This is a genomic window from Polaribacter sp. Q13 (assembly GCF_016858305.2).
Lineage (GTDB): Bacteria > Bacteroidota > Bacteroidia > Flavobacteriales > Flavobacteriaceae > Polaribacter.
Genome location: NZ_CP074436.1, coordinates 20,001 through 942,746, shown reverse-complemented (window position 1 = coordinate 942,746; position 922,746 = coordinate 20,001). Strand labels below are relative to the sequence as shown.

The following is a 922,746-nucleotide window of genomic DNA, read 5'->3' as shown; positions in this document are numbered from 1 at the left end:
TGTTTGGAAAAGTAGAGAAGTGTAATCTCTTTTGCAGTTAGAAGCGTTTAATCACTAATACTTCTGTTGTATATTGATATAATCATGATGTAAGTTCAAAAACTGAAATTCATCGTTATTTTTATCTTTGATAATATTTAATTATGATGGCCTTTATATTCTAAGAAAGTGAGACCTTTTTCAAAAAAGTAATTAAGTGACAAATGTCAGTAAGTCTATTTTAGAATTTATATAGTTTTGCTGCTTGTAAAGTGTTTGAATATTAATTACATCAAACAATTATTAAAACCAATTATGAAAGTAATAAGACTTCTTTTTATTTTAACTTTATTATCCAATTTTAGCTACGGACAAAGCAACAAACTAAAATTAAATCTCGATGAAACAGGTAAAACATACATAAAAGCATCTCTTAGAATGCAATTATGGGCAAGGTATTTTGACACGAATCCAGGTACTACTATTAATAATGAAATTGCAAATAATGTGTTTGATGTTTCTTTAAGAAGAGTTAGAATGGGGATTTCAGCACAGTTAACGCCTAAATTATATGTGTATTCTTTATTTGGAGGAAATAACTTAAATAGTAAAACAGAAAAAGATTTTCAGTTTGGTGTGTTAGATTTATATGCTGAATATGAGTTTGCTAAAGAATTTGCTTTAGGTTTTGGAGAATCTGGATGGGAAGGTTTAAACCGTTGGAATGTTAGAAGTAGTGTAACTTTAATGTCTTTAGATGCTCCTTTATTTTCGTTGCTTACAGTTAATAAAAACGATGACGTGGCTCGTAGTTTAGGTATTTGGGCAAAAGGTCAAGTACATAAATTCGACTATATTTTATCTTTTAAAAACCCTGTTCAGTTTGGCGTTTCAGCCACAGAAGGGAAAGTGGATTATGCTTTAAACAAACCGAGAAAAAGAATTTCTGGTTATGTAAAGTATGAGTTTCTAGATAATGAAAGCAATAAATCTGCCTACAGCGGAGGAGCAGGAACCTATATAGGAACAAAGAATATTTTAAACTTAGGAGCAGGTTTTATGAACCAACCTAAAATGACTTCACAACTCGTAAATGGGGTAGAAAAATATTACGATTTTAAAAATTGGGCAGTAGATGTTTTTTATGACGCTCCTTTAAATAAAGAAAAAGGAACGGCTATTACAACCTATTTAGGGTATAATCATAACGATTTTGGTCCAAATTACATTCGAAATGTGGGTGCTAATGATATTACTTCTGGCGGGACTTCTTTTAATGGAAGTGGTAATGATTTTCCGATGATGGGAACTGGAAATACCACCTTTTTTCAATTAGGGTACGCACTTGCTAAAGGTAAAAAAAGTTATCAATTACAACCAAATATTGCTGTTCAATATTCAGATTTTGATGCTTTAGATGATGCAATGATTGTGTATGACTTAGGTATTAATTGTTTCTTTAGAGGCCACGATAACAAACTAACTTTAAGTTACCAAAATAGACCTGTTTATCAAAATATTAATAATCAATTAAAAGTTGATGAACGCAAAGGAATGGCTGTGTTGCAATACCAAATTATAATCAATTAAACGAAATTGAATATTTAGATATTAATAGTTGGCTTTCATCAAAAAAACGATATAATTACAATGGAAAATAAAATTTTTAATTTGAAACAATTTGTTATTATCACTTTAATAACAAGTATTTGGATAAATATTGCGGAAGTAGCAAGAGCCATGTTTGTTGCATTTCCATTGATGGAAGAATTCTTTGCAGGCAGAATACCAATTGGTGCCATGGAAATAAGTAATGCCTTAATTTGGGGAATATGGGACACCTTGTTGTCTGCAACTTTAGTATTTATATTTTGGCTTTGTTCAGTTGCATTTGGAAATAACTTAAAATCAATTATTATTTCAGGTACTACCACTGCTTTAGCGACGATTGGTGTTTTCTGGATTGCTAGTGTAAATACAGGTTTGGGAGAGTGGAGTACGGCTGGTATTTTATTCCCTATCGCTTGGTTTGAAATGATTATTGGAGCTTGGATAGCGTCAAAACTTTATTCAAAAAACAAATAAAGAATATCTATTTGCTTTATAGAAAGAGAAAAACGAAAAGCTAACACCATGTAAAAATAATTGCTTAATTAATGCTTAATCAAAAGTAGTTGTGTTTCATTATAAACGTAGATTTTCTTGAAATAGGTTTTAAGCTTAAACTAAACTCTCTAAAGCATAAAACAATCTATTAACTGCGTTTTCCTGAGATCCAAAAATAGAACGAAATAATTCTCCTTTTTTAGAAATTAACAACCATTGTGGAGTTCCTTCTGCTTTAAACTCATCATAAACTTTATGGTTTTTATCAATATAAATAGGAAACGGATTTTCACCACTTGTAAAAACACTTTTAATATTTTCTTTTGTTCCTTCTCTGTTTATAAAATCGGCATGAATGCCTGCAACCTGAATGGTTGGGTATTTCTGTTGAAACTCATATGCCAAAGGAATCGCACGACCCGTGCAGCCTAAACAATCGTTGTTATAAAATATCAGTAGTAAAACCTTGTTTTTATATTTGGACATTAAATCTACAGGATTTCCTTCTAAATCTAAAACAGGTATGGATTGTATGGTGGTATTCATTCTAAAATTCTTGTTTTTATTCAGTTTACAAATTTAATAATTGGTCGTTTATATTAACAAAACATTACGTAAAAAAACAGACTGATTTCTGTAATTTTGTAACCCTCAAAACGACTTTATATTTCAAATATAATTATTGATTTTAAATACTTATGAAAACTCAAAATACCGCATATTCCATTTTAGATCTTGCTTTAGTTTCTAAAGGAAATACTTTAAAAGATACTTTTAACAATGTACGAGAACTGGCACAAAATGCCGAAACATTTGGATACACGCGTTATTGGTTGGCAGAACATCATAATTCTACAAATATCGGTAGTATTGCTACAAGTATTTTAATTGGTTATGCCGCAGAAGGTACAAAAACCATTCGTGTTGGTTCTGGTGGTGTTATGTTGCCCAATCATTCGCCTTTAATTGTGGCCGAACAATTTGGTACGTTAGGTGCTTTGTATCCGAATAGAATAGATTTAGGTTTGGGGAGAGCTCCAGGAACCGATAGAGAAACAGCTCAAGCCATTCGATCTGATTTTATGGAAGCTGCGCAACATTTCCCGAGAGAGATAGAAAAAATTCAGACTTATTTTTCTAAAGAAAACAAAGATGCCAATGTTCGTGCTACGGTTGCAGAAGGAGTAGAAGTACCTCTTTATGTTTTGGGTTCTAGTACAGACAGTGCACATTTAGCAGCTAAAAAAGGATTGCCTTATGCATTTGCAAGTCATTTTGCTACGACGCATTTATGGAATGCTTTAGCTATTTATAGAGACGAATTTCAACCTTCGGATGTTTTAGAAAAACCGTATATCATTGCTGGTGTAAATATTATTATTGCAGAAACAGATGAAGAAGCGGCCAATTTATCTACTTCTTTAATTAGAATGATACTTGGTTTATTTACCGGAAAACGAGATTTTGTACAACCACCAACTCCAATGACGGATTATTACAAAGAGATTCTAGAAAATCCGCAAGTACATCAAATGCTGAAGTATTCTTTTATAGGAAGTAAAGCTACTGTAAAAGCACAAGTAAAGGATTTTTTAGCACAAACGCAAGCGGATGAATTGATTGCCGTAACCAATATTTATGGTATTAAAGACAGAATCCGTTCTTATGAATTGTTTGCAGAAATTATGAAAGAGTTGAATTCTTAATTGATCAGAAATTAATTAAAATAATGATAAAACTCAGAGTGTCTGTTCGAGCGCAGTCGAGAACTATTTAATTGTTAACATAGGTTTCGACTCCACTCAACCAGACATTTTGATTAAAGTCTATAGAATCGTTATTTGAATTTCATGACATTTTATAGTTGATTATATCTATCAACGATTGCCTTCGTAATAAATAGCTTATAAGCCATTTAAAAAGTATATTTACGTGTATTTTAGATTTAAAAAAATATTTCAATGCTTATAAATTACAGTGAACAACTTTCTAAACTAAATGTAAACATTCCTATAAATTTAGTATTATCTGGAGGTGGTATTAAATGTGCTGCACATTTAGCTTTGATAGAGAAAATAGAAGAGTTAGGCTTGCAAATAAATGCAATTTCCGGGAGTAGTGGAGGCGCTTTGGTAGCTTCATTATATGCTTCTGGTATTTCTACTCAAGAAATTTTAGAAATCTTTAAAAGAACGAGTCTTTTTAAATTCTCCTTCTTTAGCATGACAAAAGCAGGAATTTTTGATACTTTTTTATTCAAATCGATTATAGAAAATAAAATAAAAGATAAATTCAGAGATTTAGAAATTCCAATTTACATTACTGCCTCTAACATGCAAAGTGGCAAACCTCGTTATTTTAGCAAAGGGAAGTTATTAAAACCTGTATTGGCTTCTTGCGCGATTCCTGGTATTTTTACGCCTATTATCATCAATAAAACCTTGTATTCCGATGGCGGAATTTTAGATAATTTTCCGATTAAACCTTTTCTAAAATCAGGATTGCCAATTATAGGAAGTTATGTAGCTGAACCTGCTCCAAAAACGCATTTACAATTAAATTCTACTTTTAAAGTAATTACACATGCTACATACTTAAAATCGCATGCCGCAGAAAGCCATAAGTTTGCAACTACTAAAATGACCGTTAGTTTTCCGTTGTCTGAGTATTCAGGTTTGGATAATAAAGATTCTGAAAAAATATTTGATATTGGGAAGGGGTATTTGGATGGGGTATAGGTAATTCTGGGTAAATGTTAAAAATTTAGATTTAATTAAAACGATAATATAGCTAACCATAATTTATATAGTTATCATTTTTTTTGTATATTTTTACATCAAAATACATTAACATAAATGGCAGCAGCTGAACAAATAAAAAGTTTGATTAGATCATTCAGTGAAGGAGATGATTCTCGCTTCTATGCTACTGCTATGCAAATAGCTGCAGCAGAAGCCCGTAAGGGACGTCAAGAACTAGCCGAAGAGTTGAAGAAATTAATTCAAGATTCTAAAAAATCAAAAATTAATGAAAGAACTTTAAAAAGATTGCCTGTCAATGCAGCACAAAAAGAACTTAATGATTTATTAGAGTTTTCAAGACCTGATGATAAATTGAAAGACATGGTCTTATCTACTAATCTAAAAAAATCTCTTCAAAGAATTTTAGATGAACAAAGACAAATAGAAAAATTAAGACAGCATAATTTATTTCCTAGAAAAAAAATATTATTAACGGGCCCTCCTGGTTGTGGAAAAACAATGACAGCTAGAGTAATTTCTAATGAATTAGGTATTCCACTATTTGTAATAAGGTTAGATGGTTTAATCAGTAGATATATGGGAGAATCAATAGCTAAATTACGTTTGGTTTTTGATACAATGAAAGAATTTAGAGCTGTTTATTTATTTGATGAATTTGATAGTATTGGTACAACGAGAAGTCAAGGAAATGAAGTTGGAGAAATAAAAAGAGTTCTTAATAGTTTTTTACTTCAAATAGAAAAAGATGATTCAAATAGTTTAATAATTGCAGCTACAAATATACCTGAGAATTTAGATGAAGCATTATTTAGAAGATTCGATGATATTATAAATTATCCTATACCTACAGAAGAACAAATATTTAAATATTACAAAAGAGAACTTTTAAAAAGTGAATTAATAGCTGATAATGCTTTAATAGAACTTTCTAAAAAATCTATAGGATTAAATTTTTCTGATTTAGAAAAAATTTGTCAAGATTTTTTTAAAAACATTATTGTCTATGGTAAGGAAACGTCCAATTTAGAATTTATAACTGAAACTATTAATTCAAGAAAAAGACCTTTCTAACAAAATATGTCTGACTTAAATCACATTTTTCTTAATGGAAATAATTCTTCATTACCATATAGTACTTATGGTGGTGGAAGTTTTCTTTTTAAAGATGATAGAGATAGAAGTAGACACGGTTTAAAACTAAAAAATTCTTTCAACTCTGCAGTAACTGATTTTACAGGTGGAAATGAAGAATATGAATTTGTTTATATCGAATTTGAATCTGCATTAAATTTTGAACTAGCTTTCGATAGTTTTGAAGATGCAAAAGGAAACTATAGACTTGCCTCTTGCAAAGCGAAATTCTTTACAGATGCTGATGGTAATGAGCAAATAGTATATAAAATTGCGGTTTATTTAAATAAGAAAGCTGTTTCTAATTTTTTGAATAAAGTTGAAAAATACTTAACAGAGGAAACTATAACAGAAAAGCCCAAAAACCAAAATTTAATAGCTAATATAGAAAATATTAGAGCAGCAACTCTAGAAAGTTTTTGGCAAGAACCTGAAATAGATTTCCCAAGCTCAGATGTAAGTGTATGGTGGGAAGTTTGGTTTAGTGGATTTAATAAAGAAGTTGTAGAAGAAACTTTAAATACATTATCCACGGATACTATTTTAACAAATAACAGATTACTTGTTTTTCCGGAAAATATAGTAGGCTTAATTAAAGCTACTCCTGAAGAACTAGGAGAAAGTTTACTTTATGTAGATAATTTAGCAGAAATCAGAAAACCAATTGAAACTGCAGACTTCTTCACAAATCTTGATAAAGATTGGGATGGTGATTTTGTAAGTGATTTACGTAGTAGAATTAATAACCAAATAGAACAAAATAACGTCTCAGTTTGTCTTTTAGATTCAGGTGTTAATAGAATTAATCCATTATTAGTAGATTTAATTCCAGAAAGAAATTTAGACTCAGTAAATCCAAATTGGACAAATTCCGATTCTTATAGGCAAGGACACGGGACTCCTATGGCTGGTCTTATTATATATGGAGATTTGAACGATCCATTAACTTCTAATTCGCAAATAAATGTTTCCAATAATATAGAAAGTATTAAAATTATTGATTGTTTAGCGAACGATCCGGAATTATATGGGCAAATAACTCTTGAAGCTATAGCTATTGCAGAAATTATGAATCCAGATAATAAAAGAGTTGTTTGCCTAGCTATTACAGCTCCAGATCATCAATATTTAGGGAGACCTTCTTCTTGGTCTGCTGCTATTGATCAAAAGTTGTTTGGTTCTATAGATAATAGGAATGATGAAACTTTGGTTTTAATATCAGGAGGAAATTTACCTTTGAATGATAGATTAATATATCCATTATCTAATGATGATTTTTCGGTACAAGATCCTGCACAATCTTTTAATGCTATCACAGTAGGATCTTTTACTAATAAAGATAGATTAGACACACAGCAATTTCCAAGTGCGGAATTATTAGCTAAAAAAGGTCAAATGTCTCCATGTAATTCTACTTCAATAAATTGGAATAAAAAATGGCCTAAAAAGCCCGATGTTGTATTTGAAGGAGGTAATGATGGGATTTTCAATTCAGGGATTTTAGATCACGATTCTTTAAAACTTTTATCGACAGGAACAGTTGGAATAGGAAGTTCTGTATTAACTACTTTTTCAGATACAAGCGCATCAGTAGCATTAGCATCAAAATTTGCCTCTAAATTATATCAAAAATATCCAAGTTATTTACCTGAAACAATTCGTGCTTTAATTATTCATTCTGCTTCATGGAATGATATAATGTTAAATAATAAAAAAATAGAAAGTTTGTCCTCAGAAGAAAAATCTAAACTTTTAGCGAGAGTGGGTTATGGAATACCAAACTTAAACAAAGCTAAATATAGTGCTGAAAATTCTTTAAACATTATTGCAGAAAGAACATTGCAACCTTTTAAATATGATAAAAATATAGTTAAAACAAATATTTTTCATTTGTTTGATTTACCATGGCCAACGGATATTTTGTCTGATTTAGCTGAATTAGAAGTGAAATTAATAGTTACCTTATCATATTTTATTGAACCAAACCCTGGAAATAAAAGATATGCTAACGATCAATCATATAAATCACATGGATTAAGGTTCAAAATGATTGATAAGAATGAAAGTCAGAAAGCTTTTAAATCTCGTGTTAGTAAGTCTATAAAAGAAGAACAGGGTGATTATGTAGCTGAAGGTCGAGAGGATTGGATATTGGGAAGTCAAGTTAGAGATAAAGGTAGTATACATAAGGATCTCTGGATTGGTTCAGCTGCAGATTTAGCATTGAGAAATAATATTGCGGTTTATCCAGTCGGAGGATGGTGGAAAAACAGAAAAAAACTCAAACGTTATGATTCATCGGTTAGATATAGTTTAATTATTTCTATCGAAACCAATGAAGCTGAAATTGATATATATAACGATGTTTTAAATCAAATTTTAGTATCAATACCTATTGATAATTAAACAAGAAATTTTACGTAAATATGTCACTAAACTAAAAATTCTATCTTAAAATACTTTCTTCCATAAAGTCAAATGTTATTCATCATCAATTTCATTACGTCTTAAAAAGACCCTTCAGGTTTTAAAAACCTGAAGGGTTTCTAGTATTTCATAGTAAGAGAGTAGCTCTCATTATTGTAAATAGGTGCTCTTTATTCAACAAACCACCAAAACTCCCATCCATAAAAATACCGCTTTCATATAGTAAAAACCCGCAAACGTATATTACAATTTCATATACTAGTATAAAGTTTCATTTTTGATGTGTTGAATTAAAACACTCAAAAAAATGAAACTATATATCATCATTCTTGGTTTACTATTTGCGCAGCTTTCTTTTGCACAAGAAGTAACTACAAGTTCCGCATCTAAAGTTTGGTCTTTGCAAGACTGTATCGATTATGCTTTAGAAAATAACATTACGGTTAAAAATGCGGTACTGACTAAAAACATTGCCGAAATAGATTATAACAAAGCAAAATCGTCTCGATTACCAAATTTATTTGGAAGTGCATCTCAAAATTTTTCTAGCGGAAATACGATAGATCCTATTACAAGTGATTTTGTAACAGACCAAATACACAGTACAAACGTAGGGATTAATAGTTCTATGACTTTGTTTCAAGGAAATCAAATAACCAATCAAATAGCACAAAGTAAAATTTTATTCAACCAAAGTGTATTTGAAGAAGAAGTAGCACAAAACAACATCGTTTTAAATATTTTAGAAACGTATTTGCAAACATTGTATAGCAAAGAAAGTATTGTTATTGCAGAAAACAACTTGGCAGCTTCAGAAACAGAAGTTATAAGAGCAAAGTCTCGTTTAGATGCAGGAAACATTGCATTAAGCGATTATACGGAAGCTCAAAGTCAGGCGGCAACCAACAAATACAATGTTATTGCTGCTAAAAACAACTATCAACAATACATTATTGCTTTAAAACAATTATTAGAGTTATCTCCAATCGAAGATATAGAAATTGAAACCATCGATGAAAATATGGATTTAGTAAATCTAGAATTGAACAAGGCTGATGTGTATGAAAAAGCATTGGGAATTTTACCAGAAATACAATCGAGCAACTTAAATATAGAAGCAAATAAAAAACAATTAGACATTGCAAAAGGAGGTTTTTTACCAACATTGGCTTTGTCAGGTAGTTTAGGTTCTGGATATACAAGTATTAATGATAATACGTTTTCAGATCAGGTAGATTTGAATTTCAATCAGAAATTAGGTTTGTCTTTAACCATTCCAATTTTTAATAGAAATCAAACAAAATCGGCGGTACAAACGGCAAGCATCAACATAGAAAAAGCAGAAATACAAAAGTTATCTACAGAAAAAGAAGTGTATAGAAAAGTAGAAACGGCGTATCAAAATGCATTGTCTGCACAAGAGCAAGTAATTGCAGCCGAAGCTTCTAAAACAGCGTCGGAACAATCTTATAAATTGGCACAAAAAAAATACGAATTAGGTGCTTTAAGTACTACGGATTTAGTGATCAGTCAAAATAGGTACACCAACGCACAACAAAACTATTTACAATCTAAATACTTAAATATTTTATACCATCAATTATTACAATTCTATCAAGGAAACGATATCAAACTTTAATATAAATCACCATGAAAAAAAATAAAAACATCATCATTATAAGCATTGTAGTCGTTGTATTGGCTATTGTAGGATACTCTTTTATGAAAGGCGACGATGCCATTATAATAGAAGCAAAAACGGTAGTCGCAAAAAAAGCAGATGTTACCACAATGGTTACCGCAACCGGAACGATAGAACCAATTACGCAAGTAGAAGTAGGGACACAAGTTTCTGGAGTTGTAGAAAAAATATACGTAGATTATAACAGTGTAGTTACAGAAGGACAGCTAATTGCTGAGTTAGATAAAACGAATTTAAATGCTTCTAAAATACAAGCACAAGCAAGTTATGACAATGCGGTAAGTCAGAGAAATTACATGAAAACGATTTACGACAGACAAAAATCGTTGTACGACAATCAAGTAATTAGTAGAGCTGATTTTGATGAAGCAACTTTTAATTATGAAACTGCAAAAGGAACCGTAACACAACGTTATTCAGATTTACAATCTGCCAGAACAAATTTAGGATACGCCAATATTTATTCGCCAATAAACGGAGTAGTTTTATCTAGAGCTATTGATGAAGGTCAGACTGTTGCAGCAAGTTTAAGTACACCAACATTGTTTACCATTGCACAAGATTTAAAAGAAATGCAAGTAGAAGCAGATGTTGATGAAGCAGATATAGGACAAGTAATAGAAGGGCAAAGAGTAGAATTTACAGTAGATGCGTATATCGGTGAAACTTTTGAGGGAGAAGTAACTCAAGTGCGTTTAGATCCAACAGTAACCTCGAATGTAGTTACATATACCGTGGTTATTAAAGCACATAATCCAGATTTAAAATTAAAACCAGGTTTAACAGCAACCATTTCTATTTTTACTTTAGAATTACAAGATGTGTTAACAGCAGAAGCTAAAGCAATTAATTTTAAGCCAGAAAGAGGAACCCTTGCAACTTATAATCTTCAACATCAAATAGAAGAAACAAACAATGGCCAAAGATCTAGAGAAGAAACGGCTCTTTGGGTGTTAGAAGCAAACGGAACTATTACACCAAAAACAGTAACTCTTGGTGCTAGTGATGGAGTAAATGTGCAAATTTTAAGTGGGATAAATAAAGGAGATAAATTGGTGTACAGTTTACAAGGTGTTTCTAAAACAGAAGCAGGAGGTACAGCAGAGAAAAGCGAAAGTCCTTTTATGCCACAACGTCCAGGAGGAAACAGAAAAAAATAAGAAACCATGAGTAAAGAAATCATTAAAATACAAGATTTAAAACGTGAGTTTACCATGGGAACCGAAACGGTTCATGCATTAAGAGGTATTTCTTTCGATATTAAAGAAGGCGAATTTGTTACCATTATGGGGTCTAGTGGATCTGGTAAAAGTACCATGCTAAATATCTTAGGATGTTTAGATCAGCCAACATCTGGTGTGTATGAAATTGATGGCGTATCTGTAAAAGATTTAAGCAGAAATGAACTGGCAACCATCAGAAATGAAAAAATAGGATTCATTTTTCAATCATATAATTTATTAGCAAGAACCTCTGCTATAGAAAACGTAGAATTACCTTTATTATACAACAGCAAGGTATCTACGGAAGAAAGAAGAGAACGTGCTATAAAAGCGTTAGAAATGGTTGGTTTGGGTGAGCGATTGCATCACACGCCATCGCAACTTTCAGGAGGACAACAACAGCGTGTTGCTATTGCCAGATCTTTGGTAAACAATCCTGTAATGATATTGGCAGATGAGGCTACCGGAAATTTAGACACAAGAACTTCTTACGAAATTATGTCTTTATTTCAAGAGTTGAATAAAAAGGGAATCACCATTACGTTTGTAACGCACGAACCAGATATTGCTACTTTTAGTAGTAGAACGGTTGTTTTAAAAGACGGGCATGTTATTAAAGATTATAAAAATGATAACATACAATCTGCAGCAAATGAATTAGCAAAATTACCTAAACAAGACGATTAATTATGAGACTATTAAATTTATTTAAAATTGCTACAAAAGCTATCATTCTTAATAAAACGAGAACTTTATTAACCATGTTAGGTATTATTATTGGAGTAGCTTCGGTAATTGCAATGCTAGCCATTGGTGAAGGATCTAAAGAAAGTATTCGTACTACTATTTCTGCAATGGGTTCTAATATGATTACCATTCAGCCTGGTGCAGACAGTAGAGGTCCGGCAAGAGGTAGTGGAGGAGATGTACAAACGTTAACACTTGCAAATTATGAAACTATTAAAGCACAGTCGGACTTAATTAGCTACATCACACCTGTAGTTAATGGTAACGGACAAATTATTAATGGCTCTAACAACTGGCCTTCTTCAATTTATGGTGTAAACCCAGAATATTTAGACATTAAAGTGGTTGGTTTACAAAGTGGAAGTATGTTTACAGATGCTGAGGTTAAATCGGCTTCTAAAGTGGCAGTAATTGGACAAACGGTGGTTGATAATGTGTTTCCTGATGGACAAGAACCGGTAGGGCAAATGATTCGTTTTAATAATATTCCGTTTAAAGTAATTGGTGTATTAGAAGAAAAAGGAGAAAATACTTTTGGTCAAGATCAAGATGATGTTGTAATAGCTCCTTATACGACAGTACAAAAACGTATTCTAGCAATAGATCACTTAAACCAGATTATAGCATCGGCAATTAGTGAAGATGATGCACCAGATGCCGTAGAACAGATAAGTAATATATTACGTACCGAACATAAATTGTTAGATGATGAGGAAGATGATTTTAGCGTACGTTCTATGGAAGAATTGATTTCTACCTTTAGTTCTACAACAGAAATGTTAACCATTCTGTTAGTTGCAGTTGCTAGTATTTCTTTATTAATTGGGGGTATTGGTATTATGAACATCATGTATGTTTCTGTAAAAGAAAGAACTAAAGAAATTGGTTTGCGTATGGCAGTAGGCGCAAAAGGAGCAGATATTTTAATGCAATTTTTAATTGAAGCTATTTTAATTAGTATTACCGGTGGGGTACTCGGTGTATTACTAGGATTAGGAGCCTCCGTATTTATTGAGCAATTTCTAGGCTGGCCAACAAGTGTTGCTTTGTATTCTATTGTGATTTCTTTTGCAGTGTGTGCTGTAACAGGTATTTTCTTCGGATGGTATCCTGCGAGAAAAGCATCAGCATTAGATCCAATTACTGCATTACGTTACGAGTAAAAAATAATACAATGAAAATAATACATAATAGAAATACTGTTCTGACTTTTACAGTTTGTGCCCTCGTATTTATGAGTTGTAAAAACACGGAAACGTCAAAGAAAGAACAAAATAAGAATTACAATTACACACAAATAGCAACAGGACAAGTAAAAGCTTATGGCGAAGATGGTGAAATTTTAAGTGATTTAGCACCAGGTGATGCTCTTTACGGTCAAGATGCCAACTATTTAAAAGGTGAAGAAATGTCTTTCCAAAAAAGTGAAGACGGAACAATTTTAGATTTAAACACTGGATTGACATGGCAAGAAATTCCAACAACAGAAGGTTTTGATTGGCAAGGAGCAAAGGATTATGTAGAAGATTTAGAATTAGGTGGTTATGATGATTGGAGAATGCCTACACTTAAAGAATTATATTCTATTAGTGATTTTAGTACTGGTTGGCCTTATTTAGATACCAATTATTTTTCATTAGTTAATAATGAGCGTGTAGATAAAAGCGAACAATATTGGGCAATAGAAAAATATGTTGGGCATACCGAAGAAGGTGGTTATACCGCTGCTTTTGGCGTAAACCATGCAACTGGACATATAAAAGCATATCCTGGAGAAACTCCTGAAGGTAGAGGTGATCACAAAGGTCCGCCACCAATGGGAAAACGAGATGCTAATAACCAAGGTTCTAGTGATCAAAAAGCGCCGCCATCTAGAGATGGAGAACAAGATGGAAAAAATACAGCAGGACACAGACCTCCACCTCCAGGAAATGGAGAGAGACCAACTGGCAACCCAATGCTAAAGCATGTCCGTGCAGTGCGTGGTAGTATTTATGGAATTAATGATTTTGCAGATAATGGTAATCAAACAATTACAGATAATGCAACTGGTTTAATGTGGGCTAAAAATGATAGTAAAAAAGGTTTGGATTGGAAATTTTCTTTAAAATATGCTGAAGAATCAGAATTAGCAGGACACTCAGATTGGAGATTGCCAAATGTAAAGGAATTACAAGGTATTGTAGATTATTCTTATGCACCTGGGGCAAAAGATACTTCATTAGATAGACCAGCAATAGATCCAATATTTAATATTTCAGAAATAAAGAATGAGAATGGCGATAAAGATTATCCCTATTTTTGGACAAGCACTTCGGCAAGATTTCAAAAAGGAAAACCTTATTACTATGCATGGTACGTAGCTTTTGGTAAAGCTGTGAATGCAGAAGGTTTAGATTTTCACGGAGCAGGTTCTGTGAGATTTGATACCAAACATGAAAACGGACCTGCAGGAGAAGGTGGTGAACGTTATTATAACTATGTACGTTTGGTGAGAAATGTAGATTAAAAAATAAGAAGTAAAAAAGTAACTAATAGTAAATGTGAATTTTACAATGAGAAAACCTAGTTTTAAAGACTAGGTTTTTTCTATTTGTGAAATTTTTGTTAAATGTTTTGTTTTTGATTTTAAAACGATTCCATTTATAAAAGTAAGGGGTGTTATATATTGAATTAGCCTTATATTCATTTTTTGCTAAAACGAAATCAAATTATAAAATATATTCAGATGAAATCCTTTATTCAACATACATTTTCCATGCTGTTTCTTTTATTTTCTAGTAGTGCTATTTTGTCACAAGACAAAAACATTCAAATTACTGGACAATTAATTGAAGAAGCTACTTCACAAGCAATTCCGTATGCAACGGTAGTGCTTCATGATAAAACAACTAAGAAAATTATAGCAGGTACAACCTCTGATGATTCAGGGAAATTTAGTATTTCTACCTCCAATTCCAATTTTTATTTAGAAGTAAGTTTTATGGGGTTTGAAACAAAAAATATTCAAACTTTTAATATCAGTAATAATAAGGCTGATTTAGGAAAAATTATACTCGTTCCAGACAATCAAAAATTAGATGAGGTTGTAATTACAGGAGAAGTTTCTAAAACCGTTTTTAAATTAGATAAACGTGTTTTTAATGTTGGTGCTGATATTAGTAGTACCGGTGCAAGTGCTTTAGAAGTACTAAATAATGTGCCTTCTGTAAATGTAAATATTGAAGGTGAAATTAGCCTTAGAGGAAGTTCTGGAGTACAAATATTAATCAACGGAAAACCTTCTGTTTTAGCTGATGAATCTAGCAATGCATTGGGTACAATTACTGCTGATATGATTGAGAGTATCGAGATCATTACAAACCCTTCGGCTAAATATGAAGCTTCTGGAACTGCCGGAATTTTAAACATCATTCTTAAAAAAGAAGAAAAAAGAGGTTGGAATGGTTCTGTTTCGGTAAACACCGGAATTCCAGATAATCATAGTGTTGGTTTAAGTTTGAATAGAAGAACGGAAAGTTTTAATTTATTTGCGCAATTAGGAGCTGGTTACAGGTCTTTACCAAAAGATTCTGAAGCTATTAATAGAGACTTAGTTAATGATGAGGTTATTTTTAGTAACGGAACAGAATACAGAGACGAAACGTTTTACAACCTTACTTTAGGTACCGATTATCATATTAACGACTTAAATGTGCTTACCTTATCTGCCAATGTAGCCTATGAAATTGAGGAACAACCTTCTGAAACAATTTTCAGCTCTTTTGATGCTAATGATGCTCTAATTTCTAGTTGGTTAAGAAATGAGGTTACAGATGCTACAAACCCTAAATACAAGTATGAATTGAATTATAAGAAGCAGTTTGAAAATAATGAAGATCATACTTTATTGTTTAGTGCTTTGGGTAGTTTTTTCGGGAAAGACCAATCTTCTCAATTTACAAATACTACTATTTCTGGTGATGATAATGATAGCGACCAAAAAACAGCCACCAATTTTCAACAAGCAGATTATACTTTTAAAGCCGATTATACAAACCCAATTTCTGATAGTTATACCATAGAAACGGGTGCACAATATGTAATTGGATATACACATTTAGATTTAGGTGTTTGTAAAAAAATATTTAAAGGAAAAGCCATTGTAAATTTAGGAGTTAGAGATTTGTTTGTATCTAGAATTTCGGAACAATTGGTATCACAAGAAACTTTTGAAACTTATAGTTTTGCACAACGTGGTCGCTTTATTACTTTAGGTATTAGCTATGGATTTGGTAAAGGTGAAGCGATGACGTATTCTGGAGGAAGAAGAAGGTAAGGCTATGCTTTAGTATTATTTTTAGGAGTCGAGAAGCATACCCAATAAGCATTAAATTTAAAGAAATCATACAAGTTCTCGACTCCGCTCGAACACCCAGTTAAACAAACGGTATATAAGAAAAGTTCCAAAAACGGTCTTCGATCGGAGTCGAGAAGCAAAGTCAATACGTATTCAGATTTAAAGAAACAACACAAGTTCTCGACTGCGCTCGAACACCCTGTTAAATAAACTGTATTCAAGAAGAGTAACCAAACGGTCTTCGAGCGGAGTCGAGAAGCAAAGTCAATATGTATTCAGATTCAAAGAAATCATACAAGTTCTCGACTCCGCTCGAACACCCTGTTAAATAAACTGTATTCAAGAAGAGTAACCAAACGGTCTTCGAGCAGAGTCGAGAAGCAAAGTCAATATGTATTCAGATTCAAAGAAATCATACAAGTTCTCGACTCCGCTCGAACACCCTGTTAAATAAACTGTATTTAATAAGAGTAACAAAATGGTCTTCGATCGGAGTCGAGAAGCAAAGTCAATACGTATTCAGATTTATAGAAACAACACAAGTTCTCGACTGCGCTCGAACACCCTGTTAAATAAATGGTATTAAAGAAAAGTAACAAAATGGTCTTCGAGCGGAGTCGAGAAGCATACCCAATAAACATTAAATTCAAAGAAATCATACAAGTTCTCGACTCCGCTCGAACACCCTGTTAAATAAACTGTTTTCAAGAAGAGTAACCAAACGGTCTTCGAGCGGAGTCGAGAAGCAAAGTCAATATGTATTCAGATTCAAAGAAATAGTACCAATTCTCGACTGCGCTCGAACACTCTGTTAAATAAACTGTATTTAAGGAGAGTAACCAAACGGTCTTCGATCGGAGTCGAGAAGGAAAGTCAATACGTATTCAGATTTAAAGAAACAACACAAGTTCTCGACGTTGCTCGAACACCCTGTTAAATAAACGGTATTTAAGAAGAGTAACCAAACGGTCTTCCAGCAGAGTCGAGAAACAAAATCAAAATGTATTCAGATTTAAAGAAACAACACAAGTTCTCGACTGCGCTCGAACACCCTGTTAAATAAATGGTATTCAAGAAGAGTAACCAAACGGTCTTCGAGCGGAGTCGAGAAGCATAACCAATAAGCATTAAATTTAAAGAAATAATACAAGTTCTCGACTCCGCTCGAACTCCCTGATAAATAAACGGTATTTAAGAAGAATAACCAAACGGTCTTCGAGCGGTGTCGAGAAGCATACCCAATAAGTATTAATTTTAAAGAATAATACAAGTTCTCGACTGCGCTCGAACACCCTGTTAAATAAACGGTATTCAAGAAAAGTAACAAAATGGTCTTCGAGCGGAGTCGAGAAGCATAACCCAAAAGCATTCAATTTTAAAGTAATAATACAAGTTCTCGATTCCGCTTGAACTGACAATCGTAAATTAAATGTTTTTGGTTATAGAACTCTACATCTGTTTTTTAGGTTCAAAAATAAATTGAACAATTAAAATGGATATTGATATGAATAATCCTAAAACAGAAACCCCTTTCCAACCGTAATGTTCCCAAGCAAAAGCTCCTAAAAATGTACCGATTGCACCACCAATAAAAAAGCCGACCATATAAACTGTATTCACACGATTTCTAGCTTCTGGATTCTTTGAAAAAATAGTAACTTGATTGGTAATATGTAATACTTGCATTCCTAAATCTACTATAATTACTCCCAACGCTAAACCGATTAGTGAATATCCAGAAAAAAGGAAAATTAACCAGGAAACCATTAATAATATCGAAGAGAAGATAATAAGCCGTTTTTGTTTATATCTATGACTTATTTTGCCTACAACGGTAGCTCCAAGTGCTCCTACAATACCAAAGATGCCAAAGGCTCCGGCAATATCACTTTCGTAATTAAAATGGTCTTCCATTAGAAAAACAAAGGTGGTCCAAAAAACACTTAAGCCCGCAAAACCAAGTCCACCGCGTAAAGCAGCCAATCGTAACGAAGGTTCTGTTTTAAAATAATGTCCTATAGATTTTAACAGACTTCCATAACTTCCTTTGTAATTTGGTTTTATTTTTGGCAATTTATATTGAAGTAAAATAAAGAGCAACACCATGAGTACTGTTGCGGCAGAAAACATAAATCGCCATCCATACCATTTTCCGATAACACCACTTATAACACGACTTCCTAGAATACCAATTAACAATCCGCTCATTACAATACCAATGGCACGTCCTCTGCCTTTATCGTCTGATAATTGCGCAACCATAGGGACAAATAATTGTGGTAATGCTGATGAAAAACCAATAAAAAAACTACTTATAATAAGAAGAGATAAAGAGGTTGATATTGATGCAGCAATAAGTGACAGTATCATTAAAGCAAAATCGAACTGTAATATTTTTTTATTAGAAACTTTATCACCCAAAGGAATGATAAACAATAAGCCAAAAGCATATCCGAGTTGTGTAGCTAACGGAACTTTGCTAATCGCAGATTCGCTAACACCAAACTCTAAAGTCATTTGGTGTAAAAGAGGTTGGTTGTAATAGAGGTTTGCTACAACAAGTCCAGCAGCTATACTCATTAAGTATAATACTGAATTTGATAAATTTTTACTCATATTTTAAAACTTAAGAACACCTTTAAAGAAAGGATCAAAGGTATTAAACTCTAAAAATTATAAGTAATTAAAAGCCTAATTAATTTATCTAATTTTAATGCTCTTTATTTCTAAATTGAGTAGCTGTAACACCTAAGTTTCGTTTAAAAAACTGATTAAAATTAGCAACTTCATTAAAACCTAAAGCATAGGTAACTTCTGCTATCGATTTATCCATTTGGTGTAGTATTTTACTATTATCATCTATTAGGTAGCGTCGATAAAATGGTCTGATTCATATAGTCAATTCCCTAAAACATATATTCCTTATAGAAAAGAATGTAAATAGTTTTATCTTTGAAATGTTCATCTTAAAAATTTATATTACATACTATATTTGATCTTTAAGTTGGTATAATTAGTTTTAGAATAAGATTCAAATTAAAACAAAATGCACAAAAATAAAAAAATAACACTCTTTTCTCATGTACTTGTATGGTTGGTACTTTTTAGTATGCCTTACTTGTTATCTTATGGTCAGGAGCAAGATTTGAATAGAATAATAGCACATTTTTGGGTTCCCATAACGTTCTATGCAATTATATTTTATGTCAATTATTTTATACTCATTGACAAATACTTATTTTCTAATAAAACAGTTCAGTTTGTACTTATAAATGTATTAATTATTGCGTTGAGTATTACATTTAAAGAAACCATAGAAGATTTTTTATTTGGCGAATCTTTAAAAAGATCAGCTAAAATGGAGGGAGTAGGGCCACCTATTAAAATGTTTATTTATATACAAATGCTATCATATATGGCACCTTTGTTATTTTCAATAGCCATAAAAACCACCAAAAGATGGGTACAAACAGAAGCAGCACGTAAAGAAGCGGCTAATTTTAAATTAAAATCAGAATTGCAACATTTGCATTATCAGTTGCAGCCACATTTCTTTTTTAACTCGTTAAATAATATTTATGCCTTGGTAGATATTTCTCCGGATCAAGCAAAAACCTCGATACACAGTTTAAGTAAATTGATGAGGTATATGTTATACGAAACCAATGTAGAATTGATATCTTTATCTAAAGAAATTGATTTTATGAAAAAGTATATCGATTTAATGAAATTACGTGTTTCCGATAAAACCATTGTAAATTATCATTTTCCGTCTGAAGAAACAGGAATTAAAGTTGCCCCTTTATTATTTATTTCGTTAATTGAAAATGCTTTTAAGCATGGTGTTTCGGCAAGTAAACCAAGTACCATTGAAATTAGTATAAGTACACAAGAAAAAACAGTCTTATTTACGATCGAAAATGATGATTTTCCTAAAAAATCGGATGATAAAAGTGGTTCTGGAATTGGACTTGTAAATATTGAAAAACGATTGGCATTATTATATCCGAATAAAAATAGTTTTAAAACGTTTGTAAAAGACAATCGTTTTGTAGCACAATTAGAAATTGAAACCAACTAAAATATGAGCAATATAAAAATTACCTGTGTTATTGTAGATGATGAGCCGATGGCGCTTAATTTGGTTGAAAGTTATGTAGAAAAAACACCTTTTTTAGTTTTAAAAAAGAAATGTAGCAGTGCTATTGAGGCGATGGAATTTGTGAAAAATGAGCCCGTAGATTTACTTTTTTTAGACATACAAATGCCCGATTTAACAGGTATTGAGTTTTCTAGAATGTTGCCTAAAGAAACGCGTGTTATTTTTACCACTGCGTTTGATCAATATGCGTTAGAAGGTTTTAAAGTAGAAGCGTTAGATTACCTTTTAAAACCTTTTGATTATGCAGAATTTTTAGCTGCTGCAAACAAAGCAAATACGTGGTTTGAGTTGGTGAAAGGAAAAAAACAGCCTATAGTTTCTGAGGAAAAAGAGTTTCTTTTTGTAAAATCGGAATACAAACAATTACGTATTAAATTGGCGGATGTCTTGTATTTTGAAGGATTAAAGGATTACATTAAAATTTGGTTAAAAGACAATCCGAAGGCTATTTTAACACTAATGAGCTTAAAAACTTTGGAAGCAGAATTGCCTGAAACTCAGTTTATGCGTGTGCATCGATCTTTTATTGTATCCTTAAAAAATATTGATGTTATAGAACGCAGTCAGATTGTAATTAATAAACAACGGATTACAGTTTCAGAAAATTATAAGCCTAAATTCTTGGACTTTGTCAATAATAATTCCTTGAATAATTAAGTAAATTTTGGTTCATCTATTAATACCTATTATTAAAAGACAAATTGATAGCATTGGTCTATTTCTTTTTATCAATGTATTAAATAAAATTACTTTTGATGTAACATAAAATCATAATTACAAATCATGAAAAAAATCGCATTAACATTAGTATTAACAGCTTCAATGTTTAGCTGTAGTAGTATTCAAAATATGGGGTCTAGCTCTAGTATTAAACAAGCAGCAACATTATTAGGTTCTTTAAGTTCTAACTCTACAGTACAACAAGTTACTAGTCTTTTCTCTTTATTAGATACTAATAAAGATGAAGCTATTAGCAGTACAGAAGCTATTGGTTCTGTAGCAGAAAACTTTAATGTATTAGATACAGATAGTAATTCTAGTTTAAACCTTACTGAGTTAACAGGTTTATTAGCGTTATTGAAATAATATAGTTTTGAATTTGTTAAAAGAAGGCATGCTTTAAAAGTATGCCTTCTTTTTTGTTTTTATTGCTGAGAGATAGTCAAGGTTTTATTCATTGAAGCTTACTTAGAAATGACAAACATTTCTTTTAGGAGTAAACTTCTTACCCTTTAGGGAGATTATTGATTACATACTGTGTTTATAATCTGAGAATTACTTTTAAAACAATAAAAGAAATATAATTCCATCTATAAAATTATCCAATTCATAGATACAAATACTTAGTTTGTCTATTCATCAAAAAAGATATTAAACCTATGTTATATCTAGGAGTCTTAGAAGTATAAAAAAGGAAGTTTAATTTAAAAACATTAAAATTATGAAAACATTTATAAAATCATTCGTTTTACCATCTTTGTTTATCGTTGCTTTTGCAACACAAGTTTCTGCACAATCTCGTAGAACAACTACGACAACAACTACGACAAAAACTAAAAAGGCACCTGTTAAAAAAACCACTAAAGCAACAACTAGGAGAGTAGCAAGCACAAAGGTTACTTATAAAAAACCTTCTAAAAAAGTAGTTTCCGTAAGAAATGTACCCAACAGAACTGTGGTTAAGTATAATAATCAAAATTACTATTATGCTAACAATAAATACTATACGCAGTCTAGAGGTAGATATATTGTGATTGCTCCAAAAATAGGATTTAGAATAAATATTTTGCCTACTAATTATAGAAGAGTTCGTCATAATAATTACAATTATTATAATGTTAATGGAACCTTTTATATTCAAACCAATAATCAATACGAAGTGGTAGAGCCAGAAGTGGGTACTATTGTTTACGAGTTACCAAATGATTATGAAAAAGTAGTAATAGACGGACAAACGTATTATGAATATGCAAATATTCTATATGAAAAAGTACAAGTAGATGGTACAAGAGCTTATGAAGTAGTGGGTATTATTGATGTACAATAAAAGATATTGGTTGATTGATAAAGGAGGGGTATTGAAAAATGACTCTCCTTTTTTTATGTAATACTATTTTTTTTTATTGATAAAACTAGAATTACTCGGTAATTCAAAAATTTCTAAATTAAAATAGGGAACGGCAGCGATAACATGGTCAAAGATATCAGACATAATGTATTCGTAATTTTTCCAACGTTTGTCGCTACTAAAAGCATAAATTTCTAAAGGGATTCCTTGAGTACCAGGTGCTAATTGACGTACCATAATCATCATTTCTTTATTGGTACCAGAATGATTTTCTATATAGGTTTCTATATACTTTCTAAAAACACCTATATTGGTAAGGTTTCTGCCATTTAAAGGTAATTCTTTATTGATATTATTTTTCTGGTTATAGCCATTAATTTCTGCCTGACGAGTTTCTAAATAAGTGGTAATTGCTTGAATTTTTTTAAGATCATTTACTTCCTTATCAGATAAATAATGAATGCTATTTAAGTTGATGTTTAAAGATCTTTTGATACGTCTACCACCAGAATCTGTCATTCCTCTCCAGTTTTTAAAAGAATCAGAAATTAGGGCATAGGTAGGAATTGTAGTAATGGTATTATCAAAATTTTGAACTTTTACAGTAGATAGATTAATTTCAACGACGTCACCATCTGCACCATATTTTTCAAAAGTAATCCAATCTCCAATTCTTACCATATCATTTATAGAGACTTGTATACTAGCTACAAAACCTAAAATGGTGTCTTTAAAAACCAAAATAATAACGGCAGAAGCAGCTCCAATAGTGGTAATGAATTTGATAAATTCTATACCTGTAATAATGGCAAAAGCAGATAGAATTCCGAATGTCCAAGCAAAAATCATAAATACCTGAGTATAACTATCTATAGGTTTATCTTTTAAGCGAGGTACCGTTTTTAAGTAATCTTTAAGAGCATTTAAGAGGCTTCTTACAATCCAAAGAATTAAAACAATGGTAAAAACCTCTAAACTTTTCTGAATTATATTTTCTATATATTGGAAATCTACAAATACAAAAGGCGTACATTCTAAAGCAAAAATTAATGGAATAATATGAGCAATATTACGAGGGACTTTATTTTTGACTAATAAATCATCAAAATTAGTTTTACTTTTAAGTGCAAATTGTGTAAATAATTGAACAATAATTTTTCTAACGATAAAATCAATGATAAACGCAATAATTAGCACTGCTAAAAGTAAGATAGCCATATTTATATAGGCAGCCAATGTTGCAGAAATCCCTGTCTTTACTAAATAATCATATAATAAATGTTCCGTATTCATAAATGTACAAGTTTTAATGAAGATTAAGATTCCGTTTTCTTTAGAATAGGCTTTTTATCAAACCTAAAAAGTATGACGCTGCTCGTCTATAGAAGATGCGCTTAGTAATTTATTAAATAGTTTTATACTATCAAAATTGCGAGTAATTTCATCCGATACCGCAATTCCCGAAATACCAGTTTCTAAAATAGCAGTCACATCGTCTGTGGTAATTAAACCTGCACCAATAATTGGGGTTTCGGTTTTTAAGGCTTCTACAATTACAGTAAAACCATTTAAACCTAAAACGGTAAGTGAATTGTCTTTGGTTTCTGAGCTTCTAAACGGACTTAAAGTGATATAATCTACTTTTTTGCTAATTAGGGTTTTACAATCTTGCAATGTATTTGCCGTAGCACCAACAATTTGCCAAGTAAATAAATGCTCTAGCGCTGTTGTTGCACAGAAATCTATGTTTTCTAAATGAACACCGTCTGCTTTTACTTCTTTTGCTATTTTATAATGATTGTTTAAAATTAACCTCGTTTGAAAATGAGACGTAATTTCTCTCGCTTCTAAAGCAAATTTTAAATATTTTTTTTCTGAAATACCATTCAAACGTAATTGTACTAATTCCGCTCCAGCTGAACACGCTTTTTGTATATTTTCTAGATGCTCTTTTGGTGAACTTCCTTGTGAGATGTAATGTAGTTTAGGAATCATAATGTATTCGTTTTTCGGTGAGAATTATGGCAGTAAAAAAGTAAATTATTTAATAGATACTATTTTTGCATATTGCATAAAATAAGACTCAAATCGTTTTAAAATTGGGTGCATTTTATCAGAATAAATTACATATTGGCATTTATGAATACTTTGTGTAATAGCCATTAATGCTGCATACGCAGTTTTTTCTACCAAAAATTCAGCATCATCAATATTAAATATCTTTAATTGCGTGGTATTTACACCTTCTAATAAAAGTAATTTATTCATGGTTTTAGGCGTTGCAATAAGAACATCTACACCTTCAAATATTTCTGATTTTAACAGTTCAATGTGGTTTCTTTCATCACAAGCATAAACCCGTAATGCATCATATTTACTATGTTTTATAAATTCGTCATGTAATGCTACAGCTTTTTCAGAGTTTTCTACTAAAACCAATGCTCTTGGTGCACTACCAACTTCTTGGCATTTTAATTTGTGTAAAGTAGTAAGCACAAGTGTGGTTGTTTTTCCACTATCTTTTGGAGCAGTGCAATAAATATTGGCACCACTTTTAATAACAGGTATACTTTTGCTCTGAAAAGGAGTAGGCGCTGTTATTTCTAGAGATTCTAAAATCTCTTTTATATCTACATGTAATTTTTTAAATGGCATATCTAGAAAAAGGTAATTGTTGATTGTAAAAATGAAGGCAAAGATACAATTAATATTCACGTACCTATTTTTTTTGCTTGGTGCATTTTTTTTGGAAATTTATCATAAAGTTTATATTGTATAAATTAAAATTAATGCTTTATGTTTATGATTAAATAACATTGTATGACAATTTCTTTTAATTTGATAATCTCATAATTTTAAAATATTTTTTTTATACAATTTTCTTGGTACTATTTAATACTGCAATATGTACATCACAAATTACTGACTGTAAGTTGTTCTTGCTTTCTAAAGTAACTTTATTATTTAAAACGTCGTTTTTTTTACTATAAATGAGAGCACCTAGTATATTTATAATTTCACTGTAAACGTTGATTCATTTAATTGTAAGTGTAATTTATCATCAAAAGGAATAGTTCCATAGAAATTTTAGTACCTGCATAAAACCATGTTAAAAATGGTGAAAAAAGAAGTGTATTTATTTAAAATGACTAAAAGTTTTATTAAAATTAAACATACTTTTGATTTTTAAATTAACAAGATTTATAAGTGACATCAGAAATTAAAAAATACAGTTTTAAAGAAGGTTTATCTTATGAGTTTGAGCGTGTAAACTTAGCTGAATTATATACCAAAAATTTTGAAAGTTTAACGGTACCACATAGAGCAGATTTCTATCAGATTATATGGTTTAAAAAAGGACAACCAAAACATATGATAGATTTTAACCATCTAGACATTAAACCAAACACCATTTTATTTGTAGATAAAAATAGTGTTCAATGTTTTGATCCTTTAGTACCTATTGAAGGAGAGGTCTTGCTTTTTACTGATAATTTTTTCTGCAAAACAGAAGAAGATACTCAGTTTTTAAGAAGTAATATGCTTTTTAATGATTTACATACTATTTCTACCATTCAAGTTCAAGATTTGAAAACTATTTTTCACAGCTTTTTTCAACTTATAAAAAAAGAAGAAGACACAACTTTAGATTACTTTCATGCTGATATTCTTAGAAACTACCTTAAAAACATATTGTTATTGTCTGAAAGAGCAAGACAGAATCAAAATAATATAACAATTGATAAGGGAACAGATTTGGAATGTGTTATTAGGTTTAGAGACTTATTAGATGTTCAATTTCAATATCAGAAATCTGTAAGTAAATATGCGCTTCAATTAAATGTTACTCAAAAACGTTTAAGTAGGGCTACTTTAAAAATAATGGCAATTACACCAAAGCAAATGATAGACGCTAGAATATTATTAGAAGCTAAACGATTACTTGTGCATAACTCTGCTAGTGTAAAAGAAATAGGATATACACTTGGTTTTGATGAACCTACAAATTTTGTAAAGTTTTTTAAAAAACACCAAACCATTACACCAAAAGAGTTTAGAATTAAGTTTTAAAAATGGCGTAAAATTACCATCTAAAGTTGCTTTTGTATCATATTTTATTAAAGCACTTACCGCAAATTTGCTTCATAGTTTAACAATTATAAATGAAACAAATTAAAAAAAATGAAACTATTAATTGATGTATTAGGATGGTCTGGTTCTGTATTTTTAATTCTAGCTTACGGACTAACAATTGTAGAGAATAATAAACACGTTAACTACTCTAAGTATTTAAATCTTTTTGGAGCGCTTTTAATAGCCATTAATTGTTATTACTACAATGCCATACCGTCTTTTGTTTCTAATTTAATTTGGAGTATTATGGCTACTTTTACTTTATATAGAGTTAAGAGAAAAGAGCGCCATTTAGCGAATGTTAAAGTAGTAGAGCATATATTCTTTTATCAACGTTTTCGAGAACTTATGATGAAGATAAAATCAAAGAATTATTAAGTGTTGCTAAGTATTTAATAGCCACAATACCAGTACTTAATTATTTAAATGCTGAGATTAATTTTTTATTAATCTCAGCATTTCTTGTATTAAAAAAAAAGATAAAATTACTTAGGTAGTATCAAAGTTATTTTATCTTTTTGCATACTCAAATTATCATGATAAATGGATAACTTATTAACCTTTGCAATCACTGTATTTACTGGCTTTTTCGCCATTACCAACCCAATTTCTAACATGACAGTTTTTGTGTCTTTAACACGAGGATTGGATAAAAAAACAAAAAGGGATATTAATAAACGAAGTAATATCATTGCTTTTGTTATTGTAACTGTTTTTGTGCTTTTAGGAAAGTATATTTTTGAATTGTTTAATATTAGTATTCCTGCATTTAAAATTACAGGAGGTATTTTAATATTTTACATTGGATTTGAAATGCTACAATCAAAAAAATCTGATGTAAAAAACATAAAAAATGTAGATATTGATGAAGATATTGCGGTGTCTCCATTAGCAATTCCTATTTTGGCTGGCCCAGGAACCATTGTAACTGCTATGAATTTTGTGGCGAATGTACAAACCATACACATTATTTTAGTAATTGCTATATTTGGTTCTATGAGTTTAATTACTTTTTATACTTTTAGATTGAGTGATTTAATAGTAAAAGTAGTGGGGAATAACGTAATTTCTGTTATTGGTAAAATAATGGGACTAATTATTGCCATTATTGGTACAGGTATGGTAATTACAGGTATTAAAATTACTTTTCATTTAATGTCTTAAGATTTTTAGTGAAATTTAAGGGCGAAAAAAAAGTAGTTATTGTTAAAATTTAGACTATCTTTTTACAAACACCAACATTTATCTTTATAACCGAGTAGCATGAAAAAAATATTAATTCTGTTTTCGCATCCAAAGTACGAAAAATCAAGAGCAAATTCTATACTGGTAGATCAAATTAAAGATAAAGAAGGAGTTACCTTTATTGATTTGTATGAACGTTACCCAGATTTTCATATAGATGTACCTAAAGAGAAGGAGTTGCTAAAAGAACATGATGTTATTATTTGGCATCATCCTTTTTATTGGTTTAGTTGTCCGCCTTTAATGAAACAGTGGATTGATATGGTTTTAGAATTTGGTTGGGCGTATGGGCCAAATGCAGATGCTTTACAAGATAAAATTTGCTTAAATGTAATAACTACAGGTGGTTCTAAAGAAATATATTGTTCTAAAGGTACCAATGGGTTTACTGTAAATCAGTTTTTAAGACCTTTTGAGCAAACTGCAAACTCTTGTGGCATGAGTTATTTACCGCCATTTGCGGTTATGGGAACTCATCATTTAAGTAAAGAAGCTTTAGCAGATTACGCCAATCAATACAGTAAATTAATAGAATTGTTACAGCAAGATTTTACTATAGAAAACTGTGCTGAACGTTTTTTTCTAAATGATATTCCAGAACTAAAAACCTCTTAAAAAATGACCGGAAGTTTACTTTTTCAAGCGATTATATTTTTAGCTGGAGCTATTATTTGTGTTTCCATAGCCAAACGATTAGGACTCAGTTCTGTAATAGGTTATTTATTATCCGGAGTTTTAATTGGTCCTTATGTTTTAGGTTTTATTGGTAACGAAGGGGAAGATATTTTACACTTTGCAGAATTTGGAGTAGTTATGATGTTGTTTTTAATTGGGTTAGAAATTGAACCAAAAAATTTCTGGAACATGCGAAAAACAATTATTGGTATGGGAGGCATACAAGTAGGAGGTACCATGTTGTTCTCTTATTTTTTGTTTACGCTTTTAGGGTTAGAATGGAAAGTAGCTTTGGTAATTTCTATGGCAGTTGCCTTGTCATCTACGGCAATTGCAATGCAAACCATAAAAGAAAAAGGCTTGATGAAAACCACATTTGGTACGTCTTCTTTTTCTATCTTATTGTTTCAGGATATCATTGTAATTTTCATGTTAGGTTTTATTCCGTTATTGGCAAATACAGATGGCAGCACTTCTACAGAAAACCATGGTAATACTAATAGTTTATTAGAGCAACTTCCTTTGGGTTTTCAAACCTTGGCTATTCTTTTATCTGTAATTTTAATTATTGTGGCGGGTAAATTTTTAATTGTACCCATGTTACGTAAAGTAGCAAAAACAGAGGTTAGAGAATTGTTAATTGCTGCGGCTTTTTTAATTGTTTTCGGAATTTCATTTTTAATGGAATTTGTAGGTATAAGTCCTGCTTTAGGTGCCTTTTTAGGTGGTGTTGTTTTATCTAATAGTGAATTTAAGCACGAACTAGAAAGTACTTTAGAACCTTTTAAAAACTTGCTTTTAGGATTGTTTTTTATGGCTGTTGGTGCTTCTATTAACTTTATTGTCATCGCAAATAATCCTTTAAAAATAGGAGGATTATTAATAGCCATTATTCTTATAAAAGCACTTGTTTTATTTATTACAGGACAAATTTTTAAGTTAAAATTAGATCAAAAATTACTACTAACCTTTAGTTTGGCACAAATAGGAGAATTTGCTTTTGTACTGTTATCATTTGCCTCTGGTCTTCATATTTTAGAACAAGATCAAATGGACATGATGTTGGTAATAACCGCATTAAGTATGTCTATTACGCCAATTATAAGTATTATTAATGAACGTTTTATACTACCAAAAATAGGCACGAAAGAATCTATAAAACGTCCGATGGATCATATTGCCAAATCTCAAAAAATTATATTGGTAGGTTTTGGGCACTTCGGGAGTACTATTGGGCGCTTTTTACGTTCTCACGGAGTAGAAGCAACTATTTTAGACCATGATTCTAATCGAGTAGATTTTCTTAGAAAAATGGGTTTTGAGGTGTACTATGGAGATGCCACTCGTTTAGATTTGTTAGAATCTGCAGGTATTGCAGAAGCTAAAATAGTTATTTGTGCAACTAATAAAATATCGGTTTCTAAAGCTATTGGTAAAATAATTAAAGATAAATATCCACATGTGGAATTTATGATTCGTACAAAAAATAGATATGATGCTTACGAATTATTGAATCTTGGTAATGAACATGTGTATAGAGAATCGTTAGAGACTTCATTAACTTTAGCTAAAGATGTTTTGAGTAAAATGGGGTATAGAAAATACACCTTAAGTAAACAAGTTAAAAATTTTATTAAATATGACGAAGACAGCTTAAGGCGTTTATCATCCGAAGCAAAAGATGAAGAAAATTATATTTTTAAAGCAAGAATAGAGTTAGCGCAACAAGAAAAATTCTTAAATGAAGATTTAAAGAGAGGTATTGTAGAGTATGATAAACATTGGGACAGTGAATTTATTAGAAAATCGTTAAAGAAAGTTCAAAAAAAATAATCTAGTATGCGAAATGACATTCCTAATCTTGATTTTAATTCTAAAAAACCAGACAATAGCGGAATTGATATCTTAACTATTGAAAGTCTTTTTGTACGGAAACATGAGATTGCTCACCACCCAGAAAAAGCACATCAGGTTACCTTTAACATGATTGTTTTTTATACTGGTGGAGAAAGCAGACAGTTGGTAGATTTTGTATGGCATAACGTAAAAAAGAATACAGTAATCCATTTATCTAAAGGACAAATAACTGCTTTTCAATTTACCGAAGGGCTAAAAGGGTATATTATATTGTTTACCGAAGCGTATTTAAAAAAACAGATTCATTCATTGCCAAAAAATGAGTTAATCCGTTTGTTTAATGCACATTTATTCTCACCAGTTATTCAAGTTCCAGAAGACGATAATGTAATTACATATCTGCAATTATTTTATGAAGAATATTCAGATATAGAAGAAGGTTACAATCAAGAAAACACGTATAATTCTTTATATTCTATCATTTTTTCAAAATTAGAACGTTTAAAACAATACCAAACATTTCATCTAAAACGGTCAGATAAATTAACCCATTTTTTAGATTTTAAATCACTTTTAGAAATTCATTTTAATACAAATAGAAATGCAGATTTTTATGCAGAAAAACTTCACATTACGTATAAACATCTAAACACCATTTGTAAAGATACCGTTGCAGTTACTGCAAAACAATTTATAGATGCCTTTGTGATTTTAGAAGCAAAACGGCTCCTCATAAATTCGGATATTAAAAGTACAGAACTATCCTATTCTTTAGGATTTGAAGAACCTACTAATTTTATTAAATATTTTAAAAAACATACAGGATTAACCCCAAATAGCTTCAAAAAAACCTATTTATAGATATGTAGGTTCGATATTTACCGTTTTTAAAACCTTTTTCACCTATAGTTAACTGCAGTACTACTGTAATTTTGTCGTCATAAATAACAACAATTATGAAACAAACAATTACAGCAATAGCATTAGTAATGACAATGGTGTCATGTAAATCAGAAAAAGAATTAAATACAATAACAGAAATGGAATTATCAACTAAAGAAAAAACGGTAGCGGTTTTAAAAAGTATAGAAACCGGAGATGAAAAAGGAGTAAGCTATATTAATCCAACTAATTACGTACAACACAATTTGGCTGTGGCAGATGGTTTAGCTGGTTTTGGAGCATTATTAGCACAAGCACCTGAAGGTGGATTTAAAGTGAATACGGTAAGAGCTTTTGAAGATGGAGATTATGGCTTTGCACAAACGGAATACGATTTCTTTGGACCGAAAATTGGTTTTGATGTTTTTAGATATGAAAACGGACAAATTGTAGAACATTGGGATAATTTAGTGGCAATAACTCCTGCAAATCCAAGTGGACACACACAAACGGATGGAGCAACTACGGTAACAGATTTAGATAAAACGGAAGCGAATAAAACTTTAGTATCTAATTTTGTAAATGATATTTTGGTAAACGGTAAAATGGACAAATTATCTGGTTATTTTTATGGAGATAACTACATACAACACAACCCAAATATTGGTGATGGATTGTCTGGTTTAGGACAGGCAGTAGAAGCAATGGCAAAACAAGGTATAACTATGGTGTATACAACTACGCATAAAGTGCTAGGACAAGGTAATTTTGTTTTAACAATTAGTGAGGGAACATTTGCAGGTGTACCAACTTCTTTTTACGATTTATTTAGAGTTGAAAACAATAAAATAGCAGAACATTGGGATGTTTTAGAAACAATTGCGGCAGAGGCAGACAGACAAAATACCAACGGAAAATTTAATTTCCCTCAATAATTAATTTAATTTTTAGATATTATTTAAAAATAGGCTGCCTTAAAAAGGTGGCCTATTTTGTGTATTATAAAAACATTTAACCAATTTTACTATGGTACTAATTTTTAAAACTAAACGTATAAAAAAAGAAAAAGAGAACCTTAATAAGATATCAAGATAGATAACTTTAACTTTTATTTTAAAACTATAAATTAAGTTTAGCATTATTTTTGATTAATCATTAAAAAAAAGGTACAATGAGAAAATTAATATTAATGATGCTTATCTGTCTTGGTGGTGTAACCTATAATTATGGTCAAGAAGTACCTTTAAAAAAGGTGGATTCAAAGCATTTCAAAAATCTATATAGAGTAAATGATAATTTATATAGATCGGAGCAACCTAGCAAAAAGGGATTTATAGAAATTGAGTTGATAGGAGTAAAGACCATTTTAAATTTACGAAGACTTAGAAATAACACCAAAAAGGCAAAGGACTTCAATTTTAATTTGGTGCATTATCCCATTAAAACAAAAGTATTAAATGAAGAAGATATTTTTAATGCGCTGCGTGTTATTAAAAATTCTGTGCAGCCCGTTTTAGTGCATTGTTGGCATGGATCTGATAGAACAGGTACCATTATTGCGGCTTACAGAATGGTGCTAGATAATTGGTCTAAAGAGGAAGCTATAAATGAATTTCAGAAAGATAATTTAGGATATCATTACAAAATGTATCCCAATTTATTGGTGCTATTGAATAACTTAGATATTCAAAAAATGAAGAATAGATTGTAAGGTTTATTTATCATTCTTAATAAAGGAATCGTTTAGAAGTGTAGATTTATCACAAAAAAAATACCCAATAATTATAACATAAAGTGATATTTATTAGGTATTAAAAGATAAATCTTTTTTAATTATTTTTTACTTGAACCACTAAACTTGTAAGTAATACCAAAGTTTACTCCAAAAGAAGAATAAGGTACTTTTTGAGATAATTCAGTAGAATGAGATGAGTCTCCTGCATCAATGGCTGCTGCTTGTGCTGCTGCTTCTGTATGTGATAATTCATCTACATAAGTTGTATTACTAAAAACATTAGTAGCCATAGTCTCAAGACTTGGTGATGGTAAGTTGTCTAAAGATTTATATCCAGGTATTTTAATAGTACCATTGGATGAAACAATGTCTGTATTAAATTCAGCTAACTCAGAATCTTTTCTTTTTAAACTAATTCCGTAATATTCTGCCTCAACAAAAAGAGAAAAGTTTTCATCAAGATCAAATTTATATCCTAATGCACCTACAAAACCTAAGGGAAAATGCCCATGAAAGTCTTCTATATAATTTGTCTGAGAGTATGAACCGCTATCTAAATCTAAACCTGCAATTTGTGAATTAAAAAAGGCGACTTGAGGGTCTGACAAATAAGCTCTACTAGAAACAACGGCTTCTGTTTTACCACCAACTTTTAATAAAGCACCAATACGTCCGTAAAAGTTTTCTGTAAATTTATACACCATAGAAGTAGATGCACCAAATGCACGTGCTCTTGCAATGGCATTTACTTCTGCAACACCAGGTACAGATGTTTTATTAATTGTTTGGTCTGCTCCGTTTAAATATCCTAAAGCTAATTCTAGTCCAAATTTTTCATTTAAAAAGTAAGTACCTCTTAATTGAAAATTTAAACCTTCTCCGTAACTTCCGTAATTATTTTCTGTACTTGTTGTAGTTGTGGTAGTTCCTGTAAGCATTCCGGCACTACCCATTGCATAACCGGTACTTGCAGAAATTTGAAATTGTGCATAAGACACCGTACTAATTAAAATGGCTGCTACTACTGTAATTAATTGTTTCATAATTTAAAATTTTTGAATTATTTATTTATAAAATGATAGAAATTATAGGGATTATAATATCTCAAATAAAAGTATTTATTTTTTTAATATATAGAGATAATTATGAATACCATAAATTAAAATCGCCGTCAAATATACTTTTTTTTTAATAAGATTGATTGGCGTTATTAAAGGTAAATATTTTGATCTTAATTAGATAGTAAATCAAGAAAAATATTATAAAACATTACTCTTTAATTACTAGGTATATAGCTTTTAAATTAGGGTGCTTATTTGTGCTTTTAAGACTTAAACACGTTAAAAATCCCTTTAAATTGATAACACGATGAAAATATTTTTAGTTTACAAAAAGAGCTGATATTGTTTGTTTTTTACTTCAAAACTAATTTACCTAATTTAGTATTACCAGATAACCAAGCCGTATTTCTATCTACAAACTGAATGGCATAATAGGCGTCTTTACTTACTTCTGTCCAAGTTACACCTCCGTTATTAGAAAAAGAAACACCTGTTTTACCTACAGCAAAAATTTCTAAGCCGTTGGTGTTTGGTACATATTGTACGCAGCTTTTGTAATTAGGTTCTTGTCCGTTGGCTACTAGCGTCCAAGTACGTCCACCATCTTTGGTAATGGCTTTATTTGCTTTGTTTTCTAAAGGATTTGAGTAATCACCACCCATTATAATTCCGTTATTTTTATCAGTAAAATCAATAGAATAAATGCCTTGTGGTCCATTTCCTTGAATGATTGGAGTTTCAAAAATTTGCCAAGAATTTCCAAAATCATCAGACTTTAAAATACGTGCTTTTTTTCCTCCAGAAGCAATCCAAACCGTGCTTCCAATAGTTTTAATATTGGTGTTACTTGCAGCAAAAAAAGCTTCGCCTTCTTTAAATTCTGGTAAATTAGCACACGGAATTTTACGCCAACTATCTCCACCATCCGAAGTTAATAGAATAGAAGCACAATTTTCTGTTGGATCTCCTACTGCAATTCCGTGCAGGTTGTCATCAAAAAATTGCAAAGCATCATAAAAAACTTTCTCATGATTTTCGGTATATTTTAAGGTAGCTTTTCTATCTGATATCTGGTATAATAGGGCAGGATTTGCAATACTTAAAGCAAACACGGCTTTACCATTAGAAGCAATACTTCTAAAGTTCGGCCGTATAGAATCTTGATATTGAATTTTTAAGACCATACTTTCCAATGCGGGCTCTTTACTATCAGAAAAGAAACCAATATCTCCATTAGAGCCTGCGTAAATAACTTCATTCTTATTGATAACCTGAATTGCACGGATGCTAACACTGTCTATTTTAAACTCTTTAAAGGTAATAGCATTGATTTCTCTAGGTTGATAATTGTCTTTGCAAGAGACAAAAATTAGGAAACCAAAAATAAATATGATTATTCTCTTCATTTTTGATACTTTTATAGGACTAAAATAGCTGTTTTTTTTAAAACTATAAACTTATTTAATTTAGTTGCATATAATGTATTGCATGATTAATTTTATAAACAAAAAAAAACTATTTTAGATTTCCACGTTTTTGGGAATAACAGTTTTAAGGACATCCACTAAAAAATAGTGGGATTTTTTTTAAATAAACAAATCATTTTTAGATAATGAAAAAAGCATTGGTAATTTCTGGAGGAGGAAGTAAAGGAGCATTTGCAGGAGGAGTTGCACAATATTTAATGAAGAAAGAAAACAAAGATTACGATTTGTATATAGGAACGTCTACAGGAAGTTTAATGGTTTCTCACCTAGCTTTAGGTAAATTAGATGAGCTAAAAGAGTTATATACCAACGTAAACCAAAAAACTATTTTTAGTAATAATCCTTTTAAAATTAAAAAAGTAGCCGGAGAAAAAGTAGTTAGTATTCGACATTTAAATACGATATGGAACTTTTTAAACGGAAGAAAAACTTTTGGGGAAAGTAAAAACTTACGGACTTTAATAAAAAACAAGATTACCAAAGAAATATACGATGAAATTAGAGAAAACAACAAAGAGGTTGTGGTTACGGTTTCTAATTTAACAGCCAATCAAATTGAATATAAGTCTATAAATGATTGTACTTATGATGATTTTTGTGATTGGATTTGGGGTTCTTGTAATTATGTGCCTTTTATGAGTTTGTTAGAAAAAAATAATTGTCAGTATGCAGATGGTGGTTTTGGTTCTTTAGTTCCCATTAGAGAAGCCATATTAAGAGGAGCAACAGAAATTGATGCCATTATTTTAGAAACAGAAGTTACTCAGTTTAATAAATTGCCTGCTACAAACCCGTTTTCTTTATTGTTTGATGTATTCGATTTTATGCTAGCACACGTAGAAAGACACAATATTACCATTGGTAAATTGGCAGCTACAAATAAAAATATTAAACTAAATTTATATTATACACCTACGGTTTTAACTACAAATTCTTTAGTTTTTGATGAAAAATTAATGCGAAAATGGTGGAAATCTGGTTATAAATACGCAAAGTCTAAAAGAGAAGAGTTAATGAGCGAATTTAGACCCGATGTTTTAACCGATCAAGAAATAGAAGAAGGTATAGAAGATTTAGACAACTTAAATTTCTAAGCAGTATTAGCTAGAGCGTTTCGCTCAAAAATTCAACAAGTAATACATAACAAGCACGTTACAAAATGCTTATATGAGCCTTTTGTAATCAATAATATTTGTATTAAGTAGAAAATGTTAACGGTATTGGTACGAGCAAGACGCTCGCGCTAGCGGAGATGATTTATTTGTAAATAAATTAATATGATGGCAATGGTTAATAATCCGCTATCTACATATACCATCATTATAATTTCATTTTTATTTTTTAAAATCTACATACATGTTATTACTTGCAGGAGTTGCTAATTTAGAATTGTAAATCTCAGAATATTCTTCAACATTCGTTTTAAAATCACCTTTAGATCCGGTAGTAATATAAGTTATAGTTCTTGCTAATAAAGGTTCTGTTGGGTCTCCTAATTCACCTAAATTGTTATAATCTTCTTCCAATTGAATTCCTGGTAATGTTACTCCGGGAGTAAAGCCATTAATTTCATCTTGATCGTCTTTATTAGATATTTTTAATACAATAGGTTGCATTGCATACGTATGATTTGTGTTTAAATCAGCACCTGTTCTAGAATAATCTTCAGAGTCATATAAAGTAATAGACCCAACTTGTTTTCCTACTGTTGTTGTACCTACAAGTTTAACATCTATATACGGTCTTAAAGCATTTATAACCAATTCTGATGCAGAAGCTGTGCTTCCAGAAACTATAAAATAAACACTAGTAAGATTTAGACTATTTATAGGCTCTTGTAAAATAACACTTCCATTTTCATTGGTATTATTAATTTCATTTGTAAAATAATTAATCAAATTATCAGGAGTAAAGACTTTCATTGCTTTTTCATTCCATACTTGTTTAGAAAAAATGTTATCAGTAGGTTGTGTGCTTATCATACTACCTAAATAGGTTGCTGTTCTAACAGAGCCACCACCGTTGTAACGTAAATCTATAATTAATTCATCTACAAGTTCTGTTTTAAAATTATTGAATGCTGCATTTAATTCGCCATCAAAAGAACTAGAAAATTGATTATATAATAGGTAACCAATTTTTTTACCTCCTTCATTAATTACTTTAGAAATTGCAACCGGGTTTTCTGTAACGATTTCTTTAGTTAAAGAAATAGTTGTTCCGTTTGTGTTAGGGTTTCCTGCATTATAATCTGCTAAACCAATCTCTAAATTAGAGTTAGTACCAAAAAGTAAATTTTGATAGTTTGTGTCTGTTAATTGAGTTCCGTTTATGGTATTAAAAATCATGCCTCTTTGTACGCCTTTTATTTCGGCATTAGTAGTCGGAATTACATATCTTACGTAGCCATAAACATTTGTGGTACTGCTATTATAGCGTTTTAAGCCAAACTCCATTCCTGTACTTAGGTTTATTCCTTGAAAAGAGTTTTCTAAAGCAACATAATCATCAACAATCCAAGAAAAACGATCGTACCCCTTTTCATTTGTTGGATAACCATTAGCTTCTGTATATAATAAATTATCAAATAAATTTTCAGGTGATGAAAAACCTTCTAAATAACTGTTTATTTGATTCTGATTACTAAAACGTACATCTGCCAAATCTGGCACATCATTTTGCCATAAATAATAAGCGTTTAAACCTCTCCAAACAAAGTTTTCTACTTCTAGGTTTTCGGGTATACCATCTTCACTTTTAGTACAATTAAAAAAGAGTACAGAAATTATAAAAAAGACAATTACTTTAGGGAATAATTTAAACTTCATGAATTTAATATTTATAGAATATAACGCAAGATAAAAAGAAATAGTATTATTTTTAAAATATGTTGTAACAAAATATATTGTGTATCGTCTTAATTATGTAGACCCAATAATAACAAGTAAAAATTATTATGAGTTTACAAGAACAATCAACCAAAACCAAATGAACCAGTCAGACTTTTTAAAAGTTGTTTTACCCTTTAAAGACAAAGTCTTCCGTTTAGCAAAAAGACTTTTAGTTTCTACAGAAGAAGCTGAAGATGCTACGCAAGAATTGATTTTTAAATTATGGAAAAGCAAAGAAAAGATTGCTGATTATAAAAATGTTGAAGCGTTTGCAATGACCATGACTAAAAATTATTGTTATGATCGTTTAAAAAGTAAACAAGCAAGTAATTTAACTTTAATACACAGTAATTATAAAGAAAAAGATACGTCTTTAGATAAGCAAGTAGAACATCGAGACAGTGTAAACCAAGTACACCAATTGATAGAAGCATTGCCAGAGCAACAAAAAATTATTATTCAATTAAGAGATATTGAACAATATGATTTTGATGAAATCTGTAAAATGGTAGATATGAAACCAACAGCAGTAAGAGTGGCATTATCTAGAGCAAGAAAAACAATAAGAGAACAATTAATTAAAAAACACAACTATGGAGTTAGCTAACATAGAAAAATTAGTAGAAAAATACGAAAACGCAGAAACGTCTTTGCAAGAAGAAACAACCTTAAGAAACTATTTTACAGGAGGGTCTGTTGCACCACATTTGCAAGAATACGAATACATGTTTAACTATTTTGCTACTAGCAAAGATGAAACGTACACCAAAACCATTAAGTTAGAACCTAAGAAATCTAAAAAGAGAAACTTAAAATGGTTGTCTGTAGCTGCATCAATAGTCTTATTATTTAGTGTATTTATTGGTAAAAATGAATACGATAGATATCAAGCAAAAAAACAATTCGATCAAATAAGTAAAGGGTTAATGCTTTTATCTGAAAACCTTAAAAAAGGAGAGCAAGCGGTAGCAACTTTGTATACTTATGAAGATACCGTAAAAAAAATATTAAAATAAAAACCAAGTAACAATAGTAAAACCAAGTAAACACAGAAATTATGAAAAAAATAGCAATATTAATAGCGTTAGTAGTTGCACCAATGGTAACAAGCGCACAGTCTTTTTTTGACACTTTAGAAGATATGAATGGAGTAGATATGGTAGTGGTTACCAAAGATGCTTTTGAGTTAATCTCTAAATTTAAAAATGTACAAGTAGATGATAATGAAGGTATGAAGGTATTTCAGATGATTCAAGACTTAAAGGAATTTAAAATGTTTTCTACGAAAGATACTGGCATTGCAAACAAAATGGAAGCGATGACAAATGCTGCAATTAAAAAACAAAACTTAACTCAATTAATGCGAATTAAAGACGATAATTCTCGTGTAAAAATTTATGTAAAATCTACAAAAAATAAAGATTTTGTGAGTGAAGTATTAATGTTTATTAAAGGTATTGATAAACAAACGAAAGGAAATGCAGAAGCTGTAGTTGTTTCTTTAACAGGAAACATAGATATTAATAAAATGTCTGAATTAGCAGATACTTTTTCTAAAAATTAAATCATTAAAATAATGTCTGTTTGAGCGCAGTCGGAAACTTTATCTGTTCTATAAAACGATAGCAATAATTTTCAACTGGGCTCAAAAAGGCACTTTTATCAACAAAAACTTAAAATAAATCATGAAAAACACAACCAAAATACTTTCTCTTTTATTACTTGTCTTGATGATTACTTCATGTAAAAATGAAAAATCATTACAAGGATATTTAGTAGAAAGCCAAGAAAAATCGGGTTTCATAACTGTAGATATTCCTACAAGTTTTTTACAATTAAAGTCTGAAGATGTTTCCGAAGAAGTAAAAGAAACCTTAAAAAGTATTCGAAAAGTTAACGTAGTAGCTTTACCAATTAAAGGAAATGAAGCTGCGTATGAAGTTGAGAAAATTAAATTAAAAAGTATTTTTAAAGATAATGAAGATTATAAATCTTTAATGTCTCTAAAAGCGCAAGGAATGAATGTAAGCATTTATTATACTGGTGATACTGAATCTATAGATGAAGTAATTGCTTTTGGTTACGGTAATGAAATTGGAGTAGGAGTTGCCCGTTTATTAGGCGATAACATGAATCCTGCTAAAATTATAGAAATGATGAATAGCGTAAAATTTGATGGAGACAATGTGAATCTAGATCATTTTAGTGCCATTTTTAAAGGGAAATAGAACTTAATTTTTTTATCTGTAAAAGCTGTAATTTCATTAGAAGTTACAGCTTTTTTGTTATTATATTTGTTAAAAAATATGAATTTAAAGATTAGTTTATTAATATGTCTCTTTTTTCTTATTATTTCTTGTGAATCTAATGAAAGTGTTGAGGAAAAAGTAATTCCAGATGCAAAAATTATTTCACATACTATTTTAGAGAATAATGAAAATTTTATAAAAACTCAAGTTGATTTAGAATTTTCAGACTCAAAAAATAAATTTTTAGAAGAACATGGTGTTTTTTGGTATAAAAAATCAACTCCTAAAAGAAAAATTAACTTTGGGGTTTTAGAAGCATCTCATTTTACAGCAGCTATTTCACAAGGTTTATTAAAAGATTCTATTTATAAAACCTATCCATTTATTAAGTTTCAAGACAAATATATTTATGGAGATACTATCACTTTCAAAAGTTTATTTACTTCTATTATAACAGTAAATGAAATTTTACCTAAAAATGGGTTTATAAATGATACAATTCAAATTATTGGTAAAAACTTTTGTGTAGAAGATTTTAGGAATAGTGTTTACCTTGGTCAATTTTCTCAATTAGATATTATTTCTGAATCAGATACTTTAATTAAAGGTACTATTCCTGCTTATTTAAAAGAATCAACACTTCCTTTAACTCTTAAAACCTGTAACACAACCACGCAAATAAAAGATGAATTTACGATAGATGAACCTATTTTAGATTCTTTAAGTTCTGGAGAAAAATATATAGGAGATGAATTAACCATTTATGGGAAAAACATTCATTCCTCAATCTCTGAAGTTTGGATAGACAATATAAAAGTAGAAGTTTTAAATAGTAATTCCATAGATAGTTTTTCAGTTAAAATCCCTAAAAATTTATCTATAGGTAAAGTAAATTTTAAATTAAAGGTAATTGATAAAGTAATTGAAAAGGAAAAATATTTCCAAACAACAACTCCATTTATAGAGAGCTTATTGCCACAAACAGTTGGTTTTCTAGACACTTTAACCATCAAAGGGAATTATTTTAAACAGAAGAACTCTCAATTAAAAGTATATGTAGGAAATAGTTTGCAAAGTATAGTAAGTCATAAAAAAAACGAAGTTAAAATTTTTATTGACCGATATTTTAACGAAACAGAGCCAAAAGTAAAATTAGAATTTAATGACTTTACGATTGAAGAACCTGTTCAAATAAAACCTCCAGCTATCAAAGGTTTCAATAAAGAGATTTATCATTTAAACGAAACTAATTTTGTGATAAAAACAGAAAGTTTTTTAGATGATGATATAGAAATAGGAGGAAGAGCAAAAACATTTGGAGTTAAAAGTGAAGTTGATGTGTCAGGTAATTTAGGTTTATCTCTAAATAGTTGGTTAGACATTGATTTTTATAGTTGGGGATATAATCTAACAACACCTGGTAGTTTAGAGATTAAAATTAAAACACAGTTTGGAGAAGATTCTAAATTGGTTAAAATTCATAAACCAGAAATAACTTCGGTAAATAAAGAAGAGTTTTTATATAATGATCATATTATTTTAACAGGAAATAATTTTGCATATAGAAGTTTTACAAAAGTTTATATAGATAATGAAGAAGTGCCTTTTCAATCAAATTCAACTTATACGCTAAATAATAGTAAAATAGAATTTCCTTTAAATATAAATACAACTGCAGGAAAGCATAAACTTTACGTAATTACTGCTGGGCAAAAATCTAATGAAATAGAATATAATATTAAAAAAACAGAAGTTTTTTCTTTAAATAAAAATATGGGTACCAGAAAAGACCTTTATGAAATTCAAGGGAAAAATCTTAAAAAACTAGAAATAACTGCAGATAATTTTTATGTTTTTCAAATAAGTGAGGAAGATGAAAAAGTTACGTTTAGATTACCTTATTTTAATAAATTAAAACCAAGTTTTAAAATTACAGCTTCAAGTGGTGACCAAAAATTTGATTTAGGTACTTTTAATGGTATCGAACCTTATGATATTTTTGAAGATGCTTTTGAGAATGATGTTCGTTATTATAAAAAACACATTACTTTTTCTGATGAAGAAAATTGGTATTATTGTAATAATGATGGTGTTTTTAAGTTTTCGTTAATAAAACATAAATGGGAAGTTTTCGATACAAATTCGCCTCCTTTTAATACCCCTCTTTTTGGAGAAAGCACATTTGTTTCTTTGGAAAATGGAATCGCAAAATATGCAATTGGAAGCCAGTTACATACTTACAACACAAATACTAAAGAATGGAATCTAATAAATCTAAAAAACATAAGTATAAAAACAGGTATTGTAGTTGGTGATTTTATTTATGCAAAACAATATGATAAAATAAATTTTATAAAATATAATTTAAAAAATCAAACATTTGAAGATTTAAATAAACCATCAGATTTAAATATATCTTTTGAGAATATTACTTTTGGAGACAATAAAATATTTATAAATCCAGTGCAAGGAAGTGGATATTATTTTGATATTACGAATGATACTTGGAATAATATAGGAAGACCAAGGAATTTTTCAGGAACTTACAATAATGTTGCTCTAAAATATTTTAAAGGAAATTTATATTTTAGTGGTGGTTATACAGATGGGGGAATAGAACATAGATTGTATGAGTATAATTTAATCTCAAATTCTTGGACAGAGAAAACACCAATGCTGCAAAAACTATTGAGTCATTCTATGTTTATAAAAAATGGTAAAATCTACTTTAGTCTTGGCATGAATGAAAATTATAGTATAAATTCTAATATTCAAGTTTATGATTTTATTAATGACCCGAACTAGTTTAACGGGTAATTAACGTTATATGGTATCGTATTTGCTAATTTTGTTTTAATAATAACACTATTTATGATAATTAAAAAAGTTTCATTTCTCCTTTTAATATTGATGAGTTCAATAAGTTTTTCTCAAACTTATAAAACCTATAAACCAGAAAGAGATAAAATTCACAGTTTGGTGCACACAAAATTAAAAGTAGATTTTAATTTTAGCGAAAAACAATTAAACGGGGAAGCCTGGGTAACCGCAAAACCTCATTTTTATGCAACAAACAAAATTACGTTAGATGCTAAAGCAATGATTATTCATCAAGTTTCATTGAATAATCAGAACTTAGACTATAATTATGATGATGTTAGTCTTATTATTGATTTACCAAAAGAGTATACCAAAGACGAAGAATTTACACTTTACATTAAATATACTGCACGTCCAGAAAAAGTACAACAGAAAGGAAGTGCGGCAATTACAGATGCCAAAGGGTTGTATTTTATAAACGCAGATGGTACGGATAAAAACAAACCTACACAAATATGGACGCAAGGTGAAACAGAAGCAAGCAGCTGTTGGTTTCCAACGATTGATAGTCCGAATCAAAAAACCACAGAAGAAATTTATATTACCGTTCCAGATAAATTTGTCACACTATCTAACGGAAAATTAGAGAGTTCTACCAAAAACGGTCTTAATAGAACCGATTACTGGAAAATGGATCAAAAACATGCGCCTTATTTATTCTTTATGGGAGTGGGAGAGTATGAAGTTATAAAAGACTCATACAAAAATATTCCTGTAAACTATTATGTAGAAAAAGAATACGCTCCATATGCCAAAGCTATTTTTGGATTGACACCAGAAATGATTGGTTTCTTTTCTGATAAATTAGGGGTAGAATATCCTTGGAATAAATATAGTCAGATTGTTGGTAGAGATTATGTTTCTGGTGCTATGGAGAATACAACGGCAGTAATTCATGGAGAACAAGCCTATCAAACTCCAGGACAGTTAATTGATGAAAATGTACAAGAAAATACCATTGCACATGAGCTTTTTCATCATTGGTTTGGAGATTTAGTAACTTCAGAAAGTTGGTCTAACTTAACTTTAAATGAATCTTTTGCAAATTATAGCGAGTATTTATGGAGAGAACATAAGTACGGGAAATTAGATGCAGATGTGCATTTGTTTGAGGACCGTCAGGCTTATTTAAATGGTCAAAATACCGACAAACATTTGGTACGTTATAATTATGTAGATAAAGAAGATATGTTCGATTTAGTCACCTACAATAAAGGTGGTTCCATTTTGCACATGTTGCGTAATTATTTAGGTGATGAGGCTTTTTTCTTAGGTTTAAAAACCTATTTAAATGAAAATAAATACAAAGCTGCAGAAGTACATCAATTGAGATTGGTTTTTGAAAGAATTACTGGTAAAGACTTAAACTGGTTCTTTAATCAATGGTATTTTGGAGCTGGACACCCAAAAATTGATGTTACTTATGATTATAACACCATTCAGAAAAAAGTAACCGTTAATCTTTTGCAATTAAATGTAAATGAATTTAAATTTCCTTTGGCTATCGATGTTTTCGAAGACGGTAAAAAAACAAGACATAATGTGTTTGTGAATGGAAATGATGCTTCTTTTACGTTTCCTTACACAAAACAACCTACATTAATTCAAATAAATGCAGATGGTGTTTTGTTATGTGAAATCACAGAAAATAAGGTGTTAAGTGATTATGTTTTTCAATTAAAAAATGCTGAAAATTATCAACATAGAAGAGAAGCTTTATTAGAAGTAGCTAAGAAACAAGAAGAAAAAGATGCTTTTAATGCAGTTGTAAATGCAATGAACGACCCTTCTTATAAAATTAGAATTTTGGCCTTACAAAAAGTAGATTTAATTAATAAGTTTTCTAAAAAAGATGCCATTTCAAAAATAATGGAAATTGCCAATAATGATAAAAAAACATTGGTACAGGCTGCAGCAATTGAAACGTTAGGGAAATTAACAGATCCAGAATTGAAATCGATATTTGTAAAAGGATTAGAAAGTAAATCATATTCTGTAATAGGAAAATCTTTGGTAGCGATGTATTATATAGACAAACCTACTGCAATTGCAAAATCTAAAGAATTACCAGACGAAATTAAAAAAATATTAGCAACGCCTTTAACACGCATTTATATAGAAGAAAATGACGAAAAGGAATTGCCTTTTATAGCAAAAAGTGTCGTTTCTGGTATGTTTTTGTCTGGTGATGATGCTACAAAAAGTTTGTATCAAAAAGCCTTTAAACAAATCTCAGAAAGCAATAATTCTGAAGCTATTCAGAATTTAGTAGATGATATGGTGGTAAAAGGAAACCAATACAAATCTTTTAATTTTGATAAAGTGGTTATTAACTTAATGAGAACCATGATAAATGATCAAAAAACCAAAAACACTTCAAACAAAATTAGAAATACTGAAATTATTAAGGAAGCAATGGCTAAGTTACTGTAGTATAAAATATTCATATTTTTTATAAGCCCAAATGGATATCCAAAACATAAAAAATAATTTAGTAGCACCAATTGCCAATCTGAATAATAAATGATGAAAATTATTGGTTAAATTAGACTGTAATAAACAAAATAAAATGATGGAAATTATAAAAGCAAACGCAACGCATTGCGATGTTATTATAGCTACAGGAAAACAAGCCTTTCTAGAATCTCATGGGCATAGTGCTTCTAAAGAAGATATTGAACTTTATATTGATAAAGCATATCAGAAAGAAACTATTCTTACAGAGTTAAAAAACAGTAAAGTACATTATTATCTTATTTATATTGATACCATTATTGCAGGTTTTTCTAAAGTTGAATTAGATACTACCAACAAAAATATAGCCGATACAAACATTACAAAGCTAGACAGAATATACCTTTTAGAAAGTTTTCATGGTAAGCAGCTAGGTGCACAATTATTTCATTTTAATTTAGAATTATCTAAAAAAAATAATCAGAATGGTATTTGGTTGGCAGTTTGGACAGAGAATCAAAAGGCAGTAAAGTTTTATCATAAAATGGGCTTTAAAATTGCTGGAGTATTTGATTTTAAAATATCAGACACACATACCAACCCTAATCATATTATGTATTTAAAATACTAAAAACTCAATATAAAATTCGCTAGGGAATTAGTACATTTTTACTTTATAAGGCATAACAAAAACTATATTTTTAATATTTAATTTTTTTCTAAAAAGAACTAAGAAGCCCAAAATACGGTTAAAAAAGTTGGCGATATTTTACAAGTTTGACGCTTTAGGTAGCGTAAAATAAAATGTGGTACCTCTATCAACTTCACTTTCAACCCAAATTTCTCCTTTATAAAATTGAATTACTTTTTTAACGATAGAAAGCCCAATTCCAGATTTACTTTCACTACCGTCTATACTTTGAAACAATTCAAATATTTTTTTAAAATATTTTTCATCAATACCTTTTCCGTTGTCTTTAATGTAAAATTCCCAAAACAGATGAGTTTCCTTTACACCAATCTCTATTTTACCAGTTTTGGTAACGATGCTTTTTATAGCGTTTTGTAGCAAATTTTGAAAGACTTGAAGAATTCTATGCTTATTACCTCTTATCATTGGCAGATTTGCAGCTACTTTAATTTCAACAGAATCTGGTATAATTATTAATTTTATAATATCATTTACCAAATCATAGGTATTAATTTCGTATTCAGGCATATCTACATTATCAATGCTAGAATATTTTAAAATACCAGTAATTAAAGATTCCATTTTTTCTAGATTTTCTAGAATTAATTGAGAATAGGTTTTACTTTCTTCTGAAAGTTTATTTTCTGAATCCTCTTCAATCCAATTAAGTAAAGTATAAATGCTACGTAAAGGTGTTTTTAAATCATGAGAAACAATGTGAGCATAATTGTTTAAATCTGTGTTTTTCTGTTCTAAATTCACCAAAAGTTCTTCTCTTGCTTTATTGGCATTTAAAATATCTTTCGATTGTTTTTCAATGTGTGCTACTAAATTTATAGATTCATTTATTTCCGAAATATTTTCTACAGAGTCAATATTTAAAACCTTTGCAATATAATTAAGACTGTTAATAATTTTTTTAAGGTTTTTAGTTTCTTTTTGTGCGTCTTTACGTTCTGTAATATCACTAACAGCACCAATTACATTTATAATTTCGTTTTCTTTATTAACTAATAAAGAAACATATAAGTCTCCCCAAATAACCGTTTTGTCTTTTCGTATATATCGTTTTTCTATATTATAAGCATCAATTTCTCTATTAATTAATTTATTAAATTTATCCAAATCATTTTCTAAATCATCTGGATGTGTGAAATCTGAAAAGGTCATTTTAGTAAGGTCTTTTTCAGAGTATCCTAAAACATCCATTAATTTTTTATTTGTAAATACGGGTTTCCCTTTCAAATCTAATAATGTAATTCCTATACCTGCATTGTTAAATATGGAATAAAATTTTCTTTCGGTAAGTTTTAATTCATCTAGTTTAATGCGTAAGGTTTCTTGTAGCTTATTTTTTAGATTTTCTAGCTGGTTGTTTTTGTGTTGTAATTTTTTATATTGAAGTTGTAATTTGTAGTTGTAATATTGATTTCCTATTAAAAGAAATAGAATTAAAAGAACAATAATAATAAAGGAAATCCATTTATAGGCAACGTAAATAAACTTGTCTTTTTTAATCTTTTCGATGTCTATTTTATGAATAAGAATAAGGGCTTTATTGTCTTTGTAAGAATTGTTTTTTATACTATTATCATCTATTGTTAATTTTTTATAGACATAAATAAAATTCTTATTGGTGTAACTACCAGTAGCATGTTGCTGTATCTCATTCCATAGTTTTTTCTCTGTTTTATATAATGTAAAACTATCAGAATTTGACGTAATATGAGCAAAGTTGCTGCGTTTATTTTTAGAGATTAAACTAAATCCTTCTTCAGTTCTAAGCTCAAAATCTGCATATTCTCCCTTGTTCTGTGTAGCCAATTTATGAAACAAATTATCCATAAAATAGTTAATTACTATTAAGCCATTCCACTTTCCATTGGGTGTATATACTTTTTTTGCAACTCTAAGCACCGGGTTGTATGGAGTTTCAATTTTCCCATATTCCATATTCAAATCAATATTAGAAAAATAAATATCACCTTTTTGTACTTTTACAGCATTCTTAAAATAATAACGATTGCTTTTATTTTGAAGTTTATCATATTCTTTCACTTTAGCCGCATTAATGCTATCAAAATCTACACGAATCGTTTCAAGACCTAAAGTATCAATAAATCGAACCTGATCGTAAGTAGTTTGTAGGTTTGATAAATGAAGAAAAAACTCCTTAAGTTTTTCTTTTTTAGGTTGATTATCTCCTGCAAAATCTTTACTGAATTCCCAATGAATAAGATCAATATCCGTTGCCAAAGACCTGTACATATCATTAATTATAATCCCTTTAGAATTTAAATCATTAACTGCTCCATTTTTAATAATTTCTAGTTGATTTTCCGTAATTATTCTATAATAATTATGAATAATTAAATAACTAATTAAAGACAAAGGAATTAAAAAAAGGAATAGTTTTTTAATATTTATAAATTTCATTATTAGTTATTTAAGAAAAATAAAACAGTGTTGTTTTATAAAGTAATAATTTATTTTAACACAGTGAAATTCTAAATTATTTAGATTTTAAATGTATAGTAAAAGTCTTAAATAGTAAAGTATTTATTAAGGTTTGTTTTTAAGTGCTCTATAATTATTTAGAGAATTTATGATAGTAGAAATCAAAGAGATGTTGTAGATTTCCGTTTCTAAAAAAATACAATGCTTTATTTTATTACAATTATTATACTACTCATTATTTTGTATATGAGCTTAAAACCTAAGAAAAAGGAAAAAATAATTCCTTTAGAAAAAGTGGTAATTCCAACGCTTTGGCATCAAATATTAGCAGATAATGTACTTTTCTATAAGAAACTTACCCATAAAGAACAACAATTGTTTTGTGCTAAGATGGTCTATTTCTTAGACGTAACAAATATAGAAGCCATTCATTTTAAACTAGAAGAGTTAGATAAGTTGTTAATTGCAGCCAGTGCGGTAATTCCTGTTTTTAGATTTCCAACATGGCATTATGCGAATTTAAATACGGTATTAATTTATCCAGATTATTTTGATGAAGACCTGCAATTTAGCAGTAAAACCGAAGGCAGAAATATAGGTGGTTTGGTAGGTACGGGACGTTTCGAAAATCAAATGATTTTATCTAGAAAGGCATTACATCTGGGTTTTCAAAATAAAACAGACAAAGGCAATACAGCTATTCATGAATTTATTCATTTATTAGACAAAGCAGATGGGGTTATAGATGGCATTCCGGCTGCTTTGTTAGATAAACAATTTACAATTCCTTATTTACAGATAATTCATAAAGAAATGGAAGCTATTAATAATGACAAATCAGATATTCGAAATTATGGTGGCACCTCAGAAATTGAATTTTTAGCCGTTGCAGGAGAATATTTTTTTGAAAGACCTAAGTTGTTTAAAAGAAAGCATCCAGAATTGTATACAATGCTAGAAGCTTGTTTTGTGAAATGAGATAATGGTTTAAAAGGTAGATTAAGTATACCTTTTAACTATAAAAATAAACTTCTTTTCGGCTCTTACTAAAGTCAAAAAGAAGTTTATTTTGTGTTATTTTTTCATTACAAATTGATTTGTAATATTCTCGATATCCTTTTGGGTTAACTTTTTGGCAGATTTCTTTATTTTTTTGATAAAGACCGCTACTTCTTCGGCACTTCCTGGAGCTCCTAAATTTTGATTATTAGCATCATTAGAGTCTGTAATTACTTTTAAATTAGCATCTAAAATTAACCAAAAAGGTAAGCCAGCTTTATCTCCATCATACTTTTTTAATAAATCTAGAGAACCTGGGTTTTCTAAATTTTTGTTTTTTGCAGATTCTTTAACAACAATAGGTACAATTACATAATTGTCATCAAAAAACTTTTTAGTATTTTTAGATTGCATGTCTTTGGTCATTTTATGGCACCAACTACACCAAGAGGCTTCAAATTTTATAAAAATAGATTTCCCTTCTTTTTTTGCTATCTCTTGCGCGTTTTCTAATAAATTTTTTGTGCTTTCTTGTGCGGAAACTTGTTGATTAAAAGCGAATAAAGCAGTTATAAAAAGTGCTAGAAATTTAGTTTTCATAGATGTTTTTTTAATGTTTAAAATGTTTTTTTGTACTGTATCAATAGTTTACTAAGATAGCTTTTTTAAAGCTTCTATAATTTCATCAGGCTCAGAACGTGTTCTATAATCAATATTTACATAATTCCATGTAACTATGCCTTTGCGGTTCAATATAAAAGTGGCAGGAATTGGCAATACACTAGCATTACCATTATTTATTTTATCTAAATCAAGATTGCGATCTACGCGCATGTGTTCTGCCATAAATTCTGGTACTTCCCAAGCAACACCATATTTAGAGGCTATTTTTGCATTTTGATCAGACATAACTATAAAATCCATTTCACTAATCTCACTTTTCGTTAAGGAACCATCAGGCACTTGCGGACTTATAGCAACTAAGTTAGCTCCTAAGTCTTTAATTTTGTTTAATTTAGCTTGTAAAGCTCTCAGTTGTAAGTTACAATACGGACACCAATCTCCTCGGTAAAATGTAATTACAAGCGGACCTTCTTCTAATAAAGAATCTAAAGAAATTAATTTTCCTTCTGCATTTGGCAACTCAAAACTAGGTGCTTTTTCTCCAACTTTTAGCGCATTTTTTCCTTCTTCAAAAGCTTTTGCTTTAGTTATTATAGCATCAACACCTTTCATGAAATTAGGATTATTTTTTCTTCCTGCTGCAATTTTAGCATCTGTTTGTGCTCTTAAATTCTTCATTATTTTATTTTTATATTACCAAAAACATCACTAATAATTGAATTTAAAAAGAGTGAATTTATAGATTCATTCTTTTTAGATATTTAAAATGAAATATTTATCATCTTAATACTTTTATAAGTAAGCTGTTTTCGCAAAGCTAAAGAAAAGATAGTTACCATTGTGTTGATTTATGCGTTATGTAAAGCTTTTTTTAAAAGAAATTCAAATGAAAATATGTCACTTTATTCTAAAGTAATTATGACAATTATTCATAATTATGACAAAATATCATCGAATATTTTAGATAAAAGCAATTAATTTATTTTGGTATTTTTTTTGTTTAAAAAACCATGAAGTCTAAAAGATTTCATAATTGAAATAATGTTTAATTTAAAATTTTATAATTATGAGCAATTTAGTAAGTGTTCCTAAAAATGGAAGTTTAGAGAACAGTAATTCAAATCAAAACGTTCTAACTTTGTCAAATTGGTTAGATGACATCTTTAACAGAGAACTGCCATCAGTATTCTCTTCCAATTTTAATACTGGTATTACTTTACCCAAAGTAAACATAAAAGAAACTGCTGATTCTTTTATAGTAGAAATGGCGGTTCCAGGGTTAAAAAAATCAGATTTTCATATAGACCTAGATAATCAAGTATTATCTATCTCTACAGAAACAAAAAAAGAAAGTGAACACAAGGAAGATAATTATACCCGTAGAGAGTTTGGTTATTCTTCTTTTAAAAGAACCTTTAATTTACCAGAAACGGTTAATGATGAAAAGATTAATGCAAATTATGACAATGGTATTCTAAATATTCTTTTACCTAAAAAAGAAGAAGCCAAACAAAAGCCTGTAAGAAACATACAGATTTTATAATTGTATCACTTAATTTTAGAATCAAATATTAAGAGGGATGCTGATTTTTTTCAGCATCCTCTTAATAATCAATTTATTTCTTTAAAATTATATTATGATATCAGCAGAATTTATATCTGGAGATTGAATAAAAGTTTTAGACTGCCCTTAAATTAATTATAAATTAAACTTTAAAGTGATGAAAAAATATATTTTATTATTTATGCTTGGCTTGTTAAGTGTTGGTTGCAAAGGACAAGAAAATGAAACTAAAAAAGTTGAAAAAGGAGGAAACAAAACAAATGTAATTGAAGAACCAAAAGGCACATGGAAAGTTGATAAGGAATTTGATGAAAATGGAAATTTAACCAAATATGACAGTATTTATTCTTGGTCGTCCAATAAAAAGTTAGAGAATCTCTCATTGTCCGATAGAGATAGTTTGATAGAATCCTTTAAATCACGATTTTTTTCAAATTTTTCAGGATTTGAAAACCAGGGGTTTGATAATGTGTTTTCTAAAGATTCACTTTTTAGCAAACATTTTTTTAATGATCATTTTTTTGAAAGTGAATTTGGTAATGATTTTATGAATATTGATACATTAAGACAACAAATGATTGTTAGACAAAAGAAATTTTTAGAAAAATATCAATCAGAATTTATTAAACCTAAAGACGAGAACTAAATAGGTTTCGTCTTTTTTATTAGTATCCACAGCTATAAAAGAATAAAATCATTTCTAAAAAGCAAATACAATTTTAACTATAGTTCATAAATGAGATAGTATCTTTGCACTTTATTTTATTTATGTCTATAAACACTCTTTTAATAACACCACCTTTTACTCAGTTAAATACGGCGTATCCTGCAACTGCGTATATTAAAGGATTTTTAGATTCTAAAAAAGTACCCACAACGCAATTAGATTTAAGTATCGAGTTGTTTACGGCAGTGTTTACCAAAGAATTTATAGACGCTATTTTTAAACAAGCAGAAATGCTCGGCAATAAAGAGTTGCCTTTAGTTTGGAAACAAAGAGAGGATTACATAAATAAAGTAGATTCTGTAATGGATTATTTGCGTGTACAAGAAGTTACGGCGGCGTATCAAATTGTGCATAAAGATTATTTACCTCACGGGCACCGACGTATAAAATTAAACAAAGATTTAAGTACAGAGTTCGGGAAATTAGGAATCTTAGACAAAGCAAAACATATTGCAACGCTGTTTGTAGAAGAATTGGGCGATTTTATCAACACCAATGTAGACGAGTTTTTCTCGTTTACACGCTATGCCGAACAAATTGGTAGAGCCGCTTCTAGTTTTGATGAGATAGATGACTGTTTACAGTTCGAAACTACGCTGATAGAAGATGAAATGTTGTATTTGTTGGATGAGAAATTACAACAAAATAACTACGATTTAATCTGTTTTACCATTCCTTTTCCAGGGAATTTATTTTCCGCTTTGCGATGTGCTCAGTTTATAAAACAAAATTATCCTGAAATTAAAATAGGAATGGGTGGTGGTTATTGCAACACCGAATTAAGGCGTTTATCTGATCCTAGAATTTTTGATTTTGTAGATTTTATTACGTTGGATGATGGCGAAGGTCCGTTGTTAAGAATCACCGAATTTTTAGATGGAAAAATAGGTGAGGAGTCTTTAGAAAGAACTTATATCTGTAAAAATGATACAGTAATATTTGCTGATAAAAAACCAAATACTATTTTTCATCATAAGAATTTACCGGCGCCAAGTTATATCGGTTTGCCAACCGCAAAGTATTTATCTTTTTTAGATGTTATGAATCCGATGCACAGAATGTGGTCTGATGGTAAGTGGAATAAACTCACCATTTCTCATGGTTGTTATTGGAAAAAATGTACTTTTTGTGATGTAAACCTAGATTATATCAGCAATTATCAAAATACAACGGCAGATGATTTGGTGGATAAAATTGAGAAAATAATTTCGGAAACCGGAATTACAGGTTTTCATTTTGTAGACGAAGCTGCACCACCTAAAATGCTAAGAGCATTGGCGAATAAGTTGATAGAACGCAAAGTGTACATTACTTGGTGGACCAACATCAGGTTCGAAAAAACTTTTAATGCCGAATTATGCGCGTTGCTTTCTAAATCTGGCTGTATTGCCGTAACCGGTGGATTAGAAGTTGCTTCAGACAGGTTATTGGCAAAAATGAAAAAAGGAGTTGATATTGGGCAAGTAGCTAGAGTTACTAAAGCTTTTGCTGATGAAAATATTATGGTGCACGCCTATTTAATGTTTGGGTTCCCTACAGAAACGGCACAAGAAACCATTGATTCTTTAGAAGTTGTACGTCAGTTATTTTACAACAATTGCATTCAATCTGCATTTTGGCATCAGTTTGCATGTACAAGCCACAGTCCGGTTGGTAAAAACCCAGATGAATTTGAAATCAATATTATTGGGCCCGAATTTAAAGGTTTTGCAGAGAACGATTTGTATCACGAAGATCCAACAGGAGCAGAGCATCACTTATATAGTGAAGGTTTAAATATTGCTTTAAATAATTACTTAAATCACAAGGGATTTGAAATTCCGATACACGACTATTTCGATTTTAAAGTTCCGAAAATTACCCTAAAAAATAATTTGATTGCAGAATGTTTAAAGGAATAGAAGCTGTTATTTTATAAACATCATTGCGAGTTTTCTAATACATCTTTTTAATTTGTCATTGCGAAGTTTTACTTTTTTGTAAACTGTGGCAATCTCGTATGTAATAAATAGATTACTTCGTGCCTCGCAATGACAAGTTTATTTTTATTTTGCGTACGCTCCAGAGGAATACGTTAACTCATAACTATGTGTGTAAACTTCAAAGACAATACCGAAAGGATCTTCTACATAACACATTTTAAAAGGTTTGTCTTTTGGGTAATATTCTCTAATTGGCATTCTTTGTTTACCGCCGTAAGCCACAATTTTATCTACCAATTCTTCAGTATTTGGATCTTGAATACAAAAATGAAAAAGCCCTGTATTAAAAGGACTAAATTCTGGTGCTTCTTTTATGCCTTGTGGAAAAGAAAATAATTCTACCCCAATTCCGTCTGAAGTAGACAAATGCGCAATTTCAAATTCGGTCCAATCTTCACCAAAAACATCAATACACATCATGCCAATGGCAGTTTTTTTTTCTTTTTTAACCGTAGATGGCTCCATAATAATATACCAACCCATTACTTCCGAATAAAATTTTACTGCCTCTTTAATATTAGGAACCGTAAGACCAATATGTGAAAATGACTTAGGATACTCTTGTTTTGTATTCATAATAATTAATTTAAGTTGCAAAATTAATTTATATTTGCCTTATAAGCAATAACTTACCTAAAAGTAGTATAGTTACCAAAACGAGTAAAATAATGATTATCAATATAATAAATATATCATTTTGATAGAAAAAAATACATGTCCGTTAAATTATACCATGAATTTAATAGGTACAAAATGGAAGCCTTTAGTTTTATTTCATTTATTAGAAGGTGGTTTACGTTCTGGAGTACTGCAAAAACATATTGCAGGTATTTCTAACAAAATGTTTACACAGACTGTTAGAGAATTAGAAAAAGACGGACTTATTTCTAGAAAAGTATATCCTGTTGTTCCTCCAAAGGTGGAATATAAATTAACAAAAAGAGGCCAGTCTTTAGAAGTGATTTTAAGAAGTTTAGACGAATGGGGGTTGGAAGATACTTTGAATCAATAAAATCGATCTATTTTTAAATGCTGGTAATTTTTATTGGTTTTATTGCCGAATTAAATTCAGTAATAAAACCAATAAAATTAATTTATGCCAATTTGTTTTAAACAAACAATAGAATAATAGTTAGTACAATTCCACCAGCTGCAAAATACATTCCTTTTTTAAAAACAGGCATTTTGGGTGTGTACATCCAAAAAGCAGAAAAAACAAAGAACAATAAAGCGACTCCAAAAAAGATATTTAGAAAGTAAAGCGGACTATTGGTATTTGCTTTGTGTAATTTTTCCATTTTATCTAGCACAAATGGTAATTGCATTTTTTTAATATTGGCAAGACCTGTAGTTTGGTTGTAATTTCCGTTTCTTAGGTATAATACAGCTCCTTCTTGCTTTATTACTTTTGCTCCTTTTTTAAAGATAGGAGCTAGGTCTCTAGCAGTTAAGTTTGGCGCTAATTTTTTCTCAGTAATTACTTCTGTTTTTAAGAAATCTGTATCTCTAAAAATCATAATAATTCCGCTTAACGCATACACAAACATGATTCCTGCTAAAAAATAACCTAAATATCTGTGAATAATTCTAACTTGTAATGAAACTGTATTTTTTCTTTTTGACATGACGATATAAGATTTTAAAGTCTATTATGTAGACATAAAATTACAATAAAGGTTTAACTTAAAAGCTTCTTTTTATTAAAAATATAGTACTTTTTTATCAAACTTTTGGTATCGTTTTTTATGTTAAAGATATTCCGTTCTAACTTCCTTTTATTTAATTAGATTTCATGTGTACATCCATTTGTGGAAAAGGAATATTAATGTTATGTTCAATGAATTTACGTCTCATAACTCTACGGATATCACTTTTCATTCTGTCGGAACCAAAGATAGTACTGCTATAAAATAACACTTGAAAATTTAAAGAAGAATCTCCAAAACTCACCAATCTAGCTTCTATGGTTTTTTTAGCATCTACCTCTAAATGTTCTCTGGCACTTTCTTCTAGAATTTTAATTACAAATTCTACATCACTTTCATAAGACACCCCAATATCTATTCTAAAACGGTTTAAATGTGTTTGATGGCTCCAGTTAATCACTTTATTTGTGGTGATTAAAGAGTTAGGAATTATAATAGAAATATCATCTGTATTCAATCCTTTAGAGGTACGTAAACCAATCTCTTGTATTTTTACAATATCTCCATCTATTTCTAAAACATCAGAAATTCTAATCGATCTTTCCGAAAGTAAAATAATCCCAGAAATAATATCATTAAAAGTTTGTTGCAAACCAAGACCAACTCCTACCAATAATGCTGCAGAACCAGCAATTAATATAGTAACTTTAATGCCCAGCGTTTCTAAGATTAATCCGAAAGCGATCACCCAAATTACATATTTTATAATTTGAAATAAAGAATAGGTATTTCTTTCGTTAAATTCTTCTACGTTTTTATGTCTAAACATAGATTTCTTTAATAACCATAAAACCATTTTTGTGAAAAGTATTATTAAAAGCACCATACATAAAGTACTTACTTTTAAGCTATATTCTTCAAGACTAAGAAGTTCAAAGTCTAAAATTTTCTTTACTAATTCCATCTAGTTTTTATTATTAATTTTCCTGTTTGTTATCTTTTTCTTTATTTTTTATAAAACATATTTGTCAAAAATATCATTTATGGTAGTTGCCGGATTTTCGCACAAACCCGGATGCGTTTTAGAACTCTGTATTATAGTGCTTCTGCAAGCTGCCAACCATCTAAATCGATCTGATATTTCAAATGCTCCTATTTTACCACCAGCAGATTTTCCGTCGCAAATTAATTTCCATGCATTTAAATAGTTATTAAGAGTTTCTAGTTCTAATTCTGGCGCCATTGCTTTTAGCTTGTCTGCATTGATATGATATTTGATATCTAAAAACTTTTTACGTTTAGAGAATAAAATTACACCTACATTAAAGAATTCTTCACGTTCTACTTTTGGCACCAATCTAATAATAGCGTATTCAAAGGTAACTTTATCTTGCATTTTCGGCTTCTTTAACTAATTCGTCAATCATAGAAAGTTTTGCATTTAAAAATTGAGTATATGCAGCTCTTATTTCGTTTGGATTTAAAACATCTCCTTCATTCAATAACCAGTCTTCCGGAATGTTCGCAATAATTTCTTTGATTACATCTGCATTGATTCGTTCTTTTATTTCTGAGGAAGCTTCTTGTAAATGAGTCGCTTTAGGCAAAAGTACATGGTCTTTTATTAAAGGGAAAGTTCTTGTTAAGTGATTTTCCCAAGTTTCCCAATTATGATGAAAATAGAAACTAGCTCCATTATCAATAATCCAAAGTTCATTATTCCAGTTTAGTAGATTGGTGTTTTTAGCAGTTCTATCAATATTACTAATCAAACTATCTAAAATAACCACTTTAGAAGCTGTGATTGCATCTACCTTAGAAACCAAAGGGTCGTAGGTAATGGCGCTAGATAAAAAATGGAGTCCTAAATTTAAACCGACGCTAAATTTTAATAAATCCTGAATTTCCTCATCGGGTTCGGTTTTGCTAAAAGAGTCGTCTAGATTCATAAAAACCAACTCGGGTACATGTAAGCCAATTGCTCTTGCGAGTTCTCCTCCAATAAATTCTGAGATCAATGCTTTTTTACCTTGACCTGCACCTCTAAACTTAAGCACATATAAAAAACCATCATCTGCTTTTACGATTGCAGGTAAAGAACCACCTTCTCGTAAGGGCTGTAAATATTGAACAACATTTACAGTTCTAATATCAATTGTATTCATAAATACTAAATTATACTATTTAAGATGTTATTTAATGTTTTTCTGTTAATTTAATTTATCACTTAAATTTTCGACAAATTACAGGGATGTCCGTTCGAGCGCAGTCGAGAACTTTATTTGCATATTAAAATCTACAGATATTTTTTTGTTTCTAATTTCTAATTATTTCTGATATTCTTCAAAAGTTCCATCAGAATAAAAAACGACAATACGTTGTATTTTTTTTCCGACTGCTTCAGAAGAAGAAGTGTCATTAAGTAAAGTTGGAGTACCGGCAGAAGTTGATCTTGTTTCAGTTTTAGTTTCTACATTTTTAGGAAAACTACCTTTTCCATTTAACAACCAATACATGTCTACGTCATTAAATTCTGTTGTTACTTTTAGAATAAAATCTAAACTAGGTTTGTTTCTTCCAGAGAGTATATGAGAAATACTAGAACGTTGTACACCTATTTTATCTGCAAACATAGAGGCAGATAATTGATGAAATTCCATCACCTTTTTTAATCGAGTAGTAAATTCAGATATGTTTACCATTGTAAAAGTATTGCTTTATACAAATGTATACAATCTAAGAGTAGTAACAAAGTATAACATTGTAAATAATTACAAGACAGAATATATGGTTAAACTAAAACTTTAAGTGAGTTATGTAATTAACTTAAATTAAGTAAATTAAAAATAAAGCATAAAGAACTCTTATAAGGTTTAAGTGAGCTGTGACAACCATTCACTAGTTTACAGGTTACAATTTACAACAGTAACATTTGTAACCCAAACCACACTTTACAATTGTAACATTTTGTTGATTTACAATTGTAACTTGTAAATTAGTAACAATTGTAAATAAGAGTATAGGAGAAAATTATTCAAATAAAACACCTTTAAAAAAGAGTGATTTATTAAATTAAAAATCACTTTTTTAATATTAAGATGATTAATTATAAATGATCGTTAGGTTTCAAAAATTCTTTATTTTTGAAAAAAAATACATCATCGAATATGAATACTTTACCAATCAATTTTTTAGAAAATATTTACGCCCAGCAAAAAGAAAGTACTCTGCATGGAAAATGGATTACCTATAAAGACATTGAGAATCTATTTTCTAAATATGTTTCTAAGTTTGAAGTTTCTCAAATTGGTTCTTCCGAAGAAAACAGACCTATTCATCAATTAAAAATTGGAAATGGTGCCAAGAAAATATTATTATGGTCTCAAATGCACGGAAATGAAAGTACAGGTACAAGAGCATTATTCGACCTTTTTAATTGTATTTTAAATTCGTCAGAAAGTATTTTTACTAAAATATTAGAAGAATGTACCTTGGTTTTTATACCAATGTTAAATCCTGATGGCGCACAAGCTTATACAAGAGTGAATGCAAACGAAGTAGATTTAAATAGAGATGCTGTTAATAGAAAAGCAAAAGAAAGTAAGCTTTTACGCAGTGTTTTAGAGCAATTCAATCCTCAGTTTTGCTTCAATTTACATGACCAAAGAACTATTTTTAGTGTAGAAGGTACTAAAAACCCAGCAACGATTTCTTTTTTAGCACCATCCGAAGAAATTACGAGAGGTCTTACAGAAGGTAGAATAGCAACAATGGATGTTATAGTAAGTATGAATACGATGCTGCAAAACGTGATTCCTAATTTTGTTGGTAGATATACAGATGAGTTTTACCCAACAGCAACGGGAGATAACTTTCAGAAGCTAGGACATAATACTATTTTAATAGAATCAGGACATTATCCTGATGATTATGACAGGGAGGAAACAAGAAAATATACATTCTTTTCTATATTACAAGGATTGCATCACATTGCTAATTCTGCAACCTTTATAGCGTATGAAGATTATTTTAATATTCCGAATAACGATAAAATTTTCTATGATATCATTCATCGATATGCAGACTCTAAAAATGATATTGCTTATCAATATGTAGATAAAATTATAGACGGGAAATTTGTTTCAAAATTAAACAAAGTAGATGAAAATAGTTTAAAATTCAAGATTGGGCACTCCGAAATCGTTTTCGAAGATAAAATTGTTTAAGTATTTGTCAGTTTTGTGCTAGTTAAATTAAATTAAATTCATAAATTTGCATAGTAATTTGAATAATACGTAAAAAATGAAAAAATTTATATTAGACGAAATTGATCATCAAATATTAGATGTGTTAATTGAAAACGCAAGAACCCCTTTTACAGATATTGCTAAACAGTTATTAGTGTCTGCAGGTACAATTCACGTACGTGTTAAAAAAATGGAAGACGAAGGTATTATTCAAGGGTCTACACTTACCTTAAATTATGAAAAAATGGGCTATTCTTTTATAGCACATGTAGGTATATATCTAGAAAAAACATCTATGACTCAGAATGTTATTGAAGATTTAAGAAAGATACCCAATGTAACAGTAGCGTATGTTACTGCTGGCAAATACAATATTTTCTGTAAAGTTAGAGCTAAAGGTACTAATGATGCAAAGGATATTATTTATAGAATAGACGATGTTCCTGGAGTAAATAGAACAGAAACAATGATTGCTTTAGAAGAAAGCATCAATGATAAAAAGAGAATGATGCACGAAATTTTTCAACAATTGTAAGCTTCTTTTTTTTATACTATATAAAATCCTTATCAATAATATGATAAGGATTTTTTTATGGATTCTGTATTTTTATCAATAACATTATTGATGTCATAATATTTTAGAGGTTTATATAAAAAGTGAATTGGAGAAAAGTTCAAGAGATAATAATTTTGCTGGAATTTAAAACTTTTAGGGTACGTGGTCATAGAAGAATGGAGTGATGGCTATTTAGACTTTTAAGAGATGTATCTTGCGTTTTCACAAGGCTACAAGGACTTTATTTATTTCCGCAATAAACAATCCGAATCTGCCACTTTTATTTATTTGGTATTCTAACACAAATTATTAGTAGACCTTAAAATTTTAACATTTCTATATTTGTTGAATTATTAAAAAATACTATTTTTAGAACTTAAACGACTACTAATGAACAATAAACAAATCACCTTAAAAAATCGTCCAAAAGGAACTCCAGATAAAAACACTTGGCAATTCGAGGAAAACCCAGTTCCTGAGCTAGAAGAAGGAGAAATTTTAATACAGCAACATTACATTTCTTTAGATCCTGCAATGCGTGGTTGGATGAATGATACCAAATCTTATATTCCGCCTGTTGCTATAGATAGTGTTATGCGGGCAGGTTCTATTGGTAAGGTAATTAAAAACAAAAACAATCCTAATTTTCAAATAGGCGACTGTGTTTCTGGTTGGGGTGGCGTGCAGCAATATATTGTTTCAGATGGAAAAGGTTGCTTTAAAGTAGATGAAAAAGTGGCTCCAATGCCAACTTTTCTCGGTACTTTGGGTATGCCTGGAATGACTGCTTATTTCGGAATTTTAGAAGTAGCAAAGATAAAAGAAGGAGATATTGTATTGGTTTCAGGCGCTGCAGGTGCTGTTGGTAGTATTGTTGGTCAGATTGCAAAAATTAAGGGGTGCAGAGTCATTGGTATTGCAGGTGGAAAAGAAAAATGCGATTATATTATAGATGAGTTGGGTTTTGATGCTGCTATAGATTATAAAACAGAAAATATTTACACCGCATTAAAGCAGAAATGCCCTAGAGGAGTGGATGTTTATTTTGACAATGTTGGTGGTAAAATTTTAGACGCAGCTTTAAGTAAGTTACGCATGAACGCAACTGTGGTGCTTTGCGGAGCAATTTCACAGTACAACAACAAAGCAAAAGTTACTGGCCCAAGTAATTACCTATCTTTATTGGTTACGCGTTCTACAATGAAAGGAATGGTTGTTATGGATTATGCTAAAGATTTTGGTAAAGCAGCAAGTCAGATGGCAATTTGGATGCAAGAAGGTAAGCTAAAGTCGCGAGAAGATATTTACGAAGGCATTGAGAATTTTCAAGAAACGTATAATAGATTATTTACGGGAGAGAAAAACGGAAAATTATTGTTAAAGGTTATAGAGTAGTGGAGTTAGAGCACTTTTTTCAATGTCCACATTGTTGGGAAGAAATCTCAATGATTTTAGACAGCAGTGTGCATCAACAAACGTATATAGAAGATTGCGAAGTCTGTTGCAATCCCATAGAAATTACGCCAATTTTTGAGGATGGTGAACTTGTTAGTTTTAACGCGCAGTCAATAGATCAATAATATTTTATCTTTTTTGAAGCCATTTCCTGCTTTCCGCACTCGCTTTTTTTATTCAGAAAAAGAATAAAAAAGAGCTCAAACAATTGCTGCAATCAGGGCTAAGATTGTTTGCAAACTTTTTGTAATAATTAATAAAAGAACAGCCTACAAAAATGAAGCATAGGTTCCTATCTGTGTAAGAATGACAAAATCAAAGATTCTCTAAAAGAATATTAAAAAAAAAACATTGACTCTCTGTATTTTTACTTTGTGAATCTCTGCGAAACAATTTATCTACTCATGTGGGTTTTTCCAAGAAAAAGCTTTAAATAAGGCTATCCAATCTTCGGGAAAAGAAGCTTTTAAGATTAACTCTTCTTCTGTAAAAGGATGTTTAAATTCTAATTTTCCAGCATGTAAAAACATGTTTTTCCAACCAAAATTTTCTTCAAACATTACATCATGGTTTTTATCACCATATTTTGTGTCACCAATTAAAGGGTGACTTATTTTGTTAGAATGCACACGTAATTGATGCATTCTTCCAGTTTTTGGAGATAGTTCTACCAAACTATAACGAGAAGAATCGTATGGTTTTACAGGGATGTCTAGTGTAACTTGTTCTAACGTTTTTAAGTGTGTTAAGGCTTCTTTATGTACGTTTGCATCTCTACCTTTTACAGGAGAATCAATAACTTTTGTTTCCGGAGAAAAACCACGGACAACTCCATAGTAGGTTTTCTGAATTTCGTTAGCCGTAAACAAATCTTGAAACTTAGAAACATACTTCGTTTCCTTAGCTAGTAAAATAATGCCAGATGTTTTTCTGTCTAAGCGATGAATCGGGTAAAATTTTCCACCTATTTGTTCGTCTAGCAGTTGTAAAAGAGACTGCTCATCAGCAACATTTCTAGAATGATGCGCGTGATGTACGAGTACGTTATTGGGCTTTGCAACACAAATAATATACTCATCTTGGTAAATTACAGGGATTTCCATAAAAAAAAATTATAATAATTTTTGAAGTTGATACTCTAATTCAGAAACAGATATCTTTTCTTTAATAATACGACCGTTTCCATCTATTAAAACCATATAAGGAATTGATTTAATACCATACATAGAAGAAATTCGGCCATAATCATCAAAAATATGATGCCAGCTTAACATATTGTCTTGTTCAATACCAGATTTCCAAGTTTCCCTGTTTTTATCTTCAGAAACCGTAAGAATTGTAAAACCTTTGTTTTTGTACTTGTTATAGATTTCTCTAACTCTAGGCGTTACCATTCTACAAGGTCCGCACCAACTTGCCCAAAAATCTATTAACACTATTTTATTGCCTTTTATAATGGATTCTAAGGAAATTAACTCTCTGTTTAAGCCATCACCAGAAAACATAATAGCTGGTTTTCTGTATACTTTTTTAGCAGCTACTATTTTATTTTTTTCAGCCAATTCAGCATCAAAAATTTGTTGTTGCCTGGTAATTTCTTTATCTAAAAGAGTTTTTAAAATGGTTGATTTTGCAACTTCAGTATTACTTACAATGCTTTTAAGCTCTTCTAAATCAAAGTTTTGAGGTGTTAAAAAGAGCGTAGATGATAGAAGGTTATTTGCGTTGGCAATAATATAATCAGAATTTAAGATTTTAAGTTCAGAATTTATTTCTTCAATAGATTTTCGAAAATCTTTAGAGGTTATTTTTTTAACCATAAAAGAGTCTAATAAAGCTAATTTTTTGAAGCTTAGCTCTTTTTTTAAGGAATTAAATTTCTGTTGTTTCGTGTTTAATAAACCTCCTATAATGGTAATGTCGTTTTTGTCTACAAAAACGGAATACTTACTATTCTCTATAATTATTGGGTGTTTTTTAGTTTGATTTTGTACTTGTATTTTATAGTCTTTTGCAGAATCTACAAAACCGTTAAAGGTAAAAGAGTTCTTGTTAATTTTAGAAGAATCTATTTTTACATTTAGATCGTTAAGTAAATAAACGAGAGAAGAATTTGTGGTAGATAAAGTCCCATTTACGGAAAAACCACTTTTAATTACTTCTTTTTTAACATCGGTCTTACAAGAAGTAAGTGTAATGAAAACTAAACTTAAAAAAATAACTAGTTTACGCATAAAACATATTTATAAATTGATGTAACACCTAATAACCTCGCAAAATACTATTATTTGCTCAATTTATATATTGAAAAGAATTATTTTTAAGTGTTTCTTTTTAATTGTAGTTATTCATCCCGCGAAAGCGGAATCTATTCGTATTAGTTTTTTCTAAATTTTAGAAGTGTAATTAAAAGTAAAGAAATAGCACCGCAAACAAAAAAACCAATGAATAGAGGTAAAGCAGTAGTGGTAATGTAGCTGCCAATATAAGTGGCAATTGGCACTGCCATAATTGTAGAAACAAAACCATTTATTGCGGCTCCAACTCCAGCAATATGACCAATTGGTTCCATAGCTAATGCTCTGGTGTTACCAAATAGAAAACCAATTGAAAAAAATTGCAATCCAAAAAAGAGCAATAAAATATAAATACTAGGATTTGAATCTCCCCAGAAAAAGACAATATATAGTAGTGAAACTATTGTAAACATGGCTGTGAAAAAGAAAACTAATTTAAACATTCCTATTTTTACAACTAGTTTTCCGTTTAAAAAAGTAGCCAAACCAATACTTATAGCCAAACCAGCAAAAATAAAAGGAAATTCTTCTTCTAAATTATATTGTTCTACAAAAATATGTTGACTAGCGCTTAGATACACCATAAAAGAACCCGTTATAAAACCAGAAAATATGGTAAAAATTACCGCGTATTTATACTTTATAAATTCTTTAAGACCATCTACAAAAAGTGCTAACCTAAATTTCTTTCTTTTTTCTATTTTTAAAGTTTCTGGTTGTCGTTTCCAAACCCAAAGCATAATAAAAACTCCTACAACTAACTGACTATAAAAAATAGATTTCCAACCGTAAGCATCTAGTAGTAACTTACCTAAAGCAGGTGCTATAACAGGTATTAATAGAAAAATAACGGTGATAAAAGACATCACTCTTGCCATATAGTTACCGTTAAAACGGTCCCTAACCATGGCGATGCTTATAGTTCTAGGTGCAGACAAACCAACTCCTTGTAAAAGTCGACCTACAATCATAGTATCTAAATCTGTAGCAAAAAGACAAATAAAACTAGCGAATACAAAAACTGTAAAACCGATATAAATAACAGGTTTTCTACCAAAACTATCAGATAATGGCCCGGAAACAAGTTGCCCAAAACCAATACCTAAAAAAATCATGGTAATAAATAGCTGATTGTTTTTTGGATCTGCAATATGAATGGTCTTGCTAATATCTGCAACAGCCGGCAACAAAGCGTCTATTGCAAAAGCAACTAACGACATTAATGAAGCCATTACAATAATAAATTCCGATTCTGATTTTTGTCTGATTTTCACGTATAGAAAATGTCTTTATTTAATTTTTTTAAGCTTGTATTTATTAAAGCAATGTAAAAAAAGAAGTTGTCTAAGAAGTAATATTACTTGTCATGCTGAACTTGTTTCAGCATCTTTACTTACTGAAGTTTCATCTTCCAAAGAATCTGAAATAAATTCAGATTGACAAAAAAACACTTTTTAGACAACCTATATTGTAATTGAATAAATTTTCTATTTATTCTCTCCCAATTTCATTTATTGTAGAATTATTTCCAATTCCTTTTGGGTTTTCACCCCATTTATTTGCACCAGAAACACTATCTGTACACAATATTACCAATAACCAAATAGAGCCAATTAAAGGTATTAGTGCAATTAAAAAGAACCAACCACTTTTTCCTGTATCATGTAATCTTCTTACAAGAACAGCTAAACTTGGTACTAAAACGGCCAAAGTATAAATATAACTTAATCCCCCTAATAAAGGCGACTCTAAAGCGATACCAATTCCAGCAAACACAAAAGTTATTACAATAGAAATTATTGCATTAAATAGTGTAAACATCCAAAATTCTTCTCTTCTTGCTCTACCGTTAAAATCTGCGTAATGTTCTTTTACTACTTTTAAATACCAATTCATATAATTTATTTTTGTTTTTTATTAAAGCTGCAAATGTAAGTTATTATTTAAAAAAGACCTCTCGATTTTAACTCTAAATACTTGTTTATTGTATCTCCCGTTAAGTTTTTTGGCTTTGTTAAAACAGATTGTATACCATACTTTTTAAGTTCTTTTACAATGTTTTTCTTTTCGTACATAAATTTTTCAGCAATAATACTGTCATAGACGTCTAAAACATCTTCTGATTTTGAGGTTGTTAATGCTTCTAAATCAGTGTTTTCAAAAAAGATAACTAGCACCAAATGGTTTTTTGCCAACGCTCTTAAATAAGGGAGTTGTCTCTTTAAACCATCCATAGTTTCGAAATTTGTATAAAGAATTAACAAGCTTCTTTGTGTAATTTTTCTTTTAACAACGGCATATAACGTACTAAAATCCGATTCTGAGAAATCTGTTTTTATGTTGTGTAAAGCTTCTGAAATTAAACTCATTTGAGAGTTCCTTTTCTCTGCAACTACCCAATCTTCCAACTTTGTTGAAAAAGACAACATACCTGCTTTGTCTTGCTTTCTTAAAATAACATTGCTAATGGCCAACGTAGAATTAATAGCATAATCTAACAGACTTAAATTATTGAAATGCATCTGCATAGCACGACCTTTATCAATAATAGAATATACAGGTTGCGATTTTTCTTCTACATACTGATTGATCATTAACTGATTTCTCTTTGCAGTGGCTTTCCAGTTTAAAGACCGAATATCATCACCCGAAACATATTCTTTAATCTGCTCAAACTCTAAAGAATGACCGATTCTACGTACTTTCTTTGTCCCATAAGAAACCGCATCATTGTTAAAAGCTCTAAAATCGAATTCACGCAACTTTAAAAACGAAGGATAACATTTGAGCTCTTTTTCTTCTCCTAAAACGTGTTTTTTAGTTGCTAATTGCAAAGGTGAACTTGCGTATACATTAATATTTCCAAATAAATAAACACCTCGTTCAGTTGGAGTTAAATCGTAGTGAATTGTTTTTTCTTCTTTTTTTGATAAAATAATATTGAAGATAAAATCTCTTTTTTGAAACTGAAACGGAATTTCTTCTATGATAGAAAGATGTGTTCTAAATCCGTAAAAACTCTGCAATTGCATCGATATTTTATTTTCATCGCCATTCGATAAGCGTTCTGGTAAATACCTGTTTACTGTAATTGCGTTCTTGGTGTTGTATAAAATAAAAATATCTACCAATACCAGTACCACTAAAATAAAAAGCAACATTTTAGCTACTACAAAAAAGAGAGGAATGAAAAATCCAACCACAAAAAGGGCGGCAATTCCACCTAAAAGGTAGAAAAATCGGTTGTTTAAGAATAAAGTGTTGTAAAAATGTTTCAATGTTGTTTGCTATTAGCTTGTTGGCTTTTAGCTTTTAGCGAAACGCTAAAGGCTAAAGGCATATTTTTACCTTGGAATTTCCACTGCTTCAATAATTTGCTCTATAATTTGTTTACTTGTTAAACCTTCCATTTCTCTTTCTGGCGTTACAATGACTCTGTGTTGTAATACAGGGATGGTAGCTCTCTTAATGTCTTCTGGTGTTACGAAATCTCTTCCTTCAATGGCTGCAAATGCTTTAGAAGCACCTAAAATAGCAATACTTGCTCTTGGCGACGCTCCTAAATATAAAAAGGAGTTAGAGCGTGTATTCACCACAATATTGGCAATGTACTTTAGTAAATTCTCTTCAATTTTAATCTGATTGACTAAATTTCTAAACTCAACTATTTTTGCTCCAGTAATAACGGTTTCTATTTTACTCGCTTTTGTGGTGTTTTCTAACGCTTGTTCCTTTAAAAGAATTTGTAATTCCTCATCAGCATTCGGGTAATCGACGTTAATTTTGAATAAAAAACGGTCTAATTGCGCTTCTGGTAAACGATAGGTTCCTTCTTGTTCTATAGGGTTTTGCGTTGCTAAAACCACAAAAGGCTCTTGTAGTTTAAAGGTTTGACCGTCTATAGTAATTTGTTTTTCTTCCATCACTTCAAACAAAGCAGCTTGTGTTTTGGCAGGTGCTCTGTTTATTTCATCGATTAGAATCATGCTAGAGAAAATAGGGCCTTTTTTAAACTCAAATTCAGATGTTTTCACATTAAAAACAGAAGTTCCTAAAATATCCGAAGGCATTAAATCTGGTGTAAACTGAATTCTACTAAAACCAACATCAATGGTTCTTGCTAACAATTTTGCGGTAATGGTTTTGGCAACTCCAGGTACACCTTCAATTAAAACATGACCGTCTGCAAGCAGTGCAACAATCAATAAATCCATCATGTCTTTTTGACCGACAATTACTTTTTTTAATTGTTGTTTTATCTTAAAAACACTCTCTTGTAATTCAGATAAATCGATTCTATTTTCAAAAGAGATGTTCTCTTGTGGTTCTTCGTTATTTGGTATTTCCATATCTTAGTTATTTAAGAAATTTTCTATCATTTTATGCAATACAACTAATTCTTCTTCAAGACATTCTGTCTTTTTATTTAAAGTAATAATTGAATTCACTAAATACTTTGTTCTTTGCAAATCATTTCCAGATTTAGCGGCTAGTTTTTCAATAAAATCAGTATTTAAATTACTAGTATCTAAAAGGTATTTAGACCTTACTTTCTCTAAAAAGTAAGCTATTTTTTTATCAACTAAATTCTTATGATCTTGTTCTTTTAAATACAAATTGGCAATGGTTTGTGTAAATTCTACTGTCGAGTTTTTTAAAGGTTCTATAATAGGAATTGCACGTTGTTTTCTTCTTGCATTAAAAAGCATAAACAGTAATAACCCCATTAAGGAAACAAATAAAAACCACGTTAATGTAGGGTGTTCTAAAAAGAATTTAAACACATTAGAGTTGTCTTCTTTTTTATCTGCATGTTTGCTAGATTTTATATGTGTATCCCAAATAACGTCTGCATTTGGCAAATATGAAAATACATTTGCCATATATTCTTCGTTATTATTTAACAAGTAATAATTAGTGAATGCAATTGGTTGAATGTGTAAATAGAAAGCGCCTTTTCCGTGATGGATTTTAATAAAGTTAGGTACTTTTTCTCCATCAACCTCAAAAGTTCCTAAAACACTGGTTGTATTTTCATCGTATTGTAAAAAGTAGTTTCTTCTAATATTTCTATCAAAAGAAAAAGAAGTTTTAGAAAAATTGTTGTTATTTAACTCAAAAGTTCCTTTTAACTTCTTTAAATCCTTTACAGAAAATACTTTATCATCTAAATTATTGGTGGTGAATTTTAAAGAAGATTTTAAAGTGTCTTTAAAACTATTGAAAGCTAAAAAGACATTATTTCCTTTAGATACAAAGTCTAAAAGCGCTGTAGTACCGTTATTTGTATATTTATATCCACTGTGCTTTATACAAACGTAATTGTGTTTTTTTAAGCTGTCAAAATCTGCATTGAATTCTAAATAATCATAAATATTTTCTTTGAGTAAGGTAACTTCTTGGTCTTTAAAAAGGTTTTCTACCTCATGATATGCTATATAATTGCCAAACGGACTTTTCTCTTTCTCTTTAAAGTTTTCGTTCCAGTCTGTTTTATTACAGCTTATGAATGCTAACAAGAGCAGGAGCGGAGCGTATTTTTTTATATGCTGAAGTACCATTATTTTAAAGTCTTTTTAAAAGATTGATACTTGTTTTCTGCCAATTTAAAATTGGTTTCGTCTATAGGGAAATCTCCATACCAAACATAAGAATATACATATGACAAGTACGAAAAATCAGTTCTTGTAGTGGTATCTTCAATTTCAAAAAGGTATTCTGAGTTTGTTTTATCTTTATGATAATCAATGAGTTTCTTGCTCGATAATATTTTTAAAACCGACAAATAATAATAGCGAATTGCCAATCTGTATTCTTTAGAATGAATCGCTTTTTGCAGCAAGCCTTCGATATCTGTTTCATGAATATCTTCGTCTTCATAAATTAACTTTTCGGCAACTTTCTTTTTAGATTTTTTAAAGTTCCAAAAATTAGAATCTGCGCCTAAAACGGTTTTCAGAATAATAAAAATGATAATAGCCCCTAAAATAAAAGGGAATATATTACTGATAAAATATATGATTGCACCAATAATAGCGGCACTTGCGGGAGAAGTATGTTTTTTTTCTTCTTCCTCTTTAATATCCTCTTCTGTATATTGAAACTCTTTATCGTTATACTTTTCTTTTAAATCTTCTGTAAATGCTCTTTTTTCAGCATATTCTATAGATTTATTATAATGAATAGTCTCTTTTTCTAAAGAAACAAGACTGTCATTTTTTACCTGAGAGAACCCCACAGTTATATAAAAAAACAATAAAAAGATTAGGCTTTTTCTCATTAACGTAAATTGTATTTATTGGCTACTTTAAAAGGAAAAACCAAATAATAATAACTTATAGAAATAAGGCTAAAGCCAATAATAGCAAAACATAGAATAGTAGGCATTATATTAGAATATCGTGTAATATACCCTTCTAAAAATGCTGCGGCTAAGGTAAACGGAATGGTGCTTATAAAAATATAAAACGCCGCTTTTACCCCAATTTTAAAAGATTCGAAACGTTTGTAAGCGCCCGGAAACAAGATGCTTGCGCCAATAATATAACCAGCAGCAGCTTCTATAATCATTCCGAAAATTTCGTAAGTTCCATGAATCCAGATTCCTTTTAAACTATCAAACAAACTATTATTCTGATAAAAGAAAGCCTGAAAAACCGCCACCATAATGGCATTATAAACTACATAAAACCCAGTGCCAATTCCTAAAAACAGGCCAGATAAAAACATATTTAAACCTACACGTTGGTTGTTATCGTATATACCAATAAAAGTTCCCCAATTGCTTCCGCCTTTATAGATGGCCATGGCATCGCCACTTTCTATGTTTTCTAAGGTTTTTTCTACATAACTATCACCCAAAATTTGTCGTGCAAAAGAAGCATCATTCAATGTAGATAATAATCCGATGAAAAAACAGGCAAAAAAGACGATAAACGATAAGTAAATGAGTTTTCTGTATTGGTAGGCGAGTAGTGGTACTTTATCAAAAAAGAAATATAAAAACACATTTCTATTACGCCTTTTTGAGTGGTATACCTTATCAAAGCTAGATTTTGCCAACTTATTTAAATACTCTGTAACCTTACTTTTTGGGTAATACGTTTGTGCATATACCAAATCATTCATGATCTGAATATGCAGGTTAGCTATGTCATCCGGACTTTTTTTCTCTTTATTTGAAAAACCTAGTTCAAATTCGAGCCATTTTTCTTTATTTTGCTTTATAAAAGCGACCTCTCTCATTCAGAGCGAATTTAACCATTGCATGAAAAGACTCCAAATAAAAACAGCACAAAATGTCAACATCAATTTTACCCTTGCAAATGTGGGGCAAAGGCTCTTTGCGTTTGGTATAGATAACATTTTAAAATTTGCTTATATCTATTTTGCTATTAAAATGTTAGACTTTAAAATGTTTGAAACCGCGGTAGAAGGAGATTCTTGGTCTTTACGTGCCATCGATATTATGATTTTTTTACCCGTTACTTTTTATTCTTTGTATACAGAGATTTTGTTAGGCGGACAAACAGTGGGTAAAAAACTATTGCATTTAAAAGTAATCAATATTGAGGGTTTTAAACCCTCTACAACCGATTTTGTAATCCGATGGTTTTTAAGAGTCGTAGATTTTAACCTTTTTACCTTATTATTTGTTTATGTGGCGTCTTTAGGGTTAGATGGTGAAGTTGTTTTATTAATGCTGCTATTTTTCTTCGGAAAAATGATTGGTTTCTTTTTGATATTATTCACCAAAAACCAACAACGTTTTGGAGATATCATAGCCAATACTGTTGTTATTTACCTAAAGGATAATGTAAAGTTTTCTGAAACTATTTTAGAAGACATTTCAAATACGTACATACCAACGTATCCGAATGTGATAAAATTATCTGACAATGATGCCCGTATTATTAAAAGTACGTTTCAAAATGCACTTAAATTTAACGATTACAAAACACTCATTAAACTACGATCTAAGGTACTAGAAGTTACGGGTATTAAATCTGTACATAAAAGTGATAAAGAGTTTATAGATATTGTTTTAAAGGATTATAATTTCTATACGCAGAATATGTAAATGATAGTTAAACCTAACAAAAATCATGTTTTGACTGCTGCTAATTTTTTAATTTTATCGAATTCTTTAAAAGATTTCACTTTTAAGAATTTAGATCCTTATTCTTGCTGATGCTGTAAAGTATTTGTGATAAGAATTATTTAATTTTAAAAATAATACTGTATGCAAACAAAAATATCACACTTAAGTGATTTAAAATTTAACTTAGAAACCTGGAGGAGAGAATTGCGTTTTCATTTTAATGAAATGGATACGTTTGAAGAACAATTGGAAGAAATTGCTGCAAGAAAGTATAACAAAAATGCTGCTATACAAATAGAGCAATTTCAAAATCGAATTCTGTTAGAGAAAGATGCCATAGCCAAATTAAAGCATCGTTGTAAGAATAAAATGGCTATTTTAAATAAATTGAATTTCTGTGAGGATGTTGATGCAAGGTATAGAAGTGAACATAGACCTTTAATGAAGGATATGCGCACGTATATTAAAATGCATTATGAATTGAAAGAGGAAATGATGGCGTTTTTCTTAAATTGGTTGGAATAGCGTTTTAGTCTTTTATTTTATAAAGTAGGATGTTCTTTTTTCTTTACAAAAAACCTATTTAACATAATATAAATTATAGTACAAATGTATTGTTTAGTTAATAAGAGTGGTTTATCCATTTGATAGCTATAATGTAGTATTATGTAAAATATCCCAGAAGCATTCGTTTTCATTAGAATAATTAGAACTTGGGTCATTAAACGATTAAGCGGTTTGCTTCGCAGCGTTTAAAAAACATTTGTATCTATAATTAGCCGTTATGTAAAATAGCCGCTACCAAGCGCTCGATTGTTTTATAAAATCAAATTGCTCTGGCAATTTATTTTACACACAATTATCCAACGCTTGCCAACGCCAAAATAAAAGCTAACCTTTTTGCTCTTTTTAAAAACCGCGTATTCTATAAAATGTACGTTATAAAAAATTTCACGCGATTCTCGTGGATTGCCACAACAGCATAAATTTTAAGAAAAATAAAATTCTATGCACTTGTTATATTTAATCTTTCAATTAATCTTTTTTTTCTTCTTTCATTATCTTTTGTCTTGAAACAAAACTATAATTAAGGAATGTATTTTAAAAATTGATACTGAATCAATTCTTTAAAATAATATATGATTTTGGAAACAATTAACGGCTCATTCGCTATATTTTAGACTATTTAACTAACATTTAGTAAAGTGTTGTATCCAAATACAATCATCCACTGGATAATTGCATTCGTATAGCCTAAAATATTTACGCTCACTTCACCTTATTGTTTTACCAAAATTTTATGAGGCCAAGGTCATTATTAGAATTCTCCTTTTTAGATAAAATTCAGAATAAATAAGCAAAATAAAACTTTACTTACTAACCCAACGTTCTGTCTTATATAGCTTAGAGGCTATAAATGCACCAATCAAGAGACCAATCCAAGCAAATAGTATAGCCAAAAAGCCTGTAGACCATTCTCCTAAACCTGTATTAACAGTTGCTATCCAAAATATGCCAATAGTTGCCCAAGCTGTTACAGTTGCACTTATAAAAATAGCCTTAGTAGTGTTGCCAAAAGCTTTAGCACAAAGCCAAAAAATGAAAACCAATATAATAGTTAACAGCGTATCCCATAAGGTCCAGACAACCATATTTTCAAGTTCCATTTGCCCTATAACCATTTTACCCTCAAAAAAGGATTGCATTCTAGGGAATACTAATAAAACAGCACGTAAAACTTCTGAAATATTTATCCAAATACTGGTTATTAGTGTGATTATAGCAAACTGTTTAAAATTAAAATCGGTTTTCATTTTTATCTTTTTATTTATTTAATGTTTTTTTATACCAATCTACAATACCTTCTCCAATTTCGTGTGGATGTGATTCTTGTAGATAATGCTTTCCTTCACCTAAATCTACTGCAGTAACATTTTTCCAAGTTTCAGCTATATGCTCACCTAATTTTCGATTAATTATTAGTCCTGGTTCTGCATAAAAGAGCAACTTAGGAACGTCTGAATTTTTATGATATTCATTATATGAATTAACAATGTCAGTGCTGAATTTTGGAACACCATCAAACGAAATTTGACCTGGCCACATAAACAGTGGTTTACGACTCTTTTCTTCCATATAAGGAGCTCGGTAATGGTCCATTTCTTCTTTAGTTAATTCTCTGCCTGCCATCATAGGTAGCATAGCTTCAATAAAGAAGTTGTTTTTAACAATCATTTCATGTCCTTCTACAGGGTCACGGAATTTTTTGAATAGTGCTTCGGTCTCTTTAGTCGTATTTTTCCAATAAGAAACTTGAACCATAGCTTCAAAAAACACTATTCCTTTTACATTTCCTCTATGCTGATTGGCATAATTGAAACCTAAACCAGAACCCCAATCTTGTATTACTAGAATGACGTTTTTTAGCCCTAACTTTTCAACAAATGCATCTAAATAAGCAATGTGATCTTTTAATGTGTAGTCTATATCTGGCTTGTCAGATTTGCCCATTCCAATAAGATCTGGAACAACTACACGACCTAACGGACTTACATGCGGAATGATGTTTCGCCATAAATAACTTGATGTAGGATTACCGTGTATGAGTAAAAAAGTCTCTTTTGAATTTTTATCTCCTTCATCTACATAATGCATTTTAGAATCTAATACTTCTTGAAATTTAGACTCAAAAGGAAACGCTGCTGATATTTGTTTTTTGTTTGTCATATTTTTTTACTTTTTAAATTTTTAATTTGAACTTTTGCGGTTTAAAACTCTTCCTGCTTTTCTAACTTGCTTCAGTTTTTCTCGTTTTGCTTTATCCCATTTTTCTGTACCTGCACTATATCCATAAGCACAAATTTTAGTTGCATTTTTAAATAGAAATGCTTCCTGCTCTTTTGGGTAAATATGTCCTATTTCTCTAAGTGTCCAACCTACTCCTTTCTCTACATAATAAGCTTTGTCAGAAATTAAAGGTGCTACCAAATCTATAAGTACTTGAAAAGGTAAATAGTGTTTTCTATGTGCGCTATAATAAAGTAAACCTACTATGCTTTGTCTTCTATGCCATGGGTTTTTAGATGTATTCCATTTTTTATACGTTGGCATAATTAGTTCTGCATCATATTCAACCAATTGAGCGTATATTTTTGAAATACTATCACTTGTTTCCCAACGATTAATTTTGTCTTGCCATAATTTAATCGTTGACCAAGAGGTAAGTATATCTTCTTTATTTTTAATATGCTCCTCCAAGAAATACAAACAAAACATTTCTGTTCTGTAATCTTGAGTGTTTTTCCAGATAAAATCCCATATATCTAGTTGTTCACCAAAAGTTAAAAGGCTAAAACTAAAGCCCGCATTAAAAGCTTTCCTTTGTAAAGGAACTGTATCACCTGCTTTAGAAGTGATTATTTCTATTTCTTGAAGATAGTTTTTCATTTCTATTCTAAAAATCTTGTACTGTTGGACGAATTATTGGTTCATTAATTTAAAGATTCACGAATAGATTCTTTTCCGCTAAATAACTCAACTGTTTTGCCTTTTGTAGAGTTATTTTCTAGACAATACGAAATTACATGAGCTACATCTTCTCTTGGAATGACTAGCTCTTTAAAATTTTCAGATCTTGTAGTTCTAATTAAACCCGTTCCTTTTTCATTGATTAAACTACCAGGTTGTAAAATCGTATACGCTAAACCACTTTCTAATAAATAATAATCGGCAAAATACTTCGCTACTAAATATGGTTTTAAGTCAGATACAAACTCGTTAGGATCACCAGCACCCAGACCACTTACCATAATAAAATGCTGTATATTATTTTTTAAAGAATAATCAACAGCTTTTTTTGCTGCCCATAAATCTATTAAAAGTGTTTTATCGTAACCTGTATTACCGCCAGAACCAGCACTAAATACAACTTTGTCACAATCTTTAAAAGCGTGTTCAAAATCATTTTCAAGGTCTCCAACTACAATTTCTGCTCCTAGTTTTTCAAGTGCTTGCCCCTTCTGTTCATTACGAACCAAGGCAACTACAGGATTTTCTTCTTTGAGCAATTTTTCAACAAGCATTTTTCCTATTTGCCCACTTGCTCCTATAACTAAGGTTTTTTTCATAATAGATTTTATATCATTAAAATTCCTGTACCGTAGGACGAATTACTAATTCATTAATATCGACATCATCTGGTTGCTCAATAGCATAAGCCACTGCTTTAGCAATAGAAATTGCAGGAATAGCATCTTTATATACTTGTTGAACAAACTGAGAAGTAGCCTCGTCTGAGCTTCCTAATTGCAATTCAGAATCTATAAGACCTGGTGTAAGTATGGTGGTTCTAATGTCCTTACCTACTTCTTTTCGTAAGCCTTCACTAATAGCTCTTACGGCAAATTTAGTCCCACTATATACGGCTCCACCTGGGCTCACATTTAATCCGGCTACGGAAGCAAGATTTATAAAATGACCTGATTTTTGTTTCTGAAATTCTGGTAATGCAGCTGCAATTCCGTATAATACTCCTTTGATATTTACGTCAATCATGCTGTCCCATTCGTCAACTTTAAGTGCTGCTAATGGTGCTAATGGCATAATGCCGGCATTATTTATCATTACATCAATTTTACCAAAACTATCAATTGCCTTTTTAACCAATGCTTTTACATCATTAGCTTTGGTAACATCTGTTTTTAGTACTTCAATTGCTCCTCCGCTTTTTCTAATTTCATCTGCTATTACTTCTAATTTATTTAGTCTACGAGCACCTATAACTATTTTGGCTCCTTTTTCTGCTAAATAACGTGCTGTAGCTTCTCCTAATCCACTACTTCCTCCTGTAATTACTACTACTTTACCTTCTATATTATTTTTCATTGTATGCTAATTTTTGAATTAATTTATTTTTCCTACTATTAATTTTGAAAATGGTATTCCAGAAATTTTTACACTACCAACGATATAAACAATTGCCAAAACTAAGTCCATAAATGAGATGGCCACCATCTCTGGAGCGACACCCTCAAAATTTGCGGAAGCATATTGCACCAACGAAAACCCTATAAGTCGAACTAAACCATTCCAAACAATAATAGACGCTCTATTTTGAATATCATTTGAAGCCCAAACAAGTGCTGCTCCAGCAAAAAGGATAAAAGAACCTGTTACAGCCCCCGTAATAAAAGTGTCAGCTGTGGTATTTGACAGCGCCTGATAGAACATTCCAAGACCAATTGGAAAATTAAGAATACCTGTAATAAGGACTAATTTTTTAAACATACTGCTTGATTTTTTAATTTTATTTTATTACTTTTTTGCTAATTCATTAACCTGTTCATTTTCTAAAAGTTTGTTGTCGGTTCCAAAAAGAACGCTATTAATCATAGCCAGACCAACGTTAACACTTGTGGTGTTATTTTTCTTTTTTTCTAAAAGTCCAAAAAACGGACGAGCGATAAAATAGAATGCATTTACCCAAGCAGTTTTGGATTTTACCCCTTTCAAAGGAAGAATTACTTGAAGTCGAAACATATAAGCATCTTTAAAGCCCATATTCAAAATCATATTCTCGGTTTTTCCTTTCACTCGAGCCCACATCAGTTTTCCTTTTTCGGTACTATCGGTGCCTTCACCAGAAACATAATTGAATACCATTTGTGGATTACTAGCATAAAGCGTTTTAGCCAATGCTTCCGTTATTCCATATGTAAAACGATGATATTCTTCCTCTTTCATCCCTACAGAAGAAATGCCCATGCAATGAAAACAAGCATCATACCCTTTTAATTCTTCCTTAATTGAATTAAAATCGAAGAAATCTTTATGGATAACTTCTTTCAATTTAGGATGCTGCATTTGCAAAGAGTTTCGGTTTATCACCAATACTTCTTCTATACTTGGAGATTCTAGGCACTCGATTAAAACGCCTTGACCTACCATACCAGTAGATCCTGTTATAATTACTTTCATTATTCTGATTTTTTTCTTTTTTGAATATCTAAAGACGCTTCAGCCCAAACAACAAATTGGTCAGAGTCTTCCAAAATTTCGATAGGAACTTCATAAAAAGAAGCTACTGTACTTTTATTTTTAAAAAGGGTTAAAGTTTCTGAACCTGCATTTAAATATTGCTCCTTATTCGTTTCGTCAACTTTAAAGAAAATAGTTTCTTTTGCTATAATACCAAACATTAAACCATCTGCATAAAGACCGACACAACCGAACATTCTTTTTGTGATGATCGTTTTCCAATTTGATAATTGGTCAAGAATAAAGTCTAAATAATCAGTAGAAGCAGCCATTTAATCTATTCTATATTTTTTAGAATTCTTCTCAATGAAAACACAAAACTCTCAGGACTGTCTTCTTGTGTAAAGTGACCAGCTTCTGGTAACAATTGTACTGGTGCTTTAGGGAAAATAGAACGCCATTTATCTTGAATGTCTTGTGAAGCAACTGTATCATCTTTTAAACCAAAAATAAATTCAACAGGTTTATCTTGTAGCGTATTCAGCTTGCCTTCTAAATCTATTAACCAATCTGCTGCTAATGTAATTTGCTGCGGGAATATTGCTGTTCCTTTTCTAGATTCTTTGGTTGGGAACGGCATTTCATAAGCATCTGTAATTGCTTTAGTACTACTCGATTTTTTATTAATAGAGCTTTGCATTAATGTGGTTGCAAAATAATTGTTATCGATAACCTTTGCTTCCATTTCTGGTGTTCTCATATACATAGAGAAACCTTCTAATTTTCCTTCTGCTTTCCAAGCCCAAGTATTACTGATAACTACTCCTAAAACTTTATCTGGGTTGCTTGTAGCTACGGATAGCCCTGTAGGTCCACCCCAATCTTGAACAACAATAATAAACTTCTCTAACTTTAAATGCTCAAAAAGAAGTGCGCTAATCCATTCTACATGCTCTTGTGGTGTAAAACCATAGTTTTCTGGTGTTTCAGAAAAACCAAATCCAGGTAAATCGTACGCTATTACTCTTGCTTCACCTGAAAGCTCTTTAATAATATTTCTATTTAAAAAAGACCAATCTGGGTTACCGTGAGTTAAAACAATTGGAATTCCTTCTCCTTCATCTATATAATGCATAGAAACGCCATCTTTTTCAAACCAATTACTTTTAAAAGGATACTCGCCCTTATCCACTATAAATGGTCTTTCTTTCTTGTTGGTAATATCCTTATTATATACTTCCTTTTCTTGTGCTTGCATATTGTTTCCCATTAATAATACAATTGTTAACGTGAGTAGTACTGTTTTTCCTAAGTTGTTCTTTGTTTTCATGTGTTCTATTATTTATTTCTAATCAATCGATTAGTTTTAAGGTAAAAAAAATGTTATAAATTTTTAAATGTAATTTCTATATAATCTTCTATGACAGCATTGTCTTTTACTTTTGTTGCTAAGCCTAAACCACCAATAGCCAAATCAAGGTAATTTACTTGTCTTTTTATAGTGTCGTTATCTTTTGTAGTATTGAATTCAAGATTCTTCTTAAATAAAGCCTTTAACTGTTCTGCGTAATTTGAAATAAGAGCACCAACTTCTTTATCTACCTCAAGACCAAATTCAGACATTGTATTGATCATTAAACAGCCTCTTTTGTACTCATTTTGGTTTGAAAATTCTGCAAATGCATAAAAGAAGTTCTTAATACTCTCAATACCATTAGAATTCTCTTCAAAGGTTTTTAATAATTGCTGTAGCTTAGTTCTGTACAATTTTAAACTTTCTAAAAACAGATTTTGTTTATTACCAAAACTAGCATTTATAGAAAATTGATTGATACCCATTTCTTTGGATAACATTCGTAAAGAAGTACTTTTATAGCCATTCTGCCAGAATACGCCCATAGCACTTTCTATTACTTCTGCTTCATTATATTGTTTTACTCTAGGCATAAACTAAATTATTGCACAAAACTAATCAATTGATTAGTAATAAAAAAATAAATAGAATATTTTTTGAGAATAATAATAAAAGACTATAATAAGATACTGAAACTTGTTTTAATTTTAACAATAATTAGTATTTTAAAAAGAAATTAGTGATTTAGTATAATTGCCATTGCTCACACATTACGCTTCCCTCCTACGTCGTCGCATAAAAAGTGTTCCATTAGCATTGTATAAGAAACTTTTAGAATAAATTTTTTTAAGAAACTGTAGAAACAACTTTCGCTTTTAACCTAAGCTCAAGTTACATAACGCAGAACATTATAGTACAAATTATGACATATTCATTTTTACTGTTGTTTAGCCATTTGTAAGTTATAATTGAATATTATGTTAAATATCCCAAGAACATTCTATTTGGGGCATTAAAATTTTAAATATGAGATTCTCGTAGATTTAAAATCCTGCTAACAATTTGTATTATAATTCTCTATTATGTTAAATATCCCAGAAAGCTCTGAACATACAATAAACATTCGTTTGGGGGTGTTTTAACATTCGGCAACAAGTGTTAATTATAATTCCGTAGAATCTCTTATTTAGTATTATTCAACAACATTTTTTAAATACGTTATTCTAACAGACATTTGAACTATAACAATTTGTAGCTATAATTAGCCGTTATGTAAAATTGAGGCTGGCCAAAAATACTCGATTGTTTTTTAAAACTTAAAGCTGAAAAAAGCTTTTATTTTTAAACACAATTTTCCAACGCTTACCGCCGCACAAAAGCTAATTTTTAGAAATCTTCAAAATTTGGTTGTTCAATAAAGTTCCCGTTGTAATTTTTTTCCAATAACATTTTCGTCAGCTTTCCACAAGAGCATAAATTTTAAAAAAATAAAATTCTTTGCACTTATTCTATTAGGAACTATTATTAATATTCTTTTGATTAGTACTTCTAATTATTATGTTAAATGGATAATAAACATTGTTACGATTAATCTTTCTTTATTTTTTTCCTAGATGAAAAAAGAAACAAAAAAATCAAGACTTAGAAATAATTTTGGAAACAATTACGGTTCGTTTCTCTATATTTTAGAATAGAATCTTACTATTAATTTCACTTTGAAAATGTTTTAGCTTTCTGATTGTCAATTGCATTTATTGTTAACACCCTAAAGTATTACGTTCCACTCTCCTATTGTTTGACCAAAATTATATTTAGGTCGAAACATTTATATTAAAATTAAAAATCACTTGACCTCATTGCACACACTATTACCTATTACTATTTAATTGATTCTTCTTTAATTCACTGGGTAAATAATTAAATTTCTTTTTAAAAGCGACAGTAAAATGTTGAGGATTTTTATAACCGACAGCAACAGCAACATCAGAGATATCAATGTTATTTTTAAGTAACATTGTTTTTGCTTTCTCCATTCTAAGATTCGTTAAATAAGTAAAAACAGGACTTTTAAAAACTAACTTGAAATCTCTTTTTAATTTATGTTCATTAATGCCAGTCAATATAGATAAGTCATTTATTTTAAATGATTTGTGAATGTTTTTATTAAGAATTTTCTCGGATTTTATAATTTGATTATACTCAAAATCACTTAGTTTATGTTCAGATTTTTTATTGATTTCAGTATCCATTTCAGAAAACAAATAACTAAATATTTCTTTTATTTTTGATTCTAGATATACTTGTTTAATATCTTTTTGATAAGAACAAGAAACAACATTGCTAATTATAAGTAATAAATCGGAAGGTATAACTTTGCTTTTAGAAAACATTTTATAAGGAACTTTATTTTCTAATGAGTTTCTTAAGGATGACTCATTATTTTCGAAATATCGTTTAAACGTTTTTTTTAGATATTTTTCGGTTACAAGAATACTTACTTCTTTTCTTATTCTTGATTTTAATGTAATTGTTCCATTAGCTTTAGGTAAATAAAAAAAATTATAATTACCATCTTCTATAGTAATAGGAATACCACTTTCATCATTAGGTACATATTTTAAATCGCCTTCTATTTCAAAATGAAGTTTTAAGTATGGAAAATTATGAGAGACATCCATAATTACTGGTGGATTTATTATATCATCATATTTTATAAATATTATAATCCCATTTAACCTAATTTCTTTATTATTTGACTTCGAGAAACTAGTATTAAAAGACTCTTTAATTTCATTAATAGAACTGTTATCTAACTCTTTATAACGTTCTTTAATTACGGTTTTTTCTTTATGATTTTTAAATTTAAAAGTAGAGATCATTAATCATATATTTTTTGGCTTTAAATTTTACGTAAATGCGTCTTTAATAATTCTATTTGCGTAAATATCGGGTTCAAATATACAATATTTTTGCCATTCTTTAGAATCAGTCTAAATAATTAACAGATGTTTACAAAATATTGTTTTATAGTTTTCTTCTTTTTTTTAAGTAGTATATGTTTTGGTCAAAATGCTATTCATGGATATATAAAAGATGAAACAGGAGCATATTTAACAGATGTAAATGTGTACTTAGAAGGGACTATAAATGGTGTATCTAGTAATGAAAAAGGTTATTTTGAAATAACTAAAATTTTACCAGGTAATTATAACTTAATAATATCAAGCTTAGGATATAAAAAGCAAACGGTTACTATTTTACTTAAAAAAAATAAAGAAATCTCTCTTATAATAACATTATATAAAGAAAATTTAGAAGAAGTTATTATTAAAGCAAAATCTTTTCTACAACAAAAAAAAGAAAAACCAATTAAGGTAGAAATAATTGATGTAAACAAAATTTCTGAACGTGCAACTCCCCTAACTACAATTATCAATCAAACATCTGGAGTAAAAGTTAGACAAAATTCTGGTGTAGGAAGTCCTGTATTAGTTAATATTAACGGTTTACAAGGTGATGCTATTCGCTTTTTTAAAAATGGAATACCTTCAGATTATTTAGGAAGAGCTTTTCAAATTGGAATCATTCCGAGTGATTTAATTTCTGATATTGAAATTTTTAAAGGTGTATTACCTATAGAATTAGGTGCAGATGCTTTAGGTGGAGCTATTAATATTGTTACAAAAAAACCAGACCATAATTTTTTAACTACTTCCTATGAAGTTGGTTCTTTTAATACACATTTATTTAATGTAAATGCAAATTATATAATTCCCAAAACAAAATTCCATATCGGTTTAAAAAGTTATGTTATTATTTCTGATAATAATTACAAATTTACAGCTCCTGTTTTAAATTCAGAAACTCAAAACTTTACAAATCAAAGCGTTAAAAGGTTTCATGATGGTATTAGTACTTCTTTTATTCAAAGTAATTTTGGTGTACACAATACAAAATTCGCCGACTTTTTAAATGTTGAAATAGCTTATTTTAATTTTAATAAAGAGATTCAAACAGGAAATAGTATAAACGTATCTATTGGTGAAGCTACATTTAAAGAATCAAATACAATAGCAAGTTTAACCTATGAAAAAAACATTACAGAGAATCTTGAACTTAATTTTTTTACCGCTTTTAGTAAAAAAAACAATCAAAGAAAAGACGTTTCTAATAACAAGTATAATTGGCTTGGAGAAGTTATTACTTCAGATAATTTTTCTGGAGGAGAAACCGATGATAGAAAAACTGATAGTGATGTAAATCAAGATAATTTTGTAAGTAGATTGTATGGATTATATAAAATTAATAATAAATTAAATATAAAGTTCAGTTCTACATTCAACAGCAAAAATCAAGTAGGTACAGATCCGTATCAAGAAACCAATATTAGCTCAGGAATTCAACCGATAACAATGCCTTCTTACTATAAAAAATTAGCTTCAGGAATAGGTATAAGCTCTAAGTTTCTAAATAATAAAATTACTAACGAATTTACGTTTAAACATTTTTATTTAGATACCGAATCGGCTAATCTTTTTGGAGATATAGTTACTGTACAAAAAATAAATAACTCTTTTGGTTGGGGAAATTCCGTAAAATATAAATTTAATAATGATGCTTTTGTTAGAGTTTCTTTTGAAAATACAGTTAGAATACCAGAAGCAGAAGAATATTTTGGCGATAATCTTTTTAATTTAAGTAATCCAGACTTAATCCCTGAAAAAAGTAAAAATCTAAATATTGGATTTTACACCAATTTAAATTCAGCAAAAAATATTTTTATTGATGTTAATACTTTTTATAGAGATACTGAAAATTTTATAAGAAAACTACCTATTGGTTTTGTATTCACTCAAAATGAAAATACCGATACACAAATAACAAAAGGAATTGAAATGTCTTTAAAATCACAATTTAAAAACAATTTTAATACCTCATTGTCTATCACTTATCAAGACATGCGTAGAGTTGATACAAATGGATCTGCTCTTGAAGATTCTAGAACACCAAACACACCTTATTTATTTACAAACTTAAATGTTTTAAAAAGTTATAAAACAATTTTCAAATCACCATTATCACTTGATATATATGCTAATTACAATTTTACAGAACAGTATTTATTAACTGCTACATCAAAAGAATTAGAACCAGTATTGTTTGAAAGAGACATCCGTTTTACCGATTTAATTATACCAGAACAACATCAAGTTGATGTTGGCTTTACAATTAAACATCAAAAATTACCAATTAGCATAAATACAGAAATCACAAATAGTATCAACTCTAAATTATATGATGAATTTAGAGTACAAAAACCATTAAGATCTTTTAGATTAAAAATAACCTATAAATTATAATTAATAAACATAAAATGATGAATAAATTAAAACACATAGTAATTGCTTTAGCAATAGGATTAATAACCTCTTGTAGTAGCGACGATGATAGTAACACAGCAACTGATAATGCAACTTATGCCATGTTTATTGTTACAGATAGTTCAACAGGAAGCGGACTTTTAGTTCCTTTTAATGAATTACCTACTGGAGAAATTGATGTAGCAACAATAACAAATGGGACACAATTAACGGCAATAACAACACCTGGTATTAGTTATGATGGAGCTATTTATAATTCAACAAATTCGGCAGGAGATCCAGGAATTCAAAAATTTTCGTTATCAGATGACAACACTTTTTTTGCTGATGGATTTATCACTACAAACGGTAATTTTGCAAAAGGTAACATGTTTGAAATAACATCTAGTACAAAAGGATATTATTCTAATAGTGATGTAAGCCAAACAGCATTGCAAATTTTCAATCCAGAAACAATGGAACGCACTGGAGAAATTGATTGTGCTACTGAAATTGATGCTATTAAAAGTGAATTAACAGATGTTGCAACAACTAGCTTTGGAGGATTTTTAGTAGAAAGAGATGGCAAAATTTATACTCAAGTTTTCTTTTCTGATGAAAGTGGTTATGATGTTGTAGACAAAACGTATGTAGCTATTATTGATACCACAACCGATACCTTAGATAAAATTATTGTTTGGGATGATTTTATAGTATTAGGTTATGGTTTTAAAAACACCAACTATATTAATTTTGATGAAAATAATAATCTATACTTAGGAGGTCTTTTTGGTAATTTTACAGATGCTGAAGGGCCTAATTTTAGAGTTTTAAGAATTAAAGATGGCGAAACAGATTTTGATACTTCATGGGATATTAATGCGTTAAGAGATTTTAGCAATGGTGAAAATTTTGGTATTGGAGGAGCTGTTGTTAATGATAAAATGTATATAAAAATGTTTGGAAGCGCTATTAGTAGTTCTTTTGAAGGCGTAGCAAATTTAGATTATTATTCATACGAAATAGATTTAACTACAAAAGAAGCTACTAAAATAAGTGATATTCCTGTTGGATATTGGAAAAGTGTTTCTGGACCATCTTTAATTGATGACAAACCTTATCTTATTGTTGAAAATGACGATGTAGAAAATGCATATTTTTATTCTTATGACACAGCTACTAAAACATCAACAAAAGAAATAACTATAATAGGTGGAAGTCCTACACAGTTTTTAAAACTATAATTCTATATAAACACCAAGTAGGTTTTAACGAATCTTCTTGGTGTTTTATTTTAAAAAGTATTTTCAACAAAATGATTCAAAAAAAAATATTCAGGAAGTTACATTTATGGCTGGGATTATCCTCAGGAATAATAATATGTTTATTATGCTTGTCGGGTTCACTTTTTGTGTTTGCAGAAGAAATTATGCATTCCTATAATTCAGAATTTTTAAATGTAAAAGTTGAAGACAAAAGGCTTGATGTAGATACTTTAGTATCTAATTTTAAAGCTGTACATCCTGATGAACATTATTTTTGGATAAATACTTACAATGAGCCTACTCGATCTTTTGATGTAATTAGTGGTGTTTTAGAAAAAGGAGCCTCCTCTCCTATTTTAAAGATCACGTTTATAAATCCATATACAGGACAAATTATTGGAGAAGATATGCGTTCTATAAATGTGTTTTTCTTTTTAGCTCATTTTCATTCGCAATTACTTTTAGGTACTACAGGTTTATGGATTATTAGAGTTGCTTCTATTATTTTTCTAATTGAAATTATATTAGGGCTTATTCTTTGGTGGCCAAAAAATAAAAATCAGGCTAAATCGGCATTTAAACCAAAATATCCCGCATCAAAAAAAAGAATGAATTACGATTTTCATAGAATTTATGGTTTTTATGCTTGTTGGATTCTATTAATTAGCGTAACAACTGGATTAGTTATGTCTTTTGATTTTATTAAGAAACCAGTGTTAACAGTTTTTGGTGGCTACCCAGAATTAGTTAATGAAACACCTCCTTCAACAGATTTTAAAGAAGAGCAAGATTTTAAAAGTCTTCAATATATGTACAACAAATTTGAAGAGACTTCACCCAAAGGATATAAATTAACTTTAATGGCTTTAGAAACAGATTCTATAACATCACAAGCTATTCTTTTAGATACAGATGATCGTTTTCTACATCTTTATGGCGATAATCAAATTATAGATAGATATACAGGTGAACAACTTACAAAACCTGTTATGGCTAAATTTGAAAAAAATCAAGATATTTTAGATTCGAGTTTAGATATACATATGGGAAGTGTTGGTGGTTTACCAACTCAAATTTTAGCTTTTATAATTGGTCTTTTTGGTACGAGTATGCCTATAACAGGATTTTATATATGGTGGAATAGAGGAAAAAGAAAATCCTAATTTATTAAAACATAAATAATTGAATTTTAAGAACCATTCCATACACATTACTACTTCACTCCTATCGTCGTTTCGGGTAAAGCGTATTCCATTACATTTTTTAAGAAGCTTTTAGAAAGAAAAAAATGAAGTAACTGTTTGTATATATAAATCGCTTTTTACCAAAGCAAAGTGTACATAACGCAATACATTATAGAACATTTATATAGTCATTTCTGTATAGCCGTTTTTACGGCTATTTACACATAATATCAGATATAACACCTTTAGGTTTATATCGGCAGATATTATGTTAAAAGAAATTACGGTTTATGAATTACTAATCTTTCTGAAATTATAAACATTCGCTTTGATGAATTTTATAATTCTCCAACACGTGTTTATTTAAATACCGTAGAATCTCGTATTTGGTATTATGTACGAATATTTTTTAAATACGCGATTCTCTGGAACCGTATTATTAGTCAGAAACCACAATGTCAGTTCGAGTGATTTCGATTTTTCATCGAAATTGTATCGAGAACCTATTTTTATACAATGTTACTTATAAATAGAAACTCCGCAGTAATTGTGTCAATATAAATATTGCTGTATTTTTTTTAAGAAAAAAACATGCTACTATTTATCAGTTTTTATAATTTATTTTTAAGTCTAGTATTAATTTTATTATGTTAAATACAAAAAAATAAAAAATCGACTACTCGTTTAGTTAACCAACCATACCATCAATAAAAATATTGATGTATTTCTTCATCTTTACAATGATTCTTTCACCAATTTCACGCGCTTTTAAAATACTTGGTCTATTATCCAAACATTTAAAAATGTCTTGTCTAATGGGTTCTTGTCCGTTATAAATATAACTTTCAATTAAAGAATTGAATTGTTGTTGGTCTAAATTTTCTTCTTCACAAATTTTAGATAAAGCCAATACTTTTTCTTGATGCCAATATTTTTCAAATTCATCTTTAATTTTATCTACATCATCAATATGTGGTAAATTTTCCTCTATAAATTTTTCTATGAGTTCTTTTTTACTCCTTAATTTAACATCACCACCTAATAAATCGATGATTGCTTTTTTCTGTTTTGCTGCTTCTGTTTTATCTTTTACTTTTATTTTAGAAAGTAACTGTAAAATATAAACGATATTTATTTCGTCTCTATGAATTAATTCTAACTCAAAATCTACATCATTTAAAATTGATGTTTTATGCGTCCTTCTTTGTTCATCTACAAAATCTTTAATATCTAAATATTCGCTTTTATAGTTTTCAAATGTTTGCTCATCAATTCCTAAATTTTCCCAGTCGAAATCTACATAAGATTCTAACACGTTTTTTGCTCTTAAAACACGTCTAAACGCTTGTACAAATTGAAATTGTTGCTCCTCTCCTACTAAATCATCTACACTTTGGTGCGTTGGTGTAATTTCTAGTAATGCTTTTAAATTTTCGTCAAATTTCTTTGCAATATCTTCGTAATTAGGTGTAAAAATTGTTTCTATAGGGTTTTTATTAGAAAACAATGTAATTGCTTCATCTGTAGCCTTTTTTAAGTTTCTAAAGCATACAATATTACCTTGCGATTTCTTTTCTCCTAATATTCTATTAGTTCTTGAAAAGGCTTGTATTAAACCGTGTTGTTGTAAATTCTTGTCTACATACAAGGTATTTACTTTTTTAGCATCAAAACCAGTAAGCATCATATTTACAACAATAACAATGTCTAAACGGTCTTTAGCATCATTAAAATTTTTCTTTTCTCGTTCTTTTAATCGTTTGCTAATGTCTTTAAAATAGTTTTCGAATTGTACACCATCTTTTGTAGAAAAACTAGTGTTGTACATTTGGTTATAATCTACAATGTATTCGTCTAATTTATCTCTAGAATGGCTAGATTTATAACTTAATTCACTTTCTGCAGCAACATCAAATTCATTATCGGGTAAATTATCTTGTGCATCTTCATTAGCTTCATTTGCTCCATAAGAAAAAATAGTTGCTATTCTTAAATTATGTTCACCAGCTTGTTTTTTAGCCTTAAAAATATCGTAATATTTAATTAAACTTTTAATATTACTTACTGCAAACAATGCAGAAAAATGTTTGTTATCTGTTTTTGTACTGTGGTATCTAATAATATAATCAGCAATTTTTTCTAAGCGTTTTTCATCTTTAAAAACTTCTGTTTTATCAATATCTTCTACATCAATATCTAGTAATGTGTTGCTTTTCTTTTTATAACGACCAATATATTCTATTCCAAATTTTAAAACATTACCATCTCCAATGGCATCCGTGATTACATATTTGTGCAAACATTTTCCAAATAAGTCTTTGGTGGTTCTTTTTCCTAAATCGTTTTTAGAGGCATTGTCTGCAAAAATGGGTGTTCCTGTAAAACCAAATAATTGTGAATTTGTAAAATAATCGGTAATAAGTTTGTGCGTTTCTCCAAACTGACTTCTATGGCATTCATCAAAAATAATGACTACTCGCTTATTTTTTAACGTTTCTAATTTCTTCTTATACTGTTCTTTAGAAATAGCATTGTTTAACTTCTGAATAGTTGTTAATACTAATTTAGAATCGCTTGCGAGTTGTTTTACTAAGCTATTGGTGTTTTTGGTAACATCTACACTATCTTTTTTAAAAGAGTTAAATTCTTTCATGGTTTGATAGTCTAAATCTTTTCTGTCTACTACAAAAAGCACTTTGTCTACTGTAGGCAAATCCATAATAATCTGACTTGCTTTAAAAGAGGTTAATGTTTTACCAGAACCCGTTGTATGCCATATATATGCGTTATCTGTATTGTTTTCTACTTGTATAACTAGTTTTTCTACTGCATAAAATTGATACGGTCTTAACACCATTAAAATTTTATGTGTTTGGTTTCTTACAATGTACTTTGCAATCATTAACCCTAAATGCTTTGTATTTAAAAAAGCAGTTGTAAAAGGGGTTAAATCTTTAATATTCTTATTATCTACATCAGACCAGAAAAAGGTTTGTTTTACAGATTGCAACTCATTATTTGCCAGGTATTTTGTGTTTACACCATTACTAATTATAAATAATTGTACATACTGAAATAAGCCATGATTAGACCAAAAAGAGTGTTTTTGATACCTATTAATTTGATTAAAAGCTTCTTTAATTTCTAAACCACGCCTTTTTAATTCTATTTGTATTAATGGCAAACCATTAACCAACAATGTAACATCGTATCTGTTTTTATATGTGCCTTCTTGGGTAATTTGATTGGTTACTTGATACAGATTTTTAGAAGTATCTTCATTATTAAAGAAACGAATATAAGTGGCTTCTCCTCTATCGTTTTCAAATTGAAAACGACCTCTTAAAGTCTTTGCTTTTTCAAAAACATTTCCTTTTTCTAAATGGTTTAAAACCTTGTCAAACTCTTTATCTGAAAACGTACAATTATTAAACGTTTCTAATTGTGTTTTAAGATTAGATACCAAAGCATCTCCGTTTAAAACAGAAACATTTGTATAGCCTAAACCAACTAATTGTTTAATTAGTTGATTTTCTAATTGTGCTTCAGATATTTTTTTCATTTTCTTTTTTTTTACAACACTCCATAATATATTTTACTCTAAAATATACTGTATGATATAAAATTTGCTTTACAATTAAATAATATCGTATATTTGCACCGAGTTCATCTTTCCAGTTGGAAGAAGGAAATCGAAAAACGCAAGCCTTGATGCTCTGCGTTTTTTGCATTAATATAAGTCTGGTAAACGCCTTCTTTTATATTTTTTTGCAATTTTTTCTTTATCTCTACCTCTTAAATGATATGCTGAAAGTAAATAATAAGCGTCTACTTTTCTTAAAGGTTCTAACACAATTACATAATATTCTGTTGCATCATATATATAGGTTCTAATACCATCTTTATCTTTAGCACTAAAAACAAGCATGCCTTCTTTTTGCTTTTCTTCTAAATGATGTTTTAACCAATGCAAACGTTTAGAACGATGAATATCATACTCTCTTTTTCTTGTTTTTTTATCTGTAACTACTGTAGTTAAATGTGCATATAAAATATCTAAATTTAATTGTCCTTCTTTTGGTGTTGGTTGTATTTGTTTTGCTCTAAATTTAAAACTTGTATTATCTGCTACGTCTCTTTTAAAAACAGCTTTTAAAGAGATTTCTCTTTCTCTAATTGATAAACCAGCAATATCTAAAAGGCTATTGTATTTTTTTATTTGATTTAATGGCATCTGCTTATCTTAATTCTATAAAAAATAGGTTTAACTTAGATTCTGCCCAATTAGAAGAAGCTTTTAAATGTTGTTCTGAATGTGTTTTAATACGTTCTATAATCTGATTTTTAGCAGTTACTTTTTTATCTGTATTATTTAAATTATAAGAAATAGCTCCCATAATAAAATCTGCCAATTGCATTAAAATACTTTCATGAGAACGTATGTTTTGTACATTTCTAAATACACCATATTTTGTATTTAAAATTTCTTTTAGCTTTTCTACTTTATAGGCGCTTAAATCGTCTTTTATGTCTAAATAAACATTGTAATTATACAAGCTATTTTTATTATGATTCAGTAAAGAATAATACATTTTATAATAAAAAGTATCAAAATCTTGCCCATGTGCTTGGTTATTTACCTTTTCTTTATCAACTACTATGGCTCTAAACCGGATATCAGTATCAAAAAAATAATCTACCAATTCTTTATAAAACTGTAATTTAGAATTAGATACTTTAGACCATTTAATTTCTGCATTAAATTTATGTTTGTCTTTTAAGTTTTTTATTCTTTCTGTATGTCTTTTTACTTGGTTGTATGCAGAACTAACAGAACCTAATACCATAAATTGTTTATGATCATTTTCTAAATGACAACTCTCATCACAATAAATATTAAAAGTTTTATTCATATTTTTAATTTTTTAGATTCCTCAATCGCTTAAAAAAAGCTCATTTCGGAATGACACCTTAAACAAACATCTGTTGCAACAACCCTTTTTTAAACGTTTGTGTTTTTGCTATTTGTGTTTGTACGTTTTCTATTTTTGTATCAATAGTACTTAAATAAGCGGCTATTTTTTGTTGTTCTTCTAGGGATGGAAAAAGTTTCTTAAAGTGAATAAAATCAAGATAATGTACTCTCTTTTTCTCTTCTAAAGTACCTGTTGCCATTTTATTATAATATTGAATCATATTATAGCTAGTTAAATAATATTCTAAAAAATCTTTATTACATTCATCATTACAGTAAAAAATATCATAATATTTAGAAACAGCAACATTATCTACACCTTTAAACCTTGCTAAAGCACCAAATCTTAGATTCATTGGATTTAAGGCAAAATCATTTGGATGCATTAATTTATAAGCATTCTCTTTTCCTTTAACCAAAAAACTTCTTTCGTATCTTTTTGATTTTGGTACAACACCATGCTCAATTGTTAAACTGTAAAGTGGAGCTTCTAAAGTTGCAGTAATTTTTCGGTCTTTAATAAAATCTCCAATTTCATGAATTTCCCAATCTGAAAACTCACTACCATCATCAGCTTTAAAACGCAATTGCTGACTGAAAATTTGTTGCATTACCCCATTTTTGTACAGATCTAAAAGTGTTTTCTTTTGGGTTAATTGTTGGATTTTATCATCTACAGCAGTTAAAAATGGGGTTATTTTTTTTTGTTCATGGAGATTTGGGTATTTAAATTTAACACTCGAAATATATTCCCATTCAGCTCTTGGCATTTTAGAACCAGAAGTAATATTAACTTCTAAATTATATTTATGAGTTTGTATTAATTGATATAAATACTCATTATTGATTTTAATTCCTTCTAAAACCCAAATTTCAGAAGAACAAACGCCATCAAAAGGAGCTTTTAAATATTTTTTTAAATATGGTCTAAGTTTACCAAATAAAATTTCTCCTTTTTTAAATCTATTTTTAATACTTTTTTGTTCTTTTGAATTAAAGTATTTTAATAAAGTTCCTGTTTCTTGACTTAAACATTCTAATTCAATACAAGGTAAGTTTAAAGTTTCTTTTACTGGGTTGTATTTTGACTTTGGTCTTCTTACTAATTCTCCAAATTCATCATTCTCCCAATCATCAACAAACTCTTTAAAACGTAGTTTAGGTACACGCACGTCATTGCGAGGCTTTTTTGCCGTGGCAATCTCTTGGTTATTTATATGTTGGTTACTCATTTAGTTTCGATAGTTTAATTGACAGATTGCCGCGCTCCACTGCGTTACGCTCGCAATGACGATTGGATTGAATACATTTCGTTCGCAATGACGTTAGAACGGAGTTTCAATATTTAACTCTTTGCAGAAATCCGCTATTGTTGCATCTGTTTTGGCAATGTCTATTTCTAAACTTTTTAAGTCCGTAGAAACACTTAAAAGGTCTATTGCTTCTTCTTCTTCAAACGTATCTACATAACGTGGTATGTTTAAATTATAGTCGTTTTCTTTAACTTCGTCTAAAGTAGCAACATAACTGTATTTGTCTTTGGTTTCTCTGCTTCTATAGGTGTCTATAATTTCTTGTAAATGTGCATCAGTAAGTACATTTTGCGTTTTTACTTTTTCAAAATGATTGCTGGCATCAATAAATAAGATATTTTGTTCGATGAGCGGAGTCGAAGCGCGGTTCTTTTTTAAAACCAAAATACACGTTGGAATATTTGTTCCAAAAAAAATGTTAGACGGCAAACCAATAACGGCATCTAATTGGTTTTTATCTTCAATTAAATACTTTCTAATATGTCCTTCTGCGGCACCTCTAAACAAAACACCATGCGGTAAAACGCACGCCATGGTTCCGTTTTCATCTAATTGATGAATCATGTGTTGTACAAAGGCAAAATCTGCTTTACTTTTAGGCGCCATTTTTCCGTAAGGAGAAAAACGGTCATCACTAATAATACTATCTGGATTCCAATTGGCAGAAAATGGCGGATTGGCTACAATTGCTTCAAAACGTTCATCTATATGCTTTGGGCTTGGGTTTACAAGTGTATCATCATTATAAATATCAAACTTTTTATAATGTACATCATGCATAATCATATTCATTCTGCACAAGTTATACGTAGTTGGGTTGCTTTCTTGTCCGTAAAAACTACCTACTTCTTTAACTTCTTTGGCAACTCTTAATAATAAAGAACCAGAGCCACACGTTGGGTCGTATACAGATTTTAAACGCTCCTTATCTGTAGTAACAATTTTTGCTAATATTTTAGATACTTGTTGTGGTGTGTAAAACTCGCCTGCCTTTTTTCCTGCTCCAGAGGCAAACTGACCAATTAAATATTCATAGGCATCACCTAACAAATCGTTTTCATTGTTTTCTAAATCGAAATCAATCCCTTCTAAATGCGTTAATACTTTTACAATGAGTTCGTTTTTGGCTTCTTCGGTTTTACCTAATTTACTACTTGTTAAATCTAAATCTTCAAACAGATTGCCAAAATCGTCCTCAGATTCACTCCCCATGGTACTCTGCTCTATATTGGTGAGTACTTTTTGTAAATCTTCTAAAATAAATTTATGTACACCGCCCGAGTTTCCTCTTTTGGCTAATTCGCTAAATAGTTCGGTTGGTTTTAAATAATAACCTAAAGCATCTAGTGCATCTAATTTTATTTCTTGTAATAAGATTTCTTCTGCTTCGTGCCCTATAACTTCATGATATTCTAAACCGTCTGGTTTTAAAATAACATTGGCGTGTAAAGACATTTTTTTACTTAAATACTTGTAAAATATAAAGCCTAGTATATAATCTCTAAAATCATCTGCATCCATATTACCTCTTAAATCGTTGGCAATGTTCCATAATACTTGATGCAATTGTTGTTGGTCTTCTGACATTTATGTGTGTAGTTTTCTATGAAATAAGATTCATAAATAGGTGCAATTCTTTTTTGTTTAAAATTACATTTTTTGATGGAATTGGCAAATGAATTTAAAAGAGATTTTGGGATGGAAAACAAAAGAGATACGCTTCTTCAATTTTAATTAAAGTAAGAAATTGAATTTACGAATATTATAAATAAAATGGCATGAGTAAAGCAAAGTAACCCCGCAATAAAAATGCGGGACAGGCGACACGCAGAATAGTATGAAACATATTATTTCATAATATGACATGGCGCCTGTTCCGTTGAAGAACGGGATAAAATTGCTATAAGTTATAACAATATTAATCTAAAGACAAATTAAACTCATAATCCATTCGCTGACTCAAAACACGGATTATTAAAATACCTTCTGTTGTGATTAGATAGAATATAGTATGTGATTTATACCTAAATCTTTTTAATCGAAAAGAATTCCTCTAGGCTCTGCCTCGAGGTTTCCGTTGAAACTGTCATTCCCGTGAAGGCGGGAATCTAAAATACAGATTTTTTGGTTTTTGATTCTACAATCAAAATGAAACCAGCGAAATACCTCTATGGCTCTGCCTCGAGGATAGTTGGTTTCAAAAAAAATATTTATTTCTCTAATATATTCTGATGCATCTCGCCCCAAATCATTATTTATAGAAAGCACTTTAAAAGTTTCGTGCATTGATAAGAAATAATTTTGTGCTTGTGAAAGACCAAACTTTGATATGCCGAATTCATACATTACAGTCAAATCGAATTCCGCTTTGATAGAAAGTTTATAGTCTGCCATCTTGTTTCATTCTGGCTTCAACTTCTTTCATAATTTCAGGTAACGATTTAGTACTAACACCGCTGTCTAAACCTTGTTGAAGTTTAATTTTTAATGAAATAAAATCACTGTTTTGAGCTTGATCTTGTCGCACTAAATTTCTTAAATACTCGCTGTCGTTGGTAAATTCTCCAGCTTCAATTTGAGCTTTTATCCAGTGGTCTTGTTGTTCTGTAAAAGTAACTGTCTTTCTAATTGTTGCCATAACCTTAATTTAAATAATCATACTATTGGTGCAATATAGTGATTTATGCTTTATGATGTAAAATATCACAGAAGATTCTGAACATTCTATAAACATGAGTTTTAGTATTCGACAACACGTGTTTATTTAAATATCGAAGAATATCGTATTTGGTATTAAGTGCGAATATTTTTTAAATACGCGATTTTCAGAAACCGTGTTGTTAGTCAGAAACCACATTGTCAGTTCGAGTGATTTCGATTTTTCATCGAAATTGTATCGAGAACCTTTTTTTATGCAATGTTAACTTATGGATAAAAATTCTCCAGTCATTCTATCAATATAAATTTTGCTGTATTTTTTTCAAGAATAAAACATTCTGCTATTTCTCTGCTTTTTATAATTCAGATTCATAGTTAAAAACTTCCTTTTAAAATAAATAGCCGTAAAAACGGCTATTTACACATCATTGTAGTTATAAGACGTCCTTAGCTTTAATAGATGCCTTCATCAAAAAACAACATCATATCTATAATTTGTGTTGAAGGCAATCTATTTTTATCAATAGTATCAATAACTACTGAATGTGTTTTGGTTACTGTTCTTTTATATTTTTAATTCTTCAAAGACTTTTCTAAAATTTTCAGCACTTTGAGCTCCAACCACTATAATTTTATTATTAATAATAAAAGTTGGGACACTAGAGATATTATTATCGGCACAGAATATTTTATTGGCTTCTAATATTTTTTTATACTTATTATTAGCAAAAACCTGATCGACTTCTGCTTCTGAAATACCTACTGATAATGCCATTTTCTTTATTTCGGGAACCAAACTTATGTTTATGTCTTTAAAAAAGAACGCTTCGTACATGAGTGTATTAAAGGCATCAGATTTGTTAACCTCTTTAGCATACTCTGCAACTTGTAATGCTTTGTTTGAATTAGGCATAGCCGTTATATCTGCAAATTCATAGCCGAATTGACGTCCAAATTCTTGTAGCTGAACATTTTTCTGTTTAGCATTTGGGAAATAATCTTTTGAAGGAATACCGTTTTCCGGTATGTCTGAATGAATTTCATAACCTCTAAAGTTAATTTCAATATCATATTCTTTTTTCAGGCCATCAATAGTTCCTTTTGCAATGTAGCAATATGGGCATTGAAAATCGGAAAACATTGTAATTTCGTATTTCATTTTATCTCGTTTTTTTAGTATTATTTATATAGAATTTTTATTTTCTTTAAGCTCTTTTAATATTCGTCTCAACGCAAATACAAAACTTTCAGGATTTTCTTCCTGTGTAAAATGATCTGCATTTGGTAATAATTGTACGTTTGCATTTGGATAATAAGAACGCCATTTAGCAATAGATTCTGGGTTTCCTAAAGTTCTATTTTTCTCGCCAAATATCAACTCAACAGGTTTATTTGCTAAAAGATGTAATTTTTCTTCTATTTCCAGAAACCAAGATTCTGAAAGTGTAATATGTTGTGGAAAAATCAATGTTCCTTTTCTTGATTCTGGTGTTGGTAATGCCATTTCGTAGGCATCAATAATCGCTTGGTTATTTCCAGACTTTTTATTCATACTCTTTAAAAGCAATGTTCTAACAAAATAATTTTCTTCATAAATAAGCCTTTTCGCTTCTTCCGTTTTAAAGAAATTAGAAAATTTTTCTGATTCAGCATTCGCTTTCCATGCCCAAGTATTAGAAATAACGGTTCCTAAAATACAATTTGGGTTATTTGTAGCAAGATGCAATGCCGTTGGTCCGCCCCAATCTTGCACAACCAAAATAAACTTTTCAAGTTTTAAATGATCAAGTACCAAAGATTTCACCCATTTCGCATGTTCTTGTGGCGTATAATCAAAATCTTTAGGCGTATCTGAAAATCCAAAACCTGGTAAATCATACGCTATTAACCTTGCTTCTCCAGATAACTCTTTTATAATATTTCTGTATATAAATGACTATTCTGGGTTTCCGTGTGCTAATACAATAGGTATGCCTTCTCCTTCATCAATATAATGCATAGAAGTACCGTCTTTCTCATACCAATTACTTTTAAAAGGATACTCTTCTTTATCTACTAAAAAAGGTCTTTGTTTTTTATTGGTAATCTCTTTATTAAAAATTAGTGGGTTTTTTATCATCATTATTTAAATTTTGAAGGTTTGTTTTCTTCTTCCAAGTTTTTTTCCATAAGCAAAGCTATTAATGGAAATTGTAACCAGAATGAAAAATAAAAGAACGTTAAAATCCAATATTTAGGAATAAACTTTAAGCCTTCTCCTCCTATTATTCCAATAAAAATTGCATCATAAGTAAATAGAGGAACTGTTAAATAAAAAGCCAACCAAAGTGAGTTTTTAAAATACTCTTTATTTGGAAACATTTTTTTTAGCAAAAAAGGAGTTAAGGGTACGTAAAGTACTGAAACTAAAATTACAATAAGTACTCTTGCTTCGTAACTCCAACTTTGGTAATAATCTGGCAATCCAACTAACACAAAAAATCCCCATGTTAAAAAACTCATTATCAAAAGATATAAATGATTTTTAATTGATAATTTACTCATGATACATTTTTTAAATTGATTATTTCTTTTTCACTATTTTATAAGCTCCAATTTTATTGTGAAATAAAGAAGGTATATATAAAACTTCTGCCTTAGCATCAATCCCTATGTCTGCATTACTACCCGCAAAATCACAAATTAATTCTTTTTTATAATTGGTTACATAAAATATTTTTCCGTGCATTGGGTCACTCGCTATAATTCCGTTTTTAAATTTAACAACACCATCTAAAGCACCCATTTTTTCAGCGGGTTTTATAACTTCAACAGATTTATCAACTAAATTAATTTTAAATAAAGAGCCGTATTGTGCTGGTGTTAAATTTGGCGACATTTCAGCACCTATACTTCCTACAATTAAATGATTACCATCTATTAAAACACCATTAGGTACCGGAAATTGATCTGAATGTAACCAAAGTGCTATTTTGTCATCTTTCAATTTAAAGATACGTCCTGTTGCTATATCAGACACATAACCAACACCATCTTTACCAATTGTAATATCATTTAATGTTTTAGCTTCAGAAGGAATTGTTTTCACCATTTTTCCAGTTTTCAGATCTATAACATGAACTTGAGATTGATCTACAACATAAATATTTCCATTGTAAAAAGCCATTCCTGTTGGAATATTGATTCCGGTTGCCCACTTTTCTGTATCTAGTTTTCCATCTTTAGTATATCTACTGATAAAACCTTCTTTTTGATACGTATTGATGACAGAAACATAAATAAAATCATGATTCGGAATAGACAACATAGATTCAGGCATAACTACATTTTCTACTTCCCATAGTTTTTCTAAAGTATAGCTTTCATTCAAAGTGTTTTCATCATATTCTGTTGCCATTGCAATACCTGCTTCTAATTTACCATCAACAGCTTCATTTAACAATGCCATGGTTTCTTTTACATAAGCTTGCCCCCCATGATTCTCTAGAACTTCAGGCGAATTTTTCCAATTCTCATATGCATAAAATGCATTCTTTTGTCCAACAACTTTATAGAAATCAAAAAATACATTTCCTGCTTCTTTTCGAGAATTTGCAGCATGTTTTTCAAATTGTGCTATAATACGATCACTATAGCCCTCTTTTACTTTAAAAGAAATAAAGATTGCTTGCTCGTTACCTGTAGAAATTAAAGGTTTTGAATCTATATGAGCCGGTTTTGTATCTTTAAATCGTAAAATATCTGGTGCAACTTGCAACGCATTTTTAAATAAAGGCGCTAATTCTTTACTATGCGGCAAACCTTTATGTAATTCGTATACTTCTTCATTTTTCCATTTAGAAAACACATAAAATACAGTTGGATTATTATCGTCTCCGTATAGTTTCATTTCTAAATTCCCTTCTTCCTTTAAAGAGTTATTTAAACTGTTAACTTGTGCTTTTCTAAACTCTTGTACGTATGCTGGTTTTACGGTAAATTTTACCATTTGTGTAATGGTTTCATCTTTTTTAGTACAGCTGAAAACGACCACTAAACTAATTAATGCAATAACTATATTTTTCATTTTTAAAACTTTTATAATGTATAAACTTAATTATACGAATGTTATAATATCTTCTTCTGGTAAACGAGATTTAGGAACTTTTGCATTAAAATCATCATCAGCCTTATACCCTAAAGAAACCACTGCTAATGGCATGTATCCTTTTTCTCTTAATCCGAATTCTTTATCTAATGCTTTAACATCTACACCTTCCATTGGCACAGCATCAATACCTAAAGCAGCAACGCCAAGTAGCAATACACCCATATTTAAATACACCTGTTTGTCTAGCCAATGTGGTAAGTCTTTAAGGTCGTATCTATGAAGATCTGCAAATAGTTTTCTACCTGCTTTTACTCCTATTTTAAATTCTTCTTTGGCATAGCGTCCATCCTTGTCTTCTTGATTTAATACCTTAGTCATGTAGTCTGCATCTGCATCTAATCTTGCGGAAAACACAATTACATGAGAAGCATCCATTACTTTAGGTGTATTAAAATGATAAAAACCTTCGGTTCCTTTTGCAATACGTTCTTTTCCTTCTTTTGTATGTGCTATTGTAAAGTGCCAAGGTTGCAGGTTGGTGCTCGATGGGCTGAAACGTAATAGGGTTTTTACTTTTTCGAAATCTTCTTCTGAGATTGTTTTTGAAGGGTCAAACTTTTTTACTGAATAGCGGTTTTTTAATGCGTTTATGATGTCCATTTTATTTTTTATTATAATTTAACAATTACTTTTCCTACAGTTCTTCCACTTTCTAAGTGTTTATGTGCTTTATTAAGATCTTCAAAAGAAAAAGTTTCGGATACATGAGATGTAAGCGTACCATCTTCTAACATTTTACTTAAAGTATGCATGTCTTTAGCACTAGATTGTACCAATAGATTGGTAACATTAACATTTCGTTCTTTGGCTAAGGTTGTAATTTCATCTGAACTAGATTGTACCAATAGATTGGTAACATTAACATTTCGTTCTTTGGCTAAGGTTGTAATTTCATCTGAAAAATCTGGTGTTGGTAACGACATGATGGTACCTCCTGATTTAACTAAACCTATAGATTTTAATAGAATATCTCCGTTAAACATATCAAAAACAAAATCTAAATCTGACACAACTTCTTCAATTTTTTGTGTGGTATAATCTATATGTTCATCTGCTCCAAATCCCATTACTAATTCTTTGTTTTTAGCGGAAGATGTTGTAATCACATAAGCGCCCATAGCTTTAGCAATTTGAATAGCAAAATGACCAACACCACCAGAACCAGCATGAATTAAAATACGATCGTCCTTTTTTATTCTTGTTTCTAAAACTTGTAAAGCTGTTAAAGCAGCTAAAGTTGCTGCAGCAGCATCTTCAAAAGAAATATTTTTAGGCATTTTTGCTAAATGATCTTCTGGAGAAGCAACAAATTCTGCATAAGCAGCTCCGTTTCCTGGGAAATTAACCATGCCAAAAACGTTATCTCCTACTTTAAAATTTGTTACTTTATTACCAATTTGCGATACTGTACCAGAAATATCCCATCCTAAAATAGCAGGACGTTGTTCTCCATACATCATATTCAATCCTGGTTCTGCACTTCTTATTTTAAAATCTACAGGATTAATGCTAATTGCTTTTGTTTCAACTAATACTTCGTTTTCCTTTAAAACAGGTTTTTCAACGGTCGTTAAAATCAAGTTTTCTACGCCTCCTGCTTGTGCTATTGTTATTGCTTTCATAAGTTTCTATTTTTAATGGCACAAAATTAAGTCTATTGTTAAAACTAAGCAATAACGGACAAAAAGGTTAGTACTAAAATTACTGTATTTTTATTATTAAAACCTGAATATCAGTAAGTTAAATTTAAAAATAAATACTAAATAAAGTTATGTTACTGTAAAAAGTAAAGTTTTAATATATTTGCTGCATAATTGAAGAAAAATGGAAAATAATAGCGAAAAATCATTGTACAAATTAAATGGGGAATTAGATAGAGAAGTATTATTCTTAAGAAAACCCCAAATTAAATTGAATGACAAAATTTTTTCCTGTCCTACAAGTACGGCAATGGAATTAATAGGAGGAAAATGGAAAAGTGTCATATTATTTCATCTCATTTCTAGTAAAAAACGATATAACGAATTACGAAAAGAAATTCCGTTGCTTAATGAACGTACATTAAGTATGCAGTTAAAACAATTAGAAGCCGATGGTATAATTTCTAGAAAGGCATTTTATACAAAACCTCCTTTAAAAGTAGAATATGCGCTTACAAAATTTGGAAAAGGTTTAATACCTATTCTTAAAATGATTACTGATTGGGGAATTACTGTTGCTCAAGAGAAGGGAGAATTTATTGAATCATAGCATGGGTTTATAACAATTTTGAAGTTAAAATGAGATTCCTCAATCGCCTAAAAAGGCCATTACTCGTATTATTTGTTTGTGCTTTTCGTGTAAACGCACAAGGATATTTTTCTGAAAATAATTTTCTTGAATTATAAAATAATATTCCACTTTCGTGGCCAAACCGCAAGCCCTTTATATACTTACCGTTTTGCATTATTTATATTCCAATAAAAATTAAATCAGAAATTAGTATACAAGAATCGGAAATTGATATACCTCTACTCCTGCTCTCCTTTATAATTTTGCATCATTAATAATCATTAAAAAATTAAAGTGATGAACAAAACAATTTTTATTACAGGAGCAAGTAGCGGAATAGGAAAAGCAACAGCAATTCATTTTCAGCAAAAAGGGTGGAATGTAGTGGCAACAATGCGGAATACAGAAAGCGGAAAAGATTTAGCAGATTTACAAAATGTTTTGGTGACGCGATTAGATGTTACGGACAGTAGTTCTATTAAATCCGCTGTAATGGCAGCTGTTAAAAAGTTTCAAACTATAGACGTTTTACTAAATAATGCAGGTTATGGTATGTTAGGGACTCTAGAAGCAACTCCTATTGCAACCATTCGTGAACAATACAATGTAAACGTTATTGGACTGCTTGAAACGACGCAAACAGTTTTACCTATTATGCGTAAACAAAAATCAGGAACTATTGTAAACATATCATCAATGGGTGGTCGTGTTGCATTACCTCTAGGTAGCGTTTATGGAGCGACAAAATATGCCGTAGAAGGCATTTCTGAAGCGTTACAGTACGAACTTGAACCATTGGGTATTAATGTAAAAATTATTGAACCAGGTGTTATTACATCAAACTTTAGTAAATCTGCAGCTTTTAATGACGAGAACATTAGCGACTATAAAGTTGTTGTAGATAAAATAATGAAAACCTATAAAGGCGAAGAAACAAATGATACTTTCCCTGGAAGCGCACCAAACACGGTTGCTGAAGTAATAGACATAGCGATCCATGATACTACAAATCAACTTAGATTTCCTGCAGGTAATGATGCAGAACAAATGTTAGAAGCAAGAGCAAAACTATCTGATGGTGAGATGATAACTATGTTGAAAGAAAACTTTGGAATTTAATTAAAGGCAATCAAAAATGGAAAACATTATTATATCTGGTGCTACAAATGGCATAGGAAAAGCACTTGTTGAAGCGTTAATAAAAAAAGGCGACTATAAAATTGGAATCATAGGAAGGAATAAAGAGAAGTTAACTGCCTTAACAAAGCTACCTAACGCTACTGCTAATCAGATACACATTTATCAAGCGGACTTATCATCTTTAGCGCAAACTAAAAAGATAGCAAAAGAGATTATTACTGATTTTGACCAAATAGATTACTTGATCAATAATGCAGGTGCTTATTATTACGATAAAGAAATAACCTCTGAAGGTTTTGAGAAGACATTAGCCACTAATTATTTATCTACTTACCTTCTTAACAAATATCTGAGTCCAATAGTAATAAGTACGGCTGCAGAAAAAGGAGATGCGCAAATAATTAACACAGGGTCTAGTGGTCATAAAAGAGCTATTAATTGGGACGATTTTAATTTTGATAAAAAAGGTTTTGAGGGTCCTTTTGTTTACGAACATTCCAAACATTTAATGATTTCTCATACGTTTGATTTAGCAAAACAATTACAGAATACAAATGTGAGAGTCAATACAATTCATCCAGGTTTTGTAACATCTGGATTAATAAAAGGAAAAAAAATGCCTTTCCCAATGAACGTGTTGACAAAAATTCTTCCGATATTTATGGGTATTACTCCGGAAAAAGCAAAAGATGTTTATCTATGGTTGCTATTTGACGAAGAAGCTAAAAAACTTAATTCGGAATACGTTAGTAATAAAAAAGTCGGAAAAGTTTGGAAACCTATTATGGATGAGCAAGCACAAAAACGACTACGATTAGAAACCGAAAAAATGATAGCAAATTATATCTAATAACAAATGAAACCAGACTTTATAACTATTGATACCATTAGTGAAGTGAATGCTATTTTTAATGTAGACTCACCAAATCACCCATTAGTATCTGTAATACATTTAAACGATCCTAAAATTAAGAAGCGTTTTAATAATGAAAACTTTATAATCAACTTATACTCTATTGCTGTAAAAGATATTGATTTGAAAGGGTTTAGCTATGGCAGAAACAAGTTTGATTTTGAAAGTGGTACAATGATGTTTATTGAGCCTGGTCAAGTTATTTCTCCTGGAGATGAAGAAATGAGTGAAAATAATCAGGGTTGGATGTTATTTTTCCATCCTGATTTAATTCGCCATTCTTCGCTTTCATCTAAAATGAAGTCATACGAATTCTTTTCATACAACCTTCATGAAGCTCTACATCTTTCTGAAAAAGAACGCAACGAAATAAAAATATTGGTTGATAAAATTGAATCCGAATATTCTCAAAATATAGATAGACACAGTCAAAATGTAATTGTTTCTACTATAGAATTGATTTTAAGTTATGCTACGCGTTATTATGACCGTCAGTTTTTTACACGTTCTGTTTTTAATACAGATAAAGTGAGTGAGTTTGAAAAACTACTAACCTCGTATTGCAATTCTGAACAGTTGAAAGCAGATGGAGTACCTTCTGTTCAATATTTAGCTGAAGCTTTAAATATGTCACCAAAATATTTAACGGAATTACTAAAAAAGGAAACTGGCAGAAGTGCACAAAGCCATATACATGAGGTTATAATATCAAAAGCTAAAAACACACTTTTAAATTCAAACAAGAGCGTTAGCGAAATAGCTTATGATTTAGGTTTTGAATATCCTCAGTATTTTAGCACTCTTTTTAAAAAGAAAACACAATTAAATCCGAGTGATTTCCGGTCTTTAAACTAAATTGATTCATACAATTACAATAGGCATCTCATAAAAAGAAGCTACAATACTATTATTTAAAAAAAGGGATTAATGGTTCTGAACTTGCTGCTACATAGTTGTTTTATTTGTGCTATCTACTTTAAAACAGATGAGTTTTTTTCGCTTTATAATACAAGAAATGCTGAGAATAATAAATATTAATCTCAGCATTAAAAATTAAACGAATAAAAATTCTATTGAAAATCAGAAGCTTTAAACGGGTATTTTCTTGGTGTTTTTTGAATGGTAATCCAATGTGCAACAGTAAACGATTTTACACCCCATTGACCATTAAAACGACCTAAACCAGAATTTTTAACACCACCGAATGGTGCATAAGCACTATCATTTACAGGTTGATCATTAATATGTGTCATACCAGCTTCAATACCTTGTGCAAACGCCATTCCTTTTGCTTCGTCTTGTGTAAATACAGAACTAGACAAACCAAAATCTGTAGCATTGGCTAAACGCAATGCGTCTTCCATATCTTTAGCACGTGTAATAGAAACTGCTGGTCCAAAAATCTCGTGTTTGAATAACGGACAGTTTTCATCTGTATCTACAAAAACGTGTGGAGGCATATGTAAGCCATCTGCTTCACCTCCTAAAGCCATTTTATAACCCTGTGCTTTAGATTCGTCTATTAAGTTTTTAACGGTGTCAAATTGTGCTTGATCTATGATTGGTCCTACAAATGTGTCAGGATCATTCATATCTAAACGTTTTAAGGTTTTTACTTTGGCGATAAACTTCTCTGTGAATTCGTCATAGACTTTATCTTCTACGATTATTCTGTTTATAGCCATACAAATCTGACCTTGATTCATAAATTTACCCCAAGCAGCAGCCTCAACAGCTTGATCAATATCTGCATCTTCCAATACTACAAACGGACTGTTACCACCCAATTCTAATTCGATATTTTTAATGATATCAGCACTCAACGCATTTATTCCTACTTGACGACCAACGGGAGTTGAACCTGTAAAAGAAATTAATTTTGAAATTGGATGCTTTGTAATTGCTGTCCCAATAGTGCTTCCGCCACCAGGTAACACACTTAATAACCCTTTTGGGAAACCTGCTTCTTCTAAAAACGAAGCAAAAATTAATCCTCCAGTAACTATAGAAGTTGATGCTGGTTTTAAAACCACTGCATTACCTACTGCTAAGGCAGGTCCTAAAGTACGCGCAGTTAATTGTCCAGGGAAATTCCAAGGTGAAATTAAACCAATTACGCCTAATGGTTTTCTAACTGCAATGGATTCTTTTCCTTCAATATCTCTCGGTAAAATTTTACCTTCAACTAATAATGGTAAATGCACAGCACTTTCAAAAACACTAGCTACTAATTCGGCTTCAAAATAACCTTTAGCTAAGGTTGCACCGACTTCTTTTCGTGCCCATTCTGCAAACTCTTGCTTACGATTTCTAACAACCGTAGCTAGTTTCTGCATCATTCTGCTCTTTTCTGGAGGTAATACTGCAGCCCATTTTTTTTGTGCAATTGCAGCTGTTTCAAAAGCTTCATTTACATCATCTTCCGTAGCACCGTTTAAAGAGAATAACTCCTCTTGATTCCAAGGATTTATATCTTTTATTACTGGTCCTTTTCCATCTTTCCATCCGCCACCAACAAATATTTTTTTGGTGTAATTAGGTAATTCTTCTTGTGTTTTCATTTTTGGTATGTTTTCTTAATTAATTTTTTCTATTTTTCAATCTGATTCACAAAAAATTCTTGCTGCGAAGATGCTATAATAGCCTCTTTCATTAATTTATCTGTAACCTGTGTATACGATTGTTTTCTGTGGGTAACACCAGCTTCATCATTTTTCCAACGTTGTTGCAATGCAAAAGAATTTTCTTTTCCTTTAATGCTGTAAAAATCAAAACGGATGTTGCCTTCTTCTTGTCTGGTAAGTTCTGTGTGCTTTATTAATTGTTTCACAAACTCTTCTTTATAGCCTTCTTTAATTTCAAAAATGAAAAACAATAGCACTTCATTATTGTCCACTTTAATTTGACTAAAATCATTAGTTGGCAACGGTTTTTCGTTATTTAAAAACAATGTTTTAGGCGCTTCAATTAAAGCCGATTTTACGCGATCTGCAATTCCTCTTTTGTCTACTGCTTCCGTATGAGATTCTAAAGTCTTTTCTCCTTCATTTATTCCGAAGACCAAAAAAATTTCTGGATTGTTTTTATCTTGAAACAACTTCATCTCTAAAGTTCCAGCCTCTTTACGCACCACCTCTTGATTCTCTAGCATTTCCTTTTTAAACAAATCAATCTTGTCCGATTTTATTTTAAAAGTTGATAAAATGGTAATTTCTGGGTCTTTCTTTTTATCATAAACCACAGACATCCCTGTTCCTTTATTTAAAATTAAACGCATTTTAGTATCTGTAACATCAATCTGAATACAGTCTGAACCTAAATCCATCGTTCCTAGAGTACTTGTTCTACAGAAATATTCACCTTCCCAATTCCAAGTCCCTTTCAATTCTTGTCCACCAAAATTCCCTTTAATAATTCCATCGCTAGTCGCAATAGAAGTTCCGCCTTCATCACCATAATAATTGTCGGCTCCTTTTTCTATATAACCTTCTTTAGTAGTAATTCTATCCCAAGAAACGGGCTGGTAGGCAATCAATTTATTATCGAAAATATAAGGTGCATAAATGATTTTACCATCCGTATTAATGTCTGCAATTCCTTTGGAAGACGCATCAATTAAATAGCTTTTATCACCATCAAACGTAAATAATTGTCCTGTTGGGTTACTGCTGGCAAGTAAAACACCGTTAAAAGATGTAACACCATCAAACACTCCTTTTTTATTTGAAGAAGTAATTAACGTTACCTTTTTAGAAGTGATATCAATGTTATATAATGAACCAAAATCTTCAGGTTTCCATTCTTTTCGTATTAATCCTTCTCCATTTTCTAATCCGTAATTAGCAACAACCAACGTGTTGTTTTCTACAAAAACACCATTCGGAAACGGAATTTTATCCGACTGTAACCACACCACTAATTTGTCATTCTCGATGGTGTAAATTTTACCGCCAGGAACATCAGAAATAAAAACTTGTCCTGTTTTCTGGTTTATTGCTAAATCATTTAGTGAACCAGCTTCGTTGTCTGTGTAACTTTTTATGATACTTCCGTTATCTAGATTTATAAGATGCACTTGCTTTTGGTCGGCAACATACAAGGTGTTTTTATAAATATCAGAACCTGTAGGAGCTGTTAATCCGGTAGTCCAATTAAGGTTGTCAATTACTCCATCTTTAGAAACGCGACTTATAAAACCAGGTGCTGCACCATTGGTGTTAGAAACATACAACCATTTATGATTTGGTGAGGCATACACAGATTCCGGCATTTTAAACCCGTCTAATTCCCATTTTATAGCTACAGAAAAATCGTTAGTAATTAGCTCCTCACTTTCTTTATCTGTTGAATCTTTTGGCACTTCTTGGTCCTTACATCCTGCTAATACAATGACTAGCAGTACTACTATTGTGTAAATTGAATTTTTCATATCTCGTTTACTTGATGTAAATATTCTGGAATAGGACGTTCTAATGTTTCTGATAACACTTTACCTGTTTCCATAGAAAGTGAATCTGTTGTAGAAAATTTCTGTGCAAATTCTTGCGTTTTCCATTCCTCAATAACCACTAACTGATTTGGATTTTCTAAAACCGTATATGCATTGAAAGAAACACAATCATCTTGTGCTCGCACATTCGGAATTTGCTTCTCGTATTGTGCGATCAGTTTTATGTTTTCATCAGCTTTAATATCAAACAAAGCAATAACACGTAGTTCTGCTGAATTTGCAGTACTTCTAAACTCTTCAACTCCTTTTTCTTCGGAAACTTCACCAATCAAAACATAAGCTTTAGGTGGATTTACAAGTGCTTCATTTGCTAATTCTGCTAGTTTTAGTTCGTAGGGTTGAGAACGATGAAATGCCACAGCCTCTTCTCCTGTAAACAATTCATATCCAAAAAACATATTAGGGTTTTGCTTATCTTCAAACAAGCGAATTCCCAAACATCCTGGTTCTGTAGCACTTCCCTTTTTTACAGTCATTAAAGCCTCTTTAAATTGAGAACGGAATGCTGGTTTTACTTCAAATTGACCTATAACTTTTATCATCTTACTTGATTTTAAATTATTGATTAATTCTAAAGAGTAACAATCACTTTACCTACTGTTCTTCCTTTTTCTACTTCTCTATGTGCGTCTGCCATATCTTCAAAAGCAAACGTTTTATAGATGTTTGGTTTAATAGCACCACTTTCTAACATTCCTTTTAAGGTGTTCATATCTTTAGCGCTAGAATGCACTAAAATATTAGAAACCGTTTTGTTTTCTTTCTCTGCTATAGCTTTAGCTTCCTCGGGCATATCCATACCAAAAGTGGTAATTACTGTTCCTCCATCTTTTAAAACCTTAGTGGAGTTCACTAATACTTGACCACCTTGAGTATCTAATACAAAGTCGATATCAGATAAGATTTCTTCAAATTTTTGTGTGTGATAATCTATAGCTTCATCTGCACCAATAGACAGTATGAAATCTTTGTTTTTAGCTGATGCAGTTGCAATAACATACGCACCAAAACTCTTTGCTATTTGAATTGCAAAATGACCAACACCACCAGAACCTGCTTGTATTAAAACTTTATCGCCTTTATTTATTTTTCCTTCTAAAATTTGTAATGCCGTTAAAGCAGCCAAAGTGGTCGCAGCAGCTTCTTCAAAAGAAACGTTGCTTGGCATAAGTGCTAAATGAGCTTCTGGAGCTGCAACAAATTCTGCGTATGCTTTACCTGCTCCAGGAAAGTTTACCATCCCAAAAACAGTATCACCTACTTTAAAATCGGTAACGGCTGTACCAGCCTCAGTTACTGTTCCTGCAATATCCCATCCTAAAATAACTGGACGATTTTTACCGTACATTGAATCCAACATTTTGTCAGCGTACTTTGGCTTTACATCTGCAGGGTTTAATGAAATTGCTTTAACAGCAACTAACACTTCGTTTTCTTTTATGCTTGGCTTTTCTACTTCTGCTAAATGAAGGTTTTCTGGTCCTCCTGCTTTTTCTAATACTATTGCTTTCATAATGTGTGTTTTTAAAAAAATTATATTTGATGAATTTGATTAAAATAAAGGATTATCGTTCGCAGATTTATCTCCTTTATTGAAGGTGTTAAACGCATCCCAATGTTCAGAAATTTTACCGTCTGTAATTCTAAAAACATCCATTGTAGAGGTTCTATCACCTTCTTTATTTGTAATTACTTGTACAAAAACTAGGTCTTTTTCTGCAACAATAAGATTGAAGTTGAGTTTAAATTTAGGAGCATCTTTTAACCAAATAGGTAACATTTCTTTAAGCGCTTCTCTACCATCTGCAACATTAGGGTTGTGCTGAATGTAAACTGGACCAACATATTTATCTATGTTTTGATAATTCTGGTTTCCGAAGAGGTCTTGATAAAAATCTGTTACTACTTTTTTGTTTGCCTCTAAAGTCGCTTGCTCCTGATTTTGAACTTCTATTTTAGATTCCAAATTTGTAATGTTTTCATTTAATTTTTTTAATTCCCCAGAATTATCAGAACAAGATGCTAATAAGATAGCACCAATTAAGACTACTGTTAGTTGTACTTTTTTCATAATTTTAATTTTAGTTATTTGTTAATTTTAATGACACTACAAATCTATAAATGTCTTGTAGTTTAGTAATGGTAAATAATGTACCTTTAATGGTGTATTGTGTCCGTAATTTATTTAATATCAATATTTTATGATTTAATTAACAAGCCGAATATTATTTTTTATCGTAAACCACAGTCATCCCTTTACCTTGTTTTAAGGTCAATCGCATCTGTGCAGCATTTACTTCGATTACAATTTCGTCATAACCCAAATCCAAATCGCCAATTTTACTTGTACGCGTAAAGAAAGTATCTTTCCAATCCCAAGTTCCCGTTAGTGTTTTTCCGCCAAAGACTCCAAATATTTGTCCGTCGTGAGAAGCTACAGATGTACCTTCTTTATCACCGTAAAAATTATCGGCAGCTAATTTTAAATACTCCTCTTTTGTTTTAATTCGATGCCAGTTATCATCAATAGTCTCGCTAGAAACCAAATTATTCGGAACTGAAAAAGCTTCAATTTTATTACTAAAGAGAATTGGAGCGTATAGTGTATTGCCTAGAATACTTATATCTGCTAAACCTTTTGGAAAAGTTCCAATTAACTTTTTGGCATTATCGTTAATAAAAAACAAATCGCTAACCGTACCACCTGTAACTAAAAATCCATCTTTAACTGCTGCTAAACCATCTAAAGCACCTAATTGATACGCACTTTTAATCATCGCAGCTGTTTTGTCTTTTAGGTTGACTTTATATAAACTACCATACTTATCTGGAGTTAACTCTAATGATAATTCTGCACCAAAATCAGCAATAATTAAATTATCATCTTGGATGAAAATTCCGTTTGGATGTTTAATTTCTGGTGTTTGAAACCAAACTACTAGTTTGTTATTTTCTAAAGTGAAAATTTTTCCGCCCGCAATATCAGAGATAAAAACCTGTCCAGTTTTAGAAACTACAACATCATTTAATGAAACCACATCTGTTGATGTAAAGCTATTTATCAGCTTACCTTTTTTTACATCAATTATATGAAGTTCCTTACCATCACCTACAAACAAATTGTCTTGGTATAAAGCTATACCAGCAGGGTTGTTTAACCCTGTAACCCATTTATAATTATCTACTTTACCATCCTTTGTAATTCGGCTTATATATCCTTTTTCATTCTGATTTACGTTAGAAACATACAACCAATCTTCAGTTGGAGAAGCTACTATAGACTCTGGCATAGCAAAACCCTCTAATTCCCAGTTTTTAATTAATTCATTAGAAGAATTAACTTTTGTAGTCGCCAAATAATTGGTTTCATCTAAAACTTCTTTCAAAGCAAAGATTCCATTGTTTGCAGCCGGAAAACCAGTATAGAGACTCAACAAAATCATCGTTTCAGAAATCTCATTTGGAGTTACACCAAGGTTAAGTGCAGCCTTCATATGCGACTTTAATTGCGATTTTGCATTGGCTTGTGTAGTAAGACTAGCTATTATTAGTAATTCTTTTGTCTTAAAATCTAAACCCGGTCTGCTATAAATTTCTCCAAAACCATAACGAATAATATAATCTGCCATATCTGGAGACACGCTTTTAAAAGCGGCTTCCAAACCTTTTGAAGCGCCATCGCCATTTACCTCGTTTACAATTTTTACACCTGTTTTATAGTTGTCTTCTTTTGTGTTTTGCGCAATAGTTGTAAAAGAAAAAAACAATGCTAAAACTAATATTATGTGCTTTTTCATAATATTATTATTTTCCGTTTTGTTTAGCTGTAGCCTTTGGTGCTGCACCTTGTTTTAAATCTTTATTCCTGAATTTTTCAGTTTCTGGAAGTTGTAAATTCACTTGATTTACTTCTTGAATTTCAATAGAAAGCTTATCAAATTTGATATCCTCTAAATGTCCGCCCAATTTTATATCGTCTGATAAAAAGTGAAAATGCATTCCTGGAATAACGATGTTTCCTAGATAATCTGGTGTAAATAAACCTACCAAAGTCCCCTTAATGTTGTCTCTAGTATACATTACACGTGTATCTAAATATTCAAATAAAGACACATCTTCATTCTCTACTTTATGGGCAGAAGCCATTTTTAAGTGCTTAAATTCACCTTTAATTCTATACGCGTAAAAACTATTTTTAGAGGTTGAATATTTTTGAAGCTCTCTAGTTAAATCTTCATAAGACTCAATATTTTCAACAGTTACGGTTTGTTTCGGTTGAAAGTTTATCATCGTCATATTTGGTGATTCTAAATCGTCTGGTGCTTCTGCGATTCCGCCTTCGGCATCAATCGTATAGACCACTCCGTCTACAGCAACCAGCTCTCCAGCCAAATGATTTACGGTTCCAATACCAATATTACCTTGCTGTACCATTTGTTGTGGCGTAATATTACCTTCATAAATACTATTTAATAAGGCAACCGTTGGTGCATATTGGTGAATGGTATTTTCGGTATGAGGCGCCAAACCGTGTTTGTCCGTATCCTGAGAATGTGAATGTCCGTGCGCTTCTTCCGAAGTTGACATTGCTTCTTTTTTAGTCTCATTTCCGCAGCTTGCTAAAAGCGCCAACGAAAATAGTAGTATTAGTTTTTTCATAATAGTAGTTTTTAGTTGAAGGTTAATGAGTATTAAATTTCTTTAACGAAATTCATATATTGCTTTAAATCACCAATTACAGCTTCTTCCATAAGTTTACCTGTTTTTTCTGCGTACGGTTGGTGAAAGTGAATGTCCCACACATCAGATTCTTTTCTCCAATGTTCATATACAGCCAATGTGTCTTCTTGGTCGTCTACTGTGTATAGATCAAAAAGAATGTTTCCTTTTTCCTCTTTTCTGGTATGTGTAATGTGGTCTTCAAACTGATTTAAAAGTTGTGCTTTATAACCATCTTTCAATTTAAAAATGAAGAAAATAATAAATACTTCGTCTTCTGGGTTTGTAGATTTAGTTCTTTCTGGTAACGGGTTGGTATCACCTAAGAAATAAAAATCTGGCGCACTTGCTAATGCTGTTTGCCCTACTTCCATTAACTTTTTTGTGTGTGGCTCATTATCGTGAGAAGTTATTGCTGCTTTATCTGCCCAACGTTCGTAAACAAAAAATACATTGGCATCTGATTTAGATACAAATACTTTAATTTCTTTATTGCCAGCTTCTTTTTGCGTTGCTGCTTGTGCTTCTTTTAAGGTTGCTGCAAAACTAGTTGCGTGTTCTGGTTTTGCTGTAAATTTTACTATGGTGCTTTTCATAATATGATTTTTTATAGTGTTCTCGTTTATTTTATAATTTGGTAATTATGGTTTCTTCTGAAAATCTAGATTTTGGAAGTTTAGCATTGAAATCGGTGTCTTTTCTATAACCTAAAGACACAACTGCTAAAGCCGTATATCCTTTTTCGCGTAAGCCGAATTCTTCATCTAAAGCTTTTACATCTACACCTTCCATTGGGCAAGCGTCTATGCCTAAAGCTGCAGCACCTAATAAAAGAGACCCCATATTTAAGTAGACTTGTTTTTCCATCCAATGTGGTAAATCTTTAAGGTCGTATTTATGAATATCTGCAAACAACATACGTCCACCGTGCATTTGGTCTTTAAATTCTTGTGCAGCAAAACGACCATCTTTATCTTCTTGCTCTAAAATACTAGTCATATAAACATCATCTGCATTTGTACGAGCAGCAATAACAATTACGTGAGAGGCATCTAAAACCTTAGGTGTATTAAAATGAAAAAATCCTTGTGTTCCTTTTGCAATACGAGCTTTCCCTTCTGCAGTATCTGCAATTAAAAAATGCCAAGGTTGTAAGTTTACACTAGATGGACTTAAACGTAATAAATCTTTTACTTGTTTAAAATCTGCATCTGAGATCTTTTTAGTAGCATCAAATTCTTTTACGGAATAGCGGTTGTTTAAAATTTCAGTTAAATTCATTTTTGTTATATTTATATGTTGATTCGTTATACTATCATTTTTATAGTGACAAAGGTATATATAGTGTAAGTATTGTGCAATAACGGTCGTAAAGTATAGTATGAAATAAATTATTAACTAACTGATTTAAAGTTTTTTAAAAATAAAAAAATAACTATAAAAAATATAGTTGCATACTAAATTAAAGCTAATTAGATTGCACTCTATGTAAGCAACAAAAGAATAACGTATTTGTATGTTACTTTATAAATTTATATAGAAATGGACAAAAAATAACTGTTTGAAAAAAAACAAAAATTAAGGTTAACGATAAAATATCCTTTTGTCCAACAAGTGCCGCTATGGAATTGATTGGCGGAAAATGGAAAAATGTGATACTTACCCATTTAATAGGTGTCAAAAAACGGTATAACTAATTACGAAAAGAAATACCTGGTATTACAGAGCGCACATTAAGTTTGCAACTAAAGCAATTAGAAGCAGATGGTATAATTTCTAGAAAGGCGTTTTATACAAAACCTCCTTTAAAAGTAGAATATGCGCTTACAAAATTTGGAAAAGGTTTAATACCTATTCTTAAAATGATTACTGATTGGGGAATTACTGTTGCTCAAGAGAAGGGAGAATTTATTGAATCATAGCATGTGTTTATAACAATTTTGAAGTTAAAATGAGATTCCTCATTCGGCTAAAAAGGCTCATTTCGGAATGATAAACTATATAACCTCGTAAGCTTTTGCACTTGCCAGCTTTTAATATGTACAAAATAACTATTTATAATTTTGTATTGTTAAGTTTACCATGAACTTGTATATATCACAAAGGTTTTAAAAACAAAAATGAATAGTTTTATAAATTGAATACTTTTAAAATTATAACCTAGAATTGGTGAAAAAGAGTTTAAGTTTATGGAATCTGAATTAAGAAGCAGTTTAATTCATTTTAGCGTTGAAAAAAATAAATTGTGGGGAGAGCAGGATTCGAACCTGCGAAGACGTAGTCAACGGAGTTACAGTCCGTCCTCGTTGGCCGCTTGAGTATCTCCCCTTTATTTATTATTTCAATGAATAAGCTAAATACCTCTAATAATATGTTGTTCTATTGAGTCTAAAAAAGGACTCGAAATCTCCAACTTACTGATTATAAATTAGCTACTATACATCAGCTTTAGTGATAAAAAACCACTTATTTTTCTAAAGGTCTGCGAATATACAAAGTTTTAATAAATGTCCTAAAAATATTTTATTTTTTTTCAATTATATTTTTCAATAGTATATTAAGTCGTCATAGAGTTTAGATATAAAGGCCTTTGTCTATAGTGCTTTCCGGCTATTGTGCGCTGCTAATTATGTGAAATTACGAGATTGTTAATCAGTGTAATACGTGTTTTTCTCTCGTTATTTTGTGGTTTGAACCAATCTTTTAGTTTGTAATATGTGGCTGCAATTGTAAAATCGACTTTTTATTTAAAGATACTTTTCCACATTAAGAGAATATAAATTACAGCTACTAAAAGAAAGGAATCTATAAAGTAGGCTCTCGTGTGCTTTCTCTTCTTATTCTAAAGAATTTAAAACCACTTGTAAGTTTTAATGATATAATAGCTTAATTTAAAATTTTGAAAAAAAATCTGTTTTATTGAAGGCTTCCGTTTTAGTCTTCCTCTATTTTTTTTGTTTTTAATCGGTTGTTTCTAAGGACTTTTACAAAAAAGCCAAACATTATGATTATGAAAAACGAAAACGGTAACGAAGTAATAATTAACAAACGTTGCACCGCTTCTAAAACATTTACACTGGCTTTAATATTACCTAAAAGAATTAAAGCAATGGTTGCCAGTAAAATAAAAACAGACCAGATTACACGATGGGTTTTACTTGGGTTTTTAGAGCCATTATCTGTAAACATACTTAATACAAAAACGGCTGAATCTACAGATGTAATTAGAAAACTGATTAATAGAAAAATAGAAGTAATATTTAAAAATGTAGCGAATGGATACTGCTCAAAAAATACAAAAATGGATGAAAATACATTTCCAAATTGGTTGTTGTACACTCCTCAAGTTTCTATGAAATGAAATGCAGAAGATCCAAAAAAAGCAAACCAAAAGAAGGTTCCTAAACTCGGAATAATTAAAACACCCAAAAGTAGTTGCCTTATGGTTCTACCTTTAGAAATACGTGCTATAAAAATACCGGTAAAAGGTGCCCAAGCCAACCAAAATGCCCAATAATAGAAAGTCCAATCTGTTAAAAAATCTAAACCAGGATTGTAATTACCAATGGCCAAACTCATCGGTATAAAATCGATGATATATTGATACAAAGCAGTAAAAAAAGAACTTAATATACGTTTTACATCACTCGTAAAAAAGACAAATAACAAAATGATTAAAGTGACAATAATGTTTAAATTCGAGAATATTTTGATTCCTTTATTCACACCTTTCCAAGCAGAATAACACGCAATTGTTGAGATAAATACGCATAATAGAATGGTTGATGTAATACCGAAATCAGCATCAAAAACATGACTTAGCCCACCGTTAATCTGCGTTGTTCCTAAACCAATAGCGGCAATTAAACCAAAAATAGTGGTGATAATGGTAATGATATCTACGCCACCTTTTATTGGTTTACTTTTAATTCGATCTTCTATGGTAGCACTAATTCTTACTTTCTTTTTATTTACATGAAGCGCATACCCAACAATAACAGCAAATAATCCGTAAAATGCCCAAGCGGTAATTCCCCATTGATAAAATGTAAATTCTAATGCAACAATTTCATTGGGCAAACTAGAAGTAAAAGGCGGATTTTGTTGCATAAAAACAGGCTCTTGTACTGCTCTTAATAAAATTCCAGATCCCATTCCGGCACTATACAACATGGCAATCCAAGACCAAAGTGAGTATTCTGGCTCTGCGTTTGGTTTGCCCAATTTTATCCTTCCATATTTAGAAAATGAAATCAATAAAAGCGCCACAACACAGCCAAAACCTAGATATAAATAAAAGTATCCAAAATAATTCCGAACCCATAAAGAAGTATTTTCAATTACGTTATAACTTTCTTCGGTGGCAAAAAATACGACTAAAGTGCATAAAAAAATGATACCTACCGAAATAGATAAAATAACGTGTTTTTGAATGTATTTTAGCATTAAATCTTGATTTTAAGCAAAAATAAGGATTCGTTTTTAAATACGAATCCTTACTTAAAAAATGCAATTACTGTTTAAGTGTTGTTCTGTTTAGCCAGAATCTTTAATGTTTCAAGCCCGAGACTTCATTTGTTCCTGTTATTAAGATGCTTTTATTCTTCACAGATTAAGCACTTTGAATACTTTAGAACAACTATATTTGGTTACAAAATAAGTATCATGAGTTTTTATCAGCAAATAGCACCGTATTATCATCATATTTTTAAAATTAATGAAGCACAAATTAATTTTATCACCTCTAAAATACCTGAAAATAATGCTAAAATACTAGATGTTGGTTGTGGTATTGGAACGCTTTCTTTTGAGTTGATAAAATACTATAAAAGTGTACTTGGTGTTGATATGGATGCAGAAATGATACAAACAGCGCTTAAGAATAAGAAAAGTAATTCTGATACAATTCAATTTGAGCAACTAAGTATGCTTGAATTAGATACTTCAATTGATAAAAATTCTATCAATGGTATTATTTGCTTTGGAAATACCTTAGTTCATTTGAATTCAATAATTGAAATAAATGATTTTTTGGAACAAGCAAAAACAGCACTCACTTTTGACGGAAAATTATTACTACAAATAGTGAATTATGATAGAATTATTGCCAAAAATATTAAGGAATTACCACGAATAGAAAATGATGAAATCATTTTTGAACGTTCTTATAGGTATCGAAAACCTCAAAATAAAATTGATTTTAATACACGATTGACAGTAAAAACTACCCAACAAATAATAGAAAATAGTATTGAATTATTACCATTATTAAAAAAAGACATGGCTCTTTTATTAGAGAAGGCTGGTTTTAAACATTCTAATTTCTATGGTAATTTTAATAAAGATCCACATTCCGTTGAGAGTCCTGCTTTAGTTGTAGAAGCTTGGTAATAGTCAATAAAAAACATTTTATTTCACCAATCTTGATTTTCTATAATTTGATCATTCAATAAAAAAGTTTAACCAATTTTTAGTATGATTAAAGGTATATTTAATTGTTTGGTTTTTTTAGTTACGCGTTCTGCAGGATCTGTCCATATCTACACGGGGCGTATTTTCAAAAAAACCATTATAGCTAAAAGGTTAGCGATAATGGTTTCGTTTATTAATTTTGGAATGATAATAACAAATAAACATCAAAATGATTGATTAAATTCATTTGGTATAATTAAAAAAAATTACTCGTAATATTCACAAACAGCTTTAATATTTTTTATAATATTAATTTTATAAAGTAACAATCACTTTACCTACTGTTCTTCCTTTTTCAACTTCTCTGTGTGCGTCTGCCATAGCCTCAAATGCAAAAGTTTTATAGATATTTGGTTTAATAGCTCCGCTTTCTAACATCCCTTTTAAGGTGTACATATCTTCGGCACTAGAATGCACTAAAATGTTAGCAATTGTTTTGTTTTCCTTTTCAGCTAAAGCTTTCACTTCTTCAGATACATCTGGTGCAACAGTTGTAATTACGGTTCCTCCATTTTTTAGAACCTTTACTGAATTTTCTAAAACTTTACCTCCTTGTGTGTCTAAAACAAAGTCGATATCTGATAAAACTTCTTCAAATTTTTGTGAGTGATAATCAATAGCTTCATCTGCACCAATAGACAATACAAAATCTTTGTTTTTTGCGGAAGCAGTAGTAATTACATACGCTCCGAAGCTTTTAGCAATTTGAATAGCAAAATGACCAACACCACCAGAACCAGCTTGAATTAAAACCTTATCACCTTTATTAATTTTTCCTGATAAAATTTGTAGGGCAGTTAATGCCGCTAACGTAGTTGCTGCAGCATCTACAAAAGAAATAGTATTAGGCCATGATAGCTAAATGTGCTTCTGGCGCAGCAACAAACTCAGCATACGTATTACCAACACCGGGAAAATTTACCATCCCAAATACTTTGTCTCCTATTTTTAGATTAGTAACTTCTGATCCTATTTCCGTAACGGTACCTGCCAAATCCCAACCTAAAATTATTGGTCGTTCTTTACCGTACATCATACTCAACATCTCGTCTGCGTACTTTGGTTTTACGTCTGCTGGGTTTAACGAAATTGCTTTAACAGCAACTAATACTTCGTTCTCTTTTATACTCGGTTTTTTAACTTCTGCTAAATGAAGGTTTTCTGGTCCTCCTGCTTTTTCTAATAATATTGCTTTCATTTTGGTATGTTTTTTATTGATTATTTATTTGGAAATAACATTTTCGCACTTCCTAATAAGTAATTTCTCCATCCAAAATTTGGATAGGCTTTATCCATTTTCTGAATGAATTCTTCGCTGTTTTTAGATGTAGCTAGTAGTATTTTCATTTCTTTAAGATAGTTGATTTTAATCGTTACGTCTCCAGAAGTTTCAGGTGCACTGTGTGAAGAAAAATAGGTGGTATATCCTTTTTCTTGAAAAGCGGAAAGCTCGTTAATTACCGTATCTATAAATTCAGTATTGAAAATCATGGTATGATTATCATGACCAACCATATGTAAGTGAACTGCCTTTATTTCTGGTATTTCTACATCAAACCCAAAACCAGTAGGTGTAATAATAAAAGGAATTCCTGAAATATTTTGAGCTCCTGCCTTTAATAAATCAGTTGGTACAATAGTTGTTTCATCAAGGTCTTCACCTGAAACTTCTGCTAATTTTGAGAGCGATTCATTACCAGAATTCGTCATATAATCTAAAGATTCTTGATTAGAATATATATGGTTAAATTTTAGTTTATCCGTATCAAAAAAGTGCTTTCCTATTAAATGATAAGAAACCATCACATCAATATTTGTGTAACCTAAACCAACAATATAATTTACAAGTTCCTTGTAATTATCTTTCATTGGTGGTGTTTCAATCAATACTCCTTTTCCGTTTTTTTCAATAAAAAAAGCGTGTGTATTAAAAAAACCTTTGGTTTCGTAAACGTGAACTTTAGTTTGACCGTAATCAAAAATTTGCATCATACCCTTATCTAATTGTACTGCTTTTGTGTTTTCATTAAAAGTTCTCATACTAGGTTCTTGAGCAGAAATTTCCTGAATACCAACTGCAACGATAATTCCGTAAACTAGTGCTGTAATTATATTTTTCATTTTAAAAAATTTTTAAATTTCAGTTACAAAATTCATATACTGTTTTAAATCTCCAACAACAGCTTCTTCCATTAATTTACCTGTTTTTTCTGCGTAAGGTTGGTGAAAGTGAATGTCCCAAACATCAGATTCTTTTCTCCAATGCTCATAAACAGCCAATGTATCTTCTTGGTCGTCTACTGTATATAAGTCAAAAAGAATGTTTCCTTCTTCCTCTTTTCTGGTATGTGTAATGTGATCTTCAAACTGATTTAAAAGTTGTGCTCTAAATTCTGTTTTCAACTTAAAAATGAAGAAAATGATAAATACTTCATCTTCTGCGTTTGCAGATTTAGAATGGTCTGGTAACGGGTTTGTATCCCCTAATAAATAAAAATCTGGAGCACCTGCTAATGCAGTTTGCCCTGCTTTCATTAACTTCTTTGTGTGCGGCTCGTTATCGTGAGATGTTATTGCTGCTTTGTCTACCCAACGTTCGTAAACAAAAAATACATTGGCATCTGATTTAGATACAAATACTTTAATTTCTTTATTTCCAGCTTCTTTTTGCGTTGCTGCTTGTGCTTCTTTTAAGGTTGCTGCAAAACTAGTTGCGTGTTCTGGTTTTGCTGTAAATTTTACTATGGTGCTTTTCATAATATGCTTTTTTATAGTGTTCTCGTTTATTTTATAATTTGGTAATTATGGTTTCTTCTGAAAATCTAGATTTTGGAAGCTTCGCATTGAAATCGGTGTCTTTTCTATAACCTAAAGATACAACTGCTAAAGCCGTATATCCTTTTTCACGTAAGCCGAATTCTTCATCTAAAGCTTTAACATCTACACCTTCCATTGGGCAAGCGTCTATACCTAAAGCAGCAACTCCTAATAAAAGAGACCCCATATTTAAATAGACTTGTTTTTCCATCCAATGTGGTAAATCTTTAAGGTCGTATTTATGAATATCTGCAAACAACATACGTCCACCGTGCATTTGGTCTTTAAATTCTTGTGCAGCAAAACGACCGTCTTTATCTTCTTGCTCTAAAATGCTAGTCATATAAACATCATCTGCATTTGTACGAGCAGCAATAACAATTACGTGAGAGGCATCTAAAACCTTAGGTGTATTAAAATGAAAAAATCCTTGTGTTCCTTTTGCAATACGAGCTTTCCCTTCTGCAGTATCTGCAATTAAAAAATGCCAAGGTTGTAAGTTTACACTAGATGGACTTAAACGTAATAAATCTTTTACTTGTTTAAAATCTGCATCTGAGATCTTTTTAGTAGCATCAAATTCTTTTACGGAATAGCGGTTGTTTAAAATTTCAGTTAAATTCATTTTTGTTATATTTATATGTTGATTCGTTATACTATCATTTTTATAGTGACAAAAATATGTATAGTATTATTGTCTTGCAATAACGGTCAAGAAGTATAGTATAAAATAATTTTATAGTTAATTATAAATCAATATTTTAAGTATTATTTTTTTTACTATACAAAATATAGTTGCATACTAAATTAAAGTCCATTAAATTTGCAAAAGAATCTATTAAAAAGAGCGTACATATTCGTATGCTGCTTTCATAAATATATATCATTATGGACAGAAAAGAACTGTTTGAAAAAAAGCCAAAGATTAAGATCAACGATAAAATATCGTTTTGCCCAACCAGTGCAGCAATGGAACTTATAGGCGGAAAATGGAAAAGTGTAATTCTTACTCATTTAATTGGTGATAAAAAACGCTATAACGAATTGCGAAAGGAAATTCCGGGAATTACTGAGCGTACTTTAAGTTTACAATTGAAGCAATTAGAAGCGGATGGCATCGTAAGTAGAAAAGTGTTCACTAAAAAACCACCTTTAAAAGTAGAATACAAGCTTACCGAATTTGGTGAAACCCTTACCCCTATCTTAAACCTAATTGTAGAATGGGGTTTACACGCAGCAGAAACAAAAGGTGAGTTTATTTTTGAAGAATAAATGGTTGCAACCTAATTATTGATATAGCAAGTGTTATAAAATCCGTTTACTTGCTCAATTTCAAAATTCTAATGGCTCCTTGAACTACCAAAATAAAAACAATTGTACCAATAATTAAATCGGGTTTACTAGAGTGCAAACAGTTAACGAGAACTCCAGCTATTATAACGCCCAAATTAATAATCACATCATTGGAGGTGAAAATCATACTCTCTTTCATATGGGCTTCTTCTTTACTTTTTGATTTTTGCAAAATATAAAGACAAATTCCGTTTGCGATAAGGGCAAAAATAGAAACAATAATCATAGTCGAAAAATTGGGTAGGTTCTCGTCTCCAAAAAACCTTCTTAAAACTTCTACAAAACCAATAACAGCAAGTGTAATTTGAAAATATCCTGCAAGTTTTGCAATCCGTTTTTTCTTAATTACAGTTCCGCCAACCGCAAACAAACTAATTCCGTAAACAAAACTGTCGGCAAGCATATCTAAACTATCCGCTACAAGTCCCATTGATTTTGAGAAAATTCCTGTTGTCATTTCGATAATAAAAAAGACGAAATTGATAATCAATACAGACCAAAGTCGCTTTTTCTGATTTGCATTTTCTTTAAATTCCGTTTGATTGGTTTGTTCAGTTGCTATTTTTTTTCCTCCTAAATTCAGTTCGCTAATAGACTTTTCGATTTGGTCCATTTCTCCGTTATGAAAAACGGTTAATTTTCGATTTGGAATATCAAAGTCTAAATTTGCAATGCTTGCAATTCCGTCTAATTTCATACGGATTAGATTTTCCTCTGAAGGACAATCCATTTTGGTTATTTCAAATATTGTTTTATTCATTCTGTTTATGACTTAATTAGATGATAACTTTTCTGCTATTTTTAAAGCAGAAATAACCGCACCTTCCATATATCCTCCAAATTCTGTAGCTGTTTCTGTTCCTGAAAACAATAATTTTCCATTCATATAACTATCTTGTAATGATGAATGTCCATTGTTTTGATGTGGTCTTTGTATCATTTGATTTTCACATAATACAAATTCCTTTCTTACTTCTTGAAGATAAGATACAGCTCCTCCATTTAAAAAGCCTGTAAAGCCAAATTTGTTTTGTTCAAAATTCGTATGATCGTACATTTCTGTAACAATTCCTGAGTGGCTATACAACATTCCAGAAAACCCTTTATTTCTCCAAAAAGGTTCTTCATGTTCTAACACAAATTTTATAGCACCTGCCATCCAAGTTTGAACACTTGGCAATAGTTCAGAAATAGAATCAGGTAATTCTGGTGAAAACTTCATTTTTAAACCTACTAATTGTGGTGGTAAACAGAGTATAACTTTATCTGCATAAAGTTTTTCTCCATTGGAAGTTAGAACTATTAGATCACTATTAAATTCAGTAATACCAACAACTTTTGTATTCAGACGTATATTTTTAGAAGGTAATTTTTGAGCTAATGTATTGATAAGTTTTTGTGTTCCGCTTTTTAAACGATAGGAAGGGTTTTCAGATTCGGGAACAAAAAACTGTTGCGGTGGTTTAAATGATTTGGTTTGAAATAACGAAGTCCCTTTTGAATACTGTGGGTATTTTTCTAAGCCCAATTCATCTATAAGCGACAATAAATTCTGGTGCATATCCGAAAACCAAGTTGCTCCCAACTCTAAAGGTGTTTCTAATGCTCCTTTTATGGTTTGAATTCTTCCATCTACTCTTGAAGATGCTTCTAAAATTTTTGATTCTATTCCTCTTTTTTATAATAAATAAGCTAACGTTAATCCGCTTAACCCACCTCCTATAATTATAATTTTTTCTTTCATTAATACATTTTAAGCAAAAAAAGCTATCGTAAAAATACAATAGCTTTTATAATTAACGTTAAATTATTGTTGGCTGCTAGAAAATACCAACCTATTTACACAGGCTAGTATACACGTATTTGCAATTCCTAAATATACAATTGGCCAGCTAAAACCAAACCAATAAAGTATCGGTATCCAAAAGGTAAATATGCTCCATATAGAAGACATACAAATTGGACATTGTATAATTGGTTTTCGTAAGTATTTATTGACTTTGTAATGTGTGTATTCTTTATGAAACTGCACGCCAGAATTAGTTAGCGTTATAATAATTTTTGGGTCTATCCGTTTTATGCGCTCGTTTAACAGGTTTATAAAGGCTACAAAATCGCTGTCGTTTCTAGTTAATAAAATTTCATTATCTGAACTATTAATGTCGAACTCGGGAATTTGTACTCGTAATTTTTCAATAAGTGCTTTAAAATAATCCCCTTCAAAAACTACAATTTCTTGTCGTGATTTCATTACCATTTTTTTGAATGGAAATAATATCATTTCGCTGTCGTTGTTTGTATTAACCACAACGTGTTTTTATATGGTTGTTTTGTGTTTTAAACAACTAATTTAGTAAATAATAACTAAATAAAAAGTCCTCACAAACTTTCGAAAGTTTGTGAGGACTTAGCAATAAATTATATACGGCTTAAGTTTGTAATTCATTATAGATTCATAAGTCCAAATGCGTTTTTCAGTATCAACATTTATTTTATATATAGTTGTCTCAAATACCCATTCTAAAATCAGCAATACTACTTTGTAACAAAGAAGATTCTTCAAATATCACACTGGTTCCTTTACCAATAGGAGATTGAGCGCCGAATCCTGCCCACAATTCAGCCGGATAATCGTTTTTAAAGAGTCTAACAAGCTGCCATTTTTTGTTATCTAGTGAATAATAAAAACCAATTGTCTTTACGTCCGAAGAAATTTTCATATAAGCACTTGTAGTATCAATCACATCGTGATTATTATCGTCCGACGTTTCGATGGTTCTAACAGTTACAATACGAGCTTTTTTTCGTTCATCTAACTCAAAAGCAAATTTAAACCATAATTTAGGATTTAAATATATATACATAGTACCTGCATCATAGGTGTCTATAAATGTTGGAGTAACTTTAGAGGTGAATGTAAAAGGTTTCGTATTGTCTATTTTTGTTAGTAAAACTGGAGCTGAATTGTTAGACAGTTTTCCATCTGGATCATTAAAATTATCACATTTAGCATTACTTTTAAGTGTTAATTTATCTCCTTCAATAGAGGTTGTCGCTTTTGCATTGTTAATCGATTTGGTAAACTCAATTCCCGATACTTTTATATTACACTCTTCCCCTTTAGAAATTTCAGGGGTATTTTTATTACTTGTTGTTGGTTTGCTATTACAACTACTCAGTATTGCAATTACAAATAGCATGTTCATCCATATTTTTTTCATCATTTATTATTTATTTATCATTAATTATAAGGGGTACTATTGTTGATAGTGGTTTTTAATAAGCATCAACAAAAAGCACTTGACCAGTAATAAACCCATCAACCGAACGTTCAAAAGCTTTACCAACTAATCTACCAGGAACTGGTTCAAAACCAGGCATCATTTCACCATAAACATCCCAAGCCTCTTCTAAAACAGTTGGGTTTATTGAGTTTACTCGGATTCCTCTTGGCATTTCAAAAGCAACACATTTAACAAATGTATCAATAGCTCCACTAGTAGTAGCATCAGCAATTGCAAAAGGTATAGGCTTCGTATTTAAAATTCCTGTTATTAAAGTAAATGACCCCTTATCTGCAATATATTCTTGACCAATACGTACAATGTTTATTTGTCCCATCATTTTACTTAAAATGGTACTCATCCATTGTTCTTCGGTCATTTCAGTAAAATTTGCATATTCACAAACACCAACAGTGTTTACAACAGCATCAAAATGACCAACATCTTCGTATAATTTCCTTAATGATGCTTCGCTTGTAATATCTACTTGAAAGTCATAGCTATCAGCAGAACGTCCAGCAGTTATGATTTTGTGTTTTCCTAGCCCCGTAAGAGCAGCTTGTCCCATTTTTCCGTTTGCTCCAATTAAAATTATTGTTTTCATATAATATCTGTTTTTAAATTATATGCAAATTTATGAAGCACTAAAGGTTTATGAAGAGGACATTTGTCTAATACGTAATATTAGCCCTTATTCGACTTAGGTGACGTTGTGTAACGCCTAGGTAAGAAGCTATATAGTGTAGTGGAATCTCTTTGATATATGTAGGTTGCGTTGTAATTAAATCTAAATAGCGTTGTTGAGACTTATCTTTTTGATGATTAAATATCCATTTTTCTAATTCAACATATTCCTTTTCGGCAATAATTTTCAAAAAATGCAACCAATTACTATTTGATTTGGCTAAATTTTCTAAAGTTGCTTTTGGTATTGAAATTATTTCAGCATCTGTCAGAGCTTGAATGTTTTCTTCAGATTTTTTTTGTGAAATAAATGAAGAATAAGCCATTAATAATTTATTAGGAAAAGTGAAACAATATGTGATTTCATCGTCATTATTTGAAAAATAATAAGAACGAAAAATTCCACTTTTAACAAAAGCTATAGAGTCGCAAATTTCATTATTATTAATATATAAATCGCCTTTTTTTAATAAAATAGTTTGAGATAAATTCAAGAAATCATTAATCTCTATGTCGGTAAATAAATTAAATGATTTTAAATATTCTTTCATTTCTTTCTTTGATGTTTGGTATGCTCAAATTACCGCCAACTCGTTTATATGTATCACTACTATGATACTTTATTTATTATGCTAATGTAAGATAAAACAATGAAAATTATTACGTATATCAGAGCAAAACAAACATATGTTAAAAAATATTCTTGGTATCTCAAAATCCCTAGCCCAGATAGAAGTGGAGCTCTTTTTAATCTTGCCTTTTTTGGCAAGGTTAAAAAAGCGGGAACGGATAGCTGGAAATAGCTCCAAAAAAAAACTAATATCATCAAATTTCACCTAACAAAAAAAGAGCTTTTGGACCATGTAATCACATTGGTCGCAAAAGCTCCTTTTTAAAATTAAATCTTGTATTATTTAGGCAAGCATAGTCATTTTATTCACTGTAAATTCCGCAATAGCATCTTTGGCCCCAGTTTGGAACGCTACGTAATGAGGCGTTGCAGCGTGTAAAGTAAGTGCCTCTGCATCTTTCCAGTTCTCATACATTGTAAATGTATTGGAGTCGTCATTGTCTTGAAGGCAGTTGTAGTTGATACAACCCGCTTCTTTAACACTACTGGCAACTAGTTTTAGTAATTCGGTTTTAACCAATTCTCTATTTTCTTCTTTGGCTACAATTTTAGCCACAACCGTTATTTTACTCATGATTTGTTTGTTTTTATGCTAACAAAATTATAGCATTTAGATGGCTTTACTGCCTAATTTAACGTTCTCTTCTCAGTTAAATTTGGATTGAAAAGCCAACCAATTTGCTGAAATATGATCTCTATTTTTTAGTTTTCTTTAAATAGTCTGGTAACTCTTTAGACAACCAATCTTGACGTACAGGAACGTGTACATCTAAATCTACCGTTTCTTCTAAAGCCCAAAATTCGTGTGGTACATTTTCAGGGAAAACAATTACTTCTCCTGCTCCAACTTCTACAAATGTTTCTTTACCATCAATAATAGTCTTGATTTTTACTTTACCAGACATGATGTAGGTGATCTGTTCGTTTGGGTGTTTGTGCCAAGGAATATGTGCGTCTTTCTCTAAATTGAAAATAGTCATTTGTCCTTTTTCACCATGAAACCACTTCCTTTTGATTCCTTTTCCGATAGTTTCCGATGCCATATCATCAAAATTGAAATGTTGCACTTTTGATGTTGCTACAGAATCTATAGTATTTACTTGCGCATTTGCAGTATTGTTCGCAAATAATGCGGTTACAGCTACTGCTGCTATAATTGATTTGAAATTCATTTTATGTTTTTATATAAATCGTCAGTTTGAGTGAAATTCTTTTTCAGAATTTTGTATCGAGAACCATTCTTATTGATGTGCTTCTCGATACAAATTTCTTATATCTTCAATCAAAATATATTTTGATTTTCAATAACTCAAAATTCACTCGAAGTGACGTACGCTTATGATGATTTTTTAATAATCTAGATTGTCAGTTCGAGTGAAATTCTTTTTAGAATTTTGTATCGAGAACTTTCTAAACTATGAGTCTTCTCGATACTAATTTTTTCGTGCCTCAAAATTCACTCGAAGTGACGAAACGTTATTATTTGTTTTATTCAGTCTAAAATCCCTCTAAAACTATTTTACCTTTTGCTTTACCTGTTTCTAAAAAAGCGTGTGCTTTACGCAAATTTTCAGCATTTATAGTTCCGAAGTTTTCACCTAAAGTGGTTCTAATTGTTCCGTTGTCTATTAATTGAGAAACGTTGTTTAAAATGTTGTGTTGCTCAATCATATCTTCTGTTTGAAACATAGCACGCGTAAACATTAACTCGATGTGCGTGGATACTGCTTTCCCTTTAAAAGGCATCACATTCATTACTTTTGGATCATCAATAAAACCGAATTTCCCTTGTGGTTTAATCAGTTTTACAATTTCATCTACATGTTGTTCAGTAGCATTTAAACTCACCACATATTCTGGCGCAGGAAGGCTATATTTTTCAAACTCTTCGCTCAATTTATTTCTGTGGTTGATAACCGTATCTGCACCCAATTCTTTTAACCAATCGGTAGTTTCTTCGCGAGAAGCAGTAGCAATAATGTTAAGTTTTGTTAGCTTTTTAGCTAATTGTACTAAAATAGACCCCACACCACCAGCAGCACCAATAACCAAAATAGATTTATTGGCATCGTCCTTAGAAACCTCTAACCTATCAAACAACATTTCGTAAGCAGTAAGAGATGTTAATGGTAAGGCAGCAGCTTCAGCATACGATAAACTTGTTGGTTTTTTACCGACAATACGTTCATCTACCACTTGAAATTGTGCATAACTACCCTGACGCGTAAAATCGCCAGCATACCAAACTTCATCACCAACATTAAAAAGAGTAACATCTTCACCAACTTCCTTTACAATTCCGGTAGCATCCCAACCAATAATTTTCCAATCGTCACCTTGTACAGGCATATTTGCACGTACTTTGTAATCTGCAGGATTTACTGAAATGGCTTTAATTTCAACCAAAACATCTCTTCCTGTTGCTTTTGGAGTCTCTATCTCTATGTCTTGTAAAGAATTTACATTGTCTATTGGTAAATTCTCTTTATATCCTATTGCTTTCATCTGAATTAAAATTATATTACAGTGATAATTTCGCCTTCTACTAATCTAGATTTTGGAGTTTTGTCAGTAGAATTAAAATCAGATTCGGCTCTATATCCTAAAGAAACAGCTACTAAAGATGTAAATCCTTTTGCTCTTAATCCAAATTCTTCATCTAAAGCTTTTACATTAATCCCTTCCATTGGTGTTGCATCGATTCCTAAACTAGCAACTCCTAATAAAAAGTTACCAATGTTAAGGTATACCTGCTTTTCCATCCAATGTTGATAATCCTTTAAATCAAATTTATGAATATCAGCAAAAGCGTTCATTCCCCCGGACATTCCATTCTTTATGTCTTCATTAGGAAACCTTCCGTCTTTATCCTGTACTTCTAAAAGGTGTTTAAAAAAAGTATCATCTGCACCTTCACTAGTTTTTGAACAAAACAATACTACCGCTGATGCGTTCGTTATTTTTGGTTCATTAAAATGAAAAAAGCCTTGTGTTCCTTTTGTCATACGTGCTTTACCTTCTGTAGTTTCAGCAACGATAAAATGCCAAGGTTGCAGGTTTATACTTGAAGGACTCATTCTTAATAAGTTTTTAACCTGTGCCATATCTTCTTCAGATATTTTTTTGGTCGTATCAAATTCTTTAGTAGTATATCTCCAGTTTAATGTTTCTTGTAAATTCATTTTTATATGTTTTTTATTTAACTATCATTTTTATAGTGACAAAAGTAAGTATAGTATTAAAACCTCACAATAACGGTCATAAATGATAGTACAAAAATAAATAGAAAACTAACCTGAATTGATGTATAAAAAAAGGGAATATTGGTATAATTAAAGGTGAATTAGAGGCTAATTCTTAAATTTTTCATAAAAATGACAATAAACACTCTTTTAAAACAATAAAGCGTACCTTATATTTAAGTTAAACCTTGATTAATACCATTTCTGGTTTTATCCAACCCATCTAAAGGTTAGATTTATTCGTGGTCTAATTTTTTTTGTAGTCTTAGGAATTTTATGCTTCCAATTGTCTTGAGTAGCACCTTGCATTAGCAACAAACTACCGTGTTTTAAAGGAATATCTAACCGATTTAAATCTATACGAGTTGCGTGCTTCAATTGAAAAGGTCTCGTTTCTCCAAAAGTAACGGAGCCGATAACCGTGTTTTTACGTTGATTTGCTTCATAATCCTGATGCCAATCTACGCTATCTTTTCCATCTCTATAATAATTAAGTAAACAGCGAGTAAATTTAATGTCTACCTCCTGCTCTATGCGATTTTTGATAAACAATAAATCGGCATTCCAAGGTTGCATTTTACTGTCGTTTTCTGCATAGGAAGCATTTTCGCTTGTGGCTCCATACCAAGCGGTTAATCTTGGTAAATCTACTTGTTTACCGTAAATAGTCATTTGGTCTTGCTCCCAATTGGTGTTTTTTAAAAGACTATTATACAATCTATCGCTTTCTTCTATTGAAAAGAAATTCTCAAATAAAGTAACAGCAGCACCAGGTAAATTAAATTCCGTTTTATGGACCTCGTTAGTCGAAAACAAATCTATTTGATTGAATGATTCCATAATTACTCTATTCTTTATTATTAACTTTTAGTCGGTTTTTTCTAAGATCTTTTACAAAAAAGCCAAACATAATGATGATAAAAAATGAAAATGGCAACGACGTAATAATTAACAAGCGTTGCACAGCTTCTAAAACATTTACATTTGCCTTAATATTACCTAAAAGAATTAAAGCAATAGTCGCTAATAAGATAAAAACAGACCAGATGACACGATGCGTTTTATTTGGATTTTTGGACCCTTTATCCGTAAACATACTTAGCACAAACACAGCAGAATCGACAGAAGTTATTAAAAAACTGATTAATAAAAATATAGAGGTTATATTTAAAAATGTTGCGAACGGATAGTGTTCAAAAAAAACAAAAATAGATGAGAATACATTCCCGAATTGGTTATCGTAAGTGCCCCAAGCTTCAATTAAATGAAAAGCTGAAGATCCAAAAACCGAAAACCAAAAGAAGGTTCCTAAACTTGGAATAATTAAAACGCCTAACAACAACTGTCTTATGGTTCTTCCTTTAGAAATACGCGCAATAAATATACCTGTAAAAGGTGCCCAAGCCAACCAAAATGCCCAATAATAGAAGGTCCAACCTGTTAAAAACTCTAATCCTGGATTATAGTCTCCAATTGCCAAACTCATTGGTATAAAGTCGATAATGTATTGATACAAAGCAGTAAAAAAAGAAACCACAATGCTTTGCATATCGCTGGTAAAAAAAACGAATAACAATATCACCAAAGTGACAATAATGTTTAGTTTAGAAAATATTTTAATCCCTTTATTAACGCCTTGCCAAGCAGAATAACACGCTATTGTAGAAATAAAAACACACAAAATTATAGTTGTTATTAGTCCAAAATCTGCACTAAAAACGTGATTTAATCCACCATTAATTTGAGTCGTACCCAAACCAATAGCCGCAATTAAACCAAAAACAGTAGTGATAATGGTAATAATATCTACACTAGCTCTTATCGGTTTGCTTTTAATACGATCTTCTATGGTAGCACTAATTCTAACTTTCTTTTTGTTGACGTGTAATGCATAACCAACAATAACTGCAAATAATCCGTAAAATGCCCAAGCAGTAATTCCCCATTGATAAAACGTGAATTCTAATGCTACAATTTCATTGGATAATCCAGATGCAAAAGGCGGATTTTGTTGCATAAAAACAGGCTCTTGTACTGCTCTAAGTAGAATTCCAGAGCCCATGCCTGCGCTATACAACATCGCAATCCAAGACCAAAGTGAGTATTCTGGTTTAGAAGATGCTTTCCCTAATTTTATGTTTCCATATTTAGAAAATGCAACCAATAACAATGCTACAACACAACCAAAACCTAAGTACAAATAGAAGTAACCAAAATAATTACGAACCCATAATGAGGCACTTTCAATAGCATTATAACTCGCTTCCGTTGCAAAAAACACAACTAAAGTGCATAGAAAAATAATACCTACCGAAATAGATAAAATGGAATGTTTTTGAATGTATTTGAGCATTTATAGTGATTTGTTTAAAACAAAAATAAGGATTAGAATATAAATTCTAACCCTTACTTTTTTTCTCTGTAGATATTTTAAATTTAGAAACTTATTTACTAGCAGTTTCTAAAAGTTCTAAATCTTCTGAATCTAAATTTAGTTTTGGTGCATCAAACAACGTTTGTAGTTGATGCTCACTTGTAGCACTAACAATTGGAGCCGCAATATTTGGTTTTGTTAGTAACCAAGCCAAAGATACCGTTGCAGGTTTACTATTGTGTTTTTCAGATATAGTGTCTAAAGCTTTAATTATACCTAAACCTTTTGCATTTAAATATTGTCTTACACCTTCACCTCGTACACTTTTCTTTAAATCATCTTCAGAACGGTATTTACCCGTTAAAAAACCACTTGCTAAAGAATAATAAGTCATTACACTTAAACCATATTCCTCAACAATATTAGCATATTGAGTTTCATAATTTTCGCGCTCAACTAAATTATAATGCGGTTGTAAAGCAATATATTTAGGTAAATTATTTTCTTCTGAAACTTTAAAAGACTCTAACAAGCGTTCTGGTGATAAATTAGAAGCAGCAATATGCCTAACTTTACCTGCTTTTATAACTTCGTCATAAGCAGATAACGTTTCTTCTACAGGTGTTAAATGATCATCAAAATGTGTATAATATAAATCTATATAATCTGTTTTAAGACGTTTTAAAGATTCATCAACCGATTTTAAAATGTGTTTTCTACTAATATCATTCGGATGTTCCTTTGTTTCAGATCCTACTTTAGTAGCAATAACCATTTGGTCTCTGTTACCACGAGCTTTCATCCATTTACCAATAATTGCTTCAGATTGTCCTCCAACTCCATTTACCCACCAACTATAAGTATCGGCAGTATCTATAAAATTGAATCCAGCTCCTACAAAAGTATCTAGAATTTTAAAAGATTGTTTTTCATCTAATGTCCAACCAAAAACATTTCCACCAAAATTAATACGAGATACTTCTAAATCTGTATTTCCTATTTTTATTTTTTTCATATTTAAAATATTATAACTTTAATCAATCCAAATAGATTTTGTGTTTACAAATTCTCTAATTCCGTAGCCAGAAAGCTCTCTACCGTAACCACTATTTTTTATTCCTCCAAAAGGTAATCTTGGGTCGGATGCCACTAATTTATTTACAAAACTACTTCCAGCTTCTAATTGTAAAGCCACTTTTTCTCCTCTTTCAGGATTACTCGTAATCACTCCTGAACCTAATCCGAATTGAGAATTATTAGCTAATGCTATTGCCTCTTGTTCATCTTTTGCTTTAATTACAGAAGCAACAGGTCCGAATAATTCGTTGTCAAAACCTTCCATTCCTGGTTTTAAATCTGCTAAAATAGTAGCAGGATAATAAGCACCTATTCTATCTGGAATAACACCTCCCAAAACTAATTTACCTCCTTGAGCTATTGTTTTTTGAACCTGCTCGTGCAATTCATCTCTAAGATCTTTTCTTGCCATTGGTCCGTAATAAGAAGTTTCGTCTGTAGGTTCTCCCATTTTTGCAGCTTTCATTTTCTTTATATAAGACGCTAAGAATTCATCATAAATAGCTTCCAACACCACAAAACGTTTTGCGGCAATACAAGTTTGACCGTTATTTTGTAAACGCCCTAAAGTAGCTAAATCTGTAGCTTTATCAATATCAGCATCATCTAAAATAACATAAGCATCACTTCCGCCTAACTCCATAACGCTTTTCTTTAAATTCTGACCAGCAATGGAAGCTACAGAACGACCAGCAGGATCGCTTCCTGTTAGTGTAACAGCCACAATATGTTTATCTTCTATAACATCTTTTACATATTTAGCGCTTAGGTTTAAATTTGTAAAAGCACCTTCTGGGAAACCTGCTTTTCTAAAAGCATCTTCAATTGCGAATGCACAACCCTGAACATTAGAAGCGTGCTTTAAAACCCCCGTATTTCCAGCCATTAAAGCTGGTGCAGCAAAACGAATGACTTGATAAAATGGGAAGTTCCATGGCATAACAGCCAAAACAACCCCAATTGGTTGAAACGTAACGTAACTTTTTGATGCTTCCGTTTTAACGGTTTCATTGGCTAATAAATCTTTGGTATTATCAGCATAGTAACGACAAATCCAAGCACATTTTTCAATTTCCTTTCTAGACTGACCAATGGTTTTACCCATTTCTCTCGTAGCTAATTGCGCGTACTCCTCTTTACTTTTATCTAAAACATCTGCTAATTTGTGCATTAATTTAGCACGGTTAACCATTGGTTCTTTTTTCCAAATTTGGAAAGCATTATTAGCAGTTGCAATTTTATCTTTTGCTGTTTCTACTGATATTCTATTGTACTCAGCAACTTTTTCATCTGTTGCAGGATTTATAATTATTGTAGTATCCATAATTTTATTTTTTAGTGTTTTCTGAATATTCTTTTAACAGAACATTTAATATTTTATGATTTAAAGAGTAATCTACAGGAAGTTCTATAACTTGAATTCCTTTAGCATTTAATGCTGTTTGTAATATGTTTTTAAAATCGTCTACAGAGGTTGGTCTATATCCTTTTGCGCCATAACTTTCGGCATATTTTACAAAATCTGGATTCCCATAATCTAGACCATATTTTGTAAATCCGTCGCCTTCTTGTTTCCATTCTATCATTCCATAAGCGTCATCTCTAAGGATAATAACTACCAAATCTAATTGTAAACGCGTTGCAGTTTCGAGTTCTTGCGAATTCATCATAAAACCACCATCACCATTTACAGAGATTACTTTTTTATTTGGAAACAATTCTTTTACCATTATTGCTGACGATAAACCAGCTCCCATAGTTGCCAAAGCATTGTCTAACAATAAACTATTTTGTTGATAAGCAGGATAATTTCTTGCAAACCATATTTTATAAACGCCATTATCCAACGTAACAACTCCATCTTTTGGTAAAATATCTCGTGTTATTTTAACCATACGTTGTGGTAAAATAGGAAAACGATCATCGTTCTCATATTTAGCTAAATGAGACGATACATTTTCTTTAATACTCATAAAGCAATCTGTATCCCAACTATTTGCATTCGATTTTAATTGCTCTGTAAAAGATTCAATGCTATACGCTATATCGCCAATAACGTTTAAATGCGGAAAGTAAACTTCATCAATTTCAGCAGGAAAAAAGTTAACATGAATTACTTTTCGTTTATCCGAAGGATGCATAAAAAATGGTGGTTTTTCTATGGTGTCATGCCCTACGTTTATAATTAAATCTGCTTTATTAATAGCTTCATGTAAAAAATCGTTCGCTGATAAAGCGGCAGTACCAAGGTATAGCAGGTTTTCTTCATTAATAATTCCTTTTCCCATTTGCGTATTAAAAAAAGGAATACCAATAGTATCAACAAATTTGGTTAATGCTACACTTGCTCGTTTTCTATTTGCTCCTGCTCCTATTAAAATTAAAGGTTGTTTGGCTTCTTTAATTAAAGAAACTGCCTGATTAACTACCTCTGAATTCACATTCGGGATTTTAGAATCTACAACATCAAAAATAGTAGGATTGTCTACTTCTTCTTTGGCAATATCTTCTGGTAATTCTATATGTACCGCACCTGGTCTTTCTTCTTGCGCAAGCCTAAAAGCTTCGCGAACCATAGAGGGAATATGTGCGCCATGGGTTACTTGTTTTGTAAACTTGGTTAATGGTCGCATCATTTCTACAACATCAATAATTTGAAACTTCCCTTGCTTACTTGTTTTAATTGGTTTTTGACCCGTAATAACAACCATAGGCATTGCACCCAATTGTGCATATGCAGTTGGCGTCACTAAATTTGTAGCGCCAGGACCTAATGTAGATAAACAAACACCTGGTTTACCTGTAAGTCGTCCATAAGTTGCAGCCATAAAACCAGCTCCTTGCTCGTGCCTTGTTAAAACAAATTTTATTTTTTTTGATTGTCTTAAAGATTCTAAAAAATCTAAATTTTCTTCACCCGGAAGTCCAAAAATGTACTCTACACCTTCATTTTCTAATGCTTTAATAAATAAGTCTGTTGTTTTCATTTTGTGGATTTATGTTTGGTTTTACAATCCCTTTTAAAGTCTTTAATTCACTTTTAAACCTATTGCACTTTTTCGTCGTTCTAAGAATGTTCAAAAATAATAATACAGTTACACTTTTTTAAGGTACGAAAAATGGATAATTATGTACTTTTAAAGGTTTGAAAGACAAAATTAAAGCTTAGCAAGTCTTTTTTACCTAAATTCGCCTTAAAGTTTTATTAAAACAGACCAAAATGCAAGTATTAGAAGCCTATAAACCATTTGAAATACAAGAAATAGAATTAACAGATTGGAAACAACGCCCTGTTAAAAACAACTTTTTTGAATTGGTTTTAATAAAAAATGGCGAAGGAACGCAGTGTATAAATTACAATGATTATGCCTACGAAAAGAACAGTATGTTTTTATTACCTCCTTTAAAATGTCATTCTTTTACTATTGAAAAACCTACCAAATTTGTGTTTTTAAAGTTTACAGATTCGTTTTTTAAAAATGGTAATAGAATAAATATTGATAGAAATGAATGGTTTAAAGAAGCGTCTTATATACTATCTAACTACAACCAATTACCGGGAGATATTATAAAAAATGATATTGATAGAAATCATTTAGAAAGCTTAATTAATATGATATTACAAGAATCTAGAAGTTATGGAAATGACTCAATCAATCTTGTAACTAGTCTTATGACAAGTGTTTTGGAAATCTTAATACGTAATATTAAGAAAAGTAATTATTTTGAATTTCCTAAAAACACATCCGACGACAGAATAACAAAAATGCTAATCTATATTAATGAAAATATTGATAAAACCGAATTACTTAAGGTTGAAAATTTAGCGGCTGTTTTTATGATGTCTGCAACTTATGTAAGCGAGTTTTTTAAAAAACAAGTCAATATGCCATTACGCGAATACATTATTAAGGCAAAATTGAAATTAGTTGAAATTCGACTTTTAAATTCTGATTTTACACTTACACAAATTGCAGACGAATTAGGTTTTACAGACGTAAGTCATTTATCTAAAACTTTTAAACGTTATGCAGGAACTTCTTTACGTGAGTTTAAAAATAACGGTGAGTATATGTTATTAAAACGTGCGAGTTGTTCTTCTAATATTCGTGCTTAATAGTTTGTAAACTACAAATTCCATTTTATCAGCTAACAAAATGTAATTTATAAAGTAATTTATTATTTTTTCCTTTTAGTTATTAAGTACAAGCAATAATACCTTAAAGAAAAACTAGCTTATTTCTTTTGTAACAACAAGGTTTTAATTTCATTTAATGCGGTTTCCATTTCTTGTTGTTTTATTTTTAATGCTTTATTTTCAGATTTTAATAGCTCAATTTCTGTAGATTGTTCTTGTATTGCTTTAACCATTGGCGCCACATTTGCTCCCACTGCAGTATTTTCATTTGCAGTCTTATTAGAATAAAGTGCATTAGTACCAATAGCAGTATTGTAATCACCACTAGTATTAAAAGTTAAAGATTCAGACCCACTAGCTGTGTTGTGAGTTCCTGTTGTGTTATCTAACAGTGCATAATAACCATTAGCAGTATTATTAGCTCCTGTTGTGTTTTTGGTAAGCTACTGTATACCTATTGCTGTATTATTTCCTCCTGTAGTATTGTGATTTAAGGTTAACGAACCAACTCCTGTATTACCTGAGCCAGAAGTATTATTAACTAAAGCACTAGAACCAATTGCTGTGTTAGAACCTGCAGTATTTGCAATAAGTGTATTAAAACCTACTGCTGTATCACTTGTTCCATCTAGATTATCCCTTAAAGCGTTTTGTCCTATAGCTATATTTTCTCTTCCGGTTACATTAGAAGACATAGCGTTTACACCAATAGTAACATTATCCGTACCTGTTGCACTAAGTGGTAAGCTATTAACACCAAATGAAGTATTATTAGAATTTAGCACACCTGCCTGTATATTGTTTTGTTTAAAAACCAAATCTTGGTTATCTGTTGTACCAATAAAATTCACGGTATCATCTGTTCCTGTATTACCTAAAATGCTCCAAGCATTATCAACTGTTTTTGACGTTGATAATTTTGACCATTCTGTTCCATTCCAATAATAGTAACCTGCGTTACGTCTGCCACAGTAGCGGTGTTAAAAATTAGCAAACTTGTTAATGGAGATGTAATTGTAGTAATATCTAATGTTGATGTTAAGTTGATTCTTGGTACTAATACTCCTTTATCAATACTTGTAACATCCAAAATAGCCGAAGGATCTAGTGTTGTTGTGTTAATTCCTACTTGAGAAAAAGAATTTAGGGTACAAAAAAATAATATAAAAGATAAGTGTTTCATAAATTTTATTTAAAACCATGCAAGATAAAAATAATCGAAATATTTGCACCCTTTTTATGATGTAAATGATTACCAGCTAACACCTGCTCCACCACCACCAGAACTACCTCCACCAAAGCTTGATGACGAACTTGAAGAAGAAGATCCTGAATATGATGATGATGATGATGATGATGACGATGATGAAGTGCTTCTCACTTTTTTAGCAAGAATTATTTTCTTTTCATCTTGATAATTACAATTTCTACATTCATAATAATCAATTCTTTCTCCTTCAGAGGCATAAGTGGCGGACTTTGTTAATTTCGATGATTTTTTTCCGAAGGTTTTATAACCACATTTTACACAATCACTGTATTTTCGGCTATTAACCCCTTCATATTCTAAAATTAAAATATCACTTTCGTCATCAGTTACCCAAACATCGTAGCGTATTGATTTGAGATTTTCTTCTAAAATTTGAGCAGCTTCCAAAAATTTATTTTCTCTCCATTCATCTTTAAGCGTTAACAGCTTACCATTTACTTTACTATATCGAGGAGCTGTTCGATATTCTTGCAGACGTTTTTTTACCTTTTTTGAAATAAAAAATAAAGGAAATGGTAACAAAACGATAAGACATCCTAATTTTAATTCGTCCAATCGATTATACTTGTCGTAAAAATCGTCTTTAGATATTTGAGTTTGATATAATACACCTTCATACCAAAACAGCATGAACACGCAAATAATAGTATACACCAATAATAAATAATGATACCATTTGTAACTATGGTCTTGTTGATGAACAATACTACTGCCATAAACCTCTTGAATAACTGCCGGATTATCTAAAATATCTTGTATTCTAACCACAGCATTAATAATGCCTTTACCATAATTTCCTTTTTTAAAATTAGGTACAATTTCGTTTACACCAATGCGATAACAAAGAGCATCCGTTAAAATTGGTTCTAAACCATAACCAACTTCAAACTCTGTTCTACGTTGGTCCATTACTGTTAAAATTAGCAATCCGTTGTCTGCATCTGCTTTACCAATACCCCATAATTTAAAAAGATCTACTGCAAATTGTTTAGTAATTTCTTGGCCTATACCTGGAAGCATCACCACTGCAACTTCTACAGACGATTTTTGTTCTAAATCAAATAACAATTTATTTATTCGGTTTTCGGAAGAAGCATCTATCAAATCATTTGGATCGGATACATACCCAATAATTCCTTGACCTCTTGGACTAGGAACTTCTTTAATAGAATAATTTTGCTGATTGCTATTATAAACTGGTGCTTTAAAAATTGGGTAAATAGTTTCAGGCTCTTCAACAGTTTCTTGGAATGAAAGATCTATAGATGAAGCGTCTTCAACTTGTATTACATGAACTGTAGTTTCTAAAATATTTTGACTTACACTCCTTATTGATGTGGAAAAACAGCCTAAAAAAAGACTAAATAGTAATATTTTTTTAATCATTTTAAAAATGATTTTAGTCTATTTAAAAAACTCAATTTCATACTCATTATAATTTATTTTACTTGGGTAAACATACTAAAGATTCTTAATTTTCTTTCCTCAAAACCTCCAATGGTGGACTTCTTAAAACTGATTTTAAATTACTCAAACCAATCAATACTACTAAAAATGTAATTCCTGGTAGAAAAACTAAAAACGGAATTGCAGATGGTATAAAAGGTTCTTTAAATATAAAAGTAGCTAATAATTGACTTCCTATTAAAGACAATAAAATACCCGTTAAACTTCCTAAAACACCTAAATAGACATATTCTAAAGCGGTTATTTGTAGAATTTGTTTGCTTTTTGCTCCTAAAGTTCTTAACAATACACTTTCTTTAATTCGTTGATATTTGCTATTTCTAACCGAACCTATCAAAACAATAATACCCGTTAAAATGCTAAAAAATGCCATAAAATTAATAATCCAAGATATTTTACCTAAAATATCTTCTACTAGCGTAAAAACCTGACGTAAATCTAAAATAGTAACATTCGGAAATTCTTTTACCAATGTTCTTTGTAATTCCGCAGAACCTTCTTTATTTGGGACATGTGTGGTCATTACGTTAAATTGAGGTGCGTTTTCTAGAACTCCCGTTGGAAATAAAATCATAAAATTGACTTTCATGCTACTCCAATCTACTTTTCTGATGCTTCCAATTACTGTTTCCATCAACACACCTTGAATATTAAAAGTTACAGCATCTCCAACTTTTAAGTTGGCATCTTTGGCAAGATTATCTGCAATAGAAATTAGAACAGGTGTTCCATTCGTTGTTTTTCCTGTCCACTCCCCTTCTACAATCTCTTCTGTTTCTGCCAGTGCTTCTCTGTATGTAACTCTAAATTCTCTATTTAAAATCCATTTTTTCATGGAAACTGTTGTGTCTTTACGAATCTCATTTACTGTTTTACCATGAATGCTTTGCATACGCATGGTAATAATTGGTATGTTATCAATTACTTCTAATCCTTTACTTTTAAAAGTTTCTAATATTGCTGTTTCTTGCTGATTTTGAACGTCCATTAAAATGATATTGGCATCACTTTTTTTGCTCTCAATAGACGTTTTTACTAGTAAAATATCTTTGGTGAAATACAACGTGCTTATTAAGAAAGTTCCCAATCCAATAGCTAAAACCAGCACCATTGTCTGGTTATTAGGTCTAAACAAATTCAATAAACTTTGACGCTTTGTATATCCCCAAGAACTTGGGAAGAATTTTTTAATCAATTTGATGAAAAGATTAGCAACACCAGCCATAATTGCAAATGTGATAAAAATTCCTGCGGTAAAAATCAATCCGTTTACAGCATCTTTTAGCATCCAAAAAGAGAATAAAAAGATAAATGTTATAATTGCCAATACCACTGCAATTTGTGCTTTTTTAGGCTTTTGTAAATTATCTTCAGAACCTCTTAAAACTTCTAATGGAGATACATACCAAGTACCTAATAAGGGTAATAATGCAAATAAAACAGACATTAAAACGCCTAAGGTAACTCCCAATATTATGGGTTGTAAAGAAATAGTAATGGCTACATCAAAGGGTAAAAAATCTTGTAAAATATACGGAAAAGCATATTGTAAACCAATGCCAATAGCAGCTCCAATAATACCTCCAATCAATCCAATAGCAATAATTTGTATCAAATAAATTAAAAATGTTTGTTTTCTAGAAGCGCCTAAACATTTTAAAACTGCTACATTTTTTAGTTTTTCTTTGATATAAATATGTACAGAACTAGCAATACCAATACAGCCCAATAAAAGTGCTATAAAAGCTACTAAATTTAAAAACCGACTCACATTATCATACCGTTTTCCTAAGCGTTGGCTAGTACTTTTATGGGTGTCTAAATCTGCATTTTCTTTTTTAAGAATTGGATCTATTTTGTTCTCTAAAATGGACAAATCTATTGTTGGATCTTCAAAAAAGTACTGATACTCTTTTCTACTTCCTAATTGTAATAATTCAGTTTTTTCTAAAAAACGAAACGGAATTAAAACGGTTGGTGCTATAGAAGAAGAAATTGCTGTACTACCAGGAATCGCTTTTAAAGCACCAATAATAGGCAAAGTTATTTTTCCTAGTTTTATAGAATCTCCTGGATTTATATTATATTGCAACAGTAGCGTTGCATCTACCAAAGCGCCTCCTAATTCTTGATATTTTGTACCAGCATCTGTAGGTTCGGTTGATAAATCTCCGTAAAACGGAAAATCACCTTCCATAGCCCGAACTTTTACTAATTTTGTACCCTCATTCTTAGGAAAAGCAGCCATAGAAACAAAGTTGACTTCAGACGCTTTTGCTCCTAAAGAATCTATTATGGCTTGTACTTTTTTAGAAGGTTTTTGTTTGCTATCTATAATAAAATCGGCGCCCATTAAGGCTTTCGACTGTTGTTTTATATTTTGTTTTAAATTATCACTAAACAATTGAATGGAAACCACTGCCGCAATACCCAATATAATAGACGCCATAAAAAGCATTAACCTAGAAAGACTTGCTTTTCCGTCTCTCCAAGCCATTTTTAATAGCCATTGAAAATTGATTTTAGGATGCATATTGCTCATTAAATTCTGTTCGTTTTTTCGTTAGAAATAATCTTACCTCCTTTTAATCGTAGAATTTGCTGTGTTCTATTGGCTAAATCTAAATCGTGTGTAATAATGACTAAAGTGGTGCCTGCTTCTTTGTTTAATTCAAACAATAATTGAATGACCTTTTCTCCAGTTTCTTCATCTAAATTCCCTGTTGGTTCATCTGCAAATAAAATAGAAGGTCTGTTAGAAAAAGCACGTGCCAATGCTACTCGTTGCTGTTCTCCTCCAGATAATTGCGATGGATAATGGTGTAAGCGATCTGCCAAACCTACTTTCTCTAATAATGCCGTTCCAAATTTTGCTGCATTTTTTTCGCCTTGTAATTCCAAAGGAACAATCACATTTTCTAAAGCAGTTAAAGTGGGTAATAATTGAAAATTCTGAAAGATAAATCCTACTTCTTTGTTACGTAATGCTGCACGTTCATCTTCATTTAAATCTTGTAAAGGGGTTCCGCACAATTCAATAGCACCAGCAGTCGGATAGTCTAAACCGGCACACAAACCTAATAAAGTTGTTTTTCCACTTCCAGAAGGACCTACAATAGAAAAAACACTTCCTTTTTCTACTTCAAAAGAGATATTACTAATTACTGTTAATTTTTTAGAACCACTCGTATAAGTTTTCTCTAAATCATTAATCTTTAATATATTTGACATTACTTTTATTTAATTTTTTACTAAAAAATTCTGATGTTGAAAAATACTCAATTGCTTAAACATAATAACAATATTACTCAAAAGGTTTTCTTAAAATTTTGTTGTATCTCTTTACTGATATTTTTTATTTCTTGTAAACAGGATATTTCTAAAAAGGCAACAAATACAGAAACAACCACTTCTAAAACTGAGGTTACTAAAACTAACAAAGAGGAAGTAAAAACAATTGTATTCTTTGGAGATAGTTTAACAGCTGGTTTTGGCTTAGAGGATGTTAACGATGCTTTTCCTGGAATTATTCAACATAAAATAGACTCTTTACATCTGGGTTATAACATTGTAAATTCTGGAGTAAGCGGAGAAACTACATCGGGCGGTAAAAATAGAATTGATTGGGTACTGAATCAAAAACCAACCATTTTTATTTTAGAATTGGGTGCAAATGATGGTTTAAGAGGTGTACCGTTAAAGCAGTCTAAAGAAAATCTACAAGATATTATAGATGCCGTTAAAACAAAATATCCGGATACCATTATTGTGTTAGTAGGAATGCAAATTCCACCGAATATGGGACAAGATTACACTACCGAGTTTAAAAATATGTTTCCTGATTTGGCAAAAAAGAACGATTTGCATTTAGTTCCTTTTTTATTAGAAAATGTAGGTGGAATTTCAGCTTTAAATCAAAAAGATGGTATTCACCCAACAAAAGAAGGACATCAAATATTGGCTAAAAATGTGTTGACCGTTTTAGCACCAATACTTAAATAAAGTGAACCTGAAAAAGATCACTTTAAAACCTCTATATATTTTATGAAGAATTTTCTTTTAATTATAATCGCTTTACACCTATTTATTTCTTGTTCGCATCCATCTGAAATACGTAAAAATTTTAATTGTAAACCTTACAGTTTTAAAAATTTAGAAGAAGTAAAAGACGTTAAAAACTTGTTTTCCATTGAAATACCAAAAATATGGAAAACAAATTTATATTATGATGATTTACAATCTTCTATTTATACTGCAGATACTATAAAACAATTAACAGAATCTTTGCTTTTAGATGTTACATTTATCAATAAAAGTATTAATTTTGATACGTCTTTTAAACTGGAACAAGAGCAAGAAAATTTATCGAAGCGTCTTATCAAAATAAAATCTGAAGAGACTACTTTTCTAGAAAAACCTTCTTACTATACTGTTTCAAAAGGAAAAAAAGGAAAATTTGAATACCAAGTTTGCCATTTATTTATCAAAATAAACGAACAGAATTTTATACTTGCAAAAGCAGAAGTTTACGGAGGTTCTTTAGTAAATAACAGATTATGCAAGGCGTTTACACTTATCGAAAAAATTAAATACATTCAATAAAATGATTGAAAAACAACACATTATAGACCGATTTATAAAATATGTAACTATAGATACAGAATCAGACCCTAACAATCCTGCTTTTCCTAGTACAGAAAAACAATGGGATTTAGCCAATGTATTAGTAGAAGAACTAAAACAAATTGGTATGAAAGAGGTAGATTTAGATGCCAATTGTTACATTATGGCAACGTTGCCAAGTAATCTAGATTATGAAGTACCAACCATTGGTTTTGTTGCACATATTGATACAAGTCCAGATTTTTCTGGTAAAAATGTAAAACCTCAAATTGTAGAAAATTATCAAGGAAACAATATTATTTTAAATGCTGAAGAAAACATAGTGTTATCTCCAGATTATTTTGATGATTTATTACAATATAAAGGTCAGACAATTATAACAACTGATGGTACTACCCTTTTAGGTGCAGATGATAAAGCTGGTGTTACAGAAATTGTAACTGCTATGGAATATCTAATTCAGCATCCAGAAATTAAACATGGTAAAATTAGAATTTGCTTTACTCCTGATGAAGAAGTTGGTAAAGGAGCTCACATGTTTGATGTTGATAAATTTGGGGCAGAATGGGCATATACTATGGATGGAAGTCAGATTGGAGAATTAGAATATGAGAATTTTAATGCAGCAGGTGCAATAGTAACCATTACTGGTAAAATTGTACATCCAGGATACGCTAAGGGTAAAATGATAAATTCTATGCTAATTGCTAATGAATATATTACAGCACTTCCAACTAATGAGGTTCCTCAAAGAACAGAAGGTTATGAAGGTTTTTTCCATTTACATGATATCAATGGAAATGTAGAAAAAACTGTTTTAGAATATATTGTAAGAGATCACGATTTAGACTTATTTGAAAAGAGAAAAAGTTTAATGCAAAAAATTGCATTAGATTTTAACACAAAATACAATCAAGATTTAATTGAAGTAACTCTTAAAGATCAATACTTTAATATGAAAGAAAAAATTACTCCGGTAATGCATATTGTAGATATTGCAGAAGAAGTAATGAAAGATTTGAAAATCACGCCTTTAATTAAAGCTATTCGTGGAGGAACAGACGGTAGTCAACTATCTTACAAAGGATTGCCTTGTCCGAATATTTTTGCTGGTGGTCATAATTTTCATGGAAGATATGAGTATGTACCTGTAGAATCTATGATAAAAGCTACTGAGGTGGTTGTAGGAATAGCAGAAAAAGTTTCTGTAAAGTTTGCCTAAAAAAAAAAGGAGTCTTCAGTATCCTGAAGACTCCATATCATAGCATGATACTATTATTGTAAAATATTTCTTAATAATAAAGCCCCTAATCTCTATTAGAAATTATAAATTACAAGCAAATGTAATCTTTTTTATATTATCAACCAAAATAATTAAAATAATTCAGGATTTTTCCCTTTTACTCCTTTAAAAAAGGAGTGAAACACTTTAAAATCAGCCTCTTTACTATCTGTTGTATAATAAGGTTCAGAAATTTTTATCTTCTTATTTTTAAAGTCTAAAGTAGCCATAACAATAGGAACGGCTGCTCCTTTTGCTATATAATAGAATCCTGTTTTCCATTTATCTACTTTTTTTCTAGTTCCTTCTGGAGATATCCCTAATCTAAACTCTTCTTTACTATTAAATACATCAATAACGGCATCCACCATATTTGTACTTTTGGTTCTGTCTACAGGTGTGCCTCCTAAAACTTTAAAGAAAAAACCAAACGGGCCTTTAAAAAGTGATGCTTTCCCAATAAAATGAACCATCGTTCCAGAAGACATTCTAGATAAAATTGCTATTGGAAAATCTAACCAACTAGTATGTGGCGCAGCAATGACAACGTATTTTTTAGGCGATTTAGGAAAATCGTTTTCTAGTTTCCACCCTAAAATGGTAAATAATATAAACCTTGCTATTGTTTTCATAAATATATAGTCGCTATTTTAAAAAATGCTTTCAATGTATTTTATTATTGTCATTTAAAACGATAAATTTATGAACTTAAATTGATATGATGAACGAATTGACAATATACTTCTTAATTGCACTTATTTTTAGCCTTATAGGTTTTTTTATAGGTAAGATTTTAACCAAATTAAATTCAGAAAAAGAGAAAAGTGACGCCCAAAAAGAAAAATCGACTTTAGAGTTTGAAGTTTCTAAACTAAATGAGACTCTTAGAAATACAGAAATTACTATTGATGATTTACAAGGTGAATTAAGATACATTCAAAAAGAAAAAGAAAACTTAATTTCTGATAAAACACGTTTAGAGACAGAGTTTAAAAACGTTATAGAAAAGCTAGAAAACAACAAAATTGAAGTTGAAAAACTACAAGAAAAATTTACCAATAATTTTGAAGTATTGGCGAATAAAATATTAGAAGAAAAATCGAACAAATTCACCCAACAGAATCAAGAAAACTTAAAAATAATTTTAAACCCACTGCAAGAAAAAATAAAAGTTTTTGAAGACAAAGTAGATAAAACTCACAAAGAAAGTATCGATTATCATGCCGCTTTACGTCAGCAAATTTTAGGTTTAAAAGAGCTTAATCAACAAATGAGTAAAGAAACTATTAACTTAACAAAAGCCTTAAAAGGCGATAATAAAACACAAGGAAATTGGGGGGAACTAGTATTAGAAAGAGTTTTAGAAAAGTCTGGATTAGAGAAAGATAGAGAGTATTACGTGCAGCAAAGCTTTACCAATGAAGATGGTAAAAGAATACTACCAGATGTGGTGATTCATTTGCCAGATAATAAGAAAATGATTGTCGATTCTAAAGTTTCTTTAACGGCTTATGAGCAATTTGTAAATGAAGAAAATGAAACTTTAAAAGCTCAGTTTTTAAAAGAACATATAGCATCACTTCATAGACATGTAAATCAATTATCAGAAAAAAAATATGAAGATATTTATAAAATTGAATCTCCAGATTTTGTACTTCTTTTTATTCCTATAGAACCTGCTTTTGCCGTGGCCATTAATGCAGATAATCACTTATACAATAAAGCATTTGAAAAAAATATTGTTATTGTAACTCCTACTACTCTTTTGGCTACTTTAAGAACCATAGATTCTATGTGGAATAATGAAAAACAACAAAGAAATGCCTTAGAAATTGCAAGACAAGCAGGTGCTTTATATGATAAGTTTAATGGTTTATTAGGTGATTTAATAGGAATAGGAAAACGAATAGACGATAGTAAAAATGAATATTCAAATGCGATGAACAAGCTTTTTGAAGGAAGAGGAAACTTAATTACTTCAGTAGAAAAATTAAAAAAAATGGGTGCAAAAGCTAAAAAATCAATTCCAGAGAATATTATTAAACGCGCTAATGAGCTAGATGAATAGCAAATGCGTTATAATTTAACTGAATGTAGTTAAACTGAAATTATCTGTTTTTTTAATTTTGATGTAATTATTAATCTTAAAAACTAAAAAATATGTCAGTTATAAAGCATGAAAGAGATTTACATCCTTTAAAAGGAACCGTAAAAACAGATGAAAAAGATTCAGAAAGCAATAAAGATAGTATCGTTGCTAAGATTGATAAGAAAAAAGAGAACGATAAATTAAAAAACCAAATACAGAGTGCGACTGATAATGTAGATGAAATTGCTGGAAAAATTAAAAGTTCAGAAAAAAAATAACTTTTATCTAATGAGTCAAAATTTTTATAGATAGCATTCATAAGCAATTATAAATCTTTCTAAATTTACACTATTATTAACCAGTACTATTGAAGTACATAAATGAAATGAATATGAACTCGGATACAGCAAAAGGAAATTGGAAACAAATAAAAGGAGAATTTAAAGAAAAATTTGGTCGTATTACCAATGATGAGAGTACGGAAGCAGAAGGATCTTTTGATAAACTAATTGGAGAAATTCAAGAAAAATATGGCGAAACTCGTGAGGCCATCGAAAAAGAAGTAAAAAGTTGGTAAACAACTTTCGTTATATATTTAAAACTGGCACTGTCTCATAAAGTGTGTAAGTTTTAAAATCTCAGGTTAATTAATTAACTGAGATTTTTTTATTAATTTTAAATTTTACATACTTATGAAACCAGAAGACATTTTAAACGAAGATTTTTTAAAGCAATTTAAAAGCGGATCAGAACTTACTAATTTTTTAGAACAGCTTCATAAACGAGGCATAGAAAAGATCCTTGAGGGAGAATTAGATGCTCACCTAGATTATGATCGACATCAAAAAAGTAAATCAACTAATCTTCGAAATGGGTATACCAAAAAGAAACTAAAAACAACTTTAGGGGAGACAGAAATAAACGTTCCAAGAGACCGTGAAAGTTCTTTTAACCCAATGATTGTTAAAAAAAGAGAAAGTACTACAGAAGGTATAGAAAACATTATAATTTCCCTTTATGCAAAAGGGATGAGCAATAGTGATATAGAAGAACAAATACGAGAACTTTACGATTTTAACATCTCCACAAGTACTATATCAAGAATTACCGATAGTATCACCAATGATATTATAGCTTGGAAGAATAGACCTTTAGAAGCAACATATCTTATCGTTTGGATGGATGGAATCGTTTTTAAAGTTAGAGAAAACTCTAAAGTCATCAACAAAACCATTTACATTGCTGTAGGTTTGAGAACCGATGGTAAAAAAGAAGTACTTGGTTTATGGTTAGGGAAGAATGAATCTTCTGCTTTTTGGATGAGTGTTTTAACAGATATTAGAGCTAGAGGAACACAAGATATCTTAATCACAGCAACCGACAATTTAAACGGATTTACAGATACAATTAAAACTGTTTTCCCTAATTCTGTTACTCAAATATGTGTAGTGCATCAGATTAGAAACTCTTGTCGTTACGTTGTTTGGAAAGACAAAAAAGAGTTTACCAGAGACATGAAACAAATCTATACTGCACCTACAAAAGAAGCTGCAAAGGCATCCTTAAAAGATTTTAAAGATAAATGGGATTCTAAATATTCTTATGCGATTAAAAGTTGGGAAAATAACTGGGATGAACTTACCGTTTTCTTTGATTTCCCTATAGAAATAAGAACTATAATTTATACCACAAATCTTATAGAAAATCTCAACGGGAAAATTAGAAAATATACTAAAAACAAACTCTCGTTCCCAACCGATGAAGCTGTCATGAAATCTGTTTTTTTAGCACTGAGAGAAAGTACTAAAAAGTGGACAATGCCAATTAGAAATTGGGGAATTATACTTAATCAATTTTTAGCTATATTTGAAAACAGGATTAAACTATAAATAATTTAACCCTGAGTTTTTCAACTTACACAGATTTTAGGATAGTGTCTTAAAACTAAAAAAGCATCAAGAATTAACTTGATGCTTTTTTAGTCTCATATTTATTCACAAGAGTGAATATTTAAAACCACTGTGTGGTTACATTACAAATAATCTTCTTGCACTCATCATGTGAGCAACACGTGCACCAATTTTATGTAAAGCATCTTCATTTGCAGCATTTATAATAGCTTCATCAATAAAGTTAACAACAGCTTTCATATCATCTTCTTCTAAACCACGCGTAGTAATTGCAGCAGTTCCAATACGGATTCCTGAAGTTATAAACGGGCTTTTATCATCAAAAGGAACCATGTTTTTGTTTACCGTAATATCTGCTTTTCCTAATGCAATTTCTGCATCTTTACCAGAAATATTTTTATTACGTAAATCTATTAGCATACAGTGGTTATCTGTTCCGCCAGAGATAATATCATATCCTTTAGCAACAAATTCTTTTGCCATTTCTGCAGCATTTGCTTTTACTTGTAATTGGTATTCTAAAAACTCATCTGTTAAAGCCTCTCCAAAAGCTACCGCTTTAGCAGCAATAACATGCTCTAAAGGTCCACCTTGGTTTCCAGGGAAAACAGAAGAATTAATTAAAGTAGACATCTTTTTAAGATTTCCATTTTTTAAAGTTTCTCCAAAAGGATTGTCAAAATCTTTACCAATCATAATCATTCCACCTCTTGGTCCACGTAACGTTTTATGCGTTGTAGTAGTAACAATATGACAATGAGGAATTGGATCATTTAAAATTCCTTTAGCAATTAAACCCGCAGGGTGAGAAATATCTGCCATTAAAACAGCACCTACACTGTCTGCAACTTCTCTAAATTTCTTAAAATCGATATCTCTAGAATACGCAGAAGCACCAGCAATAATTAATTTAGGTTTATGTTCTTTAGCTTGTGCCGCTAAATGATTGTAATCTATAATTCCTGTTTCTTTTACAACTCCGTAAAAAACAGGATTGTATAATTTACCAGAAAAATTTACAGGAGAACCGTGTGTTAAATGTCCACCATGAGATAAATCGAAACCTAAAACAGTGTCTCCTGGTTTTAAACAAGCAGCATAAACAGCTGTATTTGCCTGAGAACCAGAGTGTGGTTGTACGTTTACATATTCTGCACCAAATAATTCTTTAGCTCTGTCTATAGCAATTTGCTCAATAACATCTACTACTTCACAACCTCCATAATATCTTTTACCAGGATATCCTTCAGCGTATTTATTGGTTAAAATAGAACCTTGAGCTCTCATAACATCATCACTTACAAAGTTTTCTGAAGCGATTAATTCTAATCCATTTAACTGTCTTTCTTTTTCTTCCTGAATAAGGTCAAAAATTTGGTTGTCTAATTGCATTGTTGTTGTTGTTTTAAAAGAAGCACCAAAAATAATAAAATCATATTTGTAAAAAACATGTTTTAACTATAATTTATCATTTTTTGCTATAATTATCTTATTAAGAAAAAAGTACTGTTAAAAATGTGTTTTTCATTGTTTTTTTATTCTTAAATGAAAAAAAAATATGTAGGTTTGGTGAAAAATAAATCTCATTATAATGATCATATCAGCAAATAATCCAAATAGAAAATCCTGGTTAAAGGTAGATAAAAATTCAGACTTTCCCATTCAGAACATCCCTTTTGGTGTTTTTATCACTAGAGATGATATTATAACGATTGGTAGTAGAATAGGTGATTTTGCGATAGATTTAGGGGCTTTTCATCAATTGGGTTACTTTAAAGGAATTCCGTTAACGGATGATATTTTTCTTCAAGATAACTTAAATGATTTTATTGCAGATGGTCGTAAAACATGGCGATTGGTTAGAAATAGAATTTCTGAAGTTTTTGATGTTACCAATGGTATTTTAAGAGATAATGCCAACCATAAAGATAAAATTATTTTTAGAATGGACGAAGTAGAAATGTTATTACCAGTTGCTGTTGGTGATTTTACAGATTTTTCTACAAGCAAAATGCATGCTACAAATATAGCTTCGTTATCGGATAATACAGACAATACTTTATCTGCAAATTGGACTCAAATGCCAGTTGGTTATCATTCTAGAAGTTCTTCTATCGTTCCTTCTGGAACAAAAATAAGAAGGCCATATGGACAAACAAAACCAGATGAAGGAAGTACTATTCCTAATTTTGGACCAACGGAATTATTAGATTTCGAATTAGAAATGGCATTTATAACTACGGATGCAAATGTTTTAGGTGATCGTATTCCTATTAAAGAAACCGAAGAGTATATTTTTGGTTTGGTACAATTAAACGATTGGTCTGCAAAAGATATTCAAGCATGGGAAAAAGTACCTTTTGGGCCATTTTTAGGAAAAAACTTTGCTTCAACAATTTCTCCTTGGATTGTAACTTTAGATGCATTAGAACCTTTTAGAGTAGAAAACACTAATAATACAGAAAAACCTTTAGCTTATTTAGAACAAAAAGAAAAAGGAAGTTACGATATTCATTTACAGGTGGGAATTAAACCAGAAAATGGTGAAGAAACGATTATTTCTAACTCTAATTTTAAGTATACCTATTGGACAATGGCACAACAATTAGCGCATCATACCGTTAATGGATGTCCGGTAGAATCTGGAGATTTAATGGGATCTGGTGCTATTTCTGGCCCAACAAAAGATAGTTATGGTTCTATGTTAGAATTAACTTGGAAAGGAGAAAATCCTATTACATTAAAAGATGGTACAGAACGTAAATTTATTAATGATAACGATACGGTAATTATGCGAGCTCATTGTAAAAATAATAAAGTTCGTATTGGTTTTGGAGAATGTGTTGGTAAAATATTACCTGCTAAATAATAAAGCATATTCAATTATTGATGTAAAAACAGTAATTAAATAATTTTATATAGAATATTGAAACCTCACATTTTGTGAGGTTTTTTTGTTTGGTTAAGGTAATTTTATATCAATGAAAGAATAATAACTGTTACTAAAAATTATTTTGTAACACTAAATTTGAATGTAAACTTAAAAGATACATTTCATGAACAAACTATGCTCCTTTTTTATAATATCTCTATTTTTAATTTCTTGTGAAAAGACGGAAGCTATTGAAGAAGTTCAAAAAGAAAATCCTATAGAAATTCCGGTAGAAGAAACACCAACTACAGTTATTAATACAGGTGATGTAACGGATATTTCTGTATATAACTCTAAACCTTATTTTCAGGATAATGCGGGTTATACAGGAAGTGATTTCATCAATTTACCGTCAGATCGTAATATAACTTTTGTTCATATTGACGGTAAAAGTGATACAGAAGAATTAGAAAAAATAATTGATGAATTAACGAGTAAAGGCGGAGGAAATATTACTATTAAAACGGGTAAATATGCTTTTAGAGATGTCTTATTAAAATCGAATGTGCATATTACTATAGAAAGCGGAACAGAAATTCGTTTGGAAAAACAAAACGAAGGTAAAAATGCTAAAAATGGTTGGAGATATTTCTTTTCTTTAAGCGGTAAAGAAGTTGGCAAACCTTTAGAAAATGTTACGATTATAGGTTTAGGATCTCCTACTACTCGTCCGAAATTAATTGTAGAAAAGTTTTATGAAACTTGGGGAAACACTTTTTGCAGAGCAATTTCTTTGGGCTACGTAAAAAATGCATTGATAGAAAATTTTTCTATCGTAGATGATTATACCTTAGGTGCTGCCATTGCTTTTAACCCAGTAGATATAAATGAGGATGGAGAAACGGCTCAAATAGCAGAAAATGTTACTATTGCAAATGTCTCTTTAACAAAAGGTTCTATAGGTTACGGATTGGTACAAACCAATGTTGGTAAGAATATATTACTAAAGAATTTATCGAGTCAAGGAGGAATGACTTGCAGAATAGAAGCACATACGGGTAGACAATATGATTTAGGTTTAGATAATATTGTTATTAAAAATGTAGCAAGTATTCACGGAAAAGCAGCTGTTTTATTGCAACCTCATTCAGTTCTTAACGGAAGGATTTTAGTGGATATGGCTAAATCTGAAGGAAGTAGCTGGACGCTCTTTATAAAAGAAGGTTTTGTAGGTAGTGATTCTAAAAGAAGAGCAAAAGGTAGCTTTGCTTCTACTTCAAAATTCACCAATATTAGTATGGTTTCTACGGATGATACTGCCACCCTATCTTATAAAAATTATTCTTTTATTCCTTCTAATTTAAAACCACTATATAAAGAACCTAATTTTGTATATATCCCCGAAGATTCTAATCATAAAATTGATAATGGAACTCCAGGAAAAGAGAGCCCGATTGTGGGGCCTTCTGTTGCAGTAATATACATTGATGCCAGTTATTCTTTACTTTTACCTGAAGAAAAAGATTTAATAATCTCTGGACAAACAGAAAATAGACTAAAAATTTTTAAGCGATAAATTATGCATATATAGCAACTATAAAGGAAGGATAGATGTTAAAAACACTTTTACAATTTCTGATATAAATCAGTAATAAAAAGACAGTTCATTAGTAACTTTGATTTTAATTTAAAAAAAATGAAAGCTAGTCTTTTAAAAAAATATATTAGTTTTATCTTACTCATTTTAATTTTAATAGCGTGCCAATCACCAGCACCTATATCTGGTAAAATTGAAGGTATTCTAAAAAAAGATCTAAAGATATATCTTATTCAACCTGAGAATTTAAAAGAAGTAGCGGCATCTTATTTCGGAAAAGTCATAGATTCTGCTGTTGTAAATTCTGATGGTAGTTTTAAATTTTACCATTTTCCAAAAAGTAAAGAGCCTATTTTGTTAGAATTAGCCTTACAACTACCCGATAAATATCCTACTTATTTACAAACTGAAAATACGGCTAAATCTAATTATATGCCAATTCTATGGCAATCTGGAAACACGATTAGAATTACCGCAAAAATAGATGAATTTCAAAAAAGTTTTTCCATTGAAAATCCTTCTAAAATTAATAAGACTTTCTTAGAATTAAGAGATATCAACCAGAAAGCCTACCAAACCTATTTAAAAGATAAAAATTGGGATGTGCACAAAGGAGATCAGTTATTACAAAAAGAACATGCTATTTTACAATATCAGCAAGAATTAATAAACTTTGCAGATAGCACGGAACTTCTTATGCCTGCACTCTTAGCTTTACGATGGGTAAGTCCAGTCTATAATTACGAACGTGTTCCGGAGTTTTTAGTAAATCAATGTAATAAGTGGAAAGAAAAAGCACCAAATCACCCTTGGGTAAAACAACTATGCGAGCAAAGCGAGTCTTCTAAATTACCTGTTTTATTGGGAGATAAATTTCCAAACATAAAATTGCCAATGATAACGAAAGACACTCTTAATATAGAGAAAGTTTTAGGAAATAAACTTACTATTATAGATTTATGGGCTTCGTGGTGCGCTCCTTGCAGAAAAGAAAATCGAGAATTTTTACTTCCTATTTATAAGGAATATCATAAACAAGGTTTGCAAATTATTGCTTATGGTTTAGAGTCTGATGAAGCTACATGGAAAGCTGCTATAAACCGTGATGGGGCAAATATTTGGTTGCATACATCTGAATTGCAAGGTGACAATGCGCTATTTTTAAAACAAATAAGAATTAGCACTATACCCGCAAACTTTATTTTAAACAATAAAGGCATCGTGATTGCCAAAAACATTCATGGTAATGCCATAAAAGATTGGGTTAAAAATTATATGAAAAATAATTAAGAAAAAAAGTAAGTACTAATGAATCTTATTAAATATCCGCTTTAGGCTATTCAATAATTTTTTTCAAAAAGATAAAAACATTTCGTTCTAAAATATCTACAGAACCATCAGCAAAAAAGACATTTTTTATATCTTTTAAAAGATTTTCTTTATCTTCAGTTGTGTACTTATTATCAGCTAAATAACTTTTAATTTTTTCCATAGCCTGATAATCATTATCGTGCACAATTTCTGTATGAATTCTATTAAATATAGCTTCATTTACTTTCGATAAAATATAGCTACTTTCAGATTCCGTTTCTATATAATTGCTCTGTGCGGCATACAATAATACGTAGGTCTGAAACTCTTCTTTTGTCCAATTGATGTTCATAATCTATTTTTTTAAATTTCTATTGGTAAATTTTCTGTACTTCCCCATTCTGTCCATGAGCCATCATAAACAGCGTAATTTTTAAACCCTGATATTTCTGCACCTAAAGCCAATACAGCAGCTGTTATACCTGTTCCACAAGAAAAAATAAAAGCTTTATCTTCTGGATTTATTTGATTAAAGATTACTTTTAATGCTGCTTCAGATTTGAATGTTCCATTTTCTATGATCTCACTAAAAGGCAAACTTACCGAATTAGGAATATGTCCTCCTTTTGCGTCGCTTCTTGGTTCTGGTTCCGTACAATTAAAACGACCTTTAGAACGTGCATCGGTAATTAACAAAGTTTCATTTTTAATTGCATTCAAAATATCCTCTGTAAATTTAATTTTTTCTGGTTGATAATTCACCTTAAAATCACCTTTTAAACGTGTGTTCTTTTTCTGTTTTTCAACAAGATAATTATTTTCATTCCATTTTGGAAAACCTCCATCTAATACGGCAACATTTGCAAAACCCATTAATTGAAACATCCACCAAACTCTAGGTGATGAATAAATACCTAAATCGTCATAACAAACAATAATACTCTCATTATTTACACCCAACTTTTGTGCTCTTTCTTCAAATAATTTGGAGTCAAGCATTGTATTCGGAAATGGTGAAGTTACCTCAGAAAAAGTATATTTAATATCAAAAAACAAAGCGCCTTTAATCTGATATTTTTCATCAGAATTAGAGGTACTAGATTTTTCTGTTACTTTTGGGATGGTACAATCAAAAATAATTAGATTTTTATGATCTAAATTAGCTTGTAACCAATCTACAGAAACTATGGGTTTTGTTATTTTTAATGACATCATTTAAAAGACTTCTAAAAGTTCAGTCTAACAATTTGTTTGGTTAAAATAAAATAATAAAACTACTTTACGTCTTCATAATTATCATCCCATTCCTTTGGTTTAGGATCATGTAATTTACCTAAAGATTTTGCTACTAATACAGAAACCGTAGCATCACCTGTAACATTTACAACAGTTCTACACATATCTAAGGGTCTGTCTACAGCAAAAATTAGTGCTAATCCAATAGGTAATAATTCAGCAGGAAAACCAATAGATTCTAATACAATAACCAACATTACCATACCTGCACTTGGTACTGCTGCAGAACCAATGGAGGCTAATAAAGCAGTAGCTACAATTACCACCTGATTTGAAAAAGTGAGTCCTTCTGGCCAAATAACTTGCATAATAAATACGGCAGCAATGGCTTGATACAAACTTGTGCCATCCATATTTATAGTGGCACCAACAGGTAAAACAAAACCAGCTACTTCAGAATCTACCCCTAAATGCTCTTCTACTCTTTCCATGGTAACGGGTAAAGTTGCTGCACTAGAACTCGTTGAAAAAGCTAATATTTGCGCAGGACTTATTTGTTTTAAAAACCAAATTGGTGATTTTTTTGTGTAAACACTTATCAAAATTAAGTAGAACCCAATCATTAATAATAAACCAGCAACCACACAAAGAGCATATACTAAAAGTTTTAAAAGTATTTCTGTATCATCAAAAGCAATCATAACATTTGTTAATAACGCAAATACAGCATACGGTGCAAAAAGCATAATTAAATCTACCATTTTCATAACCACTTCATTTAATGAATCAAAGAAATCCATTAAAGGTTTCGCTTTTTTCTCAGGAATTAATAACAAAGAGATACCCACAAATATTGCAAAAAAGATAATTTGAAGCATACTTGCATTTCCTAATGAAGTAAAAATATTACTCGGAAAAATATCTACTAAAGATTGTAATGGCCCCGCATCATGTTGTGCTGTCGCTTTTGTTAATTTGTCTACAAGATCTGTAGAAGTCTCATATTTAATCTTAATTTTTTCTATGGTATCAGCAGACATTCCTGCTCCAGGTTTTACCACATTTACAATACCTAAACCAATAATAATAGCAACTAAGGTGGTTAACATATAAATAACCATGGTTCTAAAACCCATCTTTTTAATCTTAGAAATGTCTTTTAAATCAGAAATTCCTTTAATTAAAGAAGCCAAAATTAATGGTACCGCAATTAATTTTAATAAATTGATAAAAATGGTACCAAAAGGTTTTATCCAATCAGTTACAAAACCTTTACCTCCATCCACAGAATTCATTATAAAACCAAAGAGGATTCCAAGAACCATACCTATTAAAATTTTCCAGTGTAATGCTAGTTTTTTCATTAAATAGTTTAAAAATTAAGATTTTGAAAGATAAATAAAATATTAAAAAAATGCGTGACTTTATTCGTATATTGTGTCATAAAATTAGAAAACATTCATATTAATTATTAAAAACATAAAGATGGCAGGTATTTTAGACTTATTAAATAGTGATTTAGGAAAACAAATTATTTCTGGTGTTTCTGGTTCTACAGGAAATGACGCTAGCAAAACAGGTAGTGTATTAACAATGGCTTTGCCAGTTTTAATGAAAGCTATGGAAAGAAATGCTGCTACTCCAGAAGGAGCTGCAGGCTTAATGGGGGCTTTATCAGGCAAACATGATGGTAGTATTTTAGACAATTTGGGTGGTTTATTTAACGGTGGTGTAGATGAAAGCGTAAAACAAGATGGTGCCGGAATTTTAAGTCATGTTTTAGGAAGTAAACAACAAGGTGTAGAGCAAGTTATTGGTCAAAAAGCTGGTTTAGACGCAGGCTCTGTTGCTAATATTTTAAAAGTAGCGGCTCCATTATTAATGGGTGTTTTAGGTAAACAATCTAAACAAAATAACGTATCAGATTCTTCTGGATTAGGTAGTTTATTAGGCGGAATGTTAGGTGGTAATGATACTGCTAATGAGCAAAATTTCTTAGAAAAAATATTAGATGCAGACGGTGATGGAAGTGTTGTAGATGATGTTGCTGGAATGTTTTTAGGAGGTGACAATAAAAGTTCTGGAGGAATTGGAAGTTTATTGGGTGGTCTTTTTGGAAAATAAGATCCTTCTAAATATTTAACATAAAAAAAGGTTATCTAAAAAGAGTAAAATCTTGTTAAACTGAAATAAATTCAGATTGACAAAAAACTTCTTTTTTAGATAACCTCTTTTACATTTTATAAAATCTTGCTTTTATAACAAGACTTATATATTTCTTCATAAACAGGTAAAATATTTTCTAGTGAAAATCTTTTAGTATGTTCTCTGGCATTATTTTTAAAAGTTTCTAACGTTTTATCATCTTTTAATATAGAAATGGCATTTTTTGCCATATCTTTTACATCTCCTAACTCACTTAAATACCCAGTTACTCCATGTATATTTACTTCGGGTAAACCTCCTGTGTTTGTAGAAATTACAGGTGTTTTTGCCGCCATTGCTTCCAATGCAGCTAAACCAAAACTCTCTGTTTGAGAGGGTAATAAGAAAATATCTGAGTAACATAAGATTTTAGTAACTTCAGAACTGTTTCCTAAAAACATAACATCATCAGAAATTTTTAATTTATTTACTAAATTTTCCGCATTTACTCTTTCTGGCCCTTCACCAACTAATAATAATTTAGACGGAATTTCTTTATGCACTTCATAAAAAACCTTGATAACATCTTCTACTCTTTTTACAGGTCTAAAATTACTAATATGCGTTAAAATACGTTCATGAGGTTTCGCTATCGCAATTCTATTGCATTTTTGTTGATGTGATTTATCATACTTTTCTACATCAATAAAATTATAAATTACTTTAATGTCTTTTTTAATATTAAAAAGCCTGTTTGATGTTTTCTTTAAATCGTTAGAAACTGCAGTAACAACATCAGAATTATTAATACTAAATTCTACGGCTGTTTTATAAGTTGGATGACTACCCACTAAAGTAATATCTGTACCATGCAATGTGGTAACCACTTTTACAGGAATCCCTTTTTCTTTTAACATTTGTTTAGCCATGTATGCAGCATAGGCATGCGGAATTGCATAATGCACATGCAGTACTTCTAGCTCAAATTTTTCTACAACTTCTACCATTTTACTAGACAAAGCCAACTCATAAGGTTGGTATTGAAATAAAGGGTATTCTTCTAAAAGGACTTGATGAAAATGTAAATTATGCGAAATAAAATCTAATCGAACCGGCTGGTTATACGTAATAAAATGCACCTCATGACCTTTATCTGCCAAAGCCATTCCTAATTCTGTAGCTACTACTCCACTTCCTCCAAATGTTGGATAACAAACAATTCCTATTTTCATTATTTATTCAAATATTTTATGATTCATAAAATTAAAAGATCGATTTAACATCAACTTGTTAGTTGTAAAGATAAAGGTATTCTTACAGTCAAAATCTAAATAAAAGCATAAAAAAAAGCTTTTCAATAAAATTGAAAAGCCTTTTTAAATATTTTAAAAATTGAAGTTAACAATTCAAGTTTCTAGTAATCTCCTAAAGTAGCTGGGTTTTGAGCCAAAGCATTTTCTAACTGCTCATCACTTGGTGCTTTACCATGCCATGCATGTGTGTGCATCATAAAATCTACTCCATTCCCCATTTCTGTATGCAATAAAATACAAACTGGTTTTCCTTTTCCTGTTAACGCTTTCGCTTCCGCTAAACCTGCTAAAATAGCCTCAATATCATTTCCTTTTTCAACATCTAAAACATCCCAACCAAAAGCTTCAAATTTTGCTCTGATGCTTCCCATTGGTAAAACTTCGTCTGTAGAACCGTCAATTTGTTTACCGTTTAAATCGATTGTTGCAATAATGTTATCCACTTTTTTTGCTGATGCATACATAATTGCTTCCCAGTTCTGCCCTTCTTGCAATTCACCATCACCATGTAGAGTATACACTATTTTATCGTCTCCGTTTAATTTTTTAGCTTGTGCAGCACCTAAACCATTAGACATTCCTTGACCTAAAGAACCAGAAGCAATTCTTACCCCAGGCAAACCTTCATGCGTAGTAGGGTGTCCTTGTAAACGAGAGTTTAACAATCTAAAAGTAGCTAATTCTTCTACAGGGAAAAATCCACTATGTGCCAAAACACTATAAAAAACTGGAGAAATATGTCCGTTTGATAGGAAAAATAAATCTTCATTCTTTCCGTCCATTGTAAAATCTGTAGAATAATCCATTACTTCTTGATAAAGACAAGTAATAAATTCTGCACATCCTAAAGATCCTCCTGGGTGACCAGAATTTACTTTATGAACCATACGTAATATATCTCTACGAACTTGTTGCGTAAAATCTTGTAATTGTTGTGTTGTTGGCATTTTTTTATTTTAATTTGGACAAAAGTAATTTTTTTAATAGCAACTTACAAGATTATTTATAAGCAAAAATCAGCTTTATGAACAATTAAAATAAAATTTCTACAAAAAGTGAATTCTAAATACCAAAAATTTATGTTTTTTGCTTCTTTTTCTTTGCCGCAGGAAACAATACATTATTCAAAATTAAACGATAACCTGGTGATGTTGGATGCAAATCTAATTCGGTTTTAGGATCGCCGACTCTGTGGGTATAATCTTCAGGATCATGACCTCCATAAAAAGTAAACATTCCTTTTCCTTTGGTTCCATGAATATAACGTGCTTCTCTATTTACTTTGTTTTCACCTAAAACCAACACATTTGTTTTTATTGTATTTCTGTCGAATGAAGTTGTTTGCCCCATAAACCCTTTTACTAAAGTCGTATGATTTTGGGTTAACATGGTAGGCACAGGATCCCATTTTGCTGAAAATTCACCTAAAGAAAAATAATCTGATGTTTTTGGAATTTTACGCTTACTCGTCATATCTATGGTAGAAAACTCATAAGTTGTTGGGTTTTTAATTAACTGATAATCTTTAAAAGCAAAAGTTTTATTGTAGTTTATTTTCGATTGATAATTTAATTCAGATGCATCTCCATCAAACATAGCCTCAGCAATATCTACACCTTCTGCGGATAATGCAATATCAAAACTATCCGTTGCAGAGCACATGGCAAACATAAAACCGCCACCAATTACGTAATCCCTTATCTTTTTTGCAACCGCTAATTTTTCTTCCGAAACCTTAGAGAAACCTAGTTCTTTTGCCTGTTTTTCTGCTCTAAACTTTCCTTCTACGTACCAAGGTGCTGTTCTAAATGCTCCATAAAACTTCCCATATTGTCCCGTAAAGTCTTCGTGATGTAAATGCAACCATTCATATAATAGTAGTTTGTCTGCCAATACTTCTTTGTCATAAATAACATCAAACGGAATTTCAGCATACGTTAAAACCATGGTTACAGCATCATCCCAAGGCATTTTATCTTTTGGAGAATACACCGCTATTTTTGGCGCTTTTTCTAAAGTTACCGCATCTTGATTAGAAGATGGTGATGAAATTTCTTGCAATATCAATTGCGCTTTTGCATCCGAAATTATTTGATAAGAAACTCCACGTATTTTACATTCATTTTCTACAATCTTATTATTTTCTATTAAAAAAGCACCTCCATCATAATTTAATAACCATTTCGATTTTAAACTGGCTTCTAAAGAAAAATAAACAATTCCGTAGGCTTTTAAGTGGTTTTTCTGATTATCATGACTCATAGGCACATAAATGAATGATGCCCAAATTGAGTTTGAGATTAAGAGAAATATTAAGATTGTTAGGGATGTTTTCAAAAAAACTATCTATTTGCGTTATTAATTTTTTCAGGGTTTTGCCTTGTATCAAAAACATCAGTAATTAATATGCCTTCTTTTATAGGTCTATAAATAATTTTAAAATTTCCACTAATGAGATATTTATGGTTTTGATTTAAAACTTTTAAGGCGTTTTCTTCGGTTCCAGAATTAGGAAAATTTACTAACTGTTTTGTTGTAGAAAAAATATCTTTTTTTATATTATCAGCAATTATTTTATTCGCTTTCTTTTTGTAATAATAATGAATCTCTTTCAATATTATTTTAGCAAAATCAGACCAAATTATTTCCATTCTACCAATTTTTACTTTCCTTTTCTAAGTCTTCTTGAGTAGAATAGTTTCCTTTATTATAATCTAAATTAGCTTCTTCTGCTCTCAAAATTAGTTCTTCTTCAGTAAATATTGATAATTTAGAACCTTTCAATTCTAAAACAGATTCTTCTATCTTCTCAAACAGATTTTCATCTTTTAGAGAAACTAAATATTCTATTAAACTTAATTTTCTTGCTTGAATATTCATAAATAATTATTTGCTTTTCAAAGTTACGAAAATAAAAAGTAAATTTAAATCTAAAAATAAATATAAATAAATGATGTCTACTTTGAGTTAAAAAGAAGGAATAGAGTATGTTTAGTTAAGATTTGTTTCGTTTCTAAAAACTAAAATACACAATTGCTTTAAAGTAATTGTGTATTTTTATAATATTATAAATTCTTTATGTTTTAAAAAGGAACATCATCACTTCCAAAAGCATCTTTCGGGTCCACTCCTCCTTGTCCTGCAAAAGGATCTTCAGGGAAATCTGCATTCATAGACGATTGGAATTCACTACTAAATCCTTCTTCTAAATCTGAGAATTTTGCTAAATGTCCCGTAAATTTTAAACGGATATTTTCCAATCCACCATTTCTGTGTTTTGCAACAATAAATTCTCCTTGTCCCTCACATGGTGAATGATCATCATCATCCCACTCTGTCATTCCGTAGTATTCTGGACGGAAAATAAACGATACAATATCGGCATCTTGCTCAATTGCTCCAGATTCACGTAAATCAGACAATAAAGGTCTTTTAGATCCTCCACGCGTTTCTACCGCACGAGATAACTGAGAAAGTGCAATTACTGGTACTTCTAATTCTTTTGCTAAAGCCTTTAAGTTTCTAGAAATCATAGAGATTTCTTGTTCACGATTTCCATTAGATTTTCCACCGGCAGTCATCAATTGTAAATAATCAATTACAATAATTCTAACTCCGTGTTGAGATACCAATCTTCGTGCTTTTGCACGTAAATCAAATACAGAAAGAGACGGTGTATCATCAATAAAAATAGGTGCATCAGATAATTTCTTAACTTTTACGTTTAACTGTTCCCATTCGTGTGGTTCTAAGTTTCCTTTTCTTAATTTTTCTGATGTTAAGCCTGTTTCCGAAGAAATCATACGCGTAATCAACTGAACAGAAGACATCTCTAACGAGAATACGGCAACACCATGACCAAAATCAATAGCCATGTTTTTTGCCATAGAAATTACAAATGCCGTTTTTCCCATACCAGGACGTGCAGCAATAATCACTAAATCGGATGGTTGCCATCCAGAAGTTAAGGCGTCTAATTTGGTAAAACCAGTTGCCAAACCAGACATTCCTTCTTGGTTTCCAATTTCTTGAATTTTAGCCAAAGCTTGCTTTACTAAAGAACCTGCATCTTCAGAACTCTTTTTTAAATTCCCTTGGGTAACTTCAAAAAGTTTTGCCTCTGCATCATCTAATAAATCGAAAACATCCGTACTTTCATCGTAGGCATTTTCTATAATTTCACTAGAAATGGAAATTAATCTACGTTGAATAAATTTTTGAAGAATAATTCTAGCATGAAACTCAATGTGGGCAGAAGAAGCCACCTTTTGAGTTAAACGAATTAAAAAGAAATCACCACCAACAAATTCTAGTTTTCCATTCTTTTTTAACAAGTTAGATACTGTTAAAAGGTCAATTGGTTCAGAGTTTTGAAACAATTCGTAAATAGTTGCGTATATATCTTGGTGTTTCTGATCGTAAAAAGCATCGGCACTTAAAATGTCTATAACATCGTCAATACCTTTTTTATCAATCATCATTGCGCCAAGTACAGCTTCTTCTAACTCTACTGCCTGCGGCGGAATTTTCCCTTTCTCAAGTTGTACTAATCTTGATTTATCTATCTTTTTACCCGTAACAGGAGTCGTTTTTTCCATGGCTACAAATGTACTTTTTTAGGTTGAAATTGGTCTGTTAAACTTTGCTTTAATTTGTGAACATTTATTGTAAACAAAATTGTTATTATCTTGTTAATAACCAGTCAACTTCCAAAATGAAATGTTATTTTTACCAACAAGTTGAAAGTTTCAAAACAAGAATACCCTCTTTTTTGAATATATATAAACGCTTATTTAAGCCAAAATAGTATCCTTGAAAATTAATAAAAAACATTTAATACTTACAATTCTACTTCCAATTCAAATAATATCAATTCAATTGGCTGCAGAAAATGCTGCATTTATAGAAAAATACTATTCTAACGGAATCTACCCTCCTATTTCATCATTTTTTAGGATTATTTTAGGCTGGATTCCATTTTCTGTTGGTGATGTATTATTGGCTTTCGGACTCTTTATTTTTATTCGTTTTATAGTTAGATTGATAAAAGCCAGATTTAAAAACTTTATTTCCAAGATTATTCACTTTACAGCTGTTTTATCTGTCATCTATTTTTGTTTTTATCTCTTTTGGGGATTGAATTATTACCGAGAACCTTTGGCTAAAAACTTAAATTATCAACAAAACAAATACAGCACAGAACAACTTCAAAAAGTAACAGCACATGTTATTGAAAAGCTAAATGAATATCAATTAGAAATCACCAAAAACGATACCTTAAAGGTAGAAAACCCCTATTCTCAAAAAGAAATGTACACAATGGCCGTTTCTGGTTATGAAAATTTATCTAAAGATTTTTCGCAATTAAAATATCAACATAAATCTGTAAAAAGTTCTTTAATGAGTTTGTTACAATCCTATAATGGAACTGCAGGATATTTAAACCCGTTAACGGGAGAAGCACAAGTAAACGACAGACTTCCAAAAACTAGTTACCCAACTACAACCTGTCATGAAATGGCGCATCAAATTGGTTTTGCAGCCGAAAATGAGGCGAATTTTGTCGGTTTTTTAGCGGCAAATTATAATGATGATCTTTATTTTAAATACGCTAGTTATAGAATGGCTTTTGGGTATTGCATTTCCGAATTAAGAAAACGAGATAATTCTTTATCACAAGAACTTTGGAAAAGCGTTCACAAAGGAGTTTCTAAAGATTTTAATGCGAGTTATGTTTTTTGGCAACAATATAAAAATCCGTTTGAACCACTAGTTAAAAAAGGATACAATGCCTATTTAAAAGCAAATAAACAAGACAAAGGTGTGCAGTCTTATAATTATGTGGTCGATTTATTTATCAGTTATTTTGATCGTAGTAATCAATTATAAAACTCTTAAAATTATGTTAAAATAACTTCTTTTAACATTTTACAAAATGGTTCTAATTATTTTAGAAACTTAATTCACTTTATACAACCTAACTTATATGAGAAAATTACTCTTATTTTTCTCCTTATTTGTAGCTTTTTCTATGCACTCGCAAGAATATTTCCCTACAAATACAGGTGTAAAATCAACATTTAACAAAACGGTCGCTTTTAAAAATGCTACTATTTATGTTACTCCTCAGAAAATTATAACAAAAGGAATTTTACTTATAAAAGAGGGTAAAGTTTTATCTGTAGGTAAATCTGTATCCATACCAAAAGGAACTGAAATTATCGATTTAGAAGGAAAAATAATCTATCCTTCATTTATAGATATGTATGCCAGTTTTGGAATTGAAAAGCCAAAAAAGAGTCCTTCTAGCAGAAGAAACGAAAAACCACAATATGATGCCACCAGAAAAGGTTTTTATTGGAACGATCATATTAGACCAGAAACCAAAGCTGAAAATTCTTTTAAATTCGATGACAAAAAAGCTACTGATTATTTAAAAGCTGGTTTTGGAGTTGTAAATACACATTTACAAGACGGAATTGTGCGAGGAAACGGAATGTTGGTTGCTTTAAACCCTAACTCCTCTGATGCGTATAGAATTTTAGAAAATTCGTCAGCTCAATATTTATCATTTAGTAAAAGTACTTTATCTAAACAAGCCTACCCTACTTCTAAAATGGGTGCTATGGCTTTATTGCGTCAAATGTATTTAGATGCAAAATGGTATGCAGATGGAAATGCTAAAAATAAAGACCAATCTTTAGAGGCTTTAAATGCAAATAAAAGTTTACTGCAAATTTTTGAAGCTGGCAGTTGGCTAGATCTTTTAAGAGCAGATAAAATTGGTGACGAGTTTAATATTCAATACACCATTTTAGGTGGCGGAGATGAATATGAAAGAATTGATGAAATTAAAAACACAAATGCTAGTTTAATAATTCCTATTAATTTTCAGGATGCCTATGATGTTAGCAATCCCTTAATTGCAAAACAAATTGCTCTGGGTGATTTGCGTAAATGGAATCAGCAACCAACAAACTTAAGTGTATTAGCTAAAAACGGAATTAATTTTGCACTAACTACACACAAATTAAAAAAGACAGACGACTTTCTAAAAAACTTACAGAAAGCTATTAAATATGGTTTAAACGAAGAAAAAGCATTAGAAGCTTTAACTACGATTCCTGCAAAATTATTAGGTAAAACAACTATTGGTAATTTAAATAAAGGAAGTTATGCTAACTTTATTATAACTTCTGGTGCTATTTTCGATAGCAAAACAACCATTTATGAAAACTGGGTTCAAGGTGATAAAAATGTTGTGAATGATATGGATATCAAAGATATTACAGGTGATTATACTATAAGCGTTAATGGCAAATATTATTCACTTATCATTACAGGTAAGGGAGCAAAACAAACAGGTGTTGTAAAAAAAGGAGATGAAAAATTAAAAGCTACCTTTTCTTTTAAAGACGGACGGATTCACCTAACAATTAACGATGAAGGTTACACAAGGTTGATTGGTCAAATTATTAATGCATCTAATGTAATGCAGGGAACTGCTTATGATGAGGCTGGGAATGAATCTGGTTGGTCGGCATCAAAAACATTTAAAAAAGAAGCTAAAAAGAAAGAGCCTAAGAAAAAGAAAGAGGATTTAACTATTTTACCCATTAGTTATCCGAATATAGGTTTTGGTAATTTTAGCTTACCAAAACAAGAAACGATCTTAATCAAAAATGCCACCGTTTGGACTTCTGAAAACGATGGGATTTTAGAAAATACAGATATTTTAATTAAAGAAGGAAAGATTGCTGAAATTGGTAAAAACTTAAAGTCTAGAGCCGCAAAAACAATTGATGGAACCGGTAAATACGTAACCGCAGGTATTATAGATGAACATTCACACATTGCTACATCTGCTGTAAACGAAGCTGGTCATAATTCTACTGCAGAAGTTTCTATAGAAGATGTTGTAAATCCTAATGACATTAATATTTATAGAAATTTAGCAGGTGGCGTTACCTCTATTCAGATTTTACATGGTTCTGCAAATCCAATTGGTGGGCGCTCTGCAATTATCAAACTAAAATGGGGAGAAAATGTTGAAGGACTAATTTATAAAAATTCTCCTAAATTTATAAAATTTGCGTTAGGAGAAAATGTAAAACAATCTAATTGGGGAGAAAGTAATACTATCCGATTTCCGCAAACTAGAATGGGAACAGAACAAGTTTTTATAGATTATTTTCAAAGAGCAAAAGAATATGATGCTTTAAAGAAAAGCGGAAAACCGTATCGAAAAGATATAGAAATGGAAACTTTAGCCGAAATTCTTAATAAAGAACGTTTTATTTCTTGTCATTCTTATGTGCAATCAGAAATTAATATGTTGATGAAAGTTGCAGAGAAATTCAATTTTAACATCAACACTTTCACACATATTTTAGAGGGTTATAAAGTTGCCGATAAAATGAAGGAACACGGTGTTGGTGCTTCTACTTTTTCTGATTGGTGGGCGTATAAATATGAAGTTTTAGATGCCATACCTTATAATGCGGCTATTATGCACAACCAAGGAATTACCGTTGCAATTAATTCTGATGACAGAGAAATGTCTAGAAGATTGAATCAAGAAGCTGCAAAAACAATTAAATATGGTGGAATGTCTGAATTAGAAGCTTGGAAAATGGTAACCATTAATCCTGCAAAATTATTGCATTTAGACAACAGAACAGGATCTATTAAAATAGGTAAAGATGGAGATGTGGTTGTTTGGAGTGCTAATCCTTTATCTATTTACGCGAAAGCGGAAAAAACAATTATAGACGGAGTAATTTATTTTGATATTGAAAAAGATGTAGAGAAAAGAAAATCTATAAAAGAAGAGAAAAGTAAATTATTAAAAATGATGCTTTCAGAAAAAATGAAAGGTGGAAAAACTGTGATACCTAAGAAAAAAAGCAATCAGAACTTTCATTGCGATACCCTATAATCATTTAAAAAATAGACAAAATGAAAAAACAATATATATTTAGTTTGATGTGTTTCTTATGCTGTTTAGGAAACATTACCGCACAACAAACACCTGCACCAAAGCAAACCACTGCTTTTTCTATTGAAGGAGCAACCGCACATTTAGGAAATGGAAAAGTAATTGAAAATTCACTAATCATGTTCGAAAATGGAAAAATTGCTTTTGTAGGTTCTGCAATGATGCGAATTGCAAGAATGGGTACCATTATAAATGCAACCGGAAAACATATTTATCCGGGGTTTATTGCCGCTAATTCCTCTTTAGGTTTGGTAGAAATAGATGCTGTAAGAGCTACAGATGATGAAGACGAAGTAGGTTCTATGCTACCACATATTAGAAGTTTAATTGCCTATAATGCAGAGAGTAAGGTAACAGAATCTATGAGGCCAAATGGTGTTTTTATGGGACAAATAACTCCTCGTGGTGGCACCATTTCAGGAACTTCATCTATTGTGCAATTTGATGCCTGGAACTGGGAAGACGCTGTTCTTAAAAAAGATGATGCCGTTCATATTAATTGGCCTTCTAGTTTAACTCGGGGTCGTTATTGGATGGGCGAAGATCCTGCTTTAAAGGAAGATGATAAATATGCAGAAAAAATTGCTAAGATTTCTACTTTCTTTTTAGATGCTAAAAATTATTTAAATAGTAACTCTTCTATAGAAAACCTTCCTTTTAGAGCTACAAAAGGACTATTTAACGGTAGTCAAAAGATTTTTATACATGTAAATGGTGAAAAAGAAATTACAGATGCCATTCAATCTTTTAAAAAATTAGGAATTAAAAACATGGTATTAGTGCATGCAAAAGGTGTAGAAAATGTAGCCAATTTATTGCTTCAAAACAAGATTCCGGTTGTTATAGAAAGAGCTCATAGAGTTCCAGATGCTGAAGATGATGATTACGACTTGCCGTATAGAAATGCTAAGATTTTAATTGATAAAGGTATTACAGTAGGTTTAGGTATGGAAGGACAAATGGAACGTATGAATACTAGAAATTTACCTTTTTATGCAGGAACCTATGCTGCTTATGGGATTGATAAGGAAGAAGCCTTAAAAATGATTACTTCTAATAATGCTAAAATATTAGGAATTGATGATTTAGTAGGTACCTTAGAAGTTGGTAAAGATGCTACACTATTTGTTTCTAAAGGTGATGCTTTAGATATGAGAGGTAACATTCTAACGGATGCTTTTATACAAGGAAGAAAAATTAGCTTAGAAACACATCAAACAAAACTTTGGAAACGTTACACTAATAAATACAAAACTAAATAACATTATAAAAAAGGTTGTCTAAAAAAGAAGAATTTTGTCAATCTGAATTTATTTCAGATTCTTATAAAGATAGATTTTCGGTAAGTTCAAATACTGAAACAAGAATGTGGCAAGATATAATTCTTTAAAGACAACCTTTTTTAATTCTTTTATAGTCTAAGGTAATCTTAGAATAGTTTTTTCTAAAGAATTGTAACAAAAAAAAGCCCATCAATTAATTGATGGGCTTTTATAAAACTTTAAGTATATTTCTTAGATAACTTTTACGTTAACTGCGTTTAAACCTTTGTTTCCTTCTTGTAAGTCGAATTCAACTTCGTCACCTTCTCTAATTTCATCAATTAAACCAGAAACGTGTACAAAATGATCTTTGCTTACTCCTTCTTCAGTAATAAAACCAAATCCTTTTGTTTCGTTGAAAAACTTTACTGTACCTTTACTCATAATAATGTTGTTAAATTTATAATACTAATTATATTGCAAAGATGGTTCCATTTTTCTGATATACAACCTTATAATTGAATTCTTTTTTATTTTTTATTTTATTTATCATTTTACTCAACAAAACCTATCTATAAAATACAGTCTTTAAAAGCAATACTTACACTATTATCTTCTCAAAATAAATTCCTAAGAAAGTATCTACCTTATCTTTTATAGTATTAATGGAATGTTTTTCTTTCCTGTAAATTGTTACATTTTCTTCTACTCTATTTCTACTGATACTTTCTTGAACTTCAACAATACGCACTCCGTTGATATTTTCTAACAAATTTTTTAATCCAACATCAAACGAAGTATCACTTAAATATATTTTTAAGGTTTGTTCTTTTGGTGAATTTCTAATTTCAGTTCTAAATGCTAACATAATTATAAGTTTTAAGTGGTTCATAAATAATGTTACAAGAAAGTAACTTTTCTAAGTTACTGATTTTGTTTCATATGAACAAAAAAAACGAACAAAATGAACTATAAAAAAAGGAATACTTATGATTTTAGACCATTAGTATTCCTTTTAAAATTTTATTCTTACCTTAAAATAAGGTACTTTAAAATGCTACCAATCTATTGGAAAATAATCTTTTAAGAATTTACCCGACCAATGTTTTCCTGTATTAATTCCGTCAATTAAAGGATCCATAACTCTTGCGGCACCATCTACAATATCTAATGGTGGCTGAAAATCGTGCGTTTCTACTTTATGCTTAGATAATTCTGCAGGATCTTCATCTGTAACCCAACCTGTATCAACTGCGTTCATATAAATACCTTTCTTGGCAAATGTAGATGCAGAAGTATGCGTTAACATATTTAAGGCCGCTTTTGCCATATTTGTATGCGGATGTCTGTCGACCTTTTTAAATCGATGGAACTTCCCTTCCATCGCAGTTACATTGATAATGTGTTTTTTACCCGTATTTTCTTTCATCATTAAATTAGACAAACGATTACACAATACAAACGGAGCCACAGCATTTACCAACTGTACTTCCACCATTTCTGTAGTTTCTATTTCTCCTAATTTTAAACGCCAACTGTTGGTTTTTCTTAAATCTACTTGTTGTAAATCTGCATCTAATTCGCCTTCCGGAAAAACTTCTGCCGTTTGTAATGAATTATCAAAACTATACGGAATTTGAGATAATTCAGCAGAGTTTCTTAAGCCTATTCCTGGTTCTGGTCCGTGCCAAGTAACTGGCAACACATTATTTTTATCGGTTTTAGCAGTAGATACACTTAAGCTAGACAATTCTTCTAAACAACCTTCATGATCCTGTAATAACCTTTGTGCTAACTTTGGTAATTGATCTATCGGTTTCTTTTCGTTTTCCATTAAATGGTGATAAAAACCAGACGGACGTCTTACAGTTTGCGCTGCATTATTAATTAAAATATCTAATCGATCGTATTTTTGTTCTATATAATTACAGAAAATCTCTACACTTGGTATGTGTCTTAAATCTAAGCCGTGAATATGCAAACGATGACTCCAATCTTTATAATCTTCTTCTTTAGCAAAACGAATCGCTGAATCTGCAGGAAAACGAGTTGTTGCCACAACGGTTGCTCCAGAACGTAAACACATTAAGGTAATGTGATATCCGATTTTTAATCGAGAACCTGTAATTACAGCTACTTGACCTTTTAAATCTGTTGTTTGAAAACGTTTTGCGTAATTTAAATCGCCACATTCTGTACACATCGTATCGTAAAAATGATGCAACTTGGTAAAAACCTTTTTACATACATAACAATTTCTAGGCGATTCTAATTCTGGCGTATCTTCATTTAATTCTGCTGCCCCTAATAATTTTGGCGCTACAAATAATGCAGCTTCTCTTGCAGAACGAATTCCAGTAGATTTTCTAGCGTGTTTATCGCTTTCAATCATTTTACGTTTTGCCGCTTTTTTAGCGTCTTTACGTCTGCGCTGAAATTCATCACGATTAGGACGAGACAATTCGCCAGCAACTTTAAAAAGTGCGACTCTTTGCTCCTCTGGCAATTCAAAAAGTTGATTCGTGTCTTCCAATAACTTTTGAAGGGTATTGATACACGAACTTACCTCTGTATTTAATTCTTTATTACTCATATTCTTACACTTCGTAAATACGTACTTTTTTCTTTTTTAAACGAGAGTTGTTTAGTTTCTCTATCAATTCTTCTGTTAATGTTGATGGAACTGCCACAAAAGCACAATCTTGTTTCAACTCTATTGCACCTAATTGATCTTTGCTTAATTTTCCTTGTTTTATAAACAAACCAGCAATATCTCCTTTAGAAATTTTATCTTTTCTACCTCCAGATATAAATAAAGTTTCCCAAAAAATAGGACTTCTTTCTGCTTGTTTAGAAATATCTTGTACATCAGCATTTTTAATGAAATCTGGTAAACGTTCGTCTTTCCATTTTAAAACAAATGCAGTTCCTTCTGCAGAAACTCTTGCTGTACGTCCATTTCTGTGTGTAAACTCTTCAACTGCTTGTGGTAATTCATAATGAATTATAAAACTCATTTCTGGTACATCGATACCTCTTGCAGCTAAATCTGTAGCTATTAACAATTGATTGGTTCCGTTTCTAAATTTAATTAAAGAACGTTCTCTATCCTTTTGTTCCATCCCTCCACTAAAACAGCCATGTTTTATATTCTTACTCTCTAAAAATGTACTTACATTATTTATAGAATCTTTTAAATTACAAAAAACGATACCTTGCTTATTTCCTAAATGATTTAGTAAATGTAATAAGGTATTTAGTTTATTTTTAGCCGGAGAAACTACTGTTCTTACTTGTAATTTAGATGTTACCGCTTTTAAATAATTAATTGTATTTGGTTTACTTAAACCTACAAAGTCAGGAATATCAACTCCTTGTGTTGCAGAAGTTAATATGCGTTTATTTAAAGATAATTGATTGATAATATTACGCATTTCATATTCAAAACCGACCTCTAAAGATTTATCAAATTCATCTAAAATTAGAGTTTTAATATACTCTTTAGAAAAACGATCGTTTGCAAAATGATCGGATATTCTACCTGGTGTTCCTATTAAAATTGCAGGAATATGTTTTAATTCTATCTTATCTTTAGACATCGGTCTACCACCATACACCGCATTTACTTTAAAACCAGAACCCATAGAACGAATTACCTGTTCTATTTGAATTGCTAATTCTCTAGAAGGGACTAAAATTAAAGCTTGTACTTCTTCTAAATTTGGATCTAAAAACTCTAATAAAGGTAAAGAAAAAGCCAATGTTTTTCCTGTTCCTGTTGGAGAAAGTAATATTACATTATCGTTTTTGTTAATGGTAGCAATCGCTTCTTTTTGCATCTGATTTAACTCAGAAATCTGCAATTTTGCTAATATATCTTGTTGACTTTTAATGTTATTTGCCATACTTATTTCTTTTTTTTAGTAAATCGTATCATTTACTTTTTTAATGATGTCTGGTTGAATAAAATTAAGACTAATACCAAATAAACATCAAAATGACTGATTAAATTCATTTCTTTTTCCTTACTAATTCAATATAAAATAGAATCGTAGCTAAGGCTATGATTAGATTTTCTATCTCTTATTAAGAAAAAATAATTTAAATTTATGATCAATCATTTTAAAATTCATTTGGTATAACTTAAATTTTTATAACTACCATTGACAGTTTATATAACTTACCTATTTACAAAAATCACCTAATAAATACATAGCTCACATAGTCTATGTTTTCTATGTTTATATTTGGTAAAATAGTAATGTTTATTTCTTTTTCTTCTTTTTAATTACCTCTGGTTTTGTCTTTGCACTAGCTGTCTGTGCTAAATAATTCGATAAAACTTTATCAACCAATTCTTCTTTGGTTAAATGATGAAAAATTGTTTTAATCTCTGCTTTTAAATCTTCTGAAATAGCACGATTTGGTTTTGTCTTAAATACTTTTTTAGCCCACAGAATGGTATTATTGTCTTCTATACTTTGTGCATCTGCTTTTTTATATTCTTTAAAAGTCAAACCTAAATCTTCTTCAAATTCAGGAATTTCTTCTAATTCTTCTGGTTGTATCACACTTAAAGAAAGTCCGGTTGCTCCTGCCCTAGCAGTACGTCCACTTCTATGCACATACGTATCATATCTGTCTGGTAAATGGTAATTTACTACGTAAGATATTTCTTTTACATCAATACCACGAGCAGCCAAATCTGTTGCTACCAAAATATCGATATTTCCTTCTCTAAATTGTCCCATTACGCGATCACGAATCCCTTGGGTTAAACTCCCGTGTAAAGCACCTGATGAAAATTTATTGATTGCTAAATTTTTGGCTAATTTATTAACGGCAGCTTTTGTTTTACAAAAAATAATTCCGCGTTCTCCTTCTTTAGTCGATAAAAAATGCATTAAAACATTCAATTTTTCGATGGGTTCTACCACTACATATTGATGATCGATTCCTTTATGTCCAACAGAATCCATATCCGTTTCTATATGTTCTACGTGTTTAGACATATAGTTTTGTATCAATTGCTTGATGGTTCCTGGCATCGTTGCGGTAAACAACAAAGTTCTTCTAACATTCGGAATTTCTTTTATGATAGTATCTACTTCTTCCTTTAAAGCGCTTACCATTTCATCCGCTTCATCTAAAACAAAATAGTTAATTTTTGTAATATCAATCGCTTCACGTTTCATTAAATCTACCAAACGTCCTGGAGTTGCAACTACAATACTAGGATTCTTTTTAATCGCTTCAATCTGTGGTTTTATTGGGATTCCACCGCAAATAGATATTATTTTTTCCTTTTGTTCTTCCGAAGAAAAAGAAAGTAAATTGTCATATATCTGATGACCTAATTCTCTTGTAGGTGCTAAAATTAAAACTTGAATATGTGTTTCGTCAGCCTTAATTTTTTGCAATAAAGGCAAACCAAAAGCAGCTGTTTTTCCTGTTCCTGTTTTTGCCAAAACCACCATATCTTTCTTTTTATGTAAGATAAAAGGAATGGTTTTTTCTTGAACCGCAGTAGGAACTGTAATTTCTAATTTTGCTAAACGTGCTTCTAATTCTTTATGAATTCCTAAAGATGAAAAGGTTTTTGACATTAAATATATTTTTTGCAAAGGTAGCAATATCGTTTTTGTTAATTAAAGAAATTATGGCTCGTGAATTTAAAATATTTTCATTGAAAATAAAATGATTAGAATAGTCCAAAATAAGCTTAAAATCGGCTTTTTGAATCCGTATATTTGTATTCTAAATTTATAGGAAAACCTTTTGAAACAAATAAAAGCATACTTAGAACAAATAGCCTCCATATCTCAAGAAGACTGGGACTTTTTTACGTCTAAATTGCAACCTCGTGTTATTAAAAAGAAAACTGTTTTCTTAAAATTAAATGAAACAGAGAATCACATTTCTTTTATAGAATCTGGTGTGGTGCGTTTATATATCCCGAAAGAAAATCCTGAGAAAGAAATTACCTTTGGTTTTAGCTTTAAAAATCAATTTATAAGTGCGTACGATTCTTTTTTAACCAGAAAACCTTCTGCTTATGAATTACAAGCGCTTACAGAAACCACTATTTTAAGTGTATCGTACACAGATTTACAAGAAATTTATAGAAAAACACAAATAGGTAATCTAATTGGAAGGTTAACGGCAGAACGTCTTTTTTTAATTAAATCGAGTAGAGAACAAAACCTTCTAAACCTAACTGCAGAAGAACGCTACCTTAAATTATTTAAAGATCGTCCAGAAATTTTAAAAGAAATTCCTTTAAAATATGTCAGTTCATACATTGGTGTAACAGCGCAAGCCTTAAGCCGAATTAGAAAACGAATTTAATAATATCAACACATTTTAATACACTTTTAAAATGTTCTTTTTATCAAAAAGGTTCATCTTGTTTTATTGATTTAGGTTCATTGTTTCACTTATAATTGCTCACTATCTTTGTGAAAAATATAAGTATGGCAGTAGTTATTTTTATTATAGTGCTTTGGTATGGAGGTTTGTTTTTTCAATCTTTCTTTTTACATCGTTATGCAGCACATCAAGTTTTTACCATGTCTAAAACCATGGAAAAAATCACCTTTATTTTAACTTGGGTTTTTCAAGGTTCTAGTTATTTAAGTGCGTATGGATACGGAATTATGCACAGAATGCATCATGCATATACAGATACAGAAAAAGATCCACACTCTCCTTCTTACGATGCAAATATGTTTGCAATGATGTGGAAAACAAAAACTATTTATCAAGATATTAACGAGCAACGCATTGCTATTGATGACCGTTTTACTAAAAACGTACCACAATGGAAATCTTTTGATTCTTTTGCTGGTTCTCGTTTTTCTCGTTTACTATGGATAACTTTTTACATTTTATTCTTTGTCTTTTTTGTAACTGCTTGGTGGCAATGGTTGTTATTACCAATCGCTTTTTTAATGGCACCAATTCATGGTGTAATTATCAACTGGTTCGGACATATTTACGGTTATGTAAACTTCAAAATGAAAAATACAAGTAAGAATCTTTTTCATTTCGATTTTTTAATGATGGGAGAAGGTTATCATAACAATCATCATAAACATGCTAGCAGCCCAAACTTTGGTGTAAAATGGCATGAAGTTGATATGACGTATCTAATTATAAAAGTTTTAAACTTTTTAGGACTTATTAAATTAAAAGCTATTAAGATTAAAAATTAATTGATTTGTAAAATATTATTTTACAGAAATTAAAAATATTTATCTTGTATTAAGATTAAAATTATTTTAGGTTTCTAGAATCCATTTAAATTAGAAAATACGATTTAAAAACACCCTTTCATTAGTGGTGTTTTTTTCATTATTAGTATCTTTGTTAGTAATAAAATCCCCAATATTAATTTAGTTTTCTATCTCTAAAATGAAAAATTACAAACCAAAAAAAAGATTACCTGCACAAGCCTACATAGACGGAGTTTTAAAAGGTGATAGAGTAATTCTATCTAGAGCAATTACTATTATTGAAAGTAATTTAGAAGGCGATAAAATATTAGCAAAAGAAATTGTGCAACAAATATTACCAAATTCGGGTAAATCTATTCGTATTGGTATTACAGGAGTTCCGGGTGTTGGTAAAAGTACTTTTATAGAAGTTTTCGGATTGCATTTGGTAAAGCTTGGTCATAAAGTTGCCATATTATCTATAGATCCAAGTAGTCAGCGTTCTAGAGGAAGTATTTTGGGTGATAAAACTAGAATGGAAGATTTAGCCCATTTAGAAGAAGCCTACATAAGACCTTCCGCCTCTGGCGATACTCTAGGTGGTGTTTCTAATAAAACGGGTGAAACTATGTTGCTTTGTGAAGCCGCTGGTTACGATGTTATTTTAATTGAAACCGTTGGTGTTGGTCAGTCTGAAACTGCTGTACACGGCATGACTGATTTCTTTTTACTTTTAATGCTTGCTGGTGCCGGTGATGAGTTGCAAGGAATTAAAAAAGGAATCATGGAAATGGCAGATATGGTGGTCATTAATAAAGCAGATGGCGATAATATAACCATGAGTAGAATAGCAAAACGTCAATATCAAAATGCCTTACATATTTTTCCTCTAGCCGATTCTGGTTGGAGTCCTGTGGTAAGTACCGCTTCTGCGATAAAAGGGACTGGAATAGACAATGTTTGGGATGAAGTTTTAAACTTTAAAAAGTTAGTTGATGAGAATGGGTATTTCATAAAAAACAGAAACCATCAACAAATAAAATGGATGTATAACAATATTAATGAAGAATTGAAACATTTATTTTATGGTTCTAAAAATATTAAAAGTGAACTCTCTACATTAGAAAAAGATATTGTTACTGCTAAAATTTCTCCGGTAAAAGCAGCGCAACAAATTATAGAAGAATTTAAAAACTCTTTTAAAAATAGCTAAAAATTCATGAACCTTTAAAAATTGTAAAATGATATTTGATAATTATTTTGACAGACAATTTGAACTAAGGTATTTTGAAATGAATAAATTAGGGTCGGCAACACCAACAATAATGCTGGCTTTGTTAGAAGAAACTGCTGCAGATCATACTCATTCTATAGGATATAATTTATTTGATCTTTTAGATAAAAATGTTGGTTGGATTTTAGTTTCCGGTAAATTACAAATGGATCGCTATCCTAGTTACAAAGAAAAAATCACCATTAGAACCTGGTTATCAAGCTACTCTTCTATTAAAGGCTATCGAGAAAATATTATTTTTGATGAACACCATAACATCATAGGTCGCGCTAAAGGTTTGTGGGTGTTTTTTGATATTGAAAAAAGAAGACCAATTCCTATTTTTAATGAAATTAAAGAAAAGTGGTCTTACTTTAATAAAGAAGCAATTTATACTGATATCAAGAAAAAAATTGAGCCCTTAGATTTTGCTGATTATACGAATCACTTTAGAGTGAATCGGTACGATACGGATATGAATAAACACGTAAATAATATCAGATATTTACAATGGGTTATTGAATCGATTCCGGAGGATATTACAGATAATTACTTTTTACATGAAATTGATGGTCGTTTTATTACTGAAGCCCAATATGGAGATACCGTTTTATCTTTAACAAAAGAACTGGAAACAAAGAATTCTTTTGCACATACTATAAAAATTGAAGGGAGTAATAGAGTTTGTGCCTCCGCCAAAACTATTTGGAAAGCGTATTAAATCTAATACATTTATAATTCTCGAAAACGCTCAGATTGACACAATTATTTTTTAGTTATTCTTTCTCTAATATCTGTCTTCCAAATTAGTTATTGTTGATTCTTGAATAGGAGTTTCAATACTAAAATAACGGCTAAATTTCTTTTGAATTTATCCAAACTGATAATTAAAATTAGCGAACCTATTTCGAATTATACATACTTAACTTAAAAAGTAACATAAACTTAACTTAGCTATGTTTTAATAATATAAAGCTCCCTTGGGAGATATCTAAACTAAACCTATAACAATACTAAAATAGTTGTATTAATAAATAGATAGTCTTTTTTCTTTATTGTATTTTAATCATTCCAATGCTTATTCACAATAGCCTGAATCTCTGGGTAATCCTTATCGGTTTCATTTAATTCAATTCTTTGCTCTTTTAATTCTTCCTTAAGTTTAGCAATAATTTCTTTGTACTTAGGATCATTGTAGCGGTTGTGCAATTCTTCAGGATCATTTTTAAGGTCATAAAACTCCCAAGTATGTGGAGTTTCTTTATCAACACCAACATAACTTTTTGCCCAATAGTGTTTCGAAAATTCAGATTCAGGCAAATAATGTTTTCCATAATAGAAAATAAGCTTATAATCATTAGATCTTACTCCAAAGTGAGCAGGAACATAGTGGTGAATAATATGCATCCAATATCTATAATAGGTTGTAGTTCTCCAATCTTCTTCCTCTTTTTCTTGAAGGGTATTAATGAAACTTTTCCCTTGCATGTAATCAGGTGTTTTCCCTCCTGCCAATTCAATCATAGTTGGCGCAAAATCTGTATTGTTTATTAAAAGGTCAGAAACACGTTTTGGTTTTATCATTTTTGGGTAGTGCATAATATATGGCATGCGCATAGATTCTTCATACATCCAACGTTTATCTTGTAAATCATGTTCCCCCAACATCATCCCTTGATCTCCAGTATAAATAATAACGGTATTTTCCCAAAGTCCTTCTGCTTTTAAGTAATCTACTAAACGGCCAATATTGTCGTCAACACCTTTTACACAACGCAAATACATTTTCATATAATTTTGATACGCCACATGAGCAGATTCTTGTCCTTGTAACGAGTCTTTATGAAATTCGTGATTGTAATTTCTGTACTTATTTCTATCGGAAATAGAGGCGCCAATATAACTTCGAAGCGAATCGTTAGCTCCTCGTGTTCCTTCAGAGCCCCAGTTTGGTTGATAATATAAACTAGAAGGTTCAGGGATTTCAGTATTTGCCAAAAAGTCTTCGTATCGAGGTGCATATTCAAAATACGCATGCGGTGCTTTAAAGTGATGCATTATAAAAAATGGCTTTGTTGTATCGCGATCTTTTAGATAATCGATTACCAAATCAGTAATAACGTCACTAGAGTGTCCTTCGCTTTTTACTTCATTGTTTGGCCATTCGCCTTTCCCTTTTTCCAAAAATGAAGGGTTAAAATACTTTCCTTGGCTTGGTAATACTTTGTAATAATCAAAATTTACAGGCTCCGTTTTTAAGTGCCATTTACCAAAAACAGCTGTACTATAACCTAATTTTTTTAGTTCAATAGGAAGATATTGTTTGTCTGTATCTAATTTGTCATCTAAGTCGAGAACACCATTTGTCTGTGGATATTGACCTGTAATTATTGAGGCTCTACTTGGTGTACAAATAGAATTATTACAAAATGCATTATCAAATCGAATACCTTGATTTGCTAAATTATCGATATTTGGTATTAAATCTAAACCTGAAAGCCTTCCGCCGTATGCCCCAATAGCATTGGTAGCATGATCATCAGACATGATGAAAATAATATTTGGTTGTTTTTTCTGAGCAAAAACACTAATGCTGAAACATAATATTACAATAACTTTTATAAACTTCATTTTACTTGTATTTTAATCGTTATTAAATTGTAATCGACAATCTAAAGTAGATTCATCAATATTTTTTTATTGAATTGCTATTTGAATTTTGTTACTTTCAATATCTTGTATAGAAGCTGTTATTGTTGCAGTTCCTCTTTTATTGGTAGATCTTATAATTGCTAGAGCTTTACCATTATGTGTAATTACTTTATTCGTGTTATGTGGGGCTACATTCATTTCAGAACCATTATCGACAGCAATTAAATCCGCATTTCCTGTTACATCAAATACTACTTCTGTGTTTAAGTCTTTAAGCTCCTTCCCTGCTTTATCAAAGAGTTTCACAACAATATGAGCAACATCATAGCTATCTGCATTAAGTGTTGTTTTATCACTTTCAAGTTCTATTCTAGTTAGTTTCCCTGTTGATGCCAAAATATATTCATCGGCAACTTTACCATTATTATATCCTATAACTTTTAATTCTCCTTTTTGATGAGGAACTAACCATTTTAGAATATTATCATTTTCTGAAACATCTGCTAAGGCTTGTTTGCCTAAACTTTTACCATTTAAGAAAAGTTCTGCCTCTTCACAATTGGTATACGTTTGAACAACAATCTTTTCTCCTGCATTATAATTCCAATGTTCATTCACCTTATACCATTCCCATAGTCTTAATTTTTTCCAGACAGGTGGTGCTGAATATTGCATATCAAATTTCCATCCATCTTTCTCTGTATATGAATACTCAGATTCACTTGCAGGCGTGGTAACCATATAGATTTTAGGATCTGTTTTCCATAAACACTCAAAAAAATGTCCACGCGGGTTTTTAAAACCTGCAAAATCAAACAACGAAATATTTAGCCCTTTCCTAGGCCATAGACCTGCTTCACCTATATAAGCAAACCCTGTCCAAACAAAAATTCCAGCGATAAAATCTCTATCATTCACCGCTTTCCATTCTGAATAGGCCACCCAATTTTCTGAACCTAGGATAGGTTTTTCAGGAAAAGCTTCATGTGCAGCATCATAATTATGAGGCCTGTAATTAAAGCCAATAACATCAACAGCATCGGCATAGCCACTAGCAAAAGAGATATTAGGCCTTACACTTCCGCAGGTTACAGGTCTGGTGGTGTCTTCTTCTTTTACCCATTTAGACAATAGGTTAGCAACAATAACCAGAGAATCAACTCCTCCAGTAATTCTTTCTAAAACTGGTTTTATTTTTTTTGTATCAAAAGTTGGTACATGCACATATTGTACTACATCCTTACCTTCTATTTCATCATACGTTTCTGAATAGGCTGGAAAAGTCCATTCAATTTCGTTTCCAATACTCCACATAATTACGGATGGATGATTAAAATCGCGACGTATTAAATCTTTCAAGTCTCTTTCTGCCCATTCTAAAAACACATCACTATAACCTTTTGAAATATCATGGCCTGCAACAATACCTCCTAAACAATTGATGTTTTTATCTTTAGCATTTTGCCATTCATCAAAAAACTCGTTCATTACTAACATTCCCATTTCATCACAAACCTCCATAAGTAAAGGCGAATGTGGGTTATGCGCCATTCGAATTGCATTAACTCCGATAGATTTTAATTTTGAAATTCTATATTCCCAAGAGGATTTTGTGGCAGCGGCTCCCACTGCACCTACATCATGGTGAATATTTGCACCTTTTATTTTTAGATGTTTTTCATTAATAAAAAAACCTTTATTGGAATCAAAACGAAATTTCCGGATACCAAAACGTTGTTCTACCTGATCTACAGCCTTACCATTGTGCTTTATGGAGATAACTGCCGAGTATAAATTTGGTGTTTCTGTACCCCAAAGTTTAGGGTTTTTGATTGTTAAGTCATGAATTACTATTTTTTTATCATTTAATTGACTTGCAGTTAGTGAAGTAACAATGTTTTTATTTTGGTCTAGTATTGAAATATCAATTTCTACATTATTTTCAGAACCTTTTATTTTTGTTTCTATATGTACTATAGCTTCTTCGGCACTTACTTTAGGAGTTGTGATTTTCACTCCCCAAAGCGGCACATGTACCTTTGCTGTTTTTACGAGCCTTACATCACGATAAATACCCGAACCTGTATACCAACGCGAATCGGCATAGGCTGAATGATTAACTTTAACAGCAACTATATTTTCTTCACCGTATTTGATGTATTTTGTTAAATCATAAGAAAAACTGCTATAGCCATTAGGTCTATATCCTAACTTTTGTCCATTAATCCAAACCTCTGAGTTGTTGTATACTCCATCGAATTCTATCCAAATAACTTTACCTTCATCTGATTTAGGTACATTGAATGCTTTTCTATACCAGCCAATACCGCCTTCTACAAATCCTGAACTAGCAGCCGTATTTTCTTTTTTGTAGCCAGCAAGAATACTCCAATCGTGAGGTAGTCTAATGCTTTCCCATGAATCATCATTGAAAGTAATCTGTTCTGCATTCCCCTGTTCTCCTTTAACAAATTTCCAATTAAAATTGAAGTCATCCGTAGAACGAAGTTGCTCTTGTTTTGCACATGAAGAGAAAACAAGTGCAACTAGTATGCATATACAAATATTGAGTTTCATTCGGCTTATTTCATAATTTTAAATACCCAAGCGTAATTTAAATCAACTCCTTTTGGTAATTTGATGGTCGTTCCTTCTGCAGATTGTTCAAATTCAATTTTAGCATCAGCTCCTAAAAGTTCAATAGACTTAATATCAATTTTAGCATCCGTTAAATACTTAATATGAATATCTTTTGTTGGTGTTTTTAATACTGCCGCATACAATGCATTATTATTAGTTGTAAAACGAATATCTTCTTGAGTAAATCCTTTGTTTTTACCTTCTGAAAGATGACCCGTAGCTGTTTTAGTTGGCCCTTCTCCATAAATATCATAATATTTAGACCCGTGAATAGCTTCTCCATTTATTTCTAACCAAGCACCAATATCTAACAATGTTTTCTTTTGATCATCTGGAATAACACCGTCTTTTCTTGGGCCTATATTCAATAATAAACAGCCGTTTTTACTAACAATATCTACTAAATCAGCAATTAAATCATTAGCAGATTTTGGAATCCAATTCGTTGCATAATACCATGAATTTTTACCAATAGAAGTATCGGTTTGCCAATATTCCTTTTTGATATCATCCATTTTGCTTCTTTCCAAATCAAGCATATGTGTTCCTGACTTATAAGACTCCATCTTATAATTTTTAGTTTGTAAGACTACTTGTTTATCTCTTTTTAAACCAGAATTATAGTAATAAGCAGCAAGTTTTTTATGATATGGTACAAATTCAGGTCTGTCTAAATAAAAGTCAAACCATAAAATATCAGGATCGTAATTGTCTATAATTTCTTTTGTTCTAGGCCACCATGTTTTTGCTAACCAATCATCACTTACAGAGTCTCCCATTTTATGTGCAGGTGCATATAAATCTGAATATTTAGGGTTAGAATTATCGAAATAAGGTTGTTGGTTGTAATAATTATAATTAAAAGCTAAATGCGAGCTTACCCCATAAATTACCCCTTGCTTTTTAAGTTCATCGGTAAGATCTTTAAGTACATCTCTTTTTGGTCCCATATCTGCGGCATTCCAAGGTGTAATGCTCGATTTATATAAAGCAAAACCATCATGATGTTCTGCCACCGGAATGACATATTTTGCACCTGATTTTTTGAATAAATCTACCCATGCTTTTGGATCAAAGTTTTCCATAGTCCACATTGGAATAAAATCTTTATAGCCAAAATCTTTTTGGTCTCCAAATTTCTCTTTGTGATATGCAACCGCAGGATGTGGTTTTCCATTATTGGCGATACCCGTTTGCGGATTTGCCACACCTTTATCTGAATACATCCAACGTGGATACCAATCTGTATATTTTTCTGCAACAGAATTAGGTCCCCAGTGAATAAAAATTCCGAATTTAGAGTCCTTCATCCATTGTGGGATTTTATATTGTTGTAAGCTTTCCCAGTTTTCTTCGTAAGTTATTTTTTGTTCTGAAGGTTGCTGTGTTTCAGTTTCTACTTCTTTTTTCTTTTGTTGGCAACCCATCAAAAGAACTACCGCTAATAGATATATTATTTTCTGCATTATTTAGTTTTTTAGTTCGATGAAATATTTTTCATATCCTGCCATTTCTCTTGAATAGCACTTTCAGTGTCTGTTTTTTGAAATTTAGCTACATATGCTTGCCATTCTTCTTCACGAGGTAACTTTTGCCATTTTGGTCCCACTTCATCTAAATCGAAATCGGGAATGGAATCCATAATTAACATCACCTGTTCTCCGTGTATATAAATTTCCATATCCTTAACGCCAACAGTTTTCATGTTAGCCGTTATTTCTGGCCATGCCATATTTATACCGTGTACGCTTTTATATTCTTCTATTAAATCTGGCTCCAATAATAGTGTCCAGACAAAACGTTTTTTTTCTCCTATATCATCCTTTAGCTGCCCTTCAACAGCACTGTAAATTGCTTTTTGGTCTAATTTATAAATACGTTCTAAAGCTTCGTTATGTATCGGAAGTATTGAATTGAAATCTTCAGAATTTATAAGTAACGTTAAAGTATCAACTATTTTTTCTGAATTGAATGATACATCAACATCAGCAACCATAAAATAGTTATTGTCTTTTTGATATACATTCAATTCTTTAATGCCTTCTGAACTTTTAAGTTGTTTAAAGATTTCAGGTTTAAATTCATCTGAAAGTATAGTACTATCAGATGTAAAAAAATAGGTAAATCGTTTAAATAGATTGACACTCATTTTAACTATGCTTTTATGTTTACTTTATAACCTTTCATTGCAAAAAACAATAGATACACATAACAAATTAACGGAACAATAAATGAATATTTAATTCCAACTGTATCTGAAATATATCCCATTAACGGCGGTACAATAGCTCCACCAACAATTCCTAATAAAAATACCTAAGAACCTGTTTTGGTATATTCCTTTAAATCTTTCATACTTAAACTGAAGATAATTGGATAAATAATTGAGGTAAAAAATCCAACAATAGATAAACACGCTAATGAGAAATAACCATTCGTAATAATTGCTATAGTGACCATTGCAAAAGCACTGATACTACAAAAAGCCAATACATGTTGTGGTTTGAATTTTTTCAAGATGTAAACACCTAATAATCTTCCTATAAGCACTAAAGCCATAAAAGCAGTGATATATTGTGCCGATTTTTGCTCGGTAAGTTCTGGAATATTAAACCACTTAGCATATCTAATAATGAAACTAACAATACCTACTTCTGCACCAACATAAAAGAATTCTGCACCAACCCCATAAAGTGTATGTTTAAATTTTAAGATATCAATTAATGGCTTTTTAGCACCTCCTTGTTCTTCTTCTATGGCTGGTAATTTTGTAAAAACTACGATTATGGCTATTATTATCAAAATAGCTCCCAGTATTAGATAAGGTGGTTTTACCAAATCGGCCTCTCCTGTTAAAAAGGTTTCTAATTGGCTAGGTGAAAAAGTATCTATGGTTTCTTGTGGTATATCTACTTCATGCAAAAACAACGTGGCTGCTAAAACAGGTGCAATAGTTGCACCTACAGAACCAATTGCGGCTGCCATACTTAAACGACTAGACGCGCCTTCCGGAGTTCCTAATTTAGTAATATATGGAGAAGCTGTAACTTCTAAAACAGCAAATCCTGCTGCCATAACAAATAGAGCTAATAAAAAAAATGGATACACACGTGTTTCTGCTGCTGGATAGAATAAAAAAGCTCCTAATGCAGCAATTAGCAATCCTGTAATAATTCCATTTCTGTATCCTTTTTTCTGAATGTACCAACCTGCTGGTAATGCAACAATAAAGTAAGCACCAAAAAAAGCAGATTGTACTAATGAAGATTCAAAGTCGGTTAGTTGACAAGCTCTTTTAAGATGTGGAATTAAAACATCGTTAATGTTTCTACTTAAATTCCAAAAAAACATTAAGGCCATTACAATAATTAGTGGCACTAAAAACTTTGAATTACTTCCTTTTGTTGATGACATTAAATAATTAGTTTAGTTGATTAAAATTCGATAATGGCTTTTATTAAATCTTTGTGGGTATATAATTTTTCAAATTCTGTTGGAATATCGTCAAAGTTTATACGATGTGTAATAAATGACGTAGCATCAATTTTACCAGCTTCAATTAATCTAATAATTCTTCCAAAATCTTCACCCATAGCGGCTCTACTCGCTTTAAGTGTTAATTCTTTTTTATGAAAAGATGGATCGTGAAAAACAACATCACCATAAAAAGTCCGATAAATACTATGGTCCCTCCTGCTGCTGCATATTTAAAGGTATTCATCATAGATTGTGGACTTCCCGTAGCATCTAAAATTATAGTTGGCAAATCGCCGTTTAATAGTGTTGCTAATTGTTCTTCAACATCACCTAACGCGTTAATGGTATCTTTTACTTTTGTGATTTCTTTACATTTTGCCAATTTAGCATCGTCAATATCCATAGCAATAACTCTTGCACCTTTTAACTGCGCAAATTGTATAGTACCTAAGCCAATTGGACCTGCTCCAATTACCAAAACAATATCGTTTTCTTTAATATCTGCTCTATCTACAGCATGACATCCAATAGCCAAAGGCTCAATCATTGCCAATTGATCGTCTGTTAAAGAATTTGTTGCATGTAAAAATTTAGTAGGATACACAAAATATTCTTGCATTCCGCCATCTACATGTACACCTAAAACTTGTAAATTTTATCCACAATTGGTTTTACCTCTACGCACGGCTTGTCCAATAATATCATTGTAATAAGGTTCTACAGAACATTTATCACCAACTGAAACATTGGTTACATCATTAGCGATGGCTACAACCTCAACAGCCAATTCGTGCCCTAAAATTTTAGGGTAACTAAAAAAGGGTTGTTTCCCTTTAAAGGCGTGTAAATCTGTACCACAAACACCTATTTTATTTACTTTTAAGAGTGCATTTCCTGGAGATAATGCATCGCTTGGTTTCTCTACATCTAAACGCTCCCAAATTCCGGGTTCCTTTAATCTAATTACTTTCATTGTTTATTTTGTTAAAATTGAAGCTGTAACTTCATTAAAAATTTCTTCGGATAATTTCCCTGCGTTCCAATCATCAATTGTAGCTTTAATTTGAGCAGGAGTTCTTGCCCCCATTACTACTCTATCTGCTTCTTCAATAGAGAACAAATAACGTTGAGATAAGGTCGCTAAAGACATATCGTATTTATCTGCAACTATTTTTACTCTAATTGCATTTGCTAAATCTAGTTCTGTAATCCATTCACCATCTACACCTTCTGTTTTGTATTTTTCAAAACGATTTCCTAATAAAGAAAAGTGTAAAGCAGAAGCGGCATAATAAGCAATTCCTTCTTTTTTGTAAGATTGAATTTCCCCATTAAAAGCTGATAAATTACAAGCATCCATATGTAAAAATCCAGAAACGACATCAAAGTTTTCTTTGATGATGTAAGGTTTAAAATCTTCGGAAGGATTTCCTCCAACGCCTATTGCCCCAACTAAACCTTCCGATTTAAAATTGTGTAAGGTATTTATAACCTCCTCTATTTTGTCTAAAGGAACTAACTGAGGTTCATGTAAAAACAACAAATCTATTTTATCTAAACCTAAAGTTTCTAAACTATTGCCCAGACTTCGTTTCATTCCATCAACACTGTAATCTAGTTTTGTTTCAAAAGCATCTTTTCCTTTTAAACGTCCAATTTTTGTGCTTACAAATGGTGTTTCTCCTTTCCATTCTCTTAAAGCCATTCCTAAATAATATTCAGCATTTGCATAAGAAGGCGCAGTATCTAAAGCAGAAATTCCGTTTTCGAAAGCATATAAAAGTGCATCTATAGAATCTCTTTGATCTACTTTTCCCCAAACACCACCCAATCCGGAAGTTCCATAAACTAATCTACTTTTATCATTAAAAGCAGGACTTTTAGAATGATCTCCTTTTATATATGTTGGTTTCATATTTTTATTTTTTCAGTTGCGTGAGATAAAATATCACACTATTAGGATTAGAAATTAATGGTTGCTCCTCCATCAACAGGTAAAATAACACCTGTGATATATTTTGCAGCTTTAGAACTTAAAAACACAGCTGAATTCCCAATATCTTCAGTGGTTCCAAAATGATCCATAGCAATACGATTTGTAATTTGCTGCTTGCGAGCTTCGTCTTTATTAATGGCGTTTAAAAACATATTAGAAGTAATCCAACCTGGAGCAATAGCATTTACACGAACATTATCTTTGGCATATTCTGTAGTCAAACTATTAACCAAACCTGTTAATGCTGTTTTTGAGACGCTATACGCAATTACACGATCTATACCAAATAATCCAGCCATAGAGCCAATCATTATGATAGAACCTTTTTTACGTTTTAGCATATATTTTGCGCACTCACGCGTTAATGAAAATACACTAATAAGGTTTGTTTGAATGATGCGTTCAAAATCTTCGTCAGAAGTCTCTTGTGCCCAAGCTTTATGATGAATTCCTGCGTTATTTACTAAAATATCAATAGCACCTTCTTCAGTTTCTATTGATTCAACTAAAGTTGGAATACTAGCTCTATCAGTAATATCATTGACTCTGTAAGATGCATTTTTACCTAAAGTTTTTACTGCTTCTTGCAAAACGGCTTCTCTACGTCCTGTAATGATCACTTTCCCTCCTGCTTCTATGATTGCTTTAGAGATTCCCAAACCAATTCCTGTGCCTCCACCAGTTACTAGTGCACGCTGTCCTTTTAAAGAAAAAACTTCTAAACTCATTAAAATTTGATTTCGGTTAATGTATCATCTATAAAATTAAAACCCCAACCTGGTAATTCGTGTGGTTTCGCAAAACCATCCTGAATAATCATCGGATTGTCTATTAACGGATCTACCCAGTCAAAAGATTCTGCACCAACTCCATTAGGAATTGTACACAATAAAGGTACATCGTAATCTTTGTAATAATGAGGTAAAACAGGAAGATTGAAACTACCAGCTAAAGCAGCACTTTCTCTCCATTTTTCTACTCCACCAATTCTTAAAATATCTGGTTGCCAAATATCTAAAGCATTTCTGGTTATTAATTCTTTAAGCGCTAACGTATCAAATTCACGCTCTCCCATGGCTAAAGAAATTCCTGCTTGGTTTTTCAATATTTCAAAAGCTTGAAAATTTTGATGATTTACAGGCTCTTCAAACCAGTTGATATTTAATTCTTTTGCCGCACGAGCTAATTTCATAGCAGATGGCAAATCCATACCTTGGTTAGCATCCATCATAATATCTACTTTGTCGCCAACTGCTTCACGCACTAAACGTAAACGCTCTACATCTGTACTTACTTTAGGAGAACCAACTTTTATTTTTACGGCTTTAAATCCGCGGTCAGCGTAACCCGTAACTTCTTCAATCAATTCGTCAATAGAGTAAGAAATCCAACCACCACTTCCGTAGATAGATACTTTTTCTTTACAAACTCCTAGAATTTGATGAATAGGTTGATTCAATGTTTTTCCCCAAGCATCCCACATGGCAATATTTACAGCAGCTTGTGCCCAACGATTGATACCTTGGTTACCAAAATACTCCCCTAAATTTTCTAATTTATTATAAACAATACCCATTTCATTGACCTTATGACCAATAATATGTGGTATTGCATCTTTTAATGCACCTGCAATGGCATTTGGCGAATATTGAAATGATAACAAATAGGATTCTCCTATTACTCCGTTTTCTAATTGAATTCTTAATACTATAAAGGAAATTTCAGTTAACGTATGCGTTGCATCTGAAATAGTTTTTTTTAAAGGTGTTGATGCTTTAAAAATTTTTACGTCTCTTATTTGTAAATCTTTCATTTTTGTGTTGCGAATTTATTACAGCAAATATCCTAAAAATGTTTGTTGATTTCATATAGCATACCTCACTAATCATGTACTATATTGATTAAATGAATATAAAAAATTAAAATTTAGTCAATAATTTGCATTTTATTGTATATTTAAGTTATGAAACCGTTATTAAAACAAGTTACCACTTCTCCAAATAATTCTTTTAAAATTAAGTTATTTGACGAACAGGAATTTAAGGCCGAATGGCATTTTCATCCACAATATGAATTAACATATATGATTCAAAGCACAGGAATTAGATATGTTGGTGATTCTATGCATCAATTTGAAAGAGGAGATTTAGTTTTGGTGGGAAAAAATTTACCACATTCTTGGAAAACTATCGATGCTAAAAATGAAAAAGTGAAGTGTGTGGTTATACAATGGGATGATTCATTATTTAGTAATTGGTTTGATAAACCAGAATTTACAAGCATCAAAAAAATGCTTTTAAAATCGAGTTATGGAATCTCTTTTGATAAAAAAACAGCACTTTCTCTTGAGAATTCATTTAGTTCCATTTATAATCAAAATCCTTTTAAACGTTTTATAACTTTTTTGAATATATTAAATGTCTTGGCTACAAGCGCCTCTATTGAACTGTTAGCTGGACCTAGTTTTGGTAAAGATCTTTCATTAAAAGAGAGTACTAGAGTAAATGTAATTAACAATTATATAAAAGATAACTATGAAAATGAACCTTCTTTAACCGATATATCAAATAAGTTGTCATTAAGTAAGGAAGCATTTTGTCGGTTTTTTAAAAAAACTTTCGACAAAACATATTCTAGCTATGTTAGTGAATATAGAATTGCTATTGCTAGTAAAATGTTTGTAGAAACTGATTTGTCGGTTTCTCAAATAGCATATGAATCTGGCTTTAATAATTTGTCTTTTTTTTACAGACAATTTAAAAAACATAAGCAATTGTCTCCAAAAATCTATCGACAACTATATCAAAGGATTTAATTGAAGTTTTAATTAAATAGAAATTCCCAATACTTTTCTTGTTAACCAAAAGAAGACAACGCATATCCTCTCAACGGTTTTTAATAAAAGCCATTCATAACAATGGAAATCCAGAGCTCATAAACATTAATAAAAGTGATTCTAATACAGCAGTAATAAAACTATGCAATTGGATAAGCCATTCAACTATAAAAATACGGCAATAGTATTCAAATCCTAAGATTGCATATTTCTTTAGAAAAGGTCTGCCAAAAATTTTATTTTAGAACTTCTAAGGCTACCAACTTACAACTCATATCATTTCTTTGCAATCCACTTACTTCAAACAAAGCGTTAAAATGTGTCGGTTCTCCTTTAAACTCTTTTTCAAAATCTTTGAGCCAATTTTTATCAGTAAAATTTCTCACTGTAGCAAGTACACCAATATCATTATTCGACACAAAATACAAAGCACTTTTCTCTGAACTTATAGAAGTGTAAGAAACCATAGCAAATTCCACATTATGATTATCGCTATATTGAGTTATAAAGACTTCTTCAATGCTATCCTTTTTAAATTTAAACCCATCTTTAAAAGTCGTAAATACCTTACTGTCTTTAAGAAATAACGATTTTGACAAATTCATGGTTTTGTATTGTCCTACAAATAGAATATTATGATTCTTAACATCTTCATATTTGAGTTTACTTTCCAATTCAAGTTGAAAGTCGTTATCATTAGAAATAAACCATTTACTAAGAGATTTAACCGCATAAGGTGCCATTTTTGACATTAGTGTATAATCTGTGGGGCCTAATTCTTTGTCCGGATGTTCTTTAGCATATTCAATTAAGTTATTATAATTATTGATTTCAGGATATGAAATCCCATAAAAGTTATCATCAGATAATTTTTCAAAAACTATAAACTGGTCAGAAATTACAAGGAGATTTTGAGCATTCTTTTCAAAGTAGTTTTCCCAAATAAAATTTGGTTTTGTAATAATAGCTCTCGTTACAAAAAAAGTAATAAATGCAATAAGAATAATTCCTAAAAGTAACTTTAGGTATTTAATAGGAATTGCAACAGTCGGTTCCTTACTAGCTTTTGACTTAGAATATTCATTTACCGACAAAAAACTTAAGTTGTATTGCCCTTTAATTATTTCGAATATTATGGATTCATTCTGGCCTTGGTCAATATAGTAATTTGCTAATTTCTTTCTTAGCTTATATATATATATATATATATATATATATATATATATATACGATCGTACCGTACTATTATTCTTGTTTTCTGAATAATCAATACCATAAAGGTCACTACCAATTGTTACCTCATTTAAATCTTCTTTTTTAAGTGCTTTTTCAACAAGGTAATTTAACAAGTTGGTATGAATGGTCGAATTCATAAATAGTTCGTGAGAACAAATACGTTTTAATCCCTCTTGAATAACTTTTTTTTCGTTTTCATTCATCATACAATACAAAAATACAATGATTTTCTAATAAAGTAAATTTTAATTATAAAATTATCACAGTACCTCGTAACACCTTGTATATAAACCAAATACGCTTTTTATTTTTACAGTAAAATCACCGTTGCAACCACTGTTTTGTAACAAAAAAAGTTATTATCTTTTATTATGAGGGAATAACATTAACTAAGTTTGTGTACAGAAGAATGAGTTTTAAAATTAATTATTATCAATAAATTGAGTGAAATAAAATAAGTATTAATGAAATCAAAAACAGTATTCATAATTGCTATTTGTATGCAATTAACTTTTATCAAAAGCTTTTCTCAAGGATGGGATTACAATAACAACCGTATTGCTGTAAGTGCCGACGGAAATAGCGCACCAGATTATGCGCACAAATGGGCAATTGGTGACCCTGACGATTGGGGGGCAAACGCTGCAATTCTTGCCATTCTAGCTAAATTAGAAATGCAAGATAAATTGGTTCATTATTCCTACAATAACTTTATTGAAGCACCTGCCGGTCCCGATGGTAAAAACCAGAATAAATTAAGTTGTGATGGTGGAATAATTCGTTGGCATTTTGATGCGGATAATTTTTACGATGTAACTACACAATTAGAAGAAGCTAAAAACAGCTTAGCAAAAGAAATGGTCAAATCAACGGCTAATGATCCATTATATTTCTTACATGCGGGACTTTCAGAATTTGTTTATCAAGCGGTAGAAAGAGCAATTGAGTTGGGAGGATTAGAAAACTTAAAATATGTTAAGTTGGTTTCACATAGCGGATTTAATGAAAATCACAAACGAAGAGATTGGCACCATACCTGGGGTGATATCCAAAAACTTTGTGGAAATCGAATTCAATATCATAAAATAAAAGATCAGAACGCTTGAGATCAACCTGAGGTGTTATGGTGTTCTGGTAAAGATTTTTCTCCTTGGTATTGGATGCGTGACCATAAAGATGAAAGCATTAACTGGTTATATACACGTGTACAGGCACATGACACAGGAAAAGCAGATATATCAGATTGTGGATTGCTATACTGGCTTATAACTGGTAATGAAAACGGCAGTCCAGAGAAGTTTGAAAATTTTATTGGTGATGGTATTCCCAATTCGGTTCAAGAAATTGCAATTGAAAAAACATTGGATGCAAACTCAATATTTACCTTAAATGCGATACAGGATTTTCCAATAATTACAATTCCAGGATTTTCTCCTTCATACAAAGATGAACACCGTAAAGCAATGGCAATTGATGCAGTTCATTATAAAGGGGTTTATGCGGCTAGTAAAGTTCAATTAACAGCACCAAAAGGGGTGTATGATATTACATTAACTTCTCTTTCCGAAATTGATGGAGAATCTAGTTATAGATTAAAAGTTAATAGTAAAATTATAGGTGAAACACAAAATACTAAAACCGAAATAGATTATAAAAAGCAAACATATACGTTCAAAAATATTAAACTTGAAGGAGTAAGTGATATTCAGGTTGAATTCAATTCACATTCTAACGGAAAAATTCCAGAAGATAATGCATTTGCGTTCTCTAGAGGAAGATGGACAGAACTTAAATTTCATTGTATTGAAAAAGCAATTGAAAAAAAGATAGAAGGTAACTTTATCTCTATTGAAGCAGAGCACTTTGACTTACACGGAGAATGGGCTTTTAGGAATGATGATAAGGCTAGCGGAGGAAGATATATTGAATATACTGGAGCCAATAGTTATCAAGACGTAGTGGATAAAAACACCTGTGAATCAAATTTCGAGGTTAAAGAACCAGGAACCTATACTGTGAAATGGTTTATGAGACAACCTTATTCTGCTGAAGGAGAGAAATCAAATAATGCATGGATTAATTTCCCTGACGCAATTCAAGTTGAAAATGAGCCAGTTAAAGGCTTTCAAAAGTTTAAGGGGCAAGGTAAAATTGATTTTGTAATGAATGGTCAATTAGATCTAGACCGTAATCAATCATGGATGACTGTTAAATTTGAAAAAGCAGGTTTTTACACTTTACAACTATCTGGTCGTTCAGAACTTCTTCAAATTGATAAGATTATTCTTTATAAAGACATGAGTTTTGAGGAAGCCAAAATAGAGTCAAATAATTAGAATTTAAATGCAAAGTAAAGTTTTATGAAACAATTAAAATTAATACAAAAATGAGAAACATCACAAGTTATTTAATATTGATATTCCTAATTATAGGGAATATCACCAATGCTCAAACTTGGAAAGACCCCAATGAAAGCATAAATGTCCGTGTTGACGATTTATTATCGAAAATGACATTGGAAGAAAAAATCAGCTATTGTGGTTCAGCGATACCTGCTATTGAACGATTGGGAATTCCTGAATATATGTGGTATGGAGAAGCTCTTCATGGATTAAAAGCATGGAACGCCACCCAATTCCCTCAGAATATAGCTATGGGTTCTACCTGGAATCCAGATTTGATGTTTGACGTGGCTACAGCTATTTCCAATGAAGCACGTGCTTTAAAAAATAGTGGGCAAAAAGAAGTAATGATGTTTTCGCCTACAGTGAATATGGCTAGAGACCCAAGATGGGGAAGAAATGAAGAATGCTATAGTGAAGATCCTTTTTTGATGTCGGAAATTGCACGTATGTATGTTCGTGGAATGCAGGGAAACGATCCAAACTACCTAAAAACAGTAACAACTGTTAAACATTTTGTAGCCAATAATGTTGACTTTCGAAGAGAATTCAGTCATTCACTTGTTCGTCAAAAAGATTTGTACGAATATTATTTTCCTGCCTACAATACCTGTATTGTAGACGAAGAAGCAGCTGGTATTATGACTGGGCTTAATGGGTTAAACGGAGTGCCATGTTCAGCAAACAATTGGTTGGTAAACGACGTATTACGCGATGAATGGGGATTTAAAGGATATGTAATTGCTGACTGGGCTGCTGTTGAGGGAGTAGAAAAACGACTTCGATTTGTGAATACTCAGGAAGAAGCAGCTGCTTTGGCTATTAAATCAGGAACAGATCAAGAGTGTTTTAGACATAAAACCAAATCGGCACCTTTTGTTCAAGCGCTTAAACCAGCTATTGAGCAAGGCTTATTAACCGAGAGTGAATTAGATGTTTCGGTAAACAGATTATTAAGACTTCGATTTATGACTGGTGATTTTGACGATCCTAAGCTCAACCCATATTCTAAAATACCTCAAAGCGTTCTTGAATCTGAAACGCATAAGAAATTGGCTCTTAAAGCTGCAGAACAGTCTATAGTGCTTTTAAAAAATGATGATGTACTACCTCTGAAGAAAAATATTGAGAAACTAGCTGTAATTGGTCCTTTTGCAAACCGATGTTGGTTGGGAATTTATTCAGGAAATCCAAAAAGTAAAATAACACCATTAGAAGGTATTCAAAAAAGTGCGAATGGTGAAGTTAAATTTGCAGAAGGTTGCTCCATTACAGGAGATATTACTGACGAAGAAAAAATAGCCGAAGCAGTTGCTTTAGCCAAGAAATCAGAAACTGTAATTCTAATAGTTGGTAACGATGAAAGTACGGCAACTGAAACTCTTGACCGTCTTTCACTAAATCTGCCAGGTAAACAGCACCAGCTTATTAAAGCGGTTCAAGCTGTAAATAAAAATGTCATTCTTGTTTTAGTACCTAGTGGTTCAACTTCTATTGGTTGGGAGCAAAAAAATATACCAGGAATAATTTGTGCATGGCCAAATGGTCAAGAGCAAGGAACAGCGTTAGCTAATATTTTATTTGGCGACATAAATCCCGGAGGTAAACTAAGTGCTAGCTGGGTAAAATCAGAAAATCAATTACCAAATTTTCACGATTACAACGTTTCAACTTGGAGAGATGATTATGGTCCAGAAGTTGCACGTACGTATATGTATTCAAATATTGATTATTTGTATCCATTCGGATATGGTTTAAGTTACACTCAATTTGAAATTCAGGATATTAAATTAGATAAAAATCGTTTGGAAGCAATGGGTGATGTACTTGTTACAGCTAAAGTTGCCAATATTGGAGATAGAGACGGTGATGAAATAGTGCAAGTATATGTGCGTGATAAAGAAGCTAGCCATATAGTTCCAAAGAAAGCATTAAAAGGCTTTAAACGTATTCATATTAAGTCAGGAGAGAGTAAAACGGTTACAATTAAGTTGCCTTATGAAGCATTTTCTCATTACGATACAAGCTTGAAAGCGTTTAAAGTGGAAGCGGGTGATTTCGAAATAATGATCGGACAGTCGAGCGAAAAAATTGTAGGTAGTAAAACCATTGAAGTTGCGGAAGGTGTAATTCCAAAAATCCGAGTGGGACAAAAGAGTGGTTATTTCAATGCTGAGGATGAAAATCGAACCAAAAAAATGGGATTACTTATATGAAAAAGGTGCTTTAGAAGATGTGAAAACAAATCAGCTTGAAGATGCTTCATCTAAATATATAAGTTATGAAATTTTATTTATTGATCCAGGTGTATATGTTAACACTTGGGATGCTGAATTGTCATTTAAATCTACATCGAAGAATGCTGTATTGGAGGCTTCAATGCAGGGTGTTAAAATAAGCACCTACAAAGTGGGTAATAAAAAAACACAGTCAATTAAAATCCCTATTCCGCCAGAATACGGAAAACCAGTTAAACTGAAGCTAAAAACGTTAAAAGGAAAAATAGAACATCAGTCGATAAAAATTATTCCTCCTGGAGGTAAAAAACCTTTTGTAATAACTAAGGTTGTTGAAAATTAGAAATTAAAACAAAACCGAGCCATTAGCTCGGTTTTGTTTTTTAGTAACTCAAATTGTTTCATCTTCCTTTTAAAAATATTCTGAAGAACAGCTAACTCTTTTTTGTTTTTCAAATCTGTTCTTGATGCGAAATATAATGTGTTTGAGCTTACAATAAAAAAGTAGGACAACTTTTCTAAGACCTATGCTACATATTTTAAGTTATTAAATTCTTGTTCCATTTCAATTGGAATTTTATAATCCAAAGAAGAATGTAATCGTTTTCTATTGTACCAAATTTCTATATATTCAAATTTGGATGATTTGGACTGTAAAACCCCAATACTTTTACAGTATTGGGATTTTCAATATGAATAAATAAACAGCTTATTTTCGAAAACTGTTATTTTACAATTTTCCCATTCAAATAAATACCTGTTTCCATCTCTGTTTTTTGCACAATCCCCTCCCCTGCAAAGCAACAACGTAGTGCTTGCGCTGCAAACTGATTTGCCAAATTTTCATCAGCATCACTTTTAACCAAGATTCGAGTTACTACATCAGTCATCTCTCCGGACATAGTTGGTGTCATAAAATTGTTTTCTCGGTAATTAAACTGATGCTCAACAGCAAAATCATCAATTTTAACGCCTTTTTTCTGGAAGTACATCATATTCGGAGTCAATTGACTCATTAAACAAAATGAGGTTCCTAACGTAAAATACTCTCTTGAAGTAGGTGCTGCATTTACACCTTTGTAACCGCGGCTATCATCAGCATATAGTTCCCATGTTTCGTAGTGTGCAGTTAACGATTTTGCTCTTAATCTATGTAAATATGGGCGCTCTGCATCGTGTGCAGATTCTGCAATACCAACTTCAGAAAAACGCATTTCTTTTGGAAAATTATTCATATCCATATCAAGATCTTCTGTTACTTTTATTGTTTGTAATTGTAACGCTGGAGTTGTATTTGTAATAGTACGACCATTATCTACAGAAACTGGCGAAGAAATTTGTCCTGGCTTAGCTGCTTTTCCGTCCCAATCATCGCCATTAATAATAAAAGCTGCGTCAATAGCTGTCTTGTTAGCCAATGATTCTCCAATAGACCAGGCTCTAATAGACATTTTCTTTAGCTCTTTAATTTTTTCTATTGGTTCGTCACTTTTTATAATAATATTGGTGACTACTTTGTCAGTATATCCCGACCATTTATCAGTCATAATATCACTCCATCTAAAAAAGAATTCTGTTTCTACTTTTACATCTTCTACGTCTAAGCCCATTATCTGTATACTTCTTTCAACTTGGGTTAATAAGTCTGAAGCTGCGCCAGCCGTAAAATATGTTAATGGATTTGGTGCACTCTGAGGATTACCACCTTCATCACTTGTCATTTGCCATGCGCTAAAATCTGCTTCACCTACAGTTGTTACTACACCCTTTTTTAAGAAGGGCTTTTCTTTATTCAAAACTCTTTTTGCCGAAGTCACAACCTTCTCGCTAATAGCACCATTTACAGGTGTTGCTTTTGTAGGATAAAATGTTGTAGGTTGGTTAAAATTATCTACTCTTTTTACTACTGAATAATTTTCTTGTGCATAATTTGTTCCAACACCAGTTAAAAGAACAGTTAACATTACAATTGATTTTACATTTTTACTTGTTTTCATTTTTATGTTTTTTAAATTAAAATATTTATTTTTTAACTTTTGAAATATGATACTACAAAGGTGCAATGAAAACAAACCAATGGAAAGGTTAATAAAAGAGACGCTATGGTAAATGTATAACCTCGCTTAAATTTCATTATAAAAAGTTAGGGAGTATATCTTTTTATGAATTGATAAAAAAGGCTATCTAAAATGAGGTTTTTAGATAGCCTTTTTATGATGTTTTTATAAATAAAGACAACTATATTTAAAGAAAAAAAGTATAAATTTCACAATTAAATTAACTCACACTTATCTTTTTAACTGTTAAATTTAAATGATAATACGAGATTATACCAACTATAATATTTGCAATAAATCCAGCCCAAAACACACCGTTAATTCCAAACATTTTTGCTCCTACCCAAGCTAATGGCGCATACAAAACGACCATTCTAATTAAAGAAAAAACCGCTGACGGATAGGGTTTATTAATGCCATTATAACTTGAAGTACTTAAGATAACCACACCCTGCAATCCATAACTTGCGCCAATTATATAAAAGTATTTTTCAGTAATTTCAATAACTTCTACATTATCTGTAAAAACGGAAGCAATACTACTTCCAAAAAGTAGTAAAAGACCAAAAACGACACCTCCCCAAATTAAAGAAAATATCATGGAGTAATTGAGAGATGTAAAAATTCTTTGAAATTTATGTTTACTTATGTTTTGACCAACAAAAATAATTAACACAGAACCAAGTGACATAATAACCATAAGCGCAAACATTTCAACTCTAGAAGCAACACCAAATGCTGCAACTGCTTCTTTGCCATAACTTGAAATAATTTTTGTTATAAAACCAATTGAAATTGGTGTAATAAGTAAACTTATAGAGGCTGGAATTGCCACATAAATTAATGCTTTCCAAGTAGCTTTAATATCCTTAAATTCACCTAAATGAAAGGTTAACAAATTTTCTCTTTTAATTAAAACAATAAGTATAAATATCAAACTTATACTTCTAGAAATTACGGTTGATAATGCTGCTCCTTCAATTCCCATTTCTGGAAATGGTCCGTAACCAAAAATAAGTAAAGGATCTAATATACCATTTACCACCCCTGAAGTAATCATTAACAACCCTGGTAAACGTGTATCTCCAGTAGCTCTCACAATATTATTACCAATCATAGGTATTGTAACAAACGGAACACCTAAAAACCAAATGGTCATATAATCAACAATGTAAGGCATAATTTCTGGTCCTGCCCCTAAAGCTTTAAATATGGGTTCAATGGTATTTAAACCAACAATTACGAAAAAAATAACAATAGTAATACCTAATAAAATTGCTCTACTGGCCATTACTTTTACTTTTTCTCGATTTGCTGTAATGATATTACGTGAAATTAATGAGCTTGTTCCAATTCCGACTCCCATAGAAAGCCCATTTAGAAACATTATTACTGGAAAAGCAAAACTTATTGCCGCTAATTGTTGCACTCCTAGAAGTCCTATAAAGTAAGTGTCTATTATTGTGAATATAACCATACCTAACATTCCAAGAGTCATTGGCCAAGTTAAATTGAACAATTGCTTACCAATATTACCCTCTGTTAAGTTCCTATTTATTTTTTTTGACATTCTTTATTCGTTTATTTTGTCTTTTTTTTATAAGGCTTATTTTGTACCAACTACTGGAGCCTTTTTAATCCATTCTCTATTTGTAATTTCAGTTAACATAAACTCGGATAATTGATTTACATCAACAGCCATCCCAATAAATTTAGTTTCATCGGCAACAAACTTACCTTCTACTTTTTCTTTAATCATAGGCGGGCGAATATTTGTCCAATCTAAATTGCTCTGCACAAGCAATTCTAGTTCTCTATCTTTAATGCAGATGAGTGATTTAGATTTCGACTTTATCATTACCCGCAAAAGTTTGCGTGTTAGTGGTAAATTTTCGTTTGGGATTTTTACTCCTGCTCCAGAAATACTTATAAAACGAGTCTGTTTATTATCTTGCATTTGTTTGATAATGTACTTCAAAGAGTTTATGTAATTTTCTTCATCGTCAGTTGTAAGTTTACCATTTATAGGTGGTCCAATAGTTGAAAGTATAACATCAGATCCTTCCAATGCATTTTGTAGTTTATTTGTATCGAAATAATTCCCTTCAATGACTTCAATTGCATGATCAAAATCTTTTAGTTTTTCTTTGTTGCGGACTAACACCTTCACCTTAATCCCATCATTAACCGCTTTTTTTAATAGGTTCTTTCCCAATATACCAGTTGCGCCTAAAATTGTTATTTGTTTCATTATTACTACATTTAAAATATTACACTGCAAAAGTGCAGTGAATACAAAATATAATAAAGGTTAATAAAAGAGAAGTAATGGTAAATATATAACCTAAGCTAAAGTTTTCCGGAATTCCACAGGTGTTAATTTAATATGTTTTTTAAAATATTTAAGGAAGTTGGTTGGTTCATCAAAACCTAAAATAAAGGCTATTTCTTTTACGGATAGTGATGTAGAAACTAACAATCTCTTCGCTTCCAGAATTACATAATTATCAATAAATGCCTTTGCTGTGGTATTTACAACACCTTTACAGACCTCATTTAAATGTTTATAGGAAATAGCTATATCTGAAGCATACACTTTGGCATCTCTTGTTTTAGAAAAGTTCTTTTCAACTAAAAGTCTAAAATTATTAAAGTAATCTAAATATTTATTATCTACTGAAATTGCTGCTAAACGGGTATTTTCTTCATTTAACTTAAGTAGGTAGACACTTAATATAGAAGCTATAATATTTGGCAATGAGGATGAATTACTTTTCAACTCATTTTGGAGTACTCTAAGTAAAATTTGATTTCGGTCTGGATTATTAATTTTCTCTTGTACTAAAAAATAATTATACAAATGGTTAATTTGAGCTATGGTTGACTGCGCCATATATTTATGCATAAAAGCTTCAGAAAAAACAACCAAATAACCTTTGTATACAGAAAATTCATCAAAAGCATGTGTCTGTCCTTTTGAAAGAACCATTACATCATCCTTTTTAAGAGAATGAACTTTAAAATCGACAATATGATTAACTTCACCATCGGTAATTATTAGAATGGCATAAAAATTTAATCGATGTGGCAAATAAGGACTATGATCTTTAGGTTTTAAATCATCCGTAATTAACTCTTCCAAATTAAAAAATTGAAATTCTTTAATTTGTAACACTTTGTTTTTCCAAAAGCTTATTTCCGGAATATTTTTCATGGAGATAGTTTATTCAATTGATGATTTATCAAATCATTATAAATTTAAGATAAAAAAACTAAATAAAAAGCCCGAACATTAAAAATGTTCGGGCTTTTAGATATTCATAATTTAAAACTTATTCTTGCTCTAAATATTTTTCCATTATTGTAATTGCAGATTCAGAAATTACAGTACCAGGACCAAAAATGGCTGCTACTTTTCTTTCTAATAAATAATCATAATCTTGAGCAGGTATTACTCCTCCTGCAAAAACCATAATATCTGGTCTTCCTAATTTTTCTAATTCACCAATTAATTGAGGAATTAAAGTTTTATGACCAGCCGCTAAACTAGAGGCACCTACAAAATGCACATCGTTTTCAACAGCTTGTTTTGCTACTTCTTCTGGAGTTTGAAATAAACCTCCCATATCTACATCAAAACCTAAATCTGCAAAACTAGAAGCCACAACTTTTGCGCCTCTATCATGCCCATCTTGACCCATTTTTGCAATCATAACTCTTGGTCTACGACCTTCTATTTCTGCAAATTTATCAGTCATTTTTTGCGCTTTTGCAAACGTACTATCGTTATTTACTTCTTTACCGTACACACCACTTATTAATTTAGTATCCGCTTTATGTCTTCCAAAATGAACCTCTAAAGCATCAGAAATTTCACCCAATGTAGCAAAATTTTCCGCAGCAATAACTGCCAATTCTAATAAATTCCCTTTTCCTGTTCCTGCACAATCTTCTAACGCTTTTAAATTAGCAGCAACCAAATCAGAATTACGTTCGGCTTTCATTTTATTTAAACGAGCAATTTGAGAATCTCTTACAACTGTATTGTCAACATCTAAGATTTCAATGTTTGTTTTTTCTTTCGTTTTAAATTTGTTTACTCCTACTAAAATATCCTGTCCAGAATCTAAACGTGCTTGTTTACGAGCAGAAGCTTCCTCAATACGTAATTTTGGAACTCCGGTTTCAATAGCCTTTGCCATACCACCGAGTTCTTCAACCTCTTCAATTAATTTCCAAGCTTTCTTCGCAATTTCTTGCGTTAAATACTCAACATAATAAGAACCTGCCCAAGGATCAACAGATTTTGTCATCTGTGTTTCATCTTGAATAAAAATTTGCGTGTTACGTGCAATTCTAGCAGAGAAATCAGTCGGTAAAGCTATTGCCTCATCTAATGCATTTGTATGCAAAGATTGCGTTCCTCCTAACGTTGCCGCCATTGCTTCTATGCAAGTACGAGATACGTTATTGAAAGGATCTTGCTCACTTAAACTCCATCCAGAAGTTTGACTGTGCGTACGCAAAGCCATCGATTTTGGATTTGTTGGATTGAATGATTTTATAATTTTTGCCCATAACATACGAGCTGCACGCATTTTAGCAATCTCCATAAAATGATTCATTCCTACTGCCCAGAAGAAAGATAAACGAGGCGCAAATTCATCAATTTTTAAACCAGATTTTAATCCGGTTCTAATGTATTCCATTCCATCGGCTAAAGTATACGCTAATTCAATATCTGCAGTTGCACCCGCTTCTTGCATGTGGTAACCAGAAATAGAAATTGAGTTAAACTTCGGCATATTCTTCGTGGTGTAATCAAAGATATCACCAATAATCTTCATAGAAGGTAACGGTGGATAAATGTATGTATTACGCACCATAAATTCTTTTAAAATATCATTCTGAATAGTTCCAGAAAGTTTATCTAAAGAAACACCCTGTTTTCTTGCGGCTGCAATATAAAAAGCCATAATTGGCAATACTGCACCATTCATTGTCATAGAAACAGACATTTTATCTAACGGAATTTGATCGAACAAAATCTCCATATCTAAAATAGAATCTATGGCAACACCTGCTTTACCAACATCTCCCGTTACACGAGGATGATCTGAATCGTAACCACGGTGTGTGGCTAAATCAAACGCAACTGAAAGTCCTTTTTGACCCGCAGCTAAATTTCTTCTGTAAAATGCGTTTGATTCTTCTGCTGTAGAAAAACCTGCATATTGACGAATCGTCCAAGGACGCATGGCATACATGGCACTATATGGACCTCTTAAAAAAGGAGGCACACCAGCAGCAAAGCCTAAATGTTCTGCCTCTGCAATATCTTCTTTTGTAAATTGTTTTTTTACTGGGATTCCTTCAGGAGTATTCCAAACATCTTGATTCTCTGAAGTTGCAACTGTTTGCTTAACAGCTGAATTTAATTTTATATCTGAAAAATCTGGTTTCATACTTCTTAAGATTTTAAGGTTTTTTGAACTTTTTTCTGAATTGCTGACAGTGAAACAAGAACATCTGTTCTCATATTAACAACACCATCTAAACCTAATTCAGTTAGTTCGTCCATATTTTTAGGTGCACCTGCTAATAGTAATACTTTATCAGTATTTATAGCTCTAAATGCTTTTATAAAGTCTATTGCTGTTTCATCATAATCTTGATCTGAACTACAAATAACAACTACATGTGCCCCTGATTTTGCACTTTCTTTAGCAGCAACTTCTGCATTTTCAAAACTTTCTTCTTGATGCACATCAAAACCACTAACACCAATAAAATCGTAAGCAAAAGCAGCTCTCGCTTTACGCATTGTTAAATTTCCATAACTAGCTAACTGTACAATTGGTCTTACATTAGTGCTTGCCACTAATTCTTCTGTAACTCTACGCATTGCCTCAATTTCTAAAGAAGCCCTTCTTGGAGTTAATACTTTAGGATTGTCTACAGCACTTTCAGATAGTAATTTCGCATCCACTTTTTCCATGAGGTTAGGGTATTTGTTAATACCTACCATTGGAGTTCTACGCTGGCTAATCAGTTTTAATTTTTTAAGACGAATTTCGGCAATTTGTTGTTGAATCGTTTCGTTTTCAAAATTAGCATAGAAACCACCATCAGCTTCAATAGCCTTAAATAACTCTAATGCTTTTTCTGCAATTTTAGAACTTACTTCTTCAATATAATAAGAACCATCCACCGGATTTGAAACTTTACCAAAGTAAGATTCTTCTTTTAAAATTGTGGTTATGTTTCCGGCTATTCTACTTGAAAAATCAGAAGCACTTTTAAATTCTTTATCGTAAGCATCAATTAAAACACCATCTACATTCCCTAATATTGCAGCCATTGCTTCTGTAGTACAGCGCAATAAATTAGTTTCTGCATCTGTAACAGATTTGCTCCAAATAGATGTTTTTGCAGTAATCGTATTCGAAAAATCTGCAAGTTGATATTTAGCAGCAACTTCCGCTAATAAATTATTGAATGCTCTAAATTTACCAATCTCCACAAAATACTCTAATCCAATTGCTAAATTGAAATTTAGATTGTTGAAAACATCTTGAACAGCAATTCCTTTTTCTTTTAATTTTTCTGTTAAGAAAACCAAAGAACTTAAAGTATATGCAATTTCTTGCACTTGATTTGCACCAGAGTCTAAATATTCTGTTCCAGAAATAGTGATTGCTTTAAAGTTAGGAAATTCTTCGGTTAATTTTACTAACTCTGCAGTAACGTCCACAAGGTCTTCGTTAAAAGCACCTGTTGTTACGTAACCAGAAATTAGGTTTGTATCAATATATCCTTTTAAGTTTTTACCTTTTGCAAAAGCAACTAAATCCTTTGTAAAAGGAATAACATTATTAAATAATTTAAACGAAACTGTAATTTTGTCTAAATCTATATCCTTTAAAAGTTCTTCTACAGGTACAGTTGTTATCATCTGAAAAAGGATACCATTAATACCTTCTTCAATAGCTTTTAAGGCTAAATCATTTCCAGATTTCCCACAACAAGCCGCTATACTTCTATAGTTTACTAAAGATTGTGAGTTTTCTCCTGTGTTTTTTAGCTGTGTAATTGAATTTTCAAGATTATAGCAAGGTTGAAAATTGATTCCTGTAAGATTTTTCCATACTAGTTTTCTATCAAAATCAGCCCCTTTTAAATCTACTGTAACTCTTTCCATCCACTGCTCGGTAGAAACCGAAGGGAATTCAGAAAAGAGTTTTTTATTTTTATCACTCATTATATATGAATTTATTTAATATAAGAATTTAAAGTTCTTAAAATTACAAAATTTAAGAACTCTAAACTCAAAAAATTATTTTATCATTAAACTACTTCCAAATCTTTCAAAAATAGCTTTATCTAATTCTTCTCTATGGTCTGGATGTGCAATATCTCTTAATGCTTGAGCACGTTGTTTTAAGTTTCTACCAAATAGTTCTGCAATACCAAACTCTGTTGCTACAAATCTAGCATGTGCACGAGTAGTTACTACACCTGCTCCCACTTTTAACGTTGGTGTTATTTTAGAAACACCTTTAGAAGTTGTAGAAGTAATTGCACAAATTGGTTTTCCGCCTTCTGATAATGCCGCTCCACGCATAAAGTCCATTTGACCACCAACACCAGAAAACATTCTTTGACCTATAGAATCTGCACAAATTTGACCAGTTAAATCTACTTCTATAGCAGAATTAATTGCTGTTACTTTTGGGTTTTGACGAATAACAGACGTGTCATTTACATAAGCAATATCATTCATTTCAATTTCTGGATTGTCATCCATAAAATCATATAAACGACGCGTACCCATTGCAAACCCTGAAACTATTTTATAAGGATTTGTTTTCTTTTTAGAACCATTTACAACCCCATTTTTTACTAAATCTACAATACCTTCAGAAAACATTTCTGTATGTATTCCTAAATTTTTATGGTTATGTAAAAATGTTAAAACTGCATTAGGAATACCTCCAATTCCCATTTGAAGTGTGGCTCCATCATCAATAATTGCAGCAATATTTTTACCAATCGCTTTTTCAATATCGTTGGGTTCAACAAATTTCATTTCGTATATTTCTTCTGAAATTTCAACACAAGCATCAAAATGTTTCAAATGTATCTGTGCATCACCAAAAGTACGAGGCATACGAGGATTAATTTGAGCAATTACTTTTTTTCCATGTTCTAAACCAGAAATAACAATATCAACAGAAACTCCTAATGAGCAAAAACCGTGTTTATCTGGAGGTGACACGTTTACAAGTACCACATCTAAATCCATATATCCCTCACGGAATAAACTTGGTATTTCACTTAAAAAAACAGGAATATAATCTACTGTATTTCCAACCATTTTTCTAACGTTCCCTCCAATAAAAAAAGCATTGGTATGAAAACTTTCTCTTAATTCTGGAGCAATATATCCACATGCTCCTTCTGTATGTAAATGTACAATTTCAACACTTCTTAATTCTGGAGCTCTAGCAACCATAGCATTTATTAATGCTTGTGGGGTTGCAGAACCTCCTTGTATTAAAACTCTATCTCCAGATTTTATTAGTTTAACAGCTTCTTGAGCTGACATTTTATTTGGTATTTTCATTTTATCAAAATTTAAAAATTGTTGTATTTGTTCATTTACATATTTATAAGAACCGTAATTTATCCTAAGAAACTTAAAATAATACCTGCAGCAATAGCAGACCCTATAACACCTGCAACATTAGGTGCCATGGCGTGCATTAACAAGTAGTTACTTGGATCAGATTTTAGACCTTCTGTATGCACAACACGTGCACTATCTGGAACAGCTGATACACCTGCGGCACCAATTAAAGGGTTTATTTTATTACCTTCTTTTAAGAATCTATTCATAAACTTCGCAAATAATAAACCTCCACAAGTTGCTATCACAAACGATATGGCTCCTAAACCAAATATTAATAAGGAATCTTTAGTGATAAAAATATCTGCCTGAGTTGAAGCCCCTACAGTAACCCCTAATAAAATAGTTACAATATCAATTAATTTAGTTCTTGCAGTATCTGCTAATCTTTCTGTTCTTCCAGATTCTTTTAACAAATTACCAAAAAATAACATTCCTAATAATGGTAATGCACTTGGAGATATAAACGTGGTTAAAATTAAAGCTACCACAGGAAAAATCATTTTTTCTTTTTGAGTTACCGCTCTTGGTGGTTTCATTTTAATTTTTCTATCCTCTTTAGAGATTAACATTCTCATTAAAGGAGGTTGAATTACAGGAACCAAAGCCATATAAGAATAGGCAGCAATAGCAATTGGACCAATTAGATTTTTCACTGTTGTACCATCTGCTAATACATTAACTCCATTTGCTAATTTTGATGAAAGAAAAATAGCTGTTGGTCCATCGGCTCCACCAATAATTCCTATTGCACCTGCTTCTGGAAGGTTAAAACCTAAATACAAAGCTCCCATAAAGGTAGCAAAAACACCAATTTGTGCGGCTGCACCTAATAGCATTAGCTTTGGGTTTGCAATTAAAGAAGAGAAATCCGTCATTGCTCCAATTCCTAAGAATATTAACGGCGGGTAAATACCTTTTACCACCCCGAAATATAGAAAGTTTAATACAGATCCTGTTTCGTAAATACCCGTTTGATTTCCGGCTACAAAAGGAATATTTCCTATAATAACTCCTGCACCTATGGGTATCAGCAGTAAGGGCTCATAATCAAATTTAATACCTAAGTAGATAAATATAATTCCGATGATTATCATTATTATATTTCCAGAAGTTGCATTTGCAAACCCTGTATAACCATAAAACTTTTTGATTCCTCTAAAAGCTCCATCAAAAACACCCTCATGTTGTGGTGCCGCATCTACTTGCGTTGTAGTAACAGTGGAACTATTTAAGGTATCGTTTGCACTTGAATTTGTGCTAAATCCTAATACTGGTCTAATAAAGATCAATAATGATAAAACACAAAATATTAAAATTACTTTTTTCATGTTTCGTGTTTTATTCTAGTTCTATCATTAATTCATCATGCAACACTTGTTGGCCAACGCTAATTTTTATAGCTGTAATGGTACCTGCTTTTTCACAGACAATACTATTTTCCATTTTCATAGCTTCTAAAACAAGCATTCTATCACCTACTTTAAGTGTATCACCCACTTTTACATCAATAGATAATACAACTCCCGGAATAGGAGCTACAATTCTTGTTTTAGCAGATTTTGGATTTACTTGTAAAGGTGCCGCTGGTTGTTTTGAGGCTGCACGAACCAACGTAGGAGTTTTTGTTTTTTTAATCTCCTGTTGCATTTTCACTTCGTATAAAGTACCATTAACTTCTAAGTTAATAATATTGTCTTCATGCGATTTTATATTAACGGTATAACCGTTTTCGTTTACTTTAAATTTATAGCTTTTCATTTGTTATAATCTATTTTGAATTCCGTAAATTTTAGAACTCCAAGGTGAATATGATTTTTTAACTTGTTTAATTGTTAAAATTGCGCTTTCATGGTCATGCTGTTCACTTGTGTACATGTGCACCGCTGCTCCTATCACCGCAGATATTTCTCCAGTAAAGTCTTTATCTCCTTTTACCTTAATTTCACTAACTTTTTTGTCCTTTCCTTTTGTAATTATTTTATATACATAAAGCATTACGGGTAAACCATAATTAAAAACCAACGCGAGCAAAACTAACGCACTAAAAACGATGAACAATCCAGTAAATAAGATAACGTATCCTTCACTTATAGTCTCTGTATTTAATAGTAAGTATGTCATTATAATGGAATGTTTGAGTGTTTTTTAGGAGGGTTTACATCTTTTTTATTTTGAAGCAATTCTAAAGCTCTAATAATTCTGAAACGAGTGTTTCTTGGCTCAATTACATCATCAATAAACCCGTATTTTGCGGCCATGTATGGATTTGCAAACTTTTCTGTGTATTCATCCTCTTTTTTCTGAATGTACTCTAGTTTTTCTTCGGCATCTTCAATTTTTCTAATATTAGATCCCTCTAAAACTTCTACAGCTCCCTTAGCTCCCATTACGGCAATTTCTGCAGTTGGCCATGCATAATTTACATCTCCTCGTAATTGTTTACAACTCATTACATCATGCGCACCACCATAAGATTTACGTAAAGTAATCGTTACTTTAGGCACAGTTGCTTCTCCGTAAGCGAATAATAATTTTGCTCCGTGTAAAATAATTCCTCCGTATTCTTGACCTGTTCCTGGTAAGAAACCTGGTACATCAACCAATGTTACAATTGCAATATTGAAAGCATCACAAAAACGAACAAAACGAGCCGCTTTTCTTGAAGCATCAATGTCTAAAACACCTGCATAAAATTTTGGTTGATTGGCTACAATACCAACAGGACGACCATTAAACCTAGCAAAACCTACACAAATATTTCTGGCATAATTTCGATGAACTTCTGTAAACTCTCCGTTATCTGCAAGTATTGAAATTACATCTACAATATCATAAGGTTGATTTGGGTTTTCTGGAATGATTTCATTTAAGGCATCTTCTAATCTATCAATAGGGTCATTACAAGCAAGTATTGGCGCTTCTTCTAAATTGTTTGAAGGTAAGTAACTTAATAATTTACGAACTAATAATAAGTTTTCCTCATCATTTGCTGCTAAGAAGTGAGATACACCAGATCTAGTTGAGTGAATTTTTGCTCCACCTAATTCTTCTGCCGTTACTACCTCACCTGTTACAGTCTGTACTACTTTTGGTCCGGTAACAAACATATAACTTGTTTCTTCCGTCATAATTGTAAAATCTGTTAATGCCGGAGAATACACAGCACCACCAGCACAAGGTCCTAAAATTGAAGAAATTTGAGGAATTACACCAGAAGCCATAATATTTCTTTGAAAAATCTCAGCATAACCCGCTAAAGATCTTACTCCTTCTTGTATACGTGCTCCACCAGAATCATTTAATCCAATTACGGGAACTCCAATTTTCATTGCCATATCCATCACCTTACATATCTTTAATGCATAAGTTTCAGATAACGAACCTCCAAATACGGTAAAATCTTGTGCGAACACATAAACAATTCTTCCGTCTATTGTACCATGACCTGTAACCACACCATCAGAAAGATAAATTTGTTTATCCAATCCAAAAGATTTTGTTCTATGGGTTACAAACATATCAAACTCTTCAAAACTATCTTCGTCTAAAAGAATATCGATACGCTCACGCGCTGTTAATTTACCTTTGGCGTGTTGAGAATCGATACGTTTCTCTCCTCCACCTAATTTTGCTTTTGCTCTTTTCTCTATGAGCTCATTAATTTTATCTTGGTTTGCCATTTTAATGTGTATATTTTAGCTGTAAATTATTCTTTAGAACAAAGTTCTGTAAGTACTCCTAATGTAGATTTTGGATGCAAGAAACCTATATTTAGTCCTTCAGCACCTTTCCTAGAAACTTTATCAACAAGTCTTACACCGCGTTCTTCTGCTGTTTTTAATGCCTCTGTAGCATTTGGTACTGCAAAAGCAATATGATGAATACCTTGTCCCTTTTTTTCAATAAACTTACCAATAGGTCCATCTGGAGAAGTACTTTCTAGTAGTTCTATTTTTGTACCACCTACCAAAAAAAAGGCTGTCTTCACTTTTTGATCGACAACCTCTTCAATAGAATAACACTTCAATCCTAAAACTTCTTCGTAATATTTTATTGATTCCTCTAAATTTTCTACAGCAATACCTAAATGCTCTATATGTGAAATATTCATAAATTCGATATTTAATTTGTACCAAATTTAGCATACATATCGTTTTTAATATATGATAGATGTCATGTTCATAGACTTTTACGAAATTCTAAACTTTTTTTTTAAATAAATACTTGTAAATTCAATGATTTTGTTAAATAATTTATCTGCAAGAATTACTAAGAATAATAATATCAATCCTATAATTTTTTTAAAAATTGAGAAAATAACATTAGTATTTTACTTAAATTATTTATAAGAGGTAGAAAATTATTATTAGGTGATTAAAATGAAGAAAGAGTTTGATATTTATACTTTATAATCTTATTACATTGAAAGTAATTCTGAATTATGTACTTACAATAGTGTACAATTTACATGCTATCATTAAAAGTTTTTAGTTTTAAAATAATGATTTTTAAAAAAACAACTGCAATTTATTTTAAATCTACTTTTTAGCTTTATTTAATAAAATTATCATTTTAATATTATTTATATGAAAGTATTATTATAATATCAATAAAATCCAATATTATATCTTAATTAACGAAGGTAATCTGTAGTTTTATTACTAAATTTATAAAAATTAAAAACTAAAGAAAACGAAATTTAAAATAAAATCATTATTTAAGAATGATGTTATTTTAAATCCTTTTTTTGTTATAAAATTTAAGTTATTTAGAATAATAAATACTTAAATTTGTCGGCGTTTTTTTTAGCTTTATTTAGATAGGTTAATCAGTAATTTGCACTCATAACATAAATGTATATATGGCATTAAAAATCGTAATTTCTCACAAGACAACTTATAAATATGATAGAAAAGTATCATTATCTCCTCATATTTTTAGGTTAAGACCTGCACCACACTCAAGAACTCCTATAGAATCTTATTCTATTAAAATTACGCCAGAAGAACAATTTTTTAATTGGCAACAAGATCCTTTTGGAAATTATGTAGCGCGTTTGGTTTTTCCTGAAAAAACGGATGAGATGTCTATTGATGTTGAAATTATAGCAGATCTTAAAACGATAAACCCTTTCGATTTCTTTATAGAAGAATATGCAGAAGAATATCCTTTTGTGTATACAGACACTGTAAAAAAAGAATTACAACCTTATTTAGAAATTACAGATAAAGGCAAGTTATTAGAAGAATTTATAAAAACCATAGATTATACGCCAAGAAAAACCATTTATTTTTTAATTGATATCAATCAGAAAATATATGAGTTTTTAAATTATAACATAAGAATGGATCCTGGTGTTCAAACTTGTGAAGAAACTTTGAATCAGAAAAACGGGTCTTGTAGAGATTATGCTTGGTTATTTGTACAAACATTGCGTCATTTAGGTTTTGGAGCTCGTTTTGTTTCTGGGTATTTAGTTCAATTAAAATCCGATGAAAAATCTTTAGACGGTCCTTCTGGTCCTGAAGAAGATTTTACAGATCTACATGCTTGGGCAGAAGTATATTTACCTGGTGCTGGGTGGATTGGTTTTGATGCCACTTCTGGTCTTTTAGCTAGTGAAGGTCATATTCCGTTAGCGTGTACACCTTCTTTTGAAAGTGCAGCACCCGTTTCTGGAATGACTGATAAATGTGAAACAGAATTCTTCTTTGAAAACAAAGTTACTAGAATTCTAGAATCGCCAAGAGTTACTAAACCGTACACAGAAGAACAATGGGACGCTGTTTACAAACTTGGGAATAAAGTAGAAAAACAACTCGAAAAAGGAGATGTTCGTTTAACAATGGGTGGAGAACCTACCTTTATTTCTATTGATGATTTAGAATCTCCGGAGTGGAATACTACGGCAGATGGACCAAATAAAAGAAAACTAGCAGGTGATTTAACCAAAGGTTTGTATGACAAATTTGGTAACGGAGCTGTTTTACATCATGCACAAGGAAAATGGTATCCTGGAGAACCTTTACCAAGATGGCAAATAGAAATTTGCTGGCGTAAAGATGGTAGACCTATTTGGTACAATAAAAAGTTTTTATCCAGCTATGCTGATAATCCTATTGTTCCAGAAAATTCTGATAAATTATTTTTAGAAACACTTTCTAAGTATTTACGTGTTTCTACAGAACATATTCTTCCTAGTTACGAAGACCCATTTTATCATTTATGGGAACAAGGTAATTTACCGATAGATATAGATCCTGCAAAGGATAAAGACGGTTCTTTAGCGCGTAAAAAATTACATGAAATTTATGAAAAAGGCGCATCAACACCTGTTGGTCATTTACTACCTTTAAATAAAACGGAAGACAAGTGGTTTAGTAGCGCTTGGACTTTTAGAAGACAACACATCTTTTTAACTCCAGGGAACTCCCCTATGGGATTAAGGTTGCCTTTAGATTCGTTAATGGAAAAACCAGAACATGAGATTTTTCCTATTCATGAACCAGACTTGTTTTCTAAAAAGAAACGCTTACCAAGTTTTAAAAATATTGTTAAGAAAAGATATCAAGAATTTTTATATTATGGATTAGAATTAAATCGACCTAATTATTTTGTTCGTACCGCACTTTGTGCAGAAATTAGAGACCAAAAATTATATTTATTTCTACCTCCTTTAGAAACGGCAGAAATGTTTTTAGATTTAATAGCCTCTATAGAACTTACGGCAAGAGAGTTAAATGTACCTGTTATAATGGAAGGTTACGAACCACCACATGATAACAGATTAGAATCTCTAAAAATAACACCAGACCCTGCAGTTATTGAAGTAAATGTGCATCCGGTTACCAATTGGAAAGACTTATGTAAAAACACTTTTACTTTCTATGATGAAGCTAAAAAAGCAAGATTAGGAACTGAGAAGTTTATGTTAGATGGAAAACACACCGGAACTGGTGGTGGAAACCATGTAACTTTAGGAGGTACAAGTCCGGCAGATAGTCCTTTATTACGTAAACCAAGTTTGTTACGTAGTTTATTAACTTTCTGGCAACATCACCCAGGTTTAACGTACTTGTTTTCTGGTTCTTTTGTAGGACCTACAAGTCAGGCGCCAAGAATAGATGAAGCCCGTTTAGATAATTTATACGAATTAGAAATTGCCTTTAATCAAATTCCGAAGGATGGTGAAGTACCTTTTTGGTTAACAGATAGATTGTTTAGACATTTATTAACCGATTTAACAGGAAATACACACAGAGCAGAATTTTGTATTGATAAATTGTATTCTCCAGATTCTTCTACAGGAAGATTAGGTATTTTAGAATTACGTGGTTTTGATATGCCTCCTCACCCAAAAATGAGTTTGGTACAAATGTTATTAGTAAGAACTTTAGTAGCTTGGTTCTGGAAAAAACCTTACGAGCACAATTTAGTTCGTTGGGGAACAGAATTACATGACAAGTTTTTAATAGAGCATTATGTTAGAGAAGATATTAAAGACATCGTAGATCAATTAAATAAAGCTGGTTACGATTTTAAAGAAGATTGGTTCGATCCATTTTTCGAGTTTAGATTCCCACTTCATGGGATGGTAGACATTAATAACATTCATTTAGAATTAAGAGCAGGTATTGAGCCTTGGAATGTTTTAGGTGAAGAAATGACTGGTGGAGGAACTGCTAGATATGTAGACTCTTCTTTAGAAAGATTACAAGTTAAAGTTTCTCATTTTAATGAAGACCGTTTTGTATTAAGTTGTAACGGTGTTAAAGTACAATTAAATAGTACTGGTGTACATGGAGAATATGTAGCAGGTGTGCGTTATAAAGCTTGGGATCCGTTTTCTGCTTTACACCCAACAATTCCCGTAGATACACCGTTGGTATTTGATATTGTAGATACTTGGAACAAGCGTTCTATTGGAGGTTGTACTTATTTTGTTGCGCATCCAGGAGGTAGATCTTATGATGAATATCCGGTAAATAGTTATGAAGCAGAATCGAGAAGAATTAACCGTTTCTGGGAATTTGGACATACACAAGGGGAAATAGATCCTATTGAAAGTATCAATCCTAATACAGAAACGCCAGATAGAAGTGTAGAACCAAACAGTAGCTCTAAACGATTTAAGTTTAAAGAGCTTCCTGTAAATTTTGAATTTCCTTATACTTTAGATTTAAGAAAAAAGTAAAGTAAGGAGTTTTTATATGTAGTGTGAATTATGATGATAGTTGAAAAAACAATTGAGAAGTCAATTTTAAATGATTATTTTTTAAATAAAAGTAAATATGATGAATTATTAATTTCTAAGATGGAAGACAAATCAGATTGGAAAGTTTTATTAGCCAATTTACAAAAAATTGGACCCAAAAAATTAGCTTCTAAACAAGCTGATATAGATTGGCTATTAGCAGAAAATGGCGTTACCTACAATGTATATAATGATCCTAAAGGATTAAATAGACCTTGGAATTTAAACGTTGTTCCCTTTATTATTCATCAAAATGAATGGAGTGAAGTTGAGAAAGGAATTCAACAAAGATCTGAAATTTTAAATCTTATTTTAAAAGATTTATATGGGAAACGCGAATTGCTTAAAAACGGTATTATACCGCCAGAAGTAATTTATGCACACCGAGGATTTTTACGTTCTTGTGATCAAATAGACTATAAAACTGCTAAACGACTGCATGTACATGCAGTTGATTTGGCTAGAGGAAAAGATGGTAGAATGTGGGTTGTAAATGACAGAACACAAGCGCCTTCTGGTATGGGATATGCTTTAGAAAATAGATTTTCTACAAGTAAAATTATCCCAGAAGTATTTGATAATATAAATGTAAGGCAACCCTCTACTTTTTTTAATGATTTTAATAAGTTATTATTAAATGTAACGCCCTCTAACAAAGAAAACCCAATGGTGGTTATCTTAACGCCAGGGCCTCATAATGAAACTTATTTTGAGCATTCTTTTTTATCTTCATTTTTAGGTCATCCTTTAGTAAAAGGAAATGATTTAGTGGTAAGACATGGAAAAGTTTGGTTAAAATCTTTAAAAGGTTTAAAACAAGTAGATGTTATTCTAAGACGTGTAGATGACAGTTTTATGGATCCTCTAGAATTAAGAGAAGATTCTTATTTAGGGGTTGCTGGTTTATTAGAAGTGGTACGTTTACAAAATGTTGCTATTGTAAACCCTATTGGAAGTGGTGTTTTAGAGAATCCTGCACTTATCCCATTTATGGAAAATATTTGTAAGTTTTTCTTGAATGAAAAATTAATTCTACCTCAAATAGCTTCTTGGTGGTGCGGTCAAGAAAAAGAAAGAAAACATGTTTTAGAAGATTTAGCTTCTTATGTGGTTAAAAGAATAGACAGATCTCATAGAGAACATATTTATTTCTGCGAATTTTTAAGTAAAGATGAACTCAAAGCGTTAAAAGAAGAGATTTTAGAAAACCCAAATAGATTTGTGGCACAAGAAAAAATATCTTTTTCTACAGCACCTAATTTTGTGGAAGACAAATTAGAACCTCGTAAAATTTTGTGTAGAACTTTTTCTATTGCAAAAGATAATGGTTACAGCGTAATGCCAGGTGGTTTGGTTAGAGTTGCAACTGAACGAGAAGAATTATTTGTTTCTAACCAACGAGGAGGAACTAGTAAAGATTTTTGGATTGTAAGTGATAAAAAACAAAATTACTTACAAAACTATTCCTGGAACAAAAGTTTTTCTAATCAGGCAGAAAGCATAAATGATGTACCAAGTAATACCGCCGAAAACCTATATTGGTCTGGTAGGTATTTAGGAAGGACTTTATTTACAGCTAGGTATTTACGTATGGTTCTAAACCAAATGACCCACGTACAATACCATGACGATAGAAAATCGGAGTCAGAAAGTTTAAAAATATTATTTCAATCAATCACAAATATAACTTCTACCTTTCCTGGTTTTACTGGAGAAAATGAAGAAGAAGCCCTAAAAAATCCAATAAAAGAAATTAAAGCACTTACTATAGATAATCAAAGAATTGGAGGGTTTGCTCAGTCTATGCAAAGTTTTAACAATTCTTATTATTCTTTAAGAAATCTGTGGTCTAAAGATATGTGGCGTGTTTTTGATGGTATTCAAAAACAATTAACAAAACTAAAAGAAGAAGAGAATTATTCGGTTACTACATTATCAAAATTCTTTGATAAAATTATAACCAGATTAATAGCTTTTATGGCATTATCAGAAGAAAGTATTTTAGTAAGACAAGGACTACTACTCTACTTTATTGGTTTGCAAATAGAACAAGCATCTATGACCATAGAAAAATTTAGGTCTTTAATTATTGTTAATTATAATGAGGACTTAGAATATGAAATTTTAGAATCTCTTTTAAACAGTCATGAAAGTTTAAATATTTACAGATATAGCTACAAGTCTTATTTAAGTATAGAAAACGTATTAAAATTATTACTTTTAGATAAAGAATATTCTAGGTCTTTAATGTATCAAATACAAAGAATTAAAAAAGATATTGATAGATTACCCAAAGGAGATACAAATTTAGAAATGACTAATTGTCAAAAAAATATTGACACTGTATTTAATAAGATTCAAAGCCTATCACTAGAAAAAATATTAGAGATAGATAAAGAGTCTAATATGCGTAAGAATTTAGATACTTTATTATCAGATTTAAGCGATTTATTACACTTAACTTCTTTGTCCGTTTCAGACACTTACTTTAACCATTCTCAGCAACAGAAACAGTTGGTAGATAGAAAAATTTCTAATTAATATGATTTTTGATCTTTGGCATAAAACAAAATATAGTTATGAAAATGGAGCTTCTTTTTGTCATAATTTAACCACTTTAAAACCTAAAACTTTTAAAGGACAAACGGTTTTAGAATATTCATTAGAAATAACACCTACACCTACAGATATTTCAGAAAGACTCGATTTCTTTGGAAACACAGTTACTCGTTTTTCTATTCAGCAAAATCATGATGAATTAATTGTAATTGCGCGTAGTAAAGTTTCTAGAGACTATAACTTGCAAATAGAGGGTGAAAATTTAATTGAAGGAAAAAAAGTTACTATTGAGGAAGCTTTAAAATTATTAAAAGGAATACAACCAGACATCATTGAAGCAAGACAATTTGTTTTAGGTTCTCCCTTAATTTTTGATATGAGTGCTGTAATTAAAGAATACGCTTTGGTTTCTTTTAAGCCAGAAAGATCTTTGTATGACGCTTCATATGAATTAATGGAACGTATTTTTACAGATTTCGATTTTGTTTCTGGTTTTACAAACATTGCAACACCTTTAAAAGAGGTAATGAAAGAGAAAAAAGGGGTTTGTCAAGATTTTGCTCAAATTGCTATTGCTTGTGTAAGATCTATGGGATTACCTGCAAGATATGTAAGTGGATACATAGAAACTTTAGCCCCAGAAGGAAAAGAAAAGTTGATTGGTACAGATGCTTCACATGCTTGGTTTTCTGTCTTTATACCAACTTTAGGGTGGGTAGATTTTGACCCTACCAACAATCAAATACCAAAAAACCAACATATTGTGGTTGCTCATGGTAGAGATTACTACGATGTTCCTCCTTTAAAAGGAGTTATTTACAGTACTGGTAAAAATACAATGGATGTTTCTGTAGATTTAAGACCAGCTAAAACAAATTTAACTCAATCTCAGTCTCAGTCTCAAACTCAATCTTAATCCTTTCAAAGTTATTTTAATATTCAATTGATGTAAAAAACTTTGTTTGCTCAGAAGAACATAATACCAAATAGAAAGACCTTAAAGAATTTAAATTCTTTAAGGTCTTTCTATTTGAATTAAATAATTATATCTAAATTTATTGTTTTTGCTTTTGTAATTTAGTTTTAGGTTTTTCCTTAACTACTTCCTCTATTGCTGCAATGCTATCTGAAATATCAAAATAATTATCTTCAAGTTTTTCTGCAATTAAAACTAATTTTTCTATTAAGTCTGCAATAAAGACTTCCATATCATCTTCAATGTCAGTAATTAATTTATACTCAAAATCAGATTTCATTTTTCCAATTAAAAATGCTGCAGAATCATTCTTGATTTCTCTATTTTTAGAAATTATACAAATGTATTTATAAATTTGAGTTAAACAATTTTTTATAGATCTTGGACATTCTTCATTTAAAATAATAAACTCTAAAGACGATTTTCTAGAAGGTGTTTTTTTATAAAAACGACGCATCATATCATAAGTAGATACACATTTCAAGAGCGTAGACCATTGGTAACTACCATCAGAATCATCACCATAAATTACTTTAGCCGCAGCTGCATCACTTAATTTAGAATTTATTATTCTAGACACCTGTATAGCTCTTTCTAAATTAACACCTAACATAATAATTGCGTAGACCTCGTCGTGCAAAAGTGTTCCTTTAATTTTACTCCTAACCTCTGCAGTAGATTGTGTAACCATGGTAGTAAACTCATACAAACCACTTTTTACAAATTTCTCTATTGGATAGTCTTTTAGATTATGATTAATTCTATTGATCCCTTCAAATAATTCTGTAGAAATTAAATCTCTAGAACTTCTTGCATTTTCATGTGCATTAATAAACGTGTTAATAATAGAATAAGGTTGTTCTAAATTTAGACCAACATTAAACAAAACACCTTCTTCTTCTAACGTAATATCTGCATCTATAATTTCATTTGCAGACATATACATGGCAGATCTTAATACAAACTGTCTAGATTGCGATAATTCATCTGGTGCGTCTAATGAAGAAAAATAATTGACACTTAAAAACCGTGCTAGGTGTTCTGAACGTTCAATATATCTTCCCATCCAAAAAAGGTTATTGGCTACTCTTGCTAACATATTTTTTTATTTTTTTAAAACCCAAGTGTCTTTTGATCCGCCACCTTGAGATGAATTTACAACTAAATTTCCTTTTTTAAGCGCTACCCTAGTCAACCCTCCTTTTAAGACAAAATCGGTATCTTTTCCTAACAAAGTAAAAGTTCTTAAATCTACATGTCTAGACTCAAATGATTCATTTTCATCTATATATGTTGGGTGTGTAGATAATGACATTATCGGTTGAGCAATATATTTTCTAGGTTCTGCCAAAATGGTTTTCTTAACAGTTTCTATTTCTTCTTTAGTTAGCTTACTACCAATAGAAATACCATAACCTCCAGATTCATCTACAGGTTTTACAACCAGTTTATCAATGTTTTCTAATACATACTTTAACTCCTCTTTTCTACTACAATGATACGTGTGTACGTTGTTTAAAATAGGCTCTTCATCTAAATAGTATTTAATAATTTCTGGCATATACGTATATACCGCCTTATCATCTGCCACACCTGTTCCGGGGGCATTTACTAAAGTTACATTTCCTTTTAGATACACAGAAAACAAACCAGGTACCCCAAGCATAGAATCCTTTTTAAACACTAATGGATCTATAAATAAATCATCTATTCTTCTGTAAATTACATCTACTTTTTCGGGTCCGTATATGGTTCTCATATACACAAAACCATTTTCTACAAATAAATCTCTTCCTTCTACTAAACCGACTCCCATTTGTTTTGCTAAGAAAGAATGCTCGTAATAGGCAGAGTTATATACACCCGGAGTTATAATAACGCAAACCGGAGCATCTACTCCTGGTGGCTTTACAGACTCCATAGTTTCTAATAATTTGGCGCCATAATCTACTACCGTATGTGCATTATATTGATTAAAAACACCAAACAACGAATGTTTTACAGCATTTCTATTACCAATAACATAACTTACACCAGAAGGGCATCTAATATTATCTTCTAAAACATAATAATCTCCATCAGAATGTTTAATTAAATCTGTACCAGAAATATGATTGTAAATTCCACCAGGTGGATCTAATCCTATCATTTGAGGTAAAAAGTTTACAGAAGATTCAATTAAATCTCTGGGAACTATACCTTGATTTATAATTTTTTGATCATGATAAACATCCCAAAGAAAAAGATTTAAAGCTTTACTTCGTTGCAATACTCCTTTTTCTATAGTAGTCCATTCTTTATTATTGATAATTCTTGGAAATAAATCAAAAGGAAAAATCTTTTCTTTCACCTCTTTTTCTCCATACACTTGAAATGTTATTCCAAGATTAAAAAACGAATCTTTAGCTTGTTTGTTTAAGCGATCGAATTCGGTTACAGAGTATGAACCAAATAAATTATATAAAGTTTTATAAACCTCCCTTATTTCATTATTACCCTTAAAGAGCTCATCATAAAATCTAGAATCTAATTCGTAAGTTGAAAATAGCGGCAATGTTGTAGTTTCCTTCAAATCTTATAATTTTTTTTAGTAAATATAAATTACTTTTATGAAAAAAGTAAACTTTTTTGAAATATGTTATGATTATTACAATAATAATTTTATTCCTTTTAATTAATTACAATAATCGCAAAAAAACATTATCATATTTTCAATTAAGTAATTGTTTAAATGTTTTTTTCCTGTTATTTTTTAATAAATATTAAAATCTGTATCCATATAATTTTAATAACGACATTCAATAGAACCGTTTATTTTTAGACTATTTACAGAAACACCTAGAAAAGGTATGGATATTTATCCTAAAAAAGTAATAAAAAGTGTATTTAAAAATGTAAACAAAAATTATGTCCAAACCAAAATAAAAATATAAAGCTGTTTATCAACCAAGTAACTCCTAAATAAACTAATAATTTTATTTTAAAAAAAATAGTAACTATTTACAATCTCCTATTTTTTGCTTTCTAGTATCTTCGCGCGCATTATGTGGATGTACTTAGGACTTTTAGCGGCGTTATTTTTAGGGTTACACAATTTATGTAAAAAACATGCCGTACAAGGCAATGAAGTATTTCCGGTATTACTAGGTACTATTTCGGCTGGGTTTTTATTGATACTTCCCTTCTACTTAGGTTCTCTGTGGAATCCTGAATACATGCAAAAAATAGGTTTCTACATTACAAGTATTTCTTGGAGTACCCATGGGTTCATTTTTATAAAATCGATGATTATGGCCGCTTCCTGGGTTTTAGCTTACCAAGCATTAAAGCATTTACCAATTACTATTGTTACTCCTATTAGATCTGCAGGACCATTTTTTACTTTTATAGGTGCTATTTTTATTTATCAAGAAAAACCAAACTTCTTACAATGGATTGGTTTCTTCCTTATTATTCTATCTGTCTTATTATATTCTAAAATAGGAAAAAAAGAGGGTATCAATTTTAAAAGGAATAAATGGATTTTCGCGATTATCGCAGCTACCTTTTTAGGTGCTTCTAGTGGTTTGTATGATAAATTTCTAATTCAGACTTTAACTTTAAACCCGCAAACATTACAATTTTGGTTTTGTTTTTACACCATTCTAATATTGTTAATCATTTTATCTATTACATGGTTTCCGTATGCTGATAAAAGAAAAGCTTTTAAATTTAGATGGTCTATACCTGCTGTCGGAATCTTATTACAAACAGCAGATTACTTTTATTTTAAGGCACTACAAGACCCTGATGCTTTAATTATGCTATTATCAGCCATAAAAAGAAGTCAGATTATAATTGCAGTGGTCGTTGGTGGATTGCTATTTAAGGAAAAAAATAAGCGTAAAAAGTTGGTTCCTTTATTTGGTATTCTATTGGGTGTATTTTTAATCTTATATTCTTAAACTAAAAAAAAAGCTTCGTAATAAATTACGAAACTTTTTCAATATATTAATGTATCATTAAATTTTACACAGTTTTTTGTTCCATAAAATCTAAAATATCGCTTTCTTTAATTTCCGGATTTGCTCCTTCACTACTGGCAACAATAGCACCTACAGCACTTGCAAAATCTAATGCATCTTGTGGAGCAACCTCTTTTAACAATTTATTTATTAAAGAAGCTAAAAAAGAATCTCCTGCACCCACAGTATCTATAACTTCTACTTTATAGCCATCATTATAAAAGAATACATCATTATAATACAGTATTGCTCCTGCTCCACCTTTTGTAACACAAATAGATTTTGTATTGGTAATCTCTGCTATAGTTTTAATGGTTTCTTCTAACGATTCATTTTTGTAACCCAAGGTCTCTGCTATTTCAAAAATTTCATCATCATTAAATTTAATAAAACTAGCTTCTTTCATTAAATAACTTAAACTTTCTATGTTATAATAAGGAGCTCTTAAATTCACATCAAAAATTTTATATTTTGCTATTTTTAAAAGTTCATATAATGTATTTCTTGAAACTTCATTTCTAGCCACTAAACTACCATATACAAAAGCATCTGAAACTTTCACTATTTTCTTTGCACCTTCTGTTAATTCTATTTGGTCCCAAGCCCTAGGAAACATAATATCATAAGATGCACAACCTTTGCCATCCAATACTACTTTTACTTTTCCTGTTTTTAGTTCTTCATCTATTTGTAATGCTATTTTATTCACATTATTTACCTCAATAAACTCTTTAATTTTTAGACCATTATCATCTGCTCCAACCCTAGAGATTATGTATACATTATTATCTAAAGATTGTAATCTTACAGCAACGTTTAAAGGAGCTCCTCCTATTTTTTTATGCGTTGGAAACACATCCCAAAGCACCTCGCCAAAACATGTTATATTTGCCATTTAAATTTCATTTAAAATAGTACTATTAATATCTTTCACAGACTTCTCTATCCCATTCTTAACAATATTTTGATACGCATCTGTATAAGCATCTAAAAATGTTTTAGAGTTTTTAAGTTGTCCAAATATTGATTCTATTTCTAAAAAAGCTGCTGGATTATTTCTAGCTAAAATTGCTTTTTCGGTTAACACTGTTTCCATAGCATCTTTAATTATTAATTGCGCTCCATTTTCATTTACACCAACACTATAAATAGCAAAAGCAGCAATGATAAAAGCAGCATGATTTACGGTTCTATTATTTTCTAATTGATTATAAACTGTAGGTAAAATAAAAATTGGAATTTTAGCAGAACTCTCAGAACAAATTCTTTCAATTTGATCCTTTATATAAATATTCCCAAATCTTTGGATTAATGAAAACTTATAATTTTTAAGGTTTACACCTTCTAAATGTCCTAAAGTTGGAGTTACTTCATTCCCCATATATATTCTTAAAAAAGAACTGATATTTGCATCATTTGCCGCTTCATCTATGGTAGAATAACCGTATAAAGCACCTAAAATACCTAATACAGAATGACCTGCATTAAGCAAACTTAATTTCATTTTTTCATACGGAACAACATCTTTTACAAACTGTGCTCCAACGGTTTCCCAAGCAGGTCTACCCGCTACAAAATTATCTTCTATCACCCATTGTTTAAAAGGTTCGCAAACTACTGGCCAACCATCATCAATCCCTGAAGTTTCTTTTAATTTTTCGATATCTAATGCAGATGTTGCAGGAGTAATTCTATCTACCATCGCATTCGGAAACGATACGTTTTCATCAATCCAAGAAACTAAATTTGGTGCTGCTACTTTTACATAACTCAACAACATTTTTTCTGCCATGTGTCCATTTCCTTGAATATTATCACAAGATTGAATGGTAATTCCTTTCAAACCTTTTTCTTTACGCATTTTTAATGCTTGTGTTAAATATCCAAAAATAGTTTTAGGAGCACTTGGAGTTTCTAAATCATGTTGAATTAAAGGGTTTTCAAAATTGAATTCACCCGTTGCTTCATTATAATTATAACCTCCTTCTGTTATGGTTAAACTGATGATTTTAACATCTGGACTCGCCATTTTTTCAATGACTTTTATAGGACTCTCTGGCGCAAATAAAACTTCTACCATAGAACCGATAATTTGTTTTGTTAACGAACCATCTAATTCTTTTATAACCAACGTATATAAACCGTTTTGCTCTTTTAATATGTTGTAAATTTTGGTATCAAAGTCTAACAATGCAACCCCACAAATACCCCAATCGGATTGTGAATTATTTTGTAATAATTGGTCTGTATAAAACGCTTCGTGAGATCTATGAAATCCTCCAATTCCAACATGTACAATACCTGTTTTAACCTTGCTTCTATCATAAGAAGGTGAAGTTATTTTAGTACTAATTTTAGCTAAATTCTGTTGATTTAATTTAATTATATTTTTCATGATTTTTTTTATTTATTTAAAGAATTACCTCTTTTAAGTGCCCAAATTGATGTTATAAAATAAATGATAGTACACACAAACGCATAGGTGTAAAAAAGTTCTCTATTTTGTATATATATATTTTCTGTTTCACTCCCAAATAAAACAATACAAGCTAATACTAGCGTAATAAGCAACGTAAGCATTGAAACTATTTTTAACACTTTTGTAAGAAGACTTGTGTCTTTTACCGCTACTACTTCTTTCTCTGCTTTTTGTTCTTGAAATTTTTTAATGTTGATATTTCTTACTCTTTCTTTTTCTTCTTCTTCTGGATATTTATTTTTTGCACCATAACGTCCTGCTAAAAAGGTGTAAATAAGAATTGTAAAAATCCAAGTTGGTATAAATAAATAATAGAAAGACATTATATTTAACGCATTTAATCCAAACCCGAACACTAAACCTAAAGCCCAAGAAGCAATAGCAGGAGTACTAAAAGTTAATTGACGATAATGAGACCAATAACGCGTATATCCAATTTTAGGAAAAATTTGATGCTCTGCAAAAACAATACTACCAACTGGTACAACTAATAAACCTGCATAGGTTAATAATGGAAGCATTTGAGAAAACACAAACGGAAAACAAGCTACTACCATGGTTACGACACCAACTATAATGGTTGTCTTTTTTCTTGAAGTTTTAGTAAAAATTGCTTGTGCTGCTAACCCTGCTCTGTAAAGATTGGCAACAGCGGTTGTCCAACCTGCTACAATTACAATTACAAAACCAGACCAACCTAACGCATAATAAGCAACATCTCCCGGATCTAATTCTACAATAGATTTACCAATAATAACAGCGGCTCCTGCCCCCATTATTCCTGCAGAAATCCAAGCTACAAAATGACCAAACATCATTCCTGTACTTGTTGTTAATCCGTAAGATTTCTTTTTAGCAAAACGAAATAAAGCCATATCAATAAGACCAAAGTGAGTAATTGAATTCGCTGCCCAAGCAAAACCGATAACTTCAAGTAATCCAATTCCTGGTTCTCCATCACTATTAACTCCTGTCCAAATAGATTGATCTCCTAAATTTATAAGTTCCGTCCATCCACTTGGCAATGTTCTACCTAAAACATCTAATGAAAGTGCTGGTAAAAGTATAAATGCACCACTAATAAACATCACAAATAACCAAGGCGCACAAATTGCAGAAAATTTAGATACTGCAGTAAAACCATATATAGCAATAGCAACCACTACAATACCAACAAGTAAAACAATTAAAACAAACCAAAGATTTGTTGGGTACCAATCTAGTTGCGCCGGAATATCAAAAGCAAACCGAACTGCAGTGGAAGAAACAGTAATCATCGCCGCAGAAATTACCGTAAAAATAACAACGTTTGCCCAATTATAGAGTTTTGTCATAGAATCTCCTGCTATTTTATTAAGATACGTGTATAAACTTAATCTAGTATCTACAGCAATTGGAGATGTAATTAACGTCCAACTTAAAACAGCCAATATATTACCAATTAATAAACCTAAAATAATATCTTTAGTAGTTGCTCCTAAAGCAACAAAAGTAGCACCAATTACAAACTCTGTGGCGGCCACATGCTCTGCAGCATAGAGACCTGCAAAATGTGTCCAATTATGGAGTTTGTTTTTGGCAATTGGTAACTGTTCTGCTTCTAAGTTTTCGAACTGCTGAAATTGGTTGGATGTTTCCATGTGATGTTTTTTAAAGTTAATTTTATTAATTTTTTATACAATGCATTGCATGGTAAGTTTTACTATTTGTAATTATGAAAATCTTAAAATAAAGTTATATCTAGTTGAAGTACTGTTTTTTCCTGTTCGGGATTCCACATTGCTGTTACTCCTATTGGTAAATTATAAGTTCCTAATTTTACGTTTTTATTATAGGTTGCACCTACATTAATAAGGTTACCTGCATTTTCTGTATAAAATGTTTTATCTGTAACAAAAGACCAAGCGCCACCAGCAAATAAAGATAAGCTAGCATCCTCTTTTTCCCAAACTTTACTACTTACCTCAAAATAATGAGTCCAAGAATTTTTTAAAGAACCATCCGTTTGCACCTCATAATCTCCTGCTCCACCGTTTATAATAGTTGCGAAATACAATAATGTACTAGGTGTAATATTGTAGCCAAAATTAACATCAACAAAATTATAACCTTGTGTTTTATCATAACTCCAATAATGCAAAACATCTCCTCTTTCTTCTACACCTGTATAATTATTATGCGAAACCGCTTCAATAAAAAATGTGTCTGAAAAACGATATTTCGTATATAATGAAAACTCCTGATAATGTGCAGCTACGTTTTTACCCGTATTTTTATTAATAACATCTGTAGAAGTTCCAAAACTGGTTCCGCCCCAAACACCTAAAGTAAATTTAGAATCTCTAGAATTAAATTCTAGACTAGTAGCGATCATTGGTCCAGGAGTAACAACAGAACCATGCCACAAATGCATATTTTTAAGATGTGCGCTTATTAAAAAAGCTTTATAATCATCTTTTTTTACATCCGTATCTTGAGCAGATACAATATGAGTCCCTAATAGCAAAAACACACAAACAGCTAATGTTATGCTTCTCACTTTTCTATGCTTAATTATGATATCATTTCTAGTTGATGCTAAATATCTTAATGATACATGTTTAATTGGTAGTGTCATTATTTCTAATTTAATGTGAAATCGTTTTCGCTTTTAAACGTCATAATGACGTTTACTATGCAAATGTAAATAAAATTATTTTACACTTCCTAATAAAAGTCAAAAAATATACTCTAATTTAGCTAAAAACTATGGTATATTGATTTAACTTACACCGAAATTAGAATTAATGGATTTAGAAATAGTATTTACAAATGACACTTAATTTATATTTTTATCAATTAATTTCACAAAACAAACTCTTTAACGTCAATAAAACGTTTATTGGTAAATCCGAAAAAATTAACTAAATTTACAACTTATAATATCTTATGAAAATTAAAAAAATTCCAAATTTATCGGTAGACTGCGTAATTTTTGGCTATGACACCAATACAAAATCATTAAATGTTTTATTAATTAAACGATATTTAAAAGCCAAATCTAGTAATGAAGTTTTGGTAGATGATTACGTATTAACGGGATATCATGTATATGAAAATGAAACTTTAGATGAATCTGCCTCTAGAGTTTTAAAAGAATTAACAGGGTTAACAAATCTATATAAAAAACAATTTAAAGCTTTTGGAGACCCTAATAGGCTGATGAATGAAAAAGATATTCTATGGATAAAAAATGAAGATTTCAATTTTAGAACCATTACAATTGCTTATTACTTTTTATTAAAAACGGAAGATATTGATGTTATCCATAACAAATATGAAGCAAAGTGGTTTCCATTTTCAGACTTACCTAGTTTAGGTTTTGATCACAAAAAAATTATACAAGAAGCTCATGAAGACTTAAAAACAAAATGTTTACATGAACCCATTATTTTTGAGCTTTTACCTGAAAAATTCACCATAAACGAGGTACAAGATGTATATCAATCCATTTTAGGGATAGAGATAGACAACAGAAATTTTAGAAGAAAAGTAATCAATAAGAAATATATTATTGCTTTGGACGAAAAGCAAGTTGGTATTTCTAAAAGACCAGCACAACTCTATATGTTTAGTAAAAACATTTATGATAAAATGATCAATAATAATTTTTTAATCAACATTTAATGAAGATAAATACTTTTATTTTTGATATGGATGGAGTTATCATAGACTCAGAACCTTTTTGGAGACAAGCACAAATAGAAATTTTAGCCAGTTATAATGTTACCGTTTCCATAGAAGACTGTATTAAAAACACCATGGGCAAAAGGATAGATGATGTTTCCTTAACCTGGTGTCAATTACACCAATTAACTGTAAATCCTAAATTATTAGAACAAGAAATTATTACCGCTGTAGTTCAATTAATTACTAAAAAAGGAAAAGCTAAAAATGGCTTATTCGAGTTGTTAGATTATTTAACAAAAAACAACTTTAATATTGCCTTAGCAACATCCTCTAGCAAACCTATTATTAACGCAGTTTTTAACAGACTGAATATAGCTCATTATTTTAATGTTGTTTGCAGTGCAGATACTGAAGAATACGGAAAACCACATCCAGCTATTTATCTGAAAGTAGCAAAATTACTGAAAGTGAATACGGAAAATTGCTTGATTTTAGAAGATAGCGTTACAGGTTTAATCGCTGCCAAAGCTGCTTCTATGAACACTATAGTAATACCCGAAGATAAAAATGACCCTAGGTTTACGATAGCAAATAACATCTTTTCATCTATGTTAGATGTTATTATTTACCTGAAGACTCTACAATAATTTGAGCTGATAATTATAAATATAAGAACATCTCGTTAAGTATAAAAACAACTCTAATAGAACATATTTAGAAACGTAAAAAAAGCTTCAATATTTTATATTGAAGCTTTTTTAGAATATTATAAAGTGTACACTTTAGTTCATACCTCCATCTACAGATAAAGTTTGACCTGTAATATAAGCACTCATATCAGAAGCTAAAAACACACATGCGTTTGCAATGTCTATTGGCTGCCCTCCTCTTTTTAAAGGAATTCCGTCTCTCCAACTTTGTACAGTTGCTTCATCTAATTTTTCTGTCATTTCTGTTTCTATAAAACCAGGAGCAACTACGTTACTTCTAATATTTCTAGAACCTAACTCTAAAGCCACCGATTTAGAAAAACCAACAATACCAGCTTTTGAAGCAGCATAATTAGTTTGACCAGCATTTCCTTTAATACCAACAACAGAACTCATATTTATAATAGATCCTTTTCGTTGTTTCATCATCGGACGAATAACCGCTTTGGTTAAATTAAAAACAGATTTTAAATTTACTTCTATAACTTTATCAAAATCGTCTTCAGAAATACGCATTAACAAATTATCTTTTGTTATACCTGCATTATTTACTAAAATATCTATAGCTCCAAATTCTTTTAAAACTTCTTTTGCCAATTCTTGAGCAGCATCAAAGTCTGCTGCGTTAGATTGGTATCCTTTTGCTGAAACTCCAAAAGCTTTTAACTCTTCTTCTAAAGCAATTGCTGCATCAACAGAAGAACTGTAAGTAAAAGCTACATTTGCACCTTGTTTAGCAAATTCAATAGCAATTCCACGACCAATACCTCTTGTAGCACCTGTAATAATTGCAGATTTATTTTCTAATAATTTCATATTATTTAGTTGTTTTTACAGGCGCAAAGATACTAAAAATAAAAAACTCGTAAAACAAATTTTGCTTTACGAGTTTTACTATTTAAAAGTAATAATTACTATTGCTTTACTTCCTTTTTGTCTACATAATTAAATAAATAATCAATATCTAATTCTTTTATTTTACCCAGTTTTTGTAAAGATTTTACATCTAAATCTTTCTTATTACCAATAACCATCACATTATAAGATTCTCCTTTAATATTTTTATTAAAGAATGTCTTTAAATCTTCCATGGTCATTCCTTTAATAGTATTGTACATTGCCTCTCTATTGTCATTATCAATTCCTAATTTTTTAAGTCTTTCATAAGACCAAAAAATATTAGATTTTGTAATTCTTTGCGCTGCTAATTTCTTTAAAGTAGCTTCTTTAGCTGCATTAAATTGTTTTTCGGCTTCAGGCATATCATTCATTAATTCCATCATTGCATCTACAGCCTGCTCTAATTTGTTAGCTTGCGTACCAACATAAGCCATTACATAATTAGGAGAATCTTTTTTAGAAGCTCCTTGATAAGAAGCAAAAGCAGAATATGCTAAAGATTTAGATTCTCTAATCTCCTGAAATACAATTGATGATAAACCACTTCCAAAATACGTATTAAACAACGTTGAAGCTGCCATATTTTCTGGTTTAAAAGGCTCTCCTTTTGCCAAAAACATTAGTTCCGTTTGTACCATATCATAATCTGTAAAGAATACATTGTCACCAGTTTCGGTTTCTTTATATACTTTTGCCACTGGATATTCTTTTAACTCTCCATATACTTTATGATTGATATTAAGTGATGCCACAGCAGTATCTACATCTTTACCATAATAAAAAATACGTTGCTTATAATTTTTCATATCCTTAATAAGCGCAACTAATTCTTCAGGATCAATAGCTTTTAATTCATCTATTTGCATGATGTCTCTTAAAGGAGAATCCTCACCATATTTACCGTAGTTCATCAAACCGTTCCAAAGAATATTTCCTTTTTGTGTTTTTCCGTCCTGACGCCCTTTGTAGATTTTTTCTACATATTTATCATATGCTTCTTTATCTGCTTTAGCGTTATCCCAAAGATGTTCTAACAACTTTAAACCTTCATCTAAATTTTCTTTTAATCCGCTTAAACCAACATACGTTTTATCGCTTGCAGTGCTAACATAATAAGATATTCCCAATTTATAGAACTCTTTTTTAAGTTCTTCATTGGTATATTTATCAGTTCCAATATATTCTAAATAACCAGCAGCTAAAGATAATTTTTTATCATTATCACTTCCCATATCAAAAATGATATTCATATCGAATAAATCATTTTTATCATTTAAAACATAAGAAACTTTAATTCCGTTTTCGGTCTTCGTTTCTTTAATTGCTGTCTTATAATCTACATATTTAGGCTGTAAAGGTTTCGATTCTATCTTATTGAAAGCTGTAATAAATTCAGAACTTTTATCTCTATTTAAATGTACAGGTGTAATTCCCGGATTTGCTACTTTTACAATATTCTTGTCCTCTCCTTTTCTTTTGTAAGTAACTACATAATTATCTTGATAAAAATTCTTAGCAAAAGCCACTAATTGCTCTTTTGATATTTTCTTTAAATCGTCTAAAAACTGAACTCTTTTAGACCAATCTTGTTGATAAATAAATGCATTTACATAGGTGTCCGCTAAAGCTGAATTGTCTTCATACTGTTTTGTTTGGCTTAATTTTAAGTCATTTACAACAGCTTCAATCATCCAATCTTCAAACTCGCCATTTTTTAATTTTTCTATTTGAGCTAATAACAATTCTTTAACTTCATCTAACGTTTGACCCGTTTTTGGTGATCCTGTAAAAGAATGATACCCATAATCATTTAAAAAAGTTGGCGAACAACTTGCTCTTTGCACCAATTGTTTCTGATTTAAATTTAAATCGATAATACCAGCATTACCGTTTGCCATAATCATATCACAAAGGGTTACCATTTTTTCTTCTTCTGTATTTATTCCTTCAGATCTAAAAGCGATAGAAATAGATTCAGACGTTGGACCAAAGACTTCATTTACAATTGGAGCTGTAATTTTTTCTTCTTTAGGCAAAGTTGGATGTGTTAATTCTTTTCTCTTGAATTTACCAAAAGCAGCATTTACTTTTTTAATGGTAGGTTCAAATTCAAAATCTCCCACTAAGATTACTGCCATGTTATTAGGCACATAATATTTGTTAAAATAATTATGGATATCTACCATAGAAGGATTTTTTAAATGATCTGCCTTACCAATAGTTGTTTGTTGTCCGTAAGGATGATTTGGAAATAAACCATCTAACATGGCAGCATAACGTTTTCTGAAATCATTATCCTGACCTCTATTAAACTCTTCAAAAACTGCTTCTAATTCCGTATGAAACAGACGTAAGACCAAAGTGCTAAAACGTTCTGCTTCTAAATCTACCCATTTATCTAATTCATTTGCAGGAATTTTATTTGTATATACCGTTTGCTCAAACCATGTATATGCATTTGTACCTGTAGCCCCTAAAGATGCCGTCATTTTATCATATTCATTGGCAATAGAATAATTAGACGCTTCTAAAGAAACTTTATCAATTTCTTTATACAATGCCAATTTTTTGTCTGCATCTTTTTCTGCTCTATGCTGTTCATATAAGTCAGAAATTTTATCTAAAAATACTTTTTCTTTTTCCCAATTTACAGTTCCTATTTTATGAGTTCCTTTAAACACCATGTGTTCTAAATAATGTGCCAAACCTGTAGATTCTTTTGGGTCGTAATTAGAACCAGCTCTTACGGCAATGTAAGTTTGAATTTTGGGTTCATCAGAATTCTGACTTAAATACACTTTTAACCCATTTTCTAAAGTATACAAGCGTAAACCTGTTGGGTCATTCTGTACTGTTTCATAAGATAACCCGTTGGAATCTTTTTGCGAAGTTACCTCATAATTCTTTTCTTTCTTTTTGCTAGTAGTACAACTTACTGCTGTAACTAACAAAAAGCTAATGCATAACAATTTTAGTTCTTTCATAAATATTAATTTTGGTTGAAATAAAAAACTCCGTTGAATTTACGAATTCAACGGAGTTTATGCTATTTTATTGTAAAACTTTAACAGTTTCTTAATGGAAATCGATTTAATTTAAGACTTTTGCAATCATTTCACCAATTTTAGCTGGAGAGCTCACTACGTGAATTCCGTTTTCTGCTAAAATTTTCATTTTTGCTTGTGCTGTATCATCAGCTCCACCAACAATTGCACCTGCGTGCCCCATTGTTCTTCCTGCTGGTGCAGTTTGACCTGCTATAAAACCAACAACCGGCTTTCTGTTTCCATCAGCTTTAATCCATTGTGCCGCTTCAGCTTCCAAATTCCCTCCAATTTCACCAATCATAACAATTGCTTCTGTTTCTGGATCATTCATTAACATCTCAACTGCTTCTTTTGTTGTAGTTCCAATAATTGGATCTCCACCAATACCAATAGCTGTAGTAATTCCGTAACCTTGTTTTACAACTTGGTCTGCTGCTTCATACGTTAAAGTTCCAGATTTAGAAACGATACCTACTCTACCCTTTTTAAAGATAAAACCTGGCATAATACCAACTTTAGCTTCATCTGGTGTAATTACACCCGGACAGTTAGGTCCAACCAATCGACAGTCTCTACTATCAATATAAGCTTTTACTTTTACCATGTCTGCAGTAGGAATTCCTTCTGTAATACAAATGATAACTTTTATTCCTGCGTCTGCAGATTCCATAATTGCATCCGCAGCAAAAGCTGGTGGTACAAAAATAATAGAAGTGTCTGCCCCAACCTTATCTACAGATTCTTTAACGGTATTAAAAACAGGTTTTCCTAAATGTACTTGACCTCCTTTTCCTGGAGTTACCCCTCCAACAACATTCGTTCCATAATCAATCATTTGACCAGCGTGAAAAGTACCTTCACTACCTGTAAAACCTTGAACAATAATTTTTGAATTTTTATTTACTAAAACACTCATTGGTTTGATTTTTTTTATATTGTTACACAAAAATAGTTTATTGATTGTTTCTAAAAAAGTATTCAAACAAATTATTATCAATAAAAAAGTAATAATTATATGTTTAGATAGCCTTTTTAAAGAATAAGATACTCTTAAAAGTTTTTAGAGAGTTTATCTAAAAATTTATGAGTTCTTTCTATCTTTTAAAAAACGTTTTATTTCTGCCATTTCTTTTAATTTTTCTCTTGATTCTGAAACTGGAGTACCAAAATAACTTTTTCCTCCTGCAACAGATTTAGTAACACCTGTTTGTCCCAGAATTATAGCTCCTTTACCTATAGTAATTCCGCTATTGGTACCAACCTGCCCCCAAATAGTAACTTCATCTTCTATAATTACACAACCAGCAATACCCGTTTGCGAAGCTATTAAACATTTTTTACCAATTTTGGTATCATGCCCAACATGAACTTGGTTGTCAATTTTGGTACCTTTTCCAATAGTTGTATCACCAGAAACGCCTTTATCAATAGTACAAGATGCTCCTAAATCTACATTATCTTCTAAAACTACTCTTCCTCCAGAAATTAATTTATCAAATCCTTCTGGTCTGTTTTTATAATAAAATGCATCCGCTCCTAAAACCGTATTCGCATGAATGGTAACATTATTACCTATTACTGAATTATCATAAATAGTTACATTTGGATGAATTACACAATTTTCACCAACAGTAACATTGTTTCCTATAAATACATTTGGTTGAATAATTGTATTCTCTCCAATAATAGCCGATTCAGAAATACTAACTTTAGCAGTTATAAATGGATTAAAATGCTTTGTTATTTTATTAAAATCACGAAAAGGATCCTCTGAAATTAATAAAGCTTTTCCTACTGGGCAATCTACTTTTTTGTTGATTAAAATAGTAGTTGCTGCAGAGTTTAATGCTTTGTCATAGTATTTAGGATGATCTACAAAAACAATATCTCCTTTTTCTACAACATGAATCTCATTGATTCCTAAAATCTCAAAATTTTCATCACCAATAAAATCTGTGTTTATCAGTTTTGCTATTTGCTGAAGCGTATGTGGTTTTTTGAATTTCATGTTTCAGTTTTCAGTAGCAGTAATCAGTCACAGTTTCAGTATTGAGTAAGCACTGCAAACTGCTACTGAATACTGCCCACTAATTCTTACTCTTTAATACGTTCTTGATATGTTCCTTTGGTAGTTTCTATCTTAATTTTATCTCCTTCATTAATAAACAAAGGGACGTTTACAGACGCTCCTGTTTCTACCGTAGCAGGTTTAGTTGCATTGGTAGCAGTATTTCCTTTAACTCCAGGCTCTGCGTGTGTTACTTCTAAAATTACACTTGCTGGTAAATCTACAGAAAGTGGCATGTTATCTTCAGAATTGATGATAATTGTTACAATTTCTCCTTCTTTCATTAATCCAGGATTATCTAAAGCCGCTTCTAACAAACGAATTTGAGTATAATCTGCTTCATTCATAAAGTGATAAAATTCACCATCATGATATAAAAACTGAAATTTATGAGTTTCTACACGTACATCGTCAATTTTTCTTCCTGCAGGAAAAGTATTATCTACTACTTTACCGTTGGTAACACTTTTTAATTTTGTTCTAACAAATGCAGGTCCTTTACCTGGTTTAACATGTAAAAATTCTATAATTTTGTATATATCGTTGTTATATTTAATACACAATCCGTTTCTAATATCTGATGTTGTTGCCATATTTTTGCTGTATGCTTTTGGTATTTGTTAAAAGCAATTATTGTTAGTTATACTTATAATTTTCTGTAATTACTCTCTAATTTTAATATAAAAAATTAGTTAGCTTTAGAGTATCCTTTCATAATTCCTCTATGCGAATCTTTTATAAATTGAATAATTTCATCGCGTTCTGGAGTTGCTTCCATTTCTGCTTCAATAATATCAATCGCTTGGGAATTATTATAATTTCTTTGAAATAAAATTCTATATATATTCTGAATTTCTCTTATTTTTTCAGTTGAAAAACCTCTTCTACGTAAACCTACTGAGTTAATACCTACATAAGCAAGTGGCTCTCTAGCGGCTTTAACAAATGGAGGAACATCTTTTCTTACCAAAGAACCTCCTGTAACAAATGCGTGGTTACCTATAGAAGCAAATTGATGTACTGCAACCATACCTGCCAAAACTACATTGTCTCCAATAGTTACATGACCAGCTAGGGTTGTGTTATTAGAAAAAATACAATTATCGCCAACAAAAGTATCATGTGCAACATGGCAATAGGCCATTATTAAACAATTGTTACCAATTTTGGTTTTCATTCTATCTGATGTACCTCTGTTTATAGTAACGCATTCTCTTATGGTAACATTATTCCCTATTTCTACTGTAGTTTCTTCATCGTTAAACTTTAAATCTTGAGGAATTGCAGAAATAACTGATCCCGGAAAAATCCTACAATTTTCACCAATTTTAGCACCTTCCATAATGGTTACGTTAGAACCAATCCAAGTTCCGGAACCTATGGTTACATTATTATGAATGGTTGTAAACGGTTCTATTACTACGTTTCTTGCTATTTTTGCTTGCGGATGTACATACGCTAATGGTTGATTCATAACTTATTTTTTTCTTGCAATTTGAGCCATTAATTCTGCTTCTGCTACTATCTTTCCGTTCGCATACGCATAGGCTTGCATATGGCAAATACCTCTTCTAATTGGTGTAATTAATTCACATTTAAAGGTAAGTGTATCTCCTGGCAACACCTTTTGTTTAAATTTAACATTATCCATCTTCATAAAATAAGTTAGATAATTTTCTGGGTCTGGAACTGTGTTTAAAACTAAAACACCACCACATTGTGCCATTGCTTCAATTTGTAACACTCCTGGCATTACTGGTGAACCTGGAAAATGACCAACGAAAAAGTTTTCGTTCATGGTTACATTTTTCATTCCTACCACATGTTTATCAGAAAGTTCTAGAATTCTATCTATCAATAAAAATGGTGGTCTATGAGGTAAAACGTCCATAATCTGATAAATATCCATTAATGGCGGTAAATTCAAATCGTATTGAGGAACATTATTTCTTTTTTCTTGCTTAATAATCTTTGCTAATTTCTTTGCAAACGTGGTATTCACTAAATGTCCTGGTTTATTTGCAATAACCTTTCCTTTAATTCTAATACCAACCAAAGCTAAATCTCCAATAACATCTAATAATTTATGTCTAGCAGCTTCATTAGCCCAATGTAAAGTAAGATTGTCTAAAATTCCGTTAGGTTTAACAGCAATATTATCTTTATTGAAAGCTTTTTTTAATTTCGCCATCGTTTCTGTAGATAATTGTTTATCTACATACACAATTGCATTATTTAAATCTCCACCTTTAATAAGATCGTGTTCTAAAAGCATTTCAATTTCATGCAAAAAACTAAACGTTCTTGCTGCAGCAATTTTTTCTTTAAAATCAGAAATCTTTTCTAAATTTGCATTTTGAGTCCCTAATATTTTAGTACCAAAATCTACCATAGCTGTAACCTGGTACTCATCTGAAGGCATTAAAATAATTTCGCTGCCTGTAACATCATCTTTAAAAGAAATAATTTCTTTTACTACATATTCTTCAATTTCTGCTTCTTGTTCTTGTATACCTGCTTTTTCTAAAGCTTCTACAAAATATTTAGAAGAACCATCCATAATTGGAGGTTCAGAAGAATCTAATTCAATTAAAAGGTTGTCTAAATCTAAACCAACTGCAGCAGCTAAAACGTGCTCTGAAGTCTGAATTTGAACACCATTTTTTTCTAAGTTTGTTCCTCTTTGTGTATTGATAACGTATTCTGCCTTTGCCTCTATAATTGGGGATCCTTCTAAATCTATTCTGCTAAAAGCAAAACCATGATTTATAGGAGCAGGTTTAATTGTCATGTTTACGGTATTACCTGTATGAATACCAACACCTGATAAACTTACTTCTTTTTGAATTGTTTTTTGCTTCTTACTCATTTATGTTTGGTTTTTGAGTCTTCAACTCTTTTTCTATATTGTTAATTTTCGATGCTATTTTAGGTAAATTTCTAAAATAAACCGAACTTTTATTAAAATCTTGTATTTTAAATGCAGGCGATCCGTTTACCATTTCATTATCTTTTAAGCTTTTAGAAATACCTGCTTGGGCTAAAATCTTTACATTATCACCAATAACTATATGGCCAACAAAACCTACTTGCCCACCAATCATACAATTTTTACCAATTTTTGTTGATCCTGCAATACCTGTTTGAGCAGCAATTACGGTGTTTTCTCCAATTTCTACGTTATGAGCAACCTGTATTTGGTTGTCTAATTTAACACCTTTATTTATAATGGTAGATCCCATTGTTGCTCTGTCTATTGTACAAGCAGAACCAATATCTACATTATCCTTTATAATAACATTACCAATTTGAGGTATTGCTGTATATACTCCATATTTATCTGGTGCAAAACCAAATCCATCTCCACCTATTATAGTTCCGGAATGAATTTTACAATTATTTCCTATTACCGTTTCAGAATAAATTTTCACTCCCGAAAAGATAACACAGTTATCTCCTATAATTGTATTGTCGCCAATGTAAGCGTTTGGATAAATTTTTACATTTTCTCCCAAAATTACGTTTTCTCCTATATATGAGAATGCACCAATATATTCATTAACACCTATTTTTGCCGAATCAGAAATAAAATGTGGTACTTCCCTACCCGTTTTATTATTTTTTACCTCATTATAAAACGCTAATATTTTAGAGAAAGCTTCATAGGCATTTTCTACTTTTATTAGTGTAGATTTTACTTCTTTTTCTGGAACAAAAGTACTGTTAACAATAACTACAGATGCATGTGTAGTATATAAAAAGGACTTATATTTTGGATTAGACAAAAAGGTTAACGAACCTTTTTCTCCTTCTTCTATCTTAGATAATTTAGAAACTTCTACATTAGAATTACCAACGATGTTACCTTCTAAAATATCTGCTATTTGTTGTGCTGTAAATTTCATTAGACGCAAAAATATAAAATTTATAGTGATTTGGCTAATCTCATTTTATTTTGGATAGCAAATAAAGTGTTTTATCACCGGATTTGTTAACGCTTGCAAATTTAATTGGTCAGATGCTTTTGCAATATCTGTTAGTTTTCCCTTTTTATTCAGAATAAAAATAGGTTTTTCTTGCTGATATGCTTGGTTTTTGATCTTTTTAGTGAAAACAAAATATTTTGCTTCGTTTTCTGAAAGTTCTAATTTATTAGAAACATTATTTATTTTTTTATTTAATTCTTCCGCTTCAAATTCTTTTTGCTGAATTTCTATACGCAACAATTTTCTATCAACAATCATATTAGATAATAAGGATAAAATTTTATCACTATGATTTGTCCATTCTTTTATGGCAGACATCACATCATAATCATCTAATTTAGAAAACATTTCTAAAGTTTCATCTGTAAAGTTTTCTTGAGATATTTTTTTATACAAGAAATAATGTAAAGAAGTACTTGCAAATAATGCGACTCCTTTTTCTGCTAATTCTTTGGCTCTTTTTAAAACATTTACCAGCATATTTTCTGCTACTAAACCTGTTTTATGCAAGTATACTTGCCAATACATTAATCTTCTAGCTATTAAAAAATTTTCTACAGAATAAATACCTTTTCCTTCAATAACTAGCTCATCATCTTGTACATTCATCATAGCAATTAACCGATCAGAAGAAATATTACCTTCTGTAACACCTGTATAAAAGCTATCGCGCTTTAAATAATCTAATCGATCTATATCTAATTGACTAGAAATAAGTTTACACAAAAATTTTCTATGATACTTGCCTTCAAATATTTCTATGGCTAAATCTAATTTTCCATCAAATTCTTTATTTAACTTTTTCATGAATTTTAAAGAAATTTCTTCATGCGAAATTCCATTTACAATGCTATGTTCTAAAGCATGTGAAAAAGCTCCATGACCAATATCGTGCAATAAAATTGCAACATAAAGTCCATTTTCTTCTTCCTTGGAAATTTCTATTTCCTTAAAACGCAAAACTCTTACCGCTTTTTGCATTAAATGCATACAACCTATTGCATGATGAAAACGAGTATGATTTGCTCCTGGATATACTAAATTAGAAAAACCCATTTGAGCTATTCTTCTTAATCGCTGAAAATAAGGATGTTCTATTAAATCAAAAATTAAAGTATTTGGTATTTGAATAAATCCGTAAATAGGATCATTCAGAATCTTTAATTTATTATGTTTTTTATTCTTCAAATGAGTGTTTTTTATCAACTTAAACAAAAGTACATAATATTATTAGATGCAATTAACTACTATTCTTTTTTGTATTATAAAATGAATTTACACTTAAAAAATAAACATAATTAATATATAAGATAGCATAGACCTTTCTATGCAAACAAAAGGGCTTTGTAAACTTTGCTATAAACTTTGATACATTTAAGAATTAGATTCTTTTTTTTGGCAATATTTTATCATTTTTAAAAACCAAAAAGTACAACTTTTAGTTACTTTTATCGTTAAATGTTAAAATTATAAACGAAAATATGAGCAGTATACAAATTTTATGGGTTGATGATGAAATAGAATTATTAAAACCTCACATTCTTTTTTTAGAACGTAAAAATTACGAAGTAACTACTTGTACAAATGGTGCAGATGCTATAGATTTAGTAGGAGAACAAAAATTCGATATCGTTTTTTTAGATGAAAATATGCCTGGTTTAACAGGCTTAGATACCCTTGCAGAAATTAAACAAAAACAAGCAAATTTGCCTGTGGTAATGATTACAAAGAGCGAAGAAGAATATATAATGGAAGAAGCAATTGGCTCTAAAATTGCAGATTATTTAATAAAACCCGTAAACCCAAATCAAATTTTATTAAGTTTAAAAAAGAACTTAGATCATTCTCGTTTAGTCTCAGAAAAAACAACATCTAGTTATCAACAAGAATTTAGAAAAATATCTATGGATTTAGCCATGGTAAATTCTTATGAAGAATGGATTGATCTTTACAAAAAACTAGTTCATTGGGAGCTAGAACTAGAAAACATTAGCGATCCAGGAATGTTAGGTATTTTAGAAAGCCAAAAACAAGAAGCCAATAGTCAGTTTTTTAAATTCATCAAAAAAAATTACGAAGACTATTTAACCGCACATGATAAACCTACTTTTTCTCATACCTTATTTAAAAACTATGTGGTGCCAGAATTAAGTAAAAAACAAGGCGTTTTATGGGTTATAATAGATAATTTACGTTATGATCAATACAGAATTTTAGAACCATTAATTAATAATTTTTATAAAAAAGACCAAGAGTATTCCTATTTCTCCATTTTACCAACCGCAACACAATATGCTAGAAACGCCATGTTTTCTGGTTTAATGCCTTCTGAAATGGAAAAACGTTATCCAAATTTTTGGAAAAATGATATTGATGAAGGCGGAATGAATTTATATGAAAATGACTTTTTAACCGCACAAATAAAACGTTTAGGCATAGATATTAAACACGAATATTATAAAATTACCAATCTTAAAAACGGTAAAGATTTAGCCGATAATTACAACGGTACAAAACAAAATGATTTAACCGCTGTGGTGTATAATTTTGTAGATATGTTGTCTCATTCTAAAACAGAAATGGAAGTAATTAAAGAATTAGCAGGAGACGATAAGGCATACAGAAGTTTAACTTTAAGTTGGTTTAAAAACTCACCTTTGTTCGAAATTATTCAAAAAGCGCAACAATTAGGTCAGAAATTAATAATTACCACAGACCACGGAACCATCAATTGTAAAAACCCAACCAAAGTTATTGGCGATAAAAATATTAGTGCCAATTTACGCTACAAAACAGGTAAAAGCCTAACCTATGAAGATAAAGACGTGTATGCCGTTAGAAATCCAAAAGACATATTTTTGCCAACAGTAGCCATGAATAGTTCATTTATTTTTGCAAAAGAAGATTTGTTTTTTGCGTACCCAAACAACTTTAATCACTTTGTAAAATACTATAAAAACACCTATCAACATGGAGGCGTTTCTTTAGAAGAAATGATTATTCCATGTGCTGTTTACAGTCCTAAATAAATTAGTTTACAGTATTTTAGTAAGCAATAATCCGTTACAATAAAAGTGTAAAAAAAGGATGTTTTCTATATTATAAATTAGTAGAAGCTATTTCCTGCTTTCACTACTCGCTTTTTTTGCAGAAAAAGCAAAAAAGAGCTCAAACAGACCGCTCAATCAGGGCTAAACTTGTTTGCTAGCAGCAATTAATTATAAAAAGTCCGACAAGGTTTAACTACTTGTCGGACTTTTTGTTTTCATCAAATTCAGCATTACAAATATATTATTAGGTTCTAAGCATCATTTACTTTATATTATTGAGCGTAAACTGTAACTGTTTACTAAATAGTTTTTATATTTTTGTAATTATGAACAAAAACTATTCTTTAGAAAATCTATCTGAAGTGGCAGCAGAACTTATTGCATCCGTAGAAAACAAAACACTATTGTTTTACGGACAAATGGGCGTTGGTAAAACCACACTTATAAAAGAAATATGTAAACAATTAGATGTTTTAGACAGCATCTCCTCTCCTACTTTTTCATTGGTAAATGAGTATCATACCTCTAAAAATGAAAAAGTTTTTCATTTCGATTTTTACAGAATTGAAGACGAAGAAGAGGCTTTAGATATGGGAATCGAAGAATATTTTGATAATAATGACTGGTGTTTGGTAGAATGGCCAGAAAATATAGAAAATTTGCTACCTTTAGATGCTGTTCAAATTCATTTATCTATTTTAAATGATGCACAAAGAAATATTCAACTAAAATAACTAAACTATGAGTTCATTTTCTCCTTTCAGTAAAGAAGAATTACTTCCGCAAGAAGAAATGTTAGAAATTAAAAGGCAAAAAGGAGAACTTTTTATTGGTTTACCAAAAGAAACCTATTTGGGCGAAAAACGTGTTTGTTTAACACCAGATGCCGTTTCTGCATTATGTGCTCACGGACATAGAGTTGTTATAGAAACAGGTGCAGGAGATCATGCAAATTATGCAGACAGAGAATATTCTGAAGCCGGTGCTAAAATTTCTTACGATGTAGAAGAAGCTTTTAAATGCAATATTGTTTTAAAAGTTGCGCCACCAACAGAAAGCGAAATTGAATATATGAATCCACAAACGATTCTAATTTCTTCTTTACAGTTAAAAACTCAAAATAAAAAATACTTTGAATGTTTAGCTAAAAAACGAATTACAGCCGTTGCTTTCGATTATATAAAAGACGACCATAATACGTACCCTATAGTAAAATCTTTAAGTGAAATAGCAGGTACTGCTTCTGTATTAATTGCCGCAGAATTAATGAGCGGAATTAACAAAGGAAACGGTTTGTTATTAGGTAATATTGGTGGTGTTCCGCCTTCTAGTGTTGTTATTTTTGGTGCAGGAACCGTAGGTGAATATGCTGCTAAAACAGCTATTGGTTTAGGTGCACGCGTTAAAGTTTTTGATAATTCTATTAGTAAGTTACGTAAATTACAAGATTCTATAAATGCTCCTATTTATACATCTACATTACAGCCAAAATCGGTTGCCAAGGCTTTAATGCGTGCAGATGTAGCAATTGGAGCCATTCGAGGTAAAAATAGATCACCAATTTGTGCCACAGAAGAAATGGTAGAAACCATGAAAGAAGGTGCTGTTATTATAGATGTTAGTATAGATAGAGGTGGTTGTTTCGAAACCTCAAATGTTACTACACATAAAACGCCTACTTTTATAAAACATGGTGTTGTACATTACTGCGTACCTAATATTCCTGCTCGTTATGCAAGAACAGCTTCTTTGTCTATTAGTAATATTTTTACACCTTATTTATTAAATATAGCCGAAGAAGGCGGTTTTGAAAATGCTGCACGTTATGATAAAAGTTTGCGAAACGGAATGTATTTCTATCATGGAATTCTTACAAATAAAACGGTTGCAGATTGGTTTGATTTACCTTTTAGAGATATTAATTTGTTGATTATTTAAAAGCTTTTCTAACAGCAATATTTTTGTCTTATAAATATTTTCTATATGAAACATTTCACATTTAAAACAAGTAACCTAAATAGATTTTTAAAATCTATCGTTTTTGTTGCTGCACTTATAATTACATCTTCTTTATTTTCTCAAACAGTAAGTGTAGATGATACCAAAACGGCAGAAGAACTGGCTAACCAACTTATAGATAATTCTTGTATCTCAAAATCTAGTTTTAATAGTTCTTCCAATCAATCTGTTGCTTCATTTACTAATAATGGTGGTAGTTTTCCAATATCTGAAGGGATAATTATAAGATCTGGTATTGCAAAACAGACTGAAGGTACATTTACTAACACAAATTTAAGTAGCGAGAATTCTACTAATGGAGATGCTAATTTACAAACTTATAGTAATAATGAAGGTGGAACAAAAGACATAACCGATGTTGGTTTTTTAGAGTTTAATTTCACCCCAGTAGGTAAAGAATTTAGTTTCAATTACATATTTGCTTCTAATGAATATAGCGAGTATCAATGTGAAAGCGGAGATATTTTCGCAATTATTCTAACCAATTTAGAAACAGGTGTTAGTGCAAACATTGCAACTATTACCGATAATGAAAGTGTTTCTGTAAAAAACATAAGAGATGGACTATTAAATGGTTTATGCTCTTCAAAAAATGCTAATTTATTTAGCACGTATTATGGAGATAATAGTGATAATTCTTCGATAAATATGCGAGGTTTTACCACAAAACTAAAAGCCTCTGCAACCGTAATTCCTAATACTAAATATCAAATAAAATTTGTAATTGGAGATTATGGTAACTCAGATCTTGATTCTGCAGTGTTTATAGAAACAGGAAGTTTTAATAATTCTTTAGATTTAATTGCTGATAAATCACTCTGCTCCGGAGAAAATGTAGTTATCGATTCTGGTTTTCCTATAACTGATGGATTTAAGTTTGAATGGAAAAAAAATAACGTGCTCCTTTCTGGCGAAAACGGAACAACACTAACAGTGAATAGTCCAGACACCTATTCACTAACAATTACATCTTTATCTGATGTTAGTTGCCAGCTAAATAGTAATATTGAAATTACAACAATTACAGCAACCAAACCAGTTGATATTAAACTTTGTGAAGAAGTTACTACTATTAATATTCCTTATAATGTACAAAGTCAAATCTTAAACGGGGCAAGCCTTTCTAATTATACTCTTAATTATTTTGAATCATTAAGCGCCGCTAATAATAATACCCCTTCTATTCCAAACCCAACAAATTACCCAGTAACAAATAGCACATTTACGCTTTGGGCAAGATTAGCAAGTAAAGATAATACCTGTTTCGATGTAGTTAGCTTTAATGTAGAAATCACTCCCAAACCAAAGGTAGATACATTACCAGATGCTTATGTTTGTAATGAATATGAATTACCAGTACTAACTAATGGAGAGTATTATACAGAAACTTTAGGAGGCGGAACAAAATTAGCAGCTGGAAATAATATTACAACTGAAAGCACAATATATATTTACAGCAAGGATACTACTTCAGAATGCCGCAATCAAACTAGTTTTGAAGTATTGTTTTCTGAAAATTATAATATAGAACGAGAATATTGTGGAGAATTTAAAGTTCCTGCTACTAAATTTGGTCAATTTTATACAGACGTAAATGGCCCAAATGGAACTGGAGAATTAATACCAACTGATACAATTTTAACAGAAGAAAACACAACTATTTATTTTTATTCTAAATTAAATGGAGTGACTTGTACTGAAAAGAAATTCGACTTAATTATTCATCCATTACCAGGTATAGATACAATAAAAGACATAATTACTTGTAATTCTTATACCTTAGATCCATTACCAAGCGGAGGTGCTTATTATACAGGATATAAAGGCTCTGGTTCTAGATATCTACCAGGTGACCTAATAACATCTTCAATTCGTCTATTTATTTATAATAAAAACGAAGTTACGGGTTGTGCGTCTGGTGGACTTTTACCTAATAGAGTATTTATTACAATTATAGATCCTAAAGAATTTGAAGATGTTACAGAATGCGGTAGCTATATCATACCCAATAAACCTATTGGAAAATATTATAAAACAAATGTATTTGACGAAGAAAATATAATACCAGCCGGAACAGAAATTACTGAATCAAAAAATATATATTATTATGCAGATGAAATAACTACCACTCCAAATTGTACTGGTTATGAAATTTCTGTCACTATTAATCCACTTCCACCAATAGATACTTTAGATAATATTGTAAGGTGTGAGGATGATTTACCTAAATTGCCTGCATTAAATATTGGAAAATATTATACCATGTCTGGTGGTTTAGGTGATGAGCTATTTGAAAACGACGTTATTAACAGCTCACAAACAATTTATATTTACAATACAAACGAATTTTGCGACGCAGAAACAAGCTTTGATGTAATAATTAAACCTATTCCAACAATACCAGATTTCCCTGATATTCAAGAATGTGGCCCTTTCGAGTTACCAGTGCTAAGTTTTAATGGAAGGTATTTTACAGAAACAGGTGGACCAAACGGAACTGGAACAGAATTATTTGCTGGAGATTTCACTGAAAATGAAGAACAAACTATATATGTTTATAAAGAAGACCCAGAAATAGCAACTTGTAGCAATGAAAAAAGTTTTAAAGTAAGTATATTAGGCAGTGCTGTAGATAAATTTGATGACGTAATAAAAGCTTGTGAATCTTATACTTTACCTTCATTAACAAAAGCAGGTAATTACTATAAAAATGAAGACAAAACAGAACCTCTAAATGCAGGAGATATAATTACTGAATCACAAACCATTTACATCATAAGTGATAACTCTAGATTTGAACCTTGCCAAAATATAAGTTCTTTTTATGTTCAGATATCAGAAGAACCTAATTTAGAAGATTTAGGAGTATTAACAAATATAGATCAATGTGGGTCTTTTTCACTTACTACCATAACAAACCCAGATATTATATTAGAATATTATAGAGATATAAATAGAACAGACCTTATAGATTCTTCTGATTATACTATTACAAACGAAACTACAGAAGACGTAACTTACACTATTTATGTTCGTGCATACCCTGCTGAGAACCCTGATTGTTATGCAGATGGCAGTTTTACAGTAACAATTTATAATGGATTAACTTTAGATATAAATGGAGGTACAATTTGTGTTGATGACGATGGAAATATCATCAAGGAATCGATATTAGAAACTGCTCTAGACCCAAATGTATACGATATAAAATGGTATTTAGAAGGCACCTTACTAAACTCGGTATCTACTGCCAACTGGAACATTACAGAAACAGGAACCTACACAGTTGAGGCTACAAAAATAAGCCCTATTAGCAATACTGATTGCGATTACAACCCAACAGAAGTGATTGTAGAAAAAGCGACGACTCCAGAATTTGAAGTTAACGTATTGTCTAGTAATTTTTCTGCCTTTTATGCTATAGAAATCAATACTATTATTGAACAAGGTATCGGTAATTATACATACTCTTTAGATAACGGAGAATATCAAACGGATAATACATTTAGTGATATTAGCCCAGGAACACATATAGTTACTGTAAAAAACGACCCAAGTTTTTGTAATGATGTTATAATTGAGTTTACTGCCTTAAATAATCCAAGTTATTTTAATCCTACAAAAGGAAATTGGAATATAACAGATTTACAAGCTGATGCTTCCGCGACAATAGATATTTTTGATCGATTTGGTATTCATATAAAAACGATAAAACCAAAAAATGGTTTAAGTGGCGGATGGAACGGTGAAAATAATAATGGTAAAAAAATGCCTAGTACAGATTATTGGTATGTACTAAAATATACAAACGAAGATGGAAATCCTGCTATTTTTAGATCGCACCTTTCTTTAATAAGAAAATAAGTTATTTTGCTTAAATCTGATTTAAAAACTTAAATTTGCATTTCAAAATTTTACAATGCTCATTAAAAGAATAGGTTATTATTTAGTAGGTTTATCGTTAGGTTGTGTTGCTGTATATTTTTTCTGGCAAAAGAAACAAGCTACATTTGATTATGGAATGGATGCAAGAACATTAAAATCTATCAGAATTAAAGAGCGTTTATTTTCTGATGATGCTAAAAATGCCATGCATAAATTTAATATTGATACTTTAAAAATAAATACCATTTTATATACTGGTGATGTTGATTTTGGAAAAAGCAAACCAAGACAAAAACCCTGTGCAGAATATTATATCACAGGTAAAAAAGACTTAGAAAAAGTAAGTTTATTGGTAAAACGTTGCGACTCTTCTGCTACCATTGAGCAGGTTATTGTGGAGTAAACTTATTTTTAATATCTATAAATTGATAATAAATATCTATATTTATTAAAAGATGTCATTTCTATTATAGTAGGAATGGCATCTTTTTTATTCAGTTTTTAATTTTTCTAAATAATATCTTTCAATTTTATCTACATTTTTAATGGTTTTTCGAACCCAATTAAAATACAAAACGTCCTTTTCTTCTTTAGATAATTGCCAATCAACAGAAGAATTTCTCAATTTTGTGGTTACGTCTTGTAAAATAATAGCTGCAGCAACAGAAATATTTAAACTTTCTGTAAAACCAACCATTGGTATTTTTAAAAATCCGTCTGCTTGTTCTTTTACATAGTCGGAAACGCCCTCTGCCTCCACTCCAAACACAAATGCAGATTTTTTAGTAACATCAAAATCTTGTAGTAAACAAGAATCATTATGTGGTGTTGTTGCTATAATTTGATAGCCTTGTTCACGCAAATGATCTAAACAAACTTTAGTATTGTCTCCGTCTTTTTTATATCGTTTAGAAGTAATCCATTTCTGAGAACCTTTTGCTACATGTCTAGATACTTTATTGGTGTATTTGTTTTCTATTGCATGTACGTCTTGTACTCCAAAAATATCTGCAGTTCTAACAACCGCACTTGCATTATGAGGTTGAAAAATATCTTCTAAAACTACCGTAAAATGACGCGTCCTATCTTCTAAAACCTTCTTAAAAAGATTTTTCCTTTTATCCGTTAAATAGGTTTCAAAATAATTTAATAGTTTTTCATCAATCATAAGTACAAACTTAGAATTATTATTTTTATCTTCATTGTAGATTTTATAAAAATACAAAAACCTACATTGTTATGAAGAATTTAGTTGTTTTAACTGGAGCAGGAATTTCTGCAGAAAGTGGCATACAAACATTTAGGGATGCCGATGGTTTATGGGAAGGTCATAATGTTATGGAAGTAGCATCTCCAGAAGGTTTTGCTGCAAATCCTAAATTGGTTTTAAACTTTTACAACGAGAGAAGAAAACAGTTGTTAAAGGTTGCGCCAAATAAAGGTCATTTAAATTTAGTTGAACTAGAAAAAGATTTTAATGTTGAAATTATTACTCAAAATGTAGATGATTTACACGAGCGTGCAGGCAGTAAAAACGTAACACATTTACATGGTGAACTTTTAAAAGTGAGAAGTTCTACTGACGAAAAGATTGTTTTAGACTGGAAAAAAGATTTAAACTTAGGTGATTTATGTCCTAAAAAAAGCCAATTAAGGCCTCATATTGTTTGGTTCGGAGAAATGGTACCGATGCTAGATATAGCCATAGAAATCACTAAAAAAGCAGATATTTTGGTAATTATTGGTACTTCTATGCAAGTATATCCGGCGGCGGGTTTAGTAGATTATGTAAAATCGAATACCCCAATTTATTTTATAGATCCAAAACCAGCAGTTTCTAAAGGTCGGTTTAATAATTTAACCATTATTAAGGAAATTGCTAGCGTAGGAACAGAAAAACTAATAGAATTATTGAAAGGTTAAGTTATCTCCTTTATTCTCTATCTCTACTTTTGTTCTTCCCTTGTCATTTTGAAATGAGCTTTTTTGCCTTTCGACTTCGCTCTAGATAAACTAATGAGAAATCTAATAATGCTTCTAGATTCCTCTTCGTACCTCATTCGGAATGACATTTTGAATCTCCAAGTAATACTTAGAATAAAACTAATTAGTCAAATTTAAATTTTTATAACTTGTTTATCCTTTATTTTCTAACTCCTGTCATTTTGAAATGAGCTTTTCAGCCTTTCGACTTCGCTCTAGATAAACTAATGAGAAATCTAATAACAGTGAAACCGCAAAACGGAGCATCTTTATGAGGTTTCTCCCAAAAGGTTAAAATAACAAACTGTGTAAAAACACTTATATTTACTACTTTATTGAGGTTTAAAGTAATTAAATAAACACTAAAATTTAGCAAACAAGGTTAGCCCTGATTGCAGCAATTGTTTGAGCTCTTTTTTATTCTTTTTCTGAATAAAAAAAGCGAGTGCGGAAAGCAGGAAATAGCTTCAAAAAAAATTAATCAATCATATTTTTTAAATAAAACTGCTCTACTTTTTCTCTTGCCCAAGGTGTTGTTCTTAAAAATTTTAAACTCGATTTATAGGTAGGATTGTTTTTAAAGGCATTTATATTTAAGGTATCACCTAATTCTTCCCAACCATATTCTTTAAACAATTGTTCTAACATGGTGGCTAATTTTATACCGTGTAACGGATTATTTGGTTGTTCTGTGCTCATTATTTCTCAAAAAAATTAGAATAAAATCAAATGTAATGCTATTATTTTTTTTAGTTCAAAAATAATAACAATTATTAGCAATTGTTTATTCCTGATTTTTCAATAATTTAGCTGAAATTATAAGAAATCTATACATGAAAAATATTGCGTTAAATAATATTCACGTTGCTTTAGGTGCTAAAATGGTTCCTTTTGCTGGTTACAACATGCCTGTACAATATGAAGGAGTTACGGCAGAACATTTAACAGTTAGAAATTCTGTTGGTGTTTTTGATGTGAGCCACATGGGTGAATTTTTGGTTGAAGGTGAAAATGCTTTGGCTTTAATACAAAAAGTTACTTCTAATGATGCTTCTAAACTAGCAATTGGTGATGCGCAATACAGCTGTTTCCCTAATGAAGAAAACGGAATTGTAGATGATTTAATTTGTTATAAAATTAAAGAAAACCAATATTTATTAGTTGTAAATGCTTCTAATATTGAAAAGGATTGGAATTGGATTTCTAAATATAATGAGGAATTTAATGCGGATTTAAAAAACTTATCTGAAGGTTATTCTTTGCTTGCCATTCAAGGACCTAAAGCTGTAGAAGCTATGCAATCTTTAACTTCTTTAGATTTAGCTGCTATTCCTTTTTATAAATTTAAAGTAGGCGATTTTGCAGGTATAGAGAATGTAATTATTTCTGCAACGGGATATACCGGTTCGGGCGGATTTGAAATTTACTGTAAAAATGAAGAAGCGGAACAAATTTGGAATAAAGTTTTTGAAGCTGGAGCAGATTTCGGAATTAAGCCAATTGGTTTAGCGGCAAGAGATACTTTGCGTTTAGAAATGGGGTATTGTTTGTATGGAAATGATATTGACGACACCACATCGCCTATTGAAGCAGGTTTAAGCTGGATTACTAAATTCACAAAAGACTTTGTAAACGCAGAAGCTTTAGCTAAAGAAAAAGAACACAAACCAGAAAGAAAATTGGTTGCTTTTGAATTTAATGAAAGAGGTATTCCTAGACATGGTTACGATATTGTAGACGGAAACGGAAACGTAATTGGAGTAGTTACATCTGGTACCATGAGTCCTTGTTTAAATAAAGGAATTGGAATGGGATATGTACCAAGAATTTTGTCGAAAGCAGGATCACAAATTCATATACAGGTTCGTAAAAAAGCGATACCTGCAACGATTGTAAAATTACCTTTTTACAAAGGATAAAAGCATTTTAGAATTCTACTATAAGAATATATGTCCGTTCGAGCGCAGTCCAGAACTTTATAGTCAATTTAAGTTCTAACTTCGCTAAAGCGGACAAATAGTTGTCTATATTTATTTTAAGACAACTATTTTTTATTTAATCATCTATTAAAATTTCATCAAAAAAATATGAATTGTTTATTAACTGGAGGAACCGGAATTGTTGGGAGTCATATTCTTTTTGAATGGCTGCATAAAGCCATTGTAGAAAAAACGGTAAATCATCTTTTTGTTATAATTAGAGCTAATGACAAAACAGCAGAACAACGTTTGTTGGCTGTTTTACAAGATGCCTCTCGCCCTGCGTTTTTAAATGATTTTACGCTTGAAGCTTGTCTAGAAAAAATCACTATAATTCCTCATGATTTAGGAACCATTAGTAAAGAAGTTTTAGAAAACTATAATTTTGATACGGTGATACATTGTGCTGGTTCTACAAACTTATCTAGCACAAGTGATTCTAAAAAGACAGTACATTCTCAAAATTACTTGGTAACTAAACAACTTTTAGAGCAGTTACCAGAGCGTGTAACCCGTTTTTTATACATCAGTACTGCCTATTCTTTTGGTATCCAGAATGAAAAAGTAAACGATGCAATTGAAAACTATACGGTGACCGATTTTAGAAATCCGTATGAACAATCTAAATATGAAAGCGAACGTTTTGTAAAGGAAATGTGTGCATCTAAAAATATAGCTTCTCAGATTTTAAGACCAAGTATTATTTGTGGTCGTTTAATTGATAAACCCTTTTATGAAACGCCTAAATATGATGTTTTCTATTCTTGGGCTATCTTTTTAGCAAAGTATGCCTCCAAATCTAAAGAAGCTTTTAGGATTTGGATTGACAAAAAAAGTGGTTTAAATATTGTACCTGTAGATTTTGTTTCGAAAGTTATTTTATATGCTTTTTTAAATCCGCAGATAAAAGAATTGAATATTGTAAACCCAACACAGATATTACATAAAGAATATGTAGGCGATGTTTTAGAGTCTTTTGAAGTAAATTCTTATGAATATGTTACAGAAAAACCTAAAAACTTAAATTCTTTTGAAACACTGTATTACAAAACCATAGGAGATATTTTTGAAAATTATATTTCTATTCCGGATTTACAATTTAAAACTGACCAAATTTTAAAACTTATTCAGCAGTTAAAATTAGAAAATACATTGGGAGTTCATGAAAATTTCATGAACTTAATTAATTATTCGGTAGAAAAGAAATTTAGAAAAAGTTACTAATTATAATCACAATAAAAGTTGGATTCATTAACACAGATAGTTTTAGGAGCTGCAGTTGGAGAAGCTGTTTTAGGAAGAAAAATTGGTAATAAAGCCATGTTATACGGTGCCATTGCTGGTACAATTCCTGATTTAGATATTTTTGCTAATTTTTTTGCTGATAAAGTAACCGCTTTAGAAATGCATAGAGGCTTTACACATTCTATCTTTTTCTCGGTGCTCTTTGCTCCTATTTTTGCTTTTATCGTCACGCGATATGAAAAATATAAAAATGTTAAAGATTGGTCTTGGCTATTCTTTTGGGCGTTTATAACGCACCCTATTTTAGACGCACAAACCACTTGGGGAACGCAACTTTTTTGGCCTTTAGATATTCGATTGGCTTTTAAAAATGTTTTTGTGGTAGATCCTTTATATACTGTACCTTTTTTAGTCTTTTTAGTTTTAGCAATGCGACAAAAAAAAGAGTCTAAGAAAAGAAGGTTTTACAACAATATAGGGCTTATTATCAGTAGTTCTTATTTAGTACTTACATTGGTTTTAAAAGGAGTTTCTTATCAAACATTTACCCAAGAATTGGCTGCACAGAACATTCAGTATAAAGAAATTGAAACAAAACCAACACCTTTAAACACCATTTTATGGACTGCCAATGTAGAAACAGAAAATGAGTATTTAATTGGACATTCTTCTTTTTTTGATAAAAACCCGATTGTTTTTTCTAGCTATCCAAAAAATCATGAGCTGTTAGGTGATTTGGTTCTTCAACCTAAAGTACAACGGATGATTACCATTTCTAAAGGTTGGTATACAATCAACAAAAAAGATGATATTCTATATTTTAATGATTTACGTTTCGGTGCTTTAAGTATGAAACCAAATGCAGAGAATTTTGTTTTTAAGTACAAAATTGAAATTGACGTAAACGGAATTCCGTTTTTCATAGAAGAACCTAAGGAAAAACGAGACGTTAAAAAGTTGTTATCAGAATTATGGGAAAGGATCAAAGTGAATTAAAACCACTCATTTTTTGTATCAATTTTAACCAGAATAGTAATTTACGATTAGTTACAATTACTATTATTTTGTGATTAAAATAGAAGTCGTATTATTGCTCATCTAGAAGTATTAAATTTAATGATCTACGATTTACTTAAAAAGAACTTACAGAAAAATATTCAAATTTCTAATTCGGATTTAGAAAGTATCTGCCATTTTTTTAAACCAAAGACAATTCAGAAAAAAGAGTTTTTATTAACTCAAGGTAGCGTTTGTAAGTTTGAAGGTTTTGTATTAGAAGGTTGTTTTAGAGTTTTTACAATTGATAAAAAAGGCAACGAAAACACCTTATACTTTGCAGCTAAAGATTGGTGGTTAATGGATATTGATAGCTTTCTAAATCAAAAACCATCAGATTTAAATATGCAAGCTTTAGAAGACAGTAAAGTCTTATTAATTAACATAGAAGATAAACTTTCGCTGTATGAATCCGTGCCCGTTGTAGAGAAATTATTTAGAATCATGTCTCAAAAAGCCATTGTTGCGTGGCAACGTCGTTTAATTAGAAACAACTCTCAAACGGCCAAAGAACGCTACTTACATTTTACAACCACGTATCCAAACATTGTTACCAAACTTACAGACAAACAAGTTGCTAGTTACTTAGGAATAACACATGAATTTTTAAGTAAAATAAAAAAGAATACATAATTTTATGGGAAGTTGAACTTGTTCAACTATTTTATCATTACAATTTATAATTTTTGTGAAACTAATTATAAATAGACTTATGAAGTTTTTAAAACCAGTAAAATTTTATCTTATTGCAATCGTATTTATTGTAATATCAAATTCAGTTCAAGCCCAAATAACAAATGACATTTCGCACGATGAAGCGTTTCAAACCCTATTAGCAGCAAAGAAAAGTGCCGAAGATTCTAATGTGTTAGTTAATATTGCTGTGGTTGATGCTGGCGCTAATCTAAAAGCATTTATACGAATGGATGAATCTTTTTTAGGGAGTATTGATGTAGCCATCAAAAAAGCAAAAACAGCTCGTTATTTTAACATCGATACAGGTAAATTAGGAGAATTAACGCAACCTGGAGGAATTATTTACAATATAGAACATTCTAACGGTGGCTTAATGACGTTTCCGGGTGGAGTTCCTATCAAAAATAAAGAGGGTAAAATTATTGGTGCCATTGGTGTTAGTGGAGGAACCATAGAACAAGACAGAGCTATTGCTATTGCAGGAGCAGCATCAATTATAGAATAATTTATCAATAACAAATAAAACTAAAATTATGAAAATCATAAAAAATTATATATTAATTACGCTTATATTTTTATCACAAATTGGTTTCGCTCAAGTTGCTGATGATTTAATGCTTTACAGAAAAGACTTCAAAAATATTTCTGGAAAAAACACGGTTTCTGTTACTAGTTATCAAAAAAATGGTACGCCCTATGTTTTTGCCGGAGGTGCCGGAAGTGTTGATGTATACAGTTTAGATAAAGAAGGAGTACTTACACCAATTAGCAACCACGAATTACACCTAAAAAAAGGACCTGCAAGGGGTATGGTTGCTGATAATATTAATGGTACTGACTTTTTATTTGTTGCAAACAAGCACGGAAATGTGATTGAGTCTTTTAAAATTCTAGACAATGGCTCATTAGAACGCGTTTCTTTAATTGAAGACACTGATAAAATGCACCTTGGTACTGCTATTACATTGCAAGTAATTCACATGAAAAAAGCATCTTACCTTTTTGTTGGTGGTTTAGAAGAAGATCCTGGTTTAAGTTCTTTTAAAATAGAAAATGACGGAAAACTTACCCATGTGCAATCTATGAAAGATGATGAAAAGATTCACACAGATGGAATTATTGGAATGTTTACACATGTTGTTAAAGGAAGAACCTTTTTATATACTGGCGGATTTCAAGATAATGGTGTAAGTAGTTTTAGAGTTTACGAAAGTGGAAAATTTAAAAATGTAAACAATATTAGTGATAATAATACCGATAGATATTTAACCGGTGCATACCCTGTTACTGGAGTTACTTTAGGTGAAAATAAATATGTGGTTGTAGGGCACAGACATCATAAATATTATGGATATGCACCAAAATTTATTAAAAAGAAAGATTTTATTTACCATGGCGATGGTGTTAGTGTTTTTAAAGTTGATAAAAAAGGAGCTTTAGTTCCGCATTTTGTTTTAAAAGATGATGAAACCACAAAACTACAAGGACAAACAAGAATTGAAGTTGTTTCAACAGACAATAACGAAGCAGTATTAGCTGTTGGTACAAGAGACGATGCTAGTATTCAGTTATTAAAATTAAACGAAGAAGGAATATTAAGTCCGATAAATTATTTAGAAACTGGTTTTACAATCTATTATGGCTTAAAATCTCATAATATAGGCGGTGATAATTTTCTAATTGCAGGTTCTAACCGATTCGATTTTAATAAGGTAGTATCTTATAAGATTTCTCCTAAAATTGATAGAAAAGGAAAGGTTTTAAGGCACATTGTAAATCTAAAATATAAAGCAGATGCTAGAGCGCAACAAATTGTTGAAGCAGAAAAAGCATTTCTAAATTTAAAAAATGAAATCCCAGAAATTGCAGCAATCGAATGGGGAATAAATGATAGTGAAGAAGGAGCTAGCAAAGGATTTACACATACTTTTACCATCACTTTTAAGAATGAACACGGAAGAGAAGTTTACTTATTTCATAAAGCACATTTAGATTTGGTTAGTAAGATTGGTCCCATAATAGCAGATGTTTTGGTAACAGATTATTGGACTTCAATTAAATAATACCTCAGAAAATAATGAACAATTTAAAGAATAAAAAAGCCATTATTACTGGTGGTGGAAGAGGATTAGGAAAAGCAACTGCGCTCGCATTTGCTAAAGAAGGTATTGATATTGCTATTACAGGTAGAAATGAAAAAGTATTAAAAGAAACGGTTGCCGAATTAGAAGCTTTTGGCGTTAAAGCAATCTATTCAGTCTTTGATGTAGGCAATTATGAGGAAGTGAAAAGTAGTATTAAAAATATTATAGACACCTTAGGCACTGTAGATATTTTAGTGAATAATGCAGGTATTGCTTCAATCGGTTCATTTAATGATATGGAAGTAAGTGAATGGACTCAAATTATACAAACCAACGTATTAGGAATGTACCATGTTACCAAAGAGGTTTTACCACATTTAATAGCTAAAAATGAAGGTGATATTTTTAATGTTTCGTCAACCGCAGGTTTAAACGGAAATCCGAATATTTCTGCTTATTCTGCTTCTAAATTTGCAGTTATTGGTATGTCGGAATCTTTAATGAAAGAAGTACGTAAAAACAATATTAGAGTGTGTACACTTACGCCAAGTACTATAGAATCTGAAATGACGATAGAATTAGGTATGGTGAACGAAAACTCTAAAGATAGCGTTTTACAACCAGAAGATTTTGCAGAATTAATTGTTGCTGGTTTAAAATTACCAAGAAGAGCAATGTTAAAAGGCGCTGCTTTATGGTCTACAAATCCATAAAAATAGTTTCATTAAAAATTACCTTAAAGACTTTAAAAACCTCAATCAAACTCGATTGGGGTTACTTTTTTAGGATTCATTTTAAACGTAATTATTTAAAGTTATCATCATATTTTTATCAAACTTAAAAACCTTTTTTTTCTTATTGATTTATTAATTCAAAAAAACTAATTTAGCTACCTTCAAATAATAATTATAAATACATATCTTTTATTCAGGTTTACGTTTTAAAGTATTTAAGACCAATCATTATATATCTTATGAAAAAACTACTAATAATTATTGTCATTATTTCTACTTCAATTGTAACCGGACAAACAAAAAGAGACTCCTTAAACGTACTTTATAAAAATTATTTCGAGCTTTTAAAAACCAAAGAAAAACTAGACACTATAGTTTTTAAAGTTAAAAACTTTGAAGAATTAATGAGGTCTAATAACCAAATCATACAAAAGTTTTCTGATGCAGAACTTTTTGGTCTTAAAAATCAATTAGAGCAACGAAGAAAAAAAATAATAAATACAACCGAGTTTGTTTTTGCATCAAACGCTAGTTTAAACGCTATTAAACAATTGGATGCAACGAGTGATTATCTAACTCAAATTTCTAGTTTAAATAATCCTGAAAATTCAGACTTAGGTTTTTCTTTGTCTATTGAAATCACAAAAATTATAGAGCAAGAAATCATAAAAGGGAACAGAAAAATTAATGGAGTTAAAAAAAAGAAATTTCTACTTTTTGTAAATAACATAATCAACTCTCCGTTAGCTGAAAAAATAACAAGTGCTATTCCTGTAGTTAGTTCTATAAAGTCTGTGGTAAATTTAGTCATGGCAAATGCACTTAATGGTAACGATGTTTCTATTGATGACGTTGTTGAATTAAAAAAATCTTTAAAAGTTTACTTAGAACATTATGAAGGTTTGGCAAGGTCGCAAACAGAATTTGAACAAAACCTTAATAATTTAGACATTAGAAAAGAAGGTTTGGTTTTACTTTTAACACAATATACTACAGAACGTTCTAACACATTAAATCCGAACGAAATTTCTGAAAAAGACAAGAAATTATCGTTAACAAACGTAATTAATAAATATTACACAAAGAGTATTGTGCAACAACGAGTAGATAAAATAATTAATGCTAAACCATTGGATTATAATAATCACTTAACAAATAAAAACTTGATATTTCCTAACTATGCATTAAATCAAGCTAAATTTATAAGAGATGAAATTGAATCTTTAAGTAAAGAATATATTTCCATCTTTACCACCTATCAATCCGCCTTAAAAAAAGTCTTAGAAAAAAGTAAAGAAATTGGAGATAAAAATAAAATTGATACTAAAATTTTTGAACTAGAAGCAAAGCTTTTAGCTGTTCAGGTTACGTTTGACGATAATTTAAATATTTACAATTTAAATAGTAAGTTTAAAACGCTTATGGAATATTAAATTCTTTTAATATTTTAGATAAAATCACCCAACCATACTTTGTCAATTTTTATTTGGCATAAAAAAACAATACAATAACAACGTAATTACAGCTGCATTATAGCGCAGTTATAATCCGCATATAATTCAATTATTACAAACAATTCCTATACAATGCAAACAACCAAACTAAGTTCTAAAAGTATATTACCACTCACCTGCTCTAGATCTGGTAGCTGTTGTTTTGGAAAAGCTGTTATGTTAAACCCTTGGGAATTGTTATCTTTTAGTAAAGAGAAAAAAATCAGTCCGAAAGAATTTAGAGATTTATATACAGATTTTGGTGGTATAAGATTAACTTTTAATGGTAAACCTGATAAAAAAGGACAATTAGCGTGTAGCCAATATGTAGATAATTTTGGGTGCAGTGTACACCAAGGTCGTCCTTTAGCTTGTAGATTATACCCTTTAGGAAGACAAATACAATTTGACAAAGCAGATTATATTTATGAAGGAAAACAATTTCCTTGTTTAACAGACTGTGCAGAAGTGTTAGATTTACCAAAAATGAGTGTTGGTGATTATTTAAAAGGTCAAGGAGCAGCTCCTTTTGAAAAGGCACAAGACGCTTATTTAACCGTGATGCAAAATATTGCAGACATTGCTTTTGAATTGTTATTAGAAAGTGGTTTATCCGCCTCTGGCGATACAAAAACATTGGCGGTATGGAGTGAAATGGGCAACGAACTTCCAGAACTCTTAGCTGAAAGAATAGGTGAAAATTGGATAGATTCTTTAATGATTCCCGAAATAACAGATCCTATAGAAAATCCTATTGAATTTGCTCAGAAACACAACGATTTATTACTACTAAAAGCCCAAGAATCTTTTGGGAATTTACAAACACTTGAGCAAGTACATAAAGCTTGTGTTTTAATTATGGGAGTGGCATTACATTTATCTAGAGGTTTAGGTGCAGACACAAAAGGCATTGCAGAACTTTGGATAGAAACTGCAAAAAAATATGGAGCCAAAGAATAAAAATTAAGTTCTCGAATAGTTATTTAATTTTCTTTCAAAAAAAATGTAAGGTTTCTATTTTTTAATCGATTACATCAAATTAGAATCAATTAATACTTATTTAAACCCATCACATGAAAAAAACAATTATTACAGTATTTGCAAGTTTATTGCTTGTTGTAAGCTGTAAAAAAGCGCCAGAAGTAAAAAAACAAATTGAAGAGAAACCCGTAGAGAAAACATTTGCTCAAAAAATAGAAATAGCTCATGAAAAGGACACTTTTTTAACAAAAGAAGCTGTTCAATTTGATGCTGTAATTGAATTTGGCGGAAATGAAATTTTTGATGCAACAGTTACTGTTTCAACCACTTCAGACATTGCTAAAATTACCTATAAAAATGGTGATGAAATTTATGTAAACAAAGAAAATATTTTTGTTTCACCTAGTTTAAAAGACAATCCTGGGGTTCGTTTTCATGCATATACTTGGAGCTACTTTTTCTTATACCCTTATAAACTTAGTGACCAAGGAACCAAATGGAATAACGATTTTAAAACAAAAGAAGCTACCCAAAATTTTGATACGGCAAAGTTAACTTTCGAAGCAAATATTGGTGATGCACCAGATGATTGGTATATTGTATATACTAATAAAAAGACACATCTTTTAGAGCATGTTGCATACATTGTTACTTCTGGTAAAACAAAAGCAGCTGCAGAAGCAGATCCTCACGCCATTAAATACGAAGATTATAAATTAATTGATGGTATTCCGTTTGCCTCAAATTGGGGGTATTATGAATGGACTTTAGATAATGGTTTATCTAAAAAAATTGGAAGTGCAAAAATAACCAACATTCACTTTGTGGAAGGTTTTAGAAAAGACTTTGCTATTCCAGAAAACTATATTAAGAAATAAATTTTCTTTTTTAATATAAAAAGCCTCACAATAATTTGTGAGGCTTTTTTTAATTTCTAAAGTTATTACTAGTAATAATATATTTTAGTCTTTCTTTTAAATCTTCTCCGGTGTCATACACCATTTGCTCATTGGAAGGAAAAGGTACTACTTTTAAGACCACTAAATCTAAATAAGATTTATCTAAAGCTCTTTTATCACCTTTATAATTGGCATAAATGTGTTCAAAAATAAACTCGCTTTCTATAGGATACGTTTCTATTACTTGACGAGAAATTAAATCTACATATTTTACTTGCCCAACAACTTTTGCAGTTTTTAATTGCGTAAATTGATATAAATAACAACGAATATTTACCATTTTATCAACCTCAACGTTATTACCTTCACTATCTAAAACATTCTTTCCCTTTTCGTCTAAAAGAAATTTTAAACCATCTTTAACTTGACTTTCTTTGATAATTTCTTTTTCCTTAACCTGTTCCGGAGAAACTGTTATATTTCTAAGATTTAACTCTAAACTAAAATCATAAGTTATTTGTCTGCTTTTTCTTCCATGATAAACAGTCCAAAAATCATTTAAACCATACGTATCAAAGTTTAATAAATCTTCTTCTAACTTCTTAGGAATGATCTTTTCGGTTTCATTTTTCATAGAAACAATCACAAAATCTAATCCGTTTTGATGTGCAATTTCCATTAAATTACGCACATCTTTGTAATTAGGATTTATTTTTTCTAAATATTCTAATTCAGAATAAGCAGTTCTATAATCTAATTTAGCATTGCTATTAAAAAGTACTTTTGCTTTTTCATATAAATGATCCGATAATTGATTTTTTGTTGCTATAATTTCATTATCATAATTAACAAATTTAAAATCAGCATCTCTACCTTCTTCCAAAATTGCTATAGGTAATAAGGGTTTTATGTTTTCTTGTCTATTTTTTAAATTCGCATAAAGTCCGAAAATTGTTTCTAGACTTTCTGGATTATTATCTTTCTTTAAAAAATTAATTTTTGCTAAATCTTTAGAATTTGCTTTTACAAAAGCTTGTTCTAACATAATAACATAAGGCTGATTTCCTTTTTTAGTCTTATTTTTCTTTAAGTTTTCTAAAGCTATATTTATAGCTCCATCATAATTTCCATTATTAATAGCTTCTTGTGTACTTTTAACACTACTGCAAGAAATAAAAATTAAGAACGATAAAATAAATAGTAATTGTTTTTGCATAATAAATAGTTTGTTTTCTATTTTTCAATAGTTATGCCAAAAATATCCTTTTTTATACTTTAATGCCTATTTTAAATCATGTACTTTCCTGTAAATGGATATTTTAAAAAATTAAACTTTTATGAATAGAAACAAAAAATAATTTACAAAAAATAGGTTATATGTGACATTTGTCACATATAACCTAAAAAACCCATCGTACATTTGCGATAGTCAATATGAAAAGAAATATAGAACCCATAGCGTACAAAGAAAACACTGAAGCATTAGCTAAATTTGCAAAAGCTTTGGCACACCCTACTCGAATTGCCATTTTAAAGCATTTAGAAAATCAATCTTGCTGTTTTACTGGCGATTTAGTAGAAGTATTTCCTTTGGCGCAATCAACTATTTCTCAACATTTAAAAGAGTTAAAAAATGCAGGCTTAATTCAAGGTGAATTAAAACCACCCAAAATTAAATATTGTATAAATCAAAAAAACTGGAACCTTGCAAAATCATTGTTTCAACAATTTTTTGATTGATATTTTTTCAATAATCATATCACCTATTGGCGATAAAAAAAAACATTATGAGTAAAGTAATTAAAGTTTTAGGAACTGGTTGTCCAAAGTGTAAATCTATGACAGCAGTTGTTCAAGAAGTAGTTTCAGAAAACAACATAGATGCAACTATTGAAAAGGTTGAGGATATTATGAAAATTATGGAGTTTAACGTTATGAGTACGCCTGCTTTGGTTATAGACAATGTAATTGCCATAAAAGGGAGAATTCCTTCTAAAGAGGAAGTATTGGAACTTTTAAAGTAATCAATTTTCATGTCATGAATTATCAAATTAAAGCCTCTTCACTTTCCAATGAAGATGCTGTTATTCATATAAAAGAATCTAATATTAATTTTGGCACAACTCGTAAAACTGCTGAAATTTCACCGAATCCGGCAGAACTATTCTTAGGTTCATTTGCTGCTTGCATGTTAAAAAATGTAGAACGTTTTTCGAGTATGATGAAATTCACCTACTCAAAAGCTACCCTTGAAGTAAATGCCTCTCGTCTTGAAAATCCACCAAAGATGGACAATATTATATACAATTTAACCATCTACAGCAACGATAAAAAACTTAATATAGGTTTATTAAAAAAGAACATAGAAAAATTTGGTACCATTTACAACACCATAAAATTATCTTGTAACATTTCTGGAACTATTAAAACAATCGAAAATGTTTGATTGGATTCAATATTTAGCAGATTGGTTTGTCTATGATGTTTTAAATTTAAACAAAGGACAACATTTAGCAGAAGCTTTAAATTTCTTTATTTACGACACCACTAAAATTTTAATTTTACTATTTGTTATTATCTTTTTAATGGGAATTGTAAATAGTTATTTTCCGATAGACAAAGTAAAAAATTACCTTTCTAGAAATAAATTATATGGTTTAGAATACCTAATGGCAAGTTTATTTGGAGTTGTAACTCCTTTTTGTTCTTGCTCATCAGTTCCTTTATTTATTGGTTTTGTAAAAGGCGGAATTCCGTTAGGAGTTACTTTTGCTTTTTTAATTACTTCTCCCCTAGTTAACGAAGTCGCCATCGGACTTTTCATTGGTTTATTTGGAGTTAAAATCACTTTAATTTATGTAATTAGTGGTATTTTATTAGGAACTATTTCTGGTATTATTCTTCAAAAATTAAAATTAGAAACTTATTTAACACCTTGGGTAAAAGAAGTTTTAGCCAATGCACAAAGAGAACAAGACGTTTTTATTGCAGAGAAACAAACCTTAAAACAACGATTACCAATCATTTGGGACGAAGTAATAAATATTCTAAAAGGTATTATTCCGTATGTACTTGTTGGTATCGCCATTGGCGGATTAATGCATGGTTATATTCCTGAAGGCTTTTTTGAACAGTACATGGCAAAAGACAATTTATTTGCAGTGCCCATTGCTACCATTTTAGCAGTACCCATGTATTCTAATGCCTCCGGAATATTACCAGTAGCGCAAGTTTTAGTGGCTAAAGGAATTCCGTTAGGAACTGCAATCGCTTTTATGATGGGCGTTGTGGGCTTGTCTTTACCAGAAGCAATGCTTTTAAAAAAAGTAATGACCTTAAAACTAATTGGAATATTTTTTGGAGTGGTAACACTCTGTATCATCATCTCGGGATATTTATTTAATATAATTTTATAAGAATTCTTATGGCACATTCACACAACCACGCACCTCCAACTTTAAACTCTAAAGATATTAACCGCTCTTTTCTAATAGGTATTGCTTTAAATGCTGCATACGTAGTCATAGAATTGTTTTATGGTTGGAAAATTGGTTCTACCGCTTTACTTTCTGATGCGGTACATAATATTGGTGATATTTCTGGATTGCTATTGGCTTTTCTAGCCTTTCGGTTACTTCGTTTTAAACCCAATTCCGTATTTACATACGGATTAAAAAAAGGTTCTGTATTGGCCTCTTTTATCAATTCTATATTATTAGCTTTTGCTATTGGAGCCATTGCTTGGGAAGGAGTTCGTCATATTCTAAATCCGCATAACATTAACGGAAATATAGTGATGATTGTGGCTGCCATAGGAATTGTCATTAATTTTTCATCAGCTCTTTTATTTCGTAATAAAAAGAAAGACGATTTAAATATTAAAGCAGCTTATTGGCATTTAATGGCAGATGCATTAGTTTCTTTAGGTGTGGTAATATCTGGATTAATTATAAAATATACTGGTTGGAATTTAGTAGATGGAATTGCCGCAATTCTTGTTGCTTTAGTTATTCTAGGTAGTACCTGGAGTCTTTTTAAAGATAGTATTATAGCTATGATGGATGGTGTTCCATCAGAAATAAACACCCATGAAATTACTTCACATATAAAAGAGGTAGCTGGTGTTGCAGGTGTGCATCATATTCATATCTGGAGCATGAGCACCAATGAAAATGCACTAACCTCTCATATTGTAGTAGAAGACTTAAATGATATTCCAAGAATTAAATCAGACATAAAAGAGGAATTAAAGGAACATAATATTACACATAGCACCTTAGAGTTTGAATTAATAGAAGAAAAGTGTTTAGAAAAAAATAAACTTTAAATCAATTTCACATGAAAAGAATCAAAATTTTTGCAGTATTAACCATCGTTTTAATACTAACCGCTTGCAGCGGAGAAAAAAAGAAGAATGAGCAATCTTTAGATCAAGCTATTTCTAAAATAGAAGTTATGGACTTCCACTCTACGCACCGTTGTATGACTTGTAATGCAATTGAAAAAAACACTAAATATACTTTAAATACCTATTTTTCAAGAGAATTAGAAGAAAATAAAATTACATTTCAAGTAATTAATGTTGACGAAAAAGAAAATGAAAAAGTTGCTGAAAAATTTGAAGCTGCTGGAACTGCATTAATTTTAAATGTGATAAAAAACGGAAAGGAAACAAAAATAGATTTAACTGATTTTGCTTTTATGAATGGAAACGACCAAGATGTCTTTTCTAAAGAATTAAAAGCTAAAATAGACACGGAATTAAAAATCCTATAAATGGATTTTTTACAATCTCTTTTAGAGCATTACAATTTCCCTATTTTATCAGCCTTCATACTCGGACTAATGACTGCCATTAGTCCGTGTCCTTTGGCTACCAACATAACGGCAACTGCATTTATCTCTAAAAACATTTCTAGTAAACGGAAAGTTTTTTTAAGTGGATTGTTATATTCTTTAGGTCGTAGTTTTAGCTATACTACCATTGGGTTGATATTGTACTTCGGTGCGAGTAAATTTCATATTGCTCGTTTTTTAAATCAGAATGGAGAAAAATTTTTAGGCCCTTTATTAATTATCATTGGTTTGATTATGCTAAATATTATCAAACTTAATTTTTTAGGAAAATCTAATTTTCAAGAAAAACTATCCGATAAATTTAAAGACAAAGGCTTATTAGGTTCCTTTTTAATTGGAGTCGTTTTTGCGTTAGCATTTTGTCCGTATAGTGGCGCTTTATTTTTCGGAATGTTAATTCCGATGACCATTGCATCTGCAGACGGCTTGTATTTACCTATAATTTTTGCATTAGGTACCGGATTACCTGTTATTCTTTTCACCTATTTATTAGCTTTTACAGCAGGAAAAGTGGGTGTGTTTTACAATAAAATAACTAAAATTGAAAAAGTAATGCGTACTGTTGCTGGTGTGGTTTTTATATTGACAGGCTTGTATTATGTTGCTATTTTTACAGGAATATTAAAATAACTTAATTTTTAATTTGCAATACATTAATGCGTTGTACTAGTGAATGCGCAACGGGTCCGAATTGGTTAAAAATAGCAACATCAACAGCGTCAAGACCATAACCTATAGTTACATACCCTCCTTTTTTACCAGTTTGGGTAGCATCAAAAGTATACCATCGTCCTCCTATATAAGCTTCAAACCAGGCGTGCATATCCATAGGCTCTAATTTATATAAATAACCAACCACCATACGAGCAGGAATGCTTAAACTTCTACATAAAGCTATGCCTAAATGTGCTAAATCTCTACAAACTCCAGATCGTTTTTGATACACTTCTGTAGCAGAAATAGGATAATCACTACTACCCGGAATATAACTGATATTATTTCGCAGCCATTCTTCTATAGCAAATACTTGTTTATAACCAACCGGTTTATTTGCAGTAATAGTATTTGCCAAATCATTAAAACGGTCAGACTCACAGTATCTACTTGGCAACAAATAACAAAGCACATCATTAGGTAGCTGATGTATTTCTACAAAAGGTGCATCAAAATTTACATCTACAAATTCAGAGGTTTTTACATCTGAACTCGTATAAATTGAAAACTTACCTATTGGAGCTACCAAACGCTGACATAAGTTACCAAAATCGTCCGTAAATTCAATAATATTTACATTAGGAGATATTTTAAATTCATCCCGCTCAATCCATTGTTCTGCACCACTACGTGGACGCAACCTTACAATAAAAGGGGTTGGTGTTTCTATATCAAAAACCAAATTACAACTAACATGTAACCACATAGATAAATCTTATTAATAACAATTGTTATTACCAAAATTGGCAACACTTAAATATAGTAGATTCCTTATAAAGAAGTGTTGCTTTATATGTTTTAATAACGTCATAATTATACGTAAACAACAATTATTAGTCCTATAATTAGTGAATTAAGCACTTTATAAAAAGAGATAACAATCTATTTCTTTTTAATCAATAAATTTTAGTCTTCTTATTGTTTATCAATAATTTATTTTCATAAAATGAATCAGATAAAAACATTTCTTAAAGTATTCTTTTAAAAATAGATATGTGATATCATAGAAAAATCCCAATAATTTCTCATTGGGATTTTTTTAAATTTTATAAAAATAATTCTAAAATTAGATTTAGAATTTATTACACATTAAATCTAAAGTGCATGATATCACCATCTTTAACAATGTACTCTTTACCTTCTACTTTCATTTTACCAGCTTCTTTTACTTTTGCTTCAGAACCATACGCTACAAAATCTTCATAAGCAATTGTTTCTGCTCTAATAAAACCTTTTTCAAAATCTGTATGAATAACTCCTGCAGCTTGTGGCGCAGTAGAACCAATAGGAATTGTCCAAGCTCTAACTTCTTTTACACCTGCTGTAAAATAGGTTTGTAAGTTTAATAATTTATATGCAGAACGCACCAATCTAGCAACACCAGCTTCTTCTAAGCCCATATCTGCTAAAAACATTTGTCTTTCTTCGTAATCGTCTAACTCTGTAATATCTGCTTCTGTACCTACTGCTAAAACAATAACTTCTGCATTTTCGTCCTTTACAGCTTCTTTTATTTTTTCTACATACTCATTTCCAGAAACAGCAGCACCTTCATCTACATTACAAACATATAATACTGGTTTTAAAGTAATAAATTGTAACGGCTGTACAAACTCCATTTCTTTTTCTGTAAACTCTAAAGTTCTTACAGAAAGTCCTTTTAATAAAGTTTCTTCAATTTTAAGTAAAACAACTAATTCTGCTTGCGCTTCTTTATTACCTGTCTTAGCAGTTCTTTTTACACGTTCTAAACGTTTTTCTACTGCTTCTAAATCTTTTAATTGCAATTCAATATCAATCGTTTCTTTATCTCTTACAGGATCTATAGAATTATCAACATGAATAATATTGTCGTTATCAAAACAACGTACTACATGTAAAATAGCGTCTGTTTCTCTAATATTTGCTAAAAACTGATTTCCTAAACCTTCACCTTTACTTGCTCCTTTTACCAAACCAGCAATATCTACAATCTCTACAGTAGCGGTTTGAACTCTTTCTGGAACAACTAATTCTTCTAATTTTTTTAAACGTGCATCTGGTACGTTTACAACTCCTAAATTTGGTTCAATAGTACAAAAAGGAAAGTTTGCACTTTGCGCTTTTGCGTTTGATAAACAGTTAAATAAAGTTGATTTTCCTACGTTTGGTAATCCTACAATTCCGGCTTTCATCTAAATAAATTTTGCTTCAAAAGAAAGTTTTTAACTTAAAATTAATAAACTCTCTTAAAGTTTTAAGAATGCAAATATAATACTTTGTTAAACTTAAAATGATTTTTATTTATAAATAAAGAATAACGGTACATTTATAAAAAAATCAACCATTTATGATAAAAAAACTACTTTATGCTACATTACTATTTTTGAATATTATAGTAATCAATTCACAAACAATTTCTGGTAAAGTCATCAACCAAAATAATTCAAATTCCATTGAAAAAGCAGCTCTTTTAACAGACCTAAAATCAGGAACAACTTCGGATGAAACGGGTACATACACCTTAAATTTAAGTAAAGTAAAAACACTTACTGTTTCTTGTTTAGGATATCAATCTAAAATCATTACAAAAAAGCAATTAATAAACAATCATTACATTATAAACTTACTAGAAGACGTAAACCAACTAGATGAATTTCAACTAAACCTTACCAAAGTTACTTTGGATAGTTTATTGATTAAAACAGCTACTAACATGAAAGAGAATTACCTTTCATCACCCGTAAAACAAGATGTTTATGCTATCGAGAATCAAAATTTAGACTTTAAAAAGCTAGAGTTCGAATTAAATGCTAGTTCACTTTTAAGTAGAAAAAAAAGAAAATTAGCAGAAAAAGAATTAATGCAATTTGCTGATAATCTTCAAGAAAAAAACCCTGCTTTTGGTACTGAATTTAAAGCAACTGTTCTAAATAAAAAATTCTATTCTGAAGAACGTAAAAAAGAGGTAGATTCTTATAAGGTAGAAGCTATTCAGGGTTTTAAAAAATTAGATATAGGTAATGGAGTAACCTTAGAAAATATTACTCAAAGACTACAAAATATAGTTTTAAAACAATTAAATTCTAAAAATACCTATAAAGTAAAATCTGGACTTTTTAAGCTGGAAGACTCTTTGTCTATGGCAGAAACAACTAGAGTTGCAGATTCAATAGCAAAAGACAATACTTTTAGTGATTACAATCAAAGTTATCCGCTTAGAAATTTAAAATATACAAGTGTATTTTTTAATGCTTCTACCGAAAAGAATTTTCTTGATCAGAAATATTACGAACATCAATTAGAAGAAAATGAAATATTAGGAACTAAAAAATATTATGTAGTTTCATTTACGCCAAACAAATCAAAATCTAAATATTCTGGTAAAATGTATATTGATCCAACTGATTTTTTTATCAAAAAAATAAAATATACCTATGCGGATGGAAAACGCGGACAACATTTAAATTTAAAGTTTTTATTAGGAATTAAATTCTCTGAAAACGAACATAATGTAACCATTTTTTATGAAAAAGATAAAGACGAAAAAATATACAGTTCTTACATAAAAGAATCTAAAACAAATTACGCCTACATAGATAGACCTATAAAATTTATAGAAAATGCTGATGAAAGAAACAAGGTGAAATTTAATATAAAAGTAGAAATAAATGTAAAGGAAGACAGGGAAACCTATGTAAATAATATTAGAAATTTTGATTCTGATAGTTTTAAAAAGAAAACCAAAGAAGAAATTAAAGAAGCCTATAAAAAAAGAACTCTTTTTATGACTTCAGAAGCTTATGACGCTTCTAATTGGAAAGATAAAACTTTAATTCATCAATACTTAGCACAGTATAACTAAACAAAAAAGCCCCAAATCTAATAATTTGGGGCTTTTATAATATTCTAAAATATTTTATTTAGTCGTTATGCAAAAATTGTTGTTTTGCTAACAACTCTTCTTCTGTTTCTACAACGTCGTCATCTGGCACACAACAATCTACAGGACATACTGCAGCACATTGTGGCTCATCATGAAAACCTTTACACTCTGTACACTTATCTGGAACGATGAAATAAATTTCATCTGAAACTGGTTCTTGATCTTCATCGGCATTTACAGACTTACCATTCGGTAAAACTGCATTTCCTTTTAAATCGGTTCCGTCAGAATATTTCCAATCGTCTGCTCCCTCGTAAATTGCAGTGTTAGGACATTCTGGTTCACATGCCCCACAATTTATACATTCATCTGTTATTATAATTGCCATAATTTTTGTTCTGTTTTTGTACCTTTGCAATTGCAAAAATAAAGCCAAAATAATAGACAACCAAAATAAATGGATAGTATTCAAAACAGAATTATTGCTTTCGCAAAATTAGGCGCCTTTTTAGGGCAGTTTTCTATCGATAAAATAAAAAAAATCGATAATATTGAACATAATGAAATCTTTTTTGATGGCTTTTTACATCAGATAAAATTAGCCCAAGAAAAGAATTCTTGGTTTACTAAAGACAACCTTTTGTTCTCTTTAAATAGCTTACATAAATCACTAACAGAAAATAACTTAAATAAGTTTACCGAAAGTTTTGATTTAAATAATAAATCATCTAAAAAAGTAGCGATTGTAATGGCAGGAAACATACCTTTGGTAGGTTTTCATGATTTTTTATCCGTATTAATATCTGGTCATTCGGTATTGGTAAAGCAATCTTCTAGTGATAAACACTTATTACCCTTTTTAGCAAAGTATTTAGAGTATGTAGAACCTACTTTTAAGGGAAAAATCACTTTTACGGAAGAAAAGTTGACAGATTTTGATGCTGTTATCGCTACCGGAAGCGATAATACGGCCCGTTATTTTGAATATTATTTCAAAAATAAGCCAAATATTATCAGAAAAAGTAGAAATTCGGTGGCGGTTATCACCGGAAAAGAAACGGAAGATGATTTTATAAAATTATCTGATGATATTTTTCAATATTTTGGATTAGGTTGTAGATCTGTTTCTAAATTGTATGTCCCAAAAGGCTATAATTTTGATACCTTTTTTAATGGAATGTATGCTAAAAAAGATATGATTGAAAACGCAAAATATGCTAATAATTACGATTATAACAAAGCGGTATACCTAATGAGCTTGTTTGATTTATTAGAAAACGGTTTTCTAATGATTAAAGAAGATGAAAGCTACGCCTCTCCTATTGCCACAATATTCTATGAATATTATGACAATGAAACAGATTTAAAAATAAAATTACATCAAGATAAAGAGAAGATACAATGTATTGTTGCCAAAAACTTTATAGAAAATGAAGTTGCTTTTGGGCAAACACAACATCCAGAGTTAACAGATTATGCAGATGGTGTAAATACCTTAGAATTTTTATCAAAAATATAATCCTCACAAAAGGATTTTAAAAACAAATTAACGTTGGCTTATTTGCTGACTTAAATTATTATAATAAAAGTAGTTAAACTTAATTTTATTCAAGTGAAAAAACATAATTTTAGTGCAGGTCCTTGTATTTTACCGCAAGAAGTGTTGCAAAAAGCATCAGAAGCAATCTTAAATTTTAATGATGATAATTTATCATTAATAGAAATTTCTCACAGAAGTAAGCCTTTTGTAGAAGTAATTGAAAAGGCACGTTCTTTAGCTTTAGAGTTGTTAGGATTAGAAAATAAAGGCTACCAAGCATTGTTTTTACAAGGTGGTGCTAGTTTAGAGTTTTTAATGGTTGCTTACAATTTATTAGATAAAAAAGCAGCTTATTTAAACACTGGTACTTGGGCAGATAAAGCTCAAAAGGAAGCAAAAGCTTTTGGAGAAGTTGTAGAAGTTGCATCTTCTAAAGACAAAGGTTACAACTATATTCCTAAAGGATATACCATTCCAGCAGATGCAGATTATTTTCACTGTACAAGTAACAATACAGTGGCAGGTACGCAGATGAAAGCTTTTCCGGAAACGAATGTTTCTTTGGTTTGTGATATGAGTTCAGATATTTTTTCTCGTCAGTTAGATTTTGAAAAATTTGATCTTATTTATGCAGGTGCTCAGAAAAATATGGGTCCAGCAGGTACAACTTTAGTTATTATTAAAGAAGATATTTTAGGTAAAGTAGAAAGACATATTCCTTCTATGTTAAACTATCAAATTCATATTGATAAAGATAGTATGTTTAATACACCTTCTGTATTTGCAATCTATGTTTCTATGTTAACTTTACAATGGTTAAAAGATTTAGGCGGAATTCCTTTTATTGAAGAAGTAAACAATAAAAAGGCGGCTCTTTTATATGCAGAAATAGACAGAAACCCTTTATTTAAAGGAATAGTAGCTAAAGAAGATAGAAGTACCATGAATGCTACTTTTACTTTAACAGATGATTCTTTAAAAGAAAAATTTGATACCTTATGTAAAGAAGCTGGTATTAGCGGTATAAATGGTCATAGAAGTGTTGGTGGCTATAGAGCTAGTATGTACAATGCATTGCCTTTATATAGCGTGCAAGTTTTGGTAGATGTAATGAAAAGCCTGAGCCCATCCTAACCTTCCCAAAGGGAAGGAACTCTCACTGTTGAGTAATAATTAAACAGTTAAACAAATACACGATTCAACAAGAAATTAGAATGAAAATATTAGCAAACGATGGAATTTCTAAAAGCGGAATAGCTGCTTTAGAAAAAGGAGGATTTGAAGTACTAGACATAAAAGTAGCACAAAATCAGTTAGAAAATTATATCAATGAAAACAATATTGATGCAATTTTAGTAAGAAGTGCAACACAAGTTAGACAAGAATTAATAGAAGCTTGCCCTAGTTTAAAATTAATTGGTCGTGGTGGTGTTGGCTTAGATAATATTGATGTAGAATATGCAGAAGACAACGGTTTACAAGTAATTAATACGCCAGAAGCTTCTTCTAGTTCTGTGGCAGAATTGGTTTTTGCACATCTTTTTGGTATGGCTCGTTTTTTACATTCTTCTAACCGAGAAATGCCTTTAGAAGGAGATTCTCGTTTTAAGGAATTGAAAAAAGCGTATTCTGAAGGAATTGAATTAAGAGGAAAAACCATTGGTATTATCGGTTTTGGACGTATCGGACAAGAAGTTGCTAAAATTGCTATCGGAATAGGAATGAACGTTTTAGCTACAGATGATGAAGTAACAAGCGCTCCGATAACTTTAGAGTTTTTTAACGGACAAAAAACTACTATTATTATTGATACAGTAGATAAAGAAGAACTTTTAAAAGAGTCAGACTTTATTACTTTACACACACCAGAACAAGAAGATTATATTATTTCTGCATCAGAAATTGAAAAAATGAAAGATGGTGTAGGTATTATAAACACAGCAAGAGGTGGCGTTTTACATGAAGTAGACTTAGTAAAGGCTATAGAAAGTGGTAAAGTACAATTTGCAGGTTTAGATGTTTTTGAAACAGAACCAACACCGGCAGTACAATTATTAATGAATCCAGAAATTTCTTTAACTCCACATATTGGTGCGGCCACTAAAGAAGCACAAGACAGAATTGGCGTAGAATTAGCAAATCAGATTATTGCTTTGTTAAAAAATTAGAATAAAGGTAAAAGATAATAGGTAAAAAAACCGTGATCTTTACTTTAATATAGAAACGCAAAGTTCGCAAAGTTTTATCGCTAAGAGCGCAAAGAAATAGTCTGTAAAATATTTTTCTTAAAACATTTGTAAAGAACTGTTTTAAAAAATTAAACTCTGTGTTTCTCTGTGAAACTTTGCGAATCTCTGTGTAATAACAAACTTAAACATGATTAAAGAAAACCTATTAAAAGTAAAACAAACCCTTCCAGAAAATGTAACCCTGGTTGCCGTTTCTAAAACCAAACCTATAGAAGACTTACAAGCAGCATATGATGCTGGTCAGCGTATTTTTGGAGAGAACAAAATTCAGGAAATGGTAGACAAATATGATGCTTTACCCAAAGACATTCAATGGCACATGATTGGTCATTTACAAAGTAATAAGGTAAAGTACATGGCTCCTTTTGTAAATTTAATTCATGGTGTTGATAAATTTTCTACTTTAAAGGAAATCAACAAGCAAGCAAAAAAACATGATAAAGTTATCAACTGTTTATTACAAGTAAAAATAGCCAAAGAAGAAACTAAATTTGGTTTTTCTTTTAATGAAATTGATACCATTTTAGCATCAGAAGCATTCGCTGAATTAAAGAATATAAAAATTACTGGTTTTATGGGAATGGCCACGTTTACAGACAATAAGCTACAGTTGAAAGAAGAATTCTCTTCACTAAAAACCTTCTTCGACGCACACAAATTGAAAACTACAACTGAAAACTGTACACTAGAAACTTTATCTATGGGAATGAGCGGAGATTATATGCTTGCTATAGAAAACGGAAGCAATATGGTAAGAGTTGGTAGCGCTATATTTGGTCAAAGAAATTATAATGCTTAATTTTATCCTTAAAGAAAAAGACTTTGTACGCAATTTTAGATATTGAAACCACCGGAGGAAAATTTAATGAAGAAGGCATCACAGAAATTGCTATTTATAAATTTGACGGACATACTACAGTAGACCAGTTTATTAGCCTCGTAAACCCAGAGAAACCAATTCAAGAATTTGTGGTAAAACTTACGGGTATTAATAATAAAATGCTCAGAAACGCTCCCAAATTCTATGAAGTTGCCAAAAGAATTATAGAAATTACTTCAGATTGTATTTTAGTAGCTCATAATACCACTTTCGATTATAGAATTTTAAGTACAGAATTTGATAGATTGGGATATGATTTTAATAGAAACACCTTATGTACGGTAGAATTAAGTCAGCAATTAATTTTAGGCCAACCCTCTTATAGCTTAGGCAAACTTACAAAGTCTTTAGGAATACCTATTACAGATAGACACAGAGCTTCTGGAGACGCTTTGGCAACAGTACAATTATTTAAATTATTGCTAGCAAAAGATACTAGTAAAACCATTATACAAAGTTCTATAAAATATTTTGATAGAAGAGATCAGAAACAAAAATTACGAAAATTAATAGAAGAAATTCCAACCATACAAGGTATTTTTTACATTCATGATAAAGAAGGGAAAGTTATCTTTATAGGAAAAGGGAAAAATATAAAAGCAGAAGTAAATAACCTTTTTTTAAAAGTAACAAGAAGAGCTGTTAAAATTCAAGAAAGAGCACAATCTATCTCTTTTGACAAAACAGGGAATGAACTTTTCACACGCCTAAAATATGCCATAGAATTAGAAGTTTTATCACCTAAATTTAACTTTAAAAAGAAACCAAAATTTATTACTCAAGACTTTAATAATGAAGACTTTATTATCATTGAAAAGGGAAGAGAAATAGAAGAAAATGCCATTATATTAATAGAAAACAATGAGGTTTTTGGTTTTGGATATACAAATTTAAGCAATCAAGAAACCAAGTTAGATATTTTAAAAACGGTTTTAACACCTATTGAAGATAAAATTCAAGCAAAAAATATTATTAAGAACTATATGAATAAAAATAAAGTTCAGAAAATTATTAGATTGTAATTCAAATACTTCTAAATCGTAAATTATAAAACAAGGCAACTATTTGTATTCTATTACTTTTTCTTAATCCAATCGTATTTGTAGAATCAATGTTTCTCTTTTTTAAGTATTTATAAAGCTTTATTTTTAAATATACTTCTTTAGATTCGCCACAGATACATTTTATGAATTTAGAGCTATTAATTATCAATTTCAACAAAAGGACGTAAAGGCCTGTGAAAAACTATACAGTAAAAGAAATTTATATAAAAATTGAAGAATAACTATAAAAATACTTCTTGGAAACATCGTCTTCATGAAATTATTTATGAAGCAGACACCAAAGCAGGTAAATTATTTGATGTTGTCTTATTAATTGCTATTCTAACGAGTATTCTTTTGGTAATGCTAGAAAGTGTAGAAAGCTTTGATGCCAAGTATCATGTCTATTTAAATATTTCTGAATGGATTATTACCATCCTTTTTTCTATTGAATATATCCTAAGAATTATTTCTATAAAAAGGCCTTTAAAATATATATTTAGCTTTTACGGTATTATAGATTTACTTTCTACCATACCCAAATATCTGTCCTTATTCTTTATAGGTTCTCATCATTTGGCAGCTTTAAGAGCTTTGCGTTTGTTAAGAATTTTTAGAATATTAAAACTTGCAAGATATATTGGCGCTTCTAATAAACTATTAATTGCCTTAAAAATGAGCAAAGCAAAAATTTCTGTTTTCTTATTTTTTGTTGTCATACTTTGTGTTATTTTAGGTACTGTAATGTATATGGTAGAAGGTGCAGAAAATGGATTTACAAGCATACCTAGAAGTGTCTATTGGGCAATTGTTACACTAACCACTGTTGGTTACGGAGACATTGCACCTCACACTCCTTTTGGTCAGTTTATTGCAAGCATTGTTATGATATTAGGTTATGGTATTATTGCCATTCCTACAGGAATTGTAAGTGCAGAAATGGCTAAAACTACAGATAATAACGTACAAACAAACACGCAAGTTTGCCCTAATTGTACAAAAGGAAACCATAAAGATGGCGCAGAATTTTGTTATAATTGTGGTAGTAAATTAAACTAAATGACTTCTAATAATTTTTTAATTACCATTGTTGGTCCAACTGCAATTGGTAAAACCGCTTTAAGCATTCAATTGGCAAATCATTTTAAGAGTGCTATTATTTCTTGTGATTCTAGACAGTTTTACAAAGAAATGACTATTGGAACCGCTGTGCCAGATGCAGATGAATTGGCAGCAGCAAAACACCATTTTATACAAAACAGAAGTATTTTTGAAGATTATAATGTGGGCTCTTTTGAAAGAGATACCCTTGCAAAATTAGACGATCTTTTTAAAGAAAACCCAATTCAGATTATGGTAGGTGGCTCTGGTTTGTATGTAGATGCTGTTTTAAAAGGATTGGATTATTTTCCGGAAGTAGACCCTAAAATAAGAGAAGATTTAACGCTAAAATTAGAAAAAGAAGGTGTAACAGTTTTGCAAGAACAGTTAAAAGAATTAGACCCAGAAACCTATAATGTTATTGAATTACAAAACCCTAAACGGGTGATGAGAGCCTTAGAGGTTTGTATTGGTTCTGGCATTCCCTACTCTACTTTTAAAAACAAACCCAAAGCTCCTAGAAATTTTACGTCTATAAAAATAGGATTAGATGCCGATAGAGAAATTATTTATAATCGTATAAATATGCGTGTAGATATTATGATGGAAAATGGCTTGTTAGAAGAAGCTAAAGCATTATACCAACATAAAAATTTAAACGCACTGCAAACCGTTGGTTATAGAGAATTGTTCTCTTATTTTGATGGCGATTTTACCAAAGAGTTTGCTATTTCCGAAATTAAGAAAAACACTAGAAGATTTGCAAAGCGACAAGGTACTTGGTTTAAAAGGGATGAAAACACCTTATGGTTTGATTATCAAACGGACATAAATACTATTATTGCCAAAGTTTCTGATAAAATTAACATTTCAAAACTGTAAAAACTTTTGTAATTCAATCGCTTTTATATCTTTGTTACACAAAAATAAAAATACATGAAATCAAAAATTATATTTATTGCTATTGCACTATTAAGCACCATTTCTATTGCACAATCTAAAGTAGGAACCGTGGATAGCGAATACATTATTAGTCTAATGCCAGAAACCAAAATTGTATCCGAAAGATCTCAAAATTACGGAGCAAAATTAGATTCTTCTTTTAGCATTAAAGTAAAAAGTTATCAAGCAAAAGTAGAAGCTTTTAAAAATAATGAAAAAACATTGGGTGAATTAGCAAAACAAGCAGATATTAAAGAATTGACTACCATGGAAGATGATATTAAAAAATATCAACAAAATGGAAACAAGCTAATGCAATTAAAGCAAAATGAGTTAATGCGACCATTGTACACAAAATTAAGTGAAGCTATTGCTACTGTGTCTAAAGCCAATGGATACACACAGGTTTTAACTATTACTGGTAACGAATTTGCTTACATAGATAATAAATTTGACATTACAGAATTGGTCTTAAAAAACTTAGGCGTTGCAATACCTGCAGCCAAAGAATAGACTTTACTTCTAAGAATATATTATAAGAAGCCTTACAGAAATGTGAGGCTTCTTTTTGTTTTAGACAGGTATTTTTAACGATTAAATAAACTATAATAGAAGTTACTTTATAGGATTTATTCTATAGATAGAAATGACAAATTTTGATGATGTTAATATATAAAAACATATAGTTGATAACATTGCGGGAAACCGTAAACTTTATTGGTTTTTTTATTGGAAATTTAAGGTTTGAAACACGAATGATAAAGTTAGATATTTAATTAAAACTACTCTTTAAAATAGGTCTAACATAGTTCTGACTATTTTTTATTGTATCCTATAAAAAATAATTGCTAAATAAAAATAAAATTGAATGACACATTTTGAACCAACAAATAATAAAATTTTCTTTGGAAACACAGATAAATTATCCGATTGGATAGAAGAAGATTTAGATAAAGGGATAATTATTGACAAAATTAAATTAATGCTCAAAAATTATCTTGAGCTAGATAATGTTAGTTTTCTTTTTGGTTCAGGTACTTCAATTCATTTAGGTGCAGTAGCTATTCGTAATTTCCCAATAGAAGTAGAAAATTATATTAAAGAAGAGTTTGATTTAATTGATGATACATATGAATGTCTACTTTCTGTTATTAAAGAACTACAAGCTGATTTTTTAAAAGAAGGAAAAGATAATCTAATTTCTGGAACTCAAACTTTTGAAGATAAAAGAAAATGGAAATTTAAAATAGAATCTGATATAGTACGTGATTTAGAATCTAATGAAATAGCTATTGAATATGAAAAGGTTTTGAATTATTTAATAGCTAAAGATTTTGTACTTTCTTTAGATAAAAGTCAGATTAGAACAGATAAAATTTCAGAACTAATTACCGCTATAAAAGAGGGGTTATTTTTAGTTTGTGATGTTGACAAAAGAAAAATACCCACATCTGAACTTAGAAAAATAATTAAAAGAGATAAGAAAAAGTCATTTAAAAATGCATTAAAAAATAAATACTACTATCATGAAATGTTTCTTAAGGCTTTATTGCAAAGACCATTAAATCTAAGACGAGCAAATATCTTTACTGCAAACTATGATTTAGCTTTTGAATATGCTTTTGATAAGCTTGGTGTTCATTATATCGATGGTTTTTCTGGATTTCATAAAAGATACTTTAAGCCAGAAACATTTGAATATGACATTTTTTATCCAGGATCTACTACTTCTGGAAAAATACAAAGAATAGAAAAAGTAGTAAAATATTATAAATTGCATGGATCATTATCTTGGGTTAATTCAGAATATAGAGATGCTAATAATCTTTATGGAATTGAAGAAAAACCTTTAGAATTAATAGATTCCCTAAAGAAAAAAGGGGAAATAATAATCTATCCTTCTGCTGTTAAAAAATCATATACTCTTGACTTGCCTTACTCAGAACTTTTTAGACAGTTTGCCTCAACTATAACTCAATCTCAATCGGTTTTACTTACAGTTGGCTACTCCTTTGGTGACGACCATTTCAATGATATTATTTATCAGGCTTTATCAAACCCAACCTTCACTCTTATTGTAGTAGATTTTCAAGGTACACAAAATGAATATATCAAAAAATTAAAAGATCTTAATGACCCAAGAATAATCATATTAGAAGGTGAATTTTTTGGAGACTTCTTAACTTTTTCAGATACATTAATGCCAAATTTCAATAATATTGACAATAACGAAAAAGTTGCAAATACATTAAATGAATTGTTGAGAACAAATACTTCTAAAGTTGAACCAACTAAAGACAAAGAATAATGAGTGAAAGAAGTATTGGAAAAGTAATTTCTGTTGATAGTTTTAGAGCTTATATTCGTCTTGATGATGATTTAAAAAGTCTTTATAAAAGTGGTTATGAAGATATCTTTGAAGTTGCTAGAATTAATTCTTATGTAATTATTCCAATTGGCTCTGATAAAATTGTAGCTATGGTTACAAGTGTTAAATCTATAGATGAAACTGAAATCGGAAAAAATAAGGAGGCTATATTCTTAACAAAATCCGCAAGATATTTGGTAGCAACAATGATTGGAACAATTGAAAATAGTGGAAAATATATTCAAGGAGTTTACAATTATCCTATTCTTGATAATCCTGTTTGGTATGTAACAAGTCAAGACCTAGATAATATTTTTGACCAAAAGAAAAAGGAAGACTCAAAAGAAATCAATTTTGATGATGACTATTACTTACCTATTGGTACTTCTCCTTCGTTTTCAGATTATAAAATAAAAATTAATCCTGATAAGTTTTTTGGTAAACATGCTGCAATATTGGGAAATACAGGTTCAGGAAAATCTTGCACGTTTGCTTCTATAATTCAAAGCATGTTTGATTTTAATTACAACGGAAAACAATTAAAAAATGCTCACATCATAATATTTGACACAAACGGAGAATATAAACAAGCTTTTCAAGGAACAAAACAAACCCCATATAAGAACCTGGAATTAGTTAATCCATTTCATATTGATAAAGATGGAATGAAAGTTCCTTTTTGGTTTATGAATTTTGCTGATTTTGATTACCTCTTTGAACCGACTTCAGGTACACAAGCTCCTGTTTTGAAACATGCGTTAGGGTTAGCAAAAAACCAAACGGTTTCAATTAGTCAAAAACTAATACCACAAGCCTATATATCAAAATTAGAAATAATTATTAACGAATGTGTTACCAATGATTTTAAAATAATTAATACGATTTATGAAGGTTTAGAAGATTTTGGTAAAGAGTTGGTTGAATTAGATATCGATTTTGATAAAACTAAAATATTGGATTCACTTAGAAATCTGATGAAAGAGAAACCAAAAATAACTAAAACAAAAAATGATTATCTAAAAGGTAATATTAGCGCTGCTGTTTTAACAGAAAGTGCAAAAATCTTAAAAACTGAACTCTCTTTATATTATTCTTCAGCTAGAAAGGTTGAAGTAACTAAAGAACGTAATATTGATTTACCTATTTATTTCAATTTTCATGATTTACTAGAAAGTTTTTTTGATGAAGCAATTAGTGAACAAGAAAATTCCGGCAATAGATTAAGAGAATTCGTTTCAACTCTTAGGTTGAGATTGCAATCATACTTAAGTGATGAAAGAATTTCAAAACCACTACTTTTAAATGAAACAGAAGAAATTACAAGTGCATTAGCAAAATTCATCTCATTTATTTTAGGTGATTTCTGTAAAGTATATAACACTGCAGACACAGATTTATTTACTGAATACTACAAATCTAACTTAGGAAAAACTGGTATAGAAAAGTTACAAGAAGCCAAATCTAGTCAGATAACTATAATTGATATGTCTTTATTACCTTTTGAGGTTTTAGAAACGATTACAGGTTTAATTGGAAGGCTTATTTTGGACTTTACTTCTCGTTTGCCTGAAAGTGATCGAGGTAAATTACCAATGGTTATTGCTCTTGAAGAAGCACAAAATTATATTCCTGAAAAAAATCGTGGTGAAAGAGAATCAATAGCTAAAAAAGTATTTGAACGAATTGCAAGAGAAGGTAGAAAATATGGTATTTCCTTACTTGTTTCTAGTCAACGACCTTCAGAATTATCAAAAACAGTATTATCACAATGTAACTCTTTTATTATTCACAGACTGCAAAATCCAGAAGACCAAAAATATGTTAGACAATTAGTTTCTGCTGCTAATGAGGATATTTTACAACAATTACCAATTTTACCGCAACAGCATGTTGTAATTATGGGGGACGCAGTTAGAACTCCTGTGCAGGCAAGAATGAATAATGCCAATCCAAGACCTAATAGTAATAACCCTAAATTCATCGAAAATTGGACTAATGATTTACCCAAAGAATTCCCAAATTATAAAGGTATAGCAGATGCTTGGGAAAAAGGAGAGAAATATAAAAAAGAATAATAAAAACCATGATAACATTCACCAAAATCCTTCCATAAAAAAGGAGAATTTTACAAGTTAAAAACCGAAATTTGTTATCAAGTTTCAACAGAAAAAAAACAATATAAAATGAGTGCAGTTATAGAAAATCCTTTGGTAAAATTAATTGGTGTTTGGAAAGGTGCAGAAGGTATAGATCTTGCTCCGAAACCAGACGAAGATGAAAATAACCCGTATTACGAGGTTTTAACCATAGAACCTGTAGATTTAGAAATTGAGAATGCAGAAGAACAAGAATTGGTTTCGGTTAGATACCATCAAATTGTGAGAGAAAAAGCAAATAACAAAGTATCTCACAGTGAAACTGGTTATTGGATTTGGGATAAAAACGAACATACCATTATGAATTCTTTTTCTATTACAAGAGGTGTTTCTGTGCTTGCAGGAGGAGAAGCTACGGAAGTAAACAACGAATTAAAATTAAGTGTTGCTGTCTTAGAAAATGATACCAAATGGGGAATTGTACAATCTCCTTTTATGCTAAAAAAAGCAAAAACTTTATCTTTTAAAAGAACATTTACCGTTATAGATAACAAATTAAGCTACACACAAGAAACGCTTTTAGACATTTATGGTAAAACGTTTTCGCATACAGACGTAAATACCTTATACCGAGTTTAATCACAGATCGATAGTCAAGAGTATAATTCACAGAGACTTGCCTAGAAATATAAAATATTTATTTCGGAAGCATACCTCCTATTATTAGATCGAGATTTTTTTAATCTGAATTTATTTTCAGATTCTTACTTTAGTCTCTTTTAGAAAGCCACTTTTAGCTTTTAGAAATATTTTATTTCTTCAACAACTCCGGAAACCTCTTTTTAAACTTATTCAATCTAGGCACAGAAACTGCTTTCACATACCCTTGATTTGGGTTTCTACGTTCAAAATCTTGGTGATACTCTTCGGCTTCATAAAACTTATTAAGTTTGGTAACTTCGGTTGCAATTTTACCTTGGTATACTTCTGCATTTAATTTTGCAATCATTTTTTCTATAATAGCCTTTTCTGCATCGGTTTTATAAAAAGCAATAGATCTGTATTGTGTGCCGTAATCTGGATATTGCCCATTTTCTGTTGTTGGATCTTGAGAACCAAAAAACACGGTTACTAGGGTTTCAAAAGAAACTATTTTTGGGTTGTAATACACAGCAACTGTTTCTGCATGCCCTGTTTTTCCGGTTCCAATACTTTTATAAGTTGGGTTTAAAGTATGTCCGCCAGCATACCCAGAAACCGCTTCTTCTACTCCACTTACACTTTCAAAAACAGCTTCTACACACCAAAAACAGCCACTTGCAAAATAAGCCACTTTGGTATTTTCATTGGCAACATAGGTTGCTTTTGTTTCCGATTGCGTTTGTTTTTTATCAGTAAAACCAAAACAAGAGATTAATAATAGAGAAAAACTTACAACGGTAATAGACTTTAAGATATTCATTTTACATTAAGTATTAGGGTTAAAAAGAAAATTGCACTAAAACAGTTGGTCTATTTTAAGTACAATTTTCCGAACTTTTAATTAAAAAAATTCCAAGGGGTTATATCTTTAGGATTTCCTTGGAAACATTCAATCCCATTTGAGGGGAATCAAAATTATTTTTAAATTACTTAAGTAGTCGATTTAAAGGTACAAAATTTACACGTTGTTTACAACTTTAGCTTTTTATTAAGAAAATATCTTGTAAAAAATACCTGATACCCCTATTTTTGTTCAATAATTAGTCACAAATTAAACCCGTCTTGTTAAGTGAAGCAAAAAATTTGCTGCTTTTAATAAAATTCTATGTAGATTTTAGAAACACTTAAAAAGACTTTAACTTTATACAACCTAATATACATGGAGCATTTTATAGTTTCTGCGCGTAAATATCGTCCACAAGTTTTTGCGGATGTTGTTGGGCAACAAGCCATTACAAACACGTTAGAAAAGGCTATAAAAAACAACCATTTAGCCCAAGCCTTGTTGTTTACAGGTCCTCGTGGAGTTGGTAAAACTTCTTGTGCTAGAATATTGGCTAAAAATATCAATCAACAAGATGCGGAAGTTTCTGCAGACGAAGATTTTGCTTTCAATATTTTTGAATTGGATGCTGCTTCTAACAATTCTGTAGATGATATTAGAAGTTTAACAGACCAAGTTCGTATTCCGCCACAAACCGGAAAATACAAAGTATATATTATAGATGAGGTACACATGTTATCTCAGGCAGCTTTTAATGCTTTTTTAAAGACGTTAGAAGAACCACCTGCACATGCTATTTTTATTTTAGCAACTACAGAAAAACATAAAATTATTCCGACGATTTTATCTCGTTGTCAAATTTTCGATTTCAAAAGAATTGGTGTTTTAGACGCTAAAAATTACCTAAAAGTAATTTGCGAAAAAGAAAATATTACCGCAGAAGATGATGCTTTGCATATTATCGCTCAAAAAGCGGATGGCGCAATGCGTGATGCTTTGTCTATTTTTGATAGAGTTGTTAGTTTTTCTGGAACCAATTTAACGCGTGAAGCGGTTACCGAAAACTTAAATGTATTAGATTACGAAACGTATTTTAATATGACAGATTTAATGCTAGCAAATAAAATACCGCAAGTATTAAATGCATTTAATGTAATCTTAGGGAAAGGTTTTGAAGGACATCATTTTATAAACGGATTGGCAAGTCATTTTAGAGATTTATTAGTTGCCAAAGACAAAGCTACTTTAGAGTTGTTAGAAGTGGGTGATGCAGCAAAAAAGAAATATTTAGAGCAAGCCACCAAAGCAAGTATTCCGTTTTTAATGCAATCTATAGAGAAAGCAAATCAGTGTGATTTGAATTATAGAGCCAGTAAAAATCAGCGACTGCTGGTAGAATTAACCATTATGCAAATTGCCTCTATCACTTTTGATGGAGAAAAAAAAAAGTCAGCTAACTACATAATTCCTGCTACTTTTTTCCAAGCACTTTCGCCGGCTGTAAAAGAAATTGCAAAACCGGTTGAAAAAAAACCTATTATTGTGCAACCCGTAAAAGTTGAAACGCCAAAACCTAGGATAAAACCTATTTTAAAATCTGTTGGTAGGCGTGCTTCTTCTTTATCTTTAAAAAGTATTCATGAGAAAAAGGTTGTAAAAAAAGCGGTTGAAGAAGAAAACTTTGACAATCACCCGAAAGACTTTTTTACCCAAGAAGCATTGCAAAATCTTTGGAAAGAGTATGTTGCCTTATTGATAAAAAAAGGAGAACGAAGCATGGCTTCTATTGTGGGTACAGACACTCCTCAATTAGGTGAAAACTATAAAATTTCTTTTTCTGTGCCTAATAAATTAATGGAAGATCAATTTAGAAAAGGAAGACCTAATTTATTAAACTTTTTAAGAGAAAGATTAAACAATTACGGAATTGATATTCTTGTGAATCTTAATGAAGCTGTAGAAAAAAAGTTTGCTTACACACCTCAAGAAAAGTATAAGAAAATGAGAGAAATAAACCCTCTTATAGATAAATTACGTCAAACTTTTGAGTTAGATATGTAACATTAGTGCAATAATAGCTACTTATAAATGTAATAATCTCTATAAACCATGAATTATTTTTTATGTATTGCTGTTATTTTTATTCTCTGGTTTATAGTTAGCAACTTCAATAAAAAAAAGCGTTTAAAAAAACGGAGCGCATTACTTTATAAAAATTGGGGAAATCTAAAAAAGGACGAATACTTTAACTTTTTTGTCATTGGAAAATATTTTGAGAACAATGCTCATAAAGAAAAAGCATATCATATTTTATCAGAAAAAAGTAAAATAGATTTTGATATTGATGACATTTTTAAGTTTGTAGACCGAACTTCTTCTAAAATTGGTCAGCAATATTTATATTTTAAATTAAGAACCATTGGTACTCTTAAAGACCTATTAAAATTTGATGAATTAACTACTTTGTTTCAAAAAGACAAAGATTTAAGTGTTTCTTGTCAGTTAGAATTGTCTAAATTAAACAATAATGATTCTTATTATTTAGAAGAATTGATCAATGACAAACCATTAGAAAAACCAAAATACTTATGGATTGTTAGAGGTTTAACAATTACTGCAATTTTATCAATTATACTTTTATTTTTCTATCCAATATTTAGTCTTTTATTGGTGCCTGTTTTTTCTGCAAACCTATTTTTTCATTATAAAAATAAGTACAACGTTGCCTATTATTTAAATGGTGTAACGCAATTATCTAGCGCATTAAAAGTGAGCAATAAATTGGCAAAAAACCCTAAAATAGTGGCTCATTTTAAAGACATTTCTTTTATTGAAAGCATAAAATCTATTCAACTAAAAACCGAATTTATTGCTTTTGAAAAGAATGTTACAGATGAATATTTATTCTTTTTTTGGTTTTTAGCAGAAATGATAAAAATACTATTTAATGTAGAGTATTTAGTGTTTTATAGTTTCTTAGACGCTATTAGTAAGGAAAGAAAAAGCATAGAAAGCTTATTTGTTTTTATCGGCGAAATTGATGCTGCTATTTCTACCGCTTCTTTAAAATCTGGAGGTTTAAAAATATGTACGCCTACTTTTAATAATGATAATGAATTAAAGGTTACCAACCTTAAACATCCTTTAATTGAAAATTGTATTCCCAATGATGTGTTTTTATCACAAAAAAGCATGCTTTTAACCGGGTCTAATATGTCTGGTAAAACTACTTTTATAAGAACTGTTGCCATTAATAGTATTTTAGCACAAACGCTTCATCTTTGTTTTGCAGATTCTTATACCGCTCCTTTTTACAAAATATATTCTTCTATTAGAATTACCGATGATTTGCTAGACAACACCAGTTATTATTTACAAGAAGTACTTACCGTTAAGGAATTAATTGATGCATCCAAAGACGAAAACCCTTGTTTATTTGTACTGGATGAAATTTTTAAAGGAACCAATACCATCGAAAGAATTTCTGGTGGAAAAGCTATTTTATCTTATTTAAATAAAAAGCAACATACCGTTTTAGTTTCTACACACGATATTGAATTAACAGATTTATTAGTAAAAGAAAATTACGATTTATATCACTTTAGTGAACAAATAGAGCATAATAACCTCTTTTTTGATCATCAACTAAAAGCAGGAAAATTAAAAACTCGGAATGCAATTAAAATTCTAGAGTTATATAAGTATCCTGCTGCTATTATTAAGAATGCGAAAGAAATTGAGTCTACTTATTTGGCTTAATAACTTCTACATTTTTACCTAAATAGATTAATGTACAATTGTCTTTTGCCAACTGTTCTTTTTCAAATTCTGACATTAGGTATAATTTATCATCTTTCTTTACAAATAAAAGCACCGATTTTAATTCATTAAACAATTTGGTTGTCATTGTATTGTAATCTGCTTCTGTTTCTATTTCAACTTCATAAATTTTAGGATTGTCTCTAAACGCTTCACTTAAATTTATATAATCGTCTTTAGGAGTAAAGAAACCTCGTTGTTCATCTATGCTTATATTTTTTCTTAAAATCTCTTCTGAAGTTGCTAGCCTATACGCCCCTTTTTCTCCAAAATTTTCAGAAAAACTGTCTACTGCAAACTTATTAACGGCTTCACTTCCGGTCATTGCTATTAAATAACCTACGTCATTTAATTCAATATTATCGGTTAAGTCTTGGTTATAAATATCTATTTCAAAAGCTTCTAAACCTGCTTTTAAAGATTTTTGAATAAAGTTTTTGTTAGAATCTATCAAAATAACTCTTTTTTCATTGTCGGTTAAATATTTAGCAATTAATCTAGCCGGACTCGAAGCACCTACTATTAAAATAGCATCAGAACTTTTTAGAAAAACACCTACCATTTTTGCAAATAATCTTGCCGTGGTTGCATTAAATAAAACGGTTCCTAAAACAATCATAAAAACCAAAGGCGTAATATACTCCGCTCCTTCTACTCCTTGTTTAATTAACTTGCTTCCAAATAATGAAGCAATACCTGCGGCAACAATTCCACGAGGCCCAACCCAACTTATAAATAGCTTTTCGTTGAATTTTAATTTAGATTTTCTGGTACTTGTAAAAACAGCTAAAGGTCTAATTACAAAAACTACAATAGCAAAAAGCGCTGCAGTTTTCCAAGTATATAACAAGAGTAAATCTTCTATATTTATATTGGCAGATAATAAAATAAATAAGATTGAAATTAATAAAATACTTAAAGATTCTTTAAAATAAAGGAGTTCTTTTAAATTGGCCAACTTTCCATTTCCTAAAACCATTCCCATTACTACCACTGCTAATAAACCAGATTCATGAGCAAACAATTCTGATAAAACGAAGACCAACAAAACGGCAGATAAAGAAACTACGTTTAGTAAATAATGAGGAATCATTTTTTTATTAATAGAAAAAGCTAATGCGTGTGCAAACGTAAACCCAAAAGTGGTTCCAAAAAGTAATATTTTACCAAACTCCATTAAGGCCGTTTTTGTAAAACCACTTCCACCATCTACACTAATAAACTCGAAAACCAATACGGCAACCAGCGCACCAATTGGATCTATTAAAATTCCTTCCCATTTTAAAACCGTAGAAATGTCTTTTTTTAGAGGTATGTTTCTTAAAATAGGAGTTATTACAGTAGGACCAGTAACGATGATTAAACCAGAAAATAGAAAAGAAAGTTCCCAACCTAAATTAAAAACATAATGCGCCACAATACCTGCTCCAAAAAAAGTAATTGCAGACCCCAACGTAATTAGTTTGGTAATAACAGGACCCACATTTTTTATTTCACTTCTTTTTAAAGTTAAACCACCTTCAAAAAGAATAATACTAATAGCTAAAGACACAAAGTAATACAAACTTTCTCCAGGGAAAAGTCCTTTTTCGCCGTTCCAAATTGGCTCTATCCATTTTGTACCGTCGCTACTTAAAAATTCAGCTGCAATTGGCCCTACTAGCAAACCAATTAAAATTAAAGGTAAAATTGCAGGAATTTTAAATTTCCATGCTACCCATTGTGATAATATTCCTAAAATAATTATACCTGCTAATTCTATCATTTATTAAAAATTCATTTAAATGTAAATTTAAGAATGTTTAGGCATGATAAAAATAAAAAATATAGTTTTTTTCTTTCTTTTAAAGTTTACTATATTGTGCCAAAAAGTTAACTTTTAAACCTATTTTTTGCAAAATATTCACAAAATCTTAATTGGTATTGCATTTTCTCCAAATTTAAAAGCAAATATATTTGAAGCCGTAAGACTGGCTAATCTATTTGATGCTGAATTAGTTGGCGTGCATGTTGGACCAAAATCTCGTCAAAAAAAAGTAGATCTAACCGCTCTTTTAGCAGCAGCCGATCCTTTAAAGAACTCGTTTAAAGCTATTTGGAAAGAAGGGAATCCTGTAGATGTAATTCTTGAAACTTGTGCTACAGAAAACATTAACTTACTTATTTTAGGAGCACTTCAAAAAGAAAATTTATTAAAATATTATGTAGGATCTATTGCCAGAAAAATTACTAGAAAGGCACCTTGTTCTGTTTTATTACTTATTAAACCTTCTTTAATTAGAGTTCCCTGCAAACATATTGTAGTAAATGGGCTAAAAGATGAAAGAACAGAAGAAACTATTAAAACCGCTTTTGTAGTTGCCAAGCGACTAAAATGTACTAAAATTACCATTGTAGAAGAAGTTAGTCAGAATGAATTACACGTAAAAGTGAGTGATGATAAAACTTTAAGAAAAGCAACGATAACTAAAGAACGATTAAAAACAAGAGAAGAACAACGCGTAAAAACCATTTTAAAAGATATAAATTGTACTGATATCAACATAAAAACTCAGAGTATTTTTGGAAAAAGAGGCTATTCCATTGGGCATTACGCTAAAGTAAAAAGAGCCGATTTGTTAATTATGAATGCACCCAATAAAGTTGGGTTTTTCGATAGAATATTCCCTCATGATCTTGAGTATATTTTATCTCAATTACCAACCGATGTTTTAATTGTTAAATAGATGCCGAAAAAAAATACTTTTAAAACGTTTATAAATGATGTACCTCAAAACCTTTTTTCTGGTTTTGTAGTTTCCTTAATTGCACTTCCATTAGGTTTAGGTTTAGCTTTAGCTTCTGGAGCGCCACCTATTTCTGGTGTTATTGCTGCCGTAATAGGTGGTATTGTTGTATCTATAATTGGAGGATCTAACGTAACCATTACAGGACCTGGAAATGGTTTAGTGGTTGTTATTTTGGGTGCAATTACCACTTTGGGTGAAGGAGACATGCACCAAGGTTTTTTATATACATTAGCCGCCGTAGTTCTCTCTGGAGTTATTATGATTATTCTTGGTTTTCTAAGAATGGGATCTTTAGGAGATTTCTTTCCTGCCTCTGCCATACAGGGTATGTTGGCTGCTATTGGTATCGGAATATTTGCAAAGCAAATTCATGTAATGTTTGGTAATTTAGACGCCAAAGGAAGCATTGTACAACTCTTATATCAAATTCCGGAAGGCCTCTTAAATTTAATAAAAACAGATAATTCTAGCATGTTTTATGCAGGAATGGTAGGAATAGGAAGTTTATTGATTATGATATTTTATGGAAAAATAAGAAATCGATATTTAAAATTGATTCCTGCACCTATGTGGATTGTAGTATTAAGTGTAGGTATGTATTATTATTATGATTTGGTTTCTGCGTCTGATTATCCCATTCATAAAAGCCTATTAATTGCATTGCCTAATGACATTTTATCAAATTTTGCTTTTCCCGATTTTGGTAAAATTTATCATGCCAACTTTATAAGTGCTGTAATAGCAATTACATTAATTGCAAGTATAGAAAGTTTACTAAGTATTAAAGCTGTTGATAAATTAGATCCTTTAAAAAGACGTTCTAATGTAAATAAAGACATTCGTGCTTTAGGATTAGCCACCGTTATTAGCGGTTTTTTAGGCGGATTAAATGTAGTAACGGTAATAGCAAGAAGTTCTGTAAACGTTAATAATAAAGGAACCAATAGATCTGCAAACTTTTTTCATGCGGCTTTTTTGGTTGCTTTTATTTTGTTATTTGCCACAGAATTGCGTAAAATTCCATTACCAGCTTTGGCTGCTATTTTAGTCTATACAGGATATAAATTAGCATCACCAGAAAACATTAAGAAAGTATTTAGTATCGGTTCCGAGCAATTAATTATTTTTCTAGTTACCTTATTTACAACTATTTTAACCAGTTTAATTACAGGTATTATTGTAGGTATTTTAATTACATTTATCATTCATGTTGTTATAAATAAAAATATCTTATTATTTATAAAAAACGTTTTAAAACCAAATATTTTAATGTTTGAAGAAGAGGATAAATACTATGTAAGTGTTAAGAATTTTTCTAGTTTTTTAAACTATACAAAGCTAAAAACCAAGTTAGACCAAATACCAGAAACCGAAGAAGCTATTATAGATTTTTCTTTATGTGAGTTTGTAGATCATTCTGTAATGGAAAACATGAGTAATTATGCTGCGTCTTTTCATAGAAAAGGTGGGCATTTTGAGGTAATAGGTTTAGACGATTCTAAATCTGGAAGTGAACATCCATTTGCATTACGTAAATCTTTACCTACAAAAGCACTTCCTAAAAAACGTGTTTTAACTAAAAGACAAAAATCGATTCAGAATATTAGTGAAGAAATGCATTGGAAATATTATGCAAATTCTGCCCTAGAAATGGAAGAACTACCCACTTTTGGTTATTTTAAGACTCGTAATATAGATAAAGTCTCTAACGTACTTTCTAATGAAGATTGTACTATTTTTGACGTCCATTTTACCGAAGGAGCTATGTTTGCAAAGCAAATGATAAAAGCAACTATGTTACATATTCATCCATTACATCCGGTTCCTCATTTTACACTAGATAAAGAAGGTATTTTTGAATATCTCTTAGAATTTGCAGGTTACAAAGATATTGATGTAAAAAATCATCCAGATTTTAGCAAACGTTTTTATTTAGCAGGAAAAAATGAAGAAAAAATTAGAGCATTTTTTACAGATGAATTAATTTTGTTTTTTGAAAGCAATAAACAATATCATATTTCTGCTACCAAAAACGGAATTTTAATATTTGGAAACGAACGTTTGGCAAGTGTTAAAGAAATTAAAGCTTTGGCTTATTTTGGTATGGGATTACAAAAAACAATATAAATAATTATGTTAGGATTACAATTCGAAACCGAAACTTCTTGGGCAGAAATTGCTAAAGATAATTTACAACAAATACTTACAGATCATGCCTTTTTAGAGCAAAAAGCGGCTTCTAACGCTGTATCTATTATCATTAATTATTCTGAAGAAACAGAGTTGGTAAAAGAAATGAGCAATATTGCTATTGAAGAAATGCAGCACTTTAAAATGGTGCATTTGTTAATGGTAAAACGCGGAATGGTTTTAGGGCGTGAGCAAAAGAATGATTATGCGATCCGATTACAAAAATTCTTTAAAAAGACAGGAGACAGAACAGATGCTTTAATTCAGCGTTTGTTAGTTGCTGCCTTAATTGAAGCTAGAAGTTGCGAGCGTTTTAAAGTATTTTCTGAAAACATGGAAGATGAAGAATTGTCTAAATTTTACAATAATTTAATGATTTCTGAAGCAGGACATTATACTACTTTTTTACAATTTGCACGTCAGTACCAAGACAAAGAGATTGTTAATGAAAAATGGAATGCCTTATTAGCTTTTGAAGCCGAATTGATGAAAGAACGTGGTAATACGGCCAAAATACACGGATAAACTCTAAAAATGGATATAGATAATATTTCTAAAATTGAACACTTTTCTACTTTTGTAGATTTAAGTTTAAAAGAATTTTGTGAGCAATTAAGTTCGGTTTTATCATTACCTCAAATGACATTTATTACTGAGGATGAAAGAGCATCTGCAGAACTAAGTTTTAACGGAATTGATTACAATGTTAGTAGGCCATTTAAGATAGGCACCTTAAATGAATGGGATGACAGCGTACCAAAAGACCATAATTTTGGTTTAGTTTTAAGTATTGATAAAACGAATACTGATTTTAACTATACTAAATTAGAAGAAATAGGCAATCTACTTTCTACCAATTTTAATACAGATCTTTTACATTATAGAACCTGGTTTTCTACTGGTTTTAGCACAGAAAAGGTTCACATATTTACACCGAATAAAAAATAACGAATGTTCTCTAAAGAAGAAGCAGCGCTTTTACGAAAAGATTTTTGGACTAGTTTTGGGAAATCTTTTCCTAGAAAATGGTTATTGTACAATACTAAAATTAAGGGTTTCTCTTTTAAATTTGTTGCCGAAAGAAAACAAGCAATGGTTTGTATAGATATTGAAAACCCAGATGAGTTGGTAAATTTACTCTATTACGACCAAATGTTGTCTTTAAAAACATTGCTAGAAACTGAGTTACCTGAAGTAATTTTTAATGATGCATATGAACTAGAAAGTGGTAAAATAATTCATAGAATCTATGTTCCTTTCGAAGGTAAATTTAGTGTGTATAATAAAAATTCTTGGAGAGATTGTTTTGAATTTTACATGGAAACCATGCCTAAATTTGAACTCTTCTTTTACGAATATGAAGACATTATAAAGAACATATAATCTTCTCATATTATAAAAATTTAAATAAAACAGGAGCTTCTTTTTTGGTAATTAAAAAGTTATTTAGATGGTTTTAATTGTACTTAAAAATGAAATTAACATTTTATAACACCACAACTAACCAAAAAAAATAGATTAAACTAAAGGTTTATATAAAATACACAACTAATTGAATTATAAGTAAATAAAACTAAAAATACTTATCTAAAAATAAACTATCAATTTTTCTTATAGTCTATATTTTTATGCGTTAAGGATTGCAACGACATCCTTTTTGTTTTTCGCAAAAAGATATAGTGGAAAGCCTGCCCTTTTTAGGGAACGCCCAACTTACTTACACTTATATTACAAAAAAAAAATCGCCCTAAAAAAAGACGATTTTAACACACTACTTTCTTCTTTTTCTATTTTATAAAAGTGATACTAAACGGGTAATTAATTGGTTCGTTATTACTTGCTTTTATGGCGTTTATAATTGGGAAAATTAAATAGAAAATTCCGATTACAATGAACCCTAAAATTCCTAATCCAAAAAGAAAAATTAAAGGGATACAAATTAAAATATAGATAAACATAGAAATTCTAAAATTTAGAATTGCTTTTCCGTGTGCGTCCATTCCAAAAATTTCATCCTTTTTTGTCAACCATAAAATTAACGGAACGACAAAGCCGCCTATGACGGTTACAAAATCTAATAATTGACTTAAATGTGTTAGAACTAATAATTGTTTGTCTTCTTTCATTTTTATAATTAAAGTTTTAGTTGGTATTCATTAGACGATAATTAACCAATTATGTTACCGCTTTTTAATTATTAATTTTTTGTTAAATAAGTATTTGAGTTAAGATATACTCCATTTGAGCAAAGACTAATTGAGCATTGCTTGTAGTTTTGTATGGAACTTAAAAACATATAAAATTATGAATTACTTAAATATTGACAAAGACCGAGTATTACCAGTTGTAACAGAATTAAATGTGCTTTTGGCAGATTACCAAGTGTATTATCAGAAATTAAGAAATTTTCATTGGAATGTTTTAGGTAAAAACTTTTTCGAATTACACAATCAGTTTGAAGACATGTATAATGATACCAAAATTAAAATTGATGATATTGCAGAAAGAATAGTAACCTTAAAATACCACCCAATTAGTAAATTATCTGATTATATAGAGGTTTCTAACATTAAAGAATCGAGTCCGTTATTAACAGACGTAGAAATGGTAGACATTTTAAAAAACGACCAGGATATTATTTTAAATCAGCTTTCTAGAGTTATAGAAAAAGCAAATATAGCTGAAGACGAAGGTACTGTAGATTTAATAGGAGCTTATATTAGAGAGTTAGAAAAATCTTCTTGGATGTTAAATGCATGGTCTAAAAACACTAGCGATGTGTTAGATAGTAGTTTTGTGAAATAGTGATTATTTTTAATAAACAGATAAAATAATCAATATTAAACTTTAAAACAAAACATGGATAAAATAACAAACAAACTAGAAATCTGGAAAGACATTTTTATAAAAAACATACCCAATATAGCCATTGCTTTGGTGGTAATATTTATAGCTTATTTTGCATCGAGAGCTATCAATACTTTTATTACTAAGAATTTAGGTAAAAAAATTAAACAAGAATCGGTAAGAAACTTAGTTTCTAGAGTTGCCTCTGCCTTTATATTCTTAACCGGTTTATATTTGGCAATGACAATTTTAAAGTTTGATGATACTTTAAAGGCTATTATTTCTGCAGCTGGTGTATCTGGTATTGTAATTGGTTTGGCCTTGCAAGGTACTTTGTCTAACACCATTTCTGGAGTTGTTTTATCTTTTAGAGAAAATCTAAATATTGGTAATTGGATAGAAACTAACGGTTTTTCTGGCCAAGTAATAGATATTAATTTAAATTACTTTGTAATTAGAGAGGCTGATAATAATATGGTGGTCATACCCAATAAAACCATTTTAGAAAACCCTTTTAAAAATTATTCTTTAACTACTAAAATGAGAATATCTATTACATGTGGTGTAGAATATGGTGCCGATTTAGAAAAGGTAGAATCTTTAACAAAAGAGGTTATTTCTACTAATTTTAATCAAAATGAATTAAATAAAAATGTGGAGTTCTATTATACCGAGTTTGGAGACAGTTCTATTAATTTTTTATGCAGATTTTGGGTAGATTCTAAAAATGCACTAGAAAAATTAAAAGCTAAGAGTGATGCTATTATAAAAATTAAACAAGCGTTTGATAAAGAAAACATTAGTATACCATTCCCTATGAGAACTTTGGAGATTTTACCAAACCAAAGCTTAGATATTCATAAAGTTGCGGACAAAGAAGTTTCTTAAGAACTTTTAGTATACCCCCTTCCCTATTGCTTAAAAAGCTGAATACAATTTGTGTTCAGCTTTTATTTTTCTGTAAAAATCTTTACGTATTTTTGCAACATGATTAATAACGATACTATTATTGCTTTGGCAACTCCTGCTGGTGTTGGCGCTATTTCTGTAATTAGACTTTCTGGTGAAAATGCTATAACTATAGTTGATGCTTTTTTTAAATCGATTAAAAAAGGAAAAACTTTAAAAAATCAGAAAACGCACACCATTCATTTAGGGCATATTGTACAAAATGATATCCTTATTGATGAAGTTTTAGTATCTATTTTTAAGAATCCGAATTCGTATACTGGAGAAAATGTAGTTGAAATTTCTTGTCATGGTTCTAGCTTTATTCAGCAAGAAATTATTCAGTTATTTTTACAAAATGGTTGCAGAATGGCTGATAATGGTGAGTTTACCATGCGTGCTTTTTTAAATGGCAAGATGGATTTAAGTCAAGCCGAAGCTGTTGCCGATGTTATTGCTTCTAATTCGGCTGCAAGTCACCAAATGGCGATTCAGCAAATGCGTGGTGGAATTACCAATGAATTGAAAGATTTACGTGTGCAATTACTAGATTTTGCTGCTTTAATTGAGTTAGAACTCGATTTTTCTGGTGAAGACGTAGAGTTTGCAGACAGAACGAAGTTTAAAGAACTGGTTGCAAAAATTACTTTTGTTCTAAAGCGTTTAATTGATAGCTTTTCTTTTGGAAATGCGATGAAAAACGGAATTCCGGTTGCTATTATCGGAGAACCAAATGTGGGGAAATCTACTTTATTAAACACACTTTTAAACGAAGAAAAAGCCATTGTTTCTGATATTGCTGGTACAACTCGTGATGCTATTGAAGACGAAATGATTATTGATGGTGTTGCTTTCCGTTTTATTGATACTGCCGGAATTAGAGAAACGGAAGACATTGTAGAGAGTATCGGGATTAAAAAAGCGTACGAAAAAGCAGAGAATGCTCAGTTGATCATTTTCTTAATCGATTCTAATAAGTACTCCTACTCTAGTGACGAATTTTTAGATGAAATAGAAACTATAAAAACTCGCTTCCCTAACAAGCGCTTATTAGTGATTGCCAACAAAGTTGATACCTTATCTTGTTCTGATTCGTCTATTTTACAATCTGAAATCGAGAATTTAATTCTACTTTCTGCTAAAAACAAAACCGGAATTGAAGAACTCAAAAACGAATTGACTTCTTTGGTTAATATTGGTGCTTTGAGTAACAACGAAACGATTGTAACCAATTCGCGTCATTTTGAAGCGCTAAACAACGCTTTAATCGCTATTTCTTCTGTACAAGAAGGTATTGACCTAGAAATTGGAACTGATTTGTTTTCTATCGATATTAGAGAGTGTTTGCGTCATTTAGGTAATATTACTGGTGAGTATGATGTTGATAAGGATATCCTTGGGCATATTTTTGGGAATTTTTGTATTGGGAAATAGATTTGTTTGCTTTTAGTTTCTTTTGGTAGTATTTTGTTTGAGTTTTGGATAAAATATTCGATTTTTTTTATCAAGAATTGCATTAGATAAGAGATTTTTTTTGCGGCAGATTGGTTCTTATATTGAAACTTTAGCATTAAAAAAGGGATCTGTACATTTCTTATCTTTTCTAAGCCGTATTTACTATAATACCCAAATTTTAATTTATAAAGGCGCTCGTTTTTCTGTAGAATTAAATTTTGCGCACATTTTTTTTAGATTGCGCATCTTTTTACTCCTAGAACTTTGCGCGCATTATTTTTAAAACAAACACCTATGCGCGCATTATTTTTAATTTGCGCATGTTTTTTAATTATCTTTGATTATAATTTAAATAACTTTATAGTATGGAAATAATAATACCATTAAATGAAACTTCATTTTTTCAAGGAAGAAACACACCTGAAAGAGGAAAAATAGTGGGTTATGGTGCTATAATAGAAAGTTTAAAATTACCAATACCCTTTCCAAATACACTATCGCTAATAACCCAAAAAAGTAAAAAGTATAATAATACCTATTGGAAAGTATTTCCGACCTCATATCAACCAGAAGAGACATTGTACAAACAACTGGTATTTGCTATTAAATATGAAGGTATTAATTTACTATTATTTAAAGCGTTATTTAAAGTAATTACAAAAGATCAAATAAAAGAAATTCTACATATAGAACCATCTGGTCAATATAGTCGAAAGATTTGGTTTATATACGAATGGCTTCAACAAAAAAAAATTGATGTAGCAATAGATTTAAAAAAACGTAAATACATTCAACTACTTGACTCTAATATCCAATACACAATAAAAGGAGAAGAATCTGCAAGGCATAAAATTATTAACAACCTACCAGGAACTGTAGATTTTTGTCCATTAATTTTTAAAACTCAAAAGTTAGAAAACTATATTAATGCTAATTTATCTAGCCGAAAAAACACAATTCTAAATAGCATACATAAAGACATATTGCAACGCGCTTCTTCTTTTTTATTATTAAAAGACTCTAAAGCATCTTTTACCATAGAGGGTGAAAATCCTGGTAATAATAGAGCTATGCGATGGGGTAAAGCAATTGGTCAAGCAGGTGGTAAATCATTAAGTATTACCGAACTTGAACGCTTACAACAAATAGTTATAGAAAACAGTAGATTTATAGAAATGGGTCTAAGGAAAGAAGGTGGTTTTGTGGGAGAACATGATAGAAGTTCAGGAGAACCTATTCCGAATCATATTTCTGCAAAAGAACAAGATATTCCCAAGTTATTAAAAGGAGTAATGGATACAAATATCCTATTACAAGACGATAGTTACGATGCCGTTTTAGCAGCTGCAACCATATCATTTGGTTTTGTATTCATACACCCTTTTATAGATGGCAATGGTCGTTTACATCGCTATATAATGCATCATATTTTAGCTAAAAAGAAATTTACGCAGCAAGGAGTTATTTTTCCTGTTTCTGCTTCAATTTTAGAACATATTAATGATTACAAAATCGTTTTAGAATCATATTCACATACATTATTAGATTACATAACATGGAAAGAAACGGAAAATCATAACATTAAAGTTACAAATAATACCATTGATTTTTATCGTTATTTTGACGCTACAAAACAAGCAGAATTTTTATACGATTGTGTAGAAGACACCTTAGTAAGAATTATACCAGAAGAAGTTAGTTATCTTCAAAAGTATGATGAATTTAAAAAATACCTAGATAATCATTTTGAAATGCCTGATAAAACAGTTGCAATACTTGTTCGATTTTTAGAACAGAATAAAGGTATTCTATCAAAACGTGCACTGAAAAAAGAGTTTTCAGTATTAGAAGAGATTGAAATTAAAGATATACAAACAAATTACAATACTATTTTTTTATAAAACGGAACAACTCTAGATAAAAAAGTCATCTTCTTTTACTTGACTAAATCAATCAAAAGAAGACAAAATACTACACCACTACTCCGCCCCACACACCTTAAACCCTTTAAATAAAGAGATTATTACATATTGTATTAGGTAAATAGATTTGTTTTCCTTTAGCTTCCTTTGTTCGACTTTAGAATGAGAAAGTCGAACAAAGAAAGCTAAAGGAGTTTTTAAAATACTATTTAAATAACTTTGGAGCTAAATCTCTTAAATTTTTACGCCAAACCATCCAAGTATGTCCGCCTGACATTTCACTATATGTAAAATTAATTTTAGCCTTTTTAAATAGTTTTAAGGTTTCATTTCCATTCTCAAAAGCAATATCTTCTGAACCTCCTTGTGTAAAATGTAACATCTTAACAGATTTATTAAAATTAGGAGCTATTAAATTTAATTGCTTTAATCTATTTTCTGAATTATCTACAATTCCTCTTTTTTCTTTCCAAGAATCACTTAACCACCAACCAGAACTTAAAACACCTACATAACCAAATTTATTAGGATGAAAGGTAACAGCTTCAAGTGTTTCTAAACCGCCCATAGAAAGGCCCATAATAGCTCTATCATTCTGTTTGGTTTTTACTTTATATGTTTTCTCTATAAAAGGAATAATATCATTCATTAAATCTTTTGCAAAAAGCGGAACTCTATCTAAAATTTCTGCTGTTTCTATAGTTCCATTTGGCATAACAACCAACATTGGTTTAATTTTACCTTCAGAAAAAAGATTGTCTAAAATATCGCCAACAGCACCAATATTAGACCAAGAGGTTTCTGAACCACCACCGCCATGAATTAAATATAAAACAGGCAACTTCTTTTTTGATTTTTCATAACCTGGAGGAGACCAAACTCTTAATCTTCTGTTTTTTTGAAGTGTTTTTGAATAATAATTTTGAATTGTAATTGCTCCATGAGAAATCGTATTTCTTTTGTAAAAGAAATCTTTATCCGAAGCTATTTTTATAACAGGAATATTATCAGTTATAGACACCGCTTTACTGTCCTGTACTTCTACTCCATCAACAATAAACTTATAACTATAAACTCCTGGTTTTGCATCATTCCAAAATCCTTCCCAAACTCCATTATTATCTTTTTTAAAGGCTACATAATCCCATTTATCATCAGAATATAATTTAACCGTAGTTGCATTTGGAGCGTAAATTCTAAATACTACTTTATTATTTGGTAATATTTCAACTGATTTTAAATCTTTATTCGGATTGTAATCCTTAACCTTATATCCTTTTATAGAAAGCATTTTTAAAGCATATCGTTTTCCTAGCTCTCTAACTCCTGCAGAATTAAAATGAGTATGATCTTTTCTTGGTTTACATCCTTTTGATGAAACTACATGCGCTGTAGAGATAACGTTTGGTAATGTATTTATAATTGGATTCATACTTGCACAAACTCCATTTTGTTCTTTATCTACCAGTTCCGACGCTATTAAAGGAACTTTATTTGCATCTAAAGACAGGTCTGCTAACATATTATAATACACTTTTTTTACATATTCTGGCCAATTTTTATCATCTTGATTTGATTCTCCTTGATGTAAAATAATCCCTTTTATAACACCATCTTTCTGAGCTTTTTTAGCTAATTTAATAAAATGCTCATATGGATTTCCTCCATAATCTTCAATCTTCTTTTGAAACCAATCTTCAGGATAGGTCTTTGTATACTTTTTATAATTTTCTTTATCAAACAATCTAATATCACTACCTCCAACAGCTACATTTATAATACCAACCTTTACCTTTTTAGGTAAATATTTAATCATCGTTTTTCCAAAATAATCTGCAGGAGAAAGGCCTGTATAACATTGTGTTAATGGCGGTGTTGCCACTCTCCATTCATTTTTTGTAAATCCTAAATTAGAGCAGTCTAAAGATTGTAATACTTTAAAACGTTCATCACCAATTTTATCTTGAGCTTCAATTTCTGCTGAACCTTCCATATTAGATTGACCAAAGGCCAAATAAATATGAAAATTAGGGTCTTGTGAAAATAAATTCATACTTAAAAAAAGAAGTGTTAATACTACGAGTCTATTTGTTTTCATCTTAATTAATATTTTATGGTTGTAAGTAATAAAAAGCTATTTGCTGGTAATTCTATATTTAAAAAATCTTTACAGATTATATTTGTTGCAACCGGAACAGGAAAATTATTTTTATCAGTTTTTCTATCTTGAGCTGTATAAACATACTTGCGTAGTGTTTTCGAAGTTGAAAGATCTAATGTTATTTTATTAGGAATGTCTGAATTATTTATAAGTGCAACGGTAATATCATCTTTATAAGTAGCCGCAGTTAAACGGATTCCTGCTATTTTTGTTTCATCCGTTTTTATTATTGAGCTTCCTGTAGGAAAATAACGACATAATAAAGACCAAGAATAAAACCAAGGCCTTATATTTTCGTCTTCTGGATTGTTACAAATTTCGGTTCCTAAACTATTCCACATTCCCCATCTTTTCAATTCATTTTTATTCCCAATATCATCTAAAGTATGCATTGCATCATCCAAAGCCCAAGCTGCTGCACCAGAATAACCAGCATTCATAATTTGTATTGCAGCATCTGCCATATAAATGCCATAACTATAATCATACACCATCATCTGACTATCTTTACTTGCAAACGGATCGTTTTTTGCTCTTTCTTGATTTGTAGCATTGCTTTTCCCCAACCCTATTTCTCCAAAAATAATTTGCTTGTTTAACGCTTTAGGGATTTTAGCTGCTTTCTCATTAAAAACCTGAAATTCGCCACTTTTAACCATTGATGGTTTTGCATAGTCATGCACCTCATAAATACCTATCTCTTCAGTTAATTGTTTTGCAGATTGCTCTATCCAGCCAATACCCGAATAAGTAGAATTAGGATTATTATAACGATGTACAGCATCTGGTCCGGCAACAGTAATAAATGTATCTAATCCTTTTTCTTTTATCGCTTTAGAAAGTAATACAACACCTTCTTTCCATTCATTAAAATCTCCTTTTGTGGATGCCCAATCTCCATTTGGTTCATTTATTAAATTGTAATATTTAATACATGTGTATCCTTTTTCTATTATTAAATAATCTAAATATTCAACAATACAGTTAATCCATTTTGGATCATTTGCTCCTGTAAACTTATCCGAAAACCCCTCCTTTTTGTCATGAACCTTGTATGGAGTTCCCCATTCTCCAAAAAGGACAGAAATATTATTCTGCTGTGCATAATCTAGTATTTTTTCTACTGCCTTAACTTCTGGATTATCAAAACTTAAAATAGGATTGTCCTCTTTATCAAAGCCAACTAAATACCGCCAATTAGCCTGGTCCATTACTCTAAACAGTTTAGGTTTCATAAAGTCTAATCTTTTAAAATTCATGTCCCATTTTTCTGCAGTCATTAGATTACCCCATTCTGCATTTTCTGAATCGGCATGAGGATATGCAGACCATTGTACTCCATTACCAATAAAATTGGAAGAAATTATTTGATCTGAATATATTTTAACGATGTTTTCTGGTGTTGTATTACAACCAAAAAAACTTATTAAAACAAGTAATACACAAAACTTTACCCTGTTATTCATTATCTATTCATTAATTTTTTAGTTAATTCTTCTAATTTCATTCCTTTTGTTTCTGGCATCATAAAAAATACAAACAATAGTTGAAGAACCCCATAATGCTACAATGTTTATCTGCTCCAGAAATTACTACGGTATCAAAACCAAATAAAAAACCAGCAATTGCAGCTGTAATAAACCATGTTAATACCTTATTCAGAGGTTTTATTATGAAAATATTTTTATAGATAAACCTCTAATAGGGTTGCTTGTTCAGAATTTAATTTTACGGCCTTAATTGAAGCCGGTAACAAAACAGTTTCACCTTTATTTACCATCATTAATTCATTATTACACTCAAGAGTAAAAGAACCTTCTACACACATATAAATTACAAATGAATCTAATTTTTCATAGTTTTTTTCTAATTGATTTGTTAATTGAATAATATCTGTTTTAAAATATGGAGAATGGACCAATTCTGACGACTGGTTTTCTTTTAATTGATAAGTTGTTTTGTAATTATTGTACAAATTATAATCAATAGCATCTAAAGCTAACTCAGTGTGTAATTCTCTTTGATTTCCTGCTGCATCAGTTCTTTCATAATCATAAATTCTGTAGGTTACGTCTGATGTTTGCTGAATTTCGGCCAACACAATACCTGCGCCAATTGCATGAACTCTACCTGTAGGAATGTAAAAAGTATCTCCTTTTTCTGTTTTTTCTGAATTTAAAATATCTAAAACCTTTCCATTATTCAGAGCCTTAACATACTTTTCTTCGTCTACCTTTTGATTAAAACCAACTATTAATTCGGCATCTTTATCAACATCCATAACATACCACATTTCGTTTTTTCCAAACGAATTATGACGCTCTTTAGCCAACTCGTTATTAGGATGAACCTGAATTGATAATGGCGTTTTTGCATCAATAAATTTTATTAAAACAGGAAAGTTATCACCAAACCTTTCATAGACCTTATACCCTAAAAATTCTTCCTTAAAATTGATTATTAAATCTTTTAATGTTTGTCCTTTTAAAAGTCCATTTGATACCACAGAAACATCTCCTTCTACATCAGAAATCTCCCAACTTTCACCAATATTTAGTTTATCTGATTTCTTTTTAAATATGTTTATTAATTTTTCTCCTCCCCAAATTCTTTCTTTTAAAATGGGCTCAAATTTAATTGGATATGCTTTCATATTATTCTTTTAATAAGTATCAAAAAGTGATGTGATTTTTAATTCTTTTGTAAACTGTTCTATGTTGATTTCTGTTTCAGAATCAAACTTTATGTAGTATCTTTTATTCGGTAAAACATCAAAATAATTATTAGAAAAATGACCTTTTACACTACTTTTTAAGTTGATGTTTTTTACTAACGTGTTTGTAGAAATTTCTATTTCCACTCCATTTTTATTACTCCCTAAAACCGAATACTTTATTGTAGGTTTCGATAATTCTAATTGATTTGGTTTTTCTAAATAGAAGATGGTTTCATCAAAAACAACATCATTTTCAGCAACCAATTCTGCAACTAAAAAAGTGTTATTACTATTATTATTTAGGTTGGTAAAACCAGTTTTATTTACATCAAAATAAATAGCACTTGTATTTGATTTTATAGTAATGTTTTTTTCAACTTGATCTAAAATTTCACCTTTAAAATTGAATAATTTTATTCTTAATACAGCGTTCTTATCTTTTAATTTATCTGAAACAATATGTACTTCAAGTTTTTTATCATTCTTAAAAAACATTGTTTTTATGGGTTTATACAGGTCTTTTACATGGTAATGTGCTGCTTTCCAATTCCCATAATAATCTATTGTAGACCAAGAAGCAACTGGCCAACAATCGTTAATTTGCCAATATAAACTCCCCATACAATAAGGCATATTTCTTCTATGAGCCTCAATAGCAATTTGCATCGCTTTGCTTTGTAATAACTGACTTACGTACAAAAATGATTTAAAATCTTTCGGTTTTTTATACCAAGATTCCATATACATTTCTATGTTCTTGTTACCTATATTTGAACGTTGATGAGATTGCATTACCTCAGAATAAATACTCCAATCTTGTTCTTCTGTATATTTTTCTACCGATTGAAAATCTGGAAAAGATTGAAAACCATATTCCGACATAAAACGGGGAATTGCTTCGTTATACGTTAAAATAGATTCCTGATTTCCCCAAACTCTCCAATAATGATAATCTCCAGAAGTTAACGTTGCATCTTCTCCTTTTGCAGATGTTGGTGAAGAAGCCCAATAAAAAGTATCACTATCTAATTCAGCAACTACTTCTGGTAAGATTTTGTGAAATACATCTTGATATCCTTTCCAAATAACATCTACAGTTTCTTGTCCTTGACTATTCTTTATTTGATCTATCCAACCCCAATTTTTCCATGCCACAAAATTTTCATTATTACCACACCACAGTGCAATACTTGTATGACTTCTTAACCTTTTAACATTGTATTTTGCTTCTTTTTTTACGTTTTCTAAAAAAGATGTATCTCCAGGATACATTGCACAAGCAAACATAAAGTCTTGCCAAACTAAGATTCCGTTTTTATCACATAAGTCATAAAAAATATCATTCTCATAAATACCTCCACCCCAAACACGAATCATATTATAATTGGCATCAACCATATTTTTTATAACTTTTTCGTAATCCTTTGTGGTAACTCTGTCTAAAAAAACATCTTGAGGAATATAATTAGCACCTTTCATAAAAACGGCATGTCCATTTAATTTAAAGTAAAAACTTTCTCCAACACTGTCTTTTTGTTGAATTACTTTTAATGTTTTTAATCCTATTTTATGAGAATTAGAAGCTAATAATTTAGTTCCTTCTTTTAGTTGAACATCTATTTTATAAAGTTTTTGATTCCCTAAACCATTCGTCCACCAAAATTCTGGGTTATTAATTTTTATAGGAATTTCAATTTTATTGACTCCTTTTTTAAGTTCAATTTCCTTTTCTAAATATTGCTTTTCATCGATCTTAATATAAATTTGAGTAGTTATAGCTCTTGTAGTCTCAATTTCTATTTTAGTATTTAACTGTGCACTTTCTTTAGATAAATTTTGTTGTAGCACATACACATCATTTATAGTTGCGGTGTTCCATGCATTTAATTGAATCTCTTGCCAAATACCAGAAGTAACCAATCTTGGTCCCCAATCCCAACCAAAATGATAGCCTGCTTTTCTACTAAAAACCGCTACTTGTTTTTTACCTAATCCTCCATTTTCTGATTGGTCATTTACAGCATTCGGCAATTGATAGCCTAATGCTTCTCTTTTTAGTAAACCTATTTTTATTGGTGAATCAAAAATAATATTCAAACTATTTTTGCCAATTTTTAAATATTTTTTGGCATTCACTTTATAACCAACAAACATATTATCGGTCTTTAAAATAAGTGAATCGTTTAAATAAATATTTGCATAAGTATCTAATCCTTTAAAATTGAATGCTATTTTTTCTTTATCAAAAAGAGTTTCATCAACAGTAAAAACAGTTTTATATTCCCAATCTTTTTTGTCAATCCATTGTAGATCATGCTCATTTAATCGATAAAATGGATCTTCTATAATTTTATTCGCAATTAAGTTTGTGTGAATAGAACTTGGTATACTCGCTTTTAACCAAAGTGTGTCTTTTACTGCTTTAAATTGCCAGTTAGTTTTTATTTCTTTTGAAATAAAATTAGGAGAATTATCACAAGATGTAAAAAAACACGTTGCTATTATCAGTATTAAATACCTATAACTTTTATAAAACATCATTCTATTTTAATTAATAAATATTACTTCACTTCAAATATAATTACCTCTATTAAAATATTATAACTACATAATGTTGAAAACTTATTGTTTTATGAAATTTTAATAATTTCTAAAAAAAAAAAAACACGTAGCTAAAAAAATGAGCTAACCTCTTAAATAAAAAATTCAAAAATAAGGTTAGCTCAGTGTTAAAATTATTTCGATAATACTATTGATACATATACAATACCAAAAAACAGAAACCTATCAATATTAAAGACCAAACTCTAAAGTTTTTATAAAAAGGAACGCCAATAAGTTCCTTAGATTCTTCTTGGTAAATCTTTTTGGTCCAAATTAATTCATCTATTTGAGAAGGATCATCTGGTTTGGTAAATAAACTTACTACAATGATAATTACGGCACTAAACATAAAATAAAATGGTACTTTAAGTAAAAAATGAATATCTCCTAAAAGTTCATAATCGAATGCTACTTTAGCTACAATTGTGGTAATAGCTGCTAAAGCACCTCCCATTAATCCCCAAAAAGCACCATGTCTATTAATACGTCTCCAAAAGACTCCTAAAAAGAATACTGCTACAACTGGAGGTGCAATATAGGTTAGCATTTCTTGATAATATTTTAATAAAGAATCAAATTTAGATACAAAAGGCACCCATAATACTGCTAAAATTAAAACAACTACAGATACAATTTTACCAACATATACTTGTTCTTTTTGAGATGGTTCTTTTTTAAATTTCGTGTAAAAATCCATTGTAAATAATGTTGCTACAGAATTTAATAATGCACTTAAAGTAGACGTTAATGCGGCTACCATTGCAGCTAACATAAGACCTAATAATCCTGTTGGCATCAATTCTATAACCAATTTAGGATACACCATATCGTTTTTAGGTAAATCTGGAAATAAGTGCTTACCTATAACCGCGGGAAATATAATAATGAAGATTAATGACACTGTTAAAAAACCAACTAAAAGAATCCCTTTTCTACCATGATCTATCGATTTTGCCGTAAGTACACGCTGCACCAATACTTGATTATTTCCCCAGAAATAAAATCCTAATATGGGAATACCGACTATCATACCCAACCAAGGTACGGACGAATCATCCATAGGACGGATTAATTTCATCATAGAATCTCCTTCTAAAAGTAGGTTCTTTAAATAATCTAATCCACCATTATTCATGGCTAAAAATGTTAAAATAAAAGTTCCTACCAATAATAATATCCCTTGAATTAAATCGACTTTTATGGCCGCAGATAAACCACCTGGAATTGTATAAGCTGCAACAACGACAGCAAATATAACGGATAACTCCATGATAGACATCTCTGGAAAAACCAACTTCATTAACAAGGAAGCTGCATACAAAGCACCTGCAGCATCTAAAAACGTTGACCCCATTAAGGTTATAAATGAAAAATAATACCGAGAACGTTTATCAAATCTTTTTTCTAAAAACTCAGGAATCGTAAAAATTCCAGATTTTATATAAAATGGTAAGAAAAACATTGCAAAAAACACCATAACCAATACCGAAATTAAATCGTAGTTAAAAACGGCAATTCCTGTAGAATAAGCATCACCACTTTTACCAATTAAAGTTGTGCTAGAAATACTTGCAGCGAATAAAGAAAAACCAATAACTGGCCACGTCATATTTCGACCTGCAAGAAAATAATCGCTTGTAGAATCACTTCCTTTTTTAGAAGATTTAAGTCCAAACCATACAATAAATATAAAGTACACAACTAGTACTGTTATATCTATAATTCCTAAATTATATTCCATAATATATTTTGATAATTTCTTTTTAAAAGGGTTATTTAATTAAAATTGTACTTAGAAACACCACACTATTGCCTTTAACCTCAACAATAATATCTTCTTGTAAATCTAAATTTATGCTCTTTGTAATTATTGGAAAACCATCAGAATTAACAGGTCTATTGTGTTCTGAATATTCATACAAATAAAGTATTTTATCTTTTGAAAACATTTCTGAAGACAAACTAATTATTTTTGAGTTTTTAGACTGATTTACAATTGCAGCACTAAATGTATTTTTATATGTTGATGCAACTGCACGAATACTATCATTTACAACGGAATAAGCTGGCTTGTAAATTTTAGATTCTGGCGGAAACAAATTGCAAAGTAATGTCCAAGAATACGACCAGGGACGTGGTTTTTTATCCACCTCCAAATCCCCAAATTCTTCGGTTAAAATATTCCACATCCCCCATTTTTTTAATTGATTTTTTTCACCTAAATCACCTACGGTATGCATAGCATCATCTAAATCCCAAGCAATAGCACCACCAACACCTGCCAACATACTTTGAATTGCTGCATCTGCCATATCTACTCCGTAAAAATAGTCATATACAAACATAGAAGAGTCATCTGGCCCTGCAAACGGATCTGCTTTTCCTCGACGTGTATTTTCTTCTTTTAAATCGCCACTATATTTCATTCCTAATTCCCCTAAAATCAAAGGTTTATTCGTTTTATTTATTTCTGAAGTAAAGGGTTCTAAATACGGAATAAAATTTCCAGTTCTAATTAAATCTTGATCTGCATAAATATGAAAATCATATAAACCTGTAATAGTATCAAGCTCGTTTACGGTAGAATATACCCAATCGTGTGCTTTTTTCGGATGTTTTGGATGATCCCATTGTGTTACAGCATCTGGCCCGGAAAGTGATACATATTTATCTAAACCAGCTGTTTTTAAAGCTTTGTCTAACTGAATATATCCAGCTTTCCATTGCTCCCAATCGCCATCGGTTGATGCCCAATATCCGTTTGGTTCATTTACCAAATTATAATATTGAATACAGGTATAGCCTTTTTCGATTATTAAATGTTCTAAATATTTAACAATCATATTCGTCCAACGTGGATCGTCTGCTCTTTCTATTTCTGGAATAGATTCATCTAAATTCCATAAACCTGGTGCTCCCCATTCTCCAAAAAGAACCTTAATCTTTCTTTTTTGACAATAATCTAAAAGCTTATAAAGACTTTTTATTTCTTGTGTATTAAAATCTAAAATAGGTTCCCCTTTTTTATCTAGACCTTTGTAATAACGCCATGTAGAAACATCCATGACTCTAATAATATGTGGTTTTACAAAATCTATACGTTTATAAAGTTCATTCCACTTTTCATCAGTCATTAAAAAACCCCATTCTGCGTCTTTAGAATCAGCATGTGGATAAGCTGACCATTGCACACCATGACCTATAAAAGGTGTATTTACAGTGTTTTTTTTATTAAATGTTACTGTAATATCTGCAGTTTTAGGTTTTATTTTAGAAGAACACCCACTTAATAAAAAAGTGGATGTTATCAATAATAAAAATACAATCACTTTTTTAATCATTAGATGCTTTTAATGCTTGTAATAATTCATTTACACTACATGTTGCTAAACCAATATATTTATCAGCTGCACCATAATACACGTGTAATGTATCCTCTATAATTACATTACCTGTTGGAAAAACACATCCTTTGTAATATCCTTCTATTTCATAGTCATGTTCTGGTTCCATAATCCAGTTTTTTAAACGCCCAATTACTTTTGTTGGATCATCTAAATCTAATAAAGCTGCTCCTGCTCTATAATACCCTAAACCTCCATTTTCTACTCCGTGATAAATTACTAACCAACCCTCTTTTGTTTTTAAAGGCGGAGTACTACCGCCTACTTTTTCTTCCCAAGTGCCGTTTATACCAGAAATTAAAAGAGTACTTTCTTCTTCCCAAACCATTAAATCATCTGTAAAACGAATCCAAATTGCTGGTTTTTCCGTACCATATTTTTTGCCAATCCATTCTTTTGGTCTGTGCAGCATGGCAAATTTTCCATTGATTTTCTCTGGAAAAAGAATAACATCTCTATCATCTAAATTAGCTGTTGTAATACGACCTAATCGTTTAAAAGTTTTCAAATCTTTTGAGATAGCTAAACCAGAATTTGCTACATTATTTTTATAAACCAACGGTGTATCTTCTCCTGATTCTGGTAATAAAATTACATCATGTGCAAATTTCCAATATTGTCCTGGAGGAAATGGTCTATACGCATAAGTAACGTAAAATTCATCTCCAAACTTTGCTATCCTAGGATCTTCTACACCTCCCATATCTGGACCATCTATACTTGGTGAAAATACAGGTTTATCCGAAACTCTTGTAAAATTAACACCATCTGTACTCTCTGCTAATCCGAATCTAATAAAATGTTCTTTATCATCTCCGGCCGCCCTATATAACATAGAAAATTTTCCGTTTTCATACCAAACTCCAGGGTTACAAACTACTATGTTTTCCCAGTAATTATCTGGATTTGGACTAAAAATAGGATTTTTTTCGTGCTTTTTTAGACGTAATAATCCTGTTTTATTTTTTTCAATAATATTCATTCTATTCTTCTCTAATTTTAAACTAATATTTTAAATAGGTATAAAAAACACCTCTCCTTTTATATTTATAACAAAAAAACAACTACCAATACTTATAAGTATTGTATTTAAATTTATTAAATCATATTTGTAAAAATGGTAACTGACTGACCAGGAATATCCATTTTGTAAGTTCCATCTAACGCTACTAAAACATTATTTTCATTTGGAACAGGAAATCCTTTTGTATCTGTTTCACCTACAAAACCTCCATCAAACTTAGAAGTATATTGATATTTAGAAACATTATCAAAAACAAAATTTTTATCCGCAAAAAGAGATAGGTTAGTATAACTTACATAGTTTGAATTTACAATAGCAACTGTATATTGATCTCCTTTTCTTGCTGCAATTGCCTTTAGCCCTTTTTTGTTTGGAAGCTCTATTTCTATAATATCAGATCCTTGAGGAAAGTATCTACAAAGCAGTGATACAGGATAGAAAAATGGTCTTATTTCTTCGTCTGAACTGCTATCGAAAGCCTCTTCACCCAAAATATTCCAAAATCCCCATCTCTTCAATTTGTTAGAATCTACACCACTTTTTGAACCTGTCTCATTATACATTGCATCATCCATATCCCAAATTAGAGCACCAGAAAACCCTGCCATCATAGTCTGTACAATAGCATCGCTCACATCAACCCCATAAAAGCCATCGTACACAAACATATTACTATCTTTAGAAGCATATGGATCTGCCGCTATTCTTCTTTCATTTTCTTTCTGCAACTCTATATCACTGTCATAATATTTTAGCCCGATTTCTCCAACTACTATTTGTTTACCTGCAGGAATTGCATTTTTATAAGCTTTAAGAACACTTAAATAATTATTACCATTTACAAAACTTTTTGTTGCGTAAGAATGAATATCATACAGTGCCATTTGATTGCCAAAATCACTTTCTGCTTTTGCTACCCAATCGGTATCATTTGCATCACCAAAAACAGCTAAATCTGGACCTGCTAACTTAACTAACTGATCTACTCCTGCTGTTTCCATTCTTGTAAGGAATTCTGAAGTAACGGTTTTCCATAGGTTATAATCTCCTTTAGTTGTAGACCAATCTCCATTAGGTTCATTAATCATATTGTAATATTTAATACAGGTATATCCTTTCTCTTTAATTAAATAATCTAGATAATCTACGGTATAATCCATCCATTTATAATCAATTTGATTTTTATCGCCATTTAAGAAAACATGTCCCCACTCACCAAACATTACTGTTATTTGGTTATCTGTACAATATTGCATCATTCTATGAAATGCTTTATTAGCTTTTGCTGGGTTATATATATTTCCATCGTCTAGATAATTCCATCCTGCACTAATCATAATTCTGATGAATGGAGGATGCATAAAATCTATTCGTTCTTTAAGCTTAGCCCAATCTGCATCCGTAAAATCATCTTTGCCTGTCCAACTTTCTATTATATCGAAACCACCCCATTGTGCTCCATTACCAATAAAATTGGTTGAAACTGTTGTTTCATTTTTTATAATTAAATCTCCTGATGGTTTTGGTAATTCAGTATTATTTTCTGAACACGCTACAAAACCCGAAGAAATAAAGATTAATAAAAAATTTATTATAAATTTATTCATAGTTATTTATATTTTATTTACTGTTATACAATAGTGGCTTTAACTAACACATCATTGAATTAAAAATTTAAAAAGAACATAAATTTACAAGAGAAAATACATTAAGACCTCTTGTATATCTAACATTCCTTTTCTTATTTATTATTGTTTTGTTAGTGTGTACCACAAATCTGTAGCGGCTACAAATTTATTAGTATTATCTCCATAATAATCATCCCAATTAGTTCTGCCTAGTTCTTTTACTCCTGGGTCTAACGATAATTTTAGAATGGTTTCATCAATTTTATCGAATGTTTTAGTAGTGTAAGATTTTTTATTTACAACAAAAGTAACAGAGTTGTCTTTGTTTAAAATCCACTCTCCAGATCCTATAGGCAATTGGTTAAACCTAACAGCCCAATCTTCACTTGTTCTTGCATAAATATAAGAAGCAGCTAAACCATCTTCTCCCATAGTACGCTCATAATCTCCATATACCAGTCCTTCATCATTTGCTCCTTTCACTGCACCAATAGTTATAATATCATCAAGACCTGAAGAAGACTCTGTTAATAAGTCTGATAGTTCAGATTCTCCTGCATTTCCCCATCCATTACCATCATCCCACTTTATAGAATAACTAGATATTGCCCAACTCCCTTCTAATTCATTAATAAAAGGTTCTATAAAAATAGTCCACTCTAAAGTTTCTCCTTTTTTTGAAGTTACCATCACTGTTGATTTATTCTCAGGATTATCAAAGTTTAATTTATCTCCACGAGTAACATTTGCTTGAGCGTCATAAGATAAAACCATATCTGTAATATCTACTGCTGCTAAATCTAGATTGCTTGCATTAATTGTAATATTGATGGTCGCCTGGTTTCCAGATCGTTCTATACGTGCTAAACCAATCTGTTGTTTTAAACCAAAATCTATAATATTACGTTCACTATTCCAGTTTCCTTCATTAACCTCTTCCATCAAATCTTTTTCACATGAAGAAAAGACAGATACTAAGGTTATTAAGAAGATGCTATATATTATTTTTTTCATCTTTATATCTTTTAAGTATTAATAATTACTTTGCATTTGGATTTAAATCTAATTCTCTTAATGGAATAGGATAAAATGCAGCTTCATCTTCTGTTAAACCAGAGCTTTGAGCTTCTGAGATATTAGAAAGCACAGTTGCTGTTCTTCTTAGATCAAATAAATGATGGCCTTCAAATGCTAACTCCCACTTTCTTTCTTGTAATACTGTTTTTCTAAAATCAGTAATACTCATTCCTGTAGTAACAGGATCTATACCTGCACGAGAACGAATTTTATTTAACCACATTTCTCCATCTGCAGTTGGCCCTACAGCTTCTGCATATGTTAATGCGATATCAGAAAAACGAATCATTAAAGGTCTGGTACTAGTTCGGTTTCCATTAAATTTAGGGTCTAAATATTTAGTACTAAAAGGCGCAATAATATTTCCGTCGGCAACACTTCCAATGCTATTACCATCTACATCAAATATTTCATTACCGATTAAATCTGTTTCACGCTTATCTGTACTTCCAAAAGAATCTCTAAATGCCGTTTCTATATGATACACTTCCCAACCATTTTGAGTTGGTTCCATTACTCCTTTTGCATTTTTCACATAATACGAAGCCCCTGGTCCCCAAGGCATCCACATTAACATAAAAGAACCAAATTCTTCTGTATTATCGCCCGTTCTATCCATACTGATAAGCCAAATATGCTCTGGACCATCTGCTTTTTCTACATCATAAATATTTCCAATTGAAGTATCTAAACTAAATTCTGCTTGCTCATTTAATACTTTTGCCGACCATTTTGCTGATTGAGTATACATTTCATTTGCATCTACAACCATATCACGATATCCGGCTGCGTTGTTATCTTTACCAGATGCTATATTTAAATATACTTTAGCTAAAATAGCCCAACTTGCTACTTTATCGAAATGCCCAACTTTTCTATCCATAGAAAGAAAAGACTCTGCTGTATTTAAATCTTCTAGAATAAAATTGTAAACCTCATCTAAATCTTTAGCCAACGCAGGTGTAGTTTGAGCCTCTGTACTTACCAATTGCTTTTGCATTGGCACTTTACCAAAAACACGTACCAAGCTAAAGTAACTCCAAGCTCTAATAGTATATGCTTCTCCTAAAATTCGTTCTTTATCGGCTTGATTAAAGTCTTGATCTACGACGTTTTCAATAACCCCATTAGCTCTATTGATAGCGATGTAACAATATTGAAAGAAATCGGACAATGTACCATTACTTTTAGTAGATTTCCATTGATCTAATTCTTGAACACCATTTCCTTCTCCTGCCTTTACAGACATAATTTCTGTTGACAAATCACCAATATCAATCATACCTCTATTATACCCAAGGTAATTAAATGCTCTATAAGCATATAGAAGTGCAGCATCTGCATCTTCTACAGTTTTATAAAAATTATCATCAGAATAAAAACCATATGGTTCTTCCGTTAAATCGCAAGAGTAAAAACCCAATACTATAATACTTACTATATATATAAATCTTTTTTTCATGATTTTCTAGATTAAAAAGTTAAATTTAAACCAAGGGTAACACTTTTTGTACGTGGATAACCACCCCAATACACTCCATCTAAACCCACTTCTGGATCGTACCCATTAAAGTCTTTTGAAGTAAATGTGTACAAATTGGTTGCATTTATATAAAGTCGTGCTTTAGATAGAAATGATATTTTATCAGAATCTAAAGTGTAACCAACTGTTAGGTTTTGTAATCTTACAAAAGACCCATCCTCTACAAACCAATCACTTAACAATAAGTTTCTAACTGATCTTAATTTTGGAAAACTATTGTTTGGGTTATCTTGTGTCCATCTTAAGGGCATAATATTAGCCTGATCTAGTTTTCCTGGATAAAAAATATCGTTTCCAAAAACTCCGTTAAAGAACATAGATAAATCGAAACCTTTATAATTAAAATTAAGACCTAAGCTTGCATTAAAATCTGGATTTGGATCTCCTATAATCGTTCTATCCCCCTCATCTATAACTCCATCATTATTAATGTCTACATATTTAAACTCACCAGGTAGTGCCATATTCCCAGTAAGCCCAGATGTAAGCCCTTCTTCTAAATTTTGAATAATACCATCGGTTTTATAACCATAGAATACATTTAAAGGTTTACCTACTCCATAAATATTAGAAGTTGCCATTCCAAAAGTATCAAAACCAGAACCTTGAAATTCGTAATCCATTCCGGTGTTAGGATCTTTTAATAACCCCATAGAAACTCCATCTCCCAAACTTGTAACTTCATTTCGATTAATAGAAAGCATTAAGTTGGTAGACATCGTAAAGTCATCCTTATTAATAATGTCTCCACTAATAGAAACTTCTATTCCTTTATTAAGAATTTCGCCATCATTTACCCAAATTCTACTATAACTAGATGATAGCGGTAAGAATTTTTGACGTAATAAATCTGTTGTTTTCTTTCTATAAAAATCTACTGTGGTCTTAAGTCTGTTGTTTAAGAAAGCCATATCTAACCCAAAGTTTAACTGCGCTGTAGATTCCCACTTTAAATCTTTATTAGGGATACCAGACCAGTAATTATAACGATAATCTGGACCATATTGCCCACTTATATATCCTGGACCAATAGTTGTTTTAAACTGACCATCATCATAATAATTTTCTATACCGTATCTACTTAAAGTTTGATAAGGAGCAATACCTTGATTACCAGAAATACCATAACTTAAACGTGCTTTTAGTTCATTAAAAACATCTAAATCACTTATAAATTTTTCTTTATGAGCTTTCCAGCTTATAGCTCCTGAAGGAAAATATGCCCATTTATTATTTTCCCCAAATTTAGAAGAACCATCTGCACGCATAGTTCCTGTAAATAAATACTTATTATTATAGGTATAATTTATACGTCCGTAGTAAGAAAGTAACTTCGTTTCTGATTTACCATTAGATATTTCATTGGCTTCTGGATCTCCAGCACTCATATTTTCATTACCTAATGTTTCATTTATAAAACCTTTAGCTTTAAGTTCTGATGAACGACTTACAGTTGTTTGGTATGACTGACCTACCATTACATTTAATTTATGTAAATCTTTAAAAGTATTGTTATAGGTTACAAAAGTTTCTGATAAAATATCTTCACTTTCCCAATTAGTAATGTAAGCCACACCATCATAATAATTACCTTCTAAAGTATATGCACTTGGTAAATACCTATCGCCTATTGTAGAACCAAATTTATAGTTAAGCTGCGTTTTAACACTTAAATGTTCGTTTAATGTAAAATCAAATAAATAAGATGAAATGATATCTAATCCTTTAGATGTATTTAAAACATTTTCTGTATAAGCTAACGGATGATCAAAATCTTGAGATGAAGTTCTAAAATAATCACCATTATCATCATATACTGGCCAAAGTGGATTTCTATAATATGCTAGTCCGCTATTACTATCTCTTTTATTTTTTGAAATAATATTAGAGGTATTAATTTTAAGCCAATCACTAAATTTATGAGATACACCTAAATTAATAATTTGTTTTTGATAATCATCTTCAATATAAACCCCTTGTTCCTTCAAAAAATTACCACTTATATTAAACGACGTAGTATCATTTGCCCCTCTAACTGAAACAGTTGTATTTGTAGATGTCGGAGCATCCCTAAAAACAACATCTCCCCAATCTGTATTGTGTGGCCAAGCACCGCTTGCGATTTCTGATAATGATGGATAATATACACCGGCAATAGTTCTCCCCGTATAGTTAGGAACCATACCGTCATTTATACTACGTTCATTACTTAACTCTGCCATTAACAAAGGATCTTTCCAGTTAATTAAGTTTGAAGTAAAACTCTTTACTGAAGTTTGATGGTTAATTTCTACTGATGCTTTACCAGACTTAGCTCTCTTGGTAGTAATCATTATTACACCATTAGCTCCTCTAGAACCATAAATAGCAGATGCAGAAGCATCTTTTAAAACCTCTACAGAAGCAATATCAGCTGGGTTAATTTGCTTTATATCTCCGGCTCCACCAATAGGAAATCCATCAACAACAACAAGTGGATCATTACTTCCACTAAAAGAACTTCCTCCTCTAATACGTATAGTAGCACCAGCTCCAGGTTCTTGAGAAGCTGTTACCACTTGTAACCCGGCAACTCTACCTTGTAACAACCCATCAACAGAATTTGCAGGGATTGATTCTAACGCCTTCATTTTTACACTTGATACAGAACCTGTTAAATCACTTTTTTTAACAGAACCATAACCAACAACTACAATTTCATCTAAAGCTGCTATGTTTTCTTTTAAAATAATGTTAAATGTTCTTTTAACTCCTATTTTAGTTACAACATTATCATAACCTATATAAGTTATCTCTATATGAGATTCTTCATTTTTAACAGTAATTTTAAATTTACCATCAAAATCTGTAGTAGTCCCATTACTTGTTCCAATTTCAACTACAGATGCACCAGGTAATGTCATACCACTTCCATCTGTAATAACACCATCAATACTAATTTGAGCGCTTATGTTTGTAAAACATAAAACCGTCAAAATAGCAGAGAAAAGCCATATTCGATTTTTTTTATTCATTGAGTTTAATTTTTATAAATTTAATTATGGTTCAAAATTATACAAGATTTATGATTTAAAATGACCAAATTATGTTTAATACTATGCGTTTTTTGAATTATAAATCAATTATTCATTAAATAAGACTATTTTTATTATCAATAAATTAAATAACTGCCGAATAATTTATTATTCTTAAATTTGTAGATATTTATTATAAAAAAAATATTTTTATAAATGAAATCAATTAAAGAAATAACACCTATAAAAACTGATGATCCTTTTGTTATTTTAAGACATGAGAATGCATTATTTGATTATCCTCTTCATTTTCATAATGAATATGAAATCAATTTAATTACCAATTTTAAAGGAAAAAGAACAGTTGGTGATTCCGTTGAAGAAATAGAAGGAGTTGATTTAGTTTTATTAGGACCTGAACTAAAACATTTTTGGAAATCTTGTAAAACTATTAGTAATGCAAGTGTAATAACCATTCAATTTCAAGAACATTTCTTGCATTCAAAAATAATGAGTTATTCTGTATCTAAAGATATAAAGAAGCTTTTAGAATTATCTAAGTTAGGTCTTTCGTTCTCTAACCCAACAAAAGATCAAATTAGTAATTTGTTATTTTCTTTAGAAAACAATAACACCTTTAAATCCTTTCTAACTTTTTTAGAAATGCTACACACATTATCAATTTCTAAAGACATTAAATTATTAAGTAGTCCACCAAGTGCTAATTACAATCAAAAAAGAGAAAGTAGAAGAATCTCTTTAGTAATGGACCATATACAAAATCATTATCAAGAAGAAATTAAGTTAACCAAAATAGCAGAAATAGTTAGTATGTCTGAGTCTGCTTTTAGTCATTATTTTAAAAAAAGAACTGGTCAGAGTTTTACACAATACCTTCAAGAATATAGGTTAGGTGTTGTTACTAAATTACTAACAGAAACTAATATGTCTATTAATGAAATCTGTTATTTAGCTGGATTTAACTCACTTTCTAATTTTAATAGAGTTTTTAAAAGAAAACATAAAATATCTCCGAAAGAGTTTAAATCTAATTATCATAAGCAAATTCAATAAAAATAATTGAGTTTAAAATTCAAATTAGATGTATTATTTAATCATAAATAAACGCAAGAGAGACTAATAATTATTTAATTAATTCAACATTCTGAAGAAAAACTAACAACCTCAAAATCATCCAAATCATCCAAATCACAAAGGGTTCTCTTATTACAAAATAAAAATAATACAATTCTAAATAGCATACGCGCTTTATTATTATTATTATTATTAAAAGACTCTAAAGCATCTTTTACCATAGAGGGTGAAAATCCTGGTAATAATAGAGCTATGCGATGGGGTAAAGCAATTGGTCAAGCAGGTGGTAAATCATTAAGTATTACCGAACTTGAACGCTTACAGCAAATAGTTATAGAAAACAGTAGATTTATAGAAATGGGTCTAAGGAAAGAAGGTCGTTTTGTGGGAGCACATGATAGAAGTTCAGGAGAACCTATTCCGGATCATATTTCTGCAAAAGAACAAGATATTCCTAAGTTATTAAATGGAGTAATAGAAACAAACACACTATTACAAGACGATAGTTATGATGCCGTTTTAGCCGCCGCAACCATATCATTTGGTTTTGTATTCATACACCCTTTTATAGACGGTAATGGTCGTTTACACCGCTATATAATACATCACATTTTAGCGAAAAAGAAATTTACACAGCAAGGAGTTATTTTCCCTGTTTCTGCTTCAATTCTAGAACATATTAATGATTACAAAGATGTTTTAGAATCTTATTCACATCCATTATTAGATTAAATAACATGGAAAGAAACGGAAAATCATAACATTAAAGTTACAAATAATACCATTGATTTTTATCGTTATTTTGACGCTACAAAACTAGCAGAATTTTTATACGATTGTGTAGAAGACACTTTAGTAAGAATTATACCTGAAGATGTTAGTTATCGGCAAAAGTATGATGAATTTAAAAAATACTTAGATAATCATTTTGAAATGCCTGATAAAACAGTTGCAATACTTGTTCGATTTTTAGAACAGAATGAAGGTATTCTATCAAAACGTGCACTGAAAAAAGAGTTTTCAGTATTAGAAGAGATTGAAATTAAAGATATACAAACAAATTACAATACTATTTTTTCAACTTACACCTATTTTAGGATAGTATCGTTAATTTGTTAACCTGAGATTTTAAAACTTATTTAAGTTAGAATAATACTGTCTATCTCTAATTTAAAACCTTCTGCTCTTTTATTTCCAATTAAAAAAGCTATTTCTTCAAGACTTTCTTTAGCATAATTTGGCTTTTGTAATTTATTACCTCTAAATGTAGGATACATATCTGATAATAATATTTCAATATCCTCCCATTCATTAGACGTTTCAAAATAAGTAATATAAACATGATCATCAGTTACCTTACTTCTTATTCTAAATTGATATTGTTTTCCGTCTCCTTTAACTCTGATAATAACTTTAGAATATTCTTTAGGTACAATTTTAGCAAAACGATACCTCAACAAAGAAAAACCTCCGTTATTTTCTAAGGATACATTTCCTTCAAAAACACAATTTCCTTTTTCATTAAAATAGAAACTACCTAAGGACTTCCCTCCCATAACAGCATCATTAATAATTTTCCAATTATCTGGACTGTTCTTTTCTAAATTAAAAACAACTAACGATTCCATATCTTTTGTTTTAAAGCTTTAATAAATATACTTCTCCGTTTTTTATATGATTTTCTTTCTTTTCATCAGGCATTTTATCAAACATTCTAACCAACATTCCTAATCTTGGATTCGACAAAAAGAAATCACGATGTGTATCCATAAATCGCCAAAAAAGACCATCCCAAGTGGCTTGCCAATCTCCCTTTTTATAGTTGCTCATTTTCATTAGATAATTACTACCACTAATATAAGGTTTCGTAGCCATTAAACCACCATCTGCAAACTGACTCATTCCATAAATATTAGTTACCATAACCCAATCGTAAGCATCTATAAATAATTCCATAAACCACTTATATACTTCATCTGGATCAAATTCACACAACATCATAAAATTACCTAAAACCATTAAACGTTCTATATGATTACAATATCCTGTTTTTAATACTTTTTTTATCGTCTGATCAATTGGTGCAATACCTGTCGTTCCGTCATAAAACGATTTTGGAATCTTCTTCGTGAATTTCCAAAAATTAGTAGTGCGTTCTTCACTTCCTCTCAATTCGTAAATACCTCTTATAAACTCTCGCCAACCAATAATTTGTCTTACAAATCCTTCTGTAGAATTAATAGGAACGTTATTTTCTTCAGCATACACCAAACAAGTATCAATTATATATTTAGGCGTTATTAAACCAACATTAAGCATTGGAGTTAACACACTATGGTTTAATATTGAATTTTCAGAAACGATAGCATCTTCATACATTCCAAATTCCATAAAACGTTGTTCAAAAAATTGAATTAACCAGTCTTTACTCGTTTTAAAACTTGTTGGATATAAAGCATAATCCGTCAAACTTCCTAAATTCTTTGAAAAATTAATATTAACATATTCTTGCGCCTCTTTAAAATATCCATCAACATCAGGAAACTGAATTGATGGAGGTGTTTTTTTTGAAGGGTATTTTTTTCTATTCTCAGCATCAAAAGTCCACTTTCCTCCTGTTGGTTTCCCATCAGGTTCTAAAAGAATATTTCTTTTTTTACGTTGCTCCGTATAAAAAGTGGTTTGATGATATTTCTTTTTATCCTTTCTAAAGAAAACTTGTAATTCTTCTTTCGAATTTAAAAACAAAGGCGAGTTATAAACTGTAGTGCTAATATTTTGTTCTAAACATCCTTTTTCTATTCTTTTCTGAAGCCAATTATCCGTAGGATCTATATAATTAATATGTTCAATTCCTTTTTGCTTCAAAGCAGGAATCAATGCTCTAATATCGGAAATTTCTGTTATTGCCTCAATATAATGAACATCAACATTTTTTTCTTTCTGAAGAAAATCAGCATACCGTTTCATAGTAGCTCTATGGAAAGCTATTTTCTGTTTATGAAAAGAATACTGCCTAAAAAACAAATATTCTTCTACTAAATAGACAGGGGAATCTATTTGAAAAATTGGTGATTCTTCAAATAATTGATGTGGAAATATTAAGTTGATTGTTTTCATTTATTTCTTCTACAGCGTTCGCTGCAATATTTTACCGTTTCCCAATTCTTATCCCATTTTTTGCGCCACGTAAATGGTCGCTTACAAACCACACATATTTTTTCGGGTAGATGCTCTTTCTTCATTCTTAAAACTCAGGCACTTCATCTATTCGTACATACGGATGCTTCGCTACCTTTTTTAAGGAATAATAACTATTTAAACCAGAAATACCGATGCTTTCCGTAGCTTCTAAATCAATATCACCATCCACGATAGCATCATCTGGAAAAATAAGCTGTTCTATTTCTCCTATAACTAACTTCGTTCCGTTATGTTTTATATCAATAGCTTCTACAAAACACATCCCTATTTTAAAATTACTTTCTTTTACAAAAGGCGCCTTAAAATCTTTAATATATTCTTCGGTAAGATTACAGCGCTTAAATTCTGAAATATCTGCATCAAACTTTCCTGAGGTATAATGGGCGTTCTTTATAAAACCTTGATGAATATGATTAATCGTATATACTTCGTTTTCTTGGATATTAGCATACGTATGCCCTACTTCTGCTGTTTGTGGTCTTGTAACAAAACCTAACAATGCTGGGCTACTACCTAAATGAACTATAGAACTAATAATAGCTAAATTACTTTGCCCTTTATTATTTATGGTACCTATAAGGTTTGCTGGTTTTATGCCGGTTACCGAATTAATAATTTTTAATTTAGTTACACGGTCAAATCCTTCTATATCTTCTTTATTGTAAATCATCATTTTCTATTTACGTGCATATTTAAAATTCTATTCTTTTCTTTTTGCACAGCAGGATGCTTTTTATGTCCCCAAATTTTATCTCTTGCTAATCTGGCACTTTCTTGTAAATCTACAATTGGCAACGGGTAATCTTCACCAATAACAACTTCGCAAAAAGTTTGCTCCATACTGGTCATTTTCCAAGGTTCGTGAATATATGCTATTGGAACATTTGCTAATTCTGGAATCCATTTTTTTATAAAAACACCTTCTGGATCGTGTTCTTCAGAATTTTTTACAGGATTATATAAACGTACTGTATTAATACCTGTAGTACCAGCTTGCATTTGAAACTGCGGATAATGAATACCTGGGTCGTAATCTAAAAACTGTCGTGCCAAATGGTACACTCCATCTCGCCAATCTTGATCTAAATTCAATGTTAAAAATGAAACGACCATTGCTCTCATTCTAAAATTAATCCAACCTGTTTGTTCAACGGCACGCATACAAGCATCAATTAATGGAAAACCAGTCGTACCTGTTTTCCACGCTTTAATAAATGTTTCATTTTTTTGATGTACTAATAACTCATACCCTTGGTTAATACAAGCCGTTTCATACCTGCATTCTACCTCAAATTTTTGAATAAAATGACAATGCCAATGTAAACGTGTTAACATTGCAGAAAATGCTTTATCGTTTTTTGTTCCATTAGGATGTGTACCTACAAACTGAAAAGCTTGCTTTATTGTAATGTTTCCCCAAGCTAAATATGGTGACAATCTGCTACATCCTACTCTACTTTCTGTAGGTTTTGAAATATGATTTTGGTAATTTTTGCCTCTTTCTGCTGCAAATGATTTTAAATAACGCCAAGCATTTTGCTCTCCTGCGGGTTGAAATTGTTTTGGATATTCTTTCCATGTTGTTTCCAATGTTTCAGGTAACAAAAAAGGATGTTTCAGCGTTGCTTCTTTAGAGATTGAATAGGTATTTTGAATTACAGTAGCATGCATGGTTATATGCCATTGCTTATTCCAATTATCTCTATTTTTAATACCTCGTAAAATACCGTCACGTTGAAACTCTTGCCAAACTATTTTATTTTTCTTGAAAAATGAATTCATTATTTTATCTCGTTGCCAAGTAATTTGAATTCCACTTTCTTGATAGCTAAAAACATTTTGTACATTAAATTCTTCATTCAAATAATGATACACCTCCAGCGCTTCTACATAAAATACACTTACGTTTCTGTTAAAAGGTTTTAGACTATTATTTAAGGATTGAATAGAATTATAGATAAACTTTAAATGTCTTGGACTGGTATCTGGGTATTCAATAATTGAAGGTTCAAACACATAAATTATTTTGTACGGAATACCAGATTGCTCAGCTTTATGCAAAGCTTCGTGATCTTGTGAACGAATATCTCGTTTTAACCAAACAATATTTATAAGTTGTTTTTTCAATAGATATTTAAGTAAATTAACTCGATATAAAACACGAGTTTTTTAGATATTATTTTTAGCCTTAAAAAATATAGGAATTAAAGACTTTGCTATCAACTTCTTATTAACGTTTACTTATTCTATTCCCCGAAATTGCTTTTTGACGAGAACATTTAAAACGTGTAATATCTGGATTGCGTTTTTTTAAGTGTTTTTGACTAACACCACTATGCACTCGTTTACGCCAACGCTTAAAACTAGATTCTTTTAAATTGCCTCGCATTACCAATATCACTTGCTTTTCTGGTAATCCAAATTGAAATTCAATCGCTTCAAAAGGAGTTCTATCTTCCCAAGCCATTTCTATAATACGGTCTAACTCCCTTTCTGTAAATTGTTTTGTATCTAATTTCATATTATACCTTTTGCCAAATTTGATCGGCATTTAAATAAAAACTTCCTAAAGAATTAAAACGACATTCTTCGGGGGCTATAATTGATAAAAAAGTTTTTTCGTTATCTCTTTTGTACAAATGATATATTTCTCCAAGAATAGGTTCAAAAATAAATTCTGCATCAAAAATCATTTTATTATACTCATACTCCTTCATCATATTTTCATATTCAGCTTTTAGTTCTAAATACTTCGATTTCATTTTATGATTCACCTTATTAATGCTTCTGTTTTTCCAAGCTATACTATCAGAAGTTGTTATTACCGGAGCACTAACAGAAGTTGCGTATGGCTTTAGCGAAGCATCATATTTTTGCGTTTCTGTATTAAAAACTACATTATCTGGTTTTTTATCTTCTTTCATCATTCTTAAAGAAATCTAAACATTTAATTTTTCAAGTTGCTTCATGATTTCTTCTGCTTCAACTATTTTACCATCGCTCTTTTTTCTATCTACAGTAGATAACGAATGCGCTTCTTTTAACAATTTCTCATATTTATTCTGTAATTTTTCCTTTGCTGATTTCTTTTTAAATATTCCGAACATCTTTATTTTTTTGTAAAGATACAAAATGTTTAACATATTCTATATTTAGTTAAACAAAACTATTTCTAAAGTAATTTAGATATATAAAAACCGATGCTTTTATATTCGTTTTATCACAGTAATTAGTAAAGTGATTATCTAATAAAGTTTAAAGTTCATATAATCTCACAGTTTTTCAATCAAAGTATTTAATTGATAATTCCGAAACCATATAAAGTTAAATATTTTAATTAAACCAGTCTTAATAAGTCACCTATCTAAAAAGAAATTTATTAATTTTATAGAGTTTCTAAAAAAAATAGCGAGGTGCAGCTTAGTCGATGTCGGGAGCGGAATAGGTTTTGAAGATTCTTAATAAAATATAAGAAACTACCAAGAGTAAGATTAGAATAACTAGAGTCAACTTAATAAATATTTGTACATTTATTCACTTAACTATAGCTAAAAGAATAGAAATGTGTACTACTTTAATAAAACAGCCACAACCCCAATAGAATACGTAAATATCACCTATTGTACTGATAATTAAAATACTAATTATCAGTTCGTTATTTTTAAATCATATTATTAAGCAAAAAATGAAATGTCCTTGTAATCCTTCAAAATTATATGCTGATTGTTGTCAGAAAGCCCACATTAATATTAAAAGTGTAACTACTCCAGAAGAATTAATGCGTTCTAGGTATAGTGCATTTGTGATGGCTAATATTGACTATTTACTAAAAAGTCATCATAGTAAAAAAAGACCATCAAATTCTGAAAAAAAAGAAATATTAGCTTGGACAAAATCTGTAGAATGGGTAAAATTAGATGTTTTAAAATCCACAGAAAACACGGTCGAGTTTAAAGCTTTTTTTTACGAAAATGGATCTTTAAATGTAATACATGAAAATTCCTTTTTTGTTAAAGAAAATAATTATTGGGTCTATAAAAGTGCTTTATAGATTTTATAACATATACACTTTATGAGACAGTGCTGTTTTTTAGCATCTAAATTTTCTAAACTCAGTAATAAATAAAACACCTAATCAACCTATAATTTCTGCATACATCATAAAATAAAGAAGTTACAAGTTCCTCTCATTAACTAAAAAGAATTTATTAATTAATTTCACCTCCTACCCTTAATTTACTTGGCACGTTATCGGGAATGGTTTTATCAAAACTATCATCATTTAATGTATTTAAAAATGAAATAATAAGACTAAAATCTTTCATTTTAATTGATAAACCTTGGGCTAAACTATCTATATTATCTTGTGCCACATTAGAGTTTCTAGATTTATTGAGTCTTAAATCTTCATAAAATTCTAATACTTTTTCTAAGGTTGGCAAAGTACCGTTATGCATATAAGGTTTTGTAAATCTTAAATTTCTAAGTGTTGGTGTTCTAAAACCAAATTGTTTTTCAAAACCATCATCTATAAAAGTAATTTTATCATTTTCTGGCACACTTAAAACATGTGTTTTAAAATCAGAAAACATAGGACCGCTATGACAATTTATACAGCCTACTTTTTTAAATAATTTAAAACCTTCTTTTTCTGATAATGACATAATAGTGTCATTACCTCGCATATATTTATCGAAACGAGAATTATTAGTAATCAATGTTCTTTCATAAGCAGCAATGGCTTTTCCTATATTTTCAATAGTAATTGAATGTTCTACATTAAAAACATTTTTAAATAAAGTTTTATATTCTGGAATTCCATTTAATCTCTCTACAACTTCTACTAAAATTTCTGTTTCCGAAAATTGTAATCCTCTCATTTCTTCCATCGTTTTTATGGGTTCTATGGCTTGTTCTTCTAAACTATTGGCACGCATATCCCAAAACATAGGCGCTTTTTCTGGGTTATAATTGTTTAAAGAATCTATTCCGTTAAATGCGGTGTTTAAAATAGTATGTGCATTTCGCTTTACAAAAGGAATTTTATTAGGAGTATTAAAAGTACGTGTAGCTCCAAAACCAGCTCCATTTACACCAATAGAAACATCTCTAAATTCTGCAAAACCACTTGAAGGATGATGACAAGTAGCACAAGCTACATCTTTATTTCCAGACAATACTGGATCAAAAAAAAGCAATCGACCTAAAATTACTTTTTGATCAGTAGTTTTGTTATTATTGGGTGATTTAACTTTTAATGGTAATGCATTTACGCGTCTATCTATTTTTGTGTATTTTGCTGTTTTATTCGTATTCGAGGTACAACTTGCTAATAAAAACACTAAAACTGGTAAAATATATACGTCTTTTTTTAAAGTTGAAAAACTTGCTCTAAAGCAATCCATTTTTCGCCATCTTTTGCCCATGGTAGTTCTTGTTGATATTCCCAAATTAGGTTTTCTCATTCTTTTACTTTTGGATTATTAACATCCATTTCTACTTTCTTAACTAGAATAAACCTATATAGATTTGAAAATTATAGTATGAAATACTTTTCAAAGATAATCTGTCTTTAAAAATGAGTTTTGAAAAGGAATCTCATTATTATAAAATTTCTCGTAACACGTTCCCGCATATTTTTTAAAAGACAATATACTCATAAAAATTTACAGAAACGAAAGTGTTGCAAAAAAATTATAATAACCAAAAATACCAGATTGAAACACTAAGGTTTTATCAAAAAAAAAGCGTTGTAAAATAATTTACAACGCTTTTTAATAAAATAAATTATGATGTTAAAACCCTGTTCCAGGAGCTTCTGGAGAAGCTGCTTGTGCTTTCTGTGGATTTAAAATTAGATAAGTTCCTAAAGCCGTAAGAGCAGCATACTTTCCGTAATTTCCAATCTTTTTAAGAGCGTCTTTACGAGAAATCTCTTCTTGTGTATTAGTTATATTTTTTTTCATTGTATCGCTTTTATAAGTTGGTTATTCTAAAATAATTTTCTTGTTTAATTTACCTGCAGCAGACTCAATTTTAACTACATATACTCCTTTTGCTAATTTTGGTAAATTAATATTTTGCACTCCATTAGTAGTAAATGAATTTCTTAACACTTGCTTACCAAGAATATTATACAAACTAATTGTTGCATTCCCTTGTTGTAAACCAACAATTTTTAAAGTAGACGCATTCGATTTATAAACACTAATATTATCAACATTAAAATTAGCCGTACTTAAAGCTTGTTGTTCTGTTGTATGTAAATAAAACCTTCCAACTCCATCTATAGCTTCCGTTAAAGTAACTTTATAAGAAGCGTCTTCTTCATCTAAAATAGTAAATGTATTTGCCTCTCTATCTTCTAAAATTACGTTAATACCATCAGGTAAGTTTAAAGCTTCTGCCGTAAAAGTAATTTCTTTGCCAGCCTCTGCATTTACACCTACAGGAACAACCATAGATTCATAATCTGAATTTGGTATAGCTTGTATTTGATATTTTTTACCATTATTGTTCGTTAATAAGTTTGTATACACAGCAAAAGGCTGAGCAATACCACCAAATAATTTGGCATCCTTACCATTATCAAATTCTGTAGTAGCATCTGAGGAGTAATTTACTTTTGCATATCTTGTTAAATCTCCATCAGAAATATTTAATTGTATTTCAGTATTTGCTGATTTCTGAAAAGTATCTGTAGTTTGTGCACTTAGCATAGAAGTATTAACTGTAAAAGTACTTGCAGCTGCAGTTGCTTCCACGAAGAATCCCTGACCAGGAGCAATTTGATAAGCCCCAGTTTTTGGCTCATACATTTTCGAAGTTGCATTCCATATCCAAATTGTAGATTCTGTTAATAAATCATTTCCTCCATCATCATTTGCCATCATTAAATCTGATAAAGAAACATAAGAAGAAAAAGGATTTCCAAGTAAATTATAACCATTTGTTCCATCAACAGTTAATGCTATATCTGTAATATTAGTAGTTCTTATACCTCCAATAAATTGAACAACTTGCGTACCATCAGTTTTCATAATATACCCTTTACCTTCAGTAAAATCTGTATCTGCAACGCCATCTACGACATAAGTAAAACTACCTTCGGCAGTGGTTTGGTTATAAGTACCAATACCTCTTCTAGTTGCAACTGTTGTACTTGAAGCAATATTAAAAGCTGATATCCAAGCATCATTATATTGTTCTCCAGAAACCGGAGAAGATACCAAATGCCAACCTTCTAAATCTCCAGCTGCTCCAGGTAACTCTATAGGTCTAAAATAAGCCCAATTACCAGTAGAAGTTCCAGAAACCTTTAAAGAAGAACCTCCCCATAAACTTGATTGCTCTGCTACGGTTAAATCTCCCGTTATATCTAATGATTTATTATTACGAACTAGTACTTTTTTGAGGGATAAGTTACCTGTATATGTCATATTGTGCTTAACGTCTATATCGTCGCCTATTTGTTTAGGTGCATTGGCAGGAGACCAATTTGCTCCAGTACCCCAATCTCCATCTGCTACTGTTTCATAAGTTGCAGGTTCCATAGTGAATTCATCAAAATAATAAGTAGATCCATCTCCATTAGTTCCATTATCTACACGTACTCTAATAATTGAATTCCAACCATTAGGGTTACTTAAGGTAGCGCTTGCATTATTTCCTGTAAAATCAAAAGTAACCTGAGTCCAAGTTGCTGCGGGTAATGCATAACTTTTTGCTAATCGTACGTTCGATACATTAATCGCAGTTTCTAAATCTAAATTAATAGTTTTTGCAGTAGCCGAGTAAACCATAAATTTTAAATGTCTAAAATTATTAAGATTAAAACCTGTAGTTGCTGTTGAATTATTATAAGACAATTGCATGGCATTTCCTGCACCTGAGCCAGAAGTTTTTTACAAATTGCACAACATTTGCCGTGGTATTAATGCCTGACTGATTTGGGTTGGCAACTTTAGTTGATACTGGTGCGTTTGGATCTCCTGTCCAAGAAACAGTGGGTATAGCATCTTCTAAATCACCACCATTGTCTTCCATATCAGCCAAACTAGTTTGTGCCGTTAGAGACACCCCCATTAGGAATATCCCTGAAAAAAGTAATTTTTTAAACATTTTGTTTTTTGTTTTTTGTTAATTAATAATTGATTTACAGTTGTACTTGTTAATTAACACATTAGCATTGTTTATTAACATGTACAATGCTCCAAAATTAAAGAAACACTTAACATATTAGTTACACATATGGGCTACAGACTAAAACATATGTCTTATTTACAAAAAGCAACAAAAAACGCAAAATACTAAAAATCAATAAATTATATATTTATATAAAAAAAAACAAAGAAGAGTTTGTGATAATTTAACATACATAAAGGTTAATTTAGCATCTTTTTAAAAATAACAGGGAGTTTAATGCCATCTACTTAAAACATCTCTTTTATTATCAATACAAAAAACTTTATCACATTAAACTTGAGGTGAATGTTTGTTTATAATAATCTGGAGACTCAAACAAATTTTTATACTTCTCTAATATTGAACAAACTCAACTGGAAAAAAGTAAATTACATCATCCTGTTCAAAATCACGAATCACGAAAAGAAGAATCGTCATAAAAAAACGACAGCCAACCAATAGTTAAGTTTAATATATTTCTGAATAAAACTCGTCGTAAAAAAAAAGCAGTTGTTTAGAGTATAATTCTAAACAACTGCTTTTATTGACAATAAATATATTATTTATTATAATTGAAAGACCTTTTCAAGTTCAATCCATTTTTCGCCATCTTTTGCCCATGGTAACTCTTGTTGATAATCCCACATTAAGTTTTCCCATTCTTGTACTTTAGGATTATTAGCATCCATTTCTGCCTTTTTAACAGGATCAAAAGTTTCATCAACTTCCATGATCATAAACATTCTGTTACCTGTTAAATAGATTTGCATATCTACAATACCAGCATCTTTAATACTTTTTGTAATTTCTGGCCATGCATTTCCTGCTGCATGATATGCCTTATATTCAGCAATTAATTTAGAATCGTCTTTTAAATCGCAAGAATAACAATATCTTTTTACACTCATTTTTTTTTAATTAAGCTTGTTTATTATACTTTGAATATACCAATCTTCCATAAACGCCAATAACAACAAAACAAACAAGTGTTATTAAAAATGAAAAACGCATTTCAGTTAGTCCTAAGTAGGAAACATCTTCATATCCAGAACCACCTAAATCTAGTAATCTTCCTTGAAGAGGTGTTAATAAAGCCCCACCTACAATTGCCATTACTAAAAAGGCCGCTCCAAATTTAGTATCTTGACCTTGGCCTTCTAAAGCAATCCCATAAATAGTAGGGAACATGATAGACATAAATACAGAAGTTGCAATTAGAGAATAAATACCGGATGTTCCTGGTAAGATAATTGCACCAACAGTAGTAACCGAAGCTCCAATAGCAAAATACATTAATAATTTACCAGAATCAATATCTTTCATTAATGCAGTACCAATCATTCTTCCTAATAAAAAGACTATATAACCAGCTAATCCAAACCAAACGGCAGATTTACTGTCTATTCCTAAAGTTTCTGCATATTGGTATACATAAGTCCAACACATAATTTGTGCTCCAACATAAAAAACTTGAGCAATTACACCAAAAGAAAATTTAGGTTGTTTCCATAATCTTTTAACAGAATCAAAGAAGTTAACAGTAACTTCTTGGTCTTTGTTTTCTGGCATCTTTAATATAGAAATCATAATAAAAAAAGCCAAAACAACAAATCCTAAAATTACATAAGGGTTACGTATTACTTCTAAATCAGAAGTTTTAATAACTGTTTTAGCAGATTCTGATAATGTATCAAAAATAGGAGTTCCGTCTGCAGTAGTATCATCAGATTTTAATGCATTTAAAACAAAATTCTGAGCAATAAGTAATCCTCCAATAGATCCCATTGGATTAAACATTTGAGCAAAATTTAAACGTCTTGTAGCTGTTTCCTCTGCTCCCATTGATAAAATATATGGGTTTGAAGTAGTTTCTAAAAAAGCCAATCCAAAAGTTAAAATATAATATGAAGCTAAAAAGAATGCATAACTTTCATATTGCGCAGCAGGAAAAAATAATAGAGCACCTATAGAGTATAGTGCTAAACCTACCAAAATACCTTTTTTATATGAAAATCTATTGACAAATAAAGCAGCAGGAATAGCCATACAACCATATCCACCATAAAAAGCAAGTTGCACATAAGAAGCTTCAACATTAGAAAGCTCTAATACTTTTTGAAAAGCTCTAACCATTGGGTTTGTTATATCATTTGCAAATCCCCATAAAGCGAAAAGCGAAGTAATCAAAATAAATGGTACTATAACCGACTTGGCTACTACAGGTATATTTTTGTTATCCATAATAATGTAATAAAGTGTTTAGTTGTTAATTTATAGGTGCAAATTAAAAAAGACAATACAAACTCTAGGTCCATATTGTCTTATATTGTATAACAAATGTTCTATTCTGATAATAAAGATCGATCTAAGTTTACATAACCTCCATCAACAGCTATAAACTGACCTGTTGTATGTGATGATTTTTCTGAGATTGTAAACAAACATTGATCTGCAATTTCTGCGGGAGTTGTCATTCTATTTTCTAATGGAATTTTCTTTACAATAGATTTTAGTTTTTCTTCTCCGTTTTCTAAAGTTTTAATCCAAGCCTCATAAGCAGGCGTCCAACTTTCTGCTATAATAATTGCATTAGAACGAATTCTATATTTGATTAAATCTACAGCCCATTCTCTTGTTAAACCTAAAACTCCTCCTTTAGAAGCAGCATAACCAGAAGTTCCTCCCTGACCTGTTAATCCTACTTTAGAACCAATGTTTAAAATATTTCCTTTGGATGTTTTTAAAAATGGCAAAGCATGTTTTACTACTAAAAAGTAACTCACCATGTTCAATTTTAAAGACCACATAAAATCTTCGTAAGAAGCGTCTAAACCAACACCATCATTAACACCAACATTATTAATTACAGCATCAATTTTACCATATTTTTCTGTAATTGTTTTAATAGCGCTTTCTATCTGATCTGGGTTTGTTACATCCGTTTTACAAAAAATAGCATCAATTCCTTTTGCTTGTAATTCTTCTGCATATCCAAAACCTCTATCATTTCTATCTATAATGGCTGGTATTGCTCCTTCTGCAGCTAAATGTTGTAAAATTGTTTCCCCAATACTTCCTTTAATTCCTGCTGCTCCCGTGATAACAACAACTTTTCCTTTTAATCCTAAATCCATTTTGTGTTATTTTATGTTGTAAAAATCAATAGCATTTTCTCCCATAATAGCTTTTTGTTCAGCTTCAGAAAATTTGCTTATATAATTTGTTACTATATTTTTTACTTCTGTGTAATTACCTGCCACCAAACAAACTGGCCAATCAGAACCAAACATGGTTCTATTAGTACCAAACGCATTAAAAACCACCTCTAAATAAGGGTTTAATTGTGCCTCTGTCCATGTGTTGTAATCTGCTTCTGTAATCATTCCTGATACTTTGCAAAGCACATTTTTATACGTTGCTATTTCTTTCATTTGTAAAGCCCATCCGTCAAAAAAACCATCTTTTATATATGGTTTTGCAATATGATCTATCACAAATTTCTGATTTGGAAAACGTTGTACAAATTCTAAAACAGCGCCTAATTGATGAGGAAACACCAAAATATCGTACGTAAAATTGTATTTTTCTAAGGCTGTAATTCCTCTTAAAAAGTTTGGACGTAATAAAAAATTATGATCCGCTTCTCCTTGAACAACATGCCTAAAACCTTTTACAATAGTGTTTTTACTGTATTTTTCTAGAACTTCTTCTATGTTTTCTGCACGTAAATCTACCCAACCAACAATTCCTTTTATAAAGCTGTTTTCTGCCGCTAAGTCGATTAAAAAATTGGTTTCTTCTAAAGTTTGGTCTGCCTGAACAGCAACACAACCATCAATACCGTTTTCTTTGTATACTTTAGATAAATCTGAAGGTAAAAAATCTCTACGAATAACAGACATTTCATCGTCTATCCAACTGTGTTTTACAGCTTCATATTTCCAAAAATGTTGATGTGAATCTATTGTCATACTGCTTAAAACTATTTTACAAAAGCATCTAATGTTGCTTTCATTCCGTTTTTAATAATACCTTCTAAGTTCTTTGTCAAAATTGCTTCTAAACCGTCATACTGAGTTAAATCTGTTCCCCAGAAATCTGTATTTGCTAAAGTTGCTTTTACAATTGATGCAGGATTTCCTGTTGCCCATTGTGTTGCAAAGAAATCTAAAGCAGATTGATCATCTTTTACTTCGTACGTTTCTGTACCTCTTTCCCCTTTATAAAAAGCAATTAATGCCGCTAAAGAGAATAATAAATGTTCTGGATTTTTATTTTTTCTTTTGATGTATTCTAAAACTGAAGGCAATACTCTTGTCTTATATTTAGAAGTTGAGTTTAAAGAAATACTCATTAAAGCATGCTCTAAATAAGGGTTTCTAAAACGGTCTAAAACATCATTAGAAAATTGATCTAATTCTTCTTTTGATAAATCTAGTGTCGGACAAATTTCTTCAAAGATGGCGTCCTTTAAAAATTTACCTACAACTTCATCTTCTAAAGATTCGCGTACTTTATCTATTCCGTATAAATATCCAACAGGCACTAAACTTGTATGCGCTCCGTTTAAGATTCTTACTTTACGTGTTCTGTATGGTTCTTGATTGTCTGTAAAAACAACATTTAATCCGCACATTTCTGCTGGAATTTCTTCTTTTACAGCTGCTGGTGCTTCAATTACCCACAAGTGGAATTGCTCTCCTTCTACAACCAAATTATCTTTGTACCCTAATTCCGCCGTAATTGCATCCATTTTATCTCTTGGATATCCTGGTACAATTCTATCAACTAATGTATTACAGAAAATATTATCTTCATTTATCCACTCAACAAACTCAGCGCCTAAAGCCCAATCATCTGCATATTGTAAAATTATTTTTTTTAGGTTTGCTCCGTTGTCATTAATCAATTCACAAGGAATTAAAATCAATCCTTTGTCTGATGCACCTCCAAAAGTTTGGAATCTCTTGTATAATAAGGCTGTTAATTTCCCTGGAAAACTACTTTGTGGAGCATCGTCTAATTTATCATCTGCATTATACGCAATACCAGCTTCTGTGGTATTTGAAATCATGAATCTTAAATCAGGATTTTCTGCAACCGCTAAATAATCTGAAGGGTTTTCATACGGATTGATTCCTCTTTGAATACAATCGATAATTTGATGTTCACTAATTGCTTTTCCGTTTTTAATTCCGTTTAAATATAACGTGTACAATCCATCTTGATCGTTTAACATTTTAATTAAACCTTGATTAATTGGCTGAATCGCAACAACACCAGCATCAAAATTAGCTTGTTTATTCATTTCATGAATCATCCAATTTGCAAAGGCTCTTAAAAAATTACCTTCTCCAAATTGTATTATTCGTTCTGTATAAGTATTTGCTTTTACGGTACTTCTGCTTAAATTGTTCATTTGGTAATTGTGATTTTGCTAAGTAACCAACAAGGTTCTTGTGCTGAATTTATTTCAGTATATAACCTTGTTGGTCTAAATTTTTGTTTTTTTATGTTTTTTGCCAATGGCTAAAGGCCAATAGCAAAAAGCCATTTTATAATGAAACGCCTCTTTTCCAAGGAATAAAATCGTTATTTCCGTGTAAAACTGCTTTCGATGGTGTAATTCCACTTGCCACTCTAATAATATGATCTAGAATTTTTTCACCCATAGACTCAATAGAGTCTTCTCCGGTAATTACAGTTCCTGCGTTAATATCAATAATATCATTCATACGTTCGTATAAATTGGTATTACTAGACATTTTTAAAACCGGTGCAACTGGGTTTCCGGTTGGAGTTCCCAATCCTGTGGTAAAAACAACCACATTACAACCAGAACCAACTAAACCAGTAGTAGATTCTACGTCGTTTCCTGGTGTACATAATAAGTTTAAACCAGGTTTTGTAACTTGTTCTGTATAATCTAATACTTCTACAACTGGCGAGGTCCCTCCTTTTTTAGCGGCTCCTGCAGATTTCATTGCATCGGTAATTAAACCATCTTTAATGTTTCCTGGTGATGGATTATTTTCAAAACCAGATCCAACAGCGACAGCAGATGCTGAATACGCTCTCATTAAATCATAGAATTTTTTAGAATCCTTTTCCGTATTACATCTTGTAATCATTTCTTGCTCAACTCCATTCAATTCCGGGAATTCTGATAACACAGGACTTCCGCCCAATGCAACCAATAAATCAGAAGCATATCCTAAAGCAGGATTTGCAGAGATTCCTGAAAATCCGTCTGAACCACCACATTCTAAACCTAAAACAAGTTTGCTTAATGGAGCTGGTTTACGGACTAATTTATTCGCATCAACCAAACCTAAAAAAGTATGTTTAACCGCTTCTTCTATTAAATGTCTTTCACTAGCACTTTGTTGTTGTTCTAGATAATGAACAGGTTTTGTATTGTTTGGTGCAATTGCATCAATAGCATCTTGTAACATGCTAATTTGTGCATTTTGGCAACCCAAACTAAAAATAGTAGCACCTGCAACATTAGGGTTGGTAATATAACCGGCTAATAATTTGCATAAAGTTTCAGAATCTTGACGAATTCCGCCACAACCACCATCGTGTTTTAAAAACTTAATTCCATCTACATTCGGAAACAATCTATTTTTAGACAATTCTTCTTTTGTAGTAATGATAGGTGTATTAAAAATTTCGTCATTAGAAGCTCCTGCTTTATATTGTTTGATTAAAGCATCTGTATCTACAGCAAAATCCTTCTTGGTTTCATACCCTAATTTCTCAGTAAGCGCACCTTCTAGTACATCAACATTTCTGTTTTCACAAAAAGTTAAAGGAATTACCAACCAATAATTAGCTGTTCCTACTTTTCCGTCTTCTCTATGAAATCCGTTAAAAGTTCTGTCCTTAAAGTTTGATGCATCTGGAGCAGTCCAAGTAAATTTTTCTTTTGCATCATTATATTCTGCTGATGCATGCTTTACATTCTCTATGGTAATGGCGCAGCCTTCTAAAATAGGTTTCATTGCTTTACCAATTAACACACCATACATATAAATTTCATCGTCAACATTAAAATCGTTTAATGCATATTTATGTTTCTGTTTGATGTTTTCTTTTAAAACAACTTTTTTTCCAGCAACATCTGTTACCATTCCTTTTTCTAAAGGAGTTATGGCAACTATAATATTATCCTTAGGATCTATTTGTACGTAATTCTTAGACATTTATTTTTCTGAATTAAAACTTACTGTTGCTTTTATAACTCCTGTTTTTGGATCTAACCAACTATCAAAATTCTGAATCATTTCTGTAAAAGGAACAGAATGCGTAATAAATGAATCCGTAGGAAATTGATCTAACACATTAATAACATGTTCAAAATCTTCTGTAGTTGCATTTCTACTGCACATTAAAGTCATTTCTTTTGCATGTATCTTTGGATGCGTATACGTTAATTCTCCTTTAGACAATCCTACCAAAACAAAACGTCCACCGTGAGACATATAATTCGGACATGCTTCTATAGCGTATTTATTTCCTGAAGCATCAAAAACTGCAGTACATAAATCTCCGTTTGTAATTTTAGAAATTTCTTCAACAGCATTTTCTCCTGCTTTTACAATATAATCTACACCAATTTTTTCTTTAGCATATTGCAAACGTTCTTCATTCATGTCTATAGCAATTACTTTTGCACCTGCTATTTGAGCTAATTTCATAATTCCAATTCCAATTGGTCCTGCTCCTACTACGGCAACAATTTCTCCTTTTTGAATGGCTGCTCTTCTAACTGCATGTGCACCAATTGCCAAAGGTTCTACAATAGCCATTTCATTATCTGAAAGGTGATTAGCTTTTATTAAAATATTAGCAGGAACCGTAATTTGCTCTTGCATTCCTCCATCTCCATGAACACCTAATACAGAAATATTGGTACAACAATTAGTTTTACCATTTCTACACGCAATACAAGTTCCACAACTTATATAAGGCATTACAACTACTTTGTCTCCAGCTTTAATTCCGCTTTCATTTTCGCCTATTTCTAAAACCACAGACGCCAATTCGTGTCCTAAAATTCTTGGATATGTAAAAAATGCTTGGTTACCTGCATATGCATGTAAATCCGTACCACAAATTCCTACTTTGTTAATCTGTAATAATGCTTCTCCTTCTTTTCTTATTGGAGCTTCTTTTTCTTTTAAAAGGAATTCTCCTGGCTTTTCACAAACGATGTATTTCATATCTATCAATAATTTTATTGTTCAATCGATTGAACAGTTCGTTAAAAAAAAAGTTTTATAACTTTCTTTCCTTTCATATCGATATATTTTTAATTAAAAACTATATTTGTTCAATCGATTGAACAAACTTATACATTTTTTTTGGATAAAAAAAAGAAAATAACATTAAAAGATATAGCTGAGGCATTAAATTTAACGCCATCCGGGGTTTCCAAAGCGCTAAATAATCATCCTAGAATTAGCGACGCCACTAAAAAAGCGGTAAAAGAAAAAGCGAGAGAACTAAACTACCAACCTAATTTATTAGCTAGTGCCTTACGAAAAGGCCGGAGTAATTTAATTGGAGTAATTATTCCAAGAGCTAAAAGTAACTTCTTCTCTTCTGTTGTAGAAAAACTAGAAGATGTTTTAAATAAAGAAGGGTACAATATAATAATGACCCAATCTAACGAATCTTTTGAAAAAGAATGCCGAAATATTGATGCTTTAATCGATACGCAAGTTTGCGGCATAATAGCTTCTATGGCTAGTGATACTGTAGATTTAACCTATTATAACAAAATAATTTCTACAGGAATCCCTTTAGTGATGTTTGATAGAAGTGATGAAAGATTAGAAGCCGATTATATTGGTATTGATGATTATCAAAGTAGTTTTAAAGTGATTGATCACCTTTATAAACAAGGTTGCCGCCGTATTGCACATATAGGTGGATACAAACACACGCGGATTTATAACCAACGATTAGAGGGGTATTTAGACGCCTTAAAAAAATACAATCTACCCATAGAAAATAATTTAATAATTGAAAGTACTTTAAAAATTGAAGATGGACGACAAGCTATGACTCAATTTCTAAAATTAGATAAAAAACCAGACGCAGTATATGCGGCAGGTGATTTTGCTGCTCTAGGAGCATTACAAGTATTAAAAGAAAATAACATCGCTATTCCACAAGATATTGCCTTAGTTGGCTTTAGTAATGAATTGTTTACATCTTTAGTTACGCCAACAATTTCTAGTATAGAACAACACAGTAATACAATTGGACAACTTGCAGCTGAAATTTTATTAGACAAATTAAAAAATCCTAATAAAACAACAGAACCATCTAAAACGGTATTGGATATTGACTTGATTATTAGAGAAACTTCAAAAAAATAAAACTACAGACATTACTAATTTACAAGAACAACTTATTTTCTCTCAATAATTTAGAATAAAAAAAGAGTACACCTTAAAAAGGTGTACTCTTACAAAACAAATCAAATCAAATTTACTAATTATCTTTATAAACTAAGTTCTAAAACAAATGCATAGTCACAAGGTTTTTTCTTAGGCATTACTACCTCTAAACCATTGTTATTTTGCGACCATTTTATCTTAGCATCTGTACCTAACATTTTTACAGATTTCACTTTATCATCATTCGTAATAGATTTTATAAGTACTTTTCCATTCTTGGGCCAAGCCATTAAAATTGCATAGACCTTTCCATCCTTTTGAGTAAAACGAATATCTTGACCAGTAAAAGCCTTGTTTTTCCCTTCTGAATGATGTCCTTTTTTAACTTCTGTAGGTCCTTCTCCAAAAGTTCTCCAATATTTGGTATCGTATATAGCGTCACCATTCATATCTAACCAAGCACCCATTTCTAATAAAATATCTTTTTGGTCATCCGGAATTGTTCCATCTGATTTTGGACCAACATTTAGAAGTAAATTTCCATTTTTAGAAACTATATCAATTAAATCATCTATCAAAGAATTTGTTGTTTTTGACTTCCAATTCGTTACATAAGACCAAGAATTTGTACCAATAGAAGTATCTGTTTGCCAAGGCAATTTTCTTATTCCTGGTAATTTACCTCTTTCTAAATCGTAAATTACAGTACCAGCAGGAAAAGCTTCTTCGTAAAAGTTTTTATCTTGTAAAACTACTTCTTTACCCCATTCTATTCCTTTATTATAGTAGTATGCCGCTAATTTTGGACGGTATTCTCTAAAATCTGGAGTATCTAACATAAAATCGAACCAAAGAATATCTGGTTGATAATTATCTATTAAATCTTTCGTTCTTTTCCACCACATTTCTTTAAATTCTGCAGAAACCGGTTCTCTTAAATTTTTTCCTTTTGGAGAGTATAAATCTGCATACGCAGGATCTGTAGTATCAAATTTATCTTTTTTATTATAGAAAGACCAGTTAAAAGCATAATGAGAAGAAGCTCCCATAATCATTCCTTTAGCACGACCTGCTTTCATTAATTCTCCTAAAACATCTCGTTTTGGTCCCATATTAACAGAGTTCCAACGAGTGGTATTCGATTTATACATAGCAAAACCATCATGATGATCTGCCACAGGAACCACATATTTAGCACCCGCTTTTTTAAATAAATCTATCCATTCTTCAGCATTAAATTTTTCAGCTTTAAACATTGGAATAAAGTCTTTATATCCAAATTTTTTCTGATCTCCAAAGTTCTTTTGATGATGTAAAAACTCTTTTGAAGGGCCATCTTTCTGATGTTTTAACTGCGCTGTAAACTGAGCTGAATCCATATACATATTTCTAGGATACCATTCAGAACCAAAAGCAGGAACAGAATAAGCTCCCCAATGAATAAAAATACCAAACTTTTTATTATTAAACCACGCTGGGTCTTTATAATGTTTTTTTATGGATTCCCAATTTGGCTCGAAAACTTTTACGCTTTCTTGTTTTTTTTCAACTACTTTTTTCTCTTCCTTCTTACAAGAAACAAGAGCCAAAATAGATAGTAAAATTAAAGTTGATACTCTTTTTTTCATCTGACTTTTTGTTGGTTAAAAATAATTTTTAATTCTAATACAAATTAGGTGTATTTTTAATTAATTCCTTTGTCCGTATGTTTTAATTTGTATAACAAATAGTTAAATGTTTATTTTTTTTGGTTATGTTAAAATAAATCTTACTTCTTAACATAAAACAAGCCTAATAGTTATACTACTATTAGACTTGTTTTAATATCATAAATATTTATTCTAAATTATTTTTTCCTTAAGGCTTCTATTTCTTATAAGCTATTCCTTTTTATTTTAGGAACATCCTTATAATTAACAACATTCTTAAAATGCTAATCATACTCTTTTACGCCAAAGTATAAAAAATAAAACTTTAAGAAACCTAAGCGACTGCCCTCCATAAAACACGAATAATCATTAATGATTTGTCACTATGTTTATCTATTATTTTTAATGATTTTAATCATTCCAATGTGCATCAATCACTTTTTGAATGTGTGGAAATTTCTCTCCATCTTCTTCATTCAACTCTTTACGTTTTGCAATTAATTGCTCTTTTAAATTGGCAATAATTTCTTTGTTAGCAGGATCTGAATACGTATTATTCATCTCTTTAGGATCTTTTGTTAAATCATAAAATTCCCAAGCAGCTGGCGTATGCATCGTAAAACGATTTCCCCAACTTTTTTTATTCCATACGGCTCCTGGCTTGTCTGTATCTACCCAATATCTTCCATAGAAAAATATTAATTTGTATTGTTTTGTTCTAATACCAAAATGAGCAGGATTTGCATGTGCATGTGCCATGTGCATCCAATATCTGTAGTACGTAGATTGTTGCCAACCTTCTGGTTCTTGCCCTGTTTCTAAAATATGTTTAAAACTATGACCTTGCATTTTTTCTGGTGGAGTACCGCCTGCCATTTCAATTAAAGTAGGTGCAAAATCTGTGTTGTTGATAATTGCATCTGTTCTCATACCTGCTTTTATTTTCTCTGGATATCTAACAAAAAACGGCATTCTAAAAGACTCTTCATACATCCATCTTTTATCAATATAATCATGTTCCCCCAACATAAAACCCTGGTCTCCAGTATACACTATAATTGTATTATCATACAAACCTTCTTCTTTTAAGTATTTTATTAAACGAGCAACATTATCATCCACTCCTTTTACACATCTTAAATATCTTTTTATGTATTCTTGATACGTAGCACTTGTATAAGCATCTCCTGTTAGCTTATCAGCTTGATGAATATCAAAATCTGGGTTGTTATGTTTAGTATATTGTTTACTCCAAATTCTCATCCCCATATTTCTAATTGTATTTCTTTTAGAAACAGAAGAACCAATTACATGAATTAAAGAATCGTTTTTACCTCTTGTAGCAATAGAACCATTATTACCATTATCATACAGACTTGCTGGTTCAGGAATAAAAGTATCTGCTAAATAATCTTTATACCTAGGTGCATATTCAAAATCATCATGAGGTGCTTTGTATTGATGAAACAAAATAAATGGTTTGGTTTTATCTCTTTTGTTTTTTAACCAGTCTAAACTAATATTTGTAACAATATCAGAACTGTAACCTTTATATTGTTTACCTTCATACGCAGGATCCTTTTCTTCAGCAAAATGCATTCCTGTTTCGGTTAAATATGGATCGAAATAAGAACCTTGTTGACCGTGTTTTGTAAACACATTGTAATAATCAAAATTTGGTTCATCTTTTAAATGATATTTACCAATCATTGCTGTTTGGTACCCTAACTTTTTCATCTCTATTGGTAAATATTGATGGTCTTTAGGCAATGCTCCCTCCAAGTCTAAAACTCCATTTGCTTGACTGTGTTGTCCAGATAAAATGGCTGCTCTACTAGGTGTACAAATAGAATTGTTTACAAAACAGTTGTCGAAAATAATACCTTCATTCGCTATTTTATCTAAAGTTGGTGTAGGGTTTAATTTTGATAAGCGACTATTATAAATACCAAAAGCTTGCGATGTATGATCATCTGCCATGATATAAATAATATTCGGTCTTTGTTTTTCCGCTTCCGGTTGTTGACTTTTTACATTTTTACATGAAAAAAAACTTAAAACCAAAACGGCATAGGTTATTTTATTAAAGGACATATTATGATTTATTTATTTATTTCAAATTCTTTTTTAACTTTTATTCACGAAACTTAAAACCGCTATTAAAAGCATTAACAAAGTAATCGTTTTTAAAACGAATACAACCAAACATATGATTTAATCTGTAAAACAAATGTTCTAATATTTACTACCTAGTGCATAAACATTACGCTGTTTAAGATTCGTTATATAAAAAAATATCATTTTCAAACTCCAATAAAGATTGAATTTTAAAAATGATATTTAAATAGATGGTTCTAAAATGATATTATGCTGTTAATCTTTCTTATTTTTTTTAGAAGATTTTTTATTTTTATTCTTTCCAGATTTTGCTGCTTTCTTAGCTAATTTTTGAGCTGCTTTTCTAGCTATATCCTTAGCTATTTTCTTTTTATGAGCTTCAGAAAGTGGTCCATTTTGTGCTTCATCAAACTTGTTAAATCTTGGTAAAATTTCATTTAAATAATCGCGTTCTTTCACTAATTCTTTGTCAGCTTTTTCCCAGTCATTAATTTCAGGAAAACTGATTAAATCTGATGGATATTCTCTTACATCATACCATTTATCCATACCATCTTTTAAAACATTTGTTCCTCTTATTAATTGCATATTGTCTTTGTAACCATACACCCAGTCTCTATGCGTTTTCTTTTCTGTTGTTAAAAAAGGCATCATACTTACTCCATTAATTTCATAATCTTCCGGAATTTTAACACCGGCTATTTCTGCAATTGTTGGTAATATATCCGATAAATTCATTAAAACATCTTGTTCTCCTTTTTTGGTAAAATCAAATCCAGGACCGTACACCATAAATGGAACGTGTGTTCCTTTTTGAGAATCTGGACTGTTTTTACCGTATTTACTAGAGCCATTATCTGCACAAAAGATTATTAAAGTATTGTCATCAATATTTAACTCTTTTAACTTTTCTAAATACAAAGACATTTGATAATCTAAATAGTTTACATGTGAATGAATTCCACTTGCTGATAACGAATTATGCGTATCGTAGACTCCTTTTTCTCCTGTAATATTAGGCTCTTCTCTTGTGTATTTTCCGTCTTTATAGGTGATTTTTGGAGTTTCTATCCATTTATATTCATGTTGCTTTGGATTTAAATAATTCATAGAAGCATGACCTAAATGCGTAGTGTGATACACAAAAAAGGGTTTATCCTCTTTTACTTTCCTTTCCATAAAGTCGAAAATAAAATCTAACTCAACATCTGGTCCATAAGTATTTACTCCGTATTCTTTTTTAGATTCTTTGGTATTTGGCCACCATTCAAATTGTTGTTTAGAAGAAGGGTGATTCATTAACATTACACCTGGTTTCCAGTACCAACTAGAAGATGGATAATATGAAAAGTCTAATGGTTTTCCTGTATCTAGATTTATCAATTCCTTTTTACCATTTTCTTTCTTCTGTTCTAGCCTAAAGTTTGAATATGGATTTTCTCCAATTTCTGTAATTGCCGCTTCGCCTGGAGTAAACACCCCTTCATCAAAACCAAAATTTTGTAAATTTTTGTTTCTCATTTGAGTTTTACCAGACCACATGGTAGCATACCCTCCTTTTTTAGCAATTATACCAATAGTTAACGGAGAACTTGCAAATAAAGGATAGGCTCCTAAGTTTCCATCTTCATCTGTATATTGGCCTATTGTACTATTTCCCCACCATTTGTGTAAATGCGGATATCTACCCGTCATTAACATGGCTCTACTCGGAGAACAAACCACAGAAGCCCAAGCTGTTTTTACGTACATTCCTTCTTTTGCTAATTTATCTAAAACTGGCGTTTTTGCTCTTATTTTAGGGTCTTTAGAATCTTTATTTCCCTTTACAGAACTCCACGTGTCAGACTTATAAATAGGAAACTCTCGTGCGCTAATATCATCTGCTAATACTAATATAATATTAGGCTTCTTCGTTTTCTGAGCTAATACTGATAAAGTAGCTAGAAAAAATAATAAGGTTATTTTCTTCATGATTTTAATTTTATCTTCGGAAACGTTTCCGAGGGGTTTAAACTTAAAAAAATCTGCAATATTAATTACAGATTCTTTTTGATGATTTTATATATTTATTCGTTTAAATGTTTCTTTTTTCCTTTATTTTTTTTGCCTTTGTTCTTCGCTTTATTTTTTGCTTTTAACGCTTTTTTCTGTGCTATTTTTTGTGCTTCCTGTTTTTCAACTTGTAGCTTTTGCTTCTCTGTTAACGGTCCGTGTCTAGCAGTTTTAAATGTGTTGAATTGTGGTAATACTTTTTCTAATACTGCTTTTTCATTCTTTAAATCCTTAGAAACAGCACTCCAATCTTTAATCACAGGATAGAAAATTAAATCTGATGGTGTACTACTTACATCATACCATTTATCAAATCCGTCCTTTAACACGTTTTTACTTCTAATAATTTGTTGTCCGTCTTTGTAACCATAAATCCATTCTCTATGTTCTTTTTTATTGGTTGTTAAAAAAGGTAGCAAACTAACGCCATTAATTTCATAATCTTCAGGAATCGTAACACCTCCAATTTCAGCAATTGTTGGCAATACATCTGCTAAGTTAACCAACACATCTTGTTCTCCTTTTTTGGTTAAATTTAAACCCGGAGCATATACTATAAATGGAACATGTGTTCCTTTTTGAGACTCGGCACTATTTTTACCATAACCACTTGTTCCGTTATCAGCACAAAAAATAACAATGGTATTTTTATCAATTTTCAAGTCTTTTAACTTCTGTAAATACAAAGACATTTGATAATCTAAGTAATTGATATGATTGTGAATTCCCGGTTCTGTTACCGTATTATGTGTATTGTAAACACCTTTATCTCCGGTAACATTTGGTTGAGTCCTTACGTATTTACCGTTTTTCCATTCAATTTTTGGAGTTCCAGGCCATTTAGTTTTTGTTTCTGGGTGATAAAAATCAAATCCATCGTGACCTAAATGCGTGGTATGGTACACAAAAAACGGCTTCTTTTCTTTGGTTTTACGTTCCATAAAATCAAAAATAAACTCTAATTCTACATCTGGACCATACGTGTTTAAACCGTATTCTTTTTTAGATTCTTTAGTGTTTGGCCACCATTCAAATTCTTTTTTAGATGTTGGATTGTTCATTAACATTACGTGAGGTTTCCAATACCAACCAGATTGTGCATAGGTTGTAGATTCTTCTCCTGTATCATTATTGATTATTTGTTTCTTCCCATCTATTTTTTTCAATTCAATTTTAAAATCTGTGTAAGGATTTTCTCCTTCCATACTAGATTCTCCTGGAGTAAATACTCCTTCATCAAATCCATATTTGTCTAAATTAGGATTACGCATTTGCGTTTTCCCTGCCCAAATAGAAGTATAACCTCCTTTTTTGGCAATTACACCAATATTTAAGGGAGAACTTTCGTAAAAAGGATAAGTTCCTACTTTTCCGTTTTCATCACTATATTTTCCTGTGGTTTTATTCCCCCACCATTTGTGCAAATGTGCATAACGACCTGTCATCATCATTGCTCTACTTGGAGAACAAACGACAGCGGCCCAAGCAGTTTTTATGTATAAACCTTCTTCTGCAATTCTATCTAAAACAGGTGTGTTTGCTCTGTATTTTACATCTTGCGTGTCTCCTCCAGTCGGTGGACTCCATGTATCTGATTTGTAAATAGGCATTTCTCTTGCACTAATATCGTCAGCCAAAATAACAATAATGTTTGGCTTTTGTTTCTGTTGTGCAGCTGCTAATAAAGTAGCCGCAAAAAACAAACTTGTTACAATATTTTTCATTTCTAATGTTTTAAATTCTTTTTATTTTTATCACCAGAAATAGCCTTGTCTATAAAAGCTTGTCTTATTGCTTCTTGTTTATCACAGTTCTGTAAATGTGCATCTTCCCATAAAGGAGCAATATTGTCTTTAGACCAGATTTCATATTTAGCTTTTAATCTGTTTACGACATCCGGAAATTGACTTGCCAAATTATTATTTTCTAATTCGTCTTTTTCCATATCAAACAGAAAAATATCTTTTTTATAATACGAATAAATTAATTTATAATTTTTATCTCTAACAGCATATCCTTCGCCACCAGCATAACGCCAATACAAAGTTCTTTCTTTTAAAGACTTGTTCTTTTTTGTTAAAATTGGTAGTAAATCTACTCCGTCTAATTCTTTAGTTGCTGGTTTTTCAATTCCTGCTGCGGCTAAAATTGTAGGAAAAATATCCAAGGCAATAATTGGTTTGTCATACACTCTATTCCCTTTTATTTTTTTAGGCCAAGAGATTACAAACGGTTCACGAATTCCACCTTCAAACATCATTCCTTTATGTCCACGATAAGGAGCACTACTTGCTCCGTTAGAATGTCCTCCATTATCACTGTAGAAAAATATTAACGTATTTTCATACTCTCCAGTTTCCTTTAGTTTAGCAATAACCTTACCAATACCAACATCCATACCTGCAACCATAGCAGCATAAGCCGCTCTATCACCAAACTCTATATGTTTTACCATATCAGTATATTCCTTTGTGGCTTGAATAGGTCCATGAGGCGCATTATATGCTAAATACATAAAAAATGGTTTTTCGCTTTTCGAATATCCATCGATATATTTTACGGCTTCATTAGAAAAATCATCTGTTAGATATGTTAATTGATCTTCTGGAACCAATTTTCCATCTCTCATTACTCCAAGTTCTCTATTCTTTGGATTTGTTTTTCCCCAGTAATTAAAACCACCACCGCTAAAACCAAACCAATCGTCAAACCCTCTATTATTTGGTAAAAACTTCTTAGCATTTCCTAAATGCCATTTTCCGATAGCACAAGTTTCATAATTGTTTTTTTGAAGCAATTCTGAAATCATCAACTCATTAACAGGCAAACCAATTACGGTATCTTCTCCTTGTTTAGTGTTTTCAGGATTGTTTTCGTGTCCAAATCTTTGTTGATATCTTCCCGACATTAAACCCGCTCTACTCGGACTACAATATGGGTGTGACGAATAACCTTGACTAAAAATAACTCCCTCGTTAGCCAATTTATCTAAGTTTTTAGTTGGAATGTCTTTTCCTCCGTTAAAACCAACATCTCCCCAACCTTGATCATCAGAAAGTATGATTAAAATATTAGGTCGTTTGTCTTTTTGAGCAAAAACTGCGCTCGTGAAAATTGTAAAAAATAGTATTGATGTTATCGCTTTAAATTTCATATCTAATTATTTTTTTGGAATTATTTTATTTGGAATATCAATTCTTTTATCATCAGCTCCTTTAGCAAAATTGCTTATATTAAAGTCATTTCCTTTTGTCCAATCGCATTCTACTCTACCATCACCCAAAACAATATTCCCTAATTTTTTACGAAACCAATCTGCCAATGCAACATACTCTTTATCGTTGGCAACATTATTTCTTTCTTTGCTATCCACTCGTAAATCATACAAAGCCATTTGCACTTCTTCTCTAGGCGCATCTATTCCCCATTTGATATTTACATTTGGCGGATATTTTTTACTCGCTTTACCTCTATGAGGTCTGGTTTGCATAGAAAAAGTAAAATCTTTTGTTTTGATATAGGCTCTTGGCCCAACAACATGATTTATTTCACCAATAATATAATCTCGTTTTAATTTTTTATCACTTAAAACAGCTCCCATATCATAACCATCTAAAAAGTCGAATTTCTTTTCTGATAAATCTGCTCCACCTGCAGCAAGTATTGTAGGCATGATGTCTACATATTCTGTAAAACCATCATATACTTTGCCTGCCGGAAATGTTTTTTTATCAGAAGCAACCACAATTGCAGTTGTATGTGTTGATAAATCCCAAGGAGAAAACTTTCCTTCTACACCTTGTTCTCCTAATTGCCATCCATGGTCTCCGCAGACATAGACAATTACATATTCTTGTTTATGTTTTTTACTATATGCTTTAAATTCTTCAACCGCTTTTCCAATTAAATCATCGCCATAAGCACAAAACGCATAATAATCTCTAATGGCTTGTTGCTTTTCTTCGTATTTTAAACCGTCAATTTTGGTTTTCTTATAGTAGTCTTGTAATTGCTTCGGAAGTTTTTTTAGTTCCTTTTTATCGAATTCAGGAATTTCATACACCTTATCCTTAAAACGATCTCTAAATTCTTTTGGAGGCATTACTGGCGTATGCGGAAAATGGAAACTTAAATTTGCAAAAACTGGTTTACTAGAATCAACTCCTTGAAAATTTCTACCATTTAAAATTTTATAGCCTTTATTTTCATTCTTTAAATAACTCACAAACTCCGTTAGTATGTTTCCGTCTAATGTTTTTCCTGCTGGCATAGAATTTACCCCACCAATAATCAAATCTTCTGTACTTCTAGTATACGCATATAAAATATCTAACTCTTTTTCTACTTCTGCTTTTACTTTTTTCTCTGCATCGGAAATGGTTTCATACCTCGAAAAAGATTTATGCGTACCATCAGGATAATAAAAATTAACTCTAGAATCTACTTTTTGTCCTTTTCCGTTAACTTTTCCCCAAACAGAAGTATTATCCCAATCTGTATTTCCTGTACGTCTTAAATCTTGTCCGTAATCTACATATTGTTGATAATAGCCCATTTCTTCTTTAGGCTTTTTAGACTTGTATCCTTTTAATCGAACACCTGTTTTACCAAACAAAACTGTTTGATATCCTTGATCTACCATCGCATCTGGTAATAATTGAGAAAAGAAATCTGGATTGTTATGAAAATATTCAAAACCATAAACTCCCGATCTAAAAGAATATTTCCCCATAATTATTCCCGCTCTTGAAGGTGCACAACCAGGAGATTGACAATGCATATTTGGATAAACAACTCCTTCTTTAGCCAACTTATCTAAACTTGGCGATTCTACATACCCAAGTGGGCTTTCTTTTGTACCAGTCGTTATTTCATTAAAATAGGCATTCGAATCTTTTCTTTGATCATCTGTCATAATCCAAAGAATATTTGGTTTATTTTTTTGAGCATTTAAATTAAACACAAAAAGGAACAATACTAAAGCTTGTACTAATTTTTTCATAAATTTAATGTTTTTATTTATCATTAATTAGACAATGTAATTTAATAAAAGGTTTAAGCAGACAACGAAGAAACAACCACATAAATGATCCGAAAAGGATAACAAATGAACTTTATTAGTTAAAAATCACTCTTTCCCAGTCTTTTAGTATTTCTTCATTAGTAGCATCTTTAGGCAAACCCTTTTTCTTTAAACCTTTCACCAAAAAGGCATTCGTTAAAGGAATCGCACTATTTTAGTATTTAAAACCCTCATATTGTTACGATTAAAATGACTTTTTTCTAGTTAAAGAACTTAATTACCTCCCTTCTGGATTTTTACCAATGCTTCCCATTCCTTGTTTAAAATAAACTTCTGGATTGTGCCAAACACCTGTTTTCTTTAACAATGGTTCGTGGTAATCTAAACTTAAATCGCAATCAAAACGTGCCATAATTGAATATCCTTTTTTATTCTTGCCACGCTTTATAAACTTCTTTCAATTGATAATAAGCTTTCTTTTTATTTCGTCGCTCATCAACAATACCCCATTCTCTAAAACCTGATTCTGGAGTTCCTTTATAATTACTTCTATAATCGTTATAACTCCAAATTGACAATCCTGTTACGTAAGGTAAATCTTTAAGTCCTTTTATATATCCCACAAGTTCATCACTTAATTTAGCTTCTGGAGCAGGCCCAATTTGACCTTTTCCAATTTCTGAAATAAAAATTGGTTTCCCTGGAAATTTCTCATGTGTAGTTTGTGCATGCTCAACAGCATCACCATAACTATTTATGGATATAAAATCTATCTTATCAAATGGTTCGTTTTCAAGAGTACCTCCTCTGTATGCACTTAAAGATGCATATGTTTTTAATCTTGAAGTATCTAATTCGTCAATATAATCTAACATTGAATTGACATAACCATATTGTCCTTCTGATAAAACCTTTTCTTTCCAAGATGAATTTGTGTCGTGTAATTCGTTACCAACACTCCACCCTACAATACTTGGGTGATTATAATCTCTTTCAATCATTTCTTTTAACCATTGTTTTGTTTGTGGGTTATTAGGATAAGATTGTGGATCATTATCTCCCCAAACAGGAATTTCTTCAACCAATAAAAATCCAATACTATCACAAAACTTCAAGATGTTTTTTGAAAGCGGTGCATGCATCAATCTTGAAAAATTACAACCTAAAGATTTTATATCCAACAAATCACTTTTAACCAAATGGTCTGGCTCTGTATTTCCATAATCCGGATGGTCGTGTACTCTATTTACACCATTCATTCTAACCGCTATATTATTTAAATAAAATTGCTCACCACGAACTTCAAATTTGCGAACGCCAAATTTATCCTGAGCCAAATCAACCTCATTTCCAAATATCTTTAGAGCGCTATTTAATTGATACAAGTTAGGAGAATTAAAACCCCAAAGTTTTACTTTAGAAAGTTCCTTTTGAAATTTAACTTCGGAAATAGTTGTCGAATTTTCCTTAACACTAATTGCTAAAGAATCAGCATATATACCATCAATACTAGCATATATCTTTGTTAAAATATCCTTTTTACTACTATTTTCTAATTTATACTTAATGGTAAAATCTACTTTTTTTGTTTCAAAGTTTGGCACAGAAGTTATATGTTGATAAACAATTCTTACCTCTTCATTTGCATATAAAGTTACATCTCTACTAATTCCTCCCCAAGCCCACCAAGCACCTCGTTTATAGGTATTGTCTGCCATTACAACAATAGAATTGGATTTATTAAAATCTATTTTATCTGTAATATTAAAATCAAACGGAGTATAACCGCCAACATGCACTCCTAACAAATTGCCGTTTAACCAAACTTTAGCTGTTTCATAAACTGCATTAAATTTTAAGCGTATTTGCTTTCCGTTCCAATTTTTAGGTATTTCAAATTGCTTTTGGTAATATCCTTTACCTACATATTCTGAATAACGCTTACGAGTATCCCAATTCCCAGGAACCTTAATCGTATCCAACTGAATACTCTGTTCTTTAAACACATCACTTTCATTCACCTCGTTTGAAGCTAAGAACTGCCATGTTCCATTCAATGAAATCTTAGTTTCAGTATTTTTTTCTTGTGAATTTTGACAAGATGAAAGGATAAAAAATAGGATTAAAAGATAATAAAGCGTTTTCATATTATTTACGTTCTTCTTTTGTTACTTTTATAGGAATTTGTACGTTAAATGAGTGTAGAACTCCATTTTCATCTTTTATATCAGACGCACACACCAATGCTATAGGTTTACCGTTTTCAATATAAATCTGAGGTCGTTCTAGATGATCTACTTTTTGAACTGTTCCATCTTCCCATTTTATTTGTAATGTTGAAACCAGTGCGTTTTTAGACAAAGTCCAATCAAAACCATCTACTGATTCAAACAATACTAAAGCCTGACCAGCATCTGTAAATGCACCATGCATATCTTTTAAAATTGCTCTAAATTTTCCATCTTGATACCAAATAAAAGGGTCTTCTGCAGGAAAATCATACCCTTTTGCTAAAAACACAGGTTTATTATATTTCACAAACGGCCCCGTAGGACTTTTAGAGGTTGCAACACAATGCACAACAGGTCCTCCAAACTTTCCTGGTTTCTTTTTACCCACCGCTTTATAAACCATTAGGTAAGTGCCATCTGGTTTTTGAGTTATTGATGGATTACTTGTCATTAAGGCATCTAAAGCATTGTCATCATTAGTTACATCTATAATAGGTGTATCTAGTCTTTCCCATGGTCCACTTGGATTATCTGCAACGGCAACACCAATACGTTGACCATTTCTATGAGATACATTTAGCTTTATTTTTCCAGGTTCTCCTGTAACTACGCCATCTCCTGTATTCCCCATATAATACAGATAATATTTATTGTCATATTTGTGTATCGTGGGATTGTGCGTACACAAACCATCCCAGAACTCAGCACCTCTAATTGGTAATGCTACGTCTTTAAATTTGAAAGTCCCAAAAAGGCTTTCAGAAACAGAGTGCGCTATTTCGGAATGTGTTACCCAAGCCCAACCCAATTCTTTTTTCCATCGAGAATAAAACATATGATACAATCCGTCATCACCCTTAACAATAGAGCCTCCCCAAATACTCATGGTATCGCTCACAAATTTTGATTTTAAAGCAACTTCTCCCAATTCAATTTTAAAATCTGTAGATTCTTTTTGCCCCTTACAAGAAATTGTAAAATTTAGTAAACCACCAATAATTAACGTAAAAACGAAATGCTTCATAACTATTTGTTATTCTTTAAAATTCTTTCTTTTTGCTTTCTAGATAATCCTTTTGAAAAATAAATCTCTGGTCTAAAATTATTTCTAGTATGTTTCATTTCTTTATCATTGATATCTCTACTCAAATCACAATCAAATCTTGCTAAAATTGAATGCGCAGTCTTTGAGCTTCCGCTAGCATTGATAAAATGACTCAATCCCCAAGTAATACCTCTACCATCTTTAGTATCTGTAAAAGCATCCGGAACATAAGGACCAGGTGCATATGGAAACAGCTCACTTACGGCAGCAATTTTAAAATTTACCCAATCTTTTGCATATTGAATCGTACTATGCTCATTTCCATCTTTAATTACAAAAGCTGCAACACCTTCCTTAAAGGGAAATAAAGCAACTTCATGTCCTGAATTTAAAACAGGGTTTAAAGGATGTTTTTTAAAAGGTCCCATAGGATTATCGGCAATAGCCAAGCCTCCTGCTACCCAAACATTTCCTGGTCTATTAAAAGCAGATTTGTAATAAATATATACTTTTCCATCATGAATTAATGGATAAGGATCGTGAATTGCATATTGATCCCATTCTCCTTCTGCCCCATTTTCAATTACAGCTCCTTTTACGGCAGTCCAAGGGCCGTTTGGACTATCTGAATAAGACATTGCAACCGGACAATGATCTCCACTTTTACCACTAGCTTCCATAAACCCTTGATAATACAAATAATATTTACCTTTCCATTTTAAAATATCGGTAGTTGAAACTGAACGCCAACCAACTTCTGGTTTTGGAGGACGAGGAATCGCAACTCCTTTTTCTTCCCAAGTAAATCCGTCTTCACTTGTTGCATACCAAATTTCACACAAATCCCAATCTGTTGAGGGAATGGTTTCTGTACTTTCATCTGCTCTTTTTGAACCAATGGGAGGAACTATTGTATTTCTATATGTATACCAAACATAATATTTTCCATTTTCATAAATAATCTTTGAAGGGTCACGACGCGAAATCGTTCCATTGTGTCCGTTATAATTAAACCCTTTTAATTGTGTGTACTTAAACTGTGAATACAGTTCATTCTCTGCAGGATGAATACCTTCATAATTTTCAAAACTACGTTTCATAGCCTCGCTCATTTCCCTTTTTCCAGTTTCTTCGGAAACCGTGTATGGAAACGCAACTGTTGCAGTATTTTTTTTCTGACCACACACACTTATTACTACTAGTAAAAATGATGTAAATAAAACATGCTTAACATATTTTCTCATATTACTTCTTTATGTGGTAATAGTTTTTTTTATCTAAAAGACGAACTTCCCAATCTTTTAAAATTTCTTCATAACTAGCATCTGGACTTAACCCTGGTTTATTCTTTTTTAAAGAATTTTTATAATATTTTTTAGAACCTTCTTTAGCTCTGTTGATGGTAGCTGCATCCTCTGAAATCATGTTTTTTTCCCAAACAACCATGTTCGTTTTTAGGTTGTTAAATAATTCGTCTTTAATTTTTTGATATTTTTTAGTATCCGCCAAATTATTAAATTCCATCGGGTCTTTCTTTAAATCGTACAATTCAATGACAGGCTTGGTAATTCTCATAAATAAATTATAAGGATATTCTAACTTGCCTTGTCTGTCTAAAACTTGGTACAATGCAAAAGCAGGATATTCTAACTTTTTATAACTTGTTAATTGCATCCAAGGTCTATCTGGAGTTCTGTTCCATATTAATTTGAATTTACCATCAGTAATACTTCTCATGTTTTCTACAGCATCACCAGCTCTTTGTCTAAATCCATATACATATTTTCTTTTTACGGCATTTTTACCAACAATAACTTTTCCGTGCATGTATTCAGGCACTTCAATTCCTGCCATATCTAAAGACGATACCGTAACATCAATTAAACTTGCTAAATTTTTATTTACAGCATTGGCTTTTACCGATTTAGGGTAACGTACAATAATTGGTACTTTTAAACCACCTTCATATAAAAATTGCTTGTCTCTTAAATGAGGTCTACCATTGTCTCCAAAAAAGAAAACAACAGTATTTTCTAATTCTCCTTCTGCTCTAAGTCTGTCCATAAATTGTCCAACTTGGTCATCAGCATGTTGTACACTTGCTAAATAAGCAGCCCAATCTGCACGCAGTATCGGATAATCAGGATAACATTCTGGTAAAGTAACTTTACTTGGGTCTACAATATTTTGGCTATTATCAACAAACTTTCTGTGTGGGTCCCTAATCTGAATTTGGGCAAAGAACGGTTGTCCTTTTTTACGACCAGACCAATCAAAACCATCATATTTAACTTTGGTTTTAAAGTTATAATCTTCCTTTCCTCTTTTCTTTAAATTGTACTCAGAGCTACCATTAGTAACATAGTAACCTGCTTTTTTAAATATTTCTGTAACAGGAATAATTCCGGCAGGCAATTCAGTCATATTTATAGTTCTATGATCATGAGAGTTTACGGTAGGAGCATAAACCCCTGTAATCATAGACGAACGACTTATGGAACAAATAGGTGCGTTTGCATAAGAATTGATAAACATTGTTCCTTCTTCTGCCAAACGATCTATATGAGGTGTTTTTACATCCTTGTTTCCGTAGCATCCTAATTCTATACCTAAATCATCAGAATTAATCCAAACGATATTCGGTTTTTTTTGAGCGAAAACAATAGAAGTTAGCGCACAAAAAAGCAGTGTAGATATTTTATTTTTTAGCATTTTCTTTAGTTATTTTTAATGGGATTTGAATATTAAAAGAATTTCTCACTTTATTTACAATTGTATCTGCAGCACACGTTAAAGCTATCGCTTCTCCGTTTTCAACAATTACCTGAGGACGTTCTAGATGTTTAAATTGTTGTACTCTACCGTTTTCCCAAGTAACGATTCTTTCTGAAATTTCATGATATTTTGACGGTTTCCAATCTAATCCATCTTTAGAATCGTATTGTACTAATGAGAACATTCTTTTCTCTTTACCATTCGCTTGCTTTTCATGTTTGATTCTTTTTACAATCGCTCTGTATTTTCCGTCTTGGTACCAGATATATGGATCTTCTGCAGGAAAACGTTCTCCTTTAATTTCAAAAGCCAATTTTTTCTGTTTAACAAAAGGTCCTGTCGGACTTTCTGCAATTGCAACCATGTGCACAACTGGACCACCATTTGGCATTGGGAATTTTTTACCCACAGCTTTATAAATCAACAAAACTTTACCATCCGTCATTTGACAAACAGAAGGATTAGAGGTCATTAAAGCATCCGATGCATCATCATTATTATAAGTGATATCCAATACTGGTTTGTCAAATCTTTTCCAAGGTCCGTTTGGATTATCAGCTACAGCAACTCCAATACGTTGATTATTACGATGCATCCAATTAATTTTAGCTTTTCCAGGAACACTTACAATTTTTTTATCCCCAAAATTCCCCATATAATAGATGTAATACTTTCCATTCATTTTATGAACCGTTGGATTATGAGTTGCAGAACCATCCCAAAAACCTTCTCCTCGTTCTTTTAATGCTATATCTACATGTTTGTAAGGCCCTAATGGATCTTTTGAAACTGCATGTGCAACTTCAGAATAATTAACCCACTCCCAACCGATATTTTTTGGCCAACGAGAATAAAACATATGATATAAATTATCTTCTCCTTTTACTACTGAACCTCCCCAAATACTTATTTCATCTCCTCCACTAAAAACTGATTTTTGAGCTACTTTTCCAAATTCAATTTTTAAATCTACTTCTTTTTGGGTTGTCTCTTTTTCTATCGTTTTTTTAGGTTTCTCTCCGCAAGAAACGAAGACTAATAATGCGATTGCTAACGTTGCTAAATATTTCATTCTGTTATTATTTAAATTATACATTATGATTCTATTGTTGGAACTTTGTATGTTTTACGAAGTTTTATTAATTCTTTTTTTAATTCTGATATTGCTTTTTTATATTTTGAATTAGAATATTCATTTTTCATTTCGGAAGGATCTTTCTTCAAATCGTAAAATTCATATTCATTAATTTCATAAAAATAAATCAATTTATATCTTTTAGTTACTACTCCTTGATGTTTTTGAATATCGTGTCCTCCAGGATAATCGTAATATTGGTAGAACAAGCTTTTTCTCCAGTTTTTAGCTTTCTTATTTTTTATAATTGGCATTAAACTCTCTCCTTGCATTTCCGAAGGAATTTCTATTCCTGCAAAATCCAACATAGTTGGTGCATAATCTATATTCTGAACCAATTGTTTACTCACAACTCCTTTTGTTCTAATTGAAGGACAATACGCAATTAATGGAGTTCTAAAAGCTTCCTCATACATCATACGCTTATCATACCAACCGTGTTCACCTAAAAACAACCCTTGATCTGATGCATAAATAATTAAGGTGTTATCCTCTAAACCAGCCTTTTTTACATAATCTGTAATTCGACCAACATTGTCATCAACAGATTTTATACAGCCTAAATAGTTTTTCATAATTCGTTGATATTTCCAACGAATTAATTCTTTTCCTTTAAGGTTCGCTTTTGTAAAAGATTCATTTTCAGCATTAAATACTTTATCAAAACTTGCTTTTTCTTCTATAGATAATCTACCATAAGCTCGTTTCCATAAAGATCCTCCTAAATCTTCATACCTGTTTGGTTGTTCTTTCTTCTCTGTCCAAAGTTGACAATACCAACCCATTGGCATTTCTTCAATAGTCATATCAGTTTCTTTGGTTCCTAAACCATTAGAACTATGTATATCAAACAAATTTTTTGGTTCTGGAATTTCAACATCCTCAAAAGAAGTTAAATATTTAACCGGTGGCAACCAATTTGCATGTGGTGCTTTATGACCAACAATCATCATAAAAGGTTTCTCTTTTTCACGTTGATTATCTAACCAATTAATTGCTTTATCAGTAATTACATCCGTTACGTAACCTTTACTTCTAGTAATTCCTTCTTCCGTTTTAAAATCTGAATTGTAATAATCTCCTTGTCCAATTAACACATCCCAATTTGAAAAACCAACGGGTTTATTTTTTAAATGCCATTTTCCAAAATAAGAAGTTTCATAGCCGTTTTTTTGTAGAATATTAGCAATGGTTGGCTGACTTCCATCAAACTTTTCTTTCAATGTTGTAATTCCATTTAAATGACTGTGCTTACCCGTTAACATGGTTGCTCTTGACGGTGCACAAATAGAATTCCCAACATAACTTCTATCAAAACGAACTCCCTCATTTGCCAATTTATCAATGTTCGGAGTTGGAGCAATTTTAGCAAACCGATCATTATAAGCACTGATTGCTTGATACGCATGATCATCCGTAATAATTAGAATGATGTTTTTGTTTGAATTGTTTTGGCCAATACTTTTAAAAGCAGACAAACAAAACAGAACTAGCACACTATATTTTAATATATTTATTTTCATTTTACTTTATTTTTCAAGAAGATATAACAAGCATTAAAATCAATGATACTATATAGAGAGCTTGTTTCATTTTTTCAATTCTTTAATTTTTTACAGTTTCAATTTCAGAAAAATCCTTTTGAACTTCTCCTCCACCATTTTTTAGGCCATTTTCCCAATCCCAATCGGTATTTTCTAAACTTTTATGACGATAATATCTAAAGAAATCAAAATCTACAGATAAATCATTTATGGTATGCTTGTTTATTCCTTTTTCAACTTTCTCTAACACATAGCCTGCAACTATATTTCCTAAATACCAAAAGGCAGGGTTCCTTGCATTTTTCCCAATAGTGTTAATGGTATATTTACTTTCTGGATTTGTTTCATCTTCATCAACAAACTTCACTACCCTTTTGCCCATATGAACCCATTCATCATTTTTCCATTGCCAAAGTTTTATATACTCCGGAGTATATTCCAAACCTAAAGTTTGCCAAACAGGATCATAAGTTTGAAAAGGACCTTTAGTCATAATTGCTTTTTCTGCACCTTTTCCTTTAGTAATCACTTTTCTTTTAACACCTTTACTATCTCTAAATCTTGCTGGTGCATCACTACTCCAACCATTTGGTCCATTTTCCCATTCCATAAGGTCTATTTCTGTCCAAAAAGCACTATTTTTTATCGAAGATCGTTTCTTTTCATTTGTATAATTCCCAGTAGCAGACCAAACTGAAGGATGCCAAACAGAACCTTTTTCTTTAACATCATCTGTATCAAATCCTCTAAACCTAAATTTAACGGTATAAAAACCGTAAAAACCAGCAGCTTGACTTACTAAACCTGCCGTTTTTGGAGAACCATTTTCTTTTGTGGCTTTAATAGAAACGTACTTAGTGGTTTTACCATTCTTTTTTTCTTTTTCCATTATCACTAAAGAAGCATCATTTTCGTGACCTTGAATAGATGCCCCTCCTGTATTACGTCTTCCCCATTTTTCTGAGTCTAATATTTTATCATTGAACTCATCAGAAACACTATTATCTCTATAAATTTCATATTGATCACCTGTATTTTCTGGCAATTGTACTGGAGTTTGAGCCAACACTATATTAGAAATTAACAGAGATATAAAAAATACTATTAGTTTAGAATTCAACATTTTTAAGTTTTATTAGTTTTCTAAAATTTCTATTTGCCTAATTATTTGTGCCCTTGTAATAGGGTATTCTTTTTTGTTATAAATGGTTTGATATACATCCTCAAATACGGACAAGTATGAAGCTTTTTCTGATATTATTTTTTCTTGTTTTTTGATACCATCTTCAACAGTAGTTAAAATTCCTTCCTGATTAGGTAATTCAATACCATATAATGGGTTATTTGGTAATATTCCAGATTGTAAATGCATTTCCTGAGTATCACAACGGTCTTTAATATAAGAACCTTTTGTACCGTGTAATACAAACGATTTTTGTGCATCAGCCACTAACAAACTCATAGTTGCAAAAACCTGTAAACCATTTACATATTCTAAATGCACATGTGCATAATCATCAATTTGAGTATTAGGCCTATTACCTTTCTTTACTTTTGACCATTTAATGGGTAAACCAAATAATGCGATTGCAGCATCAATTACATGTGGACCTAAATTATATAACAATCCATTTCCCGGAGTATTAGATTCCTTAACTCTATTGTTTGAAATATTATAATTATAGCGATCATAACGGAAATGAACTTCTACTAAATCTCCTAACTTACCAGATTCAATTACCTGTTTTACTGATAAAAAATCGCTATCGTATCTTCTATTTTGAAAAGGCATTAGCAAACAATTGTGTTTTTCTGCTTCTGCATAAAGTTTCTTTGCCTCTGCTGATGTAACTGTAAATGGTTTTTCTACTAATATGTGTTTTTTAGCTTGAATTGCTTTTAAAGCAAATTCAAAATGAGTTGGACTTGGTGTATTTATTACAAGTAGCTCTATTTCTGAATCATTTAAAATTTCATCTACCGAGTCAAAACTTTTTATATTCGGATAAATTGATTGTGCTTTTTTTGTATTTCGCTCAACAACACCAACTAAATCAAATCCCTGATGCAAGTTTAAAAATGGGGCATGAAATAAACTCCCAGACATACCAAAAGACAAAATTCCCGTTTTTATTGATTTACTCATATTTAAAACTAGTTATTTCATTAATTTTCAACACTAACTTTTCATTATTTTACTGCCTTTACTATATTAGACCAGTTACTTTTTTGATTGTTATTTTCTCTTTGAACCTGAAAATAAATCACTTCTTCATTTTCAATTTCAATCGTCATCATTCCTCTTACATTTGTTCTAAACTCTTTATTCAAATTCTCTTTTGAAGTTCCATATTTCACATTGTAGAATTCATCTCCAAATTCGCTTGTATAACCAATAACAACTTTGTTATCTCTTATAAATGATTTCCAAATTTTTGGTGCTAATAGTTTTCCGTTCGGTTTTACTTTAATTGAATTAGGCAATTTACTTTCACCTTTATCATTTATAGCAATTACGCTAAAATTGTATTCCTTATTATTCGTTAAACCTTCTATTTCAATTGCATTAGAAATTGTTTTAAATGAATCTACAGTTTCACCAGAATCATTTTTATAACGGACAACATATTCTTTAGCTCCTGCTACTTTTTTAAACAAAATTCTTACGGATGTGTCTCCTAGAATTGCATTTGTAATTACTGGTGATGTTGGCGCAGAAAACGACAAAACTTTTTCATATCGAACATATCCTATTGGGTTTACCAAACGAATTCGTAAATCCAATAATTCCTTTGGAAGTTGCTCCCAAGTAATTTCTCCTTTCCAAATTTTATCAGCAGGATGTATACTTGGTAATTTTTGAGAATTTTCTTGAATTATTGTCCCATCCGCATTTCTAAATTCCCATTCTAATTTATAACCGTTTAAACTATAACTTGGATAATCATCAAGTCCTCTAATTGGAATGATTACTTCAGCTTTCTTTTTAGAAAAATCTAAACCTTTAACCTGAATATCTTTTATTGGACTAAACTCTTTTGCTACTCGATCAAACATTCTTCTTTTTTGTCTCCAAACGTTTATCAATCCCCAAACTCTATTTTCCTCTTGAGATGTTCCTGCATAACTACTTCTATAATCGTTAAATGTCCATAATGAACCACCGATTACAAATTCATTTTTACCTCGCCAGTTTTCATTCCAATCAGTAAATATTTGTTGATCTCCATCTAATGATGTAGTTGGATAAGGATCAAATCCGTATTCTGAAATAAAAATTGGTTTCTTTGGCCATTCACTTCTTAGTTTGTCTATAATATCTTGAGGTTTTCCTTGAAATCGATACATATTATGCATAATAATATCAACCTCAGTATTAGGGTCATTTTCTCTATTTGCTGTTTTTCTCCAACCTGAATTACTCACACAAGTAACCAACCTATTTGGATCTATTTCACGAACAAAATCCATTGTTAGCTTTGCATAATCATAATGATCAGAAAGTTCGTTACCAACGCTCCAACCAATAATACTTGGATGATTCCAATCGCGTTCTACCATTCCTTTTATCCAATGTTTGGCTAACGGGTAATGAGGAGGTGTAAATTCTGGATTGGTTAAATCACGTACATTTACTTCTTCAAAAATTAGAATTCCTTTTTTATCGCACAACTCAATTAATTTTTCATTTTGAGTTCCGTGCATAATTCTCATAAAATTAGCTCCCGCTTCTTTCATTAAATCAACATCTTTTTCTAATAACTCTAAAGGTTCCGATGACCCCCAAAATCGGTGTTCACTTACACGGTTAAATCCACCTAAACGAACAGGTTCTCCGTTTAGTAACAGTTTAGAATCTGTAATTTCAACTTTTCTAATTCCAAAATCATTGGTTTTAGTATCGATTACACTATTATTTTCTGAAATGGTCGTTTCTAAACGATACAATTCAGGATGGTCGAAATGCCATAACTCAACATCTTTAGCTTCTAAAACTCCTTTTAAAATAACTTCTGATGTTTTATGTGCTGGTACTTTAACTAATTTATTTAAAGCAATTAATTTTCCGTTTTTATATATTTCAGAATTAATTTCAACGCTCTTAATTTCATCTGAATTATTTTCAACCTTCACCTTTAATTTTAACGTGGCTGTTCCTTTCTTTAAATCTGGAGTTGCGTGTATGTATTGGTTGTTAATTCTAACTTCGTTATTTTTTACTAAATGAACATCTCTAATAATCCCACCCCAATTCCATGTGGCACCCACCATAAAATTGTTATTAACTTCTACCGCTAAAATGTTAGAGTCACCATAGTTTAGATGTTCAGCAACTTCAAACTCAAAAGGTGTAAAACCACCTTGATGTTCACCAATAAATTCTCCGTTTAAATATACTTTTGCTAAATGATAAACGCCATCGAATTTTAATCTGTATTTTTTACTTGAATTTTCATTCCAACCTTCAGGAAGTTTAAACTCTTTTCTATACCACGCTAAACCATTGTAATTTGAATATGAATTTAGCATGCCCCAATGACCAGGAACTTTTAAATTATTCCATTGAGAATCGTTATAATCTGGTAAATAAACTTGACTTGGTTGCTGTTTTGCTTTCAAATAATTCTCTTCAGCAATTGGTCTAAACATAACAACATCTGCGGCAACTTCTTTTGCTGTTATTGCAGTAACTTCAATATAATTATCTTCTGAAGCATTCATTTTAAATATCCCTAAACTCATCCATTGGCCACAATTACTTCGTTGATTAAAGTAGTTTAAAGTCTTTCCTTCTGAATGATTAACATTTACTTGAGCAGTTATATGCATTCCAAAAGGAAACTTCACTATAGCCTCATAATAACCCGTTTTTTCCAGAGATGGTCTATAACGCACATAATTATCTGCTGCTTCATTATTTTTGAATCTGTGCGCTATATAATCCTTTCCATAAAAAACAGAACCTCTGTCTCCTTCTCTTTTTACAGACCATTTCCCTTTTATCTCAACCCTTTCTTTATCATCATTATCAATGATAATATCCGTTGGTTGTTCGTAAATATTTAAAGGATTAGACCCCATACCATAAATGGTATTGAATTTCCAGTCACCACTTAATAATAAGTTGTTTTCTTCTGAATTATTTTCAGAATGTTGTGGTGTTTGTGAACAAGATATTTGCCATAAACACATTAATAAAACTACATATTTAAGAGTACTTTTCATTTATTTTTCAACCTTTATAATATTCGACCAATTACTTTTCTCTCCTTTTATTTCCCTTTGAATTTGAAAATAAATTGTTTTATCATTCTCAAGATCAATCGTCATAATTCCCCTAGCGTTTGTAGTATTATTTTTACTCAAATTATCCTTTGAAACACCATATCTAATGGTATAAAATAGGTCTTCAAATGTTCCAGAATAACCAACAATTAATTTGTTATCAGCAATAAAGCTATCCCAAACTATAGGCGCTAAAATTTTTCCTTCAGTCTTCACTTTCACAACATCTGATGCTTTGCTATCTCCTTTTCCATTTCGAGCAATTAACTGTATTTTAATGTCTTTTTGAATAGGTAAACTATCTAAATCGATATAATTTGCAATTGTTTTGTAACTCTCTTTTTCTACGCCATTAATAGCGTATTTTAGATAATATTCAAAAGCATCTCTTTTCTTTGTAAAATGCACTCTAATTTTATTATTTGAAGTTTTTACTTCATCTATAATTGCTTGAGAAGGCACTTCAAAATAAATTTTCATTTCCCCTCTTGAATATCCATTTGTAGAAAGTAATGAAACCGTAAGTTCAAACGGTGATTCACTTAATTTATCCCAAGAAATATTTCCACTCCATTTCCCAAAACTAGGTTTTAAAACGGGTAAATTCATTTTTTCGATAAATAAATCTTCTCCTTCTTTATTTTTGAAAACATACTGTAACGTATAATCTCTCATTGTAAAACTTGGAAAATCATCCGCTTCTCTAACGTTAAAAGAAATGGTTGCGCTTTGTTTATTCAAATCCAGGTTTTCAATATCCAACTCAGTAATTGGGCTATTCTCTTTTTGGTGTGTATAAAAAGCTCTTCTTTTTGTTCTCCAAGCGTTTACCATTCCCCAAGCTCTATTTTCATCAGCCAAGGTACTTGAATAACCACTTTTATAATCATTATAAGTCCATATGGATGCTCCGGTAGTATAGGGACGTTGTTTTCTCATATTATCATACCAAGCCCCAAGTTTTGTAATATCATTATCTAAAGCTGCAGTTGTAAAACGTTCTACACCAAATTCTGAAAAGAACATTGCTTTATTAGGCCAACGTTTGTGTAAAGTATCCATAACATTTCCTGGAGTTTTCTGATAGATATTTTGAAAAATCATATCTCCATATTCTAGCGGATTGTTAGCAGGTGTTTCTCCTTTGCGATATCCTCTATTACTAACGTGCAACGCTAAACGATTTGGATCCAATTTCTTCGTGTAATTATACATCATTTTCACATAGTCAAAATGATCTGAAAGTTCATTACCAACACTCCAACCAACAACACTAGCGTGATTTGCATCTCTTTCAATCATTTCTTTCATCCATTGCTTTGGCTTGGCAAAATTATCTTCATAAATTTCAGGCATTTTTAAGCTTCTTACATTCACCTCTTCAAAGATTAAAATTCCCTTTTCATCACATCTATCCAATAACTTTTTGTTTTGGGTACCGTGCATAATCCGGGTAAAATTAGCTCCTGCCGTTTTCATTAAATCGACATCTAAATTAATGAGTTCTTGTGGTTCTGATGATCCCCAATATCTATGATCACTTACTCTATTGAAACCTACCAAACGAACTGGTTCTCCGTTTAATAACATTTGAGTTGCAGTTGCTTCAAATTTCCGTATTCCAAAGCGATCTATTTTTGTATCTAAAACTTTTCCGTTTTCTGCTATTGAAGTTTTTAAGTTATATAATTCAGGTGAATCAAAATGCCATAATTTCACATCATTAGCACTTAATTGTCCTTTCAATTCAAATTCTTTAATACTATTTGGTTCAACAGTAATATTAGCAACCGTGTTATTTAAAGGTTTCCCTTTTTTAACTACTGCAGCTACTTTTAAAACTCTTTTTTCTGCTGAATTATTTTCTACTCGCACCTTAATTTCATAACTCGCAGTACCCGTTTTTAAATTAGGTTCTGCGTGTATATATTGGTATTTTACACGTACATCTTTATTTTTCACTAAATGCACATCTCTAATAATTCCACCCCAATTCCAAGTTGCACCAACCAAATAATTATTATCAGCTTCAACAACCAAAATATTTTTATCTGAAAAATTTACTTTATCGGTAATATCAAATTCAAAAGGTGTAAAACCTCCTTGGTGGCGCCCTACATACTCTCCATTAAAAAATACTCTAGCGACGTGATACACACCTTCAAACTGAATTCTAATTCTTTCATCGCTCGCTTTTTTCCAAGTTTTAGGTAATTTAACCTCGGTACGATACCAAGCTTTTCCTGAGTAATTACTATACTTATTAATCATTCCGAAGTGACCAGGAACTTTTAAATTATCCCAATTTGAATCGTCATAATCTATTTTAACTAAGGCTTTTTTTTCTTTCTCTGATTTAAGATACTCATTGGCATCTACAGGTCGAAGCATAATAGCATCTACATCATATTTTCCTTGACGATTGGAATGAAATTTTATAGCATGTTCTTTTTGAATATCAATTTTAAATATTCCTAAACTAACCCATACACTCGGTCTTGTTTTTAGAATAAAATCTTTCGTATATGAACCATCCGCGTGGGTTACTTCTACCAAAGCGGACATTTGAGTTCCCACTGGGTAATAGATAAAATGTTCATAATAGCCAGATTGAGGAACTTTAGTAGTAAACTTCACAAAAGCTGGATCATTGTCTTTTTTGAAATCATAACTTAAATAATTTGCTCCCCAAGGCTTGGTTTCTCTATCGGTACCTTTATATGTTTTTATTTTCCATTTTCCCTGAGTTTCTACTAATGCCGTCTGACTATTATCAATTACAATATCTGTTTTTTTCGGCTGAACATTTAAATAATTAGAACCATCACCCAAAAAAGTATTGAACTTCCACTCTCCATTTAATGAAAAGCTATCTATCTCTGAATTATTCTCAGAAACAGTTTGAGTTTTACAACTCACTAATAAAAGTGCAAAAATTAACGAAAAAAGATATTTCATAATTAACTACATATTACTTCAAATATTGATGCAGGAACATTCTCTGACGGATGCTCAACTTCAATAATAATTCCTTTTGTTTTTACTTTTGAATCAAATTTCCAAGTATTTATGGTTTGATAATTCCCTGCTTTTTCAGCTAAAATGTTTCCATTTAAATCTTTAATCACATAATTACGAAGACAAAAAGGAGCAACATCTTCTGGATGTCCCATTAAGGTAGATTCTAACGGATGATCGTAATCTGGATCTAAAAACAATCTAATTTCTGAAAGCTCTTTTTCTGATTCCCATTCAATTTTTAAGGTTGGTTTTTTATCATTCAACTCTGCAACCCAAGCATTTACTACGTTGTTTGGTCGAACAAATCCATTCCCTATATTTTCTGCATTAAAAACGTCAATTGAAGGTGAAATTTGCATTGCAATATTTTTTCCTTCTGGTCTACGATGAGGCGTCCAAAATTCAAACGTATCTACACCAATATTTTCTGGAGGTGTTTGTTTTCCGTTATTAGAAACTGCTTTGTTTACGCCGTTAAATACCGATAAAACACCTGTATATCTGTTGTTACTTGTTTTTAAACTTACTTTTTCATTTGATAAAAAAGTAACAAAACCATATTGATTCTCAGAAATTGTTTTAGAAAACTGAACATCAATATATTGTTCTCCTTTTTCTAAATTAAAAGTCTGCGTTTCCAAAATTACTTCCGGACAATAATTATCTCTTTTTTCTGATGTTCTTAATTCAATAGTAATCGTTGTGCTTTCATCAGCCTTAACCAAAACTTTAAAACTATATTTTTCATTAGCATTTAAAGGCAATAATTGTGCTGCTGAAATACCTAAAGGAAACCAATCTCCATTGAAAGGAATTTCTGAAAGAGATAAACTTGAAGACGCTTTAATAGTTGCCTCATTAATAACGTTTGTTGTTTTCTGAATTGGAACATTCGGGATACTTTGTCCTATTTTATTCAATTCGTTTTGAAGTGTTTTAATCACTCCATTTTCTAAAATTTCTGCAGGTTTTAAATTCTTTTCTTTACAAATAGAAGCTGCCATTCCCACCGCTTGCGCACAAAAACCAGTAGTTGCCATAACTCTTGTGGAACCAAAAGCCACGTGCGTTGCACTAATAATTCTACCTGCTAAAAATAAATTATCAATATCCTTACTCACAAAAGAACGATACGGAATATCGTAAACACCTTTAGAATGCCACTGGGTACACCCAGAAAGCTCACTATAAACACCTTCTGCAGGATGCAAATCTATTGCCCAACCACCAAATGCAATCGCATCATCAAATTTGCGTTGCTCAATTACATCTTGTTGTTTCATCATATATAAACCTTCAAAGCGTCTGCTTTCTCGTTTACCAGGAACGGTTCCAACCCATTCTAAAGTCATATTATCTACATCTTCAAACGTACCAGAATTTTTGATATAATCCCAAACTCCATAAATCACTTTCCAAAGTTCATATTTAATTTCTTCTGTATCGTGAATAGTATCTCCTTCTCCTCCATATTCAAACCACCAAAAACGACATCCTTTATCATCTTTACCAATGGCTTTATATCTTGGAATTGCGGTAATATCTTTTAATGCAAATTCTGGTGCTATATATTTTACAGGTTTATCTGTGTTTTTACTGTAGAAATACATCGAATGCCCTAATAATTCACCATAAGAGGTGTCTGGAGCGAATAATTCTCCAAATTCTTCTTTTGTTTCTGCTCCCATTCTAAAAGCTGCACCTGCTTTAAATGCAACAATTCCATCTCCAGAAGCATCACAAAACAAAGGAGCTTTTACTACATATTCAGTTGAGTTTTGCGGGTTGAAAGCCTTTACAGATTCAATTTTAGTATCATTAACTTTAGTTACATCATACACACTTGTATTTAAAAGCAATGATATATTTTTCTCATTCAATACTTTTTCTAATAAAATAGTATCAAAAATAACAGCGTTTCCTTCTTTGTTTCTGTATAAATTTTCAACAAGAATCTCATCCATTACACCACCTTCTCGAGCCCAACGATTGTTGTTTCCCATGTGAGATGTAGCTCCCAAAATCCATAAACGTACTTCCGAAGAAGCGTTTCCTCCCAAAACAGGACGATCTTGAATAAGAATTGTTTTTGTTCCTTTCCTAGCAGCTGTAATTGCAGCACAAACACCGGCGGTTCCTCCTCCAATTATAACAAAATCAGAATTAATCTCTACGGTTTTGTTATTTCTTACTTCTGAATTAAATCCTTTAACTAACATGTGCTAATCTTATTTTTTATTTATAATTTGAGTTTACTCTTGAGATTTTTTTATAATAAACAATCCCAATAGTAAAACAGCTATTCCCATACCGCCTACTAAAAGTGCTCCGGTCTCCGCAATAAAGGACAATATTAAAATTAGAAACCCGGTAGCAGCTACACCAATTCCAATAACTTTTGTTCCTTTTTTATTGCTTTCAGAAGAGTCTTCTTCAGGTGCTTCTTGTTTCAATTTTAAAGTCCCCAAATACTTGGTATACTGTACGTTTTCTGCTTTTCTTGAGTTTAGATAAATTTCTATAACTGCTAGCAATACAATTGGTATTCCCATACCAACTCCCATTTCCATAGCTCTGTCTAATTTTATATCTAAAAGACTTGGCGCTAAAAATTTAAAAAAGGCATTGATAGCTAATGAAATAAAAGTAACCGCTAAGACACTTTTTCCTGTCTGATTTTTTGAAAACAATGCCCATAATGGAGGCAAAAACATAGCGCCACCTGTTAAGGCTGCCAAACTCATAACTACCTCTACAATACCTCCTAAATAAGGAACTACCAAAGCAATTAATATGGTTAAAATACCTAAAGCGATGGTTGCTGTTTTTCCAACACGAACTAATTGTTTATCGGTAGAATTTGGACGTAATGGTTTATAAATATCATTGGCAAGTACACCTGCAGAAATATTTAAAGTGGTGTTTACCGAACTTGACGTTGCAAAAATCATTCCTCCCAACATTAAACCTAGCATACCAACCGGTAGTACTTCTTTACACATTAGTAAATAAGCTCCTTCATCTGCAAGTGCACCTAAATCTGGGTTTAATACTTTATAAATCATCGGTGGAACCATCCAAATAAGTGGACTAATTAAATACAAACCACCAAATAACCAACCTACTTTTTTAGCATCTTTAGGAGTAGCAACACTTGTGTATCTTTGGATATATGCCCAATTTCCGGCTATAAAGAATAAATTATACAATCCGAAAGCAACCATAAATCCCCAAGAATATTCCGTATTTGTGAATTCAAAAAAACGTTCTGGAGCTTGTAATACAAACTCATTAATTCCTCCTATTTTATCAAAAGAAAGTGGCACAACTATTAAAACAGCTGCAGTTAATACAATAAATTGCAATACATCTGTTACAATAACGGCCCACAAACCTCCAACTGCTGTATAAATTAGAATCAATACACCTAAAATAATAATGCTCGTCGCAATAGGAAATCCGGTAGAAACTTCTACAATTTTAGCAACCGGATATAAAAAGGCTCCCGTTGTAAAAATAGAAATGAATAAAAATAAATAAGTATAAGTTTTTTGGGTTGATTTACCAAGTCGATCAGTAATAAACTCCGCAGCTGTAATCGCTTTAGTTTTTTGCCATTTTGGCGCAATAAAAAACCCGATAATTAAACCTGCTATACACATAGTCCATTGTATGGTTACGGCAACCCAACCACTACTATAAGCTACAGAACCCCAAACAACAAATGTTCCTGCGGAAAAGAAACTCATAAATAACGACAATCCACTCATCCACCAAGGCAATGCTCCACCTGCAGCAAAATAAGATTTCATATTCTTCCCTGCTTTAGAAAAGCTCATTCCACATATAAAAACCAATAATGTGAACACTATAATTACGGCAATATCAATTGTACCCATTGTATTTTATTTATTTACACTGCAATTAAGTCTAAATTTAAGTTTTTTACACTGATTTTATAAAAATCATTACCGGAAACGATACCGAAAACGTTATTTATTCACGGAAACGTTTCCGGTATTTGCGAGAGTTTCAGAATTTTAGTACTATTGACACATGAAACATATCACTATAAAAGATGTCGCAAAGAAACTAAATGTATCAGTTTCTACTGTTTCCAGAGCATTTAATGATAAGTATGACATTAGAACCGAAACAAAAGAGTTGATTTTAAAAACGGCTAAAGAAATGGGCTATCGTCCAAATCCTATCGCTAGAAAATTAATACAACAACGTTCTTTAAATATCGGAATTATAGTACCTGAATTTGTGAATAGTTTCTTCCCGCAGGTAATCATTGGTGCTCAAGAAGTTTTATTAGCACAAGGATATCAGGTGTTAATTATGCAATCGAATGAATCATCAGAAACCGAAATGAAAAACGTCGAAACCATGTTAGACAATATGGTAGACGGCTTAATTGTTTCTCTAACCTGCGAAAATGAAAACATAGAAAAATATAAGGAACTAATCGCTTCAAATATGCCAATTGTTTTCTTTAATCGTGTGGTTGATGATTTACCGGCGTCTAAAGTTGTTTTTGACGATTATAAATGGGCATTTTTTGCAACCGAACACCTGTTGGTTCAAGGCCATAAAGATATCGTGCATCTAGCTGGTCCTAAAAATTTAACTTTATCAAAAAACAGAGCTCAAGGATTTGATGCTGCTCATAGAAAACATAAAGTTCCGTTAGGTAGAAAAATTTCTTGCGGATTTTCTATGGAAGAAGGAGCTAGAGTTGCGTTAGAATTAATAGAAAAAAAGGAAGTGCCAACAGCTATTTTTGCAGCAAGTGATCCCAGTGCTATTGGTGCCATGAAAGTTTTTAAAGATCACGGATATAACATTCCTAAAGATATAGCATTTGTAGGTTTTACAGAATCTCGTTTGGCAGAACATATTGCACCACCTTTAACATCTGTCAGTCAACCTACAAATGACATCGGGCAAACTGCCGCTAAACTTTTACTAGAACAAATAGAAAATAAAGGGCTATTTGTTCCTCAAACTATTGTTTTAAATGGGAGGCTTAATGTACGAGAATCTTCCATTAAAATTTAATCAAAATTAAAAAACTATTCAATAGTTTTTTCTGCTTTATTTACTTACTAATTTAACTACTTTTTCTAAAACTCCATTTTAGGTTACATTAATGTAGCAGTATTCTATATGCTGTCTCCAATATGTATTATCTCTAAATTCCTTTGCTTTATCACAAACCTTTTTTAGAGGAGGAACAACTTAATAATTAGGCTAGTTTAAATCCTATAGCCGAAAATCATTGTGGAGAACCTCTAACAGTATACTTAGATATAAAAGAACCAGAAAAACACATTATTAACTACCTTATTTTCAATACATTAAAAGCAAAAAAATAATCTTTTTTTTAAAACTGACAATTTGTTCCTTTTAAAAGAACATTTGTAACCTCTTAAAAGGTTTTTTTTATTGAAATTTGAAAAATCTTTCGAAAGAAAAATCAAACAAATTATTAATTTTAAAATAAAAAAAATGATAAAAAAATTACTTTTACTAACTCTTATTTTAACGGCAAGCTTGTCTTTTGGACAAACACATACTGTATCAATCTCATCTAATGCTGCAGATGAATTAGTGGTATCTGAAAACGGTTTTCTTTTAAACAAATCTGCCACTGGTGAATTAACACAAGTTGAATTAACAATTACTTCGGTTCTTGATTTTACAGGAGTAACAGAACCTGCTGAGTTCAAACAAATGTATATGCCTATGAAAACAGCAGCAGACAATAAACATGTATTTAAACCAGCAGCAAATCTACAAGAGGGAAATGTTGATACAGACACTACAGTTGGAGAAGTTAGAACTAGAACATGGGTTATTTCTAATGTCATAATAAATCCTGCTGCCACTGCTGTACCACCTGTTGTAGGTGATGTACTAAAATACTTTACTTCAGGTGGTATAGCCGGAACTGTACATAACCCTAAGACTGAAATAACAATAGTAGAATCATTTACAGCTCCTTTACCTGCAGATTACATAAAAATTGAATCTGTTAACACTACAATTCCATCGGTTGAAAGAGGAGCTGATTTTAATGTTTCTTTTGTATATGATTCAAGTGTAGCAATTGATGGTTTAACTGTACAATTATGGATAATTCAATCTGGGGATGAAACTAATAATATTGATTATGATAGTAAAATTATAGCTTCTTCTGCAGAAATAAAAACTTTATCTGCTCAAAGACATGCATCACTAACAGCTACCATTACGTTTCCAACGGATATATCTGTTACATCTGCCGCAAAGGATGATAAAAAAGAAACTGTATTCAACATTGTTCCTACTGCTAGTTTACCGTCTGCTGCACCTAAACACTATTACCAATTTAGATTTATTTTAAACACGGACAATGGACAAGTTTTAGAGAATGGAACATCTTTTAAAAAGAATTTTAACCCAATAGATATTCAAGCAATTGAAGAAGCTACTGCCGGTGTAAAAGATTATGAAGCTAAAAAAATAGCTGTATTTCCAAACCCGACAACAGATTTTATTTCAATAGAAAATGCTACTAATGAAATTAAATCGGTAACTATTTTTAACGTTATGGGTAAACAAGTTAAAACATTCAACAAACACAGTAATTTGGATGTTTCAAATCTTGCAAAAGGTATTTATTTACTAAAAACAAATACTGGAAGATTATCTAAATTTATAAAAGAGTAATAAACTCTTATAGTTTAAATTAAAAAGCTTGCATTTATTTGCAAGCCTTTTTTTGTGTATTATTATTTTTATAATAAATATCTATTAGTATACGCTATCGAAAATCTCTTAAACTATTTTAAACTTGATTTCTATCTCTATAAAAGAGTACCTCTTAAATTCTATTCTAACATATAAATGAATGCTTAATTGTCTTTAAATACAGATAAAATTCAACGATTTATTTAGATAGTTCATTTTAATATTATGATGAATAAAATATTGCATCTTGGGTGCTTTTATTATTCTTTAAAAATTACAATAGCTATATCTTAATATTTATAAGAGTAAACCTGAATGAAATTAGTGATTAGAAACTATATCATACGCTACCTATTTTATATTTTAAGGTAGAATAAAAGGAAAACAAAAATCCCATAAACGTAACTGTTTATGGGATTATCTAAACTAATATTGTTAATATAAATAGCTGTTTTCTATAAGTTAATTAGAACTCTTACTTAATTTTTCATTCTCCTTTTTAATTCTTTTTACTTGTTGTCCGCTTAAACCATGTTTAAAATAAAATTCTGGTTTTCTATAATATTGTGATTTTTTCATATTTGGATCATCAACATCTAAACTTAAATCACAATCGAATCGTGCTAAAATAGAATGGTTTGTAGACCAACCATTAACGGCTGTAAAATGAGAAATTCCCCAAGTAATTCCTCTTCCATCTTTTGTATCTGTAAAGGCATCTGGAATAAAAGGACCACCTGCTATTGGCATTAATTCAGTTATGGAAGCGATGTTAAAATTGATACCATCTTTTGCATATTGCACTGTAAAATGCTCGTTTCCGTCTTTTATAACAAGTGCCGCAATTCCTTCTTTAAAAGGAAACATCGTTGTTTCATGACCTGAATTTATAACCGGGTTTTGAGGGTATTTTGTAAAAGGTCCTAAAGGATCATCGGCAGTTGCCAATCCTTGTAACCTTGTTAAATCTCCTTTTTTACCAGAATCTGATTTATAGTACAAATAAATTTTACCGTTATGCACTAAAGGATAAGGGTCATGAATAGAAAATTGATCCCATTGGTCTTTTCCTCCATTCGGAATTACCTCTTTATTGAACGCTGTCCAAGGTCCATCTGGAGAATCTGAATAAGAAACAGCAACAGGACAGTCATCACCACGTTTACCACTAGCTTCGTTAAAACCTTGATAATACAAATAGTATTTTCCTTTCCATTTTAAAATATCAGAGGTAGCCACCGAACGCCAACCTACATTTGGTTTTTCTGGTCTAGGAACCGCAACTCCTTGTTCTTCCCATGTAAAACCATCTTTACTGGTTGCATACCAAATATCACATAAATCCCAATCGGCAGAAGGAATTGTTTCACTACTTAAATCAGCTCCTTTTGGAGGTGTTTTTGTATGTCTATACGTATACCAAACATAATATTTTCCATTTTCAAAAATTACTTTAGATGGATCTCTACGCGTTATTGTTCCATCATGATTGCTGTAATCTAATCCTTTTAATGCTGTATATTTAAATTGAGAATACAACTCATTAAATTTTGGTTGAACTCCCATATAAGCATCATAATTACGCTCCATAGCAGTACTTAACTTGATATCAGGCTTTGTATGAGGCATTAAAAAAGGAAACCCTTTTTCTTCTAATGCTGGTTTTTCTACGGTCTTTTTACTATTACAAGACATTAATATCACTAAAAATGATATGGCTAAATACTTCATTATTTATACAGGTTTTATTTTATGATCAATTATTTAAATATTCAAAACTTACTTTCTCTCCTAATATTTCAATTACAAAACTACCATTTTCTGTAACTCTTTCTAAATCTGAATTTACAAAAGATAAATCATTTTTGGTTAATTCAAACTCCACTAATTTCAACTCTCCTTTTTTCAAAAAAACTTTCTTAAATTTTCTTAGTTTCTTCATAGGAGGAATTACTGAAGCCACTTTATCTCTTACAAATAAGTCAACTGCAAGCTCTCCATCAAAATCTCCTTCATTCATTACTTCAATGGTAACTTTTAATTTTTCATCACCTTTTAAAGTTTTTGTACTTAATTTTAAGTTTGAAGATTTAAAATTGGTATAACTTAATCCATAACCAAATTCCCACTGTGGGTTAAAAGTTTCTGTATTTCTAATTGGTGCATCATAAGTTAATAAATTACCTGTATGTTTCGGGTAACTAAATGGTAACACTCCATTAGGATTGTAATCTCCAAATAAAATATCTGCAATTGCATTTGCCCCTTGACTTGATGGTCTATAAGCCAATAAAACAGCATCTATTCCCGAAACAATCTCGCTAATAATCCTTGGCCTTCCTTCAGTAAGCACTAAAACAATTGGTTTATTCGTTTCAATAGCCACTTTTGCCAATTCTATTTGATCTCTAGATAATGTTAAATCATCTATATTTCCAGGCGTTTCTGCATAACTATTTTCTCCCAAACACAAAACTATAAAATCTACATTCTTTGCTTTCTGTCTTAGCAGTTTTAATTCTTTCTTTGTAACTTTTTCAAATTTACTGGAAGAAATGCATGATACATTCGATGCCCCTATTTTATTCTGAATAGCCTCCTTTATTGTTAAAGTAGATTCAGGAAATAAAGCCTCTTTATCTCCTTGCCAAGAATAAGACCAACTGCCATGTAAAGATGCTAAAGAATTTGCAGCAGGACCAGAAATTAAAACCTTGCTATTCTTTTTTAAGGGTAAAACGGCCTTGTTTTGTAAACTATCATTTTTCAAAAGTGTCATACTTTCTCTAGCAGCTTGCAAAGCTATATCTCTGTATTCTTTCTTTCCAAAATTCTTAATTGCTTCTTTTTCTGGATACGGATTGTCAAAAAGACCTAAATCCATTTTTACTTTTAAGATTCTTCTCACTGCATCATCAATTCTTTCCATGGAGACTTCTCCTTGATTTACCAATGCAATCAAATCGTCGTAAAACGTCATATTCATAGGAACCATACTCATATCAATTCCTGCATTTATAGCCATTTTAACAGCTTCTTTATTGTTTTTAGCAACATGATGCTCTTTATACAAATACAAAATATCCTCCCAATCTGTAACCACCAATCCTTTAAAACCCCATTTATTTTTTAATAAATCTGTAATTAATTCTTTGTTGATATGAACTGGTATTCCGTTTAATGAACCAGAGTTAATCATAACGGTAGAAGCACCTGATGCTACTGCTTTCTTAAATGAAGGCATAAAAACCTCCTCTAATTGTTGTGCGGTAATATAAGCAGGTGTTCTATCCTTACCAGATTGAGGTACGCTATAACCAATAAAATGTTTCATACATGAAGAAACATTATTAATTGATTTTAAATCATCTCCTTCGTACCCTTTGATTGCTCCAGAACCAAATTCTGTTACCAACAATACATCTTCTCCAAAAGTTTCTTCAAACCGAGACCAAAGAGGTTGTCTTCCAACTCCTAAAACAGGATCAAAATTCCAACGAATTCCACTTGCACGTACTTCTTTTGCTGTTATTTCAGCAGTCTTTTTTACCAATTCTACATTCCGCGTTGCAGCCAGTCCTATATTATGAGGAAATAAAACGGCATCCTTGGTATATGTAGCTCCATGAATTGCATCAATACCATACAACATTGGAATTTTCATTCTACTTGCCAAACAATTGTCCTGAATCTCTGATATCAATTCATGCCATTCAGAAATAGACAAAGGTCTTCCAGGTGTATTTAAAACTGAACCAATAGGGGTTGTTTGTGTATATTTAATTAATAAATCTTTGTTTAATTTTCCCTTTTTATAAAACTTTTTTAAAGTAAGTTGGGTCATTTGCCCCACCTTCTCTTCTAAGGTCATTTTTTTTATAAGTACTTCTATTTTGTCATTTTTAAAAGTCTTATTTTCTTTGTCTGATTGACATGAAGCAAGAATTACCAAGAAAACTATTACAACTACTTTTTTTTTAAACATTCACTATAATATAAAAACCTGATTTATAAATACTTCAAGTTAATTCTGTTTTTTATATTCTGATTACTTTTAATAGAAATCCCAAAAATGGAATTCCCTTCCAGGTACATTCTCAACTTTTACATCTCCTAACTCCTGCCCTTTTGCTTTCATTTCTGTTCTCATCTGGGTTAGAATATCGTTGTATTCTGGTTGAAAAGATAAATCTGTAGTTTCCCAAATATCTTTTTTAATATTAAATAATTGTGTCACTTTAGAACCCGCGGTAAATTCACCTTTTTTCTTATGATACGCTTTCGCTCTTACATATTCAATTAACTTATAATCACCTTTTCTATAGGCTCTTTGAAATTGTTTATATGCGTGATATGTTGAATTTCTTACTTGTGTAGTTTTATTTTTAATTACAGGTAATAGACTTTTTCCATCAATAGATGTTGGTTTTTCTATGCCTGCAATATCACAAACTGTTGGAAAAATATCATGAATATAACTTAAAGCATCAATTCTTCTTCCTTTATCCTTAATTAAATTTCCTGAAATGATAAATGGTACATGAATTCCATCTTCATCATATAAATTTTGTTTACCTATTAAACCATGATTTCCTACAGCCAATCCACTATCACCGGCTAACAAAATAATAGTATTTTCATAAGCACCACTTTCTTTTAAAGTCTGAATAACTTTGCCTATTTGCGCATCTAAATGTGTAATTATCGCATAATATGCTGCCAATTGTTTACGAGCAACTTCTGGAGTTCTTGGCCAAGGAGCAAGTGCTTCATCTCTTAAAGTCATATCTCCATTATCAAAAGGATGTTGTGCCATATAAGAAGGTGGCAATTGAATATCCTTTGGATCGTACATATCTAAATATTTTTTAGGAGCTTGCCTTGGATCATGCGGAGCATGAAAAGCTAAATACATAAAAAACGGATCTCCTTTTGCATTCTTTTTTATATACTCTGAGGCACATTCTGCAAAAACTTCTGAAGTATGAGGAGCCAATTCTTCAGTACCAATAGGGCCACTTTTATCCTGTTTAGTTAAAGGTCTTCTAAATCTTTTTCCATTTTTATCAAACTGCAATAAATAAGCTTCCTTTCTTGTATAGTTACTTTTCTTATCAAAATCCCAAAAAGGCATTCTATAATGATCTGTTAAATATGCACTTCGACCCATAATTTTATCACCTGAATCAAAAGAACGATTTAATGATTCATTATCCTGATGCCATTTACCAACAATATGTGTTTTATAACCCGCTTTTTTAAAAGCTTCTCCCATTGTGGTATCTGTTGTAGGAACGTTTCTTCCTAAGCCATCTAAATTAAACAATTGTTTTCCTGTTTGCAACATAGCTCTACTTGGCATACAAGTTGCGCCGGAAAAAGAGCCCATTAAAAAGGTATTTGTAAACACAACTCCGTCTGCAGCAAGCTTGTCTATATTGGGCGTTTTTACTGGCATTCCGCCTAAAGCGTGTATCCCAGAGTATCTATGGTCATCGGTATAAATTACCAATACATTTGGCTTTGTATTCTTTTTGTTTTGCGCAATTAAATTAAACGTGCAAGCCAAAATCATTATTCCTGTTAGAATATTCTTCATGGAGTTATTTTTTTACAAATTGATTTTTAGATAGTTTTTTTCTGTTTGAATATGCGTTTATAAAATCTCCATTTTTTACATCATCAAAAACAATAGTTGGTCTTTCGTCTTTCGAAATTGTATTGACATGAAAATTATTTACTGTGAGTCCATCTATATGTCTAGCATAAATACCACTCGCAGGTAAAGTACCAACTTTACTAAATTCTGGCCACCAATTGCCCAATGTTTCTAAAGTATATTCTTTAATTGTCTTTTTTGAATCTTCTTTGGTTCCACCTCCAGAAACGGTCATCTGTATATTATTAAGCTGAATATCTTGAATATCATGATTAGGCATACCTGTTAAAAAGAACGCAGAGTTTTTATCCAATTCGCTATTATCAACAATAATATCACTAAAAATAAAACCATGCATTGCTTTCATAGGAAACATTTCTTCTGGCATATCAACTCCGGCTCTTTGTTGGCAAAAGGTCATAAAAACAGGTCTTGGCACATTTTTCATGACCAAATTAGAGAAGGTCATATTTTTCATTTCTCCACCTTCATTCATCTGAATTTTTAAGCCCGAATCTAGAATATCAAAAAAAGTACAATTAGAAACTGTAACCGACTCAAAATCTCCTCTAGAAGCCAATCCTATTCTCATTCCACCCCATTTTGTGGTAAAAACACAATTTGTAACGGTTATATTTTTACAAGGATAAGCTGCGTTTGAAGCCTGTAAACAAATAGAATCATCACTATTATCAAAAGAAGAATTACTAACTCTTACGTTTGTACATCCATCAAAATCTAATCCGTCTCCATTTCTATTTACTGTACTAATAATTTTAATACCATCAACAACAATTTCATTACAATATAACCAGGCCGAAGTCCAAGCCGCAGGATCTTTTAATGTAATATTGTTAACTCGGATATCATTACACTTGTAAAAACGTAATAACATGGGTCTACCTCCACTTTTTTTAGTAAATATTTTTGGAGAACCATTTCCATCGATTGTACCATAACCTTCAATAGCAAATGATTTTGCATTGCGAGCAAAAATCATACATCTATTCATATGAGGTTCATTTTTGTAGGTATTATAATGTGTATCGGTTGTATAGTCTGCATAATCTGGACTCCCCAATAAAGTTGCGCCATTTTCTATATGCAACGTCACAAAATCTTTTAAATAAATAGTTCCTACTAACACCGTTTTACCAGCAGGAATAATTACTTTTCCTCCTCCGTTTTTTGTACAAGCATCAATGGCAGCTTGCACCGCTTTTGTGTCTTTAGTGATACCATCTGCTTTTGCTCCAAATTTTATAACATTAAAATCTGTAGCAAAAACAGCGGTTTGAATACTTAACAATACTAATAAAAAGATATTTTTCATTATAATTCTAATTAATGACCACCTGTTGGATCGCTATCATTAGTATATCTATACACTTTTGGTTTTCCTGTACCACGAGCATTTAAAATTTCTTTCTTCCAAACTTTTCTCAAGGCATCTAACTTAGCATTGTACTCTCCATTCTTTACTAAATTGTGTAACTCTGCAGGATCCTTTTTTAAATTGTATAATTCTTCATAAACAGGTTTTTCACCTTGCCAAGAAGCATCAGATAAATCTCTATAAAAAGCAATATCAGGATCATGAACTGCATACAACATTTTGTTTACCGGTATCCCTAATTCCTTTGCTACTTTTATTTTTTTAGTGGCAGAAAAATTTTTATTTCTATAATAACGAATGTATTTCCACTCTTTATCTTGTACGGCTTCACATACAGGGTTTCCAAATTGTGTAGACCATAAGTTTTCTGTATACACATAGTCTCTAACCTCCTTAGCTGATTTATCTACTAATAAATTTGAAATATCTTTTCCTTGCATTTCCGACGGAATTGCTATACTTCCCATAGTAAGCATTGTTGGTGCTAGATCAATAGATTGCACTAGAGCATCACTTTTTCTACCTCTATTTTTTCTTTTGAAAGAAGGATCCATAATAATCATTGGCACATGCGTAGTTTTTTCATAACACAATGCTTTTCCTCCTAAACCTTGTTCTCCCATAAACAAACCATGATCTGAGGTAAAAATTATGATGGTATTCTTATCTAAGTTTAGTACTTTTAACTTGGCACGTAAATTACCTACCAACCTATCAATACCAGTCATTGCTTGTAATTGTCTGGTATATCTCTCTCTAAAATCTTTTGGATTATCAGAATAATTGTATCCCTCTTGGCGGTCTTCTGCTCTTAATAAATCTGCAGGAAGTTTTGGGGTTTTAATGTCTTTTTTAGCGATGTAATTGTCTGGTAAAGGAAGTTTAATATCACGATATAAAGATTTGTAAATCTCATCATCATCTTTCTTTAATTTCATAGTTTTGGTACTTGCACTATGTGGTAAATTAAAGTTTATAGACAATAAAAAAGGCTTGTCTTTTGGTCTTGTTTCTAAAAATTTTATAGCTCCCTTTAATTTTCTTGCATTTGGGTCTAAAAAATCATCTACACCTTCATTTATAATTTCCGGTTGTGTAAAGGCAATAGCATCATTAAATATTTTATGACGATCCTTTGGATAAAAACCTAAGTGTCCGTGAGCCGCATACCAGTAATCAAAACTTTTTTCCATTACGCCACTTTCATAACCACCTTTACCAACTGGAGCATGGTTTTTACCAACCCAACCGGTATAATAACCTGCTTTACGCATTACCATTGGATACGATTTTTCCCAAGCCTCGTCAGAAACAGATGTTCCTGAATTAAAGTTTACACCATGTTTTCTTTCATACTGACCTAATAAAATACAAATTCTACTAGGTGTACAAATTGCACTTGTAATGTGTGCATTTGTAAACATAACGCCTTCATCGGCTAGTTTATCTATGTTTGGTGTTTGTACAAATTCATTTCCTGTACACCCCATTAAACCATAAGATTGATCATCCGTTAAAACAAAAACAATGTTTGGTTTTTGTTGTGCAAAAATACTCGTTGCAATATTTGCAAAGAAAACGAGTATAAACACTTTCTTTAAAAATAATTTATTCATGATATTTATTTGTTTTTAATAAATTTTAATTTAAACTCTCTATGCTTTTTCCTTTTCTTTCATAAACTTCTTGGATATATATCTACCCAACCTAGTGCAATATTTATTGAACCAATTCTAAATATTTTTTTTTCAAGAAAAAGTATTTTTATTATCCCAATTAACAATTTTGTTATCATACATAGCATCTAAAGCCATTTGTACACAAACAGCTGTTTTTGCACCTGTATATAAATCTGATTTTGGTTGTGTATTATTTAAAATACTATCTCTAAAATCTAGTAAAGCTTGTTTACTTGGGTTTTTATGACCTACTTCTATAGGTTCCCCTTTATAAGAATAACCTGCTTGTGGTGTAGCTCCAGAAACCCCATCTACATCTTCTTTTTCTACTTTCTTTGTTTTTTTATCTGATAAGAGCCAAGCTTTATCTGTACCAATTACAATGCTTCCTTTATCTCCTAAAACTTTAATTTGATAACCACCAGAATTTGTATTAGGTGTTGTTATTGAAGAAAATTTAGCTTTTGCACCATTAGCATAATTAAACATTAAATGCACATTATCAAAGGTTTCTCTACCATCTTTCCAATAATCTATTCCACCAAACCCCATAACTTGTTTTGGTTGACTATCTAAAACCCAATTTACAAAATCAATTTGATGAGAACATAATTCTGCGACTAAACCTCCAGAATATTCACGATACATTCTCCAATTAATTGCCTTTTCTAAACTTGGTTTTGGCACTGTTCTTCTCCAATCTCCTTTTCGATACCACTGACAATCAAAAGAATTGATTTTACCAATCTTACCTTCTTGTATCAACTTTACTATATGAGTATATAATCTTGAGCTATGATATTGATGACCCGTCTGAAATATGGTTTTAGATTTTTTAACTTTGCCAACTAAGTCATAAATTCCTTGATAGCTTTTAGCCAAAGTTTTTTCACAATACACATGCTTCTTAGCATCTACAGCATCCATTGCTATTTGCGAATGTGTACTAAAAGGTGTTGAAATAATTACGGCATCAACCGCGGTGTCATTTAGTAAATCTTTATAATCAGTAAAACCTTTTGCTTTGCCTTCTGTTCTTGCAATTCCTTTTTTTAAATGTGATGGTAATACATCACAACAAGCGTAAACATTTACCCCTTCTATTTCATTTAAAAAAGGAATTAAACCAGAACCACGAGAACCAGTACCAATAACACCAATGTTTATTTTTCTGTCTTTTATCAATGTACAACCTACATTTGCTAACATTGATGTTCCCGTTACTAAAGCGGCTGAAGCTGCAGTCCCTTTAATTAAAAAATTTCTTCTATTCATTTTTTATGAATTAAAAATCTACTTTAATTTATTTTGTATTTACAGTAATTTCATTCGACTTTAAATGTCTAGATTTTGCAGTTAACGTTATTTTTCCAGACTTTTTAGATGATTTTAAAATAGCCAAACACATACCACTAAATGCTTTTCTTTGTGGCGCTTGAAAAGATTCTAAACTAATCTGATTTCCATTGTCTACCGCTAATAATCCTCCTTCTCCTTTTGTAGAAAAAGTAACTAAATTATCAGCATCAGGACATAAGTTTCCGTTTTTATCTTCTATTCTAACAGTTACATACGCTAAATCAGAACCATCTGCTTGTATTTCTCTTCTGTCTACAGATAATTTAACTTGGTAAGGTTTACCAGCAGTATTAATTTGCTCTTCTAAAACTTGTTTTCCGTCTTTATAACCTACTACTCTAATATTACCTGCTTCATAAGGAACATCCCAAGATAAACGGTATTTAGATTTAAAAGAGTCCCCTTCAAATCTAGAAAACTTAACAATAATTTCTGTTAAATCTTTTCCTTTTACTTTTTTACCCATAGATTTCCCGTTCACAAAAAGTTCTGCGGCATCTAGGTTTGTATAGCAATAAACAGGAATATTCTTTCCTTCCATTCCTTTCCAATTCCAATGAGGTAATAAATGAATCATTGGTTTTGTAGTCCAATGACTTTGATATAAAAAGAATCTATCTTTTGGAAAACCAGCTAAATCTACCGCTCCAAAATAAGAAGAATGAGAAGGCCAATGTCCGTTCCAATACCCATTTGTAGAGTTGTCTTTTCCACCGTAAGGTGTTGGTTCTCCTAAATAATCAAAACCTGTCCACATAAACTCTCCCATAATATTAGGGTTTTGTTCTTGATAATGAAACTCAATATCTGGTGGATATGCCCATGGTGGGCCAATAATATCGTAACTAGTTACATGTAAAGACTCATGAGTTTCATATTTCTCCATAGGTAAATGGTACACACCTCTACTACTTGTAATACTAGATGTTTCTGAACCATACAAAGGTAATTGTGGGTATGTTTTATGAAGATACTCATATTTTGTAGGCTTGTAATTAACACCTGCAATATCCGATTGTGCAGCAAAATTCATTTTATAAGGCGCTTCAAAATTGTTCATCCCTAAAGTTGTAGGACGTGTAGGATCTATTGCTTTACAATATTCATGAAGCATTTTTGCTATTTTCCAACCGTTCTTTTTATCGTGTTGCTCAAGGATTTCGTTTCCTGTACTCCACATCATTATAGATGGATGATTACGATCTCTTTTTACCATGTCTTTAATATCACGTTCTGCCCATTCTTCAAAGAAAACATTGTACCCATTTTCTACTTTTGCTTCTTTCCAAACATCAAAAGCTTCGTCTAAAACTAGCAAACCTAATTCGTCACATAACTCTAAAAACTCTCTTGAAGGAGGATTATGACTCGTACGGATAGCATTTACTCCCATCTCTTTCATAATTTGTAACTTTCTTTCATCTGCTCTTCTATACACTGCAGAACCTAAAGCTCCATTATCATGATGTAAACAAACACCATTAAATCTTACTTTTTTTCCGTTTAAAAAGAAACCTTCTGTGGTAAATGAAATAGATCTAAATCCGAAAGTTGAATTATACGTATCTATCACTTTTCCGTTTTGAGAAACCGTAGTAACCGCTTTGTATAAATGTGGATTTTCAGTATCCCATATTTTAGGATTATTCACATTTACCCAAGTTCCAGAAACTTCTTTAGAATTTGCTTTTACCACAATTTCATCATCAATTGAAGCCGCTAATTTACCGTCTGCCGAAAAATATTCTTGTTTAACTTGAACTTTTGCATCTGTATTACTATTATTTTCAATAGTAGTTTCATTTTGTACAACACCTAATTTCTCAGAAACTGTTGGTGTTGTAATATAAGCTCCCCATTGTTCTACATGAACTTGATTGTCTATCTTTAACCACACAGAACGGTAAATTCCGGCACCAGGATACCATCTAGAAGATAAATCTTGAGGTTCTAATCTTACAGAAATTACATTTTCTGAACCATCATATTTTAATGCATCACTAATATCAAATTCAAAACCAATATAACCGTAAGGACGATTTCCTACAAATTTTCCATTTACCCAAACGTGAGCATCATACATAGCCCCTTCAAAATCTATTCTTACCTTTTTACCTTTGGCATCTTTTGGCATTACAAAGTGCTTACGGTACCAACCTGTTCCATGAAAAGGTAATCCTCCAGAACGTGCATTGTATTTTTTATCAAAAGGACCTTCAATTGCCCAATCATGAGGCAAATCTAATTTTCTCCAATCAGCATCCTTAAAACCTGGCTTTTCTGCTCCTTCTGCAACATCGTTGTAAAAGAGCCAAGAATCATTAAAGTTTAAATCTTGCGCATTTATTTTTTGAACCGAAAGTAGCATCAAAAACATACCTGCAACTATTGTAAATTTATTTTTCATTTTATATTAATATTGGTTAAATATTTCGAGTACAAGTAACAAAAAAAGAACATCCTATTATATTTCATATGTGCCAATACATATAACAGATGTTCTTTTGTGAAGTATAATATTTAGCTAAGTGTTTGTTTATTAAAAGAAACAGTAAAGTTTAATGTAATCCGGTTATAATTTTACTATCTCTAGTTTGGTTATAACTCTTAAATAATTTCTGAATTTTCTTTTGATATTTTTTATGATTGATAAAATTAAAACGTTCATCTTCTGTTTCATTAGTATTCAAATCAAACAAAGCAATTGGTGTTCTTTTAGCATTGGTTTTATCCTTTTTATCAATTTGAATAATTAGCTTCCAACCATCTTCTATAATGATAACTTCTTTACCCGTTCCACCTTGAATCATAATGTGATTACGTTGGTGTATTTTCTCTTTATTTTGAAGAATTGGTAATAAATTGTAAGAATCTAACGCTTCCGTATTTGCCATTTTGTAATTACCCGCAGCAGCAATGGTTGCTAAAATATCGGACCCTAAAAGAGGAATTTCAGAAACTTGATTTGCCTTGATTTTATTAGGCCAAACTGCTATAAACGGAACTCTATGCCCTCCTTCATAAGGATCACTTTTTGCTCCTCTGTAAATATCACTTGGTTCATGTCTTGCATTCCAAGTTTCTCCATCTACATGTAAACCACCATTATCCGAAGTAAAAATAATTAATGTATTATCATAAACACCTTGTTTTTTTAACGCAGCAACCATCATACCTATTTGCACGTCTAATTCCTTAATCATGTCTATGTGTTTAGAAGGTGTTGTACCTGCAATTTTAACACCATTTAACTCTGCCGCGGCCATATGTGGTGTATGTACTGCTTGCGAGCAATAATACATGAAAAATGGTTTTTCTTTTTTCGCATTATCAGTAATATATTTTACCGCTTTATTCGCTAAAATTGGTCCTATTTTACTTGGCAACCAATTAGAATCTCCTAAACCTACTTTTTTATCTAATACAGTTCCTATAGATTTCATATAAACAGAATCTATCAATGCTATTTTTGAATTCTTTTTTAACGGTAACCACACATCATTTTCGTAGATTGAATAAGGTTCATTCTGAATTCCTGAAGGCAACGTTACACTGTAATCGAATCCATTTTGATTTGGGCCAAAATCTTTAATTTTTCTGATATCAACATTTAAACTCAGTTTATTTCTTGTCATTTGAAAAACCTTATTAGGATCACTTTTTGATGCAAAATCGGTTCCTAAATGCCATTTACCGAAAAAAGCAGTTTTATAATTTGCTTTTTGCATAACACGCCCCAAAGTTAATTGCTCTTTAGAAATTGAAGACTTGGCATAACCAGACCAAACACCCCAAGGATTTGGACTTCTATAATTGTTATTACCGGTCATTATAGAATACCTAGAAGTTGCACACAAGGCAGCAGGTGCATGTGCTTGGGTAAAATACATTCCTTCACTTGCCAAAGTATCAATATTAGGCGTTTCTAAAACTATTTTCCCTTTATGTAATTTTCTGAAATGAGAAATATCTCCAACACCAACATCGTCTGCTAAGACAACAATAATATTTGGTTTTTTGGTGATTTGTGCTTCTGATGAAAATGCTACCCCCATTAAAATAGCACTAAATACAACTAATTTAAACTTCATTTTATCTACTTTTTATTAATAAAGTAAAACTAAATATTCGTTCTTATTCTTAATGATGCTGTTCTTATAAATACCATAACAAATGGTCTAAAACAACTAAGTATTTAGACCATTTGTACCTTTTCTTCAGAATTTATTTACTTTATGCCAGAAGCTTAATTATCTGATAATATAATTCCTTTTACATCTGGTTTGTAATTCACAAAAGATTTCCAAGGACCAGATAACCAAATTAGCACCTTTTTGCCTTCGTTAGAAACCACCATAGGTCTGATATTTCTATATTCAGAATTTGCAGTAATTGCTTCCCATTTTATGGTTGATATATCATCATTAACATCAATTTTTGCTGTATAAATTTCATGAATATTATTGATATATTCTCCAGTTGATGGATTTACATCCGTAGAAATATAAACTCTTGTAGGATCTTCTGGATCAAAAGCCATTAAACCTGTATAACTACTTTCCATTGTGTACAAACATTTACCTGCATACGCTATTTCTTTATCAATCCATTTTGTACCGTTCCATAATGCAATTCTAAATCGATGATCTTCATTATTCAAATACAAGGTATATCCTATATGAGGATTATTATTAGCATCTTTTCCCATAGCACAAGTCCACGCACTATTTGGCACACTTTCAAACCCTTTCGGTTTTACTTTAGTTTCACTACCTACATATATTTTTTCTGCTTCTGGTGTTCTTAATGGCTCTTCGTTGGCTACTTTTATTTTTGTACCATCTACATTGTAAAAAGTTCCGTCTCTAAACTCTGCATAATACAAACTATTACCATACGCTCTTGGATGCCCATCTGTAAATGAAATTCCAACGGTATTTTTATCTTTTTGAATGTAACGCGCATAAGGTCTTTGTCTTCCTGCAACATCATCCGCTATAAAATGCGTTCTATTCCCCCACGTTTTCCCTTGATCTTTAGAAGTGATATAACTAGGGTTAAATGATGGTCCATCTCTAAAGAAATTATACAAGGTTTTCTCATTTTCTAGATAATGCAAATTCATATATGTAACGCCACCTCTACCTTCATACTCATGTGTAAATGTTTGTTTTTCTCCCCATTCTAAATAATTTTCTGGTGATGAAATACTGTAATAATGTTTATTTTCGCTGGCATGTTTTGCCCAAACTGACAAAATACTTCCATCTGGTCTTGCATAAAAAGCAGGAGTATCATGATCATCAACCTGAAAATTCTTGTCTAAAACAATGGTTCCTTTATCTTCTTTTTTATCTAAATCATACACACTTACTTTTACATCTCCACTTTGGCCACTAACACTACCAATCACTAATTTGCCGTTATTGATAATCGCTCGTGGATCTTGATACCAGCACCAACCACCATCTTTCATAAAAGTGATTGTTTTTTCTTCGGATGCTATTTTAGGTGTTTTATCTTCAATGTTTTTCGCATATTTATACACCTCTGCTCCTGCAGCTAAAAAGGCCCCAACACCATAAACTTCTGTATACTCTTTAAAACTATTTCCTGGAGCAGCTCCAATTGGTTGAATATAACCTACCAAACCATCATCTGTTACACATTCTGTTAAAGCTTCCCAACCTTTTAGCATGATTGGCGTGTATTCTTCAGCATTTAAATAGCCATTGTTAATTCCCCAAGCTAAACCGAAAACAAAAAATGCAGAACCGCTAATTTCTTTTACGGGATACGCTTTTTCACCACCTAACAAACCAGAAGACCAAGTTCCATCTTTTCTTTGTGTCTTTTTTAATGTTTGTGCCATTTGTTGAAAAATATCCACATAAAATTGTTTTCCTTCCCAGTTTTCAGGAAAATCTGGAATCATAATAGACAAGCCACCAAATACCCAACCATTTCCTCTAGACCAAAATAATTTCTCTCCATTTTTCTCTTTTTTAGCAATAAAGCTTTTATCCCTAAAAAATAACTGCTGCTCTTTGTCCCATAACGCATCATAGGTTTTATGGTATTGTTGGTCCATAAACTCTAAATACTTATAATCTCCGGTAGCTTCTGTCATTTTTGTCCAAACGGGTGGTGCCATAAACAAGGCATCACTCCAATGCCAATGAAAATCATCTCTTTTATCACTTAATAAAATAGCATCCAACTGTTTTTTCATGGGCTTAAAGATTTTCCCATACCCAAACAACTCCCCCATGTTCAAATAGTTCTGTCCAACAGCATGATCATCAGCATGAAACATTCTTTTATAAAGTTTCCAATTATTTTTTACACCAATATTGTATAACCATTTTGAATATTTTGGATCACCAGTAATTTCAGACCATTCAAACATACCGGCATATAAAGCAGCACATGTCCAATCTAAATCGTGATGCTTTTCTCTATTATGCCATTTTTTTCTTTCTTTTTCAACAGGAAGCGCTCGGTACTTTCCCATATCTTCAAACGTAGCAATTTGCCAATCTGCCACTTTTTTTGAAATAGCTTTCACTTCTTTACTCGAAGGTGTATTTGTTTCACTTTCACAACTCATTATCCCTAATACAAGAAGAAAAGTGGCTACAGTATACATTATTTTGAATTTCATAATTTCTAGAATTTAGTTTTACCAATACTATTCTTTACTAAAAATGGCTTAACCCTAAAGTTAAGCCATTTTACTTTTTATTATTATCAACTATAATTTAGGTTCCCAACCTTTTTCATAGTCTCTTTTCCACATCTTTTTCGCTTTTTTATTTCCTTTCACCCTTCCTGTCATAGGATCCACATTTAAACTTTCTCCTAACGCTTGGGCAATATTCCCTAAATGACATAATTGAGTAGAAATGGCACCATCTGCAATAGGAGCATTTAATTTTTCTCCTTTGATAATTCCATTAGCAAAATTCTTCATATGATTTACAGTTAAACCATCAAACCCTCTTGTATCTGAAGTATCGTTAGAAGTACCCAAACTGTTTTCTCTTAATGTTTTGATTTTCTTACCACTTAAATCGTACAATTCATATTTGCTACGATCTAAAATTATAGAACCTTCTGTTCCAAAAATCGTTGCACTTCTTCCTCCAGAAGGTTTTAAGGCATTACAGCTTCTACCATCCCAAGTAATCATTTTACCACCTTCAAATTCAAAACTTGCCATTTGTGTATCATAATACTCCCAATCATCACCTTTATAATGCAATCTTCCACCTGCAGAAACAACTCTATTCGGATAATCTACTCCTAAAGCCCATCTACAAATATCTATTTCATGAGTTCCATTATTATGAATTTCTCCTGTTCCCCATGCTTTAAACCAATGCCAGTTATAAGGATGAACATTATCTCTATATGCCTCTCTTGGTGCTGGTCCTTGCCATAAATCCCAATCTAAGAAAGAAGGAACAGCTATTTCTTTACCTACACCAATTGATTTACGTGCATTTCTATAATTTGCTTTTCCTGCATAAGCATTACCTATTAAACCATTTTTAATATCTTCCATTGCCAATGCTGAAGTTACAGAAGAGCGCTGCTGATTCCCCATTTGACAAACTTTATTGTATTTTTTTTGTGCAGCAATCAATAACTCATTTTCATGTGGATTATGGCTACAAGGTTTTTCTACATACACGTGTTTACCTGCTTGCATTGCCATAATTGCCATTGGTGCGTGCCAATGTTCTGGCGTTGCAATTGCTACAGCATCAATCTCTTTATTCTCTAATAAAACTCTAAAATCGGACTCTTTAAGAGGCGTATTACCATTCGTTTTTGTTACGTATCCTTGAAACTTATCTAACCTTGTTTTATCTACATCACAGATATGCGTTACTTTACTATTACCACTTTGTCCAATTGCTTTTGCTAAACTATGAGCTCTACCACCACAACCTAAAATTGCAATGTTAACGCTATCATTAGCACCCAATATATTTCCATACATTTTGGCACTACTTAATAAAGTAATACCTGCAACTCCCATTGCCGTATTTTTTATAAAATTTCTACGTGTTGACATTTTAAATATTTTTTTTGAAATTAATTTAGTTCTTTAATTTTGATGTTCTTGTAATGAACTTGATCACCATGATCTTGCAAAAGAATAAGGCCTTCTTTAGCTTCACCAAAATTTGGCCAATCCTTATATTTACTATATGCTACTAGTGCTTTCCACATTTGTGTATTTCTATTGTATTCAACTACTTTACAACCATTTAAAAAATGTTGTACTAAACCATCTTTCACAACAATACGTGCTCTGTTCCAACTACCTCCATTTACATATTTTTTGGTATACAAAGACGGAATATACTCTTGTGCATTCGCTGTTATTAGATCATATAAAGAACCTATAGTTCTGTTACCATTTGTTCCTTTTTTTGCATCAGGATGTTTTTTATCATCCAAAATCTGAAACTCACAACCTATTGCAGAACCTTTTCCTTTATTTAAATTGGTATCTACAAAATACTTAATTCCACTATTTGCTCCAGGCGTATATTCAAAATCTAATTCTAAAATAAAATTCTTATAAGGCTTGGTTGTAACAATATCTCCTCCGTTTTCAGACTCTGCACCTCCAGAAGCTTTTACAGACAAAATACCGTCTTTAATTCCCCAACCTTTTGCAGGAAACTTATCTTGTTTAGCTCCTCGCCATCCTTTGGTTGTTTTACCATCCCAAAGTAGTTTCCAATCGTTAGCTTTTTCTTCTTTAGTAAGATCATTTTTCAAATAACTAGCTAATGGTGCTGTAGTTTTAAATTTATAATTGTCAGAAATTTCAGTTATTTTAATATTCTTCCATCTCGTTTTCTTGCCTATTTTATTTCCTCCAGCAGCATGAACTTGTAATGCTACAAATCCTTTTTCAACATTCTCTTCGATTAAATTGGCAATATTTACACCATTTACCCAAGTAGCAATTCTATGACCGCTTGCAATAACCTTTACCGTATTCCAACCTTTTACATCCCACGCAGTTTTAACTTCTGGATTATATTCTGTAGTATATCTCCAACCATTTCTACTTTGGTCAAAAATACCTCCACTCCATCCTCTAGGAGAAGTTTCCGCTTCTACCTGTAAGCCATAAACTGAGTTATTTCCTTTAGAAGGATCAAAATGACTTCTTATTTGTACACCTCCATTTAAGGTTGCATCAATTTTAATATCATATTCCAAAATAAAATTGGTGTACTCTTTTTCTGTGGACAAATAAGTACTTGGAGATCCTTTTGTTGATGTTCCAACAATGGCATTATCTTCAACTTCATACTTCGCAAACCCATTTAAAGCTTTCCAGCCGTTTAGGTTTTTACCATTAAATAAATCTATTGTTTTTTGTGCATTTACAGTTAGTGTAAGTGCAGAAAACACTAATAAGCTTAAAATACTTTTTTTCATTATTCGTTTATCTTTATTTTAATTATTTATAATTTAACTTAGACAAGTAAGCCTTTTCTTTTGTTTACAAAGCGTTACCTTACCTCTCAAATATAGAAAAACAAAAACCATTTTTATAGTTTTAACCTCTTTTAATGGTTGTTTTAATGGTTAAAACAACTTCTAATAAAGCATATTTGTTATTGTTTATCTTTTTAACTACTTTACAACTCTAATAATTAGAAATGATTTCAACAGAAGAAAAACTTCAGGTATTAAAAACATTATTAAATAGTAAGGCATTTTCAAAATCGACTACAAGTAATATTCTACTGAAGTATCTAATAGAGTCTTCCATTGAAAAAAAAGACTTAAATGCCACTGACATTGGCTTCGAACTTTTTGGCTCAAAATACGTACCTGAAAAAAGTGAGGCTACTGTACGAGTGAACGTATATCATTTACGAAGTAAACTTAAAAAGTATTTTAGTGAAGATGGTATAAATGATCCGATTTCCATTAAAATTAAAACTGGACAATATGGCGTTTCTTTTTATAGAAAGGAAAAACCGAAACCTAAATATTCAATTAAACAAAAAGCACTCGTTGCTATAACATCTTTTACATTATTAATTATTGGAAGTTATTTTTTTATCAAATTAAGCTATAAAGATCCCGTTTGGAACGACTTTTTTAAAAACGATAAAGAAACTACACTCTATTTGTATGATATTTTTGGCTATTACGGCCCAACTCTATTTAATAAAATGGGATGGCACAGAGATTATGAAATAAACACGCCCGAAGATTTTTATAACGAAGTAGAAAAGCATCCAGATTTAATGAAAAATTATTCTCCAGGACGTAATATTTATGTGAATTTTTTAAGCGCTTTATCTGTAAATGATTTGTCTAAACATTTTTTTAAATATAAAAAGGAGTTTAATATTCATAAATTCCACGATCTATCTCTATTACAACTAAAGGAACAAAACTCTATATATCTAGGCCCACTGAGAGGAGACAATGCTTTTGTAGATTTTTTGAATTTAAAATCGAAACACATAAAAATGGTAAAACTAAAACCTAGTGGTACTTCTAAAAATATTGAAAATTTTGATGGACAAAATACATCTTACAATGAAGATAGAAGTATTGAATATAAAGATATTGAAAAAGGAATTGATACTATTATAACATTGCAATCTAATGGAAGTAGGTACGAACATGTTTTAGTTGCTAAACTAAAAGGAGACAACAATACTACTAACTTATTTTTCTTCTCAAATCATGGTTTTGGAGGAACTGCTGCCATTGACTTTTTCACAAACACTAATTCTATTACAAACTTTAACAACAAATATTTAAAGAATAATGATGAATTTATTGTACTTTTTCATGTTAATGGAAAAGAACGTACAAGCATGAGCATAAAACAAGTTTTATTTGATAACAATAAATAAAACTTGAATTGCATTTGCTTTTTGGATTATATTAATTATCAAATAAATACTGATTATAATTTTAATCCTTTATCTTTTAATTATTTTTCCAGATTTCATTTTAGAACCATCTTCAGTATTACGTATCACATAGATGTACATGCCTTTTGCTAAATGAGAGATATTAAATTCGGTTTTATTTTTAAAAGTCTGTATTAATCTACCATTCATTGAATAAATTAAAAGAGTATTTTCACCTTCAATTCCGTTTATAAATAATTCATCAGAAACAGGATTTGGATACACTTTTATCTTCTCTTTCCTATTAATTTTACCTAAACTTAAAGTATTCGGATTAGAATCGATTGCTCTATACCAACCACTTCCTCGTGTGGATGCATAGTAATAGCCTACTTTCGTATAATTAATGGCAATATCATTTATTCTATCGGCTTGTCCGTTTCCAATATTTATTTTCACCCAAGTATCTCCACCATCTTTAGATAAAAAAGTACCTGAATTTTTATATCCTACTTTTGAATTTGGTAAAGTTGATAATAAAATAGTTTTTGAATCGTACTTTGCAACTTCTACACGATTTGTCCAAGGATAATCGAACTTTTTAGTCCAAGTTTGCATGTTATCATCACTTACCCATAATCCACCAACATCAGAATTTTCATTCTTAAAACCAGCAGTTATATAAGCCTTACCATCTACATCAAAATGAATATCATTAATACCAGAACTACCAGAAATGGCATTTGTAGAGGCTACTTTTGCCCAATTCAACCCTTTGTCAATCGACTTATACAAACCTCCGCCATTATCAATTACTGCAGCATACAAAATAGAAGAATTAGTAGGATCCATCTTTAACCTCGCAACATCTAAAGAACTTGGTAATCCATTATTTACTTGACTCCAAGTAGCTCCTCCGTCTGTAGATTTATGCACTCCCCAAGCAGTAACACTATCTCCAACCCATTCTAATTTTAAAGTAGAACGTGGCACACAGAAATACATGTTATTAGGATTGTCTTTGTCTATAATAAAACTTAATTGATGTACAGATTGATCTCCGCCACCTAATTCTGGCCAAGGTGAAGGCACTGGCGTACCAATACTTGCCCATGTTTTACCACTATCGGTAGATTTTATTACTTGTCCCTTTTTTTCCTGCCTAAAAAACGTTGCAAACCAAATGGTTGGATCTGTAGGATGCACCACAAAAGAACTCACAGAATGTTCACCTCCTGTTAAGTCCAAAACCTCTGCTCCTTGCGCTCCTGGTCTAATTGCTTCTCCTTCATCATTGGTAATCCATAAACTATTTTCTCCTGAGGCGCAAAAAACCTTGTCAGGTATAAGCTCTGATTGATAAAACCCATGCCCAGGAACATTGCTATTTCCTGCACCAACCCAACTGTTTGGGCTTGCTGCTGCTTCATCATCAATATCTAACCAAGTTGCTCCTTTATCATAAGAAACCAAACCAATTTTTGCCATTTGAGTGTACAATACCGAACCATCTGAATTAAACTTAATAAAATTACATCCTTTACGATCATAATTATCTCTATTTACCCAGTCGCTTTTATATTTCATGGTAATATTTGTTCCCATTGGATTATTTCTTTCAGAAACCCAATATGCATCATCATTACCGTTATTCCAGTTTTTACCATTTCGTAAGGTTACAAACCAATTTGAACCACCGTTAGTTGTTCGCCAAATTTGCCCTGGTCTAAAATTGTTTTCTGATGCATTAGAATAATTGTTTACCAAATACACATTATTTACATCATTAGGATCTACCGTAACCATGTAAAAACGTGACGTTATATTGGTTGGTAAAACAGGGTAAGCCGTTTTTGCAGCATCTATAGAAGAAAATCCAAAATAGTGGGTAATAGATTGATAATAATCTTTAACAAAATTTGCATCACCAGAAAAAGGATTTAAATCTATTGCTAAATTACCATTCATACTTATCCAAGTTTCTCCTCTATCGGTACTTTTAAAAACACCGCCTTTATCGTTTTCTACCGTATTTCCATTAGCCTTCCACGTAATATTACTTAGGGCAAAAATGGTAATTTGATTGGTAGTTTTATCATGATGTATGTCCATAGAACGAATCATATCATGATCTATTCCGTTAGATTTTAGCACCCAAGTTACACCTCCATCTGTACTTTTATAAAATCCATAATTTGTACCTGCATACACAATGTTAGAGTCTATTGGATCTACCAAAATAGTTTCAAACTCTGCATTTGAATCTATCCCTGAATTAGATAAAGCCCAAGTAACTCCTTTATCTGTAGTTTTCCATAGTTGTCCGTTTGCATTTTCATCTACATGTGTTCCTTTAGGATTTGATAACGGATATAAAGTACGCCCATAATCACGCATTTTTCCTGCTCCTAAAAACCAAACATTATCATCTTTAGGATCTACGGAAACACAAGATAAAAAATTATTTTTGGTTGCATTTGTAGTAATAAGTTGCCATTTTTTTCCTTTATCAGAAGAAATATATAACTCTCCTTTTCTTTTTCCTGTTGAAAATCCAAAATTTTCGTTCTGTCTAGAAAAATCTAATGAAAACATTTCTATAGGCCCTCTTTCACTAGAAGAATATGAACCAGCATCTTCATTCATAATGGTTTCATACGTAAATCCTTTATCCGTTGAACGGTAGGAATTCCCCATATTCGGACTCGTGTAATGTGTATTAGGATCTGTAGGGTGCACATAAAAACAAGTGTTATTCCCACTCATTCCCGGACCAAATTGCGTCCAAGTAATAGATGGATCAGACGGAATATCTTTAGTTTTTATATCTGCGAAGAAACCCGTTTCCGGCACTAATTTTTCAATAGAAAAATCATCAAAATAAAATGATCCAAAATCTCCAGTTGTATTTGGTCTTATAGAAAATAAAACATAGCCTCCAGTATCATCTTTTCCTGCAGTAAATTCTGTAGTATATTTAGTCCAAGTTGTACTATTTAATGTGAAATTGAAATGCTCGAATTTAGTTCCATCGCTTTGAAACACTTTTACATTAGGTTCATTACTAGTACCAATATCAATTGCTTTATAATAAAATGAAATACGATAAGTTTCGCCGTTTTCCCATTCTATATTTTTAGGCGTCCAAAGATTTCCTTTTTGACCAGCAGCCGCAAAATCCATATGAAAACCATTTGCACCTGTACGTTTAGCAGCTGTAGTAATTTCAAAAGCATCCATTCCTGTACCGCTAGTATTTGCAGCCCAATCAGTAGCTAAACTGTTTTCGAAACCACTGTTAAAAATTACTTGTGCTTGCGTAATTTCTAAAAACGAGAAAAAACAAATGAAGATAATAATCCTAAAAAATTGTGTCATTTTACTAATTTATTACCTGCAAAAAAAACATTTTATGCAGCATATTTCTAATTAGTAAAAATAAATTCTAAACATTAGGTATACAATTGAAATTGATATAATAAACACAACATATGGTCTAAATAGCTATTTCTATCAAACTTTGTTTTTCTTTTTCACTTAAACCGAAACCAAGCCTATTTATTAAATCTAAAAAGGAATAAAAACGCTTATCTCATATTTATAAGAATAAATAAGTTAAATAGTTATTTCAGCTTTTCCTTTAATAATAAATTCAGCTTTTGAACAACCTCTGGATTACTTTCTGCAATGTTATTCATTTCTAAAGGATCTTTAAGATGATTGTACAATTCAAAACTCCCTTTTTTGTGCGCTATTAACCTATAGGTATCTGTTCTAAGTGTTTGTGCTTTCCCATTATAGGCAACTGCTAAATGCCCAGATTTTTTATTGTTTTTTAACAATCTTTTTAAGGAAGTTCCTTTTGCAAAAGCAGGAATTTCAACATCCACTAAATCACATAAGGTTGGAAAAATATCTACAGTTTCTACAATAGCATTTGTACTTTTTCCTTTCTTTTTTAAAGTAGGATAAGATATGATTAAAGGCGAATGCAATCCTTGTTCAAATAAATTGTGTTTGCCCCAAATGGCATGTTCTCCTAAATTCCAACCATGATCTCCCCATAAAACGATAACGGTATTTTTATCGGCTCCCGTTTCTTTTAATTTTTGAAGAATTCTGCCAACTTGTTCATCCGCATAACTTACACATGCAGCATAATGTTTTCTAACTTCTAACGCAAATTCTTTATCTTCATTCGGGTTTTTACCCCAACGATTGTATTTCATAAACTCGCCAGATGAATGCCAAGTTGTAATCCCTTTTGGTTTATCTGTATTTTTTAATTCTGGTAATTTTACACCGTCATATAAATCATAATACTTTTTTGGTGCTCCAAATGGTAAGTGGGGTTTAATAATACCTACAGCCAAGAAAAATGGTTTTTTATTTGATGTTAAATCATCTAATTGATTCAACGCTTCGTTGGTAATATGACCATCAGGATATATTGTGTCTGGACCTTCAACAGTTTGAAAAACATCCATATTACCAGATTTAGTTCTAATTTCGCCATTTGCTAAACCATGCATACCTCCTCTAGGATGCTGCCATTCTGCAACTGGCATGAGGTGTTTATCCCAGGCATTTGGCATTTCTATAACATGATCATCATTCCAATCTGCTCCACCTCTACCTCCAGGATGATGAGATACTTTACCAACAGAAACTGTTGTATAACCGTTTTTCTTAAACCATTCTGGCATACTCGGCATTACACTTTTTGGATTATTTTCTAACTTCTTTGCACGTAGAAATAGTGCATTATTCTGCGGTGGACCATAAATACCCGTTAACAAAGTATAACGAGACGGACCACAACTTGGTGCATTTACATAATGATTTTGAAAAGCTCTTCCTTCTTTTGCTAGTTGATCTATATTAGGAGATTTCACATAAGAAGCGCCAAATGAGGCCAATTCCGGACGTAAATCATCAATACAAATTAGTAAAATATTAGGTTTCTTTTTTTGTCCATGGATGGAATAAGTAGACATCACAAAAAATATCCCCAGGGTAAAAATATTGCGCAGACTAATCATACTATAATTTATATTTTAAAATGAAACGAATCTGATAAAATTACAAAAAATTTAATTTAAATATCCTCTACTCAATTCTTTCTTTAATAGTAATTCCATTTCTTTTACAACATCAGGGAATTTTGAATATAAATTATCACGCTGTTCTATATCTTTGTCCAAATCAAACAATAACCCTTTGGTAGTAAAATCTTTATAACCTCTTAATTCTTTATAATAATCCGGCATTTTAGAAACGTCTCCGGTAGTATAATTTATAAACAACCATTTACCTTTTCTTACCGCAAACCTTTTTCTTTGTGTGTTATGTATTGTGGATGTTCTTGTTGATTTCTCTTCTGAATCTCCTAAAATAATAGGCAAAAAACTTTGACTATCCATGGCTGCTTTTTCTGGTATAGTGGTTTTTGTGATATCTAAAATAGTAGACATAATATCTACTTGTGATATTAATTTGTCTGAAACAACTCCAGCTTCCACGTTATTTGGCCACTTAATTATAAACGGAATATGATGTCCGCCTTCCCATAAATCTCTTTTCAAACCTCTAAAATCGCCCATGCTGTAATGATCAAATTTCTTTGCTCTTTCAAAAGCAAATTGTTCTGGACCATTATCTGAACTAAAAATAACGATGGTATTTTCTTCAAACCCCTTGTCTTTTAATGCTTTTAAAACTTGACCAGCAATCCAATCTGTTTGAAACATATAATCACCATAAGCTCCTGCTTCTGATTTTCCATCAAATTCATCATTCGGAATAATTGGTGCGTGTGGAGATGGCAATGCTAAGTATAGAAAAAATGGTTTCTCTTTTTTCTGATTATGAATCCAAGAAACTGTTTTTTTAGTTAACGTTGGTAATACTTGATAAGGATCCCAACCAGCTACTTTGGGTCCTGGTCTAGAATCCCAATCTATTTCTTTTGCTTCTCTTGCAAACAGATTAAACTCAAAAAAATCATTGGGAGCCTCCACAAACTTATCATTTTCTACCCAAGCATAAGGCGGAAAATTAATGGTTCCATCACCAAAATAATAATCAAAACCTCTATCTAAAGGTCCGCCAGTTAATGGTGCTTTCCAATCTATATCTTTAACTAAATACGTTTTATGAGTTTTACCCCAATACGTGCGCTCTCCAGACGGTTCTTTATTGATAAAATTCCAATTCCAACCTAAATGCCACTTCCCTATTGCTGCGGTTTCATATCCTGCTGTTTTTAATAATTGCGGAAGTGTTACATCGCTATCTTTAAACATTGGACCTCCAAAAGAATTGACAATATTATGGGTTCTTCTCCAGTGATATTGCCCCGTTAGCAATGCAAATCTACTTGGAGAACAAATTCCAGAAGAACTATGCGCATCTGTAAATCGCATGCCTTCGGAAGCTAATTTATCTAAATTTGGCGTAGGAATTTTAGAATTCGGATTCTGACAATTTAAATCGCCATACCCCATATCATCAGCATATATAATTACAATATTTGGTTTTGTATTTGTTTGAGCTTTTGTACAACTTGTAAATAACATTGTTAGTACAAAACAGTAAGTTGCTAGTTTCATAAACTTAATAATTAAACTTTTAATAATCATTTCCTTTTTTACTATTATTAACCGATACAAACCAAGCAGCTAATTCTTTTTCCATTTTAGCAGCGAGTTCTGGCATCGATTTAATTAAATTATTTTTTTCTGATCTGTCATTTAACAAATCATACAACTCATAGGTTACACCTAAATCTTCAGAAACCAATTTGTATTGATTCGTAACCCAAGAAATGCGCTTTTTATATGCAAATCCCATTGGTTTTTTACGTTGCTTCTTCGGTTTTTTTATGAAAGGCATAATATCTATACCATCTAAAGGTCTGTTATCTGGATACTCAATATCTAATAGATTAATTATTGTTGGCAAATAATCACTTGTAGAAGCAGGAAAATCAACACGTTTATTCCCTTTTAATTTTCCTTCCCAAACAACAAAAGCAGGTGTGCGTAAACCACCTTCATACAAACTTCTTTTACGCGCTCTAAACTCTCCAGAACTCCCGGGAGTTTCCTCTTCTGGACCATTATCACTACAAAACCAAATCATTGTATTGTCTGTAATTCCTAATTTTTCTAATTCGCTCCACAAGGCTCCTACCTGATCATCTAAAGCAGTGATACAACCATAATAAAGCTTTTCTTTATTTGTAAAACCAGCATATTTAGCTTTATAATAATCACTTGTAACCACGGGTAAATGTGGTGTATGTGTCCAAACTGTTGTGAAAAAAGGTTTCTTATTGGCAACTGATTTATGAATAAACGGAATTACCTTATCAACAATAAGTTTGGTGTCATCTCCCGATAAATTTTGTTTTGTTTTCTGCTCATCACCAACCCAGTATGAAGTTTTATAACTTTCTGACTTCTCTCCTTTTTTAACGGCAGACCAACCATAAATTAATGATTCTCCTTCTTTAAATTCAGTTGGTTTTATCAATGGATCATACGTTGGTACTTTTGACTCTGTACTAAAAAATTCATCATAACCATGCATTGTAGGAATGCTAAAATGTTTAAAATGCTTCGCTTTCCCACCACGATTTGCATCTAATTCATTTTTTGTTAAAGTTCCTAAATGCCATTTACCAAAATGCCCTGTAGCATATCCTTCTTTTTTTACTAATTCTGCAATCGTTATTTCTTCTTTTTTTAAATGTCCAGAATTAGCAACCGGAATTTCAATTCTTAGTGCATTTCTACCTGTCATAACACTTGCTCTTGTTGGAGAACATACTGCGGATGCTGAATAAAAACGATCAAAAATGACTCCTTTTGAAGCTAAATTATCCAAATTTGGAGTTTTAATAGTCTTATTCCCATTAAAACCGGCATCAAACCAACCTTGATCATCCGTCATAATCATAATAATATTCGGTCGTTCTTGTGCTTTTAAGGTATGCATAGAAACTACCACAAACAGCAATAATAGTACCTGTTTTGTTAAATTTTGAATAGTATTCATCATCTTATTTTTTATTTTTTTCAACTTTCTTCTTTTTGTTTTTCTTTCTTAAAGCAATACTGTGGGTTTCCTTATAATTTACACGTGTACTATTCATCTCATTGGCATAGTTTCCTGTTTTACCTCTTAGTTCTGCTAATAACTCACTCCCTTCAAACTTCTTAATTAAATTATTCATCTCTTTAGGATCATCCTTTAAATTAAATAATTGTTCATAACCCGGTTTTTTATTTTTAAAGTCTAAATCGGTTTCTTTATATCCCCAAAAACCTCCTCGATACATGCGTATGTATTTCCAATCTCCTTTTCTAATTCCCTCACAAAATGGATTGTCTCTTCCTGTAAAAAAACTTTCTAAAAATAATTCTTGTCGCCAATCTTTATCTGTACCGCTTATCAATGGCGTTAAACTAGTTCCTTGCATAACATCAGGAGATTTAATACCCGCATAATCTAAAATTGTTGAAGTAATGTCTAAACTAGAAACCAATTCCTTAATATCTTGCCCTCTTTTATTTTCTGGCAAACGAGGATCATAAATAAAACAAGGGATTTTAGAAGCTAAATCATACAACAACGCTTTTCCTCCCATTCCGTATTCTCCCATTAACAAACCATGATCGCTTGCAAAAATGATCACTGTATTTTTATCCAATCCTTTTTCCTTCAAAGATTTTACCATATCTCCAATTACTTTATCCATTCCAGAAATTTGTTGGTAATAACGGATGTAATGCTCATTGCAAGAAACAGTATTGTAATCGTAAATATAAGTTTGAGTAGCACGCCCTTTTTGCTGATCTAGCATAAATTCTGGTATAAATTGATACGGATCTTTTGCAGTCTCTTCTGGAATTTTCACAACGTTATCTCTATACAAAGTGTCATAAAATTCTGTTCCTTTTAACTTTTCGTACTTATTTGCAGGTTCTAAACAGATTTCTGCCAACTCACTTTCTGGATGCATAGACATAATTTGACTTCCGTGAGGCACCGAAAAACTAACAGACAAACAAAACGGTTTATCATCTGGTGTTTTCTGTAAAAAGTCTTCAATGCTTTCTCCCATAATAGAAGTAATTATATCTTCTTTCGAATCAGCATAAATAGCACAGTTTTCTAAACCTTTTGGCCAGAATTTAGACCAACCATCGTGTGCTTTCCAATAATCAAATTTTTCTGAAGCTTTGCCTTTAAACGTATAATACTCAACTCCAAATTTCCCAATAAAACCAGTATAATATCCGTTTTTACGCAATAATTCTGGATAACTTTCTTCCCATTGATTTTCAGTTAAAGAATATACTGATGTAAATCCAATACCATTTACACGTTCATAAGTTCCTGTAAATAATGATGCTCTACTAGATGCACAAATGGGCTCTGCAACATACGTATTAGAAAAACGGATTCCATTGTTAATCAGCTTATCTACATTGGGTGATTTTACAATTGGATGCCCCATTGCTCCAAAGGTATTATCTCGTTGATCATCCGATAACAAAAAAATGATATTTGGCTTTGAAGGTTTCTCTTGTTTTTTTTCTACGGTAGCACAAGCCATAATTAAAAATAAAATCCCAAAAGCAAGTACATGATTCATTTTATAATTCATAGTTACATGATTTAAATACTAACATAAAGTAGTACACAAATATTCAACTATTTCACTTAAAAAACCAATATTATAACATAGCTTAAACATAGCAATATCTATTTTAATTCCATTTTACGCTTAGCATTCTTAAATATTTAGTACTTTTAAAATCAGATTATCAGTATTTTACAGATTAAATAGTATTTTAATGACTAACAGACACTTAAAAATAATCTTACATTTTGCAATTTTACTAATTACGTTTATTACCTATTCTAATCAACGTTTAGATAATGGTTTTGACGAAGTCAAACTTTTAAATTCACTTTCAACTTTTGAAGAAAAAAAGGACACGCTTCAATTGATAGAGACACGTTTTAAATTAATCCAATTTTATTCTAAAAAAGGGAACTATAGTAAAAGTTACGATGAAATATGGAAGTTATTTCCCTTAGTGGAATCGCCTAAATATCTATCTCAAAAAATTGGAACACTCAGTAAATTAATATCACTTTACATGGTTTTTGAGCAACATAAAAAAGCCAAAGAAAGTTATTTACAAGCCGTTGAAATTATAGAAAACAAAAACGTAAATGAAGATGATAAAGAGCTCTTATTAGGAAGAATATACAACCTTGGTGCTTGGATTGAAATAAAAGCTACCTTCGATTTTGAAAAAGCAGAACAATTGGCTTTAAAAAGTATTGAAAATTTTAAAAAAAGTGGCATTAATGAGGCCGCTTTTCATTATTCTGAAATTCAATTAGCGCATATATACATAAAAAAGAACGAACCAAAGAAAGCTAAAAATATCTTATTTAAATTAAAGAACTTCTACCCTCTTCCTTTAAAAAAACAGCACACACTTTTATTCCAACGGTTAGGACAATATTATGAACTTGAAAAAGATAAAGATTCTGCTATTTATTTTTATAATAAAAGTTTATCTGCTATAGATAAATTTGAAAACCAACCGGATAAAAAACTACAAATATTAAATAGGCTTTCAGAAAATTACGAACTTATAGGTAATGATAAAATCGCTTATAAATACTTGTTGCAGGCATCTAAATTGAATGATCAGTTATTTAGCAGTAACAAATCTCAAAACAAAGAATTGTTTGAAATCAAAAACAAATATGAACTTCAACTTACAAAAAACAACGAGCTTTTAAAAACTCAACAAATTAAATTACTACAAGGAGAAAAAGAGTTTTGGAGATTAAAATTATTATCAATAATTATTGTTTTAAGTAGTTTATTTGGAATTGGATTCTTTTATTTCAAGCGAAAAAATAAACTAAAACTATTGAATCAACGTATTGTTAATGAAAAGCAACAACTTGAAATTCAAAAACAAGAAGAAATATTAGGGCTAAAAAATAAAGAGCTATTGTCTTCTGCAATGCAATTATTAGAACGAGACACTTTACAAGAAGACATAAAAAAACAATTGAACCGATTAAATGTAAAAGGTGATAATATTAAAATTATTAAGGATGTTAAAAACTCACTGAACATAAGTACCAAAGGAAAATGGAAAGAGTTTCAATCTCATTTTACAAAAATTAATGATAGCTTTTACTCATCATTAAAAGCGAATTACCCTCTTTTAACGCCTACAGATTTAAAAATGTGTGCTTTTATTAAACTAGGTTTTTCAAGTAAGGAAATGGCCCAGATAATGGGTATTAGCGTTGAAGGCATAAATACTTCTCGCAGTAGATTACGCAAAAAAATGGACCTTCCTAGAATAACGGTATTGTCTGAGTTTTTACAAGGTTATTCTTAGTGAAAAGAATAACCTTGTAAAAACTAGATTTTATGTTCATTTTTTCGCAATCGCTCAGAATGATTAAATATTAATATTTAACAAAAGTGATCTCCGCAATTTTAGGTAATTGAGAACTTTCTAAAACTACCATTCTATATTTTTGAGCAGTAACATCTTCAAAAGAAGCATTAAAATTATTCGTTATTTTATTTCCTTCAGCCAGTAATTTCCAATCTCCATTTACAAAAGCTTCAATTTTAAACTTCTCTACACCTTTTCTAAATTCACCACAAATAACTCGGTTAAAAGTTTCTGGCTTTCCAAAATCTAATTCTATCCAAGGTTTTTTGTCTTCTTTGGCAAATTGCCAACGTGTAAATAAATTACAATCAATAACATTGCTTGGTTTAAATTCATCAGAAGAAGAACTAGAAGCAGTAACAGTTACGTTTTTATGAGGTTTTTCTACTTTTGGCAATGCCATTAATGGTTTAGAAAAAGTAACTGCTTTACCTATTTCTTTCAATCTATTTACTACATTATCATCCATTAAACCGGCATCATTTGGAGCCGCATTTAATAAATAATTAGCATAATGAGTATTTGCAAAATTTAATTCTTCAACAACAGATTTTACGGATTTCAATTCTTGATTTTCATATCCTTTTTCCCAAAACCAAGTAGATTGTAACGTGGGGCCTTGTTGAGAAGGCAATGTATTATCATACGGACAATGTTGCCCGTGCGTAGCTTCATAATGCACCAATTGCGTTACATTTAAATCCGTTTTACAACTATGATTTATCACTAAACAATTAGGTTGAATAGAATGAATATGATCTTCCAAAACTTTAAAAGGCAACTCATTAAAATTTGGTCCATGTCCCCATTTAGATCCCCAACCATCAATAACAATACATATTATATCACCATAATTGGTTAGTAATTCGGTTAGTTGATCTTTTGTGTATTGAATATTTTTAGGTGTAATATTTTTATTTTCAATTTTATGTTGTCTATCCCAAACCGAAAAATAGAGTCCGATTTTTATGTCTTGTTTTCTAAAAGCATCAACATATTCTTTAACAATATCACCTTTATAAGAACTACTAGCAATATCATAATCTGTCACTTTAGTATTCCACAAACAAAATCCATCATGATGTTTTGTTGTAAATACGGCATAATTCATTTTAGCTGATTTCGCAGCTTTCGCCCACTGATTGCAATCTAAATTTGTTGGTGCAAATGATTTTGGATCGTGATTTGGTTTTGCCCATTGCTCTGCATGATAGGTACCCATATTATAATGAATAAACATACCAAAATTCAAATTTAAAAATGATAAAACGAGGTTTACTTTTTCTTGTTTTTCCGCTATGTCTTGCTTTTTTTGTTTAACACTGCACGAAAACAACAAGCAAATTATTACAATCGGAATCACCTTTTTTATCATCTTACAATTTTATTTTATTTTTAAAAGCTCCACTTTCTTAGACTTCTTTATCAAATCTTCATACAGTTTTTTATACATATCTAAACGTTTCTTTTGATATGCACCAGCTTGCAAATAGATGTTACTTATGTTTTCGCTATTCCAATCGTTCCAAAGTTTTGCTAATTCTTTTCTTAATTTTGGCGATTTAGAGATGATATCATAATCCTCATAAGGATCTATTGCCATATTAAACAATTCTGGTACCGCTGTTTTTTTATTACGTTTTAAAAACTTAGCCCCCATCGTTCTTACTCCCCAGGCTTGACCATCTTGCATTCTCCAAAACAACGCTTCGTGTGGAGATCCTTTTTTATTTCCTTTTAAATAAGGAATTAAATTTTTACCTTCTAATTCATACCCTGAAGTATCTCCATTACCAACAGCTACAGCCGTGGCAGCAATATCTAATGCAGAAACTAAACCATCAAACTTTTTAACTTTAAAATTCCCATTAGGATAATGTACTATAAAAGGTACATGACAACCGCCTTCATACATACTTCCTTTTCCCTCTTTAAATTTACCATTACTAGCAAATGTTTCTCCCTTTTTTCTTGGTCCTCCGTTATCGGACAAAAAGAAAATTAAAGTATTGTCTAATTTTCCAGATTTTCTAAGCGCCTCTACTACAACACCAATTCCTTGATCTAACTCGTCGACCATTGCAGCATAAGTTCTTCGTTTTTTATCCTTGATAAAATTGTATTTCTCAATAGTTTCTTTTGGTGCTTCTAAAGGCATATGTGGTGCATTGTAAGCTAAATATAAACAAAAAGGCTTATCACTTTTACTAACAAATTTTGCAGCATCTTTACTTAATGCTGATGTTAAATACTCATTAAATTCTCCTGCTTTATCATTTCTTGTTAATGGCCAATAACTACCTTCATTAGCACTGTAATGAGGTTTATTATTCTTTGGGCTGATTAAAGGCATATGCGTTTTTACATTCTTCGGGAAATAAGAATGTCCTCCTGATAAAAATCCATAGAAATAATCGAATCCACGATTATTTGGATGAAATGTATCTGAACCTCCTAAATGCCATTTACCAATAACTCCTGTTTCATAGCCAGATTTTTGCAATCTGTTTGCAAAAGTCTGCTCTGTTAATGGCAAACCATTATACATATCATATTTCGAATTTGTAAGATTTATTTCCAAACCAAAACGCGCTTGATATCGCCCAGTAATTAAACCTGCTCTTGATGGCCCACAATAGGGATGCGTAACATAACCGTTTTTCATAATAACCCCATTATCTGCTAGTTTATCTAAATTAGGTGTTTGAATGTCTTTAGATCCTGTAAAACCAAGATCTCCATATCCTAAATCATCAGCCAGAATAATTAAAACATTTGGTTTTTCTTGTGCAACAAGAATGTTTAGCGAAGTAAAAAGCGCTATAAATAAGCTTACATATATTTTTTTCATAAATCTTGATTTTAATTATTTAGCGTTTTCTGATGCAATTCTTTTTTGTTGTTTTTTACTCAAACTACGTTTAAAGTAATCTTCAGGTGTATATTTTACTCTTGGCTCTTTCATTTCATGATCATCTAAATCTTGACTTAAATCACAGTCAAATCTTGCCAACATTGAGTGAAATTGTCCTTTTTTACCCAAACCTATAAAATGCGCCAATCCCCAAGTAATACCTCTACCATCTTTTGTATCTGTAAATGCATCTGGCACATAAGGTGCCGCCGCATACGGCATCATTTCTGTAATTGAAGCAATCTCAAAGTTTACACCATCTTTTGCAAATTGCACTGTATTATGCTCATTTCCATCTTTATAAACCATTGCAGCAATTCCGTCTTTAAAAGGAAACAAAGATGTTTCGTGTCCAGATGAAATAACCGGATTTAACGGATGTTTGGTAAAAGGGCCTAAAGGATTATCTGCAGTTGCCAAACCTTGCATTCTTATCCAATTTGGTTTTACGCCAAAATCTGATTTGTAATATAAATAAATTTTTCCGTTATAAACTAATGGATACGGATCGTGAATAGAGTATTCATCCCACTCTCCTTTTGCACCATTTGGAATTACAATTTTATTATAAGCTGTCCAAGGTCCATTTGGAGAATCTGCATAAGAAACTGCCACCGGACAATCATCACCTCTTTTTCCGCTTGCTTCCATAAAACCTTGGTAATACAAATAGTATTTTCCTTTCCACTTTAAGATATCTGTTGTAGTAACCGCTCTCCAACCAACTATCGGTTTTTCTGGTCTTTTTATAGCAACACCTTGTTCTTCCCAATTGAAACCATCTTTACTGGTTGCATACCAAATTTCTGCTAAATCCCAATCTGATGAAGGAATTTTATCTGTCGATTTTTCAGCTCCTTGTGGCGGAGTTGGTGTATTTCTGTACGTATACCATACATAATATTTACCATTATGCTTTATTACTTTTGATGGATCTCTTCTGCTAATTGTACCATCATGATTATGATAATCAAAACCTTTTAATGGTGTATATTTAAATTGAGAAAACAATTCATTGGCTTGCGGTTTAGGAGCAGGATACGCATCGTATAATCTATTTAATGCAGCGCTCATTTTTCTATCTGGTTTTTCCATAGGTAGTACATTCGGAAAACCAGATTGCTGTTCTGAAGCCTTTTTGACAACTACTTTTTCTGAAGTTTTATCAGCACAAGACAATAGAATTGAGACTGTTAAACAAACCATTAAAATGTTATACGTGTTTTTCATTGCTAATTTAATTTACTAATTTCCATGAACGCACCCAATCATAAGAAGTGGTTCTATCTTTTTCTGATAAACCAACCATTCCTCCATTTGCAGGAACTGGATTCCAGTCATACGTTTCTACAACCATTCTTAAATGCATTTGGATATTAAAATCTGCTGGAGGTGTAACTTTTTTCACCAATTTTCCATCTAAATAGAATAATATTTCGTCTTTACTTTTCCACCAAACACCATAAACATGAAAATCATCATAAACTTTTCCTTGCATAAGACCTCCTCCTTTGCTGGTTCCTTTTATATAATCACATCCTTCAGGAATATTTCTACTATGTGTATTTGAGTTCATTGCTTGATCAAAATTTTTCATCCATTGTGCATCATTTACAATTTGACCAACACATTCTTGAATATCTAATTCTGTGGTTCGTTTGTCACAACCCGTAACACCTTTGTTTTCATTTATCAACCAAAATGTTGATGACATAAAACTCTTGTTAGCTTTCATTCTACTTTCATAATAGCCATAAGTCATTCCATTTCTTGATCCTACGTAACCACCTCCATGTGTAAATTCTTTTCCGTTTTTGGTTATGGTTTTAGGCAATTTAGTTGTTGTAATTTGAAGTTTACCATCTGCAACCTTAATATTTTCTGCCATAAATAATCCAGGAGCTCTTCCAATCCAACCTTGACCCGATATTTGCCATTTTTTCTGATTTACTTTTTTTCCATTAAAGTCATCAGACATGTTTTTAACCAATTTCCATTTTGCTCCTTCCGGCTTTGGGTCTTCACCATTATTGAAGAATGGAGATTTTTGAGCATACAAAGTGTTTAATGCAAGCATGATTAATACAGTTGCTATTCTTTTAAATGTTGTCATATTCAATATATATTTTATTCATTATACCTTCCGTAAAAATAAGATTTGATTAAAAAACAACTTAAACAAATCACTTTCTTTACATAAGATATGTGCTATTCTAACTTATTCTTAGAGAATTATTTCAAATTTCAGAAGAAACCTTAGAATTGTATCTTAATTTAAAAACTATTTTTCTGCTTACTCTATTTCCCAAATTTTAAAATTATCAAACAAAATATTTCCACCAGTTATTGTTGGTCCAAATTTATTTAATGTTGGATGTGCAATTCCTTCGGATTTGATTGATGCTATTTTACCATCTATTTCACATTGTAAAACAGCATTCTTTTTGGTTATAACCGCATGATAAAATTTACCTTCTTCAAATTTCAGTTTTACGATAGACTTTTTAGATGCTAACATTTTTTTGAATTCAGCTTTCTTTTTTGGATCTCCTTTTATTTCATTTCTCAGCTTCAAATTCATACTACCAGTTTTATCATCTTGCACGGTAAAACCCATTTTAGAAAAGGAAACTCTAGAAATATGACCTGCATGAACAGCTTTACAGTTACTGTCATCCATCACTATATTGAATCTTTTTCCTCCTTCAAACTTAAATTCGAATTCTATTAGTACATCAGCATATTTAAAATGTGCTCTAGTAACAGAACCATGACCAGCATCTTTTATTTCTTTACTTACTAAAACTCCATTTTCTATAGAAAATGCTCCAATAAATTTTTCTTTTATCTCCCATTTGTTGCCAATTTCAGTTCTTTCAAAATCATCAGAAAACAGTAAAGTTCCTTTTTTAACTTCTAAATCTTCGACTTTTTTATTTTGAGCTGCTCCCAACTGAAAACAAAAAATAATTACCAAAATACTACCATATATTTTTTTCATTCTTTCTTATTTTAATGTGTACGAATTAAAATCGCATCGGCTTTATTGTACCACGGGTTCCTGAAATTGCCTTTTTTAAATTGAAATACCTCACTATACTCTCCCGTTAGCGTATTAAACCATTGATACGTACCTGTTTTTGAAAAAAATGGAGATAAGTAAAAAATGGACGCTTGATAATTATACTTTGGCAGGTACATTAAAAACACGCCTTTGTTATTTGTAAGTGTGTAACCGCTATTATTACTTTTTAAGTCTGGTGTAAACTCATTAAAAGAATACTTTTTAAAGAAATTTACAAAGTTTTTATAGTACTCATATTTTGGTTTTACAAAACCTTTAGGCTGATTTTCAATATCGTGAATCATGACATACCAAGAAGTTCCTTGCCAATAATACGTGCTATACGTACCCGAAAAATTAATCATATAATTTCTTCTCAAACTAATTTCTGGATCTACATAATCTCCAGGAAATACTTCAAATTCTGATTTTGTATAACCTCCATGCTCAATATTAAAAATTGGTTTATTCGGAAATGCTTTTTTAACCCCAAGCATATCGTGATAAATAGTTGCACTCCAGTTTTGTGCCGAAATGATATCTACTTTATCAGGATTCTTAATACAAAAATCATATTCGTGCACCGTTTTTAAACGCTTATAAGCATCTAATTTTTTAATGCGCTCTAAACGTTCTAAAATATAGGCTGTAGAGCACCGTTTTCTATCATATGCTTCTTTAGCAACATCCCAAACTACATTCGGAAAAGCTTGGTAACGCTTTATAATATAATCAAAAAACATATTATCCGCTTCCGTTTCTGCATCTGGCCAGTTTACCAATTTGTTCCATACATAAATCATTAAATGAAGAGAAATATTACGTTCTTTCATCATGTCAATCGTTCTATCCATTTGCTGAAAATAAGCAACATTTAAAAGACTGAAATCAGGCGTCTTATTAGTTCCTAAAAAAGGAAAAATAGACAAATCATTACTATAGTCGTATTCTGGATACGCTGCCAACTTTGGATCACGTTCCCATTTTGCTCCAAAAGAATATACGGTAGTTACAATCTGATTTAAATTATTATTTTGTAAATCATTTAATAAAATAGTTGTTTTTGGTGCTGCTTTTTTATTTTCAAAATCTAAAGCAAACAACCAATCGCACTCATACGCCATTTGCATGTATGGAGCGCCATCTTCGTAATAAAAATATTGTGGATTCTCTGGTTTTACAATAATGCCTCCATGTTCTGTTTTATTTTTAGTGGGAATTACTTTAAAAGAACCATTTTTATTATGCAAACCTTTTAATGCAGATTGGGTTACAAATTGCCATTTCCCTATTTTAGATGTTGAAAAACGAACAACCCATTCATTGCCTCCATTATAAAAACCAGGAACATTTATTTGTTCTCCACTTTCATTTTTAAATGTGGCTTCAAAATTTACAATAAAAGGATTACGAACATTAGGAGTTGCTTTAAATAGAAAGTCGTGTACTTGCCATTGTTCTATCGTAATTTTTTTAGCATAATCTGATTTATCAATATTTGAAAACGAATTAAATGAAACTAATAAAAATAAAATAACCGATACTTTTTTCATTTTATTCAATGTATTTAAATTATAGAATACTTCCTTATTGAGATGAAGTAAATGTATTTATTACACAGAAACAGAAGCTACACAAATAGTCATGTTTATATATGAAATGTTCTTTTTCAATAAAATAAAGACTTAAAACCATGCAATAAGAGCCATTACAAACATATTATTCATAAAAGTATATTTTAAATTAAAAACAATAAACCACCGTTTTAGCGGTGGTTTAGATATCATAAAAAAGAAAAATTTTACTCTAAATCTAGTTTAAACACATTGGCCAAACTATTCATTTTCACATCCGGAATGGTTAAAAAGAAAGAAGCTGTAGTTAGCTCAAACTTAGTTTCTGCATTGGTTCCCATATGTGTAATTTTTGTAATTTTTCCTGGTGGAATATTTCTGTGATATCCTCCAAAAGATCTCATTTCAATTCGTTCTCCTGATTTTGGCACTCCTAAAAAGAAAATATACATCGACTTTTTATCTTTAGCTACCGTAAAACGAATGTCATTGGCCGTATAATTTACAGATGATGACTGTCCTGCATTGTGTCCTTTTCCTGTTTTTGCATTTCCAAATCCAAAAATATTATGTGCTCTTGTTCCATACACCGCTTCACCATGCACTTTCATCCAATCTCCAATTTCTTTCAATACATCTCTTTGTTCTTGATTGATAACTCCATCCGCCCGTGGCGAAACATTTAACAATACCACACCGTTTTTACTCCAAACATCTATCATATTACGCACCACCATATCTGCAGTTTTGTAAGGCTCTCCTTCCACATACATCCATTTACTTTTCCCTAGCGTAATATCAGTCATCCAAGGTGTTGGCCAAGAATCTCTACGTCCTCCTTGTTCATAATCCAACACACTATATTCTGATGGTAAATCTTGTTGTTTATGCGCTAGCATTACTTCTTTATGTTGCTTAATTCCGTTGTTAAAATGATGCGCTGCCATTTCATTTCTTTTTTCTTCCGGAATTAAATTCAACCAGGAATCATACCATAAAATATCCGGACTGTATTTATCCACCACTTCATTTACTTGATCTAACCAATATTGATTGAATTCTTCTATGGTTTCAAAATTCCCAAATAATTTACGCAATTTTGGATCTGTAGTTGCTGTTGGTAAATATGGTTGATATACATAATGACTGTCGTACGCATCTCCCCATAATTCAGGTTTATCCCTATTACGCTGTCCATTTCGAGCATGATGAAACGTAGCAATGGTTCTTAAACCTTGTTTCTTTAGCGATTTAAATATATCACCCAAAATATCTCTTTTAGGTCCCATATCTGCTGCATTCCAAGGATTCACTTCACTATCCCACATGGCAAATCCATCATGATGTTCTGCTACAGGTCCTGCAAATTTAGCTCCTGTGTTTTTAAACAATTCAGCCCAATCATCTGGATCAAAATGTTCTGCTTTAAACATCGGGATAAAATCTTCATATCCAAATTCATAAATACTTCCGTAAGTTTCCTCATGATGTTTACGAACTCCTCCTTTAGCTTTATACATATTATGAGGATACCACGCACTACCAAAAGCCGGAACACTATAAGGTCCCCAATGAAAATACATTCCTAACTTTGCATCAGCAAACCACTCTGGTGCAGCTCCGTGTTGTTTTAATGACTCAAAAGTAGGCTCGTAATGTTTTATAACAGTACTTTCTTTTTTAATACTTTCTTTTGTAGCAGTGCAACTTACCGCTACAATTGCTCCAATTAATAGAAAATATTTTAATTTAATTCGTTTCATTTCCTTTAAGTTTATTCGTTTCTTTAATAATTCGTTTTTTTTGATCTCCACTTAATTTATGTGTATAATGAAATTCTGGACTGTAATTATAATGATGTCCTTTCATTTTTTGATCATCTATATCTTGACTTAAATCGCAATCAAAACGTGTAAGAATGGTATGATTCCAATTTCCATCAGCATTTATAAAATGTGAAATCCCCCAAGTAATTCCTCGTCCATTTTTAGTATCCGTAAATGCATCTGGTACAAATGGTCCGCCTGCAACTGGCATCAATTCTGTAATGGAAGCTATTTCGAAATTTACCCAATCTTTTGCATACTGAATAGTATTATGCTCCATACCATCGCGTTGCACAATGGCTGCAACTCCTTCTTTAAAGGGAAACAAGGTTGTTTCATGCCCCGAATTAATCACCGGATTTAAAGGATGTTTTACAAAAGGACCTAAAGGATTTTCTGCAATTGCCAAACCTTGCATTCTTATTTTTGAAGGTTTCAATTCTTTTCTTTTATCAAAATCTCCTTTGTAATACAAATAAATTTTACCCTCATGAACTAAAGGATACGGATCATGAATGGAATATTGATCCCAAGAACCTTCTGGGCCATTTGGAATTACAACTTCATCGTAAGGAATCCAAGGCCCATCTGGAGAATCAGCGTATGAAACTGCTACTGGACAAAAATCTCCTCTTAAACCGCTTGCCTCCATAAATGCTTGATAATATAAATAATATTTTCCCTTAAACTTTAAAATATCAGTAGTAGTTACCGAACGCCAACCTGCTTGGGGTTTTGGAGGACGAGGAACTGCAATTCCTTCTTCTTTCCACGTAAAACCATCTTCAGAAGTAGCGTACCAAATATCAGACAAATCCCAATCTGCAGAAGGAATTACATCTGTAGCTTCCTTTGCACGAGCCATTCCCACGGGTCTTACAGGCGATTTTCTACCTGTATACCAAACATAATATTTTCCGTTTTCAAAAATTACTTTAGATGGATCACGCCTTGTAATTGTTCCATCTCCGCCGTTATAATCAAACCCCTTTAACTCTGTATATTTAAACTGTGTGTACAATTCGTTTTGCTCTGGACGAATTTTATCATAAGCATCGTAATTACGAGCTACTGCAGCGCTTAAAGGTCTATCAGGTTTTTCCGCAGGAATAAAAAAAGGAAATTCTTCTTTTGATGCTTCTTTTACTGTTTTATTTTCTGTTTCACACCCTACTAATACTAAAATGGACGCAAAAATTAAGAGACCTCTTTTTATCATTTTCTTCAATATTTTAAAATTCGAATGTTAAATCTATCTTTATTGGTTCATCTACATTACCAAAATAATTTTTAGGGCTTCCTTGTGGACCCGATGCAGAAGCTGGCATAAACTTGGTGCCCATTGCTGGTATGTTTTTTACAAAAGAAATATCACCTTTTGGAAAATTAGTCACTATCGCTCCTTTTTTAGGATCTGCAGGTTGATCTGGAGTTAACATTCTTAAAAAAGTTAAATCAGAATGACAATAAACTGTAAATCCATTGTCTTGTTTCCCTTTTAACTTTACCCAATTTAAGCTCGAAAAGAATCCTTTAAACTCAGGATATACAAACCCAGATTCTCCGGTAACTGTATTATTATAATCATTTTCCCAAACTCTAAACTGAGTTCCTTTCATACGATTACGCCAAACACGGTAAGGACCATCACCAAGCCATTTCATCCCTTTTACTTCTTCTTCAGGGAATGAAAATGTGATTCCCATATAACCTTCTACAATTTTCTGACTCCTGAGTTCAACCTTTAAATCAAGTAAACCATTAGGGTAAATTGTCCATTTGAAAAAATCCAACGTCATTTCATCATTCTCTTTCCAATCATAATATTTTTTTCTTTCCTTGAACAATCCTGTTATTTCAACTTTATCATCAGATGCATTTACTTTCACTTTTTCTAAAGCTGATTTGTTCCCTAAAAGAATTGGTCCATCTTTTATCGGAATTAATTTTCCGTTTTTCTTTACTTCCTTCAACAATCCATTTTCAGCAGAAAATTTAAACTCATTTTCACTTGCAATCACCGTAATAAAAGCATCAGATTTAATAGTTTTAATACTACCTTTTACATTGAAGTTTAGTTTGTCTTCATTAATTTTATTTGCTGATTTAACAGGATAGGTCCAAGTAAATATTTCCATGCCATAAATATCTGTAGCTGTTAAAAACAAAGCATCTGCAGATTTCCAATTCTTAGGTTTATCAACATTAAATTTCCCTTTTGCTCCTGGTGCTAATTCTGGTAATTCAACCTTACTTTCTGATACAATATTAAAATCTGTAGTACCTTCTGGTCCATTAAAACGAACCCATTTTGCTGTCATTGAACATTCATTCAAATTTGTAAAATGATAGCGATTTTCTACATTAAAAACTCCAGAAAAATCATCTCTTATATAACGATCTGCAATATAAATTGGCGACCAAATTTCTTTAATAGTGAAATAACTTCCTTCTTTTTCTCCATAAGGCCCCACAATTCCATCTGCTGCATGGTTATTATCCAAATCGATAATACCACCTTTATCGGTTCGTACAACTCCTTCATCTGCAAAATCCCATAAAAAACCTCCGGCTGCCAAAGGCATATTCCACATTTGTTTCCAATAATCATCCAAACCTGCACCATGACCACCATCGTATAAACCATGTAAAAATTCTGTAGGAAAATAAATTTTGTCTTTTACAGGTGAATCGAAAGCGAATTTGTAATAATCAGGATAATGCATCGTATTCATCTTTTTAAAGGAATTCCAAGGATGAATTACTTCACGATTTTGAATATCCCATTTAGAAAATTCTTTATCCAATTCTAGATTCCAACCAGATTCGTTTCCGTTTGCCCAAATTAAAATGGATGGATGATTTACATCACGCACAATCATTTCTTTCACTAACTTTTTTCCAACCTTGGTGTCTAAATAAGGATTGTGCCAAGTACATAATTCATCAATCACAAACAAACCTAAAGAATCACACGCTTCTAAAAAGTGAACATCTGGCGGATAATGAGACATACGAACCGCATTCATATTCATATCCTTCATCATTTTAATATGCTCAATACTTAATTCCTTAGAAGTTGTTCTTCCAGAATTGGGATAAAAACTATGACGATTTACACCTTTAAACTTAATTTTTTGTCCGTTCACATAAATACCGTCGCTTTCACGAATTTCTACTGTTCGGAAACCAATTCGTTTTGAGATGGTATGAATAGTTTTTCCTTTTTTATCAAGCAGATTCATTTTCAGTTCATACAAATTCGGTTTTTCAGCATTCCATGTTTTTACGTTGGCAGCCTTTCCTTTTAAAATCCATTTCCCCTCTTTCTTTTCGGTTGTAAAACCTGAAATTTTTTGAACTAAATCTCCATTTAAATCCAATAAATTCATTTGAACCGTTTTGGTTTCCTTCGGATTAAAAAACAATTCTGCTGTAATATCTCCGTTTGCTTGCGCATCTATTGCCACATTATTTATGTATTCTTTTGGTAAAACCTCCAAATAGACAGGACGATAAATTCCACCGAAAACCCAGAAATCTGTATGACGTTCTGCATAATTTATAGATTCATTTGCAGACATTTTATTCACTTTTACTTCTAATAAATTTTCTGTTCCGTATTTCAACAATTTAGAAATCCCGTATTTAAATTCATAAAATGCTCCTTGGTGAATTTCGCCTGCCAACTTTCCATTAATTTTGACTTCGCAATCTGTCATTACTCCTTCAAATACAATTTTAACCTCTTTTTGTTTCCAATTTTCAGGAACAGAAAATGTATGCTTGTACAAACCATATTCATCATTATACTTTTTTGGAATCTTATAATCACGTCCGTAATTGTAATTACCAAAACCTTGTAATTCCCAGCAAGAAGGAACGCCAATTTTAGTCCATTTTTTACTGTTCATTCCATCAGAACAATAAAAGTCCCAAGCAACAGTATCGTCTTTACCAGTACCTGATAAATATTGTATTAGCGTTTGATTTTTTTCAGCATTATTTTGAGCAATTAATCCTCCAGAAAAAAGGATTATTAAAAGAAATAGAACTCTAAAAAAGAAACTTTTTTTCATATTGAAATATTTTATAAGTTTTTAAAACTGAAACGTTAAATCGATACTTATTGGTTCATCATCATTACCAAAATAATGTTCAGGATTTCCATGAGGCCCCATACTTTCTGGTTTTTGAAACTTGGTTCCAATTCCTGGAATATTTTTCACAAAAGAAATATCACCTTTAGGAAACTCTGGAGAAACGCGTCCTTTTGAATCTTCCTTTGGTTTTTGTGGAGTTAACATTCGTAAATATGTGTGTGGCGAATGACAAAAAACAGTAAAACCATTGTCATTATTTCCTTTTAATTTTGTCCAATAAACACTTGAGAAAAACCCTTTAAATTCTGGATATACAAAGCCAGATTCTCCGGTAACCGTATTGTTATAATCATTTTCCCAAACCTGAAATTTGGTTCCTTTCATTCTATTTCTCCAAACTCTGTATGGACCATCTCCTAACCATTTCATACCTGCAACTTCTTTTTCTGGGAATGAAAATGTAATGCCTCTAAAATCTTTTAAATTTCTAAAACCTTTAAATTCTACTTTTAAGTCTAACAAACCATTTGAATGCACCATCCATTTTATAATATCAGAACGTTTTTCTTTAATGGTAGACCAAGAAGGAGACCTGCTTTTTTCTTCAAAAACAACGGTAATTTCTACTGCATTCTCTAATGATTTCACAGTAACATTTTCAATTTTATCATGCTGACTTAAAATAATAGGGCCATTATGTAACGGAATTATCTTATTCCCTTTTTTAACTTGTTCTAACAAACCGGTTTTATCAGAAAACAAATACGTCATTTCATTTGCCTCAACTTGTATTTGATTATTCTTCGTTTCTATTTTCAGACTTCCTTTATTTGAATACTCTATTTTTGATAGATTTACCTCTTTTGGAGTTTTTACAGGATACGTCCAAGTAAAAATTTCTTTTCCTTGAGGATTTACTGCTGTTAAATGCAAGGCATCTGCTGTTTTCCAATTTTCTGGTGTATCAACATAAAATTTATCCTTAACTCCAGGAGATAAACTTGGCAATAGAACGTTACTTCCTGAAATAACTGAAGGATTTAAATTTCCATTAGGACCATCAAACTTCACCCATTTAGCTGTCATTTTACAAGCATCCAAATTTGTATAATGGAATCTATTTTCCACACGAAATATCCCGTTAAAATCATCCTTAATAAATCTCTCTTCTATAAAAATTGGAGACCAAATTTCTTTAATAGTCAAATAACTTGCCTCTTTCTCGTCATAAGGGCCAACAATGCCATCTGCTGCTTTGTTTCCTTGTAAATCTAATTCGTTATTTCTATCGGTTCTTTCGATGCCTTCATCAGCAAAATCCCATAAAAAACCACCTGCAGATTGTGGTAAACTCCACATTTTCTCCCAATAATCTTCTAATCCTGCACCATGACCACCATCATACAAACCGTGTAAAAACTCTGTAGGAAATAAAATTTTTTCTTTGGAATACGAATCATTTATCAAAGAATGATAATGACTATAATGAATGGTATTTGTTTTTTTGTAGATACTCCAAGGATGAATTACTTCTCTATTCTGAATATCCCATTTGGCATAATCGCCATCTACTTCCGGGTTCCAACCTTGCTCATTTCCGTTTGCCCATAATAAAACGGAAGGATGATTTACATCTCTCACCACCGTTTCTTTTACAATTTTACGCGCCACTTTGGTGTCTAACATTGGGTTGTGCCATGTACAAATTTCATCAATCACAAAAAGTCCAATTGAATCACAAGCCTCTAAAAAATGAACATCTGGTGGATAATGAGACATGCGAACCGCATTCATATTCATATCCTTCATCATTTGCACATGTTTAATACTCAATGCTTTTGATGTGGTTCTACCAGAACTTGGGTGAAAAGAATGTCTATTAACTCCTTTAAATTTAATTCGTTCTCCATTTACATAAATACCATCTCCTTCTAAAATTTCTACGGTTCTAAAACCAATTTTTTGAGTTATAATATGAAGAACCTTCTGCTTATTACCCAACAAATTAACCTGTAAACTGTATAAATTTGGTTGCTCTGGATTCCATGTAAGAATATTTGAAGCCTTTACTTTTACCGTCCACTTTAATTTTTCTTTTTGAATACTTTTTACAACCAAATCCTGAATTTTATTTCCTTCAATATCCAAAAGTGATAGACTTACAGCTTGTGCTTTTTTAGCATCTAAAAATAAGTCTGCGATAATTTCTCCGTTTGCTTTTGCATCAATTGCCAAACGTTTTATATTTTCCTTTGGCGCAACTGTCAGATAAACAGGTCTGTAAATTCCACCAAAAATCCAAAAATCAGCATTACGCTCTGCATGATTTACAGACTCGTTTGCAGAAACTTTACTCACTTTTACTTCTAATAGATTAACTTTTCCGTATTTTAAAAGTTTAGAAATATTGTATTTAAATTCATAAAAAGAACCTTGATGAGTTTCTCCTACTAATTTTCCATTAATTTTCACTTCAGCATCCGTCATAACACCTTCAAAAACAATGTTGATGTCTTTGTTTTTCCAATCTTTAGAAACGTCAAAAGTATGTTTATACAGACCAATTTCTTTGGCTCTATTTTTTTCGTCATCAGAACCATAATTATAAGCGCCAAATCCTTTTTGTTCCCAGCAAGATGGCACGCCTATTTTTGTCCATTTTCCGCTATTTCTTCCTTCTGAACAGAAAAAATCCCACTCCACTAAATTGTCACTTCCAGTTCCAGACAAATATTTAATTTCTGTTTTAACCCCATTATCTGTAGAAATTTGATGCTGAGATACAACCAATTGCGTTGTAAAAAAAACAACTACAAGCAAATACCTTTTTAATTTTTTCATATATTTTTTAATCAAATTTGAAATAATTTTTTGCGTTGTAATAACAAATGTCTTTTACCATATTACTTAACAACTCTTTATCGTAAGGAATCAAACCGTTTTCAATATCATTCCCCAATAAATTACATAGAATTCTTCTAAAATAATCATGACGAGAATACGATACAAAACTTCTAGAATCTGTTAACATTCCAACAAAACGACTTAATAATCCTAAATTAGATAAGGCATTTAGTTGATTTTCCATACCAGTTTTTTGATCTAAAAACCACCAACCAGAACCAAATTGAATCTTACCCGGAATAGTTCCATCCTGAAAATTACCAATCATAGTAGCCACAACTTCATTTTGAGAAGGATTCAAATTGTAAATAATTGTTTTAGTCAATTTATCTTCTGTGTCTAAAGTATTTAAAAATTTAGACATAGCAGCTGTACTATTAGCATCATGAATAGAATCAAAACCTGTATCAGGCCCTAATTTAGACAATAATCTACTATTATTATTCCTTATGGCACCGTAATGAAATTGTTGCGTCCAACCTTTTTTATGATCCATAATTCCGAATTCATACAACATAGCAGATTTAAACTTTACTATTTCATCAGAATTTAATTCGATACCAGATCTAGCTTTAAAGAAAATAGTTCTAATATCAGCCATCACATAATCTTCAGCATAAAAAACCTCAATTCCATGATCAGACAATCTACAACCAATTTCATTAAAAAAATCATGACGTATATTTAAAGCCTTTATCAAATCTTCAAAAGAGTTTATGTAAACCCCCGAAACACCAGATAATTTCACCATATAATCATTAAAGGCCTCACCATTTTCGATAGCCATTGCATTGTCTGGTCTCCAAGTTGGTAAAACTTTAATTTCGCAATCGCTTTTTGCAATTTGTATATGATGTTCTAAAGAATCTATTGGATCATCTGTAGTACAAACTACTTCTACATTCATCGTTCTCATTAAACCCTGTGGTTTAAACGCTGGTGTTTTCAATTTTTCATTTGCTAAATCCCAAACCTCTTTTGCGGTATCTTTATTTAACAAACCTTCAAAACCAAAATACATTTTCAACTCCATATGTGTCCAATGATACAAAGGGTTTCTCAATGTATTCGGAACCGTTTCTGCCCATTTTTCAAACTTTTCCCAATCGGTAGCATCACCAGTGCAATATTTTTCTGAAACGCCATTTGTTCTCATAGCTCTCCATTTATAATGATCGCCATCTAACCACAAATGAGTTAAGTTTCTAAAATTTTTATTTTCTGATATTACTTTCGGATCTAAATGACAGTGATAATCTATAATCGGCATTTTTTCTGCACTTTCATGAAACAAAATTTTAGCTACGTTGGTTTCTAAAATAAAGTCTTTATTTAAAAATGGTTTCATTTATGTTTTTTGATTTTGATTCTTCTACAAATACAAGTTTTAAAAAAACTTACTCAAAGCTAAGTATATCATTTCATTTTCATAACTTTAACGCTACTTTAACGGTAGCTATAACGGTTAAAGTTTACAGCTATTAGGTCAAACCTATTTTACATGAGTTTAAAAAAAACAATACTAACAAACGAGCAAAAACAAGAAATTGTTTCTAAAATTAAAAAGAGCAATACACTAAAAAATGCTCCTACTAGTAATGCGTTACTTCAATATTTACATGATGCTACTTTAAACAACACTACTTTAAAAGAAGGTGTTATTGATATTGATTTTTTTGGAAACAAAGAAGTAACGGATAAAAACAACCCTCGTGTTCGAGTAAACGTATACAATTTAAGAAAAAAACTAATTACCTATTATACCGCAGAAGGTAAAGACGATTCTTGGATATTACACATTAAAAAAGGACAGTACAAAGTAAGTTTTACAAAAACAGAATCGCCACAAAAAACATTTCAGAAAATTAATTGGAAAGTTACTATTCCGTATGTCTTGTTAATTGGTGTAATTGCTTTTTTCACCATCAGTAATACAACACCAAAACCGCCTGAACTGTGGAAAGAATTTTTTAAAAGCGATTCACAAACAAATTTATTTATTGGCGATCACTTTGGAATTACAGGAAAAACAATCACCAAAGGTTACGGTTGGACCCGTGATTTCGATATCAACACAAATGAAGAGTTTCATGCTTTTATTGATAAAAACCCAGAATTAAAAAAATTAATCAAACCTTCTAAATACAGTTACAGCACACGCATGGGCGCTTTAGCTACTCAGAAAATTCAAAGTTTTTTTCAGCAACATAATCATAATTTTGACATCAGGTTCTCTACACAAACTTCTATTCCAGAAATTAAAGAAAAGAATGTAATCTACGTAGGGCCAACAAAAAACAAAAATCAATTTTTACCTTTTTTTAATGAAGGAAATCCGTTCTGTAATATTTCTAATGACTTTATAACGATTAAAAATCACCCTAAAATAAAAGACCAAACTATTGATTTAAAATCTAAAACAGAATCCGAAGAATATGCCATTGTTTCTAAATACAAAAGCTTAGGACATAAAGAGCATTTTGTATTTTTTTCACAACATGATATTGGCGTAAGTGCAACTGTTGCTTATTTTACAAATATTGATAGCATTACAAAATTTGAAAACAACTATTTAAAAGAGCAACATCACTTTACAGCTATTTTTAAAGTAAAAGGGGTTAACAGAACCGACACTAATATTCAACTTTTAGACGTTATTCCTTTTTAAAAACAAGAATTCTGTAACAAAAAAATCTCTAAGAAATGTCTTAGAGATTTTTTTAATTTTATAGAATGAAGGTAAATAAATAATTTGAAACTTATTAATTTCAAATTCATCACCTGAATTAATGTTTTTAGATTAGTCTATAGTTTGAAAACTTCCCCACCAATCATTTTTAGGGTCAAAATCTGGTGATAAATAAGACATTCTTTGTTTCTCTAGACTTTCTAACCTTTTAGTTGCTATTTTTTGTAAATATGCTGCCTCTAAAGCCGCATTATACGTCGGATCTTTCTCTGGATAATTTGCGCCTACTTCTTTCAAGTAATTAAAAAGCTCTGTTTTTAATGCCGATGCTATTTCTTGATTTTCTTTTGAAATTTCATGTATTTCAGCTTCATCATTTTTTAAATTGAATAACTCTCCTCTACCATCTTCATAATAATGAATAAATTTCCAATCACCTTTTCTAATTACTGATGAAGGCTCTCCTCCTTGATTTCCATAATGTGGATAATGCCAAATTAACGGACGCTCTTTGATAGTTCCTCCTGTTAACAGCGGTAATAAACTAACGCCATCTAAATGCTCTTTTGGTTTTAACTTTAATCCAACCAAATCTAACAATGTAGGATAAAAATCTGTACCAGTAACTGGTGTATTATTCTCTTTAATTCTCTTTTTTATCCAAGGAACTTTTATAAAATATGGTTCCTTAATTCCTCCTTCATATTGATATCCTTTACCTCCTCTTAATGGCAAATTGGAAGTTGAGTTAGAGTCTCCTGCAGAAACGCCTCCGTTATCAGAAGTAAAAACAACAATGGTGTTTTCGGCCAATCCTAAATCTTCTAATCCTTTTAAAACTTCTCCAACTGCATCATCCATAGATTCTACTAAACCAGCATAAATAGGATTGTCTTGCGTTTCTCTCATTGGCAAAAATTTCTTCATTTTAAAAGAAGTCTCAGCAATGCCATTTTTCTCAGCTTTCTTACGATATTTTGCCCATTTATCTTTTGTTGTTTGAATTTTTCCGTGTACTGCATAGAAAGACAAGTAAGCAAAGAATCTGTTGTCTTTATTCTCTTTCATAAAGTTTACCGTTTCTTTTGCCAAACGCATACTTAGGTTCTCACCATCTTTTCCATCCTTTAAGTTATCATTTTTATATGGAGAAAAATAACCTCCACGAGGTCCACCAGCATCCCAACCACCTTTATTAACATCAAAACCATGATCTTCTGGCCACGATCCTTTTTCTCCTAAATGCCATTTACCTGCAAAAAACGTTGCATATCCGGCAGCTTTTAAGGCTTCTGGTAACGTAACATCTTTATGAGACAAGCTATGTTTATACTTGGCTGGCATTAATTTTGAAAACCTTTTTTTCTCTCTCCATTTTTCTCCTTCACGTGCACCAATCCAATCTGTAATTCCGTGACGTGCAGGAAATTTACCATTCATAATACTTGCTCTAGATGGACTACAAACTTGGCATGCAGCATAACCATTGTTAAAAACGGTTCCCTCTTTTGCGATACGATCAATATTTGGCGTTTCATAAAAACTATCGTTTCTATAACTTAAATCATTATAACCATAATCATCTGCTAAAATAAATAGGATATTTTTCTTTGCTGGTTCTTTAGATTTTTCATCAACTTTCTGCTTGGTATTACAAGACATTAGCAGTACAATTGCTGCGGATAAAAGGATTGTTACTTTTTTCATTTTTTTTTATTTATCAACATTATTATATTCAATAGGAATGGCAATATTCCCATTTACATTATTATCATAAACGGCCACATAAATCATAATGGGCTGCCCTTTTTCATTGGTTAACACAAAAGGTCGTTCCACTCGTTTTGGTTTCCAAATTGTTCCGTCCGAAAGTACAAATTCTTTCTTCATAAAAACACTTCTTTCATCTTGTTGCCAATCAAAACCATTCTCTGAACTAAACAAAGCTAAGTCCTTTTTTCCCATTACATGGCAAACCATATAATGCTTGTTCAGAATTTGGTCAAACCAAATACACGCATCTTCTGTTTGAGCTTCTGCATACACTGGTTTCTTTTTAAAATTAAAAGGACCTTCTGCCTTATCTGAACTACCTACTAACTGAATTCTAAAAGGTTTTTCGTGTTTTAAATCATCACCTTTCATAATCATTAAATACTTATTGTCTTTATAAATTACTGCAGGATTCACGGCTATTTTTTTAAACTTTACATTGTCGGGTTCAACTACAATGTTTTTTGATCTTACAAAAGGTCCCGCTGGATTACCTGCCACAGCAACACCTATACGTTGGCTATCTCTAATGGCACTTCTGTTGTTATTAAACCAATCTTCATCAGGATATTCAATTTTATCTTTTTCAAGTAACGCCTTAATATCATTGGCTATATAATACAAACAAATTTTTCCTTCGGCAATAGTAGCATACGGATTGTGAGAATTATTTACATCCCATCCATTCGTTTTTCTATCTTGTAAAACAACATTTACAAATTTAAATGGGCCTGCTGGATTGTCTGAAACGGCGTGTGCAATTTCACAATTGGTCATCCAGCCTTTGTGCTTATATTTCTTGTTCCAACGAGAATAATAGGCATGGTATTTTCCTTCCCATTTTACCACACTTAATCCCCAAACATAATTCTCTGGCTCTACCAAAACTTGTTTAGTTGTCTCACTATTTTGAAAATTGGCTACTGTCTCTGGCGATAGTGGCGTAAAACTGATATTTTTATAATCTTTTATCACCTCAACTTTCTGTTTATTCTGCTCGTTAGATTTACATGATAATAACGCAAAAAAGCTAATAGCAACTAGTATATATTTTCTAATCATAAATTTGTATATTTTATTCAATTTTATTTTAAAACATCTTGATCAATTAATCAGCATTTTCCATATAAATGAGTTCTTTCTGATATTTGCTATCAAAAAAAGGTTGGTATTTATACTGAATACCAGGTGTTTTAGAATTCCTGTTTTTGTATTCTAAGTTAAAAAACTTCAAATCTTTAACATGTAAAATGTAATTTTCTAAAACCTCTTCAATACGATACGTTAATGCCGTTTCATCCCAACGATACCAATCTTTGAATTTACCTGATCCATTTTGCTCTATTCTCTTCTCGATTTCAACAGCTTTTTTTGCATGCTCTAAAGCTGCATAGGCTGCTAATTGACTTTTATGATACTCTTTATTTAAATAGTATTTTAATGATTTTGAAAAATCTGCAGCCATCCCAGTTAAGTTGAACATTTTTTCTGTAGGAAGTGCCATATCTATAGTATAAAAATTTAACCTACTCCCTTTTAATTCTCCTTTAGCTTCTAAAGTATGTTGCACCGAAACGGCCCATTTATCTTCAGCTAAATTATATATTTCTGAATACGCATCCAAGGCAAAATCCATTTTCGAATTAAAATCTTTCAACTTTAAAAATGCTTTTTTCCCTTTACCAGGAAACTCTTTCTTAAAAAAACTAGGATCCATTTCTTTTTGATACGCCATATTTAATAAGCGTTCTACATAAAAGAAGTACCATTCATCTCCTGGCTTTCGTTCTGGATCTCCCAAATCAAATTGATTTGTAAAAAAGTCTTTATAACTCTGTACAACTGCCTGTGAACTGGTATTGAATTTATCTTTAGCATACCAATCGAAATAATAATTACCATTAGGTTGATTTTTATACGAATCAAAATCATTCATATAATTCACCATTTGCTGCACTCCAAATATTTTCTCTTTAAAATTACCAACGTTTAACACAATCATATCGGTTAAACCATGCGTAATTGCCTTGTCCATTTCTCTATGTAAAACATCTGGATGAATGGTGTTTATACGCAAATGTGTTCTACGATTGTGATATGATACATGTTGATAAACGCCTTTACCTAATTTTGTGTTCTCTGCAGATTTCCATGTGCCTTCCGGAAATGTTCCGTAACCTTGATCTGAAAACAATATCATGGTATTTTTTGGATAATTAATTAGTCCATCACGATACATTCCGCCCAGTTCTCCCCATAAATAACCACACACTAAAGGATCTTCTTCACCTCTAATTTCTTTGATAAGGTTGTACTGCGTTTCAATAACTTCGTTTACAATTTTTGCTTTCTCAGCCGCAGAACTTTTACGAGACATACTGGGGTCATCGTCCCAAAAAGCACGATCTAATAATCCTCTAAAATTTAACGTCCAAATGACATTTTTTCCTTTTTGTCTTTCAATAGCATCTCTCCAAAACTTCACAAAATATTCTTTATGTGTAGACCAAGAATACGGAATATTCTTTGGCCAATATAATGGCACACTTCCTACAGGTTCTGCATGATGTTGTGCAATATACAAGCCCATGTCTGATGCTAATTTAAGATGCACTTCATCTGCTAAAACCAGTGTAGAAGGAATTACACCTGTCATTTTAAGTCTTAACATGGTTTCGTAAAATTTCTCCATGAATTCAAGATTGAAACCATATTCAAGTTTTTCCATCTCAAAACCAACAATTAAATCTTCATCATTCACAAAAAACACCCGATGTTTATACGTATACTTTTTTGATGAAATTTTTCCAGTTTTAATTTTGATAGAACTCACCATTTCGGGTACAATATCTGTAAAATAGATAAATGGATCTATGCCTAAATAATCTTCTGAAAAAGCATAAATAGCGTGAATTAAACCCAATTCATCCGTTCCATTAAAAATGATTTTTTTATCAGAAATTTCAATTTTATAACTATCAAAATCTTTACTATTCTTATCAATATTCAACTCAATAAGTATAACTTCTTTTGATGATTTTGTCGTTCCAAATTTTACATTGAAATCTTTTTTAAGCGCTTTTACAGCATACATAACCGCTTTGGAATTGCTATTATCTGTAATGGCAATATTGTTATATATTTCTATGTTCTTTGCGCTAAGTACGGTTACTGAAAAGAAAAAGAATAGTAATCCAAACGTTTTCCTTAATTTTAAATCCATTTTATATTTCATATTAATCTGCTTTCAATTTAGAATACCCAATAATTAATTCTCCTTTTTTAGTTTTCCCTAATAATTTACCTACAAAATTCTTATTAGTAATGCCGTTTCCATCACCAGAAAATATTACAATAAGGTCTTTTCCTTTCTTTTTTGTTTTAAAGATTTTACATCCTTTACCAAAATCTACTTCTTCAGTTGCACCATATCGCAAAGAGTTTAAATCAATATCCTTCTGAGCATCAAATCCTTCTTCAGAAATAATTCTAATTTTTATGCTTTTAGTATCTTTATTTATCTTCTTTTTATTCAGCATTTTAATCCGCTTATGCAAAACTAACGGCATAATTATATTTTTTGAATTATGATTATCTTTTGCTAAATCATCAGCTTTAGGAACATCAATAACAGCCAAAGATAAATGGGTTGCTCTACCAAATTCATCTTGTAAAACATGAGGTCTTTCTAACTTATACCAATGTGTTTGCGTACCATCTTCGTACGAAGTATCATGTGGCGTATACGCTGTTCCAAGGTTAAATTTCCAATGAATTCCATCTGGTGAACGTAAATAAATTGCTCTATAATCCCAAAAAGCGTTGATCATCATATGAAACTGTACATCATCTTTCCAAAGTACTGGATCTTCATAACCCGATTTGCGGTATTTTTCAGGAATTATTGGATTGTGTCGAATCTCTTTTGAAACAATTTGATAAGGTCCTAAAGGATTTTCCCCATCACTTAAAATCATACTTCCCGCTTTGGAAACAAATAAAAAACGACCATCATTTAACTGCACACCCGATAAATTTCTTGAATACACATAACTTCTTCCTTCCGAAACATCAGAATTAGCAAGGTTTACTTCCATAGTTCCTAACCTTTTCCAAGGTCCAGCCATCGTTTTTGAAGTGAATAAAGTAGCTTCCCAATCTATTAAGGAATATAGCATATAAGTACCATCATTTAATAAAATAACATCAGGATTATGACCCAATCCATTGTGGAAATCATACACTAAATCTCTCTTCACTTTATAAGGACCAATCGGATTATCAGAAACAGCGTACGCAACGGTGGAAGACGGCCATTCCAAATGTCCTTTAGTCGCATTTGCAGGCCAACGTGCAACATTCATATGGTATTTACCATCTTTATCCTTCACAGGTCTTCCTCCCCAATAACTCCATTCTGGATCTTCAATTCCGTTATTTGGATCACGAGGAATTACTCCGTCAGCTCCCCAAACATCCGATCTTAATTTATCTGAAATTGGCATTGGTAAAATTAAATCGCTAAACGACGTGCCAAAAACAGCTTTTACTTTCGCTTTTACAGGTTTTGATACCTTGCTTTTATTGCCGCTAAAATCATATGTGAAAATAAAATAAGTGTTTTCTACATCTTTAACCGGCGTAAAATCTACAAACTTATCTTTCTTAATATTGTATGCAATCTGACGTAAATTATTTCCTTCGGAATCATCTCTGTACACAGCATAACTTGCCGCATCTTTGTCAATACTTTTTTTCCAATTAAGTTGAATTTCAGTTTCAAAAACAGTCGCCTTTAAATTTGTTGCAGAAGCCGGAGCCACTTTATCCATTTTGGTGATGGTTGCCACTGGCGATTTTGAAGATTCTTTATCCCCAACTCTTGTTACCAAATAATGATATTCCTTACCGTTTATTAAACTTGAATCGGTATAATTAAACCCCTTTATATTGCTTGCCAATTTTTTATAAGCATTGCCTATTGTCTCGCCTCTATAAACATTGTATAAAACACTTTCAGTGGATTTACTATCAGACCATTTTAAATTAATTCCTTCGGAAACAACTTTAGCAGTTAATACTTTTGGTCCATTTGTTTCAGAAGCCTGAACGCTAATATTTACATAATTAATAAAAACTTTAACCCCTTCACTCCCATATAAAATAGCTCTTACAAAAGGCATTCCGTTTGCAGCATCTTCCTTAGTAATGGTATAAGTTCCCTTAAATTCTTGCACTTTTAAATCACCTCCTTTAATTGCAATATTTTCAGCCAATATTCTTTCTTTATCACCAAAAACAAGACTAATTGTAATTTTTGCTCCGCAATCGTATTCAGAATCAGTTCCAAAACCCCAATTTAAAACATCACCTGTAACAGGTTTATTATATGCTGAAATATTGTCTAACACTTTCGATTCTATAATTCCTTTTGAAACAGAACTATAAATTCTGCCTTGAAACAAGGCCATCTGGCTATCTCCTGTGTGTTTATTTTGACCGTGACTGCAAGTCCACATTGGTGATTGTAAACCTTTCCTCCAAGAATGTGCTTTTACCAATTCAAAATTCCCATCGTTTACATTTTGATGAGGTGAATTATCTCCTAACAAAGTAATTTGTGCAAACAAATTACTTTGAAAAAGAAACACTATAAAAAAAAGAATTAGTATTTTTTTAATACTAGAGTAAAAAGGTTTTTGGCGCTTCATTTTAATTGAATTATTTAATAGTTTTTAACATTTCATAATGCTTTTTATCCCATGCTATTGGGGTTTTCATATCTTTAAACCATTTATGAAATTCTGCTTTAAAAGTGCTTACAATTTTCGGGTGATTGGCTATTAAATCTTTAGATTCTGTAGGATCTGCATCAAGATCATATAACATTGGCGCTCCAAGACCCATCATTTGAACCAATTTCCATTTCCCACTTCTTACCGCCCAAGAAGGTGGTGCATTGTCTTTTTTATACGGAAAATCACTTTTAGGTCTTGCATCTCCTCCAGGAACATGAGAGCCTGCCCAAAATAAATAAGGATGCACAACTTTTGTCTCTTTTTGATTAAAAATAGGCAACAAATTTACTCCATCTAATTCGTCTTTTTTAGAAGCTTTAATTCCTGCGGCGGCCAAACTTGTTGGCAAAATATCTAACGAAGAAATCATTTCGTTACGAACTTGTCCTGCTTTAATCATTTTTGGCCAACGCATTAAATACTGAACGTGGTAACCACCTTCCCATTGTTCACGTTTAAATCCATTCCAAGGCGCATTATTTCCTTTATACCAATAAGACAAACCACCGTTATCACTTAAAAAGTAAACTAACGTATTCTCTTCTAAGTTCTTTTCTTTTAAATAATCTAATAATTTACCAATACTGTCATCCAGTGCTGCCAACATTCCCAGCATATTATTATCCCCTTTTTTACCGGTATCAAACTTATCACTATATTCTTTTGGAACTTGATTAGGCCCATGAACAGCATTGTATGCCAAGTACATAAAGAAAGGCTTATCCTTTGTATCTTCTATAAAATTGATGGCTTCATTGGTAAACTGAAACGTTAAATAGTCGTGTTTTTTAACTTTTTTCTTCCCGTCAAATAAAATTGGAGAATTAAAATAATCCGTTTGAGCACTATTAAAACCATAGTATTTATCAAATCCGCGATCTATTGGGTGCTGCCCTGGCAACTTCACACCAATATGCCATTTTCCAATAGCCGCCGTAGTATATCCTGCTTTTTTAAAATAAGTTCCCATTACCTTTTCCGAAGCTGGCACTCCAGGTCCTCTTTGGCTATCAAAATTCGCATAAGAACCAAAACGTTGCTGGTAACGCCCGGTAAGCAATCCTGAGCGCGAAGGTCCACAGACCGATGCAGTAACGTAAGCATTGGTAAACTGCGCACCTTCTTTAGCTATTCTATCAATATTTGGTGTTTTTATGCGATCTGGATCTTGTCCGTAAGTTCCCGTGGTAGCATAGCCCAAATCATCAGCTACAATTACTATAATATTAGGTTTTTTATTTTGTGCTAAAGCAGAATGCCCAATTAGTATAAGGCAACCCGCAATTAAATTGAAAATTATTTTTGATTTCTTCATTATCTGTTTTTATTTAAAAATCACTAAAATTTAAAAAAATTCTCCTTAACTATTTAATCGTTTTTAACTCCTCATAATACTTATTATCCCAAGCAATTGGCGGAGTCATATCTTTAAACCAAACATTAAACTCTTTCGTTAATTTACGAACTAAATTTTCGTTTTCATCAGCAACATCTTTCGATTCCGTTGGGTCATTTTTCAAATTAAATAATAAAGGTTTCCCTTTTTTCTCCATCATTTGAACCAATTTCCAATCTCCACTTCTAACTGCCCAAGTAGGTGGCGCATTATCTGGTTTATATGGTAATTTTATCTTTTTTCCTTTATTACCCTGAATTACATCTAAATGAGAACCTGCCCAAAAAAGAGTGGAATTCACTTCATTCTTTGTATCACTCTTAAAAACAGGTAAAATATTTACACCATCTAAATGTGCATTTTTTGGTTCTTTAATTCCAGCCGCAGCCAAACTTGTCGTTAACACATCTAAAGAAGAAACCAATTCTTCTCTAGTTTGTCCTGCTTTTATTTTGGCTGGCCAACGCATCATAAATTGTACGTGAGTTCCTCCTTCCCATTGTTCTCGTTTAAATCCTCTCCAAGGATCATTACTTCCTTTCCACCAAGATGGTAAACCGCCATTATCACTTAAAAAATAAACCAATGTATTTTCTTCTAAATCTTGTGCTTTTAAATAATTTAAGACACGGCCAACACTATCATCTAAAGCACTTACCATGGCAGCTTGTTTGCTCATACCCTTCGAATATTTGCTAAACTTTTTAATATAATCTTCTGGCGCTTGATTTGGACCATGAACAGCATTGTAGGCTAAATACATAAAGAATGGTTTTTCTTTATCTTTCTTTTTAGCATTGTCTATAAAATCGATTGCTTCGTCTGTAAATTGAAACGTTAAATATTTATGTTTTTTAACTTTTGTTTTTCCATCGAACAAAATTGGCGAATTAAAATAATCTGTCTGAGCACTGTTAAACCCGTAATATTTGTCGAAACCTCTATCTAAAGGATGCTGTCCTGGTAATTTAACACCAATATGCCATTTACCAATTGCAGCCGTTGTATAACCCGCATCTTTAAAATAACGTCCCATGGTTACTTCACTTGCCGGAACTCCAGGTCCGCGTTGGGTATCAAAATTGGCATAAATCCCAAAACGTTGTTGGTAACGCCCTGTTAACAAGGCAGAACGCGATGGTCCACAAACATTTGCCGTTACATAAGCATCTGTAAATTTGGCTCCTTCCTTTGCTATTCTATCGATGTTAGGCGTTTTAACCTGATTAATTTTCCCGTACACATTGGTAGTTGAATAACCAAGATCATCGGCAACGATAACAAGAATATTTGGTCTTTTATCTTGTGAAAAACCAATATTAATAAATCCTAAAACAGCAATAAAAACAACTTGTAACTTCTTAAACTTCATCATTATTTTATTTCTTATTAACAATAACTGTAATGTTTTACTTCAGTTTAATTAATGCTCTATTCACCTTTATATTTCTAGTGGTAACATTTTTAACGTTATCCAAAATAACGGGAGCTCTCATATCCTTTTTATTTGTTCTTATAGAAATATTCTCAAGATTCAAACCATTCATATGACGCGCATAAATTCCGAAAACAGGCAAGGATCCAACTGTAAAGAACTCTGGCCATCTTTTCATGTTTTCTAACGTATATTCTTTTACTTCTTCTTGTTTTGCATCTTCTTCAGACACGCCACCTGAAACAATAAAATCTACATTGGTAATAGAGATGTCTTCTATTTCATGCCCAGGAATTCCAGTTAAGAAAAATGCGGAATGACGATCTCCTTTAGAATTATCAACAATAATATTATCAAATTTCATATTGTGCATTCTTTTTAGCGGCTCGTAAGTACCTATTGGAGTATCTACACTAGCCGTTTGTTTACAAAAAGTCATAAAAATTGGTCTTGGTACATTTTCCATCACTAAATTAGAAAAGGTCATGTTACTCATTTCGCCACCTTCCATTTGTTGAATTTTTAAACCCGAATCTTGAATATCTTTAAAAGTACAATTAGACACGGTTACATATTCTATATTTCCTCTAGACAAAAGTCCAATTCGCATTCCTCCCCATTTGGTTGTAAAATTACAATTGGTTACCGTAATATTTCTACATGGTTTATTAGGAAGTGATGCTTGTAAACAAATACTATCGTCACTATTATCAAAACTGGAATTACTTACACGTACATCTTGACAACCATCAAAATCTAATCCGTCTCCATTAAAATTTGCTCTACTGATTATCGTTATGCCATCAATAGTAATGTTATTGCAATACAACCAAACAGAAGTCCACGAAGCTGGGTTTATCAAATGAATATCTCGCATAGAAATATCAGAACAATCTTTAAAACGAAGTAACATTGGACGTTGAGACAATTTTCCTTTTACTTTTTTTTTCGGAAAATATTCTAAATGCCCATTTCCATCTATAGTTCCATGCCCTTCAATAGCAAAAGAAGTCGCATTTTCTGCATAAATTAAACAAAGGTCTTTAGTCGTTTCTCTTGCATACATCACTTTATGCACGCCTTCTATTGCATAATCTTTTTGATATTTACTTCCCTGTAAAACAGTACCATTATCAATATGTAAAGTCACGTTGCTTTTCATAAAAATGGTTCCGATGACATAGATTCCGCCTCCATCTACCATTACGGTTCCGCCACCTTTTTTTGTACAGTCATCAATGGCTTTTTGCACCGCTACCGTATTTATGGTTTTCCCGTCATTAACAGCTCCATATTTTGAGATATTAAATTCTCTTGCTTGCAGCATGATTGTAAAAAACAAACAAACTATAATTCCTAAATTTCTTTTACTTTTCCCCATGTTATTTAGATGTTTTTCTATTAATTATTTCATCAACTTTAGTGTCTAAAGGAACTTTCTTTACTCCTAATATTTTTCTAGCATTCAAAATTTCATCACCTGTTTTCTTTTGCCAATCAGAAAGAACATTTTTATAGCTTTCAACTATCTTTTGATAATTCGTATCGTCTGCTAAGTTTTTTATTTGATCAACATCTCTTTCTAAATCATACAATTCAATAGCTATTCTTTTTTCTGATGCGTAATAAATTTCTTGTAGAGCAGTCAATTTATTTTCCTTTTGAAGTTGAACCATACTTTTAAAAGAAAGAGTTCTTCTTGCATACCCATTCCCATTGAAAGGAATTTCTGGAAAATAATGATAAATAAACTGATATTCCTTTGAAATCACTGAACGAGAAGCATCAAAAGTTCCGTCCATACCATCTTTGGTAGCAAACAAATATTTCCGTTTTTGTAAATCGCTTCCTAATAAATTTAAACCTTCCATCGTTGTTGGAACGTTTGTTTTTGCCGCTGTTAAACACGTTGGAGCAATATCTATAATGCTTGCCAATTCAGAATTTACACTAGACTTTATAACTTTTCCAGGCCAACGAATAATCATAGGAATCTTAATTCCTGTAGTCCACAATTGTTGTTTGTGTCTAGACAACGTTGCTCCATGATCAGAAGCCAAAATAACCAACGTATTTTTATCTAAACCTTCGTTTTTTAAAGCTTTTAAAAATTTACCAACTTCAAAATCTACATGAGAAACTGCATCCATGCTAGCTGTTAAAACGGATCGCACTTCTTTGGTATCTGCGTAATGCGGCGGAATTTTAACTTGGGTAGAATCGATTGAAACTCCGTTTTCCTTGGCCCATTTTCTACCTGGAATAAATCCATGTTTTTTGCCAGTTTCTATATTAGCATAGGCGAAAAAAGGTTGGTTTTTACTTTTTTTATCCCAAACACCTCCTTTAAAATAAGTTGCTATGTTTTTGGGGTTGATGATCTTTAAATGTTCAAAAACTTCTTTCCCACTTTCTTGATTGTTTTCGGGTTTCCCTCTATCAAAATTTAAATCCGTTTTTGCTGTAGCTCCATAAATCTTATTATACATACGATCTCCATCACTTTTAAAATTGACCGTAAAATAACCAGCATCTTTCATCAATTCAGTCAAAATAAAATAGCCTTTCGGTAATTTATCTATATAAGTACTTCTATGATGTGCTGCTCCAATAGTAGAAGCATAACACCCTGTAAATAACGTTGTATGACTAGGACTACATACTGCTGCAGCGGCATAAGAACGCGTAAACAACATCCCTTCCGATGCCAATTTATCAATGTTTGGTGTTTTAACTAAATCATTTCCATAACAACCAAAATTAGGATCTAAATCATCTAAAAAGAGAATTAAAACATTAGGAGGCTGAACTTTCTTTTTGTTTTCTTTTTTCTTTAGATGGATTGTTTCGTTAATAGATTCGGATACTTCGATATTGTATTCTTTTGTACTCATGCTAAGAGTACAAAAGAAAAAACTCAACACCGTTATTTTAAATTTCACCATTTTATTTTAAACTATTTTGTTTTTGGAAACACCGTCATTCTTAAATAAGTAGTACCTAAAGGAACGAGAGTTATTACCTTTTCTTGTTTGTCTAAAGTCAATTCTTTAGGAAAACTCGGTGCGTGATGCGTTCCTTCAATGTTCCAATTCATTACTTTTTTGGCGGGTATTTCTATTTTTACTGGGGTATTTTCAAGATCCCAAGGATACTTAGTTTCATCTGCATTTATTTGTATGAATTTAGCATCACTAATATCTTTTACGTTTAAGGCATAGTTCCAATCTGATGTTGGATACATTAATTTATTAGGGAAATTAATCAGTTTTGGATTTCCAATAAAAGGAAATTTTATGCTTTTATTTTCTACATTCAATGAATACACTAAAGGACCTCTTTCAACTGCTACGCCTTCGTTTTCTGTACCCCAAGTTGTTAATTTCATTTCCATAGGAAGATGTAATTCAATTTGGTCGCCATTTGAAAAATTACGTTGAATTTTTGCCATGCCTTGTTCTATAACAAATTTTTTCAATGTTTTTCCATTCACTTTAATTTCAGGTTTTGTACACCAAGCAGGAATACGCATACCGAAAGAAAAATTGGCTTTTTGATTCATATGAAACGTAAAGCGGATGTTTTCATCAAATGGGTAGTTGGTTTTTTGTTGAATTTTAATTTCTTCGTGATTCTTTTTGAAAGTGAAATCTGAAGCTCCATATAGTGCCGCAGTTACACCAGAATTATCCGCATTTTCTAACCACATTCTACCAACATAAACAGGCATCAATCGATGGATGTTTCCTGTACAACATTCAGTATCATGACCTGTACGGTAACACATACGACCTAAGGCCATGCCTCCCCAATCTTTATCCATATTAAACTGGCTGGTTTCTTCGGCAGCAACGGGTTGGTTTGGGGCTGAATAATATTGATGTGCTTTAAAATTTTTGTCTAAAGCTCCTAATCCTGCATTAAAAATAGCGCGTTCAATAAGATCTCCCCAATGCCCATCATTGGTTGCCATGAGTAAATAACCAAGACTCCAAGAAAGGTCTATGATATCGCAGGTTTCATGAGCCATATTTATTGATTTCCCCGACAAATGTTCAACAGAGCTTTGTACTCCATCCACTAAAAAATGATGCTTTTCTAATTTGTTAATAGCATTGATAGTTGCATCGAGGTATTTTTGTTCTCCAGTATATAGGTATAAAATAGCGGGAAGTTTTGCTTGTTCAACAAATCCAACACCATGACCTCCAGGTTTTTTGTTAGAAAGCATTCTGTCTAACATTTTTGATGAGAGTTCGTTATCAATTTCATTTATTTTGTATTCACCTCCCAAGCTCGTGTTTTTAATATTATGTATACTATTTTTTGCTAATTCAAGTAATTTTTCATTACCTGTTTTATTATACAACCATAAAATGGGCTCTATGCTCATTAATCCACGACCTTCATTAAATAAACGAGGGCTATCAAGAAAATGTTTTGACATTTTAGAAATTATATCTTTGTTGTGAGTGACATCATAATCAGCCATCATTCCTCGGAAATACACTACTCTTGCCCAATCATCTGCTTTAGGCTGCCCTAAAATTCCTGTTTCATCAACGTTATTAAGCGTATAGTTAATGTTTTTTTGAGTGTAATCAATTAATTTTTTATCACCAATTAAATACCCACAACGTAATGAGCCATCTAAATAATAAGCCGTTTGTTCGTATGGCCAAAGGTCTTTTCCAACATGTCCAACAGGAATGTGAATGTCTTCCATCCACATATTTGTATTATAAGGATATCCAGAAACAGAGGGGCTTCCAGACAATCCATCAGCTTGTCTTTGCAAGAACTCTTTAATCCAGCCCTGTGGTTTAATAGAAGTTAGAGCGACTTCTTTAGTTTTTCCATAGTAATTTTGTGCATGTATGCTTTGAGAAATAAAACAAAGCAACAATAGTTTTACTGCGTATTTTAGAATCATTTTTGTCATGTTTTAGCTTATCGTTATTTTAAATTAGGAAGATATCCTTTGTTCATCTTTATAAGCAAAGGCAATAAATCAGCAATAATCTTAGGACTTGTAGCTGCTATATTAACGGTTTCATTAGGATCTTTATCGTGATCAAACAACATTAATTCTTGTTTCTTACCATCATTAAAAACAGCCAATCTATAACGGTCTGTTCTCATACTAATTTGATCTCTCCAATAACTAAGCACAGCCTCTCTTGTAGACTTTTTAGGATTTTTAAGTATGCATGCAAAACTTTTACCATCTAAATTTTCAGGTTTTGTAATGTTTGCTAAATCACAAAGGGTTGGATAAATATCAACAGCAGCTATCAAACTTTTTGTTTCCTTTCCTGCTTTTTCCATTTTAGGCGTTTTCACGATCATGGTACTTTTCAAAGCATTTTCGAAAGTACTGTGCTTGCCCCAAATTGTTTGATCTCCCAGATGCCAACCATGATCTCCCCAAACAACAACAATGGTGTTTTTATCTAATTTTAATTTCTTCAATCGATCTAAAACTTTACCAACTTGTGCATCAACATAAGAAACAGATGCAAAGTTTCCATGGATTACCTGTCTAGCATAATCATCGGAAATACGAACTCCTGCCCCACCTTTTTCAGGCGAATAATACTGTCCAAAAAACTCACCACTTTGGTGTAAAAATTCTTTAGCAACTCCTGTTGGAGCTTCTGGATTTGGAGATAATGGAATTTCTTCTCTTTTATATAAATCCCAGTATTTTTTTGGTGCAGAAAATGGTAAATGAGGTCTTAAAAACCCAACAGCCATAAAAAATGGTTTATCAGATTTAGCTCTTTTTTCCAATTCTTTTATAGCTACCTGTGCTAATCTACCATCTGGATAAGCCTCATCTTCTACTTCTAACATCTCAAAAGGAGGCGTTGTTTTTTTATTTCTTTTTTGTCCGTTGGCATACATTTGATACCCATCTTTATTCTTTAAAAATGCATTCCAACTATTTGGTAATTCTAATTTATTCTTATAACTCCCACTTATACTATGGCTAATTTTACCCATACCAACGGTATAGTAACCGTTTCGTTTTAAATGATGAATAAAAGTCTCGGGATCTTTTTTTTTCTTAATTTTTGCTAATTTTTTACCTAAAATATGATGACCTATTTCTTCTTTAGATTTTAAATTTTTCCCAGTCAACATTACTGCTCTTGACGGTCCACAAGTAGGAACTTGTGCAAAATGATTTGCAAACAATCGTCCTTCAGAAGCCAGCGCATCTAAATTAGGCGTAATCATATGGTTTAAACCGTATGCGTTTAATTGCGGACGTAAATCGTCAATAGCAATAAATAAAATATTGGGTTGTTTTTGCTGAGCGCTCATTGTAGTTACACTCATTAAAAATATAGCAACTATTATTTTTATAATTTTCATATTTTATTGTTTTTAGTTTACTTCCAACGAAGTTGTTCTTAACCTAATACGTTCTTGTATTTCATATAATTTTAAATAATCTGGTCCTAGTTTTTTACAATACTTTTCGATTGCTTTACTCTTTTTATCCCAAATATCATACAAGTTTTTCAATTCAGGAATTAACATTCCCTTTTCTCTACCAATGCCAACCACAGCAAAATAAGACATTGGCAATTTATCCATTCCCATAAATGTTTTTAATTTCACTTTATTAGATGCTAGTTTTTCAACAATAGACAAGCCAATGGCTCTTCTGGTTTTCATCAGCTTGACATACTTACCATCTTTTTCTAATTTTTCGATTGCTATTTTCGCTTCCGCGGAATAATAAGGTTGGTAATACTCATGAGATTTTAATCCAGTAAGAGCATCCGTTTTGTTAATCCAATTCCTGTAAACTCTATCTAATGAATCTACAAGCTTTGGATACTGATTTGCTAAATTATTGGTTTCCGTTCCGTCTTTCTTTAAATCATATAACTCCCACGGATAATCGTATAAATGAAGAATAGCACCATCACCACCATCAGAAACTATTTTCCAGTCTCCAGCTATTAACATTCTACTTCCTTGAAAATAACCTTTAAAATTATCTCTTTTTACTTCTTTTCCTTCTTTAATTGCAGGAACTAAACTCTTACCAGAAAGCGACTTAACTTTCCAAGATGTTTTTAAATTTCCTTCTTGTGGAACAGTCCAAATATCCCCTTCAGGATATGTAGCATTGGCTAGTTCTAAAAAAGTGGGCATCAAGTCTGTTATATTTCCTTTTTGATTAGATATACTTCCTTTTGCTAAATTTCCGTTTGGCCAATTCACAATAAACGGTGTTACCTGACCACCATTAAAAGTGGAACGTTTGTAACTTTTAAAAGGCGTATTGGAAGCATTAGCCCACTCAATACCTAATTTTGCTTGAGAATCTTTTTCTCCAGGTTTATTCTTTTGATTTTTACCATCCCACATATGTCCTTCTGCATTACCTCCATTGTCCGACAGAAAAACAATCAAGGTATTCTCTTTTTTACCGATAGCTTCTAATTTTGCCAACAGTTTCCCTATATTTTGATCCATTCTATCTACCATTGCTGCATAGGTTGCCATGGTTAAATCTGCAATATCTTTATTTTGATACGCTTCCCAAGCAGGAATTTTATTGTCTCGCTCAGATAGTTTCCAATGCTTAGGAACAATCCCCATTTCTCGTTGACGCTTAAAACGTTCATCACGAATTTTGTCCCAACCTTTTACGTATTTGTTTCTGTATTTTGCGATATCCTCAGGCCATGCTTGTAACGGATAATGTGGTGCATTATAAGAAACATAAAGAAAAAATGGTTTTTTAGAATCTTTTACATCCTCTAAGTAACCAATGGCTCTATCTGTAAAATTATCTGTTGCATAAAATTCATCATTGGGTTTAAAGTCTTTTATCTGTTCCGAATTCTCCCAATAATTATCCTTTGAAGATGGGTTAAAATAATTAAAAGCGCCTTTAAGATTTCCGAAACATTTATCAAAACCTCTTTTAGCCGGATTTTCTTTTCCATGCCATTTTCCAGACATTAATGTTTTATAACCTGCTTTTCTCAGCATTTCTGCGATGGTTACGCCATTTACCATTTGATCAGGTGGGCCAACGCAACCTGTTTCAATAGGATACAAGCCTGTTAATAAAGAAGCCCTTGATGGCGCACATTTAGAACCGTTTATAAAATGCCTAAACCGTATTCCTTCATTTGCCAATTTATCTAAATTTGGTGTTTCAATTTCACCTCCATAACATCCAATATCAGAATAACCTAAATCATCGGCTAATATTAATATAATGTTTGGTCTTGAGTCTTGTGCTACTGCCTTTTGTAATTGCAATGAAAAAAGCAATCCACAGCAAATAATAATTTTTAAATTATTTTTCATCATCTTAATTAATGCTTTTTCTTCTTTTAATTACCCCTAGATTTTGGTTGCATTGGTTCTTTCCGATACCTGGTAATTCTTCAGGATTGACACCAATTTCAATAATTTTATCCAGTAATTCTGCCTTCAATTTTACAATTTTTTTTTTGTACTTGGATTTCCCTGCAACATTGTGCAATTGCAATGGATCTTTCTTTCGATCAAACAATTCATCCGGATAGTCTTTTACTTTTAGGTATGTGTATCTATCGGTTCTAATCCCATAATGAAATGGAGCGGACCAATAATTATAAAACTGAGCTGTCCTCCAATCTTTAGGTATTTTTTCACCCTCTAACATAGGAATCAGACTCTTCCTTTGTATCAATTTTCATATTTCAACTCCAACTAAACAAATAGGATATAAATGTTATGTAAATTTAGTAGAACCCTATAATTAACAGATTAACATATAGTCTTGTTTGTACGCTATATGTTCTTTATAGTAATTATAAGGCGTTAAAGGACACTCTTTCTAACAATATCCATAGAAATAGATAGAAAAGGTAAACTGTATATTTTCAGAATAAATTATTCTAATTTAAACACTGTTACGTGTTCATTCATTGCAAACACAAGCATCATCAAAGAAAAACTATATGTAGAATATCCCTTTTTCCCAACCTGCCAATTCTGAAGAAAGGTTTGTTTTAACAAATCATTACAACACAGATAAATCACTCTTTTATAAACTTACCAACCCTTACTTTCTGACTAGAAAAATCAAATATTTTATACACATATAATCCACTTGTTAATGTAGAAATATCAAACTGTCTAAGTTCTGTATCTTTACGATTGAACACACGATTTCCTCCAAATGAATAAATTTCCAAACTTATTTTTCCATCAACACCAGCTATTGTAAAAGTATCTTTAACCGGATTTGGATACACATTTATCGCTTCTGCTATATGAACTTTCTTAATACTTAAAGGTGGCTGTGTTTCATTCGGGTCAACAGCAACTGACCAACCACTACCGCGTGTTGATATATAGTATTTCCCTGGAGTGTAATTGTCAATCGCAATATCATTAACCCTATCTGACTGTCCACTTCCTTTATTAACTTTTATCCAACTTGAGCCTCCGTTTTTAGACAAGTAAATACCAGAATTTAATGTGCTTATAGTATTGTTTGCTAAAGTAGATAGTAAAATCACATCCGGATTCCAATGCGCCGTTTCAATACGATTAACCCACGGAAAATCAAAAACCATCTCCCAAGTCAACATACCATCATTACTAACCCACAAACCTCCTTCAGTTGCATTTCTATGACCAGAAGTAATATAAACTTTCCCATCGTTAGAAAAATGAATATCATTGATACCATATGTTCCAGCTATAGTTGAAGCAGAAGTAACCTCAACCCAATTTACCCCTCCATCTATAGATTTATACAACCCTCCATTTGTTTTTTGAACTGTTGCATATAAGGTTTGTGTATCATTTGGATCAAAAGCAATCATCGTAACATCTAAAGATGCTGGCAAACCGTTATTGGTTTCTGCCCAAGTCAAGCCTCCATCTGTAGATTTATGAACACCAAAACCCGTAACTGTATTTCCTGTAAATTCTAAATCTTTAGTTAATCTAGGCACATTAAAATACATATTATCAGGATTCTCCTTATCTATCATTAAATTCAGTTGATGAACAGCCTGATCTCCATTACTTGCCTTTTCCCAAGGTTCAATAGCTACTGCATATGATTCCCAAGAAACTCCATTGTCTATAGATTTAAACAACTCTCCTCTTCCGTGTTGTCTAGAAAACATGGAATAATGAATATTCGTATCTGTTGGATGAATCGCATAACAACTCACAGATTGCTCCTTGCCAGGCACTACGTAAATAGGTTTTGCTGCTTGTGCTCCTTCTCGAATAGCATCTCCCCCCTCTTGAGTAATCCATAAACCATTTTCTCCTGCAGAACAAAAAACTTTATTAGGAACTCCCAAATGCTGATAAAGACCATGACCAGGTACATTACTGTTTCCAGCTCCAACAAATACACCTGTATCTGTTCCTACTTCTTGATCATCAATATCTACCCAAGTATCTCCTCCGTCATAAGACATTAAAGATATTTTAGCTAATTGTGTATGTAAAACAGAACCATCCGCATTGAATCGAACAAAATTACAACCCTTAGGATCATAAGTTGCTCGTTCTATCCAATCCTTTAAATATTGTAACGTAACATTAACACCTAATGGAGTCCCTCTATTTTGCCAATATGATATGTGGTCCCCAGTACTCCAATTAGAACCAATTCTAAAGGTGACATACCAAGTATTTCCTCCGTCTTTACTTCTAAATAAAGAACCTGGCTTCATGTTAATTTCCGAAGCATTAGAATATTCATTTGCTAAATAAATATTATTGACATCATTAGGATCCACTTCTATTTGATTAAATCGGTTTAAAATATTTGAAGGAATAACAGGATAAGTTACATTGGCTTGCTCTTCTGTAATCCCAAAAAAGTGTGCTATATTTCTGTAATATTGTTTACTAACCTGAAAATCGCTACATAAAACATTCATGTCGACAGATAAATTTCCGTTAATATTTGTCCATGTTTCTCCATTATCAACACTTTTAAAAACACCACCAGATAAATTTTTAACAGAGTTACCATCGGCTTGCCATTCTACATTTACCAAAAGAAATAGTGTAACAGCTTCGGTATCTTTATCATGATGCATTACTAATGAACGCATCACATCATGATCTAGTCCATTTGATTTCTGAATCCAAGTTTCACCGCTATCTATACTTTTGTAAAATCCATAATTAGTGCTTACATAAATAATATTAGTAGAAATAGGATCTACAATAATGGACTCAACCTCAGCATTTGCATGCAATCCGTTATTTTTTAATACCCATGTTTCTCCTTTATCTATACTTTTCCAAATTTTAGCCTGACTGTTTGCATCAATATAAGTACCGTGTGGCTCCGCCTGAGAAAAACTCAACTGACCCATATTACGCATTTGACCTGCACCAACATACCAAATATTATCATCCTTAGGGTCTACTTTTACACAAGCCAAATAAGCTTCATCAAACACAGATTGACTTGCCAATTGCCTTTGCCAAGTTTTTCCTTTATCAAAGGTTTGGAAAATTCCTTTATTTCGCTCTCCCGTACAAAAACCATAATCAGGTGACTGGTGTGAAAAATCAACCGACATTGTATCTTCTGGTCCTCTTAATCCCGTTTTATAACCTGCTTCATCTTCATTTAAAATCGTTTGATACGTCAAACCTTTATCTGTACTGCGATAAGAATTGCCCATATTAGGTCCAATAAATAAGGTATTCGGATCTGTAGGATGCCAATGAGCCGACTTATTATTTCCACTCATCCCCGGCCCAAATTGTTGCCAAACAATACTTTCATCTGAAGCAACATTTTTTGTTTTTAAATCTTCATAAAACCCAGAGGAATCGACTACTTTTTCTATTAAAAAATCATCAAAATAGACTTCTCCCAATCCACTAGTGGAAGGACGAATAGAAAACAAAACAAAGCCGTCTGAAGCATTTTCCTCTACAATTAATTCTATACTATGTTTTTTCCAAACAGTACTTGACAATGAAATAGTAGACTGAGACAATCGACTTCCATCATTTTTTAAAGCTTTAAAAATTACAGAGGTTATTTCTCCTGGAGTCACCGACTTATAATAAAACGAGATTTGATATTTCTCACCGTTCTCCCAATTAATCGTCTTTGTTGTATTTAAATTTCCTTTTTGAGAAAGATTATCAAAAACCATCTGAAATCCATAATCCTCATTATTCTTAGCCACAGAATTACGCTCAAAAGTAGGTAAACCTCCAGAATTTAGTGCATCCCATTCATTGGCTACTTCAACTTCAAAACCACTACTAAAAAGCACTTCATTTTGAGCATTACCCAAAAACGAAACCACACAAAGCAGTATACTATTTATAAAAAACTTAACCATTATAATTAATTTAAATATTTATATACAAATAATCACAACACTAAAAATCACTTTTAGTATATATCTTTAATTCGCTTGGACACTCCAATACATTACTCACTTTTTTCTTGTACTTCTTACGAACTCTGAAATCAATTTTTTGATTACATTTTTCAATATTCTCAGAGAAATAAGCTGTGTAAACTCCTTTGTCTGTAATCCAAGAAGATGATTTTTCATTAAAAGAGGCTAAATCCTCAGCATCAAAACTCATTGTTACTATTTCTTTTGCGCCAGGCTCTAATATCTTTGTTTTTCCAAATGCTTTCAATTCCTTATTCGGTTTTTCTATATCACCAGCTGCTGCTTTTATATAAAGTTGAACAATTTCTTTACCTGCTACATTCCCCGTATTTGTAATTTCTATTTTGGCTTCCCAAGTATCTCCTACTTTTTTAATACTTGGATTTCCATATTCAAATGTTGTATACGACAAACCAAAACCAAAAGGATAAGACACCATTTTATTTGCAGTATTAAAATATCGATATCCTACCCAAATGTCTTCTTCATAATTTGTGTATTGATAATTTTTAATTTTCTTATTATTTCTTTCTACCTTCTTCTTTGAAGTAGTAACTGGTTCAGAAGTACCACCAGCTTCTATAATAACTGGAGCCACATAGTACTCGGGATCGATAATCGGAAAATTTTTGGATGAAAGATGATCTGAATAATCATTTGCCAAGGTCATTGGCAATTTACCCGAGGGATTAGATTTCCCAGATAAAACATCAGTAATAGCATAACCCACTTCTTGCCCTGGCGTAAAAGCCATTATTATACCATCTGCTAAATGTTTCCAATTTGCTGTTTCTACGGCTCCTGTAACATTCAATACAACAATTACTTTTTTCCCTTTTGAACGACATACTTTTGACGTAAAACTAATCAGCCTAAGTTCTTCTTCATTTAATTTATAAAGGGCCAAACCTCTATCTGTCGCTTCTATTGACGTTCTAGAAATTGTTATGACTACCGCATCACTTTTCTTTAATTCTTTTTTTAGTTTACTATCTGAAATCTGTAATTCTCTTGGCGGCTCTATTTTTCCACTACCATTTTTTGTCGCTCCTCCACTACGCTTCGGTCTTCTTTCATTTTCTACAACAAAATGTTCTTTATATAAGTTATCTAATGTTTTATTCAAAACATAGCCTTCACTTTCCAAAGCCTCATCTAACTCAACAACATGTTTTGCAAATACAAAACCAGAACCATTTCCACCTCCAACTAATTCGTAACTAGAAGCTCCTAACAATGCTATTTTATGAATCTTCTTAGAAAAAGGCAAAGCCTTATTTTCGTTTTTTAAAAGCACCATACATTCTCCTGAAATATCACGTATAAATTGAGCATGCTTTGAAATATCTAAATCTCCAGAAGATTTTATTTTTTTATATGCTGGTGTTTTCATTTTAAACTCTAACAATTTTCTAACGTTATAGTCTAAATCTTCCATAGACAACTCACCACTATTCACAACTTCAATAAGTTCAGCTCTTTGATCTTTATACCCTGGCATCAATAAATTACATCCTGCTTGCATTTGTAAAACAGTATTCCTTTTTTTAGTCCAATCGCTTACAACCAAACCTTCATAACCCCAATCTTTTCTCAACACATCAATTAACAACGCTTTACTTTCTTGAGTTAATTCGCCATTTAAAGCATTATAAGAAGCCATAACGGTCATTGGATTCGATTCGTCAATCGCAATTTTAAATCCTTTTAGATAAATTTCTCTTAGAGCTCTTTGACTCATTCTAGAGTCATTTTTTGTTCTAAAAGTCTCTTGATTATTTGCTGCAAAATGCTTGATAGAAGTTCCAATACCAACCGTTTCAATACCTCTTACTGATGCTCCTGCCAATTTTCCACTCAATAAAGGATCTTCAGAGTAGTATTCAAAATTCCTTCCACATAATGGATTTCTATGAATATTTAAACCTGGTGCCAATAATACATCACGATCATTTAAAACAAAAGCTTCTTTCCCCATAGCAGCACCAACTTGCTCTGCCAACTCTAGATTCCAAGAACATGCTATATTGGTTCCAGATGGAAACCAAGAAGTATAAAACTCTCTTACTCCCTTGCGGTTTGGCTTTGACTTTACACCTGCCGGTCCATCACAAACTTTAGTCTTAGGAATTCCAAAACGAGGAATTCCTCTATTTCCAACAACAAGATCTGCTTTTTCCTCTACAGTCATTTCTTTTATAACTTGCTCAATCGTTGTTTTCGTTAACTGAATTGATTGCGAGCTTAAAACCTGTGATACAAGCGCTAATACAATAAATATTCTAGCTATTCTCATGTAAATTATTTTAGAATTCTTCATACCCCCTTCATTCCTAAAAACAATAAGGGTTCTGTAAACGCTATTTCTTTTTTGCTACTTCTTTTGGATCTACAGCTTTATAATATCCTGCTCCGTACGTAGAACAATAATAAACACCTCTTTTAGTATAATCTATCTCCAAATCATTCAATCTATCTGATTGAATATTTCCCATATTTATTTTTGTCCACGTAACCCCTTTATTTAAAGACCTATAAACTCCTGGATTTAAAATACCACTTGCTTTACGTGAAGGAATAGAAACTAACAAAACACTCGAATCATACTCTGCTACTCTTATGTTATTTGTAAAACGGTATGGAAAAACTTGTTTCCATTTGTTTGCTTTATCTGACGACCAAACTCCACCTTCATTCGTTTTACCTTTCCATGTTCCTCCAGAAACATACATCGTTTTATCGGGAGAAAAGTAAAAATCATTTACACTATACATTCCTTTAGGAGAATCAGCCTTTTCCCAAGTATCACTTCCATCTTTCAACATAAAAAGACCTCCTTTGTTTTGTTTTGTTCCATTTACTGCAACATAAACAACTCCTTTATTATTTGGATCTAATTCTAATTTTTGAACATTTCCTTTCAGAGGCAGTCCCTTATTTATAATTTCAAAGTTATTTCCACCATCTAAAGACCTATACACTCCAAATTCTTTAAATGTTCCAGCTGAATTCTTACCATCATCATTTATTCTGTCTTTAGCAATCACCAAATAAAAACGATTAGGATAGTCTGGATCAATTCTTAAGTGATTCATTTTAATGCTTATATGAACTGAATTCCCTAATTCTTTTGGATCAAATAGTGTTGCTTTAGGAACCCAATTTTTTCCATGATCAATAGACGTCATCATCTTCCCTGCATACGCTTCTCTATAGTGAAGGGTATATAAAATATTTGTATCCTTTGGATCGACAGCCATAGAACTTGTAGAACATTCTACGGCACTTTCCTCATTAGGAATCTTCATTTTATAAACAGCTAAAGCTCCGGGACGAACATTTTCTCCATCGTTCGTTGTTCTTAAAAGTGAATTCTCTCCTGAACATAAATAGAAAGAGTCTTTTATGCGTTTGTCTTGTACTATTTCTTCTCCAGGAAGGTTACTATTACCAGCACCAACCCAGTTATCTCCATCTTTAGTTGTTCTTTGTTCGTCATTTTCTTGCCATGTATCTCCGTTATCATTTGATACACAAACAACTTTTGCTACCTGATACATAATCGTAGTTCCATCGGCATTGAACTCTACACAAGCACCTGCTTTTCTATCATAGGCATCTCTTTTTTCCCATTCTTTTTGTGCAATCCAACTTACATTATGAGAAGTAGGATTATTTCTAGTTTCCCATTTTTTCTTATCAGCCCCTTCCCAGTTTTTACCGTTACGCAAAGTTACATTCCAGTTTTCTCCTCCATTATCAGATCTCCAAAGCATTCCTCCATAAAAAGTAAACTGTGATTTGTAATTATTAACTACTAAAATATGATTGACATTTTTTGGATTTACACGAATCATACTTACAGAGTGTAACATTTGCTCTGGCAACTCAGGATATTTTTTTCTAGCTTCTTTTTCTGATATTCCAAACCAAGGAGCTAATGCATATTTGTAGTATGATTTTTTAATAAGACTACTGCTTAACATATCCTTTTTTAGAGGCATGTTGTTATTCATTCTTTCCCAACTATCTCCTTCGTCTTTACTTTTAAATATACCTCCGTTGTATTTAATGCTCTTTCCATTTGGAATAAATTTGACCAAATCAACAGCAAACAAAGTAACTTTTTTAGTTTTTACATCGTAATGCATATCCATAGAGCGGATAATATTATTATCTAAACCAGAATCGGTAATTAGTTTCCATTTTTTTCCTCCGTTTTCACTTTTATAAAAGCCATAAGTTGTTCCAGCAAACACAACTTTAGAATTACCTGGGTGTACAAATATTTTGGTAATTTGATTTGCTGAGTTTATTCCTTTCGGAGAAATATCACACCAAGTAGTTCCTTTATCTGTACTCTTCCAAATTCTCGCATCATGCTTGTACTTCTTCATCGAAGCAACTCTCTTTTTTAACGATTTAGAACTTATTTTAGAAGAACTATATCCGTGAGGAGCTTCATGTGAGAAAAAGTAATTATTACTACTTCTTACATCTCCCGTTCCTGCATACCAAATAGTATCATCGTTAGGATCTACTTCAAAAGTATTGATATGATTATCTTTAAATTGCTTAGCCACTTTATCATTTCGTACCCAATCCTTACCTCTATTGTTAGTAAAATAAATAAAGTTTGCATCTTCCATTGCACAAATTCCAAAATCAGGATCTTGATGTGAAAACTCAGGAGAATATATTTCTACAGGTCCTCTACCTCGTGAACTATATCCTGGTCCATCAGCATCCATAATTCCCAGATACGTATTTCCTTTATCATAAGAAGCATATGAATTCCCCATATTAGGCCCTTGGAAAACTACATTTGGATCTGTTGGATGCCAGTAAATAAAATAGTTATTCCCTGATCCTCCCGGACCAAATTGTTTCCAAACCACAGATTTATCTGAATCATTTTTTTTAGTATCCATATCAGAAAAATTAACTTTTTCCTGCGAAATTAAAGTCCCCATCGAAAGACTACATAATAGTAATAGTAAATATTTTGTTCTCATAATTGTTTCTTTCTGCATCATTATCTTAAATATTCTGTGTGTTTTTTTTAAATAACCCAATTATTAATTCCCTTCAATAATAGGAATTCCTAACACATCAGGAGAAGGAATATCAATCGGTCTCGCTCCAGGATTAAGAGCTGGTGGCATTTCATTTCTAAAACCTATATATGCATTATATAATTCTTTAAGTTTTAAAGGTTCTTTCTTTACCAAATTTGTTGTTTCTCCAATATCATTTTTCAAATTGAATAGATATGGCTTGTTATCTTCTAACATGAGTTTCCAATCTCCTATTCGCACTGCGCCCATTCTATTGGCATACCAGAACAAGGCTTTATGCGGGTCTTCCTGATAATCACCTCTTAACCAAGGCAACAAATTAACGCCGTCAATAATAGTTTCATTGGGGATTTTAACATCTGCTGCTGCACATAAAGTTGGGTAAATATCTAAAGTACTTACTGATTTTTCAAATACTTCATTTTGTGGCAATTGTGAAGGCCAACTAATAATATAAGGAACTCTAATTCCTGCCTCTCTAAAAATACCTTTATAGCCAGACAATCCTGCTCGTTGCCCCATTAAATGGTATGGCGAATCTTTTGGCCACCAATCTTTAAGAGAAAGGTGTACTACATTTGCAGGACCGTTATCACTTAAAAAAACCACAATTGTGTTTTCTCTTAAATTTTCTTTCTCTAAATAATCTAATATTTTACCAACATTTTCATCAATAGAAATTGACATTGCGGCATACAACTTCATCATTTCAGATTTAATATGCTTCACCTTTGGTAAATGAGATTTTTTTGCATGAAAAGGAGAATGTACCGCATTAAAAGCTAAATAGAAAAAGAATGGTTTTTCTTTATTTTCATCCATAAACTCTATACACTGTCTACCAACACGATCGGTTAAATACTCATCACCTTCTCTTTCTGGACCCCACATTCTAGGAATCCATCCTTTTTTAGGTTTTGATTTTTTTCCATCCAAATCATCTACACCTGCATATTTACCTGTTGCATCTGGAAAATAATGTGCTCCTGTTGTAGTAATTGAATAATTATGGTCAAACTTAGTATTTGGATACCCTTGCATATGATATTTACCGGCCATTGCAGTAACATAACCTGCTGCAGAAAAGGCTTCGTTAATTTGCTTTTGAGAATCTGGAACTACTTGTGGACTTGATCCATCACCTAGCTTACGACTATCATGATTCCATTGAAACCCCAACCTTTGTTGATACATGCCCAATATTAAACCATGACGACTTGGACCACAAACTGGCGCTGTTACATAACCATCGGTCATTCTAACTCCTGTTTTTACCAAACGATCTATATTTGGCGTATCCCATAATTTATTCCCGTAACTGGCTAAATCGCCGTAGCCCATATCATCTACATTGATGATAATTACATTTGGCTTTTGTACAAATCCTTTTTTCCTTTTTTGAGCAAAATTTATTTGAATCCCAAATAAGAAAACAAATACTAACGAACTTACTTGTATATTTTTTTTCATGATAATAGATAATTAGAACTAATAAAAATGACCTCTGATTGTTCTTCTTTTTCAATCTGAAGTACAATTTAATCATTTTACTAAAACGATTATTTTTTATTCAGAAAAAATGTTTCGGAAACGATACCAATGCATCAATTTCTTTCGGAAACGTTTCCGCCGAAGTTATTTTTTTTTCAAAAGAACAACTACGGCGGAAGCAGCAAAAACTAATTAAAAAATCTGTTACCTGACAATTTTGACAAGTACATTATACTATCTTTAATCTGTATAATAATCCCAAAAATCAACGGGATACTCATTACGCTCTTTGTAATCATTTAACTCAATTGATTTTTCTCGCATTTCTTTTCTCATGTTATCCAAAGTTTCTTTATACTCAGGTAAAAAAGCCAAGTTTGTAGTTTCCCAAGGATCTTTTTTAAAATTAAAAAGTAGCGTAGTTCTAGATCCTGATATAAATTCTACCTTAGAATGTTTATCTATATCTGGTGCTCTTACAAATTCAATTAATTTATACTCGCCTTTTCTATACGCTCTTTGATGTTGTCTATATGCATGATACGTATAATCTCTTACTTGTTTTTTATCGCCATTAATTACAGGTAACAAACTTTTACCGGTTACAGATTCAGGAATTTTTACATTCGCAACATCACAAATAGTTGGGTAAATATCATGGATATAACTAAATGCATCTATTCTTCTTCCTTCTCCTTTAATTTTTCCTGAAATAATAAAAGGAACATGAATTCCATCTTCATCATACACATTTTGTTTCCCCATTAATCCATGGTTACCAACGGCCAATCCGCTATCTCCAGACAATACAATAATTGTATTTTCATATTGACCCGATTTTTTTAAAGATGTAATTACACGTCCTATTTGAGCATCTAAATGCGTAATAATTGCATAATAATCAGACAATTCTTTACGAGCAATTGCAGGTGTTCTTGGCCATGCAGCTAACGATTCATCTCTGGTAGTCATGTGTCCGTTATCAAACGGATGTTGTTCCATATAAGATGGAGTCAATTTCATCTTTTCCTCAGGATACATGTCCTTATATTTTTTAGGTGCCTGACGAGGATCATGTGGCGCATGAAAAGCCAAATACATAAAAAATGGTTTTTCTTTTTTATTTTTTTCTATGTAATCAATCGCATTGTTTGCATAAATTTCAGAAGTATGTGGTCCATCTTTTTCAGTATTAATAGGACCTTTAATTTCTCCTTTTTTAACACCTCTTTTTACAATATTTCCTTTTTTATCATAGATATAAATTACAGCATTGTCTTTGGTATATTTTCCATCTGCACGCCAATCCCACAAGGGCATACGGTAATGGTCGGTTAAATAAATACCCCTACTCATAATGGTAGCACCACTGTTAAACATTCTCCCTAAAGACTTATTGTCTTGATGCCATTTACCAATTACATGTGAATTGTAACCTGCATTTAAAAAAGCTTCACCAATAGCTACTTGTTCCGTTGGAATTACACGCCCAATACCTTTTAAATCAAACAATCTTCTACCCGTAAGTAGTTGAGCTCTACTTGGCATGCAAGTACCACCATTGTACGACCCCATTAAATACGTATTTGTAAAAATAAGACCCTCATTAGCCAATTTATCTATATTGGGCGTTTTTACATCTTGCCCTACTAAAGCATGGACTCCTGTATATCTATGATCATCTGTATAAATTAATAATACATTTGGTTTACTTTGTTTTTTCTTTTGAGCTTGTATTTGTAGTGTAACAAATAAAATGCACAAAATAATTTTTATTGATTTCATATTTTACTTTTTCTGCCTTTGGCGTTTAATTATTTACTTTTTAACATCTAAAAAACATAAGCAAATAAAATTGTTTACAACCAACTTTTATTCAACTTACAATTCCTTTAACTTAAAGATGCTACAAATAAAACACTAGAGTGATTAAAAAAAAGGTAAAAAAACCGGGTAAAAAAAGGGGTAAAATGAATTAATTTACTTCTAAACCCTATTATATTTTACAATCTTCAAAAGAAATAGAAAATTCTTCATTTAAAGTTTCTTTGTAATACTTTACAAAAGATTTATAGTGACTTAACGCCAATTGTTTTTCGTTTAATTTTTGTAATGCAGTAATTCTATATTTTAAAGCCGATTCAGACAAAGGGTCTATGCTTAACCAAAGCCTTGCCGATTTTCTTAATCCCCACCAATTTTTATGTTCTACATCATAGAGACATTGCAGTTTTAATTTCTCTAAATTCTGCTCGTTAAATTGCAATATAAGATTATCAAAATTTTTAGTTTTTAAAATCTTATTCAGTTGTAAATTTTTAAAAGGATATTCTAAAACCGTATGTATTGCAGCTGTATTATAAAAAACACTATCAATAAATAACGCATCAGAAATTTCAAAAACCCATTTTCTGTCTTTATAATTTAATAAAATTCCATCGAAAGATTTTAATAATTTTCTTAAACGATGCATGTTCGTCCCTCTATTATTTTTTTGTTGTGAAATTGTATCTGTTTCCCATAAAATATCAGACAAATCCGTTGAATTAATATTTCTTTCTAAAAATCTAGGAAACAACAAAATCAAGCTAAACAATCTAACTAAAGTTGGCGTAAATTCTTGTGAAATATCCTTTCCGTTTTTATCTAAAGCCTTAAAATTATCAAATAAGAATATTGCATTCTTCTCAGGAAATTCTTTTGAAATTACTTTACCTATAATTTCAATTTTTTCTTTCTTCTTTTTTCTAAGAACAAACCAAACCAGTAATAATACTATCAGCACAATTAAAATAGGAAACACCATATAAACACCACTACTTTTTTGAGATTTATAAAGTAATTTATCTACCTCTAATTTATCTTCATATACCGATTTAATTTCCTCTTTAGAAAGCACTTTACTCCAAATAGCAAATTGACTCATTTGTCCTTCAAATGCATTGCCCCAAAGACTATTACCAATAACTAAATCGGAATCTTCCCCTGTATTATCACCAATTTTTTTACGATCTACAAGAACTCCATTAATATAATAATTAATTTGATGATTGTAATTAACCGTTATCGCCAAATGAAACCATTTGTTGAGTTTTAGTTTAGGATGTTTGCTAATAACTTTAAACATATTAGGAACCGTAAACCACAAACTATTTACTTTAGACATGTATCTAAAAGAAAAATCTTGATTACCAGCAATTCCCATAATTTCTTTTCTATTGATGGGATTTACCCATGCAGCTATGGTAATTTGATTGCCAAACTTTAAATTTTTGAATTTTAAAGCTGAAAATTCTGAACTAAAATTTGCTACTAGTCCTCTAACAGAATCTTTTATAAAATTGACTTCTATATTTTCTTCTAAAATATTAGATTTAGAAGAATGATCTTTAAAATCGCCTTTAAATGGTAAGTATATTTGAAGTTTATGATAAAGATTAGACTGAAGTAAAGTGGCTCTATAATCTTCTTTAAAATCTGATTTAGAAAGCACTCGGTTCCATATTTTTAATCGATCAATGCTTCCTTCTGGTTTTGCTCCATAGCGATCATTACCCAAAAATAAATTGCTTTTTTCACCTTTCCACCAATCGGGAGAAATACGATCGTTTAACACGGGGTCTCCGTTGTAATATATGGTTAAATTACCTTTTTTTGATAACGTAAAACCAAGGTGCTGCCAAACATCATTACTCAATACCCCAACAGTATTGATATTCTTTTTTAAATAATGGTTGAACTGAATTTGACGATTGGATAAATATCTAAAATAAAAAACGTTATTTTCTGCTATAAGTGTTCCGGAGTGCATTTCTAGTTGTTTTGGCAAGAACCAAAAACTAACAGATATATCAGATTCACTTTTATTCTTTATTGAAAACGTATTTTCAATATTATTATCAAAATCTACTACTTGACCTCTTACAGGGTCGCTTTCATTTAGCTTTAAATTAGACTCAACTTGCTGACATAAAGAATGCAAATCACCAGAAAAAAAAGGCAATGTAGATGACGATTGCCCAAATAATTTTAAGGGTGCTATTATTATAAAAAATAAAACGACTACAAACCTCATTTACAATTAAAAATTCTATTATTTTTTTGATAAAAATAACATTTTTTAAGCAAATTAATAAGTCTTTTCTAACCTACTTAAAATAAAAATGCTGATACTCCTTAAAAAGAAGTACCAGCATTTTATTAATTTTTTAACGCAGAGCGTCTTTACTCATTTACATGTATTTTAATTACTTCTTTTCTTGCATCTTCTCCACGAACCGTAAACGAAATATCTTTTGTTTCTAAGTTTTCTATATGTCTTGCAAACAAACCGTACGCAGGAGTAGCACCTAATTTTGTAAATTCTGGGTATTCCTCTTCATTTTCTGGAACTACTCTTTTAGCGTCTTCTATAGTACCGCCACCTGGCAAGTCTACTTTTACATTTTCTATAGAAATTTTCCCTAATTTATGATTTGGTGTTCCTGAGAAATAAAATCCTGTAGCAGGATTTAATCGTAATTTATCATTGTCCGTTACTTTGGCAGTAATATTTCTAATAACAACATTATTAATTGACCCTACTGGTTTTCTTGGAGCATTTCTATACACCAATCTGCGTTCACACAAGCGAATAAAAATAGGCATCTCAACATTTTCCATTTTAATATTTTCAATTAAAATATTCTCAACGTTTGCTCCATCTGCACTTAATATTTTGATTCCTCCTCCTCTGGTATCATGAACAAAACAGTCTCTTACCGTAATATTCTTCATATCTCCCATCGATTCTGTTCCAAACTTTATGGCACCCCAGTAACTTTTAATTTTACAATCATAAACCTCTATATCTGTTGTTGGTTCTGGTGAGGTAGATTTAAAACAAATAGCATCATCTCCAGAATCAATCGTACAGTTTTTAATAACTCCATGCGTACTTGAGTCGATATCAATTGCATCATTGTTTCTATTTGCATGACTGTGAATATCTATTCCATCAACTACAAAATTATCACATTGCAAAAGGTGCAAAGTCCAAGCTGCAGGTTGACGTAAATGAATGTCTTTTAATTTTACGTTTTTAGAACGCACCATTCTTACTAAGAAAGGTCTGTTTGAAACACGAATTTTTTTACTTACATAGTTATTTACTTTTGAAACTAACCCCGTTAAGTCAGGTTCTACCAATGTAATCCCCAATTTCTTTACCGTCTTTTTAATGTTATTAGGAGTAAACATTTCTCCTTGCCCATTAATGGTTCCTTTACCAGTAATAGAAACATTTTCTTCATCTATAGCACCAATAAAACACTGTCCTCTATATTGTCCCGTTGCATCAATAAATGGTTCCACTGCCGGAAAATCATTCGGATTCACACTAGCCATAAGCACCGTGTTTTCTGTAATATTTAAGTTCACATTACTTTTTAAAATTATGGTTCCAGAAACAAATACACCACCATCAATAGTAACAATTCCTCCGCCTTCTTTGGCACAAGCATCTATGGCAGACTGAATTGCTTTTGTATTTATGGTTGTATTGTCATCTTTTGCACCAAATTCTTTCACGTTCCAAACGGTCTGTTTTTGACAAGAAAAAAATAGTATTGTAATAAAAATGGTGCTAAATAATTTTAATTTTTTCATAATTATTTGTTTAAATATTCTAATCTTCTTAAAACTTGTGGTTCCTCTAAAACTTTTGATTTTAGCTTAGATTGATCAATATTAAATGAGTAATTCGCTTTGCAATCTTCCATTAAAACAATAGAATTTAAAATTAACAATGCTTCTGCTCCATCATTAGAAGCGTACAAAGATTGTGTCATTACTTCAGTTGGGTTTTCGGCTTTTATCAAACCTAAAAACTCAGCAGCACGAACTCTATTGATTAGCTCTACATCTTTTTTAGAAATATCTTTTGCAATTGAAGTAAATCCTTTCGCTTCATCTCCAAAAGCACTGCAAGAAATTACACTCCAATATCTTACCCAAGGATCTTTAGACTGTAACCCTTTCTGAAGTTTTGATTTTGCTTTATCAAAAGTTAACAACATTAAATTAGCCGTTTCTATATATTTTTTAATATCCTTTTTATGTTTCTGTCCAAATGCAACCGGATTCTTAAATGCATTGTTTATCAAATAAAATTCTGGATAAAAAGACAAATCTGGCATGCCACAAACACGTTTGTTTAAGTTCTTTCTTAAACTTTTTAATACAGATTGATATGCTGGTTTTGTCGCTAAATTATTCAATTCATAAGGATCAATTTCTACATTATACAACTCTTCTGGTTGTTTTGGTTCAAAGAATTTAGATTGGTCTTTATTCAATTTCCCTTCTTTGTATAATGTTTTCCACTGCTGATATCCTAATTGTTTATAGCGATAATTATTCATTAAACCATCAAAATTAAACGGCTCGTAATTTCTTGCATACTTGTATTTTCCTTTTCTAACAGCTCTAACCATATCGTATTTTTCATCCATACGATTTGTGTAACTGAAAGTTTCATCTCTTTTATCTAAATCTCTTTTTGAAACTCCCTTTCCTAAAAATGGTTTTCCATCTATTCCTTTTGGCGTTTTAATTCCTGCTAAGTTTAAAACCGTAGCACCAAAATCAACAAAACTTACAAAACCATCATTTCTAGTACCTGCCTTTACAGAAACCAAATCTTTATATTTAGATGGAATATGAACCACTAAAGGTACATGTAAGCCCATTTCATTAATATATCCTTTACTTCCTGGTAAAACACCTCCGTGATCTCCGTAGTAAAAAATAAAAGTATCTTCGAACAAACCATCTTTTTTTAAGTTGTCAATAACCTCGCCAACCTGAGCATCCATTTGTTGTATTCTATCATGATAACGCGCAACAGAATATCTAAATAAAGCTGTCTGCGGATGATTGGGTTGCACAAACACTTTTGATTGATCTGTTTTTGTACCAGCTTTTACATCTTCTTCTGTAAAATGCATCTGTCCTTCATGCGTAGTACCAATATTGTAGACATGATAAAAAGGTTGATTGGGTTTTCTATCTCTCCAAGTTGCTTTTTTAGATGAATCATCCCAAACATTAGCGCCTGTAATAATGTTATAATCTTCTTTTGCATTATTTGTAGTGTAATAACCAGCTTTTTTTAAATAGGCCGGAAACATTTCTACACCGTTTGGCATCGGTACTTTTACCATCTTTCTATGGTAATGAGTTCCTAACCTTGGTCCGTAAGAAGACGCAATTAATGTAGACCTTGCAGCACTACAAACAGGCGTATTTGAAAAAGCGTGATTAAAAACAACTCCAGTTTCCGCTAGTTTTTCAATATTAGGAGTTGCTGCTCCTGTTTTATCATATAATTTTAAATAATGCTTAGAATTATCTTCAGAAACAATCCATACAATATTTGGTCTTTCAATTTTCTGTGCATTTATCTTTACACTATAAGAAAACTGCAGTAAAGCGATTAAAATTAGAAACTTAAATTTCATTTAAAAGTATTTTTTTTAATTAATTTATACAAAAAAAAGACTTACTTTTTAAGTAAGTCTTTTTTTTATTTAGTCTACATGAGCGTCTACCGCTCCACCAATTTGATTTTCTTTATAGCCTTCTAATGTTATTTTATATACATGTGCATATTTAGTAGGAAGATTATTTGGAGCTTCAATAACCACACCTCTTTCATCTCGTACCCATTCAACTTTTTCATTGCTACCTAATAATTCAATTTTTTCAATTTTAGAATTTAAAGCACCAAGATCTGTACTTAAAGCTTTTAATACCGTAACTACTTTAGGAGCATCCATTACAGTTGCGTATAAAAGTTTGTCTCCTTTTTTTACATAACGGATATCTGTATTCTTATAAACAATTTTTATTTTTTCTACTTTATGTCCTCCTTCTGGCAAACGAGTTGGACCTTCACCAAAAACAGTCCAAGGACGTGTACCATAAATAGATTCTCCGTTTACATCTAACCAAGCTCCCATTTCTTCTAATAAATAAGCCATTTCTTTAGGAATAGATCCATCTGGGTTTGGAGGAACATTTAATAACATGCATCCATTTTTAGCAACAATATCAATTAAAATATCTACTAATTCGTTTGGTGTTTTGTATTTAGCACCTGGTCTAAAAAACCATTGTCCTGGAGAAGTATCTGTTAACCAAACATCTTTTGTAGGTTGGTTTGGACGCCCTCTTTCGTAATCTTTAATTGCTGTAGAAGCCGGAAAAGTAGATTCTTTATAAGCTACAGCTACATCTTTACCCCATTTTTGTCCTGCATTGTAATAATATGCTAAGAATTTTTGACGAGATTCTTCTGTCATATTTTCTAGCCACCAATCAAACCAAATTAAATCTGGTTGATATACATCTATATATTCTTTTAATTTTGCCCACCATTCTTTGTAAAAACGTTTGTCTGGAGTTTTAGAGTCTAATGAATGAGGACTTGTATATAAGTCATAATCTTTAGGATTGATGTTTCCATGTGCATGCGCTGGCGCATAATATTGCCAAGTAAATGCATGATGAAAAGAAGCCATAAACTTCATTCCGTTTGCTTCAATTTCTTTTTTTAATGCTGCAGATGGATCTATACCTCCATAATTCATAGAATTCCAACGCGTAGATTTAGCATCCCACATTGCAAAATTGTCATGATGCATAGCAACAGGCCCCGCAAACTTTGCTCCTGATAATTTAAATAATCTTGCCCATTCTTTAGCATCAAAACCAGTTGGTTTAAATTCTTCAATAATTTCTATATATCCTTTTTCTTTAGGATCTCCGTATTTCTTTTTATGAAGTAAATAATTAGACGATGGTTTTCCGTTTTTTGTAGGTACAATTTTACCATCCGTATACATTTTCATACCATGCCAACCTGCATAATGTTGTTTAGGGTCTGCACCTACAAAGGCGTTAGAAACTGGTCCCCAATGTGCATAAATTCCAAATTTTGCATCTTGAAACCATTCAGGTTCTTGATTCACCTTCTCTAATGATTTCCAATTTTCTTTAAATTTCTTCTTTTTCTGCGCTTGCATATTTGTAGGGACTAACACTTGCAGTGCTAAAGCCAAAAAAGCAAGTTTGTGGAACTTATTAATTTGCATAATTCTTATTATTAATTTAGTGTATATTTCTAATTTTTAAGATGAGCCTTCTTAGCTTTCTCTATTGCCTGTTGTTTTAAAACTTCTTCATAATTACCAGTTAAATATTGTTTCTTAGACACTGCATTAGCCTTTCTATCAAATAGCACTTTATATTTTGGGTAATCATTTGTTTTAATGGTGTTTTTAACAAGATGTTTGTATCGTTTATCATACAATTTTCTCATTTTTTTAAGTTGCTTGTTATATGTTGGATTGTTCGCCAAATTGGTCATCTCCAATCGATCTTTTCCAATATGAAACAGTTCTTCAGTTGGCAACATTCTATGATCTGAGTATTGCCAGTAAATGTATTTCCAATCTTTTGTAACCACCGTCATTTCTTGAATTTCATCATTACCCCACATGTTAGTAAGCGTAATAGATTTTCTTCTAAATTTCTTTGGTTTATCAATAAGCTTTTCCAAATTTTTACCATCCATATTTTTAGGAACAGAAACACCTGCTAAACTTAAAATGGTAGGTGCTAAATCTATATTAGCTGTTACCTCTTCTCTTTTAAGACCGCTTTCTTTTTTAGATTTTCTTGGGTCATAAATAATTAATGGCGATTTAGATGCTTCTTCATAAGGCAATACTTTCCCTGCTAAATTATGAGCTCCACAACTATAACCATTATCACTTGTAAATATAATTATGGTGTTTTCTGCAACGCCTAATTCTTCTAAAGATTTACGAATCATTCCCAAAGAATAATCTACACCGTGAATTAATTGATTGTATTTTGTAATAGCTGTTTGATACGACTCTTCTGAATCTCGCCAAAAATTATAGGCATTATATTGTCTGCCAGATTTTGCTTGCGCAGATAAGTGTGTAGCATTTTCAGCACCATAATTATCTGGTTTTTTATACTTTTTGTTCTTATAAACATAATCAAAATACTTATCTGGTGTAAAAGGTAAATGTGGTGCCTTAAAACTTATAGACATACAAAATGGTTTTCCAGATTTTTTAGCCGTTTTTATAAAATCATGAGCCCAAGCACCATAAGCTCTCGTACTATGAGGATATTTCTCTGCATATTTTGCAATATTAGGGTTTTTAGCTGTTTTGTAATTCGTTTGCCCTAAACCACCGCCCCAAACATCAAAAGCATCCGAAGGAATAACATCATACGTGTTTTCGTCCCAACTTTCACCATCCGAAACTGCAAAACCAAATTTACCAGCAAAACCTGTAAAATAACCCGCTTCTTTTAATAGTACAGGATATGATTTCTGAAATTTTTCTGATTTTAAAGGTCCATGCATAAAATTGCATCCCGTTTTATATTCATACATACCCGTCATAATAATTGCACGACTTGCCATACAAATAGAGGTAGTATTATAATGATTTTGAAAAAGGACTCCTTCACTTGCCAAAGTGTCCATATTTGGTGTTACCACATGCGTATTTCCATAACAACCAGTGGCAATGCTTGTTTGATCATCTGATAGTAAAAAAACAATATTTGGTCTTTTATTATTTTGACTAAAACCATTAGACAAATAACAAAAACAAATAGTTGTTATGAAAATTTTAATTAAACTCATTTATAAAAATTTTAATTTATTACTTAATTCTCTTTACATACATATAAAAGGCAGAAAAAGTAAGCTCTTTATTATCTTGAAAATTAGCCTCAAAATGTTGTCTTCCACTATGAAGATGGGCATTAAAAACCACACTCTTCTTAGTTCTATCTACATCTTTTTCTAAATGCAATCCTTCAATATCTAATATTGCTTTTTCTATATTTAAGTTGACACTTTTTGGTTTAACAACGTACCAAGGAGTTGTTTCTCCTAATTGTTCTATAGAGTCTTCAAACGATAAGTTAGACTCTTTAGGCCATCTAGAAATTTCTATTTGATAATCTCCTTCTTCTTGAAGATCTAATAACCAATACGATTGTGTTAAACATGCCTTTTTACCTGAATAAGGATCTCTTACATAACTTTGATTCCAAGCAAGAGGTTCATCTGAATGTAAATCATGAGCAGTTATAACCGTTTCTTCGTTTAGTTTTTTTCCTATTTTATAAGCTTCAAAATAAGCAAAATCATCAGAAATATGTTTCCACCATCTTTCATAAGCTTGTCTCATTTCTGCAACTTTAGTAGGGTGTTTAGCAGCAATATCCTGTTTTTGACCTACATCTCCAGAAATATTGTACAACTCTTTTCCATCAATCAAACGCCACTCATCATCCATCACAGAAGATTTAAACCATTTTTTTGGTTTTTGTTGTCTATTGGTATCTACAACACCATATCTATGAGACCATGTAGATCCATTTTCTTCGAATAAAGGTTTTAAACTTAAACCATCATATTCAGATTCAGCTGGTTTTTCTAATCCACATAAATCAATTAAAGTAGGTAACAAATCATAATTCATTGTCAATTTATCTACATCTAACCCTTTTTTAATATCTCCATCCTTCCAACGAATAAAAAGCGGAACTCTATGACCACCATCGTATTGAGAAGACTTTCCTCCTCGCATACCTGCATTAAAACCTTGTACAACTCCTTTATTAACTCTATACCCAGTTGCAGTTCCATTATCAGTCATAAAAATTAAAATAGTATTGTCTTTTAAACCTAACTTTTTTAACTTTTTATCTAATTTTTCTATGTTGTCATCTATGTTGGTAATCATACCATAATATGCTTTTTGAGTCTCACTAATGCTGGGCTCATCTTTATACATATCATAATATTTCTGCGGAACGTTCATTGGCCCATGAGGCGCATTTAAGGATAGATACACAAAAAATGGTTTATCTTTATTTTTATCTATATAGTCAATTGCTTCATCAAAAAACACATCTGTACAATAGCCTTCAAATTTTTCTGGTTTTCCGTTTCTAAAATACGTGTCATCAAAATAATCATTTTGCCAATAATCTGGTGTTTGACCAATACCACCTCCTCCATGAGAAACTACTTCTTCAAACCCCCTATTTTGAGGTAAATATGGATATGCATCACCTAAATGCCATTTACCAAACATGGCTGTTTTGTAATTATTTTGTCTAAATACTTCTGGCATTGCCACATATTTTTCTCTTAAAATATTACAACCACCAACGGTATGCCATACCCCTGCTTTGTTACCATCTACTCCAGACATAATACCAGACCTACTTGGGGCACAAGTAGAACCTGTATGAAAATTTGTTAAACGAGTACTTTCTCTATGTAATTTGTCTAATTGAGGTGTTTTTATCACCTTATTTCCATGTGCGGCTATATCTCCATAACCTTGATCATCTGTTAAAATAAATATAACATTTGGTTTTTTACTTTTTTGAGCTTTTATACCAAAAGACATCAAAGTAAATGCAACTAATAATAATAAATTCCGTTTGTTTACCATTCTTTTTTTGTTAACTAAATTATTTACTAAAAAAAATATAAACTTAAATAAATTACGCTTTTTGAATAATTTATTTAAATTTCACATTTGTGAGTGTAAACTTCAGAAAAAACAGCATAACTTAAGGCTATAAACTATCTAAAAAATAGAATATATCACCTAATTAGTATTTAAATGAACTGTCACCCCCATTACACAACTCAACAAAACAACTATATATCAAACAATTAGTCTTTAAGGCATGTTTCTTTTTAAAAAACTAAAATTAGATTTCTTAAATCTAATTTAGCTTAGGTCTTTTTTTTTACTAATTTTGTCTTATTGTTTATTATAAATAATTAAGATTTTTACTTCCTAAATTCACATAAGTATATGTTAAAAATTTTCATGAAAAATAGATTTAAATTTACGTTACTTATCATAGCTACCTTCGTTTTTTTTATAGAAGAAACGCAAGCTCAAGACAATATTTATTTTGAACATATTACTACACAAGATGGTTTGTCTCAAAATGATGTAAATTCTATTTATCAAGATAAACAAGGCTATATGTGGTTTGGTACACATGACGGCCTTAATAAATATGATGGGTATAATTTTACTACTTATAATCTTAATCAACAAAATCCTAAAAGTATTAATAGTAACTTAATCTTTACCATTACTGGTGATGACAATAATAACTTATGGATAGGAACATCGGGCAGCGGACTTAATTTTTTTAATAGATCTCTAGAAGAGTTTACACATTTTAAACATGACGAAAACAATATAAACAGTATTGCTAGTAATACCGTTAGATATGTTTTTAAAGACTCAAAAAATAGATTATGGATTTGCACCTACAATAATGGTTTAGACCTCCTTGATTTAAATGAATCTTTAAGTTCCATAAAATTTAAGCACATTACAATTGCCTCTAGCGAAACTTCTGTAAAAGTAAAAAAACTGAAATCTCTTACTATTTTTGAAGATAGTAACAATAATATATGGGTTGGTACAGATGAAGGTTTATTTAAGTTAATTGAAGATGAAAACGGAAAAACTTCTCATTTTGAAAAAATAAAAGTAAAATTAAATAACATTAAAAGTATTAAAGAGGATAAAGGCAGGTTATTTTTTGGTGCTAATAGTGGTCTCTATGTCTTAGATTTAAAAAACCCTTCATATGAACCACATTTAATATGGAGAAAAGACTATAAATATTCCATTAACCATATTCTGTTTGTAAATAATCAATTATGGGCAGGAAGTGCAAGTGGATTAATTCTATTTGATAATTCTGGCACTCAAAGAAATCCTAAATTTAGTAAAATCATTACGTATAAAGCGAGTCAAAAAAATGGTATCAGTAAAAATACAATAACATCATTATTTAAAGATAGAACAGGTATTGTTTGGGTAGGTACAAACGGAGGAGGAATAAATAAATTTTATCCTGGAAAAAAACAATTTAAACATGTAAAAAATACTCCAGACCCAAAGAGTTTAAGTTACGATAAAGTAAGAGCAATTTATGAAGATAGTAACGGTTCTCTTTGGGTTGGTACCGAAGGTGGTAGTCTAAACATGTTACCAAAACAAGCCGATAAAAACAACTATTATGGTTTTATAAAATTTCCAAAAATAAATAATGTTTTTACTATTGATGAACTAAAAAGAGGAGATAAAAAAATACTTTTGTTAGGAGAAGGCTCTAATGGTACCAATCTTCAACAATTAGATATTACAGACCCCGATAACATAAAAAAAATAGAATTTAATGATTTCAGCAAAATAAAAGGCAGTATTTTTTCCATATTAGAAGATAGTGACAAAAATATTTGGATTGGTACTTATAATAATGGCATAAATCGTTCTTTATACAACTCACAAACCAAAAGCTATAAAAACGACGTATTAACTTTTGATTATAAAGACTCCTTAAGCGTTCCTAGTCATCTCATTAGAAATATTCTTGAAGATAAAAAAGGAAATATTTGGTTTGGTACAGGAGACGGATTATGTGTTTTATCTAAAACAGAAAAAACAAAAGATAAACCTAAATTTACAATCTATAAAAGTAACGCTGATGATATAAATAGTATTAGCCATAACTATATTTTAGAACTCTTTGAAAGTGAAAAAGGAGATTTATGGATTGGTACTTTTGGCGGTGGATTCAACAAATACGTACCTGCAACAGATAGTACTAAGGTGAAATTTATATCCTATAAAACAGAAAACGGTTTACCAAACAATGTTGTTAAAGGAATTCTCGAAGATGATGACCACGACCTTTGGATATCTACCAACAAAGGTCTTTCTAAATTTAATGAAAATTCTGAAACTTTCATGAATTATGATGTGAATGATGGTTTACAGGATGATGAATTTCAAGAACTTGCAAGGTGTAAACGTAAAAATGGACAATTATTATTTGGTGGCGTAAATGGTTTTAATGTTTTTGAACCAAAAGATATTAAGAACGATACTTTTGAAGCAGAAACAGTAGTCACCAACCTTTTAATAGCAAACAAACCTATTAAAATTGGCGAAAAAGTGAATGGTAGAGTACTGTTAAAAAATCCTTTATGTAACAAATCTACAATTGATTTAAACCATAATGAAAACAGTTTATCTTTTGAGTTTGCTGCATTCCATTATGGAGCTCCTGAAAAAAACGAATTCGCTTATAAACTAGAAGGTTTCAATAAAGATTGGGTGTATACAGATTCTAAAAAAAGATTTGCAACCTATACAAATCTTTCACCAGGTAATTACACATTAAAAGTAAAAGCATCTAACAATGATAAACTTTGGGACTCTACTCCTTTTGAATTAAATTTAAAAATAGCTCCACCTTTTTGGTTAACAAAGTTCGCTTACTTTTTGTACCTTTTATTAATTATAGGCATTTTACTTTTATACAGAAGATATACTATTATTAGTACATCAAAAAAACACAGTTTAGAATTAGAACATGTAGAAAAAGAAAAAACAGATGAACTACAACGAATAAAATTAGAATTCTTTACAAATATAACGCATGAGTTTACAACCCCTTTAACCTTAATAAAAGGACCTTTAAACTTTTTACAAAAAGAAGGAGACAACATTGATAAAGATATTGTTAAAGAACAATACAAGTTAATGCAAAAAAATACAGATTACTTACTTAGACTTATCTCTCAATTACTAGATTTCAGAAAAATGAATCAAGGTAAAATGAGGTTGGTTATGAGAAACAGTAATATTGTTCAGTTTATAAAAGAAGTTAGTGAACCTTTTCAGTTCTTAGCACAAAAAAATCTAATAGATTTTACAATTGAATCTACTGATAATCAATTACAATCATGGTTTGACCATGATACTTTAGAAAAAATAATAAATAACTTACTTTCAAATGCTTTTAAATTTACACCAGATAATGGCTCAATAACTATTAATATATCAAGAGATAATAAAACCAATGTAACTTTTAAAAACCCTACTAAGACTTCTAAGTTTGTATATATTCAGGTAAAAGATTCTGGAACAGGAATGGATGAAACTAAAATAGAAAGTATTTTTGAACGTTTCTTTTCTGAAAAAAATAAAGAAAAGAAAGACTCTAAAGGAATGGGTATTGGTTTGGCTTTTGTTAAAGATATTACAGAACTTCACCAAGGTGAAATTAGAGTAATAAGCAAGCACAATGAAGGCACCAATTTTATAGTGAGACTTCCTATAGAGAAAAAAGCGTATCTTAATATTCCAGAAATTACATGTAAAGAAACCTCTGAAAGCGATTTTTACTTACGTTCTTCAGAATCAGATTCTCTTGCAATTAGTATTAATGATGAAATTGAAGATCAACAGTTAAATGAAAAATCAAAATCTGACTTACCCGTTTTACTAGTTGTAGATGATAATGAAGATATTAGAACCTTTATTAAGCTTGCTCTTGGAAAAAAATATAAAATTTATACGGCTGAAAACGGAGAAGAAGGATTAAAATTGGCAGGAAAAATAATTCCGAAAATAATTATTTCTGATATTATGATGCCGGTTATGGATGGTATTGAATTTTGTAATAAAATAAAAACAAAAAAGGAAACCAGTCATATTCCTGTTGTTTTATTAACAGCAAAATTATCTAAAGAAAATGAAAAAATAGGTTTAAGAACAGGTGCAGATGCTTATATTAGAAAACCTTTTGATGTAGAAATTCTGGACTTAAAACTAAATAATATTTTAAACTATAGAGAAGAACTAAGAAGTAAGTTTAACCTAGAAATTACTTTACAACCAAAAGAAATTACGGTTACCTCTGTAGATGAACGCTTTTTACAACAAGCAATGGAAGTTGTAGAAAAACACATGACAAATACAGATTTTAATGTTGAAATGCTAATTAAAGAAATGGGCTATAGCAGAACCAACTTATATACTAAGTTTAAAGAGATTACAGGCCTTTCATCTAGTGAATTTATTAGAAGTATTAGATTAAAAAGAGCCGTACAACTTTTTGAACAAAGTGATCTTTCTGTAAAAGAAATTATGTACATGACAGGTTTTAACACCGCTTCTTACTTTGCAAAATGTTTTAAAAAACAATTTGGTGTTATCCCAAGTGAATATGTAAAACAAAAAAATAAATAAGAATAAGAAAATATTGACTACCTGAGAAATTTCAGTTTTAGAAAAAATATTCTAGTTTAAAAGTATACGATAAAAACTTAAAGCATCTTACTTTAAGGTTTTATCATGTACTATGCTCTTTTTTATAAAATGAAGGAGTCCTCTTTGTAAATTTTTTAAATTGTCTATGAAAAAAAGGAACAGATTCATAGCCACAAGCAAAACAAATTTCACGTACAGACCAATCGGTGTCCATTAACATTCTTTTGGCCATATTTATTTTATATTGATTTAAAAAAGTAAAAAAAGGTCTTCCCATTATTTTACTAAAGAAACGAGAAAAAGACTGTTCAGACATGTTAACTAAATCTGCTAATTCTTTTAGTTGTATTTTTTTATGATAATGGCTTTCTACATAATCGTGTACTTTTCTAATGCGAGAACTATATTCTGTAGGCAAATCATCTATAAACCTTTTTTCTGATAGTTCACGATATTCAAAATTAGATAGCAATACCAATATATTCTGAAGTTTTAAATACAATTCCGTTCCTTCTAAAGTCAATAATTCTTTTAAAAGTGAAAACATTTCATTTGCATTTTCTTTTGTAAAAAGGATTCCTTTAGAGGCTGCTTTTAGCATTTTAAAAACATTTTCCATTTCCGGTACTCTTGCATAAATCCCTGTATTCCATTGAATCACTATAGATGAACATGTTGAGTTTTTTACCGAATTATTTTTCCAACAATGCGGCACATTTGTTCTTACTAAAACCAACTCCCCAGCTTCAAACGGACCAACATAATCTCCAATAAATTTGGTTCCAGTACTTTTTTCTATAAAAGTAAGTTCATGCTGAGGATGAAAATGCCAAGGTGCCTCAAACCGATCTCCCGCATACCTAAAAGCAATAATGGATTTCTGATTATTTAAAGGTACTTTTTCAAACTTTGGCTGCATAAGTCTCTATTATATTCCAAATATATTCAACAATTACCAAAATACAACATAATAGGGTACTTTATTGCGTAAATAAGGGAATATTTCATTTTAGAAATAAACAATCTTTGACAACTTTAAAATGTCAATTTAAATATATGAAAGCAAGCGAATTTCCAGATGCATTTAAAAATGCAAGACAAAAAGAAGGAATTGGTAAAATGGACGATCAAAATGATCCAGTAACCATGGTTTTACGTCACAAAGAAGTACGTAAATGTGCACACCAATGGCAAAACTTTCAATCTGGAGGAGATGAAATTGGTAGAATTGTAATTCCTTCTGAAGTAGCTATTAGAGACACCAGACAGATTCCTTTTGAAGTAGATCCACCAAAACATAAATCTTTTAGAGATATTTTAGATCCTTGGTTTAAAAGACCTTTACAAGAAGAATATTCTGCAAAAATCACCACTATTATTGATGAAATTATTGAAGAATCTTTAAATACGAATGAAGTAGAAGTTGTTGCCGATTTTGCCTTAAAATTACAATCTAGAGCCTTAACCTTATTATTAAACATTCCTTATGCTGAAGCCGAATTATGGATTTCTTGGGGAACTCATGTTTTTAGAAGCGATGATTCTGATTTAGATGCAGACAAAGCCAATATTTTATATGATTATATTGATAAACAAATAAATCTTGCCATAGAAAACCCAAGTGAAAGCTTGTATTCTGTGCTTCTACGAACTGAAGTTGATGGTAAAAAAATGACCAAAGAAGAAGTAAAAGGGGTATTGATATTAACTTTTGCAGGCGGTAGAGATACCGTAATTAACGCCGTAACCAACTCTATCGCTTACTTTTCTGAGCATCCAAAATCTTTAGCAGCAATAAAGGAAAATCCAGCAATGATTAACAATGCAGTAGAAGAATTGATTCGTTATTTTTCTCCATTAACACAAATGGGACGTGTGGTAACTAAAGATGTACAAGTTTGCGAACATGCTGTAAAAGCAGATACTCGAATTTCTTTAAACTGGGCTGCTGCAAACAGAGACGAAAATGTTTTTGAAAACCCTAATGAAGTTGTTTTGGATAGAAAAGTGAATCCGCATGTTAGTTTTGGATTTGGTACACACAACTGTTTAGGCGCAACGCATGCACGTCAGATATTAAGAATATTATTGGCTACTTTATCTGAAAAAGTAACCTCGATAAACGTTTTAGAAACAAAAGAAAATATAGAAAATTTAGGAGAATTCAACCGTAAAGTTGGTTTTGATGCTCTTACTGTAAAATTTAATAAATAATAGAAATGGCAAAAATAACATTTATAACAAGCGACAACGAATCAATAACAGTAGAAGGAACTTCTGGTTCTGTAATGGAATTGGCAGTAAATAATAACATAAAAGGCATTGATGGAGATTGCGGTGGCGTTTGCTCTTGCGCAACGTGTCATGTGCATGTAGAACCTGAATTTGTGTCAAAAACAGGACAAGCAGAAGAAATGGAAAATGATATGTTAGAGTTTGATGATTTAACCAACGAATACAGCAGACTTTCTTGCCAAATTCAGGTGAGTGAAGCATTAGATGGTGTTGTTTTTAAAGTTGCAAAATAAGTTTTGATGTCAGATTCAGTAAATAAAGTTTGTGCTGTTATTGGTGCAAGTCATGCAGGTGTTAATTTTGCTTTCAATTTAAGAAAAGAAGGTTGGCAAGGAGAAATTATTTTATTTGATTCAGACCCAAATACACCGTATCACAGACCGCCATTATCAAAATCTTATATTATTGATGGCGATTTAAATAGTAATCTTTTAAAACCTATAGAAAGTTATCAAAAGGAAAATATCACTTTAAAATTAGGTGTAAAAGTAACTGCTATCAATAGAGATAAAAAAACAATTTCTATTGAAAATGAAGGTGCTCAAAAATATGATAAATTAATAATTGCAACGGGTGCAAGACCTTTTATCCCTCCTATTTCTGGAATAGAATCTGCAACTAATTTATTTCCGATGAGAACTGCAGATGATGCCATCGCTATTAAAAGTTCAATTGATGCATCCAAAGAAAAAAAGGTTGTAATTATTGGTGGTGGTTATATTGGTTTGGAAACTGCAGCTTCCTTAAAAAAAATAGGCGCAAATGTAACCGTTTTAGAAAGAGAAGAACGTGTTTTAGCCAGAGTTACTGCGCCAGTTATGTCAGATTATTTTATGGAATTACATCAACAAAATAATGTTGACATTCTTACTAAGAAAAATGTTACTTCTATTAAAACAGAAAATGGCGTAAACACTGTTTTTTGTGATGATAATACTTCTTTTAAAGCAGATATAATTATTGTTGGTGTTGGTATCCGTGTGAATACAGAGCTTGCTAAAAATGCTGATTTAGAAATTGAACAAGGAATAAAAGTTAATGAGTTTGCTAAAACGAATGATGAAAACATCTATTCTATTGGCGATTGTACTTTTCATTTCAATCCACATTATAATAGATTTCTACGTTTAGAATCTGTACAAAATGCAGTAGACCAAAGTAAAGTTGCAGCAGCTTCAATTTGTGGCAAAGAATTTATCTATGACACCATTCCTTGGTTTTGGTCAGATCAATATGATGTAAAATTACAAATGGTTGGTTTATCTAACGGCTACAATGATGTTTTAATCAGAAAAGAAGCAACAGAAAATACAAGTTTTTCTGTTTGGTATTTTAAAGATGATGAGTTATTAGCTGTAGATGCCATTAACAACGGGAAAGCCTTTGTATTAGGAACAAGATTTATAAAAGGAAAACAAAAAATAGACAAAACAAAATTGGTGGATGTTTCAATACCTATGAAACCAACTACTTTTTTATAAAAAATAAAACTATGAGCATACAATCTAAATCTGCAATTGCTACAGGAGATGGAAAATTCATTATTGATACCATAACAATAGCAGATCCAAAAGGAGATGAAATTATCGTAAAAATTAAAGCAGCCGGTTTGTGTCATACAGATCACGATTCTTTACTTTGGGGAAAACCAATTATTTTAGGTCATGAAGGTGCAGGAATTATAGCGGAAATTGGTGCAGATGTCACCGATTTTGAAGTTGGTGATAAAGTTATTTTAAATTGGGCAACTCCTTGTATGAAATGCTTTCAGTGTCAAGAAGGCAATCAACATATTTGTGAAAATAATTCGCCCGTAACCGCTGGAGGAAACGGATTTACTCCTGGTCACGCACATTTAGAAGGGTCTAAATGGAATAACCAACCAATAGAACGCTCTTTTAATATTGGTACGCTTGCAGAATACGCTTTGGTAAAAGAATCTGCTTGTGTAAAATTAAAAAGCGAAATGCCAATGCCATCCGCAAGTATTATTAGTTGTGGTGTAATGACAGGTTATGGTTCTGCTGTAAATACGGCGAAAGTTACTGCGGGAAGTTCTGCCGTAATTTTAGGAACTGGAGGTGTAGGTTTAAACGTAATTCAAGGTGCTAGAATATCTGGAGCAGCAAAAATAATTGCAATTGATATTAATGCAGAACGTTTAGAAATGGCGAAACAATTTGGAGCAACGCATACTATTTTAGCAGATAAAAATGATGTTGGATTGATGCAAGCATCAGAAGAAGTAAAGAAATTAACAGAAGGAAGAGGTGCAGATTACGCTTTTGAGTGTACTGCAATTCCTGCTTTAGGCGCTGCGCCATTGGCAATGATTAGAAATGCAGGAACTGCTGTTCAAGTTAGTGGTATTGAAGAAACTATATCAATAGATATGAATCTTTTTGAATGGGATAAAATTTACATCAATCCATTATATGGAAAATGTAGACCACAAATAGATTTCCCAAAATTGGTGAATTTATATGATAAAGGCGATTTATTATTAGATGAAATGATTACCAGAACATATCCTTTAGAAGATTTACAACAGGCTTTTGATGATATGTTAGCGGGTAAAAATGCAAAAGGAGTTATTGTTTTTGATTAATTAATATAATATTCTTAATTTTTATGAAATACAGAATTCAAGCTTTAGTATTAATTAGTTTTTTAATTTTTACAACAAATTTTAGTGCGCAAATAAAAGCACCAGAAGGAAAAAAGTGGACCGTTATTAAAAATCTTTCTGATGAATTTAATGGAAAAAAACTAAATAAAAGGAAATGGATTGCAGATCCTGAAGGACATCCAGATTTTGGTTGGATTGGAAGGTCTCCTGCCCTATTTAAAGAAAGTTCGATTACACTTAATAAAGGAAAATTAGAAATTGAAGTTGGTAAATTAGATAAAACTTTTACAAGTTATAAATACAGTACGCCTTCTGTTTATAATTATTATGGAGGTATTATTAGAGCATCAAAATCAATCTCTTATGGTCATTATTTTGAAGCCAAATTTAAAATGAATAAAACAGAAATGGGTGGTGGTTTCTGGCTGATGTCTAAAAATATTTGTGATTTTAAACATGAAATAGACATTACAGAATCTGTGGGTTCTATTTCTCCTTTAGCTGAAGAATGGGGCAAAAAATGGGATAAAATAATGCACTCAAATACCATTCATAGGAAAACAAATTGTAATGAAGCAATTCGTAGTCAAGCCGTTGTTTATCCTGATGTTAAAAATTCCGATAAGTATTACACGTATGGTTGTTGGTGGAAAAGTCCAACGGAATTGTTGTTCTATTTAGACGGGAAACACGTTTATACTGTAAATCCACCAGTAAATTTTGACCAAGAATTATTTCTTCATTTTTCCATTGAAAAGTATGATTGGAATCCTATCCCGGAAGATGGAGGAAAAGTAGCAAGTGCATCAAAAGATGACAGAACAACTTATATCGATTACATCAGAACTTATAAATTAGAAGATAAAAATTAAATTTATTCCAATTATTATGAATAGAAAAACATCAATTTTAATTATTGTTTTTAGTAGCATTTTTAGTTTTATTTCTGCTCAAGAAACCGAATTATTAAAAAACTGGAAATTCACCAATTACGATTATGGTGCAGCTTTTCAAAAAGATTTTGATGATGCTGATTGGGAAAACGTAACAGTTCCTCATGATTGGGCAGTACAACAAGATTTTAATTTTGCGCATGATGTGCAATTAACAACTGTAATACAAGATGGTGAAACCAAACCAAGATACAGAACTGGTAGATCTGGTGCATTGCCTTATGTTGGCATTGGATGGTATAGAACAAATTATTCCATTACAGCATCAGAATTAGAAGAAAAAGTTCAGATTCTTTTTGACGGAGCAATGAGCAACGCAAAAGTGTATGTAAATGGCCAATATGTTGGTGAGCGTCCTTTTGGTTATATTTCTTTCCATTTTGATATTACAAAATTTCTAAAATCCGGAGACAATACAATTGCCGTTCGATTAGAAAATTTTAATAGTCAATCTCGTTGGTATCCTGGAGCTGGTTTGTATAGAAAAGTATCCATAATTAAAACTAATAAAACGCACGTTAAAACCTGGGGGACTTTTGTAACGACTCCTGTTATTGCAAAAAGACATGCTGAGGTACACGTAGATATTGAAATTTTAGGAAGTGGAAATTATACAATGATTAATGAAATCATTTCTCCTGACGGAAAACAAATCGAAAGAAAATCAAAAGAGATCACCATTCAGAAAAATACTAAAATATCTGAAAAATTTAAAGTTTCTAAACCAAAACTTTGGAATTTAAATACACCTTATTTATATCAACTTAAAACATCTATTTTAAAAGGTCGCAAAGTTGTTAATACCTATACAACACCTTTTGGAATAAGAAGTATCCGTTTTGAAGTAGATGGATTTTATTTGAATGATCAAAAAATAAGATTTAAAGGTGTTAATATGCATCATGATTTAGGTCCTGTTGGTGCCGCTTTTCATAAGGAATTATTTGTCCGTCAGATGAGAAAAATGAAAGAAATGGGTGTAAATGCAATTCGTTTTTCTCACAATCCTCCTGCTCCAGAAGCGTTAGATATTTGTGATGAAATGGGACTTTTAGCCATTGATGAAGCTTTTGACGAATGGCAAATTGGTAAAGTAATGAATGGGTATTCTAAACATTTTGACAAATGGGCAAAAACAGACTTAACAGATATGATTTTGCGTGATAGAAATCACCCAAGTATAATTATGTGGAGTATTGGTAATGAAATTATGGAACAATACAAACACGATCCAAATAACATTACCGGTTACTTAAATAAAATTGTGAAAACTTTAGATACAACGCGAGCTACAACTGCCGGTTTTAACTCAGCTTCTGGTTCTTTAAAAAGCGGAATGGCAAAAATCGTTGATGTTGCAGCCTTTAATTATAAACCTGGTCTTTACAATCTAATTAGAAAAGAATATCCGAATTTAAAGTTTTTCGCAAGTGAAACTGGCGGATCCGTTAGTGTTAGAAACAGCTATAAATTCCCAGTAGTTTTTGATACAATTCATACAAAAAGAGGAAACTCTTTAAATACAAATACCTATAAAGATGGCTATCCTGGTAACTATGAAACTACCAATGTTTCTTGGGGATATCCTGCTTATAAAGAGTTTGCTGCACAAGACAAAAACACAACTGTTTATGGCGAATTTGTTTGGACGGGTTATGATTATTTAGGAGAACCTTCTCCTTATCACGAAGTAAAAGCTAGAAGTTCTTATTTTGCGCCAGTAGATTTTATTGGTTTAGAAAAAGATAAATTCTACTTATATCAAACACAATGGAAAAAGGATAAAGATGTACTACACTTTTTTCCTCATTGGACTTTACCTGAAATGAAAGGGAAAGAAATTCCAGTAGTTTGCTATACATCTTATGAAAAAGCTGAATTATTTGTAAATGGAAAAAGTTATGGAATTCAAACTAAAAAACCATTAAAAAATCATAGGTATGAAAGTAATTCTATAGACAAATCTGCTTCTGGAGGTGGTAATTGGGATTTATTTAAGGCTTACGCTATTGTTTGGGATGCTGTAGTTTATGAACCGGGAGAAGCAAAAATTGTGGCTTATAATAAAAAAGGAAAGAAAGTTGCTGAAGTAATAAGAGTAACTGCTGGTGAGCCTCATCATATAGAAATAAAACCAGAATTAAAAACCATTAAAAACGGAGAAGTTGGTGTTTATATAATTTCTGTTTTAGATAAAATCGGCAATTTATGTGTAAATTACAATGAGAACATGCACATACAAGTTGATGGAGCCGCTACATTTTTAGCATCCGGAAATGGAGATCCAACCAATTTGCAAAACTTATCGAAACCCGAAAGAAAATTCTTTAACGGACAAGCTGCTATTTTTGTGAAATCGAAAGAAAAAGGAGCTGTTAAAGTTGCCATTAAATCGAAAAAATTACAAGGAACCAACAATTCATTAATTATAAATTAAAAATTTATATGGCATCAAGCTTTAAAACTGTAGAACTTTCAGATTCTAATTTCGAATCTCAAGGACTAAGATTTTTAACCGTAAAAACGCCTAATTTAAAAGGTAGAGGAGATATTTGTTTGTATGTACCACAAGTGGATAATCTCGAAAATTTACCAATATATATCTTATTACATGGCGTTTATGGAAGTGCTTGGATTTGGGCGCTAAAAGGAGGTGCTCATAAAACGGCAGAACGATTAATGCAAAACGGCACCATAAAACCCGCTATAATTGCAATGCCTTCAGACGGACTTTGGGAAGATGGTTCTGCCTATTTTTCTCATCATCAAAAACAATTTGATCATTGGATTGTGAATGATGTGATTACGGCTGTTAAAGAAAATATTCCGGAAGCCAAGAATTCTACATCAACATGTATTGGTGGTTTGTCTATGGGAGGTTATGGCGCTTTGTCTTTAGGCGGACGATTTCCTGAGAAATTTAAAGCAATTTCCGGGCATAGTTCTATTACCAAATTAGAACAAATGCAACTTTTTACAGATGATCCTTTAGATGAGTATCTAAAAGAAAGTAAAACTCCTAATATAATAGACATTCTAAAAGATCATAAAAACAGCTTACCTACTATTCGTTTTGATTGCGGTATTAATGACAGTCTATTTCCGGCTAATAAATTACTACATGAGGAACTTTTAAAAGAAAATATTCCTCATGTATTTGAAGAATTAAAAGGAAGTCATGAATGGTCTTATTGGATAAAGCATCTAGAAAAAACATTACTTTTTTTTAATAAAAACAGATAATACTTTATACAACCACTACTAATTAACAAACTCCATTAACCCAAATTTATCTGGTTGATGCACATCTTTTGATATATCATAAATAGGGAAAATAGTAGAAGTAATTCTGCGTTCACCTTCCGCTTCGTTTCTTTCTTGTCTGATTGCTAAAAACCTCCATTTACTCCCCTCTTGTACGGGCTCAAATTTACTTAAAAAGCCAAAAGTAGTTAACGGGATTTTTAATTCCATAGTCCATCCCTTATCAATATCAGAATTATCATTTACAGTACCATTATAAACAACTTCAACTTTACTAACGGGATTAAAAGTTTTTAATGCAGTATTCGTATTCTCATAATAATCATTAAAAAAGAGAAGATCGTTAACCGCTTTGTATAGATTAATTTCAAAGCAAAAATGTGTATCTAAGCTTTCTGGAGTTGGTATTATAAAGATTTCTGCACAATCATCAAAATAAGGTGCACCATCTCTTTCTGTCTCTCTAGCATTTAAATATTTATCTTCCAATTCATAAAAAAGGTATAGGTTATTTTCATCCCATAACATTCTAAGTGTTGTTTTTTGTTTATCACTTGGTTTTTCTTCATTATAAGTAAAATCAAATGTTCTGCTTTCCGTTTTAGACCAAATAGCTTCATCCATTTTTCCATCAATAATTATTGGCTCATTTGTTTTAGAAACTTTAAATATGGGTGGTTCTGGTATTGCTTTTTGACATCTAGTTATAACTACGAAAATCATTATAAACAAACAAAAAATGATACCATAAGCTTTAAAGTTTTTCATAATAGATATTTTAGTTTTAATATTTATTTGAAATGCAATAACGTACTAATTGTTAACTTTTAACATCATCAATCATCTTTTTAACACCACCTATTATCTAATCCGTTTTCATCATCAATTAATTGTAATTTATCCACTCTCAAAAAAAATGAATTATTTAGATTTAAACAAGAAGGAATAAAACAGTTAATTCAGAAAAAGAACATCAGTTGTTTTACAAAGACATTTTGTTTTCCTTAAGATTATATTTAATTAGTTTATTTGAATAACTAATCATTAAAAAAAAACTTTAAACAAACTACTATCTTTATCTTATAAATAATTCCAAAACAAGACAACTAAAAATGAAAAAACCAATTATAAAAACTACACTACTTACAATATTTTTTTTCAGTTTAATTATTAGCTGTAAAGTAAAAAAACAATACAACACTTTTTCTAAAAAGACAGAAAACACCATTTTAATTTTCTCAAAAACAAATGGATACAGACACAAATCTATTACAGAAGGGATTACAGCCATCAAAAAATTAGGACAAGAAAATGGATGGAAAACAGATACTACAGAAGATTCTTTACAATTTAATTATCAGAATTTAAAAAAATATAAAACACTTGTTTTTTTAAACACTACAGGTAATGTCTTAAATAATCAACAAGAAAAAGATTTTGAAAAATACATAAATGAAGGCGGTGGTTTTGTTGGTATTCATGCTGCTACCGACACTGAATACGATTGGCCTTTTTATGAACAAATGATTGGAGCACAATTTAAATCGCATCCAAAACAACAAAAAGCTACGCTAAAAGTTAATAAAGAAAGTAACCATGCTGCAATAGCGCATTACAATGATACATTTGAAGTATTTGATGAATGGTACAATTTTAAAAAACCTGCTGCAAAACATGTCAATGTATTATTAGAATTGGATGAAACTTCTTATTCAGGTAAAAGGATGGGGACAAAACATGCTATTTCTTGGTATCATCATTTTCAAGGTGGTCGTATTTTTTATACCGGAATGGGACACACCAAAGAAGCATATACAAATACCGATTTTCTACAACATTTAAAAGAAGGAATTTTATGGACTATAAAAGAAAAGAATGTTGCTATTGATAAAAATGGCGAAGATTTATTAGATTCAAACTTGTCTAAATGGGATGTTTGGATAGGAGCTGTTCATCCTTCGGTGGATATCAATTTTGAAAAATCTAAAGATGTCACAAAAGGAAAACCAATGGGTTTAAATAATGATCCGAAAAAAGTGTTTTCTATCATCAAAGAAAATAACAAAAACGTTTTAAAAATTAGTGGTAAAATATACGGAGGGTTAACCTCTAAAAATGAATATGGTAATTATCATTTTACCACCCAATTTAAATGGGGAGAAAAAAAATGGGAACCTCGCATAAAAGGCAAAAGAGATAGCGGTATTTTATATCATGCTAAAGGAGTTCATGGAGCATTTTGGAACACTTGGATGGCTTCTTTAGAGTTTCAAATACAAGAAGGAGATTGTGGAGATTTTATTGCTTTGGGCGATGTCTATGAAGATGTACCTGCTGATAGAAAGTTAAACAAAAAAGGAAAACCCTTTTTTATATACAATCCTAAAGGAAAAGAAATTCCTTTAAAATACGCTACTGGTTTTGAATCTGGAAGATCAACTAAATCTTCTTTATATGAAAACCCTAATGGCGCATGGAATACCTTAGAAATTTACTGTTTAGACAACGAAAGTATCCATTTAGTAAATGGCCATGTTGTGAACAGAATAAAAAATGCTCGTTACGATGTTGCTGGTAAAACAATTCCTGTAAGTAGAGGTAAAATTCAAATTCAATCTGAAGCTGCAGAAGTATATTATAAGAACATTAAAATAACACCGATATCTAAACTTCCTTCAAAATTTTCTAAATTATAACATTCGAATTATTTGTAATACGCATAAAACGAATAACTTCTATTAAATAGCATGAATAATCTAAAAATTATCTTTTTCAGTATCACTTTAACTTTTCTATTAGCTTGTAATACCACTCCAGAAAGTAATGAAATTAAAGTGGATGAATTAATTATGTCTAAAGTTGATAGTTTATTAAAATTAATGAGTCTTGAAGAAAAGGTAGGACAGCTTTCACAAAGATTTTCAGCAGGATTAGATAATAAATTATCTGATGATATTAAAAACGGACAAGTTGGATCTTTACTTAATGGCAGAAAAAATTTTTATACTGTAAAAGAAAGAAACAAGATTCAGAAAATAGCGATTGAAGAAACCAGATTAGGAATTCCTATTATCTTTGGACATGATGTTATACATGGGTTTCGTACTATTTTTCCAATAAGTCTTGCGCAATCATGCACATGGTCTCCAAAATTAATTGAAAGAGCTAATTCCGTAGCAGCATCAGAAGCAGCAGCGAATGGGGTTGATTGGGCTTTTGCTCCTATGGTAGATGTTTCAAGAGATCCTCGTTGGGGACGTATTGCAGAATCATATGGTGAAGACACCTACCTAAATGCTATTTTTAGTAAAGCTGCTGTAAACGGTTTTCAGGGTAAAGATGTTTCAAGCGAAGGCAAAGTAATTGCTTGTTTAAAGCATTTTGTTGGTTATGGTGCAGCAACCGGAGGTCGAGACTATCAATACACAGAAATATCCGACAGAACAATGCATGAAGTTTATTTACCTTCATTTGAAGCTGGTGTTAATGCTGGTGCTTTAACTGTAATGTCTGCTTTTAATGATATTAATGGAGTGCCTGCCACAGCAAACAAAAAATACATTCGAAAAACTTTAAAGGAAAAAATGAACTTTAATGGTTTTGTTGTTAGCGACTGGGATGCTGTAGAAGAACTGATAAAACACGGTATTGCTTCTGATAAAAGGGAAGCAGCACTTTTGGCTATCAATGCCGGAGTTGATATGGAAATGAAAACTCTTACATATCAAAAACTTACTGAGGAAGTAAAAGCCAATAATCTTTCGGAAAATATTATTGATGAGGCCGTTGGAAGAATCTTATTTGTCAAATATAAAAAAGGTTTATTTAAAAATCCTTATACCTCTCTTACCAATGTAGATAAAGCAAATCCTACTTTAGAAAAAAGAAAATTAGCAAGACAGATTGCAAGTGAATCTATGGTATTGTTAAAAAATAAAGAAAATATATTACCCTTAAAAAACAAGAAGATTAACATTGCTGTTGTTGGTTTATTTGCCAATGAAACGAATGTTATGGGTTGGTGGCAATCTTTAGGAAAAAATGAAGAAGTAGTTACCCCCTATTCTGGATTAAAAAATAATGCCGATAGCAACATTACAATAACTAAAGAGGTAAATTCTAAAACAGATGTTATAATTGCCTGTGTTGGTGAAAGCTCAACTTTGTTTGGTGAAAATCATTCACGTACAAATATTAAATTACCTAACAATCAAGAAGCTTTTTTAAATAAACTAAAGAAAAAAGGAAAACCAATTATCACAGTAGTATTTAATGGTCGTCCTCTTGATTTAACAGGAGTTTTAGAATCTTCTGAGGCCGTATTAATTGGTTGGCATCCTGGTATTGAAACAGGTAATGCTTTAGCAGATTTAATTTATGGAAAAAGCAATCCGTCAGGTAAATTGACAACTAGTTTTCCAAAATCAGTAGGTCAAATACCTGTCTATTATAATCAGAGAAATAGCGGAAGACCTCATCAATCTAATTATAGAGATGAAACGTCTAAACCTTTATTTCCGTTTGGCTTTGGACTAAGTTATTCTAACTTTGAATATGATAATTTGATAGTATCCAAAGAAAAATTAAACCGTAAAGATTCGCTTGTTATTTCTGCACAAATTACAAATAATAGTAATGTTCAGGGAACAGAAATTGTGCAATTATATGTACAAGATATTGTGGGATCTACAACCAGACCCGTGAAAGAATTAAAAGGATTCCGCAAGATTACGCTAGCTCCTAATGAATCGAAAGTGGTGAATTTCACATTAAAAACTAATGATTTAACAGTACTTAATGACAATTTTATCCCAATAATTGAACCAGGTAAATTTAATGTTTGGATAAGTACCAATTCTGATAAAGGCTTAAAAGGTTCATTTGAAATTGAGAAATAATATTTTTAGAGTAGCTAACTATATTTCTTCTAAACGCACCCAAAACTATTTAGAACACTTAAACCAATTTTTAGATTTCTTTGAAAACAGGATTAAATTATAAAAAATCTAATTTCTTCGTTTTTTTTAGATGCTTATTCATGTATATATTTGAATGGTTTTATAGATTTACAAATTTAACAATGAATTACAAGTTTAAAGGCATTTATAGACTTGACAAAAACTATACAAAACTAAACATAAAATTATATTAAAAACCTATAAATTCTTTTTTACTTAAAAAATGTTGCTCTATATTGGGCAGGTGTTTGCTTTGTAAATAACTTGAATTTTCTATGAAAAAAAGAAAGGTTTGGATAACCTGTTTCAAAAGCTATTTGTTCAACAGAAATTTCAGATTCTTTTAAAAATTCGCAAGCTTTACTAACCCTATATTCATTTAAATAAGAAGTAAAAGTTTTATTAAATGACCTCTTAAAAAATTTAGAAAACGAAACTGGAGTCATAAAAACCAAATCTCCTAATTGCGAAGCTTCTATTTTATTTTGATAATTTTCATCTACAAAATTGATAATATTTCTAATTCTATCTGAAACCAAAGAATTGACATTAAAACTTGCACCTAAACTTAATACCTCATATTTTTCTAAAGATAATTCATGAAGTAATTTTATAAATTCTATTAATCGAAGTGTTGTAGATGTTTCTTTCATAGAAATCATTTTTGCACCAATATCTTTTGCAATAATTTCATTGAATATTAATCCGTAGTTACTACTAATCAACATTTTTTTTATCAAAGAAAACTCATCTTTATCCATCCATCCATCTCCTAATACATCTTTTCTAAATTGAATTACAGTAGATTTAGCAAGTTCTTTTGTACTTCTATTTGTTTTCCAACAATGAGGTAAATTGGGTCCTAATAAGACTAATTCTCCTGGTTGATATGCTTGTATAGAATTCCCAACACTTCTTATCCCTGTGCTTTCAGTAATAAATGTTAGTTCCCATTCAGGATGATAATGCCAAGGAGTTCCAAACTCTAATTTTTCGAAAACTCGATAATGAAAAGATTGATTAGTAGTATTAGAAATGGGTTCAAAAACAGCTTTCAATATGTATATATTTTCGAATAAAAAAATTATTACATCAAATATATGGAAAAATAGTACACTTTACAACTAAATATGTATTTAATACCTCATCTAAATCAGTCGTAATTTTACTCTATAATTTAAAAGAGAATAACATGAAATTTGATGTAATAGTTTCTGGGATGATGGTTGTAGATATTTTAGCTGAGGTTCCTTTAAATGTAAATTTAGGATCAAAACACGAAGTTTCAAAAATAATTATTCAAGGGGGTGCTCCTGCAGGAAATGCTGCTTGTGTTATTGCTCAAAACAATTTAAAGACAGCGTTTTTAGGATATAAAGCAGACAATACTTTAAGTTTAATCGCTAGAGAAGAACTAAAAAGGTATAATGTTGACACCTCGTTATTAATTAACAATCCAGATTTTCAACCTGCAATTGCTGTTGTTGAAATAAATACTAAAAATGGAGATCGTACCGTTTATTACTCAACAAATAACTACAAACCACTTCTACCAAAAGATATTAATGAAGATTGGATTAAAAACAGTAAATTATTATTAGTAGATGGTTATGATGTTGTTGGAAATTTAGAACTTCTAAAAATTGCTAATAAACATAACATTCCCTCTGTTTTAGATATTGAAGCTGGAGATATTTCTGTATTAAAAAAAATGATTTCTTTAGGTAGTCATATTATTCTGCCACTAGAAGGAGCTCAAATGATTACTGAATTAGACTTACCAGAAGAATGCATCAATGCATTGAGTTTAATAACCAATGGACAATTAGTAATTACTGATGGTGCTAATGGAAGTTGGGCTTTAGAAAATGAAAGAATTATTCATCAAGCTGCTTTTCCTACTGAAGTTGTAGATACTACTGGTTGTGGAGATGCTTTTCATGGCGCTTATGCATCGGCTTTGTTAAAAGGAAAAAACTTAGCTAAACGATTGGAATATGCTTCTGCTTATGCATCTATAATTGCAACCCATTTTGGAGGGAGAAGTTATTTTCCGAGTACTAAAGAAGTGGAACAAATACTATTAAAAAAATAAAATTATGGCAACAGATGTCTTAGAAAAACCCGTATTAAAACCTAAAGATTTAAATTTAGACATACTACAACGTAAAGGTGTGGTAGCTGAAGAAATGGAGAAACTTATTTGTAAAGCTCCAGAAAAAAAAGATGTAAAAATAGGATTAATTGGAATTGGTTTTGAACTACATTTCGATTGGAAAAAAGCAAAAGAATCTTATACAGAAGCTACAGAACAAATTAAAAGTGTATTTGGTTCTAACAATCAATTATTAGCTTTAAAAGAACCTATTCAAACTAAAAAAGCTGTATTAGAAGCCTTAAATAATTTTAAGACCGAAGATATGAGTGGCTTAATTATTTACCAGGCTTCTTACATCGCTGGTGATTTGGCTTTAGCTATAGGAAATTGGTTACGAGAAAACAAAATGCCTTTATTAAGTTGGTCTCATGATGAAGTTACAGGAGGAAGATTAACCGCTAACAGATTATGTGGACAAAACTTTTTACTAAACATCTTAAATTCTCTAGAAGTAAAATATTCTTGGGTTTTTGACAGACCAAAATCTAAACAACTAGATCTTATTTTAGACAAATTTATTAGAGTAGTAAGTGCAAAAAAAAGAATGCAACATGCCACCATTTTAATGGTTGGAGGTATGAGAGTTCCTGGTTTTTATGACTGCGAATTAAATGAAATGTCTATTAGCAAACATCTAGGTTTGGCTGTTGATAGAGTCGATATTGAAACTGTTTGGAAACATGGAGAACAATTTAAAAACGAAGATGTAGATGCCATTGTACAAAAATTGATTAATTCTAAGCTTTGTAAGTACCAAGGTGTAAGCAAAAGAGAATTGTTTTTATCTGTTCGTTTTAGTTTAGCCATTGCAAATTATGCTCGAGAAGGAGATTATATTGGAATTGCACTAAAAAATTGGCCAGAATTATTTGATAATTATCAAATTGCAGGGGATGGAGCTGGAGCTTTAGTACAAGATTTAGGAATTCCTGTTGCAGATGAATCTGATATGGGAGCTTTAATAACCATGGTTACTATGAATGAAATTAGTAACGGAAATTCATTACCTACATTAACAGACATGTCTATTCTTAATGATAAAGAAAATAAATTAGGAATGTGGCATTGTGGCGGTTCTTCTACAAGGTTGATGAGAAAAGGTACAAAGTTTGAAATTAGAAACCATAGTATTTTAGATAATTATGATGAGGAACAATCTTATGGAATGTTGCTAGAGTTTTTATTAGAAAAAGGAGACATCACAATTGCTAAATATCAATATCCTCACGCTTCTAGTATGCTTTCTTTTGAAGGTGAAATTATAGATTCTCCAATGCGATTTAGAGGTGCTTACGGAGAAGTATCTCCCAAAAATGAAAAAGCCTCAGCAATTGTTGGTACTATCTTAAGTAACGGATTAGATCACCATTGGATAATTGGAAGAGGTCATATACAAGAAGATCTAAAAGAATTTAATCATTGGGCAAACATAGAAAACCTGGAGTTTGTAATACCTGGAACAACAGGTAGAAGTATTCAAAAAAAACTTAACTATTAAAAATAAAACATGAAAAAACAAAATTTAATACAATTACAAAAGGACTATAGAGCTGCACAAAAATGTTTAATCGGGTTTAACGTAAACGACATTTACGATATGAAAGCTGTTGCTCTAGCTGCAGAAGAAGCAAATTGCCCAGTAATGGTAATGACCTATCCTCCGGTTGTAGAACTTAACTCTAGTTATTTATGCAAAAAAATGTTAGAAGGTATACAACCTTACACAAAACAACCTATTTATCTTCACTTAGATCATAGTGTTTCTGTAGATATGTGTAAAAAAGCAATTGATGATGGTTATGATTCTGTAATGATTGATGGTTCTCAAAAAAGCTTGAAAGAGAACATAGCTATGACCAAAGAAGTTACTAGATACGCAGAATCTTCAGGTGTTTTAGTAGAAGCTGAAATTGGTAAAATAATGGGAAGAGGTGTTGTTATTAAATCTGATGATGATTTCTTAGCAAGTGTTGCAGATGTAAAAGCAATTGTAGAAGAAGCAAACCCACATATTATGGCTGTAGGAATTGGTACCGCACACGGTTTTACTCCAACAACTCCAAAAATTCATTTTGATAGATTACTAGAAATAGCCGAAGCTATTCCAAACCCATTAGTATTACATGGCGGAACAGGAATCCCTGATTTAGACATTCAAAAGGCAATTACAATGGGAGTTGCAAAATTGAATGTAGGAACCATTGTTCATAGTACTTATATGAAAGAATTATATAAAGAAATGGGCAAAGATCTTAACGCTGCATATCCTCCATTTTTAATGAAAGATGTAATTCCTAGAATTAAAGATGTAGTTTTAAATAGATTAGAAGCTGTTAATTTTAAAAGCAAAGTTTTAATTTAAAAGGCACTGTCTCATAAACGTCCCAAAACTATTTAGAACACTTAAACCAATTTTTAGATTTCTTTGAAAACAGGATTAAATTATAAAAAATCTAATCCTGTAATTTCTATCTTACACACATTCTGTAGATAAAAGTGTCTAAAAATAATTTAATCAATGGGCACTGTCTCATAAAGTGTGTAAGTTTTAAAATCTCAGGTTAATTAATTAACTGAGATTTTTTTATTAATTTTAAATTTTACATACTTATGAAACCAGAAGACATTTTAAACGAAGATTTTTTAAAGCAATTTAAAAGCGGATCAGAACTTACTAATTTTTTAGAACAGCTTCATAAACGAGGCATAGAAAAGATCCTTGAGGGAGAATTAGATGCTCACCTAGATTATGATCGACATCAAAAAAGTAAATCAACTAATCTTCGAAATGGGTATACCAAAAAGAAACTAAAAACAACTTTAGGGGAGACAGAAATAAACGTTCCAAGAGACCGTGAAAGTTCTTTTAACCCAATGATTGTTAAAAAAAGAGAAAGTACTACAGAAGGTATAGAAAACATTATAATTTCCCTTTATGCAAAAGGGATGAGCAATAGTGATATAGAAGAACAAATACGAGAACTTTACGATTTTAACATCTCCACAAGTACTATATCAAGAATTACCGATAGTATCACCAATGATATTATAGCTTGGAAGAATAGACCTTTAGAAGCAACATATCTTATCGTTTGGATGGATGGAATCGTTTTTAAAGTTAGAGAAAACTCTAAAGTCATCAACAAAACCATTTACATTGCTGTAGGTTTGAGAACCGATGGTAAAAAAGAAGTACTTGGTTTATGGTTAGGGAAGAATGAATCTTCTGCTTTTTGGATGAGTGTTTTAACAGATATTAGAGCTAGAGGAACACAAGATATCTTAATCACAGCAACCGACAATTTAAACGGATTTACAGATACAATTAAAACTGTTTTCCCTAATTCTGTTACTCAAATATGTGTAGTGCATCAGATTAGAAACTCTTGTCGTTACGTTGTTTGGAAAGACAAAAAAGAGTTTACCAGAGACATGAAACAAATCTATACTGCACCTACAAAAGAAGCTGCAAAGGCATCCTTAAAAGATTTTAAAGATAAATGGGATTCTAAATATTCTTATGCGATTAAAAGTTGGGAAAATAACTGGGATGAACTTACCGTTTTCTTTGATTTCCCTATAGAAATAAGAACTATAATTTATACCACAAATCTTATAGAAAATCTCAACGGGAAAATTAGAAAATATACTAAAAACAAACTCTCGTTCCCAACCGATGAAGCTGTCATGAAATCTGTTTTTTTAGCACTGAGAGAAAGTACTAAAAAGTGGACAATGCCAATTAGAAATTGGGGAATTATACTTAATCAATTTTTAGCTATATTTGAAAACAGGATTAAACTATAAATAATTTAACCCTGAGTTTTTCAACTTACACAGATTTTAGGATAGTGTCAATCAATGTCATTTAGACTTCTTTAAAACTTGGTCCACTCACTAAGTTCAAAAGCATTTAACCAAACTCCTTTATTACCTTTTCCTTTAAAATTAATACTAACTGGATTTTTTCCGTCGGAAATAAAAGTAAATTCACTCATTCCTGGTAACTCCCACTGCATTTCTTTCCCTTCAGTTACATTAATTACCTGCTCCTTTTGCATAGCATCAGATGAAATAACAATTGTTTTTTCATAAGGTAATTTATGTATGTTTAACGATTTTAATTTATCCTTATTAGGATCCATCAAATCTGAATTAGTTCTTGGCGCATGATGCCATGTTTTTAACTTATAAATTCCTTTTGGTAAGTTTTCAAAAACAAGATTAACACCTTTATTATCTATTGCTATAACACCATCTCCATAAGCATAACCATATTTACCTATTACATTCATTTCGCCCAACCATCTGTTTACCCCAGATTTTGTTCCTTTTTCAATTTTTACTGTTGCATCTTTAAATGATTTCATTTTATAAGAATTATCAGCTTCATCTTTACCGTACCAAGGGTTCCATCCAAATTGAAGCAACTGATCTGACGCTCCTAAATCTACACGTTCCCATTTAAAATCATAAATACGTTTTGCCTTATTTAAAATTTCGTTGTTAGAAAAAGACACCAAATCAACGGAACTACTGGCAGATTTTAAACCTTTACATTTTGCCGTAACAGTAATACTTCCTACAGTATTTCCTGCCTTAATTAATGCCGGAGCAATACCGTATTCCGTAAACATAGGATTTGCATTTATATCAATTTTATCACCAATTACAGAAGCGTCTCCCTTAACTAAAAACTTAATTAAATGTTTGGTATCTGGCACTACCGTACCATTTTCATCAACCACTGTTGCATATGCTAACAATATATCTGATCCGTTGGCTTTAAATTCTCGTCCAACAGTATCTAATTTTAATTGAAGTGCATACGGCTTTCCTGCTGTTCTTTTATAGGTTTCAATTGTTTTACCATCTTTAAAAGTCCCTCTTGCTACTAAATTACCCGGTTTGTATTCTAAATTTTTAAAATGAAATGGAGCATGTTCTAAACCATCATAAATAGTATCGGTACTTGGTTTTAATCTTTCTATTTTTTTTCCGTTCAATAATAATTCAACTTCATCAGCATTACTATACACCGTAATATTTTTTGTACCTTCTGTCCATTCTTCTTCAATATCTATAAATGGTTTCTTTACTAATTCAGACTTATACCATTCTAAATTAGGTCTAGGGTTTCTAAAAATAGTCATCATACCACTTCTAGTTCTATCAATCTTACTTTTTGCTTTGTTATGCGTTGGATGAAAAGTATAATAAGCATGCGCTGTCCAAGAAATCAACCCTGTCATTAACGGATCCTTTTTATAAGGTGCTACTCCTGCAGCTCCTCGAATACCTTCCATTGCAAAAATAGGCTCTGATCTGTCCCAAATAAAAGCACCATAAAGCATGTTTGCATTAATATCTGTTAAACCAGAAGTTTGCCAACCTGTCCAACGCGCTCCTTGAGATGCAGTAAGCCTGGTAGGATCTTCTTGTTTTATGGTATTATGAACTCTTGGAACATACCCACGATGATTTACACCAGCACCCCACATAACTACAGAAGCATGGTTTCTATGATTTCTAACCATCGTACGTGCTGCACTTTCTAAGTTATTCCACCAAGCGTTATTATCAGAAATTGAAACCCATGTTGGCGCTTCTTCATATACTAAAATTCCTAATTCATCACACGCTTCTAATAGCGCATTATCTTGCGGATAATGCGCTGTTCTCATAACATTGAATCCATATTCTTTAAATTGCAACATGTCTTTGTAATGTAAAGAATTAGGAACAGCATCTCCTATATACGGATATTGCTGATGCCTGTTTGCTCCAATTAATTCAATAGGTTCATTATTTAAAATAAAACCTCTTACTGGATCTAGTTCAAATTTTCTAAGACCTATTTTCGTTTCTACATAATCAATTTCTTTTCCATCTATCTTAACAACACTATTTATTCTGTATAAATACGGATTGTCTATGCCCCAAAAATGAACATCATCCTCTAAACTGCCTATTTGGTTAAATTGATATTCTTGACCTGGCAATATTTTAGAAGTATCTTCTAAATGCAAAACAACAATACCTTCTTTATTGATGATTCGTGTTACTAATTTGCAAATAACCACTGTATTTTTTTCATTCTTAACAGCAGTTTTAATATCAATCGTAGCATTTTTGTTTACAGGATCTATGGTTGGCGTTGTGATGTTTACTCCTGAATTTAATGTTTCCCAATTAAAAGTAACATGCACATTATTTGTTTCTACTAAATACACATCTCTATAAAGTCCGCTAAATTTCACATAATCAAAAGGTCCTGGATCTGGAGGAATAATTTCATTTCTTCTATTATCAACTAAAAGTGTCACTTGATTACTTGAACCTTTATTTACAAAGTTTGTAATATCAAAATGAAATGGTGTATACCCACCAACAGCATGTTGTCCTACATGTTTTCCATTTATCCATAAATCGGTTACTTGATGAGCTCCTTCAAATTCTAAAAAGACTTTCTTATTAGAATTACCAACTGTAATATCCTTTCTATACCAGCCCACATTTCTATGAAATACTAATTGTGTTTTTTCATCCTCTAAACCATCTAAGGTTAAAGACGTCAATTTTAAAGTATGTGGCACATTAACTTGTTCCCAATTGGAATCATCTAAATCTGCATCATAATTTTTAGCATCTGGATTTCCTAATTGAAACTTCCAATTTTGATTTAAATTAATTTTAGTTCGATCTGTATTTGGAAAACCAAATGGCAATTCTTGAGCTTCCATTTTAAAAACAAAAGATAAAACACATAGAAAACTAATAATTATTGATCGAAGCATATTGTAAATTTTATTTATTTAACTTTTGTAAAAATATTACATACTTTTTTCTTCATTAAACACAGATGTTCTTAATAAAGAAACAAAGTACTAATAATAACAATTTACTGTAAAAACGTTGAGAAATATATTGTATAAGTAATAATTTATATTTTAAAACTCTGTAAATAATTAATTACTAAATTATTTTCATTGAGCTCACTCTAAATAAACCTTTCTTATTATTAAAAGATAAGAAAGAATGCTACCTCAAAAATTATAATTAAATGTACAATAGTATTCCTAATTAGAATATTTGTTCTATTGTTATGGGACAAATAAAGCTATATTTACAACAATCTAATTATTAATTAAAACAACCTAAAAATGAAAAAATTAGTACTATTTGTATTCGCTTTAATGCTTACTATTTCAATCAATGCACAAAAAAAGACTTTTGAAGGAGCTATAAAACATGCTGGCTTAACGCAAGTTGAAACACAAAATGTAATGAAATCTTATAATAAAAAAGTAAAAGCTATTAAAGCCATTAGAAAAGAAAAATTATCTAAAGAAGATGAAAATGCTAAAATTAAAGAAGCTAAAAAGACTTCTACAGCTGAAATTAAAGCTTTAATAAGTAAAGAAAAACAAAAAGCAATGAACCTATATTGGCAAAAGAAGTAATATTATTACTTAAATATAAACCATATAAAAAAGACAAACTTTTAAAAGAGTTTGTCTTTTTTTATTCATTAAAACATATACGCACTCATTAATCTTACATCTTCTTCTTTACATCAATAATCCAATCTGGTAATTTACCTAAACGTAATTTTAATTGTTCTTCAAACAAGGATTCTGGTTTTACAGGTGTGCCTAAACTTTCTAAAACCTGAACTTCATCTTCTTTAAAAGTGGTTCCGCTTCCATGAAAACCAACTATAATTGGAGGCACAATTCTCCAATATGAACTATTTGTAGCTATAAATCTAAACTCTTTTTCTGCTTCATCAATTTCATTAAAATTCCACAATACTAAATTTTTACCATGATTAGGAAGATTCAATCTTGCGCCTCCTGCTCTACCTTGAAAAAAACCACCTTTTACGTTGTCAAATAATGTATTTCTTGGTTGTGAAGCATGAGATTCAAAACACGTATGAGCCGCATACTCCGACCTCCAAATAACTGTATTAGAAGTACTCCCACCGCCTACTCCAAATGAATGATGCATGCCAGCTTTATCCTTAGAATTTGCAATTAAAATTCCCGTTGAACCTGTGGCATGAACCGCGCTATGACCAATATTTCCTTCAATAGAAATATTTATGGCCGTAGACGCTGCTGCGGATGAAAATGTGGCACATCTATTCACGTTTTTAAAAACACAATCTTTTAACCAAGAATCTGTTACTTCAGAAATTGTTAAAATACTCCAACCACCATCATGTTGTGGAGATTTATGATGCACAAACTTTTTGAGCCAATTTCCCTCAAACGTTAGATTCTCAAAACCAATGTGGTTTAGATTTTCAAACGTACTTACGGTCCAATTGTATTTGGCTTCTATGGTATAATATATTGGTTCTTTTAACGTAATTGTATTCCCATGTACTTTAGAAACCTTATGATGCTCATTAACTTGTACACCTTTTTTAATTATTGCATTCCATTTTGGGTCTGGTTTTAAAGGATAAATATCTTGCTTCACAAAGTCTTTATCGTTGTTTAAAACTGCGATTGTTATCCAATCTCCACTTTTAATTTTTGAAGCATCTTCAACTTCAATTTTAAAAGTTCCTTTAATTGAGTTTTTAGCAATTCTAGTTAATTTTTTAGTTCTCCTTTTTGCTTTTACTTTTATTGCACTAGGAACTGACCATAATTTATTTGAATCTGTTGGAGGTAAATCGTTTTCAAAAAATAAAATTGTAGTATTCTTATCTTCTCCTCTAAATACAATCTTTGAAGAGGTTATTAAAATGATACTATCATCATCTTCATTCGTATTTATGTAATACGTCCCTTTAGGAAAATAAACAATTCCTTCTCCATTTTCTGATGCCGCTTTTATTGCATTCTTTATGGCATTTTTATCCGATATTTCATCATTAGGAATCGCACCAAAATTAGTTACATCAAAAACTTTAAAAGCTACATTTGGTATTGCTTCTTCACTATATTTATAACCGACATACGAGAAATCTGGTAAAATAGCTTCTGTATTATTTATTTTTGATTTTTTAAAATCTTCCCAAACAGCAGATTTCTGCCCCTGACAATTTGCGAAAACAATCAACAAAAAAAATGTTGCTAAATTTCTTTGTATCATTAGTATAGGTTTTTATTTTTTAACGAATAAGAACTTCTAAAAACAATCTACTTAACTAATATACTGCTTTTTATAAAGGTTATTAATTGATTCGCCATTACATTATGATCTTTAACTCTTGGGTGTTTTTTAGTCTGTTTATAGGGTACAAAACAAGTATAAACCTTTTTATCACCTAAATCATTCACCGCTTTAGTAACATAATTTGGCCAAGGAGAATTTTCTTTTGTAATATCCATATCACCCAATAAACAAACGATAGAAGCATTGGCATAATGAGTTCTAATACTTTTTATAAAGTTTGAATACGCTGCTATAATTTCTTTTTCTGTTGGTTTTTTGTTGCCAAAACGTCTTTTAAATTCTTCATGCTTTGGTCTATTTAAAATCCAACTATCATTTTGAAATAAATTTACAACAACAATATCTGGTTGCTTTTTTGAGAAATCCCATTTGCTTTCTGAGTCATTAGGGTTCAATCGATCATACATTTCTGGCATAATCATATTAAACCAACTAACGGTAACTCCAATTCCACTTCTAGCAATACAAGCATACGATGCATTTAAATTACGCGCCGTAATTGCTGCATAAGAATTGTAATTGTTTGTTACATTTCCATCATTTCTATCTTGTCCAGAATCATAATCTTCATTTCCATGCCCCACAGTAATAGAATCTCCATAGAATTCTATAAATAATTTCTTTGGATTGTCTGGCGCTAAAACAGTTCCGTTAAGTTCAAAACCATAAAACCACGTTGTACCATAAGTCCATTCGTTACGCTTTGTCAGTTCTATACTATGTGCTTTGTTTTCTAAATTTTCTGCTAAAGTATAGGTTGATAATCCTTTCTTTAGTTTTAATACATCAATAGGTTTTCCGTCTAAAATAACGTTAAAGTAATTGACTCCATTTTCATCATTTAAAACTACTTTAAGAGCTGTTCCTTTAAAGTTCAACTTAATGGAGGAACCAGACCAATAAATTTCTTTCGCTTTTTCTTTCGGATTCTCTCCTATTCTACCTTCAAAAACAATGGATTTATCATTATAATTTATTTTCGAGACTTCAAGTAATTTAATTGACTTACAAGAGATTACTAAAAATAAAATGAATACATATTTTATTGACGATTGCATAAAAAACTATTTTTAAATTGATACCCCAAATTACTAATTTGTTTCTAGCTATAGGATGAAAGATCTACTTCTTTAAAACCTTTATGTTTTCTGATTTTGTTGATGATTTAACAGACAAAATATACATGCCTTTAGCAAGATTAGTTGTATTTAAAGTTACTTCATTATCCTGAACAGATTCCGTTTTAGAAAACACCAATCCACCTAAAATAGTATGTAATTTGATTGTAACGGTTTCACTGTTCTTATCATTAAAAACTAAATTAATACTGTCTGTAAACGGGTTTGGATAACTCTTCTGATTATTTAATATGTTTATATCTCCTACTTTTAATGAAGAATCTGAATCATCATAAACACCTCTAGTCCAACCACTTCCTTTTAAAGCACACCAAAAGACATTTTCATCATTAGGATCTGGTTTTAAATCTGTTATGGTATCTGGTTGCCCTAAATTTTTATTTATTTTAAGCCAAGTTAAACCACCATCTCTAGATAAATATGCCCCAGGGTTGTAGGTTGTTGCTCCTTTGTTTTCGTGTTGAAGAGGTACATTAACCGTAATTAAGTTTGAATTTATTAGAGAAACTTCCGTTTGCCAAACATACGGCATGTCAAATATTTTCTCCCAAGTTGTACCCGTATCTTTACTTCTCCAAACTCCACCTTCGGAAAATGTTCCTTCAGATCTTCCGCAAGAAATAAAAATATGGTTTGTATTTCTATCGATAAAAACGTTATTTACCGATTTTATTTCTGTAGGAATTGAAACTTTAGTCCAGTTACTTGCTTTATCTGTAGATTTATACAAACCTCCTTTAGTTCCTGTTGGGCCTTCATTTAAAGCCGCATAAAGTACCGACGAATTGGCTGGGTCCATTTTTAATCTTCTAACACTAAATCCTTCTGGAAAACCATTATTCATCGTAGACCAGGTTTTTCCTTCATCAGCACTTTTTATAACACCAAGCGTTGTAAAATCTGCGGGAAGTAACTTGCTAGATACTTCTGCAATTGGTTTAGACATCACACAAAAATAAATATTTGCAGGATCGTTTGGATCTATAGTTAACGAATATTGAAATATATTATCACTAGATAAATTACCACCATAAGCCAATGGAAAAGATTCGTTCTCCCAAGTTTTACCAGCATCTATAGATTTTCTAAAATACCCTCTATGATTTTGTCTAAACTGAAGTGTATATATGATATTCGGGTTATTTGGATGAACTGCTACAGAAGCAATAGAATGTGCTCCTTTATCGTTATTCTGACCTTCAATTTGCTCTACAGCATAGGCTTTATCATCTTCATAAGTGCCTAAACTTGCTGTTTGCCACAAACCATGTTCTCCACTACAAAAAAGATATCTATCTTCTATACCCGTTTCCAATAACATAAAACGTCCTGGTAAATTACTATCGCCTCTTGCAACCCAATGTTTACTTCCTATTTCGGTTTCATAATCATCAACTTGATGCCAAGAAGTACCATTATTGTTAGATCTCATGGTTTGTTGATCTAAACAAATAAAGACTTCTCCATTTGCATTTATTTCTAAAAATCGATTTCCAAACGTTTCTTCATTCTCCGTCTTTTCGTCATGCAAATGTGCAAATGTTGTATTTTGACCTGTAGTTGTATTTTTTGATGCCCAATAGGTTGCGTCTTTATTACTATTCCAATAGCTTCCCGTTTTTGTTGTCGTACTCCAATTTTGACCTCCATTTGTTGTTTTCCAAACATCACCTGGTAAAAAAGAGTAATCATGTTTTACATTATGAGAAATATAAATTTCATCTTTATTTAAAGGATTTACCACCAACCTGTTTAAAACAGGCAATGTATTTGTTGGATAATCTGGATACATGCTTTTAATATCGCTTGTACTTTTACCAAACCAATATCCAATAGTTTTCCAATATTTTTGTTGCGCTTGATAACTATTTATTTGACTTAAATCAAAACTAAAATCACCTGTAATACTTGTCCAATTTTGACCTCCATCTATACTTTTAAAAATTCCACCTTTGGCATTTGTAGTAGTACCGTTGCCTTCAAAAAAAGTTTGTTCAATCAAATACAAAATATATTCTCCGGTCGTTTTATCGTAAAAAGAAGTCATATCACGAGGTAGATTATTAGGCAAACCAGCTCCACTGATACTCCAATTATCTCCTTTATTGGCACTTCTATACACACCAGCATTTGTTGCCATAATTATATTGTCCGAATTCTTAGGATCCACAATAATTCTTCCAATATCTAACGTAGCTGGTAAATCATTTTTTTTCTTTTGCCAAGAAACCCCTCTATTGGTACTTCTAAATACCTGACCATAATCCGAATATTTATAAACATAGCCTAATAAATCACTTTGCTTTCTGTGGTTTGCTTTTACATTCCAAAAATCTCCTCCACCAATATACCAGTTATTATCGTTTGAAGGATCTACAGCAAGTTCTGCATGTTTCCCTCCCATATCTCTTACAAAAGTCCAAGTTCTACCCCTGTCTGTTGTGTTAAAAAGCTCGCCTCTTACATCAATAGCATACCCAAAATCAGCGTCTTGATGCGAAAAAACAATAGACTGAATTCTTCGCATTGCTTTACCATTGCCATCATAATCTTTAATGGTTTGCCAAGATTTACCATTATCCCAAGAACCGTAACTATTGTACATATCTGGCGACATAAACATGACATTTACATCCGTAGGATGACACCAAAACTCTTCACAATAACCAGCCATTCCTGGACCAACTTGTTTCCAATCTAACTTATCTGAAGAAATTACTTTTTCTGTTTGAAGTTTTTTAAAATATTCCGTATCCAATTGTCCGAAAACAGAATTTGATAAAAACAAAACAAACGTAAATTTTAAAATAGCTTTCATTAAACAAGTATTTTTAGTGATATGAATTTGACTTATTACAGTGTATAATTACTAAATTATTTTTCTGAGTTAAATGATACAACCGCAGATTCTAAACCTTCGGAAGAAGCTGTAAACTGAATATTTCCTGCTGTTTTTGTAGTTTTAATAATAGCCAAACATTTACTATTAAATGCCTTTCGTTCTTTTGCTTGAAAAGAATCGTGACTAAAATTATCTCCATTTCCAACACCAATTAACGTAGCTTCTCCATCAATAGAAAATTGAATTAAATTGTCTGCTTTTGGCACCACATTTCCATCTTTATCTAGAATAGTACATTCTATATAGGCCAAATCTTTATCATTCGCTTTTAAGTTTGTTCTTCTTACAAAAATTTCAATTTTTGCCGCTTTACCAGCCGTTTTTACTTCTTTAGTTGCAATTTCTTTTCCGTTTTTATAAGAGATTGCTTTTAAAGCTCCTGGTTTATATATAACATCCCAAGATTGATATTCTACATCCTTTAAATTGTTGGTTTTCTTTCCTAAAGATTTTCCGTCTTGAAATAATTCTACAGTATCTCCATTCGTGTAGGCATACACTGTAACTTTTTTACCTTCCATACCTTCTAAATTCCAATGCGGAAAAATATGCACCATTGGTTTATCTGTCCATTGAGATTGATAAAAATAATATCCATCTTTAGGAAAACCACACAAGTCAATTGGAGCAAACGATGATGAGCGTGCAGGCCATCCAAAAGGAATTACTTCCCCTAAATAATCCCAACCAGTCCAAATAAATTGTCCCATAATGTTGTCTCTATTCTTGATATCTTTCCAAGCTTGTACACCTCTAAAACCAATAAGTTCTCTAGTTTCAACCCAATCGTAAGATTCTTTAGATTTGTAATTTAATTTATCCCAAAAAGCCTTTTTTTCATCACCATATAAATACGTACTTCTTGGATAATAAGATTGCGCAGAGGCACATTCTGTAACCACGCCCATTGCATTTGGCGCAATTTCGTTTTCTCTATCTAATCCATTTTCTTTGATGTAATTGTACCCACGAATATCACTCGTTTTTGCGGCTGCTTCACTAGGCCAAGCATCCCAACCATACCCAATTAATCCGTTTGTTACAGGTCTGTCATCTAATTTATGAATAATGTCAATTAAACGATTTGCAATTGGCACTCCTTCATCCGTTTTCATTTGATCAATTTCATTACCAATACTCCACATAACTACAGATGGATGATTCCTGTCTCTTAAAACAAAATCTGTTAAATCTTTATCTGCCCATTCTTTAAATTTATCAGCATAATATTTTACAGGAATACGTACTTTTTTTCCATCTTGAACCGTGGCAGGTTCTTTTACAATTTCCCATTCATCAAAAACTTCATTCATGACTAAAAAGCCCATTTCATCACAGATATCTAAAAATTCTGTAGAAAAAGGATTGTGTGATGTTCTTACGGCATTACACCCCATTTCTCTTAAAACCTCTAACTGACGTTCTATTGTTCTTCTATAAATAGCAGAACCTAAAGGACCACCTGCATGATGCAAACAAACTCCTTTTAATTTTATTTGTTTTCCGTTGATAGAAAAGCCTTTGTCTTTATCATAACCTAAATCTCTAATTCCTGTTTTAGTATTTTCTTGTCCTATTAAAGTTCCGTTTTTGAAAATATCAACTTGTACTGTGTATAAATCAGGAGTTTCTGGAGACCATAATTTAGGATTCTCAATATCTAAATCAACTTTAATTTCTTTGGATGAATTTCCTTCTAATTTTATATTTTCTTCGGAAAAAGCTACCACAATTCCGTCTTTTAAAACACTTGTTTTAGCAACAACTTCTTGTCCTTTTGTATATTCTGTTTCAACTGTAAAAACAGCATTTACAGTTGCATTTTCTTTAGAAATACTAGGAGTTGTTACATACAAACTCCAATTTGGTATAAATGTTTTTTGTTTAATTTTTAAAGTTACATCTCTATAAATACCTGTTCCTGTATACCATCTAGAACCTGGTTGTGCAGAATTATCTAAAGTAACTGTTAATACGTTTTTTTTATCAAAATTAATATACTTAGTTAAGTCATATTCAAAACCAATATATCCCATTGGTCTGTATCCTACTTTGTTTCCATTAATATAAACTACAGAATTTCTGTAAGCTCCATCAAAATAAACAAAAACTTTACTATCTTTTTTATTTGCAGTTACATCAAACGTTTTTCTATAGGTACTTTTACCCGTTGGCAACCAACCTCCTCTAGAAAAAGACGGGTTGTCTTTAGAAAAAGGACCTTTAATACTCCAGTCATGAGGTACTTTTACGGTTTCCCAAGTGGTATCATTAAAATCGGGATTTATTGCTGCTTGTACATCTTCTTGAATAAATTTCCAACCTTCATTAAAATTAATGTGCTCTGGCTTTGTATTTGTTTCTGAACAAGAAATAAAACTGATGATAAAGAAGAGTCCTAAAAATAATTTATTTGTTGTTGAAATTAAAATCTTGTTCATATATACTTTTTATAAAGTTAATTAGCTTGAAATTCAAATTTATAATTACTGTTTAGATATCCTTATAACAAATGTTCTTTATAACGACACTTTTGATTATAGAAACGATTTTATCTTTTCTTATTTTATCCTCATAGTAAAGATTAATGCTACTAATATGTAAAAAACCTCCATTTGAAAATCAAATGGAGGTTTTAAGCCTAAATAATCTAAATTATTTTAAATATTTATGGTCTTTCGTCTACTAGTTGAATAACTAAATTATCTAGATAGATATCTGACCAATTGTCCCATGCAGCTAATTGTCTTATTTTAAAATTATTATAAATTGCATTGGTTCCTGTATTAAATACAACCTCTTCATCAAACCAAGTATTAAGATTTGATGGATCCGTTATATCTCTATTGAACGCAAAATTTTCTTTAGAACCTCCAGATTGTATTCTAACGAGACTATTACCTGTTTTAGTAGATGTAATAGCAGCATCATCCGTAATATATTTCTTAAACTTAATTCTATACTCCGTATTAGATGTTAATGAATATTCATTTACAGACTCAATCATTGCATTATTATTGTTAAACACTTGCAAATGCATTGCTTTACCTGTTGCAGAGCTAAGTGAAGGAGTTACTGTTTCTGCATTCGCATCTGCTATAGTACTAAGTCTTATCCAGTCAACACCAAAATCTGTTTCATACATCCCAATATCTCCAAGAATGTTATTATCATCATAATCAACTGTTACAGCCCCAAATGCGTCTATTAATCCACCTCCAGCAGAAGTTAGATCACTTGTTCCATCACTAGAAATTGTAATAAGATCATCTCTATATAATTCAACATCTAATTTAAATCTCAATATTTTAGAATTATTAGAATCTACAGATATAGAGGTAATATTAACAGGAATATCTACTCCTGCTCCTAATTTACTGGTTACCGTAACTGTAAATCCTTTAGAAATATCAGCAACTTGATCTATACTATCCTCACTCATATTCTGACTAAACAAAACTAATAATTCATCAGTATCAAAATCTTTTGTAACATTTTGTTTTTGCTGAACAGGAGAAGGTACATAAACCTCAATTGGTTCATCAGTAAAAGTTTGTAGCACACGTTCATCTAAAGACATTAAAGTTGTTCCAGTATAGGATACTGTAACAGTTTTACTTGCATCTGCTGGTACCAAATCTGTTGTTAAACTAAGTACAATTCTACCTATTGGGTTACCATTAAGAGACGCATTGGTTATAGACACAGATTCAACAGGAATCACAGTTCCATCTACCTTAACAGTAAAGTCTGCTGAAAGATCTTCATCAATAGCTGCTAAACGAGAACTAATTGGTATCATAATACGATTATCATCTGTCTCAACAATATCTTCCCCGTCAATTAACATTAAATCTTCTGCTAAAGAAACTACCGTAAATATTGTAGGAATATCATACGTATCTGAGCTTGCACCTAAATCATCATCTCTAGTTCTAGTAGATTGTAATTCTAACTGGTATTCGCCAAGTTTTGTAAATGTTAAAGTATCAACTACTCTTTGTGTAAAATCACCTTCTCTATCAAAATTAATCGTATTAGAATACGTACGGTCTTCTTCATTCTCTTCTAGAGTATGTAATCTCCATTTAGTTGCTTCTGGACGCGCATTATTATCTAATGAAAGCGCACTAAGGTCTTCTAAAATAATTTTATCACCATACTGAACAGTCATAGTAGCTGTATTTAGATGATCTAAAATAGTTTCATCTAAATATCTTAATTCTGGTTTAGCTACAACAGTATCATATACATCTATTAAATAAGTATATTCTGCAACCCATTTACCATCCATTCTCTCTGTTCTAATTGTGTCCGGAACAGGAAGCCCATCTGCGTAATCTATATAAAATTCAAACTCAGTAGAATCTTTAAACACACCATAGTACTTTACCTCCGTTAGAGAATCTCCTTTTTTAAACATTACATGTACTGTTTGATCCGTAGAAACAGTGTCTCCAGCATTTATAATGTACTCATCGTGGTTTGGTAAATTATTAGGAATTGGTCCTTGCAAGAAAAAAGCTCCTTCAGGAATAGTCCACTTACGATCTAAAGTACCCTGAGAGATATCTAAAAAGGAAAAGAATTTATTTACCTCAGCTCGCATATTGGTTGTATTTACTCCTGCGGATGTTAAGATATATAGATCTGAAACTTCTTCTCCAGGAGATTCATAATCCTGACTATTACATCCTATAAAGAAGAATAGCAACGTCAATACGTATAATATATTTTTTATGATTTTCATATTTAATAAATTTTATTCTTTTATTATTTGTTCCAATTTAAATTTGCATTTCTCTCATCTTGTGGAATAGGATAATAAGCATTTAGACTTTCAACGAAATTTTGAGAAGCTAAAAGACAATCTCTCAATGTTGGTTCTTTAGAAAATCCATTACCTTGATTTATTAATTTCCCTGGCTTAATAAGTGTGTACGTTGGCACCTCACCTGTAGGCAAAATATAACTTCTATATCTATGATTGTGTTTCCCATTAAGATTTTTTCTGTAATTCCATGAATCATATTCAAATTGTGCTAAGTAAACCAAACGCTCTTTCCAAACACCCCATCTTCTTAGATCTACAGTTCTTTGCCCTTCTAAACATAATTCTAAAGGCTTTTCTACAAAACGTAAATGGTCCATTAAGTTTTCTAAATTTACTGCTTCTTCACCGTTACTGTCATCTAAATCAATATCATTTAAATAAGTAGCTTCCCCTGCAAACTCTGCTTCATTTCCTAATAAATATAAATGAGAACGTTTTCTAATTTTATTGATATACAATAAAGCTTCAGATAAATTTCCTTTTTCAATCATACATTCTGCATACAATAAATAAATTTCTGCCAAACGAATAACAGGAATGTTAAGTTCAGATTTCCCTCTGTATTCCGTATCTTCTAGTTCACCCTTTCCTCCATTAGGAACATTCCAACTTGTAAATTTTTTCCAAATAGAAGTATTCGATTTAGAATGTGGACTTGCATCTGAATCATTACCGAATTCTCCTGAAGTAACACCATACATAGGTGAATCTGGTTCATCTACAATTGATATTGTACTTGCCATACGTTTACTATATTTTCTTAGTACATTTTCATCAAAAACTGGGTTATCGTCTGCATCTACTACTTGCTTTCCTGTAGCTGGGTCCCATTGAGGTCTATCTACGTAATTTGCAGGATCTGAAGGATCTGGTCTTTCTGCTCTAAATGCTAAGTTTAACCATGATGACATAACGTGATCATTAGAGTTATGCAAACGAGATGTAACTCTTTGAGACAAATCTTGTTCATCCGAACCTAAAAGATTCGCTAAACTGTAGTTTACTTCAAATATAGATTCTGAATTAAACTCCTGAATCCCTGTTAAACACTTCTCTAAATCATCTACCAAAGCGTAGTCATAATTGTCGATAACATTTTTTAAATATAATTCTGCGTTTACAAAATCATTGTCATTTATATAACTTTTAGCTATAAGTGCCTCACAAGCTCCACCAGTAATACGTCCTAAATTTCCAGCACCAACTTCTGATCTCCATAAATTGTAGGTTCCTGGTAAATTTTCCATTCCGTACTTTAAATCTTCTCTATAAAAAGCTTTAATTTCTTCTGAAGTAGAAAAAGTTTTCTGAAAATCATCAAATACCTTAGGTACCGTATTATATAATGGTAAAGAACCTTCATTATAAGAGCTATGTAATACGTAATAAAAATATCCTCTTAAAGCTCTTGCTTGCGCTTCTAAAAGAACACCATTAGCTACACTTTTTTCTCCATTAAAAGTCGGTTTTAATCTAGCATAAGCATCTAAAACTTGATTTGCTCTAAAGATACCTTTAAAACAAGCATCCCATTTATCTTGCACTTCATTGGTTGTTAAATCAAATGTTTGATCGTAAATAGGGTTTCCTGTGGTATTATTTCTAAAATTTCTAGGTGTAGCAATATCTGTACGCATAGGTTCTGTTAGTATGCCTTGAATATCCTCATTTCTTAATGCTGCATACGTAGCATTTAAACCTGCATCTAAATCTGCAGAATTTTTCCAAAAACTACTTGTTGTTAAGGCATTTGGATTTACTTGATCTAGTTCACTAGAACAGGCTTGAAATATAAACACAAGCCCTAATAGAGGAACTATTCTCTTTATAAGTGTATTTTTCATCTTTAAGTTTGTTTTTATGGTTTTTATCTTTACTATCTTCATCTCTTTCGTTTTAAATTAAAATTGAAGTTGAAGACCTAATTTGTATTGAGAAGATACTGGGTATCTACCTCTATCAATACCCCTAGTACTTAAACCATTACCACCTACCTCTGGATCGAAACCTGTGTATTCGGTAAATGTTAAAAGGTTTTGTCCTTGTACATAAATTCTAAATTTACTAAGACCTATACTTTTTAAAGCTTTTTTAGATAAAGAATATCCTATAGCAACGTTACGTAATCTAACAAAATCTCCATCTTCTAAGAAGTAACTAGACCCACCTCTATAAGATGTACTATTGTTACCATTATGCCAAGGTATATCTGCTTCTGTATTTACCTCTGTCCAAGAATGAACCAAGTCTCTATGTACGCCACGTTGGTATGCATATGCTTTAGTACCATTCATTACTTTTCCTCCGAAAGCACCATACCATTGCATAGAAAGATCGAACCCTTTATAATCTGCAGTAAGGTTTAATCCTCCCTCCCAGTCTGGAGTACCACTTCCTGAATACACTTTATCATCATCATTAATTTCCCCATCACCTTTATCAGGAATACCATCACCATTTGTATCTACAGTTAGTTGATCAATATACATAAATTCTCCCATTTGTGCACCTGGACTAATTTTCTTATATTCTTCTAATTGTTCTTGTGTTTTAATAACACCATCTGTTTCTCTTAAGAAAAATGCAGCTGCTTCATATCCTTCTTTAAGTACACTTACCAATTCTCTTGTACCTCCTGTAGAAATATAACTATTATCTAAACGAACAATAGGGTTATTATCTGCTGTTTTTGTTACCACATTATCATTACTAGTATATGTACCAGACACAGACCAGTTTAAACCAGAGTTTCTACCTCTATGTTTATAATTTGCAGCATACTCAATACCTGAGTTTCTCATGTTTCCTATATTGAACACTGTACTACGATAATTACCAGAAACACCCGAAGAAGGAGAGTTTACAACTGGATATAATAAATCTTTTATTTCACTTCTATAAAAGTCTGAACTAAGTGTTAACTTGTTCTTAAAAAGTCCTAAATCAAAACCAAAATTTGTCTCTACTTTCGTTTCCCATCTTAAATCTGCATTCGCATATTCTAATTGAGTGGTTCCTAAAGCAGTGGTTTCTCCAGAAGGATTTGCTAAGTCTGAAGACGCATTTTTAGTTCCAAAAATATAATTTGCTCCAGGCTCTACTACAGATTGATTGCTATATAATGCAAATCTATCATTACCAGTAGTACCAACACCTGCTCTAAATTTAAATGAATTTACCACACTTTTCATAGGATCCCAAAAGTTCTCATCAGAGATATTCCAACCTACAGAAGCAGAAGGAAAGAATCCCCATTTTTTTCCATCACTAAACATAGAAGAACCATCATATCTACCACTAGCACTAATAAGGTATTTACCATCAAAATTATAGTTTACCCTTGCAATGTTTCCTATTAATGTTCTTGTATAGTCTCTACCACCAGATTCAATATTATAATCTATCTCATAATTATCTATCACTGTAATAGCAGAGTTTATATTATTTCTAACTTCTAAACTTAATCTTTCTTGTGTAGATCTCTCAAAAGAGGTACCTAACAATAAGTTTAAACTATGCTTACCAAATTTTTTATTATAGTTAAGAAATTCTTCTGATGTTAATTTAGAATTATCTGTTACCACTACTCTATGAGAAGTAATCGCCAATGGGTTCGTAATTAAATCACCATTTGTGTTAAAAATGTCAAACCTTGGTGCTATCTTAGTTTCTTTTCTATTAGAATATGTTGCTCCTAATCTAGCTGTAGCTTTTAAAGCTTTTGTTATGTTATACTCAACTTGAATATTACCTGTAGTAATGTTTGTATTATGCTTTTCTTCTGTTTTAAAAGCTCTAATATTATTCGCATTCTGTCTAGCATCATTTAATCTCCAATCATTATCAGGATCATCTGTACCAACTTCTGTAGCATTAGGTAATGATGAATCATCTAAATCAATAAGAGGTCTAAATACTTTATAATCAAATATTCTACTTACCATATTAGATAAAGGAACTAATTTTTGATCTCTTCTAAAATTTATTCCTGTAACAAACTTCCATTTCCCAGTAACAAATTGTGTATTAGCACGAATATTAAAACGATCTAAATTTGAATTGTAAACGACTCCTTTTTGTCCAAAATAATTCATATTTAAGCTATAAGTTAACCCTGCTTTTCCTCCAGATAAGTTTACTGAATGATTCTGAATAGCAGCATTATCATTTAATAAAACTTGTTTAATATCTGTATCATTAGTTAAGTAAGATCTATTTCTAGTGATTTCATACTCTACTCCTCCTTTTACTTTACCACTATTTATATATGCTTTAGTAAGATTAAAATAGCTAATCTGAGCAGTAGACATTGTATGAAACTGAGATGTTATGTTTTGTATACCATACTCAGTGTTTACACGAATATTCATTTGCCCTTCTTTACCTTTTTTTGTTGTAATTAAGATAACACCACCAGCACCACGTGTACCATATATAGAAGCAGAAGCTGCATCTTTTAAAACATCTACACTTTCAATTTCACTAATACTTAATCCAGGATCAGAATCAAAAGGAATACCATCTACTACAAACAAAGGTCCGTTTTGTCCGTCTAAAAGAGAACTAAAACCACGAATTAAAATATTAGATCCTTCTCCAGGCGCTCCAGAACTCGCTGTAACATTTACACCAGAAATCTGCCCTTGTAAAGCTGAACCAATATCTGCTGTTGTTGTTTTAGCTAAATCCTCTGCTTTTACTTGAACTACAGCACCAGTAACTTCTTTCTTTTTCTGAGTTCCATAACCAACTACAATAATTTCATCTAAAGCAGCTACGTCTGGTTCTAAAGAAACGTTTATGTTTTTATTGCTACCTATTTTTACTTCTTTTGAAGCAAAACCTAGATATGAAAAAACTAAAATCTTTCCTGGATTAACTTTTAGAACATAATTACCATCAAAATCTGTAACTGTTCCATTTTTTGCACCTTTAACGGCAACACTTGCTCCTGGCAGTGGATCTCCGCTTCCCGATACGACTCCTTTTACGGTTACTTTTTGTGCATGCACTGCGCTAATGCTTAAAAGTAATGTAAAAACTAAAATGACCGATTGAAATCGGAACTTCTTGAATTCTTTATTTTCAAGTAAATTAATTTTCATGTTTTTCTATTTTTGGGTTTATACTAAGCAAATATCAATTTATTGTACCCATTTAAAGGCTACAGATGTTCTATATGAGGAAACATATCGACTCTTTTAAAACAATAAAAACAACAACAAAACACTGTAAAACAGCGAATTAAACAAATACACAACTATTACCGTTATATAATTTTTATTAAATTAGTATAAAAAAATGTTAATACTGTATAGTTTGCAATGATAATCATTCTTAAAGTATTGTTAATTTAAAATTTAGGTTTTCAAAAAAAAAAGTGGCTACAATTGTCATTGTAGCCACTTAAAAAATTAAAATAAAATACTATTATTTTACATAATTTTAAATGTAAAAGCATGTTTTCCTTTCTTATTTTCAGGAAGCTTAATAGTAAGACCTTTTTCATTTCTTACAAAACTTAAATTCTTACCATTACCTCCTAACAATTGTATTGAAGTTATTTCTTTAGGGAACAAGCCATTTCCCTTTTTTAAAGAATGAATCGTAAATTCTTTTCCTTCTGGCCAATCTAAAACAATAGCATATAAAGTTGCACCTTTAGTTGTAAAACGAATATCATCTGCTGTATTGTCTGCATTTTTTTGTTCACTTAAATGCCCTTCTACTACTTTAGAACTTCCTTCGCCATAAATATCAAAAGTTCTTGTACCATAGATAGCTTCTCCATTTACTTTTAACCATTCTCCCATTTCTAATAAACGTTCTTTTACAGGCTCCGGAATTTCTCCGTTTGCTTTAGGCGTAATATTTAACAATACCGCTCCATTTTTACTAACAACATCTACTAAAAAATCTATTAATCTATTTGTTGATTTATAATTAGGATTTTTAATATGCGACCATGAGTTCCAATCGATAGAGTCATCTGTAAGCCAAGGAAAATCTTGTTTTTCACTCATTCTTGCTCGTTCTAAATCTAAGACTGCCGATCCTTTAGCAAAATCTTCAAATTTGTAGGTAGAAACTACTTCTTGGTTATTTTTATCTGCATGATTGTAATAATATTCTAAAAATTCTTTTCGGTGATCTTCTGCAATAATGTCTACTTTATTATCAAACCAAACCATGTCTGGCTCATATTTGTCTACAATCTCTTTTAAACGATTTAACCATTGATCATTAAATTCTTTACCTGCTAATGGGTAATACGTATCTCCGTTACGGTTCTTTCTACTAGGAAATTTAAAATCTCCTCTGTTTACTTTTGGTCCATACAAACCTGCAAATTCAGGGTTTGATGCATCTGTAGTTTCATCCCAAGTAGGAAACCAACCATATAACCATTGTCTATGGAAAGTAGCAATAAATTTCATATCTCGTTTTCTAATTTCTTTAGACAACTCACCCATTACATCTCGTTTAGGTCCCATTTCTTTAGCATCCCATTTGGTTAAATCGCTATCCCACATGGCAAAACCATCTGCATGTTCAGATACTGGACCTGCAAATTTAGCTCCGGCCTTTTGAAACAAATCTGCCCATTCTGCGGCATCAAATTTTTCTGCAGTAAACATGGGAATAAAATCTTTGTATCCAAATTTATCTAATGTTCCATACGTTGCTACATGGTGTTTATAAAAATCACTTGCCTCACCATTTTTAGCCTCCGGATTGTCTTTGTTTACATACATCCAATGTGCATACCACTCATTCTTATATTCCGGAACAGAATAAGGGCCCCAATGACAGTAAATTCCGAATTTTGCATCTAAAAACCATTCAGGAGTTTTGTGTTGCTTTAAAGATTCCCAATTTGCAGTATACTTTGGCTCTTTTATTTCTTTGTTTTCTTTGGTTTTACAAGAAATTACAAAAACGAATACTATAATCCAATATTTTTTCATCATTACTCTTCTTTAAATTTTAATAATCAAATTCTATAACATTAATCGTATTATTCAAAAAAAGACCACATATAGCGGTCTTTTTTTGGATATTAAATTCACTATTTTACTTTACTTCCTATTTTGCTCCCTCTGTAAAAGAACCATGTTGCTTTTTATTAATGGTTGTAAACCTTCTTATGTATTGATAATCAGAATTTTTATATTCATGAGTCAATCCCCATCTTAAAATTTCTGTTGGCTCCTTTTCATTATCTGCTGTTCTATTTAACCCAATGGCATGTGGTGCATCTTTTACAGCTCCCCTAACTTCAAAATTAATTCCATCTGGAGACCATTGTACCGTATTTCTCTCTGGCCCATCTGTAGTAATAAGTGACGCAATACCTCCATTATATTTCCAAACACAGATTTCATGTCCACTATTAGAAATAGGATTGTAAAGCGATTTTACATAAGGCCCTTTAGGATTATCTGCAATAGCAACCCCGTGTCTTATTTGTCTACCACCAAATGTAAATTGCTCACCCATTTGTTCTCCTTTATAATACAAGTAAAATTTCCCTTTAAAAGGAATAATACAAGGATCGTGTACTTTATGGCTGTCAAAGTCTCCTTTTTTAGCAACAGAAAAACGGTCTTGTAAATCATCACCTATCCAAACACCATTATCTGCAGGACTTAAGATTGGTTCTTTACTTTTTGTCCAAGGGCCATTTGGCGATGTAGACCAAGCTAAACCTACTTGATTTTTCACTCTTTTGTTGTAAGGTGATTTTACAGTTTGATAGCATAAATAATACATCCCTTCATTTTCCATAATTTCTACAGTAAAAACAGAACGATCATCATAACTTCCTTTTTCTCCTCGTTTTACAGCAACTCCTTCTTCTTTCCAAGTAATTCCATCTTTTGAGGTTGCGTACCAAATATCACATCTATCCCAAGGAAAAACTTTTACTTTTTCTATATCACCAACAAACCCCTGAGTTGGCCCAGTACTTTTTGTATACCAAGTATAGTATTTTCCATCATGCTTTATAATTCCACTTGGATCTCTTCTAACAACACCTTCTTCATATGCCAAGTCTCCTTTTAAATCTTGAATCTGATATTCAAAATACCAATCATTTGTAGCCTCTTTAGGCCAATTTAAAGCCCTTTTAGATGCTGCACTTAAATGTGCTTTATCAGTAATTCCTAAATAATCTTGTTGTTCATCAGTAATTTCCATATCCTTTACTTTTTGTCCAGTTATTTTTTCTTTAGTATTACAAGAAACCATGATTAGGCAAAAACTAACTAGTAGTATTTTTATTTTCATTTTTTATTATTTTTCTTTTTATACAATTCTTCAATAGTCCAATACGTATCTCTTTCCTTAATTTCTTTTTTCTTTTTAAAGTTATCAAATTTCCAACGCAATATTGGACCCGCATCATTCAATTCACTTCTAACATATGTTAAAACACTAGAAAGCCATTCTGAATCTTGATGTTTCATACCGGCCATAACACCCGCATACTCTTTACCATCAATAGGCCCCGTTAAACCATCTAATAATATTTTAATTGCTATTTCTGGATTACCGGTAACACGAGGAGATCCCACCAAAGATGGCGCAACACCTTCAATTCCCTTACCATTTACACCATGACAAGCCATACAAATTGTATTAAAGTTTTTATATCCTTGAACAATAGCATTTCTAACCTGGCTGCTCTTTAAAATATGTTTTTTCTTTAATTGCTCAATAACCGGTGGTACATCTTTTAAGGTTTCTGTACCAATAATTGAAACGACTTCGTTTGTAGGATTGTTTTTAATAATATCTTTAATAACAGCTTTCGTTTTTGCATTTTTATTTGTTCCAAATGAACGAATAACTTGTAACGGAACTTCTACATCTGCATCTGTTTTTAAAGCGGATACAGCATCAAAAATATTTTGATTCCCCTTACTTAAAAAAGGTTCACTAATTCTTATTGCAGCTCTTTTTACTCTAGAATCTTCATCTTTTAAGGCTACAATAAGTATATTTTCATCAATAGCATCTAAACCTTCAAGTGTCCAAAGTGCATGCATTCTACCCAAAGCAGATGCTCCGTTATTCACTTTTTTCTGCAAAGCAGGAATAATAGTTTTATCTCCTTTTAAAATAATTAACTTCTGAGCATTCATTCTGTGCCAACCATTATCATTATCTAAAAAAGGCAATAATTCTGTTGGTGATTTATCTAACAATTTCACTTTTTTAGAAGGCGTAATTTCATCATGAACAATTCTATAAATTCTACCTTTTCCAATATTTTTATCAAGTCCTAATTTTTCTACAACAGGACGTAAAAAACTTCCTTTTCTAACCCAATTTCCTTCCTGAATAATACCACGATACATATCTACAACATACAAACAACCATCAGGTCCTGTTTTTGTGTCTACAGGTCTAAAGTTTGCATCTGTAGAAGCTAAAAACTCTGTTTCATGATACGGATTACTTAACACTGTTTTTCCGTTAATGTGTTCCACTTTTGCTCTTCGGATTAATCTACCAACTGGTTCCGGAATAAATAAATCTCCATAAAGAGGAAGTTTATCACCTAAAAATACACCTTGACCACAACTTGCCGTAAAATGATTTAAAGTACCATCTTCTCGCAATCTTTTAGGTCCACCTTGCACATCTGGTGTTCCTATAATAGGCCAAACAGCCTCAAAACCTTCTTGTTTTTGCCCTTCTAATTCTAAATTACCATAGGTAGGATGTTGCTGAAAACCTAAAGATGAGTTTTCTCCACCCGCACTTGAATAATACAATTGACCAACTTCATCTTGCGTTAATCCCCATTGACCATTTGGAGCATCTCTTAAAGTATCCGTTTCTATTTTACCACGGGTAAATCTATATCGAATAGCATCTCTAGATAAATACATCCAGTTATCTATACTCCATAAAATACTTGCAGATTGATGCTCTAAATTAGCATTATCTCTTTTATGACTTTTTAATAATAATATTTTTTCATCTGCAACATTATCTCCATCGGTATCTCTATAACTCCAGATATCTCTATTGTAAGTTTCACCAACAATTAAACGATCATCTAGCGGTTTTATAATTCTAGGTAAGATAATACTATCAATAAAAACAGTGCTTTTATCCATTTTACCATCATTATCTAGATCTTCTAAAACCGAAATTCTACTCCAAGGTTTATTTTCATCTGTTCCATCTACATCTTGCATATAAGTAAGCATTTCTGCTACATAAAGCTTTCCGTTTGCATCCCATTCCATTACTACTGGTTCGTTTATCATAGGTTCGCTTGCAACCAATTCCATATGATACCCTTCTGGTAAATGCATGGTTTTGATACTTTCTTCTGGAGAAAGAAATTGTACTGCTGGAATTTTAACAATAGCTGGTTTCTTATAAATTATATCTGAATATGTTTTTGTTTTTGTCTCAGTACAACTAGCTAGAAGACATGCAAAACTTACTGCTATTAAAAATGAAAAATTAGAATTCGAAAAAGGTTTATTCATTGGTTAGTTGGTTTTATTCTCGCAAGATATTGAATACATTACGAAATATACAAGCGATTTATTCCGAATAAAACAACAAATGGTTTAAAAGAAGTTTATTATTGATAATTTTTACTCAAACCCTCTTGTTTTTATCGTATCCGTTTTACTCTCGTATTCCTTTTTATTTGCTCCTATTATTTGATCAAAAAACCTTAGATAATTTCCATAAGAATATTCACTATTTCTATTTCTAATCTCTTCACCCATTTGTTTAAATTTAGCAGCATCACCTCTTTGGTCTCCAATTAAAAACATATAATTATTTGAAGATAAAACGTCTCCATTTGCATCCGTAAGTTCAACATCAACATAGAAATTCTTTTTCACCTTTTTAAGAACCTTTGCTTCAATTTCTAAAAATTGTTTCGAACTATTTTCTTCAATCTTTTTAACATCAAAAGAAGATTTTTTCAACACTTTCTTATCATCATCTAAAATTGAATAGGAAACTTTACAATTTTTATATGATTTATATAAATCGTTCACAATCCAAAACTGACCTTTAAATGTTTCTGAATTCAACCATCTACGTTTTGCAAAATTCAAATTAACCAGTACTGGTTGATATGCCGTTTTTACAAATTCAAAAGAACGTTTTGGTTGCAAATAACTATCAATAATTCCCCATTTCATATCTGGCCAATAGGTAATAAAGTGACATAATGCAATTCCACTTGTTTTCGGTTTATTTCTTCTGAAGTGTTCTATAGACAATTGAAAAATTATACCCTGAGCATCTTGAGTTGCATCTACAAATTCTTGTAAAGAACCTTTTTTCTCGTCTCCAAAAGTATCAAAATTCTGAATTCTTAATCGATCTAAATCAGCCCAATGATGTCCCCAACTTGGTCCTGGAGGCCATAATTCATCTTTAGGAATAAATTTCTTTAAACTTTCTACATTCGGAACTGATGTAATTGCCAATTCTGGAACAATCGGATAATCTAGACTTTTAAACCATTCTTCCATAGGCTTTTTACCCATTCCATAAAAATAACCTAAAGCATGCACTGCTTCTTTTGGTTTAAAACCTGCTTCTAGCGAAGGATCATTCGTTAAAGGAGAGTCTGGAACATATGGTAAATCAACCATCTTTTGGTATCTTTCTCCTAAAGTTTCCAAGAATTTTCTTGCATACACAGGATCACTTGCTCTTAGTAACATTTCTTCTCCACCTTCCATCATAATTAACGACGGATTGTTTCTTCTGTTCTTAACTACATTTTCTCCTTCTTGAAAAATACGCTCTAACAATTCTGGATCATTAGGAATATTCCCTGTTCCTAACGGAATCATATCTTGCCAAACTGTAATTCCTTGCTCATTACATAACTTGTAAAACAATGGAATTTCTGGTGGATGCCATCCAAAAATACGAATGTTATTCATATTCGCTTCTTTGGCTAATGCTATTAACTTTCTATACTTTTCTTCTGAAGTTCTACCTACAAAAATATCTGGCGGTCCTCCCCAACAAGCAGAACGAATAAAAATTTTCTTTCCATTAATCATTGTTGTTCTTGGAAAAGAAACTTCATCTCTAGAAAACCCAGGATTCCAAGCCATTTCAACTTTACGTAAACCATACGTAATTTCTTTAAAATCTTGATTTATTTTACCTTCATCTAAAGAAACTTTTGCTTCATATAAGTTCGGTTTTCCTAAATCCCAAGGCCACCAAAGTTGAGGATTCTCTACTTCAATCTCCTTTTTTATTATTTGTTTACCTGGCTGCAATAACTTCTTAAAACGAACGGTTTGCTGTTTGCCATCAAAGTTTTGACCTTTAAAAGATATTGTAATATTCTTTTCTTTTGCTACTTTTTCCGTATTCTCAACTTCAATTTCAAAAGTTACAGATGCTTTCTTTTCATTTGTAACATTTGGTTTTGCATACACATCTAATATTCTAGATTTACCAGTAAAAACCAAATCAATTGAACCTGTTATACCAAACGGAATTAAATCTCTCCAATAATCACCAAACCAAGGTGTTTTTAACCCTGCAACTTTAGCGTTTACCTGCGGAGGTGGTGCCAATCTAATCACCAACATATTAGTTGCTTTCAACCAATGCTTATTCGTTAAAATAGCTTCATTTACATCAAAAGAAAAAGAAGAAAACGAGCCTTTATGACTACCAATAAAATGACCATTCAACCAAATATCACATTCGTGATCTATTGATTGAAAATCTAAACGAGCAACTTTATCCGTTAAATCTTGATTTACTTTAAATTGAATGGAGTACCACCATTCGTATTGCATAACCCATTGTGCCTTTACACTATTTCTACCAAAGTAAGGATCTTCAATAGCTCCCACTTTCCATAAATCGGTATACACATCTCCCGGAACTTTTGCAGGGTTCCAAACTAAGGTTTCAATATCACCTGGAGGCAATTCATTAAGACCCGCTTTTACACCTTCACCCGGTAGCATCATTTTCATTTTCCATCTATAACTATCTAAACTAGTTATTTGCTGGCTATTATCATTGTGATTACTTATAGTACTTGGTTGTGCAAATACATATATTGAACTTAGACAAAAGACTAAGATACAAATTGCTTTTTTCATTATATTTTTTTTATAAACTATTACTGTAAGCCACTATTAGAATTCCAACTACCATACAAGTTAAGCCAAAATATAAAGATCCTTTTGCCTTGCCAGATGCATTTACCCATTCTTTAGTAATTAAACCACTTATAATAGCAGTTACAACGCAGGCCGTGTTAAAAATAGCATAACCTACACTACCACCAGTTTCTCCTAATTTAAAAGCAGCATATGCAAATATTGAAGACGCCGCAAAATTGAAGACGCCCATTACGGTAGTAAGCATAATATTTTTACCTAAATGAGGTGTTTTAAACTTACCCCACAATTTTTTAGCTGTTAATTGCTGTGCAAAATAGATTGCAATAGCAACACCACCGGCCATATAAATTACATACATAACAGCAATGGCACTTTTCCATGACTCATTTCCTTGTGCTTGAGAAGCTGCATCAATAATTTGCGCTCCAGCTGCATTGGCATAACTAAAACCTGTAGCTAATAAACCACCAACAACTGCAATTATAATACCCGTAATTACAGAACCACCTTTCTTTTCTCCGGATTCTGCATTTTTTTGCTCATCTTTTTGACGTAAAATACCTGCTCTTCCATTGGCCATTACACCAACCAAAACAACAGCTAAACCTCCAAGAATTGTTAAAAATATATTTGTTTCTGGTAAACCTGTTTGTATAAAAGGCAAAAGAGAACCTACTAATATTACCGTACCTATAAAAATCGAAAATCCTAAAGATAAACCAATATAATTAATTGCTTTTCCCCACATCATTGCTCCAATACCCCAAAGTATACTACAAACAATCATTGTTAATAAAACATCTGTTGGTATCGCTCCTAAAACATCAGAAAAACCATCTATTAAAAGAAATGCAGCAACATTTGGTACCACAAAAGTATTAATGGCAAAGAACATACTCCATGTATTTTCAAATTCAAAATCTTTTGTAAATTTTTCTGGTAATGCATACAATCCTAATAATAATCCTGCTAGAATAGCAAATAGAACACCTGTTATCATAAAATAATCGTTTAAGTTTAGTTAATATTTTTTATTCAAATTGAAAGTATTACCACCCAAATTTAAAGATGGTAGTACTTTTAAATTCATCTCCTGATTTTGTAATCGATTTTGGCGAATTTTTAATATTTGGGCCATTTTGATATCTGTGTGTTTCACAACAAAAACCTTTATATTTTCCATATTGCTCACCATTTTCCCTTTTTATTTCATCTGATGTATATTTACCTGTATACAACAACATACAAGGTTCTGTAGATGATACTGTTAATGATCGTCCAGATATTTCTGAAGTAATTTGAGCCACTTCTTTCAATTTAAAATTAGCGTCTTCAAATACATAAAAATGTTCGAATCCATCTCCTAATTCTTTGTGTACATCTCCAATTATTTTTCCTTCGGATAAATCATCTGCTTCTCCAGAAATTGCTGCTATTTCCCCAGTTGCTGCTCCAGTTTCATCCATTACAAGTCTTTTTGTTGTATGAACTTTTGCGTGATGATTTTCTACCGTTGATGAAAAAGCATTCAGATTAAAATACGTATGATTTGTTAATGACAGAGGCGTATCTTGATCTGGCGTAGCACTATAATCAATCCTTAATTCATTATCATTTGTTAACGTAAAAGTGACAGAAACTTCTACATTCCCTGGAAAACCTTCTTCTAAATCTCGGCTATATAAAGACATAATTACACTATCTCCCTCAGCTTCTCCATGCCAAACTTTTTTATCAAATCCAACAGCACCACCGTGTAAATTATTATCTCCACAGTTATTTGTTAATTGATATTCTTTACCATTTAAATTAAATTTCGAATCTTTAATCTGAGAGCAGTATCTACCAATAGTTCCTCCAAAATAAGGTGAGTTTTCTAAATATTTTTTATCAAAATATCCATCTAAAGTATCAAAACCACAAGCGATATTTTGTATATCTCCATTCTTATTGGGTACTAAAATTTTAGTTATTGTTGCACCAAAGTTTGTAATACTAACTTCAACTCCATTCTCATTTTTTAAAGTAAATTCTTCGATAGGTTCACTTTTATATTTTCCAAACTTTGAAATCTCTACGCTCATTTAAGATGTGTTTTTAATTAATGACTAATTATTTTTCTTCGAATTCAGCTAATTTTTCCCAATCAAAAACAACTCCAACTCCTGGGTAATCTGGCGCTACTGCTCTGTAATTCTCTACCACTAATGGTCTTGTTGTATATTCATCAATAGGAAAACTATGCACTTCTAACCAACCAGAATTTGGTTGCGCAGAAACTAAACTTACGTGTAATTCTTGCATTCCGTGAGAACATGCTGGTATGTTATGCTTATCTGCTAATCTTGCAGCTGCCAACCAACCTGTAACTCCTCCGCAATTAGAAGCATCTGGTTGCACAAAAGATAATTTAGCTTGGTCCATTGCATATTCAAATTCGTGAATCGTATGTAAATTTTCTCCCATAGCTAATGGAAATCCTGTTTTGTCAACTATTTCTCCAAATCCTTTGTAGTTATCCGGAATAATAGGCTCCTCAAACCAGGTAATATTATGTTCTTTAAAACCTTCTATCGCTTTAATAGCTTTTTCTACCGTCATCGAATAATTGGCATCTACCATAAAAGTAACATCTGGACCAATATATTCTCTCACTGCTTTTATTCTGTCTAAATCTTCTTGTAAATTTTCTCTACCGATTTTAATCTTAACAGCATTGAATCCTCTTTCTAGGTAACTTTTCATGTTTCCTAAAAGTTTTTCTATTGGAAACATTAAATCGATTCCACCACAATATGCTTTACAAGTATTTCCTGCTCCACCAGCCATTTCCCAAAGTGGTTTATTCGCTTTTTTACAACGGATATCCCAAAGAGCAATATCTACAGCAGAAATTGCGAAAGAAGCAATTCCTCCACGACCAACATAATGTACATGCCATTCTAAAAAGTCGTAAATAGATTCAATATCTGTTCCGTCTTTACCAATTAAAACGTTTGTAAAATCGTGTTCTACCATCGCCTTTATGGCAAATCCTCCTTTACCACCAGTGTATGTATATCCGGTTCCTTCACTTCCATCTTCTAAAGTAACAGTAACAGTTACCAATTCAAAATGATAATGATCTCCATGTTTTGCATCTGACATTACCTCTGGTAATGGAACTGTAAATAACTGGGTTTTTATATTGGCTATTTTTGTGCTCATCTCTAAATTACTTTAATTCTAATTTCTGTGTTTTACTATAATTCTCTCCTCTTATCTCAATAAATTTAGCAAATAATTCTTTCACCTTTTCAGTATGTTTGTCTGCTAAGTTATTTTGCTGACCTGCATCTTCTTTTAAGTTATACAACTGAAAAACATCAGCATTACCTGTTTCTATTTTCACATCTTCAATTACAGCTTGTAAACCTTTGTATGGCGGAATTAACAACCAATCCCCACTTCTTAAAGCTGTTCTAGAAGTTGCTTCTAAAATTAAATCTTGTCTTCCTTTTTCGCTTTTCCCAAATAAAACATCTAAGTGATTTTCACTATCTACTGGTGTTCCTGCAGATGCTCCAACTAACTTCCCTAAAGAAGCTAACACATCTATTTGACTTACCAATGCATCAGAAACTTTAGGTTGAATTTTTCCTGGATAAGAAACAATAAAAGGAACTCTTGTACCGCCTTCAAACAAGCTATACTTACCTCCTCTTAATCCTCCTTTAGGATCATGATTTCCTAATTTTTCTTCTGCATCATCAAAATAACCATCATTTAAAACCGGGCCATTATCACTAGAAAGAATTACAATTGTATTTTCTAAAAGACCTTCTTCTTTTAAAGTTTTCATTAACTGACCAACGGCCCAATCTGCTTCTATAATTACATCTCCTCTTGGTCCTAAACCAGAAGTTCCTACAAATCTTGGATGCGGAGTTCTTGGCACGTGTGGTTGTTGCATAGCATAATACAAGAAAAAAGGTGCTTGCTTATGTGTCTTTACATAAGCTTGTGCTTTTGTTAAAAAGTTATCAGCCATTTCTTCATCAGTCCACTTTGCAGCTTCACCACCTTTCATAAATCCAATTCTTGGAATACCGTTTACAATACTACTATTATGACCATGATGCCATTTCATTCTTAACAATTCTGGATTGTCCTTTCCTGTTGGTTCACCTTCAAAATTAGTATCATAATTTACTTCAATAGGATCACTAGGATCTAAACCAACTACATTTCCATCTTTAATATATACCGTTGGCACACGATCTTGCGTAGCCGCCATAATATAAGACTCGTCAAAACCTACTTCATTCGGTCCTGGTGAAATATGCTCATTCCAATTTACAACGCCAGATCCTAAACCCAAATGCCATTTACCAACAATACCTGTTTGATATCCTACTTTTTTAAGCATTTTAGGTATTGTTTCTTGAGCAGTTGAAATAACCAAAGGAGCCGTTCCTGGTAAAATATGTGCATCTTTATTTCTCCAAGGATAAACCCCTGTTAACAACGCATACCTACTTGGTGTGCATGTTGCAGATGAAGCATATGCGTTTGTAAATTTAATTCCGCCATTTGCAAGCGCATCAATATTTGGTGTTTTAAATGAAGTTGCGCCGTAAGAACTTAAATCTCCGTAACCTAAATCATCTAAATAAATAACCACAATATTTGGTTTTTTACTTGTTTCTGAACTAGCTTCTTTTTTCTTTTCTGATGATTGACAACCAACCAAAAAAACGGTTAAAAAAGCGATGTAAATGTTTATTTTCATGATCCTATTTTTTTTTTAGAAAAACTACGCTTTATGTCTAATATAGAAAGTTTTCTTTTCCATGTATTGTTCAAAACCGTATTTACCATCCTCTCCTCCTGAACCTGATTTTTTATATCCGTTATGAAAACCTTGATGTTGCTCTCCATGACCTCTATTTACATAGATTTCTCCATACTCAAGTTCATCATTACATTTCATAATTGTACTCATATCATTGGTAAAAACCATGGCAGCTAAACCATATTCACAGTCATTTGCATACCCAATAACTTCATCAAAAGTTTTGAATTTTAATACAGGTAAAATAGGTCCGAATGATTCTTCATGAACAATAGTCATGTCTTGAGTTACATTTGTTAAAACCGTTGGTTCAAACCAAAACCCTTTGTCAAATACACCTCCTTTTGGTCTTTTACCTCCAGTAGCAAGTGTTGCTCCTTCTTCTAAACTTACCTTTACTAAATGCTCCATGTTTTTTAATTCATTTCCATTTACTTTTGGTCCCATATCGGTTTCTTCTAACATTGGGTCTCCTACTTTTATCGCTTTTACTTTAGCAATGAATTTCTCCATAAAAACATCGTAAATATCTTCTTGAATATACATACGTTCATTACAAGTACAAACTTGTCCACAGTTATCAAAACGAGAATGCAATGCCGCATCTACAGCAGCATCTATATCCGCATCTGCAAATACAATAAAAGGTGCTTTTCCTCCTAATTCTAATTGCACATGAGTTAAGTTTTCTGCAGCATTTCTTGCAATTGCTTGTCCTACTGGTGTAGAACCCGTCATAGTAACCATTTTACAAATAGGGCTTTCTACTAAAGCGTTACCCATTGCTCTTCCTGGTCCTGTTAAAATATTAATAACTCCTGCAGGAATACCTACTTTATTGGCAAGGTTTCCTAACTCTAAAGTTGATAATGGTGTTTCTGACGTTGGTTTAATTACAATCGTATTTCCTGCAACTAAAGCCGGACCTAATTTACGTCCTGCTAATGCCAATGGGAAATTCCAAGCAGTAATAGCAACAACAACTCCACGAGGTACTTTTTGAATCCAGATTTGTTCGTTAGGATTATCCGAAGGAATAATATCTCCCTCAATTCTTCTTGCTCCTTCGCAAGCATATCTAATAAAAGAAGCTGTTACAGCAACTTCTCCTTTTGCTACTTTTAATAATTTTCCTTGCTCACTAACTAATAATTCTGCTAAATAATCTGTATTAGCATCTATTTCATCAGCTAATTTATATAACAAATCTGCACGCTCACGAGCAGGTAATTTTTTCCATTCTTTTTGCGCTTTATCCGCAGCTTCTAATGCTTCAATAGCTTCTGCTGCTGTACCATTTTGAACCCTTCCTACAATTTCTTGGGTAGATGGGCTTATGATATCGATCGTTTCTCCTGATGTAGAGGTTACCCACGCACCATTAATAAACAATTGGTATTCTTTAATTTCTGACATTTTAATAATTTTTAAAGGTTAATTTACACTGGAATTATCTACCCATCCATCCACCATCTACTAGTGTAATAGATCCGTGCATATAATCTGATGCTTTAGATGATAAGAATACTATTGGCCCAGCAAAATCTTCTGGTGTACCCCAACGACCTGCAGGAATACGTGCTAAAATAGAATCTGCACGTTCTGGATTGTTACGCAATGCTTCTGTATTATCAGTCGCAATATAACCTGGTGCAATACCATTTACATTTACTCCTTTACCAGCCCATTCGTTCGCAAATGCCATAATCATTTGTCCGATGGCTCCTTTACTAGCAGCATAACCTGGTACTGTAATTCCACCTTGGTATGTTAATAATGAAGCCGTAAATATTACTTTACCAGAACCACGAGCAATCATATCTTTACCGAATTCACGTGTTAAGATAAACTGTGAATTTTGGTTTACTTCAATCACTTTATCCCATAATTCATCTGAATGTTCTGCAGCAGGAGCTCTTAAAATTGTTCCTGCATTATTCACTAAAATATCTATTTGAGGATGATTCGCTTTTACATCGCTAATAAAAGCATACAACGCTTTTCTATCTGAAAAATCACACTGATACGCAGTAAACTTTCTACCCAAAGCAGTCACTTCTTTTTCGATAGCACTACCAGATAATTCTAAAGATGCCGAAACACCAATAATATCTGCACCAGCTTCTGCCAAAGCAATTGCCATTCCTTTTCCTATTCCTCTTTTACAACCTGTTACGATTGCTACTTTTCCTTCTAAACTGAAACTATTTAAAATACTCATTTTTTATTTTTAAAAGGCTATTAGCTTTTAGCCATTAGTATATATTGTGGTTATTTTTCTCTATATGTTTTTTTTCATAATTCGAAAATCACTAGAACTAACATTTCAGCCTATAGCTAAAAGCCAATGGCTAAATGAGAATTTATAATTGACAATCCATTAAGACTTTTAATCCATCAGGATTATTGTCTATGTTTTCAAAAACTTGCTGAATGTTACTTAACGGCTGTACATCTGTTATCATGTCGATAAAAGGCAACTCGTTGGCAGTAATTAATTGGATAGATTTTTCATAATCTTCTTTTTCGTAAACACGAGCTCCGATTAATTTTAATTCTTTCCAGAAAAATTTGAATAAGTCTACTGGTTTTTTCTCACCGTGAATAGCAACCATTAAAATTCTTCCTCTAATTCCTGCAACTTCTGTCATTACATCTAGCGTTGGCTGAACACCTGCAACTTCAAAAACTACATCTGCTAAACGTCCTTCCGTTTTTCCTTTTACATATTCAACTAAATCAATATCAATAGGACTTACGGCATCAAAACCTAATGCTTTTGCTTTTTCAATACGTTTAGGGTTTACTTCAGAAACAATAACCTGTGCCCCCACTTCTTTAGCCACTAAAGCAACTAATAATCCTATAGGACCACCACCTAAAACAACAGCAGTTTCTCCTTTTACCAATCCACTTAAACGAACATCATGTGTTGCCACAGATAAAGGTTCTATTAAAGCGGCTAATTTTAAATCGGTATTTTCTTTTAATTTATGTAAAACAAAACTAGGCACATTCCAATATTGCTGCATTGCCCCCTCACTGTCAATACCAATAAATTTTAATTCTTCACAAATGTGATTAAATCCTTTGTCTGATGCTTTTACTTTTCTATCATCTAACGGACGAACAACAACTTTTTCACCAACAGAAAAACCTGTTACACCTTCTCCTACTGCATCAATTACTCCAGACATTTCATGACCAATTGTTACTGGAATATCTACTCGCTTATCCATCATTCCATGATAAATATGCACATCTGTTCCACAAACACCAACATAAGCTACTTTTATTCTTACTTCTCCTTTTGCTGGTTTCTGTACTTCTTTTTCGATTACTTTAAAGGTTTTATTCCCTTCGTATTGTGTTGCTTTCATCTTATAATTTTTGTTTCAAATAAGAAACAGTTATCTTATTTGAAACAAATGTAATAAAAAAAAGCACACAAAAACACATGAAACTAATTTCATATATGAAATTAGTTTCAAAAAAAAATAGATTCCAATAAAGTACAACCGTACTTAATATAAAACTCAATAAAATAATGGTGGCATAAAATTTTAACCCAAGTAACCTAACTTTGTAGAAATTTCTAGAGCGTACTTAACAATTATTTCTCCCTTAACATAAAATTCTTCATGCCGTAATCTACCATGCGGTGCCGTAATCCATAACGCAGCTACAGGATAACCATGCTCATTAAATACGGGAGCTCCTAAACAGTGAATACCTTGTATATCCTCGCCATTATCAACAGCATAGCCCATTTCTTTTACTTCTTTTAATTGCTCTTTAAAAGCTACTTTAGAAACAATTGTATTTTTAGTAAACTTTGTAAAAGACATATTTTTTAAGATAGCACTCGACTCTTCCTTAGGTAAATTTGCTAATATAGACTTTCCTCCGACTGAGCTATGTAAACTAAACTGTGTACCTGGCTCTACAAATAGTTTTACAGGGAATGATGATGAGACTTGCTCTAGAATAGTACCTGTGCTACCAAGTATAACACCCAACATTACAGATTCTTTTAACTCGTCTCTTAAAGCCCGCATCACATCAATAGATACCTCTACAATACTTTGCTCATTCATAGAAGAAATACCAAGGCTTAACATCTTTCTTGATAAAGTAATTTTTTTTGTCGTTTCGTTTTTTTGCAAATAATTCTTATAAATTAAGGTACTAACAATACGAAAAGCACTGGATTTTGATAAAGATAATGATTCTATTATTTCGGCCAAAGTTAGGCCACGTGTCTTAGTTGCCAACAACTCTATTATTAACAAGCCTCGTTCTAAATTTGGTACACTATACGCAGGTTTACCAACTACTTTATCATTATTCATAAAACCTCTTCTTTAAGAACACAAAAGTAGTATTATTTATTTAACAGAAATATTCCCTCATCCTAAAGCGCTAAACATTGCTTAAAAAACAGTAAACTAAAGAAGTATAAAACATTAAAAACTAAAGATTTAAAATCGGTATTAATTTATTTAAAAAAATATCAAACTACAAAATGCTCTTTCTTAAATTCTTTAGGTGTTTTCCCCACCTGCTCCTTAAAAGTTCTTAAAAAATGAGAATAATTTTCATAACCTATTTTCATAACAATGTCTTTCAAAGAGAAATCCGTTGTTATTAATAATAACATCGCTCTTTCTATGCGCATGTTTTGAATATACTTGCTTGGACTAATTCCGAATTTATTCTTAAAACTTCTAGAAAAATGATCCTTATTCATACTGCAATACTCCGCTAATAATTTTATATTTAAATTGTTATTCAAATTTTCAGAAATATAACTTAACACCTTATCTAAATTAGAATTACTAGATTTTTCTACAGTTTGATTCGCATCAATAAATTTAGATAATAAAACTTTTAAAATCCCATGCGTTTCTAAATAATTACTTGCAGTTAAATCTATATTTCGTTTTTCAAACGCAACCATTGTTCTATGATTATCATAGTATTTAGGATCATTATTTATCAAACCTCTATTGGGGTTTATAGTCAACAATCTTTCAAAACAAATAGCATCTAAACATGTTGCTTTTACTTCATAATTAAAATTTACAAAATTGTAAATAGACAAACCACTCCCTAACTCTTCGAAAAAACTGACATAATATTGCTCATGTTTTAAATCGCATTTATAACTACTATACACAAAACTGGGAATAAGATATAAATAGCCAGGTAAAAGGTGGAATTTTTTATTGTGATGATACACAAACGCTTCTCCGCTTGTAATTAAATACAACCTAGTAAACGGACTAATAACGTTATCAAAATTCCAATTATGATCTAATTTATCATAACCTGCATTTATCAATTTTAATTTTAAAGACTTATAATGATTTGCCAAGAGTTTATAAATTAAGTTGTTCTTTTCTGAATTTCGCAGGACTTAAACCTACTATTTCTTTAAATTTTTTGGAGAAATAAGACAAACTTTTCAAGCCCACTTTCTCCGCTATTTGCTCTAAAGAATCCTTCGTAGTAAGTAATAAAAACTGCGCCCTTTCTACTCTTTTTAGCTGAATGTATTTATTAGGGTTTACTTTAAATTTTGAATAAAACGATTTTGTAAAATGATCTGGACTTAAATTGCAATATGCTGCCAAAGTAGCCACCATTAATTCTTCATTTAAATGTTTTGCAATATATATTAAAACCCTATTTAAGTCACCTTTAAAAACTCCTTTATCATCCAAAACAGCAGCATTTTCAACAAATCGTGAAAGTAAAATTGCCAATACACCTTGTGTTTCAATATCGTAATTTAAATAAGCATCTTTACTACTTTTATAATTAGATAACTTACTATTAATGTGTGTTATAGGGTTATTATCTAAAACAGCTTTATTAGGATTTAAAACAAGTAACCTTTCAAAAAAGTCGTAATCCGTAACATTTGCTTTCACTTCATATTTACACTTTTTTGTATTAAAAATAGACATCCCTAATTTTATCTCTTCAAAAAAACCTGTATAATACTGTTCATGAAAATCTTTGCATTGATAATCATTATAAGTAAAACTAGGAATTAAATACATATAACCTGGTTTTAACACAAAAGTCTTCCCACCGTAAGATGCCTCTGCTTCTCCTTTAGTTACTAGAAACAACCTTACAAATGGACTTATCACATTACTAAAACGCCATGTTTCATTAAGTTTAGCTACACCTGTATGCAACATACTTAACTTTAGAAAAGGTAATAAATTATTCATACAAAAAAAGATTAAATCAAAACAAGACAATTATCATGTTAAGCCTGAAATATAGAACAAATATCGGAAATAAGCATTTTTAAGTCTGATTTAATTAAGTTAATTTTTTACTTTAATGCTAGTTTTGTGACCTATAATATTAGATTCACTAAAAGGCATGAGGTTATTTTTATTTATTATTGGACTACTACTGTTTAGTTCTTGTGGTCCAAGTTTACCGGATTCAGTAGCTGAGGAGTATAAAAAGCTTCCTAAAAAAGTTGACTTTAATCAACATGTAAAACCAATTTTATCGGATAAATGTTTTTTATGTCACGGTCCAGATAAAGGAAATATAAAAGGAGGACTACAATTACATACAGCAGAATTAGCGTATGCAGAACTTTCTGAAAGTCCTGGTAAATTTGCTATAGACCCGAAGAACTTAAAAAATAGCGAATTTTTTCATCGTATTATTACCGACGATCCTAAATTAATAATGCCAGAACCAGGCTCTCACCTAACCTTAAGTGATTATGAAAAAGCTGTTTTTGTAAAATGGATTGAAGAAGGAGCAGAATACAAAGAACATTGGGCTTTTTTAAAACCAGAATTACCGGAAATTCCTACGGTAGAACATACTGATTTTGTAGCTAGTCCTATTGATAATTTTGTGATTGCTAAATTAGAAAACTTAAAATTTTCACCTTCTAAGAAAGCAGAAAAAGACATTTTATTAAGACGAGCAACTCTAGATTTAACAGGTTTACCTCCTACTATAGAAGAAATTAACAACTTTATAAACGATTCATCTCCAAATGCATTCGAAAAACAAATAGACCGCCTTTTAGCTTCTAAAGCCTATGGAGAACATAAAACTTTAGACTGGATGGATCTTTCTCGTTATGCAGACACACACGGTTATAGTAATGACAAATACAGAGATACATCTCCTTGGAGAGATTGGGTTATTAATGCTTTTAATGAGAACATGCCGTATGACAAATTTATTACTTGGCAGCTTGCAGGTGATATGTTTGAAAACGCTACCAAAGAACAAAAACTAGCGACTACCTTTAATAGATTACATCCTCAAAATTTAGAAGGAGGTATTATTGATGAGGAGTTTAGATCTGAATATGTTGCCGACAGAACAGCAACTGTAAGTCAGGGTTTAATGGGCCTTTCTTTTGAATGCGCTAAATGCCACGACCACAAATACGATCCTATTTCTCAAAAAAACTATTTCGAAATGTATAGTTTTTTTAATAATATTGATGAAACCGGTTTAATTCCTTGGGATCTTGCGACACCAGTACCAGCAATGATGTTGCCTACAGAAGAACAAGAAAAAGTATTGGCTTATTTAGAAACCTTAGTAGATGATACCGAAGAAAAAGTAGCTAAAATAAGTACAACAGAAACTGCTAAAGCAACTAAATGGATTGCTAGTAATGGCTATAAAAAAATAGCTACTAATGCAAAACCTAAAAGTTTAATTGCTGCTTTTGACTTCAATAACAAAAAACTTGTAAATACAGTTGGTGGTAACGGAAAGAACAATATAAGAATGCGTCAGCAATTTGTTGATAACGAAAAAGCTATTTACACCAAAGGAGCGCATGGAACTGGACTTTCTATGAATGGTGACACTTGGTTAGAATTAGACAAAATTGGAATCTTTCAAAGAAACCAACCTTTTAGTATTGGTATACAAGTTTTTATTCCTAAAGATTTAAAAGAAGGCGTAATTTTTCATAAAATGAATAGTCCAGAACTACATAGTTTTAGAGGATATCATTTAAAAATTAAAGACAACAAACTAGAAGCACTTTTGGCTCACGTATATCCAGATAATGCCATTGTTGTTGAAACTTTAAACGAGGTTCCAAAAGAAAAATGGGTACAATTAACCTTCACTTATGATGGATCTAGTAAAGCTAATGGCGTTTCTATTTATGTAGATGGAGAAAAACAACAAACTAAAACAGAATTTGATAATTTATATAAAGACATTGTTTTTCATGGTTTGCAATTATATGGGGCCAAAAGCCCGCATTTAGAACCTGGTTTACGAATTGGTGCTGTATGGAGAGGAAAAGGTATTAAAGGTGCTAGTGTTGATGATTTACTTGTGTTTAATAAAGAATTAAGCGAACTAGAAGTACTACAAATTGCCAATACAGAAACATTAAAAAGTATGAAGCAAAAAAGCAGCAAAGATTTATCTGATGCTGAAAAAGAGAAATTTGTCAATTATTATTTATCTGCAAATTCAAAACCATATACAAACGCCCTAAAACAATTAGAAAAAGACAGGCAAGTTCTAGTGGATAGTATAGACCCTATCAAACAGATAATGGTTATGAAAGAAAGCAAACATAATAGACAAACCTATATTTTAGGTAGAGGAAATTATGACAATCCAACAGATAGTGTTTTTCCAAATGTTCCAGAAAAAATATTCCCAATGCCAAAGGGTGTGAAAAAAAACAGACTTGGATTGGCTAAATGGATCACAGACAAAAACAACCCATTAACAGCCAGAGTTGCCGTAAATAGATATTGGCAAAATCTTTTTGGAACCGGACTTGTAAAAACGGCTGAAGATTTTGGGAATCAAGGAGAAATGCCAAGTCACCCAGCATTATTAGATTGGTTAGCTATTCAATTTATGGATTCTGGTTGGGATGTAAAAGCACTTCATAAAACAATTATGATGTCTAACACTTACCAACAAAGTTCTGTTATTACGGAAGAACTTTTAGCTAAAGATGGCGAAAATAAATGGCTCGCAAGAGGCCCCTCTAACAGACTGTCTGGAGAAATGTTAAGAGATAACGCATTAGCCGCTTCTGGTCTATTAAATCGAAAAATTGGTGGAGAAAGCGTAAGACCTTATCAACCTAAAGGTTTATGGAAAGTAAATGGAGACACCTATGTTCAAGATGGTGAAGAAGGATTATACAGAAGAAGTATGTACACTATTTGGAAACGTACCATACCAAATCCTACAATTTCTATTTTTGATGCACCAACAAGAGATTTGTGTACAACACGTAGACAAAAAACAAACACACCTCTACAAGCTTTAGTTGTTTTAAATGACCCAACCTATATTGAAGCTTCTAGAGTACTAGGAAAACAAATTACAGATGCAGAAAACTTAAAAACAGGAATAACTTCTGTATTTAAAAAGTTAACCGGAAGACAAATTTCTGACAAAGAATTAACTCTATTAACAGCATTACAAAAGGAAGAATATAAAAATTTTGATAGCAATATTGAAAAAACCAAAGGTTGGCTTCAAGCAGGTGCTTTTAAAATTTCTAAAACTGATAATAAAGCATTAATAGCAGCTAATTCTGTTGTAGCTAGTACAATTATGAACGCAGATGCAACTATTACAAAACGATAAATTGTTAAACTCTAAATAAAGAAATTATGTGTAATGATCATCATAAAAAATTAACATCTAACAATAGAGATTTACAAAAGTTAGAAAGACAGCTTGATAGAAGAGCCTTTCTTAAAAAAACATCATTAGGTTTAGGAGCAATTGCTTTAGGTGGATTATTAGGTGCAGATAAAATGTTTGGGGCTACCGGTAAAAAAAGTACCGAAGAAATGATTTTAGAAACCTATAATAAAAATAGATTAGGTTTACCTCATCATTTACCAAAAGCGAAACGTATTATATATTTATTTCAAAGTGGAGGTCCTTCTCAATTAGATTTATTTGATTATAAACCTAAATTAGTAGACATGTTTGGTAAAGAATTACCTCCATCTATTATTGGCGGTCAAAGACTTACGGGAATGAGCGGTAGTCAAAGTACATTACCCGTTGCTCCTTCTACTTTTAATTTTAAACAATATGGAGAATCTAGAGCTTGGGTTAGTGATGCCATGCCCTATTTATCTGAAGTTGTAGACGATTTATGCTTTATAAAAGGAATGCAAACGGATCAAATTAATCATACGCCGGCAATTACTTTTATGCAAACAGGAAATCAATTACCTGGTAGACCTTCTATCGGTTCTTGGTTAAGTTATGGTTTAGGATCTGACAATGAAAACCTACCAACGTTTATCACCTTGGTTTCTAAAAACGGGAAAGGGCAACCGCTAAAAGCTAGTTTATGGGGAAATGGTTTTTTACCAACAGAACATCAAGGGGTTCAATTTAGATCTGGTAAAGACCCTGTATTATATTTAAGTGATCCTGAAAATTACGACGGAAACGATAGAAGACATATGTTAGATTATTTAGGAAATCTAAACAATATTCAGAAAGATGCTTATGGTGATCCAGAGATTCAGGCTAGAATGGCGCAATACGAAATGGCCTTTAAAATGCAAACCTCTGTGCCAGAAGTAACAGATTTATCTGATGAACCAGAACACATTTTCGATTTGTATGGTAAAGACAGTAAAGATCCGGGTACGTATGCAGCAAATTGCTTAATGGCTAGAAAGTTACTAGAAAAAGGCGTTAAATTTGTACAATTGTATCATCAAGGATGGGACCAACATAACAATTGTCCGGGAGGAACAAAAAGTCAATCCAGAAAAACAGATCAAGCCAATGCTGCCTTAATAAAAGATTTAAAACAACGTGGTATGTTAGATGATACGTTAGTTGTTTGGGGTGGAGAATTTGGAAGAACAGTATACTCTCAAGGTCAATTAACAGATACAAATTATGGTAGAGATCATCACCCAAAAGCATTTACAATGTGGATGGCAGGTGCAGGTGTAAAACCGGGATTCTCTTACGGAGAAACAGACGATTTTAGTTATAATGTAACCAAAGATCCTGTACATGTGCATGATTTCCATGCAACGTTAATGCATTTATTTGGTATAGATCATGAGAAATTAACTTTTAAACACCAAGGAAGACGTTACAGATTAACGGATGTTCATGGACATGTTGTAAAAGATTTATTAACATAAAACAAAATAGATGTCTACAAGAAGAGATTTTATTAAAAAAGCTGGACTAGCAACTGCTGCGTTAACCGCTGCACCTACATTTGGTTTTCATATGATAAAAAAATCAAAAAAAAATGATGTAATTCTAGGGCACGGAGATTATCAATATAAATTAATACGAGATTGGGCTAAAATGAGCTCCATTGAAACCCCTTTATTGAATTGCCATGAAATGCAAATGGACAGCAAGGGTAGATTGGTGATGATTGGAGATCATCCTAAAAACAATGTGATTATTTTTGATAAATCTGGAAACGTTATAGACTCTTGGGGAACTGCATATCCTGGTGGACATGGTTTAACAATATCCGACGAAGGAGGAGATGAATATTTATTTTTAGCAGATTCTGGTTGGTTTTTAAACAAACAAGGTGGTTGGACAAAACACAACGGAAGAATTACAAAAACAACTATGGATGGTCGCGTTGTTTTTGATATAGGACATCCACTTACTATTGGAATTTACAAACCAGGAGAATCTTTTTGCCCAACAGAAACAGCAATAGGTCCTAATGGAGATATTTATGTTGCTGATGGTTACGGCATGAGTAGAATTATTCAATACGATTATAATGGTCGTTATATTAGACATTGGGGAGGAAGTGACAATCCAGATAAAAATTATCAAATTAAAAGCGCCCATGGTGTTGCCATAGATTACAGAGATAAAGAAAACCCAATGGTGGTTGTTACCTCTAGAAGTCAGGCTTGTTTTAAGTGGTTTACCTTAGATGGAAAATATATAAAAACACTTCACTTGCCAAATATGCAAGTTTGTAGACCTGTTTTTGATGACACCAATTTATATGCTGGAGTGTGCTGGTCTCAACCAGAAGTTGGAAAAACTGACTGGAAACAACCCACAGGATTTGTAACGATTTTAGAAGGAGACAAAGTGGTTTCTAACCCAGGAGCTACTGCTCCATTATATGTAAATGGAGAACTTCAAAAATCATATCAATTACTAGACAAACCTATCTCTCATGGTCATGATGTGTGTGTAGATAATGATAAAAACTTGTACATCTGCCAATGGAGAGCAGATAAAACACCGCCATTAAAACTAGAACGCGTATAATTTATTAGCATTTATTTTATGACTGAAACACCAGACTTTATCATCTTTCTAGGAAGATTTCATCCACTTGTGGTACATATGCCTATTGGATTTTTATTCTTTGCTTTTTTATTAGAAATCTATAGTAAATGGAAAAAAGACTCTGTATTTAATGCAGGAATTCCGCTAGCTCTTTTAACAGGAGCCGTAACTGCTGCAATTGCCTGTATTTTAGGATATATGTTATCTTTAAGTGGTGGCTATGATGATGCCGCAATTGATTCTCATTTCTGGTTTGGAATTGCTACCACAGTTATTGCTTTTATGGCGTGGTTAATTAGAATTGATAAAATAAAAATAAGCAAACTAAACAGCGTCAAATCTAATATTGCAACACTTGCTCTACTTGTTATTTTATTAAGTGTTACTGGTCATTATGGAGGTAATCTTACCCATGGAAGCGATTATTTAACAAAATATGCTCCTTTTCAAGAGAAAGAAGAACCTTTACAACCGGTAACTAAAGTGGAAGATGCTGTTGTGTATAGCTATTTAGTAGCTCCTATTTTAGAAAACAAATGCACCAGTTGTCATAATACTGATAAAAAGAAAGGTGGTTTAATGCTGCATGACAGTATTGCTATTTTAGGTGGTGGTAAAAACGGTGCTGTTTTGGTGGCTGGAGATGCTTCCAAGTCAGAATTAATTCGTCGTGTTTTATTAAATCCGCATCATGATGACTTTATGCCTCCAAAAGGAAAAACTCCTTTAACAGAAGAAGAAACAGCTATTATAACTTATTGGATTGATAACGCAAATGCCAGTTTTTCAACTAAAATTGGAGCTATAGAATCTTCTAAAAAAACATTGGCAATTGCTACCACAATGTTGGGATTATCTAGTGATGGAAACAATGGAAATGAACTACCTAAATTAGGTGTTATAGATGAAAAAGTTTTAAATGAACTTCTATCCGAAGGTTTTACCCTAAGAGAATTAGTGTTTGGATCTAATTTATACGAAGCCGTTTTACCTTCAAATACAATTACCGTTGCTAATGCAGATTTACTTGAGGAAAAACTGAAGAAACTAGTAGGGATTAAAGATCATATTTTATGGTTATCTATTCAGGACAATAACTTAAGTGATGCCAATATAAAAGATATTAATCAGTTTAAAAATCTGCTAAAATTGAAATTGAACAGCAATCCAATTACAGATATCGGAATTTCTGAATTGAATGCCTTATCTAAATTAACAAGTATAAATCTATACAATACACAAGTTACAGAAGTTAGTTTAGGTAGTTTATCTAAATTGAAAAACTTACAAAAAATTTACGCTTGGGAAACTAAAATAACAGCAGAAAACAGCAAACCTTTCTTAAAAAAAGGAGCTTTTCAAGTAGTTTTAGGAAAAACAATAGATTAAAAAATTAGATTCCCGCTAAGCTTTATCAAAATGATATACAAAAGCGGGAATTATAGTTTTTATACTTAACAATAAAACTTCTAAGGAACTTATTTTTTTATAACTTGATAAAGTTATCTTTTCCGGTTGTACAGCGTACAGTAAACTTTTTATTAAACTCATAAATGGAGTAAAAGAACTTTTACTCTCTACTCCATAATTCTTATAACCTGTATTATTTATCAATAAAAAGATGGGTTCATAAATTAATTCATTTCGATTAAATTACTATTCCATAAAAAAATGCGATCCCATTTTTGGAATCGCATTTTAAATTTTTATATAATTAAAAACTCTCTACTTCACAATTAATTTTGCTCTCATAGAAAAAGAATGCCCAGGAAAAGTACAAACTATCCAATATTCTCCAGGTTCGCTAGGAGATTTAAAGTAAATAGTTTCATTACTTTCTGGAGCAACAGTTCCTGTATGAAATAATATTCTATCATCAAACGGAACATAATTTAAATCTGAACCTTCAAGTCCTAAACTAAGCGCTAATTCCCCTATTTTAAGAGGCGTTTCTTTACCTGGTTTGGTTATAACAACATTGTGTATCATGTCATCATTATTATTCAGAGTTAATTCAATATTACTATTTCTATTGATTGTAATCTCTTCAGTATCGTATTTTAACCCAGGAATGGTACCAATAACAACTTTCTCATCTGCACCACGTTCTCCCCAAGAAGACGGCATTGTGTTAACGCGTTTAGGTTGTTTTATTGTTTTCTTTGATGTTTTTGACATCTGCATTTGTGGCGATTTTAACTCACCTCCTGGAACTTCGTTTAAAGTATAATATCCGGTATTATGCAATAATAATTCTCCTGAAGCAGATGTTAACTTCGGAATTTCTATTTGATGAATATACCCCAATCGCATTCCATGAATGGTTAATTTCACTTTTAAACCATCGGCAGAAACAACTGCTTTATGTATCATAGATTTTTGAGCATCTACAATAGGACTTCCATATTCTTTATGATAACCATACGTAAAAGTCGACATTTTGTAATTTGACAAATCTTGCGCCATTTTTTTGTTGATTGGTTTGGTAAACTCTAATTCAAAACCATCATTTAACGCTTTCATTTTTTTTATTTCAAACGGAGTTTTTCCTGTCCAAACTAAACGCTGTAAACCATAAGATTTTCTTCCTGTTGATGACCATCCTCTACTTGTCATACCTACAAACATATTAGAATCATCGCCCCAAATCATTCTTAAAACACCCGAAGAGAAATTTTCTTTAAATAGAAAAGAAGCTCCTTGATACACGCCATTTACTTTTTCCATAAATACACGCACAACTTTACTATGTCCTTGATCTCCCACAAACATTTGACCTGCAAAAGGTCCAAACTTTCCGTTAGTTGTATCATACAAAATATCTGAAGTAGAAATGCCTTGAATGGTATGAGGAAACCATATTGCAGGTGCTTTTACTTCTTTTTTTATTTTTGCATATTCATAAAGTGTCACACCTTCATCAGGATTTAAATCTTCTGGCTTCATAGAAAGTGGAGATAATTTATCCCCTGTCCATTGTAAACTCATTGGATTTCCACCTGCAAAATCTCCTTTTTCAATATGTGTCATACGTCCAGAACCAACCCATTCACCTTGGTTTTCAGTATAAAATATATCGCCATTGGCATTCACATCAAAACCTGCTGGAGATCTTAAACCTGCGGCTAATGGTGTCATTTTTCCTTCTGGTGTTATTCTTATCAACCACCCTCTCCATTTTGCCATACTTAAAGCATCTCCCATATAAGTTGCATTTAAGGTGAGTATCATATCTCCATTCTTATCAAATTTAGGTCCGTAAGAATATTCGTGATAATTACCAGATAATGGCCAAGAAAAAACAGTTTTGTAATAATCTGCAACACCGTTTTTATCTTCGTCTTCTAATCTTGTTAACTCGCTACGTTGGGTAGCGTAAAACCCATTATCTTTATAAGCCAAACCAAGAATTTCATGCATTCCTTTAGCAAATAATTTATAGGTTGGTTTTTTAGTCTTCGGATTATCAAGCACCCAAACTTCACCTCTTCTAGTAGAAACACCTAATTTACCTTCATTGGTTAATGCCAAGCCTCCAACTTCTAAAACTATGTCTTTAGGAATAGGAACATCTACTATTTTATAATAGTCTAATTCTTTTTGAGCAAGCGCTTTGTTTACAATTTTACCTTTTTTCTGAGCGATTCCTGCTTGACTTGCAAATAGCAACACTACAACAGCTAATATTTTATATAAAGTCTTCATTTTTTTTAGATTTAGAATTACCAGATAATAGTGTAATTAATAGTTTGTTTCCCTGCAGGTATTTTTACTAACAACTCTTCTTTCCCTCCTTTAGAACGTGTAATCGTTTCTAAAGTATTGTTGCCAGAAAAATCTACATAATAACTTTCACTGTTGATAATAAATATATTATTTGGCAATTTTTCTATGGATTCTCCTACCGCTATTTTATGCCAAATTGCACTTTTTCCATCTATATGTATAATTCTTTCTACAGCTCTTTTTTCTTTGGTAGAAGCTATTATTTTATCTGCTATTTCTACATCATTTATACTACATAAAAACTCAGGAATTTGATTCTTGTCTAATTTGTATCCTTTTTGTTTAAAGTTCGTTTCTTCATTTATTTCTGATGGCCAATCTTGATTCTCATTTTCTAAAACTGCAAAATCTATATTTCCATTTGCCGAAACAATAAAACCACGCGGGCTTCCCACTTGCTCTTTTCCTCTGGAATGCCACATATCTGTAGTTTCTAAAAAATCTCCACCCCAAACTTGTAGCAAAGAAGCGGAAGATAAATCATAAGCAAAATTTAATTTTTCTATGAAACCAACAGTAATAACATGAGTTCTTTTGGTTCCTTTATGAAACAAAAAGCAACGTTGAATTTGATTCTCGGTTGTAGCATCAATTACAATAGGTTTAATAGTTTTATTTTTGTTGATACCAGCCATACTTGTTTCTAATACAGAATAACGTTGTATTTCTGGTCCTTCTACATAAAGGTCGAATTGTAATCCCCAAGGATATGGTTTGTTATACAACAAGGTATAATTCACTATTCCTTTTTGAAGTTTTACTTTACCAGAACCAATTCCACCAGTGTTCACTACAGTATCATTATCAATTATCAAAACAGCGGTACCGTACACATTTACATCAAATAAATATTCTCCTGTTGTTGGTATATCAAACTGACCTGTATAGTTAAGAGTATGCTGCACGTTTGGCTTAAACCTTACCAAAGGAGAAATAGAATCTACCTTAATTTCTTGAATTAATTTACGTTCTTCATACTTTTTTAAGCCTCTGCTTTTATCAGGATTATCATACACTTTTAGCGTAGTTTCTTTAATACCAATCTTCTTGTTTCCATAAAGTTTGTATTTTATGTTTTTAAAAGCAACTGCCCCATGATCTCCTTGAATCATAAACGGAGCAGTAGCAACTTCTTTAGCCTTCCCGCCTCTTGTTGCTCCTGTAACTTCTACATTTTTATGTAATAAAACACCATTTAACAGAACTTCTTCAAACCAAGCATTCTTTGTTTTTTTTCCTTCGGAATTAAACTTTGGTGCATGAAAAATAACTTTTAAATGTTGCCATAAACCTGGAGCTTTTGATGCATTTACCATTGGAGCATGCCCTTCATAACCTTCTTTACCTTTAGCTGCTTCTTTATTCCAACGTTGATAAATACCTCCAATATCATTATATTTTGGTGCTGTTACTCCCCAACTATCGAATAATTGAACTTCATATCGTCCTTGAAAATAAATACCAGAATTAGATCCTAATGGCATCATTACGTCTAGTTCTAATTCAATATCTCCATGTTCAAAATTGCTAAATATATTTCCTTTAGCTTCCTTATTTGGCGTATTTAATAAAATACCTACGCCTTCTGTAGCTGTAAATGTTTTTTCCTTGTTTCTGTCTGCAATAGCATTTCCTACAATTTTCCAATTGCTTGATGTTGCTTTAAAACCTGCTAGATCATTTAATTCAATAGTAGAAAAAGGTAAACTTATTTCTGCGTCTTTTTCTGTGCTAGCCTTTTTTTCTACTGACTTGTGCTCCTCTTTTCCGCAGGATACCATCAGTAAAAATACCAAACAATAGAATATGTTTTTTTTCATCTTATAAATTATTAGTTTTTATCTACTTTTTAACTTTGTAAAAATAACAATGATCATCCCTGAAAGAGGAACTCATATGTTCAAATTTAGAACAGTATTCATTATTAAAAATGATAATTTATTTTTAACATTGCTCTTCTTCTTAATATTGGAAATACTACAAAACTAGCATCCGGATTTGCTGCTATAAAATCTGATGTTGCTCCATTTGCATTGGCACCAAAACTATTTGCTCCAAAAAAGTTAGCCAAACCATCAGAATTAAAAAGATTGGTAACCAAAATGTTAGCAGATAGATTTTTGTTTATTTGATAACCTGTTCCTAAATCGAAAACACTGTAAGCCGCCAATTCAAAAGCATTAGAAACATTTCCAAAACGTTTGCCCATGTATTGCCATTTTAAAGATGCCGAAAATTTATCTTTTTCAAACTCTGCACTTAAATTAAACATTACTTTAGGGTTAAAAGCCAATGTTTTACCTGAGTAATCTGTAATCGTATCATCACTAGTATCTACAGAACCAGCTGCATCATACACTTTCCAATCTTTAGCTTTCGGACTTTGTAAAACTCCATTAAATCTAAAACTAAAATAATCTATCGGCGTAAAAACACTTTCCCATTCAAAACCAAAAGTTTCTGAAGTATTAAACTGAATTGGTGTATAAAAAGTACTATTTGTATCACCATCAAACTCAAAATTAGCAATACCAACATCTTTAAGTGTACTCCAAAAAGCAGTACCCGTAAAAGAGGCATTTTTAGCATTTAATTTTAGACCAAGTTCTGTTTGAATAATTTTCTGAACCTCGCCTTTTTGATTGATTGGGACGTTTGCAAAATTATTAAAATAATAGTTTAATTCTGGTGCTTTATTTCCTTTTGAGTATCTAGAAAACAATGCAGCATTTTCATTTATTTTATAATTGATTCCCCCAGAGTAGGATACATAATTATACGTAAAATTAAAATTATCTTGATCTCCCGTTGGGGTTAAAACACCATTATCGTATGCTGTTGTTGCATCTCCATCTACTCCACCATCTTGAGAAAATGGTGCATATCTATCTTTACTTCCTTTATGATTGATGCTTTCATAACGCACTCCCAAATCTAAATACAGTTTTTCCGATACTTTCCATCTATCATTTATAAAAGGAGCAATCTGACTCACATTTGCTCTAGAATTCACAAAAAACAAACCTCCATAATTACTAGCACCATTTTTATCTGATAAAGCCAAAACAGGATCTCCAGGGTTTTCTAAAGTAACCTCTAATATCCTTGGGTTTGGTTCATAGGTTGCAAAAGCAAAACTACCTTGTGTAAAATGCGAAGTATCAGAAAAACCTAAAGAAAGACCTGTATTAATATCATGATTTTCTAACTTCTTTCTAATAGTTAATTGGTTCATCCATTCATTAGCCTTATTTTCTTTATACCAAGCAGATGTTCCCATAATAGCGTCATACGGCAATGATCCACTAATATATTCAAAAGGTTGTCCCCCTAAAATACCTGCGTTATTTACACGCGCCAATTCAGAACCAGATTGTACATCTTTAAAAACTACTTGTCCAATAGGAAACTGAGCTCCACTAATAAAATACGCTGTTGGATCGCTAAGTGAAACAAAAGCGTTACTAATGGAAGTTTGCCAATTGGCATTTTTAGCAGAAAATTTACTATTATTTCTAACAGACCAATTGTTTCCTAAATCTTGTGAAAAATCTACACCAAAAGCATAATCTTTTGCATGAACACCTTGAGAAGGGTTAAAATTGATCGTATTTTCTAGGTTTCGTCCATCAGGAATTTTAGCATTAAAACTCGGCATTAATAAAGATGAGTTTCTAAAATCTTGGCCAAATGCTGCTGTTGGGTTTTCCCAATTAGTAGCAGCAACACCTGTATAACGGTTTGTTTTATCGTTTAATAATTTTCCATAAAACTTAAGAGAACCTTTGTCATATTTTTTAATCACATTAAACTTAAACTGACCTCCTTTACTAAACGTAAAATCGGTATCTCTAGCGCCATCATCTTTACGGTAATGTCCACCTGCATTAAAATACCAATCATTACCAAGAGCACCACCAATAGTAGCATCAATTCTATTAAGAAAATTATTATTTCCTTGCAGTCCTGTAGAAACTTGTACGTCTCCCGTTAACTCTTGATGTATTCCATGAGAAATAAAATTATAAATTCCTCCTGGTGCATTCATGGCTGTAATTGATGAACTTCCTCCACGAATAGCTTCTACTTTTTGCGTTGTTAAATCTACACGATGAAACAAATCTGGACTGTAATAAGAGTGTTGTACCAAACTTACTGGCAAACCATCTTCTTGTAATGACACATAATACCAACCCATATCATCTTCTGCAGAGGCAGAAATACCACGTGTATAAACTCTGGTAAATATTTCTCCTGCTGATGCATCTGTAAATGTACCAGGTATGTTTTGTAATAAACCAGCAGTACCTTGTGTATAGGTTTTCTGAATAGCTTTTGTATCTAAAACACTTATAGAAGTACTAGATTCTAAACTAGTTCTAGGATCAAAAGTACCAGTAACCACAATAGCATTAAGGTTTATTAAATCTTCCTCTAAAGTAAAAGACACAGTAATATCCTTATTATCAAGAGTAAGTGTTTTAGTAATTAATTTATAGCCTAAATGAGAAATAGTGACTTTATAATTTCCGTTTGCTATATTTTTAATTTTAAACTCTCCTTTACTGTCTGTTGTACTAAACAGTTTTGATTTCTCTATAGCTACAACAACATTTTCTATTGATTTTCCTGCAAGGTCTTTTACCTTCCCTGAAATTGAATTCTGAGAAAAACTGATGCTTGTATATAAAAATGTTAAGACAAAAAATGATAGCGCAATAAATTTATTCATTATTAGTTTATTTGTTTTAATATTAAAAACACACCCAACAAAGCTAAAAAAAATGTTACTTCATTAATGTGCTTAGAAATTCACTGAAAGAAAACAAACCATTTAAGGCTGTTTTGTAATTTGATAAAAAATTAAGATTAGAACCTTATGGCTAGAGTCTATTAACTTTTTTTAGTTGATAAATAACACCACAAGCGGCTATTAATAAACCTAGAAATTCTCTTGTTCCTTCTAGGTAAGGCTTTTCATAAACCATTTCTCCAAAAATTTCTTCTTTATTTTCGGTTTGTATATAATCTATAAATAGTGTAAAATGAAATGCAGCATATAAAAGCAAACCAACTATTGTTGTTATTAAAATAAATTTTGGAATCACCTTAAAATTAGCAATGAAACAAATTAAGGCAACAAAAAAATAGATTGAAAACCATAAAACTCCATCAGGATCATTTAGTTGAATAATTGCGAAAATTACAAATAACACAAATAACACAAATAAAATATAATTTATAATTTTTTCAGATCTTTTTAATTTGTAGAAATTACTCACGAATTTGTTTTAATAGAGAATAAAAAAGGGTATTGATAATGCTTTTCTCCTTTTTAAGAAAACACATTGCAATACCCCAGAATGGAATTATATATAAGGTAATTATATTGAAATTTTACTCAACAATAAACTCACCTTTCATCATACCATAGTGTCCTGGAAAACTACATAAAAATTGATATGTTCCTTTTTCAGGAGCATCAAACTCTACACTATCGCTTTCTCCACCACCAATTAATTTAGTATGTGCAATTATATCTTTAGAACCTACAGGAATGTATTGGTTATCTTTAGCTGCCATTGCTTTAGCTGCAAACCCTGCCATGTCAACACCTTTTTTTAAAATCACAAAATTATGCCCCATAGCATTTACAGGCAATTGACCAACATGTTTTAAAGTGATTTTTACTTTCTGACCAGATTTTACTTTAATTTCAGTTCTGTTAAACTTCATTACATCGTTACCGGTTATTACAAAACTTTTAATCTTGTCAACTTTCTTTTCTACTGCAACTACTTTTTTCTTAGAAGTTTTATTTTCTGTTTTTTCCTTTTCATTTTTAGCACAACTTGCTAACATCATTAAAGAAAAAAAGGCAATCATTACATGTTTAAGGGTCTTCATTTAGTTTGTTTTTATATTTATTAATTGTTCGAAATTTGATTCAAATAACTTTCAACGCATACTTTAAGTATCTTCAAAAATATTAATAATCTTGTTAATACCAAACTATTTGGTCTTACTTAATCGTTTTCTTATATGAACAAGCCAAATTTCTAAAATTATCCTTATAAATATAGCTTCAAATGATTTTATTAAGGCGATTTATCGTCTAATTAATTCTTAACCCAAGCACTCACCAATACCTAAACAACTAAAAACATGAACCTTACAAAAAACATCTTTTTTAAAAGTACAGCTATCGATAAAAAACGAACTATTCATTTCATATAAAAAACAATTACATTTGTTTGATAAAAAAAACTTCCTTTTGATAAAAAAAATTACAGTCCTAGCACTTTTATTAATCCCTTTTTTTTTCTCTTTTTCTGAAGTTAAAAAAGAGGGAAGTTTAAATGAACCTTCAAATTTAATGTATGCAGATACTACAATAATACTACCTAACATAGATTTTGAATTTATAGAAAGGAAGACTTCAAAAGCTAAAAAAGACGTTGAAGTTTACAGTCAGTTTTGTTCTAAAAAAAATAGGATGGACAAGGAGTTTATATCAAAATATTTAAGCTCTCAAAAAATTGCAATCGGAGATTCAGAACTTCTAGACCTTAACAATTATGACGGATTTTGTTTTAAAGAATACAAAGAATTTCCTGCTTTTAATTTATTCACTTTTACTTATGAAAACGGAACCTGCTGCAAAACACTTTATGGCGTAACTACAAAAAAAGGTTCTTTAGAGATTATTAACTTAGGTGAATTGGCTTTTACTGGTGATAAAGATGGTTGGTTAGGAGATAAATATGGCAAATGGATTAGCGAAGACATTATGGATATGATTACTATTTCTTATTACGATGATGATTTTGTTGAAACGAATAATAACTCTAGAGTAGATACCACTTGGTCTATTATTAGAATTGATAAAAAAGGACTTTTTAAAGAAAACGCTTATAAAAGAGTAAAATATTTAGAAGGCAGAAAAATTGAATAACCCGAATAAAAAAAAAGCAAAAGTAACTTAAAATTACCTTCGCTTTTTTCATACATCTACTTCAGAAAAAAGCTTCTTTAATTACTTAATTCTCTTACCCAGATATTTCTATAACTCACAGCACTTCCATGATCTTGTAATCTAATTGCGCCTTTACCATGCACTTCTTGTCTTGGCCAACCAACATAAGCAACTGCACCTTGTAAAGCAAAATGATCTTGAATTAAAACACCATTTTCAAGTACGGTCATTGTTCCGTCTTTAACTCTTTTATCTCCTTCAAAAACTGGTGGATGGTAAATGATATCATAACTATTCCATTTTCCTGTTGCAACAGAAGCATTTACTAACGGAGCAGCTTGTTTGTATATAGACCCAACCATTCCATTTGAATACGTTTCATTGTCATTATTATCTAAGATTTGAACCTCGTATTTATCATCTAAAGCAACACCACTATTTCCTCTCGCTTGTCCTGTTCTGGATTTTACAGCTGGTGGAGATCTCCATTCTAAATGTAATTGTACAGCCCCAAATTTACGCTTGGTAACAATAGTTGCGTTTGCTTTTATTCCTCCTTTTGCAACTGTCATGGATTTCTCTTCCGCATCTAATTTCCAGGTACATGGAATCCCGTCTTTTTGGTTTATCCATTCCTCTAAATTTGTGCCATCAAACAACACAATAGCATCACTTGGCACACCATTTTGACCCGTAGGGTTTACAACAGCTACTGGATCGTAAAATTCTGTTTCCCGATGATCTGTAGGTGAAGGTGTTCCGTAAAAGGTATTAGATTCCAATGCTTTTCTAATACTTTCATCTCTAACAAAATCTTTATTAGGATTATTATGTTCCTTTTTCTTTTGAGCTTGCGCACAAGCCGAACTTAGGACTACAAGTAATACTAGTAAGTAATTTTTCATATTTACTCTAAAATTTAAATTCCTAATATTCCTTTTAAATAATTCTCATCGATATCTCCTCCAGCAAAATCATCAAAACTACGTTCTGCAGCTTCTATAATATGTTTTTGAATAAAAGGCGCTCCTTCTCTTGCTCCCTGCTCAGAAGATTTAATACAACACTCCCACTCCATTACTGCCCAAACATCACATTCGTACTTTGTTAATTTCGTAAAAATACCTTTAAAATCTACTTGACCATCCCCTAAAGATCTAAAACGACCAGCACGATCTTTCCAATCTGTATATCCGCCATAAACACCTTGCCTTCCTGTTGGATTAAATTCTGCATCTTTTACATGAAAAGACTTAATTCGCTCATGATAAATATCTATAAATGCCAAGTAATCTAACTGTTGCAATACAAAATGACTAGGGTCATACAGTATATTTGCTCTTTTATGATTTCCTGTTGCTTCTAAAAATTGCTCGAAAGAAACCCCATCATGTAAATCTTCTCCTGGATGAATTTCATAACAAACATCTACTCCTTGTTCATCAAAATGATTTAAAATTGGTGTCCAACGATTTGCTAATTCTTTAAAGCCCATATCTACCAATCCGTTTGGACGTTGAGGCCAAGGATAAACCGTATGCCACATCAACGCTCCAGAAAAAGTAGCATGAGATTTTAATCCCAATCTCCCACTTGCTGTGCCAGATTTCTTTACAAAATCTACTGCCCATTCTGTTCTTGCTTTTGGATTACCTCTTACATGCTCCGGCGCAAAACCATCAAACATAGTATCATAAGCAGGATTTACAGCTACTAATTGACCTTGTAGATGTGTAGAAAGTTCTGTAATTTCTAATCCGTAAGAATTTACTTTTCCTTTTAAATCATCACAATAAGTCTGACTTTTAGCTGCCGTTTCTATATCTATTAAACCCGTTTCCCAAGTAGGAATTTGAATTCCTTTATATCCTAATTCTGAAGCCCATTTACACATTCCATCTAAAGAATTAAATGGTGCTTCACTTCCTGCAAATTGAGCTAAGAATACTGCAGGTCCTTTTATTGTTTTCATCTTGTAATTTTTAATTTTACACTATATTTTTTTCCAAATAGAATTCCCTTTACTACTTTCTACAGCAGCATAAATAAATTTTAAACCTCTAACTCCATCTTCAATACCTGGGTAATCTGGTTTTGCAATTTCCTCATTATTGCTAACAGCCAAAACGTGTGTTGCAAAGTTTTTATAAATGGTTGCAAACGCTTCTAAATATCCTTCTGGATGTCCTGCTGGAATTCTACTAACTTCCAAAGCTTCTGCATGCAATCCTGCTCCATTAGGTGTATAAATTTTCTTTGGTTGATCTAACCACCTTGTAATTAATTCATTCGGATTTTCTTGATGCCATTCCAAACTCCCTTTGGTACCATACACTCTAATAGAAAGGTTATTTTCTTCTCCCAAAGCTATTTGAGAAATAGAAATGCTTCCTTTTGCACCATTTTCCATACGGATTAACATATTTGCATCATCGTCTAAAACCCTTCCCTTACCGAAGACTCCTAGATCGGCAGCTATTTCATCAATCTTTAGATTGGTAACATATTCAATTAAGTTTTCTGCATGCGTTCCTATATCTCCAAGTGCACCACCAATTCCAGATTTTTTAGGATCTACTCTCCAAGCTGCTTGTTTTTGTCCCGTACTTTCTAAATCTGTAGACAACCAACCTTGTAAATATTGCGCTTGAATTTTTCTAATTTCACCTAATTCTCCTTTGGTAATCATAGCTCTTGCCTGTTTTACTAAAGAATTACCCGTATAATTATGTGTTAATGCAAATAATTTCCCATTTTTCTGAATAACAGTTTCTAACTCAATAGCTTCTTCTAAGGATAATGTTACAGGCTTATCACAAACCACATGAAATCCGTTTTCTAAAGCAAATTTTGCAGGAGAAAAATGCATATGATTCGGAGTAACAATCGCTACAAAATCCATACGAATATTTTCTGGCAACTCTTTTTCCTTCAAAATCATTTCCTCAAAAGTACCATAACACCTATTTTCATCTAAGTTTAAGTCTTTTCCAGAAGCAATTGATTTTTCTGCACTACTACTAAATGCACCGCAAACTAAATCAATCATACCATCAATAGCGGCGGCTTTTCTATGTACTCCTCCAATAAATGATCCGGCGCCTCCGCCAACCATTCCCATTCTTAATTTTCTTCTCATACTAATTTATGCTTGTACTTTATTTGTTCTTTTTTTCATGTAAATATTCAGGCCTAAAAAGGCGATAATTAAAATTGCAGGTAAAATAGACATCGTACGTAATGCTTCTCCAGGACCACTTGCTCCATCCATTAATCTACCCATAATTGGCAACACGATAGACACAGAAAACATACCTGCGCCACCCATAATAGACAACCCTAAAGCGCCTGTTTGTGGTAAATATTCTGCCACAAAACCTAACATGGTTGGCCAGAAAAAAGTAACTCCAACCGCAAATACTGCTGCAGCCACAAAAATCATTCCGCCACTTGTTATAGTTAACAACCACAAACCAATAAAGGTGAAAATTGCAGAATACAATAACATTCCGGATGGTTTTAATTTGTGGACAATTTTACCTGCGGACAATCTACCCAAAGCCATAATTCCGTTGATAAATGCCAAAACCAATAAAGGAGATTCAACAGATGTTTTTAATAAAGATTCTATACGTTGCGTTGTTCCTAATTCTGATGATGCTGTTAAAAACATACAAAACACCATGAATAAGAATAATGGATTTGCTACACTCGCAAACATTTTTTTATTACTAATTCCTAATTGAACACGTTCTGTAACCGGAATTTTTTGTCCTAAAAACATTACACCATAAGCAATAAGCGGAATGAATAATAAAGACACCATCACTTGCCAGCTTAAGCCCATTACGTCCATCACTAACCATCCTAACAAGGCACCAATTACAATTCCACCAGGAAACCAAACATGAAACCTATTTAACATCTTGGTTTTATTATCCGTATACATAGAAGCTATCATAGGGTTTAATGCAGCTTCTACCATTCCGTTTCCGATACCTACAAATAAAGTTGCTATAAATAAAGAGGTCATACTATCCGCTGTAAGCGTTAATACAATTCCTACTGCATGCGTTATAAAAGCAACTCCTAATATTTTTTTAATTCCTAATAAATCTACTAAAGGTCCACCGATAATCATTGCAATTGTAAATCCAAAGAAAGCTGGAGCAAAAGCATATCCTAAATCTTCTAACGATAATCCAATTCCCTCTGGACCAAATACTGTTTCTAATCTTACTCTAATTGCAAATGTCATTGCAGTAACAATTAAAGCCAAACAGCTAGCTAAAAAAAGACGGCTTTTATTAATTTCCTTCATATTTATTGAGATTTACGTAGTTTTTATAGTTAATTTTTAAACATTGTGTAAATTACATAATAAAAGTTCGCTTTATGTGTTTTTTAATTCAGTGAAAAATATTGCACAAATTATTTAAAGAGATACTAACTTTTTTTCTAGCTGATATTCTTTTGGCGTACATTTTTCATACTTTTTAAAAATTGTAGAAAAATATTGACTACTAGAAAACCCACATTTATAGGCAATTTCACTTATAGTAAGCCCGTTATCTTCTTGAAGTATTTTTTTAGCCATTTCTAACCGTCTGATAAATAAATATTTCATGGGTGTTAAATTCGTTAGTCGTTTGCAATGATGTGTTAAACGGGTTACTCCTACTCCTGCAGAATCAGACATACTTTTAACGGTCCAATCTCGCGACAAATCATTGTCTAATTCTTTTAAAAAAGAGGATACACTTCTAGAACTATCTGTTAACGATTCATTTAAAACCACATCATCTGTATCTAACAACTCTAGAACAAGAACCAATAAATAGTTAATTAAAACCCTTAATTTAGAAGCCTTTTTCCCTTTATCAAAAGTCTTAATAGCTTGTTCAATCTTTTTAAAACATTCCAGAATTTTTTTATCGGTTTTCCATGCCATTTTTTCGTTCTGTCTTAAAATAATTGATAATCTTAAGAGGTCCTTTTCTGTAAGAGAAATCCATTTAGGCCAAACCCATTCTTGATGAGGTCTTCTTACTCCTAAATCAATAATTAGCCAATAAAATTTTCCCATTCCAATAGTAGGATTCCCAACTTTATGTACTTCCCAAGGACGTGTGATTGTTAAATGGTTTGGCGTTAATAACATTTCTTTATCCTCTTGAGCATACGGCATTGAACCAGATTCTAAAAAATGAAATTCAATCCCTTCATTCCTATGCCAATCTAATCCCCAATCTTGAGACTCATTTGCATTCCAACATCCAACACTATTTAATCCTATTGTTTCATCGCCTAATCGTTCACCAGGATATGTATACCTACCCAACGCATTTAATTCTATTTTTTTTCTATCTGCTGCATTAATCAGAGCAGCACAGGTGTCTGCATGATAAACTACATTTTCTTCTCTATACGGTTGTATTTTTATCATCTTTAAACTCATTGAAATATATTATACATTTAAAAAAACACAATTTAGCAAATTTAACCTAACATAAAAAAGATAAAAACCACTAAGAAATAAGTACTAGCAACAAGTAATTTATTTTAAAACAAAATAATATCTATTATTAATAAATAACAAAACTGTTCATTTTTTTTTCCGAACTAAAACAAACAGGCTTCAGCATCTTTTTTTGGTAAATTTGAATTATAGAAATATCGTGTAAAGACGCAGTAAAGAAAAATGCTCGATATCTTAAAATGCCCCCCTTTAACATGCTTAATTAAATACATTTATTTCGCTTTACTACCTCTAATTGGTTTCCCCATTTGCGCTCGCCAATCGGTATATAGCTTTTTCATTTCAGCTACTTTTGCTGTATTTACACTTGCTATATTTTGTGTTTCATAAGGATCTTTATTTAAATCATAAAGTTGATAACCAGCAGGAATAGGCTCTTCAGTTAGTCCTGTAACCAATCCTTTTTTATCCAAAACATAAGAAGCATAGTTTTTAGATTCGTTTCTATAAACTAATTTCCAATTGTTAGAACGCACTACCCAATTTTTTTCTTTATCACCAGAATCCCAAAATAAAGGTTCGTTATGTATTTCTTTTTCACCCCCTTTAAACAACGGAAAAAGACTCTTACCGTCTAACTTCTTTTTAGGAGCTATTCCTGTTAATTCAGAAAGACTCGCATATAAATCGCGATGCGTAATAAGTGCATCTACTTTTTTATTTTTAGCGATTCCATTTGGCCAATGTATAAACATAGGAACTTTAATTCCTCCATCCATCAAACAATATTTGTATGAATTAATTGGTAAATTATTTGCATAAGATTGGTTTGACCCGCCATTATCCGAAGAAAAAACAATAATGGTATTATCTAAAATTCCTTTCTTTTTTAAAGCCTTTACAATTTTACCAATCATCATATCCATATATTCCAAATGTGCTAAATAAATTTTACGCCCATAAGGATCTGCAATTCCTAAATGACAGGTTTCACTATACCATTTAGAGTAATCAGGTTCAATAATTGGATCCCAATGTGGATATTCCCAAACTTTATCATCTCTATTAAAAGAACGAGCCGGAATTGCATACTTTTCGCGCATTGCTTCCGGTGCTTTGTATAACGGTGTATGCAACGCGTTGTATTCTAATTGCAGATAAAAAGGTTTTTCATTGGCACTTTCAATAAATTTAACAGACTCATTTGTAAACACTTCTGTGGTGTTTGTATTCTCATACGATTCTACTGTTTTACTATCGCGAATTAAAGGCCCAAAAGGTATCATTTTTGCTTTTGCAGCACTTCCCGGAGATTTTTTATTGTAAGCATCAACATCTTTTTGACTCAACAAGAAATAATCATATGAATGACTTTTAAAGCCTAACCAATGATCAAATCCATGTTTCATAGGATCTGATTTTGGCCCACCGTTTAAATGAGTCTTCCCAACCTTCATGGTTTTGTATCCGGCTTCTTGCATCATTTCTGCAATAGTAAATTCGTTGCTTGGCAATCCTCCCTGACCATAATAGTAAGCTCCCCATCTTTGTTGATAACGACCTGTAGAAAGGCCTAATCTAGAATTACTGCAAACAGCAGCAGAGGCATATGCATTACTAAAAACGATACCTTTTTTTGCTAACTTATCTAAATTTGGAGTTTGAATACCAAGTGAAGTATTTTCTTGAAATCCTACATCTGCATACCCAATATCATCAGCAAGAATAACAATTACATTTGGCGTTTTTACTGCTTTATTTTGTGCTTTTATTCCTGTAAAAAAGAATACGAATAGGAAAAGAAATCCCAATTTTAAATAATTACTATTATAGTTCATAAATATCATTTATTTCATTATTTTCTAAACTGTGGTACTGTTTCCTTAAACTCTAATTTTAAAGCATATGCAGAATCATTTTTATCAATTTTCTGAGGTAAATAAAAATGCAATCCATCTGTTTTTTGATTCCATTTAATTGCTTCATTATTTGACAACAAGGTAACTTTTTCTAAGGAAGTTAAATCAATTATTTCAGATTTTAAAGAAGTAACAATCGCATCATTGGAAGGCCAACCTAAAAATGTAACAAATAAATTTTTATCATCCTTACTTTTTGTAAAACGAATGTCTTTGGATGTATATTCCACTTGATCTCCGTGCATTTTCTCATTAGGTACCGTTGGTCCTTCTCCAAATATTTCCCATGGTCTGGTTGCGTAAACTGCTTCACCATTAATTTTTAACCATGCTCCTATTTCTTTTATTGGGATAGCAGCTTCATGCGGAATACTACCATCTGCTTTGGGACCAATATTCAGTAATAAAACACCATTTTTACTAATAATATCCATCAACATATCTACCACTTGATTTGCAGAACGGTACTCTTCATCCATTGCATAAGACCAACTTTTTAACCCCAATGAAGTATCATTTTGCCACAATTCTTTCTCTATTTCTTTCATACCACCACGTTCTAAATCTAAAACAGCAGATCCTACAGGTAACTTTGCTCTGTTTTTATAGTTTACAACAACATTTGGAGCAGGATACTTTCCTTTCCCCCATTCTAAAGCTTTGTTATAATAATGCGTTAAAAATTTTCTTCGATGCTTTTCTTGAAAAGGTTTTAAATTCCATCCCCAATCAAAATAGTATAAATCTGGTTGGTATTTATCTGCCAATTCAATAGTAGTTTTCCACCAGCGATCTATCGCTAATGAATCAACTTTTCCGGTACCATACAAACCTTGATTTTCTTTCTTTAAACCATCAAAACCATTGATGTGATTGTATTCAAAAAAACTACCATTCCAAGCAGAATGGTTAGAAACTCCAAAATGCATCCCTTTTTTCTTCACTGCAATTTTCATTTCTGCAGTAAAATCTCTTTTCGGCCCCATTTTAACGGAATTGTAGGGTTGAGTCTCTGAATCCCACAAACAAAAATTATCATGATGCATCGCCATAAAAACAAAAAATTTAGCGCCACCTTCTTCAAATAAATTTGCCCATTCATCGGCATTCCATTTTTCTGCCTTAAACATCGGAATAAAGTCTTTGTAACCAAAAACAGCTGGATCTCCATATTTTTCTTTATGAAATGCTGCGGTTTTTAAACCTCTTTGATCAAATGTTTTTCCTTTTTTTTCTCCAGAACCGTCATCAACAGTATACATCCATCTGCCATACCATTCTGCAGCATGATCTCCAGCATAGGCAGGTACAGAATACACGCCCCAAGTAGCCCAATAGCCTATTTTAGCATCTTTATACCATTCTGGAATTTCGTAATTCACCAAAGACGCATCTGAACTGTTAAATAGTGTCGTATCCTGTACAACGTCCTCCTTTACTTTTCCTTCGGAATTATTTTTACATGAGGTAAATTGACTTATAATACAGGCAAAAAAGATAAATTTTAATACTTTCATTCCGCTTTTATAGTTAGTTAATGTGCTTTTTTAAAAATGCTAGATTATATATTTATTTAGCATCTTTTTTAGTTTTTCTTTTGGCTTTTTATAAGTCGTTAAAGATTTATCTGTTGCGCTAAACACTTGTTTAGGATACATCTCTAAAGTGCTAATATTTACCGTCTCCATTTTACTTAAAGTTTCTTCGAAAGTAAAATTATTAAAAGACCAAGTTTCTACACCAATGTTCTTTTGTGATAAAACAAACTGAATATTTATTAAAGTTATAAGTATAAAAAGTCTCGTTTTCATTTGTTTTATTTTTAGTTCTAAGTAATTTCTACTTTTACTCGTTTCGCTATTTGTACCTAGCAAAAAAAACTGCAATTTCTAAATTTTCTTTAAGTTACTTATAATAAGAATGGCATCTGCTTTATTTCTCCAAGGTCTATAATCCCAAAATCCGTATTTGTGTTTAAATACTAATTTTTCTTCTTTGGTAAACTCTCCTGTAAGTGTATTAAACCATTGTTTTGTAGCATCTTTATAATTAAATTCTGCTTTAAGTTGACGCTCTACATCGTCAAAATGAACTTCTTTAGGAATATACAACATGATGGTTCCATTTTTAATATCTGTTAAATTATAAGATCTTACATTGTATTTTGTTACGGGTTCAAAATTCTCATAACCTACTTTGTCCATTAACTTTCTCATATATTTAAAATATTCAAAGTGTGGTTTTATAAAATCATCTGGCTGTTCAAACGGATTATGAATAATCGCATTCCAAGAGGTTCCTTGCCAATAATAAGTGGTATACGTTCCTGCAAACAGACATAAATAATTTCTTTTTAAACACATTTCTGCATTGCTATATCCACCAGGAAAAACGTTATAAGGAGATTCTTCATATCCGCCGTGTTCAATATTAAATACAGGTTTATTCGGAAATTGGTTATATGCTTTTAACATACTCTGATGAATTGTAAGTTTCCAATCTTGCGTAGAAATAAAATCGACATCCTCTTTATGCGTTTTACAAAAACCATAATCATGAACAGATAATAATCGATTAAAAGCATCTAATTTTCGAGTACGAACAATACGCTCTTCAAGATGTTGAACTATGTTTTTATTCTGAGCAATAGCAATACTTGAAGCTGCTTCTTTTGAAACATCCCAAATAATATTTGGAAATGCTTGGTAACGTTTTATTACATGATCGTAATACATATTACCTGCTTCCGAACCTGCTTTTGGCCATGCTACACGCTTGTTCCAAACATAAATCATTAAATGACTTACAATTTCTTTATTGTGCATTTCAGCAATTACTTTATCAAAATGTTTAAAGAAATTTACGTTTAAACTACTATAATCTGGTTTAGAGTTAGAACCTAAAAACGGAAATATATCTTCTCGAGCACCATAATTATGCTGAGGATTTTCTTTTAGTCGTTCATCTTTAACCCAATCTAAATCTGGATCATAAGCATACACATTCATTACAATTTGATTGAATTTATTTTCATTAATCAAACCCAATAGATGTTCGGTTTTTGAAATATCTTTGTTACCATAATCCAAAGCAAACAACCAATCACATTCAAAAGCTAGATTAAAATAATGAGAACCATCTTCATAATAAAAATGTCTCAAATCTTCTTTATTTTTTACAATACCACCATGACGCTCTTTTTTCTTATTCTCCGTGAAATTAAATCCCCCCTTTTTTCCATTCAGTTCTTTTATTTCAGAAGTAATGACAAACGTTTTTTTTCCGGTTGTTGAACTTGAATATCTAAAAACCCATTCGTTATTTCCATTGTAAAACAACGGCACTTTTTGTTCTTCTTTTTCACTTTTTACAATGGCAAAAACTTTTTTTGAAAATGGTTTTTCAATGGACTTTTTTGTATGATAAATCAAATCATTTACCTCCCATTGAACCGATTGAATTGTTTTATTTGATTTAGGTTTATCATAGACCTTTATTTGTGAAAAGCCAATTTGTGTCACTAATAAAACAGTAATTAATGTAATAATTTTTAACGTCATATAAATGGTGTTTTAGCGGTTCTTATTTTTTGAAAACTCTTATTCTTTTAAATAACTTTTTTCTATAATACTTTTCTAATTTTTACTGCTTTTGGATACTCTTTTATTTTAGACTCGTAAATGCTATAATTCAGTCCGTACCCGCATTAGGATGCAACACTACTATATTTTTCCATTTACTACCGAATACTTTTGTGTTATCTTTTGTATCCGTAAGTTGAATTTCAAGTTTCTAGTGTTCCTTGAACTTCAATATATTTTCTGAATCTGTTGCATAATGCAATACCACAGCACCCTCACCGTTTTAATTGAATTTTTAAACAATGTAAAATAATGAAACCCAATTCTACTTTAACTTCATTAATTATAATAAAAAAAATTACTGTATAGTTGGTTTCAAAACTTTATTTGTTGATTGATTAACTATAATTAGGGAATCTAATACACATTAAAAACAGCATAAAAATGCTGTTTTTAATACATATTAACTAACGCTCTAACCTTTATTTTTTAGTTCAAAAATTTATATTTTTTATAATTTAAAAGATGTTTATACAGGCGATTTTATATTGGTATAAATTCGAACCTTAGGTTTCCCTGTTCCACGAGCATTCTTAATTTCAACTTTCCAAGCAGCTTTTAATTCATTTAGAATTGATGTATGCTTAGGTTCATTAATTAAGTTATGTAATTCGTTTGGATCTTTTGTTAAATGATATAATTCTTCATACACCGGTTTCTCTCCCTCTAAAGGTCCTTCAATAAAATTACGATACACTGCAAATTGACTTGGGTGCACTTCATATAGCATAATGCGCTGAGACACCTTATATTCCTTTGAATATTCTACAGATTTTGCTGCCGAAATATTATTGTTTTGATAATACCGAATATATTTCCATTCTTTAGTTTGAACAGCTTCACATCTTGGGTTCCCAAATTTAGTAGACCATAAATTTTCTGTATACACGTAATCACGAACTTCTTTTGTATTTCCATTTATAAAACCGGAAAGATCTTTCCCCTGAAATGCTTCTGGAATAGGTGCGCCAGCTAGAGATAATAAAGTTGGTGCAATATCTATAGTTTGTACCAAAGCATCACTTTTATACCCTTTTTTCTGCTTTGGATTGTATATAAACATTGGTACATGAGTTGTTTTCTCGTAACACAATGCCTTTCCTCCCAAACCTTGTTCCCCCATAAATAAACCATGATCTGAAGTAAAAATAATAATCGTGTTTTTATCTAATTTCATCTCTTTTAATTGCTTTCTAAGTTTCCCCACTAAACGATCTATCCCTGTTATACACTGTATTTGACGAATATATCTTTCTCTTTCTGTAGCAGGCGTATCAACATAATTATACCCCATTTGGCGGTCGCTAGCATGTAGCAATTCTGCTGGTAATTTAGGTGTTTTTATATCTGCTTTAGCAATATAGTTATCCGGTAATGGTATATCAAGGTCACGATATAATGTGCGGTATATAGCATCATCTGTTTCTCTTAATTTCATAGTAGATGTGGTTGCTCCATGTGGTATATTAAACATTAAGTTTAATAAAAATGGCTTATCCGCAGGGCGATTATCTAAAAAGCTAATTGCTCCTTTTAATCTTCTTGCATTAGGATCTAAAAATTGATCTACACCTTCTTCTAAAACTTCAACTTGTGTTTCTGCAATAGCATCTTCATATATTTTATGTCTTTCCTTCGGATAAAAATAAACACCACCATGACTAGCGTACCAATAATCATAACTTTTTTCTGCCAATCCGCTTTCATAACCTAAGGTACCAATTGGCGAATGGTTTTTACCAATGTAAGCTGTATAATATCCTGCTTTACGCATTAATACAGGGTAAGATTCAGCCCAAGCTTCTTCTGAAACAGCTGTAGCTGAATTAAAATTTACACTATGTTTTCGCTCATATTGTCCTAATAAAATAGAAACTCTACTAGGCGTACATATAGCACTAGTTACATGTGCATTAGTAAAAAGAACACTTTCTCCTGCCAATTTATCAAGGTTTGGTGTTTGTATTGTTTCATTCCCGGTACACCCCATCATTCCATAGGATTGATCGTCCGTTAGAATAAAAATTATATTTGGTTTTTTTTGAGCACTTGCTGCAAAAGCATACAAGGCTAGTACTGTTATTAATAGTAATTTTTTCATTTGATATTTTTTTAATTCTAAAATAATGTAGAAGCCTTATTTGAACGAAGTGCTAAATAGCTTGCTTTCATCTGTTCAATTCGCTTAGCTTGTTTTGGGTTATTAATTAAGTTTTTTGTAAAATCTTCAGTTTCATTATCTTTAAGATTGTACAATTCTATTGGATTAAGCTCTCCTAAAACCTTCATACTTTCACCTTTCATTATTAATTTCCAATTACCTTCACGTATGGCGTAAAATGGACCTCCAGCTTCTTGCGAAGCATGCATTAAGTATTTATGAAGCGCTTTCTTTTTCCCTTTTGTAAAAATAGGTAGCAGATTGGCTGAATCTATTATTTTAGTTCTATCCACAGAAACTCCTACAACAGAAGCAATAGTTGCTACCATATCCTGCCCAAAAACAGCAACATTAGATTGGCTATTCGGTTTAATTTTACCAGGCCAAACTGCTACAAACGGAATACGGTGACCTCCTTCGTAAATAGCTCCTTTTTTACCTCTAAATTGATTGCTAGAATTATGCCCTGCGTCTACAAGTAACTTATTTTCGTTTAAGCCTCCGTTATCTGATGTAAACACAAACAACGTATTATCATACAATCCATTCTTTTTTAAAGATGCTACTAACATCCCAACCTGCACATCTAACTCTACAATCATATCTCCGTGTGTTCCTAAAGTTGCACCTGCAATTTTTTGTCCATTTAATGTAGCGGTAGGTGCATGCGGAACATGAACTGCTTGACTGCAGTAATACAAATAAAACGGTTTCTTATTGTTTGCTTGTTTATGAATATAATTTACAGCTTCATTCACTAAAATGGGTCCTGCTTCTGAAGGTTCCCAATTAGAATCTGCCACACTACCTCCTTTTATTCTTTTTTTCTCATTTTTAAGCTTTAGCTGTTCATAAGAAACCCGAGTCATTTTTGAATCTTCTTGTAGCTTCATGAATTTTCCATTTTTATAAAAAGCAAAAGGTACATTCTGTATCCCTTCTGGCAAGGCAACAGAATAATCAAAACCATAATAACCAGCTCCCTTGTCAACTTTTTCATAACCTGAAACCGTTTTTGGTTTAGAATCCCAATCTCCTCCAAGACCCCATTTCCCAAAAAAGGCAGTATTATATCCTCCTTGTTTTGCTATACGTGCTACGGTAGTAAATTTAGGTTCTATTCCGGCATCCCTATCTGGACCCCAAACACCCCAAGGTCCTTTTTCATTTCTATATGAAAAATTACCGGTTAACATAGAAAATCGAGTTGGTGCACAAAGTGATGAAGGTGAGTGCGCATCAGAAAATCGCATCCCTTGATCAATTAATTTATCTATATTAGGAGTTGGTACAATAGGTTTTTTTCCTGTTCGTTGATTGTGATAAAAGCCAATATCTCCCACACCAATATCATCTGCCATAATAACAACTATATTTGGTTTATTTTGGGCAGTGAGCTTAGTTTCGGTAAAGAGAACTACAATTAAGGATACTAATAGTATTTTATTCATTTCTTTCTATTTTAACTTTTTGATGTACACATAAAAAGCAGCAAACTTCTTTTGGTCTTCTCCTATAAAATTGGCTTCAAGATGCTGTCTTCCTTCTGATAAATATGCCTTGAATTTTACTTCCTTTTTTTGCATATCTACTTTTCTCTCCATATGAATACCTTCAATGTCTAGTATTACTTTTTCAACCTCTAGTTTTACACCTGCTGGTTTTATATCATACCAAGAAGATTCTACTCCTAATTGTGGCACGGCAGCACTAAATCCTAAATTAGATTCGTGTGGCCATCTTCTTAACTCAATTTCATATTCACCTTCCTCTTGTACATCAATCATCCAATAACCGGTACCTAATGCTGGCTTTTTGCTACTGTATGGGTCTCTAATGTAGGATTGATCCCAAGTCACCTCGTCAAAAGTGTGTAAGTCGTGTGCTGTAATGGTCGTTTCCTTAATATTTGGTACTCCAACTGGGTAAGCCTCATAGTGTCCAAAATCGCGAGAGGTATATGCCCACCATTGCTCGTAAGCATCACGCATTTCTTCTACTTTTTGTGGATTTTTATTTGCGATATCCGTTTCTTGACCCGGATCACTGCTTAAGTTATATAATTTTTTTCCATTAATTAGGCGCCAATCATTCTCCATTACAGCAGAAGAACGCCATTTTTCTGGCTGTTGAATTCTGTTGTTATCGACCACACAATAACGTTTTGGCCAGTCTTTTACTTCTTGTTTAATTAAAGGAGAAAGGTCGCGTCCATCTCGTCCTGAATTAGGATCATTATTTAATCCACATAAACCAATTAATGTAGGTAAAATATCAAAATTCATAGCGAGTTCATTTACATCATAACCGCCCTCTATTTTACCATCCTTCCAATGAATAAAGAAAGGAACTCTATGTCCTCCTTCGTAAGCAGACCCTTTAAAACCTTTCATTCCTGCATTGTACACATATTTACTTTTCCCATCTTTTACGGTTTGGTAAGCAGCACCATTATCCGTAGTAAAAATTAAAATGGTATTGTCTTTTATGCCTAGTTCTTCTAGCTTTTTCTCAAGAATTCCAATGTTATCATCGATATTGGTAATCATACCAAAATAAGCTTTCTGCAATTCATTTAATTCGGTATCCTTTTTATACAGGTCATAATATTCTTTGGGAACGTTATACGGGCCATGTGGCGCATTGGTTGACAAGTATACAAAGAATGGTTCGTCTTTTTTAGTTTCAATAAAATCGATGGCCTCAGAGAAAAATACATCGGTGCAATAGCCCTTATATTTTTGAGGAGTACCGTTGTGCCAATAGGTGTCATCGAAATAATCGTTATCCCAAAAATCTGGTGTTTGCCCTACTCCACCTCCACCATGTACTACTGTTTCATCAAAACCACGATCTTCTGGCTTGTATGGATATGAATCCCCCAAATGCCATTTTCCAAACATCGCTGTTGAATACCCATTTTGCTTGAATATTTGTGGCATAATAGTGAATTTCTCCCTCATTATACTGCATCCTCCGATAGTGTGCCAAACGCCTGCACGGTTTCCTTCAGCTCCACTCATTAAACCAGAACGACTAGGTGCACAAGTAGTACCTGCATGGTAATTGGTAAAGCGTATTCCAATGTCATGGAGTTTATCCATGTGGGGGGTCTTAATAATCCTGTTCCCCAGGGCTCCAATATCGCCATAACCCTGATCATCTGTGATAATTAAAATTACATTAGGTTTTTTTTTAACTTGTGCTGTTCCAATTGTAAAAAATTGGACCATTAAAATGAAATAAAAGAATTTATTGAACATTATTTCTTATTTTTTAGTGTTATTGTATTCATATCTTCTTGGTGATAAATATTTACCTTCTGAGGCTATAGGCCAAGCATCTGTCCTAAAACAAGCCACAGGTAAATCATTTTTATCAAAAAGATTAGCGTTAGGCATGTCTGACCAAGCATAACGGACTGCAACAGGTTTTTGAATTTTATCAGCATAGATTTCTACTTTATTTTTATCAATTATTTTAGCTTCTGCCCAAACAAACTTTTGATCTGCTCCGGCAATAGAAAATCCTTTAATAGTATTGGTATCAAAAGCATATAAACCTTGGTCTATATTATTAAACGTAATAATTATTTTATTTCCTTTAATCTCCATCGACTTATAACGTGGGCTTTTACCTTCTATATCATATCCATATGCTTCATCTAAAGCTAATCGAGACAAACGGTTACCCATTTCTTGCTTGTTGCGATAGTGAATAAAGTTTCCTTCTCCCACATCCATGGATATTACTTCTCCTGTATTGGGTAAGGAAAGGGTTTTGGACATTCCTTCGCGTAGTTCAGCCCATGAACTCGTTTTTGGTTCTAAATCTGGTTCTTTCATACTTGCTATTTGAATCCAGTAGAAAGGGAAGTCCCCTTGCCCCCAGCGTTCTCTCCAAGAGTTTATCATAATTGGAAAAAGTTCGCTGTATTGATCACCACGTCCAAGGTTTCCTTCACCCTGACACCAGATAGAACCTTTTATTCCATAACCAATTACAGGATTGATAACACCATTATAAGCATTTGCTGGTGCATTTTGTCCAATTCGAATATCTCTTGGTGGACGCATTTTTTTTCCAGGTTTCCCTGCATTTTCCCATGCGATATATTGTTTTGTATAATCTTTAAACATCTTATCTGTAAACTGGGTCATTCTCCAATCCCAATCTTCTAAGAATTCAGGATGTTTGTATTTTTCTTCTATCGCATCACGCGGAATCCAGGTTTCTAAGGAAGAAGCTCCCCAGGAAGCATTAATTAAACCAATAGGAACTCCTAAAATTTTATGCAATCTTTTTCCAAAGAAATAACCAGCAGCCGAAAACTTAGGTAATGATTTTGGTGTACAAGCCTGCCATACTGAATCTCTTATTTCTGTTTGTGGTTTAGAAGATGCAACAAGAGGAATTGTAAATAAACGTATTTCAGGATAATCGGCAGCTAAGAGTTCTAACTCAGAATGATTAGAGTCCTCTACACTCCATTGCATATTAGATTGTCCGGTGCATATCCAAACTTCACCTACAAGAATATCATTAAAAATGATTTTATTTGTTCCTTTGATAATCATTGTATATGGACCACCTGCTTTCATTGAATTCAGCTTTATACGCCATTGTCCATTTTTATTGGCAACAGTTTTGTATGTCTGTCCTGCAATTGAAATTTTAATTTTTTCTCCGATAGATGCGGTTCCCCAAATAGGGTTTTTCTGATTACGCTGTAATACCATTTTGCTTCCAAAAATATTGGCAACTTTTACTTCTGCCTGAAGTATGAAAGTGCATAAACAAAGCATTGTTATAAATATCGTTTGTTTTCTCATAATTGTAACTTATTTTAATTTATGGTTCCCTAAATAAACCTTACTCTTAATAGTTTTTTTATACTTTTCTAATAGTTCTTGAACTTTTTCTTGATATGCAGGATTGTTTATATAATCTTTCATATCATCTTCAGTAATATTATCGTTCAGATTAAATAAGGAAACTGGTTTAGCAGTCAAATAATCTTTTGTTTTTTTATTTACTTGAAGTATTAGCTTCCAACCTTTATCATTAATTGCATATTCTTTCCTAGCACCACCTTGTATCATTAAAAAATCATGTGTTTTAGCTCCTTTTATCTGTTTAAATACTGGAACCAAATTATGAGAATCTTGAGCAACCTTTTTACCTATTTTTTGTTTTGTGATACCGGCTAAAGTTGCCATAATATCTAATCCAATGATAGGCTTATTGCTACTCGTGTTTTTCTCTACTACATTTGGCCAAACAACTATAAAAGGGACTCTGTGTCCACCTTCAAAAGGATCATTTTTTGCACCCCTATAGATGTCACTTGGTTCATGGTGAGCATTCCAAGTATCTCCATCAGTATGTAACCCTCCGTTATCGGATGTGAAAATAATAACCGTATTTTCATAAATGCCCTGAGCTTTTAGTTCATCAACAAGCATTCCTACCTGTACATCTAACTCTTTGATCATATCAATATGTTTAGATGGTGTTGTTCCTTTTATTTTTACGCCATTAAGTTCAACAGGAGCTGCATGTGGTGTGTGAACTGCTTGAGAACAGTAATACATAAAAAACGGATCCTTTTTATTCGCATTTTTTGCAATATAATCTACAGCTTTATTTGCTAATAGAGGTCCTATTTCACTCGGATTCCAATTTGAATCTCCATAACCTTCTCTACTAAAGTGGTCTACACCAATACTAGTCATATATGCCTTCTCAATCACTTTTATGGTTGAGTTTTTTCGAAGTGGTAACCAATCATGGTTTTCGTAAATTGCATAAGGCATACCCTGAATTCCGGCAGGTAAAGTAAGGCTATAATCGAAACCGAATTGCTTTGGACCACGCAAAATTCTACTAATATCAACAGGTGCACGAGCTTCCTTGCTTCCTCTTTTTGGAACAAATATAGTTTTGGGATCATCTTTTTGAGGAAAACCTGTACCCAAGTGCCATTTTCCAAAGAATGCTGTTTGGTAATTTGCTTTCTGCATTAATCTTCCAAGAGTCAGCTGGTCATCTTGAATTGCAGATTGAGAATAACCTCCCCAAACACCCCAAGGTTCTGTGCTTCTGTAGCAGCTATTTCCGGTCATAATTGAATATCGAGATGTTGCGCACAATGCTGCAGAAGCATGAGCATCCGTAAACATCATTCCTTGCGATGCTAAATTATCAATATGTGGCGTTTCTAAAACAATATGATTGCTATGTAATTTTCTATAATGTGAAATATCACCAACCCCTATATCATCAGCTAAAACAACAATTACATTCGGTTTTTTGCTCTTTTGTGCCTGAGTATTATTTGTAAAACCAACCATCAAAATTAGAGTTACTAAGTAAATTTCAATTCTATTCATTTCTATTATAGTTTTTTTCAATATTTAATTTTATTTACGAACTACTTTTACTCGTTTAGCCCATTCATACCATCTCTCTTTCATGGTATTTAGTTTCTGAGGATGTACCAATGCGAGATCATTCAATTCAGTAGGGTCTTTCTTTAAATTATAGAGTTCCCATTTTTTTCCATCTCCATCTTTTGAATATGCAATTTTCCAATCTCCTTTTCTATACCCTTTATTGGTACCATGCTCTACAAACCACTCGTCTCTGTCTAATTTTTTATCATGAACAACAGTTATCAAACTTAGCCCTTCCATAGGTTGAATTTTATTTCCATGATAATTTACAGGATATGCTGCATTTGTAACATCTACAATAGTTGGCATGATATCAATAATACTAGCAATCTCTTTTTTTAAAACATTTTTATTTTTGATTCCTTTCGGCCAATGCATAATAAATGGAGTAGCAACCCCACCTTGATGACCAGATTTTTTATATTTTCGATAAGGTGTATTGCTTAAATTAGCCCAAGATGGGCCATAGCTTTGATATGTTGTAGCTGGCCCAGGCATAAGATTTGGAATATTTTTGGGGATAACTTTTTCACCATCCAAAGTAACAGTCAATTCACGTGAATCAATATATTTTTCAACTTCATTCAAAGTTTCCATACACCCACCATTATCAGATAAAAATAAAATTAAGGTATTCTCAAATTCGCCTTCTTTTTTTAGTTCATCTATAATTCTACCAATACCTTGATCCATATTATCTACTTGGGCCGCATAAGTTTTCATGCGTTGTAATTCCCATTCCTTATTTTCTACAGAACTCCATTCTTTTGCACGAGGATCACGTGGACTTAGTTTGGTGTTATTGGGAACAATTCCCATTTTTTTCATTCTTTTTAATCTCTCTTCTCTTAAAATATCCCATCCTTTATCGTAAACACCTTCATATTTTTCAATATCCTTTTCTAAAGCATGTAATGGCCAATGTGGAGCTGTATAAGCAACATAAAAGAAAAAGGGTTGCTTCGCTTTTTCTTTAAAATGTTGATCTAAAAATGTTACTGTAGAATCTGAAATTGCATCTGTATAATAAAACTTATCTGTTGTTTTTAAATCTACGCTTTCATTATTATAGCTTATCGTAAAGGGATCAAAATAACTTCCTGCACCTTGTATGGTTCCAAAAAACTTATCAAAACCTCTCTGTTTTGGCCAATTGTGTATATCCTCTTTTGTATAAGAGTCTGCAACATGCCACTTACCTGTCATATAGGTTGCATATCCGTTTGATTTTAAAACCTCAGCAATTGTAACTGCCTTTTCACTTAAATCTCCATGACCATTACCAACCATTCCGCCAACACCTGCTTGATGCGGATAAAGACCTGTTAAAATGGAAGCTCTGGTTGGACAACATCTTGCGTTATTATAAAATTGATTAAAACGTACTCCGTTTTTCGCTAATCCGTCTAAATTTGGCGTTTTTACTTCACCTCCATAACAACCGATATCAGAATAGCCCATATCATCTGCCATAATTAATATGACGTTGGGTTGTTTAGTTTGTGCGTTAACAACTTGACTTAGCAACCCTACAAACAGTACTAATTTTATAATTTTAAACTTCATATGCTATAATTTTTCAAAACGGATTGCTCGTTATAATATCTTTCGTTTTTTTTACTGTGGTTTAATTCCTTTTGGTTTTTTACCCGTTTTAAACCACTCTACCAATAATAAATATTTTTTAGTTCTTGCCTCGCCTTCATACGAATCAAAGACATCTCCATTATCTGACATTCTTGGGTCTTTTTGTTTTTCTAATTCGCAAAAAAGTTCTTTATGAAGCTTCTTTTTAATTTGATCATATTTAGAGTTTGATGCCAAATTATGTAAACATTCCGGGTCTCTCTTTAAATCGTATAATTCCTCCTGAGGTCTTTTTCCGTAATTCCACTGAAAAGGCAAACTCGTTTTAGGTAAGTTTTTAGTATATTTTTTAGTTGGACTAGTATCTGTATCTCTATAATCTGCATCAGGAGTACCACTTGGCCATCTTTCTGGATGAAAATTATAAGAATACACAAAGTCTTTATTATGAATACTACGTACAGGATATCCCCAACCATTTGGTCTACTTGGGTCATTTCTTTCCCTTCCTGTTATTACAATATCTCTACTTTTATCCGCTTTATTATTAAAAATATCTAGCAAACTTTTCCCTTCCATTTTTATCATTCCGCTACCTTTTTCTTTAATATTTGAAATTTCAAAAATAGTTGGCGCAATATCTATAAAACTTGCAAAGTCATTGACAACTCTACCTGGTTTTACTATTTTAGATGGCCATTTTACAGCAAAAGGAACTCTTGTAGCAAAATCAAAAGGATGCCCTTTATATCTCGGAAATGGCATTCCATTATCTGAAGTTACTATGATAATTGTATTCTCTAATTCGCCTATACTAGCTAAGTAATCTAGCATTTTACCTAAGTGATTGTCATAGTGCTCTACCTCTACTGCATAATCTAAAATATCATGTTTCACATCTTCCGAATCTCCCCAAAAAGTTGGATAAAAATCTACATCAGCTAATTTTTTTCCATTTTTATTTACTCCAGATTTAAACTCATAACTTCTATGTGGTTCTTTACAACCATACCAAAAGAAAAAAGGCGTATCCTTCGGTTTATTTTCCATAAAAACCTTAAAATTCTCAGCATAATCTATTTTATTAATACCTGCAGCAGGTACATTTTTATTTTTGATTTCGTTATATGCTTTACCTGTGAGTTCTCTTTTTTTACCTTTTTCAAACATACCTGGTCCCCAACCTTTTCCGGTAAAACCGGTAGTATATCCGTTTTCACCCATCACTTCAATAAAACTTTTAAATTTATCTGGCCAAACAGGTGTTAAATTAGCTGCATTTTCTATTTGCCATGGATTTCTACCTGTAACAACAACTGCTCTAGAAGGAGAACATTTACTACTTGGTGTAAACATATTATTAAAAAGCAATCCTTCTTTGGCTACTTTATCAAAATTAGGTGTTTGTAAAAAATGATATCCATAAGCACTAGCGTGCGACATATCATCTGCTATTGCAAATAATACATTTGGTCTTTTGGTTTGCGCCATAGAAACTTGGCTAATAAAACCTACTAAAACGATTAAATTTCTAATTATTTTATACATGATTTCTATTTTTTATTCTTTTTTATTGAATTCTTTCCTTTAAGCGCTCTTGCGTAATAATTAGCCAATTCTTTTACTTTCTCTGGATTTGTACTTGCCAGATTAACCAACTCCGTTGGATCTTTTTTAATATTATACAATGCCCATTCTCCTTTGTTCATTTGTGCTATCTTAAAATCGCCACTTCTAAACATTTTAAAACCATTAATTCCTGAAATAAAGAAATCGGGTTCTTTACGTTGTTCTCCTTTAAAAATTGGCATTAAAGAACTTCCGTGTAAAGGTTTTGTAGCAACACCATTTATAGTTTCTGGGTATTCAATACCTAGAATATCTAAAAAAGTAGGTGCAATATCCACCACATGTCCTGGTTGATCAGTAAACGTATTGGGTTTGATATTTTTTGGCCAATAGGCAATAAATGGCGTATGACTGCCGCCTTCCATTCCAGATTGCTTATATTGTCTATAAGGTGTATTCGCTAAGTTTGCCCAGGTTGTACGCAAACTCCAATAAGAATTTGCTGGCCCAGGTTGTACATCTTTTACTCTATTAGAATAAAAAGGACAAGCCCCATTATCACTTAAAAAAAGAATAATTGTATTTTCTAGCGCGCCTTCTTTTTCTAATTTATCTAAAACACGACCTATGTTTTGATCCATTCTATCAATCATTGCAGCATACACAGACATTTCTAAATCTAGAGAATCTTTTTTTGCTTCGGATAAACCTTCCCAAGGGTAATAATCGGTATAATCCTTTACAAAAGGACCTCTTTTTTTGTTTAAATTATTCTCTGGCGGACTTAACTTATGTTCTTTAGAAATAACGCCCAAGGCAAGCATTTTTTTGTATCGTTCTTCACGTAATTTATCCCAACCTTTTTTATACTTCCCTCTATATTTCTCAATATCCTCAGGTCTTGCTTGTAATGGATAATGTCCGGCATGATAAGGTAAATACAAAAAGAAAGGCTTTTCTTCTTTGAAAGATTCATCTAACCAATTCAATGCATAATCCGTCATAAAATCTGTTTTATACATTGGTGAAATTTCATGCTTAATTTCACTCGGTTTTAATTCTTTACCGTTTAAAAGGAATTTCTGTGAAAATTCTCCAGATGGAGGTAAATAATACTCTGTAGTTGCCCAAAAAAGTAACGATTTATCAAAAGCATTTTGTGATCTGCAATACTCAGGTACCCAATTATTAAAATGCTCTTTACCACTCATCATACTGGTGTAACCCGCTTGTTTTGTTAAGTTGGCTAAATGAACCGCTCCGTTACCTCCACTATACAAACCTGTTAAGAGTGATGATCTTGTTGCTGCACATTTTGCCATATTATAAAATGTGGTAAATCGTAATCCTTCACTTGCCAGCTTATCTATATTTGGCGTTTCTATTTCTGCTCCATAAGCACCAATATCAGAGAAACCAATATCATCAGCCATAATTAAAACAATGTTGGGTTTTTTATGATTAGTTTGCCCAATAACTATATTTGTGAGTATCATAAAAGATACAATTACTAATTTAGAAACAACTTTTACATTCAGTTTCATATACTTTTAATTTTTACGTTTATTATTTATTATTTTGCTTTAGGAAAAATGGTTGCATATAAATACCTGCATCTAATAGCACCATCTAAATAATTAGTATTGAATATTAGTTTACCTATCTTAATAAAGAGTAGTTGCACCTGGTTTTCTCAATTCTAAAAACTTATTTTTCAATTGACTTATTTTTTCTTTGTACACTTCTTTTCCCTTAAGATTTCCTGATGGATCTTCTAAAACATTATCCTTAAGATTATACAACCCATCAACCTTTAAATCATCAAAAACATCTCTTTTAGTTACAGACATCACTAATTTAAAATCTCCTTCGCGAATAGCGTAATAACCACCTTTCCCTTTTTGAGCTTGATGCATTAAATATTTATGAATAGGAGCTTCGGATTTACCTGTTAGAATTGGTAATAAATTTGCAGCGTCTAGCACTACTTCTTTTTCTAAACTAACATTTGTAACTGCTGCTATTGTTGGCATCATATCATGACCAACCATAACAATATCCGATTTACTTTTTGGTTTTATATGTCCAGACCAAACGGCAACAAACGGAATTCTATGTCCACCTTCATAAATGGAACCTTTATATCCATTCTTACCATCACTAGAATCATGACCTAGTTTTTCTAATTTCGGACTATATTTATAATTTGGAAGTCCACCATTATCCGAAGTAAATACTATAAGCGTATTATCATATAAATTATTTTTCTTCAAAGCAGCAATCATCATACCTACTTGAACATCCAATTCTTTAATCATGTCGCCATGCGTTTCTAGTGTAGCACCTGCAATTTTTTCTCCATTTAATGTTGATGAAGGAGCGTGTGGCAAATGTACTGCCTGACTACAATAATAAAGAAAGAACGGTTTTTTAGTATTTGATTGTTGGTTGATATAAGTAACCGCTTTATTAGCCAAAACAGGTCCAGCTAATGTAGGATCCCAATTAGAATCACCAACACTACCTCCTACTTTTCTTTTATTCTCGTCAGAATATTTTAGTTGCTCAAAAGGAATTTTTGTAATTTTAGAATCGTCTTTAAGTTTCATAAATTTTCCATCTTCATAAAAAGCATACGGAACATTTTGAATGCCTTCTGGCAAAGCAACAGAATAATCAAAACCATAATAACCAGCTCCTTTTTGTACGTTTTCGTAACCAGAAATACTCTTTGGCTTCGCATCCCAATCGCCACCAAGTCCCCATTTCCCGAAAAAAGCGGTATTATATCCTCCTTTTTTTGCGACACGCGCTACTGTTGTAAAGTTTGGTTCTATTCCTGCATCTCTATCTGGTCCCCAAACGCCCCAAGGTCCTTTTTTATTTCGATATGAAAAATTACCCGTCATCATAGAAAAACGTGTAGGAGCACAAAGCGAAGCCGGTGAATGCGCATCAGAAAATCGCATTCCTTGGTCTATTAATTTATCAATATTTGGGGTTGGCACTACTGGTTCTTTCCCTGTACGTTGTTTGTGATAAAAACCAATATCTCCCACACCAATATCATCAGCCATAATAACTACAATATTGGGTTTGTTTTGTGCTGAAATAGTATTTGCGAATAAACAAAATAGCACTAAAATTTTAAGGAATTGTTTTGTTCTCATTATTTTATTTTTAATCATTAGGATTTACAATATTCTTCCAATCTGGATACACTTCTCGCTTTTTAGCATATCTACCTCCAACAACTAATGGTGCTGGTGGTGCTACATCTAACACTTTTTGAAGATTATTTTTAGCTTTCTGAGCCTCAATATTGTTTGTATCTAACTTTAAATTGTTTTTTTCATGCAAGTCATTCGGAATATCATATAACTCTCCTGTTTTATATAATTTATAAGTTTGATTTCTAACAAACTGAATTCCTTCAAATTTCCCCCAATAGGGTTGATATTGCCAAAACACCCAATCTCTTGGATTACCTTTTTTATTTTCTAATTGTGGTAAAAAGCTACGTCCATCAATAGGATCGTCTTTACCAAGTTTAATTTTTGCAGCACTTGCAATTGTTGCATAGAAATCTGTAAAATCTACTAAATCGTTACTTTGAACACCCTTTGGCGTATGTCCTTTCCAATACGCAACCAACGGCACATGTGTACCCATATCTATGGTTTTTCCTTTTCCTCCAACAACATTTTCTCCTTTCCATTTTGAAGTAATAGAAGCTGTACCGTTGTCCGAAGTAAATAATATAATTGTGTTGTCTAACTGACCAACAGCTTCAACTTTATCAACTATTTTACCCACTATTTTATCCAAATAACTCACCATTGCCACATAATTGGCTTTTTTTAATTTTTTGTCTTTCGGCGTATGATTTGCATTTTGAGACCTATCTCCATCACCAATAGTATCTGGTGTAGGAACAAAAGGACTGTGCACCAACACCGTTGGATAATACACAAAGAAAGGTGCATCCTTATTCTTTTCTATAAAATCACAAACAAAATCAGACATAATATCTGGACCGTATTTTCCTTGATTATCTTCTATACTAAGAAATTTCCCGTTTTGAAGTAAAGGCGGACTCCAAAAGCGTTCTCCTCCATTTTTTCCTTTTTTTTCTGTAGTTACTTGCCATAAACAAGACTCATCAAACCCTGCCTTAAATGGTCTTGTTTTATCTAAACTTCCCGGTAATTTATTGTACAATCCGTTTAGTTGCCACTTACCAGCAATGGCTGTTTTATAGCCGTTATCTCTCATTAAATTTCCAAAAGTTTTATCTTTTGGATTCAAATATCCAAAATGAGTATAATTTCTAAAATTGTATTGACCCGTCATAATTTTTACACGAGACGGTGTACAAATTGGCATAGAATAACAATGATTAAATTGAAGTCCTTTTGCCGCCAAAGCATCAATATTTGGGGTTTTATAATCTTCTGCTCCGTAAGTACTAAAGCAATTCCAACTTACATCATCTGCCATAATAAGGATGACATTTGGTTTTTCTTGTGCAGAAAGTTGGACAAAAACTAAAAATATCAATAAGGAATTTAAAATATTGGTTTTACATTTCATCTGTCTTAAAATTAAAAATGGTTTTTATTTTTTTGAAATATCTTTTGTTAAATCAGCGTCATAATCCTTCATTTTATTTAAAAGCTCATTTGCTTTTTCAGGATTTTTTTCAATTAAATTTTCAGATTCTGATATATCTTCTTTCAGATTAAACAACTTAATTTTAAGATCATCTCCTTTAGGTTTATACCAACCTGCTTTTCTGTACCCTTTAATTAAATATTTCCAATCTCCCTGACGAATTCCATCTATTTTTGTAGAATTAGAACCATAGAAATACATTTCTTTTCTTGGTGATTCTTTCGTTTTCCCTTTTAGAAATTTTGAAAGATCATAACCATCATAAACCCTATCTTTTGGCATGCAAATACCGGTGAAATTTGCAATAGTTGGAAGAACATCTAACGAAGAAACTACTTCATCACTTGTAATGCCCGCTTTAATCTCTTCTGGAGCCCAAAATATTGCTGGTACTCTTTGTCCTCCATCATAGGTTTCAAACTTTCTTCCTTTTAATGGTTTTGCAGAACCATGACTATTTGGCCCATTATCTGAAGTAAAAATAACAAGTGTATTTTTATCTAACCCATTTTCTTTTAAAGTTTTAAAAACTTCACCAACACTCCAATCTATTTCTGCAATAGCATCATAATATGGAGTACTTCCGCTGATTCCTTTAAATTTATCGCCAACAAAAATTGGCACATGAGGAAAAGAATGTGCGAAATACAAAAAGAAAGGTTTCTCTTTATTTTTTTTGATAAATGAAACAGCTTCTTTTGTATATCTCTCAGTTAAAGTCGTTTGATTTGTAGGATACTCTACAATCTCATTACCTCTTAACAAAGGCGCTTTTTCTTTTAATTCATTTTTGTATTTTTTCTCTCCGCTATCTACTTTTTTAATATCGGCATGCATCATTTCTAATGTATAACCGTCATTTAAAACAACGTTTGGCGAAATGTCAATTCCTGAGGCAATAGACATATTATTGCTATATGGAATTCCGTAATAAGAATCGAAACCTTGGTTTAACGGAAGGTATTTTTTAGCATGTCCTAAATGCCATTTTCCTACCAAACCAGTTGCGTAATTTTTCTCTTTTAGAAGTTCTGCAATAGTTATTTCATCTGTAGGTAATCCTTTTTCATTTTTCTTTGGAAACAAAACTCCAGGAATACCAACACGTTTAGGCATTCTACCTGTTAACAAAGCTGCTCTTGAAGGAGAACACACGGAAGAAGCTACATAAAAACTGGTTAGTTTTAAACCTTCTTCTGCCATTTGATCTATGTTAGGCGTTTTTACTTTATTTGATCCGTAACAACTTAAATCTTCATAACCTTGATCATCAGTAAAAATAACAATCACGTTTTTTACTTGAGATTGTAGTATTGCTGTTTGGAACAATGCTAAAAATAGTATTACAAAATATTTCATATTTTCTTTTTTTTTATTGTTGAATATCTTCTTCTAATTTTACATCAAATGCTTTCATTAGTTTAATAAGCTCTTCTGCTTTTTTAGGATTTGTTTTAATCAAATTGTTTTTTTCTGAAATGTCTTTTTTTACATTGTATAGTTTATCAACCAAATCATCGCCTTTTAATTTCCCTGCATTTTTTACTTTGTGTCCTTTATATAGAAATTTCCAATCACCAGCACGAACTCCATCAATAACTGTTGTATTTGCAGAATAATAATACATTTCATTTCTTGCCGATTTTTTTGAATTCCCACTTAAAAATGCCGTTTGATCATATCCGTCATAAATTCTATTATCGGGCATTTCAATTCCAGCATATTTAGCTATGGTAGGAAAAATATCTAAAGAAGAAATTAATTCGTCACTTTCAGATCCTGCTTTAATTTCCCCTGGCGCCCAAATAATTCCTGGTACTCTTTGTCCGCCTTCATAAGTAGAAAACTTTTTCCCTTTTAAAGGTTTGGCAGAACCTAAACTATTAGGCCCATTATCTGAACAGAAAATAACCACTGTATTTTTATCTAATTTATTTTCCTTTAATACTTTTAAAACTTCACCAACACTCCAATCAATTTCTTTAATAGCATCGTAATAAGGACCACCGTTACTTGAATTTTTAAATTGATCGCTCACATAAATTGGTCTGTGTGGAAACGTATGTGCGAAATACAAAAAGAACGGTTTTTCTTTGTTTTTTTTGATAAATGATATGGCTTCTTTGGTATATCTTTTTGTTAAAGTTGATTGATCTGCAGGATATTCGATCACCTTATTCCCTCTCATTAAAGGCGGTTTGTTTCTTAATTCACTATAATGTTTATCCACTCTTTTTGCATCAGAATGTAACTGTTCAATGGTATAGCCATCATTTAAAACTACATCCGGAGAAATTTCCATATTAGGCGCAATAGACATATCATTACTATATGGAATTCCGTAATAAGAATCAAAACCTTGATTTAAAGGTAAATACTCTTTTTCATGACCTAAATGCCATTTACCAACCAATGCGGTTTCATAATTTTTTTCTTTTAAATGTTCTGCAATTGTAATTTCTTCTGGCGGCAATCCGTGTCCGTTAAAAATGGCTGGAGTAGAAAATAAAACTTTGGGAACTCCCGCGCGTTTTGGCATTCTACCGGTTAATAAAGCCGCTCTTGAAGGAGAACATACTGATGAAGCTACATAAAAACTTGTTAGCTTCATTCCCTCTGCTGCCATTTGATCTATATTAGGTGTATGGACATTTTTAGAGCCAAAACAACTTAAATCTTCATAACCTTGATCATCCGTAAAAATAATGATGAAGTTTTTTTTCTGGGTCTGAGCATGCATCATGTTTATCAATAAACAAAAAGCGATTAGTATTTTAAATTTCTGCATATTATTTTCTTTCAATTTTAAAAACCACTGCAAATTTACATGGCTGTGTTGAAGGTAATTTTAAAAGCATTCCTTCTTTGTTTTGGCTCCATTTAATCTGTTCATTACTACCTAACATCGAAACCGATTTTATATCACCAGGATATAGTTTTCCATAAGTTCCTAGACTTCTAATATTTAATTCTTCTCCTGGCCAGTCTAAGCAAATAGCATACAATACATTCTCTTTTTGTGTAAAACGAATGTCTTCCGAAGTGTATTTTGGAATAAAATCTCCATGATTTTTTCCTTGACCATGATGACCCGGATTTGTAACTTCTGTTGGGCCTTCACCATAAAATACCCAAGGCATGGTACCATAAATTGCTTCTCCATTCATTTTTAACCAATCTCCAATTTCAAAGAGTTCTTTTTTAACTTCTTCTGCAAAAGTACCGTCTGCTTTTGGAGGAACATTTAATAACATTCTACCATTTTTACTAGTCATATCCACTAACATATCTAACCAACATGCCGGCATCTTTTACTTTGTTTAAAGGATTGTAAAACCAAGTAGCGCGCCAATCAAAATGACGTTGCATGTTTACATCTGCCATCCAAGGATCATATTGTAAACCCAATAAATTTCCATCTTCAATATCTCTTACACCAATGCCAACAGGAATATCATGCGTTTTATAAATAACCTCAACTTCTTTATTCCACTCTAACCCCTTGTTAAAGAAATAACTAATCATTTTTTGTTGATATGTTTCTGGCGCACTTATCAATTTATTAGAAACATTTGGAAGTAAACGGCCATTTACCATTTCCTTTTTTAATACTTTATGAACTGTACCTCCAAAACCGGTATCAAACCAAATCATATCTGGTTGATATTTATCTACAGATTCTGAAATTCTGGCGTACCACGCATCAAAAATTTCATCGCTAATTCGTCCGTTATTAGAAACTGCATATTTAGAATTGTCTTGTGTAGGATCTATAATTGATTTATTTTCTAAACTTATTTGCCCCCACATTCTACTCCAAAAATCACCTATATGATAACTTGCAATTACGGGCATTCCTCTTTTATGAAGTTCTTTAGACAAACTGCCATAAATATCAACTTTAGGTCCCTTTTTAGTAGAATTCCAGTTTGTAATATCACTATCCCAATTTACAATGCCACTACCATGCCAAGCTACAGGACCACCAAATTGTGCACCTGTTCTCTGCATTACATCTACCCAATTTTTAGCACTAAACTTATCTCCTTTCCATTTCTCGATAGCTTGCAACCGAGTAATTTCATCTTTTTTATACATAACCTCAACTGTTTGAGGTCCCCAATGACAATAAATACCAAACTTTAAATCATCGAACCAATTAGGCGTTTGGTGCTTTCTTAAAGAAGTCCAATTGGCCTGATATTGTTCTTTTGAAGCTTCTGCAATCTGTTCGTTTTTTACTTTACAAGAGATTGATAAAACTCCAATTAACAAGAAAATTATATATTTTTTAGTATTCATATTATGAGAAAGTTATATTCCTTTTTCGTTTTGAGTTCAACTAATACTTTCTAAAAACCCATTGATATTACTGATGATCAACCACCAAAAACTGACCTACTTGAAATACTTTACCTGGTGCTAATTTTATCAATTTTACTGTGGTTGTATGCACTCCTCTTTTTAGTTCCTTCAAAAAAGTATATTTGGTTTGAGTTTTTCCATTTCGAGATTTCATATCGAAAATTTTAGAAATACCATCCGTAGTTACTTCTACTTTTATTGCTCCTTTAGCTTCTAATATTGAAGTAAAACCTAATAAAAATCCTTCCCATTTTAATGTAAATGTTTCGCCAATGGTTTCAGTTTTCATCGCTTTCTCAAACAGTGTTTTAGTACCACCATTTTTATCTGTTAAATCATCATTGATCATCGTTTCATCACCTAAATCAACATTTTGCCAATTTTTACTAAATTTAGCTTTCGTAACTGGCACTAAAGAAGCTCCGGAAAAATTATTTTCAGCCAAAGGTTTAGGGATTATATGTTTTCCTGGAGTCCCAAAATTTTCAATAGATTTTAAAGACCTTACTAAAACATCTCTATAAATATCATGCCCTGCTTCTACCGGGTGTGTACCATCATTTGTAAATACTATTTTACCTTTTGATGGACTGTCTCCTTTTTGAAACACAAGCTTATCTTCATTTAATAACTTTACAACTTCCAATCCAAATTCTATAGAAGTAATTCCATAATGATTGGCAACTGGCTCCATAAATTTACCTGCATTGGTTTGATTTCCTTTTTGAATATCGGCAATCATACCTTTTGCAATGGTATATACAATACAGATTTCTGCATTCGGATTCTTTTTTCAAATTTGTGGAATCAATCCTTCTAAAGCACGCCCTTGATACGCGCCACCATTATTAACTCTGTATTCAATAAAAACCATATCTGGATTGTGTATCAACAAATGATTGTTTATTCTACAAGCTCCATATTCTGGACCTGTTCCTCCAATTGCAGCATTTACTTGTGTAATATTTGCTTTTGGATACTCACTTTTAAGCCATTCTATAGATTTAGTTCGCCACAACCCACCATTGGTGATGCTTCCTCCAATATATCCAATCTTTACATCTTCGCCTGCTTTTAGTTTTTTAAAGAAGTTTGGCAAACCGTTCCTTACTCTAAGTTCCTCTGTTTTATTTGGATCGAAATTAAATTTTTCTTTGGAAACTTGTGCTAATAAACTGCTTGAAGCGATTATAAGCAAACTAAAAAATAATGTGATTTTAAATTTCATCTGTATGTTTTTTTTTTAATATTTAATCTTTTATTGTTCTTGGTAATACTAAATTTTCCAACTCAATAACTCATTCATCTCCAAAAAGAAGAACAAGGCCCAATCTTGATCGTTGGCAAACTCATCATAGAATTCCGCTTTAACGCCATTTACTTTTTCTGGATAGATGTAGGCAGCAGCGCCAGTTCCATCATTTCTAATATTACACAGATTGTTTTCTAAGCAAATTTTCCCTCTACGTAAATAATCTTCATTCCCAGTAGCTGCGTAGTATAAAATATAAGCACGACCAGTAAGTGCAGACCAATAATGCGGCATTGTGTCTCCCCAAGATTGTCTTTTACCAAACCAATACCCATCCCAATGACGAATTCCTATTTCATTTAAATGATAATCTGGTTGCTGACCATTAAAAGCTTTTAAGATTTCCAAATGTTTTTCTCCTTCTTCTAAATAATGTTTATCCTTAGTAATTAAGTACAATTCCATGTAAAAATTAACGGCAGGAGAAACAATAGACTGTTCAAAAACTACTTCATGACTTGGGTAATTAATACCGTTTTTGTCATACTCTATTGCTACTTTTTTATAATCATTCAACAGAATTTCAGCTTCTTTGTTAAAACCTGCTTCACGCAAATAATCAATACTTTTCTTGATAGGCACACAGATTGCATAAAAATCATATCCAAATTCTTTATACCATTTTCGCATGGTATGATAACAATCCATTATGTAAACAGGATTTTTAGTCTGCTTGTATAATTCTGCATAAAATGCTGCTACCCAAGGATAATTATATCCTCTATGTCTTTTATTATGAGCGACTGTAGAGTATACTTTATAGTCTTTTGTTTGTAATTTGTAACGTACAAATTGATAATACTCTTCAAGAGACTTCTTATATTTTTTATTCGAATTCGGAAATTGTTGCAACCAATTCGCAATGGCAACTCCCATTCCCAAACGTTCTGCGCCTTCATCATGATCTACTTTAAAAGGAATATTCGGATAAATTTCATTCTCTTCATTGTCATACACCATATAAGCACCGAATTTCTCATCCGTTTTATCTCCCATTTGTTGCTTATCGATGATAAAATCAACTCTATTTTTCATTAACTTTTCCGTTGGAGTCGAATAAAAAAGATTGATGACCGTCTTTTTTCCGTTGTAGTTTAAGGTTACTATTTTGTCTCCTGGTTTTTTTGCCTTGTATTCAACTGAAATTAAATTCCCATTCTGTTTCAATTTAAGTGACTTTCCATCAACACTACAACTTACATTTTCTAATTTATTTTTTGATTTAAAACGCATTTTAGCTGTTTCTCCCACAGGGATAAAATACTTATCTGCTTCGGCAATTACAGTTCCACTTTCCAACGCTTTTTTGTAGAAATCTTCATATCCTTTATGCCAAAACACTTTCCATGTTAAACCATAATTATCTCCTGGTTTAATGGTTGTTGGTTCCACTTTTAGTGTAATTCCTCCACGTAAATTAGAACCTGCTACTTTTCTTGGTAAATCTCTTGTGTTTATTAATTCATAATGACGAATACTTCCTTCCGTTACAACTAATCCTAAATGAGGTGCTTCAGTTCCCATTCTAATAGCATTTACATAAGAAGAATTATATCCACCAGCCCAAACATGTGTATTGCAACGACTCGTCATACATACTTCTGCACCACCAGCATACCAATCTTTAAAAGGGGTATAAATTCCCATATCAACTACTTTTAAGGTCTCCGAGCAGTTGTTTTCTATTTTGAAATTCTCAATTAAATCCCCATCAGCATTAAAAGAACGTGTAATTTTTAAAGTGAAATCTGTAAATTCATAAGACAATATTGTTTTACCATTCTTTTCAGAAATATCAGATACTGAATTCCATTTATAGGTTTCTTGCTTTCCTGATTTTTCTAGAGTAATAAATCCAAGTCCCCATGCATATTCAGGTGTAAACCATTCTAAATCGGATCCATCACAATTGAAAATCCAATTCATTTTGTATTTATCACCCTTATTCATAATCTTTTGGATACCTCCTGTATTTATATCTGTATGGATTATAAAATCTTTATTTTGAGCAGTAACATTTCCTAAAAACAGGAAACCTACTATCAAAAATAAAATACTCTTTAAATTATTTTTCATTATTTCTTTTCTAACGTTTAAAATTATCCGAATTAATCAAAACTACTTATCCCAATTGTCCTCAATTACTTTCTGAATATTAGGATACTTAGCATCCTCTTCATTTAAAGACTTTCGCTTTTCTTTTAAATCCTTTTTTAATTGCTGTATAATTTCTGCATACGCAGGATCATTGTACTTATTATCCATTTCTTTCGGATCTTTTTCCAAATCATAAAACTCCCAAGCTGCTGGCGTATTCATGGCAAATAATGGTCTTTTCTTTTTACCTTTCCAATGCACCAAATCATCTCTGTATGGTTCACCATAAAAAAATATTAACTTGTACTTTTTTGTTCTAATTCCAAAATGAGCAGGATTGTTGTGCTTGTGTGCCATGTGCATCCAATAACGATAATAGGTAGATTGCTGCCAATTTTCTGGTTCTTTACCCGTTTCTAATAACTCACTAAAACTGTTTCCTTGCATATAAGATGGCGTTTTACCTCCTGCCAATTCTATAATGGTTGGTGCATAATCTGTATTATTTACAATGGCATCAGTTCTTGTTCCGGCTTTTATCATTTTAGGATATCTCACCAAAAACGGCATGCGCATTGCTTCTTCATACATCCATCTTTTATCGATATAATCATGTTCTCCCAGCATAAAACCTTGATCTCCGGTATACATAATTATAGTATTGTCCATCAATCCTTCTTTTTCTAAATAATCAAAAAGACGTTTTACATTATCATCTACACCTTTTACGCAGCGCAAATACCTTTTTAAATATTCTTGATACGCTTGTCTTTTGTATTCATCATCAGAAAGATTTGGATCAATTTCCATATGTTGCCCCATGTTTCTAATTACATTTCTTTTTCCGACGGATGAACCTATGGTATCCATTAAAGAACCATTAATTCCTTTAGTAGCTATAGAACCATTATTCTGATTATCCCATAAACTTGCAGGTTCTGGAATGGTAACATCTTCTAAATAATCTTTGTAACGTGGCGCAAATTCAAACATATCATGCGGCGCTTTAAAATGATGCAACAACATAAATGGCTTGCTTTTATCTCTAATATTTTTTAACCAATTTAAAGAAGCATCCGTTACAACATCAGAAGAATGACCTTCGTATCTTTTCCCCGGAAACGTTCCCGTTTTTTTATAAAGCTTATAATTAGAAACAGAATCTAACGCTCCTTTTTCTCGCATTACAGGATTAAAGTATTCTCCTTGATTGTAAAATACTTTGTAATAACCAAAAGCTTCTGGTGCATCTTTTAAATGCCATTTTCCCATCACCGCCGTTTGATAGCCCAATTTATTCATTTCGATAGGCAAATATTGTCTGTCTGCAGGCAAATTCCCGTCTAAATCTAACACGCCATTAGCTTGACTGTATTGTCCTGTAATAATACTTGCTCTTGATGGTGTACAAATAGCATTGGTACAAAAGGCATTTTCAAAAAGAATTCCTTCTTTTGCCAATCTATCAATTGTTGGTGTAGGATTCAGTTTTGCCAATCGACTACCATACGCACCAATAGCTTGCGATGTATGATCATCTGCCATGATAAATATGATATTCGGTTTTTGACGTTCTTTTACTTCACTTTTATCAACACCACAGCTACTTAAACTTAAAAAAGCAACGGTTACAACAAGAAAATTCAACATTGGAGTTTTCATACTATTCTGATTTATACTTTATGATTTTATATCTGATACTTATTTTAAAGTAATTTTATATACAATGGCAGCTTCACCAAATTCTGGCATTTTTTTAGGTGATGTAACTGTCAATCCTTTTGCTGTTTTATTCCATTTGATACGTTCTTTACTTCCTAAAACTTTTATCGATTTAATTTTTAAATCTTTTGCTTTTCCTGCAAAAGTTTCCAAAGTAATTTCTTGTTTCGCACCTGGCCATCCTAATTGAATAGCATACACCGTATTTCCGTTTTTTGTATATCGAACATCTTGATCGTTTAAATCTTGAAGTCCTGCTTTAATTGCTCCGTAAGCATTCCAATCATCATTAGGGTTTTTTACCAATTTTGTTGGACCTTGACCAAATTCTACAAACGGACGCGTTTTGTAAATTGCTTCGCCATAAGCTCCTAACCAATTACCAATTCCATTCATTGCAGCCACTTGTTCTTCAGGAATTATTCCTTCTGCCATTGGCGCTGCAGCTAAAATCATCACACCATTTTTACTTACAACTTCAGCTAAAATTCTAATTGCTTTTTGCGGATTAATAGCAGAACGCTTGTCTTTATTGTATCCCCAAGAACTACCTATCTGAAAATCTGTTACCCAAACATCTGGCATAATATCTTCCATAGTTGCTCTTTCTAAATTCACAATTGCCAAATCCGTTGGAAAAAAATCTCCTTTTGTATTTACAACCACTTCTTTATTTAACTCAGCTGCTTTGTTAAAATAATTTGCTAAAAATTGTTTACGGTATTTTTCATTTATATAACCCTGAGCAAAATCCATCCAAATATAATCGGGACAATAATCATTTATTACTTCATCTAATTTTCCTAACCAAATGTCACATTCTTCTTGATAAGTCATCGTTCCATATAACTTACGGTATTTTGGATCTGAAGGCACTTCATTATTTTTGTACACAGCATTGTGCTCACTTAATGGACGAAGCCCACTGTTTTCACTTTTTGGAAAAAACATCATATGAAAACCATGATGAAACGTGGTCATGAATTTTAAATCGCGTTTTTTAACCTCCAATGCCATTTCTTTTACAACATCAATCTTTGGACCCATGTTTTTAGAATTCCACTCATTTACTTTACTTTCCCAAAGCGAAAAACCATCATGATGTTCTGCAATAGTTCCAATAAATTTTGCGCCCAAATGCTCAAACATATCTACCCAAGCTTTTGCACTAAATTTTTCCCCTTTCCATTCTGGGATAAAATCGTGGTATTGTTTATCTCTTCCGTAGGTTTTTGTGTGGTAATCATAAATATCTTTACCCCAACTTTTTCTACGATCTTTATCATACATAAAACGCCCGTACCATTCATTTCCATTAGCAGGAACATTGTACACTCCCCAATGAAAATAAACACCTAATTTTGCATCGGCAAACCATTCCGGAGAAGGTTTGTGCTTCTTTAAACTTTCCCATTCTGGTTTAAAATTTTCTTGTGCGTTTGATACATTAATTGCTGTAAAAATGGCAAACAGCACTAATACTATTTTTTGTTTCATATTCTTTTATTTTAGAGTCTTTTAGTATAATTATTATTTTGTTTGTATTGCTATTTTTTGATATTCCAAATTATCTGAAGATGCTGTAATGTTTATAATTCCGCTATTTTCTGTCGATTTCACCACCAATAAACACATTCCATTAAACGCTTTTCTGTTGTTTGCTTGAAAAGAGGCTAATGACGTTTGATCTCCATTTCCTACTGCTGCCAAAACGCCTTCTCCAGAGATATTAAAGTTGATTAAATTATCTGCAAGCGGACAAAAATTACCGTCTTTATCTAAAACCTTCACTGTAATAAAAGAAAGGTCATTACCATCTGCATCAATTTCAGTTCTATCTGCGACTAATTCTATGGTAGCAGGAGTTCCTGCAGTTTTAATTTGCTTAGAAGCTACTTCATTGCCATCTTTATATGCTATTACTTTGATGTCTCCTGGTTGATAAGGCACATTCCATGAAAGTCTGTATTTAGATTTATACATTCCTTTTTTAAATCCATGATATTCGGATGGTATTTCGGTAAAATCTTTTCCTTTAATCTTTTTACCAAAAGATTTTCCGTTTACAAATAATTCTACTTCATCACAATTGGTATATGCATATACCGGAATGATATCACCTTCTTTACCTTCCCAATTCCAATGCGGTAAAACATGTACCATTGGTTCTGTCGTCCATTGACTTTGATATAAATAAAAACGATCTTTTGGAAATCCTGATAAATCAACAGGAGCAAAATAAGATGAACGTGATGGCCAATCATCATTCCAATGTCCGTTGGTTGAGTTGTCTCTTCCTCCATAAGGCGTTGGCTCTCCTAAATAATCAAAACCTGTCCAAATAAATTCACCTAAAGATCTTGGTTCTTTAGCTTGTGCATCAAACTCAATATCTGGCGCGTATGCCCAAGGTGGACCAACAATCACATCATAACTAGAAACGTGATTGGTTTCATGTTTTTCAGTGAATTCTATTGGCAAATGATACACACCTCTACTACTTGTTAATGAAGATGTTTCTGAACCATATACAATCATATCCGGATTTTTCTCTAAAATAGCTTTGTACTCTTCTGGCCAATAATTCATACCAACAATATCTACTTGCTCTGCTAAATTGTTCTTAAACGGTGCAGGGAAATAATTAAATCCAACGGTAGTTGGTCTGGTATTATCTTCATCATGACAAATATCATTTAACTGTTTAGTTAGTTTCCATCCATCTTTTTTACTTTGTTCTAGAATTTCATTACCAATACTCCACATAATTACAGAAGGATGATTTCTATCTCTTTTAATCATATCTCTTAAATCGGTTTCGTGCCATTCATCAAAAAACTTATGATAACCGTTTTCTACTTTTCCTATTTTCCATTCGTCAAAAGCCTCAACAATAACAACAATTCCCAACTCATCACAAACTCTTAATATTTCTGGTGATGGTGGATTATGACTCGTTCTTAATGCATTTACGCCCATACTTTGCATTATTTGCATTTGACGCTGTTTGGCTCTGTAATTTATAGCCGCTCCCAAAGGTCCTTGATCATGATGCATACACACACCATTCAATTCAACTTGATTTCCGTTTAATAAAAAACCGTTGTCTTTATCAAACTTAATAGTTCTAATTCCGAATTTAGTTTCATATTCATCCACAATTTGTCCATCAACAGTTACAATACTTTTTGCGGTATATAAAGTAGGTGATTTTAAATCCCATAATTCAGGGTTTTCTACTTCTAAAGAAACCAACTCTTTTACTTCAGCGCCTTTATCTACTGATAATTTTGTAGTATTTTCAGCAACAACAACTCCTCTATTATTTTTAATGACTGTTTTAAGTTCCGCCTTTTTTGTAACGGTAGAAGAATTTTTAATTTTAGTTTCAATTTTTACTTCAGCGTTTTCTTTGGTAACATTTGGTGTTGTAACAAACGTTCCATACTGCGGAATATGAATTTTCTCATTCATTTTAAGTCTTACATTTCTGTAAATTCCTGCTCCAGAATACCAACGTGCTGCTAAATCTTCTGGTGATAACTGAACAGAAATAACATTATCCTCTCCAAATTTAATATGCTTGGTAAGATCAAGTTCAAAGCCGATATAACCATAAGGTCTTTCTCCAATATATTCACCATTCAGCCAAACTTTAGCAAGATTCATGGCACCATCAAACTCAACAGAAATTTGTTTTTCACTAAACTGACTGTCAACCTTAAAATGTTTTCTATACCAAGCAACTCCATGCACAGGTAAACCACCTGTTCTTGCGTTGTATTTGTTGTCAAAAGGACCTTCAATGGCCCAATCATGGGGTAGATTTAATTTTCTCCAATCCGCATCATCAAAATTGACATTTTGTGCATCTTTAAAATCACCTTTAGAAAAAAGCCATCCTTTGTTAAAGTTCTCATCAGATACGGATAATGATTCCGATGCAGACTCACTAATTCCAGATTTACATGATATATAAAAAGCTACAAATAGTGTAAATAAAATGAATTTCAGAAGTTTGGAGTTTCTCATTTGTTGATTTTTTTGGTTTTATAGTTAATATCTCTCAGCCCTATTGGTAATAAATATTTCTTATCCAATCCTTTAAAGTAATACGGATAATTATCCCAAGGAGCTTTCCCTTCCATTCTGGGGTCATTCGTTTCTTTTAAATAAGCAAAAAGTTCTGTTTTTAAAGAATCACATAAATCTGTATATTTTTCTTCGGAAGCCAAGTTTTTTAATTGATATGGATCTTCTTTTACATTATATAATTCTACTTTTTGACGTTTAGCAAACTGTAAATCGAAATAATATTTTACGTCGATATCCTCTTTATTATCAATTAAATAAGAACGTGTAGGTCCAGCATCAACCTCTCCATAATAACCTTGATGTACTGAATAAAAATCGGGATTTCCACCAGGGTATCTGTCTGGTTCAAAGTTTACCATATATAACCAATCTTCTTTTCTAATGGTACGTACAGGATAACCCAATCCTTCGGGACGGCAATACGCATGACGTTCTAAGCCTGTAAAAACGCGATTTCTTGTAGCATCTACCTGGCCGCTTTTATTGGCAAGTAAAACATTTAAAAAACTTTTTCCTGACATTTCTTTCGGAATATCAAGACCAACAGCTTCTAATAATGTAGGAGCAAAATCGGTAAAACTGATAAAATCATCAACGTTAGCTCCTCCTTTAATTTTATTACCCCAATAAATAGCTAATGGCATATGAGTTCCATAATCGTAGCATGACGCTTTTGCTCTTGGAAAAGGCATTCCATTGTCTGCAGTAACAATAATAATGGTGTTTTCTAATTCACCAGAAGCTTCCAATGCTTTAATCATAAGTCCTAAATGCGTATCAAACCATTCTATTTCATAATAATAATCTGCAATATCGCTTCGGACTAAATCTGTATCTGGTAAAAAACCGGGTACTTTAATTTTCGAAATATCCTTTCCATTTTTTACTCCAATTCCCTGACTATAAGCCCTATGTGCTTCGTGAGATCCAAACCAAAAGAAGAAAGGTTTGTCTTTTTCTTTTTTATCAAGAAAGTCTTCAAAATTGCTAGCATAATCCTTATTTGAAATAAATTTAGGAACTTTCATTCTGATTTTGTTTAACTCCGGCGCCAATGGTTCTGTTTGATACGGTTCTTTTAAACTTGCAGGCATATATCCTTTACCAGTATATCCTGTAGCGTAACCGGTTTCTTTTAACATATTTGAAACCGTAGGAAACTTTTTACGCAACCCTCCAAATAACAATCCTCCTTCTTCCAATTCCCAGAGGTTTCTTCCTGTTAAAATAGCAGCCCTTGATGGAGCGCAAGATGACACATTACTATAAGCGTTATTAAAAAGCACTCCTTGTTTTGCAACCCTATCAAAATTTGGTGTATTAAGTTGACTTGTTCCTTGTATAGATGTGTGAATAAAAGAAGCATCATCTGCAATACAAAAAAGAATGTTTGGTTTTTTCTCTACCTTTTTTTCACAAGAAATTAGTGATAAAGTCACTATTAGAAGTGCCAAACCAAACCCACTTGCAGCTTTTAAAGTTTTATACTTATTTCTCATGATATTTTTTATTGATTCATTCCTTAACAAATCCTAATTATTTAAAATTGACACCAATTTTATCCACAACAATTGGTTGTATCTTTTCTTGATTTAACTTTGTAGGATTGTACTTTAATTCTAATTCTAAAGGTAAAATATAGGCTAAAGAAGACCATCCAAAGAATGGATTCATTCCTAGTCCTTCACCGGTTTCTGAATTAAAAAATTCACGTGTATTTTTATTTCCTAATACCATATTATAGGTTTTTAGCGCAATTTCTTTTGCTAAAGAATCATACCCATAATCCATTAATCCATGGCAAATCATGTAATTAGTAGGAATCCAAGTAGAACCTTTCCAGTTACAACCTTTTTGTCCTTGATAATTCTGACGATAATCTGGTTCTGTTTTTGCATAACCAGGAACAGGATATTCTAACCAAAATTCTTTTGGGTTTTTCAAATGCTCGTCAACCATTCGTTTTACTTGTTTTTTTGATGCAACTCCTGCCCAAATTGGTGTAAAACCAGAAACCGACTTTACAAAAGTTGTTTTTCCATTTTCTTCATTTCTATCGTAATAAAAACCAGACGCTTCATCCCATAAATATTTGTTAATCAACTTCTTTAACTTATCAGCATGCTTTAAATAATTTTTAGCATCTTTATGTTTCCCTAATTCTTTTGCTATAACTGCCATCGCTTGCAATTCACGCACCAAATAACAATTTAAATCTACACCTTCACTTAAACCAAGAGTTCTTGTATTTTGATTGTCCATACCACTATGGTCTGATGCGCCAGACCAAGCTCCTTTTTGCTGCCCAGACCAATATGCCAATCCATTTTTATCTGTATCATATTCAAACCAATGCTTTAAATATAATTGCGTTTTTTGATAATACTTTTTAGCCCATTCCCAATTTTTAGTCTGACGAGATCCCAATACTATAATTTGGGCAATAAAAGGTTTAAAGTGATGATCTGCACCAAATAATTTTGGACCAAATGATCTTTTAATAAATCCATCTGGATGTTGCACTGCAAAAAAGCCCTCTAAATTGTCGAAGTTGTATTTTGAAATTCCGTAGTACGACATATAAATGTTTTCAAAATATAAATCCCAATCGTAAAATTGTTCGTATCTATATCCTGTTAACAATTTTTTGTTGGTTATTTCTGTATCTAATAAAATTCCGAAATTATTGATATCTCTATTTAGTTCTCTTAACCTTGTTTTTAATACAATTGAATTTGCATCAAATTTTACATGAGCGGGAGCAACATACTTTTTACTAGTTTTTGATTTAAATTGTACTTGCTTTTTATCTTGTGCGTTTGCATTTAGAGCAAAGAACATCATCAAAAAGACACTAAAAAAAACAACTTTTTTAACAATTAATACTTTCGACATAAAACTTATTTTAATTATTGAACCTTTTGCTTCTTCAAAAAAACATAAAAAAATATTATTTTAATATCTCAAATGTTCTTATTAAGGACACAAATACTATTAAACCTTAGGTTTCACAACATTCTATGAATGTTTTATTTTTTATAGTTATGAATGCGAACTATAATCTAATTATTGAGGTTTATATATCCCTCTGTAAAATCCGCTACCATATGTTGCTAACCAAAAGACATTGGCATCTTTAATATCTGGACGTAACGTCATAATACGAGCAGGTTGCCCAAGTTTGTAATTTGCTTTTGTCCAAGATGCACCTCCATCCTTTGAAAAATAAACTCCCGGATTAATATTTTTAATTTTACGCCCCATTTGTACATTCACCAAAATAGTATTGGGATCAACGTTAGATGAATATGTTTCGAATACATTAGGCATAAAGAATATCTTCTTCCATTTCTTTCCTTTATTTTTACTTATCCAAGTTCCACCGGCATCAATTTCTCCAACAGCTTCACCTGCACTTAAATACCAATCTCCCGTTTTTTTATTAATACTAAAATGGTTTACACTTTTTATTTCCGAAGGAATCTTCACCTTAGACCAAGTGTTACCGCTATCTACAGATTTAAACAAGCCTCCTTTAGCTGATTTATCCATAGGTCTATTCACTGAAGCATACAATATTTTCGAATTTTTAGGATCCATTTCTAATCTAAAAACATTAGCACCTTTTGGTAAACCTTTATTTACGACCTCCCAGTTATAACCTCCATCTTGCGATCTATATACTCCTACTTCAAATTCTCTTTTTGTCTTTCGTCCATTTATCATTCGAAGTTCTTTGGCCCAAGGAGCGTGGTCTTCAAGTGGAACGATAAAAAAGATGTTATTTGGGTTCTTTTTGTCTATCAATATATCTTTTTGCTCAATTGAATTTGTTAATTTCGAGCTATCTGAAACTGGCTGACTAATATTTTTCCAAGTTTTCCCTCCATCTGTTGATTTTCGAAATGCACCTCTGTTACTTTGCCTAAATGAAAGAATATAAAGAGTGTTGGGATCGTTTGGATGTACAGCTACTGCGGCTACCGAACTTGAGTGTTTATTATTCTTAGTATTTCCTTGTGTTTGTCCTTCAAGTTGTTTTACGGCTACTGCATCTGGTTTAATTTTTTCTCCGCCTGTAGTAGTTGTCCATAAACCATGCTCTCCACTAACAAGAAGGTACTGTGAGGTTCCCGTTTCCAACAACATGTCATGCCCAGGAAGGTTACTTCCACCTCTACCAACCCAAGCACCAGAACCAGGAGTTGTTTCGTCGTCATCAATTTGTTGCCAACTAGCTCCTTGATCTGTTGAACGAAGTGTTTGTTGCCCGTAACCTGTAATAATTTCTCCATCTACTTTTGAAAACAACATTCGCACATTAGAAGAAACCTTTTCTTCTTCCTTTTCTTTCTGCAAATGCGCAAATTTAGCGTTCATACCCAACGGCTGATTTCTACTTTTCCAATATTCTTCATCTGTCTTATTCACCCAATATGCTCCAGTACGCAGGCAAACTTCCCAGTGCTTACCACCATTTTTACTTACCCACAAATCAGGGCCAAAAGATTTGTCGTGCCCAACATTTGAACTCAAATAAATTTCATTTGAATTCGTTTTGCTTATTACTAACTTATTAAAAACAGGATACGTGAATGCAGGCTTGTTTGGAAACCTTTTTTTGGCTTCGTTTATAGAAATACTAAACCAATTTGCCAATGTTTTGTAATATCTTAAAGTATTATCGTAATAATTAATTTTATTTAAATTGAAAGGTAAGTCTCCCAAAATAGAAACCCAGTTTTCACCTCCATCGGTACTTTTGAATACACCTCCAGAAGTAGTAACTCCTCCTTTTCCATTATCGGTAAAATTGGTTTGCTCTACTAAATAAAGACTTACCTCATTTGTTTTTTTATTGAAGAAAATACCACCATCACGAGGTAAGTTATATGGTAATCCTTTTCCTTTCTGCTTCCAAGTATACCCACCATCGGTACTTTTATAAAAACCATAGTTTGTAAAAGTATATACAACATCAGAATTTGTAGGATCTACAAATATTTTAGCAACATCCAAATCTGCATTAAATTTATCCGTTATTTTGGTCCAACTTGCACCCTTATTCTTCGATATATAAATATGACCATATTCAGTGCCAGATAATGGTATTGTACCATGAAGTTTTGCTTTGCTTCTGTGCATTTTTTTCACTCTCCAAATTTGCCCTGCTCCTACATACCAATTGTTATCATTATTTGGATCGACAGTAATGCATGAATGCTTTTTAGAACCAGGCCATGATTTCACCCATTGATATGATGTTCCACGATTATGAGTAACCATTAGTTTTCCAGTGTCATCAAGCGCAAAGCCAAAATCAGGATTTTGTCTTGAAAAATCGGCATCCATTGTACGTCCTTTCTCTCCGTCAGTATCCCAATCTTTTATAGTTGTCCAATTTAAACCATTGTCGTGTGTATAATATGCATTCCCCATATCCAAAGACATGTACATACTATTTGGATCAGTTGGGTGTGCATAATATATTTCATTATACCCAGACATACCAGGACCAACATTTGTCCAATTTACAGCCGTTGTTGATATTTGTTTTTTGGTTTGTAGGTCTTTAAAATATTGTGGAGTTTGCGCAAATAGTATCAAAACATTAAAAGATAGCATACTTATTATAGCTAGTTTCAGTAATTTTTTCATGATGTTATGTCTTAAATTATTTTTTTAAATTTCGGTTTTTGAATTTCCTCATTGCACTTAAATATTCTAATTCCTTTTAAATACATTTAGTTTCGCATTCCTTATATTATAGTTTTATTAAATCAACAACCTCGCCCCAAGGATACGAGGTATGCTTCCGATACATTTTTTTTAAATCTCGAGGCAAGCCTCGGGGAATTGAAACCTTGGCCATCGCCCTGCGATTAAAATTCTTTAATAAAAAAGTAAATGTAACAGTCACTAATTAAAAGCACCTTAAAATACTATTAACAGACACTTAACCAGTACTTAATACACCACTTAACAAAAACCTTAAAACACTGTAAAACAAATAATTAAAAAATATTAAAAAAAATTATTCTCAAAGTAATTAAACCTTTTTGTTTCCTAATTTCTGGATAAAACAGCTTGATTTATTATTTGTTTTTCTTAAGTTTGAACTCCATACCAAAATATAGAATGCTTTAACCTTTATGTTTAGAAAAGAAAAAAAATATTTACCAACTAAAATAAAAACAATCCTTTTCTTTTTATTGTTTCTTGTACAAAACAGCTTCAGTCAAAATATGAACGAACGTAGTTTTGCTATCGCTGAATTTTCAGACAAAGAGAGTATAATATCTATTCTGCAAGATGATTTATCAAAAGGATATTATGGTATGTCTATTCATGTTATCGAAGAACCTAATACAGCTGACTTAAAATTAAAACTGGATAAAGGTAGTTTACCTTTAAAAAGATTTTTTGAGTTACTCTCTATTCAAATAAATAAAACAGAAAAAAAAGTATTTCCATTATTTATTAAGTACTCTGGCAATGATGACAAATTAATAAAGCTACTTAGTGCTACAAATTTACTTGATAAATCTTTTTATAATCCGGTTGGAGAACGCTGGCCAACTATAGAAGATATCATTAAGCAGAAAAAACAACTGATTATCTTCAATAAAGATTCTAAAAGTAATTATATAAACAACACATCTAATCACATTACTAAATATGCCCTATTTAATAATGGAGATAAGACAGATTTAGATAGCGTTATAGGAAACGAATTTTTATCCATTAAACATTTTACAGAAAAAAAAATAGCAAAGAACAATATTCCAAAACAATGGAATAGTATTAGTACAAACCCTTATAGCATTCAATATTTACTTCGTGCTTGGAAAATTACAGGAAAACGTCCTAATTTTATTTTTTACTCATCAATAAAACATAAAAACACACTCTTTTATTTAACCAATTTAATAAATGAAACACCCTCTATTAAAGGAACAGTTTTAAGCCAAACCAACATTTTAAAAGGTATAAACTGGCAACATAAAATAAAATCTTATACCGATGGTTATTATAACTTCCCATATGAAAAGGGGACAGAATTTGTACTAAAACCTTTAAAAGAAGGATATGAATTCACACCTAATTCCGTTAAAATTTCTGATGAAATCATACCTAATAAAAACTTTAAATTTGATGCTACAAAATTAGATATCACTAAAAATTTAACAGCAGTATACAAATTTGAAAATACCATAGACAATGAAATTAAACAAGAGCAATTAGCTGAAAATACTCCCGTATTTATTAATGATAAAGTTAAGGGAACCGTTTTAAAAATTGAAAACAAAAACTACATCAAGCTACAAGAAGTTGCACATTATAAATTGATAAACTCTAGTTTTACAATTGCCGTCGACTTTAAATATATAACTACAGAAGATCAAAAAACATACTGCATACTAGGTAGTGATGAACAAGGTTTTAGAAAAGGTTTACATGTAAATATTCTTTCTAAAAAACCAGTATTTGGCTTTTACACCAACGACTGTAAACCAAACTACTTTGTTAGCCCAGAAAAATGGCACCGTTTAGTTGTAAAGTATAATTTAGATACACAAAATCAAAGTATTTATATTGATGGCGCTATTGTTGGCAAAGCGACAAATCGTCCATCTTTTATTGGTACCTCAAATCTTTTATTGGGATACGGTATTAAAAATAATAATAATTATTTTAACGGTTATATAGATAACTTACAAATATGGAACAGAGCCCTAAATGATGATGAAATAAAATGGTTAGCACACAATACTTTAGACTTAAAGAAAAAGCCTAATACGTATAAAACGACTCCCCTACTTTTAATCATTAGCTCGTGCTTAATAATAGCTTTAATTTTTCTAAGTATTTATGTAAGACGTGCTAAGAAAAAAAAGGTAGAACCTTTAGTTTCTGTAGAAAATATTCCAAAGAAAAATGCAATTTATTTATTTGGAAAGTTCAGTTTAATTAATGCCAATGGCGTTGATATTGCAGCCGATTTTTCTCCTAAATTAAAAGAATTATTTTTACTTGTTTTACTTAGAACTATAAAAAATAAAAAAGGGATTACCACAAGCGAATTAACAGATATTTTATGGGAAGGATTTCCTCCTGCCAAGGCAGCAAACAATAGAGGTGTTTCTTTTAATGCATTAAAAAAAATACTTCAATCTACCGAGGGTATTAATGTAGTTTATCAAAATAAATTTTGGAAAGTTGAATTGAATGAAAATATTTATTTAGACTACAATTGGGTTCTCGGTTTCATAAATTCTAGGTTGCACAATTACCAACAATTTTTTGAAGTTGTTAAAAGAGGAAAATTTTTACCAGAAGCAAAAAAAGAATGGCTTTTAGAAGAGCGTTCTAATTTAAATTTTGATATTCTCGATCCCCTATTATGTTACTGCAAAGAAGAATATTACAAAGAAAATTTCCAAACAGTATTGCAAGTTACAACTTATGTTAAATCCATTGATGAACTAAATATACAAGCTTTGTATTATCAACTGCATAGCTTATCTAAAGAAGGAAGTAAGAACAAGATAATTTTTATTTTTGATAATTTCTGCCAAAAATATGAAGTAATAAACGCTGTTAAATTTAGGTACAAACTGAAAGAGTTTTTACAAGAAGACTTAAAAAATATTTGGGAGTAGTTTCCCTAAACTACTGTTTCTTTCTAATTGCAATATCACAAACAACGACATGTAATGCTAACTTATAAATAAGTATGTAAAATCACTCCAATTTGTTTTTTTACGACAAGTATATTCTCTTTTACTTAAAGTCTTTTAACCAATGCCGAAAAGCTGAAAGTACAATACTATTCTTACTTGTTTTACGAATCAATTTTTTAATATCTCAAATGTTCTTATTAAGGACACAAACTATTTTAAACGTTGTGATTTACAATATTTTACCATAATTTTATTCTCTATTCTAACTGTACACTAAAATTTATTTTTTATGAATCTGAACAAAAGATTTTTTTTAATACTATTATCTTCAATATTATTTCTTTCTTGGGGATGCTCTAAAGCTACAAAAACAGTAAAAACAAAACCGAACATTGTGTTTATTTTTGCTGATGATATGACTTACTCTGCAATAAACGCATTGGGTAATTCTGAAATTGAAACGCCTAATCTTGATAAATTAGTGCAACAAGGAACCACTTTTACGCATGCTTACAATATGGGATCTTGGAGTGGTGCTATTTGCGCTGCCTCTAGAGCAATGCTTATATCTGGAAGAAGTGTTTGGGACGTAAACGATTTTAGACTAAATTGGAAAAAAAATAAAGAAATTGACAAAACTTGGGGAAAACTGATGGAAAGTGGTGGTTATGATACTTACATGACTGGTAAATGGCACGTAGACGCGAAACCTAATAAAGTGTTTCAAAATGTTGTACACGTAAGAGGTGGTATGCCTAAGGATTCATGGGATCATGCAACCATGGTAAAAAAGTTTAAAGAAATAGAAGGTACAGATATTGATCCTGCAACTATAATGCCTGTAGGTTACAATAGACCATTAAATGAAAATGATACTACTTGGACTTCTTCTAATACTAAATATGGCGGTTATTGGCAAGGTGGTAAACATTGGAGTGAAGTTTTAAAGGATGATGCTATTGGTTTTCTTGATAAAGCAGAAAAAAGTGACAATCCATTCTTTATGTATTTGGCTTTTAATGCACCTCATGATCCTAGGCAGGCTCCAAAAGAATTCTTAGATAAATATCCTGTAAGCAAAATTAGTTTACCAAAAAGCTGGATGCCAGAATACACCTATAAAGATGGTATGGGCTGTGGTCCTAATTTAAGAGATGAAGCCTTAGCTCCTTTTCCAAGAACTCCATTTGCTACAAAAACTCACATACGAGAATATTATGCTTTAATTACACATTTAGATGTGCAAATTGGTAAGATTTTAGACCGATTAAAAGCTACTGGAAAAATGGATAACACCTATATTATTTTTACTGCAGACCATGGTATAGCTGCTGGTAGACATGGTTTAATAGGGAAACAATCTCAATTTGACCATAGTATTAGAGCTCCTTTTATGATTGTTGGTCCTAATATTAAAAAAGGAGCAAAAATAGATAAAGACATTTATTTACAAGATGCCATGGCTACAAGTTTAGATATTGCAGGCGTTAAAAAACCAGATTATATTTTTTACAACAGTATTATGGATATTATTGATGGTACAAGAAAAGAAAGCCATTATGATGCCATTTACAATGGATATGTAGATTTACAAAGAATGATTAGAAAAGATAATTTTAAATTAATTATATATCCTAAAATTGATAAAGTATTGCTTTTTGATTTAAAGAATGACCCTGAAGAAATGAATAATTTAGCGGATAATTCAGCATATAAATCTAAAGTAAACACCTTATTTACAGATTTAATTCAACTTCAAAAAGACATGAAAGATCCTTTAGACATTTCATCAATACAAACTAAATTTAATGCTGACAATTAAAATATTTAGTATTATTTAAAATAGAAAAAGTGTATTGAAAAATTTCAATACACTTTTTTTTATGCACTTATTTAAGGAGTTTTACCGACATTAAAAACTTAATTATAATATACAGAAAAAGGCAGCAATATAAAATTACTGCCTTTAATATTTATAACAACATAAGCTGTTTAAGAAGTCTATTATTTAATAATTAAACGATTTGTATTCGTTGTATTATTTAACAGATTTTTACTTTTCATAATATAAAAACCAGCATCTAAATTTTTTAGAGAAATTAAAGATGTTGTATTTTCTTCTAAATTAAATACTTTAACAACTCTACCATTAACATCATAGATTTTAGCCGCATGTTTACCTGCACCTGTTGTAATATTAATACTATTAGAAGCAGGGTTAGGATAGAAGCTAAAATTATTAACTTTAGACTCAACTGTAACTTTTCCTAAAGTTACTCCAGTTTTTTGAGCACAATTTATAATAGTTGTTAAAAGACTTCCTCCTATTTTAATATTAGCACTTGTTCTATCTGCATTGGTTACAGTACCATTAGGTGCTAAACCTTTTTTTAACCAAGGCTCTCCTCCATTAAATTTTATATCACACGTATTTACTCCATTAATCGTAATATTTTTATTTCCTTGTTCTCCTCTGTCTATTATAATTTTATTTTCAAAGTTACCCGTAAATGTATTATTTTTAAAATTAACATTTTCTGCATCCACTAAATCCATGGCAAATTTCATACCTGTACCTATAGCATTAAATTTATTTCCTTTAATAGTCCAATTTCTAGCTCCATAAGCATGTACACCTCTTTTATTCTTTATTTTAGAAATATCAGTAACATCAAAATCAGCATTAAGCTGTGCATTACTAGCTTGTGCTTGTACAGGAACCGAACTAGAACCATGTTCTTCAATTAAAAGTGGCCAATTTTCATCTTGTAGTCTTTTTAAACCTTCTCTTGCAGATACATCTATAATAGAATGCCCTTTATCAATATTAAAAATATTGTCTATAATTCTAATATTTCTAACAATTTGTTCTATATGCATTGTTGTATTATTCTTATTAGTCGTCTTAGGCCCTTCAAACGTATTTCCTTCAATTAGAACATTACTTGCCTGATTTAAAGAAATATTCCAACGATCAGCTTGTTTAAATTTATTGTCCCTTAATATAAGATTCATATCTGTAGGTTGGTCATTTCTTAAAAAACCTTTATTATGTGGTTCTCTTTCTTTTATATTTTTTCTAAAATCATTACCATTATCAACATATATAGCACTACCATATGTACCTGAAAAAGTAGAACGTTCTATTAAAATAGGGTTATCTATTCTTGTAATAACAACATTATTAGTTTTCATACTTCTTCTGTCAAATAAATTTATTACTTGACCTGCTATGTTTAAAAATTTACTGTCTTTAATCGTTAAACCATTTGCATATAACCCTCCTTTTTGACCAATACCAGAACCATCTGAATTTTTAAGCGTTACAAAAGTAAATATTGTTTTAGGTTGTTGATTAGTACTAATTATAAAACTACGTGTATTGCCTCCATATTTATTACCTCCTCCATCTATAATAATTTGATTAAAAGTAGCACTTCCCAATAAGTTAATAAATGTACCAGTATTACCACCTATGTATTGTAAGGTAGCATTAGTTGTTGCACCACCTCTAACGGTACTGTTAGATCCTCTCGTTTGAAAAATTATTCTAACACCTGCTCTTGTGTTAATTTTTCCATTAAAAGTATAAACCTTATTTGCATCAAATTCTATTAAGGTATTCGTGGTTATAGCATTATTAACTATTGCTGTATAATCCTTATCTCCTGTATATTTTATCCTTTTTGCATAGAGGTTTAATTGAAATAAAATAACGGCAAGAAATAAACTTGTTTTAAAAATAATTTTACTCATAATTGTTTAGTTTTTTAAAGTTAACAGCAATGTACTTAAACAAGTATGCTACTACTATATCAAACTATCATTTACAGGGAACAAATAGTCATTTTGCACTATTATTAAAAACAAGAATTACTTCTTACTCATTAGAATAGCTTTTTTCTACTCCAAAGTATTTTAAGAAATAATCTAAGTGAATAATCTATTTTTAGATCTAATTATTCGGATATGTTTTACTACCTATAAAGAGGTATTTATTTCAATTGAATTATCGCTTCTTGAGGTATTGCTGCTCCCAATTTTTCACTTAATTTTCCTGGTGATGAATTTCCAACAATCAACTTATAATCGCCTTTATACCACACTTTTTCTCCTTTTTTATTAATTACTTTTAAATCATCAGCAGCAATAGAAAAAGACACTTTTTTAGAACTTCCTTTTGCTAAACTTATTCTTTTAAAAGCTTTTAGACTGGTAATAGGTAAATTTTCTTTGTTGTTTATCGGACTTACATATAACTGAACTACCTCATCAATATCATAACTTCCGGTGTTAGAAACATCAACAGTTACTTCTAATTTTTCATCTTTTTTTAACTTCTTATCACTTACAGTAAGATTATTAAGTGTTGTTTTAGAATAGGTTAATCCAAAACCGAAAGGAAACATTGGCTCTTTAGTCATGTATTTATACGTACGACCTTGCATAGAATAATCTTCATAAGATGGCAATTGCTCCACATTTTTAGGAAACGTAATTGGCAAATGTCCTGAAGGCGAAATATCTCCAAATAAAATATCTGCAACGGCATTTCCTCCTTGTTCTCCAGGATACCAAATTTGTAAAATTGCGTCGCAATACTCTTCAATTCCTTCTAAAGAAACCGGACTTCCACTTGCTATTACCAAAACCAAAGGACCTTTTTTAACCTTTGCAATTTGTTTTACATAGTTAATTTGATTTTCTGGTAATTTTAAATCTATTTTATCTCCAACATTTAAAGCGGCAATAGCATCTACCTCTTCTCCTTCTCTATCTGCAGACAAACCTACCACACAAATAGTTACATCCGATTCTGCAGCTACATTAGGCGCCCAATTCTTCGGATTAATATTTTTATGAAATGGCAATGCTCCACTTCTATAATTTAAGGACGAACTTAAAGAAATGGCATCTGTAATTCCTGCTAAAACAGTTACAATTCCTGGACTTACACCATAATAACTTCCCATTAATACATCTGCAGAATTTGCAAAAGGACCTGTAACGTAAGGTACTTTTATTTCTTTGGATAAAGGCAAGGTATTATTGGTATTCTTTAATAATACAATCGATTTTTGAGCTGCTTCTCTTGCTAAGGAAATATGCTTTTTACTATGAATGTTTTCGGATCCTAATTTAGTATATGGATTGTTATCAACCTTGTCAAACATCCCCAATCTAAAACGTGTTTTAAAAAGTTGTTTGGTTCTTTCATGAATTAACTTTTCAGAAACTAATCCATTTTTTACTGCTTTTTTTAAGTTTTTAAAAGCACCTCCACAGTTTAAATTCATTCCTGCTTTTAACGCTACAGAAGCACCTTCTTCTGCTGTTTTCACGTATTTCAACTTATTAGAAATTCCACTAACAGCACCACAATCTGAAGTTACATAACCATCAAAATTCCAATCATCAATTAAAATATCTTGTATTAAAAACTTACTAGCTCCTGCAGGCACACCATAAACAGCATTATAAGCTGTCATAACTCCTTCTACTTTCCCTTCCACTACAAGCGCCTCAAAAGCAGGTAAATACGTTTCGTATAAATCTTGTTTTGTAGGTTCTGCATTAAAATGATGTCTTATAGATTCCGGACCAGAATGTACTGCATAATGTTTAGCACAAGCTGCACTTTTTAAGTAATTAGGATCGTTACCTTGCAAACCTTTTACAAAAGCCACACCTATTTTAGAGGTTAAAAAAGGATCTTCTCCATAGGTTTCTTGTCCTCTTCCCCAACGTGGGTCTCTAAAAATATTTACATTGGGCGTCCAAAAAGTTAAACCTGCATATTTACTATGATTTCCATGTTTCTGCGAAATAATATATTTTGCTCTTGCTTCTGTAGAAATTGCTGATGCCACTCTTTCTGCCAATTCAGGGTCAAAGGTTGCTCCTACACCAATTCCTTGCGGAAAAATAGTTGCTTTTCCGTTTCTGGCAACACCGTGTAAAGCTTCATTCCACCAATCATAATCTGGCACTTTTAATCTCTCAATTGCGGGTGCACCATTTCTTAGTTGATCTATTTTTTCATCGGTAGTCATTTGAGACACCAAAATCTCTACTCTTTTATCTAATGATAAATTAGTGTCTTGAAACGAAAAATCTATTTCTTTATTTTGAGCTTTTAGACTAACAAAACACAATACAAAAAACATCGTTAACGTAAATTTAATTTTCATTTTTCTTCTTTTAAAAGTTATTATATTCATTATTTTATTCTTTTAACCAACCATCCGTTGATCCATTTAAATAGGCAACATACCAACCAGAACCCCAAGCTGCACTCCAAATAACATTTTCGTTATATGGATCTGGTTTTATGTCCGTCATTTTATCTTGGTTTCCTAAACCTTTATTTATTTTCGTCCAGTTTTCTCCATCATCTTTAGAGAGATAAATCCCTGGATTCATAAACTCATGCGCCATACTTACAATTTGCCCAGGAACACTAATCACTATTAATTTTGAATTAACTGGCGACGTTTCTGCCTGCCAAACATAGGGTGCTTTGAAAATCCGTTCCCAAGATTTCCCCTCATTTTTACTTCTCCAAACACCACCTTCTTCATAAGTTCCGGTTCGTCTTCCTGTACTAATTAAAATGTCTTTTGTATTTCGATCTATAAAAACACTATTAACCGATTTTATTACTGAAGGAATTGTGACTCTTTCCCAATCACTTCCTTTATTTGTAGATGTATACAAACCTCCATTATCGTCATTTAAAGCTGCATACAACGTTTCTGGATTATCTAAATCCATAACAATTCTTCTTACACTTGCATCTTTATGAAAACCATTGTTACTCAGTTCCCAAGTATACCCGCCATCAGAAGAACGATAGAATCCATAACCTCCTTTTGTTAATTTTTCCGCAGGAGAACCACTAATTTCTGCTATTTTAACAGTCGTTGAACAGAAATACATATTATCTGGATTCACAGGGTCTATAAGTAATGAATTTTGCGGCGCTAAATTTCGATATTCTGCATTAGCAGCTTCAAAAATGGTACTTATATTTTTCCACGTTTTACCTCCATCAGTTGTTTTACGTAATTTACCTCTATGTTCTTGTCTCCAAGCTAAAAAGTAAATCGTATTTGGCTCTTTTGGATGCACCGCCACCGTAGAAATTGAATGTGCTCCGTGGTTTCCACTATGATCATTTACCTGACCTTCTATCTGTTCTACAGCTACAGCTTGCTTATCTGGCCACCCCTCTAAATCTGTTGTTTGCCATAAACCGTGTTCTCCACTACATAACAATCTTCTTTCCGGAATTCCTGTTTCAAGTAACATAAATCTTCCTGGTAAATTACTATCTCCACGACCAATCCATTTTCCACTACCCTTTGATGTTTCAAAATCATCTATTTGCTTCCAAGTTGCACCACCATCTGTAGATCGTTGTGTTTGTTGACCAACTTCAATAAAAACATCTCCTATCGAATTGATTCCTAACACTCTGTTTCCAAATCGAGTTTCACTCATTTCTTCATAAGAACGACTTACATGAGAAAATTCAACATTTGCTCCAATAGGATTTCCTTTTTCTTTCCAATAATTTTCATCCTTGTTATTCAACCAGTATTCACCAGAACGTGCACAAATAACCCAAGTTTTACCACCGTTTTCAGTTTTCCAAGCATCACCTGGACCAAAACTTCTATCGTGACGTTGATTTGCTACTAAATAAATTTCATCTTTATTTGTTGGGTTTACCACTATTTTATTAAACGCTGAATACGTATTTTTAGGAATAATTGGATATAACTTTTTTGAATCTTCTTCTAAAAAAATACTCAAGGCTTTGTAATAGTTATTTCTATGCGATTGGTCATTTATTTCATTAAAATCAACACCTAAATCACCGGTAATACTTGTCCAGTTTTTACCGCTATCAATACTTTTATAAACACCTCCTTTTGTTGAAATACTTTTTCCTTTTGGCTCATACATTGTTTGCTCTACCAAGTACAACGCAAACTCTTTGGTGTCCTTATTATAATATGACGTTAAATCTCTTGGAATATTATTAGGTAAGCCTTTTGCTACTATCTCCCAAGACAAACCACCATCAAAACTATGAAACAAGCCCATGTTAGCAGCCATAACAACAGTGTTATTGTTATTTGGATCTACTATAATTCTCCCAACATCGGTATTTTTAGGTAGGCCTTTAGAAATCTTTTTCCAAGATTTTCCTTTATCGGTAGATTTGTATATATAACCATAAGAAGCATATTTAAAAGTAGTTCCATATGGATTAGCTCTCGTTCTTACATTATTTTTTACATTCCAAAAATCTCCAGCACCTACATACCAAATATTTTCATTGGTTGGGTCTACTGCCAATTCACTATGGCGCGTTCCTTCTTGTTCATAATACCATCCTTTTTTAAAAGAATTTAAATCATTAGGATCAATACCAACTTCTTTATAACTTTTACCTAATTCCTTCTTTTTTTGCCAAGAACGACCTCTGTCTGTAGTTTCATATACCCAACCATTCCAGTCTAATGCCATTCCAAAATCTGGATTTTGCATTGAAAACTCTATGTCTAAAACTCGTTTCATTTCAAGTCCTAAACCATCAGAATCTTTAATGGATTTCCAAGATTTACCGTTGTCCCAAGTTCCGTATGCAACGTGCATATCTGGACCCAAAAACATAACGCTTGGGTCGGTAGGATGACTCCAAAACGCTTCATTATAACCAGACATTCCTGGTCCAAAGTTTTTCCATTCTACATTTTGATCGGATGCTATTTTTGTATTTTTAATTTTATCGAAAAACTGAGAATCTGATTCACTTTTACAAGCGAAAATCAAAACTGAAACTAAAAGAATTAATTTTTTCATTTACTTAATTATTATTCTCCTAAATATTTTACATAAGTATAATACACACCATACTTACTTTTTCCTTCTATAAAATCGTTTTCTAAAATTGTTTTTCCCTTTTCAAGCTTCACAGTAAACAAAACCTCAGCTTCATCCTCTTTTATGTCTTTTTCAAGCATTTGATTTGCAATACTAATCCTAACTTTTTCAGGCGATATCGTTTCATACTTGAATAAATTCTTTGGATTTTCCGTTGGAATTCCTAAAATTGGCCCTGGACATTCTTTTGGCCATCGTCTGCAAGATATTTGATACAAGCCTGCTTTTTCTACTTTTAAAGCATGCTTATTATTGGTATTCTTCATTCCTGCAGCAACTTGTTCTGGTTTCCAAATTCCTGAATCCTCTCCAATAGCATGCTGAATAGTTAATTTAATTTCTTTTTGAGCTTCATTACCAACAACACTAAAAGGCAGTTCATAATACTCACGATTTTCTTTTACACGCTCTAAAAACTTAGCATTCTTTTTTAATAATTCTGATACTATTTTAGGATATTTATCAGCAAGATTAGTACGTTGTTTTGGGTCTTTTTCTATATCATAAAGTTCGTTACCATTAATCAATCTCCATTGATTTTTCATAATACACGTTTGATCCACATCTTTTGGTTGCCTCCAATCTTGCCTATGATGAATAAAACCAACTTTCGATTTTAATTTATTTTTTTCTCCAGTTAGCAAAGGCGAAAAATCTTGTCCGTCTAAATTCATTCCTTTCGGGATTTTTAAATTACACAAACCCGCCAACGTCGGAATTAAATCTACATGTTCTGCCAAACTATTAATGTCTTTTCCTCCTTGCACATTTCCATTAGGCCAACGAATAAAAAACGGAACTCTATGCCCTCCTTCTTGCTTACTTCCTTTTATTCCTCTATAACCTTTGTTATAACCTAACTTGCCATCTTTAGAATATCCAAATCTGGTTCCGTTATCACTCATAAAAATAAGAATGGTGTTTTCTAACAGCTTTTCATTTTCTAAAAATTGATGAAACTTCCCGAAATTCTCATCAATATTGGCAATCATACCATATAAATTGGCGCTAATAATATCTTTTCCTTCTAATTTTTTATAAGGTGCTGCATATTTTTCTGCAACAATTAAAGGATCATGAGGCGCATTTGTTGGTAGATACAAAAAGAATGGTTTTTCTTTATTTTTTTTGATGAATTTTGTTGATTCTTCAAACCAAACATCTGTACAATATCCTTCAAATTGCTTGGGTTTGTTGTTTACATAATACACATCGTCAAAATAACTATTCCCCCAATAATCAGATAATTCTCCAACACCTCCTGCTAAGTGATGCGTTGCTGTTTCAAACCCCATATCTGTTGGTCTTGTTGGGTAATTATCACCCAAATGCCATTTACCAAACATCGCCGTTTTATAACCATTTTGTTTAAAAACATCTGCCATGGTTTTGGTGTTTTGAGTTAAGGCATCGCGTCCTTTAAAAGTTGCCCACGCACCATTATTAATAGGATATTTCCCTGTAATAATTGCGGCTCTTGTTGGAGTACAAAGCGGACTTGTATGAAAATCTGTCATTCTTACAGATTCATTGTAAAAAGCATCAATATTTGGTGTTTTCAACCACGGATTTCCTTCGCAACCTAAATCTCCAATGCCTAAATCGTCTGTTAGAATAAGGATTACATTGGGCGGATTTTGGTTTATCTTACCTGCCCAAATAGTGTTTGAAATGAGTAAGCAACACACCAATAGATAAAAATAGTTAAAAGAGAATTTCATCATCATTTATTTAGTAACTTCTAGTGTTAAAATTAATTATTACTATTGATGAACTAGACAACAAATAGTTTATTCTTTACACTATATAGTTTTTTCTGCATAAAAAAGCCTAGTGCTGTTTATAACAACACTAGACTATAACTTTACATTTACATCAAAAAAACACGATAAACCCCTATATAACTGAGTCTTAATTATTTTAATGATTTTGTTTCTGCTGAAATACGCTCTCTTTGTTTACCATTTAAACCATGACTCAATAAATACTCAAATTTTGGTGTATTATGATGTTTTTTCATAGCGGGATCATTAACTTCAAGACTTAAATCACAATCAAAACGGACTAACACTACATGGTTTCTTTTCCAATCTCCATGAGGTCTTGCAAAGTGAGAAATTCCCCAAGTAATTCCTTGTCCATATTTTGTATCTGTAAATGCGTCTTTCACAAAAGGCCCACCAGCATCTGGCATTAAATCTACCGAAGCAGCAACCTCAAAATTCACCCAATCTTTTGCATATTGAATGGTATTACTTTCATTTCCGTCTCTAATTGCAAAAGCAGCAACGCCTTCTTTAAATGGAAACAAAGTTGTTTCGTGTCCAGAATTCATAATCGGATTTAATTCATGCTTTTTAAAAGGTCCAAGTGGATTCTCTGCAATTGCCAAACCATGCATTCTTACATTTCCTTTACCTTCTTTTTTGTTTTTTCCGAAATCGGATTTATAATACAAATAAATTTTACCATTATGTACTATTGGGTATGGATCATGAATTGAAAACTGATCCCAAGATCCTGCAGGTCCATTCGGAATTACATCTTTATGATGAGGCGTCCAAGGTCCGTTTGGAGAATCTGAAGAAGAAACCGCCACCGGACAATTATCTCCACCACTTTTACCTGGTGCTTCAGAAAAAGCTTGATAATACAAGTAATACTTCCCTTTAAATTTTAAAATATCGGTGGTTGTTACAGAGCGATGCCCAATATTAGGTTTTGCAGGTCTTGGCACTGCAACGCCTTGTTCTTCCCAAGTAAAACCATCTTTTGAAGTTGCATAAAAAATATCCGATAAATCCCAATCTGCAGAAGGAATTGTATCATTAGATTCTTCAACTCTTGGTATGCCTACAGGAGCTGTTGGAGTTTCTCTATGTGTATACCAAATATAGTATTTTCCGTTTTCAAAAATAACTTTAGAAGGATCTCGACGAGAAATAGTTCCATCTCCATTATTATAATCAAATCCCTTTAGTTTTGTATATTTAAATTGCGTAAACAACTCATTTGTTTCTGGTCTTACGCCCATATACGCATCGTAATTTCTGTTCATTGCGGCGCTTAACGGCATATTTGGTTTCTCTTCTGGTAAATCGAACGGAAAAAAAGTAGTTGCTTCTTTAGTTTGCACCGTTTTTTTAGAAGTGTCTTGCCCACATGATGTTAGCATAAAGCTAAGACCAATAAATGCATAAAATATTTTGTTCATACTTATAAATTTTAAAGTTTAATTATTTCTGTTGATGTGTCTATTATTCCCAAAAAAGTTTGTCTACACTTACACCATAACCAGGATACATCACACTCGAAATATACCATTGTTTATCTTCTCCTTGAAAAATTTCTGGAGCATGGGCATTTAATATTGTAATTTGTTTTTCTTGATCTGTTCCAAAATCCATTAAATCATCCGAAGCAAATACATGCGCTTTATGTGTGTAAGCTCCCAGTAATTCAATACGATCCCAAGAACCTTTTTCCCAGGCACATACAAAAAGATAAAAAGTATCATTGTGAAATATTACAGATGGAGATTCAGGATCAAATTCATTCGTTACTAAAATTGTTTTGGCTTCAGACCAATTTAGTAAGTCTTTTGATGTTCTCATTCTCACGCATTTTTCTGAACAATAGGTCATATAATAAGTTCCGTCATGCAAAATTAAATTAGGATCTCTTGCTCCTTCTTCCTCTTCGAAAAAAGTTCCTTTTGGTGTCCAATTATTTAAATCTGGTGAAGTTGCCAAACGCATCGGGCTATGCCCATACACCATATAATACAAATTGTCTTTTTTAATAATATACGGAGCGTGATTTGCTGTAATTTCTCCCGGACGTTCTTTTGGAGTTAGTATTTTAGGTAAATCAGAATAATGATCTACCGACAAGGTTTCTTTAAAATTAGTTACCGAAGATATTGCATGAAAAGAAGCAAATTCGCCTTGATGAATGCTCCCTAATTTAGGATCTGTATACGGATGCGTAATTCCAAAAATATGCCATTTACCATCTTCTGCTTTTACAAACGTATGATCATTAGGAATCCATCTTTCGTAAAACTTTCCTTCTTTAAGTACTTTTGTATCTGGTCCAAAAAACACATCGCCATCTGGCTGATACACCTCAACAAACTTATTCGCTTGTTTCGGAATTAATACTGTTTTTGATGTTTTACTTTTACATTGAACCAAAAATATTGATACAACTATAAGCAATGTTAATTTAGTTTTCATAATAGATCTAATTTTTGATGTTCATTTATTTAACACGAATTTCTTCAATTTCCCAAGTTCCAATATTCGTATCAGAAACAGGTTGCATAGCAATTTGCATTAGCTTTTCCTTTACCTCTTTAAATTGAGATAATTGAATGGTATATTCTTTAAACTCTCTATCGTTTGAGCTAATTGGAATACTTACCCATTCTTGTTGCTCCCATTTAATTGGATCGGTCTTCTTCCAAAAACCTTTCTCAAGATCTCGTGTATACAAGGCCAGTTTCAATTGCTTAGCATTGCTCTTATTTTTAATTGAAATAGTGAAATGAGTACACTCTCCCGTATCGGTATAAAGCCACGGAGCACTTTCTATAAGTGCATTCTTATCTGAAATTTCACCTTGTATCTTACCATTCTTAAATGAAAGTGAAGTACCTTCTAGAGCTTTCCACCCCATCGTAGAATTTTTAAATTCAAAAGGTCTTCCGGGTGCGGGATACATACTATCATCTTCGGGAATAATGATGGTTTCATCTTTATTGAAAAACACAGGCTTTAAACTCGCACCACGGTAAAATGCACTGATATCATGATTTTCCTGTAACACGTATAATTGGTCTTTCCATTCGAAAAAACTGGTATGTCCACCATATAAAAACGCACCTTTAAATGTATAGGGCCCATATAAATTTTTGGACATAGAATACCTGCTTCCATACACTAAATAATACCAACCGTTTCGTTTGAAAAGCGTAGGTTTATCTTCCACTTTTAGACTGTTCCCTTTTTCATCCTGAACGATTATTTTTTTAGGCTTGGTTGATAGCGATTTCATGTCCTTAGCCAAAGTTGCCATGTAATAGGTTCCGGCACCAAAACAAATCGTGTACACATTATTTTCAATAAATATTTCGGGATCGTACGGATGCCCTGTAATTATATTTTTTGGAAGCAACGGCTTACCTAATAAATCTTTGTATTCTCCTGTAATTTCATCGGCAACCATTACGCCTGTATTGATGTTTCGGTTCGAGAAAAACCAATAATACTTTCCGTCTCTTTCACAAACATCACCTGCCCAACAATTGGGACTATCTCCAATATAAGTATCCTTTGGGGAAATATTTCTATGATGTTTCCAATTTACTAAATCATCAGAAGACCATACTTCCCAACGATCCATACGAAAAGAGCCTTTACCATCCCATGATTCATCATGACCACAAATCACATATACTCTATCATTTTCAACCCATGCATGTGGATCGGCCATACCATGTTCGGGAGCTATCACGTCTACCTTTATGGCGTTGGAGTTAATACCATAATTGGCATTCTTTTGTTCTTTTGTTGATGAACCACAACTACTTAAGAGTAGCATGCTCGTTAATAAAAAATAGGCTATCTTCATTTCAGTAAAATCAATTTATTCTTCTATTATTATTGGTTTCTTTATTCTAATCGGAGGCAAGTCAAAATGTACCTTTTTAATATCTATATTCTTTTTCGTAATGTTTTGTCCAGCTTTAATGAGCACATCACCGCAACCTTCATCATGCCCACCGAAACTTATTTTTTTTGATGTAGTAGTTCCTCCAAGAAATTGGTTTAAAGCAACTGTACCATCCTTTTTGATTCCAATTCTTATATTTTCTCCCTCTCCAATTGAGAGGTATTGCGAAACTTTTTCGGATGCATTAAAGGTATTACCAGCAATATAAATATTACGTGGACCATAAGCATGTACATCTCGCTTGCAATCTTTATTGATATTTCCTTCCGTTGCACATGCAATACTTGCTCTACGCTCGTTACTTCCGTGCACATAATAGGTCCAGCTTTTATAGGTATCGCTTGGGCGTTGCTGCGTTGCGCGCTTATGTCCTTCAGTACCACTAATGCGTATGTATAAATAGTTTTTGCTTACAGTGTTAGGCATTTGGAATGTATTATCATAGATTTCCATATTATGTGTACACTGCTCCAAATGAATTGCCTGACATCCACCTCCTGCATTATCTACGATTCCCATAAATTGGTTGTTCCTAATAATAACATCGGCTGTTTGTACCATGCCTATGTTAAACTTCCTACTTTTTTCAAAAATGCAATTCTGAATAATGGTTCCGTTTAAACTCGTGCTCTCGGTATATCTTCTGCCTGTTCCATCTCCACTATCTTCTCTGTCATTTCCGTTATCGCTATTTATAGCACTTTCGTAGCCTTCTTTAAAAACACAGCCGTCTATCATTACTTTTTCCACGCTTACAATTAGTTCTCCGCCTCTTAAATTAGTATTCCTATTAAAAATTTGAACTGGATAATAATCGATATTAGAAAAAACACAATTCTTTAAAACCAAGCCATCAGTTGCATATGCGCGTTGGGCAGTTATTGCATTCCAAATAGAATTAGTAAATTCTACCTCTTCAAAATGATGTGCTTTGCTTTTGTTAAATTTGAAGATACAACTCCCAAAACTTTTTTGATTATCTCCGCCATCAATGGTTAAGTTTGATATAAAGGCAGCATCACCTACCGCATCAATAAACACTCCTCTCTTAGCAGTTAATTTAAGTACAGTTTTACCAATACCGCTCCCTTCTAGGATTAAGTTATCGTTTTTTAAAGTGATAGGATCTGAAAATTTATACGTTCCAGCGGGAAAGATAATTTTTGTTGTTTTTCCGTCTTTCACCCATTTTAAAATGTCGTCAGTATTTTTAGGATTGGCTACTCTTTCTTGAGCCTCAAGCATAACTGAACTGAAAAGTCCAATAAGCACTAGTGCTATTATTTTTATTATATTATATTTCATCTGTTTAAAATTTATTTAATAATTAATTTATCGGCGACTATTTCTCCCTTAAACGTTTGCATTTTCAGAATGTAAACGCCTGGAATTATATTACTTAAATCAAGTTCTTGTTGATTAATTTCTTGTTGTGAAAACTGTTTAACTACCTGCCCAGAAAAGGTTACAATATTTGCACTTTTAAGGTGATAAATCTTGTTTAGTTTTATAAATTTAGATGCAGGATTTGGGTAAAATAAGGGTTTATTTACAATGAGCGAATTTGGTAGCCCCAATGTGCCTTCAACAACTATGGGTTTTGTAAGTCTAACGGCCGGTAAATCGTATGACACATCGCCAATATCTATATTCGATTCAAGTATCCCTTGGTTGGCACGAATTAACACATCTCCACAACCTTCATCTTTCCCTGTGAATGTAATTTTCAAAGTATTGTCATCTCCACCCATAAATTGGTTTAAGGCAAGAGTTCCATCCTTTTTTGTACCGATTTGTATATTTTCTCCTTCCGTAAAAATGATAAACCTAGAAATTTTTGTGGAAGCATTAAAAGTGTTACCCGCAATATAAACATTGCGCGGACCATAAATATGAACCTGACGTTTACAATCTGGATCAATGTGTCCTGTACTAGTACAAGTTGTACTTGCGCGTCGTTCGTTACTTCCGTTATATTCATAGGTCCATGTGGCGTAGGTATTACTTGGTCTTTCTTGGGTTACTCGTTTATGCCCTTCGGTACCATGGAAATAGATGTATTGATAAGCCTGATCCACGGTATTTGACATATGAAACGTGTTATCGTAAATCTCGAAATTGCGTAAGAATTGCTCAAAATGCAGCGCCTGACCTCCACTACCTGTATTATCAGCAATGCCCATAAATGTATTGTTGCGAATAATTACATCGGAAGTTTGCACCATTCCTATATGGAATTGCATTGTTTTTTCGAAAAGGTTATTCGTAATCTCAGTTCCACTTAAACTGGTACTTTCTGTATAACGAGTTCCCGTTCCATCACCACTATTTCTGCGGTCGTTACCATTATCTGAAATAATTGCATTCAGATATCCAGATCTGAATATACAGCTGTCGATAACAACCTTATCTACCTTAACGATTACCTCTCCATTCCGAGAAGCCGTATTACGGTTAAAAATTTGGATTACTCCGTCGTCTATATTACTAAACTCGCATCTTTTTACCACCATACCATCGGTAGCGTAGCCCCCAAATGCACAAATTGCTCTATATACTGAATTGGTAAAATGTACCTCCTCAAACCTGTGGTTTTTACTTTTATTGAATCGAAAAATAGCATTCCCCCAAGTCTTTTGATTCATGCCACCATCAAAAGTTAGTTTGGTAAAAAACCCGTTACTTCCTTTAGCATCAACAAGCGAATTCTTTTTGGCGTTAAGTTTTAGAATGGTTTTATTTTCTCCTGCGCCTTCAAAAATCATGTTATTATTCTCTAAACTAATAGGTGTAGAAAACAGATAAGTTCCTTCTGGAAACGAGATTTTTGTAGTGATGCCGTCTTTACACCATTCAATAATTTGTGGCGTATTATTAGGGTCTGCTATTCTGTCTATAGCATGAACATTAAGATTAATCGTAATTACTAGAAGTATACATAGAATTGCTTTCATCATAATTTATTTATTATAAAACGTTCTGTTTTCCTGATGTCTTTTGATGAAGAACCTATTAATACATTAAATGCTCCCGGTTCAAATACCCAACGATTTTCTTTTTCCCTAAAGAATGAAAAATCATCTTTATCTAACAAAAATTCGAGCTCTTTTGTTTCTCCTGGTTCTAATTCAACCTTATTAAAACCTTTTAATTCTTTCTGTGGTCTATCAACAGAACAAACAGGATCATTTACGTATAGTTGAACAACTTCTTTTCCTTTAACTTTTCCAATATTAGTGATTGCAACTTTTATTTTTACTTCTCCAACTCTTGCTAATTGAGAAACTTTAAGGTTGTTATATTCAAATTGAGTGTAACTTAATCCATGTCCAAATGAAAATGAAGGTGATAGTCTGTGCTTGTCAAAATATCTGTATCCTACATAAATTCCTTCATTATAGGTAATTTTATCATCATACGAATAAAAATCATCTGGGTATTGAGAAATTGATTTGGGAATAGAAACAGTAAGTTTTCCGGAAGGATTTACATCACCAAAAATAATATTACCCAAGGCATTACCTGCTTCTTGACCAGGGAATCCGGCATAAATAATCGCCTTTACCTCATCTTTCCACTGTTCACACACAACACCTGAGGTGTATGTTACGACCACTACATTCTTATTCACTTTTGCAACTTCGCGAATTAGATTTTCTTGTGCTCTTGAAAGGGATAAACTTTCGGTCTGATTTAATTTTTCATTTCTATCTTTAGACTCTGATTCGAGTTTACCCGAAGTTCCTACAGGCATAATAACTACGTCTGATTTTTTAGCCAGTTCAATTGCTCTTTTCAAATACTCATCGTTATCATAATCCCAAAGTAAGATACATTGATTGCTTGGACTAAACTTACGGAATTCAACACGGATGTTATGCGCTCCAGCTTCTAAATAAGTGTTGCCAACAGCGTATCTGTCCCAGTTTCCACTGTCTCTATATTTATTTATGATTTCAACGCCATCAATAAATACTTTAGCCTTTCCAAAGGCTTTCACTTCAAAGCTATAATTCCGACTTTTAGGTGCTATAATTTTTCCTTTCCACCTTACCGAAAATCCTTTTTTTGAACCACTCTGGTATTTATTTCCCTGTTCGATAATATCAGGTATTTTATGCCAAATGAAAGATATCTCGGGGTCTATTTTATTCGTTGCTTTACCTTCGAGATTGTTATTCCCAAAATATTCGGCATTTAAACCTGGTTTATTATTCTTTGTCTTAAAAAAGTCACTTTTAATAATAGAAAAACCGTGTTCTGCCAAGCAACCAGGTTCATAAGAAACATTGATGTTACTACCTGCTTTATTTTTTACACCTGCAAATGGCGTACTTGTTTTTTTGTAAGGAGCTTCCACATGTGCACTTCCTCCTCCTTGCAATAAATGATAGCTTTTTTGACCTTCTCTAAAATGGTTGCCGTATTCACCATTAGGACCAATAACAGCAATATTTTTCACCTCATTTCGGTTAATTGGCAACAAATCATCCTTGTTTTTCAATAAAACCATACTTTCTTCGGCTACTCTACGAGCCAATTCAATATTTTCATCTGTAGCAATTAAATCTAACTGATATTCTGGAGTTTTATCAAAAACACCTGATATAAACATCACACGAAGTATTCTACGAACTTGTTCATTTATCTGTTCTTCTGAAATTTCACCATCCTTAATTGCTTTTAACACATCGGCAACTATATATTTTTCGGGACGAGGCATCTCTAAATCCAAACCTGCATCAATCATTCTTTTAAAAGATTTCCCTGAGCCAGACCAATCGGTCATAACAACGCCTTTAAAACCCCATTCCTTTTTTAGAATATCATTAATAAGGTGTTTATTTTCAGAAGATTTAAAACCATTTACATAATTATACCCAGTCATAATGCCTAAAGCACCTCCTTCTTTTACCGCCGTTTTAAAGCCTGGGAGATAAATCTCACGAAGTGCTCGCTCCCCAACTTTTACATCAATATAATTACGTTCACGTTCCTGATTGTTACAAATAAAGTGTTTTAAAATAGCAATATTACCCTCAGATTGCACCCCTTTAACATAGGCCTTTGCAATTTGTCCGTTTAAAAAAGGATCTTCCGTGAAATATTCAAAACTTCTCCCGCAACGCAAGTCTCTAATGATATTCATACCCGGACCTGCATTAGATTGTCCTCCAGCGGCATTCAATTCCTTACTCATAGAATTAAGCGTTTCTTCAACTAATTCTGGATTCCAAGTACACGCCATATTAATAGGTGTAGAATAATAGGTACCGGCCTTTTTAATATATCGAACGGCGTTAACTCCAGTCGGTCCATGATAAATTTTAAAAGCAGGAATACCTAAACGATTATTTATCTTGGTTCCATCATATTGTCCCGGACCATGCCCTTTAAGACGCATTCCACTAGTAAAATCTATTTTTTCTTCTAGTGTCATGCGTTGCATTAAATCTGTAACACGCTCCTCTACATTTTTACTTTTATCCTTGAACAAAAAACCTACTTCTTGCGAAAAAGCTGAAGTGCATATTATAAGTGCAGTTACTAAGAGTTGAATTTTTTGTTTCATTTAATATTTTTTAATTAATGCTTTTTAATTAATTCAATAAGCATAAATTGAACACCTTCATCATAAATCACATGCTCTTCTTCGTATAAACCTGTGTTTTCATCTGATTATTTTTCAGCTATTGGTTGTGGAATTTGAGCTCCTGTTTTTTTCAAGTAGCTCATCAATTTTTTATACATTTTAGCAACTTTTTTAGGATATTTATCTGCTAAATCTGTTTTTTCATAAGGATCTTTAATCACATCAAATAATTGCTTTTTGTTATGATGATAATGATTAATCAATTTATAATCCCCAACACGAATAGCACTTGCTGGATAACTTCCCTCACCTTGATAATGTGGAAAATGCCAATACATAGCCTTGTGTTCAAACTTCCCTCCATTAAATAAAGGCACAAAACTTTTACCATCTACATGTTGTTTTGGTTTTTGCGGTAATCCTGCCATTTCCAACAAAGTTGGATAAAAATCCATGCTTGTAACAGGTACATTTGTTTGCATTCCAGCTTTAGAATGTCCTGGCCAATGAATTAAAAGAGGCGTTCTCATTCCACCTTCAAAAACATAGGTCTTCCCACCTTTTAAAGGTTCGTTAGACGTTGGATGTCCGCCCATAAAACTAGAACGTCCGCCATTATCACCCGTAAATACAATTATAGTATTTTCATACAATCCTTCTTTTTTTAAAGCAGCTACCAACTTCCCGATGTTTTTATCTAACGTATATAATTCACCTGCATATTCAGCGTCATCTTGTCTTGCTTTTATTTTTTTATGTGTGAATTCGTAATCATTCCAAAATGCACCATTTTCAGGAAGGTTGTTTGCTTTTTTCTGAAATTTTGTACGCAATTCATAAGATGTTTCAATGGGTGCATGCATCGCAAAATGCGATAAATGAAGATAGAAAGGTGTATCTCTTTTTTCAGAAACAAAATCAATTGCTGCATCGGTTAACAAATCTGTAAAATTATCTCCTTCTTTAGCATTTGGAAAAAACTGTGGATTATCCCAAAACGGATAAAACATCGTACACTTATTAGACTCAATTACCGCTGTTTCAGAATCGAAACCATGGTTTTTAGGTCCGCCTGTTTCCTTAAAACTACCTATATGCCATTTTCCCATAAATGAAGTTTCATAACCTGCCTCCTGAAATGCTTCTCCTATCGTTATTTCACTCTCTTGAATCCCTTGTACTTTTGGTTTTGGACTAAAAACAGTTGCTTTTTCTCCTTTTTTTGTAAAGGCTCTATTCAATCCTGGCAACCATTGTGTAATACCATGTCTTGCTGGGTTTTTTCCTGTTAAAATACTTGTTCTGGTAGGAGAACACATTGGGCTTGGCGTATAACAATTATCAAAACGCATCCAATCTTTTGCGAGTGCATCAATATTCGGTGTTTCGTAAAAAGTACTTCCGTTGTACCCAACATCCATCCAGCCAAAATCATCAATAAGTATAAATACAATGTTTGGTTTTTGATCTTGGTTACTCTTAAAATTAGTTTTTTGGCCTACACTTAATAAGCTGGTAAAAAGGGTGAAAATTAAAATCAGTTTCTTCATTTTTTATAATTTATTTTTATTTTAAAGCTCGTTCAAATCTTTATTTAATAATTTTTTAGAAATATTATTAAGTGTCTCAAAGTCACCTTCAAAGTGATAAGTTTTATGAATATGTTTTATTGCTTCATTTGGTTGTAATTCTTTTGTGCTAGATGAAGTTTCTAGTTCATAAAATGGTCCTAATTGATCACCATTTTCTAAAGGCCCGTCGTTATAAGAGTTAATAACATCTCCACCATAAGGATTTTCTTGATCTCTCCAAACAGAATTTACATAAGTTGTATCTCCTTTAAAACTATATTTTACAATAGTTAGCGTTTGTTTATCAGCATCAAAACTACCAATATAAGGCGTAACATTACGTGGTGGTATTCCTAATTTAAACCTTGCTGTACCATTTCCTTTAAACATTACATGTTTGTCTGTTGTTGTTAATCTTCCTGGAGGAATTGTTCCAAAATACGACGTATTTAACGCTAAAGAATCTTTATACGGAAGAATTACCGTTGTATTTTCTGAAGGCATAAACATTCCTAAAATCCAAATAGAAAGTAATCCTGTTTCTTTTGACCATGCTTTAGTTCCTTTATTAAAAATCTCATTATAAGATTGATACCCTACAAAATTAAGATTTTCACTTAATTCAATTCCTAAATCTTTTTCAATCTCACTTTTATTAAATATTGATACCGTACGTTTTACTTCAATATTAAAAATAGTTCCTTGTGCGTTTACCAAATTCATCTTTTTTGATAACGCTACAGAAGTATCAGATTGACTTTCTAACGAAAAAGCCTCCGTATCAATTTCCTTTGGCGTAAACCAGTCTTCAAAGCTATAAGAGGTTCCTTTTTTAAAGAAAATTGAATATTGACCTCCTTCTGGACCAATCCAAAAACGATCTTCTCCTCCAAAAACATTGATATGTTTTTCAAACTTACCCGAAGCAATTAAATCGTAATTTGTCCATCCATAACTAATTCCTTCAAGTCCGTTTGCAGTACTTGTCATTACCCTTCCTTGATAATCGGGCAACACAACCAACTGACTTTTCCCATTATTCTCCGTTAATGTTACTGTTTTTTGATAGGTTTTTAGAAAATCTAAGTCAAAACCAAACGATCCCTTAACAGGTGATTTAGTACAACTAACTATCATTAAAAAACAGATAGAAATAAATGTACTTACTTTTAAAAATTTTGTCATTATAAGTGATTATTAATTGATTTTTATCGACACTAATTAAGAAAGTATTTTAGTGTTCATTATTGAATCTTTCTTCCAAACAAAAGTTCAAGTTTGTTTTATGTAAAAATCACTATTTTTATTATTATTTTTCAATTTATTGAATAACAAAAACTATTCAGCTCTAAATTATTACTAGTCAAAAACTAGACAAAATAAATTTAAGGCAATAAATATACTGTATACTAAAAACTTATGGTCTTATACTATTTTTAATTTCCTATTCAAAAAATAAAGTCTACTAGATTTCTTATATTTGAATATGCGACTAAAATCCATAAATACATTCGCCTTATTTATTTTGTTTTCATTTGTTTTTTTAAATAAAAACTATGGACAAAAGAATGATTCATTATTAAAATATGAGTTAGATATTTCTGATAAAAAACCGACTTACGCTGAGATTTATTCGGACAGTAAAAGTTATAAAGAATTTAGCGATTCTTATAACTTAGCGGTTAAAAATAAGGATACCCTTTCTATAGTGTCCTTTAGAATAAAACTAAGCAATTTTGATCGTTTTCGTGGAAATTACGATATGGCTTTTGATAAGTTATGGGAAGCCTTAGTTATTGCTGAAGAAAAGAAAATGCAACCTCAATTGGTCTTAATCTATAGAGGTTTGGGTATCCTCTATGATCTTTACAATAAAGATAAATTGGCTTTAGAGAATTTAGAGAAATCTTTAAGTTTAGGAAAACGGTTATTGCTTGCCAAAGAAATTAAAAAAAATGAAGTAGCGTCCTGCTATTTTAATATCGCTGGTTTTTGGCGCGTTAGAAAAGAGTATAAAAAGGCTTTGGTGTATTTAGATTCCTGTGTTTCTGTTCATAAAAAATCAAAAATACTACCTTATGTAATGACAGACAGAGGTTATTGCTATTTACAACTAGGAAATTTGGGTGAAGCAGAAAAGTTATTGTTCGGAGCAAAACATCACCTAGAAAAAATAGAAGCCACTTATTTAGTGACCAACTTATCATTTATTGGTGACCTTAAAAAAGAACAATACAAATACAATGAATCTCTTAAATATTATAATGAGAGCTTAGAACTACTTGAAAAAAGGGGTTTACATTTAGAATTAAAACCTGATTTACTTCAGAAAATTGCTGAGATACACATCATAAACGGTGATTTGTTAAAAGCAGTAAATCATATGAAAGCTTCTAAAATTAGCTATGAGAAATTATTCGGAACTACTAGTAAACAAAATCAGCGGCTGTTTGAGATTAAAAATAAATACCTAACAGAAATTACTGAAAGTAATAAGTTAATTGACCTTCAAAAAGCGGTGATTGTAGAAAACAACAAAAAAGTATTTAGAATCTTAATCATATTTGGTTTTGTAATAATTGGAGTAATAGCCTTGTACTTGTTTTATTATCAAAGAAATAGAATTAAAAAACTTTCTTTAATAAGTTCTTTAGATAAAGAAAAAAACAAAGCTGTATTAAGAATTAAAAGCAAGGAATTAACAGCACATGCGCTTCAAATGATAGAAAAAGAAGAGGCCATACATGCATTGCTGCTAATTGTTAAGAATTCTGATTTGGCTTCCTTTAAATCTTTAGAGCATAAATATGCTAAAGGTTCAGATAAATCGTGGGAAGAATTTAACAAACGATTTACAGAAGTAAATGTAAATTTTTACGAGAGCTTATGTAAAATACATCCAGACTTGTCTGCTACTGAACTGAAACATTGTGCGTTGATTAAATTGAATTTCAACAGTCACGAAATGTCTAAAGTATTAAACATCTCCGTGCAAAGCGTTCATACATCAAGATACAGAATTCGAAAGAAAATTGGTCTGAATAAGATTGAAAGTTTACAGACCTATATAGGTTCTATATAAGTCTGCATACATCTTATTTAGTCTCTATTTTTTGTACTTGCAAAATAGCAGTTGTAACAAAACCACCTTTGTCAGAAAACTGAACATCAATCGTATTTGTTCCTTCTTTTAAAACTTTCATTTCTATTGGAATTTCTAAAACACCAAAAAATTGTTTTCTGTTTTTTTGATCATAGCCCCTAATAACATCACCTTTTATTGTGATGCTTTTTCCATTAATAACTATTTTAGGAAGCAACGTTTTAGAATGATTTCTAGAAACACCCAAGCGAAGTATCGCTTTACCTTGCCCTACTGAAACGTCTTTTATTTTAAAAACAGCAGACTTGTTAGCCAAAATTGGCTGTAAATAACTGTCTGAATAATATTTTTTACTAACAGCTTTCTTATTAAAATCTACGGCCGATTTAAAATTATACGTAATAATTACAGTTTCACCTTGATTCAGTTTTACAGATTCTGGTGCTTCCTTTTGTTTTGTATCCTCAAAAACAGCTTCTTTATCTTTATAAACAGACAAACGTTTAATTTCTACATTTTTAATTTTTTGTCCTTCAACAAAATTCAACTTTACAGTTTGAGGTCCATCTTTTATATTATTTAGCACTACATGCAATTGCTTTCCGTTTACAAAAGCTTGACTTTGCATATCTATTTCAGAACTATTGATACAAACACGATCTCCTGCTACATCCTTCCATAATTTAAAGAAATTTACTCTTGGCGTATATTCCCAATCACTAGACTTATCAAGTCCTTTATACCACAAAGAAGACTTAGAATACATAGAAGTTGCTGGTTGTTTATTCATTGTAAAAGGAATGGTAAACTCGATTCCATCTCCTCGTTCAATAAAGCTCATCACCATGTTATTTTGCGATAACAAGGCTTGCGAATTTGTAATAGGATTGTAATTTACAACACCTTTCTTTTTACCAAAACCGGGTTGATTTGGTACCAAACGCCCATATTCTGAAATGGCAATAGGTTTTACTTTGTGCAACTTAATAAAACTATAATTTTCTATGATATCTAAAATAGCCTCTACATTAGAACCAGATCTACGACCGGTTTTATTGTTGATACCAGAACCATCATATAAATGAACAGAAAACACATCTACCTCTGTACCAGCGATGTCTATAAATTTCTTATAACGCTTATTCCAAACCCCAAAATTTTTAGCTTCAAACTCTGGAAAAGCGCCACCATAACCCATAATTTTCATATTTACTAATTCTGGTGTAGCATGAATTTTTTTCCCTAACTCTCTGTGTAATTCCATTACACGCGTATTTATAGCATCAACTTTACTACTGATATACTTTCTTTTCTTTTGTTTTCCTTCAGGATAAAAATCTACGGCATGCACCATTGGCTCATTTAACGGCTCAATATATTTTGGTACATTCGGTTCTTGATAACGATAATAATCAGCTACAAAACTGGTTAATTCATCCATATAAGTTGTCATATCTACTTGAGAATAATCCACTTTTTTATCGTAAAAAAAGTCTTTAGGAGCCGTTGACGTAATACGATTTTCAACCTCTCTAACTCCACTATATTTTTTTTTGATGATAGGAAACACACCATTTTTAGGTTTCTTTATCGGAGAATCTAATAAACGGGCTCCTCTGTATGTAGGATTTAAATTAAAATCATTTCTAAATTTTATCAACTCAGGATCATTGGCTTTAATATACCCATGAATATTTAAATACTTATCCCGTTTAAATTCAGTTTCATTACCAATAAAACGTTGGGTTTTATGATCTATTTCTACAACCACTTGTGCTTTTAAAGAAGAAATTCCTAAAACGGCACAAAAGACTGCTGCACTGTATATTTTTTTATGTATTGTCATTATTATTTTATCTTAAAAATTTAATTAATTATTTATTTCCTCCTTTATAATCTGAAATAGTTGGTATCCAAATTCTGTTATATTTTTCCACACCTTCAAACTCAATAAAACGATGCTCTGAAGTAGCATCTATTTTTTTTGCTAACTGATTCATAGCTTCTGGCTTTGTGTTTGGCCATTTACCTGTATCTAAACGTTGCATCATGGTTTCTATAGCGGCAATCCATTCTGCTTTGCTAAAAGAACAATGTCCCCAACTGTTTACATAAGCCGTTCGAAATAAATCTCCATAACCATTTTGCTTTACCAAAGCTTCATAACCTTGTGCAAGTGCAGGATACACCAAACCGTCTCCAATAGTATGAATTCTTAATAATGGAACTTTTGGTTGCCCAACGTGTGTTCTTCCTGGAGCACTCCAATATTTTAAAGCAACCTTATCTGGTGCAATTCTTTTAAAATTGTTAATCTTTTTAAGATCAGATTTCAAACTTGCAGTAGCTTCTTTATACAATTTTTTAACGGCTGCTTTGTAATCTTTATTTCCATTCTCAAACAAATCTTTATAATCTAAGCCTACATTTGATTTTAATTGTCCTCCACCAGAAATTTCAAGCATAGAAGTACCTTTTGTTCTTTGAGAAGGTATTAAAGCAATTAAACTATGAAACATGCTTTCTTGTAGCGCTTTAACATCTTTAGAATCTGGTTGCAAAACAGGTGCTTTTCCTCTACCTCCCCAAGCAGGCCATTGCCCAATTGTAATTGCTAAGGCAATACGAGCTCTTCCTGCGGCAGTTTTTTGAGCCTTTTTTAGAACAGTTTCCCAATCTCTTTGTAATTTTATTAATTCTTCTTTGGATAAATTTCCAAAATCTACAATTTGTAATTCTGGAGCTAACAAAGATTTTAAAACAAACAACGCATCTAAGTGTGTATTAGACATCCATTGACTTGTAGCTGCACAAGCCGCAATTGCACCATCTATTCTACTAGAATGTACTTCTGCCATACTTAAAGTAACGGTTCCACCACCAGAACAACCTAACTGAATTATTCTTTTAGGCTTACCAAATTTACTTTCAAAAACATCAAAAATGGAAATAAAATCGTGTGCTTCATGAGCAGGATCATAATTTTTAGACCTGTCCTTACGTCTTTTTGTACCAGACATTGCATAGCCTTTATTTAGCAATTCCATACAAGTATCACTATTGGCTTTATTAAAATAGTCTAAATCATTTAGTAGTGTTCCATTCCAATTTTCTGGAACACGAATCATATATGTTGTTTCTCTTATGGATAATTTACCTATTACTTCTTTGTATTTTACTTGCGAATTCATTTGAATTGAAATCACCAAAAAAAACACTAAGATTATTGCTTTTGTTATTTTCATAAGACTATTTTTCACTTTTAATAATTTTTTTATTCACCACATTTCCATCACTATCATAATGAATAAATTAAAATATGCTGCCTTTTATATTACAATTCCTATATTTATTCAACAATGACACTTTTAAGTACCCAATCTGCATTTGCTTGGTTTGGTGTAGGTTGTACTGCCAATTGGTGAAGATATTTTTTACTTGTTTTAAATTGTGTTAACGGAATGGTAACCTCTTGCCATTCGTCAGTTTTTTTAAGAGGAACCTCAACCCATTCTTCTTTATTCCAATCTACTTTCTTTGGTGCAACTCTAGTAAAACGAGTTGGATCATCATAGCCATTTAATGCTAGTTTTATAGAACTTGAACCACTTACATTTTTAACAACAATCTTTACTTGTTTGCATAAATAAATTGGAGTATGAATAAATGGAGTCGATGCAACAATGGCTCCAGCTACTTCTGATTTACCATAAATATAAGCCGATTCTTCATTTCTTATCAAACTTGTTCCCTTTTCACTTCTCCAACCTTGTGTAGAATGTTTAAAGTCATAAATACGTCCAGGCAATGGGTATTCAAAATTATTTTTAGGAATATAAACGGTATTGTCTTCGTTAAAATACAACGGTCTCATCTGTACGCCCCGATAAAAGGCATTGGTTTCATGATTTTCTTGAATACTATACCATTGTCCTTTCCATTCAAATACACTTCCATGACCTCCATCAATAAACTCACCTTTATAAATATAAGGTCCTTTTAAGTTTTTTGACATGGAATATCTGTTTCCCCAAAATAAATAATACCAATCACCTCGTTTAAAGGTTGACGGTTTGTCTCCTGTTGGCCTTCTAGTACCGTCTTCATTCTGTACAATAATTTTTTGTGGTTTGTCTGCTAAAGAAATCATATCATCTCCCAGAGTAGCCATGTAGTACTGACTTACACCAAAAATAATGTGGTAAACTCCGTTTTCTTCATAAATTTCTGGATCGTATGGTTTCGTTTTAGCAATACCTTTGTCTAAAAGAGGTTTTCCTAAAGCATCTTTCCAAGGTCCTTTTATGGATGGAGCAACCATTACACCTGTATTAAAATTACGGTTAGAAAAATACCAGTAATATTTACCATCTTTAGTAGCTAAATCACCTGCCCAACAATTATCTTCATCACCTATATAAGTCTGAGTTGGTAAAATTTTCAATTCATGCTTCCAGTCCGTAAGATTAGCAGTAGACCAAAGCTCCCATCGATCCATATGACAAAAATCTACAATATTCCAATCACGATCATGCCCACACATTGCATATAAAGTATCATTTACAATAAGTACATGAGGATCTGCAAGTCCTCTATCTGGCGCTATTGAGTTTACTGAAACAGCTTTACTATTATAACCTGGAATTTTATTTTCTGATGATTTTTCCTTGGAAGCACATGCACTTAAAAAGAGCATAGACAGACTTATAATTAGTAACTGATTTTTCATTTTTATAAGATTTAATAAAGTACGAAATTAATCAATTACCAAAAATTACTACAGAACGTATAGATAAAATCACAAAACAAATAACCCATAATTATAAATCAAGAGCAATACAAAAGTTAAACACCTCCTTTACCATAGGAGATGTTTAACTCTATTTACATAAATAATACAACTTATAGCCATATAATTATGAGTTGCACTTGTATCATTAGATTGAGTCGCATCTCTAAAATTCCCAGAAAAATTTTATGCCTCTACCACTTGATAAGAACATAACGTTTCTATTTATACTCTTTTAAGTTTATTAATTGAGATGATGCTAATTTCACTTTAAGATAGCCCTCCAATTTCTAAAGAAACAAACGTATAATTTAGACCATTAAAAAAAATCTATTACACGTTCATACGCTATTAAAAGTAGATAATGTTTCTCTTTATGTTGCACTTTGCAACATAGTTGTTATAATTTTACAAGTAAGATGAAGAAGTAAAATACAATTCAACCTTAATTAATAAGTTTTTATTGCTTACTATATAATTAAACAAAAATAAATTAGCCTTATAATTATTGAATTAAAAAAATGGTTTTATGATAAATCTATATATGGTAGAATTCAGATATATTCTAACTTAAAAATATTAGTTAACAGATTTTATTTGGCTTAATTATAGAAGATAAAATGTAAAATCCAAACTACTTTTTTATGTATTAGTTACTCATATAAAAACTACTCCATTTTCCATATTCTAAGGAAATTGATTTTAAAAGATTCATCATTATTCGTTGATATACTATTTTCTAAATACGTTTGTATATCATTAATTCTATCACTCCCAGAAGGATGCGTAAAAGTACTATTTCCTAACAAGTTTTGTAAAAAAGGAAAGTCTGTACTTAATAAACTAAACTCTTTATTGAGTTTTGATTTAATTAAATGAATTGCAATTAAATCTGCTAAATATTCTGCTTTTTTATAATCGTTTGTTATTGCTCCCTTAGGAATACTTCCTTGCAAACCAAAAATTTTTGCTTGTGATATTGTTACAATATGTGCCACTTCATGTGATAAAGCAAATAGTTGAATATGTTTTTTTGTTACGTTTATCAAACCTTGGCTTACTTCTACATGCCCAAAACTAGCGCCTGCATTTATACTTAAATCGTCTTTATCAACCTTAAAATCTGTAGGCACTACAACATTCTTATAGTTTTTAAATAACGGAAAGACAGACTCATTATATAACTTAATGATACTTTCTAATTTTGTTAATGGAATTTCTTTATTAGGTGGTACTATTTCTTCGTTTGTAGAGTTTAATTCGCAAGCAAACATCAAAAAAGAAAAGAGTATTAAAAAAGATTTTTTCATTTTAAAATAAGTTTGATATAAACAAACACCCTTATAATTAAGGGCGTTTGCGTAATAAATAAAAAAGGAGGAATTGGTTTAATTAGTTCGCTAAATAAGTGAAAGCTTTATTAAATGTATAATCAAATTCACTATTAGTATAAGAAGATTCTAAAGGATAATCATCGGTATTGTATACATAAGTAACATCTGCAGTATCACGGGTAATAGGATTGTTTGTATTTACAGCATCAAAACTAACATTAATAGCTGCATACGCTGCAGGATAAATACCTTTAAAAGGATTGTTTTTAGTATCATAAGTAGCTTCAGACGGATTTGTTTGAGCTGTTCCTGTGTTCGTTTTTATTACATTTCCATTAGTATCATACTCAAAGGTGTTAATGTTATCTACAACAGCATCTGTTTCTTCATGATTTGTTCTTTCTTCTTTAATTAAGTTTCCAGAAGCATTATATGTATAGATATAAGTATAAACTAACACATCTTCTTTTTTGTATTCTGCTTTTACAATTTGTCCTTCTTCATATGTATAAACAGTACTTTCACCTTCTGCAATTTTTTCAATAACTTGGTTTTTATCATCGTAAATTAAAGTAAAAACAATAGCTCCAAATCCTTCGTCTTCAGAGATTTTATTTACAAATCCAAAAGTATCATCATACTCATAAGTAGTTGTTGTGTTTAAAGCAAAAAAGCCGTAATCTGCCGTATAAACATACGTTTCTAATTGAGACCCACTACCAATTTCACCACGAACATTTATAGTTACAGTATAGTTTTTAGTAGTAACTTCATCTTCTGCAGTTACCGTAAAGGTTTTAGCTTCACCATCTACAAAAGTAATTGCTGCACCAGAAACTGGAGAAACAGTTGCATTTTCTGAAACTGTAATTGTAGGAGTAACTGCTGTTAAACTTGTTCCAAAAGGAACAGTAACAATAATATCAGTTCCTAAGTCGTAAACAATATCATCGGCATTTACACCATCAATAGCAATTGAAAAATCGGTAATAGTTGCCAAAGATGATTCTATTGGAGCATCATCGTTACTTGAGCATGAAACAGTAGTTACAGCTAAGGTTAAAAAAACAGTAAGGATCGAAAAAATTTTCTTCATAATTTAAATATTTAATTGGGTTATTTTTATCTTATTATTAAAATTGTAACCTATAAGATAACAAAGGGTTACAACTGTTTTTATTTATAAATTAGGGTTATTAATAGTAGCATCATTAGGAAAAGGAATCACATATCTAGCATCGTTTTCCTCTAATATATAGGTTACTCCGTCAAAAATCTTAGTTAATTTAGGTTGCGTAGTTCTTCTTAAATCATTCCATCTTTGTCCTTCAATAGCAAATTCTCTTCTACGTTCTTCTAATATTTCTATTTTTAGGTCGTTACTATTTAATGAATTTACGTTTGCTTTATAAGTATTAAAACCATCGGTTGTGTACCTATTTTCTGCAAACGATATTAATTTTTCTTTTGCCAAAACATCTTCATTTAACGCTGCTAAACATTCTGCAATGTTTAACTCTAATTCGGCTGTTCTATAAGAAACTTTAAATTTAGTTTCTGCCCCTTTTTTAGAACTAAAACTTCCGTCTGTATTTTGCTTAAAATAAAGTGGAAAACGTAAATCTGTAGTTTGATTATAAGCGTTGATTAAAGCATCTGAAATGGTTGTATTACTAACCAAATCTACAGAAGCAACGGTTTCTAATGCCAAAATAGATTCTACGGAATTATATTCTGATGGCATTATAGAAGTATCAGAATTCAGATTTTGAATTTCAGCATTTATAGCAAGTGCTTCATTTGCTGCGTCTATTGCTTTTTGCCATTCTTGTTGATATAAATACACACGCGACTTCAATGCTTTTATAGCAACTACAGAAAATCTATAATTATATCCTACCTCTTGTTTTTGAATGTTTAATAAGCTTTCTGCTTTAGCAAGATCACTTAAAATTAATGCATAAACTTCTTCAACAGATTCTACAGCATACTCCTTTTCTGCATCATATTCAGTAGTAATTGGCACACCAGCATCTGTATTTGCTGTTACTTTATTGTAAGGTTTAGCGTATAGATTTATCAATTCAAAATACTGCATTGCACGTAAAGCGTACGCTTCTCCTACCAATTGTTCTTTCTCTGACAAATTTCCTTCTATAGTAGCTTCACTATTTATAACATGATTGGTGTAAAAAATAGTATTATAAAAAGTAGCATACGGAAAAACAGTTGTTAAAGGACTTGGGTTTGCATCATTCCAAATAAAAAGATCTTTATAAAACTCTATTCCAGCTGCGTCTGTACTTAAAGATAATTCATCGGTTCTATACGTTGTTAAAACCTTATGATTTTTGGCTATTGAATATGCTGAAGTTAAAAAACTTCTATATTCTTCTACAGATTTAGGTATTACCTGCCCTACTGGTTCAATATCTAAGTACTTATCACAAGAGATAAAACTTAAAATTACAAAAATGCTATATATTATTTTTTTCATAAATTATTTTTTAAAAAGAAAGATTAAATCCTGCTGAAATAATTCTAGGAATAGGTTGCGCATACAAACTACCATACGTTTCTGGGTCAAAAAAGCCATCATAATCTGTTCCGATCACAAATAAATTACGTCCTTCTAGGTTAAAGTTTAAACTTGATATTTTTAACTTTTCTAACTTTTTGATAGGTATTGCATAACTCAACTTAATGCTGCTTACGCGGATATAAGAGATATCTTTTACCCAAATATCTAAGTCATTATACGTCTGTCCGTCATCTGAAGAATTGAACCAAGTGTACACCAAATCTGTATCGAAACCAGGAGAAGTTGCTCCTATTAATGCTGGATAATTACCAGTTCCTGCTTTTAAAATATCCGTATTGTAATTATTACCTGGTTGTGCTAAAGCAAGGTTGTAACTTGGAGCAGCTTTTACAGTTTGTTTTATATTAAAGTTTGTTAATACACGTAAATCAAATTGTTTGTATTTAAAACTATTTCTAAATCCACCACTAAACTTCGGAGTTCCATCGCCCACATAAGAATATAAATTTCTGTGTTCTTCTCTTGTTAATTGACTTCCATTTGTTCCTGCTTCTAAATTGTAAAAATCTACTGCAGAAACTTTTTTACCATCTTTCCAAAATAATGGTAATCCGTTGCTATCTAATCCTGCCGTTTTAATTGCAAAAATGGCATTTACACTATATCCTTTTAAAGAAGGTTTAAAGTCTTCTTCTCTAATTTCAATATTATCAACAATACTTTTATTGTGAGAGATATTTAAACCACTTGTCCATTTAAAATTAGGTGTATTTATATTGGTTGTATTTATAGCAAGTTCAAACCCTTTATTACTTACAGTAGCCCAATTGGTATTGATAAAATTATAACCACTTTCTAATGGTACAGATCTTAAACCTATTAAATCGGTACTTTTTCTAGCATAATAATCTCCTGAGATATAGATTTTATTATTTAATAATCCTACATCTAAACCGACGTTTGAGGATACTGTTTTTTCCCATCTTAAATTTCCATTAGGTGCGTTTAACGCTCTAATAGTTTCCTCGCTAACTCCCGGAAGAATCGATTCTGTATAATATTCTCCAACTACAAAAGGTGATGTAGATTTATCAATATTTCCTTGCACACCGTAAGATGCTCTTAGTTTTAAATCGGTTACAAAATCAACATTATACATAAAGTCTTCTTTATATACATTCCAAGAACCGGCAAAAGACCAAATAGGTAAGTATCTATATTTAGGATTTACCCCAAACAAGTTAGACCCATCATATCTTAAACTTGTAAAAGCTGTATATTTTTTATCGTATGTATAAGAAGCTGTTCCGAAGAAAGAAGCATATGCATTTTCGCTCAATGTTTTTTGATAAGGGTCAAACAACGAATTTGTTAATGAACGCTCATCTGTAATAGCAACAGAAGTTAAAGTGTTTGCGTTGTAACCAAAACCTTTGGTATGAATTTGTGTTCTTTTATTTCTTCTAAATTCCGTCCCTAACATAACATCTAGTTCATGAACATCATTAAAAGAAGTGTTGTAATTCGCTGTTGTTTTCCAGTTATATTGAAAAACATCTGCATTCCAATTCTGAATAATTCCACCTTTAGGCATATAATAAGAAGTACCTGTAGATGATGCATATTCAGATCTTTGCTCATATTTACGGGTATAGTAACTGTCTTCTGCACTATACTTTTCAGTTTTATCAAAATCTAATTGTAAACCTAATTGAGTTGTAAAGTGAATGTCTTTATTAACTTTATAACCAACATCAAAAATGGCTTTTAATGAGCTTGATACTAACTCGTAATTCGTATTTTCTCTTTCTTCTAAAATGTTATAATCTAGATTTAAATCTGATCTTTCTACCAAATCTGGATCATACATATAATTGCCATCCGCATCCTTTATTTTTAAATATGGATTGGCATTTCTTGAATAATTAGAAGGGTTTGTATATGCATCTGCTCCTGTAATATAAGAAGATGTTGTGGTTTGACTTCCAAATAACGCTACCCCTACTTTTAGTTTCTTGTTTACATTAAAATTATCTTTTAACGTAATATTAAATCGTTTCTGACCTGTACCTTTCGTTGTTCCTTTTTCATCGAAAATACCTGTAGAAAAATAGTAATCATTATTTTCTGATCCTCCAGAAAGACTAACACCATATTGTTGGTTTATAGCCATTTCATACAATTCGTCACCCCAATTAGTATTGGTGTTTTTTAAATTATTGATATCATTTTGAGCATCGTTAGAAATACTACCAAAACCATTATCTCTAAAATTATTGTACTCACCATAGCTGTTTAATATTCTGGCTACTTCTCCTCTATCTTGTTGGTATTTTAAATCGGATCTACTTGCCAAAAGTAATTCGAAGTCTACTTTTTGAGCAGAATTCATTAAATTTAACTTACTAAAATCTGGTTTTTGAGTTACAAATACATTTGCATTTACATTAATGCGCATTGCTCCTTTTTTTCCATTTTTACTAGTGATCACAATAACTCCGTTTGCTGCTCTTGCTCCATAAATTGAAGTAGCTGAAGCATCTTTTAAAACGGTAATACTTTCTATATCTTCTGGATTTAATCCTGCAATTGGGTACGATTGTAAATTATCGATATTATCTTTATCTCTAAAATCTTGCGGAATATCATTTCCTTCTAACGGAATTCCGTCTAACACCCATAAAGGATCTGAAGAACCATTTAAAGTTGCAGCTCCTCTAATAGATATTTTTGAAGGAGCACCAGGAGCACCACTAATAGGTTGAATAGAAACACCCGATAATTGCCCAACCAACATTTGATCTACACTAGCAACACCTGCTTGAGTGATGTCTGTCATTTCCACTTTTGTATAAGAAGACGTAATTTTACGTTTTTCTATTTTTTGATATCCCGTTAAAACAACTTCATCTAAACGTTCTGCTGTTTCCTTTAAAACAACAGATAAATTTGTAGTTACATTAGAAACATCAATTTTTTCAGTTTCATATCCGATATAAGAAACCAAGATAAATTTAATATCTGCTCCTATTTTTAGAGAAAATCCACCATCAAAATCTGTGGTAGTTCCTAACATTGTGCCTTGTATAACTCCTTTTGTATTGGTCTCATTCCCTATAATTGCAGAGGATGCATAAACGGAAGCTCCAACAATTGGCATTTGAAAGCCAGCGTCAATAACTTTACCACTTATTACTTTTTCTTGCTGCGCAATAAGTAAACTGGGTATAAAAACTAATAGATATATTAATTTTCTCATGATTTAGTTTTTTAAATTATATTCAATTCTCGCTATTAAGTCACTATAATGTGCCTGAGTTGCGCTATCTCCTCTATGTTCTTTTTTCTTTAAAAGCTTTAATACTTTTTCTAATGCAGCTCTTTTATTAGTCCCTATATCTGCTACTCTTGGTAAGTATGAGAAGTGTACATTTTTAAAGTTTTCTGAATCTTCTGAAAGTGTTTTTTTCTTTGTTTTCTCTAGTAGTTTATTTCTATCTACAGTTAACACATCTACATAGTTTTTTTGTGTAATACGATCAAACATATCTAAAGATTTTCCCTTTACAGTTTTCTTAAAAATGGCTTCAAATAAACGATCAAATACATACTCTTCTGTAAAAACCTCTTGATTATCTTTCACTAAAACTTCATTTTCTGTAATTCTCATCAATCTATCTGTTTTTATCAAAGCGTAAATAACGTTTGTTTGATAAATACGTAACATAGAAACAGGAGAATAATATCGTTCTCCATCTGGCGCATCTCTTACTGCAAAAACTTTATTGATAGTTTCTGGCATAAACAACCATTTTTGTGGTAAAACAGCATTTTTTATAATATAATTCAGTGCTTCTTTTTGTCTTTTAACAGATACAGGTTCAAAAGTATTTTTACCATCTCCATAAACGGTATTGTTTACATAAACTCCACCAATATTTGCCATTACATGACCATTATAAGTTTCCCATTGATCTATAACTGCTTTGTACAATTTTGATGCTTTGTAATAACCTTGTCCTTCTTCTGCTGTCCAATTTAAAATATTTGGTAATATTCTCTTTAAATTCTTCAATCCGTACTCACTTGCTTTTACAGCATTATCTCCCAAATCTTCACTTTGAGACCTAGGGTCAATTACTTCACCTTGTTGTGGTCCATAAAAATATAAAGGATCATTTTCGTGTTTGCGAATCCATTGATTTAATACTGAAATTTCTTGGTGAGCAGATGTCTCATCCATCCATCTATATCCCCAATCAATTGCATAGGTATCATACACACCAATTTTAGGGGTAATATCTGTAACATTGTCTTCTGGTTGCGCTACATAATTAAAACGTGCATAATCCATAATAGACGGTGCTGTTCCTCCCATTTTAGAGGTAAACGTTTTAGATCTTAAAGAATCTACTGGATAGCTAAATGATGCGCCCATGTTATGTTTTAATCCAAAGGTATGGCCAACTTCGTGCGATGAAACAAAACGAATTGCTTCTCCCATATGTTGGTTAGAAAACTTGTTTGGTCTTGCTTTTGGATCGATAGGACCTGTTTGCACACGAATCCAAGAATGTAAACCTTTCATTAAATTATGCCACCAAATAATATCTGATTCTAATATTTCTCCACTTCTAGGATCTACAATAGAAGGTCCCATAGCATTCTGTTTTTCTGATGCTGCATAGGTAATTACAGAATAGCGAACATCATCTGCATCAAAATATTTATCCTCTTTAGATGGAAACTTTACTTTTAATACATTTTTAAATCCAGCAGCTTCAAAAGCCACATTCCAATCATACACACCTTGTTCTATAAAAGGGCGCCATTGTTTTGGGGTAGCAGGATCTAAATAATAAATAATTTGTTTTTTAGGTTGCACCAATTCTCCTCGTTTATATTTTTCGATATCTTCTTCTTTAGGTTCTAATTTCCATCTTGTAATCATTCCTCTAGATTCAACTTCTTGTTGATCATCAGAAAAATAATCCATCGGTTTTGTAAAATACCCAATACGTTTGTCTGAAAAACGAGGTTTCATTACATCTGTTGGCAATAAAACAATATTTGTAGTAATACCAATTGTTAAAGGTAATGCTGCACTTCCGCCTTCTTTAACAGAAGTGGTTAACAAAGATTTTACAACAATGTTTTCTGGAAAAGATTTAATGCTTTCTAAAATAGATAAGTTTGTTTTTACACTTCCTCCCAAACCAATATTGGTTAGTACATCGCTAAAACTTTGCTCTTTACCATTAAAAATTTTATTCACTTTAATAAATACAGAAGTAGAGTCTGTATTTTTTGTTTCAATTTCAAACTCTTCTATAATAGATTCTCCAAAATTATCTTTAACAGATAAAGTAATTGCATCATTTTCTGGAGATTGAACCCTAGGGTTTATCGTTTTAACCCAAACTTTGTTTAAAACAGTGTCTTTATAAAACCGAACAAGTTTGGTTTCAAAAGTCATTCCCTTGTTTAACCCATGTCCGTTTAGAGCATAAGGAACACTAGATACTTTATTTACAATTAATAAATCTCTAGATAATAATGAATCTGGAACTTCAAAATAGTAATCTTCTTTTATAGAATATACATTGAACAATCCTTTTTTAACGTTTCCTTCTTTTAAAAATTTCTGATACGTCAATTTTTTAGCATCCGTAGGTTTTATAGAATCTTTTTTTTCTTGATTTTCTTTATCAGAGGTATCCTTTTTATCTTGAGAAAAACTAGACAAGCTGGTAATCATCAAAATAGAAACAATTAAATACTGAACCAATAAAGCGCCTTTTAAAGAGGATATTTTCATAAATGACATTGTTAAAACATCAAATTTGCTTGTTATTAATAACTTAGAAAAACAAAACAGAGTGAACTCATTAAAAAACGGAGTGAAATACTATTATTGAGTAATATATGGCAATATGCACACAAATTCGTCATCAATTACCCCTGTTTTAAAAGCAGATATATTATAAAATTGATACGTATTCTCTAAATAAGTCAATCCAATATGATGACTATCTTTAGCTTTACACTTTCTTGGTGTGTAATTATTTTTAATGGTAATAAAATCTTCATCAATAAGAACTGTAATAATCAACGGATTTATTTTAGTTATTTCATTATGTTTTATCGCATTTTCTACCAACGTTTCTAAAGAGAGAAATGGTATTTTTTTAACTAAAATTGTATCATCACAATTATTTTTAATTGTTACATGTAAGCTCTTATTAAATCTAATTTCTTGTAAAAAAATATATTGTTCTAAAAAGCTCATTTCTCTTTTTACTGAAATTAAATTTCCGTCTCTCTCATCTAAAAGGTATCTATAAACATCCGCTAACTTTAATACAAACTGTTGTGATAAATCTGGATTTAAATCAATTAAAACATGCAAAGAGTTTAAACTATTGAATAAAAAATGTGGATTTATTTTTTTCTTAAGTTGATTCAATTGAAGAATTGCATTTTCTTTCTGATACTTTTCGTTGCTATATGTTAATTGTTCCTTCTCTTCTACAACCTTTAAATTCTCTACATATTCTTTTTTTAACTGCAATCTAGAAGCTATTAAGAGCAACATAAATGTAGTAAAAGCCAAAAAACTAATCCACGAAAAATATCCTTGTATATTTTTTGTAGTTTCTTTTAAATGAATACCCACAGGAAAACTAACCACTACTATTAAAGGTGTATTTCCTATTTTAATAGTATCATAATAACGTAAGACCTCTAAACCCAAAAATTCAGAAATCGCCTTATCTTTAAGGGAATTGATATTATTTGGAACGAAATATCCATTAATTTTAAGTGAACTGTTTAGAATTTTTTTAATAGAAATTGTACTAAAATAGGATTCTATTTTTTTTCCAATATACTTTGTGTCAGGATGCAACATGCAAATACCATCTTTATTTGTAACTACCGTATAGCCTCCATCTCCTTTATAAGTCTCTGAAAAATAGCTCCAAAATGAAATTAAATCAACATCGTAACCTGTATAAACAACTTTATTGTTAGGTAGCTTTTTAATATAAATTTTCCTATTAATTACTTTATCCGCCCTTGTAACTATAGTATCTATAACCACCTCATCTTTTACAAAATGAATATCTTTTAGAAATGTATCTATTTCTTTTTGATATAAAGAATCTTCCTTGTTAGAAAAATGAGTTTCATGTAATTTATTAGACGAAACAATTGAAACGAAACTATTATAAATACTATGGTTCTCTATGGCTAGATCTGATGTGAATAGTAATTTTTCCTTTAAAAATTCAAAAGAATTATTTTGTGAATTTCGAAGAATCTTTTGTGAATTTTTAAAAGAGCTATTCAGTTGATTAAATTCAAAAGCGACAATATTTTCTTTGGATTTTAAATTTCCTTGAATAATATCTTGAATTAAATCTTCTGTAACCGATGTGATTTTAGGAGTAATTAACGAACTACCAATAAAAAATACAGCAATCAACAGCATACTTATATATAAATATTGCCGATGTTTTTTTAAACGAGTCCAAAATATAGAGGTTTGCATATTAATTATTTAACCATTCTTTAAAAGAACGCACATTTTTTGAACTAATTAAAACAAAATCATTCTGTTTAGATGAAGGTTCTAATTCTATTTTTAATCTATTCTGACTGTATTTGATAATTGTTTTTATAGCTGTATGGCTTACAATGTATTTTCTATTTATTTTAAAAAAATCTTTTTTTGATAACTTTAAATCTAGATTCATGATAGTATCATCATACAAAAAACTATCCCCTTTTGTGGTAAATAAAAAAAGAGACTTGTTTTCTGCCATAAAATAGGCAATTTCATCAGCAGTTATAGAAATTAATTTTTCGCCTCTAGAAACTAAAAACCGTTGTTGTGCTTCTTTAGGCTCTTTAGGTTTTTTAAAATGATTTAATAGTTTTTCTAAATCACTAGAATCTTTAGCAGGAGTTATCGCGTAATTTTTATACTTTTCTAGTGCAGCATTTAATTTATGTTTGTCGTATGGCTTTAATAAATAATCAATAGCAAAAAATTGAAATGATTGTATGGCATATTGATCAAATGCCGTTGTAAAAATTATAGGAACATTGATTTTTAAAGCTTCAAAAATCTCAAAACTTTCCCCATCTCCTAAATGAATATCACTTAAAATTAAATCGCAGGTATTATTTTTAAACCACGCTATAGATTGCGCTACGCTTTCTAATCGTTTTTTAATATGTATAGAATACGTACTTTTTAATAATAAGTTTTCTAAAGATGCTGCTGCTAAATCTTCATCTTCAATAATAACAATATCCATTTTAAACCAATTTATTTGTATTTTAATTAAGTAGGCAACTTACTCAATATTATACATTTTTAATGCACACTTTAGTAATTTGTTTCTGTTTTTGAAAAAAAGAGAACATTATTTTTGTTTTTTAAGTAATTGTAAACAAATTATTTCTTTTTGTACACTCGTTTTTATAGAAATACCGTCGAGTAAGTAGTATTTCTTATTACTATAACAAAAGTTACACATATTCCTGCAATAACTTTATCATTAACGTAATACTAAGTCTATATAATTTAATATTTTTGTTTTCTATAAGAAACAAAAAAAGAATGAAAAAGTTACAACCTATCATGTTAGTTGGTACAGGTTCTGATGTTGGTAAAAGCTGGATAACAACTGGAATTTGTAGATGGTTGAAACAAAAAGGATACACGCCTGCTCCCTTTAAAGCACAAAACATGTCTTTAAATAGTTTTTCTACACCAGATAATCTAGAAATTGGAAGAGCCCAAGCAGTACAAGCAGAGGCCTGCGGAATTCCGCCAACGGTAGAAATGAATCCCATTTTATTAAAACCATCTTCTGTAAATAAATCGCAAGTTATTTTACATGGAAAACCAATTGGTGACCAAACCGCTAAAGAATATTTTTTAGGCAATGATAAAAAACATCTTTTTGAAGAAGCTAAAAATTCTTTTAAAGAATTAGCTACCAAGCACAACCCGATTGTAATGGAAGGTGCTGGAAGCATTAGCGAACTCAATTTAAAACATAGAGATATTGTAAACATGCGTATGGCAGCAGCAGCAAATGCTTGTGTATATTTAGTGGCAGATATTGATAAAGGTGGTGTTTTTGGAAGCGTATACGGCACTATAGCATTGCTAGAAGATTGGGAACGTACATTGGTAAAAGGAATTATTATTAACAAATTTAGAGGTGATCCTTCTTTATTTGTTGATGGAAAAAAGAAATTAGAAGAACTCACAGGGATTCCCATTTTAGGTGTTTTACCATACGCTACAGACATTATTATAGAAGAAGAAGATTCGGTTGCGTTGAATCTTAGAGCAAGAACAGCTATAGACCATAAATTAAATATTGCTGTAGTAAAACTTTATTACATGTCTAATTATACAGATTTTCAGGCCTTAGAGCAAGAACCACTCATCAACCTGTATTTTACAAGAGATGCCGAAGAATTAAACAAAGCAGATGTTATCATCATTCCGGGTACTAAAAATACGATTGAAGATTTAATTGCTTTAAAAAAAGAAGATTTAGATACTATTATAAAAGAACAATATAAGCACATTCCTATTATCGGAATTTGTGGTGGATATCAAATGTTAGGAAATGTTATTAATGATCCTTTTTCTGTAGAAAGTAATGTAAATTCAGAAGAAGGTTTAGGTTTGTTTGATATTGAAACAACTCTTTCCAAAACAAAACAAACCATACAACGTAATTTTCAATTTAAAGATTATAACGAATCTTGTGAAGGTTATGAAATCCACATGGGAGAAACTACTGTACCCAAAAACAAACATTTAAACCTTATTGAAGGTGAATATGAAGGTTTTTTTGATGGTGATAAAAGCTGGGGAACTTACCTACACGGTATTTTTGATAACCAAGACGTAGTTACCGAATTGTTGCAATTAAAATTCCCGAACGCAACAGCTATAAACTACAAGGAATTTAAAGCCCAACAATTTGATAAATTAGCAGATTGGATCGATGAAAATTTAGACATGGAAACGATTGTAAAAAACAGCTCAGAAATATGCTAAATGGCCACGGCGATGATCTTCATTTAATTGAAGGCGAGATTAAGCACAACTTCAGTTCTAATGTATATTATAAAGGATGCTCTAAAGCGCTGCTTGATGAGGTTTCAAAGCACGTTCGTTTAATACAAAGTTACCCTTCTCCTGCTGCAAGTGAATTGAATAAATTGGCTGCTAAAAAATTCAACCTTAAAAACGATCAGTTTTTGTTTACCAACGGGGCAACCGAAGCTTTTTATCTCATTGCTCAGTTTTTTTCTGATAAAAAGGCAGCAATTGTTGCACCAACTTTTTCGGAATATGAAGATGCTTGTAAAATATTTAAATTAAAATACGAGTTAATTTCTAGATCAGAAATACATAAAACCAATGCCGATTTAGTTTTTATTTGCAATCCTAACAATCCTACGGGAGCTATTTTTTCTAAAAGCGAATTAGAACTTCTTTTTCAACAAAAACCAGATACTACTTTTATTATTGATGAAGCTTATATCGAGTTTACTAACAGTACAGAATCTATTGTTTCATTAACAGAAAAGTACATCAATGTAATAGTTGTCCGTTCCTTAACAAAAACATTTACCATTCCGGGTTTGCGTCTTGGTTATGTAGTTTCAGATCCCTTAAATATTACCAATCTTTTAGCTTTAAAAATGCCTTGGAGCGTAAATTTATTGGCAATAAAAGCAGGAGAATATATTTTTAACAATTATAAAAACCTTCAATTTAATTGTACTGAGTTAATAGAAGAAACTGCTTTTTTTAAAGAACAACTTACCGCCATAGAAGGCATAAAAGTTTGTGATAGTACTACTTCTTATTTTTTAGTTGAATTACAGCGTACATCAGCAAAAAAACTTAAAGAATATTTAAGTACACAACATCAAATTCTTATAAGAGACGCTACAAACTTTAATGGATTAGAAGGAGAATATATTCGGCTTTCTACTCAAAGTAAAGAAGCTAATAACATATTAATTGAAGCTTTAAAAAAATGGATTTAACATCAATTTACATCTTAATAATTGCCTTTGCTTTAGATGCCATTTTTGGAGATCCTAAAAAATTACCGCACCTTATTGTTGGTTACGGAAATAGTATTTCTTTTGGTGAAAAAAAATTAAACAAAGGTGCTTCTAAAGTCCTTAAAGGCGCACTATTAACTATTTTATTGGTTGGTATTTCTTTCGTATTACCTTACCTAATTATTCGTTTATTAAATACGTACAACTTCCCTATCCTCTCTCTTTTATTTTCAATATTAATGTTGTTTTACTGTCTTGCTAACAAAACCTTGATAAAAGAAGGGTACGCCGTTTTTAATACCCTTAAAAATGAAGGTTTAGAAGCCGGTCGAAAACGTTTATCTTGGATTGTAGGACGGGAAACAGATAACTTAAGCGAACAACAAATTAGAATTGCCACGTTAGAAACCATGTCAGAAAACTTAAGTGATGGAGTGATTGCACCTCTTTTTTACTTTTTAATTTTGGGTATTCCTGGGGTAATGGCTTACAAAATGATAAACACATTAGATTCCATGATTGGTTATAAAAATGATCGTTATATATCATTTGGAAAGTTTGCTGCAAAATTAGACGATGTTGCCAATTATATTCCGGCTAGAATTACCGCACTGTTAATGTTGGTTGTTCAATTTAAATTAAGCGGAATTTCTTTTGTTTTTAAAGAAGGAAAAAAACACAGCAGCCCAAATGCAGGTTATCCAGAAGCTGCCTTAGCCTATATTTTAGATTGTCAGTTTGGAGGACCTAATTATTATCACGGAAAATTACTAAAAAAACCTTTTATTGGCAGTAATAACCGTGTAATTAAACACGAAGAAATTAAAACTGTTAGTCGCATTAATTATGCTGTAAGTATCTTATTTTGTCTTTTAAGTATCGCAATTTTATTACTGTTTCAGAATGTCTAAACTTCAAAAAAAATACATTATTACAGGAGCTCCAGGTACTGGGAAAACGACTACTATAAACCTTCTAAAAAACACTATTTCTTGTATGGATGAAGTAGCAAGAAAAGTTATTTTAGAGGAACAAAAAAATAACAGTAACGGTTTGCCTTGGGATAACCTTAATCGTTTCTCCGATTTGGTATTCAATGTAACGAGTCAAGAATTATTAATTAGTGATGCTTTAGTTTGTGATAGATCGCTATTAGATTTAGAAGCATACTTAGCTTTAGAAAACAAAATGATTCCCAGTTATCTTAAAAATTTCCCTTATAAAGAGACTTACCATAACACTATTTTTTTTGCACCAACTTGGTTTGATATATACTGCCAAGATGGACAAAGGTTACAAGAATTTGATTATTGCTTAAAACTAGAAAAAGCACTTTTAGAACAATATAAGAGCAAAGGATTTAAAATCGTTTTTTTACCCAAATATTCTGCTAAAAAAAGAACCAAACTGATACTAAAATACATACTTTAATTCAAATATAATCGATATATTTGTATTGTTATTGGTTTCTTATATCCTTAATTTAGGGTATGGAATTAAAAGGGAATTTGGTTAAAATCCAAAACTGTTCCCGCAACTGTAAAACTTATAAAAAAGACATCATTTTAACACCACTGTAGAGATCTATGGGAAGGTAAATGAATGTTAAGTTAAGTCAGGAGACCTGCCATTTCAAAAATTTTTAATAGTAACTCTCGGGTAAAGAGTTAGAGAATTATGTACACTCATATTTTTCTATCCCTTCCTGCTTAATTAATTTTTTTATGTTAAAAAGAATTATTTTATGCAGTGTATGGTATGTGTTTTATTCACAGTCCGTATTCGCACAAAATGGAATTATTACTGGAAAGGTAATAAACAAAGACACCAAAGGTGGAATTTATCAAGTAAGTATTGAAGTAAACAATGAAACTATTTTAGGAATCACCAACGAAATGGGTGAATTCTCTATCAAACCTAAAAAGTTTCCAATCAAATTGACGTTCCTTTTACTTGGCTATCATCAAAAGACAATTACAGTAAAAAAAGCTACCTCCAATTTAAACATCACTTTAGAACGAGAAGCTACACAACTATCAGAAATAGTTGTCAGTTCTAAAAAAGAAGAAGCTTTAGGCGTTCAACAAGTATCCAAAATTTCTTTATTATTAAGACCAATAAGTAGTTCTCAAGATTTTTTAAAATCTGTACCAGGGTTATTTATAGCACAACACGCTGGTGGCGGAAAAGCAGAACAAATTTTCCTTAGAGGTTTTGATAATGATCACGGAACTGATTTTGCTATTCAGGTGGATGATATTGGTATCAACTTAGGTTCTCATGCACATGGTCAAGGATATGCCGATTTGCACTTTTTAATTCCAGAAACTATTAAAACGGTAGATTACTTTAAAGGTCCGCACGAGATTTCAATAGGAGATTTTGCGGTTTCTGGTGCTGCTAAATTTACCTCTAAAGATATGTTACATGACAATCTTGTAAAATTAGAGTATGGTCAATATGATTTTGTAAGAGCTTTAGCAATGGTTTCTCTTTTAGATAAAAAGAATTTTTTAACCAAAAATTACGAAACCGCTTATATTAGTATTGAAGGAACTTTTAATAACAGTTTTTTTGATAGCAAGCAAAATCTTAGAAAATTAAATACTTTTTCTAAATATACGGTAGAACTTACAGAAAAGCAAAAACTAAAAGCATCTATATCTACTTTTAGTAGTGATTGGAATGCTTCCGGACAAATTCCGTTAAGAGCTGTAGAAAGTGGTTTAATAGATCGTTTTGGAGCTATTGATGATACAGAAGGTGGTGATACTCAAAGAGTGCATGTTAATTTACAATTAGATTCAGAAATTTCTGATGATGTAGCACTTTCAAATCAATTGTATTATGTTCATAATAAATACAATCTGTTTTCAAACTTTACATTTTTTCAAAACGATCCTGTAAATGGAGATATGATTCACCAATATGAAAGTCGTGATATTTATGCATATAAAGGTAATATTTCATTTAAAGATGCTTTTCAATTACCAAATAGTACAACAACCTTAGGTTGGTTTGTTGAGTACAATAATAATACAATAGGATTAAGTAATACAATTGGTAGAACTTTTAGAGTACAAGTAAATCAGTTTGATATTAAACAAACTAATTATGGTCTATTTTTAAAAGAAAGAATTCAAATTGCACCTAAACTAAATGTTTTAGCAGGTTTTAGAGGTGATTTTTATGATTTTAATTTAAAAGAAATATTCCCAACAGTTTCAGAAGGAAGTAGAAGTTCTTTTAGGTTTAGTCCTAAAATAAGTATCTTTTATGATATTACTAAAAAACTTCAATTATACGCAAAAGCTAGTTCTGGTTTTCATTCGAATTATGCCAATGCCGCAGTAAAAAATAAAGAAATAACTCCGCTACCAAAAGCAATTGGTTATGATTTAGGTACAGAATTTAAAATAGGAAAAAACTTAATCGGTAACCTTGCTGGTTTTTATTTAAAAAGTGATGCTGAATTTGTTTTTGTTTCTGATGGTTTTGAATTTGAAAACAAAGGACGTTCGGAACGTTTAGGAGGAGAAGCTTCTTTTAGATACCAACCACAACCTTACTTTTGGTTAGATACAGATTTAAATTACAGTTACGGAACCTTATTAGACGCTCCAAAAGGCGATAATAAAATTCCGAGTGCTCCAAGATTTAGTGCTACCGGTGGAGCAACATTCCGTTTTCAAAACGGTATTAAAGCATCATTACGTTATCGTTATTTAGGAGAAAGACCACTAATTGAAGATGAATCAGTATTTGCTGATGATTATTTTATTACAGATTTAGTAGTTAATTATTCAACTTCAAAATACCAGATAGGACTGTCCGTAGAAAACCTATTTAACAATGAATGGACAGAAGCCGTTTTTTATGATTCTTCACAATTAAAAGTAGAACCTGAACCTGTAGATGATATACATTTTACACCAGGAACACCTTTATTAGCAAAAATAAGTTTAACATATTTCTTTTAAAACATGGGAAAAAACATAGCCAATACAACACATACTTTTTTCTTTTGCGACGGAGGTTCTTGCCAAAAAGCAGGAAGCGAAAAAGTAGTAAGAGAAGCTCGAGCTTATTTACGTAACAATGAACATTGGAATAATACGCATACTATTAAAACTAGATGTAACGGAAGATGTGAAGATGCACCAACCTGTATTGTGCATCCTGGAGAATTTTGGTATAAAGAACTTACTCCAGAAAAAATTACTCATATTGTTAAAGGACATATAAATAATGATTGTCCGTTAGAAACAGAATTATTGTTTAAAAAAGGATGGCAAAAACATGCATCAGATAAAGAAATACCTCCTTTTAAACCAAAACCGTTTGAATTAAAAAACGATACCGAATTAGGCGATTGCCTTATTACCCGTGGTTTTAGTTCTGACCAATATTTATACCCCTTATTTTTATATTTCGCTGAAAACCCAAAAGGAATAACGCTATCTATGGCTGGTGATAAACCAATTCCGTTTACAGAAATAACTGCTGTAAACTATGCTAAAACTTACACGCTAGAATTAGAAACAGCCACCGATTGTATTTCACTTACCATTGCTGGTGTGCCTAAAGACAATAAAGAATTACAACAATCTAAAATTTCTAGTACAGAATATTTTTATCAAAAAAACGTAAACCAAACAGGTATCCGTTTTAAAAATAAATTTGGAGAAGTTTTGGGAATCATCAAATTTGATTCTATAGAAAATTTGGCCTGGAAATATTGTACTAAAATTCAATTACAAAACACGAGTCAAGATTTAACATCGCTATGAATAAAAACATCTCTATATTAGGTTTAGGTTGGTTAGGATTGCCATTGGCATTACAGCTACAAAAAAAAGGTTACACAATTAATGGCTGCACAACTTCGCTAAGTAGTTTAAAATCGTTCTCTAAATATTCGTTTCAAACGAATAGAATAAAAATTGAAGCTGATAAAATTATTGGAGATTGGGAGTCTTTTATACATGAAACCTCTACGTTAATTATCAATTTTCCGCCAAAGCGGATTGATAATATTGAAACCATACACCCGCTTCAGATAGCGCAAATTATAAAGCACACACCCCAAAATGTAAAGGTAATTTTTGTAAGTTCTACTTCTGTATACCAAAACACCAATAATCTAATAGACGAAACAGTAAAATGTGTTCCAGAAAAAGCATCTGGTATTGGGTTGATAAAAGCCGAAGAATTATTAAAACAGTATTTTGGAAGTAACCTAACTATTTTACGTTTGGCAGGATTAATTGGTCCAAAACGTCATCCCGGAAGGTTTCTTGCCAACAAAAAGCAATTAAAAAACCCGAATGTTCCGGTAAACCTCATTCACTTAAAAGATAGTATTGGGTTAATTGAAGCTATTTTAGAGCAAGATTGTTTTGGCGAAATTATAAATGGTTGTGCAGATGTGCATCCTAAAAGAAAGGAATATTATAAAAACGCTGCCATACAATTAAACTTGCCTGCTCCTATTTTTGGAGAAAACACTGCCCAAGATTTTAAAATTGTTGACAATTCTAAATCGAAATCAATCTTAAATTACGAATATCAGTTTGCAAATCCAGAATTGATTTTCACAAAAGACAAATTGCCAGAAATAAGCATTGTGGGCGCAGGTCCTGGTAATAAAAATTTATTAACGTTAAAAGCTTTTGAAGCCATTCAGAATGCTGAAATTATTTTACATGATAATTTAATATCAGAAGAAATAATGAATATCAATACAACTGCAGCACGTATTTATGTAGGTAGAAAATTTGGCGATAAAGAAGATCCACAAGCTCGACAGCATAAAATAAACGAATTGCTAAAAACACATTGCGAAATGGGGAACAAAGTAATTCGTCTAAAATCTGGTGATCCATATATTTACGGTCGCGCTGCAGAAGAGGTTCGTTTTTTAAAGAAACATCAACTCCCTTTTACAGTTATTCCAGGTATATCAGCAGCTTTAGCAGCAGCAAGCGCAATGAGTATACCTGTTACAGAAAGAGGTTTTTCTAATGCTTTTTTAATTTGCACAGCACATACTGCAGATTATTCTACAACACAACTTAAGGGAATTGCAGAAATGCTAAATGCAGGCAACACTTTGGCGCTTTATATGGGCTCTAAAAGTTTAGATAAAATCATTCCGAAATTAATAGCCGTTTGTAACAATCCAAACATCCCGATTAATGCTATTTCTAATGTTTCTAGAGATAATGAAATTTTATTGACATCAACATTAGAAAACATCGAAAAAGATATCATTACACAAAAACTACCAATGCCTGTAGTATTTTTAATAGGTGCAAACCCAATAAATTAAAAAGATGAAAGAAGGAATTTTATTATGCGGACACGGTACAAGAAGAGAAGCTGGCGTAAAATCGTTTAAACGATTGGTGAGCATTCTTAAAGAGCGTTACCAAGATAAATATGAAGTAGATTATGGCTTTTTAGAATTTAATCATCCTACGTATGAAGCTGCAGTAGAACGCATGTATGCGCAAGGTATTCGAAAAATATATGCATTGCCTGTTATTTTATTTGCGGGTTCCCATGCCAAAAATGACATTCCGTATGAGTTAAATACCTTACAAGGTTATCATGATGATTTAACCATTTCTATGGGAAAACATATTGGTGTAAGTTCTTTTTTACTCGATTTATCGTTAAAAAGGATTGAAGAAACAGAGAAAAAACTACCTAAAATAGATAGAAAAGAAACCTGTTTGGTAGTAGTTGGTAGAGGAACTACAGACCCAGATGCCAATAGCGATGTTGCTAAATTAACAAGCATGCTTTGGGACGGAATGGGCTTTGGTTTTGCCACCACAGTATACAGCGGAACAGCGTTTCCTAATGTAGAGGAAGGTTTACAATTGGTTGAGAAATTAGGTTTTAAACGTACCATTGTAATTCCGTTTTTCTTTTTTACAGGTGTTTTATTAGAGCGAATTTATAAAAGCGTTTCGGATATGGATGCGAGTTCTAATTTAGAATATGTGTACACAGATCCTTTTGGTGCCGATGAATTGATTTTACAGGCCTTTGATGAGCGTTTGCACGAAGCTAAAAACGGAATTGCAAACATGAATTGTCAGTTATGTAAATACAGAAAACAAGTCATTGGTTTCGAAGAAGACAAAGGGAAAGAGCAAATTGGTCATCATCTTAATGTAAAAGGAATTTTATTTGAAGAAGATGAAAAACCAAATGAAGAAGAAAACGGTTTTGCAAGCAAAATTAAAAAAATGTTAGGCATATGATAGCAGGTAAAATTTACGGCGTTTCATTAGGTCCTGGTGATGCTGATTTAATTACGCTAAAAGGTTTAAAAGCCTTACAACAAGCTGATAAAATATATTATCCGGGTTCTTTATTTAAAGACGGAAGAAAAGTAAGTTATTCGCTTTCTATCTTAGAAAATTATGATTTAGACGCTACTAAATTAGTCGGTTTTCATCTAAAGATGGATTTAGAAAGAGCGCAAGCCAAAGAAATTTACGAAACCACCTTTCAGCAAATTCTAGCTGATTATAAAAAAGGATTGTCAATCGCCATTGTAAGCGAAGGAGACATTAGTACGTTTAGTTCTTTTTCTTATCTATTAGAAAAAATACAAGCACATCAATTAACCATTCATTTAATTCCGGGTATTAGCTCTTATTTGCATCTAGCAGCAGAAAGTAAAATGCCTTTGTGTTTACAAAACGAAAAAGTAGTTGTTATTCCGCGTATACAAACACAGGAAGAGTTAGAAGAAGCGATTGCGCATTTTGACACCGTAGTATTAATGAAAATTATATCGGTTGTAGACATTATTACCGACGTAATAGATCACAAAAAACATAGCATTACCTATGCAGAACGCTTAGGCACCGATCAACAATTTATAACAACCGATTGGGCAATTGCAACACAAAGAGAAACCCCTTATTTTTCTCTTATCATCATTAAAAAAATAAACAAATGAAAATAACTGTAGCAGGCTTAGGTCCTGGAGATATCAATTATATGTTACCCGTAGTTAAAAATGCTTTACAAAAAGCAGATGTAGTTATTGGTTACGACTATTATTTTCAATTTGGAGCCTCTTTATTTAAAGAAGATGCAGAACTAATTTCTATGCCATTAGGTATGGAAGAAGCAAGGGCACATAAAGCTATTGAAAAAGCAAAAGAAGACAAATATGTTGTGGTTATTGGTTCTGGTGATGCCAGTATTTATGCCATGGCGGCGATAGTTTACGAGGTGGTTTCTAAAGAAAATCATACTGATATTGAATTAGAAACTTTACCAGGGGTTTCGGCATTTTTAGCTGCCGGAAGTAAATTAGGTGCGCCATTAGGTCACGATTTTTGTTGTATTTCTCTTTCTGACTTGATGACACCATGGAATAAAATTGAGCAACGAATTAAAGCTGCTGCAATGGGCGATTTTGTAACGAGCTTATACAACCCAAAAAGTAAAAAGAGACATTGGCAATTAGGGAGATTGCAAAAAATATTTTTAGCAGAACGCTCACCTTCCACTCCAGTTGCCATTATAAGACACGTAACACGACCAGAAGAAGAACTTAAAATAACCACGCTGGGCGAATTTAACCCTGATGATGTAGATATGTTTTGCTTGGTGATGATTGGAAACTCGCAAACCTATCGTTTTAAAGACTATTTAGTGACTCCTAGAGGATACTTAAACAGAAAACCACACACAGGTAAAGAAATTCAGCAAGAAAGCTTTAGAATCGTTACCGAACACATTAAAGATTTGCCTTTTGCTATTGCTGATAAATGGGCAATAACGAGAGTTATTCATACTACAGGAATTTTAGAAGATTTTAAGCATTATTCGGCAACGCCAGAAGCGATTGAAAATTGGCATCAACATCTTAAAAATGGTGGAGAAATTGTGACCGATGTTACCATGGTACAAGCAGGAATTACAAAAGCTTTTATAAAGGAATACGGCAACCAAATTCATTGTTTGTTAAATGATGAAGAGGCACAAGAATTAGCAAAATCAGCAAATATTACCCGTTCTCAAGCAGGAATTAGAAAAGCAATTGAAAAACACCCAAATGCATTATATGTTGTCGGGAATGCACCTACTGCTTTGTTTGAAATTGTAGATCAACTAAGAGATAATAAAACCTTTAAACCTGTTGGTGTTGTTGGTGTTCCGGTTGGTTTTGTAAATGTATTAGAATCAAAAGAACAGTTATCTCAAATTAAAAATACAGATTGGGTAATTATAGAAGGCAACAGAGGTGGTAGTAATGTTGCAGCTGCTATTGTAAATGCCGCTTTTACGTTACTCGAAGCATCCACCTATTTTAAATCTTAAAAGATGAACAAATTTACTTCAGAAAATATAGAAACGTTAGAACAGATTATTCTTGCTCGTAGAGATGTAAGAGGGAATCGATTTACGGACGAACCTGTTGTTCAAGCAGATTTAGATAAAATTCTATTTGCTGGAGTAAACGCACCTTCTGTTGGTTTTTCGCAACCGTGGGAGTTTGTTGTGATTAAAGATTTAGACATCAGAAATAAAATAAAGGATAGTTTTTTTGAAGAAAACGAGAAAGCTAAATCCCTTTTTGAAGGAAAAAAAGCAGATGCGTACACCCAATTAAAATTGGAAGGTATTGTAGAATCTCCACTAAATATTGCGGTATTCTACAAACCAAGTGAGCATCCTGTTTTAGGACAAACTACCATGAAAGAAGCGGGCGTGTATTCCGTGGTTTGCGCCATACAAAATATGTGGTTAATGGCAAGAGCGTTAAATGTTGGTTTAGGTTGGGTCAGTATTTTAAATCCTGATAAGGTGAAGACCATATTAAATGCTCCTAAAGACAGACAGCTGATTGGTTATTTGTGTTTAGGACATGTGGATAAATTCTACGAAAACCCAGAATTGGAACGTTTACAATGGGAAAAACGTAAGAATATAAATGATGTTGTTATTAAGGATTCTTATTAAGAAATGAAGCAAAAAAAGACACATATCGATTTTTATTTAATTGGAATAGGCAATCATCCTACGCCCAAGTTAAATGATGATGCTTTAGAGTTAATCCAAGAATCTACTGTTTTTTCTGGTGGAAAACGTCATTATCAATTGGTTAAATCTTACTTGCCAGAAAACCATACTTGGATAGAGATTTCAGGGAAAATGGATGCTTTAATTCAGCAATACAACACTTTTGATAAGTCTATTGTTGTTTTTGCTTCTGGTGATCCTTTTTTCTACGGATTCGGAAATACCTTACAACGATTAGTACCGAATGCTAAACTAAATTCCGTTCCTTATTTTAATAGCATTCAGTTATTATGTCATAAAACGCAGACCAATTATAACAGCTTAAAATCGATATCGGTTCACGGTAGAGATTGGTCGGCTTTAGACGAAGCATTAATCAATAGAACCGAATTAATTGGTGTTTTAACTGATAACAAAAAAACACCCGCAGAAATATCAAAGCGCATGTTGCAATATGGTTTCGATAATTATTCGATAACTATTGGAGAGGCTTTGGATGGAGATACAGAACATATTGAGCAACTCGATTTATTGTCTTGTACTCTAAAAACACATCAACATTTAAACTGTGTTTTATTAAAACAAATAGCACCAAAAAAGAAACACTTTGGCATACCCGATACTGCTTTTATTCCGTTAAATAATAGAGCAAATATGATTACAAAAATGCCTATTCGTTTAAGTACAATTCAGGCATTAGAATTGCAAAATAAAACTGTTTTTTGGGACATTGGTTCTTGTACCGGATCTGTCGCTATTGAAGCCAAACAACACTATCCAAATTTAAAAATTATAGCTTTTGAAAAACGTACAGAATGCGCTGCTATTATTCAGCAAAACACCGAACGTTTGGCAACTCCTGGTATCACAATTATAATTGATGATTTCTTTCACCTCAACCTAAAAGACTACCCAATTCCGGATGTTGTATTCATTGGAGGACACGGAGGAATGTTAAAAAAAATGATTCATCTATTACTTCAAATAAATCCACTTTTAAGACTGGTTATTAACGCTGTACAGAAAAAAAGTAGCGACATTTTTACAGAAGAACTTACCAAGTTAAATTATACAATTATTACACATAGCATTCAAGTAAACGAACATAACAAAATTAGCATTCACACCGCAGAAAAACAATAAATGAAAAAAATAGCCATTATAGCAGTTACCGAAAAAGGGTTAGAAAAAGCCCTTATTATTCAGAAAGAATTCCCAAAATCTTTGGTAATTACAACCTTGAATTCTTCGGATAAAAATGTATCAACTATTAGCTCAATATCAAACTATTTAACTGATAATTTCTTAAAATTAGATGGCATTTGTTTTGTGACTGCTCTAGGTATTTGTGTGCGATTAATCGCACCTTATATTCAAGATAAAAATATAGATCCTGCAGTAATTTCTGTGGATGATTTAGGCCTAAATGTACAAGCTGTTTTAAGCGGACATAAAGGTGGCGCAAATGATTTTTCTTTAAAAGTTGCTTCCGTTTTAGGAGCCAACCCAATTATCTCTACGTCTAGTGATGTACAAAATATTTGGGCGTTAGATACGTTAGCAAATCAATTTGATTGGCAAGTAGTCACTTCTTTATCCATGAACAAAACCATGGCGTTGTTTGTAAATAATAAACCTACTGCCCTATTGTTAGATATTAAAGATAAAGGGACACAACATTTAGAAAAAACAGTACCTAATTTTGTAACTGTTTTTTATGATGAAACGGAGATTGATTACACACAATTTGAGTTGTTTATTGCGGTAAGTTATAAAGTGTATACAAGTACAATTGCTAGTGTATTCTTTATTCCTAAAGTACTTTCTGTTGGTTCTGGTTGCTCTAAACAATTAGATTCAGTTCTTTTTGAAACTACTTTAAAAGAAGAATTGAAAAGTAGAAACATTCACTTTTCAGCGATTAAAAACGTTGGATCTATAGATATTAAGGCACAACAACAGGCATATTTAGATTTTAGTACAAAAAACAACATTCCGTTTAGCACTTTTACTTCAGACGAAATAGACACCATTACGGTGCCGAACCCAAGTGAAATGGTGCAATCTAAAATTGGTGTTGATGGTGTTTCAGAATCTACTGCAATGCTACTTTCTGGAAGCAAAAATGTACTAATTGAAAAACAAAAAATTCATTTAGAAAATGGTGAGAAATTCACTTTTTCTATTGCTTTAGATGTTAAGGCAGAACGTAGAACGGCCATTGCAATTATTGGTGCAGGACCTGGAGATGAAGAGCTGATTACCGTAAAAGGAAAAGCCTATTTAGAAAATGCAGATTGTGTTTTGTATGCAGGTAGTTTAATTCCAGAAGAAATGACCAATTGGTGTAAACCAGGTGCTGTGGTTAGAAACTCTGCAATGATGACTTTAGAAGAGCAAATAGCGGTAATGCAAGAACATTACAAAAAAGGAAATGCTATTGTGCGTTTACAATGTGGAGATCCTTCTTTGTATGGCGCTATCCAAGAGCAAATGACCATTTTTGATGAGTTAGAAATGGAGTACTTTATTGTACCGGGAATTTCAGCTTTTAGTGCCGCAGCTGCCGTTTTAAAATCTGAATTTACGATTCCGGAAGTAGTACAGTCTATTGTTTTAACACGTGGAGAAGGTAAAACACCAATGCCTCCAAAAGAAAGTATTGCTGCTTTTGCTGCTACAAATGCTACCATGTGTATCTTTTTAAGTGTAGGAATTGCTAAAAAAGTAGAAGCACAATTATTAGAACATTTTGACGCTAATACGCCTGTAGCAGTGATGTACAGAATCTCTTGGAAAGACGAAGAAATTTATCAAGGAAAATTAGAAAATCTAGCAAAAATTGTAAAAGACAGTAAAAAAACAAGAACGGTATTAATTATCGTTGGTCATGCAATTGGCGCTCGTAAAAACAGGTCTCAATTATACAGTCCGGATGTGAAACACATTTTTAGAACGAATAAGAAATTTGTAGTAACAGAATAAAACCATTTCATATTTAGATCTCATTAGTTGTAAAAACCTGTGAGATTTTTATAAAACTTATCGATAAAACAGATAGCATGATATTAGTCTTTGGCGGAACAACAGAAGGAAAAAAAGCAGCCACTTTATTAGAAGGTTTGGCCATGCCTTTTGTGTATTCTACAAAAACAAATATTCCCTTTAAAACGACTAAAATTGCGAGTTACCGTTACGGAGCATTAGATGAAAAACAGCTAGAAAGTTATTTACTAGAAAACAACATACAAACCATTATTAACGCTTCTCATCCGTTTGCAGAAATATTGCATAAAACCATTGCTAAAGTGGCTGAAAAGCTACAAATCCCTGTACTAAGATTCGGACGAGAATTACTTTCTAAAACCATTCATCCTTTAGTAAAATATGTGAATTCGTATGAAGCTGCTTTTGCGTTGTTAAAAGAAAAACAGACTTTATTAGCGTTAACAGGTGTACAATCTATTAAAAAATTGCATCCGTGGTGGTTAGAAAACACAACGTATTTTAGAATTCTAAACAGACCCGAATCGTTAGCCATAGCTCATGAAAGTAATTTTCCTGAAAAGCAATTAATTTTAGGATTGCCATCTGACAATCTAGAAAAAGAAATTGAGCTGATTAAATCCCATCAGATTGATGTAATTCTCACTAAAGAAACTGGTAACAGTGGGTTTTTAAGCACCAAGATTGAAGCTGCTTTACAAACAAACGCAAAAATTATTATCATCAATCAGCCTAAAATACCTAGTTACTTTACGCTTGTTTTTAATGAAATTGATTTACAACGTATTTTAACGAATACTCCTACTCCAACATTGCTAACCAATACTTCGCAATTATGGGATTAAGAGAAATACCAAAAGGCCCTTTAAGAGAAGGGTTTACAACAGGCACTTGCGCTACTGCTGCTGCAAAAGCAGGATTGATGGCGATTATCCATCAGAAGAAAAACAGCACTGTAAACGTACATTTACCTATAGATAAAATATTAGAAATTAAGATTCATTCTTGCGAGTTTACAGAAAATACAGCTACATGTTCTGTAATAAAAGATGCTGGAGATGATCCTGATGTAACAAATGGCGCAGAAATAGGTTGTATTTTAAAATTAACACAAGAAAAAGACATTCAGTTTATTGCCGGAGAAGGCGTTGGTACCGTAACACTTAAAGGTTTAGAATTGGCTATTGGAGAACCTGCAATTAATCCAGTTCCTAGAAAAATGATAACCAGTGCACTTCAGAAACTATTGCACGATTACGATTTAGAATGTGGTGTATCAGTGACCGTTTTTGTAACCAACGGAAAAAAATTAGCAAAACGTACGCTTAATGAACGTGTAGGTATTATGAATGGCATTTCTATACTAGGCACAACTGGTATTGTAAAACCCTACTCCTCGTCTTCCTACATAGCAAGTATAGAACAAGGTATTGACGTTGCAATTGCCAACAAAACAACAGAATTGGTTATAAACTCAGGTGCCAGAAGTGAAAAGTTTTTATCAGAAAAATTTAATCATTTGCCAGAATATGCTTTTATCCATTACGGAAATTGGATTGGAGAAACCCTTACTAAAATTAATCAATGCAATATTAAAAAAGTAAGCATTGGTATTATGCTCGGTAAAGCGGTAAAATTAGCGGGTGGTATAACAGATACACACAGTTGTGTGTCTAGCTGGAATAAAGATTTTGTTGTGGATTTAGCGCATCAAATTGGCTTTGAAGACGGAGATAAAATTAAAGAATTAAATATGGCAGGTCGTTTAATTGAGTTATTCGAGTTTGAACAAAATTCGCCTTTCTTTCAATTATTATTAGCGCATTGCTATAAACACACGCATACAAAAATGAAACAGGTATCCTTAGATATTTACCTTATTCATAAAAACGGAACACTTATTAAATACATTAAATAATGACAATAACTTCTTTAATTAGGCCTTTAATGGCGGGAATTTTACATTCTTTTGAGCCAGACCATGTTACAGCGGTTTCTGTATTAGCAACCGAAAATGCCATCAATAAAAAAAAGGTGAATTTTCTAACGGTCTTTAAAGCCTCTCAGTGGGCTTTTGGGCATTCGGCAACCTTATTACTTTTTGGTGGTATAGCATTACTTTTTAAAAGTATGGCTACTTTATTTGTACATAGTATTTCTTTTTATGCAGAACTAGCAGTTGGTCCTATTATGATTTGGTTAGGAATTGTTGCTATTAAAAGAAACCATGCTATTAATGAAATGGTAAATGAGCATAAGAAAATTGAAGCCCATGAACATCAACTTGCGAACCCAATACATTTACACGGTACCAAAGGTGAAGAAATTGCGGTAAACCCAATGAATAAATCTTTTTGGATTGGCATGTTACACGGTTTAGCTGGTACAGGTGGCGCATTAACCTCGGCGCTCGTTTTAAGTAGTGATACTATAGCTGATGCTCTTCTTATTCTTGCAGTAGAATCTTTGGGTATTATTGTAGCAATGGGTGCTTATAGTTATGTTTTAATAACGGTAATGAGTCGTTTTTTAGAACGAAATTTATCCATTTTTAAATGGATGAATGGTATTGCCGGTGCTGCTTCTGCTATTATTGGAATAATATGGACTTATAATACCGTTTCTGCTATATGATGCATCATAAAAAACAAACCAACTTTCCTTTCTCTGCTATTGTTGGTCAAGATAATTTTAAGTTAGCTCTTATTTTAAACTTGGTAGACCCGCTTATTGGTGGTGTTTTGGCTATTGGTGATAAAGGAACAGGAAAAACCACCTTAATTAGATCGTTAACAAATCTATTGAATGATCAAGAAAAAATACCTTTTGTGAATTTGCCTATTGGTGTTTCTGAAGACCGACTTATGGGAAGCATTAATTTAGAAGAGTTGATTAATGCCAAAAAAGAAGTAATCAATCTTGGGTTAATGGCGCAAGCTCACCAAGGTGTTTTATATATAGATGAGGTAAATTTATTACAAGATTATCTCACCGATATTTTGTTAGATGCTGCAGCTTCTGGAAATTATTATTTAGAAAGAGAGGGGATTTCTCGTTATTTTAAAAGTCGATTTTGTTTAGTTGGTTCTATGAATCCTGAAGAAGGAAGTTTAAGACCGCAACTAAAAGACCGTTTTGGTTTAAGTGTACATGTTTCTACAACTACTAATGTAAAAGTGCGTCAGCAAATAATAAAACAACGTTTGCTGTTTGATGACAATCCTACTGATTTTACTGCTAAATATAAAAATGAAGACCAAAGTATCGCAACACAAATTGAAACCGCTAAAAAGCATTTAAAAACGGTTCTTATAAACGATGCTATTATAGAATATTGTAGTCAATTAGCTATAGAACACCAAGTAGAAGGTTTGCGTGCAGACATTTTATTATTGAAAACGGCAAGGGCTTTTGCAGCGTATCAAAACGCGACAAAAATTACTAAAGAAGATGTTGATAAAATAGCAGATTTTGTTTTAAACCACAGAAGTTTACACCAGCCACCAAATCAGCAAAACCCAAATCAAAAGGAAAACGAGCACCCCAAAGAAACTCCATCCGAAGGAACTACCTCTAAGGAAGAAAATATTCAGTTTTTGAGTCCTGAAAACGATTTTCAAAAACAAAAAAATACGTTTACAGATCAACTTGAAAACAGCAACAAAACCATTTCCTATAACCAAGGAAATACCGCTACCATAGATACCAAGAAAACGGTAAGTCAATATGTAGCTACCGATAAGTTTGAAATAAAGACGAAACACAAAAAATCACTTTTAAAAGAACACCATATCTTTTTAATTGATTCTAGTGGTTCTATGTTAAAAAACCAAATTATTGCTTACGCAAAAGGAGCTGTAGATAAAATTGCAACACAATCTAAAAATCAGAATACACAGTTTTCTATTATTTCTTTGTTTGATGGAGAAGCGCAACATATTTTACACAGAACGGCTGTTTTAAAAGATATTGAAATTGCATTAACGTCTCTTAAAACAGGAGGAAAAACAAATTTAACGGCTGGTTTTAAACAAATAAAAGGTATTTGTGCTGATGTTGATTTTAAACACAATTTACATATTATAACAGACGGAAAGTTAAACACCGAAAGCAGTTTAGAAGCAACCGTATTGGCTTTTCAAACGTATTGTAAAGGCGTACAAAACACACAAGTAATTGATGCTGAAAAAGGCATGGTGAAAATTGGTGTTGCTGCCGATTTTGCCAATCGTATTCAGGCTAATTACCAACCATTAATGACAAAGAAGCTCTAATATTTTGACAAAACAACTCATCATTTCGGCACCAAGTAGCAATGCAGGTAAAACAACACTTACTTTAGGATTACTGCGTTTATTCAAAAATAAAAACATTACGATACAACCTTTTAAAGTTGGTCCAGATTATATAGATCCTAAATTTCATCAATTGGCTTGTAAAAAAGTGGGGGTAAATTTAGATTTATTTATGATGTCTCAAGATGAGATAAACACCTGTTTAAACTTCTACGGCAAAGAGGCTAAAATTAATTGCATAGAAGGTGTAATGGGCTTGTTTGATGGTGCTAAAAAAGATAAAGGTAGTACGGCTGAAATGGCTAAAAAGCTAAAGACACCTGTTTTACTAGTAATTGATGCCAAAGCTGTTGCCTATTCTGTTGCACCACTTATTCAGGGTTTTGTAAATTTTGATAAAGAAGTAGAAATAATGGGCGTTGTCTTTAACCGTGTAGGATCGGAAAAACATTACGATATGCTTAAAGAAGCTTGTGATGATATTAATGTACGTTGTTTTGGGTATTTATCTAACTTAAAGGACATTGAAATTCCGTCGAGACATTTAGGATTAAATATACAGGAAATAGAAAAGTTTGATATTGTTATTGATAAAATTGCAAACGAACTAGACAAAACAGTAGATTGGCAAGCTATTTTAGAAGCTTCTAAAGTTATTGAGCCAAGTGTTATTTTATCAACAGAAAAAACAACAGCATCCAAAAAAATAAAATTTGCAGTGGCTAAAGACGCAGCTTTTAATTTTATATATCCGCAGAACATTGGTGCCATGGAAACATTAGGAGAAGTGGTGTTTTTTAGCCCAATAACTGATGTGAAAATTCCTGATTGTGATTTTATCTATTTCCCAGGCGGATACCCGGAAATGTATTTGAAGGAATTGTCTAGCAATACAGAAATGCTGAAAAGCATTAAAGAATTCGCACAAAATGACGGTAAAATTTACGCCGAATGTGGCGGAATGATGTATTTAGGAAAAGCTATTATTTCAGAAAATAACGAAGCTTTCAAAATGGTGAATTATTTCGATTTTGAATCTTCAATAGCCGATAAAAAACTGCATTTAGGTTACCGAACATCTAAAGTAAATGAACATATTTTTAAAGGGCACGAGTTTCATTATTCAACCTTAATACATGATCATGAAAGTACTGTTAACGCCACAATTACAAATGCAAGAGGTGGTGATACAACTACCAAAATTTATAAAAAAAATAAAGTAATGGGTTCTTATGTGCATCACTATTTTGGTACACCCGAAAAACTTTTACAATTAATAAACGAACTAAATAACAACATATGAAAATTTACACAAGAAAAGGAGATAAAGGTACCACTGGAGTTTTTGGAGGGAAAAGAGAATTTAAAAACTCTGCAAGAATTGAATGTATAGGAACCTTAGACGAGGTAAATTCTACCATTGGTTTAATGCGTACTAAGCTAGGTAACGAACACGAATGGCAACCAAATTTGCATCGCATTCAAAAAGATATGATGAATATGATGTCTCACTTGGCAAGACCGTCTGATTCTAAAAAAGAAAACCCGAATCCGGAACCGAAAGATGGCGCAGATTTTTGTGAGGTTTGGATGGACAAAATGGAAGCAAATATTAGTTCTCCATCAGACTATTTTTTATTGCCTGGAGGAAATGAAATATCGGCACTTTGCCACGTTTGTAGAACACAAATGCGCAGAGGAGAAAGACAATTGGTTACCTTAATGCAAGAAGACCCAGAATGTGTTCACGATTACATTATGAGTTATGTTAATAGGCTATCTGATTTGTTTTTTACCATGGCAAGAGCAGAAATGGACAAGCATGGTGTTGCCGAAGAAAAATGGAATTTATTCTTATATAAAAGAAAAAAGAAAGTAGTAAAAGATTAAAGTAAACTTAGAATAATAACAATTTAATAAATATTAATTTAAAAACAATCATTATGCACATCGAACCAGGAATCGTAGATTCAGCAAAAATTGGACTTTCATACGCAACAGCAGCAGTCACAATTTTCGGAGTAGCTAAATCATCTTTTAGCAACATCAAAAAAAACAATCCTTTAACTTTTTTAGTCAAATCTATTGCTACAACAGCTTTAGTATTTACATTTTTTCAAGTATTACCACATTATTCAGTAGGAGTTTCTGAAGTTCACTTTATTTTAGGATCAACATTATTTTTACTCTTTGGCCTCGCACCTGCTAGTATTGGGCTCGCACTTGGTTTATTAATTCAAGGAGTATTCTTTGCACAAATTGATTTACCTCAATATGGAATGAACATCACCACCTTACTTGTTCCATTAATGGCACTTTCTTATATTGCTGATAAAGTTATCAAAAAAGATACACCATACATCCAATTAAAATATGCGCAAGTTTTAAAACTTTCATTAGTTTATCAAGCAGGTATTGTAGGTTGGGTTACATTTTGGGCAATTTATGGTCAAGGTTTTGCAACAGAAAACTTAGTAAGCATCGCTAGTTTTGGTAGTGTTTATATGTTAGTTGTACTAATTGAGCCATTAATAGATTTAGGTGTATTAGCGGCAGCAAAATACTTAACAGGTAAACTTAAAGAAAGTAACTTTTTAGAGAAGAGACTTTACAATACTGTACAAGCATAAAAATAACTTCCTGAAAACTATCAAACTAAAAAAAATATAAAAATGAATACAAAAATACCAATTACTATTGTTACCGGATTTTTAGGCGTAGGAAAAACGACCTTAGTACATAATATGCTAAAGAATGCCAACGGAAAACGCATTGCTGTTTTGGTGAATGAATTTGGAGAAGTAGATGTGGACGGACAATTAATAGCTTCATCTGAATGTGGTGATGAAGGCTGTAATTTAATTCAATTACCAAACGGATGTATTTGTTGTACGGTACAAGAAGAATTTTTACCCTCTATGTTACAATTATTAGAGCGCAAAGAAGAAATTGATCATATTGTGATAGAAACGTCTGGTTTATCGATGCCAAAACCTTTGGTAAAAGCAGTAAATTGGCCAGATTTAAAACCTCATATTACTATAGATTCTGTAATTACAGTAGTAGATGCAGTAGGAATTGCAACCGGAGAAATTTGCGATAGAGAACGGGTGCAAGTACAACGTTTAGCGGATGATTCTTTAGACCATGAAACACCTATTGAAGAGTTGTTTTTAGATCAATTAGGTTGTGCAGATTTGGTTTTAGTAAGCAAAAGAGATTTGATTGATGATGAGAAGTTTGATGAAGTTACTAAAATAATTACCGATAAAGCAAGACCAAACACCAAGATTATTCCGGTAATAAATGGTGAATTAGATAATGCTTTATTACTAGGAGTGGAAGCTTCTGCAGAGGATGATGTAGATAACCGTCATTCTATTCACGAAGAGCACCATAAATCTGGAAACCACCACCACCACAACGATGATATTAAAACAGTTTTATTAGAGTATACCGAAACTGCGGATATTAAAGTTTTAGTGAAAGATTTAAAAAAGCTTGTAGAAGACAACGAGATTTATAGAATTAAAGGTTTTGTAAATATCCCGAACAAGCCAATGCGCATGGTACTGCAAGGTGTTGGTAGTCGTTTCGATTATTATTTTGAAAGACCTTGGGGAGAAAATGAAGCACGCAAAACAAGTTTAGTGGTTATTGGTAAAAATATAGAATTGACTAAAAATAACGAAGTGCATACGCATGCTCATAGTCATGATCACGGACATTCTCACGCTCATTCTCATTAAACGATGACACACATTTTTACTACAAAAAAACTAGAGAAGATTATCAACAAGAAAATTGAAAACAGCGATTTAGTCGATGAGCATATTCTTGGAAATTGGAATGCAAATGTTTTTTATGTTGCTAAAAAGAAGTGTTTACTTTTTGTAAATTCTGAAACCTTTTTTTCTGTCGTTATTCCACGTTTTTCAATGAAAGATATTGACAAGTTAGACGCGTTATTTCTGGATAGTTTTTATAATCAATTGTTATTTGAAAAAATAACGGTTGATTATAAAAATATTCTTGATAAAATTGGTGAAGTAACGTTTCATTCCACAAATAATAACAGAAAAACCATTGGTGTTCTTACCTATAATATAGAGAAATTGAACTATTTTAAATATGACTATCCTGTTTTTAATGCTTCTGTAATTAGAGAAATGACCCAAAAATTGAACAGAACTCCTTTTAAACAATTAGGTTGGAAAACGCCTAATGAAGAAATGATTTCTTTATTAACGAAGCATACACAAATAATCTAAAAAAATTATAACAACGTGCATTTAATTTCTACCATACCAGGCGGCTGGAATCCTAACGATGAAGGTGTTTTTTATATAGATCAATCTCCGGGAGACATTGTTTTTTTGTCTTCGGCAGATTCCGATTTATTTATGATGAATAACGCCTACAAGTTAATTTATAACTCCGTAGAAAAAGCACCTTCTTTTCGGTTTGCAAATCTTAGTTATTTTAAGCAAGAATTAACGATAGACACCTATGTAGATGAAGTTATTTCTGCTGCAAAAATTGTAGTACTTAAACTTTTAGGCGGAAAAGCCTATTACAATTATCTTTGTGAATCAATTACAGAATGTTGCGAAGAAAACAATATTCAGTTGGTGTTTTTACCTGGTGATAACAAACCAGATTTAGAGTTGATGCAATCTTCTAACATTCCGTTAAAGGATGTCGATTTAATTTGGAAATATATACAAGCTGGTGGTTTAGAAAACTGTAAAGCATCTTTGCAATTAATTAGTAACAAAATTACAGATACAACCGTAATTCCGGATGCTATAAAAACCATTCCCGATTTATTTTTATATCACCCAAAAGAAGGAATTTATACTTCATCAACAGAAAATAAAGAAAAAAAACAAGCTATTATTTTTGGGTATAGAAGTTATTATTTATCTAATAATTTAGCTCCTATACATAGTATTATTGATGCTTTAGAACAACAAGGAATTTCTGCAATTGCATTAATGGCGGCTGGATATCGAGAACATGATATTCAGCAACAAATTTTTAATTTACTAAAAGCGCATCAAACAGAAAAACCCCAAGTTATTATTAATACGACAGGGTTTAGTGTGCAAGGATTTAATGATACTACACAGAGCTTGTTCGATGTTTTTAATGTACCCGCTATACAAGCAATTATGGGAAGTTGCAATCGTGAAAGTTGGCTAGAAGGAAGTTTTGGTTTGCCTCCTACCGATATTGCCATGAATATTGCGTTGCCAGAGGTGGATGGAAAAATTATATCGAAAGTAATTTCGTTTAAGGAATCGGTAGAAAAAGATGCTTTAACAGATTCTGAAGTGGTTTCTTATGTCCCTAATATAGAAGGCTGTGAGTTTGTTGCGCAAATGGCTAAAGCGTGGATTAACTTACAGTATAAAAAAAATGCTGATAAGAAAATTGCATTGGTTTTACCTAATTATCCAAATAACAATAGTCGTTTGGCAAATGGTGTTGGGTTAGATACGCCACAAAGTACCTTGCAAATTTTAGCACAATTGGCAGCTGAAAATTATGCCCTTGCGGCCGATTATCCTAAAACGACCAAAGAACTTATACATAAATTAACCAATTCTGTTACCAACGATTTAGAAACGATAAATACTTTAAATGAACGCCACTCTATTAAATTAGACGAAGCTATTTTTTATAAGTACTACAATCAGCTTTCTAAAACACTTAAAGATACAGTAGAAGCACAATGGGGAAACCCAAAAGATTCGCCAAACTATAAAGAAGGTTCTTTTTTAATTCCGGGTTTTATTTCTGATAATGTGTTGGTAAGTATTCAGCCAAGTAGAGGTTATAATTTAGATTTACAAGCCAGTTATCACTCGCCAGACTTACCTCCTCCTCCAGCCTATTTAGCCTATTATATTTGGTTGCAACATAGTTTTAAAGCAGATGCTTTAGTGCATATTGGTAAGCACGGAAATTTAGAATGGTTGCCTGGAAAAAGTGTGGCTTTGAGTAAAGAAACGTGTTTTCCTGCGGCTATTTTAGGCGCTATTCCTCATTTTTATCCGTTTATTATTAATGATCCAGGAGAAGGAACACAAGCTAAAAGAAGAAACCAAGCAATTATATTAGACCATTTAATTCCGCCAATGACACGCGCAGAGAATTATGGCGATTTACTAAAACTAGAACTGTTAATTGATGAGTTTTACGAGTCGGCTTTGGTTGATAAAAGAAGAGCCTCTTTAATTAAAACAAAGATTGAAACGCTGGTAAATGAAACCCATCTTAAATCTGATTTAAACCAAGATGGTAAAGATATTGATGCTTTATTAGAAGTGATTGACGGTTATTTATGTGAACTGAAAGAATCGCAAATTAGAGGTGGATTACATATTTTAGGGAAACTACCAAGAGAAGAAAAATTAATAGATTTAATTGTTGCTTTGCATCGTTTGCCACAAGGCGATTTAAAAGGAATTACACAGAGTTTGGCTGAAGATTTACAACTCGATTTTGATCCTATAAATGTTGTCTACTCAGATAAACTTGAAAAAGACATTTTTGAAATTTCCTGCAGAACTTACGGACAAGCAGTTGAGTTATTAGAAAACAAAGCGAAGAACCTTGTAACGCAATTATTTAACAACGATGTAATTGAGAATATTGGACAATACACCAATCAAATATTAAACTATATACAACAACATACAGTACCCGTTTTAGAAAAAACAAGTAATGAAATCACCCATTTAATTAAAGGTTTAAACGGGCAATACATACCTGCCGGAGGTTCTGGCGCTCCTACAAGAGGTCGTTTAGATATTTTACCTACGGGACGAAATTTTTATTCTGTTGATGTACGTACTGTTCCTTCTGAAACCGCATACCAATTAGGACAAAAAAGTGCTCAGAATATTATTGATCGTTATTTACAAGAAAACGGAGAATACCCTACTTCTATTGGTTTATCAGTTTGGGGTACTTCTACCATGCGAACCAGTGGCGATGATATTGCCCAAGCATTGGCCTTAATTGGTGTAATACCCGTTTGGCAAGGAAGCAACCGAAGAGTAAAAGATTTTAAAGTACTATCTACCTTAGAATTGAGAAGACCTAGAGTAGATGTAATGTTGCGTATTTCTGGTTTTTTTAGGGATGCTTTTCCTGATTTAATTTCTCTCTTTAATGCCGCTGTAGAAAAAGTAGCTACGCTAGATGAAACCGATGAACAAAACCCTATAAAAAAACGTTTTGATGAAGAAAAACTGCAATGGCAAGAAGAAGGTTTAGATGAAAAACAAGCCAATGAAAGAGCTTTGTATCGAGTATTCGGTTCGAAACCTGGTGCGTATGGTGCAGGTTTACAAGGTTTAATTGATGGAAAAAACTGGACAACTTCAGATGATTTAGCGCAAGCGTATATCAATTGGAGTGGTTATGCGTATTACGGAAAAGACAATAGTGGAAAATCTGCACATGAAACGTTTAAAAAACGATTATCTAATATTGAAGTGGTGATGCAAAATCAAGATAATAGAGAGCATGATATTTTAGATTCTGATGATTATTATCAGTTTCAAGGAGGAATGACGGCAGCCGTAAATACTATAAAAGGATCTCAACCAGAAACGTATTTTGGAGATCATTCTAGACCTGATAATCCGAAGGTGAAATCTTTAAAAGAAGAATTATTAAAAGTTTTTCGCTCTAGGGTTGTAAACCCAAAATGGATGCAAGGGATGCAAGAACATGGGTATAAAGGTGCTTTTGAAATGGCTGCCACCATGGATTATTTGTTTGCTTATGATGCCACCACCAATTTAATAGAAGATTTTATGTACGAACAAATTACAGATTCTTATTTGTTTGACGAGGATAACCAAGCTTTTATAGAAGAACACAATCCTTGGGCCTTAAAAGATATGTCTGAGCGTATGCTGGAAGCGATTCAAAGAGGGATGTGGGAAAATCCGTCCGAAGAAACTATTGAAGAATTAAAAGAAATTTATAAAAAATCTGATAACATAACAGAATAAAATGAAAACATTTAAGATTCAATCACCTGACCAGGCTATTGTAGCTCCTTTAACCAATAAAATAAATAAAAAAACAAAACCCGTTGGTTCTCTAGCAGATTTAGAGGGTATCGCTATAAAAATAGGTACTATCCAACAAACGTTATCTCCTAGATTAAGTAAACCAACAATTGTGTTATTTGCAGCCGATCATGGTATTGCAGAAGATAATGTTGTAAACCCTAATCCGCAAGAAGTTACTTGGCAAATGGTTTATAATTTTATAAAAGGTGGAGCAGGAATTAATGTGTTTACAGACCAACATAATATTGATTTAAAAATTGTTGATTCAGGTGTAAAATATGATTTCGAAAATTGTGAAGGACTTATTCATGAAAAAATAGCTTTAGGCACAAAAAATTACTTGCATGGACCCGCAATGACAAAAGAGCAATGTGATACGTGTATTGAGAAAGGAGCTGAAATAGTTGCAAATATTCATGCTGAAGGTTCTAATATTATTGGTTTTGGAGAAATGGGTATTGGTAACACAAGTTCTTCATCTTTGTTAATGAGTACCTTTTTAAACATACCCATTGAAGATTGTGTTGGTAAAGGTGCTGGATTACAGAATGTTGGAGTTCAAAATAAAAAGAGAGTACTTAGAGCTGTTATAAATAAACACAGTTCGGTATCATCACCAGAAGAAGTTTTACAAACATTTGGTGGTTTTGAAATAGCAATGATAACAGGTGCTATATTGCAAGCTGCTGAATTAAAAATGATTGTATTAATTGATGGATTTATCATAACAGCGGCTTTATTAGCGGCTTCAAAAATAAATCCGGAAGTGGTTGATTATTGTATTTTTTCACATACTTCGGGAGAATCAGGTCATCAAAAATTATTAGAATATTTTAGAGCAAAACCTTTATTAAATTTAGGTTTAAGATTAGGGGAAGGTACAGGTGCTGCGATTGCGTATCCTTTAGTACAATCTGCTGTAAATATTGTAAATAATTTATCTAGTTTTGATCATGCAAACGTAAATGACAAAGTAAATTAATGAAAAAAGAAATTCACATATTCTTTACCGCATTAATGTTTTACACAAGAATTCCTATTCCTAAAAGCATTCTATTTAAAAAAGAATATTCTAAAGCGTCAATCAAATATTTACCGCTAATAGGCTTATTGGTTGGCGGACTTTCTGCTCTAATATTAAATTTATCACTACTTGTTTTACCTGTTTCTATTGCTCTAATTATCTCTATGATTACTGGTTTGTTACTAACAGGTGGATTTCATGAAGATGGTTTGGCAGATACTGTTGATCGTTTTGGAGGAGGATGGAACAAAGAAAAAATTCTTCTAATTATGAAGGATAGTACTATTGGAGCTTATGGAGCAATCGCTTTAGTAATGGCACTTTTGTTGAAATATCAATTATTAGTAGCTTTGGTAGATTTATCGATAGCAAACGGAATTAATACTCCATATTTTATGCTATTTATTTTGCTTTCGGGTCATAGTCTTAGTAGAGTTCTAGCCATTAGTGTAATGATTACGCATTCCTATGCTCGTATAAATGATGACTCTTCAAAATTAAAATCGATAACAACTGATATCTTAAAATGGACAAGTCCGGCATTTATTTTATCAAGTGTTTTTGCTTTATTTCCGTTATTTTTATTTCAATCACCTTATGTCTTTTTATTACTTATTCCCATTTATTTGGTAAGAGTACTGCTAACTAGGTTTTTTAATAAATGGATTAATGGTTATACAGGTGATTGCTTAGGATCCATTCAACAAATTTGTGAAATTATATTTTATTTAAGTATACTAATACTATGGAAATATATTTAATTAGGCACACCACGCCTCTTATAGAAAAAGGGGTTTGTTATGGGGTTAGTGATATCCCCTTAAAGGACACTTTCTTATTAGAAGCAGAAAAGGTTTTGAGTCAGATTCCTACTCGTTTTGATAAAGTGTATTCTAGTCCTTTGCAACGTTGCAAACAATTAGCTCAAGTTATTACTGATGATATTACATTCGATAACCGTTTAATGGAACTTAATTTTGGTTCTTGGGAACTTAAAAAATGGGACGAAATACCTAATAATGAAATACAACCTTGGTACGATGATTGGGTACATGCATCTACCCTAAACGGTGAGTCTTACCAAGATTTACAACACCGAGCAATATCATTTGTAGAAGACCTTCCTAAAAACTATGATAGCATTGCTATTGTTACACATTCGGGTGTATTGAGAACTTTATGGGCATATTTTAACAACATAGATTTAAAAGATTCTTTTGATGCGCTAGTTATTGATTATGGTGCTGTCTTAAAAATAATTTATTAGGGATAGATATTTTAAATCTAAAATTACAATATATTCAAAATATTATTTTTTTCGTAAAAATATACTGATTGAATGTAGTTATGTAAATACATAGACATCCTTTTATAATATTAACGTTTTGTATTATTTCTTTGGTTTACCTCCTAAAACGTCATCTTTACCATCAGAATCCACAGACTCTAGTATTTATTTCAGTAACAACATTAAAAAAAAAAAAAAACAACACACCATTTTATAGATTACATCAATTTTATTTTAACTTTAGCTAATTTTAATTATTTTCTGGCCTATGGGAATAACATCTTGTATTGCAATAAAAGAAGAATTTACTAGTTTAGAAGAAGCCTTTAAGAATTCAACATATTTTAAAGTTTGTCAAGATATTGAAGGTTTACTCTTATTAAAACTAGAAAAATTTAAACATCAATTAGATTTGGAAGCCTACCTAGGAGTGGGAATTCTACCTTAAAAAGATGAATAAAGCAATATAAAACATTTAGAACAAAATTTATAGGAGATAGAAACATAGAATTCATCCTTTTTAGAATTACTATTATTTATGCATAATTAGATAACCCCACAACTTTTGGATTTGATCCTATAGTTATAAAAACAACTAAGCCTCTATTACAATCTATTTAATAAATCAGCTTTCTTATTTTCGAACTCTTCAACAGAAAGAATTCCTTTGTCTTTTAAACCAGCTAACTTTTCAATTTTTCCAAAAATATCTTCTTCGAAAGCAGAATTGTTCATGTTATTATTTGGCTGCATTGGAGCTTCCATAATAGGTGCAATTGGCGTTTCAATTATATTATTTTGTACTTCATTATTTTGAATTGGCGCTGATTGTTGTGGTTTATTTCCTCCAGAGATAATAGGTAAAGCATTTAAATCTACATTACCATATTGACTTGTAAAAGAAACCGAATAATTTCCTCCTTGTTGCTGTCCTACTCCACCAATATTATGATCTAACGTATCAAAAATGGTTACTTTACCATTTTGCTGAATTGCCAAACGGTGTATGTTATTAAAAATAGCATAACTTGTATCATTTTGACTACCGGTAGAATTAGGAAAACCTAAATCTCCCCACCAATTTCCAGAAAAACCACCTTGTCCGTTTTCTGTCTTAGGTAAAGGTTTGTATTGGATAGCTCCTTGATGAATTAAGTTAGATAAATCTACACAAAGTCCGTCTACCAAATATTTAAGATTATTGTTAAACATATCTCCAACCATGGTCATACCACCTTGCATCCATTGTCCACCACCACCTAATTCAGCGATATTAAATTGAGCCATAGTACCATTACTATTCATAAGACAATATGTTAAATCTTTAGCCGCATTTGTACTTATTCCATATTTATTGGCTACGTTTACTATGTTCTGAAAACTAGCATCTGTGAATATTGCATTCATAATTTTAAGTGATGTATTTCTTTATTCTGTCAAGAATAAATATTGGTTTAACAATTTTATACAAAGGTAGACTATAGTACTACGATTAAGTCTGTTTAATGTAGAATATTTAATAGAATTATGAATCTAGTTATTTCATAATAAATAGATTAACTCTAAAAACTAATATTTCATAATTTCATAAAAATATATTCTAAAAATTGACTATTTTTTAATTTTAACTACTGTAATTGATAAAACAACATATAATTAAAATGATGCAAACTTTAGCTACTTTGTACTTGTAAAAGAAGATGGAATTTTAATTTAGTTTTTAAAATAATAAATTCACTTTTTATTTAAAATTCAACTTTAATTAGTCTAAAATCTATCTAAAAAAGAAATTAAGATTGTAATGGGATTTCTGGTAATTTATTTTTAAAACTCGGTGCATTGTCTCTATAAGACACCAATTTCTTTTTAGAAACAAGTACTATTAAATCTTCGCTTAAGGTAAATAAACAGCCTGTTCTAAAAGTTTCTAATAATAGTTTTTCTAGTTCTACAGTTAGTTCATCCAAAGAAAATTGTTTAAACTCATTCTCTTCTGCATGTCTATATTTCAATTCAAAAACCTCATTACCATCAACCTTAAATAAACGCACATATACATTTAACAAGCCTTCACTTTTTCGCATCGGTTTGCTTAATGTAAGTTTTACAAACTCATTATTGGTTAGGCTACGTTGTAATGTTTCAAAAAAAACTTTAAATTCACTCATAGAACAAAGATAAAAAAAGCTCAAGTTTTAAACTTGAGCTTTTCTAAAAATATTATTAATTTAAAACACTGAAAAAAAGTTCAGTATAAAAATTATCCTTTAAAAACAATCTTACGCATACGTAAGCTTTCTGGAGTAACTTCTAAATACTCATCTTCTTTAATGTATTCCATATTTTCTTCTAAAGAAAAATCTACTTTCGGTGCAATTTTCATAGCTTCATCTGTACCAGATTTACGCATGTTTGTTAATTGCTTTCCTTTAATTAAGTTTACAGCCATATCATCAGATTTACTGTTTTCTCCAATTACTTGACCAATATAAATCTCTTGATTGATATCAATAAAGAAACGACCTCTATCTTGTAAACGGTTTAATGCATATGCAGTTGCTTTACCAGCAGCAGAAGAAACGATAGCTCCTTTTACTTCTTCAGTAAAATCTCCTTTATAAGGACCATATTCAGAAAAACGGTGATTAATAATTGCTGTACCTGCAGTTGCTGTTAAAATTTTATTTCTTAAACCAATCAATCCACGAGATGGAATTGTAAATTCTAAGTGTTGCAAATCTCCTTTAGGTTCCATTATTAACATATCTCCTTTTCTAAGAGATACTAAGTTAATAGCTTTAGAAGCCATGTCTTCTGGTACATCAATAGACAATGTTTCCATTGGTTCATGTTTCTTACCATCTACCATTTTTATAATTACTTGTGGACGTCCCACTTGTAATTCATAACCTTCTCTACGCATTGTTTCGATTAATACAGATAAGTGTAAAACTCCACGTCCAAAAACGTTGAATTTATCTTCACTATCAGTAGTTTCTACTTTTAATGCAAGGTTTTTTTCTAATTCTTTAAATAAACGATCTCTTAAGTGACGAGATGTTACATATTTACCTTCTTTACCAAAGAAAGGAGAGTTGTTAATAGTAAACAACATACTCATAGTAGGTTGATCTATTTCTGTTCTTGGTAATGCTTCTGGGTTTTCTAAATCTGCAATTGTATCACCAATTTCAAATCCCTCAATACCTGTAATAGCACAAATATCTCCACAAGGTACTTTTTCTACCTGTAGTTTACCCATTCCTTCGAATACGTGTAATTCTTTAATTCTTACTTTTTTAGTAGAACCATCTGCTTTACACAACATGTAATCTTTACCTACTTCTAAGTCACCTCTAAAAACACGTCCAATAGCAATTCTACCTGTAAAAGCAGAAAAATCTAAAGAAGTAATTTGCATTTGTGGTGTACCTGCATTGTACTTCGTTTCTGGAATAGATTCTAAAACAGCATCCAATAAAGGAATAATGTTATCAGTTTCATTTCTCCAATCAGTACTCATCCAGTTGTTCTTTGCAGAACCATAAACAGTAGCAAAGTCTAATTGCTCTTCTGTTGCTTCTAACGCAAACATTAAATCGAAAACTTTTTCATGAACGATGTCAGGAGTACAGTTTTCTTTATCTACTTTATTTACAACAACAATAGGAGTTAATCCTAATTCTAAGGCTTTACCTAATACAAAACGAGTTTGTGGCATTGGCCCTTCAAAAGCATCAACTAATAATAAAACACCATCAGCCATTTTTAATACACGCTCTACTTCACCACCAAAATCCGCGTGACCAGGAGTATCAATTACGTTAATTTTTGTGTCTTTGTAGTGTACCGATACATTTTTAGAAAGAATAGTAATTCCTCTTTCTCTTTCTAAATCGTTACTATCTAACAATAAATCTGTACGAACTTTACGATCGTCTAAGATTTTTGCTTGATCTATAATTTTATCTACTAACGTTGTCTTACCGTGATCGACATGGGCTATAATAGCGATATTTCTAATTGGTTGCATTTATGTATTCTTAAATTTCGTGCAAAAGTAGTGTTTTTAGTTTAAAGAATTGACGCATTATAAAAAACTTTAACTATCTCAAAGTTAAAAAAGTATCTCATAATTAATTTTTACTAAAAATTAACTAGAAACAACCACCCTTTAAATTTAATATTTTAGGCTTATAATTATTATTGAATAAAATATTAATTGCCTTCTTACTTCGCACTCCAGACTTACAGTACACTACTAAATCTTTATGCTGATTCACCTCATCAAGACGTTCCAACAACTCGTCTAAAGGAATGTGTTGCCCTCCAATATGATGGCCTTCTCTTTCCCAAGTTTCGCGAACATCTAATAAATTATATTTTTCTTTATTTTTTTCGAGTTCTTCTATAGTAATTTCTTCTGATGATACAATTCCGCAGAAAAAATCATAATCAGCTTCTAAAACAGTAATTTCTAAAGTAGTGTCTTTTTCAAAATTTAAAATTGTTTGATTCATTTGTAAAGAATCATAAATCAATAATTTATTGGCAAGCACCGCTCCTATTCCGCAAATAATTTTAATCGTTTCATTGGCTTGTAAACTTCCTATAATTCCGGGTAAAACGCCTAAAACGCCAATTTCTGAACAATTTGGAGATTCATCTAGTTTTGGTGGCGTTGGATACAAACATCTATACGTTCCGCTTCCTTGATAGTTAAAAACACTCACCTGACCTTCAAATTTAAATATAGATCCGTAAACTAATGGTTTGTTTGTAATTACGGCCGCATCATTTACCAAATAACGCGTCGAAAAATTATCGCTTCCGTCTACAATAATATCATAATTAGTGAATAATAAAATGGCATTTTCTCTGGTTAATTTCTCATTATAAACATCAAATTTCACAAACGGATTTAACCTTGACAATCGTTTTGCAGCAGTTTTAGATTTTGAAATACCAATATCATCTATCGTATATAAAATCTGACGTTGTAAATTACTTTGATCTACCACATCGTCATCAATAATACCAATCGTTCCAACTCCTGCAGCGGTTAAATATTGTAAAACAGGGCAACCTAATCCGCCAGCTCCAATAACCAAAACTTTGGCTTGTTTTAGTTTTAACTGCCCTTCTTCTCCTATTTTATCTAGAATTAAATGTCGATTGTATTGTTTTTTTTCTTCGGATGTTAGCATGATAAATCTAATTTAAAGCATTAATTTCATAATTGATAATTGATCACTGATAAATGATTATTGATCATTGATTACCTAAAATGTTCCCAATCTTTCCAAACCACTTCTAAATCTTGATTTTTTAGCATTTGTACCACCTCAGCAGTACTTCTTTCATCAGAAATTTCAAACTGTTCTAAAGATTGTGGTGCTACCGAATACCCTCCAGGATTTGTTTTAGATTCTGCACTAATAGAAGTAATTCCTAAATTGACAATATGATTTCTAAAAACTTCACTTTCCCTGGTAGACATTGATAACTCTATGTCTTCGTCAAACAAACGAAACGCACAAATAAGTTGTACCAAGTCCGAATCTGTCATTTCTACTTTTGGCTCTAATCCGCCAGAATGCGGACGCAATCTGGGAAAAGAAATGGAATACTTTGTCTTCCAATACGTTTTCTGTAAATATTTTAAATGCAAAGCGGTAAAAAAGCTATCGGCACGCCAATCTTCTAATCCGAATAAAGCGCCCAAACCAATCTTATGAATTCCTGCTTTTCCTAATCTATCTGGTGTATCTAATCGATAATCGAAATTAGATTTTTTTCCCTTCGGATGATGTTTCTTGTACTCGTCTCTATGATACGTTTCTTGATACACCAAAACCGCATACAAGCCGTTTTCCACCAACAACTCATATTCATCTTGGTCTAAAGGCTGTACTTCAATCGTAATATTCGAAAACTGAGAACGGATTAATTGAATAGCATTCTTAATATATGCTACTCCTACCGTTTTATTCGCTTCTCCAGTTACCAACAAAATATGATCGTAGCCTTTGGCTTTTAAAAAAGCGACTTCCTTTAAAATTTCTGCATCTGTTAGCGTCCGTCTCGGAATTTTATTCGTCATACTAAAACCACAATACGTACAAATATTCTGACATTCGTTACTCAAATACATTGGCACATACATCTGCATCGTATTTCCGAAACGTTTTTTAGTCAACAGTTGACTTTTATATGCCATTTCTTCTAAAAATGGTTTTGCGGCAGGAGAAATTAAGGCTTTAAAATCTTCTAAATCCAGCTTATCTTTTGCCAACGCTTGTTCTACCTCAACAGCTGTTTTATCGAAAATACTTTTTAGGCTAAAATCCCAATTATAGGTATCGAAAAGTTCTTTAAAATGACTCATACTTTAATTTAAAAAACTAGTTAACGGACTGCTTGCAATGGCCATTTCACTTCTTGGAGCCAATTTTGCTTCGTATGCTATTCTACCCGCTTCCACTGCCATTTTAAATGCTTTTGCCATGGCAACAGGGTTTTGAGAAACTGCAATTGCCGTATTTACCAAAACAGCATCTGCGCCTAATTCCATCGCATACGCTGCGTGAGACGGTGCGCCAATACCAGCATCTACAATTACAGGCACGTTAGATTGTTCTATTATAATGTCTAAAAAATCGACCGTTTTTAAACCTTTGTTACTTCCAATTGGCGCACCTAAAGGCATTACACATTGTACTCCAACATCTTCTAAACGCTTACATAAAACTGGGTCTGCATGAATATATGGCATCACCACAAAACCTAATTTCACCAATTCTTCTGCCGCTTTTAAAGTTTCTATTGGGTCTGGTAATAAATATCTTGGATCTGGGTGAATTTCTAATTTTACCCAATTCGTTTCTAAAGCTTCCCTAGATAATTCGGCCGCAAAAACAGCTTCTTTGGCAGTTCTTACTCCAGATGTATTTGGCAACAAATTAATACGTTTATGATTCAAATGAGATAAAATATCATCTTCTTCATTTGCAACATCTACCCTTTTTAAAGCCACTGTTATCAACTCACTTTCGGAAGCCAATACTGCTTCTTTCATTAACTGAGATGAACTAAATTTCCCTGTTCCTGTAAATAAACGAGAGGTAAATTCTTTGTCTGCTATTTTTAATTTTTGACTCATTATATGTTTTTTTTGATTTGACATCACGTCGAGCAAAGTTTAAACCTAGTTCATCTTATAAAATCCCTAACCTATAAACCTTGTTCTAGTTGACATCTCTCTTTCTCAATTTAAAATTTCTTGAAATTCAGCAATACTGCTAACTTCTTTTGTTATTTCTCCAGAAACTGCAACTCCGTAAATTCCTGTGTTTATTATTTCGGAGACATCTTTTAATGTAATTCCGCCAATTGCAATTATTGGTGTTTCCGTTTGTAATTCTTTTACTATTTTTCTGTAGCCTAAAACACCTAAAACCGGACTTAAATTCTTTTTGGTTTCTGTAAATCGATAAGGACCTAAACCAATATAATCTACTTTTTTGTCAAGTAAACTGTTACAATCTTCAGCTGTATTTGCAGTTCCTCCAATTATAAAAGATGCACCTAAATAGGTACGAACCACTAACGGACATTCATCACTTTTACCTAAATGCACTCCGTCTGCTTTTACAGCTTTCGCAATTTTGTAATGATCGTTTATAATTAGTTTTGCATTAAAACTATTTGTTATTTCTCTTGCCTTTTGAGCCGTTTCTAAAATGGTTTCAACATCACAATTTTTTAAACGTAATTGCACCCAATCTGCCCCAGAAACACATGCTTTTTGTAGGTTTTCTAAATGAGTTTCGGGCGTTTCTCCTTGTGATATATATTGTAATTTACTAATCATTTTTGTTGATAATTATGTGTTCCTAATAAGGACTCGTTAGAACTTAAAAACTGTTCTGTGTACAATTTTGTATTTCTACAAGCGTCTTCTAAAGGAATCTCTTTCACTAAATTTGCTGCTAAAGCGGATGATAAAACACAACCACTTCCGTGTTTTTCATAAATGGGTTTTGTGGTGATTGGAGGAATATTTAGTTTTACAATTTTACTGTAATACACTTCGTCCCAACCTTTTTTGTCCGTTCTATGTCCGCCTTTTAAGTAGATATTTGTTCTTTCTGCGATAAACTCTATGGTTTGTTCTATGCTTTTATCTGGAAACAATGCTTTTATTTCATCATAATTTGGCGTTATAAAATCGCAATTTTCTAATACTTTTTCAAAAGTTTCTAGATCTTGTATGCTATGAAATTTAAAACCCGCACTTGCTTTTAAAATAGGATCTAAAACTATTTTAATCTCCGGATTTAACTTTTTTAAAGCTTGAATAACTTCTAACAAAATTTTCCAAGATTTAATGATTCCGATTTTTACAACAGGAATATAAAAGCGTTTAAAAAGTTGTTTTACTTGACTTAATATCACTTTTTTCTCTATCCAAACACAGTCTGTAAACTCAATATCATTCTGAACCGTAACTGCAGTACACACCGATAATCCGTATAGATTATGCGCTTCAAATGTCTTCATATCTGATGTAATTCCCGCTCCACTCGAAGGATCTAAACCTGCAATGGTTAATATGTAGTTTTTTTGATTCAAATTTTATTTATTTCTTTTAAATTCTTTCTTCTTTTTGAAAACAAATTCGTGTTTTACAAACGTGTTCTCGATACATTTTTATTTCCTTATCACTTCATAAAAACACTCGAACTGACAAGAGTTTTATCCATTGTAATTGTCATTTCGAAAACAAAGGACGTGGCAATCTTATACTTAATAACCTTTCCCACTCCTCAAACCTAAATAACTCTTAACTTACGTAGTTCTCGACTGTGCTACCATTGACCTTTTCCATACAAAAAAATTACAAATCAACTAGTTATTATTATTATTATTATTTCAAATTACAAAAAAAGCTCCACAAACCTGTCACTTCGACCTTTTGGGAGAAGTCTCATAAAGAGGAGAACGTAAAATTGAGCAATAATATGTGATTTCTCCCTTTGGTCGAAATGACAAAACTGCACGTCATTATTTCCGTTTGATATTTTTTTATCTGATACCTCAAATTAACATGATAATCGTATTAATTTGCTGTACATACTTGATAAGCACGTTTTATATTGATAAAACTCTCAACCGGGTTTTCTGCATTCCAAACGCCTCCTAAAACTCCAATTCCTTTAAAACCTAATTGTATAGTTTGTGCTATGGTATCTGTATTAATTCCGCCCATTCCAATAATGGTTTTATTAATATGATTCACATCAAAACCTTTGCCTTCATAGCCTTCTTTAGAAATAGAAGAAAAAACAGGGCTCAATAAATGGTAATCAAATTCGAAATAACAATCTTTTAAAACTTTGGGTTCATGAAAAGAAGAACTAATTGTTTTTCCATACATGTTTAGATTTTTAAAATACTCACTCGGATCATCGATATGATCTATTCTTTTTTGTTCCTGAAAATGGATTCCTTTTAAATTAAACTCATTTATCAACTCATGATGATAATGCACTACAATTCTATTGTGAAATTCTTTATCTACCTGATTTAAATACGCGACGTGTTCTTCGTAATTTTTAGCAGGTTTTCTAAAATGATACACCATTAAACCTTCTTTAAATAATTGGTTTAGTGTCTCTATTTCGTTTGGGATATCGTTTTCTGGTGAGATAAGAATTATCATAGTGTTTTTAGTTTTTGAAATTAAAAGATAAGATTACTTCGTCGTACCTCCTCGTAATGACGATAACTTTCACCTTCTCGTAATTACAGTTGCTTTGGTTTTTGAGTTAGGGATTGCAGTGGCATCCTTTTGCTTTTTCAGCAAAAGATATAACGGAAAGCCCGCCCACGCTTTTTTCTAAGCGTGGGAACTTCCTAATTATTTTATAAATACACTTCCGATCCTTTTTCCTTAAACTCCTTAGATTTTTCTTGCATTCCTTTTGCAATCACCTCGTTGTCTACAATGTCATTTTCGGCTGCAAAATCTCTCACTTCTTGAGAAATTTTCATAGAACAGAATTTCGGTCCGCACATAGAACAGAAATGCGCCACCTTTGCACCATCTGCAGGCAACGTCTCATCGTGGTACTCTAAAGCACGCTCAGGATCTAATCCTAAATTGAATTGATCATTCCAACGGAACTCAAAACGCGCCATACTTAATGCGTTATCTCGGTGCTGAGAACCTGGATGCCCTTTTGCTAAATCGGCAGCATGGGCTGCCAATTTGTAAGTAACCACACCAACACGAACGTCTTCTTTATTAGGTAAACCTAAGTGCTCTTTTGGCGTAACGTAACACAACATAGCGCAACCAAACCAACCAATCATAGCGGCTCCGATACCAGATGTAATATGATCGTAACCTGGTGCAATGTCTGTTGTTAAAGGCCCTAACGTGTAAAAAGGCGCTTCGTCGCAAACATCAATCTGCTTCTCCATATTTTCTTTAATCATGTGCATTGGCACGTGACCTGGTCCTTCTATAAAACACTGAACTTCGTGCTTACGAGCAATCTGAGTTAACTCGCCCAAAGTTTCCAATTCGGCAAATTGCGCTTCGTCATTTGCATCAGCAACAGATCCCGGACGCAAACCGTCTCCTAAAGAAAAAGCAACATCGTATTGTTTTAAAATTTCGCAAATATCTTCGAAATGAGTGTATAAAAAACTCTCTTTATGATGCGCCAAACACCATTTTGCCATAATTGAACCTCCACGAGAAACGATTCCGGTAACACGTTTTGCTGTCATTGGTATGTAACGTAACAAAACACCTGCGTGAATGGTAAAATAATCGACTCCTTGCTCTGCTTGTTCTATTAAAGTATCTTTAAAAATCTCCCACGTTAAATCTTCTGCAACTCCGTTTACTTTTTCTAAAGCTTGGTAAATTGGTACCGTACCAACTGGTACTGGAGAATTACGAACAATCCACTCACGCGTTTCGTGAATATTTTCTCCGGTAGATAAATCCATAATATTATCTGCACCCCAACGACACGCCCAAACTGCTTTTTCTACTTCTTCTTCTATCGAAGATGTTACGGCAGAATTACCAATGTTTGCGTTAATTTTTACTAAGAAGTTTCTCCCTAAAATCATAGGTTCTGCTTCTGGGTGGTTGATATTTGAAGGAATTACAGCACGCCCTCTTGCTACTTCGCTTCGTACAAATTCTGGTGTAATTTTATCTGGAATAGAAGCGCCAAAGTGTTCTCCTTTGTGTTGCTTTCTAATCTCCGTCATTTCATCGATTCGTTGGTTTTCTCGAATAGCGATGTATTCCATTTCTGGCGTAATCATACCTTGTTTTGCATAGTGCAATTGGGTAACATTTTGTCCTTTTTTTGCTCTTAAAGGCTTTTTTAACAAGGCAAAACGCATGTGGTCTAAACTCTTATCGTTTAAACGCTCGTTGCAATATTCCGAAGAAAAAGCATCTAATTGCTCTACATTTCTTCTTTCTAAAATCCATTGTTCACGAATTCTTTCTATCCCTGCATGGATATTGATTTCTTTATTTGGGTCTGTATATGGACCAGAAGTATCATAGACGGTAACAGGTTCGTTTGGCGTTTTCTTTTTCGTCATAGAATCTGTTGTATCACTCAATGCAATTTCTCGCATGGCAACTTTTATCTGTGGATGAATTTTCCCTGCTACATATACTTTTGTAGAATTAGGAAACGGATGTCTTGTAATTCCGTCTTGTTTTGGTGCAGTGTCTTTGCTCTTCATAAATTTTAGTTAGATCAATTAAATAGTTTGTTTTTTAATAGTCTAATTACTAACCACCTTGGGTGGATTTAATAATTAAAACTTCATCACTATTTTGAAGTAACCGTAAAGACCAATCGCTTTTTTTAACGACACTACCATTTATAGCAACAGCAATTCCGTTCGTTTTTATTTCTAAAAAACGAATTAATTGTTCTAATGCTAAATTGTCTGAAAATTGATGATTTTCTTGGTTTACTTTTATAGTAATCATATTTTTTAAATATTTACTGTAAACCGTAGAGAGGTAGTTTTTGTATAACTAAATCTAAGCAACTTTTTCCTACGTTGGTATTAACCAAATCAGGTTCTAAGGATTTTTCTCAAACTAATTTAATAGCTACTCCTAAAGTTTACTCTACAAATGTATTGTATTATTTTTTGATAAATAAAGTTTTAAGCACTTTAATTTAAAAGAATTTTAAGCGCCTATTTTTTATCTTCTGGCAAATCATCTTGAAATGCCGATGGTAAAATATCTGGAATTAATTTTATTAAAAGCGGTAATAACAAAGCCCCACCTGGTAATAAAAACACAGCTAATGAAGGCACTGCTTTACAAATATCTAATAACTGTATTTTAATTTTCTCTTTTTCTACCGGTGTTAAATTAGAATATGTAGCTTTTTTTATTAAAAAAACAGCTTCCTTACTTTGCCTTAATTCTTGGGCAAGCCTTAACTTATTTCTATAAATTAATAATTTTATTTCTTCAACGCTCGTCATTATAATTTTCTTCTCTTTCTTTCCGTTTTTAACAGATTTAACTCTCTACTTGTTTGTCCGGCTACAGAAGTGTTTTCTTCTGCTCTTCGTATTAAATACGGCATCACATCTCTAACAGGACCAAAAGGCAAATATTTGGCTACATTATACCCTTGGTTTGCCAAGTTGTAACTAATATGATCGCTCATACCAAATAATTGTCCAAACCAAAGGCGGTTGTCATTTTCTTTAATGCCGTGTTTTTTTGCTAAATCCATTAACAAATAAGAGCTCTCCTCATTATGAGTCCCTGCAAATAAAGCCATTTTTGGATGATCCATCATGTATTTTATACAGGTATCATAATTTAAATCTGTAGCTTGTTTGTCTTTACAAATTGGAGAAGGATATCCTTTTTCTTCAGCTCTTTCACGTTCTTTTTCCATATAAGCACCTCTAACAACTTTCATTCCTATATAAAAACCTTTCTCTTTTGCTTTGGCATGCAATGTTTTTAGATAGTCCATTCTGTCGTGTTTATACATTTGTAATGTATTAAACACGATGGCTTTTTCTTTGTTATAAATCTCCATTAACTCTTCTATTAATTCGTCTGCAGCTTTTTGCATCCAGCTTTCTTCTGCATCAATTAATAAGGGAACATCTTTTTTAAAGGCAACATCACATACTTTATGAAAACGAGCCACTACTCTATTCCATTCTTCTTCCTCTTTTTGAGTTAAGGTTTTTTCTTCGGATATTTTTTGATACAATTCAAAACGACCAAACCCAGATGGCTTAAAAACAGCATAGGGAATAGATTCTTTTTCTTCACAAAAATTAATAATTTTTAATATTTTTTCTAAAGCACCATCAAAACTAACTTCTTGGTCTTGCCCTTCTACTGAATAATCTAACACACTATGTACATTACCATTGTTGTACATATTGTCTATAATAGGCATACAATCTTCTTCAGTTACGCCTCCACAAAAATGATCGAAAACAGTAGAACGGATTAAGCCTTCTACCGGTAAATGTACTTTTAATGCAAAATTAGTTACCGCAGAACCTATTCTTACCATAGGTTCATTCTGTATCATTCTAAACAAAAAATAAGCTCTTTCTAATTGAGAATCTGACTTTAAAGAAAAGGCAACTTGGGTATTGTCAAAAATATTCATACTACATCGATTTAGTAAAACAAATATAGTATTTGAATGGCAATAATTGAATAAATTATTTTTAATTTGCACACTTAATAATTTACCAATGAAATCGATTCAAGCAGTAACATATCCTGTTAATTTTCAGGACAAAGCATACAAAGAACTTTCTAGTTTAATTGCAAAAAACAACTATTCTACACTTTTTATTTTGGTAGATGAAAATACAATGGAGCATTGTTATCCTAAATTTATTAGAAATTTAGAAACAGACAAACGCATTGAAGTGATAGAAATTGAGTCTGGAGAGATCAATAAAAACATAGAAACTTGTATTGGAGTTTGGAATGCAATTACCGAATTAGGTGGTGATAGAAAAAGTTTACTGATTACTTTAGGTGGCGGTGTTATTACAGATTTAGGAGGTTTTGTTGCTTCTTGTTTTAAACGTGGAATAGCCTTTGTAAACATACCAACAACATTATTATCTATGGTTGATGCTTCTGTTGGAGGAAAAACCGGAGTTGATTTAGGCGTGCTAAAAAACCAAATTGGATTGTTTGCAAACCCAGAAATGGTAATTGTAGATACTGATTATTTAACAACCGTTTCTGCTAGAGAAATTAAATCTGGAACCGCAGAAATTCTTAAATACGGCATTACATACGATCTTAAACTTTTTAAAGAAATAAAAAACAATAAAAACTTAGTTATAAGTGATTTAATACATCGCTCTATAGAAATAAAAAATGAAGTTGTATTACAAGATCCGAAGGAACAAAGCTTACGTAAAATTTTAAATTTCGGTCATACGTTAGGGCATGCAATTGAGTCTTTTTACCTAGAATCTGAAGACAAAGAAAACCTAACTCATGGTGAAGCTATTGCTATTGGAATGGTTTGTGAATGTTTTATGTCATCTAAATTATTAGGTTTTCCTACTGAAAAAGTAAGCGAAGTTAAAGAGGTTGTTTTATCTATTTATAACAAAGTAAATCTTTTGAAAGAAGATTTCTCTGACATAATGGAATTGCTAAAACACGATAAGAAAAACGTAAACGGACAAGTAAATTTTGTGTTATTAAACGATTATCAAGATTACAAAATTGACTGTAAAGTACCCGAAGATTTGATTATTGAAAGTATGGAGTTTTATAATAAATAAGACTATTAGAGATTGCTTCGCTTTTAGAAACAAGAACCAAGATATTAAAAAGACCTTTCAACTTAAAAAATTGAAAGGTCTTTTTAATTTACTATATTTATATTTTATTAGTACAATTGGATATGAATAAAAAAACCTACATCTTAATTTCCTTTTTTTGTTCATTTTTTTCTGCAAAATCTCAATGGAGACATCCAAATCATACAGATATATTAAATGATGTAATTATTACTTACAAAGTAGAATACGACAATAAGCTCAGCATAAGACAACAAAACTCACCTCATTTAATTAAAGAAATTATTGTTATTTTTAATAAAGATAAACTCATAGAGAAAACAATTAGAAACACTTTTGATGCTGAAACTTTTGTGCTATTTGATTATAATAAAGAGATAAAATATGATTGTTATAAAAGTGTCCATCTTAAAATTGCTTCTGCTAGTAACTTTAGACCGCTAGAAAAAACACTAAACAAATTAGATAACGAACAAGAAAAACTATTAAACTTTAATACGAATGTTTACAATCTTATCCTTATCAATAATAAAAGTAAAGAGACATTTACAAGAGAAATAATCACTACAAATGATATTGGCTTAGGTTTTGTAAACGACTTTTATGTTGATGGTTTTTTGTTAAAATATTTTGATGAAGACAGTAAACTAGGCACATACACTGTTACTGCTACCCAAATAAGCTATCATAAACTACCAGAAGAAACCTATAGTTTAAAAGGGCTTAAAATTAAAAGTGTTAGAGATCAAAAAAAGAGTGCTATTAAAGAGATTTGGAATAAGAGAAGGACTGAAAGAATCCGTAGAAAAAATCGTAAAGAAAATAAAGACTAAACATCTTTTATTCTGATTTTAATTACGTTGAAACACTTAATAGCTTTATAAAATAACTTTAAGAAAAAAGCCCCTTCAGATATAAAAAACCTGAAGGGGCTGAAAATATATATAATCTACACTTTAAAATTCTTTCTTACCAAATTCACTTTCAATAAATTTAGATTTATTTTTAGCCGCATTAAAAGTATAAGATAGATTTAAAGAAACCATATCTACTTCATATTTATAGTTTGTACTCGTATAAAAATTACTTCCAGATGTTGATATACGCTGCTCATTCGTATTTAACAAGCCCATATCCATATTTTGCCATTGTAAAGTAGCTGTTAACTTATCATCCATAAACTTTTTTCTAAAAGTTAAATTCGGAGAGTAAAAACGAGAATCTTCTCCCATCGCTGTATTTCTATCAGACAAATAATTAAAGGTAAATTGTAAAGAAGCATTTTCCCAGAAATTATAGGTAGAATTTAAATTAAAAGAATAAATGGTAGATTTAGAATCAACATCATATTGTCTATTAATTCCGTCTCTGTGTTTAAATTTTAAAACACCATCAATGGCATAATTATACACATTGGCACCAAACGAGTTGGTCCAATTTTCTGTTGGTTTAATAGTAGCTCCAATTTCTAAACCAATTGCATTACTTTTACCTACGTTAGAAAACACTCTATTAATTACACTATCTATTATTGCTCCACTTTGCTCGTAAGCCAACGTATTTACACGGTTAATAACATTATCTACATGTCTAAAATAAGCCGTTGCATACACAGAGTTTCCTTTTTCTAATTTTTTAGTAATTCCTAATTCTACTAAATCTATAAATTCTGGCAATAACGTGTTATCTCCTTGTTCAAAAACCTCTGAATGCTCACGTTCGGCAAAACTGTTCATTTTAAAAGTTGTAGTTCTTTCTACTCTTTTACTATAAGCTGTTTTTATATTCGTTTTGTCATTAATCTTATATTGCAAAGATGCTGAAGGAAACAACTTAACAAAATCATAATCATATACATTTTCATTTGCTTCACTCCTTAAAGCCTCTTTATACACTCTATCCATAGATTCTAAACGAACTCCAGCATTATAATCCCATTTACTTTTAGAACCTGTTACCTGTGCATAACCAGAATGAATGGTTCTTTTTAAGCTTACATCACTAGAAAATTCTGGTACAAGAACTCCGTCTCTTTCATACACAAACTTCCCTGTATGGTCTAAATCTCTATATTGATATCCTGTTTCTAAAGTTCCAAAAGAAAAAGGTTTCCATTGGTAATCTAAATTAAAACGTGTTCCGTATAATGGATTATCGTTGGTATTGTATTCTTGTTGATATACTATCGTATTATCTGGGTTTCCTAAATTGTCATTTTCTGTTGGTCCTCCTAAAAAAGTATATTCATATAAAATAGAAGCCGATAATTTTGAAGCATTATCAAATTTATGTGAATAATCAAAACTACCTAAAGCAAAATCTCCTTTTCTAATTCTTAAATTGTGATTGTAATATGTAAAAGTATATTGACGATTATCTGTACCTATTGGAGATACTGCATGATTATCAAAATACACAATATCTGCTAAACGCTCTTTAGTACGCTTACCTGCAAAAAGACCAATAGAATAGGTGTCTTTTTCATTTGGAGTGTAATCTACATTAAAACGACCGTTGTAAGTAATCTCATCAAAACTACGTTCACCATCCGAAGGTAAAAAAGTAGTTTTATTTTCTGGAGTATTTATAATAAACATTTCTCCTTCTCTTCTACCCGTTTTATCATTTCTTTGGTAACTAGCACCTACAGAAATATTCCAATTATCTGTTCTTTTATTAACAGTTGCGTCTATTCCATATCTTTGAGCTGCTTTTTTAGTGTCATATTCTTCTATAGAAGGAAATCCGCCACGAACATTAATCTGTGCAAAAGTTCCGTTAATGGCTCCTTTTTTAGTGATAATATTTAAAATTCCACCTTTTCCTTCAGGATCATATTTGGCAGAAGGCGCTGTAATTAACTCTACACTTTCTAAAGCATTTGCAGGTAATTGCGCTAAAATTGAACTTGCATCACCTTGCGTTGGTTTTCCATTGATTAAAACCGTAAAACCTTTACTACCTCTTACACTAATATCTCCTAAACCATCTACAGTGATAGAAGGTAAATTTTTAACCACATCTACGGCATTACCTCCAACAGTACTTTGGTATTTCTTAGTATCAAAAACCTGTCTATCAATCTTATGCACCACTGCCGCTTTTTCCGATCTTACAACGACTTCATTCAACTCATTTCCTGAGCCTAAAACTAATTTAATAGTTCCTATATCTTTTTTTTCACTTCTATTCTTAAGATTAAAAGAAGCAATTTTATTTACTTTATAGCCAATAAAAGAAGCTTCTAAATAATAATTTCCTGGTTTTATATTTCCTATAGAAAACCTCCCCTTATTATCTGTTACAACACCGGTTACAAGTGTTTTATTATTTGTTTGATACAAAGCTAATGTTGCATATTCTAACGGATAATTGTCTTCTGCATCAATAATTTCCCCTGTTAATTGAGCGGTTGCAAACTGACTTATAATAAGCGTCAGTAATAAAAATGTACATTTTTTTAAATTCATTGAAATGAGTTTTTCTAAGTTATAATATTGGTTAAATAATTATTAAGTGGTTAGACTAAATAAATGAAAAAGGTTTAATTGATTTGGTTTTTATTCAAAAAATCATCTAGATATTATCCTTAATAATTTCTTACAAAAATACTTTAGAATTTAGTTTTAAAATGGTCTATTTGAAAATTTAGCGGTCTAAGTAGTTTTGTTTTGTAATTTAAACTGCTTGGGAGTCTCACCCACATAACGCTTAAAATATTTGGTGAAATGAGAAGTGTCTTTAAATTCTAAACTGTAGGCAATATCGCTAATTGCCTCATTAGTATATAATAAACGCCTTTTAACCTCTTTAATAATGTGATCTGCAATTATATCTGAAGCAGACTTAGCATATTCTTTTCTACAAATTGCATTTAAATTTTGAGACGTAGTATTTAAATTCTCGGCATAAAAGTTTACATTGTTTTTTAATGTATGAGATAAAATATTAGTAAAAAGTAATACTAAGTCTGTACTTTCTACTTTTTTTACTTGAGCATACGCCACTAACTTAGAAAACAAAGCTTTTAAACCACCTTCTATAGCTTCTCTATTTACAACTTCTTGCTTCTTTTCCCAAGCCAATGATTTAAAAAGAGCATTTAATGAAATATCTTTTTTAGTTAATTTTATTTTGGACTTATGCTGTAATTTTAAAAGCTGATAATTTATAAATTTATCTAAGGTTTTTTGTAAAAAGTCTTCTTTAATAATAATTACATACCCTTTTGGTTTGGTTGTTATTTCCCAATGATGCACTTCATCTCTTTTAATCACAAAAACCGTTGCTGGTTTTATTTTATAACTCTTTAAATCTACATGATGAAAACCTGCCCCTTTTATAAAATAAACAATTTCTAAATACTTATTGTGCTTATGAGGTTTAGTGTAACGTTTTGTAACATCAAACTCTTCTATTTTAATGTCATTGTATTCCGATATTTTATTATAGGTATCAATTTTATCCGTCATCAACATATTTTTTTAATCAGTTATAAAAATACTACAAAAAAAAATCCTTCTTTTCAGAAGGATTCATTTTTTATAAAGTTAGTAAAGTATTAAACTTTTTTAACTTTTACTGCATTCATACCACGCATTCCTCTTTCTAATTCGAAAGAAACTTTGTCGTTTTCTGCAATTTCATCTATTAAACCACTTACGTGTGTAAAATATTTTTCGTTATTTTCTAAGTCGATAATAAAACCAAAACCTTTAGAAGAATCAAAGAAAGAAACTTTTCCTTTTCTTACAGGATCTTCTTCTGGTAAATCTTCTTTTTTGGTTACTGAAATCTGAATATCTTCCAATTCATATTCAACTTTTAAATCTGGATCTGGTGGAGTATCTGTTAAATTTCCATTATGATCTACATAAGCAAATTGGATACCTGTTGATCCATTTTCATCTTTGTTCGCTTTTCTAGCGTCCATTTTCTTTTGCTTATCTAAACGTTTTTTTAAACGTTTTTTTTCTTTTTCACTTTTACTAAAGGTTTGCTGCGATTTTGCCATTAAAAATATAAGAGTTTTTTTAAATTAATATTTCTGAAAAGAGAAAATACCTGACTGGAAATTCGAAATCAAACTAACGCTAACTAGTGTATTTAGAGGAGTGTATTTTTTCTTAGTGGCGCAAAGATACGACAAATTTAAAAGTTTTCAAAATTGTTAGACGTTTAAGAAAGATTTATTTAGTAAAATCATCAACATAGAAAAAGACAAGAAAGCAAATACCACTAAAATTAACATCATCATAAAAAAAATTAAGTTACTATATACTAAGAATTACCTGTTACTCCTTTATTTTCTTCTTTCAAATTGATTGAAAACCGAATCTAATTTTAATAAAGTTTTTCTACTGACTAATAAAAAAATAGTAAAACATACTTTTATAATAGTAATACTATTATATTTGCAATGTAAAATTTATTATGAAAAATTTATTATCATTCTTAAAAATATCTGTACCCGATAAAATTTTTATCAAAGACCCAGAAACTTCGGTTTTAGGGAAGAAAATTATAGAGCATAGTATTATATTGATTCATGAAATTGGTTTTGAAGCTTATAACTTTAAAAAGTTAGGTACTAAAATAGGTTCTAATGAGAGTTCTATTTATAGATATTTTGAGAGTAAACATAAGCTACTTTTATATCTATCCTCCTGGTATTGGGCATGGCTAGAGTATCAATTAGTTCTTGAAACTTTTAGTATTTCTAATAATAATGAAAAATTAGAAAAAGCAATACATGTAATTACAAGAACTATAAAAGAAGACACTAATTTTTTACATATAAACGAAACCCTCTTATACAAGATTATTATCAATGAAAGTTCTAAATCTTTTTTAACAAAAGAAGTAGATACAGATAATTTAGAAGGATATTTTGAGGTTTACAAGAGAATAATTACAAGAATTAGCCATATGATATTGGATGTTAATAATAAATACCCTTTTGCATTAAGCTTAGCCAGTACCGTAATAGAAGGTAATTTACATCAACAGTTTCTTAAAGAACATTTTCCTTTAATTACCAACAGTAACCCCAGAGAAACACCCAATAATTTTTTTATTCATTTAGTTAAAAATACAATCAAATAAATATGGCAAACAAACAATTAACTCCGTGGCAAAGATTTGTTGGTTTATTAGAACTAGAAAGAAAAGACATCTTTCAAATATTTTATTACGCAATCTTTGGTGGTATTGTAGCTTTGTCGCTACCCTTAGGTATTCAGGCAATTATAAATTTAATACAGGGTGCTCAAATCTCTACTTCTTGGGTGGTGTTAGTAATTATAGTAACCATTGGTGTTATTTTTTCTGGGGCATTGCAATTAATGCAATTAAGAATTATAGAAACCATTCAACAAAGAATTTTTACACGAGCTTCTTTTGAACTAAGTTTTCGTTTTCCAAAAATTAAAATGAATGAACTGCGTGATAATTATCCTCCAGAATTAGCCAACCGTTTTTTTGATACAATAACCATACAAAAAGGATTGTCTAAAATATTAATTGATGTACCCACAGCACTTCTGCAAATTATTTTTGCATTGATTTTGTTATCATTTTACCATTCTTTTTTTATTGTATTTGGTATTCTGTTATTACTTTTAATTTATATCGTTTTTAAATTTACGGCTCAAAAAGGATTAGAAACTAGTTTAATAGAATCTAAAAAAAAGTACAAAGTAGCCCATTGGATACAAGAAGTTGCAAGAACCGTAGTTAGTTTTAAATTATCTGGTAACACTAGTTTAGCCCTTCAGAAAAATGATGACTTAGTGAGTCAATATTTAGATGCAAGAGAAAATCATTTTAAAATATTAATGTTACAGTTTATTCAAATGATAGGTTTTAAGGTAATTGTAACTGCTAGTTTATTACTAATTGGTGGTGCTTTGGTTTTAAATCAGGAAATGAATATTGGACAATTTGTTGCTGCAGAAATCATTATTCTTTTGGTAATTCAGTCTGTAGAAAAACTAATTATAGGTTTAGAGTCTTTTTATGACGTACTAACATCCATAGAAAAAATTGGCCAAGTTGTAGACAAAGAGCTAGAACCTCAAGAAGGAGAAAGACCTATCTTTAAAGAAGGCCTAACGGTTGAATTAGATGGTGTTTCTTTTGGCGTAGAAAATAGAGAAAAACACATTATTAAAAATATTTCACTCACCCTAAAACCAAAAAGTAGAATTTTAGTAATGGGAGAAAGTGGTGCAGGTAAGTCTACTTTATTACGTTTAATCTCTGGAGTGATAGAGCCAATTGCTGGTAATATTTATATCAATAATTTATCATTAACCAGCCTACACCTAAATCATTATCGGTCTCAATTAGGTTTATCCTTATCAGACGAAACACCATTTGAGGGCAGTATTAGAAACAATTTAGTTTTTGGTGATAAAAATATTAAAGATGATATTATATATGATGCTTTAGAAATTGTTGGTTTAACACAGTTCTTAAAAGAACAACCTAAGGGGTTAGAAACTGTTTTATATCCCGAAGGAAAACAAATGTCTTATACCATTGCTAAGAAATTAATTTTAGCAAGAGCCATTATTAAACAACCTAAAATAATGATCTTAGAAGACCCTTTAGATCAATTTAATTTAGAAGAAACAGTTCGTATCATTAACTATTTAACAGATGTAAAAAGACCTTGGGCTTTAATTGTAGCGAGTAGTAAAAAGAGCTGGAGAATTCAATGTAATGAAACAATTACGTTAGAAAAAGGTGAAATTAAATCAATAAAATAAGGAACGATGTTAAATATATCTAACAACCAATTACACAAAACTGTTGATTTAACAGCGTTTAAATCTGGCAAGAATATTTTTACAAAAAAATACTACAAGGCTTTTAATAAATTTCTTTTGGCGTTTGCTATTATAGGTTTTATTGCGCTCTTTTTACCTTGGACACAAAATATAACTGGCCAAGGTTTAGTAACCACTTTAACACCAAACCAAAGACCACAAACAATTCAATCTCAAATTCCTGGTAGAATAGAAGAATGGTTTGTAACAGAAGGAGACTTTGTAAAAAAAGGAGATACTATTTTAAGGATTTCTGAAGTTAAAAGTGATTATTTTGACAATCGTTTAATTGAAAGAACAAGCGATCAAATTAATGCAAAATCCTCTTCCGTAGATGCATACCAAGGTAAAGTAGCTGCTTTAAAAAGACAAGTTAATGCTCTTAAACAAGAACAGAAACTAAAAATGGAGCAGACAAAAAATAAATTATTACAATCTAAATTAAAGGTAAAAAGTGATAGTATCGATTTTGAAGCCGCTAAGACCAATATTACAATTGCAGAAACACAATACAACAGAACAAAAACATTGCAAGAAGAAGGATTAAAGGCAGTTAAAGATGTTGAGGAAAAAAGAATAAAACTGCAGGCTACACAAGCTAAATTAATTTCACAAGAAAATAAATTATTGGCAAGTAGAAACAATATTTTAAATGCAAAACTAGAGTTATCTAGAATAAATGCAACCTATACCGATAAAATTTCTAAATCACAAAGTGATATGTATACTGCACAATCAAGTGGTTTTGATGCCAAAGCACAAGTATCTAAATTAGAAAATAGTAGAAGTAATTATAGTGTTAGAAATAGTTTATTATTTATTACGGCACCACAAAATGGCTTTATAAATAAAGCTATAAAAGGCGGAATTGGAGGTACTTTTAAAGAAGGAGAAGATCTTGTTGGTATTATGCCAGAAAAGTACGATTTAGCAGTAGAAACCTTTGTAAGACCAATTGACTTACCTTTATTACATATAGGCGAAAAAATGCGTATTCAGTTTGATGGTTGGCCAGCAATTGTATTTAGTGGTTGGCCTAATGCGTCTTACGGAACCTATGGTGCAACAGTTATTGCTATAGAAAATTTTATTAGTAGTAATGGTAAATATAGAGTTTTACTTGCTCCTGATACTACAGCAGATAATTGGCCAGAAGCCATTAGAATTGGTTCTGGAGCTAAAACAATTGCACTTTTAGAAGATGTACCTATTTATTTTGAAATTTGGAGACAATTAAACAGCTTCCCTCCTAACTATTATCAACCAAAAGGAACAAAAAGTGATACTAAGAAAAAATAATATCAATTTGTTTATTCGACACATTATTATGAAAAAATATATTTTAATATCCTTCTTATTTTTTACTTCTGGGTATTTTGCACAAGAAAATGTAACTTCTGTAATGACACTGTCGGAATACTTAGGTTATGTAAAAAACTATCATCCAATTGTAAAACAAGCGAATCTTGTTATCAATGAAAGTGAAGCTAAATTACTGAAAGCTAGAGGTGCTTTTGATCCAAAAATTGAAATAGATTTTAATAAAAAACAGTTTAAAGAAAAAGAGTATTACAATAAATTAAATGCTGCTTTTAAAATACCAACGTATTACGGAATTGAGTTTAAAGCAAATTTTGAAAACAATGATGGATATTATTTAAATCCGGAAAACACAGTTCCTGAAAATGGTTTATATAGTGCAGGGATTTCTGTTTCTTTATTAAAAGGTCTTTTAATAAATACAAGAATGGCTTCTTTAAAACAAGCTAAATACTTTTTAAACCAAGCAAAAGAAGACCAACAGATTCTGGTGAATGAAATAGTATACAATGCCTCTCTTTCTTATTTTAATTGGTTAAAAACATATCTTCAAAACAGCGTTTATAAAGAGTTTTTAACCAATGCACAAATTCGTTTTAAAGCTACCAAAATAGCTTTTTTAGAAGGAGAAAAACCAGCTATAGATACTACAGAAGCCGGAATTACATTAAAAAATAGAAAACTAAATTTAGAGAAATCTAGAATTAAATTAGTAAAATCTTCTTTAGAATTATCTAATTTTTTATGGTTGAATGATAACACTCCTGTAGAATTACAAGAAACTATTATTCCTGATATAAACACCATTAATAATATAGATAAAACTTTTAAAATTGCTTTATTTAATAATGCAAATTTTGATATTAATAACCACCCTAAAATTAAATCTTTAGCATATAAAATAAAGAGCTTACGTATTGATAGAAATTTAAAAATGAATAATTTACTTCCCAAATTAGATGTTCAATATAATTTTTTAACGGAAAACGGAAATCAAATAAACTCTTTAAACACACAAAACTATAAAGCAGGAATTAATTTTAAAGTTCCTTTATTTCTAAGAAAAGAAAGAGGCGATTTTAAACTTTCCAAAATTAAGCTTCAAGACAAAAAATTTGAAAACGAAGTTGCAAAAATTGCTATTAAAAACAAAGTCAATGCTATTCAACAAGAATTAGCTTCTTATGTTTTACAAAATAGTTTAACAACGGATATTGTTCACGATTATGGAACCATGTTAAAAGCAGAAGATCGTAAGTTTTTCTTAGGAGAAAGCTCACTTTTCTTAGTTAATTATAGAGAGGTTAAATTGATTGAAGCCAAACTAAAAGCAATTGATTTAGAAAATACTTTCTTTAAAACCAAAGCAAGTTTATTTAAAGCAACTGTTATTTCTATCGCAGAATAAAACCTTGCACCCTCACGTTATACAAGCTTTTTTAGTACATTTAGTAAATTGATAAAAAACTTAAAACGGAGGTATGAAAAAGAACCCAAACAAACCAAGTAAAGCTTTTTGGATTATAGCTGTTATTGGATTCATTTGGAGTGCTATGGGTGTACATGGTTATTTAAATCAAGCATACCAAACCGAGCGTTTTAAATTAATGTATTCTGAAGAACAATTAGATTTAATATACAATACACCTTCTTGGGTAATGGCTGCTTTTGCAATTGCAGTATTTTCATCCGTATTTGCTTGTGTTTTTTTATTCTTCAAGAAGAAATTAGCAAAAACATTTTTCCTTATTGGATTAATCGCTGTATTACTGCAGTCAACTTATAATGCATTTTTGAACCCTGGAAAAGAATTGTATGGTTCTATGGATTATACTATGTTAATTATGATTCCTCTATTTTCTGTGTTTCTATTTTGGTTTTCTAAAAAATGTGCAGATGATGGCATTTTAACGTAATAGATAAAAAATACGTCTTTGTATGAACAGAAAAATATTTACCTTTTAGACAACTCTTTCTTATTCAAAAAAGGCAGCAAGTAATTCTGCTGCACAAGCTAGTTTTTCTTTTCCTTTAATTTCTATGGCTTCATCTCTTAATTTTTTCCAAATAAATCGTCTTTAATTTTAGGCAACTGTAAATGAAATTTGACTGCAACACCTCTAATAACAATAATTACAGCAGCTGAAATAATAAAAATAATATTTTCTTGTACATTCAATTCATTTAAAATTAAATATGTAATTCCACCCGCTAAACAAGCAGAAGCATAAATTTCTTTTTCAAAAATTAACGGAATTTTATTTGTTAAAACATCTCTTAAAACACCTCCAAAAACAGCCGAAATCATTCCCATTATCAAGGCAATAATTGGATGTAAATTAAATTCTAGTCCTTTCTCTAAACCTAGTAAAGTAAACACACTAATACCAATGGTATCAAATAAAAACATGGTTTTACTTAAATAGGCTATTTTACTTTTAAAAAGAAAAGTTAAAAATACGGCAATAAAAATAGTGTATAAATAATTTAAATCTCCAATCCAATTTATAGGATGTGCATCTATTAAAACATCGCGTAACATTCCGCCACCAACAGCAGTTACAAAGGCAATAATTAAGACTCCAAATAAATCGAACTTTTGATCAGATGCTACCAACGCTCCACTAATTGCAAAAGCAAAGGTTCCTAAAATATCTAAAACATAAATGAAATCCATTTACATCAATTTTATTACAATGATTAGTATTAAAACCGAAGTTTTTATACTAAAAAGGCTTCGGTTTAGAGTTTGTTATACGGTTACTTCAGAAAACTTAATATTTAATTCTTTCTGAATTTCATGAATTCTCACAATTTCTGAAGGTAAAATAAAAGCGATTGAAACCCCTGTTTTTCCTGCTCTTGCCGTTCTACCACTTCTGTGGGTGTAGTATTCTAATTGTTCTGGTAATTGATGGTGAATTACAAATTCTAAACCACTAACATCAATTCCACGTGCAGAAACATCTGTAGAAACTAAATATTGTAAATTTTCTTTCTTAAAAGCACGCATTACTTTATCGCGTTCTTTTTGTTGCATATCTCCTTCTAAAGCTGCAGTAGAAAAACCTTCTTCAATTAAAAATGCTGCTAAATTCTGCGCACCTGCTTTTGTTCTGCAGAAAATAATTCCTCTTTGGTCTTGTCTCTTTTCTAAGAAAGTTACAATATCTGCTGCTTTTTCTTTTATGGTAGTTTTAGCAAAATGATGACGAATATTTGCATTTACCAAAGAGCTTCTATTAATTTCTACTCTAGGCGCATTAGAATCCATATAGGTTTTTACAATCCTTTTTATTTCTTCTGGCATTGTAGCAGAAAACAACCATGTTTTACGGTCTCCCTCAGTAGTAAACTTTAAGATTCTATTTAAATCTTGTTTAAAACCCATACTTAGCATTTCATCAGCTTCATCTAAAACAACTGTTTTAACATGACTGATATCTATGTTTCCTCTTTCTATTAAATCGATTAATCTACCAGGAGTTGCTACAACAATATGCGTAGTTCTCTTAAGATTATTCATTTGTCTGTCAATTTTTTCTCCACCAAAAACAGCTTCCACAAATATTTTATCTTCACTAAACTTTGTAAACTTAAATAATTGCTTTTTTATTTGCTGTACCAACTCTCTTGTTGGCGATAAAATTAATGCTTGAATATTGTCTGAACTTGCATCTATATGATGTAAGATTGGCAAACCAAAAGCAGCCGTTTTACCTGTACCCGTTTGTGCTAAACCAATAAAATCTGTTGGCGAATCCAATAAAATTGGTATCGCTTTTTCTTGAATTTCAGAAGGCGTAGTAATCCCTAATTCTTTAATTGCTTGTATGTAATCTTTGGTAATTCCTAAGGAAGAAAAAGTTGCCATTTTGTATCTTAATTTTGTGCAAAGATACTTTATAGACACTAATTACACGAATTTGCACGGATTAAAAAAAAGTATATCATTATTAACGCTACAATTAATAATAAAGAAAGGAAATTTTGTTAATTGGTCGCTAAATAAACATCATTATATAGGCTGTAATACTTTTAAAACATTTTCTCTAATTCTAGCTGGTTTAAAAGTTTTAGAATCTAACATTGCCCAAACTGTTTTGGCTTTTACCAATAGTTTTTCCTCTTTATAAAACTCCATAAAACGGACAGAAGTAATCCCTTTGGTTTCTCCTACCCAAGTTTTTACGGTAATTACATCTCCTAAACTAGCTTGTTTTAAATAATCTATTTCATGCCTCATTACTACCCAAACATACTGTGGTAGCGGGTGGTCTTTAGTTAAATGAGCCCAATGTGTTGTTGCTATTTTATCCATCCATTTTACATAGACCAAATTATTTACATGCTCTAAATTGTCTATATCTTCGGGTGAAACGGTAATTGTTAATGTAAAAACATTTTCCACTTTTATCAATTTTAGCAAACATAAAAATTTTATGATATATATAACAATTATTGATGCGTAGATTTATGCAAAACTTAGTCTTTATATCGATATTTGCAAAATATTATGACAGAATTAGCAAACGACTTAGGAACTCAAAAAATTAGTAAATTATTAATTAAACAAGCAGCTCCGGCTACCATAGGAATTCTTGTAATGTCCTTAAATATGATTGTCGATACTATTTTTGTGGGACAATGGATTGGTGTTTTAGCCATTGCTGCAATTACGGTAGTGCTACCAATTGCTTTTCTAATTTCTTCTATTGGCATGGGAATAGGAATTGGAGGAAGCTCTATAATCTCTAGAGCGTTAGGTGCAGGCAATTCTGAAAAAGCTTTTTTAACCTTTGGAAATCAAGTTTCATTAACCGTTATTTTAGCAATCGTTTTTGTTACTGTCGGAAACTTTTTTAGCGTACCTATTTTAAATTTATTTGGTGCCAAAGGGGATATTTTACCCATTGCCTCTGAATATTTTGGAGTTATCATTTACGGAGTACCATTTTTAGCCTTTGCTATGATGGGAAACCCAACCATTAGAGCAGAAGGAAAACCGAAATTTGCAATGTATGCAATGATGGTTCCTGCCGTATTAAACATTGTTTTAGATATTGTATTTATCAAATATTTTAACTGGGGAATGTGGGGAGCAGGTTTGGCAACAACGATTTCTTTTATGAGTTCTGGTTCGTATATTTTATACTTTTTTTTATCGTCTAAAAGTGAATTAAAAATTATTCCTAAAAACTTTAAATTAGATTTTAATATTGTTCGAGAAATTGTAGAATTAGGAGGCGTTTCTATAGTTAGACAAGGAGCAATAAGTATATTAATGATTGTTTTAAATTATTCTCTGTTTAAATATGGAGGAGAAATATCGATAGCTATTTTTGGAATTATTAACCGCGTAATGATGTTTGCTCTTTCTCCTGTTATGGGAGTTTCTCAAGGTTTTTTGCCCGTTGCAGGGTATAATATTGGTGCTAATAAAAATAAAAGAGTTAAAGAAACAATCAAAAAAGCTATTTTATATGGATCTGTTTTAGGAACCATTATCTTTATCTGCATCTTATTTTTTAAAGAAGAGGTTATTTGGATTTTCACCAATGATGCTACTTTACTTACTAAAACGCCAGATGCAATGCTAATTGTATTTTTAGCGACTCCTGTTGTTACCTTGCAATTAATAGGTTCCGCTTATTTTCAAGCAGCAGGAAAAGCATTGCCTGCTTTATTTTTAACACTTTTAAAACAAGGAATTTTCTTAATTCCGTTAGCTTATTTTTTACCTAGGTATTATGGTCTTAGTGGTATTTGGTGGTCTTTTCCTATTGCTGATGTTTTATCTACTGTTATTACCATATTGGTTTTAAAGCGTGAAGTTGATAAGAATTTGAAGCACTCGGATTAGTTAAGAGAATACCGATGTTATTCCGAATGACGCAGGAAGAGGAATCTTAATTATAGAGGCTATGAGATTTCTCAATCGCCTAAAAAGGCTCATTTCGAAATGACATTCGTTCTTTAAACTTTAAACAAAAATAAAACCTCCGCGAATCTCTGTGAATCTCTGTGAATCTCTGCGAAATAACTCGCCCAAACTCAACTCTTAAACAATACTCTCCCCATTTAAATTTGTTGTTAAAACATCACTAAACAAATTAAAAAACGGACGTAATGCCTTAAAACTTTTGTCTACTTCTTCTAAAAAATTAGGCGCTAATACTTCTGCATCTGTAAAATTTCTAGTAGCTACAAAACCTTTTTTACGTAATAAATCGATGTCTTTATGTTCTTTATCAAAACCTCTTGGAGCAGATTTTAATTCATCTCCGCTAAATTTCCCACCAAAGTATTTTACAAATTTCTTATCTTCTAAAATTTCACGAAATTCAAATGCATCCTGTTCTATTTCTTTTCTTAATCGGTACAAATCATCTTTTTCTGGTAGCCAAAAACCACCGCCTAATAAAGTTTCTCCTGGTTTAATTTGTAAAAAATAACCACCGCGTAGTTGTTTTCCTAATCTAGAGAAAGAAACAGCAAATCTTGGATTGTAAGGTGTTTTATCTTTAGAAAAACGAACATCTCTATAAATACGATAAATTTTCATTTTATCAATTTCATCATGTTTTTCTAAATCCGATTGTATTTCTAAAAATAATTCTTTTAGATTTTTTTGATGCTTTACAAAAGTAGGTTTGTGCTCTGTAAACCATTCTCTATTATTATTTTCTTGTAAATCTTTTAAAAACTGAAAGCTCGATTTTTCGAATTGCATTTTGATCTTATTATTTAGGTTTTCAATGTACAAATTATTCTATAAATGGAAATTATAAAACCGTAAATTTGAAGAAATAATGACACATCAAAAAACAAAAGACATTCAGAAAAGATATGAGGGCTTTTTACAAACTCCTTGTTTGTGGAATGGCAATACTATTTATGGCTTACACCAATTTATAATTGAACCAAAATCATCAAAAATTGATATAGACATCAATGAAAAACTGCGTTTAGGAAAATACATAGAACGTTTTGTTTCTTATCAACTAAAACAAGAAGAATCGATTTCTATTATTTGTGAAAACATCCAAATTCAACGAGAAAAAATTACTTTAGGTGAATTGGATTGTATTCTTCTACAAGATAAAAAACCTATTCATTTAGAAGTTATTTACAAATTCTATTTATATGATGCTTCAGTTGGTAAATCTGAAATTGAACATTTTATTGGTCCGAATAGAAAAGATTCTCTTGTTGAAAAATTAGATAAATTAAAAGACAAACAATTGCCTCTTCTCTACTCTAATGAATGCAACAATTATTTGAAATCCATCCATTTAAATGTATCAGATATAAAACAACAAGTCTATTTTAAAGGGCAATTATTTGTTCCTTTTTCTAATAAAGAACATCAGTTAACAGTATTTAATCCAAATTGTATTGCTGGTTTTTACATCAACAAAAACGAATTAGAAAAGTTTAAAAATTGCAAGTTTTTTATCCCAAATAAAAAAGACTGGATTGTGATTCCTCATAAAAATGTAGCCTGGTTAAATTTTGAAGAAATCCACCTTATTGTTAAGGAATATTATCAAAGAAAATTCTCACCACTTTGCTGGATGAAAAAGCAAAATGGCGAGATTTTAAAAATATTTTTAGTTTGGTGGTAGCTAATTTTTATTTATAATATCTCCAGAACCAACGGATTTACTTTTAACATCTGTAGGATTTCCTTTATAATAGACACTACCAGAGCCCACTAATTTTGCTTTAATTTTAGACTTTACCGTTGTTTTAATACTTCCAGAACCGGCAACATTAGCGTATACTTCATTCGTTTGCAAACCATAAGCCTTAATACTTCCAGAACCGGCAATTGAGCATGTTAATTCGTTAGACTTCCCTTCTATATTTATATTTCCAGAACCTCCAACTGAAGCATTTACACTGTCTGCATCCACTTTAATAGTAATACTTCCAGAGCCACCGATACTTACTTTAAAATGGTTCTCTTTTATTAAAGAAGCACTTGATATATTACCAGAACCACCCAAAGCAACACTTTCTATTTGCTCATAAGAAACGGTAACAACCACTCTTTTTGTGGTACTGATATTGGTGTTATTCTTATACTTAATTTTTAAAATATCATCAGAAACTTCTGTTTCTATTAGTGGAATTATGTTCTCTTCTCCTTGTATTGTTATTTCACCTTCTTTTCCTTTTACAAGAATTACATCAAAAGATCCACCGGCAGAAATACCGTTAAAATTAGAAGTGGTTCTTGTTATAGTAACCACATTTCCGTTTCCTTTTACCCTACTACTATTTCCGAACCAACTTTGTGCATTTACCGCAAAGGTGATTGTTAAAATTAAACTGGTTAAAATTATTTTTTTGTTCATCTTATTTGTTTTTGGTTGATTTATCTTTATTTTATATTAACACCTCCGTACTGAGACTTAATTTTAAGTTTGGAATTGGTTTTTCCTTTTCCAAATTTACCTTCATAATATTTTTCGGTAGCCTTAGAAATACTTTTATAAAATGTTATATTCTCATCACTCCTACTAAAACCGGCATATTGTAAATCGATCTCAAATTCGAAAACAGCATTGGGATCTACCCCTATTCTTACCCCAGCATATTCAGCATCAATATCTACGTTTTCGAAACCTTTAGCTAAGTTTTTAACAGTTAAAGATCCATAATCCGTTTCTATAAATAAGTGTTTCTTTACCGTACCAAAATGCATACTTACATAGTCAGAATTTCCTTTTACACTCTCTACCTCATCAATAGAAAGAGAACCATAATCACAATTAAAATCTACTCTTAGAGCCTTTTCTAATTTTATATTTGAATAATCGGCAACCACTCTAACGCTCTCTGAATTTTCTATGTTTAGTTTTGAATAATCAATATTTACCTCACCATCTTTCATATAATGAATACTAGAACTTGTAGCGTAATTTAACCTGATATCATTATCTTTTGAAGACAAATTTCCAATAGAAATCTTACCATAATCGCAACTAATAACTGCTTTACCCTCTAAGTTATCTAAATAAATATTACCATAATCATTATTCAAATCTACCGCATTAGACTTTGGCATTTTTACCACATAATTAATTTTGTAATTAATAGCGTTACTCTTCTTCCACCAAGACCAAGTACTTTTTTTATTTTCAATTATTGTTCTAGCTTCTACTAATTCAGAATTGGCGTTAAACGCAACACCTATAGTCGTAAGTTTATCTTCAACATCATCTAAATCATCACCTTGTATAGTAATAGTAACTTCAATTTCCACACTATTTTTATCCCAAGTAGTAATATTTAAATTACCATATTTATTATTAAGTACAACTTTAGCATCCGCATTTACAGCAAAAACTTTTTTAATAACCTTGTTTTTTTCATGCCTCTTTTTACCGTTATTAGCACTGGCCAATAGAGGTATTAAAAGAAGCAATAAGGTAATTTTATATATAGATTTCATCGTTTAGTAAATTAGGTTTCTTAATCTGTTCTATTTGTTTTAGTGTATTCTCTAAAACATCCAAACGTTGTTGATAATTTCTAATCATTGCACTAATAATTTTTCTTTGCTTGCCATTATTATTTAAATCTTTAATAAAAACGGCATATTGCACTTCTAATTTTTCTAATTGGACTAACGCATTTTCAATGATCCTTTCCGTTTCTAAACTTCTATTTTTCTCTACGGTCTTTAATTCTTGTCTTATGGCCGAAACAAAATAATTTTGTACTTCTTCCATTTTAGGAGAAACATCTGCCAAATCTAATTGTCTTTTTTGATGACTGCTGCCCAACCAAAACCCAAATATTAAAACTACGGATGCAGCTACGGATAACCATTTCCAAGAAGTTTTAGGCTTGGTCTTCGTCTTATTTAGTTTATGTTCAAAACGTTCTAAATGGCCAGCATGTGGTTCTTGAAAGTCGAATTCATTTTCAGAAAAAAATTGATTTAATTTATCTTCCATACGCTTGTGCTTTACTATTCTCTGCAAGTAATACTTGCTTTAATTTCTTTTTTGCTCTAGAAACGGTTGTTCTCACATTTTCGTTCGAGTAGTCTAAAATCTGAGAAATTTCTTCATAATCATACCCCTCTATTAAATGTAAGGTTAACACCAAACGGTAGTTTTCTTTTAAACTTTGCAAACAACTCAATACATTTTTTACTTTTAAACCTGTATAATCAATCGTTTCTTCTTCAACTTCATCATCAAGAATTACGTCCATTTTCACTTCTTGATACCTGTTATTTTTCTTTAATTGCGTTAAACTTTTATTAATTACTATTCTTTTTAACCACGCTCCAAAAGTAACTTCACCCTTATAACTATCCATCTTTGTAAAAACCGTTAAAAACGCTTCTTGCATAATATCTTCCGCTTCAAAATTATCTTTTAAAATACGATATGCAGTATTGTACATGGCTTGGTAATACCCTTTGTACAAATCTAACTGTGCATTTTTATCTGACTTTTTGCAGCGTTTTATAAGGTTGGTTATATGTGGTTGATTAGCTTCCAATAAAACGTTTCTATTATAGAGACAAAACTGTTTTTAATTTGTGACAGTTTTCAAAAATAAAAATACTCTTTTTTTAACAGAGATTCCTTTTATGATATTTGTTGTTACATTTGATTCTAAATAATTATGTTTTTAAATTTCTATGGATAAAAAAACAAAGAAACCTTGGCCAACAAAAGATGCTATGGATCAGGTTTATAAAATGAATCTCTGGGGAAGTAATAATTCTGAGTTTTATTCTGGCTCTGGCTCTCATCAACCAGAAATAATAGCACCTTATATAGAAACTATTAGCTCTTTTTTAACTTCTTTTAAAAATCCAATTACAGTTTTAGATTTGGGATGTGGAGATTTTAACATTGGTAAAAACTTTGTAAAATATACTGATAATTATGTGGCTGTAGATATTGTATCAGAATTGATAAAATATAATCAAGAAAACTTTAAAACGGATAATTTAAAGTTTGAATGTTTAGATATTGCTGTTGATGATTTACCAAAAGCAGACTGTGTTATTTTAAGACAAGTTTTACAACATTTATCAAACACAGAAGTACAAAGAGTAACACAGAAACTAGCAAATTATAAATATGTAATTCTTACAGAACACATTCCTGCAGGAAGTTTTATTCCAAATAAAGATATTATTTCCGGACAAGGAATAAGAATAAAAAAACAAAGCGGAATTGACTTATTAACAACTCCTTTTCATTTGAAAATTAAAGAAGAAAAAGAATTATTGACTTATACTTTAGAAGATGGTAAGGGCATTATTGTTACCACGCTTTATACTATTTTTTAGGTTAATAATCTTGCTCCAAAACTTCAGTAGGAATATGTGATTTCAAGTTTAAGTCTCTAATCATTTCTAGACTCAATTTTCTTTTTTTGTTTAAAACTTCATAATTAACCGATAATTATTTTCTTTTATATTAAATACTGCGCTATTATCTTTTAAAATACTAGCACTTGGGTATTCTCTTTTTAATTCATTTAGAGATTCCCAGTTAGATCTTTCGGTTTCTCTGTACCATGCGGTAAGTTGCTGTTCAGCATCTGAATGTTTTAACCAAAAATCTCTTAAAGGTCGTTTTGCAATAACTCGCACACACTATTTTATTTATGCAAATACAAACAAAGTTCCCGAAACGGTATTTTTTTAAATAAAAATTTGTCCTATCACTAAATTGAATCTCAACTATTTTAACCTTGGCACAACAATTGTTTTTATATATTAGACTTCAAGTAAATTAATTATTACATTCTTGATTATCAATAAATTAAAAACAACAAATTGATATTGATTTTATACTATTTAAAAATCAATGTCAGTATGACAGAGATATAACACATGAGCAAACCAAAAATAATGCATTTAGACAATATGTCGCTACATAGTATGTTGAATGAAGATTCTGAATTAATACCGTTAATGACTCCAGAAGATGAGGAGATTATTAACAAGGAAAGTGTTCCAGAAATTTTAGCCATTTTACCTTTAAGAAACACCGTATTGTTTCCGGGAGTTGTAATTCCTATTACAGCCGGTAGAGATGCTTCTATTCAATTAATAAAAGACGCAAACAAGGGCGATAAAGTAATTGGTGTTGTTGCACAAAGAAATGAAGACGAAGAAGAACCAACTTTAAAAGACATCCATACAACTGGTGTTGTTGCACAAATTTTACGTGTTTTAAAAATGCCAGATGGTAACACAACCGTTATCATTCAAGGTAAAAAACGTTTCGAAATTGATGCTATTGTTCAAGACAAACCGTATTTAAAAGCAACGGTAAAAGAAGCTATTGAAGACAGAAGTGTTGATGATGAAAAAGAATTTGAAGCAATTATAGAATCTATTAAAGAACAAGCTTTAGAGGTAATTAAAGAAAACCCAATGTTACCTAGTGAAGCTTCTTTTGCAATTAAAAACATAAAATCAGATTCGTTTTTGGTGAATTTTATTTCATCGAACATGGATTTATCTGTAGCTCAAAAACAAGTAATTTTAGAAAAAGATAATCTAAAAGAGCGTGCCTTGTTAGCTTTAAAAAACCTAAATAAAGAGCTTCAGAAGTTAAAATTACGTAATGATATTCAGTCTAAAACACGTGAAGATTTAGACCAACAACAACGTGAGTATTATTTAAATCAGCAGTTAAAAACCATTCAAGATGAATTAGGTGGTGTTTCTAATGACGAAGAGTTAGAAGAAATGCGCAAGCAGGCTAAAACTAAAAAATGGGGCAAAGAAGTTGGTGAAACTTTTGAAAAAGAGTTGAATCGCTTAAAAAGAATGAACCCACAAGCTGCGGAATATGGTGTTCAGAGAAGCTATTTAGAATTATTACTAGAGTTACCTTGGGGCATCTACTCTGAAGATAAATTCGACTTAAAATTTGCAACTAAAGTTTTAAATAGAGACCATTTTGGTTTAGAAGAAGTAAAAGAAAGAATTATAGAACACTTAGCCGTTTTAAAGTTAAGGGGAGATATGAAATCGCCAATTATCTGTTTATACGGACCTCCAGGAGTTGGTAAAACTTCTTTAGGAAAATCTGTTGCAGAGGCATTAGGTCGTAAATATGTCCGTATGTCTTTAGGTGGTTTGCGTGATGAAGCAGAAATTAGAGGACACAGAAAGACCTATATTGGTGCTATGCCAGGGCGATTAATTCAGAATATTAAAAAAGCAGGAACATCGAATCCCGTTTTTGTTTTAGATGAAATTGACAAACTAAGCAATAGCCATCAAGGAGATCCTTCTTCTGCCATGTTAGAAGTTTTAGATCCGGAACAAAATGAATCTTTTTACGACAATTATTTAGAAGTTGGTTATGATTTATCTAAAGTACTTTTTATCGCAACTGCAAATAACTTAGGTCAAATTCCTTGGGCATTGCGCGATAGAATGGAAATTATAAATGTTTCTGGATATACCATTGAAGAAAAAATAGAAATTGCCAAAAGACATTTATTACCAAAACAATTAAAAGAACACGGTTTAACAACTGCACATTTAAAGTTAGGTAAAAAACAATTAGAGCAAATTGTAGAAGGTTATACACGTGAATCTGGTGTACGTGGTTTAGAAAAGAAAATTGCCAAAGTAGTTCGATTCGCTGCAAAATCTATCGCTTTAGAAGAAGAATATGATATTGCTATTTCATCAGAAAAAATAGAAAATATTTTAGGAACACCAAGATTTAGAGATAAATTTGAGAACAATGATGTTGCTGGTGTAGTTACCGGTTTAGCTTGGACAAGCGTAGGTGGAGATATTTTATTTATAGAATCTATTTTATCTAAAGGAAAAGGAAACCTTTCTATTACAGGTAATTTAGGAACCGTAATGAAAGAATCTGCTACCATTGCTTTACAATACATTAAATCAAATGCAGAAGAATTAGGTATTAAGCAAGAGGTTTTAGAAAAATACAATGTACACATTCACGTACCTGAAGGTGCAACTCCAAAAGACGGACCAAGTGCAGGTATAACCATGTTAACCTCTTTGGTTTCTTCTTTTACACAACGTAAAATTAAAAATAAATTAGCCATGACTGGCGAAATTACTTTACGAGGAAAAGTGTTGCCTGTTGGCGGAATTAAAGAAAAAATATTAGCGGCTAAAAGAGCAAATATTAAAGAAATAATTCTGTGTAAAGAAAATGAAAAAGACATTTTAGAAATAAAAGAAAGCTACTTAAAGGGCATGACTTTTCATTATGTAACAGAAATGAAAGAAGTAATAGAATTAGCGCTTACAAAACAAAAAGTAAAGAATGCTAAGAAGTTAGGCTAATTAAAAAAGCTTAAATAAGTAGAAAAAGCCTTCTTAATACTGAAACAGATTCAGTATTAAGAAGGCTTTTTCTATTAAAATTATTGCGTTAAATTTTACTTTTTCCTATAAAGTCCTTCTAATTTTCGCATATTATTAACACGATAAAAATTAATTGGAAATCACTTTTTTATACCTTCGTTTACTATTCTTTAATAAAAATAAACTTATGAAATTTTTGATGAATTTTTCTGCCTTTTTATTACTAATTGGTGGATTTACAAACCATGTTGTTGCCCAAGAAAATACGCAACTAAACAAAGAACAAAAATCAACTTTTAACAAGTACGAAGCCTTCAGTCCTCTTTTTATGACAGACCAGGTAAATGGTTTTCATAGTGCTACAGGAAACCCAGGATCAGAATATTGGCAAAATAGGGCAAATTATAAAATTAAAGCTACGTTAGATACAATTCACCAAAAAATAGACGGTAGTGTAACTATTAAATATATTAATAACAGCCCTTATAATCTAGAATTTCTTTGGTTGCAATTAGATCAAAATACCTTTAAAAAAGAATCTCGTGGTTCTGCATTATACCCTGCAAATGACCGTAACGGCGTACATACGTATACAAATGGATACGAATTAAAAAATGTGGCTATTAAAATGGACAGAGGCAGTAAGCAGAAAGCAGATTATATAGTCTCTGATTCTCGTCTACAAATCCGATTACCAGAAACCCTGAAAGCAAAAGGAAAAGATATGGAAATTACCATCAATTATTCTTTTGATATTCCAGAGCACGGAAAAGACCGTATGGGAAGAGTACTTACAAAAAATGGTTGGATTTATACTTTAGCCCAATGGTACCCTAGAATGGAAGTAATGGATGAAGTAGATGGATGGAATACCCTACCCTATTTAGGTACCGGTGAATTTTACCTAGATTATGGAGATTTTGATTATGAAATTACAGCTCCTGCAGATATGATTGTAGTAGGTTCTGGATTGCTACAAAACCCGAAAGAAGTATTAACCCAATACGAGCAAAAACAATTAGAAAAAGCACAAAAAAGTGATAAAACAGTGAGTATTCAATCTGTAAAACAAATGTTAGACAGGGCAGATCATCACAAAGCAGATAAAAATGGCATGTTAACATGGCACTTTAAAATTGAACAAAGTAGAGATATTTCTTGGGCAGCTTCTAATGCCTTTATTTGGGATGCTGCAAAAATTAATTTACCAAAAGGAAAAACAGCTTTAGCACAATCTCTTTATCCTGTAGAAAACTCAGGAATAGATGGTTATGGCAGATCTACTGAATATATAAAAAATTCTATTGAATTGTATTCTAACAAATGGTTTTCATACACCTATCCTGTTGCTACAAATGTTGGCGCTCATGAAGGCGGAATGGAATATCCAGGAATTGTATTCTGTAATTATAAAAGCAAAGGAGAGAATCTTTGGGGCGTAATTAATCACGAATTTGGTCATAACTGGTTTCCAATGGTTGTAGGTTCTAATGAGCGTAAATTTGCTTGGATGGATGAAGGTTTTAATACTTTTATTAACGATGTTGATACCAAAGAATTTAACAATGGAGAATATTATCATACCGCAGATTTACAAAGTATGGGAATTCGTCTTTTTAACGAGCAATTAGATCCTGTTTTTACGGTGCCAGATGTAATTCATAATCAAGGTAATTTGGGTGTAGAAGCCTATTACAAACCGAGTACAGCTTTACAAATATTAAGAAACACAGTGCTTGGGCAAGATCGTTTTGATTATGCTTTTAAAACCTACATTAAAAGATGGGCTTTTAAACATCCTACTCCATGGGACTTTTTTAACACCATGAATAGTGCGGCAGGAGAAGATCTTACTTGGTTTTGGAAAGGTTGGTTTATGAACAATTGGAAACTAGATCAGGCTGTAGAAGGTGTAAAATATGTAAAAGGAGATCCTAAAAACGGGGCACTCATTACTCTTTTAAATAAAAATAAAATGGCAATGCCAGTAACCTTAAAAATTACTGAAGCAAACAATACCACAAAAACAGTAAAATTACCCGTAGAAGTTTGGATGACTGGGCCAGAATATGTGTATAATTATGAGTCTACTACTAAAATTATATCGGTAGAAATAGATCCTAATCACGAAGTACCAGACTTAAACCCTGCTAATAACACTTTAACCGTACTGTTAGATGCTCCTGCAGGAATTACTGCTAAAAGTGTAATAAACAACTATATTCAAACTATTGGCGGACAAAATAAATTGGCGAATGTGAAGGATATTGCTACAAGTATGAATACCAATATTCAGGGAACAGCAATTAAAATTGAAACCATGAAAAAGGATTCTAATAAATATTTTATGTCAATTTCTATTCCTGCTTCAAATCAAGTTTTTGTAAAATATGTTGTAAACGGAGACCAAGTATCTGCAATGAGTAACGGTGTAGTGCAGCCACTAGACACAAAACAAAAACAAGTAATTTTAAAAGAAGTCGTAATTTTTCCAGAATTAGAATATGTTCAAAAAGGTTATAAAACGGAACTTTTAGGAGTGCAAGTAACCAACGGAGAACAATTGTATGTTGTTAAAATAACAAGTCCAAATGGAGATGTTAGTAAAAATTATTACAATGTTACTTCTGGACTAAAATACAAGCACGAAGCGCTAGGAAAAACAGGTAACTCAATTACTGAATACGCTGATTACAAAACAGTAGACGGAATTAAAATTCCATTTACACAAACTTCTAATAATTTTGGACAAAATATAGAAATGAAAATCACAGAAATAAAGATTAATAAAGGCATTGCCGATTCTAATTTTAAATAAATATTTATTTTTTTATTTTCTGCAATGCAAGAATAACAAATTTTAAGGAAACCAATAAATCTCCCTTTAAACAAGCCTCTAATACACTGAAAATCATTCAGTATTAGAGGCTTTTTTTATACCTTTTCCTAAACTTTATTTTCTTTCTTAATTTGTTAAATTTTTATAGTTCGTTCCAATTTAGCATAGTAAATTTGCCGAAAATGGATTTTATAGCTCTTTATTTATAAGTCAATTATTACATTAATAACCTTTATAAATATTCTTTAAATTATCCACAAAAAATATAGTAGAACATTAAATTTAGGCAACATAAAAGCTTTTAAGAATGCTTTTATGTTTTTTTTTGATACTGCCCCCAAATTAATATTACATGACCATTACTTCAGAAAAACATACAAATAAAAACAGAATCACTACTGCATTATTACTTGCCGCCGGAACGGGAAGTCGCCTTTTTCCTATAACAAAAGACGCACCAAAATGTTTAACTTTAGTCAGTGAAAAATCGATGTTAGCGCGTTTGGTAACCAATTTAACAGCACAAGGTTTTACGCGCCTAGTAATTGTAACAGGTTACAAACAAGAATGTATTGTAGACTTTTTGGGCAACCAAATAGATGGTTTAAATATTGAGTATGTACACAGTCCGTTATACAAAACTACCAATAATATTTATTCACTTTGGATGGCTCGTAAAAGCATCCAAGAACCTTTTGTTCTCATAGAAAGCGACTTGGTTTTAGATACCTCTTTATTAACCAATATGATGTATCCAGATAGAATTGCCGTTGCCAAAATGCAACCTTGGCTTAACGGAACTACCGTAACTATTAACAATCAAAATAAGGTGATACAGTTTCAAGAAGGCACCACAGAAACATATACAGAAACACGTTATAAGACCGTAAATATTTATAGTTTTTCACTAGAATCTTGGCAAGAAATTACTAAAAAACTGAATCTCTATATTTCTGCAGGAAGCGTAAACTCTTATTACGAAACGGTTTTTACTGTATTGGTAGATGAGAAAAAATTGCAATTAGAAGCTGTTTCTTTCGATGAAAAACCATGGTACGAAGTAGACACAATCCTAGATTTAGCAGAAGCTGAAAAACTGTTTCCTACTGTTACCGAAAAAGAAATTGAATTCGCCTTATATTAAATATTCTTTTTAGAAGCTTTTTCCTGATTGAAATTTATCTTGAGCGAAGTCGAAAGACTATATCTTTTTTTCGTACCTCTAAAAAGGATGCCGTTTCAATCAGGGCTAGACCTACTTGCTAACTATAGTGAAAAACATAAAAACGGATGTAAATTCTATATATGATTGCGAAGTTTATTTCTTTTGTAAACTTCGCAATTTCTTTATAACAACAGATTACTTACTTTTATCTTATTCTACATTCCTTTAAAAGTTTTTATCATTTCTAAAGGAGATTGATGCAATCTACCTGTCGCTTTTTCAAAATCTGAAGGAACCTCATTTGCCCCTTCTTTTATGCCTTCGTAAATTCCGGCAATTACAGTTCCTATAAAATCGCCCAATGCTGCTTTTCGTTCAGCGGCATAAGCATCAACAGAAACAGCATTATAGGTTAAATTAGTTTCATAAACCTGGTTTATTAAAGCAGCTAATTCACTTTGAGTAATTGCTTCTCCAACTAAATTGTAGGTACTACCATTGTGTTTTTCTTCTAAAAGCATTTTTGAGTAGGCAAAACCTAATTCTTCTCTGCTTGTATACATACATTTACCTTCACCTGCACAATTTCTTATTTCACCATCTTTCACATAGGTATCAATATATTCTAAATCCGGTTCAATGTAAATACCGTTTCTTCCAATAACCCAATCCAAACCAGAATTGATAACGTCTTTTTCTGTTTGTCTATTTGTTTGCACAATAGGGCTAAATGCATTGTTTTCTTCTGCACCAACAATACTTGTGTACACTATTTTTTGAACGCCGTTGCTTTTAGCTGCTTCAATTACATTTCTATGTTGTATAATTCTTTTCTTCGGATCATCCATTCCAGAAACTAAAAGAACTGCATCTACTCCTTGCAATGCCTTTTCAAAATCTTCTCGATTGTTATAATCTCCTTTTCTAATTTCTACATCTAAATAGGCTGCTTTTTCAGGTGTACGAGCAATTCCTATTACATTTTCTTTTCCTATCGCTTTAATTAAGTGTCTTACAATCGATGCTCCTAATTTTCCGCTTGCTGATGTTACTGCTATTTTCATAATATCTTTTTAATAGGTTTATTTTAGACTACAAATATCCGAATGTTACTTATTAATCGATAGATACATCTTCGACTAAAAATGGTAAAAGTTAGCTTTTATAAAATGTTTTTTACCGCTGCTGCTATTTGAAGTTCCGCCATATCTATAATATTTCTTTGGTCTGTAGGTTTTAAGATTGACAATTCTGTACAACCAAGAACCACAGGATAATTTTCGCTGTATTTTTTAATCAATTGATGGTATTTATTGATGATTTCTTTGGTTTCCGTAGTATTATAAATATGCTTTCTAACCTCATCTATAAACACCATATCTTCTGAACTTGGAAGCAGGACTTCAATTGAATTTAATTCTAAATAAGAACGGATATAACTGGATTTCATGGAATGTAAAGAACCAAAAAGCACGACTTTTTTAGCATCAATTTCTTTTATTTTTAAAACTGATAAAGGCAACGGATGTAAGATGTTTTTCTGAAGTTCTAAACGGTCTATCGTTTCATGCAATGTAATATTCGGAATTAATAATTCTGCAACGTCTAAGGCTTCAATTTGATCTAAATAGCCTTGTAAAACAGCATCTAATTGCACTGAAGTATTTGGTAAAAGCGGATTTATGGTATCAAAATCTGTGTTTAATAAAAAAAACGGACAAGTACTAAATCCTCCGTTTTTTGCATTATACACCTTATTTAGTTGCTCTAAATAATATAAAGTAGATCTGCTTCCTAATCCTAATATGGCAAGTTGCGTTTTACTCATTTTTAATTTCTAGTTAAAATATAATCTGCAAAATAGGCTTTGCTATCCATAATTTTCGTGTCGATACTAAAATCTGTATTCGCTATAATTTGTTGAATCAATTCATCATTATATTTTCTAGATATTTCCGTATGAATTTTTTCTCCTTTGGTAAAACTATAAGATGTACCGATAGATTTAATGGTTACAGTTTGATTTTCTGTACTAACTATATAACTCTTTGCAATGCCTTCTTTTTCGTCATATTCTGGCTGATGTTCAAATTGATTAAGGTTAAAATCACCACCCAATTCATTGTTGATTCTATCTAATAAATTCAAATTAAACGCCGCAGTTATTCCTTTGCTGTCATCATAAGCCGGAAGCACAATTTCTTTCGATTTTATCAAATCTACGCCTAATAACAATTTATCACCCGGATTTAAATTTGCGCCTAGTTTATAGATAAATTTTGCAGCCTGTTCATCGGTCATATTCCCAATATTAGAACCCAAAAACAAGATAACTTTTGGCTGTTTGCTCTTTTTCAAGGAATCTAAAACTTCAAAATAATCTCCTTGTTGTGTTTTTACAGACAAGTTTGGTATTTCAGTATTTAAATCTTGTTTCAACTGACCTAAAGCATTCGAAGAAATATCAATAGGAAAATAATCGAAATTGTAATTTTGCGTAGTTAAACTTTTTAATAGTTCTTTTGTTTTTAATCCATCTCCAGCGCCTAATTCTATCAATTCAAAATAAGAATCGACTTGCATTTTAAAACTATCTATTAAATCTTTCGTTTTATTTTTGAATATATCTAATTCGCTACGTGTTAAATAATACTCAGGCAAATTCATTATTTCTACAAAAAGGGCATCGCCTTTTTTATCATAAAAATACTTTGAAGAAAGCGTTTTTGGATTGCTTAGAAAACCTTTTTCAACATCATTTCTAAAGGTTTCATTGATCTCTAAACTGCTTGCAAGTCCTTTTTTATCTTTCTTTTTAACGATTTCAATCATATTTATTTTGCTAATCTAATTCCTGTAAATTGCCACCTTTCGGTAGGGTTAAAAAAGTTACGATACGTTGGTCTGCTATGATCTTGAGAAGTTGCTACCGATGCACCTCTCAATACCATTTTATTGCTCATAAATTTTCCATTGTATTCTCCAACCGCTCCATTTTCTTTTTTAAATCTTGGGTAAGGCAAGTAGGCACTATTTGTCCATTCCCAACGTTTTCCCCAATCTAATTTTTGGGCTGCAATTTCCCATTCAAATTCGGTGGGTAGTCGCATTCCTTTCCATTCTGCAAAAGCATTGGCTTCGTAATAATTAATATGACTCAAAATAGCAGCTGTATCTACTTTTTGTATACCTGCAAGCGTGTAAGAATGCCATTCTCCATCAATTTTATGCCAATATAAAGGAGAATTAATTTTGTTTTTATTCACCCAAGACCAACCTTCATCTAACCATAGATTAAAATCTGAATAGGCGCCAGATTCCATAAATTCTATAAAATCGCCATTGGTTACCAAATGATTATCAATTTCAAAATCATCTAGATATACTTTGTGAACGCCCAATTCATTATCGTAACAAAAGTCTGTTCCTTGGTATCCAATTTCGTAAATTCCAGCAATTATTTGTATGCTTTTTGTTGTAGTATTTTTATCTTTTACTAGATTGTACTCACTATTAAAAACTGGAAAAATAGGATTGTGACCTAACATATACTTCACATCAGTTACTAATAATTCTTGATGTTGTTCCTCATGGTTTAACCCCAAAGTAACCAAATCTATTATTTTTTCGTCAGAAAGATCCTTTAAAAAAGCAATCATTTTGGCATCTACATACGCACGATATTCATAGATTTCATTGGTACTTGGCCGAGACATATTACCTCTGTTTGCTTGTAATATTCTAGTACCAACATTGTTGTAATAACTATTAAACAGAAAGTTGAAATCCGCATTAAATTCGGTGTACTCCGCTACGTATTCTTTTAAAATAAAGGTTTCAAAAAACCAAGTAGTATGTGCTAAATGCCATTTTGGGGGGCTGGCAAATAGCACTACTTGAATAGCATAATCTTCTATATTTAGATGATTACAAAAAGTGGTCGTTTTTAATCTTACTTGTTTGTATTTTTCTGCTAATTTCATTTTATTTAAAGTTTAGCTCTTTTTCTAATTTGTCTATTAGTAATAAACTTATTTTTGATAAAAGGAATTCTTATGATAAAACCGATACCAACAACTATGGCATAAATAAGCCATGTTTTGTCTAAAATAGCTACGTGTAATAAGCTTAAGAAAATAGCCGCATACGCATAACTTTGTAATTTTTTCCATTTCGATTTTAGGTACTTCATCGACTTTCTGTTAGAAGTAAAAAACAACGGAATTAATATTAATATTGCCACAAAACCGGCTACATAATTAACTTGTGTAAAAGTTTCTAAAAACCCTTCTGCCCAAATAAAAATAATAAAATACAGAAAACTCCAAACAGCTGTTGCAATTCCCATTGCCTGACGGACAAATAGGTTCATTACACCAAAAATGATAAAAACCGGAGTTAATGTTAATACGGCCGTCATCCAACGGATGGCAAACTCACCAGAAACATGATACAACATTTCTAAAGTCGTTTTTCCGTCAGCGCCTTTGCCTTCTATCAAAGAAAGAGAAAATCCATTAGACAGATCTAGATCAAACATATTGATGATTACAAGCATTGGTAATAGTGCTAGAATAGCAACAATTACCCAACCGTAATTCTTTTTTATTGCTTTCATTATTTGTACATGGTATTATTGTTCAAAGCTTCTTTTGGTACTTGTTGAATGCTGTCCCAATGTTCTACTATTTTACCGTTTTTATCAAACCTAAAAAAATCCATGGTCACATAATTATCGTTGTCTGGCCATTCTTGATAGGTGTGTAAGGCAACCAAATCTCCTTCGGATATTGCTCTTACAAACTCAATCGTTTTAACCGGAAATTCCTTTTGCATTCTATCAAAATAATCAATAAAAGCTTGCGGTCCATCTCCTACCATTGGGTTGTGTTGAATATAATTTTCACCTACATATAACGCAACAGCTTTTGTAGGATTCCCTTCATAAGCCATTTTGTAAAAAGCAATAGCATTCTTTTTATTTTCCTCTATATTCATAGTGCTATAGATTTGCTTTTAAAGCAACTAATTCTTTTTCTAAAGTTTCTGCTTTTAGCTTAAATTTCTCCATCGCTTTTTTCAACTGACCTATTTTTTTGAAGGCTTCATCATCTTTTACTGCCGTATAAATAGTATTTCCTTCTTTTTCTTTTATTTTTGAATTGCTGCCACATGTTGGGCAAATTGCTACTTGACTCATAATATTTGTTTTATAGTTTACAAAGGTCTAATTATCTCTTAATTATAAAAGGTAAATCTAGGGTTCTCTATGGTAAATATGAGAAATGTGTTGTTATTCCTTTATTGATATTAAGACTACTTTTCCTCCAAATTTAGATTCTAATTCATATGTATCGGTTTCAGCAATTACTTTTAAAAACGCTTTAGATGCTGCCATATTTGCATTATCAACATAAATAATTGTTTGCTTATGAAAGTTAGGTGCAAGCATATTGAATAATGGTAAATACAAATCCTTCCAACCATCTAAAAATAATAAATCTATAGGTTCATCATGCCCTTTTAAGGTTTCCATTGCATTACCAATTCTTACATCTAAAAGGTTTAAAACACCTGCGTTTTTAAAGTTATCGGTGGCTCTTTTTGCTTTAGATTCAATTAATTCTGTTGTAATAATTTTACCCTTCGTTTCAAGTATTCCTTGTGCTAAGAAAAGAGTAGAAATCCCGAAAGATGTGCCGAATTCAACAATATTTTTTAAGTTGTTTTCTTTAATAAGTGCTACTAATTCTGTTCCTTGTTCTTTTGATATGGACAAATAAACATCTTTAAAATCTATAGGTTGAATTGATCTAAAAGCACTTTTTGCCAAACCTTTCATTATTTTAAATTGATCGTTCTTTGAATCATTAAATAATTGATTTAGTATCACGTTTATTTTATTCGATTGTTCAATTATCATAGGTTTAGTTATTTAGTACTGCAAATTTGATAAGATTCCATACAATTGTTTTTATCAAAAGATACTTAAAAATGGTAAATATGACCCCTAAGAAATTAAACGAAATTCTATAATGCAAAAAAAATCTGATAAACACCAAATGGAATTTATCAGATTAGATATATTGATAAGAAGTAATTGCTTCTATTATTCTGAAACTTATTCAGGTCTTTTTAAATGATCTATAATACCACTTGTAAACACTGTTCTTAAAGTTCTTTCTGGTTTATTTTGATAACCAACTATAATAGAACTGTGCATTACCATTTTATCAAAATCAAAAACAATGGTTAAATAATCTTTTAAACCTATTTCGTGCCAATTCACTAAATACATGTCGTTTCCAAGTTTTGTTGACCTGTATGGAATGTCCTCGTTTCCATTTCCTTTATTTGGTCCAGCAACCCATTGATACTTTGCTTTTCCATCTTTAAATTCCATGTGCAATCCAGCACCATTTTGATATTGAAAATTAAAAGAATACCCGTCTAAAAGGTGCTCAGCTTGTCCAAACTGGAAGTTATTTTCTGCTTTTGGTTCATTTTGTGAAAAACCAAGTCCTACTGTAAATAGTGCAAGACATAATAAAGTAATTAATTTTGCTTTCATCTTTTTTGAGTTTTAAATTTAATACAAAGTTGCTATAAAACTCTTTTATGAGAAAGGTAAATCTTAAGGTAATAATGGTAAATATAGGAATTAAAAAAACTGCTGATTTTTAAATTCTTTCGGACTTACCTTCATTTTCTTTTTAAAAAACTTTGTAAAATTAGTAACCTCATCAAAGCCAGTATCAAATGCAATTTCTTTTAAGCTTTTGTTGGTACTCATCATATCTCGCTTTATTTCTAAGACAACATAATCATCAATAAAGTTTTTAGCCGTGTTTAAGGTAAATTCTTTTACGGCACTATTTAACGTTTTGGTAGAAATAAATAATAAATTGGCGTAGTCTTTTACATTTCTGGTTTTTGTAAAATTATTCTCTACCAAACTTTTAAACTGATCAAAAGTATAAAACTGTTTCGACTTGTTTTTTGGAATGTAATTATCAGGAGATTTACGTTCTAACTTTAATAAATACAAATCTAGAAACGCCGCCATAATATTACGATGCGCAAAACTATTCTCTAGTGCAATTTCCGATTGCAGTTGATGTATTAGAATCTCATTGTCTATTTTATTTTTAAATACAGGAGAAGACAAATGGTAATTGTATAAATTAGAAATTAAATTAATAGAAGATTTAGAGAAATAATTCATCAGAAACTCTTCTGTAAAAATTATTAAAAAACCTTGGTATGTTGCATTTCTTTGAAAAGAATGCACTTGCCCTTTCGCTATTTTAAGAACTGTACCTTCTTCAACCTTATAATCCTTTAAATCTATCTGATGAGTGCCAGTTCCCTTTGTAACAATTAGCAAGGCAAAAAATGCAATTCTATGTGGTTGCCTTGGTTCATGATCTTCAATGCTATCTAACCTTTCAAATAAATCTGATAAGTTTAAAAGCTCAAAAATGCTTTTACGATCTTTTCCTTGAAAGGCTATGTTTGGAATGTTTTTCAAACGATTACTTTAATATTTTAAATAAACAAGATTTGCAAAAGTAAAATTACAAATTCCTATTTTATGGTTTCAAATTGTTAATATACTCTAACGAAGTTAGTTTTTTAAGACTAAAAGTCAAAATACAAAACATTTAATTTTTCAAATCAGCTTCTAAAATTATATCCACAGAATACTTTAATCAATTTAAAGATTAATTAAAACCTGTTTTTGAAGCTATTTCCTACTTGGAATTTATCTTGAGTGAAGTCGAAAGACTATATCTTTTTTTCCTACCTCTAAAAAGGATGCCGTTGCAATAAAGGCTAGACTAGCTTGATAACTTTAACGAACAACAGAAAATTTGTGTACCTTTTAAATATTATTTTGTAAACCGTAACAATCTCTTTACCCTTCATTTAGCTAAAATTTTGTTATATAGCAAAAAAAGAAGCTATAGAAAGATTGGGTATATTTCATTTAATTAGAAACTACTTTCAAGCCAACAATAGAAATTATTAAAGTCGAAATAAAAAACAAACGCCAAAAAGTAGCAGGTTCTTTAAAAATGAAGATTCCCACAAGTACGGTTCCTATTGCTCCTACTCCTGTCCAAACTGCGTATGCCGTTCCAATTGGTAATTCTTGCGTTGCCTTTACAAGTAAAACCATACTTAAAGACAAACAGGCTAAAAAACCTACATACCAAAATGTAGCTTCTGTACCCGTGCTTTCTTTGGCTTTTCCTAAACAAGTAGCAAAAGCGACTTCAAAAAGTCCGGCAATAATTAATAATATCCAATTCATATTTAATTTTTTGTTTTTTTTAAATTTGATGATTACGATTACAAAAAGCGAACCTTTTGCTCTCTAATAAACATTATAAAAGGCAAAAGCTCAAAATACCAATTTATAGTATTTTGAGCTTTATTACTATTTAATTTTTAGAAAAACGTACTATACGTACTAACTACTTTTTTATTGAATTTCTTCAATTTCAAAACCAGCACTTTTAACAGCCTTTATAACGCTATCTTTATCTTCATCATCTAATTTTACCTCTAAAATTTTATCATCATGTTCTAAATCTACTTTCCAAAAATCTAGGTTATCTAGATCGTTTAGCACAGGTGTTACAGATTTAATACAGCTACCACAATGAATATTTGTTTTGTATTTTACGGTTGTCATAATTTTTATTTTTAATTTAATTTTTTATTCTTTAATCTTAAACTGTTAGAGAGTACAGAAATGGAACTCATAGACATGGCTGCACCCGCAATCATTGGGTTTAATAAAAAACCATTGATAGGATATAACGCTCCTGCCGCAATTGGTATTGCAATAATGTTATAAATAAATGCCCAAAATAAGTTCTGTTTGATGGTTTTCATGGTTTCTTTAGACAATTGAATGGCTTTAGAAATTTGTTTTAAATCGGAATGCATTAAAGTAATTCCGGCACTTTCCATGGCAATATCTGTTCCGCTTCCCATAGCAATACCTACATCTGCTTGCGCCAAAGCATGAGAATCGTTTATACCATCTCCTGCCATCGCTACAATTTTACCTTGTGCTTGTAGCTCTTTAACAAAAGCACCTTTGTCTGCAGGCATTACATTGGCTTGATAGTTTTTTATCCCAACTTTGTTGGAAATGGCTTTTGCAGTTTGTTCATTATCACCAGTAAGCATATGAATATCGATACTCATTTGCTGTAATTTTTGAATGGCTGCAAACGTTGTTTCTTTTACTTTATCGGCCACTGCAATAACACCTACTACTTTATATTGATGCGCAACATATACTACCGTTTTAGCTTCTACTTTTAATTCGTTTGCTTTTGTATTTAAAGCAATCGGAATTGTAATATCCTTTTGAAGCATTAAACTTTCATTTCCTATATGATAATGCTCATCCTTAAACTTTGCTTCCGCTCCTAAACCTGTAATACTTAAAAAAGAATCAATACCCACAGTTTCTGTCTGTAATACTTTTAAATGTGCTACAATTGCATCTGCAATAGGATGTTCTGATTGTGTTTCTATAGCCAAAACCACTTTTTCTAGTTCGGTAGATGCTACTTTAGTATCCCAAATTAAATCGGTTACTTTTGGTTTTCCTTCTGTTATAGTACCCGTTTTGTCTAAAATTAAAGTATCAATTTTATACGCTGTTTCTAGCGCTTGTGCATCTTTAATTAAAATTCCTTGCTGTGCTCCTTTTCCAATACCTACCATTAAAGCTGTTGGGGTTGCCAAGCCTAACGCACACGGACAAGCAATTATTAAAACCGTAATGGGCGTTAATAATGCGTAGGTTAATGAAGGTTCCGGACCTAAGAAATACCATAAAACAGCCGTAATTAATGCTAAACTAATTACAACCGGAACAAAAATTCCTGCAATTTTATCTGCCATTTTTTGAATGGCTGGTTTACTAGATTGTGCTTCTTCTACTAATTTAATAATTTGAGAAAGTAAGGTTTCATCGCCAATTTTATTGGCAATAATTCTTAACGAACCTTTTTGATTGATGGTGCCTGCAAACACTTTGCTTCCTTTTATTTTTTCAACAGGAATCGGTTCTCCAGAAATCATGCTTTCATCAATAAAAGAAACTCCTTTTTTTACTTTTCCGTCTACAGGTATTTTATCTCCTGGTTTTAAGATAATGAGTTCTCCTTTTAAAATTTCATCATATGTAATTACTTTTTCTTCTCCATTTCGAATGGCAGTTACTTTTTTAGGTTGTAAACCCATTAATTTTTTAATGGCTGAAGATGTTTTGCTTTTTGCTTTCTCTTCAAAAAAACGTCCTAATAAAATTAAGGTTATAATAATTACTGCCGATTCGAAATACACATGAGGCGTAAGTCCTTTGCTTAAAAAATACTGTGGATTCAGCGTATTAAAAACACTGAATAAAAATGCAATTCCGGTACTTAATGCCACAAGTGTATCCATATTTGTGGAAAACTTCTTTAATCTTTTCCAAGCAATCGTATAAAATTCTGATCCACTATAAAATAAAACTGGTAACGCAAGTGCCATCATAATCCAGTTTTCATAAGGTATTTTCCCTTTAAGAAACATAGACATCATAAAAACTGGTATCGAAAATATGGCCGCGAAAATCAACTTCTTTTTAAGAGAACTCAACCTATTCTTCTCTAATATTTCAAACTCCTTTTTAGTGTCTTTGCTATTTCCTGTAATTAATTTGAAACCTATTTCCTTTACTTTTTTAGAAATTGTTTCAAGTGAAATAGTACTTTCATCGTACTTTATGGTTACCGATTGATTTGGATAGTTTACAGCAACTTCCAAAATACCTTTCTGTGGTTTTAGATACGATTCTATACTGATTGCACACGAAGCACAAGTCATTCCAGCTACTTTATATTGTTCTTTCATGCTATCATCAATTTATTGTACCACAAAATTACAGTTACTATTTGCATAAAATGTTACACAATTTCTACAATCATTTATATAATTATGATATGTCGATTTTTAACTTTAAAAAGCGTCTAACGATTGATGCTTGGGATCTTTTATTTTTTTAAACTGAGAAGGAGACATTCCTGTTTCTTTTTTAAACTGAGCAGAAAGGTGTGCCACACTGCTATAATTCATTTGAATGGCAATTTCTGACAGTGTATATTCTTTGTAAAAAAGGAGTTCTTTTACGTGCTCTATTTTTTGTTTTAAAATAAATTTCTCAATAGTAATTCCTTCTACAGAAGAAAAAAGTTTGCTAAGTGAAGCGTATTCATGTTGTAATTTATCCGCAATAAAATCAGAAAAATTAATGATTAAAGGTTCTTTAGAATGATGAATTTGCGCTACGATTAGCGCTTTAATTTGAGTTATAATTTTTTGATTCTTATCTTCTAACAACTCAAAACCTCTTTCTTTTAATCGCTTACTCAATACTGCTTTTAGCGTATCATTTATTTCTGAATTACTTTCTAATTTACCCAATTGAATATCCTTAACAGATATTTTTAAATCTTCACTAATTTCTTTTACCACGTCTATACAACGTGGGCAAACCATGTTTTTAATGTAAATAACGTTTGTGTTCATTTTAAAATTTTAAAAATCAATTGAATCTTTTTGAGAATTCTTTTATTCGTTTGTAAAGTTTCTTAAATCTTTATTAGCTCCATAAATTACTAAAATATCATTTTCATCGAGAACGGTATCTGGAGCAATCACACCTTGTACTTGTTCTTCATTTCTAGAACGTCCTACAATACTTCTTACTTTTGTTTTTTTAATGGTGGTTAAGGCTAAAATATTATATTTTCTACGTAGCTGAATTTCCCTAATAGTGCTACCAATGTATCTTGTAGGAATATTTACTTCTATAATACTAAAATCTGCACTTAACTCAAAAGAATCTACCACATTTGTTAAACATAATTTTTTTGCCCATCGCTCTGCAGATTCTTCTTCTGGATGCACAATTTCTTCTATACCAATAGCATTTAAAACTTTTTCATGTAAAGGATTAATTGCTCTACTAATTAATCGTTTTACTTGCAAATTTTTAAACAATGCCGTGGTCATTACATTGGCACCTTGGTCTTCTCCAAAGGCAATAATAACAACATCAGTATCGCTTAAAGGCAAACCAGAAACAGTAGATTCATCCGTAGAATCCATACAAATAGTATGAGATATTCTTTCTTTATACAATTCTACTTTGGCCATATTGTTATCTATCCCTATAACCTCATTTCCTTGTGTGGTTAATTTTTCTGCTAACGGCGCTCCAAAATTTCCTAATCCTACAATAATATACTTCATAATTTTAGTTTATTGTTATTTCTTCGCTTGGATAGCGATAATTTTTATGTTTAATTTTTTTGAAAACTGCTACCATTATAGAAAGCATACTTACTCTTCCAATAAACATAATGGCAATTATAACTAATTTACTAGCAATACCAAAGCTAGCCGTAATTCCTAAACTTAACCCCACGGTACTATAGGCAGAAAAACTTTCGAAAGCGATCTTTAATAACCCTAATTCGGGATTAAACATGGTGATAAGCATAATTCCAGAACCTATTACAAATAAGGAAAGCGCAATGGTTGCAAATGCTCTTTTAACAGAAATATCAGCAATTTCTCTTCTGTATACTTCTATCCTATTTTTTCCTTTTGCTAAACTTAATATATTTAAAATTGCAATGGCAAAAGTACTTGTTTTAATACCACCTCCGGTGGATGCAGGTGAAGCCCCAATCCACATTAATAAAAATGTAATCATTATTGTTGGAGATGCTAGTGCATTCATATCTACGGAGTTAAAACCGGCTGTTCTAGGCGTTGTTGCTATAAATAAGGCATTTACCATTTTCCCGAAAAGAGAATGTTCTTCTAACGTATTATGATATTCTATAATAAAGAAAAGTATAAATGCAATACCTGTAAGAGAAAAGGTGGTAATTAAATTAATTCGACTATTAATTTTTAATACCCAAGGTTTATAAGCTTTTCTGTATGTTTGAAATCTAAAAAAATTTAGAATTACATGTTTTAAATATTTTAAAAGATTTACAACAATAGGAAACCCTAAACTCCCCATAAAAAACGTTGCAATTATAACCAATTGTAACGGGTAATTAAAACGAAAACCAACTTCATAAATACTATTACTTAATGTAGAAAAACCAGCATTACAAAAAGCAGAAATAGCATGAAATATGGAGAAAAACAATTTGTCTACAAAATTGGTTACTAATTTATCTCCTAAAGAGACATAAATAAGCAAGGCAGCAATTAACTCTACCGTTGCAGTAATTACAATAATGTTTTTTAAAGTATTAAAAACCCCTCCAATTCTTTGCGAATTTGTCATTTCAGTTAATGTCAATTGATTTTCATAAGTACTTCCTCCTTTAAAAAAGTAACTAAAATAACTGGCAAAAGTTAAAATTCCCAAACCACCTATTTGAATAAGAATAAGAATAATAGATTGTCCGAAAATAGTAAAATAAGTTCCTGTATTAACCACGGCTAAACCTGTTACACAAACAGCACTTGCAGACGTAAATAAGGCATCAATAAAAGATAAACCATTGTAAGTGGCCTTTGGCATCATCAATAATAATGAGCCTAGAAAAATAATGGTTAAAAAACTTAAAATAAATAACTGAGCAGGATTTAAATAAATTCTGTTTAAATTTAATTTAAGTTCAGAAAATTCTCTAATAAATGATAAAATAACGGCTAAAACAAGCCACATTGGGTTGTCTAAAACTAAATCTGTCTGAAAAGATTCTCCAACAAACAAATACATGTAAAAGATGCATAAAGAATACACCACCGAAAGAAAATCAAATACCGCTACATTTCTTTTTAAGAGATGAGGTCTTTCAAAATAACGTACAAAAGTAGACATTAAGCCCAATGCAATTACGATAAAATAAAACCCATCTATAAGTTGTTGTACAAAAATAGTTTGATCAAAACCAAAATGAAATATAAAAGCAAACAATCCTAAAACGCTTGCCCAAAATGCCGTTTTATATATTTTTTTGAGAACAAAATTCATTCGGTAAAAGTAGTCTTCATTATTAATATTCTTCTTAACTTTTTATTAGTTTTTTTTAGTAATTCCTTGCATTACAAAATTCTAAAAAAATATTAGCTATTAATATCTAAAACGTATTTTCGTTCTGCTATTTTTATCAATATCATTTATTATTCGCTTAGATAATTAAACGTACACCACCCAATTCTTCAATTTTATAAGGAAAACGATCTCCAGGAGAACCAATAAACATAAAATTAATAGGAATTTTCCACTTTTTAGACAGACTAGCAATTAATTCTGGAGAGAAAACACCTTCTTCAATTATAAATTCAATTGCAATTTCAGGGTATTCTCTATCTAAAAAGTTTACTTCTTGCTTAAGTTGTTTGGGCATTACATTATCTTTATTTGCAACAAACACCAACTTTAACTTTTTTGTATGTTCATTATTAGATATATATAACATTACTTGGTTTAAATTTGCAATATTATCTCCTTTGGTAAAAAAAACAAACTCCTGAGAATTAATTTTATCAATGACAGAAAGTAGTTTTCTATCCGTATTTAATACTGCTTTTCTAAAAGGATCGAAAACCGAATGCATTATTTTTAGTAAAACTTTCAGTAATAAAATTCTATTTAGCATAATGCTGATAAAAATAATAGAAGGAATAAAATACTCTAAAAACACGGATAAGTTACTAGGTAAACCATCTTTTGGTTCCATACTAATATTACCTACTAAAGCAAAAATAACAGCAGTAATTGCAACTGCAATAGCAAACCAACTAGCCCTTTCCGGACGAGGTAAACTAGATCTTTTTACTTTCAATAAAACATTACCAATTCCAAAAAGAGCCATTACAGATAAAAACGAAATGGTATAAACACCTGCTAAAAGTTTTACGTTTCCGTTGGTAATAAGTAAAACAGAGATTGTTAAAAGTAAGAAAACAATAATAATACGATATGAACTACCTTTTTTGTTTTTCTTTAGAAAGTACTGAGGTAAAATACGATCTAAGGCCATACGTTCTAACAAACCAGAAACCCCAACAAAACTAGTAAGCACCGCTCCACTTAATACTAAAAAGGCATCAATAGCAATTAAAATAGCCAACCAATTACCACCAACATGAGAAGCCATTTCTATTAATAATGTATTTTGATAAGCATCGCTTTGTAATAGCGGCATTGCAAATAAAGACAATGCAAACAGCGCTGCTAAAGGATTGATCACACTAACTACAATCCACATATTTTTTAGTGTTTTAGGAAAAACACCTTTTTCTTGTTCCTCTACAAAATTGGCGGAACTTTCAAAACCAGAAACCCCTAACATGGAGGCTGCAAAACCTAGAAAAATAGCATTTGTTATACTCCCTCCAGTAGTTGGTAAATGCCAATTTTCTATAAAAATATCAAAACCACTATTTAATAAAAAGAAAATGATAAAAACACTTAGTAGTGCAAAAGAGGCTAAATGAAAAAGGAAAATTCCGATAGCAACCTTTGCCGATTCCGAAACTCCACCTATGGTTAGTACTCCAAAAAAAGTTAGTAATATAATAGTGGCTATAATTATAGGTATTGAAGGAATTAAATGATGCAGATAATGAATGGCTTCATTGGCAGAAATTACTGCTGTAGCCATATAAGATAACAAGGTTAATGTAGCCGCAAAAGAAGCCATAGATTTACTTGTTGTGTTTAATAAAGCGTTATAAGCACCTCCGTTTAAAGGCAATGCTCCCACCACTTCTCCGTATATTTTCCTGAATAAAAAGAGCACTAATGATACAATAAGCAAGGTTACCCAAGCATATTGACCTGCAAAAGCAATCGCTAGCGCAGACACATATAAAACAGATGAACTTATATCATTTCCACAAATAGCTGTAGATGCTAAAACAGATAATTTTTTATGCTTTTTCATTGAAAATCCTTCTTAATATTTAAGATTTTATTTGAATTATAATTTAATTTATTTATAAAACCAAGATCTAAATTAATACTTATTTAAGATTCCATTACTGACATAAATCAGCATTCTAAAAACAAGTTTAAAAGAGACTATAAAGTTATTTTATTATCCTTTAGAAACAAACAATATTAGCAGAACAAATAAAGATTTCACATTCTAATAACTATAAAATAGAACTTTAACTATTTATCAAAAAAGTGTACCAAATTTTATGTAATTTTGATAATTAGTGTCATTTAAGTACTAATGAATTTAAAAAACATTTTTTTAATTAATTTTGTATTTAACTGCTACTAAAATGAGATTTTAACGCTTTTACTAAAAGTTTATATATTTCTCTATCCAGTACATTAAAACACCTAAAAACGAGTTAATTGCTACATTTTATAGACGTCATATTACCCATTCCTATTCAGAGAACGTTTACGTATTCTGTAACAGAAGAAGAAGCCAACTTTTTAAAAAAAGGAATGCGTGTTGCAGTTTCTTTTGGAAAATCTAAAATGTATTCTGCTTTAGTTTTTAACATTCATCAAACTAAACCTGTTTTATACGAAGCCAAAGAAATTCATCAGATTTTAGATGAAGTTCCTTTGGTAAATGAATTGCAACTAAAACATTGGCAATGGATTTCTACTTATTATATGTGTTCTATGGGAGACGTGTATAGAGCGGCATTACCATCTGCCTTTTTGTTAGAAAGTGAAACCATTATCAATAAAAATGAAGCATTTTCTGACGAATCTATTTTAGCAGATGATGAATTTTTAATTTTTGAAGCCTTACAACATCAATCTCAATTGACTATTCATCAAGTTGTAGCAATTTTAGGAAAACAAAAAGTAATGCCTATTATAAATTCTTTAATCAAAAAAGAGGCAATTACCATTAAAGAAGAAATTTACGAACAATACAAGCCAAAATTGGTAAAATATGTTCGCTTACATCCAGATTATGCTTCGGATGATTCTTTAGGAAAACTATTAGAAGAGTTATCTAGAGCAAAAAAACAACGAGAAGCAGTTTTAGGATTTTTTCAATTATCAGCTTCTAAAAAACCTATAAAAGCAAAAGAGTTAGAAGAAAAAGCAAGTGTTTCTGCTTCCATTTTAAAATCTTTAGTTGATAAAAACATCTTTGAGTTTTACCACATACAAACCGATAGAATTCAGTTTAAAGGAGACACAAACGATTTAAAAAAGCTGAATGAGTTTCAAGAAAAAGCGCTATCTGAAATTAAAGAAACTTTTAAAGAAAAAGATGTTACACTTTTACATGGAATTACCAGTTCTGGTAAAACAGAAGTCTATACAAAATTAATTCAAGAGGTTTTAGACCAAGGAAAACAAGTATTATTCTTGTTACCAGAAATAGCTTTAACAACACAAATAATTACGCGTTTACAGTTTTATTTTGGTGAACAAATTTCTGTATTTCATTCTAAATATTCTATGAATGAGCGAGTAGAGGTTTGGAATAATGTTTTAGAAAACAAACCAAAAGCACGCATTGTTTTAGGCGCACGTTCTTCTATATTTCTACCCTTTTCTAACTTAGGTTTAATTGTGGTGGATGAAGAACACGAAACTTCTTACAAACAATTTGAACCTTCTCCAAGATACAATGCACGAGATTCGGCTATTGTCTTAGCCAAAATTCATCAGGCAAAAATATTGTTAGGTTCTGCTACTCCTTCTTTAGAAACCTATTTTAATGCGCAACAAAAAAAATATGGCTTTGTTGAATTAAATCGCCGTCATGGAAATGTGCAATTGCCAAAAATTGAATTGATCGATGTAAAAGAAAAGCAGCGCAAAAAAGAAATGAAAGGTCATTTTTCTGACAGATTACTTCAATTAATTCAGGAAGCTTTAGACCTAAAAGAACAGGTGATTTTATTTCAAAACCGACGTGGATTTTCTCCTGTTGTAGAATGTAAAACATGTGGTGTTTCTCCTCAATGTCCAAATTGCGATGTGAGTTTAACCTATCATAAATTCAGACATGAATTACGCTGCCATTACTGCAATTATCAAAGATCCATGCCTAACAATTGTGGTGCCTGCGGAAGCAATACTTTAGACAATAAAGGTTTTGGAACCGAACAAATAGAATTAGAATTAACCACCTTATTTCCCGATTTTAAAATTGGAAGAATGGATTTAGATACCACACGTGGAAAATATGGATATCAAAAAATTATTGGCGCTTTCGAAGCCAAAGAAATAGATGTTCTTGTAGGTACACAAATGCTTTCTAAAGGTTTAGATTTTGAAAACGTTACGCTAGTAGGAATCATAAATGCAGATTCTATGCTTAATTTCCCCGATTTTAGGGCGCATGAACGCGCTTATGATATGATGGTGCAAGTTTCTGGACGCGCTGGTAGAAGTAAAAAACAAGGAAATGTAGCTATACAAACTTACAATCCGCATCATCAAATATTACAACAAGTTTCTACTACAAATTATGCAGAAATGTATAAAGAACAATTACAAGAACGCTGGCAATATAAATATCCGCCTTATTACAGGTTGATAAAAATAACTTTAAAACACAAAGACTTTAATAAAGTAGATAGTGGTGTTAATTGGTTGTTTAAAGCACTATATACTTCTTTTGGAGAAAATGTATTAGGCCCTACAGCTCCAGCTGTTTCTAGAATTAGAAATCAATATATTAAGAATATTGTCATTAAAATTCCGCCGAAACAGAATTTAGCACAAACAAAAAAACAACTTCAAAAGATCAAAGATACTTTTGAAGCTGTTAAAGATTTTAGACCAATAAGGTTTATTACGGATGTGGATGCGTATTAATTTAGTTGGCAGTAATTCAGTGGTCAGTATTCAGTCTCAGTTTACAGTAACTTACTAACTGCCCACTGTAACTGAAAACTGCAAACTTTTTTAGTAATTTCTATATTGTTTCGTCTCTTCAAAAACGTGTTCTAGAATTTTTTTATCAATTTCGTCAAAAACAAGACCTCTACGTTTCATAACAACTTCTGCAACCTCAAAAACTTTATTGGTTTTATATTCTGTATATCCAGATGCTCCTCCCCAACTAAAAGACGGAACAAAATTTCTTGGAAATCCGCTTCCAAAAAGATTTGCACTGACTCCTACTACAGTTCCTGTATTAAACATGGTGTTAATTCCACATTTAGAATGATCTCCCATCATTAAACCACAAAATTGTAAGCCTGTTTTTGCAAAACGCCCCGTTTCGTAATCCCATAATTTAACTTCTGCATAGTTGTTTTTTAAGTTAGAATTGTTAGTATCTGCACCTAAATTACACCATTCTCCTAAAACAGAATTTCCTAAATAACCATCGTGTCCTTTACTTGAATATCCAAATAAAACAGCATTGCTTACTTCTCCTCCTACTTTGCAATAAGGACCTAAAGTTGTTCCTCCATATATCTTGGCACCCATTTTTAAAACCGCATGTTCACACATTGCAAATGGGCCTTTAACAGCACTGTTTTCTAAAATTACAGCATCTTTACCAATATAAATTGGTCCGGAAGAAGCATTTAAAGTTGCAAAAGTAATTTCTGCACCTTGTTCTATAAAAATATTTTCTTTATTGATGCATCTCGTTCCTTCTGGTATTGGCTCAGATTCTCTTCCTTCTGTAATTAAATCGAAATCTTGCTGAATAGCCTTATCATTTAAAGAAAAAATATCCCAAGTATTTTTAACTTGTATCAAATCTTCTTCAAATTCTATTTGCGTGTATTCATCAAAATTCACTTCTTCTTGAGAATCTGACGTATAAAAGGCAATTACATCTTCACCTTTAAAAATAGCTTCGTATTTTGATAAATTCTTTACTTTTTCAACCAAACTGTCTGTCGGACAAAAAGAAGCATTTATTAAAATATTTTCTTCCATTTCTACCATCGGATATTTTTCTTCTAAATATTCCTCCGTAATTGTAGTAGTGGTTAAACCTAAATGCATTTCCCATTTTTCTCTAATGGTTAAAATTCCTATTCTAATATCTGCAACAGGTCTTGTATATGTAAAAGGTAATAGCGCGTTTCTAACATCGCCATCAAATAGAATGTAATTCATTTTTTCTTTTTTGAAGTCGGACAAATTTACTTTAAAATAGGCACAAAAAAAACCCGTTCTATTAATTAGAATTGGTTTTTATCAACTTAAAAAAATAACACCTTTTTTACACTTTTATAAATCTTTTTTTTCAGAATAGTTTTCTTAGATCATTTAATTTTTGTTTACAGACCTAATAGTCATAATTTTCTCTATACAAAAACAAATAATCCGTAATAATTATATATCTTAACTAAAAAATATTTAATAATTTTTAATAAGTACTGTTTTTTATTTAATAAAGTAAATAAAATGATATTTTCGCCTATCAGAAATAAAAACAAAAAATAAGAATTTTAAAATATTAAAGGCTTGTTACTTAAATCACAAAACTAAATTATGAATAAACATTTTAAATATATACAAGAATCACAAGTAAAAATTATGGAGTTAATGAAACCATCTAACTCTAATTTTAGTGGTAAAATTCATGGAGGGTATATTTTAAATTTGATGGATCAGATTGCTTTTGCTTGTGCGTCCAAACATTCTGGAAATTATTGTGTAACGGCTTCTGTTAATAAAGTAGATTTTTTAAACCCTATAGAAGTTGGCGAATTGGTAACCATGAAAGCTTCTATTAATTTTACAGGAAGAACCTCTATGGTGGTTGGTTTGCGTGTAGATTCTGAAAACATTAGAACGGGAGAAACCAAACATTGTAATTCTTCTTATTTTACAATGGTTGCCAAAGACGATAATGGTAAAAGTACGCCTGTTCCTGGAATTGTATTAACTACAAAAGATGAAGTAAGACGGTTTGCCAGAAGTATTACTAGACAAAATGAAGGAAGACATAGAACTTCTCGTTTTAACAGTAATGTATTTGAAATTGAAGATTACATCCATTTGTTAGAAGAGAGTAATGCTAAGGTTGATTTAAAATAAACAAAAAAACTACTGACTAAAAAGTATTAAACCTTGTCATACAGAACTCGTTTCAGTATCTTATCTCCTTATATTGTAATTATATATGAAGAAAATTTAAAATAAATTCAGGTTGACAGAAATTTCACTTTTAAGGCCAAAAAAAACCGAGTAAAATAAATTTACTCGGTTTTTTAATATTTTAAAATACGTTTATCTTCTACTATAATTAGGAGATTCTTTCGTAATTACAACATCATGCGGATGGCTTTCATTAATTCCGCTTGCGGTAATTCTTATAAAACGACCTGTTTCTTTTAAAGTTTCCACATCTTTTGCACCACAATAGCCCATTCCTGCACGTAAACCTCCAATAAATTGGTGAATACTTTCAGATAATTCTCCTTTGTAAGGAACACGACCTACAATACCTTCTGGAACTAGTTTTTTAATATCATCTTCTACATCTTGAAAGTATCTATCTTTAGAACCTTTTTTCATCGCTTCTACAGATCCCATACCTCTATAAGATTTAAATTTTCTTCCTTCGTAAATAATAGTTTCTCCTGGAGATTCTTTGGTACCAGCTAATAAAGAACCTAACATTACAGAATCTGCTCCAGCAGCCAATGCTTTTGGAATATCTCCTGTATAACGAATTCCTCCATCTGCAATTACCGGAACTCCACTTCCTTTAATAGCTGCCGCCACTTCTAAAACTGCAGAAAACTGAGGGAAACCTACTCCCGCAACAATTCTGGTTGTACAAATAGAACCTGGTCCAATACCAACTTTTACAGCATCGGCGCCTGCTTCTACTAAATATTTGGCTGCAGCTCCTGTTGCAATATTACCAACAACTACATCTAAATTTGGAAATTTTGCTTTTACTTCTTTTAAAACCATTACCACACCTTTAGTATGCCCATGTGCAGTATCTATAATTACAGCATCTACACCAGCATTTACTAAAGCTTCTGCTCTATCTACGGCGTCTGCAGTAACACCTAATGCAGCTGCAACTCTTAATCTACCAAAAGAATCTTTGTTAGCAATTGGTTTCTGAGTTACTTTGGTAATATCTCTAAAAGTAATTAATCCCTTTAATTTATAATTTTCATCAACAATTAAAAGCTTTTCTATTTTATAATTCTGAAGTATTTTTTCTGCATCGCTTAAAGAAGTACCAACAGAAGCTGTTACTAGATTTTTGCTAGTCATTACTTCTACAATAGGTCTTTGGCTATCGTGCTCAAAACGTAAATCTCTATTGGTAACAATTCCTTTTAAGATGCCATTGTCATCAACAATAGGAATTCCTCCAATACCATGTTCTTTCATATTGGCTTTTGCTTCAGAAACCACAGCTGTTAAAGGCAACGTAACCGGATCTAAAATCATTCCGCTTTCAGCTCGTTTTACTTTTCTAACTTCTTTCGCTTGTTGCTCAATCGTCATGTTTTTATGTAAAACACCAATACCACCTTCTCTTGCAATAGCAATTGCTAAAGCAGATTCTGTAACGGTATCCATGGCTGCAGATGCAATTGGTACGTTAATAGTAATGTTTCTTGTAAATTTTGTTTGAATACTTACTTCTCTTGGAAGTACTTCGGAAAAGGCAGGGACTAAAAGAACGTCGTCATATGTTAATCCTTCTCCTAAAATTTTGTTGTCGTGTGCTGTCATGTTGCAATTAAGGTATAATTGCGTGCAAATTTACAATTAATAAATGAATTTTATACTATCACTAATTTAGTATCTCTTAATAATAACAATTAGTTTACATTTAACATTATTTTTCATTATTGTCCGATAAAAGACATAGGACCGCTTCGCTTTTAGAATCAAGAACCAAGACCTGACTCTAACTACTTAACACAGAGATGTAACTTCAATTAAAATTAGTCTGCCTTTTCTCAATAAAATTATTTCAAAAAAGCTAGTGTATACTTAAAAAACACGTAAAATCACTTGTTTTAAAAGGTTTATCAAAGTAAAATAAATATTAATCGGACACTAGAGGTTATTTTTATTTATTCTAAATAAAACTTGTATACTATGATAAAAGTCATTTTATTTGCAATCTATTTAAAACGAATCTAAATAAACTTATTACATAATGAATTTCAATTTTACAAAATTAGCTTTACTTTTATTAGTAAGCATTTTTACAGTATCATGTTCAAATAATGATGATGTAGACACACCTTTAGATACTGTTTCTAAAACAGATTTTATAGAAAACTATGCAAAAATAGCTTCTGCAAATTACGCTGACACTTATAATACAGCAGTAACAATGCAAACAAAAATTAATGCTTTTATTGCAGATCCTTCAGAAATTACTTTAGCAGACGCCAGAGCAGCTTGGTTGTATGCAAGAGATTTTTATGGGCAAACAGAGGCTTACCGAGAAGCTAAAGGAGCTATTGATAATGACAAATTAACACCTGCTGAAGGCTTATTAGCTACCGAAGGTCAAATTAATGCATGGCCTTTAGATGAAGGTTTTATAGACTATGTTTTTAATACTACAGGAGGAACTGTGCAAAACGGATTAATTGGTGATACTTCTTTTACTATAACAGCCGATAATCTTATCAATAAAAATGAAGATATAGATGCTGATGATATTGCTACTGGTTGGCATGCAATTGAGTTTTTACTTTGGGGACAAGATTTAAATTATGATCCTATCAACCACACTACAGATAATTATGCTGTTTCTGGAGATAGACCTTTTACAGATTATACAACTGCAGACTTTGCAGACAGAAGAGCTACTTATTTACAAGTTGTTACCGATTTATTGGTAAACGATTTAAATGATTTAAACAATACGTGGAAAGTTGGAGGAACTTACAGAACAACTTTTGAAGCTTTAAGCGAAGAAGTTGCACTAAAAAACATCTTAAATGGAATTGGTTTTATCTCTAACGGAGAGGTTGCACAAGAAAGAATTTATGCAGCTATTGATGAAGGTCAAGAAAATGAACATTCTTGTTTTTCTGACAATACAAACCAAGATATGTGGGCAAATGTACACGGTATTAATAATATTATTATTGGTAGCTATACCACAGAAAGTGGTACTACAATTTCGGGTGCTTCTTTAATAACATTAGTAAAACAAAACAACACCACTTTTGGAACTACTTTAGAAACAAAAGCTTCTGCAACTATTTCTAAATTAAATAATTTATTAGGTTTAGGTAAGAATTTTGATGAAATTATTAACGAAGAAAATTTAACTTCTGGTGGTCCGGCTAATGATTTGGCTTTAGCTTTGGTAGAACAAAGTCATGCAATTTCTGATGCTGCTACTACTTTAGGAGTTAGTATTACAGTTGGAGGCTAATTATAACATATTAATTTTTTAATAAAACTGAAGACTTTAGAGTCTTCAGTTTTCTCTATTTTATAAATAAAAGCAAAATGAAATATTTTTATTACATTTTAATATTTATCTTTTTTTCTTGTAATTCTAATGAACTTTCAGAGGAAGAATACATTGATATTAAATATGAATTAGGTGAAGAAAACTTAGTTTCAAATTTATCTATCGAGGCTTTTACAGCAGAAAAAGCTTTTGGAACGAGTATCCCTGGTTTAATCAGTTTAGAATCTGCTTTCTTTGGCGTTGGTAATGCTATGTTTGAGCAAAGTTGGGTTTCTGCACCTGCAACCACAACTTCTAGAGATGGTTTAGGTCCAATATTTAACGCTAGAGCTTGTGCTTCCTGCCACTCAAATGACGGAAGAGGAAAACCTATTTTAGAAAACAATGCAAGTTCTCAAGGATTTTTAATCCGTTTAAGTACTGGTAATTCCCCAATAAATGGACCAATTGATTTCCCTAATTATGGCGGACAATTACAAGATAATTCTAATTTAGGTATTGCTAAAGAAGCATCAATTAATGTAAGTTTCGAAACCATTACAGGTACTTATCCAGACGGAGAAACGTATGAGTTAAGAAAACCAACCTATACAATTGTAGATACAAATTACGGAAGCATTAGTAATGTAAAGCAATCTGCAAGAGTTGGTACGCAAGTTATTGGAATGGGCTTTGTAGATGCTTTAAGCGAAGCTAGTATTTTAGCAAACCAAGATATTAATGATTTGGATGGAGATGGAATTTCTGGTAAAGCAAATTATGTTTGGAATGTTAAGGAGAATAAAACTACCATTGGTAAGTTTGGATGGAAAGCAAACCAACCTACTTTAGAACAACAAATAGCAGGAGCATTTAGTGGAGATATGGGATTAACATCTTCTATTTTTCCTGATGAAAATTGTCCTGATGGTGTAGATTGTAGTAAATTAAACAACGGTAATAATGTTGGTGAAACTGTAGAAGTTACCGATACTCAAATGAGTAGAATAATGGTATATCAAGCAGCTATTTCTGTCCCCAAAAGAAGAGATTATAAAACCCCTGATGTTTTAGAAGGAAAACAATTATTTAAAGATTTGGCTTGTGTTACCTGCCACGTAAACAACTTTACAACGGGTAATGATTATTCTTTATTAAAGCAGTTAGAAAACATTACAATTAAACCTTATTCAGATTTTTTATTACATGATATGGGTGATGAACTGGCAGACAATAGAGCCGATTTTTTAGCCAACGGAAATGAATGGAGAACGCAACCACTTTGGGGTTTAGGTTTAATAAAAGAAGTAAATAATCATACTTTTTTATTACATGATGGTAGAGCTAGAAATATTGAAGAAGCGGTATTATGGCATGGTGGAGAAGCTGAAAATGCCAAAAATAACTTCAAAAATTTATCCAAAGAAAAACGAGAACAACTACTTAAATTTTTAAATTCTTTATAAAACTATGAAAAAAAATATTTTATTATTTCTGTCTACAATCCTTTTATTAGCATCATGCAGCAAAGAAAGTACAGATACAACACCATCATCCATAGATCTTTTTCATGAAGAATATTATAGCGTAAACATACTACCCACTTTAAATAATTTTAAAGCAGAAATTTCAAAACAAATTGAATTAACTGAAACATTTAAAACAAATACAACCCAAGAAAATTTTAATGCATTACAAGAACAGTGGTTAAAATCTGCAAGTTCATTTTCTAAAACAAGAGTGTATAATGTTGTTGATGTAAAATCGCTTTATTTTGATATTATTATATACAATTTCCCTGTAAATACAAACTTAATTGAAGATAATATTGCCGACAAAACAACTTTTGATACTGATTATATTAGTAATAGTAGTACTGTTTCTAAAGGTTTAGCAGGAATGGAGTATTTACTTTTTGATGATGAAGGTGCAAAAAACAGTCTTACGCTGTTACAAGAAGATACGTACAGAGTAGATTATTTGTTAGCAATAACCAAAGAAAACCTAAGACAAATTAATCTATTAATCAACTATTGGGAACAAGGTTATAAAGAAACTTTTAAGAATTACAAAAACTTGTCTTGTGTAGAAAATGCACGTTGTTTGGCTTTTAATCAATTGATAAATATTATCGATATTATTAGAGTTACTAAAATTGGTAAACCTGCAGGTTTAGAGAAATCTCCAAATACAGATTTAAGTATTTTAGAAGCTTACAGAAGTAGAAGTTCTTTAAAATTAATTAAAAGTTCTTTAGAAGAAGTACAGAAAGCATATGCAACAAGTAGTGTCAATTTTGCAAATATTGTTGATGAAATAGCGGGTTCTTCAGAAATTTCTACAGAAATAGACAATAGCTTTAATACCGTTTTTAATAATATTGATGCTATTGACGGAGACTTGTATACCGCAATTTCTAATGGAGACAAAAGTGTAGCAACGTTACACACTTCTTTAGCTACCTTATTACAATATTTCTCTGTAGATGCTGCGAGTACTTTATCTGTAAATGTTTTACCAACCGATAATGATGGTGATTAATATAGTTCTAGATTATTAAGAAACAACTCATTTCTATTCAAAAAAAAATCAACCTATACTTTAAGCATAGGTTGATTTTTTTTATCAATAAATTTAATAAAAGTTACGTTTTAAAACTTAAATTCTAAGGTAACATAATAATTTCTTGGTGATGATGGTATAATTCCAGGTCCAGGATAACCAGTTGCTCTACGTGTAAAATAACTATTATCTAAAAGGTTATTTACACCGGTTTCTAGCTTCATAAATTTAAATTTATAAGAAGCAGAAAAGTCTAAAATATCATAGGCTGGTATTTCTCCAGTAACACCGCTAATACTTCCTCCAGTAGCATTGGTAGCATCAGAAAACTGACGCGATAAATAAGAATACTGTAAGCTTGCTAAAAAGTCCTTGTAACCAAAACGGGCACCTGTTTTTATGTTGATGTTGGGTATAAATTCAACCTCATTCCCTTCTACTCCATTAATATCCGATTTTGTGTATTCTGATGTTATAAAAGAAGAATTTATAAAATAATTTAATACATAATTAGAATTGTTAGTAAATAGTTTTTTTAGATTAAAATCGATCAAACTTTCTACTCCTAAAATTCTTGCATCACCAATATTTGCTCTTTCTGCCTTACCATCATCTCTTGTGTAAATATTAATTCTATCATTATAAAACAACCCAAAAACATTGGCATCATAAGAAAAGAAGTTTTTATAATTTCCACGGAAACCTGCATCAATTGTAAAACCATTTTCATCAGAAATATCTGGCGAAATTTCAAAAGCAGGGTTTGCAGTACTAATATCAGAGAAAGTAACAGACCTATAATTCTGAGAAATATTACCGTAAAACTCTGTCGATTTATTCAACTTATAACTAGAGCCTAAACCTAATAAAGCAAATGTTCTTTCGTTGGTTTCTTCTTCATCTCTTAAGTTTTCATTGATAACATTACCAGCTGCATCTGTAACAATATCTTTAATAATCTCGTCTCTTTTTGTATTGATATACTCCAATCTAAAGCCTGGTGTGATTGACAATTTCTCATTTACATATATAATATTTTCACCAAATAAAGACACATTCAAATTGGGGAATTTACTATCCGATTGTCTCGCATAATCTGGATATTCATCTAAATACATCTTAAAATCTGCATCCGAACCATCAGAACCTGGCCCCTGCATATTGGTATTGTTCGCTTTGTAAAACTTTGTACCAATTAAAAAAGTAGATTTCTTATCAAACAACGTATACTTACTCACCAAGCGAGACTCAAAACCAAAGTTTTTAAAAGTCCCTTTTATCAAATCTCTTTCTTCACCAGAATCTACCTGACTTACTCTATTTGTTCTAAAACCTAAGGCATCTCTAGACGCATCTAAACCAAAGAAATTAAAAGAAAAATTGGTTTTATCAGAAAAAGCATGTTCCCATTTTAGGCTGTATAAAAACCATTTTACCTGAAACCAATTACGCGCTCTATTGCTCTGTAAAGGATCTTCATTAAACATCTGGTCGGTTAAACCACCTGCTTGTTGTGCCAAATATTTTAATACGGTAACTTCTGCCGACAACTTGCTTTTATCGTTAATTTGATATCCTAAATGCGCAAATACATTAGTAGATTCAAATTCTGAATTCGGTCTAAATCCATCTCCTTTTTTATAGTTTACATACGCGTAATAACTAAACTTTCCGTGTGTGTTACTCAAACTGGTAAAGTTGGTGTACAAACCGTTACTTCCAACAGTATTTCTAAAAACAATTTCTTGGTTTTTGGTTGGTTTCTTGGTTACAAAATTTACCAAACCACCAAATTGCGTTCCGTATTGCAAAGAAGCTGCACCACGAATTACTTGTATTTCATCTAAACCTTCACTTGCTGGCGTATAATAACTTTCTGGATATCCTAAAACGTCTGCGCTAATATCATACCCATTCTGACGCGTATTAAAATTAGCTGTTCTGTTAGGATCTAAACCTCTACCTCCAATATTTAATTGCAAACCAGCATCATCATTTTGGTAAATATTTAAACCTGCAACTTGATTAAAAATCTGACGTGCATTATTTGTTGATAAAGCAGCCGCTGATTGATTTACCAAAACGACTTCTGTTTTTTTACCTGCAAAAATGGAAGTTCCTTCTACATCTTTCAATCTTTTTAGCTCAAAAACCTTACGTTTTCTGGCTTTAATTTCAATTTCTGATAATTGTTCTGAAAACGAGTTTAAAACAATTTTTACATCTGTATAAGCATCAGACTTTAAAACGGTGCGTTCTACTTTAAAATTATCAACATAAAATACAAGAGAAACTTTTTCTTTATCAACAGAAAAAGAAAATTTCCCTAAAGCGTCTGTTTGTGTTAATAATCCGCCAGATTCATTATAAATTTCTACATTTTTTAATGCTTTATTTTCATCAGAAACTACGGTTCCCGATACTTTGTACTGACTGTAAATTGCCGTTTGTAATAAGGTAAGAATGATAAAAACGATTCTAAATTTCATATACTTAAAGTCCTTTAATTTTTATTTTTGATGAAAACGGAATAATCCAATCTTTGTGTTTAAAGCTTTCTTTTTGTTGATACAAATCTACCTTTGGGTTGATGTACCTTGTGCTTAATCGTCCGTTTAAGGCGACGTAACTTTCTGCAAAAATAGCAATATTTTTATGTCCCTGACTTTTAAAATGATCGCCTAAATAATGCACATATTCTAAAATAAAATCAGGTTGATAACTCATTTGTTTTTCTTGAAATGTGGTTAAAAAATCTTTATTATCCACCATAAAAGAACGGCCTGTTTTTGTATCTACCACCCTAAAGGTTGTCATTCCTGCCTTTTCCATTAACATTACCCGCCAAGAAAAACGGTAGCCTTCTTCTGTCCAAAATAATTCACCAGGATACAATAAAGACCTAAAAGGCAATAGCAATTGAATGATTAAGAAAACACTTAAAAACGGAATTAATATTTTTCTATTGGTTTTTGAAAATTGATAATGTTTTTCGATAATTACACTAGTTCTCGATACAATTTTTCGTTCCTCAAAATCACTCGAACTGACATTTAAGAAATATCTTTTTATAAAATTTATTATTTTCTGATGAAAACCAGCCTCAAAAAATATCAATGTAGAAATAATCATTACAAAAGGAAACATACCAATTGGAAACAAAACCCTTGTAAAAACATGGAAAAAGACCACTAGAACAAACGCAAAAACTCTTGTTCTTTTATACAATAACAAAAACGGAATTGTTAAATCGTACAACATACCAGACCAACTCATGGCAAAATGAAACCATTCTTGTTGCATAAAATTATTACCAATTAAAGGAAGGTCATATTTTGATGGCAACCATATTTTTAAAGGCATTGCTCTAAACAACCAATCTGAATTTAGTTTTGCCAAACCAGCATAAAAATATACAACGCCTAAAAGGATTTTAATAATATCAATCGGCCATTTGGGTATGTTTGTATATTTCTTTTTAGTTCTTAAATTATCAACAGAAAAAGTAGCATTTGCGGGTAAAAAAATCAATACAAAACTAAGAACCGTAATAAAATAATAATGATTTAAGTATGTGGTTTTATCCATAAATTCTACATATGTAAAAGATAGAAAAAATGTAATTATTGCCAATCTATATTTATAACCAAACGCTATAAAAAGGGCGGATAAACCACAAATAATAAACAATAAGTAGGTGTAATCACCAATTGGTTTTATCCAATTGAAGCCATAATACGTAAAATGAAATTTTGGTTCTATATACAGCGTTTCAATCCAACCATTTGCCCAAAACCGAACAATACTAGCAAACATCATTAAACCAAAAAACAAACGAAAAACAGCTAAAGGAGCTGCATTTGTTTGTTCTTTAAAATTGTAATTTAAAAATTTCATCAAAATAAAAAAACCTGAAAACTTATTTATGTATAAATTTTCAGGGTGTATTTTAGTTTATTATATCTGTTTTAATCTCCGTCTGCATCAACATAATCTACACTTATATTAAAAGCTTGCAACATATCTACTTTTAATAAAACTACCACTTTTTGCAATTCATCATACGCCTTTCTCATGGCAACATCGTTAGTGTTTATTTGCTCGTAAAAGTTAGCATTTAATGTATTAATCTGTGCTTTAGCAACTGTATTTTGATTGATAATACTTGTAGAAATATCAGCTCTGTCTAATTCAATTAAATAATTACTAAAACCAATTCCTGATGTATTAGAATTATACGATTTTCCTTCAAATAGGTTTTCTACAGCTGTTAATGCTTCTAAAGCCAATTCCTTAGAGTAGACTTTACTATAGTAACCTTCTACTTTTTCTGGTAAAGGAGTTGGAGAAAAATTACCAACTGGAGTTCCAATCTTATTCGCTCTTAAGCCTTTTTCATAGTAATATATGTAATCATTTATCAACATATTTACTGCACTTGTAACGGTATTAGAAACACTTGCAATAAATTCACTTCTAAACGTAGCCCAATCTGTCACAACCTGTGCTGTTAAGCTATCCATTTGGTTTAGAACATCTGTTATGTACTTTTTGTAACCAATAGCATTTGAATCTGTAGTAAACTTTGCAAGAATAGCGGCATCTGTATCTGCAACGCCGTACAATAAATAGTCTAACGCAGGGAAACCTTGTGCATCATGGTTATTAGCACTATCTAAATCATACACTCCACTAGAAATGTTTGTTTCAACGTCTGTAACCGTTAATGGGTAAATATTCATATAAAAAGAATATTGTAGCTCTTCTGCTTTACCAATATTAAACATTTCTACGTGTTGCCAAGTTTTGTATGCGGCCAACCAAGAAGTTCTTAATGCTTCTAAATTAGCTTGATTTGGATTGGTAGTAAACGTTTCTCCTGATGTTTTTAAAGCTGACATTTTAGAACTAAAATCATTATACGCTGGTATAATAATGTTATCTGCAATATTAGTGAGCATTGCAGCTCTATCAAAACTATCTTTTACTGTTGGCTCTCCTTCTTCAGAGGTTGAGCAGCTATAAACTACACTAATTGAAACTAAAAGGAGTAAAATTTTTCTAAACATGTTATTTCTATTTATTCTAAATAAAGATACAAAAATAGGAAAAAGCAACCATTTACGATTGCTTTTTCCTATTTAATTACCTCAAATTCAATTATAATGATGCTTCTGCTAAAGTGAAGCTAAATTTTGCTGCAATAGCTGTAGAAACTTCATCTATAGTTGCATCTGTTACATCCCAAAAACCATTACCAGCTTGTAACTTAGTCATAAAGCCATCTACTTCTGCTTTTGTAAAATAAGCTTCTGTAGAATTTGGTTTTCTAGTAAATTGTAAACTATATACAAAACCTAAACCTTCTGAAAGTGCATGGAAAGCAGATGCTTTATCTATACTTAAATTTGCTTTTCCGCTTTGTAAATAATGAATCCCTCTTACTGCAATAACAGTAGAAATTTTTTCTTTTAAAATTACTATCTGTGCATCTCTTGTTGTGTAATCTTTTTCTGAAATAGCAGCTCTTCCTAATTTAAATGCATTGTAAATATCTCTACCTATGCTAGAAAAGTTGGTGTTTTCTAAAACTTTACCTACATACTCATTTAAAAATTTATCTGCTTCATATGTTGGTGCAGCAATATTATCTTCGTTACCATATAAATAACCAAAAGCTTCATCCCATTTATGTTCCATAGAAGTGTAATTTTCACCATCTAAAAAAACATCTGCATCATTATCTGCCTTATTTGTTCCTGCATCTAAAACAGCAGTACTTAAATAGTTATTTAATATTTGATCTACCATTAAACCACCAATTAAACTTTTAGCTATTAGTTGGTTGTACTCAATACCTTTTTCATTTACATATCTTAGAGAACCACCACCAGCTTGTTGAATTTTCCCTGCAACACCTGCAGCAGCATCCGTATTCCAATTAGGAAAAACATCATCTACTTGTGCAGCAATCCAACCGTCAAACTCCGCTTTAATAACAGCAGCTTCCGTAGTATTTGCAGCATAAAAATCTGTAGATGCAGCAGTTTTACTTCTAAGGCTTTTTGAAGAAGCGTTTAAATCGGCATCTGAAAAATCGGCATCTCCAGCAGAATGTCCAAACTTTCCATTTAAAGTAGCAACCGTTTCTGTAGTATTTACAAGAGCTGTAATAAACTCACCTCCCATTTCAATTCTAGTCGTTTGTCCGTTAAAATCTACTGTTGTAGCAGCGTTTCTTTCAAAACTATAAGTAGCAGGAGCAACTGTTGGGTTGTCGGTATCGTTATCATTATTACTACAAGATATTAATGTTGCTACAATTGCTAATGATAGAATTACTTTTTTCATTTTATTTAGATTAAATATAAATAGATTCTTATTTTTCTGCAAATATAAAATTCATATTGACTTACACAAAGTTTATTTAGATTTAGTTTAAATAAATGAGTATTATAATTATAATGATTTCAAATAAGAAATTACTGCCTTTCTAATATCGTAAGAAAGTTCAGATTCAATAGGCGTATAAATATTTAAAACTTCTTTATTTTCTTTGGATAAAAAAGGAATATCAAAACCTTTTAATAAATAATCAGAAAAGGCAACGCTATAGGTTTTATTAATGTTTAATTCTTCGTTTTTAATCAACCACTTCTCTCCTATTTTTTCAGCATTAAAACGCTGTAAATAAGCACCTGTACCTTTTGCTTTATTACCATAATCTAACACTCTTTTTAGTAGCCCTCCTTTTATTTTAACTTTTAAAATTGCTCCACCATAAGGCAACACTCTAAAAATATCTACAGGTGTTATATGCCCACTCAATTCATCATCAATTCTTATAGAACCGCCATTTACAAGAGCACAGTCCACTTTATCATTATAAGCAAAAGACATAGATTGGGTAATGATTTCTCCTAAATTTGTTTGTGTACTTCTAATTGAAGCATCTCTTCCGTCTAACGGTGTTTTAGCTTCAAAAATAACTTCCTCTGGATTTTTTATAATCTCAGTAATTTTTGAAGTTAAAATTGTTTGCCATTTCGATACAATTTTGGCTACTTTTTCATCCGGTTTAACGGTAGCATTGATTTCTTTTAATTCTGATGTAGCCACCGCTTTCTTTGTTTTCTTATCATAAGAAATTCGATGAATATACACTGTTTTTGCATTGGCATCTGCTTTAGAAATTTGCACATTTCCAACAAAATCATTACTATTGGTATGCTCATGTCCTCCCATAATTAATGGTAGGTCTGGAATTATCTTTGCAATTTTTTTGTCATCTTCTAAAGCTACATGCGTTAACCCAAAAACCACATCTACAGAATCTTTTATAGCTGCATAAGAGGCTCTTGCTTTTACAAACATACTTCCATATTCTACAAAATCCTTTGGATTGGATGGAATACAAACACTTATAAAACCTACTTTTATTTTGGTACCATCTTCATCTGAAAATTCTTTGATAAAAGTTTCTCCCACATGCTCTTTATGACCATTAACTTCTTTGTAAAAAGGAATTGCAGCCTCTTTTGTTTTTAATTTTACGTTGGCAGAAATCCAAGGAAAATTACTTTCGTTTAATCTTTTTTGAAGGGCCACTTTAGAAACATCAAACTCATGGTTTCCAAAAGCAACCAAATCGAAGTTCATGGCATTCATTACTTCTACCATTTGTTTCCCTTGAATTCTTTCTCCATCAATTTTAATGGTTCCTAATAAAGACGGATTCAAAAAATCGCCAGCCATAAAAAGCATGGTGTTTTTATTTTCTTCCAATAATTGTTTGTGTACCGTTTCTACTCTTTCCATTCCTCCGAATTCTCCTCCTTGTATAGGGGCAATTTCGTACACATCATTTAACTGTAAAAAAGTAAAGTCTATTTTATCATCATCTTTAGAGCAAGATGCTAAAATTGTGATTCCTAAAAAATATAAAAATAGCTTTGATAATTTCATGTCTGAATTCTTTTTGATGCAATATATAAAATAAGAAATATTCTGAAAGTAATTTATTTTTACATATTATAGATACGTTTAAATTAAAAATAAGCATCGTTTTTATTCATTTCTTATTTTGTTTCGATGGGTTAATCCCCAATCTCTCATTGTTTCAATTACTTTATCTAATGATTTTCCGTAATCCGTAAGGCTATATTCAACAGAGACAGGCATAGCGTTAAATACCTCTCTGTTTATTAATCCATTTATTTCTAACTCCTTCAATTCCTTGGATAACATTCTTGGGGTTATTCCTTCAATTTGGCGCTCTAATTCTTTAAATCTATGAACTTTAAAAGATAGCGCTATAATAATTGGTAATCTCCATTTTCCTCCAATTATGTCTATAACATCTCGAACAGGAAGAATAAATTTTTTACATTCTGTTGGAGTATATATATTCATTTCACTCTTTTTTTTATCCATCTTTAGATTCGTCTTAATACTTTACTATACCAAAGCATATCGATATACTTTAGTATAGTAGTATACTTTATATAGCAAATTTAACATAAATTTGTTCATAATAATCAAAGAATATTAAAATGAAAAAAACATTAATTTTAAGTTATACTCCAAGAGATAATTCCAATACAAAAAAAATGCTTGATTTCTTTATAGAAAACAATCAAAACAAAACAGAAATAACATTTGTTGATTTAGCAGAAGAAGCTCCAGATTTATTATTAAAAGAAAATTTGAATCTTTATGTAAATAGAAATTTTGGTGGTGTAGCACTTACGGATGAACAACAGAAAATTTTAGCCAAAAATGATAAAATGATGCAACAATTATTGGATACAGATTATGTTGTTTTGGCGAGTCCGATGTACAATTTTTCAATTCCTGCAACAGTTAAAGCTTGGTTTGATGCTGTCATACAAGCTGGAAAAACTTTTGGATATACAGAAACTGGTGTTCAAGGATTCTGTAAAAATACAAAAGCTTTGATATTAATGACAAGTGGAAGTGATTTTGGAATGGAACCTTATAAAAGTGTTAATTTTGCAACTCCTTTTTTAATAACAGCTTTTGATTTTCTTGGGATTCCTGCTGAAGCTATCAATAAATTTGGTATGATACAATATGCAGACAAATCTGAACAAATGATAGCCGATGCAAAAGAAGAAATTAAAAATGTAAGTGATAAATGGTATTAATCCGAATTAATTTTGAGTTACAGAAATAGTAATAAGTTAATTAAGTGTTTCCATTTTCAGTCTGTTGTTTTATTCAAAAAAAAATCAGATTCTGATTAGGGAATTATGCCTTTTAGCTTACTGTTAACCTATAAAGGTAATTATTCTTTACTTATTAAAAAGTCTCTAAAGCCTTGTTATAAGCACTTTCAAAACTCATGGGTTTTAAATTTGTATCTGCTTTATGCGTGGTAAAATAACTCAATAACTTTTCTGTTGGCATATTACCAGTCAACTCATCTTTTGCCATTGGGCAACCTCCATAACCTTTAATGGCACCATCAAAACGATGGCATCCAGCTTTAAAAGCTGCATCTACTTTTTCGTGCCATTTATCTGGAGTGGTGTGTAAATGTGCGCCAAACTCTATAGATGGATACTGCGGAATTAAATTAGAAAACAAATAGTCGATTACTTCTGGTGTTGAACTCCCTACAGTATCGGAAAGTGATAAAATTTTAACGCCCATAGAAGACAATTTATCGGTCCACTCTCCTACAACCTCCACATTCCAAGGATCTCCATACGGATTACCAAAACCCATAGACAAATACGCCACTACTTCTTTATTGGTTTTATCTGCAATATTTAAAATGGCATCTAACGTTTCTATAGATTCTTGTATTGTTTTATGCGTATTACGCATTTGAAAGTTTTCTGAAATAGAAAAAGGATATCCTAAATAATCGATTTCTTCAAACTGAGAAGCATCGTTTGCACCTCTTACATTGGCTATAATTGCTAACAATTTACTTTGCGTTCTAGACAAATCTAATTTAGACAAAACAGCTGCAGTATCTCGCATTTGCGGAATTGCTTTTGGTGAAACAAAGCTGCCAAAATCAATAGTATCAAATCCTACTTTTAAGAGTGAGTTAATATACAATGCTTTTTTTTCTGTAGAAATAAAATGGCTTTTTATTCCTTGCATTGCATCACGCGGACATTCTATGATTTTTACTTTTTTCATCAATATCAAAGATAGAAATTCTAATGAAGTGGCAAAACATTTTTTAATTGATTATTACCTGCTTTTTGGTACTTTCGCTTTTCTATATGAGCCACTCAAAACATATTCTTCCAATAATCATTATTTCTCAGTTTTGTTGCACTTCTTTATGGTTTGCAAGCAACGGTGTAATGACAGATTTAGTAATCAGTTTTAACTTAAGTACTATTGCGCTAGGCTATTTAACATCTGCAGTACAATTTGGTTTTATTATGGGGACTTTAGTCTTTGCTTTGTTTACCATTGCAGACCGATTTCCCCCATCTAAAGTGTTTTTTTTCTGTGCAATTTTAGGTGCGTTTTTTAATTGGAGACTTATTTTCGATAATCAAACTTTTTTCTCGCTAATAGGTATGCGATTTCTAACTGGTTTTTTCTTGGCAGGAATTTATCCTGTAGGTATGAAAATTGCGACAGATTATTTTGATAAAGGCCTGGGTAAATCTTTAGGCTTTTTAGTTGGCGCATTGGTTTTAGGTACTGCTTTACCTCACCTATTAAAAGACATGATGCATTCCTATTCTTGGAAAACAATTATTACATCAATTTCTGTTTTAGCCGCTTTTGGCGGATTATTAATGTTGCTTTTTGTACCTAACGGACCTTATAGAACTGCCGGAAAAAAGCTAGATATTACCATTTGTTTTTCCATCTTTAAAAATGTGAAATTTAGAAAAGCTGCTTTTGGTTATTTCGGGCACATGTGGGAACTCTATACCTTCTGGACTTTTGTACCTATTCTTTTAAAAATCTACGAGAATTCACATACAGACACCCAACTTAATATTCCTTTATTATCCTTTATAATTATTGGAACAGGAAGTTTAGCTTGTGTTTTAGGAGGCTATTTATCACAAAAATATGGCCCAAAAAACATTGCTTATTTAGCCTTATTTTTATCTTGTATTTGTTGTCTTATTTCTCCGTTGATGTTTCAACTAACAAATGAAAATCTATTTATTGCCTTTTTACTTTTCTGGGGAATGGTAGTTGTTACAGACTCTCCATTATTTTCTACTCTAGTTGCACAAAATGTAGCGTCAAAAAATAAAGGAACAGCATTGACCATTGTTAATTGTATTGGTTTTGCAATCACTATTGTAAGTATTCAATTAATAAGCAACTACAAAGAAATGACAGATTCTAATGCTATTTTTATGCTATTAGCCATTGGTCCTATTTTAGGATTATTTACTTTTTCTAGAAAAGAAGTTCATTCGTGAACTTAAAAACATCTCGATACAATTTTGCGAAAAGCAACATCACTTGATGTGACAATTCTATAATAAACTTAGTAACGCAAGCTGTCTGATTGAGGCATCTGATAAAAAAATATCAAGCGGAAATGATGACTTGCAGTTTTGTCATTTCGTATTCTATGACTCTACCAAATATATTTTAGTAATTTTTAAGCAGCATATTTTAAAACATTTACATAAGGAGTTTGTCTTTTTATAGCTGCAAAAATTCGTGATAATAATTTATTTCTAATGATGTTAATTGTACTCATTTTATTCTTTCCTTGTTCGACTCTTCGATTATAAAATAGCTTCATTTCTGGATTGTATTGTATTGCTGATTTTGCACACATATCAAAAAGACTTTTGATTTTTTTATTAGCAAGATTACTTACTTTGGTTCTCCCTCTTATACTTGTTCCTGAAGTATTCGGAAAAGGAGCAATACCAGAATAAGAAGCAAACTTTCTCCAAGAAGCAAACTTTGTAAATCCGTTGGTTGTTACAATCATAAATAAAGCTGTTTGACTACCAATTCCTTTAATACTCACAATTAGTTTGTATTGTTTTTTAAGTTGTTCACTAGCCTTAATTATTTTGTTCATTTCGGCTTCAACACTTTTAATTTGCTTTGTAAAATATTTTATCATTTTCTCTTGAGTTTCTAAAAGAAGTTGATTCTCTTTTCTAGTATAAACTCTTTTCTGTTCTTTAAGTGTTGCTTTATAACCAGCGTTTTGTTTCACTAGCCTTTCTCTTAATGTTAAAAGGCGTTTTAATTGATGAATGTTTTTTGATGGAAGTTTATATGGTTTAATTTCATCTCTTAATCGATACCCATATAATGCTATTTTTGTAGCATCTACTTTGTCATCTTTTCCTCTTGATATTCCTAGAGATTTCTTTATTTCTAAACCTGGAATTAATGCGAAATAAAAGTTATTTACATCAAAAAATGATGCGATTTCTTCAGAATAAATACCTGTGTGTTCCAAAACAAATAAAGTGTGTTCCTTAGAAATAGAGTTGTTTTTTTCTACCCATTTTATAAGTGCTTTAAAACCTTTTAAGTTATTCTCAAATGCTTGATAACACTGATTACTGTGAATCCGAACATCAAAGGTTAATTTACTAATGTCGATACCAATAGTTTGTTTAATTTTCATAATTTTGTTTTGTGTTAGTAAAAAATGATTACGTTGACTAAAACCTTTAAAAGGTCGAAACTGAAATTCTATTTGGTCCTTTGTAATCGGAAATAAAAGAATGGAGACTAATACGAAATATAGATCTGATAAATCTAGACTTAAGGAAAGTTCACTCCATTCTTTTTTATTATAAAACATGAGTTCTATATTGGACTAAAATATAAGAATTAAACTCAATAATTATACTTTGCTAATCTAAAGGACCAAAGGGAGAAATCACATAATATTGCTCAATTTACGTTCTCCTCTTTATGAGACTTCTCCCAAAAGGTCGAAGTAACAGTTTTGTGAAGTTTTTTATAATTTCAAAAAAAAATAATTGATTCACAGTCACTTGTAAAAAAAAATCAATAGTTATAAAATTTCTTTTTCAGAAATTTTATAACTAGAACATTTTGTTTATTACACCCAAAATTACATTTTACACAAACAAAAAAAAGGATAGCAAAACTAATTGCTATCCTTATATTCTTATGTTTCTTCACCGAAATTAAAAGTGATCAATTTGGTGTAATCATCGTTATGTAATTTCTACGAAAAGTCGAAATGACAAATAATCTACTAAACTTTAGTCAAAACCCAAAGCTGCACTTCTTCTAAAGGAGCTGCTTTTTTGTTTCGTTTTGTTTTATCAACCACAGGTTTTATGGTTTTCTTTAAACATTTTTCTAGTTTAAAACGAATTCCTTTTGCTAATTCCTTTTCTATCGGATTTTCTTTTGTAAGATTCTTTATTTGAGCTGCATTAGAAAATAATACGACTAATTCCCCGTCTTCAGACAACCTATTATTTGCTTCTGCAAAAAACTTAGGAAACAAGTTTTTATTATAATAAACAGCTTCGTCTATATTTTCTTCTCCAGAAATTGCTGGCAACCAAGGCGGATTGAAAACTATTAATTCCGTTTCTTTTTCCCATTTACCAAAAAGAGATCCGTGATCTAATTCTATTTTACGAGACAATTTGGTCTCTCCCATAAATTCTTTTAAACCAAAAATAGCATTCGGGTTTGTATCTGTACCAAATACTTTCTGAAAACCATGTTGCACCATCTGAAAAGACAAAACACCACTACCAATACCAACATCTATAGCAGATTTTTTTGGTCCTTCGTATCGTTTTAACCAATTATCAAACAAGGTTAATTGATCGAAACGCGTAGGAAAATATACGCCATAATAAGGATGTACTTTGTTTCTTAAAACAGGCACTTTAATTCCTTTATTATACTTTTGCCAAGCACTGTTTAATCTTTGAACTTCTGGAAACGTTAATAAAAAATTATTTTTATTTGCAAACATTTTAGCAAACCAACCAATTTTAGGCGCTTTGTCTACCACCACTTTTTGATTTTTAATTTGTAATAAAATTTGATTAGAAAGCGTATGGTATTCTACACGAAATGCATGTTGCTCTTTAATTGTTTTATTTGGCAAACGAATTTTTAAATGTTTTTGCAACTCTTTTAAAAGCAACATTCCGTTGCTATAAAATTCCGTAATTAAAACAGATTGCCCTTCCCTCATCGCATAAAGCGTTTCTCTTACATCTGTATTACTATCAAATTTTATTAGATCATCACCTGGGTGAATTGGTGTTGGTTTGTTTATTTGTAACGCTGAACTCATTAATTTATGTGTATTATATAGAATTGCAGCTTAATGCTATTTGCAACTCATTCTTTTAAAAATTAGAAATCGTATTAAAATCTAGTAGCAATCTACAATCAATTGTTTACCAAATAATATTTTGCAAAGATACTTTTTAAAACCTAGTATTTTAATTATTCACAGAAATAGCAAAAAATTATATATACCATTTTTTTATCCTTTAAAATTAGCCGTTTTTTAAATCATTTTTTATAGAATCGATAAAAATTACCAAAGAAGTTTTTAGAGATAGAAATAATGAGTTTATTATTCGGATATTTGTTTCTTATTCTTACTTTTCAATAGTAAATAATGATAGACAATACTACTTTAGACAATTTAAATAACTCACTTTCTGGTGATGTTCTTTTTGATAATTTACATAAAACTTTATACGCAACCGATGCTTCTGTTTACAGGAAAATTCCATTAGCGGTCGCTTTTCCAAAGGATGAAAAAGACTTAAAAACCTTAATTACCTTTGCAACTAAAAACAATATTACGTTAATACCAAGAACCGCAGGAACTTCTTTGGCAGGACAATGTGTTGGTGACGGTCTTGTGGTAGATGTTTCTAAACATTTTACGAACATTATTTCTTTTGATGAAAAAGCAAAAACCGTAACATTACAACCCGGAATTGTAAGAGATTCTTTAAATGTATATTTAAAACCTTTCGGTTTGTTTTTTGGTCCAAATACATCTACATCTAACCGTTGTATGATGGGCGGAATGGTTGGAAATAATTCCTCTGGAAGTACCTCTATAAAATATGGAGTAACTCGTGATAAAGTTTTAGAAATTGATGCCGTTTTAAGTGATGGTAGCACCGCAATTTTTAAAGAAATTACTTCGGCAGATTTCATCAAAAAAACAAAAGAGAATACACAAGAAGGAAAAATTTATAAAAGTCTTTTTGATGAGCTTTCATTAGTTGAAAATCAGCAAGAAATTAAAAACGAATTTCCTAAAGAAACCATTCACAGAAGATGTACTGGTTATGCTATTGACGAATTATTAAGTTCAGATTTATTCGGAGGAACTTCAAAAACCATAAATGTTGCAAAATTATTAGCAGGAAGTGAAGGAACTTTGGCTTTTTCTACGTCAATTACCTTGCAATTAGACCCCCTTCCTCCTTCTCAAAGTATTATGGTTTGTACGCATTTTAAATCTATAAACGAAAGTTTAAATGCTACTGTAATTGCCATGAATCACAATTTATATAATTGTGAGTTAATGGATAAAACCATTTTAGATTGCTCTAAAAACAATAGAAAATTAGCCGAAAATCGTTTCTTTTTACAAGGTGATCCAGAAGCTATCTTAATGCTAGAAGTTTCTTCAAATACCATTGAAGAAACCGAAATTTTAGCAGATAAATTAATTGCCGATTTAGAGAAAAACAATTTCGGATATCATCATCCAAAAGTGTACGGAGCAGATATTGCAAAAGTACATTATTTACGTAAAGCAGGTTTAGGTGCTTTGGCTAATATTGTAGGAGATAAAAAAGCGGTTGCTTGTATAGAAGATACTGCAGTTGCTTTAGAAGATTTGCCTAATTATATTGAGGAATTCACTCAAATTATGGCCAAATACCAACAAAACGCTGTGTATTATGCACATGCTGGCGCTGGTGAATTGCATTTACGCCCTATTTTGAATATCAAGAAAAAGGAAGATGTGGTTTTATTTAGAAAAATTACTACTGAAACGGCTGAGTTGGTAAAAAAATATAAAGGTTCTTTTTCTGGTGAACACGGAGACGGAATTGTGCGTGCAGAGTTTATTCCGTTAATGATTGGTGATAAAAATTACCAGTTATTAAGAAGGGTTAAAAAAGCATTTGATCCAAACAACGTATTTAATCAAGGAAAAATTACGGATGCTTTTGCAATGGATGAAAACCTTAGATATGAAATTGATAGAGTTGAACCAGAAATTAAAACCATTCAAGATTTCTCTGATAATGAAGGAATTTTAAAATTAGCAGAAAAATGTAATGGTACCGGAGATTGTAGAAAACCTGTAGAAGCTGGCGGAACCATGTGTCCTAGTTACAGAGCTACTAAAGACGAAAAAGATACTACAAGAGCAAGAGCAAATACCTTACGTGAGTTTTTAACAAATTCTACGGAAGCAAATAAATTTAATCATAAAGAATTAAAACAAGTTTTCGATCTTTGTTTAAGTTGTAAAGCGTGTGCATCAGAATGCCCAAGTAATGTGGATATTGCTACCATGAAGGCAGAGTTTCTTTATCAATATCAAGAAACAAACGGGTATTCTTTTAGAAATAAATTATTTGCAAATAATGCCAAGTACAATAAATTAGGAAGTTATTTACCTACAATAACTAACTTTTTCACAAACACTACACTAACAAAAAAAATATTAGGTGTTGCAGTTGAAAGAACAGTTCCTAAATTAGCGAATCAAACCTTAGAAAGTTGGTTAAAGAAACACTTTGCAACTTCGATTGCTGCTGAGAAAACTAAAAAGTCTCTTTATTTATTCAATGATGAATTCACCAATTTTTACGATGCAGAAATTGGACAAGACGCTGTAATTTTATTAGAAAAATTAGGCTACGAAGTAAAAACGGTAAAACATGATGAAAGCGGAAGAAGTCATATTTCTAAAGGTTTCTTAAAAGAAGCGAAAGCAATTTGTAATAATAATGTTGCTACTTTTAAAGAAATTATTACAGACGAAACTCCATTGGTAGGAATAGAACCTTCAGCAATTTTAGGTTTTAGAGACGAGTATATTCGTTTAGCGGATGATAAAAAATCCGCAGAAAAAATAGCGAAAAATGCTTTAACCTTCGAAGAATTTTTAGCAAAAGAATTAGAAAAAGGTAATATTGATACTTCTGTATTTACATCTGCAGCTAAGACTCTAAAAATTCATGGCCATTGTCATCAAAAAGCATTGTCTAGCACACATGCAAGTTTTCAAATATTAAATATTCCAGAAAATTATAAAGTAACCATTATCAATTCTGGTTGTTGCGGAATGGCCGGTTCTTTTGGGTATGAAAAAGAACATTACAAAGTTTCTATGCAAGTTGGTGAAGACACCTTATTTCCAAAAATTAGAAATACACCAGAAGACACACAAATTGTGGCTGCAGGAACAAGTTGTAGACACCAAATTTATGATGGAACAAAACGTATTGCAAAACATCCTATTACTATTTTAAAAGAAGCGTTGGTTTAATTTAGTAAGCAGTTTTTAGTTGCAGTTGGCAGTAAACAAAGAAGATCCAAAGAAATTAAACAAACTTCTAAAAGATATTTAACGGAAATATATGAAAAGCAATGATTGTAAAATCGTTGCTTTTTTGTTACTTTGAAAATAGAATATTAGTCTAAATATTAATAATTATTCTATGAGATTAATTTACAAATAATCATGGCAAAATACAAAGCAGATTCAGAGAGATATAATAAAATGAACTATAGAAGAACAGGAAATAGCGGCTTGCTGTTACCGGAACTTTCTTTAGGTTTGTGGCATAATTTCGGTAAAAATGACGATTTTGACAATGCCAGAAATTTATTAAAATGTGCTTTTGATAACGGAATAACCCATTTTGATTTGGCCAACAACTACGGACCTCCTTATGGTTCTGCAGAAAAAACTTTTGGTAAAATCTTAAAAAAAGATTTTAAAAAGTACAGAGATGAATTGATTATTTCATCAAAAGCAGGTTATGATATGTGGGAAGGTCCTTATGGAAATTTTGGCTCTAAGAAATATTTAATTTCTAGTTTAGACCAAAGTTTACAAAGAATGAAATTGGATTATGTGGATATTTTTTATCACCACAGACCCGATTATGATACACCTTTAGAAGAAACAATGGGTGCCTTAGATTTAATAGTAAGACAAGGAAAAGCGTTGTATGTTGGTCTTTCTAACTATCAGCCTAAAGAAGCAGAAAAAGCGTTTAAAATATTAAAAGACTTAGGAACTCCTTGTTTAATTCATCAACCAAGATATAGTTTGTTTGACCGTTGGATAGAAGATGGTTTGATAGATTTATTAGGAAATTCTGGTGTTGGAGCAATTTGTTTTTCTCCATTAGCACAAGGTATGTTAACGGACAAATACATTAACGGATTGCCAAAAGATTCTAGAGCCGTGAAAGACGGACGCTATTTAAAGACAGATAAAGTGATGGAAATGCTTCCTCAAATAAATGCTTTAAACGAAGTTGCTAAAAGCAGAAATCAGAATTTAGCGCAAATGGCAATTTCTTGGATTTTAAAAGATGATAGAATTACGTCTGTACTTATTGGAGCAAGTAAAACCGAACAAATTTTAGATAGTGTAAAGGCTACTGAAAATACTACCTTTTCTGATGAGGAACTGACTACAATTAATTCCATTTTAGCTTAAAATAAAATGATAAAAGCTCCTTTAAGTTTTATAAACCTAAAAGGACTCTTTTTTTTATTATCACCGAACAGAAGATGATTATTTATTACATAAAAAAAGCTCCTTGTTAAAGGAGCTTTTCACTATTTATACTACACTCTTCCTTTTCCTAAACTCTTCCTTTTTCATACAATTTTTCTTATTCAGAAAGTTGATCATCTGCAAGTAAAGCAAAGAATTTGTCTAAATTTGGTAAAATTACAATTCTAGTTCTTCTGTTTTTTGCTCTATTAGCATTTGTAGTATTTTCTACTAAAGGCATTGTAGAACCTCTACCTGCAGCAATCAATCTACTCCCCTCAATATTATATTTACTTTCTAAAAGACGTACAATAGACGTTGCTCTTTTTACACTTAAATCCCAATTGTCTTGTACAACTGCATTGTTAATGGTTCTAGAATCTGTGTGTCCTTCAATCATAACATCCATACTTGGTTCAGATTTTATAACTGCTGCTAATTTTTCAATTAAACCATAAGCGCCACTTTTAACTCTATAACTAGCGTTGTTAAATAATAATTTATCAGAAACAGAAATCATCACTACTGTTTGATCTATATCAATATTTAAATCATCAGAATCTGTTAAATCAGATGAGTTAATTTTATTTTTTAAATTATACGCAATAGCAAGATTTAAAGAATCTTTTAATGTTTTTGCCTCAGAAAGTAATGCAGGATCTACTTTTGCTAAAGTTTCTCTCATTCTCTCTCTTGTCTTGTTAGATATTACAGCGGTTTTACCAACCATATCTAACTTTACATCGTTCGCATCTTGTAAGCTAGAATTGTTACTTTTTAATGAATTAATTTTTTCATTATAATCCGCTACTCTATTTTCAATTTTAGCAAATTTTCCTTCTAATGCTTCTTTTTCTAAAGTAGTTTTTTGAAGATTTCCTTTTGTATTAATATACTGGTTTTCTAGCGCAACATACTTTTTTTTAGAGACACAAGATGTTGCCAATAATGATATTGCTACAACCGGAATAATAAATTTTCTCATAATAGATTGATTTAAATTTTTATAACCGTTTAAAAGGTTATTTTGTTATTAAATGATACTGTTATAAATAAAACAACTCAGTTTTAAAAAACCCTACCATAAAAATCAACTTTTTTATAAAAAACAAAAAAAAGCCCATAAAAACTTAATTTTCATGGACTTATAATATTAAAAAAAATAAAAATTATTTAAGAGAACTCAAACTACTTTTTATGGTTTCTATTTTTGCAATAGTATCTGCTTCTTTCTTACGTTCTAAAGCCAACACTTTTTCTGGTGCATTAGATACAAAACGTTCGTTAGATAGCTTCTTTGTAATACCAAATAAGAAACCTTCTGCTCTTTTAAGCTCTCCTTCTAATTTCTTTATTTCTGCTTCTACATCTATATTTTCTATAGAAATTGGCACAAAGTATTCATTAGATTTTACTCTAAATGAAGCACCTTCTACTTTTTCTGAAACATAGTTTATAGTTTCGGTATTTGTTAATTTCTGAACTACAGCATCAAATTCTTTAGAACTCTTATCGTTATCAATAACAAATAATTCAATGGCATCTTTAAAAGAAATATTTTTATCTTTTCTGATAGTTCTTATACCTGATACTACATCTGTTGCAAATTCAAAATCAGCAATAATTTGAGTATCAAACTCTTTTAATACTGGATATTTTGCAATAATCAATGCTTCTTCTGGTGTTCTGTCTGCAATATATTGCCAAATATCTTCTGATAAAAATGGCATAAATGGATGCAATACTTTTAAGTTATTTTCTAAAACTTCAATAATAGCATCAAACGTAGTTTTATCTATTGGTTGTTGATAAGCAGGCTTCACAATTTCTAATAACCATGAAGAAAAATCATCGTTAATTAGTTTATAAATTGCCATTAAAGCATCAGACAAACGGTATTTAGAGAAATGATCTTCTATTTCTGCCAACGTTTTTTGAAACTTCGCTTCGTACCATTCTAAACCAATTTTAGAAGTTGCTGGTTGTGGTAAACTTGCATCAACTTCCCAACCTTTTATCAAACGGAAAGCATTCCAAATTTTATTTGCAAATCCTTTTCCTTGCTGACAAAGATCTTCATCAAACATTAAATCATTTCCGGCAGCAGAACTTAATAAAAGTCCAACTCTTACTCCGTCTGCTCCATAATCAGAAATTAATTTTAAAGCATCTGGTGAATTCCCTAAAGATTTAGACATTTTACGTCTTTGTTTATCTCTAACCAAACCAGTTAAATACACATTATTAAAAGGTTTTTCGCCTTTATATTCGTAACCCGCAACAATCATTCTTGCTACCCAGAAAAATAAAATATCAGGTCCGGTAACTAAATCGTTTGTTGGATAATAATATTTAATTTCTTCGTTTTCTGGATTTCTAATTCCATCAAAAACAGACATTGGCCACAACCAAGAAGAAAACCACGTATCTAAAGCATCTTCATCTTGACGAAGGTCGGACGCCGACAGCGAAGTATTTCCTGTTTTCTCTTTTGCTAAAACTAAAGCTTTTTCTCTTGTCTCAGCAACTACAAAATCTTCTTTTCCGTCTCCGTAGAAAAACGCTGGAATTTGTTGTCCCCACCAAAGCTGACGAGAAATATTCCAATCACGTACATTTTCCATCCAATGACGGTACGTGTTTTCAAATTTCTTTGGATATAAGTTAATCTCAGCATCTTCACCCAAAACTGCATCAATAGCAGGTTTCGCTAAATCTTTCATCTTTAAAAACCATTGATCAGACAATCTAGGTTCTATAACTGCTTTTGTTCTTTCTGAGGTACCTACTTTATGAACATGAACTTCAGTTTTTACTAAAATTCCTTTTTCTTCTAATTCTTTAGCAACTTCTTTTCTTACTACAAACCTATCTTTTCCTTGGTAATGTAATCCGAAAGAATTTAAAGAAGCATCTTCATTAAAAATATCGATAACCTCTAAATTGTGCTTATCACCTAAATTCTTATCATTTTCATCGTGTGCAGGCGTCACTTTTAAACAACCTGTACCAAATTCTAAATCTACATATTCGTCTTCTATAATAGGCACTACTCTATTAGATAAAGGTACAATTGCTTTCTTCCCTTTTAAATGCGTAAAACGTTCATCATTTGGGTTGATACAAATTGCAGTATCACCAAAAATAGTTTCTGGTCTTGTAGTAGCAATGGTTAAAGTATCTTCTGATCCTTCAATTTTATATTCTAAATAATACAAGTTTCCTTGTCTTTCTTCGTGAATTACTTCTTCATCAGAAAGTGTCGTTTTAGCTTCTGGATCCCAGTTTACCATTCTGTATCCTCTATAAATTAAACCTTTGTTGTATAAATCAACAAAAACCTTAATTACAGATTCAGACATTTCCGGATCCATTGTAAACGCAGTTCTTTCCCAATCGCAAGAAGCACCTAACTTCTTTAATTGTTCTAAAATGATTCCTCCGTATTCATCTTTCCAATCAAAAGCGTGTTGCAAAAACTCTTCACGCGTTAAATCGCTTTTACTAATTCCTTGTTCTTTTAACTTGGCAACCACTTTTGCTTCTGTAGCAATAGATGCATGATCTGTACCAGGAACCCAACATGCATTTTTACCTAATAAACGCGCACGTCTTATTAATACATCTTGAATTGTATTATTTAACATGTGCCCCATATGTAAAACGCCTGTTACGTTTGGTGGCGGAATTACAATTGTATAAGGTTCTCTTTCGTCTGGCGTTGAATGAAAATAGTTGTTTTTCATCCAGTAGTCGTACCATTTACCTTCTACTTGGCTTGCATCATATTTAGATGGAATTGTCATACTTTGGTATCGTTTTTGATATATAGTTTGCAAAAATACAAAACTCTAATTTGTCGAGAAAATTAGTAGTTGATTTTTTAAAACAAATTATTAATCATAAATTTACAGCATAAAATATTTAATTATGAAAACTTTCGGAACATTATTAGTAGTATTCTTTATTTCTTTTTCAATTAACGCACAAGAATTTAAATTTGAAAAAGAAACTATTGACTATGGTAAAATTGATAAAAGTTCTAATGGAGAAAGGGTTTTTGTCTTTACAAATATTGGAGATCAACCTTTAATTATAAAAAACGTTCAGTCTTCTTGTGGTTGTACAGTGCCTAAAAAACCAGAACAACCAATAATGCCAGGGCAAAAAGGAGAAATTAAAGTTTCTTACGACACTAAAAGAGTTGGCGGTTTTTCTAAAACCATTACTGTTTTTTCTAATGCTAAAACTGCTAGAAAAATGATTAAAATTAAAGGTTTTGTAAACAAAGCTATTTCTTTAGAAAAAGAAAAAAGTATTTTAACCGATATTTAAACTGTACTTTTTTTTCTAAACGAAAATCGAATTTCAATTTTAAGAGTATTTCTTAAATTTGGAATTCGATTTTTTTTGTACTCTAATTTACCCTTTTACAATTATTACCTAGCTTATTGTTCATAAAACACATTAAATATTATCCAAACCATTTTAAAATAGAAACCTTCAAACTTTTTTTAATAAAGTCGTCTAAATAAAATATATTTCGGAAATTCGCATGAATAACTTTAAAAAAAATATTTATGCCTGCAATATCTAAGAAAGGATTAAAAATGCCAGAATCGCCAATTAGAAAATTGGTGCCATTTGCGGAAGATGCTAAAAAAAGAGGCGTTAAAGTATTTCATTTAAATATCGGTCAACCAGATATTAAAACACCACAAGTAGCTTTAGATGCCGTAAAAAACAATAATATAACAACATTGGCATACGCGCGTTCTGAAGGATCTGAAGAATACAGAAACAAATTGGTTTCTTATTATAAAAAACACCAAGTTAACGTAACCGCAAACAATATTGTTGTTACTACAGGTGGTTCTGAAGCCTTAATTTTTACCATTGGAAGTATTACCGATCCGGGTGATGAAATTATTATCCCTGAGCCTTTTTACGCAAATTACAACGGATTTTCTACTGCTTCTGGAGTAAAAGTTGTTCCGGTAATTTCTAAAATAGAAGATAACTTTGCATTGCCAAAAATTGAAGATTTTGAGAAATTAATCACCAAGAAAACAAAAGCAATTTTAATTTGTAATCCTGGTAATCCTACTGGATATTTATACTCTAAAGAAGAAATTCAGAAATTAAAAGAAATTGTTTTAAAACACGATTTATTTTTAATTGCTGATGAAGTGTATAGAGAATTTACTTACGATGGTTTACAACATACTTCTGTAATGGCATTAGATGGTTTAGAGCAAAATTCTATTATTATAGATTCTGTTTCTAAACGTTACAGTATGTGTGGTGCAAGAATTGGTTGTATTGTTTCTAAAAATGACGACTTTATAAAAACAGCTATTAAATTTGCACAAGCACGTTTAAGTCCGCCAACATACGCTTTAATTGCCAGTGAAGCTGCATTAGATACACCTCAACAATATTTTGATGATGTAAAAGAAGAATATGTAGGCAGAAGAAATACTTTAATTACAGAATTAAACAAAATTGAAGGTATAAAAGTAGCCAATCCAAAAGGTGCTTTTTACTGTGTTGCCGAATTGCCTATTAAAGATTCAGATCATTTTGCACAATGGTTATTAGAAGACTATAACTTGAATAACGAAACAGTTATGGTAGCCCCTGCAAGTGGTTTTTATTCTACCGAAGGTGAAGGAAAAAACCAAATTAGAATGGCATACGTTTTAAACAAAACAGATTTAATTAGATCTGTAGAAATTTTAGGAGAAGCATTGAATGTATATAAGGATTAGTTGTTTACGGAGTTGGAGTTCATTAAAAACTAAAAGTTAGAAATAGAGTTTTAAAAACAAATCTGAATTAAAAAGCAGTTCAAAATTATTGAGAAACAAAACGGAAACTTGATAAAGTTTATAAAATATATTGAAAATTGATAGAAAGTTAATGGAAAAAGTATTTAAAACTAAAACGGGATTTTGTCATATTTTACCTGATAAAATTATTCTAACTAGAGGTGGAATAATTGGAAATGTTGCAAAAGTTGCTGTTGGAAAAAACATAACTCGAATTTTAATAATTTATGGTGGAGTTTCTGCCTTCTTACTCTATTCAGCATTTGATAGTTTTCAAAAAAATCAAGTTCCTATATCTATATTTTATTCAATAGTTGGTTTGTTTCTTATTTATGGAATATTTACGAGCCTGAATAATTCAGCAACATCAATAATTGAACGAAATGATATTAAGAGTATCAAATTTAAAAAAGCAATATTCGGAATAACTCGCTCTCGGTTTGAAGTTCTTTTTATAGACCAAAATAGAAAAATTAAGAAGCGTATAATAATGTTACCAGGTTCTATGAAGAATGGAAAGAAAGAAACTGAAAATGCGAAAAAAATAATGAAAGAAGAGAAATTATTGAATGAATAAAATTAAGAAACACCAACAACTAGTATAATTAATTGTTAGGTTTTACCTTGCTGCTATCGCTCGTTTTTAACGAGAGCCAGCAAAGATTGGTTAAACAAAGCGATACTAGTCGTGTAAAACGAGCATTAGCAAGTAACAAAAAACGATAGAACTTTACAGAAAAACAAATGAATATTCTAGAAAACACATCCCTAAAAAATTATAATACATTTGGAATTTCGGTAAATGCCAAACGTTTTATTTCTATAGATTCTGTATATCAATTGCAACAACTTTTAAAAGTTGAAAAAGACCTTTTTTTAATCTCTGGAGGAAGCAATATGTTGCTAACTAAGGATATTGAGAAATTAGTGGTCCATATAGATATTAAAGGAATTTCTATTGATAATGAAGATGAAAACGCTGCTTATATTACTGTAAATGCTGGCGAAAATTGGCACGATTTTGTATTGTGGTGCGTTTCTGAAAATTATGGCGGAATAGAAAACTTATCTTTGATTCCAGGCAATGTGGGCACCTGCCCTATTCAGAATATTGGAGCTTATGGTGTAGAAGTAAAAGACACTATTACAAAAGTAGAAGCACTAGATATTGAAACTGGTAAATTGGTTCAGTTTTCTAATGAGGACTGTAATTTTGGCTACAGGAATTCTATTTTTAAAAATGAAGTAAAAGGAAAATATATTATTACTTCGGTGAGTTTTAATTTGACAAAAACCAACCATCTTTTAAACTATTCTTATGGAGCCATTAATACTGAATTAACATCTAAAAATATTACAAACCCCACTTTAAAAGATATTTCTGAGGCTGTAATTGCGATTCGAAAATCGAAGCTTCCAGATCCTAAAGAAATAGGAAATAGCGGTAGTTTTTTTAAAAACCCTGTAATTGCTAAATCTCAATTTTTAGAGCTACAAAAGAATTTTCCTACAATTCCTAGTTATAAAATATCGGATACCGAAGTTAAAGTTCCGGCAGGTTGGTTAATAGAACAAGCTGGCTTTAAAGGAAAACGTTTTGGTAATTATGGTGTGCATGAAAAACAAGCTTTGGTTTTAGTAAATTACGGAAACGCTACTGGAAACGAGATTTATCAGCTTGCTGAAAAAATAAAAGAAACCATCTTTAAAAAGTTTGGTATCGCTTTAGAAATTGAAGTGAATATTATTGCATAAAAAAGAAGTCATCTAAAAAGTAGCATTTTTGTCAATCTGAATTATTTATTTCAGATTCTTATAAACATTGAAATTCCGTAGTTTAAGATAATGAAACGAGTTCAGCATGACAAGCTTATCTTTTTTAGACAGACTCTTTTTAAAAATTACTGCTCTAATTGCAGCGTTTTAATATCAGCAATTAATTGTTTTACAGAATTTTTATTTAAACCGTTATAAATACCTCTAATGTGTTTTTGCTTATCGATAAGAATAAAGTTCTCCGTATGTAAAAAATCATCGATTCCTTTTGGTTCTCCTAAGTCTTCTTCAACAAAATAAGACTGTCTACCTAAATCGTAAATTTCTTTTTTATCACCTGTAACCAAATGCCAATTCTCACCAATATTTTTATCTATTGCATATTTTTTTAATTGCGCTACAGAATCGATAGAAGGAGTTACTGAATGAGATAACATTAAAACACTAGTATCATCTTTAAAAGCATCTTGTACAAGTGTCATGTTTTTTGTCATCATTGGACAAATACCAGGACAAGTAGTAAAGAAAAAATCTGCAACATAAATTTTATTCTCAAATGTTTTCTGAGTGATATTTTCTCCATCCTGATCTGTTAAACTAAATTCTGGAATGGTGTGAAAAGATTTTAATTCATCACTATTAGCATCTATCCATTTTGGAGTAAAAGAAGCTCCGTTATAATAAGGCAAAGCATCTACTCTACTTAAAACGGTTTCTTTCTTTGTATTTTTACAACTGATTGATATTACTATAATCAATAATAAAAAAAATCTACTTACTCTTTTCTGCAACTTTTTCATCTTTTAATTGGTAACATAAATTTGCTCTTTGTAAGCCAAAAGTTCTTCCATTTTTAGCTTCATAATTAACGTAAATTTTTCCGTTTTGCAACCAAGCTTGTTGCAAACCATTTTCTTTTCCGTCTGTTAAATTTTTCCGTTTTGCTAATTGCCCGTTTATAAACCATGTTTTTTGAATTCCATGCTTTTTTCCGTTGACATAATTAGATTCTAAATAAATATTACCATTTTTAAAATAATGCAACTTTAAACCATGTAATTTATTTTGAACATAATGTGCTTCCATTTTTATAGTTCCATCATCAAAATATTTAAACATTTCCCCTTGCCTTTTTCCATTAAAAAAACCAGTTTTTTCAGATAAAACTTCATTCTTATTATAAGTAATAGCATAGCCATTAAAAGGTTGGTCTTTGTAAAACCATTGTCCTTTTAGAGGATTCAATATTACTTGTTCTTTGGGAATAAGAACGTTTACAATTTCTATAGTATCCGTAATAGATATGTTTTTGGTAGTCTGTTTATTACAACTACCAAAAACACATATAAATACTAAAAAAATATATTTATCTAATTGCATTAGGTGTTCCTTTATATGGGCCAGGAAAAACAAGATATCTTCCTGTTGTTGTATATAATTCGTTAATAATATGATAATGATATTCTGCTATTGTTGTATGTTGTGTTGTACTTGTATGACCGCCAGAAGTATCTAAATCTGTAGGATAGGTTCCTGTAGAATTACATTTTCTTCCATAGATAAAAAAACCATCAGAAATAATACCATTTAATTTATCATCGTCATCAGAGAAAGCTAAAGGCTCTAAATGATAGTGATAATCTGTTGGGCCAATATGTGCACCCGAATAATCTAAACTTCCTGCTGCAGCATCTAAAGCACCATTTCCTTCTTGATCATTATAAAGATAAGCACCACTTACAGCAATACCAATTGCACCTAATTGTGTTGCTGTTGTTGCACTTGCTAAACTAGCATTTTGAGAGACCGTTAAAGTACTTGAATTATCTCTATTAGAAGTATCAATTCTAGTTGGTGTCATTTGAGCTTCACTTGTAACTGTTGGAGCTATATATAATGGGTGACTTTCGCTCCAATAAGGGGTTTTGTGATTTGGTAAACCTGTAGTTTCTATTACTACATTTGATCCTGAAAGATAAATTGTTGTTTCGTCTACATCAAACTCTGCAAAAGCATTATGTAATGTACCTGTTGTTTCTTCTTGTTCCACTACTTCTTCTACTTCTTCCGTAAGGTTATCATCTGCATCTGAGCTACAAGAAACTATTCCTGTAAAAAGTATTGCTAAAAGTATTGTGGTTTTGATAAATTGGTTTTTCATTTTTTAATGGTTTTTTAGTGTTTTATATTTAGATGCTTAATTAAAACAAAACTTGCGTTTTATTTTTTTTAATTGTGTTTAAGTAATCTTTGTTCTCGTCTTTGCCCAACATTTCCCAATTCCTCTTTCGTTAAAAAGCCGTCTTTATTGGTATCAACTTTAGAAAACTGTAGTTTTAACGGACCTTTTACTTCGGTTTTAGATAATTTACCGTCTTTGTCTGTATCCATCATTTCTAACAACTCATTAAAGTTTTTACGCGCTCCACCATTTCTGTCTTCATTTCCATTTCTAGATGGTCCTCGGCGCTCTTCTTGTTTTACTTCTCCCATTAAACAACGGCTTACATACGGAAACTCATTTGTTACTAAATACATGTACTTACCGTCAATTGTAATACCGTTACATTCATCTAAATCTCCTGAACCCACGATATACTCAAAATCAGAACCAAAAGTTCCATCATGATCATCGTTCACATCCATTTTTATGGTTTGCTTAGGATTTGTATAAACACAATCTTCTCCTTCTCGGGTGCCCTCTAATAATTTATAACTTGGTTTATAAACGCTACTTTTAGAATAATAAATAGGAAATCCATCATGTGCAAAACCAACGTGTACCAAATCTTTTCCTGCATCAAACTCTTCAATTACAGAGGTTGGAGTACCATGATAATGATATTCTCCTGTAGGTTGCACATGTGCATGGTTAAAATCGAGACCTAAATCTATCTTGTCTTGAAAAGCTTCTACTCTATAATTCTCACCTGTTTCACAAACCACCACTTCTGCGGTTCCGGGTTCAAATTTTACACCATTTAAAGCAATACCTGGCTCTCTAACCCAAGTCGGTTTTCCTGTATATTTTGGATTTAAAGTAAATGTGTATGCTTTGTCTTGAGCAGAAATTGTATTCGGATTTCCTTTTCTTGGAAAAGCTCCCGTTCTATGATTTGGCAATGCATTTGTTACCATTTTACGTTCACCTCCTTTTACGGTTACTACTGTTTCTGTTCCATAAATGGGACTACTTAAAACATAGGAATCAAAATAATCTGTTTTTACATCTGTATGACTTTCTGTTTCATCTTTATGAATGAGTGCACTATTTGTCACTTTACTTTTACATCCTAATAAAAGAACGCTCGCTATTATTGGAATAAAATATTTTTTTATCATCTTAAATGGTTTTATAAAAGTTTAGATGTCTTATTTGATAAAAACTTGCGTTTTTTAACTTTAATCGCAGTGTGATAGCCAAGGTTTAATTCACCGAGGCTTGATTCGAAATGAAAAGTATTTGTTTTGGCTGCATACTAGCTATCCTTATCTAGGTTGTTGATTTAACATAAAAAAGCCTCGCAATTGCTCACGAAGCTTTTCATTATTAACCAAATTCAAATACTTTTTTATTTAATCTAAATAACTTTCTACTGCTGCTTTTCTAGAGCTAACATGACTTTTTAATTGACTAATAGCAGACTGAAAACTTGAACTGTTACTTAAAAAAGTATAGCCAGATACTTCTGCATTTGCATATTCCTCCACTAAAGCCGCATAGCTTGTATACAATGCTTGCATTGTACTTTCTTCAAATGAATTCTCTACAACTTCTTTTACATACGCATCATATTTTGCTTTGTAAACATCATCTTGATATAAATACCCTATAATTGGCCATTGTGCAGCATTTAATTCAGAGAAATTTAAAGACAAAGCACCTTGTCCATTTCCAGTTTCTAAAGCTTCATTATTATCCCAAGGAATCCAAGTTAATTTACTAGTATCAGGATCATTATATAAGAAGTAATTATGTGTCATTCTACCATAAGTATCCCAATTTTGAATAACGGTATTTACTGCTAAATATTTTAAGAATACATCTGTATCAAAAACGGCATCTAAACTTGCTCTCCAAGCTGCAGGGTCTGTAGTTCTAGTTCCATCATGTAAAACAGTTAACAAGCTTTGTACATCAGAGAAATCGGCTTCATCCTCGTTATTTTTCTTTACATATTCATCTTCATCAAAAGTACCGCTTGCAAAAGTAGCTGCATCACCATCTGGTTTGTATAAATTTCCGTTATCATCAGAAAATTGAGTGTCTAACACAGAACCATCTACTTCTTCTACCAAAGTGTACAATCCAAAATATTGAGGTCCATCTCCATGATCTACATAAACCGTATAAAAAGCGGTGTGAGATGCTGCTAAACCAGCATTTCTAAACACATCTGCTGCTACTTTTTCTCGTAACATAGAAGCATCATTATAATTGTTTTTAAGACTTAGCTTTTTAATTCCGTAAAAACGTTGATTTTTTATCTGCGGATAATCATCTTCAAATTCATCAAAATCTAATTTGAATGATAATTTTAAAATACCTGCTTCCCAGCTAGATTTTAAACTAGAATTCCCCTTAAAACGCAAACCTACACGATACCATTCTTTGCCTTCGTAAAAAACTTCTCCGGGTACAAAAATTGGGTCTTCATCTATACCTGCAGTAGCACCACCTGGACCACCTGCTCCAGGTCCTCCAGCACCTGTAGAAGTCCCTCCAAATGTTCCATAAAGATTTGTCATATCATCTAACATTGTTTGCCATCTTTCTTCCGTAATTACAAGATCTAATCTTTTTACCGTATTATCTTCAAACACTTCCTCTAGATTAGGATCTACATCTTTACTATGTGTTTCGCTAGTCCAATCTGTAGCTTCAAAATCTGTATCATCTATTACTATAGCAACTTCAGTATCATCTTCTTCTACAACATCTGTAACATCCGCAACATCATCACTCGTACACGAAAAAATAATGAGTATAATAAATAATGAGAACAGTTGAGTTTTAAAATTTTTCATAATTGATTGATTTTTATTTTTAATTTCTTGGTCTTTGTTTTCTTTCTGGTTTCGGTGCATTTTTTATTTCTTTTTCTGATAAAAAACCATCTTCATCTGTATCAATTTTTTTAAAATCTTTTGCTAAAGGCCCTTTAACTTCTTTTAAAGAAATTTTACCATCTTCATTTGCATCCAAATCTTTAAGAAGTTGCTTAAAAGTTGGAGGTCCTTTTGGACGCTCATCAGAATTACCTGCCTGTGCAAAAGTGGATGCAGACAATCCTAAAGAAACGATTATAACTGCTAAAATTTTATTTGTTGATTTTTTCATCCTAAATCTATTTATTAAGTTTATAAAAGTTTAGATGTCACTCTTTTTAAAAACTTGCGCACGTTAACTTTATTTTAACATTTAACATAAATAGCTAATTATAAAAACCTCTAAAAATCAATTAAATACAAATAAATACGTTGATTTATTTTATCAAAAAACACTATAAAAATTATATGTATGTGAAATAAATGCATATTGTATTTATAATTCCATAAAAAAAATATTTTTTTATGTGAATAACTTAATTTTTACACCAATTAAATGAGGGTAAAATACCTATATATTAAGGTAATATTAAAGAAGTTTTTACCATCCTTTTTTTTAAAATTTATACTCTAATTACTATTTTAATATATACTATGAATTGTTCAAACATTTCCATGATGAAAACCAAATTTTTATTAAGTATTTTTTTATTATCCGTCTTCGTTTCCTTTACGGGATTCGCTCAAAAGAAAAAACAACCAAATGTCTTATTTATCGCTGTTGATGATTTAAAGGCAGAACTTGGAACTTATGGTTCTAATGTTGTTTTATCACCGAACATAGACAAGTTGGCTAGTGAAGGTATTCAATTTAATAAAGCCTATGTACAACAAGCTATTTGTGGTCCTTCTAGAGCAAGTATTCTAACAGGTGCTCGTCCAGAAACGATTAACGTTATCGATTTATTTCAAGATTTTAGAGCCAACAGACCTGGTATTGTAACTTTACCTCAACATTTTAAAGAAAATGGATATGAAACGGTATATCTTGGAAAAGTATTTCATGGTCAATATACAGACGATGAAATGTCTTGGAGTAGAAAACCTATAAAAGTAAAGGTAAATGCAAATGTGCCAAAAACTTCTGGTGGTTATGCACTTCCTGAAAGTCAATTAATGTATTTAAAAAATAAAATAGCTTTAGACGCTAAGTATGGAGAAAAAATGATTCGTGAGAATTGGCTAGCAAAAGGTCCTGTTACAGAAAATGCAGATGTACCAGATGAAACTTATGAAGATGGATATAATACGCTTTCAGCAATTGCAACCTTAAAAGATCTGGTTAAAAAAGATGACAAACCATGGTTTTTAGCTTTAGGATTTAAAAAACCTCATTTAGATTTTATTGCTCCAAAAAAATATTGGGATATGTATAATGAAGCGGATATACCAATCGCTACACAAGTAACTCCTCCAAAAGATGGTGCTGCGATGGGCTTATCTGAATCTTTAGAAGTCCGTGTTTCTGCAGATATGCCTAAAACTGGAGATTTTAGCATCCCTTTACAAAAAAAATTACGTCATGGTTATTATGCTTGTATTAGTTATGTAGATGCTCAGGTAGGTAAAATGATTCAAGCCTTAAAAGATTCTGGAGAATATGAAAACACCATTATTGTTTTTTGGTCTGATCATGGGTTTAATCTTGGAGAAATGGGATATTGGGGTAAAGCAACTAATTACGAAATAGCTACCAGAGTACCTTTTATTATTTCTGCACCTGGAGTAACTGATAAAACAAAAGGCCAAAAAGCAAATGCTTTGGTTGAGTTAATTGATTTATACCCTACGCTATGTGATTTAGCTGGTTTATCAATACCTAGTAATTTAGAAGGTAAAAGTTTAGTGCCAATCTTAAAAAGACCAAGTAGCAAATCTCAAAAACCTGCTTTTAGTTTATTTCCAACACCTGCTTTAAGAGAATGGGCAGCAAGACCATTTACACCTCCTTTTAGAACTAGTTTTTTTAAGCCTTTAATTGTAAAAATAGAGAATAAAATTAAAGCTCAAATGGGAGATAAATGGAATAGAAAAACTTTTGAGCAGTTTGTAATGGGCTACGCTATGAGAACTGATGATTACAGAATTGTAGTTTGGAAAGACAGAAGAAAACCTAAGGATACACCTTTATTTATAGAACTATACGATCATAAAAATGACCCGAATGAATCTATAAATATTGCCGCTCAGAACCCTGAAATTGTAAAAGAACTTCTTAAGGAATTTAATAAAACCTATTAGAAACTAATTCAATAACAAAAAGAAAATCCAAAGTTTAATTGCTTTGGATTTTCTTTTTTTATAACTTTCTAAAATATTATCTTCTAGGTGGCATTCCTTCATTTCCATGAGGCAACATTCTTCCATCATTTCTAGGAGGTGGCATTCTTCTATTATTTGGGGGTCTTTGGTCTCCTCCTCTTATTGCTTCTTTAATTATTTCATCAAACTTTATTGCTTGTTCCGTTGTACAAATGACTCTTACTTTATTAAAAAAAGAAAAAACTTCAGCGTCCTTTTTAGCTTCTAAAAGCCCTATTTTAACCGTTAATGAATCTATATTAAAGTCTTTTTTATTAAAAGAACTAAACAAAACATCTTTTTGATCTTTTATAGTATCTTCTAGACTCATCATAAAATCTCTATGATCTGCATCTAAAGCTTTAAAGTCTTCTTTTTGAGTTTTAGAAAATTGTAATTGATCTGTCAAAAAATTTTCTTGCGGATTATTTCTTTGAATTTCATGAGGTCTTTTTACCAACATAAAGATTAACACTCCATTTAAAAGTATTAATAAAAATAATAAAATAGGAAGTAATTTTGATTTCATATTTTTTAATTTAAAATTGAGCTGCTATCTGATTGTAATGAATACTCTTTTGCAAAAGCTTCAATACTAGAATTAGAATTGGCACTTTTATCTGAATTATTAAAAGCATAAAAAATAGTACCTAAATTTAATAACAAAACAACACTTAAAGTAGCCAATTGCAGTTGGGGTGTAAACCAAGAAAAAACAGATTGTTTTTCTACTTTTTCTGCATCTAACTTTTGTAATATTTTATGCTTAAAAAAGTGATTTACATCTACCTTTTCAATAGCATCTAATGACTTAAAAGTATCTTCTACTTGCTGGTTTATATATTTTTTATTTTCCATTTTACTTATTCTTTACACAATTACTATTTATTTAGATGCAATAATTTATAAAAACTTGCGCTGCCTTCTATTTTTTTTTAATAGATTTATTGCTATTTACTAATTATTGTAAAACTTTTATTTATTCCTATAATTTAAAAGAATTAAGAGTTTTCATTCTTATAAAAATTCTCTAATTTATCTTGTAATCCTTTTTTTGCTCTAAACATTAAAGACTCTACAGACGATAAGCTTTTACCTGTTATCTCTACAATTTCTTGATAACTTTTATCATCAATTTTTGCTAAGGTAAAAACCACTCTTTGAGCTTCTGGCAAAGTATTTATCGCCTTAAAAATAATTGCTGATTTTTCTTGATTCTCTAATAAAATTCCTGGATGATTTACTTCTGTAAAGTAACTCGTCTTATCTAATGGTATTTCATTTCCTAAAATAGTTTGCATAAAAGCAAATCTCTTTTTTGTATTCTTTTTTCGGATAAACTCTAAACACTTATTGGTTGTAATTTTATAAATCCAAGTAGATAACTTAGAATCTCCTTTAAATTTACCAATTGATTTAAAAACTTCTAAAAAAACTTCTTGTGCTACATCTTCTGCATCTTCTTTATTTGGGATAAAAGAAATACAGGTACCAAAAACTTTATGCTGATAATCATCTATTAATTGACTAAAAGCAGTTTGTTTTCCGGCTTGTAATTGAGTTATAAAAGTTTCTTCGTTCAAAAGGTAGTTTAACAAAAAGTAAACATACAAAAAAAGACTGCTTCTTAAAACAGTCTTTTCTAATTATTATGTATTTTTAATTTATTTTGTCATGGTAACAACACGTTGTGGTAAAGGAGCCTCGTAACCTGCCTTACCTAGTGCTTCTACAATTTCTTGTCTTGTATCCCAATAAACCTCCCAATAGTTTTCACAATTCGCATATGGCAAAGCCAATAATTCAACACTATTTTGCCCTAAATTATTAACGGCAACTCTTGGTGCACTAGCTCCTTCTTGTAAAACATGTGTATCTTTCTTAAGAACATCTAATACAATTTGTTTTGCTTTCGCAATATCTGAACCATATCTAATTGCAAACGGCATATCGATACGTAAATTTCCTATTTTAGTTAAATTAGTAATTTTATTAGAAGTAATTGCAGAGTTTGGTATAATCTCCGTTTCATTTTGAAACGTTTCTATAACAGTAACAAAAACAGAGATTTCTTTTACAAAACCAAAAGCGCCATTTGTTTTAATTAAATCTCCTACTTTAAAAGGCTTAAAGATAAGTAGCATTATTCCTGATGCAATATGCCCCAAAGAGCCATTAAATGCTGCACCAATTGCCAAACCAACACCTGCTAATAAAGCTGCAAAAGAAGCCATTGGTAAACCAACAATACCTGCAATAGAAATAATTAATAAAAGTTTTAAAATAAAACCGATAGTGGTTAATAAAAAAGGCTGCAAAGTTTCATCTAATTTTGTTTTTTCAAACGCTTTAGAGATTCCTTTCATTATCATTCTAATAATCCAAAGACCAATAACTAAAGCTGCAATAGCTCCTATTAATTGAAGTCCCCAGTCTCCTAAACCAGATGAAATTGAGTTGTAAAAATTTTTTAAAGATTCAGTTGTTGTTTCCATAGTATAAATATTATTTAATTAATCATTTATTTTCAAAATTATGACACATAATTTTTTAAAAAGTCACACTTTAAATATTGTCTATAGTTTTTTTAAGACAGCTTAAGAATATGTATCTTTGTTCCACAATTTTTTATTATGAAATTATTATTTATTACTATAGGTTTATTAGCACTAGGTGTTGCTGGTATTGCAATTAAAATTTGGGCAAAAAAAGATGGTAAATTTGCAGGTACTTGTGCAAGTCAAAACCCTGTATTAAATAAAACGGGAGAACCTTGTGGTTTTTGTGGTAAAGCACCAGACCAGTTTGATACTTGTTCGGAACCAGAACATAATTAATCCTCTTTTTAGTCAATGATATTAACTGTACTCTTCTACTTTTTTGTAGCATTTACAGCAATTCAAATTATTTACTACCTTGTTTTTTCTTCTTTCTTATTTAAACCTAAAAAAGAAAAAATAACGGATAGTAATGTTCCTTTTTCTGTAATTGTCTGTGCCAAAAACGAAGCTAAAAATTTACAAGATTTTTTGCCTTCTATTATAAATCAAGATTATCCTAATTTTGAAATTGTTTTAATAAATGACGCTTCTTCTGACGACACGTTAGAAATAATGCAATCTTTTGAAAAACAACATTCGAATATTAAAGTAATTAATGTAGAAAATATTGAGGCTTTTTGGGGAAATAAAAAATATCCTTTAACTTTAGGAATAAAAGGTGCAAAAAACGAACATCTATTGTTTACAGATGCCGATTGTAAACCTGTGTCTAAACATTGGATTTCTGAAATGGCTAAAAATTTCAATAAAGAAAAAACCATTGTTTTAGGTTATGGTAAATATAAAAGAGAAAAATCCTTAATAAATTTATTTGTTAGGTATGAAACTTTGTTAACAGCCATTCAGTATTTTAGTTACGCCAAATTAGGCTCTCCATATATGGGCGTTGGCCGAAATTTAGCGTATCACAGATCGGAGTTTTTTAGCGTAAAAGGATTTATAAATCATATACACATAAGATCTGGTGATGATGATTTATTTATACAAGACGCTGCAAATAAAGAAAATACAACTATTTCAATATCTGAAAAAAGTTTTACGGAATCTATTGCTCCAAAGAATTTCACAGAATGGTTTCGACAAAAAAGAAGACATATTTCTACAGCAAAACATTATAAAAACCAACATAAATTCTTTTTAGGGCTATTTTTCGTTTCTAAAGTATTGTTTTATCTTTTAGCAATTACCTTGTTTTTCTTTTATCCATGGCAACTTATTTTAGCAATATTTTTAACGTATTATTTAGTTCAATTTATTGTGATAGGCATGTCTTCTAAAAAATTAAAAGAACCAACAATTACTTATTTATTACCTTTTTTAGAAATTGGCCTACTAATATTTCAATTTTCAATATTTATCACTAATTTGTCGTCAAAACCAAATCATTGGAAATAAACGATAATAAACTTCAAATAAACATCTCTAAAGCTAAAAATGGAAATCAATCTGCATTTAGATACTTATTAGATACCTTTTGGTCTGATGTTTATAATTATCAATTAAAAAGAACTAAAAGCGAAAACGAAGCAGAAGATATTACCATTCAAACTTTTTCTAAAGCTTTTGATAAAATTAATACTTTTAATGAACAATACGTTTTTAAGACTTGGTTAATTGCCATTTCTAAAAATGTTCATATTGATTTACTTCGAAAAAAAAGTATTTCGATAGCTGCAGACACCTCTAAAGAACAAGAAGAGAAAGCGTATTTAGTGGTTGATGAAAGCCCTACACCTGAAGACAAAATTATTACCGAACAGAATTTAGCAAAATTGTTAAGAGATATTAAACAATTAAAACCTAAATACCAAGAAGTAATACAGTTGCGTTATTTTCAAGAATTATCTTATAAAGAAATTTCTGAGCAAATTAACGAACCAATGAACAACGTAAAAGTAAAATTGTTACGTGCAAGAAAATTATTAGCAGAGATTATCAGAAAATCTTAAGCTTTGAAAAAATCATTCTTGCAATCTTTAGGACTAGGATTATTATTTGCAGGAGCAGCAATTTCGGTTTCGAATTTAGTACAATTTACAAGAGTTGGAGCAGAATGTGGTTTTGAATTATCTTCTTGTTTTGTAGTACATTTTTAATCTTAAAATACTTTATGGAGGATATGTGTATTCTTATAAAAACGGCCACAATATTATCCTTTTTAACAGCACCTTTTTATGCCGTTGTAAATTTCAAATTAATTACAGGGAAACATACTCCAAAAGAACATCAACCAGAAATTTATTTAAGAATTTTAAGTATTATTGGTATTGCTTTTTTAATAGGGTTAGTATTTGGTTTTTAATGAGTTTAAAAAAATATTTTATACCTTTAAGAGAAACAAATTGCGATGACTTCTAAATTAAAAAACACTACGCTTTCTAAAAAAGAAAAAAATAAATTAAGATTAGCTATAGTAATTTCTGTAATTGCTTTTTTCATTTTAAAAGAGATCTTTACGAATTGGGAACATTTTAAAGTTGGAATATCGGGTGGTTTTTAATAAAAACAATTACCTCCCATTCATTCTAAGCAAGCAGAATAATTACTTCGGATATTAACCACTCATTTTTACTTTTTTCTTTGTAAATTCGCACTTCAATTCAGAAATAAAATGGCAATAGAATCCGTAATACTTCCAGAAAAACAACAAAAACCAAAATGGCTACGTGTAAAACTACCCGTTGGTAAAAAATATACTGAATTAAGGAGTTTGGTAGATAAATACAAACTGAATACCATTTGTACAAGTGGAAGCTGCCCAAACATGGGAGAATGTTGGGGAGAAGGAACTGCTACATTTATGATTTTAGGAAATATATGTACTCGTTCATGTGGTTTTTGTGGTGTTAAAACCGGAAGACCAGAAACTGTAGAATGGGATGAACCAGAAAAAGTAGCACGTTCTATTAAGTTAATGAGTATAAAGCATGCAGTAATTACTTCTGTAGATAGAGACGATTTAAAAGATGGTGGTTCTATTATTTGGGCAGAAACTGTAGAAGCAATTCGTAGAGCAAACCCAAATACTACTTTAGAAACTTTAATTCCAGATTTTCAAGGAAACACAAAACAGATAGACAGAGTTATAGAAGTACACCCAGAAGTTGTTTCTCATAATATGGAAACGGTTAGAAGGTTGACTCGTGATGTTAGAATACAAGCAAAATACGATAGAAGTTTAGGTGTTTTAAAATACTTAAAAGAAAACGGAATGAGAACTAAAACAGGTTTAATGCTTGGTTTAGGAGAAACGGAAGAAGAGGTAATACAAACGATGAAAGATATACGTGAAGCAAATTGCGATATTATTACCATTGGACAATACTTACAACCTACTAAAAAACACTTACCTGTTAAGAACTTTATAACACCAGATCAGTTTAAAAAATACGAAACTTTAGGTTTAGAAATGGGCTTTATGTATGTAGAAAGTGGTGCGTTAGTACGTTCTTCTTACAAGGCACATAAACACGCTATATAATATTTTTAAGTAGACAAAAGTTTAACTGAAATAGTTACATATTTAGTCTCTTCTAAAAATAAAATTAAACGATTCTCAATAGAGAATCGTTTTTTTGTTAAATAAATAAAAAATCACTATTTTATTATCATATATGTATCTAATATTTTATTTTTGCAAAATCCTTGAAAAAGGAATTTGAAAGCAACTTTGTAAACTGTTTTCATGTTTAAATATTTGAATTTATTTTAAAAAAAACCATCTCATTGAGATGGTTTTTTTTATGAAAAAGAAATAAGCTACTTTAAAAATTTCATTTTTTATTTTTTCAGAAGTTTAACTTAATTTAAACTGATTGGAAGTGTTGTCTGTTACTCGTGCTTTTAAAGCTCTATCACCTACAAAGAACACTTTATGATCATCACCAATGTAAGCCCTAATATATTGCAATTTCATTATTAAAAAAGAAACTTAACTTCTTTAAAGAAAACACCTTTACTAAAAAAATAGTTGCAGTATTTGCGAAACTTGTGTTGTTAAAAACTGTAAGAATAGTGTTGTTGAACAATCTCGATTAGAAAAACAAAATAAATACAAAGACATTGAAATTACAGTAGCTAATATTATTAACTTTTACATCTAAAAGTTTCTTATTTTAGCAATTGAAAATAAACATTTTTATGGATATCAACTTCAATAAAAACGAAGATTACAATAAATTGTTAGCATCAGACCTAAAACGAAGATTTGCAAAAGTAAAACTAGGTGGTGGTCAAAAAAGAATTGACAAACAACACGGAAAAGGTAAAATGACCGCAAGAGAAAGAGTTGACTACCTATTAGATAAAAATTCTAAATCTATAGAAATTGGTGCTTTTGCTGGTGAAGATATGTATACAGAACATGGAGGCTGCCCTTCTGGAGGCGTTGTGGTAAAAATAGGATACATAAAAGGAAAACAATGTATTGTTGTTGCAAATGATGCTACTGTAAAAGCAGGAGCTTGGTTTCCTATTACTGGAAAAAAGAATTTACGAGCACAAGAAATATCCATAGAAAACAGATTACCAATTATTTATTTAGTAGATTCTGCTGGTGTTTATTTGCCTTTGCAGGATGAAATTTTTCCTGACAAAGAACATTTCGGACGTATTTTTAGAAATAACGCGGTGATGAGTAGCATGGGTATTACACAAATTTCTGCGGTTATGGGCAGCTGTGTAGCTGGTGGAGCTTACTTACCAATTATGAGCGATGAAGCAATAATTGTAAATAAAACAGCTAGTATTTTTCTTGCTGGAAGTTATTTGGTTAAAGCTGCCATAGGAGAAAGTATAGACAATGAAACTTTAGGTGGCGCAACAACACATTGTGAAATTTCGGGTGTTACAGATTACAAAGCCAAAGACGATAAAGATGCGCTTGATAAAATAAAATTTATTGTTGATAAAATTGGTGATTATGACAAAGCTGGTTTTAGTAAAACCGAAGCTTTTCCTCCAAAAGAAAATGAAGATGATATTTTCGGAATCCTTCCGAAGGAAAGAAACGCGCAATATGATATGTTAGAAATCATAAAGCGTTTGGTAGATAACTCTGAATTTGAACAATACAAAGAAGGCTACGGAAAAACCATTTTAACCGGTTATGCAAGAATTAATGGTTGGGCAGTTGGTATTATTGCCAATCAACGTAAATTGGTAAAAACCCAAAAAGGAGAAATGCAATTTGGCGGTGTTATTTATAACGATTCGGCAGATAAATCTACTCGTTTTATTGCCAATTGTAATCAGAAAAAAATACCTTTAGTTTTCTTACAAGACGTTACTGGTTTTATGGTAGGCTCAAAATCTGAACACGGAGGTATTATAAAAGACGGTGCCAAAATGGTAAACGCAGTGAGTAATTCTGTAGTACCAAAATTCACCATTATTATTGGTAATTCTTACGGAGCAGGTAATTATGCCATGTGTGGTAAAGCTTATGATCCAAGACTAATTGTTGCATGGCCAAGTGCAGAACTGGCTGTAATGAGCGGAAATTCAGCAGCTAAAGTTTTACTACAAATAGAAACAGCATCACTTAAAAAACGTGGCGAAGAAATAACTCCAGAAAAAGAGACTGAGTTATTTAATAAAATAAAATCGCGTTACGACAATCAAATCTCTCCATATTATGCAGCTGCAAGAATCTGGACAGATGGTATTATTAACCCGTTAGACACAAGAACTTGGATTTCTATGGGAATCGAAGCTGCAAACCACGCTCCTATTACAAAACAATTTAATATGGGTGTTTTACAGGTTTAAAAAATGAAATATTCTTGGATTGATATTGTAAAAGGAATAGGTATTATTCTTGTTGTTTTAGGGCATATTACAGGGGGTTACAGTCAAAATTTAATTTTTCTTGTACACATGCCTCTTTTCTTTTTTATTTCAGGCTATTTATTTAAATCACAATGTATAAAAGACTATTTTTTAAAAAAAACAATATCTTTATTACTTCCTTATTTTACTTTTTTAGTTATCCTATATCCTTTTGAATACCCATATTCAGTTGATACTAATATTTTCAAATATATTTTAAAACCAATTTATGGAGGACAACTTTTAAACAACGGCTTAATTGCATTTTGGTTTATAACTTGTCTTTTTTTAACCCAACAAGTTTTTAATTTACTAGTTCATAAAATAAATTCTAAAAAACTTCTTGCACTTATAGTGTTCTTATTTTATATAACTAGTTATATAAATTCCGAGATTTATTCTGTTTTTAAACTTCCTTGGAACGCTAATGTAGTTTTAGCTGCTATTCCTTTTTTTTACACAGGCTATTTATTTAAACTAAAGAAATACTCAATCAATTTAATAGTTATTTTAGTATTAAACATTATTTCCGCATATATTATTTATTACCAAACTCCTATTGCGTACGATATGAAAACTGCAAATTACGGAATACCTATTATTAGTTTTATTTTATCTACAGCCTCAATTCTTTTCATTATTTTTATTGCTAAAAAATTACAACATATCAATTTTATTTCTAAAAAGTTAAAATATATTGGAAGAAAATCAATGATAATAATGTTTTTACATCAACCAATATATATATTCCTTAAAAATAATTTTAACATTAATATTATTCTAACTTTTACTATGATTATAGGTTTTTCATGTTTATTTTATAAAATATTTGAACAAAATATAATTTGTAGAGTTTTGTTCTTAGGATCTAAAAAAGACTTAGACCTATTAAGAAATAATAGTAAGAATAAATTAAACTAAAATATAAATTAAACGTAATTTCTCATTTTGTAAATTTATATAATATTTATGGCTGTTTACAAGAAAAATAATATTTTCAACAAACAATTAAAAAAAACACATTATAACCAGTAATTCTAGTAAATTTTTAATGACTATTATCATAAATAATAATCACTCTAAATTATATTTTTGTAAAAACAATTAATTAAAAAATGAGTAAAGCTATTTATATTGCCGCAGTAGAATCTGACAGTGGTAAATCTTTGGTATCATTAGGTCTTTTAAGAATGATGTTAACCAAATCTTCTAAAGTAGGTTATTTTAGACCTATAATCAACGAAGTTAAAGACAGTACACTTGATGACCATACCAATACTGCTATTAATTTTTTCAACTTAGATATCGAATACGAAGATTGTTATGCCTATAAGCACAATGAAGTTGTAGAACTTTTAAGTGAAGGAAAAGCAGATGATGTAATTCATACTGTAATTAAAAAATATAAAAAACTAGAAGCCAAATACGACTATGTTTTGGTAGAAGGTACAGACTTTTCTGGTGAAGGTGGTTTTACAGAGTTAGACGTAAATTTAATGATTGCCAAAAATTTAGGAATTCCTGCTTTAATAGTAGGTTCTGGAAATGGTAAGAAAAAGAAAGATTTTGTAAATACAATGCAACTTACTTATAAATCTTTTGTAAGAAAAGAGGTTGATGTTATTGGTATTATTGCCAACAAAATTGAAGTTGATGAAGTAGACTATATTCAAAAAGAATTAGAAAAAAGTTTTCCAGAAAATATACAAATAAATGTTATTCCTAGAATAGATTTCTTAGCCTACCCAACAGTTAGAGAGGTTTTACTAGCTTTAGAAGGTAAAGTATTATTTGGAGAACAATTTTTAGATAACGCCATTGGTAGTTACAGTACAGGTGCAATGCAACTCCGTAACTATTTAACAAGAATAAGAGAAAATGCATTAGTGGTAACCCCTGGAGACAGAGCAGACATTATTTTAGGTGCTTTACAAGCAAATGCTTCAACCAATTATCCTAAAATTGCAGGTATTATTTTAACCGGTTCTTTAATTCCAGAAGAATCAATTACCAAATTAATTAAAGGGGTACAATCTACAGTGCCTATTATTTCTGTTGAAGGAGGTACTTTTGGTATTACAAATAAGATTGGGGCAGTAAAATCGAAAATTTACGCAAGTCATAGCAAAAAGATATTATTATCTTTAGATACTTTTGATACGTATGTAAATGCAGAAGGCTTAACCAATACACTTACATCATACCATTCTGTTAAACTAACACCTAGTATGTTTCAATATAATCTATTGCAAAAAGCAAGAGCTTATAAAAAACATATTGTTTTACCAGAAGGAGATGATGAAAGAATTATTACTGCTGCAGCTCGTTTACAATTATTAGATATTGTAGATTTAACGTTATTAGGAGATAGAAATGCAATTCAGTTTAAATGCGATCAAATTGGTTTGCAAATAGATTTGGATAAAATAAACATTCTAAACCCAGAAGACTCAATTCATAATGACGCTTTTGTAGAAACGTTGTGCAAAGCTCGTAAACATAAAGGTATGACAGAAACTATTGCTAAAGATTTAGTAAGCGATGTTTCTTATTACGGAACTTTAATGATTATGAATGGTTTGGCAGATGGTATGGTTTCTGGTGCAGTGCATACAACTATGCATACTATAAAACCATCACTACAATTAATTAAAACAAAACCCGGAGTATCAGTGGTATCCTCTGTATTTTTTATGTGTTTATCAGACAGAGTTTCTGTTATGGGAGATTGTGCTGTAAACCCTAACCCTAATGCTGAACAATTAGCAGAAATTGCAATTTCTTCAGCACAATCAGCAGAAGCTTTTGGAATTGAAGCAAAAATTGCCATGTTATCTTATTCTTCTGGAAGCTCTGGAAAAGGAGAAGAAGTAGAAAAGGTAAGAAAAGCAACAGAAATTGTAAAAAAACTACATCCAGAATTAAAAATTGAAGGGCCAATACAATATGATGCTGCAGTAGATATGTCTGTGGCAAAAACAAAAATGCCAGACTCTGAAGTAGCAGGACAAGCATCTGTTTTAATTTTTCCAGACTTAAATACAGGAAACAATACATACAAAGCAATACAAAGAGAAACTGGTGCTTTAGCAATTGGGCCAATGTTACAAGGTTTAAATAAACCGGTAAACGACTTAAGTAGAGGTTGTACGGTAGAAGATATTTTTAACACCGTTTTATTAACAGCAATACAAGCACACCAAGGATAATATGAATATTTTAATTTTAAACGCAGGTTCTTCTTCTTTAAAATACCAATTAATAGAAATGCCTTCACAAGTAGTAAAATGTGTTGGTTTAGTAGAAAGAATTGGTATGCAAGATGCTATTTTTACACATGAAAAAGATGGTGAAAAACATTCTGAAGTTACCCCTATTTTAAACCATAAAATTGGTTTAAAGAAAGTAGCAGATGCTTTATTAGATAAAGAAATAGGTGTTATTTCTTCTGTTGATGAAATAAAAGCAATTGGTCATAGAGTTGTACATGGAGGAAGCAGATATAGTGGTACTGTAGAAGTTGATGAAAAAGTAAAATCTAATATTAAAGATTTATTTAGCTTAGCTCCTTTGCACAACCCTGCAAATTTAACAGGTATAGAAATTGCAGAAACAATTTTTACATCTGCAAAACAAGCGGTCGTTTTTGATACTGCTTTTCATCAAACAATGCCTAAAGAGGCTTTTCAATACGCAATACCAACTAAATATTTAAAAGAAAACAAAGTTAGAGCTTACGGTTTTCATGGTACTAGTCATAAATACGTATCAGAAAAAGCAATAGAATATTTAGGCGGAAAATCATCAAAAATAATTACCATCCATTTAGGCAACGGTTGTAGTATGGCTGCTGTTAAAGACGGAAAGTGCATTGATACTTCAATGGGTTTTTCTCCAACAAATGGATTAATAATGGGAACAAGATCTGGAGATATAGATCATTCTGTTATTTTCTTTTTAATGAAAAAATTAAATAAAACAGCAGATGAAGTGAATGATATCTTACAAAAAAATTCTGGAATGTTAGGTTTAACTGGTTTTTCTGATTTAAGAGAAATAGAAGAAAAAGCAGGTAACGGAAATGAAGAATGCCAAATCGCCTTAAATTTAGCCAGTTATAGAATTAAGAAATTTATTGGTGCTTACACGGCTGCTTTAAATGGTTTAGATGCCATTATTTTTACAGCTGGTATTGGAGAAAACTCTAACTTTATGCGAAGATTATCTTGTGAAAACTTAGACTTTTTTGGTATTGATTTAGACGATTCTAAAAACGATATCCGTTCTAAAGAAATTAGAGAAATTCAAAAACAAACAGGCAAAGTTAAAATTTTAGTGATTCCTACTAATGAAGAACTAGAAATTGCAAAAGAAACGTATGATCTTTTAAATTGATAATATACTTATCTTATAAAAAGAGCCTTCAAGTATTTGTACTTAAAGGCTCTTTTTTTTCCGTATAAAATACTTTTCCTTTTTATTTTTTTACAATTCCTTTTGGTTGCAATATTACCTTTTTCTGATTCTATTTTTAGAAGATAAACTCCATTCACTAAATACTCTATATGTATTTCATCTTTTGTTAATGAAAACTCTTTTTTTCCTAAAACATTAAATAGTTAAATATTCTTTAAAGTAAAACGAGCATCATCCATCTTTAAAATTGAAGAAGTTACCTATAAAAACAAACTCTCTTACACTTGCAGTTTCTTCACAATAATAAGAAGTTGTTCTGTAACCTGATTCTTCAAAAGAACCAATTAACTTGTTTATAAATTTATTATTCTGACCTATTAAATCATCAAAATATTCTTCGCCTGAATACGTTAATTTCACTTAGCCAAGCAAGTTAAATAAGCAAAAAGTTAAAATTAATTGCGTAATTTTTTTCATAATTTTTATATATAAGGTTGAACATTAAAATTATAAAGAAATATACCTACAAATAAGAGTATTTCTAAAAAATCCTTGTTTAAAAAATTGTGAATCAACTAGCTAATTTTTACATTTGTATTTATAATTTTTAAAAACAATCATTAGAAATGGGTAGAGCATTTGAGTTCAGGAAAGCAAGAAAAATGAAACGTTGGTCGGCAATGGCAAAAACTTTTACCAGAATAGGTAAAGATATTGTGATGGCAGTAAAAGAAGGTGGACCAAACCCTGAAACAAACTCTCGTTTGCGTGCTGTGATACAGAATGCAAAAGCTGCCAACATGCCAAAAGAAAATGTTGAACGTGCTATAAAAAAAGCAACAGACAAAGATACGGCTAACTATAAAGAAGTTCTTTTTGAAGGCTATGCGCCACACGGAATTGCACTACTTTTAGAAACAGCAACAGACAATAACAACAGAACAGTAGCAAATGTTAGAGCTTGTTTTAATAAATGTGACGGAAATTTAGGAACTTCTGGTTCTGTAGTTTTTATGTTTGACCATACGTGTAATTTTACCTTAAAAAAGGAAGACATTACTATGGATATGGAAGAATTAGAATTAGAGTTAATCGATTTTGAAGTTGAAGAAGTTTTTGATGATGAAGAAGGGGTAATTATTTATGCTCCTTTTGAACAATTTGGAGCATTACAAACTTACTTTGAAGAAAATAATATAGAAATATTATCTTCTGGCTTTGAAAGAATACCAACTACAACCACAAAATTAAACGAAGAGCAGCAAGCTGATGTAGAAAAACTTTTAGAAAAACTAGAAGAAGATGATGATGTACAACATGTATATCATTCTATGGAAATGTAATTTTTGGGAGTTACCACAAGACGTTAATTACAACTAAATTATTATAAACTAATAAGACCTCAGCTATTCCTTATAACTGAGGTCTTATTGTTTTATAGATTATAAACTATAAAAAACTACAATGTGACTTATCCCAAAGAATCGTGTCATATAAATGAGGGATCTTAAAAAGATACTTCTAACAAAAATCAAAAAAAGAAACCAGCGTCCTAACAACGCTGGTTTTATTTTATATGACTTTTTATAATAGTATTAAACTCTTCTTGCTGCTCTAAAAAAGAAGTTCGTATTCCTAAAAAAGAAAGTGCTTCCACCCTATTTTCTAAACGAACATAATCTTTTTCTGTAGTTAAAATAAGTTTTTTAGAAGATTTTAAATCAGCGTATTCCTCTTTAATCGTAACTATTTCATGCTCTGTAAAATGATGATGATCTGGGAATTTTAAATGTTTAAAATTCACTTTCTTTTCATTTAAAAAAGATAAAAGCGGTGTTGGATTTGCAATTCCAGTAATTAATAAAATCTCGTAATTTTTTAAATCATCAACCAAAACAGATTCAGATCCTGCCGTTTTATCATCATAAGAAATCGTTGTAAAAAACACCTTTTTATGGAATTTCTTTAACTTCTCTTCTACTTTATTTTTAGAAGATTCAGATAAGTTTATTGGGCATTTTGTTACTAAAATAACATCTGCTCGTTTTGCGCCACTTCTACTTTCTCTTAAATTTCCTGTTGGTAATAAAAAATCATCTGTAAATAAATCATCAAATTTAGTTAACAAAATATAAAAACTACCTTTTACTTTTCTATGCTGATAAGCATCATCTAATAAAATAACCTCAGGAGAATTCTCATTAATTAATCTGATAATTCCTTCAGCCCTGTTTGCATCTACAGCTACATTAATAGCACTAAACTTTTTAAAGTACTGTAAAGGTTCATCTCCAACATCTTCTGCAGAATGCGTACTATTTAGCAACACAAATCCTTCTGTTTTACGTTTATACCCTCTACTTAAAACAGCTGTTTTAAAAGACACTTTTAATAAGCGAATTAAATATTCTATTTGTGGTGTTTTCCCCGTACCTCCAACGCTTAAATTACCAACAACAATTACTGGAATCTTAAACGAAGTTTGTTTAAAAACCCCTACTTCAAAAAAGAAGTTACGAATGCTTGTAACCACATCATAAATAATGGCAAACGGAAATAATAAAAATCTTAGAAATTTCATTGATACGAAAATAAGCAGGTTCAACGCATTAAAAAAAGAAAAAGTCACCAATTTCAAATATTTACACAAATTATTTATAAAATTATTGTGCAAGGAATTTAATAATTCCATTTTAACAACTTTCAATTCAATATCACCTAATTAATTATGATAATTAAAGAAAATCGCATCCAAAAAGCAGCTCATTTCTATGGAATGCTGAAAGGAAAATGTTAACTTTGATTTTTCATACAATATTGATTTATGACCATAAAAGACATCACAAATTATTTAGAAGAATTAGCTCCTTTAAATTACGCTGAAGATTTTGATAATGTTGGGTTATTAATTGGTAATTATCAAACAAAAGTTACCAATATTTTAGTTACTTTAGATACTTTAGAAAAAACAGTAGATGAAGCAATTGCTAAAAAGTGTAATTTAATTGTGAGCTTTCATCCTATTATTTTTGGCGGTTTAAAAAAACTAAACGGAAATTCGTATGTAGAACGTGTCGTTTTAAAAGCAATAAAAAATGACATTGCCATTTATGCTACCCACACAGCTTTAGATAATTCTAAAAATGGAGTTTCAGCAAAAATGTGTGAAGTTTTAGGCTTAGAAAATACTAGCATTTTAATTCCGAAAAAAGGGATTATCAAAAAACTAACTACCTACACTCCTACTGCAAATGCAGATGCTCTAAGAGATTCTCTTTTTAAAGCTGGCGCTGGAAGTATAGGTAATTATGATAATAGTTCTTTTAGTTCTTTTGGAAAAAGTACTTTTAGAGGTAATGAAAATTCTAATCAGACTTTAGGAGAAAAAGGAAAAAATCATACTGAAAATGAAACTCAAATTTCTGTAGTTTTTGAAAGTAAATATGAAGCTGCAGTTTTAAAAGCATTGCAAGACAATCATCCGTATGAAGAGGTTGCTTATGAATTAGTTATCACAGAAAATGTGCATCAAAATACTGGAATGGGAATGATTGGAGAACTTCCATCGGAGATGGATGAAACCGACTTTCTTTTATATTTAAAAGCCACAATGAAAACAGATTGTGTGCGTCATTCTAATTTAATCAATAAAAAAATAAAAAAAATAGCTGTTTTAGGCGGATCTGGTAGTTTTGCCATTTCAAACGCAAAAAGAGCCGGAGCAGATGCATATGTGAGTGCAGACTTTAAATATCATGAGTTTTTTAAAGCCGAAAACAAGATTCTTTTGGCAGATATTGGACATTATGAGAGTGAACAGTTTACAAAAAACCTTTTGGTAGACTATCTTACGAAAAAATTTAGTAATTTTGCAGTCATTTTATCAGAAGAAAGTACAAATCCTATATATTATATATAAACATGGCAAAGAAGAAAGAAATTTCGGTTGAAGAAAAATTAAGAGCTTTATACGATTTACAATTAATCGACTCTAGAATTGACGAAATTAGAAACGTTAGAGGTGAACTACCTTTAGAAGTTGAAGATTTAGAAGATGAAGTTGCCGGATTAAACACGCGTATTGCTAACTTAAATCAAGATGCAGCAAACTTAGAAACGGACATTAACAACAAAAAATTAGCTATTGAAGAGTCTAATGGGTTAATGAAAAAGTATGATGAGCAGCAAAAGAAAGTTAGAAATAACAGAGAATTCGATTCTTTATCTAAAGAAATTGAATATCAAGATTTAGAAATTCAATTAGCTGAAAAAAGAATTATTGAATACAAAGCAAAAATTGCTCAGAAAAATGAAGTAATTGATGCTACTAAAGAAAAATTAGCGAAACAAGAAAAACATTTAGGTCATAAAAAAGCAGAATTAGATGCTATCTTAAAAGAGACTCAAAATGAAGAAGAATTATTAGCTAAAAAATCTGATGAGTTTTCTCAAACTTTAGATGCACACTTATTTTCTGCTTATACTAGAATTAGAACTAAAGTTAAAAACGGTTTAGCAGTTGTTGCTATAGAGCGTGGAGCTTCTGGAGGTTCTTACTTTACTATTCCTCCTCAGGTCCAATTAGAAATAGCAAATAGAAAGAAAATTACTATCGATGAGCATAGTGGTCGTATTTTGGTTGATGCTGCCTTAGCGGAAGAAGAAAAATTAAAAATGGAAAAATTCTTTTCTTAATATTTCTACACATAATTTATAAAAAACTCGAAGCTTTTAAGCTTCGAGTTTTTTGTTTTATATAGAAAAATGATTCAAGACTGTTTCGCTAAAAGATACAAGAATCAAGACTAAGTTAATTTTTCTTATTCTTTTTTCACACATAGATTGTCATTCTAAAAAGAATCTTTTACCCTATGTTTACCCTTTCGAGAGAGACTTTTCAGGGAATACAAACTAGTTAGAAAAAAAAGAACAAAACTCCAACTTGTCACTTCGAATGGAGTGAGAAGTCAAATAAAGAAGAGAACACAACGTAGAGCAGCTTTGTGTGATTTCTCTCTACGCTTAAAAGCACAAACTTTTGAGAAAAAGTTATTAAAAAACATAAAAAACCTTACAAAACTCAAAAACAGATCTCTTCGGAATTTTGGGAGAAATCACTTTAAAGTGACCACACGAAATAAATAACTTTACTTAAACAATTTTGGAGCACAGCCTATAAACAAAAAACTCGAAGCCATTCGCTTCGAGTTTTTTGTTTTTATAAAAAGGTCTAACTAAATTAGTAATCTAATTTCTTAATATAGCTTAACTTCTCTTTCCAAAGAGCTAAATCTACCTTAAACTCCTCTACTCTATTTCTTACATTTAACACCAAAGGATTATCTGCTTTCGCATTAGAAAAGAAACCTAAATTGTTTTCTAATTGCTGAATTTCTTTAACAACTTCATCAATTTTCTTTCTAACAAACATTTGCTCAGAATCTAACTTTCTAACATCGTTATCTGCTGCAAGGCTATCTACAACATGTGTAAACTTTAACATTGCAACTTCATTCTTATCTAAATCTAAACCTCCTAAAGCTCTATCTATTAATTTATTAAACTTACCATCTATATGCCTAGCGTTTCTTGGCAATACACCTAATTCTCTCCAGTTATTTATAACTTCAAAAATTTCGTCTTTCGTAGGTTCTTTTAACTCTTTTATTGTTTCTAAAAATGCTTTTTTAGCATCTACAACTTCTTGTTGTTCTTTATTTAAAGAGTTCTTTTGTTCGTGATATCTATCAAAATAATGGTTACAAGCTGCTTTAAAACGTTTCCAAATATCATCAGAAAATTTACGAGGTACATGACCAATTTTTTTCCAATCTGCTTGTATTTTCTTTAAAGTATTTGTCGAAGATTCCCAATCATCACTTTCTTTTAAAGATTCTGCAAGTTCAATTAACTCCATTTTCTTCTTTAAATTCTCTTGCTGATCATTTTTTTCATGTTTGTAAAACACATTTTTAGCACTATTAAATTTCTTTGTAGCCGCTTTAAATTTTTGCCAAACTTCTTCACTTTTAGAATACGGAAGCTTACCAGCATTAAAATACTCTTGTCTTAATTCTTCTATATCTTTAATACTTTTTTGCCAATCGTTATGCGTTTTATTATTAGCCGTATCATAAGCATTTAGCTTTTCAACCACCACTAATTTCTTTTCTATAATTTCTTGGTGTTTAGAACGCATTTCTCTAAAATGATCATGTCTTCTATCATGAATTTTTTTAGTAGCTTTACTAAATGTTTTCCATACATCTTCCCTCATTTCTTGAGAAACAGGTCCAATATCTTCTTTCCAAATTTTATGTAAATTCTGAAGTTCTTTAAAAGCAATATTAATATCTGGTTCTTCTGCTAATGCATTTGCTTTATCAATGATTTTTAATTTTTCTTCTAAATTATGTTTAAAATCTAAATCTCTAAAATCATTACTTAAATGTAGTAAATCGTAAAAACGCTCTACATGATGATGAAATGTTTTCCAAGTATCATTGTAGTGGTTTTTAGAAACAGGACCAATCGTTTTCCAAGAATCTTGCAACTCTCTAAAACTTTTATACATGGTTGCTGTATCTGCATTTTCAATTAAATCTTTTAATTGCTCAATAACAGAAAGTCTTTTTTCTAAATTAGAAGACAATTGCTTATCTAAATCGTTATAATGAGCATCTCGCTGTTTTTTGTAATCAGACAACAGCGTATTATAATCAGCTTTTATAGGGCTAGAAAATTGAAAATCAATAGAATTACCACCTTCTTCTAAAAAAGCAGCTTTCTTTTCTGCTAAAAGAGCACCAAATTGTTGGTTAAAAGCACTTTTAATACCTTCTACTTGGTTTTTAATTTTTTGAACAGGGTTATCAGAAAGTGTTTTTTTAAGTTCTGCAACTAAATCTTCTAAAGATAATTTAGAGTAATCTACCGCATCAGATTCTTCCTCTTTCTCGGTATCTTTTTCAGCATCTACAGCAATAGATTTCTCTATTTCCTCAACAGCAACAACGGTATCATCCGTATCCTTTATAATTTCTTCAACTTCAACTTTTGAAGTTTCATTTACAACTTCTACTATTTTCTTTTCCGTCTTTTCAACGTTTTCATCGTTATTTTCTAACATATCTACAATGTTTAAGGTCTACTATAATACACTATTATATATCTTATAAAGATACAGACAACTTACTAAATCTACAAACTATCTAACTATAAAAATATAGCGTTTAATTATTTTTTGGGCGTTCCCTTGCAGGTCGGGCTTTCCTTTACAATCTTTTTATTCATACTTCATAAAAAGGATTTCCAATGCAATCCCTAACGCGCTAACTTGCCAACAAAAATAGAACTCCTATACTTTCATACAATTTTTGTTACGTATTCCAAATTCTCCAAGATTCTTCTGCTTGTAACTGCAACATTTCATATCCATTTTTAATAGTTGCTCCTTGTGCTTTTCCTTTCGCTAAAAAAGTAGTTACTTCTGGATTGTAAATTAAATCGTATAACAAATGGTTTTCTGTAATAAACTGATATGGAATATCTGGACATCTATCCGTATTTGGCGAAGTACCAACTGGTGTAGAATTGATAATTATCTGATACTTTTCCATAACAGTTTCCGTTAAATCTTGATACGAAATTTCTTTTTTACCTTCTGGGTTTCTAGAAACAAATTTAAATTTAATATCATTCTTTTTTAAAGCATACGCAATGGCTTTAGAAGCACCACCAGTACCTAAAATTAAAGCTCTTTTATGCTGTTTTTTTATCAACGGAAATATCGATTTTTCAAAACCAACCACATCAGAATTATAGCCTTTTAGGTTTCCTCTTTTAGTAAATTTAATAGTATTAACCGCACCGATTTCTTTTGCCGTTTTATCTAATTTATCTAAGTATTTCATTACAACTTCCTTATAAGGAATGGTAACATTAATACCTCTTAGTTTATCTCCTCCTTCTTCTATTAAGGACGGAAAATCTTCTATTTTTGGTATGTCAAAATTAACATACTTACATTTTTTTAAATCCAGTTTTTCAAACTTTTCTGTAAAATAACCACGCGAAAAAGAGTATTCAATATCTTTTCCTAATAAACCAAAAACTTTATTTTTTCTTTCTTCCATAAAAATCTATTGCTAAAATTAACAAAATACCTATTGCTATATAAAACATAGCAAACCACGTTTCTGTATTCGAAAAATCAGGAACAAATCGTTCGTAATTTTCTACTATTTTATTTCCTTTTTTATCAATTAAATAACTACCGTCTGTTTGTAAATAAATTACTTTTTTCCAAGGCCAAACAATCCCCAAAGAACCGGTAATAAAACCAATAATAAGTGCATTTACAATTTGATGCCAACGTTTTAAAACATATCCTAAAACATGGCTAATAGAAACCAAACCGAAAGCAGAACCTGCTGTAAAAACACCAATTATCTTTAAATATCTTATTTTAATTGGATCTGACAAAACTTTAAAATCTCCTGATAATAAACTTGCAATTACACTAGATAATACGTTTACAGAATCTACCAATAACAAAACATAATTTCCTAAAAGGATTAAAATAAAAGACCCAGAAAGCCCAGGAAGTGTCATACCAGAAACCCCTATAATTCCGCAAACAAAAACAAACCAAAGATTGTCATTTTCTGTTGCTGGTGTTAAAAAGCTTATTCCTATTCCTATAGTAGCTCCAATAATTAAGGAAAGTATATTTTTAAAATCCCAATCTCCAAAGTCCTTACCAATATAGTAAATAGAACCTATTATCATTCCAAAAAACCAACTCCAAACATACAACTCAAAGTTTGCCAAAAAATAATCTAAAACTAAAGAAACACTAAAATAACTAAAGATACTCCCGCCCATTATTAATAGCAAAAATGGGCCATTTACATAGCTGTAAAAGCTTTTAAAACGACCATTAAAAAGTAATTTAAAAGCTTTTAAATTTATCTTTCTAAACGAATAAATTAACTCTTCATAAAAACCAAGCACAAAAGAAACAGTTCCGCCAGAAACTCCGGGAACCTTGTTTGCAGCTCCCATAGCCAACCCTTTAAAAAAGAGGCTTAATTTCTGTAAAAAAGTTCTTTCTTTTACCATTTATTTTTTATCCACTGCTAATCTTTCCATTCCTAAAATAAGTACAAAACCAACAACAGCCAATACAATTGCCATGGTTAATTCTGCTTCTCCACTAAAAGAAAAAGGACTTACACTTTGTTGATTAAAGGGTACTTCTACTCCATGAGAATTTGTACGCCATGTTAAGGTTTCTTTCCAAGGCCAAATTTTATTTAAAGAACCAATTATAAAACCAGTTAAAGCTGCTAATGTGATATTTTTATAATGTTTAAACAACCATTTTAAAACACGAGAAAAAGTTAATAAACCAACAACTGCACCTGCCATAAACACTAAAATTGTTTTAAAATCTTTGTTATTTAAAGCATCCAAAACGGGCTTATATGCACCTAATAATACTAAAATAAAAGAACCTGAAATTCCTGGTAAAATCATTGCACAAATTGCTATTGCTCCTGCAAGAAATATAAATAAAGGAGAAGAATTTTCTGAAACTAAAGGATTTAAAGTTGTAATATAATAGGCTAAAAAAGCTCCTAAAACTAATACTATAAAAGAAATAACGTTCCATTTTGTAATTTGTTTTGCTATGTAAATAATACTAGCCAATACCAAACCAAAAAAGAACGACCATAATAAAATAGGCTCATTCTCTAATAAATATTTAATAACTTTTGCAAGAGAAATAATACTTATAAATATCCCTATAAATATCGAAGCTAAAAAGTTTCCGTTTAGTTGTGTCCAAGCAGCTTTTACCCCATCTTGTTTTAAGGTCTTAAATAAACCCAGATTTACGTTGCTAATAGAACCTAATAATTCTTCATAAATACCAGAAATAAAAGCAATTGTACCTCCAGAAACGCCAGGAACCACATCTGCTGCTCCCATAGCCATTCCTTTTAAACCAATAACTATATAGTCTTTTATATTTCTACTCATTTTAAGTTTCTTTTTTTAGAAAAACGAAGATAATAGAAATTTGAGAAAGATTAAGAAAAGCTTAGTTATTTCAAGTATTTCAAATCAAAAAAAAGCAATATCCATATTTTATAATTCCTTTTTTAACCTTACCTCTTTTTTTGCTCTTAATTTTAAAGAGATAGCGGCAATCACAAAATAAATAATTGTTAGAAACCATAAATGATTCCATTCTTTTACTACATCTAAAAAGGAAGCTTCCATTTGCGTTAATTTTACAAAGCCATTCATACCTGGTGTTGATGGAATTATTTCTGATATAAATTTAAAAAACGGCGTAAATCCTTCCGCAGGAAAAGACAATCCGCTTAACATTAATGACGGAATAGAAAGCAACACTAAAAAAACAATAGAATCTTCTCTTCTTTTAAAAAAGGAACTGATAGAAATGCCTAAAAATACTACAGAAAATATATACGGAATTATAAATACATAGATGGTAAATAATGAAGAACGTACTGGAATTCCGAATATAGAATAAACAATTCCAACTTGAATTGGAATAATTACCAAATAAATTAAAGTATATAAACAAGCTTTTGCCAATAAAATAACTATTACACCTCCTTTATGTAATATTCTTGGAAATTCTGTATGCGTACTTATGGTTTCTCTTCTAGAACCACTTAAAAGTCCAATTCCCATCAACAATACCAATTGAATAATCAACGCCGTTAACATTGGTATTAAATAGGTTGCATACCCAGAATTTGTATTAAATAAACTGGTAGATATTGCTTTTATTGGTGTATAATTTTTCTGAGCCTCATCTAAAGATACACCTTTCGCCATCTCTTTTTTTATTGCTATTCCTGCACTAAAATATCCACTAACCGTAGTTACATCTCCTAAAACACGTTTGTAAAACAACATATTTGCAGCATCAGAAAAAGTTGTAATCGTAGTTTGTTTACCACTTCTAATATCCTTTTCAAAATTCTTTGGAATCATAACAATACCTTGAACTTTTCTAGAATAGTAAGCTACCTTAGCTGCTTCTAAATCTGTGAATTTGGTTATTGTTTTTGTACCCTCAGTAGCTTCTAACATAGCAATATAATCTCGACTCATTTTGGTACCATCTTGGTTTACGATGGCTACAGGAACTTCTTTAATTATCTGATTAGAGTATATATACGTATACACTACTAAAATAAGTAGTGTTACAGATAAAAAAGTACTTACTACCGCTTTATCCGATTTAATTGAATTCCATTCTGTTCTAAACGTATTCCAAAATGAGATTTTTCCTTTATAATATGATTTATAGTAATTCTTCATTTTAAATGTTATGCTTAAAACTACCTTTTAAAAACAATCTTTTTAATTTAAACCAACTTAAAAAAATTGGCACAATACATAAAACAACTAAGATAATTATTGATTTTAAAGAATAAAATGCTGGAAATCCTCGCTGTGATTGGTCTAATAATAATTCAAAAAAATGTGTAAATGGAAAAATCTGACTTAACCATTGCAATATTTTTGGCATTCCAAAAATTGGAAATGTAATCCCTGAAAAAGATAGACTTACTGCACCAAAACCAGAACCAATTGTTAAGGCTTCCCTAAAACTACTACCTACCGAAATAAAAAACAAAGCGAATGATTGATTGGCTAATATTAATAAAAGTAACCCAACAAGTACCATTATTTTACTTCCAGAAAACGGAAAATCTTGCCAAACATACATACTTAACAACGTAACAATACCTACCAACAAAAACCAAATTGTATAAGGTAACACTTTTCCTAAAATAATAGCAGGCATACTACCGTTTGCAATGCTTAACAACTTATTTCCTTTACTAAACTTTAAATCTGCTCCAAAACAATAAATAGTGGTTAACATCACAAATAACTGAAAAAACATTGTTAAAAACCCGGTATTTAAATAATAAGAATAATTTGTATACGGATTAGACAATACATGATTATTAGCTTTTATAGGTTGATAATTTACCAATGCTTGTTGCATTGAAACTCCTTTTTTACGTTGCTTTTCTATATTTACACCTGCCGATATTGTACCAATAACTTTCCGAAAGGCTTTATACTCTAATCCTCCAGCCAATAACAAATTACTATTATATTGATTGATAATATTTACTTGTTTACCACTTTTTAAATCTGCTTCAAAATTCTGAGGAATGGTAATAACACCATACGCTTTTCCCAACCGAATTAATTCTTCTCCCTTTTGTTGATTCAAAGGAAAAAAACCAATTTTAATCTCTGGAGCGGCATCTAATTGCGCAATTACATTTCTAGACGTTGCCGTATGATCTAGATCTACAATAGCTACAGGTAAATCTCTGGCAACACCTTCACTTAAAAGCGCATTGAAAAACAAAATAGAAACAAAAGGCAATATTATGGCAAGCATAAAGGACGACTTGCTATTAAATAACAGCGCTATTTCTCTTTTTGCAATCCGTAAAGAGGGTTTCATTTTACTCATTAAATTGAGAATAATCAATTAAAATACTCATTCCTGGTCTTAATGCTACTTCTTTTGTAAGTGGTGCAGCTTTAATTTCAAACGTTCTCACATCAAAATCTCCGGTTGCTTTTGTTGCATTCCAAGTTGCATAATCACCCAAAGCAGCTACGTAATACGTTTTAAATTGTACCTTTTTATTATTTAAAGCAGGAATCGTTGCTTCAAAAACACCCTCTTTTTTAAAATTGAAAAGACTGGTTTCTTTAATATTTAAAATAGCATAACTATTAGCCAAATCTACCAAATGAACCACAGGATATCCTGCTCCTATTAATTCTCCTTCTTCTGGTAAAAAATTAAGAACTTCTGCATCTATAGGTGCAATAATATTACGTTCATTTTTATAACCTTCTAACTCAGTTAAAGCACCATCGGCTTGTTTAACCAAAGCAGAAGCAGCTTCTATATCTTCATTTCTAGCACCTTTCTTTGCCATTTGATACATACTTAACGCAGCTTCTTGGTCTTTTAAGGCAACTTCTTTTTTTGCAAATATTTCATCTCGTTGCTGTTCTGAAATCACACCGTCTTTAAATAAGTTTGCCATACGTGTGTATGTTTTACTCATTACATTGGCAGCTGCCGTTGCTTTTTCATAGACACTTTTTGCAGCTCTAATTTCTTCTGATCTTGCTCCGTTTTGTGCTTTACTTTTTTGGGCATTTGCAGCATCTCTTAACGCTAAAGCTTGTTGCTCTTTTGCCATAATTTCTGGACTTAAAAGCGTTGCTAATAATTGTCCTTTTTTCACACTTTCTCCTTCTTTCACTTCAAAAGAATTAATACGTGTAGGTATTTTAGAAGACAAATAAATTTCTTTTGCTTCTATTCTACCTTGTAAAATAACAGATTTAGGTTTCGTTAAAAACCACACGCCTGTAAGTACTATAATTGAAATAATTACAACACCAATTAATGACTTTATAAATTTTGGATTTCTCATTTTACTATTAATTTTGATTTAAGAACGCTGCTGTTTTTCCTGTAAGTACCATTAACTCTCCGTAAGCTACATTGTACTCGTATAAGGCTTTTATTTTATGTAATTTAATTTCTGATAATTTTAAAGTAGCATCCACAACTTCTAAAGAAGTTCCGGTTCCTTCTTCAAAAGCACGTGTTCTCATAAATTTTAATCTATTTGCCAATGCTTCATCAGCATTTAAACTTTCGTATTGTTCTAGTTCTTTTTGCATGGTATTGTAGAGCTTTTCGGTATACGTAGTTAAATTTAGTCGCGCTTGTTTATCAAGTTCTTCAACTTGAGAAATTTTATATTTTGATGCTTTTATTTTATGTTCTCTTTGAAAACCATTAAACAACTCCCACTCTACACCAACACCTACAAACCATTTTGTATCTACTAAAGGTAAATTATCTTTCCAAAGAATGTATTTTCCAGAAACTCCCACTTTCGGAAAATAATCACTATTTTCTACTTGAACGCCTACTTTTGCTAACTCATGATTTTTTTCAATGATTTTTAACTGTTCATTATCAGACAACATATCATTGGTAAACTCTTGCAAAGGTTTTACAATTGTGGGTTTCGTAAATTCACTATTAAGTCCAGAAATTGAATTTACTCCTATTAAATTCTGCACTGCAGTTGTAGCTAAATCAACGTCTTTTTTAGCAGCTAACAATTCTCTGTTTGCATTAGACAAGGCTACCTTAGCGTTTAAAGTTTCTACTTCCGGAATAATTCCGTTTTCGAAAAACTTATTTGCTTGGTTATTATGCAACAAAATAACGTTATACACTTCTTGTCTTAATTGTACAGCTTCTTGCGCTAATTTTAACTTAAAAAAGTAATTTATTAAATTTATAGTTAATTCATCTTCTTTTATTTTATGCTTGGTTTCTGATAATGCTAATTTTATTTCTGATGCCTTATTGGCTGCATTTATTTTTCCTCCAGCATAAATTGGCATCGATACATTTGCTGTTGCAAAACCTAAGTTTTTTTCTTGCAAAGTAAAATCCCAATCACCTAAAACTGCAGTAGGGTCTGTTATACCTAATAAACCACCCACCGTATTTTTTTGCTCATTTAAGTCTGCAGTAATATCTTTATCTAAGTGCATATAAGTACCAGAAACACTAACCGTTGGTAAACGCAATCCCTTTGTAGCTTTGTGTTCTTCTTCCATCTCCTTTACTTCAAAGTTAGATGCTTTTACGTTTCCGTTTTTAGACAACATTAAATCATACGCTTGCCTTAATGTAATATCTTGTGCGTTTGTAAACGTTGTTATAAAACATAATACAAAGGAGAAAAACACTCCTATTCTATTCAATTTCATTTATTTAATTTTTATATTGATATTCATTTATTTTAAAATATTTAAAATATTTTTAGTTAATTTATCTACATCATTGATAGTTACTTCTTGTTCTCCAAAAATATTTTTTCGTGTAAAGTTGATATAATCTACCGCATATACTAAAATGTGATAATGCAATTGATAAACGGTGGTATCCTCTGAAATTTCTCCAGATTTAACTCCAATATTTTTAATTTTTATGATTAAATCGGCACTCTTATGTTTAATTTCATCCGAAGCAAAAAAGTTTTCATTGTGTAATAATTGATAAAAAAACTTCGAAGCATTCGGCTCTTTCAAAAAATAACTAATTCTATTTTTAATAAATGTTTGAAGTAATGGTTTAATACTATTTTGGTTTAATGCCAATAAATTTTCTAACTCATTATAAAGAAAATCTACCTTGTCATGAAATAATTCGTTTATTAAATCTTGTTTTCCGGCATACGTTCTATATAAATAGCCACCACTTACATTTGCTTTTTTAGCAATCATTGCTATAGTAGTAGATTCTATCCCTTTTTCTACAATTGTACGCATCGTAGCTTCTTTGATTCTTGCTATTTTATCCTCATCAATTTTACGTGCCATGCTTTAAATAATTTGCGTCAACAAAGTTATGAATAAATGTTCATTCATTTAAATAATAATCATTTATTTTCTGAAAAAATTAACGTATCCACTCAGAGATATAAGTTAAATATAAAGTTTACTACACAAAAAAACATCCAAATTATTGAAAAAAATTCAACATAAATGGATGTTTTTAAGAAGTTATATACTTGTATTTTATTTATTCAAATACATTTTACGTCTAGAGTATAAATTATAAAAATCATCATCTTTTAAGTTATCTATAAACAAGATACTCTCTCCTGTTGATTTCATTTCTGGGCCTAATTTTTTGTCTACATTAGGAAACTTGTTAAAAGAAAATACAGGTTGCTTAATTGCAAAACCATCTAAATGCGGTTTAAAATCGAAATCTGTTACTTTCTTTTCTCCTAACATTACTTTTGTAGCATAATTTACATATGGTTCTTTATATGCTTTTGCTATAAAAGGTACTGTTCTAGAGGCTCTTGGGTTTGCTTCAATAATATAAACAATATCATCTTTAACTGCAAACTGAACGTTTATCAAACCTACCGTTTTTAGTTCTCTCGCAATTGTAAAAGTATGGTCTTTAATTTGTTGCAACACAAATTCACCTAAATTAAAAGCAGGTAACGTAGCATTAGAATCTCCAGAATGAATTCCACAAGGTTCTATATGTTCCATAATACCTATAATATACACATTACCATCGGCATCACAAATGGCATCTGCCTCTGCTTCTATGGCACCATCTAAATAATGATCTAACAATAATTTATTACCAGGCATTCTTCCCAATAAATCAACTACATGTTTAACAAGTTCTTCTTTGTTGATGACAATTTTCATTCCTTGTCCTCCTAAAACATAAGAAGGTCTTACCAAAATAGGGAAATCTAATTCATCTGCTAAAGCCAAAGCTTCATCTGCTGTTTCTGCGATACCAAATTCTGGATAAGGAATATTATTCCTTTTTAACAATTCAGAGAAAAGTCCTCTATCTTCCGCTAAATCTAATGCTTCAAAAGAAGTTCCAATTATTTTAACTCCATATTTTGTTAACTTTTCGGCTAACTTTAAAGCAGTTTGTCCACCTAATTGTACAATAACTCCTTCTGGTTTTTCATGACGAATAATATCATAAATATGTTCCCAAAAAACAGGCTCAAAGTATAATTTATCTGCCGTATCAAAATCTGTAGAAACCGTTTCTGGATTACAATTAATCATAATCGTTTCATAACCACATTCTGCAGCTGCTAAAACACCATGTACACAACAGTAATCGAACTCAATTCCTTGTCCAATTCTATTTGGTCCAGAACCTAAAACGATGATTTTCTTTTTATCAGTTACAATACTTTCGTTTGCAATTGTAATTTGTCCGTCTGCAGTTTCAATCTCATTTTCAAAAGTTGAATAATAATAAGGAGTCTTTGCTTTGAATTCTGCAGCACAAGTATCTACTAATTTAAAAACACGTTGTACTTTTAATTCTTCTCTTTTAGTATATACTTCACTTTCTAAACAATCCAACATATGCGCTATTTGTCTATCTCCGTATCCTTTTTGCTTCGCTTCTAGTAATAAATCTCTTCCTAAAGTATCAATGTTATAGGTAGAAATTTCTTTTTGAAGTTGAAATAACTCTTCATATTGCTTTAAATACCACATGTCAATTTTTGTGATATCATGAATCTGAGTTAATGGAATTCCAATAGCAATTGCATCATAAATTGCAAAAACACGATCCCAACTTGCGTAGGTTAATTTTTCTATAATTTGGTTATAGTCTGTGTATCCCTTTCCATCTGCACCTAAACCATTTCTTTTAATTTCTAAAGACTGCGTTGCTTTGTGTAATGCTTCTTGAAAAGAACGTCCAATCCCCATTACCTCTCCAACAGATTTCATTTGTAAACCTAAAGTTCTGTCTGAACCTTCGAATTTATCAAAATTCCAACGTGGTATTTTTACAATTACATAGTCTAATGTTGGCTCAAATAAAGCCGATGTAGATTTTGTAATTCCGTTTTGTAACTCATCTAATGTATACCCAATGGCTAATTTTGTAGCTACTTTTGCAATAGGATATCCTGTTGCTTTAGACGCTAAAGCGGATGAACGAGAAACACGAGGATTAATTTCAATGGCAATAATATCTTCTTTTTCGTCTGGTGAAACTGCAAATTGCACATTACAACCACCTTCAAAATCTCCAATAGAACGCATCATTTTAATAGACATGTCACGCATTTTCTGAAAAGTTCTATCAGAAAGTGTCATTGCCGGTGCTACGGTAATAGAATCTCCGGTATGAATTCCCATCGGGTCCATATTTTCGATAGAACATATAATGACAACATTATCGTTTTTATCACGTAATAATTCCAACTCGTATTCTTTCCAGCCCATCATCGCTTTGTCAATCATCACCTCATGTATTGGTGATGCTTCTAAACCGAAACTTAAAAGTTGGTCAAAATCTTCTGCTTTGTAAACAATAGAAGCTCCTGCCCCACCCAAGGTATAAGAAGAACGAATTACTAAAGGAAAGCCAAATTCTTGTGCAATTTCTTTACCTTTTAAAAATGAAGTTGCTGTTGCTTGAGGCGCCATAGGCACATCAATCTTTAACATTAACTCTCTAAATTGCTCTCTATCTTCAGTAATATTAATGGCATCAATGTCTACACCAATTAATTTCACATTAAAATCTTCCCAAATGCCTTTATCATCTGCTTCAATACAAAGATTTAATGCAGTTTGTCCACCCATTGTTGGTAAAACAGCATCAATTTGTGGATGCTCTTTTAAAATTTGAATGATTGATTTTGTTGTTAAAGGCAACAAATAAATATGATCAGCCATTGAAGGGTCTGTCATAATTGTTGCAGGATTAGAGTTAATTAGAACAGTTTCGATTCCATCTTCTCTTAAAGAACGTAGTGATTGTGAGCCAGAATAATCAAATTCACATGCTTGTCCAATAACAATTGGTCCAGATCCAATAATTAAAACTGATTTGAGGTCTTTTCTTTTTGGCATTGTAAGTTGTTGTGTTATTTAGTTTTACAAAAATAGTTAGTGTTTGGGTATAAAAAAAGGTGTTACTTAAAAAAAGTAACACCTTATATTAACAATTGTTAATCATTTATTTTTTATGTCTAGTTTCCGTAGAAACAGAAATTTTCTTTCTTCCTTTAGCTCTTCTTCTAGCTAAAACCTTTCTACCATTAGCAGAAGCCATTCTTTCCATGAAACCATGTTTATTTCTTCTCTTTCTCTTTGACGGTTGGTAAGTTCTTTTTGGCATTATCTGTATTTTTAAATGTCTTGTATTATTATTTTACTGCTTAAAATTCTACTCATTTAAAGCGTTGGCAAATATACAACTGTTTTTATTTATGGCAAACACTATTTTAAAAAAAAATCAAAAAATATTACTTTATCTTTTTAAGAGGTTTTTTCATTGTATTTTCAGCTAAACTATAAAAGTTTTTATAATTTGAAATTGGTTGTGGTCTTAGCGCTCTTGTCTGCATATCTTTATTTTCTATAATAAAAACTTCGTCTTTGCAATTCATATAAAACAAAATACCTCCATTTATTAAATCAATAATTTTCACAAAAGACATCGCATCAGCATTAGAATCATTGAACCGTCCTTTACTATTCTAAGCAAAAGAAACATCATTCAGATCTTTTAAATATAACCTTTTTGTTAAAATCACATAATCTATATCTGTATTCTCTTTTAAAAAGGTTATCTTTTATCAGTAATCTGATATCCTAAATAAAAGAAATAATTAATTTTCCTTTTTTATTTTTGAAACCTTTCTTTAAAAAAATATTGTTATCTAATTAATCTTAAATAAAGTTGACTAAATACTCTAAATTAGTTAAGTTTTTAAAAGAGTAATGTTTCTAATGTAAATAAGAAAAATACCCAATACATAAACCCAATTTGTAATTAAAACTTATTCAATTCTTCTAAAAATTCTTTTAAAACTCTTTTTTATCAACTGTTGTTCACTTTTATAAGTGGATATTCTAGAGTCATTTTCATAACTATTTGTATCAAAATTAAAGTTTTCATCATCATAAACCACACTTTTACATCTCATTTCTATTAAAACATTGTTATTTTTAATGTCAAAAATTTTAACAAAAACCACAGAACCTCCTAAAACATTAGATCTGTATTTTAAAGAATCATATTGCGGATCATTTGATTTATTTATTAAATCCGGAGTCAGTATTTTAGATAAGATTATATAATCTAAATCAGTTGTTTTTTGCAAAAGTTCAATATTTTCTTTTGTGAGTTCGTATTCTATCGTAAAAGGAATAATTATTTTATCATCAGAGGTTTTATAACTTTCTTTTGTAAACACATTATTCCCTAATTTCTTGGAGACAAAATTTACTAATTGCTCATTATAATCATCACCAATAAATGCATTAACGCTCAGTTGAGTTGTATTTAATAAATAGCGAGCACTTTTATGATGGTCTAATTGTGTATTAAACCATAAATTATTAAAAGTAAAATTTGCTGATTTACGCTGAAATACTTTTGGAAAAATAATAGCACAGCTTGAAAACATTAAAAGACTTAATATTAGTAAGGTTTTTTTCAAAATATTTTTTTTTATTTTAAACAATTCAAAAACTATTGCAATTTATACTATTTTAAATAGAAGAAATATAAAAATAAATACCAATTTTTATTTGCCATAAATATTAGAGTTAGTACTTTTGCGCAAACCTAAGAATACCATGAGTAATACTAAATACGTTTTTGTAACAGGAGGCGTAACATCATCGCTTGGAAAAGGAATTATTGCTGCATCATTAGCAAAATTACTACAGCAAAGAGGCTTTTCTGTAACTATCCAAAAACTAGACCCTTATATTAATATAGACCCAGGAACTTTAAATCCGTACGAACATGGAGAATGTTATGTTACAGATGATGGAGCTGAAACAGACTTAGATCTAGGTCATTATGAGCGTTTTTTAAACATTCCTACCAGTCAATCTAATAACGTAACTACAGGTAAAATTTATCAATCTGTAATTAATAAAGAACGTAGAGGTGATTTTTTAGGAAAAACGGTACAGGTTATACCACATATTACCGATGAAATTAAACGCAGAATCCAAATTTTAGGGGAAACTGGTGATTATGACATTGTAATTACAGAAATTGGTGGAACAGTTGGTGATATTGAATCTTTACCTTATGTAGAGTCGGTAAGACAAATGCTTTGGGAAAAAGGAGAGGAAAATGCTATTGTTATACATTTAACATTGGTCCCTTATTTAGCTGCTGCTGGTGAGTTAAAAACAAAACCTACGCAACACTCTGTAAAAATGTTAATGCAAAGTGGTGTAAGTCCAGATATTTTAGTGTGTAGAACAGAACATGAAATTTCTGACGACATTAAACGTAAACTAGCATTGTTTTGTAATGTTAAGCAAGATGACGTTATTCAGTCTATTGACGCAGAAACTATTTATGACGTACCTAATTTAATGTTAGAACAAGGTTTAGATACCGTTGTTTTAAATAAATTAAAGCTTTCTTCTAAAGGAGAACCAGAATTAAAAGTTTGGAACGAGTTTTTAACCAAACATAAAAACCCAAAACACGAAGTAGAAATTGCCTTAATTGGTAAATATATTGAGTTGCAAGATTCTTATAAATCTATTACAGAAGCTTTTATTCATGCAGGTTCTACGCATGAAACAAAAGTAAAAGTACGTTGGGTACATTCTGAAAATTTAACACCTAAAAATGCTGAGAAAAAACTAAAAGGTGTAAATGGTATTTTAGTAGCTCCTGGTTTTGGTGATAGAGGTATTGAAGGTAAAATTAGAGCAGTAAGATATGCAAGAGAAAATAATATTCCTTTCTTCGGAATTTGTTTAGGAATGCAAATGGCAGTGATTGAATTTGCTAGAAATGTATTAGGTATAGAGAATGCTAGTTCTACAGAAATGAATAAAAGCACCAAAGAACCTATTATTAATTTAATGGAAAGCCAAAAAGGGGTTACCGAAAAAGGAGGTACCATGCGTTTGGGGGCTTGGGATTGTGAATTGAAAAAAGATTCTAAAATATTTAAAGCCTATAAAACTGAATTGATAAGCGAACGTCACAGACACCGTTTTGAGTTTAACAATGCTTATTTAGAACAAGTTGAAGCTGGCGGAATGAAAGCAACAGGGTTTAACCCAAAAACAGGGTTGGTAGAAGTTGTAGAAATACCTTCGCATCCTTGGTTTGTTGGTGTTCAATATCACCCAGAATATAAAAGTACCGTTTTAAAACCGCATCCTTTATTTGTAGATTTTATTAAAGCAGCTTTAAAACAGTCTAAGATTTAAAATTCTAACTTTTAAATTAACACATAGCATCATAGGATATTTAACCTATGCTTCTATGTGTTAAAAAAATATAATCTTACTATTTAAAAAGAGAACATCATATTTGTAAAAAAAAGGAATACTATTTGAACTATTAGTAGGTATAACATTTAAAGTAGCAAAAACGATATAAAGCTTCTTTTTCACTACATTTGTCGCGTTTTAATCAAAAGATATTTTTGATTAAATGACAAATTGACATTTTAAAATAACACATGGAACAAAAAAAATTCGATATCAATTCTTTTATTGGAATGGTACTATTAGGAGGTATTTTATTATACTGGATTAACACTAACAAACCAGATGAAACAATTGATACTCCTACGAATACAGAGCAAGTTGTAGAAACTACAAACAATACAACTAATACTTTAACAGAAAACACACCTGTTTTTGAAAATGACTCTTTAAAACAAGTTGCTTTTACAGATAAGTTAGGCGCATTTGCACAAAGTGCGATTAATGGAAAAGAAGGAACTTCTGTTCTAGAAAACGAATTGGTTAAATTAATTATTAGTAACAAAGGAGGACAAATTATAGAGGCTGAAATTAAGAATTATAAAACCTATGATTCCTTGCCTTTATACATGATAAAGAATAAGAACGCCTCTTTTAATATTAATTTTGGAACTACAGATAGTAGAATTTTAAATACTAAAGATTTATTCTTTGAGCCAACCATTACTAAAAATGGAGAAAACACTGTTGTTTCTATGAAGCTAAAAGTGTCTAACACTCAATTTCTTGAATATAGATATGAAATAAAACCAAAAAATTACATGGTTAATTTTGTGGTTCGTTCTCAAGGTTTAAACTCGGTTATTAACTCTTCTAACCCAATTAATTTAAATTGGTCTTTAGATGGTTACAGACATGAACAAAGTTTATACACAGAAAACACCATGTATTCTCATCTTTATTATAAAACAGAAGATGAAGTAGATCATTTAAACGCTGGCAAATCTGAAGTTATTAACGATGTTGACTGGGTTTCTTACAAACAACATTTTTTTATGTCTAATTTATTAACGGATACCCCTTTTAATAATGCAACTATAACTTCTACTGAATTAGTTAAAAATGAGGAAATTGATAGTATTTTTACAAAACGTTATGAGTTAAAGACACCTTTAGAATTAACGAACGGAGAATTAAATTATAATATGAAATGGTTTTACGGCCCTAGTGATTATAATTTATTAAAAACTTTTAAAGGTACAGATTTAGATCAAACAGCAGATTTAGGATGGGGAATTTTTGGCTTCTTAAACAGAAACGTATTCTACCCTGTTTTTAATTTCTTAAAAGGATTTTTATCTAACTATGGATTAATTATTATTTTAATGACCGTTGTTGTTAGAATTATCATGTCTCCATTAGTATATAAGTCTTATTTATCAAGTGCAAAAATGAAGGTGATTAGACCAGAATTAACAGCCTTAAATGATAAATATCCAGGTAAAGAAAACGCAATGAAGCGTCAGCAAGAAACCATGGCTATTCAGCGAAAAGCTGGTGTTAGTATGTTATCTGGTTGTATACCCGCACTATTACAAATGCCTGTATTCTTTGCATTGTTTAAATTTTTTCCAACAAACTTAGCTTTAAGACAACAAAGCTTTTTATGGGCACCAGATTTATCTTCTTACGATATTATCTATAACTTACCTTTTAAGATTCCTGTTTACGGAAATCACGTAAGTTTATTTCCTATACTAGCTTCTGTTGCAATTTTCTTTTACATGAAAATGAACCAAAGTCAGCAAGCAAACATGCAAGCACCTACGCAAGAAGGAATGCCAGACATGGGGAAAATGATGAAGTATATGATTTACTTCTCTCCTATTATGATGTTAGTTTTCTTTAACCGTTATGCAAGTGGATTAAGTTTATACTACTTTGTTTCTAACCTGTTAACGATTACTATTATGTTAGTAATTAAACACTACGTAATTGATGAAGCTAAAATTCATGCTCAGATAGAGGAAAACAAAAAGAAACCGGAAAAAAAGAAAAGTAAATTCCGTCAAAAAATAGATTCTGCTATGAAACAAGCGCAAGATCAACAAGCTGCACAACAGAAAAAAGGAAAAAAATAAGCAGGTACCAACACTTGCTTCAGTTTATAAAAAAACCCAAAACTTAATTGTTTTGGGTTTTTATTGTTTTAAAAAAAGAAAATTTCATGTTATTTCTTTGATTCGAAAAAATAAAAACGACTACTTCCACTTAACTTTAATAAATAATATTTCTTTAAATTAAAAATAACAACCTCACAAAAAAACATTTATACACCAAAAAATTAGCAAACCTACGGAAACCCGTAAGTTTAATTAGAAAAATGAAAGTAACTTTAAAAATTAAAATTGCAAGTTAAACCTTAAGTTAATTTATCTAAAATATTAAACTTATATAGGAAATAAAACACATTAAATTATGTCTGAATAAGCCGAAAAAGGACTTAAAAAAGGAGTAGGTAAAATTTTATAACATTTATCAAATGAAAAAAACTTTTATTATAATAGCTATTACTGCAGCATTAACATCTTGCAAAACAACAAGCTTATATAGTGGCGGTTATGAACAACAAAATCAAACTCAAACAATTTTATCAAGTTCAAATTTTAATGTTTTAGGTAGTTTTACTGGTACTGCTACAGAAAAAATATTGACGGGAAACATAACTAATAAAGAAGGAATTATATCTAGAGCTAAAGCTAAAATGCTAGAAGAAGCAAAAGCTGCTGGTGTAGAATTAATTGGTAGTAGAGCTCTTGTAAATGTATCTGTTGATTTAATTGAAACTAAAAAAAGAATTTCAGCAACTATGACTGCAGAAATAATTGAATTTAAATAAAACAGTATTTCAGTTTTTTTTTAAGGACTACTTGTATTATGAGTGGTCCTTAAAAACTAATTTTAATTTTTGCTAAAAAAGGATCATTATAAATTCCTAACATCCAATTTTATTGATTCTCCGTAATCATTTAAAATTACTTGTAATAATATATTGGCTAAAACCAAAAAAGTCTTTAAAAAAGGGGATTCATTCAGTTTTTTTTTATAATCAGAAAGGCATTTAATATTACTAAAAGCAAGTAAACAGGTCTAGCCCTGATTGAAGTGACATCCTTTTTGTTTTTCACAAAAAGATATAACGGAAAGCAGGAAATAGCTACAAAAAAAAGAAGTTATCTAAAAAAAGATTGACAAAAAATGTCTTTTTAAATAACCTCTTTACTCCTTCATAAACAGATTGCTTCGTAAATTAACAATAACAAAAAGAGTCTAATCTTCCGTTTCTGTTTCTACTTCTGTATCAGTATCTTCTTTACGTTCTTTAAATTTACGAGTTCCTTCGTACAAATCGTACTTCACAAACTTACAGTTTAAATCTCCGTTTTTAAGGGCTATTCTTTTAGAAGTTCTTAGTCCTACACATTTTAAAGCGTCTGTATCCGATGTAATTAACCAAGCTGTAGAGCCAGGGTAATTGTTTTTAAGCGTATCTCCTATTTTCTTATAAAATTCTTCGGTATCTATATTTAAACGCTCGCCATATGGCGGATTGAATAATATGGTAGTGTTACCAAAAACTTCTTTTTTAGAATTAAAAAAGTTAACGTGATGCACACCAATAAACTCATCTAAATTAGCATTTTCTACATTTGCCTGTGCTTTTTGTACTGCAGATGGTGCTTTATCAAATCCCATAATTTTAAAATGAGAAGAACGGATTTTCTTTAATAATGATTCTTGAATGGTAAAATACAAGTCTTCATCATAATCTTTCCAATTCTCAAAAGCGAATAATTTTCTGTTGATGTTTGCCGGAATATGATTAGCAATCATGGCAGCTTCAATTAAAATGGTACCAGAACCACACATTGGGTCTATAAAGTTTTCTTCGCCAGTATAACCAGATAATAAAACCATACCAGCAGCCAAAACTTCGTTTATAGGTGCAATATTAGTAGCGGTTCTATAACCTCTTTTATGTAAAGAATCTCCCGATGAATCTAAAGAAACGGTTAACCACTCTTTATGTATGTGAATATGTACTTTTAAATCTGGGTAATCTAAATCTACATTGGGTCTTTTACTATATTTATGTCTAAAATAATCTGCAATAGCATCTTTAGATTTTAAAGAAATATAATGTGAGTTTGACGTAAAATTCTTAGAATTTACTACGGCTCCGATAGCAAAAGTACCTTCAGTTTCTAAATAGTTTTCCCATTTAATTTTCTGAATTGCCTCATACAAATCTTCTTCATCGTAAATCTTACAAACTTTTATCGGTTTTAAAATTCTTACAGCCGTTCTTAATGCAATATTTGCTTTGTACATAAAACCGGTGTCTCCTCTAAAAGAAACCATTCTAATACCTTCTTTAACATCTTGTGCTCCTAGTTCTTTCAACTCTTTTGCCAACACACCTTCTAAACCGAAAAGTGTTGTTGCCGTCATTTTAAAATCTTTGTTCATACCCATAAAATTGACTGCAAAAATACTATTTATAAATAGGATTTATACTAATTAAGAAATTCATTTTACAGAACGTAAGTTTTGGTTACTTTTACAGACTCTTAGTAAGCAAAACAAACCAATACTTATAAACACAATTATAAGATAATATAAAAAAAGGTATTGCAAAATTACACAGACAAATGAAACAGAAAGATTGGTTTACAGATTGGTTTAACACCCCTTATTATCACACATTATACAAAGAAAGAAACGATGATGAGGCTCAATTGTTTATGAAAAATATTACCTCTTTTTTAAACTTGCCAAAAACAACGCATATTTTAGATTTACCTTGCGGTAAAGGGCGTCATTCTGTATTTTTGAATTCTTTGGGCTATACAGTTACTGGGGGTGATTTGGCAGAAAATAGTATAAATTCTGCTAAAAAATTCGAAAATGATACGTTAAAATTTAATGTGCATGACATGCGCAAACCTTTTCATCATACCTACGATGCTGTTTTTAATCTGTTTACAAGTTTTGGCTATTTTGATGATGATAAGGAAGATATTTTAATTCTAGAAAACATTAAAAAAGGTTTAAATAAAAATGGTTTTTTTGTATTTGATTTTTTAAATGCAGAAAAAGTAAAACTAAATTTAGTAACTAATGAAACAAAGATTGTAGATAATATTACTTTTAAAATTAAAAGAGAGATTAAAGATGGATTTATCTTAAAGCATATTTCTTTTTTTGCTGATGGTGAAGAGCATTCTTACACAGAACAAGTAAAATATTTAGATCTTGCTAAAATGACTACCTTCTTTAATAAAGTTGGTTTTACTATTACATCCGTTTTTGGAGATTACAATTTAAATACATTTAAAGGAAACACTTCCGATCGATTAATTATTATTGCAAAATGAGTTACATCTTATTAATAGTAGCTGTTTTTATTGGTTCTATCTTAGTTTTTATTATAAAACCAAGTAAAAAAATTGTGCGCTTATTATTAGCTTTTAGTGGCGCCTATTTATTAGCTGTTACTATTTTACATTTATTACCAGAAGTTTATTCTGAAACTACAGAATATAAAAAAATAGGTATTTTTATTTTAGTTGGAATTATTATTCAGTCTGTTTTAGAATCTTTTTCTAAGGGAGCAGAACATGGTCATATTCATATTCATTCTGATAACAAAGAATTCCCAACCTTGTTATTTGTTAGTTTATGCATCCATTCTTTTTCTGAAGGCTTACCTATTCATCATAGCGGTGATAACTTATTATGGGCTATTGTGGTTCATAAAATACCTATTGCCATTGTATTAACTACTTTTTTAATTCAGACGAAATATTCTAAAAAAATAACCTATCTTTTTTTAATTGTTTTTGCTTTAATGAGTCCTTTAGGGCTACTTTTAGGAGATAAAATTACTTTTTTTACAACGTATGCTACAGAAATAACGGCCTTAATTATTGGGGTGTTTTTACATATTTCTACCATCATCCTTTTTGAAGGCTCTGAAAACCATAAATTTAACTTACAGAAATTTATAGCTATCGTTTTAGGTGTTTTACTTACCGTTTTTACGTTGTAATGATATTGATTAAAACTGTAGAAATTATTGTACATTTAAAAGTAAGGTATTGTACACAAACTAATGAAAACCAAATTACATATATTTAAAGTTGTAGCTAAACATTTAAGTTTTACAAAAGCTGCTGAGCAATTATATCTTTCTCAGCCTGCCATATCTAAGTCCATTAAAAATTTAGAGCAAGAGTTTAAAACCACCTTATTTATAAGAAAAAGAAACTCGATTGAATTGACAACTGAAGGAAAATCTTTTCTTATTTATACGAATAAAATATTAGCCATTTATGCAGAAATGGACGAAAAATTTCTTCATAAAAAAGATGATTTACCAAATTTTATCAACTTTGGTGTAAGCACCACCTTGTCTAACTACATTATTCCTAAAGTAATAGCCAAATTTAGAACGCAATTTCCTCAAACAAAATTTAACATCATAAGCAATAATTCTGAAAATATTGAAGCCTTAATTTTAAATGAAGAAATAGATTTTGGAATTACAGAAGGAAGTATATCAAACCCTAAATTACATTTTGAGAAATTTATTAAAGACGAAATTGTACTTGTAACAAATGCAAATAATAATACTTTTCAAAAAAGGAATATTGATATAGAAACGCTGCAAAAAATCCCCATGATTGAAAGAGAAAAGGGTTCTGGAACAAAAGTAATTATAGATAGCTTCCTTTTAAATCATAAAATTAAAAAACTTAATTCTGTTGTGTCTTTTAATAGTACGGAAGCCATTAAAAATTATTTATACAATTCAGACCATTACGCCCTACTCTCTATCCATTCTATTTCTGACGATTTGATGAGTAATAAACTGAAAATAATAGACATTAAAGATTTAAGTATTGAAAGGTGGTTCTATTTTGTAAATAGAACTGGATACCTTTCTAATACTTTTGATTATTTTAAAAAATTTACCCGAAACAGCTATAACTTTTAGTTATCTCATATAGCTAATTAATTTGCTTTAAAGTAATTAATACCTGCTACTTTTGTATCAAATAATACACAATGATATGAAAGATTTTATCTCAAAAACAGTTTACTTTCTTCTAGTACTAATTACCCTTTTAGGTTTTGTAAACAGCCCAACAGCATTAATAATTGGTTTTGTATATACCATAATTTTCAATAATCCATTCCAGACATATAGCCACAAAGCTATTCATTATTTACTAAAAATTTCTGTTGTGGGATTGGGCTTCGGAATGTTTATAAAAGAAACTTTAGCTACAAGTAAAGCAGGGTTTGGGCTAACTATTTATTCTATTCTATTAACGGTGACCATTGGTTTATTGTTAACGAGGATTTTAAAAATAGATTTAAAGTTAGGACATCTTATTACCTCTGGAACTGCAATTTGTGGAGGGAGTGCAATTGCTGCTATTTCATCTGTTATTAAAGCAAAAAGTAAAAATATAAGTATTGCTTTAGGAATTGTATTTTTATTAAACTCTATTGCATTGTTTGTATTTCCTGCAGTTGGGCATTTTCTAAACTTAACACAAGAGCAATTTGGTTTGTGGTGTGCAATTGCAATACACGATACAAGTTCTGTTGTTGGAGCTGCTTTAGAGTACGGAGAAGAAGCTTTGCGCATAGCGACTACCGTAAAACTATCTAGAACACTGTGGATTATTCCTTTATCAATTTTTTCAATGTTTCTTTTTAAAACAAAAGGAGAAAAAATTAAAATACCCTATTTTATTCTTCTATTTATTGTAGCTATTATGATAAATAGTTACCACCTTTTACCTGAACCAACTACTAAATTTATTGTTTTAATATCAAAACGATTGTTATTACTAACTTTATTTCTTGTAGGCTCTAGTATTTCTATAAAAGACTTAAAATCTACAGGAATAAAACCAATAATACTGGCACTTACACTGTGGATCTTTATTTCAATATTTTCGTTAGTCTATATATTAAATTAAGATATTTCATAAACACTTAAATAAATTTCAAAAAAAAACTAAGATAAATTTATCTTAGTTTTTTGATTATAATAATTTAGTATAGCCATTAATTAGCCACTTCATTTATAAATTTAATTCGCATTAAGCGCAACTCATCTTCATCATAATCTCCATCAAATTCATCTAGAGCTTCTTGTATGTTATCTGTTTCTGCGTCCATAAAATAATCATGAATTTCTTCTTGCTGATCTTCATCTAACAAATCGTCTAAAGCATAATCTATATTTAATTTGGTTCCAGAAAAAATAATAACTTCCATCTCTTTTATCAACTCACTCATTTCAAGTCCTTTTGATTTAGAGATATCTTCTAAAGGTAATTTTTTATCGGTATTCTGAATAATAAAAAGCTTTAATCCAGAGTTTGTACCGGTACTTTTTACAATTAAATCATCTGGTCTTAGAATATCATTTTCTTCTACATAAGTAGCTATTAGTTTCACAAAATCTTTACCAAATTTTCTTGCCTTCCCTTCACCTACTCCATGAACTGTCGAAAGTTCTGCTAAAGTAATTGGATATTTCAATGCCATATCATCTAATGATGGATCTTGAAAAACAGCAAATGGAGGTACTCCTTGTTTCGAAGCTACCCTTTTACGTAAATCTTTTAATAATTTTACCAACTTATCATCTGCAACACCCCCAGAAGATTTAGCATTTGTTATGATCGTATTATCATTTTCTTCATTATAAGAATGATCTTCCGTCATCATAAAAGAAGTAGGTTTCTTTATAAATTCCGCTCCTTTTTCTGTCAATTTAACAACGCCATATTGCTCTATCTCTTTCTTTATATAATTTACCACCAAAACCTGTCTAATTAAAGCCATCCAATAAAGAGGAGATTTATCTTTTCCGCTTCCAAAAAAGGGTTGTAAATGTGTTTTATGTGATGTTAATAGGGCATTTTCTTTTCCTACAATCGTATTTACAATTTCCTTAGATTTATACTTTTGTAAGGTATTTTTTATAACTTTTAATAAAAGTTGTACATCTTCTTTGGCTTCGTGTTTTTTCTTAGGATTTCTAGAGTTATCATCCATATCTGCTCCATCACCTTTTTCAGCATCAAACTCTTCTCCAAAATAATGCAGTAAATATTTACGTCTATTCATAGACGTTTCTGCATAACCAACCACTTCTTGTAATAATGCATGCCCAATTTCTTGTTCTGCAATTGGCTTACTCGCCATAAATTTTTCTAACTTTTCTATATCTTTATATGCATAGAAAGCCAAACAATATCCTTCTCCATCATCACGCCCTGCACGTCCGGTTTCTTGATAATAACTTTCTAAACTTTTAGGTATATCATGATGTATCACAAAACGAACATCTGGTTTGTCAATTCCCATTCCAAAAGCAATCGTAGCAACTACTACATCACAGTCTTCCATTAGAAACATATCCTGATGCTTCACTCTAGTTTTTGCATCTAAACCTGCATGATACGGAACAGCTTTAATACCGTTTACTTGCAAGATCTGAGCAACTTCTTCAACTTTTTTCCTGCTTAAGCAGTAAATAATTCCAGATTTACCCATTCTTTGTTTCACAAAACGAATAATATCTTTTTCTACTTCTTTTGTTTTAGGTCTTACCTCATAAAATAAATTAGGTCTATTAAAAGACGCTTTAAACCTATTTGCATCCGGAATTCCTAAAGTTTTTAAAATATCTTCTTGTACTTTTTCTGTTGCTGTTGCTGTTAAACAAATAACAGGCACATTATCTATGGCTTTAATAATGTGTTTTAAATTTCTGTATTCAGGTCTAAAATCGTGTCCCCACTCAGAAATACAATGCGCTTCATCAATAGCTACAAAAGAAATTTTTTGCGTTCTTAAAAAAGTAACATATTCTTCTTTTATTAAAGATTCTGGTGCTACATACAATAATTTTGTAATTCCATTAGCAATATCTTCTTTAACTTGAGCTACTTCTGTTTTATTCAAAGATGAATTTAAAACATGCGCCACACCATTATGTTCAGAAATCCCCCTAATTGCATCTACTTGATTTTTCATTAAAGCAATTAATGGAGAAACTACAATAGCAGTTCCTTCTGCCATTAAAGCAGGTAGCTGATAACAAAGTGATTTCCCTCCACCTGTTGGCATTATTACAAAAGTGTTATTATTTTCAACAATACTTTTAATCACTTGCTCTTGGAGACCTTTAAATTTATTAAATCCAAAGAACTTTTTTAGAGGGGTATATAAATCCATTTATATTAAATATTCGTTTAACTTTTAAAACAATTCACAAACATACTATTATATTTGCTCTAACTATTATTTATAGTAAATTTGCTTGTTTCTTAATCTAAAGATATAACTTTTTTTTATTCTGATAAAACACCAAACATTTGAAAAAGACAAACACAATTATAAATACTGCCAAAGAAACTATTTTAACAGAGAGTAATGCTATTGCTAATTTAGCAAATTTAATTGACGCTGACTTTGAAGAAGCCGTTAAATTTATTTTAAATTCGAATGGAAGGGTAATTGTAACCGGAATTGGTAAAAGTGCAAACATTGCTACCAAAATAGTTGCTACCTTAAACTCTACTGGTACGCCGGCAATTTTTATGCATGCTGCAGATGCCATTCATGGAGATTTAGGAAACGTACAAAAAGACGATGTTGTTATTTGTCTTTCTAAAAGTGGAAATACTCCAGAAATTAAGGTTCTAGTTCCTTTCATAAAAAATTATGGAAACAAAATAGTAGCTATTACAGGTAATGTAGATTCCTATTTAGGAGAACATGCAGATTTTACCTTAAATGCTTATGTAGAAAAAGAAGCCTGTCCTAATAACTTAGCACCAACAACTAGTACAACTGCTCAATTAGTTTTGGGTGATGCATTGGCTGTTTGTTTATTAAATTTGCGTGGTTTTACCAGTAAAGATTTTGCTAAATATCATCCAGGAGGCGCTTTAGGTAAGCGTTTATATTTAAGAGTTTCTGATTTAGTTGAAAACAATGAAGTACCTAAAGTAAATGAAACAGATACCATTGTAAAGGTAATAGTTGAAATTTCTGAAAAAAGATTAGGAGTTACAGCTGTGATGAATAATGACAAGTTAGTTGGAATTATTACAGATGGTGATATTAGAAGAATGCTTTCTAAGACCACCGAAATTTCTAAAATTACAGCAAAAGATATTATGGGTAAAAACCCTAAAACCATAGATAAAGACGCCATGGCAATTGACGCTCTAAATACTATGGAAAAAAACAGTATTACCCAAATGTTAGTTGTTGATGATAAAAACAAATATGTTGGAGTTGTACATTTACATGATTTAATTAAAGAAGGGATTTTCTAATGGCAGAAAAACAAAAAGAAATGTCCTTTTTAGGTCATTTAGAAGAATTAAGATGGCACTTGGTAAGAAGTGCTGCCGCAATATTTATTATTGCTATTGTATTATTTGTGTTTCAAAAAGAAGTCTATGAAAACTTTTTATTAGCCCACAGAAAACCAGATTTTATAACCTATCGACTATTTTGTGACTTTTTCACCTATTTTGGTTTTGATAGTAGCTTTTGTAATGTTGAATTTAATGACCACCTTATTAGTTTAAAGCCAACCCAACAGTTAATGAACTCTATTTGGTCTTCATTTATATTGGGTATTATTTTGTCTTTTCCATATCTTTTATGGGAAATTTGGCGATTTGTATCTCCTGGTTTAACTAAAAATGAAGTAAATAAATCTAGAGGATTTATTTTTGCAGCTTCTTTTCTTTTTTTCTGTGGTATTGCTTTTAGCTTTTATGTTATTGCGCCAATTTCTATACACTTTTTGTATAACTATCAAATTACAGATTTAATTCAGAATAACTTTACACTAGACTCACATATCGGACTTGTTACCAATATGTTACTTGGAGTATCCATTTTATTTGAGTTACCTGTATTAATTTACTTTTTAACAAAAATTGGCTTGGTAACGCCAGAGTTTTTAAAGAAATATAGAAAACATGCTTTGGTGGTTGTATTAATTTTAGCAGCAATTATTACACCTCCAGATGTTGCTAGTCAAGTAATCGTATCGATTCCTATTCTTATTTTATATGAAGTGAGTATTAGAGTTTCAAAAATTGTAATAAAAAAACAGCAAAAAGATGCACGATAAAGTAAAAGAGTTTAATGATTATCGTCAGAAAATGAACGATAAAATTCTAGAATCTGATAATAAAGTAATTAAAAGAATATATAATTTAGACACAAATACTTTTAAAGAAGGGCATTTACCCGTTAAAACAAAAGAACTTTTAGGCTTAGTGGCTTCTGCTGTTTTACGATGTGATGATTGTGTACAATATCATTTAGAAGCTGCCATGAAAAACGGAGTTACTAAAGAAGAAATGATGGAAACCATGTCTATTGCTACGTTAGTTGGTGGTACCATAGTAATTCCGCATTTAAGAAGAGCCGTTGAGTATTGGGAAATGCTAGAAAATAAGTAAGCAGTTTTCAGTTGCAGTAATCAATAAAAAAAATGAATGTTATGAATCTATTAAGATTTTAAAAAACATAATTTATTACTTTTACACAAACCAATCAATTACACGTTTCAACAATTAAACAATTACACATATTTATAAAATATGATTTTAAGAGCAGAAAATATAGAAAAAATCTACGGAAGTAGAAAAGTTGTAACCGGAATTTCTTTAGAAGTTCAGCAAGGTGAAATTATCGGACTTTTAGGGCCTAATGGAGCTGGAAAAACAACTTCTTTCTATATGATTGTTGGAATGATAAAACCAAATTCGGGTAAAATCTTCTTAAATGATGAAGAAATTACAGAAGACGCCATGTATAAACGTGCCCAAAAAGGGATTGGATATCTTGCACAAGAAGCTTCTGTTTTTAGAAAATTATCTGTAGAAGATAATATAATGTCTGTTTTACAATTTACAGATTTAACTAAAAAACAACAAAAAGATAAGTTAGAATCACTTATTGAAGAGTTTAATATTGGCCATGTTCGTAAAAACAGGGGAGATTTATTATCCGGAGGAGAAAGACGTAGAACAGAAATTGCGCGTTGTTTAGCTTCTGACCCCAATTTTATTTTACTAGATGAACCTTTTGCGGGTGTAGACCCCATTGCTGTTGAAGATATACAAAGTATTGTTGCGCATTTAAAAGACAGAAATATCGGTATTTTAATTACAGATCATGATGTACAAGCAACATTAGCTATTACAGATAAAACCTATTTAATGTACCAAGGAAGCATTTTAAAAAGCGGAACTCCGGAAGAATTAGCTGCAGACGAAATGGTTAGAAAAGTATATTTGGGTAAAGACTTCGAATTGAAAAAGAAGAAGATTTTTTAACAAGAAAATAAACAACTTACACTCCTTTTAATATTAGTTAAAAACAAGGGCTACTGCCATAAGGATTTGAATTATGATCAATTGTAAAGTTAAATTCCTTTTTATCTTTTCCTCTAATATATTTTACGTAATCCCAAATTCCTGAATGGGTAAGTTTATATGCTCCGTTTACTTTACCATTATATATTTCATCATAATAATTAATTATAGTTGGATGCGCACCTCCTTCAATAAATTCTTCCTTAGAATGTTTAAGAATTAAAGGTTCTTTTTGTCCTTCATATTTTAATTTGACCGTTTCCTTATTTTTACTAAAACCTATCCAAATTCTTTTAGATTTATCATCATTAAAAGTGTAACAGATATAATGATCTATTTTGAAAACCGAATCAATAGCAACCTTTTTATCTATAGAATCAGCAGGTTTGTAATCCTTTAAAATTTGCTTCTCAAGTTTTGGTTCTTTAGTATTCGAAGTTTTTGCATCCTTTTCTTTACAGGAAATGAAGAGTATTAAAGTTGTAAGAATAATAGTAAAGATTGTTCTTTTAATCATTTATTTTTAATATTTATATCTCATAAAAGTGCTAGAGAAAAGAAATGTTTTACGTTAATAACTATATATTTACTTCTAAATTAACTCCTTTTTTCTATAATTACTCACTACAGATAAAACAACGTAGAATATTATTATCAAAGGAATCGAAATATACTGTAAGAAGATAATCATCAATAAAGATACTACTAAAAACAAATACTTTACCAAATTATTCTTGATAGAGTATTCCTTAAACTTTAAAGAAAACAAAGGCAATTCTGCATTCATTAAATAAGTTAACAATACTGTAATAGCTATTAAAAAGTAATTATTTCCTATTAAATTTTGAGCTACTTCAATTGTTGAATATTCTTGAATTAAAGGTAAAGAAATGATAAACAAACTCATTGCAGGAGTAGGCAAACCAATAAAAGAATCCGATTGTCTTGTGTCAATATTAAATTTCGCCAATCTATAACAAGCTCCTAAAGTTAGTATTAATCCCAAATAAGGCAGGTAGTTATGTTCGTTAAAATCATGTAAGCCAGAAGAATTTTCAATTAATAATTTATACACAATAATTCCGGGTACAACTCCACTTGTTACCATGTCTGCCAAAGAATCTAGTTGTTTTCCTAACTCCCCAGAAACGTGTAATAACCGAGCTGCAAATCCATCAAAAAAATCAAATAATATTCCCAAAAGCACAAATAAACCTGCCAAGACAAAATCTCCTTCAACCGCAAAAATTGTTGCAATTGTTCCACAAAAAAGGTTACCAAGTGTTAATAAATTAGGAATGTGTTTTTTGAAATTCATTTTAAAGTTTGATTTATAGGCTAAAATAAGAAATCATATTTGGTCGATTTCATTATTCTATATTTTTTTTAAGATATTTGTAATAATTATAAAATTATGCCCGTATTTACATCCGACTTCGCTCCTCCTTTCCCTTTTAAAAGTGGTCATTTTAACACTATTTACAGATCTGTTTTCACAAAAGAATCTTGTAACTATGAAAGGAAAAGGATTTCTACTTGGGACCATGATTTTATGGATCTAGATTTTTCTTTGGTGGGATCTAAAACCTTAGTCTTACTTATTCATGGCTTAGAAGGAAGTTCTCAATCTAAATATATCGTATCTACAACCAATCACTTAAATACAAAAGGATTAGATACCGTTTGTTTAAATTTAAGAGGTTGTTCTGGCGATGATAATTTACTTTTAAGCACTTATCACAGCGGAAAAACAGAAGATGTAGATTTTGTAGTACATCATCTTTTAGATAATTATGACTATGAGAATATCATACTCATTGGTTTTAGTTTAGGAGGTAATTTAACGCTTAAATATATAGGTGAACAGTCTGATCGTATTTCATCAAAAGTAAAAGGAGGAATTGCCGTTTCTGTTCCTATTGATATTGCTTCAGGAGAGTTTGAATTAGAAAAACTTAAAAACAAAATCTATCTACAGCGTTTTTTAAAAAGTATGAAGACTAAAATTTCAGAAAAAGCAGCAAAATTTCCTGAATTTCAATTAGATAAAGATAAATTAGCAAAAGCTACCCGATTTAAACATTTAGAAAACTTATACACCGTTCCTGTATTTGGCTTTGATAGTGCGGAAGATTATTGGGAAAAAGCGAGCGCTAAACCGCATTTATCCAAAATAAAAATACCAACATTACTTATAAACTCTAAAGACGACACCTTTTTGTCTGATACATGTTTTCCTATTGATGAAGCTCATAATTCTAAAAATTTCTTTTTAGAAACTACAAATTTTGGAGGACATTGTGGGTTTGTCTCTTCTTTTTACAACGCTAAAAACAAGTGGTTAGAGCAAAGAATAGAAAGATTTATAAGAGAAAACATTCATATTAATATCTCCTAAACAATATCTTTAAAAAACTACTGTTATTTTAGTATGTTTTTAGATATTTGTTACCAATAATTTTAAGCCTTTGAAACAAAAAATATTATTTTTTATACTGTTTACACCACTACTTTTATCTGCACAAGCATTTAGAAATTATTCCAATGAATTTTTAACTATTGGGGTTGATGCTGCTGGTTTAGCAATGAGCAAAAGTGTTGTTGCTACAACCAATGATGTAAATTCTATTTACTGGAATCCAGCAGGATTGGTTGGTATAGAAGACTATCAAGGTTCTTTAATGCACGCTTCTTATTTTGCAGGAATAGCCAATTACAATCATCTTAGTTTTGCTATGCCAATAGACAAAGAAAGTGCCGTAGGAGTTTCTATAATTCGTTTTGGTGTAGATGACATTCTAAATACTACAGAATTAATTGACAGTGATGGAAATATCGATTATAATAGAATTCAACTTTTTTCTTCGGTAGATTATGCCTTTAATTTTGCATACGCTAGAAATTTACTTTTTAAGGATGTAAAATTTGGAGTGAATGCAAAAATTGTAAGAAGAATTATTGGTGATTTTGCTTCTTCCTATGGATTTGGTTTTGATGCCGGAATACAGTTTGAACGTAATTCTTGGAAATTTGGATTGATGGCAAGAGACATTACCACCACCTTTAACAGTTGGGCCATAAATGAAGATGAATTCAATAAAATTAAGGATGCTATTCCTGGGCAAAATCAAGATTTACCAGAAACAACCGAAATTACAAAACCAAAATTACAATTAGGGGTTGCTAAAAATTGGGAAATAGGACGCATGTTTAACCTATTAACCGAAGTAAATGCCAATATGCGTTTTGCAAAAACCAATGATATTTTTTCTTCGGATGTTGTAAGTATAGACCCAGCAATGGGGTTTCAAGTAGATTATGATGCATTGGTTTATTTAAGAGCAGGAGTTGGTAATTTTCAGTACATCACAGAATTCGACAACTCAAAATCGCTTTCGATGCAACCCAATTTTGGAGTTGGTTTTAAATACAATGGCATAAAAATAGATTATGCTTTAACCAATATTGGTAGTGTTGGTAACGCCTTATATTCAAATATTTTTTCAATTACTATTGATTATAGTTTTTTTAGACCTTAATTTTCATGAACAAAAAGTACTTTCTTTTCATATTTTTACTTTCCATTTATTCACCTTTAAAAGCACAACTACAACTTTCTAAATATGGAGAAGTAAGTATTGTTACTGCCGGACCAGGAGAAGAATTATACGAAGCTTTTGGGCATTCTGCCATTAGAATTAAAGATCCCGTTTTAAAAATAGATTTAATTTATAACTACGGAATGTTTGATTTTAATCAGCCTAATTTTTATACTAATTTTGCAAAAGGAAATATGATTTATAGCTTAGCTCGCTATGATTTTAAATACTTTATAGCTAGTTATAGAAGAGACAAACGTTGGTTAAAAGAACAAGTATTAAACTTAAATCAGCCAGAAAAACAAGCCTATTTTAAATTCTTAGAAAATAATGCCCAACCCCAAAACAGTAACTATCAATACGATCCTTATTTTGATAATTGTGCCACAAAATTAAGAGATATTACAAAATCTATATTAGAAGATAAAGTAGTTTTTAATGACAACAACGTAGAAAAAAACCTCACATTTAGACAATTAACAAATCATGAAATTCCTTGGAATTCTTGGGGTACATTTGGTTTAAATTTAATTGCAGGCACAAAATTAGATGAACAAGCCACTTTTGAACAGTATATGTACTTACCAGACTATGTGTATAGTTCTTTTAAAGACGCTACTGTTTTTATCAAAAATCAACCAAAAAAATTGGTAAAGAATGAAATTGTTCTTTTAAAATTTAAGGAAAAAGAAGCGAAGAGTTCTCTTTTTAGTCCGTTTTTAATCTTTAGCATTTTAGCGCTATTCGGAATTTATATTACGTATAAAGATTTCAAAAGTGATAAAAGAACCAAATCCTTAGATTTTATCTTATTTTTTACAACTGGACTTATTGGTTGTGTCCTATTTTTTCTATGGTTTTTCTCTACGCACTCTACCGCTCCAAATAACTTTAACTTGTTGTGGGCTTTTGCACCTAATATAATTATAGCTTTTGTATTACTAAAAACACATCAACCAAAATGGTTGCAAAAATATATGTTAATGCTACTTTTATTTTTAGTAATAATTCCTATTCTTTGGGTGGCAGAAATTCAGGTTTTTCCTGTGGTTATAATTCCCTTGTTAATATTTCTTTTTGTGAGATATTTCTATTTATCAAAAAAAATTATTGACCTTTAAAATATAATACTGTAGTAAACGTCATAATAAATATTTTAAAATCTAAAAAAGCACTGCGTTCCTTAATATAATATAAATCGTAACGCAATTTGGTTTCTTGTTCTTCTATTGTATTCGCATACGGATAATTTACTTGCGCCCAACCGGTTAAACCAGGTCTTATAACATGTCTAATTGCATAAAAAGGGATCTTAGCTTCTAAATCTTTCACAAACTCGGGTCTTTCTGGTCTGGGACCAATTAAACTCATATCTCCTTTTAATATATTAAAAAACTGAGGCATTTCATCTAATCTAGTTCGTCTTAAAAACTTACCAAAAGCAGTAATTCTCACATCGTTTTTTTGAGCCCAAACAGCACCACCTTTTTCTGCATTTTTAATCATAGACCTCAACTTAAAAATTTTAAAAATCTTACCATTTTCCCCAACTCTTACTTGTGTATAAAACAAAGGGCCTCTATTGGCTATTAAATTTCCAATAACAATGAACGGAATAATACATAAAAAACCCAATCCACCTATTAAAGAAATTAGTATATCTACTAACCTTAAACCAAAAAGGTAAAAGTTATTGGTATTATTTTTACTAAAATTAATATGTCTATAAAAATTATAATTCAGATATTCTTTAGGAATTCTAGCATTTACATTTTCATAAAAAGTTTCGTAACTAATTATATTTACTCCTTGTTCAAATAACACAACAAGTTCTTTGTTTAAACCATTGATTACCTCTTCAGAAAGATCTTTTTTAGAAACAATAACATCTGTAATAGCGTTATTTGCAATTATTGGAGTTATCGTTGTTTTAGTGATATCTACATACCCTTTTATTCCTTTAATTTCTTTATCCGATAAATAAGCAAAAACATCATGAAAAGAATCATTATGTACTTGAGTCAATAATTTTTTAATTCTTTCTGAATTACCTACAAAAACAATAGATTTAAAATACTTAGGAGAAAATATTAAAGACATATATATAAATCGCCAAAGTAAAATAGGTATAAAAGAAAGTAAGAAAAAATAAACAATCTGTAATCTATTTGGTGGTAATTCAGGTGAAAAATAAGGTGTGAAAATATAAAATATTGTAGTTGCAAACACAGTAAGAACAGCAGCTCTAACAGTTAAATATTTATTATTTGATACATTTAAACCATACAGCTGAAAAATTTGTCCAAAAATTAAGAAATAAAAAACTAACAAGAATAACCAATTAAGAATGGCATTACTAGTAAATTTTATATAAGTAAAATTGATAAATAAAGAGGCTAGATACAGACTAGAAATAAGAATAAAGACATCTATTATTCCTAAAAAAAGTTTTCTTTCTGATACATTAAAGTATGATGTTTTTGTTGTCAAATGATGCTGTTTTGTTTAACTTTTTTAAGTTAATTCAACTACATATATATAATCGAAAAAGAGTTCTTAATATACTATATGAGAGGTAACAAATTTATAAAAAGATTACTAATTAATAAGTAATTTAAAATTATTTATAAAAATTAATGTACTCTGCTCTCTTCCTTTATTATTTACATGTATTTTGTCATAAAAAAATTCATTTTTATTTACTAAAGCAGAAGAGTTATTTATAATAGAATACTCTAATTTGTTATTAAAAGTAAACTTTTCTAACTGATAAGGAGCTATATAAATAATTAATTTACATTTATTTTCATCTAAATAATTTTTAATATCTTTAATTATAGGATTGGTAATTTCTGAGTCAATTTCTTTAATTTTATAAGTAGCATTATTATTTTCATGACCAGAAGATGGATAAGAATAATTACCGAATTTATCAAATTTATTTCTAAATTTAGGTTTAATAATGCTCAAAGTAGCAGGTAATAATAACTCTAAATTATAATAAGAATATGCGAAAAAAGGATTATAATTAGAGTTTGTTAAAATATTTAAAGTACTTTTTTCATATTTCTTAAAATGATTTTTCACATAATCTCTATCTATAAAAGGCACAAAACGATAATCATTATTACCCAATTCTAATGATGTTTTTTTAAAGTGATTAGCGTCTAGCACTAAAACTAAATAATCTGCTTTGTAATTCGATTCAAAAAAATGATGAATCATTAATGATTGCGTTTTTAAATCAGTATCATCCATAGATAAATTAACACCTTTTAAGCCTAATTTCTCATCAATTAAATTAGTATTAAGGGTTGTTAAACCTCTACTAGAACCTACTACAAAGTAATCTAATTTTTTATCAGAATTAAATTCATTCACTAAAAAACTACTTTTATAAAAACTAGATTTTTTTAAGAAATAGTTAGCACTAAAAGCAACAACATTACCTAAAACAAAGACTAAGGTAGCATAATAAAATGTTTTTATTAAAAATTTTTTCATTCTTTAAAATTGAAAATAGATAAAATCTGCATGATTTTTTATAGCACCTAAAAAAGCTATTATTAAACATAAGAAAACCAAAAAATAAGATTTAAAATACGTTTCAATTCTTCCTTTTTTATCGTTATAAAATTCTGTAATTATTAAAAAAAGAATACTAAAAAGCGTAATACCGGTAATAATTAAATACTTGCTAGTAGATGCATAAAATTTACTTCCGTTAGATAAACTAAAAATTCTTGTGATGTAATTTATAGCATCTGTAATAGTAAGAGATCTAAAAATAACCCAAGAAAACATCACCAAAATAAAAGTAACTATTATTTTCAAAAAATTAAATCTATTGTTCTCCGTTTTCGATTTATTACTTCGCTTTTTTAAAGCAATAAAAAGTGGAATATATAAAACCGCATGAATAAATCCCCAAAAAATAAAAGTCCAATTTGCACCATGCCAAAACCCACTTACAATAAAAACAATACCAACATTTCTTATGGCTTTTAGCAACGTTCCTTTACTTCCTCCTAAAGGAATATATAAATAATCTCGAAACCAAGTAGAAAGAGATATATGCCAACGTTTCCAAAAATCACCAATGTTTTTTGACAAATAAGGAAACTTAAAATTCACCATTAAATCAAAATTAAAAAGTCGGGCAGTACCAATGGCTATATCTGAATACCCAGAAAAATCTCCATAAATCTGAAATGAAAATAGAAATGCCCCCATTAATAACGATTCAAAAGATTGATTTTGGTAATTACTAAAAATTCCATTTACAATAATTGAGGCATTGTCTGCAATGACTATTTTCTTAAAAAATCCCCAAACGATTAATTGTACTCCAGAAACAGCTTTATCATAAGAGAAAATTCTTTTATTATAAAACTGGGGCAATAAATTTGATGCTCTTTCTATTGGACCTGCTACTAGTTGCGGAAAAAAGCTTACAAAAGATAAAAAAGCGATAAAGTTGTTCGTCGGTTTTAGTTTATTACGGTAAACATCTATAGAATAACTTAACGTTTGAAAAGTATAAAAACTGATTCCAACAGGTAAAATTATAGTAAGCCTTTGTTCTGATATTGAACTTCCGAAGAAAGTAAAGGCTGAAGCAAAACTATCTAGAAAAAAATTGTAATACTTAAAAAACCCAAGAAGTCCTAAATTAACAACAATACTAATACTTAAAAAAAGTTTCCTTTTAGAAACATTAGTAACTTCATTTAGTTTTTTACCTATTAAAAAATCTATGATAGAACTAAAAAAGATTAGAAAAAGAAAGCGCCAATCCCAAAAACCATAAAAGACATAACTTGCTATTAACAGCACTAAATTTTGTTGCTGTGTTTTTTTAGAAAAGACAAACCAATATAGTATAAAAACAATCGGTAAAAAAATGGCAAAATCTATTGAGTTAAAAAGCATTTAATATTTTTAATTTATAAAATCTTGAAGTTTATCCATTTGTTTTTCTAAGTTAAACTCATTTAAATGAGCACTTTTATTATTATTTGAACATACACTATAATCCGTATTATTCATTTCTTTAAAAATAGAAATATTTTTAATTAAGCTTTTTAAATCACCTGGTTCAGAATACAAACCCGACTTGTAACTTCCTAAAATTTCTTCTGCTTCTCCAGAACCCACATATAGAATAGGTACTCCCAATTGCATTAATTCGAATATTTTGGAAGGTACAGCTCCATATATTTTATTTTTTAAAGGAACAAAACCAATATCGTATTTTCTAATTTCTTCTTTAATTTCCTTAGCTGTTCTTACACCATAGAAAAAAACATTGTTATTTGGGTTTGCTGCAAACTCTATAATTTTTTCTTCTTCCATTCCTGCACCATATATGTGTAATTCTGCACCAATTTCTTTAAAATTAATTTCATTACAAATATTTAAAATGCCTTGTGCATATCCTAACAGACCCGCATAAACAATTTTTAAATTACCCTCACTTTTCTCCTTCACGGAATACTTTTTAATATTAGGAACATTTCTATAAACCAAAAAATCTTTGTCTACAACTGCTTTTATATGCGTTATTATTTCTTCAGATTGTCCTATTATTTTATCTGCCAATTTATAATTTACTTTTTCTATTTTTTCTAAAAAACTATAGAAGAAACTTTTTTTTATCACTCCTAATTCTAAGGCTGATAAAGGCCAAATATCCGAAACATTTAAAACATTTTTACATCCTAATAATTTACTAAAAAGCAAACCAGAGAGCGCCACTAATAAAGGTGGAGATTGAATGATAAATAAATCTGGTTTTTTTCTTATAAAACTAAAAATAGAAAACCAAAAAGACCATGCAAAAGATAACATACTAAACAATCTAACAATTGCTTTTTCTGATTTAGATGGATATATCCAAAACCTTTTTACTTTTATGCCTTCGATAGATTCATTTACTGTAAATTTATTTTTATATTTTTCAAATATTTTCCCAATAGGATAGTTAGGCAAAGGACAAATAATAGTAACATCATTCCCTTTTTCTGTCAATCCTTCTGCTAAATTTTTAATTCTATTAGCAGCTGCCCCCATTTCTGGTGGATAATAATTTGAAATAATTACAATACTTTTCCCCATTAAATTGTAATAATATGATTGATAATTCTTTCTGAAGTTTTACCATCCCAAAATTTAGGGATTCCTCCTTTTTTCCAATCATTTGCAAAAACTCTTTCTAATGCTCTTTTAATTGCACTAGGATTTGTACCTACCAATTCATTGGTACCAATTATTATCGTTTCAGGTCTTTCTGTATTATCTCTTAATGTTAAACAAGGTATTTTTAAATAGGTTGTTTCTTCTGTAATTCCTCCAGAATCTGTAATTACACACTTAGCGTTTTTTACCAAATAATTGAATTCTAAATAACCTAACGGATCAATTAAATGTAAATTTTTTAGATCTATATCTAATTTATTTAATATGGATTTTGTTCTTGGATGTGTCGGAAATATAATGGGAATATTATTAGAGTTTTCTATAATTGCTTCTAAAAAAGCTTTTAATTTAAACTCTTCATCTACATTTGCTGGTCGATGCATGGTTAAAACCATATAATTTTTATCGCTTAAATTTAATTCATCAAAAACAGGTGGTTTTTTTAATTTATCTAAATTAGAGATTAAAGTATCTATCATTGTATTACCTACATACACAATTCTATCCTCTGTAATACCTATATTTTTTAAATTTTCTATAGCTACTTCAGAAGTAACATAAAAGTAATCAGTAATTGCATCGGTAACCATTCTATTAATTTCTTCTGGCATAGATAAATCAAAAGAACGAATTCCACCTTCTACATGTACCACTTTTGTTATTAGTTTTTTAGCAACTATAGCACAAGCCATGGTAGAAGTAACATCTCCAACAACCAAAACTACATCTGTAGGGTTTGCTAATAATTCTTTTTCGAAAGCCACCATTATACCCGCCGTTTGCTCTGCTTGTGTACCAGAACCAATTTCTAAATTAACATTTGGTGCAGGAATATTTAGTTCTTTAAAAAAAATAGTACTTAACTTTTCATCATAATGTTGACCAGTATGCACTAATCTATAATCTATAGAAACACCTTCCTCTTTTCTTTTAATAATTTGATGAATAATAGGCGCAATCTTCATGAAATTTGGTCTTGCTCCTGCTATAATTGTTAATTTCATATTTATTTTTTTAAAGTACTTTCTACTATTTGAGGTTTCCCTGATTTTGAAGGAGCTATAAAATCGACTTCTTTATACTCAATTATAAAATTAGCATCTCGAATATGTTTTTGCATTTCTGATGTTGCTCTTTCTAAAACATCAATATGAAAGCTTTCTGATTTTATATATTTAATGATAATTCTTCCTTTTTTTTCTTGTATAACTTGAAATTGTTTAATTTCTGTAAAATATTCAAAAATACCAGTAAATGAATGCACTGTCAATTTTCTATCATCTAACAAAACAACAACATCTGTTTCTCTACCTACTATTTTTTCTAATAAAGGATAATTATACAATCTTTTTTCTGGATATTTTTCTTTTGGTAACTTAATTGCTAAATCACCTATTTTATATCTTATTAATGGCATTGAAAAAGCATCTAATCTTGTTACAACAACATTACCTATTTCTCCATCTGGAACAGGATTATGATCATCATCTAAAATTTCTAAATACACATGAGGAGACATGATGTATTTATATTCTAAATCTTTTTCACTAGCTATTAAAAAACCTTCATTACAACCATACGTATCATATACTTTTGTAGCAAAAGCTTTTTCTATATTTTTTTTATAATGACTAAACATTTTATCGCCTAAACTAATTACAGACTTAAAATGTACATTAGAATTATGTTTTAAAGCATATTCTGCAATAATATTTAAAGATGATGCATAACCAGCTAAATAATAATTATTTGTATTATTTATTTCTTTAAAAAGGGATGCTAACTGTTCTTCTGTTAATGAAAAAGCTGTGATGTATTTTGTTTTAAACAAACCATCTTTTATCGATTTTAAAAAACCTCTTTCAGGAGACATCCCTGTTTGTACTAATCGATTACCAATTTTATAACCGCTCCACTCCCACCAATGTGATAAAATAGCTCTAATATTTGACTGCTCTTCCTTATTCATATAAACAGTACTTTGAACCCCCGAAGAACCACTACTTGAATAAGATATTAAAGTAGCTTTATCTACTTCCTTTGAAAGTAAATTTTCAGAATCATTTCTAATATCATTCTTTGTTATAATAGGAAAGTTATTTAACCATAAATAAGGATTACTGCCTTCTAACTCAATAGTTTTATATTTAGCTACATTTTTTACAGCATGCTCTAAAATAGTTTTTAAATTATTTTTCTGAAGATTTTCTAATTCAGTTTCAGAGAATGAATCTAACTTTCTCCAATATTTTAATTGCTTTAGATATGATGATTTATTAATGAAATCTCCGATAGGTAAAAAAATGTTTTCAATTAATTTATTATAAATCATTTTAATATTTTAAACCATTTATATTTTATAACCTCCCAGTCAAAAGTTTCTGCTTTTTCTCTTGCTCTTTTAGATAATGTAGGATATTTACCTTTAACTACATCCATAATAGCATTGGTCATTTGAAGAGTATCTTCTTTTTCAACTAATAAACCATCAACTTTATCATCAATTAAATAAGGCATGCCACCAACATTGGTACTAACAATGGTTAAACCTAATGCCATAGCTTCTATAACACTTATCGGCGTATTATCAAAATTAGTGGTATTTATAAATATGTCGTAATCTTTAGATTTCTTATGCCAATCTTCTTTAGTTAAAACTCCTGTAAGTTCAACAGAACTTTCTAAATTATACTCTTTTATTAATTCTAATGTTTTCTGATGAGAATCATCTAAAAAAGGTCCAATCATACATAAAACTGCATTTGGATATTCTTTTTTTAATTCTAAAAGAACTTTAATTGCTAATGTAGGATTGTAAAGATGTTTAAATGATCTTACCCATAATAATTTAGGCTGAATTTTAATTCTATCAATATATTTATAATCTTTTAAAGAAATTATATTAGAAATAAACTCAGTTTTAAAATTTTTATTATCAAATGCTACTTTTAAATAATTAGAAGGCGCTACATTTTTATATGAATTTTGGAATATTAATGCTGATAATTTAGGACTTGAACTTAATCTTTTAGGTAAATTTCCGCCATGCAAGATTGGTATATATTTTATATTAAACATACGTGCCAACTGTGATGTAATTAAGGCATAGTAAAAATTGGTTGTACTATATGTGTCTATAAAAATGTAAGCCGTTTCATCTCTATTTTTAAAGACAGCAACACACATATCTATTAATCTTATTAGTTTATTTGTTTTAGATGATGATTTTACTACGAAAAAACCTTCCTGTTCTAATAAAGACGAAAGCAAAGTCATTGTTGTCTGATACTTTGTTTTTTTTGATAAATTATTACCTATGTATAGAATTCTCTTATCATTCATCGATTAAATCATTTTCTATATCCGTAATTCTGATTAAACTTAGAGCATAAATAAAACCTGGCAAAGCAACTCTCATTGCTGAATGATTAATCGTTAAAAACCACATCAGATAAAACGCTATGATAAATGCTTTTTGAAAGTTATTGCCTTTAAAAAAATTAAAGAGAGGTACAATTAATAATAATAATAACAAAACAAATCCAATAATTCCATGCTCTTCAACTAATCTTCCTACCTCATTATGAGAAGCTGCTGTCATTCTTTTTTGTGATTTCATTCTTTCATACTTACCATTACCAACTCCAATACCCAAAGGATGTTCAAAAAAATTAGTAAACTGATATGCTAATATATCTACTCTACCAGTAGTAATATCTTTCTTTTGTATTCCTGCCGCATTTTTACCTGTGTACCTATTATCTAACATTCCGCCTGTTATATTAGAGGTGTAAACCCAAATAGCAACCAGAAATAATCCAAATATAAGCACGTATTTAAAAATGATCTGCAAACTCATTTTTGTATATATAATATAAAAAAATGCAAAAAAGACTAAAGAAATTGCGGCTGTAAAAATACCTCCTCTAGAAAAAGTTAATAGGCCTCTGTATATAAAATATATTAAAAAGAATGCATCTAAATAAACATAGCCCGTTAATTTCTCTTTCAATAATAAAAAAATAGCTATAATAAGTATTCCAAGACCAACAGCTGTAGCAACTTGATTAGGTCCAAACCCTCCAGAAGTTTGAGCTAATGCTGCTCCTCCAAAAAGAATTTCTTTTAAATCTGGTGTTCTAAAATACATATAGGTAATCATTGAAAACAATGGTAACAGCATAAAAAATAATGCATCCATTAAGTCTTGTTTACTTATGGGTCTATAATAAAAGTACAAAGCACAGACACCTAATACAATCGGACCACTTAAATTAAACACAATATTTGTACGTAAAGACTCTCCTTCTGGCACTTGAGTAAAAACAATACCCAATAATAAAAGTAAAATATAAAACAGATAATGTACAGAAAACCGCTGTTTAAAAGGTCCAAAAATAATACCTAAGACTAAAAATAGCATTACACCATATTTTCCAATTTCGTAAAGAAGAGTTCCCTGAATCATCCTTAAAAATATTTCTCCTCCTGCCAAATAAGAAGCAAACAAAAAGGCTTCTTCATTTTTATTATTAGAATAAACAATAACTACCAAAGGAACAATAAGACATAATAATCCATAAATTTTCGGAAACATAGGAAACGTTCCTAAATACCCTATAAGAATATGAATACATATAAATTTTAATTTATTATTTAATATTTTCTGAACCAAATTATGAAGTATATATTTTTATTAATTGATTTATAAAGCTTTTTTGAGAATAATTTTCTGCTACATTTTTATAATGTAATGCTGCAAAAGTATTTCTCTTTTCTTCTGAATTAATATACTCTTCTAGCGCATTTGCCAATTCGAAACTATTTTCTTTATCTACAACAATTCCAGATTTATCATTTTCAATAACTTTACCACATTCACCTACATTAGTTACTACAACGGGTAATTTAGCCAATCCATATTCTAATAAAGAAACGGGAAGTCCTTCCGACTTCGAAGACAAAACAGCTATGGTAGCTTGATTTAGAATATTCGATATATCTAAGCAAACTCCATATAAATAGACAGATTTCTCTAAATTATTTTCTAAAACAAATAGTTTTAAGCTATTAGAATATTCATCATTAAAATCTTTACCAATAAAATGTAAAGTCCAATCTGGATATTTAATATGTAGACTATTAAATGCTTTTAAAATATTTAAATGATCCTTAACCTCTCTTAAAGAAGCTAAAATTACAATTCTTTTATTTTCTTCTCCAAATAATTTTGTTGTATTATTTTTATTAATGAATTGCGGAAAATTATCTAATTTTATTGCGTTTTTATGTTTTAACTTTTTAAGTGCCCAAGTATTTAATTCTTCATTCACATTAATAATTCCTTTAAAAAAAATACTTGTAAATTTAATCACCAAAAATTTAAATCCTTTTAACTTTATATAGTTTCCGGTGTGATTATGCCATATTATTTTTACTTTAGGATACACCAATTTCACACAAAAGGCAAAAAAGTAGGATGTAGTATGAGCGTGAATAATACCAATCTTATTTCTCTTTAAATAATTCTTAAACCTGAAAATTGCAGAGAAATCAATACTATTTTTCTTTTCTAAAAATAAGAAACCAATATTTTTATTTAAGTTACTTTTTAAAATCCCTTCCTTTCGAGTAGCACATAAATGTGAATTAATTCCTTCTGCACTCAAGCCATTTGCGATATTAACAGCCAATACTTCTGCCCCACCAGCATCTAAAGAATCTATTACCTGTATTACTCCTAAATTATTCATGTAAAAGTAATTTTTTAATCTCTGATGAAAATTTTTCTAAAGTATATTGTTGAGACCAATTTTTGGCATCTAAAACTTGTTTCTGATACAAATCTTTTTGTTTTATATAATTTTCAATAATACTTACAATATCATTTTCTTTAACATTACTTTTAACGACTGTACCTCTAGCTCCAAAACCCAACATGTTTTCTACACAAGAAACTTTCGACGAAATAGGTAAACAACTCCAAAACATAGCTTCGGCAACTACTTTTGGCCATCCTTCTGATTTAGATATAAAAATTAAAAAATGTGCTTTTTGAAAGGCTTCTTTAACAATTTCTTTAGTCCGATTTCCATGTAAAGTAATACTTCCTTCAAGATTATTTTGCTCAATATAACTTTGAACATTCTTAAACTCTAAACCATTACCATACATATCTAACGCTACGTTTATATTATTTGCTAAAAGTTTCTCTACAACTTTAACGCTTAACATCGGTTGCTTCCCTTTTGTAAAGGAGCCAACAAAGATAAAATTAATTTTAGAAGAAAAATCTTTTTGGGGAACTTCTATAATTTCATTATCAACATAAGATGCTGTAAAAAAAGGAACTATGTTTTTTGATTGGTTCTTCCATTCTCCATACACTAAAACTTTACAATTTTTAGTTATAAAAGTATTAGAAAGAATCCATTTTTGCAATCTATAACTTACTGGTTGTTTACTTTTAGGGTCCCAATTACCAGCATACTTCACCGTTTTAGCTTTAGATGGAAATAAAATTTGTACAAAACACCCTAATAGTCCTACATTACCAGGGCAACGTAAATGAATATGATCTGCCCAAAAACAAGCCTTTATAATTTGAATTATAATAAATGGAATTTTAAATATAGAAAGAATTTTAGTTTTTAATGACAATACATTAAAAGCGGGTATTTCTTTTAAAATAACACTGTTAGTATTGTAAGCGACTTCTATCGCCGAAATTTGTTCTTTAGAAATTGGAGCGACAATTCTTGTTTCAGAAACATTTTGCAACCAAAGATTCATTTCACGAACATAAGGTTCGTAAGCATATAATTTTTGATCTTTACTTTTATGTAAAGTATGAGATATTATTGCAAACTTCATGTTTAAAAAGGTTTATTAAAGATTAAACTAATCCATCCCATTTTTCTTCCTAATGCTTCTGTAAGTGCTTCCTTTTTCTTATTTCCTCTTATGCAATTAGAAAAACGAATTGTCATTAATAATAAAACAATCGCATTCCATTTTACTCTTGCAATAAAAGATGGTTTCTTAAATTTTGTACGCCAAACATACCAACCATTTCTAACCACCATTTTTCCGTAAGCATACTTGTTAGGTCTTCCGCCATCCTCATGATAATGATATAAAGTTGCAGAAGTATTTACGTATAATTGATAAGATTTAGAAACTCGTAAACAATATTCTAAATCTTCATACAAACCATACCCCTCAAAATATTCTGAAAACTTTATAGTGTCTACCACTTTCTTTTTAAAAGATGATACTCCTCCCATAAAATACTCTGCTTTATAGGTTTTATTATTTGGAGGCAAGCTCCCAACCGAAAACCCATTTGAAAACTCTGGCATTATACAAGGTGGTTGGTCAGACAATAAGCCTAATCGCTTACGTAAAACGTTCCTACTTCCTAAACTCCTAACATAACCATCAATTTCAAATTCATCATAAATCGGTTTTTCATCCTTATTTAAAACTCTCCAGTTTACTTCATTCAAAATATAACCACCAACTCCACCAGCGTCTGGATACTCTTTATATGTATTTATTAAATTCTTAAAATAGGGTTTTTCTAAAATGATATCATCATCTAAAAAACAAACAACATCTATATCTTCAGATACTTTATCAATACCAAAGTTACGTTGTTTTGTTAAACCTCTATCATCAGCATCAACTTTAAAATAGGCAAGATTTTTAAACATATTTTGTTCTAAAACAATAGTTGTATTATCATTTGTTGACCCGTCAATAATTAAAATTTCATCTGGATATAATTCTTGTTTCTCTACAGATTTTAGCAACTTTAAAATTGCTACTGGACGCATGTATGTGCAAATAATTAAACTAAACTTCATCCGCTATCAATTTTTTATAAAAAGCCATATTTTTTTCTGTAATTCCTTTTATTGAGAAATTATCGACAACTTCTTTATTTGCTTTTTCGCCTATCTTTTTACACAAATTTTTATCATCTAAAAGTTTCATTATTTTTCTAGCAAAACCTTCATGATTCTTTGGATCTTCTAAAAGTCCCGTTTCTTCATTTTTAATAATTTCTTTAGCCCAAGGATAATTTGTATTTACAATTGCCTTTTTTAAATACATGGCTTCAATAGTAACCATACCAAAGGACTCTGCCAAAGAGGGAAATACACAAATTTGAGTTTTAGCAATTACTTTTGTTAATTCGTTATAGGGAACCACTCCTAAATATTCAAAATTCCTTAAAGCTTCCGCGGATAATAAATCTTTAAACAAACCTAATGTAGAAGTTTTCGTTTGTACATCTGGTACATCAATTCCTAAAAAAGATAGTTTTACACTTGGTCTTTCTAAAATAACTTTATTAAAAATAGTTGCTAATTCTAAAATCCCTTTTTTACGTATAATAGAACCGAAATACAAAATAGTATCATCTTCTACAATAACATCATTATGTGTTGGTATCGTTTCAAAAAATAATCCATTAGGAATAACAGTTCCTTTTTTTTCAACTTTAAATATTTCATTAGAAAGTTCTAAAACAAAATTAGAAACGCCAATAACAGCTGTAGCATTTTTATAAGCTACTTTTTCAAAAAAGTAATTTTTCTTACTTTGTGGCCTTTTATCAAGGTTACAGAAAAAAGCATCTGTACCATGTAATCTTAAGATATGCGGAACATTAAACTTCATAAAAGCTGTAATACCTGTCCAATCTACCGCTTCTAGTATGTCTATTTTGTCTTCTGATACGATTTTATTGATGTATGCATTCAGTTGTTTTCTATATAAATAAAATCCGAAATATTTAAATTGATTTCTTTTGATTTTATGAATCGTTAACGGTCCTTCTTTAATAACTTCCGTACAATCTTGACCGTAAATAAACACAGAAACTTTATGGTTCTCTTTTAAAATACCAAGAATAATATTTTTAGATGACGTACCAATTCCTGCGCAAGCAGTTGTTATATTTTTATGCGGATATTCTGGAAGTAAAAAACCTATGTGCATATTTTAAATTACTTTACTTAATACATTCATATAATTCACTGCAAAACCTTCTGTTGGATGCTTCACAATTGTTTTTGCCCATTTTTTTTGTTTTACAATTACTACATTTTTATCTTCTGCTACAATCTTAAAAATTTCGGCAAACTCACTTTTACTTTTAATGTGATAAATAGCATTATCAAATTCTTTTAAACTTTTAAAATGCACTAACTTATAAATTTCATCAATAGAAAATAATGGAGAACTATTTTTAACCGTATAATCTAAATAAAAAGCGGGTTTATTTAATAATGTTGCATCTAAACCCATGGTAGAACCAACATTTATCATAGCATCTGTATAATAAATAGTAGAAAATAATACTTGAGAAGCATTAAATTCTGTATTTTTTGTGTGTATAACCTTTGTAACATTATCGCTATTCTCACTTAATAAATTATCAAATCTATTAGATCCTTCCGTTGGATGTGGCCTAAAAATAATATGAATATTTTCCTTACTTGAAGTATTGTATTCTGTCACTTCTAAAATTAAATCTTCTAAATATTGAGGTTCATCTTGACCAATCGCTTCAAAATTTGCTGAAAAACAAATGTAAAATATTGCCTTTGGTATTTTAAATCCACTAAAAAAGGCTTCTCTATTTATTAATTTTTGATTCGAATTATAATCATGAAATTGAGGAGTACCCGTTGTAAAAACAATCTCTTTTTTTACATTCGGATAGTAGTCTACCAATTCATTTTTCATGTAATCACTCCAAACAACATAATAATCTGCATCTACTAGCTTATTTCCTTTTACAATATTATCCCAAGAATGAATAGATGTTAAAATAGGTAGATTAGCCTTTTTTGCGGCTAAAGAAACACCTAGAGTTACACTAGTAGATTGATGTGTAATTAATAATAGATCGGGATTTTCTTCTTTTAATACATCCGTAGATTTTTTAAAAAAGTTTGTTTTTTCTACAAGACTATTCAGCCTTTTTTCTAAAAATAAAATCCCTTTAGTAGACTTAAAAAAATTTGAAAAGAAAATAATACTTTTAAATTTTAAAATATTTTTAAACCCTTTTACTCGTTTAAATCTTCTATAAAAAGTATGTGTATTTTGTTTCTTAATACTATCAAAATACTTTAAACTCGCCTTTTCTTTTAAATATTTTAAATATTCTATTTTTCCATTAAAATCTAAATAGGGTAATTGAATTGATGCGTAATTGGTTTCTCCATCATACCAAATTTTCAGATCGTACTGCTCCTCTAATAATTTTAAAGTGCCAGAATTTTCGTAGTTGTCATAATTCGACTTATTGACAAAAACAATTAATAATTTCTTTTTTCTAATTGACATCGGCAGTTTTATCATTAAAGTTTCTTAAAAATAATAATAACGATATCACTCTGTGTAAAAAATAGATTCCTCTTCCTGGTTTTTCTATTTGCTCTTTACATAAATCTATTAGTTGTTCCTTATCAAAAAATTCTTTTAAATACTCAAAATTTTCTTCAATAGTTTCAATGTAAATAGCACCAACGTACTCACTAAATCTAGTATTCCATTCTTGAACAGAATTTGCTGTTTTTTTCAATGGATTTTTAAAATACTTCTCTAATTCTGCATTCGAATTCATAATAATTTGATGATGTAAATTATCATCAGAAAAATTACTTTTTTCTAAGTCATAACTATGTTTCATAAAATCATACGCTAAAAAAGGCGATGTTTTATCTGAAAATGCGGTAAGTGCTTTATGTCTATTTCCAAAATTACCAGGCATTCTTGCATTTCTATAGAAACTAATAGAAATAGGATTACTCTTATCTGAATAATAGGTAGTTTCTAACAAGTCTAAAAGTTGATTTCTTTCTGATAAAAACAACTCTTTATAATTTGTATTTATAACCTTATTTACAAAAATAGCTGGCGTTAAATATTCATCAAACTGTTCTTTATCCGACAAATTATGATCTAATAGAAGACGGACACAAGCACCTGCTTCTCCCATTAGATAATTACTTTCACTTGCTATTTTAGAGGCAAAATTAGCCATATCTACATAAGACAAAGTGCACAAACCTCCAGAAATATTAGAAATATTATGAGCCAATTTTAAAAAATTAGAATTATCTACATTCTTAAAGTTTTTAAACGAAATCCCTAACTCTTCACTTATTATTTTACCTTGTTTAACATCAGCAGAGTTTTTATGCCCGAAGTTACAAAGCTCAATATTTTTTTCTTTCTTTAAGGTACTCAAAATTGTTAGGCAATCTCTACCAGCAGTAATACCAACCGTAACATTTTTGAACTTATTAGACTCTTTTGTAAAAGCTTTAATCGCTTTTTTTAAATTGGGTTTACTTTCTAAAAAATGAAACTTATTTTCTATTATTTCATTATTATGTATGGTATATTTTATTGATGCTTTTACTTTTTTAACCTCTTTATATAATTCTGGATACGGATTTACTCTATAACCAAAAGTAAGCTGAGAAAATAAGCCTAAAGGCGATATTGTTAATGTTGTATTTAGCTTTTCCGCATTATTAAAGTTTTCGAAAAAGACAAAAGAATTATCATCTTTTTTTAAATAGTAAAAAGAACCAATACCTAAAGCGTCAGACACTACTTGTGTTTTGTTTTCCTTTTTATCATGTACAAAAACCTGAAAAATTCCGTCTAAATTGGATAAATTCGATTTTAAAATTTGTCCTTTCCCTAAAATAATATTAGAAATAAACTTCTTAAATTGCTTTTTTTTATTGTCCGAAGAAATTAATAAAATAATAAAACGATCTGTTTTACAGCTTAAATGTCTACTCCCTTTTAAATCTTTTTTAGGTTTAAAAAAAGTGTATTTAAACTTTTTATTAGAAACGGTTACATGCGTATTAATTGCTTTTTTAACTACTATTTTCATTTTAAAGCGACTTATTCTTTATCATATTCTCTGCCTTTTTCCAATCTTTTAAAGTATCTATATTTACATAATTTTCTTTTGGGGTCACTATAAAAGCCACACTATCTCCGTACAAAGAGTTTTGTTCTTCTAAAACCTTGGTTTTTGTAATATATACACTTCCATCTCTATGATATGCTGTTGGTAATTCTTGTCTCCTCGGAATTATATTTTTTTCTCCTGTAGCTATTTTCAAATTCCCTTCATCATTTGTTTTAAAGGTCCAATGCGGATTATACTCATGCGGAACTTCTTGTACCGAAACTAAAGAATCTGTACCTTTAACTATAAACTTTTCTATGGTTTCATCTAAAAAGTCTAGAGTTCTAAAAGGACTTGTAACTTGTAATAAACAAACGGCCTCAAAATACTCTCCTTTATCTTTATAAAACTGTAATACATGCTTTATAACCGGTAAAGTTGGCGATGCATCTTCAGCTAAATTAGAAGGTCTTTTAAAAGGAACTTCTACGCCTAAATCTTTAGCCACATTAATAATATCATCATCATCAGAACTTAAAACTACTTTAGATAAATACTTAGAAGCCAAAGCTATTTCTGATGTATATTGCAATAAAGGTTTTCCGCCAAGTAATTTTATATTTTTCCCAGGTACTCCTTTAGATCCTCCTCTTGCGGGTATTAATCCTAGTATTTTCATTAATAGGTAATTGTTTTATGAAATAATAAAGGAATTTCTGCCAATACATCTGCTATTTTTTTACCCGAATTTCCATCACCATAAATAGTTGAAGATGTAATATTTTTATTATTAATTTGGGTCAATATCGCCTCTTTTATAATGTTTTTATCATAATCTACATCCAATACATTGTCTCCTCTTTCTCTTCTATTCTGACGGCTACCAAGATTAACAACTGGCACACCTAAATAAGAACATTCTCTAATACCTACACTAGAATTTCCTATTAAACATTTAGAGTTCACTAATAAACTTAAAAAATCATGAGGTTCCATATTTTTAAAGAAGTGAATATTTTGAGGTTTATTTATTTCTCTAAATTGTCTAATTCCACTTGATGTTCCGTCTGAACCTGCGTCTACATTTGGCCAAAACCAAAAAGTAGGAATTCCTAACTCGGCAACCGCATGCAATGTTTTTAAAACATCTTCTTTTGCTGCTTTATATTCTGTAGTTACAGGGTGCTGCATTACAACAATATATCCTTCTTTTTTCCATTCTAAAGAAGTGCCTACTCCTCCGTATTTTTCTACGGGATTAAAATCTAACAAAGGCTTTTCTTTAATTTCTTTTGCTAAATCTATAGATGGACAACCTGTGTTTATTACATAATCAGGATTCTCGCCTAACTTTATTACACGCTTTTTAGCATCTTCTGAAGCTACCAAATGAATATCTGCTAGCTTTGTATTTGCATGTCTCACTTTTTCATCAATATTACCAGTTACCTCTCCACCCTGTATGTGAATTAAAGGGATGTTTTGATAAGCAGCCGCAATTGAAGTTGCAATAGTTTCAAATCGATCTGCAATGGTAATTACTGCATCTGGTTTTAAATTATAAAAAACATTGGCAAGCTCCATAACGCCTAAACCAGTCGTTTTAGCCATAGCTGTTGGGTTTTCTCCCTCCAAAACCATAAATACTTTTTCATTAATATGAAAACCATCTTTTTCTATCACATCTACGGCATTACCGTATCTACCTAATAAGGCAGAACCCGCAATAACTAGTTGTAATTCTAACTTAGAATGATTTTTTATAGCCGTAAGTGCTGTTTTAATTCTACTGTAAGAAGGTCTTGCCGTAACCACAACACAAATTTTTCTTTTTGACATATTATTCTTTTAAATCGCTAAAATTTAAAAAATCCCATTGATTAAGATCTTTATTTAACTCTTTTCCAATTATCTCTTTATAATCACTTGCTAAAATACCAAATCCCTTTGGTTTTTTGGTTTCAAGGTCAGAAAAAGTTATCAAATGTCCTTTCGGTAATTTCTTATTAACAGCTAAAGATTTTTCGAAAATTTGTTTCAGCTCATTAAAATTTGAGTTTTCGTTTTTATCTATTGGATTATTTAAAGCCTCCTTTATATTTCTAACCGCTTTTACTAATTGTTCTGTTTCCTTAAAGTTTAAAGAAGCTTTAGCATCTGGCCCAAACATTTCTTTATTAAAAACTACGTGAAACTCTAAAATATCAGCCCCCAGAGCTACAGCTGCAATACTTGCTTCTATAGATGATGAATGGTCTGAAAAACCAACCGAAACACCATACCTATCTTTTAATTCTTTAAGTACATTAAAACCAAACTGTTTTGGAGCTGTTGGGTATGCCGTTGTACATTGTAAAATAGAATACTTAGCATTTCTACTTTTTAAAAATGCCACCGTTTTATCCAACTCTTCATAAGAACTCATTCCCGAAGAAATAATAATAGGTTTCCCTGTCTGAATAATCTTTTCTAACAAAACGAAATTATTTACCTCTCCAGAACCTATTTTATAACGCTCTACGCCAACTTCCTCTAACAAATCTACCGCTGTATTACTAAACGGAGAACTTATAAACTCTAAACCAACTTTAGTACAATGTGCTTTAATCTCTTTCCATTGCTCTAAAGTAAATTCCATTCTTTTCCAATAATCATAACGAGTTTTATCCTCATAAGAAAAATTTACACGAAAAGGTTCTTCACTACTACTTTCTGCAGCTGCAATATGTGTTTGAAATTTAATAGCATTACAACCTGTCTTAGCAACCGCATCTATATACGAATGTGCCAAACCTAAACTCCCATCATGTGCCTGTGCAATTTCTGCAATTATAAATGTTTCTTTCATTTGATTTTTTGTAAAAATGTGCTTAAATTTTCTTTTTGAGAAGCGGTTGTAAAATGATTTTTAAATAGTTGTTTTCCTTCCAATGCTATTTTCATCCCCTTATCATTTGCGTTATATAATTCTATAATTTTATGACCCATATCTGTTAAATTGTCACATAAAATAGCATTTTTATCGGTTACCTCCGGATAACATTCTACCGCCGCTTTTGTGGAAACTAAAACTTGCTTATGATTAAAAACGACAGGGACTCTTGTTCTTGTTCCTGTATTAAATTCCCATGGAATAATATGAAAGTCTCCTGGTAAAAGAACGTTGTCTAATTCTTTAACAAACCCTAAGGAAATAATATCTTTATCAGAATTTATTAAATTCAATAGTTTTTCTGATGCTCCTTTTAACTTCCCTATAATAACTAGTTCTATAGTTGGTATTGCTGTTTTAATTGTATCCCAACATACAGTCAAAAATCTTTCTAAACCAATTCTATTTGCGGTAGTTCCCATGCCACCAAGATGTACAATTCTTGGAGATTTATTGGGTTTTAATTCCGATTCTATATTGATATAAGTAGTTGGTAAATAAAGCGCCTTTTTTTGATGTTCTAAAACCTCATTTGTTTCTGTATAAGAACCAGAAACAACACCTGCTACATTTTTTATTAAATTTATTTCAACTCGTTTTTTCTGAAAAGTATGAAAACGTTTGTTTAAATTCTGATTCGGAGTTCTTAATTTCGCCAACTTATATTCCCAATCATGGTGACTATAAATACTTGGTGTTTTTAAATTAAATGCAGCAACCATAATTGCATTCCATCTCCATTCTGCCCAAATAAAATCGATTTTATAATCTAAAATAGTTTTTTCGATAAAGTTATTATTTTCTTTATTGATAAAATAATATTCAAACTTTGTCGGATTAAAAATAGCATCACTTAAACGCTTTATTCCTTTATTAGGTTGTTGTTTAACCACTGAATAAGATATAATAGTATCTAACTTTTCTCTAACATCATTATAATCATCAGTATTAAAAACACTTACATCATTCCATTGTGTAGCTAATAATATAATTTTATACCCCAACGAATGCAACAAATCTACATGACTAAAATATACAGATGCACCTCCGCTAGAATTTAAGTCTATTTTACTATTGTTTACAATAAATAATACTGTTTTTGAACTCATTTTATAATCTTAAATATTATTTTCTATGGTAGCATAAGCGTCTAAAACACGGTTTCGAATTTCTTTGTATGCTAATTTCTTTGCAATTTCTTGATTCATTAAAAAAGCTTTTTCTAATAACTCATCACTTTTTAAAGCTTTAGATATCAATTTAGAAATTTCGACAGCATCTTCTGGATTCTGAATTAAAAATCCATTTTTACCATCAGAAATATAATCTTCACTGGCACCACCAGGATTGGATTGGATTGGGAAAGCTCCTAAGATAATCGCTTCTAAAAGTGTATTTGGTATTCCGTCTGAAATATTATTACCAATTGCTATTTTTGCCTTTGCAAATAACTTTAATAATTCGTTTTGACTTACTTCTTTTTTTCTACTGATATATTCTATATTCCATCCATTAGCATTCATTTCTACAATTTTGTTGATAACATTATCGTGTGCAGAATAAACCAAAATTTTACAATCTATTAAATCACTTTTTATTAGCTCTAAGGCTTTTAACACCACCAAAGCTCTACCTGCCCAATGATGATATCCTTTAATAATAATTAAGTTTTCTTTGGATGTTTCTGCAACAATTTCATTTATTTTTTCTAATTGATAACCGCCACCTCCCGGAAAAACACCTGCAACCTTATTTTTAAAGCCTAAATCTTTTGCTATATAAATATCTCTCTGATTATCAACAAATAGATAATTCAAATTAAAAAGGACTTGTTTTATCTTTTGTTGGTGTTTTTTCTCGTTTTGATATAAATACAAATCACTACCCCAAGAAAAATAAGCCCATTTAAAATTCAGTTTTTTTCTAACTTTTAATAAAGGATACGTTTGCGATTGCATTTCTAAAGAATGTACCAAATCTGGTTTTATTTCTTTAATTAAATCTTCTAGTTTTTCTGATGCGGTAACTTTTAAATAAGGTTCTATTTTATTAAAAACACTAGGCACTTTTTTTTCAAGAAAAAATTCGCCCTTTAAATAAGGTACTTTTCTTTTACTCCAACCAGTAATATAATTCGTCCATAATAAATCTTTATGAATAGGTCTATCTAAACAATCGAACACATAAACTTTATGTTCTGTATCTTTTAATTGATTGATCCACCTAGCTGCATGGATATATTGGAGGCATACAAATAGGATTTTCATAAACTATTTTTTATTTTTTCTAATGGTTTCAGCCATAATTGCTCTCATTTCCTTACCCCAAACATTCCAATTTAATTCTTTTTTAAATTTTTCTAAAGAATTTTTAACCAACTGTTTTATGCTATTTTTGTCTGCCAGCAATTTTTCTATTTGATTTGCATACTCTAATGAGGTAGCATTGTATGGCAAAGCATAACCATTAACGCCATTTTTAACAATAGTACTTACTCCTCCTGTATCAGTGGTTATAACAGGAATTCCAAATGCTGCTGCTTCACAAAAAACAATACCATAACACTCAGATCTTGTAGGCACAAATAACAAATGGCTTTGATAAAGTAACTCATGAAACTGAGCCATTTCTTTGTCTGAATTTTTATTTAAAAAAGGGATGACCTTCATATTAGCATGCTGAACAGGAGGAACACATCCACAAACAGTTAGCTTTATATTAAGTCCTTTTTCTACAAGTCTTTTTAAGGTATCAAAAGCAATATCTCCTCCTTTTCTTTCCCAATCTCTACCTAAAAAAAGCATCTGAATTTCCGAATCATAGGATTTATTTAAAATTCTAGCTACATCAGGAACGTAATCCATATTAGCTCCAAATTTTACTACGTGTGCATTTTCTTTTTTTAAATTGTATTTTTTAATAGCAAAATCTGTTGCCCATTCAGAAGGAAACACATAACTATGAGAGTTATTAATTGCCTTTTTCATAACAAACCTAGATTCTCTAATAGAAAACGAAGCAAATTTTGAATAATTTGGATAATATCCCAATAATTGATCAAATGACGCATCTGCTAAATAACAAATTGGTGTTTTTGTCTGTATAAAAGCAATTTCAGGACCTGCAGAAGAAGAGAAAATAAGATCTATATTAGCGTTTTTTATTTTCTTTTTCACAAAAGTATAGTAATAAATACTCTTTAAAATATTCTGCTCTCTATTGTATTTTTTTTTTAAAATTAATTGCGTAAACTTATCGATACGCGCTATTATTCCTGCAGTAATTCGCGGTCTTGGTATTGGCCCTAAAACAACCACTTCTTCAAATTCTTTTTCCAAAGCTGTTAACATTCTAAACTGAGTGCCAGACCATGCTCTTTTATCTTTTGGATCTAAACTGGTTAAAAAACCTATTGTTGCTTTTTCTTTCATTATTAATTTATTGTTTAGGTTTTAAAACAGATTCTTTTATAGCAGATAATATCTTTCTTAAATATTTATAATTTATATTTTGTTCGTGATTTACATTTTTTACTAATTCAACAAAACCTCTACCATACTTTCTTGCCCTTATATACTGAAATTCATTAAAATCTACCCAAGACGCATTCCAAAGATGTACAGCATAACTATTTTTTGTTAGGTAATTTCTATAATTAACTTTATCTGATGACTTATTAGAAGGTAAGGCATAAAAATATTCTATAGGAAAAATAACAATATCCTCTTTTTCTATTTTAGATAAAAAAAGATCATTATAATTATATGTTTTTTTAAATATCTCTGTTATTATTTTAGGAATGGCAATAGAAAATAAATTAACAAAACCTCCAATTTTCAAATTACTATACTTTTCTAAAATTTTATAAACAAATGGATGTTTTATAGTGGCTCCAAAAATTGCTGCATTAATTGTAGATTCATCTTCAATTCCTATAAACATTTTATTCTTTAAAAGTTCATCTAAGTTTTTTACTAGTAACATATCTGTATCTAAATAAATACCACCATATTCATATACTTTTTGCAATCTTACATAATCTGAAACAAATGCCCATTTTTTTAATTTGTAAGCTTTTTTAACAAACTTAGAGTCTAATTTAGAATTGGTTTCATTCCATTCTTTTATTTCATAATCTGGCAAATGTGTTTTCCAAGACTCAATACAATCTTTTACTAAACCAGGTTTTTCATTATTTCCAAACCAACAATAATGTATTATTTTAGGAATCATAAATTAATCAAATGTATTTATATCAATTTTTTTATGATAAATTTTATTTTGAGTTAACTCAAGTAATCTGCTAGACTCATAAACATCCCTTGTTTTAACATTAAAGTTAATTGCATTTTCCAAAATTTCATAAGCTTTAGAATCTCCAAAGTATAGATTAATAGAAAACGTATCATCTATATAAATAGGAAAATCTTCTATAACAATTCTTCCTTTTCCATCTCCCTCTTTAATAGATATACTTTTCCCCAGATGTTTATTATTTAATCTCAAAAAAGAGTTGTGTAAATTATCCTGAATACCTATTCCTAATTCGCCTCCTAAAAAAACTCTGGCTGCCTTATAAGTTATTTCAAGTTCAAACTTTGCACCACTGTATATCGTATCTGTTAATTTACCATCACAAAATAATTTTGCTTCTAAAATTCCGAATTCATCTTTTTTGTCGATATGTTTTCTTAGATTATAAATACCTAAAGATTCATTTATAATAGATTCTTTATTTAATGCTAAATATTTCTTTAAAGCATCTTTAACACTACCGTCAAAAGAAATTTCTCCATTTTCTAATAAAATAGTTCTAGTACAAAGGTTTTTTATTGCTGCCATATCATGACTAACAAATAAAACCGTTCTTCCTCCTTGGCTAGAAATATCTTGCATCTTACCAATTGCTTTCTTTTGAAACTCATCATCACCAACAGCTAAAACCTCATCTACAATTAAAATATCTGGCTCTAAAAAGGCTGCAACAGCAAACGCTAAACGAACTTTCATCCCACTAGAATATCGTTTTACAGGAGTATCTACATAGCGCTCACAACCAGAAAATTCAATTATTTCATCTAATTTAAGAGCAATTTCTTTTTTAGTCATTCCAAGAATTGCTCCGTTTAAAAAAACATTTTCTTTACCCGTCATTTCTGGATGAAACCCCGTACCAACCTCTAACAAAGAAGCGATTCTTCCATTTGACTTAATTACTCCAGTTGTTGGTCCTGTTACTTTAGATAAGATTTTAAGTAACGTAGATTTTCCTGCTCCATTTTTTCCTATAATTCCTAAAATATCTCCTTTTTTAACTTCAAAATTTATATCTTTTAAAGACCAAACATAATCAGATTTTGCCTTTGTAGCTCTATTATTAGATTCTCCTATTTTTAAAAAAGGATCTTCTTTTCCTCTTATTTTATGCCACCATCTATTTAAATCATGACTAATGGTACCAGTACCCACAACTCCTAATCGATATTGTTTACTTAGGTTTTCTACTTTTAAAATTACTTCGTTAGATTTCATGATTAAATAGTATCGATAAAACTTTTTTCAGTTTTGTTAAAAATTAAAACACCTAATAACAATGTAACTAAAGTTATCACAACAGTATAAACAATTCCAAATAAGGATATACTACCTTCATTTAACAACATAAATCTACCTGTTTCAATAATATAAGCCATTGGGTTGTATTTTACCGCCCATTCAAAACCTTTTTCTTGAAATAAAGACAAAGGCAATACTACAAGAGAGATATACATTAATAGCTGAATACCAAAACTAACCAAAAAGGTAAGATCACGATATTTTGTGACCATCGAAGAAATAATCATTCCTAACCCTAATCCTAACATCCCCATAAATAAGACTAATACAGGAAATAAGAAAACATATTTGCTTGGTTCAATATCATAACCAGTAAACAAGAAATAACAATAAAATAGTATAAAAATAAATATCTGTATACCAAATTTTAATAAATTGGAAACAACTACAGACATTGGCATAATAATTCTTGGAAAATATACTTTTCCAAAAATCTGTTCATTTTTCTTAAAAGTATCTGCTGTTTGGGTTAAGCAATCTTTAAAATAATTCCAAGTAGTTATTCCTGCTAAATTGAACAGAAATGGAGGAATACCTCCTGTTTGAATTCCGGCTACATTATTAAAAACTAAAGTAAAAATTACTGAAGTAAACAAAGGTTGAATTAGATACCATAAAGGCCCTAAAATTGTTTGTTTATATAATGTAATAACATCTCTTTTTACAAAAAGAAATAATAAATCTTTATAATCCCAAACTTCTTTTAAATTTAAATCGAATAAATTGTTTTTTGGCGTTATTTCTAAAAGCCACTTTTCTTTGTTCATTTATTAAATTTTCTTAATAAACAAATATAATTTAATTTATGATTTTAACATTTAATATCTATTAATATTCTTCCTTTTCATTAAAAAAAGAAATTATACAACTACTTATGTTCTATCTTTTTTTTTATAAACAATAATTCTATTATTATTACTATCTATTTCTTACAACAAACCTTGGTATAAAAAAAAGCACAGATTTATTCATCAATTTTAAAACATAAAACTATAATTATTAACGATAAACTTCATATTCATTAAAGCTAAGAATAAAAAATGTGCTCCAAAAAACAAAAATTCAAGCTTACTATTACTTTTAACATACTTATAAAAATAAGAAAAAAACAAAACTGGCATTAATACAATTACAGGCATAAACCACCTAGGTTCTACATAAGAACAAATAATTAAAACAATAATTAAATTATAATTAATAAAAAAAATTGCAATTTCATTATTAATAATTTTCCTTAAAGTAATTTCTTTCTTAAAAACACCTCTGATAAATAATAACATTCCAAAAACAAAAACAAGCCCAAGTATTCTTGTATAAGGTTTTATCAAATAAATAGCTTCTCTAGTTGAAGTTTTAATACTTCTTGGTATATTAAACATTATCGTTTCAGACACTGAGTTAGGTAATGAGTTACTTCCATTTTTGGAGACATAATCTATAACGTCTTCTGGACTACAATGGTTTCCATACGTTAGTTTTCCTTGTTCTAACCAAATTGCCGTTAAATATTGCACCTGAGGCCATGATACGTTTTTATGTTCTATCTTTTTTTCCATAAATGAAAGTTTTCCTTTTTCTTTTATAGATGGAAAATTAAAAAGCATTAACACAGCTGTAAAACTGATCAAAATTAATCCGGTTTTAAAAATTAAACTTTTAAAATTCAACTTCAGTTTATAAAAATAAATAGCCAAAACAAGAATGAATGTTGGAAAAATTAAAATACTTACCAATCTTGTTGATAGCATTAACGCAAAAACACCTCCTAAAGAGGCATATAAAATTATACTTTTATTATCTTTTTTAATTTTAAAAAAAAATATAAAAAATAACAATGTAAAAAAGGTTAGCATACTATCATTAATACCTTTAAAAATAAACGACAATAACACCATTGCATTAACTGAAGTAATTATAATTGCATTTCTATATAATTTAGGCAAATAATTATAATTTTGTTTAACAAACCACCAGAGCAAAAAAACACTTAATACACCAAAGAACAAACTAGTCATTCTCATTGCCATTATTCTTTCTAGCCCTAGTTTATAAAACAAAAAAGAAATACAATTAAAGAAAGTAGAATTCCCTAAAATATTAGCTTCAGAAAAGCCGGAGTCTATAAAAACATTAAACGCTTTAATAAAAAAAACTTCATCCCTTCTAGGTCCTGGATAAATAAAAACTGAAAACAACCTTAGGATTGCATAAGCTCCTGTAGTTAAAATACTAAAACTTGTAAATAAATATAAAATATTTTTCTTATTCATAAAAAACTTCAGATTGATCTAATTCATAAAACAAAGGCATTCTAACCAACGTATCTGCATATCTATCGCAGTTAACTAGCTTTCTACCATCGTGCTTATCTTTAAAATAAGGGCTAGAATGCAAACTAACATAATGAAAAACAGGATTAATTCCTCTTTTTTTATAACTGGTTATAAATTCGTTCCTTTTCTTTAAAGATTCTAAAAGCACATAAAACATGTGTGCATTATTGGTTGCATATTCAGGAACTAAAGGCAACGAAACTTTAACATTCTCATTAAAAAACTCAAAATATTTATTCCAAATTTCTTTTCTTCTTTTCTGAATGTCTTCTAAGTTTTCTAATTGTGCCCATAAAAATGCAGCTATAATTTCTGAAGGTAAAAAAGAAGACCCTACATCTACCCAACCATACTTATCTATTTCTCCTCTAAAAAAAGCAGAACGATTAGTTCCTTTTTCCCATATAATTTCTGCTCTTTCTATAAATTGTATATCATTAATACCTAACAAACCTCCCTCTCCACTGATTACATTTTTTGTTTCGTGAAAAGAAAATGCCGACAAATGACCAATACTTCCTAATGCTTTTCCTTTATAATAAGATTCAATTGCTTGAGCAGCATCTTCAACAACATAAATACCATATTTTTTAGCTAATGCCATAATGGTATCCATATCACAAGCAACGCCTGCATAATGCACCACTACAATTGCTTTGGTTTTTGGTGTAATTAAAGCTTCTAAACTATTTTCATTTATATTTGGTTGATCTGACCTAGAATCTGCGAACACAATTTTTGCACCTCTTAATACAAAAGCATTGGCTGTAGACACAAATGTATAGGAAGGCATAATAACCTCATCTCCTTCTTTTATATTCAACAAAATAGCACACATTTCTAAAGCATCTGTACAAGAAGTGGTCAATAACGTTTTTTTGATACCATAGCGTTCTTCAAAAAATTGTTGGCATTTTTGTGTAAAAATTCCATTTCCTGAAATTTTACCAGAAGCAACTGCTTGTTCTATATATTTTGTTTCATTACCCGTTAGGTAAGGTTTGTTGAAAGGGATGTTTTTCTTTACTTCCATATATGATATATGTATTCTCTTTTATTTTCTAAAAAGCCCAAAGATTTATAAAATTTATTTGCAATCTCATTATCTAGTTGAGTTTCAACCTCAACTAAATTACATTTATTCTCCAAAGCCCAATGATCAACTCTTTGCATTAATTTTTTTCCTAATCCTAAACCTCTAAAATTTTGGCTTACTGCAATTAACCCTATTTTACAGATATGTTTATTCTTTTTAACTGTTACAAAACCTGAAATAGTCTCATCAATAAAAACAACAAAAATTTCATCTGCTATTTTTTTATTTACAGAATTTCGCACCCATAAATCATATAACTTTTCAAATTTAGAATTAGGAATATTAGCATCTTTCTTAAACCTAGAATAAGATCCGCTTTGCAGTGCTAAATCTAGTAAATTTTCATCTACATAGTCAAAATCATATTTTACAATATCCTTTAAAGTTTCTTTATCAATAAACTCATCACTAGATAAATCTTTTGTAAAAGTTATTTTTATATCCTGCAAGGAATCAGAAAAACCCATTACCGGATTTTCAGAAAACACATAAGTCAACCCTTTTAAAAGTTGAAAATCACTATTTTCTTTAAAATCAATTCTAAAAACCTCATGTTTAAAAAAGTCTGAATCCCAATTTAACTTGATCATTCCATATTTATTTTTTCTTGAACAATATAGATTGGTCTATTTTTTACTTGATCAAATACCTTTCCTAAATAAACCCCAACAACACCAATTATAGATATCATACAACCAAATAAAAACCACATAGAAACAACAATCGAAGAATATCCATCAACAGTTATTTTACCACTAATTTTTAAATAAAGATTATAAAAAATCATCAATAAAGAAATACCGACTAAAACAAACCCAAATTTTATAACTATTTTTAATGGTTTATTAGAAAAAGAAACAATATTATTAAAGGCTAAACTTAACAAGCTGTATAAATTATAACTAGAAACGCCTTCTTTTCTTTTACTATGCCTAACCTCAACTACTTCAGATTTATAACCAACCCAATTTATAGCCGCTGGTAAAAACTTAATATAATCACCTAAACCAAGAACCGAATGAATTACATTCTTTTTATAGAGTCCGAAATTGCCTACTGAATGAGATAATTGAGATCCGGTGAAATAATTTAGTGTTTTGTAGAAAAGAAAAGAACTTAATTTTTTAGTAAACTTATCTTCCCTTTCTGTTCTTGCCGCCAAAATAATATCAAAGCCTTCTAAAGCTTTAGTATATAATTTTTCTATTTCTTCTGGAACATCTTGTAAATCACCATCCATTACAATTACCCATTGTCCTTTTGCATTTTCTAAACCACAAAAAATAGCTGGATGTTGCCCAAAATTACGACTTAAGTTAATCGATTTTATATTTTTATTTTCTTTAGACAAACTACTTGCTACTTCCCAGTCATTACCAGGACTGCCGTCATTTACTAAAATAATTTCATAGTTTTTCTCTAACTTATTAAAAACACCTTGTAATCTAGAACAAAGTTCTTTTAAAGTTTCGGAACATTTATATAGAGGAACAACTACTGAAAACTCAATCATTTTTCTAATTTATAAAACTCTCAATCCCCAACTCATAGCTTTTTAACCCAAAACCTAAAATAACACCTTTACAAACCGGAGATAAAAAAGAATGATGTCTAAAAGTTTCTCGTTTATGCACGTTAGAAATATGTACCTCAACAACCGGAGTTGTAATACCACTAATAGCATCTGCAATAGCAACAGAAGTGTGCGTGTAAGCACCTGCGTTGATAACAACACCATCGAAACTAAAACCAACTTCGTGCAATTTATCTATAATGGCTCCCTCACTATTCGACTGAAAATAAGACAATTCTATCTCGTTAAATTTTAATTGAAGTGTTCTAAAGAAATCTTCAAAAGTTTCTGAACCGTAAATTTCTGGTTCTCTTTTTCCTAGTAAGTTTAAATTGGGTCCGTTAATTATAATTAGTTTCATACTGCTAAAATATAACAAATAAAAAACGGAAGCAAAAATGCTTCCGTTTTTAAACTCTTTAAATCTTCTAAATTAGAATCTATACCCTAATCCTGCTTGAAAAGTGTTAAATTTTATTGAAACACCAGAAGGCGCATCTTCTAATCTGTTTGTTAAGCCAAATGCATACCTTGTAGAAATATAAAGCTTTTCACTAATATCATATCCTGCTCCAATTGCTAAACCTAAACCAAAAACATTTACTCCGTCTGATTCTGACACTAAAAAATCTAATTGTGGTCCTGCTTGTAAACTAAATTCTTCTGAAACATAGTACTTTGCCAGTATTGGTAAAACTATTAAATCAGTAGACTCTCCATCTTTACTAGCACTAGCATATTGTAATTCAGTTTGTAAGTTTAAATCTTCAGAAAGTACAAATTCTCCCGAAAAACCAACATAAAAACCTTGACCATCAACAGAAATGGAACCTCCACCTCCACTAGCTTTAATACTTAAATTATGAAAACCTGCAACAGCTCCAAATTTAGCATCCTGTGCATTTACATTTCCTAATCCTAATAATGCCACTACTGCAATAAATAATACTTTTTTCATAACTTTTTTTTAAATAATTTATATAATTCAAAAATAAGTAAAAAGAATCATTTTAAGGCAAAAAAAAAGGCTTAGTAATTATTAAATATCATAAAAATCATAACTAAGTTTTTATATCTTTATCCCATGAAATGGCAAAATGCAATTAGAGATTTTCAATTATTTTTAAAAATAGAAAGAGGGTTATCTCAAAATACAATTGATAGTTATTCTAGAGATTTAGAAAAACTACTACTTTTTCTTGATAAAAACGAAATTGACTCCTCTCCTATTTCAATTGATGAAATAACTATTCAACAATTTATTTATGATGTTGCTAAAAAAGTAAATCCTAGAAGTCAGGCTAGAATTATATCTGGTTTACGAAGTTTCTTTGATTATCTAATTTTTGAAGATTATAGAAAAACAAATCCAACAGATTTAATTGAAGCTCCAAAAATTGGTAGAAAATTACCAGATACACTGTCTGAAGATGAAATTAACCAATTGATTTCTGCTATCGATTTAAGCCATCCGCAAGGCGAAAGAAATAGAACTATTTTAGAAACTTTATATAGTTGTGGCTTGCGTGTAAGTGAACTAATCACCCTAAAAATTTCTGATTTATTTTTTGAAGAAGGTTTTGTACGCGTTATTGGAAAAGGAAATAAACAACGTTTTGTGCCAATTCACTACAATGCACAAAAGTATATTTCGCAATATATAAAAGTAATTAGAACGCATATAAACCCACAAAAAGGTTTTGAAGATACTGTTTTCTTAAACCGACGCGGCAAAGGGCTAACCAGACAAATGATTTTTATTATTCTTAAAAATCTAGCTCTAGAAATTGATTTAAAGAAGAAAATTAGTCCGCATACCTTGCGTCATTCTTTCGCTACTCATTTATTAAAAAACGGCGCAGATTTAAGAGCTATTCAGCAAATGTTAGGGCACGAAAGTATTACTACCACAGAAGTATATGTACATTTAGATAAAAGTTATTTAAAGGAAGTTGTTGAAACCTATCATCCTAGAAAGTAAAGCCCATCCTAACCTTCCCGAAGGGAAGGAACTCATGCTTTTGAATCTACAATACGGAGTAACTTTCTGGGATTTCTCTGCCGAAATTTCAGCATAAAAAAGACAAAATTGTGTAAAAACCATAATCGTGTCACTATCACCTTTTAGTAGAAGTCTCACAAGAAACGAACACAAAATTGAGCAACTTTATGAGATTTCTCCTTGCGTCGAAATGACAAATTTGTGAGCTATACTTTGTGTTCTTTTTGATAAAGTTAAAAAAAATGATTCCCGATACAATTTCAGGAAAAATAAAAATCACTAGAAATGAGCGTTTCGAAATAGATTCAAAATAAAAAAGACTATCTAAAAAAGTTTAAAGCTTGTAATACTGAACTTGTTTCAGCATCTCAACGTACTGAAATTCAAACCTCATAGGAGCCTAAAATAAATTCAGATTGACAAAAAATAAATTTAAAGACAGCCTTTTTTAAGTTGATAAAACAACTCCTTACTTTATAAAAGAAAATGGTTTTCCTATTGAATCTGTCGGTATCTCTACATCTAAAAGTTTGGCTACAGAAGCCGCCACTTGATTTGTATACAACTGTTCTTCCGTTATAATTTCTCCTTTTGCTTCAATTTCATTTCCAAAAGAAAGTACCCAAACTTGGTCTGAATCTTTAATAGCGTCTCCATGATGCTTCCATGTTTCTAAAGGCGCTGTACCTCTTCCATGATCTGTCGTAATTATAAAAGTCGTTTTTCCTTTATAGAAAAGATCTTTTTGAGTATAATTCCAAAGTTTTTGGATGAACGCATCGGTTCTATTTGCCGATCTTAAATACGCATCATATTCTCCATCGTGTGCAAAATCATCGGTTTCTCCGTAAGAAATAAACACCAACTTCGGATGCTTCTTTTTAATCGTTTCTAAAGCATAATGATGTGTAAAAACATCTAAACGAACACCACCCCAAGGACTCGGAGTTTCTGCTTGCAACTCATTTAAGAAAACTTCTTTATCTGACAAATCAGTTCCTATTGCTTCTCTAAAACCTGCGTTTACATACAAACCACTTCTTTCTTCGTTGATTATAAACGGAAAAACATCCCAACTACCAAAAGCTACTACCATACCTTTGTAAGCTTCTGTATTTTCTGCTATTTCTAAAATAGTAAGGTTCGGATTCGGAATTTTACGATTGCTATCAATTCTTGCATCGTCTGCTTTTCCTGTTAAAATTTCATTGTAACCAGGGTACGAAAAATGCATTCCGTTAGTTACATTCATTTTACTTCCTTGCCATCGGTTTCCATGAATTTGTCCCATTTTAGCAACTTCATTCCAAATAAAAGGAAATAACACTTTTCTTCTTTCTGTGGCAGAATCTCTCCAAAATTGTGTTTTCAATCCTTTTGTATCACTAACATATTCTTTATTTTCTACCAATAAAGAATCGGCTCCAGAGAATAATTCTTGCCAACGCAAACCATCTAAAGTAATTACAAAAACTTTATTAGAATCGTCTTTCAATATTTTTTTGATTTCTTTTTTTTCTGAAGAGCACGCAGCTAACATCAACAGTAAAAAAACACTTGATAATTTTAATCTTTTCATTATTTAATCGTTTTAAATGTTTTTATAATAGACCAATTACTCCAATTTAAAAATTGATCTCTGTAACGAACACGCACATAATAGGTTGTGTTATTATTTAGCTTTCTATCTAAAACCTCATCCGTTAAATCATCGTCTTTTTGTCTATTTTCTCTGTAATACCAATTTTCGTGTTGTTTCCAAGAATCGTACACTGGTTTAGCAAAATCTTCTGTTGTAGACACCTGCCAATTAGAGGCTGCATGAAAAGCCTTCTTTTTATCACTTTTAAAAGAATTTGCCTTTAAAACTACTTTATAAGTAGGTTTTGCTTCTTTACTAAAATTAGCTAAAACAGGTGTATTTGGCTGAATTGTTTTCTTAAAAACAGTAATACTATCTCTTAACTCGTTATTTCTAAATTTGATATTATTACCTCTACTTATCCTTTTTAAGGTAAAAGAAGGATTTTCTTTATCTGGGTCTATGGTTGCCAAAACAAAGCCATATTCGTCTTGAGTTACCGTAAATTCGTCATAATCTCTACCTTCAAATTCGCCCCAATTATCAATAGCGCCTCCGGCGGATGCAACATTTACCCAAAGATGTTTATGTTCTTTAGATTGTCCTCTAGAATACCCATGCGTATGTCCGAAAAAATGTAAACTTGGTTTGTTAGATTCCTTGCTAAAGGCTTCTAACAATTTTACTACTTCACCAGAAAAATCTTCTTCTCCAGGAATCCATAATTCCGATTTATGAGGATGATGTAATTGAGCAAAAACAAAATCAATCGAATCGTTTTTAGCTGTTTTAGCTAACAACTCTTTTAACCACACTAATTGTTGTTTTATATCTCGATAACCGTCATTAGAATCTAGCCCAATAATTCTGGTATTTGCATAATCTTTAAACCACCAGTGCTCTGCATATTCCGGACTTCCATTTTTAGGAAGACTAAAGTATTTAAAGAAATAATCTGAATTACGTTCATGATTCCCAGGAACTGGGTACACTGGTACGTTAGAAAATAATTTTTCTGATTGTTTAAAAAAATGATCTTCCCATTGATTAAAAGTAGTACCTCTATCTACCAAATCTCCAGGAATCACCACCATAGCTAAATTGTCTGAAAGATCGCCTTCAAAATTCTTTTTAAAATACGGTAAAATACCTTCTTCTACCACTTCTTGAAACTTTGTTGGATGTTGCCAGTCGTTTTGCATATCGCTCATAGCAACTAAATTTATTTTTTTAGAACTACCTGCAAAAGGTGGAGTTTTAAATTGATACACTTCAGAAACTGCTTTCCCTGTTTGTACTTTATAAAAATAGGTGGTAAATCTTGATAACCCCGTTATAGCAACTTCATGAACTCGTTTTTCTGAAAAATTAATATCAAAAGAAGTTCCTTTTGTTTTATTTTTTAATTTGTTTTTGCTTAATCCCCAATGCACAATTGATTCTTCTCCAAAATCTGTTTGCCACATAATTTTGATTGAAGTTGGTTCTGCGTCTTGTAAATAAGGTTTTATTTCTATTTTTTGAGCCCATAAAATCGGAACATAAAACAATATCAAAAATGTAATAAGTATATTTTTTTTCATTTTATTATAAATTAAAATAAGGTCGTAATTTAATTACGACCTTATTTAGTTTGTTTTTATATTATTTTAACCACCAAGTAATTTCTCTAATTCCGTCATTAGAACCTCCAAATTGACTGGCAATTGCTTCGGTTACGTTAGTCGAATTGTTATTGTATTCATCTAAAGGATACATCCATCTTGTTGGAGCTGTACCTAAACCTAAAGGAAATACAGGATATCCAGTTCTCAAATGATCAAAATACATTCTCCAACCTCCTTGTAAAAAAGATGTTAAATATTTCTGGGTTAAAATTAATTCTAATTTTTCTTCATTAGTACTAGCATTTAAAAAGTTCACTTTTGTTCCTGCAATATATTTTACAGCTTCAGCTTGCGTATAATACGCTTCATATCCTTTTGCATACGTATTATAGAACTGGAAGTTTGCTTTGATTCCGTTTTCATAAAAAATTAGTGCGCTTGTAGAAGAAATCCATCCTTTTACGGCTGCTTCTGCTAAAATAAACTGAACTTCAGAAAAACTTAACAAATTATGTGCTTCTGCCGTTGGATCTTTTGTATAACGCTCATTTACTTTTGATACTTTACCTGCCGCAGCTACTAAATTTACATCGTTATAAGCCGCAATAGGATTTCCTCCTGCGTACGCAGTAAAATCACCAATAGACAAACCTGCTTCTTTTGCATTTTTAGTTTGACCTGCAATAGCAAATAAGCGTGCATCTTCTCTTTCTTTTAACATATCTACAAAAGTAGACGCCATGTATAAACCAGAACCATAACCACTAGAATTGAATTCTGAATATCTAGAATCTACCACATCTACAAATTCTAAACGTGCACTTTCTTCTGGAGTTGCAATGATTGATTCAGTATTATAAATAGATGCAAATTCATTTTTAATATTTAAAGAAGAGCTTCCTTCCTTTTTAGAAAGCGTTAATAATACTTTTAAACGAAAAGAGTTGACTAACTTTTTCCACTTACTAACATCTCCATTAAAAATAGGATCTCCGGTAATGATATCTGTACCATTTAACAATGAATTTGCCTCTGCTAACTCTTTTAAAATCCCTCTAAAAACATCTTCTTGTGAACTATATTTTGGTTGATATAATTTATCTGATTCTCCTTTTAAAGCATCTGCATAAGGCACATCTCCAAAAGTTAATGCCAAATCATAAAAATAATATGCTCTAAAAAAGTAACCAATTCCTTTGTAAGAATCGTCTACTATTCTGTCTGCTTCTTCCATCATTTTAGTCACTTGTCTTAAACTATTATAAGCGTCAAAACTATCTCTGTCCCATTTGTAAAACTGCGAAGCACTTTCACCATCGGTCTGCACAAGCATTCTAGAAGCATACATTCCGCCAGTTCCTTTCACTTGAAAAGCAGAAGTTGCAATATTAGTCAGTAATAAATCTGGATGCGTTACACTTACTTTATTTGGATTGTCATTGATATCTAAATCTTCGCAAGAAGACATAACAACAGCCATCATTAAAAATAATATTATTTTAAAATTGTTCATTTTTATTAAAATTTAAAAGTTAAACCTAAACCTAAATATCTTGTAGAAGGATCTTGTAAATCATCATCATTACCAAAGTCTGGATCAATAATATCTGCTTTTTTTAAGATGAATAAGTTGTAACCATTTAGACTTGCATTAATTTGTTTGATGCCTTTTACTTTAAGCACGTTTGTTAAATCGTAACTTAAAGCTACCGTTCTTAATTTTAGATAAGATCTATCGAAAACATTAGCAAAAGTTTTGCTTTCTTTTTGTGTTACCTGCGCTCTATACGGATAGTTTTGCGACCAAGCTTGCCAACTCACTGGAGAAGTATGTGTTGCATAGGTTCTAGTATCTGAAGTAACATTTCCGCTTAAATCTCTTTGCACAGAACCTCCTGTTACATTTACACCTGTTGGCACATACACGGTTCCAATTCCTTGAGCATATTCTACATCTCTATATTCCGTAGAGTTTGGATGTTTACCACCCCACCACATTTTTTCTACAGTTTTAGATCTCATTAAACCTCCCCAAACACCATCTATACCTACTTTTAAAGAAAATCCTTTGTATTTAAAAGTATTTTCTAAACCATACCTAAAATCAGGATTCTTGTTTCCTATATTTTGTTGATACGGATTTTTAGTTGGCATCCCTGTATTTGCATCTAAGATTAATTCTCCATCTGCAGATTTTTCCCAAACGGTTGCATAATACGCATCTGTTCTATCATTTAATCGTAAACTGTTGTACTGCTCTGCGCCTTCATCTAATCTTGTTAATCGTTGTACTTTTTTAGACCAGTTAGCTAACACATCCCATCTAAAATCTGCATTTTTAATTGGTGTAGCTCTTACTGAAACCTCCAAACCATTGGTGGTAAATTGGTGTGCATTTTCTTTTCTTGATGAAAAACCAGATCCTAAAGAAATTGGTAAATCTATAATTGAGTTTTCATCAACGGCATTATAGTACGCAAAATCCAATCCTATTCTATTGTTTAAGAAACCTGCGCTAAAACCTAATTCTACATTGGTTGTTAAAGATCCTTCAATATCTGGGTTTACCAAACTACCTGAATACGATAATTCTGGGCTACCGTTAAAAGTACCTGCGTTGTCATAATAAGAATTAATTTGATAGGCACTTAAAGATCTTTTTACCTGAGCCCAAGACCCAAATGCTTTTAAGTAATTGATAGATTCTGGCAATTTAAACCATTCCGAAAGCATACTACTTAAAGATACCGATGGATAAAATAATGAGTTGTTATCTATTGGTAATGTAGAGTGTTTGTCTGTTCTACCTGTAAATGTTAAGAATAATTTATTATCAAAATCTAACTCTAACATTCCGTATAAACTGTTTACAGATCTTTCAGAAAATTCAGTTGCTCCTTTTATATTTCCTTTTGTATTGTTTAAACTATACAATTCTGGCACTATAATACCATCTGTAGCATTGTATTCTTGTTGGTATTTATGGTATTCTGATGAAGCTCCTGCATTGACACCTAAAGAAAATTTATCTGTAATTTTTTTATTATAGGTAGCTAAAACATTATAATCTACATCCACAGAACTAGTATTCCAAGTTTTGTAATCTCCATCTCTTGGGTCTCCGTAGTTTAAATAAGATTTCGGACTTTCTCTATTTTCAAAACGATGTTTCATTACAGAAGATCCCATTGCCTGAATACTGAAATCATCTGAAAATTGATAATTTAATTTTAATTGCCCGTTTAAAACATTAGAGTCATATCGCTGATTTAACTCATGAGCAGCAAAATATACATTGTTATACCAAGCGTAATTAAAGTTTGCTTGTCTATATCCTTCTTGACCAGGAATATATCTGTGTTCATTTAATTCTTTTCCGTTTACATCATCTCCCATCCAAATTAAAATAGTGTACATGTGGTTTTTAGGACCGTAACCATGTCTTGGATAATTAGGAGAAAACACTTTATTATACGCCAACTTACTATCTAAGGTTAATTTATCTGATAATTTTGTTGTTGAATTAAAAGTTAACCCTCCCGTTTTTAAATTGGTATTTGGTACTCTACCAGTATGAGATTTGTAATTACCCGATAATCTATAAGAACCTCTTGCTGTTGAGTTGGCAACAGAAAAAGAAGTGGTATTGATAACTCCTGTTCTTAAAAAATCTTTTAAGTTGTTATGATATTCCCAATCAGTTGGCACTCTAGAATAGCGAGATTTATCATCGTATTTTGTTCCGCTTACATCTCCCCACCAAGGAGTAACATCACCAGAAACATTGTCTTTAATAGGACTATTCCATTGTGCTATTTTTACACCAGGCTCAAATTTTGGTCCCCAAATCATATCTCCGTCAGAAATACCACCATCTTGTCCGTCCCAAAACTCATATTTTCCGTTAGAACCATTTCCGTATTCTGTTTGAGTTTCTGGAAAAACCGTAAAACCTGCACTCACCATCGTGTTATGAGAAACTGTAATTTCTAATCCGTCTGATTTCTGACCTTTAGAAGTTGTAATTTGTATGGCTCCATTCCCTCCTCTATACCCATATAAGGCAGATGCAGAAGTTCCTTTTAAAACCGTAATATCTACAATATCATCCGGAGAAATATCGTAAAAATCTGTGCTTACAGGAATACCATCCACGACAATTAATGGAGATTTCCCTCTTAATGTAAATGAAGGAGCTTGAAATAAACCTGTTGGATTACTAACCGTTAAACCGGCAACCTTTCCCGTAATTAAACCTGCTGCATTTGGAGCAACAACTTCTTTTATGGTAGAAGCATCTACTCGCTGAGTAGCATACCCTACTTTCTTTTGTGCCCTTTTAATACCTAAAGCAGTAACAATAACCTCACTTAAAGCATTTACTTCGGGTAATAGCGTTATGGTAATATTTTTTCTGTTTCCAATAACAATCTCTTTGCTTTGGTACCCGAGAAATTCTACTTTTATTTTACTATGCTCATCTTTAAATTCTATTTTAAATTCTCCATCAATATTAGAAGTAGTCCATTTATTACCTTTTATAATATGAACACTTGCTTCCATTAAAGGAATACCTGTTTCATCTATTATTTTCCCTGTTAAAACTTGCTGAGAAAAAGCAATTGTCCCCAGAAAAAGTGACATTAAAATTAAAAATTTGTGTTTCATTTTATAGTTGATTTAGTTTTGTAATTGAGTTACAAAGCAAAATATATTAAGTTAAATCAACCTAAAACGAACGTTAGTATATTGCAACCAAAACCAAATAACAAGATAAGATTGTGTTACCTAGAGCGGTACTTTTCATCATAAATTAACATTAATTTAAGAAATAAGGCCATATAGAAAACCTTAAGAATACACTTAAGGTTAATTAATTTTTAGTTTATCGGGTTCTATAATGCCGTTGGTATTAAAGATTCGAAATTAGATTGAAAGTAAAACCTATAATTACGAAGAAATGTTTCAAAGCAAAAATCCCTACCATAAACATGGTAGGGATTTTTAAAAATATCTTGATAACACAAAAATGTCTCTTCCCTTCCGGAAGATTATGATAGGCTTTTACTTCGCCACATTCACCGCTCTTGTTTCTCTAATAACAGTTACTTTTACTTGACCTGGATACGTCATATCGTTTTGTATTTTCTGAGAAATACTAAAAGATAATTCAGCAGCTTTGGTATCATTTACTTTACCACTCTCTACCATTACACGTAATTCACGTCCTGCCTGAATAGCATACGCTTTTTGAACACCTGGAAAACCAAATGCTATGTTTTCTAAATCTTTTAAACGTTGAATGTAAGAATCTAAAACCTGACGTCTTGCTCCTGGTCTCGCTCCTGAAATAGCATCACAAACTTGTACAATTGGCGCTATTAAGGTTTTCATTTCAATTTCATCGTGGTGAGCACCAATAGCATTACAAACATCTGGTTTTTCGCCATACTTTTCAGCCCATTCCATACCTAACAATGCGTGTGGAAGTTCGCTTTCTGTATCTGGCACTTTACCAATATCATGTAACAAACCAGCACGTTTTGCAACTTTAGAATTTAAGCCCATTTCTGCAGCCATAATTCCACAAAGATTTGCTACTTCACGCGAGTGTTGTAATAAATTTTGTCCGTATGAAGAACGATATTTCATTCTACCTACTGTTTTTATCAATTCTGGATGCAATCCGTGAATCCCTAACTCAATTACAGTTCTTTTACCAACCTCAATAATTTCTTGGGTAATTTGGTTTTCTGTCTTTTTAACAACCTCTTCTATTCTTGCAGGGTGAATTCTACCATCGGTTACTAATTTATGCATAGATAACCTTGCAATCTCTCTACGAACAGGATCAAAACAAGAAAGAATAATAGCTTCTGGAGTATCATCTACAATAATTTCTACACCCGTTGCAGCTTCTAAAGCTCTAATATTACGTCCTTCTCTACCAATAATTCTACCTTTAACATCATCTGACTCTAAAGTAAATACAGACACACAGTTTTCTACTGCTTGCTCTACACCTACTCTTTGTATGGTTCCTAAAACCACTTTTCTAGCCTCTTGTTCTGCTGTTAACTTTGCTTCTTCAATAGAAGTTTGTACAAAAGCCATTGCTTCTGTTTTAGCTTCATCTTTTAAAGAAGTTATCAATTCCTTTTTTGCATCTTCTGCCGATAAACCAGAAATTTGCTCTAGCATGTCTACATGACGCTTGTGCATTTTTTCTAACTCTGATTCTTTGTTTTCTAAAAAGTCTAATTTTTTATTAAACTCACCTTCTTTATGTTCTAAAGACTTGTTTAATCTTTTGTTTTTATCTACTTCAGAAGCAACTTGAGATTCTCTATCTCTTATACGCTTCTCTACATCAGAAATCTTTTTCTCTCTAGTAAGAATTACTTTCTCATGCTCAGATTTTAATTCAATAAACTTCTCTTTCGCCTGAAGTATTTTTTCTTTTTTTACAGATTCTGCATCTATTTTTGCTTCTTTTAAGATTGTAGCGGCTTCTTTTCTAGTGCCACTAAGTATCTTTTTGCCTTTTGCTTTTTCCATCGCTTTTGCAATTAAAAATCCAACTGCAATTCCTATCAAAACTCCCACAATAATGGGAAGTATCATTCCATCCATAATTTAAATTTAATATATAAAAAAAAGCCTACATTAGTGAGGTTTTTTAAACTCCAAATATGGTTACTTATAGGACTAACTAACTGTTCAAGGATCCATTCTAGATGGCTTGCTTTAGTAGTTAAGACTCATCCTTCATAATTGAATCGTGTTGAGTTTAATAAACAATGTACTAACGTAGGCAGTGTGTTGTTAATGTGTATTTTAAAGAACTTATTTTAAATGAGCATCAACTAAATTAGTCAACGCTGTTATTTTATCTACTACTTCTCTATCTGTAGAATCTTTTTCTAATGATGTTATTTCTGCTTTAGAAGCAAATTGTAATGCACACATTGCTAAAACATCTTGTTTATCGCTCACTGCATAATTTTCTTCATACATAGAAATTAATTTATTAATAGCTCTTGCGGCTTTTCTCATGCCTTCCTCTTCCTTTGTGTTATTCACACTTAAAGGATAGGTTCTACCTGCTATAACAACATTAATTTTAAGTTTTCCCACAATTTAATGAACTTTATTCGTGTAATTGTATAATACACTTGTCGATTTCTCGAATTAAAGTATTTATTTTGAGTTTTGTATCTCTTGTATTTGTACTACTGCCATCTATAGTTTTTGCAATTTTAAGCAAATCATATTCTTTTTTTTTCGCTGCTAATAATTGCTCTCTTTCTTTTAACTGATGTTGTAACTCATTGGTACTTTGAAGCAAAATTTCATTTTCATTCTTTAAAAATTCATAATTTGACAATAAGCTTTGTAGCTTATCTTCCAGTAAATGAATTGCTTCTATTGTATTACTCATCTATATTTTAAGAATAAAACTATAACTACAAAGTTAACATTCTGTTTTAAACTTTACAACATTTTGTTGCTTATTTTCATTAATGTTCACTAAACACATCACAAGCTTCTGTTAACATTATGGAATTCAATTTGTTTAGACAGAAATTATTACGTGAAGGTTTGATTTTAAAAATTATATTATGAATAAAAATCATTAGTGTATAATAAAAGATTGATGACCGATTCGCTTTTAGAATCAAGAACCAAGACTTCTCTCTAACTACCTAACAAACAGAGGTAACTTAAAATAAAAATGGGCTACTTTATCTCAATAAAATTATTACAAAAAAGCAAGGGTATCATTTAAAAAACACTAAAATTCATTATTTAAAAAGAGTTTGTCAAACTAAAAATATTTTTATATAAATGATTTTTTAATATCCAAAAAATACTTAAAACATTTAATTGAGAGCGTCTTATTTATGGTATCCATTAGCGCTGCGGTATTAAGTCTTTTTAGTTATCAATAGTAACTAATTTTATTAAAAGTTTAAAGATTAACCTTTTAACAAAAAAATGATTTTCACTATTTTTGTAGAAAATATTTACATTTTGAAACAAACTTTATTGTTATTCACATTCTTATCTACTTTTTTTACTTTTTCTCAAGAGAAATACCCTCAAACCTATTTCAGAAATCCACTTGGTATCCCTACTGTTTTAGCGGGTACATTTGGCGAATTAAGGAGTAATCATTTTCATTCTGGCGTAGATATTAAAACCCAGGGAAGAGAAGGTTTAAAAGTGTATGCTCCGGCAGATGGTTATGTTTCTAGAATAAAAGTGAGTCAATATGGATATGGAAAAGCATTATATGTTACACACCCAAACGGGTTTACAACGGTCTATGGACATTTAAGTAAATATGCAGACAAAATTCAAAAATATGTAAAGTCTGTTCAATATAAAAAAGAGCTTTATGAAACTGGTAATTTATTTTTTAAAGAAGATCAATTTCCTGTAAAAAAAGGAGAAATCATTGCGTTTTCTGGTGATACAGGTAGTTCTGGTGGGCCACATTTGCACTTTGAAGTTAGAAACACTAAAACAGAAAATATTATTAATCCGTTGTTTTTTGGTTTGAAACCCGTAGACACAAAACCCCCTACTTTTTTAGCGTTAAAAGTGTATCCTCTTAACAAAAACGCTAGAGTTAATAATAAAAATAAGAGTACAGTTGTTTCTTTAAAAAGTATCGCAAAAGGGAAGTATAAAGTTGATAAAATTTCGGCTTCAGGTACTATTGGTTTTAGTGTTAATGTTTTTGATCAATTGGATAAAGCCTCCAATAAAAACGGAATTTATAGTTTAGAAATGTTTGTAAATGGCAAACGCTATTATCATCATGATGTAGAAACCTTTTCGTTTGCAGAAAGTAAATACATCAACTTACATATAGATTATCCTCATTATAAAAAATATTCGAAGAAATATCAGAAAACTTATAAGGAAAGCGCAAATAAACTTTCTACCTACAAAGAATTGATAAATAACGGAAGAGTAAATATTAAAAACGAATTGAATTATAATGTAGAGATTATTGCTAAAGATTATGAAGAAAACACCAGCTCTCTAAAAATTTCGATTGCGGGGAAAGAAAGTAATGCCATTTTTACCCAACCAAAAGACACTACTGCTTATAAAATAATCGCTAAAAACTTTTATAAATTCACACAAAAAAACGTAACCGTTGCTTTTCCTAAAAACACCTTTTATGACGATGTGTATTTAGATTTTAAAGTTGATAAAGGCGTTGCAAAAATTCATACTCCTACTATTCCTTTAGATAAAAGTTTTACCTTAACATTTAACGTTTCTAAATATTCTGAAGCAGAAAAACAACAGCTTTATATTGCCAATGTAGAAAACCCTAAATATCCTTGGTATCAATATACTAGAAAAAAAGACAGCACATTTTACACTACAACAAAAACATTGGGCAAATATGCTTTAGTTTCAGATACTCATAAACCTAAAGTAAATATCCTGTATTTTAAAAATAACCAATGGATTTCTAAAAGTAAAACCATCAAAGTTAAAATTTCTGATATTGGTTCTGGTATTAAAGATTACAGAGCTACCCTTGATGGAAAATGGATTTTAATGGAATACAATCATAAAAAAAGGATTTTAACCTATAATTTTAGTGATAAAAAATTGGTTGGTAGCAAACATATCTTTAAAATTGTAGTCTCGGACAATGTTGGAAATACGAATACGCTTTCTACTACGTTCTTTAAGAAACAAGTAAACTAAACTTACGTGAAAAAAATCTTACTCTTTTTATGCTTTCTTCCGGTCATTGCTTTTGCTCAAAAAACAACAATCCTAAAAGGAACCGTTAACGACAAAAACAAACAACCTATAGAAAAAGTTTCTATAAAATATAACAACGTGGGTACCACCACAGATAAAAACGGAAACTACTCTATTAGAATTCCATATAAAGAAGAAATTACCTTAGTTTTTAGCCATATTTCTTATAGAACTTTCACTAAAAAATATATTGGAAACAGTAGAAATGGATCTCGTTATTCGGTTGTGCTTTCTTCTAAAACAGAAGAGTTAAAAGAAGTTATCATTAAAGACAATGTAAGGAATGCACAAGGTATAAAGAAGATTGATGTTGCAGTGGTTAAAAATGTAATTGGCCCAAATGCTGGAGTAGAAAACGTTTTAATGACGTTACCTGGTGTTAGTAACAACAACGAGTTAAGTACACAATACAATGTAAGAGGTGGTAATTTTGATGAAAATTTGGTATATGTAAACGGAATTGAAATTTACAGACCTTTTTTAATTAGATCTGGGCAACAAGAAGGCTTAAGTTTTATAAACTCTAATATGGTACAGAATATTAATTTTTCTGCAGGTGGTTTCCAAGCCAAGTATGGCGATAAATTATCGTCTGTTTTAGACATTACGTATAAAAAACCTACAGAAACAGCTACCACAATAGATGCTAGTTTACTAGGAGCAAGTGTTACCTTTGAAGGCAATTTTTTAAATAAAAAACTTAGCACCATTACAGGTGTTAGATACAGAGATAATAGTTTATTTGTAAATAGTAAACAAATTGAAACTAACTTTAAACCAAAATTTACAGATATACAAACGTATTTGTCTTATGAGTTTTCAGAAAAGTTTACATTAAATTTTCTAGGAAATTTTTCCTTGAATAATTATAATTATCAACCTTTTTCTAGAAAAACACGTTTTGGTACAGTTGCTGATCCCCTTGAGTTAATCGTTTTTTACTCCGGACAAGAACAAGACAAGTATTTAACGATGTTTGGCGCTTTGTCTGCTGATTATAAAGTGAATGATAATTTTACTTTAACAACAACTGCTTCTAGATACAATACCCAAGAAGAAGAACATTTTGACATTGCAGCTGCTTATAATTTAGGTGAAATAGATTCTGATATTGGATCCGAAAATTTTGGGGAAGTAGATTTCTCTCAAGGTATTGGATCCCAATTAAACCATGCTCGTAACGATTTAGATGCTGTAATTACCAATATTCAGGTGAAAGGAACCATTAAAAACGAAGAAACACAATGGAGTTTTGGTGCTAAATATCAGAAAGAAGATATTAGAGACCGTATTAGAGAATGGGAAATGATCGATTCTTTAGGTTTTTCTATAAGCCCCCCAAATCACACTTCTAACAACCAACCTTATCAACCTTTTGAAGGTGAAATTACGCCGTATCAAAACATTAGAAAAGATAATAATGTAACAATTAATAGAGTTTCTGGTTTTGCCCAATTTAACCAACGTTCTTTTTGGAATGAACACGAGATTTTTTACAATTTAGGTATTAGAGCGCAAAGTTGGTCCGTAACCGGAAATGGAATAAAATCTGCAAATCAGACCATTATTAGTCCTAGAGGTCAATTTGCCATCAAACCTAATTGGGACAAAGATATGTTGTTTCGTATTTCTGGCGGATGGTATTCTCAACCTCCTTCTTATAGAGAATTAAGAGATTTTAATGGTGATATTAATGTAGATGTAAAAGCGCAGAAATCGATTCACATAGTTACAGGAATGGATTATAGTTTTGAAATGTGGGACAGACCTTTTAAACTAAATACAGAACTGTATTATAAAGATTTATCTGATGTAAATGCGTATTCTATAGACAATGTTAGAATTCGATACAGAGCAGACAATGTTACCAAAGCGTATGCAACTGGATTGGATGTTCGCTTAAATGGTGAGTTTGTTCCTGGTAGCGAAAGTTGGGTAAGTTTAGGATATTTAAAAACAGAAGAAAATATTGATAATCAAGGTTATATTGCAAGACCTTCTGACCAACGTATTAAATTCGGAATTCTTTTTCAAGATTATGTTCCTAATCTACCAAACTTAAAAGCATATTTAAACTTGGTGTACAATACAGGTGTTCCCGGAGGCTCTCCTTCTTATGCAGATGTGTATGACTTTCAAAATCGTTTAAGAGATTATAAACGTGCCGATTTAGGTCTTTCTTATATTTTTGTGGATGCAAACAAACAATATACAACAGGTTGGTTGTCTAAATTTAAAGAATTATCTGCCGGATTAGAGCTTTTTAATATGTTTGACATACAAAACTCAATTACCAATACTTGGGTTAGAGATGTGTATTCTAAAACACAATACGGCATTCCGAATTATATGACAGGTAGAGTTTTAAACTTTAAAGTAGGCATGAAGTTTTAATCGATAAAAAAAAGAGGCCGTCTAAAAGCTATAAACTTTGTCATACTTCACTTGCTTCAGTATCTTAAATTACTAAAATTAAACAAGTATAAGAATCTGAAATAAATTCAGATAGACAAACAATTACTTTTTAAACGACCTCTTTATAGTTATAAACTAAAGCTCTTACACTAAAATCTGAGCAGCATGTGCTTTCGTTTTTACTTTTAGAATGATATCTTCAATCACTCCGTTTTCATCAATTACAAAAGTAGTTCTGTGAATTCCATCATATTCTTTTCCCATAAATTTTTTGGGTCCCCAAACATTAAAAGCTTCTATTACGGCTTTATCTTCATCCGCTAAAAGCGGAAAAGGCAATTCGTTTTTATTGATAAAATTTTGTTGTCTTTTAGCAGAATCGGCACTTACACCTAAAACATCATATCCTTTTGCTAAAAAAGATTGATAATTATCTCTTAAATCACACGCTTCATTAGTACAACCAGGTGTACTTGCCTTCGGATAAAAGAACAAAACTAACTTTTTACCTGCATAATCAGCTAATTTAATGGTATTTCCTGCATTGTCTTTTGCTTCAAACTGTGGAGCCTTGTCTCCTATTTTTAGTGATGTCATTTTTATAAATTTTAATTACAAAGGTACAAAGTAGCTAAGTTACAAAGTTTAAAATAAAACCTAAATATTACTTTGTAACTTTGTAACTTGTAAACTTAGTAACTCTAATAAATGACCAAACAAGAAAAAGTACAATTTGTAATTGATACACTTCAAGAAAAATATCCTGAAATACCAATTCCTTTAGATCATAAAGACCCTTATACCTTATTAATTGCTGTTTTATTATCTGCACAGTGCACCGATGTAAGAGTAAATAAAATTACGCCTATATTATTCGCTAAAGCGGATAATCCTTTTGATATGGTAAAAATGACGGTAGAAGAAATTAAAGAAATTATTCGACCCTGTGGCTTGTCGCCAATGAAAAGTAAAGGAATTTACGGTTTGTCTAAAATTTTGATTGAAAAATACCATGGAGAAGTACCACAAAGCTTCGAAGGTTTAGAAGAATTGCCTGCAGTTGGCCATAAAACAGCAAGTGTAGTTATGAGTCAGGCTTTTGGTGTCCCCGCTTTTCCGGTTGATACGCATATTTTAAGGTTAATGTTTCGTTGGAACTTAAGCAACGGAAAAAGTGTTGCTCAAACAGAAAAAGATGCAAAGCGTTTATTCCCTAGAGAATTATGGAACGACTTACATTTGCAAATTATTTGGTACGGACGCGAATATTCTCCTGCAAGAGGTTGGGATTTAGATAAAGATATTATTACGAGTACTATTGGAAGAAAAACAGTCTTAGATACCTATTTTAAAAAAAATAAATAGATAAATATCCGACACTATCCTAAAATCTGTGTAAGTTAAAAAACTCAGGGTTAAATTATTTATAGTTTAATCCTGTTTTCAAATATAGCTAAAAATTGATTAAGTATAACTCCCCAATTTCTAATTGGCATTGTCCACTTTTTAGTACTTTCTCTCAGTGCTAAAAAAACAGATTTCATGACAGCTTCATCGGTTGGGAACGAGAGTTTGTTTTTAGTATATTTTCTAATTTTCCCGTTGAGATTTTCTATAAGATTTGTGGTATAAATTATAGTTCTTATTTCTATAGGGAAATCAAAGAAAACGGTAAGTTCATCCCAGTTATTTTCCCAACTTTTAATCGCATAAGAATATTTAGAATCCCATTTATCTTTAAAATCTTTTAAGGATGCCTTTGCTGCTTCTTTTGTCGGTGCAGTATAGATTTGTTTCATGTCTCTGGTAAACTCTTTTTTATCTTTCCAAACAACGTAACGACAGGAGTTTCTAATCTGATGCACCACACATATTTGAGTAACAGAATTAGGGAAAACAGTTTTAATTGTATCTGTAAATCCATTTAAATTATCGGTTGCTGTGATTAAGATATCTTGTGTTCCTCTAGCTCTAATGTCGGTTAAAACACTCATCCAAAAAGCGGAAGATTCATTTTTACCTAACCATAAACCAAGTACTTCTTTTTTTCCATCAGTTCTCAAACCTACCGCGATGTAAATGGTTTTGTTGATGACTTTAGAGTTTTCTCTAACTTTAAAAACGATTCCATCCATCCAAACTATAAGATAGGTTGCTTCTAAAGGTCTATTTTTCCAAGCTATAATATCATTGGTGATACTATCGGTAATTCTTGATATAGTGCTTGTGGAGATATTAAAATCGTAGAGTTCTCGTATTTGTTCTTCTATATCGCTATTACTCATCCCTTTTGCATAAAGGGAAATTATAATGTTTTCTATACCTTCTGTGGTACTTTCTCTTTTCTTAACAATCATTGGGTTAAAAGAACTTTCACGGTCTCTTGGAACGTTTATTTCTGTCTCCCCTAAAGTTGTTTTTAGTTTCTTTTTGGTATACCCATTTCGAAGATTAGTTGATTTACTTTTTTGATGCTTTCCATAGTCTAAATGAGCATCTAACTCTCCTTCAAGTATTTTTTCTATGCCTCGCTTATGAAGCTGTTCTAAAAAATTAGTAAGTTCTGATCCGCTTTTAAATTGCTTTAAAAAATCTTCGTTTAAAATGTCTTCTGGTTTCATAAATATGTAAAATTTAAAATTAATAAAAAAATCTCAGGTTAATTAATTAACCTGAGATTTTAAAACTTACACACTTTATGAGACAGTGCCAAATATCCATATTATAAGTTTATCTTAAAATTAAAAAACCGTTTAGAAATAAATCTAAACGGTTTTTAATATTTTAAAGTTCTGCATTCACAGAAACAGCCTCTTTACTCAAAAATAGAATTCATTTTTAAATATTCTAAAAACTCTCTTTTAGTATCTTTTTCTTTAAACTTACCTCCAAATTCTGAAGTTACCGTAGAGCTTTCAATATCTTTAATCCCTCTAGAGTTTACACATAAATGTTTAGCATCAATAACACAAGCTACATCTTGTACACCTAAAGCCTCTTGCATTGCTTGTACTATTTGCATGGTTAAACGCTCTTGTACTTGTGGTCTTTTAGAAAAATACTCTACAATTCTATTCATTTTAGAAAGGCCAATTACCTTACCACCCGAAATATATGCAACATGAGCTCTACCAACAATAGGTAATAAATGATGCTCGCAAGTAGAATACACAACAATGTTTTTTTCTACCAACATTTCACCATAATTATAATTATTGTCAAAGGTTGATGCTTTTGGCATATTTTTAGGATTTAACCCCATAAACAACTCATTTACAAAAGATTTAGCAACTCTTTTAGGAGTTCCTTGTAAACTATCATCTGTTAAATCCATCCCCAAAGTGATTAAAATATCTTTTACACTTTCTTGGATTCTTTCAATTTTTTCTTCGTCAGAAATATCAAAAGCATCTGCTCTTAATGGAGTTTTCGCTGATGTACCAACGTGATTCTCACCTATTTCTTCAATTCTTTCGTCATTCATTTTGCTGCTTAATTCAAACATTTCATTCTTTATTAAAGTGCAAATTTACGTGTTTGCAACGTATTATTTTAATTTCGTAATCAATAAAAATTATAAAATTATAATTTATGCTTTTAATCGTATTATCATTTCTGATAAAGAGCTATTTATTTGCTCTCCAGAATTCATATTTTTCAACACAAAAACATCGTTTTCTACCTTAGAAACCACAAACTCTATCTCTCTATTAGTAACATATTTCCATTGTCGTTTTTGTGCCTTATTACTTTCCCCTAAATCAGGATAAAACTCACTTTTTATATTGCTTTCTCTTAAAACCTTAATAGCTTTCATTTTTAGAATATCTGTAGTTGCGTCAAAATTTAAGAAAATCACCTTTGGTTTAGGCAAATCAACCGTTTTAAACAAGCCCAACTCTTCTAAAACTAAATATATTCTGTCTAATCCGAAAGAAATTCCAACTCCAGAAACATCTTTTAATCCAAAGATACCTGTTAAGTCATCATATCTTCCACCGCCACCAATAGACCCCATTTTTACACCTTTTGGAGCAGCAACTTCATAAATTGCACCGGTGTAATAATTTAATCCTCTTGCTAAAGTTACATCAACTTCTAAAGCTGCTGTTTCTAATCCTAATTCTTCAACAGAATTAATTACAAAACGCAACTCTTCTACTCCACTTGATCCTTCTTCCGAAGTTGATAACATACTTTTTAAAGAAGCCAATTTATCTAAATTAGAACCATCAAAACTAAATAAAGGATCCACCTTTTCAATAGCCTCTTCTGTAATTCCTTTAGACAACATTTCTTTTACAACGCCCTCTTTACCAATTTTATCTAACTTATCTAAAGCAACTGTAAAATCGATTAATTTATCTTGAGCACCAATAACTTCTGCAATACCAGATAATATTTTTCTATTGTTAATTTTAATCGTAGTTCCTGCTAAACCTAATTTGGTAAAAACAGTATCATATAATTGCACAAACTCTACTTCTTGCCATAAAGACTTGCTACCAACAACATCTGCATCGCACTGAAAAAACTCTCTAAAACGACCTTTTTGTGGTCTGTCTGCTCTCCAAACGGGTTGTACTTGGTATCTTTTAAAAGGAAAAGTAATTTCATTTTGATGCTGAACAACGTAACGTGCAAAAGGCACTGTTAAATCGTAACGCAATGCTTTTTCTGATATTTGAGCAGTAACTTTTAAACTATTTTTTTCTGATAAAAGAGTTTCATCTGCTTTCTTTAAAAAGTCTCCAGAATTTAATATTTTAAAAATTAATCGATCTCCTTCTTCACCATATTTCCCCATTAAAGTAGATGAGTTCTCAAAACTTGGTGTTTCTATGGGTTGAAACCCAAAGGTTTCAAAAGCAGTTTTTATCGTATTCATTATATACGTTCTGTTTGCTACTTCTGTTGGCGAAAAATCTCTAGTTCCTTTTGGTATGCTTGGTTTCATGTAAATCAATTATCAATGTTCAATGTTCAATTATCTTTTATCAATATATCAGAACACTGATAATTGATTATAGATAATTGTTTTGCGAGCGCAAATATCGTGAAAAATTATATTTTTTTAGGAGTTGTAAAGGTTTTATTTCTTTGTCTTAAACTATGTAAAGAAGCATTTAATTCGAAACCTAATAATAGAATTATTGCGTTTAACCACACAAATAGCATCAAGATTAAAAGAGTACCAATAGATCCATATAATTGATTGTATTGTGCAAACTTAACTACGTAAATTCCGAATAAATAAAAGGTAAATAATGAAACTACTGTCGTTAACAGAGCACCTGCAGAAAAGAACTTAGTTTCTTTCCCTTGCTTTGTTCCATATCTAAAAAGTAAGGAGACTATAGTGAAAAGCATTACTAAAAAAAGAGCATTTTTACCTATTAGAAATAAATCTAAATCTCCGGTATCTAACCAACCTGTTTCATCTATTTTAGATAATGCTACTTGATATAAGATAAGGATGGTAATCATAACAATTAAAAAAAACGACATCAATAAAGAAACTCCTAATGAGATAAAATAAGATCTAAAAACATTTCTAACATCTGTTACATGGTATGAGTATTCAAACCCTCCAAAAATAGCATTGACACCATTTGTCATTAAAAAGATAGAAAATAAAAAACCAAAAGAAAGCAAGCCTCCGTATTGATTGTTAATAATATCTCCAATAACTACATTTACAGCATCAAAAGTTTGGGGCGGTAAAATTTCTTTGATAAAAGAAAATAATCCTTCTTGAAAACCTTCTATAGGAATATAAGGGATTAGTGTTAAAATAAACAGCATAAAAGGAAAAACAGCCATAAAAAAACTGAAAGCAATTCCGCCTGCTCTCGTTGTTAAGGCCCCTCTTACAATACCAATAATGTACATTTCTAATACATCGTATAAAGACATACCTTCTAAACCTGGAATTTTTATTCTTTTTCCAAATTTAACCAGAAGGTTTACAACTGGTATTTTTTCTAGTTTATCTTCTATTTCTTTACTCATTATTTTGAGTTACAAAGTTAAAGTTAGTTCCATAGGCACTAAGTTAATAAGTAGCAAAGTTACAAACTGAATGAATAAAAACAATAATTAATTTACTTTCGTTGAGATTTTATACTTCTAATAAAACTGAATAACATTCTTTCGATTTCTCTTGATAATTTATACAAATTATCAAATTTTTCTTTATTGATCTATTCTAAATTAAAAGCAATTTCCACATGAGTTTGAAACTCAAAAAGCGATGCTATTGCAATATTAAAAAAACGAAGATACTCTCTCAGTCGTTCTCTACCATTACCTTCAAAAACATTACTAGGTATTGATACTGTAGATCTTCTTAATAGAGAAGTTAAGCCAAATATTTCTTCTTTTGGAAATGATTTAGACACTTTATAAATTTCAGAAACAAAGTTCATAGACTTTTGCTAAACTAATATACCTCTAAATGTTTTCACCTGTTTAATCTTATGTTTTATGAGTTGCAAAGTTTAAAGCAGTTACAAAGCAACAAAGTCAGACTCTTCTTTTTTATAACTTTTTACTCAACTACAATTTTATATTCAGACAAAAGACCCAAAATATTTTCTTTACTAAACTTTGCTCCTTTTAAACTATTTTCTTCTGGATTGATATTAAAATTAAAAGCAGTCTTAAAATCTGACTTTTCAAGATTAGTTCTATCAAAAATGGCACTTTTCAAATCACAATTATCAAAAAGCGAACTTATTAAAACCGTTTCTGTAAAATCTACTTCTTGCAAATTACAATTGATAAATTTTGTTTTCGGAATTTTTAATTGATAAAAAGAAGAAAAACTTAATTGACAGTCTTTAAAACTAAATTGCAGTAAAAAGGCATCACATTCATTAAATTTAATTCCTATCATTTTACAATTGATAAAACTCACCTCTTTAAAAGCAGTATCTTTTACAATGGCATTGCTAAAATTACAATCTATAAATTCGCACTCTACAAACTGAATATTTGATGCATGCACATTTTCGAAATTACAATCTAAAAAAGTGCAATTATCATATTCTCCTTTGTTGATTTTCGTTTTAGTGAAATCAATTTTAGTGAACTCTTCGCTATCAAAATAAGTCTCTGTCATCTAAACTTATTCTTGTTTTATTAGCTTATAATTTAACTCGCTTTCAATTTTATGACCATCAATATCTAACAATTCAATATAATTATCACCAATTGCATATTTAAAAGGACTCGTTTCCAACGCTAAAATCACTATTCCATTTTCAATAGAATAATTTCCTGTTTTTTTAAAAACATTTCCTTCCCCTTTACCTTTATACACACTTTCTAACACAAAAGTACTATCGGTATTCAAAGTCATTTTATTATCGATTCCAACACAATCTGCACAAGGAAATTCGCCTACATAAACTCCTGTAACATCTACCGGAGCATTATTTTTACATGCTAAAAAAAGAATACAAACTACGGCTACAACTTTTATAATATATTTCATTTAATCTACTATTTTAATCCTCTAGCTTCTAACATTGGTGCTGCTTCCGGGTCTCTACCTGCAAAGGTTTTATACATTTCTGCATAATCCATAGTATTTCCTTTTGATAAAACTTGATCACGGAATTTTTGTCCGTTTGCACGAGTTAACAATCCATTATATTTAAACCAATCGTACGCATCATGACTCAACATTTCTGTCCATAAATAAGAATAGTAACCTGCTGCGTAACCACCACTAAAAATGTGTGCAAAATAAGTTGAACGATATCTTGGTGGAATTTCATCAATATTTAATTTCATACTTTTTAAAGCTTCCTTTTCAAACTTAGCAACATCTTCAATATTCTCATTTGCAGAAATTGTATGCCATTTCATATCTAAACTAGAAGAACATAAGTTTTCTATCATAGAATATCCTTGATTAAAAGTACCAGCATCTTTAATTTTTTGCAATAATGCTGCCGGAATTACTTTTCCTGTTTTGTAATGTATGGCATAATTATTTAAAATTTCTGGATGCGTAGCCCAATTTTCATTAAACTGAGAAGGAAATTCTACAAAATCTCTTGCGGTACTTGTACCAGAAATTGATGCATATTTTTGATTCCCAAAAAATCCGTGTAATGCATGTCCAAATTCATGAAACATAGTTTCTACCTCATCAAAACTAATTAAAACTGGTTCTCCATCAGCTGGTTTTGGAGTATTACACACATTATAAATAACGGGTTTCTGATTGCGTAATTTAGATTGTTTTACAAAACTACTCATCCACGCACCACCACGTTTGCTATCTCTTGCAAAATAATCTCCAAAGAATAATCCTAATTTAGAACCATCCTCCTCAAACAATTCATACACCACAACATCTGGGTGATACGTTGGTATATCTGTACGTTTTTTAAAGGTAATTCCGTATAATTTTGTAGCAGCATAAAACACCCCTTTTTCTAAAACGTTGGTCATTTCAAAATAAGGTTTTACCTCGTCTTCATTTAAATTGTACTTAGATTTACGTACTTTTTCTGCATAAAGATTCCAATCGTATGGTGCTAGTTTAAAACCTTTTCCTTCCTTATTAATTTCGGCCTGAATTTCTTTTATTTCAGATGCTGCTTTATCTAATGAACCTGGAATTAAATTTTTAAACATCTTAAAAACTTTATCTGGTGTTGCAGCCATGGTGCCTTGTAAACTCCAACTTGCATAATTATCAAAACCTAAAATCTGTGCTTTTTTAGCTCTTAATTTCGTCATTTTTAAAACAAGATCACTTGTATCATATTCACCAGCATCTGCTCTATGAATAGATTTTTCGAACAACTCCTTTCTAACCTCTCTGTTTTCTAACGTTTGTAAAGAAGGTTGTTGCGTCGTATTAATTAACTGAATTTCATATTTCCCATCTTTTTCTAAAGAAGCTATTTTTTCATCAGAAAAACCTTTTAATTTCGATTTATCGGTAATTACAATTCCGCCTTTTTTACTAGCGTCTAATAATTTCTTCCCAAAATCGTTAGACAAACTAGCTATTTCTGAATTTATTTCTTTTAGTTGCTCCTTTTTTTCTTCGGATAAATTAGCACCCGCTTTAGAGAAGTTTTTAAAATATTCACCAACTAAATGTTTAGATTCTGCATCTAAATTAGCTTCAGAAAGGTTATCATAAACAGCTTTTACTTTTGCAAACAATTTTGTATTCAATAAAATATCATCGCTGTGCTTAGAAAATTTTGGTGCTAATTCTTTTTGATTTTCTTTAATAGTATCGTTTGTGTTAGCACCTGCCAATCCATAAAAAACAGCAGTTACATCATCTAATTTTTTGCTACTTTCTTCTAAAGCTAAAATGGTGTTTTCAAAAGTTGGAGCCGCTGTGTTCTCTGTAATTTTTGCAATTGCCTCGTTTTGTATTTTCATACCTTCTAAAATAGCCGGTAAAAAATGTTTCGCTTTAATTTTGGTAAAATCGGGCGTTCCGTATTCTAGTGTACTTTTTACTAATAAAGGATTTTTAGAAATATCCATGGTATTTTCTTTTTTAGCTTCTTTAGTGTTGCAAGATATCACCAACATTAAAGACGCTGCTATTGTTATATATTTTTTCATTTCTAATGATTTTTAAAAAGCTTTTAAACTCAAATCTAAATTAGACACAGAGTGTGTTAATGCACCAGAAGAAATATAATCTACACCACATTCTGCGTATTTTCTAATGGTATCTTCATTAATTCCGCCAGAAGATTCTGTTAGGCAAGTATCACCAATTAAAGCAACGGCTTTTTTAGTGTCTTCATAATTAAAGTTGTCAATTAGAATTCTGTAAACACCTTCGTTAGATAAAATTTCTTTAATTTCTTCTAAACTTCTAGCTTCCACAATAATTTTAATATCGATGTTCTTTTCTGCTAAATATTTTTTTGTTTTGGTAATTGCCGCTGTAATTCCACCCGCAAAATCTATATGATTGTCTTTAATCATCACCATGTCATATAATGCAAAACGGTGGTTTTCTCCCCCACCAATCTTAACAGCCCATTTTTCAATTGCTCTAATTCCCGGAGTTGTTTTTCTTGTATCTAAAACTTTGGTTTTTGTTCCTTTCAATAAGTTTGCAAAAAAAGCTGTTTTGGTAGCAATTGCACTCATTCTTTGCATGGCATTTAAAACCAAACGTTCTGCCATTAAAATAGATTGAGATTTTCCTGAAACATGAAAAACAATATCACCATATTTCACATCCTCTCCATCATTTATAAACGTTTCTACTTGTAAATCTTTATCAACATAGCTAAAAACTTGTTTTGCAAACTCTACTCCTGCTATAATTCCGTCTTCTTTTACCAACAATTTTGCCTTTCCTTGTGCATCCGCAGGAATACAAGAAAGTGAGGTGTGATCTCCATCACCAATATCTTCTCTTATGGCATTTTTTATAATTAAATCTAATTCGTTTTGAAATTGTTTTTTAGATATCATTGCATAATATTTTTATCAATTCAAAAATATAGTATTTTTGAGGAAATCTTGTATGAAAATGAAAAGAAAAATACTCTTTTTAACTTTACTCTTTAGCGTTTTTTATGGTTTTTCTCAATCTGTAAATTATATAGATGAAAAGATGAAGTCTATAGACTCTATAACTTACTATAAAAAATGTAATTCTGTTGTTTTAAAATGTTTAAACTTTAAAACAGATTCTTTAAATATTAATAAAGTGGTTTACAAATTTAAATTTGGAACTACAGATTCTATTGGTTACTCTCAAGTAAGAACTTTATTATTAAAAAACAGTAATCGAAAAATTCATAAAAATGCTTTTTTAATGATTAGTTACAGAGACACTCTTTTTAATACTAAAGCTATAAAAGAAAGTTTTATAAGACATACAAAAACACACAAAACATTAGAGCATAAAGATTTTAATTCTAAAAAATATCACTTTAGAAGACAAAAATGGGTTAATTCTCAAAAAAAATGTAGAGAGAAATTTAATAAATTAGGCGCAGAAACATTTTATGTTTTTAAATATGATTATGGCTACATGAAAGAATACAATGATATTAAATGGATAAAAGATAGAGGCCTTTTTAAAAATGCTTTTTTTAAAATTATTTATAGTGGTAATTTTTTAATTATAAAACCTGATGGAAAGTATTTTATTAGCGGAGGGCATTTACCCAATAATTTATTAAAAAAACTACTTAAAAATGAAGATTGGTCTAAACTAAAATTAGATTGGTTGGCAACCTACAATACTTTAAGTAAATCTGGTATAGGTGCTTTTAAAGAAAATTCTTATCATAAAAAACATTGTTTCTAATGAAAATTAAATTACTTGCCATTGGTAAAACTGACAACAAACAATTAATGTTGTTAATTGATGAATATCAAAAAAGGTTAAAACATTATATAAAGTTTGAGTTAGAAATAATTCCGGATATTAAAAATGTGAAGAATTTAAGCGAAATTCAACAAAAAGAAAAAGAAGGTGAATTGATTTTATCTAAACTACAAAACACAGATCAGTTAGTTTTGTTAGATGATAAAGGAAAACATTACAGTTCTATTGATTTTTCTGTCTATTTACAAAAGAAAATGAACGCCGGTATAAAACAACTAGTATTGGTTATTGGCGGGCCTTATGGTTTTTCTGATGCAGTTTATAAAAAATCAATCGGAAAAATATCATTATCTAAAATGACATTTTCGCATCAAATGATTCGTTTATTTATTGTAGAACAATTATACAGAGGTTTTACAATTCTTAAAAACGAACCGTATCATCATGAATAGTCACCTTGTTAATTTAGATCTTTTTATTTTTAATCTATTGAATGAAATTCAAACTTTATTTCGTTCATAATCAGAATATCTTGACACTTTGTTACTTTGATACTATTTTTAACTTTGCAACTTACTTAAACCTTAAAAACTTTGTAACTTTGTTTCTTACTTTTAAAACTTTGCTACTAAAAATATGAAATTAGTATTCGCTACAAATAACCTTAACAAACTGAGTGAAGTTCAGGAAATGTTACCAGACTCCATACAATTATTGAGTTTAAAAGATATTAACTGTTTTGATGAAATAGACGAAACAGAAACCACTTTAGAAGGAAACGCTAAATTAAAAGCGGATTATATTACCAAAAAATTTGGTTTTAATTGTTTTGCTGATGATACAGGTTTAGAAGTAGATAGTTTAGATGGAAAACCTGGAGTATATTCTGCTCGTTTTGCAGGTGAGCCTTCTAATTCTGAAAACAATATGCAAAAGTTGTTGGTAGATTTAAAACCTGCTAGCAATAGAAAAGCACAATTTAGAACCGTAGTTGCTTTAAACTTAAATGATGAAAATTTTCTTTTTGAAGGAATTTGCAAAGGTGAAATTTTAAAAGAAAAGCATGGAGAAAAAGGTTTTGGTTACGATCCTATTTTTAAACCAAACGGATTTAAAAAGTCTTTTGCAGAAATGACTTCTGAAGAAAAAAATAGCATTTCTCATAGGGGAATTGCCATTCAGAAATTAGTAAGATTTCTATCAAAATATAAATATTAAATTTACCTGATCAAACATTATTAAATCATTAAAAATTAATTTGATTATAAAAGCGTAATTTTAAGCCGCACTGAACCAGACATTCATTAATGGAAAACAAATCATATACAAGACACTTTATTTTTTTATCTGTATTACTGGTAGTCTTGTTTTTTTTGAACATCAGTTTTGGGTCTGTTTCCATTCCGTTTAAGGATATTTTTAATAGTCTTTTTGGCGGCACTATAGCCAAAGAAAGTTGGGAAACTATCATTATTAATTTTAGAATTCCGAAGGCAATAACAGCCGTTTTAGTTGGTTCTGGTTTGTCTATTTGCGGTTTGTTAATGCAAACTTTATTTAGAAATCCTCTAGCAGGCCCTTTTGTGTTGGGAATTTCTTCCGGTGCAAGTTTAGGCGTGGCTATTTTAATTTTAGGTTCTTCTGTTTTTGGAGGACTTTTTCTAACAAGTTCTGTTTCTAATTGGTCTTTACCCATTGCCGCAAGTTTGGGCGCTTTTTTAGTTTTATCAGCAGTAATAATTGCTGCAAACAGAGTAAGAAACACCATGTCTATTTTAATCATCGGATTGATGTTTGGTTCATTAACATCTGCAGTTATTAGTGTTTTGGCTTATTTTAGTGAAGCAGCCCAAATTCAGCAATACTTATTTTGGAGCTTTGGTAGTTTGGGTAATTTAACTTGGAATGAAATTGGTGTTTTTGCTATTATTTATTGCATCGGTATTTTAGGAACCATCACGGTTATTAAACCTCTAAACAGTTTTTTATTAGGTGAAAATTACGCCAAAAGTTTAGGAATTAATGTAAAGAGAAGTAGAAATATTATATTACTAATTACTAGTTTGTTAACAGGTGTTATCACTGCATTTTCCGGACCAATTGCCTTTGTAGGTTTAGCTGTTCCGCACATTGCAAGAATGTTATTTTCTAGTTCTAATCATAAAATATTATTACCTGCAGTTGCTATTATTGGTGCAATTGTCTTGCTAATTTGTGATGCTATTGCACAAATGCCAACAAGCGAATTTACACTACCAATAAATGCAATTACCTCTTTATTTGGTGCACCAATAGTTATTTGGTTACTAATTAGAAAAAAGAGATTGTTTGTTTAATTAAGTGGCAAAGTTAAAAATAGCCACAAAGTTACAGCGTTAAAAAGCTGTAAGCAAACAAGCTGAACTTTGTAAATCTGCCACCCTGAAACTTTGAAACTTTGAAACTAAAAAATATACATATCATCCTTAAAACTGAAAATCTATCCATAGGTTATCAGCAAAAAAAGAACTCCAAAATTATTGCTTCCAACATCAATTTAGAAATTGAAAAAGGAAAATTAGTAACGGTTTTAGGTAAAAACGGAATCGGAAAATCTACTTTATTAAGAACTCTTTCTAAAGTTCAGAAGCCTATTTCTGGAGCTGTATTTATTCATCAGAAAAACTTAGAAAACCTTAGCGAAAAAGAACTTTCTACACAATTAAGCTTGGTATTGACAGAACGATTGCCTGAGAGCCAACTAACCGTTTACGAGTTAATTGCATTGGGCAGACAACCCTACACCAATTGGATTGATAAACTTTCTGACAAAGACAAAGAAAAAGTAGATACAGCATTACGACAAACAGAAATTGAACATTTAAAAAACAATCGTTTTTACGAATTAAGCGATGGTCAATTACAAAGGGTTCTTATAGCTAGAGCGTTAGCGCAAGACACCGAAATTATTATTTTAGATGAACCAACGGCACATTTAGACATGCATCATACCATTAAAATATTTTCATTGTTAAAAAAGTTAGTTGCAGACACCAATAAAACCGTTATTATATCATCTCACGAAATTAATTTATCTATTCAGTTGGCAGATGAAGTAATGCTTTTAACAGAAAACACCGTTCATTTTGGCACTCCAAAAGAATTAATTAATAATAATGCTTTTGATACTTTATTTCCTAAAGAACTTGTTAACTTTAACAAAACCTTACAACAATTTGTAATTAACAAAAGTTAAGTTTGATGTTTATTTTACTCATATATCCGTAATTTGTAATACTTGTAAAAAAAGTAAACATCAGTACAAAAATAGTTTTAGCATTTTGAAAAATTTCCCTGTAGATTTTACAAATTAACGCAGTATAAAAAAGTTCTATAATTAGGTCATTTACAGCGTTATGTTGCTTTACGGACAATCAAATCATTTTATTATAATATTACATCTTACAAACTTTATTCAACCTAATTTATGAAAAACATCCTTTACACATTTGGTCTTTTCTTTTTTATAGCATGTAGCTCTAGTCAAAATACTTCTAAAGAAGATGTAAACACTGATTATGCTGCTAAATATGCAGCAACAATTACAGCAGAAGACTTAAAAACCAATTTATACATTTTTGCTTCAGATGAGTTTGAAGGTAGAAATACGGGAGAACCTGGACAGAAAAAAGCAATTGAATTTTTAAAAAACTTTTATGTTGCTAAAGGAATCTCTTCTGGTTTAGGAGGTGATAATTATTACCAAAAAGTGCCTGCTGATTGGATTAATAAAAATACACGTCGTGGTAAATACAAAGATTCCGAAAATGTTTTAGCGTTTATAAAAGGAACCGAAAAGCCCGATGAAATAGTTGTAATTTCTGCACATTTAGACCATGAAGGCATAAAAAATGGACAAATTTACAATGGAGCCGATGATGATGGTTCTGGTTCCATGGCTATTTTAGAAATTGCAAAAGCGTTTCAAACAGCAGTAAAAGCAGGTAAAGGACCTAAAAGATCTATTTTGTTTTTACATGTTACAGGTGAAGAAAAAGGATTATTAGGTTCTAAATACTATACAGAAAACCCAATATTTCCGCTAGCAAATACTGTTTGTGATTTAAATATTGATATGATTGGTAGAGTTGATGATTTACACAAAACAGATTCTAATTATGTATATTTAATTGGTGCAGATAAATTGAGTACTGAGCTTCATCAAATTTCTGAAAATGCAAATACAAAATATACCAACATTAATTTAGATTACACCTATAATGATGAAAATGACCCAAATCGTTTTTATTACAGATCTGATCATTACAACTTTGCAAAACATAATATACCTGTTATTTTTTATTTTAACGGTACACATGAAGATTACCACAAACCCACTGATACACCAGATAAAATTGAATACGATTTGTTAGCAAAAAGAACTCGTTTGGTTTTTTATACAGCTTGGGAAGTTGCTAATAGAAATACAAGGTTGGTTGTTGATAAAGCAACAAAAGAATAAATTTTATTAAAGATAAAACGATAAGAACCTCTAAGTGGTTACCTTTAAAAAAATCTACATAAAAAAATGAGCACTAAAATAGATTTAAAAGAAGCTATTTCCATTGGAATTGGAGGAATGGTTGGTGGTGGAATTTTCGCAGTACTAGGATTGGCAGTCGCCTTGGCAAAAGGAGGCACTCCCATTTCTTTTTTAATTGCAGGTTTTATTGCTTTGATAACTTCTTATAGCTACGTAAAATTATCTCTAAAATATCCAGACAGAGGTGGAACTGTTAAGTTTATAAACCAAGGTTTTGGAGTTGGCGTTTTTAGTGGAGGAATAAATAATTTACTTTGGGCAAGTTATATTATTATGTTAGCTTTATACGCTTCTGCTTTTGGTTCTTATGCCCCAAATTTATTTGAATTAACTAGTAACAAAGTTATAGACACGCATGTTTATGCTTCTGCAATTGTAATTATTGCTACTGCAATTAATTATTATAGTATTTCTGTTGTTGGAAAAATAGAAGCGTATGCTGTTATTATAAAGTTGATAATCTTATTATCTTTTGTGGGTTTTGGTGTTTATGGATTGTTTGGAAACACACATTTAGAACAATTATCACCAGCTTATTGGGAATCTCCTTTTAAACTAGTTACTGCAGGAATGGTAATTTTTGTAGCCTACGAAGGTTTTGAATTGATTGCCAATGCTGCTCCTGATATAGAAAACCCAAAAGTAAATATTCCACGAGCTTATTATTGGTCCGTTCTTTTTGTAATCTTTCTATATATAATTATTGCTGCAATTACCGTTGGCTCGTTAGATTTTAATGTAATTGCAACCGCACAAGATTATGTTTTAGCAGAAGCGGCAAAACCCATGTTAGGTAAACCTGGATTTACAATTATTACTATTGCAGCACTAATTTCTACTTTTTCTGCAATAAATGCTTCACTTTATGGAGGAAGCGAAGTAAATTATGAAATTGCAGAAGATGATGAACTTCCTAAAGAATTTACACACAAATTATGGAACCAACCAATTGGCTTATTTATAACAGCAATTGCCACATTAGTATTAGTAAATACCTTAAAATTAGAAAGCATTTCAACTGCTGGTAGTGTTGGTTTTCTATTTATTTTTGCCGTTGTAAACTATAGTGGTTTTAAATTATCTGAAGAAACAGGAAGTAAAAAGAGTATTCCTCTTTTAGGCGCTATCTTATGTTTTACAGCAATGATAGCCCTACTTATTCAACAATATTCCGTTAATAAATTTGATGTATTTATTGCTTTAGGAATTATTGCTTTCTGTTTTTTATTGGAAATTTTTTATAAAAAAAATGAATAAAAAACATTGGGTAAAGCTAAAATCAACAAATAGTTATATCCGTTGCATAGGATAAAATAAATTTGAAATTTATTAGAAATTAAGTCTCAGAAAAAGTTATTCCATCGCTTTTTTAAAATCAACTAAAAGCTTTTGTACTTTTTTATTATCATACACAATTGGGTACAATTCTTTTAAAACGATATTATAATCGTAATCTATTTTTAAAGCTGCTATTAGATGATCAAATCCGTATTTTTCTTTATTCAGAATAAAAAACAACCCTGACAATCTATACGCAATTTCAGCTGCATTTTTATACACTTTTTGCGCTTTAATTAAAGTATTAAGAGCATCATTAAATTCGCCTAAAAAAGATAATACATCTGCTAAACCTATAAATATTTCTAAGGAATCATCATTTAAATCTAAACATTTTTCGAAACCAGTCACAGCTTCTTCATAAAAATTAAGTTTAAGATTAATTTCTGCATATTGTCTCCAATACAAAGAATTATCTTCTTCTATTTTTAACGCTTTAGAGATGTAATATGCTGCTTTTTGATAGTTTTCTTCTAGATAATATAAATTGGTTAATAACATCCAACCTTTATCTAATAAAGGATCTTCGTGAACCGCCTTTTTATAAAAAGAAATCGCTTTATCAAAATTTAGTAATTTTTCATGACACTCTCCTACTCTTAGGTACACAAAAGCTGTTGCGTCATCTAATTCTAAAGTAATTAGATAATTATCTATAGCTTCTTTATAACTCCCTAATTGTTCTAATGTTTTTGCTTTTTCTAAATAACCTCCAATAAAAGACTCATCAATTATAACAGCATAATCAAAAGCATTTAATGCTTCTTTATATTTTTCTAAAATAAAATATTGTCTTCCTAATTGATGCCACGCAACTTCGCAATATGGATTAATATCTACATAAGCATTTAAATAGGTAATTGCAGCAGCATGTTCTTGCTCCATATCAAAACAATACACCACATTATACAGCGCAGAATAATCTTCAAAATCTACATGCACACATTTTATAAAGGTTAAACGTGCATTTTTAAAGTCGTCTAAATACAAATATTCCATTCCTAAAAGAGACCACACATCTACCTTATCATCTGTAAATGTTAAGGCTTTTTTTAATAATTCTATGGCTTCTTTATGATTTCCTTGCTTAGAACTAATGGTTGCTTTTTGTATAAAAACTTCATCATTATTAGGCTCTAAGCGCTCAATAATTTTCAACAACATAGAAGCTTTATCTAATTCATCCTCAAAAACATAAATCTCTACTTGCAGTAATTTTAAATCTACGGAAGCAGGATGTTGTTGCAGCCCAAGTTTTACTGCTTTTTTAGCCAAAGCATGTTTACCTGCGTCTAAATAATGCACAATTATTTCTTCGAACTCTACCAAATCAAAAAAATAAACTGCGTTGGTTTTTAGCATCGATTCAAACTTTAAGAGAGACATAACTATGAGATTTGAATTAGTTTATTAAAGGTACTACAACTCCTAAGATTCAAAGTATTTAGGTTTTTTTGTTTTCAACAATTTAATTAACATCAAAATCAACTAAAAATCACTTAAAAAAACAAGACTTCTACGTACTTAAAACTACTATTAAATAGTTCTTTTCTTATAAATCTATTGTAAAAATTACAATTCGAGTCTCATTTTATTTTGCACATACATTAATTTACATTAATTTTGATTTTCAATAACTATCAAGCTAAATTGATAGCTTTCTTTATGAGCAAAAAAAACTTACTTAACTCAAAGGATATTGAAATAATTTTACATCGATTGGCTTGTCAGTTAATCGAAAATCATAACGATTTTTCTAATACCGTATTAATAGGTTTACAACCAAGAGGTAGTTTTTTAGCTAATAGATTAGCCGATTTATTAAAAACAACTTATAACGTTAAAGACTTACAATTAGGACTATTAGATATTACCTTTTACAGAGACGATTTTAGAAGAAGAGATGCTCCTTTAGCAGCTACAGCAACTGAAATGGACTTTATTATTGAAGGTAAAAATGTAGTAATTATTGACGATGTCTTGTATTCTGGTAGAAGTGTTAGAGCTGCATTAACTGCAATGCAAGCCTATGGAAGACCAGATAACATTGAATTATTAGTATTAATAGACAGACGTTTTAGTAGGCATTTACCAATACAACCAAATTATAGAGGTAGACAAGTAGACGCTATTAACCTCGAAAAAGTGTTGGTTACTTGGAAAGAAACGCATAAAAAAGACGCAGTTTACATAGAATCAAAATAATTATGTCAGAATTAAGTGTAGAACATTTATTAGGAATAAAGTATCTAAAAGAAACTGATATTGATCTTATTTTTAGAACTGCAGATCATTTTAAAGAGGTAATTAACAGACCTATAAAAAAAGTACCTTCTCTTAGAGATATTACCATTGCTAACTTGTTTTTTGAAAACAGTACGCGTACCAAACTAAGTTTCGAATTGGCAGAAAAACGACTTTCTGCAGATGTAATTAATTTTTCTGCAGGGCAATCTTCTGTAAAAAAAGGAGAAACTCTCATTGATACCGTAAACAATATTTTAGCAATGAAAGTAGATATTGTTGTAATGAGACATGCAAGTGTTGGTGCCGGTGTTTTTCTATCTAGACATGTAGATGCTAAAATAGTAAACGCAGGTGACGGAACGCATGAACACCCAACACAGGCTTTATTGGATTCTTATTCTATTCGAGAAAAATTAGGAAGCGTAAAAGGTAAAAAAATTGTAATTGTTGGTGATATTTTACACTCTAGAGTAGCACTATCTAACATCTTTGCATTACAATTACAAGGTGCAGAAGTAAGAGTTTGTGGCCCAACAACGTTAATTCCTAAATACATTTCTAGTTTAGGAGTAAAAGTAGAAACCAATCTAAAAAAAGCTCTAGAATGGTGCGATGTTGCCAATGTTTTACGTGTTCAAAACGAAAGAATGGATATTAAATATTTTCCTTCTACGAGAGAATACACCCAACTTTTTGGAATTAATCAAGAAATTTTAGACAACCTTGGCAAGAAAATTGTGATTATGCACCCAGGACCTATAAACCGTGGTGTAGAAATTACAAGTGATGTTGCCGACTCTGATCAATCTATTATATTAAACCAAGTAGAAAACGGAGTTGCCGTAAGAATGGCCGTTATTTATTTATTAGCACAACAAGTTAAGAGATGAATCTAAACGAAGTTTAAGATCGCTGTACTAAATCTGTAATAATGAAAATAGACAAAAAAGACACCTATACACTTATTTTAAGTGATGAAAAATCATTTACCGAATTTTACAATTCTTTCTTAATTGAAGAAGAAAAAAGGAGTAAAGAACATATTATCATACAAATTTCAGACAACATTAACGCTTCAATAAAAGATTTTTCACTATTTTTGAGAATAGCAGCTCAAAAAAAGGAAAATGGCACATCATTTGTAATAGTAAATTCTAGTATTAATATAGACGATTTTCCAGAAAACTTTAACATTACTCCTACTTTGCAAGAAGCAATAGATGTAATAGAAATGGAAGCTATGGAAAGGGAACTAGGATTTTAAACAAAAAGCAAATGGTAAAAAAACTACTTTTTATATTATTTTTAAGTTGTACTTCTATAGTTTTTTCTCAGGAAAACTCTATTGATGGTTTATCTGCTGCTCCAAATCCTTTTACAAATACTACCAAAATTAGTTTTTCATCAGACTCAAAATCGACTATTTATTTTACCGTCAAAAATGTATTAGGAAAAACTGTTTTCAGAAAAAGTATTCAAACAAAACCGGGTAAAAACAATATTCCTTTTTATAAAAACGATTTGCCTAATGGTATGTATATTTATAGCATACAAGACAAAAAGAAAACCATATCTAAACGACTTGTTATTAGATGAGCATAACCCTAACCATATTAGGTTGTCATTCTGCAACACCTAGAATAAACGCTTTTCCTACTTCACAGTATTTGGAAATTAACAATAGCCATTTTTTAATTGATTGTGGTGAAGGTACTCAGCGTCAGATGAGAAAATATAAAGTTGGTTTTTCTAAAATCAATCATATTTTTATAACACATTTACATGGTGATCATTTTTATGGATTGGTTGGATTATTAGCTACTTTCGGAATTTTAAATAGAGAAAAAGAACTCCATATTTATGGCCCAAAAGGCATAAAAGAAGTTACTTTATTACAATTAAAAATTTCTCAATCTCACGCAAAATATAAAATGATTTTTCATGAGTTAACTTCTAAAGAAAGTGAACTTATTTTTGAAGACGATAAGGTTTCCGTACGCACTATTCCTTTAACTCATAGAGTGTATACAAACGGATATTTGTTTACAGAAAAAGAGAAATCTAGAAAGCTAAACATGTTAAATATTAGTGGATATCCAGAAATTGATAAAGCCGATTATTTAAATATTAAAGCAGGTAGAGATGTAGTTTTGCCTTCTGGAGAAGTTGTTTCTAATTTAGAATTAACAATTCCGCCAGAAAAACCTTTAAGTTTTGCTTTTTGTAGCGATACGTGTTACAAACCAGATATTGTTCCTCTTATAAAAGAAGTCGATTTATTATACCATGAAGCTACCTTTTTAGCAGACAGAGAAGACTTGGCAAAAAAGACAAAACACGCTACAACAAAACAAGCTGCTGAAATTGCAAAACAAGCAAACGCTAAGCAATTAATAATAGGTCATTATTCTGGCAGATATAAAGACATTAACGTTTTTAAAGAGGAAGCACAAGAAATATTTAAAAACACTTACTTAGCTGAACCTGGAAAAGTGTTTAAAGTATAACTAATAATTTATTATTTCGAACAGTTAAAATAAATTCAATATACAACGAAACGTTAAACACCTGCCCAAAAGTAGAAATAGAAGAACTTATAAAAAAGTTAATTGAACTTGATTTTTACTATCCTTACTTCACTAACTTCTTCTGTATTACAAATACAGCTCATTAAAATTTTGAATATCTAAGTAAAAACTTTACAGCACGTACTGATTTCTCTTGAGAAAAAATGAAAGAAGGAGGTGTAAATTATTTCTGGACTTTGTATCACCCGAAAGACATACAGCTTTGGCTAATAAGTTTATTAAATTTTGCCATTAATAATTTACTTTTTAATATTGATCTATACTTAACATTACTAATGTACAAGCAACTTCTACCTCTATAGAATTCTTCTCTAAAAGTTTTACAAACTCCTCATTCTCAGATCCAGGATTAAAAATTACTCTTCTAGGTTTTAATCCAATTATATAATCATAGTACGCTTCTTGATTTTTTGGGTTTAGGTACAAAGTAACCGTATCTATATTTTTATACTCTTTTTTTTCAGTATCAATTACAACCCCTAATACAGTTCCTTTTCTTATTCCTAAAGCAGCAACAGGTATTTCTTTATCTACGAGCCTTTTAATAGCAATATTAGAATATTTATTAGGATTTGTTGAAGCGCCAAGAACTAATGTTACATTTTTCATTCCGTTAATTTACGTTAAACAAATTTAAAATCATAACAAATATAAACAATGAGATTTCTATAAACCATTCCATACTAAAAAAAAATAAAATTTAGCTTCACTATTTTAAGTTTTAAGCTCACTTATACAAAAACATCAACTTTAACAAAAGGTAAAAACCAACATAAAGTTGATAATTTTTTTTAGTTATTAATCTATAAATATAATTACCTTTATATAACACCAACTTATACTTTTTATAGAGCATTACAAACTAAATTATTATGAAAATAGCTGTTTTTAGTACAAAGTCTTACGATAAAGAATCATTAGAAAAACACAACATTAAAGGAGCCCTTTCTTTTACCTATTTTGAAGAGTCTTTAAATAAGAAAACAACCAATTTAGCATTAGGATTTAATGCTGTTTGTGTTTTTGTAAATGATAAATTAGATAGTGAAACTATAAAAAAACTTGCAAAAAATGGAATTAAGCTAATTGCTTTGCGTTGTGCAGGCTTTAATAATATAGATTTAGAAACAGCTGCAGAAAATAAGATTACAGTTGTTAGAGTTCCCGCATATTCTCCAGAAGCAGTTGCAGAACAAGCAGTTGCTTTAATTATGACATTAAATAGAAAAACCCATAAGGCATATAACAGAATTAGAGAAGGTAATTTCTCCTTAGAAAAACTGATAGGTTTTAATCTACATAACAAAACCGTTGGTGTAATTGGTACAGGTAGAATTGGTGAAGCATTTTCAAAGATAATGCAAGGTTTTGGTTGTAAAGTAGTTGCTTATGATCTTTATGAAAACAAAGAATTGATAAAAATAGGTGTTGATTATTTACCCTTTGATGAATTGATAAAAACATCTGATATTATTTCTTTACATTGCCCACTTACACCAGAAACGCATCACCTAATGAATAAAAAAACGTTTTCAAAAATGAAAAAAGGTGTGATGCTTATTAACACCAGTAGAGGTGCGTTAATTGATAGCGCTGATGCTATTACCGCTTTAAAAAGTCATAAAATAGGGTATTTAGGTATAGATGTATACGAACAAGAAGAGAAACTATTCTATAAAGATTTGTCTGAAGATATTATTCATGATGATTTAATATTAAGACTAATAAGTTTCCCAAATGTATTAATCACAGCTCACCAAGGTTTTTTAACCAAAGAAGCATTAGAACAAATAGCCAAAATAACTATAGAGAATATTTCTAATTTTGAAAAAAATATAAAAACAGAGAATGAAGTATTAATTGCCCAATAAAAGCATTGTAAAACAACAATACATCACATTCTAAACACTATTTTATTTTATGAGTTTATTATAAAAACACGCTCATATCAAAATAAAAAAAGTCTATTTCATTTTAAATAAATAATCATTTTAGTATATTTCTAAGATGTATCAATCTATAACAAATCACATCAACAATCATATTACACCAACAACCATTGATTTAGAATTTTTTAATGCGCTTTTAACTGAAACTTCTATACCAAAAGGTCAGTTTTTATTATTACCAAGAGCCATTGTAAACCAAGAATATTTTGTTGTTAAAGGTTGTTTAAAGGCTTATTATTCTGATGATAAAGGCCATAGACACATCATTCAGTTTGCAGTAGAAAATTGGTGGATAGGAGATTTTGATGCTTTTTACAATCAAATACCTTCCATACTACACATAGAAGCAATTGAAGACTCTAAATTATTATCTATTAGCTATAATAATCTTCAAAAGATTTATGATGAAGCTCCTGTTTTTGAACGTTATTTTAGAATTTTAACCACCAAGGCTGTCATCGCGCAGCGAAAAAGAATTTTATCTACATTAGAAAAAAACACACAAGAGCGTTACTTAGAGTTTTGTTCTTCTTATCCAAACATAGAAAATAGAGTCCCTAATTACGACATTGCAAATTATTTAGGTGTTTCTCCAGAAAACTTAAGCCGGGTTAGAAGACAACCTAAAAGTTAAATCTTTCTTAATTAATATAGATCAATAATATTAGCCTACAAGTCTTGTAACTTTGTATCTATATTAACAATATAAAAATCAACATTAAATGAGCAAGCAACAGTTATTAACTCCATATAATAGAAATATTAGTTTAAAAAACAGAGTCGTAATGGCTCCCATGACGCGTAGTAGAGCAAATAACGAAGGTAACGTAGCTACGAACGAATTGCATGGTTTGTATTATGAGCAACGTGCTTCTGCAGGTTTAATTATAACAGAAGGATCTCAGGTATCTAAAGATGCAGTTGGTTATATTTATACAGCAGGAATATATTCTGACGCGCAGGTACAAGGTTGGAAAAAAGTAACCAAACGTGTACATGATAAAGGTGGAAAAATCTTTATACAATTATGGCATGTTGGAAGAATATCGCATCCAGATTTTCATAATGGAGAATTACCTCTTTCTCCATCGGCAATAAACCCAAACGCACAATCTTTTACACCAGAAGGTTTTAAAGATACTGTTACCCCAAAAGAAATGACTATTGAAGATATTAAAACTACGGTTAACGATTTTAAAAATGCAGCTGCGAATGCTGTAAAAGCAGGTTTTGATGGTGTAGAGATTCACTCTTCTAATGGTTATTTATTTCATCAATTTTTCACAAACTGTTCTAACACAAGAACAGATAGTTACGGAGGAAGCATTGAAAACAAAACGCGTTTCTTTTTTGAAGTTTTAGACGCCATGAAAGAAGTAATACCTCAAGAAAAAATTGGCGTACGTTTCAATCCTTCTTTAAACGGTCTGTTTGGCATCAATTTAGACGAAGAAACCATACCAACCTTCGAATACATTATTAAAAAATTAAACGATTACAATTTAGCTTATGTACACCTTTCGGAACCGTTTACAGATGTTTCTAATGTTCCTTTTGCAGTAACAGAAATTGCAAAACATTTCCGTCCTTTATATAATGGAACTTTAATGATTAACACTTCGTTTGATAAAGAAAAAGGAAATAAAGTATTAGAAGATGGAGATGCTGATTTAATAGCTTATGGTAAACCATTTATTTCGAACCCAGATTTGGTAGAACGTTTTGAAAACAATTTAGAATTGGCCGAATGGAATCAAGATACTTTTTATACCCAAGGATCTAAGGGATATACAGATTACCCTAAAATATCTAAATAACGTACTTTTATTTGATAAAAATAGTTTAAAAACTACTTTTAAAGAGTGTTTTTATAATATGTAACAAAAAAAAATGCCAATATAAGTTTATATTGGCATTTGTTTTTACTTAAAAAATATTGATTTCTAAATTCTAAAAATTACCAACGGATAATAACAGAACCCCAAGTAAATCCGCTACCAAAAGCGGCCAAAACTACTAAATCGTTGTCTTTTATTTTACCTAATTCCCAAGCTTCCGTTAATGCAATAATTACAGAAGCTGCAGTGGTATTTCCATATTTTTGAATATTATTATATATTTTATCATCTGGCAATCTAAACTTACGTTGAATAAATTGTGAAATACGTAAATTAGCTTGATGCGGAATTAACATATCTATATCTTCTTTCTCTAATTTATTGGCTTCTAAACCTTCTACTATCGCTTCGGAAAAACGAGTAATGGCATGTTTAAAAACAAACTGACCATTCATATAAGGATAATAAGAAACATCATTCGGATCATTGGCTTCTAATATTTCTGGCACCCAATGTTTTGTAGATGGGCCTTCTAAGATTAATTCTTTTGCATGTTTTCCTTCCGAATGTAAATGAGTAGATAAAATTCCTTTTCCGGCTTCTTCACTTCTAGAAAGTATTGCTGCTCCCGCTCCATCTCCAAAAATTACAGATACATTTCTTCCTCTTGTAGATCTATCTAATCCACCAGAATGATATTCTGCACCAATCACTAAAACATTTTTATACATGCCGGTTTTTACAAACTGATCTGCAACAGACATTGCATAAATAAACCCAGAACATTGGTTACGCACATCTAAAGCTCCAATTGTTGGCATGTCTAACATATCTTGCACTTGCACGCCACCTCCAGGAAAATACATATCTGGACTTAAAGTTGCAAACACAATAAAATCGATATCATCTTTTGTTAAACCCGCTCTTTCAATTGCTATTCTAGACGCTTTAGCTCCCATAACCGCCGTAGTATCTCCTGTTTTTGGATCTATCCAACGTCGTTCTTTTATACCTGTTCTTTCTTCAATCCATTCATCTGAAGTTTCCATGAACTCTTTTAAGTCGTTATTAGTAACAACATTTTCGGGAACATAATAGCCTAGTCCAGTAATTTTTGAATTATACATAATTATATTTTGATTTTTTAATTATTTGCAAATTTGTAATACATAAAAATACTAATTTTTAATAATAAATAAGATACTTGCCAAATAAAATAATATTTCTGTCATCTTGTCATAAAAAACGCTTTGGTATTTTTTTTGAATAGTACTTATCAGAAATAATAAATTAAACAAAATAGACATAAAATGGCAAAAGGAAATATTAATGTATCGGTAGAGAATATTTTTCCACTGATTAAAAAATTCTTATACTCAGATCACGAAATATTTTTACGTGAATTGATTTCTAACGGAACAGATGCAACTTCTAAATTAAAGCATTTAATTGCTATTGGTGAAGCTAAAACGGAATTAGGCGATGCTAAAATTGAAGTGAGTATAGATAAAGATGCTAAGACTATTACAATAAAAGATCAAGGTTTAGGAATGACTGCAGATGAGGTTGAAAAATACATCAACCAAATTGCATTTTCTGGAGCTGAAGAGTTTTTAGATAAATATAAAGACAACGAAGCAGGAATTATTGGTCATTTTGGACTAGGTTTTTACTCTGCTTTTATGGTTGCAGAAAAAGTAGAATTAATTACAAAGTCTTTTAAAGATGCACCTGCTGCACATTGGACTTGTGATGGTTCGCCAGAGTTTACTTTAGTAGAAAGCGATAAAACAGACAGAGGAACAGAAATTATTTTACACGTTGCAGAAGATTCTTTAGACTTCTTAGAAGAAAGTAAAATTGGTGGTTTACTAAACAAATACAATCGTTTTAACCAAGTGCCAATTAAATTTGGAACAGAAGAAATTAACGATCCTGAGTTTACACCTGCAACTACAACAGATGCTGAAGGTAAAGAAACTACAGAGCCTCATAAAAAAATTACTGTTGATAATATCATCAACAATACAGAACCTGCTTGGACCAAAGCGCCTGCAGATTTAAGTGATGAAGATTATGAAAACTTCTACAGAGAATTGTATCCAATGCAATTTGAAGAGTCTTTATTCCACATTCATTTAAATGTAGATTATCCTTTTAACTTAACCGGTATTTTATTTTTCCCTAAGTTATCTCCATCCATGGATGTACAAAAGGATAAAATTCAATTATACCAAAACCAAGTTTTTGTAACGGATAATGTAGAAGGAATTGTTCCTGATTTCTTACAAATGTTAAAAGGTGTGATTGATTCTCCAGATATTCCTTTAAACGTTTCTCGTTCTGGTTTACAAGCAGACGGAGCTGTAAAGAAAATTTCTGGTTACATTACTAAAAAAGTAGCCGACAAATTATCTTCTATATTCAAAAAAGACAGACCAGATTTTGAGAAAAAATGGAATGATATTAAAGTAATTATTGAGTACGGAATGTTGTCTGAAGATAAATTCTTTGACAAAGCGAAGAAATTTGCATTGTACCCAACAGTTGCAGATACGTATTTTACGTTTGATGAATTAATTGAAAAAACAAAAGATTCTCAGACTGATAAAGAAGGAAATCACGTTATTTTATATACATCAAACAAAGAAGCACAACACAGTTATATTCAAGATGCAACAGCTAAAGGATATGAAGTATTGTTATTAGATTCTCCTATTATTTCTCATTTAATGCAGAAATTAGAAGGTGGTGATGCAAAAGTAAAATTCTCTAGAGTTGATGCAGATCACGTAGACAACTTAATTAAGAAAGACGATAACGTAATTTCTAAATTAACTGAGGAAGAAATTGCAACTTTAAAACCAATTATTGAAGGTGCGGTAAATTCTAAAACATATACGGTTCAATTAGAAGCGATGGATTCTGCTGCTTCTCCATTTATGATTACAGTGCCTGAATTTATGCGTAGAATGAAAGAAATGCAAGCTTCTGGTGGTGGTGGAATGATGGGAATGGGTAATTTCCCTGACATGTATAACTTAGTGGTAAATACAAACAGCCCGTTAGTTTCTGAAATACTAAATAATAAAGACGAAGCTGCTCAGAAAGGTTTAATATCTCAGGCTTTTGATTTAGCAAAATTATCTCAAAACTTGTTACATGGTGAAGAGTTAACTAATTTTATAAAACGTTCTTACGCGTTGATTAAATAGTGGCGAATCGCCACAGATAAATTATAAACCTCTCTGTGTATTCAGAGAGGTTTTTTTAAATCATTTTTATAAATAGATTCAAAATGCACTTGAAACATCTTTTTGTTTTTCTTCTGATATTTCTTCATTCGGTTGCAGAATCTACTATCTATTGTCAAGAAAACTCTTCAGAATACTATCAGTCTTCCAAGATAAATCAACAACAAAAAATAAGTTATAAAAACACCAAAATTGGTGCTTTTAATAAGAATACAATAGCTTATAACTACTTTTTAATTTATCTCTTTCAAAATATTTCTCTAAAATTTACTTTTCAAAAGCGAATTCTACTTACCCTAAAATTACAAAAGCAATTGCATTTAGAAATTGCTTTACAAAACAATCAACATATTTTCTTAATCAATAAAATTACAAATAGTAATTTTATTTCTAATGTATATATCGCATAGAACTACCCACTATTCTTTGCAAACGCTGAAAAGCTACAAATGATAAAACTAATGTCTCATTCTTTATCATTATTAATATGTATAAACAGAAAGAAAATCCGCATACAGGAAAATATAACCGTGCAAAATATTGGCTCAAAAAAAAGTTTTTAATGATTATTACCGCATTTATGATTGGATTATCCAACTCAATAAATGAAGAAGATAAATCCATTTTTGGAAATCAAGATAAAATAGAACATCAAGATAAAATAGATTAATTTATCACTATAAAAACCTCTTTGTATTTACAGGAAGGTTTTTATAGTGCACTTTAAAAAAAAAGAAAAAGAATACCATCTAATTTATATGAAGTTTAAAATGATCTTAGACCAAATAAACATCAAAATAACGGATTAAATTCATTTGGTATTAAATCTTATTCTTTTGTGATTTAACTATTTTTGTTAATCAAAATTAATATTTACAATGAAACTAGTAAACACAAACACATTACCAGAAATAGGCACAAGCCATGATGAAGATGTTAAGAAAAAAGTATTTATCGAAAAAGGTATTGTACCTCAATTAATGATGTTTGGGGCTGCAACTTTTAAGCCCGGACAAGCTGTAGAAACTCATAAACATGATACGATGTACGAAGTTTTTTATATACAATCTGGTAAAGCCGAATTTGTTGTTAATGATCAAAAAATGATTGTAATTCATGGAGATTGTATCACCATTGAACAAGGAGAATTCCACTCTATGAGCAATCCATTTTCAGAAAATGTAACTTGGGTTTATTTTGGAATTGCAACAGACAAATAAGATTATTTTTTGATGAACATTTATTTATATATATAATCTGTACAAAATAAAAAAAATATCTTAATTATAAAAAACAGTTCTATTAATTCAGAATTGTTTTTTGATTTTAAAGATAAAAACGAGTAAATTCGTTAAATCTTGTTTTAAAACAATTATAACCTGATTTTAAAAAATTAAAATGAAAAAATTTACGCTATTTGTAATACTTGGTCTTTTAGCAATAAGCTGTAATAAAGAGAAAGAAGTAAGTTCTATAAATGTAAAAAACTGGACCAAAAGATATGCGAATATCAACCCTAAAGATTCTTTAGAATATGGTAAATCGTATCTTTCTATTTACTCTCAAATTTATAGTGTATCAGAACATAAAACACATAGTTTAACAGCAATGGTTAGTTTACGAAACACTAGTGATTCTGATACTATTTACCTTTTAAAAGCGAATTATTATGATACACATGGTAAATTGGTACGTACATATTTTAAGAAACCTATTTATTTAGGTCCTTTAGAAACTACAGAAATAATCATAGACGAAGTAGATACAGAAGGTGGTACGGGTTCTAATTTTATATTTGAATGGAAGACTCCAAAAAACTGTCCAGAACCTTTGTTTGAAGGAATTATGAACTCTACAAAAGGACAACAAGGTTTATCTTTTTCGACACAATCTAAAAGAATTAAATAAAAATAGGTTTTAGATTTTAAAATTATTAATTTATTTAAACTAACTCAAAATGGTACTTAACTTATAAAATAAACCAGATTACTCAATATCATTTTTAAACTCCTTCCCTATTCAATAGCTTTGATATGTAACTATTAAAAAAACATATCATGAAAACGCAATTTGACTTATCAATAAAAACACCTTGTTCAGAAAAGTTCCAGAATTTTACGAAAACCAACAAAGGCGGTTTTTGTAATTCTTGCAGCAAAGAAGTCGTTGATTTCACAAGAATGACTTCTCAAGAAATTATACACTATTTTAAGAAACCCCAAATTAATACTTGTGGCATTTTTAACAAAACACAATTAACATCATATCAAGAGAAAGAAATACCTGAAAATAGATGGCAATTTAGAGCGCTTGCTGGATTAGGATTGTCTTTTATTTCTTTGTTTTCTATAAGCGAGATAAAAGCTCAAGAGAAAAATAACCCCATAGAAATAAATAAAAATAGTAATCAAACTAAAGAAACATCCGTATTACCTGTAAAAAAACAAATTGTTAAAGGAATTATTAGCGATGAGGATGGAGTTCTACCGGGTGTAAGCATCCTTTTAAAAGGAACAACAATTGGAGTTGCCACTAATTTTGATGGCGAGTTTACATTTCCGAAACCTTTAGAAAAAGGTGCTATTTTAATTATTAGTTATTTAGGCTACAAAACCGAAAACGTAGTTATTAAGGAAAAACAATTAAACCTAAAACTGAATTATAACTTAGAACTGAAACTAGATTCTTGTATAATAATGGGTAAAGTGGCTACAAAAGAAGTTTATAAAACCAAACGTTCATTCTGGAAAAGGTTAATTTCTAAAAAATAGTAATGAAAAAAATCCTTTTCCTTTATGTGCTAATATCATTAAAAACATACGCTCAAAAATCTGATTTTAAGCATATCAATTTTGCAAATGCAGACAGTATTGCTAATAGCTATAAAAATGAAAATTTAAAGAGTTTGCCAAAACTTGCACTCCTATTAACTAAAAATTTAGATACGGATGCAGAAAAATTTAGAGCAATTTATATGTGGGTTTCCAAAAATATAAAAGGTGACCATGCTGCGGTTTCTAAAAACACAAGAAAAAGGACACGATTTAAAAATGATTCTATAAAACTAAATCTATGGAACAAATCTTTTAATAAAATCCTCTTTAAAAAATTACTAAAAAATAAAAAGACAGTTTGTACTGGGTACGCCTATTTAATTCGAGAATTATGTACACTAACAAATATAGAAGCTAAAATTATTGATGGATACGGAAGAAGTGCAGAGGTAAATATTGGTGAATTATCAATTCCTAATCATTCTTGGAATGCCATAAAATTGAATACCAAATGGTATTTGGCAGACGCCACTTGGTCTAGTGGTTATACGGATTTGAATAGAAATACTTTCATTTTAGATTATAATGATGGTTACTTTTTAACGGAACCACAGTTGTTTCTTAAAAGCCATTATCCTTTAGTTGAAAAATGGAAACTCTTACAAGATGACGTCTCCTCTACTCTAAATTTTGTAAACGCACCTTTGGTATATGGAGAGACCTTTAAGCTTCAGATAATCACTATTTACCCAATTGAAATGAAAAATAATATTTCTAAAGATGAAGAATTTTTTTTTCAACTTCAAGAAAATAATGAACTCGATTTAAGTCAAATTGATATTCAAATTGAAAATTTTCCCTACACAAAACCAATCTCTATTAAAAGAACCAACAAAAAAATTCATATTAAGTATAAGTTTAAATTTAAAGGGTTTTATGATGTTCATCTTCTATATAAAAAACAAGTAATTGCAACGTACACCTTTAAAGTGGGGCACTAAATAGTATTTTCTTTTATACCGAATGGTATCAACTAAAAAATAAACAGTAAATTTATCTTTTTAAAGATAAAAATATGAAGTGGAAAGGAAATAGAAAAAGTTCTAATGTAGAAGATAGAAGAGGCGTATCATCTAGTAGCAGTTCTGGAGGGTTTTTAAGCGGAGGAATGGGAAAACTATTAATTCCTTTAGTTTTAAAGTTAGTTACTTCTAAAAAAGGACTAATAATTGTAGCTATTGTTTTAGGTGTTATGTATTTTACAGGAAATAATCCTTTAAATTTTCTTACAGGAAACACCAATAATCAAATACAATCTTCATCTACCTACAAAGGAACCGCAAAAGAAAATGAGTTGGCAGATTTTAGTGCTACCATTTTAGCGAATACAGAAGATATTTGGAATCAAATAATACCAAACTACAGAGAGCCAACTTTAGTTCTATTTTCTGGATCTGTAAATTCTGCTTGCGGAAGTGCTTCTAGCTCTACAGGGCCTTTTTACTGCCCAGGTGATGAAAAACTATATATTGATTTAAGTTTTTTTGAAGAAATGGAAAGAAAACTAAATGCTCCTGGAGATTTTTCACAGGCTTATGTAATTGCACACGAAGTGGGACATCACATTCAGAATATTACAGGAATAAATAAAAAAGTACAACAAATGAGAGGTCGTGTTAGTCAGACCGAATACAATAAATATTCTGTAATGTTAGAGCTACAAGCCGATTTTTACGCAGGTGTTTGGGCGCATCACTCTCAAAAAATTAATAAAATGATGGAACAAGGTGATTTAGAGGAAGCACTAAACGCAGCACATGCTATTGGAGATGATAGACTGCAAAAAAACTCTACTGGAAGAGTGGTCCCAGATTCTTTTACACACGGTACTTCTGCCCAAAGAATGCGTTGGTTTAAAAAAGGTTTTGACACTGGTGATGTAAACCAAGGTGACACTTTTAATGCGAGTTCTTTGTAATTTTTACATAAATTTTTTACACAAAAAAAGCTTCAGATAAATTCTGAAGCTTTTTTCATTAATTAAAAAAGGTTAATTATCTCTTAACCATAGTCATAGCTGCTTTCGTTTTTAATTCTTGTCCGTTAACCGACATATTCATATTAATTAAAGAGTTCATTGGAATTCCTGAATTTTTATCAATACTCATATTACCAGAAATTGTACCAGTAGCCACACCAGTTACATCACCAGATAAATCTACTGCTATAATATCACTTGTTATTGATTTAACTGTATATAAAAAAGCCATTTTCATACCTTTCTCCTCTTTCGTCATTGTCCAAGTACTTCCTACACTTAATGCTTCTTTAGGATACACAACATTACTAGATTGTTTTGCCATTTCTGCTACTCCAGGAACATTAGGCTCTACTTTAACCTCTATAATTTCACCTAAATTATTTCCTTTTGCATAAATTACGGCAGTTAACATCGGTCCCATTTGAGCTTTCATCATTTTACCTGCTTCATCTAACTCATCATCACTTTTAGTAGAATCAAAACTCATTGCTTGTCCACCTTGTAACATGTCCATCGTCATCTTAGTAAATTTCATTTCACTATCATACGTATCTTCAGCTACATCCAAAACCTTAATATCCATATTAATATTCATTCCCATAGACATAACAGCTCCCATTTCTTGAGAAATATTCATATCAACGTCATAGGTTGCTCCTTTTTCGTATTTTAATCGAAGTAAAACAGCATCTTGCGCTACACTTAAGTTTGCTGAAATAACTAAAAATAAGACTAACAATTTTTTCATTTTTTTTTTGTTTTTAAGTTTATGATTTTTTGTAGTTAGCGAATATAATATATTGCAATAAAAAAACACTCACAAATTGTGAGTGTTTTTAGTTAATTGTATTTTAATATTTTTCTAAAAATCTTGATCCAGATCCCAAGATTCTAAGATATCTTTTAACGTTTTAATAAACATTCCGCCTAAAGCACCATTTACAACTCTATGATCGTAAGAATGTGATACAAACATTTTTTGTCTAATTCCAATAAAATCTCCCTCTGGAGTTTCTATAACTGCAGGTACCTTTCTAATGGCTCCTAAAGCTAAAATAGCAACCTGTGGTTGATTAATAATTGGTGTTCCCATAATAGAACCAAAACCACCAACATTTGTAACGGTATAGGTTCCGTCTTGAACTTCGTCTGGCTTTAAAGCATTATTTCTGGCTCTACTAGCCAAATCATTTACAGATTTTGTAATACCAACTAAACTCAGCTGGTCTGCATTTTTAATTACCGGAACAATTAAGTTACCGTCAGGTAATGCCGCGGCCATACCTAGATTAATATTTTTCTTTTTAATAATTTTATCACCATCAACAGCAATATTAATTAAAGGATATTTTTTAATTGTAGTTGCAATTGCTTGCATAAATATTGGTGTAAATGTTAGCTTCTCTCCTTCTCTCTTTAAGAAACCATCTTTTACTTTATCTCTCCATTTTACAATATTAGTTACATCAATTTCTATAAACGATTGTACATGAGCAGAAGTCTGTACAGAATCTACCATGTGTTTTGCAATCAATTTACCCATTCTACTCATTTCTATAATTTCATCTCCTCCATTAACAGAAACGGGTATTGCTTTAACAGCAGATCTTGTAACTTGTTTTATTGCTTCTGCTTTTACGGGTGATGCTACTTCTTTCACCGGCACTGCAATTGGTGCTTCTTTAACAGTGTTACCTCTATTCTCTATATAAGTAAGAATATCTTCTTTTGTTACTCTACCGTCTTTACCAGAACCCATAATTGATTCTAATTCGTTCATAGTAACCCCTTCTTTTTCTGCAATATTTCTAACCAATGGTGAGTAAAACTTTCCAGAATCAGAAGTTTTTGAAATAGGAATAGAAACTACTTCAACCGCTTTTTCTAAGGTCTTTTCTACTTCCTCAATATGAGATTCGCTCGCAGCATTTGCAGCAATAGTTGGTTCCTTTTTTATATCATCTCCCTCTATTTCAATTACCCCAATTGTATCTCCAACTGCCACAACATCATCTTTTTGAAATAAAATTTCTATTAAAGTTCCTTCAACTTCAGAAGGTATTTCAGAGTCTACTTTATCTGTCGCAATTTCTACTACAGCTTCATCTAATTCAATGGTATCTCCAACTTCTTTTAACCAAGAAGTTATCGTTGCTTCTGCAACACTCTCTCCCATTTTAGGTAATTTCAATTCAAATCTTGCCATTTCTATCTGATTTTACAAGATGTAAAAATACTAAAAATCGTTGATTTTATAATACTTTTAAAGTAATAAAAAAATTAAATCACAAAATCAACTTTACATTATTCATAATAAACAGAAAGTAAATTATAGCTTTTATAAATTTAATTTAATAAAAATTAAATTTTAATATAATTTACTCAATATTAATTAGAAACATCTATTATTATTTTTATTCAAATAAATAGATAACACTATTAAACAAGCTAGTATAAAAATAGCCTTAAAAAAAAAGTAAACCAATTACTTAACCATCTCATTGAAGAATTAATAAAAAGGAATAAATTAAAAACCATATTTCTATAAAGCGCCCAATGCTGCCAGAACAATAACTAAAGCATATAAGGATAAAGTAATAACAGTAAATACACCAATAAACTTATAATGAGATTTTAACATCTCAAAAGCTTTCATTAAGGTGTCCTCATTTTTTGTAGCCAACGCACTTTTCATTTTCGTAGAAAATTTAAATAAATAATACACTGGAAAAAAATAAATAATAGCTAATACCAAATAAGTTATTGTCATAACCAACCCTAAACTTTCTGGCATATCAGGTTGCATCTTAGCTGCCAAATCAAAAATAGTAGTTGCAAAAACGGCAAAAACCAACATCAACCCAATTAAAACAAAACCTATAATAGATAAGAATTTTGCCCATTTAGCTGTTTCCTTTAAAAAATTTTTAGCCGTACTATTTATTGTTAATTGCTCTAATTGTGTAATCGGATTACTTATCATAATTTAAATTATAAGGTTACTTTAGTTCAAAAATAAACAAAAAAAAGAAGCCACGAATTCACAATTGTATTTTTGTAATTAAGTGGCTAAAAATTAATCAATTTATTCATTATTCAAAAAGGAATAAACATATATTTACTATTTAAACTCAGAAATAGTATTTTTAATTATAGAGATACAATCCATTAATTGTGCTTCATTCATTACTAAAGGAGGTGCAAAACGAATAATATTTCCATGTGTAGGTTTAGCCAAAAGACCATTCTCTTTTAATTTCATGCAAATATCCCAAGCAGTAGAACTATCTTCAGAGTCATTAATTAAAATGGCATTTAACAGACCTTTTCCTCGCACAGATTCCACTAAATGATTATTTTTACAAAACTTCGTTAATTCGTCTCTAAAAATAAGACCCAAAGCTTCTGCATTTTCTGCCAATTTCTCATCAATAACCACTTTTAAAGCTGCTATTGCAACAGCAGCAGCAACAGGATTCCCTCCAAATGTGGAGCCATGATTTCCTGGTCCTATAACATCCATAATGCTGTTATTTGCCAAAACTGCAGAAACAGGATAAGCACCACCACTTAACGCTTTCCCTAAAATTAAAATATCTGGTTTTACATTTTCATGATCTACAGCCAACATTTTACCTGTTCTAGCAATACCTGTTTGCACTTCATCCGCAATAAAAAGCACATTATAATCTGAACACATTTTTTTAGCAGCCGCTAAATAACCATCAGAAGGAACATAAACCCCCGCTTCACCTTGTATCGGTTCTACTAAAAAAGCAGCAATATTATTACTACTTTCTAAAGCCTCTTGCAGCTCTTGTAAATTATCATACTCAATTTTTAAAAATCCTTTTGTATAAGGACCAAAATTTTTCCTAGCCACAGGGTCATTAGAAAAAGAGATTATAGTAGTAGTTCTACCATGAAAATTATTTTCACAAACAATTATTTCAGCCTTATTTTCCTTGATTCCTTTTACCTCATATGCCCATTTTCTAGCTATTTTTAAAGCAGTTTCAACCGCTTCAGCCCCAGTATTCATTGGCAATAATTTATCAAAACCAAACAATTCGGTAGCAAACTTTTCATATGTACCTAACACATCATTATAAAATGCACGTGAGGTTAATGTCAAGGTTTTTGCTTGATTCACCATTGCATCCACAATTTTAGGATGACAATGTCCTTGGTTTACAGCAGAATATGCAGATAAAAAATCATAATATTTTTTTCCTTCAACGTCCCAAACATAAACACCTTCACCCTTACTTAAAACCACTGGAAGTGGATGATAGTTGTGTGCTCCATATTTGTTCTCTAATTCAATCGCTTCTTTCGAAGTTAATTTGTCTAAAACAGTCATTTTTTTTTCGTTTTAAATGTTTATAATAAAATAACCATTCCTGTTCTACCTTTATCTTTTTAGTAAATACTAAAAATTCAGCGTGGGAAAGAAATCATCCCCGAAGTTTAGCAAAAGTAATCAATTAATATCTTCAAATAAAAATTATTTGGGCGTTACCTAAAGGTCGTGCTTTACACTATATCTTTTTTGTTCTTTCATATAAAAATAACCTAAGTAAGATAATTATTTTAATTGACTATTAATTACATCCATTAACAAAAAAGGATGCCGTTTCAATCACTAACGCAAAAAAATAAGGACATCTATAATAAAACATTGAACATAACATGCACAAAGTTTAATAGTTCCGTTCACAAATAGAAAATAAAGCTGTTTAAAAGGCTACAAACTTTGTCTTTCTGAAAATATATAGGTAATTTAATTTATAAAAATCCAATATAAATTAACCTCAATTCAAAACGAATTATTAAAACAGTCTTTTCATAAATATAATTATAAAACGTAGAAAGCACTAATTTAGAACAATTACTCTCAAAAACATATGTATACAATCCAATAAAAAAGGTGCTTATTAAATATAAACACAAAGGGGCCACGATTCGAACAATAAATCCTACACATTTTATATAAGCCCATAAAAAATATCTAAAAAGGATTAAACCTTGTCATGCTGAACTTGTTTCAGCATCTAAATATAAAGAAGTTCCAATGGCCGAATGTTTTTTTTGCGTTCAGTTTTGTCATTTCGGATCAACACAAAAAGTTGTGGAGTAAACTAAAAAAGAAGAACTTTGACTTTAAAATTATTTCTATTTTGGATACTTCAATTGAACTTGCTAAATTACTACTACCTGAAATTCTTGTTGATTATTTTAAATTAACCAAACATGAGGTAAAACAAGGAGAACTACATTTCCATTTTACAGAATTAAATACAATTCCTGATGAATTCATAGGACTAAAATTAAGTTCTAAAGGCTTTTTTCCAGAAGCAACTATTCAAGATTTTCCAATCCGAGGTAAAAACGTTTTTCTACATGTTATTAGAAGGCGTTGGATTGATGATAATTCTAAAAAATTAGTGATAAGAGATTGGCAATTAGTAGCAAAAGGCACTAGAATTACTAGTGAATTTGCTGCTTTTTTAAAACAAATCAGTCTGTAATAATGCTTCAAGTACATCTGTTGTAGCAACCTTTTACGGAGTAAGCCCTAGAAACTTACAGAGACGATACAAAGATTATTTAAGTGATTTTAAGCTATGGAACCAAAAACCGCATGCTGAACAATGGTTGCTTTTTCCTAAAAATATTGGAAGTTATCTTTCCATAGATGAACCAGCATTTTCTAATGGAGATTTATATACTATAGTGACTAATAAAAATGCGAATGGAAAGAAAGGTGCTTTAATAACTATGATTAAAGGGACTAAAGCTGAAGATGTTATTAGAATTCTTCATAAAATAGCTTTAAAACAAAGAAAAAAAGTAATTGAAGTAACCTTAGACATGGCATGAAACATGCGGTTAATCGTTAAAAAATCATTTCCAAAAGCAGTATTAGTTATAGATCGATTTCATGTGCAAAAATTAGCTTTAGATGCTTTGCAAGAAATAAGAATTAAACATCGTTGGGAAGCAATAGATAAAGAAAACGACGCCATAGAAAACGCTAGAAATAACTCCTTAAAATATGTTCCTGAACTACTACCAAATGGAGATACTCTAAAACAATTATTAGCTAGAAGTAAATATCTATTATATAAATCTAGTAACAAGTGGACTAACACCCAACAGGAAAGAGCTGAAATACTTTTTAAAAATTATTCAGATATAGAAAAGGCATACAATTTATGTCAAAACTTATCCTGGATTTATAATCAAACAAAAGATAAAACTGTTGCCTTAATTAGACTTGCTAAATGGAATGAAAAGGTAAAACAAGCGAAGTTTAAAAGCTTTAATAGCATTGCTAGAACAAGATCTATACATAATCAGAATATACTCAACTATTTTGACAAGAAGTACAAATGCTTCCGAATAACGAAAATAAACTATAATATTATAATTAGAATAAACAAATATGATAAAATTCCAACAAACCCCGTTGAGTTTATCGCAAAAAAAAACCTCAATTCGTAAGAATAGAGGTTTAAAGAAAGGCGGCGACCTACTCTCCCACATAAATGCAGTACCATCGGCGCGATTGGGCTTAACTTCTCTGTTCGAGATGGGAAGAGGTGAGCCCCAATGCTATAACCACCCTAAAATTTTCAGTTGAATAACTTCAACTGTATAAGTTAACATATGGTAAAATAATATCGTTTTTTTCGTAATAAATAAAGAGTCTGTGCTCCCGCCTTTCGGCGGGAAGCGTACATAAGTCTATGGGTTATTAGTATCACTTGGCTATGACATTACT

The 922,746-nt window shown here is 31.0% G+C and carries 745 protein-coding genes, 1 tRNA gene, 2 rRNA genes, 1 other RNA gene, 3 pseudogenes and 2 riboswitches (2 of these 754 running past the window's edge); of the genes and pseudogenes, 275 read left to right on the top strand and 477 right to left on the bottom strand.

Annotation, left to right across the window (positions count from 1 at the left end; translation table 11 throughout):
* The 3 genes from JOP69_RS03825 to JOP69_RS03815 form a co-directional block, all read left to right on the top strand.
* On the top strand, positions 1-25 hold the final stretch of the coding sequence (locus JOP69_RS03825; protein ID WP_203392409.1) for a group III truncated hemoglobin. Its footprint begins 365 nt before the window's first position; 25 of the gene's 390 nt are visible here — the last part of the coding sequence; its start codon lies beyond the left edge, outside the window; it ends in the stop codon at positions 23-25.
* 269 nt (positions 26-294) lie between these two features.
* Positions 295-1,569, top strand: coding sequence for a porin (locus JOP69_RS03820; protein ID WP_203392410.1), 1,275 nt, complete (start codon positions 295-297; stop codon positions 1,567-1,569).
* 60 nt (positions 1,570-1,629) lie between these two features.
* Positions 1,630-2,064, top strand: a complete 435-nt coding sequence (locus JOP69_RS03815) for a hypothetical protein (protein ID WP_203392411.1) — start codon at positions 1,630-1,632, stop codon at positions 2,062-2,064.
* A gap of 135 nt (positions 2,065-2,199) precedes the next feature.
* On the opposite strand, the gene JOP69_RS03810 is transcribed toward JOP69_RS03815, so the two are convergent.
* Positions 2,200-2,631 (bottom strand): TlpA disulfide reductase family protein, encoded by a 432-nt coding sequence (locus tag JOP69_RS03810; RefSeq protein WP_203392412.1) that lies wholly within the window; start codon positions 2,629-2,631, stop codon positions 2,200-2,202.
* Positions 2,632-2,783: 152 nt separating this feature from the next.
* Between JOP69_RS03810 and JOP69_RS03805 the strand changes: the two genes are divergently transcribed.
* The 10 genes from JOP69_RS03805 (at position 2,784) to JOP69_RS03760 (ending at position 16,395) form a co-directional block, all read left to right on the top strand.
* Positions 2,784-3,791 carry an LLM class flavin-dependent oxidoreductase gene (locus tag JOP69_RS03805; RefSeq protein ID WP_203392413.1) on the top strand — a complete coding sequence of 336 codons (1,008 nt, stop codon included), beginning with the start codon at positions 2,784-2,786 and terminating at the stop codon, positions 3,789-3,791.
* Positions 3,792-4,046: 255 nt separating this feature from the next.
* The gene (locus JOP69_RS03800; RefSeq protein WP_203392414.1) at positions 4,047-4,823 is read left to right on the top strand and encodes a patatin-like phospholipase family protein; all 777 of its coding nucleotides are present in this window, start codon (positions 4,047-4,049) and stop codon (positions 4,821-4,823) included.
* Between the two features lie 117 nt (positions 4,824-4,940).
* Positions 4,941-5,918 carry an AAA family ATPase gene (locus JOP69_RS03795; protein WP_203392415.1) on the top strand — a complete coding sequence of 326 codons (978 nt, stop codon included), beginning with the start codon at positions 4,941-4,943 and terminating at the stop codon, positions 5,916-5,918.
* Positions 5,919-5,924: 6 nt separating this feature from the next.
* On the top strand, positions 5,925-8,384 hold the full coding sequence (locus JOP69_RS03790) for a S8 family peptidase (RefSeq protein ID WP_203392416.1): 2,460 nt from the start codon (positions 5,925-5,927) through the stop codon (positions 8,382-8,384).
* A 328-nt stretch (positions 8,385-8,712) separates the two neighbouring features.
* Entirely contained in the window at positions 8,713-10,044 is a 1,332-nt protein-coding gene (locus JOP69_RS03785; protein WP_203392417.1) for a TolC family protein, read from the top strand.
* Between the two features lie 11 nt (positions 10,045-10,055).
* Positions 10,056-11,267 (top strand): efflux RND transporter periplasmic adaptor subunit, encoded by a 1,212-nt coding sequence (locus JOP69_RS03780; RefSeq protein WP_203392418.1) that lies wholly within the window; start codon positions 10,056-10,058, stop codon positions 11,265-11,267.
* Positions 11,268-11,273: 6 nt separating this feature from the next.
* A complete protein-coding gene (locus JOP69_RS03775; RefSeq protein ID WP_203392419.1) occupies positions 11,274-12,017 on the top strand; it encodes an ABC transporter ATP-binding protein in 744 nt (247 codons plus the stop codon).
* Between the two features lie 2 nt (positions 12,018-12,019).
* Complete coding sequence (locus JOP69_RS03770; protein WP_203392420.1) at positions 12,020-13,240, top strand: ABC transporter permease; 1,221 nt, start codon at positions 12,020-12,022, stop codon at positions 13,238-13,240.
* A gap of 11 nt (positions 13,241-13,251) precedes the next feature.
* Positions 13,252-14,586 carry a DUF1566 domain-containing protein gene (locus JOP69_RS03765; protein WP_203392421.1) on the top strand — a complete coding sequence of 445 codons (1,335 nt, stop codon included), beginning with the start codon at positions 13,252-13,254 and terminating at the stop codon, positions 14,584-14,586.
* A 219-nt stretch (positions 14,587-14,805) separates the two neighbouring features.
* The gene (locus JOP69_RS03760) at positions 14,806-16,395 is read left to right on the top strand and encodes a carboxypeptidase-like regulatory domain-containing protein (RefSeq protein ID WP_203392422.1); all 1,590 of its coding nucleotides are present in this window, start codon (positions 14,806-14,808) and stop codon (positions 16,393-16,395) included.
* A gap of 1,470 nt (positions 16,396-17,865) precedes the next feature.
* On the opposite strand, the gene JOP69_RS03755 is transcribed toward JOP69_RS03760, so the two are convergent.
* Together JOP69_RS03755 and JOP69_RS03750 are read right to left on the bottom strand one after the other, a co-directional pair.
* On the bottom strand, positions 17,866-19,032 hold the full coding sequence (locus tag JOP69_RS03755) for an MFS transporter (RefSeq protein WP_203392423.1): 1,167 nt from the start codon (positions 19,030-19,032) through the stop codon (positions 17,866-17,868).
* 94 nt (positions 19,033-19,126) lie between these two features.
* Positions 19,127-19,306 (bottom strand): helix-turn-helix domain-containing protein, encoded by a 180-nt coding sequence (locus JOP69_RS03750; protein WP_302850203.1) that lies wholly within the window; start codon positions 19,304-19,306, stop codon positions 19,127-19,129.
* Between the two features lie 156 nt (positions 19,307-19,462).
* Between JOP69_RS03750 and JOP69_RS03745 the strand changes: the two genes are divergently transcribed.
* The 4 genes from JOP69_RS03745 (at position 19,463) to JOP69_RS03730 (ending at position 22,625) form a co-directional block, all read left to right on the top strand.
* On the top strand, positions 19,463-20,497 hold the full coding sequence (locus JOP69_RS03745; RefSeq protein ID WP_203392424.1) for a sensor histidine kinase: 1,035 nt from the start codon (positions 19,463-19,465) through the stop codon (positions 20,495-20,497).
* Positions 20,498-20,500: 3 nt separating this feature from the next.
* Positions 20,501-21,235 (top strand): LytTR family DNA-binding domain-containing protein, encoded by a 735-nt coding sequence (locus tag JOP69_RS03740; protein ID WP_203392425.1) that lies wholly within the window; start codon positions 20,501-20,503, stop codon positions 21,233-21,235.
* A 126-nt stretch (positions 21,236-21,361) separates the two neighbouring features.
* Complete coding sequence (locus tag JOP69_RS03735; protein ID WP_203392426.1) at positions 21,362-21,664, top strand: hypothetical protein; 303 nt, start codon at positions 21,362-21,364, stop codon at positions 21,662-21,664.
* A gap of 355 nt (positions 21,665-22,019) precedes the next feature.
* Complete coding sequence (locus tag JOP69_RS03730; protein ID WP_203392427.1) at positions 22,020-22,625, top strand: DUF6515 family protein; 606 nt, start codon at positions 22,020-22,022, stop codon at positions 22,623-22,625.
* A gap of 63 nt (positions 22,626-22,688) precedes the next feature.
* Here JOP69_RS03730 and JOP69_RS03725 read toward each other — a convergent pair whose 3' ends face one another.
* The 3 genes from JOP69_RS03725 to JOP69_RS03715 all read right to left on the bottom strand — a co-directional run bounded on the left by JOP69_RS03725 (position 22,689) and on the right by JOP69_RS03715 (position 25,301).
* A complete protein-coding gene (locus tag JOP69_RS03725) occupies positions 22,689-23,939 on the bottom strand; it encodes a mechanosensitive ion channel family protein (RefSeq protein ID WP_203392428.1) in 1,251 nt (416 codons plus the stop codon).
* 63 nt (positions 23,940-24,002) lie between these two features.
* Entirely contained in the window at positions 24,003-24,641 is a 639-nt protein-coding gene (locus tag JOP69_RS03720) for a thiamine phosphate synthase (protein WP_203392429.1), read from the bottom strand.
* Between the two features lie 45 nt (positions 24,642-24,686).
* Complete coding sequence (locus JOP69_RS03715) at positions 24,687-25,301, bottom strand: DEAD/DEAH box helicase (protein ID WP_203392430.1); 615 nt, start codon at positions 25,299-25,301, stop codon at positions 24,687-24,689.
* Between the two features lie 552 nt (positions 25,302-25,853).
* Between JOP69_RS03715 and JOP69_RS03710 the strand changes: the two genes are divergently transcribed.
* The 8 genes from JOP69_RS03710 (at position 25,854) to JOP69_RS03675 (ending at position 33,150) form a co-directional block, all read left to right on the top strand.
* Positions 25,854-26,717 carry an AraC family transcriptional regulator gene (locus tag JOP69_RS03710; protein ID WP_203392431.1) on the top strand — a complete coding sequence of 288 codons (864 nt, stop codon included), beginning with the start codon at positions 25,854-25,856 and terminating at the stop codon, positions 26,715-26,717.
* 111 nt (positions 26,718-26,828) lie between these two features.
* Positions 26,829-27,158, top strand: a complete 330-nt coding sequence (locus JOP69_RS03705) for a hypothetical protein (protein ID WP_252191182.1) — start codon at positions 26,829-26,831, stop codon at positions 27,156-27,158.
* A 165-nt stretch (positions 27,159-27,323) separates the two neighbouring features.
* Entirely contained in the window at positions 27,324-27,944 is a 621-nt protein-coding gene (locus JOP69_RS03700; RefSeq protein ID WP_203392432.1) for a MarC family protein, read from the top strand.
* 99 nt (positions 27,945-28,043) lie between these two features.
* Positions 28,044-28,640, top strand: coding sequence for an NAD(P)H-dependent oxidoreductase (locus tag JOP69_RS03695; protein ID WP_203392433.1), 597 nt, complete (start codon positions 28,044-28,046; stop codon positions 28,638-28,640).
* A 3-nt stretch (positions 28,641-28,643) separates the two neighbouring features.
* Positions 28,644-30,533, top strand: a complete 1,890-nt coding sequence (locus tag JOP69_RS03690) for a monovalent cation:proton antiporter-2 (CPA2) family protein (RefSeq protein WP_203392434.1) — start codon at positions 28,644-28,646, stop codon at positions 30,531-30,533.
* Positions 30,534-30,539: 6 nt separating this feature from the next.
* The gene (locus tag JOP69_RS03685; RefSeq protein ID WP_203392435.1) at positions 30,540-31,418 is read left to right on the top strand and encodes a helix-turn-helix domain-containing protein; all 879 of its coding nucleotides are present in this window, start codon (positions 30,540-30,542) and stop codon (positions 31,416-31,418) included.
* A 95-nt stretch (positions 31,419-31,513) separates the two neighbouring features.
* On the top strand, positions 31,514-32,374 hold the full coding sequence (locus tag JOP69_RS03680; RefSeq protein WP_252191181.1) for a nuclear transport factor 2 family protein: 861 nt from the start codon (positions 31,514-31,516) through the stop codon (positions 32,372-32,374).
* Between the two features lie 236 nt (positions 32,375-32,610).
* Positions 32,611-33,150, top strand: a complete 540-nt coding sequence (locus tag JOP69_RS03675) for a dual specificity protein phosphatase family protein (protein WP_203392436.1) — start codon at positions 32,611-32,613, stop codon at positions 33,148-33,150.
* Positions 33,151-33,272: 122 nt separating this feature from the next.
* Here JOP69_RS03675 and JOP69_RS03670 read toward each other — a convergent pair whose 3' ends face one another.
* On the bottom strand, positions 33,273-34,217 hold the full coding sequence (locus JOP69_RS03670) for an outer membrane beta-barrel protein (protein ID WP_203392437.1): 945 nt from the start codon (positions 34,215-34,217) through the stop codon (positions 33,273-33,275).
* A 371-nt stretch (positions 34,218-34,588) separates the two neighbouring features.
* Positions 34,589-35,641, bottom strand: coding sequence for an oxidoreductase (locus JOP69_RS03665; protein WP_203392438.1), 1,053 nt, complete (start codon positions 35,639-35,641; stop codon positions 34,589-34,591).
* A gap of 206 nt (positions 35,642-35,847) precedes the next feature.
* Here JOP69_RS03665 and JOP69_RS03660 point away from each other — a divergent pair, with 206 nt between their 5' ends.
* Positions 35,848-36,816 carry a patatin family protein gene (locus JOP69_RS03660; RefSeq protein WP_203392439.1) on the top strand — a complete coding sequence of 323 codons (969 nt, stop codon included), beginning with the start codon at positions 35,848-35,850 and terminating at the stop codon, positions 36,814-36,816.
* Positions 36,817-37,056: 240 nt separating this feature from the next.
* On the opposite strand, the gene JOP69_RS03655 is transcribed toward JOP69_RS03660, so the two are convergent.
* Positions 37,057-38,550: a S41 family peptidase gene (locus JOP69_RS03655; protein WP_203392440.1), complete on the bottom strand. Its 1,494-nt coding sequence runs from the start codon at positions 38,548-38,550 to the stop codon at positions 37,057-37,059.
* A 160-nt stretch (positions 38,551-38,710) separates the two neighbouring features.
* Between JOP69_RS03655 and JOP69_RS03650 the strand changes: the two genes are divergently transcribed.
* The 7 genes from JOP69_RS03650 (at position 38,711) to JOP69_RS03620 (ending at position 46,827) form a co-directional block, all read left to right on the top strand.
* Positions 38,711-39,220 carry an RNA polymerase sigma factor gene (locus JOP69_RS03650; protein WP_165731238.1) on the top strand — a complete coding sequence of 170 codons (510 nt, stop codon included), beginning with the start codon at positions 38,711-38,713 and terminating at the stop codon, positions 39,218-39,220.
* Positions 39,207-39,629: a hypothetical protein gene (locus tag JOP69_RS03645; RefSeq protein WP_203392441.1), complete on the top strand. Its 423-nt coding sequence runs from the start codon at positions 39,207-39,209 to the stop codon at positions 39,627-39,629. The genes JOP69_RS03650 and JOP69_RS03645 overlap by 14 nt, the downstream gene beginning before the upstream one ends.
* Positions 39,630-39,670: 41 nt before the next feature.
* Complete coding sequence (locus tag JOP69_RS03640) at positions 39,671-40,177, top strand: DUF4252 domain-containing protein (RefSeq protein WP_203392442.1); 507 nt, start codon at positions 39,671-39,673, stop codon at positions 40,175-40,177.
* A gap of 121 nt (positions 40,178-40,298) precedes the next feature.
* Entirely contained in the window at positions 40,299-40,841 is a 543-nt protein-coding gene (locus JOP69_RS03635; protein WP_165731235.1) for a DUF4252 domain-containing protein, read from the top strand.
* A gap of 78 nt (positions 40,842-40,919) precedes the next feature.
* Entirely contained in the window at positions 40,920-43,667 is a 2,748-nt protein-coding gene (locus JOP69_RS03630) for a kelch repeat-containing protein (RefSeq protein ID WP_203392443.1), read from the top strand.
* Between the two features lie 105 nt (positions 43,668-43,772).
* Entirely contained in the window at positions 43,773-46,175 is a 2,403-nt protein-coding gene (locus tag JOP69_RS03625) for a M1 family metallopeptidase (protein ID WP_252191180.1), read from the top strand.
* Positions 46,176-46,311: 136 nt separating this feature from the next.
* Complete coding sequence (locus tag JOP69_RS03620) at positions 46,312-46,827, top strand: GNAT family N-acetyltransferase (protein WP_252191179.1); 516 nt, start codon at positions 46,312-46,314, stop codon at positions 46,825-46,827.
* A gap of 138 nt (positions 46,828-46,965) precedes the next feature.
* Here JOP69_RS03620 and JOP69_RS03615 read toward each other — a convergent pair whose 3' ends face one another.
* On the bottom strand, positions 46,966-49,323 hold the full coding sequence (locus tag JOP69_RS03615) for an ATP-binding protein (protein ID WP_203392445.1): 2,358 nt from the start codon (positions 49,321-49,323) through the stop codon (positions 46,966-46,968).
* Between the two features lie 222 nt (positions 49,324-49,545).
* Between JOP69_RS03615 and JOP69_RS03610 the strand changes: the two genes are divergently transcribed.
* Positions 49,546-50,322, top strand: a complete 777-nt coding sequence (locus JOP69_RS03610) for a zinc-dependent peptidase (RefSeq protein ID WP_203392446.1) — start codon at positions 49,546-49,548, stop codon at positions 50,320-50,322.
* Between the two features lie 96 nt (positions 50,323-50,418).
* Here JOP69_RS03610 and JOP69_RS03605 read toward each other — a convergent pair whose 3' ends face one another.
* Both JOP69_RS03605 and JOP69_RS03600 read right to left on the bottom strand, forming a co-directional pair.
* Positions 50,419-50,943, bottom strand: coding sequence for a thioredoxin family protein (locus tag JOP69_RS03605; RefSeq protein ID WP_203392447.1), 525 nt, complete (start codon positions 50,941-50,943; stop codon positions 50,419-50,421).
* 51 nt (positions 50,944-50,994) lie between these two features.
* Positions 50,995-51,645 (bottom strand): peroxiredoxin-like family protein, encoded by a 651-nt coding sequence (locus JOP69_RS03600; protein WP_203392448.1) that lies wholly within the window; start codon positions 51,643-51,645, stop codon positions 50,995-50,997.
* Positions 51,646-52,033: 388 nt separating this feature from the next.
* Between JOP69_RS03600 and JOP69_RS03595 the strand changes: the two genes are divergently transcribed.
* From JOP69_RS03595 to JOP69_RS03585, 3 genes are all read left to right on the top strand, one after another.
* On the top strand, positions 52,034-52,510 hold the full coding sequence (locus JOP69_RS03595) for an Hsp20/alpha crystallin family protein (RefSeq protein WP_203392449.1): 477 nt from the start codon (positions 52,034-52,036) through the stop codon (positions 52,508-52,510).
* A gap of 178 nt (positions 52,511-52,688) precedes the next feature.
* Complete coding sequence (locus JOP69_RS03590) at positions 52,689-53,177, top strand: hypothetical protein (protein WP_203392450.1); 489 nt, start codon at positions 52,689-52,691, stop codon at positions 53,175-53,177.
* 122 nt (positions 53,178-53,299) lie between these two features.
* Positions 53,300-55,159 (top strand): radical SAM protein, encoded by a 1,860-nt coding sequence (locus JOP69_RS03585; protein ID WP_203392451.1) that lies wholly within the window; start codon positions 53,300-53,302, stop codon positions 55,157-55,159.
* A 144-nt stretch (positions 55,160-55,303) separates the two neighbouring features.
* Here JOP69_RS03585 and JOP69_RS03580 read toward each other — a convergent pair whose 3' ends face one another.
* A complete protein-coding gene (locus JOP69_RS03580) occupies positions 55,304-55,816 on the bottom strand; it encodes a VOC family protein (RefSeq protein WP_203392452.1) in 513 nt (170 codons plus the stop codon).
* Between the two features lie 157 nt (positions 55,817-55,973).
* Between JOP69_RS03580 and JOP69_RS03575 the strand changes: the two genes are divergently transcribed.
* Positions 55,974-56,252, top strand: coding sequence for a helix-turn-helix domain-containing protein (locus JOP69_RS03575; protein ID WP_203392531.1), 279 nt, complete (start codon positions 55,974-55,976; stop codon positions 56,250-56,252).
* Between the two features lie 97 nt (positions 56,253-56,349).
* On the opposite strand, the gene JOP69_RS03570 is transcribed toward JOP69_RS03575, so the two are convergent.
* From JOP69_RS03570 to JOP69_RS03550, 5 genes are all read right to left on the bottom strand, one after another.
* Entirely contained in the window at positions 56,350-56,865 is a 516-nt protein-coding gene (locus tag JOP69_RS03570; protein ID WP_203392453.1) for a hypothetical protein, read from the bottom strand.
* Positions 56,866-57,019: 154 nt separating this feature from the next.
* Positions 57,020-57,850 (bottom strand): mechanosensitive ion channel family protein, encoded by an 831-nt coding sequence (locus tag JOP69_RS03565; RefSeq protein ID WP_203392454.1) that lies wholly within the window; start codon positions 57,848-57,850, stop codon positions 57,020-57,022.
* Positions 57,851-57,898: 48 nt separating this feature from the next.
* On the bottom strand, positions 57,899-58,282 hold the full coding sequence (locus JOP69_RS03560) for a DUF3037 domain-containing protein (RefSeq protein ID WP_203392455.1): 384 nt from the start codon (positions 58,280-58,282) through the stop codon (positions 57,899-57,901).
* Positions 58,272-59,051, bottom strand: a complete 780-nt coding sequence (locus JOP69_RS03555; RefSeq protein ID WP_203392456.1) for a HipA family kinase — start codon at positions 59,049-59,051, stop codon at positions 58,272-58,274. Before JOP69_RS03555 ends, JOP69_RS03560 begins: the two co-directional genes overlap by 11 nt.
* A gap of 162 nt (positions 59,052-59,213) precedes the next feature.
* Positions 59,214-59,588: a helix-turn-helix domain-containing protein gene (locus JOP69_RS03550; RefSeq protein WP_203392457.1), complete on the bottom strand. Its 375-nt coding sequence runs from the start codon at positions 59,586-59,588 to the stop codon at positions 59,214-59,216.
* A 441-nt stretch (positions 59,589-60,029) separates the two neighbouring features.
* Between JOP69_RS03550 and JOP69_RS03545 the strand changes: the two genes are divergently transcribed.
* From JOP69_RS03545 to JOP69_RS03530, 4 genes are all read left to right on the top strand, one after another.
* Positions 60,030-61,112: a M14 metallopeptidase family protein gene (locus tag JOP69_RS03545; protein ID WP_252191178.1), complete on the top strand. Its 1,083-nt coding sequence runs from the start codon at positions 60,030-60,032 to the stop codon at positions 61,110-61,112.
* A gap of 76 nt (positions 61,113-61,188) precedes the next feature.
* Positions 61,189-61,668: an Lrp/AsnC family transcriptional regulator gene (locus JOP69_RS03540; RefSeq protein ID WP_203392458.1), complete on the top strand. Its 480-nt coding sequence runs from the start codon at positions 61,189-61,191 to the stop codon at positions 61,666-61,668.
* 411 nt (positions 61,669-62,079) lie between these two features.
* Positions 62,080-63,084, top strand: coding sequence for an NADP-dependent oxidoreductase (locus tag JOP69_RS03535; RefSeq protein WP_203392459.1), 1,005 nt, complete (start codon positions 62,080-62,082; stop codon positions 63,082-63,084).
* Positions 63,084-63,269, top strand: coding sequence for a CPXCG motif-containing cysteine-rich protein (locus JOP69_RS03530; protein WP_249988778.1), 186 nt, complete (start codon positions 63,084-63,086; stop codon positions 63,267-63,269). The genes JOP69_RS03535 and JOP69_RS03530 overlap by 1 nt, the downstream gene beginning before the upstream one ends.
* Before the next feature lie 273 nt (positions 63,270-63,542).
* Here JOP69_RS03530 and JOP69_RS03525 read toward each other — a convergent pair whose 3' ends face one another.
* The 9 genes from JOP69_RS03525 to JOP69_RS03485 form a co-directional block, all read right to left on the bottom strand.
* The gene (locus tag JOP69_RS03525; protein ID WP_203392461.1) at positions 63,543-64,247 is read right to left on the bottom strand and encodes a pseudouridine synthase; all 705 of its coding nucleotides are present in this window, start codon (positions 64,245-64,247) and stop codon (positions 63,543-63,545) included.
* Positions 64,248-64,256: 9 nt separating this feature from the next.
* Positions 64,257-65,378 (bottom strand): TlpA disulfide reductase family protein, encoded by a 1,122-nt coding sequence (locus JOP69_RS03520; protein ID WP_203392462.1) that lies wholly within the window; start codon positions 65,376-65,378, stop codon positions 64,257-64,259.
* 143 nt (positions 65,379-65,521) lie between these two features.
* Positions 65,522-66,715 (bottom strand): multidrug effflux MFS transporter, encoded by a 1,194-nt coding sequence (locus JOP69_RS03515; protein WP_203392463.1) that lies wholly within the window; start codon positions 66,713-66,715, stop codon positions 65,522-65,524.
* 217 nt (positions 66,716-66,932) lie between these two features.
* Positions 66,933-67,337: a DUF805 domain-containing protein gene (locus tag JOP69_RS03510; RefSeq protein ID WP_203392464.1), complete on the bottom strand. Its 405-nt coding sequence runs from the start codon at positions 67,335-67,337 to the stop codon at positions 66,933-66,935.
* Between the two features lie 47 nt (positions 67,338-67,384).
* Positions 67,385-68,719, bottom strand: coding sequence for a DUF58 domain-containing protein (locus JOP69_RS03505; RefSeq protein WP_252191177.1), 1,335 nt, complete (start codon positions 68,717-68,719; stop codon positions 67,385-67,387).
* 66 nt (positions 68,720-68,785) lie between these two features.
* The gene (locus JOP69_RS03500) at positions 68,786-69,790 is read right to left on the bottom strand and encodes a MoxR family ATPase (protein ID WP_203392465.1); all 1,005 of its coding nucleotides are present in this window, start codon (positions 69,788-69,790) and stop codon (positions 68,786-68,788) included.
* 3 nt (positions 69,791-69,793) lie between these two features.
* A complete protein-coding gene (locus JOP69_RS03495; protein ID WP_203392466.1) occupies positions 69,794-71,002 on the bottom strand; it encodes a DUF4350 domain-containing protein in 1,209 nt (402 codons plus the stop codon).
* Positions 71,002-71,721: a hypothetical protein gene (locus tag JOP69_RS03490; RefSeq protein ID WP_203392467.1), complete on the bottom strand. Its 720-nt coding sequence runs from the start codon at positions 71,719-71,721 to the stop codon at positions 71,002-71,004. Before JOP69_RS03490 ends, JOP69_RS03495 begins: the two co-directional genes overlap by 1 nt.
* Complete coding sequence (locus JOP69_RS03485; protein WP_203392468.1) at positions 71,721-72,686, bottom strand: stage II sporulation protein M; 966 nt, start codon at positions 72,684-72,686, stop codon at positions 71,721-71,723. Before JOP69_RS03485 ends, JOP69_RS03490 begins: the two co-directional genes overlap by 1 nt.
* Positions 72,687-72,708: 22 nt before the next feature.
* On the opposite strand from JOP69_RS03485, the gene JOP69_RS03480 reads away from it, so the two are divergent.
* Both JOP69_RS03480 and JOP69_RS03475 read left to right on the top strand, forming a co-directional pair.
* Complete coding sequence (locus JOP69_RS03480) at positions 72,709-73,521, top strand: RDD family protein (protein WP_203392469.1); 813 nt, start codon at positions 72,709-72,711, stop codon at positions 73,519-73,521.
* 162 nt (positions 73,522-73,683) lie between these two features.
* Positions 73,684-74,067 (top strand): hypothetical protein, encoded by a 384-nt coding sequence (locus JOP69_RS03475; RefSeq protein ID WP_203392470.1) that lies wholly within the window; start codon positions 73,684-73,686, stop codon positions 74,065-74,067.
* A gap of 845 nt (positions 74,068-74,912) precedes the next feature.
* Here JOP69_RS03475 and JOP69_RS03470 read toward each other — a convergent pair.
* The 11 genes from JOP69_RS03470 to JOP69_RS03420 form a co-directional block, all read right to left on the bottom strand.
* Complete coding sequence (locus JOP69_RS03470; protein ID WP_203392471.1) at positions 74,913-75,356, bottom strand: hypothetical protein; 444 nt, start codon at positions 75,354-75,356, stop codon at positions 74,913-74,915.
* 10 nt (positions 75,357-75,366) lie between these two features.
* Positions 75,367-76,269 carry a haloalkane dehalogenase gene (locus JOP69_RS03465; RefSeq protein WP_203392472.1) on the bottom strand — a complete coding sequence of 301 codons (903 nt, stop codon included), beginning with the start codon at positions 76,267-76,269 and terminating at the stop codon, positions 75,367-75,369.
* Positions 76,270-76,290: 21 nt separating this feature from the next.
* Positions 76,291-76,989, bottom strand: a complete 699-nt coding sequence (locus JOP69_RS03460) for a DNA alkylation repair protein (protein ID WP_203392473.1) — start codon at positions 76,987-76,989, stop codon at positions 76,291-76,293.
* Positions 76,990-77,033: 44 nt separating this feature from the next.
* Positions 77,034-77,669, bottom strand: coding sequence for an SDR family oxidoreductase (locus JOP69_RS03455; RefSeq protein WP_203392474.1), 636 nt, complete (start codon positions 77,667-77,669; stop codon positions 77,034-77,036).
* A gap of 16 nt (positions 77,670-77,685) precedes the next feature.
* Positions 77,686-78,426, bottom strand: coding sequence for an SDR family oxidoreductase (locus JOP69_RS03450; protein ID WP_203392475.1), 741 nt, complete (start codon positions 78,424-78,426; stop codon positions 77,686-77,688).
* An 18-nt stretch (positions 78,427-78,444) separates the two neighbouring features.
* Positions 78,445-78,828 carry a hypothetical protein gene (locus tag JOP69_RS03445; RefSeq protein ID WP_203392476.1) on the bottom strand — a complete coding sequence of 128 codons (384 nt, stop codon included), beginning with the start codon at positions 78,826-78,828 and terminating at the stop codon, positions 78,445-78,447.
* A gap of 27 nt (positions 78,829-78,855) precedes the next feature.
* Complete coding sequence (locus JOP69_RS03440) at positions 78,856-79,518, bottom strand: NAD-dependent epimerase/dehydratase family protein (RefSeq protein WP_203392477.1); 663 nt, start codon at positions 79,516-79,518, stop codon at positions 78,856-78,858.
* Entirely contained in the window at positions 79,518-79,850 is a 333-nt protein-coding gene (locus tag JOP69_RS03435; RefSeq protein ID WP_203392478.1) for a TfoX/Sxy family protein, read from the bottom strand. Before JOP69_RS03435 ends, JOP69_RS03440 begins: the two co-directional genes overlap by 1 nt.
* A gap of 5 nt (positions 79,851-79,855) precedes the next feature.
* The gene (locus JOP69_RS03430) at positions 79,856-80,848 is read right to left on the bottom strand and encodes an alpha/beta fold hydrolase (RefSeq protein ID WP_203392479.1); all 993 of its coding nucleotides are present in this window, start codon (positions 80,846-80,848) and stop codon (positions 79,856-79,858) included.
* Positions 80,849-80,901: 53 nt separating this feature from the next.
* Positions 80,902-81,465, bottom strand: a complete 564-nt coding sequence (locus tag JOP69_RS03425; protein WP_203392480.1) for a TetR/AcrR family transcriptional regulator — start codon at positions 81,463-81,465, stop codon at positions 80,902-80,904.
* A 1,275-nt stretch (positions 81,466-82,740) separates the two neighbouring features.
* Positions 82,741-83,751, bottom strand: coding sequence for an AraC family transcriptional regulator (locus JOP69_RS03420; RefSeq protein ID WP_203392481.1), 1,011 nt, complete (start codon positions 83,749-83,751; stop codon positions 82,741-82,743).
* A 126-nt stretch (positions 83,752-83,877) separates the two neighbouring features.
* Between JOP69_RS03420 and JOP69_RS03415 the strand changes: the two genes are divergently transcribed.
* The 3 genes from JOP69_RS03415 (at position 83,878) to JOP69_RS03405 (ending at position 88,660) form a co-directional block, all read left to right on the top strand.
* Positions 83,878-86,232 (top strand): TonB-dependent receptor, encoded by a 2,355-nt coding sequence (locus JOP69_RS03415; RefSeq protein ID WP_203392482.1) that lies wholly within the window; start codon positions 83,878-83,880, stop codon positions 86,230-86,232.
* 14 nt (positions 86,233-86,246) lie between these two features.
* The gene (locus tag JOP69_RS03410; RefSeq protein ID WP_203392483.1) at positions 86,247-87,476 is read left to right on the top strand and encodes a hypothetical protein; all 1,230 of its coding nucleotides are present in this window, start codon (positions 86,247-86,249) and stop codon (positions 87,474-87,476) included.
* Positions 87,477-87,547: 71 nt separating this feature from the next.
* A complete protein-coding gene (locus JOP69_RS03405) occupies positions 87,548-88,660 on the top strand; it encodes a PepSY domain-containing protein (RefSeq protein ID WP_203392484.1) in 1,113 nt (370 codons plus the stop codon).
* A 709-nt stretch (positions 88,661-89,369) separates the two neighbouring features.
* Here JOP69_RS03405 and JOP69_RS03400 read toward each other — a convergent pair.
* The 15 genes from JOP69_RS03400 to JOP69_RS03330 all read right to left on the bottom strand — a co-directional run bounded on the left by JOP69_RS03400 (position 89,370) and on the right by JOP69_RS03330 (position 103,399).
* The gene (locus JOP69_RS03400; RefSeq protein WP_203392485.1) at positions 89,370-92,243 is read right to left on the bottom strand and encodes a type I restriction endonuclease subunit R; all 2,874 of its coding nucleotides are present in this window, start codon (positions 92,241-92,243) and stop codon (positions 89,370-89,372) included.
* Positions 92,244-92,411: 168 nt separating this feature from the next.
* The gene (locus JOP69_RS03395) at positions 92,412-92,915 is read right to left on the bottom strand and encodes a hypothetical protein (protein ID WP_203392486.1); all 504 of its coding nucleotides are present in this window, start codon (positions 92,913-92,915) and stop codon (positions 92,412-92,414) included.
* 4 nt (positions 92,916-92,919) lie between these two features.
* On the bottom strand, positions 92,920-93,594 hold the full coding sequence (locus JOP69_RS03390) for a DUF3800 domain-containing protein (RefSeq protein WP_203392487.1): 675 nt from the start codon (positions 93,592-93,594) through the stop codon (positions 92,920-92,922).
* A gap of 58 nt (positions 93,595-93,652) precedes the next feature.
* A complete protein-coding gene (locus JOP69_RS03385; protein WP_203392488.1) occupies positions 93,653-94,888 on the bottom strand; it encodes a restriction endonuclease subunit S in 1,236 nt (411 codons plus the stop codon).
* A 93-nt stretch (positions 94,889-94,981) separates the two neighbouring features.
* Entirely contained in the window at positions 94,982-96,556 is a 1,575-nt protein-coding gene (locus JOP69_RS03380; RefSeq protein WP_203392489.1) for a type I restriction-modification system subunit M, read from the bottom strand.
* 331 nt (positions 96,557-96,887) lie between these two features.
* On the bottom strand, positions 96,888-96,965 hold the full coding sequence (locus JOP69_RS18785) for a hypothetical protein (RefSeq protein WP_368378384.1): 78 nt from the start codon (positions 96,963-96,965) through the stop codon (positions 96,888-96,890).
* A 38-nt stretch (positions 96,966-97,003) separates the two neighbouring features.
* A complete protein-coding gene (locus JOP69_RS03370) occupies positions 97,004-97,363 on the bottom strand; it encodes a type II toxin-antitoxin system RelE/ParE family toxin (RefSeq protein WP_203392490.1) in 360 nt (119 codons plus the stop codon).
* On the bottom strand, positions 97,350-97,607 hold the full coding sequence (locus JOP69_RS03365; RefSeq protein WP_203392491.1) for a type II toxin-antitoxin system ParD family antitoxin: 258 nt from the start codon (positions 97,605-97,607) through the stop codon (positions 97,350-97,352). The genes JOP69_RS03370 and JOP69_RS03365 overlap by 14 nt, the downstream gene beginning before the upstream one ends.
* A gap of 585 nt (positions 97,608-98,192) precedes the next feature.
* A complete protein-coding gene (locus JOP69_RS03360; RefSeq protein ID WP_203392492.1) occupies positions 98,193-98,786 on the bottom strand; it encodes a DsbA family protein in 594 nt (197 codons plus the stop codon).
* Positions 98,787-98,810: 24 nt separating this feature from the next.
* Positions 98,811-99,542, bottom strand: a complete 732-nt coding sequence (locus JOP69_RS03355; protein ID WP_302850202.1) for an alpha/beta fold hydrolase — start codon at positions 99,540-99,542, stop codon at positions 98,811-98,813.
* Between the two features lie 21 nt (positions 99,543-99,563).
* Entirely contained in the window at positions 99,564-99,749 is a 186-nt protein-coding gene (locus JOP69_RS03350) for a hypothetical protein (protein WP_203392493.1), read from the bottom strand.
* Entirely contained in the window at positions 99,749-100,171 is a 423-nt protein-coding gene (locus tag JOP69_RS03345; RefSeq protein WP_203392494.1) for a hypothetical protein, read from the bottom strand. Before JOP69_RS03345 ends, JOP69_RS03350 begins: the two co-directional genes overlap by 1 nt.
* Before the next feature lie 19 nt (positions 100,172-100,190).
* Positions 100,191-101,693: an antibiotic biosynthesis monooxygenase gene (locus JOP69_RS03340; RefSeq protein ID WP_203392495.1), complete on the bottom strand. Its 1,503-nt coding sequence runs from the start codon at positions 101,691-101,693 to the stop codon at positions 100,191-100,193.
* Between the two features lie 30 nt (positions 101,694-101,723).
* On the bottom strand, positions 101,724-102,377 hold the full coding sequence (gene nfsB / locus JOP69_RS03335) for an oxygen-insensitive NAD(P)H nitroreductase (protein WP_203392496.1): 654 nt from the start codon (positions 102,375-102,377) through the stop codon (positions 101,724-101,726).
* A gap of 11 nt (positions 102,378-102,388) precedes the next feature.
* Positions 102,389-103,399, bottom strand: coding sequence for an NADP-dependent oxidoreductase (locus JOP69_RS03330; RefSeq protein WP_203392497.1), 1,011 nt, complete (start codon positions 103,397-103,399; stop codon positions 102,389-102,391).
* A 328-nt stretch (positions 103,400-103,727) separates the two neighbouring features.
* On the opposite strand from JOP69_RS03330, the gene JOP69_RS03325 reads away from it, so the two are divergent.
* The 4 genes from JOP69_RS03325 to JOP69_RS03310 all read left to right on the top strand — a co-directional run bounded on the left by JOP69_RS03325 (position 103,728) and on the right by JOP69_RS03310 (position 106,956).
* Positions 103,728-104,027, top strand: coding sequence for a helix-turn-helix domain-containing protein (locus JOP69_RS03325; RefSeq protein WP_252191220.1), 300 nt, complete (start codon positions 103,728-103,730; stop codon positions 104,025-104,027).
* 318 nt (positions 104,028-104,345) lie between these two features.
* Positions 104,346-105,167 (top strand): SDR family oxidoreductase, encoded by an 822-nt coding sequence (locus JOP69_RS03320; protein ID WP_203392499.1) that lies wholly within the window; start codon positions 104,346-104,348, stop codon positions 105,165-105,167.
* Positions 105,168-105,183: 16 nt separating this feature from the next.
* Positions 105,184-106,038 (top strand): SDR family NAD(P)-dependent oxidoreductase, encoded by an 855-nt coding sequence (locus tag JOP69_RS03315; RefSeq protein ID WP_203392500.1) that lies wholly within the window; start codon positions 105,184-105,186, stop codon positions 106,036-106,038.
* A gap of 6 nt (positions 106,039-106,044) precedes the next feature.
* Entirely contained in the window at positions 106,045-106,956 is a 912-nt protein-coding gene (locus tag JOP69_RS03310) for an AraC family transcriptional regulator (RefSeq protein WP_203392501.1), read from the top strand.
* A 215-nt stretch (positions 106,957-107,171) separates the two neighbouring features.
* Here JOP69_RS03310 and JOP69_RS03305 read toward each other — a convergent pair whose 3' ends face one another.
* From JOP69_RS03305 to nfsB (JOP69_RS03265), 9 genes are all read right to left on the bottom strand, one after another.
* Positions 107,172-108,662: an aldehyde dehydrogenase family protein gene (locus JOP69_RS03305; RefSeq protein WP_203392502.1), complete on the bottom strand. Its 1,491-nt coding sequence runs from the start codon at positions 108,660-108,662 to the stop codon at positions 107,172-107,174.
* Between the two features lie 29 nt (positions 108,663-108,691).
* Positions 108,692-110,530, bottom strand: a complete 1,839-nt coding sequence (locus JOP69_RS03300; protein WP_203392503.1) for an antibiotic biosynthesis monooxygenase — start codon at positions 110,528-110,530, stop codon at positions 108,692-108,694.
* Entirely contained in the window at positions 110,527-111,153 is a 627-nt protein-coding gene (locus JOP69_RS03295) for a putative quinol monooxygenase (protein ID WP_203392504.1), read from the bottom strand. The genes JOP69_RS03300 and JOP69_RS03295 overlap by 4 nt, the downstream gene beginning before the upstream one ends.
* A gap of 29 nt (positions 111,154-111,182) precedes the next feature.
* Positions 111,183-112,124, bottom strand: a complete 942-nt coding sequence (locus JOP69_RS03290; protein WP_203392505.1) for an NADP-dependent oxidoreductase — start codon at positions 112,122-112,124, stop codon at positions 111,183-111,185.
* A 39-nt stretch (positions 112,125-112,163) separates the two neighbouring features.
* A complete protein-coding gene (locus tag JOP69_RS03285) occupies positions 112,164-112,682 on the bottom strand; it encodes an ester cyclase (protein WP_055445952.1) in 519 nt (172 codons plus the stop codon).
* A gap of 154 nt (positions 112,683-112,836) precedes the next feature.
* Positions 112,837-114,408, bottom strand: coding sequence for a carboxymuconolactone decarboxylase family protein (locus tag JOP69_RS03280; RefSeq protein ID WP_203392506.1), 1,572 nt, complete (start codon positions 114,406-114,408; stop codon positions 112,837-112,839).
* A gap of 7 nt (positions 114,409-114,415) precedes the next feature.
* Positions 114,416-115,270, bottom strand: a complete 855-nt coding sequence (gene budA / locus JOP69_RS03275) for an acetolactate decarboxylase (protein WP_203392507.1) — start codon at positions 115,268-115,270, stop codon at positions 114,416-114,418.
* Positions 115,271-115,302: 32 nt separating this feature from the next.
* Positions 115,303-115,926 (bottom strand): putative quinol monooxygenase, encoded by a 624-nt coding sequence (locus tag JOP69_RS03270; protein WP_203392508.1) that lies wholly within the window; start codon positions 115,924-115,926, stop codon positions 115,303-115,305.
* A gap of 31 nt (positions 115,927-115,957) precedes the next feature.
* A complete protein-coding gene (nfsB, locus tag JOP69_RS03265; RefSeq protein ID WP_215602649.1) occupies positions 115,958-116,611 on the bottom strand; it encodes an oxygen-insensitive NAD(P)H nitroreductase in 654 nt (217 codons plus the stop codon).
* Positions 116,612-116,952: 341 nt separating this feature from the next.
* On the opposite strand from nfsB (JOP69_RS03265), the pseudogene JOP69_RS03260 reads away from it, so the two are divergent.
* A pseudogene (locus tag JOP69_RS03260) lies at positions 116,953-117,252 on the top strand (winged helix-turn-helix transcriptional regulator).
* Between the two features lie 324 nt (positions 117,253-117,576).
* On the opposite strand, the gene JOP69_RS03255 reads toward JOP69_RS03260, so the two are convergent.
* Together JOP69_RS03255 and JOP69_RS03250 are read right to left on the bottom strand one after the other, a co-directional pair.
* Positions 117,577-117,658 (bottom strand) — tRNA-Tyr (locus tag JOP69_RS03255).
* A 606-nt stretch (positions 117,659-118,264) separates the two neighbouring features.
* Positions 118,265-119,776 (bottom strand): annotated as a pseudogene (locus JOP69_RS03250) (BCCT family transporter).
* A gap of 219 nt (positions 119,777-119,995) precedes the next feature.
* On the opposite strand from JOP69_RS03250, the gene JOP69_RS03245 reads away from it, so the two are divergent.
* Positions 119,996-120,721 (top strand): bifunctional 2-polyprenyl-6-hydroxyphenol methylase/3-demethylubiquinol 3-O-methyltransferase UbiG, encoded by a 726-nt coding sequence (locus JOP69_RS03245; protein WP_203395085.1) that lies wholly within the window; start codon positions 119,996-119,998, stop codon positions 120,719-120,721.
* A 336-nt stretch (positions 120,722-121,057) separates the two neighbouring features.
* Here the strand turns inward: JOP69_RS03245 and JOP69_RS18780 are convergent, their stop codons facing one another.
* The 5 genes from JOP69_RS18780 to nfsB (JOP69_RS03225) form a co-directional block, all read right to left on the bottom strand.
* Positions 121,058-121,480, bottom strand: coding sequence for a zinc-binding dehydrogenase (locus tag JOP69_RS18780; protein ID WP_368378383.1), 423 nt, complete (start codon positions 121,478-121,480; stop codon positions 121,058-121,060).
* A 166-nt stretch (positions 121,481-121,646) separates the two neighbouring features.
* On the bottom strand, positions 121,647-122,000 hold the full coding sequence (locus JOP69_RS18775) for an alcohol dehydrogenase catalytic domain-containing protein (protein ID WP_368378171.1): 354 nt from the start codon (positions 121,998-122,000) through the stop codon (positions 121,647-121,649).
* Between the two features lie 20 nt (positions 122,001-122,020).
* On the bottom strand, positions 122,021-122,923 hold the full coding sequence (locus JOP69_RS03235) for a hypothetical protein (RefSeq protein WP_203395084.1): 903 nt from the start codon (positions 122,921-122,923) through the stop codon (positions 122,021-122,023).
* Between the two features lie 12 nt (positions 122,924-122,935).
* Entirely contained in the window at positions 122,936-123,559 is a 624-nt protein-coding gene (locus JOP69_RS03230; protein WP_203395083.1) for a putative quinol monooxygenase, read from the bottom strand.
* 31 nt (positions 123,560-123,590) lie between these two features.
* Positions 123,591-124,244, bottom strand: coding sequence for an oxygen-insensitive NAD(P)H nitroreductase (gene nfsB / locus JOP69_RS03225; protein ID WP_203395082.1), 654 nt, complete (start codon positions 124,242-124,244; stop codon positions 123,591-123,593).
* A 263-nt stretch (positions 124,245-124,507) separates the two neighbouring features.
* Here nfsB (JOP69_RS03225) and JOP69_RS03220 point away from each other — a divergent pair, with 263 nt between their 5' ends.
* Complete coding sequence (locus tag JOP69_RS03220; protein ID WP_203395081.1) at positions 124,508-124,891, top strand: helix-turn-helix domain-containing protein; 384 nt, start codon at positions 124,508-124,510, stop codon at positions 124,889-124,891.
* A 46-nt stretch (positions 124,892-124,937) separates the two neighbouring features.
* Here the strand turns inward: JOP69_RS03220 and JOP69_RS03215 are convergent, their stop codons facing one another.
* From JOP69_RS03215 to JOP69_RS03190, 6 genes are all read right to left on the bottom strand, one after another.
* Positions 124,938-125,732, bottom strand: a complete 795-nt coding sequence (locus JOP69_RS03215) for a cation transporter (RefSeq protein ID WP_203395080.1) — start codon at positions 125,730-125,732, stop codon at positions 124,938-124,940.
* Between the two features lie 12 nt (positions 125,733-125,744).
* The gene (locus tag JOP69_RS03210; protein ID WP_203395089.1) at positions 125,745-126,641 is read right to left on the bottom strand and encodes an FAD-dependent oxidoreductase; all 897 of its coding nucleotides are present in this window, start codon (positions 126,639-126,641) and stop codon (positions 125,745-125,747) included.
* A 138-nt stretch (positions 126,642-126,779) separates the two neighbouring features.
* Positions 126,780-127,223, bottom strand: a complete 444-nt coding sequence (locus JOP69_RS03205) for a hypothetical protein (protein ID WP_203395079.1) — start codon at positions 127,221-127,223, stop codon at positions 126,780-126,782.
* 256 nt (positions 127,224-127,479) lie between these two features.
* Positions 127,480-128,196, bottom strand: a complete 717-nt coding sequence (locus JOP69_RS03200) for a DUF1349 domain-containing protein (protein WP_249987092.1) — start codon at positions 128,194-128,196, stop codon at positions 127,480-127,482.
* Between the two features lie 52 nt (positions 128,197-128,248).
* Entirely contained in the window at positions 128,249-128,860 is a 612-nt protein-coding gene (locus JOP69_RS03195; protein WP_203395078.1) for a short chain dehydrogenase, read from the bottom strand.
* A 67-nt stretch (positions 128,861-128,927) separates the two neighbouring features.
* Positions 128,928-129,491: a Crp/Fnr family transcriptional regulator gene (locus JOP69_RS03190; protein WP_203395077.1), complete on the bottom strand. Its 564-nt coding sequence runs from the start codon at positions 129,489-129,491 to the stop codon at positions 128,928-128,930.
* Between the two features lie 99 nt (positions 129,492-129,590).
* Between JOP69_RS03190 and JOP69_RS03185 the strand changes: the two genes are divergently transcribed.
* Positions 129,591-129,743 carry a hypothetical protein gene (locus JOP69_RS03185; protein ID WP_203395076.1) on the top strand — a complete coding sequence of 51 codons (153 nt, stop codon included), beginning with the start codon at positions 129,591-129,593 and terminating at the stop codon, positions 129,741-129,743.
* A 111-nt stretch (positions 129,744-129,854) separates the two neighbouring features.
* Here JOP69_RS03185 and JOP69_RS03180 read toward each other — a convergent pair whose 3' ends face one another.
* From JOP69_RS03180 to JOP69_RS03140, 9 genes are all read right to left on the bottom strand, one after another.
* Positions 129,855-130,145 (bottom strand): putative quinol monooxygenase, encoded by a 291-nt coding sequence (locus tag JOP69_RS03180; RefSeq protein ID WP_203395075.1) that lies wholly within the window; start codon positions 130,143-130,145, stop codon positions 129,855-129,857.
* Between the two features lie 121 nt (positions 130,146-130,266).
* Positions 130,267-130,743: a cupin domain-containing protein gene (locus JOP69_RS03175; protein ID WP_203395074.1), complete on the bottom strand. Its 477-nt coding sequence runs from the start codon at positions 130,741-130,743 to the stop codon at positions 130,267-130,269.
* A 325-nt stretch (positions 130,744-131,068) separates the two neighbouring features.
* Positions 131,069-132,076 (bottom strand): zinc-binding alcohol dehydrogenase family protein, encoded by a 1,008-nt coding sequence (locus JOP69_RS03170; protein ID WP_203395073.1) that lies wholly within the window; start codon positions 132,074-132,076, stop codon positions 131,069-131,071.
* A gap of 11 nt (positions 132,077-132,087) precedes the next feature.
* Positions 132,088-132,753, bottom strand: coding sequence for an oxygen-insensitive NAD(P)H nitroreductase (gene nfsB / locus JOP69_RS03165; protein ID WP_203395072.1), 666 nt, complete (start codon positions 132,751-132,753; stop codon positions 132,088-132,090).
* Positions 132,754-133,023: 270 nt separating this feature from the next.
* Positions 133,024-133,653, bottom strand: coding sequence for an alpha-ketoglutarate-dependent dioxygenase AlkB (locus tag JOP69_RS03160; RefSeq protein WP_203395071.1), 630 nt, complete (start codon positions 133,651-133,653; stop codon positions 133,024-133,026).
* 7 nt (positions 133,654-133,660) lie between these two features.
* Positions 133,661-135,166, bottom strand: a complete 1,506-nt coding sequence (locus tag JOP69_RS03155; protein ID WP_203395070.1) for a BCCT family transporter — start codon at positions 135,164-135,166, stop codon at positions 133,661-133,663.
* A gap of 91 nt (positions 135,167-135,257) precedes the next feature.
* Positions 135,258-136,202, bottom strand: a complete 945-nt coding sequence (locus JOP69_RS03150; RefSeq protein WP_203395069.1) for an aldo/keto reductase — start codon at positions 136,200-136,202, stop codon at positions 135,258-135,260.
* A gap of 18 nt (positions 136,203-136,220) precedes the next feature.
* The gene (locus JOP69_RS03145) at positions 136,221-137,588 is read right to left on the bottom strand and encodes an NAD-dependent succinate-semialdehyde dehydrogenase (protein ID WP_203395068.1); all 1,368 of its coding nucleotides are present in this window, start codon (positions 137,586-137,588) and stop codon (positions 136,221-136,223) included.
* Between the two features lie 4 nt (positions 137,589-137,592).
* A complete protein-coding gene (locus tag JOP69_RS03140; RefSeq protein ID WP_203395067.1) occupies positions 137,593-139,251 on the bottom strand; it encodes an acetolactate synthase large subunit in 1,659 nt (552 codons plus the stop codon).
* Between the two features lie 233 nt (positions 139,252-139,484).
* Between JOP69_RS03140 and JOP69_RS03135 the strand changes: the two genes are divergently transcribed.
* Positions 139,485-140,381 carry an AraC family transcriptional regulator gene (locus tag JOP69_RS03135; protein ID WP_203395066.1) on the top strand — a complete coding sequence of 299 codons (897 nt, stop codon included), beginning with the start codon at positions 139,485-139,487 and terminating at the stop codon, positions 140,379-140,381.
* Between the two features lie 119 nt (positions 140,382-140,500).
* Here JOP69_RS03135 and JOP69_RS18715 read toward each other — a convergent pair whose 3' ends face one another.
* From JOP69_RS18715 to JOP69_RS03110, 6 genes are all read right to left on the bottom strand, one after another.
* On the bottom strand, positions 140,501-140,635 hold the full coding sequence (locus JOP69_RS18715; protein ID WP_284041390.1) for a hypothetical protein: 135 nt from the start codon (positions 140,633-140,635) through the stop codon (positions 140,501-140,503).
* 210 nt (positions 140,636-140,845) lie between these two features.
* Positions 140,846-141,253 carry a hypothetical protein gene (locus JOP69_RS03130; protein ID WP_203395064.1) on the bottom strand — a complete coding sequence of 136 codons (408 nt, stop codon included), beginning with the start codon at positions 141,251-141,253 and terminating at the stop codon, positions 140,846-140,848.
* Positions 141,254-141,276: 23 nt separating this feature from the next.
* Complete coding sequence (locus JOP69_RS03125; protein WP_203395063.1) at positions 141,277-141,585, bottom strand: hypothetical protein; 309 nt, start codon at positions 141,583-141,585, stop codon at positions 141,277-141,279.
* A gap of 69 nt (positions 141,586-141,654) precedes the next feature.
* Entirely contained in the window at positions 141,655-143,058 is a 1,404-nt protein-coding gene (locus JOP69_RS03120; RefSeq protein ID WP_203395062.1) for a YgcG family protein, read from the bottom strand.
* 85 nt (positions 143,059-143,143) lie between these two features.
* Complete coding sequence (locus tag JOP69_RS03115) at positions 143,144-145,636, bottom strand: ABC transporter permease (protein ID WP_203395087.1); 2,493 nt, start codon at positions 145,634-145,636, stop codon at positions 143,144-143,146.
* A gap of 44 nt (positions 145,637-145,680) precedes the next feature.
* A complete protein-coding gene (locus tag JOP69_RS03110; protein ID WP_203395061.1) occupies positions 145,681-146,370 on the bottom strand; it encodes an ABC transporter ATP-binding protein in 690 nt (229 codons plus the stop codon).
* A 36-nt stretch (positions 146,371-146,406) separates the two neighbouring features.
* Between JOP69_RS03110 and JOP69_RS03105 the strand changes: the two genes are divergently transcribed.
* From JOP69_RS03105 to pepT, 3 genes are read left to right on the top strand one after another with little or no spacing between them, the layout of a single operon-like run.
* Positions 146,407-147,141 carry an arylesterase gene (locus tag JOP69_RS03105; RefSeq protein WP_252191175.1) on the top strand — a complete coding sequence of 245 codons (735 nt, stop codon included), beginning with the start codon at positions 146,407-146,409 and terminating at the stop codon, positions 147,139-147,141.
* Between the two features lie 42 nt (positions 147,142-147,183).
* The gene (locus JOP69_RS03100; protein WP_203395059.1) at positions 147,184-147,741 is read left to right on the top strand and encodes a hypothetical protein; all 558 of its coding nucleotides are present in this window, start codon (positions 147,184-147,186) and stop codon (positions 147,739-147,741) included.
* 1 nt (position 147,742) lies between these two features.
* Positions 147,743-148,984: a peptidase T gene (gene pepT / locus JOP69_RS03095; RefSeq protein WP_203395058.1), complete on the top strand. Its 1,242-nt coding sequence runs from the start codon at positions 147,743-147,745 to the stop codon at positions 148,982-148,984.
* Positions 148,985-149,136: 152 nt separating this feature from the next.
* Here the strand turns inward: pepT and JOP69_RS03090 are convergent, their stop codons facing one another.
* On the bottom strand, positions 149,137-149,676 hold the full coding sequence (locus JOP69_RS03090; RefSeq protein WP_203395057.1) for a 1-acyl-sn-glycerol-3-phosphate acyltransferase: 540 nt from the start codon (positions 149,674-149,676) through the stop codon (positions 149,137-149,139).
* 89 nt (positions 149,677-149,765) lie between these two features.
* Here JOP69_RS03090 and rmuC point away from each other — a divergent pair, with 89 nt between their 5' ends.
* The 4 genes from rmuC (at position 149,766) to JOP69_RS03070 (ending at position 153,022) form a co-directional block, all read left to right on the top strand.
* Positions 149,766-151,112: a DNA recombination protein RmuC gene (gene rmuC / locus JOP69_RS03085; protein WP_203395086.1), complete on the top strand. Its 1,347-nt coding sequence runs from the start codon at positions 149,766-149,768 to the stop codon at positions 151,110-151,112.
* Between the two features lie 92 nt (positions 151,113-151,204).
* On the top strand, positions 151,205-151,411 hold the full coding sequence (locus JOP69_RS03080; protein WP_203395056.1) for a hypothetical protein: 207 nt from the start codon (positions 151,205-151,207) through the stop codon (positions 151,409-151,411).
* Positions 151,412-151,524: 113 nt separating this feature from the next.
* Positions 151,525-151,710, top strand: coding sequence for a CsbD family protein (locus JOP69_RS03075; protein WP_203395055.1), 186 nt, complete (start codon positions 151,525-151,527; stop codon positions 151,708-151,710).
* A gap of 115 nt (positions 151,711-151,825) precedes the next feature.
* Positions 151,826-153,022 (top strand): IS256 family transposase, encoded by a 1,197-nt coding sequence (locus JOP69_RS03070; protein WP_215602623.1) that lies wholly within the window; start codon positions 151,826-151,828, stop codon positions 153,020-153,022.
* Positions 153,023-153,160: 138 nt separating this feature from the next.
* On the opposite strand, the gene glyA is transcribed toward JOP69_RS03070, so the two are convergent.
* Positions 153,161-154,435, bottom strand: coding sequence for a serine hydroxymethyltransferase (gene glyA, locus JOP69_RS03065; protein ID WP_203392908.1), 1,275 nt, complete (start codon positions 154,433-154,435; stop codon positions 153,161-153,163).
* A 199-nt stretch (positions 154,436-154,634) separates the two neighbouring features.
* Here glyA and fahA point away from each other — a divergent pair, with 199 nt between their 5' ends.
* The 3 genes from fahA to JOP69_RS03050 all read left to right on the top strand — a co-directional run bounded on the left by fahA (position 154,635) and on the right by JOP69_RS03050 (position 158,802).
* Positions 154,635-155,912 carry a fumarylacetoacetase gene (gene fahA / locus JOP69_RS03060; protein WP_203392909.1) on the top strand — a complete coding sequence of 426 codons (1,278 nt, stop codon included), beginning with the start codon at positions 154,635-154,637 and terminating at the stop codon, positions 155,910-155,912.
* A 187-nt stretch (positions 155,913-156,099) separates the two neighbouring features.
* Positions 156,100-157,491 (top strand): hypothetical protein, encoded by a 1,392-nt coding sequence (locus tag JOP69_RS03055; protein ID WP_203392910.1) that lies wholly within the window; start codon positions 156,100-156,102, stop codon positions 157,489-157,491.
* A gap of 120 nt (positions 157,492-157,611) precedes the next feature.
* On the top strand, positions 157,612-158,802 hold the full coding sequence (locus tag JOP69_RS03050; RefSeq protein ID WP_203392911.1) for a TlpA disulfide reductase family protein: 1,191 nt from the start codon (positions 157,612-157,614) through the stop codon (positions 158,800-158,802).
* A gap of 46 nt (positions 158,803-158,848) precedes the next feature.
* Here JOP69_RS03050 and JOP69_RS03045 read toward each other — a convergent pair whose 3' ends face one another.
* From JOP69_RS03045 to JOP69_RS03035, 3 genes are read right to left on the bottom strand one after another with little or no spacing between them, the layout of a single operon-like run.
* Positions 158,849-159,175 carry a hypothetical protein gene (locus tag JOP69_RS03045; protein WP_203392912.1) on the bottom strand — a complete coding sequence of 109 codons (327 nt, stop codon included), beginning with the start codon at positions 159,173-159,175 and terminating at the stop codon, positions 158,849-158,851.
* 11 nt (positions 159,176-159,186) lie between these two features.
* Positions 159,187-160,038 (bottom strand): sulfurtransferase, encoded by an 852-nt coding sequence (locus JOP69_RS03040; protein WP_252191174.1) that lies wholly within the window; start codon positions 160,036-160,038, stop codon positions 159,187-159,189.
* Between the two features lie 59 nt (positions 160,039-160,097).
* On the bottom strand, positions 160,098-161,423 hold the full coding sequence (locus tag JOP69_RS03035) for a dicarboxylate/amino acid:cation symporter (RefSeq protein ID WP_203392913.1): 1,326 nt from the start codon (positions 161,421-161,423) through the stop codon (positions 160,098-160,100).
* Between the two features lie 121 nt (positions 161,424-161,544).
* Here JOP69_RS03035 and JOP69_RS03030 point away from each other — a divergent pair, with 121 nt between their 5' ends.
* Positions 161,545-162,183, top strand: a complete 639-nt coding sequence (locus JOP69_RS03030) for a DUF937 domain-containing protein (RefSeq protein ID WP_203392914.1) — start codon at positions 161,545-161,547, stop codon at positions 162,181-162,183.
* A 116-nt stretch (positions 162,184-162,299) separates the two neighbouring features.
* Here the strand turns inward: JOP69_RS03030 and bshA are convergent, their stop codons facing one another.
* The 6 genes from bshA to dnaB all read right to left on the bottom strand — a co-directional run bounded on the left by bshA (position 162,300) and on the right by dnaB (position 168,115).
* Positions 162,300-163,436 (bottom strand): N-acetyl-alpha-D-glucosaminyl L-malate synthase BshA, encoded by a 1,137-nt coding sequence (gene bshA / locus JOP69_RS03025; protein WP_203392915.1) that lies wholly within the window; start codon positions 163,434-163,436, stop codon positions 162,300-162,302.
* A 182-nt stretch (positions 163,437-163,618) separates the two neighbouring features.
* Entirely contained in the window at positions 163,619-164,464 is an 846-nt protein-coding gene (locus JOP69_RS03020) for a transketolase (protein ID WP_203392916.1), read from the bottom strand.
* A 130-nt stretch (positions 164,465-164,594) separates the two neighbouring features.
* The gene (locus tag JOP69_RS03015; protein WP_203393149.1) at positions 164,595-165,779 is read right to left on the bottom strand and encodes an asparagine synthetase B; all 1,185 of its coding nucleotides are present in this window, start codon (positions 165,777-165,779) and stop codon (positions 164,595-164,597) included.
* A gap of 80 nt (positions 165,780-165,859) precedes the next feature.
* On the bottom strand, positions 165,860-166,168 hold the full coding sequence (locus tag JOP69_RS03010; protein WP_203392917.1) for a type II toxin-antitoxin system RelE/ParE family toxin: 309 nt from the start codon (positions 166,166-166,168) through the stop codon (positions 165,860-165,862).
* A gap of 1 nt (position 166,169) precedes the next feature.
* Positions 166,170-166,397: a hypothetical protein gene (locus JOP69_RS03005; protein ID WP_203392918.1), complete on the bottom strand. Its 228-nt coding sequence runs from the start codon at positions 166,395-166,397 to the stop codon at positions 166,170-166,172.
* 203 nt (positions 166,398-166,600) lie between these two features.
* Positions 166,601-168,115 (bottom strand): replicative DNA helicase, encoded by a 1,515-nt coding sequence (gene dnaB, locus JOP69_RS03000; RefSeq protein WP_203392919.1) that lies wholly within the window; start codon positions 168,113-168,115, stop codon positions 166,601-166,603.
* 214 nt (positions 168,116-168,329) lie between these two features.
* Between dnaB and JOP69_RS02995 the strand changes: the two genes are divergently transcribed.
* The 3 genes from JOP69_RS02995 to JOP69_RS02985 all read left to right on the top strand — a co-directional run bounded on the left by JOP69_RS02995 (position 168,330) and on the right by JOP69_RS02985 (position 173,777).
* Entirely contained in the window at positions 168,330-169,406 is a 1,077-nt protein-coding gene (locus JOP69_RS02995) for a DUF3810 domain-containing protein (RefSeq protein ID WP_203392920.1), read from the top strand.
* A 97-nt stretch (positions 169,407-169,503) separates the two neighbouring features.
* Positions 169,504-172,455 carry an amidohydrolase family protein gene (locus JOP69_RS02990; RefSeq protein ID WP_203392921.1) on the top strand — a complete coding sequence of 984 codons (2,952 nt, stop codon included), beginning with the start codon at positions 169,504-169,506 and terminating at the stop codon, positions 172,453-172,455.
* 20 nt (positions 172,456-172,475) lie between these two features.
* Complete coding sequence (locus JOP69_RS02985; RefSeq protein WP_203392922.1) at positions 172,476-173,777, top strand: amidohydrolase family protein; 1,302 nt, start codon at positions 172,476-172,478, stop codon at positions 173,775-173,777.
* Positions 173,778-174,029: 252 nt separating this feature from the next.
* Here the strand turns inward: JOP69_RS02985 and JOP69_RS02980 are convergent, their stop codons facing one another.
* The 5 genes from JOP69_RS02980 to JOP69_RS02960 all read right to left on the bottom strand — a co-directional run bounded on the left by JOP69_RS02980 (position 174,030) and on the right by JOP69_RS02960 (position 179,383).
* Complete coding sequence (locus tag JOP69_RS02980; RefSeq protein ID WP_087519757.1) at positions 174,030-174,221, bottom strand: cold-shock protein; 192 nt, start codon at positions 174,219-174,221, stop codon at positions 174,030-174,032.
* Positions 174,222-174,378: 157 nt separating this feature from the next.
* Complete coding sequence (locus JOP69_RS02975) at positions 174,379-174,645, bottom strand: hypothetical protein (protein ID WP_203392923.1); 267 nt, start codon at positions 174,643-174,645, stop codon at positions 174,379-174,381.
* A gap of 189 nt (positions 174,646-174,834) precedes the next feature.
* Entirely contained in the window at positions 174,835-176,370 is a 1,536-nt protein-coding gene (locus tag JOP69_RS02970) for an SDR family NAD(P)-dependent oxidoreductase (RefSeq protein ID WP_203392924.1), read from the bottom strand.
* A 4-nt stretch (positions 176,371-176,374) separates the two neighbouring features.
* Entirely contained in the window at positions 176,375-177,682 is a 1,308-nt protein-coding gene (locus tag JOP69_RS02965; RefSeq protein ID WP_203392925.1) for a DEAD/DEAH box helicase, read from the bottom strand.
* A gap of 360 nt (positions 177,683-178,042) precedes the next feature.
* On the bottom strand, positions 178,043-179,383 hold the full coding sequence (locus JOP69_RS02960) for a DEAD/DEAH box helicase (protein ID WP_203392926.1): 1,341 nt from the start codon (positions 179,381-179,383) through the stop codon (positions 178,043-178,045).
* Positions 179,384-179,555: 172 nt separating this feature from the next.
* Between JOP69_RS02960 and JOP69_RS02955 the strand changes: the two genes are divergently transcribed.
* From JOP69_RS02955 to JOP69_RS02940, 4 genes are all read left to right on the top strand, one after another.
* The gene (locus JOP69_RS02955; RefSeq protein WP_203392927.1) at positions 179,556-180,125 is read left to right on the top strand and encodes a Crp/Fnr family transcriptional regulator; all 570 of its coding nucleotides are present in this window, start codon (positions 179,556-179,558) and stop codon (positions 180,123-180,125) included.
* Between the two features lie 125 nt (positions 180,126-180,250).
* Positions 180,251-180,991 (top strand): acyl-CoA desaturase, encoded by a 741-nt coding sequence (locus JOP69_RS02950; RefSeq protein ID WP_203392928.1) that lies wholly within the window; start codon positions 180,251-180,253, stop codon positions 180,989-180,991.
* Between the two features lie 199 nt (positions 180,992-181,190).
* Entirely contained in the window at positions 181,191-182,204 is a 1,014-nt protein-coding gene (meaB, locus tag JOP69_RS02945) for a methylmalonyl Co-A mutase-associated GTPase MeaB (protein WP_203392929.1), read from the top strand.
* Between the two features lie 28 nt (positions 182,205-182,232).
* Positions 182,233-182,985, top strand: a complete 753-nt coding sequence (locus tag JOP69_RS02940; RefSeq protein ID WP_203392930.1) for an acyl-[acyl-carrier-protein] thioesterase — start codon at positions 182,233-182,235, stop codon at positions 182,983-182,985.
* A gap of 341 nt (positions 182,986-183,326) precedes the next feature.
* On the opposite strand, the gene JOP69_RS02935 is transcribed toward JOP69_RS02940, so the two are convergent.
* The 11 genes from JOP69_RS02935 to JOP69_RS02885 all read right to left on the bottom strand — a co-directional run bounded on the left by JOP69_RS02935 (position 183,327) and on the right by JOP69_RS02885 (position 194,842).
* Positions 183,327-184,895, bottom strand: a complete 1,569-nt coding sequence (locus tag JOP69_RS02935; protein WP_203392931.1) for a sulfatase — start codon at positions 184,893-184,895, stop codon at positions 183,327-183,329.
* Positions 184,896-184,961: 66 nt separating this feature from the next.
* The gene (locus JOP69_RS02930; RefSeq protein WP_203392932.1) at positions 184,962-187,493 is read right to left on the bottom strand and encodes a sugar-binding domain-containing protein; all 2,532 of its coding nucleotides are present in this window, start codon (positions 187,491-187,493) and stop codon (positions 184,962-184,964) included.
* 5 nt (positions 187,494-187,498) lie between these two features.
* Positions 187,499-189,022, bottom strand: coding sequence for an alpha-L-fucosidase (locus tag JOP69_RS02925; protein ID WP_203392933.1), 1,524 nt, complete (start codon positions 189,020-189,022; stop codon positions 187,499-187,501).
* An 11-nt stretch (positions 189,023-189,033) separates the two neighbouring features.
* Entirely contained in the window at positions 189,034-189,705 is a 672-nt protein-coding gene (locus tag JOP69_RS02920; RefSeq protein ID WP_203392934.1) for an L-rhamnose mutarotase, read from the bottom strand.
* 167 nt (positions 189,706-189,872) lie between these two features.
* A complete protein-coding gene (gene fucP, locus JOP69_RS02915; protein WP_203392935.1) occupies positions 189,873-190,970 on the bottom strand; it encodes an L-fucose:H+ symporter permease in 1,098 nt (365 codons plus the stop codon).
* 20 nt (positions 190,971-190,990) lie between these two features.
* Complete coding sequence (locus JOP69_RS02910) at positions 190,991-191,149, bottom strand: hypothetical protein (RefSeq protein ID WP_203392936.1); 159 nt, start codon at positions 191,147-191,149, stop codon at positions 190,991-190,993.
* Positions 191,150-191,172: 23 nt separating this feature from the next.
* The gene (locus JOP69_RS02905) at positions 191,173-191,652 is read right to left on the bottom strand and encodes a zinc-binding dehydrogenase (RefSeq protein WP_203392937.1); all 480 of its coding nucleotides are present in this window, start codon (positions 191,650-191,652) and stop codon (positions 191,173-191,175) included.
* Between the two features lie 36 nt (positions 191,653-191,688).
* Positions 191,689-192,006: an alcohol dehydrogenase catalytic domain-containing protein gene (locus tag JOP69_RS02900; protein WP_203392938.1), complete on the bottom strand. Its 318-nt coding sequence runs from the start codon at positions 192,004-192,006 to the stop codon at positions 191,689-191,691.
* A gap of 3 nt (positions 192,007-192,009) precedes the next feature.
* Positions 192,010-192,948 (bottom strand): aldo/keto reductase, encoded by a 939-nt coding sequence (locus JOP69_RS02895; RefSeq protein ID WP_203392939.1) that lies wholly within the window; start codon positions 192,946-192,948, stop codon positions 192,010-192,012.
* Positions 192,949-192,995: 47 nt separating this feature from the next.
* A complete protein-coding gene (locus tag JOP69_RS02890) occupies positions 192,996-193,757 on the bottom strand; it encodes an SDR family NAD(P)-dependent oxidoreductase (RefSeq protein ID WP_203392940.1) in 762 nt (253 codons plus the stop codon).
* Positions 193,757-194,842 carry a mandelate racemase/muconate lactonizing enzyme family protein gene (locus JOP69_RS02885; protein WP_203392941.1) on the bottom strand — a complete coding sequence of 362 codons (1,086 nt, stop codon included), beginning with the start codon at positions 194,840-194,842 and terminating at the stop codon, positions 193,757-193,759. The genes JOP69_RS02890 and JOP69_RS02885 overlap by 1 nt, the downstream gene beginning before the upstream one ends.
* A gap of 150 nt (positions 194,843-194,992) precedes the next feature.
* Between JOP69_RS02885 and JOP69_RS02880 the strand changes: the two genes are divergently transcribed.
* Entirely contained in the window at positions 194,993-195,844 is an 852-nt protein-coding gene (locus tag JOP69_RS02880; protein WP_203392942.1) for an AraC family transcriptional regulator, read from the top strand.
* Between the two features lie 38 nt (positions 195,845-195,882).
* Positions 195,883-196,050, top strand: a complete 168-nt coding sequence (locus JOP69_RS18770) for a hypothetical protein (protein ID WP_368378167.1) — start codon at positions 195,883-195,885, stop codon at positions 196,048-196,050.
* 51 nt (positions 196,051-196,101) lie between these two features.
* Here the strand turns inward: JOP69_RS18770 and JOP69_RS02875 are convergent, their stop codons facing one another.
* Positions 196,102-197,307 (bottom strand): hypothetical protein, encoded by a 1,206-nt coding sequence (locus JOP69_RS02875; protein ID WP_203392943.1) that lies wholly within the window; start codon positions 197,305-197,307, stop codon positions 196,102-196,104.
* Between the two features lie 258 nt (positions 197,308-197,565).
* Here JOP69_RS02875 and JOP69_RS02870 point away from each other — a divergent pair, with 258 nt between their 5' ends.
* The 4 genes from JOP69_RS02870 to JOP69_RS02855 are packed head-to-tail and all read left to right on the top strand — an operon-like array spanning position 197,566 to position 202,083.
* Positions 197,566-198,207 carry a hypothetical protein gene (locus JOP69_RS02870; protein WP_203392944.1) on the top strand — a complete coding sequence of 214 codons (642 nt, stop codon included), beginning with the start codon at positions 197,566-197,568 and terminating at the stop codon, positions 198,205-198,207.
* A 12-nt stretch (positions 198,208-198,219) separates the two neighbouring features.
* Complete coding sequence (locus JOP69_RS02865; protein ID WP_203392945.1) at positions 198,220-199,437, top strand: hypothetical protein; 1,218 nt, start codon at positions 198,220-198,222, stop codon at positions 199,435-199,437.
* A gap of 50 nt (positions 199,438-199,487) precedes the next feature.
* Positions 199,488-201,719: a glycoside hydrolase family 3 C-terminal domain-containing protein gene (locus JOP69_RS02860; RefSeq protein ID WP_203392946.1), complete on the top strand. Its 2,232-nt coding sequence runs from the start codon at positions 199,488-199,490 to the stop codon at positions 201,717-201,719.
* A complete protein-coding gene (locus JOP69_RS02855; RefSeq protein ID WP_203392947.1) occupies positions 201,682-202,083 on the top strand; it encodes a hypothetical protein in 402 nt (133 codons plus the stop codon). The genes JOP69_RS02860 and JOP69_RS02855 overlap by 38 nt, the downstream gene beginning before the upstream one ends.
* A gap of 382 nt (positions 202,084-202,465) precedes the next feature.
* On the opposite strand, the gene JOP69_RS02850 is transcribed toward JOP69_RS02855, so the two are convergent.
* The 12 genes from JOP69_RS02850 to mce form a co-directional block, all read right to left on the bottom strand.
* On the bottom strand, positions 202,466-203,737 hold the full coding sequence (locus JOP69_RS02850) for an OsmC family protein (protein WP_203392948.1): 1,272 nt from the start codon (positions 203,735-203,737) through the stop codon (positions 202,466-202,468).
* A 280-nt stretch (positions 203,738-204,017) separates the two neighbouring features.
* Positions 204,018-205,367: an MATE family efflux transporter gene (locus JOP69_RS02845; RefSeq protein WP_203392949.1), complete on the bottom strand. Its 1,350-nt coding sequence runs from the start codon at positions 205,365-205,367 to the stop codon at positions 204,018-204,020.
* A 36-nt stretch (positions 205,368-205,403) separates the two neighbouring features.
* Positions 205,404-206,048 (bottom strand): NAD(P)H-binding protein, encoded by a 645-nt coding sequence (locus tag JOP69_RS02840; RefSeq protein WP_203392950.1) that lies wholly within the window; start codon positions 206,046-206,048, stop codon positions 205,404-205,406.
* 93 nt (positions 206,049-206,141) lie between these two features.
* Positions 206,142-207,011: a helix-turn-helix transcriptional regulator gene (locus JOP69_RS02835; protein WP_203392951.1), complete on the bottom strand. Its 870-nt coding sequence runs from the start codon at positions 207,009-207,011 to the stop codon at positions 206,142-206,144.
* 118 nt (positions 207,012-207,129) lie between these two features.
* Positions 207,130-209,262 (bottom strand): methylmalonyl-CoA mutase, encoded by a 2,133-nt coding sequence (scpA, locus tag JOP69_RS02830; protein ID WP_203392952.1) that lies wholly within the window; start codon positions 209,260-209,262, stop codon positions 207,130-207,132.
* Positions 209,263-209,267: 5 nt separating this feature from the next.
* Positions 209,268-211,058, bottom strand: coding sequence for a methylmalonyl-CoA mutase family protein (locus JOP69_RS02825; protein ID WP_203392953.1), 1,791 nt, complete (start codon positions 211,056-211,058; stop codon positions 209,268-209,270).
* Between the two features lie 75 nt (positions 211,059-211,133).
* The gene (locus tag JOP69_RS02820) at positions 211,134-212,423 is read right to left on the bottom strand and encodes an acetyl-CoA hydrolase/transferase family protein (protein WP_203392954.1); all 1,290 of its coding nucleotides are present in this window, start codon (positions 212,421-212,423) and stop codon (positions 211,134-211,136) included.
* 59 nt (positions 212,424-212,482) lie between these two features.
* A complete protein-coding gene (locus JOP69_RS02815) occupies positions 212,483-213,817 on the bottom strand; it encodes a sodium ion-translocating decarboxylase subunit beta (RefSeq protein ID WP_203392955.1) in 1,335 nt (444 codons plus the stop codon).
* Positions 213,818-213,827: 10 nt separating this feature from the next.
* On the bottom strand, positions 213,828-214,247 hold the full coding sequence (locus JOP69_RS02810) for a biotin/lipoyl-containing protein (protein ID WP_203392956.1): 420 nt from the start codon (positions 214,245-214,247) through the stop codon (positions 213,828-213,830).
* Between the two features lie 3 nt (positions 214,248-214,250).
* Complete coding sequence (locus JOP69_RS02805) at positions 214,251-214,610, bottom strand: OadG family protein (protein ID WP_203392957.1); 360 nt, start codon at positions 214,608-214,610, stop codon at positions 214,251-214,253.
* Positions 214,610-216,169 carry an acyl-CoA carboxylase subunit beta gene (locus tag JOP69_RS02800; RefSeq protein ID WP_203392958.1) on the bottom strand — a complete coding sequence of 520 codons (1,560 nt, stop codon included), beginning with the start codon at positions 216,167-216,169 and terminating at the stop codon, positions 214,610-214,612. Before JOP69_RS02800 ends, JOP69_RS02805 begins: the two co-directional genes overlap by 1 nt.
* 26 nt (positions 216,170-216,195) lie before the next feature.
* Positions 216,196-216,600 (bottom strand): methylmalonyl-CoA epimerase, encoded by a 405-nt coding sequence (gene mce / locus JOP69_RS02795; protein WP_203392959.1) that lies wholly within the window; start codon positions 216,598-216,600, stop codon positions 216,196-216,198.
* Between the two features lie 750 nt (positions 216,601-217,350).
* Between mce and JOP69_RS02790 the strand changes: the two genes are divergently transcribed.
* Genes JOP69_RS02790 through JOP69_RS02780 form a run of 3 tightly spaced genes read left to right on the top strand, consistent with a single transcriptional unit; the run spans position 217,351 to position 224,218 of the window.
* Positions 217,351-220,683 (top strand): DUF2126 domain-containing protein, encoded by a 3,333-nt coding sequence (locus tag JOP69_RS02790; RefSeq protein ID WP_203392960.1) that lies wholly within the window; start codon positions 217,351-217,353, stop codon positions 220,681-220,683.
* A 30-nt stretch (positions 220,684-220,713) separates the two neighbouring features.
* Positions 220,714-223,284, top strand: a complete 2,571-nt coding sequence (locus JOP69_RS02785) for a circularly permuted type 2 ATP-grasp protein (RefSeq protein WP_252191173.1) — start codon at positions 220,714-220,716, stop codon at positions 223,282-223,284.
* A 1-nt stretch (position 223,285) separates the two neighbouring features.
* Positions 223,286-224,218, top strand: coding sequence for a transglutaminase family protein (locus JOP69_RS02780; protein ID WP_203392961.1), 933 nt, complete (start codon positions 223,286-223,288; stop codon positions 224,216-224,218).
* Positions 224,219-224,357: 139 nt separating this feature from the next.
* On the opposite strand, the gene JOP69_RS02775 is transcribed toward JOP69_RS02780, so the two are convergent.
* Positions 224,358-225,377 carry an alpha-E domain-containing protein gene (locus tag JOP69_RS02775; protein ID WP_203392962.1) on the bottom strand — a complete coding sequence of 340 codons (1,020 nt, stop codon included), beginning with the start codon at positions 225,375-225,377 and terminating at the stop codon, positions 224,358-224,360.
* A 6-nt stretch (positions 225,378-225,383) separates the two neighbouring features.
* On the bottom strand, positions 225,384-226,850 hold the full coding sequence (locus JOP69_RS02770) for a circularly permuted type 2 ATP-grasp protein (protein ID WP_203392963.1): 1,467 nt from the start codon (positions 226,848-226,850) through the stop codon (positions 225,384-225,386).
* Positions 226,851-227,322: 472 nt separating this feature from the next.
* Between JOP69_RS02770 and JOP69_RS02765 the strand changes: the two genes are divergently transcribed.
* The gene (locus tag JOP69_RS02765) at positions 227,323-228,222 is read left to right on the top strand and encodes an EamA family transporter (protein WP_203392964.1); all 900 of its coding nucleotides are present in this window, start codon (positions 227,323-227,325) and stop codon (positions 228,220-228,222) included.
* 64 nt (positions 228,223-228,286) lie between these two features.
* Here the strand turns inward: JOP69_RS02765 and JOP69_RS02760 are convergent, their stop codons facing one another.
* From JOP69_RS02760 to JOP69_RS02745, 4 genes are all read right to left on the bottom strand, one after another.
* A complete protein-coding gene (locus tag JOP69_RS02760) occupies positions 228,287-229,177 on the bottom strand; it encodes a carbohydrate kinase (RefSeq protein ID WP_203392965.1) in 891 nt (296 codons plus the stop codon).
* Complete coding sequence (locus JOP69_RS02755) at positions 229,178-230,677, bottom strand: mannitol dehydrogenase family protein (protein ID WP_203392966.1); 1,500 nt, start codon at positions 230,675-230,677, stop codon at positions 229,178-229,180.
* A gap of 8 nt (positions 230,678-230,685) precedes the next feature.
* Positions 230,686-232,401, bottom strand: a complete 1,716-nt coding sequence (locus JOP69_RS02750) for a cytosine permease (protein ID WP_203392967.1) — start codon at positions 232,399-232,401, stop codon at positions 230,686-230,688.
* A gap of 83 nt (positions 232,402-232,484) precedes the next feature.
* Positions 232,485-233,378 (bottom strand): hypothetical protein, encoded by an 894-nt coding sequence (locus JOP69_RS02745; protein ID WP_203392968.1) that lies wholly within the window; start codon positions 233,376-233,378, stop codon positions 232,485-232,487.
* 311 nt (positions 233,379-233,689) lie between these two features.
* Here JOP69_RS02745 and JOP69_RS02740 point away from each other — a divergent pair, with 311 nt between their 5' ends.
* Entirely contained in the window at positions 233,690-234,427 is a 738-nt protein-coding gene (locus tag JOP69_RS02740; RefSeq protein ID WP_203392969.1) for an NUDIX domain-containing protein, read from the top strand.
* A complete protein-coding gene (hxpB, locus tag JOP69_RS02735; RefSeq protein WP_203392970.1) occupies positions 234,427-235,077 on the top strand; it encodes a hexitol phosphatase HxpB in 651 nt (216 codons plus the stop codon). Before JOP69_RS02740 ends, hxpB begins: the two co-directional genes overlap by 1 nt.
* Before the next feature lie 135 nt (positions 235,078-235,212).
* Here hxpB and fabG read toward each other — a convergent pair whose 3' ends face one another.
* The 9 genes from fabG to JOP69_RS02690 all read right to left on the bottom strand — a co-directional run bounded on the left by fabG (position 235,213) and on the right by JOP69_RS02690 (position 246,329).
* The gene (gene fabG / locus JOP69_RS02730) at positions 235,213-235,956 is read right to left on the bottom strand and encodes a 3-oxoacyl-[acyl-carrier-protein] reductase (protein ID WP_203392971.1); all 744 of its coding nucleotides are present in this window, start codon (positions 235,954-235,956) and stop codon (positions 235,213-235,215) included.
* 98 nt (positions 235,957-236,054) lie between these two features.
* Positions 236,055-239,024 carry a pitrilysin family protein gene (locus tag JOP69_RS02725; RefSeq protein ID WP_203392972.1) on the bottom strand — a complete coding sequence of 990 codons (2,970 nt, stop codon included), beginning with the start codon at positions 239,022-239,024 and terminating at the stop codon, positions 236,055-236,057.
* A 106-nt stretch (positions 239,025-239,130) separates the two neighbouring features.
* Positions 239,131-240,003, bottom strand: coding sequence for a succinate--CoA ligase subunit alpha (gene sucD / locus JOP69_RS02720; protein ID WP_203392973.1), 873 nt, complete (start codon positions 240,001-240,003; stop codon positions 239,131-239,133).
* Positions 240,004-240,168: 165 nt separating this feature from the next.
* The gene (locus JOP69_RS02715; protein ID WP_203392974.1) at positions 240,169-241,095 is read right to left on the bottom strand and encodes a UDP-3-O-(3-hydroxymyristoyl)glucosamine N-acyltransferase; all 927 of its coding nucleotides are present in this window, start codon (positions 241,093-241,095) and stop codon (positions 240,169-240,171) included.
* Positions 241,096-241,181: 86 nt separating this feature from the next.
* A complete protein-coding gene (gene efp, locus JOP69_RS02710; RefSeq protein ID WP_203392975.1) occupies positions 241,182-241,748 on the bottom strand; it encodes an elongation factor P in 567 nt (188 codons plus the stop codon).
* 95 nt (positions 241,749-241,843) lie between these two features.
* Complete coding sequence (gene lpxA, locus JOP69_RS02705; protein WP_203392976.1) at positions 241,844-242,629, bottom strand: acyl-ACP--UDP-N-acetylglucosamine O-acyltransferase; 786 nt, start codon at positions 242,627-242,629, stop codon at positions 241,844-241,846.
* Between the two features lie 3 nt (positions 242,630-242,632).
* Positions 242,633-244,024, bottom strand: a complete 1,392-nt coding sequence (locus JOP69_RS02700; protein ID WP_203392977.1) for a bifunctional UDP-3-O-[3-hydroxymyristoyl] N-acetylglucosamine deacetylase/3-hydroxyacyl-ACP dehydratase — start codon at positions 244,022-244,024, stop codon at positions 242,633-242,635.
* The gene (lpxD, locus tag JOP69_RS02695) at positions 244,017-245,060 is read right to left on the bottom strand and encodes a UDP-3-O-(3-hydroxymyristoyl)glucosamine N-acyltransferase (RefSeq protein WP_203392978.1); all 1,044 of its coding nucleotides are present in this window, start codon (positions 245,058-245,060) and stop codon (positions 244,017-244,019) included. Before lpxD ends, JOP69_RS02700 begins: the two co-directional genes overlap by 8 nt.
* Before the next feature lie 45 nt (positions 245,061-245,105).
* Positions 245,106-246,329 (bottom strand): HD domain-containing protein, encoded by a 1,224-nt coding sequence (locus JOP69_RS02690; protein WP_203392979.1) that lies wholly within the window; start codon positions 246,327-246,329, stop codon positions 245,106-245,108.
* Between the two features lie 293 nt (positions 246,330-246,622).
* Here JOP69_RS02690 and JOP69_RS02685 point away from each other — a divergent pair, with 293 nt between their 5' ends.
* The 5 genes from JOP69_RS02685 (at position 246,623) to JOP69_RS02665 (ending at position 254,498) form a co-directional block, all read left to right on the top strand.
* A complete protein-coding gene (locus JOP69_RS02685; protein ID WP_203392980.1) occupies positions 246,623-248,170 on the top strand; it encodes a bifunctional response regulator/alkaline phosphatase family protein in 1,548 nt (515 codons plus the stop codon).
* Between the two features lie 347 nt (positions 248,171-248,517).
* Positions 248,518-248,925: a tRNA (adenosine(37)-N6)-threonylcarbamoyltransferase complex ATPase subunit type 1 TsaE gene (gene tsaE / locus JOP69_RS02680; RefSeq protein ID WP_203392981.1), complete on the top strand. Its 408-nt coding sequence runs from the start codon at positions 248,518-248,520 to the stop codon at positions 248,923-248,925.
* A gap of 7 nt (positions 248,926-248,932) precedes the next feature.
* Positions 248,933-250,129 carry an alanine dehydrogenase gene (locus JOP69_RS02675; RefSeq protein ID WP_203392982.1) on the top strand — a complete coding sequence of 399 codons (1,197 nt, stop codon included), beginning with the start codon at positions 248,933-248,935 and terminating at the stop codon, positions 250,127-250,129.
* A gap of 45 nt (positions 250,130-250,174) precedes the next feature.
* Complete coding sequence (locus JOP69_RS02670; protein ID WP_203392983.1) at positions 250,175-254,074, top strand: choice-of-anchor L domain-containing protein; 3,900 nt, start codon at positions 250,175-250,177, stop codon at positions 254,072-254,074.
* 55 nt (positions 254,075-254,129) lie between these two features.
* Positions 254,130-254,498: a DUF4258 domain-containing protein gene (locus JOP69_RS02665; RefSeq protein WP_203392984.1), complete on the top strand. Its 369-nt coding sequence runs from the start codon at positions 254,130-254,132 to the stop codon at positions 254,496-254,498.
* A gap of 87 nt (positions 254,499-254,585) precedes the next feature.
* Here the strand turns inward: JOP69_RS02665 and JOP69_RS02660 are convergent, their stop codons facing one another.
* Positions 254,586-255,263: an RNA methyltransferase gene (locus JOP69_RS02660; protein WP_203393151.1), complete on the bottom strand. Its 678-nt coding sequence runs from the start codon at positions 255,261-255,263 to the stop codon at positions 254,586-254,588.
* Positions 255,264-255,334: 71 nt separating this feature from the next.
* On the opposite strand from JOP69_RS02660, the gene JOP69_RS02655 reads away from it, so the two are divergent.
* Positions 255,335-256,018, top strand: a complete 684-nt coding sequence (locus JOP69_RS02655) for an NAD-dependent deacylase (RefSeq protein ID WP_203392985.1) — start codon at positions 255,335-255,337, stop codon at positions 256,016-256,018.
* 537 nt (positions 256,019-256,555) lie between these two features.
* Here JOP69_RS02655 and JOP69_RS02650 read toward each other — a convergent pair.
* Positions 256,556-256,777: a VF530 family DNA-binding protein gene (locus JOP69_RS02650; protein ID WP_203392986.1), complete on the bottom strand. Its 222-nt coding sequence runs from the start codon at positions 256,775-256,777 to the stop codon at positions 256,556-256,558.
* A gap of 134 nt (positions 256,778-256,911) precedes the next feature.
* On the opposite strand from JOP69_RS02650, the gene gcvT reads away from it, so the two are divergent.
* From gcvT to JOP69_RS02600, 10 genes are all read left to right on the top strand, one after another.
* The gene (gene gcvT, locus JOP69_RS02645) at positions 256,912-257,997 is read left to right on the top strand and encodes a glycine cleavage system aminomethyltransferase GcvT (protein ID WP_203392987.1); all 1,086 of its coding nucleotides are present in this window, start codon (positions 256,912-256,914) and stop codon (positions 257,995-257,997) included.
* A 168-nt stretch (positions 257,998-258,165) separates the two neighbouring features.
* Positions 258,166-259,281 (top strand): SDR family oxidoreductase, encoded by a 1,116-nt coding sequence (locus tag JOP69_RS02640; protein ID WP_203392988.1) that lies wholly within the window; start codon positions 258,166-258,168, stop codon positions 259,279-259,281.
* Positions 259,282-259,299: 18 nt separating this feature from the next.
* Complete coding sequence (locus JOP69_RS02635; RefSeq protein WP_203392989.1) at positions 259,300-260,298, top strand: metal-dependent hydrolase; 999 nt, start codon at positions 259,300-259,302, stop codon at positions 260,296-260,298.
* Between the two features lie 120 nt (positions 260,299-260,418).
* Positions 260,419-260,991 carry a Crp/Fnr family transcriptional regulator gene (locus JOP69_RS02630; protein WP_203392990.1) on the top strand — a complete coding sequence of 191 codons (573 nt, stop codon included), beginning with the start codon at positions 260,419-260,421 and terminating at the stop codon, positions 260,989-260,991.
* Between the two features lie 79 nt (positions 260,992-261,070).
* Positions 261,071-261,559 (top strand): heme-binding protein, encoded by a 489-nt coding sequence (locus JOP69_RS02625; protein WP_203392991.1) that lies wholly within the window; start codon positions 261,071-261,073, stop codon positions 261,557-261,559.
* A 28-nt stretch (positions 261,560-261,587) separates the two neighbouring features.
* Entirely contained in the window at positions 261,588-263,117 is a 1,530-nt protein-coding gene (locus tag JOP69_RS02620; protein WP_203392992.1) for a Dabb family protein, read from the top strand.
* 14 nt (positions 263,118-263,131) lie between these two features.
* The gene (locus JOP69_RS02615) at positions 263,132-263,851 is read left to right on the top strand and encodes a 3-ketoacyl-ACP reductase (protein WP_203392993.1); all 720 of its coding nucleotides are present in this window, start codon (positions 263,132-263,134) and stop codon (positions 263,849-263,851) included.
* 260 nt (positions 263,852-264,111) lie between these two features.
* Complete coding sequence (locus JOP69_RS02610; RefSeq protein ID WP_203392994.1) at positions 264,112-265,305, top strand: hypothetical protein; 1,194 nt, start codon at positions 264,112-264,114, stop codon at positions 265,303-265,305.
* A 153-nt stretch (positions 265,306-265,458) separates the two neighbouring features.
* Positions 265,459-266,325, top strand: a complete 867-nt coding sequence (locus JOP69_RS02605) for a YkgJ family cysteine cluster protein (protein WP_203392995.1) — start codon at positions 265,459-265,461, stop codon at positions 266,323-266,325.
* 113 nt (positions 266,326-266,438) lie between these two features.
* A complete protein-coding gene (locus JOP69_RS02600) occupies positions 266,439-267,224 on the top strand; it encodes a hypothetical protein (protein WP_203392996.1) in 786 nt (261 codons plus the stop codon).
* 49 nt (positions 267,225-267,273) lie between these two features.
* On the opposite strand, the gene JOP69_RS02595 is transcribed toward JOP69_RS02600, so the two are convergent.
* On the bottom strand, positions 267,274-268,461 hold the full coding sequence (locus tag JOP69_RS02595; protein WP_203392997.1) for a hypothetical protein: 1,188 nt from the start codon (positions 268,459-268,461) through the stop codon (positions 267,274-267,276).
* A 218-nt stretch (positions 268,462-268,679) separates the two neighbouring features.
* On the opposite strand from JOP69_RS02595, the gene JOP69_RS02590 reads away from it, so the two are divergent.
* From JOP69_RS02590 to JOP69_RS02560, 7 genes are read left to right on the top strand one after another with little or no spacing between them, the layout of a single operon-like run.
* On the top strand, positions 268,680-268,985 hold the full coding sequence (locus JOP69_RS02590) for a helix-turn-helix transcriptional regulator (RefSeq protein WP_203392998.1): 306 nt from the start codon (positions 268,680-268,682) through the stop codon (positions 268,983-268,985).
* Between the two features lie 47 nt (positions 268,986-269,032).
* On the top strand, positions 269,033-269,269 hold the full coding sequence (locus JOP69_RS02585) for a thioredoxin family protein (RefSeq protein WP_203392999.1): 237 nt from the start codon (positions 269,033-269,035) through the stop codon (positions 269,267-269,269).
* Between the two features lie 14 nt (positions 269,270-269,283).
* Positions 269,284-269,691 carry an OsmC family protein gene (locus JOP69_RS02580; protein ID WP_203393000.1) on the top strand — a complete coding sequence of 136 codons (408 nt, stop codon included), beginning with the start codon at positions 269,284-269,286 and terminating at the stop codon, positions 269,689-269,691.
* Positions 269,684-270,661 carry a permease gene (locus tag JOP69_RS02575; RefSeq protein ID WP_203393001.1) on the top strand — a complete coding sequence of 326 codons (978 nt, stop codon included), beginning with the start codon at positions 269,684-269,686 and terminating at the stop codon, positions 270,659-270,661. Before JOP69_RS02580 ends, JOP69_RS02575 begins: the two co-directional genes overlap by 8 nt.
* A gap of 8 nt (positions 270,662-270,669) precedes the next feature.
* Entirely contained in the window at positions 270,670-271,572 is a 903-nt protein-coding gene (locus tag JOP69_RS02570) for a cation diffusion facilitator family transporter (protein ID WP_203393002.1), read from the top strand.
* Between the two features lie 11 nt (positions 271,573-271,583).
* On the top strand, positions 271,584-272,021 hold the full coding sequence (locus JOP69_RS02565) for a nitrophenyl compound nitroreductase subunit ArsF family protein (protein ID WP_203393003.1): 438 nt from the start codon (positions 271,584-271,586) through the stop codon (positions 272,019-272,021).
* Entirely contained in the window at positions 272,022-272,732 is a 711-nt protein-coding gene (locus JOP69_RS02560) for an aromatic aminobenezylarsenical efflux permease ArsG family transporter (protein ID WP_203393004.1), read from the top strand.
* A 1-nt stretch (position 272,733) separates the two neighbouring features.
* Here the strand turns inward: JOP69_RS02560 and JOP69_RS02555 are convergent, their stop codons facing one another.
* Both JOP69_RS02555 and ychF read right to left on the bottom strand, forming a co-directional pair.
* Complete coding sequence (locus JOP69_RS02555; protein ID WP_203393005.1) at positions 272,734-273,522, bottom strand: transglutaminase family protein; 789 nt, start codon at positions 273,520-273,522, stop codon at positions 272,734-272,736.
* Positions 273,523-273,898: 376 nt separating this feature from the next.
* Entirely contained in the window at positions 273,899-274,990 is a 1,092-nt protein-coding gene (gene ychF / locus JOP69_RS02550; protein ID WP_203393006.1) for a redox-regulated ATPase YchF, read from the bottom strand.
* Between the two features lie 155 nt (positions 274,991-275,145).
* On the opposite strand from ychF, the gene JOP69_RS02545 reads away from it, so the two are divergent.
* A complete protein-coding gene (locus JOP69_RS02545; RefSeq protein WP_203393007.1) occupies positions 275,146-276,660 on the top strand; it encodes a carboxypeptidase-like regulatory domain-containing protein in 1,515 nt (504 codons plus the stop codon).
* Between the two features lie 58 nt (positions 276,661-276,718).
* On the opposite strand, the gene JOP69_RS02540 is transcribed toward JOP69_RS02545, so the two are convergent.
* On the bottom strand, positions 276,719-277,069 hold the full coding sequence (locus JOP69_RS02540; protein ID WP_203393008.1) for a 4Fe-4S dicluster domain-containing protein: 351 nt from the start codon (positions 277,067-277,069) through the stop codon (positions 276,719-276,721).
* 69 nt (positions 277,070-277,138) lie between these two features.
* Here JOP69_RS02540 and JOP69_RS02535 point away from each other — a divergent pair, with 69 nt between their 5' ends.
* The 11 genes from JOP69_RS02535 (at position 277,139) to JOP69_RS02485 (ending at position 289,539) form a co-directional block, all read left to right on the top strand.
* On the top strand, positions 277,139-278,200 hold the full coding sequence (locus JOP69_RS02535) for an acyl-CoA reductase (RefSeq protein WP_203393009.1): 1,062 nt from the start codon (positions 277,139-277,141) through the stop codon (positions 278,198-278,200).
* Between the two features lie 93 nt (positions 278,201-278,293).
* Positions 278,294-279,355 (top strand): 3-phosphoserine/phosphohydroxythreonine transaminase, encoded by a 1,062-nt coding sequence (serC, locus tag JOP69_RS02530; protein ID WP_203393010.1) that lies wholly within the window; start codon positions 278,294-278,296, stop codon positions 279,353-279,355.
* An 80-nt stretch (positions 279,356-279,435) separates the two neighbouring features.
* Positions 279,436-280,389, top strand: coding sequence for a D-2-hydroxyacid dehydrogenase (locus tag JOP69_RS02525; protein WP_203393011.1), 954 nt, complete (start codon positions 279,436-279,438; stop codon positions 280,387-280,389).
* A gap of 208 nt (positions 280,390-280,597) precedes the next feature.
* On the top strand, positions 280,598-281,269 hold the full coding sequence (locus JOP69_RS02520; RefSeq protein ID WP_203393012.1) for a YggS family pyridoxal phosphate-dependent enzyme: 672 nt from the start codon (positions 280,598-280,600) through the stop codon (positions 281,267-281,269).
* 23 nt (positions 281,270-281,292) lie between these two features.
* Complete coding sequence (locus JOP69_RS02515) at positions 281,293-282,372, top strand: exonuclease domain-containing protein (protein WP_203393013.1); 1,080 nt, start codon at positions 281,293-281,295, stop codon at positions 282,370-282,372.
* 252 nt (positions 282,373-282,624) lie between these two features.
* Positions 282,625-283,452, top strand: a complete 828-nt coding sequence (locus tag JOP69_RS02510) for an ion transporter (protein WP_203393014.1) — start codon at positions 282,625-282,627, stop codon at positions 283,450-283,452.
* Positions 283,453-284,376: a tRNA (adenosine(37)-N6)-dimethylallyltransferase MiaA gene (gene miaA / locus JOP69_RS02505; RefSeq protein WP_203393015.1), complete on the top strand. Its 924-nt coding sequence runs from the start codon at positions 283,453-283,455 to the stop codon at positions 284,374-284,376.
* Between the two features lie 54 nt (positions 284,377-284,430).
* Positions 284,431-284,949, top strand: a complete 519-nt coding sequence (locus JOP69_RS02500) for an OmpH family outer membrane protein (RefSeq protein ID WP_203393016.1) — start codon at positions 284,431-284,433, stop codon at positions 284,947-284,949.
* 355 nt (positions 284,950-285,304) lie between these two features.
* The gene (locus tag JOP69_RS02495; protein ID WP_203393017.1) at positions 285,305-286,744 is read left to right on the top strand and encodes an SIR2 family protein; all 1,440 of its coding nucleotides are present in this window, start codon (positions 285,305-285,307) and stop codon (positions 286,742-286,744) included.
* The gene (locus JOP69_RS02490; protein ID WP_203393018.1) at positions 286,744-288,879 is read left to right on the top strand and encodes an ATP-binding protein; all 2,136 of its coding nucleotides are present in this window, start codon (positions 286,744-286,746) and stop codon (positions 288,877-288,879) included. The genes JOP69_RS02495 and JOP69_RS02490 overlap by 1 nt, the downstream gene beginning before the upstream one ends.
* 108 nt (positions 288,880-288,987) lie before the next feature.
* A complete protein-coding gene (locus JOP69_RS02485) occupies positions 288,988-289,539 on the top strand; it encodes a heme-binding beta-barrel domain-containing protein (protein ID WP_203393019.1) in 552 nt (183 codons plus the stop codon).
* A gap of 172 nt (positions 289,540-289,711) precedes the next feature.
* Here the strand turns inward: JOP69_RS02485 and msrA are convergent, their stop codons facing one another.
* A complete protein-coding gene (gene msrA, locus JOP69_RS02480; RefSeq protein ID WP_203393020.1) occupies positions 289,712-290,362 on the bottom strand; it encodes a peptide-methionine (S)-S-oxide reductase MsrA in 651 nt (216 codons plus the stop codon).
* Positions 290,363-290,761: 399 nt separating this feature from the next.
* Between msrA and dnaX the strand changes: the two genes are divergently transcribed.
* Complete coding sequence (dnaX, locus tag JOP69_RS02475) at positions 290,762-292,447, top strand: DNA polymerase III subunit gamma/tau (RefSeq protein ID WP_203393021.1); 1,686 nt, start codon at positions 290,762-290,764, stop codon at positions 292,445-292,447.
* A 48-nt stretch (positions 292,448-292,495) separates the two neighbouring features.
* Positions 292,496-294,145 (top strand): DNA mismatch repair protein MutS, encoded by a 1,650-nt coding sequence (locus JOP69_RS02470; RefSeq protein ID WP_203393022.1) that lies wholly within the window; start codon positions 292,496-292,498, stop codon positions 294,143-294,145.
* On the opposite strand, the gene JOP69_RS02465 is transcribed toward JOP69_RS02470, so the two are convergent.
* Positions 294,129-295,970, bottom strand: a complete 1,842-nt coding sequence (locus tag JOP69_RS02465; RefSeq protein ID WP_203393023.1) for a sodium:proton antiporter — start codon at positions 295,968-295,970, stop codon at positions 294,129-294,131. The two genes, JOP69_RS02470 and JOP69_RS02465, sit on opposite strands and share 17 nt — an antisense overlap.
* A 127-nt stretch (positions 295,971-296,097) precedes the next feature.
* Between JOP69_RS02465 and JOP69_RS02460 the strand changes: the two genes are divergently transcribed.
* The 5 genes from JOP69_RS02460 to JOP69_RS02440 are packed head-to-tail and all read left to right on the top strand — an operon-like array spanning position 296,098 to position 300,567.
* On the top strand, positions 296,098-296,931 hold the full coding sequence (locus JOP69_RS02460) for a universal stress protein (protein WP_203393024.1): 834 nt from the start codon (positions 296,098-296,100) through the stop codon (positions 296,929-296,931).
* Positions 296,932-299,121, top strand: a complete 2,190-nt coding sequence (locus JOP69_RS02455; protein WP_203393025.1) for a SulP family inorganic anion transporter — start codon at positions 296,932-296,934, stop codon at positions 299,119-299,121.
* A 6-nt stretch (positions 299,122-299,127) separates the two neighbouring features.
* Positions 299,128-299,709: a tRNA-(ms[2]io[6]A)-hydroxylase gene (locus tag JOP69_RS02450; RefSeq protein ID WP_165731051.1), complete on the top strand. Its 582-nt coding sequence runs from the start codon at positions 299,128-299,130 to the stop codon at positions 299,707-299,709.
* Between the two features lie 9 nt (positions 299,710-299,718).
* Positions 299,719-300,132, top strand: a complete 414-nt coding sequence (locus tag JOP69_RS02445) for a hypothetical protein (RefSeq protein ID WP_203393026.1) — start codon at positions 299,719-299,721, stop codon at positions 300,130-300,132.
* 3 nt (positions 300,133-300,135) lie between these two features.
* Positions 300,136-300,567, top strand: coding sequence for a DUF4268 domain-containing protein (locus tag JOP69_RS02440; protein ID WP_203393027.1), 432 nt, complete (start codon positions 300,136-300,138; stop codon positions 300,565-300,567).
* A gap of 404 nt (positions 300,568-300,971) precedes the next feature.
* Here the strand turns inward: JOP69_RS02440 and JOP69_RS02435 are convergent, their stop codons facing one another.
* On the bottom strand, positions 300,972-301,310 hold the full coding sequence (locus tag JOP69_RS02435; protein ID WP_203393028.1) for a DUF4870 domain-containing protein: 339 nt from the start codon (positions 301,308-301,310) through the stop codon (positions 300,972-300,974).
* A 178-nt stretch (positions 301,311-301,488) separates the two neighbouring features.
* Here JOP69_RS02435 and JOP69_RS02430 point away from each other — a divergent pair, with 178 nt between their 5' ends.
* From JOP69_RS02430 to JOP69_RS02415, 4 genes are all read left to right on the top strand, one after another.
* Positions 301,489-301,989, top strand: a complete 501-nt coding sequence (locus tag JOP69_RS02430) for a Dps family protein (RefSeq protein WP_203393029.1) — start codon at positions 301,489-301,491, stop codon at positions 301,987-301,989.
* A 54-nt stretch (positions 301,990-302,043) separates the two neighbouring features.
* Positions 302,044-302,919 carry a mechanosensitive ion channel family protein gene (locus JOP69_RS02425; RefSeq protein WP_203393030.1) on the top strand — a complete coding sequence of 292 codons (876 nt, stop codon included), beginning with the start codon at positions 302,044-302,046 and terminating at the stop codon, positions 302,917-302,919.
* Between the two features lie 99 nt (positions 302,920-303,018).
* The gene (gene mnmE / locus JOP69_RS02420; protein ID WP_203393031.1) at positions 303,019-304,413 is read left to right on the top strand and encodes a tRNA uridine-5-carboxymethylaminomethyl(34) synthesis GTPase MnmE; all 1,395 of its coding nucleotides are present in this window, start codon (positions 303,019-303,021) and stop codon (positions 304,411-304,413) included.
* Positions 304,414-304,799: 386 nt separating this feature from the next.
* Positions 304,800-306,335, top strand: a complete 1,536-nt coding sequence (locus JOP69_RS02415; protein ID WP_203393032.1) for a Fic family protein — start codon at positions 304,800-304,802, stop codon at positions 306,333-306,335.
* 226 nt (positions 306,336-306,561) lie between these two features.
* On the opposite strand, the gene JOP69_RS02410 is transcribed toward JOP69_RS02415, so the two are convergent.
* Together JOP69_RS02410 and JOP69_RS02405 are read right to left on the bottom strand one after the other, a co-directional pair.
* Positions 306,562-308,454, bottom strand: a complete 1,893-nt coding sequence (locus JOP69_RS02410; protein ID WP_203393033.1) for a sialate O-acetylesterase — start codon at positions 308,452-308,454, stop codon at positions 306,562-306,564.
* Between the two features lie 5 nt (positions 308,455-308,459).
* On the bottom strand, positions 308,460-309,983 hold the full coding sequence (locus JOP69_RS02405; protein ID WP_203393034.1) for a cellulase family glycosylhydrolase: 1,524 nt from the start codon (positions 309,981-309,983) through the stop codon (positions 308,460-308,462).
* Positions 309,984-310,063: 80 nt separating this feature from the next.
* Between JOP69_RS02405 and JOP69_RS02400 the strand changes: the two genes are divergently transcribed.
* Positions 310,064-310,207, top strand: a complete 144-nt coding sequence (locus JOP69_RS02400; protein WP_203393035.1) for a hypothetical protein — start codon at positions 310,064-310,066, stop codon at positions 310,205-310,207.
* On the opposite strand, the gene JOP69_RS02395 is transcribed toward JOP69_RS02400, so the two are convergent.
* The 9 genes from JOP69_RS02395 to JOP69_RS02355 form a co-directional block, all read right to left on the bottom strand.
* A complete protein-coding gene (locus tag JOP69_RS02395) occupies positions 310,202-311,170 on the bottom strand; it encodes a type I phosphomannose isomerase catalytic subunit (RefSeq protein WP_203393036.1) in 969 nt (322 codons plus the stop codon). The two genes, JOP69_RS02400 and JOP69_RS02395, sit on opposite strands and share 6 nt — an antisense overlap.
* Positions 311,171-311,179: 9 nt before the next feature.
* Entirely contained in the window at positions 311,180-313,774 is a 2,595-nt protein-coding gene (locus JOP69_RS02390) for a glycoside hydrolase family 2 protein (protein ID WP_252191172.1), read from the bottom strand.
* Between the two features lie 208 nt (positions 313,775-313,982).
* A complete protein-coding gene (locus tag JOP69_RS02385; RefSeq protein WP_203393037.1) occupies positions 313,983-315,578 on the bottom strand; it encodes a sodium:solute symporter in 1,596 nt (531 codons plus the stop codon).
* A gap of 31 nt (positions 315,579-315,609) precedes the next feature.
* Positions 315,610-317,178 carry a cellulase family glycosylhydrolase gene (locus JOP69_RS02380; RefSeq protein WP_203393038.1) on the bottom strand — a complete coding sequence of 523 codons (1,569 nt, stop codon included), beginning with the start codon at positions 317,176-317,178 and terminating at the stop codon, positions 315,610-315,612.
* On the bottom strand, positions 317,171-318,223 hold the full coding sequence (locus JOP69_RS02375) for a glycosidase (RefSeq protein ID WP_203393039.1): 1,053 nt from the start codon (positions 318,221-318,223) through the stop codon (positions 317,171-317,173). The genes JOP69_RS02380 and JOP69_RS02375 overlap by 8 nt, the downstream gene beginning before the upstream one ends.
* A gap of 116 nt (positions 318,224-318,339) precedes the next feature.
* Positions 318,340-319,872 (bottom strand): cellulase family glycosylhydrolase, encoded by a 1,533-nt coding sequence (locus JOP69_RS02370; protein WP_203393040.1) that lies wholly within the window; start codon positions 319,870-319,872, stop codon positions 318,340-318,342.
* A 141-nt stretch (positions 319,873-320,013) separates the two neighbouring features.
* The gene (locus JOP69_RS02365; protein ID WP_203393041.1) at positions 320,014-320,907 is read right to left on the bottom strand and encodes a hypothetical protein; all 894 of its coding nucleotides are present in this window, start codon (positions 320,905-320,907) and stop codon (positions 320,014-320,016) included.
* 25 nt (positions 320,908-320,932) lie between these two features.
* Positions 320,933-322,432, bottom strand: coding sequence for a RagB/SusD family nutrient uptake outer membrane protein (locus JOP69_RS02360; protein ID WP_203393042.1), 1,500 nt, complete (start codon positions 322,430-322,432; stop codon positions 320,933-320,935).
* Between the two features lie 11 nt (positions 322,433-322,443).
* On the bottom strand, positions 322,444-325,527 hold the full coding sequence (locus tag JOP69_RS02355) for a TonB-dependent receptor (RefSeq protein ID WP_203393043.1): 3,084 nt from the start codon (positions 325,525-325,527) through the stop codon (positions 322,444-322,446).
* A gap of 216 nt (positions 325,528-325,743) precedes the next feature.
* Here JOP69_RS02355 and JOP69_RS02350 point away from each other — a divergent pair, with 216 nt between their 5' ends.
* Both JOP69_RS02350 and JOP69_RS18655 read left to right on the top strand, forming a co-directional pair.
* Complete coding sequence (locus JOP69_RS02350) at positions 325,744-326,601, top strand: AraC family transcriptional regulator (protein ID WP_203393044.1); 858 nt, start codon at positions 325,744-325,746, stop codon at positions 326,599-326,601.
* Positions 326,602-326,874: 273 nt separating this feature from the next.
* Entirely contained in the window at positions 326,875-327,354 is a 480-nt protein-coding gene (locus JOP69_RS18655) for a Fic family protein (protein ID WP_252191171.1), read from the top strand.
* A gap of 407 nt (positions 327,355-327,761) precedes the next feature.
* Here JOP69_RS18655 and JOP69_RS02340 read toward each other — a convergent pair whose 3' ends face one another.
* From JOP69_RS02340 to JOP69_RS02305, 8 genes are all read right to left on the bottom strand, one after another.
* The gene (locus JOP69_RS02340; RefSeq protein WP_203393045.1) at positions 327,762-328,250 is read right to left on the bottom strand and encodes a CIA30 family protein; all 489 of its coding nucleotides are present in this window, start codon (positions 328,248-328,250) and stop codon (positions 327,762-327,764) included.
* Positions 328,251-328,260: 10 nt separating this feature from the next.
* A complete protein-coding gene (locus JOP69_RS02335; protein ID WP_203393046.1) occupies positions 328,261-329,742 on the bottom strand; it encodes a cryptochrome/photolyase family protein in 1,482 nt (493 codons plus the stop codon).
* Positions 329,739-329,867 (bottom strand): DUF2256 domain-containing protein, encoded by a 129-nt coding sequence (locus JOP69_RS02330; RefSeq protein ID WP_203393047.1) that lies wholly within the window; start codon positions 329,865-329,867, stop codon positions 329,739-329,741. Before JOP69_RS02330 ends, JOP69_RS02335 begins: the two co-directional genes overlap by 4 nt.
* A 2-nt stretch (positions 329,868-329,869) precedes the next feature.
* Complete coding sequence (locus JOP69_RS02325) at positions 329,870-330,499, bottom strand: flavin reductase family protein (RefSeq protein WP_252191170.1); 630 nt, start codon at positions 330,497-330,499, stop codon at positions 329,870-329,872.
* Entirely contained in the window at positions 330,496-331,953 is a 1,458-nt protein-coding gene (locus JOP69_RS02320; protein WP_203393048.1) for a cryptochrome/deoxyribodipyrimidine photo-lyase family protein, read from the bottom strand. The genes JOP69_RS02325 and JOP69_RS02320 overlap by 4 nt, the downstream gene beginning before the upstream one ends.
* 103 nt (positions 331,954-332,056) lie before the next feature.
* Positions 332,057-332,347 carry a TIGR03643 family protein gene (locus JOP69_RS02315; protein ID WP_203393049.1) on the bottom strand — a complete coding sequence of 97 codons (291 nt, stop codon included), beginning with the start codon at positions 332,345-332,347 and terminating at the stop codon, positions 332,057-332,059.
* 1 nt (position 332,348) lies between these two features.
* Positions 332,349-332,750 (bottom strand): DUF2452 domain-containing protein, encoded by a 402-nt coding sequence (locus tag JOP69_RS02310; RefSeq protein WP_203393154.1) that lies wholly within the window; start codon positions 332,748-332,750, stop codon positions 332,349-332,351.
* A 15-nt stretch (positions 332,751-332,765) separates the two neighbouring features.
* Positions 332,766-332,933, bottom strand: coding sequence for a Lacal_2735 family protein (locus JOP69_RS02305; protein ID WP_203393050.1), 168 nt, complete (start codon positions 332,931-332,933; stop codon positions 332,766-332,768).
* A gap of 578 nt (positions 332,934-333,511) precedes the next feature.
* On the opposite strand from JOP69_RS02305, the gene JOP69_RS02300 reads away from it, so the two are divergent.
* Entirely contained in the window at positions 333,512-333,877 is a 366-nt protein-coding gene (locus JOP69_RS02300) for a YchJ family protein (RefSeq protein ID WP_203393051.1), read from the top strand.
* 157 nt (positions 333,878-334,034) lie between these two features.
* Here JOP69_RS02300 and JOP69_RS02295 read toward each other — a convergent pair whose 3' ends face one another.
* The 11 genes from JOP69_RS02295 to JOP69_RS02245 form a co-directional block, all read right to left on the bottom strand.
* Positions 334,035-335,291: a cytochrome-c peroxidase gene (locus JOP69_RS02295; RefSeq protein ID WP_252191169.1), complete on the bottom strand. Its 1,257-nt coding sequence runs from the start codon at positions 335,289-335,291 to the stop codon at positions 334,035-334,037.
* Between the two features lie 330 nt (positions 335,292-335,621).
* Positions 335,622-335,792, bottom strand: coding sequence for a hypothetical protein (locus JOP69_RS02290; RefSeq protein ID WP_203393052.1), 171 nt, complete (start codon positions 335,790-335,792; stop codon positions 335,622-335,624).
* A gap of 21 nt (positions 335,793-335,813) precedes the next feature.
* Positions 335,814-337,694: a T9SS type A sorting domain-containing protein gene (locus tag JOP69_RS02285; RefSeq protein WP_203393053.1), complete on the bottom strand. Its 1,881-nt coding sequence runs from the start codon at positions 337,692-337,694 to the stop codon at positions 335,814-335,816.
* Positions 337,684-337,911 carry a hypothetical protein gene (locus JOP69_RS02280; protein ID WP_203393054.1) on the bottom strand — a complete coding sequence of 76 codons (228 nt, stop codon included), beginning with the start codon at positions 337,909-337,911 and terminating at the stop codon, positions 337,684-337,686. Before JOP69_RS02280 ends, JOP69_RS02285 begins: the two co-directional genes overlap by 11 nt.
* Before the next feature lie 665 nt (positions 337,912-338,576).
* Positions 338,577-338,918, bottom strand: coding sequence for an L-rhamnose mutarotase (locus tag JOP69_RS02275; protein ID WP_203393055.1), 342 nt, complete (start codon positions 338,916-338,918; stop codon positions 338,577-338,579).
* A 10-nt stretch (positions 338,919-338,928) separates the two neighbouring features.
* Positions 338,929-340,251, bottom strand: a complete 1,323-nt coding sequence (gene fucP, locus JOP69_RS02270; protein ID WP_203393056.1) for an L-fucose:H+ symporter permease — start codon at positions 340,249-340,251, stop codon at positions 338,929-338,931.
* A 101-nt stretch (positions 340,252-340,352) separates the two neighbouring features.
* On the bottom strand, positions 340,353-341,144 hold the full coding sequence (locus tag JOP69_RS02265) for an SDR family oxidoreductase (RefSeq protein WP_203393057.1): 792 nt from the start codon (positions 341,142-341,144) through the stop codon (positions 340,353-340,355).
* A 6-nt stretch (positions 341,145-341,150) separates the two neighbouring features.
* The gene (locus JOP69_RS02260) at positions 341,151-341,981 is read right to left on the bottom strand and encodes an amidohydrolase (protein WP_203393058.1); all 831 of its coding nucleotides are present in this window, start codon (positions 341,979-341,981) and stop codon (positions 341,151-341,153) included.
* Between the two features lie 11 nt (positions 341,982-341,992).
* On the bottom strand, positions 341,993-343,429 hold the full coding sequence (locus JOP69_RS02255; protein ID WP_203393059.1) for a tagaturonate reductase: 1,437 nt from the start codon (positions 343,427-343,429) through the stop codon (positions 341,993-341,995).
* A 136-nt stretch (positions 343,430-343,565) separates the two neighbouring features.
* Entirely contained in the window at positions 343,566-345,218 is a 1,653-nt protein-coding gene (locus JOP69_RS02250; protein ID WP_203393060.1) for a UxaA family hydrolase, read from the bottom strand.
* Positions 345,219-346,238: a zinc-binding alcohol dehydrogenase family protein gene (locus tag JOP69_RS02245; protein ID WP_203393061.1), complete on the bottom strand. Its 1,020-nt coding sequence runs from the start codon at positions 346,236-346,238 to the stop codon at positions 345,219-345,221.
* Between the two features lie 141 nt (positions 346,239-346,379).
* On the opposite strand from JOP69_RS02245, the gene JOP69_RS02240 reads away from it, so the two are divergent.
* The gene (locus JOP69_RS02240; protein WP_203393062.1) at positions 346,380-347,402 is read left to right on the top strand and encodes a LacI family DNA-binding transcriptional regulator; all 1,023 of its coding nucleotides are present in this window, start codon (positions 346,380-346,382) and stop codon (positions 347,400-347,402) included.
* A gap of 125 nt (positions 347,403-347,527) precedes the next feature.
* On the opposite strand, the gene JOP69_RS02235 is transcribed toward JOP69_RS02240, so the two are convergent.
* From JOP69_RS02235 to JOP69_RS02150, 19 genes are all read right to left on the bottom strand, one after another.
* Positions 347,528-349,051 (bottom strand): alpha-L-fucosidase, encoded by a 1,524-nt coding sequence (locus JOP69_RS02235; protein WP_203393063.1) that lies wholly within the window; start codon positions 349,049-349,051, stop codon positions 347,528-347,530.
* 432 nt (positions 349,052-349,483) lie between these two features.
* Positions 349,484-351,166 carry a sulfatase gene (locus tag JOP69_RS02230; RefSeq protein ID WP_203393064.1) on the bottom strand — a complete coding sequence of 561 codons (1,683 nt, stop codon included), beginning with the start codon at positions 351,164-351,166 and terminating at the stop codon, positions 349,484-349,486.
* Between the two features lie 279 nt (positions 351,167-351,445).
* The gene (locus JOP69_RS02225) at positions 351,446-353,164 is read right to left on the bottom strand and encodes a sulfatase-like hydrolase/transferase (protein ID WP_203393065.1); all 1,719 of its coding nucleotides are present in this window, start codon (positions 353,162-353,164) and stop codon (positions 351,446-351,448) included.
* Between the two features lie 95 nt (positions 353,165-353,259).
* Positions 353,260-354,969, bottom strand: a complete 1,710-nt coding sequence (locus tag JOP69_RS02220; RefSeq protein ID WP_203393066.1) for a sulfatase-like hydrolase/transferase — start codon at positions 354,967-354,969, stop codon at positions 353,260-353,262.
* Positions 354,970-354,971: 2 nt separating this feature from the next.
* Positions 354,972-356,399, bottom strand: a complete 1,428-nt coding sequence (locus JOP69_RS02215) for a sulfatase (RefSeq protein ID WP_203393067.1) — start codon at positions 356,397-356,399, stop codon at positions 354,972-354,974.
* 6 nt (positions 356,400-356,405) lie between these two features.
* The gene (locus JOP69_RS02210) at positions 356,406-358,247 is read right to left on the bottom strand and encodes a sulfatase-like hydrolase/transferase (protein WP_203393068.1); all 1,842 of its coding nucleotides are present in this window, start codon (positions 358,245-358,247) and stop codon (positions 356,406-356,408) included.
* A gap of 298 nt (positions 358,248-358,545) precedes the next feature.
* A complete protein-coding gene (locus JOP69_RS18710) occupies positions 358,546-358,680 on the bottom strand; it encodes a hypothetical protein (protein ID WP_284041377.1) in 135 nt (44 codons plus the stop codon).
* Positions 358,681-358,696: 16 nt separating this feature from the next.
* On the bottom strand, positions 358,697-360,415 hold the full coding sequence (locus JOP69_RS02205; protein ID WP_203393069.1) for a glycoside hydrolase family 2 protein: 1,719 nt from the start codon (positions 360,413-360,415) through the stop codon (positions 358,697-358,699).
* A 1-nt stretch (position 360,416) separates the two neighbouring features.
* Positions 360,417-361,523, bottom strand: coding sequence for a glycoside hydrolase family protein (locus JOP69_RS02200; protein ID WP_203393070.1), 1,107 nt, complete (start codon positions 361,521-361,523; stop codon positions 360,417-360,419).
* A 2-nt stretch (positions 361,524-361,525) separates the two neighbouring features.
* Positions 361,526-362,788 carry a glycoside hydrolase gene (locus tag JOP69_RS02195; RefSeq protein WP_203393071.1) on the bottom strand — a complete coding sequence of 421 codons (1,263 nt, stop codon included), beginning with the start codon at positions 362,786-362,788 and terminating at the stop codon, positions 361,526-361,528.
* Position 362,789: 1 nt separating this feature from the next.
* Complete coding sequence (locus tag JOP69_RS02190; protein WP_203393072.1) at positions 362,790-364,256, bottom strand: sulfatase; 1,467 nt, start codon at positions 364,254-364,256, stop codon at positions 362,790-362,792.
* Complete coding sequence (locus JOP69_RS02185) at positions 364,243-365,391, bottom strand: glycoside hydrolase family protein (RefSeq protein WP_203393073.1); 1,149 nt, start codon at positions 365,389-365,391, stop codon at positions 364,243-364,245. Before JOP69_RS02185 ends, JOP69_RS02190 begins: the two co-directional genes overlap by 14 nt.
* Before the next feature lie 23 nt (positions 365,392-365,414).
* Positions 365,415-366,977 (bottom strand): sulfatase, encoded by a 1,563-nt coding sequence (locus JOP69_RS02180; RefSeq protein ID WP_203393074.1) that lies wholly within the window; start codon positions 366,975-366,977, stop codon positions 365,415-365,417.
* 82 nt (positions 366,978-367,059) lie between these two features.
* Positions 367,060-368,121 carry a hypothetical protein gene (locus JOP69_RS02175; protein ID WP_203393075.1) on the bottom strand — a complete coding sequence of 354 codons (1,062 nt, stop codon included), beginning with the start codon at positions 368,119-368,121 and terminating at the stop codon, positions 367,060-367,062.
* A 12-nt stretch (positions 368,122-368,133) separates the two neighbouring features.
* The gene (locus tag JOP69_RS02170) at positions 368,134-369,144 is read right to left on the bottom strand and encodes a Gfo/Idh/MocA family oxidoreductase (RefSeq protein WP_203393076.1); all 1,011 of its coding nucleotides are present in this window, start codon (positions 369,142-369,144) and stop codon (positions 368,134-368,136) included.
* Positions 369,145-369,188: 44 nt separating this feature from the next.
* Positions 369,189-372,224, bottom strand: coding sequence for a glycoside hydrolase family 2 TIM barrel-domain containing protein (locus JOP69_RS02165; protein WP_203393077.1), 3,036 nt, complete (start codon positions 372,222-372,224; stop codon positions 369,189-369,191).
* Positions 372,225-375,242: a glycoside hydrolase family 2 TIM barrel-domain containing protein gene (locus tag JOP69_RS02160; protein WP_203393078.1), complete on the bottom strand. Its 3,018-nt coding sequence runs from the start codon at positions 375,240-375,242 to the stop codon at positions 372,225-372,227. It abuts the gene before it with no gap.
* Positions 375,243-375,244: 2 nt separating this feature from the next.
* A complete protein-coding gene (locus JOP69_RS02155; RefSeq protein WP_203393079.1) occupies positions 375,245-377,524 on the bottom strand; it encodes an FAD-dependent oxidoreductase in 2,280 nt (759 codons plus the stop codon).
* 33 nt (positions 377,525-377,557) lie between these two features.
* Positions 377,558-379,204 carry a sodium:solute symporter family protein gene (locus tag JOP69_RS02150; RefSeq protein WP_203393080.1) on the bottom strand — a complete coding sequence of 549 codons (1,647 nt, stop codon included), beginning with the start codon at positions 379,202-379,204 and terminating at the stop codon, positions 377,558-377,560.
* Between the two features lie 157 nt (positions 379,205-379,361).
* On the opposite strand from JOP69_RS02150, the gene JOP69_RS02145 reads away from it, so the two are divergent.
* On the top strand, positions 379,362-380,369 hold the full coding sequence (locus JOP69_RS02145; RefSeq protein ID WP_203393081.1) for a LacI family DNA-binding transcriptional regulator: 1,008 nt from the start codon (positions 379,362-379,364) through the stop codon (positions 380,367-380,369).
* A gap of 450 nt (positions 380,370-380,819) precedes the next feature.
* Positions 380,820-382,022, top strand: coding sequence for a T9SS type A sorting domain-containing protein (locus tag JOP69_RS02140; RefSeq protein ID WP_203393082.1), 1,203 nt, complete (start codon positions 380,820-380,822; stop codon positions 382,020-382,022).
* A gap of 483 nt (positions 382,023-382,505) precedes the next feature.
* On the opposite strand, the gene JOP69_RS02135 is transcribed toward JOP69_RS02140, so the two are convergent.
* The 11 genes from JOP69_RS02135 to JOP69_RS02085 all read right to left on the bottom strand — a co-directional run bounded on the left by JOP69_RS02135 (position 382,506) and on the right by JOP69_RS02085 (position 401,607).
* Positions 382,506-383,774: a family 43 glycosylhydrolase gene (locus JOP69_RS02135; protein ID WP_203393083.1), complete on the bottom strand. Its 1,269-nt coding sequence runs from the start codon at positions 383,772-383,774 to the stop codon at positions 382,506-382,508.
* Between the two features lie 25 nt (positions 383,775-383,799).
* Positions 383,800-386,028 carry a glycoside hydrolase family 3 N-terminal domain-containing protein gene (locus tag JOP69_RS02130; protein WP_203393084.1) on the bottom strand — a complete coding sequence of 743 codons (2,229 nt, stop codon included), beginning with the start codon at positions 386,026-386,028 and terminating at the stop codon, positions 383,800-383,802.
* Between the two features lie 69 nt (positions 386,029-386,097).
* On the bottom strand, positions 386,098-387,642 hold the full coding sequence (locus JOP69_RS02125; protein WP_203393085.1) for a sulfatase-like hydrolase/transferase: 1,545 nt from the start codon (positions 387,640-387,642) through the stop codon (positions 386,098-386,100).
* 4 nt (positions 387,643-387,646) lie between these two features.
* Positions 387,647-389,035, bottom strand: a complete 1,389-nt coding sequence (locus tag JOP69_RS02120; protein WP_203393086.1) for a glycoside hydrolase family 28 protein — start codon at positions 389,033-389,035, stop codon at positions 387,647-387,649.
* Positions 389,036-389,046: 11 nt separating this feature from the next.
* Positions 389,047-390,714, bottom strand: coding sequence for a sulfatase-like hydrolase/transferase (locus JOP69_RS02115; protein ID WP_203393087.1), 1,668 nt, complete (start codon positions 390,712-390,714; stop codon positions 389,047-389,049).
* 132 nt (positions 390,715-390,846) lie between these two features.
* Positions 390,847-392,052, bottom strand: a complete 1,206-nt coding sequence (locus JOP69_RS02110; protein WP_203393088.1) for a Gfo/Idh/MocA family protein — start codon at positions 392,050-392,052, stop codon at positions 390,847-390,849.
* 28 nt (positions 392,053-392,080) lie between these two features.
* Complete coding sequence (galB, locus tag JOP69_RS02105; RefSeq protein WP_252191168.1) at positions 392,081-394,543, bottom strand: beta-galactosidase GalB; 2,463 nt, start codon at positions 394,541-394,543, stop codon at positions 392,081-392,083.
* Between the two features lie 151 nt (positions 394,544-394,694).
* On the bottom strand, positions 394,695-396,227 hold the full coding sequence (locus JOP69_RS02100) for an arylsulfatase (protein WP_203393089.1): 1,533 nt from the start codon (positions 396,225-396,227) through the stop codon (positions 394,695-394,697).
* A 155-nt stretch (positions 396,228-396,382) separates the two neighbouring features.
* Complete coding sequence (locus tag JOP69_RS02095) at positions 396,383-398,800, bottom strand: glycoside hydrolase family 88 protein (RefSeq protein ID WP_203393090.1); 2,418 nt, start codon at positions 398,798-398,800, stop codon at positions 396,383-396,385.
* A 90-nt stretch (positions 398,801-398,890) separates the two neighbouring features.
* Positions 398,891-400,219 carry a Gfo/Idh/MocA family protein gene (locus JOP69_RS02090; protein ID WP_203393091.1) on the bottom strand — a complete coding sequence of 443 codons (1,329 nt, stop codon included), beginning with the start codon at positions 400,217-400,219 and terminating at the stop codon, positions 398,891-398,893.
* Positions 400,220-400,239: 20 nt separating this feature from the next.
* Positions 400,240-401,607: a DUF1080 domain-containing protein gene (locus JOP69_RS02085; RefSeq protein WP_203393092.1), complete on the bottom strand. Its 1,368-nt coding sequence runs from the start codon at positions 401,605-401,607 to the stop codon at positions 400,240-400,242.
* Positions 401,608-401,831: 224 nt separating this feature from the next.
* Between JOP69_RS02085 and JOP69_RS02080 the strand changes: the two genes are divergently transcribed.
* Positions 401,832-403,049 (top strand): hypothetical protein, encoded by a 1,218-nt coding sequence (locus tag JOP69_RS02080; RefSeq protein ID WP_203393093.1) that lies wholly within the window; start codon positions 401,832-401,834, stop codon positions 403,047-403,049.
* A gap of 69 nt (positions 403,050-403,118) precedes the next feature.
* Here JOP69_RS02080 and JOP69_RS02075 read toward each other — a convergent pair whose 3' ends face one another.
* The 5 genes from JOP69_RS02075 to JOP69_RS02055 form a co-directional block, all read right to left on the bottom strand.
* Complete coding sequence (locus JOP69_RS02075) at positions 403,119-406,427, bottom strand: T9SS type A sorting domain-containing protein (protein ID WP_203393094.1); 3,309 nt, start codon at positions 406,425-406,427, stop codon at positions 403,119-403,121.
* A gap of 245 nt (positions 406,428-406,672) precedes the next feature.
* A complete protein-coding gene (locus JOP69_RS02070; protein ID WP_252191167.1) occupies positions 406,673-408,046 on the bottom strand; it encodes a sulfatase in 1,374 nt (457 codons plus the stop codon).
* Positions 408,047-408,142: 96 nt separating this feature from the next.
* Positions 408,143-409,660: an arylsulfatase gene (locus JOP69_RS02065; protein ID WP_203393096.1), complete on the bottom strand. Its 1,518-nt coding sequence runs from the start codon at positions 409,658-409,660 to the stop codon at positions 408,143-408,145.
* 19 nt (positions 409,661-409,679) lie between these two features.
* Complete coding sequence (locus JOP69_RS02060) at positions 409,680-411,134, bottom strand: sulfatase-like hydrolase/transferase (RefSeq protein WP_252191166.1); 1,455 nt, start codon at positions 411,132-411,134, stop codon at positions 409,680-409,682.
* Positions 411,115-412,725, bottom strand: coding sequence for a sulfatase-like hydrolase/transferase (locus JOP69_RS02055; RefSeq protein ID WP_203393097.1), 1,611 nt, complete (start codon positions 412,723-412,725; stop codon positions 411,115-411,117). Before JOP69_RS02055 ends, JOP69_RS02060 begins: the two co-directional genes overlap by 20 nt.
* Positions 412,726-412,915: 190 nt before the next feature.
* Between JOP69_RS02055 and JOP69_RS02050 the strand changes: the two genes are divergently transcribed.
* Positions 412,916-414,499 (top strand): hypothetical protein, encoded by a 1,584-nt coding sequence (locus JOP69_RS02050; RefSeq protein ID WP_203393098.1) that lies wholly within the window; start codon positions 412,916-412,918, stop codon positions 414,497-414,499.
* Positions 414,500-414,569: 70 nt separating this feature from the next.
* On the opposite strand, the gene JOP69_RS02045 is transcribed toward JOP69_RS02050, so the two are convergent.
* The 11 genes from JOP69_RS02045 to uxaC form a co-directional block, all read right to left on the bottom strand.
* Positions 414,570-415,937, bottom strand: a complete 1,368-nt coding sequence (locus JOP69_RS02045; protein WP_203393099.1) for an alpha-L-fucosidase — start codon at positions 415,935-415,937, stop codon at positions 414,570-414,572.
* 9 nt (positions 415,938-415,946) lie between these two features.
* The gene (locus tag JOP69_RS02040; RefSeq protein WP_203393100.1) at positions 415,947-417,413 is read right to left on the bottom strand and encodes a sulfatase; all 1,467 of its coding nucleotides are present in this window, start codon (positions 417,411-417,413) and stop codon (positions 415,947-415,949) included.
* A gap of 15 nt (positions 417,414-417,428) precedes the next feature.
* Positions 417,429-418,706: a family 43 glycosylhydrolase gene (locus JOP69_RS02035; RefSeq protein ID WP_252191165.1), complete on the bottom strand. Its 1,278-nt coding sequence runs from the start codon at positions 418,704-418,706 to the stop codon at positions 417,429-417,431.
* 7 nt (positions 418,707-418,713) lie between these two features.
* Positions 418,714-419,589, bottom strand: coding sequence for a family 16 glycosylhydrolase (locus tag JOP69_RS02030; protein ID WP_203393101.1), 876 nt, complete (start codon positions 419,587-419,589; stop codon positions 418,714-418,716).
* Between the two features lie 180 nt (positions 419,590-419,769).
* Positions 419,770-420,477 carry a hypothetical protein gene (locus JOP69_RS02025; RefSeq protein WP_203393102.1) on the bottom strand — a complete coding sequence of 236 codons (708 nt, stop codon included), beginning with the start codon at positions 420,475-420,477 and terminating at the stop codon, positions 419,770-419,772.
* 11 nt (positions 420,478-420,488) lie between these two features.
* Positions 420,489-422,093, bottom strand: a complete 1,605-nt coding sequence (locus tag JOP69_RS02020) for a DUF5060 domain-containing protein (RefSeq protein WP_203393103.1) — start codon at positions 422,091-422,093, stop codon at positions 420,489-420,491.
* A gap of 248 nt (positions 422,094-422,341) precedes the next feature.
* The gene (locus tag JOP69_RS02015) at positions 422,342-423,877 is read right to left on the bottom strand and encodes an alpha-L-fucosidase (RefSeq protein WP_203393104.1); all 1,536 of its coding nucleotides are present in this window, start codon (positions 423,875-423,877) and stop codon (positions 422,342-422,344) included.
* Complete coding sequence (locus JOP69_RS02010) at positions 423,864-425,159, bottom strand: family 43 glycosylhydrolase (protein WP_203393105.1); 1,296 nt, start codon at positions 425,157-425,159, stop codon at positions 423,864-423,866. Before JOP69_RS02010 ends, JOP69_RS02015 begins: the two co-directional genes overlap by 14 nt.
* Positions 425,160-425,172: 13 nt before the next feature.
* On the bottom strand, positions 425,173-428,019 hold the full coding sequence (locus tag JOP69_RS02005; RefSeq protein WP_203393106.1) for a glycoside hydrolase family 2 TIM barrel-domain containing protein: 2,847 nt from the start codon (positions 428,017-428,019) through the stop codon (positions 425,173-425,175).
* Between the two features lie 21 nt (positions 428,020-428,040).
* Positions 428,041-430,884, bottom strand: a complete 2,844-nt coding sequence (locus JOP69_RS02000) for a glycoside hydrolase family 2 protein (RefSeq protein WP_203393107.1) — start codon at positions 430,882-430,884, stop codon at positions 428,041-428,043.
* A gap of 7 nt (positions 430,885-430,891) precedes the next feature.
* The gene (gene uxaC, locus JOP69_RS01995) at positions 430,892-432,295 is read right to left on the bottom strand and encodes a glucuronate isomerase (protein ID WP_203393108.1); all 1,404 of its coding nucleotides are present in this window, start codon (positions 432,293-432,295) and stop codon (positions 430,892-430,894) included.
* 153 nt (positions 432,296-432,448) lie between these two features.
* On the opposite strand from uxaC, the gene JOP69_RS01990 reads away from it, so the two are divergent.
* Positions 432,449-433,615, top strand: a complete 1,167-nt coding sequence (locus tag JOP69_RS01990) for a hypothetical protein (RefSeq protein ID WP_203393109.1) — start codon at positions 432,449-432,451, stop codon at positions 433,613-433,615.
* A 132-nt stretch (positions 433,616-433,747) separates the two neighbouring features.
* Here the strand turns inward: JOP69_RS01990 and JOP69_RS01985 are convergent, their stop codons facing one another.
* The 23 genes from JOP69_RS01985 to JOP69_RS01875 all read right to left on the bottom strand — a co-directional run bounded on the left by JOP69_RS01985 (position 433,748) and on the right by JOP69_RS01875 (position 475,601).
* Complete coding sequence (locus JOP69_RS01985; protein WP_203393110.1) at positions 433,748-435,343, bottom strand: sulfatase; 1,596 nt, start codon at positions 435,341-435,343, stop codon at positions 433,748-433,750.
* A 6-nt stretch (positions 435,344-435,349) separates the two neighbouring features.
* Positions 435,350-436,471, bottom strand: a complete 1,122-nt coding sequence (locus tag JOP69_RS01980) for a glycoside hydrolase family protein (protein WP_203393111.1) — start codon at positions 436,469-436,471, stop codon at positions 435,350-435,352.
* Positions 436,472-436,517: 46 nt separating this feature from the next.
* Entirely contained in the window at positions 436,518-438,644 is a 2,127-nt protein-coding gene (locus tag JOP69_RS01975) for a glycosyl hydrolase 115 family protein (RefSeq protein WP_203393112.1), read from the bottom strand.
* Between the two features lies 1 nt (position 438,645).
* On the bottom strand, positions 438,646-441,120 hold the full coding sequence (locus JOP69_RS01970) for a hypothetical protein (RefSeq protein WP_203393113.1): 2,475 nt from the start codon (positions 441,118-441,120) through the stop codon (positions 438,646-438,648).
* 10 nt (positions 441,121-441,130) lie between these two features.
* Positions 441,131-442,522 carry a sulfatase gene (locus JOP69_RS01965; protein WP_203393114.1) on the bottom strand — a complete coding sequence of 464 codons (1,392 nt, stop codon included), beginning with the start codon at positions 442,520-442,522 and terminating at the stop codon, positions 441,131-441,133.
* 49 nt (positions 442,523-442,571) lie between these two features.
* Positions 442,572-443,978 (bottom strand): sulfatase, encoded by a 1,407-nt coding sequence (locus tag JOP69_RS01960; protein WP_203393115.1) that lies wholly within the window; start codon positions 443,976-443,978, stop codon positions 442,572-442,574.
* Positions 443,979-444,012: 34 nt separating this feature from the next.
* Positions 444,013-445,419 (bottom strand): glycoside hydrolase family 28 protein, encoded by a 1,407-nt coding sequence (locus tag JOP69_RS01955; protein ID WP_203393116.1) that lies wholly within the window; start codon positions 445,417-445,419, stop codon positions 444,013-444,015.
* A 1-nt stretch (position 445,420) separates the two neighbouring features.
* Positions 445,421-446,932: a sulfatase gene (locus tag JOP69_RS01950; protein WP_203393117.1), complete on the bottom strand. Its 1,512-nt coding sequence runs from the start codon at positions 446,930-446,932 to the stop codon at positions 445,421-445,423.
* A 62-nt stretch (positions 446,933-446,994) separates the two neighbouring features.
* Positions 446,995-448,971: a beta-L-arabinofuranosidase domain-containing protein gene (locus JOP69_RS01945; RefSeq protein ID WP_203393118.1), complete on the bottom strand. Its 1,977-nt coding sequence runs from the start codon at positions 448,969-448,971 to the stop codon at positions 446,995-446,997.
* A gap of 23 nt (positions 448,972-448,994) precedes the next feature.
* Positions 448,995-450,419: a sulfatase gene (locus JOP69_RS01940; RefSeq protein ID WP_203393119.1), complete on the bottom strand. Its 1,425-nt coding sequence runs from the start codon at positions 450,417-450,419 to the stop codon at positions 448,995-448,997.
* A gap of 12 nt (positions 450,420-450,431) precedes the next feature.
* Complete coding sequence (locus JOP69_RS01935; protein WP_203393120.1) at positions 450,432-452,384, bottom strand: arylsulfatase; 1,953 nt, start codon at positions 452,382-452,384, stop codon at positions 450,432-450,434.
* Position 452,385: 1 nt separating this feature from the next.
* Entirely contained in the window at positions 452,386-452,748 is a 363-nt protein-coding gene (locus tag JOP69_RS01930) for a sulfatase/phosphatase domain-containing protein (protein ID WP_203393121.1), read from the bottom strand.
* A gap of 349 nt (positions 452,749-453,097) precedes the next feature.
* Complete coding sequence (locus tag JOP69_RS01925; RefSeq protein WP_203393122.1) at positions 453,098-456,406, bottom strand: T9SS type A sorting domain-containing protein; 3,309 nt, start codon at positions 456,404-456,406, stop codon at positions 453,098-453,100.
* 40 nt (positions 456,407-456,446) lie between these two features.
* Positions 456,447-458,765, bottom strand: a complete 2,319-nt coding sequence (locus tag JOP69_RS01920) for a glycoside hydrolase family 3 protein (protein ID WP_203393123.1) — start codon at positions 458,763-458,765, stop codon at positions 456,447-456,449.
* Positions 458,766-458,829: 64 nt separating this feature from the next.
* Positions 458,830-461,400 carry a hypothetical protein gene (locus JOP69_RS01915; RefSeq protein ID WP_203393124.1) on the bottom strand — a complete coding sequence of 857 codons (2,571 nt, stop codon included), beginning with the start codon at positions 461,398-461,400 and terminating at the stop codon, positions 458,830-458,832.
* Between the two features lie 147 nt (positions 461,401-461,547).
* Positions 461,548-463,017 (bottom strand): sulfatase-like hydrolase/transferase, encoded by a 1,470-nt coding sequence (locus JOP69_RS01910; RefSeq protein ID WP_203393125.1) that lies wholly within the window; start codon positions 463,015-463,017, stop codon positions 461,548-461,550.
* Positions 463,018-463,278: 261 nt separating this feature from the next.
* Positions 463,279-464,823: a sulfatase-like hydrolase/transferase gene (locus JOP69_RS01905; RefSeq protein ID WP_203393126.1), complete on the bottom strand. Its 1,545-nt coding sequence runs from the start codon at positions 464,821-464,823 to the stop codon at positions 463,279-463,281.
* Positions 464,824-465,034: 211 nt separating this feature from the next.
* The gene (locus JOP69_RS01900) at positions 465,035-467,113 is read right to left on the bottom strand and encodes a LamG domain-containing protein (protein ID WP_203393127.1); all 2,079 of its coding nucleotides are present in this window, start codon (positions 467,111-467,113) and stop codon (positions 465,035-465,037) included.
* Positions 467,114-467,262: 149 nt separating this feature from the next.
* The gene (locus tag JOP69_RS01895) at positions 467,263-468,684 is read right to left on the bottom strand and encodes a glycoside hydrolase family 28 protein (RefSeq protein WP_203393128.1); all 1,422 of its coding nucleotides are present in this window, start codon (positions 468,682-468,684) and stop codon (positions 467,263-467,265) included.
* Between the two features lie 2 nt (positions 468,685-468,686).
* Positions 468,687-470,537, bottom strand: a complete 1,851-nt coding sequence (locus JOP69_RS01890; RefSeq protein ID WP_203393129.1) for a sulfatase — start codon at positions 470,535-470,537, stop codon at positions 468,687-468,689.
* Between the two features lie 69 nt (positions 470,538-470,606).
* Positions 470,607-472,172, bottom strand: coding sequence for an alpha-L-fucosidase (locus JOP69_RS01885; protein ID WP_203393130.1), 1,566 nt, complete (start codon positions 472,170-472,172; stop codon positions 470,607-470,609).
* A gap of 29 nt (positions 472,173-472,201) precedes the next feature.
* The gene (locus JOP69_RS01880) at positions 472,202-473,770 is read right to left on the bottom strand and encodes a sulfatase (protein ID WP_203393131.1); all 1,569 of its coding nucleotides are present in this window, start codon (positions 473,768-473,770) and stop codon (positions 472,202-472,204) included.
* A gap of 19 nt (positions 473,771-473,789) precedes the next feature.
* Positions 473,790-475,601: an arylsulfatase gene (locus JOP69_RS01875; RefSeq protein WP_203393132.1), complete on the bottom strand. Its 1,812-nt coding sequence runs from the start codon at positions 475,599-475,601 to the stop codon at positions 473,790-473,792.
* Between the two features lie 387 nt (positions 475,602-475,988).
* Between JOP69_RS01875 and JOP69_RS01870 the strand changes: the two genes are divergently transcribed.
* On the top strand, positions 475,989-480,224 hold the full coding sequence (locus JOP69_RS01870; protein WP_203393133.1) for a hybrid sensor histidine kinase/response regulator transcription factor: 4,236 nt from the start codon (positions 475,989-475,991) through the stop codon (positions 480,222-480,224).
* A 103-nt stretch (positions 480,225-480,327) separates the two neighbouring features.
* Here the strand turns inward: JOP69_RS01870 and JOP69_RS01865 are convergent, their stop codons facing one another.
* Entirely contained in the window at positions 480,328-481,164 is an 837-nt protein-coding gene (locus JOP69_RS01865) for an AraC family transcriptional regulator (RefSeq protein WP_203393134.1), read from the bottom strand.
* A 137-nt stretch (positions 481,165-481,301) separates the two neighbouring features.
* Between JOP69_RS01865 and JOP69_RS01860 the strand changes: the two genes are divergently transcribed.
* From JOP69_RS01860 to JOP69_RS01830, 7 genes are read left to right on the top strand one after another with little or no spacing between them, the layout of a single operon-like run.
* Entirely contained in the window at positions 481,302-482,459 is a 1,158-nt protein-coding gene (locus JOP69_RS01860) for a cytochrome P450 (RefSeq protein ID WP_203393135.1), read from the top strand.
* A 5-nt stretch (positions 482,460-482,464) separates the two neighbouring features.
* Entirely contained in the window at positions 482,465-482,773 is a 309-nt protein-coding gene (locus JOP69_RS01855; protein WP_203393136.1) for a 2Fe-2S iron-sulfur cluster-binding protein, read from the top strand.
* A 6-nt stretch (positions 482,774-482,779) separates the two neighbouring features.
* Complete coding sequence (locus JOP69_RS01850; RefSeq protein WP_203393137.1) at positions 482,780-484,021, top strand: NAD(P)/FAD-dependent oxidoreductase; 1,242 nt, start codon at positions 482,780-482,782, stop codon at positions 484,019-484,021.
* Positions 484,022-484,032: 11 nt separating this feature from the next.
* Entirely contained in the window at positions 484,033-485,148 is a 1,116-nt protein-coding gene (locus tag JOP69_RS01845; RefSeq protein WP_203393138.1) for a Zn-dependent alcohol dehydrogenase, read from the top strand.
* A 23-nt stretch (positions 485,149-485,171) separates the two neighbouring features.
* Positions 485,172-486,041, top strand: a complete 870-nt coding sequence (locus JOP69_RS01840) for a glycosyl hydrolase (RefSeq protein ID WP_203393139.1) — start codon at positions 485,172-485,174, stop codon at positions 486,039-486,041.
* Positions 486,042-486,057: 16 nt separating this feature from the next.
* A complete protein-coding gene (locus JOP69_RS01835; protein ID WP_203393140.1) occupies positions 486,058-488,559 on the top strand; it encodes a glycoside hydrolase family 2 TIM barrel-domain containing protein in 2,502 nt (833 codons plus the stop codon).
* A gap of 8 nt (positions 488,560-488,567) precedes the next feature.
* Positions 488,568-489,365 (top strand): alpha/beta hydrolase family protein, encoded by a 798-nt coding sequence (locus JOP69_RS01830; RefSeq protein ID WP_203393141.1) that lies wholly within the window; start codon positions 488,568-488,570, stop codon positions 489,363-489,365.
* Between the two features lie 18 nt (positions 489,366-489,383).
* Here the strand turns inward: JOP69_RS01830 and JOP69_RS01825 are convergent, their stop codons facing one another.
* A complete protein-coding gene (locus JOP69_RS01825) occupies positions 489,384-490,154 on the bottom strand; it encodes a carbohydrate-binding family 9-like protein (protein ID WP_203393142.1) in 771 nt (256 codons plus the stop codon).
* Between the two features lie 344 nt (positions 490,155-490,498).
* Between JOP69_RS01825 and JOP69_RS18650 the strand changes: the two genes are divergently transcribed.
* On the top strand, positions 490,499-492,082 hold the full coding sequence (locus tag JOP69_RS18650; RefSeq protein WP_252191164.1) for a ThuA domain-containing protein: 1,584 nt from the start codon (positions 490,499-490,501) through the stop codon (positions 492,080-492,082).
* A gap of 51 nt (positions 492,083-492,133) precedes the next feature.
* Positions 492,134-494,284 (top strand): glycoside hydrolase family 3 N-terminal domain-containing protein, encoded by a 2,151-nt coding sequence (locus tag JOP69_RS01815; RefSeq protein ID WP_203393143.1) that lies wholly within the window; start codon positions 492,134-492,136, stop codon positions 494,282-494,284.
* A gap of 272 nt (positions 494,285-494,556) precedes the next feature.
* On the opposite strand, the gene JOP69_RS01810 is transcribed toward JOP69_RS01815, so the two are convergent.
* Positions 494,557-495,402 (bottom strand): AraC family transcriptional regulator, encoded by an 846-nt coding sequence (locus JOP69_RS01810; RefSeq protein WP_203393144.1) that lies wholly within the window; start codon positions 495,400-495,402, stop codon positions 494,557-494,559.
* 134 nt (positions 495,403-495,536) lie between these two features.
* Here JOP69_RS01810 and JOP69_RS01805 point away from each other — a divergent pair, with 134 nt between their 5' ends.
* The 4 genes from JOP69_RS01805 to JOP69_RS01790 all read left to right on the top strand — a co-directional run bounded on the left by JOP69_RS01805 (position 495,537) and on the right by JOP69_RS01790 (position 500,309).
* On the top strand, positions 495,537-496,439 hold the full coding sequence (locus JOP69_RS01805; RefSeq protein WP_203393145.1) for a carbohydrate kinase family protein: 903 nt from the start codon (positions 495,537-495,539) through the stop codon (positions 496,437-496,439).
* A gap of 4 nt (positions 496,440-496,443) precedes the next feature.
* Positions 496,444-498,000, top strand: coding sequence for an L-fucose/L-arabinose isomerase family protein (locus tag JOP69_RS01800; RefSeq protein ID WP_203393146.1), 1,557 nt, complete (start codon positions 496,444-496,446; stop codon positions 497,998-498,000).
* 9 nt (positions 498,001-498,009) lie between these two features.
* Positions 498,010-498,864, top strand: a complete 855-nt coding sequence (locus JOP69_RS01795) for a class II fructose-bisphosphate aldolase (RefSeq protein WP_203393147.1) — start codon at positions 498,010-498,012, stop codon at positions 498,862-498,864.
* Positions 498,865-499,112: 248 nt separating this feature from the next.
* Complete coding sequence (locus tag JOP69_RS01790; protein ID WP_215602623.1) at positions 499,113-500,309, top strand: IS256 family transposase; 1,197 nt, start codon at positions 499,113-499,115, stop codon at positions 500,307-500,309.
* Between the two features lie 71 nt (positions 500,310-500,380).
* On the opposite strand, the gene JOP69_RS01785 is transcribed toward JOP69_RS01790, so the two are convergent.
* Positions 500,381-503,299, bottom strand: coding sequence for a glycoside hydrolase family 2 TIM barrel-domain containing protein (locus JOP69_RS01785; RefSeq protein WP_203393853.1), 2,919 nt, complete (start codon positions 503,297-503,299; stop codon positions 500,381-500,383).
* A gap of 366 nt (positions 503,300-503,665) precedes the next feature.
* Here JOP69_RS01785 and JOP69_RS01780 point away from each other — a divergent pair, with 366 nt between their 5' ends.
* Positions 503,666-503,965, top strand: coding sequence for a hypothetical protein (locus JOP69_RS01780; RefSeq protein WP_203393852.1), 300 nt, complete (start codon positions 503,666-503,668; stop codon positions 503,963-503,965).
* Positions 503,966-504,059: 94 nt separating this feature from the next.
* Here JOP69_RS01780 and JOP69_RS01775 read toward each other — a convergent pair whose 3' ends face one another.
* The 21 genes from JOP69_RS01775 to JOP69_RS01675 all read right to left on the bottom strand — a co-directional run bounded on the left by JOP69_RS01775 (position 504,060) and on the right by JOP69_RS01675 (position 538,811).
* A complete protein-coding gene (locus tag JOP69_RS01775; RefSeq protein WP_203393851.1) occupies positions 504,060-505,613 on the bottom strand; it encodes a DUF4955 domain-containing protein in 1,554 nt (517 codons plus the stop codon).
* Positions 505,614-505,660: 47 nt separating this feature from the next.
* Complete coding sequence (locus JOP69_RS01770; protein WP_203393850.1) at positions 505,661-506,755, bottom strand: SGNH/GDSL hydrolase family protein; 1,095 nt, start codon at positions 506,753-506,755, stop codon at positions 505,661-505,663.
* A gap of 64 nt (positions 506,756-506,819) precedes the next feature.
* A complete protein-coding gene (locus JOP69_RS01765; protein ID WP_203393849.1) occupies positions 506,820-509,654 on the bottom strand; it encodes a T9SS type A sorting domain-containing protein in 2,835 nt (944 codons plus the stop codon).
* A gap of 56 nt (positions 509,655-509,710) precedes the next feature.
* Positions 509,711-512,179: a glycoside hydrolase family 2 TIM barrel-domain containing protein gene (locus JOP69_RS01760; protein ID WP_203393848.1), complete on the bottom strand. Its 2,469-nt coding sequence runs from the start codon at positions 512,177-512,179 to the stop codon at positions 509,711-509,713.
* A gap of 227 nt (positions 512,180-512,406) precedes the next feature.
* Complete coding sequence (locus tag JOP69_RS01755; RefSeq protein ID WP_203393847.1) at positions 512,407-514,488, bottom strand: hypothetical protein; 2,082 nt, start codon at positions 514,486-514,488, stop codon at positions 512,407-512,409.
* 23 nt (positions 514,489-514,511) lie between these two features.
* Complete coding sequence (locus JOP69_RS01750) at positions 514,512-516,458, bottom strand: RagB/SusD family nutrient uptake outer membrane protein (RefSeq protein WP_203393846.1); 1,947 nt, start codon at positions 516,456-516,458, stop codon at positions 514,512-514,514.
* A 15-nt stretch (positions 516,459-516,473) separates the two neighbouring features.
* On the bottom strand, positions 516,474-519,677 hold the full coding sequence (locus JOP69_RS01745) for a TonB-dependent receptor (protein ID WP_203393845.1): 3,204 nt from the start codon (positions 519,675-519,677) through the stop codon (positions 516,474-516,476).
* A 330-nt stretch (positions 519,678-520,007) separates the two neighbouring features.
* Positions 520,008-521,543: an alpha-L-fucosidase gene (locus JOP69_RS01740; protein WP_252191163.1), complete on the bottom strand. Its 1,536-nt coding sequence runs from the start codon at positions 521,541-521,543 to the stop codon at positions 520,008-520,010.
* A 115-nt stretch (positions 521,544-521,658) separates the two neighbouring features.
* On the bottom strand, positions 521,659-522,864 hold the full coding sequence (locus tag JOP69_RS01735) for a family 43 glycosylhydrolase (RefSeq protein ID WP_203393844.1): 1,206 nt from the start codon (positions 522,862-522,864) through the stop codon (positions 521,659-521,661).
* Positions 522,861-525,086, bottom strand: coding sequence for a c-type cytochrome (locus tag JOP69_RS01730; RefSeq protein ID WP_203393843.1), 2,226 nt, complete (start codon positions 525,084-525,086; stop codon positions 522,861-522,863). The genes JOP69_RS01735 and JOP69_RS01730 overlap by 4 nt, the downstream gene beginning before the upstream one ends.
* A 111-nt stretch (positions 525,087-525,197) precedes the next feature.
* On the bottom strand, positions 525,198-527,708 hold the full coding sequence (locus tag JOP69_RS01725) for a glycoside hydrolase family 2 protein (RefSeq protein WP_203393842.1): 2,511 nt from the start codon (positions 527,706-527,708) through the stop codon (positions 525,198-525,200).
* 10 nt (positions 527,709-527,718) lie between these two features.
* Complete coding sequence (locus JOP69_RS01720) at positions 527,719-528,732, bottom strand: L-rhamnose/proton symporter RhaT (protein WP_203393841.1); 1,014 nt, start codon at positions 528,730-528,732, stop codon at positions 527,719-527,721.
* A 49-nt stretch (positions 528,733-528,781) separates the two neighbouring features.
* Positions 528,782-529,816, bottom strand: coding sequence for an aldose epimerase family protein (locus tag JOP69_RS01715; RefSeq protein ID WP_203393840.1), 1,035 nt, complete (start codon positions 529,814-529,816; stop codon positions 528,782-528,784).
* A 28-nt stretch (positions 529,817-529,844) separates the two neighbouring features.
* Positions 529,845-530,939, bottom strand: coding sequence for a mandelate racemase/muconate lactonizing enzyme family protein (locus JOP69_RS01710; RefSeq protein WP_203393839.1), 1,095 nt, complete (start codon positions 530,937-530,939; stop codon positions 529,845-529,847).
* A 7-nt stretch (positions 530,940-530,946) separates the two neighbouring features.
* On the bottom strand, positions 530,947-532,503 hold the full coding sequence (locus JOP69_RS01705) for an arylsulfatase (protein ID WP_203393838.1): 1,557 nt from the start codon (positions 532,501-532,503) through the stop codon (positions 530,947-530,949).
* Positions 532,504-532,527: 24 nt separating this feature from the next.
* On the bottom strand, positions 532,528-533,982 hold the full coding sequence (gene aldA, locus JOP69_RS01700; RefSeq protein WP_302850195.1) for an aldehyde dehydrogenase: 1,455 nt from the start codon (positions 533,980-533,982) through the stop codon (positions 532,528-532,530).
* Between the two features lie 34 nt (positions 533,983-534,016).
* Positions 534,017-534,781 (bottom strand): SDR family NAD(P)-dependent oxidoreductase, encoded by a 765-nt coding sequence (locus tag JOP69_RS01695; RefSeq protein ID WP_203393860.1) that lies wholly within the window; start codon positions 534,779-534,781, stop codon positions 534,017-534,019.
* Between the two features lie 148 nt (positions 534,782-534,929).
* On the bottom strand, positions 534,930-535,946 hold the full coding sequence (locus JOP69_RS01690; protein ID WP_203393837.1) for a zinc-binding dehydrogenase: 1,017 nt from the start codon (positions 535,944-535,946) through the stop codon (positions 534,930-534,932).
* 183 nt (positions 535,947-536,129) lie between these two features.
* Positions 536,130-536,918 carry an IclR family transcriptional regulator gene (locus JOP69_RS01685; RefSeq protein WP_203393836.1) on the bottom strand — a complete coding sequence of 263 codons (789 nt, stop codon included), beginning with the start codon at positions 536,916-536,918 and terminating at the stop codon, positions 536,130-536,132.
* 161 nt (positions 536,919-537,079) lie between these two features.
* Positions 537,080-537,943, bottom strand: coding sequence for an AraC family transcriptional regulator (locus JOP69_RS01680; protein ID WP_203393835.1), 864 nt, complete (start codon positions 537,941-537,943; stop codon positions 537,080-537,082).
* Between the two features lie 4 nt (positions 537,944-537,947).
* Positions 537,948-538,811 (bottom strand): AraC family transcriptional regulator, encoded by an 864-nt coding sequence (locus JOP69_RS01675; RefSeq protein ID WP_203393834.1) that lies wholly within the window; start codon positions 538,809-538,811, stop codon positions 537,948-537,950.
* Between the two features lie 157 nt (positions 538,812-538,968).
* On the opposite strand from JOP69_RS01675, the gene JOP69_RS01670 reads away from it, so the two are divergent.
* From JOP69_RS01670 to JOP69_RS01655, 4 genes are read left to right on the top strand one after another with little or no spacing between them, the layout of a single operon-like run.
* Positions 538,969-542,208 carry a DUF1553 domain-containing protein gene (locus JOP69_RS01670; RefSeq protein WP_203393833.1) on the top strand — a complete coding sequence of 1,080 codons (3,240 nt, stop codon included), beginning with the start codon at positions 538,969-538,971 and terminating at the stop codon, positions 542,206-542,208.
* A 26-nt stretch (positions 542,209-542,234) separates the two neighbouring features.
* Positions 542,235-543,749, top strand: a complete 1,515-nt coding sequence (locus JOP69_RS01665) for a DUF1501 domain-containing protein (RefSeq protein ID WP_203393832.1) — start codon at positions 542,235-542,237, stop codon at positions 543,747-543,749.
* Positions 543,750-543,759: 10 nt separating this feature from the next.
* Positions 543,760-544,866 (top strand): twin-arginine translocation signal domain-containing protein, encoded by a 1,107-nt coding sequence (locus tag JOP69_RS01660; protein WP_203393831.1) that lies wholly within the window; start codon positions 543,760-543,762, stop codon positions 544,864-544,866.
* Between the two features lie 18 nt (positions 544,867-544,884).
* Entirely contained in the window at positions 544,885-546,276 is a 1,392-nt protein-coding gene (locus JOP69_RS01655) for a c-type cytochrome domain-containing protein (protein WP_203393830.1), read from the top strand.
* A 336-nt stretch (positions 546,277-546,612) separates the two neighbouring features.
* Here the strand turns inward: JOP69_RS01655 and JOP69_RS01650 are convergent, their stop codons facing one another.
* The 5 genes from JOP69_RS01650 to azu all read right to left on the bottom strand — a co-directional run bounded on the left by JOP69_RS01650 (position 546,613) and on the right by azu (position 554,580).
* Complete coding sequence (locus JOP69_RS01650) at positions 546,613-548,592, bottom strand: plastocyanin/azurin family copper-binding protein (protein WP_203393829.1); 1,980 nt, start codon at positions 548,590-548,592, stop codon at positions 546,613-546,615.
* Between the two features lie 17 nt (positions 548,593-548,609).
* On the bottom strand, positions 548,610-550,493 hold the full coding sequence (locus tag JOP69_RS01645) for a DUF1080 domain-containing protein (protein ID WP_203393828.1): 1,884 nt from the start codon (positions 550,491-550,493) through the stop codon (positions 548,610-548,612).
* Positions 550,494-550,597: 104 nt separating this feature from the next.
* Positions 550,598-553,405: a TonB-dependent receptor gene (locus JOP69_RS01640; protein WP_203393827.1), complete on the bottom strand. Its 2,808-nt coding sequence runs from the start codon at positions 553,403-553,405 to the stop codon at positions 550,598-550,600.
* A gap of 151 nt (positions 553,406-553,556) precedes the next feature.
* Complete coding sequence (locus JOP69_RS01635; protein ID WP_203393826.1) at positions 553,557-553,955, bottom strand: transmembrane 220 family protein; 399 nt, start codon at positions 553,953-553,955, stop codon at positions 553,557-553,559.
* Positions 553,956-554,070: 115 nt separating this feature from the next.
* Entirely contained in the window at positions 554,071-554,580 is a 510-nt protein-coding gene (gene azu / locus JOP69_RS01630) for an azurin (protein ID WP_203393825.1), read from the bottom strand.
* 367 nt (positions 554,581-554,947) lie between these two features.
* Between azu and JOP69_RS01625 the strand changes: the two genes are divergently transcribed.
* Positions 554,948-555,628 (top strand): hypothetical protein, encoded by a 681-nt coding sequence (locus tag JOP69_RS01625; RefSeq protein ID WP_203393824.1) that lies wholly within the window; start codon positions 554,948-554,950, stop codon positions 555,626-555,628.
* Between the two features lie 77 nt (positions 555,629-555,705).
* Here JOP69_RS01625 and JOP69_RS01620 read toward each other — a convergent pair whose 3' ends face one another.
* From JOP69_RS01620 to JOP69_RS01465, 32 genes are all read right to left on the bottom strand, one after another.
* Positions 555,706-556,554 (bottom strand): DUF1080 domain-containing protein, encoded by an 849-nt coding sequence (locus JOP69_RS01620; RefSeq protein WP_203393823.1) that lies wholly within the window; start codon positions 556,552-556,554, stop codon positions 555,706-555,708.
* A 14-nt stretch (positions 556,555-556,568) separates the two neighbouring features.
* The gene (locus tag JOP69_RS01615) at positions 556,569-557,621 is read right to left on the bottom strand and encodes a sugar phosphate isomerase/epimerase (protein ID WP_203393822.1); all 1,053 of its coding nucleotides are present in this window, start codon (positions 557,619-557,621) and stop codon (positions 556,569-556,571) included.
* 21 nt (positions 557,622-557,642) lie between these two features.
* A complete protein-coding gene (locus JOP69_RS01610; protein WP_252191162.1) occupies positions 557,643-558,788 on the bottom strand; it encodes a Gfo/Idh/MocA family protein in 1,146 nt (381 codons plus the stop codon).
* A gap of 6 nt (positions 558,789-558,794) precedes the next feature.
* The gene (locus tag JOP69_RS01605) at positions 558,795-559,970 is read right to left on the bottom strand and encodes a sugar MFS transporter (RefSeq protein ID WP_203393821.1); all 1,176 of its coding nucleotides are present in this window, start codon (positions 559,968-559,970) and stop codon (positions 558,795-558,797) included.
* Positions 559,971-560,084: 114 nt separating this feature from the next.
* Positions 560,085-561,095 carry a helix-turn-helix transcriptional regulator gene (locus JOP69_RS01600; RefSeq protein WP_252191161.1) on the bottom strand — a complete coding sequence of 337 codons (1,011 nt, stop codon included), beginning with the start codon at positions 561,093-561,095 and terminating at the stop codon, positions 560,085-560,087.
* Between the two features lie 305 nt (positions 561,096-561,400).
* On the bottom strand, positions 561,401-562,966 hold the full coding sequence (locus JOP69_RS01595) for a sulfatase (RefSeq protein ID WP_203393819.1): 1,566 nt from the start codon (positions 562,964-562,966) through the stop codon (positions 561,401-561,403).
* Between the two features lie 17 nt (positions 562,967-562,983).
* Positions 562,984-564,564: an alpha-L-fucosidase gene (locus tag JOP69_RS01590; protein ID WP_203393818.1), complete on the bottom strand. Its 1,581-nt coding sequence runs from the start codon at positions 564,562-564,564 to the stop codon at positions 562,984-562,986.
* Between the two features lie 39 nt (positions 564,565-564,603).
* Entirely contained in the window at positions 564,604-564,858 is a 255-nt protein-coding gene (locus JOP69_RS01585) for a hypothetical protein (RefSeq protein WP_203393817.1), read from the bottom strand.
* 78 nt (positions 564,859-564,936) lie between these two features.
* A complete protein-coding gene (locus JOP69_RS01580; RefSeq protein WP_252191160.1) occupies positions 564,937-566,607 on the bottom strand; it encodes a DUF4038 domain-containing protein in 1,671 nt (556 codons plus the stop codon).
* 550 nt (positions 566,608-567,157) lie between these two features.
* Positions 567,158-568,789 carry a sulfatase-like hydrolase/transferase gene (locus JOP69_RS01575; RefSeq protein WP_203393816.1) on the bottom strand — a complete coding sequence of 544 codons (1,632 nt, stop codon included), beginning with the start codon at positions 568,787-568,789 and terminating at the stop codon, positions 567,158-567,160.
* A gap of 17 nt (positions 568,790-568,806) precedes the next feature.
* A complete protein-coding gene (locus tag JOP69_RS01570; protein ID WP_203393815.1) occupies positions 568,807-570,300 on the bottom strand; it encodes an arylsulfatase in 1,494 nt (497 codons plus the stop codon).
* Positions 570,301-570,306: 6 nt separating this feature from the next.
* Positions 570,307-572,082: an arylsulfatase gene (locus JOP69_RS01565; RefSeq protein ID WP_252191219.1), complete on the bottom strand. Its 1,776-nt coding sequence runs from the start codon at positions 572,080-572,082 to the stop codon at positions 570,307-570,309.
* A 36-nt stretch (positions 572,083-572,118) separates the two neighbouring features.
* A complete protein-coding gene (locus JOP69_RS01560) occupies positions 572,119-573,681 on the bottom strand; it encodes a sialate O-acetylesterase (RefSeq protein WP_203393813.1) in 1,563 nt (520 codons plus the stop codon).
* Between the two features lie 9 nt (positions 573,682-573,690).
* Complete coding sequence (locus tag JOP69_RS01555; RefSeq protein WP_203393812.1) at positions 573,691-575,241, bottom strand: arylsulfatase; 1,551 nt, start codon at positions 575,239-575,241, stop codon at positions 573,691-573,693.
* A 30-nt stretch (positions 575,242-575,271) separates the two neighbouring features.
* Positions 575,272-576,870 (bottom strand): arylsulfatase, encoded by a 1,599-nt coding sequence (locus JOP69_RS01550; protein ID WP_203393811.1) that lies wholly within the window; start codon positions 576,868-576,870, stop codon positions 575,272-575,274.
* Positions 576,871-576,921: 51 nt separating this feature from the next.
* Entirely contained in the window at positions 576,922-578,439 is a 1,518-nt protein-coding gene (locus JOP69_RS01545; protein WP_203393810.1) for a sulfatase, read from the bottom strand.
* A 5-nt stretch (positions 578,440-578,444) separates the two neighbouring features.
* A complete protein-coding gene (locus tag JOP69_RS01540; RefSeq protein ID WP_203393809.1) occupies positions 578,445-580,004 on the bottom strand; it encodes an arylsulfatase in 1,560 nt (519 codons plus the stop codon).
* 120 nt (positions 580,005-580,124) lie between these two features.
* Positions 580,125-581,630 carry an arylsulfatase gene (locus JOP69_RS01535; protein ID WP_203393808.1) on the bottom strand — a complete coding sequence of 502 codons (1,506 nt, stop codon included), beginning with the start codon at positions 581,628-581,630 and terminating at the stop codon, positions 580,125-580,127.
* A gap of 10 nt (positions 581,631-581,640) precedes the next feature.
* On the bottom strand, positions 581,641-583,053 hold the full coding sequence (locus JOP69_RS01530; protein ID WP_203393807.1) for a sulfatase-like hydrolase/transferase: 1,413 nt from the start codon (positions 583,051-583,053) through the stop codon (positions 581,641-581,643).
* Positions 583,054-583,077: 24 nt separating this feature from the next.
* Complete coding sequence (locus JOP69_RS01525) at positions 583,078-584,493, bottom strand: sulfatase (RefSeq protein ID WP_203393806.1); 1,416 nt, start codon at positions 584,491-584,493, stop codon at positions 583,078-583,080.
* Positions 584,494-584,506: 13 nt separating this feature from the next.
* Entirely contained in the window at positions 584,507-585,922 is a 1,416-nt protein-coding gene (locus tag JOP69_RS01520) for a sulfatase (protein ID WP_203393805.1), read from the bottom strand.
* Position 585,923: 1 nt separating this feature from the next.
* Entirely contained in the window at positions 585,924-586,442 is a 519-nt protein-coding gene (locus JOP69_RS01515) for an alpha-L-fucosidase C-terminal domain-containing protein (RefSeq protein ID WP_203393804.1), read from the bottom strand.
* The gene (locus tag JOP69_RS01510; protein ID WP_203393803.1) at positions 586,402-587,436 is read right to left on the bottom strand and encodes an alpha-L-fucosidase; all 1,035 of its coding nucleotides are present in this window, start codon (positions 587,434-587,436) and stop codon (positions 586,402-586,404) included. Before JOP69_RS01510 ends, JOP69_RS01515 begins: the two co-directional genes overlap by 41 nt.
* Positions 587,437-587,503: 67 nt before the next feature.
* Positions 587,504-588,241 (bottom strand): hypothetical protein, encoded by a 738-nt coding sequence (locus tag JOP69_RS01505; protein WP_203393802.1) that lies wholly within the window; start codon positions 588,239-588,241, stop codon positions 587,504-587,506.
* A 51-nt stretch (positions 588,242-588,292) separates the two neighbouring features.
* Positions 588,293-588,727: an SGNH/GDSL hydrolase family protein gene (locus JOP69_RS01500; protein ID WP_203393801.1), complete on the bottom strand. Its 435-nt coding sequence runs from the start codon at positions 588,725-588,727 to the stop codon at positions 588,293-588,295.
* 48 nt (positions 588,728-588,775) lie between these two features.
* The gene (locus JOP69_RS01495; protein WP_203393800.1) at positions 588,776-590,887 is read right to left on the bottom strand and encodes a hypothetical protein; all 2,112 of its coding nucleotides are present in this window, start codon (positions 590,885-590,887) and stop codon (positions 588,776-588,778) included.
* 42 nt (positions 590,888-590,929) lie between these two features.
* Positions 590,930-592,570, bottom strand: a complete 1,641-nt coding sequence (locus tag JOP69_RS01490; protein ID WP_203393799.1) for a sulfatase — start codon at positions 592,568-592,570, stop codon at positions 590,930-590,932.
* A gap of 39 nt (positions 592,571-592,609) precedes the next feature.
* Positions 592,610-594,127, bottom strand: a complete 1,518-nt coding sequence (locus JOP69_RS01485; RefSeq protein ID WP_203393798.1) for an alpha-L-fucosidase — start codon at positions 594,125-594,127, stop codon at positions 592,610-592,612.
* Positions 594,128-594,160: 33 nt separating this feature from the next.
* Entirely contained in the window at positions 594,161-596,662 is a 2,502-nt protein-coding gene (gene galB, locus JOP69_RS01480) for a beta-galactosidase GalB (protein WP_203393797.1), read from the bottom strand.
* On the bottom strand, positions 596,659-598,224 hold the full coding sequence (locus JOP69_RS01475) for a sulfatase (protein WP_203393796.1): 1,566 nt from the start codon (positions 598,222-598,224) through the stop codon (positions 596,659-596,661). The genes galB (JOP69_RS01480) and JOP69_RS01475 overlap by 4 nt, the downstream gene beginning before the upstream one ends.
* Positions 598,225-598,261: 37 nt before the next feature.
* On the bottom strand, positions 598,262-599,620 hold the full coding sequence (locus tag JOP69_RS01470) for a trehalase family glycosidase (protein WP_203393795.1): 1,359 nt from the start codon (positions 599,618-599,620) through the stop codon (positions 598,262-598,264).
* 171 nt (positions 599,621-599,791) lie between these two features.
* Positions 599,792-602,383 carry a sialidase family protein gene (locus tag JOP69_RS01465; protein WP_203393794.1) on the bottom strand — a complete coding sequence of 864 codons (2,592 nt, stop codon included), beginning with the start codon at positions 602,381-602,383 and terminating at the stop codon, positions 599,792-599,794.
* A gap of 587 nt (positions 602,384-602,970) precedes the next feature.
* Here JOP69_RS01465 and JOP69_RS01460 point away from each other — a divergent pair.
* The gene (locus tag JOP69_RS01460) at positions 602,971-605,388 is read left to right on the top strand and encodes a LamG domain-containing protein (RefSeq protein ID WP_203393793.1); all 2,418 of its coding nucleotides are present in this window, start codon (positions 602,971-602,973) and stop codon (positions 605,386-605,388) included.
* A 310-nt stretch (positions 605,389-605,698) separates the two neighbouring features.
* Entirely contained in the window at positions 605,699-607,231 is a 1,533-nt protein-coding gene (locus tag JOP69_RS01455; protein WP_203393792.1) for a sulfatase-like hydrolase/transferase, read from the top strand.
* A gap of 182 nt (positions 607,232-607,413) precedes the next feature.
* Here JOP69_RS01455 and JOP69_RS01450 read toward each other — a convergent pair whose 3' ends face one another.
* From JOP69_RS01450 to JOP69_RS01395, 12 genes are all read right to left on the bottom strand, one after another.
* Complete coding sequence (locus JOP69_RS01450) at positions 607,414-609,165, bottom strand: T9SS type A sorting domain-containing protein (protein WP_203393791.1); 1,752 nt, start codon at positions 609,163-609,165, stop codon at positions 607,414-607,416.
* 239 nt (positions 609,166-609,404) lie between these two features.
* Positions 609,405-611,600: a glycoside hydrolase family 3 C-terminal domain-containing protein gene (locus JOP69_RS01445; RefSeq protein WP_252191159.1), complete on the bottom strand. Its 2,196-nt coding sequence runs from the start codon at positions 611,598-611,600 to the stop codon at positions 609,405-609,407.
* Between the two features lie 34 nt (positions 611,601-611,634).
* Positions 611,635-614,283 carry a hypothetical protein gene (locus JOP69_RS01440; protein ID WP_203393790.1) on the bottom strand — a complete coding sequence of 883 codons (2,649 nt, stop codon included), beginning with the start codon at positions 614,281-614,283 and terminating at the stop codon, positions 611,635-611,637.
* Positions 614,284-614,294: 11 nt separating this feature from the next.
* Positions 614,295-616,085 (bottom strand): arylsulfatase, encoded by a 1,791-nt coding sequence (locus tag JOP69_RS01435; RefSeq protein WP_203393789.1) that lies wholly within the window; start codon positions 616,083-616,085, stop codon positions 614,295-614,297.
* Positions 616,086-616,279: 194 nt separating this feature from the next.
* Positions 616,280-617,578, bottom strand: a complete 1,299-nt coding sequence (locus JOP69_RS01430; RefSeq protein ID WP_203393788.1) for a family 43 glycosylhydrolase — start codon at positions 617,576-617,578, stop codon at positions 616,280-616,282.
* 43 nt (positions 617,579-617,621) lie between these two features.
* The gene (locus tag JOP69_RS01425) at positions 617,622-618,602 is read right to left on the bottom strand and encodes a family 43 glycosylhydrolase (RefSeq protein WP_203393787.1); all 981 of its coding nucleotides are present in this window, start codon (positions 618,600-618,602) and stop codon (positions 617,622-617,624) included.
* Positions 618,603-618,627: 25 nt separating this feature from the next.
* Entirely contained in the window at positions 618,628-619,860 is a 1,233-nt protein-coding gene (locus JOP69_RS01420; protein ID WP_302850201.1) for a family 43 glycosylhydrolase, read from the bottom strand.
* A gap of 153 nt (positions 619,861-620,013) precedes the next feature.
* Positions 620,014-621,405 carry a right-handed parallel beta-helix repeat-containing protein gene (locus tag JOP69_RS01415; protein ID WP_215602645.1) on the bottom strand — a complete coding sequence of 464 codons (1,392 nt, stop codon included), beginning with the start codon at positions 621,403-621,405 and terminating at the stop codon, positions 620,014-620,016.
* Between the two features lie 11 nt (positions 621,406-621,416).
* A complete protein-coding gene (locus tag JOP69_RS01410; RefSeq protein WP_203393784.1) occupies positions 621,417-623,057 on the bottom strand; it encodes a T9SS type A sorting domain-containing protein in 1,641 nt (546 codons plus the stop codon).
* Complete coding sequence (locus tag JOP69_RS01405; RefSeq protein WP_203393783.1) at positions 623,054-625,672, bottom strand: glycoside hydrolase family 3 C-terminal domain-containing protein; 2,619 nt, start codon at positions 625,670-625,672, stop codon at positions 623,054-623,056. Before JOP69_RS01405 ends, JOP69_RS01410 begins: the two co-directional genes overlap by 4 nt.
* A gap of 107 nt (positions 625,673-625,779) precedes the next feature.
* Positions 625,780-627,243, bottom strand: a complete 1,464-nt coding sequence (locus JOP69_RS01400; RefSeq protein ID WP_203393782.1) for a sulfatase — start codon at positions 627,241-627,243, stop codon at positions 625,780-625,782.
* 21 nt (positions 627,244-627,264) lie between these two features.
* On the bottom strand, positions 627,265-628,449 hold the full coding sequence (locus JOP69_RS01395) for a DUF6786 family protein (protein WP_203393781.1): 1,185 nt from the start codon (positions 628,447-628,449) through the stop codon (positions 627,265-627,267).
* A gap of 340 nt (positions 628,450-628,789) precedes the next feature.
* Here JOP69_RS01395 and JOP69_RS01390 point away from each other — a divergent pair, with 340 nt between their 5' ends.
* Complete coding sequence (locus tag JOP69_RS01390; RefSeq protein ID WP_215602643.1) at positions 628,790-630,346, top strand: tetratricopeptide repeat protein; 1,557 nt, start codon at positions 628,790-628,792, stop codon at positions 630,344-630,346.
* A gap of 13 nt (positions 630,347-630,359) precedes the next feature.
* Here the strand turns inward: JOP69_RS01390 and JOP69_RS01385 are convergent, their stop codons facing one another.
* From JOP69_RS01385 to JOP69_RS01340, 10 genes are all read right to left on the bottom strand, one after another.
* Positions 630,360-632,213, bottom strand: a complete 1,854-nt coding sequence (locus JOP69_RS01385; RefSeq protein ID WP_203393779.1) for a hypothetical protein — start codon at positions 632,211-632,213, stop codon at positions 630,360-630,362.
* Between the two features lie 28 nt (positions 632,214-632,241).
* The gene (locus JOP69_RS01380) at positions 632,242-633,612 is read right to left on the bottom strand and encodes a hypothetical protein (protein WP_203393778.1); all 1,371 of its coding nucleotides are present in this window, start codon (positions 633,610-633,612) and stop codon (positions 632,242-632,244) included.
* 104 nt (positions 633,613-633,716) lie between these two features.
* Positions 633,717-635,096: a family 43 glycosylhydrolase gene (locus JOP69_RS01375; RefSeq protein WP_203393777.1), complete on the bottom strand. Its 1,380-nt coding sequence runs from the start codon at positions 635,094-635,096 to the stop codon at positions 633,717-633,719.
* A gap of 728 nt (positions 635,097-635,824) precedes the next feature.
* Positions 635,825-636,466: a hypothetical protein gene (locus tag JOP69_RS01370; protein ID WP_203393776.1), complete on the bottom strand. Its 642-nt coding sequence runs from the start codon at positions 636,464-636,466 to the stop codon at positions 635,825-635,827.
* Positions 636,467-636,548: 82 nt separating this feature from the next.
* Positions 636,549-637,586 (bottom strand): hypothetical protein, encoded by a 1,038-nt coding sequence (locus tag JOP69_RS01365; protein ID WP_203393775.1) that lies wholly within the window; start codon positions 637,584-637,586, stop codon positions 636,549-636,551.
* An 84-nt stretch (positions 637,587-637,670) separates the two neighbouring features.
* The gene (locus tag JOP69_RS01360; protein WP_203393774.1) at positions 637,671-638,987 is read right to left on the bottom strand and encodes a RagB/SusD family nutrient uptake outer membrane protein; all 1,317 of its coding nucleotides are present in this window, start codon (positions 638,985-638,987) and stop codon (positions 637,671-637,673) included.
* A gap of 10 nt (positions 638,988-638,997) precedes the next feature.
* On the bottom strand, positions 638,998-642,291 hold the full coding sequence (locus tag JOP69_RS01355; RefSeq protein WP_203393773.1) for a SusC/RagA family TonB-linked outer membrane protein: 3,294 nt from the start codon (positions 642,289-642,291) through the stop codon (positions 638,998-639,000).
* A gap of 3 nt (positions 642,292-642,294) precedes the next feature.
* Positions 642,295-644,850, bottom strand: coding sequence for a zinc-dependent metalloprotease (locus tag JOP69_RS01350; protein ID WP_203393772.1), 2,556 nt, complete (start codon positions 644,848-644,850; stop codon positions 642,295-642,297).
* Positions 644,851-644,943: 93 nt separating this feature from the next.
* Positions 644,944-646,584 (bottom strand): sensor histidine kinase, encoded by a 1,641-nt coding sequence (locus JOP69_RS01345; RefSeq protein ID WP_203393771.1) that lies wholly within the window; start codon positions 646,582-646,584, stop codon positions 644,944-644,946.
* Between the two features lies 1 nt (position 646,585).
* Entirely contained in the window at positions 646,586-647,356 is a 771-nt protein-coding gene (locus JOP69_RS01340; RefSeq protein ID WP_203393770.1) for a LytTR family DNA-binding domain-containing protein, read from the bottom strand.
* A gap of 305 nt (positions 647,357-647,661) precedes the next feature.
* On the opposite strand from JOP69_RS01340, the gene JOP69_RS01335 reads away from it, so the two are divergent.
* From JOP69_RS01335 to JOP69_RS01205, 27 genes are all read left to right on the top strand, one after another.
* Complete coding sequence (locus tag JOP69_RS01335) at positions 647,662-649,125, top strand: cobyric acid synthase (protein WP_203393769.1); 1,464 nt, start codon at positions 647,662-647,664, stop codon at positions 649,123-649,125.
* Entirely contained in the window at positions 649,119-650,126 is a 1,008-nt protein-coding gene (locus tag JOP69_RS01330; RefSeq protein ID WP_203393768.1) for a histidinol-phosphate transaminase, read from the top strand. Before JOP69_RS01335 ends, JOP69_RS01330 begins: the two co-directional genes overlap by 7 nt.
* The gene (gene cbiB / locus JOP69_RS01325) at positions 650,117-651,058 is read left to right on the top strand and encodes an adenosylcobinamide-phosphate synthase CbiB (protein WP_203393767.1); all 942 of its coding nucleotides are present in this window, start codon (positions 650,117-650,119) and stop codon (positions 651,056-651,058) included. Before JOP69_RS01330 ends, cbiB begins: the two co-directional genes overlap by 10 nt.
* Entirely contained in the window at positions 651,051-651,578 is a 528-nt protein-coding gene (locus JOP69_RS01320) for an AAA family ATPase (RefSeq protein WP_203393766.1), read from the top strand. Before cbiB ends, JOP69_RS01320 begins: the two co-directional genes overlap by 8 nt.
* A 15-nt stretch (positions 651,579-651,593) precedes the next feature.
* Positions 651,594-651,794: riboswitch (cobalamin riboswitch) on the top strand.
* A 77-nt stretch (positions 651,795-651,871) separates the two neighbouring features.
* Positions 651,872-654,127 (top strand): TonB-dependent receptor, encoded by a 2,256-nt coding sequence (locus JOP69_RS01315; protein WP_203393765.1) that lies wholly within the window; start codon positions 651,872-651,874, stop codon positions 654,125-654,127.
* A gap of 3 nt (positions 654,128-654,130) precedes the next feature.
* Complete coding sequence (locus JOP69_RS01310) at positions 654,131-654,937, top strand: ferredoxin (RefSeq protein WP_203393764.1); 807 nt, start codon at positions 654,131-654,133, stop codon at positions 654,935-654,937.
* The gene (gene cobA / locus JOP69_RS01305) at positions 654,934-656,478 is read left to right on the top strand and encodes a uroporphyrinogen-III C-methyltransferase (RefSeq protein WP_203393763.1); all 1,545 of its coding nucleotides are present in this window, start codon (positions 654,934-654,936) and stop codon (positions 656,476-656,478) included. Before JOP69_RS01310 ends, cobA begins: the two co-directional genes overlap by 4 nt.
* A gap of 4 nt (positions 656,479-656,482) precedes the next feature.
* Positions 656,483-657,421 (top strand): sirohydrochlorin chelatase, encoded by a 939-nt coding sequence (locus JOP69_RS01300; RefSeq protein WP_203393762.1) that lies wholly within the window; start codon positions 656,483-656,485, stop codon positions 657,419-657,421.
* Positions 657,418-658,128: a precorrin-2 C(20)-methyltransferase gene (cobI, locus tag JOP69_RS01295; protein WP_203393761.1), complete on the top strand. Its 711-nt coding sequence runs from the start codon at positions 657,418-657,420 to the stop codon at positions 658,126-658,128. The genes JOP69_RS01300 and cobI overlap by 4 nt, the downstream gene beginning before the upstream one ends.
* Positions 658,125-659,501, top strand: coding sequence for a precorrin-3B C(17)-methyltransferase (cobJ, locus tag JOP69_RS01290; protein ID WP_203393760.1), 1,377 nt, complete (start codon positions 658,125-658,127; stop codon positions 659,499-659,501). Before cobI ends, cobJ begins: the two co-directional genes overlap by 4 nt.
* 3 nt (positions 659,502-659,504) lie before the next feature.
* Positions 659,505-660,143, top strand: a complete 639-nt coding sequence (bluB, locus tag JOP69_RS01285; protein WP_203393759.1) for a 5,6-dimethylbenzimidazole synthase — start codon at positions 659,505-659,507, stop codon at positions 660,141-660,143.
* Positions 660,144-660,146: 3 nt separating this feature from the next.
* A complete protein-coding gene (gene cbiE / locus JOP69_RS01280) occupies positions 660,147-661,346 on the top strand; it encodes a precorrin-6y C5,15-methyltransferase (decarboxylating) subunit CbiE (protein WP_203393758.1) in 1,200 nt (399 codons plus the stop codon).
* The gene (gene cobM, locus JOP69_RS01275; RefSeq protein ID WP_203393757.1) at positions 661,347-663,188 is read left to right on the top strand and encodes a precorrin-4 C(11)-methyltransferase; all 1,842 of its coding nucleotides are present in this window, start codon (positions 661,347-661,349) and stop codon (positions 663,186-663,188) included.
* Positions 663,189-663,265: 77 nt separating this feature from the next.
* Positions 663,266-664,054, top strand: a complete 789-nt coding sequence (locus JOP69_RS01270) for a precorrin-6A/cobalt-precorrin-6A reductase (RefSeq protein ID WP_203393756.1) — start codon at positions 663,266-663,268, stop codon at positions 664,052-664,054.
* Positions 664,045-665,127, top strand: coding sequence for a cobalt-precorrin-5B (C(1))-methyltransferase CbiD (gene cbiD / locus JOP69_RS01265; RefSeq protein WP_203393755.1), 1,083 nt, complete (start codon positions 664,045-664,047; stop codon positions 665,125-665,127). The genes JOP69_RS01270 and cbiD overlap by 10 nt, the downstream gene beginning before the upstream one ends.
* Complete coding sequence (locus tag JOP69_RS01260; RefSeq protein WP_203393754.1) at positions 665,127-665,843, top strand: hypothetical protein; 717 nt, start codon at positions 665,127-665,129, stop codon at positions 665,841-665,843. The genes cbiD and JOP69_RS01260 overlap by 1 nt, the downstream gene beginning before the upstream one ends.
* A complete protein-coding gene (locus JOP69_RS01255) occupies positions 665,840-667,483 on the top strand; it encodes an AAA family ATPase (RefSeq protein WP_203393753.1) in 1,644 nt (547 codons plus the stop codon). Before JOP69_RS01260 ends, JOP69_RS01255 begins: the two co-directional genes overlap by 4 nt.
* Positions 667,484-667,487: 4 nt before the next feature.
* On the top strand, positions 667,488-668,807 hold the full coding sequence (locus JOP69_RS01250; RefSeq protein WP_203393752.1) for a cobyrinate a,c-diamide synthase: 1,320 nt from the start codon (positions 667,488-667,490) through the stop codon (positions 668,805-668,807).
* Positions 668,804-669,394, top strand: coding sequence for a cob(I)yrinic acid a,c-diamide adenosyltransferase (locus JOP69_RS01245; RefSeq protein WP_203393751.1), 591 nt, complete (start codon positions 668,804-668,806; stop codon positions 669,392-669,394). The genes JOP69_RS01250 and JOP69_RS01245 overlap by 4 nt, the downstream gene beginning before the upstream one ends.
* Positions 669,395-669,447: 53 nt before the next feature.
* Positions 669,448-670,134, top strand: a complete 687-nt coding sequence (locus tag JOP69_RS01240) for an energy-coupling factor ABC transporter permease (protein WP_203393750.1) — start codon at positions 669,448-669,450, stop codon at positions 670,132-670,134.
* Positions 670,135-670,176: 42 nt separating this feature from the next.
* A complete protein-coding gene (gene cobW, locus JOP69_RS01235; RefSeq protein WP_203393749.1) occupies positions 670,177-671,253 on the top strand; it encodes a cobalamin biosynthesis protein CobW in 1,077 nt (358 codons plus the stop codon).
* Positions 671,254-671,256: 3 nt separating this feature from the next.
* The gene (locus JOP69_RS01230; protein ID WP_203393748.1) at positions 671,257-671,775 is read left to right on the top strand and encodes a hypothetical protein; all 519 of its coding nucleotides are present in this window, start codon (positions 671,257-671,259) and stop codon (positions 671,773-671,775) included.
* A 15-nt stretch (positions 671,776-671,790) separates the two neighbouring features.
* Positions 671,791-675,537, top strand: a complete 3,747-nt coding sequence (cobN, locus tag JOP69_RS01225) for a cobaltochelatase subunit CobN (RefSeq protein WP_203393747.1) — start codon at positions 671,791-671,793, stop codon at positions 675,535-675,537.
* A gap of 1 nt (position 675,538) precedes the next feature.
* A complete protein-coding gene (gene cobT / locus JOP69_RS01220) occupies positions 675,539-676,582 on the top strand; it encodes a nicotinate-nucleotide--dimethylbenzimidazole phosphoribosyltransferase (protein ID WP_203393746.1) in 1,044 nt (347 codons plus the stop codon).
* Positions 676,582-677,385 carry an adenosylcobinamide-GDP ribazoletransferase gene (locus JOP69_RS01215; RefSeq protein WP_203393745.1) on the top strand — a complete coding sequence of 268 codons (804 nt, stop codon included), beginning with the start codon at positions 676,582-676,584 and terminating at the stop codon, positions 677,383-677,385. Before cobT ends, JOP69_RS01215 begins: the two co-directional genes overlap by 1 nt.
* The gene (gene cobC, locus JOP69_RS01210; protein WP_203393744.1) at positions 677,370-677,891 is read left to right on the top strand and encodes an alpha-ribazole phosphatase; all 522 of its coding nucleotides are present in this window, start codon (positions 677,370-677,372) and stop codon (positions 677,889-677,891) included. The genes JOP69_RS01215 and cobC overlap by 16 nt, the downstream gene beginning before the upstream one ends.
* Before the next feature lie 289 nt (positions 677,892-678,180).
* Positions 678,181-678,360 (top strand): hypothetical protein, encoded by a 180-nt coding sequence (locus tag JOP69_RS01205; RefSeq protein WP_203393743.1) that lies wholly within the window; start codon positions 678,181-678,183, stop codon positions 678,358-678,360.
* Positions 678,361-678,518: 158 nt separating this feature from the next.
* On the opposite strand, the gene JOP69_RS01200 is transcribed toward JOP69_RS01205, so the two are convergent.
* The 13 genes from JOP69_RS01200 to JOP69_RS01140 form a co-directional block, all read right to left on the bottom strand.
* A complete protein-coding gene (locus JOP69_RS01200) occupies positions 678,519-679,319 on the bottom strand; it encodes an SHOCT domain-containing protein (protein ID WP_203393742.1) in 801 nt (266 codons plus the stop codon).
* A 383-nt stretch (positions 679,320-679,702) separates the two neighbouring features.
* The gene (locus JOP69_RS01195; protein ID WP_203393741.1) at positions 679,703-680,080 is read right to left on the bottom strand and encodes a hypothetical protein; all 378 of its coding nucleotides are present in this window, start codon (positions 680,078-680,080) and stop codon (positions 679,703-679,705) included.
* A 92-nt stretch (positions 680,081-680,172) separates the two neighbouring features.
* Positions 680,173-681,945: a translational GTPase TypA gene (typA, locus tag JOP69_RS01190; RefSeq protein ID WP_203393740.1), complete on the bottom strand. Its 1,773-nt coding sequence runs from the start codon at positions 681,943-681,945 to the stop codon at positions 680,173-680,175.
* A gap of 124 nt (positions 681,946-682,069) precedes the next feature.
* Positions 682,070-683,122 carry a molybdopterin-synthase adenylyltransferase MoeB gene (moeB, locus tag JOP69_RS01185; protein WP_203393856.1) on the bottom strand — a complete coding sequence of 351 codons (1,053 nt, stop codon included), beginning with the start codon at positions 683,120-683,122 and terminating at the stop codon, positions 682,070-682,072.
* 68 nt (positions 683,123-683,190) lie between these two features.
* Positions 683,191-684,300 (bottom strand): 2-iminoacetate synthase ThiH, encoded by a 1,110-nt coding sequence (gene thiH, locus JOP69_RS01180; protein WP_203393739.1) that lies wholly within the window; start codon positions 684,298-684,300, stop codon positions 683,191-683,193.
* Between the two features lie 3 nt (positions 684,301-684,303).
* Positions 684,304-685,074, bottom strand: a complete 771-nt coding sequence (locus JOP69_RS01175) for a thiazole synthase (RefSeq protein ID WP_203393738.1) — start codon at positions 685,072-685,074, stop codon at positions 684,304-684,306.
* A 105-nt stretch (positions 685,075-685,179) separates the two neighbouring features.
* Positions 685,180-685,785 (bottom strand): thiamine phosphate synthase, encoded by a 606-nt coding sequence (gene thiE, locus JOP69_RS01170; protein ID WP_203393737.1) that lies wholly within the window; start codon positions 685,783-685,785, stop codon positions 685,180-685,182.
* Entirely contained in the window at positions 685,782-686,546 is a 765-nt protein-coding gene (locus tag JOP69_RS01165; protein ID WP_203393736.1) for a hydroxymethylpyrimidine/phosphomethylpyrimidine kinase, read from the bottom strand. Before JOP69_RS01165 ends, thiE begins: the two co-directional genes overlap by 4 nt.
* 487 nt (positions 686,547-687,033) lie before the next feature.
* A complete protein-coding gene (locus tag JOP69_RS01160) occupies positions 687,034-687,636 on the bottom strand; it encodes a thiamine phosphate synthase (protein WP_203393735.1) in 603 nt (200 codons plus the stop codon).
* 203 nt (positions 687,637-687,839) lie between these two features.
* Complete coding sequence (gene thiC / locus JOP69_RS01155; protein ID WP_203393734.1) at positions 687,840-689,699, bottom strand: phosphomethylpyrimidine synthase ThiC; 1,860 nt, start codon at positions 689,697-689,699, stop codon at positions 687,840-687,842.
* 49 nt (positions 689,700-689,748) lie between these two features.
* Positions 689,749-689,952 carry a sulfur carrier protein ThiS gene (gene thiS, locus JOP69_RS01150; protein ID WP_203393733.1) on the bottom strand — a complete coding sequence of 68 codons (204 nt, stop codon included), beginning with the start codon at positions 689,950-689,952 and terminating at the stop codon, positions 689,749-689,751.
* 49 nt (positions 689,953-690,001) lie between these two features.
* Positions 690,002-690,096, bottom strand: a riboswitch (TPP riboswitch).
* Between the two features lie 71 nt (positions 690,097-690,167).
* Entirely contained in the window at positions 690,168-690,464 is a 297-nt protein-coding gene (locus JOP69_RS01145) for an LETM1 domain-containing protein (protein ID WP_203393732.1), read from the bottom strand.
* Positions 690,464-691,627, bottom strand: a complete 1,164-nt coding sequence (locus JOP69_RS01140) for a proline dehydrogenase family protein (RefSeq protein WP_203393731.1) — start codon at positions 691,625-691,627, stop codon at positions 690,464-690,466. Before JOP69_RS01140 ends, JOP69_RS01145 begins: the two co-directional genes overlap by 1 nt.
* A gap of 88 nt (positions 691,628-691,715) precedes the next feature.
* Here JOP69_RS01140 and aroB point away from each other — a divergent pair, with 88 nt between their 5' ends.
* Positions 691,716-692,774 carry a 3-dehydroquinate synthase gene (gene aroB, locus JOP69_RS01135; RefSeq protein WP_203393730.1) on the top strand — a complete coding sequence of 353 codons (1,059 nt, stop codon included), beginning with the start codon at positions 691,716-691,718 and terminating at the stop codon, positions 692,772-692,774.
* Between the two features lie 122 nt (positions 692,775-692,896).
* The gene (locus JOP69_RS01130) at positions 692,897-693,625 is read left to right on the top strand and encodes a hypothetical protein (protein WP_203393729.1); all 729 of its coding nucleotides are present in this window, start codon (positions 692,897-692,899) and stop codon (positions 693,623-693,625) included.
* A 123-nt stretch (positions 693,626-693,748) separates the two neighbouring features.
* Here JOP69_RS01130 and JOP69_RS01125 read toward each other — a convergent pair whose 3' ends face one another.
* The 3 genes from JOP69_RS01125 to JOP69_RS01115 form a co-directional block, all read right to left on the bottom strand.
* Positions 693,749-696,262, bottom strand: a complete 2,514-nt coding sequence (locus JOP69_RS01125; protein WP_203393728.1) for an outer membrane beta-barrel protein — start codon at positions 696,260-696,262, stop codon at positions 693,749-693,751.
* Between the two features lie 186 nt (positions 696,263-696,448).
* Positions 696,449-697,264 (bottom strand): AraC family transcriptional regulator, encoded by an 816-nt coding sequence (locus tag JOP69_RS01120; RefSeq protein ID WP_203393727.1) that lies wholly within the window; start codon positions 697,262-697,264, stop codon positions 696,449-696,451.
* An 89-nt stretch (positions 697,265-697,353) separates the two neighbouring features.
* Positions 697,354-697,806, bottom strand: a complete 453-nt coding sequence (locus JOP69_RS01115; protein ID WP_203393726.1) for a cold-shock protein — start codon at positions 697,804-697,806, stop codon at positions 697,354-697,356.
* A gap of 419 nt (positions 697,807-698,225) precedes the next feature.
* Between JOP69_RS01115 and JOP69_RS01110 the strand changes: the two genes are divergently transcribed.
* The 5 genes from JOP69_RS01110 to JOP69_RS01090 all read left to right on the top strand — a co-directional run bounded on the left by JOP69_RS01110 (position 698,226) and on the right by JOP69_RS01090 (position 703,860).
* Positions 698,226-698,897 (top strand): TetR/AcrR family transcriptional regulator, encoded by a 672-nt coding sequence (locus tag JOP69_RS01110; RefSeq protein WP_203393725.1) that lies wholly within the window; start codon positions 698,226-698,228, stop codon positions 698,895-698,897.
* Between the two features lie 2 nt (positions 698,898-698,899).
* The gene (locus tag JOP69_RS01105) at positions 698,900-700,564 is read left to right on the top strand and encodes a peptidase domain-containing ABC transporter (protein ID WP_203393724.1); all 1,665 of its coding nucleotides are present in this window, start codon (positions 698,900-698,902) and stop codon (positions 700,562-700,564) included.
* Positions 700,565-700,570: 6 nt separating this feature from the next.
* Positions 700,571-701,923, top strand: coding sequence for an HlyD family secretion protein (locus JOP69_RS01100; RefSeq protein WP_203393723.1), 1,353 nt, complete (start codon positions 700,571-700,573; stop codon positions 701,921-701,923).
* Between the two features lie 28 nt (positions 701,924-701,951).
* Positions 701,952-703,352: a TolC family protein gene (locus JOP69_RS01095; protein WP_203393722.1), complete on the top strand. Its 1,401-nt coding sequence runs from the start codon at positions 701,952-701,954 to the stop codon at positions 703,350-703,352.
* Between the two features lie 73 nt (positions 703,353-703,425).
* The gene (locus JOP69_RS01090; RefSeq protein WP_203393721.1) at positions 703,426-703,860 is read left to right on the top strand and encodes a hypothetical protein; all 435 of its coding nucleotides are present in this window, start codon (positions 703,426-703,428) and stop codon (positions 703,858-703,860) included.
* Between the two features lie 137 nt (positions 703,861-703,997).
* On the opposite strand, the gene JOP69_RS01085 is transcribed toward JOP69_RS01090, so the two are convergent.
* The 3 genes from JOP69_RS01085 to JOP69_RS01075 form a co-directional block, all read right to left on the bottom strand.
* Positions 703,998-704,621, bottom strand: coding sequence for a trimeric intracellular cation channel family protein (locus tag JOP69_RS01085; RefSeq protein WP_203393720.1), 624 nt, complete (start codon positions 704,619-704,621; stop codon positions 703,998-704,000).
* A 75-nt stretch (positions 704,622-704,696) separates the two neighbouring features.
* A complete protein-coding gene (locus tag JOP69_RS01080) occupies positions 704,697-705,818 on the bottom strand; it encodes a DEAD/DEAH box helicase (RefSeq protein ID WP_203393719.1) in 1,122 nt (373 codons plus the stop codon).
* A 144-nt stretch (positions 705,819-705,962) separates the two neighbouring features.
* A complete protein-coding gene (locus JOP69_RS01075) occupies positions 705,963-706,355 on the bottom strand; it encodes a thioesterase family protein (RefSeq protein ID WP_249989630.1) in 393 nt (130 codons plus the stop codon).
* A gap of 105 nt (positions 706,356-706,460) precedes the next feature.
* On the opposite strand from JOP69_RS01075, the gene JOP69_RS01070 reads away from it, so the two are divergent.
* Positions 706,461-707,807: an MATE family efflux transporter gene (locus tag JOP69_RS01070; RefSeq protein WP_203393717.1), complete on the top strand. Its 1,347-nt coding sequence runs from the start codon at positions 706,461-706,463 to the stop codon at positions 707,805-707,807.
* Positions 707,808-708,005: 198 nt separating this feature from the next.
* Here the strand turns inward: JOP69_RS01070 and JOP69_RS01065 are convergent, their stop codons facing one another.
* A complete protein-coding gene (locus tag JOP69_RS01065) occupies positions 708,006-708,677 on the bottom strand; it encodes a DUF2461 domain-containing protein (protein WP_203393716.1) in 672 nt (223 codons plus the stop codon).
* 79 nt (positions 708,678-708,756) lie between these two features.
* Between JOP69_RS01065 and JOP69_RS01060 the strand changes: the two genes are divergently transcribed.
* Complete coding sequence (locus JOP69_RS01060) at positions 708,757-709,572, top strand: DUF1853 family protein (protein ID WP_203393715.1); 816 nt, start codon at positions 708,757-708,759, stop codon at positions 709,570-709,572.
* On the opposite strand, the gene JOP69_RS01055 is transcribed toward JOP69_RS01060, so the two are convergent.
* The 4 genes from JOP69_RS01055 to JOP69_RS01040 are packed head-to-tail and all read right to left on the bottom strand — an operon-like array spanning position 709,573 to position 712,471.
* Entirely contained in the window at positions 709,573-710,307 is a 735-nt protein-coding gene (locus tag JOP69_RS01055; RefSeq protein ID WP_203393714.1) for a head GIN domain-containing protein, read from the bottom strand. It abuts the gene before it with no gap.
* A 26-nt stretch (positions 710,308-710,333) separates the two neighbouring features.
* Positions 710,334-711,407, bottom strand: a complete 1,074-nt coding sequence (locus JOP69_RS01050; RefSeq protein WP_203393713.1) for a hypothetical protein — start codon at positions 711,405-711,407, stop codon at positions 710,334-710,336.
* A complete protein-coding gene (locus JOP69_RS01045; RefSeq protein WP_203393712.1) occupies positions 711,391-711,915 on the bottom strand; it encodes a hypothetical protein in 525 nt (174 codons plus the stop codon). The genes JOP69_RS01050 and JOP69_RS01045 overlap by 17 nt, the downstream gene beginning before the upstream one ends.
* Complete coding sequence (locus JOP69_RS01040) at positions 711,905-712,471, bottom strand: RNA polymerase sigma factor (protein ID WP_203393711.1); 567 nt, start codon at positions 712,469-712,471, stop codon at positions 711,905-711,907. The genes JOP69_RS01045 and JOP69_RS01040 overlap by 11 nt, the downstream gene beginning before the upstream one ends.
* 142 nt (positions 712,472-712,613) lie before the next feature.
* Between JOP69_RS01040 and JOP69_RS01035 the strand changes: the two genes are divergently transcribed.
* A complete protein-coding gene (locus JOP69_RS01035; protein ID WP_203393710.1) occupies positions 712,614-713,273 on the top strand; it encodes a class I SAM-dependent methyltransferase in 660 nt (219 codons plus the stop codon).
* A gap of 1 nt (position 713,274) precedes the next feature.
* Here JOP69_RS01035 and JOP69_RS18645 read toward each other — a convergent pair.
* Both JOP69_RS18645 and JOP69_RS01030 read right to left on the bottom strand, forming a co-directional pair.
* Positions 713,275-713,373, bottom strand: a pseudogene (locus JOP69_RS18645) (transcriptional regulator); the annotation flags it as partial.
* A complete protein-coding gene (locus tag JOP69_RS01030) occupies positions 713,364-713,579 on the bottom strand; it encodes a type II toxin-antitoxin system HigB family toxin (RefSeq protein WP_203393709.1) in 216 nt (71 codons plus the stop codon). The pseudogene JOP69_RS18645 and the gene JOP69_RS01030, both read right to left, overlap by 10 nt.
* 243 nt (positions 713,580-713,822) lie before the next feature.
* Here JOP69_RS01030 and lon point away from each other — a divergent pair, with 243 nt between their 5' ends.
* The 3 genes from lon (at position 713,823) to JOP69_RS01015 (ending at position 720,280) form a co-directional block, all read left to right on the top strand.
* Complete coding sequence (lon, locus tag JOP69_RS01025) at positions 713,823-716,276, top strand: endopeptidase La (protein ID WP_203393708.1); 2,454 nt, start codon at positions 713,823-713,825, stop codon at positions 716,274-716,276.
* A gap of 208 nt (positions 716,277-716,484) precedes the next feature.
* On the top strand, positions 716,485-719,115 hold the full coding sequence (locus tag JOP69_RS01020; RefSeq protein WP_252191158.1) for a M1 family aminopeptidase: 2,631 nt from the start codon (positions 716,485-716,487) through the stop codon (positions 719,113-719,115).
* A 373-nt stretch (positions 719,116-719,488) separates the two neighbouring features.
* A complete protein-coding gene (locus JOP69_RS01015; protein ID WP_203393707.1) occupies positions 719,489-720,280 on the top strand; it encodes a sugar phosphate nucleotidyltransferase in 792 nt (263 codons plus the stop codon).
* A gap of 236 nt (positions 720,281-720,516) precedes the next feature.
* Here JOP69_RS01015 and JOP69_RS01010 read toward each other — a convergent pair whose 3' ends face one another.
* From JOP69_RS01010 to JOP69_RS00930, 17 genes are all read right to left on the bottom strand, one after another.
* Complete coding sequence (locus tag JOP69_RS01010; RefSeq protein ID WP_203393706.1) at positions 720,517-721,365, bottom strand: SDR family oxidoreductase; 849 nt, start codon at positions 721,363-721,365, stop codon at positions 720,517-720,519.
* A 98-nt stretch (positions 721,366-721,463) separates the two neighbouring features.
* Positions 721,464-722,129: an aspartate/glutamate racemase family protein gene (locus JOP69_RS01005; RefSeq protein ID WP_203393705.1), complete on the bottom strand. Its 666-nt coding sequence runs from the start codon at positions 722,127-722,129 to the stop codon at positions 721,464-721,466.
* A 2-nt stretch (positions 722,130-722,131) separates the two neighbouring features.
* Positions 722,132-723,133: an L-histidine N(alpha)-methyltransferase gene (gene egtD, locus JOP69_RS01000; protein WP_252191157.1), complete on the bottom strand. Its 1,002-nt coding sequence runs from the start codon at positions 723,131-723,133 to the stop codon at positions 722,132-722,134.
* 2 nt (positions 723,134-723,135) lie between these two features.
* On the bottom strand, positions 723,136-724,284 hold the full coding sequence (egtB, locus tag JOP69_RS00995; protein ID WP_203393704.1) for an ergothioneine biosynthesis protein EgtB: 1,149 nt from the start codon (positions 724,282-724,284) through the stop codon (positions 723,136-723,138).
* 5 nt (positions 724,285-724,289) lie between these two features.
* Entirely contained in the window at positions 724,290-724,919 is a 630-nt protein-coding gene (locus tag JOP69_RS00990) for a ferric reductase (RefSeq protein WP_203393703.1), read from the bottom strand.
* Entirely contained in the window at positions 724,919-725,299 is a 381-nt protein-coding gene (locus JOP69_RS00985) for a nuclear transport factor 2 family protein (protein WP_203393702.1), read from the bottom strand. Before JOP69_RS00985 ends, JOP69_RS00990 begins: the two co-directional genes overlap by 1 nt.
* A 4-nt stretch (positions 725,300-725,303) precedes the next feature.
* Complete coding sequence (locus tag JOP69_RS00980; RefSeq protein WP_203393701.1) at positions 725,304-725,501, bottom strand: hypothetical protein; 198 nt, start codon at positions 725,499-725,501, stop codon at positions 725,304-725,306.
* 93 nt (positions 725,502-725,594) lie between these two features.
* Complete coding sequence (locus tag JOP69_RS00975) at positions 725,595-726,224, bottom strand: O-methyltransferase (RefSeq protein WP_203393700.1); 630 nt, start codon at positions 726,222-726,224, stop codon at positions 725,595-725,597.
* A gap of 198 nt (positions 726,225-726,422) precedes the next feature.
* Positions 726,423-726,872 carry a MoaF N-terminal domain-containing protein gene (locus tag JOP69_RS00970; protein WP_203393699.1) on the bottom strand — a complete coding sequence of 150 codons (450 nt, stop codon included), beginning with the start codon at positions 726,870-726,872 and terminating at the stop codon, positions 726,423-726,425.
* Positions 726,873-726,962: 90 nt separating this feature from the next.
* The gene (locus tag JOP69_RS00965) at positions 726,963-727,832 is read right to left on the bottom strand and encodes a helix-turn-helix transcriptional regulator (RefSeq protein ID WP_203393698.1); all 870 of its coding nucleotides are present in this window, start codon (positions 727,830-727,832) and stop codon (positions 726,963-726,965) included.
* Positions 727,833-728,291: 459 nt separating this feature from the next.
* Entirely contained in the window at positions 728,292-728,618 is a 327-nt protein-coding gene (locus tag JOP69_RS00960; protein WP_203393697.1) for a multidrug efflux SMR transporter, read from the bottom strand.
* Between the two features lie 171 nt (positions 728,619-728,789).
* A complete protein-coding gene (locus JOP69_RS00955; protein WP_203393696.1) occupies positions 728,790-729,002 on the bottom strand; it encodes a heavy-metal-associated domain-containing protein in 213 nt (70 codons plus the stop codon).
* 11 nt (positions 729,003-729,013) lie between these two features.
* Positions 729,014-731,227: a cation-translocating P-type ATPase gene (locus JOP69_RS00950; protein ID WP_203393695.1), complete on the bottom strand. Its 2,214-nt coding sequence runs from the start codon at positions 731,225-731,227 to the stop codon at positions 729,014-729,016.
* A 105-nt stretch (positions 731,228-731,332) separates the two neighbouring features.
* The gene (locus tag JOP69_RS00945; RefSeq protein ID WP_203393694.1) at positions 731,333-731,902 is read right to left on the bottom strand and encodes an AraC family transcriptional regulator; all 570 of its coding nucleotides are present in this window, start codon (positions 731,900-731,902) and stop codon (positions 731,333-731,335) included.
* 42 nt (positions 731,903-731,944) lie between these two features.
* Positions 731,945-732,628 (bottom strand): TrkA family potassium uptake protein, encoded by a 684-nt coding sequence (locus tag JOP69_RS00940; protein ID WP_203393693.1) that lies wholly within the window; start codon positions 732,626-732,628, stop codon positions 731,945-731,947.
* Positions 732,629-732,632: 4 nt separating this feature from the next.
* Positions 732,633-734,381 (bottom strand): TrkH family potassium uptake protein, encoded by a 1,749-nt coding sequence (locus JOP69_RS00935; protein WP_203393692.1) that lies wholly within the window; start codon positions 734,379-734,381, stop codon positions 732,633-732,635.
* Positions 734,382-734,538: 157 nt separating this feature from the next.
* Positions 734,539-736,299, bottom strand: a complete 1,761-nt coding sequence (locus JOP69_RS00930; RefSeq protein ID WP_203393691.1) for an APC family permease — start codon at positions 736,297-736,299, stop codon at positions 734,539-734,541.
* 422 nt (positions 736,300-736,721) lie between these two features.
* Between JOP69_RS00930 and priA the strand changes: the two genes are divergently transcribed.
* Positions 736,722-739,166, top strand: coding sequence for a primosomal protein N' (gene priA, locus JOP69_RS00925; RefSeq protein ID WP_203393690.1), 2,445 nt, complete (start codon positions 736,722-736,724; stop codon positions 739,164-739,166).
* Positions 739,167-739,256: 90 nt separating this feature from the next.
* Here the strand turns inward: priA and JOP69_RS00920 are convergent, their stop codons facing one another.
* Positions 739,257-740,432: a GlmU family protein gene (locus JOP69_RS00920; protein ID WP_203393689.1), complete on the bottom strand. Its 1,176-nt coding sequence runs from the start codon at positions 740,430-740,432 to the stop codon at positions 739,257-739,259.
* 378 nt (positions 740,433-740,810) lie between these two features.
* Between JOP69_RS00920 and JOP69_RS00915 the strand changes: the two genes are divergently transcribed.
* Complete coding sequence (locus JOP69_RS00915) at positions 740,811-741,359, top strand: acyl-CoA thioesterase (protein ID WP_203393688.1); 549 nt, start codon at positions 740,811-740,813, stop codon at positions 741,357-741,359.
* 192 nt (positions 741,360-741,551) lie between these two features.
* Here the strand turns inward: JOP69_RS00915 and guaB are convergent, their stop codons facing one another.
* A complete protein-coding gene (gene guaB / locus JOP69_RS00910) occupies positions 741,552-743,027 on the bottom strand; it encodes an IMP dehydrogenase (protein WP_203393687.1) in 1,476 nt (491 codons plus the stop codon).
* 433 nt (positions 743,028-743,460) lie between these two features.
* On the opposite strand from guaB, the gene JOP69_RS00905 reads away from it, so the two are divergent.
* The 3 genes from JOP69_RS00905 (at position 743,461) to JOP69_RS00895 (ending at position 747,261) form a co-directional block, all read left to right on the top strand.
* Entirely contained in the window at positions 743,461-744,699 is a 1,239-nt protein-coding gene (locus JOP69_RS00905) for an imelysin family protein (protein WP_203393686.1), read from the top strand.
* 77 nt (positions 744,700-744,776) lie between these two features.
* The gene (locus JOP69_RS00900) at positions 744,777-746,186 is read left to right on the top strand and encodes a di-heme oxidoredictase family protein (RefSeq protein WP_203393685.1); all 1,410 of its coding nucleotides are present in this window, start codon (positions 744,777-744,779) and stop codon (positions 746,184-746,186) included.
* Between the two features lie 4 nt (positions 746,187-746,190).
* Positions 746,191-747,261, top strand: a complete 1,071-nt coding sequence (locus JOP69_RS00895) for an imelysin family protein (protein WP_203393684.1) — start codon at positions 746,191-746,193, stop codon at positions 747,259-747,261.
* 110 nt (positions 747,262-747,371) lie between these two features.
* Here JOP69_RS00895 and JOP69_RS00890 read toward each other — a convergent pair whose 3' ends face one another.
* The 6 genes from JOP69_RS00890 to JOP69_RS00865 form a co-directional block, all read right to left on the bottom strand.
* Positions 747,372-749,771 carry a TonB-dependent receptor plug domain-containing protein gene (locus JOP69_RS00890; protein ID WP_203393683.1) on the bottom strand — a complete coding sequence of 800 codons (2,400 nt, stop codon included), beginning with the start codon at positions 749,769-749,771 and terminating at the stop codon, positions 747,372-747,374.
* 4 nt (positions 749,772-749,775) lie between these two features.
* Complete coding sequence (locus tag JOP69_RS00885; protein ID WP_203393682.1) at positions 749,776-751,179, bottom strand: HTTM domain-containing protein; 1,404 nt, start codon at positions 751,177-751,179, stop codon at positions 749,776-749,778.
* 71 nt (positions 751,180-751,250) lie between these two features.
* Positions 751,251-752,351: an imelysin family protein gene (locus tag JOP69_RS00880; RefSeq protein WP_203393681.1), complete on the bottom strand. Its 1,101-nt coding sequence runs from the start codon at positions 752,349-752,351 to the stop codon at positions 751,251-751,253.
* 91 nt (positions 752,352-752,442) lie between these two features.
* A complete protein-coding gene (locus tag JOP69_RS00875; protein WP_203393680.1) occupies positions 752,443-753,633 on the bottom strand; it encodes a DUF4856 domain-containing protein in 1,191 nt (396 codons plus the stop codon).
* A 108-nt stretch (positions 753,634-753,741) separates the two neighbouring features.
* Positions 753,742-755,247, bottom strand: a complete 1,506-nt coding sequence (locus tag JOP69_RS00870) for a bifunctional UDP-sugar hydrolase/5'-nucleotidase (protein ID WP_203393679.1) — start codon at positions 755,245-755,247, stop codon at positions 753,742-753,744.
* A gap of 102 nt (positions 755,248-755,349) precedes the next feature.
* The gene (locus tag JOP69_RS00865; protein ID WP_203393678.1) at positions 755,350-755,694 is read right to left on the bottom strand and encodes a helix-turn-helix domain-containing protein; all 345 of its coding nucleotides are present in this window, start codon (positions 755,692-755,694) and stop codon (positions 755,350-755,352) included.
* Between the two features lie 140 nt (positions 755,695-755,834).
* On the opposite strand from JOP69_RS00865, the gene JOP69_RS00860 reads away from it, so the two are divergent.
* On the top strand, positions 755,835-756,449 hold the full coding sequence (locus JOP69_RS00860) for an FMN-dependent NADH-azoreductase (RefSeq protein WP_203393677.1): 615 nt from the start codon (positions 755,835-755,837) through the stop codon (positions 756,447-756,449).
* A 154-nt stretch (positions 756,450-756,603) separates the two neighbouring features.
* On the opposite strand, the gene JOP69_RS00855 is transcribed toward JOP69_RS00860, so the two are convergent.
* Positions 756,604-757,458 carry a hydroxymethylglutaryl-CoA lyase gene (locus tag JOP69_RS00855; protein WP_203393676.1) on the bottom strand — a complete coding sequence of 285 codons (855 nt, stop codon included), beginning with the start codon at positions 757,456-757,458 and terminating at the stop codon, positions 756,604-756,606.
* A gap of 86 nt (positions 757,459-757,544) precedes the next feature.
* On the opposite strand from JOP69_RS00855, the gene JOP69_RS00850 reads away from it, so the two are divergent.
* Complete coding sequence (locus JOP69_RS00850; RefSeq protein ID WP_203393675.1) at positions 757,545-758,720, top strand: nitrate/nitrite transporter; 1,176 nt, start codon at positions 757,545-757,547, stop codon at positions 758,718-758,720.
* A 185-nt stretch (positions 758,721-758,905) separates the two neighbouring features.
* On the opposite strand, the gene JOP69_RS00845 is transcribed toward JOP69_RS00850, so the two are convergent.
* Together JOP69_RS00845 and JOP69_RS00840 are read right to left on the bottom strand one after the other, a co-directional pair.
* Positions 758,906-759,901 carry an IS110 family transposase gene (locus tag JOP69_RS00845; protein WP_215602640.1) on the bottom strand — a complete coding sequence of 332 codons (996 nt, stop codon included), beginning with the start codon at positions 759,899-759,901 and terminating at the stop codon, positions 758,906-758,908.
* Positions 759,902-760,504: 603 nt separating this feature from the next.
* On the bottom strand, positions 760,505-761,572 hold the full coding sequence (locus tag JOP69_RS00840) for a Rossmann-like fold-containing protein (protein WP_203394442.1): 1,068 nt from the start codon (positions 761,570-761,572) through the stop codon (positions 760,505-760,507).
* A gap of 333 nt (positions 761,573-761,905) precedes the next feature.
* On the opposite strand from JOP69_RS00840, the gene JOP69_RS00835 reads away from it, so the two are divergent.
* The gene (locus JOP69_RS00835; protein WP_203394443.1) at positions 761,906-764,818 is read left to right on the top strand and encodes an FAD-binding and (Fe-S)-binding domain-containing protein; all 2,913 of its coding nucleotides are present in this window, start codon (positions 761,906-761,908) and stop codon (positions 764,816-764,818) included.
* Between the two features lie 195 nt (positions 764,819-765,013).
* Positions 765,014-766,003, top strand: a complete 990-nt coding sequence (locus JOP69_RS00830) for an aldo/keto reductase (RefSeq protein WP_203394444.1) — start codon at positions 765,014-765,016, stop codon at positions 766,001-766,003.
* Between the two features lie 178 nt (positions 766,004-766,181).
* Here the strand turns inward: JOP69_RS00830 and JOP69_RS00825 are convergent, their stop codons facing one another.
* Both JOP69_RS00825 and JOP69_RS00820 read right to left on the bottom strand, forming a co-directional pair.
* Positions 766,182-767,048 carry an OmpA family protein gene (locus JOP69_RS00825; RefSeq protein WP_203394445.1) on the bottom strand — a complete coding sequence of 289 codons (867 nt, stop codon included), beginning with the start codon at positions 767,046-767,048 and terminating at the stop codon, positions 766,182-766,184.
* Between the two features lie 184 nt (positions 767,049-767,232).
* A complete protein-coding gene (locus JOP69_RS00820; RefSeq protein WP_203394446.1) occupies positions 767,233-769,869 on the bottom strand; it encodes a valine--tRNA ligase in 2,637 nt (878 codons plus the stop codon).
* A gap of 124 nt (positions 769,870-769,993) precedes the next feature.
* Between JOP69_RS00820 and JOP69_RS00815 the strand changes: the two genes are divergently transcribed.
* The 4 genes from JOP69_RS00815 (at position 769,994) to murB (ending at position 773,649) form a co-directional block, all read left to right on the top strand.
* Positions 769,994-770,398 (top strand): DUF1573 domain-containing protein, encoded by a 405-nt coding sequence (locus JOP69_RS00815; protein ID WP_203394447.1) that lies wholly within the window; start codon positions 769,994-769,996, stop codon positions 770,396-770,398.
* Between the two features lie 245 nt (positions 770,399-770,643).
* Complete coding sequence (locus tag JOP69_RS00810) at positions 770,644-771,834, top strand: pyridoxal phosphate-dependent aminotransferase (protein ID WP_203394448.1); 1,191 nt, start codon at positions 770,644-770,646, stop codon at positions 771,832-771,834.
* 151 nt (positions 771,835-771,985) lie between these two features.
* Positions 771,986-772,471 (top strand): phosphoribosylaminoimidazolesuccinocarboxamide synthase, encoded by a 486-nt coding sequence (locus JOP69_RS00805; protein WP_203394449.1) that lies wholly within the window; start codon positions 771,986-771,988, stop codon positions 772,469-772,471.
* A 167-nt stretch (positions 772,472-772,638) separates the two neighbouring features.
* Positions 772,639-773,649: a UDP-N-acetylmuramate dehydrogenase gene (gene murB / locus JOP69_RS00800; protein WP_203394450.1), complete on the top strand. Its 1,011-nt coding sequence runs from the start codon at positions 772,639-772,641 to the stop codon at positions 773,647-773,649.
* Between the two features lie 146 nt (positions 773,650-773,795).
* Here murB and JOP69_RS00795 read toward each other — a convergent pair whose 3' ends face one another.
* The 6 genes from JOP69_RS00795 to JOP69_RS00770 all read right to left on the bottom strand — a co-directional run bounded on the left by JOP69_RS00795 (position 773,796) and on the right by JOP69_RS00770 (position 779,011).
* Positions 773,796-774,470, bottom strand: a complete 675-nt coding sequence (locus JOP69_RS00795) for an SCO family protein (RefSeq protein WP_203394451.1) — start codon at positions 774,468-774,470, stop codon at positions 773,796-773,798.
* Positions 774,442-775,050: a toxin-antitoxin system YwqK family antitoxin gene (locus JOP69_RS00790; protein WP_203394452.1), complete on the bottom strand. Its 609-nt coding sequence runs from the start codon at positions 775,048-775,050 to the stop codon at positions 774,442-774,444. Before JOP69_RS00790 ends, JOP69_RS00795 begins: the two co-directional genes overlap by 29 nt.
* Positions 775,037-775,831 (bottom strand): YHYH protein, encoded by a 795-nt coding sequence (locus JOP69_RS00785; RefSeq protein ID WP_203394453.1) that lies wholly within the window; start codon positions 775,829-775,831, stop codon positions 775,037-775,039. Before JOP69_RS00785 ends, JOP69_RS00790 begins: the two co-directional genes overlap by 14 nt.
* A gap of 68 nt (positions 775,832-775,899) precedes the next feature.
* The gene (locus JOP69_RS00780) at positions 775,900-777,012 is read right to left on the bottom strand and encodes a YHYH protein (RefSeq protein WP_203394454.1); all 1,113 of its coding nucleotides are present in this window, start codon (positions 777,010-777,012) and stop codon (positions 775,900-775,902) included.
* Positions 777,013-777,246: 234 nt separating this feature from the next.
* On the bottom strand, positions 777,247-778,698 hold the full coding sequence (locus JOP69_RS00775; protein ID WP_203394455.1) for a CotH kinase family protein: 1,452 nt from the start codon (positions 778,696-778,698) through the stop codon (positions 777,247-777,249).
* A gap of 19 nt (positions 778,699-778,717) precedes the next feature.
* Complete coding sequence (locus JOP69_RS00770) at positions 778,718-779,011, bottom strand: EF-hand domain-containing protein (protein ID WP_203394456.1); 294 nt, start codon at positions 779,009-779,011, stop codon at positions 778,718-778,720.
* 383 nt (positions 779,012-779,394) lie between these two features.
* Between JOP69_RS00770 and JOP69_RS00765 the strand changes: the two genes are divergently transcribed.
* On the top strand, positions 779,395-781,020 hold the full coding sequence (locus JOP69_RS00765) for a sulfatase (RefSeq protein ID WP_252191156.1): 1,626 nt from the start codon (positions 779,395-779,397) through the stop codon (positions 781,018-781,020).
* A gap of 76 nt (positions 781,021-781,096) precedes the next feature.
* Here the strand turns inward: JOP69_RS00765 and JOP69_RS00760 are convergent, their stop codons facing one another.
* The 4 genes from JOP69_RS00760 to JOP69_RS00745 all read right to left on the bottom strand — a co-directional run bounded on the left by JOP69_RS00760 (position 781,097) and on the right by JOP69_RS00745 (position 783,575).
* Entirely contained in the window at positions 781,097-781,609 is a 513-nt protein-coding gene (locus JOP69_RS00760) for a hypothetical protein (protein WP_203394457.1), read from the bottom strand.
* 5 nt (positions 781,610-781,614) lie between these two features.
* The gene (locus tag JOP69_RS00755; RefSeq protein ID WP_203394458.1) at positions 781,615-781,938 is read right to left on the bottom strand and encodes a hypothetical protein; all 324 of its coding nucleotides are present in this window, start codon (positions 781,936-781,938) and stop codon (positions 781,615-781,617) included.
* A gap of 143 nt (positions 781,939-782,081) precedes the next feature.
* Positions 782,082-782,663, bottom strand: a complete 582-nt coding sequence (locus JOP69_RS00750; RefSeq protein ID WP_203394459.1) for an RNA polymerase sigma factor — start codon at positions 782,661-782,663, stop codon at positions 782,082-782,084.
* Positions 782,664-782,744: 81 nt separating this feature from the next.
* Positions 782,745-783,575, bottom strand: a complete 831-nt coding sequence (locus JOP69_RS00745) for a mechanosensitive ion channel family protein (RefSeq protein WP_203394460.1) — start codon at positions 783,573-783,575, stop codon at positions 782,745-782,747.
* A 138-nt stretch (positions 783,576-783,713) separates the two neighbouring features.
* Here JOP69_RS00745 and JOP69_RS00740 point away from each other — a divergent pair, with 138 nt between their 5' ends.
* The 11 genes from JOP69_RS00740 (at position 783,714) to JOP69_RS00690 (ending at position 793,865) form a co-directional block, all read left to right on the top strand.
* A complete protein-coding gene (locus JOP69_RS00740) occupies positions 783,714-783,917 on the top strand; it encodes a membrane or secreted protein (protein WP_203394461.1) in 204 nt (67 codons plus the stop codon).
* Between the two features lie 15 nt (positions 783,918-783,932).
* Entirely contained in the window at positions 783,933-785,036 is a 1,104-nt protein-coding gene (locus JOP69_RS00735) for a glycosyltransferase (RefSeq protein WP_203394462.1), read from the top strand.
* Positions 785,027-785,590: an RNA polymerase sigma factor gene (locus JOP69_RS00730; protein ID WP_203394463.1), complete on the top strand. Its 564-nt coding sequence runs from the start codon at positions 785,027-785,029 to the stop codon at positions 785,588-785,590. Before JOP69_RS00735 ends, JOP69_RS00730 begins: the two co-directional genes overlap by 10 nt.
* Before the next feature lie 3 nt (positions 785,591-785,593).
* Positions 785,594-785,737, top strand: coding sequence for a hypothetical protein (locus JOP69_RS00725; RefSeq protein WP_203394464.1), 144 nt, complete (start codon positions 785,594-785,596; stop codon positions 785,735-785,737).
* A gap of 23 nt (positions 785,738-785,760) precedes the next feature.
* Entirely contained in the window at positions 785,761-785,943 is a 183-nt protein-coding gene (locus JOP69_RS00720) for a hypothetical protein (RefSeq protein WP_215602638.1), read from the top strand.
* A 45-nt stretch (positions 785,944-785,988) separates the two neighbouring features.
* The gene (locus JOP69_RS00715; protein WP_203394466.1) at positions 785,989-786,141 is read left to right on the top strand and encodes a hypothetical protein; all 153 of its coding nucleotides are present in this window, start codon (positions 785,989-785,991) and stop codon (positions 786,139-786,141) included.
* A gap of 111 nt (positions 786,142-786,252) precedes the next feature.
* Positions 786,253-787,122: a lipoyl synthase gene (gene lipA, locus JOP69_RS00710; protein ID WP_203394467.1), complete on the top strand. Its 870-nt coding sequence runs from the start codon at positions 786,253-786,255 to the stop codon at positions 787,120-787,122.
* A gap of 659 nt (positions 787,123-787,781) precedes the next feature.
* A complete protein-coding gene (locus JOP69_RS00705; RefSeq protein ID WP_203394468.1) occupies positions 787,782-789,410 on the top strand; it encodes an acyl-CoA carboxylase subunit beta in 1,629 nt (542 codons plus the stop codon).
* A 3-nt stretch (positions 789,411-789,413) separates the two neighbouring features.
* A complete protein-coding gene (locus JOP69_RS00700) occupies positions 789,414-790,391 on the top strand; it encodes an acyltransferase family protein (RefSeq protein ID WP_203394469.1) in 978 nt (325 codons plus the stop codon).
* 194 nt (positions 790,392-790,585) lie between these two features.
* On the top strand, positions 790,586-792,679 hold the full coding sequence (gene pta, locus JOP69_RS00695) for a phosphate acetyltransferase (RefSeq protein WP_203394470.1): 2,094 nt from the start codon (positions 790,586-790,588) through the stop codon (positions 792,677-792,679).
* 1 nt (position 792,680) lies between these two features.
* Complete coding sequence (locus JOP69_RS00690) at positions 792,681-793,865, top strand: acetate/propionate family kinase (RefSeq protein WP_203394471.1); 1,185 nt, start codon at positions 792,681-792,683, stop codon at positions 793,863-793,865.
* 252 nt (positions 793,866-794,117) lie between these two features.
* On the opposite strand, the gene JOP69_RS00685 is transcribed toward JOP69_RS00690, so the two are convergent.
* Positions 794,118-794,306, bottom strand: coding sequence for a hypothetical protein (locus JOP69_RS00685; RefSeq protein ID WP_203394472.1), 189 nt, complete (start codon positions 794,304-794,306; stop codon positions 794,118-794,120).
* A 206-nt stretch (positions 794,307-794,512) separates the two neighbouring features.
* Between JOP69_RS00685 and JOP69_RS00680 the strand changes: the two genes are divergently transcribed.
* The gene (locus tag JOP69_RS00680) at positions 794,513-795,229 is read left to right on the top strand and encodes a YebC/PmpR family DNA-binding transcriptional regulator (RefSeq protein ID WP_203394473.1); all 717 of its coding nucleotides are present in this window, start codon (positions 794,513-794,515) and stop codon (positions 795,227-795,229) included.
* Positions 795,230-795,453: 224 nt separating this feature from the next.
* Here JOP69_RS00680 and lpxK read toward each other — a convergent pair whose 3' ends face one another.
* Positions 795,454-796,467 carry a tetraacyldisaccharide 4'-kinase gene (gene lpxK / locus JOP69_RS00675; RefSeq protein ID WP_203394474.1) on the bottom strand — a complete coding sequence of 338 codons (1,014 nt, stop codon included), beginning with the start codon at positions 796,465-796,467 and terminating at the stop codon, positions 795,454-795,456.
* Between the two features lie 243 nt (positions 796,468-796,710).
* Between lpxK and JOP69_RS00670 the strand changes: the two genes are divergently transcribed.
* Positions 796,711-797,805: a Nif3-like dinuclear metal center hexameric protein gene (locus JOP69_RS00670; protein WP_203394475.1), complete on the top strand. Its 1,095-nt coding sequence runs from the start codon at positions 796,711-796,713 to the stop codon at positions 797,803-797,805.
* A gap of 2 nt (positions 797,806-797,807) precedes the next feature.
* A complete protein-coding gene (locus tag JOP69_RS00665; protein ID WP_203394476.1) occupies positions 797,808-798,581 on the top strand; it encodes a zinc ribbon domain-containing protein in 774 nt (257 codons plus the stop codon).
* A 544-nt stretch (positions 798,582-799,125) separates the two neighbouring features.
* On the opposite strand, the gene JOP69_RS00660 is transcribed toward JOP69_RS00665, so the two are convergent.
* The 12 genes from JOP69_RS00660 to JOP69_RS00605 form a co-directional block, all read right to left on the bottom strand.
* On the bottom strand, positions 799,126-801,015 hold the full coding sequence (locus JOP69_RS00660; RefSeq protein ID WP_203394477.1) for a DUF349 domain-containing protein: 1,890 nt from the start codon (positions 801,013-801,015) through the stop codon (positions 799,126-799,128).
* A gap of 250 nt (positions 801,016-801,265) precedes the next feature.
* The gene (locus tag JOP69_RS00655) at positions 801,266-802,021 is read right to left on the bottom strand and encodes a shikimate dehydrogenase (protein WP_203394478.1); all 756 of its coding nucleotides are present in this window, start codon (positions 802,019-802,021) and stop codon (positions 801,266-801,268) included.
* On the bottom strand, positions 802,002-803,009 hold the full coding sequence (locus JOP69_RS00650) for a DUF368 domain-containing protein (RefSeq protein WP_203394479.1): 1,008 nt from the start codon (positions 803,007-803,009) through the stop codon (positions 802,002-802,004). Before JOP69_RS00650 ends, JOP69_RS00655 begins: the two co-directional genes overlap by 20 nt.
* A complete protein-coding gene (locus JOP69_RS00645) occupies positions 803,010-803,933 on the bottom strand; it encodes a DUF368 domain-containing protein (protein WP_203394480.1) in 924 nt (307 codons plus the stop codon).
* Between the two features lie 108 nt (positions 803,934-804,041).
* Positions 804,042-805,253 (bottom strand): ABC transporter permease, encoded by a 1,212-nt coding sequence (locus tag JOP69_RS00640; RefSeq protein WP_203394481.1) that lies wholly within the window; start codon positions 805,251-805,253, stop codon positions 804,042-804,044.
* 1 nt (position 805,254) lies between these two features.
* Complete coding sequence (locus tag JOP69_RS00635) at positions 805,255-806,424, bottom strand: ABC transporter permease (protein ID WP_203394482.1); 1,170 nt, start codon at positions 806,422-806,424, stop codon at positions 805,255-805,257.
* Between the two features lies 1 nt (position 806,425).
* Entirely contained in the window at positions 806,426-807,418 is a 993-nt protein-coding gene (locus JOP69_RS00630) for an HlyD family secretion protein (protein WP_203394483.1), read from the bottom strand.
* Between the two features lie 7 nt (positions 807,419-807,425).
* Positions 807,426-808,781 (bottom strand): TolC family protein, encoded by a 1,356-nt coding sequence (locus tag JOP69_RS00625; protein WP_203394484.1) that lies wholly within the window; start codon positions 808,779-808,781, stop codon positions 807,426-807,428.
* A 27-nt stretch (positions 808,782-808,808) separates the two neighbouring features.
* The gene (locus tag JOP69_RS00620; RefSeq protein WP_203394485.1) at positions 808,809-809,393 is read right to left on the bottom strand and encodes a TetR/AcrR family transcriptional regulator; all 585 of its coding nucleotides are present in this window, start codon (positions 809,391-809,393) and stop codon (positions 808,809-808,811) included.
* Between the two features lie 198 nt (positions 809,394-809,591).
* Positions 809,592-812,447, bottom strand: a complete 2,856-nt coding sequence (gene carB / locus JOP69_RS00615) for a carbamoyl-phosphate synthase large subunit (protein ID WP_203394486.1) — start codon at positions 812,445-812,447, stop codon at positions 809,592-809,594.
* 106 nt (positions 812,448-812,553) lie between these two features.
* A complete protein-coding gene (gene rpmH, locus JOP69_RS00610) occupies positions 812,554-812,715 on the bottom strand; it encodes a 50S ribosomal protein L34 (RefSeq protein ID WP_036820926.1) in 162 nt (53 codons plus the stop codon).
* A 664-nt stretch (positions 812,716-813,379) separates the two neighbouring features.
* Complete coding sequence (locus JOP69_RS00605) at positions 813,380-814,042, bottom strand: hypothetical protein (protein WP_203394487.1); 663 nt, start codon at positions 814,040-814,042, stop codon at positions 813,380-813,382.
* A gap of 139 nt (positions 814,043-814,181) precedes the next feature.
* Here JOP69_RS00605 and JOP69_RS00600 point away from each other — a divergent pair, with 139 nt between their 5' ends.
* The 3 genes from JOP69_RS00600 (at position 814,182) to JOP69_RS00590 (ending at position 818,694) form a co-directional block, all read left to right on the top strand.
* Entirely contained in the window at positions 814,182-815,795 is a 1,614-nt protein-coding gene (locus tag JOP69_RS00600; RefSeq protein ID WP_203394488.1) for a CTP synthase, read from the top strand.
* A 254-nt stretch (positions 815,796-816,049) separates the two neighbouring features.
* A complete protein-coding gene (yidC, locus tag JOP69_RS00595; protein WP_203394489.1) occupies positions 816,050-817,936 on the top strand; it encodes a membrane protein insertase YidC in 1,887 nt (628 codons plus the stop codon).
* 401 nt (positions 817,937-818,337) lie between these two features.
* Positions 818,338-818,694, top strand: coding sequence for a DUF6567 family protein (locus tag JOP69_RS00590; RefSeq protein WP_203394490.1), 357 nt, complete (start codon positions 818,338-818,340; stop codon positions 818,692-818,694).
* A gap of 431 nt (positions 818,695-819,125) precedes the next feature.
* Here JOP69_RS00590 and JOP69_RS00585 read toward each other — a convergent pair whose 3' ends face one another.
* A complete protein-coding gene (locus JOP69_RS00585) occupies positions 819,126-820,325 on the bottom strand; it encodes a class I SAM-dependent RNA methyltransferase (RefSeq protein WP_203394491.1) in 1,200 nt (399 codons plus the stop codon).
* A 182-nt stretch (positions 820,326-820,507) separates the two neighbouring features.
* Here JOP69_RS00585 and JOP69_RS00580 point away from each other — a divergent pair, with 182 nt between their 5' ends.
* The 4 genes from JOP69_RS00580 (at position 820,508) to JOP69_RS00565 (ending at position 823,852) form a co-directional block, all read left to right on the top strand.
* Positions 820,508-821,233 (top strand): methyltransferase domain-containing protein, encoded by a 726-nt coding sequence (locus JOP69_RS00580; protein WP_203394492.1) that lies wholly within the window; start codon positions 820,508-820,510, stop codon positions 821,231-821,233.
* The gene (locus JOP69_RS00575; protein ID WP_203394493.1) at positions 821,230-821,907 is read left to right on the top strand and encodes a ZIP family metal transporter; all 678 of its coding nucleotides are present in this window, start codon (positions 821,230-821,232) and stop codon (positions 821,905-821,907) included. The genes JOP69_RS00580 and JOP69_RS00575 overlap by 4 nt, the downstream gene beginning before the upstream one ends.
* Positions 821,908-821,970: 63 nt before the next feature.
* A complete protein-coding gene (locus tag JOP69_RS00570) occupies positions 821,971-822,855 on the top strand; it encodes a LysR family transcriptional regulator (RefSeq protein WP_203394494.1) in 885 nt (294 codons plus the stop codon).
* A gap of 76 nt (positions 822,856-822,931) precedes the next feature.
* Positions 822,932-823,852, top strand: a complete 921-nt coding sequence (locus tag JOP69_RS00565; RefSeq protein ID WP_203394495.1) for a YeiH family protein — start codon at positions 822,932-822,934, stop codon at positions 823,850-823,852.
* 88 nt (positions 823,853-823,940) lie between these two features.
* On the opposite strand, the gene JOP69_RS00560 is transcribed toward JOP69_RS00565, so the two are convergent.
* Entirely contained in the window at positions 823,941-826,124 is a 2,184-nt protein-coding gene (locus JOP69_RS00560; RefSeq protein WP_203394496.1) for an ATP-dependent DNA helicase RecQ, read from the bottom strand.
* Positions 826,125-826,264: 140 nt separating this feature from the next.
* Here JOP69_RS00560 and JOP69_RS00555 point away from each other — a divergent pair, with 140 nt between their 5' ends.
* The 4 genes from JOP69_RS00555 (at position 826,265) to lptB (ending at position 829,258) form a co-directional block, all read left to right on the top strand.
* Positions 826,265-827,233 (top strand): SIS domain-containing protein, encoded by a 969-nt coding sequence (locus tag JOP69_RS00555; RefSeq protein ID WP_203394497.1) that lies wholly within the window; start codon positions 826,265-826,267, stop codon positions 827,231-827,233.
* Positions 827,233-828,045 carry a twin-arginine translocase subunit TatC gene (gene tatC / locus JOP69_RS00550; protein WP_203394498.1) on the top strand — a complete coding sequence of 271 codons (813 nt, stop codon included), beginning with the start codon at positions 827,233-827,235 and terminating at the stop codon, positions 828,043-828,045. The genes JOP69_RS00555 and tatC overlap by 1 nt, the downstream gene beginning before the upstream one ends.
* A complete protein-coding gene (locus tag JOP69_RS00545) occupies positions 828,035-828,379 on the top strand; it encodes a carboxymuconolactone decarboxylase family protein (RefSeq protein ID WP_203394499.1) in 345 nt (114 codons plus the stop codon). The genes tatC and JOP69_RS00545 overlap by 11 nt, the downstream gene beginning before the upstream one ends.
* A gap of 141 nt (positions 828,380-828,520) precedes the next feature.
* Complete coding sequence (gene lptB / locus JOP69_RS00540; RefSeq protein WP_203394500.1) at positions 828,521-829,258, top strand: LPS export ABC transporter ATP-binding protein; 738 nt, start codon at positions 828,521-828,523, stop codon at positions 829,256-829,258.
* Between the two features lie 37 nt (positions 829,259-829,295).
* Here the strand turns inward: lptB and JOP69_RS00535 are convergent, their stop codons facing one another.
* Both JOP69_RS00535 and JOP69_RS00530 read right to left on the bottom strand, forming a co-directional pair.
* Positions 829,296-829,814, bottom strand: coding sequence for a hypothetical protein (locus tag JOP69_RS00535; protein ID WP_203394501.1), 519 nt, complete (start codon positions 829,812-829,814; stop codon positions 829,296-829,298).
* A 75-nt stretch (positions 829,815-829,889) separates the two neighbouring features.
* Entirely contained in the window at positions 829,890-830,615 is a 726-nt protein-coding gene (locus JOP69_RS00530) for a phosphatidylcholine/phosphatidylserine synthase (protein ID WP_203394502.1), read from the bottom strand.
* A 96-nt stretch (positions 830,616-830,711) separates the two neighbouring features.
* Here JOP69_RS00530 and JOP69_RS00525 point away from each other — a divergent pair, with 96 nt between their 5' ends.
* The 3 genes from JOP69_RS00525 to JOP69_RS00515 all read left to right on the top strand — a co-directional run bounded on the left by JOP69_RS00525 (position 830,712) and on the right by JOP69_RS00515 (position 834,017).
* Positions 830,712-831,695 carry a YheT family hydrolase gene (locus tag JOP69_RS00525; RefSeq protein ID WP_203394503.1) on the top strand — a complete coding sequence of 328 codons (984 nt, stop codon included), beginning with the start codon at positions 830,712-830,714 and terminating at the stop codon, positions 831,693-831,695.
* A 70-nt stretch (positions 831,696-831,765) separates the two neighbouring features.
* Positions 831,766-832,836 carry a PorV/PorQ family protein gene (locus tag JOP69_RS00520; RefSeq protein WP_203394504.1) on the top strand — a complete coding sequence of 357 codons (1,071 nt, stop codon included), beginning with the start codon at positions 831,766-831,768 and terminating at the stop codon, positions 832,834-832,836.
* 5 nt (positions 832,837-832,841) lie between these two features.
* Positions 832,842-834,017 (top strand): DUF4105 domain-containing protein, encoded by a 1,176-nt coding sequence (locus JOP69_RS00515; RefSeq protein ID WP_203394505.1) that lies wholly within the window; start codon positions 832,842-832,844, stop codon positions 834,015-834,017.
* On the opposite strand, the gene JOP69_RS00510 is transcribed toward JOP69_RS00515, so the two are convergent.
* The 29 genes from JOP69_RS00510 to JOP69_RS00370 form a co-directional block, all read right to left on the bottom strand.
* Positions 834,004-835,386, bottom strand: a complete 1,383-nt coding sequence (locus JOP69_RS00510) for an exopolysaccharide biosynthesis polyprenyl glycosylphosphotransferase (protein WP_203394506.1) — start codon at positions 835,384-835,386, stop codon at positions 834,004-834,006. The two genes, JOP69_RS00515 and JOP69_RS00510, sit on opposite strands and share 14 nt — an antisense overlap.
* Positions 835,387-835,494: 108 nt before the next feature.
* Positions 835,495-836,400 (bottom strand): hypothetical protein, encoded by a 906-nt coding sequence (locus tag JOP69_RS00505; protein ID WP_203394507.1) that lies wholly within the window; start codon positions 836,398-836,400, stop codon positions 835,495-835,497.
* A gap of 3 nt (positions 836,401-836,403) precedes the next feature.
* Positions 836,404-837,828, bottom strand: a complete 1,425-nt coding sequence (locus JOP69_RS00500) for an MBOAT family protein (protein ID WP_203394508.1) — start codon at positions 837,826-837,828, stop codon at positions 836,404-836,406.
* A gap of 9 nt (positions 837,829-837,837) precedes the next feature.
* A complete protein-coding gene (locus JOP69_RS00495) occupies positions 837,838-839,013 on the bottom strand; it encodes a glycosyltransferase family 4 protein (RefSeq protein WP_203394509.1) in 1,176 nt (391 codons plus the stop codon).
* Positions 839,013-840,098, bottom strand: coding sequence for a non-hydrolyzing UDP-N-acetylglucosamine 2-epimerase (gene wecB / locus JOP69_RS00490; RefSeq protein WP_203394510.1), 1,086 nt, complete (start codon positions 840,096-840,098; stop codon positions 839,013-839,015). The genes JOP69_RS00495 and wecB overlap by 1 nt, the downstream gene beginning before the upstream one ends.
* A gap of 2 nt (positions 840,099-840,100) precedes the next feature.
* On the bottom strand, positions 840,101-841,426 hold the full coding sequence (locus JOP69_RS00485) for a hypothetical protein (RefSeq protein ID WP_203394511.1): 1,326 nt from the start codon (positions 841,424-841,426) through the stop codon (positions 840,101-840,103).
* The gene (locus JOP69_RS00480) at positions 841,423-842,436 is read right to left on the bottom strand and encodes a glycosyltransferase family 4 protein (RefSeq protein WP_203394512.1); all 1,014 of its coding nucleotides are present in this window, start codon (positions 842,434-842,436) and stop codon (positions 841,423-841,425) included. The genes JOP69_RS00485 and JOP69_RS00480 overlap by 4 nt, the downstream gene beginning before the upstream one ends.
* Positions 842,429-843,691 (bottom strand): O-antigen ligase family protein, encoded by a 1,263-nt coding sequence (locus JOP69_RS00475; RefSeq protein WP_203394513.1) that lies wholly within the window; start codon positions 843,689-843,691, stop codon positions 842,429-842,431. The genes JOP69_RS00480 and JOP69_RS00475 overlap by 8 nt, the downstream gene beginning before the upstream one ends.
* A gap of 79 nt (positions 843,692-843,770) precedes the next feature.
* Entirely contained in the window at positions 843,771-844,847 is a 1,077-nt protein-coding gene (locus tag JOP69_RS00470) for a glycosyltransferase (protein ID WP_203394514.1), read from the bottom strand.
* Positions 844,840-845,967, bottom strand: a complete 1,128-nt coding sequence (locus JOP69_RS00465; protein WP_203394515.1) for a glycosyltransferase — start codon at positions 845,965-845,967, stop codon at positions 844,840-844,842. Before JOP69_RS00465 ends, JOP69_RS00470 begins: the two co-directional genes overlap by 8 nt.
* A 2-nt stretch (positions 845,968-845,969) precedes the next feature.
* Positions 845,970-846,962 carry a glycosyltransferase family 2 protein gene (locus JOP69_RS00460; protein ID WP_203394516.1) on the bottom strand — a complete coding sequence of 331 codons (993 nt, stop codon included), beginning with the start codon at positions 846,960-846,962 and terminating at the stop codon, positions 845,970-845,972.
* Positions 846,952-848,103 carry a glycosyltransferase family 4 protein gene (locus JOP69_RS00455; RefSeq protein ID WP_203394517.1) on the bottom strand — a complete coding sequence of 384 codons (1,152 nt, stop codon included), beginning with the start codon at positions 848,101-848,103 and terminating at the stop codon, positions 846,952-846,954. Before JOP69_RS00455 ends, JOP69_RS00460 begins: the two co-directional genes overlap by 11 nt.
* A 3-nt stretch (positions 848,104-848,106) precedes the next feature.
* Positions 848,107-849,459, bottom strand: coding sequence for a hypothetical protein (locus JOP69_RS00450; protein ID WP_203394518.1), 1,353 nt, complete (start codon positions 849,457-849,459; stop codon positions 848,107-848,109).
* On the bottom strand, positions 849,449-851,029 hold the full coding sequence (locus JOP69_RS00445) for a hypothetical protein (RefSeq protein ID WP_203394519.1): 1,581 nt from the start codon (positions 851,027-851,029) through the stop codon (positions 849,449-849,451). The genes JOP69_RS00450 and JOP69_RS00445 overlap by 11 nt, the downstream gene beginning before the upstream one ends.
* 1 nt (position 851,030) lies before the next feature.
* Positions 851,031-851,729, bottom strand: a complete 699-nt coding sequence (locus JOP69_RS00440; RefSeq protein WP_203394520.1) for an acylneuraminate cytidylyltransferase family protein — start codon at positions 851,727-851,729, stop codon at positions 851,031-851,033.
* Positions 851,729-852,889, bottom strand: coding sequence for a UDP-N-acetylglucosamine 2-epimerase (gene neuC, locus JOP69_RS00435; protein ID WP_203394521.1), 1,161 nt, complete (start codon positions 852,887-852,889; stop codon positions 851,729-851,731). Before neuC ends, JOP69_RS00440 begins: the two co-directional genes overlap by 1 nt.
* A gap of 1 nt (position 852,890) precedes the next feature.
* Positions 852,891-853,898, bottom strand: a complete 1,008-nt coding sequence (locus JOP69_RS00430; protein WP_203394522.1) for an N-acetylneuraminate synthase family protein — start codon at positions 853,896-853,898, stop codon at positions 852,891-852,893.
* On the bottom strand, positions 853,895-855,091 hold the full coding sequence (locus JOP69_RS00425) for a glycosyltransferase (RefSeq protein ID WP_203394523.1): 1,197 nt from the start codon (positions 855,089-855,091) through the stop codon (positions 853,895-853,897). The genes JOP69_RS00430 and JOP69_RS00425 overlap by 4 nt, the downstream gene beginning before the upstream one ends.
* A 9-nt stretch (positions 855,092-855,100) precedes the next feature.
* Positions 855,101-856,249: a glycosyltransferase gene (locus JOP69_RS00420; RefSeq protein WP_203394524.1), complete on the bottom strand. Its 1,149-nt coding sequence runs from the start codon at positions 856,247-856,249 to the stop codon at positions 855,101-855,103.
* Between the two features lie 3 nt (positions 856,250-856,252).
* On the bottom strand, positions 856,253-857,413 hold the full coding sequence (locus JOP69_RS00415; protein WP_203394525.1) for a glycosyltransferase family 4 protein: 1,161 nt from the start codon (positions 857,411-857,413) through the stop codon (positions 856,253-856,255).
* Between the two features lie 7 nt (positions 857,414-857,420).
* Entirely contained in the window at positions 857,421-858,215 is a 795-nt protein-coding gene (locus JOP69_RS00410) for a glycosyltransferase (RefSeq protein ID WP_203394526.1), read from the bottom strand.
* A 3-nt stretch (positions 858,216-858,218) separates the two neighbouring features.
* Positions 858,219-859,514, bottom strand: a complete 1,296-nt coding sequence (locus tag JOP69_RS00405; protein WP_203394527.1) for an ABC transporter ATP-binding protein — start codon at positions 859,512-859,514, stop codon at positions 858,219-858,221.
* A 2-nt stretch (positions 859,515-859,516) separates the two neighbouring features.
* On the bottom strand, positions 859,517-860,365 hold the full coding sequence (locus JOP69_RS00400; protein WP_203394528.1) for an ABC transporter permease: 849 nt from the start codon (positions 860,363-860,365) through the stop codon (positions 859,517-859,519).
* A gap of 210 nt (positions 860,366-860,575) precedes the next feature.
* Positions 860,576-861,868: a hypothetical protein gene (locus JOP69_RS00395; RefSeq protein WP_203394529.1), complete on the bottom strand. Its 1,293-nt coding sequence runs from the start codon at positions 861,866-861,868 to the stop codon at positions 860,576-860,578.
* Positions 861,861-862,964 (bottom strand): dTDP-4-amino-4,6-dideoxygalactose transaminase, encoded by a 1,104-nt coding sequence (gene rffA, locus JOP69_RS00390; RefSeq protein ID WP_203394530.1) that lies wholly within the window; start codon positions 862,962-862,964, stop codon positions 861,861-861,863. Before rffA ends, JOP69_RS00395 begins: the two co-directional genes overlap by 8 nt.
* On the bottom strand, positions 862,955-863,617 hold the full coding sequence (locus JOP69_RS00385) for a GNAT family N-acetyltransferase (protein WP_203394531.1): 663 nt from the start codon (positions 863,615-863,617) through the stop codon (positions 862,955-862,957). The genes rffA and JOP69_RS00385 overlap by 10 nt, the downstream gene beginning before the upstream one ends.
* Entirely contained in the window at positions 863,614-864,540 is a 927-nt protein-coding gene (locus JOP69_RS00380) for a glycosyltransferase family 2 protein (RefSeq protein WP_203394532.1), read from the bottom strand. The genes JOP69_RS00385 and JOP69_RS00380 overlap by 4 nt, the downstream gene beginning before the upstream one ends.
* Before the next feature lie 4 nt (positions 864,541-864,544).
* On the bottom strand, positions 864,545-864,961 hold the full coding sequence (aroQ, locus tag JOP69_RS00375; protein WP_203394533.1) for a type II 3-dehydroquinate dehydratase: 417 nt from the start codon (positions 864,959-864,961) through the stop codon (positions 864,545-864,547).
* A gap of 72 nt (positions 864,962-865,033) precedes the next feature.
* Complete coding sequence (locus JOP69_RS00370; protein ID WP_203394534.1) at positions 865,034-865,558, bottom strand: porin family protein; 525 nt, start codon at positions 865,556-865,558, stop codon at positions 865,034-865,036.
* 126 nt (positions 865,559-865,684) lie between these two features.
* Here JOP69_RS00370 and xerD point away from each other — a divergent pair, with 126 nt between their 5' ends.
* Positions 865,685-866,581 carry a site-specific tyrosine recombinase XerD gene (gene xerD, locus JOP69_RS00365; protein WP_203394535.1) on the top strand — a complete coding sequence of 299 codons (897 nt, stop codon included), beginning with the start codon at positions 865,685-865,687 and terminating at the stop codon, positions 866,579-866,581.
* A gap of 490 nt (positions 866,582-867,071) precedes the next feature.
* Here xerD and JOP69_RS00360 read toward each other — a convergent pair whose 3' ends face one another.
* From JOP69_RS00360 to JOP69_RS00325, 8 genes are all read right to left on the bottom strand, one after another.
* Entirely contained in the window at positions 867,072-868,181 is a 1,110-nt protein-coding gene (locus tag JOP69_RS00360) for an alkaline phosphatase family protein (RefSeq protein ID WP_203394536.1), read from the bottom strand.
* Positions 868,181-869,767: a metallophosphoesterase family protein gene (locus tag JOP69_RS00355; protein WP_203394537.1), complete on the bottom strand. Its 1,587-nt coding sequence runs from the start codon at positions 869,765-869,767 to the stop codon at positions 868,181-868,183. Before JOP69_RS00355 ends, JOP69_RS00360 begins: the two co-directional genes overlap by 1 nt.
* Positions 869,768-869,828: 61 nt before the next feature.
* Positions 869,829-871,304 carry a SusD/RagB family nutrient-binding outer membrane lipoprotein gene (locus JOP69_RS00350; protein WP_203394538.1) on the bottom strand — a complete coding sequence of 492 codons (1,476 nt, stop codon included), beginning with the start codon at positions 871,302-871,304 and terminating at the stop codon, positions 869,829-869,831.
* Between the two features lie 5 nt (positions 871,305-871,309).
* Positions 871,310-874,459 carry a SusC/RagA family TonB-linked outer membrane protein gene (locus tag JOP69_RS00345; RefSeq protein ID WP_203394539.1) on the bottom strand — a complete coding sequence of 1,050 codons (3,150 nt, stop codon included), beginning with the start codon at positions 874,457-874,459 and terminating at the stop codon, positions 871,310-871,312.
* A gap of 396 nt (positions 874,460-874,855) precedes the next feature.
* Positions 874,856-876,424: a ribonuclease Y gene (gene rny, locus JOP69_RS00340; protein WP_203394540.1), complete on the bottom strand. Its 1,569-nt coding sequence runs from the start codon at positions 876,422-876,424 to the stop codon at positions 874,856-874,858.
* A gap of 48 nt (positions 876,425-876,472) precedes the next feature.
* Positions 876,473-876,581: non-coding RNA, 6S RNA (ssrS, locus tag JOP69_RS00335), on the bottom strand.
* A gap of 56 nt (positions 876,582-876,637) precedes the next feature.
* Positions 876,638-876,928 carry a cell division protein ZapA gene (locus JOP69_RS00330; RefSeq protein ID WP_203394541.1) on the bottom strand — a complete coding sequence of 97 codons (291 nt, stop codon included), beginning with the start codon at positions 876,926-876,928 and terminating at the stop codon, positions 876,638-876,640.
* A gap of 13 nt (positions 876,929-876,941) precedes the next feature.
* Positions 876,942-877,232, bottom strand: a complete 291-nt coding sequence (locus JOP69_RS00325; protein ID WP_203394542.1) for a hypothetical protein — start codon at positions 877,230-877,232, stop codon at positions 876,942-876,944.
* 557 nt (positions 877,233-877,789) lie between these two features.
* Between JOP69_RS00325 and JOP69_RS00320 the strand changes: the two genes are divergently transcribed.
* Together JOP69_RS00320 and JOP69_RS00315 are read left to right on the top strand one after the other, a co-directional pair.
* Positions 877,790-879,529: a M23 family metallopeptidase gene (locus JOP69_RS00320; protein WP_252191155.1), complete on the top strand. Its 1,740-nt coding sequence runs from the start codon at positions 877,790-877,792 to the stop codon at positions 879,527-879,529.
* 6 nt (positions 879,530-879,535) lie between these two features.
* Complete coding sequence (locus JOP69_RS00315; protein WP_203394543.1) at positions 879,536-881,983, top strand: TonB-dependent receptor; 2,448 nt, start codon at positions 879,536-879,538, stop codon at positions 881,981-881,983.
* A gap of 165 nt (positions 881,984-882,148) precedes the next feature.
* On the opposite strand, the gene bcp is transcribed toward JOP69_RS00315, so the two are convergent.
* A complete protein-coding gene (gene bcp / locus JOP69_RS00310; protein WP_203394544.1) occupies positions 882,149-882,601 on the bottom strand; it encodes a thioredoxin-dependent thiol peroxidase in 453 nt (150 codons plus the stop codon).
* Positions 882,602-882,712: 111 nt separating this feature from the next.
* Between bcp and nth the strand changes: the two genes are divergently transcribed.
* On the top strand, positions 882,713-883,369 hold the full coding sequence (gene nth / locus JOP69_RS00305) for an endonuclease III (protein WP_203394545.1): 657 nt from the start codon (positions 882,713-882,715) through the stop codon (positions 883,367-883,369).
* A gap of 59 nt (positions 883,370-883,428) precedes the next feature.
* Here nth and JOP69_RS00300 read toward each other — a convergent pair whose 3' ends face one another.
* From JOP69_RS00300 to nadC, 9 genes are all read right to left on the bottom strand, one after another.
* Positions 883,429-884,625, bottom strand: coding sequence for an IS256 family transposase (locus JOP69_RS00300; RefSeq protein WP_215602636.1), 1,197 nt, complete (start codon positions 884,623-884,625; stop codon positions 883,429-883,431).
* A gap of 194 nt (positions 884,626-884,819) precedes the next feature.
* Complete coding sequence (gene folE, locus JOP69_RS00295; RefSeq protein WP_203395052.1) at positions 884,820-885,509, bottom strand: GTP cyclohydrolase I FolE; 690 nt, start codon at positions 885,507-885,509, stop codon at positions 884,820-884,822.
* 84 nt (positions 885,510-885,593) lie between these two features.
* A complete protein-coding gene (hisS, locus tag JOP69_RS00290; RefSeq protein WP_203395051.1) occupies positions 885,594-886,961 on the bottom strand; it encodes a histidine--tRNA ligase in 1,368 nt (455 codons plus the stop codon).
* A gap of 107 nt (positions 886,962-887,068) precedes the next feature.
* A complete protein-coding gene (locus JOP69_RS00285) occupies positions 887,069-888,016 on the bottom strand; it encodes a YihY/virulence factor BrkB family protein (RefSeq protein WP_203395050.1) in 948 nt (315 codons plus the stop codon).
* Between the two features lie 191 nt (positions 888,017-888,207).
* Positions 888,208-888,432 (bottom strand): four helix bundle protein, encoded by a 225-nt coding sequence (locus JOP69_RS18640; protein ID WP_252191154.1) that lies wholly within the window; start codon positions 888,430-888,432, stop codon positions 888,208-888,210.
* Between the two features lie 122 nt (positions 888,433-888,554).
* Entirely contained in the window at positions 888,555-889,127 is a 573-nt protein-coding gene (locus tag JOP69_RS00275; protein WP_203395049.1) for a pentapeptide repeat-containing protein, read from the bottom strand.
* Positions 889,128-889,133: 6 nt separating this feature from the next.
* Entirely contained in the window at positions 889,134-889,502 is a 369-nt protein-coding gene (locus JOP69_RS00270; protein WP_203395048.1) for a copper resistance protein NlpE, read from the bottom strand.
* A gap of 8 nt (positions 889,503-889,510) precedes the next feature.
* On the bottom strand, positions 889,511-891,613 hold the full coding sequence (locus JOP69_RS00265) for a M3 family metallopeptidase (protein WP_203395047.1): 2,103 nt from the start codon (positions 891,611-891,613) through the stop codon (positions 889,511-889,513).
* A 12-nt stretch (positions 891,614-891,625) separates the two neighbouring features.
* Positions 891,626-892,483, bottom strand: a complete 858-nt coding sequence (nadC, locus tag JOP69_RS00260; protein WP_203395046.1) for a carboxylating nicotinate-nucleotide diphosphorylase — start codon at positions 892,481-892,483, stop codon at positions 891,626-891,628.
* A 58-nt stretch (positions 892,484-892,541) separates the two neighbouring features.
* On the opposite strand from nadC, the gene JOP69_RS00255 reads away from it, so the two are divergent.
* The 7 genes from JOP69_RS00255 (at position 892,542) to JOP69_RS00225 (ending at position 899,187) form a co-directional block, all read left to right on the top strand.
* On the top strand, positions 892,542-893,327 hold the full coding sequence (locus JOP69_RS00255; RefSeq protein WP_203395045.1) for a hypothetical protein: 786 nt from the start codon (positions 892,542-892,544) through the stop codon (positions 893,325-893,327).
* Complete coding sequence (gene rlmH / locus JOP69_RS00250; RefSeq protein WP_203395044.1) at positions 893,327-893,800, top strand: 23S rRNA (pseudouridine(1915)-N(3))-methyltransferase RlmH; 474 nt, start codon at positions 893,327-893,329, stop codon at positions 893,798-893,800. The genes JOP69_RS00255 and rlmH overlap by 1 nt, the downstream gene beginning before the upstream one ends.
* Positions 893,801-893,984: 184 nt before the next feature.
* The gene (locus JOP69_RS00245; RefSeq protein WP_203395043.1) at positions 893,985-894,566 is read left to right on the top strand and encodes a non-canonical purine NTP diphosphatase; all 582 of its coding nucleotides are present in this window, start codon (positions 893,985-893,987) and stop codon (positions 894,564-894,566) included.
* A gap of 89 nt (positions 894,567-894,655) precedes the next feature.
* The gene (locus JOP69_RS00240; RefSeq protein ID WP_203395042.1) at positions 894,656-895,684 is read left to right on the top strand and encodes an iron ABC transporter permease; all 1,029 of its coding nucleotides are present in this window, start codon (positions 894,656-894,658) and stop codon (positions 895,682-895,684) included.
* A gap of 101 nt (positions 895,685-895,785) precedes the next feature.
* Positions 895,786-896,583 carry an ABC transporter ATP-binding protein gene (locus JOP69_RS00235; protein ID WP_203395041.1) on the top strand — a complete coding sequence of 266 codons (798 nt, stop codon included), beginning with the start codon at positions 895,786-895,788 and terminating at the stop codon, positions 896,581-896,583.
* A gap of 231 nt (positions 896,584-896,814) precedes the next feature.
* Positions 896,815-897,849 (top strand): M28 family metallopeptidase, encoded by a 1,035-nt coding sequence (locus JOP69_RS00230; protein WP_203395040.1) that lies wholly within the window; start codon positions 896,815-896,817, stop codon positions 897,847-897,849.
* Between the two features lie 66 nt (positions 897,850-897,915).
* A complete protein-coding gene (locus JOP69_RS00225; protein ID WP_203395039.1) occupies positions 897,916-899,187 on the top strand; it encodes an APC family permease in 1,272 nt (423 codons plus the stop codon).
* A 96-nt stretch (positions 899,188-899,283) separates the two neighbouring features.
* Here the strand turns inward: JOP69_RS00225 and JOP69_RS00220 are convergent, their stop codons facing one another.
* Positions 899,284-900,654: a lipopolysaccharide assembly protein LapB gene (locus JOP69_RS00220; RefSeq protein ID WP_203395038.1), complete on the bottom strand. Its 1,371-nt coding sequence runs from the start codon at positions 900,652-900,654 to the stop codon at positions 899,284-899,286.
* 279 nt (positions 900,655-900,933) lie between these two features.
* Here JOP69_RS00220 and pyrR point away from each other — a divergent pair, with 279 nt between their 5' ends.
* The 5 genes from pyrR to JOP69_RS00195 are packed head-to-tail and all read left to right on the top strand — an operon-like array spanning position 900,934 to position 904,022.
* Positions 900,934-901,473 (top strand): bifunctional pyr operon transcriptional regulator/uracil phosphoribosyltransferase PyrR, encoded by a 540-nt coding sequence (gene pyrR / locus JOP69_RS00215; RefSeq protein ID WP_203395037.1) that lies wholly within the window; start codon positions 900,934-900,936, stop codon positions 901,471-901,473.
* Between the two features lie 2 nt (positions 901,474-901,475).
* A complete protein-coding gene (locus JOP69_RS00210; RefSeq protein WP_203395036.1) occupies positions 901,476-902,405 on the top strand; it encodes an aspartate carbamoyltransferase catalytic subunit in 930 nt (309 codons plus the stop codon).
* A 41-nt stretch (positions 902,406-902,446) separates the two neighbouring features.
* Positions 902,447-902,779: a hypothetical protein gene (locus tag JOP69_RS00205; RefSeq protein ID WP_203395035.1), complete on the top strand. Its 333-nt coding sequence runs from the start codon at positions 902,447-902,449 to the stop codon at positions 902,777-902,779.
* An 11-nt stretch (positions 902,780-902,790) separates the two neighbouring features.
* Positions 902,791-903,111 carry a T9SS type A sorting domain-containing protein gene (locus JOP69_RS00200; RefSeq protein WP_203395034.1) on the top strand — a complete coding sequence of 107 codons (321 nt, stop codon included), beginning with the start codon at positions 902,791-902,793 and terminating at the stop codon, positions 903,109-903,111.
* Positions 903,108-904,022 carry a ribonuclease Z gene (locus JOP69_RS00195; RefSeq protein ID WP_203395033.1) on the top strand — a complete coding sequence of 305 codons (915 nt, stop codon included), beginning with the start codon at positions 903,108-903,110 and terminating at the stop codon, positions 904,020-904,022. The genes JOP69_RS00200 and JOP69_RS00195 overlap by 4 nt, the downstream gene beginning before the upstream one ends.
* Before the next feature lie 327 nt (positions 904,023-904,349).
* Here JOP69_RS00195 and JOP69_RS00190 read toward each other — a convergent pair whose 3' ends face one another.
* Positions 904,350-904,712 carry a CoA-binding protein gene (locus JOP69_RS00190; protein ID WP_203395032.1) on the bottom strand — a complete coding sequence of 121 codons (363 nt, stop codon included), beginning with the start codon at positions 904,710-904,712 and terminating at the stop codon, positions 904,350-904,352.
* A gap of 263 nt (positions 904,713-904,975) precedes the next feature.
* Between JOP69_RS00190 and JOP69_RS00185 the strand changes: the two genes are divergently transcribed.
* The 3 genes from JOP69_RS00185 to JOP69_RS00175 all read left to right on the top strand — a co-directional run bounded on the left by JOP69_RS00185 (position 904,976) and on the right by JOP69_RS00175 (position 907,869).
* Complete coding sequence (locus tag JOP69_RS00185) at positions 904,976-905,974, top strand: 2-hydroxyacid dehydrogenase (RefSeq protein ID WP_203395031.1); 999 nt, start codon at positions 904,976-904,978, stop codon at positions 905,972-905,974.
* A gap of 136 nt (positions 905,975-906,110) precedes the next feature.
* A complete protein-coding gene (locus tag JOP69_RS00180) occupies positions 906,111-906,686 on the top strand; it encodes a Crp/Fnr family transcriptional regulator (RefSeq protein ID WP_203395030.1) in 576 nt (191 codons plus the stop codon).
* Between the two features lie 88 nt (positions 906,687-906,774).
* Complete coding sequence (locus JOP69_RS00175) at positions 906,775-907,869, top strand: alkene reductase (protein ID WP_203395029.1); 1,095 nt, start codon at positions 906,775-906,777, stop codon at positions 907,867-907,869.
* 140 nt (positions 907,870-908,009) lie between these two features.
* On the opposite strand, the gene JOP69_RS00170 is transcribed toward JOP69_RS00175, so the two are convergent.
* Complete coding sequence (locus JOP69_RS00170; protein ID WP_203395028.1) at positions 908,010-909,017, bottom strand: 3-oxoacyl-ACP synthase III family protein; 1,008 nt, start codon at positions 909,015-909,017, stop codon at positions 908,010-908,012.
* Positions 909,018-909,200: 183 nt separating this feature from the next.
* Between JOP69_RS00170 and htpG the strand changes: the two genes are divergently transcribed.
* The 6 genes from htpG (at position 909,201) to JOP69_RS00135 (ending at position 915,896) form a co-directional block, all read left to right on the top strand.
* Positions 909,201-911,105, top strand: coding sequence for a molecular chaperone HtpG (htpG, locus tag JOP69_RS00165; RefSeq protein WP_203395027.1), 1,905 nt, complete (start codon positions 909,201-909,203; stop codon positions 911,103-911,105).
* 917 nt (positions 911,106-912,022) lie between these two features.
* Positions 912,023-912,364, top strand: coding sequence for a cupin domain-containing protein (locus tag JOP69_RS00155; protein WP_203395025.1), 342 nt, complete (start codon positions 912,023-912,025; stop codon positions 912,362-912,364).
* A 178-nt stretch (positions 912,365-912,542) separates the two neighbouring features.
* On the top strand, positions 912,543-913,052 hold the full coding sequence (locus JOP69_RS00150) for a DUF3124 domain-containing protein (RefSeq protein ID WP_203395024.1): 510 nt from the start codon (positions 912,543-912,545) through the stop codon (positions 913,050-913,052).
* A 149-nt stretch (positions 913,053-913,201) separates the two neighbouring features.
* On the top strand, positions 913,202-913,915 hold the full coding sequence (locus JOP69_RS00145; protein ID WP_252191153.1) for a carboxypeptidase-like regulatory domain-containing protein: 714 nt from the start codon (positions 913,202-913,204) through the stop codon (positions 913,913-913,915).
* A gap of 2 nt (positions 913,916-913,917) precedes the next feature.
* Positions 913,918-914,919 carry a transglutaminase domain-containing protein gene (locus JOP69_RS00140; protein ID WP_203395023.1) on the top strand — a complete coding sequence of 334 codons (1,002 nt, stop codon included), beginning with the start codon at positions 913,918-913,920 and terminating at the stop codon, positions 914,917-914,919.
* Between the two features lie 74 nt (positions 914,920-914,993).
* Positions 914,994-915,896 (top strand): neutral zinc metallopeptidase, encoded by a 903-nt coding sequence (locus JOP69_RS00135; protein ID WP_203395022.1) that lies wholly within the window; start codon positions 914,994-914,996, stop codon positions 915,894-915,896.
* Positions 915,897-915,972: 76 nt separating this feature from the next.
* Here the strand turns inward: JOP69_RS00135 and JOP69_RS00130 are convergent, their stop codons facing one another.
* From JOP69_RS00130 to rocD, 4 genes are all read right to left on the bottom strand, one after another.
* Positions 915,973-916,707: a hypothetical protein gene (locus JOP69_RS00130; RefSeq protein WP_203395021.1), complete on the bottom strand. Its 735-nt coding sequence runs from the start codon at positions 916,705-916,707 to the stop codon at positions 915,973-915,975.
* A 114-nt stretch (positions 916,708-916,821) separates the two neighbouring features.
* Positions 916,822-918,165, bottom strand: a complete 1,344-nt coding sequence (locus tag JOP69_RS00125; protein ID WP_203395020.1) for a dihydrolipoamide acetyltransferase family protein — start codon at positions 918,163-918,165, stop codon at positions 916,822-916,824.
* Positions 918,166-918,501: 336 nt separating this feature from the next.
* Positions 918,502-918,942, bottom strand: coding sequence for a DUF5362 family protein (locus JOP69_RS00120; RefSeq protein ID WP_252191152.1), 441 nt, complete (start codon positions 918,940-918,942; stop codon positions 918,502-918,504).
* Between the two features lie 138 nt (positions 918,943-919,080).
* Positions 919,081-920,322 (bottom strand): ornithine--oxo-acid transaminase, encoded by a 1,242-nt coding sequence (rocD, locus tag JOP69_RS00115; protein WP_203395019.1) that lies wholly within the window; start codon positions 920,320-920,322, stop codon positions 919,081-919,083.
* A gap of 817 nt (positions 920,323-921,139) precedes the next feature.
* Between rocD and JOP69_RS00110 the strand changes: the two genes are divergently transcribed.
* The 3 genes from JOP69_RS00110 (at position 921,140) to JOP69_RS00100 (ending at position 922,466) form a co-directional block, all read left to right on the top strand.
* Positions 921,140-921,490, top strand: a complete 351-nt coding sequence (locus tag JOP69_RS00110) for a transposase (RefSeq protein WP_203391676.1) — start codon at positions 921,140-921,142, stop codon at positions 921,488-921,490.
* A gap of 127 nt (positions 921,491-921,617) precedes the next feature.
* Positions 921,618-921,842 carry a transposase gene (locus JOP69_RS18765; protein WP_215602633.1) on the top strand — a complete coding sequence of 75 codons (225 nt, stop codon included), beginning with the start codon at positions 921,618-921,620 and terminating at the stop codon, positions 921,840-921,842.
* Positions 921,843-921,845: 3 nt separating this feature from the next.
* A complete protein-coding gene (locus JOP69_RS00100; protein WP_215602631.1) occupies positions 921,846-922,466 on the top strand; it encodes a transposase in 621 nt (206 codons plus the stop codon).
* 15 nt (positions 922,467-922,481) lie between these two features.
* Here the strand turns inward: JOP69_RS00100 and rrf are convergent.
* A 5S ribosomal RNA gene (rrf, locus tag JOP69_RS00095) occupies positions 922,482-922,591 on the bottom strand.
* 108 nt (positions 922,592-922,699) lie between these two features.
* Positions 922,700-922,746, bottom strand: a 23S ribosomal RNA gene (locus tag JOP69_RS00090); it runs 2,838 nt beyond the window's last position.

Bases quoted from the DNA above. Each gene is read 5' to 3' on its own strand.
- JOP69_RS03820 (WP_203392410.1), top strand. From the start codon at position 295: ATGAAAGTAATAAGACTTCTTTTTATTTTAACTTTATTATCCAATTTT.
- JOP69_RS03815 (WP_203392411.1), top strand. From the start codon at position 1,630: ATGGAAAATAAAATTTTTAATTTGAAACAATTTGTTATTATCACTTTA.
- JOP69_RS03810 (WP_203392412.1), bottom strand. From the start codon at position 2,631: ATGAATACCACCATACAATCCATACCTGTTTTAGATTTAGAAGGAAAT.
- JOP69_RS03805 (WP_203392413.1), top strand. From the start codon at position 2,784: ATGAAAACTCAAAATACCGCATATTCCATTTTAGATCTTGCTTTAGTT.
- JOP69_RS03800 (WP_203392414.1), top strand. From the start codon at position 4,047: ATGCTTATAAATTACAGTGAACAACTTTCTAAACTAAATGTAAACATT.
- JOP69_RS03795 (WP_203392415.1), top strand. From the start codon at position 4,941: ATGGCAGCAGCTGAACAAATAAAAAGTTTGATTAGATCATTCAGTGAA.
- JOP69_RS03790 (WP_203392416.1), top strand. From the start codon at position 5,925: ATGTCTGACTTAAATCACATTTTTCTTAATGGAAATAATTCTTCATTA.
- JOP69_RS03785 (WP_203392417.1), top strand. From the start codon at position 8,713: ATGAAACTATATATCATCATTCTTGGTTTACTATTTGCGCAGCTTTCT.
- JOP69_RS03780 (WP_203392418.1), top strand. From the start codon at position 10,056: ATGAAAAAAAATAAAAACATCATCATTATAAGCATTGTAGTCGTTGTA.
- JOP69_RS03775 (WP_203392419.1), top strand. From the start codon at position 11,274: ATGAGTAAAGAAATCATTAAAATACAAGATTTAAAACGTGAGTTTACC.
- JOP69_RS03770 (WP_203392420.1), top strand. From the start codon at position 12,020: ATGAGACTATTAAATTTATTTAAAATTGCTACAAAAGCTATCATTCTT.
- JOP69_RS03765 (WP_203392421.1), top strand. From the start codon at position 13,252: ATGAAAATAATACATAATAGAAATACTGTTCTGACTTTTACAGTTTGT.
- JOP69_RS03760 (WP_203392422.1), top strand. From the start codon at position 14,806: ATGAAATCCTTTATTCAACATACATTTTCCATGCTGTTTCTTTTATTT.
- JOP69_RS03755 (WP_203392423.1), bottom strand. From the start codon at position 19,032: ATGAGTAAAAATTTATCAAATTCAGTATTATACTTAATGAGTATAGCT.
- JOP69_RS03745 (WP_203392424.1), top strand. From the start codon at position 19,463: ATGCACAAAAATAAAAAAATAACACTCTTTTCTCATGTACTTGTATGG.
- JOP69_RS03740 (WP_203392425.1), top strand. From the start codon at position 20,501: ATGAGCAATATAAAAATTACCTGTGTTATTGTAGATGATGAGCCGATG.
- JOP69_RS03735 (WP_203392426.1), top strand. From the start codon at position 21,362: ATGAAAAAAATCGCATTAACATTAGTATTAACAGCTTCAATGTTTAGC.
- JOP69_RS03730 (WP_203392427.1), top strand. From the start codon at position 22,020: ATGAAAACATTTATAAAATCATTCGTTTTACCATCTTTGTTTATCGTT.
- JOP69_RS03725 (WP_203392428.1), bottom strand. From the start codon at position 23,939: ATGAATACGGAACATTTATTATATGATTATTTAGTAAAGACAGGGATT.
- JOP69_RS03720 (WP_203392429.1), bottom strand. From the start codon at position 24,641: ATGATTCCTAAACTACATTACATCTCACAAGGAAGTTCACCAAAAGAG.
- JOP69_RS03715 (WP_203392430.1), bottom strand. From the start codon at position 25,301: ATGCCATTTAAAAAATTACATGTAGATATAAAAGAGATTTTAGAATCT.
- JOP69_RS03705 (WP_252191182.1), top strand. From the start codon at position 26,829: ATGAAACTATTAATTGATGTATTAGGATGGTCTGGTTCTGTATTTTTA.
- JOP69_RS03700 (WP_203392432.1), top strand. From the start codon at position 27,324: ATGGATAACTTATTAACCTTTGCAATCACTGTATTTACTGGCTTTTTC.
- JOP69_RS03695 (WP_203392433.1), top strand. From the start codon at position 28,044: ATGAAAAAAATATTAATTCTGTTTTCGCATCCAAAGTACGAAAAATCA.
- JOP69_RS03690 (WP_203392434.1), top strand. From the start codon at position 28,644: ATGACCGGAAGTTTACTTTTTCAAGCGATTATATTTTTAGCTGGAGCT.
- JOP69_RS03685 (WP_203392435.1), top strand. From the start codon at position 30,540: ATGCGAAATGACATTCCTAATCTTGATTTTAATTCTAAAAAACCAGAC.
- JOP69_RS03680 (WP_252191181.1), top strand. From the start codon at position 31,514: ATGAAACAAACAATTACAGCAATAGCATTAGTAATGACAATGGTGTCA.
- JOP69_RS03675 (WP_203392436.1), top strand. From the start codon at position 32,611: ATGAGAAAATTAATATTAATGATGCTTATCTGTCTTGGTGGTGTAACC.
- JOP69_RS03670 (WP_203392437.1), bottom strand. From the start codon at position 34,217: ATGAAACAATTAATTACAGTAGTAGCAGCCATTTTAATTAGTACGGTG.
- JOP69_RS03665 (WP_203392438.1), bottom strand. From the start codon at position 35,641: ATGAAGAGAATAATCATATTTATTTTTGGTTTCCTAATTTTTGTCTCT.
- JOP69_RS03660 (WP_203392439.1), top strand. From the start codon at position 35,848: ATGAAAAAAGCATTGGTAATTTCTGGAGGAGGAAGTAAAGGAGCATTT.
- JOP69_RS03655 (WP_203392440.1), bottom strand. From the start codon at position 38,550: ATGAAGTTTAAATTATTCCCTAAAGTAATTGTCTTTTTTATAATTTCT.
- JOP69_RS03650 (WP_165731238.1), top strand. From the start codon at position 38,711: ATGAACCAGTCAGACTTTTTAAAAGTTGTTTTACCCTTTAAAGACAAA.
- JOP69_RS03645 (WP_203392441.1), top strand. From the start codon at position 39,207: ATGGAGTTAGCTAACATAGAAAAATTAGTAGAAAAATACGAAAACGCA.
- JOP69_RS03640 (WP_203392442.1), top strand. From the start codon at position 39,671: ATGAAAAAAATAGCAATATTAATAGCGTTAGTAGTTGCACCAATGGTA.
- JOP69_RS03635 (WP_165731235.1), top strand. From the start codon at position 40,299: ATGAAAAACACAACCAAAATACTTTCTCTTTTATTACTTGTCTTGATG.
- JOP69_RS03630 (WP_203392443.1), top strand. From the start codon at position 40,920: ATGAATTTAAAGATTAGTTTATTAATATGTCTCTTTTTTCTTATTATT.
- JOP69_RS03625 (WP_252191180.1), top strand. From the start codon at position 43,773: ATGAGTTCAATAAGTTTTTCTCAAACTTATAAAACCTATAAACCAGAA.
- JOP69_RS03620 (WP_252191179.1), top strand. From the start codon at position 46,312: ATGATGGAAATTATAAAAGCAAACGCAACGCATTGCGATGTTATTATA.
- JOP69_RS03615 (WP_203392445.1), bottom strand. From the start codon at position 49,323: ATGAAATTTATAAATATTAAAAAACTATTCCTTTTTTTAATTCCTTTG.
- JOP69_RS03610 (WP_203392446.1), top strand. From the start codon at position 49,546: ATGCTTTATTTTATTACAATTATTATACTACTCATTATTTTGTATATG.
- JOP69_RS03605 (WP_203392447.1), bottom strand. From the start codon at position 50,943: ATGAAAACTAAATTTCTAGCACTTTTTATAACTGCTTTATTCGCTTTT.
- JOP69_RS03600 (WP_203392448.1), bottom strand. From the start codon at position 51,645: ATGAAGAATTTAAGAGCACAAACAGATGCTAAAATTGCAGCAGGAAGA.
- JOP69_RS03595 (WP_203392449.1), top strand. From the start codon at position 52,034: ATGAGCAATTTAGTAAGTGTTCCTAAAAATGGAAGTTTAGAGAACAGT.
- JOP69_RS03590 (WP_203392450.1), top strand. From the start codon at position 52,689: ATGAAAAAATATATTTTATTATTTATGCTTGGCTTGTTAAGTGTTGGT.
- JOP69_RS03585 (WP_203392451.1), top strand. From the start codon at position 53,300: ATGTCTATAAACACTCTTTTAATAACACCACCTTTTACTCAGTTAAAT.
- JOP69_RS03580 (WP_203392452.1), bottom strand. From the start codon at position 55,816: ATGAATACAAAACAAGAGTATCCTAAGTCATTTTCACATATTGGTCTT.
- JOP69_RS03575 (WP_203392531.1), top strand. From the start codon at position 55,974: ATGAATTTAATAGGTACAAAATGGAAGCCTTTAGTTTTATTTCATTTA.
- JOP69_RS03570 (WP_203392453.1), bottom strand. From the start codon at position 56,865: ATGTCAAAAAGAAAAAATACAGTTTCATTACAAGTTAGAATTATTCAC.
- JOP69_RS03565 (WP_203392454.1), bottom strand. From the start codon at position 57,850: ATGGAATTAGTAAAGAAAATTTTAGACTTTGAACTTCTTAGTCTTGAA.
- JOP69_RS03560 (WP_203392455.1), bottom strand. From the start codon at position 58,282: ATGCAAGATAAAGTTACCTTTGAATACGCTATTATTAGATTGGTGCCA.
- JOP69_RS03555 (WP_203392456.1), bottom strand. From the start codon at position 59,051: ATGAATACAATTGATATTAGAACTGTAAATGTTGTTCAATATTTACAG.
- JOP69_RS03550 (WP_203392457.1), bottom strand. From the start codon at position 59,588: ATGGTAAACATATCTGAATTTACTACTCGATTAAAAAAGGTGATGGAA.
- JOP69_RS03540 (WP_203392458.1), top strand. From the start codon at position 61,189: ATGAAAAAATTTATATTAGACGAAATTGATCATCAAATATTAGATGTG.
- JOP69_RS03535 (WP_203392459.1), top strand. From the start codon at position 62,080: ATGAACAATAAACAAATCACCTTAAAAAATCGTCCAAAAGGAACTCCA.
- JOP69_RS03525 (WP_203392461.1), bottom strand. From the start codon at position 64,247: ATGGAAATCCCTGTAATTTACCAAGATGAGTATATTATTTGTGTTGCA.
- JOP69_RS03520 (WP_203392462.1), bottom strand. From the start codon at position 65,378: ATGCGTAAACTAGTTATTTTTTTAAGTTTAGTTTTCATTACACTTACT.
- JOP69_RS03510 (WP_203392464.1), bottom strand. From the start codon at position 67,337: ATGAATTGGTATTTAAAAGTAGTAAAAGAACATTACGCAGATTTTAAC.
- JOP69_RS03500 (WP_203392465.1), bottom strand. From the start codon at position 69,790: ATGGAAATACCAAATAACGAAGAACCACAAGAGAACATCTCTTTTGAA.
- JOP69_RS03495 (WP_203392466.1), bottom strand. From the start codon at position 71,002: ATGGTACTTCAGCATATAAAAAAATACGCTCCGCTCCTGCTCTTGTTA.
- JOP69_RS03490 (WP_203392467.1), bottom strand. From the start codon at position 71,721: ATGAGAAAAAGCCTAATCTTTTTATTGTTTTTTTATATAACTGTGGGG.
- JOP69_RS03485 (WP_203392468.1), bottom strand. From the start codon at position 72,686: ATGAGAGAGGTCGCTTTTATAAAGCAAAATAAAGAAAAATGGCTCGAA.
- JOP69_RS03480 (WP_203392469.1), top strand. From the start codon at position 72,709: ATGAAAAGACTCCAAATAAAAACAGCACAAAATGTCAACATCAATTTT.
- JOP69_RS03475 (WP_203392470.1), top strand. From the start codon at position 73,684: ATGCAAACAAAAATATCACACTTAAGTGATTTAAAATTTAACTTAGAA.
- JOP69_RS03470 (WP_203392471.1), bottom strand. From the start codon at position 75,356: ATGAAAACCGATTTTAATTTTAAACAGTTTGCTATAATCACACTAATA.
- JOP69_RS03465 (WP_203392472.1), bottom strand. From the start codon at position 76,269: ATGACAAACAAAAAACAAATATCAGCAGCGTTTCCTTTTGAGTCTAAA.
- JOP69_RS03460 (WP_203392473.1), bottom strand. From the start codon at position 76,989: ATGAAAAACTATCTTCAAGAAATAGAAATAATCACTTCTAAAGCAGGT.
- JOP69_RS03455 (WP_203392474.1), bottom strand. From the start codon at position 77,669: ATGAAAAAAACCTTAGTTATAGGAGCAAGTGGGCAAATAGGAAAAATG.
- JOP69_RS03450 (WP_203392475.1), bottom strand. From the start codon at position 78,426: ATGAAAAATAATATAGAAGGTAAAGTAGTAGTAATTACAGGAGGAAGT.
- JOP69_RS03445 (WP_203392476.1), bottom strand. From the start codon at position 78,828: ATGTTTAAAAAATTAGTCCTTATTACAGGTATTCTTAATTTTCCAATT.
- JOP69_RS03440 (WP_203392477.1), bottom strand. From the start codon at position 79,518: ATGAAAGTAATTATAACAGGATCTACTGGTATGGTAGGTCAAGGCGTT.
- JOP69_RS03435 (WP_203392478.1), bottom strand. From the start codon at position 79,850: ATGGCTGCTTCTACTGATTATTTAGACTTTATTCTTGACCAATTATCA.
- JOP69_RS03430 (WP_203392479.1), bottom strand. From the start codon at position 80,848: ATGAAAACAAAGAACAACTTAGGAAAAACAGTACTACTCACGTTAACA.
- JOP69_RS03425 (WP_203392480.1), bottom strand. From the start codon at position 81,465: ATGCCTAGAGTAAAACAATATAATGAAGCAGAAGTAATAGAAAGTGCT.
- JOP69_RS03420 (WP_203392481.1), bottom strand. From the start codon at position 83,751: ATGATCTCTACTTTTAAATTTAAAAATCATAAAGAAAAAACCGTAATT.
- JOP69_RS03415 (WP_203392482.1), top strand. From the start codon at position 83,878: ATGTTTACAAAATATTGTTTTATAGTTTTCTTCTTTTTTTTAAGTAGT.
- JOP69_RS03410 (WP_203392483.1), top strand. From the start codon at position 86,247: ATGATGAATAAATTAAAACACATAGTAATTGCTTTAGCAATAGGATTA.
- JOP69_RS03405 (WP_203392484.1), top strand. From the start codon at position 87,548: ATGATTCAAAAAAAAATATTCAGGAAGTTACATTTATGGCTGGGATTA.
- JOP69_RS03400 (WP_203392485.1), bottom strand. From the start codon at position 92,243: ATGAAAAAAATATCTGAAGCACAATTAGAAAATCAACTAATTAAACAA.
- JOP69_RS03395 (WP_203392486.1), bottom strand. From the start codon at position 92,915: ATGCCATTAAATCAAATAAAAAAATACAATAGCCTTTTAGATATTGCT.
- JOP69_RS03390 (WP_203392487.1), bottom strand. From the start codon at position 93,594: ATGAATAAAACTTTTAATATTTATTGTGATGAGAGTTGTCATTTAGAA.
- JOP69_RS03385 (WP_203392488.1), bottom strand. From the start codon at position 94,888: ATGAGTAACCAACATATAAATAACCAAGAGATTGCCACGGCAAAAAAG.
- JOP69_RS03380 (WP_203392489.1), bottom strand. From the start codon at position 96,556: ATGTCAGAAGACCAACAACAATTGCATCAAGTATTATGGAACATTGCC.
- JOP69_RS03370 (WP_203392490.1), bottom strand. From the start codon at position 97,363: ATGGCAGACTATAAACTTTCTATCAAAGCGGAATTCGATTTGACTGTA.
- JOP69_RS03365 (WP_203392491.1), bottom strand. From the start codon at position 97,607: ATGGCAACAATTAGAAAGACAGTTACTTTTACAGAACAACAAGACCAC.
- JOP69_RS03360 (WP_203392492.1), bottom strand. From the start codon at position 98,786: ATGAAATACGAAATTACAATGTTTTCCGATTTTCAATGCCCATATTGC.
- JOP69_RS03350 (WP_203392493.1), bottom strand. From the start codon at position 99,749: ATGATGATAAAAAACCCACTAATTTTTAATAAAGAGATTACCAATAAA.
- JOP69_RS03345 (WP_203392494.1), bottom strand. From the start codon at position 100,171: ATGAGTAAATTATCAATTAAAAATCATTTATATCTTTTGATAATGAGT.
- JOP69_RS03340 (WP_203392495.1), bottom strand. From the start codon at position 101,693: ATGAAAAATATAGTTATTGCATTAATTAGTTTAGTGGTCGTTTTCAGC.
- nfsB (WP_203392496.1), bottom strand. From the start codon at position 102,377: ATGGACATCATAAACGCATTAAAAAACCGCTATTCAGTAAAAAAGTTT.
- JOP69_RS03330 (WP_203392497.1), bottom strand. From the start codon at position 103,399: ATGAAAGCAATAACAATAGCACAAGCAGGAGGCGTAGAAAACTTGATT.
- JOP69_RS03325 (WP_252191220.1), top strand. From the start codon at position 103,728: ATGGAATTAATAGGAGGAAAATGGAAAAGTGTCATATTATTTCATCTC.
- JOP69_RS03320 (WP_203392499.1), top strand. From the start codon at position 104,346: ATGAACAAAACAATTTTTATTACAGGAGCAAGTAGCGGAATAGGAAAA.
- JOP69_RS03315 (WP_203392500.1), top strand. From the start codon at position 105,184: ATGGAAAACATTATTATATCTGGTGCTACAAATGGCATAGGAAAAGCA.
- JOP69_RS03310 (WP_203392501.1), top strand. From the start codon at position 106,045: ATGAAACCAGACTTTATAACTATTGATACCATTAGTGAAGTGAATGCT.
- JOP69_RS03305 (WP_203392502.1), bottom strand. From the start codon at position 108,662: ATGAAAACACAAGAAGAATTACCTAATTACACCAAAAAAATATTTGTT.
- JOP69_RS03300 (WP_203392503.1), bottom strand. From the start codon at position 110,530: ATGAAAAATTCAATTTACACAATAGTAGTACTGCTAGTCATTGTATTA.
- JOP69_RS03295 (WP_203392504.1), bottom strand. From the start codon at position 111,153: ATGATAAAAGTTATAGGTCAATTTGAAGTAAAACCAGCATTCCGTTCT.
- JOP69_RS03290 (WP_203392505.1), bottom strand. From the start codon at position 112,124: ATGAAAGCAATAGTATTAGAAAAAGCAGGAGGACCAGAAAACCTTCAT.
- JOP69_RS03285 (WP_055445952.1), bottom strand. From the start codon at position 112,682: ATGAAAAAAGTACAACTAACAGTAGTCTTAATTGGTGCTATCTTATTA.
- JOP69_RS03280 (WP_203392506.1), bottom strand. From the start codon at position 114,408: ATGAAAAAGCACATAATATTAGTTTTAGCATTGTTTTTTTCTTTTACA.
- budA (WP_203392507.1), bottom strand. From the start codon at position 115,270: ATGAAAAAACTAATACTACTATTTTCGTTGGCGCTTTTAGCAAGCTGC.
- JOP69_RS03270 (WP_203392508.1), bottom strand. From the start codon at position 115,926: ATGAAAAGCACCATAGTAAAATTTACAGCAAAACCAGAACACGCAACT.
- nfsB (WP_215602649.1), bottom strand. From the start codon at position 116,611: ATGAATTTAACTGAAATTTTAAACAACCGCTATTCCGTAAAAGAATTT.
- JOP69_RS03245 (WP_203395085.1), top strand. From the start codon at position 119,996: ATGAGTTTTTATCAGCAAATAGCACCGTATTATCATCATATTTTTAAA.
- JOP69_RS18775 (WP_368378171.1), bottom strand. From the start codon at position 122,000: ATGAAAGCAATATTATTAGAAAAAGCAGGAGGACCAGAAAACCTTCAT.
- JOP69_RS03235 (WP_203395084.1), bottom strand. From the start codon at position 122,923: ATGAAAAATATAATTACAGCACTAGTTTACGGAATTATCGTTGCAGTT.
- JOP69_RS03230 (WP_203395083.1), bottom strand. From the start codon at position 123,559: ATGAAAAGCACCATAGTAAAATTTACAGCAAAACCAGAACACGCAACT.
- nfsB (WP_203395082.1), bottom strand. From the start codon at position 124,244: ATGAATTTAACTGAAATTTTAAACAACCGCTATTCCGTAAAAGAATTT.
- JOP69_RS03220 (WP_203395081.1), top strand. From the start codon at position 124,508: ATGGACAGAAAAGAACTGTTTGAAAAAAAGCCAAAGATTAAGATCAAC.
- JOP69_RS03215 (WP_203395080.1), bottom strand. From the start codon at position 125,732: ATGAATAAAACAATATTTGAAATAACCAAAATGGATTGTCCTTCAGAG.
- JOP69_RS03205 (WP_203395079.1), bottom strand. From the start codon at position 127,223: ATGAAATCACGACAAGAAATTGTAGTTTTTGAAGGGGATTATTTTAAA.
- JOP69_RS03200 (WP_249987092.1), bottom strand. From the start codon at position 128,196: ATGATGAAAAAAATATGGATGAACATGCTATTTGTAATTGCAATACTG.
- JOP69_RS03195 (WP_203395078.1), bottom strand. From the start codon at position 128,860: ATGAAAACAATAATTTTAATTGGAGCAAACGGAAAAATGGGACAAGCT.
- JOP69_RS03190 (WP_203395077.1), bottom strand. From the start codon at position 129,491: ATGAAAGAATATTTAAAATCATTTAATTTATTTACCGACATAGAGATT.
- JOP69_RS03185 (WP_203395076.1), top strand. From the start codon at position 129,591: ATGAAAATTATTACGTATATCAGAGCAAAACAAACATATGTTAAAAAA.
- JOP69_RS03180 (WP_203395075.1), bottom strand. From the start codon at position 130,145: ATGAGTAAAATAACGGTTGTGGCTAAAATTGTAGCCAAAGAAGAAAAT.
- JOP69_RS03175 (WP_203395074.1), bottom strand. From the start codon at position 130,743: ATGAATTTCAAATCAATTATAGCAGCAGTAGCTGTAACCGCATTATTT.
- JOP69_RS03170 (WP_203395073.1), bottom strand. From the start codon at position 132,076: ATGAAAGCAATAGGATATAAAGAGAATTTACCAATAGACAATGTAAAT.
- nfsB (WP_203395072.1), bottom strand. From the start codon at position 132,753: ATGAATTTACAAGAAACATTAAACTGGAGATATACTACTAAAGAATTT.
- JOP69_RS03160 (WP_203395071.1), bottom strand. From the start codon at position 133,653: ATGGAATCATTCAATCAAATAGATTTGTTTTCGACTAACGAGGTCCAT.
- JOP69_RS03155 (WP_203395070.1), bottom strand. From the start codon at position 135,166: ATGCTCAAATACATTCAAAAACATTCCATTTTATCTATTTCGGTAGGT.
- JOP69_RS03150 (WP_203395069.1), bottom strand. From the start codon at position 136,202: ATGAAAAAAATAAAAATAGGAAATACAGATTTAGAAGTATCTCGTATT.
- JOP69_RS03145 (WP_203395068.1), bottom strand. From the start codon at position 137,588: ATGGATACTACAATAATTATAAATCCTGCAACAGATGAAAAAGTTGCT.
- JOP69_RS03140 (WP_203395067.1), bottom strand. From the start codon at position 139,251: ATGAAAACAACAGACTTATTTATTAAAGCATTAGAAAATGAAGGTGTA.
- JOP69_RS03135 (WP_203395066.1), top strand. From the start codon at position 139,485: ATGCAAGTATTAGAAGCCTATAAACCATTTGAAATACAAGAAATAGAA.
- JOP69_RS18715 (WP_284041390.1), bottom strand. From the start codon at position 140,635: ATGGTTAAAGCAATACAAGAACAATCTACAGAAATTGAGCTATTAAAA.
- JOP69_RS03125 (WP_203395063.1), bottom strand. From the start codon at position 141,585: ATGAAACACTTATCTTTTATATTATTTTTTTGTACCCTAAATTCTTTT.
- JOP69_RS03120 (WP_203395062.1), bottom strand. From the start codon at position 143,058: ATGATTAAAAAAATATTACTATTTAGTCTTTTTTTAGGCTGTTTTTCC.
- JOP69_RS03115 (WP_203395087.1), bottom strand. From the start codon at position 145,636: ATGGCTTGGAGAGACGGAAAAGCAAGTCTTTCTAGGTTAATGCTTTTT.
- JOP69_RS03110 (WP_203395061.1), bottom strand. From the start codon at position 146,370: ATGTCAAATATATTAAAGATTAATGATTTAGAGAAAACTTATACGAGT.
- JOP69_RS03100 (WP_203395059.1), top strand. From the start codon at position 147,184: ATGAAGAATTTTCTTTTAATTATAATCGCTTTACACCTATTTATTTCT.
- pepT (WP_203395058.1), top strand. From the start codon at position 147,743: ATGATTGAAAAACAACACATTATAGACCGATTTATAAAATATGTAACT.
- JOP69_RS03090 (WP_203395057.1), bottom strand. From the start codon at position 149,676: ATGAAAACAATAGCAAGGTTTATATTATTTACCATTTTAGGGTGGAAA.
- rmuC (WP_203395086.1), top strand. From the start codon at position 149,766: ATGAACGAATTGACAATATACTTCTTAATTGCACTTATTTTTAGCCTT.
- JOP69_RS03080 (WP_203395056.1), top strand. From the start codon at position 151,205: ATGTCAGTTATAAAGCATGAAAGAGATTTACATCCTTTAAAAGGAACC.
- JOP69_RS03075 (WP_203395055.1), top strand. From the start codon at position 151,525: ATGAACTCGGATACAGCAAAAGGAAATTGGAAACAAATAAAAGGAGAA.
- JOP69_RS03070 (WP_215602623.1), top strand. From the start codon at position 151,826: ATGAAACCAGAAGACATTTTAAACGAAGATTTTTTAAAGCAATTTAAA.
- glyA (WP_203392908.1), bottom strand. From the start codon at position 154,435: ATGCAATTAGACAACCAAATTTTTGACCTTATTCAGGAAGAAAAAGAA.
- fahA (WP_203392909.1), top strand. From the start codon at position 154,635: ATGATCATATCAGCAAATAATCCAAATAGAAAATCCTGGTTAAAGGTA.
- JOP69_RS03055 (WP_203392910.1), top strand. From the start codon at position 156,100: ATGAACAAACTATGCTCCTTTTTTATAATATCTCTATTTTTAATTTCT.
- JOP69_RS03050 (WP_203392911.1), top strand. From the start codon at position 157,612: ATGAAAGCTAGTCTTTTAAAAAAATATATTAGTTTTATCTTACTCATT.
- JOP69_RS03045 (WP_203392912.1), bottom strand. From the start codon at position 159,175: ATGAACATCAATTGGACAAAAGAAGAGTTTCAGACCTACGTATTATTG.
- JOP69_RS03040 (WP_252191174.1), bottom strand. From the start codon at position 160,038: ATGATGTCATTAAAAATAACAAAACCCATAGTTTCTGTAGATTGGTTA.
- JOP69_RS03035 (WP_203392913.1), bottom strand. From the start codon at position 161,423: ATGAAAAAACTAGCATTACACTGGAAAATTTTAATAGGTATGGTTCTT.
- JOP69_RS03030 (WP_203392914.1), top strand. From the start codon at position 161,545: ATGGCAGGTATTTTAGACTTATTAAATAGTGATTTAGGAAAACAAATT.
- bshA (WP_203392915.1), bottom strand. From the start codon at position 163,436: ATGAAAATAGGAATTGTTTGTTATCCAACATTTGGAGGAAGTGGAGTA.
- JOP69_RS03020 (WP_203392916.1), bottom strand. From the start codon at position 164,464: ATGCCAACAACACAACAATTACAAGATTTTACGCAACAAGTTCGTAGA.
- JOP69_RS03015 (WP_203393149.1), bottom strand. From the start codon at position 165,779: ATGAGTCATGATAATCAGAAAAACCACTTAAAAGCCTACGGAATTGTT.
- JOP69_RS03010 (WP_203392917.1), bottom strand. From the start codon at position 166,168: ATGGAAATAATTTGGTCTGATTTTGCTAAAATAATATTGAAAGAGATT.
- JOP69_RS03005 (WP_203392918.1), bottom strand. From the start codon at position 166,397: ATGAATATTCAAGCAAGAAAATTAAGTTTAATAGAATATTTAGTTTCT.
- dnaB (WP_203392919.1), bottom strand. From the start codon at position 168,115: ATGGAAAAAACGACTCCTGTTACGGGTAAAAAGATAGATAAATCAAGA.
- JOP69_RS02990 (WP_203392921.1), top strand. From the start codon at position 169,504: ATGAGAAAATTACTCTTATTTTTCTCCTTATTTGTAGCTTTTTCTATG.
- JOP69_RS02985 (WP_203392922.1), top strand. From the start codon at position 172,476: ATGAAAAAACAATATATATTTAGTTTGATGTGTTTCTTATGCTGTTTA.
- JOP69_RS02980 (WP_087519757.1), bottom strand. From the start codon at position 174,221: ATGAGTAAAGGTACAGTAAAGTTTTTCAACGAAACAAAAGGATTTGGT.
- JOP69_RS02975 (WP_203392923.1), bottom strand. From the start codon at position 174,645: ATGTTAGCATTTAGAACTGAAATTAGAAATTCACCAAAAGAACAAACC.
- JOP69_RS02970 (WP_203392924.1), bottom strand. From the start codon at position 176,370: ATGAGTAATAAAGAATTAAATACAGAGGTAAGTTCGTGTATCAATACC.
- JOP69_RS02965 (WP_203392925.1), bottom strand. From the start codon at position 177,682: ATGGCAAATAACATTAAAAGTCAACAAGATATATTAGCAAAATTGCAG.
- JOP69_RS02960 (WP_203392926.1), bottom strand. From the start codon at position 179,383: ATGTCAAAAACCTTTTCATCTTTAGGAATTCATAAAGAATTAGAAGCA.
- JOP69_RS02950 (WP_203392928.1), top strand. From the start codon at position 180,251: ATGGCAGTAGTTATTTTTATTATAGTGCTTTGGTATGGAGGTTTGTTT.
- meaB (WP_203392929.1), top strand. From the start codon at position 181,191: ATGAAAAATTACAAACCAAAAAAAAGATTACCTGCACAAGCCTACATA.
- JOP69_RS02940 (WP_203392930.1), top strand. From the start codon at position 182,233: ATGATATTTGATAATTATTTTGACAGACAATTTGAACTAAGGTATTTT.
- JOP69_RS02935 (WP_203392931.1), bottom strand. From the start codon at position 184,895: ATGAAGTTTATAAAAGTTATTGTAATATTATGTTTCAGCATTAGTGTT.
- JOP69_RS02930 (WP_203392932.1), bottom strand. From the start codon at position 187,493: ATGAAACTCAATATTTGTATATGCATACTAGTTGCACTTGTTTTCTCT.
- JOP69_RS02925 (WP_203392933.1), bottom strand. From the start codon at position 189,022: ATGCAGAAAATAATATATCTATTAGCGGTAGTTCTTTTGATGGGTTGC.
- JOP69_RS02920 (WP_203392934.1), bottom strand. From the start codon at position 189,705: ATGAGTGTCAATCTATTTAAACGATTTACCTATTTTTTTACATCTGAT.
- fucP (WP_203392935.1), bottom strand. From the start codon at position 190,970: ATGTCATCAACAAAAGGAAGTAATTCAAAGTTTTTAGTGCCACTAATT.
- JOP69_RS02910 (WP_203392936.1), bottom strand. From the start codon at position 191,149: ATGGGTGAAGATTTTGGAAGAATTATTAGATTAATTGAAGCTGGTAAA.
- JOP69_RS02905 (WP_203392937.1), bottom strand. From the start codon at position 191,652: ATGCAAGAATATTTTGTGTATCCTACTAAATTTTTACATGCAACAAAT.
- JOP69_RS02900 (WP_203392938.1), bottom strand. From the start codon at position 192,006: ATGAAAGTAATTAGATTAAAGGAACCCGGAATTTGGGAGCGTTTAGAT.
- JOP69_RS02895 (WP_203392939.1), bottom strand. From the start codon at position 192,948: ATGAAACCAACATATATAAAAGGAGATCATTCTAAAAGTCCTGCTTTT.
- JOP69_RS02890 (WP_203392940.1), bottom strand. From the start codon at position 193,757: ATGAGTTTAGAAGTTTTTTCTTTAAAAGGACAGCGTGCACTAGTAACT.
- JOP69_RS02885 (WP_203392941.1), bottom strand. From the start codon at position 194,842: ATGAAAGATTTACAAATAAGAGACGTAAAAATTTTTAAAGCATCAACA.
- JOP69_RS02880 (WP_203392942.1), top strand. From the start codon at position 194,993: ATGAAACCGTTATTAAAACAAGTTACCACTTCTCCAAATAATTCTTTT.
- JOP69_RS02875 (WP_203392943.1), bottom strand. From the start codon at position 197,307: ATGATGAATGAAAACGAAAAAAAAGTTATTCAAGAGGGATTAAAACGT.
- JOP69_RS02870 (WP_203392944.1), top strand. From the start codon at position 197,566: ATGAAATCAAAAACAGTATTCATAATTGCTATTTGTATGCAATTAACT.
- JOP69_RS02860 (WP_203392946.1), top strand. From the start codon at position 199,488: ATGAGAAACATCACAAGTTATTTAATATTGATATTCCTAATTATAGGG.
- JOP69_RS02855 (WP_203392947.1), top strand. From the start codon at position 201,682: ATGAAAATCGAACCAAAAAAATGGGATTACTTATATGAAAAAGGTGCT.
- JOP69_RS02850 (WP_203392948.1), bottom strand. From the start codon at position 203,737: ATGAAAACAAGTAAAAATGTAAAATCAATTGTAATGTTAACTGTTCTT.
- JOP69_RS02845 (WP_203392949.1), bottom strand. From the start codon at position 205,367: ATGTCAAAAAAAATAAATAGGAACTTAACAGAGGGTAATATTGGTAAG.
- JOP69_RS02840 (WP_203392950.1), bottom strand. From the start codon at position 206,048: ATGAAACAAATAACAATTTTAGGCGCAACTGGTATATTGGGAAAGAAC.
- JOP69_RS02835 (WP_203392951.1), bottom strand. From the start codon at position 207,011: ATGAAAAATATTCCGGAAATAAGCTTTTGGAAAAACAAAGTGTTACAA.
- scpA (WP_203392952.1), bottom strand. From the start codon at position 209,262: ATGAAACCAGATTTTTCAGATATAAAATTAAATTCAGCTGTTAAGCAA.
- JOP69_RS02825 (WP_203392953.1), bottom strand. From the start codon at position 211,058: ATGAGTGATAAAAATAAAAAACTCTTTTCTGAATTCCCTTCGGTTTCT.
- JOP69_RS02820 (WP_203392954.1), bottom strand. From the start codon at position 212,423: ATGAAAATACCAAATAAAATGTCAGCTCAAGAAGCTGTTAAACTAATA.
- JOP69_RS02815 (WP_203392955.1), bottom strand. From the start codon at position 213,817: ATGAAAAAAGTAATTTTAATATTTTGTGTTTTATCATTATTGATCTTT.
- JOP69_RS02810 (WP_203392956.1), bottom strand. From the start codon at position 214,247: ATGAAAAGCTATAAATTTAAAGTAAACGAAAACGGTTATACCGTTAAT.
- JOP69_RS02805 (WP_203392957.1), bottom strand. From the start codon at position 214,610: ATGACATACTTACTATTAAATACAGAGACTATAAGTGAAGGATACGTT.
- JOP69_RS02800 (WP_203392958.1), bottom strand. From the start codon at position 216,169: ATGGCAAACCAAGATAAAATTAATGAGCTCATAGAGAAAAGAGCAAAA.
- mce (WP_203392959.1), bottom strand. From the start codon at position 216,600: ATGAATATTTCACATATAGAGCATTTAGGTATTGCTGTAGAAAATTTA.
- JOP69_RS02790 (WP_203392960.1), top strand. From the start codon at position 217,351: ATGGCATTAAAAATCGTAATTTCTCACAAGACAACTTATAAATATGAT.
- JOP69_RS02785 (WP_252191173.1), top strand. From the start codon at position 220,714: ATGATGATAGTTGAAAAAACAATTGAGAAGTCAATTTTAAATGATTAT.
- JOP69_RS02780 (WP_203392961.1), top strand. From the start codon at position 223,286: ATGATTTTTGATCTTTGGCATAAAACAAAATATAGTTATGAAAATGGA.
- JOP69_RS02775 (WP_203392962.1), bottom strand. From the start codon at position 225,377: ATGTTAGCAAGAGTAGCCAATAACCTTTTTTGGATGGGAAGATATATT.
- JOP69_RS02765 (WP_203392964.1), top strand. From the start codon at position 227,323: ATGTGGATGTACTTAGGACTTTTAGCGGCGTTATTTTTAGGGTTACAC.
- JOP69_RS02760 (WP_203392965.1), bottom strand. From the start codon at position 229,177: ATGGCAAATATAACATGTTTTGGCGAGGTGCTTTGGGATGTGTTTCCA.
- JOP69_RS02755 (WP_203392966.1), bottom strand. From the start codon at position 230,677: ATGAAAAATATAATTAAATTAAATCAACAGAATTTAGCTAAAATTAGT.
- JOP69_RS02750 (WP_203392967.1), bottom strand. From the start codon at position 232,401: ATGGAAACATCCAACCAATTTCAGCAGTTCGAAAACTTAGAAGCAGAA.
- JOP69_RS02745 (WP_203392968.1), bottom strand. From the start codon at position 233,378: ATGACACTACCAATTAAACATGTATCATTAAGATATTTAGCATCAACT.
- JOP69_RS02740 (WP_203392969.1), top strand. From the start codon at position 233,690: ATGAAAATTAAAAAAATTCCAAATTTATCGGTAGACTGCGTAATTTTT.
- hxpB (WP_203392970.1), top strand. From the start codon at position 234,427: ATGAAGATAAATACTTTTATTTTTGATATGGATGGAGTTATCATAGAC.
- fabG (WP_203392971.1), bottom strand. From the start codon at position 235,956: ATGAAATTATTAGAAAATAAATCTGCAATTATTACAGGTGCTACAAGA.
- JOP69_RS02725 (WP_203392972.1), bottom strand. From the start codon at position 239,024: ATGAAAGAACTAAAATTGTTATGCATTAGCTTTTTGTTAGTTACAGCA.
- sucD (WP_203392973.1), bottom strand. From the start codon at position 240,003: ATGAGTGTTTTAGTAAATAAAAATTCAAAAATTATTGTTCAAGGTTTT.
- JOP69_RS02715 (WP_203392974.1), bottom strand. From the start codon at position 241,095: ATGAAATTCAAAAAACCACATACGCTTCAGCAAATAGCAAAACTGATA.
- efp (WP_203392975.1), bottom strand. From the start codon at position 241,748: ATGGCAACAACATCAGATATTAGAAACGGATTGTGTATTAAATATAAC.
- lpxA (WP_203392976.1), bottom strand. From the start codon at position 242,629: ATGAATCAACCATTAGCGTATGTACATCCGCAAGCAAAAATAGCAAGA.
- JOP69_RS02700 (WP_203392977.1), bottom strand. From the start codon at position 244,024: ATGAGTAAGAAGCAAAAAACAATTCAAAAAGAAGTAAGTTTATCAGGT.
- lpxD (WP_203392978.1), bottom strand. From the start codon at position 245,060: ATGAAATTTACAGCACAACAAATAGCAGATATTTTAGAAGGTAACATC.
- JOP69_RS02685 (WP_203392980.1), top strand. From the start codon at position 246,623: ATGAGCAGTATACAAATTTTATGGGTTGATGATGAAATAGAATTATTA.
- tsaE (WP_203392981.1), top strand. From the start codon at position 248,518: ATGAACAAAAACTATTCTTTAGAAAATCTATCTGAAGTGGCAGCAGAA.
- JOP69_RS02675 (WP_203392982.1), top strand. From the start codon at position 248,933: ATGAGTTCATTTTCTCCTTTCAGTAAAGAAGAATTACTTCCGCAAGAA.
- JOP69_RS02670 (WP_203392983.1), top strand. From the start codon at position 250,175: ATGAAACATTTCACATTTAAAACAAGTAACCTAAATAGATTTTTAAAA.
- JOP69_RS02665 (WP_203392984.1), top strand. From the start codon at position 254,130: ATGCTCATTAAAAGAATAGGTTATTATTTAGTAGGTTTATCGTTAGGT.
- JOP69_RS02660 (WP_203393151.1), bottom strand. From the start codon at position 255,263: ATGATTGATGAAAAACTATTAAATTATTTTGAAACCTATTTAACGGAT.
- JOP69_RS02655 (WP_203392985.1), top strand. From the start codon at position 255,335: ATGAAGAATTTAGTTGTTTTAACTGGAGCAGGAATTTCTGCAGAAAGT.
- JOP69_RS02650 (WP_203392986.1), bottom strand. From the start codon at position 256,777: ATGAGCACAGAACAACCAAATAATCCGTTACACGGTATAAAATTAGCC.
- gcvT (WP_203392987.1), top strand. From the start codon at position 256,912: ATGAAAAATATTGCGTTAAATAATATTCACGTTGCTTTAGGTGCTAAA.
- JOP69_RS02640 (WP_203392988.1), top strand. From the start codon at position 258,166: ATGAATTGTTTATTAACTGGAGGAACCGGAATTGTTGGGAGTCATATT.
- JOP69_RS02630 (WP_203392990.1), top strand. From the start codon at position 260,419: ATGATCTACGATTTACTTAAAAAGAACTTACAGAAAAATATTCAAATT.
- JOP69_RS02625 (WP_203392991.1), top strand. From the start codon at position 261,071: ATGAAGTTTTTAAAACCAGTAAAATTTTATCTTATTGCAATCGTATTT.
- JOP69_RS02620 (WP_203392992.1), top strand. From the start codon at position 261,588: ATGAAAATCATAAAAAATTATATATTAATTACGCTTATATTTTTATCA.
- JOP69_RS02615 (WP_203392993.1), top strand. From the start codon at position 263,132: ATGAACAATTTAAAGAATAAAAAAGCCATTATTACTGGTGGTGGAAGA.
- JOP69_RS02610 (WP_203392994.1), top strand. From the start codon at position 264,112: ATGAAAAAACTACTAATAATTATTGTCATTATTTCTACTTCAATTGTA.
- JOP69_RS02605 (WP_203392995.1), top strand. From the start codon at position 265,459: ATGCAAACAACCAAACTAAGTTCTAAAAGTATATTACCACTCACCTGC.
- JOP69_RS02600 (WP_203392996.1), top strand. From the start codon at position 266,439: ATGAAAAAAACAATTATTACAGTATTTGCAAGTTTATTGCTTGTTGTA.
- JOP69_RS02595 (WP_203392997.1), bottom strand. From the start codon at position 268,461: ATGCAAAAACAATTACTATTTATTTTATCGTTCTTAATTTTTATTTCT.
- JOP69_RS02590 (WP_203392998.1), top strand. From the start codon at position 268,680: ATGAAAAGAAATATAGAACCCATAGCGTACAAAGAAAACACTGAAGCA.
- JOP69_RS02585 (WP_203392999.1), top strand. From the start codon at position 269,033: ATGAGTAAAGTAATTAAAGTTTTAGGAACTGGTTGTCCAAAGTGTAAA.
- JOP69_RS02580 (WP_203393000.1), top strand. From the start codon at position 269,284: ATGAATTATCAAATTAAAGCCTCTTCACTTTCCAATGAAGATGCTGTT.
- JOP69_RS02575 (WP_203393001.1), top strand. From the start codon at position 269,684: ATGTTTGATTGGATTCAATATTTAGCAGATTGGTTTGTCTATGATGTT.
- JOP69_RS02570 (WP_203393002.1), top strand. From the start codon at position 270,670: ATGGCACATTCACACAACCACGCACCTCCAACTTTAAACTCTAAAGAT.
- JOP69_RS02565 (WP_203393003.1), top strand. From the start codon at position 271,584: ATGAAAAGAATCAAAATTTTTGCAGTATTAACCATCGTTTTAATACTA.
- JOP69_RS02560 (WP_203393004.1), top strand. From the start codon at position 272,022: ATGGATTTTTTACAATCTCTTTTAGAGCATTACAATTTCCCTATTTTA.
- JOP69_RS02555 (WP_203393005.1), bottom strand. From the start codon at position 273,522: ATGTGGTTACATGTTAGTTGTAATTTGGTTTTTGATATAGAAACACCA.
- ychF (WP_203393006.1), bottom strand. From the start codon at position 274,990: ATGAAAGCCGGAATTGTAGGATTACCAAACGTAGGAAAATCAACTTTA.
- JOP69_RS02545 (WP_203393007.1), top strand. From the start codon at position 275,146: ATGATAAAAAAACTACTTTATGCTACATTACTATTTTTGAATATTATA.
- JOP69_RS02540 (WP_203393008.1), bottom strand. From the start codon at position 277,069: ATGGCAATTATAATAACAGATGAATGTATAAATTGTGGGGCATGTGAA.
- JOP69_RS02535 (WP_203393009.1), top strand. From the start codon at position 277,139: ATGGATAGTATTCAAAACAGAATTATTGCTTTCGCAAAATTAGGCGCC.
- JOP69_RS02525 (WP_203393011.1), top strand. From the start codon at position 279,436: ATGAAAATATTAGCAAACGATGGAATTTCTAAAAGCGGAATAGCTGCT.
- JOP69_RS02520 (WP_203393012.1), top strand. From the start codon at position 280,598: ATGATTAAAGAAAACCTATTAAAAGTAAAACAAACCCTTCCAGAAAAT.
- miaA (WP_203393015.1), top strand. From the start codon at position 283,453: ATGACTTCTAATAATTTTTTAATTACCATTGTTGGTCCAACTGCAATT.
- JOP69_RS02500 (WP_203393016.1), top strand. From the start codon at position 284,431: ATGAAATCAAAAATTATATTTATTGCTATTGCACTATTAAGCACCATT.
- JOP69_RS02495 (WP_203393017.1), top strand. From the start codon at position 285,305: ATGACACATTTTGAACCAACAAATAATAAAATTTTCTTTGGAAACACA.
- JOP69_RS02490 (WP_203393018.1), top strand. From the start codon at position 286,744: ATGAGTGAAAGAAGTATTGGAAAAGTAATTTCTGTTGATAGTTTTAGA.
- JOP69_RS02485 (WP_203393019.1), top strand. From the start codon at position 288,988: ATGAGTGCAGTTATAGAAAATCCTTTGGTAAAATTAATTGGTGTTTGG.
- msrA (WP_203393020.1), bottom strand. From the start codon at position 290,362: ATGAATATCTTAAAGTCTATTACCGTTGTAAGTTTTTCTCTATTATTA.
- dnaX (WP_203393021.1), top strand. From the start codon at position 290,762: ATGGAGCATTTTATAGTTTCTGCGCGTAAATATCGTCCACAAGTTTTT.
- JOP69_RS02470 (WP_203393022.1), top strand. From the start codon at position 292,496: ATGAATTATTTTTTATGTATTGCTGTTATTTTTATTCTCTGGTTTATA.
- JOP69_RS02465 (WP_203393023.1), bottom strand. From the start codon at position 295,970: ATGATAGAATTAGCAGGTATAATTATTTTAGGAATATTATCACAATGG.
- JOP69_RS02455 (WP_203393025.1), top strand. From the start codon at position 296,932: ATGCCGAAAAAAAATACTTTTAAAACGTTTATAAATGATGTACCTCAA.
- JOP69_RS02450 (WP_165731051.1), top strand. From the start codon at position 299,128: ATGTTAGGATTACAATTCGAAACCGAAACTTCTTGGGCAGAAATTGCT.
- JOP69_RS02445 (WP_203393026.1), top strand. From the start codon at position 299,719: ATGGATATAGATAATATTTCTAAAATTGAACACTTTTCTACTTTTGTA.
- JOP69_RS02440 (WP_203393027.1), top strand. From the start codon at position 300,136: ATGTTCTCTAAAGAAGAAGCAGCGCTTTTACGAAAAGATTTTTGGACT.
- JOP69_RS02435 (WP_203393028.1), bottom strand. From the start codon at position 301,310: ATGAAAGAAGACAAACAATTATTAGTTCTAACACATTTAAGTCAATTA.
- JOP69_RS02430 (WP_203393029.1), top strand. From the start codon at position 301,489: ATGAATTACTTAAATATTGACAAAGACCGAGTATTACCAGTTGTAACA.
- JOP69_RS02425 (WP_203393030.1), top strand. From the start codon at position 302,044: ATGGATAAAATAACAAACAAACTAGAAATCTGGAAAGACATTTTTATA.
- mnmE (WP_203393031.1), top strand. From the start codon at position 303,019: ATGATTAATAACGATACTATTATTGCTTTGGCAACTCCTGCTGGTGTT.
- JOP69_RS02415 (WP_203393032.1), top strand. From the start codon at position 304,800: ATGGAAATAATAATACCATTAAATGAAACTTCATTTTTTCAAGGAAGA.
- JOP69_RS02410 (WP_203393033.1), bottom strand. From the start codon at position 308,454: ATGAAAACAAATAGACTCGTAGTATTAACACTTCTTTTTTTAAGTATG.
- JOP69_RS02405 (WP_203393034.1), bottom strand. From the start codon at position 309,983: ATGAATAACAGGGTAAAGTTTTGTGTATTACTTGTTTTAATAAGTTTT.
- JOP69_RS02395 (WP_203393036.1), bottom strand. From the start codon at position 311,170: ATGAAAGCATATCCAATTAAATTTGAGCCCATTTTAAAAGAAAGAATT.
- JOP69_RS02390 (WP_252191172.1), bottom strand. From the start codon at position 313,774: ATGATGTTTTATAAAAGTTATAGGTATTTAATACTGATAATAGCAACG.
- JOP69_RS02385 (WP_203393037.1), bottom strand. From the start codon at position 315,578: ATGGAATATAATTTAGGAATTATAGATATAACAGTACTAGTTGTGTAC.
- JOP69_RS02380 (WP_203393038.1), bottom strand. From the start codon at position 317,178: ATGATTAAAAAAGTGATTGTATTTTTATTATTGATAACATCCACTTTT.
- JOP69_RS02375 (WP_203393039.1), bottom strand. From the start codon at position 318,223: ATGAATATTATTGAAAAAAATAAAACAGGATTATTACGTCTAAAAAAG.
- JOP69_RS02370 (WP_203393040.1), bottom strand. From the start codon at position 319,872: ATGAATAAATTTATAATAAATTTTTTATTAATCTTTATTTCTTCGGGT.
- JOP69_RS02365 (WP_203393041.1), bottom strand. From the start codon at position 320,907: ATGAAAAAAATAATATATAGCATCTTCTTAATAACCTTAGTATCTGTC.
- JOP69_RS02360 (WP_203393042.1), bottom strand. From the start codon at position 322,432: ATGAAAAAAAGATTTATATATATAGTAAGTATTATAGTATTGGGTTTT.
- JOP69_RS02355 (WP_203393043.1), bottom strand. From the start codon at position 325,527: ATGAATAAAAAAAATCGAATATGGCTTTTCTCTGCTATTTTGACGGTT.
- JOP69_RS02350 (WP_203393044.1), top strand. From the start codon at position 325,744: ATGAAATCAATTAAAGAAATAACACCTATAAAAACTGATGATCCTTTT.
- JOP69_RS18655 (WP_252191171.1), top strand. From the start codon at position 326,875: ATGCGATGGGGTAAAGCAATTGGTCAAGCAGGTGGTAAATCATTAAGT.
- JOP69_RS02340 (WP_203393045.1), bottom strand. From the start codon at position 328,250: ATGGAATCGTTAGTTGTTTTTAATTTAGAAAAGAACAGTCCAGATAAT.
- JOP69_RS02335 (WP_203393046.1), bottom strand. From the start codon at position 329,742: ATGAAAACAATCAACTTAATATTTCCACATCAATTATTTGAAGAATCA.
- JOP69_RS02330 (WP_203393047.1), bottom strand. From the start codon at position 329,867: ATGAAGAAAGAGCATCTACCCGAAAAAATATGTGTGGTTTGTAAGCGA.
- JOP69_RS02325 (WP_252191170.1), bottom strand. From the start codon at position 330,499: ATGATGATTTACAATAAAGAAGATATAGAAGGATTTGACCGTGTAACT.
- JOP69_RS02315 (WP_203393049.1), bottom strand. From the start codon at position 332,347: ATGAAATTAGATACAAAACAATTTACAGAAAGGGAGTTAGACCGTATT.
- JOP69_RS02310 (WP_203393154.1), bottom strand. From the start codon at position 332,750: ATGAAAGAAGATAAAAAACCAGATAATGTAGTTTTTAATACAGAAACG.
- JOP69_RS02305 (WP_203393050.1), bottom strand. From the start codon at position 332,933: ATGTTCGGAATATTTAAAAAGAAATCAGCAAAGGAAAAATTACAGAAT.
- JOP69_RS02300 (WP_203393051.1), top strand. From the start codon at position 333,512: ATGAAATGTCCTTGTAATCCTTCAAAATTATATGCTGATTGTTGTCAG.
- JOP69_RS02295 (WP_252191169.1), bottom strand. From the start codon at position 335,291: ATGAGAAAACCTAATTTGGGAATATCAACAAGAACTACCATGGGCAAA.
- JOP69_RS02290 (WP_203393052.1), bottom strand. From the start codon at position 335,792: ATGAAAAAAAATATAACTAATACACAAGAAGAGATTTCTCGTAAAGAC.
- JOP69_RS02280 (WP_203393054.1), bottom strand. From the start codon at position 337,911: ATGGGGGTGTCTCTAACGGCACAAACTAGTTTGGCTGATATGGAAGAC.
- JOP69_RS02275 (WP_203393055.1), bottom strand. From the start codon at position 338,918: ATGAGTGTAAAAAGATATTGTTATTCTTGCGATTTAAAAGACGATTCT.
- fucP (WP_203393056.1), bottom strand. From the start codon at position 340,251: ATGGATAACAAAAATATACCTGTAGTAGCCAAGTCGGTTATAGTACCA.
- JOP69_RS02265 (WP_203393057.1), bottom strand. From the start codon at position 341,144: ATGGATTTAGGATTAAAAGGAAAAGTTGTTGTTATCACGGGAGCAGCA.
- JOP69_RS02260 (WP_203393058.1), bottom strand. From the start codon at position 341,981: ATGACAATAGATTCACATCAACATTTTTGGAAATATGAAGCTGTAAAA.
- JOP69_RS02255 (WP_203393059.1), bottom strand. From the start codon at position 343,429: ATGAACAATTTAAGCAGAAGTACCGTAAAAGCAAATACTTATACAGAA.
- JOP69_RS02250 (WP_203393060.1), bottom strand. From the start codon at position 345,218: ATGTCTAAGAATTACGTACAAATAGATCCTAAGGATAATATTATAGTT.
- JOP69_RS02245 (WP_203393061.1), bottom strand. From the start codon at position 346,238: ATGAAATACATCGTTTGTGAAAAGCCAGGAGAATTCCTTTTAAAAGAA.
- JOP69_RS02235 (WP_203393063.1), bottom strand. From the start codon at position 349,051: ATGAAAAAAAGAGTATCAACTTTAATTTTACTATCTATTTTGGCTCTT.
- JOP69_RS02230 (WP_203393064.1), bottom strand. From the start codon at position 351,166: ATGTCCTTTAATAAAATAACCTATGCCGTTTTGGTTTTAAGTTTTTTT.
- JOP69_RS02225 (WP_203393065.1), bottom strand. From the start codon at position 353,164: ATGAAGAAAATAACCTTATTATTTTTTCTAGCTACTTTATCAGTATTA.
- JOP69_RS02220 (WP_203393066.1), bottom strand. From the start codon at position 354,969: ATGAAAAATATTGTAACAAGTTTGTTTTTTGCGGCTACTTTATTAGCA.
- JOP69_RS02215 (WP_203393067.1), bottom strand. From the start codon at position 356,399: ATGAAATTTAAAGCGATAACATCAATACTATTTTTTACAATTTTCACG.
- JOP69_RS02210 (WP_203393068.1), bottom strand. From the start codon at position 358,247: ATGAAAAAATTAGTACAAGCTTTAGTATTGTTCCTTTTTGTGTTTAAT.
- JOP69_RS18710 (WP_284041377.1), bottom strand. From the start codon at position 358,680: ATGGCACGTTTTGATTGCGATTTAAGTTTAGATTACCACGAACCATTG.
- JOP69_RS02205 (WP_203393069.1), bottom strand. From the start codon at position 360,415: ATGAAAACGCTTTATTATCTTTTAATCCTATTTTTTATCCTTTCATCT.
- JOP69_RS02200 (WP_203393070.1), bottom strand. From the start codon at position 361,523: ATGAAGCATTTCGTTTTTACGTTAATTATTGGTGGTTTACTAAATTTT.
- JOP69_RS02195 (WP_203393071.1), bottom strand. From the start codon at position 362,788: ATGAGAAAATATGTTAAGCATGTTTTATTTACATCATTTTTACTAGTA.
- JOP69_RS02190 (WP_203393072.1), bottom strand. From the start codon at position 364,256: ATGCTAAAAAATAAAATATCTACACTGCTTTTTTGTGCGCTAACTTCT.
- JOP69_RS02185 (WP_203393073.1), bottom strand. From the start codon at position 365,391: ATGAAATATTTAGCAACGTTAGCAATCGCATTATTAGTCTTCGTTTCT.
- JOP69_RS02180 (WP_203393074.1), bottom strand. From the start codon at position 366,977: ATGAAAATAAATATATTAAAATATAGTGTGCTAGTTCTGTTTTGTTTG.
- JOP69_RS02175 (WP_203393075.1), bottom strand. From the start codon at position 368,121: ATGTTGAATTCTAAACTAATAGTATTTTTTATATCTCTGTTAATTTCT.
- JOP69_RS02170 (WP_203393076.1), bottom strand. From the start codon at position 369,144: ATGAGTAAATCAATAAAAACGGGAATTTTGTCTTTTGGTATGTCTGGG.
- JOP69_RS02165 (WP_203393077.1), bottom strand. From the start codon at position 372,224: ATGAAAAGTACTCTTAAATATGTAGTTTTATTAATGTGTTTATGGCAA.
- JOP69_RS02160 (WP_203393078.1), bottom strand. From the start codon at position 375,242: ATGAAATATCTTTTTTCGTTAATTTTTGCACTTTTATTAGTGAGTTGT.
- JOP69_RS02155 (WP_203393079.1), bottom strand. From the start codon at position 377,524: ATGTTAGTTAAAGGATTTAATTCAGAAGTAAGAAATAACAAAACCGTA.
- JOP69_RS02150 (WP_203393080.1), bottom strand. From the start codon at position 379,204: ATGGGTACAATTGATATTGCCGTAATTATAGTGTTCACATTATTGGTT.
- JOP69_RS02145 (WP_203393081.1), top strand. From the start codon at position 379,362: ATGAAACATATCACTATAAAAGATGTCGCAAAGAAACTAAATGTATCA.
- JOP69_RS02140 (WP_203393082.1), top strand. From the start codon at position 380,820: ATGATAAAAAAATTACTTTTACTAACTCTTATTTTAACGGCAAGCTTG.
- JOP69_RS02135 (WP_203393083.1), bottom strand. From the start codon at position 383,774: ATGAAGTATTTAGCCATATCATTTTTAGTGATATTAATGTCTTGTAAT.
- JOP69_RS02130 (WP_203393084.1), bottom strand. From the start codon at position 386,028: ATGTTTAAAAAAAAAGTAGTTGTAATAGTTTTCTTGGTAATTCTTGCT.
- JOP69_RS02125 (WP_203393085.1), bottom strand. From the start codon at position 387,642: ATGAAGAATATTCTAACAGGAATAATGATTTTGGCTTGCACGTTTAAT.
- JOP69_RS02120 (WP_203393086.1), bottom strand. From the start codon at position 389,035: ATGAAAAATATCTTTTTATTAGTATTGTTAAGTATTCAAACCGCTGTT.
- JOP69_RS02115 (WP_203393087.1), bottom strand. From the start codon at position 390,714: ATGAATAAATTATTTTTAAAGAAAGTGTTTATACTCGTTTTCTTTGCA.
- JOP69_RS02110 (WP_203393088.1), bottom strand. From the start codon at position 392,052: ATGAATAGAAGAAATTTTTTAATTAAAGGGACTGCAGCTTCAGCCGCT.
- galB (WP_252191168.1), bottom strand. From the start codon at position 394,543: ATGAAAAATAAATTTACAATAGTTGCAGGTATGTTTTTGATGCTACTT.
- JOP69_RS02100 (WP_203393089.1), bottom strand. From the start codon at position 396,227: ATGAAGTTTAAATTAGTTGTATTTAGTGCTATTTTAATGGGGGTAGCA.
- JOP69_RS02095 (WP_203393090.1), bottom strand. From the start codon at position 398,800: ATGAAATTCAAAATAATGTATACTGTAGCCACTTTTCTTCTTGTATTA.
- JOP69_RS02090 (WP_203393091.1), bottom strand. From the start codon at position 400,219: ATGTCAACACGTAGAAATTTTATAAAAAATACGGCAATGGGAGTTGCA.
- JOP69_RS02085 (WP_203393092.1), bottom strand. From the start codon at position 401,607: ATGAAAAAAAGTATTTTAAGCTTATTAGTGTTTTCTGCACTTACACTA.
- JOP69_RS02080 (WP_203393093.1), top strand. From the start codon at position 401,832: ATGATTTCAACAGAAGAAAAACTTCAGGTATTAAAAACATTATTAAAT.
- JOP69_RS02075 (WP_203393094.1), bottom strand. From the start codon at position 406,427: ATGACACAATTTTTTAGGATTATTATCTTCATTTGTTTTTTCTCGTTT.
- JOP69_RS02070 (WP_252191167.1), bottom strand. From the start codon at position 408,046: ATGTCTACTTATTCCATCCATGGACAAAAAAAGAAACCTAATATTTTA.
- JOP69_RS02065 (WP_203393096.1), bottom strand. From the start codon at position 409,660: ATGAAACTAGCAACTTACTGTTTTGTACTAACAATGTTATTTACAAGT.
- JOP69_RS02055 (WP_203393097.1), bottom strand. From the start codon at position 412,725: ATGAATTATAAAATGAATCATGTACTTGCTTTTGGGATTTTATTTTTA.
- JOP69_RS02050 (WP_203393098.1), top strand. From the start codon at position 412,916: ATGACTAACAGACACTTAAAAATAATCTTACATTTTGCAATTTTACTA.
- JOP69_RS02045 (WP_203393099.1), bottom strand. From the start codon at position 415,937: ATGATAAAAAAGGTGATTCCGATTGTAATAATTTGCTTGTTGTTTTCG.
- JOP69_RS02040 (WP_203393100.1), bottom strand. From the start codon at position 417,413: ATGAAAAAAATATATGTAAGCTTATTTATAGCGCTTTTTACTTCGCTA.
- JOP69_RS02035 (WP_252191165.1), bottom strand. From the start codon at position 418,706: ATGAAAAACACGTATAACATTTTAATGGTTTGTTTAACAGTCTCAATT.
- JOP69_RS02030 (WP_203393101.1), bottom strand. From the start codon at position 419,589: ATGACAACATTTAAAAGAATAGCAACTGTATTAATCATGCTTGCATTA.
- JOP69_RS02025 (WP_203393102.1), bottom strand. From the start codon at position 420,477: ATGAAAAAAATATATGGTAGTATTTTGGTAATTATTTTTTGTTTTCAG.
- JOP69_RS02020 (WP_203393103.1), bottom strand. From the start codon at position 422,093: ATGAAAAAAGTATCGGTTATTTTATTTTTATTAGTTTCATTTAATTCG.
- JOP69_RS02015 (WP_203393104.1), bottom strand. From the start codon at position 423,877: ATGAAACGAATTAAATTAAAATATTTTCTATTAATTGGAGCAATTGTA.
- JOP69_RS02010 (WP_203393105.1), bottom strand. From the start codon at position 425,159: ATGATAAAAAGAGGTCTCTTAATTTTTGCGTCCATTTTAGTATTAGTA.
- JOP69_RS02005 (WP_203393106.1), bottom strand. From the start codon at position 428,019: ATGAAAAAAAGTTTCTTTTTTAGAGTTCTATTTCTTTTAATAATCCTT.
- JOP69_RS02000 (WP_203393107.1), bottom strand. From the start codon at position 430,884: ATGAAAAAATTAAAAAGGTATTTGCTTGTAGTTGTTTTTTTTACAACG.
- uxaC (WP_203393108.1), bottom strand. From the start codon at position 432,295: ATGAAACCATTTTTAAATAAAGACTTTATTTTAGAAACCAACGTAGCT.
- JOP69_RS01990 (WP_203393109.1), top strand. From the start codon at position 432,449: ATGAGTTTAAAAAAAACAATACTAACAAACGAGCAAAAACAAGAAATT.
- JOP69_RS01985 (WP_203393110.1), bottom strand. From the start codon at position 435,343: ATGAAAAAAGTAACAATCCTTTTATCCGCAGCAATTGTACTGCTAATG.
- JOP69_RS01980 (WP_203393111.1), bottom strand. From the start codon at position 436,471: ATGATTAGAAAATATATACTAGTTGCTATTAGCTTTTTTGCGTTATTA.
- JOP69_RS01975 (WP_203393112.1), bottom strand. From the start codon at position 438,644: ATGAAATATAAAATGGATTTAAAATTAAGGAAAACGTTTGGATTACTA.
- JOP69_RS01970 (WP_203393113.1), bottom strand. From the start codon at position 441,120: ATGAAGCGCCAAAAACCTTTTTACTCTAGTATTAAAAAAATACTAATT.
- JOP69_RS01965 (WP_203393114.1), bottom strand. From the start codon at position 442,522: ATGAAGAAATCAAAAATAATTTTCAATTTAATTGCGGGTTGCCTTATA.
- JOP69_RS01960 (WP_203393115.1), bottom strand. From the start codon at position 443,978: ATGATGAAGTTTAAGAAGTTACAAGTTGTTTTTATTGCTGTTTTAGGA.
- JOP69_RS01955 (WP_203393116.1), bottom strand. From the start codon at position 445,419: ATGGGGAAAAGTAAAAGAAATTTAGGAATTATAGTTTGTTTGTTTTTT.
- JOP69_RS01950 (WP_203393117.1), bottom strand. From the start codon at position 446,932: ATGAGTACAAAAGAATACAATATCGAAGTATCCGAATCTATTAACGAA.
- JOP69_RS01945 (WP_203393118.1), bottom strand. From the start codon at position 448,971: ATGATTCTAAAATACGCAGTAAAACTATTGTTGCTTTGTTTTATTTCT.
- JOP69_RS01940 (WP_203393119.1), bottom strand. From the start codon at position 450,419: ATGAAAATTATAAAAATAATAGTTGCTATATTTTTAATGAGTGTAACT.
- JOP69_RS01935 (WP_203393120.1), bottom strand. From the start codon at position 452,384: ATGATGAAAAATAATTTAAAAATTATTATTTGCTGTGGATTGCTTTTT.
- JOP69_RS01925 (WP_203393122.1), bottom strand. From the start codon at position 456,406: ATGGTTAAGTTTTTTATAAATAGTATACTGCTTTGTGTGGTTTCGTTT.
- JOP69_RS01920 (WP_203393123.1), bottom strand. From the start codon at position 458,765: ATGAGAATAGCTAGAATATTTATTGTATTAGCGCTTGTATCACAGGTT.
- JOP69_RS01915 (WP_203393124.1), bottom strand. From the start codon at position 461,400: ATGGATACTAAAAAAAATGATTCAGATAAATCTGTGGTTTGGAAACAA.
- JOP69_RS01910 (WP_203393125.1), bottom strand. From the start codon at position 463,017: ATGAAAAAAAATATACAAGTAAGTTCGTTAGTATTTGTTTTCTTATTT.
- JOP69_RS01905 (WP_203393126.1), bottom strand. From the start codon at position 464,823: ATGAAATCAATAAAAATTATTTTGTGCATTTTATTTGTTACACTACAA.
- JOP69_RS01900 (WP_203393127.1), bottom strand. From the start codon at position 467,113: ATGAGGTTTGTAGTCGTTTTATTTTTTATAATAATAGCACCCTTAAAA.
- JOP69_RS01895 (WP_203393128.1), bottom strand. From the start codon at position 468,684: ATGAAAAAATTAAAATTATTTAGCACCATTTTTATTACAATACTATTT.
- JOP69_RS01890 (WP_203393129.1), bottom strand. From the start codon at position 470,537: ATGAAATTTAAGTTTCTAATTTTAATCGCTTTACTGCAGTTTTCTTAT.
- JOP69_RS01885 (WP_203393130.1), bottom strand. From the start codon at position 472,172: ATGCAAATTAATAAGTTCCACAAACTTGCTTTTTTGGCTTTAGCACTG.
- JOP69_RS01880 (WP_203393131.1), bottom strand. From the start codon at position 473,770: ATGAGTTTAATTAAAATTTTCATAACAACTATTTGTTTTTGTTATTTG.
- JOP69_RS01875 (WP_203393132.1), bottom strand. From the start codon at position 475,601: ATGGTAAACAAACGGAATTTATTATTATTAGTTGCATTTACTTTGATG.
- JOP69_RS01870 (WP_203393133.1), top strand. From the start codon at position 475,989: ATGAAAAATAGATTTAAATTTACGTTACTTATCATAGCTACCTTCGTT.
- JOP69_RS01865 (WP_203393134.1), bottom strand. From the start codon at position 481,164: ATGCAGCCAAAGTTTGAAAAAGTACCTTTAAATAATCAGAAATCCATT.
- JOP69_RS01860 (WP_203393135.1), top strand. From the start codon at position 481,302: ATGAAAGCAAGCGAATTTCCAGATGCATTTAAAAATGCAAGACAAAAA.
- JOP69_RS01855 (WP_203393136.1), top strand. From the start codon at position 482,465: ATGGCAAAAATAACATTTATAACAAGCGACAACGAATCAATAACAGTA.
- JOP69_RS01850 (WP_203393137.1), top strand. From the start codon at position 482,780: ATGTCAGATTCAGTAAATAAAGTTTGTGCTGTTATTGGTGCAAGTCAT.
- JOP69_RS01845 (WP_203393138.1), top strand. From the start codon at position 484,033: ATGAGCATACAATCTAAATCTGCAATTGCTACAGGAGATGGAAAATTC.
- JOP69_RS01840 (WP_203393139.1), top strand. From the start codon at position 485,172: ATGAAATACAGAATTCAAGCTTTAGTATTAATTAGTTTTTTAATTTTT.
- JOP69_RS01835 (WP_203393140.1), top strand. From the start codon at position 486,058: ATGAATAGAAAAACATCAATTTTAATTATTGTTTTTAGTAGCATTTTT.
- JOP69_RS01830 (WP_203393141.1), top strand. From the start codon at position 488,568: ATGGCATCAAGCTTTAAAACTGTAGAACTTTCAGATTCTAATTTCGAA.
- JOP69_RS01825 (WP_203393142.1), bottom strand. From the start codon at position 490,154: ATGAAAAACTTTAAAGCTTATGGTATCATTTTTTGTTTGTTTATAATG.
- JOP69_RS18650 (WP_252191164.1), top strand. From the start codon at position 490,499: ATGAAAAAACCAATTATAAAAACTACACTACTTACAATATTTTTTTTC.
- JOP69_RS01815 (WP_203393143.1), top strand. From the start codon at position 492,134: ATGAATAATCTAAAAATTATCTTTTTCAGTATCACTTTAACTTTTCTA.
- JOP69_RS01805 (WP_203393145.1), top strand. From the start codon at position 495,537: ATGAAATTTGATGTAATAGTTTCTGGGATGATGGTTGTAGATATTTTA.
- JOP69_RS01800 (WP_203393146.1), top strand. From the start codon at position 496,444: ATGGCAACAGATGTCTTAGAAAAACCCGTATTAAAACCTAAAGATTTA.
- JOP69_RS01795 (WP_203393147.1), top strand. From the start codon at position 498,010: ATGAAAAAACAAAATTTAATACAATTACAAAAGGACTATAGAGCTGCA.
- JOP69_RS01790 (WP_215602623.1), top strand. From the start codon at position 499,113: ATGAAACCAGAAGACATTTTAAACGAAGATTTTTTAAAGCAATTTAAA.
- JOP69_RS01785 (WP_203393853.1), bottom strand. From the start codon at position 503,299: ATGCTTCGATCAATAATTATTAGTTTTCTATGTGTTTTATCTTTTGTT.
- JOP69_RS01780 (WP_203393852.1), top strand. From the start codon at position 503,666: ATGAAAAAATTAGTACTATTTGTATTCGCTTTAATGCTTACTATTTCA.
- JOP69_RS01775 (WP_203393851.1), bottom strand. From the start codon at position 505,613: ATGATACAAAGAAATTTAGCAACATTTTTTTTGTTGATTGTTTTCGCA.
- JOP69_RS01770 (WP_203393850.1), bottom strand. From the start codon at position 506,755: ATGCAATCGTCAATAAAATATGTATTCATTTTATTTTTAGTAATCTCT.
- JOP69_RS01765 (WP_203393849.1), bottom strand. From the start codon at position 509,654: ATGAAAGCTATTTTAAAATTTACGTTTGTTTTGTTTTTATCAAATTCT.
- JOP69_RS01760 (WP_203393848.1), bottom strand. From the start codon at position 512,179: ATGAACAAGATTTTAATTTCAACAACAAATAAATTATTTTTAGGACTC.
- JOP69_RS01755 (WP_203393847.1), bottom strand. From the start codon at position 514,488: ATGAAAATCATAAAAAATATATTATACGTATTGACGTTGCTATTCTTC.
- JOP69_RS01750 (WP_203393846.1), bottom strand. From the start codon at position 516,458: ATGAAGATAGTAAAGATAAAAACCATAAAAACAAACTTAAAGATGAAA.
- JOP69_RS01745 (WP_203393845.1), bottom strand. From the start codon at position 519,677: ATGAAAATTAATTTACTTGAAAATAAAGAATTCAAGAAGTTCCGATTT.
- JOP69_RS01740 (WP_252191163.1), bottom strand. From the start codon at position 521,543: ATGATGAAAAAATATTGGATTATAGTATTCGTTTTTGTAATTTCTTGT.
- JOP69_RS01735 (WP_203393844.1), bottom strand. From the start codon at position 522,864: ATGAAAATAAAAATACTACTAGTTAGTTTTTGCCTAATCATGGTTTCT.
- JOP69_RS01730 (WP_203393843.1), bottom strand. From the start codon at position 525,086: ATGAATAAACCTTTTTCGAATTCTAATTTTTCATTTTTAATAGCAGTA.
- JOP69_RS01725 (WP_203393842.1), bottom strand. From the start codon at position 527,708: ATGAAAAAAGCAATTTGTATCTTAGTCTTTTGTCTAAGTTCAATATAT.
- JOP69_RS01720 (WP_203393841.1), bottom strand. From the start codon at position 528,732: ATGATAACAGGTGTTCTATTTGCTATTCTAGCAGGATTATTATTAGGA.
- JOP69_RS01715 (WP_203393840.1), bottom strand. From the start codon at position 529,816: ATGAGCGTAGAGATTTCAAAGTTTGGAAAATATAAAAGTGAACCTATC.
- JOP69_RS01710 (WP_203393839.1), bottom strand. From the start codon at position 530,939: ATGAGCACAAAAATAGCCAATATAAAAACCCAGTTATTTACAGTTCCA.
- JOP69_RS01705 (WP_203393838.1), bottom strand. From the start codon at position 532,503: ATGAAAATAAACATTTACATCGCTTTTTTAACCGTTTTTTTGGTTGGT.
- aldA (WP_302850195.1), bottom strand. From the start codon at position 533,982: ATGTCAGAAATTAAAGAATACCAATTGTTTATTAATGGTGCGTGGGTA.
- JOP69_RS01690 (WP_203393837.1), bottom strand. From the start codon at position 535,946: ATGAAAGCAACACAATACGAAGGGAATAAAACCTTTAAAGTAATCGAA.
- JOP69_RS01685 (WP_203393836.1), bottom strand. From the start codon at position 536,918: ATGAATAATGATAAAGTAGTTGGTAAACCTGCGTATAGTGTACCAAAT.
- JOP69_RS01675 (WP_203393834.1), bottom strand. From the start codon at position 538,811: ATGAATAATTTATTACCTTTTCTAAAGTTAAGTATGTTGCATACAGGT.
- JOP69_RS01670 (WP_203393833.1), top strand. From the start codon at position 538,969: ATGAGGTTATTTTTATTTATTATTGGACTACTACTGTTTAGTTCTTGT.
- JOP69_RS01665 (WP_203393832.1), top strand. From the start codon at position 542,235: ATGTGTAATGATCATCATAAAAAATTAACATCTAACAATAGAGATTTA.
- JOP69_RS01660 (WP_203393831.1), top strand. From the start codon at position 543,760: ATGTCTACAAGAAGAGATTTTATTAAAAAAGCTGGACTAGCAACTGCT.
- JOP69_RS01655 (WP_203393830.1), top strand. From the start codon at position 544,885: ATGACTGAAACACCAGACTTTATCATCTTTCTAGGAAGATTTCATCCA.
- JOP69_RS01650 (WP_203393829.1), bottom strand. From the start codon at position 548,592: ATGAAGACTTTATATAAAATATTAGCTGTTGTAGTGTTGCTATTTGCA.
- JOP69_RS01645 (WP_203393828.1), bottom strand. From the start codon at position 550,493: ATGAAAAAAAACATATTCTATTGTTTGGTATTTTTACTGATGGTATCC.
- JOP69_RS01640 (WP_203393827.1), bottom strand. From the start codon at position 553,405: ATGAATAAATTTATTGCGCTATCATTTTTTGTCTTAACATTTTTATAT.
- azu (WP_203393825.1), bottom strand. From the start codon at position 554,580: ATGAAGACCCTTAAACATGTAATGATTGCCTTTTTTTCTTTAATGATG.
- JOP69_RS01620 (WP_203393823.1), bottom strand. From the start codon at position 556,554: ATGAAAAATTACTTACTAGTATTACTTGTAGTCCTAAGTTCGGCTTGT.
- JOP69_RS01615 (WP_203393822.1), bottom strand. From the start codon at position 557,621: ATGAAAACAATAAAAGGACCTGCAGTATTCTTAGCTCAATTTGCAGGA.
- JOP69_RS01610 (WP_252191162.1), bottom strand. From the start codon at position 558,788: ATGAGAAGAAAATTAAGAATGGGAATGGTTGGCGGAGGCGCCGGATCA.
- JOP69_RS01605 (WP_203393821.1), bottom strand. From the start codon at position 559,970: ATGAAGGAAATTAATAAAAGCCGTCTTTTTTTAGCTAGCTGTTTGGCT.
- JOP69_RS01600 (WP_252191161.1), bottom strand. From the start codon at position 561,095: ATGATAAAAATACAACCGTATAGAGAAGAAAATGTAGTTTATCATGCA.
- JOP69_RS01595 (WP_203393819.1), bottom strand. From the start codon at position 562,966: ATGAACTATAATAGTAATTATTTAAAATTGGGATTTCTTTTCCTATTC.
- JOP69_RS01590 (WP_203393818.1), bottom strand. From the start codon at position 564,564: ATGAAAGTATTAAAATTTATCTTTTTTGCCTGTATTATAAGTCAATTT.
- JOP69_RS01585 (WP_203393817.1), bottom strand. From the start codon at position 564,858: ATGAAAACGAGACTTTTTATACTTATAACTTTAATAAATATTCAGTTT.
- JOP69_RS01580 (WP_252191160.1), bottom strand. From the start codon at position 566,607: ATGACGTTAAAAATTATTACATTAATTACTGTTTTATTAGTGACACAA.
- JOP69_RS01575 (WP_203393816.1), bottom strand. From the start codon at position 568,789: ATGAAAAAATTACTATTAATAACAGTACTAGCCTTGTATGCTTTTGCA.
- JOP69_RS01570 (WP_203393815.1), bottom strand. From the start codon at position 570,300: ATGAATAAAATACTATTAGTATCCTTAATTGTAGTTCTCTTTACCGAA.
- JOP69_RS01565 (WP_252191219.1), bottom strand. From the start codon at position 572,082: ATGGTCCAATTTTTTACAATTGGAACAGCACAAGTTAAAAAAAAACCT.
- JOP69_RS01560 (WP_203393813.1), bottom strand. From the start codon at position 573,681: ATGAGAAAACAAACGATATTTATAACAATGCTTTGTTTATGCACTTTC.
- JOP69_RS01555 (WP_203393812.1), bottom strand. From the start codon at position 575,241: ATGAATAGAATTGAAATTTACTTAGTAACTCTAATTTTGATGGTTGGT.
- JOP69_RS01550 (WP_203393811.1), bottom strand. From the start codon at position 576,870: ATGAAGTTTAAAATTATAAAATTAGTACTGTTTGTAGGGTTGCTAAGT.
- JOP69_RS01545 (WP_203393810.1), bottom strand. From the start codon at position 578,439: ATGTATAAAATAATTAGAAATTTAATCGTTTTAGTAGGTTTTATTAGC.
- JOP69_RS01540 (WP_203393809.1), bottom strand. From the start codon at position 580,004: ATGAAACTGAATGTAAAAGTTGTTTCTAAATTAGTAATTGTATCTTTT.
- JOP69_RS01535 (WP_203393808.1), bottom strand. From the start codon at position 581,630: ATGAGAACAAAACAATTCCTTAAAATTTTAGTGCTATTTTGTTTATTC.
- JOP69_RS01530 (WP_203393807.1), bottom strand. From the start codon at position 583,053: ATGAAATGTAAAACCAATATTTTAAATTCCTTATTGATATTTTTAGTT.
- JOP69_RS01525 (WP_203393806.1), bottom strand. From the start codon at position 584,493: ATGAAATATTTTGTAATACTATTTTTAGCATTGTTCCAAACAGCAATA.
- JOP69_RS01520 (WP_203393805.1), bottom strand. From the start codon at position 585,922: ATGCAGAAATTTAAAATACTAATCGCTTTTTGTTTATTGATAAACATG.
- JOP69_RS01515 (WP_203393804.1), bottom strand. From the start codon at position 586,442: ATGCCGGCATGTTGGTTAGATATGTTAGTGGATATGACTAGTAAAAAT.
- JOP69_RS01510 (WP_203393803.1), bottom strand. From the start codon at position 587,436: ATGAATACTAAAAAATATATAATTTTCTTGTTAATTGGAGTTTTATCA.
- JOP69_RS01505 (WP_203393802.1), bottom strand. From the start codon at position 588,241: ATGATTGCCGATATTCAAAAAGGAAATCAAACCAATGCAGGTAAATTT.
- JOP69_RS01500 (WP_203393801.1), bottom strand. From the start codon at position 588,727: ATGAAATTTAAAATCACATTATTTTTTAGTTTGCTTATAATCGCTTCA.
- JOP69_RS01495 (WP_203393800.1), bottom strand. From the start codon at position 590,887: ATGAAAAATAATTTAAAGAGTATTTTATTTTTGATAGTAGGTTTCCTG.
- JOP69_RS01490 (WP_203393799.1), bottom strand. From the start codon at position 592,570: ATGAAAACTCCAATGTTGAATTTTCTTGTTGTAACCGTTGCTTTTTTA.
- JOP69_RS01485 (WP_203393798.1), bottom strand. From the start codon at position 594,127: ATGAAACAAAAAATAGTATTAGTGCTGTTTGCCATTTTTACAGCAATT.
- galB (WP_203393797.1), bottom strand. From the start codon at position 596,662: ATGAGAAACTCCAAACTTCTGAAATTCATTTTATTTACACTATTTGTA.
- JOP69_RS01475 (WP_203393796.1), bottom strand. From the start codon at position 598,224: ATGAGAAATAAGTATAAAACTTTAAAAGCTGCAAGTGGGTTTGGTTTG.
- JOP69_RS01470 (WP_203393795.1), bottom strand. From the start codon at position 599,620: ATGTCGAAAGTATTAATTGTTAAAAAAGTTGTTTTTTTTAGTGTCTTT.
- JOP69_RS01465 (WP_203393794.1), bottom strand. From the start codon at position 602,383: ATGAAAAAATTACTGAAACTAGCTATAATAAGTATGCTATCTTTTAAT.
- JOP69_RS01460 (WP_203393793.1), top strand. From the start codon at position 602,971: ATGAACGAACGTAGTTTTGCTATCGCTGAATTTTCAGACAAAGAGAGT.
- JOP69_RS01455 (WP_203393792.1), top strand. From the start codon at position 605,699: ATGAATCTGAACAAAAGATTTTTTTTAATACTATTATCTTCAATATTA.
- JOP69_RS01450 (WP_203393791.1), bottom strand. From the start codon at position 609,165: ATGAGTAAAATTATTTTTAAAACAAGTTTATTTCTTGCCGTTATTTTA.
- JOP69_RS01445 (WP_252191159.1), bottom strand. From the start codon at position 611,600: ATGAAAATTAAATTTACGTTAACGATGTTTTTTGTATTGTGTTTTGTT.
- JOP69_RS01440 (WP_203393790.1), bottom strand. From the start codon at position 614,283: ATGAAAAAATTAATTCTTTTAGTTTCAGTTTTGATTTTCGCTTGTAAA.
- JOP69_RS01435 (WP_203393789.1), bottom strand. From the start codon at position 616,085: ATGAAATTCTCTTTTAACTATTTTTATCTATTGGTGTGTTGCTTACTC.
- JOP69_RS01430 (WP_203393788.1), bottom strand. From the start codon at position 617,578: ATGAACAAAATATTTTATGCATTTATTGGTCTTAGCTTTATGCTAACA.
- JOP69_RS01425 (WP_203393787.1), bottom strand. From the start codon at position 618,602: ATGAAAACTAAATTAACATTGCTTATAGTTGTATCAATATTTTTGGTT.
- JOP69_RS01420 (WP_302850201.1), bottom strand. From the start codon at position 619,860: ATGGCCGATCCACATGCATGGGTTGAAAATGATAGAGTATATGTGATT.
- JOP69_RS01415 (WP_215602645.1), bottom strand. From the start codon at position 621,405: ATGAAATATAATATAATAAAAATAATAGCACTAGTGCTTATTGGACTT.
- JOP69_RS01410 (WP_203393784.1), bottom strand. From the start codon at position 623,057: ATGATGAAAGCAATTCTATGTATACTTCTAGTAATTACGATTAATCTT.
- JOP69_RS01405 (WP_203393783.1), bottom strand. From the start codon at position 625,672: ATGAAACAAAAAATTCAACTCTTAGTAACTGCACTTATAATATGCACT.
- JOP69_RS01400 (WP_203393782.1), bottom strand. From the start codon at position 627,243: ATGAAGAAACTGATTTTAATTTTCACCCTTTTTACCAGCTTATTAAGT.
- JOP69_RS01395 (WP_203393781.1), bottom strand. From the start codon at position 628,449: ATGACAAAATTTTTAAAAGTAAGTACATTTATTTCTATCTGTTTTTTA.
- JOP69_RS01385 (WP_203393779.1), bottom strand. From the start codon at position 632,213: ATGACAATACATAAAAAAATATACAGTGCAGCAGTCTTTTGTGCCGTT.
- JOP69_RS01380 (WP_203393778.1), bottom strand. From the start codon at position 633,612: ATGAAAATAACAAAAGCAATAATCTTAGTGTTTTTTTTGGTGATTTCA.
- JOP69_RS01375 (WP_203393777.1), bottom strand. From the start codon at position 635,096: ATGAAAAATCAGTTACTAATTATAAGTCTGTCTATGCTCTTTTTAAGT.
- JOP69_RS01370 (WP_203393776.1), bottom strand. From the start codon at position 636,466: ATGAAAAAATCTTTTTTAATACTCTTTTCTTTTTTGATGTTTGCTTGC.
- JOP69_RS01365 (WP_203393775.1), bottom strand. From the start codon at position 637,586: ATGAAGAAAATTTTTTCGATCCTTACTGTTTTTTTAACCTTAGCTGTA.
- JOP69_RS01360 (WP_203393774.1), bottom strand. From the start codon at position 638,987: ATGAAAAAAATAATATATAGCATTTTTGTAATTTTAAGTTTTATCTCT.
- JOP69_RS01355 (WP_203393773.1), bottom strand. From the start codon at position 642,291: ATGAGAAAATTAATATATCTATTAGTTTTTATACCCAGTTTACTTATT.
- JOP69_RS01350 (WP_203393772.1), bottom strand. From the start codon at position 644,850: ATGAAAATATCCTCTTTAAAAGGCGCTTTATTGGTTCAGTATTTAATT.
- JOP69_RS01345 (WP_203393771.1), bottom strand. From the start codon at position 646,584: ATGCAAACCTCTATATTTTGGACTCGTTTAAAAAAACATCGGCAATAT.
- JOP69_RS01340 (WP_203393770.1), bottom strand. From the start codon at position 647,356: ATGGATATTGTTATTATTGAAGATGAAGATTTAGCAGCAGCATCTTTA.
- JOP69_RS01335 (WP_203393769.1), top strand. From the start codon at position 647,662: ATGAAAAAGTTACAACCTATCATGTTAGTTGGTACAGGTTCTGATGTT.
- JOP69_RS01330 (WP_203393768.1), top strand. From the start codon at position 649,119: ATGCTAAATGGCCACGGCGATGATCTTCATTTAATTGAAGGCGAGATT.
- cbiB (WP_203393767.1), top strand. From the start codon at position 650,117: ATGGATTTAACATCAATTTACATCTTAATAATTGCCTTTGCTTTAGAT.
- JOP69_RS01320 (WP_203393766.1), top strand. From the start codon at position 651,051: ATGTCTAAACTTCAAAAAAAATACATTATTACAGGAGCTCCAGGTACT.
- JOP69_RS01315 (WP_203393765.1), top strand. From the start codon at position 651,872: ATGTTAAAAAGAATTATTTTATGCAGTGTATGGTATGTGTTTTATTCA.
- JOP69_RS01310 (WP_203393764.1), top strand. From the start codon at position 654,131: ATGGGAAAAAACATAGCCAATACAACACATACTTTTTTCTTTTGCGAC.
- cobA (WP_203393763.1), top strand. From the start codon at position 654,934: ATGAATAAAAACATCTCTATATTAGGTTTAGGTTGGTTAGGATTGCCA.
- JOP69_RS01300 (WP_203393762.1), top strand. From the start codon at position 656,483: ATGAAAGAAGGAATTTTATTATGCGGACACGGTACAAGAAGAGAAGCT.
- cobI (WP_203393761.1), top strand. From the start codon at position 657,418: ATGATAGCAGGTAAAATTTACGGCGTTTCATTAGGTCCTGGTGATGCT.
- cobJ (WP_203393760.1), top strand. From the start codon at position 658,125: ATGAAAATAACTGTAGCAGGCTTAGGTCCTGGAGATATCAATTATATG.
- bluB (WP_203393759.1), top strand. From the start codon at position 659,505: ATGAACAAATTTACTTCAGAAAATATAGAAACGTTAGAACAGATTATT.
- cbiE (WP_203393758.1), top strand. From the start codon at position 660,147: ATGAAGCAAAAAAAGACACATATCGATTTTTATTTAATTGGAATAGGC.
- cobM (WP_203393757.1), top strand. From the start codon at position 661,347: ATGAAAAAAATAGCCATTATAGCAGTTACCGAAAAAGGGTTAGAAAAA.
- JOP69_RS01270 (WP_203393756.1), top strand. From the start codon at position 663,266: ATGATATTAGTCTTTGGCGGAACAACAGAAGGAAAAAAAGCAGCCACT.
- cbiD (WP_203393755.1), top strand. From the start codon at position 664,045: ATGGGATTAAGAGAAATACCAAAAGGCCCTTTAAGAGAAGGGTTTACA.
- JOP69_RS01260 (WP_203393754.1), top strand. From the start codon at position 665,127: ATGACAATAACTTCTTTAATTAGGCCTTTAATGGCGGGAATTTTACAT.
- JOP69_RS01255 (WP_203393753.1), top strand. From the start codon at position 665,840: ATGATGCATCATAAAAAACAAACCAACTTTCCTTTCTCTGCTATTGTT.
- JOP69_RS01245 (WP_203393751.1), top strand. From the start codon at position 668,804: ATGAAAATTTACACAAGAAAAGGAGATAAAGGTACCACTGGAGTTTTT.
- JOP69_RS01240 (WP_203393750.1), top strand. From the start codon at position 669,448: ATGCACATCGAACCAGGAATCGTAGATTCAGCAAAAATTGGACTTTCA.
- cobW (WP_203393749.1), top strand. From the start codon at position 670,177: ATGAATACAAAAATACCAATTACTATTGTTACCGGATTTTTAGGCGTA.
- JOP69_RS01230 (WP_203393748.1), top strand. From the start codon at position 671,257: ATGACACACATTTTTACTACAAAAAAACTAGAGAAGATTATCAACAAG.
- cobT (WP_203393746.1), top strand. From the start codon at position 675,539: ATGAAAACATTTAAGATTCAATCACCTGACCAGGCTATTGTAGCTCCT.
- JOP69_RS01215 (WP_203393745.1), top strand. From the start codon at position 676,582: ATGAAAAAAGAAATTCACATATTCTTTACCGCATTAATGTTTTACACA.
- cobC (WP_203393744.1), top strand. From the start codon at position 677,370: ATGGAAATATATTTAATTAGGCACACCACGCCTCTTATAGAAAAAGGG.
- JOP69_RS01205 (WP_203393743.1), top strand. From the start codon at position 678,181: ATGGGAATAACATCTTGTATTGCAATAAAAGAAGAATTTACTAGTTTA.
- JOP69_RS01200 (WP_203393742.1), bottom strand. From the start codon at position 679,319: ATGAATGCAATATTCACAGATGCTAGTTTTCAGAACATAGTAAACGTA.
- JOP69_RS01195 (WP_203393741.1), bottom strand. From the start codon at position 680,080: ATGAGTGAATTTAAAGTTTTTTTTGAAACATTACAACGTAGCCTAACC.
- typA (WP_203393740.1), bottom strand. From the start codon at position 681,945: ATGCAACCAATTAGAAATATCGCTATTATAGCCCATGTCGATCACGGT.
- thiH (WP_203393739.1), bottom strand. From the start codon at position 684,300: ATGAGTCATTTTAAAGAACTTTTCGATACCTATAATTGGGATTTTAGC.
- JOP69_RS01175 (WP_203393738.1), bottom strand. From the start codon at position 685,074: ATGAGTCAAAAATTAAAAATAGCAGACAAAGAATTTACCTCTCGTTTA.
- thiE (WP_203393737.1), bottom strand. From the start codon at position 685,785: ATGATTAGTAAATTACAATATATATCACAAGGAGAAACGCCCGAAACT.
- JOP69_RS01160 (WP_203393735.1), bottom strand. From the start codon at position 687,636: ATGATAATTCTTATCTCACCAGAAAACGATATCCCAAACGAAATAGAG.
- thiC (WP_203393734.1), bottom strand. From the start codon at position 689,699: ATGAAGAGCAAAGACACTGCACCAAAACAAGACGGAATTACAAGACAT.
- thiS (WP_203393733.1), bottom strand. From the start codon at position 689,952: ATGATTACTATAAAAGTAAACCAAGAAAATCATCAATTTTCAGACAAT.
- JOP69_RS01145 (WP_203393732.1), bottom strand. From the start codon at position 690,464: ATGACGAGCGTTGAAGAAATAAAATTATTAATTTATAGAAATAAGTTA.
- JOP69_RS01140 (WP_203393731.1), bottom strand. From the start codon at position 691,627: ATGAATATTTTTGACAATACCCAAGTTGCCTTTTCTTTAAAGTCAGAT.
- aroB (WP_203393730.1), top strand. From the start codon at position 691,716: ATGAAATCGATTCAAGCAGTAACATATCCTGTTAATTTTCAGGACAAA.
- JOP69_RS01130 (WP_203393729.1), top strand. From the start codon at position 692,897: ATGAATAAAAAAACCTACATCTTAATTTCCTTTTTTTGTTCATTTTTT.
- JOP69_RS01125 (WP_203393728.1), bottom strand. From the start codon at position 696,262: ATGAATTTAAAAAAATGTACATTTTTATTACTGACGCTTATTATAAGT.
- JOP69_RS01120 (WP_203393727.1), bottom strand. From the start codon at position 697,264: ATGACGGATAAAATTGATACCTATAATAAAATATCGGAATACAATGAC.
- JOP69_RS01115 (WP_203393726.1), bottom strand. From the start codon at position 697,806: ATGGCAAAATCGCAGCAAACCTTTAGTAAAAGTGAAAAAGAAAAAAAA.
- JOP69_RS01110 (WP_203393725.1), top strand. From the start codon at position 698,226: ATGAAAAATTTATTATCATTCTTAAAAATATCTGTACCCGATAAAATT.
- JOP69_RS01105 (WP_203393724.1), top strand. From the start codon at position 698,900: ATGGCAAACAAACAATTAACTCCGTGGCAAAGATTTGTTGGTTTATTA.
- JOP69_RS01100 (WP_203393723.1), top strand. From the start codon at position 700,571: ATGTTAAATATATCTAACAACCAATTACACAAAACTGTTGATTTAACA.
- JOP69_RS01095 (WP_203393722.1), top strand. From the start codon at position 701,952: ATGAAAAAATATATTTTAATATCCTTCTTATTTTTTACTTCTGGGTAT.
- JOP69_RS01090 (WP_203393721.1), top strand. From the start codon at position 703,426: ATGAAAAAGAACCCAAACAAACCAAGTAAAGCTTTTTGGATTATAGCT.
- JOP69_RS01085 (WP_203393720.1), bottom strand. From the start codon at position 704,621: ATGGATTTCATTTATGTTTTAGATATTTTAGGAACCTTTGCTTTTGCA.
- JOP69_RS01080 (WP_203393719.1), bottom strand. From the start codon at position 705,818: ATGGCAACTTTTTCTTCCTTAGGAATTACCAAAGATTACATACAAGCA.
- JOP69_RS01070 (WP_203393717.1), top strand. From the start codon at position 706,461: ATGACAGAATTAGCAAACGACTTAGGAACTCAAAAAATTAGTAAATTA.
- JOP69_RS01065 (WP_203393716.1), bottom strand. From the start codon at position 708,677: ATGCAATTCGAAAAATCGAGCTTTCAGTTTTTAAAAGATTTACAAGAA.
- JOP69_RS01060 (WP_203393715.1), top strand. From the start codon at position 708,757: ATGACACATCAAAAAACAAAAGACATTCAGAAAAGATATGAGGGCTTT.
- JOP69_RS01055 (WP_203393714.1), bottom strand. From the start codon at position 710,307: ATGAACAAAAAAATAATTTTAACCAGTTTAATTTTAACAATCACCTTT.
- JOP69_RS01050 (WP_203393713.1), bottom strand. From the start codon at position 711,407: ATGAAATCTATATATAAAATTACCTTATTGCTTCTTTTAATACCTCTA.
- JOP69_RS01045 (WP_203393712.1), bottom strand. From the start codon at position 711,915: ATGGAAGATAAATTAAATCAATTTTTTTCTGAAAATGAATTCGACTTT.
- JOP69_RS01035 (WP_203393710.1), top strand. From the start codon at position 712,614: ATGGATAAAAAAACAAAGAAACCTTGGCCAACAAAAGATGCTATGGAT.
- lon (WP_203393708.1), top strand. From the start codon at position 713,823: ATGAGCAAACCAAAAATAATGCATTTAGACAATATGTCGCTACATAGT.
- JOP69_RS01020 (WP_252191158.1), top strand. From the start codon at position 716,485: ATGAAATTTTTGATGAATTTTTCTGCCTTTTTATTACTAATTGGTGGA.
- JOP69_RS01015 (WP_203393707.1), top strand. From the start codon at position 719,489: ATGACCATTACTTCAGAAAAACATACAAATAAAAACAGAATCACTACT.
- JOP69_RS01010 (WP_203393706.1), bottom strand. From the start codon at position 721,365: ATGAAAATAGCAGTAACATCAGCAAGCGGAAAATTAGGAGCATCGATT.
- JOP69_RS01005 (WP_203393705.1), bottom strand. From the start codon at position 722,129: ATGAGTAAAACGCAACTTGCCATATTAGGATTAGGAAGCAGATCTACT.
- egtD (WP_252191157.1), bottom strand. From the start codon at position 723,133: ATGATTGAAATCGTTAAAAAGAAAGATAAAAAAGGACTTGCAAGCAGT.
- egtB (WP_203393704.1), bottom strand. From the start codon at position 724,284: ATGAAATTAGCAGAAAAATACAAACAAGTAAGATTAAAAACGACCACT.
- JOP69_RS00990 (WP_203393703.1), bottom strand. From the start codon at position 724,919: ATGAAAGCAATAAAAAAGAATTACGGTTGGGTAATTGTTGCTATTCTA.
- JOP69_RS00985 (WP_203393702.1), bottom strand. From the start codon at position 725,299: ATGAATATAGAGGAAAATAAAAAGAATGCTATTGCTTTTTACAAAATG.
- JOP69_RS00980 (WP_203393701.1), bottom strand. From the start codon at position 725,501: ATGAGTCAAGTAGCAATTTGCCCAACATGTGGCAGCAATTCAAAAATA.
- JOP69_RS00975 (WP_203393700.1), bottom strand. From the start codon at position 726,224: ATGATAATTGAACAATCGAATAAAATAAACGTGATACTAAATCAATTA.
- JOP69_RS00970 (WP_203393699.1), bottom strand. From the start codon at position 726,872: ATGAAAGCAAAATTAATTACTTTATTATGTCTTGCACTATTTACAGTA.
- JOP69_RS00960 (WP_203393697.1), bottom strand. From the start codon at position 728,618: ATGAATTGGATATTATTAATTATTGCCGGACTTTTTGAAGTCGCTTTT.
- JOP69_RS00955 (WP_203393696.1), bottom strand. From the start codon at position 729,002: ATGACAACCGTAAAATACAAAACAAATATTCATTGTGGTAGCTGTATT.
- JOP69_RS00950 (WP_203393695.1), bottom strand. From the start codon at position 731,227: ATGAAAGAACAATATAAAGTAGCTGGAATGACTTGTGCTTCGTGTGCA.
- JOP69_RS00945 (WP_203393694.1), bottom strand. From the start codon at position 731,902: ATGAACACAAACGTTATTTACATTAAAAACATGGTTTGCCCACGTTGT.
- JOP69_RS00940 (WP_203393693.1), bottom strand. From the start codon at position 732,628: ATGAAGTATATTATTGTAGGATTAGGAAATTTTGGAGCGCCGTTAGCA.
- JOP69_RS00935 (WP_203393692.1), bottom strand. From the start codon at position 734,381: ATGAATTTTGTTCTCAAAAAAATATATAAAACGGCATTTTGGGCAAGC.
- JOP69_RS00930 (WP_203393691.1), bottom strand. From the start codon at position 736,299: ATGAAAAAGCATAAAAAATTATCTGTTTTAGCATCTACAGCTATTTGT.
- JOP69_RS00920 (WP_203393689.1), bottom strand. From the start codon at position 740,432: ATGAATTACATTCTATTTGATGGCGATGTTAGAAACGCGCTATTACCT.
- JOP69_RS00915 (WP_203393688.1), top strand. From the start codon at position 740,811: ATGAATAAACATTTTAAATATATACAAGAATCACAAGTAAAAATTATG.
- guaB (WP_203393687.1), bottom strand. From the start codon at position 743,027: ATGACAGCACACGACAACAAAATTTTAGGAGAAGGATTAACATATGAC.
- JOP69_RS00905 (WP_203393686.1), top strand. From the start codon at position 743,461: ATGAATTTCAATTTTACAAAATTAGCTTTACTTTTATTAGTAAGCATT.
- JOP69_RS00900 (WP_203393685.1), top strand. From the start codon at position 744,777: ATGAAATATTTTTATTACATTTTAATATTTATCTTTTTTTCTTGTAAT.
- JOP69_RS00895 (WP_203393684.1), top strand. From the start codon at position 746,191: ATGAAAAAAAATATTTTATTATTTCTGTCTACAATCCTTTTATTAGCA.
- JOP69_RS00890 (WP_203393683.1), bottom strand. From the start codon at position 749,771: ATGAAATTTAGAATCGTTTTTATCATTCTTACCTTATTACAAACGGCA.
- JOP69_RS00885 (WP_203393682.1), bottom strand. From the start codon at position 751,179: ATGAAATTTTTAAATTACAATTTTAAAGAACAAACAAATGCAGCTCCT.
- JOP69_RS00880 (WP_203393681.1), bottom strand. From the start codon at position 752,351: ATGTTTAGAAAAATTTTACTCCTTTTAGTTTCAATTAGTGTAGTTTAT.
- JOP69_RS00875 (WP_203393680.1), bottom strand. From the start codon at position 753,633: ATGAAAAAAGTAATTCTATCATTAGCAATTGTAGCAACATTAATATCT.
- JOP69_RS00870 (WP_203393679.1), bottom strand. From the start codon at position 755,247: ATGAAATTATCAAAGCTATTTTTATATTTTTTAGGAATCACAATTTTA.
- JOP69_RS00865 (WP_203393678.1), bottom strand. From the start codon at position 755,694: ATGAATATATATACTCCAACAGAATGTAAAAAATTTATTCTTCCTGTT.
- JOP69_RS00860 (WP_203393677.1), top strand. From the start codon at position 755,835: ATGAAAAAAACATTAATTTTAAGTTATACTCCAAGAGATAATTCCAAT.
- JOP69_RS00855 (WP_203393676.1), bottom strand. From the start codon at position 757,458: ATGAAAAAAGTAAAAATCATAGAATGTCCGCGTGATGCAATGCAAGGA.
- JOP69_RS00850 (WP_203393675.1), top strand. From the start codon at position 757,545: ATGAGCCACTCAAAACATATTCTTCCAATAATCATTATTTCTCAGTTT.
- JOP69_RS00845 (WP_215602640.1), bottom strand. From the start codon at position 759,901: ATGAAAATTAAACAAACTATTGGTATCGACATTAGTAAATTAACCTTT.
- JOP69_RS00840 (WP_203394442.1), bottom strand. From the start codon at position 761,572: ATGAGTTCAGCGTTACAAATAAACAAACCAACACCAATTCACCCAGGT.
- JOP69_RS00835 (WP_203394443.1), top strand. From the start codon at position 761,906: ATGATAGACAATACTACTTTAGACAATTTAAATAACTCACTTTCTGGT.
- JOP69_RS00830 (WP_203394444.1), top strand. From the start codon at position 765,014: ATGGCAAAATACAAAGCAGATTCAGAGAGATATAATAAAATGAACTAT.
- JOP69_RS00825 (WP_203394445.1), bottom strand. From the start codon at position 767,048: ATGAGAAAATTTATTATTCCGGTTGTAGCAATATCATTATTGGCAACA.
- JOP69_RS00820 (WP_203394446.1), bottom strand. From the start codon at position 769,869: ATGACAATTCCATCTAAATATGATGCAAGCCAAGTAGAAGGTAAATGG.
- JOP69_RS00815 (WP_203394447.1), top strand. From the start codon at position 769,994: ATGAAAACTTTCGGAACATTATTAGTAGTATTCTTTATTTCTTTTTCA.
- JOP69_RS00810 (WP_203394448.1), top strand. From the start codon at position 770,644: ATGCCTGCAATATCTAAGAAAGGATTAAAAATGCCAGAATCGCCAATT.
- JOP69_RS00805 (WP_203394449.1), top strand. From the start codon at position 771,986: ATGGAAAAAGTATTTAAAACTAAAACGGGATTTTGTCATATTTTACCT.
- murB (WP_203394450.1), top strand. From the start codon at position 772,639: ATGAATATTCTAGAAAACACATCCCTAAAAAATTATAATACATTTGGA.
- JOP69_RS00795 (WP_203394451.1), bottom strand. From the start codon at position 774,470: ATGAAAAAGTTGCAGAAAAGAGTAAGTAGATTTTTTTTATTATTGATT.
- JOP69_RS00790 (WP_203394452.1), bottom strand. From the start codon at position 775,050: ATGCAATTAGATAAATATATTTTTTTAGTATTTATATGTGTTTTTGGT.
- JOP69_RS00785 (WP_203394453.1), bottom strand. From the start codon at position 775,831: ATGAAAAACCAATTTATCAAAACCACAATACTTTTAGCAATACTTTTT.
- JOP69_RS00780 (WP_203394454.1), bottom strand. From the start codon at position 777,012: ATGATAAAAAAATATTTTATTCCAATAATAGCGAGCGTTCTTTTATTA.
- JOP69_RS00775 (WP_203394455.1), bottom strand. From the start codon at position 778,698: ATGAAAAATTTTAAAACTCAACTGTTCTCATTATTTATTATACTCATT.
- JOP69_RS00770 (WP_203394456.1), bottom strand. From the start codon at position 779,011: ATGAAAAAATCAACAAATAAAATTTTAGCAGTTATAATCGTTTCTTTA.
- JOP69_RS00765 (WP_252191156.1), top strand. From the start codon at position 779,395: ATGATGAAAACCAAATTTTTATTAAGTATTTTTTTATTATCCGTCTTC.
- JOP69_RS00760 (WP_203394457.1), bottom strand. From the start codon at position 781,609: ATGAAATCAAAATTACTTCCTATTTTATTATTTTTATTAATACTTTTA.
- JOP69_RS00755 (WP_203394458.1), bottom strand. From the start codon at position 781,938: ATGGAAAATAAAAAATATATAAACCAGCAAGTAGAAGATACTTTTAAG.
- JOP69_RS00745 (WP_203394460.1), bottom strand. From the start codon at position 783,575: ATGGAAACAACAACTGAATCTTTAAAAAATTTTTACAACTCAATTTCA.
- JOP69_RS00740 (WP_203394461.1), top strand. From the start codon at position 783,714: ATGAAATTATTATTTATTACTATAGGTTTATTAGCACTAGGTGTTGCT.
- JOP69_RS00735 (WP_203394462.1), top strand. From the start codon at position 783,933: ATGATATTAACTGTACTCTTCTACTTTTTTGTAGCATTTACAGCAATT.
- JOP69_RS00720 (WP_215602638.1), top strand. From the start codon at position 785,761: ATGTGTATTCTTATAAAAACGGCCACAATATTATCCTTTTTAACAGCA.
- JOP69_RS00715 (WP_203394466.1), top strand. From the start codon at position 785,989: ATGACTTCTAAATTAAAAAACACTACGCTTTCTAAAAAAGAAAAAAAT.
- lipA (WP_203394467.1), top strand. From the start codon at position 786,253: ATGGCAATAGAATCCGTAATACTTCCAGAAAAACAACAAAAACCAAAA.
- JOP69_RS00705 (WP_203394468.1), top strand. From the start codon at position 787,782: ATGGATATCAACTTCAATAAAAACGAAGATTACAATAAATTGTTAGCA.
- JOP69_RS00700 (WP_203394469.1), top strand. From the start codon at position 789,414: ATGAAATATTCTTGGATTGATATTGTAAAAGGAATAGGTATTATTCTT.
- pta (WP_203394470.1), top strand. From the start codon at position 790,586: ATGAGTAAAGCTATTTATATTGCCGCAGTAGAATCTGACAGTGGTAAA.
- JOP69_RS00690 (WP_203394471.1), top strand. From the start codon at position 792,681: ATGAATATTTTAATTTTAAACGCAGGTTCTTCTTCTTTAAAATACCAA.
- JOP69_RS00680 (WP_203394473.1), top strand. From the start codon at position 794,513: ATGGGTAGAGCATTTGAGTTCAGGAAAGCAAGAAAAATGAAACGTTGG.
- lpxK (WP_203394474.1), bottom strand. From the start codon at position 796,467: ATGAAATTTCTAAGATTTTTATTATTTCCGTTTGCCATTATTTATGAT.
- JOP69_RS00670 (WP_203394475.1), top strand. From the start codon at position 796,711: ATGACCATAAAAGACATCACAAATTATTTAGAAGAATTAGCTCCTTTA.
- JOP69_RS00665 (WP_203394476.1), top strand. From the start codon at position 797,808: ATGGCAAAGAAGAAAGAAATTTCGGTTGAAGAAAAATTAAGAGCTTTA.
- JOP69_RS00660 (WP_203394477.1), bottom strand. From the start codon at position 801,015: ATGTTAGAAAATAACGATGAAAACGTTGAAAAGACGGAAAAGAAAATA.
- JOP69_RS00655 (WP_203394478.1), bottom strand. From the start codon at position 802,021: ATGGAAGAAAGAAAAAATAAAGTTTTTGGTTTATTAGGAAAAGATATT.
- JOP69_RS00650 (WP_203394479.1), bottom strand. From the start codon at position 803,009: ATGGTAAAAGAAAGAACTTTTTTACAGAAATTAAGCCTCTTTTTTAAA.
- JOP69_RS00645 (WP_203394480.1), bottom strand. From the start codon at position 803,933: ATGAGTAGAAATATAAAAGACTATATAGTTATTGGTTTAAAAGGAATG.
- JOP69_RS00640 (WP_203394481.1), bottom strand. From the start codon at position 805,253: ATGAAGAATTACTATAAATCATATTATAAAGGAAAAATCTCATTTTGG.
- JOP69_RS00635 (WP_203394482.1), bottom strand. From the start codon at position 806,424: ATGAAACCCTCTTTACGGATTGCAAAAAGAGAAATAGCGCTGTTATTT.
- JOP69_RS00630 (WP_203394483.1), bottom strand. From the start codon at position 807,418: ATGAGAAATCCAAAATTTATAAAGTCATTAATTGGTGTTGTAATTATT.
- JOP69_RS00625 (WP_203394484.1), bottom strand. From the start codon at position 808,781: ATGAAATTGAATAGAATAGGAGTGTTTTTCTCCTTTGTATTATGTTTT.
- JOP69_RS00620 (WP_203394485.1), bottom strand. From the start codon at position 809,393: ATGGCACGTAAAATTGATGAGGATAAAATAGCAAGAATCAAAGAAGCT.
- carB (WP_203394486.1), bottom strand. From the start codon at position 812,447: ATGCCAAAAAGAAAAGACCTCAAATCAGTTTTAATTATTGGATCTGGA.
- rpmH (WP_036820926.1), bottom strand. From the start codon at position 812,715: ATGCCAAAAAGAACTTACCAACCGTCAAAGAGAAAGAGAAGAAATAAA.
- JOP69_RS00600 (WP_203394488.1), top strand. From the start codon at position 814,182: ATGAGTAATACTAAATACGTTTTTGTAACAGGAGGCGTAACATCATCG.
- yidC (WP_203394489.1), top strand. From the start codon at position 816,050: ATGGAACAAAAAAAATTCGATATCAATTCTTTTATTGGAATGGTACTA.
- JOP69_RS00590 (WP_203394490.1), top strand. From the start codon at position 818,338: ATGAAAAAAACTTTTATTATAATAGCTATTACTGCAGCATTAACATCT.
- JOP69_RS00585 (WP_203394491.1), bottom strand. From the start codon at position 820,325: ATGAACAAAGATTTTAAAATGACGGCAACAACACTTTTCGGTTTAGAA.
- JOP69_RS00580 (WP_203394492.1), top strand. From the start codon at position 820,508: ATGAAACAGAAAGATTGGTTTACAGATTGGTTTAACACCCCTTATTAT.
- JOP69_RS00575 (WP_203394493.1), top strand. From the start codon at position 821,230: ATGAGTTACATCTTATTAATAGTAGCTGTTTTTATTGGTTCTATCTTA.
- JOP69_RS00570 (WP_203394494.1), top strand. From the start codon at position 821,971: ATGAAAACCAAATTACATATATTTAAAGTTGTAGCTAAACATTTAAGT.
- JOP69_RS00565 (WP_203394495.1), top strand. From the start codon at position 822,932: ATGAAAGATTTTATCTCAAAAACAGTTTACTTTCTTCTAGTACTAATT.
- JOP69_RS00560 (WP_203394496.1), bottom strand. From the start codon at position 826,124: ATGGATTTATATACCCCTCTAAAAAAGTTCTTTGGATTTAATAAATTT.
- tatC (WP_203394498.1), top strand. From the start codon at position 827,233: ATGGCAGAAAAACAAAAAGAAATGTCCTTTTTAGGTCATTTAGAAGAA.
- JOP69_RS00545 (WP_203394499.1), top strand. From the start codon at position 828,035: ATGCACGATAAAGTAAAAGAGTTTAATGATTATCGTCAGAAAATGAAC.
- lptB (WP_203394500.1), top strand. From the start codon at position 828,521: ATGATTTTAAGAGCAGAAAATATAGAAAAAATCTACGGAAGTAGAAAA.
- JOP69_RS00535 (WP_203394501.1), bottom strand. From the start codon at position 829,814: ATGATTAAAAGAACAATCTTTACTATTATTCTTACAACTTTAATACTC.
- JOP69_RS00530 (WP_203394502.1), bottom strand. From the start codon at position 830,615: ATGAATTTCAAAAAACACATTCCTAATTTATTAACACTTGGTAACCTT.
- JOP69_RS00525 (WP_203394503.1), top strand. From the start codon at position 830,712: ATGCCCGTATTTACATCCGACTTCGCTCCTCCTTTCCCTTTTAAAAGT.
- JOP69_RS00515 (WP_203394505.1), top strand. From the start codon at position 832,842: ATGAACAAAAAGTACTTTCTTTTCATATTTTTACTTTCCATTTATTCA.
- JOP69_RS00505 (WP_203394507.1), bottom strand. From the start codon at position 836,400: ATGAAAAAATTTTTAATAAAAACATTTTATTATGCTACCTTAGTCTTT.
- JOP69_RS00500 (WP_203394508.1), bottom strand. From the start codon at position 837,828: ATGCTTTTTAACTCAATAGATTTTGCCATTTTTTTACCGATTGTTTTT.
- JOP69_RS00495 (WP_203394509.1), bottom strand. From the start codon at position 839,013: ATGGGGAAAAGTATTGTAATTATTTCAAATTATTATCCACCAGAAATG.
- wecB (WP_203394510.1), bottom strand. From the start codon at position 840,098: ATGAAATTAACAATTATAGCAGGAGCAAGACCAAATTTCATGAAGATT.
- JOP69_RS00485 (WP_203394511.1), bottom strand. From the start codon at position 841,426: ATGATTTATAATAAATTAATTGAAAACATTTTTTTACCTATCGGAGAT.
- JOP69_RS00480 (WP_203394512.1), bottom strand. From the start codon at position 842,436: ATGAATGATAAGAGAATTCTATACATAGGTAATAATTTATCAAAAAAA.
- JOP69_RS00475 (WP_203394513.1), bottom strand. From the start codon at position 843,691: ATGTTTCCGAAAATTTATGGATTATTATGTCTTATTGTTCCTTTGGTA.
- JOP69_RS00470 (WP_203394514.1), bottom strand. From the start codon at position 844,847: ATGAATAATTTAGGAGTAATACAGGTAATAGATTCTTTAGATGCTGGT.
- JOP69_RS00465 (WP_203394515.1), bottom strand. From the start codon at position 845,967: ATGAAGTTTGCAATAATATCTCATACTTTACATAAAAGTAAAGATCAA.
- JOP69_RS00460 (WP_203394516.1), bottom strand. From the start codon at position 846,962: ATGAAGTTTAGTTTAATTATTTGCACATACATGCGTCCAGTAGCAATT.
- JOP69_RS00455 (WP_203394517.1), bottom strand. From the start codon at position 848,103: ATGCACATAGGTTTTTTACTTCCAGAATATCCGCATAAAAATATAACA.
- JOP69_RS00450 (WP_203394518.1), bottom strand. From the start codon at position 849,459: ATGTCAATTAGAAAAAAGAAATTATTAATTGTTTTTGTCAATAAGTCG.
- JOP69_RS00445 (WP_203394519.1), bottom strand. From the start codon at position 851,029: ATGAAAATAGTAGTTAAAAAAGCAATTAATACGCATGTAACCGTTTCT.
- JOP69_RS00440 (WP_203394520.1), bottom strand. From the start codon at position 851,729: ATGAAAATACTAGGATTAATACCCGCAAGAGGAGGATCTAAAGGAGTA.
- neuC (WP_203394521.1), bottom strand. From the start codon at position 852,889: ATGTCAAAAAGAAAAATTTGTGTTGTGGTTACGGCAAGACCTTCTTAC.
- JOP69_RS00430 (WP_203394522.1), bottom strand. From the start codon at position 853,898: ATGAAAGAAACATTTATAATTGCAGAAATTGCACAGGCACATGATGGG.
- JOP69_RS00425 (WP_203394523.1), bottom strand. From the start codon at position 855,091: ATGAGTTCAAAAACAGTATTATTTATTGTAAACAATAGTAAAATAGAC.
- JOP69_RS00420 (WP_203394524.1), bottom strand. From the start codon at position 856,249: ATGAAAATCCTATTTGTATGCCTCCAATATATCCATGCAGCTAGGTGG.
- JOP69_RS00415 (WP_203394525.1), bottom strand. From the start codon at position 857,413: ATGAAAGAAAAAGCAACAATAGGTTTTTTAACCAGTTTAGATCCAAAA.
- JOP69_RS00410 (WP_203394526.1), bottom strand. From the start codon at position 858,215: ATGATTCCTAAAATAATACATTATTGTTGGTTTGGAAATAATGAAAAA.
- JOP69_RS00405 (WP_203394527.1), bottom strand. From the start codon at position 859,514: ATGAAATCTAACGAAGTAATTTTAAAAGTAGAAAACCTAAGTAAACAA.
- JOP69_RS00400 (WP_203394528.1), bottom strand. From the start codon at position 860,365: ATGAACAAAGAAAAGTGGCTTTTAGAAATAACGCCAAAAAACAATTTA.
- JOP69_RS00395 (WP_203394529.1), bottom strand. From the start codon at position 861,868: ATGAATAAGAAAAATATTTTATATTTATTTACAAGTTTTAGTATTTTA.
- rffA (WP_203394530.1), bottom strand. From the start codon at position 862,964: ATGGAAGTAAAGAAAAACATCCCTTTCAACAAACCTTACCTAACGGGT.
- JOP69_RS00385 (WP_203394531.1), bottom strand. From the start codon at position 863,617: ATGATCAAGTTAAATTGGGATTCAGACTTTTTTAAACATGAGGTTTTT.
- JOP69_RS00380 (WP_203394532.1), bottom strand. From the start codon at position 864,540: ATGATTGAGTTTTCAGTAGTTGTTCCTCTATATAAATGTTCCGAAACT.
- aroQ (WP_203394533.1), bottom strand. From the start codon at position 864,961: ATGAAACTAATTATAATTAACGGACCCAATTTAAACTTACTAGGAAAA.
- JOP69_RS00370 (WP_203394534.1), bottom strand. From the start codon at position 865,558: ATGAAAAAAGTATTATTTATTGCAGTAGTGGCATTATTAGGATTAGGA.
- xerD (WP_203394535.1), top strand. From the start codon at position 865,685: ATGAAATGGCAAAATGCAATTAGAGATTTTCAATTATTTTTAAAAATA.
- JOP69_RS00360 (WP_203394536.1), bottom strand. From the start codon at position 868,181: ATGAAAAGATTAAAATTATCAAGTGTTTTTTTACTGTTGATGTTAGCT.
- JOP69_RS00355 (WP_203394537.1), bottom strand. From the start codon at position 869,767: ATGAAAAAAAATATACTTATTACATTTTTGATATTGTTTTATGTTCCG.
- JOP69_RS00350 (WP_203394538.1), bottom strand. From the start codon at position 871,304: ATGAACAATTTTAAAATAATATTATTTTTAATGATGGCTGTTGTTATG.
- JOP69_RS00345 (WP_203394539.1), bottom strand. From the start codon at position 874,459: ATGAAACACAAATTTTTAATTTTAATGTCACTTTTTCTGGGGACAATT.
- rny (WP_203394540.1), bottom strand. From the start codon at position 876,424: ATGGATGGAATGATACTTCCCATTATTGTGGGAGTTTTGATAGGAATT.
- JOP69_RS00325 (WP_203394542.1), bottom strand. From the start codon at position 877,232: ATGAGTAATACAATAGAAGCAATTCATTTACTGGAAGATAAGCTACAA.
- JOP69_RS00320 (WP_252191155.1), top strand. From the start codon at position 877,790: ATGATTTTCACTATTTTTGTAGAAAATATTTACATTTTGAAACAAACT.
- bcp (WP_203394544.1), bottom strand. From the start codon at position 882,601: ATGACATCACTAAAAATAGGAGACAAGGCTCCACAGTTTGAAGCAAAA.
- nth (WP_203394545.1), top strand. From the start codon at position 882,713: ATGACCAAACAAGAAAAAGTACAATTTGTAATTGATACACTTCAAGAA.
- JOP69_RS00300 (WP_215602636.1), bottom strand. From the start codon at position 884,625: ATGAAACCAGAAGACATTTTAAACGAAGATTTTTTAAAGCAATTTAAA.
- folE (WP_203395052.1), bottom strand. From the start codon at position 885,509: ATGTTTGAATTAAGCAGCAAAATGAATGACGAAAGAATTGAAGAAATA.
- hisS (WP_203395051.1), bottom strand. From the start codon at position 886,961: ATGAAACCAAGCATACCAAAAGGAACTAGAGATTTTTCGCCAACAGAA.
- JOP69_RS00285 (WP_203395050.1), bottom strand. From the start codon at position 888,016: ATGAGTAAAGAAATAGAAGATAAACTAGAAAAAATACCAGTTGTAAAC.
- JOP69_RS18640 (WP_252191154.1), bottom strand. From the start codon at position 888,432: ATGAACTTTGTTTCTGAAATTTATAAAGTGTCTAAATCATTTCCAAAA.
- JOP69_RS00275 (WP_203395049.1), bottom strand. From the start codon at position 889,127: ATGACAGAGACTTATTTTGATAGCGAAGAGTTCACTAAAATTGATTTC.
- JOP69_RS00270 (WP_203395048.1), bottom strand. From the start codon at position 889,502: ATGAAATATATTATAAAAGTTGTAGCCGTAGTTTGTATTCTTTTTTTA.
- JOP69_RS00265 (WP_203395047.1), bottom strand. From the start codon at position 891,613: ATGAAAAAATATATAACAATAGCAGCGTCTTTAATGTTGGTGATATCT.
- nadC (WP_203395046.1), bottom strand. From the start codon at position 892,483: ATGATATCTAAAAAACAATTTCAAAACGAATTAGATTTAATTATAAAA.
- JOP69_RS00255 (WP_203395045.1), top strand. From the start codon at position 892,542: ATGAAAAGAAAAATACTCTTTTTAACTTTACTCTTTAGCGTTTTTTAT.
- rlmH (WP_203395044.1), top strand. From the start codon at position 893,327: ATGAAAATTAAATTACTTGCCATTGGTAAAACTGACAACAAACAATTA.
- JOP69_RS00245 (WP_203395043.1), top strand. From the start codon at position 893,985: ATGAAATTAGTATTCGCTACAAATAACCTTAACAAACTGAGTGAAGTT.
- JOP69_RS00240 (WP_203395042.1), top strand. From the start codon at position 894,656: ATGGAAAACAAATCATATACAAGACACTTTATTTTTTTATCTGTATTA.
- JOP69_RS00230 (WP_203395040.1), top strand. From the start codon at position 896,815: ATGAAAAACATCCTTTACACATTTGGTCTTTTCTTTTTTATAGCATGT.
- JOP69_RS00225 (WP_203395039.1), top strand. From the start codon at position 897,916: ATGAGCACTAAAATAGATTTAAAAGAAGCTATTTCCATTGGAATTGGA.
- JOP69_RS00220 (WP_203395038.1), bottom strand. From the start codon at position 900,654: ATGTCTCTCTTAAAGTTTGAATCGATGCTAAAAACCAACGCAGTTTAT.
- pyrR (WP_203395037.1), top strand. From the start codon at position 900,934: ATGAGCAAAAAAAACTTACTTAACTCAAAGGATATTGAAATAATTTTA.
- JOP69_RS00210 (WP_203395036.1), top strand. From the start codon at position 901,476: ATGTCAGAATTAAGTGTAGAACATTTATTAGGAATAAAGTATCTAAAA.
- JOP69_RS00205 (WP_203395035.1), top strand. From the start codon at position 902,447: ATGAAAATAGACAAAAAAGACACCTATACACTTATTTTAAGTGATGAA.
- JOP69_RS00200 (WP_203395034.1), top strand. From the start codon at position 902,791: ATGGTAAAAAAACTACTTTTTATATTATTTTTAAGTTGTACTTCTATA.
- JOP69_RS00195 (WP_203395033.1), top strand. From the start codon at position 903,108: ATGAGCATAACCCTAACCATATTAGGTTGTCATTCTGCAACACCTAGA.
- JOP69_RS00190 (WP_203395032.1), bottom strand. From the start codon at position 904,712: ATGAAAAATGTAACATTAGTTCTTGGCGCTTCAACAAATCCTAATAAA.
- JOP69_RS00185 (WP_203395031.1), top strand. From the start codon at position 904,976: ATGAAAATAGCTGTTTTTAGTACAAAGTCTTACGATAAAGAATCATTA.
- JOP69_RS00180 (WP_203395030.1), top strand. From the start codon at position 906,111: ATGTATCAATCTATAACAAATCACATCAACAATCATATTACACCAACA.
- JOP69_RS00175 (WP_203395029.1), top strand. From the start codon at position 906,775: ATGAGCAAGCAACAGTTATTAACTCCATATAATAGAAATATTAGTTTA.
- JOP69_RS00170 (WP_203395028.1), bottom strand. From the start codon at position 909,017: ATGTATAATTCAAAAATTACTGGACTAGGCTATTATGTTCCCGAAAAT.
- htpG (WP_203395027.1), top strand. From the start codon at position 909,201: ATGGCAAAAGGAAATATTAATGTATCGGTAGAGAATATTTTTCCACTG.
- JOP69_RS00155 (WP_203395025.1), top strand. From the start codon at position 912,023: ATGAAACTAGTAAACACAAACACATTACCAGAAATAGGCACAAGCCAT.
- JOP69_RS00150 (WP_203395024.1), top strand. From the start codon at position 912,543: ATGAAAAAATTTACGCTATTTGTAATACTTGGTCTTTTAGCAATAAGC.
- JOP69_RS00145 (WP_252191153.1), top strand. From the start codon at position 913,202: ATGAAAACGCAATTTGACTTATCAATAAAAACACCTTGTTCAGAAAAG.
- JOP69_RS00140 (WP_203395023.1), top strand. From the start codon at position 913,918: ATGAAAAAAATCCTTTTCCTTTATGTGCTAATATCATTAAAAACATAC.
- JOP69_RS00135 (WP_203395022.1), top strand. From the start codon at position 914,994: ATGAAGTGGAAAGGAAATAGAAAAAGTTCTAATGTAGAAGATAGAAGA.
- JOP69_RS00130 (WP_203395021.1), bottom strand. From the start codon at position 916,707: ATGAAAAAATTGTTAGTCTTATTTTTAGTTATTTCAGCAAACTTAAGT.
- JOP69_RS00125 (WP_203395020.1), bottom strand. From the start codon at position 918,165: ATGGCAAGATTTGAATTGAAATTACCTAAAATGGGAGAGAGTGTTGCA.
- JOP69_RS00120 (WP_252191152.1), bottom strand. From the start codon at position 918,942: ATGATAAGTAATCCGATTACACAATTAGAGCAATTAACAATAAATAGT.
- rocD (WP_203395019.1), bottom strand. From the start codon at position 920,322: ATGACTGTTTTAGACAAATTAACTTCGAAAGAAGCGATTGAATTAGAG.
- JOP69_RS00100 (WP_215602631.1), top strand. From the start codon at position 921,846: ATGCGGTTAATCGTTAAAAAATCATTTCCAAAAGCAGTATTAGTTATA.